Annotated in this window: 808 protein-coding genes, 17 tRNA genes, 3 rRNA genes, 1 other RNA gene and 15 pseudogenes (2 of these 844 cut by a window edge); 499 read left to right on the top strand and 345 right to left on the bottom strand. The window is 64.9% G+C overall.

Annotation, left to right across the window (positions count from 1 at the left end; all coding sequences use genetic code 11):
* The 9 genes from urtE to ureG all read left to right on the top strand — a co-directional run.
* On the top strand, positions 1 to 624 hold the 3' portion of the coding sequence (gene urtE / locus ACIGJB_RS10750) for an urea ABC transporter ATP-binding subunit UrtE (protein WP_483729821.1). It extends 69 nt beyond the left edge of the window; the window shows 624 of its 693 coding nt (coding positions 70-693); its start codon lies beyond the left edge, outside the window; its stop codon occupies positions 622 to 624.
* Positions 625 to 757: 133 nt separating this feature from the next.
* Complete coding sequence (locus ACIGJB_RS10745) at positions 758 to 1627, top strand: urease accessory protein UreD (protein WP_483729820.1); 870 nt, start codon at positions 758 to 760, stop codon at positions 1625 to 1627.
* Between the two features lie 43 nt (positions 1628 to 1670).
* On the top strand, positions 1671 to 1973 hold the full coding sequence (locus tag ACIGJB_RS10740) for an urease subunit gamma (protein WP_483710946.1): 303 nt from the start codon (positions 1671 to 1673) through the stop codon (positions 1971 to 1973).
* 30 nt (positions 1974 to 2003) lie between these two features.
* The gene (locus ACIGJB_RS10735; protein ID WP_483729819.1) at positions 2004 to 2615 is read left to right on the top strand and encodes a HupE/UreJ family protein; all 612 of its coding nucleotides are present in this window, start codon (positions 2004 to 2006) and stop codon (positions 2613 to 2615) included.
* Positions 2616 to 2625: 10 nt separating this feature from the next.
* Positions 2626 to 2931 (top strand): urease subunit beta, encoded by a 306-nt coding sequence (locus tag ACIGJB_RS10730; protein ID WP_483729818.1) that lies wholly within the window; start codon positions 2626 to 2628, stop codon positions 2929 to 2931.
* Positions 2928 to 4646 carry an urease subunit alpha gene (ureC, locus tag ACIGJB_RS10725; RefSeq protein ID WP_483729817.1) on the top strand — a complete coding sequence of 573 codons (1719 nt, stop codon included), beginning with the start codon at positions 2928 to 2930 and terminating at the stop codon, positions 4644 to 4646. Before ACIGJB_RS10730 ends, ureC begins: the two co-directional genes overlap by 4 nt.
* Before the next feature lie 9 nt (positions 4647 to 4655).
* A complete protein-coding gene (ureE, locus tag ACIGJB_RS10720; protein WP_483729816.1) occupies positions 4656 to 5330 on the top strand; it encodes an urease accessory protein UreE in 675 nt (224 codons plus the stop codon).
* 122 nt (positions 5331 to 5452) lie between these two features.
* Positions 5453 to 6145, top strand: coding sequence for an urease accessory protein UreF (locus tag ACIGJB_RS10715; RefSeq protein ID WP_483732312.1), 693 nt, complete (start codon positions 5453 to 5455; stop codon positions 6143 to 6145).
* Positions 6146 to 6159: 14 nt separating this feature from the next.
* Positions 6160 to 6789 (top strand): urease accessory protein UreG, encoded by a 630-nt coding sequence (gene ureG / locus ACIGJB_RS10710; RefSeq protein ID WP_483729815.1) that lies wholly within the window; start codon positions 6160 to 6162, stop codon positions 6787 to 6789.
* Positions 6790 to 6795: 6 nt separating this feature from the next.
* On the opposite strand, the gene ACIGJB_RS10705 is transcribed toward ureG, so the two are convergent.
* Positions 6796 to 7185, bottom strand: a complete 390-nt coding sequence (locus ACIGJB_RS10705) for a helix-turn-helix domain-containing protein (protein WP_483729814.1) — start codon at positions 7183 to 7185, stop codon at positions 6796 to 6798.
* Between the two features lie 262 nt (positions 7186 to 7447).
* Between ACIGJB_RS10705 and ACIGJB_RS10700 the strand changes: the two genes are divergently transcribed.
* On the top strand, positions 7448 to 8293 hold the full coding sequence (locus ACIGJB_RS10700; RefSeq protein ID WP_483729813.1) for a hypothetical protein: 846 nt from the start codon (positions 7448 to 7450) through the stop codon (positions 8291 to 8293).
* A 50-nt stretch (positions 8294 to 8343) separates the two neighbouring features.
* Here ACIGJB_RS10700 and ACIGJB_RS10695 read toward each other — a convergent pair whose 3' ends face one another.
* Both ACIGJB_RS10695 and ACIGJB_RS10690 read right to left on the bottom strand, forming a co-directional pair.
* On the bottom strand, positions 8344 to 9036 hold the full coding sequence (locus ACIGJB_RS10695) for a glutathione binding-like protein (protein WP_483729812.1): 693 nt from the start codon (positions 9034 to 9036) through the stop codon (positions 8344 to 8346).
* 137 nt (positions 9037 to 9173) lie between these two features.
* Positions 9174 to 10436, bottom strand: a complete 1263-nt coding sequence (locus tag ACIGJB_RS10690; RefSeq protein WP_483729811.1) for an acyl-CoA dehydrogenase family protein — start codon at positions 10434 to 10436, stop codon at positions 9174 to 9176.
* A gap of 150 nt (positions 10437 to 10586) precedes the next feature.
* Between ACIGJB_RS10690 and ACIGJB_RS10685 the strand changes: the two genes are divergently transcribed.
* Positions 10587 to 11525 (top strand): LysR family transcriptional regulator, encoded by a 939-nt coding sequence (locus tag ACIGJB_RS10685; RefSeq protein WP_483729810.1) that lies wholly within the window; start codon positions 10587 to 10589, stop codon positions 11523 to 11525.
* A gap of 303 nt (positions 11526 to 11828) precedes the next feature.
* Complete coding sequence (locus tag ACIGJB_RS10680; protein WP_483729809.1) at positions 11829 to 12893, top strand: CAP domain-containing protein; 1065 nt, start codon at positions 11829 to 11831, stop codon at positions 12891 to 12893.
* Between the two features lie 152 nt (positions 12894 to 13045).
* Here ACIGJB_RS10680 and ACIGJB_RS10675 read toward each other — a convergent pair whose 3' ends face one another.
* From ACIGJB_RS10675 to ACIGJB_RS10655, 5 genes are all read right to left on the bottom strand, one after another.
* Positions 13046 to 14044, bottom strand: a complete 999-nt coding sequence (locus ACIGJB_RS10675) for a Bug family tripartite tricarboxylate transporter substrate binding protein (protein WP_483729808.1) — start codon at positions 14042 to 14044, stop codon at positions 13046 to 13048.
* 220 nt (positions 14045 to 14264) lie between these two features.
* Entirely contained in the window at positions 14265 to 15341 is a 1077-nt protein-coding gene (locus ACIGJB_RS10670; RefSeq protein ID WP_483729807.1) for a phosphotransferase, read from the bottom strand.
* A 60-nt stretch (positions 15342 to 15401) separates the two neighbouring features.
* The gene (locus ACIGJB_RS10665) at positions 15402 to 16127 is read right to left on the bottom strand and encodes a histidine phosphatase family protein (RefSeq protein ID WP_483729806.1); all 726 of its coding nucleotides are present in this window, start codon (positions 16125 to 16127) and stop codon (positions 15402 to 15404) included.
* An 86-nt stretch (positions 16128 to 16213) separates the two neighbouring features.
* Positions 16214 to 16993 (bottom strand): oxepin-CoA hydrolase, alternative type, encoded by a 780-nt coding sequence (locus tag ACIGJB_RS10660; RefSeq protein ID WP_483729805.1) that lies wholly within the window; start codon positions 16991 to 16993, stop codon positions 16214 to 16216.
* A gap of 42 nt (positions 16994 to 17035) precedes the next feature.
* Positions 17036 to 18559 carry a 3-hydroxyacyl-CoA dehydrogenase gene (locus tag ACIGJB_RS10655; RefSeq protein WP_483729804.1) on the bottom strand — a complete coding sequence of 508 codons (1524 nt, stop codon included), beginning with the start codon at positions 18557 to 18559 and terminating at the stop codon, positions 17036 to 17038.
* A 184-nt stretch (positions 18560 to 18743) separates the two neighbouring features.
* Here ACIGJB_RS10655 and ACIGJB_RS10650 point away from each other — a divergent pair, with 184 nt between their 5' ends.
* Positions 18744 to 19385, top strand: coding sequence for a glutathione S-transferase (locus tag ACIGJB_RS10650; RefSeq protein WP_483729803.1), 642 nt, complete (start codon positions 18744 to 18746; stop codon positions 19383 to 19385).
* 75 nt (positions 19386 to 19460) lie between these two features.
* On the opposite strand, the gene ppk1 is transcribed toward ACIGJB_RS10650, so the two are convergent.
* Positions 19461 to 21545 carry a polyphosphate kinase 1 gene (ppk1, locus tag ACIGJB_RS10645; RefSeq protein WP_483729802.1) on the bottom strand — a complete coding sequence of 695 codons (2085 nt, stop codon included), beginning with the start codon at positions 21543 to 21545 and terminating at the stop codon, positions 19461 to 19463.
* Between the two features lie 195 nt (positions 21546 to 21740).
* On the opposite strand from ppk1, the gene ppx reads away from it, so the two are divergent.
* Positions 21741 to 23273 carry an exopolyphosphatase gene (gene ppx / locus ACIGJB_RS10640; RefSeq protein ID WP_483729801.1) on the top strand — a complete coding sequence of 511 codons (1533 nt, stop codon included), beginning with the start codon at positions 21741 to 21743 and terminating at the stop codon, positions 23271 to 23273.
* 75 nt (positions 23274 to 23348) lie between these two features.
* On the opposite strand, the gene ACIGJB_RS10635 is transcribed toward ppx, so the two are convergent.
* The 3 genes from ACIGJB_RS10635 to infA all read right to left on the bottom strand — a co-directional run bounded on the left by ACIGJB_RS10635 (position 23349) and on the right by infA (position 25480).
* Positions 23349 to 24191 (bottom strand): GNAT family N-acetyltransferase, encoded by an 843-nt coding sequence (locus ACIGJB_RS10635; protein ID WP_483729800.1) that lies wholly within the window; start codon positions 24189 to 24191, stop codon positions 23349 to 23351.
* 366 nt (positions 24192 to 24557) lie between these two features.
* Entirely contained in the window at positions 24558 to 25034 is a 477-nt protein-coding gene (locus tag ACIGJB_RS10630) for a SixA phosphatase family protein (RefSeq protein WP_483729799.1), read from the bottom strand.
* 224 nt (positions 25035 to 25258) lie between these two features.
* Entirely contained in the window at positions 25259 to 25480 is a 222-nt protein-coding gene (infA, locus tag ACIGJB_RS10625; protein ID WP_006578938.1) for a translation initiation factor IF-1, read from the bottom strand.
* Between the two features lie 593 nt (positions 25481 to 26073).
* On the opposite strand from infA, the gene ACIGJB_RS10620 reads away from it, so the two are divergent.
* Both ACIGJB_RS10620 and ACIGJB_RS10615 read left to right on the top strand, forming a co-directional pair.
* Positions 26074 to 26607, top strand: a complete 534-nt coding sequence (locus ACIGJB_RS10620) for a hypothetical protein (protein WP_483729798.1) — start codon at positions 26074 to 26076, stop codon at positions 26605 to 26607.
* Complete coding sequence (locus tag ACIGJB_RS10615; RefSeq protein ID WP_483732311.1) at positions 26513 to 26968, top strand: fimbrial protein; 456 nt, start codon at positions 26513 to 26515, stop codon at positions 26966 to 26968. Before ACIGJB_RS10620 ends, ACIGJB_RS10615 begins: the two co-directional genes overlap by 95 nt.
* Positions 26969 to 27096: 128 nt before the next feature.
* On the opposite strand, the gene ACIGJB_RS10610 is transcribed toward ACIGJB_RS10615, so the two are convergent.
* Positions 27097 to 27173 (bottom strand) — tRNA-Pro (locus tag ACIGJB_RS10610).
* Positions 27174 to 27546: 373 nt separating this feature from the next.
* Between ACIGJB_RS10610 and ACIGJB_RS10605 the strand changes: the two genes are divergently transcribed.
* From ACIGJB_RS10605 to ACIGJB_RS10590, 4 genes are all read left to right on the top strand, one after another.
* A complete protein-coding gene (locus ACIGJB_RS10605) occupies positions 27547 to 28818 on the top strand; it encodes a GGDEF domain-containing protein (protein WP_483729797.1) in 1272 nt (423 codons plus the stop codon).
* Positions 28819 to 28859: 41 nt separating this feature from the next.
* Positions 28860 to 28936 (top strand) — tRNA-Arg (locus ACIGJB_RS10600).
* Between the two features lie 317 nt (positions 28937 to 29253).
* A complete protein-coding gene (locus ACIGJB_RS10595; RefSeq protein WP_483729796.1) occupies positions 29254 to 29967 on the top strand; it encodes a YoaK family protein in 714 nt (237 codons plus the stop codon).
* A gap of 59 nt (positions 29968 to 30026) precedes the next feature.
* Positions 30027 to 30575: a TMEM175 family protein gene (locus ACIGJB_RS10590; RefSeq protein ID WP_483729795.1), complete on the top strand. Its 549-nt coding sequence runs from the start codon at positions 30027 to 30029 to the stop codon at positions 30573 to 30575.
* 66 nt (positions 30576 to 30641) lie between these two features.
* Here ACIGJB_RS10590 and ACIGJB_RS10585 read toward each other — a convergent pair whose 3' ends face one another.
* Complete coding sequence (locus tag ACIGJB_RS10585) at positions 30642 to 31370, bottom strand: IclR family transcriptional regulator (RefSeq protein WP_483729794.1); 729 nt, start codon at positions 31368 to 31370, stop codon at positions 30642 to 30644.
* A gap of 163 nt (positions 31371 to 31533) precedes the next feature.
* Between ACIGJB_RS10585 and ACIGJB_RS10580 the strand changes: the two genes are divergently transcribed.
* From ACIGJB_RS10580 to ACIGJB_RS10545, 8 genes are all read left to right on the top strand, one after another.
* Positions 31534 to 32496: a tripartite tricarboxylate transporter substrate binding protein gene (locus ACIGJB_RS10580; RefSeq protein WP_483729793.1), complete on the top strand. Its 963-nt coding sequence runs from the start codon at positions 31534 to 31536 to the stop codon at positions 32494 to 32496.
* A 34-nt stretch (positions 32497 to 32530) separates the two neighbouring features.
* The gene (locus tag ACIGJB_RS10575) at positions 32531 to 33229 is read left to right on the top strand and encodes an RraA family protein (protein WP_483729792.1); all 699 of its coding nucleotides are present in this window, start codon (positions 32531 to 32533) and stop codon (positions 33227 to 33229) included.
* Positions 33226 to 34167 carry a hydroxyacid dehydrogenase gene (locus ACIGJB_RS10570; protein WP_483729791.1) on the top strand — a complete coding sequence of 314 codons (942 nt, stop codon included), beginning with the start codon at positions 33226 to 33228 and terminating at the stop codon, positions 34165 to 34167. The genes ACIGJB_RS10575 and ACIGJB_RS10570 overlap by 4 nt, the downstream gene beginning before the upstream one ends.
* A 32-nt stretch (positions 34168 to 34199) precedes the next feature.
* Complete coding sequence (locus tag ACIGJB_RS10565; protein ID WP_483729790.1) at positions 34200 to 35171, top strand: Bug family tripartite tricarboxylate transporter substrate binding protein; 972 nt, start codon at positions 34200 to 34202, stop codon at positions 35169 to 35171.
* Positions 35172 to 35195: 24 nt separating this feature from the next.
* Complete coding sequence (locus ACIGJB_RS10560; protein WP_483732310.1) at positions 35196 to 36119, top strand: SMP-30/gluconolactonase/LRE family protein; 924 nt, start codon at positions 35196 to 35198, stop codon at positions 36117 to 36119.
* A gap of 96 nt (positions 36120 to 36215) precedes the next feature.
* Positions 36216 to 38699, top strand: a complete 2484-nt coding sequence (ligD, locus tag ACIGJB_RS10555) for a DNA ligase D (protein WP_483729789.1) — start codon at positions 36216 to 36218, stop codon at positions 38697 to 38699.
* Between the two features lie 39 nt (positions 38700 to 38738).
* On the top strand, positions 38739 to 39647 hold the full coding sequence (gene ku, locus ACIGJB_RS10550; protein ID WP_483729788.1) for a non-homologous end joining protein Ku: 909 nt from the start codon (positions 38739 to 38741) through the stop codon (positions 39645 to 39647).
* A gap of 2 nt (positions 39648 to 39649) precedes the next feature.
* On the top strand, positions 39650 to 40471 hold the full coding sequence (locus ACIGJB_RS10545; protein WP_483729787.1) for a tetratricopeptide repeat protein: 822 nt from the start codon (positions 39650 to 39652) through the stop codon (positions 40469 to 40471).
* Between the two features lie 13 nt (positions 40472 to 40484).
* On the opposite strand, the gene ACIGJB_RS10540 is transcribed toward ACIGJB_RS10545, so the two are convergent.
* A complete protein-coding gene (locus ACIGJB_RS10540) occupies positions 40485 to 40841 on the bottom strand; it encodes a hypothetical protein (protein WP_483729786.1) in 357 nt (118 codons plus the stop codon).
* Between the two features lie 121 nt (positions 40842 to 40962).
* Between ACIGJB_RS10540 and ACIGJB_RS10535 the strand changes: the two genes are divergently transcribed.
* The 4 genes from ACIGJB_RS10535 to ACIGJB_RS10520 all read left to right on the top strand — a co-directional run bounded on the left by ACIGJB_RS10535 (position 40963) and on the right by ACIGJB_RS10520 (position 43392).
* Positions 40963 to 41352 carry a hypothetical protein gene (locus ACIGJB_RS10535; RefSeq protein ID WP_483729785.1) on the top strand — a complete coding sequence of 130 codons (390 nt, stop codon included), beginning with the start codon at positions 40963 to 40965 and terminating at the stop codon, positions 41350 to 41352.
* A gap of 99 nt (positions 41353 to 41451) precedes the next feature.
* Entirely contained in the window at positions 41452 to 41706 is a 255-nt protein-coding gene (locus ACIGJB_RS10530) for an RNA-binding protein (protein ID WP_483729784.1), read from the top strand.
* Between the two features lie 27 nt (positions 41707 to 41733).
* On the top strand, positions 41734 to 42750 hold the full coding sequence (locus ACIGJB_RS10525; RefSeq protein WP_483729783.1) for a hypothetical protein: 1017 nt from the start codon (positions 41734 to 41736) through the stop codon (positions 42748 to 42750).
* Between the two features lie 54 nt (positions 42751 to 42804).
* Positions 42805 to 43392 carry a hypothetical protein gene (locus tag ACIGJB_RS10520; RefSeq protein ID WP_483729782.1) on the top strand — a complete coding sequence of 196 codons (588 nt, stop codon included), beginning with the start codon at positions 42805 to 42807 and terminating at the stop codon, positions 43390 to 43392.
* 146 nt (positions 43393 to 43538) lie between these two features.
* Here the strand turns inward: ACIGJB_RS10520 and ACIGJB_RS10515 are convergent, their stop codons facing one another.
* The gene (locus ACIGJB_RS10515; protein ID WP_483729781.1) at positions 43539 to 44576 is read right to left on the bottom strand and encodes an AraC family transcriptional regulator; all 1038 of its coding nucleotides are present in this window, start codon (positions 44574 to 44576) and stop codon (positions 43539 to 43541) included.
* A 210-nt stretch (positions 44577 to 44786) separates the two neighbouring features.
* Between ACIGJB_RS10515 and ACIGJB_RS10510 the strand changes: the two genes are divergently transcribed.
* From ACIGJB_RS10510 to ACIGJB_RS10500, 3 genes are read left to right on the top strand one after another with little or no spacing between them, the layout of a single operon-like run.
* Positions 44787 to 45767: a quinone oxidoreductase family protein gene (locus ACIGJB_RS10510; protein ID WP_483708541.1), complete on the top strand. Its 981-nt coding sequence runs from the start codon at positions 44787 to 44789 to the stop codon at positions 45765 to 45767.
* A gap of 13 nt (positions 45768 to 45780) precedes the next feature.
* Positions 45781 to 46629 (top strand): TauD/TfdA dioxygenase family protein, encoded by an 849-nt coding sequence (locus ACIGJB_RS10505; RefSeq protein WP_483729780.1) that lies wholly within the window; start codon positions 45781 to 45783, stop codon positions 46627 to 46629.
* A gap of 21 nt (positions 46630 to 46650) precedes the next feature.
* Positions 46651 to 48297 carry a fatty acid--CoA ligase gene (locus tag ACIGJB_RS10500; RefSeq protein ID WP_483729779.1) on the top strand — a complete coding sequence of 549 codons (1647 nt, stop codon included), beginning with the start codon at positions 46651 to 46653 and terminating at the stop codon, positions 48295 to 48297.
* Positions 48298 to 49120: 823 nt separating this feature from the next.
* Here ACIGJB_RS10500 and ACIGJB_RS10495 read toward each other — a convergent pair.
* The 3 genes from ACIGJB_RS10495 to ACIGJB_RS10485 all read right to left on the bottom strand — a co-directional run bounded on the left by ACIGJB_RS10495 (position 49121) and on the right by ACIGJB_RS10485 (position 51165).
* Positions 49121 to 50098, bottom strand: a complete 978-nt coding sequence (locus tag ACIGJB_RS10495) for a Bug family tripartite tricarboxylate transporter substrate binding protein (protein WP_483729778.1) — start codon at positions 50096 to 50098, stop codon at positions 49121 to 49123.
* Positions 50099 to 50230: 132 nt separating this feature from the next.
* A complete protein-coding gene (locus ACIGJB_RS10490; RefSeq protein WP_483729777.1) occupies positions 50231 to 50929 on the bottom strand; it encodes a DsbA family oxidoreductase in 699 nt (232 codons plus the stop codon).
* Positions 50930 to 50964: 35 nt separating this feature from the next.
* Positions 50965 to 51165: a DUF1289 domain-containing protein gene (locus ACIGJB_RS10485; protein ID WP_483729776.1), complete on the bottom strand. Its 201-nt coding sequence runs from the start codon at positions 51163 to 51165 to the stop codon at positions 50965 to 50967.
* A 121-nt stretch (positions 51166 to 51286) separates the two neighbouring features.
* Here ACIGJB_RS10485 and ACIGJB_RS10480 point away from each other — a divergent pair, with 121 nt between their 5' ends.
* The 7 genes from ACIGJB_RS10480 (at position 51287) to phaZ (ending at position 59125) form a co-directional block, all read left to right on the top strand.
* Complete coding sequence (locus ACIGJB_RS10480) at positions 51287 to 52303, top strand: AraC family transcriptional regulator (protein ID WP_483729775.1); 1017 nt, start codon at positions 51287 to 51289, stop codon at positions 52301 to 52303.
* Between the two features lie 172 nt (positions 52304 to 52475).
* Positions 52476 to 53402, top strand: a complete 927-nt coding sequence (locus ACIGJB_RS10475; protein WP_483732309.1) for an AraC family transcriptional regulator — start codon at positions 52476 to 52478, stop codon at positions 53400 to 53402.
* Between the two features lie 255 nt (positions 53403 to 53657).
* Positions 53658 to 55460: an acyl-CoA dehydrogenase gene (locus ACIGJB_RS10470; protein WP_483729774.1), complete on the top strand. Its 1803-nt coding sequence runs from the start codon at positions 53658 to 53660 to the stop codon at positions 55458 to 55460.
* Between the two features lie 38 nt (positions 55461 to 55498).
* On the top strand, positions 55499 to 55963 hold the full coding sequence (locus ACIGJB_RS10465) for a MaoC family dehydratase (protein WP_483729773.1): 465 nt from the start codon (positions 55499 to 55501) through the stop codon (positions 55961 to 55963).
* Between the two features lie 173 nt (positions 55964 to 56136).
* Positions 56137 to 57741 (top strand): alpha/beta fold hydrolase, encoded by a 1605-nt coding sequence (locus ACIGJB_RS10460; protein WP_483732308.1) that lies wholly within the window; start codon positions 56137 to 56139, stop codon positions 57739 to 57741.
* Positions 57742 to 57795: 54 nt separating this feature from the next.
* Positions 57796 to 58218 carry a phasin family protein gene (locus tag ACIGJB_RS10455; protein WP_483729772.1) on the top strand — a complete coding sequence of 141 codons (423 nt, stop codon included), beginning with the start codon at positions 57796 to 57798 and terminating at the stop codon, positions 58216 to 58218.
* A 100-nt stretch (positions 58219 to 58318) separates the two neighbouring features.
* A complete protein-coding gene (gene phaZ, locus ACIGJB_RS10450) occupies positions 58319 to 59125 on the top strand; it encodes a poly(3-hydroxyalkanoate) depolymerase (RefSeq protein ID WP_483729771.1) in 807 nt (268 codons plus the stop codon).
* Between the two features lie 18 nt (positions 59126 to 59143).
* Here the strand turns inward: phaZ and ACIGJB_RS10445 are convergent, their stop codons facing one another.
* The 4 genes from ACIGJB_RS10445 to ACIGJB_RS10430 form a co-directional block, all read right to left on the bottom strand.
* Positions 59144 to 60730, bottom strand: a complete 1587-nt coding sequence (locus ACIGJB_RS10445) for a diguanylate cyclase domain-containing protein (protein WP_483729770.1) — start codon at positions 60728 to 60730, stop codon at positions 59144 to 59146.
* Positions 60731 to 61318: 588 nt separating this feature from the next.
* On the bottom strand, positions 61319 to 62482 hold the full coding sequence (locus tag ACIGJB_RS10440) for a porin (protein WP_483729769.1): 1164 nt from the start codon (positions 62480 to 62482) through the stop codon (positions 61319 to 61321).
* Between the two features lie 161 nt (positions 62483 to 62643).
* Positions 62644 to 63213: an RBBP9/YdeN family alpha/beta hydrolase gene (locus ACIGJB_RS10435; protein ID WP_483729768.1), complete on the bottom strand. Its 570-nt coding sequence runs from the start codon at positions 63211 to 63213 to the stop codon at positions 62644 to 62646.
* A 27-nt stretch (positions 63214 to 63240) separates the two neighbouring features.
* Complete coding sequence (locus tag ACIGJB_RS10430; protein WP_483729767.1) at positions 63241 to 64575, bottom strand: MFS transporter; 1335 nt, start codon at positions 64573 to 64575, stop codon at positions 63241 to 63243.
* A gap of 525 nt (positions 64576 to 65100) precedes the next feature.
* Between ACIGJB_RS10430 and ACIGJB_RS10425 the strand changes: the two genes are divergently transcribed.
* The 3 genes from ACIGJB_RS10425 to ACIGJB_RS10415 are packed head-to-tail and all read left to right on the top strand — an operon-like array spanning position 65101 to position 67826.
* Positions 65101 to 66552, top strand: a complete 1452-nt coding sequence (locus tag ACIGJB_RS10425; protein WP_483729766.1) for a DUF3300 domain-containing protein — start codon at positions 65101 to 65103, stop codon at positions 66550 to 66552.
* A gap of 18 nt (positions 66553 to 66570) precedes the next feature.
* The gene (locus tag ACIGJB_RS10420; RefSeq protein ID WP_483732307.1) at positions 66571 to 67497 is read left to right on the top strand and encodes a DUF2950 domain-containing protein; all 927 of its coding nucleotides are present in this window, start codon (positions 66571 to 66573) and stop codon (positions 67495 to 67497) included.
* Positions 67494 to 67826, top strand: coding sequence for a hypothetical protein (locus tag ACIGJB_RS10415; protein ID WP_483729765.1), 333 nt, complete (start codon positions 67494 to 67496; stop codon positions 67824 to 67826). The genes ACIGJB_RS10420 and ACIGJB_RS10415 overlap by 4 nt, the downstream gene beginning before the upstream one ends.
* Positions 67827 to 67915: 89 nt before the next feature.
* Here ACIGJB_RS10415 and fabI read toward each other — a convergent pair whose 3' ends face one another.
* Positions 67916 to 68701 (bottom strand): enoyl-ACP reductase FabI, encoded by a 786-nt coding sequence (gene fabI, locus ACIGJB_RS10410; RefSeq protein ID WP_483708518.1) that lies wholly within the window; start codon positions 68699 to 68701, stop codon positions 67916 to 67918.
* 220 nt (positions 68702 to 68921) lie between these two features.
* Between fabI and ACIGJB_RS10405 the strand changes: the two genes are divergently transcribed.
* From ACIGJB_RS10405 to ACIGJB_RS10385, 5 genes are all read left to right on the top strand, one after another.
* Entirely contained in the window at positions 68922 to 70811 is a 1890-nt protein-coding gene (locus tag ACIGJB_RS10405) for an extracellular solute-binding protein (protein WP_483729764.1), read from the top strand.
* A gap of 16 nt (positions 70812 to 70827) precedes the next feature.
* The gene (locus tag ACIGJB_RS10400) at positions 70828 to 71880 is read left to right on the top strand and encodes a microcin C ABC transporter permease YejB (protein WP_483708515.1); all 1053 of its coding nucleotides are present in this window, start codon (positions 70828 to 70830) and stop codon (positions 71878 to 71880) included.
* The gene (locus ACIGJB_RS10395) at positions 71877 to 72995 is read left to right on the top strand and encodes an ABC transporter permease (RefSeq protein WP_483729763.1); all 1119 of its coding nucleotides are present in this window, start codon (positions 71877 to 71879) and stop codon (positions 72993 to 72995) included. The genes ACIGJB_RS10400 and ACIGJB_RS10395 overlap by 4 nt, the downstream gene beginning before the upstream one ends.
* A 32-nt stretch (positions 72996 to 73027) precedes the next feature.
* A complete protein-coding gene (locus ACIGJB_RS10390; RefSeq protein ID WP_483732306.1) occupies positions 73028 to 74662 on the top strand; it encodes an ABC transporter ATP-binding protein in 1635 nt (544 codons plus the stop codon).
* Positions 74663 to 75015: 353 nt separating this feature from the next.
* A complete protein-coding gene (locus tag ACIGJB_RS10385; RefSeq protein ID WP_483729762.1) occupies positions 75016 to 75702 on the top strand; it encodes a C40 family peptidase in 687 nt (228 codons plus the stop codon).
* A 67-nt stretch (positions 75703 to 75769) separates the two neighbouring features.
* Here the strand turns inward: ACIGJB_RS10385 and ACIGJB_RS10380 are convergent, their stop codons facing one another.
* Positions 75770 to 76702: a patatin-like phospholipase family protein gene (locus tag ACIGJB_RS10380; RefSeq protein WP_483729761.1), complete on the bottom strand. Its 933-nt coding sequence runs from the start codon at positions 76700 to 76702 to the stop codon at positions 75770 to 75772.
* Positions 76703 to 76955: 253 nt separating this feature from the next.
* Between ACIGJB_RS10380 and gltX the strand changes: the two genes are divergently transcribed.
* From gltX to ACIGJB_RS10345, 7 genes are all read left to right on the top strand, one after another.
* Positions 76956 to 78362 carry a glutamate--tRNA ligase gene (gltX, locus tag ACIGJB_RS10375; protein WP_483729760.1) on the top strand — a complete coding sequence of 469 codons (1407 nt, stop codon included), beginning with the start codon at positions 76956 to 76958 and terminating at the stop codon, positions 78360 to 78362.
* Positions 78363 to 78636: 274 nt separating this feature from the next.
* Positions 78637 to 78712 (top strand) — tRNA-Ala (locus ACIGJB_RS10370).
* A 64-nt stretch (positions 78713 to 78776) separates the two neighbouring features.
* Positions 78777 to 78852, top strand: a tRNA-Glu gene (locus tag ACIGJB_RS10365).
* 67 nt (positions 78853 to 78919) lie between these two features.
* Positions 78920 to 78996 (top strand) — tRNA-Asp (locus ACIGJB_RS10360).
* 190 nt (positions 78997 to 79186) lie between these two features.
* Positions 79187 to 79262, top strand: a tRNA-Ala gene (locus tag ACIGJB_RS10355).
* 106 nt (positions 79263 to 79368) lie between these two features.
* Positions 79369 to 79444: transfer RNA gene (locus tag ACIGJB_RS10350), tRNA-Glu, on the top strand.
* Positions 79445 to 79510: 66 nt separating this feature from the next.
* Positions 79511 to 79587 (top strand) — tRNA-Asp (locus tag ACIGJB_RS10345).
* 117 nt (positions 79588 to 79704) lie between these two features.
* On the opposite strand, the gene ACIGJB_RS10340 is transcribed toward ACIGJB_RS10345, so the two are convergent.
* The 6 genes from ACIGJB_RS10340 to trxA form a co-directional block, all read right to left on the bottom strand.
* Complete coding sequence (locus tag ACIGJB_RS10340) at positions 79705 to 81057, bottom strand: MATE family efflux transporter (RefSeq protein ID WP_483729759.1); 1353 nt, start codon at positions 81055 to 81057, stop codon at positions 79705 to 79707.
* A 94-nt stretch (positions 81058 to 81151) separates the two neighbouring features.
* Entirely contained in the window at positions 81152 to 82933 is a 1782-nt protein-coding gene (locus ACIGJB_RS10335; protein ID WP_483729758.1) for an ArnT family glycosyltransferase, read from the bottom strand.
* A 183-nt stretch (positions 82934 to 83116) separates the two neighbouring features.
* Positions 83117 to 83377, bottom strand: a complete 261-nt coding sequence (locus tag ACIGJB_RS10330; RefSeq protein ID WP_483708505.1) for a type B 50S ribosomal protein L31 — start codon at positions 83375 to 83377, stop codon at positions 83117 to 83119.
* A 174-nt stretch (positions 83378 to 83551) separates the two neighbouring features.
* Positions 83552 to 84409 (bottom strand): M90 family metallopeptidase, encoded by an 858-nt coding sequence (locus ACIGJB_RS10325; protein ID WP_483729757.1) that lies wholly within the window; start codon positions 84407 to 84409, stop codon positions 83552 to 83554.
* Positions 84410 to 84507: 98 nt separating this feature from the next.
* Positions 84508 to 85770, bottom strand: coding sequence for a transcription termination factor Rho (gene rho, locus ACIGJB_RS10320; RefSeq protein WP_483708503.1), 1263 nt, complete (start codon positions 85768 to 85770; stop codon positions 84508 to 84510).
* Between the two features lie 185 nt (positions 85771 to 85955).
* Positions 85956 to 86282, bottom strand: coding sequence for a thioredoxin TrxA (gene trxA / locus ACIGJB_RS10315; protein ID WP_029046118.1), 327 nt, complete (start codon positions 86280 to 86282; stop codon positions 85956 to 85958).
* A 425-nt stretch (positions 86283 to 86707) separates the two neighbouring features.
* Between trxA and ACIGJB_RS10310 the strand changes: the two genes are divergently transcribed.
* From ACIGJB_RS10310 to ACIGJB_RS10300, 3 genes are all read left to right on the top strand, one after another.
* Positions 86708 to 86983, top strand: coding sequence for a hypothetical protein (locus ACIGJB_RS10310; RefSeq protein WP_483729756.1), 276 nt, complete (start codon positions 86708 to 86710; stop codon positions 86981 to 86983).
* 160 nt (positions 86984 to 87143) lie between these two features.
* The gene (locus ACIGJB_RS10305; protein ID WP_483729755.1) at positions 87144 to 90023 is read left to right on the top strand and encodes a PD-(D/E)XK nuclease family protein; all 2880 of its coding nucleotides are present in this window, start codon (positions 87144 to 87146) and stop codon (positions 90021 to 90023) included.
* The gene (locus tag ACIGJB_RS10300) at positions 90020 to 93613 is read left to right on the top strand and encodes a UvrD-helicase domain-containing protein (RefSeq protein WP_483729754.1); all 3594 of its coding nucleotides are present in this window, start codon (positions 90020 to 90022) and stop codon (positions 93611 to 93613) included. The genes ACIGJB_RS10305 and ACIGJB_RS10300 overlap by 4 nt, the downstream gene beginning before the upstream one ends.
* A gap of 223 nt (positions 93614 to 93836) precedes the next feature.
* Here ACIGJB_RS10300 and ffs read toward each other — a convergent pair.
* Positions 93837 to 93935: signal recognition particle sRNA small type (ffs, locus tag ACIGJB_RS10295), an RNA gene on the bottom strand.
* Between the two features lie 132 nt (positions 93936 to 94067).
* Here ffs and ACIGJB_RS10290 point away from each other — a divergent pair.
* The 11 genes from ACIGJB_RS10290 (at position 94068) to ACIGJB_RS10240 (ending at position 107239) form a co-directional block, all read left to right on the top strand.
* Positions 94068 to 96548: an adenosylcobalamin-dependent ribonucleoside-diphosphate reductase gene (locus ACIGJB_RS10290; protein WP_483729753.1), complete on the top strand. Its 2481-nt coding sequence runs from the start codon at positions 94068 to 94070 to the stop codon at positions 96546 to 96548.
* Between the two features lie 99 nt (positions 96549 to 96647).
* Positions 96648 to 98834, top strand: a complete 2187-nt coding sequence (locus tag ACIGJB_RS10285) for a DNA polymerase III subunit gamma/tau (protein ID WP_483729752.1) — start codon at positions 96648 to 96650, stop codon at positions 98832 to 98834.
* 64 nt (positions 98835 to 98898) lie between these two features.
* Entirely contained in the window at positions 98899 to 99225 is a 327-nt protein-coding gene (locus ACIGJB_RS10280) for a YbaB/EbfC family nucleoid-associated protein (protein ID WP_092289733.1), read from the top strand.
* A 58-nt stretch (positions 99226 to 99283) separates the two neighbouring features.
* A complete protein-coding gene (gene recR, locus ACIGJB_RS10275; protein WP_483729751.1) occupies positions 99284 to 99898 on the top strand; it encodes a recombination mediator RecR in 615 nt (204 codons plus the stop codon).
* 43 nt (positions 99899 to 99941) lie between these two features.
* Positions 99942 to 100847: a LysR family transcriptional regulator gene (locus ACIGJB_RS10270; protein ID WP_483708496.1), complete on the top strand. Its 906-nt coding sequence runs from the start codon at positions 99942 to 99944 to the stop codon at positions 100845 to 100847.
* 148 nt (positions 100848 to 100995) lie between these two features.
* Positions 100996 to 102192: a CaiB/BaiF CoA transferase family protein gene (locus tag ACIGJB_RS10265; RefSeq protein WP_483729750.1), complete on the top strand. Its 1197-nt coding sequence runs from the start codon at positions 100996 to 100998 to the stop codon at positions 102190 to 102192.
* Positions 102189 to 103163, top strand: coding sequence for a hydroxymethylglutaryl-CoA lyase (locus ACIGJB_RS10260; protein WP_483729749.1), 975 nt, complete (start codon positions 102189 to 102191; stop codon positions 103161 to 103163). Before ACIGJB_RS10265 ends, ACIGJB_RS10260 begins: the two co-directional genes overlap by 4 nt.
* A 75-nt stretch (positions 103164 to 103238) precedes the next feature.
* Complete coding sequence (locus tag ACIGJB_RS10255) at positions 103239 to 104252, top strand: Bug family tripartite tricarboxylate transporter substrate binding protein (RefSeq protein WP_483729748.1); 1014 nt, start codon at positions 103239 to 103241, stop codon at positions 104250 to 104252.
* Between the two features lie 166 nt (positions 104253 to 104418).
* Positions 104419 to 105462 (top strand): ABC transporter substrate-binding protein, encoded by a 1044-nt coding sequence (locus tag ACIGJB_RS10250; protein WP_483729747.1) that lies wholly within the window; start codon positions 104419 to 104421, stop codon positions 105460 to 105462.
* 136 nt (positions 105463 to 105598) lie between these two features.
* Positions 105599 to 106411, top strand: a complete 813-nt coding sequence (locus ACIGJB_RS10245; protein WP_483729746.1) for an ABC transporter ATP-binding protein — start codon at positions 105599 to 105601, stop codon at positions 106409 to 106411.
* Positions 106412 to 106447: 36 nt separating this feature from the next.
* Positions 106448 to 107239: an ABC transporter permease gene (locus tag ACIGJB_RS10240; protein ID WP_483708489.1), complete on the top strand. Its 792-nt coding sequence runs from the start codon at positions 106448 to 106450 to the stop codon at positions 107237 to 107239.
* A gap of 7 nt (positions 107240 to 107246) precedes the next feature.
* Here ACIGJB_RS10240 and ACIGJB_RS10235 read toward each other — a convergent pair whose 3' ends face one another.
* Both ACIGJB_RS10235 and ACIGJB_RS10230 read right to left on the bottom strand, forming a co-directional pair.
* Positions 107247 to 108662, bottom strand: a complete 1416-nt coding sequence (locus ACIGJB_RS10235; RefSeq protein ID WP_483729745.1) for a sensor histidine kinase N-terminal domain-containing protein — start codon at positions 108660 to 108662, stop codon at positions 107247 to 107249.
* Positions 108659 to 109339: a response regulator gene (locus ACIGJB_RS10230; protein ID WP_483729744.1), complete on the bottom strand. Its 681-nt coding sequence runs from the start codon at positions 109337 to 109339 to the stop codon at positions 108659 to 108661. The genes ACIGJB_RS10235 and ACIGJB_RS10230 overlap by 4 nt, the downstream gene beginning before the upstream one ends.
* Positions 109340 to 109807: 468 nt before the next feature.
* Between ACIGJB_RS10230 and ACIGJB_RS10225 the strand changes: the two genes are divergently transcribed.
* Complete coding sequence (locus tag ACIGJB_RS10225) at positions 109808 to 110866, top strand: porin (protein ID WP_483729743.1); 1059 nt, start codon at positions 109808 to 109810, stop codon at positions 110864 to 110866.
* Positions 110867 to 111036: 170 nt separating this feature from the next.
* Here ACIGJB_RS10225 and ACIGJB_RS10220 read toward each other — a convergent pair whose 3' ends face one another.
* Complete coding sequence (locus tag ACIGJB_RS10220; RefSeq protein ID WP_483729742.1) at positions 111037 to 112011, bottom strand: NADPH:quinone oxidoreductase family protein; 975 nt, start codon at positions 112009 to 112011, stop codon at positions 111037 to 111039.
* A gap of 207 nt (positions 112012 to 112218) precedes the next feature.
* Between ACIGJB_RS10220 and surE the strand changes: the two genes are divergently transcribed.
* The 5 genes from surE to ACIGJB_RS10195 are packed head-to-tail and all read left to right on the top strand — an operon-like array spanning position 112219 to position 116768.
* Positions 112219 to 112971, top strand: a complete 753-nt coding sequence (gene surE, locus ACIGJB_RS10215; protein ID WP_483708483.1) for a 5'/3'-nucleotidase SurE — start codon at positions 112219 to 112221, stop codon at positions 112969 to 112971.
* A gap of 28 nt (positions 112972 to 112999) precedes the next feature.
* Complete coding sequence (locus ACIGJB_RS10210; protein WP_483729741.1) at positions 113000 to 113893, top strand: protein-L-isoaspartate(D-aspartate) O-methyltransferase; 894 nt, start codon at positions 113000 to 113002, stop codon at positions 113891 to 113893.
* A gap of 8 nt (positions 113894 to 113901) precedes the next feature.
* A complete protein-coding gene (locus ACIGJB_RS10205) occupies positions 113902 to 114762 on the top strand; it encodes a peptidoglycan DD-metalloendopeptidase family protein (RefSeq protein WP_483729740.1) in 861 nt (286 codons plus the stop codon).
* Between the two features lie 6 nt (positions 114763 to 114768).
* Positions 114769 to 115935 (top strand): RNA polymerase sigma factor RpoS, encoded by a 1167-nt coding sequence (gene rpoS, locus ACIGJB_RS10200; protein ID WP_483729739.1) that lies wholly within the window; start codon positions 114769 to 114771, stop codon positions 115933 to 115935.
* Positions 115932 to 116768, top strand: a complete 837-nt coding sequence (locus ACIGJB_RS10195) for a 3'-5' exonuclease (RefSeq protein ID WP_483729738.1) — start codon at positions 115932 to 115934, stop codon at positions 116766 to 116768. The genes rpoS and ACIGJB_RS10195 overlap by 4 nt, the downstream gene beginning before the upstream one ends.
* A 37-nt stretch (positions 116769 to 116805) precedes the next feature.
* Here the strand turns inward: ACIGJB_RS10195 and ACIGJB_RS10190 are convergent, their stop codons facing one another.
* Positions 116806 to 117660, bottom strand: coding sequence for an endonuclease/exonuclease/phosphatase family protein (locus ACIGJB_RS10190; protein WP_483729737.1), 855 nt, complete (start codon positions 117658 to 117660; stop codon positions 116806 to 116808).
* A gap of 131 nt (positions 117661 to 117791) precedes the next feature.
* Here ACIGJB_RS10190 and rlmD point away from each other — a divergent pair, with 131 nt between their 5' ends.
* Positions 117792 to 119189, top strand: coding sequence for a 23S rRNA (uracil(1939)-C(5))-methyltransferase RlmD (rlmD, locus tag ACIGJB_RS10185; protein ID WP_483732305.1), 1398 nt, complete (start codon positions 117792 to 117794; stop codon positions 119187 to 119189).
* A 78-nt stretch (positions 119190 to 119267) separates the two neighbouring features.
* Here rlmD and ACIGJB_RS10180 read toward each other — a convergent pair whose 3' ends face one another.
* A complete protein-coding gene (locus ACIGJB_RS10180; protein ID WP_483708477.1) occupies positions 119268 to 119969 on the bottom strand; it encodes a Bax inhibitor-1/YccA family protein in 702 nt (233 codons plus the stop codon).
* A gap of 344 nt (positions 119970 to 120313) precedes the next feature.
* Between ACIGJB_RS10180 and ndk the strand changes: the two genes are divergently transcribed.
* The 16 genes from ndk to ACIGJB_RS10100 all read left to right on the top strand — a co-directional run bounded on the left by ndk (position 120314) and on the right by ACIGJB_RS10100 (position 137775).
* Positions 120314 to 120739: a nucleoside-diphosphate kinase gene (gene ndk / locus ACIGJB_RS10175; protein ID WP_483708476.1), complete on the top strand. Its 426-nt coding sequence runs from the start codon at positions 120314 to 120316 to the stop codon at positions 120737 to 120739.
* 51 nt (positions 120740 to 120790) lie between these two features.
* Positions 120791 to 121945 (top strand): dual-specificity RNA methyltransferase RlmN, encoded by a 1155-nt coding sequence (gene rlmN / locus ACIGJB_RS10170; RefSeq protein WP_483729736.1) that lies wholly within the window; start codon positions 120791 to 120793, stop codon positions 121943 to 121945.
* Positions 121942 to 122721 carry a type IV pilus biogenesis/stability protein PilW gene (pilW, locus tag ACIGJB_RS10165; RefSeq protein ID WP_483708473.1) on the top strand — a complete coding sequence of 260 codons (780 nt, stop codon included), beginning with the start codon at positions 121942 to 121944 and terminating at the stop codon, positions 122719 to 122721. The genes rlmN and pilW overlap by 4 nt, the downstream gene beginning before the upstream one ends.
* Complete coding sequence (locus tag ACIGJB_RS10160; protein ID WP_483729735.1) at positions 122714 to 123724, top strand: RodZ domain-containing protein; 1011 nt, start codon at positions 122714 to 122716, stop codon at positions 123722 to 123724. Before pilW ends, ACIGJB_RS10160 begins: the two co-directional genes overlap by 8 nt.
* Positions 123725 to 123763: 39 nt before the next feature.
* Positions 123764 to 125056, top strand: a complete 1293-nt coding sequence (gene ispG / locus ACIGJB_RS10155; protein WP_483729734.1) for a flavodoxin-dependent (E)-4-hydroxy-3-methylbut-2-enyl-diphosphate synthase — start codon at positions 123764 to 123766, stop codon at positions 125054 to 125056.
* Between the two features lie 40 nt (positions 125057 to 125096).
* On the top strand, positions 125097 to 126467 hold the full coding sequence (gene hisS, locus ACIGJB_RS10150; RefSeq protein WP_483729733.1) for a histidine--tRNA ligase: 1371 nt from the start codon (positions 125097 to 125099) through the stop codon (positions 126465 to 126467).
* A 96-nt stretch (positions 126468 to 126563) separates the two neighbouring features.
* Entirely contained in the window at positions 126564 to 127196 is a 633-nt protein-coding gene (locus ACIGJB_RS10145) for a tetratricopeptide repeat protein (RefSeq protein WP_483729732.1), read from the top strand.
* Between the two features lie 67 nt (positions 127197 to 127263).
* Positions 127264 to 128433 carry an outer membrane protein assembly factor BamB gene (gene bamB / locus ACIGJB_RS10140; RefSeq protein WP_483732304.1) on the top strand — a complete coding sequence of 390 codons (1170 nt, stop codon included), beginning with the start codon at positions 127264 to 127266 and terminating at the stop codon, positions 128431 to 128433.
* Between the two features lie 225 nt (positions 128434 to 128658).
* Positions 128659 to 130002 carry a ribosome biogenesis GTPase Der gene (der, locus tag ACIGJB_RS10135; RefSeq protein WP_483729731.1) on the top strand — a complete coding sequence of 448 codons (1344 nt, stop codon included), beginning with the start codon at positions 128659 to 128661 and terminating at the stop codon, positions 130000 to 130002.
* Positions 130003 to 130212: 210 nt separating this feature from the next.
* A complete protein-coding gene (gene hfq / locus ACIGJB_RS10130) occupies positions 130213 to 130452 on the top strand; it encodes an RNA chaperone Hfq (RefSeq protein WP_238263859.1) in 240 nt (79 codons plus the stop codon).
* 254 nt (positions 130453 to 130706) lie between these two features.
* Complete coding sequence (gene hflX / locus ACIGJB_RS10125) at positions 130707 to 131942, top strand: GTPase HflX (protein WP_483729730.1); 1236 nt, start codon at positions 130707 to 130709, stop codon at positions 131940 to 131942.
* 104 nt (positions 131943 to 132046) lie between these two features.
* Positions 132047 to 133414, top strand: coding sequence for an FtsH protease activity modulator HflK (hflK, locus tag ACIGJB_RS10120; RefSeq protein WP_483729729.1), 1368 nt, complete (start codon positions 132047 to 132049; stop codon positions 133412 to 133414).
* A gap of 10 nt (positions 133415 to 133424) precedes the next feature.
* Entirely contained in the window at positions 133425 to 134336 is a 912-nt protein-coding gene (hflC, locus tag ACIGJB_RS10115) for a protease modulator HflC (RefSeq protein ID WP_483729728.1), read from the top strand.
* A gap of 172 nt (positions 134337 to 134508) precedes the next feature.
* Positions 134509 to 135660 carry an ATP phosphoribosyltransferase regulatory subunit gene (locus ACIGJB_RS10110; protein ID WP_483729727.1) on the top strand — a complete coding sequence of 384 codons (1152 nt, stop codon included), beginning with the start codon at positions 134509 to 134511 and terminating at the stop codon, positions 135658 to 135660.
* Between the two features lie 86 nt (positions 135661 to 135746).
* Entirely contained in the window at positions 135747 to 137087 is a 1341-nt protein-coding gene (locus ACIGJB_RS10105) for an adenylosuccinate synthase (protein WP_483729726.1), read from the top strand.
* A gap of 124 nt (positions 137088 to 137211) precedes the next feature.
* Positions 137212 to 137775 (top strand): phosphoribosyltransferase, encoded by a 564-nt coding sequence (locus tag ACIGJB_RS10100; protein WP_483729725.1) that lies wholly within the window; start codon positions 137212 to 137214, stop codon positions 137773 to 137775.
* A gap of 49 nt (positions 137776 to 137824) precedes the next feature.
* On the opposite strand, the gene ACIGJB_RS10095 is transcribed toward ACIGJB_RS10100, so the two are convergent.
* The 3 genes from ACIGJB_RS10095 to ACIGJB_RS10085 all read right to left on the bottom strand — a co-directional run bounded on the left by ACIGJB_RS10095 (position 137825) and on the right by ACIGJB_RS10085 (position 139386).
* A complete protein-coding gene (locus ACIGJB_RS10095) occupies positions 137825 to 138436 on the bottom strand; it encodes an NAD(P)-dependent oxidoreductase (RefSeq protein WP_483729724.1) in 612 nt (203 codons plus the stop codon).
* Between the two features lie 104 nt (positions 138437 to 138540).
* Complete coding sequence (locus ACIGJB_RS10090) at positions 138541 to 138975, bottom strand: Rrf2 family transcriptional regulator (protein ID WP_483729723.1); 435 nt, start codon at positions 138973 to 138975, stop codon at positions 138541 to 138543.
* Between the two features lie 324 nt (positions 138976 to 139299).
* A tRNA-Leu gene (locus ACIGJB_RS10085) sits at positions 139300 to 139386 on the bottom strand.
* A gap of 70 nt (positions 139387 to 139456) precedes the next feature.
* On the opposite strand from ACIGJB_RS10085, the gene rnr reads away from it, so the two are divergent.
* Together rnr and rlmB are read left to right on the top strand one after the other, a co-directional pair.
* Positions 139457 to 142045 carry a ribonuclease R gene (gene rnr / locus ACIGJB_RS10080; protein ID WP_483729722.1) on the top strand — a complete coding sequence of 863 codons (2589 nt, stop codon included), beginning with the start codon at positions 139457 to 139459 and terminating at the stop codon, positions 142043 to 142045.
* 93 nt (positions 142046 to 142138) lie between these two features.
* Positions 142139 to 142879, top strand: a complete 741-nt coding sequence (gene rlmB, locus ACIGJB_RS10075) for a 23S rRNA (guanosine(2251)-2'-O)-methyltransferase RlmB (protein WP_483729721.1) — start codon at positions 142139 to 142141, stop codon at positions 142877 to 142879.
* Between the two features lie 77 nt (positions 142880 to 142956).
* Here the strand turns inward: rlmB and hmpA are convergent, their stop codons facing one another.
* The gene (gene hmpA / locus ACIGJB_RS10070) at positions 142957 to 144168 is read right to left on the bottom strand and encodes an NO-inducible flavohemoprotein (protein WP_483729720.1); all 1212 of its coding nucleotides are present in this window, start codon (positions 144166 to 144168) and stop codon (positions 142957 to 142959) included.
* 316 nt (positions 144169 to 144484) lie between these two features.
* Here hmpA and ACIGJB_RS10065 point away from each other — a divergent pair, with 316 nt between their 5' ends.
* Positions 144485 to 145267: an SIR2 family NAD-dependent protein deacylase gene (locus ACIGJB_RS10065; RefSeq protein ID WP_483729719.1), complete on the top strand. Its 783-nt coding sequence runs from the start codon at positions 144485 to 144487 to the stop codon at positions 145265 to 145267.
* Between the two features lie 17 nt (positions 145268 to 145284).
* On the opposite strand, the gene tal is transcribed toward ACIGJB_RS10065, so the two are convergent.
* The gene (gene tal / locus ACIGJB_RS10060; protein ID WP_483729718.1) at positions 145285 to 146241 is read right to left on the bottom strand and encodes a transaldolase; all 957 of its coding nucleotides are present in this window, start codon (positions 146239 to 146241) and stop codon (positions 145285 to 145287) included.
* Positions 146242 to 146400: 159 nt separating this feature from the next.
* Between tal and rpiA the strand changes: the two genes are divergently transcribed.
* Positions 146401 to 147087, top strand: a complete 687-nt coding sequence (gene rpiA, locus ACIGJB_RS10055; RefSeq protein WP_483729717.1) for a ribose-5-phosphate isomerase RpiA — start codon at positions 146401 to 146403, stop codon at positions 147085 to 147087.
* Positions 147088 to 147162: 75 nt separating this feature from the next.
* On the opposite strand, the gene ACIGJB_RS10050 is transcribed toward rpiA, so the two are convergent.
* On the bottom strand, positions 147163 to 147435 hold the full coding sequence (locus tag ACIGJB_RS10050) for an oxidative damage protection protein (protein ID WP_483708448.1): 273 nt from the start codon (positions 147433 to 147435) through the stop codon (positions 147163 to 147165).
* Positions 147436 to 147593: 158 nt separating this feature from the next.
* On the bottom strand, positions 147594 to 149027 hold the full coding sequence (gene argA / locus ACIGJB_RS10045) for an amino-acid N-acetyltransferase (protein WP_483729716.1): 1434 nt from the start codon (positions 149025 to 149027) through the stop codon (positions 147594 to 147596).
* A 23-nt stretch (positions 149028 to 149050) separates the two neighbouring features.
* On the opposite strand from argA, the gene hrpA reads away from it, so the two are divergent.
* The 6 genes from hrpA to ACIGJB_RS10015 all read left to right on the top strand — a co-directional run bounded on the left by hrpA (position 149051) and on the right by ACIGJB_RS10015 (position 157807).
* A complete protein-coding gene (hrpA, locus tag ACIGJB_RS10040) occupies positions 149051 to 153022 on the top strand; it encodes an ATP-dependent RNA helicase HrpA (protein WP_483729715.1) in 3972 nt (1323 codons plus the stop codon).
* Between the two features lie 151 nt (positions 153023 to 153173).
* Positions 153174 to 154160 carry a YVTN family beta-propeller repeat protein gene (locus ACIGJB_RS10035; protein ID WP_483729714.1) on the top strand — a complete coding sequence of 329 codons (987 nt, stop codon included), beginning with the start codon at positions 153174 to 153176 and terminating at the stop codon, positions 154158 to 154160.
* Positions 154161 to 154183: 23 nt separating this feature from the next.
* A complete protein-coding gene (locus ACIGJB_RS10030) occupies positions 154184 to 155029 on the top strand; it encodes a polysaccharide deacetylase family protein (protein ID WP_483729713.1) in 846 nt (281 codons plus the stop codon).
* Positions 155029 to 156003 (top strand): sterol desaturase family protein, encoded by a 975-nt coding sequence (locus ACIGJB_RS10025; RefSeq protein WP_483729712.1) that lies wholly within the window; start codon positions 155029 to 155031, stop codon positions 156001 to 156003. Before ACIGJB_RS10030 ends, ACIGJB_RS10025 begins: the two co-directional genes overlap by 1 nt.
* Positions 156004 to 156094: 91 nt before the next feature.
* Positions 156095 to 156973 carry an EI24 domain-containing protein gene (locus ACIGJB_RS10020; RefSeq protein WP_483729711.1) on the top strand — a complete coding sequence of 293 codons (879 nt, stop codon included), beginning with the start codon at positions 156095 to 156097 and terminating at the stop codon, positions 156971 to 156973.
* 12 nt (positions 156974 to 156985) lie between these two features.
* Complete coding sequence (locus tag ACIGJB_RS10015; RefSeq protein WP_483729710.1) at positions 156986 to 157807, top strand: competence/damage-inducible protein A; 822 nt, start codon at positions 156986 to 156988, stop codon at positions 157805 to 157807.
* A gap of 63 nt (positions 157808 to 157870) precedes the next feature.
* Here ACIGJB_RS10015 and ACIGJB_RS10010 read toward each other — a convergent pair whose 3' ends face one another.
* Complete coding sequence (locus tag ACIGJB_RS10010) at positions 157871 to 158335, bottom strand: rhodanese-like domain-containing protein (RefSeq protein WP_483729709.1); 465 nt, start codon at positions 158333 to 158335, stop codon at positions 157871 to 157873.
* A 475-nt stretch (positions 158336 to 158810) separates the two neighbouring features.
* Between ACIGJB_RS10010 and ACIGJB_RS10005 the strand changes: the two genes are divergently transcribed.
* From ACIGJB_RS10005 to ntrC, 4 genes are all read left to right on the top strand, one after another.
* A complete protein-coding gene (locus tag ACIGJB_RS10005) occupies positions 158811 to 160226 on the top strand; it encodes a 3-hydroxylaminophenol mutase (protein WP_483708437.1) in 1416 nt (471 codons plus the stop codon).
* A gap of 127 nt (positions 160227 to 160353) precedes the next feature.
* A complete protein-coding gene (locus ACIGJB_RS10000; protein WP_483729708.1) occupies positions 160354 to 160932 on the top strand; it encodes a DUF4124 domain-containing protein in 579 nt (192 codons plus the stop codon).
* A gap of 4 nt (positions 160933 to 160936) precedes the next feature.
* Positions 160937 to 162103, top strand: coding sequence for a nitrogen regulation protein NR(II) (gene glnL, locus ACIGJB_RS09995; protein ID WP_483729707.1), 1167 nt, complete (start codon positions 160937 to 160939; stop codon positions 162101 to 162103).
* A 90-nt stretch (positions 162104 to 162193) separates the two neighbouring features.
* A complete protein-coding gene (ntrC, locus tag ACIGJB_RS09990; RefSeq protein ID WP_483729706.1) occupies positions 162194 to 163744 on the top strand; it encodes a nitrogen regulation protein NR(I) in 1551 nt (516 codons plus the stop codon).
* A 54-nt stretch (positions 163745 to 163798) separates the two neighbouring features.
* Here the strand turns inward: ntrC and ACIGJB_RS09985 are convergent, their stop codons facing one another.
* A complete protein-coding gene (locus ACIGJB_RS09985) occupies positions 163799 to 164596 on the bottom strand; it encodes an HAD-IIB family hydrolase (RefSeq protein WP_483729705.1) in 798 nt (265 codons plus the stop codon).
* A 184-nt stretch (positions 164597 to 164780) separates the two neighbouring features.
* On the opposite strand from ACIGJB_RS09985, the gene ugpB reads away from it, so the two are divergent.
* The 18 genes from ugpB to ACIGJB_RS09895 all read left to right on the top strand — a co-directional run bounded on the left by ugpB (position 164781) and on the right by ACIGJB_RS09895 (position 185372).
* Entirely contained in the window at positions 164781 to 166097 is a 1317-nt protein-coding gene (gene ugpB, locus ACIGJB_RS09980) for a sn-glycerol-3-phosphate ABC transporter substrate-binding protein UgpB (protein ID WP_483729704.1), read from the top strand.
* A 108-nt stretch (positions 166098 to 166205) separates the two neighbouring features.
* Positions 166206 to 167087 carry a sn-glycerol-3-phosphate ABC transporter permease UgpA gene (gene ugpA, locus ACIGJB_RS09975; protein ID WP_483729703.1) on the top strand — a complete coding sequence of 294 codons (882 nt, stop codon included), beginning with the start codon at positions 166206 to 166208 and terminating at the stop codon, positions 167085 to 167087.
* A gap of 10 nt (positions 167088 to 167097) precedes the next feature.
* A complete protein-coding gene (ugpE, locus tag ACIGJB_RS09970; RefSeq protein ID WP_483729702.1) occupies positions 167098 to 167946 on the top strand; it encodes a sn-glycerol-3-phosphate ABC transporter permease UgpE in 849 nt (282 codons plus the stop codon).
* Between the two features lie 40 nt (positions 167947 to 167986).
* On the top strand, positions 167987 to 169084 hold the full coding sequence (locus tag ACIGJB_RS09965) for a sn-glycerol-3-phosphate import ATP-binding protein UgpC (RefSeq protein WP_483729701.1): 1098 nt from the start codon (positions 167987 to 167989) through the stop codon (positions 169082 to 169084).
* Positions 169085 to 169086: 2 nt separating this feature from the next.
* Positions 169087 to 169851 (top strand): glycerophosphodiester phosphodiesterase, encoded by a 765-nt coding sequence (gene ugpQ, locus ACIGJB_RS09960; protein WP_483729700.1) that lies wholly within the window; start codon positions 169087 to 169089, stop codon positions 169849 to 169851.
* Positions 169852 to 170164: 313 nt separating this feature from the next.
* On the top strand, positions 170165 to 173017 hold the full coding sequence (locus tag ACIGJB_RS09955; protein ID WP_483729699.1) for a 2-oxoglutarate dehydrogenase E1 component: 2853 nt from the start codon (positions 170165 to 170167) through the stop codon (positions 173015 to 173017).
* Between the two features lie 86 nt (positions 173018 to 173103).
* Positions 173104 to 174357: a 2-oxoglutarate dehydrogenase complex dihydrolipoyllysine-residue succinyltransferase gene (gene odhB / locus ACIGJB_RS09950; RefSeq protein ID WP_483729698.1), complete on the top strand. Its 1254-nt coding sequence runs from the start codon at positions 173104 to 173106 to the stop codon at positions 174355 to 174357.
* Between the two features lie 105 nt (positions 174358 to 174462).
* Complete coding sequence (gene lpdA / locus ACIGJB_RS09945; protein ID WP_483729697.1) at positions 174463 to 175887, top strand: dihydrolipoyl dehydrogenase; 1425 nt, start codon at positions 174463 to 174465, stop codon at positions 175885 to 175887.
* Positions 175888 to 176039: 152 nt separating this feature from the next.
* Positions 176040 to 177137 carry a cell division protein ZapE gene (zapE, locus tag ACIGJB_RS09940; RefSeq protein WP_483729696.1) on the top strand — a complete coding sequence of 366 codons (1098 nt, stop codon included), beginning with the start codon at positions 176040 to 176042 and terminating at the stop codon, positions 177135 to 177137.
* 104 nt (positions 177138 to 177241) lie between these two features.
* Positions 177242 to 179806 carry a heavy metal translocating P-type ATPase gene (locus ACIGJB_RS09935; RefSeq protein WP_483729695.1) on the top strand — a complete coding sequence of 855 codons (2565 nt, stop codon included), beginning with the start codon at positions 177242 to 177244 and terminating at the stop codon, positions 179804 to 179806.
* A 2-nt stretch (positions 179807 to 179808) separates the two neighbouring features.
* Complete coding sequence (gene ccoS / locus ACIGJB_RS09930) at positions 179809 to 179955, top strand: cbb3-type cytochrome oxidase assembly protein CcoS (protein WP_011298204.1); 147 nt, start codon at positions 179809 to 179811, stop codon at positions 179953 to 179955.
* 139 nt (positions 179956 to 180094) lie between these two features.
* Complete coding sequence (gene ccoN / locus ACIGJB_RS09925; RefSeq protein WP_483708416.1) at positions 180095 to 181543, top strand: cytochrome-c oxidase, cbb3-type subunit I; 1449 nt, start codon at positions 180095 to 180097, stop codon at positions 181541 to 181543.
* Between the two features lie 18 nt (positions 181544 to 181561).
* Positions 181562 to 182224, top strand: coding sequence for a cytochrome-c oxidase, cbb3-type subunit II (ccoO, locus tag ACIGJB_RS09920; RefSeq protein WP_483729694.1), 663 nt, complete (start codon positions 181562 to 181564; stop codon positions 182222 to 182224).
* 3 nt (positions 182225 to 182227) lie between these two features.
* Positions 182228 to 182392, top strand: a complete 165-nt coding sequence (locus tag ACIGJB_RS09915) for a cbb3-type cytochrome oxidase subunit 3 (RefSeq protein ID WP_211945182.1) — start codon at positions 182228 to 182230, stop codon at positions 182390 to 182392.
* Positions 182393 to 182394: 2 nt separating this feature from the next.
* Positions 182395 to 183309, top strand: coding sequence for a cytochrome-c oxidase, cbb3-type subunit III (ccoP, locus tag ACIGJB_RS09910; RefSeq protein ID WP_483729693.1), 915 nt, complete (start codon positions 182395 to 182397; stop codon positions 183307 to 183309).
* Positions 183310 to 183358: 49 nt separating this feature from the next.
* The gene (gene ccoG, locus ACIGJB_RS09905; protein ID WP_483729692.1) at positions 183359 to 184831 is read left to right on the top strand and encodes a cytochrome c oxidase accessory protein CcoG; all 1473 of its coding nucleotides are present in this window, start codon (positions 183359 to 183361) and stop codon (positions 184829 to 184831) included.
* Between the two features lie 83 nt (positions 184832 to 184914).
* Positions 184915 to 185130: a FixH family protein gene (locus ACIGJB_RS09900; protein ID WP_483729691.1), complete on the top strand. Its 216-nt coding sequence runs from the start codon at positions 184915 to 184917 to the stop codon at positions 185128 to 185130.
* Positions 185127 to 185372, top strand: a complete 246-nt coding sequence (locus tag ACIGJB_RS09895; protein WP_483729690.1) for a hypothetical protein — start codon at positions 185127 to 185129, stop codon at positions 185370 to 185372. The genes ACIGJB_RS09900 and ACIGJB_RS09895 overlap by 4 nt, the downstream gene beginning before the upstream one ends.
* A gap of 46 nt (positions 185373 to 185418) precedes the next feature.
* Here the strand turns inward: ACIGJB_RS09895 and fnr are convergent, their stop codons facing one another.
* On the bottom strand, positions 185419 to 186144 hold the full coding sequence (fnr, locus tag ACIGJB_RS09890) for a fumarate/nitrate reduction transcriptional regulator Fnr (RefSeq protein WP_483729689.1): 726 nt from the start codon (positions 186142 to 186144) through the stop codon (positions 185419 to 185421).
* A 79-nt stretch (positions 186145 to 186223) separates the two neighbouring features.
* On the opposite strand from fnr, the gene ACIGJB_RS09885 reads away from it, so the two are divergent.
* The 9 genes from ACIGJB_RS09885 to ACIGJB_RS09845 all read left to right on the top strand — a co-directional run bounded on the left by ACIGJB_RS09885 (position 186224) and on the right by ACIGJB_RS09845 (position 197202).
* Positions 186224 to 186979 carry a sulfite exporter TauE/SafE family protein gene (locus tag ACIGJB_RS09885; protein ID WP_483729688.1) on the top strand — a complete coding sequence of 252 codons (756 nt, stop codon included), beginning with the start codon at positions 186224 to 186226 and terminating at the stop codon, positions 186977 to 186979.
* Between the two features lie 547 nt (positions 186980 to 187526).
* Entirely contained in the window at positions 187527 to 188429 is a 903-nt protein-coding gene (gene scpB / locus ACIGJB_RS09880) for an SMC-Scp complex subunit ScpB (protein WP_483729687.1), read from the top strand.
* A gap of 5 nt (positions 188430 to 188434) precedes the next feature.
* Positions 188435 to 190258, top strand: coding sequence for a 23S rRNA pseudouridine(2605) synthase RluB (gene rluB / locus ACIGJB_RS09875; protein WP_483729686.1), 1824 nt, complete (start codon positions 188435 to 188437; stop codon positions 190256 to 190258).
* Positions 190259 to 190537: 279 nt separating this feature from the next.
* Complete coding sequence (gene rimP / locus ACIGJB_RS09870) at positions 190538 to 191026, top strand: ribosome maturation factor RimP (RefSeq protein ID WP_483729685.1); 489 nt, start codon at positions 190538 to 190540, stop codon at positions 191024 to 191026.
* Positions 191023 to 192498 (top strand): transcription termination factor NusA, encoded by a 1476-nt coding sequence (gene nusA / locus ACIGJB_RS09865; RefSeq protein WP_483708402.1) that lies wholly within the window; start codon positions 191023 to 191025, stop codon positions 192496 to 192498. The genes rimP and nusA overlap by 4 nt, the downstream gene beginning before the upstream one ends.
* A gap of 91 nt (positions 192499 to 192589) precedes the next feature.
* The gene (gene infB / locus ACIGJB_RS09860) at positions 192590 to 195478 is read left to right on the top strand and encodes a translation initiation factor IF-2 (RefSeq protein WP_483729684.1); all 2889 of its coding nucleotides are present in this window, start codon (positions 192590 to 192592) and stop codon (positions 195476 to 195478) included.
* Positions 195479 to 195537: 59 nt separating this feature from the next.
* Entirely contained in the window at positions 195538 to 195906 is a 369-nt protein-coding gene (gene rbfA / locus ACIGJB_RS09855) for a 30S ribosome-binding factor RbfA (RefSeq protein WP_483729683.1), read from the top strand.
* 70 nt (positions 195907 to 195976) lie between these two features.
* The gene (gene truB / locus ACIGJB_RS09850; protein ID WP_483729682.1) at positions 195977 to 196924 is read left to right on the top strand and encodes a tRNA pseudouridine(55) synthase TruB; all 948 of its coding nucleotides are present in this window, start codon (positions 195977 to 195979) and stop codon (positions 196922 to 196924) included.
* An 80-nt stretch (positions 196925 to 197004) separates the two neighbouring features.
* Complete coding sequence (locus ACIGJB_RS09845) at positions 197005 to 197202, top strand: DUF3606 domain-containing protein (protein ID WP_483729681.1); 198 nt, start codon at positions 197005 to 197007, stop codon at positions 197200 to 197202.
* Positions 197203 to 197291: 89 nt separating this feature from the next.
* Here the strand turns inward: ACIGJB_RS09845 and ACIGJB_RS09840 are convergent, their stop codons facing one another.
* The 4 genes from ACIGJB_RS09840 to ACIGJB_RS09825 all read right to left on the bottom strand — a co-directional run bounded on the left by ACIGJB_RS09840 (position 197292) and on the right by ACIGJB_RS09825 (position 202352).
* Positions 197292 to 198893 carry a DHA2 family efflux MFS transporter permease subunit gene (locus tag ACIGJB_RS09840; protein WP_483729680.1) on the bottom strand — a complete coding sequence of 534 codons (1602 nt, stop codon included), beginning with the start codon at positions 198891 to 198893 and terminating at the stop codon, positions 197292 to 197294.
* Between the two features lie 2 nt (positions 198894 to 198895).
* Positions 198896 to 200188, bottom strand: a complete 1293-nt coding sequence (locus tag ACIGJB_RS09835; protein ID WP_483729679.1) for an EmrA/EmrK family multidrug efflux transporter periplasmic adaptor subunit — start codon at positions 200186 to 200188, stop codon at positions 198896 to 198898.
* A 43-nt stretch (positions 200189 to 200231) separates the two neighbouring features.
* On the bottom strand, positions 200232 to 201779 hold the full coding sequence (locus ACIGJB_RS09830) for an AdeC/AdeK/OprM family multidrug efflux complex outer membrane factor (RefSeq protein ID WP_483729678.1): 1548 nt from the start codon (positions 201777 to 201779) through the stop codon (positions 200232 to 200234).
* Between the two features lie 96 nt (positions 201780 to 201875).
* Positions 201876 to 202352 (bottom strand): MarR family winged helix-turn-helix transcriptional regulator, encoded by a 477-nt coding sequence (locus ACIGJB_RS09825; RefSeq protein ID WP_483732303.1) that lies wholly within the window; start codon positions 202350 to 202352, stop codon positions 201876 to 201878.
* A 187-nt stretch (positions 202353 to 202539) separates the two neighbouring features.
* Between ACIGJB_RS09825 and typA the strand changes: the two genes are divergently transcribed.
* The 5 genes from typA (at position 202540) to dusA (ending at position 209273) form a co-directional block, all read left to right on the top strand.
* Positions 202540 to 204360 (top strand): translational GTPase TypA, encoded by a 1821-nt coding sequence (gene typA, locus ACIGJB_RS09820; protein WP_018309183.1) that lies wholly within the window; start codon positions 202540 to 202542, stop codon positions 204358 to 204360.
* Positions 204361 to 204608: 248 nt separating this feature from the next.
* Positions 204609 to 206174, top strand: a complete 1566-nt coding sequence (locus ACIGJB_RS09815; protein ID WP_483729677.1) for a methyl-accepting chemotaxis protein — start codon at positions 204609 to 204611, stop codon at positions 206172 to 206174.
* 124 nt (positions 206175 to 206298) lie between these two features.
* On the top strand, positions 206299 to 207381 hold the full coding sequence (locus ACIGJB_RS09810; protein WP_483729676.1) for an enoyl-CoA hydratase/isomerase family protein: 1083 nt from the start codon (positions 206299 to 206301) through the stop codon (positions 207379 to 207381).
* 127 nt (positions 207382 to 207508) lie between these two features.
* Positions 207509 to 208072, top strand: coding sequence for an NADPH-dependent FMN reductase (locus ACIGJB_RS09805; RefSeq protein ID WP_483729675.1), 564 nt, complete (start codon positions 207509 to 207511; stop codon positions 208070 to 208072).
* Positions 208073 to 208247: 175 nt separating this feature from the next.
* Positions 208248 to 209273: a tRNA dihydrouridine(20/20a) synthase DusA gene (gene dusA / locus ACIGJB_RS09800; protein ID WP_483729674.1), complete on the top strand. Its 1026-nt coding sequence runs from the start codon at positions 208248 to 208250 to the stop codon at positions 209271 to 209273.
* A gap of 437 nt (positions 209274 to 209710) precedes the next feature.
* Here dusA and ACIGJB_RS09795 read toward each other — a convergent pair whose 3' ends face one another.
* Entirely contained in the window at positions 209711 to 209854 is a 144-nt protein-coding gene (locus ACIGJB_RS09795; RefSeq protein WP_483729673.1) for a hypothetical protein, read from the bottom strand.
* Between the two features lie 297 nt (positions 209855 to 210151).
* On the opposite strand from ACIGJB_RS09795, the gene ACIGJB_RS09790 reads away from it, so the two are divergent.
* Both ACIGJB_RS09790 and ACIGJB_RS09785 read left to right on the top strand, forming a co-directional pair.
* Positions 210152 to 210466: a hypothetical protein gene (locus tag ACIGJB_RS09790; RefSeq protein WP_483729672.1), complete on the top strand. Its 315-nt coding sequence runs from the start codon at positions 210152 to 210154 to the stop codon at positions 210464 to 210466.
* Between the two features lie 106 nt (positions 210467 to 210572).
* Positions 210573 to 210648 (top strand) — tRNA-His (locus ACIGJB_RS09785).
* A 117-nt stretch (positions 210649 to 210765) separates the two neighbouring features.
* On the opposite strand, the gene ACIGJB_RS09780 is transcribed toward ACIGJB_RS09785, so the two are convergent.
* Positions 210766 to 211011 (bottom strand): hypothetical protein, encoded by a 246-nt coding sequence (locus tag ACIGJB_RS09780; protein WP_483729671.1) that lies wholly within the window; start codon positions 211009 to 211011, stop codon positions 210766 to 210768.
* Positions 211012 to 211244: 233 nt separating this feature from the next.
* On the bottom strand, positions 211245 to 211448 hold the full coding sequence (locus tag ACIGJB_RS09775) for a GDCCVxC domain-containing (seleno)protein (RefSeq protein WP_483729670.1): 204 nt from the start codon (positions 211446 to 211448) through the stop codon (positions 211245 to 211247).
* Between the two features lie 100 nt (positions 211449 to 211548).
* Between ACIGJB_RS09775 and ACIGJB_RS09770 the strand changes: the two genes are divergently transcribed.
* Positions 211549 to 211950, top strand: coding sequence for a MerR family transcriptional regulator (locus ACIGJB_RS09770; RefSeq protein ID WP_483729669.1), 402 nt, complete (start codon positions 211549 to 211551; stop codon positions 211948 to 211950).
* Between the two features lie 53 nt (positions 211951 to 212003).
* Here ACIGJB_RS09770 and ACIGJB_RS09765 read toward each other — a convergent pair whose 3' ends face one another.
* Positions 212004 to 213149, bottom strand: coding sequence for a helix-turn-helix transcriptional regulator (locus ACIGJB_RS09765; protein ID WP_483729668.1), 1146 nt, complete (start codon positions 213147 to 213149; stop codon positions 212004 to 212006).
* A gap of 178 nt (positions 213150 to 213327) precedes the next feature.
* Between ACIGJB_RS09765 and ACIGJB_RS09760 the strand changes: the two genes are divergently transcribed.
* A complete protein-coding gene (locus ACIGJB_RS09760; protein WP_483729667.1) occupies positions 213328 to 213690 on the top strand; it encodes a hypothetical protein in 363 nt (120 codons plus the stop codon).
* Positions 213691 to 213884: 194 nt separating this feature from the next.
* Entirely contained in the window at positions 213885 to 214085 is a 201-nt protein-coding gene (locus tag ACIGJB_RS09755; RefSeq protein WP_483729666.1) for a hypothetical protein, read from the top strand.
* 32 nt (positions 214086 to 214117) lie between these two features.
* On the opposite strand, the gene ACIGJB_RS09750 is transcribed toward ACIGJB_RS09755, so the two are convergent.
* On the bottom strand, positions 214118 to 214489 hold the full coding sequence (locus ACIGJB_RS09750; RefSeq protein WP_483729665.1) for a hypothetical protein: 372 nt from the start codon (positions 214487 to 214489) through the stop codon (positions 214118 to 214120).
* A gap of 181 nt (positions 214490 to 214670) precedes the next feature.
* Positions 214671 to 214895 (bottom strand): DUF2188 domain-containing protein, encoded by a 225-nt coding sequence (locus ACIGJB_RS09745; RefSeq protein WP_483729664.1) that lies wholly within the window; start codon positions 214893 to 214895, stop codon positions 214671 to 214673.
* 199 nt (positions 214896 to 215094) lie between these two features.
* On the opposite strand from ACIGJB_RS09745, the gene ACIGJB_RS09740 reads away from it, so the two are divergent.
* Together ACIGJB_RS09740 and ACIGJB_RS09735 are read left to right on the top strand one after the other, a co-directional pair.
* The gene (locus tag ACIGJB_RS09740) at positions 215095 to 215271 is read left to right on the top strand and encodes a hypothetical protein (RefSeq protein WP_483729663.1); all 177 of its coding nucleotides are present in this window, start codon (positions 215095 to 215097) and stop codon (positions 215269 to 215271) included.
* A gap of 115 nt (positions 215272 to 215386) precedes the next feature.
* Positions 215387 to 215593, top strand: coding sequence for a hypothetical protein (locus tag ACIGJB_RS09735; protein WP_483729662.1), 207 nt, complete (start codon positions 215387 to 215389; stop codon positions 215591 to 215593).
* Positions 215594 to 215655: 62 nt separating this feature from the next.
* Here the strand turns inward: ACIGJB_RS09735 and ACIGJB_RS09730 are convergent, their stop codons facing one another.
* Together ACIGJB_RS09730 and lexA are read right to left on the bottom strand one after the other, a co-directional pair.
* Positions 215656 to 215826, bottom strand: a complete 171-nt coding sequence (locus tag ACIGJB_RS09730; protein WP_483729661.1) for a hypothetical protein — start codon at positions 215824 to 215826, stop codon at positions 215656 to 215658.
* Positions 215827 to 215931: 105 nt separating this feature from the next.
* Positions 215932 to 216588 (bottom strand): transcriptional repressor LexA, encoded by a 657-nt coding sequence (gene lexA / locus ACIGJB_RS09725; protein ID WP_483729660.1) that lies wholly within the window; start codon positions 216586 to 216588, stop codon positions 215932 to 215934.
* Between the two features lie 195 nt (positions 216589 to 216783).
* Between lexA and ACIGJB_RS09720 the strand changes: the two genes are divergently transcribed.
* From ACIGJB_RS09720 to ACIGJB_RS09685, 8 genes are all read left to right on the top strand, one after another.
* Positions 216784 to 217782: an asparaginase gene (locus ACIGJB_RS09720; RefSeq protein WP_483729659.1), complete on the top strand. Its 999-nt coding sequence runs from the start codon at positions 216784 to 216786 to the stop codon at positions 217780 to 217782.
* Positions 217783 to 217883: 101 nt separating this feature from the next.
* Complete coding sequence (rpsF, locus tag ACIGJB_RS09715; protein WP_483708373.1) at positions 217884 to 218258, top strand: 30S ribosomal protein S6; 375 nt, start codon at positions 217884 to 217886, stop codon at positions 218256 to 218258.
* A 77-nt stretch (positions 218259 to 218335) separates the two neighbouring features.
* Positions 218336 to 218635 carry a primosomal replication protein N gene (gene priB, locus ACIGJB_RS09710; RefSeq protein WP_483729658.1) on the top strand — a complete coding sequence of 100 codons (300 nt, stop codon included), beginning with the start codon at positions 218336 to 218338 and terminating at the stop codon, positions 218633 to 218635.
* Between the two features lie 3 nt (positions 218636 to 218638).
* A complete protein-coding gene (gene rpsR / locus ACIGJB_RS09705) occupies positions 218639 to 218917 on the top strand; it encodes a 30S ribosomal protein S18 (protein WP_483708371.1) in 279 nt (92 codons plus the stop codon).
* A gap of 36 nt (positions 218918 to 218953) precedes the next feature.
* Positions 218954 to 219406 carry a 50S ribosomal protein L9 gene (gene rplI, locus ACIGJB_RS09700; protein ID WP_483729657.1) on the top strand — a complete coding sequence of 151 codons (453 nt, stop codon included), beginning with the start codon at positions 218954 to 218956 and terminating at the stop codon, positions 219404 to 219406.
* 201 nt (positions 219407 to 219607) lie between these two features.
* Complete coding sequence (locus tag ACIGJB_RS09695; protein WP_483729656.1) at positions 219608 to 220999, top strand: replicative DNA helicase; 1392 nt, start codon at positions 219608 to 219610, stop codon at positions 220997 to 220999.
* A gap of 181 nt (positions 221000 to 221180) precedes the next feature.
* Positions 221181 to 221807: a DUF47 domain-containing protein gene (locus ACIGJB_RS09690; RefSeq protein ID WP_011298163.1), complete on the top strand. Its 627-nt coding sequence runs from the start codon at positions 221181 to 221183 to the stop codon at positions 221805 to 221807.
* 11 nt (positions 221808 to 221818) lie between these two features.
* On the top strand, positions 221819 to 222826 hold the full coding sequence (locus ACIGJB_RS09685) for an anion permease (protein ID WP_483708368.1): 1008 nt from the start codon (positions 221819 to 221821) through the stop codon (positions 222824 to 222826).
* A gap of 69 nt (positions 222827 to 222895) precedes the next feature.
* Here the strand turns inward: ACIGJB_RS09685 and ACIGJB_RS09680 are convergent, their stop codons facing one another.
* From ACIGJB_RS09680 to ACIGJB_RS09660, 5 genes are all read right to left on the bottom strand, one after another.
* Positions 222896 to 223588, bottom strand: coding sequence for a C40 family peptidase (locus ACIGJB_RS09680; RefSeq protein WP_483729655.1), 693 nt, complete (start codon positions 223586 to 223588; stop codon positions 222896 to 222898).
* 40 nt (positions 223589 to 223628) lie between these two features.
* A complete protein-coding gene (locus ACIGJB_RS09675; protein WP_483729654.1) occupies positions 223629 to 224108 on the bottom strand; it encodes a hypothetical protein in 480 nt (159 codons plus the stop codon).
* 113 nt (positions 224109 to 224221) lie between these two features.
* Positions 224222 to 225925: a PhoH family protein gene (locus ACIGJB_RS09670; protein WP_483729653.1), complete on the bottom strand. Its 1704-nt coding sequence runs from the start codon at positions 225923 to 225925 to the stop codon at positions 224222 to 224224.
* A gap of 389 nt (positions 225926 to 226314) precedes the next feature.
* Positions 226315 to 226782, bottom strand: coding sequence for a peroxiredoxin (locus tag ACIGJB_RS09665; protein WP_483729652.1), 468 nt, complete (start codon positions 226780 to 226782; stop codon positions 226315 to 226317).
* A gap of 161 nt (positions 226783 to 226943) precedes the next feature.
* On the bottom strand, positions 226944 to 227327 hold the full coding sequence (locus ACIGJB_RS09660; RefSeq protein WP_483729651.1) for an Mth938-like domain-containing protein: 384 nt from the start codon (positions 227325 to 227327) through the stop codon (positions 226944 to 226946).
* Between the two features lie 274 nt (positions 227328 to 227601).
* Here ACIGJB_RS09660 and ACIGJB_RS09655 point away from each other — a divergent pair, with 274 nt between their 5' ends.
* The 32 genes from ACIGJB_RS09655 to loiP all read left to right on the top strand — a co-directional run bounded on the left by ACIGJB_RS09655 (position 227602) and on the right by loiP (position 262168).
* Entirely contained in the window at positions 227602 to 228885 is a 1284-nt protein-coding gene (locus ACIGJB_RS09655) for a pyridoxal phosphate-dependent aminotransferase (RefSeq protein WP_483708362.1), read from the top strand.
* A gap of 49 nt (positions 228886 to 228934) precedes the next feature.
* The gene (locus ACIGJB_RS09650; RefSeq protein ID WP_483729650.1) at positions 228935 to 230245 is read left to right on the top strand and encodes a homoserine dehydrogenase; all 1311 of its coding nucleotides are present in this window, start codon (positions 228935 to 228937) and stop codon (positions 230243 to 230245) included.
* Between the two features lie 21 nt (positions 230246 to 230266).
* Positions 230267 to 231715 carry a threonine synthase gene (gene thrC / locus ACIGJB_RS09645; protein WP_483729649.1) on the top strand — a complete coding sequence of 483 codons (1449 nt, stop codon included), beginning with the start codon at positions 230267 to 230269 and terminating at the stop codon, positions 231713 to 231715.
* A 179-nt stretch (positions 231716 to 231894) separates the two neighbouring features.
* Entirely contained in the window at positions 231895 to 233136 is a 1242-nt protein-coding gene (locus ACIGJB_RS09640) for a molybdopterin molybdotransferase MoeA (protein ID WP_483729648.1), read from the top strand.
* 30 nt (positions 233137 to 233166) lie between these two features.
* Positions 233167 to 233424 carry a molybdopterin converting factor subunit 1 gene (gene moaD, locus ACIGJB_RS09635; protein WP_483729647.1) on the top strand — a complete coding sequence of 86 codons (258 nt, stop codon included), beginning with the start codon at positions 233167 to 233169 and terminating at the stop codon, positions 233422 to 233424.
* Position 233425: 1 nt separating this feature from the next.
* Positions 233426 to 233926 carry a molybdopterin synthase catalytic subunit MoaE gene (gene moaE, locus ACIGJB_RS09630; RefSeq protein ID WP_483729646.1) on the top strand — a complete coding sequence of 167 codons (501 nt, stop codon included), beginning with the start codon at positions 233426 to 233428 and terminating at the stop codon, positions 233924 to 233926.
* Entirely contained in the window at positions 233926 to 234306 is a 381-nt protein-coding gene (gene crcB / locus ACIGJB_RS09625) for a fluoride efflux transporter CrcB (RefSeq protein WP_483729645.1), read from the top strand. The genes moaE and crcB overlap by 1 nt, the downstream gene beginning before the upstream one ends.
* A 200-nt stretch (positions 234307 to 234506) precedes the next feature.
* Entirely contained in the window at positions 234507 to 235127 is a 621-nt protein-coding gene (locus ACIGJB_RS09620; RefSeq protein WP_483729644.1) for a TetR/AcrR family transcriptional regulator, read from the top strand.
* Between the two features lie 261 nt (positions 235128 to 235388).
* Positions 235389 to 237512, top strand: a complete 2124-nt coding sequence (locus ACIGJB_RS09615; RefSeq protein WP_483729643.1) for a D-(-)-3-hydroxybutyrate oligomer hydrolase — start codon at positions 235389 to 235391, stop codon at positions 237510 to 237512.
* Between the two features lie 242 nt (positions 237513 to 237754).
* Positions 237755 to 240343 (top strand): ATP-dependent chaperone ClpB, encoded by a 2589-nt coding sequence (gene clpB / locus ACIGJB_RS09610; protein WP_483729642.1) that lies wholly within the window; start codon positions 237755 to 237757, stop codon positions 240341 to 240343.
* A 419-nt stretch (positions 240344 to 240762) separates the two neighbouring features.
* Positions 240763 to 241767: a sulfate ABC transporter substrate-binding protein gene (locus tag ACIGJB_RS09605; protein WP_483729641.1), complete on the top strand. Its 1005-nt coding sequence runs from the start codon at positions 240763 to 240765 to the stop codon at positions 241765 to 241767.
* Positions 241768 to 241823: 56 nt separating this feature from the next.
* A complete protein-coding gene (gene ssuE / locus ACIGJB_RS09600) occupies positions 241824 to 242438 on the top strand; it encodes an NADPH-dependent FMN reductase (protein ID WP_483729640.1) in 615 nt (204 codons plus the stop codon).
* 196 nt (positions 242439 to 242634) lie between these two features.
* A complete protein-coding gene (locus tag ACIGJB_RS09595) occupies positions 242635 to 243693 on the top strand; it encodes a sulfonate ABC transporter substrate-binding protein (protein WP_483729639.1) in 1059 nt (352 codons plus the stop codon).
* Positions 243694 to 243726: 33 nt separating this feature from the next.
* Complete coding sequence (ssuD, locus tag ACIGJB_RS09590) at positions 243727 to 244890, top strand: FMNH2-dependent alkanesulfonate monooxygenase (protein ID WP_483729638.1); 1164 nt, start codon at positions 243727 to 243729, stop codon at positions 244888 to 244890.
* 10 nt (positions 244891 to 244900) lie between these two features.
* A complete protein-coding gene (gene ssuC, locus ACIGJB_RS09585) occupies positions 244901 to 245701 on the top strand; it encodes an aliphatic sulfonate ABC transporter permease SsuC (RefSeq protein WP_483729637.1) in 801 nt (266 codons plus the stop codon).
* 17 nt (positions 245702 to 245718) lie between these two features.
* Positions 245719 to 246618 carry an ATP-binding cassette domain-containing protein gene (locus ACIGJB_RS09580; protein ID WP_483729636.1) on the top strand — a complete coding sequence of 300 codons (900 nt, stop codon included), beginning with the start codon at positions 245719 to 245721 and terminating at the stop codon, positions 246616 to 246618.
* Between the two features lie 66 nt (positions 246619 to 246684).
* Positions 246685 to 246900: a TOBE domain-containing protein gene (locus ACIGJB_RS09575; protein WP_011298135.1), complete on the top strand. Its 216-nt coding sequence runs from the start codon at positions 246685 to 246687 to the stop codon at positions 246898 to 246900.
* Between the two features lie 85 nt (positions 246901 to 246985).
* Positions 246986 to 247828, top strand: a complete 843-nt coding sequence (locus tag ACIGJB_RS09570; RefSeq protein WP_483729635.1) for an EAL domain-containing protein — start codon at positions 246986 to 246988, stop codon at positions 247826 to 247828.
* The gene (locus ACIGJB_RS09565; RefSeq protein ID WP_483729634.1) at positions 247825 to 248484 is read left to right on the top strand and encodes an RBBP9/YdeN family alpha/beta hydrolase; all 660 of its coding nucleotides are present in this window, start codon (positions 247825 to 247827) and stop codon (positions 248482 to 248484) included. Before ACIGJB_RS09570 ends, ACIGJB_RS09565 begins: the two co-directional genes overlap by 4 nt.
* Positions 248485 to 248622: 138 nt before the next feature.
* Complete coding sequence (gene cysT / locus ACIGJB_RS09560; protein WP_483729633.1) at positions 248623 to 249579, top strand: sulfate ABC transporter permease subunit CysT; 957 nt, start codon at positions 248623 to 248625, stop codon at positions 249577 to 249579.
* Position 249580: 1 nt separating this feature from the next.
* Entirely contained in the window at positions 249581 to 250504 is a 924-nt protein-coding gene (cysW, locus tag ACIGJB_RS09555) for a sulfate ABC transporter permease subunit CysW (protein ID WP_483729632.1), read from the top strand.
* Positions 250501 to 251637: a sulfate/molybdate ABC transporter ATP-binding protein gene (locus ACIGJB_RS09550; RefSeq protein WP_483729631.1), complete on the top strand. Its 1137-nt coding sequence runs from the start codon at positions 250501 to 250503 to the stop codon at positions 251635 to 251637. The genes cysW and ACIGJB_RS09550 overlap by 4 nt, the downstream gene beginning before the upstream one ends.
* Positions 251634 to 252581 (top strand): CysB family HTH-type transcriptional regulator, encoded by a 948-nt coding sequence (locus tag ACIGJB_RS09545; protein ID WP_483729630.1) that lies wholly within the window; start codon positions 251634 to 251636, stop codon positions 252579 to 252581. Before ACIGJB_RS09550 ends, ACIGJB_RS09545 begins: the two co-directional genes overlap by 4 nt.
* Positions 252582 to 252834: 253 nt before the next feature.
* On the top strand, positions 252835 to 253017 hold the full coding sequence (locus tag ACIGJB_RS09540) for a LiaI-LiaF-like domain-containing protein (RefSeq protein ID WP_483729629.1): 183 nt from the start codon (positions 252835 to 252837) through the stop codon (positions 253015 to 253017).
* Positions 253018 to 253104: 87 nt separating this feature from the next.
* A complete protein-coding gene (locus ACIGJB_RS09535; protein WP_483729628.1) occupies positions 253105 to 254271 on the top strand; it encodes a sensor histidine kinase in 1167 nt (388 codons plus the stop codon).
* A 75-nt stretch (positions 254272 to 254346) separates the two neighbouring features.
* Positions 254347 to 255171: a LytR/AlgR family response regulator transcription factor gene (locus ACIGJB_RS09530; protein ID WP_483729627.1), complete on the top strand. Its 825-nt coding sequence runs from the start codon at positions 254347 to 254349 to the stop codon at positions 255169 to 255171.
* 156 nt (positions 255172 to 255327) lie between these two features.
* Positions 255328 to 256596 (top strand): MFS transporter, encoded by a 1269-nt coding sequence (locus ACIGJB_RS09525; RefSeq protein ID WP_483729626.1) that lies wholly within the window; start codon positions 255328 to 255330, stop codon positions 256594 to 256596.
* Positions 256597 to 256669: 73 nt separating this feature from the next.
* Positions 256670 to 258403: a thiamine pyrophosphate-binding protein gene (locus ACIGJB_RS09520; protein WP_483729625.1), complete on the top strand. Its 1734-nt coding sequence runs from the start codon at positions 256670 to 256672 to the stop codon at positions 258401 to 258403.
* Between the two features lie 41 nt (positions 258404 to 258444).
* Positions 258445 to 258942 carry a ribonuclease E activity regulator RraA gene (rraA, locus tag ACIGJB_RS09515; protein WP_483729624.1) on the top strand — a complete coding sequence of 166 codons (498 nt, stop codon included), beginning with the start codon at positions 258445 to 258447 and terminating at the stop codon, positions 258940 to 258942.
* 1 nt (position 258943) lies between these two features.
* Positions 258944 to 259360: a gamma-glutamylcyclotransferase family protein gene (locus ACIGJB_RS09510; protein ID WP_483729623.1), complete on the top strand. Its 417-nt coding sequence runs from the start codon at positions 258944 to 258946 to the stop codon at positions 259358 to 259360.
* 426 nt (positions 259361 to 259786) lie between these two features.
* Entirely contained in the window at positions 259787 to 261082 is a 1296-nt protein-coding gene (gene aceA / locus ACIGJB_RS09505; RefSeq protein WP_483729622.1) for an isocitrate lyase, read from the top strand.
* 333 nt (positions 261083 to 261415) lie between these two features.
* Entirely contained in the window at positions 261416 to 262168 is a 753-nt protein-coding gene (loiP, locus tag ACIGJB_RS09500; RefSeq protein WP_483729621.1) for a metalloprotease LoiP, read from the top strand.
* A 108-nt stretch (positions 262169 to 262276) separates the two neighbouring features.
* Here loiP and ACIGJB_RS09495 read toward each other — a convergent pair whose 3' ends face one another.
* Together ACIGJB_RS09495 and ACIGJB_RS09490 are read right to left on the bottom strand one after the other, a co-directional pair.
* Complete coding sequence (locus ACIGJB_RS09495; protein WP_483708328.1) at positions 262277 to 262711, bottom strand: universal stress protein; 435 nt, start codon at positions 262709 to 262711, stop codon at positions 262277 to 262279.
* A 187-nt stretch (positions 262712 to 262898) separates the two neighbouring features.
* Complete coding sequence (locus tag ACIGJB_RS09490) at positions 262899 to 263849, bottom strand: LysR family transcriptional regulator (RefSeq protein WP_483729620.1); 951 nt, start codon at positions 263847 to 263849, stop codon at positions 262899 to 262901.
* 252 nt (positions 263850 to 264101) lie between these two features.
* Between ACIGJB_RS09490 and ACIGJB_RS09485 the strand changes: the two genes are divergently transcribed.
* On the top strand, positions 264102 to 264803 hold the full coding sequence (locus ACIGJB_RS09485; protein ID WP_483729619.1) for a haloacid dehalogenase type II: 702 nt from the start codon (positions 264102 to 264104) through the stop codon (positions 264801 to 264803).
* 54 nt (positions 264804 to 264857) lie between these two features.
* Positions 264858 to 266444: a malate synthase A gene (aceB, locus tag ACIGJB_RS09480; protein ID WP_483729618.1), complete on the top strand. Its 1587-nt coding sequence runs from the start codon at positions 264858 to 264860 to the stop codon at positions 266442 to 266444.
* Between the two features lie 78 nt (positions 266445 to 266522).
* Here the strand turns inward: aceB and ACIGJB_RS09475 are convergent, their stop codons facing one another.
* Together ACIGJB_RS09475 and ACIGJB_RS09470 are read right to left on the bottom strand one after the other, a co-directional pair.
* Positions 266523 to 266798, bottom strand: a complete 276-nt coding sequence (locus ACIGJB_RS09475; RefSeq protein ID WP_483729617.1) for a hypothetical protein — start codon at positions 266796 to 266798, stop codon at positions 266523 to 266525.
* A gap of 164 nt (positions 266799 to 266962) precedes the next feature.
* Positions 266963 to 267262 (bottom strand): hypothetical protein, encoded by a 300-nt coding sequence (locus ACIGJB_RS09470; protein WP_483729616.1) that lies wholly within the window; start codon positions 267260 to 267262, stop codon positions 266963 to 266965.
* Positions 267263 to 267440: 178 nt separating this feature from the next.
* On the opposite strand from ACIGJB_RS09470, the gene ACIGJB_RS09465 reads away from it, so the two are divergent.
* Both ACIGJB_RS09465 and ACIGJB_RS09460 read left to right on the top strand, forming a co-directional pair.
* Positions 267441 to 268097 (top strand): DsbA family oxidoreductase, encoded by a 657-nt coding sequence (locus ACIGJB_RS09465; RefSeq protein WP_483729615.1) that lies wholly within the window; start codon positions 267441 to 267443, stop codon positions 268095 to 268097.
* Positions 268098 to 268244: 147 nt separating this feature from the next.
* A complete protein-coding gene (locus tag ACIGJB_RS09460; protein ID WP_483729614.1) occupies positions 268245 to 268691 on the top strand; it encodes a PaaI family thioesterase in 447 nt (148 codons plus the stop codon).
* 27 nt (positions 268692 to 268718) lie between these two features.
* On the opposite strand, the gene ACIGJB_RS09455 is transcribed toward ACIGJB_RS09460, so the two are convergent.
* From ACIGJB_RS09455 to ACIGJB_RS09430, 6 genes are all read right to left on the bottom strand, one after another.
* A complete protein-coding gene (locus ACIGJB_RS09455; RefSeq protein ID WP_483729613.1) occupies positions 268719 to 269585 on the bottom strand; it encodes a lysophospholipid acyltransferase family protein in 867 nt (288 codons plus the stop codon).
* A gap of 438 nt (positions 269586 to 270023) precedes the next feature.
* Positions 270024 to 270839, bottom strand: coding sequence for a MetQ/NlpA family ABC transporter substrate-binding protein (locus ACIGJB_RS09450; protein ID WP_483729612.1), 816 nt, complete (start codon positions 270837 to 270839; stop codon positions 270024 to 270026).
* Positions 270840 to 271051: 212 nt separating this feature from the next.
* Positions 271052 to 271372, bottom strand: a complete 321-nt coding sequence (locus tag ACIGJB_RS09445; protein ID WP_483729611.1) for a type II toxin-antitoxin system PemK/MazF family toxin — start codon at positions 271370 to 271372, stop codon at positions 271052 to 271054.
* A complete protein-coding gene (locus tag ACIGJB_RS09440) occupies positions 271366 to 271614 on the bottom strand; it encodes an AbrB/MazE/SpoVT family DNA-binding domain-containing protein (protein WP_483729610.1) in 249 nt (82 codons plus the stop codon). Before ACIGJB_RS09440 ends, ACIGJB_RS09445 begins: the two co-directional genes overlap by 7 nt.
* A 190-nt stretch (positions 271615 to 271804) precedes the next feature.
* Positions 271805 to 272212: a VOC family protein gene (locus ACIGJB_RS09435; RefSeq protein WP_483729609.1), complete on the bottom strand. Its 408-nt coding sequence runs from the start codon at positions 272210 to 272212 to the stop codon at positions 271805 to 271807.
* 78 nt (positions 272213 to 272290) lie between these two features.
* Positions 272291 to 272965 carry an SGNH/GDSL hydrolase family protein gene (locus ACIGJB_RS09430; protein ID WP_483729608.1) on the bottom strand — a complete coding sequence of 225 codons (675 nt, stop codon included), beginning with the start codon at positions 272963 to 272965 and terminating at the stop codon, positions 272291 to 272293.
* Between the two features lie 112 nt (positions 272966 to 273077).
* Here ACIGJB_RS09430 and ACIGJB_RS09425 point away from each other — a divergent pair, with 112 nt between their 5' ends.
* Together ACIGJB_RS09425 and ACIGJB_RS09420 are read left to right on the top strand one after the other, a co-directional pair.
* Positions 273078 to 273548 carry an SRPBCC family protein gene (locus ACIGJB_RS09425; RefSeq protein WP_483729607.1) on the top strand — a complete coding sequence of 157 codons (471 nt, stop codon included), beginning with the start codon at positions 273078 to 273080 and terminating at the stop codon, positions 273546 to 273548.
* Positions 273545 to 275026 (top strand): DHA2 family efflux MFS transporter permease subunit, encoded by a 1482-nt coding sequence (locus tag ACIGJB_RS09420; protein WP_483729606.1) that lies wholly within the window; start codon positions 273545 to 273547, stop codon positions 275024 to 275026. The genes ACIGJB_RS09425 and ACIGJB_RS09420 overlap by 4 nt, the downstream gene beginning before the upstream one ends.
* 20 nt (positions 275027 to 275046) lie before the next feature.
* Here the strand turns inward: ACIGJB_RS09420 and ACIGJB_RS09415 are convergent, their stop codons facing one another.
* Positions 275047 to 275316 (bottom strand): acyl-CoA-binding protein, encoded by a 270-nt coding sequence (locus tag ACIGJB_RS09415; protein WP_483729605.1) that lies wholly within the window; start codon positions 275314 to 275316, stop codon positions 275047 to 275049.
* Positions 275317 to 275437: 121 nt separating this feature from the next.
* Between ACIGJB_RS09415 and tsaB the strand changes: the two genes are divergently transcribed.
* From tsaB to ACIGJB_RS09395, 4 genes are read left to right on the top strand one after another with little or no spacing between them, the layout of a single operon-like run.
* Positions 275438 to 276202 carry a tRNA (adenosine(37)-N6)-threonylcarbamoyltransferase complex dimerization subunit type 1 TsaB gene (gene tsaB, locus ACIGJB_RS09410; RefSeq protein WP_483729604.1) on the top strand — a complete coding sequence of 255 codons (765 nt, stop codon included), beginning with the start codon at positions 275438 to 275440 and terminating at the stop codon, positions 276200 to 276202.
* 56 nt (positions 276203 to 276258) lie between these two features.
* Positions 276259 to 276744 carry a ribosomal protein S18-alanine N-acetyltransferase gene (gene rimI / locus ACIGJB_RS09405; RefSeq protein WP_483732302.1) on the top strand — a complete coding sequence of 162 codons (486 nt, stop codon included), beginning with the start codon at positions 276259 to 276261 and terminating at the stop codon, positions 276742 to 276744.
* The gene (locus tag ACIGJB_RS09400) at positions 276741 to 277592 is read left to right on the top strand and encodes a uracil-DNA glycosylase (protein WP_483729603.1); all 852 of its coding nucleotides are present in this window, start codon (positions 276741 to 276743) and stop codon (positions 277590 to 277592) included. The genes rimI and ACIGJB_RS09400 overlap by 4 nt, the downstream gene beginning before the upstream one ends.
* Positions 277573 to 278688, top strand: coding sequence for a DUF1853 family protein (locus ACIGJB_RS09395; RefSeq protein ID WP_483729602.1), 1116 nt, complete (start codon positions 277573 to 277575; stop codon positions 278686 to 278688). The genes ACIGJB_RS09400 and ACIGJB_RS09395 overlap by 20 nt, the downstream gene beginning before the upstream one ends.
* A 37-nt stretch (positions 278689 to 278725) precedes the next feature.
* On the opposite strand, the gene lplT is transcribed toward ACIGJB_RS09395, so the two are convergent.
* Complete coding sequence (lplT, locus tag ACIGJB_RS09390; protein WP_483729601.1) at positions 278726 to 280045, bottom strand: lysophospholipid transporter LplT; 1320 nt, start codon at positions 280043 to 280045, stop codon at positions 278726 to 278728.
* Positions 280046 to 280500: 455 nt separating this feature from the next.
* On the opposite strand from lplT, the gene alr reads away from it, so the two are divergent.
* The 4 genes from alr (at position 280501) to ACIGJB_RS09370 (ending at position 284299) form a co-directional block, all read left to right on the top strand.
* Positions 280501 to 281622 (top strand): alanine racemase, encoded by a 1122-nt coding sequence (alr, locus tag ACIGJB_RS09385; RefSeq protein WP_483729600.1) that lies wholly within the window; start codon positions 280501 to 280503, stop codon positions 281620 to 281622.
* An 89-nt stretch (positions 281623 to 281711) separates the two neighbouring features.
* Entirely contained in the window at positions 281712 to 283076 is a 1365-nt protein-coding gene (radA, locus tag ACIGJB_RS09380) for a DNA repair protein RadA (RefSeq protein WP_483729599.1), read from the top strand.
* Between the two features lie 3 nt (positions 283077 to 283079).
* Positions 283080 to 283652 (top strand): GNAT family N-acetyltransferase, encoded by a 573-nt coding sequence (locus tag ACIGJB_RS09375; RefSeq protein ID WP_483729598.1) that lies wholly within the window; start codon positions 283080 to 283082, stop codon positions 283650 to 283652.
* Positions 283653 to 283813: 161 nt separating this feature from the next.
* Positions 283814 to 284299 (top strand): disulfide bond formation protein B, encoded by a 486-nt coding sequence (locus tag ACIGJB_RS09370; protein WP_483708305.1) that lies wholly within the window; start codon positions 283814 to 283816, stop codon positions 284297 to 284299.
* A 91-nt stretch (positions 284300 to 284390) separates the two neighbouring features.
* Here the strand turns inward: ACIGJB_RS09370 and ACIGJB_RS09365 are convergent, their stop codons facing one another.
* A complete protein-coding gene (locus tag ACIGJB_RS09365) occupies positions 284391 to 286322 on the bottom strand; it encodes an ATP-binding cassette domain-containing protein (RefSeq protein ID WP_483732301.1) in 1932 nt (643 codons plus the stop codon).
* A gap of 275 nt (positions 286323 to 286597) precedes the next feature.
* Between ACIGJB_RS09365 and ACIGJB_RS09360 the strand changes: the two genes are divergently transcribed.
* The 10 genes from ACIGJB_RS09360 to ACIGJB_RS09315 all read left to right on the top strand — a co-directional run bounded on the left by ACIGJB_RS09360 (position 286598) and on the right by ACIGJB_RS09315 (position 297971).
* Positions 286598 to 287584 (top strand): MurR/RpiR family transcriptional regulator, encoded by a 987-nt coding sequence (locus ACIGJB_RS09360; protein WP_483732300.1) that lies wholly within the window; start codon positions 286598 to 286600, stop codon positions 287582 to 287584.
* A gap of 6 nt (positions 287585 to 287590) precedes the next feature.
* Positions 287591 to 288565 (top strand): isoaspartyl peptidase/L-asparaginase family protein, encoded by a 975-nt coding sequence (locus tag ACIGJB_RS09355; protein ID WP_483729597.1) that lies wholly within the window; start codon positions 287591 to 287593, stop codon positions 288563 to 288565.
* A gap of 56 nt (positions 288566 to 288621) precedes the next feature.
* The gene (locus ACIGJB_RS09350; protein ID WP_483729596.1) at positions 288622 to 290511 is read left to right on the top strand and encodes a dipeptide ABC transporter ATP-binding protein; all 1890 of its coding nucleotides are present in this window, start codon (positions 288622 to 288624) and stop codon (positions 290509 to 290511) included.
* Between the two features lie 28 nt (positions 290512 to 290539).
* Complete coding sequence (gsiB, locus tag ACIGJB_RS09345) at positions 290540 to 292096, top strand: glutathione ABC transporter substrate-binding protein GsiB (RefSeq protein ID WP_483729595.1); 1557 nt, start codon at positions 290540 to 290542, stop codon at positions 292094 to 292096.
* A 146-nt stretch (positions 292097 to 292242) separates the two neighbouring features.
* The gene (gene gsiC / locus ACIGJB_RS09340; RefSeq protein WP_483729594.1) at positions 292243 to 293163 is read left to right on the top strand and encodes a glutathione ABC transporter permease GsiC; all 921 of its coding nucleotides are present in this window, start codon (positions 292243 to 292245) and stop codon (positions 293161 to 293163) included.
* A 15-nt stretch (positions 293164 to 293178) separates the two neighbouring features.
* The gene (gsiD, locus tag ACIGJB_RS09335) at positions 293179 to 294090 is read left to right on the top strand and encodes a glutathione ABC transporter permease GsiD (protein ID WP_483729593.1); all 912 of its coding nucleotides are present in this window, start codon (positions 293179 to 293181) and stop codon (positions 294088 to 294090) included.
* Positions 294091 to 294114: 24 nt separating this feature from the next.
* A complete protein-coding gene (locus ACIGJB_RS09330; RefSeq protein ID WP_483729592.1) occupies positions 294115 to 295137 on the top strand; it encodes a P1 family peptidase in 1023 nt (340 codons plus the stop codon).
* On the top strand, positions 295134 to 295952 hold the full coding sequence (locus tag ACIGJB_RS09325) for a M55 family metallopeptidase (RefSeq protein ID WP_483729591.1): 819 nt from the start codon (positions 295134 to 295136) through the stop codon (positions 295950 to 295952). Before ACIGJB_RS09330 ends, ACIGJB_RS09325 begins: the two co-directional genes overlap by 4 nt.
* 98 nt (positions 295953 to 296050) lie before the next feature.
* On the top strand, positions 296051 to 296815 hold the full coding sequence (locus ACIGJB_RS09320; RefSeq protein WP_483729590.1) for a hypothetical protein: 765 nt from the start codon (positions 296051 to 296053) through the stop codon (positions 296813 to 296815).
* A gap of 73 nt (positions 296816 to 296888) precedes the next feature.
* The gene (locus ACIGJB_RS09315) at positions 296889 to 297971 is read left to right on the top strand and encodes a M14 family metallopeptidase (RefSeq protein ID WP_483729589.1); all 1083 of its coding nucleotides are present in this window, start codon (positions 296889 to 296891) and stop codon (positions 297969 to 297971) included.
* 16 nt (positions 297972 to 297987) lie between these two features.
* Here ACIGJB_RS09315 and tssE read toward each other — a convergent pair whose 3' ends face one another.
* The 8 genes from tssE to tssB form a co-directional block, all read right to left on the bottom strand.
* Positions 297988 to 298419 (bottom strand): type VI secretion system baseplate subunit TssE, encoded by a 432-nt coding sequence (tssE, locus tag ACIGJB_RS09310; protein ID WP_483729588.1) that lies wholly within the window; start codon positions 298417 to 298419, stop codon positions 297988 to 297990.
* A complete protein-coding gene (gene tssH / locus ACIGJB_RS09305; protein WP_483732299.1) occupies positions 298419 to 301127 on the bottom strand; it encodes a type VI secretion system ATPase TssH in 2709 nt (902 codons plus the stop codon). Before tssH ends, tssE begins: the two co-directional genes overlap by 1 nt.
* Positions 301128 to 301228: 101 nt before the next feature.
* The gene (locus ACIGJB_RS09300; protein WP_483729587.1) at positions 301229 to 301714 is read right to left on the bottom strand and encodes an Hcp family type VI secretion system effector; all 486 of its coding nucleotides are present in this window, start codon (positions 301712 to 301714) and stop codon (positions 301229 to 301231) included.
* 5 nt (positions 301715 to 301719) lie between these two features.
* Positions 301720 to 303447: an OmpA family protein gene (locus ACIGJB_RS09295; RefSeq protein WP_483729586.1), complete on the bottom strand. Its 1728-nt coding sequence runs from the start codon at positions 303445 to 303447 to the stop codon at positions 301720 to 301722.
* Positions 303448 to 303457: 10 nt separating this feature from the next.
* On the bottom strand, positions 303458 to 304108 hold the full coding sequence (locus ACIGJB_RS09290) for a DotU family type IV/VI secretion system protein (protein ID WP_483729585.1): 651 nt from the start codon (positions 304106 to 304108) through the stop codon (positions 303458 to 303460).
* The gene (gene tssK, locus ACIGJB_RS09285; protein WP_483729584.1) at positions 304105 to 305451 is read right to left on the bottom strand and encodes a type VI secretion system baseplate subunit TssK; all 1347 of its coding nucleotides are present in this window, start codon (positions 305449 to 305451) and stop codon (positions 304105 to 304107) included. The genes ACIGJB_RS09290 and tssK overlap by 4 nt, the downstream gene beginning before the upstream one ends.
* A gap of 118 nt (positions 305452 to 305569) precedes the next feature.
* Positions 305570 to 307117, bottom strand: coding sequence for a type VI secretion system contractile sheath large subunit (gene tssC, locus ACIGJB_RS09280; RefSeq protein ID WP_483729583.1), 1548 nt, complete (start codon positions 307115 to 307117; stop codon positions 305570 to 305572).
* Between the two features lie 22 nt (positions 307118 to 307139).
* A complete protein-coding gene (gene tssB / locus ACIGJB_RS09275; protein ID WP_483729582.1) occupies positions 307140 to 307655 on the bottom strand; it encodes a type VI secretion system contractile sheath small subunit in 516 nt (171 codons plus the stop codon).
* A 280-nt stretch (positions 307656 to 307935) separates the two neighbouring features.
* On the opposite strand from tssB, the gene ACIGJB_RS09270 reads away from it, so the two are divergent.
* The 11 genes from ACIGJB_RS09270 to tssJ all read left to right on the top strand — a co-directional run bounded on the left by ACIGJB_RS09270 (position 307936) and on the right by tssJ (position 327029).
* On the top strand, positions 307936 to 310683 hold the full coding sequence (locus ACIGJB_RS09270; RefSeq protein ID WP_483729581.1) for a type VI secretion system Vgr family protein: 2748 nt from the start codon (positions 307936 to 307938) through the stop codon (positions 310681 to 310683).
* A 15-nt stretch (positions 310684 to 310698) separates the two neighbouring features.
* Entirely contained in the window at positions 310699 to 313914 is a 3216-nt protein-coding gene (locus ACIGJB_RS09265; RefSeq protein ID WP_483729580.1) for a phospholipase D-like domain-containing protein, read from the top strand.
* Positions 313911 to 315347, top strand: coding sequence for a hypothetical protein (locus ACIGJB_RS09260; RefSeq protein WP_483729579.1), 1437 nt, complete (start codon positions 313911 to 313913; stop codon positions 315345 to 315347). Before ACIGJB_RS09265 ends, ACIGJB_RS09260 begins: the two co-directional genes overlap by 4 nt.
* A gap of 58 nt (positions 315348 to 315405) precedes the next feature.
* Positions 315406 to 316809 carry a hypothetical protein gene (locus ACIGJB_RS09255; protein WP_483729578.1) on the top strand — a complete coding sequence of 468 codons (1404 nt, stop codon included), beginning with the start codon at positions 315406 to 315408 and terminating at the stop codon, positions 316807 to 316809.
* 12 nt (positions 316810 to 316821) lie between these two features.
* Complete coding sequence (locus ACIGJB_RS09250; RefSeq protein ID WP_483729577.1) at positions 316822 to 317115, top strand: PAAR domain-containing protein; 294 nt, start codon at positions 316822 to 316824, stop codon at positions 317113 to 317115.
* 72 nt (positions 317116 to 317187) lie between these two features.
* The gene (locus ACIGJB_RS09245) at positions 317188 to 318345 is read left to right on the top strand and encodes a hypothetical protein (protein ID WP_483729576.1); all 1158 of its coding nucleotides are present in this window, start codon (positions 317188 to 317190) and stop codon (positions 318343 to 318345) included.
* Between the two features lie 19 nt (positions 318346 to 318364).
* A complete protein-coding gene (locus ACIGJB_RS09240; RefSeq protein ID WP_483729575.1) occupies positions 318365 to 321931 on the top strand; it encodes an ImcF-related family protein in 3567 nt (1188 codons plus the stop codon).
* Between the two features lie 14 nt (positions 321932 to 321945).
* On the top strand, positions 321946 to 323556 hold the full coding sequence (gene tssA / locus ACIGJB_RS09235; protein ID WP_483729574.1) for a type VI secretion system protein TssA: 1611 nt from the start codon (positions 321946 to 321948) through the stop codon (positions 323554 to 323556).
* Entirely contained in the window at positions 323553 to 325376 is a 1824-nt protein-coding gene (gene tssF / locus ACIGJB_RS09230) for a type VI secretion system baseplate subunit TssF (protein ID WP_483729573.1), read from the top strand. Before tssA ends, tssF begins: the two co-directional genes overlap by 4 nt.
* A gap of 74 nt (positions 325377 to 325450) precedes the next feature.
* Positions 325451 to 326425 (top strand): type VI secretion system baseplate subunit TssG, encoded by a 975-nt coding sequence (gene tssG / locus ACIGJB_RS09225; RefSeq protein ID WP_483732298.1) that lies wholly within the window; start codon positions 325451 to 325453, stop codon positions 326423 to 326425.
* 58 nt (positions 326426 to 326483) lie between these two features.
* Positions 326484 to 327029 (top strand): type VI secretion system lipoprotein TssJ, encoded by a 546-nt coding sequence (gene tssJ / locus ACIGJB_RS09220; protein ID WP_483729572.1) that lies wholly within the window; start codon positions 326484 to 326486, stop codon positions 327027 to 327029.
* Positions 327030 to 327049: 20 nt separating this feature from the next.
* Here tssJ and ACIGJB_RS09215 read toward each other — a convergent pair whose 3' ends face one another.
* Entirely contained in the window at positions 327050 to 327949 is a 900-nt protein-coding gene (locus ACIGJB_RS09215) for a LysR family transcriptional regulator (protein WP_483732297.1), read from the bottom strand.
* 190 nt (positions 327950 to 328139) lie between these two features.
* On the opposite strand from ACIGJB_RS09215, the gene ACIGJB_RS09210 reads away from it, so the two are divergent.
* The 3 genes from ACIGJB_RS09210 to ACIGJB_RS09200 are packed head-to-tail and all read left to right on the top strand — an operon-like array spanning position 328140 to position 331372.
* Positions 328140 to 329141, top strand: a complete 1002-nt coding sequence (locus tag ACIGJB_RS09210) for a Bug family tripartite tricarboxylate transporter substrate binding protein (RefSeq protein WP_483729571.1) — start codon at positions 328140 to 328142, stop codon at positions 329139 to 329141.
* 18 nt (positions 329142 to 329159) lie between these two features.
* A complete protein-coding gene (locus ACIGJB_RS09205; RefSeq protein WP_483729570.1) occupies positions 329160 to 330170 on the top strand; it encodes an NADPH:quinone oxidoreductase family protein in 1011 nt (336 codons plus the stop codon).
* A 41-nt stretch (positions 330171 to 330211) separates the two neighbouring features.
* The gene (locus ACIGJB_RS09200; protein ID WP_483729569.1) at positions 330212 to 331372 is read left to right on the top strand and encodes a CaiB/BaiF CoA transferase family protein; all 1161 of its coding nucleotides are present in this window, start codon (positions 330212 to 330214) and stop codon (positions 331370 to 331372) included.
* A gap of 25 nt (positions 331373 to 331397) precedes the next feature.
* Here the strand turns inward: ACIGJB_RS09200 and ACIGJB_RS09195 are convergent, their stop codons facing one another.
* On the bottom strand, positions 331398 to 332243 hold the full coding sequence (locus ACIGJB_RS09195) for a LysR family transcriptional regulator (RefSeq protein ID WP_483729568.1): 846 nt from the start codon (positions 332241 to 332243) through the stop codon (positions 331398 to 331400).
* Between the two features lie 85 nt (positions 332244 to 332328).
* On the opposite strand from ACIGJB_RS09195, the gene ACIGJB_RS09190 reads away from it, so the two are divergent.
* Positions 332329 to 332937 (top strand): cysteine hydrolase family protein, encoded by a 609-nt coding sequence (locus tag ACIGJB_RS09190; protein ID WP_483729567.1) that lies wholly within the window; start codon positions 332329 to 332331, stop codon positions 332935 to 332937.
* A 73-nt stretch (positions 332938 to 333010) separates the two neighbouring features.
* On the opposite strand, the gene ACIGJB_RS09185 is transcribed toward ACIGJB_RS09190, so the two are convergent.
* From ACIGJB_RS09185 to ACIGJB_RS09175, 3 genes are all read right to left on the bottom strand, one after another.
* Positions 333011 to 333087 (bottom strand) — tRNA-Val (locus ACIGJB_RS09185).
* 63 nt (positions 333088 to 333150) lie between these two features.
* The gene (locus ACIGJB_RS09180; RefSeq protein ID WP_483729566.1) at positions 333151 to 334698 is read right to left on the bottom strand and encodes a class I adenylate-forming enzyme family protein; all 1548 of its coding nucleotides are present in this window, start codon (positions 334696 to 334698) and stop codon (positions 333151 to 333153) included.
* Between the two features lie 61 nt (positions 334699 to 334759).
* On the bottom strand, positions 334760 to 335767 hold the full coding sequence (locus tag ACIGJB_RS09175; RefSeq protein ID WP_483729565.1) for a tripartite tricarboxylate transporter substrate binding protein: 1008 nt from the start codon (positions 335765 to 335767) through the stop codon (positions 334760 to 334762).
* Positions 335768 to 336047: 280 nt separating this feature from the next.
* Here ACIGJB_RS09175 and ACIGJB_RS09170 point away from each other — a divergent pair, with 280 nt between their 5' ends.
* Genes ACIGJB_RS09170 through ACIGJB_RS09160 form a run of 3 tightly spaced genes read left to right on the top strand, consistent with a single transcriptional unit; the run spans position 336048 to position 338122 of the window.
* Positions 336048 to 336380, top strand: coding sequence for a helix-turn-helix domain-containing protein (locus ACIGJB_RS09170; RefSeq protein WP_483729564.1), 333 nt, complete (start codon positions 336048 to 336050; stop codon positions 336378 to 336380).
* A complete protein-coding gene (locus tag ACIGJB_RS09165; protein WP_483729563.1) occupies positions 336373 to 337689 on the top strand; it encodes a HipA domain-containing protein in 1317 nt (438 codons plus the stop codon). Before ACIGJB_RS09170 ends, ACIGJB_RS09165 begins: the two co-directional genes overlap by 8 nt.
* Positions 337690 to 337735: 46 nt before the next feature.
* Positions 337736 to 338122: a RidA family protein gene (locus ACIGJB_RS09160; protein WP_483729562.1), complete on the top strand. Its 387-nt coding sequence runs from the start codon at positions 337736 to 337738 to the stop codon at positions 338120 to 338122.
* A gap of 78 nt (positions 338123 to 338200) precedes the next feature.
* Here ACIGJB_RS09160 and ACIGJB_RS09155 read toward each other — a convergent pair whose 3' ends face one another.
* From ACIGJB_RS09155 to ACIGJB_RS09125, 7 genes are all read right to left on the bottom strand, one after another.
* Entirely contained in the window at positions 338201 to 339154 is a 954-nt protein-coding gene (locus ACIGJB_RS09155; RefSeq protein ID WP_483729561.1) for a PDR/VanB family oxidoreductase, read from the bottom strand.
* A gap of 79 nt (positions 339155 to 339233) precedes the next feature.
* Positions 339234 to 340871, bottom strand: a complete 1638-nt coding sequence (locus ACIGJB_RS09150; protein WP_483729560.1) for a trimethylamine N-oxide permease — start codon at positions 340869 to 340871, stop codon at positions 339234 to 339236.
* Between the two features lie 259 nt (positions 340872 to 341130).
* On the bottom strand, positions 341131 to 341439 hold the full coding sequence (locus tag ACIGJB_RS09145) for a CBU_0592 family membrane protein (protein ID WP_483729559.1): 309 nt from the start codon (positions 341437 to 341439) through the stop codon (positions 341131 to 341133).
* Between the two features lie 40 nt (positions 341440 to 341479).
* Entirely contained in the window at positions 341480 to 342376 is an 897-nt protein-coding gene (locus tag ACIGJB_RS09140) for a TorF family putative porin (protein WP_483729558.1), read from the bottom strand.
* Between the two features lie 210 nt (positions 342377 to 342586).
* Positions 342587 to 344329, bottom strand: a complete 1743-nt coding sequence (gene betA / locus ACIGJB_RS09135) for a choline dehydrogenase (RefSeq protein WP_483729557.1) — start codon at positions 344327 to 344329, stop codon at positions 342587 to 342589.
* Positions 344330 to 344372: 43 nt separating this feature from the next.
* Positions 344373 to 345839, bottom strand: coding sequence for an aldehyde dehydrogenase family protein (locus ACIGJB_RS09130; RefSeq protein ID WP_483729556.1), 1467 nt, complete (start codon positions 345837 to 345839; stop codon positions 344373 to 344375).
* Positions 345840 to 345872: 33 nt separating this feature from the next.
* Complete coding sequence (locus tag ACIGJB_RS09125; RefSeq protein WP_483729555.1) at positions 345873 to 346994, bottom strand: aromatic ring-hydroxylating oxygenase subunit alpha; 1122 nt, start codon at positions 346992 to 346994, stop codon at positions 345873 to 345875.
* Between the two features lie 235 nt (positions 346995 to 347229).
* Here ACIGJB_RS09125 and ACIGJB_RS09120 point away from each other — a divergent pair, with 235 nt between their 5' ends.
* On the top strand, positions 347230 to 348255 hold the full coding sequence (locus ACIGJB_RS09120) for a helix-turn-helix domain-containing protein (protein ID WP_483729554.1): 1026 nt from the start codon (positions 347230 to 347232) through the stop codon (positions 348253 to 348255).
* Between the two features lie 79 nt (positions 348256 to 348334).
* On the opposite strand, the gene ACIGJB_RS09115 is transcribed toward ACIGJB_RS09120, so the two are convergent.
* The 5 genes from ACIGJB_RS09115 to ACIGJB_RS09095 all read right to left on the bottom strand — a co-directional run bounded on the left by ACIGJB_RS09115 (position 348335) and on the right by ACIGJB_RS09095 (position 354593).
* On the bottom strand, positions 348335 to 350044 hold the full coding sequence (locus ACIGJB_RS09115) for a gamma-glutamyltransferase family protein (RefSeq protein WP_483729553.1): 1710 nt from the start codon (positions 350042 to 350044) through the stop codon (positions 348335 to 348337).
* A gap of 123 nt (positions 350045 to 350167) precedes the next feature.
* Positions 350168 to 350704 carry a DUF1097 domain-containing protein gene (locus ACIGJB_RS09110; protein ID WP_483729552.1) on the bottom strand — a complete coding sequence of 179 codons (537 nt, stop codon included), beginning with the start codon at positions 350702 to 350704 and terminating at the stop codon, positions 350168 to 350170.
* Positions 350705 to 350730: 26 nt separating this feature from the next.
* The gene (locus ACIGJB_RS09105; protein WP_483729551.1) at positions 350731 to 351999 is read right to left on the bottom strand and encodes an amidohydrolase family protein; all 1269 of its coding nucleotides are present in this window, start codon (positions 351997 to 351999) and stop codon (positions 350731 to 350733) included.
* A gap of 339 nt (positions 352000 to 352338) precedes the next feature.
* Complete coding sequence (locus ACIGJB_RS09100; RefSeq protein ID WP_483729550.1) at positions 352339 to 352992, bottom strand: response regulator; 654 nt, start codon at positions 352990 to 352992, stop codon at positions 352339 to 352341.
* Positions 352989 to 354593 carry a PAS domain-containing protein gene (locus tag ACIGJB_RS09095; RefSeq protein ID WP_483729549.1) on the bottom strand — a complete coding sequence of 535 codons (1605 nt, stop codon included), beginning with the start codon at positions 354591 to 354593 and terminating at the stop codon, positions 352989 to 352991. The genes ACIGJB_RS09100 and ACIGJB_RS09095 overlap by 4 nt, the downstream gene beginning before the upstream one ends.
* Positions 354594 to 354735: 142 nt before the next feature.
* On the opposite strand from ACIGJB_RS09095, the gene ACIGJB_RS09090 reads away from it, so the two are divergent.
* Positions 354736 to 355530 carry a GntR family transcriptional regulator gene (locus ACIGJB_RS09090; RefSeq protein ID WP_483729548.1) on the top strand — a complete coding sequence of 265 codons (795 nt, stop codon included), beginning with the start codon at positions 354736 to 354738 and terminating at the stop codon, positions 355528 to 355530.
* Here the strand turns inward: ACIGJB_RS09090 and ACIGJB_RS09085 are convergent.
* The 9 genes from ACIGJB_RS09085 to dapC form a co-directional block, all read right to left on the bottom strand.
* Positions 355527 to 356081 carry a cysteine peptidase family C39 domain-containing protein gene (locus ACIGJB_RS09085; protein ID WP_483729547.1) on the bottom strand — a complete coding sequence of 185 codons (555 nt, stop codon included), beginning with the start codon at positions 356079 to 356081 and terminating at the stop codon, positions 355527 to 355529. The genes ACIGJB_RS09090 and ACIGJB_RS09085 overlap by 4 nt on opposite strands.
* A gap of 208 nt (positions 356082 to 356289) precedes the next feature.
* Positions 356290 to 357300, bottom strand: a complete 1011-nt coding sequence (locus ACIGJB_RS09080) for a CAP domain-containing protein (protein WP_483729546.1) — start codon at positions 357298 to 357300, stop codon at positions 356290 to 356292.
* Between the two features lie 164 nt (positions 357301 to 357464).
* The gene (locus tag ACIGJB_RS09075) at positions 357465 to 358721 is read right to left on the bottom strand and encodes an MFS transporter (protein ID WP_483729545.1); all 1257 of its coding nucleotides are present in this window, start codon (positions 358719 to 358721) and stop codon (positions 357465 to 357467) included.
* A 157-nt stretch (positions 358722 to 358878) separates the two neighbouring features.
* Positions 358879 to 359772: a 50S ribosomal protein L3 N(5)-glutamine methyltransferase gene (prmB, locus tag ACIGJB_RS09070; RefSeq protein ID WP_483729544.1), complete on the bottom strand. Its 894-nt coding sequence runs from the start codon at positions 359770 to 359772 to the stop codon at positions 358879 to 358881.
* A gap of 43 nt (positions 359773 to 359815) precedes the next feature.
* Positions 359816 to 360967, bottom strand: coding sequence for a succinyl-diaminopimelate desuccinylase (gene dapE / locus ACIGJB_RS09065; protein WP_483729543.1), 1152 nt, complete (start codon positions 360965 to 360967; stop codon positions 359816 to 359818).
* 16 nt (positions 360968 to 360983) lie between these two features.
* Entirely contained in the window at positions 360984 to 361331 is a 348-nt protein-coding gene (locus tag ACIGJB_RS09060) for an ArsC family reductase (RefSeq protein ID WP_483729542.1), read from the bottom strand.
* Between the two features lie 25 nt (positions 361332 to 361356).
* Complete coding sequence (locus ACIGJB_RS09055) at positions 361357 to 361716, bottom strand: hypothetical protein (protein ID WP_483729541.1); 360 nt, start codon at positions 361714 to 361716, stop codon at positions 361357 to 361359.
* A 113-nt stretch (positions 361717 to 361829) separates the two neighbouring features.
* A complete protein-coding gene (gene dapD, locus ACIGJB_RS09050) occupies positions 361830 to 362657 on the bottom strand; it encodes a 2,3,4,5-tetrahydropyridine-2,6-dicarboxylate N-succinyltransferase (protein ID WP_483729540.1) in 828 nt (275 codons plus the stop codon).
* Positions 362658 to 362861: 204 nt separating this feature from the next.
* Positions 362862 to 364061 carry a succinyldiaminopimelate transaminase gene (gene dapC, locus ACIGJB_RS09045; RefSeq protein ID WP_483729539.1) on the bottom strand — a complete coding sequence of 400 codons (1200 nt, stop codon included), beginning with the start codon at positions 364059 to 364061 and terminating at the stop codon, positions 362862 to 362864.
* A 179-nt stretch (positions 364062 to 364240) separates the two neighbouring features.
* On the opposite strand from dapC, the gene ACIGJB_RS09040 reads away from it, so the two are divergent.
* On the top strand, positions 364241 to 365206 hold the full coding sequence (locus ACIGJB_RS09040) for a DMT family transporter (protein ID WP_483729538.1): 966 nt from the start codon (positions 364241 to 364243) through the stop codon (positions 365204 to 365206).
* Positions 365207 to 365228: 22 nt separating this feature from the next.
* Here the strand turns inward: ACIGJB_RS09040 and ACIGJB_RS09035 are convergent, their stop codons facing one another.
* Complete coding sequence (locus ACIGJB_RS09035; protein ID WP_483729537.1) at positions 365229 to 366056, bottom strand: ferritin-like domain-containing protein; 828 nt, start codon at positions 366054 to 366056, stop codon at positions 365229 to 365231.
* A 408-nt stretch (positions 366057 to 366464) separates the two neighbouring features.
* Here ACIGJB_RS09035 and smc point away from each other — a divergent pair, with 408 nt between their 5' ends.
* The 4 genes from smc to def are packed head-to-tail and all read left to right on the top strand — an operon-like array spanning position 366465 to position 373971.
* Positions 366465 to 369980, top strand: coding sequence for a chromosome segregation protein SMC (gene smc, locus ACIGJB_RS09030; RefSeq protein WP_483729536.1), 3516 nt, complete (start codon positions 366465 to 366467; stop codon positions 369978 to 369980).
* The gene (locus ACIGJB_RS09025) at positions 369977 to 371296 is read left to right on the top strand and encodes a cell division protein ZipA C-terminal FtsZ-binding domain-containing protein (protein WP_483729535.1); all 1320 of its coding nucleotides are present in this window, start codon (positions 369977 to 369979) and stop codon (positions 371294 to 371296) included. The genes smc and ACIGJB_RS09025 overlap by 4 nt, the downstream gene beginning before the upstream one ends.
* A 12-nt stretch (positions 371297 to 371308) precedes the next feature.
* Entirely contained in the window at positions 371309 to 373441 is a 2133-nt protein-coding gene (gene ligA, locus ACIGJB_RS09020) for an NAD-dependent DNA ligase LigA (protein WP_483729534.1), read from the top strand.
* Entirely contained in the window at positions 373438 to 373971 is a 534-nt protein-coding gene (gene def, locus ACIGJB_RS09015) for a peptide deformylase (protein WP_483729533.1), read from the top strand. The genes ligA and def overlap by 4 nt, the downstream gene beginning before the upstream one ends.
* A gap of 96 nt (positions 373972 to 374067) precedes the next feature.
* On the opposite strand, the gene ACIGJB_RS09010 is transcribed toward def, so the two are convergent.
* From ACIGJB_RS09010 to map, 3 genes are all read right to left on the bottom strand, one after another.
* On the bottom strand, positions 374068 to 376071 hold the full coding sequence (locus tag ACIGJB_RS09010; RefSeq protein ID WP_483729532.1) for a pseudouridine synthase: 2004 nt from the start codon (positions 376069 to 376071) through the stop codon (positions 374068 to 374070).
* 23 nt (positions 376072 to 376094) lie between these two features.
* Positions 376095 to 378677, bottom strand: coding sequence for a [protein-PII] uridylyltransferase (locus ACIGJB_RS09005; RefSeq protein WP_483729531.1), 2583 nt, complete (start codon positions 378675 to 378677; stop codon positions 376095 to 376097).
* A 76-nt stretch (positions 378678 to 378753) separates the two neighbouring features.
* Positions 378754 to 379572 carry a type I methionyl aminopeptidase gene (gene map / locus ACIGJB_RS09000; RefSeq protein ID WP_483708253.1) on the bottom strand — a complete coding sequence of 273 codons (819 nt, stop codon included), beginning with the start codon at positions 379570 to 379572 and terminating at the stop codon, positions 378754 to 378756.
* A gap of 343 nt (positions 379573 to 379915) precedes the next feature.
* Between map and rpsB the strand changes: the two genes are divergently transcribed.
* The 16 genes from rpsB (at position 379916) to ACIGJB_RS08920 (ending at position 396068) form a co-directional block, all read left to right on the top strand.
* The gene (rpsB, locus tag ACIGJB_RS08995; RefSeq protein ID WP_483729530.1) at positions 379916 to 380659 is read left to right on the top strand and encodes a 30S ribosomal protein S2; all 744 of its coding nucleotides are present in this window, start codon (positions 379916 to 379918) and stop codon (positions 380657 to 380659) included.
* Between the two features lie 298 nt (positions 380660 to 380957).
* Positions 380958 to 381836: a translation elongation factor Ts gene (gene tsf / locus ACIGJB_RS08990; protein WP_483729529.1), complete on the top strand. Its 879-nt coding sequence runs from the start codon at positions 380958 to 380960 to the stop codon at positions 381834 to 381836.
* A gap of 261 nt (positions 381837 to 382097) precedes the next feature.
* Positions 382098 to 382808, top strand: coding sequence for a UMP kinase (gene pyrH / locus ACIGJB_RS08985; RefSeq protein WP_483708250.1), 711 nt, complete (start codon positions 382098 to 382100; stop codon positions 382806 to 382808).
* 106 nt (positions 382809 to 382914) lie between these two features.
* Positions 382915 to 383475 carry a ribosome recycling factor gene (gene frr, locus ACIGJB_RS08980; protein ID WP_483708249.1) on the top strand — a complete coding sequence of 187 codons (561 nt, stop codon included), beginning with the start codon at positions 382915 to 382917 and terminating at the stop codon, positions 383473 to 383475.
* Positions 383476 to 383523: 48 nt separating this feature from the next.
* Entirely contained in the window at positions 383524 to 384294 is a 771-nt protein-coding gene (locus tag ACIGJB_RS08975) for an isoprenyl transferase (RefSeq protein ID WP_483732296.1), read from the top strand.
* Between the two features lie 39 nt (positions 384295 to 384333).
* Positions 384334 to 385155, top strand: a complete 822-nt coding sequence (locus tag ACIGJB_RS08970; protein WP_483729528.1) for a phosphatidate cytidylyltransferase — start codon at positions 384334 to 384336, stop codon at positions 385153 to 385155.
* Between the two features lie 17 nt (positions 385156 to 385172).
* Positions 385173 to 386360 (top strand): 1-deoxy-D-xylulose-5-phosphate reductoisomerase, encoded by a 1188-nt coding sequence (ispC, locus tag ACIGJB_RS08965; protein WP_483729527.1) that lies wholly within the window; start codon positions 385173 to 385175, stop codon positions 386358 to 386360.
* Positions 386361 to 386480: 120 nt separating this feature from the next.
* Entirely contained in the window at positions 386481 to 387872 is a 1392-nt protein-coding gene (rseP, locus tag ACIGJB_RS08960) for an RIP metalloprotease RseP (protein ID WP_483729526.1), read from the top strand.
* Between the two features lie 99 nt (positions 387873 to 387971).
* Positions 387972 to 390326, top strand: coding sequence for an outer membrane protein assembly factor BamA (gene bamA, locus ACIGJB_RS08955; RefSeq protein WP_483729525.1), 2355 nt, complete (start codon positions 387972 to 387974; stop codon positions 390324 to 390326).
* Positions 390327 to 390347: 21 nt separating this feature from the next.
* Entirely contained in the window at positions 390348 to 390875 is a 528-nt protein-coding gene (locus tag ACIGJB_RS08950; protein WP_483708244.1) for an OmpH/Skp family outer membrane protein, read from the top strand.
* Between the two features lie 33 nt (positions 390876 to 390908).
* Positions 390909 to 391997 (top strand): UDP-3-O-(3-hydroxymyristoyl)glucosamine N-acyltransferase, encoded by a 1089-nt coding sequence (gene lpxD / locus ACIGJB_RS08945; protein WP_483729524.1) that lies wholly within the window; start codon positions 390909 to 390911, stop codon positions 391995 to 391997.
* Between the two features lie 15 nt (positions 391998 to 392012).
* Positions 392013 to 392465 carry a 3-hydroxyacyl-ACP dehydratase FabZ gene (gene fabZ / locus ACIGJB_RS08940; RefSeq protein WP_483729523.1) on the top strand — a complete coding sequence of 151 codons (453 nt, stop codon included), beginning with the start codon at positions 392013 to 392015 and terminating at the stop codon, positions 392463 to 392465.
* A gap of 108 nt (positions 392466 to 392573) precedes the next feature.
* Positions 392574 to 393377, top strand: a complete 804-nt coding sequence (gene lpxA / locus ACIGJB_RS08935) for an acyl-ACP--UDP-N-acetylglucosamine O-acyltransferase (protein WP_483729522.1) — start codon at positions 392574 to 392576, stop codon at positions 393375 to 393377.
* 87 nt (positions 393378 to 393464) lie between these two features.
* Positions 393465 to 394598: a lipid-A-disaccharide synthase gene (gene lpxB / locus ACIGJB_RS08930; protein WP_483732295.1), complete on the top strand. Its 1134-nt coding sequence runs from the start codon at positions 393465 to 393467 to the stop codon at positions 394596 to 394598.
* Entirely contained in the window at positions 394598 to 395254 is a 657-nt protein-coding gene (gene rnhB / locus ACIGJB_RS08925) for a ribonuclease HII (protein ID WP_483729521.1), read from the top strand. The genes lpxB and rnhB overlap by 1 nt, the downstream gene beginning before the upstream one ends.
* A gap of 28 nt (positions 395255 to 395282) precedes the next feature.
* A complete protein-coding gene (locus tag ACIGJB_RS08920; protein WP_483729520.1) occupies positions 395283 to 396068 on the top strand; it encodes a TrmH family RNA methyltransferase in 786 nt (261 codons plus the stop codon).
* A 12-nt stretch (positions 396069 to 396080) separates the two neighbouring features.
* Here ACIGJB_RS08920 and ppsR read toward each other — a convergent pair whose 3' ends face one another.
* Positions 396081 to 396887 carry a posphoenolpyruvate synthetase regulatory kinase/phosphorylase PpsR gene (gene ppsR, locus ACIGJB_RS08915; protein WP_483732294.1) on the bottom strand — a complete coding sequence of 269 codons (807 nt, stop codon included), beginning with the start codon at positions 396885 to 396887 and terminating at the stop codon, positions 396081 to 396083.
* 393 nt (positions 396888 to 397280) lie between these two features.
* Here ppsR and ppsA point away from each other — a divergent pair, with 393 nt between their 5' ends.
* From ppsA to ACIGJB_RS08900, 3 genes are all read left to right on the top strand, one after another.
* Positions 397281 to 399665 (top strand): phosphoenolpyruvate synthase, encoded by a 2385-nt coding sequence (gene ppsA / locus ACIGJB_RS08910; RefSeq protein ID WP_483729519.1) that lies wholly within the window; start codon positions 397281 to 397283, stop codon positions 399663 to 399665.
* Positions 399666 to 399849: 184 nt separating this feature from the next.
* Entirely contained in the window at positions 399850 to 400275 is a 426-nt protein-coding gene (locus ACIGJB_RS08905) for an NfeD family protein (RefSeq protein WP_483729518.1), read from the top strand.
* 61 nt (positions 400276 to 400336) lie between these two features.
* Positions 400337 to 401266 carry an SPFH domain-containing protein gene (locus tag ACIGJB_RS08900; RefSeq protein WP_483729517.1) on the top strand — a complete coding sequence of 310 codons (930 nt, stop codon included), beginning with the start codon at positions 400337 to 400339 and terminating at the stop codon, positions 401264 to 401266.
* 19 nt (positions 401267 to 401285) lie between these two features.
* Here the strand turns inward: ACIGJB_RS08900 and smpB are convergent, their stop codons facing one another.
* Positions 401286 to 401738 (bottom strand): SsrA-binding protein SmpB, encoded by a 453-nt coding sequence (gene smpB / locus ACIGJB_RS08895; RefSeq protein ID WP_483729516.1) that lies wholly within the window; start codon positions 401736 to 401738, stop codon positions 401286 to 401288.
* 212 nt (positions 401739 to 401950) lie between these two features.
* Between smpB and ACIGJB_RS08890 the strand changes: the two genes are divergently transcribed.
* Positions 401951 to 402388, top strand: coding sequence for a type II toxin-antitoxin system RatA family toxin (locus ACIGJB_RS08890; RefSeq protein WP_483729515.1), 438 nt, complete (start codon positions 401951 to 401953; stop codon positions 402386 to 402388).
* The gene (locus tag ACIGJB_RS08885; protein WP_483729514.1) at positions 402375 to 402722 is read left to right on the top strand and encodes an RnfH family protein; all 348 of its coding nucleotides are present in this window, start codon (positions 402375 to 402377) and stop codon (positions 402720 to 402722) included. Before ACIGJB_RS08890 ends, ACIGJB_RS08885 begins: the two co-directional genes overlap by 14 nt.
* A 10-nt stretch (positions 402723 to 402732) precedes the next feature.
* Here the strand turns inward: ACIGJB_RS08885 and ACIGJB_RS08880 are convergent, their stop codons facing one another.
* Positions 402733 to 403260, bottom strand: a complete 528-nt coding sequence (locus tag ACIGJB_RS08880; protein WP_483729513.1) for a DUF4124 domain-containing protein — start codon at positions 403258 to 403260, stop codon at positions 402733 to 402735.
* A 103-nt stretch (positions 403261 to 403363) separates the two neighbouring features.
* Positions 403364 to 404323: a DMT family transporter gene (locus ACIGJB_RS08875; RefSeq protein WP_483729512.1), complete on the bottom strand. Its 960-nt coding sequence runs from the start codon at positions 404321 to 404323 to the stop codon at positions 403364 to 403366.
* A 121-nt stretch (positions 404324 to 404444) separates the two neighbouring features.
* Here ACIGJB_RS08875 and guaB point away from each other — a divergent pair, with 121 nt between their 5' ends.
* From guaB to guaA, 3 genes are all read left to right on the top strand, one after another.
* Entirely contained in the window at positions 404445 to 405908 is a 1464-nt protein-coding gene (guaB, locus tag ACIGJB_RS08870) for an IMP dehydrogenase (protein WP_483729511.1), read from the top strand.
* 76 nt (positions 405909 to 405984) lie between these two features.
* Complete coding sequence (locus ACIGJB_RS08865; RefSeq protein ID WP_483729510.1) at positions 405985 to 406608, top strand: hypothetical protein; 624 nt, start codon at positions 405985 to 405987, stop codon at positions 406606 to 406608.
* The gene (gene guaA, locus ACIGJB_RS08860; RefSeq protein WP_483729509.1) at positions 406583 to 408202 is read left to right on the top strand and encodes a glutamine-hydrolyzing GMP synthase; all 1620 of its coding nucleotides are present in this window, start codon (positions 406583 to 406585) and stop codon (positions 408200 to 408202) included. The genes ACIGJB_RS08865 and guaA overlap by 26 nt, the downstream gene beginning before the upstream one ends.
* 80 nt (positions 408203 to 408282) lie before the next feature.
* Here guaA and ACIGJB_RS08855 read toward each other — a convergent pair whose 3' ends face one another.
* Positions 408283 to 408444, bottom strand: a complete 162-nt coding sequence (locus tag ACIGJB_RS08855; protein WP_483729508.1) for a hypothetical protein — start codon at positions 408442 to 408444, stop codon at positions 408283 to 408285.
* 58 nt (positions 408445 to 408502) lie between these two features.
* Here ACIGJB_RS08855 and ACIGJB_RS08850 point away from each other — a divergent pair.
* The 4 genes and pseudogenes from ACIGJB_RS08850 to ACIGJB_RS08835 all read left to right on the top strand — a co-directional run.
* Positions 408503 to 409703, top strand: a pseudogene (locus ACIGJB_RS08850) (tyrosine-type recombinase/integrase); the annotation flags it as partial.
* A 191-nt stretch (positions 409704 to 409894) separates the two neighbouring features.
* The gene (locus ACIGJB_RS08845) at positions 409895 to 410716 is read left to right on the top strand and encodes a type IV toxin-antitoxin system AbiEi family antitoxin domain-containing protein (RefSeq protein ID WP_483732293.1); all 822 of its coding nucleotides are present in this window, start codon (positions 409895 to 409897) and stop codon (positions 410714 to 410716) included.
* Positions 410700 to 411647, top strand: a complete 948-nt coding sequence (locus ACIGJB_RS08840) for a nucleotidyl transferase AbiEii/AbiGii toxin family protein (protein WP_483729507.1) — start codon at positions 410700 to 410702, stop codon at positions 411645 to 411647. Before ACIGJB_RS08845 ends, ACIGJB_RS08840 begins: the two co-directional genes overlap by 17 nt.
* 28 nt (positions 411648 to 411675) lie before the next feature.
* The gene (locus tag ACIGJB_RS08835) at positions 411676 to 411930 is read left to right on the top strand and encodes a transcriptional regulator (protein WP_483729506.1); all 255 of its coding nucleotides are present in this window, start codon (positions 411676 to 411678) and stop codon (positions 411928 to 411930) included.
* Between the two features lie 26 nt (positions 411931 to 411956).
* Here the strand turns inward: ACIGJB_RS08835 and ACIGJB_RS08830 are convergent, their stop codons facing one another.
* The 5 genes from ACIGJB_RS08830 to ACIGJB_RS08810 form a co-directional block, all read right to left on the bottom strand.
* On the bottom strand, positions 411957 to 412301 hold the full coding sequence (locus ACIGJB_RS08830) for a helix-turn-helix transcriptional regulator (RefSeq protein WP_483729505.1): 345 nt from the start codon (positions 412299 to 412301) through the stop codon (positions 411957 to 411959).
* A gap of 185 nt (positions 412302 to 412486) precedes the next feature.
* A complete protein-coding gene (locus ACIGJB_RS08825; protein ID WP_483729504.1) occupies positions 412487 to 412897 on the bottom strand; it encodes a hypothetical protein in 411 nt (136 codons plus the stop codon).
* A 129-nt stretch (positions 412898 to 413026) separates the two neighbouring features.
* On the bottom strand, positions 413027 to 413356 hold the full coding sequence (locus ACIGJB_RS08820; RefSeq protein WP_483729503.1) for a hypothetical protein: 330 nt from the start codon (positions 413354 to 413356) through the stop codon (positions 413027 to 413029).
* An 11-nt stretch (positions 413357 to 413367) separates the two neighbouring features.
* On the bottom strand, positions 413368 to 414669 hold the full coding sequence (locus ACIGJB_RS08815; protein WP_483729502.1) for a hypothetical protein: 1302 nt from the start codon (positions 414667 to 414669) through the stop codon (positions 413368 to 413370).
* Positions 414666 to 415160 (bottom strand): lysostaphin resistance A-like protein, encoded by a 495-nt coding sequence (locus ACIGJB_RS08810; RefSeq protein WP_483729501.1) that lies wholly within the window; start codon positions 415158 to 415160, stop codon positions 414666 to 414668. Before ACIGJB_RS08810 ends, ACIGJB_RS08815 begins: the two co-directional genes overlap by 4 nt.
* 179 nt (positions 415161 to 415339) lie before the next feature.
* Here ACIGJB_RS08810 and ACIGJB_RS08805 point away from each other — a divergent pair, with 179 nt between their 5' ends.
* The gene (locus ACIGJB_RS08805; RefSeq protein ID WP_483729500.1) at positions 415340 to 416608 is read left to right on the top strand and encodes an IS256 family transposase; all 1269 of its coding nucleotides are present in this window, start codon (positions 415340 to 415342) and stop codon (positions 416606 to 416608) included.
* A 6-nt stretch (positions 416609 to 416614) separates the two neighbouring features.
* On the opposite strand, the gene ACIGJB_RS08800 is transcribed toward ACIGJB_RS08805, so the two are convergent.
* A complete protein-coding gene (locus tag ACIGJB_RS08800; RefSeq protein WP_483729499.1) occupies positions 416615 to 416908 on the bottom strand; it encodes a hypothetical protein in 294 nt (97 codons plus the stop codon).
* Between the two features lie 522 nt (positions 416909 to 417430).
* On the opposite strand from ACIGJB_RS08800, the pseudogene ACIGJB_RS08795 reads away from it, so the two are divergent.
* The 10 genes and pseudogenes from ACIGJB_RS08795 to pdeM form a co-directional block, all read left to right on the top strand.
* Positions 417431 to 417698, top strand: a pseudogene (locus ACIGJB_RS08795) (DUF932 domain-containing protein); the annotation flags it as partial.
* A pseudogene (locus ACIGJB_RS08790) lies at positions 417640 to 417883 on the top strand (TrbI/VirB10 family protein); the annotation flags it as partial. The pseudogenes ACIGJB_RS08795 and ACIGJB_RS08790, both read left to right, overlap by 59 nt.
* Complete coding sequence (locus ACIGJB_RS08785; protein WP_483732292.1) at positions 417880 to 418089, top strand: DUF2274 domain-containing protein; 210 nt, start codon at positions 417880 to 417882, stop codon at positions 418087 to 418089. The pseudogene ACIGJB_RS08790 and the gene ACIGJB_RS08785, both read left to right, overlap by 4 nt.
* Positions 418089 to 419174 (top strand): hypothetical protein, encoded by a 1086-nt coding sequence (locus ACIGJB_RS08780; RefSeq protein WP_483729498.1) that lies wholly within the window; start codon positions 418089 to 418091, stop codon positions 419172 to 419174. Before ACIGJB_RS08785 ends, ACIGJB_RS08780 begins: the two co-directional genes overlap by 1 nt.
* Positions 419175 to 419656: 482 nt before the next feature.
* Positions 419657 to 419983, top strand: a pseudogene (locus tag ACIGJB_RS08775) (DEAD/DEAH box helicase); the annotation flags it as partial.
* Between the two features lie 84 nt (positions 419984 to 420067).
* The gene (tnpA, locus tag ACIGJB_RS08770) at positions 420068 to 420508 is read left to right on the top strand and encodes an IS66-like element accessory protein TnpA (RefSeq protein ID WP_483729497.1); all 441 of its coding nucleotides are present in this window, start codon (positions 420068 to 420070) and stop codon (positions 420506 to 420508) included.
* Positions 420508 to 420858, top strand: coding sequence for an IS66 family insertion sequence element accessory protein TnpB (gene tnpB / locus ACIGJB_RS08765; protein WP_011296122.1), 351 nt, complete (start codon positions 420508 to 420510; stop codon positions 420856 to 420858). The genes tnpA and tnpB overlap by 1 nt, the downstream gene beginning before the upstream one ends.
* 31 nt (positions 420859 to 420889) lie before the next feature.
* Positions 420890 to 422479 carry an IS66 family transposase gene (tnpC, locus tag ACIGJB_RS08760; protein ID WP_483729496.1) on the top strand — a complete coding sequence of 530 codons (1590 nt, stop codon included), beginning with the start codon at positions 420890 to 420892 and terminating at the stop codon, positions 422477 to 422479.
* A gap of 70 nt (positions 422480 to 422549) precedes the next feature.
* Complete coding sequence (locus ACIGJB_RS08755; protein ID WP_483729495.1) at positions 422550 to 424886, top strand: ligase-associated DNA damage response DEXH box helicase; 2337 nt, start codon at positions 422550 to 422552, stop codon at positions 424884 to 424886.
* A complete protein-coding gene (gene pdeM / locus ACIGJB_RS08750; RefSeq protein WP_483729494.1) occupies positions 424883 to 425578 on the top strand; it encodes a ligase-associated DNA damage response endonuclease PdeM in 696 nt (231 codons plus the stop codon). The genes ACIGJB_RS08755 and pdeM overlap by 4 nt, the downstream gene beginning before the upstream one ends.
* A gap of 14 nt (positions 425579 to 425592) precedes the next feature.
* Here the strand turns inward: pdeM and ACIGJB_RS08745 are convergent, their stop codons facing one another.
* Positions 425593 to 425994, bottom strand: coding sequence for a hypothetical protein (locus ACIGJB_RS08745; protein ID WP_483732291.1), 402 nt, complete (start codon positions 425992 to 425994; stop codon positions 425593 to 425595).
* 160 nt (positions 425995 to 426154) lie between these two features.
* Between ACIGJB_RS08745 and ACIGJB_RS08740 the strand changes: the two genes are divergently transcribed.
* Positions 426155 to 426661 (top strand): DUF1993 domain-containing protein, encoded by a 507-nt coding sequence (locus ACIGJB_RS08740; protein ID WP_483729493.1) that lies wholly within the window; start codon positions 426155 to 426157, stop codon positions 426659 to 426661.
* A gap of 38 nt (positions 426662 to 426699) precedes the next feature.
* Here ACIGJB_RS08740 and ACIGJB_RS08735 read toward each other — a convergent pair whose 3' ends face one another.
* Positions 426700 to 427905 (bottom strand): MFS transporter, encoded by a 1206-nt coding sequence (locus ACIGJB_RS08735; RefSeq protein ID WP_483729492.1) that lies wholly within the window; start codon positions 427903 to 427905, stop codon positions 426700 to 426702.
* Positions 427906 to 428325: 420 nt separating this feature from the next.
* Between ACIGJB_RS08735 and queE the strand changes: the two genes are divergently transcribed.
* The 5 genes from queE (at position 428326) to ACIGJB_RS08710 (ending at position 432863) form a co-directional block, all read left to right on the top strand.
* Positions 428326 to 428961, top strand: a complete 636-nt coding sequence (queE, locus tag ACIGJB_RS08730) for a 7-carboxy-7-deazaguanine synthase (protein ID WP_483729491.1) — start codon at positions 428326 to 428328, stop codon at positions 428959 to 428961.
* A 106-nt stretch (positions 428962 to 429067) separates the two neighbouring features.
* Complete coding sequence (locus ACIGJB_RS08725) at positions 429068 to 429544, top strand: 6-pyruvoyl trahydropterin synthase family protein (protein ID WP_483708216.1); 477 nt, start codon at positions 429068 to 429070, stop codon at positions 429542 to 429544.
* Positions 429545 to 429551: 7 nt separating this feature from the next.
* Positions 429552 to 430085 carry a tRNA adenosine(34) deaminase TadA gene (tadA, locus tag ACIGJB_RS08720; RefSeq protein WP_483729490.1) on the top strand — a complete coding sequence of 178 codons (534 nt, stop codon included), beginning with the start codon at positions 429552 to 429554 and terminating at the stop codon, positions 430083 to 430085.
* Between the two features lie 15 nt (positions 430086 to 430100).
* Positions 430101 to 431057 carry a muramoyltetrapeptide carboxypeptidase gene (gene ldcA, locus ACIGJB_RS08715; RefSeq protein ID WP_483729489.1) on the top strand — a complete coding sequence of 319 codons (957 nt, stop codon included), beginning with the start codon at positions 430101 to 430103 and terminating at the stop codon, positions 431055 to 431057.
* Between the two features lie 183 nt (positions 431058 to 431240).
* Positions 431241 to 432863 (top strand): ABC-F family ATPase, encoded by a 1623-nt coding sequence (locus ACIGJB_RS08710; protein ID WP_483729488.1) that lies wholly within the window; start codon positions 431241 to 431243, stop codon positions 432861 to 432863.
* A gap of 80 nt (positions 432864 to 432943) precedes the next feature.
* Here the strand turns inward: ACIGJB_RS08710 and ACIGJB_RS08705 are convergent, their stop codons facing one another.
* On the bottom strand, positions 432944 to 433540 hold the full coding sequence (locus tag ACIGJB_RS08705) for a hypothetical protein (RefSeq protein ID WP_483729487.1): 597 nt from the start codon (positions 433538 to 433540) through the stop codon (positions 432944 to 432946).
* Positions 433541 to 433729: 189 nt separating this feature from the next.
* On the opposite strand from ACIGJB_RS08705, the gene ACIGJB_RS08700 reads away from it, so the two are divergent.
* The 4 genes from ACIGJB_RS08700 to ACIGJB_RS08685 all read left to right on the top strand — a co-directional run bounded on the left by ACIGJB_RS08700 (position 433730) and on the right by ACIGJB_RS08685 (position 439284).
* Complete coding sequence (locus ACIGJB_RS08700) at positions 433730 to 435160, top strand: aldehyde dehydrogenase family protein (RefSeq protein WP_483729486.1); 1431 nt, start codon at positions 433730 to 433732, stop codon at positions 435158 to 435160.
* Between the two features lie 124 nt (positions 435161 to 435284).
* Entirely contained in the window at positions 435285 to 437774 is a 2490-nt protein-coding gene (locus ACIGJB_RS08695; RefSeq protein ID WP_483729485.1) for a penicillin acylase family protein, read from the top strand.
* 68 nt (positions 437775 to 437842) lie between these two features.
* Complete coding sequence (locus ACIGJB_RS08690) at positions 437843 to 438562, top strand: glutamine amidotransferase (protein ID WP_483729484.1); 720 nt, start codon at positions 437843 to 437845, stop codon at positions 438560 to 438562.
* Positions 438559 to 439284, top strand: coding sequence for an MOSC domain-containing protein (locus ACIGJB_RS08685; protein WP_483729483.1), 726 nt, complete (start codon positions 438559 to 438561; stop codon positions 439282 to 439284). The genes ACIGJB_RS08690 and ACIGJB_RS08685 overlap by 4 nt, the downstream gene beginning before the upstream one ends.
* Before the next feature lie 22 nt (positions 439285 to 439306).
* On the opposite strand, the gene ACIGJB_RS08680 is transcribed toward ACIGJB_RS08685, so the two are convergent.
* Positions 439307 to 439549, bottom strand: a complete 243-nt coding sequence (locus ACIGJB_RS08680; RefSeq protein ID WP_483729482.1) for a DUF1289 domain-containing protein — start codon at positions 439547 to 439549, stop codon at positions 439307 to 439309.
* Positions 439550 to 439746: 197 nt separating this feature from the next.
* On the opposite strand from ACIGJB_RS08680, the gene ACIGJB_RS08675 reads away from it, so the two are divergent.
* The 3 genes from ACIGJB_RS08675 to ACIGJB_RS08665 all read left to right on the top strand — a co-directional run bounded on the left by ACIGJB_RS08675 (position 439747) and on the right by ACIGJB_RS08665 (position 442647).
* On the top strand, positions 439747 to 440211 hold the full coding sequence (locus ACIGJB_RS08675; protein WP_483732290.1) for a PaaI family thioesterase: 465 nt from the start codon (positions 439747 to 439749) through the stop codon (positions 440209 to 440211).
* Positions 440212 to 440452: 241 nt separating this feature from the next.
* On the top strand, positions 440453 to 441673 hold the full coding sequence (clsB, locus tag ACIGJB_RS08670; protein WP_483729481.1) for a cardiolipin synthase ClsB: 1221 nt from the start codon (positions 440453 to 440455) through the stop codon (positions 441671 to 441673).
* A complete protein-coding gene (locus ACIGJB_RS08665) occupies positions 441670 to 442647 on the top strand; it encodes a lysylphosphatidylglycerol synthase domain-containing protein (protein WP_483729480.1) in 978 nt (325 codons plus the stop codon). The genes clsB and ACIGJB_RS08665 overlap by 4 nt, the downstream gene beginning before the upstream one ends.
* Positions 442648 to 442680: 33 nt before the next feature.
* Here ACIGJB_RS08665 and ACIGJB_RS08660 read toward each other — a convergent pair whose 3' ends face one another.
* Positions 442681 to 443409, bottom strand: a complete 729-nt coding sequence (locus ACIGJB_RS08660; protein WP_483729479.1) for a GntR family transcriptional regulator — start codon at positions 443407 to 443409, stop codon at positions 442681 to 442683.
* A 231-nt stretch (positions 443410 to 443640) separates the two neighbouring features.
* Between ACIGJB_RS08660 and ACIGJB_RS08655 the strand changes: the two genes are divergently transcribed.
* From ACIGJB_RS08655 to ACIGJB_RS08630, 6 genes are all read left to right on the top strand, one after another.
* The gene (locus tag ACIGJB_RS08655) at positions 443641 to 444960 is read left to right on the top strand and encodes an NAD(P)/FAD-dependent oxidoreductase (protein WP_483729478.1); all 1320 of its coding nucleotides are present in this window, start codon (positions 443641 to 443643) and stop codon (positions 444958 to 444960) included.
* Between the two features lie 93 nt (positions 444961 to 445053).
* The gene (locus ACIGJB_RS08650; protein WP_483729477.1) at positions 445054 to 446388 is read left to right on the top strand and encodes an MFS transporter; all 1335 of its coding nucleotides are present in this window, start codon (positions 445054 to 445056) and stop codon (positions 446386 to 446388) included.
* Positions 446389 to 446435: 47 nt separating this feature from the next.
* Positions 446436 to 447344, top strand: coding sequence for a dihydrodipicolinate synthase family protein (locus ACIGJB_RS08645; protein ID WP_483729476.1), 909 nt, complete (start codon positions 446436 to 446438; stop codon positions 447342 to 447344).
* A complete protein-coding gene (locus tag ACIGJB_RS08640; RefSeq protein WP_483729475.1) occupies positions 447344 to 448846 on the top strand; it encodes an aldehyde dehydrogenase in 1503 nt (500 codons plus the stop codon). Before ACIGJB_RS08645 ends, ACIGJB_RS08640 begins: the two co-directional genes overlap by 1 nt.
* A gap of 48 nt (positions 448847 to 448894) precedes the next feature.
* Positions 448895 to 449818: an aromatic amino acid DMT transporter YddG gene (gene yddG / locus ACIGJB_RS08635; protein ID WP_483729474.1), complete on the top strand. Its 924-nt coding sequence runs from the start codon at positions 448895 to 448897 to the stop codon at positions 449816 to 449818.
* Between the two features lie 41 nt (positions 449819 to 449859).
* Positions 449860 to 451023 carry a porin gene (locus ACIGJB_RS08630; protein ID WP_483729473.1) on the top strand — a complete coding sequence of 388 codons (1164 nt, stop codon included), beginning with the start codon at positions 449860 to 449862 and terminating at the stop codon, positions 451021 to 451023.
* 13 nt (positions 451024 to 451036) lie between these two features.
* On the opposite strand, the gene ACIGJB_RS08625 is transcribed toward ACIGJB_RS08630, so the two are convergent.
* The 5 genes from ACIGJB_RS08625 to ACIGJB_RS08605 form a co-directional block, all read right to left on the bottom strand.
* The gene (locus tag ACIGJB_RS08625) at positions 451037 to 451711 is read right to left on the bottom strand and encodes a TetR/AcrR family transcriptional regulator (protein WP_483729472.1); all 675 of its coding nucleotides are present in this window, start codon (positions 451709 to 451711) and stop codon (positions 451037 to 451039) included.
* Between the two features lie 119 nt (positions 451712 to 451830).
* Entirely contained in the window at positions 451831 to 453468 is a 1638-nt protein-coding gene (gene actP / locus ACIGJB_RS08620) for a cation/acetate symporter ActP (RefSeq protein ID WP_483729471.1), read from the bottom strand.
* Positions 453465 to 453824 carry a DUF485 domain-containing protein gene (locus ACIGJB_RS08615; RefSeq protein ID WP_483729470.1) on the bottom strand — a complete coding sequence of 120 codons (360 nt, stop codon included), beginning with the start codon at positions 453822 to 453824 and terminating at the stop codon, positions 453465 to 453467. The genes actP and ACIGJB_RS08615 overlap by 4 nt, the downstream gene beginning before the upstream one ends.
* 32 nt (positions 453825 to 453856) lie before the next feature.
* A complete protein-coding gene (locus ACIGJB_RS08610) occupies positions 453857 to 455080 on the bottom strand; it encodes an FAD binding domain-containing protein (RefSeq protein ID WP_483729469.1) in 1224 nt (407 codons plus the stop codon).
* A complete protein-coding gene (locus ACIGJB_RS08605; RefSeq protein ID WP_483729468.1) occupies positions 455077 to 455556 on the bottom strand; it encodes a VOC family protein in 480 nt (159 codons plus the stop codon). The genes ACIGJB_RS08610 and ACIGJB_RS08605 overlap by 4 nt, the downstream gene beginning before the upstream one ends.
* A gap of 223 nt (positions 455557 to 455779) precedes the next feature.
* On the opposite strand from ACIGJB_RS08605, the gene ACIGJB_RS08600 reads away from it, so the two are divergent.
* Positions 455780 to 456694, top strand: a complete 915-nt coding sequence (locus ACIGJB_RS08600; RefSeq protein ID WP_483729467.1) for a LysR family transcriptional regulator — start codon at positions 455780 to 455782, stop codon at positions 456692 to 456694.
* Positions 456695 to 456715: 21 nt separating this feature from the next.
* Here the strand turns inward: ACIGJB_RS08600 and ACIGJB_RS08595 are convergent, their stop codons facing one another.
* Positions 456716 to 457801 (bottom strand): maleylacetate reductase, encoded by a 1086-nt coding sequence (locus ACIGJB_RS08595; protein WP_483729466.1) that lies wholly within the window; start codon positions 457799 to 457801, stop codon positions 456716 to 456718.
* Positions 457802 to 457830: 29 nt separating this feature from the next.
* Entirely contained in the window at positions 457831 to 458769 is a 939-nt protein-coding gene (locus tag ACIGJB_RS08590; protein WP_483732289.1) for a tripartite tricarboxylate transporter substrate-binding protein, read from the bottom strand.
* A 254-nt stretch (positions 458770 to 459023) separates the two neighbouring features.
* On the opposite strand from ACIGJB_RS08590, the gene ACIGJB_RS08585 reads away from it, so the two are divergent.
* On the top strand, positions 459024 to 459977 hold the full coding sequence (locus ACIGJB_RS08585) for a LysR family transcriptional regulator (protein ID WP_483729465.1): 954 nt from the start codon (positions 459024 to 459026) through the stop codon (positions 459975 to 459977).
* 42 nt (positions 459978 to 460019) lie between these two features.
* Here ACIGJB_RS08585 and ACIGJB_RS08580 read toward each other — a convergent pair whose 3' ends face one another.
* The 6 genes from ACIGJB_RS08580 to prpB form a co-directional block, all read right to left on the bottom strand.
* Complete coding sequence (locus ACIGJB_RS08580; protein ID WP_483729464.1) at positions 460020 to 461198, bottom strand: MFS transporter; 1179 nt, start codon at positions 461196 to 461198, stop codon at positions 460020 to 460022.
* Between the two features lie 340 nt (positions 461199 to 461538).
* Positions 461539 to 462660 carry an asparaginase gene (locus ACIGJB_RS08575; protein ID WP_483711424.1) on the bottom strand — a complete coding sequence of 374 codons (1122 nt, stop codon included), beginning with the start codon at positions 462658 to 462660 and terminating at the stop codon, positions 461539 to 461541.
* Between the two features lie 311 nt (positions 462661 to 462971).
* Entirely contained in the window at positions 462972 to 464165 is a 1194-nt protein-coding gene (gene prpF, locus ACIGJB_RS08570) for a 2-methylaconitate cis-trans isomerase PrpF (protein ID WP_483729463.1), read from the bottom strand.
* A 69-nt stretch (positions 464166 to 464234) separates the two neighbouring features.
* The gene (gene acnD, locus ACIGJB_RS08565; RefSeq protein WP_483729462.1) at positions 464235 to 466847 is read right to left on the bottom strand and encodes a Fe/S-dependent 2-methylisocitrate dehydratase AcnD; all 2613 of its coding nucleotides are present in this window, start codon (positions 466845 to 466847) and stop codon (positions 464235 to 464237) included.
* Positions 466848 to 466936: 89 nt separating this feature from the next.
* Entirely contained in the window at positions 466937 to 468091 is a 1155-nt protein-coding gene (prpC, locus tag ACIGJB_RS08560) for a bifunctional 2-methylcitrate synthase/citrate synthase (protein WP_483729461.1), read from the bottom strand.
* Positions 468092 to 468125: 34 nt separating this feature from the next.
* Entirely contained in the window at positions 468126 to 469034 is a 909-nt protein-coding gene (gene prpB / locus ACIGJB_RS08555) for a methylisocitrate lyase (RefSeq protein WP_483729460.1), read from the bottom strand.
* Positions 469035 to 469289: 255 nt separating this feature from the next.
* Here prpB and prpR point away from each other — a divergent pair, with 255 nt between their 5' ends.
* The gene (prpR, locus tag ACIGJB_RS08550; protein WP_483729459.1) at positions 469290 to 471281 is read left to right on the top strand and encodes a propionate catabolism operon regulatory protein PrpR; all 1992 of its coding nucleotides are present in this window, start codon (positions 469290 to 469292) and stop codon (positions 471279 to 471281) included.
* A gap of 38 nt (positions 471282 to 471319) precedes the next feature.
* On the opposite strand, the gene ACIGJB_RS08545 is transcribed toward prpR, so the two are convergent.
* Positions 471320 to 472324, bottom strand: coding sequence for a cysteine synthase A (locus ACIGJB_RS08545; RefSeq protein WP_483729458.1), 1005 nt, complete (start codon positions 472322 to 472324; stop codon positions 471320 to 471322).
* A gap of 104 nt (positions 472325 to 472428) precedes the next feature.
* Positions 472429 to 472722 (bottom strand): putative quinol monooxygenase, encoded by a 294-nt coding sequence (locus tag ACIGJB_RS08540; protein ID WP_483729457.1) that lies wholly within the window; start codon positions 472720 to 472722, stop codon positions 472429 to 472431.
* A 221-nt stretch (positions 472723 to 472943) separates the two neighbouring features.
* Here ACIGJB_RS08540 and ACIGJB_RS08535 point away from each other — a divergent pair, with 221 nt between their 5' ends.
* Positions 472944 to 474191 (top strand): cyclic di-GMP phosphodiesterase, encoded by a 1248-nt coding sequence (locus ACIGJB_RS08535; protein ID WP_483729456.1) that lies wholly within the window; start codon positions 472944 to 472946, stop codon positions 474189 to 474191.
* 88 nt (positions 474192 to 474279) lie between these two features.
* On the top strand, positions 474280 to 475593 hold the full coding sequence (locus tag ACIGJB_RS08530) for a mechanosensitive ion channel family protein (RefSeq protein ID WP_483729455.1): 1314 nt from the start codon (positions 474280 to 474282) through the stop codon (positions 475591 to 475593).
* A 3-nt stretch (positions 475594 to 475596) separates the two neighbouring features.
* On the opposite strand, the gene purT is transcribed toward ACIGJB_RS08530, so the two are convergent.
* Positions 475597 to 476802 (bottom strand): formate-dependent phosphoribosylglycinamide formyltransferase, encoded by a 1206-nt coding sequence (gene purT, locus ACIGJB_RS08525; RefSeq protein WP_483729454.1) that lies wholly within the window; start codon positions 476800 to 476802, stop codon positions 475597 to 475599.
* A 250-nt stretch (positions 476803 to 477052) separates the two neighbouring features.
* Here purT and ACIGJB_RS08520 point away from each other — a divergent pair, with 250 nt between their 5' ends.
* Both ACIGJB_RS08520 and ACIGJB_RS08515 read left to right on the top strand, forming a co-directional pair.
* On the top strand, positions 477053 to 477850 hold the full coding sequence (locus tag ACIGJB_RS08520; RefSeq protein ID WP_483729453.1) for a hypothetical protein: 798 nt from the start codon (positions 477053 to 477055) through the stop codon (positions 477848 to 477850).
* 21 nt (positions 477851 to 477871) lie between these two features.
* Positions 477872 to 479056 (top strand): BamA/TamA family outer membrane protein, encoded by a 1185-nt coding sequence (locus tag ACIGJB_RS08515; protein ID WP_483729452.1) that lies wholly within the window; start codon positions 477872 to 477874, stop codon positions 479054 to 479056.
* A 43-nt stretch (positions 479057 to 479099) separates the two neighbouring features.
* Here the strand turns inward: ACIGJB_RS08515 and ACIGJB_RS08510 are convergent, their stop codons facing one another.
* The 6 genes and pseudogenes from ACIGJB_RS08510 to ACIGJB_RS08485 form a co-directional block, all read right to left on the bottom strand.
* Positions 479100 to 480269 carry an MFS transporter gene (locus ACIGJB_RS08510; protein WP_483732288.1) on the bottom strand — a complete coding sequence of 390 codons (1170 nt, stop codon included), beginning with the start codon at positions 480267 to 480269 and terminating at the stop codon, positions 479100 to 479102.
* Between the two features lie 275 nt (positions 480270 to 480544).
* Complete coding sequence (locus ACIGJB_RS08505; RefSeq protein WP_483729451.1) at positions 480545 to 481540, bottom strand: Bug family tripartite tricarboxylate transporter substrate binding protein; 996 nt, start codon at positions 481538 to 481540, stop codon at positions 480545 to 480547.
* Between the two features lie 112 nt (positions 481541 to 481652).
* A complete protein-coding gene (locus ACIGJB_RS08500; protein ID WP_483729450.1) occupies positions 481653 to 482417 on the bottom strand; it encodes a crotonase/enoyl-CoA hydratase family protein in 765 nt (254 codons plus the stop codon).
* Between the two features lie 45 nt (positions 482418 to 482462).
* Positions 482463 to 483230: an SDR family NAD(P)-dependent oxidoreductase gene (locus tag ACIGJB_RS08495; RefSeq protein WP_483729449.1), complete on the bottom strand. Its 768-nt coding sequence runs from the start codon at positions 483228 to 483230 to the stop codon at positions 482463 to 482465.
* An 84-nt stretch (positions 483231 to 483314) separates the two neighbouring features.
* Positions 483315 to 484493 carry a thiolase family protein gene (locus ACIGJB_RS08490; RefSeq protein ID WP_483729448.1) on the bottom strand — a complete coding sequence of 393 codons (1179 nt, stop codon included), beginning with the start codon at positions 484491 to 484493 and terminating at the stop codon, positions 483315 to 483317.
* A gap of 228 nt (positions 484494 to 484721) precedes the next feature.
* Positions 484722 to 484880 (bottom strand): annotated as a pseudogene (locus tag ACIGJB_RS08485) (enoyl-CoA hydratase); the annotation flags it as partial.
* On the opposite strand from ACIGJB_RS08485, the pseudogene ACIGJB_RS08480 reads away from it, so the two are divergent.
* Together ACIGJB_RS08480 and ACIGJB_RS08475 are read left to right on the top strand one after the other, a co-directional pair.
* Positions 484879 to 485445 (top strand): annotated as a pseudogene (locus ACIGJB_RS08480) (CaiB/BaiF CoA transferase family protein); the annotation flags it as partial. The pseudogenes ACIGJB_RS08485 and ACIGJB_RS08480 overlap by 2 nt on opposite strands.
* A gap of 110 nt (positions 485446 to 485555) precedes the next feature.
* On the top strand, positions 485556 to 486476 hold the full coding sequence (locus ACIGJB_RS08475; protein WP_483732287.1) for a Bug family tripartite tricarboxylate transporter substrate binding protein: 921 nt from the start codon (positions 485556 to 485558) through the stop codon (positions 486474 to 486476).
* Positions 486477 to 486638: 162 nt separating this feature from the next.
* On the opposite strand, the gene ACIGJB_RS08470 is transcribed toward ACIGJB_RS08475, so the two are convergent.
* The 3 genes from ACIGJB_RS08470 to ACIGJB_RS08460 all read right to left on the bottom strand — a co-directional run bounded on the left by ACIGJB_RS08470 (position 486639) and on the right by ACIGJB_RS08460 (position 490231).
* Positions 486639 to 487634 carry a Bug family tripartite tricarboxylate transporter substrate binding protein gene (locus tag ACIGJB_RS08470; RefSeq protein ID WP_483729447.1) on the bottom strand — a complete coding sequence of 332 codons (996 nt, stop codon included), beginning with the start codon at positions 487632 to 487634 and terminating at the stop codon, positions 486639 to 486641.
* A 59-nt stretch (positions 487635 to 487693) separates the two neighbouring features.
* Positions 487694 to 489121, bottom strand: a complete 1428-nt coding sequence (locus ACIGJB_RS08465; RefSeq protein WP_483729446.1) for an amidase — start codon at positions 489119 to 489121, stop codon at positions 487694 to 487696.
* A 120-nt stretch (positions 489122 to 489241) separates the two neighbouring features.
* On the bottom strand, positions 489242 to 490231 hold the full coding sequence (locus ACIGJB_RS08460; protein ID WP_483729445.1) for a SphA family protein: 990 nt from the start codon (positions 490229 to 490231) through the stop codon (positions 489242 to 489244).
* A 505-nt stretch (positions 490232 to 490736) separates the two neighbouring features.
* Here ACIGJB_RS08460 and ACIGJB_RS08455 point away from each other — a divergent pair.
* From ACIGJB_RS08455 to leuA, 8 genes are all read left to right on the top strand, one after another.
* Complete coding sequence (locus ACIGJB_RS08455; protein WP_483729444.1) at positions 490737 to 493556, top strand: monovalent cation/H+ antiporter subunit A; 2820 nt, start codon at positions 490737 to 490739, stop codon at positions 493554 to 493556.
* The gene (locus ACIGJB_RS08450) at positions 493556 to 493927 is read left to right on the top strand and encodes a Na+/H+ antiporter subunit C (RefSeq protein ID WP_483732286.1); all 372 of its coding nucleotides are present in this window, start codon (positions 493556 to 493558) and stop codon (positions 493925 to 493927) included. Before ACIGJB_RS08455 ends, ACIGJB_RS08450 begins: the two co-directional genes overlap by 1 nt.
* Positions 493924 to 495465, top strand: coding sequence for a monovalent cation/H+ antiporter subunit D (locus tag ACIGJB_RS08445; RefSeq protein ID WP_483729443.1), 1542 nt, complete (start codon positions 493924 to 493926; stop codon positions 495463 to 495465). The genes ACIGJB_RS08450 and ACIGJB_RS08445 overlap by 4 nt, the downstream gene beginning before the upstream one ends.
* 4 nt (positions 495466 to 495469) lie before the next feature.
* Positions 495470 to 495973, top strand: a complete 504-nt coding sequence (locus tag ACIGJB_RS08440; RefSeq protein WP_483732228.1) for a Na+/H+ antiporter subunit E — start codon at positions 495470 to 495472, stop codon at positions 495971 to 495973.
* The gene (locus ACIGJB_RS08435; RefSeq protein WP_483732227.1) at positions 495958 to 496230 is read left to right on the top strand and encodes a K+/H+ antiporter subunit F; all 273 of its coding nucleotides are present in this window, start codon (positions 495958 to 495960) and stop codon (positions 496228 to 496230) included. Before ACIGJB_RS08440 ends, ACIGJB_RS08435 begins: the two co-directional genes overlap by 16 nt.
* 2 nt (positions 496231 to 496232) lie before the next feature.
* Positions 496233 to 496658 (top strand): Na+/H+ antiporter subunit G, encoded by a 426-nt coding sequence (locus ACIGJB_RS08430; protein ID WP_483732226.1) that lies wholly within the window; start codon positions 496233 to 496235, stop codon positions 496656 to 496658.
* A gap of 30 nt (positions 496659 to 496688) precedes the next feature.
* Entirely contained in the window at positions 496689 to 497570 is an 882-nt protein-coding gene (gene bla, locus ACIGJB_RS08425) for a class A beta-lactamase (protein WP_483732225.1), read from the top strand.
* Between the two features lie 709 nt (positions 497571 to 498279).
* Positions 498280 to 499935: a 2-isopropylmalate synthase gene (leuA, locus tag ACIGJB_RS08420; RefSeq protein ID WP_483732285.1), complete on the top strand. Its 1656-nt coding sequence runs from the start codon at positions 498280 to 498282 to the stop codon at positions 499933 to 499935.
* 30 nt (positions 499936 to 499965) lie between these two features.
* Here leuA and ACIGJB_RS08415 read toward each other — a convergent pair whose 3' ends face one another.
* Complete coding sequence (locus ACIGJB_RS08415; RefSeq protein ID WP_483732224.1) at positions 499966 to 500847, bottom strand: LysR family transcriptional regulator; 882 nt, start codon at positions 500845 to 500847, stop codon at positions 499966 to 499968.
* 101 nt (positions 500848 to 500948) lie between these two features.
* Between ACIGJB_RS08415 and ACIGJB_RS08410 the strand changes: the two genes are divergently transcribed.
* From ACIGJB_RS08410 to ACIGJB_RS08370, 9 genes are all read left to right on the top strand, one after another.
* Positions 500949 to 502073 (top strand): muconate/chloromuconate family cycloisomerase, encoded by a 1125-nt coding sequence (locus tag ACIGJB_RS08410; protein ID WP_483732223.1) that lies wholly within the window; start codon positions 500949 to 500951, stop codon positions 502071 to 502073.
* Between the two features lie 27 nt (positions 502074 to 502100).
* Positions 502101 to 502379 carry a muconolactone Delta-isomerase gene (catC, locus tag ACIGJB_RS08405; RefSeq protein WP_276100453.1) on the top strand — a complete coding sequence of 93 codons (279 nt, stop codon included), beginning with the start codon at positions 502101 to 502103 and terminating at the stop codon, positions 502377 to 502379.
* Positions 502380 to 502434: 55 nt separating this feature from the next.
* Positions 502435 to 503430 carry a tripartite tricarboxylate transporter substrate binding protein gene (locus tag ACIGJB_RS08400; protein ID WP_483732222.1) on the top strand — a complete coding sequence of 332 codons (996 nt, stop codon included), beginning with the start codon at positions 502435 to 502437 and terminating at the stop codon, positions 503428 to 503430.
* Between the two features lie 35 nt (positions 503431 to 503465).
* Positions 503466 to 504275 carry a 3-oxoadipate enol-lactonase gene (gene pcaD / locus ACIGJB_RS08395; RefSeq protein ID WP_483732221.1) on the top strand — a complete coding sequence of 270 codons (810 nt, stop codon included), beginning with the start codon at positions 503466 to 503468 and terminating at the stop codon, positions 504273 to 504275.
* A gap of 569 nt (positions 504276 to 504844) precedes the next feature.
* Positions 504845 to 505483 (top strand): response regulator, encoded by a 639-nt coding sequence (locus ACIGJB_RS08390; RefSeq protein WP_483732220.1) that lies wholly within the window; start codon positions 504845 to 504847, stop codon positions 505481 to 505483.
* A 231-nt stretch (positions 505484 to 505714) separates the two neighbouring features.
* Entirely contained in the window at positions 505715 to 506272 is a 558-nt protein-coding gene (locus ACIGJB_RS08385) for a fimbrial protein (protein WP_483732219.1), read from the top strand.
* Positions 506273 to 506334: 62 nt separating this feature from the next.
* On the top strand, positions 506335 to 507111 hold the full coding sequence (locus tag ACIGJB_RS08380) for a fimbria/pilus periplasmic chaperone (protein ID WP_483732218.1): 777 nt from the start codon (positions 506335 to 506337) through the stop codon (positions 507109 to 507111).
* Between the two features lie 113 nt (positions 507112 to 507224).
* Positions 507225 to 509861 (top strand): fimbria/pilus outer membrane usher protein, encoded by a 2637-nt coding sequence (locus ACIGJB_RS08375; protein ID WP_483732217.1) that lies wholly within the window; start codon positions 507225 to 507227, stop codon positions 509859 to 509861.
* 97 nt (positions 509862 to 509958) lie between these two features.
* Positions 509959 to 510879, top strand: a complete 921-nt coding sequence (locus ACIGJB_RS08370) for a fimbrial protein (RefSeq protein ID WP_483732216.1) — start codon at positions 509959 to 509961, stop codon at positions 510877 to 510879.
* Positions 510880 to 510888: 9 nt separating this feature from the next.
* Here the strand turns inward: ACIGJB_RS08370 and ACIGJB_RS08365 are convergent, their stop codons facing one another.
* Entirely contained in the window at positions 510889 to 512514 is a 1626-nt protein-coding gene (locus tag ACIGJB_RS08365; protein WP_483732215.1) for a sigma 54-interacting transcriptional regulator, read from the bottom strand.
* A gap of 341 nt (positions 512515 to 512855) precedes the next feature.
* Here ACIGJB_RS08365 and ACIGJB_RS08360 point away from each other — a divergent pair, with 341 nt between their 5' ends.
* The 8 genes from ACIGJB_RS08360 to ACIGJB_RS08325 all read left to right on the top strand — a co-directional run bounded on the left by ACIGJB_RS08360 (position 512856) and on the right by ACIGJB_RS08325 (position 519163).
* Positions 512856 to 513110 carry a phenol hydroxylase subunit gene (locus ACIGJB_RS08360; RefSeq protein ID WP_483732214.1) on the top strand — a complete coding sequence of 85 codons (255 nt, stop codon included), beginning with the start codon at positions 512856 to 512858 and terminating at the stop codon, positions 513108 to 513110.
* A gap of 47 nt (positions 513111 to 513157) precedes the next feature.
* Positions 513158 to 514165 (top strand): aromatic/alkene monooxygenase hydroxylase subunit beta, encoded by a 1008-nt coding sequence (locus ACIGJB_RS08355; protein ID WP_483732213.1) that lies wholly within the window; start codon positions 513158 to 513160, stop codon positions 514163 to 514165.
* A 16-nt stretch (positions 514166 to 514181) separates the two neighbouring features.
* The gene (locus tag ACIGJB_RS08350; RefSeq protein ID WP_483732212.1) at positions 514182 to 514454 is read left to right on the top strand and encodes an MmoB/DmpM family protein; all 273 of its coding nucleotides are present in this window, start codon (positions 514182 to 514184) and stop codon (positions 514452 to 514454) included.
* 38 nt (positions 514455 to 514492) lie between these two features.
* Complete coding sequence (locus tag ACIGJB_RS08345; RefSeq protein ID WP_483732211.1) at positions 514493 to 516085, top strand: aromatic/alkene/methane monooxygenase hydroxylase/oxygenase subunit alpha; 1593 nt, start codon at positions 514493 to 514495, stop codon at positions 516083 to 516085.
* Between the two features lie 20 nt (positions 516086 to 516105).
* Positions 516106 to 516468 (top strand): phenol hydroxylase subunit P4, encoded by a 363-nt coding sequence (locus ACIGJB_RS08340; RefSeq protein WP_483732210.1) that lies wholly within the window; start codon positions 516106 to 516108, stop codon positions 516466 to 516468.
* A gap of 31 nt (positions 516469 to 516499) precedes the next feature.
* Positions 516500 to 517558 carry a 2Fe-2S iron-sulfur cluster-binding protein gene (locus tag ACIGJB_RS08335; RefSeq protein ID WP_483732209.1) on the top strand — a complete coding sequence of 353 codons (1059 nt, stop codon included), beginning with the start codon at positions 516500 to 516502 and terminating at the stop codon, positions 517556 to 517558.
* Positions 517559 to 517610: 52 nt separating this feature from the next.
* Positions 517611 to 518528, top strand: coding sequence for a catechol 1,2-dioxygenase (gene catA, locus ACIGJB_RS08330; protein WP_483732208.1), 918 nt, complete (start codon positions 517611 to 517613; stop codon positions 518526 to 518528).
* A gap of 251 nt (positions 518529 to 518779) precedes the next feature.
* Positions 518780 to 519163 (top strand): hypothetical protein, encoded by a 384-nt coding sequence (locus ACIGJB_RS08325; protein WP_483732207.1) that lies wholly within the window; start codon positions 518780 to 518782, stop codon positions 519161 to 519163.
* 72 nt (positions 519164 to 519235) lie between these two features.
* On the opposite strand, the gene ACIGJB_RS08320 is transcribed toward ACIGJB_RS08325, so the two are convergent.
* The 3 genes and pseudogenes from ACIGJB_RS08320 to ACIGJB_RS08310 all read right to left on the bottom strand — a co-directional run.
* Positions 519236 to 520474, bottom strand: coding sequence for a hypothetical protein (locus ACIGJB_RS08320; RefSeq protein ID WP_483732206.1), 1239 nt, complete (start codon positions 520472 to 520474; stop codon positions 519236 to 519238).
* 310 nt (positions 520475 to 520784) lie between these two features.
* Positions 520785 to 522179, bottom strand: coding sequence for a 3-deoxy-D-arabino-heptulosonate 7-phosphate synthase (locus tag ACIGJB_RS08315; protein WP_483732284.1), 1395 nt, complete (start codon positions 522177 to 522179; stop codon positions 520785 to 520787).
* 140 nt (positions 522180 to 522319) lie between these two features.
* Positions 522320 to 523168, bottom strand: a pseudogene (locus ACIGJB_RS08310) (lyase family protein); the annotation flags it as partial.
* Between the two features lie 161 nt (positions 523169 to 523329).
* Between ACIGJB_RS08310 and ACIGJB_RS08305 the strand changes: the two are divergent.
* Both ACIGJB_RS08305 and ACIGJB_RS08300 read left to right on the top strand, forming a co-directional pair.
* Positions 523330 to 524061 carry a GntR family transcriptional regulator gene (locus ACIGJB_RS08305; RefSeq protein WP_483732205.1) on the top strand — a complete coding sequence of 244 codons (732 nt, stop codon included), beginning with the start codon at positions 523330 to 523332 and terminating at the stop codon, positions 524059 to 524061.
* Between the two features lie 161 nt (positions 524062 to 524222).
* Positions 524223 to 524594, top strand: coding sequence for a hypothetical protein (locus ACIGJB_RS08300; protein WP_483732204.1), 372 nt, complete (start codon positions 524223 to 524225; stop codon positions 524592 to 524594).
* Between the two features lie 40 nt (positions 524595 to 524634).
* Here the strand turns inward: ACIGJB_RS08300 and ACIGJB_RS08295 are convergent, their stop codons facing one another.
* The 5 genes from ACIGJB_RS08295 to ACIGJB_RS08275 form a co-directional block, all read right to left on the bottom strand.
* Complete coding sequence (locus tag ACIGJB_RS08295) at positions 524635 to 524772, bottom strand: hypothetical protein (protein ID WP_483732203.1); 138 nt, start codon at positions 524770 to 524772, stop codon at positions 524635 to 524637.
* Between the two features lie 145 nt (positions 524773 to 524917).
* Positions 524918 to 525289 (bottom strand): hypothetical protein, encoded by a 372-nt coding sequence (locus ACIGJB_RS08290; RefSeq protein WP_483732202.1) that lies wholly within the window; start codon positions 525287 to 525289, stop codon positions 524918 to 524920.
* Between the two features lie 161 nt (positions 525290 to 525450).
* Entirely contained in the window at positions 525451 to 526644 is a 1194-nt protein-coding gene (locus ACIGJB_RS08285) for a M20 aminoacylase family protein (protein WP_483732201.1), read from the bottom strand.
* A 24-nt stretch (positions 526645 to 526668) separates the two neighbouring features.
* On the bottom strand, positions 526669 to 527988 hold the full coding sequence (locus ACIGJB_RS08280) for an MFS transporter (RefSeq protein ID WP_483732200.1): 1320 nt from the start codon (positions 527986 to 527988) through the stop codon (positions 526669 to 526671).
* A gap of 211 nt (positions 527989 to 528199) precedes the next feature.
* Positions 528200 to 529117 carry a LysR substrate-binding domain-containing protein gene (locus ACIGJB_RS08275; RefSeq protein WP_483732199.1) on the bottom strand — a complete coding sequence of 306 codons (918 nt, stop codon included), beginning with the start codon at positions 529115 to 529117 and terminating at the stop codon, positions 528200 to 528202.
* Between the two features lie 234 nt (positions 529118 to 529351).
* Here ACIGJB_RS08275 and ACIGJB_RS08270 point away from each other — a divergent pair, with 234 nt between their 5' ends.
* The 3 genes from ACIGJB_RS08270 to ACIGJB_RS08260 all read left to right on the top strand — a co-directional run bounded on the left by ACIGJB_RS08270 (position 529352) and on the right by ACIGJB_RS08260 (position 533126).
* Complete coding sequence (locus tag ACIGJB_RS08270; RefSeq protein WP_483732198.1) at positions 529352 to 529876, top strand: metal-dependent hydrolase; 525 nt, start codon at positions 529352 to 529354, stop codon at positions 529874 to 529876.
* A gap of 420 nt (positions 529877 to 530296) precedes the next feature.
* Positions 530297 to 531883 (top strand): tannase/feruloyl esterase family alpha/beta hydrolase, encoded by a 1587-nt coding sequence (locus ACIGJB_RS08265; protein WP_483732197.1) that lies wholly within the window; start codon positions 530297 to 530299, stop codon positions 531881 to 531883.
* Positions 531884 to 532079: 196 nt separating this feature from the next.
* Complete coding sequence (locus tag ACIGJB_RS08260; RefSeq protein ID WP_483732196.1) at positions 532080 to 533126, top strand: GGDEF domain-containing protein; 1047 nt, start codon at positions 532080 to 532082, stop codon at positions 533124 to 533126.
* A 53-nt stretch (positions 533127 to 533179) separates the two neighbouring features.
* Here the strand turns inward: ACIGJB_RS08260 and ACIGJB_RS08255 are convergent, their stop codons facing one another.
* The 6 genes from ACIGJB_RS08255 to ACIGJB_RS08230 all read right to left on the bottom strand — a co-directional run bounded on the left by ACIGJB_RS08255 (position 533180) and on the right by ACIGJB_RS08230 (position 537335).
* Entirely contained in the window at positions 533180 to 533326 is a 147-nt protein-coding gene (locus ACIGJB_RS08255) for a DUF3096 domain-containing protein (protein ID WP_483711488.1), read from the bottom strand.
* Between the two features lie 124 nt (positions 533327 to 533450).
* The gene (locus tag ACIGJB_RS08250) at positions 533451 to 533678 is read right to left on the bottom strand and encodes a hypervirulence associated TUDOR domain-containing protein (protein ID WP_483732195.1); all 228 of its coding nucleotides are present in this window, start codon (positions 533676 to 533678) and stop codon (positions 533451 to 533453) included.
* Positions 533679 to 533738: 60 nt separating this feature from the next.
* Positions 533739 to 534236 carry a hypothetical protein gene (locus tag ACIGJB_RS08245; protein ID WP_483732194.1) on the bottom strand — a complete coding sequence of 166 codons (498 nt, stop codon included), beginning with the start codon at positions 534234 to 534236 and terminating at the stop codon, positions 533739 to 533741.
* 405 nt (positions 534237 to 534641) lie between these two features.
* Positions 534642 to 535625 carry a zinc-dependent alcohol dehydrogenase family protein gene (locus ACIGJB_RS08240; protein ID WP_483732283.1) on the bottom strand — a complete coding sequence of 328 codons (984 nt, stop codon included), beginning with the start codon at positions 535623 to 535625 and terminating at the stop codon, positions 534642 to 534644.
* Between the two features lie 34 nt (positions 535626 to 535659).
* On the bottom strand, positions 535660 to 536901 hold the full coding sequence (locus ACIGJB_RS08235; protein ID WP_483732193.1) for a hypothetical protein: 1242 nt from the start codon (positions 536899 to 536901) through the stop codon (positions 535660 to 535662).
* A gap of 14 nt (positions 536902 to 536915) precedes the next feature.
* The gene (locus tag ACIGJB_RS08230; protein ID WP_483732192.1) at positions 536916 to 537335 is read right to left on the bottom strand and encodes a DoxX family protein; all 420 of its coding nucleotides are present in this window, start codon (positions 537333 to 537335) and stop codon (positions 536916 to 536918) included.
* A gap of 292 nt (positions 537336 to 537627) precedes the next feature.
* Between ACIGJB_RS08230 and ACIGJB_RS08225 the strand changes: the two genes are divergently transcribed.
* The 4 genes and pseudogenes from ACIGJB_RS08225 (at position 537628) to ACIGJB_RS08210 (ending at position 541527) form a co-directional block, all read left to right on the top strand.
* Positions 537628 to 539946: a DUF3141 domain-containing protein gene (locus tag ACIGJB_RS08225; RefSeq protein WP_483732191.1), complete on the top strand. Its 2319-nt coding sequence runs from the start codon at positions 537628 to 537630 to the stop codon at positions 539944 to 539946.
* Between the two features lie 57 nt (positions 539947 to 540003).
* Positions 540004 to 540441 (top strand): annotated as a pseudogene (locus ACIGJB_RS08220) (phosphate acetyl/acyltransferase); the annotation flags it as partial.
* A 70-nt stretch (positions 540442 to 540511) separates the two neighbouring features.
* Entirely contained in the window at positions 540512 to 540664 is a 153-nt protein-coding gene (locus ACIGJB_RS08215; protein WP_483732190.1) for a hypothetical protein, read from the top strand.
* Between the two features lie 29 nt (positions 540665 to 540693).
* Positions 540694 to 541527 (top strand): universal stress protein, encoded by an 834-nt coding sequence (locus ACIGJB_RS08210; protein WP_483732189.1) that lies wholly within the window; start codon positions 540694 to 540696, stop codon positions 541525 to 541527.
* Here ACIGJB_RS08210 and ACIGJB_RS08205 read toward each other — a convergent pair.
* Together ACIGJB_RS08205 and ftsH are read right to left on the bottom strand one after the other, a co-directional pair.
* Entirely contained in the window at positions 541519 to 541764 is a 246-nt protein-coding gene (locus ACIGJB_RS08205) for a hypothetical protein (RefSeq protein WP_483732188.1), read from the bottom strand. The genes ACIGJB_RS08210 and ACIGJB_RS08205 overlap by 9 nt on opposite strands.
* Before the next feature lie 13 nt (positions 541765 to 541777).
* Positions 541778 to 543661, bottom strand: coding sequence for an ATP-dependent zinc metalloprotease FtsH (ftsH, locus tag ACIGJB_RS08200; RefSeq protein ID WP_483732187.1), 1884 nt, complete (start codon positions 543659 to 543661; stop codon positions 541778 to 541780).
* Positions 543662 to 544241: 580 nt separating this feature from the next.
* Here ftsH and ACIGJB_RS08195 point away from each other — a divergent pair.
* From ACIGJB_RS08195 to ACIGJB_RS08155, 9 genes are all read left to right on the top strand, one after another.
* The gene (locus ACIGJB_RS08195; protein WP_483732186.1) at positions 544242 to 545078 is read left to right on the top strand and encodes a universal stress protein; all 837 of its coding nucleotides are present in this window, start codon (positions 544242 to 544244) and stop codon (positions 545076 to 545078) included.
* 91 nt (positions 545079 to 545169) lie between these two features.
* Entirely contained in the window at positions 545170 to 545613 is a 444-nt protein-coding gene (locus ACIGJB_RS08190) for a universal stress protein (RefSeq protein WP_483732185.1), read from the top strand.
* A gap of 133 nt (positions 545614 to 545746) precedes the next feature.
* A complete protein-coding gene (locus ACIGJB_RS08185; RefSeq protein WP_483732282.1) occupies positions 545747 to 546412 on the top strand; it encodes a hypothetical protein in 666 nt (221 codons plus the stop codon).
* Positions 546413 to 546494: 82 nt separating this feature from the next.
* On the top strand, positions 546495 to 547046 hold the full coding sequence (locus ACIGJB_RS08180) for a hypothetical protein (protein WP_483732184.1): 552 nt from the start codon (positions 546495 to 546497) through the stop codon (positions 547044 to 547046).
* A gap of 14 nt (positions 547047 to 547060) precedes the next feature.
* Positions 547061 to 548284, top strand: coding sequence for a hypothetical protein (locus ACIGJB_RS08175; RefSeq protein ID WP_483732183.1), 1224 nt, complete (start codon positions 547061 to 547063; stop codon positions 548282 to 548284).
* Positions 548285 to 548367: 83 nt separating this feature from the next.
* Positions 548368 to 549204 (top strand): bestrophin-like domain, encoded by an 837-nt coding sequence (locus ACIGJB_RS08170; RefSeq protein WP_483732182.1) that lies wholly within the window; start codon positions 548368 to 548370, stop codon positions 549202 to 549204.
* A gap of 139 nt (positions 549205 to 549343) precedes the next feature.
* Entirely contained in the window at positions 549344 to 549700 is a 357-nt protein-coding gene (locus tag ACIGJB_RS08165) for a hypothetical protein (RefSeq protein WP_483732181.1), read from the top strand.
* Between the two features lie 292 nt (positions 549701 to 549992).
* A complete protein-coding gene (locus tag ACIGJB_RS08160; protein ID WP_483732180.1) occupies positions 549993 to 550343 on the top strand; it encodes a hypothetical protein in 351 nt (116 codons plus the stop codon).
* Positions 550344 to 550420: 77 nt separating this feature from the next.
* Positions 550421 to 550894 (top strand): universal stress protein, encoded by a 474-nt coding sequence (locus tag ACIGJB_RS08155; protein WP_483732179.1) that lies wholly within the window; start codon positions 550421 to 550423, stop codon positions 550892 to 550894.
* A 71-nt stretch (positions 550895 to 550965) separates the two neighbouring features.
* On the opposite strand, the gene ACIGJB_RS08150 is transcribed toward ACIGJB_RS08155, so the two are convergent.
* From ACIGJB_RS08150 to ACIGJB_RS08130, 5 genes are all read right to left on the bottom strand, one after another.
* Entirely contained in the window at positions 550966 to 552390 is a 1425-nt protein-coding gene (locus ACIGJB_RS08150; protein WP_483732178.1) for a DUF2252 domain-containing protein, read from the bottom strand.
* 87 nt (positions 552391 to 552477) lie between these two features.
* Positions 552478 to 554241, bottom strand: a complete 1764-nt coding sequence (locus tag ACIGJB_RS08145) for a SulP family inorganic anion transporter (protein ID WP_483732177.1) — start codon at positions 554239 to 554241, stop codon at positions 552478 to 552480.
* 45 nt (positions 554242 to 554286) lie between these two features.
* On the bottom strand, positions 554287 to 554697 hold the full coding sequence (locus ACIGJB_RS08140; protein WP_483732176.1) for a hypothetical protein: 411 nt from the start codon (positions 554695 to 554697) through the stop codon (positions 554287 to 554289).
* A gap of 119 nt (positions 554698 to 554816) precedes the next feature.
* The gene (locus tag ACIGJB_RS08135; protein WP_483732175.1) at positions 554817 to 555308 is read right to left on the bottom strand and encodes a hypothetical protein; all 492 of its coding nucleotides are present in this window, start codon (positions 555306 to 555308) and stop codon (positions 554817 to 554819) included.
* Between the two features lie 322 nt (positions 555309 to 555630).
* Positions 555631 to 555909, bottom strand: coding sequence for a DUF1488 family protein (locus ACIGJB_RS08130; protein WP_211957960.1), 279 nt, complete (start codon positions 555907 to 555909; stop codon positions 555631 to 555633).
* A 232-nt stretch (positions 555910 to 556141) separates the two neighbouring features.
* Here ACIGJB_RS08130 and ACIGJB_RS08125 point away from each other — a divergent pair, with 232 nt between their 5' ends.
* The 3 genes from ACIGJB_RS08125 (at position 556142) to ACIGJB_RS08115 (ending at position 559445) form a co-directional block, all read left to right on the top strand.
* Positions 556142 to 556981 (top strand): universal stress protein, encoded by an 840-nt coding sequence (locus ACIGJB_RS08125; protein WP_483732174.1) that lies wholly within the window; start codon positions 556142 to 556144, stop codon positions 556979 to 556981.
* A gap of 261 nt (positions 556982 to 557242) precedes the next feature.
* Complete coding sequence (locus ACIGJB_RS08120) at positions 557243 to 558073, top strand: universal stress protein (protein ID WP_483732173.1); 831 nt, start codon at positions 557243 to 557245, stop codon at positions 558071 to 558073.
* Positions 558074 to 558086: 13 nt separating this feature from the next.
* Positions 558087 to 559445, top strand: a complete 1359-nt coding sequence (locus ACIGJB_RS08115) for an MBL fold metallo-hydrolase RNA specificity domain-containing protein (protein WP_483732172.1) — start codon at positions 558087 to 558089, stop codon at positions 559443 to 559445.
* A 38-nt stretch (positions 559446 to 559483) separates the two neighbouring features.
* On the opposite strand, the pseudogene ACIGJB_RS08110 reads toward ACIGJB_RS08115, so the two are convergent.
* A pseudogene (locus ACIGJB_RS08110) lies at positions 559484 to 560127 on the bottom strand (SDR family NAD(P)-dependent oxidoreductase); the annotation flags it as partial.
* Positions 560128 to 560284: 157 nt separating this feature from the next.
* On the opposite strand from ACIGJB_RS08110, the gene ACIGJB_RS08105 reads away from it, so the two are divergent.
* From ACIGJB_RS08105 to ACIGJB_RS08085, 5 genes are all read left to right on the top strand, one after another.
* Positions 560285 to 560824 (top strand): flavodoxin family protein, encoded by a 540-nt coding sequence (locus ACIGJB_RS08105; protein ID WP_483732171.1) that lies wholly within the window; start codon positions 560285 to 560287, stop codon positions 560822 to 560824.
* 42 nt (positions 560825 to 560866) lie between these two features.
* Complete coding sequence (locus ACIGJB_RS08100) at positions 560867 to 561322, top strand: universal stress protein (protein ID WP_483732170.1); 456 nt, start codon at positions 560867 to 560869, stop codon at positions 561320 to 561322.
* A 14-nt stretch (positions 561323 to 561336) separates the two neighbouring features.
* The gene (gene mgtA, locus ACIGJB_RS08095) at positions 561337 to 564036 is read left to right on the top strand and encodes a magnesium-translocating P-type ATPase (protein WP_483732169.1); all 2700 of its coding nucleotides are present in this window, start codon (positions 561337 to 561339) and stop codon (positions 564034 to 564036) included.
* Positions 564037 to 564160: 124 nt separating this feature from the next.
* A complete protein-coding gene (locus tag ACIGJB_RS08090) occupies positions 564161 to 565708 on the top strand; it encodes a PAS domain-containing sensor histidine kinase (protein WP_483732168.1) in 1548 nt (515 codons plus the stop codon).
* 1 nt (position 565709) lies between these two features.
* On the top strand, positions 565710 to 566357 hold the full coding sequence (locus tag ACIGJB_RS08085; RefSeq protein ID WP_483732167.1) for a response regulator: 648 nt from the start codon (positions 565710 to 565712) through the stop codon (positions 566355 to 566357).
* Positions 566358 to 566389: 32 nt separating this feature from the next.
* Here the strand turns inward: ACIGJB_RS08085 and ACIGJB_RS08080 are convergent, their stop codons facing one another.
* The 3 genes from ACIGJB_RS08080 to ACIGJB_RS08070 form a co-directional block, all read right to left on the bottom strand.
* Entirely contained in the window at positions 566390 to 567928 is a 1539-nt protein-coding gene (locus tag ACIGJB_RS08080; RefSeq protein ID WP_483732281.1) for a thymidine phosphorylase family protein, read from the bottom strand.
* Positions 567929 to 567968: 40 nt separating this feature from the next.
* Positions 567969 to 568754, bottom strand: coding sequence for a helix-turn-helix domain-containing protein (locus tag ACIGJB_RS08075; RefSeq protein ID WP_483732166.1), 786 nt, complete (start codon positions 568752 to 568754; stop codon positions 567969 to 567971).
* Positions 568755 to 568815: 61 nt separating this feature from the next.
* Positions 568816 to 569220: a response regulator gene (locus ACIGJB_RS08070; RefSeq protein ID WP_483732165.1), complete on the bottom strand. Its 405-nt coding sequence runs from the start codon at positions 569218 to 569220 to the stop codon at positions 568816 to 568818.
* A 250-nt stretch (positions 569221 to 569470) separates the two neighbouring features.
* Between ACIGJB_RS08070 and ACIGJB_RS08065 the strand changes: the two genes are divergently transcribed.
* From ACIGJB_RS08065 to ACIGJB_RS08025, 9 genes are all read left to right on the top strand, one after another.
* Positions 569471 to 569893, top strand: coding sequence for an Hsp20/alpha crystallin family protein (locus ACIGJB_RS08065; protein ID WP_483732164.1), 423 nt, complete (start codon positions 569471 to 569473; stop codon positions 569891 to 569893).
* Positions 569894 to 569919: 26 nt separating this feature from the next.
* Complete coding sequence (locus tag ACIGJB_RS08060) at positions 569920 to 570384, top strand: CBS domain-containing protein (RefSeq protein ID WP_483732163.1); 465 nt, start codon at positions 569920 to 569922, stop codon at positions 570382 to 570384.
* A gap of 80 nt (positions 570385 to 570464) precedes the next feature.
* Positions 570465 to 571109, top strand: coding sequence for a BON domain-containing protein (locus tag ACIGJB_RS08055; RefSeq protein WP_483732162.1), 645 nt, complete (start codon positions 570465 to 570467; stop codon positions 571107 to 571109).
* Between the two features lie 57 nt (positions 571110 to 571166).
* On the top strand, positions 571167 to 571385 hold the full coding sequence (locus ACIGJB_RS08050; RefSeq protein ID WP_483732161.1) for a DUF2188 domain-containing protein: 219 nt from the start codon (positions 571167 to 571169) through the stop codon (positions 571383 to 571385).
* A gap of 69 nt (positions 571386 to 571454) precedes the next feature.
* On the top strand, positions 571455 to 572591 hold the full coding sequence (locus ACIGJB_RS08045; RefSeq protein ID WP_483732280.1) for an ABC transporter permease: 1137 nt from the start codon (positions 571455 to 571457) through the stop codon (positions 572589 to 572591).
* 2 nt (positions 572592 to 572593) lie between these two features.
* Positions 572594 to 573292 carry an ABC transporter ATP-binding protein gene (locus ACIGJB_RS08040; RefSeq protein ID WP_483732160.1) on the top strand — a complete coding sequence of 233 codons (699 nt, stop codon included), beginning with the start codon at positions 572594 to 572596 and terminating at the stop codon, positions 573290 to 573292.
* The gene (locus tag ACIGJB_RS08035; RefSeq protein ID WP_483732159.1) at positions 573289 to 574380 is read left to right on the top strand and encodes an HlyD family secretion protein; all 1092 of its coding nucleotides are present in this window, start codon (positions 573289 to 573291) and stop codon (positions 574378 to 574380) included. Before ACIGJB_RS08040 ends, ACIGJB_RS08035 begins: the two co-directional genes overlap by 4 nt.
* Positions 574381 to 574394: 14 nt before the next feature.
* Positions 574395 to 575837, top strand: a complete 1443-nt coding sequence (locus ACIGJB_RS08030) for an efflux transporter outer membrane subunit (protein ID WP_483732158.1) — start codon at positions 574395 to 574397, stop codon at positions 575835 to 575837.
* A gap of 115 nt (positions 575838 to 575952) precedes the next feature.
* Positions 575953 to 576606: a BON domain-containing protein gene (locus ACIGJB_RS08025; protein WP_483732157.1), complete on the top strand. Its 654-nt coding sequence runs from the start codon at positions 575953 to 575955 to the stop codon at positions 576604 to 576606.
* 33 nt (positions 576607 to 576639) lie between these two features.
* On the opposite strand, the gene groL is transcribed toward ACIGJB_RS08025, so the two are convergent.
* The gene (gene groL / locus ACIGJB_RS08020) at positions 576640 to 578274 is read right to left on the bottom strand and encodes a chaperonin GroEL (protein WP_483732156.1); all 1635 of its coding nucleotides are present in this window, start codon (positions 578272 to 578274) and stop codon (positions 576640 to 576642) included.
* A 322-nt stretch (positions 578275 to 578596) separates the two neighbouring features.
* On the opposite strand from groL, the gene ACIGJB_RS08015 reads away from it, so the two are divergent.
* Entirely contained in the window at positions 578597 to 578920 is a 324-nt protein-coding gene (locus tag ACIGJB_RS08015) for a hypothetical protein (protein ID WP_483732155.1), read from the top strand.
* A 30-nt stretch (positions 578921 to 578950) separates the two neighbouring features.
* The gene (locus ACIGJB_RS08010) at positions 578951 to 579625 is read left to right on the top strand and encodes a dienelactone hydrolase family protein (protein WP_483732154.1); all 675 of its coding nucleotides are present in this window, start codon (positions 578951 to 578953) and stop codon (positions 579623 to 579625) included.
* 55 nt (positions 579626 to 579680) lie between these two features.
* Here the strand turns inward: ACIGJB_RS08010 and ACIGJB_RS08005 are convergent, their stop codons facing one another.
* The 3 genes from ACIGJB_RS08005 to ACIGJB_RS07995 form a co-directional block, all read right to left on the bottom strand.
* Positions 579681 to 579953, bottom strand: coding sequence for a hypothetical protein (locus ACIGJB_RS08005; RefSeq protein ID WP_483732153.1), 273 nt, complete (start codon positions 579951 to 579953; stop codon positions 579681 to 579683).
* A 146-nt stretch (positions 579954 to 580099) separates the two neighbouring features.
* Positions 580100 to 580342, bottom strand: a complete 243-nt coding sequence (locus ACIGJB_RS08000) for a hypothetical protein (RefSeq protein ID WP_483732152.1) — start codon at positions 580340 to 580342, stop codon at positions 580100 to 580102.
* Between the two features lie 40 nt (positions 580343 to 580382).
* Positions 580383 to 581051 carry a SagB/ThcOx family dehydrogenase gene (locus ACIGJB_RS07995; RefSeq protein WP_483732151.1) on the bottom strand — a complete coding sequence of 223 codons (669 nt, stop codon included), beginning with the start codon at positions 581049 to 581051 and terminating at the stop codon, positions 580383 to 580385.
* Positions 581052 to 581451: 400 nt separating this feature from the next.
* On the opposite strand from ACIGJB_RS07995, the gene ACIGJB_RS07990 reads away from it, so the two are divergent.
* On the top strand, positions 581452 to 581943 hold the full coding sequence (locus ACIGJB_RS07990) for a hypothetical protein (protein WP_483732150.1): 492 nt from the start codon (positions 581452 to 581454) through the stop codon (positions 581941 to 581943).
* 53 nt (positions 581944 to 581996) lie between these two features.
* Here ACIGJB_RS07990 and ACIGJB_RS07985 read toward each other — a convergent pair whose 3' ends face one another.
* The gene (locus ACIGJB_RS07985) at positions 581997 to 583511 is read right to left on the bottom strand and encodes a bifunctional aminoglycoside phosphotransferase/ATP-binding protein (RefSeq protein ID WP_483732149.1); all 1515 of its coding nucleotides are present in this window, start codon (positions 583509 to 583511) and stop codon (positions 581997 to 581999) included.
* A gap of 66 nt (positions 583512 to 583577) precedes the next feature.
* Positions 583578 to 584042: a lecithin retinol acyltransferase family protein gene (locus tag ACIGJB_RS07980; RefSeq protein WP_483732148.1), complete on the bottom strand. Its 465-nt coding sequence runs from the start codon at positions 584040 to 584042 to the stop codon at positions 583578 to 583580.
* 440 nt (positions 584043 to 584482) lie between these two features.
* Between ACIGJB_RS07980 and ACIGJB_RS07975 the strand changes: the two genes are divergently transcribed.
* Positions 584483 to 584980, top strand: a complete 498-nt coding sequence (locus tag ACIGJB_RS07975) for a carboxypeptidase regulatory-like domain-containing protein (protein WP_483732147.1) — start codon at positions 584483 to 584485, stop codon at positions 584978 to 584980.
* A gap of 361 nt (positions 584981 to 585341) precedes the next feature.
* Here ACIGJB_RS07975 and ACIGJB_RS07970 read toward each other — a convergent pair whose 3' ends face one another.
* A complete protein-coding gene (locus ACIGJB_RS07970; RefSeq protein ID WP_483732146.1) occupies positions 585342 to 585695 on the bottom strand; it encodes a hypothetical protein in 354 nt (117 codons plus the stop codon).
* Between the two features lie 746 nt (positions 585696 to 586441).
* On the opposite strand from ACIGJB_RS07970, the gene ACIGJB_RS07965 reads away from it, so the two are divergent.
* The 4 genes and pseudogenes from ACIGJB_RS07965 (at position 586442) to ACIGJB_RS07950 (ending at position 590324) form a co-directional block, all read left to right on the top strand.
* Positions 586442 to 586879, top strand: a complete 438-nt coding sequence (locus ACIGJB_RS07965; protein WP_483732145.1) for a universal stress protein — start codon at positions 586442 to 586444, stop codon at positions 586877 to 586879.
* Between the two features lie 68 nt (positions 586880 to 586947).
* Positions 586948 to 587238, top strand: a pseudogene (locus ACIGJB_RS07960) (cation diffusion facilitator family transporter); the annotation flags it as partial.
* 171 nt (positions 587239 to 587409) lie between these two features.
* Complete coding sequence (locus tag ACIGJB_RS07955) at positions 587410 to 589707, top strand: heavy metal translocating P-type ATPase (RefSeq protein ID WP_483732144.1); 2298 nt, start codon at positions 587410 to 587412, stop codon at positions 589705 to 589707.
* A gap of 5 nt (positions 589708 to 589712) precedes the next feature.
* Positions 589713 to 590324 carry a hypothetical protein gene (locus ACIGJB_RS07950; RefSeq protein WP_483732279.1) on the top strand — a complete coding sequence of 204 codons (612 nt, stop codon included), beginning with the start codon at positions 589713 to 589715 and terminating at the stop codon, positions 590322 to 590324.
* A gap of 97 nt (positions 590325 to 590421) precedes the next feature.
* Here the strand turns inward: ACIGJB_RS07950 and ACIGJB_RS07945 are convergent, their stop codons facing one another.
* Entirely contained in the window at positions 590422 to 591777 is a 1356-nt protein-coding gene (locus ACIGJB_RS07945; RefSeq protein WP_483732143.1) for a sensor histidine kinase, read from the bottom strand.
* A gap of 2 nt (positions 591778 to 591779) precedes the next feature.
* Positions 591780 to 592439, bottom strand: coding sequence for a response regulator (locus tag ACIGJB_RS07940; RefSeq protein ID WP_483732142.1), 660 nt, complete (start codon positions 592437 to 592439; stop codon positions 591780 to 591782).
* Between the two features lie 143 nt (positions 592440 to 592582).
* Between ACIGJB_RS07940 and ACIGJB_RS07935 the strand changes: the two genes are divergently transcribed.
* From ACIGJB_RS07935 to ACIGJB_RS07915, 5 genes and pseudogenes are all read left to right on the top strand, one after another.
* Complete coding sequence (locus ACIGJB_RS07935; RefSeq protein ID WP_483732278.1) at positions 592583 to 592996, top strand: PepSY domain-containing protein; 414 nt, start codon at positions 592583 to 592585, stop codon at positions 592994 to 592996.
* Positions 592997 to 593105: 109 nt separating this feature from the next.
* Positions 593106 to 593573, top strand: a complete 468-nt coding sequence (locus ACIGJB_RS07930) for a DUF2271 domain-containing protein (protein WP_483732141.1) — start codon at positions 593106 to 593108, stop codon at positions 593571 to 593573.
* Positions 593574 to 593598: 25 nt separating this feature from the next.
* A complete protein-coding gene (locus tag ACIGJB_RS07925) occupies positions 593599 to 595809 on the top strand; it encodes a PepSY domain-containing protein (protein WP_483732140.1) in 2211 nt (736 codons plus the stop codon).
* Positions 595790 to 596779, top strand: coding sequence for an FAD:protein FMN transferase (locus ACIGJB_RS07920; RefSeq protein ID WP_483732139.1), 990 nt, complete (start codon positions 595790 to 595792; stop codon positions 596777 to 596779). Before ACIGJB_RS07925 ends, ACIGJB_RS07920 begins: the two co-directional genes overlap by 20 nt.
* A 57-nt stretch (positions 596780 to 596836) precedes the next feature.
* A pseudogene (locus ACIGJB_RS07915) lies at positions 596837 to 596947 on the top strand (SDR family NAD(P)-dependent oxidoreductase); the annotation flags it as partial.
* A gap of 40 nt (positions 596948 to 596987) precedes the next feature.
* On the opposite strand, the gene ACIGJB_RS07910 reads toward ACIGJB_RS07915, so the two are convergent.
* Positions 596988 to 597980 (bottom strand): 2-hydroxyacid dehydrogenase, encoded by a 993-nt coding sequence (locus tag ACIGJB_RS07910; protein ID WP_483732138.1) that lies wholly within the window; start codon positions 597978 to 597980, stop codon positions 596988 to 596990.
* A 185-nt stretch (positions 597981 to 598165) separates the two neighbouring features.
* Here ACIGJB_RS07910 and ACIGJB_RS07905 point away from each other — a divergent pair.
* A pseudogene (locus ACIGJB_RS07905) lies at positions 598166 to 599352 on the top strand (IS3 family transposase); the annotation flags it as partial.
* Positions 599353 to 599472: 120 nt separating this feature from the next.
* Here the strand turns inward: ACIGJB_RS07905 and ACIGJB_RS07900 are convergent.
* Positions 599473 to 600999, bottom strand: coding sequence for an aspartate:alanine exchanger family transporter (locus ACIGJB_RS07900; RefSeq protein WP_483732137.1), 1527 nt, complete (start codon positions 600997 to 600999; stop codon positions 599473 to 599475).
* Positions 601000 to 602084: 1085 nt separating this feature from the next.
* Between ACIGJB_RS07900 and ACIGJB_RS07895 the strand changes: the two genes are divergently transcribed.
* Together ACIGJB_RS07895 and ACIGJB_RS07890 are read left to right on the top strand one after the other, a co-directional pair.
* Entirely contained in the window at positions 602085 to 602609 is a 525-nt protein-coding gene (locus ACIGJB_RS07895) for a hypothetical protein (RefSeq protein WP_483732136.1), read from the top strand.
* Positions 602610 to 602706: 97 nt separating this feature from the next.
* Positions 602707 to 603975 carry an IS256 family transposase gene (locus tag ACIGJB_RS07890; protein ID WP_483729500.1) on the top strand — a complete coding sequence of 423 codons (1269 nt, stop codon included), beginning with the start codon at positions 602707 to 602709 and terminating at the stop codon, positions 603973 to 603975.
* A gap of 514 nt (positions 603976 to 604489) precedes the next feature.
* Here ACIGJB_RS07890 and ACIGJB_RS07885 read toward each other — a convergent pair.
* The 7 genes from ACIGJB_RS07885 to ACIGJB_RS07855 form a co-directional block, all read right to left on the bottom strand.
* A complete protein-coding gene (locus ACIGJB_RS07885) occupies positions 604490 to 604837 on the bottom strand; it encodes a carboxymuconolactone decarboxylase family protein (RefSeq protein ID WP_483732135.1) in 348 nt (115 codons plus the stop codon).
* A gap of 91 nt (positions 604838 to 604928) precedes the next feature.
* Positions 604929 to 605132 carry a YgaP family membrane protein gene (locus ACIGJB_RS07880; protein ID WP_483732134.1) on the bottom strand — a complete coding sequence of 68 codons (204 nt, stop codon included), beginning with the start codon at positions 605130 to 605132 and terminating at the stop codon, positions 604929 to 604931.
* A 161-nt stretch (positions 605133 to 605293) separates the two neighbouring features.
* Entirely contained in the window at positions 605294 to 606112 is an 819-nt protein-coding gene (locus tag ACIGJB_RS07875; protein ID WP_483732133.1) for a c-type cytochrome, read from the bottom strand.
* Between the two features lie 48 nt (positions 606113 to 606160).
* Positions 606161 to 606526, bottom strand: a complete 366-nt coding sequence (locus tag ACIGJB_RS07870) for a TSUP family transporter (protein WP_483732132.1) — start codon at positions 606524 to 606526, stop codon at positions 606161 to 606163.
* Positions 606527 to 606760: 234 nt separating this feature from the next.
* Positions 606761 to 607192, bottom strand: coding sequence for a DUF6691 family protein (locus tag ACIGJB_RS07865; protein ID WP_483732131.1), 432 nt, complete (start codon positions 607190 to 607192; stop codon positions 606761 to 606763).
* Between the two features lies 1 nt (position 607193).
* Complete coding sequence (locus tag ACIGJB_RS07860) at positions 607194 to 607628, bottom strand: YeeE/YedE family protein (RefSeq protein ID WP_483732130.1); 435 nt, start codon at positions 607626 to 607628, stop codon at positions 607194 to 607196.
* Positions 607622 to 607960, bottom strand: coding sequence for a metalloregulator ArsR/SmtB family transcription factor (locus tag ACIGJB_RS07855; RefSeq protein WP_483732129.1), 339 nt, complete (start codon positions 607958 to 607960; stop codon positions 607622 to 607624). The genes ACIGJB_RS07860 and ACIGJB_RS07855 overlap by 7 nt, the downstream gene beginning before the upstream one ends.
* Before the next feature lie 314 nt (positions 607961 to 608274).
* Between ACIGJB_RS07855 and ACIGJB_RS07850 the strand changes: the two genes are divergently transcribed.
* Together ACIGJB_RS07850 and ACIGJB_RS07845 are read left to right on the top strand one after the other, a co-directional pair.
* Entirely contained in the window at positions 608275 to 609099 is an 825-nt protein-coding gene (locus ACIGJB_RS07850; RefSeq protein WP_483732128.1) for a universal stress protein, read from the top strand.
* A 984-nt stretch (positions 609100 to 610083) separates the two neighbouring features.
* Positions 610084 to 610485, top strand: coding sequence for a hypothetical protein (locus tag ACIGJB_RS07845; RefSeq protein WP_483732127.1), 402 nt, complete (start codon positions 610084 to 610086; stop codon positions 610483 to 610485).
* A gap of 145 nt (positions 610486 to 610630) precedes the next feature.
* Here the strand turns inward: ACIGJB_RS07845 and ACIGJB_RS07840 are convergent, their stop codons facing one another.
* Positions 610631 to 612160 (bottom strand): ISNCY family transposase, encoded by a 1530-nt coding sequence (locus tag ACIGJB_RS07840; RefSeq protein WP_483732126.1) that lies wholly within the window; start codon positions 612158 to 612160, stop codon positions 610631 to 610633.
* Between the two features lie 190 nt (positions 612161 to 612350).
* On the opposite strand from ACIGJB_RS07840, the gene ACIGJB_RS07835 reads away from it, so the two are divergent.
* Positions 612351 to 612671, top strand: a complete 321-nt coding sequence (locus tag ACIGJB_RS07835; RefSeq protein WP_483732125.1) for a hypothetical protein — start codon at positions 612351 to 612353, stop codon at positions 612669 to 612671.
* Positions 612672 to 612773: 102 nt separating this feature from the next.
* Here ACIGJB_RS07835 and ybgF read toward each other — a convergent pair whose 3' ends face one another.
* The 10 genes from ybgF to katG all read right to left on the bottom strand — a co-directional run bounded on the left by ybgF (position 612774) and on the right by katG (position 625033).
* Entirely contained in the window at positions 612774 to 613532 is a 759-nt protein-coding gene (ybgF, locus tag ACIGJB_RS07830) for a tol-pal system protein YbgF (protein WP_483732124.1), read from the bottom strand.
* A gap of 376 nt (positions 613533 to 613908) precedes the next feature.
* Positions 613909 to 614112 carry a cold-shock protein gene (locus ACIGJB_RS07825; RefSeq protein ID WP_483711344.1) on the bottom strand — a complete coding sequence of 68 codons (204 nt, stop codon included), beginning with the start codon at positions 614110 to 614112 and terminating at the stop codon, positions 613909 to 613911.
* A gap of 211 nt (positions 614113 to 614323) precedes the next feature.
* Positions 614324 to 614545, bottom strand: a complete 222-nt coding sequence (locus tag ACIGJB_RS07820; RefSeq protein ID WP_483732123.1) for a hypothetical protein — start codon at positions 614543 to 614545, stop codon at positions 614324 to 614326.
* 163 nt (positions 614546 to 614708) lie between these two features.
* On the bottom strand, positions 614709 to 616142 hold the full coding sequence (locus tag ACIGJB_RS07815; RefSeq protein WP_483732122.1) for an HDOD domain-containing protein: 1434 nt from the start codon (positions 616140 to 616142) through the stop codon (positions 614709 to 614711).
* Between the two features lie 8 nt (positions 616143 to 616150).
* Positions 616151 to 617854, bottom strand: a complete 1704-nt coding sequence (locus ACIGJB_RS07810) for a putative bifunctional diguanylate cyclase/phosphodiesterase (RefSeq protein WP_483732121.1) — start codon at positions 617852 to 617854, stop codon at positions 616151 to 616153.
* 490 nt (positions 617855 to 618344) lie between these two features.
* Positions 618345 to 618794, bottom strand: coding sequence for a potassium channel family protein (locus ACIGJB_RS07805; protein WP_483732120.1), 450 nt, complete (start codon positions 618792 to 618794; stop codon positions 618345 to 618347).
* Positions 618795 to 618809: 15 nt separating this feature from the next.
* A complete protein-coding gene (locus ACIGJB_RS07800) occupies positions 618810 to 619856 on the bottom strand; it encodes a DUF2955 domain-containing protein (protein ID WP_483732119.1) in 1047 nt (348 codons plus the stop codon).
* A complete protein-coding gene (locus ACIGJB_RS07795; RefSeq protein WP_483732118.1) occupies positions 619846 to 620961 on the bottom strand; it encodes an HlyD family secretion protein in 1116 nt (371 codons plus the stop codon). Before ACIGJB_RS07795 ends, ACIGJB_RS07800 begins: the two co-directional genes overlap by 11 nt.
* Complete coding sequence (locus tag ACIGJB_RS07790) at positions 620954 to 622504, bottom strand: TolC family protein (protein ID WP_483732117.1); 1551 nt, start codon at positions 622502 to 622504, stop codon at positions 620954 to 620956. The genes ACIGJB_RS07795 and ACIGJB_RS07790 overlap by 8 nt, the downstream gene beginning before the upstream one ends.
* 342 nt (positions 622505 to 622846) lie before the next feature.
* The gene (katG, locus tag ACIGJB_RS07785) at positions 622847 to 625033 is read right to left on the bottom strand and encodes a catalase/peroxidase HPI (protein ID WP_483732116.1); all 2187 of its coding nucleotides are present in this window, start codon (positions 625031 to 625033) and stop codon (positions 622847 to 622849) included.
* Between the two features lie 374 nt (positions 625034 to 625407).
* Between katG and ACIGJB_RS07780 the strand changes: the two genes are divergently transcribed.
* Positions 625408 to 625872 carry a ferritin-like domain-containing protein gene (locus ACIGJB_RS07780; protein ID WP_483732115.1) on the top strand — a complete coding sequence of 155 codons (465 nt, stop codon included), beginning with the start codon at positions 625408 to 625410 and terminating at the stop codon, positions 625870 to 625872.
* 4 nt (positions 625873 to 625876) lie between these two features.
* Here the strand turns inward: ACIGJB_RS07780 and ACIGJB_RS07775 are convergent, their stop codons facing one another.
* The 9 genes from ACIGJB_RS07775 to ACIGJB_RS07735 all read right to left on the bottom strand — a co-directional run bounded on the left by ACIGJB_RS07775 (position 625877) and on the right by ACIGJB_RS07735 (position 641144).
* On the bottom strand, positions 625877 to 626341 hold the full coding sequence (locus ACIGJB_RS07775; RefSeq protein WP_483732114.1) for a (2Fe-2S)-binding protein: 465 nt from the start codon (positions 626339 to 626341) through the stop codon (positions 625877 to 625879).
* 15 nt (positions 626342 to 626356) lie between these two features.
* Complete coding sequence (locus ACIGJB_RS07770) at positions 626357 to 628633, bottom strand: xanthine dehydrogenase family protein molybdopterin-binding subunit (protein WP_483732113.1); 2277 nt, start codon at positions 628631 to 628633, stop codon at positions 626357 to 626359.
* Positions 628634 to 628640: 7 nt separating this feature from the next.
* Complete coding sequence (locus ACIGJB_RS07765; protein ID WP_483732112.1) at positions 628641 to 630488, bottom strand: GMC family oxidoreductase; 1848 nt, start codon at positions 630486 to 630488, stop codon at positions 628641 to 628643.
* Positions 630489 to 630519: 31 nt separating this feature from the next.
* Positions 630520 to 633048 (bottom strand): hypothetical protein, encoded by a 2529-nt coding sequence (locus ACIGJB_RS07760; protein WP_483732111.1) that lies wholly within the window; start codon positions 633046 to 633048, stop codon positions 630520 to 630522.
* Between the two features lie 288 nt (positions 633049 to 633336).
* Positions 633337 to 633450, bottom strand: a 5S ribosomal RNA gene (gene rrf, locus ACIGJB_RS07755).
* A 129-nt stretch (positions 633451 to 633579) separates the two neighbouring features.
* Positions 633580 to 636460 (bottom strand): 23S ribosomal RNA (locus tag ACIGJB_RS07750).
* A 337-nt stretch (positions 636461 to 636797) separates the two neighbouring features.
* A 16S ribosomal RNA gene (locus tag ACIGJB_RS07745) occupies positions 636798 to 638331 on the bottom strand.
* Together the 16S, 23S and 5S rRNA genes form the textbook arrangement of a ribosomal RNA operon.
* A 529-nt stretch (positions 638332 to 638860) precedes the next feature.
* Complete coding sequence (locus ACIGJB_RS07740) at positions 638861 to 639715, bottom strand: hypothetical protein (RefSeq protein ID WP_483732110.1); 855 nt, start codon at positions 639713 to 639715, stop codon at positions 638861 to 638863.
* A gap of 64 nt (positions 639716 to 639779) precedes the next feature.
* A complete protein-coding gene (locus ACIGJB_RS07735) occupies positions 639780 to 641144 on the bottom strand; it encodes a sensor domain-containing diguanylate cyclase (protein ID WP_483732109.1) in 1365 nt (454 codons plus the stop codon).
* A 511-nt stretch (positions 641145 to 641655) separates the two neighbouring features.
* Here ACIGJB_RS07735 and rpoD point away from each other — a divergent pair.
* The gene (rpoD, locus tag ACIGJB_RS07730; protein ID WP_483732108.1) at positions 641656 to 643620 is read left to right on the top strand and encodes an RNA polymerase sigma factor RpoD; all 1965 of its coding nucleotides are present in this window, start codon (positions 641656 to 641658) and stop codon (positions 643618 to 643620) included.
* Here rpoD and ACIGJB_RS07725 read toward each other — a convergent pair.
* The gene (locus tag ACIGJB_RS07725; protein WP_483732107.1) at positions 643598 to 643939 is read right to left on the bottom strand and encodes a hypothetical protein; all 342 of its coding nucleotides are present in this window, start codon (positions 643937 to 643939) and stop codon (positions 643598 to 643600) included. The two genes, rpoD and ACIGJB_RS07725, sit on opposite strands and share 23 nt — an antisense overlap.
* Between ACIGJB_RS07725 and ACIGJB_RS07720 the strand changes: the two genes are divergently transcribed.
* The 8 genes from ACIGJB_RS07720 to ACIGJB_RS07685 all read left to right on the top strand — a co-directional run bounded on the left by ACIGJB_RS07720 (position 643938) and on the right by ACIGJB_RS07685 (position 652844).
* On the top strand, positions 643938 to 644519 hold the full coding sequence (locus ACIGJB_RS07720) for a DUF2760 domain-containing protein (protein WP_483732106.1): 582 nt from the start codon (positions 643938 to 643940) through the stop codon (positions 644517 to 644519). The two genes, ACIGJB_RS07725 and ACIGJB_RS07720, sit on opposite strands and share 2 nt — an antisense overlap.
* Entirely contained in the window at positions 644516 to 646363 is a 1848-nt protein-coding gene (locus ACIGJB_RS07715; protein WP_483732105.1) for an Hsp70 family protein, read from the top strand. The genes ACIGJB_RS07720 and ACIGJB_RS07715 overlap by 4 nt, the downstream gene beginning before the upstream one ends.
* 28 nt (positions 646364 to 646391) lie before the next feature.
* Positions 646392 to 649166, top strand: a complete 2775-nt coding sequence (locus ACIGJB_RS07710; protein WP_483732104.1) for an Hsp70 family protein — start codon at positions 646392 to 646394, stop codon at positions 649164 to 649166.
* 93 nt (positions 649167 to 649259) lie between these two features.
* Entirely contained in the window at positions 649260 to 650168 is a 909-nt protein-coding gene (locus ACIGJB_RS07705) for a DMT family transporter (RefSeq protein ID WP_483732103.1), read from the top strand.
* A gap of 19 nt (positions 650169 to 650187) precedes the next feature.
* A complete protein-coding gene (locus tag ACIGJB_RS07700) occupies positions 650188 to 651498 on the top strand; it encodes a voltage-gated chloride channel family protein (RefSeq protein ID WP_483732102.1) in 1311 nt (436 codons plus the stop codon).
* 4 nt (positions 651499 to 651502) lie between these two features.
* Positions 651503 to 651922 carry a DUF190 domain-containing protein gene (locus ACIGJB_RS07695; protein ID WP_483732101.1) on the top strand — a complete coding sequence of 140 codons (420 nt, stop codon included), beginning with the start codon at positions 651503 to 651505 and terminating at the stop codon, positions 651920 to 651922.
* Between the two features lie 68 nt (positions 651923 to 651990).
* Complete coding sequence (locus ACIGJB_RS07690; protein WP_483732100.1) at positions 651991 to 652380, top strand: DUF190 domain-containing protein; 390 nt, start codon at positions 651991 to 651993, stop codon at positions 652378 to 652380.
* Positions 652377 to 652844 (top strand): CBS domain-containing protein, encoded by a 468-nt coding sequence (locus tag ACIGJB_RS07685; protein ID WP_483732099.1) that lies wholly within the window; start codon positions 652377 to 652379, stop codon positions 652842 to 652844. Before ACIGJB_RS07690 ends, ACIGJB_RS07685 begins: the two co-directional genes overlap by 4 nt.
* Before the next feature lie 6 nt (positions 652845 to 652850).
* Here ACIGJB_RS07685 and ACIGJB_RS07680 read toward each other — a convergent pair whose 3' ends face one another.
* Together ACIGJB_RS07680 and ACIGJB_RS07675 are read right to left on the bottom strand one after the other, a co-directional pair.
* Entirely contained in the window at positions 652851 to 653696 is an 846-nt protein-coding gene (locus ACIGJB_RS07680) for a class II glutamine amidotransferase (RefSeq protein ID WP_483732098.1), read from the bottom strand.
* 132 nt (positions 653697 to 653828) lie between these two features.
* A complete protein-coding gene (locus ACIGJB_RS07675) occupies positions 653829 to 654878 on the bottom strand; it encodes a DNA-binding protein (RefSeq protein WP_483732097.1) in 1050 nt (349 codons plus the stop codon).
* Between the two features lie 140 nt (positions 654879 to 655018).
* On the opposite strand from ACIGJB_RS07675, the gene ACIGJB_RS07670 reads away from it, so the two are divergent.
* The 6 genes from ACIGJB_RS07670 to ACIGJB_RS07645 all read left to right on the top strand — a co-directional run bounded on the left by ACIGJB_RS07670 (position 655019) and on the right by ACIGJB_RS07645 (position 660761).
* Positions 655019 to 656239, top strand: coding sequence for a tyrosine-type recombinase/integrase (locus ACIGJB_RS07670; protein WP_483732096.1), 1221 nt, complete (start codon positions 655019 to 655021; stop codon positions 656237 to 656239).
* Between the two features lie 73 nt (positions 656240 to 656312).
* Complete coding sequence (locus ACIGJB_RS07665) at positions 656313 to 656918, top strand: ProQ/FinO family protein (RefSeq protein WP_483732095.1); 606 nt, start codon at positions 656313 to 656315, stop codon at positions 656916 to 656918.
* A gap of 657 nt (positions 656919 to 657575) precedes the next feature.
* A complete protein-coding gene (gene tauA, locus ACIGJB_RS07660) occupies positions 657576 to 658574 on the top strand; it encodes a taurine ABC transporter substrate-binding protein (RefSeq protein ID WP_483732094.1) in 999 nt (332 codons plus the stop codon).
* A 121-nt stretch (positions 658575 to 658695) separates the two neighbouring features.
* Entirely contained in the window at positions 658696 to 659472 is a 777-nt protein-coding gene (locus tag ACIGJB_RS07655) for a taurine ABC transporter ATP-binding protein (RefSeq protein WP_483732093.1), read from the top strand.
* 46 nt (positions 659473 to 659518) lie between these two features.
* The gene (locus ACIGJB_RS07650; RefSeq protein ID WP_483732277.1) at positions 659519 to 660379 is read left to right on the top strand and encodes an ABC transporter permease subunit; all 861 of its coding nucleotides are present in this window, start codon (positions 659519 to 659521) and stop codon (positions 660377 to 660379) included.
* 247 nt (positions 660380 to 660626) lie between these two features.
* The gene (locus tag ACIGJB_RS07645) at positions 660627 to 660761 is read left to right on the top strand and encodes a hypothetical protein (RefSeq protein WP_483711314.1); all 135 of its coding nucleotides are present in this window, start codon (positions 660627 to 660629) and stop codon (positions 660759 to 660761) included.
* Between the two features lie 8 nt (positions 660762 to 660769).
* On the opposite strand, the gene ACIGJB_RS07640 is transcribed toward ACIGJB_RS07645, so the two are convergent.
* Positions 660770 to 661480 (bottom strand): TetR/AcrR family transcriptional regulator, encoded by a 711-nt coding sequence (locus tag ACIGJB_RS07640; protein WP_483732092.1) that lies wholly within the window; start codon positions 661478 to 661480, stop codon positions 660770 to 660772.
* 273 nt (positions 661481 to 661753) lie between these two features.
* Here ACIGJB_RS07640 and ACIGJB_RS07635 point away from each other — a divergent pair, with 273 nt between their 5' ends.
* The 11 genes and pseudogenes from ACIGJB_RS07635 (at position 661754) to pqqE (ending at position 673354) form a co-directional block, all read left to right on the top strand.
* Entirely contained in the window at positions 661754 to 663490 is a 1737-nt protein-coding gene (locus ACIGJB_RS07635) for an AMP-binding protein (protein WP_483732091.1), read from the top strand.
* 48 nt (positions 663491 to 663538) lie between these two features.
* A complete protein-coding gene (locus ACIGJB_RS07630; RefSeq protein WP_483732090.1) occupies positions 663539 to 664720 on the top strand; it encodes an isovaleryl-CoA dehydrogenase in 1182 nt (393 codons plus the stop codon).
* A 57-nt stretch (positions 664721 to 664777) separates the two neighbouring features.
* Positions 664778 to 666385: a carboxyl transferase domain-containing protein gene (locus tag ACIGJB_RS07625; protein ID WP_483732089.1), complete on the top strand. Its 1608-nt coding sequence runs from the start codon at positions 664778 to 664780 to the stop codon at positions 666383 to 666385.
* A gap of 38 nt (positions 666386 to 666423) precedes the next feature.
* Entirely contained in the window at positions 666424 to 667212 is a 789-nt protein-coding gene (locus tag ACIGJB_RS07620) for an enoyl-CoA hydratase/isomerase family protein (RefSeq protein WP_483732088.1), read from the top strand.
* 120 nt (positions 667213 to 667332) lie between these two features.
* The gene (locus tag ACIGJB_RS07615; RefSeq protein ID WP_483732087.1) at positions 667333 to 669357 is read left to right on the top strand and encodes an acetyl/propionyl/methylcrotonyl-CoA carboxylase subunit alpha; all 2025 of its coding nucleotides are present in this window, start codon (positions 667333 to 667335) and stop codon (positions 669355 to 669357) included.
* Position 669358: 1 nt separating this feature from the next.
* On the top strand, positions 669359 to 670300 hold the full coding sequence (locus ACIGJB_RS07610; RefSeq protein ID WP_483732086.1) for a hydroxymethylglutaryl-CoA lyase: 942 nt from the start codon (positions 669359 to 669361) through the stop codon (positions 670298 to 670300).
* Positions 670301 to 670673: 373 nt separating this feature from the next.
* On the top strand, positions 670674 to 670748 hold the full coding sequence (gene pqqA / locus ACIGJB_RS07605; RefSeq protein WP_012355514.1) for a pyrroloquinoline quinone precursor peptide PqqA: 75 nt from the start codon (positions 670674 to 670676) through the stop codon (positions 670746 to 670748).
* A gap of 55 nt (positions 670749 to 670803) precedes the next feature.
* Positions 670804 to 671235: pseudogene (locus ACIGJB_RS07600) on the top strand (MBL fold metallo-hydrolase); the annotation flags it as partial.
* A 20-nt stretch (positions 671236 to 671255) separates the two neighbouring features.
* Positions 671256 to 671948, top strand: a complete 693-nt coding sequence (gene pqqC, locus ACIGJB_RS07595) for a pyrroloquinoline-quinone synthase PqqC (protein WP_483732085.1) — start codon at positions 671256 to 671258, stop codon at positions 671946 to 671948.
* Complete coding sequence (pqqD, locus tag ACIGJB_RS07590) at positions 671945 to 672220, top strand: pyrroloquinoline quinone biosynthesis peptide chaperone PqqD (RefSeq protein ID WP_483732084.1); 276 nt, start codon at positions 671945 to 671947, stop codon at positions 672218 to 672220. Before pqqC ends, pqqD begins: the two co-directional genes overlap by 4 nt.
* Positions 672147 to 673354, top strand: a pseudogene (gene pqqE / locus ACIGJB_RS07585) (pyrroloquinoline quinone biosynthesis protein PqqE). The gene pqqD and the pseudogene pqqE overlap by 74 nt, the downstream one beginning before the upstream one ends.
* A 41-nt stretch (positions 673355 to 673395) precedes the next feature.
* On the opposite strand, the gene ACIGJB_RS07580 reads toward pqqE, so the two are convergent.
* The 4 genes from ACIGJB_RS07580 to ACIGJB_RS07565 all read right to left on the bottom strand — a co-directional run bounded on the left by ACIGJB_RS07580 (position 673396) and on the right by ACIGJB_RS07565 (position 680223).
* Complete coding sequence (locus ACIGJB_RS07580; RefSeq protein ID WP_483732083.1) at positions 673396 to 675555, bottom strand: PQQ-dependent dehydrogenase, methanol/ethanol family; 2160 nt, start codon at positions 675553 to 675555, stop codon at positions 673396 to 673398.
* A gap of 50 nt (positions 675556 to 675605) precedes the next feature.
* On the bottom strand, positions 675606 to 676526 hold the full coding sequence (locus ACIGJB_RS07575) for a transporter (RefSeq protein ID WP_483732082.1): 921 nt from the start codon (positions 676524 to 676526) through the stop codon (positions 675606 to 675608).
* A 109-nt stretch (positions 676527 to 676635) separates the two neighbouring features.
* The gene (locus tag ACIGJB_RS07570) at positions 676636 to 678054 is read right to left on the bottom strand and encodes an aldehyde dehydrogenase family protein (RefSeq protein ID WP_483732081.1); all 1419 of its coding nucleotides are present in this window, start codon (positions 678052 to 678054) and stop codon (positions 676636 to 676638) included.
* Between the two features lie 279 nt (positions 678055 to 678333).
* On the bottom strand, positions 678334 to 680223 hold the full coding sequence (locus ACIGJB_RS07565) for a sigma-54-dependent Fis family transcriptional regulator (protein ID WP_483732080.1): 1890 nt from the start codon (positions 680221 to 680223) through the stop codon (positions 678334 to 678336).
* A 408-nt stretch (positions 680224 to 680631) separates the two neighbouring features.
* Here ACIGJB_RS07565 and ACIGJB_RS07560 point away from each other — a divergent pair, with 408 nt between their 5' ends.
* The 3 genes from ACIGJB_RS07560 to ACIGJB_RS07550 all read left to right on the top strand — a co-directional run bounded on the left by ACIGJB_RS07560 (position 680632) and on the right by ACIGJB_RS07550 (position 683225).
* Positions 680632 to 680943 (top strand): hypothetical protein, encoded by a 312-nt coding sequence (locus ACIGJB_RS07560; protein WP_483732079.1) that lies wholly within the window; start codon positions 680632 to 680634, stop codon positions 680941 to 680943.
* 135 nt (positions 680944 to 681078) lie between these two features.
* Positions 681079 to 682074, top strand: coding sequence for an acyltransferase (locus tag ACIGJB_RS07555; RefSeq protein ID WP_483732078.1), 996 nt, complete (start codon positions 681079 to 681081; stop codon positions 682072 to 682074).
* A 170-nt stretch (positions 682075 to 682244) separates the two neighbouring features.
* Positions 682245 to 683225, top strand: coding sequence for a glutathione S-transferase family protein (locus tag ACIGJB_RS07550; protein WP_483732077.1), 981 nt, complete (start codon positions 682245 to 682247; stop codon positions 683223 to 683225).
* A gap of 2 nt (positions 683226 to 683227) precedes the next feature.
* Here ACIGJB_RS07550 and ACIGJB_RS07545 read toward each other — a convergent pair whose 3' ends face one another.
* The 4 genes from ACIGJB_RS07545 to ACIGJB_RS07530 form a co-directional block, all read right to left on the bottom strand.
* Positions 683228 to 685066: a flavin monoamine oxidase family protein gene (locus ACIGJB_RS07545; RefSeq protein ID WP_483732076.1), complete on the bottom strand. Its 1839-nt coding sequence runs from the start codon at positions 685064 to 685066 to the stop codon at positions 683228 to 683230.
* 38 nt (positions 685067 to 685104) lie between these two features.
* A complete protein-coding gene (locus tag ACIGJB_RS07540) occupies positions 685105 to 686391 on the bottom strand; it encodes a cytochrome c (RefSeq protein ID WP_483732075.1) in 1287 nt (428 codons plus the stop codon).
* A 55-nt stretch (positions 686392 to 686446) separates the two neighbouring features.
* The gene (locus ACIGJB_RS07535) at positions 686447 to 686632 is read right to left on the bottom strand and encodes a DUF2970 domain-containing protein (protein WP_483732074.1); all 186 of its coding nucleotides are present in this window, start codon (positions 686630 to 686632) and stop codon (positions 686447 to 686449) included.
* A gap of 114 nt (positions 686633 to 686746) precedes the next feature.
* Entirely contained in the window at positions 686747 to 688198 is a 1452-nt protein-coding gene (locus ACIGJB_RS07530; RefSeq protein ID WP_483732276.1) for an ABC transporter permease/substrate-binding protein, read from the bottom strand.
* A 232-nt stretch (positions 688199 to 688430) separates the two neighbouring features.
* Between ACIGJB_RS07530 and ACIGJB_RS07525 the strand changes: the two genes are divergently transcribed.
* From ACIGJB_RS07525 to ACIGJB_RS07510, 4 genes are read left to right on the top strand one after another with little or no spacing between them, the layout of a single operon-like run.
* A complete protein-coding gene (locus ACIGJB_RS07525; protein WP_483732073.1) occupies positions 688431 to 689429 on the top strand; it encodes a LysR family transcriptional regulator in 999 nt (332 codons plus the stop codon).
* Positions 689422 to 690882: a SidA/IucD/PvdA family monooxygenase gene (locus ACIGJB_RS07520; RefSeq protein ID WP_483732072.1), complete on the top strand. Its 1461-nt coding sequence runs from the start codon at positions 689422 to 689424 to the stop codon at positions 690880 to 690882. Before ACIGJB_RS07525 ends, ACIGJB_RS07520 begins: the two co-directional genes overlap by 8 nt.
* A gap of 26 nt (positions 690883 to 690908) precedes the next feature.
* Positions 690909 to 691439: a CMD domain protein gene (locus tag ACIGJB_RS07515; protein ID WP_483732071.1), complete on the top strand. Its 531-nt coding sequence runs from the start codon at positions 690909 to 690911 to the stop codon at positions 691437 to 691439.
* On the top strand, positions 691436 to 692026 hold the full coding sequence (locus tag ACIGJB_RS07510) for a peroxidase-related enzyme (RefSeq protein WP_483732070.1): 591 nt from the start codon (positions 691436 to 691438) through the stop codon (positions 692024 to 692026). The genes ACIGJB_RS07515 and ACIGJB_RS07510 overlap by 4 nt, the downstream gene beginning before the upstream one ends.
* Before the next feature lie 28 nt (positions 692027 to 692054).
* Here the strand turns inward: ACIGJB_RS07510 and ACIGJB_RS07505 are convergent, their stop codons facing one another.
* The 5 genes from ACIGJB_RS07505 to ACIGJB_RS07485 form a co-directional block, all read right to left on the bottom strand.
* Complete coding sequence (locus ACIGJB_RS07505; RefSeq protein WP_483732069.1) at positions 692055 to 692390, bottom strand: cupin domain-containing protein; 336 nt, start codon at positions 692388 to 692390, stop codon at positions 692055 to 692057.
* Positions 692391 to 692404: 14 nt separating this feature from the next.
* Positions 692405 to 695695: a DNA translocase FtsK gene (locus ACIGJB_RS07500; RefSeq protein ID WP_483732275.1), complete on the bottom strand. Its 3291-nt coding sequence runs from the start codon at positions 695693 to 695695 to the stop codon at positions 692405 to 692407.
* A 129-nt stretch (positions 695696 to 695824) separates the two neighbouring features.
* Positions 695825 to 696388, bottom strand: a complete 564-nt coding sequence (locus tag ACIGJB_RS07495) for a DUF4136 domain-containing protein (RefSeq protein ID WP_483732068.1) — start codon at positions 696386 to 696388, stop codon at positions 695825 to 695827.
* 30 nt (positions 696389 to 696418) lie between these two features.
* Positions 696419 to 696829 carry a DoxX family protein gene (locus tag ACIGJB_RS07490; RefSeq protein ID WP_483732067.1) on the bottom strand — a complete coding sequence of 137 codons (411 nt, stop codon included), beginning with the start codon at positions 696827 to 696829 and terminating at the stop codon, positions 696419 to 696421.
* A 167-nt stretch (positions 696830 to 696996) separates the two neighbouring features.
* Complete coding sequence (locus ACIGJB_RS07485) at positions 696997 to 697944, bottom strand: LysR family transcriptional regulator (protein WP_483732066.1); 948 nt, start codon at positions 697942 to 697944, stop codon at positions 696997 to 696999.
* A gap of 152 nt (positions 697945 to 698096) precedes the next feature.
* Between ACIGJB_RS07485 and ACIGJB_RS07480 the strand changes: the two genes are divergently transcribed.
* The gene (locus ACIGJB_RS07480) at positions 698097 to 698717 is read left to right on the top strand and encodes an FMN-dependent NADH-azoreductase (RefSeq protein ID WP_483732065.1); all 621 of its coding nucleotides are present in this window, start codon (positions 698097 to 698099) and stop codon (positions 698715 to 698717) included.
* Positions 698718 to 698874: 157 nt separating this feature from the next.
* On the top strand, positions 698875 to 700164 hold the full coding sequence (gene egtB, locus ACIGJB_RS07475) for an ergothioneine biosynthesis protein EgtB (protein WP_483732064.1): 1290 nt from the start codon (positions 698875 to 698877) through the stop codon (positions 700162 to 700164).
* 12 nt (positions 700165 to 700176) lie between these two features.
* Here the strand turns inward: egtB and ACIGJB_RS07470 are convergent, their stop codons facing one another.
* The 7 genes from ACIGJB_RS07470 to mltG all read right to left on the bottom strand — a co-directional run bounded on the left by ACIGJB_RS07470 (position 700177) and on the right by mltG (position 705513).
* Entirely contained in the window at positions 700177 to 700566 is a 390-nt protein-coding gene (locus tag ACIGJB_RS07470) for a YkvA family protein (RefSeq protein WP_483732063.1), read from the bottom strand.
* A gap of 29 nt (positions 700567 to 700595) precedes the next feature.
* Positions 700596 to 701342, bottom strand: coding sequence for an ankyrin repeat domain-containing protein (locus ACIGJB_RS07465; RefSeq protein ID WP_483732062.1), 747 nt, complete (start codon positions 701340 to 701342; stop codon positions 700596 to 700598).
* Positions 701335 to 702129, bottom strand: coding sequence for a TatD family hydrolase (locus tag ACIGJB_RS07460; protein WP_483732061.1), 795 nt, complete (start codon positions 702127 to 702129; stop codon positions 701335 to 701337). Before ACIGJB_RS07460 ends, ACIGJB_RS07465 begins: the two co-directional genes overlap by 8 nt.
* 217 nt (positions 702130 to 702346) lie before the next feature.
* Positions 702347 to 702742, bottom strand: a complete 396-nt coding sequence (locus tag ACIGJB_RS07455; RefSeq protein ID WP_483711290.1) for a PilZ domain-containing protein — start codon at positions 702740 to 702742, stop codon at positions 702347 to 702349.
* Positions 702743 to 702763: 21 nt separating this feature from the next.
* Positions 702764 to 703816, bottom strand: a complete 1053-nt coding sequence (locus tag ACIGJB_RS07450; RefSeq protein WP_483732060.1) for a DNA polymerase III subunit delta' — start codon at positions 703814 to 703816, stop codon at positions 702764 to 702766.
* A gap of 83 nt (positions 703817 to 703899) precedes the next feature.
* The gene (gene tmk / locus ACIGJB_RS07445) at positions 703900 to 704511 is read right to left on the bottom strand and encodes a dTMP kinase (protein ID WP_483732059.1); all 612 of its coding nucleotides are present in this window, start codon (positions 704509 to 704511) and stop codon (positions 703900 to 703902) included.
* Between the two features lie 6 nt (positions 704512 to 704517).
* The gene (mltG, locus tag ACIGJB_RS07440) at positions 704518 to 705513 is read right to left on the bottom strand and encodes an endolytic transglycosylase MltG (protein WP_483732058.1); all 996 of its coding nucleotides are present in this window, start codon (positions 705511 to 705513) and stop codon (positions 704518 to 704520) included.
* 203 nt (positions 705514 to 705716) lie between these two features.
* On the opposite strand from mltG, the gene ygfZ reads away from it, so the two are divergent.
* The 3 genes from ygfZ to ACIGJB_RS07425 are packed head-to-tail and all read left to right on the top strand — an operon-like array spanning position 705717 to position 707886.
* Entirely contained in the window at positions 705717 to 706724 is a 1008-nt protein-coding gene (gene ygfZ, locus ACIGJB_RS07435; protein ID WP_483732057.1) for a CAF17-like 4Fe-4S cluster assembly/insertion protein YgfZ, read from the top strand.
* Between the two features lie 16 nt (positions 706725 to 706740).
* Entirely contained in the window at positions 706741 to 707031 is a 291-nt protein-coding gene (locus tag ACIGJB_RS07430) for a DUF4936 family protein (protein ID WP_483711285.1), read from the top strand.
* Positions 707032 to 707058: 27 nt separating this feature from the next.
* Positions 707059 to 707886: an NRDE family protein gene (locus ACIGJB_RS07425; protein WP_483732056.1), complete on the top strand. Its 828-nt coding sequence runs from the start codon at positions 707059 to 707061 to the stop codon at positions 707884 to 707886.
* Here ACIGJB_RS07425 and ACIGJB_RS07420 read toward each other — a convergent pair whose 3' ends face one another.
* Positions 707887 to 708315 carry a GNAT family N-acetyltransferase gene (locus ACIGJB_RS07420; protein WP_483732055.1) on the bottom strand — a complete coding sequence of 143 codons (429 nt, stop codon included), beginning with the start codon at positions 708313 to 708315 and terminating at the stop codon, positions 707887 to 707889. It abuts the gene before it with no gap.
* A 189-nt stretch (positions 708316 to 708504) separates the two neighbouring features.
* On the opposite strand from ACIGJB_RS07420, the gene ACIGJB_RS07415 reads away from it, so the two are divergent.
* The 7 genes from ACIGJB_RS07415 (at position 708505) to denD (ending at position 715465) form a co-directional block, all read left to right on the top strand.
* The gene (locus ACIGJB_RS07415; protein ID WP_483732054.1) at positions 708505 to 709242 is read left to right on the top strand and encodes a FadR/GntR family transcriptional regulator; all 738 of its coding nucleotides are present in this window, start codon (positions 708505 to 708507) and stop codon (positions 709240 to 709242) included.
* 52 nt (positions 709243 to 709294) lie between these two features.
* Complete coding sequence (ltnD, locus tag ACIGJB_RS07410) at positions 709295 to 710197, top strand: L-threonate dehydrogenase (RefSeq protein WP_483732053.1); 903 nt, start codon at positions 709295 to 709297, stop codon at positions 710195 to 710197.
* Positions 710198 to 710210: 13 nt separating this feature from the next.
* Complete coding sequence (otnK, locus tag ACIGJB_RS07405) at positions 710211 to 711509, top strand: 3-oxo-tetronate kinase (protein WP_483732052.1); 1299 nt, start codon at positions 710211 to 710213, stop codon at positions 711507 to 711509.
* Positions 711509 to 712162 (top strand): 3-oxo-tetronate 4-phosphate decarboxylase, encoded by a 654-nt coding sequence (otnC, locus tag ACIGJB_RS07400; RefSeq protein WP_483732051.1) that lies wholly within the window; start codon positions 711509 to 711511, stop codon positions 712160 to 712162. Before otnK ends, otnC begins: the two co-directional genes overlap by 1 nt.
* Before the next feature lie 99 nt (positions 712163 to 712261).
* Entirely contained in the window at positions 712262 to 713650 is a 1389-nt protein-coding gene (locus ACIGJB_RS07395; protein WP_483732050.1) for an MFS transporter, read from the top strand.
* A 37-nt stretch (positions 713651 to 713687) separates the two neighbouring features.
* Positions 713688 to 714470 (top strand): 2-oxo-tetronate isomerase, encoded by a 783-nt coding sequence (gene otnI, locus ACIGJB_RS07390; RefSeq protein WP_483732049.1) that lies wholly within the window; start codon positions 713688 to 713690, stop codon positions 714468 to 714470.
* A gap of 20 nt (positions 714471 to 714490) precedes the next feature.
* On the top strand, positions 714491 to 715465 hold the full coding sequence (gene denD, locus ACIGJB_RS07385; protein WP_483732048.1) for a D-erythronate dehydrogenase: 975 nt from the start codon (positions 714491 to 714493) through the stop codon (positions 715463 to 715465).
* 252 nt (positions 715466 to 715717) lie between these two features.
* On the opposite strand, the gene ACIGJB_RS07380 is transcribed toward denD, so the two are convergent.
* From ACIGJB_RS07380 to ACIGJB_RS07365, 4 genes are all read right to left on the bottom strand, one after another.
* Entirely contained in the window at positions 715718 to 716986 is a 1269-nt protein-coding gene (locus ACIGJB_RS07380; RefSeq protein WP_483729500.1) for an IS256 family transposase, read from the bottom strand.
* 64 nt (positions 716987 to 717050) lie between these two features.
* On the bottom strand, positions 717051 to 717488 hold the full coding sequence (locus tag ACIGJB_RS07375) for a YbgC/FadM family acyl-CoA thioesterase (protein ID WP_483732047.1): 438 nt from the start codon (positions 717486 to 717488) through the stop codon (positions 717051 to 717053).
* A 112-nt stretch (positions 717489 to 717600) separates the two neighbouring features.
* The gene (locus ACIGJB_RS07370) at positions 717601 to 718581 is read right to left on the bottom strand and encodes a tripartite tricarboxylate transporter substrate binding protein (RefSeq protein WP_483732046.1); all 981 of its coding nucleotides are present in this window, start codon (positions 718579 to 718581) and stop codon (positions 717601 to 717603) included.
* A gap of 85 nt (positions 718582 to 718666) precedes the next feature.
* Complete coding sequence (locus ACIGJB_RS07365) at positions 718667 to 719698, bottom strand: alpha/beta hydrolase (protein ID WP_483732045.1); 1032 nt, start codon at positions 719696 to 719698, stop codon at positions 718667 to 718669.
* Positions 719699 to 719977: 279 nt separating this feature from the next.
* Between ACIGJB_RS07365 and ACIGJB_RS07360 the strand changes: the two genes are divergently transcribed.
* Positions 719978 to 721126 (top strand): iron-containing alcohol dehydrogenase, encoded by a 1149-nt coding sequence (locus ACIGJB_RS07360; RefSeq protein WP_483732044.1) that lies wholly within the window; start codon positions 719978 to 719980, stop codon positions 721124 to 721126.
* Positions 721127 to 721180: 54 nt separating this feature from the next.
* The gene (locus ACIGJB_RS07355; RefSeq protein ID WP_483732043.1) at positions 721181 to 721702 is read left to right on the top strand and encodes an O-acetyl-ADP-ribose deacetylase; all 522 of its coding nucleotides are present in this window, start codon (positions 721181 to 721183) and stop codon (positions 721700 to 721702) included.
* Between the two features lie 6 nt (positions 721703 to 721708).
* Here the strand turns inward: ACIGJB_RS07355 and ACIGJB_RS07350 are convergent, their stop codons facing one another.
* The 19 genes and pseudogenes from ACIGJB_RS07350 to ACIGJB_RS07260 all read right to left on the bottom strand — a co-directional run bounded on the left by ACIGJB_RS07350 (position 721709) and on the right by ACIGJB_RS07260 (position 738231).
* Positions 721709 to 722413, bottom strand: a complete 705-nt coding sequence (locus ACIGJB_RS07350) for an aspartate/glutamate racemase family protein (protein WP_483732042.1) — start codon at positions 722411 to 722413, stop codon at positions 721709 to 721711.
* Between the two features lie 143 nt (positions 722414 to 722556).
* Entirely contained in the window at positions 722557 to 722724 is a 168-nt protein-coding gene (locus tag ACIGJB_RS07345; protein WP_483732041.1) for a hypothetical protein, read from the bottom strand.
* Positions 722721 to 722892, bottom strand: a pseudogene (locus tag ACIGJB_RS07340) (porin); the annotation flags it as partial. The pseudogene ACIGJB_RS07340 and the gene ACIGJB_RS07345, both read right to left, overlap by 4 nt.
* Positions 722844 to 722984, bottom strand: coding sequence for a hypothetical protein (locus ACIGJB_RS07335; RefSeq protein ID WP_483732040.1), 141 nt, complete (start codon positions 722982 to 722984; stop codon positions 722844 to 722846). The pseudogene ACIGJB_RS07340 and the gene ACIGJB_RS07335, both read right to left, overlap by 49 nt.
* Positions 722981 to 723928 carry a polysaccharide deacetylase family protein gene (locus tag ACIGJB_RS07330; protein WP_483732039.1) on the bottom strand — a complete coding sequence of 316 codons (948 nt, stop codon included), beginning with the start codon at positions 723926 to 723928 and terminating at the stop codon, positions 722981 to 722983. Before ACIGJB_RS07330 ends, ACIGJB_RS07335 begins: the two co-directional genes overlap by 4 nt.
* Positions 723928 to 724857 carry a polysaccharide deacetylase family protein gene (locus ACIGJB_RS07325; RefSeq protein WP_483732038.1) on the bottom strand — a complete coding sequence of 310 codons (930 nt, stop codon included), beginning with the start codon at positions 724855 to 724857 and terminating at the stop codon, positions 723928 to 723930. Before ACIGJB_RS07325 ends, ACIGJB_RS07330 begins: the two co-directional genes overlap by 1 nt.
* Position 724858: 1 nt before the next feature.
* The gene (locus ACIGJB_RS07320; protein ID WP_483732037.1) at positions 724859 to 725536 is read right to left on the bottom strand and encodes an isochorismatase family protein; all 678 of its coding nucleotides are present in this window, start codon (positions 725534 to 725536) and stop codon (positions 724859 to 724861) included.
* Between the two features lie 56 nt (positions 725537 to 725592).
* A complete protein-coding gene (locus ACIGJB_RS07315) occupies positions 725593 to 726351 on the bottom strand; it encodes a GntR family transcriptional regulator (RefSeq protein WP_483732036.1) in 759 nt (252 codons plus the stop codon).
* Positions 726287 to 726469 carry a hypothetical protein gene (locus ACIGJB_RS07310; protein WP_483732378.1) on the bottom strand — a complete coding sequence of 61 codons (183 nt, stop codon included), beginning with the start codon at positions 726467 to 726469 and terminating at the stop codon, positions 726287 to 726289. Before ACIGJB_RS07310 ends, ACIGJB_RS07315 begins: the two co-directional genes overlap by 65 nt.
* Before the next feature lie 267 nt (positions 726470 to 726736).
* Positions 726737 to 727675: an alpha/beta fold hydrolase gene (locus ACIGJB_RS07305; protein ID WP_483732035.1), complete on the bottom strand. Its 939-nt coding sequence runs from the start codon at positions 727673 to 727675 to the stop codon at positions 726737 to 726739.
* Between the two features lie 31 nt (positions 727676 to 727706).
* On the bottom strand, positions 727707 to 728609 hold the full coding sequence (locus tag ACIGJB_RS07300; protein ID WP_483732034.1) for an SDR family oxidoreductase: 903 nt from the start codon (positions 728607 to 728609) through the stop codon (positions 727707 to 727709).
* A gap of 78 nt (positions 728610 to 728687) precedes the next feature.
* On the bottom strand, positions 728688 to 729533 hold the full coding sequence (locus ACIGJB_RS07295) for a class II aldolase/adducin family protein (protein WP_483732033.1): 846 nt from the start codon (positions 729531 to 729533) through the stop codon (positions 728688 to 728690).
* Between the two features lie 69 nt (positions 729534 to 729602).
* The gene (locus ACIGJB_RS07290) at positions 729603 to 730613 is read right to left on the bottom strand and encodes an NADP-dependent oxidoreductase (RefSeq protein ID WP_483732032.1); all 1011 of its coding nucleotides are present in this window, start codon (positions 730611 to 730613) and stop codon (positions 729603 to 729605) included.
* 106 nt (positions 730614 to 730719) lie between these two features.
* Complete coding sequence (locus ACIGJB_RS07285; protein ID WP_483732031.1) at positions 730720 to 731157, bottom strand: PaaI family thioesterase; 438 nt, start codon at positions 731155 to 731157, stop codon at positions 730720 to 730722.
* A gap of 118 nt (positions 731158 to 731275) precedes the next feature.
* Entirely contained in the window at positions 731276 to 732058 is a 783-nt protein-coding gene (locus ACIGJB_RS07280; RefSeq protein ID WP_483732030.1) for an SDR family oxidoreductase, read from the bottom strand.
* 46 nt (positions 732059 to 732104) lie between these two features.
* The gene (locus ACIGJB_RS07275) at positions 732105 to 733967 is read right to left on the bottom strand and encodes an acyl-CoA dehydrogenase (protein WP_483732029.1); all 1863 of its coding nucleotides are present in this window, start codon (positions 733965 to 733967) and stop codon (positions 732105 to 732107) included.
* A 276-nt stretch (positions 733968 to 734243) separates the two neighbouring features.
* Positions 734244 to 735422, bottom strand: coding sequence for an acetyl-CoA C-acyltransferase (locus ACIGJB_RS07270; protein WP_483711262.1), 1179 nt, complete (start codon positions 735420 to 735422; stop codon positions 734244 to 734246).
* 47 nt (positions 735423 to 735469) lie between these two features.
* A complete protein-coding gene (gene pncA / locus ACIGJB_RS07265; protein WP_483732028.1) occupies positions 735470 to 736108 on the bottom strand; it encodes a bifunctional nicotinamidase/pyrazinamidase in 639 nt (212 codons plus the stop codon).
* Positions 736109 to 736149: 41 nt separating this feature from the next.
* Positions 736150 to 738231, bottom strand: a complete 2082-nt coding sequence (locus ACIGJB_RS07260) for a 3-hydroxyacyl-CoA dehydrogenase NAD-binding domain-containing protein (protein ID WP_483732027.1) — start codon at positions 738229 to 738231, stop codon at positions 736150 to 736152.
* A 500-nt stretch (positions 738232 to 738731) separates the two neighbouring features.
* On the opposite strand from ACIGJB_RS07260, the gene ACIGJB_RS07255 reads away from it, so the two are divergent.
* Positions 738732 to 740252, top strand: a complete 1521-nt coding sequence (locus ACIGJB_RS07255) for an amino acid permease (RefSeq protein WP_483732026.1) — start codon at positions 738732 to 738734, stop codon at positions 740250 to 740252.
* Between the two features lie 40 nt (positions 740253 to 740292).
* Here the strand turns inward: ACIGJB_RS07255 and ACIGJB_RS07250 are convergent, their stop codons facing one another.
* The 6 genes from ACIGJB_RS07250 to ACIGJB_RS07225 all read right to left on the bottom strand — a co-directional run bounded on the left by ACIGJB_RS07250 (position 740293) and on the right by ACIGJB_RS07225 (position 747240).
* The gene (locus ACIGJB_RS07250; RefSeq protein ID WP_483732025.1) at positions 740293 to 741006 is read right to left on the bottom strand and encodes an ABC transporter ATP-binding protein; all 714 of its coding nucleotides are present in this window, start codon (positions 741004 to 741006) and stop codon (positions 740293 to 740295) included.
* Positions 741006 to 741779, bottom strand: a complete 774-nt coding sequence (locus ACIGJB_RS07245) for an ABC transporter ATP-binding protein (RefSeq protein ID WP_483732024.1) — start codon at positions 741777 to 741779, stop codon at positions 741006 to 741008. Before ACIGJB_RS07245 ends, ACIGJB_RS07250 begins: the two co-directional genes overlap by 1 nt.
* Complete coding sequence (locus ACIGJB_RS07240; protein WP_483732023.1) at positions 741776 to 743095, bottom strand: branched-chain amino acid ABC transporter permease; 1320 nt, start codon at positions 743093 to 743095, stop codon at positions 741776 to 741778. The genes ACIGJB_RS07245 and ACIGJB_RS07240 overlap by 4 nt, the downstream gene beginning before the upstream one ends.
* Before the next feature lie 3 nt (positions 743096 to 743098).
* Positions 743099 to 744046 carry a branched-chain amino acid ABC transporter permease gene (locus ACIGJB_RS07235; RefSeq protein WP_483732022.1) on the bottom strand — a complete coding sequence of 316 codons (948 nt, stop codon included), beginning with the start codon at positions 744044 to 744046 and terminating at the stop codon, positions 743099 to 743101.
* 167 nt (positions 744047 to 744213) lie between these two features.
* Positions 744214 to 745464 carry a branched-chain amino acid ABC transporter substrate-binding protein gene (locus tag ACIGJB_RS07230; protein WP_483732021.1) on the bottom strand — a complete coding sequence of 417 codons (1251 nt, stop codon included), beginning with the start codon at positions 745462 to 745464 and terminating at the stop codon, positions 744214 to 744216.
* A 150-nt stretch (positions 745465 to 745614) separates the two neighbouring features.
* Positions 745615 to 747240 (bottom strand): 3-(methylthio)propionyl-CoA ligase, encoded by a 1626-nt coding sequence (locus ACIGJB_RS07225; RefSeq protein ID WP_483732020.1) that lies wholly within the window; start codon positions 747238 to 747240, stop codon positions 745615 to 745617.
* A gap of 383 nt (positions 747241 to 747623) precedes the next feature.
* On the opposite strand from ACIGJB_RS07225, the gene ACIGJB_RS07220 reads away from it, so the two are divergent.
* The 6 genes from ACIGJB_RS07220 (at position 747624) to ACIGJB_RS07195 (ending at position 751851) form a co-directional block, all read left to right on the top strand.
* Positions 747624 to 749186 carry a protein adenylyltransferase SelO gene (locus tag ACIGJB_RS07220; protein ID WP_483732019.1) on the top strand — a complete coding sequence of 521 codons (1563 nt, stop codon included), beginning with the start codon at positions 747624 to 747626 and terminating at the stop codon, positions 749184 to 749186.
* Between the two features lie 116 nt (positions 749187 to 749302).
* Positions 749303 to 749713 carry a peptide-methionine (R)-S-oxide reductase MsrB gene (gene msrB, locus ACIGJB_RS07215; RefSeq protein ID WP_483711251.1) on the top strand — a complete coding sequence of 137 codons (411 nt, stop codon included), beginning with the start codon at positions 749303 to 749305 and terminating at the stop codon, positions 749711 to 749713.
* Positions 749714 to 749789: 76 nt separating this feature from the next.
* On the top strand, positions 749790 to 750329 hold the full coding sequence (locus ACIGJB_RS07210; RefSeq protein ID WP_483711250.1) for a septation protein A: 540 nt from the start codon (positions 749790 to 749792) through the stop codon (positions 750327 to 750329).
* A gap of 66 nt (positions 750330 to 750395) precedes the next feature.
* Complete coding sequence (locus ACIGJB_RS07205; RefSeq protein WP_483732018.1) at positions 750396 to 750710, top strand: BolA family protein; 315 nt, start codon at positions 750396 to 750398, stop codon at positions 750708 to 750710.
* 4 nt (positions 750711 to 750714) lie between these two features.
* Positions 750715 to 751509 carry a peptidylprolyl isomerase gene (locus tag ACIGJB_RS07200; RefSeq protein WP_483732017.1) on the top strand — a complete coding sequence of 265 codons (795 nt, stop codon included), beginning with the start codon at positions 750715 to 750717 and terminating at the stop codon, positions 751507 to 751509.
* Between the two features lie 51 nt (positions 751510 to 751560).
* Positions 751561 to 751851 carry a hypothetical protein gene (locus tag ACIGJB_RS07195; RefSeq protein WP_483732016.1) on the top strand — a complete coding sequence of 97 codons (291 nt, stop codon included), beginning with the start codon at positions 751561 to 751563 and terminating at the stop codon, positions 751849 to 751851.
* A 450-nt stretch (positions 751852 to 752301) separates the two neighbouring features.
* Here the strand turns inward: ACIGJB_RS07195 and purL are convergent, their stop codons facing one another.
* Both purL and ACIGJB_RS07185 read right to left on the bottom strand, forming a co-directional pair.
* Positions 752302 to 756348 (bottom strand): phosphoribosylformylglycinamidine synthase, encoded by a 4047-nt coding sequence (gene purL, locus ACIGJB_RS07190; protein WP_483732015.1) that lies wholly within the window; start codon positions 756346 to 756348, stop codon positions 752302 to 752304.
* Between the two features lie 203 nt (positions 756349 to 756551).
* Positions 756552 to 757157, bottom strand: a complete 606-nt coding sequence (locus ACIGJB_RS07185) for a winged helix DNA-binding protein (RefSeq protein ID WP_483732014.1) — start codon at positions 757155 to 757157, stop codon at positions 756552 to 756554.
* Positions 757158 to 757333: 176 nt separating this feature from the next.
* Between ACIGJB_RS07185 and ACIGJB_RS07180 the strand changes: the two genes are divergently transcribed.
* From ACIGJB_RS07180 to pgi, 3 genes are all read left to right on the top strand, one after another.
* Positions 757334 to 758689: an amidase gene (locus ACIGJB_RS07180; protein ID WP_483732274.1), complete on the top strand. Its 1356-nt coding sequence runs from the start codon at positions 757334 to 757336 to the stop codon at positions 758687 to 758689.
* A gap of 38 nt (positions 758690 to 758727) precedes the next feature.
* Positions 758728 to 760308, top strand: coding sequence for an NAD(P)H-hydrate dehydratase (locus tag ACIGJB_RS07175; RefSeq protein ID WP_483732013.1), 1581 nt, complete (start codon positions 758728 to 758730; stop codon positions 760306 to 760308).
* 217 nt (positions 760309 to 760525) lie between these two features.
* Entirely contained in the window at positions 760526 to 762163 is a 1638-nt protein-coding gene (pgi, locus tag ACIGJB_RS07170; protein ID WP_483732012.1) for a glucose-6-phosphate isomerase, read from the top strand.
* On the opposite strand, the gene ACIGJB_RS07165 is transcribed toward pgi, so the two are convergent.
* Positions 762160 to 762858 carry an ABC transporter ATP-binding protein gene (locus ACIGJB_RS07165; RefSeq protein ID WP_483732011.1) on the bottom strand — a complete coding sequence of 233 codons (699 nt, stop codon included), beginning with the start codon at positions 762856 to 762858 and terminating at the stop codon, positions 762160 to 762162. The genes pgi and ACIGJB_RS07165 overlap by 4 nt on opposite strands.
* On the opposite strand from ACIGJB_RS07165, the gene ACIGJB_RS07160 reads away from it, so the two are divergent.
* On the top strand, positions 762857 to 763513 hold the full coding sequence (locus ACIGJB_RS07160) for an arylesterase (protein WP_483732010.1): 657 nt from the start codon (positions 762857 to 762859) through the stop codon (positions 763511 to 763513). The two genes, ACIGJB_RS07165 and ACIGJB_RS07160, sit on opposite strands and share 2 nt — an antisense overlap.
* Before the next feature lie 72 nt (positions 763514 to 763585).
* On the opposite strand, the gene ACIGJB_RS07155 is transcribed toward ACIGJB_RS07160, so the two are convergent.
* From ACIGJB_RS07155 to mnmC, 8 genes are all read right to left on the bottom strand, one after another.
* The gene (locus tag ACIGJB_RS07155) at positions 763586 to 765532 is read right to left on the bottom strand and encodes a SurA N-terminal domain-containing protein (RefSeq protein WP_483732009.1); all 1947 of its coding nucleotides are present in this window, start codon (positions 765530 to 765532) and stop codon (positions 763586 to 763588) included.
* Between the two features lie 195 nt (positions 765533 to 765727).
* A tRNA-Asp gene (locus tag ACIGJB_RS07150) sits at positions 765728 to 765804 on the bottom strand.
* 33 nt (positions 765805 to 765837) lie between these two features.
* Positions 765838 to 765913, bottom strand: a tRNA-Val gene (locus tag ACIGJB_RS07145).
* A gap of 242 nt (positions 765914 to 766155) precedes the next feature.
* On the bottom strand, positions 766156 to 768567 hold the full coding sequence (lon, locus tag ACIGJB_RS07140) for an endopeptidase La (protein WP_483732273.1): 2412 nt from the start codon (positions 768565 to 768567) through the stop codon (positions 766156 to 766158).
* A 256-nt stretch (positions 768568 to 768823) separates the two neighbouring features.
* On the bottom strand, positions 768824 to 770101 hold the full coding sequence (gene clpX / locus ACIGJB_RS07135) for an ATP-dependent Clp protease ATP-binding subunit ClpX (RefSeq protein WP_483711237.1): 1278 nt from the start codon (positions 770099 to 770101) through the stop codon (positions 768824 to 768826).
* A gap of 225 nt (positions 770102 to 770326) precedes the next feature.
* Positions 770327 to 770977 carry an ATP-dependent Clp endopeptidase proteolytic subunit ClpP gene (gene clpP, locus ACIGJB_RS07130; protein ID WP_211948088.1) on the bottom strand — a complete coding sequence of 217 codons (651 nt, stop codon included), beginning with the start codon at positions 770975 to 770977 and terminating at the stop codon, positions 770327 to 770329.
* Between the two features lie 90 nt (positions 770978 to 771067).
* Positions 771068 to 772426, bottom strand: coding sequence for a trigger factor (gene tig, locus ACIGJB_RS07125; RefSeq protein ID WP_483732008.1), 1359 nt, complete (start codon positions 772424 to 772426; stop codon positions 771068 to 771070).
* A gap of 152 nt (positions 772427 to 772578) precedes the next feature.
* Positions 772579 to 774585, bottom strand: coding sequence for a bifunctional tRNA (5-methylaminomethyl-2-thiouridine)(34)-methyltransferase MnmC2/FAD-dependent 5-carboxymethylaminomethyl-2-thiouridine(34) oxidoreductase MnmC1 (gene mnmC, locus ACIGJB_RS07120; protein ID WP_483732007.1), 2007 nt, complete (start codon positions 774583 to 774585; stop codon positions 772579 to 772581).
* Positions 774586 to 774699: 114 nt separating this feature from the next.
* Here mnmC and ACIGJB_RS07115 point away from each other — a divergent pair, with 114 nt between their 5' ends.
* Entirely contained in the window at positions 774700 to 775557 is an 858-nt protein-coding gene (locus ACIGJB_RS07115; RefSeq protein WP_483732006.1) for a 23S rRNA (adenine(2030)-N(6))-methyltransferase RlmJ, read from the top strand.
* Here ACIGJB_RS07115 and ACIGJB_RS07110 read toward each other — a convergent pair.
* The 3 genes from ACIGJB_RS07110 to ACIGJB_RS07100 form a co-directional block, all read right to left on the bottom strand.
* Positions 775554 to 775937 carry a VanZ family protein gene (locus ACIGJB_RS07110; RefSeq protein WP_483732005.1) on the bottom strand — a complete coding sequence of 128 codons (384 nt, stop codon included), beginning with the start codon at positions 775935 to 775937 and terminating at the stop codon, positions 775554 to 775556. The genes ACIGJB_RS07115 and ACIGJB_RS07110 overlap by 4 nt on opposite strands.
* 78 nt (positions 775938 to 776015) lie before the next feature.
* Positions 776016 to 776966: an SOS response-associated peptidase family protein gene (locus ACIGJB_RS07105; RefSeq protein ID WP_483732004.1), complete on the bottom strand. Its 951-nt coding sequence runs from the start codon at positions 776964 to 776966 to the stop codon at positions 776016 to 776018.
* Between the two features lie 127 nt (positions 776967 to 777093).
* Positions 777094 to 777180: transfer RNA gene (locus ACIGJB_RS07100), tRNA-Leu, on the bottom strand.
* Positions 777181 to 777812: 632 nt separating this feature from the next.
* Between ACIGJB_RS07100 and ACIGJB_RS07095 the strand changes: the two genes are divergently transcribed.
* The gene (locus ACIGJB_RS07095; RefSeq protein ID WP_483711231.1) at positions 777813 to 777965 is read left to right on the top strand and encodes a hypothetical protein; all 153 of its coding nucleotides are present in this window, start codon (positions 777813 to 777815) and stop codon (positions 777963 to 777965) included.
* A 140-nt stretch (positions 777966 to 778105) separates the two neighbouring features.
* Here the strand turns inward: ACIGJB_RS07095 and ACIGJB_RS07090 are convergent, their stop codons facing one another.
* The 3 genes from ACIGJB_RS07090 to ACIGJB_RS07080 all read right to left on the bottom strand — a co-directional run bounded on the left by ACIGJB_RS07090 (position 778106) and on the right by ACIGJB_RS07080 (position 783881).
* Positions 778106 to 779368 (bottom strand): MFS transporter, encoded by a 1263-nt coding sequence (locus ACIGJB_RS07090; protein ID WP_483732003.1) that lies wholly within the window; start codon positions 779366 to 779368, stop codon positions 778106 to 778108.
* A gap of 196 nt (positions 779369 to 779564) precedes the next feature.
* Positions 779565 to 782675, bottom strand: coding sequence for an efflux RND transporter permease subunit (locus tag ACIGJB_RS07085; RefSeq protein ID WP_483732002.1), 3111 nt, complete (start codon positions 782673 to 782675; stop codon positions 779565 to 779567).
* A 9-nt stretch (positions 782676 to 782684) separates the two neighbouring features.
* A complete protein-coding gene (locus ACIGJB_RS07080; RefSeq protein WP_483732001.1) occupies positions 782685 to 783881 on the bottom strand; it encodes an efflux RND transporter periplasmic adaptor subunit in 1197 nt (398 codons plus the stop codon).
* Positions 783882 to 784307: 426 nt separating this feature from the next.
* Here ACIGJB_RS07080 and hpnD point away from each other — a divergent pair, with 426 nt between their 5' ends.
* Positions 784308 to 785144, top strand: coding sequence for a presqualene diphosphate synthase HpnD (gene hpnD / locus ACIGJB_RS07075; RefSeq protein ID WP_483732000.1), 837 nt, complete (start codon positions 784308 to 784310; stop codon positions 785142 to 785144).
* A gap of 52 nt (positions 785145 to 785196) precedes the next feature.
* Positions 785197 to 786462, top strand: coding sequence for a Zn-dependent hydrolase (locus ACIGJB_RS07070; protein ID WP_483731999.1), 1266 nt, complete (start codon positions 785197 to 785199; stop codon positions 786460 to 786462).
* A gap of 33 nt (positions 786463 to 786495) precedes the next feature.
* Here the strand turns inward: ACIGJB_RS07070 and ACIGJB_RS07065 are convergent, their stop codons facing one another.
* Positions 786496 to 786849 carry a hypothetical protein gene (locus tag ACIGJB_RS07065; RefSeq protein WP_483731998.1) on the bottom strand — a complete coding sequence of 118 codons (354 nt, stop codon included), beginning with the start codon at positions 786847 to 786849 and terminating at the stop codon, positions 786496 to 786498.
* Positions 786850 to 787126: 277 nt separating this feature from the next.
* Here ACIGJB_RS07065 and ompR point away from each other — a divergent pair, with 277 nt between their 5' ends.
* The 6 genes from ompR to ACIGJB_RS07035 all read left to right on the top strand — a co-directional run bounded on the left by ompR (position 787127) and on the right by ACIGJB_RS07035 (position 792933).
* Positions 787127 to 787849: an osmolarity response regulator transcription factor OmpR gene (gene ompR / locus ACIGJB_RS07060; RefSeq protein ID WP_006576352.1), complete on the top strand. Its 723-nt coding sequence runs from the start codon at positions 787127 to 787129 to the stop codon at positions 787847 to 787849.
* A gap of 22 nt (positions 787850 to 787871) precedes the next feature.
* Positions 787872 to 789221 carry an ATP-binding protein gene (locus ACIGJB_RS07055; protein ID WP_483731997.1) on the top strand — a complete coding sequence of 450 codons (1350 nt, stop codon included), beginning with the start codon at positions 787872 to 787874 and terminating at the stop codon, positions 789219 to 789221.
* A 254-nt stretch (positions 789222 to 789475) separates the two neighbouring features.
* A complete protein-coding gene (gene tcuC / locus ACIGJB_RS07050) occupies positions 789476 to 790774 on the top strand; it encodes a tricarballylate/proton symporter TcuC (protein ID WP_483731996.1) in 1299 nt (432 codons plus the stop codon).
* 252 nt (positions 790775 to 791026) lie between these two features.
* Positions 791027 to 791575, top strand: coding sequence for a peroxiredoxin (locus ACIGJB_RS07045; RefSeq protein ID WP_012352655.1), 549 nt, complete (start codon positions 791027 to 791029; stop codon positions 791573 to 791575).
* 108 nt (positions 791576 to 791683) lie between these two features.
* The gene (locus tag ACIGJB_RS07040) at positions 791684 to 792205 is read left to right on the top strand and encodes a carboxymuconolactone decarboxylase family protein (protein ID WP_483711221.1); all 522 of its coding nucleotides are present in this window, start codon (positions 791684 to 791686) and stop codon (positions 792203 to 792205) included.
* A gap of 155 nt (positions 792206 to 792360) precedes the next feature.
* Positions 792361 to 792933 (top strand): GNAT family N-acetyltransferase, encoded by a 573-nt coding sequence (locus tag ACIGJB_RS07035; RefSeq protein WP_483731995.1) that lies wholly within the window; start codon positions 792361 to 792363, stop codon positions 792931 to 792933.
* Between the two features lie 36 nt (positions 792934 to 792969).
* Here ACIGJB_RS07035 and ispF read toward each other — a convergent pair whose 3' ends face one another.
* Entirely contained in the window at positions 792970 to 793479 is a 510-nt protein-coding gene (gene ispF / locus ACIGJB_RS07030) for a 2-C-methyl-D-erythritol 2,4-cyclodiphosphate synthase (protein ID WP_483731994.1), read from the bottom strand.
* A 3-nt stretch (positions 793480 to 793482) separates the two neighbouring features.
* Positions 793483 to 794238 carry a 2-C-methyl-D-erythritol 4-phosphate cytidylyltransferase gene (gene ispD / locus ACIGJB_RS07025; RefSeq protein ID WP_483711218.1) on the bottom strand — a complete coding sequence of 252 codons (756 nt, stop codon included), beginning with the start codon at positions 794236 to 794238 and terminating at the stop codon, positions 793483 to 793485.
* A gap of 187 nt (positions 794239 to 794425) precedes the next feature.
* On the opposite strand from ispD, the gene mfd reads away from it, so the two are divergent.
* The 7 genes from mfd (at position 794426) to ACIGJB_RS06990 (ending at position 802912) form a co-directional block, all read left to right on the top strand.
* Positions 794426 to 797875, top strand: coding sequence for a transcription-repair coupling factor (gene mfd, locus ACIGJB_RS07020; protein WP_483731993.1), 3450 nt, complete (start codon positions 794426 to 794428; stop codon positions 797873 to 797875).
* 85 nt (positions 797876 to 797960) lie between these two features.
* A complete protein-coding gene (gene argE, locus ACIGJB_RS07015; RefSeq protein ID WP_483731992.1) occupies positions 797961 to 799175 on the top strand; it encodes an acetylornithine deacetylase in 1215 nt (404 codons plus the stop codon).
* 95 nt (positions 799176 to 799270) lie between these two features.
* A complete protein-coding gene (gene serB, locus ACIGJB_RS07010) occupies positions 799271 to 800125 on the top strand; it encodes a phosphoserine phosphatase SerB (RefSeq protein ID WP_483731991.1) in 855 nt (284 codons plus the stop codon).
* A 180-nt stretch (positions 800126 to 800305) separates the two neighbouring features.
* Positions 800306 to 800605, top strand: coding sequence for a hypothetical protein (locus tag ACIGJB_RS07005; protein WP_483731990.1), 300 nt, complete (start codon positions 800306 to 800308; stop codon positions 800603 to 800605).
* Positions 800606 to 800610: 5 nt separating this feature from the next.
* Positions 800611 to 800904 (top strand): hypothetical protein, encoded by a 294-nt coding sequence (locus ACIGJB_RS07000; RefSeq protein ID WP_483731989.1) that lies wholly within the window; start codon positions 800611 to 800613, stop codon positions 800902 to 800904.
* 10 nt (positions 800905 to 800914) lie between these two features.
* A complete protein-coding gene (locus ACIGJB_RS06995; RefSeq protein WP_483731988.1) occupies positions 800915 to 802546 on the top strand; it encodes a PepSY-associated TM helix domain-containing protein in 1632 nt (543 codons plus the stop codon).
* Between the two features lie 129 nt (positions 802547 to 802675).
* Positions 802676 to 802912 (top strand): DUF2789 domain-containing protein, encoded by a 237-nt coding sequence (locus tag ACIGJB_RS06990; protein WP_483731987.1) that lies wholly within the window; start codon positions 802676 to 802678, stop codon positions 802910 to 802912.
* A 3-nt stretch (positions 802913 to 802915) separates the two neighbouring features.
* Here the strand turns inward: ACIGJB_RS06990 and ACIGJB_RS06985 are convergent, their stop codons facing one another.
* The 9 genes from ACIGJB_RS06985 to phaC form a co-directional block, all read right to left on the bottom strand.
* Positions 802916 to 804169, bottom strand: a complete 1254-nt coding sequence (locus tag ACIGJB_RS06985) for a cystathionine beta-lyase (RefSeq protein WP_483731986.1) — start codon at positions 804167 to 804169, stop codon at positions 802916 to 802918.
* Positions 804170 to 804260: 91 nt separating this feature from the next.
* Entirely contained in the window at positions 804261 to 804887 is a 627-nt protein-coding gene (locus tag ACIGJB_RS06980) for a hypothetical protein (protein WP_483731985.1), read from the bottom strand.
* 9 nt (positions 804888 to 804896) lie between these two features.
* Positions 804897 to 806081, bottom strand: coding sequence for a beta-ketothiolase BktB (gene bktB, locus ACIGJB_RS06975; RefSeq protein WP_483731984.1), 1185 nt, complete (start codon positions 806079 to 806081; stop codon positions 804897 to 804899).
* Between the two features lie 103 nt (positions 806082 to 806184).
* A complete protein-coding gene (gene rimO, locus ACIGJB_RS06970; RefSeq protein WP_483731983.1) occupies positions 806185 to 807546 on the bottom strand; it encodes a 30S ribosomal protein S12 methylthiotransferase RimO in 1362 nt (453 codons plus the stop codon).
* Between the two features lie 145 nt (positions 807547 to 807691).
* Positions 807692 to 808696, bottom strand: coding sequence for a tRNA dihydrouridine synthase (locus ACIGJB_RS06965; protein WP_483731982.1), 1005 nt, complete (start codon positions 808694 to 808696; stop codon positions 807692 to 807694).
* Positions 808697 to 808918: 222 nt separating this feature from the next.
* Complete coding sequence (gene phaR, locus ACIGJB_RS06960; protein ID WP_483731981.1) at positions 808919 to 809470, bottom strand: polyhydroxyalkanoate synthesis repressor PhaR; 552 nt, start codon at positions 809468 to 809470, stop codon at positions 808919 to 808921.
* A gap of 406 nt (positions 809471 to 809876) precedes the next feature.
* A complete protein-coding gene (locus tag ACIGJB_RS06955) occupies positions 809877 to 810617 on the bottom strand; it encodes a 3-ketoacyl-ACP reductase (RefSeq protein WP_483711205.1) in 741 nt (246 codons plus the stop codon).
* A 77-nt stretch (positions 810618 to 810694) separates the two neighbouring features.
* Positions 810695 to 811876: an acetyl-CoA C-acetyltransferase gene (locus tag ACIGJB_RS06950; protein WP_483731980.1), complete on the bottom strand. Its 1182-nt coding sequence runs from the start codon at positions 811874 to 811876 to the stop codon at positions 810695 to 810697.
* 69 nt (positions 811877 to 811945) lie between these two features.
* On the bottom strand, positions 811946 to 813757 hold the full coding sequence (phaC, locus tag ACIGJB_RS06945) for a class I poly(R)-hydroxyalkanoic acid synthase (RefSeq protein ID WP_483731979.1): 1812 nt from the start codon (positions 813755 to 813757) through the stop codon (positions 811946 to 811948).
* Between the two features lie 405 nt (positions 813758 to 814162).
* Here phaC and ACIGJB_RS06940 point away from each other — a divergent pair, with 405 nt between their 5' ends.
* Positions 814163 to 814396: a hypothetical protein gene (locus tag ACIGJB_RS06940; RefSeq protein ID WP_483731978.1), complete on the top strand. Its 234-nt coding sequence runs from the start codon at positions 814163 to 814165 to the stop codon at positions 814394 to 814396.
* A 16-nt stretch (positions 814397 to 814412) separates the two neighbouring features.
* Here the strand turns inward: ACIGJB_RS06940 and pgeF are convergent, their stop codons facing one another.
* Both pgeF and ACIGJB_RS06930 read right to left on the bottom strand, forming a co-directional pair.
* Positions 814413 to 815210 (bottom strand): peptidoglycan editing factor PgeF, encoded by a 798-nt coding sequence (gene pgeF, locus ACIGJB_RS06935; protein WP_483731977.1) that lies wholly within the window; start codon positions 815208 to 815210, stop codon positions 814413 to 814415.
* Entirely contained in the window at positions 815200 to 816417 is a 1218-nt protein-coding gene (locus tag ACIGJB_RS06930; protein WP_483731976.1) for an RluA family pseudouridine synthase, read from the bottom strand. The genes pgeF and ACIGJB_RS06930 overlap by 11 nt, the downstream gene beginning before the upstream one ends.
* A 16-nt stretch (positions 816418 to 816433) precedes the next feature.
* Between ACIGJB_RS06930 and ACIGJB_RS06925 the strand changes: the two genes are divergently transcribed.
* Positions 816434 to 817264 (top strand): outer membrane protein assembly factor BamD, encoded by an 831-nt coding sequence (locus ACIGJB_RS06925; protein ID WP_211948054.1) that lies wholly within the window; start codon positions 816434 to 816436, stop codon positions 817262 to 817264.
* A 103-nt stretch (positions 817265 to 817367) separates the two neighbouring features.
* Here the strand turns inward: ACIGJB_RS06925 and yoaA are convergent, their stop codons facing one another.
* The 3 genes from yoaA to ACIGJB_RS06910 are packed head-to-tail and all read right to left on the bottom strand — an operon-like array spanning position 817368 to position 820750.
* Positions 817368 to 819602, bottom strand: a complete 2235-nt coding sequence (gene yoaA / locus ACIGJB_RS06920) for a DNA repair helicase YoaA (protein WP_483731975.1) — start codon at positions 819600 to 819602, stop codon at positions 817368 to 817370.
* Between the two features lie 59 nt (positions 819603 to 819661).
* Complete coding sequence (locus ACIGJB_RS06915; protein WP_483711200.1) at positions 819662 to 819865, bottom strand: DUF465 domain-containing protein; 204 nt, start codon at positions 819863 to 819865, stop codon at positions 819662 to 819664.
* A gap of 54 nt (positions 819866 to 819919) precedes the next feature.
* Complete coding sequence (locus tag ACIGJB_RS06910) at positions 819920 to 820750, bottom strand: hypothetical protein (protein WP_483731974.1); 831 nt, start codon at positions 820748 to 820750, stop codon at positions 819920 to 819922.
* Between the two features lie 164 nt (positions 820751 to 820914).
* Here ACIGJB_RS06910 and ACIGJB_RS06905 point away from each other — a divergent pair, with 164 nt between their 5' ends.
* Positions 820915 to 823263 (top strand): Tex family protein, encoded by a 2349-nt coding sequence (locus ACIGJB_RS06905; protein WP_483731973.1) that lies wholly within the window; start codon positions 820915 to 820917, stop codon positions 823261 to 823263.
* A gap of 561 nt (positions 823264 to 823824) precedes the next feature.
* On the opposite strand, the gene ACIGJB_RS06900 is transcribed toward ACIGJB_RS06905, so the two are convergent.
* Together ACIGJB_RS06900 and ACIGJB_RS06895 are read right to left on the bottom strand one after the other, a co-directional pair.
* Complete coding sequence (locus ACIGJB_RS06900) at positions 823825 to 825180, bottom strand: ATP-binding protein (protein ID WP_483731972.1); 1356 nt, start codon at positions 825178 to 825180, stop codon at positions 823825 to 823827.
* On the bottom strand, positions 825177 to 825848 hold the full coding sequence (locus tag ACIGJB_RS06895) for a response regulator (RefSeq protein WP_483711196.1): 672 nt from the start codon (positions 825846 to 825848) through the stop codon (positions 825177 to 825179). Before ACIGJB_RS06895 ends, ACIGJB_RS06900 begins: the two co-directional genes overlap by 4 nt.
* Before the next feature lie 232 nt (positions 825849 to 826080).
* Between ACIGJB_RS06895 and ACIGJB_RS06890 the strand changes: the two genes are divergently transcribed.
* Complete coding sequence (locus ACIGJB_RS06890; RefSeq protein WP_483731971.1) at positions 826081 to 827844, top strand: glycosyltransferase family 39 protein; 1764 nt, start codon at positions 826081 to 826083, stop codon at positions 827842 to 827844.
* A 56-nt stretch (positions 827845 to 827900) separates the two neighbouring features.
* Positions 827901 to 828953, top strand: coding sequence for a bifunctional UDP-4-keto-pentose/UDP-xylose synthase (locus ACIGJB_RS06885; RefSeq protein ID WP_483732272.1), 1053 nt, complete (start codon positions 827901 to 827903; stop codon positions 828951 to 828953).
* Here the strand turns inward: ACIGJB_RS06885 and ACIGJB_RS06880 are convergent.
* The gene (locus ACIGJB_RS06880) at positions 828950 to 830050 is read right to left on the bottom strand and encodes an alpha/beta fold hydrolase (RefSeq protein WP_483711194.1); all 1101 of its coding nucleotides are present in this window, start codon (positions 830048 to 830050) and stop codon (positions 828950 to 828952) included. The genes ACIGJB_RS06885 and ACIGJB_RS06880 overlap by 4 nt on opposite strands.
* A gap of 263 nt (positions 830051 to 830313) precedes the next feature.
* Positions 830314 to 830718 (bottom strand): hypothetical protein, encoded by a 405-nt coding sequence (locus ACIGJB_RS06875; protein WP_483731970.1) that lies wholly within the window; start codon positions 830716 to 830718, stop codon positions 830314 to 830316.
* 638 nt (positions 830719 to 831356) lie between these two features.
* Between ACIGJB_RS06875 and ACIGJB_RS06870 the strand changes: the two genes are divergently transcribed.
* Positions 831357 to 832334 (top strand): hypothetical protein, encoded by a 978-nt coding sequence (locus tag ACIGJB_RS06870; RefSeq protein WP_483731969.1) that lies wholly within the window; start codon positions 831357 to 831359, stop codon positions 832332 to 832334.
* 66 nt (positions 832335 to 832400) lie between these two features.
* On the opposite strand, the gene ACIGJB_RS06865 is transcribed toward ACIGJB_RS06870, so the two are convergent.
* From ACIGJB_RS06865 to ACIGJB_RS06830, 8 genes are all read right to left on the bottom strand, one after another.
* Positions 832401 to 834305, bottom strand: a complete 1905-nt coding sequence (locus tag ACIGJB_RS06865; protein WP_483731968.1) for a potassium transporter Kup — start codon at positions 834303 to 834305, stop codon at positions 832401 to 832403.
* 323 nt (positions 834306 to 834628) lie between these two features.
* The gene (locus tag ACIGJB_RS06860) at positions 834629 to 835342 is read right to left on the bottom strand and encodes an ABC transporter ATP-binding protein (protein ID WP_483731967.1); all 714 of its coding nucleotides are present in this window, start codon (positions 835340 to 835342) and stop codon (positions 834629 to 834631) included.
* Positions 835339 to 836112: an ABC transporter ATP-binding protein gene (locus ACIGJB_RS06855; protein WP_483731966.1), complete on the bottom strand. Its 774-nt coding sequence runs from the start codon at positions 836110 to 836112 to the stop codon at positions 835339 to 835341. The genes ACIGJB_RS06860 and ACIGJB_RS06855 overlap by 4 nt, the downstream gene beginning before the upstream one ends.
* Complete coding sequence (locus ACIGJB_RS06850; protein ID WP_483731965.1) at positions 836109 to 837200, bottom strand: branched-chain amino acid ABC transporter permease; 1092 nt, start codon at positions 837198 to 837200, stop codon at positions 836109 to 836111. Before ACIGJB_RS06850 ends, ACIGJB_RS06855 begins: the two co-directional genes overlap by 4 nt.
* Before the next feature lies 1 nt (position 837201).
* Positions 837202 to 838068: a branched-chain amino acid ABC transporter permease gene (locus ACIGJB_RS06845; protein WP_483731964.1), complete on the bottom strand. Its 867-nt coding sequence runs from the start codon at positions 838066 to 838068 to the stop codon at positions 837202 to 837204.
* A gap of 71 nt (positions 838069 to 838139) precedes the next feature.
* Entirely contained in the window at positions 838140 to 839327 is a 1188-nt protein-coding gene (locus ACIGJB_RS06840; RefSeq protein WP_483711186.1) for an ABC transporter substrate-binding protein, read from the bottom strand.
* Between the two features lie 111 nt (positions 839328 to 839438).
* Complete coding sequence (locus ACIGJB_RS06835; RefSeq protein WP_483731963.1) at positions 839439 to 840254, bottom strand: alpha/beta fold hydrolase; 816 nt, start codon at positions 840252 to 840254, stop codon at positions 839439 to 839441.
* A gap of 13 nt (positions 840255 to 840267) precedes the next feature.
* A complete protein-coding gene (locus tag ACIGJB_RS06830; RefSeq protein ID WP_483731962.1) occupies positions 840268 to 841926 on the bottom strand; it encodes a benzoate-CoA ligase family protein in 1659 nt (552 codons plus the stop codon).
* Between the two features lie 268 nt (positions 841927 to 842194).
* Between ACIGJB_RS06830 and ACIGJB_RS06825 the strand changes: the two genes are divergently transcribed.
* The 15 genes from ACIGJB_RS06825 to ACIGJB_RS06755 all read left to right on the top strand — a co-directional run bounded on the left by ACIGJB_RS06825 (position 842195) and on the right by ACIGJB_RS06755 (position 856784).
* Positions 842195 to 843124, top strand: coding sequence for a helix-turn-helix transcriptional regulator (locus ACIGJB_RS06825; protein WP_483731961.1), 930 nt, complete (start codon positions 842195 to 842197; stop codon positions 843122 to 843124).
* A 112-nt stretch (positions 843125 to 843236) separates the two neighbouring features.
* Positions 843237 to 844922, top strand: a complete 1686-nt coding sequence (boxC, locus tag ACIGJB_RS06820; protein ID WP_483731960.1) for a 2,3-epoxybenzoyl-CoA dihydrolase — start codon at positions 843237 to 843239, stop codon at positions 844920 to 844922.
* 36 nt (positions 844923 to 844958) lie between these two features.
* A complete protein-coding gene (boxB, locus tag ACIGJB_RS06815; RefSeq protein ID WP_483731959.1) occupies positions 844959 to 846383 on the top strand; it encodes a benzoyl-CoA 2,3-epoxidase subunit BoxB in 1425 nt (474 codons plus the stop codon).
* Between the two features lie 89 nt (positions 846384 to 846472).
* Positions 846473 to 847726: a benzoyl-CoA 2,3-epoxidase subunit BoxA gene (boxA, locus tag ACIGJB_RS06810; RefSeq protein WP_483731958.1), complete on the top strand. Its 1254-nt coding sequence runs from the start codon at positions 846473 to 846475 to the stop codon at positions 847724 to 847726.
* A gap of 79 nt (positions 847727 to 847805) precedes the next feature.
* Positions 847806 to 848195: an antitoxin Xre/MbcA/ParS toxin-binding domain-containing protein gene (locus ACIGJB_RS06805; protein WP_483731957.1), complete on the top strand. Its 390-nt coding sequence runs from the start codon at positions 847806 to 847808 to the stop codon at positions 848193 to 848195.
* Positions 848155 to 848907, top strand: coding sequence for an RES family NAD+ phosphorylase (locus ACIGJB_RS06800; RefSeq protein WP_483731956.1), 753 nt, complete (start codon positions 848155 to 848157; stop codon positions 848905 to 848907). Before ACIGJB_RS06805 ends, ACIGJB_RS06800 begins: the two co-directional genes overlap by 41 nt.
* A 122-nt stretch (positions 848908 to 849029) precedes the next feature.
* Positions 849030 to 849105 (top strand) — tRNA-Met (locus tag ACIGJB_RS06795).
* A gap of 153 nt (positions 849106 to 849258) precedes the next feature.
* Positions 849259 to 849843, top strand: a complete 585-nt coding sequence (locus tag ACIGJB_RS06790; protein ID WP_483711177.1) for an NUDIX hydrolase — start codon at positions 849259 to 849261, stop codon at positions 849841 to 849843.
* Between the two features lie 25 nt (positions 849844 to 849868).
* Positions 849869 to 850621: a leucyl/phenylalanyl-tRNA--protein transferase gene (gene aat / locus ACIGJB_RS06785; protein WP_483731955.1), complete on the top strand. Its 753-nt coding sequence runs from the start codon at positions 849869 to 849871 to the stop codon at positions 850619 to 850621.
* A gap of 35 nt (positions 850622 to 850656) precedes the next feature.
* The gene (locus ACIGJB_RS06780) at positions 850657 to 851457 is read left to right on the top strand and encodes an arginyltransferase (RefSeq protein WP_483731954.1); all 801 of its coding nucleotides are present in this window, start codon (positions 850657 to 850659) and stop codon (positions 851455 to 851457) included.
* Between the two features lie 109 nt (positions 851458 to 851566).
* The gene (locus tag ACIGJB_RS06775; protein WP_483731953.1) at positions 851567 to 852601 is read left to right on the top strand and encodes a quinone-dependent dihydroorotate dehydrogenase; all 1035 of its coding nucleotides are present in this window, start codon (positions 851567 to 851569) and stop codon (positions 852599 to 852601) included.
* A 29-nt stretch (positions 852602 to 852630) separates the two neighbouring features.
* Complete coding sequence (locus ACIGJB_RS06770) at positions 852631 to 853689, top strand: aldo/keto reductase (RefSeq protein ID WP_483731952.1); 1059 nt, start codon at positions 852631 to 852633, stop codon at positions 853687 to 853689.
* A 266-nt stretch (positions 853690 to 853955) separates the two neighbouring features.
* Positions 853956 to 854924 carry an ABC transporter substrate-binding protein gene (locus ACIGJB_RS06765; RefSeq protein WP_483731951.1) on the top strand — a complete coding sequence of 323 codons (969 nt, stop codon included), beginning with the start codon at positions 853956 to 853958 and terminating at the stop codon, positions 854922 to 854924.
* Positions 854925 to 855091: 167 nt separating this feature from the next.
* Complete coding sequence (locus tag ACIGJB_RS06760; protein WP_483711171.1) at positions 855092 to 855988, top strand: ABC transporter permease; 897 nt, start codon at positions 855092 to 855094, stop codon at positions 855986 to 855988.
* 1 nt (position 855989) lies between these two features.
* Entirely contained in the window at positions 855990 to 856784 is a 795-nt protein-coding gene (locus tag ACIGJB_RS06755) for an ABC transporter ATP-binding protein (RefSeq protein ID WP_483731950.1), read from the top strand.
* A gap of 54 nt (positions 856785 to 856838) precedes the next feature.
* Here the strand turns inward: ACIGJB_RS06755 and ACIGJB_RS06750 are convergent, their stop codons facing one another.
* The 3 genes from ACIGJB_RS06750 to ACIGJB_RS06740 are packed head-to-tail and all read right to left on the bottom strand — an operon-like array spanning position 856839 to position 859260.
* Positions 856839 to 857108, bottom strand: coding sequence for a hypothetical protein (locus tag ACIGJB_RS06750; protein ID WP_483731949.1), 270 nt, complete (start codon positions 857106 to 857108; stop codon positions 856839 to 856841).
* Positions 857105 to 858517 (bottom strand): LutB/LldF family L-lactate oxidation iron-sulfur protein, encoded by a 1413-nt coding sequence (locus ACIGJB_RS06745; protein WP_483731948.1) that lies wholly within the window; start codon positions 858515 to 858517, stop codon positions 857105 to 857107. The genes ACIGJB_RS06750 and ACIGJB_RS06745 overlap by 4 nt, the downstream gene beginning before the upstream one ends.
* A 17-nt stretch (positions 858518 to 858534) precedes the next feature.
* Positions 858535 to 859260, bottom strand: coding sequence for a (Fe-S)-binding protein (locus ACIGJB_RS06740; RefSeq protein ID WP_483731947.1), 726 nt, complete (start codon positions 859258 to 859260; stop codon positions 858535 to 858537).
* A 182-nt stretch (positions 859261 to 859442) separates the two neighbouring features.
* Here ACIGJB_RS06740 and ACIGJB_RS06735 point away from each other — a divergent pair, with 182 nt between their 5' ends.
* The 3 genes from ACIGJB_RS06735 (at position 859443) to ACIGJB_RS06725 (ending at position 862517) form a co-directional block, all read left to right on the top strand.
* Positions 859443 to 860231 (top strand): IclR family transcriptional regulator, encoded by a 789-nt coding sequence (locus tag ACIGJB_RS06735; protein ID WP_483711166.1) that lies wholly within the window; start codon positions 859443 to 859445, stop codon positions 860229 to 860231.
* A gap of 126 nt (positions 860232 to 860357) precedes the next feature.
* Complete coding sequence (locus tag ACIGJB_RS06730; RefSeq protein WP_483731946.1) at positions 860358 to 861077, top strand: FadR/GntR family transcriptional regulator; 720 nt, start codon at positions 860358 to 860360, stop codon at positions 861075 to 861077.
* Between the two features lie 27 nt (positions 861078 to 861104).
* On the top strand, positions 861105 to 862517 hold the full coding sequence (locus ACIGJB_RS06725; protein ID WP_483731945.1) for an FAD-binding oxidoreductase: 1413 nt from the start codon (positions 861105 to 861107) through the stop codon (positions 862515 to 862517).
* A gap of 61 nt (positions 862518 to 862578) precedes the next feature.
* Here the strand turns inward: ACIGJB_RS06725 and pbpG are convergent, their stop codons facing one another.
* From pbpG to ACIGJB_RS06705, 4 genes are all read right to left on the bottom strand, one after another.
* On the bottom strand, positions 862579 to 863778 hold the full coding sequence (pbpG, locus tag ACIGJB_RS06720) for a D-alanyl-D-alanine endopeptidase (RefSeq protein WP_483731944.1): 1200 nt from the start codon (positions 863776 to 863778) through the stop codon (positions 862579 to 862581).
* 250 nt (positions 863779 to 864028) lie between these two features.
* Entirely contained in the window at positions 864029 to 864766 is a 738-nt protein-coding gene (locus ACIGJB_RS06715; RefSeq protein WP_483732271.1) for a nitroreductase, read from the bottom strand.
* Between the two features lie 14 nt (positions 864767 to 864780).
* Positions 864781 to 865239, bottom strand: a complete 459-nt coding sequence (locus ACIGJB_RS06710) for an acyl-CoA thioesterase (protein WP_483731943.1) — start codon at positions 865237 to 865239, stop codon at positions 864781 to 864783.
* A 42-nt stretch (positions 865240 to 865281) separates the two neighbouring features.
* Positions 865282 to 866181 (bottom strand): DMT family transporter, encoded by a 900-nt coding sequence (locus tag ACIGJB_RS06705; protein WP_483732270.1) that lies wholly within the window; start codon positions 866179 to 866181, stop codon positions 865282 to 865284.
* Between the two features lie 455 nt (positions 866182 to 866636).
* Between ACIGJB_RS06705 and phaP1 the strand changes: the two genes are divergently transcribed.
* The 3 genes from phaP1 to ACIGJB_RS06690 all read left to right on the top strand — a co-directional run bounded on the left by phaP1 (position 866637) and on the right by ACIGJB_RS06690 (position 869939).
* Positions 866637 to 867209, top strand: coding sequence for a TIGR01841 family phasin PhaP1 (gene phaP1, locus ACIGJB_RS06700; protein WP_483711159.1), 573 nt, complete (start codon positions 866637 to 866639; stop codon positions 867207 to 867209).
* A 454-nt stretch (positions 867210 to 867663) separates the two neighbouring features.
* Positions 867664 to 868986 carry a dicarboxylate/amino acid:cation symporter gene (locus tag ACIGJB_RS06695; protein WP_483731942.1) on the top strand — a complete coding sequence of 441 codons (1323 nt, stop codon included), beginning with the start codon at positions 867664 to 867666 and terminating at the stop codon, positions 868984 to 868986.
* Positions 868987 to 869018: 32 nt separating this feature from the next.
* Entirely contained in the window at positions 869019 to 869939 is a 921-nt protein-coding gene (locus ACIGJB_RS06690) for an amino acid ABC transporter substrate-binding protein (protein ID WP_483731941.1), read from the top strand.
* Positions 869940 to 870074: 135 nt separating this feature from the next.
* On the opposite strand, the gene lpdA (ACIGJB_RS06685) is transcribed toward ACIGJB_RS06690, so the two are convergent.
* From lpdA (ACIGJB_RS06685) to aceE, 4 genes are all read right to left on the bottom strand, one after another.
* Positions 870075 to 871856 (bottom strand): dihydrolipoyl dehydrogenase, encoded by a 1782-nt coding sequence (lpdA, locus tag ACIGJB_RS06685; protein ID WP_483731940.1) that lies wholly within the window; start codon positions 871854 to 871856, stop codon positions 870075 to 870077.
* Positions 871857 to 871891: 35 nt separating this feature from the next.
* Positions 871892 to 872509, bottom strand: a complete 618-nt coding sequence (locus ACIGJB_RS06680; RefSeq protein WP_483731939.1) for an MFS transporter — start codon at positions 872507 to 872509, stop codon at positions 871892 to 871894.
* Between the two features lie 63 nt (positions 872510 to 872572).
* Positions 872573 to 874231 carry a dihydrolipoyllysine-residue acetyltransferase gene (aceF, locus tag ACIGJB_RS06675; protein ID WP_483731938.1) on the bottom strand — a complete coding sequence of 553 codons (1659 nt, stop codon included), beginning with the start codon at positions 874229 to 874231 and terminating at the stop codon, positions 872573 to 872575.
* Positions 874232 to 874395: 164 nt separating this feature from the next.
* A complete protein-coding gene (aceE, locus tag ACIGJB_RS06670) occupies positions 874396 to 877083 on the bottom strand; it encodes a pyruvate dehydrogenase (acetyl-transferring), homodimeric type (protein WP_483731937.1) in 2688 nt (895 codons plus the stop codon).
* Positions 877084 to 877505: 422 nt separating this feature from the next.
* Here aceE and ACIGJB_RS06665 point away from each other — a divergent pair, with 422 nt between their 5' ends.
* Both ACIGJB_RS06665 and ACIGJB_RS06660 read left to right on the top strand, forming a co-directional pair.
* Entirely contained in the window at positions 877506 to 880097 is a 2592-nt protein-coding gene (locus tag ACIGJB_RS06665) for a PAS domain S-box protein (protein ID WP_483731936.1), read from the top strand.
* Positions 880098 to 880238: 141 nt separating this feature from the next.
* Complete coding sequence (locus ACIGJB_RS06660; RefSeq protein ID WP_483711151.1) at positions 880239 to 880871, top strand: response regulator transcription factor; 633 nt, start codon at positions 880239 to 880241, stop codon at positions 880869 to 880871.
* A gap of 83 nt (positions 880872 to 880954) precedes the next feature.
* Here the strand turns inward: ACIGJB_RS06660 and ACIGJB_RS06655 are convergent, their stop codons facing one another.
* Complete coding sequence (locus tag ACIGJB_RS06655) at positions 880955 to 881635, bottom strand: energy-coupling factor ABC transporter permease (RefSeq protein ID WP_483731935.1); 681 nt, start codon at positions 881633 to 881635, stop codon at positions 880955 to 880957.
* 178 nt (positions 881636 to 881813) lie between these two features.
* Between ACIGJB_RS06655 and folD the strand changes: the two genes are divergently transcribed.
* From folD to ACIGJB_RS06635, 4 genes are all read left to right on the top strand, one after another.
* Positions 881814 to 882665, top strand: coding sequence for a bifunctional methylenetetrahydrofolate dehydrogenase/methenyltetrahydrofolate cyclohydrolase FolD (gene folD / locus ACIGJB_RS06650; protein WP_483731934.1), 852 nt, complete (start codon positions 881814 to 881816; stop codon positions 882663 to 882665).
* A 106-nt stretch (positions 882666 to 882771) separates the two neighbouring features.
* A complete protein-coding gene (locus ACIGJB_RS06645) occupies positions 882772 to 884853 on the top strand; it encodes a M3 family metallopeptidase (RefSeq protein ID WP_483731933.1) in 2082 nt (693 codons plus the stop codon).
* Complete coding sequence (gene xth, locus ACIGJB_RS06640; protein WP_483731932.1) at positions 884850 to 885677, top strand: exodeoxyribonuclease III; 828 nt, start codon at positions 884850 to 884852, stop codon at positions 885675 to 885677. Before ACIGJB_RS06645 ends, xth begins: the two co-directional genes overlap by 4 nt.
* 202 nt (positions 885678 to 885879) lie before the next feature.
* Complete coding sequence (locus ACIGJB_RS06635) at positions 885880 to 887679, top strand: SulP family inorganic anion transporter (protein ID WP_483731931.1); 1800 nt, start codon at positions 885880 to 885882, stop codon at positions 887677 to 887679.
* A gap of 187 nt (positions 887680 to 887866) precedes the next feature.
* Here the strand turns inward: ACIGJB_RS06635 and ACIGJB_RS06630 are convergent, their stop codons facing one another.
* Entirely contained in the window at positions 887867 to 888130 is a 264-nt protein-coding gene (locus tag ACIGJB_RS06630) for a DUF1488 family protein (RefSeq protein WP_211947938.1), read from the bottom strand.
* Between the two features lie 238 nt (positions 888131 to 888368).
* Here ACIGJB_RS06630 and ACIGJB_RS06625 point away from each other — a divergent pair.
* Positions 888369 to 888444 (top strand) — tRNA-Lys (locus ACIGJB_RS06625).
* A gap of 108 nt (positions 888445 to 888552) precedes the next feature.
* Here ACIGJB_RS06625 and ACIGJB_RS06620 read toward each other — a convergent pair.
* A complete protein-coding gene (locus ACIGJB_RS06620; RefSeq protein ID WP_483731930.1) occupies positions 888553 to 889944 on the bottom strand; it encodes an 8-oxoguanine deaminase in 1392 nt (463 codons plus the stop codon).
* Between the two features lie 125 nt (positions 889945 to 890069).
* Positions 890070 to 890978, bottom strand: coding sequence for a LysR family transcriptional regulator (locus tag ACIGJB_RS06615; RefSeq protein ID WP_483732269.1), 909 nt, complete (start codon positions 890976 to 890978; stop codon positions 890070 to 890072).
* A 140-nt stretch (positions 890979 to 891118) separates the two neighbouring features.
* Between ACIGJB_RS06615 and ACIGJB_RS06610 the strand changes: the two genes are divergently transcribed.
* From ACIGJB_RS06610 to ACIGJB_RS06600, 3 genes are all read left to right on the top strand, one after another.
* A tRNA-Lys gene (locus ACIGJB_RS06610) sits at positions 891119 to 891194 on the top strand.
* A gap of 361 nt (positions 891195 to 891555) precedes the next feature.
* Complete coding sequence (locus tag ACIGJB_RS06605; protein ID WP_483731929.1) at positions 891556 to 892533, top strand: tripartite tricarboxylate transporter substrate binding protein BugE; 978 nt, start codon at positions 891556 to 891558, stop codon at positions 892531 to 892533.
* 275 nt (positions 892534 to 892808) lie between these two features.
* Complete coding sequence (locus tag ACIGJB_RS06600; RefSeq protein WP_483731928.1) at positions 892809 to 893159, top strand: hypothetical protein; 351 nt, start codon at positions 892809 to 892811, stop codon at positions 893157 to 893159.
* An 82-nt stretch (positions 893160 to 893241) separates the two neighbouring features.
* Here the strand turns inward: ACIGJB_RS06600 and scpC are convergent, their stop codons facing one another.
* A complete protein-coding gene (gene scpC / locus ACIGJB_RS06595) occupies positions 893242 to 894753 on the bottom strand; it encodes a succinyl-CoA:acetate CoA-transferase ScpC (RefSeq protein WP_483731927.1) in 1512 nt (503 codons plus the stop codon).
* Positions 894754 to 895152: 399 nt separating this feature from the next.
* Here scpC and ACIGJB_RS06590 point away from each other — a divergent pair, with 399 nt between their 5' ends.
* Entirely contained in the window at positions 895153 to 895680 is a 528-nt protein-coding gene (locus ACIGJB_RS06590; RefSeq protein WP_483731926.1) for a MarR family transcriptional regulator, read from the top strand.
* Between the two features lie 208 nt (positions 895681 to 895888).
* Complete coding sequence (locus ACIGJB_RS06585; RefSeq protein WP_483731925.1) at positions 895889 to 900724, top strand: NAD-glutamate dehydrogenase; 4836 nt, start codon at positions 895889 to 895891, stop codon at positions 900722 to 900724.
* Positions 900725 to 900748: 24 nt separating this feature from the next.
* Here ACIGJB_RS06585 and ACIGJB_RS06580 read toward each other — a convergent pair whose 3' ends face one another.
* A complete protein-coding gene (locus ACIGJB_RS06580; RefSeq protein ID WP_483731924.1) occupies positions 900749 to 901078 on the bottom strand; it encodes a hypothetical protein in 330 nt (109 codons plus the stop codon).
* 144 nt (positions 901079 to 901222) lie between these two features.
* Positions 901223 to 901612, bottom strand: a complete 390-nt coding sequence (locus tag ACIGJB_RS06575) for a hypothetical protein (RefSeq protein ID WP_483731923.1) — start codon at positions 901610 to 901612, stop codon at positions 901223 to 901225.
* On the opposite strand from ACIGJB_RS06575, the gene ACIGJB_RS06570 reads away from it, so the two are divergent.
* Together ACIGJB_RS06570 and ACIGJB_RS06565 are read left to right on the top strand one after the other, a co-directional pair.
* A complete protein-coding gene (locus tag ACIGJB_RS06570) occupies positions 901611 to 902063 on the top strand; it encodes a hypothetical protein (RefSeq protein WP_483731922.1) in 453 nt (150 codons plus the stop codon). The genes ACIGJB_RS06575 and ACIGJB_RS06570 overlap by 2 nt on opposite strands.
* A gap of 34 nt (positions 902064 to 902097) precedes the next feature.
* Positions 902098 to 902610 carry a cupin domain-containing protein gene (locus ACIGJB_RS06565; RefSeq protein WP_483731921.1) on the top strand — a complete coding sequence of 171 codons (513 nt, stop codon included), beginning with the start codon at positions 902098 to 902100 and terminating at the stop codon, positions 902608 to 902610.
* 53 nt (positions 902611 to 902663) lie between these two features.
* Here the strand turns inward: ACIGJB_RS06565 and ACIGJB_RS06560 are convergent, their stop codons facing one another.
* The 6 genes in view from ACIGJB_RS06560 to ACIGJB_RS06535 are tightly spaced (at most 49 nt apart) and all read right to left on the bottom strand, a layout consistent with a single transcriptional unit that may run on beyond the window.
* Complete coding sequence (locus ACIGJB_RS06560; protein ID WP_483732268.1) at positions 902664 to 904094, bottom strand: capsule biosynthesis protein; 1431 nt, start codon at positions 904092 to 904094, stop codon at positions 902664 to 902666.
* A 47-nt stretch (positions 904095 to 904141) separates the two neighbouring features.
* A complete protein-coding gene (locus ACIGJB_RS06555) occupies positions 904142 to 906268 on the bottom strand; it encodes a capsular polysaccharide biosynthesis protein (protein WP_483731920.1) in 2127 nt (708 codons plus the stop codon).
* The gene (locus tag ACIGJB_RS06550) at positions 906252 to 907214 is read right to left on the bottom strand and encodes a KpsF/GutQ family sugar-phosphate isomerase (RefSeq protein ID WP_483731919.1); all 963 of its coding nucleotides are present in this window, start codon (positions 907212 to 907214) and stop codon (positions 906252 to 906254) included. The genes ACIGJB_RS06555 and ACIGJB_RS06550 overlap by 17 nt, the downstream gene beginning before the upstream one ends.
* A gap of 49 nt (positions 907215 to 907263) precedes the next feature.
* Positions 907264 to 907875, bottom strand: a complete 612-nt coding sequence (locus ACIGJB_RS06545; RefSeq protein WP_483732267.1) for an acyltransferase — start codon at positions 907873 to 907875, stop codon at positions 907264 to 907266.
* Positions 907876 to 907884: 9 nt separating this feature from the next.
* A complete protein-coding gene (locus ACIGJB_RS06540; RefSeq protein ID WP_483731918.1) occupies positions 907885 to 910140 on the bottom strand; it encodes a capsular polysaccharide export protein, LipB/KpsS family in 2256 nt (751 codons plus the stop codon).
* Positions 910137 to 910256, bottom strand: partial view of a polysaccharide biosynthesis/export family protein gene (locus ACIGJB_RS06535; RefSeq protein WP_483731917.1) — the final stretch only. Its footprint extends 1626 nt past the window's final position; 120 of the gene's 1746 nt are visible here — the last part of the coding sequence; its start codon lies off the right edge, out of view; it ends in the stop codon at positions 910137 to 910139. Before ACIGJB_RS06535 ends, ACIGJB_RS06540 begins: the two co-directional genes overlap by 4 nt.

Here is a 910256-nt window from a genome sequence, read left to right as displayed (position 1 = left end):
GTGCCGGGCGGCAAGCTAACCACGCTGCTGGGCCGCAATGGCGTAGGCAAGAGCACCTTGCTCAAGTGCCTGATGGGTGTGGTGCCCACGCGCAGCGGCAGCATCCAGTGGGATGGCCGCGCGCTGGAGAAGAAGGCGCCTTATGAGCGCGTTTCGGCTGGCCTGGCTTATGTGCCGCAGGGGCGCGAGATCTTTCCGCGGCTGACGGTGGAGGAGAACCTGCTGATTGGCGCCGCCAGCCGTGCGAGGCCTTCGGGCGTGCCGGATCGAATCTACCAGCTGTTCCCGGTACTGCGCACCATGCGCCAGCGCCGCGGCGGCGACTTGTCGGGCGGGCAGCAGCAACAGCTTGCCATCGGCCGCGCGCTGATGAGCGAGCCGGGCCTGCTCATCCTCGACGAGCCGACCGAAGGCATCCAGCCGTCGATCATCCAGGACATCGGGCGCGCGTTGCGTCTGCTGGTCGACGAATTCGGCATGACGGTGCTGCTGGTCGAGCAGTACTACGAATTCGCGCGCCATATCGCCGATCACTACGTGGTCATGAGCCGGGGCGAAGTCGTGGCGAAGGGCGAGGGGGCGAATATGGAGCAGGATGGCGTGCGGGAGTTGATTGCCGTGTAAGCGTGCCAGGCGGGACAGCGAGTATCGCGCGCTGCGCTTTCGCGTCGGTGGCGAGCGCGCTATGATCTCCGGCATCCGCCGCGGCGCTTGCCGTGGCTCGCCCCGCTTGCATCGCTGGTCTATTCATCGAGCCATGCGTCATCCTGATTTTCCCGCCGCCGTCGCCATGCCGCCTGCATGGCAGGCCAGCTTGCGCCTGCGCTTTGCCGCACGCGGCGAGCGTACCGTGCTGGCCCTGCGCCAGCATCAGGGCCCGTTGATGGTGCAGAAGCCGCTTTATCCCGAAGGCGGCATCTGCCACGCCGTCATCCTGCATCCGCCGGCAGGCGTGGCCGGCGGCGACAGTCTCGATATCGCGTTGCATGCGGAAGCCGGCACGCACGCGGTCATCGCGACGCCCGGTGCCACCAAATGGTACAAATCGCTCGGCCGTGACGCGTGCCAGCATGTGCGGCTGACCGTGGATGACGGCGCCCGGCTCGATTGGTTGCCGCAGGAAAACATCGTGTTCGACGATGCGCGCGCGCGCATCGTGACCGAAGTCGATATCGCGTCGGGCGGCAGCGCCATCGGCTGGGATGCCGTGGTGCTCGGGCGGCAGGCGTCCGGCGAGCAGTGGGCGCGCGGCGCGCTCTGGCTCGACACGCAGGTGGGCTGCCACGGGCGCGCGTTATGGATCGAGCAATCGCATCTGGACGCCGCTTCACCATTGCGCGGTGCAATGCCAGGGCTGGATGGGATGTCCGTGCTGGGCACGCTTTGGGCGGTGGGCAGCACAGCCACGCAGGAACTTGCCGAGACACTGGCCGAGCGCTTGCCGCTCACGCCTGACCTGCGCGCAGGCGTGACCTGCCTGTCGTCACCAGCGCAGTCGATGCTGCTGCTGCGCGTGCTGGGCCGGCAGATGGAGCCAGTCAGGCAACTCTTGGTCGACGCGTGGAGCGCGCTGCGCGAGCCGATTCACGGCGTGCCGGCACGGCCGCTGCGGCTGTGGGCGACATGAGCGATCAGGAATCAGGCATTCGAGAACGACAAGGACACCGACGATGGAACTGACACCGAGAGAGAAAGACAAGCTGCTGATCTTCACCGCCGCACTGCTGGCCGAACGTCGGCGCGCGCGCGGGCTCAAGCTCAACTATCCGGAATCCGTGGCGCTTATCACTGCCGCAATCATGGAAGGCGCGCGCGATGGCCGCACAGTGGCCGAACTGATGCACGAAGGCACCACCGTGCTGAGTCGCGAAGACGTGATGGACGGCGTGGCCGAGATGATTCCCGAGATCCAGGTCGAAGCGACGTTTCCAGATGGCACCAAGCTCGTCACGGTGCACCATCCGATTATCTGACAACACCGACAACATCCACCGAGAGCCGCTATGAAACGTTTCGCATGCTCGCGCCTGGCCATGGGCGCTACGCTGTCCTTCGCTGCCGTCTCCGCGTTCGCCCACCCGGGCCATGATGCCGCTACCGTTGGCGCCAGCCTGTGGGCAGGACTGCTGCATCCGTTCACCGGCGCAGATCATCTGCTGGCGATGGCCGCAGTGGGCGTCTGGAGCGCACTGGGCGCGCGCTCGGCTGCAGATACGTTGCGCCTGCCGCTTGCCTTCGTCGCGTTGATGCTGGTGGGTGCCGCGCTGGGACTATCGGGGCTGGTGCTGCCAGCGGTCGAGCCGATGATCGCCGCATCGCTGCTGGTGGTGGGCGTGCTGGTGGCGATGCGCGCAAAGTTGCCGGCATGGGCCGGCATGGCGATCGTGGGCGGCTTCGCGGTATTCCATGGCTATGCGCACGGTGCCGAGCTGCCCGCGACGGCTGCGGCGCTGCCCGCTGTGCTGGCCTATGTCGGCGGCTTCTCGGTAGCGACCATGGTGCTGCACCTCCTTGGCATTGTCGCGGGTACGATCCTGCGCCATCGCGCGGGCTGGCTTGCGCGCGTGGCCGGAGCGGGGGTGGCGCTGTACGGCGCCGGCCTGCTGGTTGCGTGAGGAGACGACGATGATCCCCGGTGAACTGATGCCTGCCGATGGTGAGATCGAACTCAATGCCGGCCGGCCCACGGCAAGCGTGACGGTTGCCAATACTGGCGACCGTCCGATCCAGGTCGGCTCGCATTTCCATTTCTACGAGACCAACGCCGCGCTGTCGTTCGATCGCGCGGCCGCGCGCGGCTTCCGTCTCAATATCGCGGCCGGCACCGCGGTGCGGTTCGAGCCGGGCCAGACGCGTACCGTGGAACTGGTGGCGCTCGATGGCGACCGTATCGTCTACGGCTTCAACGGCAAGATCATGGGAGCGCTGTGATGGTGAAGATTTCCAGGCAGGCCTATGCCGAGATGTTCGGCCCGACCACCGGCGACCGCGTGCGCCTGGCCGACACCGGGCTCGTGATCGAAGTCGAGAAGGACTTCACTATCTACGGTGAGGAGGTGAAGTTTGGCGGCGGCAAGGTGATTCGCGATGGCATGGGGCAGAGCCAGCGCATGGCGAAGGACTGCGTCGATACCGTCATCACGAATGCGCTGATCGTGGACCACTGGGGCATCGTCAAGGCAGATATCGGCTTGAAGGGCGGGCGCATCGCGGGGATCGGCAAGGCAGGCAATCCGGATATCCAGCCGGGTGTGACGATCGTGATTGGTCCCGGCACAGAAGTGATTGCGGGCGAGGGCATGATCGTCACGGCTGGTGGCATCGACTCGCACATTCACTTCATCTGCCCGCAGCAAATCGAAGAGGCGCTGATGAGTGGCGTGACCACCATGATCGGCGGCGGCACGGGTCCGGCCACGGGCACGTTTGCGACCACGGTGACGCCGGGGCCGTGGTACATGGAACGCATGCTGCAGGCCATCGACGCCTATCCGATGAACATTGGGCTGCTGGGCAAGGGCAATGCGAGCCAGCAGGCGCCGATTCTGGAGCAGGTAGAGGCGGGCGCCATCGGCCTCAAGCTGCACGAAGACTGGGGCACGACGCCTGCGGCAATCGACACCTGCCTCTCTGTGGCCGATGCAACCGATACGCAGGTAGCGATCCACACCGATACGCTTAACGAGGCAGGCTTTGTCGAGGCGACCATCGCCGCGTTCAAGGGCCGCACCATTCACACGTATCACACCGAGGGCGCCGGCGGCGGCCATGCGCCGGACATCATCAAGGTGTGCGGCGAGGCCAACGTGCTGCCATCGTCGACGAATCCGACGCGGCCTTACACAGTGAACACGCTGGACGAGCATCTCGACATGCTGATGGTGTGCCATCACCTGGACCCGTCCATTGCCGAGGATATCGCGTTCGCAGAAAGCCGCATCCGCCGCGAGACCATCGCCGCCGAAGACATCCTGCACGACCTTGGCGCGTTCTCGATGATTTCGAGCGATTCGCAAGCCATGGGGCGCGTGGGCGAGGTCATCATCCGCACCTGGCAGACCGCGCACAAGATGGCCGCGCAGCGCGGCAAGCTGCCGGGCGATCCGCACGATGCGCGTGGCGGACACGACAATTTCCGCGTCAAGCGCTATATCGCCAAGTACACGATCAACCCGGCGCTGACGCATGGCATCGCCCATGAGGTCGGTTCGATCGAAGTGGGCAAGTGGGCGGACCTGGTGCTGTGGCGTCCGGCGTTCTTCGGCGTGAAGCCAAGCCTGATCCTGAAGGGCGGGATGATTGCCGCCGCGGCGATGGGCGACCCCAATGCCTCGATCCCGACGCCGCAGCCCGTGCACTACCGTCCGATGTTCGCGTCGGCGGGCGGCGCGCTGCACCGGTCGTCGCTGACCTTTGTCTCGCAAGCAGCGCTCGCTGCGAATGTCGGTGAGCGTTACGGCCTGGCCAAAACGCTGTCGGCGGTGCGCGGTACGCGCACCGTGAGCAAGCGCGACATGGTGCACAATGACTGGCAGCCGCACGTCACCGTCGATCCGGAGACCTATCAAGTCGTGGCCGATGGCCAGTTGCTGATGTGCGAGCCCGCCACCGAGCTGCCCATGGCGCAGCGCTACTTCCTGTTCTGACATTCTCCAATGCTGAAGATCGACAAAGTCCTGAGCGCCCCGCACGGCATTGCCGCCGTGCTGGTGCACCGCGCCCCGAAGCTGGTCCTGCCGTTCTCTGAACGCAGCAAGAGCCGCCTGCGCGCGGTGCTCGACAATGGGGAAGAAGCCGCGCTGTTCCTGCCGCGCGGCACGGTACTGCGCGGTGGTGATCTACTGGTGGCCGAAGATGGCACCTTTGTCGAAGTACAGGCTGCGCCCGAACGCGTGCTGGAAGTCCGCGCCGTGGATACGCAAGCGCTGATGCGCGCGGCGTATCACCTTGGCAACCGGCACACGCCGGTAGAGGTTGGTCGAGACTATCTACGGCTCGAGTTCGATCCGGTGCTGGCCGACATGCTTGCGCGTCTTGGCGTACAGGCCGCGCAAGCCGACGCGCCGTTCGAGCCCGAAGCGGGTGCATATGGCGGTGGACACAAGCACGGGCACGACGCGACGTTCGCCGAGGACTATGCGGTGGCGCAGGCGGTGTTTCATGAGCATCATGGGGATGGGCACTCGCACTCGCACTCGCACTCGCACTCGCACTCGCATGAGCATGAGCATGAGCATGAGCATGAGCATGAGCATGAGCATGAGCATGAGCATGAGCATGAGCATGAGCATGAGCATGAGCATGATGAGAATTGTGGGCACAAGCATTGATGACGTTGCACTGAAGCGGGGGCAAATGAAAGAGCCAATGCATCGGAATTTGCCAGCGCCCGAGCTCCCCTCTCCCGCTTGCGGGAGAGGGGAGTGTGGTGTTACTTGATGTCAATGTGGTCATGACACCGCTGCGCCAACTCATCTCCCTGTTGCACTTGGCCTCCCCCGCACTCCCCATCGGCGGCTTCAGCTACTCTCAAGGTCTTGAAGCCGCGATCGACAGCGGCTATGTGCGAGATGCCGATTCCGCCGAGCAATGGATCCGCGACAACCTCTTGCATGTACAAGCCCAGTGCGAAGCCCCACTGTGGTTGCTGCTCCATCGCCACTGGCGCACCATGGATATCGATGCAATCCGCAAGTTGAATGACTGGTTCCACGCCACGCGCGAAACATCCGAATTACGTCTGGAGACCGAGCAGATGGGCTGGTCGCTCGCGAAGCTGGTAGGGCAGATGGAATGGGGCGACCAGACATTGCGCGAGCAGTTGGCCGCGCTGTCGCCAACGTGCCTGCCGACCGCTTTCACCGCTGCCTGCGTGGCGCTGGAGATCGGCGAGCGCGAAGGGCTGGCCGCCTATTGCTTCAACTGGGCGGAGAACCAGGTCGCTGCCGCCATCAAGGCGGTGCCGCTGGGCCAGGTGGCCGGGCAGCACATGCTGCGGCGCCTGCACGATGCGGTGCTGACTGCAGTGGACGAGGCCGTGCAGCGCGCCACGGCATCGCCGCCGCAGCTTTCCACCTTTTCCCCAATGCTGGGTTTGCTGTCGTCACGCCACGAAACGCAGTATTCCCGATTGTTCCGTTCCTGAATCAGGAAGCCATCATGACCCTGGCTCGTACCAAGAAGAACCCCCCGCTGCGCGTTGGCGTCGGCGGTCCCGTCGGCTCCGGCAAGACCACACTGCTGGAGATGCTGTGCAAGGCGATGCGCGACCGCTATGACCTGGTCGCCATCACCAACGACATCTACACCAAGGAGGACCAGCGCCTGCTGACGATCTCCGGGGCGCTGCCTGCCGAGCGCATCATGGGGGTGGAAACCGGTGGCTGCCCGCACACGGCCATTCGCGAAGATGCGTCGATCAACCTTGAAGCCGTCGACCGCATGCTGGCGCGGTTCCCGGATGCCGATGTGGTCTTTATCGAGTCAGGCGGCGACAACCTCGCGGCGACGTTCAGCCCGGAGTTGTCCGACCTGACCGTCTACGTGATCGACGTGGCCGGCGGCGAGAAGATCCCGCGCAAGGGCGGACCGGGTATCACCAAGTCCGACCTGCTCGTCATCAACAAGACCGACCTAGCGCCGTATGTCGGCGCGTCGCTCGAAGTGATGGAAAGCGATGCGCGCAAGATGCGCGGCGAACGTCCGTTCGTGATGGGCAGCGTCAAATCGGGGCAAGGGCTGGACGAAGTGATCCGCTTTATCGAGCGCCAGGGCATGCTGGTCCTCTGAGCCCGCTCATGCCTGCCGGTAGTTGCCCTTGCGCGCCAGCGCACGGGCCACGGCCGCGACCAGGTCCACCTCGACTTCGTTGAGTTCGGCCATGTGCCGCATCGTGGCTTCTATCGCCGCGTTCTGCGCATTGCCAAACACCGAGCGCGGTTCTTCCACCTGGGCCACGGCGCTGCCGTGCTTGGGGAAGTCGAGCATATCCGAGGGCGGCACGCCAAGCGTATCCGCCAGCATGCAGATGTTGAGCAGCGCCAGGTTGCGCTTGCCGCGTTCAATGCCGCTCAGGTACGAACGGGCCAGTCCGCTTTCCAGCGAGAGGGTTTCTTGCGACCAGCCACGCTGCTTGCGCAGCCTGGCAAGATGCAATCCGAATTGTCTGAGAGTCTGGTCAGTCATGATCGATGTGACAGTTCTGCGGAACAGGACACTAGAAGTTTGACGCTGCGGCCACGACAACTTATATTCTCACTCACCATTGGTGCCTGATCCGCAGTTCAAGGGATGTGCAAAAAAAGGGCGCAGCACCGTGGCAGGAACCGGGCGGCCTGATGGCCGTGCCAAACGGGGCAACACGCAAGGGCAGGCTCGCGTCGAATGCGCGGGTGTCGTTGCGTTGATGGGGACCATCGTGTCTCCTTCGCTCTGTCAGGGGATTGCCATGCAGATCTATTCGCTGTTCGACGCGCCCATGCATTGTTTCGGCCGCGTCCACGCCCAAGCACCTTCCGCGGACCTCCATATCGGATTTCATTCACGCTTGTTGCCGGCCTGTGCGGGGCCGGGCAGCACGTGCGACTTAATCTTCCTGCCGGCCGGTCAATCGCAGCGCGGCTTCATGGCCACGCGCGGCGAATGGTGGGCTTGCCTGCGCGGCGGCATTCGCATCGCCGCGCCCGGTCACGAGGCGGTGCTGATCGGCTGTGGCGATATGTTTGCGCCGATGCCGGGCATGCCGATGCAGGTCCGCGCGGCGATCGACAGCATCCTGGTCCGCGTCGTCCCCGATGATAGTGCCGCCTGTGGCGACGCCGCGTCATTCGAAGACACCTTGTTGCAAGGTGAGCTGTCATGCGGCGCGCTGGGATGTCTGGCCACGATGCGCGACGACATCAGCGACGAGCTGGGACTCGTCTACAGCGGCACGCAGTCGACGCCAGTCACGCGCGCAGGATTCGCGCAATTGCCGGCAGGGACGTGCGTGCAGGTCGGCGGCCTGCACTGGGCGCTATGCTATCGCGGCGTGTTTTGCGTACGCTGGTCGCAGGGTGGGGAGACATATCAGAATTTCATACAGCCCGGGACGTTGTTCGTGCCCAGCCCGCATGAGTCGTATAGCGTGGAGGCTTTGCTGCCTGCTACCGGCTTGCTGTTTTGCAGCGGCGCGGCGCAGGCCGAGGTGCGCGATTATCGCGAGGCTTCGCGAAGGTTGCCGGGCGCGAGATCCGGTGTCGTGGAGATGACGCATGCACCGTACGGAAATCAGGAGGCATGCGTGCCGGCCTGAGCGGCGGCGCCGCCCCGGGCGGCATGCAAGCCGCCCTGGGCAGTCGGGCATCAGTGACGCTTGTACTGCGTGGTGCCGAACAGCATTTCGCGCGCCTTGTCGTCGTGCAGCGGCTTGCGCGCATTGGCCAGGACTTCCACGCCGCGCTTGACGGCCGGACGCTCGGCGATGGCGTTGAACCAGCGCTTGAGGTTCGGATAGTCGTCGAGTTCCACGCCCTGATTCTGCCAGCTGCGCAGCCACGGGAAGGTTGCGATGTCGGCAATGGTGTACTGGTCGCCGGCCAGCCATTCGTGTTGCAAGAGCCGCGTGTCGATCACGCCGTACAGGCGCCTGGCCTCATTGGTATAGCGAGTGACCGCGTACTCGATCTTTTCCGGCGCGTAGATGCGGAAATGGTGGGCCTGGCCGAGCATCGGGCCGACGCCGCCCATCTGGAACATCAGCCATTGCAGCGCTTCGTACTTGCCGCGCACGTCGTCGGGCAGGAACTTGCCGGTCTTGCCGGCGAGATAGAGCAGGATGGCGCCCGACTCGAATAGCGAGATCGGTTGGCCATCCGGGCCGTTGCTATCGACGATGGCCGGGATCTTGTTGTTCGGGCTGATTTTGAGAAAGTCGTCGCCGAACTGGTCGCCTGCGCCGATATTGACCGGGTGGACCTTGTATTCGAGGCCGCACTCCTCGAGCATGATATGGACTTTGTGGCCGTTGGGCGTCGCCCACGTATAGGCATCGATCATTGCATGAAGCTCCAGGCAGCGAAATAGGGTCTAGGGAAGGGTCGAACGATTTAAGCACAGAAGAAAAAAACGCGCAGACAGGCTGCGCGTTTCCATACTGCCGGCAGGGGTGCCCGGCAGGCTTTGCAGTGGCGGGCTCAGAAGCCGCGTGCCACTGGCATCTTCACTTCCTTCGGGTCGATGCCCATGTGCTTGGCCAGTTCGAGCTTTGCGATGGCATTGCGGTGCACCTCGTCCGGACCATCGGCCAGGCGCAGCGTGCGCTGGTGTGCCCACCAGTTGGCCAGCGGGAAGTCGCTCGACACGCCGGCGGCGCCGTGCACCTGGATGGCCCAGTCGATCACCTTCAGCGCCACGTTCGGGGCCACCACCTTGATCATCGCGATCTCGGCCTTGGCCACCTTGTTGCCCACGGTGTCCATCATGTACGCGGCCTTGAGCGTCAGCAGGCGAGCCATTTCGATCTCGCAGCGCGCTTCGGCGATGCGTTCCTGCGTCACGCCCTGGTTGGCGACGGGCTTGCCGAACGCCACGCGCGACAAGGCGCGCTTGCACAGCAGCTCCAGCGCGCGTTCCGCGACACCGATGCTGCGCATGCAGTGGTGGATGCGGCCCGGGCCGAGGCGGCCCTGGGCGATCTCGAAGCCGCGGCCCTCGCCCAGCAGGATGTTCGAAACCGGCACGCGTACGTTCTTCAGTTCGATCTCCATGTGGCCGTGCGGCGCGTCGTCATAGCCGAACACGGGCAGGAAGCGCTTGATGGTGATGCCCGGCGTGTCGGCCGGCACCACGACCATCGACTGCTGCTCGTGGCGGCCCGCGTTCGGGTCGGTCTTGCCCATCACGATGTAGACCTTGCAGCGCGGATCGCCGGCGCCCGACGACCACCACTTGGTGCCGTTGATCACGTAGTGGTCGCCGTCGCGCTCGATGCGGCATTCGATGTTGGTGGCATCGGACGAGGCTACCGCGGGCTCGGTCATCAGGAAGGCCGAGCGGATCTCGCCGGCGAGCAGCGGCTCGAGCCATTGGTCCTTCAGTGCCTCGGACGCGTAGCGCTCCAGGGTTTCCATGTTGCCGGTGTCGGGCGCGGCGCAGTTGAAGACTTCGGCCGACCAGGGTACCCGGCCCATGATCTCGCACAGGGTCGCGTATTCGAGGTTCGACAGGCCTTGCGGCGCGCGCGGCGAGCGCGGCAGGAACAGGTTCCACAGGCCGGCTTCGCGCGCCTTGGGCTTCAGCTCCTCGATCAGCTTGCTCGGCACCCAGGCGTTGCCGGCCTGGCGGTTGGCGTTGATCTCTTCGTAGAAGCGCTTTTCGTTCGGGTAGATGTACTGGTCGAAGAAGGCCAGCAGCTTGGCCTGCATCTCCTTGACCTTCGGCGTGTATTCGAATTGCATGTGGTCTCCTCGTAACCAGGGGTGGTGCGCTACGTCGCGGCGCGGCATGAGCCGATGCAATGCACTCTATCCGAAACTTGGTAATAACAAAAATGAATTTTCTGGATTTGCCAGTATCAATGTCCTGCATTCCGTGCCAGAATGGCATCCATGCAGCTATCCCGCATCGACCTCAATCTCTTTGTGGTGTTCGACGCCATCTACAGCGAAGGCAGCATCACCGCGGCTGCGCGCCAGCTCAACCTGACGCAGCCCGCCGTGAGCCATGCGCTGGGTCGCTTGCGCGGCCTGTTCGATGACCCGCTGTTCGAGCGCCGCGGGCAGGGCATGGCACCGACGCCGCTGGCGCGCTCGCTCGCCTCGGAGATCCGCACGGCGTTGCAGTCCTTCGCGCGCACGCTGCAGGACACGCCGCACTTCGACCCGGCCAACACCGTGCGCCGCTTCACCATCGGCATGCGCGACGCGCTGGAATCGACGTTGTTGCCGCCGCTGATGGCGCGCGTGACGGCCGCGGCCCCGCATGTGGAGATCGCCGCGATCCGCTTTGACCGGCGCGAGATGGAATCCGAACTGCTGGCAGGCACCATCGATACCGCGATCGATATCCTGCTGCCGGTATCGCCCGCCATCCATCACGCGCCGTTCATGGCGGACCCGATGGTCGTGCTGGCGCGCCGGGACCATCCGCTGGTGAATAAGGAACTGACGCTCGAACGCTACTTGGCCGCGGAGCACGTGCACGTGTCCTCGCGGCGGCGCGGTGCCGGGCTGGAGGACCAGTCGCTGCATCGCATGGGACTGACGCGCCGGGTACGGCTGCGCTGCCAGCATTACGCCGCGGCTTGCCGCGTGGTGAGCTGCACGGACCTGCTGGCCACGCTGCCGCTGCGCTACGCGCGCATCGCCAACGAGCCGTATGCCAACCGCATCCTGTCGCTGCCGTTCAAGGTGCCGTCGCTCGAACTGCATCTGTACTGGCATGCCGGCGGCGAGAACGACGGCGCCAATCGCTGGCTGCGCGAGCAGCTGATGACGGTGATGTCATCGCTTGGCGGCGGCACGACGGAGCCGGCACCAGCGGCCTGATGCCTTGCTGTGCAGCGCGCACGGGTCACACGTAAGCCATTGTTAGCAGGCTGGACGCTCGCATACCCCCTCCCTACCATCGTCGGGTCACGTCTGCCCTCGGCGTCACCTCGCAAGCCCGCGCCTGCGTTCCGGTGATGTCCTGCTGCGCCCGCCTGCCGGGCTCCACGGGCAGTATCTCCATCAGAACCACGACCATCCAGATCGATGAACGGGAAACGCCTGCCTGCTGAACACGCATCCATTTCAATCCATTCACGCGCTGAGCCGCTGCGCCTGCGAACCTTGTGTGGCGCCGCGCTGTTGTCGATCCTTGCCGCCTGTGGCGGCGGGGGCGATGGAGATGGCGGCGGTACGGCCGCGGCCGGCGGCGCACAGCCGTCCGGGCAGAGCGCGTCGACCCAGGCTGCGGGCACGGCAGTCACGACGGGCGGCTGCTATACGGTCAGCGGCGCCAGGCCTGCGGCGCCGGCCGGAGGCGGCGTGACGCTGCTGCCCGCGCTCGGCAGCGCCGTCGGCAACTATCGCGTGCTCGACGACGCGCGCAGCGCAGGCCTGTGCTATGCCAACTACCGGCGCGAACAGGTCGGCCTGCCGCCGCTGGCGGCTCGCGATGGGCTCAACAACGCGGCGCAGAACCACACCGCCTACATGCTCGCCAACCAGACGCTGACGCATGACGAAGTCTCGGGGAAGCCTGGCTACACTGGCGCTACGCCCGACGCGCGTATCCAGGCTGCGTATCCGACCAATGCCAACGCAGAGGTGGTGGCAGCGGCGAACAAGTGGACGTCGGTCGCCAACGCACCGCTTTCGCTGTCGCCGAAGGACTCGCTGGTATCGGATCTCATCAACGCGCCATTCCACCGCGCCGCGCTGCTGGGCAGCTACGGATCTGCCGGCAGTGGCTATGCAGAGAGCGTGGGCCCCAATGGCGGTGGCACTGCCGCCTACTACTACCAGACCATCGACCTTGCCGACGCATCGAAGGGCGGCACGGATAGCCAGATGGTCGCGTACCCGTTCGACGGGCAGGCCGACGTGCCGGCCAGCTGGGTCAACTCGGAAAGCCCCAATCCGGCGCCCGGCTACGACGGCAAGACCATGGGCTACCCGGTGTCGCTGCAGGCGATCAACGCCTCGCTGCAGTTCGATGCCGACAGCTTCACCATCACCGACGCGCAGGGCCGCAACGTCGACTGCCTGAAGGTGGACAGTCGCTCGTCCGGCCTGTCCAGCGCGGCAAGCGGGCTGGCGATCTGCACGCCGCTCGCGCCGCTGGCCAGCGGGCAGCGCTACAGCGTCACCGTCAACGGCAAGCTCGGCGGACAAACGGTCAATCTGAGCTGGTCCTTTACCACGCGCTGAGCGTCTGTCGCCACTCGCCATGCGAGCGGGCGGTGCCGACCCGAGACGCGAAGGGGTCGCGCTAGGGACTGAGCGCGGCACGCATGAAGCAGGCGGGATCCATGGTCCCGCCTTCTCTTTTTATCGGGCTTTCTTCAACGGGGCTGGCACCGTCAGGCGTCCAGCCTGACGCCCGCAGCCTTGACCACCTTGGCCCAGCGGACCTCCTCGGTCTGATAGAAGCGGCTGGTTTCCGCCGGCGTCATCGTCACCACTTCCGCACCTTGTCCCGCGAGCTGCGCGCGGATTTCCGGGGAGCGGATGATGCGGACCAGCTCGGCGTTGACCCGGTTCACGATGGCATCGGGCATGCCGACCGGCGCCATCACGCCTTGCCAGGTGCCGGATTCAAAGCCGGGCACGCCCTGTTCGGCGATGGTCGGCGTCTGGCCCACCAGCGGCATGCGCGTGCGCTTGGAAACCGCGATCAGCTTGAGCTTGCCGGCCTGCACCTGCGGCAGTGTAGCCAGCATGCCGTTCATCAGCACTTGCGCGGTGCCGCCGACGGTATCGGCAATCGCCTGCGAACCGCCCTTGTAAGGCACGTACTGCCACTTTGCACCGGTAGCCTGGGCCACCGCCACGCCGGCCAGGTGCGGCGCGCTGCCGATGGCCGTGACGGCGAAGTTCAACTGCGTCGTCTGCGAGAGATCGACCAGTTCCTTCAGGTTCGACACCTTGACCGATGGATGCACGACCAGCAGGTGCGGCGAATAGGCCAGCATGGCAACGCCCTTCAGGTCCTTGGACGGATTGAAGGTGAGCTTGGTATAGACCGACGGGCTGATCGCCAGCGCACCCACGTCGCAGAGCAGCAGCGTGTGGTTATCTGTGCCTTGGGCTGCCATGGCCGCGCCAATGTTGCCGTTGGCGCCGGGGCGGTTGTCGACCACGATGGACTGGCCAAGCGCCTCGCCGAGCTGCTTGCTGATCATCCGCGCGATGATGTCCGACGAGCCGCCGGCGGGGTAGGGCACGATCAGCCGGATGGGGCGATTGGGCCACGCATCGGCGGCGTGGGCGAGGCGCGGGACCGCAACGGATGCGCCGCCAAGTGCGCCGAGCGCGGCCAGGCCAGATGCCTGCTGCAGGAACGTACGGCGAGAGGTCATACAATGTCTCCGGAAATCGTTAAATTATCAGTCGTCATACAACATCGCTTGCATGGTAGACGGATTTTGGCGATTACGACATCGGGAAAATACCGAAATTTCCCTTCACGCCAGGACGGAGTGGGTTACAAGGGCCGTAAACGCAACAACGCGCCGTAGCGCGTTGTTGTCTGATGACATGGCCCCCCCATTGAAGTTGGTGCCGACGGCAGTCAGGTGCTTATTGCTTCGCCTTCTGCGCGTACTCCCAGCCGATCTCGGCCATCGGGCGCGCACGCTTGCCAGCGTCGAGCGCCTGCGCCGACGAAGCGGTGCCATCGACCACGCGCTTCATGATGCCCTGCAGGATCCCGGCGATGCGGAACATGCTGAAGGCCAGGTAGAAGTTCCAGTCGCCGGTGATGGGGCGGCCGGTGCGCTGCTCGTACAGGCGGCGATAGGCGGCCTCATCGGGAATGCCCAGCGCGGCATGGTCCAGGCCCGCGATGCCGCGGAACTGGCCTGGCGCGATATGCCAGCTCATGCAGTGGTAGCCGAAGTCGGCCATCGGATGGCCCAGCGTCGACAGTTCCCAGTCGAGCACGGCCAGCACACGCGGCTCGGTCGGGTGGAACATCAGGTTGTCGAGGCGATAGTCGCCGTGGACAATGCGGGTGAGGTCGGCATCTTCCTGCGGGATATGCTGCGGCAGCCAGTCCATCAGCGAATCCATGGCCGGAATCGACTCGGTCTCCGACAGCTTGTATTGCTTGCTCCAGCGTTCGATCTGGCGCTGGAAGTAGTTGCCGGGCTTGCCGTAGTCGCCCAGCCCGATGGCCTGGTAGTCGACGCTGTGCATGGCCGCGATCACGCGGTTCATCTCGTCGTAGATAGCGGCGCGTTCGGTCGGCGTCATATCCGGCAGCGACTGGTCCCACAGCACGCGGCCGCTGACAAACTCCATGATGTAGAAGGCGCGGCCGATCACCGATTCGTCCTCGCACAGCGCATACATCTTCGCGACCGGCACGTCGGTGCCGGCCAGCGCTGCCATCACGCGGTACTCGCGCTCGATCGCATGGGCCGACGGCAGCAGCTTGCTCTTGGGGCCGGGCTTGGCGCGCATCACGTAGGTCTGGCCCGGCGTGACCAGCTTGAAGGTCGGGTTGGACTGGCCGCCCTTGAACTGCTCCACGCTCAGCGGGCCGGCAAAGCCTTCCACATGCTGGCGCATCCAGGTTTCCAGCGCGGCGATATCAAAACGCTGCTGATCCGCCACAGGGCGCGTGCCTTCGAAGTGCGATACGTTGCTGCTCATGCTGTCTCCGGTGATGTTCTGGTGGTATCGGGTATGAAGCTCGGCGTGCGGGCCGGCGTCTCAGGCAGGGGGCTGCCGTCCGCGCAGGTACTGGTGCAGCAGGACTTCCATGGTGGTGTGGCGCGAGCCGCTGTGCACAGGCGTAGGCGGCGAATAGTTGGTCATGCGCACGACCCAGTCGAGCGGATCGTCGCCCATGTCGAGCACATTGATGCAGCCCGCGGTCTGCAGCAGCGAGCCAAAGAACACGCGCCGCCCGCAGGTGATGGCCTGCGACAGGATCGCGCGATTGGTGCCGCCATGCAGTACCAGCAGCACCGTATCCCAGCCCGGGTCGTCGCGCAGGCGTTGCAGGGCCGGCAGGACGCGGTCGAGAAACTGGCCGATGGTCTCGCCGTTCAGGAAGCGCTTGTCCTCGGGCACTTCGCCTTCGAACGCGCCGACGAAGGCGTCGCGCAGGTCCTCGGTAGCAATGGCCGACAGGTCGCCGCCACGGATCTCCCGGAGATCGGGCCAGACTTCGGGCTGTACGTCCTGCATGTCGGGAAGTTCGGCCAGCACGAGTTCGGCGGTTTCAACGGTGCGGGGCAGGCCGCTGACGATGATGCGGTCGAAGCGGATGCCCTCGGCCGCGAACGCGCGCCCGGCGGCGGTGGCCTGCATGCGGCCGGTCTCGTTGAGCGGCACCATCTCGGGCAGCGCGGGACGGCCGCCCTCATCGAAGTATGAGACGGCGCCATGGCGCATCAGGTAGATGCGGCGGCGCGAGGACGGCGGCAATTCCATGCATGTCTCCCAAGATTTGAGCAGGCCCGTCTTGCGCGGGCTGGCTGCGGCGGCGCCCTGAGGCGCCGCGGTGATCAAGACAACATTCAGCGGTAGCGGGGTTTGCGCTTTTCCAGGAAGGCGCTGATGCCTTCGCCACCATCCGGATGGTGCAGGGCGGCCACGAAACTATCGCGCTCGGCCGCCAGGTGTTCGGTCAGCGAGGCGGAGGCCGCATGGTTGATCAGGCCCTTGATGCGGCCGACCGCATGCGGCGACTGCTCGGCCAGTCCCTCGGCCAGCTGCAGCGCTTCGGTCAGCGCCTGGCCCGGAGGCACCACGCGGTTGACCATGCCGAACTGCGCGAGCCTGGCGGCATCGACTGGCTTGCCTTCCATCATCAGCTCGCTGGCCAGGGCGCGCGGCAGCGCGCGCGCCAGTTCATACGAGCCGCCGCCATCGGGCGTCAGTCCGACCTTGACGTAGGCCATGACGAATTTGGCGTTGCTTGCGGCCACTACGAAATCGCAGGCCAGCGCCACCGAGAAGCCCGCGCCGGCAGCCGCGCCTTCCACCGCCGCGATAACCGGCTTGGGAAACGCGTGCAGCGTCTCGATCCAGTGGTTCAGTGTCTCGATGCTCTCGGCCTGGACTTGGGGCGGCTTAGAGCGGTTGCCGAGCAGCCGGTTCAGGTTGCCGCCGGCGCAGAAGATGCCGTCGGCGCCGGTGATGATGACCGCGCGTAGCGAATCATCGCTGGCGGCGGCATTCAGCGCTTCGAACGAAGCGGCGTAGATGTCCGGATGCAGCGCGTTGCGCGCTTCCGGGTTGGAGATGGTCAGTACCAGCGTCGAGTCGACGCGGGAAGAAAGCAGTTGCGCGGTCATGGGCAGCCTCGGGTATTGCGGGGGCGGGGGAGCCGAGGCTCCTCAGTTCTCTTCGGCCAGCAGCGACAGGCCCAGGCCTGCACGGCGCCACAGCCACGGGCTCGGCCGGTAGCGCATGTCGCCGGTCAGCGCTTCCATATTGCGCAAGGTCTCCAGCACGAGTTGCGGACCCACGGCATCGCCGAGGGCCAGCGGGCCCTTCGGATAGCCGAGACCCAGGTTCACGGCGAGGTCGATGTCCGCCGGCGAGGCAATGCGTTGCTGCGCGATATCGCTGGCGATGTTGATGATGCAGCAGAGCACGCGCTGGGCAATGAAGCCGGCCGAGTCGCGGATCACCGTGACCGGCACGCCGTCGCTGGCGAACAGGCCATGCGCGGCGTCGCGCGCGGCGGTGCCGGTGGCTGGCGTGGTCATCAGCGTGCGGCGCTTGGTGGCCTCGAACGGCAGCAGGGTGTCGATCGCCACCGTGCGCGACGCATCCAGAACTTGCTGGAGCGCGGTGGTGGTGGCATCGAGGCCCAGCGGCGTGACGACGATCAGCGCATCGGCGGAAGGCTGGTCGCCATTTTCCGGCGTGACACCGAGTGCCCCAAGCAGCTTCGTCACCATGGCATGGCCGCGCTCGCTGGCGCGGCTGACCCACACGCTGGCCGGTCGTGCCGACGGGACCGCGGCCGTGGCCGGGACCTGTTTCTGGCCATCCACGTAGCGGTAGAAGCCGGCGCCAGCCTTGCGGCCCACAAGCCCGCCGACCGAGCGGATCGCCGTGATCGGCGACGGGCGGTAGCGCGGCTCCTGGTAGAACTGGTTGTAGATCGATTCCATCACCGGGTGCGACACATCGAGCCCGGTCAGGTCCATCAGCTCGAACGGCCCCATGCGGAAGCCCGCTTGCTCGCGCATGACGTTGTCGATGTCGGCGAACTTGGCCACGCCTTCCTGCGCGACCTTGATGCCTTCGATATTCATGCCGCGGCCGGCATGGTTGACGATAAAGCCCGGCATGTCCTTGCAGCGCACCGGCGTATGGCCCATGCGGCGCGACAGCGCCATCAGCGCATCGCCCACGGCGGGGTTGCCGGACAGGCCGTCGATCACCTCGACCACCTTCATCAGCGGCACCGGGTTGAAGAAGTGGTAGCCCACCACGCGGCCCGGTTCCTTCGCACCCACTGCGATTGCCGTGATCGACAGCGACGAGGTGTTCGAGGCAATGACCGCATCGGGACGCAGCACGGCTTCCAGCTTGGCCACCAGATCGCGCTTCACTTCGAGCTTCTCGACGATGGCTTCCACCACCATGTCACAGCCGGCCAGGTCTTCGAGCGCGCCACAGGGCTTTACGCGGGCCAGCGTGGCCTCGGCGTCGGCAGCAGAGATCTTGCCCTTTTCAGCCAGCTTGCCGAGCGTATCCTGCAGATACTTGCGCGCCGCTTCCACCGCTTGCGGGTTGGCGTCGTACAGATTGACGGCCAGTCCCGCCTGCGCGGCGATCTGGGCGATGCCGCGGCCCATGGCGCCGGTGCCGACGATGCCCAGCGTCTCGATGGTGAAAGTGCTCATATTGCGTCCCTGAAGTTGTGGTTAAATTAGCACGATCGTACGTTTTATGCACCTTTCCGGAAATAGCCGGAACGCGGGCAGCGTGCGCTGATCGGCCAGTCCGGCGGCATCGGAAGACCGGGATGGTTCACAATCGCTGCGGGCTTTGCGCCCGCAAGCGTGATTCCAACAGGAGAGAGACGATATGCTGAAACTGTGCGGGTTTGCCGCCAGCAACTACTACAACAAGGTCAAGCTGGCACTGCTGGAAAAGAATGTGCCGTTCGAGGAAGTCCTGGCGTGGATCGGCGAGACCGACTTGGCGGCCACGCCGGCGGGCAAGGTGCCCTACATGATTACCGAATCGGGCTCGCTGTGCGAGTCGGAGGTGATCAACGAATACCTGGAAGCCGCCTATCCCCAAACGCCGCTGCTGCCGCGCGATCCGCTGCAGGCCGGCAAGGTGCGCGAGATCGTCACTTTCCTCGAGGTGTACCTGGAACTGACCGCGCGCGAGCTGTATCCGGAAGCGTTTTTCGGCGGCAAGGTCAGCGATAACGTGAAGGAGCGCCAGCTCAAGCTGCTGACGCGCTATATCCCGGCGTTTGCCAAGCTGGCGAAGTTCTCGCCCTTTATCGCGGGCGATACCTTCACGCTGGCCGATTGCGCCGCAGCGGTCCACCTGCCGCTGGTGTCGTCGTGCACGAAGATCATCTACGGCAAGGACCTGCTGGCCGACCTGCCGGTCAGGGACTACCTGAAGACGCTGTCGGAGCGCCCGTCGGTACAGAAAGTCAATGCCGACCGCAAGGCGAATACCGAGCTGATGATGAGCCGGAACAAGTAGGAACGGCCAAGGTGCCAAACGTAAGCGCCCGCGGCCTCTGGAGCCGGCCCTTTTTCGTTGTGCCTGGGCAAGCGCTCAGGCGCTGCCGAACATGGCCAGGAGGTCGCTCTGGCTGACGTGCGGGTGCTTGGAGCGCGTCTGCTTGCGCACGTAGTTGCCATCCGGCTGCATGATCCACGCCGAGGCGTTGTCGCGCAGGTGCACCTGCAGGCTTTCCTTGATGACCCGTGCCTTCAGGGCCTTGTCCAGCACCGGGAACGCTACCTCGACACGGCGGAACAGGTTGCGGTCCATCCAGTCGGCGCTCGACAGGTAGAGCACCTCTTCGCCACCCGCCAGGAAGTAGTAGACACGGTGGTGTTCCAGGAAGCGCCCGACGATCGAGCGCACCGAGATGTTCTCGGACATGCCCGGCACGCCGGGCATCAGCGCACAGACGCCGCGTACGATCAGGTCGATCTTCACGCCCGCGCGCGACGCCTTGTACAGCTCGTCGATGATGGACGGCTCGAGCAGCGCGTTCATCTTCGCAATGATCCGGGCGCGCTTGCCGGCACGCGCATTGCGCGCCTCGGCGCGGATATGCTCGATCAGGTTGCTGTGCATGCTGAAGGGCGACTGCCACAGATGGTTCAGCCGGATCGTGCCGGCGGTCCCCGTCAGCAGCTGGAAGACGTGGTGAACGTCCTCGCAGATTGCCTCGTTGGCGGTCAGCAGGCCGAAGTCCGTGTACAGGCGGGCCGTGCGCGGATGGTAGTTGCCCGTACCGAGGTGAGCGTAGCGGCGCAGCTTGATCTGCTTGGCCTTGGTGCCGGTGGCTTCGCGCCGCACGATCAGCAGCATCTTGGCATGGCACTTGTGTCCGACCACGCCGTAGATGACATGGGCGCCGGCCGATTCGAGGCGCTCGGCCCAGTTGATGTTGGTTTCCTCGTCGAAGCGCGCCAGGAGTTCCACGACGACGGTGACTTCCTTGCCGTTGCGCGCGGCGGTCATCAGCGCCTCCATGACCAGCGATTCATTGCCGGTGCGGTAGACCGTCTGCTTGATGGCCACCACGTGCGGGTCGGTCGCGGCCTGCTGCAGCAGGTCGAGCACGGAGTTGAAGCTCTCGAACGGATGGTGCAGCAGCACGTCCTGCTGGCGGATGACATCGAAAATCGGTGCGCCGGTCGTGAATGGCTTGACCGGTGCCGGCACGTGTGGCGGAAACTTCAGCGCCGGACGATCCACCATGTCCGGGATCTGCATCAGCCGCACCAGGTTCACGGGCCCCGAGACGCGATACAGGTCCTGCTCCCCGAGGCCCGATTCCAGCAACAGCCGACGCGAGAGCGCCGGCGGGGTGTCCGACGACACTTCCAGCCGCACGGTGTCGCCGAAGTGGCGCGTCGGCAGCTCGCCCTGCAGCGCTTCGCGCAGGTCGGTGATCTCGTCTTCGGAAACAAAGAGGTCGGAATTGCGCGTCACGCGGAACTGGTAGCAGCCCAGAACGTCGATCGACGGAAACAGTTCATGCACGAATGCCTGCATGAAGGAGGACAGCATCACGAAGCCAAACGGGTAGCCCGACAGCTTTTCAGGCATCTTCACCACGCGTGGTAGCGCGCGGGGGGCCTGCACGATGGCCAGGTCCGCATCGCGGCCGAAAGCGTCCTTGCCTGACAGCTCGACCACGAAGTTCAGGCTCTTGTTCAGGACACGCGGGAACGGGTGCGCCGGGTCCAGGGCGATTGGCGTAAGGACCGGGCCGAGTTCGCGCACAAAGAAATCCCTGGCCCACTCGCGTTGTGCATCGGTCCAGGTCGTGGTCAGGTGAAAAAAGATGCCTTCCTTCTCAAGAAGGGGAAAAATGACGTTCTGCAGCATGTCATACTGCGAAGCCACCAACTGCTGCGTGCGCGCCGTGACAAGCTGATAGGTCTGCTGGAACGAGAGGCCGTCGGGCGTGAGGCCGGAAGCGTTGTCGCGCATCTGTTCTTTCAACCCTGCCATGCGGATTTCAAAGAACTCGTCCAGATTGCTGGACACGATGCAAATGAATTTCAGCCGTTCCAGCAGCGGAACCTTGGGGTCGGCGGCCTGTGCCAGTACGCGCGCGTTGAATTCCAGAATGCCCAGCTCGCGATTGAGCAGCGTGCTGGACGGTGTCGTCGACATGGGCATGACCTTCTTTTGGTAATGTGGCGACTTTTCCATAAACTCATGTCACTTTTATGACACTTTTATTTTGTCATGATGTTGACATGGCGAGGACATAATTTTCTGGTGTATCAGCATACCGGCCAAGCGGACCACGCGTCTCTTGCGGTGCGGTAACCTGTACCCCATGCGTTTCAGCTTTCCAGACATCGAATGAACAACTCTCCACGCTTGCTGGCCGCCGTCGACATGGGCTCGAACAGCTTTCGCCTGATGATCGGGCGAGTGGACGAAACCCCTACCGCCAATGGCCCGGCCAGCCAGATCTTCCAGGTCGACGCGCTGCGCGAGCCGGTGCGGCTGGCGGCGGGACTGACGCCGGATAAATATCTCGACCAGCCCGCGCGTCGGCGCGGCATCGACGCGTTGCGCCGCTTTGGCGACCGCCTGCGCGATTTCCCGCCGGACCAGGTGCGCGCCGTGGCGACCAACACGCTGCGCGTGGCCAAGAACGCCTCGGAGTTCCTGATCGAGGCCGAGGCCGCGCTCGGCTTCCCAATCGAAGTCATTGCCGGCCGTGAAGAGGCGCGCCTGATCTACCTGGGCGCATCGCACGACGCGCCGGTCTGCCAGGGCAACCGGCTGGTGGTCGACATCGGCGGCGGGTCGACCGAGTTCATCATCGGCAGCGGTTACCAGTCGAAGCTGATGGAAAGCCTCTACATCGGCTGCGTTTCACACAGCCGCCAGTTCTTTCCGAGCGGCAACGTCGACGAGTACGCGATGAAGCAGGCCGAACTGGCCGCGCGGCGCGAAATCCAGGTGCTGGTGCGCCAGTATCGCGCGGCCGGCTGGCAGCAGGCGGTCGGATCATCCGGCACGGCGCGCGCGCTGGCCGAGCTGATCGAACTCAACGGCATGAACGACAGCACGGCCGAGCATGGCATCACGCGAGAAGGGCTGGAGCGGCTCAAGCGCGCGCTGGTGAAGGCGGAGAATACCAATCGCGTCAAGCTGGCGGGGCTGAAGGCGGACCGCATTCCGGTGTTGCCAGGTGGGCTCTCGATCATGCTTGGTGTGTTCGCCGAACTCGACATCGACCGCATGGACGTGACCGATGGCGCGTTGCGCCTCGGCGTGCTCTACGACCTCCTCGGGCGCAGCCACCACGAGGACATGCGAACCGTGACCGTGGACCAGTTCATGCGCCGCTACGGCGTGGACCGCGCCCAGGCGACCCGCGTGCGCCGCGCCGCGACCACGTTGCTGTCGCAGTTTCCGGAGCCGGCCCATGAACGCCGCGAGGACAACCTCGGCTTGCTCGGTTGGGCTGCCAGCCTGCATGAGGTGGGGATGTCGATTTCCCACAGCGGCTACCACAAGCATTCGGCCTATATCGCGACGCACGCGGACATGCCGGGCTTCTCCAGGACCGACCAGGCGCGCCTGGCAGCTTTGCTGCTCGGTCACGCCGGCAAGCTCGGCAAGCTTTCAGGCAGCGGCAGGTTCCTCGACTGGCGCATGCTGTTCAGCTTGCGGCTGGCATTCGTGCTATGCCGCCGGCGTTCTGATGTACCGCTGCCCGATATCCGGGTGTCGCAGCGCTCGGATGCGTTGGACGAGGGTTTCGAGGTTCGGGTGCCCAAGACTTGGATCGAAGCCAATCCACTGGTTGAATACAGCCTGACGCAGGAGGCCGACGAATGGCAGCGTGTCGGCAAGCGGTACAAGGTGGTTTACGCCTGAGTGGCGCCGCGGCGCCACCGGGCGCCAAGCAGAAACGGCGGCCCCTGGCCGCCGTTTTCATTGCGCCGGAGCGCTTCAGGCCGGGCGGTTCAGGTCCAGGAAGTGGCGGGCATAGCGCGGGTTCATGTCATTCACGCGCAGCAGCGTCAGGAAGTCGGCCACGTTGAAGTCGGGATCCCATGCGGGCAGGCCGCAGATGCGGGCGCCCAGGCGCAGGTAACCCTTGATCAGCGCCGGCGGCTCGACTTCCAGTTGCTGGTTGAGGTCGTCGACGGGTAGCGGCAGGCGCGGGAAGGCGTGGTACTCGATCGGTGCCAGCGAGCGCTCGCTGAACAGCCGGTACAGGCTGGCCGCATAGTGGCCGCCATCGCTCATCGGCACGCTGGCGCAGCCGAGCATGGACTCGATGCCCCAGCGCTGCAGATACTCGCCCAGGCCGCCCCACAGGCCCATGATGACGCTGCCAGAGCGATAGTCGCGGTGCACGCAGGAGCGCCCAAGCTCGAGCATCTTGGGACGCAGGTGGGACAGGCGAACGAGGTCGAACTCAGATTCGGCATACAGGCAGCCGATGCGCTTGGCCTGGTGCGGCGGCAGCACCCGGTAAGTGCCCACCACCTTCAGCGTAGCCATGTCCCGTACGATCAGGTGGTCGCAGTAGGCGTCGAACATGTCGACGTCCAAGTCGAGCACGTTCGATGCCAGGCGCGCGCCCATCTCTTCGGCGAACACCTTGTAGCGCAGGCGCTGGGCTTCGACTACTTCGTCCTGGTGGCGCGCCCACGCCACGCTGAGAACAGGCGATTCATTTGCCGGTGTATCCGACGGGCGATGAAGACGCCTCCGCGCCGACTGGCCGACAAGGCCATTGGGCAGGGAGTCGAAAAGCGGCTGGGTCGGCGTCGGGAGGTCTCGCATCAGAGTGTCCTTTTGGTGACGAAACTGTTGCGAAGCAATGTAGTGAGCCGCGGTGACAGTGCCGTGACCCGGCGATGACGCTTCCATGACGCGTGCCGGCGCGGCATGGCTACCGGGGGCCACCGATGGCGGTGTAGGGTGGGCGGAGCCGTTGGGGCCGTTGGGCGGGTTGGGGCTGCGGGACATGCTTGTTTCTCCGGGTCACCAGCGCCGGACGTGCCGGCGAACCAAGCGACTCTATTGAGTGGAGAAACGACGAGCTATCGTCCTTTGCTGAATTTTCTCGGTGTGCCGGGCCGGTGAGCGACAAGCGGCGTGTCCACGCGGCACCGGAGCGACGATTGAGAAATTGCTTGCCGGCGAATCTCAGAGAAATTCAGGATTGATGACCGCGCGCAGCACCGTTTGCGCCTCGCTTTCGCGGGTACGGCTGGCCAGCCACCAGATGCCGCTCTTACGCACGCTCCAGTTCATTTCGGTGCCGGCCAGCAGCAGGCTGGCCAGCCTGCCGATCCAGGGCTGGTGACCGACCACCACGACGTTCTCGTCGCCCTGCGGCCAGCCTGTCGCGCTGAGGACCGCGCTGACGTCCGCCCCGGGGGCCAGGTCTTCCAGAATTTCGGGATGGCCGCTGTACGCCGCTGCGGTTTCGCGCGCGCGCAGCGCCGGGCTGCACAATACCCGGGTCTTGGCCGGCAACTGAGCGCGCAGCCACGCCGCGGAGTCGTCCGCCTGCTTGCGCCCGCGGCGCGTGAGCGGACGCTGCAGGTCCGCGTTCCGGCTCAGGCTGAGCGCATCGGGGAGTTCTTCGGCTTCAGCGTGTCGCCACAGGATCAGGTTCATGTCGGAGCGGGCCAGGGAGTGAGCTTCGAGTATGGTGAAGCCGTCCGACAGGCGCAAGCAGCGCGCGCCGTGGTGGCGGCGCGCACAAACAATACGGGCTGCCTGTCAGGCAGCCCGCAAGTGTCTCCGAGCGTAGTGTCAGGCGCGTGACACACGCTGGCGCGCAATCATTGCGCTGAGGCCGGGCCCGGAAAGTTGCTTCCGAACCGGGCACTGGCAAAGACTCAGGACTTGTGGCGGAAGTTGATGCGGCCCTTGGTCAGGTCATACGGCGACATTTCCAGGGTAACGCGATCGCCTGCCAGAATGCGGATGCGGTGCTTCTGCATCTTGCCCGATGCATAGGCCCAGATCTCGACGCCATTCTCGAGCAGGACTCGGTAACGATTGTCGGGCAGGGCTTCCGACACCACACCGCCAAATTCAATGAGTTCTTCCTTAGCCAATCTATCTTCCTTTTCTGCAACCCGCAGGGTGCAATGGTTTCGTTTTACATTCGATGTGACGCGACGCGCGGGCATGCCGGTCCGGCGCATGTGCACAGACTTGCCGCATGGCGGCTGGCGCGCCTCAAGTTGTCCCAGGCAAGCTGGCACGGTCCAGAAGGCGCAGCAAACCGCGTGCCAACTGATCCAGCTAGGGAATCGTCCAGGGGGCGCTGTCTGCCCGGCCGATCTGTCTTGCCGATACGGCCGCAGAACCTCGGCCGTGCGAGTCGCGGGTGCGCGGGCAACGTGTTACCGGTCGCTCGCCATGTTTGTAACGCTGCGGAAGGGTCTGAAGGGCCGGCCTTCACGCTGGAGAGAACGCCCGGTGACAGGGATGCGCGGAACATCCCGGGCTAACAACATATTGTACCACGGGCATCGGTTTTCAATGAAAGGTACGTAAGGGCTGAAGCGGGCCGTGCAGGCGATAGCAGGGTGGATAAGTGATTCATGGATATCATTAACGTGGCTATTGCCCTTGGTATTTGCCCCATATGCACTAGAACTAACTCCACAGGCCTCGTCCAGGGGTCTCGCAACCGGAGGTAGTCATGGAACTCCACCTGCAATCGCACCACTATGCACGGTGCCGGCCCGACTGGCGCATGGCCGTCGTCGCCGGCCTGATTGCCGGCACGGTATACATGGTGCTGGAACTGCTGACCGCACGCTTCCTGTTCTACCTCGGCGCCTGGGACACGGTGAAGAGGGTGGCAGCCATCATCCTGGGGCGCGAGGCGCTGGCTTCGCCGGACTCCTTCAACTGGACCATCGTCCTTGCCGCGGGCACGGTTCACTATGCGCTGTCGATCATCCTGGCGTCGGCGCTGGCATTCATCCTGGGCTCTTTTCGACTGGATTCGAGCATGGGCCTGGCATCCGTCGTCGGGATAGTCTTTGGCGTCGTGGCGTATCTGGTGAACTTCTACGCGCTGGGGCGCTATTTCAACTGGTTTGACGAGGCGCGAGGCTGGGAAAGCCTGTTTGCGCATGCCCTGTTCGGGCTGGTCGCCGCCGATGCCTACTGCCATTTCGAGCGGCGCAATGCGGCGGCGGGCGCGCCGCAACCGTCTTCGCCTCCGTGAGGCCGGCAAGATCCTGACCGCCGGGCAGACTGCGTTCGACATATCCCTCAACTGTTCAGGTCCGACTGTCGTGGGGATGACTTTCACAGACCCGGCACAACCGGGCAATACCAGCAGTACTTTGACGTTGGGAACGGATTCGTCGGCGACCGGGGTTGCTTTCCAGATCCTCTACAACGGGGCTCCTGTGGACTTCGGGGCCGATTCCGCTGCGGCGGGCAATCAGAATCAGCTCATTGTCGGCAGCTCAAGCGGTGCTGGCACCATGCAAGTTCCTTTGTCGGTGCGCTATATCCGTACGGGCACTGTAGGGCCGGGGGTGGCAAACGGCTACGCGACCTTCACGATGAGCTATCAGTGAGAAAGAAAAAGCCCGAGGCGGGCCAGGACTGCTGTCACGAGCGGTGTACTGGCGACCTGTGATCGGGGAAGAAAAGAAAAACGGCTTAGACATCACTGTCTAAGCCGTTGATCTGTAAAGCAAAATACTGGTCGGAGCGATAGGATTCGAACCTACGACCCTCTGATCCCAAATCAGATGCGCTACCAGGCTGCGCTACGCTCCGAAGCCGGCTATTGTAGCGGGCTCGGCGTGGTGCGGTCAATCCATCTCAAAAAGTGTTGTCCGCAATGCCCCGAAGGTGCCGCCGCGCACGCACCCCTCGTCGGGCAGGTCAACTGCAGCTTGACTTGGATTCGGGCCCGGCGATAATCGCCAGACCGCCGCAGTCCGCCCGTCGCCGCTGGGAATCGATGGGGGTACACCTCATTGGCGGACTGTCCAGATCATCATGAAGAAGTGCGCTGCCGTTCGCGGAAAGCGTGCCCGCCGTACCAATCCGTTTGCCGCGTTGGCTGCCGGATGTCCGGAGCGGTCTGGCGGCAACTTGAAAACGACGGTCCCGAAGCAGGATCGACACAAAAAGGGACGGTGGCGTCGTGCGGGTCGCTGCCTGTCGCTGGACGGGAATGAAGATGTTTCAGTCGCACATGATTGTGCTCATTGCAGGGCTTCTGGCCCTGCAAATGGCGGTGGTTTGCGCCGTGCTGCGCCGCTCGCAGGGAATGGGGCTGAGCGGCCTGACGTCGTGGGCGCTCGGCGACCTTGTGGCCGCTTCAGCGGCCGCCATGCCGGCCGTGGCCGAGTTCACAGGGTACTGGCTGGCGGCCGATGCCGTCGACATGGTCCTGTTCGCCGGCATTTCGCTGATGGTGGTGGGCACGCGGCATTTCGCCGGCAGGCCTGGCCGCGCGTCCTTGCTGGTCGTCCTGAATCTGATTTTGGGTGCCGAGATTGCCGGTGGCACGTGGTTGCCGCATGCCGACTGGCTGCAGGCGCTGCGCCCATGGGTGCCGATAGCGCTCGGCATCGGACAGACGTTGCTGCTGCTGGATATCGTTCGCAGCGTTGTGCCGTTGCTCCGGCAGAAGCGGGGCACGGGCAGGTTCGCTGCGCTGTCGCTGGTGCTGATTGCTGCCGGCTGTGCCGGCCTGAATGCCTGGAATCTCTCCGGTTCCATCGCGCAGCCAGGTGTACCTGGTCTGCTGGCGCAGGACGGCTCGATGATCGTACTGAACATGTTCGCCGTGGTGGGGCTGTCGGTCAGCTTTGCCCTGATGGCCCACGACCGCCTCCGCCGGATGCTGGAGAGCAGGGCCAGCCATGACGACCTGACGGGACTGCTGGCGCGCGGCGCATTCTGGCAGCAGCTGGAGGAGGCGAGCGCGCTAGCGGACCGGAATGGCGAGCCCCTGACCGTCGCGTTCGTCGACCTGGACCACTTCAAAGCCATCAACGATGTCTACGGGCACCTGGCCGGCGATAGCGTGCTGAGGCATTTCGCGGGTTTGCTGCGCAAGACGGTGGGTCCGCAAGACATCATTGGCCGGCTCGGCGGCGAAGAGTTCGCCGTGGTCATGCAGGAGACCACGCTCGAGCGGGGACGCGTGACAAGCCTGCGCCTGAGCTCGGCCGTAAGAAGCACGCCGTGTCCTTCCGAGCCGGACGCGATTGCCTATACCGTCAGCATCGGCATGGCCCAGCGCGAGCCGACCGAGACCGTCGACAATCTGATGCGCCGCGCTGACCAGGCGCTCTACGATGCGAAGCACGCGGGCCGCAATTGCATATCGCTTCACCGTGACGGTAAGGCAGGGCATGGCACCGGCGCAGTCGCATCTGCGCCCTGGCAGCGGCGCGCGACTTCCTGATTCGCCGCGCGGCATCGCGCTGCGGTAGAATGCTGCCCTTCGCGTCCTTAGCTCAGCTGGATAGAGCACTCGCCTTCTAAGCGAGCGGTCAGAGGTTCGAGTCCTCTAGGACGCGCCAGTCTTTTTGCGGGACTGCGGTCAATTCTCGGCAAGGCCCGATCCGCGTATAGGTCCCGGTGACAATCTGCGGACAACGGCTGTCTTGCGGCCATGCGGCAGCAAGGGGGGCAGAGCGGGCTTCCTCGACTGTCCAGCCACTCCCGAATGGTAGTTATCTACTTCTTTTTGGTTGCTTCCGATTCGCGGTGAAGAGCGGTGCCCTGGTAATTTTGCCGCACGCTGCAGGTGCAGTTCCAACGCTTTCAGTTTGAACGTCAGTCCGTCTGTCCTGCACGAGTTCCGCGTTGCCGGAGGCCATTTGGAGATGCATTCGACATGACAGCCATCAGCGATTCGCAGTCACATGACGGCCCGCCCGTCAGCTTGTGGATGCAATGCCGCACACCAGTGCTGCTTACCATCGTCGGGGGCGCCATTGACACAATAGGCTTTATCGCTTTGCTGGGCTTTTTCACTGCCCATGTGACAGGCAACCTGGTGCTGGCCGGCGCTGCCTTCGTGAAGGGCGGAGCGGGACTGTGGATCAAGCTGGGCGCCATCCCGTTATTCATCGCCACGGTCATGCTTGTCAAAATCTGGATAGACCATTGCAGCCAGTCCCACAAGACCCTGGGCTGGCTGTTCGTGGCAGAGTCGGCATTCCTGTCGGCCTTCATGCTGGCGGGCTTGTACTTCGATCCATTTCGCGATCCGGACGCCGGCGCACTGGCCTTGACCGGCGGGCTGGGCCTGGTGGCCCTGGCGATCCGCAATACGGCGAGCAAGACGTTGATCAAGCACATCAGCCCCAGCACCATGATGACGGGCAATACCACTCAGCTTGGCATCGATCTGTCCAATTTCGTGCGCACGCTCAGCCGCGAGCATGGTACGGCCTTGCTGAAAAGCGCAAGCATCGTGGCGGGTTTCGTCCTGGGTGCATTTCTTGGTGCCGTGCTCTACGTGCGTATCGGGTTCTGGAGCGTGCTGCCCTTCATGCTGATCATTCTGTATCTGGCCAGTCTTTCATTCCGCAAACAGTTCATTTGAGGGAGTCCATCATCATCAACAAGAGCCGACTCGAGTCCTTCAGTGATGGTGTCATTGCCGTGAGCCTGACGCTGATGCTCTATCAGATTCAACTGCCGGCAGAATTCAACTGGAATGGCTTGCTGGCGGAGGCCCGGCAGTTCCTTGGCTATGTGCTCAGTTTTATTTACGTCGGCATTTACTGGAATAACCATCATCACTTGTTCCAGGTGGTGCGCGGAATAAACGGAAGAATCATGTGGGTCAATCTCAACCTGCTGTTCTGGTTGACGATGATTCCCATCGCGACCACCTGGATGGGGAAATCCGGCTTCCTGGCAATTCCGACTGCGCTATATGCTTTTGTGCTGTTCATGTGTGCCGTATCCTTTTGGGCGCTCCAGCGTGCCATCATTGCGGCGGAGGGAAAGGATTCCCAGCTCGCGGATACGATCGGCAAGGATCGGAAAGGGAAGTCCTCGCTGGTGGTGTATGCGCTGGCCATTGCGGCAAGCTTTTACAGCAGCGTTGGCGCAACGATTATTCTCGTTGCGATGGCTGCGCTTTGGTTTCTTCCTGATTCGCGCATCGAACGGCACCTCCTGAAGCAGGATGGCAGAAAGCCATAGCCGCGTTGAGCAACCCTTGCGCGCTCAGCCGGCATCGGCTCTGTCTCGTGGTCCTCAACGCCAGCTTCAGTCGTTGATGTAGTTGCCCGTGCTGTAGACCTTCTCGCACCACGCCGAACTCGCGCCGAGGAGCCTCGACAGCTTGGCAGCCGCCACCAGTTGCACGCGCGCAATCTCGCCGCGATCCGCTGCCTGCAGGCGCGTGGCGGGACCAGAAAGCGTCAGCGAGGCCATGAACTTGTCACCCGCGCCGAACAACGGCGTCGCGAATGCCGCGGTGTAGAGATCCCGCACGCCGGCGGTAAACCATGGCAGCGCCTCGTCGCGTTTTGCCGATTTTTCTTCCTTTCCCCAGTACTTGAGCACGGAGCCGACGGCGGTATCGTCGAGCGGCAGGATCGTGCCGGGCAGCCGCGTCTCGCGCAACCCTTCGCTGGGCTCGGCGCGATAGAGGCACATGCGCTGCTCGTCGCCATGCAGTACGTAGTACGACGCGCTTTCCTTCGTCGCCAGTGCCAGTTCCTGCAGCACGGGCTCGATGATCGAGCCGAGCTGGAACGATTGCTCGTAAAGCTTGCCGAGATAAAGCAGGCGCGGCCCGAGCGCAAAGCGGCCGTCGGCCGTGCGCACCACATAGCTCATCCGCTCGAGCGAGTTCAGCAGGCGGAAAACGGTCGTCTTGTGCATGCCCGATGTACTGGAAAGCTGCGCAAGCGATTGGATCTCGGCTCCCATCCGGAAGCAGTCCAGCAAGCCGAGCGCTTTTTCGACGGCGGCTACTCCGTGATTACTCATCGTTCATCCCTGTGCAAATTCTTGTCATTGTACTGTGTACAACGACATTTTGTAGCGTACACGGGTAAACGCCAAGTGGAGTCGCGACTTCAACGGACTATAGTTGTCTCAAATTTATGAAACGTCGTTGTACAGAATACAACGACAACAGCGGAGACAACCAATGCGTTCAGTCCGAACCTTTCTTCTCGCAGCCTTTGCGATGACCACGATGTCCGTCCAGGCCGCATGGCCCGACGACCGGCCCATCGAGGTGGTCGTCGGTTTTGCCGCCGGGGGAGGGACCGACTTGCTGGCCCGCGCCATGGCCCCGTTCCTTCAGAAGCATGTCGGCGGCAAGGCCCGCATCGTGGTGGTGAACAAGCCGGGCGCGTCGGGTGAGATCGCCTATTCCGCGCTCGCCCGTGCCACGGCGGACGGCTACACCATCGGCATCGTTTCGACGCCGTCGCTGCTGACCATCCCCATCCAGCGCAAGCCCAAGTACGACCCGGCGGCCATCGTTCCGCTGGCGCGCGTGATCGACGACCCGACGATGTTCGTGGTCGCCGGCGACAGCAAGCTCGCGTCGATGGCCGACCTCGTGAAGCAACTGAAGGCGAACCCCGAAGGCTTGGCGATGGGCAGCAACGGGATCGGCACCAATGGCCACATGGCTGCATTGGCGCTCCAGCAGGCGACCGGCGCCAAGGTCAATCACATTCCTTTCGCCGGGACGTCCCAGACCAAGACGAGCCTGCTGGGCCATCACATCGACGTGATGGCGATGAGCACCACCGAGTTCACCGAGGCGGACCGCGCCTCAAAGGACGTGAAGGTGCTGGCGCAACTGGGCAATGCGCGGCGCCCCGGACTGGTGGCCGACGTGCCGACCGCGCGCGAGCAGAAGCTCGACATCACGATCTCGTCGGAACGCGGTTTCGCGGCGCCGCGCGGCTTGCCGCCGGATGTCGCGAAGCGCCTGCAGGAGGCCATCGAAGCCACGACGAAAGACCCCGAATTCCTGGCCCGCGCCGTCAACGAGGCGCGCGGCATCTCCTACCTGTCCGGCGCGGCGTGGACCCAGCACATGGCCACGCAGCGCGGAAAGTTCGAAAGCCTCTGGAAGATCGCTTCCACGAAGTGACCCTCTTTTTTTTCCATTCCATTCGGAGTCGTACATGAGCAACCAAGCCAAAGCATCCGCCGCGATTCGTCGCGATTTCGAGCGCGTCTCGCCTGAACTGGTGGAGCGTGCCTCGAAGTTCCAGGCCGCCATCCTGGCGGACGTGGTCGGCCGTCGCGGCACGCTGAACGCTCGCGTGCAGGGACTGTCGCCGTCGATGAAGGTGGCCGGCCCGGCGCTGACCGTGGAAGTGCGTCCCGGCGACAACCTGATGTTCCACGTCGGCCTGGCACTGGCCAAGCCCGGCGATGTGATCGTCGTCGACGGCAAGGGCGACCAGACCGCCGCGCTGTGCGGCGAGATCATGGCAACCCAGGCGCAAACCTCGGGCGTGGCGGGCTTCGTGATCGACGCCGCCGTGCGCGATTCGCACGAACTGGCCCATGGCGATTTCCCGGTGTTCTCCGCCGGAACCAACCCGTGCGGCCCCACCAAGGCCATCGGTGGCCTGGTGAACTGGCCCGCTTCCGTGGCTGGCGTGGCGATCAACCCCGGCGACCTGATCGTCGGCGATGCCGACGGCGTGGTGGTGATCCCGCGCGAAGACGTGCCGGCCATCCTGGAACTGGCGCAGAAGAAAGTCGATGCCGAAGCCAAGCGCGTTGCCGCGATCAGGGCGGGCGACCTGCGCCCGGGCTGGCTCGACAAGGAACTGCGCGCCGCAGGCGTGCTGGCCGAAGGTGAGACGCTGTGAGTATCGTGAAGAAACCCGTCCTGCTGGTCACGGGCAATGACCTGGCGCCGCAGGCGCTCGAGTTGCTCAGGGATTTTGAAGTGTGCTTCGCAGGCAAGCAGTGCAGCGAAGACACCGTCGTCACCCTGGCGAAGGAGAAGGATCCCGTCGCCATCATCGTGCGCTACGGCAAGATCGGCCCCAGCGTGATGGATGCCGCGCCGTCGCTGAAGGTCATCTCCAAGCATGGCAGCGGCATCGACGTGATCGACCAGAAAGCGGCGGCCGAGCGCGGCATCGCGGTGAAGGCCGCGGTGGGCGCCAACGCGGCGGCCGTGGCGGAGCATGCCTGGGCGCTTATCCTGGCGTGCGCGAAAGCGGTGCCGCAACTGAACGACCGCATGCGCGCCGGCCATTGGGACAAGTCGGCGCACAAGACCATCGAGCTGAACGGCCGCACGCTGGGCGTCGTCGGCCTCGGCGAGATCGGACGTCGTGCGGCGGTGACCGGTGTGGCACTGGGCATGCACGTGATCGCCTTCGATCCGTTTGCCAGGACGGTGCCGGAAGGCGTCACGCTGATCGACCTGGCGCAACTGTTCCGCGAATCGGATGTCGTGTCGCTGCATTGCCCGCTGACCGACGAGAACCGCGGCATGCTCAACCGCGCAACGCTGGCCACTTTCAAGGACGGCGCCATCCTGGTCAACACGGCGCGCGGGGGCCTGATCGATGAACCGGCATTGGTCGAGGCACTGGAGAGCGGCAAGCTGTACGCCGCGGGGCTCGACAGCTTTGCCGTCGAACCGATGCCGGTGCCGCATCCGTTCCAGCAGGTGCCCAACCTGATCCTGTCGCCGCATATTGGCGGCGTCAGCGACGCAGCCTACGTGAACATGGGCGTGGGTGCGGCGAAGAATGTGATCGCAGTGCTGCAGGGCGCGGCAACGCCGGCTTGAACTGAAAAAAGAATCGACCGCAGGAGACAACGATGTTTCATCGCACATTCCCTTTGTTTGCCCTCGTCGCGACGCTGCTTGGTGGTGGCATGGCACCCGCATTTGCGGCCTATCCCGACAAGCCCGTTCGCATTGTCGTGCCCAATCCGCCAGGCGGCGCCGTCGATGTGGTGACGCGCAAGATCGCGCAGAAGCTGACGGTGCAGACGGGCCAGAGCTTTGTGGTCGAGAACAAGCCCGGTGCGTCGGGCACCATCGGCACGTCGCAAGTCGTCAACGCTGCCGCGGATGGCTACACGCTGCTGGCGAACGACAACTCGTACACCACGCTGCCTTATGTATTCAGGAAGCTGAACTGGGATCACCAGACTGCGCTGGTGCCGATTGCACCGTTCGCGTTCTCGCCGGTCGTGCTCGGTGTCAAGGCCGATTCGCGCTTCAAGGACCTGCAGTCGCTGGTGAGCTATGCCAAGGCGCATCCCGGAGAAGTGACGTTCGGCACGGGCGGCCCCGGCAGCTCGCCGCACTTTGCCGCCGAGGCCTTCCAGCAGGCGGCCGGCATCAAGCTGATGCACGTGCCGTACAAGGGCGCCGGCGAAGCGATGGTGGGCCTGCTGGGCGGCAGCGTCGACCTGCTGATGGTATCCACGCCGACCGCGCTGGCGCCGGTCAAGGGCAAGCAGATGCGGTTGCTTGCCATCAGCGGCAAGGGCCGTGTCGATGTGTTCCCGAGTGTGCCGACGTTTGCCGAAGCCGGCGTGCCCAGCTTCAGCCTGTTCAACTGGTCCGGCCTGGCTGCGCCCAAGGGCACGCCCAAGGAGGTCATTGCCCGCCTGCAGGCTGAAATCCGGAAGGCCCTGCAGGCGCCCGACATGAAGGAGTTCCTTGCGCAGATGGGGGCGCAGCCGGGCAACCTGGACAGCCCCGCCTTCGCGCAACTGATCCAGCGGGAAACCGCGCAGTGGGCTACCGTTGCACAGAAGGCCAACATCGAAAAGCAATAGCTGGACGACCCGCGGAGAGCCATGATGCTGCTGTTTCAGCCACCCGACGTCCGTGACGCCGCGGTGCTTACCCGCCTGCCGGAAGCGTTTCGCCGGCAGGACCGGGACAACGCCTGGTCGCGCGCCAATCGCGGCGGCACGGTAACCGACTCGTTCCTGGAAGGCCCCGTGTGGGCGGATGGCCATCTGTGGGTGACCGATATTCCCTACGGCCGCGTGTTCCGCGTGTCGCTGCAGGGAGATTGGGAACTGGTGGCCGAGTACGACGGCGAGCCGAACGGCATGAAGCGCATGGCCGGCGGCGACTTCCTCATCACCGACTACCGCAACGGCCTGATGCGGCTGGACGCCAGCACCGGTGCGGTCACGCCTTTCCTGGAGCGCAGGAATTCCGAGCGCTTTCGGGGCGTCAACGACCTGACTTTCGATTCGGCGGGCAACCTGTACTTCACCGACCAGGGGCAGACCGGCATGCATGATCCCACCGGCCGCGTCTATCGCCTGGCGCCCGAAGGCCGGCTCGACCTGCTGCTGGACAACTGTCCCAGCCCGAACGGGCTCGTACTGTCGCCCGATGAAAAAGTGCTGTTCGTCGCCATGACGCGCGGCAACTGTGTATGGCGCGTGCCGCTCCAAGCCGATGGCTCGGTCAGCAAGGTCGGCCAGTTCTTTACGTCATATGGGCCCAGTGGCCCGGATGGCCTGGCGATGCGCGCGGACGGCCATCTGCTGGTGGCGAATCCGGGGCTCGGTTATGTGTGGGTACTCAACCATCGCGCCGAGCCGGTCGAGGTGATTCGCACGCCCATCGGCGCGTCGCTGACCAATCTTTGCTTTGGTGGCGCGGATGGCAAGACCCTGCTGATGACCGAATCCACCACGGGCTCGATCCTGTGCGCCGACATGCCGGAAGGCGGTGCGCCGGTGCACGAAGGGCGCGCGGCATGACGCATTTCTTCAACCGATGGGCCACGTGAACCTGGGCTGTTGCGGGTAGGAGAATGCCCGCTACGCCACCAGCATGCTCGCGCCTATGCTGTTCACATGGCGCACGATTCGCTTGCCCGTTACCGCGATAAACGTGATTTTCGAGTCACGGAAGAGCCGGCTGCGCGCAAGCGTACCCGTCGTTCCGCGACGAAGCCGCTGCGCTTTGTGATCCAGAAGCACTGGGCGAGACGCTTGCATTACGACTTCCGCCTTGAACTCGATGGGGTGCTGCTGAGCTGGGCGGTGCCGAAGGGGCCGAGTTTTGACCCGTCCGACAAGCGCATCGCGATCCACGTCGAGGATCATCCGATCGACTATGCCGGCTTCGAAGGAACCATTCCGCCTAAGCAATATGGCGCCGGCTCCGTCATCGTCTGGGACAACGGCACGTGGGAACCGGTCGGTGATGCCCAGGCTGGCATGGCGAAAGGCAAGCTGGAATTCGCGCTGCATGGACAGAAGCTGGCGGGCCGCTGGGAACTGGTGAAGATCTCGAAACCGGGCGAGGCCGACGACCAGTGGATGCTTTTCAAGAAGCGCGATCAGTGGGCACGGCCTCATGCGGAGTTCGATGTCATCACGGCCCTGCCCGACAGCGTGGTCGCGCATCCGCTCGGGCCGGTCGAGCAGCGCGAGAACAGCCGCGGCGTGAAGGAGCCGGACGAGCCCGACCTTTCGGCGGCCGTGAACGCGCCATTGCCGGCGCGCCTCGCACCGCAGCTCGCCACGCCGACGGCCAGCCTGCCATCAGGCGGCGGGTGGATCATCGAGACGAAGTTCGATGGCTACCGGCTGCTTGCGCGGATCGTCGACGCCAAGGTGCATCTGATCACGCGCAACGGCCATGACTGGACCCGCAAGCTGGCCAGCCTTGCGAAGGAAGTCGAGAAGCTCGATATTTCCGAGGGCTGGCTTGACGGTGAAATCGTGGTGCTGCGCGATGGCTTGCCGGATTTCAATGCGTTGCAGAACGCGATCGATGGGCACCAGAACGACGCGATCGTCTACTTCCTGTTTGATGTTCCGTACTGGGAGGGGCGCGACCTTCGCCGCGTGCCCTTGCGCGAGCGCCGCGCGCATCTGGCCCGGCTGATCGGCGAGCATTCGGACCGCGTTCGTTTCAGCGAGAGCTTTGACGCGCCCGCGGCACAGGTCTTCCAGGCCGCGGCCGAGCTCGGCCTGGAGGGCGTCATGCTGAAGCGGGCCGATGCAGTCTACAGCTCATCGCGCAATGCCGACTGGCTCAAGGCCAAATGCCGCTTGCGACAGGAATTTGTCATCTGCGGCTTTTCGGAGCGGGAGGGTGCCCCGGGCGAAATCGGCAGCTTGCTGCTTGGCGTGAATGAGGACGGCCAACTGCGCTATGCCGGCAACGTCGGCACGGGGTGGGACAGCAAGACTGCCGCGACCCTGCGGAACAAGCTTTCAAGGCTCGCGACCGAAGTGGCCCCGTTTCCACCGGCCACCATCCGGCGCAGCCGATGGGGGACTGCGCGGACCGGTGCGCCGCAATGGGTGAAGCCATCGCTCGTGGCAGAGGTCGAGTTTGCCGAATGGACGTCATCGGGACAGGTGCGCCAGGCATCGTTCAAGGCGCTGCGCAGCGAAACGCCGGCGAGCGACGTCCGGCGCGAAGCCGTTCGGGTCGACCCCACGCCATCGCGCACCAACGTGAAGGTCACCAACCCAGAGCGCGTGATCGATGCCTCGGCCGGCATCACCAAGCTCGACCTGGTGCGCTACTACGAGAGCGTGGCGGAGTGGATGCTGCCCCATCTCGCACTGCGCCCCGTGGCCTTGCTACGCGCCCCGGACGGCATCGGCGGCGAGGTCTTCTTCCAGAAGCACGCCGAGACCACGAGTTTGCCGGGTCTGACCGAACAACCCGCGGCATTGTGGCCGGGACACGGCCGCCTGCTGACGGTCGAGTCGGCCGACGGGCTTGTCGCAGCCGCGCAGCTTAACGTGGTCGAGTTCCACACGTGGAATTCGACGACCGCAGCCCTGCTCCAGCCCGATCGCGTCATCTTCGACCTCGACCCCGGGGAAGGCGTGCCGTGGCAGCACGTGCAGGAGGCCGCCTTGCTCGTGCAGACCCTGTTGGGCGAACTGGGCCTGCAGGCGTGGCTGAAGACGAGCGGCGGAAAGGGTTTGCACGTCGTCGTGCCACTCGCTCCGGCGCTTGACTACGATACCGTGAAGGCCTTCTCGCGCGCGGCCGTCATGCACCTGGCGCGGGCCATTCCGCAGCGGTTCGTGGCGAAGTCCGGCCCCAGCAATCGCAAGGGGCGGGTCTTTGTCGACTACCTGCGGAACGGCACCGCGCAGACCACGGCTGCAGCGTTTTCGGCGCGCGCCCGGCCCGGCATGGGGGTGTCGATGCCAGTATCATGGGATCAGCTGCTGCAGCTCAAAAGCGCGGATCAATGGAACGTCGGCAACGCTCGGGAATACCTGAGCTTCCGCACCGGCGACCCGTGGAGTGAATTCTGGTCATCCCCCCAGACCCTGGAAGGCGCGATCGAGCACTTGGCCTGAGCGCGCAAGGTTTTTAATTTGTGACGTGGAGAAAGCATTATGGCTGCGCGATCACTGGCATCCCTGTCCCTGTCGTTCGGCCTCGTGTCGATTCCGGTCAAGCTGTACACGGCGACAGATTCCGAAAGCGCGGTGCGCTTCAACCTTCTCAGCAAGGAAGGCTCGCGGCTCAAGCAGCAGTATGTGTCGGAGCAGACGCGGGAAGTGGTCCCGCGCGACCAGATGGTCAAGGGCTACGAATTCGAGAAGGACCAGTTCGTGATCTTCAGCCCCGATGAGCTGAAGGCGCTCGAAGAAGGCGCGAGCCACCTCGTGGAGATCGTCGCGTTCGTGCCGGAGAAGGGCGTCGACCCGATCTATTACGACAAGACCTACTACATCGCGCCCGACAAGCGTGGCGGCAAGCCGTACAGCCTGCTGCGTGCCGCCATGGCCAGGACCGGGCGGTGCGCCATCGCCAAGTGGGCCGCGAAAGGCAAGTCGCATATGGTGCAGATCCGGCCGATCGAGGGCGGCCTGGTCTTCCAGCAGTTGCTGTTTGCCGATGAAGTCCGGTCGATTGTCGACCTGCATGTCGAGGAAGTCGCGGTGTCCGACGCGGAACTGAAGCTGGCGATCCAGCTGATCGAGCAGGCCTCGGAGGATCACTACGACGCCAGCCAGTATCGCGATGAGGAAAAGCAGCGCGTGCTGGCTGCCATCGATGCAAAGATCGCCGGCAAGCAGATCGTGTCGCCGGAACCGGTCGAGGTCTCTCCGTCGGGCCAGGTCATTGACCTGGTGGAGGCGCTGAAGAAGAGCTTGTCGGCCGGCAAGAGAACCGCGCCGGCTGCCAAGACCGCCGCGGTCAAGGCGGCTACGGGCGAATCGCCGGCACCACGCAAGAGTGCCAAGCGAACCGCATCGACCGTGGCGGCCGTTCCCAAGCGTGCGGTGAAGAAGGCTTGAGCATGCTGTCTTACACATTGAGCGACGTGCTGGCCCTGGTCGGCATTTCGCGTTCCGTGGTCAATGCCATGCTGACGGCCGGCGTGGTGACGCCCGGGCGTGACCGCGGCAACGCTTACCGCTTTTCCTTTCAGGACCTGCTGCTGTTCCGTACCGCCCATTCCTTGCGCGCGGCGAACGTGCCCACGCGGCGTGTGGTCCGGTCACTCAAGAAGCTCGAAAGCCTGGAAGCCGGTCGGCCGCTGACCGGTGTCCGCATTACGGCGCATGGCGGCACCGTTGCCGCCCGGGACGCCCACGGTCAGTGGCAAGTCGAGACCGGCCAGCGGATCATCGATTTCGACGCGCGCGAGCGTCCGGCCCGCGTGGTGACGATCGGGGCTCCGTCGACGCGGACGCCGGCGGCAGCGATGGATGGCTATGCGCTGTTCGAGATGGCCCACGCGCTTGAGCGCGCAGGATCCGCCGAAGCCGCGGCGGTCTACCGGCAGGCCATCGCCGCGGCGCCGGGGCTGGTCGATGCCTACGTGAATCTCGGGTACATGATGTGCGAGCGCGCCGCGTTCGACGAAGCCATCGCGCTGTATCGAACCGCACTCGAACGAGGCACGGATGCGCCGCTGATTCGCTTCAATCTGGCGGTGGCACTGGAAGACAGCGGCGATGCCGTGGCAGCGTTGGCTGAATACCATGTCTGCATCGCGCTGGCTCCCGATTTTGCGGACGCGCACTACAACGCGGCAAGACTGCATGAAGTGCTGGGGGACAACCAGAGGGCCATCCGCCACTATCACCAGTACAGGAAGCTGGAGTCTGGCCGCTGACGCGACGGCTTGCTCAGGTGCAATTCGCCCGGTACGTCTCCTGCAATGCCTTGCGGCTCTTGTCCCGTTCAATCTTCGGGATCGGGCGACCCTGCGCGTTATGCGTGGCGGTACCGGACGACTGGTAATTCCGCTGTTTCGAGGTCCCGTTGAATTCGTCCTTCAGCGCCTCGCACTTGGCGCGCCTGGCTTCCTCGGGATCGGTGCTGCCGCCCGAGGGCGGGCGATAGGGGTTGGTGCCGCCCTGGACCGCCTCGGAGATCGCGTTGGCCGCGCCTTGGCCCTGGCCCGGCGCGGTCTGCGCCTGGGCCGTGGAGGCAAGGCCCAGCACCATCAGGCCGGTCAGAAACAACGGAAGGGGCTTGCGCATGGGGTCTCCGGAGGAAGGGAATGCCGCTGGCCTGTCCAGCGGGCTAGACTAAGGGTAGCGATGCCGGGCTCGGTATGTCAAAGCGGCACGCCGCGGACGGGATTTCAAGAGGGGGGCCTCCATGCGTCTGATCCGTACCCGCCATGCGCGGGCTGCCGTGCTGGTGCTCGTCATGGCGACGTCGCCGGTCCACGCGTATTTCGATCATTTCCTGAAAAACACCGTCGTGGGGACCCTTCAGAAAGACGAGGTTCCGCAATACATCCAGCTCTACAAGGACGCGCTCACCAACCTGCCGGATGGCGGCACGGCACCCGTGCACTTTCCCGCGGTCAACCGGCGTCCGGCCATCGACGGCACGCTCACGGTCGAGCGCAGCCGGACGGAGCAGGGTAAAAAATGCCGCCGCGTGCGTTCCGACCTGACCCAATCCGGCCGCAAGGAACACTGGGCGGGATGGTTCTGCCAGACGCCGGACGGGGACTGGAAGCGGCAAACCTCGAAGCGCTGAGCCGGCTGTTGCACACCAAATGCCTTGTACTTCACCAAAGATGAGCTAGAACATACAGGGGATGCGGCCACATTTGTGGCGACGAACGGGGGACTGATCATGGCCGTGTTGTTTCTGGGGAACGTCGACGCCGGAACCACCGACGAGGAAGTTCGGGATTTCCTGACTAAATACGGCTTCCCGGCCTGCGACGAGATCGAGCATGTGAAGGGCGACGGCACGCATCCGGGCGTGACGCTGATCTTCAACGAACTCGACCCCGAAGCGCTGCGCAAGCTGCAGCCGCGCATCCATGGCATGTTCTGGAAGGGCCACAAGATCAACGCCATGGTGATGGCCGAACGTTACCGGTGACATAAGCGGCTCACCGGCAACGCCGCCATGGGCTTTCTGCGGTGGATCCAGCGGCAGGGCCGTAAGCCGCAGCGCCGCGACGACAAGGAACTCGTCGCGATGACTGCGCGCGTGACGGCGTTGAACCCGCGCCTGCGGCTGGTTTCGCACTACGAGAAGCGGCTGGCGCCGCGGCTGCGCACGGCGCTGGAAGCAGTCCGCGCGACCGTGGCCGGACTGCCGGCCCCGCGCGAGGCCAGCGAGGCCGCCTGGGACAGCGATCCTCATATCCACGCCTACTTCGGCACCGCGGCGGACGTCGTTCGCGCCTTCAGCCGTTCACCGGACCTGCGCGAGTTCTTCGACCGTACCCCGTTTGCGGAACACGCCTATGCCGTGCTGGGCATGGCCATGAACGAGCGCCGCACGCTGGGCGTGGCGCTGGAAGGCGATGTCATGCACACGGACGTGCCCCAGACGCTGGTGTCGTTCAGCGACTACCAGCTGAGGATCTGCGCCGAATCCGACGCCGCGCTGCGCGAGGAGATCCTGCTGCGCATGCTGGACCAGTTCGCCATCGAGGCCATGGCGCAGTTCGCGGCGGGCAAGGGCCGCCGCGACACGCTCGAGCGCGAGCAGGCCCTGCTCAAGGCGCAGCTCAAGCTCTATGAACGGCAAGGCATTGGCCTGCGCTCGATGGTGGGCGGCGAGACGCCCGACGGGGCGGCGGTCCAGTCAGTCAGGGACGAGATCGCGCAGAACGAGAGCGAACTGGCCGCGCTGGGCCACGGCGGCGACACGCTCGAGCGGCAGCTCGAGTGCCTGGGCGAAGTCCTGGGCGACGCCGCCAATCGCATGCATGTCCAGCGGCGCCAGATCCGCCTGAGCCAGGTGAACGTGATGCTGGCCGCGGACAGCACCGTGCCCGGCGTCGACCTCGAACTGCTTTGTGCGCACGTGCCCGGCGATCCGCCGCTGGTGCGGTGGTTTTCGATCGTGCGGTTCGCGCGGGCCGACATGCTGTCGCAGGCCGCGCTGCTGGACGAGGCGGCACGCATGTTGTAGCCCGAGGGCGGAATCCACCGCCCGAATTTCCCAACCTGGCGCAAGGAGCCAAGCATGAATCCCAGCAAGATACTGGTCGTCGCCGCCCTGGCCGCGGCATCCCACCTGGCCATGGCCCAGCCGGAGACCCGCGTCGACGCGGCTTCCGGCGTGGGCGCGGCCATGGTGACCGGCACGGTCAAGTCCACGGCGACGATCACGGCGATCGATCCCGCCACGCGCACGGTCTCGCTGAAGAACAAGCAGGGCAAGGTCACCGACGTGCAGGTCGGCGACGAGGTGCGCAATTTCGACCAGCTCCGCGTCGGCGATACGGTCACGGCGGAATACAAGGAGGCCCTTTCGGTCAACCTGACCAAGCAGACCGGCATGCGTTCGAGTACCGAGCGTGCGATGGAAGACCGGGCCGCACCCGGCGCCAAGCCCGGTGGCATGGTCGGGCGCGAGGTGACTGTGACCGCCGATGTCGTCGCCGTGAACAGCAAGACCGGCAAGGTGACCCTGAAGGGGCCAAAGGGCAGGATGGTGGACCTGCATGTCGAAGACCCGCAGCAGCTGAAGGGCATCCGCAAGGGCGACCAGGTCCAGGCCGTGTACACGGAGGCGCTCGCGGTCTCGGTGACGCCCAAGGGCGGTCACTAGGCGAAAGGCCTTAGCACGGAGCCCGGAGCACGCCATGCGCGACGACGCGCGCCCGGCGCCCGGCGCCCGGGGCGCCCGCATGTTCTTCAGCCTCGGGCAGGCGGCCGTGCTTTGTCGAGCACCGCCAGTCCGAGCGGGAATGAGCGTCAGCCCGGTGGCTGTGGATGGCCGGCGGCAGGCTGCGGCGCGCGCGCGCCATGCCGGCGCCGCCAGATCACCGGGGCCTCGCCGAACTGGCTGGAGAACCAGCGCGTGAACGAACTCGCCGAGCCGTACCCCAGCAATTCGGCCACGCGCAGCAGCGAGTATTGCGGATTCTCCACATAGCGCCGCGCCAGTTCGCGGCGCACCTCGTTCAGGATGTCCGTGAAGGTTTCGCCGGCTTCATCGAGCTGGCGCTGCATGGTGCGCAGGCTCATGCCCAGCCCCTGCGCCACGCCTTCGCACGTGGCGCGGCCCATCGGCAGCATCAGGTACACGGCGCTGCGCACATCGCGTCCGATCGACGGGGCATTGACGCGCGGCAGCGTATCGACAAAGCGCTGCGCATAGCGCGCCATGCCCGGGTCCGCGTTCGGGATGGCGGCGTCGAGGTCGGCCGCCAGGCAGGTGATGCCATTGAACTCGCTGCCGAACTCCAGCGGGCAGCCGAACAGGCGGCGGTGGACCTGCAGGTCGGCCGGGGCCGCATGCGTGAAATTGACATTGAGCGGATGCCAGTGCGGCCCGAGCAACGCGCGGCACAGGCGGAACACCACCCCGAGAGCCAGTTCGCTGCCCTGCCGCGAAGGCGTATCGAGCACGACCTCCTGCCGGATGACGACGACCTTTCCGGCATCTTCGAGCAGGATGGCGAGAGATTCGTTGACCAGGTGCCGATAGCGGATGATCGTGGCCAGCGCGTCGCGCAACGTGGGCTGCTGGCTGATGAGCAGGCTCATCACGCCGAAGTCCGACAACTGGCGCGACTCGGCCATGCGCAGGCCGAAGGTCTCGCATTGCGCGGCCTGCGCGGCGAGTTCCAGCAGCCTGGCGCAGGCGTTGACGGAAACGCGCTGGTCCGGGTCGCTCAGCAGCGCACGTGACAGGCGCGCTTCCCGCAGAAGCGGCTGGGGATTGAGGCCGAGATCCCGGGCCACTTCAAAGAAGTTGGTCACTGCGCCGGCGCGTATCAGCGTGTCCAAGGCTTGTCTCCGAATTCTTGTTATGGGTGCGGCCCACGCTTGAGGGGGCGTGCGCAGTGCTGCATTGTCTTCGCAGCGCATGATAGGCGGCGGTGGCATGAAATGCAAAGTCGGCGGAGGCCAATGCAAAGCGGCGCGCGCCGGCAGGTCCTAAATTTCAGGGCATGAGCGGCGCCCCTTGCGCCGACGCAAATACCAGGAGACGAGCAAATGGCAAAAGTCGTGCGCATGTATGAGGCCGGTGGCCCCGAAGTGCTTCGCGTGGAAGAGATGGAAGTCGGCGATCCGGGTCCGGGCCAGGTACGCATACGCCACGTGGCGGTGGGCCTGAACTATGCCGACACGTATTTCCGCAACGGCACCTACCCGGTGCCGCTGCCGGCCGGCATGGGCGTGGAAGCCGCGGGCGTGGTGCAGGCGGTCGGTCCCGGCGTCACCAATGTTGCCGTGGGCGACCGCGTGACCTATACCGGCTTCATCAACACGCTGGGCGCGTACAGCACCGAGCGCCTCGTGCCGGCCGCGCCGCTGATCAAGCTGCCCGAAACCATCGGCTTCGAGACAGCTGCCGCCATGACCATGCGTGGGCTGACCTCGGCATACCTGATGCGTCGCATCTACAACTTCAAGGAAGGCGACACCATCCTGCTTCACGCGGCAGCGGGCGGCGTCGGCTTGATCGTGTCGCAATGGGCGAAGCTGCTGGGCCTGACCGTGATCGGCACGGTATCGAGCGAAGCCAAGGCCGAAGTGGCGCGTGCCCATGGCTGCGACCACATCATCAACTACAGCCATGAGGACGTGGCCAAGCGCGTGCGTGAACTGACCGACGGCGTCGGCGTGTCGGTGGTGTTCGACAGCGTGGGCAAGAACACCTTCATGTCGTCGCTCGATTCGCTCAAGCGGCGCGGCACGATGGTGTGTGTCGGTACCGCTTCGGGCCCGATCCCGCCGTTCGATCCGGTGCTGCTGGCGATGAAGGGTTCGCTGTTCCTGACGCGTCCGGCCCTGGCCGACTACATCGCCGATCCGGCCGAAAAGGCCGAGCTGGCCGGTGAAATCTTCGGCCATGTCGGCGCGGGCCGGATCCAGATCGAGATCAACCAGCGCTATGCGCTCGAAGACGCGGTGCAGGCGCATCGGGACCTGGAGTCGCGCAAGACCACGGGTTCGTCGATCTTCGTGATCTAAAGGGGGCGCAGCCATGCAAGTCAAGCCACTCACCTGCTCGCTGGGCGCGGAACTGGTCGGCGTGAATCTCGGCGATGCGGTGCGCGATGACGGGCTGTTTGCGGAGATCCGCGCGCAGCTGCTGAAGCACCGCGTGCTGTTCCTGCGCAACCAGGACATCAGCCGCGCCGACCACGTCGCGTTCGCGCGCCGCTTTGGCGAACTGGAAGATCATCCCGTTGCCGGCAGCGATCCGGAGCATCCGGGCCTGGTCCGCATCTACAAGACGCCGGACCAGCCCAACGACCGCTACGAGAACGCGTGGCATTCGGACACCACGTGGCGCGAAGCGCCGCAGTTCGGTGCCGTGCTGCGTTGCGTGGAATGCCCGCCGGTTGGCGGCGACACCATGTGGGCGAACATGGCGCTGGCCTATGAGCGCCTGCCCGAACACATCAAGACGCAGATCGCCGACCTGCGCGCGCGCCACAGCATCGAGGCGAGCTTCGGTGCGGCCATGCCGATCGAAAAGCGCCTGGCGCTCAAGGCGCAGTTTCCCGACGCCGAGCACCCGGTGGTGCGTACGCACCCGGACACCGGCGAGAAGATCCTGTACGTGAACGCGTTCGCCACGCACTTCACCAACTTCCATACGCCGGAACGCGTGCGTTTTGGTATGGACGCCAATCCGGGCGCGCCCGACCTGCTGCGTTATTTGATCAGCCAGGCTTACGTGCCCGAGTACCAGGTGCGCTGGCGTTGGGAACCCAACAGTGTCGCGATCTGGGACAACACGGCCACGCAGCACTATGCCGTGATGGATTACCCGCCTTGCCACCGCAAGATGGAACGCGCCGGCATCATCGGCACCAAGCCGTACTAAGATCGGCCCGAGGAAGACAATATGCAGAACAATTTGATCGTATCCACGCCGTCGGCGTATTCCTTTCCGCTGCTCGTCAAGCAGTTGCTGACCCACTCGCTGAGCCTTTATGGCGATCAGGAGATCAGCTATCGCGGCGAGATGCGCTACACGTACCGCGATTTCCGCCGCCGCGTGGGCCAGCTGGCTTCGACGCTGGCCTCGCTGGGCGCGAAGCACGGCTCCACCGTGGCGGTGATGGACTGGGACAGCCACCGTTACCTGGAGTGCTATTTCGGCGTGCCGATGATGGGCGCGACGCTGTTCACCGTGAACGTGCGCCTGTCGCCGCAGCAGATCCTCTACACGCTCAACGACGCCGACGCGGACATCGTGCTGGTCCATCCCGACTTCGTGCCGGTGCTGGACCAGATCCGCGGCGAGCTGACGTGCAAGCCGCGCTTCGTGCTGCTGGCCGATGGCCAGGCCGCGCCGCAGACCGAACTGCCGCTGGCGGGCGAGTACGAGGCCTTGCTGGCCGATGCGTCGCCGGACTTCGAGTTTCCCGAGTTCGACGAGAACACCAAGGCTGCCACGTTCTACACCACCGGCACCACCGGCGATCCGAAGGGCGTGTGCTACAGCCATCGCGACATCGTGCTGCACACGCTGACGACCTCGGCCAGCCTGTGCTCGCCGCGCGAAGGGCAGCGCATGCACCGTGAAGACGTGTACATGCCAATCACGCCGATGTTCCACGTACTGGCGTGGGGCATTCCGTACGTGGCGGTCATGCTGGGACTGCGCACCGTGCTGCCGGGCCGCTATGCGCCTGACATGCTGCTGAAGCTGCGCGAGCAGGAGAAGGTCACGTTCTCGCATTGCGTGCCGACCATCCTCCAGATGCTGTTGCAGTCGTCGCAGGGCAGTGCGCAGGACCTGTCGGGCTGGAAGATCATCATCGGCGGCTCGGCCTTGCCGCCTGCACTGTGCGACGCGGCGCTCTCGCGCGGCATCGATATCTTTGCTGGCTATGGCATGTCGGAAACTGGGCCGATCGTTTCGCTGGCGCAGTTGCCGCCGCGCCTGGCACCGAAGGACCGCGCGGACGAAGTGCGCATGCGTTGCTCCACCGGGCGTCCGGTGGTGATGGTGGATTTCCGCATCGTCAGCGAAGACATGCAGGACCTGCCGCGCGACGGTGCAAGCCGTGGCGAGATCGTGCTGCGTGCGCCGTACCTGACGCAGTCGTACTTCAAGAAGCCGGCGGCTTCCGAAGACCTGTGGGCGGGCGGCTATCTGCATACCCAGGACGTCGCGGTCATGGGGCAGGATGGCTTCGTGCAGATCGTCGATCGCATCAAGGACGTCATCAAGACGGGCGGTGAGTGGGTGTCGTCGATCGAAGTCGAGAACCTCATCACCGAAGTGCCTGGCGTGCAGGAGTGCGCGGTGATCGGTGTGCCCGATGCCAAGTGGGGCGAGCGTCCGATGGCGTTTGTCGTCCGCAAGGCCGGGGCCGAGGTCGGTGCGGAGTCCATTCGCCAGCAATTGCTCGGACACGTCGATACGCAACGCATCAGCAAGTACGCAGTGCCCGAGGCGGAACGGATTGCGTTTGTGGCTGAAATTCCTAAGACTAGTGTGGGGAAGATTAATAAGAAGCAACTGCGGGAGAAGGCAGTCTGAAGGGTAGGAAAGGGAGAAGGTTTGGACGCTGGCTCTTGAAGGGGGGCCAGCGTTTTTTTTTATGGGGTTGGGGAATGATGAGGTCGTCGTGCTTGGCAGGCGCGGCTGTTTCGCCGGCGTAGCCGGCGAGTCACTTTTTGTCCGAGCGACAAAAAGTAACCAAAAAACGCGTTTGCTTGTCCTAGCGGACGAATATTGATCGTAGTGTGCGAAGAATTTCGTACGGGTATTCGCTTCAGAGCGTGCCCGGCTGCCTGCCGCGTGGAGCGCGGCCACATGCAGGCTCTCCAGCAATGATTGAACGAGCCCTGAACCTGTCCGTGGCCCGACACTGCCAACGCTGTCGCATCATCGCCTACGGCTGCTACGCGGCTCACTAGTCTGTTAGCTGGCGCATCGCCATCGCTGCCGCACACTGACACGGGCTATTGTCTTGGTCTTCAGCTTCGGCCTGCGCGGTCAGACTACTGAGCCGCGCGTAGCGCAGCCGAAGGCGATGATGCGATATAGCTGGAGAGCCCGGGCCACGGACAGGTTCAGGGCTCGTTCAATCATTGTTGGAGAGCCTATAGTCGGACGCGCTCCATGCGGCAGGCAGCGGGGCAGACTCTGAAGTGAATACCCGTACGAAATTCTTCGCACACTACGATCAACATTCGCCCGTTAGGGCAAGTAAACGCGTTCTTTGGTTACTTTCTGTCGCTCGGACAGAAAGTGACTCGCCGGCTACGCCGGCGAAACAGCCGCGTCTGCCAAGAGCGATAACATCAAAAAAAATGCCATCCGATCCGGATGGCATTTTTAAATGAAAAATCTTATAAATTCAAGGCTGAATATTAAAAGCCTTAACAATCTTCCCATTTCGCTCATATTCCTCGCGCAGCGACTGGCTAAGCTGCGGCAGCGTCTGGGCCGCCATCGGCTCATAGCCAAGCGTTTCCATCCGGTCATGCACCTTGGGCGTTGCAGCGGCCTTATAAGCGGCAGTCTGAATCTTCTGCGCCAGTTCAACCGGCACCTTGGCGGAGGCGATCACACCGATCCAGTTGCTGAATTCGACATCCGCATATCCCAGTTCCGCAAACGTCGGCACTTGCGGCAGCAGCGGCGAGCGGTTCTTTGAAGCCACCGCGAACGCCTGCACCTTGCCGGCCTTGATCATCGGCAGCGAGGTCACCATGCCGTCGTACATGACTGCAATCTGTCCCCCCATGACCTGGCTCAGCGCCGGCCCCGAGCCGGCGAACGGCACGTGCTGCAGATCCATCCCGGCCTTCTGGTTCATGATCATGCCGGCGTAGTGCGACGCCGTGCCCGAACTGTAGGAAGCAAAGCTGAGCTTGCCAGGATTGGCCTTGACGTAGCTGACCAGGGACGGCAAGTCCCTGGCCGGCAGCGTCGGCGCACCGACCATCACCAAGCGCGACCGCGCCACGGCGGCCAGCGGACGGATGTCGTTCATGGTGTCGAACGACTGCTTCAGCACATGCGGCACTTCGGTCAGCACATTGGTGGCCGTCACCATGATGGTCTGGCCATCCGCCGGCGCCGCCAGCAGCGTTGTGATCGCGATGCCGCCGCCGGCCCCCGGCTTGTTGTCGACGATGACGGGCTGCCCCAGGTCGGCGGAAAGCTGGTCGGCCAGCAGGCGGGCCATGACGTCCATGGTGCCGCCAGCCGGCGCCGGTACCAGCATCCGCACGGGCTTGTTGGTCCACGCCATGGCCGCCGGCATGGACAGGGCCATGACGGTGGCAAGCGCGGCTCGACGCATGCGAAGCAGGGTGGGGCGGTTTTTCATTTTGTGTTGTCTCCGTGATGGGTTTGCGGCTTGCGACGGCATCCGTGCCCGCCGTTCAACGGCACGGGCACGGGTTACTGCGGATACGTCCGGTGCAGGACTGACCCCGCCCTGTTCGGAAGGCACAGCGCTTCAGGCGGCAGCGCGCGTGGCGATCTGCCTGGCCCGCGCCAGCGCACGCAGCATGGCTTCCAGCAGCGCCTCGGGCGGGCGCGAGCCCGACACGCTGTGCGTGCCGTTGAAAATGAAATGCGGCACGCCAAGCCCCGCACGCGGCGGCGAATCTTCGGGGCCATTCAACGCAGGCAGCCATTCCAGGTCGTGCCGCACAGGCGTGCCTGCGTTGCCCGGCACGTCAATGCCGCACTCGATCAGCGCGTCGCCGAGCACTTGCCCGTCACCGATGTTCTGGGCGCGCAGGAAGTAGCGCGTGAACAGGTTGTCGACCAGCGCCGTCGCGGCCTGTGCACCGTCCTGCTGTCGCACGAAACGCACCAGCCGATGCGCCAGCAGCGTGTTGGGAAAGGTTTCGATGCGTTCGAGCGCCAACTCCAGGCCGGCTTCGCGCGCGGCACTCTTTACCTGTGCCTGGCGCACGGCGACGGCCTGCGGGCTGCCCAGCCGCGCGACGTAGAAGTCGCGATACGGAATGCCATCGGGCGGCGTGGCGGGAATCAGCGGATACGAGCGCCATTCGACTTGCACGGTAACGTCCGGGCGCTCGCGCCCGAGCAGGTCGATGGCGGTTTCAAGATGCCGTTTGCCGATCAGGCACCACGGACAGATCAGGTCGAAGTACGCTTCGACCGACAGAGTGTTGGTTGGGGTCATGTTTGGGGAGGGCGCGGAGGGTGGGCGCGTAGCGGTCAGGCGCTCGGCGCCGCCGTGGTGCGATTCGGGCGTCGTGTCGGCAGCGCGGCCATGACTTCGGCGCGCTGCCCATCGGTCATCTGTTCCCAGCGGCCGATTTCCACGAGGGTTCTGCCGCAGCCTTGGCAATACTTGCCAGCCAGGTCCATGCGGCAGATGTTGATGCAGGGATTCGCGACGGAAATGGACGCGTTCATGGTTCCTTCACTTGCGGTGTCGAATTTGGCATGCGGTGACCGAAGTATCGGTGAACGGCGCATGGAAATTTGACGATCCGGGACGGTCGATTTACATTTCGGGACAGTCAGGGAAAACGCGATGTCCTACTACCTTCGCAGTGCCAGCCTTACCAACTATGTGGAAGTGGCCCGCTCCGTGGGCCTGGATCCGCATCAGCAGTTGCGCGCCGCGAAGATCAGCCGCGATGCGCTGCTCGACCCGGATATCCGCATCCCGGCGGAGAAGGTCGGCCGCCTGCTGGATGATTCCGCGCGCGCCGCGCACGTGGACGATTTTGGTGTGCGCATGGCGGAACTGCGCCAGGTTTCGAATCTTGGCCCGCTTGCCTTCGTCGTGCGCGAGCAGCCGACGTTGCGGCGCGCGCTGGAGTCGATGGTGCGTTACATGGGCGTACAGAACGAAGCGCTTGCGATGCGCATGGAAGAGTCGGAGGGCCTTCTGATGATCCGTCTGCATGTCCTCAGCGACGTGCCCGGTACGTTACGCCAGGCCACAGATCTAGCGGTCGGCGTGATTTACCGCTTGCTGAGCGTATGCCTGGGACCATCCTGGCGGCCGCGCAGCATCTGCTTCACGCACGCGGCACCCGCGAGCCAGGCCACGTTCCAGCGTGTGTTCGGCATGCCAAGCGTGTTCAACCAGGACTTCGACGGCATTGTCTGCGTTGCCGCCGACCTTGAAGGACCGTTGCCATCGTATGACCCGGTCATGGCGCACCAGGTCAAGCGCTACCTCGGCACCTTGCTGGCCCAGGCAAACACCACGTTGCCCGACAAGGTGCGCGAGCTTGTCCACGTGCTGCTGCCGTCCGGCATGTGCTCCGTCGACCGCGTGGCGCAGCATCTCGGCGTGGACCGCCGCACGGTGCACCGGCGCCTGGCGCAGGAAAACACCAGCTACTCGGATATCGTCAACGAGGCCCGCGCCAGCCTGGTCGTGCGTTATATCGACAACCGCGAGCGGCCGTTGTCCGAGGTCGCCACGTTGCTGGGCTTTTCGTCGCTGAGCGCGTTTTCGCGCTGGTTCGGCGGCCAGTTCGGCTGCAGTGTGTCGAAATGGCGCCTGCAGCAGGACGAAGCCCGGAACAACATGTAGCCGTCGGGTTTTCACCGCCTGGCGGCTGTGACAGAATGCGCCAGCCGCCACCTTTTCATCGCACGCATTGCCAAGGCCTCGCGTGAATGACGTGAACGACGTGAACGATTTCTCCGCCACTGTCCCCATCTCCGTCGTCAACGGCTTCCTGTCCGGCGCCGACCCCGCGGCGATGGCACGTCTGGCCGAATGCTCCGGCATTGCCCCCGAACTGCTGGCCGAGCCGGCTGCCCGCGTCACGCAGGAGCAGTTCTCGACGCTGTACCGGCTGCTGGCGAAGGAGCTGGACGACGAAATGCCCGGCATCTTCAGCCGGCCACTGCGCAACGGCACGCTCAAGTACCTCTGCCTGAGCCTGCTCGATGCGCCACGGCTCGAAGTCGCGCTGCGTCGCTTCGGGCAGTTCTTCCACCTGATCCTCGACGACTTCCGCATGGAGTCCCGGCGCGAGGATTCGGCTGGCATCGTCGAACTGGCGGACAGCGCCTGCGGCCCCGCCGCGAGCATGCTGGGGCGCGAGCTGATGCTCAAGCTCGTGCATGGCGTGGCGTCCTGGCTGATCCGCCAGCGCATACCGTTGCTGGCGGTCGAGCTGCCCGATGCCCGGCCGGCACTCGCGAGCGACCATCTTTACCTGTTTCCGGGGCCCGTGCATTTCGATCGGCAGCACACGCGGCTGGTGTTCGACGCGGCCCTTCTGGACCTGCCCGTGCGGCAACGCAAGCCCGATCTCGAGAAGTTCCTGGCGCGCGCGCCGGAAGACTGGATCTTCGTCTCGTTCGCCGAGGAGATGACCTGCCACCGGGTGCGCCAGCACGTGGCCGACTGCCTGCCGGCGTCTCCCACCATCGATGAGGTGGCGCAGGCGCTGCACCATTCGGTGCGCACGCTGTGCCGTCGGCTCTCGGCCGAAGGCACTACGTTCCAGGCCATCAAGGACGAGGTGCGGCGCGATATCGCCATCCGCCGCCTGACGCGTTCCGAAGATGCCATCGCGGCCATCGCCTTCGACGTGGGCTTCGACAACCCTACCGCCTTTCATCGCGCCTTCCGCCACTGGACGGGCAGCACGCCGAACGCCTACCGGCGCGCGCCATAAGCTCGCCATCAGCGTGCAGCGGCTGGCAAGACTGGCCGTCGACTTACAAATCCTGCCACCTCGCGCGTCTCTCGCGCCGCACTGCGCGTGCGCCGGCCTTCGCATGCTGCATTGCGGCAGGATTTGTCATTCAAAGGGCGGGTTTAGGTAATCGCTTTCGCGGGGATGGCCCTTACGATCAGGGTCATCAATGATGTCGCAGCACCGCAGGGCCTTGTCCCGGAGTCGGCGCTGCATCGCCGCGAAAGGAATGAGATGAGCTATACCGCGCCCACCAAGGACATGCTGTTCGCCATGCGCGAACTGGCCGGACTGACAAAGATTGCCACGCTGCCGGGCTATGAAGATGCCACGCCGGAAACGGTCGAGGCAGTGCTGGAGGAAGCCGCGAAGTTCCACGGCGAAGTGCTGGCCCCGCTGAACGCCGCCGGCGACCGCCAGCCGAGCAGCTGGAACGACGGCCAGGTCACGACCACCGAAGGCTTCCGCGAGGCGTTCCGCCAGTTCGGCGAAGGTGGCTGGCAAGGCATCGTGCATCCGGCCGAGTTCGGCGGCCAGGGCCTGCCCAAGCTGGTGGCCGCGCCGTGCATCGAGATGATGAACGCGGCCAACATGTCGTTCGCGCTGTGCCCGCTGCTGACCGACGGCGCCATCGAGGCGCTGCTCACGGCGGGCTCGGACGAGCTCAAGCAACGCTACCTGCCGCGCCTCATCGCCGGCGAGTGGACCGGCACCATGAACCTGACCGAGCCGCAGGCCGGTTCGGACCTGGCCCTGGTGCGTACGCGTGCCGACCGGCAGGCGGACGGTACCTACAAGGTGTCCGGCACCAAGATCTTCATCACCTACGGTGAGCACGACATGGCCGAGAACATCGTGCACCTGGTGCTGGCGCGCACGCCGGACGCGCCCGAAGGCGTGAAGGGCATCTCGCTGTTCCTGGTGCCGAAGTTCCTGGTCAATGACGATGGATCGCTTGGCGCGCGCAACGACGTGGAGTGCGTGTCGATCGAACACAAGCTCGGCATCAAGGCCAGTCCGACCGCTGTGCTGCAGTTCGGCGACAACGGGGGCGCCATCGGCTACCTGATCGGCGAAGAGAACCGCGGCCTGGAATACATGTTCGTAATGATGAACGCCGCGCGCTTCGGCGTGGGCGTGCAGGGCATCGCCATCTCCGATCGTGCCTACCAGCAGGCCGTGGGCTATGCGAAGGACCGAGTGCAAAGTCGCCCGGTCGATGGCTCGGCGAAGGAAGCGGTGTCGATCATCCGGCATCCCGACGTGCGCCGCATGCTGACCGAAATGCGCGCACTGACCGAAGGCGCGCGTGCGTTGGCACTGGTGGCCGCGGGCTATTCCGACCTTGCGCACCAGTCGCCCGACGCCGGGACGCGTGAACGCTTTGGCGCGGCCTACGAATACCTGGTGCCCGTCATCAAGGGCTGGAGCACCGAGATGTCGCTGGAAGTGACCAGCCTTGGCGTGCAGGTGCATGGCGGCATGGGCTTCATCGAAGAGACCGGCGCGGCGCAACACTACCGCGACGCGCGCATCCTGCCGATCTACGAAGGCACGACTGCGATCCAGGCCAACGACCTGATCGGCCGCAAGACCGTGCGCGATGGCGGTGCGGCGGCGCGCGGCATCCTCGTCGAGATCGACAAGACGCTGGAGGCGCTGAAGGAATACGCCGACGGCTGCCGGAATGCCGCGTGCAGCGCCATGCTGATGCGCCTTGGCGTGGCGCGGCTGGCCCTGGGCAATGCGGTGGACCACGTGGTGGAGAACACGCGCAAGGACCCGAATGCCGTGTTCGGCGCGAGCGTCGCTTATCTGAAGCTGACCGGCATCGTGCTGACGGGCTGGCAGATGGCGCGGGCGCTGATCGTGGCGACGCAGAAGCGCGCAGAGGACGAAGCCTTCTACGGCGCCAAGATCGCGACCGCCGAGTACTTCGCCAACCATATCCTGCCGCGCGCTACCGCGTTCGAGGCAGCGGTCATCAGCACGACGGGCCAGGACGGTTTCCTGGCGCTGGACGAATCCTGCTTCTGACGCGGCGGACCGGAAACCAAGACAAGGAAGGAAAGAAGATGGCAATCGAAGGCTACAGCATGGCCACGCTCGACGCGTTCGTCGGCAAGGAACTCGGCGTGTCCGAGTGGGTGGAGATCGACCAGGCGCGCATCGACGCGTTCGCGCACTGCACCGGGGACCACCAGTGGATCCACGTGGATGTGGATCGCGCGCAGCGCGAAAGCCCGTTCGGCGGCACCATCGCCCACGGCTACCTGACGCTCTCTCTCGTGGCGAGCCAGATGATCGATCTGGGCGCAGTGCCGCACGACGCGAGCGCCGCGGTGAACTACGGCCTGGAGAAGGCGCGCTTCCTGACGCCGGTGAAGGCGGGCGCGCGCGTGCGCAACCGTCTGAGCCTGATTGCGGCCGACCGCAAGGGTGACGGGCGCGTGCTGGTGCGCATGGAGAACGCGGTAGAGATCGAAGGCGAGCGCAAGCCCGCACTGGTGGCCGAGTCGCTCGCGCTGCTGGTCGCCTGAAGCACGAACAAACGAAGACATCAATAAGGCAGGACGAGGTGGGCAGCATGACAACAGCCGTGAGTACGAGAACGCCGGCAAAGAAGGCAAAGAAGACGACAACGAGGACAGCCGCTCCGGCGGAGACGCTGGACAACGCGCCGGCCGTGACGGGGCCGAATCCGTTCGTGGGCATGCGCCCGCAGGACCTGGTCAGCACCGCGCAGCAGATTGGCGCGCAGTGCGTGCAGGAACCGACGCTGCTGCTGGAGCAGCAGTCCCGGCTCGCGCAGGACCTGATGGCGGTCGCGAACGGCACGGCGCCCGCGCCCACCACGCGCGACCGCCGCTTTGGCGATCCCGCCTGGCAGGACAACCCGGTCTACCGCATGGCCCTGCAGGGATACCAGGCGTGGCGTGACGCGGTGACTGGCTTCGTCACCCGCTCGGTGATGGACGGCCGCAGCAAGGACCGCGCGCAGTACTTCACCGACCTGCTGATGGACGCGGTGGCGCCGACCAACACGCTGCTGGGCAATCCCGCCGCGCTGCGCAAGACGTTCGAAACCGGCGGCCTGAACCTGGTCAGCGGCCTGGTCAACCTGCTGACCGATACCCTGACCAACCAGGGCATGCCGTCGCAGGTCGACAAGGGCGCCTTCCGCGTCGGCAAGAACCTTGCCGCCACGCCTGGCGCGGTGGTGTTTCGCAATGATGTGCTCGAACTGATCCAGTACACGCCGACCACCGCGAACGTCCATGCCCGGCCGCAGCTGATCGTGCCGCCGCAGGTCAACAAGTTCTATGTGTTCGATCTCGCGCCGGGCAAGAGCATGGTCGAACACCTGCTGCGCAACGAGCTGCAGGTGTTCATGGTGAGCTGGCGCAATCCGACCTCGGCCCACCGCAACTGGAACCTCGACACCTACGTGGGTTCGCTGGTGGAAGCCATCCACGCGATCCGAGAGATCACGGGCAGCCCCGACGTCAACCTGCATGGCGCGTGCTCCGGCGCGATGACGATGTCGGCGCTAATGGGCTACTGCGCCGCGCGTGGCGAAAAGCTCGTGCATGCGGCCACGCTGATGGTGTCGGTGTTCGGCCTCGATTCGCAATCGCAGCTGGGCCTGTTCGCCACGCCGGAAGCCATCGATGCCGCGCGGCAGGGCAGCCAGGTTCGCGGCGTGCTGGACGGCGAGGAACTCGGGCGTGTCTTCGCCTGGATGCGGCCGAACGACCTGGTGTGGAACTACTGGGTCAACAACTACCTGCTCGGCAAGGCGCCGCCGGCGTTCGACATCCTGTTCTGGAACAACGACACCACGCGCCTGCCGGCGGGCCTGCATGGCCAGCTGCTCGACATGCTGACGCTGAACCAGCTGGCGACGCCGGGCGCGCTGCGCGTCCTCGGCGAGCCGATCGACCTGGGCGCGGTGGACTGCGACAAGTACGTGCTGGCCGGCATGACCGACCACATCACGCCGTGGAAGGGTGTGTACAGCTCGGTGCGCGCCTTTGGCGGCAAGACCGAGTTCGTGCTCAGCTCCAGTGGCCACGTGCAGAGCCTGATCAACCCGCCCGGCAATGCCAAGGCGAAGTACTTCCTGAACGACGCGCAAGGGGCGGATCCCGAGGCGTGGCTCGAAGGCGCCACGACGACCCAGGCGTCCTGGTGGGAGCACTGGGGCGAATGGCTGAAGACGCGTTCGGGCGACATGCACGCCGCGCCGTCCGAACTGGGCAGCGCGCGCCATGTGCCCCTGTGCGAAGCACCGGGACGCTATGTGACCGAGGCCTGATCTCCGGATCGCGCCGGTCGATTTCTGTGAAGTAACCTGTAAGGAGAGTTGAAGATGGAAGCCACCAATACCAATGCCAATACCGCCGCCTACAAGAAGGTGTTTGATTTCGTCAAGCAGAACCGCCTGGACCCGGCGGCGATCCTCGAATCGCGCCGCAAGGACATCGAGGCGATCGCCAGCGTGAACGTCACGCTGCTGGCCGGCCTGCAATCGCTGGTGCGCCAGCAGGCCGAGTTCCTGACCGACACCGCCGCCGAGCTGCAGTCGCTCGCGCGCCGTGGCCAGGGTGCCGACGGCGAAGCCGCGGCCAAGGTTTCGGAAGTGCTGCCGCGCTCGCTGCAGAAGGCCGTGGCCGGCCTGCGCGGCCTGACCGATACGGTGTACAAGGCCCAGGCCGACAGCGTTGCCACGGTTGGCAAGCGCCTGGCGGAAAACGTCGAAGAGGTGAAGGGCATCTTGCGTCCCAAGCAGTAAGCGCAAGAGAAGCATGGCCGTCCCCGGCCATGCTTCGCCGCCATTCTCTCCGGGACACTTGATGACAACAAACAACACCAGCCTCGACGCTGGACAAATCATGCAGACCCGAACGGTAGACCTGGACGGGCAGGAACTCAGGGTCGGCATCCGGCCCGGCAGCCGCGCGCATCCGCCGCTGCTCATCTTCAATGGCATTGGCGCCAACCTCGAACTCGTCGAGCCGTTCGTCGATGCGCTGGAGGACGTCGAAGTCATCATCTTCGACATCCCCGGTGCAGGGCATTCTCCGGCGCCATTGTTTCCCTATCGCTTTTCCAACCTGTGCGTGATGGCCGACAAGCTCCTGTCGCGCCTTGGCTATGCGGGACCTGTCGATACGCTTGGCGTTTCCTGGGGCGGAGCGCTCGCGCAGGAGTTCGCGCGGCTGTATCCGCGGCGCTGCCGCCGGCTGGTGCTGGCCGCCACGTCGCCCGGTGTGCTGATGGTGCCGGGCAGTCCGTCCGTGCTCACGAAGATGATCGGCGTGCGGCGCTATTCCGATCCGCAGTACCTGCAACGCGTAGGCGCCGAGCTTTACGGCGGGGCCTTCCGCGATGATCCGTCACTGCTCGACGAGCATGGCCGCCATATGCATCCGCCGCGCGGACGCGGCTACCTTTACCAGCTGATGGCCGCATGGGGCTGGAGCAGCCTGCCATGGCTCGGGGCGCTGAAGCAGCGCACGCTGGTGTTGCATGGCAGCGATGATCCGATCGTGCCGTTGGTGAATGCGAGGATCCTGGCAAAGTGCATCCCGCACGCCACGCTGCGTGTTTTCGACGACGACGGCCACCTTTTCCTGCTGACTGCCGCCGGTGAAACGGCGCGCGTGGTGGCGGAGTTCCTGCACGGGAACAGCCACTGACGATCGCGTGCGGGTGCGTCAGGAACTCGGCACGCCGGGAGCCTGCTCCTGCACGAAGCGGTCACGGCCGGTGCGCTTGGCCTGGTACATGGCGCTGTCGGCGCGGTTCAGGAGGGTGTCGATCCCCGGCATCTCCGGAATCGCGCAGACCGCGCCCAGGCTGATCGTGACCACCTGCCGGGTCGGCATGCCGTCGTGCGGGATAGCCAGGCGGCGCACCGCCGCGACCAGCCGCTGCGCCAGCGCGTGCGTGTCTTGCGGGCTGGCTTCGGGCAATACCACCGCAAATTCTTCTCCGCCCAGGCGCGCGCAGAACTGGCCCGGCTCCAGTTCGTCGACCAGGGCGCCTGCCACCTGCCGCAGGCATGCATCGCCCACCGGATGGCCGTAGAGATCGTTGAACTGCTTGAAGCGATCGATATCGAGGATCATCAGTCCCAGCGGGCTGCCATGTGCAAACGCGCGCTCGGCAGCGGCGTGCGCTTCGCGCTGGAAATAACGGCGGTTGGGTATGCCGGTCAGCGCGTCGATGTCCAGGTCCGCCTGGATGCGCGACAGCTGCGCCTGGGTCTGGCCCAAGCGCTGGGTCAGCGCCAATTCGCGCTCGCGATAGCGGGTGATATCACGCAGGAAGACCAGCGTGCCGATGCGCTTGCCGTCCATGCGCCGGACCGCCTCGGCGCACAGTTCGAACGGCATGCCGGGCGGCACGATGGGGGGCACGACGGGCACCGCATTGCCGGCCGTCTCGGACAGTACGCTTTCCAGCGCCGCGGGCGCTGGCCGGTTCCGGACGATCTCCGGCAGCAGCCGCGCGCAAGCCGGGTTGAAATCCACCACCATGCCTTCGGGGCTTACGATCACGCAGCCTTCGCCGAGGGCATCGAACACGCGCAGCCGCGCGTAATGGCCAATGTCGCCAAGATGCGTGCGCAGGGCGCAGAACCATACCAGCACGGCCATCAGCGAGAACGTGGCCGGCGTCAGGTCGCCGCCCAGCGGGCCGGTCCAGCGCACAAGGTAGGCCACGTGCGCGCTCAGCGGAAGCAGCAGGGCGCCGGCGAGGATATTGCGGCCCCGTCGCGACAGCGCTTCGTTCGGCACTTCGGCGGTCAGCAGGAAGTACAGGCTCAGGGCCAGCAGCCCGTAGGTCCATGCCGCGGCCAGGGCATAGCCGGGGCCGTGCTCGAACACCGCTCCTGGCGCGACGCCAGGCGGCGAGAGCGTGATGCGGGTCCAGATCCAGTGGTGGTATTCGTTGGTAAAGACCAGCGCGACCGTCACGGCCGCCGCCAGCCATGGCAGCGACAGGATCGACCACGGCACCACGTAGCGGGGCCGGCTCAGGTGAATCATGGCCACCAGCCAGCCGATCGGAACGGCGACGATGCCGAAATACTGGATCTTCGCCCAGAGGATGCGCCAGTAAAGGTCGGGCGAGCTGACCTCCAGCAGCCGCCCGCCGCTCCAGATCGCCACGCCGATTGCCAGCGTCAGGAATGCCTTGACGGTCGGATCATCGCGCCGCGGGAGGGCGGTGAAGATCATGCCAACGGCACCGACTACGGCAATCGTCAGGCAGAGGACTAGAGGGTAGAAAGGCATGGGTCGCGGCTGGCCCTGAGGGCATCGGAAGTCGTCTGCACTGCCTGCCCTTTATGGTGGCGCCCATTATAGGGGGTCGTCGCTCTTGGCCTAATCTCGCAATCGGTCGAACGCCTACGGCTGCGCTGCGCGCACTCAGTGAAAACCGGGGGAAGAAAGAAGCGGAAGCACCAGCATTTGCGCCGTTGATGTCGTCCCGCTTGCTGACTAGTGCGCCGCGCAGCAGCCGTAGGCGATGATGCGATATCGCGCCCACTGGCGGGCCACGGACAGGTTCAGGGCTGGTTCAATCATTGTGGGAGAGCCTACATACGGTTGCGCTCCATGCGGCAGGCAGCCGGGCACGCTCTGAAGCGAGTACCCGTACGAAATTCTCCGCACGCTACGATCAATATTCGCCCGTTAGGGCAAGCAACGCGTTTTTTGGTTACTTTTTGTCGCTCGGACAAAAAGTGACTCGCAGGCTACGCCTGCGAAACAGCCGCGCCTGCCAAGCACAACGCCCCAGCAATCGAAGAACAAAAAAAACGGCTGTACGGGAATCTCCCCCCGACACAGCCGCAACGAGCATGCTTTTCTTAAACCGGCTTAGAACTTGTGACGAATCCCCAAAGCCACGCCAAGCATCGAGTTCTGTCCATTGGCCAGCGCGTAGCTGTTGCCCGTGGCGAGGCTGGTGGCGAAGACATTGGCAACCGAATCCATGGCCAGGCCGGCATGCTTGGCGTAAGCCGTGCTCAGGTACACATCGGTACGCTTGGAAAACGCGTAGTTCGCGATAAAAGCGACCTGCCAGGGATTGGCGAGACCGGTGTTGCCGAACTGGCTCTTGAGGTTGTCGTAGTCGTACTCAAGCGACAGGGCAACGGCCGGCGTTACCTGATAGGCGGCGCCGATCCAGTAGAAGTCATCTCGCTGGATCAACACATCCGCCGCATTCTTGTTCTGGCCCCAGCGGTAGCCCCCCATGACCTTGGCCGGCCCGTAGGTGTAGCTGGCAGCGACCACGGCCTTCTTGAAGGTGCCGTTGCCGGTGCCGATGGTCGGATTCCACTGGTCGTAGCCGGCGGTGACGCCGAACGGGCCAGCCGAGTAGGACAGCGCCGTACCGTACGCGCTGTCGCGCCGGAACTGGCCCGGGACTTCGCCGTTGCCGCCGATCGGCGTTGCCGCGCCGATAAAGGCCGGCAGGGCCAGGCCGGTACCGAACGACCAGTGCGCCAGGGCCGTGACCGGGCCGAACTGGCCCGTGTACTTCACCGTGTTGTCTTCACGGAAGTTCGGGCCGGTCAGGAAGGCAGCCGGCTCGTATTGCGTGGCATAGGCGCCCGGCACGAAGTTGGCGAGCGCTTCGAAGATCGACGTGTACTGGCGACCGAGCGTGACCTGGCCGAAGGTGGCGCTCTGCACGCCGACATACGCCTGGCGGCCGAACAGGCGGCTGCTCTGCTGCAGGGTGCCGGAATCCAGGCTGAAGCCGTTCTCGAGCACGAACAGCGCCTTCAGGCCATTGCCGAGATCTTCCGTGCCGCGCAGGCCCCAGCGGGAGCCCGACACGCCACCGGAATCCATGCGGTAGACGTTGTGGGACGGACCCGAATTGAACTGGTTGGCCGCCTGGGGAATGGCGCCAACATGGTTGGCGTATTCGATGTTGATGTCGGCGACGCCGTACAGCGTGACGTTGGATTGCGCAAATGCGCTTCCCGAACAGGCAAGCAATGTGGCCAGGGCCATGCTCCTGAGTTTCATGGGGCAATTTCTCCGTTTCTTTCTTTGGTGGTGGTGCGGGTGTTCCCGTCGAAATGGGTGCTGCTGGGTACTGCTTTGGGGGCGGCTTTGGGGGCGCGCGCCGACGCAGACCGTGCCGACCGTGCGGTCTGCAGGTCTGCTGCCGGCGTTTGTCGTAATCGTCAGCAGAGGCGGAGTAACTGGTCGATCAGCTCCGTCGCGCGCGGCCATGGTCCGTAGCCGGCGGCCGGGTTGAGGTGGCCGACCTCGCCGAGGTCGACCAGCTGGCTGCCCCAGTCGCTGGCCATCCGGGTGGCGCGTTCGTACGTCGCCAGCGGGTCATTGCGGCTCGCGGCCAGGATGCTGGGGAAGGGCAGCGGCTTGCGCGGCACGGGCAGCCAGCCATGCTCGGCCAGGGCTTCCTTTTGCGGATAGCCGGCCGGCATCGGCGTTTCGAGGTCTGCCGGCGTCACCAGCAGGGCGCCGCGGATCTTGCGGTGATGCTTCGCGGCCCAGTGCACGCTGATCATTACGCCCGCGCTGTGGGCGACCAGCACCACGGGACCGTCGATCTTCGCCAGCGCGGCGTCGAGCGCGGCCACGCGGGCATCGCGGCTCAGCTTGTCGTGCTCGAGCGGCGCCACGGAACGGGCGTTCGGCAGTTGCGCCTCGAGCAGGGTCTGCCAGTGCTCGGCCACGTGGTCGCGCAGACCGGGAACCAGCAGGACGGTGGTGTCGGAAGTCAGGCTCATCGGGATTTCAGTTGGTCCGGGTGGAGATCAATGGGCGGCTTGCCGGGCGTCGCACTGGCGTTCCAGGCGCTGCAGGTCATCGGCGTAGTAGCGGCGGCCGACGATGAAGCACACGGCGGCGAGCAGGCCGGTTAGCGGAATCCACTGCAGGGCGCCCAGCAGGCCGATGCGGTCGGCGAGCACGCCGGTGACGAACGGTCCTGGCGCCAGGCCCAGCAGGTTGTTGGCCAGCGTGAGCGTGGCGAACGCCGTGGCGTGGATGGCGGGATTCGTCAGGTTGGCGACCACCGCACTGGCGGGGCCGGCCGTACCGCCGACCAGCAGCATGCCGGCACCGATCAGGGCCAGTTGCGCCGCACCGGCCGGCATCCGGAAGGCCACGGCCAGCAGCACGCAGCAGACCAGGCTATAGGCGATTGCCATCAGCCATTTGCGGGCCGGGCAACGGCGGGCCACCCAGTCGGTCAGCGCGCCGCACGCCACCATGCCGACGCCCGCAGCCAGTACGAAGGCAGCAGCGGTGATGCCGGCGCGGTCGGTCGCCATGCCGTAGTACCGCGACAGGTAGCTGGGCATCCAGGCCAGCAGCGCCCCCATGACGAGCAGTTGCAGCGCGCTGCCAACGTAGGCGCAGAGGATTGAACGTGCCGAGAACAGCGCGGACAGCAGCGGCCGCAGGGCCAGGCTTTCGCGCTGCGTTTCGGCGGGTGCGTCCTCCCCAAGCGCGAGGCGTTGAGCCTTCAGGCGCGGTTCCGTGATGAGCGCGCGATAGATGACTACCAGCACCAGGCCGAAGATCGCCATGCCGGCGAATGCCCAGCGCCAGCCGAACTGGGCCGACAGCGCGCCGCCGGCGGCCATGCCCAGCACCGAACCGAAGGCGCCGCCGGCGATGAAGGCCGAGCTCAGGCTGGCGCGCAGGTGGCGCGGGAATACCGACAGCACCACGGCGATGCCGACGCTGCCGTATGCGGCTTCGCCGATGCCGACACACAGCCGGGCAATGAACATTTCACCGAAATTGTTGGCCAGTGCGCAGCCCAGCGTGGCCAGGCTCCAGAGCGCGGCCATCAGCGTCAGGCTTTTGACGCGGCCCCAGCGGTCGGCAAGGATCGACAGCGGAAACGTGAGCAGGCCGACCATCAGGGCGACGATGCCGCCCAGGGCGCCCAGCTCGGTATCGGTCAGCGCCCATTCCGCCTTCAGCAGCGGGAACACGGCGTTGAGCACCTGCCGCGACATGTAGTCGGACAGCAGCAGGCCGAAGCTCAGGGCGAACACCAGCCATGGGTACAGGCGCGAAGCGGTCGCGGCCGGCTTGCCGGTCAGCATGGTGGGGTGGGTGGATTGTTGTCCAAGCATGGAGGCCTCTCTTCTGTAAGACTCGATCGCTCGCGGCTGTGGCCGCTGGGCGTCGCCGCTTCTGCCCGGGCACTTGAACGGCTCCGGTCGCGACTGGCGAAGTATCGGGGATTGTCAGGTCGCGGTTTGACTATCCGGGACAACCTGTTTGCATCTCGGGACAGTCGGGGAAAACGCGTAGGAGGTGCAATCTGGCCGTACCGCGCTTGTCGGATCGTGCAATGCGGCAGCGGTGATAGGGCCTGCTTCACCCATCTTAGGCAGGCATCCGATACGTCGCCGAACCGGTCGCGCGTCCGCGGATGCATGATCTCGATACGCTCCATGACCCGGTCGACGCACTCGTGCATGAAAGCGCTCTGCAGACCAGGCGCAAGTGATCTGAATTAATTCGCGAGAAATTGCAAATGTGCCCGTCACGCACTATCGTCGTAGCGTGACCGTCACACACGCGGGCCGGGCGGATCGCCATTGCACGATCATCGTGCGTGCTTCATTCCGCTGAATTCAGCCGGGAGAGTCGCCATGAGTGTTTGGGGAAGGGGGCTGGTCCGGGCGGCCTGGGGTGTGCCGGTTGCGTGCCTGATGTCTGGCGCCGGCCAGGCCATCGCGCAGCAACCACCGCCGCAACAGCCGCCACAGCAAGCGCAACAACAGGCGCAACTAAAGGCGCAACAACAGGCGCAGGCACCCACGTTCAAGCCCGAAGAACTCGAGGCGCTGGTCGCGCCGATTGCGCTGTACCCGGATTCGGTGCTGTCGCAGGTGTTGATGGCCTCTACTTATCCGCTGGAAATCGTGCAGGCCGCGCGCTGGGTCAAGGCCAATCCCAAGCTCAAGGGCGACGATGCCGTCAAGGCGGTGGCCAACCAGTCGTGGGATGTCAGCGTCAAGTCGCTGGTCGCCTTCCCGCAGGCGCTGGAGCCGATGAACGACAAGCTGGACTGGACCCAGAAGCTCGGCGATGCGTTCCTGGCGCAGGAAGCGGACGTGCTGGCCGCGGTGCAGCGCTTGCGCGCAAAGGCGCAGCAGGCCGGCAACCTGAAGTCGAACGAGCAGCAGCAGGTGAGCGTCGAGCAGGGCACGGTATCGGGGCAGCCGGGACAGACCATCGTCAAGATCGAGCCGGCCAACCCGGAAGTCATCTACGTGCCGTCCTATAACCCGACCGTGGTGTACGGGTCATGGGGATATCCATCCTATCCGCCGTATTACTGGCCGCCGTATCCGGCCTACTATCCGGGCGCCGCGCTGGCGACGGGCTTCGCCTGGGGCGTCGGCCTGGCGGCGGCGGGGGCGATCTTCGGCGGCTGCAACTGGGGCGGCGGCGACGTCAACGTCAACGTCAACCGGGCCACCAATATCGACCGCAACTTCAATGCCTCCAAGGTGCAGAACGGCAAGTGGCAGCATGATGCCGGCCACCGCAAGGGCGTGGCCTACCGGGACAATGCCTCGCGCGAAAAATTCGGCCGCAATGTGCCCGGGGGGGATCGGCGCAATGATTTCCGTGGCCGCGAAGGCGCCGGAGACCGCGGTGGCCTGGGCGACCGCGGTGGCGTGGGCGACCGGGGCGGCGTTGGTGATCGCGGTGGTGTGGGCGATCGCGGTGGCGTGGGTGATCGCGGCGGTGCAGGGAATCGGGCCGGTGATCGCGCCGGGGTATCGGACCGGGCGGGAACTGGGGATCGTGGCGGCTTCGCGGGCGGTGGAGAACGCGGTAACGCCGGGGCGGGTGCCGCCAACCGCGTCTCGACGGCCAATCGGGGTGGCGGCCGCGATAGCGCGTTCCAGGGCGTCGGCGGCGGTGCGTCGCAGCGTGATTTCGATCGCGGCCGCAGCAGCCTGCAATCGTCGCCGGCCAACCGCGGAGGCGGAGGCTTCAGTGGCGGCGGCGGTGGCCGCGGGGGCGGCGGGTTTGGTGGCGGCGGAGGCGGTCGCGGCGGTGGTGGCCGCGGTGGTGGTGGCAGGCGCTGAACGGGGAGAACGGCCATGATGAAGCCACTTGTCTTTTGCGGGGTCCCGTTTGCGGCCCGGTTCCGCCAGATTGCCGTCGCACTCGTGCTGGTCGCTGGCGGTGCCGCGGCGGGTACCGGCGTCGCGCACGCACAGCAAACCTTTCCCACGGCCGACGCAGCGATGGCCGCCTTTGGGTCTGCGGTCGAAACCAACGACGACGCGGCCATGAAGAAGATCTTCGGGGAGCGGTTCCAGAAACTGATCCCACCAGTCGGAGCCGATATCCGAACCCGGTTCCTGACCGCCTGGGGTGCGTCCCACGCGGTGCAGGCGGTCGATGACCAGCACGCGCGTATTGCCGTCGGCACGGATGGATGGACGCTGCCCGTGCCGCTGGTCAAGACGGCGCAGGGCTGGCACTTCGACACGGCCACCGGCCTGGAAGAAATGCGGGTGCGCCAGATCGGGCGCAACGAACTGGCCGTCATGCAGACCTTGCTGGCCATTCACGATGCGCAGGCCGAGTATGCGCAGGTCGATCACGACGGCAGCGGCGTGCTTGCCTATGCCTCGAAGCTGGCCAGTTCTCCCGGCAAGCAGGATGGCCTGTACTGGCCCACCAGGCCGGGAGAGAAGCCGAGTCCGCTCGGCGAGGCGTTCCTGACTGCCGGCAAGCGCGGCGCGGGAGCGGAAGGCTACTACGGCTATCACTACAAGCTGCTCACGAAGCAGGGCGCGAGCGCGCCGGGCGGCGCCTTCGATTATCAGGTGCGCGGCAAGCTGTTCGGGGGATTCGCCGTGATCGCCTGGCCGGTCCGCTATGGCCAGACCGGTGTGAAGACGTTCATGGTGAGCCATTCTGGTGAAGTCTTCGAGCGCGACCTCGGCACCGAGACCGCGACCAAGGCGGCAGCGACGACCTCATTCGATCCGGGACCGGGCTGGACCAAGGTGACGCCATGACACGCATCTTCCTCGCGGTGCTGGCTGCGGTGCTGATGACCTTCCAGGGCGGATGCACCTACTATGGCGCGCCGGCGATGGTGCCGGCGAATTTCGATCGCTCGTTCGACGCCGCGGCGGGCGCCATGCGCGATGAAGGGGTGGCTGTCAGCGTGCAGGATCGCGCGAGCGGGTCCATTGCCGGCAATGTCGGCAATACGATGATCCGCGCCAGCGTAGTGCGGCAGGCCGACGGCTCGGTGCGCGTGCAGTTCGATTCGAGCGATTCGCGCGATCCGGGCCTGCTCGGACGTATCTCCAGCCGCTACGACCAGCGCATGGGCCGGTGAGGCCGGCGCGCGCGTCCTGAACCGCCGCCAATGAAAAAAGGGCGCCAGCTTTGCTGGCGCCCCTTCAGGGCCGGCAGGCGGACAGCGGCTTACGCGTCGGCCGGCATCGCGCCGACGACATTGAAGCCGGCATCGACATAGGTGATTTCGCCGGTCACGCCGCTGGCCAGGTCCGACAGCAGGAACGCCGCGACATTGCCCACTTCCTCGATGGTCACATTGCGACGCAGCGGGGCCGTGTTCTCGAAGGCGTTGAGCAGCTTGCCGAAGTCCTTGATGCCGGACGCCGCCAGCGTCTTGATCGGGCCGGCCGAAATGCCATTTGCACGGATGCCGCGCGGACCGACCGAGGCCGCCAGGTAGCGCACGCTGGCTTCCAGCGCGGCCTTGGCCAGGCCCATGGTGTTGTAGTTGGGGACCACGCGCTCGGCACCGAGGTAGGTCATGGTCAGCAGCGAGGCATTGTCCGCCAGCATCGGCAGCGCGGCCTTGGCCAGTGCCGGGAAGCTGTAGGCGGAGATGTCGTGCGCGACGCGGAAGCCTTCGCGCGACAGGCCTTCCAGGAAGTCGCCGGCAATGGCTTCACGCGGGGCGAAACCGATCGAGTGCACCAGGCCATCCAGCTTTTCCCAGCGCTGGCCCAGACCGGCGAACGTCGCGGCGATCTGCTCGTCGCTGCCGACGTCGCAGTCGAAGATGAGGTCGGTGCCGAATTCCTTGGCAAAGTCGCTGATCCGGTCCTTGAACCGTTCGCCGACGTAGGTGAAGGCGAGTTCGGCGCCTTCGCGTTTGCAGGCCGAGGCGATGCCATAGGCAATCGAACGGTTCGAGAGCAAGCCGGTGATAAGGATCCGCTTTCCTGCCAGAAATCCCATGAATTCTCCTAGGTGGTCAAGGTGGTGTTCGGGGCACGCTTTCTGCGTCGGCCCTGCGGCCAGGGGCATGCCCCCGGTGTCAGACGGCCATTTTATTGCGCCGCGTAGAGGGAATGTCCGGATGGCTGGAGCCCACCCGAACGCATGTAAAATTGTCTCACAACTTGGCCCGGCCGCAGAACGCCGGACCCCAGAGGTCATATTGGAGGAATCCAGCGGGATGCCTATTCAAGCACGTTGGCCGCTTCAGGCGGCATGGCAGTGCTTCCGTCGGGATGCAGTACTGCGGGTTGGGCTGGCGCTGGCGCTGGCGGCGGGGGTTCCCGCCACGGCGAATGCGGAGCATGGTTTTGCCTTGCACGGCGATCTCAAATACCCCGCCGATTTCAAGCATTTCGATTATGTCAATCCGGACGCCCCGATCGGCGGTACGCTGACACTCGCCAATCCGGACCGTCGCACGAGCTTCGACAAGTTCAACCCGTTCACGCTGAAGGGGACCGCCGCGCCGGGCCTCAATGCCCTGATGTTCGAGTCGCTGCTGATCAGCAGCGCCGATGAAACCGCCAGCTCGTATGGCCTGCTGGCCGATGACGTCACGGTGGCGCCGGACGAGCTGTCGGTGGTCTTCCATATCCGTCCCGAGGCACGCTTCTCCAATGGGGATCCGGTCCTGGCTTCGGACGTGAAGTATTCCTACGACATGCTGATGAGCAAGGCGTCCAGCCCAGGCTACCGCAGCATGTGCATGGACGTGAAATCGGTGGTGGTCACGGGCGAGCGCACCGTGCGCTTCGATTTCAAGCAGCGCAACCGCGAATTGCCGCTGATCGTCGGCTCACTGCCCGTGTTCTCGAAGAAGTGGACCCAGAAGGTGTCGTTCGAGAAGCTGACCTTCGAGGAGCCGGTGACCAGCGGCCCGTACATCATCGACCGCTATGACGCGGGCCGCGGCATCATCTTCAAGCGCGATCCGAACTACTGGGGCAAGAAGCTCGCGGTGCGGCGCGGCACCTTCAACTTCGAGCGCGTGGTGTACCGGCTCTACAAGGATGAAACCGCCAAGCTCGAAGCCTTCAAGGCCGGCGAGTTCGATGCCATCGTCGAATACCGTGCCAAGAACTGGGCCAAGAGCTACCAGGGCACCCGCTTCAGCAAGGGCGAGCTGATCAAGACCGAGTTCCCGCACCGCAACGGCGCGGGCATGCAGGGCTTCGTCATGAATATGCGCAAGCCGATCTTCAAGGACGTGCGGGTCAGGCAGGCGCTGATCCTCGCGCTGGATTTCGAATGGCTCAACCGCCAGCTCTTCTACGGCGCATACAAGCGGCTGGACAGCTGGTTCTCCAACAGCGAACTGGCGGCCAGCGCCACCTTTGACGGCAAGCCCGGGCCGGGGGAACTGAAGCTGCTCGAGCCGATGCAGGCCAAGCTGCCGTCCGAGGTCTTTGGCCCCGATGTCGTGCAGCCGAGCACCAATCCGCCGCGCTCGCTGCGGGACAACCTGCGCGAGGCGCGCCGCCTGCTGGCGCAGGCCGGCTGGACCTACACCGATGACGCGCTGCGCAACGCCAAGGGCGAGCCGATGGTGTTCGAGTTTCTCGACGACGGCGGCGCCATGAGCCGGGTGATCACGACCTATGTCCGCAATCTCGAGAAGCTCGGCATCCAGGTCAACCAGCGCACCACCGACTACGCGCTGTACCAGAAGCGGCTAGAGGACTTCGATTTCGACATGGTGTCGATCCGCTTCCCCGATTCGCAGAGCCCGGGCAACGAACTGCGCGACCGGTTCTCGAGCGAGGCAGCCGATACGCCGGGCTCGGACAACCTGTTCGGGTTGAAGTCGCCGCAGGTCGACCGGCTCGTGGACGATGTCCTGCACGCCAATACGCGTGAGGAACTCGTCACCGCGGGCCGGGCGCTGGACCGGGTGCTGATGCATGGCTATTACATCGTGCCGAACTGGTACAGTGCCTCGCATCGGGTGGCTTACCGCAAGGAGCTGAGCTATCCGAAGGACCGGCTGCCTTACTACTACACGGCCGAAGGCTGGATTCTGAGCAACTGGTGGCGCACCGATACGGTTGCGTCATCCGCGGCTCGCTGAAGAAGGGGGGCGGCCGATGCTTGCCTATCTGTTCAAGCGCATCCTGCTGATGATTCCGACGCTCATCGGGGTCATTACGCTGACCTTCGCCGTGATCCAGTTCGTGCCGGGCGGCCCCGTCGAGCAGATGATGCTCGAACTCAAGGGGCGCGGCGGCGGTGGCGGCGAAGCCAGCGGCGGCGGTGCCGAGTACCGTGGCCGCCGCGGCGTCGATCCCGAGAAGATCAAGGAAATCCAGGCCCTGTATGGCTTCGACAAGCCGCCGCTCGAGCGCTACTTCCTGATGCTCAAGCGCTTTGCCCGCTTCGATCTTGGCCAGAGCTATTTCCAGCACCGCAGCGTGTGGGAGCTGGTCAAGTCCAAGCTGCCGGTCTCGGTGAGCCTCGGGCTGTGGACCTTCTTCCTGACCTACCTGATATCGGTGCCGCTCGGGATTTCCAAGGCCATCCGCGCCGGCAGCCGGTTCGACGTGGTGACCAGCATGATCGTGCTGGTCGGCTACGCCATCCCGGGCTTCGTGCTCGGGGTGCTGCTGCTGGTGCTGTTCGGTGGCGGTACCTTCGTCCAGTGGTTTCCGCTGCGCGGCCTGACTTCCGACAACTGGGACCAACTGTCGCTGATGGGCAAGGTCATGGACTACCTGTGGCACCTGGTGCTGCCGATTACCGCGTCGGTGGTGGGCAGCTTTGCCGTGGTGACCATGCTGACCAAGAACGCCTTCCTGGACGAGATCCGCCGCCAGTACGTGCTGACCGCGCGGGCCAAGGGTTTGTCGGAGCGCCGCGTGCTCTGGAAGCACGTGTTCCGCAACGCCCTGATCCCGCTGGTGACGGGGTTCCCGGCCGCGTTCATCGGCGCATTCTTCACCGGGTCGCTGCTGATCGAAACGCTGTTCTCGCTCGATGGCCTGGGCCTGCTGTCGTATGAGGCCGTGCTGCGGCGCGACTATCCGGTGGTGCTGGGCACGCTTTACCTGTTCACCCTGATCGGCCTGGTTACCCGGCTGATTTCCGACGTCTGCTACGTGCTGGTCGACCCGCGCATCCATTTCGAGGCCTTGCACCGATGAAATCACTTTCGCAAGCGACGGGCTTGCCGCACTCGCTGTCGCCGCGCCAGCGGGCGTGGCAGCGATTCCGGCGCAATCGCCTGGGCTACTGGAGCCTGATCCTGTTCGTGGCGATCTTTGTGCTGAGCCTGTGTGCTGAAGTGCTGTCGAGCAACCGCCCCCTGGTGGTGCGCTACAAGGGCGAGTGGTATTTCCCGATCGTCAAGGTCTATCCTGAAACCACCTTCGATGGCGATTTCGCCACGCCGGCGGACTACCTCGATCCCTATATCCGCGACCGCATCACCTCGAATGGCAATTTCGCGGTGTTCCCGCTGAACCGCTATTCGTACGACTCGCTCAACTACTTCGCCAAGGAGCCCAACCCCGCGCCGCCGTCGGCCGAAAACTGGCTCGGCACCGATGACCGTGGCCGCGACATCCTGGCGCGGCTGCTCTATGGCTTCCGCGTGTCGGTGCTGTTCGGCATGGCGCTGACGGTGCTCGGCGTGCTGATCGGAACACTGACCGGCGCGCTGATGGGCTTCTTTGGCGGGCGCTTCGATTTGTTCTCGCAGCGCGCCATCGAAATCTGGAGTTCCATGCCGGAGCTGTACCTGCTGATCATCTTCGCGTCGATCTTCGAGCCCAGCCTGGCGCTGCTGATCATCCTGCTGTCGCTGTTCGGCTGGATGGGGCTGTCGGACTACGTGCGCGCGGAGTTCTACCGCAATCGCTCGCTCGACTACGTCAAGGCGGCGCGCGCACTGGGGCTGTCCAACGTGCAGATCATGTGGCGCCATATCCTGCCCAACAGCCTGACGCCGGTGATCACGTTCCTGCCGTTCCGCATGAGCGCGGCGATCCTGGCGCTCACCAGCCTGGACTTCCTGGGCTTGGGCGTGCCGCCCACCACGCCCAGCCTGGGCGAGTTGCTGGCGCAGGGCAAGGGCAACCTCGACGCCTGGTGGATCTCGCTGTCGACCTTCGCCGTGCTGGTGGTGACCTTGCTGCTGCTGACGTTCATGGGCGATGCGCTGCGCGATGCCTTCGACACGCGCCTGGGCCTGGCAGCGCTGCGCGGCCGCGTGGCGCCCAAGGTGCCGGCTGGTGCGCCTGCGGGAGCAACGCCATGAACGTGGTGCCCAAGCTCCGCGAAGCGGAGGCCATGCTGGCCGATCCGTCGCCATTGCCGTCGACAGGCGGCACGCTGATCTGCGTGGACAAGCTTTCGGTCACGTTCGGCCATGGCGACGATGCCACGCGCGCCGTTCGCGAAGTCAGCTTCGACCTGCGCGCCGGCGAGCGCTACGCGCTGGTGGGCGAGTCAGGCTCCGGCAAGACGGTGACCGCGCTGGCGATGCTGCGCCTCGTGGAAGACGCCCACTACGAGGGGGCGATCCGTTTCCAGGGCCGCAACCTGCTCGACGTCTCGGATCGGGAGATGCGCGCCATCCGCGGCGCGGAGATCGCCATGATCTTCCAGGAGCCGATGACCGCGCTGAATCCGCTCTACACGATCGGCAACCAGATCGTCGAGACGCTGGCGCTGCATGAGGGGCTGGACCGGCGCGCGGCGCGCGAGCGCGCCATTGCCTTGCTGGAGCGCACCGGCATCAGCGACGCCGCGCATCGATTCGACAGTTTCCCGCACCAGCTGTCAGGCGGGCAGCGCCAGCGCGCCATGATTGCCATGGCGCTGGCATGCCGCCCGAAGCTGCTGCTGGCCGACGAGCCGACCACGGCGCTGGACGTCACCATCCGTGCGCAGATCATGGACCTGCTGCGCGACCTGCAGACCGAGTTCGGCATGGCGGTGATGCTGATCACCCACGACCTGAACCTCGTGCGCTCGTTTGCCCAGCGCGTCGGGGTCATGGAGAAGGGCGTGATGGTCGAGACGGGCGACACCGCCCAGGTGTTCGCCTCGCCCCAGCATCCCTATACGCGCAAGCTCATCGACAGCCGTCCGCGCCGCGAGGTGCTGCCGCTGGTGCCGCTGGCGCCGACGCTGCTGGAAGCGCGCGGGCTTTGCGTGAACTACTCGCGCAAGCGCAAGGGGATGGCGGGGTGGTTCGGCAAGGATCAGTTCGCGGCCGTCAAGGATGTCGATTTCCAGCTGCGCGAGGGCGAGACCATCGGCATCGTCGGGGAATCGGGCTCCGGCAAGACCACGCTGGCCCATGCGGTGCTGGCCCTGCAGCGCAAGAGCGCCGGCACTATCCATTTCCTCGGGAGCAGCTTCGACGGCGCCACGCGCAAGGACCGCTGCGAAATGCGTTCGCGCATGCAGGTCGTGTTCCAGGATCCGTTTGGGTCGCTGTCGCCACGCATGACGATCGAGCAGATTGTCGGCGAGGGGCTGGGGCTGCACCAGCCGGGTTTGTCGCGCGACGCCATGCGCCAGCAGGTCATCGAGGCGCTGCGCGAAGTCGGGCTTGACCGCACGGCGCTGGGACGCTACCCGCATGAGTTCTCGGGAGGTCAGCGCCAGCGCATCGCCATCGCCCGGGTGCTGATCCTCAAGCCTCAGGTGCTGGTGCTCGACGAGCCCACTTCGGCGCTCGATGTCTCAATCCAGCAGCAGGTGCTCGGGCTTCTTTCCCAGCTGCAGCACAAGTACAACCTCAGCTACCTGTTCATCAGCCACGACCTTGCGGTGATACGTGCCATGGCGCACCGGGTCATCGTGATGAAGGCGGGCGAAGTGGTCGAGGCAGGGGAAACCGAGTCGGTTCTCGGCGCGCCGCAACATCCGTATACGCGCAAGCTGATGGCGGCTGCCCAGGTTGGTGCAGCCTGACATCATTGCTGTGCAACATGCACACCGCCCGCAGGCGGTGTCACGCGATTGTCATGCGGAAAGCAACATTCCAGATGCGAAAACCGAAGTAGGTCGTTGATTGGAAAGCCATTTCCGTCAAATTTGTAACGAACTTTGACAGAGTGGCGACGAGCCGATACCATCCCGCGAGGACTATTTTTGGGGTGGTCGCTCGTCCGCTTTAGGACGTGCCCTGCACGGCTTGTATGCCTTTGTGACCGGCGCGCTTCTTGCGTACGGGCATCCCCGCAATGATTCAGGCATCACCATCTTCGCTGGCGTTATTCGTCGGGCGTGATGGCGATGATTCGAACGATTCATCAGGAGAACCAATGCAGCGATCGGTACTTCATTCCCTGGCACGCGTGGCCGTCGGGATTGCCATTGCCTGCGGTGCGACTGTGTCGAATGGAGTGCTGGCGGATACGGTTTTCAAGGACCCCGATGCCCGCATCGATGCTTCGGCCCAACTGGGTGCCGACACGCATGCGGAAGGCAAGCGCGGCTTGCTGTCGTCGGTCGTGAATTCCACCAGCCACGTCGCCAGCAAGGCTGGCGACCTGGTCATGAATGCGCTTGGCCTGATTGGGGTGCGTTACCGCTTCGGCGGCAACAGCCCGGAATCCGGCCTGGACTGCAGCGGCTTTGTCCGCTACGTGTTCAATGACACCTTCGGCTTCATGCTGCCGCGCCGTTCCGTCGAAATCAGCCAGGTTGGTACCAATGTGGCTGTCAATGAGCTGCGTCCGGGCGATCTGGTGTTCTTCAACACCATGCGCCAGACCTTCTCGCACGTTGGCATCTATATCGGCGACAACAAGTTCGTGCATGCCCCGTCCACGGGCAGCAAGATCCGTGTCGACGACATGCGCGCCGCCTATTGGGTGACACGCTACAACGGCGCACGCCGTATCGACGACGGCCAGTCCTCGAGCCGCGGCGACAGCCTTGGCAACATGGTCGAGACGCTGAAGCGATTCGACCCGAACGCCACCACGCGTACGCTGTACGGCGGCTGAAACCGGGCCGCCTGCAACAAAAAAGGACTGCTTCGGCAGTCCTTTTTTGTTGGCCGGAAGCGTCCGGCTATTGCGCCGCCACGGTGCCGGCCGGCCGCAAGCGGGCCTGCTCCAGCCGCTGGCGCAACGTGGCCATCATCGCGGCCGCTGCCTGTTCACCGGCCAATACTGCGCGGTTGCGTGAATTGAAGTCGCTGCCGCCCATGTCGGGCAGTTCCGGGCGGATCACCACGTCGGCGCGCGTCAGCGCCATCTTGTTGATCGACTGACCCATGATCGTTGTCGTCTGCAGCAGCACGCCGCTCTGGCCGCCGTTCTTCTGGCTGGACGGGTCCGCCGAGATATTGACGGCTATGACGAAGTCCGCGCCCATGCTGCGTGCCGAATCCACGGGAACCGGCTCGACCAGTCCGCCATCCACATAGTCCCGCCCCTGGATCGAGACCGGCTGGAACACGCCCGGCACGCTGCTGGACGCGCGTACGGCCTGTCCCGTATTGCCGCGCCGGAACAGGATGCGCTCGCCGGTCTTGAGGTCGGTCGCCACGATGCCCAGCGGCAGCTTCATGGCCTCGATCGGCCGATTCGAAACCAGGCGGTTCACGTAGTTCTGCAGCGCCTCGCCCTTGAGCCAGCCGCCAAAACGGCTGCCGAAGGGCAAGGCCCAGTCGGCAATGGCGGCCTCATCCATGGTCAGCGCGAGCTTGTTGAGTTCGAAGCCGCTCATGCCGGTGGCGTAGAGCGCGGCGACCACCGCTCCGGCACTGGTGCCCGTGACCAGGTCAGGGTGGATGCCCTGGGCTTCGAGTGCCTTGATCACGCCGATATGGGCGAAACCACGCGCGGCGCCGCCGCCCAGCGCCAGACCGATCTTGATGGGGCGCGGTGTCGGCTGGGTCGCCACCGGGTTGGCCGTCGTCGGCGTGCCGGGGCGCGGGCCGAACGAACAAGCGGAAAGCAGGGCGGCTGCCGAAGCGCCGAGGAAATGACGTCGTTGCATGAATCAAGGGTGCCGGTGGATGGGCGGAGGCGGGCGGAAATTCAAATGTGACTGGATCGGCGCGAGGATAGGGGGCTCTTTCGTACAGAGCCGTTCCTGTGACTGCGCGAAGCATAAATGATTCCGTTGGAGACGGTGGCGATGCCGGCCGTGGGCCGGCAGGGCGGGCAGGCTTCGCATTGCTATAATGCAGGACCGACATATCTCCAGCCTGCGCGCGTCCGCGCGGGCTTTTTTGTTGTTCCCGACCACCATGACCCAACGCGTCCGCACCCGCTTTGCGCCGAGCCCGACCGGCTTCATCCATCTCGGCAATATCCGATCCGCGCTTTATCCGTGGGCGTTCGCCCGCCGCATGAAGGGTGATTTCGTGCTGCGCATCGAAGACACCGATGTCGAGCGTTCTTCGCAGGAAGCCGTCGACGTGATCCTCGAAGGCATGGAATGGCTCGGCCTGGATATCGACGAGGGCCCGTTCTACCAGATGCAGCGCATGGACCGCTACCGCGAGGTGCTGGCCCAGATGGTCGACAGCGGGCTCGCCTATCCGTGTTACATGAGCACGGAAGAGCTGGACGCCCTGCGTGAAGCCCAGCGCGAGCGCGGCGAAAAGCCCCGCTACAACGGCTTCTGGCGCCCGGAGCCGGGCAAGGTCCTGCCGCAGCCGCCGGCCGGCGTGAAGCCGGTGCTGCGCTTCCGCAATCCGCTGGACGGCAGCGTGGTGTGGGATGACGCGGTGAAGGGCCGCATCGAGATCTCGAACGAAGAGCTCGATGACCTCGTCATCGCGCGCCCGGATGGCACCCCGACCTACAACTTCTGCGTCGTGGTGGACGATCTCGACATGAAGATCACGCACGTGATCCGTGGCGATGATCACGTCAATAACACGCCGCGCCAGATCAACATCATCCGCGCGCTCGGCGGCGCCACGCCGGTCTACGCGCACCTGCCGACCGTGCTCAACGAGAGCGGCGAAAAGATGAGCAAGCGTCACGGGGCCATGAGCGTGACCGGCTATCGCGACGAAGGCTATCTGCCCGAGGCCGTGGTGAACTACCTGGCCCGCCTGGGCTGGGCGCACGGCGACGCGGAGATCTTCAGCCGCGAGCAGTTTATCGAATGGTTCGACCTCGAGCACCTGGGCAAGTCGCCGGCGCAGTACAACGCCGAAAAGCTCGCCTGGCTGAACAACCACTACATCAAGGTGGGCGACAACGCGCGCCTGGCCGAGTTGACGCGTCCGTTTATCGAGTCGCTCGGCGGCAAGGTGGAGGGCGCGGACCTGGTCGGCGTGATCGCCCTGGTCAAGGATCGTGCCAATACGCTGAAGGAAGTCGCCCAGACGGCACTGCTTTTCTATCGTGGCGAGCCGCAGGCCGATGCAGCGCTGAATGCCGAGCACCTGACGCCAGAAATCCAGCCGGCCCTGAAGGCGCTGGCGACCCAGCTCGGTGCGCTGCCCGAATGGAAGCGGGAAGCGATCAGCGCCACCTTCAAGGCGGTGCTGGCAGAGTTCGGGCTCAAGATGCCCAAGCTCGCCATGCCGGTTCGCCTGCTGGTTGCTGGTCAACTCCAGACACCGGCTATCGACGCGGTGCTGGAGCTGTTCGGCCGCGATACCGTGCTGCGCCGCCTCGCGGCCGGCTTGAACGGTTAAAAAAGTTGCGAAAAGTCCTGGCGGGGGCTTGCGCTCCGCACAGGACTTGGCCATAATCTCGTTCTCCCTGCAGCGCGGTCAGAAACAAGATCAAGCGGGCGATCTGGAAAGAATCTCGATGACCGTCAGGTCAGAATCTGCGAAAGCGGATTGAGACGAAAAGCAGATCGGGGGCTTGCAAAAAATCGAGGTTGATATATAATCTCGGCTTCGCTTGAAACGGTAAGTTCTCCGATAGAGCAAATAAGCAGGTTGCAGTAAATAGAAGTACCATGGGGCTATAGCTCAGCTGGGAGAGCGCTTGCATGGCATGCAAGAGGTCAGCGGTTCGATCCCGCTTAGCTCCACCAAGACATCGGAATTATCTGTGGTTCAGGATGATTCCAGACGGAACGTGTTGAAAGACAAGTTTCTGTCCCCTTCGTCTAGAGGCCTAGGACATCACCCTTTCACGGTGAGTACAGGGGTTCGAATCCCCTAGGGGACGCCATAATATCAGGCGTAATCATATGTCTGGATCACCACATCGAGCGAAGCTCGATGTGGTGATGGAATATGGAGTGGTAGTTCAGTTGGTTAGAATACCGGCCTGTCACGCCGGGGGTCGCGGGTTCGAGTCCCGTCCACTCCGCCAAAACTAAACCCACATGGTTAATGCCATGTGGGTTTTTTCTTATAAGTGAGAGGATTATCTGATAATCACCGCGGCGGTAAATAAGTGTTGCGGTTTATATCAAGGCAGTATATAATCCTTTTATTCGCTGATGCATTTTCGTTAATGCTGAAACGGTGAATAGGCAGTGTCGTAGTAAATGCTGTAATAAGGGGCTATAGCTCAGCTGGGAGAGCGCTTGCATGGCATGCAAGAGGTCAGCGGTTCGATCCCGCTTAGCTCCACCAGGATTCAGGTGCATCGCAGTAAAAAGATGCTTCCAAAGCGAAGAAAAGTTTGTTAGAATAACGGACTTCTCAACGCGAGACGGAACGTGTTGAGAGACAAGTTTCTGTCCCCTTCGTCTAGAGGCCTAGGACATCACCCTTTCACGGTGAGTACAGGGGTTCGAATCCCCTAGGGGACGCCATAACATCAGGCGTAATCATATGCCTGGATTGCTGCAGCGAGCGAAGCTCGGGTGGCGATGGAATATGGAGTGGTAGTTCAGTTGGTTAGAATACCGGCCTGTCACGCCGGGGGTCGCGGGTTCGAGTCCCGTCCACTCCGCCAAAACTAAACCCACATGGTTAATGCCATGTGGGTTTTTTCTTTTGTACTCCGCATGTCAAGCCAATGGTGCTGCGTCGCACCTGTCCGTTCCGTCTGGAACCGGCCAGGTGTGCGCAATCAATGCCGTGGCGCAGCACTGATGCGCATGAAGTAGCGCACCAGCAGGCAGCCGGCGATGGCCAGGCTCAAGCTGTTGGCGATCCAGAAGCCAGAGGCGCCGCGCGTAAAGGCCGGCAGTGTCTCGATCAGGCCGAATCCCAGCACGTAGCCCCCGCCAATGCCAATGCCCCATAGCGAAGCGGCGTAGATCAGCGTCGGGATCAGCGCGATCTTGTAGGCGCGCAGGATAAAGGCGGTCATGACCTGCACGGCATCAAAGGCCTGGTAGAAGGCGATGAACAATACCAGCGGTAGCGCGGCGGCCACTACGGCAGCATCCTTGGTATAAGCATGCAGCACGGGCTCCCTGAGCAGCCACAGCAGGCAACCTGTCATCAAGGCGAGGGAGGCGGCCAGGCAGATGCCGCGCCATGCGAGCCGGCTGGCGCCCGCCATGTCGCGCGCGCCGATCGCCTGTGCCACCAGCGTCGACGTGGCGATGGCCAGCGACAGCGGCAGCATGTAGGCCACGGCGCCTAGATTCGCGATGATCTGGTGCCCGGCAAGGGTGATTGTTCCCATGCGCGTGATGAAGATCGACATCAGCGTGAAGGACGTGATCTCGATCAGGTACGTGAGCCCCATGGGCACGCCCAGGCGCAGCAATGCCTTCAGCTGCGCCGTCGCCGGCCAGCTCCAGGCGGAGAAGATATTCAGCGGTCGATAGACGGCGCTATGGCGAAGGATCAGCACGCCCGCAACGCACCAGCCCCAGCTGATCAGCGTCGACGCCAGTGCGCAACCCGGCCCGCCCAAAGCGGGCACGCCAAAGCCGCCGTTGATGAACCAAGCGTTGAGGGGCACCTTCAGCCCCAGGCCGACGATTTGCAGCACCGTCACCATGACCGGGCGCGATAGCGCGTTATTGAGCGCGGAATAGATGCGGAAACCCAGTGCCGCAGGCAGGCCGAATGCGCCAATGTGAAGATACTGGCTGGCCTTGTCGACCAGTTCTGGCGGGGCCTTGGCAAAGACGAGCAGCGGCTCCGGAAACATCAGCAGCAGCACGCCGGGAACGGACAGCGCCAGCCCGAGCCATGCGGCTTGCCTGACTTCGCTGCCGATCTGATCGCTGCGGCCGGCACCGTAGAGCTGGCCCGCGATCGGCGCGAGGGCCTGCAGGACGCCCATCAGGCTGATATAGACCGTTACATAGATCGAACCGCCGAGGCCGACCGCGGCGAGATCATTCGCCGAGGCCCGGCCGGCCATGATGGTGTCCATGACGCCGAACGAGATCACCGCGAGCTGGCCGACCAGCACTGGTGCGGCAAGATGGGCGATACGACGCAGATCGTGAAGCAGGTTCATACCGGTTCCGCGCAGGCACTTTCACGCGCCCGAGAAGAGTCAGCCGGCAGCGGCGGCGCGGCCGCCAGCCATGCCGCCGGCAGGAGGGTTGGGATTACTGGGGCAGGCGGTGCCGCGGCAGTTCCGGCCGTGCGTGCGTGTTGCGCGAGGTATCGACCAGGCGATACATGCGGAAACGCTCGTCACGGTCCGCGGGCCGGCGGCCTTCCCAGATCAGCCGCCATTCGAAATGGGAGATCTTGCTGGGATCGCCATAATCGGCGCTGTCGTGCCGCAGCAGGATGTCGCAGCCGTCTTCGGGACCGCCGAAGCGGAAGTGGCCAAAGTAGGCGAACGACGCAAGCTGGGCATTCCCCATGCGGATCGGCTGCACGCACTGGTACGTGGACGGCAGCGCCATGGCGGCAGCCTCGACCACGTCGCGGTAGGTTTTGCCGTAGTTGATCGACGGCAGCCACAGCGTCATGGCCATGACCCACATCAGCGTGGTGCCGGCGGCGGAAATCACCACCGGGCGCCAGATTTGCTTGGGCGCGCGCGACAGCCGCCAGCGTACCACCAGCACCCAGGCCACCGTCACCAGCAAGGCAAAGATGACCGAGGAAAGCTTGAAGTGATGCTGGTAGCCGGGCAACTGCCGGAACACGTTGCCCGCGATGCGCGGTGGCCAGCCCGTGGTCTTGGCGAGCCACAGGAACCACACGGTGCCACCGAAAATCGTGAAGAACAGCAGGGCGAACCAGTCGATCGCGTTGATCACGCCGCGCGCCAGCGTGGGCAGCGCAAACGCACCGAGGATCGCCATCGGCGGCAGCAGCAGGATGAACTGGACATCGCTGGCATTGGTCTGCAGGAACAGCATCACCAGTGTCGGCAGCAGCAGCGCGAGCGGCAGCGCCACATGCGGGGCGCGGCGCATGCCGGCCCACGCCAACCAGGCCCAGGCCGCGATCGGCCAGACCGGCCACGCGTACAGGAACAGGTTGCGCATATTGAAGCCGAACGACTGCATGTTCGGCGCGCCGTAGCTGCGCCGGTCATAGCGGGCCCATTCGCGGATGAAAGTCACGGCCTCGTGCCGGTCCGCCGTGCTGAAGTAGGTAGCGGCCAGCCACGCGGCGACGATCAGCAGCGCCAGCGGCACGCCGATGGCCCCCAGGCGCCGGCCGGGCATCGGGGCGCAGACAGCGGTGCAGATCGTGGCGGCAACCAGCAGGGCCAGCGGCAGGATCGGCCCGCTGGCCAGGGTCAGCGCGCCCAGGCCGAGTCCGAACACAAGGCTGCCCTGCACGGGCTTGTCGAGACTGCGCACCAGCCCGTACAGGATCATGGCGATCAGCGCCACCTGGCCGACCTGCGCGGTGGTTTCATGTCCCCGGACCGCCAGCCCGACGCAGGCGAGGAACACGAGCAGGGCGCCGTCGGCCAGCGTGCGGCCATAGTCGCGCGCGCTGGGCTGGCCGCCGAAGGCGTAGGCAAACGGCTGCACTTCGTCCCGGCGGCCGAGCAGGTAGGTGGTGTACCAGATGAAAGCGCAGGTGCCGAAGAAGCACAGTGCCGTGGCCAGGCGCGACGCATCCGGGGCGCCGAGCCAGCCGCCGAACAGGCGGATCATGGCCGCGCCGATCCAGAAGACCAGTGGCCCGTCCTCGGTGAATGGACGTCCCGCGATGTTGGGCATCAGCCAGTCATGCACGCCGCCCGTGGCCAGTTGCCACATCACGCCGAAACCGGCCGCATCCTCGTTCTTCCACGGATCGCGGTGGAACAGGCCGGTCAGCCCATAGATGATGCAGATCGCCAGCAGCAGGGCGCGCGGCAACGCGCCCGTTGCGGCGGCGGTCAACTGAACGGGGGAAGTCTTGGCTTCACGCATCGGCGGATCGGGTCAGCAGCGCGGTACCGGCCGGGCTGCCGCAAGCGAGTGGCGGCGCCCAGGGCCGGAACGGTAAGGAGGGCACAAATGCAAAGAGGCAGCCGCTGCTGCCTCTTTGCGGGTCTGCGTGGCGCCGGAACATCGGTCCGCTGGCGCCGCGCAAACGGGTGTTCGCAGGAGCGATTACTTCGCAGCCTTGCCCAGCTTGCTGCCGAACTTCTGGCGGAACTTCTCGACGCGGCCGGCGGTGTCCATGATCTTCTGGGTGCCGGTGTAGAACGGGTGCGATTCCGACGAGACTTCGATCTTGGCCAGCGGGTATTCCTTGCCGTCCCTCACGATCGTGTCGCGCGTCTGGATGGTCGAACGCGTGATGAAGCTGAAGTCGCTCGACATGTCCTGGAACACGACTTCGCGATAATTCGGGTGGATGCCTTCTTTCATGGTGATTCCTTTCTGGTTGGGTAGCCAGTCCGTTGCGCGCTGCCGGCCCATTGCCGCGGCGCGAGACGAACCACTTGCCGATTACGGGCAAACCGGGATTATGGCAGAAAAACAATGGCTTGGGGAAGCGCAACGGCAATTCCCCTCGGGCCGGCGAGCCGCGGATTTGACAGCTTACGCCGATGTGCCGGCCGGGTCCTGCCGGAAAAAAGTTGCCAGGCATTGATACACCACTGGCCAGTGACGTTTCAGGCCTGTCGGTTCGACAAAAAATGCCTCCGCCGTCACCGCGAAGAATTCGCTCGGTGCTTCGCAGCCGTACGGGTCGATCAGGCGCAAGGCCGGCGGCAGCCGTTCTGGGTGCTCCCAGGCCGTCGCAGGATACTGGTCCCAGGTTTCGGCGAAACGGTCGTACTCGCTCAGGAAGGTCTCCGCCCAGGCTTCGGCATCGACGCCGGGGTGCAATACCCGGGAGAACGGTGGAACGCCGTCGGGTTCGCCGTCGAGCATGTCCAGCTTATGGGCAAATTCATGGACCACCACGTTGTAGGTGTCGGCCGGCACATCGTGCTCGGTATCGAGGCCGCCGCCCGGCATCTCGACATCGGGCCAGGACAGGATGACCGGGCCGTGTTCCCACGCTTCACCGCTGGCCTCCTCGACGACGCCATGCACCAGCCCGATTTCGTCCTGCACCGTGCGCCGGATGACGAACTCGCCCGGATACAGCACGATGCCGTGCCAGCCTCGATACCACTCGATCCCGAGCCGCAGGATGGGCACGCAGGCCTGCACCGCGACGCTAACCACCATTTCGTCGGTCAGCGGCAGATCGTGCGCGGTGGAGTATTCCTTTTCGGCGATGAAGAGCGTGGCCAGTTCGCGCAGCGCGCGCCGGTCGTCCTCGGCGTAGCGCCGCACGAACGGCAGCGCCGCTACGGTGCGTTCCCACAGCGCATCGGGAATGGCGTAGTGCTCGAGCTTGCGGGCTTTCGAGCGGGTACGCAGGAATCGGGTCAGTTTGCCGAGCATGGTGCGGTGAGGAATAAAAGCCGGCCCTGGCAATGCGACAAAACAAAAAGGCGTGCCGCGGCACGCCTTTTTGTTCGGTGGGCGAAGATGCCGGAGGCTTAGCCGCCTCTGCGCATCATATCGAAAAACTCCACGTTGTTCTTCGTCGCCTTCATCTTGTCCATGATGAATTCCATGGCCTGGACTTCGTCCATGTCGGAGATGAACTTGCGCAGGATCCAGATCTTCTGGAGGATGTCCGGCTTGATCAGCAGTTCTTCGCGGCGCGTACCGGACTTGTTCAGGTTGATCGACGGATAGACGCGTTTTTCCGCAAGGCGGCGTTCCAGGTGCACTTCCATGTTGCCGGTGCCCTTGAACTCTTCGTAGATCACGTCGTCCATGCGGCTGCCGGTTTCGATCAGCGCGGTGGCGATGATGGTCAGCGAACCACCTTCTTCCAGGTTACGCGCGGCACCGAAGAAACGCTTCGGGCGTTGCAGCGCATTGGCGTCGACACCGCCGGTCAGCACCTTGCCCGAGGCCGGCACCACCGTGTTGTAGGCACGCGCCAGGCGGGTGATCGAGTCCAGCAGGATGACCACGTCGCGCTTCAGTTCGACCAGGCGCTTGGCCTTCTCGATCACCATTTCGGCGACCTGCACGTGGCGGATGGCCGGTTCGTCGAAGGTCGACGCCACCACTTCGCCGCGCACCGAGCGCTGCATTTCGGTCACTTCTTCCGGGCGCTCGTCGATCAGCAGCACAAACAGGTCCGCTTCCGGATGATTGTTGGCGATCGCGTGTGCAATGTGCTGCAGCATCACGGTCTTGCCAGACTTCGGTGATGCCACCAGCAGCGCGCGCTGGCCGCGGCCGATCGGCGCGATCATGTCGATGATGCGGCCGGTGATGTTCTCTTCGGCCTTGATGTCGCGTTCGAGCTGGAGCGGCCGGTTCGGATGCAGCGGCGTCAGGTTCTCGAACATGATGCGGTTCTTCACCGCCTCGGGCGCCTGGCCGTTGACCTTGTCGACCTTTACCAGGGCAAAGTAGCGCTCGCCGTCCTTGGGCGTGCGCACTTCGCCTTCGATCGAATCACCGGTATGCAGGTTGAAGCGGCGGATCTGCGACGGGCTGATGTAGATGTCATCCGTGCTGGCCAGGTACGAGGTTTCCGGCGAGCGCAGGAAACCGAATCCGTCCGGCAGAACTTCCAGCGTGCCGTCGCCGTAGATGGTTTCGCCCATCTTGGCGCGCTTCTTCAGGATCGCAAACATCAGTTCCTGTTTGCGCATCCGCTGTGCGTTGTCGATCTCGAGCGTTGCCGCCATTTCGAGAAGCGCAGACACGTGAAGCGATTTGAGTTCTGTCAGGTGCATAGACAAGGGGTACAGAAGCCCGGACGGGCGAGACCTAGAGGGAAGGGGGAAAGAAATGAGCGAACGCTCGGGGAAGTTGTTGGTGGCATCTTAGCACAATCCGACCGGCGCGCCAGGGGGTGGCGCACGCACATCGGATTGTGGGAAACCCGGAGCCCATGCCTGGGCTCCGGCGAGTCAACCGCTTACAGGTTGCCGTCGAGGAACGCCGTGAGTTGCGACTTGGACAGTGCGCCGACCTTCTGGGCCGCGACCGCACCATTCTTGAACAGGATCAGCGTCGGGATGCCTCGGATGCCGAACTTGGCCGGCACTTGCTGGTTCTCATCGACGTTGATCTTGGCGACCTGCAGCTTGTCGCCGTAGTCCTTGGCCACTTCGTCCAGGATCGGGGCGATCATCTTGCAGGGGCCGCACCATTCCGCCCAGAAGTCGAGCAGGACCGGCTTGTCGGACTGGAGGACGTCGGCGTCGAACGAGGCGTCGCTCACATACTTGATTTGTTCACTCATGGCGGAAAACCTCTGGTTTCGCTCTGTTTATGTCAATGGCTGGGAATGGCCGAACTGCTACCTTACACGAGAATCCCCGGATTCGCCTGACGGTACCTTCGGGGATTCTCCGCGACGGCGGCTGTTGCGCGCCCGGTTTCGTCGATATGTTACCAGTTTGCGGATTTTCAAGACGGCCCCCAAAAGAGCCCATCGGCAGTCTGGATAATCGACGGCGGTGCATATATTCTGCCTCGGATTTGCGAGGCGCATGAATGGTTGTTTCAATGGCGCCGAGAGATTTTCGCAATCGGCAATGTGGGCTATGCCGCACGTTGTCCATGACTCTGATTCGCTCCGCACGTGTGCCGGATGCGCCCGCCGGACGCGTAGAATAGAAGTACAGCACTTCCTGCGCGCCATGCGCCATTGACAAGGCCATCGACATGAATCCTGATTCCCGCAAGCCCACGCAGCCCGACGCCGAGCCGGCGTCTCCGGATGTGGAACACCTGAGCGACGCGCTGGATCACATCAGCAGCGCGGTCGAGACTGAGAGCATTGCCAGCGGCGCAGCCAAGGGGCTGGTGTACAGCATCATCGAGACCCTGGGCACGCTGGTCGGCGATCCGGACCTGCCCGAACACGCGCGCTCGGGCTATGAAGGCCTGCTCGAAACCGCGCGCGAGATCCGGGCGCGGCTGGAGGGCGGTTCGGATTGATCCGGCGCGGGGCTGCCCGCGCGATTTGCAGATCGCCCCGCGCGCTGACATTTCAGTGCGCGGGCAGCGGCCTTCGTTGTTCCCGCAATAGCCGTTGTTTCCTTCCCTTGTTTTCACCCTTTGCCTTCCGCAGTCCGCGTGACCCGCGGCACGCGCGCCCATGACACCACTCCGCTTTCGTCCCGGCCCGGATTTCCTCGACCAGGCGGCTGCGGCTGCCTGGCATTTTCTTGACCACTGCGGTGTGCCGGAAGCCGCCGCGCATGTGGCCGTGCCGACCGCGGCGCAGATTCCAGGCGTGCGCATGGCGCTCGATGCCGTGGCGCGCGCGGCCGGCCGGCCGCGGTTGCTGCCGCGCGTCGTGACGCTCGGCCACTGGCTGCTAGACCTGCCGCCAGATGGCACGCCGGTGCGCAGCCCCGCTGCGCGCCTGCTGGCCGTGCAGCAGGCGGTGCGCGCGCAGGACTGGCTGAGGCGCTCGTTCGGCGCGCAAACGGAATCCGCGGCGTGGGGCCTGGCGCAGACCCTCTTGTCGATCTGCGACGAACTCAATACGCGCTGGCTCGAAGACGTCGCCGTGAGCGATGGCGAAGCCATGGACGGCACCGATCGTGCATCGCTGCTGCAGGGCGCGCTGGAACGGACCTATGCGCATCTGACCGAGCGGATGCTCGGCGAGGAGGCGCGCATCGTGCTGGCGTTCTGGCAAGCGCTGTCAGGCCCGGACGATCCCATGCCATCGCGCCGGCGCGCGTTGCGGCAGCTTGCCCAGCAACTCGGCGGGCCGGTCGTGTGGATTGCCCCGACGCCGCCGACGCCGATCGAGTCCGCGTTCCTGAATGATGCTGCCGAGCTGGTGCCGGTGCTCGCGGTTGGCTACGATTGGTCCGGTGCCAACGAAGTCCAAAGCAACGACGAAGCCGCCGGTTGGTATGAGACGCTGGTTGCCCTGTGGCCCGAGGCACGGATCGCCACTGACGACGATGCGCCGCCATTCACGCAGGCCCTGCCCGTGTTGCCGGAAGCGCGGCCATCGATTCGCGTCATCGGCGCGGCCCGCTTCGAAGATGAAGCGGCCGCCGCGGCCGATCAGCTCGTGCAATGGCTCAACTCAGGCCGGCGCAACATTGCGTTGGTCGCGCACGATCGCGTCGTCGCAAGGCGCGTGCGGGCGTTGCTGGCCCGTGCGGGGGCACCCGTGCGCGATGAAACCGGCTGGAAGCTCTCTACCACGCGCGCGGCCGCGGCGCTGATGCGCTGGTTCGACCTGCTGGTGCGCGATGGCGACACTGCCGCGCTGCTCGATTTGCTGAAGAGTCCCTTTTGCCTGCCCGAGTTTCCGGATCGCGGCGCCGCTATCGCATTGATCGAGCGTCAGGTCCGGCGCGACGGTATCAGCGGCGGATGGGACCGGCTGCGCCACCTGTCCGGCGCGTTGCCATCCGTGTCGGCAGACGCCGACGATGCGGAAGTCCAGCGTGCGGAAGCGGTGCGCCGCAGCGCGGGTGACCTGCTTCTCGTGCTCGCCGATGAGGCGGCCCGTTGGCCGCGCGGCATTGCGCAGCATCCGTTGTCGACGTGGCTCGGTTGCCTGGAGGGCACGCTCGACGCGCTCGGCATGCGCGCCGCGCTCGCCGCGGAGGAGGCTGGCCGCCAGCTGCTTGACGCGCTGGCGCGGTTGCAAGAGCTGCCGTCCGACGAAACCAGTGCGCACGCCACGCTGTCCCAGGCGGAATTCCGCTCGATGCTGTCTGCGTTGCTGGAGTCGGTGGCGTACAAGGAGCCATCGGCCAACGGCGCGGCGCGGATCACGATCCTGCCGCTGAACGGCGCGCGCATGCGGCGCTTCGACGGGGTCGTGGTGGTGGGCTGCGACGACGCGCAGCTGCCGTCCAGCGCCGCGGAGCTGATGTTCTTCTCCAACCAGATGCGCCGCGAGCTGGAACTGGAAGACCGCGAAGCGCGTTTTGCGCAGCAGGCGCGCGACCTCGCGGAAGTCCTGCTGAACAACGACGACGTGGTGCTGACCTGGCAGCGCTTGGGCGGCCGCGGCGAACCCAAGCACGTGTCCGGCTGGATCGAGCGCCTGTCCGCATGCTGCGCGCGTGCGGGCGTGACGATTGAAGCGGCGATGGCGCCGCTCATCCACCAGACGTTCGCCGATACGCGCGGCATGCCCGCGCCGGCGGCACCGGAGCTGGTGCCTGCCCGCTGGAGCGCGCAGGCCTACAACATGCTGCGCCGCTGTCCCTACCAGTTTTTCGCCAGCCGCATGCTGGGACTGGCCGGGCTCGAAATCGTCAGCGACGACCTGGAGAAGCGCGATATCGGCGACCTGCTGCACCGCGTGCTGTTGCACTACCACCGCGAACTGCTGGCGCGGCGCGAACGCGACGAAGCGGTTCCGGAAGCGGCGCGTCTCGACCGTTTGCGCGAAATCTCCGACGACGTCTTCGGCGCGCTGATGGCCGAGGATGGCAATGCGATCGGCTACTACCGACGCTGGTGCGAAGTGCTGCCCTCCTATGTGTCCTGGCAGACCGCGCGCGAAGCGCAGGGATGGTTCTGGCGCAGCGGCGAGGTCGACGCGGGCGTGGACCTGCCCATGCCGGACGGCAAGCCGATCCGGCTGAACGGCCGCATCGACCGGCTCGACCAGGGACCCGATGGCACGCATGCCGTGCTCGACTACAAGACGCAGAGCGCCACGCGCCTCAAGCGCAAGACCAGCGAGGTCGAGGAGGATTGCCAGTTGCCGTTCTATGGCCTGCTGCGTGCCGATGCGGTCGGCGGCAGCTGGGTGGCGCTGGAGGGTGCGCGCGAAGGCGCCGCCGCGCCGCAGCGCGAAGTCGACCTGCCGGATTTCGACGCCGCCGTGGCGTGGCTGGAGCGGCAGATGCGCGACGACGTCATGCGCCTGCGCCAGGGCGCGCGGCTGCCGGCGTTCGGCGACGCGTCGGCCTGTACGTATTGCAGTGCCCGCGGCCTGTGCCGCAAGGGCTTCTGGGAATCCACCGCCGTGCCGGTGCTGACATCATGACAGTCCACGCCTACCTGCGCGACGGCCAACCCGTCAGCGAGCCCGATTTCACCCGCGCGGCCTGCGATCCCGCCAGCTCCGTGGTGGTGGAAGCCTGCGCCGGCAGCGGCAAGACCTGGCTGCTGGTGGCGCGCCTGGTGCGCCTGCTGCTGGCTGGCGCCGCGCCACACGAAGTCCTTGCCATCACGTTCACGCGCAAGGCGGCCGAGGAAATGCGCGAGCGCCTGCTGGAAGTGCTCGCACAGATGGCGCGCGACAGCGACGAGGCGGTGGTCGAGGCGCTGGTCATGCGCGGCATGTCGACGCAGGCCGCGCATGAAGCTCTGCCGCGTGCGCGGCGCCTGCATGCGCAGGTGCTGTCGGCGCCCGGACGCATGGCCATCGACACTTTTCACGGCTGGTTCGGCACGCTGCTGCGCGGCGCGCCGCTTGCCTCCGGCGTCGTGCCGGGCGCGTCCCTGCGCGAGGACTCGCTACGCATGAAGCGTGAAGCGTGGGCGCCGGTCTGGCGCTCGCTCGCGGCGCCGCGCTATGCCGAGCTGCGGCAGGCCTATGAGACGCTGGTGGATGCCGTCGGCGAGTTCCAGGCGCGTGGCCTGCTCGATGCCATGTTCCATGCACGCAGCGAGTGGTGGGCCATGCGCGAAGGCGGCGATCCCGCCCAGGCGCTGACCGATTGCCTTGGCGAAGATGCGCAGGGCGACGTCCTGGTGCCGGTGCTCAGTGACGAAACATGGCTCGAAATGTGCCAGTCGCTGGCGTCGCGGCTCGGCGCCGGCGGCAAGACCGAACAAACGCACGCGGGCCGGATCCAGGACGCGCTGATTGCCATCGGCAGCTGGCGCGAGGACGGAGCGGCCGCCGGCAAGCCGGCCGAGCACGCGTTCGGCCTGTTGCGCACGGCCTTCTTCACTGCTGCGGGCAGTCCGCGTTCGCTGCGCCGAACCAGCGCGCTGGTCAAGGCGGCCGGCGGGGAATCGCAGGCCGATGCGCTGGTGGCGCAGCACGGCGAGTTATGCGCGATGCTCGACGAGATCAGCGCGCGCCGCTGCGAGGCCGCGGTGCTTGCCGTCAATCTGGCGCTCTATCGCCTTGGTGACGCACTGCTGGAACGCTACCAGCAGTACAAGAGCGAGCAGCGCGCGATGGATTTCGCCGACCTCGAGTGGCAGGCCGCCTGCCTGATGGCCGAGGAGGAAACCGCCACCTACCTGCAGGTGCGCCTCGACGCGCGTTACCGCCACCTGCTGCTCGACGAATTCCAGGACACCAACCCGCTGCAGTGGCGCATCCTGCAGGGATGGCTGGCCGGCTATGCGGGCCTGGGCGAGCGGCCGACGGTGTTCCTGGTCGGCGATCCCAAGCAGTCGATCTACCGCTTCCGCCGCGCCGACGCGCGCCTGTTCGGTGCCGCAAGCGCGATGCTTCAGGCGGAATTCGGGGCCACGGTGCTGCGCACCAACCGCACCCGCCGCAACCGCACCGAAGTGCTGGCGTGGGTCAACGCCGTGTTCGATGCCGCGCGAGGCGAGGGCCGCTATCCGCTTTACGAGACGCAGACCACCGCGTTGCCGGAAGGCGGCGGCCCGGTCTGGCTGCTTCCACTGGTTGAACCGGAGGACAGCCGATCGGATGATGCACCTGCCGAAGAGGCAGACGCGTCTTCGGATGCGGCATCCGAAGCTGGCCATCGCGACACGCTGCTGCAGCCGCGGCGCCAGGAAGGCGATTCGCTGCGCCTGGAAGAGGGGCGGCGCGTCGCGGCATGGTTGCGCCATATCCACGACACGGTCCCGGTGCATGAGGGCAGCGCGCAGCGGCCGGCGCGCTGGAGCGATATGCACCTGCTGGTGCGGCGCAAGACCCATCTGGCGGACTACGAGCGCGCCCTGCGCGAGGCCGGCATCCCGTGCCTGAGCCCGCGCCGTGGCGGCCTGCTGGCCACGCTGGAGGCGCTGGACCTGTCTGCGTTGCTGGCGTTCCTGATGACGCCGGAGTCGGACCTGGACCTGGCCCACGTGCTCAAGAGCCCGCTGGTCGGTGCCACCGACGATGACCTGATCGCGCTGTCGCAACAGGAAGGTGAGGGCGGCTGGTGGGCGCGCATCGAGGCAGGCGGCGTGCCGGAGTCCTGCTCCGATGCCGTCCGCGAAGGCGTGGCAAGGCTGCGGCACTGGTTGCGGCTCGCGCCGCATCAGGCCGTGCACGACCTGATCGACCAGATTTTCCACGGCGGCGAAGTGCGGCGGCGTTATGCCGAAGCGGCGCCGCCGGATATCCGCGAGCAGGTGCTGGCCAACCTCGATGCGTTCCTGAAGCTGTCGCTCGACCTGGACGGCGGCCGCTATCCCAGCCTGCCAAAGTTCATCGACGAATTGCAGGAGATCCGGCGCGGCGACGAGCAGGAAAGCCCTGACGAGGGCGGCATGGCGGACGACGCCGAACCCGCCGACGAGGACCCCACGCAGGCGGGTCTCGATGCGGTGCATATCCTGACTGTCCACGCCGCCAAGGGGCTGGAGGCGCCGTTCGTCGTGCTGCTCGATGCGAACCACAGTGACCCGGCACCCGATCGTGGCGGCATCCTGATCGACTGGTCGCCGGAGTCGCGCGTGCCCCGGCATTTCTCCGCCTACGGCAAGCGCAGCGAGCGCGGGCTGGCCCGCGCGCCGCTGTTCGAGGCCGAAGCCGCGCTGGGCGAGCGCGAGAACTGGAACCTGCTATACGTCGCGATGACGCGCGCGCAACAGGGTTTGCTGGTCAGCGGCGTCAGGGGGCGGGCGAGCCGCAACGCCGAAGCCGAAGCGGGCAGCGAGATCGCGGGCAGCTGGTATGTGCGACTGCAAGCCGCCGGCGTGGCAGAGGCCGTGGCGGAGCGTCCGCCCACCGTGGCTGACAACCTGCCCGCTTCGCGCTTGAGTGAGCCTGTGCGTTTCACGGATTTCCGGCTGCGTTATCGCGATGCGGCGGACGTGGTGGCCTTTGATGATGATGCCGACGGCATGGGTGAGCTACTGCTTGAAACGTCGGCCGATGAATCCGAAGGCATCGTCTTCAATGCCGCCGCGGCCCGCCATGGCGAACTGATCCACGCACTGCTGGAGCGGATCACGCGCTATCCCGATGCGTTCGATGCCGTGCCGGACGTGCCGACCGTGCTGCGCTGGTTCCCGCTGGCGGGAGCCGGCTCGCCCGGCGCGCGGCAGGCGTGGCAGACTCAGGTTGAAGAGGCCGTCGGCGCGGTGCAGACAATGCTCGCGGCTCCGGCGCTGTCGCGGCTGCTGCAGCCTTTCGATGCGATGTCCGCGCGCAATGAGGTCGAACTCTACGACGCGCGGGGCAGGCTGCTGCGTATCGACCGGCTGGTGGAGTTCGAGGACAGGGTCGTCATCATCGACTACAAGCTGCGTCTGTTGCCGCAGGAACATGCCGCCTATCGTGCCCAGCTTATGCGCTATATGGCTGCAGTGGCGCCGATGTTCGCCGGCAAGCCGGTGGAGGCTGGCGTGGCCACGTCGAATGGCGAGTGGATTCCGGTCGAAGCGCTGTCCGCGCCGGCTATGGAGCCGGTGCAAGGCTCCTTGTTCTGAACGCCTGACGGGCCGCGTCCTGCTGTCTCGCCCGAATCGGCGCAGAATGCAGGAGGCGGCGCCCGGCATCTCGCTGTACTAAAGTGACGGAATGCGCTGCGTGGCCGGCTGCAACAAGTTGCCGGAAAAGCCTGGAGATACGTAGGGGATTTTTGCGGGACGGCCCATGTTCCGAACGGATGGCGGGAAGCGGGCGTCAGGCAGTAAAGCGGGGAGGAATGAGGTGGACGAGCCTGGCCCTCGGCACTGGTGGAAAACGGCTATGGCTGCTTCGTTCCCGACCTGACCAGGTTGACCGCGCCACCATGCGAGGAGGCCCGTCCGACCGCTATTGTAACCCAGAGTGGCGCACTGCGTTGAAATTGCATCAGGCTTGATTTGGGACAGGCGATATCCGCTGTCATGGCACGAGCATACCGGCTGCCCAATCCGGACACGAATAGTGAGCCAAGACATGAACGCAAATGACCAGATCCTCCGCGGCGCGCTGGCGCCGCAGGAAATCTCGACCGAAGTCCTGCTGGAAAAATACGCCAAGGGCGAAGAACAGAGCGTCACGGACGTGCGCGAGCGCGTGGCGCGCGCCTTGGCGCAGGTGGAGGCCGACGACCAGCGCGAAGCCTGGGCCGCGCGCTTCCTGTGGGCGCAGGAGAACGGCTTCGTGCCGGCCGGGCGCATCAATTCCGCTGCGGGCACAGGCATCCAGGCCACGCTGATCAATTGCTTCGTGCAGCCCGTCGGCGATTCCGTGTCGGAGCCGCGCGAGGGCCGGCCCAGCATCTACACCGCGGTCGCGCAGGCTGCCGAAACCATGCGGCGCGGCGGCGGCGTCGGCTATGACTTCTCAGCCATCCGCCCGGCCGGCGCGCTGGTGCGCGCCACGCATTCGCGCGCCTCGGGGCCGGTGTCCTTCATGAAGGTGTTCGATGCCTCATGCGCGACGGTCGAGTCGGCCGGCGCGCGGCGCGGCGCGCAGATGGGCGTGCTGCGCTGCGACCATCCGGATATCGAGAGCTTTATCCACGCCAAGGACAAGGGCGAACTGAGCAACTTCAATATCTCGATCGGGGTCACCGATGCGTTCATGCGCGCGGTGGAGGGCGACGACGAGGTGGAACTGATACACGAGGCCGAGCCCGGCGCCGACCTGATCGCCAGCGGCGCGTACCGTCGCGACGACGGCCAATGGGTCTACCGCCGCATGCCCGCGCGCCTGCTGTGGGACCAGGTCATGCACGCCACCTACGACCACGCCGAGCCGGGCATCCTGTTCCTGTCGCGCATCAACGCCGACAACAACCTCTATTACTGCGAGACCATCGAAGCGACCAATCCCTGCGCCGAGCAGCCGCTGCCGTCGTATGGCTGCTGCTGCCTGGGGTCGATCAACCTGACGGGCTTTGTGCGGAAGCCGTTCACGCCGGACAGCGAATTCGACTTCGATGCGTTCGCTGAGGTCGTCCGCGTGGCCACGCGCATGCTGGACAACGTGCTCGACGCTACGTTCTGGCCCTTGCCCGAGCAGCGGGCCGAGGCCCAGGCCAAGCGCCGCGTGGGCCTGGGGTTCCTGGGGCTTGGCAGTGCGCTAGTGATGCTCGGCCTGCGCTATGACAGCGAGCCGGCACGCGAAATTGCCGCCCGCATCGCCGAGCGCATGCGCGACGAAGCCTACCTGGCATCGACCGAACTGGCCGTGGAGAAGGGGGCGTTCCCGCTGTTCTATGCCGAGGCCTACCTGCAAAGCGGCTTCGCCAGCCGGCTGCCCCAGTCCGTGCGCGAGGCGATCGGGCGCAATGGACTGCGCAACTCGCACCTGCTGTCGATCGCGCCGACGGGGACGATCACGCTGGCGTTTGCCGACAACGCGTCGAACGGCATCGAGCCGGCGTTCTCGTGGACGTACAACCGCCGCAAGCGCATGCCGGACAACACCTACCGCGCCTACGAGGTGGCCGACCACGCATGGCGGCTCTACCGTCACACGGGTGCCGACATGGAGCAGTTGCCGGACGCGTTCGTGACGGCGCTGCAGATGTCGGCGCTAGACCATATGCGGATGCTGCAGGCCGTGCAGCCCTATATCGACACGAGCATCAGCAAGACCGTCAACGTGCCGGAGGACTATCCCTACGAGGCGTTCCGCAATCTGTATTTCGAGGCGTGGAAGGCGGGGCTGAAGGGGCTGGCGACCTACCGGCCGAACAGCGTGCTCGGTGCCGTGCTGTCCGTCAGCACGCCGGCGGCGGCGCCTGTCGCGGCGCCCGCGGCGGACGATCCGCTGGTGCGCCCGTTCGGCAGCCGCCCGGTCGGCGACCTGGAAGGTGTGACCTCCAAGCTCGACTACATGACCTACGAGGGCCACAAGACTGTCTACCTGACCGTGAACTTCATGCGGGTCAGCGGCATGCTCGATGGCAAACCGGTCGAGATCGAGCGGCCGATCGAGTTTTTCATGCCGGCCGGGCAGCGCAGCGAGGGGCAGCAGTGGATCACATCGACCATGCGCCTGCTGTCGATGGTGGCGCGCTCGGGCGGGTCGGTGGCCAAGTCGCTCGCCGACATGCGCAATGTCGTGTGGGACAAGGGCACGGTGCGCTATGGCACGCTGGTGCGGCAGGATGGCACGGAGGTGCCGCGCTTCCATGATTCGGAGGTCGCGGCCATCGGGTATGCGCTGCAGCGCATCCTGATCAAGCGCGGCTTCCTGGACGCCGAAGGTGGCCAGGTGCCGGTGGCCGGGCTGGCGGCGCGGCTGGCCAGGCGCGAGGGCGGCGCGGTCGCGGCGGAGAACGGGGAGGGCGCCACTGCTGCTGCCCCGGTCAATCCGGCCCTCGGCACGGGAAAACCTTGCCCGGAGTGCGGCGCGCACGCCCTGCACAAAGTGGACGGCTGTGCCAAGTGCGCCAACTGCGGATACGTGGGGGAATGCGGCTGACCGGGCCCGGCGCCAGCCCAGGCGGCGCCACGCCTGGCGGGCGGGCGGGTTGCCGCGGCGGCTGCCGTCGGCGCGCCGCCTTTTGCTACAATCGCCGCCATGAGTTATCAAGTTCTAGCGCGCAAATGGCGCCCCAGGGATTTCACCACGCTGGTCGGCCAGGAGCACGTGGTCCGCGCGCTCACGCACGCGCTGGAACAGCAACGGCTGCACCACGCCTACCTGTTCACCGGCACGCGCGGGGTCGGCAAGACCACGCTGTCCCGGATCCTGGCCAAGGCCCTGAACTGCACCGGCCCTGATGGCAACGGCGGCATCACGGCGCAGCCGTGCGGCCAGTGCAAGGCCTGCACGGAAATCGACAGCGGCCGCTTCGTCGACTATATCGAGATGGACGCGGCCTCCAACCGCGGCGTCGACGAAATGGCGCAGCTGCTGGACAAGGCGGTGTACGCGCCGACCGCGGGGCGCTTCAAGGTCTACATGATCGACGAAGTGCACATGCTGACCAACCACGCCTTCAACGCCATGCTGAAGACGCTGGAGGAACCGCCCGGCCACGTCAAGTTCATCCTGGCCACCACCGACCCGCAGAAGATCCCGGTCACGGTGCTGTCGCGCTGCCTGCAGTTCAACCTCAAGCAGATGCCGCCGGCGCAGATCGTGTCCCACCTGGACAACGTCCTGGCGCAGGAAGGCATCGGCCATGACGGCAACGCGCTGCGCCTGCTGGCCCAGGCGGCCCACGGCTCGATGCGCGACGCGCTGTCGCTGACCGACCAGGCCATTGCCTATAGCGCCGGCCAGGTCTCCGAGGAGGCCGTGCGCGGCATGCTGGGCGCGATCGACCAGGGTTACCTGGTACAGCTGCTCGATGCGCTGGCGGCCGAGGACGGCGCCGCGCTGATCGGTATCGCCGATGCCATGGCCGACCGCAGCCTGTCGTTCGCGGGGGCCCTGCAGGATCTCGGTTCCCTGCTGCACAAGATCGCGCTGGCGCAGGCGGTGCCGGCATCTGTGCAGGAAGAGTGGCCGGAAGCCGGCGACGTGCGCCGGCTGGCCGGCGTGTTCGATGCCCAGGAAGTCCAGCTGTTCTACCAGATTGCCAATCTCGGCCGCAACGAACTGGCGCTGGCGCCGGACGAGTACGCGGGTTTCACCATGACGCTGCTGCGCATGCTGGCCTTCCGCCCGTCGTCCAGTCCGGAGCCCCTGCCGGCGACGGCACCGGGGGTGGGTGGTGCCGCCACGCCGCGCGTGCGGTCCGCGGCAGCCGCGCAGGTTGCGGCGCCGATTGTCGCCGCTGAACCGGCAACCCGCTCCGTAGCGGCCGCCGCACCGCCGGCAGCCGCCCCCGTGGCGCAGGCGCCGGTAGCTGCAGCGCCGGCCATGCCGGATGCCCGTAGCGACGCGCCGATGTCGCCGGCACGGGCGGCTCTGGCCGCGGCACGCCAGGCATCTGCTGCTCGCGGCGGCAGTGGCGGTCGTGCACCAGTTGCGGCGCCGATGCCGATGCCGATGCCGACGCCGGCAGGCGGCGCTGCGCGCCAGCCGGCACAGCCGCTGCGCGCGCCCGCACCCACTACGGTGTCACGTTCCGCTCCCGCTCCCGCTCCTGCGCCCGCTGCAAGGCCTGCACCGGCTCGCAAGCCCGAGCCGGAACCGGAAAGCGTGCCACCGTGGGAAGCCTCCGGTGGCAGCGACATCCCGCCGTGGGAAGACCTGCCGCCTGACCTGCCAGCCTTTGGGCCGTATGACAGCGAGCCTGCGAGCCTGCCGCCGAAGGCGTCGGCTCCCGCGCGCCAGTCAAAGCCCGAAACCCCTGCGCCCGAGGCACCTCGCGCGCGGCCCGTCGCTGCAACGGTCGCGCCACGGCCGCCCGTCGCGGCGGAAGGCGGCACGCCGCCGGTCTTCACCGGCGCCTGGCCTGCACTGGCTGCCAGCCTGTCGATCAAGGGCCTGGCGCAGCAGCTGGCGTACCAGAGCGAATTGACCCAGGTGGTGGGCCGTACCTTCCACCTGCGCATCCCGGTCGCGGCCATCGGCGAGAATGGTGTCGCGGAACGCCTGCAGCAGGTGCTGTCCGACCATTTCGGCGTTGAAGTGCGTGTCCTGTGCGAAATCGGCGCGGTCACCGAAACGGCCGCCGCGGCCGATGCCCAGGCCCGCGCCGAGCGCCAGGCCGAGGCCGAGGCCAATATCGAGGCCGATCCGTTCGTGCAAGGCCTGCTGCGCGATTTTGGCGGCCAGATCGTGCCGGGCTCGATCCAGCCGCGCGTCGCCTGATTTTCCGGGCTGCGCGGGGCGCGGCCTTCCATCCGTTTACTATCGATTCCAGGAGCATTCCATCATGATGAAAGGTCAACTGGCCGGGCTGATGAAGCAAGCCCAGCAAATGCAGGAAAACATGAAGAAGATGCAGGAGCAACTGGCCCTGATCGAAGTCGAGGGCCAGTCCGGCGCCGGCCTCGTGAAGGTGCTCATGACCTGCAAGAACGACGTCAAGCGCGTCACCATCGATCCGAGCCTGCTGGCCGACGACAAGGACCTGCTGGAAGACCTGGTGGCCGCCGCGTTCAACGACGCCGTGCGCAAGGCCGAGGCAACCACGCAGGAAAAGATGGGCTCGATGACTTCGGGCCTGCCGCTGCCGCCGGGGTTCAAGCTGCCGTTCTGATCGATACGGCCGGCACGATGATGCGCACAATGTCCATGTCGACGATGGGAGGCCAGCCGTGAAGGCTTCGCCGCCGACCTCGCTGCAGGCGCTGATCGAGGCGCTGCGGGTGCTGCCCGGCGTGGGGCCGAAGTCCGCCCAGCGCATGGCCTACCACCTGCTGCAGCATGACCGCGAAGGCGCGCGCAAGCTGGGCGACGCCCTGCGCGGCGCGGCCGACCATATCCGCCATTGCGCGCGCTGCAATACCTTCACCGAGCAGGAAATCTGCGAGACCTGCCTGGACGACCGCCGCGACGGTTCGGTCCTGTGCGTGGTCGAAACGCCCGCCGACCAGGTCATGATCGAGCAGACGCTGACCTATCGCGGCAAGTATTTCGTGCTGATGGGCCGGCTCTCGCCGCTCGACGGCATCGGTCCCAAGGAAATCCATCTCGATCGCCTGCTGGCACGTGCCACCGATCCGGAAATGGGCGGTCCGGTCGACGAAGTCATCGTCGCCACCAACTTCACCAGCGAAGGCGAAGCGACCGCGCACTACATCGGCGAAATGCTCAAGGCGCGCGGGCTCAAGGTGTCGCGCCTGGCGCGCGGCGTGCCGGTGGGCGGTGAACTCGAGTACGTCGATGCCGGCACCATTGCCCGTGCGGTGATGGACCGGCGCAATCTCTGAGCCCTGGACTTCCGTCCGCCAACCCACTCCGCCAACGCCTGCAATGAACCTGGCCCGCTTCGATCTTGTCACGCTCGGCTTGTTCGTGGCCGTGGTCCGGCAGGGCAGCATTTCGGCGGGAGCCAGGCAGTCGCACCTGGCCGTGGCGGCCGCCAGCAAGCGGATCTCGGATCTGGAGGCAGCCGTGGGCGCGCCGCTGTTCTTTCGCCACGCTGCGGGTGTGCAGCTGACCGAGGCGGGGCAGGCCTGCTTCCACCACGCGCTGACCATCCTGCAGGACGTCGAGCGCATGGCCGGCGTGATGTCGGATTATGCGAGCGGCGTGCGCGGACAGGTGCGCGTCTGCTCCAACACCTCGGCCATCACGCAGTTCCTGCCGGATGACCTCGCGACCTTCATGCGGCTGCATCCGACCATCCGCATCGAACTGGAAGAGCAGAACAGCAGCGACATTGTCGCGGCGCTGGTCGAGAACCGCGCCGACGTCGGCATCTTTGCCGACCGCACGCCGAGCGCGGGCCTGGTAACCGTGGAGTATCGCCAGGACGAACTAGTCATGGTCACGCCGCCGGGCCACCCGCTTTCGGAGCGCGGGCCGGTGCGCTACGCCGATACGCTTGAATACGACTTCGTCAGCCTGCCGCAGGTGACCTCGCTGGCTGCGCGCCTGCTCGAGGAAAGCAGCCGGCTGGACCGCCCGTTCCGGCTGCGCATCCAGGTGCGCAGCTTCGACGCCATGTGCCGCATGGTGATGGCCGGGCTGGGCGTCGGCGTGCTGCCGCGCATCGCCGCCGAGCCGCATGTGAAGTCGATGGGCCTGTCGCTGGTCACGCTGCAGGATGCCTGGGCCAAGCGCTCGCTGCTGATCGGCATGCGCGATCCGGCCGGCCTGACGGTCTCTGCCCGGTTGCTGATTACGCACCTTTGCGGCGATCGCGCGCCGTTCTAGCCACCTCACGCAAGGCCGCGGCCTTTCGCATTCCGAGAAAGCCCGCTTCACCGATTGCCGATTCCGGCCAGCGGGCCGCTGAGGCACACTCCGTCGAAACGCAATCGCGGCCGATGCACCGACAGGCCGCAACGGAACGGAGACAAGCATGGCGCAACAGATTCTCGAGGGCATCCGCGTCCTCGAACTCGGGCAACTGATTGCTGGCCCTTTCGCCGCCAAGACCCTGGCCGACTTCGGCGCCCACGTGGTGAAGGTCGAGCCGCCAGGGCAGGGCGACCCGCTGCGCAAATGGCGCATGCTGCATGAAGGCACCTCGGTGTGGTGGGAAGCGCAATCGCGCAACAAGGAGTCGATCTGCATCGACCTGCGCCAGCCGGAAGGGCAGGCGCTGGTGCGCAAGCTGGCCGCCGAGGCCGACGTGCTGATCGAGAATTTCCGCCCCGGCACCATGGAGAAGTGGGGCCTTGGCTGGGACGTGCTGCACGCCGACAATCCGCGCCTGATCATGCTGCGCGTGTCGGGCTATGGCCAGACCGGCCCCAAGAAGGATGAGCCTGGCTTCGCCGCCGTGGCCGAGGCCATGGCCGGCCTGCGCCACCTGACCGGCGAGCCGGGCCGTGCACCCGTGCGCGCGGGCCTGTCGCTTGGCGATACGATCGCCGGGCTGCACGGCGCGATGGGCGTGCTGCTCGCCCTCTACCAGCGCGATGCGCGTGGCGGCGAGGGGCAGGTCATCGACGTGGCGCTGTATGAGTCGCTGTTCAACCTGAGCGAAAGCCTGCTGCCGGAGTACTCGGCATTCGGTGCGGTGCGCCAGCCTGCCGGGGGCGCGCTGCCCGGCATTGCGCCGTCGAACGCCTATCCGTGCCAGGGCGGCGAATACGTGCTGGTGGCCGCCAATGGTGATGCCATCTTCAAACGCATGATGCATGCGATCGGCCGCGCCGACCTGGCGGAGGATCCGGCGCTCGCGCAGAACGACGGCCGCGTGAAACGGGTCGACGAGATCGACGCTGCCATTGCGGCCTGGACCAGCACGCAGAGCGTGGATGCGGTGCTGGCCGTGCTGCGCGAGGCCCAGGTGCCGTCGGGGCGCATCTACACCGTGAAGGACATCGCCGAAGACCCGCACTACCGTGCGCGTGGCGTGATCGAGTCGGTCACGTCGGCCGGCGGCCTGACCGTGGAAGTGCCCGGCGTCGTGCCGAAGCTCTCGGGCAGTCCTGGCGGCATCCATGACCGCGCCCCGACGCTTGGCGAGCATACCGATGCCGTGCTGGCACAGGCCGGGTTTGACGCCGCGGCCATTGCCGGCCTGCGTGCCCGCAAGGTGATCGCATGAGCGCCGCCGCAAGCTCAGCCCTGCGCGGCCCGGCCCGCATCGAGATCAACGAGGTGTCGCCGCGCGACGGTCTGCAGATCGAGCCGGTGGTGGTGCCGACCGATGCCAAGGTGGCCTTCCTCGATGCGTTGTCCGCTTGCGGCTTCGCACGGATCGAAGCAACGTCTTTCACATCCGCCAAAGCCATCCCCGCGCTGGCCGATGCCGAGGCCCTGATGCACCGCATGCACCGCCAGCCCGGCGTGCGCTACACCGCGCTGGTGCCGAACCTGCGCGGCCTGGAACGCGCGCTGTCGTGCCGGCCGGACGAGGTCAACCTGGTGATGTCGGTCAGCGAAACCCACAACCGCGCCAACCTGCGCATGACGCGCAAGCAATCGCAGGCGCAGTTGCTGGCGATGATCGCCGAGGCGCGCGCCGCCGGCGTGCCGGTCAACGTGTCGTTGTCGACGGTGTTCGGCTGCCCGTTCGAGGGCGAGGTCGACAGCGATGCGGTGATGGCGCTGGCCGAGACCTTTGCGCAGGCCGGCGCGGAAGGCATCACGCTTTGCGACACCACCGGCATGGCTTATCCGAACCAGGTGGCGCAGCTGTGCGAGCAGTTCCAGCAGCGCTTGCCGGATGCGGGGCTGACCATCCATCTGCACAACACGCGCGGCATGGGGCTGGCCAATGCGGTGGCGGCATGGGAAACCGGCGTCACGCGCTTCGATGCCGCCGCCGGCGGTTTGGGAGGCTGCCCTTATGCGCCGGGCGCCAGCGGCAACGTCGGCACCGAGGAACTCGCGCACATGTTCGCCTGCATGGGCGTGCAGACGGGCGTGGACCTGCCGGCGCTGCTTGACGTCGTGGCCGGCATTCCGGCGCTGGTGGACCGCGAGATCGGCAGCCAGCTGCTGCGCGCCGGTCCGCGCCTGCGCACCCATCAGCCGCCGGCCTGGCTGGCTGACCACTTCGCCGGACAGGACTAGCTCCCTGCGGCAAGCGCGCGGCCGGAAGGCGCGCGTCACCATAAAAAATCAGCAATACGATACCGGAGACATTCCATGAAGCAAGCTTTTTTCTTCCTGCCTGCACGCCGCAAGCTGATGGCGGCAGCCATGCTCGCCGTTGGTGGCGTCATCGCGGCGACGACCCCGCATGCCTTTGCCCAGGACGGCAGCTACCCGGCGCGCCCCGTCACGCTGGTGGTGTCGGCCGCAGCCGGCGGCACCACCGATCTCGCGGCCCGCATGATTTCCGAGCCGCTGGCCAAGGCCCTGGGGCAGGCCGTGGTCGTGGACAACCGCCCGGGCGGCAACGGCAGCATCGCCGCGCAGGTCGTGGCACGGGCCAAGCCCGATGGCTACACGCTGCTGGTGCAGTACTCGGGCTTCCACGTCATTACGCCGCTGCTGGTGAAGAACCTGCCGTGGGACCCGGTCAAGGATTTCGCGCCGGTGGCCAATCTGCTGTCGGCGCCGCAGGTGCTGGTGGTGCGCCAGGGGCTGCCGGTCAAGTCGCTCAAGGAGCTGGTGGCCTATGCCAAGAGCCATCCGGACAAGCTGAACTACGCGTCATCGGGCAACGGCTCGCTGCAGCATGTCTCGACCGAGTTGCTGAACCAGATGGCGGGGATCCACATCACCCACGTGCCGTACAAGGGTACGGGGCCGGCGATGACCGACCTGCTCGGCGGCAACGTCGACATGACCATGACCACGCCGCCGCCGCTGATGGGCCATATCGCCGCGGGCAAGCTGCGCCCGCTCGTGGTGACCAGCAAGACCCGGCTGCCCAGCCTGAAGGACGTGCCGTCGGCGCCGGAAGCGGGCTACCCCGACCTGGACGTGTCGTCGTGGTTCGCCATGTACGCACCGGCGGGCACGCCCAAGCCCGTGATCGACAAGCTGGTTGGCGAAATCGAAAAGATCATGCGCACTGAAGCGTTCCGCAAGAAGGCCGAGGAACTCGGCGCGCAAGCTGATTTCATGGGGCCGCAGCAGCTGGCGCAGTACCAGAAGGCAGAACTGGCGCGCTGGGCCAAGGTCATCAAGTCCGCCGACATCCACGCCGAGTAAGCGGACGGCAAGCCGATCGAAAGCTAAGGGGCGTAAGCTGGGGCCGGCTGCCATTTGGCCGGCTTTAGGTGTTCGCCCCGATGCGGGTCCGTGAAGGGTCCGCTAGCATCGCACTGAGCCGCCGCGCGGCACGCCGTTTGCAGACCCCAACGGGCAGGAGAATCAAATGGATAACAAGAAATTCTGGAAACAGTTGCTGATCGCGCCGGCGTTGTTCCTGGCAGGGTGGCTCACCTTCGGCCAGGCGCAGGCACAGGGCAAGCCGGAAAAGACCAAGGTCACGATTGCCGTCGGCGGCAAGAACCTGTTCTATTACCTGCCGCTGACCATCGCCGAGCGGCTTGGCTACTTCAAGGATGAAGGGCTGGACGTCGACATCGTCGACTTCGCCGGCGGCGCCAAGGCGCTTCAGGCCGTGGTGGGCGGCAGCGCGGACGTGGTGTCCGGCGCGTACGAGCACACCATCGGCCTGCAAGCCAAGGGCCAGCGCTACCAGGAGTTCGTGCTCCAGGGCCGCGCGCCGCAGATCGTGCTGGTGGTGTCGAACAAGACCATGCCGAACTTCAAGTCGGTCGCCGACCTGAAGGGCAAGAAGATCGGCGTGACCGCGCCGGGCTCGTCGACCAACATGATGGCGAACTTCGTGCTGGCCAAGGCCGGCCTCAAGCCGTCGGACGTGTCGTTCATCGGCGTCGGCGCCAGCGCCGGCGCGGTGGCGGCGATGCGTTCGGGCCAGATCGATGCCATGGCCAACCTGGACCCAGTGATCTCGATGCTGACGCAGAAGAACGAAGTCCGCATCGCATCGGATACCCGCACGCTCAAGGACACGCAATCGGTGTTTGGCGGCAACATGCCGTCGGGCTGCCTGTACGCGTCGTCTGCGTTCATCCAGCAGAACCCGAATACCACGCAGGCGCTGACCAATGCCATGGTGCGCGCGCTGAAGTGGCTGCAGAAGGCCGGCCCGTCGGACATCGTCAAGACCGTGCCGGAGAGCTACCTGCTGGGCGACCGCGCGCTGTACCTGGCCGCCTGGGACAAGGTCAAGGAAGCGATCTCGCCGGACGGCGTGATGCCGGCCGACGGTCCGCGCACCGCGCAGCACATGCTCCAGCAGTTCGATGCCGAACTGAAGGGCAAGACCATCAAGCTGGAAGACACGTACACCAACGCGTTCGTGCAGAAGGCCAACGCCAAGTACAAGTAAGCCCAGTTCACCCACACAGCCTCCGTTGCCGGCCCGCTGTGCGCAGCGGGCCTTTGCTTTGGGGGGCGGTGGCCATTCACTCACTCGATCCGAGCCGGCGCAAGCCGCGGCGGCAAGGCCAACGAGACGGTTTCCCATGAGCACTCCCGCACTTTCCCTCGACAAGGTCACCTGCACCTTTGTCTCGCGCGAAGACCGCACCCAGCGCTATACGGCGGTCAAGGACGTTACCCTGGCGATCCAGCCGGGCGAGTTCGTATCGGTGGTCGGCCCGACCGGCTGCGGCAAATCCACGCTGCTCAATGTCGGCGCCGGTCTGCTGGAGCCGTCCACCGGCAAGGTCACGGTCTTCGGCGAGCCGCTGCGGGGCATCAACCAGCGCGCCGGCTACATGTTCCAGGCCGAGGCGCTGATGCCGTGGCGCAGCGCGCTCGACAACGTGGTGGCGGGACTGGAGTTCCGCGGCGTGCCGCGTGCCGAGGCGGTGAAGCAGGGCGAGGAATGGCTGCGCCGCGTGGGCCTGGGCGGTTTCGGCGACCGCTATCCGCACCAGCTTTCCGGCGGCATGCGCAAGCGCGTCAGCCTGGCGCAGACGCTGGTACTGGACCCCGACATCATCCTGATGGACGAGCCGTTTTCCGCGCTCGATATCCAGACGCGGCAGCTGATGGAGAACGAGGTGCTGGACCTGTGGGCGGCCAAGCGCAAGGCGGTGCTGTTCATCACGCACGACCTCGACGAGGCGATTGCCATGAGCGACCGCGTGGTGGTGCTGTCCGCCGGACCGGGCACGCATCCGATCGGCGAGTTCGCGATCGACCTGCCGCGGCCACGCGACGTGGCGGAGATCCGCAACCATCCGCGCTTTGTCGAGCTGCACGCCGCAATCTGGGACGTGCTGCGCGAAGAAGTCCTCAAGGGCTATGCGCAGCAGCGCAACGCGGCCTGAACCCGACGGCCAATCTGATACCGAACCCGAATTCCCATGGCATTCCGTCCTGACTCAAAGGGCATGCTGCGCGTCTGGCAGCTGCTGGTCCTGGTGGTGATCCTCGGCGTGTGGCACTTCGCCACGCGCTCGCAAGAGATCGCCTTCTTCTTTGGCGAGCCGCTGATGGTGGCGCAGCGCATCTGGAACTGGTTTATCGTCGAACGCGATATTTACCTGCACCTCGGCGTGACGCTGATCGAAACGGTGCTGGCTTTCGGCATCGGCACCGTGGCCGGCCTGGGCGTCGGCCTGTGGCTGGCGCTGAGCCCGATGACCGCGGCCATCCTCGACCCGTACGTGAAGGCGATGAACTCGATGCCGCGCGTGATCCTGGCGCCGATCTTCGCGGTGTGGTTTGGGCTGGGAATCTGGTCCAAGGTGGCGTTGGCCGTGACGCTGGTGTTCTTCATCGTGTTCTTCAACGTCTACCAGGGCGTGAAGGAAGTCAGCCCGGTGGTGCTGGCCAACGCGCGCATGCTGGGTGCCAACCAGCAGCAACTGCTGCGCCACGTGTACCTGCCGAGCGCGACGAGCTGGGTGTTTTCGTCGTTGCACACCTCGGTGGGCCTGGCCTTCGTCGGCGCGGTGGTGGGCGAATATCTCGGCTCCGCGCGCGGCGTGGGCTACCTGATCCTGCAGGCCGAGGGCACCTTCGACATCAACACCGTGTTCGCGGGCATCGTGGTGCTGACGGCCTTCGCGCTGGTGCTGGACTGGATGGTCGGTATCGGCGAAAAGCGGCTGATGAAGTGGCAGCCGAAGACCGGCGAGACCGAAAAACTCTGAACGGACGCTAGGGCAGCGACTGGCCGCGCGCGGGGAAGCGCACCGTGACGGTCAGGCCGCCGCCGGGCGTCTCGTCCAGTTCAGCGACAGCCTGGTGCAGCCTGGCGATCTCCCTGACGATCGGCAGGCCAAGCCCGGTGCCTTCCACGCCCTGGCCGCTCTCGCCGCGGTAAAAGCGCCGGAACACGTCTTCGCGCTCGGCCGGCGCAATGCCAGGGCCGTTGTCGATCACCTGCAGCACGGCGGCGCCGTCCGTTTCCTGGGCGACCCTGACCGTGACGGTGGCGCCATCGCCCGCATAGCGGATGGCGTTGTCGATCAGGTTGGCGGTCAGCTCCTGCAGCAGTTCCGTTTGCCCGAGCACGGTCGCCGGCTTGTCCCCCTCGAAACCCAGATCGACGCCCTGGCGGCGCGCCACCGGCGCCCATTCCAGCGCCACCGCGCGCGCCGAGGCGTCGAGCGGCAGATCGCGTAGCGTGGGCATGTAGCCGCTTTCGGAGTCCAGCCGCGACAGCGACAGCAGTTGCTGCACGCCCTTGGCGGCATGGCGCACGGTACCGTGCAGCACGCGCATGTGTTCGCGCACGCGCTCGCCATCGGGCTCGCGCAGCGCCAGTTCGGATTCGGCCTGGATCACGGCCAGTGGCGTCTTGAGCTGGTGCGCGGCATCGGCGAAGAAGCGCTTGCGCGCCTGCAGCATGCGGTGCAGGCGGTCGACGTACTGGTTGAGCGCGCGCACCAGCGGCTTCATCTCCGACGGCAGGTCGCGGTGCTCGATCGGATCGAGCTGGCTGGCGCTGCGCGACGCCACGGTATCGGACAGGCGGTGCAGGGGCCGCAGGCCGCGGCGTACGCCGAGCCAGACGATCCCCAGCGCCAGAGCCACCAGCACGAGTTCCTGCAGCAGCGAACCGACCAGGATCTCCCGCGCCAGCGCCTGGCGCGGCTCGATGGTTTCGCCGATGACGACCCATACCAGCTGGCTGCGTGCGGAGCCCACGTCGTGGACCGGCAGCGCCTGCGCCGCCATGCGCAGCGGCTGCTCGCGGAAGACGGTGTCGTAGAACACGGTCCGGTACAGCGGCGGGCGCGCGCCGGGCGGCCCCGGCAGGTCGTTGTAGCCGGTGACCGTGTCCCCATGGTCGTCGCGCACCTGGTAGAAGACATGCGGGCCGGCCTTGTCGTCGAACAGCTCCAGGGCGAGGTTCGGCACGTCGATTTCCAACCGGCCATCGCGCAGCGCAATGCCCTCGCGCATGGCGCGCAGCGAGGCTTCGAGCGTGCGGTCGAAGGCCGTGTGCGCCGCCGACATGGCGCGCTCGTAGGTGAGCCAGGCATCGAGTGCCAGCAATCCCAGCAGCGGCAGCAGCAGCCACAACGACAGTTGCAGGCGCAGGCTCGGCGTCCTGCCGAGGCGGCTCATGGCGCGGGATCTGCGCGCGCTTCGAGCAGGTAGCCGAGGCCCCGCAGGGTGACGATGCCCACGCCGCTGCCGTCCAGCTTCTTGCGCAGGCGGTGGATGTAGATCTCGATCGCATCGGGGTTGACCGACTCGTCGATGCCGAAGATCTTCTCGGACAGGGCCGCTTTGTTCACGGCCTTGCCATCGCGCAGCATCAGCACCTCAAGCACCGAGCGCTCGCGCTTCGTGAGCTGCAGCAGTTCGCCGTCGATGGTGAAAGCGTGGCTGATCGTGTCGTAATGCAGCGGGCCGCAATCGAGCTGCGTGGATTCGTGCCCGTGGCTGCGGCGAATCAGCGCACGTGCGCGCGCCTCCAGTTCCGAGAGATCGAAGGGCTTGGCCAGGTAGTCGTCCGCGCCCAGGTCCAGGCCACGCACGCGGTCTTCGACCGTGCCATGCGCGGTCAGGATCAGCACGGGCATGCGGTTGCGGCGCTGGCGCAGGCGGCGCAGCACCTCAAGGCCGTCGAGGCGCGGCAGGCCCAGGTCCAGGATCAGCAGCGCATAGTCCTGCGTGGCCAGCAGGTGGTCGGCGCTGCGGCCGTCGTGCATGCAGTCGACCGCGAAGCCGGCCTGGGTCATGGCCTGCGTCAGGGAGTTGGCCAGCATCACGTTGTCTTCGGCAAGCAGGATACGCATCAGGTAATTCAAGGCGGCAAGGCAGGCGGCGCGGCGGCATGGATTGGGCGGCGCTCGCTGCACAAGCGGGATGTGCCGGTCCGTGACCCGTCACGGCGCACAGCCCTGGGCGATTCAGTAAATGGAATGGCCCAGACTGATACAGCGAAGTGCGCGATCTTTAAAGCTAGGGAAACTCCCAACCCCGAGTTGGCGCAACACGCGCCAAAGCGCGTTCGCCCGAAAGCGAACTGAAAGTGCCGCTCCCCTACGATGCCGCCATTCGAGCGTTCCACCGCTTGCCGGACGGAACGCCATAACGACCAGGGGACAGTTGCGAGGGATGTGCCGGCAGACGGTTGCCGGCACCGGGGCCGGCGCGGGGCGGCCACGACTCCAACGCAATGCGCTGCCGGCTTGCCCGGCGGTCAAGATCCTCCGGCGCTAGCGACTGGCATTACCACAACAAGCAAAGCAAGGAGAGAAAGCATGAAACGTACGGCACTGGCACTGGCCTGCATCGGTCTGACGGGTACCGGTTCGGCCTTCGCGCAGTCGAGCGTGACGATGTATGGCCTGGTGGATGCGGGCGTCGAGTATGTCAACCATGCCGGGCCGAATGGCTCCGTGGTCAAGCTGACGTCGGGCGGCCGCAATACCTCGCGCTGGGGCCTCCGCGGTACCGAAGACCTGGGTGGTGGCCTGAAGGCTCTCTTCAACCTGGAAAGCGGCATCGCCATCGACACCGGCAATCTCGATACCAGCGGCACGCTGTTCGATCGCCGTGCCACGGTCGGCCTGAGCAGCAGCTATGGCCAGGTGGTGATGGGCCGCACCTTCACCACGACCTACGACTTCATGCTGCCTTTCGATCCGATGGGCTACGCGCCGAACTATTCGTGGGCGACGTCTTCGACCGCCACCGGCGGCCGCAAGGACGGGCTGTTCTCGCGCGCATCGAATGCCATCCGCTATGACGGCGCATTCGGCGGCTTCAAGCTGGGCGCGACCGCGGCCATGGGCGAAGTGGCGGGTGATTTCAAGACGTCGTCCAAATATGCCCTCGGTGTTGGGTACAACGCCGGCAAGTTCGCCGCCGCGGCGACCTGGGACCGCCAGAACGGCGCAGGCAGCAGCACCACGCCGGCCGATGCCACCGACTACATCCAGGGCATCCACGCTGGTGCCAGCTATGACTTCGGCAGCCTGTCGCTGTTCGCCGGCTACCGCAACTACAAGCGCACGCTGACCACGGGCGCGGCTTCGGAGCGCAGCGACATGTACTGGGGCGGCGCCAGCTACGACTTCACGCCGGCGTTCACGCTGTATGGCGCGGTCTACAAGCAGAACATCAAGGGCGGCAACGACGCCGACCCGATCCTGTTCTCGCTGCGTGCGCAATACTCGTTCTCGAAGCGCACGCTGGCCTATCTGTCGGCCGGCTACGCCAAGGCCCGCAACGGCCAGAACGTCAGCCTGTCGCGCGATTTCACCGGCTATGCCAACAGCCAGACTGGCGTGATGGCTGGTCTGCAGCACCGCTTCTGACGAGGTTCATGTCGATGCAGCAATCCACCGATTGCTGATTTGGGAACTGTCTTCCGCTGCCAGTAGGGGTGTGCATTCAGGTGGAAGACGGCTTGGGGCGAATTGCCTCATCAGAGGGCGCAGGGCGTTGCCGCACGCACTGCGCCCTTATTTTTATGACCGTTTCCGCTTCAGGGAACGATCACGACCTTGCCGGTCACCTTGCGCGCTTCCATGTCCTTGAGCGCTTGCGGCGCCTGTTCCAGCGCGTAGCGCGCGGAAATGTGCGGACGCAGCTTGCCTTCCTTGATCCAGCCCAGCATCTGCGCCATATTGGCCGCGTTGGCTCGCGGTTCGCGCCGCACGAAATCTCCCCAGAACACACCCACCAGCGATGCGCCCTTGAGCAGCGCCAGGTTCAGCGGGATCTTCGGGATCTCGCCATTGGCGAAGCCCACCACCAGATAGCGGCCGCGCCATCCGATCGAGCGGAAGGCCGGCTCGGCATAGACGCCGCCAACGGGGTCGTAGATCACGTCCGGGCCGTTGCCGTCGGTCAGCGCCTTGACGCGTTCGCGCAGGTCTTCGGTGCTGTAGTTGATCAGCGCGTCGGCGCCGTGCTCCTTGCAGACCGCGAGCTTTTCATCGGTCGATGCCGCCGCAATGACACGCGCGCCGATGGCCTTGCCGATCTCGATCGCAGCAAGACCGACGCCACCCGCGGCGCCCAGCACCAGCATGGTCTGGCCAGCCTTGAGTTCGCCGCGGTCCACCACCGCGTGGTGGGAGGTGCCGTAGGTGAGGGTGAACGCTGCCGCGGTTTCGAAATCGATGCCCGGCGGCATCGGCATGACCTTGTTGGCGGGCGCTTTCACGTGCGAGGCGAAGGCGCCATTGCCGAGATAGGCAATCACGTGGTCGCCCGGCTTGACGTGGCTCACGCCCGCGCCGACCGCGGTGACGATGCCTGCCAGTTCCGAACCCGGCGTGAACGGCAGTTCGGGCTTGGCCTGGTATTTGTTCTGGATGATGAGCACGTCCGGAAAGTTCACGCCGGCGGCCTTCACCTCGATCAGCACTTCGCCCTGGTCCGGGACCGGATCCGGCAGGGTTTCGACGGTCAGGGAATCGGGCGGCCCCCAGGCTTTGCACAGAACGGCTTTCATCTTGTCTCCGGTGATAGGTATGGGTGATTAATGCTGGCGCCTGTCCGCTGGCCGCGGCCAGACGGCAAAGCCAAGTGTAGCGCAAATAGCACGATCGTTTTTTTTCCCGCTTTCACCCGTTTGCGTCCCGATTGGCGACGCGGGACGGCAGCTTTCGCGGTGCCTGCGCAGGCCGCTTGTGCAGGCGCCGTCAGGTACAATCGCGGGATGCACATCCTTCTAGCCAACGACGACGGTTATCTCGCGCCGGGACTCGCCGTCTTGCACGCCGCGCTCGCTCCGCTGGCGCGCATCACGGTGATTGCACCCGAGCAAAACCACAGCGGGGCTTCGAACTCGCTGACGCTGCAGCGGCCCCTGTCGATCTACGAGGCGCGTGAAGGCGTGCAGAAGGGATTCCGCTTCGTCAACGGCACGCCGACCGACTGCGTGCATATCGCGCTGACCGGCCTGCTCGACGAGAAACCCGACCTGGTGGTCTCCGGCATCAACCAGGGGCAGAACATGGGCGAGGACGTGCTGTATTCCGGCACGGTCGCAGCCGCCATCGAAGGCTACCTGCTCGGCATTCCCTCGATTGCGTTCTCGCAGGTGCACAAGGGCTGGGAGCATCTCGACGCTGCTGCGCGTGTGGCACGTGCCGTGGTCGAGCGCGCGATTGCGACGCCGCCCACCGAGCCGTTCCTGCTGAACGTCAATATCCCGAACCTGCCTTTCGAACATATCAAGGGCTACCGCGCGACGCGGCTGGGCAAGCGGCATCCGTCGCAGCCGGTGATCACGCAAGTCAACCCGCGCGGCGATACCAACTACTGGATCGGCCCGGCGGGCGACGCACGCGATGCGAGCGAGGGCACCGATTTCCACGCGACGGGCGAGGGCTATGTGTCGCTGACGCCGTTGCAGCTCGACCTGACGCATCGCGGCCAGCTCGACGCGCTTGCCAAGTGGCTGAACTAGCCATTCCCGCCGTAGCGTCTCACCCCCGATGAGCCCAACGCCCCCTCGCAGCAAGTTTCCCCTGCCGCTGGACGCCGTCGTGCAGCGCAAGCCGGAACCGGCGCGCACGGCCGGCATGCCGGCAGTCGGCGCGCCACGCCCGGCAGGGGCGCCGGTCAAGCTCCGCGACAAGCAGCCCTCCACGCCCACGCCCGCGGCGAGTGCCGTGGAGGCACGCGCTTCGGCCGCGACGGCGGGCGGCGGCGGCATGGCGTCGGACCGCGCGCGCGGCGCGCTGGCGGCGCGGCTGCGTGCCGGGGGGATTCGCGACGAACGCGTGCTGGCCGCCATCGGCACCGTGCCGCGTCATCTGTTCGTCGAGCCAGGGCTGGCATCGCAGGCCTATGAGGATGCCGCGTTGCCCATTGGGCATCAGCAAACCATCTCGAAGCCGTCGGTGGTCGCGCGCATGATCGAACTCCTGCGCGAGGGACTGCCGGCGGCCACCCCCCTGGAGCGCGTGCTGGAGATCGGCACCGGCTGCGGCTACCAGGCCGCGGTGCTGAGCCTGGTCGCGCGTGAAGTTTTTTCCATCGAGCGCATCCGTCCGCTGCATGAGCAGGCGAAAGCGAACCTGCGGCCGCTGCGCGTGCCAAACCTGCGGCTGCATTATGGCGATGGCATGCTCGGCCTGCCGCAGGCGGCGCCGTTCTCGGCCATCATCCTTGCCGCGGCCGGCATGGACGTGCCACAGGCCCTGCTCGAGCAGCTTGCCATTGGCGGCCGGCTGATCGCGCCAGTGGCGCTGATGCCGCCACCGGGAGCGACGGGCCAGACGGTCACGCAGCAGCTCCTGCTGATCGAGCGGCTCAATCGGCATCGCTTTCACCGGACCGCGCTTGAAGCCGTTTTCTTTGTGCCCTTAAAATCGGGCACCATCTGAGTCGAACTATGCACAAGATCGTGAATTCGCATCACTTTGCACGCGCTGGCCAGCTTGTGGCGGCTTCCACGCTGGCGACGCTGTTGGCCGCCTGCGCCAATTCGCCGATGCCGGCGCCCGTGGTGGACCGCACCTCGACCGCCAGCACGGCGGCTGCGCCGCTGGAACCGGCACCTCCCGGATACTATCGGGTCAAGAGAGGCGATACCCTTTACCGCATCGCGCTCGAGAACGGCCAGTCGTATCGCGATGTCGCGGGCTGGAACAATATCAGCAACGCCAACCAGATCGAGGTGGGCCAGTTGTTGCGTGTCGTCCCGCCTGGCGCGGACGTCAATGCCGGCCAGGGCGTGACCACCACGCCGGTGGCGCCGGGTTCGATCCAGGGGCAGCCGCTTGACCAGGCGCGTCCGGCTGGCACGCCGGTGCCGCCTGCGCCGACCGCCGCCGCGCCCGCGGCAGGTGCCGCAGCGTCCGCCAGCACGTCCGCGCCGGTCGCCGACGGGGCGATGAAACTGGCGTGGCCGGCAACCGGCCAACTGATCGGTAAATTTGATGACAAGAGTAATAAAGGCATCGATATTGCGGGCAAGAAAGGCGATGCCGTGCTGGCTGCCGACGACGGTCGGGTGATTCACGTTGGCCCCTTGCGCGGCTACGGGAATCTTGTCATCATCAAACACAATGAGACATTTCTTACTGCCTACGGCCACAATGACAAGGTGCTGGTGGCAGAGCAATCAACGGTCCGCAAGGGACAGAAGATTGCGGAGATGGGCAACAGTGATACCGACCGGGTAAAGCTTCACTTCGAAGTTCGCAAGAACGGAAAACCGGTTGATCCGATGCGGTATCTGCCGCCACAGTGAGGGTTCATGCCACGCCAGAAAACTGTCTCCTCCGGAACCGCCAGCAGGGCCCGCCGTCCCAAGCAGCCGGAAGTGAAGGCTGGTGTGGCCCATGCCGACGATCGCGTTGATCTGGACGACGTCGGCGCTGATCTGCTCCCCGTCACCGATGAACCGATCGCGACCACCGCGGCGGTCGGCCTGCGCGAGGCCGACCTGCTCAGCGACGACAACGATCGCCAACTGCGCGATGACGACGACGATGAGGCAGAAGAGGAAGAAGAGAGCGAGGGCGAGAATGGCGCCGAGCCCGCCGCGGCAGAGCACGATGACTTCCGCACGGTCCTGCACACGGAACTGGCTGCCGATACGGTCCAGCACTACCTGAACCGCATCAGCATCAAGCCGCTGCTGTCGGCGCCCGAGGAGCTGCATTTCTCGACGTTGGCCAAGGACGGCGATTTTTCCGCGCGGCAGGTCATGATCGAGCGTAACTTGCGCCTGGTCGTGAGTATCGCCAAGGGATACCTTAACCGCGGCGTGCCGCTGCTGGACCTGATCGAGGAAGGCAACCTCGGCCTGATGCACGCGATCGAGAAATTCGATCCGTCGCGCGGCTTTCGTTTTTCCACTTATGCGACCTGGTGGATCCGCCAGAGCATCGAGCGCGCCATCATGAACCAGGCGCGCACGGTACGCTTGCCGGTCCACGTGATCCGTGAGCTCAACCAGGTGCTGCGTGCAAAGCGGCACCTGGAAAAAGGCGGCACCGACGGACGCGACGCCAGCCTCGAAGATATTGCCCACCTGCTGGGCAAGACGCCTGACGAAGTGCAGGACGTGCTGGCGCTTAACGAACATACCACCTCGCTCGATACGCCGTTTGACCTGGACCCGGGCTCCAGCCTGCTGGACTTCCTTTCCGACGAGCACAATGCCGCGCCGGACCAGGAGGTCGCGCACCGCGAGCTCGAAGGGCTGATGAAGCTGTGGCTGGCCCGCTTGTCGGAAAAGCACCGCTATGTGGTGGAGCGCCGCTTCGGGCTCAACCATATTGAACCTGCCACGCTCGAAGAGCTGGCCGAGGAAATGGGCCTGACGCGCGAGCGCGTGCGCCAGATCCAGCAGGAAGCCCTGGTCAAGCTCAAGCGGCATTTCGCATCGCAAGGTGTCAGGAAGGACGCTGTTCTATGACTCCTGTGCTGGTATTCGACATCGAGACCATTCCCGATGTCGACGGCCTGCGCCGTTTGCATGACCATCCCGCATCGATGAGCGACGACGAAGTCGCCGAGCATGCGTTCTCAGCCCGCCGCGAAAAGACCGGAAGCGATTTCCTGCCGCACTACCTGCAGCGCGTGGCAGCGATTTCCTGCGTGTTGCGCCGTACGCAGCGCGACGGATCGGCCGTCTTCCATGTCGGCTCGCTGGGAACCCTGGAGGATGGCGAAGCGACGCTGATCCAGAAATTCTACGAACTGATCGCACGTTACAGCCCGCAACTGGTGTCGTGGAATGGCGGCGGCTTCGACTTGCCCGTGCTGCACTACCGTGGCCTGGTCCACGGCGTTGCCGCGCCTCGCTACTGGGAAATGGGCGAGGGCCGCGAGGACGACAGCCGCGATTTCAAGTGGAATAACTACATCAGCCGCTACCACATGCGGCACCTGGACCTGATGGACCTGCTTGCCATGTACCAGCCGCGCGCCAGCGCACCGCTGGATGACCTGGCCAAGCTGTGCGGCTTCCCCGGCAAGATGGGCATGGACGGCAGCAAGGTATGGCGCGCGTTCCAGGATGGCCAGCTCGAATCCATCCGCGCGTACTGCGAGACCGACGTCGTCAATACGTATTTGATGTACTGCCGCTTCCAGCTGATGCGTGGCGGCGTGACGCCGCGCGAGTTCGACCTGGAGATGGAGCTGGTGCAGGAGTCGCTCGCCGAATTGCCGGGCGAGCAATGGATGGAATACCTCCAGGCGTTCCGCCTGAAGCGCCTGACGCCGGAAGACGAAGAGCTGGACTGAGTCACCGGCGGGCCCGGTCGCGCGGGCCCGCTTCAGCTCAGATGTCCAGTGACAGCACGATGGGCTGGTGGTCCGAGTCCTTCGTCGCGGCATTGACCTCGCACCGGCTGACCTGGCCGGCAAGATTCTCCGTCACGAAGACGAAATCGCAGGCGAAGGGCGGCTCAGGCCATTGCTCCTTGTCGTACATGGCGCAGGTGGGCGCGTGCGGCTTGCCCGGATGCCTGAGCAGCCATGCGTCGCGCCATGGCGTGGTGCCATCGTCGAAAGGCTCCAGCACGCGCCGGTAGGCAATGTCGGAGGGTTTGCTGTTGAAGTCGCCGCACAGGACGGCTTCTGATGGCCGGGGTTCCGGCGTGAACGGTCCCGGTGTGGATTCGCTGCGACCGGGCTTGCGCGCGTGGCCGCAGGCCTCGGCGTGCCAGTTGCGCAAGGCATCGGCCTGGGCCGCACGCTGGGTCGCCGAATAGTATTCCAGGTGCGTACAGATGACGCGCAGGAGTTTGCTTCCCGATTGAACAGTGGCTTCCAGTGCCACGCGGGGCATCGATGCCACATCGGGATCGGGCGGCCAGGGCAGGGCGTGGCGGAATACCTCATGCACCTGTAGCCGCGTGGCGATCACATTGCCGAACTGGCGCGGACCGCCGTTGCTGCCGAAGCGGTCGACGGCGGGGGCGAACATCACGCGATAGCCCGGCAGCAGCGCCGCCAGCTCCGCCACCTGATCGGCACCGGGAGCCCCGCGCAGATCGCCAAAGCCGCGTGTGACTTCCTGCAGGCAGATGACGTCGGCGTCTGCCATCGCGCGCATGGTGGCCACGCTGCGCGACAGGTCGACCTGTCCGTCGGCGCCCCGGCCCCACTGGATATTCCACGAAATCAGTTCCATGGCATGGCTCCTTTCGCGGTGCGCCACCGTTCGACCGGTTTCGCACTGCGTGTCTGGACTACAATCGCGCTTTCGCAAAACAATACGTCAGGTTTCGTCTGGTGTCCCAAGTCGTGTCCTCTCCGCAAGAAATGCCGGCAACGCCGCGTGCTGTATCTGCCAATCCCGCTCCCGCGGCCGCCGCGCCCGGTGCCGATCCCGTGGTCTCCATCGAAAGCCTCGACATGGAGGCCCGCGGCGTCGGTCGCCTGGTCAATGAGGACGGGACGCCCGGCAAGGTGATCTTCGTCGAGGGCGCGCTGCCCGGCGAGACCGTGAGCTACAAGAGCTATCGCCGCAAGCCGAGCTACGAGCAGGCTCACCTGCTCGAAATCCGGCAGGAATCCGTCATGCGGGTCAAGCCGGGCTGCCAGTATTTCGGCATCTGCGGCGGATGCTCGATGCAGCATCTGGACTCGCGCGCGCAGCTCGCCATCAAGCAGCGCGTGCTGGAAGACAATCTCTGGCATCTGTCGAAAGTCCGCCCGGAAGTGATGTTCCGGCCCATTGCCGGTCCGGACTGGGGCTACCGCTATCGGGCGCGCCTGACTGTACGGCACGTCGCCAAGAAGGGCGGGGTACTGGTCGGCTTCCACGAACGCAAGAGCAGCTATGTCGCGGATATGAAGAGCTGCGAGATTCTCCCGCCACATGTCTCCGCGATGCTAGTGCTGTTGCGCGAACTGGTGGGGAGTCTCTCGATCCTCGACCGCATGCCGCAAATCGAGCTGGCGGTCGGTCACGAAGTCACGGCGCTGGTGCTGCGTATTCTTGAGCCGCTGACCGAGGCAGACAAGGGTCTGCTGCGCGCGTTCGCCGATCAGCACAACGTCCAGTTCTGGCTGCAGCCCAAGGGGCCGGATACCGTTGCGCCGTTCTATCCGCTTGACCGGGAGCTGGCCTATACGCTGCCGGAGTTCGGCATCCGCATGCCGTTCAAGCCGACCGACTTCACGCAGGTCAACCACCAGATCAACCGCGTGCTCATTGGCCGTGCTTTGCGCCTGCTGGACGCGAAGCCGGATGACCGCCTGCTCGACCTGTTCTGCGGCATCGGCAACTTCACGCTGCCGCTGGCGACGCAAGGCCGCTCGGTCATGGGCATTGAAGGCAGCGAAGCGCTGACGACCCGCGCGCTGGCCAATGCCGGTCACAACGGGCTGGCGCACAAGACGGAATTCGCCTGCCGCAATCTGTTTGAAGTCACGGCCGACGATATCGCCGCGCTGGGCCGCTTTGACCGCTGGCTGGTCGATCCGCCGCGCGAGGGCGCGCTGGCGGTGTGCAAGGCGCTTGGTGAACTGGCGCAGCAGGGCAGCGACGTGCTTCCGAGCCGGATCGTCTACGTTTCATGCAGCCCGTCGACGCTGGCCCGCGATGCTGGCCTGCTGGTGCATGAGGCTGGCTACCGACTGGTGGGCGCGGGCGTCGTTAACATGTTCCCGCATACCTCGCACGTCGAGTCGATCGCCGTGTTCGAGCGGGGTTGAGTCGGCAGGCCAGCGATAGCCGCCCAATGAAAAACGCCGGCCATGTGGCCGGCGTTTTTCATCTTGCCTGTGGCAGGGTCAGTCCCGGCTGCCGCCGAAAATGCCCAGCAGGGCCAGCAGGTTCGTGAACACGTTGTAGACGTCGAGGTAGATCGCCAGGGTCGCGGTGATGTAGTTGGTTTCGCCGCCATTCACCACGCGCTGCACATCGAACAGGATGTAGGCCGAGAAGATGCCGATGGCGATGACCGACACCGTGATCATCAGCGACGGCAGTTGCAGCCAGATGTTGGCCACGCTGGCCAGGATCAGCAGGATCACGCCGACGAACAGGAACTTGCTCAGGCCAGAGAAATCACGCTTGCTGACCGTAGCAATGGTGGCCATGGCGCCGAATACGGCCGCGGTGCCGCCAAAGGCATACATGATCAGTGCCGGCCCGTTCGAGAACTGCAGCACCGCGCCGATCAGGCGCGACAGCATCAGTCCCATGAAGAACGTGAAGGCCAGCAACAGGACTACGCCCATGCTGCTGTTCTTGGTCTTCTCGATGCCGTAGAAGAACGCGAACGCGATGCCCAGGAAGAGGATCAGCGACAGGCCGGGGCTACCCGCCATGAAGCTGAAGCCGCTCGCCACGCCGATCCACGCGCCGAGCACGGTAGGGATCATCGAGATGGCCAGCAGCCAGTAAGTGTTGCGCAAGACCCGGTTGCGCACGACGACGTCACTGACCGTCGACGCATTGCCGAATCCATATGTGTTCAGCTTGTTATCCATGGTGACTCCTGTTTCTTAACGGTGAGGCGCCGGGGCAACCCGGTGCTGACGCATCGTCAATGTGGCATCGCCTCTGCGGAATTGCAAGGGGATTAAAGTGTTACATCGGTCACTTTCATGTGGGTGTGGTCGGGTTTGTTGCTCACGTTTGACGGTTTTGCATGTATTGCGTTCCGTGCATGAGGCAGGCGCCGGATAGGAAGAATGTGCTGCATCGCATGTTGCGGTGCCGCATCCGGCTTCCCTTGGGCCTGCATAGGGCGGGCGCGCTCGAAACCGTCATCGTCTCATGCTAGAATTCTCGTTTAATCCATTTGTAACCCCTTCATTTTTCGGAGTTTTTCATGGCGATTGAGCGCACCCTGTCGATTATCAAGCCGGATGCCGTGGCCAAGAACGTTATCGGCCAGATCTACGCCCGTTTCGAAGCTGCTGGCCTGAAGGTCATCGCTGCCAAGATGGTGCACCTGTCGCGCGGCGAAGCCGAGCAGTTCTACGCTGTCCACAAGGAGCGCCCCTTCTTCAAGGACCTGGTCGACTTCATGGTTTCGGGCCCGGTCATGATCCAGGCTCTGGAAGGCGAGAACGCTATCGCCAAGAACCGTGAGCTGATGGGCGCCACCGACCCGAAGAAGGCCGACAAGGGCACCATCCGCGCCGACTTCGCCGACAGCATCGATGCCAACGCCGTGCACGGTTCGGACGCTGCTGAAACCGCCGCTGTGGAAGTTGCCTTCTTCTTCCCTGGCATGAACGTTTACAGCCGTTGATTGTCTGGTCTTCCACAAGCCTGGACTAAAACGGAAGTTGAGTTTGCCGTCATGAACGATCTCGTCAACCTGCTCGACCTGGATGCGGACGCGCTCACCGCCTATTGCGGAGAGCTCGGCGAGAAGCCGTTTCGTGCGCGGCAGCTGCAACGCTGGATCCACCACTTCGGTGCCAGCCGTTTCGACGCCATGTCGGATCTCGCCAAGTCGCTGCGCGAAAAGCTCGCGACGCGCGCCGAGATCCGTTCGCCGGCCGTCATCACCGACCACTTGTCGGCTGACGGCACGCGCAAATGGCTGCTCGATGTCGGCAACGGCAACGCGGTGGAGACGGTGTACATCCCCGAGGAAACGCGCGGCACGCTGTGCGTCTCCTCGCAGGCCGGATGCGCCGTGAACTGCCGGTTCTGCTCGACCGGCAAGCAGGGTTTCTCGCGCAACCTGACCACGGGCGAGATCATCGGCCAGCTCTGGATGGCGGAATTCGCCATGCGCGAGCAACTTGGCCGTGGTCCCAAGGATGACCGCGTCATCTCCAACGTGGTGATGATGGGCATGGGCGAGCCGCTGCTGAACTACGACCAGATCGTCCCGGCCATGCGGCTGATGCTGGACGACAACGCGTATGGCCTGTCGCGCCGGCGCGTGACGCTGTCCACCTCTGGCGTGGTGCCGATGATGGACCGGCTGTCGAAAGACCTGCCGGTGGCCCTGGCGGTGTCGCTGCACGCGTCCAATGACGCCCTGCGCGACATGCTCGTGCCGCTGAACAAGAAGTATCCGCTGGCCGAACTGATGGCGGCATGCCGCCGCTACCTCGAGTTCGCGCCGCGCGACTTCGTTACCTTCGAATACTGCATGCTGGATGGCGTCAATGACGGCGTCGAGCATGCGCGGGAGCTGTTGAAGCTGGTGGCCGACGTGCCGTGCAAGTTCAACCTGATCCCGTTCAATCCCTTCCCCGAATCGGGCCTGAAGCGCTCCAACAACGAACAGATCCGGCGCTTTGCGCAGGTGTTGATGGACGCCGGCATCGTGACCACGATCCGCAAGACGCGTGGCGACGATATCGACGCGGCGTGCGGCCAGCTGGCCGGGGAAGTCAAGGATCGCACCCGGCTTGCCGAGCGCGGCAAGTTCGGCAAGATCACGCCTTTGGTGCCGGTCGCCGCGACTGGCCAAGCTGGGGAGGCTCGCCCTGCATGATCCGTCTGATCGCTGCAGTCCTGCTGGGGCTGCTGATGTTGTCCGCCTGCCAGTTGCCGTCAGCGCCCACGCAGGATCTCCAGACCACTTCCGACCAGACCGATGCACGGCGCCGCGCCAGCATCCGGCTGCAGCTGGCCACGAATTACCTCGAAGCCGGCCAGAACAGCGTTGCACTCGATGAGGTGAAGCAGGCGATTGCCGCCGATCCGACCATGGCCGATGCCTACCATGTGCGGGCGCTGACCTACATGGCCATGAACGAGAAGGCGCTGGCCGACGACAGCTTCCGCACGGCGGTTTCGATGCGTGGCAACGATGGCGACCTGCTCAACAACTATGGCTGGTTCCTGTGCCAGGAAGGGCGTTATAGCGAGGCAGTCCCGGTGCTGGAGCGTGCGGTGTCCGCGCCCTCGGCGGGCGGGCCGGCCAAGCCGCTGATCAGCCTCGGTGCTTGTCAGATTCGCAATGGCGCGGGCGCTGACGCCGAAAAGAACCTCAAGGCGGCGCTAGGCTATGACCGGAACAACCCGGTCGCCAGCACCAACCTGGCGCTGGTCTACTACCGGCGCGGCGATCTGAAGCAGGCTCAGCAGTACGTCGAGCGTGTCAACAACGGTAAATTCGCAAGCGCGCAATCCCTCTGGCTGGGTGCGCGCATTGCGCGTCGTCAGGGCGACACGGCAGCGCAGGGTGCCCTGGTGGCACAGCTGCGCCAACGTTTTCCCGACTCGCGCGAACTGAGCGCCTACGAACAAGGAGCATGGGATGAGTGAGCAAGAGCGCGCCGCAGGCCAGGCCGCATCGACGGGACACGTCGGCGGTGGCGCGACAGATTCGGAACGTGAAGCCGTAGCGCGCGAAATCGGCGCGCTGCTGGCGCAGGCACGGGAATCGCAACGGCTGTCCGTCGAGGACGTGAGCGCCCGGCTGAAAGTCGCCGCGCCAAAGCTGGCTGCGGTCGAGGCCGGTGACCTGGCCGCGCTGCCGGACGTCACCTTTGCGAAGGGCGTGATGCGTGCCTATGCGCGTATCCTGCACGTCGACGTGGACGCCTTGCTCGCGCGCTTCCAGCCGCGACCGGTGCAGGTGACGGAGATGGCGCGCCAGCGCGAAGGCGGCATCAACCAGACATTCGATGACCGTCGGCGCTTCGGTACGCGCAGCGGTGCCGGCGCCGGCGGACGCTGGGTCTGGCTGGCGCTGGTCGTCGCAGGCGTGGCGGCGGGCGGCTGGTTCGGGCTCGATCATATGAAGCAATGGCTGGAGGCGCGCAACAGCGCAGCGCCGGCCGCGCACGTCGAAGCGCAGGAGCAGCCGGCTCAGACGTCCGAGTCCGGCACCGTGACGGCCGCTCTGCCGCCGGTCATGGCCGGCGCCGACTCTCCGGCTCCGTCCGAGGCGTTGCCTGCCAGCGCGCCGGCCGCAGCCGCCGGCAACGCTGCCGTGCCCGTAGCGGTTGCGGCGGTGGCCCCAGCCGCGACCGTGGAGCCGGCCGCGCCGGTCGCCACGACGGCGCCCGCGGCGGCTGGCTCGGCACAGGGTGAACTGCAGATCAAGTTCGCGTCCGACACGTGGTACGAGATCCGCGATCGCAACGGCAAGGTCGTGCTGGGCGGCACCGCCAAGGCTGGCCAGGAGGTCTCGGGCGGAGGCGCGGCACCGTACAAGGTGGTCATCGGCAACGTGAAGGGCGTGGAGTCGATGAGCCGCAACGGCACGCCGGTCGACCTGAAGGCGGCCAACCGCAACAACGTCGCGCGGCTGACGCTGCCCTGACGCCAGCCCGGCACCGCATCATTGCGAGGTGGTAACGCTATGAACGAACAGCTTTGTCTTCCGGTACTGCCCGGCCCGCTGCCGCGCCGCGAAACGCGCCAGGCGCGTATCGCGTGGCGCGATAACATCGTCACGATCGGTGGCGGGGCGCCGGTGCGCGTGCAGTCGATGACCAATACGGACACCGTCGATGCCATCGGCACGGCCATCCAGGTCAAGGAGCTGGCGCGCGCAGGGTCCGAGATCGTGCGCATCACCGTCAATACGCCCGAGGCGGCCGCGGCCGTGCCGCACATTCGCGAGCAGCTCGACCGCATGGGCGTCGACGTGCCGCTGGTGGGTGACTTCCACTACAACGGCCACAAGCTGTTGCAGGACTATCCGGCTTGTGCCGAAGCGCTGTCGAAGTACCGCATCAATCCCGGTAATGTCGGGCAGGGTGCCAAGCGCGACACGCAGTTCGGCCAGATGATCGAGATGGCCTGCCGGTTCAACAAGCCGGTGCGCATCGGCGTCAACTGGGGCAGCCTGGACCAGGATCTGCTGGCGCGCATCATGGATGAGAACGCCAGCCGCGCCGAGCCCTGGCCCGCGCAGAGCGTGATGGTCGAGGCGCTGATCACATCGGCGATCGACTCGGCGAAGAAGGCCGAGGAAATCGGCTTGCCGGGCAACCAGATCATCCTGTCGTGCAAGGTGTCGCAGGTGCAGGAGCTGATCGCGGTGTACCGCGAGCTGGCGCGCCGCTGCGACTACGCGCTGCATCTCGGGCTGACCGAGGCGGGCATGGGCAGCAAGGGCATCGTAGCCTCGACGGCGGCGCTGTCGGTGCTGCTGCAGGAGGGCATCGGCGATACCATCCGCATCTCGCTGACCCCGGAACCGGGCGCGCCGCGCGAGAAGGAAGTCTATGTCGGGCAGGAAATCCTGCAGACCATGGGCATGCGCAACTTCACGCCGATGGTCATTGCCTGCCCGGGTTGCGGTCGTACCACCAGCACCGTGTTCCAGGAGCTGGCGGCAAGCATCCAAGCCTACCTGCGCGAGCAGATGCCCCACTGGAAGACGGCCTATCCGGGGGTCGAAGAGATGGACGTGGCCGTGATGGGCTGCATCGTCAACGGTCCGGGCGAGAGCAAGCACGCCAACATCGGCATCTCGCTGCCGGGCTCGGGCGAATCGCCGGCGGCGCCGGTGTTCGTGGATGGCGTCAAGGTCAAGACGCTGCGCGGCGAGCGTATCTCGGAAGAATTCCAGGCGATCGTCGACGAGTACGTTCGCACGCATTACGGCCCGGGTGCAGCGCGGGCAGAGAAGCAAGCGGTGGCCTGAGCCGGTATGGACCGGCTCACCCCAGCACGATAACTACAGAATGACGCAAAACGAGAATCCGTCCGCGCAAAGCGGCGCCAAGACAGAAGAGAAGGCACGCCCCGCCAAGGCATTGCAGGGCGTGAAGGGCATGAACGACATGCTGCCGGCCGATGCCCCGCTGTGGGAGCATTTCGAGAACGCCGCGCGCGCGATGCTGCGAGCCTATGGCTACCAGCAGGTTCGCACACCGATCGTCGAGCATACCCAGCTGTTCGTGCGTGGCATCGGCGAGGTGACGGACATTGTCGAGAAGGAAATGTATTCCTTCACCGATTCGCTGAACGGTGAGCAACTGACGCTGCGTCCGGAAGGCACCGCTGCCGCCGTGCGCGCCACCATCGAGCACAACCTGCTGTACGACGGCCCCAAGCGCCTGTGGTACACCGGCCCGATGTTCCGCCACGAGCGTCCGCAGCGCGGCCGCTATCGCCAGTTCCACCAGCTCGGCGCCGAGGCGCTGGGTTTCGCCGGGCCGGACGTGGATGCCGAAATCATCCTGATGTGCCAGCGCCTGTGGGACGACCTGGGCCTGGTCGGCGTGCGCCTGGAGATCAATTCGCTGGGGCAGGCCAACGAGCGTGCCGCGCACCGCGAAGAGCTGATCAAGTACCTGGAAGGGTTCAAGGACATCCTGGACGAAGATGGCAAGCGCCGCCTGTACACCAATCCGCTGCGCGTGCTGGATACCAAGAATCCCGCGCTGCAGGAGATGGCGGCCAATGCGCCAAAGCTGATCGACTTCCTCGGCGAGGAATCGCTGGCCCACTTCGAAGGCGTGCAACGCCTGCTCAAGGCCAACAACATTCCGTACAAGATCAATCCGCGCCTGGTGCGCGGGCTGGACTACTACAACCTGACGGTGTTCGAGTGGATCACCGACAAGCTCGGCGCGCAGGGCACCATTGCCGGCGGTGGCCGCTACGATCCGCTGATCGCGCAGATGGGCGGCAAGCCGGCGCCGGCCTGCGGTTGGGCCATGGGCATCGAGCGCATCATCGAGTTGATCCGTGAAGAAGGCGTAGTGCCGGATGCGGTGGGCTGCGATGTCTACCTCGTGCACCAGGGCGAGGCCGCGTCCCAGCAAGCCATGGTCGCCGCAGAGCGCCTGCGCGATGCCGGACTGGATGTGGTCGTGCATGCCACGACTGACGGCAAGAGCGGCAGCTTCAAGTCGCAGATGAAGCGTGCCGACGCGAGCGGCGCGGCGTATGCCGTGATCATCGGCGACGATGAAGTCGCTGCCGGCGTGGTGCAGGTGAAGGAACTTCGCCAGGCAGCGCAGGCCGAAGGCGGTGGCCAGCAGGCGCAGGTGCCGGCTGAAGGCCTGGTCGATTACCTGATCGACGCGATGGTCGGCGCCAGCGAATAACGTAGCGAGCCGCGGCCCGCGAGATCCGCACAGCAGGAAACGGAGGCCGCCCGGGCGGCCTTTGACCCCAACCCAAACGCAAGAGACTGCCTCGACATGGCATACGATCTGGAAGAGCAGGAACAGCTTGAAAACCTGAAGGCCTGGTGGCGTCAGTACGGCAATGCCCTGACGTGGCTCCTGATTGCCGCCCTGCTGGCGTTCGCCGCCTGGAGCGGCTGGAAGTACTGGGAGCGCAAGCAGGCCTCCGAGGCGGCCGTGTTGTACGACCAGGTGGTCAAGGCCGCCGAAGGCCGCGATGCCGAGCGCGTCAAGCGCGCCGCCGGCGACCTCGAAGACAAGTTCGGCAAGACCGCGTATGGTCCGATGAGCGCGTTGGTGGCCGCCAAGGTGCTGTACGATGCGGGCGACCTCGCGGGTGCCAAGACGCAGCTGCAGTGGGCCATTGATCATGGCGACGGCGAATACGCGCTGATCGCCCGCGTGCGCCTTGCCGGCGTGCTGCTCGACGAGAAGGCCTACGACAAGGGCCTGGCGCTGCTCAAGGACGAGCCGCCGGCACCGTTCGTAGCGCTGTATGCGGACCGCAAGGGCGATCTGCTGGCCGCGCAGGACAAGCGCGACGACGCGCGCGCGGCCTACCGCAAGGCGCTGGACAAGCTGGGTGCCGACGACCAGTCGATGCGCCAGATCATCCAGTTCAAGCTCGACGCGCTTGGCGCGGCCTGACCGCGTGCCGCGATACGTGAAGGACATCCGCCACAACCCAATGCAGGATCCTAACCTTATGACGTCAATGCTTTCCGCTGCCGAACAACAAGGCGACTCGCGCCGCAAGATTGCCCGTGCGCTCGTCGCCGGCGCCTGCCTTGTGGCGCTGGGTGGCTGCTCGCTGTTCAGCAAGGAGAACAAGCATCCGCCGGCCGAACTGAAGCCGGTGTCGGCGACGCTGTCCGTGCGTCAGGCCTGGAAGGCGGATGTCGGCAAGAGCGGCCCGTATGCGCTGCAGCCCGCCGCGGCCGGCAACAACGTGTACGTGTCTGCCAACAATGGCAACATCATGTCGCTGGACGGGGCCACCGGCCGTACGCTGTGGAAGGCCAAGACCGATGTCGACATCACCACCGGTCCGGGCAGTGACGGCTCCGTGACGGCGGTGGCGGGCGAGAAGGGTGCGGTCTACGCCTTCGATACCAGCGGCAAGCAGATCTGGAAAAAGCAGGTTAACGGCGAAGTCCTGTCGGCGCCGCTGGTCGGCAACGGCCTGGTGGTCGTGCGCACCACCGATACCCGGGTGCTCGCGCTGGACGCCCAGACCGGCGAACGGCGCTGGATCTACCAGCGTTCGCAGACGCCGCTGAACCTGCGCGCCGCCATGGGCATGGTGTTCGCCGGTGACGGCATCGTCATGGGCTTCCCCGGCGGCAAGCTGGGCGTCCTGATGCCGGGCAATGGGGTCCTTCGCTGGGAGAGCGCGGTGTCGTATCCGAAGGGTGTTTCGGAGATCGAGCGCCTGAACGATGTCACCGGCCAGCCCATGGTCAGCGGCCGCCAGGTTTGCGCCACGACCTTCCAGGGCCGAATCGCCTGCCTGGAACTGGCCAGCGGCCAGCCGCAGTGGGGCAAGGATTTCTCGTCGCCGACCGGCCTGGCGCAGGATGACAATGCCATCTATGCCAGCGACGAACAGTCCGTGGTGTTCGCATTCGACCGCCAGAACGGCAACGAGCGCTGGAAGAACAACGAACTGCGCTATCGCCGCCTGGGCGCGCCGCTGGTATTGGGCCGCTCGGTGGTGATGGGCGACTTCGAAGGCTATGTGCACTTCCTCTCGCGAGACGATGGCACCGAAGTGGCGCGCATGAAGACCGATGGCAGCGCCATCAGCGCCGCGCCGGTGGTGGCAGGACAGACGCTGGTCGTCCAGACCCGCGACGGCGACGTCTACGGCTACGTGCCGGACTGAGCCATTGATGGCAGCGCAGGCCGTACACCTGTCGGTACGGGCTGCGCCAATTCCGGTAGCATGATCCCTGGTCGTGCGGCGAAATACGGAGCGGGCCCTGGGGCCACGTTCCACCCGACAGGAGAAGCGGCTGGCCATGCATTTTTTGCATGAGGCGCCGTCGGATCAACTGACTCCGGAGTTCCAGGGGGACGGCAGGTGCCGGCCCCCGTTTCCGTTTATTGCATGAAACCAGTTATTGCACTTGTCGGCCGCCCGAACGTCGGGAAGTCGACGCTATTCAACCGCATGACCCGGTCGCGCGACGCGCTTGTCGCCGATCTGCCGGGCCTGACGCGCGACCGCCACTACGGCGAAGGGCGTATTGGCGAACGTCCCTTTATCGCGATCGACACCGGCGGTTTCGAGCCGGTGGTCAAGGAAGGCATCGTCGCCGAGATGGCCAAGCAGACCAAGCAGGCCGTGGTCGAGGCGGACGTCGTCATCTTCATCGTCGACGGCAGGCTGGGCCTGGCGCCGCAGGACCGCGCCATCGCGGACTACCTGCGCAAGACCGGCCGGCGCGTGATGCTGGCCGTCAACAAGGCCGAGGGCATGAAGTACACCTCGGTCGCTGCCGACTTCTATGAGCTCGGCATGGGCGATCCGTACGCGATTTCGGCGGCGCACGGCGATGGCGTTCGCGAGCTCGTGGACGAGGCGCTGCAACTGGCGATTCAGGAGCGTCCGGAGCTGGCCGAGGAAGAGGACGACAGCGGCAAGGGCGTGAAGATCGCCATCGTCGGGCGGCCGAACGTCGGCAAGTCGACCCTCGTGAATACGCTGATCGGCGAGGAGCGCGTGATCGCGTTCGACATGCCCGGTACCACGCGCGACGCGATCTACGTGGAGTTCGAGCGTGGCGGCAAGCCCTACACGCTGATCGACACGGCGGGCCTGCGGCGGCGGGGCAAGGTGTTCGAAGCGATCGAGAAGTTTTCGGTGGTCAAGACGCTGCAGTCGATTGCCGACGCCAACGTCGTGATCCTGCTGCTCGACGCGCAGCAGGATATTTCCGACCAGGATGCCCATATCGCCGGCTTTATCGTCGAGTCGGGCCGGGCTCTCGTGGTCGGCGTCAACAAGTGGGATGGTCTCGACGGGCATACCCGCGATCGCATCAAGCATGACCTCGAGCGCAAGCTGCAATTCCTGAGCTTCGCCAATTTCCACTTCGTGTCTGCGCGGGAACGCACAGGCATTGGCGCGCTGATGCGTTCGGTCGACGACGCGTTCGCCGCGGCCATGGTCAAACTGCCCACGCCGCAGCTCACGCGCGTGCTGCAGGAAGCGGTGGAGTTCCAGCAGCCCAAGCGCGCCGGCGTATCGCGGCCGAAGCTGCGCTACGCGCACCAGGGCGGTTCCAACCCGCCGATCATCGTGATCCACGGCAACGCCTTGTCGAGCGTTTCCGAGACCTACCGGCGCTACCTGGAAAACCGCTACCGCGCCGCATTCAAGTTGAAGGGCACCCCTCTTCGCATTGAATTTCGCACGAACAAAAACCCGTATGCGGACTCGAAAGACTGAGTTCCGGACGAGTGCATGGCGAGGCAAGTTTTCGTTTGCGTTCGTTTGGAACTGCGGCTAAATTTGCGTAAGCAGGGGGTTCTCTGCGCGCGGATGCCGCTTTGGTACTGTTTTTGATCTTTTTTCTGGCGCGAGCTTGCGCCGCATGACTTGAACCGGGGACTTTCGTCCCCATTAATCACCACTAAACCTATAAATTTGGAGTGTGCCATGAGCAACAAAGGGCAACTGCTACAAGACCCGTTCCTGAACGCGCTGCGCAAAGAGCACGTGCCGGTTTCCATCTATCTCGTCAATGGCATCAAGCTGCAAGGCAACATCGAATCGTTCGACCAGTATGTCGTGCTGCTGCGTAACACCGTGACGCAGATGGTCTACAAGCATGCGATTTCCACCGTCGTCCCGGCTCGCGCGGTCAATTTCCGCGTGGATGATTCGACCGAGGGCTGATCTTCGCGGGGGCCGCAAGTCGTTGCGGCCCTCGACAGCCGGTATCGCGCACACGCCACCCGGCGTTGCGGCAGTGCCGGCCTCCGGTTCGCGCATGCGGCCGGCTCGCGGTGAACCGGACTGGCTGCCTGCCATGCCGGTGCCTCAATCGCGCAAGGGAGCGCGTGCCTGTACCGGCCCGCTCCCGTCCCAGAATCCGGCCAGTTCCGGCCATCTTTCCAAAACCGTCTTTCTTCGCGCGTAGCGCCGCCCGCTTGGATCCCAGAGCTACTTCCAACACCGAACCGTCACGTGCCATTCTCGTTGGCGTGGATTTCGGCAAGCACGACTTTCAGGAAAGCCTGAGCGAACTTGCCCTGTTGACCACCACCGCAGGCTCCATGCCGGTGCATACGCTGACCGGCAAGCGCTCGCGGCCGGACCCTGCGCTGTTCATCGGCTCGGGCAAGGCCGAGGAGCTGAAGGAGGCTGCCGATGCGCTGGATGCCGACATCGTGGTGTTCAACCATGCCCTGAGCCCGGCGCAGCAACGTAACCTGGAGCGCTTTCTCCAGCGCCATGTGATCGACCGTACCGGCCTGATCCTGGATATCTTTGCCCAGCGCGCGCAGAGCCATGTGGGCAAGGTGCAGGTGGAACTGGCGCAGGTCCAGTACCAGGCGTCGCGCCTGGTTCGTGCATGGAGCCACCTTGAGCGGCAGAAGGGCGGTATCGGCATGCGGGGCGGACCGGGCGAGCGCCAGCTCGAACTGGACCGCCGCATGCTCGATACCCGGGCCAAGCGGCTGAAGACCGACCTTGCCCGGCTGCAGCGGCAGCACAGCACGCAGCGGCGTGCCCGCGCGCGCAACGAGACCTTGAGCATCTCGCTGGTCGGCTATACCAACGCGGGCAAGTCGACGCTGTTCAATGCCTTGACCAAGGCCGGCGCCTATGCGGCCAACCAGCTCTTCGCGACGCTCGATACCACGTCGCGCCGGATGTTCCTGGACGGACTCGGCAACGTGGTGCTGTCCGATACGGTCGGCTTTATCCGCGACCTGCCCACCCAGCTGGTCGAGGCGTTCCGCGCGACGCTCGACGAAACTGTGCATGCCGATCTGCTGCTGCATGTCGTGGACGCCTCAAGCACGGTGCGTCACGAGCAGATCGAGCAGGTGAACCGGGTACTGGCGGAAATCGACGCCTCTGGCATTCCGCAGATCGTCGTGATGAACAAGATCGATGCGGCGCCGGAATTGCAGGAGCAGGGCGCGCGTATCGAGCGCGACGAAAACGGCGTGCCGACGCGCGTGTTTCTGAGCGCCCGCGAGGGCGTGGGCCTCGACGCGTTGCGGCAGTCCATCGTTGAGGTCGCGCAGTGGCTGGCAAGCCGGCCGCCCGAGCCGGGCCCGTTTGATCCGCGGCTGTCGGAGCCGGGCCCGCGCGCGGAAGATGACGAATTTGACAGGGAAGAGGGGCGCGATCCCGGTGATCGCGTCCAGTCCTGAGCCATTTCGGCGAGATTCGGGCCGGTTTGCGCGATTTGGCCAAAAGTGGCGCAGATGACTGCTAGAATCCCCCAGTTACAAACTTCCCCGGACCCGTGCACTTCATGCCCCAGTTCTCCCGGAATCCTGAATCGAGCCTGCCCCCGGGCGGCCGCTTTCCGCTGCATGCGGGATGGCAGCGCCTTCGCGCCATCTTCTCGCTGAACGATCCTCGCTGGGGACGCGACGGCCAGGATGAGGATGACAAGGACAGCCGCGGGAACGACCGTGATGCGAATCGTCAGCACCAGCGGCCGCAGGACGGTCCGCCCGATCTCGACGAGCTCTGGCGCGACTTCAACCGGCGCCTGAACGGACTGCTCGGACGCAAGGAGAACGGCGGTGGCGGCAACCAGGGTCTCGGCGGTCCGCGCGTGCCGGGCAAGGGTTCGGGCGTCGGTGTTGGCGTGGTGGTGGCCGCCGTGGTGGGTATCTGGCTGGCCAGCGGTTTCTTCATGGTGCAGGAAGGCCAGACCGCGGTGATCCTGCAGTTCGGCAAGTTCAAGTATTCGACGGGTCCCGGTATCAACTGGCGCCTGCCCTGGCCGATTCAATCGGCGGAAGTCGTCAACCTGTCGGCCGTGCGTTCGGTGGAGGTGGGCCGCTCCACGTCCATCAAGGACAGCAACCTGAAAGACTCGTCGATGCTGACGCAGGATGAGAACATCATCGACGTCCGCTTTACGGTCCAGTACTCGATCCAGGACGCCAGCGAGTTCCTGTTCTTCAACAAGACCGATCGTGGCGGCGACGAGGAACTCGTGACGCAGGCCGCTGAAACCTCGGTGCGCGAGATCGTCGGCCGCAACAAGATGGATGCGGTGCTGTACGAGAACCGCGAGCAGATCGCGCAGGGGCTGGCCAAATCGATCCAGTCGATCCTGACCGCGTACAAGACCGGTATCCGCGTCATCTCGGTCAACGTGCAGAGCGTGCAGCCGCCCGAGCAGGTGCAGGCCGCGTTCGATGACGTGAACAAGGCCAGCCAGGACCGCGAGCGCGCGATCAGCGAAGGCCAGGCCTATGCAAACGACGTGATTCCGCGCGCCAAGGGTACGGCCGCGCGGCTGAAGGAAGAATCCGAAGCCTACCGCGCCCGCGTGGTGGCACAGGCCGAGGGTGATGCTTCGCGGTTCCGTTCGGTGCAGGGCGAATACGCCAAGGCACCGCAGGTGACGCGCGACCGCATCTATATCGAGACCATGCAGCAGATCTACGCCAATTCGACCAAGGTGCTCGTGGATGCGCGCCAGGGCAGCAACCTCCTGTATCTCCCGCTCGACAAGCTGATGGCGCAGGCCCAGGCCGATGGCCGCACGGCGTCGCCATCCCAGCCGGCCAGCGGTGCCGGAACGCAGGCGCCGGCGCAGGATTCGGCTGCCGATATCCGGTCGCGCGAATCGCTGCGCAACCGTGACCGCGATTCGCGTTGAGGAGACCGTCATGAACCGACTGATTTCCTTCGCGATTGGCGCTTTCATCCTGCTGGCCGTGGCATCTTCGATGATGTTCGTCGTGGACCAGCGCCAGTACGCCGTGGTGTTCGCCTTTGGCGAGATCAAGCAGGTCGTGCGCGAGCCGGGCCTGCACTTCAAGCTGCCGCCGCCGCTGCAGAACGTGGTGTTCATGGACCGCCGCCTGCAGACCATCGACGTTGCGGCCAGCGAGCGTTTCCTGACCGCCGAGAAGAAGAGCATGGTGGTGGACTGGTTCGTCAAATGGCGCATCACCGAGCCGCGCAAGTTCTACGTGGCCTTTGGCGGCAATGTGCGCGGTGCCCAGGACCGCATGACCCAGCGTATCGACGCCGTGGCGCGCGAGGAGTTCGGCAAGCGCACCGTGGCCGACGTGGTCGCCGGCGAGCGCGAGAAGGTCATGCAGAACATTCGTGCCGGCATGGCCGAGTACGCGCAGTCGGTCGGCGTCGAAATTCTCGACGTGCGCCTGAAGCGCGTGGACCTGCTACCGGCCATCAGCGAGTCGGTGTACCGCCGCATGGAAGCCGAGCGCAAGCGCGTGGCCAACGAACTGCGTTCGACGGGCGCGGCCGAGGGCGAAAAGATCCGCGCCGATGCCGACCGTCAGCGTGAGGTTGTTCTGGCCGAGGCTTATCGCGACGCGCAGGTGATCAAGGGTGAAGGCGATGCCAAGTCGTCGCAGATTTATGCTGATGCCTTTGGCAAGGACCCGCAGTTCGCGCAATTCTGGCGCAGCATGGAAGCCTATCGCAATACCTTCCGCGACAAGCGCGACATCATGGTGCTGGAGCCGAATTCGGACTTCTTCCGCTATATGCGCTCGAGCGGCGGCGCCGCGGCGCCGGCGGCTGGCGGGGCGTCCGGAGGGCGGCGCTAGCGAGACCGCTGAAATTGTGGCGAGTTGACAAAACCCCGGCTTGCCGGGGTTTTGTCCGGCTGGGGCCCCGTGTCTGAAGTGACGGCGCGGACGCGCACCGGCCGTTTCGAATTCGCCGGGTGTGCAGGCTGGGGCCTGCGCGCAAACGTGTCATACAGAGAAGAGATTCATCATGTCCAACCATTGGCTGCTGCCAGAAAACATTGCCGACGTCCTGCCGTCGGAGGCCCGCAAGATCGAGGAATTGCGCCGCCGCATGCTGGACCTGTTCCGCACCTACGGCTATGAACTGGTCATGCCGCCGATGCTGGAGTACCTGGAGTCGCTGCTGACCGGAACCGGGCACGACCTGGACCTGCGCACGCTCAAGCTGGTGGACCAGCTGTCCGGCCGCACCATGGGCCTGCGCGCCGATATCACGCCGCAGGTCGCGCGCATCGACGCGCACCTGCTGAACCGGCCTGGCGTGACGCGCCTGTGCTATGCGGGCAATGTCCTGCACGCGCGGCCGGCCGGGTTCCACGCCACGCGCGAGCCGATTCAGGTCGGCACCGAAATCTATGGCCACGCGGGCCTGGAGGCCGATGTCGAGATCCAGGAGCTGATGCTGGCCGCGCTGCAGGCGGCGGGGCTGTCGGATATCCGCATCGACCTGTGCCATGCCGGCATTCTCGAGGCGCTGCTGGAAGGCCTGCCCTCGATCCGCAAGATCGAAGATGCCCTGTTCGCGGCGCTGGAAACCAAGGATAGCTCGGCCCTGCGGGAGATCACGCAAGGCATGCCTCAGACCGAGCGCGACGCACTGCTGGCGCTGCCGACGCTGTACGGTGGCGTCGAAGTCCTCGACCGCGCGCGCGCCACGCTGCCCGCCAGCCCGGCGATCGGGCGCGCACTGGATGAACTCGCGGCATTGGCGACGCAGGTGCGCGGCGCCAGCGTCAACATCGACTTGTCCGACCTGCGCGGCTACCACTATCACAGTGGTGTGATGTTTGCGGCGTATGTGGCGGGGCTGCCGAACTATGTGGCGCGGGGCGGCCGCTATGACAAGGTTGGCGAGGCCTTCGGCCGCGCGCGTCCGGCCACCGGTTTTTCGCTCGACCTGCGCGAGGTGGCTGCACTGTCACCCATTGAAGTGCGCGCCCAGGCAGTTTTCGCACCCTGGGATGCGGATCCTGCGCTTCGTGCCGCCATCGTCGCGCTGCGGGCCGCCGGGGAGATCGTGATCCAGTCGCTGCCCGGGCATACCAATGAACTCGACGAGTTCAATTGCGACCGTCAACTCGTGCGCCAGGATGCTGGCTGGGTTGTTGTGCCGCGCTGAGCCTTGATGTCGGTCATTTGCCCAAAAAGCGGGAATCGACCGGCAACGAGAGTAGAATACGTTTTTAACCTATTGACCAAAGCAATATGTCCGCATCCGCAGTAGGCCAGGGACGCAACGTCGTCGTGATCGGCACCCAGTGGGGTGACGAAGGCAAAGGAAAAATCGTCGATTGGCTTACCGACCATGCAAAGGGCGTGGTGCGGTTCCAGGGCGGCCACAACGCTGGCCATACCCTGATCATCGGCGGCAAGAAGACCATCCTGCGACTGATCCCGTCGGGCATCATGCGCGAAGGCACGGTCTGCTACATCGGCAACGGTGTGGTGCTGTCGCCCGAAGCCTTGTTCCACGAAATCGAAGAACTCGAATCCGCCGGCCTGGAAGTGCAGAAGCGTCTGCGCATCTCGGAGGCGGCGACGCTGATCCTGCCGTACCACGTGGCCATCGACAAGGCGCGCGAAGCGCGCCGCGGCGCCGCCAAGATCGGCACGACCGGCCGTGGTATCGGTCCCGCCTATGAAGACAAGGTCGCTCGCCGTGCGCTGCGCGTGCAGGACCTGTTCGATCCGAAGCAATTCGCCGAGCGCCTGCGCGAGAACCTGGACCTCCACAACTTCATGCTGACGCAGTACCTCGGTGCCGAAGCCGTGGACTACCAGCAGACGCTCGACGCCGCGCTGGCCTTCGCGCCGCGCCTGGCGCCGATGGTCGCGGACGTGTCGGCCGAGCTCTACGCGGTCAATGCCGCCGGTGGCAACCTGATGTTCGAAGGCGCGCAAGGCACGCTGCTCGACGTGGACCACGGCACGTACCCGTACGTGACCTCCAGCAACTGCGTGGCCGGTGCGGCTGCCGCAGGGGCCGGCGTGGGTCCGGGTCGCCTGAACTACATCCTGGGCATCACCAAGGCGTACTGCACGCGCGTCGGTGCGGGTCCGTTCCCGAGCGAACTGTACGACAACGACAATCCCACTCGCCAGGATCCCGTCGGCGTGCGGCTGGCCAACGTCGGCAAGGAATTCGGTTCGGTGACCGGCCGTCCGCGCCGCACCGGCTGGCTCGATGCCGCGGCGCTCAAGCGCTCGGTGCAGATCAACGGCGTGTCGGGCCTGTGCCTGACCAAGCTCGACGTGCTCGATGGCCTGGAAAGCATCGGCCTGTGCGTGGGCTACAAGCTCGATGGCAAGACCGTGGACATCCTGCCGCGCGGTTCGGATGCCGTGGCGCGCTGCGAACCGGTCTATGAAGAGTTCCCTGGCTGGAATGAGTCGACCTTCGGCGTGAAGTCGTGGGACGCGCTGCCGGAAGCCGCACGCAACTACCTGAAGCGCGTGGAAGAAGTGGTCGGCATTCCGATCGACATGATTTCGACCGGCCCGGATCGCGACGAGACGATCCTGCTGCGTCATCCATACCTGGCCTGACCCGGCGTACACAGGTTGCCAAAGCCGCGCGCCACAAGCGCAGCGGCTCTGCAATAACAAATCGGCCCGCGCAAGCGGGCCGAGCCATATCGGTCAACCGACCAGAAGAACAAGCGAGTCAATCATGAATCAGCCAACAAACGACGATGAGAACCTGTGGGTATCCTGGGATGAGTACCATCGCCTGATCGCGCGTCTGTCGCTGAACGTGCACGAGTCGGGCTGGAAGTTCGACAAGATCCTGTGCCTGGCGCGCGGTGGCCTGCGCGTGGGCGACCAGATGTCGCGCATCTTCGATGTGCCGCTGGCCATCCTGGCAACCAGCAGCTACCGCGAGGCTGCGGGCACCCTGCAAGGCGATCTCGATATCGCGCAGTACATCACCATGACGCGCGGCGAGCTCAGCGGCAAGATCCTGCTGGTGGACGATCTGGTCGATTCAGGGGTAACCCTGGAGCGTGTGGGGCGGCATCTGAAAGAGCGCTATCCCGCCGTGACGGAAGTCCGTTCCGCGGTGCTCTGGTACAAGGACTGCTCCAAGGTCAAGCCGGACTACCACGTGACCTTCCTGCCGTCGAACCCCTGGATCCACCAGCCGTTCGAGGAATACGACACGCTGCGCCCGCATAACCTTGCGGCCTGGCTCAAGCGCGGCAAGCGCGCGCCGGAAGACGGCGCGCAAGGCTGACGCTGTCGTGGAATAGGCGGCCCCGCCCACGGGCCGCACAGGTCAGACTTCAGTAGCCGACCGTGAAACGCTGGCGCGGATGCGCCGGCTTTTCGATCTCGTCGAGCATCGCGATCGCGTAGTCTTCCATCGTGATCCAGCTCTTGCCGGCAGCATCTGCCAGCAACGCATCCTGGCCTGCACGGTATTTGCCGGTGCGCTCGCCTGGCTCGAACAGGGCCGATGGCGACAGGAAGGTCCAGTCAAGATCCGATTTTCCGCGCAAGGCATCGAGGAAGTCGCGGCCGGCCAGCGCCTCGCCTTTGTATGCCGCCGGGAATCCCGGTGTATCCACGAGTTGCGTGCCAGGCGCGATGAACAGGCTGCCGGCGCCGCCAACCACGAGCAGGCGCGAGACGCCGGCTGCCTTGAGGGGACCGATGACCTGCGGTGCCTTCAGTTGCTCGAACCGTGCTGTGCTGATGGCCACATCGTGGCCAGCCAGGGCGGCCGCCAAAGCGTGGCTGTCCGTTGCGTCGACATCGCGTGTGACCAGGCCTTTGCGGGCGGGCAGGCGGCTGGCCGTGCGGGCCAGGGCGGTGACGCGATGGCCACGGCGCAGGGCTTCGTCGATCAGGCGGGTTCCCACGCGGCCGGTGGCGCCGATGATGGCAATGTTCATGTTTGCTCCTTCTTTATCAGGGTAAAGGTCGGTCAGGTAAATGCCGCGTCGTGCGTAGCGGCTCTGATATGAAACTGATGTGGTTACACATCAGGGCAAAAAAATCAGCGCTTGCGGCGCCGGGCGGCATGCTCGACATCGGCGAGCATGCCGGCAATGGTGATCTCCGCCAGGGCATTGTCCATGGCGGACTGGGCACGGTCCGCGACCAGCCGAAGGGCGCCGGTGATTTCCCTGCCTACCATGCAGGCCGGATTCGGGGCGCTCTGGTGCAGGGCGATCAATGCAGTGGTTTCGACCGCCCGGAACACGTCCAGCAAGGTAATGCGTTCAGCCGGGCACGCCAGCGACGAGCCGCCGGTGCTGCCCATGGTGCTGGTGACAAGTCCGGCTTCGGCCAGTTGCCCGATCAGCCGCCGGATCAGCGCCGGATTGGTCCCGACGCTGCCGGCGATCAGCGATGACGGCAGTGGCTCGCTGGCGCTGGCCAGCAAGGTCAGGATATGGACGGCGACGGCGAACCGGCTGCTTGTGCTCATGGTGGAATATCAATATGCAACCATCATAGTTACAGATGCGCTGGCCTGTCAATCGGTCAGATGTGTCGCTTCGTGTTAGTGTGCGGCGACGTGGCCGCTGTGGCGATTTGTGTCGGAAGGGTGGCAGGAGAATGCCGGAATCGCCACTGAAACTGATACACTCGCCTGCAGTGCAGTCATTTGGCTGCTGCAGATCAATTAATGGAATGAGGTCGAATCAGGCCGCGAATCGAGGAGTGCAAGTTGCCGGATCAGATGTGCAAGGCGAGGGCGGAAAACAAAAAACCCGCAGGCTTTAAAGGCGCTGCGGGTTTCTCGCTGATCTGGTGCCCAGGAGAGGACTCGAACCTCCACAGTGTTGCCACCGCTAGGACCTGAACCTAGTGCGTCTACCAATTCCGCCACCTGGGCAGGTGTCGAAACAACCGAAGCGCTCATTATAGAGAGCGCGGAAATTTTGTCAAATAGTTTTCACAAAAAATTGAATCAAAACAACTATCCGATCCCTAGCCGGGAAGAAATCCTTGGCGTACTGAGAACCTCGGGGTCGCCCCAGTCGGCCGGCGATATTGCCAAGGCCCTGTCCGTCACGCGCAAGGAGCATGACGGATTCCAGAAACGCCTGGCCGCGATGGAACGCGACGGGCAGATCGAGCTGAACCGCAAGGGCCGCTATGAACTGGCCCATCAACCGAATTTCGTCACCGGACGCGTGCAGGGGCACCGCGACGGTTTTGGCTTCCTGATCCGCGACGACGGCGAGGACGACATCTTCCTGCCGGAACGCGAACTGCAGAAGGCCATGCACAACGACCGAGCCCAGGTGCGCGTGGTCGGCTACGACCGCCGCGGCCGTCCGGAAGGGCAGATCGTGGAGATCATCGAGCGCGCCAATCGCTACGTGATCGGCCGCCTGCTCAGTGAGGGTGGCGTGCTGGTGGTGGCGCCCGAGGACAAGCGCATCAGCCAGGACATCCTGATTCCGCCGAAGGCGCAGGGCAAGGCGCGGGTGGGGCAGGTGGTCAGCGTCGAGCTGATCGAATATCCGGACCGCTATGTGCAGCCAGTCGGACGCGTAGTGGAAGTGCTGGGCGAAATCGACGATCCCGGCATGGAGATCGAAATCGCCGTGCGCAAGTACGGCGTGCCGCATGCTTTTTCGGACGCGGCGGCCAAGGAAGCCTCGGCGCTGCCCGATGAAGTGCGGCAGGCCGACCTGGATCACCGCATCGACCTGCGCGATGTGGCGCTCGTCACGATCGATGGCGAAGACGCGCGCGACTTTGACGATGCCGTCTACTGCGAGCCGGTGAAGATCGGCCGCACCAAGGGCTGGCGCCTGATCGTTGCCATTGCCGACGTATCGCACTACGTGCGGCCCGGTACGCCGCTGGATGCCGATGCGCTCGACCGTGCCACCTCGGTGTATTTCCCGCGCCGGGTGATCCCGATGCTGCCGGAAAAGCTGTCCAACGGCCTGTGCTCGCTCAACCCCCAGGTGGACCGCCTGTGCATGGTGTGCGATGCGGTGATTACCGCCAAGGGGGAACTGAAGGGCTATCAGTTCTATCCTGCCGTGATGCATTCGAAGGCACGGCTAACCTACAACGAGGTCTGGTCGATCCTGTCGAATACCAAGGGGCCGGAGGCGCACAAGCGCGCCGACCTCGTGCCTTACCTGCAGAACCTGTACGAGCTGTTCCAGGTTCTGCTCAAGGCGCGGCGTGCGCGCGGCGCGATCGACTTCGATACCACCGAGACGTATATCGTCTGCAACGCGCAGGGCAAGATCGAGCAGATCCTGCCGCGCACGCGCAACGACGCACACCGGCTGATCGAAGAATGCATGCTGACGGCCAACGTGTGCGCGGCCGATTTCCTCGAACGTTTCAAGCACCCCGCGCTGTATCGGATCCACGCGGGCCCGAGCGAGGAAAAGCTGAAGAACCTGCGCGAGTTCCTGAAGACCTCGGGCCTGTCGCTCGGTGGGGGCGACAAGCCGCAGGCGTCCGATTACGCCGAGGTGATGGACAAGATCAAGTCGCGGCCCGACGCGCCGATGCTGCAGACCATGCTGCTGCGCTCGATGCAGCAGGCGGTCTACAGCCCGGACAATATCGGCCACTTCGGCCTGGCCTACGAGGCCTACGCGCACTTCACCAGCCCGATCCGACGCTATCCGGACCTGCTGGTGCACCGCGCGATCAAGGCGATCCTGGCGCATACCAAGTACCAGCCGGCGTTCGCGCACGGCACCGAGTTCAATACCGCGGTGTCCCCCAAGGCGCGGCGCCTGCAGGCCAAGGACGCCGAGCAGAAGGCAGAGCTGACCGCGGCGCGTGCGCGGCGCAATGAAGCCATCTGGGACGAACTCGGGTTGCATTGCTCGGCCAACGAGCGCCGCGCCGACGAGGCGTCGCGCGATGTTGAAGCCTGGCTCAAGTGCTACTTCATGCGCGACAAGCTGGGCAGCGACTTCGCCGGCACCATCAGCGCGGTGACGTCGTTCGGCATCTTCGTGCAGCTCGACGAGTTGTACGTGGAGGGCCTGGTGCACGTCACCGAACTCGGCAGCGACTACTTCCAGTACGACGAAGCACGCAACGAACTGCGTGGCGAGCGTACCGGCATCCGTTATCGCCTGACCGACCGCGTGCGCGTGCAGGTGTCGCGCGTGGATCTCGACGCGCGCAAGATCGACTTCCGCCTGGTGCAGGAGCCGTCGGCCAAGACCCTGCGCGCGCGCGCCGGCGTGGCCGAGCCGCCGCGCGTGCCGGCTGCGCACGCGGTACCGGCCCGCAAGAAGGGGCGGCAACTGGCGGCCCTGCTGGGCGGGACCTCCAAGCCGGAGGAGTCGTTCGACGAGACGCTGGATCGCGTGATCGAAGAGCAGCCGGTGTTCGAGGCGGTGATCACGCCGCTGCCGCCGCACATCAAGACCGGTGGCAAGCCGGCCAAGCGTGCCGCCAAGCCCAAGCCGGGCCATCTGGAGAAGCCGCGCAAGCCGGGTTCGAAGACGCACGCCGCAAAGGCCGCGGGCAAGACTGCTCGCCCGCCTCGCAAGCGTTGATCGGGGGCTGTCCGGGGCGCCGCGGTAATAGCGTTCCCGGACAGCGCGCAGGAAGCGTGCTGGCGGGCCGGGCAGGGCGGGTACAATCGCGCCATGGCTAAACAAAAACTTCTGATCGGCTTTCACGCCGTGACCGCGCGCTTGCGCCAGGACGCCAAGGGCGTCACCGATGTCTATGTCGAGGCTTCTCGCCGCGACCGCCGCATGCAGGACTTTATCCGCCTGGCCGAAGGCTTGGGCGTGCGCCTGCACCCCGTCGATGCCGAGCGCCTGCGCGGCATGGCCGGCACTGATCGCCACCAGGGCGTGGTGGCGCGCGCCGAAGACGTGTCGCTGGCGCTGAATCTCGACGAACTGCTGGATGGCATTGAAGGCACGCCGCTGCTGCTGGTGCTCGATGGCGTGACTGATCCTCATAACCTCGGCGCCTGCCTGCGCGTGGCGGACGGCGCCGGTGCGCACGCCGTGATCGCGCCCAAGGACCGCAGCGTCGGGCTGAACACCACGGTGGCGAAGGTCGCCAGCGGCGCGGCCGAGACGGTGCCCTATATCACCGTGACCAATCTCGCCCGCACGCTGCGCGAACTGCAGGAGCGTGGCATCTGGGTGGTCGGCACCGCCGATGGCACTGACAAGACACTTTACGATGTGGACCTGAAGGGCCCAATGGCCATCGTCATGGGCGCCGAAGGCGAGGGCATGCGCCGCCTCACGCGCGAGACCTGCGACGAATTGGTCGGCATCCCGATGCTGGGCGGCGTCGAAAGCCTCAATGTGTCGGTAGCCAGCGGTGTCTGCCTGTACGAGGCCGTGCGCCAGCGGCGCGTGAAGTAAGCGTCTTCAATACCTGCGCGCCGCGATAACGCGGCGCGTGCCAGGTTGGCAGGTGGCGTCGAGTCCGACGCCCGCCATTATTCTGCAAACAGGTCCGGGCCAAACACCTCGTAGTGGATACGCGCCTCCCGGACGCCCAGATCCTTCAATGCGTCATGCTGGATGCGCATGAACGGAATCGGCCCGCAGATGTAGTAGTCGGCATCGGGCAGCAGGACGGTGTCCTTGATCGACCTGACATCGACAAGCCCCGCGCGATCGTAATCCTTGCCGGCGACATCCTGCGGCAACGGGTCATCGTAGAAAACCATCAGGCTGAAATTGGCATACGTCCGGGCAGCTTCACGCAGCCGGTCGCGCATGGCGTGTACCGCGCTGTTGCGTGCGCCATGGATGAAGACCACCTGGCGCTGCGGGTCCTGTATGGCCCGCTTCAGCATGCTGACCATCGGCGTGAGCCCCACGCCGCCGCTGATCAGGACGATTGGCGTCTTCGCGTTGACGTCGATATGGAAGTTGCCATAGGGCGCCGCCAGCTTGACGGTGTCGCCGACATTGACATGCTCGTGCAGCAGGCTTGAGACGTAGCCGGCCGGTTGCGGGCCGCCGCCTTCGCGCTTCACGGAGATGCGGTAGCTGTGCCCGTTCGGCATGTCCGAGAGGCTGTACTGGCGGATTTGCTGCAGCCCCAGTGCCGGCACGTCGACGGCGATGCTGATGTACTGGCCCGGCTCGAAATTCATCACCGTGCCGCCATCCTCCGGCTCAAGGACGAACGATGTGATCACGCTGCTCTCCGGCGTTTTCTGGCGCACGATAAAGCTGCGCCAGCCCGACCAGCCCCCCAGTTGCGCGGCGGAGCGCTCGTAAAGTTCGGATTCCATGCCCATGAGGACATCGGCGAGGTTGCCGTAGGCCTGGGCCCACGCCGAAATGATGTCGTCGGTCGCTGCGGCGCCAAGGACTTCCTTGATGGCGCCCAGCAGGTGTTCGCCGACGATCGGGTATTGCTCGGCGCGCACGCCCAGGCTCGCGTGCTTGTTGGCGATGTTCTTGAGTACGGCCATCAGGCTGCCGGGGTCCTCGATGTTTTCGGCATAGGCATAGACTGCGCGGGCCAGGGCCTGCTGCTGCTGCCCTTGTTCCTGGTGAGCCATGTTGAAGACGTTCTTCAGTTCCGGATGGGCTTCGAACATGCGCTTGTAAAAGCACTTGATGATGTCGTGGCCGTGTTCAGCCAGCACGGGTGCGGTGGCTTTCACGATGTCCTTCGTCTTCTGCGTCAGCATGATCGGTCTCCTTTTCGGGGGCGCGAGGGCGCCAGAACGGCGCCGGGCGCGACGGCGTCTGGCTCGTCACGTTGCTTGCTGTCCAGTCTAGGAAAGATGTTCGATGAGCGCGGCAGAGGGGTGGCGCGAGGCAGGCCTGGTGGCTGTGCCTTGGTACTGCGAGATGTGTACCGTTCCGGTAAGGGCTAGAATCGGCGTCAAACGTGACGAAATACTCAGTAAAGGTTGCCATGTCAGTGCCCCGCAGTTGTCCCGCAAGCTCAGCCGACGCGTGGAGCCGTGAACCGTTGGACCCGTGGCGCGGAGCGCTGACCGCATGAGCCTTGATCCTCTGATCCCCACGTCGTCTCCATGGCCCGGTCTGCAAGAAGCCCGGGACCTGATCGCCCAGGCGCGCAGCGTGTTCGTGCTGACCGGTGCGGGCATTTCGGCCGAATCGGGCGTGCCGACATTTCGCGATGCGCTGACTGGGCTTTGGGCCCGCTTCGATCCGGAAGAACTGGCCAGCGAGGAAGCCTACCGCCGCCAGCCCGCGCTTGTGTGGGAGTGGTACCAGCACCGGCGCGAACTGGTCGCGGCCGCCCGTCCGAATCCGGCGCACTATGCGCTGGCTGCGCTGGCCGCACAGAAGCCGGTGACGCTGGTTACGCAGAACGTCGACGGCTTGCACCAGCGCGCAGGCAGCGAGCATGTGATCGAGTTGCACGGCAACCTGTTTGCCAACAAATGGCTGAACGGATGCGGACGCTGCGACGAGGCCACCGCCATTCCCGGCGATCCCCCGCGCTGCAGCCTGTGCGGCGCGCTGATGCGGCCCGGTGTGGTCTGGTTCGGCGAGGACCTGCCGCGCGTGGCGCGTTTCCGCGCCGAGCATGCCGCCGAGAGCGCCGATCTGTGTCTGGTGGTGGGGACGTCGGGACTGGTGTATCCGGCGGCCGGGCTGCCAGGCTTGGCGAGGGATCACGGCGCGCGGGTCATCGTGGTGAATCCGCAGCCGTCGGTGTTGGATCAGACCGCCGACGTGGTGCTGCCCGCCGCGGCAGGTGCATGCCTGCCGCTGCTGTGGCCGCCATCCAGCTCCGAGGCGGAGCCGGATTAAGCGACGGGCTTCAGAATTTAGCCAGCGATTTCGGCGACCAGCTTTTCCAGCTTGATCGCGTCCGCTGCAAACTGGCGGATGCCTTCGGCCAGCTTCTCGGTGGCCATGGCATCTTCGTTCAACTGCCAGCGGAACGCGGTCTCGTCCGCAGGAATGCGCGCGATGTTGCCGGCCTGCGCCAGGTCGACCGACAGCTTGCGTTCCACCGTGCCTTCGGTACTGGCCAGTTGCTCGAGCAGGTCGGGACTGATGGTGAGCAGGTCGCTGCCGGCCAGGGCCAGAATCTGCGCGGGGCTGCGGAAGCTCGCGCCCATCACTTCGGTCGAGTAGCCGAACTTCTTGTAGTAGTCGTAGATCTGGCGCACCGAGCGCACGCCGGGATCGTTGTCGCCGGCATTGGCGGCCGCGTCCCACTGGTCGCCGGCCTGCTTCTTGTACCAGTCGAGGATCCGGCCGACAAACGGCGAGATCAACTGCGCGCCGGCCTCGGCACAGGCGACCGCCTGCACCAGCGAGAACAGCAGCGTCATGTTGCAGCGGATGCCTTCGCGCTGCAGGATCTCCGCCGCGCGGATGCCTTCCCAGGTCGATGCAATCTTGATCAGCACGCGCTCGCGCGCCACGCCGCGCTGCTCGTACAGGCGGATCAGGTGGCGCGCTTTCTCGACGGTCGCGTCGGTGTCAAAGGACAAACGGGCATCGACTTCCGTCGACACGCGCCCCGGCACGATCGCGAGGATCTCGCAGCCAAATGCGATGAGCACGCCGTCCATCACGGCATCGACGCCGCCTTCGTCGTGGTAATCGCGCACGGCCTGTTCGAGCAGTCCGCGGTACTCGGGCTTCTGCACGGCCTTGAGGATCAGCGACGGATTGGTGGTGGCGTCCTGGGGGGTGTACTGCTTCATCAACTGGAAGTCGCCGGTATCGGCCACGACCGTGGTGAACTGCTTGAGTTGTTCGAGCTGGTTCATGATCGGTAAGTCGTTGCAGTCGTCATGTTGACACGGAGAGGGCGGCCGTCCGGCCAAGGCCGTGCGTGCCTTCCGGGCCATTGTACCGTCGCGCGCAAGCCGGGCCGCCGCAATCCGCTACACTACGCGTTTTCTTCCCAAAGCCATCTGGCTGTTGTCATGACTCAGGATGAACTCAAGGCGCTGGTGGCGCAAGCCGCGGCCGACTACGTGAAGCAGGAAGTCCCGGAGGGCGCGGTGCTCGGCGTCGGTACCGGTTCCACTGCCAACCTTTTCATTGACGCCGTGGCGGCGTTCAAGGAGCGCTTCGCGGGTGCGGTATCCAGCTCGGAGGCGTCCACGCGCCGGCTGCAGCAGCATGGTTTCAAGGTGCTGGACCTGAACGAAGTCGACGATATCCCGGTTTATGTCGACGGTGCTGACGAAGTCGATGCCAGCGGCGCCATGATCAAGGGCGGCGGTGGCGCGCTGACGCGCGAGAAGATCGTGGCCTCGGTCGCGGGCCGTTTCGTGTGCATCGCGGATGGCAGCAAGCTGGTGCAGACCATGGGCGAGTTCCCGCTGCCCGTCGAAGTGATTCCGATGGCACGTGCTGCCGTGGCACGCCACCTGGCTGCGCTCGGTGGCCAGCCGCGCCTGCGCATGAACAAGGACGGCGGTATCTACACGACTGACAACGGCAATGTGATTCTGGACGTGGCTGGTCTGAAGATTACGGATCCTCGCGGGCTGGAGCAGTCGGTCAACCAGATTCCGGGGGTTGTGACGGTCGGCCTGTTCGCGCTGCGTGGCGCGAACGTGCTGCTGCTGGGCACGGGGGACGGCGTCCAGCGCACCGACTTCTGATCCACTGGCGCTGACGCGCCGATGGCAAAAAGGGGTGCCGCCGGCACCCCTTTTTCATTTCGCTGGTCCGGGTACTCAGGCCGACGGCGGCACGTAGCCCTGAGCCTGGTCTGCGCCTTCGCCGAAGAAGTACTTCTCGGTCTGCTTGAGCAGGTACTGGCGCGCACGGGCGTCAGCCATGTTCAGGCGGTTCTCGTTGATGAGCATGGTCTGGTGCTTGAGCCAGCCGGCCCAGGCTTCCTTCGAGACGCTTTGCCAGATCTTCTTGCCGAGTTCGCCGGGCAGCGGCGGGAGATCGAGCCCTTCGGCTTCCTTGTTCAGCTTGATGCAGTGGACCATGCGGGCCATGGGAACTCCTTCTTGTAGGTTGGCGTGAGCGGGGCGGAACGGCGGTTTCGAGCCAGGAGCCGCGCGCTCGCGATTCTGTATTTCAGTCGACGACCGGTGCGCTATTGTAGCCAAGCAAGGCAGAGGCACCCCCGCCAGGCGGCATTGCCCCTACGGTTCTACAGCTTTTTCATGAGCACCATCGACTTGCGTTGCCAGTTGTAGAGCTTGCGCTTGTCTTCCGGCAGGTCATCTACCGTGGCGTGGACGAAACCGCGCTTGAGGAACCAGTGTTCGGTCCGCGTGGTGAGCACGAACAGGCGCTCGAGGCCCAGCGAGCGAGCGCGCCGTTCGATGCGCTTGAGCAGGCGCTCGCCATCGCCGGTGCCTTGTGCTTCGGACGACACCGTCAGGCAAGCCATCTCGCCCATGTTCTCGCGCGGGTAGTCGTACAGCGCGGCGCATCCGAACAGCACGCCGTCGTGCTCGATCACCGAGAAGTTGGCGATGTCGCGCTCGATCAGGTGCCGGCCGCGCGGGACCAGCGTACCGTCCTGCTCGAGTGGAGCGATCAGCTGCAGGATGCCGCCGACATCGTCGAGCGTGGCTTCACGCAGGCTTTCCAGGTCCGTGTCGGAGATCATGGTGCCGACGCCGTCGTGCAGGAACAGCTCCAGCAGCACCGAGCCGTCCAGCGAATAGGGAATCAGGTGCGCGCGCGGCACGCCGCCCTTGAGTGCCTTGACCAGGTGCTCCAGGTAGAAGCCGACGTCGGGCGTCAGGTGGTTGTTCTGCAGGCGCTCCACGGCGGTGCGCAGCGACATTTCCTTCATCAGCTTGCCGACCGGATCGAGCACGCCGGGCACTTCGGTGATGAAGATAAGCTTGTCGGCCTTCAGCGTGGTGGCCGTGGCGCTGGCCACGTCTTCCATGGACAGGTTGAAGGCCTGCCCCGTCGGCGAGAAACCCAGCGGCGAGAACAGCACGATCTTGCCGTGCGACAGCGACATGCGCACCGATTCGCCATCGATCTTGCGCACCAGGCCGGTGTGCTGGTAATCCACGCCGTTGACGATGCCCACCGGCCGCGCCGTGACGAAGTTGCCCGAGATCACCGACAGCTGGGCGCCCGCCATCGGCGTGTTGGGCAGCCCCTGGCTGAAGGCGGCCTCGATATCCAGGCGCAGTTCACCGGAGGCCTCCTTGGCGCATTCGAGCGCAGCGTTGTCGGTGATGCGCACGCCATCGGCGAACTGGGACTCGACATGGCGCAGCGCCAGCTGTTCTTCCACCTGCGGGCGCGAGCCATGCACCAGCACGATCTGCATGCCCATGGCATGCAGCAGCGCCACGTCGTTGACCAGTGCGTTGAGTACGCCGGCCTTGACCAGTTCGCCATCGAAGGCGATCACGAAGGTCTTGCCGCGGAACGCGTGGATGTAGGGCGCGACGGTGCGCAGCCAGTCGACGAACTGCTGGTGGTCTGGCGCACCGCGCTCGCCGGCTTCGGTCTGGGGCGCGCCCGTGGCGGGCTGCGATTCGGTGGCAGGCTGGGGCTCGGCCGGCTCGGACGGAGCCGGTGCCTGCGGGGGCGTGTCGGTTCTGGCGTTCATGCCGCGGATTATAATCCCGGCCAATGTCAGAACAACGTCCCGCCAAGCCTTCTTCGCCACGCCAGCCAGCCGCTGGCGCACGGCCAGCCCCCCGACCCGACGGCCGCCCCGAGCAGCGCCCGCCATCCCGCCCCGGACCTCGGCCCGAGACCGCCTCCGGTGGCGAGGCGCCGGCCGGGCGCCGGCGCGCGCCACGCCAGCCACGCCAGCCGCGCCAGGCCAATCCGCTGCCGCCCATCACGTTTCCCGAAGCGCTGCCCGTCTCGGCGCGCCGCGACGAGATCGCCGCCGCGCTACAGGCCAACCAGGTCGTCATCGTGTCCGGCGAGACCGGTTCGGGCAAGACCACGCAGTTGCCCAAGATCTGCCTGTCGATCGGGCGCGGTCCGGGTCGCGAAGGCGGTGGCCTTATCGGCCATACGCAGCCGCGACGCATTGCGGCTACGTCGACTGCCAAGCGCATCGCGCAGGAACTCGGCTCGCCGGTGGGCGAGCACGTGGGGTACCAGGTGCGCTTCAATGACGCGCTGTCGGCGGGCGCCTCGGTCAAGCTGATGACCGATGGCATCTTGCTGGCCGAAACGCAGAATGATCCGCTGCTGCGCGCGTACGACACCATCATCATCGACGAGGCGCACGAACGCAGCCTGAACATCGACTTCCTGATCGGCTACCTGAGGCAAATCCTGCCCAAGCGCCCCGATCTCAAGGTCATCATCACGTCGGCGACGATCGATGCGCAGCGCTTCGCCACGCATTTTTCGGTGAATGGCAAGCCGGCCCCGATTATCGAGGTCAGCGGGCGGCTGTACCCGGTGGAAATCCGCTACAGGCCGATCCGGCAGGATGCGCCCGCCGACAGCCCGCCAAAAAGCGCCCAGGCCCGCGAGCGCGACCTTTACGACGGCATCGTCGATGCCGTGGACGAGCTGTCCCGCCTGGGCTCCGGCGACGTGCTGGTGTTCCTGCCGGGCGAGCGCGAGATCCGCGAGGCCGCCGAGGCGTTGCGCAAGCATCATCCGCCGCACACGGAAATCCTGCCGCTGTTCGCGCGCCTGTCGGTGCAGGAACAGGAGCGCGTGTTCAAGCCGTCCAATGCACGCCGCATCGTGCTGGCGACCAACGTCGCCGAGACTTCGCTGACGGTGCCGGGCATCCGCTACGTGGTCGATACGGGGCTCGCGCGCGTCAAGCGCTATTCGTACCGCAACAAGGTCGAGCAGCTTCAGATCGAGTCGATTTCGCAGGCGGCCGCGAACCAGCGCGCCGGCCGCTGCGGACGTGTGGCCGATGGGGTTTGCATCCGGCTTTATGAGGAATCCGATTTCGTCGGCCGCGTGCGCTTCACGGATCCGGAGATCCTGCGTTCCTCGCTGGCCGCGGTAATCCTGCGCATGAAGGCGCTGCGGCTGACGGATATCGAAGCGTTCCCGTTCATCGAGCCGCCGCTGGGCCGGGCCGTCGCCGACGGCTACCAGCTGCTGCAGGAACTTGGCGCGGTGGACGACGCCAACCAGCTCACGGGCACCGGCCGCCAGCTCGCCAAGCTGCCGCTGGATCCGCGCGTGGCGCGCATGATCCTGGCCGCGCGCGAGCAGCATTGCCTGCGCGAGGTGCTGGTCATTGCCAGCGCGCTGTCGGTGCAGGATCCACGCGAGCGTCCGCAGGAAGCGCAAGAGGCGGCCGACCAGGCGCATCGCAAGTTCATGGACGAGAAGTCCGAGTTCCTCGGCTGGGTCAGGCTCTGGAAATGGTTCGAAGAGGCCATTGCGCACAAGAAGTCCAACCGGCAGCTGCAGGACCTGTGCCGCGCGAGCTTCCTGTCGCATGTGCGGCTGCGCGAGTGGCGCGACGTGCATTCGCAGTTGCTGACCACGGTGACGGAGCAGGGTTGGCGCCTGAATGACAGCGAACCGACTTTCGAGCAACTGCACAAGGCCTTGCTGACCGGTCTCCTGGGCAACGTCGGCTGCCGCATCGAGGACAGCGACGGCAAGGGGCGCGAATACCTTGGCGCGCGCGGCATCAAGTTCCACCTGTGGCCGGGCTCGCTGATTGCGCGCAAGGTCGGCCGCTGGGTCATGGCGTCCGAACTGGTCGAGACCAGCCGGCTGTTCGCGCGCACGCTCGCGCGCATCGAGCCGGAGTGGCTGGAACAGGTCGGGCGCCATTTGCTCAAGGTGAGCTGGAGCGACCCGCACTGGGGAAAGAAGGCCGGGCAGGTGCTGGCACTCGAGCGCGCCACGTTGTACGGGCTGGTGGTGTACCAGCACCGCCGCGTTCACTACGGGCCGATGAACCCCACCGAAGCGCGCGAGATATTTATCCGCCGCGCTCTGGTCGAGGGCGAGTTCGACGCGCGCTTGCCGTTCTATGCGCACAACCAGCGGCTCGTGCGCGAGATCGAGAATCTCGAACACAAGTCGCGCCGCCAGGACGTACTGGTCGACGACGAACTGATCTACGCGTTCTACGACCGCGCGATTCCAGCCGACATCTGCCAGCAGACGACGTTCGAGCAGTGGTACCAGGCCGAAAGCGCCAGGGACCGCAAGCTGCTCTACCTCAACCGCGATGAGCTGATGCGGCACGAGGCGGCCGGCATCACCACGGACCTGTTCCCCAAAACCCTGTCGGTGGCCGGCGTCGACATGGGCCTGACCTACCATTTCGAACCCGGCAGCCACCGCGACGGCGTCACGCTGGCCGTGCCGCTCTACGCGCTCAACCAGGTGCGCCCGGAGCGGGCGGAGTGGCTGGTGCCGGGCATGATCAAGGAAAAGGTCCACCTGCTGCTCAAGTCGCTGCCGCAGAAGCTGCGCCGCCACTGCGTGCCGCTGCCCGACTATGCCGCGAACTTCGTGACGCGGCACCCATTCGGCGAAGGCGAGCTGGTCGATGTCCTGATTGCGGACATTCGCGAGCAGACCGGCACGATGGTCAAGCGTGCAGATTTCAAGCCGGAAACGCTGTCCGCGCACCATTTCATGAATTTCAAGGTGGTCGACGAACACGGCCGCCAGCTCGACATGGGGCGCAACCTGGCGCAGTTGCGCGCGGAACTGGGCGGCCAGGCGCAGCAGTCGTTCCAGAACATTGCCGCGCGCGACGTGCCGGCCGCCGAAGCGGGCCAGTACGAGGGTTTGACGTCCTGGTCCTTCGGCGAGCTTCCCGATCTGCTGGAAATCCGCAAGGGCAACCAGACGCTGTTCGGCTATCCCGCATTGGTCGACAAGGGCACGCATTGCGACGTGGAAGTCTTCGACGATCCGCAGGAGGCCGAGCGCATCCACCATGCGGGCTTGCGTCGGCTGTTCGCGCTGCAGTTGCGCGAGCCGGTCAAGTTCATCGAGAAGAACATCCCCGGCATGCAGCAGATGGCCATGCAGTACATGACGCTGGGCACGCAGGAGATGCTGCGCGACCAGATCGTGTTGCTGGCGCTGGAACGCGCCTGCCTTCAGGCGCCGCTGCCGCGCAACGACGCCGAGTTCAGCGCCCGCAAGGACGAGGGGCGGGCCAGGCTGTCGCTCCTGGCGCAGGAGATCGCACGGCTGGCCGGCACCATCCTGGCCGAGTACGCGGGGCTACCCCGCAAGTTGCTGCAGGCGAAGCCTTTCGGTACGGCCTATACCGATATGGAGGGGCAACTCGGCCGTCTGGTGGGCAAGCAATTCCTGATTGAAACGCCGTACACGCAGCTCGTTCATTTCCCGCGCTACCTGAAGGGCATCGCCATGCGCGTGGACAAGCTCAAGGGCGACCCGGCGCGCGATACGCAGCGCATGCAGGAAATGATGCCGTTGCTGCAGCAGTGGCAGCGCGCCGAGAAGCAACTGCGGTCGCAAGGCAAGGGTGCCGCGGATGCCAGGTTGGATGAGTTCCGCTGGATGCTGGAAGAACTGCGCATTGCGCTGTTCGCCCAGGAGCTGCGTACGCCGGTCCCGATGTCCGTCAAGCGCCTGCAGAAGGTCTGGGAGGCCATGCAACGATGAGCTGCGCGGCCCTGCCGGGCGAATCTGACAAGAAGGATGCGAAGATGTGTAACCATTTGTGAAAGTCTTGTCCGCGGTCAGTTCGCCGGTCATCTGGGCGCGGCCTCGAAACGTTAGAATGTGCGATTCCGCCCTTGGATTGACTGGACTTATGCTCGTGTTGCGTCGTGTTGTTGCTGGTGTGTTGACGGTCGGCTCCCTAGCCCTGGGGCTGATGGCTTCGCCGGCGTCGGCAGAAGTCGTGGTGGTGCTCAATTCAGGTGATGCAACCGTCACGTTGATCGACAAGGACACGCAGAAGGTGCTGGAAACCTTCCCGGTCGGCAAGGAGCCCCATCACCTGATCGCCACCCCGGATGAAAAGTCGCTGATCGTCGCGAATGCCGTGGGCAATGACCTGGTCTTCCTGGATCCGGTCACCGGCAAGGTCCAGCAGCGCGTGCCCGGCATCGACGATCCCTACCAGATCGGTTTTTCGCCGGACCAGAAGTGGTTCATCACCACGGGCAACCGGCTCGATCGTGTCGACCTCTACCGCTGGGACGGCAAGGCGCTGAAGATGGCCAAGCAGTTCCCGCTGTCCAAGACGCCGAGCCATATCGCCTACACCGCCGACAGCCGTATTGCATTCATTACGCTGCAGGATTCGAACGAGGTGGTCGCCATCGACCTGGCCACGCAGAACGTGATGTGGCGCATGGACGCGGGCTCGGCGCCGGCGGGGATCTGGGTCACGCCTGACCAGCGTTACCTGCTGGTCGGCATGACGGGCGCGGACTACGTGGCCGTGATCGACTGGCGCACCCGTACCATCGTGAAGCAGATCCAGACCGGCAAGGGCGCGCACAACTTCCGTGCGGTGGGCGACAAGCGCCACCTGTTCCTGAGCAATCGCGTGACCGGGAGCATCAGCATCATCGACCAGCAGACCCTGACCAAGGTGGGCGACATTACCGGCCTGCCGCCTGGTCCGGACGACATGGAACTGACTGCCGATGGCAAGACGCTGTGGGTGACGTTCCGCTGGGCGCGCGCGGTCGGCTTGATCGACGTGGCGAATCGCAAGCTGGTCAAGACCATCCGCGTGGGACGCTCTCCCCACGGAATCTATTTCCGCACCCGGGCGCCGCTCTACTGAAGCCGACAGGGCAGGGAACGAACATGCGCAAATCCGTCGCGCCTCGCTTGAAAACGCTGCTGGTTGCCCTGGCGGCTACAGTCGCGCCGCTGACGGGGCTGCAGGCGGCCGATGCGGCGGCGCTGGCCGCAAAAGCCTGCCCGGCGGGAACGCTGTATCTCACCTTCGACACGGGTAGCATGAGCCAGGCACAGCTGATCGCCGATACGCTGCGCCGCCACCATATCAAGGCCACGTTCTTCCTGGCCAACGAGCCGACCATCAACAAGGACAGCTCCCTCGAGCCCGGCTGGGCACCCTACTGGAAGTCGCTGGCCGCGGACGGCCATGCCTTCGGCACGCATACCTACGACCACGTCTACCTGCGCAGCGTACGTGACGGCAAGGTGACCATGCGTCCGCAGTTCGGGGCGCAGGCCGGCAGGGACGTGAGCATGGACGCCGACGGCTTTTGCCGCGAGCTGCAACGCAGCGCGCAGGCGCTGCGCGGCATGACCGGCGTCGACATGGTGCCGCTGTGGCGCGCGCCGGGCGGCCGCACCGCGCAGCAAACGCTGCAGTGGGCAGAGCAGTGCGGCTTCCGGCATGTGGGCTGGGCGCCGGCCGGGTTCCTGGGCGACGAGCTGTCATCGGAGCGCTACCCGAACCAGGCGCTGCTGGCACGCGCGCTGCGCGACCTGCGCGATGGCGACATCGCCATGGCACACCTCGGCATCTGGTCGCGCAAGGATCCGTGGGCACCCGGCGTGCTGGAGCCGCTGATTTCCGGCCTGGAGCGCAAGGGCTTCTGCTTTGCCACGCTGCGCGAGCATCCCGCTTACCGGGACTGGATCGCCGCGGCCGGACAACGCAAGGAGGGCAAGCGCTGATGCTGGACACGCTCAATGGCTGGATTGCCCAACTGGAAGGCTCGCTGTTCCAGGACGTGGTCCTGCCGGTGGTCTACAACCTGGGCTTCGGCGGCTATGCGGAGGAGGCATTCGCCGGCACCGAGTGGCTGCTGGTTGGCCTGGTGCAGATTGCCGTGATGGTGCTGATCCTGGGGCCGCTGGAAAAGCTGCGCCCGGTCGAGGCCGTGACGGATCGTGCCGGCATTCGCACGGATATCGTCTATACGCTGATCCATCGGCTGGGACTGTTCCGGCTGGCGATGTTCTTCATGCTGGCGCCGCTGTCCGATCTGCTGGAAGGACACCTGCGGCTCGTCGGCTGGCAACGCCTGAACGTGGAGGACTTGTGGCCGGGCGTGACGTCGATCCCGCTGGTCAGCTTCTTCGTCTACCTGTTGTTGTTCGACCTGCTCGACTATTGGTACCACCGCCTGTCGCACACCTACCGCTGGTGGTGGAGCCTGCATGCGGTGCACCACAGCCAGCGCCAGATGACGCTGTGGAGCGACAATCGCAATCACCTGCTCGACGACATGCTGCGCGACCTCGTGTTCGCCGTGGTCGCCATCGCGGTCGGGGTGGAGCCGTCGCAGTACGTGTTGCTAGTCGCGCTGTCACAGCTGCTGCAAAGCCTGCAGCACGCCAACCTGCGGCTCCATTTCGGCGCGATCGGCGAACGCCTGCTGATCTCGCCGCGATTCCACCGCACGCACCATGCCGTGGGGATCGGGCATGAGGCGGCTGGCGTGCCTGCGCGCCTCGGTGGCTGCAACTATGGCGTGATCTTCCCGTGGTGGGACATGCTGTTCGGCACGGCGGTCTTCACGCCGGCCTATCATCCCACCGGTATTCGCGACCAGATGCCGCCGCCGGCAGGCAAGGGCCGGGACTATGGCGCCGGGCTGCTGGCCCAGCAGTGGTACGGCATCAAGCGTCTGCTGCGCCTCGGCTGAACCGACACGCCGCGTTCCGGGCGGCGTATGCTAGTGTCTCGATGCGCGTGCATTTTCCGGCGCATTGCACTGTTCCATTCTGACTTCCCGCATGAACGATATTTTTCGCTCGTTTGGTCGAGCGCTCGTGAGCCAGTTGCATCCGCGCATGCTGATGCTGACGGTCCTGCCTTTCGTCCTTGCCACGGCCCTCTGGGGCGGCCTGTTCTGGTGGGGCTGGGACCCGATCATGGGCGGGATGCGATCTTTCCTGGAGTCTTCGGTCCTGACCAGCTGGATCTACAGCGCGTTGGACTGGTTCGGCCTGCAGTCGATGCGCGCGGTGGTCGCGCCGCTGTTCGTGGCCGCGCTGGCGGTGCCGCTGGTCATTGCTTCGATGCTACTGTTCATCAGCCTGTTTTCGGTGCCTGCAGTCGTGCGCCACCTGGAGCGCAGCTACCCGGACCTGGCCAAGGAACGCGGTGGCAGCATCCTGGGCAGCGTGTTCCAGTCGCTCGGCAGCACGGTGGTGTTCCTGGTGCTGGTGCTGGTGACATTGCCGCTGTGGCTGCTGCCGCTGTTCTTTGCCCTGATCCCGCCCGTGCTGTGGGGATGGCTGACCTACCGCGTGATGACCTATGACGCGCTGGCCGACCACGCGTCCACCGAGGAGCGCAAGACGCTGATGCGGCGCCATCGAGTCCCGCTGCTGACGATGGGGGTCGTGGTGGGGCTGCTCGGTTCGGCGCCAACGCTGCTGTGGGTGTCATCGGCCGCGGTCATTTTCCTGTTTCCGTTCGTGCTGGCCGGCATGCTGTGGCTGTATGTGCTGATCTTTATTTTCTCGGCGCTGTGGTTCGGCCACTTCTGCCTGCGCGCGCTGGCGCAACTGCGTGCCGAGCGTGGCGCGGCCGCGCCGCCGCCATCGGCGCCGGCCGGCGACGTGATTGATCTGGCGCCGTCGGACGTGCGCCGCATTGAACATTCCTGAAGCGGGGGCATCATGGGTTTCGGCCTGATCGTCATTGGCGACGAAATACTTTCCGGGCGGCGCGAGGACAAGCACCTGCGCCGCGCCATCGAGCTGCTGGGCGCGCGCGGGCTGAAGCTGGACTGGGCGCAGTATGTCGGCGACGACCGCGACAGCATCACGGCAACGCTGCGCCGCACGCTCGCGGGGCCGGACATCGTGTTCTGCACGGGCGGCATTGGCGCGACCCCGGATGACCATACGCGCCAGTGCGTGGCCGCCGCGCTCGGCGTACCGCTGCAGCTGCATCCCGAGGCGCGCGAGCTGATCGCGCTGCGGATTGCGGAAACCGCGCAAGGGGATCCGGTCAAGGGCGACCTCAACCTGCCCGAAAACCAGCATCGCTTCAAGATGGGCGAGTTTCCGCAAGGCGCGCGCATCATCCCGAACAGCTACAACCGGATTCCCGGGTTCTCGGTGGCTGACCATCATTTCATGCCCGGTTTTCCGGTCATGGCGTGGCCGATGATGGAGTGGGTGCTGGATCACGGCTATGCCCACCTGTTCAATCAGGCCGGTCAGCAGGAGCGGGCGTTCTATGTGTTCGAGGCGCCCGAGTCAACGCTGACACCGCTGATGGAGCGGGTCGAGGCTGCCTTCCCCGGCATTCGGGTGTTCAGCCTGCCATCGGTTGGAGACGCCCAGCGCGGCGACCAGCTGGCGCGGCGCCATATCGACCTGGGTGTGAAGGGACCGACGGAGCAGGTCGGCCCGGCCTATGCGATGCTGCTCGAAGGCGTGCGCGGCATGGGCTTTGAAACGGTAGAGCAGACGGTGGCGGACGCTGGCAACTGAACTCGATCGAGCAAACGAAACAGGGGCCGGTCAGGCCCCTGTTTCGTTTTGCGTGCCGCCGTTTCAGGCGCCGTGCCAGGGCAGGCCGCGCACACACCAGCCTTCCACGGTCTTGCGGTGGTGGTTGTCGTCGCGGTTGCCTTCGAAGCCTTCCAGCACGTCCATGGCGAATTGGTAGCCAGCCTCGGTCGCCACGCGCGCGGCGTGCTTGGAGCGCGCAGCGCTGCGGCACAGGAACAGCACCGGCGCATCGGCCGGCACGCGGGCCTTCAGTTCTTCGATGAAGCGCGGGTTCTGCGCGCCGCCCGGGTAGGACATCCATTCGACGTGGGCGAACTGGGCATCGGGCAGATCGACGCCGCCTACCCAGTCGAGCTCGGCCTGCGTGCGTACGTCCACCAGCACGGCCGACGGATCGCCCTGCAGCAGCGCGAAGGCTTCCACGGGCGACAAGGCGCCGAAATAGGGAAGCTGGTTCTGTTGCTGGCGCAGTTGCGCAGCCTTGAGGAGTTCGTCTCGCGTAGTCATCTGGGTGACAAGATTGATAGATGGAATGGCGGATGCCAGTCCGCTATTCTATAGCGCGCCCGCGATTCACCGCCGCCCGGAATAATTTGGACGATGCCGGTGCAGAGATAACCTATTTGGTGCATAGGCACTAACAAGGTGCTAAAACTTGATGCATGCACCGTTATGGTGTTTTATGAATGCTGTGTCCATGAATCACCTTGTTGCGCTGACATCACGTGCGCATGGCGCCTTGCGTAACCGGCCGAGGGATGAACCCCGGTATGGTGCGCCGGCCGTGGGTGGGTAGCTTTTTGGCGACTGCGGGATGGGAGCGGAAGTTTACTTGGCATGCTTTCTGCTAACATTCCTCGTCCCTTTTTAGGGCAAGGAATCGCGCGGGCGCAGTGGCTTGGAACCACAGCACTTCGCACCGGCGCGATGACCGGCCCACGAATGACTTTCTAGACTTCAGCCGAATTTCCAGGAGATTGGCATGGCCCAAAGCGTTGCAGATGTGATGAAGCTTGTGAAAGAAAACGACGTCAAGTTCGTCGATTTCCGCTTCACGGATACCAAAGGCAAGGAGCAACACGTTTCGGTTCCGACGTCGCACTTCGACGATGACAAGTTCGAAAGCGGCCACGCCTTCGACGGCTCGTCCATCGCTGGCTGGAAGGGTATCGAGGCTTCGGACATGCTGCTGATGCCGGATCCGAACACCGCCATCATCGACCCGTTCTACGAAGAGCCGACGCTGGTCCTGACCTGCGACGTGGTGGAACCGTCGGACGGCAAGGGCTACGACCGCGATCCGCGTTCGATCGCCAAGCGCGCGGAGGCCTACCTGAAGAGCACCGGCCTGGGCGACACCGCCTTCTTCGGTCCGGAACCCGAATTCTTCATCTTTGACGGCGTGACCTGGAACGTCGACATGCAAGGCTGCTTCGTGAAGGTGCATTCCGAAGAAGCCCCGTGGTCGTCGGGCAAGGAATTCGAGCACGGCAACTCGGGCCACCGTCCGGGCAAGAAGGGCGGCTACTTCCCGGTCGCCCCGATCGACACGTTCCAGGACATGCGTTCGGAAATGTGCCTGATCCTGGAATCGCTGGGCATCCCCGTTGAAGTCCACCACCACGAAGTGGCTGGCCAGGGCCAGAACGAAATCGGCACCCGCTTCAGCACGCTGGTGCAGCGCGCCGACTGGACCCAGCTGCAGAAGTACGTGATCCAGAACGTCGCCCACACCTACGGCAAGACCGCCACGTTCATGCCGAAGCCCATCGTCGGCGACAACGGCTCGGGCATGCACGTGCACCAGTCGATCTGGAAGGACGGCCAGAACCTGTTCGCAGGCAACGGCTACGCCGGCCTGTCGGAATTCGCGCTGTACTACATCGGCGGCATCATCAAGCACGCACGCGCGCTGAACGCCATCACCAACCCGGGCACGAACTCGTACAAGCGTCTGGTGCCGGGTTTCGAAGCCCCGGTGAAGCTGGCCTACTCGGCCCGCAACCGTTCGGCCTCGATCCGCATTCCGTACGTCGCCAACCCGAAGGGCCGCCGTATCGAGACCCGCTTCCCGGATCCGCTGATGAACCCGTACCTGGGCTTCTCGGCGCTGATGATGGCCGGCCTGGACGGCGTGATGAACAAGATCCACCCGGGCGAAGCTGCCGACAAGAACCTGTACGACCTGCCGCCGGAAGAGGATGCAAAGATCCCGACCGTTTGCAACAGCCTCGACCAGGCGCTGGAATACCTCGACAACGACCGTGAGTTCCTGACCCGCGGCGGCGTGTTCTCCAACTCCATGCTCGACGCCTACATCGAGCTGAAGATGGAAGAAGTCACCCGCTTCCGCATGACCACTCACCCGGTCGAGTTCGAAATGTATTACTCGCTGTAAGCGAGTGGTTGCCCGGCAATGACGACAGGTTGTGGTCGGGCAACAGTTGCACCAGCAAGGGGCGGCTCAGGCTGTCCCTTTTTCTTTTGATGGCTAGAATGGGGCTTTCCGTTCCACCCTACCGCTGATGTTCATGAACGCGTTCCCGCCCACGGCCACACCGGCCAAGCCGTTGCACCAATCCCGTGTGCGACTCCCCATGCTGGTGTCTGCCGCATTGCTGGTGGCGTCCGCGTGGAGTCAGGTTGCCCTGGCGCAGTCCTCTGACGTCTATGTCTGCGTCGGACCCAATGGGGTGCCGGAGTATCGCAACGGCAGCGCGGGTAAGGGGTGCAAGCGGCTGAACCTGCCCGATGTGGTCACTGTCCCCGGGGGGCGTACGGCCGGCCCGGCAAAGGCCGCGTCGACGTCAGGCGGAGCAGGCGGCGGGACGGCGGCCACGAGCGGTTTTCCGCGCGTGGACAGCGCCACGCAGAGAAGCCGCGACAGCGAGCGGCGCACCGTGCTGGAGCAGGAGTTGCAGGCCGAAGACGCCAAGCTGGCGGCGCTGCGCGCCGAATACAACAACGGCCAGCCGGAGCGGCAGGGCAATGAACGGAATTATCAGAAGTATCTCGATCGGACGGCAGGGCTGCGCGATGACATCGGCCGCAGCGAGGCCAACGCGGCGTCGCTGCGCCGTGAGCTCTCCAACCTGAAGGACTAGTCTTATGCGTCGCCTGATTCGCAGTGTGCCGCGCAAGGGCGGCGGCGCTGACGGCGGCCGCAGCGACACGGCTGGCCCGGCTTCACCGGTCGTGGGTCAGGGCAGCGGTCAGGTGTCGCCGCTGCAGGCGGGCCTGGATGTGGTGGCCAATCCCGTCCTGCTGGTCAGGCAGCCGGGTCTGCGCGTGGCCTATGCTAATCCGGCGGCCGAATCGACCTTCGCGGTATCGCGCAAGGCCATGCTGGAACTGTCCCTGCCGGACCTGTTCGGACCGTCTGAAGAGCTGCAGGGCATGATCGATACGGTGATCACGCGACAGTTCGACGTACGCCGGCAGGACCTGGTATTGCGGCCGCCCTTGCAGGAGCCGATCCATGCGCATGTGGTGATCGGCGCGCTGGAAGCGTTTGGCGATACCGTGCTGGTAGAGATCCTGCTCAACGAGCAGAAGGTCCGCAGCGATCGCGAGGAGCGCATCCTCGACCTGACTTCCGCCAATAAAGAACTCATCCGCAATCTGGCGCACGAGATCAAGAATCCGCTGGGCGGCATCCGGGGCGCGGCGCAATTGCTGGAATTCGAACTGCCAGAGCGCTCGCTGCGCGAGTACACGCAGGTCATCATCAAGGAGTCGGACCGCTTGCAGACGCTGGTGGACCGGCTGCTGGAGCCGCACCGCCATCCGCATATCGTGTCGAGCCTGAATATCCACGAGGTGCTGGAGCGCGTGCGCTCGGTCGTGCTGGCCGAGTTTCCCAATGGCCTGGACATCGTGCGCGACTACGATGCGAGCCTGCCCGAGTTGCACGGCGACATGGAGCAGCTGATCCAGGCCGTGCTGAACATTGTCCATAACGCCGCGCAGGCGCTGGCCGAGCGCATCGCGCGCGGCGATGCGCAGATCGTCCTGCGCACCCGGGTCGCGCGCCAGGTCACGATCGCCAAGCGTCTCTTCAAGCTGGCATTGGACTTGCATGTGATCGACAACGGCCCGGGAATTCCCGATGACATCCGCGAACGCATCTTCTATCCGCTGGTTTCGGGCAGGGATGGCGGCAGCGGTCTCGGTCTCACACTCGCTCAAACCTTCGTGCAGCAGCACGAGGGCTTGATCGAATGCGAGAGCAGGCCGGGCTGTACCGACTTCCGCATCCTGCTGCCGCTGCACTAGCTGTCCCGCCGGCATCCGCGATCGAACCTTGCACTGTCGCCAGGCGGGCATGCGGAAGACCAAATGACACCGAGCAGACAAGCGACGCACATGAAGCCGATCTGGATAGTCGACGACGACCAATCAATCCGCTGGGTACTTGAAAAGGCCCTGGCCCGTGAAAGCCTGCTCTCCCGCAGCTTTACCAATGTCCGCGACGTGCTCGCGGCATTGGAAGACGATGTCCCGCAAGTCCTGATATCCGATATCCGCATGCCCGGAGGATCGGGCCTGGACCTGCTGCAGGCCATCAAGGCCAAGCACCCGGGCCTGCCCGTCATCATCATGACGGCCTATTCGGACCTCGACAGTGCTGTAGCGGCGTTCCAGGGCGGGGCCTTCGAATACCTGGCCAAGCCATTCGATGTCGACAAGGCGGTCGAACTGATCCGCCGCGCGCTTGAGGAGAGCCTGCGCGAGGCCGAGATGGATGACCGTCTCGTCGATGCGCCTGAAATCCTCGGCCAGGCGCCCGCCATGCAGGATGTCTTCCGCGCCATCGGCAGGTTGTCGCAGTCGAACGTGACCGTGATGATCACCGGCGAATCCGGCACCGGCAAGGAGCTGGTCGCGCGCGCGCTGCACAAGCACAGCCCGCGCGCCAACGGCCCGTTCATCGCGCTGAATACGGCCGCCATTCCGAAGGACCTGCTTGAATCGGAGCTGTTCGGGCACGAACGCGGTGCGTTCACGGGCGCGCAAACCATGCGGCGCGGGCGTTTCGAGCAAGCCGAGGGCGGCACGCTGTTCCTCGATGAAATCGGCGACATGCCGTTCGACCTGCAGACCCGTTTGCTGCGCGTGCTGTCCGACGGCAATTTCTATCGTGTTGGCGGCCACAATCCGTTGCGCGCCAATGTCCGGGTCATCGCCGCCACGCACCAGAACCTGGAGGTGCGCGTCAAGGAAGGCCTGTTCCGGGAGGACTTGTTCCATCGCCTGAACGTGATCCGCTTGCGGCTGCCGCCGCTGCGCGAGCGGCCGGAAGACATCACGCTGCTGGCCCGGCATTTCCTGCAGAAGAGCGCGAAGGAGCTGGGCGTGGAGCCCAAGCGCATGTCCGACGAGGCGCTGACCTATGTCAGCACCTTGCCGTTCCCGGGCAATGTGCGCCAGCTCGAAAACCTCTGCAACTGGCTGACCGTGATGGCGCCGGCCCAGACCATCGAGGTCAAGGACCTGCCGCGCGAAATGATCGGGACGGGCAGTCCCGAAGGCGTGCAGGCGGTGCATCGTGCCGCCGAGCCGCGCTTGCCTTCAACGGAGTCCGCCGTCGGCCACGACCTGTCTGACTACGGCGGCCTGACCATGCCGGTTGCCGAGTCGGAGACCATGACGGCGGTGCGGCCCGTCACCGCATCGGCAGCTTCCGCGTTGGCATCGTCGACGGCCGGATGGGAAGGGCTGCTCGCCGGCGAGGCACGCGCGATGCTGGAATCCGGGTTGCCCGAAGTGATGGATGTGTTGACGCGGCGCTTTGAAAAGGCCGTTCTCGAAGCGGCGCTCGGCGTCACGCGCGGCCGCCGCGTGGAAGCCGCCACGCGCCTGGGTATCGGGCGCAATACCATTACGCGCAAGCTGCAGGAGCTGGGATTCGACTAAGCCGTCATCGGCCCTAGTGATTAGTAAAAAGGCCGGGTTCTTCCCGGCCTTTTTTCATTGCCCGGTGCGCGCCTCAAGCAATTGTGCTGCCATTTCAGCAAATCCTTCGCCGCCGCTGGCGTCGGTCACGTAAGCCGGTAGGACCGGCAGCTGTGGCAGGATTTCGCGCACATTGGCCACTCCGACCGACAGCGGGAAATGCCGGAACATGCTGGCATCGTTGGCGGAGTCGCCAATGAACAGCCATTCGTCGCGGCGCGCATCGAGGTCATCGCCCAGAAGCTCGGCCACGCACAGACGGCTCATGCTGAGCTTGTCATGCTGGCCGAACCAGCCGTTGACGTGAATGGAGCTGACGGTGGCGGTCATGCCGGCGTCCTGCATTAGCCGGACGATCCGAGCCACGGCATCTTCCGGCAGTGGCGTGACGTCTTCCGCATGGTCGATGGCGAGGTCGGCCGCATGCCAGGCCTGGTCGGAGGCCAGCGCGCTGCCGGGCACCTCGCGCCGGATATGCTCGCCCAGGGCATGGATGCGCTCCAGGTTGCGTGCCCGGGTCGGGGCATCGTCGAGAAAGCGGGTCAGCAGCCGGCCATTGCGCAGATGGGAATAGAACGCGCCGTTCTCGCCGATGATGGCGTCGACGGGCCAGAGCCGGACCAGGATCTCGGCCCACGCGATGCAGCGCCCGGTGACAGGGATGACATGCAGGCCGGACTGGCTCAACTGTTCCACGGCCTGGGCCGCGCTCGCCGGCAGCCTGCCGCCGGTAGTCAGGGTGCCGTCGATATCCGTCAGGATGCCGCGCACGCGGCGCAAGGCGGAGGCGGGGAGATTTCGCAGGGGTTGCATGGGGCGGCATTTTACTGCCCTCCGTCGCGCGCTTGCGGCATTGCACTGCAGCATGCCGCCCACTGGTGGTTTTGCTGAATTGCCCCGCGGGGTGCGACAGGCGTAACATGCCGCTGTCACAAAAAGCACATAAATTCGCTTGATTCACGATGCAGCGAAGACCCTGACCAGGAGAGACCTACCCATGTCCTTTTCCCGTAGTGTGCTGAAGATCGCCGTGCTGGCCGCCCTGTCCGGGGCAGGCAGTGCCCAGGCAGCGGTCGAGATCCAGTGGTGGCATGCCATGCAGGGCGCCCTCAATGACAAGGTCAACGAGATCGCCGGCAAGTTCAACGCCAGCCAGTCCGAGTACAAGATCGTGCCGGTCAACAAGGGCAACTACGACGAAACCATGGCGGCCGGCATCGCCGCGTTCCGCGCGGGCGGCGCGCCGGCCATCCTGCAGGTGTTCGAAGTCGGCACGGCCACCATGATGAGTGCCAAGGGTGCCATCAAGCCGGTCTCCACCGTCATGAAGGACGCGGGCGAGAAGTTCGACCAAAAGGCCTATATCCCCGCGGTGGCCGGGTACTACACCTCGTCGAAGGGCGAGATGCTCTCGTTCCCGTTCAACAGTTCCACCACGGTGTTCTACTACAACAAGGATGCCTTCAAGAAGGCTGGCCTCGATCCGGAGAAGCCGCCCAAGACCTGGCCGGAGGTGATGCAATATTCGGCGAAGCTCAAGGCGTCGGGCACCAACTGCGCCTATACCACCGACTGGCAGGGCTGGGTGCACCTGGAAAGCTTCTCGGCATGGCACAACACGCTGTACGCCACCAAGAACAATGGCTTTGGCGGCACGGACGCGCGGCTGGTCTTCAACAGCCCGCTTCATGTCAAGCACATCACCAATCTGCAGGATATGGTGAAGAAGGGCTACTTCAGCTATGGCGGGCGCAAGGCGGAGTCCCAGGCCAAGTTCTACAACGGCGAATGCGCGATGTTTACGGGCTCGTCCGCATCGCTGGCCAATATCCGGAAGAACGCCAAGTTCGCTTTTGCCGTGTCCCAGCTGCCATACTATCCCGATGTGCCGGGCGCCCCGCAGAACACCATCATCGGCGGCGCCTCGCTGTGGGTGATGGGCGGCAAGAAGCCTGAAGAGTACAAGGGCGTAGCCAAGTTCTTCACGTTCCTGTCGCGTCCGGAGATCCAGTCGGACTGGCACCAGGCGACCGGCTACCTGCCGGTGACCATGGCCGCCTACGAACTGACCAAGAAGTCGGGCTACTACGACAAGAACCCCGGCGCGGACGTGTCAGTGCAGCAGATGGTGGTCAAGACCACCGACAAGTCGCGCGGCGTGCGGCTGGGCAATATGGTGCAGATCCGTACCGTCGTCGACGAGGAACTTGAAGCCGTCTGGGCCGGCAAGAAGGAGCCCAAGGTCGCGCTGGACGATGCGGTGAGGCGCGGCAACGAGCTGCTTGAGCGTTTCCAGAAGACGGCTCGCGAGTAAATTACTGGCGAACTGAGCTGGCTCCCGGGGCGGCGGCGCACACCCGTGCCGACCCGGGCAGGTTTCACCGCGACGCCGCTTGCGCGGCGGTCGAAGGATAACTTGCCGATGGAAAAACGCGTCGTTTTCCGCTCGCTGTGGTTGCCCTATCTGCTGGTACTGCCGCAGATCGTGATCACGCTGGTTTTCTTTTTCCTGCCGGCCGGGCAGGCGCTGTACCAGTCCATGCTGCAGCAGGATGCCTTCGGCATCAACCTGGACTTCGTCGGCCTCGACAATTTCCGCACGCTTTGGAATGACCCGCTCTATATCGAGTCGTTTCGCGTGACGGGTGTATTCGCCATTGGCGTTACGGTAGTCGGCCTCTCCACCGCGTTGCTGCTTGCCTATTTTGCCGATCGGGTGGTGCGCGGCGCGGTCGGCTACAAGACGCTGCTGATCTGGCCCTACGCGGTGGCGCCGGCAGTGGCCGGCGTGCTGTGGATGTTCATGTTCAATCCAACGCTCGGCGTGGTGTCCTACGGCCTGCACCGGATGGGCATCAACTGGAACTTCCTGCTCGATGGCAACCAGGCGCTGCTGCTGGTGGTGCTGGCGGCGGCGTGGAAGCAAATCAGCTACAACTTCCTGTTCTTCCTGGCCGGCTTGCAGAGCATCCCGCGCTCGCTGATCGAAGCCGCCGCCATCGACGGAGCCGGGCCGTGGCGCCGCTTTTGGTCGATCATTTTTCCGCTGCTCTCACCGACCACCTTCTTCCTGATGGTGATCAACGTGGTCTATGCCTTCTTCGATACGTTCGCCATCATCGATGCCGTGACGCACGGGGGGCCATTCAACTCGACCAATACACTGGTCTACAAGGTGTTCCATGATGGTTTTCGCGGCATGGACATCGGCGGTTCGGCGGCACAGTCGGTGGTGCTGATGGTGGTTGTCATCGCGTTGACGGTAGTGCAGTTCCGCTACGTCGAGCGCAAGGTCCAGTACTGAGGAGGCCGCCATGATAGAACGCCGCCCTTTCCTGGATTTCCTGACGCACGTGGTGCTGATTGCCGGCATGGTCATCGTGGTGTTTCCGGTCTACCTGACTTTCGTCGCGTCCACGCTGACGGCGGAGCAAGTGCTCGACGCGCCGATGACGCTGATCCCCGGTAGCCACCTGATCGAGAACTATCGCACGGTGCTGTTCCAGGGGGTTGGCGAGGCCGCGTCGCCGGTCTCGACCATGATGAAGAACAGCCTCATCATGGCGCTGGGCATCGCGCTGGGGAAGATCGCGATCTCGATCATTTCCGCGTTTGCCATCGTCTATTTCCGCTTCCCGCTGCGCAAGACGTTCTTCTGGCTGATCTTCATCACGCTGATGCTGCCGGTGGAGGTCCGCATCCTGCCCACGTACAAGGTGGTGTCTGACCTTGGCATGCTCGACAGTTACTTCGGGCTGACGATTCCGATCATCGCGTCGGCCACAGCCACTTTCCTGTTCCGGCAGTTTTTTCTGACCATTCCCGATGAACTGGCCGAAGCCGCGCGCATCGATGGGGCGGGGCCGTTGCGCTTTTTCTGGGACGTGGTGCTCCCGCTGTCGCGCACCAGCATCGCGGCGCTGTTTGTGATCCAGTTCATCTATGGCTGGAACCAGTACCTTTGGCCGCTGCTGATCACCACGCAGAAGTCGATGACGCCGGTGGTCGTTGGTGTGACGCAGATGATCTCGCGCTCGGGCGATGCCGCGACCGACTGGAATCTGGTGATGGCCACGGTGATGCTGGCCATGATCCCGCCGGCTGTGGTGGTGGTGCTGATGCAGAAGTGGTTCGTCAAGGGACTGGTCGAAACCGAGAAGTGAGCGCGTGACCGGATCACGCAGGCTGTACAGGAACATCACAATGGCAAAACTGTCGCTTCGCAATGTTCAGAAGACCTATGCCGGCAACGTCAAGGTCGTGCACGGTATCGACATGGAGATCGCCGATGGCGAGTTCATCGTCATCGTGGGGCCGTCCGGTTGTGGCAAGTCGACGCTGCTGCGCATGGTGGCGGGGCTGGAGACGATCACAGGTGGCGATGTCCATATCGGCGACAGGATCGTCAACCAGCTGGAGCCTGCCGAGCGGGATATCGCCATGGTGTTCCAGAACTACGCGCTGTACCCGCATATGACCGTGTACGAGAACATGGCATACGGGCTGAAGATACGCCGCATGGCCAGGGCGGAGATCGAGCAGCGCGTCAGGCACGCTGCGGGCATTCTGGAACTGGCGCCGCTGCTGGACCGCAAGCCCCGCCAGCTTTCCGGCGGGCAGCGCCAGCGCGTGGCGATGGGGCGTGCCATCGTGCGCGAACCGTCGGTGTTCCTGTTCGACGAGCCGCTGTCGAACCTCGACGCCAAGCTGCGCGTGCAGATGCGGCTGGAGCTCAAGGAGCTGCATCGGCGCCTGGGAACCACCAGCCTGTACGTGACACATGACCAGGTCGAGGCCATGACGCTGGCGGACCGCATGATGGTGCTCAATGGCGGGCGGGTGGAGCAGATCGGCACGCCGCTGGAGGTCTATACCCGCCCGGCGAGTACGTTCGTCGCTGGCTTCATCGGTTCGCCGCCGATGAATCTCGTTCCCGTCGTGCGCAACGGCGACGCGGGCGGGGCGCAGATGCGGGTCGTCGGCAAGGAGGGAAATGCCAACGGCGCAACGCTGGGCCACCTGCCCATGGGGTTGCATCTTCCCGCGGAGGCGCTGCTGGGCCTGCGGCCAGAACATATCGAGCCATGCGCTTCCCATGACGCGATTGCCGAGGTCGATGTGCGCGTGGTCGAGGCGCTGGGCGCCGACTCCTTTGCTTATGGATCGCTGGGCGGCCAGCCCATCGTCGTGCGGCTGGACAGCCATGCGCGGGTGCAGGCGGGAGACAGGCTGCCGGTCACATCATCGGCCGATCACCTGCATTTTTTTGACGCCCAGTCGGGCAAGCGCATCGAGGCCTGAGCATGGGCACAAGCAATTCTCCGGTCGTCACGGCGGCCAACTGGCCATACCCGCGCTACATCGCCCATCGTGGCGCCGGCAAGCTGGCGCCGGAAAACACGCTGGCGGCATTTCGCCTCGGGGCGTCGTTCGGCTACCGGATGTTCGAGTTCGACGTGAAGCTCAGCGCGGACGGCAAGCCGATCCTGATGCACGACGCGACGCTGAACCGGACGACCTCCGGTTTCGGCCGCGTCGATGGACTGACCCTGGGCGAGCTGGCGCAGCTCGACGCCGGTGCCTGGCACAGCCCTGACTACGCCGGCGAGCCGGTCGCGACGCTGGCTGCCGTCGCCCGCTATACGCAAGCCAACGGGCTGCACAGCAATATCGAGATCAAGCCGGTGCCAGGACGTGAAGCGCAGACCGGCGCTGCGGTGGCGCTGGATGCCCAGGCTCTGTGGCGCGACGCCGCGGTGCCGCCGCTGATGTCGTCATTCTCGGAGGAGGCCCTGGCTGCCGCGCGCCAGGCCGTTCCGGAGCTGCCGCGTGCGCTGTTGGTTGACGAGTTGCCTCGTGACTGGCTCGAGCGTGCCCGCGCCCTCGGCTGCGTGGCGCTGGACGCCAATCACAAGGTACTCGACGCGCAGTTGATCGCAGCGGCGCATGCCGCCGGATTGAAAGTCGTGAGCTATACGGTCAATGATCCCGGGCGAGCCAAGGAACTGCTCGCGTGCGGGCTGGACGGGCTGATCACCGACGCGATCGATGTCATCGCACCGGTCTGATAATTATTGTGGAAACGTTGTTTTCAAACTGAATTGATGCGTTACGCAATTCCGCATCGCGAAAAGTCCACATTGCGCATAAGCAAACGTGCTATTCTTACCGCCGTGAAGACTTAGGTCCTTCCCCGCACAACTTGCCCTTTCGGGCCTTGTGACGGCACTTTCACTTCGGCGCCCTTGTGGTGCCGTTTGTCCAAGGGCCGTCCGTTGGGCTCCCAAGAGTTGTTTGCGATCCGCTAACCGGTCAAGCCGTGTCGCGGAAGGTTGAATAACCCGCTGAACTCCGGCATACCCGGAGAAAAGTGAGCGTCCCATGATGCAGCAGTATCAAAGCAATTCGTATCTCTTCGGCGGCAACGCCCCGTACGTTGAAGAGCTGTACGAAGCCTATCTCCAGAACCCGACTTCGGTTCCCGACAACTGGCGCGCGTATTTCGACGCGATGCAGAATGTCCCGGCCGTGGACGGTTCCAATTCGCGTGACGTCCCGCACGCTCCCATCGTCGCCTCGTTCGCCGAGCGCGCCAAAGCCGGCCCCATCAAGACCATCGTTGCCTCGGCCGATTCCGACATGGGCCGCAAGCGCGTCGCTGCCACCCAGCTGATCGCCGCCTACCGCAACATCGGTTCGCACTGGGCCGACCTGGACCCGCTCAAGCGCCAGGAGCGTCCGCCCCTCCCGGATCTGGACCCGGCTTTCTACGGCTTCTCCGAAGCTGACCTCGACATCGTCTTCAATGCCAGCAACACCTACTTTGGCAAGGAGTCGATGAGCCTGCGCGAGTTGCTGAACAACCTGCGCGAGACCTACTGCGGCACCATCGGCGCCGAATTCATGTACGTGAGCGACCAGGCGCAAAAGCGCTGGTGGCAGGAGCGCCTGGAATCCACGCGTTCCAAGCCGGTCTTCACGCTGGAAAAGAAGAAGCACATCCTCGACCGCCTGACCGCGGCCGAAGGCCTGGAGCGCTTTCTCCACACCAAGTACGTCGGCCAGAAGCGCTTCTCGCTGGAAGGTGGCGAGAGCTTCATCGCGGCGATGGACGAGCTGATCCAGGAGGCCGGCAGCAAGGGCGTGCAGGAAATCGTGATCGGCATGGCCCACCGCGGCCGCCTGAACGTGCTGGTCAATACGCTGGGCAAGATGCCGGCCGACCTGTTCGCCGAATTCGAAGGCAAGCACGTCGATGATCTGCCGGCCGGTGACGTCAAGTACCACAAGGGCTTCTCGAGCGATGTCTCGACCCAGGGCGGTCCGGTTCACCTGTCGCTCGCGTTCAACCCGTCGCACCTGGAAATCGTCAACCCGGTGGTCGAGGGTTCGGCCAAGGCGCGCCAGGAACGCCGCGGCGAAGTCGGCCACAAGGAAGTGCTGCCGGTGCAGGTGCACGGCGACGCGGCCTTTGCCGGCCAGGGCGTGGTCATGGAAACGCTGAACCTCGCGCAGACCCGCGGCTACGGCACGGGCGGCTCGATGCACATCGTCATCAACAACCAGATCGGCTTCACCACCTCCGATCCGCGCGATGCCCGTTCGACGCTGTATTGCACGGACGTGGTCAAGATGATCGAGGCCCCGGTGCTGCACGTGAACGGCGACGATCCCGAAGCCGTGGTGTACGCCATGCAGCTGGCCGTGGACTTCCGCATGGAGTTCAACAAGGATGTCGTGGTCGACATCATCTGCTTCCGCAAGCTGGGCCACAACGAGCAGGACACCCCGGCCGTCACGCAGCCGCTGATGTACAAGAAGATCAGCCAGCATCCGGGCACGCGCAAGCTGTATGCGGACAAGCTGGTGGCCCAGGGCCTGGTGCCGGCCGATTTCGGCGACGAGAAGGTCAAGGAATACCGCGCCGCGATGGACGCCGGCAAGCACACCGCCGACCCCGTCCTGTCGAACTTCAAGAACAAGTTCGCCGTCGACTGGATGCCGTTCCTGAACCGCAAGTGGACCGATGCCGCCGACACCGCCGTGCCGGTGACCGAGCTGAAGCGCCTGGCCGAACGCATCACCACCACGCCTGACACGCTGAAGCTGCACCCGCTGGTGGAGAAGGTCGTCAAGGACCGCGCCAACATGGGCCGCGGCGACCAGCCGCTGGACTGGGGCATGGGTGAACACCTGGCCTTCGCTTCGCTGGTGTCGTCGGGCTACCCGGTGCGTATCACCGGCCAGGATGCAGGCCGTGGCACGTTCACGCACCGTCACGCCGTGCTGCACGACCAGGCCCGTGAGCGCTGGGATGCCGGCTCGTATGTGCCGCTGCAGAACGTGTCGGAAAACCAGGCACCGTTCACGGTGATCGACTCGGTGCTGTCGGAAGAAGCCGTGCTCGGCTTCGAATACGGCTACTCGGCCGCCGAGCCGAACGCGATGGTGATCTGGGAAGCCCAGTTCGGCGACTTCGTCAACGGCGCCCAGGTGGTGATCGACCAGTTCATCTCGTCGGGCGAAGTGAAGTGGGGCCGCGCCTCGGGCCTGACCCTGATGCTGCCGCACGGCTACGAAGGCCAGGGACCGGAACACAGCTCGGCTCGTATCGAGCGTTTCCTGCAGCTCTGCGCGGACCACAACATGCAGGTCTGCCAGCCGACCACGCCGGCACAGATCTTCCACCTGCTGCGCCGCCAGATGATCCGCCTGTTCCGCAAGCCGCTGGTGATCATGACGCCGAAGTCGCTGCTGCGTAACAAGGAAGCCGTCTCGCCGCTGTCGGACCTGGCCAAGGGCCACTTCGAAACGGTCATCCCCGACCACGAAGAGCTGAACGCCAGCAAGGTCAAGCGCGTGATCATGTGCTCGGGCAAGGTCTACTACGACCTGGTCAACACGCGCAAGGAACGCGAGGCGAACGACGCTGCCGTGATCCGCCTGGAACAGCTGTATCCGTTCCCGCACAAGGCGCTTGCCGCAGAGCTCAAGAAGTATCCGAACGCCACCGAAATCGTGTGGTGCCAGGACGAGCCGCAGAACCAGGGTGCCTGGTTCTTCGTGCAGCACTACATCATGGAAAACATGACGGAAGGCCAGAAGCTCGGTTATGCCGGTCGTCCTGCTTCGGCTTCGCCGGCAGTGGGCTACTACGCAAAGCACAACGAGCAACAGAAGGCGCTGCTGGATGCAGCGTTCGCCAAGCTCAAGGGCTTTGTCCTGACCAAGTAATTGTGGCAGCACGGCGGCGCTCGCAGATGACCGCCGTGTTCTTTTCTGCCTGAAGAACAAAACGCATACACGAGGAATTCACAACCATGGCTATCGTTGACGTCAAGGTTCCGCAACTTTCTGAATCGGTCGCCGAAGCGACCATGCTGAACTGGAAGAAGAAGCCCGGCGAAGCTGTCGCCCAGGACGAAATCCTGATCGAGATCGAGACCGACAAGGTCGTGCTCGAAGTGCCGGCCCCGTCCGCCGGGGTGCTGACGCAGATCATCAAGAACGACGGCGACACCGTCGTGGCCGATGAACTCATCGCCCAGATCGACACCGAAGCCACCGCTGGCGCCGCTGCCCCGGCACCCGCCGCCGCCGCACCGGCCCCGGCCGCTGCTGCTCCGGCCCCCGCCGCTGCAGCGCCTGCCGCCGGCGCGGTGGCCATGCCTTCGGCTGCCAAGCTGATGGCCGAAGCCGGCTTGTCGGCTGGCCAGGTTGCCGGCACCGGCAAGGATGGCCGCATCACCAAGGGCGACGTGATTGGTGCCAAGGCTGCCCCGGCTCCCGTTGCCAAGGCTGCTCCGGCTCCCGCCGCTGCCAAGCCGGCGCTGCAGCAAGTTGCCGCCAACCTGGATCTGGCCGCGCTGAGCGATCGTCCGGAAGAGCGCGTGCCGATGAGCCGCCTGCGCGCCCGTATCGCCGAGCGCCTGGTGCAGTCGCAGTCGACCAACGCCATCCTCACCACCTTCAATGAAGTGAACATGAAGCCGGTGATGGATCTGCGCAACAAGTACAAGGACCGCTTCGAGAAGGAACACGGCGTGAAGCTCGGCTTCATGTCGTTCTTCGTGAAGGCTGCTGTCCACGCGCTGAAGAAGTACCCGGTCATCAATGCTTCGGTGGACGGCAACGACATCGTCTACCACGGCTACTTCGACATCGGTATCGCCGTGGGCTCGCCGCGTGGCCTGGTGGTGCCGATCCTGCGCAATGCCGACCAGATGAGCCTGGCCGACATCGAGAAGAAGATTGCCGAGTACGGTGCCAAGGCCCGCGACGGCAAGCTGTCGCTGGAAGAGCTGACCGGCGGTACGTTCTCGATCTCGAACGGCGGCACCTTCGGTTCGATGCTGTCGACCCCGATCATCAACCCGCCGCAATCGGCCATCCTGGGCGTTCACGCCACCAAGGATCGTGCCGTGGTGGAAGATGGCCAGATCGTCATCCGTCCGATGAACTACCTGGCCATGTCGTATGACCACCGCATCATCGACGGCCGCGAAGCCGTCCTGGGCCTGGTGGCGATGAAGGAAGCGCTGGAAGATCCGGCCCGCCTGCTGCTGGACCTGTAAGAACCGGTCCCCCCGCGCATGGCCAACCCTGGCCGCGCGGGGCGCGTTTCCAGTGTTGACGGTGCGCCGGTGCAAGCTGCTGCCGGCGCCCAGAAAGGAATCTCCATGAGCAAACAATTCGACGTGCTGGTGATCGGCGCCGGCCCCGGCGGCTATATCGCCGCCATCCGCGCTGGCCAGCTCGGCCTGAACGTGGCCTGCTGCGAAGGCAACGCCTACGACGATCCCAAGAACGAACCGCGCCTGGGCGGCACCTGCCTGAACGTGGGTTGCATTCCCTCGAAGGCGCTGCTGGCTTCCTCGGAAGAATTCGAGAATGTGCAGCATCACCTCGGCGACCACGGCATCACCGTGGGCGACGTCAAGGTCGACGTCGCCAAGATGCTCAAGCGCAAGGACGACATCGTCGGCAAGATGACCAAGGGCATCGAGTTCCTGTTCCGCAAGAACAAGGTCGCGCTGCTCAAGGGCTACGGCAAGTTCGTCGGCAAGACCGCCGAGGGCTTCCAGGTCGAGGTCGCCGGTGAAGTCGTGACCGCCAAGCAGGTCATCATCGCCACCGGTTCGAAGGCTCGCCACCTGCCGGGCATCACGGTCGACAACGACCTGGTCAGCGATAACGAAGGCGCGCTCAAGTTCCCGGCCGTGCCGAAGAAGCTGGGCGTGATCGGTGCCGGCGTGATCGGCCTCGAGCTGGGCTCGGTATGGCGCCGCCTCGGTGCCGACGTGACCGTGCTGGAAGCGCTGCCCGCGTTCCTGGGCGCCGCCGACGAAGGCGTGGCCAAGGAAGCCCAGAAGCAGCTGACCAAGCAGGGCCTGAAGTTCAGCCTCGGCGTGAAGGTTGACGAAGTGACGACCGGCAAGGCCGGCGTGACGGTCAAGTACACCGACAAGGACGGCGCAGCCCAGACCCTGGAAGTCGATCGCCTGATCGTCTCGGTTGGCCGTGTGCCGAACACCGACAACCTGGGCCTGGACGCGATCGGTCTGGCTGCAGACCAGCGCGGCTTCATCGAGGTGGACGAGCACTGCGCCACCAAGGTGCCGGGCCTGTGGGCCATCGGCGACGTGGTGCGCGGCCCGATGCTCGCGCACAAGGCCGAGGACGAAGGCGTGGCCGTGGCCGAGCGCATCGCCGGCCAGAAGCCGCACATCGACTACAACTGCATTCCGTGGGTGATCTACACCTTCCCGGAAATCGCATGGGTCGGCAAGACCGAAGCCCAGCTCAAGGCCGAAGGCCGCGAGTTCAAGGCTGGCCAGTTCCCGTTCATGGCCAATGGCCGTGCGCTGGGCATGGGCCATCCGGAAGGCTTCGTCAAGATGCTGGCCGACGCCAAGACCGACGAGATCCTGGGCGTGCATATCGTCGCCGCCAACGCGTCGGACCTGATCGCCGAAGCCGTCGTGGCGATGGAGTTCAAGGCCGCGAGCGAAGATATCGGCCGCGTCTGCCATCCGCACCCGTCGATGTCGGAAGTCATGCGCGAAGCCGCGCTGGCCGTCGACAAGCGTCAGCTCAATATGTAAGGCATCTGCCGGCATTTGCCTGACCACCGGCGCGCCGCAACAGCGGCGCGCCGTTTTCACTTGCAAACCATGCCGAATCGAAACGATTCCGGGCATGGCCGGGGAAGGTGCGGCCGCACTTTCCGCGCGCAGTCCAGAACGAAACAGCCAGCATGAACGTCAGCGAGTATTACGAGAAGGAACTGAAGGAGCGCGGCTACCATTCCGACGAGGCGCAACTGCGCGCCGTGGCTCGCCTGCAGCAATGCTATGACGAGTGGGTGGCCTACAAGAGCCGTCGCAGCAATGCCATCCGCAAGCTGCTGGTGCACCCGGAAGTGCCCAAGGGCGTGTACATGTGGGGCGGGGTGGGGCGCGGGAAGTCCTTCCTGATGGACAGCTTCTATACGTGCGTGCCGGTAGTGCGCAAGACACGGCTGCACTTCCACGAGTTCATGCGCGAAGTGCATCGCCAACTGGAAGAGTTGCGCGGACGTCCCGATCCTCTGGACGAACTTGCCAAGCGGATTGCACGCCGTTATCGCCTGATCTGCTTCGACGAATTTCACGTCAGCGACGTCGCCGATGCCATGATGCTGCACCGGCTGCTGCAACAGCTGTTCGAGAACGGCGTGCAGTTCGTCATGACGTCGAACTACCGGCCCGACCTGCTTTACCCGGACGGGTTGCACCGCGACCGCGTGCTGCCTGCCATCGCGTTGCTCCAGCAAAAGCTGGACGTGCTCAACGTCGATGCCGGGATTGACTATCGCAAGCGCGCGCTGGAGCAGGTGGAGGCGTATCACACGCCGCTCGATGCCAGGGCCAATTCGGCGCTGCGCGATGCCTTTACCAGCATTGCGGGCGTGGCGGACGAATCGCCGCTGCTGCACATCGAGCACCGCGAGCTGCGCGCCTTGCGCAAGGCCAATGGCGTGGTCTGGTTTGATTTTGCGACGCTGTGCGGCGGCCCGCGCTCGCAGAATGACTACCTGGAACTGGCCTCGCAGTTCCATACGGTTATTTTGTCCGATGTTCCACGCATGACGCCGAGAATGTCATCCGAAGCCCGCCGGTTCACGTGGCTGATCGATGTGTTCTACGACCATAAGGTCAAGCTGTTGATGTCGGCCGAAGTGCCCGCCGATGAGCTTTACGTCGAGGGTCAGATGGCAAGCGAATTCCATCGAACGGTGTCGCGCATTATCGAGATGCAATCCCGGGAGTACCTGGAATCCGAGCGGCGGACCATGGACACCTCGCTCACCTGAGTCCAGCGTGCCGGGATTGGGCTGTCAACCCGGCCGCTATTGACTTATATCAAGGTCGATGTGGAGATCGGCATATACCCTCCAACGGGTAAAAAAAGATCTCCATGCCCGCCCCGCACGCCAGTTTCCTTGCCGACGCTCCGCCGTCTGCATTCCCGCTGATTCCCCCCGGCCGCTCCGCGCCTGAGATGGCGCAGCATGCCGCGCATTCGGCATGTTTCCATTGCGGCCAGCCCGTGCCTGCCGGCCAGGAACTGGCCGAGGAGATGGATGGCCAACAGCGCGTCTTCTGCTGCGGCGGTTGCCAGACGCTGGCCCGCACGTTGCACTCCGCTGGCTTTGCCCACCTCTACGGTGACGAAGCGCGTTTTGCCCGGCCTATCGATGACGCAGCAAGGCGGGAATCGGAGCCGGTATGGGCTGCCTACGATACCCCGGAGCTGCGCAGCCAGTTCGTGCGGCCGCTCGAAGGCGGTCGCGCCGAGATCACGCTGGCGCCCGAGAACATCCGCTGCGCGGCGTGTGCGTGGCTGATCGAGCAGCACCTGGGGCGCCTGCCGGGCGTGGAATCCACGATCGCCAATGTGGCGACGCGGCGCGTGGTGGTGCGCTGGCGCGAGGCCGACCAGACGGTTTCCGGCCTGCTCGCCGCGCTGGCCAATATTGGTTACGTTGCGTGGCCGTTTGAAGTCTCCCGCAGCGACCAGGCCGACCGCCGTGCCCGCCGCAGCCTGCTGATGCGCATGGCCGTGGCCATGCTCGGCATGATGCAGGTGATGATGTACGCGTGGCCCATCTACACCCACGAGGCCACCATCGACCCCGGCCAGCTGCAGTTGATGCGCTGGGCCAGCCTGGCCCTCACGCTGCCGGTTGTTTTCTATTCCGCTTCGCCGATTTTTTCCGGTGCCTGGCGCAGCCTGCGCCATTGGCACATGGGCATGGATGTGCCGGTAGCGCTCGGCGTTGCGGCAGGATTTGTTGCCAGCACGGTAGCAACCGTCCGCGGAGTCGGGGAGGTCTACTTCGATTCGGTGACGATGTTCGTGGCCTTCCTGCTGGCGGCCCGCTATCTCGAACTGCGTGTGCGGCAGGCTTCGCGCAGCGGTGCGGAGATGCTGGCGCGGCAATTGCCGGCTACCTGTGAACGGCTTGGCACGGGCGATCTGGCCGCGGAGCGCGTGCCGGTGGCGCGCCTGAGGCAGGGCGACCGTATCCGTGTCAGGGCCGGCGAAATTATCCCGGCGGACGGCACCATCGTCGCGGGCGCCAGTGAACTTGACGAATCGATGCTGACCGGTGAAAGCCGTCCGGTACACCGCAGCGTGGGCGAGGTGGCGCTGGCCGGCTGCTACAACACCGCCAGCCCGCTCGAGATCGCCGTGGATCGCGTTGGTGCGGGCACGCGCCTGGCTGAAATCGTCGCCGTGCTGGACCGTGCACTGGCGGAAAAGCCGCGCTTGGCGGCACTGGCTGACCGGGTTGCCGGATGGTTCGTTGCCACGCTGCTGGCGCTTGCCGCGTTGACCGGCACGGTGTGGGCGCTCTGGATCGATCCTTCCCGGGCCTTGCTGGTGACTGTTGCGGTGCTTGTTGTCAGCTGCCCGTGCGCGCTTTCCCTTGCGACGCCGGCGGCGCTGGCCGCCGCAGGCGCGGCGCTGTCGCGGCGCGGGCTGCTGTTGACGCGTTCGCATGCACTCGAGACGCTGGCGCGCGTGACAGACGTCGTGCTGGACAAGACAGGCACACTGACTGAAGGCTGCTTTGTCCTGACGGGACAGCAGACGCTCGGCGCCATGCCAGCCGCCCAATGCCTTGCACTGGCGGCGGCGCTGGAAGCGGGTAGCGAGCATCCGATCGGCAGGGCGCTGGTCGGCGCGGCCGGCAAGGCTGATATCGGTGGGGGCGCCCTCCCAGCCACCGCCGTGCTCAATGTGCCCGGTCAGGGCGTACAGGCCGACATTGACGGCAAACGATTCCGGCTGGGGCGAGCCGCCTTCGTGGCCGGGATCGCCGGGCCATGCGTCAAGGCATCGGCACGGGACGCGGACCTCTCTCGAAATCCTGGCGCCACGCAAGTTTGGCTGGGCACGGAAGACGGCGTGCTGGCTGTATTCGAGCTGTCCGACCAGGCCCGTGAATCGACGCCGCAACTTCTTGAGGCGCTGCGCCGGCAGGGGGCGCGTTGCCACCTGGTCAGCGGCGACAGCATCGAGACCGTGCAGTGGTGGGCGTCGCACTTCGGCATGGTGCGGGCCCGCGGCGCCGTTTCCCCCGAAGGCAAGCGTGAATATGTCGCACAACTCCAGCGTGAAGGTGCCGTGGTGCTGGCCGTAGGGGATGGCATCAATGACGCGCCGGTGCTGGCGCAGGCGCAGGTATCGGTTGCCATCGGCAGCGGCGCTCCGCTTGCGCAAGCAGGGGCCGACGCTGTCCTGACGCACGGAAACGTCACGGAAATCGCTCGGGCAATCGCGCTGGCGCGGCAGACGCGCCGCGTGGTGCGGCAGAACCTTGGCTGGGCCTTCTTCTACAACGTGGTGGCCATCCCGTTGGCGGCGACGGGTTTTGTTACGGCATGGATGGCCGGCATCGGCATGTCGGTGTCCTCGCTGCTCGTGGTGGCGAACGCCTGGCGCCTGCTGCGTGCGGGCGGAAACGGAGTCTAGGAATGGAAACGCTGTACCTGCTGGTGCCCATGAGCCTTGTTCTTGTCGTTGTCATCGCCGGTGCGCTCTGGTGGGCCCTGCATGCCGGCCAGTACGACGATCTTGACCGGCCCGGGGAGGCCATTTTGCTGGATAACGACAAGCCCTGAAGGGGTGCCGTCGACTTGCAATGCAGAGATAGGTTCATGGGCTGCCTGTGCAACTTGATAAAGATCAACGCGGCAAACGCGCTGGTTCCATAAAGTCACAACGTCAATCAGGTTTTATTTTTCTTATGTGGGGGTCTGAATGGATGTCTCAGCCGCGTCTTCACGCGTCGACACCTTCAATTACGGCGTCGTAAGGCAGTTCGCTGTCATGACGGTAGTCTGGGGGATCGTCGGCATGGCCGTCGGCGTGCTGCTCGCAGCACAGCTGATCTGGCCGGATCTCAACTTCAACACGCCATGGCTGTCGTTCGGCCGACTGCGACCGCTGCATACCAATGCGGTGATCTTCGCCTTTGGCGGCAGCGCGCTGTTTGCGACGTCGTACTACGTCGTGCAGCGTACTTGCCAGGCGCGCCTGTTCTGCGGTCCGCTTGCTGCCTTTACGTTCTGGGGCTGGCAACTGGTGATCGTCGCGGCGGCTATCACGCTGCCGCTGGGTATCACCAGCTCGAAGGAATACGCCGAACTGGAATGGCCGATCGACTTGCTGATCACGGCCGTCTGGGTGGCCTACGCCGTGGTCTTCTTCGGCACCATCGTCAAGCGCAAGACCCGGCATATCTACGTTGCCAACTGGTTCTTCGGCGCGTACATCCTGACCATTGCCATCCTGCACATCGTCAACAACATCGAAATGCCGGTGTCGATGTGGAAGTCCTATTCCGCTTATGCCGGCGTGCAGGACGCGATGATCCAGTGGTGGTACGGCCATAACGCCGTGGGCTTCTTCCTGACCACCAGCTTCCTTGGCATGATGTACTACTTCATCCCGAAGCAGGCGGAACGGCCCATCTATTCGTATCGCCTGTCGATCGTCCACTTCTGGGCGCTGAACTTCACGTACATGTGGGCCGGCCCCCACCACCTGCAGTACACCGCGCTGCCTGACTGGGCACAGTCGCTGGGCATGGTGTTCTCGCTGATTCTGCTGGCTCCGTCCTGGGGCGGCATGATCAACGGCATCATGACGCTGTCGGGCGCCTGGCACAAGCTGCGCACCGACCCGATCCTGAAATTCCTGGTGGTGGCGCTGTCGTTCTATGGCATGGCCACGTTCGAAGGCTCGATGATGTCGATCAAGACCGTCAACGCGCTCTCGCACTACACGGACTGGACGATTGGTCACGTGCACTCGGGCGCGCTGGGCTGGGTGGCGATGATTTCGATCGGCTCGCTCTACTACCTGATTCCGCGCCTGTTCGGCGAGAAACAGATGTACAGCGTGCGGCTGATCGAGTGGCATTTCTGGATCGCCACCATCGGCGTGGTGCTCTATATCGCTTCGATGTGGATCGCCGGTGTGATGGAAGGGTTGATGTGGCGCGCCACGCAGCCGGACGGCACGCTGACCTACGCGTTCGTTGAAGCGGTCAAGGCCAAGTACCCGTTCTACCTGATCCGTCTGCTGGGCGGCATCTGCTTCCTGTCCGGCATGCTGCTGATGGCCTATAACGTCGCGAAAACCATCATCGGCAAGCGTGCAGTGGATGCGCCGATCCCGGCCAGCATTCCTGCCTCTGCCCATTGATCCATCAGGATAGAAACGATGTCCGAAAAACAAAGCTTCTTTTCCCACGAAACGCTGGAGAAGAACATCGGCTGGCTGATCATCTGCACGATCCTGGTGGTCAGCATTGCCGGCCTGGTGCAGATCGTGCCGCTGTTCTTCCAGCATTCCACCACCAAGCCCGATGTCGGGATCAAGCCGTATTCGCCGCTTCGGCTGATGGGCCGCGATATCTACATCCGCGAGGGTTGTGTCGGCTGCCATTCGCAGCAGGTCCGTACGCTGCAGGCCGAGACCGAGCGCTATGGCCATTTCTCGACGGCGGGTGAATCGGTCTACGACCATCCGTTCCTGTGGGGCTCCAAGCGCACCGGGCCCGACCTGGCGCGCGTCGGTGGCCGCTACTCCGATGACTGGCAACGCATTCACCTGCGCAATCCGCGCGATGTCGTGCCGGAATCGGTGATGCCGTCCTATCCGTGGCTCGAAAAGGCTCAACTGCCGACCGATGATATCCAGGCCCGCATGCGCGCACTGGTGCGACTGGGTGTGCCGTACACCGAGGCGGAAATCGCCAAGGCGCCTGAAGAGCTCAAGGACAAGAGCGAAGAAGATGCGCTGGTCGCCTACCTGCAAGGATTGGGCACCAACCGTCGCAATGTGCGTGTGGACGCGGCCGCAGCCGCGCCCGCGAAGGAGTAAGTCATGGCGATGCTGACTGCTTTTGCCACGGTCGTGTCGATGGTCGTGTTCCTGGGCATCTGCTGGTGGGCCTGGTCGAATGGCCGGCAAGCCGCCAACCAGGAGTCCGCCATGCTGCCGTTCGCACTGCCTGACGAGACCCACACAACATCGAGCCGGAATACCTAGTCATGAGCGATTTCTTTTCCGATTTCTGGAGCTACTACATCGCTGCCATCGCGCTCGTCGGCATCGTCTGGTGCGTGTGGCTGCTTTTTTCCCAACGCAAGGTCACCAAGGTTGCCAACGCCGGTGATGACACCGGCCATGTCTGGGACGGCGATCTGCGCGAGCTGAACAACCCGTTGCCACGCTGGTGGATGTGGATGTTCCTGCTGGCCTGTATCTTCGGCCTGGTCTACCTGGTCCTCTATCCTGGACTCGGCTCGTATGCGGGCGTGTTGAAAACTTCGACGCAAGTCGAACTGGCCGCGCATCAGCAGGCACAGGAAAAGCTGCAGCACGATGTCTACGCCAAATACCTGAATATGGACGTCAAGCAGGTGGCAGCAGACCCCCAGGCCCGCGAGATTGGCCAGCGCCTGTTCCTGAACTACTGCGCGCAATGCCATGGCTCGGACGCACGCGGCAGCCGGGGCTTTCCGAACCTGACGGACCACGACTGGCTCTATGGCGGTGAACCCGAGACGATCCAGCAGACCATCACGAAGGGCCGCAATGGCATGATGCCGCCGTTTGCCTCGACCATCGATGGCAAGCTCGCAGCGGATGTGGCGCAATATGTGCGATCGTTGTCGGGCCTGTCGTTCGACCCGATCCGGGCATCGCGCGGCGAGAGCACGTTCAAGTCCACCTGTGCGGCGTGCCATGGTGCGACCGGCAAGGGCAATCAGGCCCTCGGCGCGCCGAACCTGTCCGATAACGTGTGGCTGTATGGCAGTTCGGAGGGCAGTATTGTCGAGGCCATCCTGAAGGGCCACAACAACCACATGCCGGCGCACGAAGAGATCCTGACGCCGGAGCGTATCCGTATGCTGACGGCCTATGTCTGGGGCCTTTCCAATACCGGAGGCTCAGGACAATGATCACCGACTCAGGCACGGGGTGCGCCATGGCGTCTGAAGGAGCGCGCGCATGAACGCCCCCGGGACAGAACCTCTGGCCCGCACGGCCGGCCCGCAAGGGCCGGCGTCGTCGCCTGTCGAATCCTCCGACGAAACGCTCTACGAGGTTCGACGCAAGATATACCCCCGCTCGGTGACGGGCGCGTTCTCCAACTGGCGGGTCTGGATGGTACTCCTGACCCAGCTCATCTACTACGGCACGCCCTGGCTGCAATGGAATGGCAGACAGGCCGTGCTGTTCGACCTTGGCGCCCGCAAGTTCTATATCTTCGGACTGGTGCTTTGGCCGCAGGATGTCATCTATCTTGCCGTCCTGCTGGTGATCTCCGCGCTGGCGCTGTTCTTGTTCACGGCCATTGCGGGGCGGCTCTTCTGTGGCTATGCGTGTCCACAGACGGTCTACACCGAAATATTCATGTGGATCGAGCGGCATGTCGAAGGCGACCGTTTCGCGCGGATCCGTCTGGATGGCGATCCGTGGAGCTTGCGCAAATTTCGCCTGAAGGCGACCAAGCACTCGCTGTGGATACTGGTCGCGCTGTGGACGGGCTTCACGTTCATTGGTTACTTCGCGCCGATACGCGAGCTTGGCGGTCAGGTCCTGAGCTTCTCGCTGGGGCCGTGGCAGGCGTTCTGGATGCTCTTTTACGCCTTCGCGACGTGGGGCAATGCGGGCTTCATGCGCGAGCAGGTGTGCAAGTACATGTGCCCGTATGCGCGATTCCAGAGTGTGATGGTCGATCGGGACACCTATGTGGTGACCTACGACGTCGGGCGCGGCGAGCCGCGCGGGAGCCGGTCGCGCAAGGTGGATCATCATCAGGCCGGGCTTGGTGACTGCGTCAACTGCAGCATTTGCGTGCAGGTGTGTCCGACAGGCATTGATATCCGTGACGGGCTGCAGTACGAGTGCATTGGTTGCGGCGCCTGCATCGATGCCTGCAATCAGGTCATGGACAAGATGGACTACCCGCGCGGGCTGATCCGGTACACGTCCGAGAACGCCATGCGCAAGGCACTGTCAGCCGCGGTGGCCCGCAAGCGGCTGGTGCGGCCGCGGACCATCATCTACTCGGTCATCTGGCTGGTGATGGTGGCGGGTTTCGTGGCGTCGCTAGCGCTGCGCACGCCGTTGAAGGTCGACATCATCCGCGATCGCGGGGCGTTGGGGCGTGAGGTGGATGGACGCTGGATCGAGAACGTCTATCGACTGCAGTTGATCAACACCACCGAGGCACCCATGCGCATCAGCGTGCGGGCCGAAAGTGACGATCTGAAGAACCTGACGGTCGAGTACGATCCCGACGCGAAGGCCCTGGCGCCGACGTCGAACAAGCTGGTGCCGATCCGGATTCGCGTGCCGATCGACGATGCCGCGCAAGGTACGCACAAGATCAGCGTGACGGTGACAAGCGAAGGTTCGGGGCAGGGTAGTGCGCAAATCAGGCAATCTACCAGTTTCATCGTGCCGCGCAATTTGTGATGCTAAGGGCGGTGCAGCGCATTGGCGCTGTGCCGGTCCAACCGCGAGCGCCTCGGTGAGGCGCCGACGAAGGGGGCAAGACGATGCAAGAAAGCAATCCGTGGTGGAAGGAGCCGTGGCCGTGGCTGCTGATGAGCGGCCCGTTGCTGGCCATAGTGGCTTGCGGCGTGACCATCTGGCTGGCTTCCACCCATCCTGACCGGCCGGTGGTCGAAGGCGTGTCCCGGCATGGCCTGGTCGTCGAGAAGGCGGAAGGGATCCCTGGCAATGCCAAGGCACCGCAAGCGAGGCGGCCATGAGGCTGCGCTGGCTGATGTGGGTACTGTGGCCGGCGTTCCTGATGGCCGGGGTGGCCACGGCAACGGTGTTTTCTGTGGTGGATCCCGGAGATCTGAATTTCTTCGGCCAGCCGATCGAGGCGTCGCGAGAGGCTATCTATACGATCGGGTTCTTGCTGGCCTGGGTATTCTGCGCGTTGTCCAGCGGACTGACGCTCTACACCATGCCGACGAAGCTCAGCGAAACGGACGAACTGGAGTGATTGGGCTGAAGCGGACCGCCTTGCCAGACAAGGCGGTCAGACCGCCTCAGCAGGAGCGGCTGTAGACTTGCTTGATGCCTTCCATGTCGACGAGCTTGACGTGGCGTTGACGGATCTGGATCAGGCCGGCCTCGGCGAATCGCGAGAACAGTCGGCTGACCGTTTCGAGTTTCAATCCGAGATAGCTGCCGATTTCTTCCCGGCTCATGCGCATGACGAACTCGGTCGACGAATACCCGCGTGCGGACAGGCGCTCTGACAGGTTGATCAGGAACGCGGCAAGGCGCTCTTCGGCACGCATGGACCCCAGCGTGACGAGCATGAGTTGATCATGCGATATTTCCTTACCCATCAGTCGCAGGAACTGCTGCTGCAGCGATGGCAGATCCATGGACAGCGCCTGAAGATCGGCCATGCGTACGACGCATACTTCCGTGTCTTCAAGCGCGGTGGCATCCGAGGCGTGCTGCATTTCACCCAGGCCGTCGAGGCCGACCACTTCGCCAGGCAAATGGAAGCCGGTGATTTGCGAGCGGCCGTCTTCCGTGGTGACATGCGTCTTCAGGGTGCCGAAGCGAATGGCATAAACCGCAGTCAGCGGATCGCCCATGCGGTACAGGGTTTCGCCCTTGTGGACACGGACGCGCTCTTGCACCAGGGTATCCATCTTTTGCAGATCCTGCTGGCTCATGCCCACCGGCAGGCACAGTTGCCCCATGCCGCAAGTGGAGCAACGGGGCGACATCTCGGTGACGGGGATGGATGTTAGCAATTGGAACCTGCAAGGAATGAGCGGCGAGGGCGCAATGCATGCATTTTAACGCGCGATGTGATGCGGTAGGGAGTTGCAATTGACTTTTGGTGTGCTTCTCAGTGTTTTCATGCTTGCCTTGCTGGGGGGCTTTCATTGCGCTGCCATGTGCGGTGGCGTTGCCCTCGCAGTCGAGCAGCGCGCCGCGGGCGTGCCGATTGCCGTGGTGCGGCGTCCCCAAGACTGGCTCCTGGAGTTGCTGGTGATGCATGTCGGCCGGATTTCCACCTACATGCTGCTCGGTGCGATGCTGGGGGCGGTGGGGGCGACGGCCTGGCGTCAGGATTACCTGCCCGTTCAACGGTGGCTATTCGGCGCCGGGAGCGCCATGCTGCTGGTATCTGGCTGGCGCCTGATACGCGGCGAAGCGTTTTCCATCGTGTGGCTGGAAAGGTTTGGCGCGCGCGCGGGGGCCGCCATTGCCGGAAGCTTCGGCCGGCTTCGCCGCAAAACTCCGGCGACGGCGGCGCGAAGCGGTGGTCTGGTGCGCCGCTATGGCATGGGCATGGCGTGGGGGCTCGTGCCCTGTGGCATGGTCTACGGTGCGCTTGCCCTCGCGTTACTGGCCGGCAATGCGCCCTCGGGAGCACTGGTAATGGGCGCGTTCGGGCTTGGCACGTTACCGAATTTGCTGGCGCTATCCAGCTTTTCGGGGCTGCTGCGCGCTTGGGCGCGCCGCCGTTGGGTCAGGATGGGGGCTGGATTGGCGGTCATGGTCTTCGGCGGCCTGGGAATCGGTCGAGCGGTGTTATTGCCACATTCGCTGGCCGAGCATGGTTTCTGCCTGGTGTTTTGAAGCCACCGTGAGGGCGCGGGAGTGCGCGGTGGTTGCAGGCGGATGCGGGAATGCCATACAATCGCCTGCATTGCGGTATCGCGCGGCGTGTTTCCGAGCGGCGCCTGGCAGCCCTTCCAAAAAAGGGGCGCGTCCGGGGTTTCGGGCAATGAGCCGACATTTCGGCGCCGAACCCTTCCGCAGTCCATCCGGTTCATAATATCTGTTCAAAAGTCCGGCTGGCTCTGCGACCGAGGTGCGGTCATTGCTGGCCCTGATCCCGATATTCGTTTTTCTTGCGGCCCAGGCGGACGTTCGCCGGAAGCCATGTCCGCCCATGTGGGCGCGTGCAAGAGGTTCGTGCACTGGTACTTGCCGGTGACCGGGCAATCTCCTGCTGGAACACACCCGGCAAATCGAAGCAAAAGAAGGTGCACGGTCTCGAAGCGAAACGCTTTCGGGTTTGCTGCGCGATGAGATGGCGGTGGCAATCGCACCGTTGAATCCACAATGTCCAGGGCTCCGGATTCGTCCCTGAGCAGGTGCAAAGACAGGCTGCACACCCAACATGAATACCCAAGAGGCGAAGATCGTCCTCGAGACTGCGCTGATCTGTGCGCAGGAGCCCTTGCGCGTGAGCGACCTGCGTCGTCTGTTTGCAGACGATGTCGGCGCGGACACTGTCCGGGTCCTGCTTGATGAGTTGCGCCAGGACTGGCGCCAGCGCGGGGTCGAGTTGGTGGCACTGGCCAGCGGCTGGCGTTTCCAGAGCCGGCCTGAGATGCGGGAATACCTCGATCGGCTCAATCCCGAGAAGCCTCCCAAGTATTCGCGGGCCGTCATGGAAACGTTGGCGATCATTGCTTATCGTCAGCCGGTAACGCGTGGCGACATCGAGGAAATCCGTGGTGTGACGGTTAGCACGGAGGTGGTCAAGAAACTGGAAGACCGCGGCTGGATCGAGGTCATCGGCCACCGCGATGTACCAGGACGACCGGCGCTCTATGCGACCACCAAGGCTTTCCTGGACGATCTGGGTTTGCGTACGCTGGATGAGCTGCCTCCGCTCGAAGACGCCCAGGCGCAATCGCAGGCGGCACTGCTGGACCAGCAGGCAATCGATTTTGAAGAGATGGCAACGGCGCTGCCGGTGGCCGGCGACGAAGAGGCCTTCCCTGAGCCGGAGCCGGTTACGCCGGCTGGTGAGTCGATCGATGCCGCCAAGCTTGCCGGCGCGGCTCCGGCTGCTGGCGGCGAACCCGCTGACGAGGCCGGGGCCGTCGAGCAGGCCAGCGCCGACGCCATGCACGTGGCAGATCTCGCGTCGGCTGTGACCGAGGCAAATGGCTTCCATGCCGAAAGCACGCCGGACAACCAGGAAGGCGGCAATTCATCCAGCGGCAATTCATCCGGCGACGATACTGCGCCGCCGCACGCGAGCGAGCACGATGATGAGCGCGTGCCCAACTGAACCATATGCAACATCCGATAGTGAATACTTTGTCTGATTCCGTTGAACAAGACACCCGGTCAGCCGGGACACCGGCTGCCGACGGCGCAGCAGAATCCGGGTCAGGCACCGATACGGCGCCGCGCCGGAAAGGGCTGAGACGCGGCTTGCGCAACCTGGTGGCTTCGCGCCGGCAGGGCGGGCAGGACCGAGACGGCAATCGCGCCGAAGGAGCCGAGTCTGGCGCCCAGGCTGATGCGGGCGAGAGCAGGCCTGCCGGCGAACCCGGCGGTCGTGCGGCCCAGCGTGGCCGCGGCAAGCGCAAACCGAACCGGGCGGAAAATGCGCCGGCCCGGGAAGGCGGCCAAGCTGGACAGGAACGCGGCGACAAGGGCGAGCAGGCAGGCCGCAAGCGCAAGCCGCAGGGCCAGCGCACTGCCAGGGCCACGCCGGAAGGCGACGCCCAGTCGACGGGTCGGCAGCAGGGTCCGCGCAAGGGTGGGCAGCCGCAACGGAAGGGGCCGGCTGGTCCCGAGAAGGCGGCCGCGAGCAGCGAGGACTTGTTCCGCTTCGTTATCTCGGATCAGTACGACCAGGAAGATACGGTTATCCCCCGCACCAAGGCCAAGCCGGTGCGCGAACTGTCCGCGGACGACGATGCGCCGAAGCTGCATAAGGTCCTGGCTGAAGGCGGCCTGGGCTCGCGCCGCGAAATGGAAGAACTGATCTTGCAGGGCCGCGTTTCCGTTAACGGATTGCCCGCGCATATCGGCCAGCGGATCCTGCCGGCCGATCAGGTCCGGGTGAATGGCAAGCTGATCCATCGCAAGATTTCTTCCAAGCCTCCGCGCGTTCTGCTTTACCACAAGCCGGCCGGCGAGATCGTGAGCCAGTCGGATCCCGAGGGCCGTCCGACCGTGTTCGACAGCCTGCCGCGCATGAAGACCGGCAAGTGGGTCGCGGTGGGCCGCCTGGATTTCAATACCGAAGGCCTGCTGATCTTTACGACTTCGGGCGACATTGCCAATCGCTTCATGCATCCCCGCTATGGCGTGGAGCGCGAATACGCGGTGCGTACGCTGGGTGAGTTGGCGGAAGCCGATCGCCAGCGCCTGCTCCATGGCATCAAACTCGATGACGGCGAGGCCAATTTCCTGCGCATTGCCGATGGTGGCGGCGAAGGTGTGAACCAGTGGTATCACGTGGCGCTGACCGAGGGACGTAATCGTGAGGTGCGCCGCATGTTCGAAGCGGTGGGCCTGACGGTGTCGCGCCTGATTCGCACGCGTTACGGGCAGTTCCTGCTTCCGCGCGGCCTGAAGCGTGGCCGTTGGCAGGAGCTGGAGGCGACGGAAGTCAGGACGATGATGGATGCCATCGGCCTGAAGGTGCCGGGCAGGGGTGAGCAGCAGGGTGGCAAGGGCATGACCAAGGTCGGTGGGCGCAAGCAGCGCACCGAGGCGGCAATTGCCGGCATGCCCATGCATACTGGTATGGATGGCCTGCCGCGCGTCGATAAGGGCGGCGCGGGCCGCGGCCAGCCCGATCCGATGCGGACGTCGATGGGCTACATCAGCCACGGCCCCACCGTGCTGACGTCCCACGCCGCTAATCTGGGCGGCGGGCGCGGACAGGGTGGCGGACGCTCGGGCGGCGGCGGTCGTGGCGGTGCGGGTGGCGCGGGCCTCGGTGGCCAGGGCCGACCTCAGCGCCGCGGTGGCGATGTCAATGGCAATGTGATGCCGAAGGCTGCAAAGGGCGGTGGCGGTAATCGCTCGGGACGCAGCAAGGGTGGCGCCGCCGGTGGTGGTGGCGGCACCCGGGGCGGTAATCGCGGCGGTAACCGCTAAGCGGTAGCCCTGGCGGCGATTCGCTGCCGGGGCTCGATCAGGCGCCGATACATGCCCTTTTGCCTTTTGGACATAATCTGCGTATAATTAAAGTCTATTCAAAAAGTCATCCTCCCAGAGGATGGGCGAATGATGGGCATTGCGCCCATTTTTTTTTGGTTCGCCCGTTTGACGCATGTGCGCCGGAGGCTGACTGGCAGGTGGCTGTGCCCATGTCGTCCCAGGCGGGGCAGGCAAGCCAGCCTGTCCTGGTGTTGATGGCCATTACTTGGGAATACAGTGCATCTGGCAGATTTGATCGAAACCACCCTTAACGGCATGGGATACGAGCTGGTTGAGCTCGAACGTGCTCCGGCCGGACTGTTGCGTGTCTATATCGATCAGCCTGAAACCGGCATCGTCATCGAGGATTGCGAGAAGGTGAGCCGGCAGTTGACGCACGTGTTGACCGTCGAGAATGTCGATTACGAACGGCTTGAAGTCTCCTCGCCGGGGTTGGACCGGCCGCTGAAGAAGCTAGCCGACTATGCCCGCTTCGCCGGGGCGGAAGCGCGCGTGACGCTGCGCCTGCCCGTCAATGGGCAAAAGAACTTCACAGGCATTCTGCAAGAGCCGACGGGTGAGGCTGGCGCCGAGAAGGTTGGCCTGGAGTTCGAGGGCAAGGACGGTCCGGCGCTGCTGGAGTTCACGGTATCTGATGTCGACAAGGCACGCCTGGTGCCGGTAATCGACTTCAAAGGAAATCAAAGAAAAGGGAACAAGCAATGAGCCGCGAAGTTCTGTTGCTCGTCGATGCGCTTGCGCGTGAAAAGAACGTCGACAAGGATGTGGTATTTGGCGCGCTGGAGGCTGCACTGGCCTCCGCGACCAAGAAGCGTTTCGAGGAAGACGTGGATATCCGTGTCGCGATCGACCGCGAATCGGGCGAGCATGAGACGTTCCGCCGCTGGCTTGTCGTCCCTGACGATCAGGGCCTGCAGGAGCCGGACAAGGAAATCCTGCTGTTCGAGGCACGCGACGACAACCCGAGCATCGAGCTGAACGACTATGTCGAGCAGCAGATCGAGTCCGTCGAATTCGGCCGTATCGGCGCCCAGGCGGCGAAGCAGGTGATCCTGCAGCGCATCCGCGACGCCGAACGCGAGCAGATCCTGAATGACTACCTTGATCGCGGCGAGAAGATCATGACCGGTACGGTCAAGCGCGCCGACAAGAAGGGCCTGATCGTCGAATCCGGTCGCGTGGAAGCGCTGCTGGCACGTGACCAGATCATCCCGAAGGAAAACCTGCGCACCGGCGACCGTGTCCGTGCGTATATCCTGAACGTGGATCGTGCGGCCCGCGGCCCGCAGATCGAACTGTCGCGCACCGCGCCCGAGTTCCTGATCAAGCTCTTCGAGAACGAAGTGCCCGAGATGGAAGAAGGACTGCTGGAAATCAAGGCGGCAGCCCGCGACCCGGGCGTGCGCGCCAAGATCGCCGTGGTGGCGCATGACAAGCGTATCGATCCGATCGGTACCTGCGTGGGTGTGCGCGGTACGCGCGTGACGGCCGTTCGCAACGAGATCGGCGGCGAAGCCGTGGACATCGTGCTGTGGTCGGAAGATCCGGCGCAGTTCGTGATCGGCGCGCTGGCGCCGGCGCAAGTGCAGTCGATCGTCGTGGATGAGGAAAAGCACAGCATGGATGTGGTCGTCGACGAGGAAAACCTCGCCGTGGCCATCGGTCGCAGCGGGCAGAACGTGCGCCTTGCGTCCGAACTGACCGGCTGGCAGATCAACATCATGACGCAGGAAGAGTCGGCGGCGAAGCAGGCCGAGGAAAGCGACGTCGTGCGCAAGCTGTTCATGGCCAAGCTGGACGTCGACGAAGAAGTGGCCGATATCCTGATCGACGAAGGATTCTCCACGCTGGAAGAAGTGGCCTACGTTCCCATCAGTGAAATGATGGAAATCGAGGCGTTTGATGAAGACACCGTCAACGAGCTGCGCAACCGCGCACGTGATGCGCTCCTGACGATGGAACTGGCCCGGGAAGAAAAGGTTGAAGAGGTGTCGCAAGACCTGCGCTCACTCGACGGCCTCAACCCGGAACTGATCGGCAAACTGGCCGAAGGCGATATCCATACGCGTGACGACCTGGCAGAACTGGCCGTCGACGAACTGGTCGAGATGACAGGCGTCAGCGAGGAAGAAGCCAAGGCGCTGATCATGAAGGCACGGGAACATTGGTTCAACTGAGGGACACGTCCGGGCATGTGACTACATATCCGGACGCGCTTTCCACACACGATTTGTCCCGACGTAGAAACCAAGCATTGAAAGGGTTTGAATGGCAAGCACAACAGTTGCCCAACTGGCCGCAGAACTGAGTCGCAGCGCAGCTGCCCTGCTGGAACAATTGCAGGCGGCTGGGGTGGGCAAGGCGACGCCAGAAGATATCGTCACGGAATCGGATAAGACCAGCTTGCTGGACTATCTGAAGCGTTCGCACGGCCAGGCCGATGACAGCGCACGCAAGAAGATCACGCTGACCAAGCGTGAAACTTCCGAAATCCGTCAGGCCGACTCCACCGGCAAGACGCGCACCGTTCAGGTCGAGGTGCGCAAGAAGCGCGTGCTGATGAAGCGCGACGAAGCGACGTCCGACCATCACGCCGAGACGGAGCCGCATACCGCGGACGCCGACGCCGCCGACCAGGCGCGCCGTGAGGAAGAGGAGCGCAACCAGGCGGAACTGCTGGCACGCCAGGAAGCCGAAGCGAAGGCGCGCCGCGAGGCCGCCGAGCGCGAGGAAGCCGAGCGCCGTGCGCAGCAGGAAGCCCTGGAAGCCGAACAACAGCGCCAGAACGATCTTCTCGCCAAAAAGGCCGAAGAGGAAGCTGCTGCCGCGCGTGCCGTGAACGAGGCCGCCGAGGAAGCTTCGCGCAAGAAGGCCGAGGACGAGCAGGCACGCGTTGCCGCGGAGCGCGCGGTCGCGCAGAAGGCTGCCGACGACGCGAAGGCGGCCGCCGACAAGGCGCGTGTCGAGCAGCAGGACGCCGCACGCAAGCGCCGCGAGGCTGCCGAAGCCGAAGCCCGTGCCATCCAGCAGATGCTGAATGCGCCTGCACGCGTGCTCAAGGCACCGTCCGAGCGCAAGGCCGAAGAAAAGAAGGCCGAGCAGACCGGTACGTTGCACAAGCCGGTCAAGCCGGCGGGCGCCACGGCCGAGGCCAAGAAGGATGAGAAGAAGCCGGCCACCACTGCCGCACCCAGCACGACGGTCGACAAGAAGACCGGCAAGCCTGGTGCCCCGGGGTGGAAGGATGACGCCTCGCGCGGCAAGAAGGGCGGCCTGAAGACACGCGGCGATTCGTCGGGTGGCGTGGGCGGCTGGCGCGGTGGTCCGCGTGGCCGCGGTGGTCGTCACCAGCGTGACGACGACGGCCGCAGCAACTTCCAGGCGCCGACGGAGCCCGTGGTGCGCGAAGTTCACGTGCCGGAAACCGTCTCGGTGGCGGATCTCGCCCACAAGATGGCCGTGAAGGCATCCGAGGTCATCAAGCAGATGATGAAGCTCGGCCAGATGGTGACGATCAACCAGGTGCTGGACCAGGAAACCGCCATGATCGTGGTGGAAGAAATGGGGCACAAGGCGTTTGCCGCCAAGCTGGACGATCCGGAAGCGCTGCTGGTAGTGGACGGCGAAGAGCACACCGATGCCGAGCAGCTGCCGCGTCCGCCGGTGGTGACCGTCATGGGTCACGTCGACCACGGCAAGACCTCGCTGCTGGACTACATCCGCCGCACCAAGGTTGCAGCGGGCGAAGCTGGCGGGATTACGCAGCACATCGGTGCCTACCATGTGGAAACCGACCGCGGCGTGATCACGTTCCTGGATACCCCGGGTCACGAGGCCTTCACGGCCATGCGTGCCCGCGGTGCCAAGGCCACCGACATCGTGATCCTGGTGGTCGCGGCCGACGACGGCGTGATGCCGCAGACCAAGGAAGCCATTGCGCACGCCAAGGCTGCCGGGGTGCCGATCGTCGTGGCGATCAACAAGATGGACAAGCCGGATGCCAACCCCGACCGCGTCAAGCAGGAGCTGGTGGCCGAGCAGGTGTTGCCGGAAGAGTACGGTGGTGATTCGCCGTTCGTGCCGGTGTCGGCCAAGACCGGTGCTGGCATCGAGGACCTGCTGGAACAGGTGTCGCTGCAGGCCGAAGTCCTGGAACTGAAGGCACCGGTCGACGCGCCGGCCAAGGGTCTGGTGGTGGAAGCCCAGCTCGACAAGGGCAAGGGTCCGATCGCGACGATCCTCGTCAGCAGCGGCACGCTCAAGCGTGGCGACGTAGTGCTGGCAGGCAGCGCCTATGGCCGCGTGCGTGCCATGCTGGACGAAAACGGCAAGCCGACCAAGGAAGCCGGTCCTTCGATCCCGGTGGAAATCCAGGGTCTGTCGGAAGTGCCGGCTGCCGGTGAAGAAGTGCTGGTGCTGCCGGACGAGCGCAAGGCGCGCGAAATCGCGCTGTTCCGCCAGGGCAAGTTCCGCGATGTGAAGCTGGCCCGACAGCAGGCTGCGAAGCTGGAAACGATGCTGGAGCAGATGAGCGAAGGCGACGTCCAGACGCTGCCGCTGATCGTGAAGGCCGACGTGCAGGGTTCGCAGGAAGCGCTGGTGCAGTCGCTGCTCAAGCTGTCGACCGCCGAAGTGCGCGTGCAGATGGTTCACGCTGCGGTGGGTGGCATCACCGAATCGGACGTCAACCTGGCGACCGCTTCGAAGGCTGTCATCATCGGCTTCAACGTGCGTGCCGACGCTGGTGCGCGCAAGCTGGCCGAGAACCATGGCATCGACATCCGCTACTACAACATCATTTACGATGCGGTAGACGAGATCAAGGCGGCCATGTCGGGCATGCTGGCGCCGGAGAAGCGCGAGACCAACATCGGTCAGGTCGAGGTGCGCCAGGTGTTCCGCGTACCGAAGATTGGCGCGGTGGCCGGCTGTATGGTCACCGACGGTCTGGTCAAGCGGACCTCGCTGGTGCGCGTGCTGCGCAACAACGTGGTCATCCACACCGGCGAACTGGACTCGCTCAAGCGTTTCAAGGACGACGTCAAGGAAGTCAAGCAAGGCTTCGAGTGCGGTCTGTCGATCAAGAACTTCAACGATGTTCAAGAAGGCGACCAGCTCGAAGTGTACGAAATCACCGAGGTGGCGCGCACGCTGTAAGGCGGCGCAACAACGGCGGGCTTCGGCCCGCCGTTGTCGTCTCGACAAGATGGTATTGAATGGCCAAGAAAGGCAGTATTTCCTCCCGTAACCTGCGTATCTCCGACCAGATCCAAAGGGACCTGGCAGAGATGATCCAGCGCGAGCTCCGCGATCCGCGTCTCGGCCTGATCACGCTGCAGTCCGTCACGCTCACGCCGGACTATGCGCACGCCAAGGTCTACTTCACGGTGCTTGGCGCCGATGCCGTGGAAGCGGCAGCGATCCTGAACGAGAAGGCGGGTTACCTGCACTCGTTGCTGTACAAGCGCCTGCATATCCATACCGTGCCGACGCTGCGGTTCTTCCACGACACATCGGTCGAACACGCGATCGAGATGTCCAAGCTGATCAACGAAGCGAACGCCACGCGTTCCAACGACGACTGATCCGATTCCGGCCGCGCCGGAATGCACAGTCCCGGCGCGGGCGACATGCCCGCCGCCCCGTATTGTTCCCATGACCGATTCCGCCAATAACCGTCCGCCCCGGCTGCCGCGCCGCGAGGTGCATGGTGTGCTGCTGCTCGACAAGCCGCTCGGGTTGTCCTCAAACGATGCGCTGGTGCGCGCCAAGCGGCTGCTGCGCGCGCTCAAGGCTGGCCACACCGGAACGCTGGACCCGCTCGCCACCGGCCTGCTTCCGCTTTGCTTCGGCGAGGCGACCAAGTTTTCGCAGGACCTGCTCGAGGCCGACAAGACCTACGAGGCGATCGTGCGGCTTGGGCAGAAGACGACAACGGGCGACGCCGAAGGCGAGGTGCTGGCGGAGCGTGCGGTCACCTGCGATCGGACTGCGCTCGATGCGGCGATCGCGCGCTTCATGGGCGAGATCGACCAGATTCCCCCGATGCATTCGGCGCTGAAGAAGGACGGCCGTCCGCTGTACGAATATGCGCGCGCCGGACAGACGGTTGAGCGCCCGGCCCGGCGCGTCACGATTCACGAAATCGACATACTCGACTGCGCATTGCCGCAGGCGCCGGCGTTCACGATGCGCGTGAAATGCAGCAAGGGTACCTATATTCGTACGCTGGCCGAGGACATCGGCGAGGCACTCGGTTGCGGTGCGCACCTGACTGGTCTGCGCCGCATCGCGGTCGGTGATCTGACGCTGGACGGTGCCGTGACCCTGGAGCAGATCGACGCACAGCCGGACGATGCGCGCCCGGCCTTGCTCGCGCCGGTCGATGCGCTGCTGCAGCGTTGCCCGCCCGTTACGCTGGATGTCGAAGCGAGCGGCCGGTTCCTGCAGGGTCAGCGCATTGCGCAGCGGGACCTGCCGGCAGGCAGCCTGCCGCACGAGGACACGCTGGCCCGCGTCTATGGCGGCGAGCCGGTGCGTCTGCTCGGTGTGGCGCGCATGCGCGAAGGCGCCTTGCGGCCGGAGCGGCTGGTACGCCTCTGAGCGGATGGGATTCCGGCAGTCGCCGATCGCTCGCCTACAATGCAAGAGCCGTGTGAAGGCCAAAGGTAACAGGAGGCAGCATGAGCGAACAGATCAGCCAGTTCCGGCCCCTGGATCCGGGCCGCATCAACCTGATGGACCCGATTGAAGTGCAGTACTGGTGCCGTGAGTTGGGGTGCACCGAGAGCGCTCTGGAGGATGCCGTGGACGTGGCGGGGGAGCATATCGCCGCAGTGCGGGCCCGGCTTGAGGCCGGGGGGCATGCCGGGGCAAGTTGATAACGATGAGAGCGTGCCGGACACGCTAGCCACGGAAAAAGGCCACGCGCTTCCCAGTGCGTGGCCTTTTTTGCTGATAACAGTTTCCGTTAATGTGCGCCGGCTGCCGCATCCGCCCCGGCACCGCCCTTGGCCGGCTTGGTCAGCCAGACAAAGCCGATCAGCACGAAAAACAGGACGCCCGAAATCCAGAAGATGTCATTGGCGCCAAGCATCGCCGCCTGCTGGCTGATGTTGCGTTCCATCAGGCCCACCGCCTGGGCCTGGCTCATGCCCATCTGCATCAGGTGATGAAGCTGATCGGAGTAGGCCGGATTGTAGGGATTGATCTTCTCCACCAGCTGGGCGTGGTGCAGGGCGGTGCGGTTTTCCCACACGGTGGTGGAAATCGACGCACCGATGCCGCCGAACGTGATCCGCACGAAATTCGACAAGCCCGATGCGGCCGGGATCTTGTCGGGCGGCTGGCCCGACAAGATGATCGACGTCAGCGGGATGAAGAACATCGCCATGGCAGCGCCCTGGATCAGCGTGGGGATCATCAGCGTGCGCGTGTCCACCTGCGTGGTGAAGCCCGCGCGCATCAGGCTCACGATGCCGAATGTGACGAATGCGGCCGTGGCGACCCAGCGGGCATCCATTTTCGGCAGGTTCCTCCCGATCACCGGCGACAGCAGGATCGCGAAGATGCCCACCGGCGCCATCACGATGCCCGCATCCGTGGCCGTGTAGCCAACGATGGTCTGCAGCCACAGCGGCAGAATCACCAGATTGCCGAAGAACAATCCATACGCCACCGAGATCGCCACTACGCCCGAGCTGAAGTTCCGGCCCTTGAACAGCGTGATGTCGACGATCGGATGCTTCTCGTAGGTCTCCCACACCAGGAAGAACAGGAAGCCCAGCACCGCCACCAGCGTGAGCACCACGATCTCGGGCGAATGGAACCAGTCGAGCTCCTTGCCCTTGTCGAGCATCAGCTGCATCGAGCCTACCCAGATCACAAGCAGCGACAGCCCGATGCGGTCGATTGGCAGCACCTTGGTCGGCGTTTCGCGGTCCTTGTAGATCGTCCACGTGGCGTAGGCGGTCAGCAAGCCCACCGGCACGTTGATGTAGAAGATCCACGGCCAGGTCATGTTGTCCGAGATCCAGCCACCGAGCAGCGGCCCCATGATGGGCGCCACCAGCGTCGTCATGCCCCACAGCGCGAGCGCCATGGTGCTCTTTTGCGGCGGGTAGCTCGACAGCAGCAGCGACTGCGACAGCGGGATCATTGGCCCGGCCACCGCCCCCTGCAGCACACGCGCGGCCAGCAGCGTTTCCAGGTTGGGCGCCACGCCGCAGAGCCAGGACGACAGTACGAACAGCAGGATCGACGTGATGAACAGGCGCACCGCGCCGAAGCGCGTGGTGAGCCAGCCCGTCAGCGGCACGGAAATGGCGTTGGCCACCGCGAACGACGTGATCACCCATGTGCCCTGGTTCGGCGCCACGCCGAGGTCGCCGGAGATGGCCGGAATCGACACGTTGGCGATCGACGAGTCGAGCACGTTCATGAACGTGGCCAGCGACAGCGCGATGGTGCCGACCACCAGCTTGCCGCCGGTAAGCGGCTGCGTATGCGCCGGCCGTGCCGGCGGCTTTGGCGCGGCGCCGGCGCGTTCGCCCACGGTCAGTGCGTCCGCCATGATCAGCCGCGGTTCGAGGGCCGCGCCACGGCGGCGCTGGCCGCTGCGTCGTCGGCCGGGAGGTTGCGCACCGGTGCGCCCTTGGCCGGTACGGCATCGGCAGGGGCGGGTGCACGGCCGCCGTTGTTCACGGCGATGATGCGCGCGATCAGCTGGTCGGCGTCCTGTGCGACCTTGTCATAGACGTCGGTCTGCATCGGCTTGGCCGCGGTGGTGCTGACCATGGCGGCGCCTTCTTCCTTGCGCACATCGACCGTCACGTTCATCGACAGGCCGACGCGCAGCGGGTGGTCCTTCAGTTGCTGCGGGTCAAGCGCAATGCGCACCGGCAGGCGCTGCACCACCTTGATCCAGTTGCCGGTGGCGTTCTGCGCCGGCAACAGCGAGAACGCGGAACCGGTGCCGGCCGAGAATCCCTCGACCTTGCCGGTGTACTTGACCTTCGAGCCATAGACATCGGCTTCGAGGGTCACGGGCTGGCCGATGCGCATATGCGTGATCTGCACTTCCTTGAAGTTGGCATCGACCCAGACCTGGTCCAGCGGCACGATGGCCATCAGCGGCGCACCGGCGGCCACGCGCTGGCCAACCTGCACCGAGCGCTTGGCCACATAGCCGGTCACAGGAGCGGGCAACGCCGAGCGCGCGTAAGACAGGTAAGCCGAGCGCACGTTGGCCGCGGCGCGCTGCACGCTCGGGTGCTTGTCGACGGTGGTCTGGTCGGTCAGCACCTTGTTCGAGGCGAGTTGCTCGCGTGCCGCAAGCAGGGACGACTGCGCACCTTGCAGCGCGGCCTGCGCGTGGGAGATTTCCTCGCTCGACACCGCGCCCGAGCCTGCGATGGCCTGGCGACGGCGCAGGTCATCGCGCGCCTTGGCGACGTCGGCCTCGCGCAGCGCCACATTGGCCGCAAGAGAACCGTTGTTGACGTAGAGCGTGCGCACTTCGCGCACCGCCTGGGCCAACTGGGCCTCGGCCTGTTCCAGCGCCACCTGCGTATCGGCGCGGTCGAGCTGGATCAGGGGCTGGCCGGCCGTGACGAGCTGCGTGTCATCGGCGGCGATGGACACCACCGTGCCGCCCACCAGCGGAGTCACCTGCACGACGTTGCCCGCGACGTAGGCATCGTCGGTGCTTTCAAAGTGCCGCGCATAGAGGCCCCAGTACACGCCATAGCCGACGCCTGCGACCACGATGGCCGCGGTCAGGGAAAGCAGCAGGCGCTTGCGCTTGCCATTGTTGTTGACGGATGCCGCCGGAGTATTGGAGTGGCCGGCTTGCTGGTTGTCGCTCATGTTGGTCTCTCGTGAATCTGTTCTGCGATGACGGGCGCGCGGATCAGCCGCGTGCGCCGGTCTGGCTGGTTGTCTGGTTCGTTGCCGCAGCGGCGGGGGTGTGGCCTTCACCGCCTTCCTGCGGTTCTTCGTAGCCGCCGCCGAGGGCTTTCATGAGGGCCATCTGCAGGTCCAGCCGGCGGGCCTGCAGGTCGGTCGCCAGGCGGCGCTGCTGCAGCACGTTGCTTTCGGCGTTCAGCACGGTCAGTTGCGTGCCGAGGCCGGCCTTGTAGCGCATCGTGGCGAGCGAGTAGGCGTGTTCGGCCAGGTCCAGCGCTTCGCGCTGCGTCCTGATCTGGTTGTCCACGCTGCGGATGCTCGTCATCGTGTCGGCGGTTTCCTTGAGCGCGTCGACGAGGGTCTGGTTGTAACTTGCGACGGCAATGTCGTAGCGCGCGTACTTGCCCTTCAGGTTGGCGCGCAGCTTGCCGCCCTCGAAGATCGGAAGGTGCAGCGCGGGGCCGAAGCCCATGGTGCGGCTGATGCCCATGAACAGGTCTTCCGGGCGCAGCGACGCCAGGCCCGCAAAGCCGGTCAGCGTGATATTGGGCAGAAACTCCGCCTTGGCGACCTTGATCTCCTTGCCGCTGGCTTCCACGCGCCAGCGCGCGGCCACCAGGTCAGGGCGGCGGCCCAGCAGGCCGATGGTCAGGTCGTCCGGCACCTTTGGCGTGGCCTGCGCGAGCAGGACCGGCTTCTGGATCGACAGCCCACGGTCCGGACCCTTGCCCAGCAGCGCGGCGATCTGGTTGCGCGACAGCGCGATATCTTCGTCGATGCGCTGCAGGTCGGTGCGGGCAGCCGCCACCGTGCCGCGTGCCTGGGTGGTTTCCACCTGGGTGTCCAGGCCCGCGGCCAGGCGCTGCTGCGACAGCGAAGTCAGGTCCTGCCGCTGCGTGATGGCGCGCTCGGCCACGTCGCGTTGCGCATAGAGCGCGGCCAGGCGGGCGTAAGCCCTGGCGACCGACGTGGTCAGGATCAAACGGGAGGCCTGGCTTTCGGCCTCCATGGCGTGGTCGTCCGAGAGCGCGGCTTCGAGTGCCGAGCGGTTCTTGCCCCAGAAATCGAATTCATACGACAGGTTGGCCTGCAGGTGGGACTGGTTCCACCAGCGGCCCGCCAGCGGCGTGCCGGCGAACAAGTCCGTCTCGGAAAAGATCTGGCGCGTGATGTCGGCGCCGAAGCCGATCGTCGGGTAGAGCGCGCTGCGGGTCACGTCAGCCATGGCGCGCGACGCTTCCACGCGCGCAAAGGCGACCTGCAGATTCGGGTTGTCCTTGACGGCTTCATCGACGAGCGAACGCAATTGCGGGTCCTGGAACTGATCGATCCAGTCGATGCCCGGCCATTGGCCATGTTCGGCCGGCAGGGTCTGATCGGTAGCCAGGGCGCTGGCTTCCGTCATGGTCTGCGTACTGTGGGAATTGCCAAAGGCGGCGCAGCCGGCTAGCACGGCCGCGGCCACGACCGTCAAGGCCAGCGTGCCGGCGCGGCGGCCCAGGGCGCGTGCGCGCGACGGGCTATAAGGAAGATTTGAGAGCGCTTGGTTCATGGTTGATGCACCGGACTACAAAGGCCGTGCTGGAAATCTGGATCGATATCGGTTCGGTTCGATATGGGTGGCGCAAGCGGAAAACGTGCCGGTGCGCTAGCCGGAGTTGTTGCAGATCACCCGGCGCAGCATGCTGCGCAGCGTTTCGACTTCTTCCGTCGAAAAACCGCGGAAATGGCTGGCCATGACCTTGCAAAAGATGGCGGGAAGTTGTGCGGCGAGAGCATGGCCCGCCGGCGTCAGCGTCAAGTCGATCACACGGCGATCGTCGTCGCGGCGCGTGCGCTCGATCAGCCCCCGCTTTTCCATGCGACTCAGCAGGCGCGTAATCGAGCCCATGTCGGTGCTCAGTTCGCGGCCCAGATCAGTGACCGTGCTGGCGCGCCCGGAAGAAATCATGGTCAGGCAACTCGCCTGCGCATGCGTGATGTCCAGATTGCTCACCTCTTGCTCGATGCTGTGGGCGAGCGTGTTCCTGGCGCGGGATATCAGATAGCCCACGCTTTCGCACATGACGTAGCGCTCAGGGTCAAACAAATCGCTGGTAGAAGTAGCGGACGAGTCCGGTGACATCATTTGCCTCTGCAATCTTTGCTCTGACAAATATATGTGTGTGTTCAACTATCCGCAAGGATGGAAATTCGTCATTTCTGTTTTTGAAATAATAACCACGCAATGGGGGCTGGTTTGAAGCAAGGCGTGCCGCGCTGCAACATGCTATAATGTTGGGTTACTTCAGATTTCTGCACAGCGAGCTGCAATGACCCGCGCCATCCGTAATATCGCCATCATCGCCCACGTCGATCATGGCAAGACCACTCTGGTCGACCAACTCCTGCGCCAGGCAGGCACCTTCCGTGACAACCAGCAGGTTGCCGAGCGGGTGATGGACTCGAACGACCTGGAAAAGGAACGCGGGATCACGATTCTCGCGAAAAACTGTGCTGTCGAGTACAACGGCACCCATATCAACATCGTCGATACCCCGGGACACGCCGACTTCGGCGGCGAAGTGGAGCGCGTGCTGTCAATGGTCGACGGCGTGCTGCTGTTGGTGGACGCCGTCGAAGGCCCGATGCCGCAGACCCGCTTCGTGACCCGCAAGGCACTGGCGCTGGGCCTGAAGCCGATCGTGGTGGTCAACAAGATCGACCGCCCGGGCGCACGTCCGGACTGGGTCATCAACCAGACCTTCGACCTGTTCGACAAGCTGGGCGCCACCGACGAGCAGCTCGACTTCCCGGTGATCTACGCCTCGGGCCTGAACGGCTTTGCCGGCTTGACCGAAGATGTGCGCGACGGCGACATGAAGCCGTTGTTCGAAACCGTGCTGGACAAGGTGCCGGTGCGTGACGACGACCGCGACGGTCCGCTGCAACTGCAGATCATCTCGCTGGACTACTCCAGCTACGTCGGCAAGATCGGCGTGGGCCGTATCTCGCGTGGCCGCGCCCGGCCGCTGCAGGACGTGGTGGTCAAGTTCGGCCCCGAAGGCAACCCGATCAAGGGCCGTATCAACCAGGTGCTGAAGTTCCAGGGCCTGGAGCGCGAGATCGTGTCCGAAGCCGAAGCCGGCGACATCGTGCTGATCAACGGTATCGAAGAACTGGGTATCGGCTGCACCGTGTGCGCGCCGGACGCCCAGGACGCGCTGCCGATGCTGAAGGTCGACGAGCCGACGCTGACCATGAACTTCTGCGTCAACACCTCGCCGCTGGCCGGCCGTGAAGGCAAGTTCGTGACCAGCCGCCAGCTGCGCGAGCGCCTGGACCGCGAACTGAAGTCGAACGTGGCGCTGCGCGTGGCCGATACCGGCGACGACACCATCTTCGAAGTGTCGGGCCGTGGTGAACTGCACCTGACCATCCTGCTGGAAAACATGCGTCGCGAAGGCTACGAGCTGGCCGTGTCGCGTCCGCGCGTGGTGTTCAAGGAAATCGACGGCGTCAAGAATGAGCCGTACGAACTGCTGACCGTGGACGTCGAAGACAGCCACCAGGGCGGCGTGATGGAAGAGCTGGGCCGCCGCAAGGGCGAACTGCTCGACATGGCCTCGGACGGCAAGGGCCGCACGCGCCTCGAATACCGTATTCCGGCCCGCGGCCTGATCGGCTTCCAGGGCGAGTTCCTGACGCTGACGCGCGGCACCGGCCTGATCAGCCACATCTTCGACGACTACGCGCCGGTGCGCGAAGGCGGCCTGGGCGAGCGCCACAACGGCGTGCTGATCTCGCAGGACGACGGCGATGCCGTGGCCTACGCGCTGTGGAAGCTGCAGGATCGCGGCCGCATGTTCGTCAAGCCGGGCGATGCGCTGTACGAAGGCATGATTATCGGCATCCATAGCCGGGACAACGACCTGGTCGTGAACCCGATCAAGGGCAAGCAGCTGACCAACGTGCGTGCATCGGGCACCGACGAAGCCGTGCGCCTGGTGCCGCCGATCCAGATGTCGCTCGAGTATGCGGTGGAATTCATCGCCGACGACGAACTGGTCGAGCTCACGCCGAAGAGCATCCGCCTGCGCAAGCGCCACCTGAAGGAGCACGAGCGCAAGCGTGCTTCCCGCGAAGGCGCATAAGCGCTGCCGTGCTGAAAAAAACCGCGCCTCAGGGCGCGGTTTTTTTTGATGGTCTCTCTAGACGCGACCTTGTGTGCGGGCCTCGCGGGAGTTACGCGGCAGGGTTCCTCCAGGCAGGGAATCACGTGGGCCGAATGACGACAAGAAAGTCAGTTCTGTGTGTCATCGCGCAAGGGTCAAGGAACGATTTGCCGCGCCGTAGACCAGCAGGACGGCCGACTGGGTCGTCCCTTTACTCCGGAGAGCCCATGTTTCGCAACACTACTATCGGGGCCAGATTGTGGTTCCTGGTTGTCGTCACAAATATCCTGCTACTCATCGTCGGCGCAGTGGGCATGATCGGCATGTCGCGCAGCAATGACGCCACGCGCGAGATTTACGAGCATCAGTTGATCGCGGCCATGCACCTGGCCGATGCCCGTTCCAACCAGCTGCTCGTGCGCGTGCTGCTGGACCAGGCGACCCTTGCCAAGGATCCCGCCGACGCGCGAGCGCGCGCCGAGACCGCGCAGGGCTTTGCGAAGAGTTCGGAGGCTGCGTGGAAGGCCTACCTCGCATTGCCGCGCGCGTCAGAGGAGGCGCGCCTGACGCAGGACGTGACGGCCAAGCGCGATGCGCTGTTTTCGCAGGGGGTCACGCCGATGATTGCGGCGCTGAACGTGGGGGATCGCGATGCGATGATGACCGCCGTGCTCGAAACCATCCCGAAGCTCGACATCGCTTTCACCGCAGTCAGTGCCGATCTCAATCGTGCGCAGGTCGCCGGTGCGCGGCGGGTCTATGAGGCATCGCAGCAGCGCTACAGCATGCTTCTGGCCGGGTCGGCGGTGGTGCTTGTTGCGGGGCTGGCGTTCAGCACGATGGTGGCATGGCGCCTGCGCCGGTCCATCGTCAGGCCGCTGGATTTTGCCATTTCGCACTTCGAGCGCATGGCAGGCGGCGACCTGAGCGGGAGGGCTGGCGACGACGGCGTGATGGCCGATGAGCGGGCACGCAGCGAAACCAGCCGGATGCTGGGCATGCTGGCGCGCATGCAGTCGAGTCTCGTCGCCATGGTTGGCCAGGTGAGCGGCGGTGCGGATTCGATCGCCGCGGCGAGCCGACAGATCGCCGGTGGCAATGCGGACTTGTCGCAGCGCACCGAGCAGCAGGCCGCGTCACTGGAGCAAACCGCGTCGAGCATGGAAGAACTGACCGGTACGGTGCGCCAGAACGCCGACAGTGCGCGCGAAGCCGCTACGCTGGCCAACGAAGCCACCACGCTTGCCGAACGTGGTAGCGAAGCGGTGGCGCGGGTCGTGCATACGATGCAGTCCATCGACGCGAGTTCCGGCAAGATCGTCGACATCATCGATGTGATCGAGAAGATCGCTTTCCAGACCAATATCCTTGCCCTGAACGCCGCGGTGGAAGCCGCGCGTGCCGGAGAACATGGTCGCGGCTTCGCCGTGGTGGCCGGCGACGTGCGCGACCTCGCGCAGCGCTGCGCGGGCGCATCCAAGGAGATCCGCGGGCTGATCGGCAAATCGGTGGCCAACGTGCGCGAGGGTACTGGGATGGTGGATGACGCAGGCCGCGCCATGCAGGACATCGTCGATGCGGTGCGGCGGGTGGGTGCGCTCATTCGCGACATCAGCGCGGCGTCTGACGAACAGTCCAATGGCATCGAGCAGGTCAACCTGGCGGTCTCGCACATGGATGGCATGACGCAGCAGAACGCGGCACTGGTGGAGCAGGCCGCGGCGGCCGCTGCGTCCCTGCAGGACCAGGCGCAACGACTGATGGTCCTGATGTCTACGTTCAGGCTTGCATAAAGGCGTGCCGCAGGGCAGGGGTTGGCGCAGCGGCATAAAGGCGTGTGCGGATGCCGCACACGCAGGCGTTCCCGCGAGAATGATCGGCGTAGAATCGCGGCTTGCATTCGCGTAGGAGAGCAACATGACTGACTTCGTGACGACGGAAGTCCAGGGTGGCATTGGCTACCTGACGCTGAACCGGCCGCAGGCGCTCAACGCGCTGTCGCTGGACATGATTCGTGCCATGACCCAGGCACTGCGTGCATGGGCCGATGCACCTGAGGTCGTGGCCGTGGTGGTGGCAGGGGCCGGTGGCAAGGCTTTCTGCGCCGGCGGCGACATCCGCTATTTCCACAAGGCCTCGCATGAGGGCGATCCGCTGCTCGACCAGTTCTTTGTCGAGGAATATGCTCTCAACTTCCTGATTCACCGTTATGCCAAGCCGTATATCGCGCTGATGGATGGCGTGGTCATGGGTGGCGGCATGGGCATTTCGCAAGGTGCGCGCCTGCGCCTCGTCACCGACCGCACCAAGATGGCCATGCCCGAAACCAATATCGGGCTGTTCCCCGACGTGGGCGGCGGCTGGTTCCTGGCGCGCACGCCGGGCCGCATCGGCGAATACCTGGGCTTGACCGGCACCGTGATCCACGCGGCCGATGCCCTGTATGCCGGACTGGCTGATGCCTATCTGCCGGGCAATGTGCTGGCTGAAGTGGCGAATGACCTGCGTGCGCAAACGTTCGACAACGGCCAGGCCGTGCTTGACCACATCGCCACGTTCACGCAGCAGCATCGTGACGCCTGCGTGCCGGCGCAAAGTCAGCTCGCCGGCCTGTCGGCGGAGATTGACCACCTCTTTAGCGGCGCAACGATGGTCGATATCCTGGCAGCCATCAGCGATGCGCCGGGCGACTGGGCCGCTCACACGGCCGCGATGCTGCGCAGTCGCTCGCCTTTGATGCTGCATGTGTCGCTGGAGCAGATCCGGCGCGCACGCACGATGTCACTGGATGACGAGCTTCGCATGGAACTCGACATGATGCACTACGTGTTTCGCAACGGCGACGGCGTGGAAGGCATTCGTGCGCTGGCCATCGACAAGGACCACCAGCCGCGTTGGCAGGATGCGCGCATCGATGAGGTAAAGCGCGAGAAAGTGCTGTCGTTCTTCGACAGCCCATGGCGCACGGCAGATCATCCTCTGGCGAGCCTCGGCAAGTAAAGAGGTGCGCCGCGCGGCTCTGCCCACTCGGGTAGAGTGAAGACTGGATCGGCGCCAGGCAGTCCATGTGATTCATGGGGCCAGGGCTGTTCCGCTTCATTCGAACCACACAGTTGAAGGAGTCGTGATGAGCAATCCTCGAGATGTCGCTGTATTGGTGGGAAGCTTGCGCAAGGAGTCGTTCAACCGCAAGCTGGCCAAGGTGCTGATCGGCCTGGCGCCGCAATCGATGAAGCTGGAGATCGTCGAGATCGGCAACCTGCAGTTGTACAACCAGGACCTCGACGCCAGCCCGCCACCCGAGTGGACCGCTTTTCGCGACCGTATCCGCCGTGCCGATGCAGTGCTGTTCATCACGCCCGAGTACAACCGATCGGTGCCCGCGCCGCTGAAAAATGCCATCGACGTCGGATCGCGCCCCTACGGCAGCAGTGCATGGGACGGCAAGCCTGGCGGTGTCATCAGCGTCTCGCCCGGTGCAATTGGCGGCTTTGGCGCCAATCATCACCTGCGGCAGTCGCTGGTGTTCCTGAACGTGCCCGTGCTGCAGCAGCCGGAAGCCTATATCGGCGGGGCGGACAAGCTGTTCAACGAGCAGGGCGGACTCGCGAACGACTCGACGCGCGGATTCCTCGACAAATACCTCGCGGCTTACGCTGCCTGGATCGAGCGCAACGCAGCGCCTCGTTGAGGCGGCAATCGCCTTGCGGTCGTGGGTCGCAGCGTAAACGCGCGCTGTGGCCTATACTCTTGTCCTTTCCCGCTAGACCCGATGCCGGTGCCCGCAGAACTGCCTGGGCCGGCACATGAGCGCGTATTGCAGCGGCTTTGCCGGCCGCCTCCGCTCAGCAACAACTCATCCACCCATGAAGCCAAGCCCACGCCGCATCTCGGTTGCCCCGATGATGGACTGGACCAATCGCCATTGTCGAATGTTCCATCGCCAACTCAGCCGCCACACCTGGCTGTATACGGAGATGGTGACGACCGGCGCGCTGCTGCATGGCGACGTGCCGCGGCATCTGGACTTTGACGCCGCGGAGCATCCGGTGGCCTTGCAGTTGGGCGGTAGCGAACCGGCGGACCTGGCCGTGGCTGCGCGCCTCGGTCAACAGTGGGGATACGTGGAGGTCAACCTGAATTGCGGGTGCCCGTCCGAGCGCGTGCAGAGGGGCGCGTTCGGTGCCTGCCTCATGGCGGAGCCGCAGCTCGTGGCCGACTGCGTGAAGGCCATGCGCGACGCTGTGTCGATCCCGGTTACCGTCAAGCACCGCATTGGCATCGACAGGGTTGAACACTATGATTTTGTCCGCGATTTTGTCGGCACTGTGGCGCAGGCCGGCTGCGAGACCTTCATCGTGCATGCGCGCAATGCGATCCTGAAAGGCCTGAGCCCGAAGGAGAACCGCGAAATTCCACCGCTGCGGTACGAAGTGGCTTACCAGTTGAAAAAGGATTTCCCGCAACTGGAAATCCTGATCAACGGCGGCATCGTCAGCTACGACGACATGGCGGCCCATCTGGAGCATGTCGACGGCGTGATGATCGGACGTGAAGCCTATCACCAGCCTTATGTGCTCGCTGAAATGGATGGTCGTTTCTACGGCGACGCCGATGCGCCGGTGCGGTCGCGGCTGGAGGTGGAGCTTGCCATGCAGCGCTATATCGGCGAGCTGGTGGAGCGCGGCGGATATATGGGGGCGGTGACGCGCCACATGCTGGGCCTCTATCGCGGCATCGCGGGCGGCCGTGGCTGGCGGCGCGTGCTATCCGACGCGAAACGGATGTCGGCAGCCCGTTCGCGTAGTGACGTTGATGCGATCTTCGCAGAGGCGCGTTCGCATCTGCATTCCTCGGACCGCGCGGAGGCAAACCAACGCGTGGCCGCATAGGCGATTACTGCAAACGGTGCCAGGAAACTTGTGGAGGAAACACTCTAATTCCGAACGCCGAACTTATGCGTGGGAGTCTGCGGGTAGCGCGTGCCGCACATGGGCCTGACCACTGCCCGGAAAGCCGCGCCAGGAAAGGGATTCCCCTAATTAGCCGAGGGCAGGCGCTTTCTTACACTGTGCCTGCCCTCCAATACAGGGCTTTCTTCAACTGATTATTCAGCCCGCGTTGCGGGCTTTTTTTTGTCGCCCGGCTTACGACGTTCGGTTAACCCGAATGGTGCTGGCTCGGCCTGCCAGTTACAGTGCAACGGCCTTCAGGGCATTTGAGATCGCAAAAGTTAAGAGTCCGCGCTGCGGGCTCTTTTTTTTTCGTATCACTGGTACCGAGCAGGCTGTTGGATGCAACTGTTACGGCAGAGTTCCTCCGGCGGCAACTATTTGCTTGTGTGGCTGACGCCGACATCAACCGTGCCATAAGTGGTGATACTTGAGCTGCCACCTTCTGCCCCGCCGCCAGCGCATGCGGCCAGCATGATCGACAGCAACGCTGTCATCGCCAATCCGGATATCTGTTTCACTACCACCTCCACAAAGCTAATACACGGCAGTGTTTGGCAGAAAACTGGACTCCTGGGTTCCGCGCAAAGAAGCTGTTCAATCAAAAAAAGCAGGCGGCGCTCCGAGAGGCCGCCCGGTGGGAAGGTCGAGGGGGGTCAATGTCCCTCGCGTAAAAGTATCCTTGCGCCGGAGCAGCCATTGAACCCTGCATCAGTAGGGGCTGCGTAGAGCATATCTACGCTCGAATCGGATATCCGGAGCGGGTGGGCAAGGCCGCGTCTCATTGTGCGGGCGACCGTGATACGATCGGCGGCGACATGGAAGCGAAGCCGTGTTTTTGTCAATTCAATCGCTGGAATGAGGTGGCTGTGGTGGATGACCAGACATCGTTCGGGGTCGTGTTCGAGGACTTCCGGTTGGTTTGGGTGGCTGAGCAGTTGCAAGACGGCAAATGGACGGCCCGCTATTGCTGGCGGCTGGGTACGAACGAGGCAGCGGGCAAGGCGCTCCAGGAAGACGCGCTCAATGGAAAATCGCGCCGGCTCCTGGGACAGTACGACACCGAGGCCGAAACCATCGAAGCGATCAAGCAGGCGGTGCTGCTGGAGGCGAAATGGTCGCCTCGCAGGTGACGATGCCGGGCCTCGAAAAAATTTTGTGCGGGATACTAGCCATAACGAAAAGTAGTTTGTATAATCTTGTTTTTCGTCGATCAGCGCTTCGCTGATGACCTCTACGGTGGCTGTAGCTCAGTTGGTAGAGTCCAGGATTGTGATTCCTGTCGTCGTGGGTTCGAGTCCCATCAGCCACCCCAAAATTCTTTTTCGCATCAGTGCTTTACGGGTTTTCTACCCTTTCGTGATGCGGAATTTCCTACAGAAATACGGATTTTCCCACGGCGCCATTGGCGCCGTTTCTGTTTCCGCTCCCCTTATTCTGTCGCCCGGGCCTCATCGACGAGGAGATAGTAATCCGCCGGGTGCCAAGGAATCACGAGGGTCCTCGACCCGGCTTCGATGGGCGTTGCAGTGATCATCACTCCGTCCTTTCCGATCTCGCAGCGTTCAAAAACAGCAGCAAAGCCCTCTCGCGCCACCACGATTCTCCTGCCGGGGAAATGCTGCCGTAGCTGCGCGACTTTGTCGGTCAGTGCGCTCAAGGTATCGCGGTCGTTCATTTTTGACTCTCAATGTTGGCTATTGGGCGCTGCCGACCGCGAGGCAACTCCGCCTGATTGAACAGCACGCCGGAGCTGAGTTGCTGCGACGCACAAACAAAAGGTGAGTTTAGAGGGATGCTTCTAATTTCGTCCCTAGGGGATTTCCCCTCCATCCAGAGACCAGAAGCACGCAGGGTGTCTATTGGGAGACGTCTTTGGTGACAACAAGGGCCGCCGCTTCACCATGTCGACTAGGAGGCCCGCCGCTGCATTGGCGGGCACTGTTCGGTGCCATACGAACAGAAGACGCAGCAATCACCGGCCTTTGGCCTCAGCACAATGTGGCAGTGCTCGCACTCGTAGCGCCAAACGCAGGCATCCACCGGCATGGTTTCTTCCTTGGTATGCCCGCAACCGGGGCAGGTGATGACGGATTGCAGATTGATGTTGCTCATCTGGTTCCCGGCCTCAAGTGCATGGCGAATTGCAAACTGTCCTTTCCCAATGTGAGGTTTATGCATAGCCTAGACCCGTACCAAGGTACGGAGTCAAGCGATGGAGCACATGCTAACGATCGGCAAGCTCGCAAAGGCGGCGGGCGTCGGGGTGGAGACGGTGCGCTACTACCAGAGGTTCGGGTTGCTGCCGGTGCCGGAGCGTGCCTTTGGGACCGTTCGCCAGTATTCGCAGCAGAGCCTGCAGCGTCTTTATTTCATCCGCCGGGCCCAGTCTCTGGGTTTCACCCTGGATGAAATCCAGGTACTGCTGCGGCAGAGCGATGGTGGCTCGTGCAGGACCGCCCGCACACTGGCCGAACAAAAGCTCGGTCTTGTCGAGAAGCGATTGCAGGATTTGCGACAGTTGCAGGCCGAGTTGGAGCGTCTTGTCGGGCAATGCCACACCCATGGCAATGAGGCTTGCTGCCCATTGATCGACGCCTTGTCCGGGATTGAATGACAAGGCCCGGACATCAACGCCTCCAATCCTCGCGGGCGCGCCCGCGCATGTCGCTAGCGTCGAACCGGCGGTGTGGAGCGATGCAGCAGATTCAGAAGATCGGACTGCCTTGTCGTGCCGGTCTTCAAAAAGATGTGCTGAAGATGGGTGCGAACGGTCGGCTCGCTGATGCCTAGCATCTCCGCCGACTCCATGCCTCCTAGCCCTTGTGAAAGCGCCAGCAACACGCGCAGTTCGCCACCGGTCAATCCGTGCAGCCGCGCAAAGGCCTCGCCCGGCATGAGCGGGACCTGGGTGGGGTCTTGCATAAACACGGCGACCGATGCGGCGAACGGCGCCAGGATGCCGCTGCGCTCGCCGTTCTCAATCGGCAGCAGGGTGGCGACGTAGCCGCGTCCTGTTCCAGCGCCATCGGGAATCGCCACCGAATGCTCCTTCCACGATGAAGCGTTGTCCGCGCGCGTCGCGGCATCGATGTGCTTCGCAAGTGCCGCGCGAGCCGTGGGTTCGACCGCCGATAGCCGGTTGTGGGCCAGGCAGATCGAATGGCCGGCCTTCACCTGCCGCTCGGCTGCGGCATTCATATAAACCACGTGCCCATCGCGCGCCGTCAGGAAGACGCCTGCTGAAAGTCCGTCAAGCGTCCTTTCGAGCATCTCCGATCGAAGTGCCCGGATGTCGAGTGCATCGGAGATCGCCAGTGCCCGGCAGACATGAGGAGACAGCAGCCTGAACAGCTGCGCCTCGGGCTGCTGGTAGTGCGGCTTCTTGTTGCTGCGGGAAGCGTGCAGCGAGGCCATGCGTCCGCCCGTGCGAAGGGCCGGAAACCAGATGATGTCGGTGAGCCCGTACGGCTCCAGGACTTCGCGGTAGAAACGGCTTTCAAGCAGTTGCCGGGGCTCCCTGGCCAGCGAATTGACGTCCCCGACATTCGAGACGATGTCCGCCGCTGCCATCGGGCTTTGCGCGAACTCACTGCCAAGCTTCTCCAGGAATTCGGGCTGGTAGCCGAATACGAACAACTGGTCGTTGCGCACCTGCTTGAGGTCATGCACGCAGATGCCGCCGCCCGTGCTTGCGCACAAGTCCGCCACCGATCGGCAGGCACCGGGCCAGCGCTCCGGGTCGAGCGCGCAGTCGTAGATGGCGCCGATTACGTCGGAGAGTTGCTGGGCCGTCACGCCCTCCAGGCCGTTCATGGCGAGCTCCCATTCTTGTTATGGGTCCTGTCCGTCATCGCTTCCGATGACGCGGCGCTGGAAAGGATTTTATACCCTTACGAGCAACACGAATCCCTCTAAAGCAAAGGGTGCCAAGATGCTCCACCGCGTCAATCGAATGCTTGCCACGCCTGCCCGGCGAACATCTATCGGCTATGTGATCGCGCTGATCTACTGCATCCTGGCAGCGTTGATCTGGAACGCGCCGGTGGGGCGCGTGCAGACCACCATGGCTCCGTGGGCGACCGATTCAACGATCGCCTGGCTTTACTTCATGACCAACGCGGCGCGCATCTTTACTTATGTGCCGCAACTGATGGCGGTGTGGCGCAGCACCGACGGCGCGCGCGATATCTCGCTGTTGACATGGGGCTCCTGGGTCGTGGCCAACGCCACCGCAGTGGCCTACGGTGTCATCGTCATCCACGACCTGTTTTTCACGCTGATCGCCTTGCTCAACCTGGTGTGCTGCGCGGCGGTAACCGTGGTGTGCATGCAGCGTCGCAGAGGGCAGCGATAGCGGACAAGCGCATGCATCGGCCCTCGATGTCGTGAGGGGCAATGGCCAACCGGGTTGCGCTCGCATGGAGGGTTCCATGATCGCGTGTGCGCGGCTGTAGGAAAGCGCCTCGCCGCCGCAGAACACCCGTCCTACATCCTCCTGAAGGTCCTCTGCATATGCTGGAGATGACGAGGGTCGGACAGGAGCGTCTCATGAAAGTCATTCTTGTGCTGCTTACCGCCATCACGGCGTTGCTCAGCGGCTGCGTTGTGGCCCCTGACCGGGATGAGCACCGGGACGGCGGCTACTACAGCGACGGCCGATACCACGATCATGATCGCGATCGCGGCGACCGGGATGATCATCGGAACTACGGGGACAGGGATCGATGGCAGAACGGGCCGAGGTACTAACGGTGCAGCGTGGCGGTTGACGATCGGACGGCCTAGCGACCGCGGGCGGGCAGCGCCTTGATGGTCATCGTGCCGTCCTTCTGGACATCCGCGCGGGCAAGTGCATCGAGCGAAATCGTCCTGGTAGGCTGTCTGGGCACTACGATCACCGCATCCCCGTGGAGGTTTTTCACCCAGCACCCGGTGTCCCACGCGCCGTGGTAGGCCGCATAAAAGCGCATTTGATTGGCGCCGGCCAAGGGCAGGTCGCACTTCTTGTGCAGGTACAGCACCGTGGGAAATGGCGTTCGAACCGTTTCCCCGACCCTCATGTCGTCAAACGGATAGACATAGGCGTCTTCGGCGCGCGCGGCTGTGGCTGTGGCGGCAGCCAGTGCCGCGATCATCCATATCAGCATCTTCATGGCGATCACCAAGGACTGACGAAGGCGGAAATACAACCCCGCGCCCAGCCAGAGAGCTATCTGGCAAAAATTGTACGTCGCCTTGCAGCGAAAAACCCGGCGACACGCGCTGGGTTATGTACGGTAGCCGCTATATCGAGGCGTTGTCCCTGGCGTCCGGCTTCGCGGACCGGCCCAGCCATCACCCTTTGATGTTGGGCGTCTCCTGGCCAAACGAATTCCTTTCATGGATCTGCCCATCACGGCCGTGAATCAGCAGCTCAACCTTCGTCCTTTTCGCCTTTTCCGTGCCGGTGGCGATGGCGTGCTGCTGGCAGGTGAAGCGCTGCTCGTTTCCCGACCCGCCTTCGAGCTGGACAGCCCAGCCATTATAGGTAGGCACGACGTGGATATTCTTGTTGGCCATGGCTGTCTCCTGGAGTCCGTGGAGATAGTGTCGGCCTGGAAACTCCGCGCCGGTATCAGTCGCTGTCCGACAAGGTGATCGGACGCGGATGGGGTTATCCCGACTGTCCCAAATCGCAAAGCGGATGTCACCTGGGGTCAAATGGTTTCCCCCCGGTTTTCCATACTGGCGTGGTCACGAACTCGCTCCCCTCAACATCATGCTTGCCCTGGCTATCTGGCTGCTTTGCTCTTTCGGGATTGGCCTGCTGGCCCATATTCTGGGTCGCTCCGTTGCGGTGTGGCTGGCCTTTTCGATGATCTTCACACCGTCCCTCGGGCTGATCGCGATGGCTATCCTGGGCAAGAAGGCCACGGCACAGCAGCTGCCGGCCTGAAGCGTGCGGCTCCCGGCTCGGCGCGGCCCTGTTCCGCCGCCGGCGCGCGGGAAGCGGCAGGCTTCGGATGGTCAGGATCTTCATGCTACGATGCCCCGGACACCGGGAGGCCGCCATGGAATATCGATACAAGAGCCGGGAAATCTCGATTCAGCCGATCAAGGCGCCCGACGGACAATGGGACTGGTCGTTTGTCATCCGTGGACACGGACATCGACATAACGCCGGCGCGCTCGCGGCAACGGAAGACAGCGCCATCGAGGCGGCCTACGCAGCTGCGAAGCACGAGATCGACCACATCTCCGGCGACGCCAACGACTAGCCGCCGTCAGCGCGGCATTACCGCTGCATTTCACTCGGGCCGGCTCCGGCCAGCGGCAAGCCTCAGGCCAGGAGTTTGGTCGGCTCGGCCAGTTCCAGCATCCGGCAGATCGCCGCCATGCTGCCAACCATGGTACGGCGCTGCGCGCCCTGATAGATGCGAACCCCCTTCGCTTGCCGGAACGGCACGGGCTTGACCGGCTGGCGGGCGGCGATGTGGTTGGTTTGCGGCATGGCTACACCTCTCGATTGGCAAAAGCGGGGTCAACACCCGTCGGGCGGGCGGCGTCGGCACTGCAAGGAGGAGGGCGGCGGCCAGCGCGCGGCTGGCCGCGCTGGTCAGAAGCCCGAGGAGCGGATCAGCCCGACGGCAATGCCTTCAAGCGAGAACTCTTCGCGTCCCGGCCCGACCATGATGTTCGGGAAGTCCGGGTTTTCCGCGATCAGCTCGATGCCGCCGTCACGGCGCTGCAGGCGCTTGACGGTGACGTCGTCGCCCAGGCGGGCCACGACGATCTTGCCGTTGGGCGCCTCGCTGGCCTTGCGCACGGCCAGCAGGTCGCCGTCGAGGATGCCGGCGTCACGCATGCTGAGGCCGCGCACGCGCAGCAGGTAGTCGGGGCGTTCGTCGAAGACCGAGGCATCGACCTGGTACTGCCGGTCGATATGCTCGGCGGCCAGGATCGGGCTGCCGGCGGCCACGCGGCCCACCAGCGGCAGCGTCAGCTGCATGACCCCGGACATCGGCAAGGAAAACTGGTCGGGGGTTTCCGAATCGCTGCGCGCGACCTTCAGGCGAATGCCGCGCGACGCGCCCGGCGTCAGTTCGATCACGCCCTTGCGCGCCAGTGCACGCAGATGTTCTTCCGCGGCATTGGGCGACGAGAAGCCAAACTCCGCGGCGATCTCGGCACGTGTGGGCGGGAAACCCGTGCCGCGGATCGTATTGCGGATCAGGTCGAAGATTTGCTGCTGCCGGGGTGTCAGGGTCGCCATGGAAGCGTTCCGAAAAGTGCCCCGGTGTTATGTGCCTGCCAGCCGGGTAAGCACTGTATGTTTAAACAGTATGCTGTGATTTTATACAGTATTCGCGCAAGCGCAAGCAGAATCTCAGAAGCGTCTGCTCGACATCCGGTTTGCCCGCATGCCGCGGGTACAATCGCCGGACTTCCGCTTCCTGCATCCCTAACCATGTCCCAGCTTCCCCGCATCGTGGTCCTGGCCACTGGCGGCACCATTGCCGGCGCCTCGACCAATCCGGCCAGCAGCGCGCGCTACCAGGCCGCGACGGTGCCCGTGTCAACGTTGCTGGCGGCCGTGCCGGCGTTGCAGTCGGTGGCCCGGATTGAAGCCGAGCAGGTGGCGCAGATCGATAGCAAGGACATGGTGTTTTCGCTTTGGCCGACGCTGGCCGCGCGTATTCAGCATTGGTCGGCCGAGGCGGACGTGGCCGGCATCGTCATTACGCATGGCACGGACACGCTTGAAGAGACGGCGATGTTCCTGCACCTGACACAGGCCTGTCCGGTGCCGGTGGTTCTGACCGCCGCAATGCGGCCGTCGACGTCGCTGTCGGCGGACGGTCCGCTCAATCTGCTCGATGCGGTGCGCGTCGCCGGGCATGCGGCTGCGCGCGGCAAGGGGGTGCTGGTAGTGCTGAACCAGCAGATCCATGCGGCGCGCGACGTGACCAAGGCGCATACCTCGGCGGTGGATGCCTTTGCGTCGCCGCAGGGCGGTCCGCTGGGTTTCGTGCAGGACGAGTTGGTGCGGCTGGCGCGCACGCCGGCGCAGTCCGTTGCGGCGGTCTTTCCGGTGCCGGCCCGGTGGCCCGAGGTCGAGATCGTCGCAAGCTATACGCAGCCGGGGCGCATTGCGGTGGACGCCATGGTGGCTGCCGGCGTACGCGGTCTGGTCGTGGCGGCGGCGGGCAACGGTTCGGTGCATGAGACGCTGATCGCGGCGCTCAGGGATGCCGCCGCGGCCGGTGTTGCCGTGGTGCGGAGCTCGCGAACCGGGGCCGGTCATGTGTCGATTCCGCCAGTTACGGACCCGGATGCCGGCGTGTTTGTCTCCGCCGCGGACCTGAACCCCTATAAGGCAAGGGTGCTGTTGCTGGTGGCGCTTGCGCAGGAACCGGGGCTGGCGGCGGCGCCGGACCGGCTCCAGGCGCTGTTTGCATCGGTGTGATAGCGGTTGCGTGATTGTCAATAGCCGGGCTATACTCTAAGGCTATTCAACCTTGCCGCACCGGACGTGACGCCCGGGTGGCTTATCCAAAAGGAGCGTCAATGCGTCATTACGAAATCGTATTCATCGTCCACCCGGACCAGAGCGAGCAAGTGCCGGCCATGATCGAGCGTTACAAGTCGCTCGTGACGTCGCAAGGCGGCCAGATCCACCGCGTGGAAGACTGGGGCCGTCGCCAGATGGCTTACATGATCCAGAAGCTGGCAAAGGCACACTACGTTTGCGTCAACATCGAGTGCGGCAAGGACACCCTGGTCGAGCTGGAACACGCCTTCAAGTTCAATGACGCCGTGCTGCGCCATCTGATCGTGCAGACCAAGAAGGCCGAAACCGCTCCTTCGCCGATGATGAAGGAAGTGCAGCGCGAAGAAGCCCGCAAGGCCGCGCAAACGACCACCGAAGGCCAGGCTGCCTGAATGCTGGCTGCGGTGCCTGTCGTGGCTGGCAAGCCTGATCACGACAGCATGGGCAACACACTGCAAGGGGCGACGCGTTGAACCAGCTTCGGCTAGCCGCCACCCTGGCGGAACGCGATGCCCTCAGGTACACCCCGGCCGGCGTGCCCGTCGTGAACTGCATCTTGCAGTACAGCGGCGCGGCGATCGAGGCGGATACGCCGAGGCAGGTCGAGTTTGCCATTGCAGCGATGGGGATCGGGCCAGTTGGCCAGCGTCTGGAGCGGTTGCCGCTCGGCACGCTGCTCGATTGCGAAGGATTCCTGACCCGCAAGCACCGCAACAGCAAGGCCCTCGTCTTTCACATCACTGGATGTAAAGCATTCGTAAAGGATTGAATCGTGGCATTCATCAAACGTAACGACAAGAACAAGAAGCGCTTCCAGCAACAGAACCCGCTGTTCAAGCGCAAGCGCTTCTGCCGCTTCACCGTGGCTGGCGTGGAACAGATCGACTACAAGGATCTGGACACACTGAAGGACTTCATCGGCGACAACGGCAAGATCACGCCGGCTCGCCTGACCGGTACCAAGGCTCACTATCAGCGTCAGCTGGATACGGCCATCAAGCGCGCGCGTTTCCTGGCGCTGATGCCGTACACCGACCTGCACAAGAACTGATAGTCCAGGCCATAGGTCCGTAAAGGAGAGAACACGATGCAAATTATTCTGCTGGAAAAAGTGATCAACCTGGGCAACCTGGGTGACATCGTCAAGGTGAAGGATGGTTACGCCCGTAACTTCCTGATCCCGAGCAAGAAGGCCCGTCGCGCCACGCAAACCGCGATCCAGGAATTCGAAGTGAAGCGCGCCGAGCTGGAAAAGGCCGCCGCCGAGAAGCTGGCCGCCGCGCAAGCCGAAGGCGAGAAGCTGAACGGCCAGACTGTCAACATCTCGCAGAAGTCGGGTGTGGATGGCCGTCTGTTTGGTTCCGTGACCAACGCCGACATCGCTGTGGCCCTCGGCAACCAAGGCTTCAAGCTGGAGAAGGCCCAGGTTCGTCTGCCGAACGGCCCGCTGAAGACCGTTGGCGAGCACCCGGTCAGCGTTGCCCTGCACACCGACGTGGTGGTCGACGTGACCGTCGCTGTGGTTGGCGAGCAAGTCTAAGCAAGACCTTGCGTGCCGGTTCGTCCGGCACCATGCAAGCGAAAAGGCAGGAGCCACGCTCCTGCCTTTTTCTTTTTCCGCGGCATGCGTTGCATGGCGGCCCATCGTGCTGCACACCCACTGCTGTCAAGGCCCGATGTCAAATTGTTGCCGCTCAAATGCCCGCCGGGCAGCGTCCGACCGCCGGTATAATCCCACCCCATGAACGCGCCCGTCGCCGATCCCCAACTTGAAAGTCTCAAGGTACCGCCGCATTCGATCGAGGCCGAGCAATCGGTGCTCGGTGGCCTGCTGCTGGACAATTCCGCCTGGGACCGCATTGCCGATTTCATTTCCGAAGCGGACTTCTACCGCTTTGATCACCGGCTGATCTTCCAGAACATCGCGAAGCTGATCTCGGCGACCAAGCCCGCCGACGTCATCACCGTCTTCGAAATGCTGCAGGTGGCCGGCAAGGCCGAGGAAGTGGGCGGCCTGGCCTACCTGAACTCCCTTGCCCAGAATACGCCCAGCGCCGCCAATATCCGCCGCTACGCGGAGATCGTGCGCGAGCGCGCGGTGCTGCGCAAGCTGGTGACCGTGGCGGACGATATCGCGTCGTCGGCGTTCGCGCCGCAGGGGCGTGAAGTCCGCGAGCTGCTGGATGCGGCCGAATCCAAGGTCTTCGCCATCGCCGAAGAGGGATCGCGCGGGCAGAAGGGCTTCCAGGAAATCCAGCCGCTGCTGACGCAGGTGGTGGAACGTATCGACGAGCTGTACCACCGCGATTCGACCACCGACGTCACCGGCGTGCCGACCGGTTTCATCGATCTCGACAAGATGACCAGCGGCATGCAGGCCGGTGACCTGATCATCGTGGCGGGTCGTCCGTCGATGGGTAAGACGGCATTCTCGCTGAACATCGGCGAACACGTGGCCGTGGAGCAGGGGCTGCCGGTCGCGGTGTTCTCGATGGAAATGGCGGGCACCCAGCTGGCCATGCGTATGCTGGGTTCGGTCGGCCGCCTGGACCAGCACCGGCTGCGTACCGGCCGGCTGCTGGACGAAGACTGGCCGCGCCTGACCCATGCCATCCAGCGCATGAACGACGCCCAGCTCTTCATCGACGAGACCCCGGCGCTGAACCCGATGGAGTTGCGTGCGCGCTCGCGCCGGCTGGCGCGCCAATGCGGGCAGCTCGGCCTGATCATCATCGACTACCTGCAGCTGATGTCCGGCTCCGGTGGCGGCGAAAACCGGGCGACCGAAATTTCCGAAATCTCGCGTTCGCTCAAGGGCCTGGCCAAGGAGCTGAACTGCCCGGTGATCGCGCTGTCGCAGCTGAACCGAAGCCTGGAGCAGCGTCCGAACAAGCGCCCGGTGATGTCCGACCTGCGTGAGTCGGGCGCTATCGAACAGGATGCAGACGTGATCCTGTTCATTTACCGCGATGAAGTCTATAACCAGGACTCCCAGGACAAGGGCACGGCCGAAATCATTATCGGCAAGCAGCGTAACGGCCCGATCGGCACGGTGCGCCTGACCTTCCTGGGGCAGTTCACAAAGTTCGACAACTTCAGCGGCGGCCCGGCCTTCTTCGACAACGACAACTGAAGTCAAGCCTGCCGGCAATCGAGCGTCTCGTTTGCGACATATCGGCAGGCATTGCTGCAACAACCCTGTAAAATATTGCGCTTTGATGACAGTGGCCGGAAACGCCGCTGTCGCGCGATGCATTGCGCAACCTCCAGCAACAAACCAAGCGGCGTTACTGCGCTGCGACAAGGAACATTCCATGTTCGGCCGATTCATGCCCACAGAGGGCAAGTTCTTCGAATACTTCAACCAGCATGCGGACTGCGCGGTGACCGCCGCCCACGAACTGCAGACCCTGGTCAATGACTTGCCCAATGCCGAGGCGCATGCCCGCCGGGTCCAGGCGACCGAAAAGAAAGCCGACCGGATCACGCACGACACCATCGACCTGCTGCACAAGACCTTCATCACGCCGCTGGACCGCGACGAGATCCACAAGCTCATCACGACCATGGACGACATCCTGGACCTGATGGAAGACGTGGCCGAAACCATCTCGCTGTACGACGTGACCAGCCTGACCGACGAGGCGCTGCGCCTGGCGGCTATCTGCGTGCAATGCTGCGACCAGGTCAAGATCGCGGTGGGCCTGCTCGAGGACATGGGCAATGCCAGCACCATCCTGAAGACGGCGCAGCAGATCGACCAGCTCGAATCGGAAGCCGACCGCGTGATGCGCTCGGCCATGTCCAAGCTGTTCCGCGACGAGACCGACGTCAAGCGCCTGATCAAGCTGAAGGCCATCTACGAGCAGCTCGAAACGATTACCGACAAGTGCGAGGACGTGGCCAACATCATTGAAGGCATCGTCCTGGAAAACGCCTGAGCGGAATCGGCATGCATACCATTCAAATGAGCCTGTGGGTGATCGGCCTGCTGGTGGCGCTCGCGCTGCTGTTCGACTTCATGAACGGCTTCCACGACGCGGCGAACTCGATCGCCACGGTGGTCTCCACGGGCGTGCTCAAGCCGCACCATGCGGTGGCGATGGCAGCGATGTGCAACGTCGTCGCGATCTTCATCTTCCACCTGAAGGTGGCAGCCACCGTGGGTACCGGCACCGTAGACGTCAACATCGTTGACCACTACGTGATATTCGGTGCGCTGGTCGGGGCCATCGCCTGGAATGCGATCACGTGGTACTACGGCATTCCGTCGTCGTCCTCGCACGCGCTGATCGGCGGCCTGGTCGGCGCAGCGGTGGCCAAGGCGGGCACCGGCGCGCTGGTGGGCAACGGCCTGCTGAAAACGGTGGTGTTCATCGTGGTCTCGCCGCTGCTGGGCCTGATCCTGGGTTCGCTAATGATGGTGATCGTGGGCTGGACGTTCTTCCGCACGCCACCGTCGCGCGTGGACCGCTGGTTCCGCCGGCTGCAGCTGGCATCGGCCTCGCTCTACAGCCTGGGCCACGGTGGCAATGATGCGCAGAAGACCATCGGCATCATCTGGATGCTGCTGATCGCGAGCGGCCATGTCGCTGCTGGCGGGGAGCCTCCGATCTGGGTCATCGTGAGCTGCTATGTGGCCATCGGCATGGGTACGCTGTTCGGCGGCTGGCGCATTGTGCGGACCATGGGCCAGAAGATCACCAAGCTGAAGCCTGTCGGCGGCTTCTGTGCCGAGACCGGTGGCGCTATTACGCTGTTCATCGCGTCGGCGCTAGGCGTGCCGGTGTCGACCACGCACACTATCACTGGTGCCATCGTTGGCGTGGGCTCGGCGCGGAAGATGTCGGCGGTGCGCTGGGGCGTGGCCGGCAATATCGTCTGGGCGTGGGTGCTGACGATTCCCGCTTCCGCGTTCATGTCCGCGATTGCGTGGTGGATCGGCCGCCATATCCTGTAAGACACGACAGATCCTCCGTGAACGACAAAGAGCCAGGCAAATGCCTGGCTCTTTGTCGTTCACGGCGTCCTATTTGTTGGCGAAGGCGGCGATCGGATCATCGTCAACCGGAGGCGCGGGATCGGGTGGTAGCGCTGGCGTCGCCGGCGTCGGTACGGGAGCCGGTACCGGGCTTGCAGCCGGGGCCGGCAGCGGCTGGTTGACCGCCGCCACCACGCGTCGCGCACCGTTGTACCGGGATGCCCAGTAAGACCTGCCCATGTCCTCAAGGCGCACGGTGCCGCCGGTGGACGGCGCGTGCACGAAGCGGTTCTGGCCGACGTAGATGCCGACATGGGAGTTGGCGCGGCCCGTGGTATTGAAGAAGACCAGGTCGCCCGATGCGACCTCGCTGCGGTCCAGTGCCGAACCGCGCGTACCCATGGCTTCGGTGGTGCGCGGCAGGTTGACGTTGGCGGCCCGCCCGACTACATACCGCACCAGGCCACTGCAATCGAAGCCGCTGTCAGGCGTATTGCCGCCGTAGCGGTACGGCGTGCCGACCAGCGACATGGCCTGGATGGAGATTTCTTCGAGCCCGGCGCTCGGGTCGATCATCGGCTTGCCCGGCGCGCGGGGCAGGTTGGCATGGCGGGACGGCGAGCCGGCGCAGGCCGCCAGCAGCAGGGCGGCGGCACAAACCAGCGGCAGCCGTGCCGCGGCGGGAACCGCGGGCAGGCGTAGCCGGATGGCGCAAAGGGCAAGGGATCGGCGCGAAGGCATCCTGTCTGGTCGGTCGCCAGCCCCGACCCGGATCTTTTCGCTACCAGCGCAACTGAGCGTCGCGGCTTCCGGTGCCGATCCTGATGGTCTTGGTCTGGCCCTTGTAACTGGCCTCGATATTGTAGCTGCCTTCTGGCGCACGTATGAGGCAGCGCGGGCCGGCGGCACGGAAGGCCGCGACCTCCTGCTCGTCGCGCAACAGCCGCACGGCGACGTCCGAGAGGAACTCCCCGTTGCTGCCCTGCGTGAACAGGATGCCCATGTTGAAGTTCTTTTCCAGGCCGGCCAGCGCCGCGCGTTCGTCTTCGGCAACGCCGCCGCAGACATAGCTCACCGGGCCCATGGTGCGGATCACCATCGGGTCGGCCGCGCGCGCGGGCCGCCAGGCGGCGGTCAGCGCCATGCCCGCCGCGGTCAGTGCGACCAGCGCCAGCATGCGCTTGCGGTCCCATCGGGGACACGCGGCGCGCGCTTGTTGCGTGGTGGGGCGATGCTGGCCTGGCGATTGCTGATGACTCATCGACGCCTCCTGTCGAGCGATCTCATCGCGAACAAAAAAAAGCGCCCGCGGCACGGGCCGGGGCGCGGATTCTAGCCGCCGGCCTCGCCGCGGGGGCAGCCCGGCGGCACGCCTTACAGTACGTCGCCGGCGTGGTCGGCCAGGCGCGAGCGCTCGCCGCGCGCCAGGGTGATATGGCCGCTGTGGCTCCAGCCCTTGAAGCGGTCCACCACGTAGGTCAGGCCCGACGAACCTTCGGTCAGGTACGGCGTATCGATCTGCGCGATATTGCCCAGGCAGATGATCTTGGTACCCGGGCCCGCGCGCGTGACCAGCGTCTTCATCTGCTTCGGCGTCAAATTCTGCGCCTCGTCGATGATGACGAACTTGTTGACGAAGGTGCGGCCGCGCATGAAGTTCATGCTCTTGACCTTGATGCGCGAGCGGATCAGCTCCTGCGTTGCCGCGCGGCCCCATTCGCCCGCGCTGTCATCGCTCTTCTGCAGGACTTCGAGATTGTCGTCGAACGCACCCATCCACGGCTGCATCTTCTCTTCCTCGGTACCGGGCAGGAAGCCGATGTCCTCGCCGACCGGCACGGTCGCGCGGGTGACGATGATCTCGTTGTACAGCTTTTGGTCCAGCACCTGCTCCAGTCCCGCCGCCAGCGCCAGCAGCGTCTTGCCGGTACCGGCCTGGCCGAGCAGCGTGACGAAGTCGATGTCCGGGTTCATCAGCAGGTTGAGCGCGAAGTTCTGTTCGCGGTTTCGGGCGGTCACGCTCCACACGTTGTTCTTGTTGTGCGTGTAGTCCTTGAGCGTCTGCAGCAGCGCGGTCTTGCCGTTGATCTCCTTGACCTGCGCGTAGAGCGGCAGGCTGCCATCCACGGGTTCGAGATAGACGAACTGGTTGACCAGGAAAGACGGCACCAGCGGACCGGTCAGGCGATAGAACATCGCGCCGGTCTTCGGGTCCTGCCAGCTCTCGACGCCCTTGCCGTGCTTGGCCCAGAAGTCGCCGGGCAGTTGCATCACGCCGGCGTAGAGCAGGTCCTTGTCTTCGAGGACCTGGTCGTTGTAGTAGTCCTCGGCAGGCAGGCCCAGCGCACGCGCCTTGATGCGCATGTTGATGTCTTTCGACACCAGCACGACCTGGCGCTCGGGGTACTGCTGCTGCAACGCGCTGACCACGCCCAGGATCTGGTTGTCGGCCTTGCCCTGCGGCAGGCCTTCGGGCAGCTTGATATCGTTGAGCCGGGTCTGGAAGAACAGCTTGCCCTGCGCGTCGCGGTTGCCGAGCTTGGCCAGCGGCAAGCCCTCGTCAAGCACGCCGCCGGTGTCGCTGACCAGCGAATCGAGGGTGCGGCTGACCGTGCGCGCGTTGCGCGCGACTTCGCTCATGCCCTTCTTGTGGTTGTCCAGTTCCTCGAGCGTCATCATGGGCAGATAGACGTCGTGCTCTTCGAAGCGGAACAGCGAGCTCGGGTCGTGCATCAGCACGTTGGTGTCGAGCACGAACAGCTTGCTCGGGCCTTCTGACTTGCGTGCGCGCCGCGTCGGGCCGGCCGCGGGTTTGACCAGGCTGACCGGGGCCGTGGCGACCGGCGTTTCCGGCAAGGTTGGCGTGGGGGTCGAGCGGGCGCGGGTACCGGCGGCAGCGCGCGCCTTGACGGCAGGCGCGCCGGTTTCACCGGTTTCCAGCAATGCCACGCGCTCGAGTGCCGGCACAGGTTTCTTCTCCTGTGCGACGGCTTTGGCCTTGGGCACCGCGGAGACCGGAGCAAACTCGCTCGGATCCAGCAATTGGGCAGGCTTGGCGGGCATGGTGGGCAGCGGCATGCTTGGCTTTCCTTTCAGGGGGACAAGATGGGGGCGGAACTATCCGTGCGGCATTTCGCAAGGAAAATGCCAGCAGCCACCGGAGCATGCACGCGCGAGGCACCCGGGGCATCGGATAAACAAAAAAGCCGCCATCCCTGCAATACAGGTTTGGCGGCTTGCATGCGGACCTGCGACACGGCAGATCCGCCACCGGCCTGCGGCGCGAACCGCCTGGGCCAGGAAGTCGAATCAGCGTGGCATCCGGAATCTGAACTCATTACGAGCCAATGTATCCGAAGGTTTTGGGTTTGGCAATTGCCACTCACGCGGAGAAAGTGCGGTGTCGCGGCGATGCCAAACGGGCCCGTCTCGCCACCTCGTTGGACGGTGGCCATGCGCATGGCGTGTCAGAGGCCGCGAACGATCTCAAGCACCTCGTCGACATGGTTGGGCACCTTGATGCCGCGCAGCTCGTGGCGCAGGATGCCCTTGCTGTCGACGATAAAAGTACTGCGTTCGACGCCGCGGTGCTCCTTGCCATAGAGCTTTTTCATTTTCATGACATCGAAAAGATTGCACACCGCCTCGTCCGGGTCCGAAATCAGTTCGAACGGCAACTCGAGCTTCGCCTTGAAATTCTCGTGCGAGCGCAGGCTGTCGCGCGAGATGCCGAATACGGCCACGCCGGCCTTGACGAAGTCGTCGTGCTGGTCGCGGAAGTTCATGGCCTCGGTGGTGCAGCCGGGGGTGTTGTCCTTCGGGTAGAAGTACAGCACCACGGTCTTGCCGCGATGTTCGGAGAGACGGAAGGTGCCGCCGTCGCCGGTGACCGGCGCGCTGAAGTCGGGTACGGCCTTGTTGAGACTGACTGTCATTGTTATGGCTCCAGGGGAGGGGCAGTATCGGAGAGGCTGCGAGGGTGCGGACGAGGGCCGCGCGGGTAGCGCGCCTGCGTCACGAGGGGAGCAGATTGGGGCGCGCGCCCGGACTTCAAGCGTGGCGCCTTCTCAACTTTTCCAGTCCGGCCAACGACGGCTCAGCTGCCTGCGGCTTCGAGCAGCAGCACGGCGGCCACCTTGCGGCCTTCGGCCATCAGGATATTGTAGGTGCGGCATGCGGCCTGCATGTCCATGGCATCCACCCCGACATGCTTGCGGGCCAGGGAGGCCGTCAGCCGCGGGTGCGGGAAGCGCAGGCGCGAACCCGTTCCCAGCAGCACGACCTCCGGCTCCAGTGCCGCCAGCGCCTCGAAGTGAGCGGGTTCGAGGTCTTCGAAGCGGCCCACCGGCCACGGACGGATCTCGCCTTCCGGAAGCACCAGGATGGAATGCGTGTGACGTATCAGGTTGATTTCAATGTAGTCCGGCCCATAGGCGGTGACGGTATTGAGCGCCTGCGGCTGGTCGGCGTGAAGTTTCAATTGGGGGCCCCCGGAGGCTGTCTGGCCGGCGCGGTGGCGTTCCGCCCGGGGCGGATAGCCGGCAGCGCGGGCAGGCAGCGGGTTGACGGCAGTGATGCAGGCGCCGGCGGCGGCGGGTTTCGCCTGGGGCCGCGGCACGCTGCAATGCAAGAATTGCTGCCGAAGTCTGTCATAATCCGATAAATTATAGCTTTTGCCTCCGTGTCTGCCATGTTCACGGCACGACAGCATTGCACCGCAACGGACGGCGCACCCAAACTCCATCCGGATTCCCATGTTCGCTGCCGCCGACGCGGCAGTTTTCGCCTCCGCCGACATCGCCGTGAAACCCATCCAGAAATCCAACAAACTCAATAACGTTTGCTACGACATCCGCGGCCCGGTGCTGGAAAAGGCCAAGCAGATGGAGGAAGAGGGGCACAAGATCATCAAGCTGAATATCGGCAACCTGGCCGTATTCGGTTTCGATGCGCCGGAGGAAATCCAGCAGGACATGATGCGCAACCTGCCGAATTCGGCGGGATACTCGGATTCGAAGGGCATTTTCGCCGCGCGCAAGGCGATCATGCACTACACCCAGCAGAAGAATATCCAGGGCGTCGGCCTGGAAGACATCTACGTGGGCAACGGCGCCTCCGAACTGATCGTGATGGCGGTCAACGCGCTGCTCAACAGCGGCGACGAAGTCCTGGTGCCGGCACCGGACTACCCGCTGTGGACCGCCGCGGTGAGCCTGTCTGGCGGCACGCCGGTCCACTATATCTGCGACGAGTCCAACGAGTGGATGCCGGACCCGGACGATATCCGCGCCCGCATCACGCCCCACACCAAGGGCATCGTCATCATCAACCCGAACAACCCGACCGGCGCGCTGTACTCGGACGAACTGCTGCTGGAGATCGTCGCGATCGCGCGCGAGCATGGGCTGATCATCTTCGCCGACGAGATCTACGACAAGGTCCTGTACGACGGCAACGTCCATACCTCGATCGCCTCGCTGTCGACCGACGTGCTGACGGTGACGTTCAACGGCCTGTCCAAGAACTACCGCTCGTGCGGCTACCGCGCCGGCTGGATGGTGGTGTCGGGCGACAAGCGCCCGGCGCTGGACTATATCGAAGGCCTGAACATGCTGTCCTCGATGCGCCTGTGCGCCAACGTGCCGGGGCAGTGGGCCATCCAGACCGCGCTGGGCGGCTACCAGAGCATCAACGACCTGGTCGCCGAAGGCGGCCGCCTGCGCCGCCAGCGCGACCTGGCGTACGAGCTGATCACGGCGATTCCGGGCGTCACCTGCGTCAAGCCCAAGGCCGCGCTGTACCTGTTCCCGAAGCTGGACCTGTCGATGTACCCGGTGCAGGACGACCAGGAGTTCATCTATGAACTGCTGCAGGAGTCCAAGGTGCTGCTGGTGCAGGGCTCCGGCTTCAACTGGGACAAGCCGGACCATTTCCGGATCGTATTCCTGCCGCACGAGGAAGACCTGCGCGAGGCGATCAACCGCATCGCGCGCTTCCTGGAGGCGTACCGAAAACGCCACGGCAAGGTGGCTGCCTGAACGGGCGGCCGCTGCATCTCATCCTTAGCAACCTAGAGTCAGATTGTCCATGAATCCCATCAAAGTTGGCCTGCTCGGCATCGGTACCGTCGGTAGCGGCACGTTCAACGTGCTCAAGCGCAACCAGGAAGAAATTCGCCGCCGCGCCGGCCGCGGCATCGAGATCGCCCTGGTGGCAGATCTCAACACCGAGCGCGCACGCGAGCTGACCAACGGCGAAGTCGAGATCGTCAACGACGCCAACGTGGTGGTGACCCGCCCGGACATCGACATCGTGGTGGAGCTGATCGGCGGCTATGGCATCGCGCGCGAGCTGGTGCTCAAGGCCATCGAGAACGGCAAGCACGTGGTCACTGCCAACAAGGCGCTGCTGGCGGTGCACGGCAACGAGATCTTCGAAGCCGCGCGCCGCAAGGGCGTGATCGTCGCGTTCGAAGCCGCGGTCGCCGGCGGCATCCCGATCATCAAGGCGCTGCGCGAAGGCCTGACCGCCAACCGCATCCAGTGGATCGCCGGCATCATCAACGGCACCACCAACTTCATCCTGTCCGAGATGCGCGACAAGGGCCTGGACTTCGACACGGTCCTGAAGGAAGCGCAGCAGCTCGGCTATGCGGAGGCCGACCCGACCTTCGACATCGAAGGCGTCGACGCCGCGCACAAGGTCACGCTGATGAGCGCGATCGCCTTCGGCATGCCGGTGCAGTTCGACAAGGCCCACGTGGAAGGCATCACCAAGCTGGCCGCGACCGACATCAAGTACGCCGAGGAACTGGGCTACCGCATCAAGCTGCTGGGCATCACGCGCCGCCGCGACGACGGCGTGGAGCTGCGCGTGCATCCGACGCTGGTGCCGGCCTCGCGCCTGATCGCCAACGTGGAAGGCGCGATGAATGCCGTGCTGGTGCAGGGCGACGCCGTGGGCGCCACGCTGTACTACGGCAAGGGCGCAGGCGCGGAGCCGACCGCTTCGGCCGTGATCGCCGACCTGGTCGACGTGACCCGCCTGCATACCGCCGACCCGAACCACCGCGTGCCGCACCTGGCGTTCCAGCCGGACGAGCTGTCGAACGTGCCGGTGCTGCCGATCGAGGAAATCAACAGCGCCTACTACCTGCGCATGCGCGTGGCGGACGAGACCGGCGTGCTGGCCGAGATCACGCGCATCCTGGCCGAGGCGGGCATCTCTATCGACGCGATGTTGCAGAAGGAATCGCGCGAGGGCGAGCCGCAGACCGACATCATCATTCTGACGCACGTGACCCGCGAGAAGCAGGTCAATACCGCCATCGCGAAGATCGAGTCGCTGCCGACCGTGCTGTCGGCGGTCACGCGCCTGCGCATGGAAGAACTGAACTGAGCGGCAGGATATTCCGGACCCATGAGATACCAGTCGACCCGCGGCCATGAAGTGCCGCAAACGTTCTCCGAAATCCTGCTGGGCGGCCTGGCGCCGGACGGCGGCCTGTACCTGCCGGTGCAGTATCCGCAGGTCACCGCCGACGAGCTGGAAGCCTGGCGCAAGCTCTCGTATGCCGACCTGGCCTTCGAGATCCTGAGCAAGTTCTGCGATGACATCCCGGCCGAGGATCTGCGCGCGCTGACGCGCAAGACCTACACCGCCGAGGTCTACCGCAACGCCCGCGCCGGCGACAACACCGCCGACATCACGCCGCTGCGCACGCTCGGCGAAGAAGGCGGCACCAAGCTGCAACTGCTGGGCCTGTCCAACGGCCCGACGCTGGCCTTCAAGGACATGGCCATGCAGCTGCTGGGCAATATGTTCGAGTACGCGCTGGGCCGCGCCGGGCTGGAGCTGAACATCCTCGGCGCTACCTCGGGCGACACCGGCAGCGCCGCCGAGTACGCGATGCGCGGCAAGCGCGGCATCCGCGTGTTCATGCTGAGCCCGCACCGCAAGATGAGCGCGTTCCAGACCGCGCAGATGTTCAGCCTGCAGGACCCGAACATCTTCAACCTGGCGGTGGAAGGCGTGTTCGACGACTGCCAGGATATCGTCAAGGCGGTCTCGAACGATCTCGACTACAAGGCGCGCCAGCGCATCGGCACGGTCAACTCGATCAACTGGGCGCGTGTAGTGGCTCAGGTGGTGTACTACTTCAAGGGCTGGCTGCTCGCGACCTCGGGCCCGGGCCAGAAGGTGTCGTTCTGCGTGCCGTCGGGCAACTTCGGCAACGTCTGCGCCGGCCATATCGCGCGCATGATGGGACTGCCGATCGACAAGCTGGTGGTGGCCACCAACGAGAACGACGTGCTCGACGAGTTCTTCCGCACCGGCGCCTACCGCGTGCGCAAGTCGGCCGAGACCTACCATACGTCCAGCCCGAGCATGGATATCTCGAAGGCATCGAACTTCGAGCGCTTCATCTTCGACCTGCTCGGCCAGGACGCCGGCAAGCTGAACGCGCTGTTCCGCGACGTGGAAGAGAAGGGCGGCTTCGACCTGTCGGGTACGCCGGAATTCGAGCGCATCCGCGGCGAGTTCGGCTTTGCCTCGGGCCGCAGCACGCACGACGACCGCGTGGCGACCATCCGCGACCTGTCGGCGCGCTATGGCATCACGATCGATACCCACACCGCCGACGGCATCAAGGTGGCGCGCGAGCATCTCAGCGCCGGCGTGCCGATGGTGGTGCTGGAAACCGCGCTGCCGGCCAAGTTCGCGGACACCATCCGCGAGGCCCTGGGCCATGAGCCGGAGCGTCCTGCTGCCTTCGAAGGCATCGAGAAGCTGCCGCAGCGCTTCGAGGTGATGGCCAACGACGTCGGCCAGATCAAGGCCTTCATCGCCGGTCACACCGGCCTGTAAGCGCGGGCGCCTCCGGGTGGCTGCGGCGCCGCCGCATGCCTTGGCGGCGCCAACTCGCTACAATCAGGCTAGCCGTGGCCCAGACCCGGCCCCCGGATTGCCCGCACCCGTCGATGGACGCTGTGCGGCGCAATGCGCGGGCCGTTTTTCATGGGCGCTCCGAACCCACACATCCCATCATGACCCAAGCTGCAGCGTCTTCCCGCCCCCCGATGCTGACCATGGCCCAGGCGCTCGACGCTCTGCTGGCCGCCGCCCGTCCGCTGGCTCAGGTCGAAACCGTCGACACCCTGGCCGCCAACGGCCGCGTGCTGGCTGCTCCGGTCACCAGTTCCCTGCAGGTGCCCCCCGCCGACAACACGTCGATGGACGGCTACGTGATGCGCGCCGCCGATGTGCCGGCCGCGGGCACGCGCCTGCCGGTGTCGCAGCGCATTCCGGCCGGCCATGTCGGCACCGAACTGGCGCCCGGCACCGCCGCGCGCATCTTCACCGGCGGGCTGATCCCGCCCGGCGCCGATGCCGTGGTGATGCAGGAGCAGTGCGTGGCGGATGGCAACGACGTGATCGTCAACCACGTGCCGCAATCGGGCGAATGGATCCGCAGGGCCGGCGAGGATATCGAGGCCGGCAGCGTGATCCTGCCTGCGGGCACGCGGCTTACGCCGCAGGCGCTGGGCCTGGCCGCCTCGGTGGGCCAGGCGCGGCTGGACGTGGTGCGGCGCGTGCGCGTCGGGGTGTTCTTCACGGGCGATGAGCTGGCCATGCCGGGCGAGCCGCTCAAGCCCGGGGCCATCTACAACTCGAACCGCTTCACGCTGCGTGGCCTGCTGGAAAACCTGGGCTGTGAAGTCAGCGACCTGGGCATCGTGCCGGACACGCTGGCCGCTACCCGCGAGACGCTGCGCAAGGCCGCGCAGGGCCATGACCTGATCATTACGTCGGGCGGCGTCTCGGTCGGCGACGAAGACCACATCAAGCCCGCGGTGGAAGCCGAAGGGCGCCTCGACATGTGGCAGATCGCCATCAAGCCGGGCAAGCCGCTGGCGTTCGGGCAGGTCAGCAACGACGGCAGCGATCCGGCGTTTTTCCTCGGCCTGCCGGGCAACCCGGTATCGAGCTTCGTCACCTTCCTGCTATTTGTGCGGCCGTTTATCCTGCGCCTGCAGGGCGTGGCCGACGTGACGCCGCGGCGCCTGCCGCTGCGCGCGGACTTCGAGTTGAAGAAGGGCGACCGCCGCAACGAGTTCCTGCGTGCGCGCATCAATGCCAATGGCGGCCTGGACCTGTTCCCGAACCAAAGCTCGGGCGTGCTGACCTCCACGGTGTGGGGCGACGGCCTGATCGACAACCCGCCCGACCGGGCGATCGCGCACGGCGATACCGTGCAGTTCATTCCGTTCGACGGCTTGCTGGCATAGCCGGCACTGCGGACGGTGCAAGAAGTCGCGATGAACATCGAACTACGTTTTTTTGCCAGTGTGCGTGAACAACTCGGCGTGGCCGAGGAGCGCGCGGAAATCCCGGGCGACGTGCGCACGGTGGGCGAGTTGCGCCAGTGGCTGCGCACGCGCGGCGGGGCCTGGGCCGAGACCCTGGCCGAAGGCCGCGCATTGCGCATGGCCGTCGACCACGCCGTGGCCAGAGCCGATACGGCCATTGCCGACGGCTGCGAAGTGGCCTTTTTCCCGCCGGTAACCGGAGGCTGATATGAGCGTCAGGGTACAGCGTGAAGATTTCGATCTCGGCGCGGAAGTCGCGGCGCTGCGGGCCGGCCGGCCCGGCGTTGGGGCGGTGGCGAGTTTCATCGGCACCGTGCGCGATGTGAGCGAGGGCAGCGCGGTCAGCGCGATGGAGCTCGAGCACTATCCGGGCATGACCGAGAAGGCGTTGGCGCAGATCGAGGCCGCCGCCTGCGCGCGTTGGGAACTGCTGGGCGTGACCATCATCCACCGCGTCGGGCCGCTGCTGCCGCTCGACCAGATCGTGATGGTGGCCGTGGCCTCCGCGCACCGCGGCAACGCATTCGCGGCTTGCGAATTCATCATGGACTACCTCAAGTCCGAAGCACCGTTCTGGAAAAAGGAAGAAACGCCGGAAGGCGCGCGCTGGGTCGATGCCCGCGTGACCGACGAGGCGGCCCTGAAGCGTTGGGGGATACCGTCCATCAACGCCAGCGGCGCGGAGGCCGGCAGCGACGGCGGCAACTGATGGGCCCGCTGGGGTTCGTGGCGGTCGGCATTGGCGCGGCGATCGGCGCATGGCTGCGCTGGGGGTTCTCGGTCATCTGGAACGCCCTCAATCCCGCCTTGCCCTACGGCACCCTGGCCGCGAACCTGCTCGGCGGCTACCTGATCGGCGTGGCCGTCGGCTTCTTTGATTCCCATCCCGGGCTGCCGCCCGAATGGCGCCTTCTGGCCATTACGGGCTTCCTTGGCGGCCTGACCACGTTTTCCACGTTTTCCAGCGAGGCGCTGGCCAACCTGATGTCCGGCGACTACGGCTGGGCGCTGCTGCATGTGGTCACCCATCTGGGTGGCTCGCTGCTACTGGCCGGGCTGGGTTTGTGGACTTACCGCTTGCTGGCCTGACCGCAGGCGGACGCGGCAAGGGTGCCGCATGGTACGGGAAAGCCATGCATTGACATCGGCCGCTGGCCGTCTATACGATGAAACATGAATCAGCCCTCATGTTTCGCGGTGCCGCACGGGGCAGGAGGCCGGACGGCGGGCAGGTCGCGGGACGCTGGTATCACACACAGAGGGCGCCCGAGCGCCACAGTGGAGACACGATGTCCCAGACCGAATCCGGCAGGACTGACTCCGGCATCTGCCCGCCCAAGACCGCGCGCGGGCAAAAGACCCGCGAAGCCCTGCTGCGTGCCGCCGAAAAGGTGTTCGGCGAGAAGGGCTACTACGTTGCATCGATTTCCGAGATCACGCAGGAAGCCAAGGTCGCCATGGGTACCTTCTACCTGTACTTCAAGGACAAGGAAGACATCTTCCGCGCGCTGGTCCACCACATGCTCGAGTTGTTGCGCGCCCACCTGCGCAACCACGTGGCACCGGCCACCAGCCAGCTGGACGCCGAACGGCTCGGCCTGAAGGCATTCCTCTCCTTTGTTTCCCGACACAAGAATCTCTACCGGATCGTGCTCGACTCGTATTCGGTGGACGAGACCATCTATAGCGGCTACTTCCAGGTCTTTGCGGACCTGTACAGCCGGCGCCTGACCCGCGCGGCCGAGCAGGGCGAGGTGTGCCCCGGCGATGCCGAGGTGCGCGCCTGGTGCCTGATCGGCATCAGCAATTTCCTTGGCATGCGCTACGCACTGTGGAAGCGGCCGGCCTCGATGGACAAGGTGGTCGATGCCGCCTTCGACATGATCACGCACGGCTTGCAGGCGCGGTGAAGGCCGTCTTACCGTGGTCTTCCGCACAGTCTGCACAGTGCCGTCGGCCATATTCGCTACCATGACCGATGTGTTGCTGGCAGCGGATGCTTTGACTCGGGATGCAGCCGCGCCCTGAACCACGCGCGCCGACCGGCAAGGTCGAACAACACAAGCTGCGCGCACGCTTCCCGGACCCGGGCAGGCGGCGGGTGGCCCGGCAGTTTGCAGTTCGGAAGTCTTCTCGGCATGAGCGGATAGTCAGCAAACCAGGAGGGTCCCATGCAGCATGACAATTTTCATCGCCGCGGCAAGATGGCGTTTGCTGCGGTCGCGGCATTGCTGGCCACGGCCTGTGGCGGCAGCGACAGCAACGACGGCAACACCAATCCCAATATCAAGCCGGCCAATATCGGCACGGTGACGATCAAGGCTTATGACGGCGTCACAGACGACCTGCTGACCGCCGGTCTTGGCAAGGACGGGCTGGCCAGCGCCACGGCGCCGGTGCCGGCCAATCCGAACACGCCGACCGCGGCCGAGTTGCGCCGCTACGCGATCTACACCAACTACCGTGCGATCGTGGACACCACCGCCGGCGGGGGCTTCGGTACGTTCTACGGGCCCAACGTCGATGCGCAGGGCAATGTCACGACCGGGCAGGGCAGGATCGCCGGGGTCGAATACCTGGCCTTCTCCGACGACGGCAGCGGACAGGAGAACGTGACGATGCTGGTGCAGATCCCGAACACGTTCAATCTGAGCAAGCCTTGCATGATTACCGCGACTTCGTCGGGCTCGCGCGGCGTGTATGGCGCGATTTCCGTGGGCGAGTGGGGCCTGAAGCGCGGCTGCGCGGTGGCCTACACCGACAAGGGCACCGGCGCCGCGCCGCACGACCTGGACACCGACACCGTGCCGCAGATCGACGGCACGCGCGCCACGCGCAGCGCCGCCGGCAGCAACGCCCAGTTTGCAGCGCGGCCGGGCATCCTGTCATTGGCGGATTTCACGACGCAGGCGCCGCATCGCCAGGCGTTCAAGCACGCCCATTCGCAGCGCAACCCGGAAAAGGACTGGGGCAAGTTCACCTTGCAGGCGATCGATTTCGGCATCTGGGCGATCAATGACCGCTTCGGGCGGGTGGCCGGGAACGGCGTGCGCCAGCGCACCCTGAGCAAGAACGCGATCCTGGTGATCGCCTCCAGCGTCTCTAACGGTGGCGGGGCGGCGATCGCGGCAGCCGAGCAGGACACCACCGGCATGATCGACGGCGTGGCCGTGGCCGAGCCCAACCTGAACCTGCCGCCGAACGCCAACATCCTGGTCAAGCGTGGCGGCAAGCAGGTCAATGCATCGGGGCGACTGCTGTACGACTACATCACCACGGCCAACCTGCTGCAGCTCTGCGCGTCGCAGGCGACCTCGCTGGTGAACGCGCCTGCTTTTGCCACCAACCAGTTCTACATCTCGCGGTGCCAGTCGCTGGTCGACAACAACTTGATTTCAGGCACCACGGTCAGCGACCAGGCGGCAAGCGCGCTGCAGACTCTGCATGATTCTGGCTGGGAGCCGGAATCGGATGCGCTGCATCCGTCGCTGTCCCTCTTCGACACGGCGGCCTCGATTGCCGTGACCTATGCCAATTCGTACGCCAGGGCCAGCGTGACGGACCGGCTGTGCGGCTACAGCTTCGCCGCCACGCTGGCGGACTTCAAGCCGGCGGCGATTGCGCCTGCGGTGCTGGCGTCGATGTTTTCGACCGGCAACGGCGTGCCGCCGACCAGTACGGTGCAGCTGATCAATGACCGCGACCCGCAGCATGGCCCGTTCCTGAATGGCCAGTCGGTGTCGGCCTCGAGCAACCGTGCCGATGCCAACTTCGACGGCGCCAAGTGCCTGCGAGACCTGCTGACCGGTACCGGTTCCCAGGCGCTCGCGCTGCAGTCCGGCCTGTCCGAAATTCAGCGCTCGGGCAACCTGCGCGGCAAGCCGGCGCTCATCGTGCACGGACGCAGCGATGGCTTGTTGCCCGTCAATCACACGTCGCGGCCGTATCTTGGCTTCAACCGGCAGCAGGAAGGCGCGGCCAGCAAGCTCTCGTATATCGAGGTCGAGAACGCCCAGCATTTCGACGCCTTCATCGGCGCCGTGTCGGGGTACAGCAACCGGTACGTACCGCTGCACCTGTACCTGAACCGCGCGCTGGATGCGGTCTATGACAACCTCACGACCGGCAAGGCGCTGCCACCGTCGCAGGTAGTGCGCACGATTCCCCGCGGCGGCGCAACCAATACCACCACCGCGCCAACGCTGCTGCCGGCCAACGTGCCGCCGATCTCGCCAAGTCCGGATGCCGGCAACCAGATCGCCGCCAGTACCGGATCCGTACTGGTTCCGGATTAATCCGTCATCCGGATGGGCTCGCCGATGGATCGGCGAGCCGCGCCCCCGGTGGCGTATCCGTCGCCTGGGCCACTGGACTGCCTGCTCGCACCGTAGACCGACTTCGACACTTTTTATCGTGCCAGAATCGCGTCGGCGTGGTCTTGAAATGTCAAGCCGAAGCCTTATCTTTCGGTAAGACATCCAGTGTCCGGCCGGGCGAACTCCCTAGCATCAGGACACTCACCGAGAGAGGGAATCCTATGCGTCTTGACAAACTGACTACCCGGTTCCAGGAAGCGCTTGCCGATGCGCAAAGCCTGGCACTGGCCAATGACAACCAATACATCGAACCGCAGCACCTGCTGCGCGCGCTGATCGCGCAGAACGACGGCGCCGCCAAGGCGCTGCTGCAGCGTGCCGGCGTGAACGTGAACGGGCTGCAGACTGCGCTGGACACGGCCATCAAGCGCCTGCCGCAAGTGCAGGGCACGAGCGAGGTCCAGGTGGGTCGCGACCTCGTCAACCTGCTCAACGCGGCCGAGAAGGAAGCCATCAAGCGCGGCGACCAGTTCATCGCCAGCGAATTGTTCCTGCTCGCCGTGTCGGAAGACAAGGGCGACGCGGGCCGCCTTGCGCGCGAGAACGGGCTGAACCGCAAGCCGCTGGAAGCTGCCATCCAGGCCGTGCGTGGCGGAGATGCCGTCAACAGCGCGGACGCTGAAACGCAGCGCGAGGCCCTCAAGAAGTACACCATCGACCTCACCGAGCGCGCCCGCATGGGCAAGCTCGACCCGGTTATCGGCCGTGACGACGAAATCCGCCGCGCGATCCAGATCCTGCAGCGCCGCACCAAGAACAATCCGGTGCTGATCGGCGAGCCGGGCGTGGGCAAGACCGCGATCGTCGAAGGCCTGGCGCAGCGCATCGTCAACGGCGAAGTCCCCGAGAGCCTGAAGAACAAGCGCGTGCTGGTGCTCGACATGGCCGGCCTGCTGGCGGGCGCAAAGTACCGCGGCGAGTTCGAGGAACGCCTGAAGGCCGTGCTCAGCGATGTCGCCAAGGATGAAGGCCAGACCATCGTCTTCATCGACGAAATCCACACCATGGTCGGCGCGGGCAAGGCCGAAGGCGCGATCGACGCGGGCAATATGCTCAAGCCGGCGCTGGCGCGGGGCGAGCTGCACTGCATCGGCGCGACCACGCTGGACGAATACCGCAAGTACATCGAGAAGGACGCCGCGCTCGAGCGCCGCTTCCAGAAGGTGCTGGTGGACGAGCCGTCGGTGGAAGCCACCATCGCCATCCTGCGCGGGCTGCAGGAAAAATATGAGCTGCACCACGGCGTGGAGATTACCGACCCGGCTATCGTCGCCGCGGCGGAGCTGTCGCATCGCTATATCACCGACCGCTTCCTGCCCGACAAGGCGATCGACCTGATCGACGAGGCGGCCGCGCGCATCAAGATGGAAATCGACTCGAAGCCCGAGGCGATGGACAAGCTCGAGCGCCGCACCATCCAGCTCAAGATCGAGCGCGAAGCGGTCAAGAAAGAGACCGACGAAGCCTCGCTCAAGCGCCTGGACCTGATCGAGCAGGAGATCACGCGCCTGGAGAAAGAGTACGCCGACCTCGACGAAATCTGGAAGGCCGAGAAGGGCGCCGCGCAGGGCACGGCCGCGCTGAAGGAGGAGATCGAGAAGGTCAAGCTCGAGATCGCCAAGCTGCAGCGCGAAGGCAAGCTCGACAAGGTGGCCGAGCTGCAGTACGGCAAGCTGCCCGGCCTGGAAGGCAAGCTCAAGGCCGCGACCGACGCCGAGGCGAGCGAGCAGAAGCAGCCTAACAAGCTGCTGCGCACGCAGGTCGGCGCGGAGGAAATCGCCGAAGTGGTGAGCCGCGCCACCGGTATTCCGGTGTCGAAGATGATGCAGGGCGAGCGCGAGAAGCTGCTCAAGATGGAAGACCGCCTGCACAACCGCGTGGTGGGCCAGGACGAAGCCGTGCGGCTGGTCTCCGATGCCATCCGCCGGTCGCGCGCGGGCCTGGCGGACGAGAACAAGCCCTATGGCTCGTTCCTGTTCCTGGGACCGACCGGTGTCGGCAAGACCGAACTGTGCAAGGCCCTGGCCGAGTTCCTGTTCGATTCGGAAGAGCACCTGATCCGCATCGACATGAGCGAGTTCATGGAGAAGCACAGCGTGAGCCGCCTGATCGGCGCGCCGCCGGGATATGTCGGCTACGAGGAAGGCGGTTACCTGACCGAGGCCGTGCGCCGCAAGCCGTACAGCGTGGTGCTGCTCGATGAAGTCGAGAAGGCCCATCCGGACGTCTTCAACGTGCTGCTGCAGGTGCTGGACGACGGCCGCCTGACCGACGGCCAGGGCCGCACGGTGGACTTCAAGAACACGGTGATCGTGATGACGTCCAACCTCGGTTCGCAGATCATCCAGTCGATGGTGGGCGAGCCGCAGGAGGCGGTGAAGGGCGCGGTCTGGCAGGAAGTGCGCACGCATTTCCGGCCGGAGTTCCTGAACCGGATCGACGAGGTCGTGGTGTTCCACGCGCTCGACCAGAAGAATATCGAGTCGATCGCGCGCATCCAGCTGCAACGCCTGCAGGCCCGCCTGGCCCGCATGGACATGACGCTGGAGGTCAGCGAGGTCGCGCTGGAGAAGATTGCCAGCGCGGGGTACGACCCGGTGTTCGGGGCGCGTCCGCTCAAGCGGGCGATCCAGCAGCAGATCGAGAACCCGGTGGCGCGCGCCATCCTGGAAGGCAAGTTCGCCGCCAAGGATGTGGTGCCGGTGGACTACGAGGACGGCGAGTTCACGTTTGGCCGCGCGCTGGATTAAGTGGCCATCCAGTCAGAAGGCGCCCTTCGGGGCGCTTTTTCACAACTATTCGCCCACTTGACCTTGGTCAAGCCGGACTCGACGCAGCCTCGCTAAGATTCTTTCTGTCATGGAGATGCGGGGGCGCTCTTCATGACTTGTCTACCCGTTTCCAAATGGAAACTTAGCCCGCACCGCCAACACGGTGCGGGCGTTTTCTTTTGGGCGTCCGGTTTTCGGCTCGGGCCGCCATGCCGTGCACCGGCATGTGCATATTTCCGCCCGATCTTATGCGGAAAACACGCAAGGTTCGACGAAAGCATTCGTTCCGTTCAGATAGACCGCTCGGTAGTCTTGCTCCTGACAGAAGCCCAGCCGCCAAGGCGGGCAGCCAATGAGGCGCTCCAGCGCCATTCACGACACCTGACGGGAGCAACAAGATGATTCGCAAGCTGGCCATCGGCCTGGCCGCAGTGGCCGCCCTCGGCGCCGCGCAGACGGCGACGGCAACCACACTGCTCAATGTTTCCTACGATCCGACGCGCGAGCTGTATGTGGATGTGAACGCCGCATTCGCCAAGGCCTGGAAGGCGCAGGGCGGCGACGCCGTGACGGTGCGCCAGTCGCATGGCGGCTCGGGCAAGCAGGCCCGTTCGGTGATCGACGGGCTGGATGCCGACGTGGTCACGCTGGCACTCGGCTACGACATCGACGCCATTGCCGAGAAGGGCCTGCTCAAGTCCGACTGGCAAAAGCGCCTGCCGCACAACGCTTCGCCCTACACGTCGACCATCGTGTTCCTGGTGCGCAAGGGCAACCCCAAGGGCATCAAGGACTGGAACGACCTGGTCAAGCCGGGCGTGCAGGTCATCACGCCGAACCCGAAGACGTCGGGCGGTGCGCGCTGGAACTACCTTGCGGCATGGGGCTATGCGCTGCGCCAGCCGGGCGGCAATGACGCCAAGGCACGCGAATTTGTCGGCGAGCTGCTCAAGCACGTGCCGGTACTCGATTCGGGCGCGCGCGGCGCCACCACCACGTTCGTGGAGCGCGGCCTGGGCGACGTGCTGATCGCCTGGGAGAACGAAGCGATCCTGGCCATCAAGGAACTGGGTCCGGACAAGTTCGACATCGTCGCGCCGTCGGTGTCCATCCTGGCCGAGCCGCCGGTTGCCGTGGTCGACAAGGTGGTCGACAAGAAGGGCACCCGCAAGGCGGCCGAGGCCTACCTGCAGTTCCTGTACACCGACGAAGGCCAGGAGATCGCGGCCAAGAACTACTACCGGCCGATCTCCGCCAAGATCGCCGCCAAGTACGCGGCGAACTTCCCGAAGGTCAAGCTGTTCACGATCGACGAAGTGTTCGGCGGCTGGCAGAAGGCGCAGAAGACCCACTTTGCCGATGGCGGATCGTTCGACCAGATCTACCTGCCCGGCAAGAAGTAATCCACGAGACGGACGGGCCGCCGGCACCGTCCCGCCAACCGAAGAAGGAAGCCCCGATGTCCATCCTCACCCTGTCCGGCAGTCCCTCGGCGCAATCGCGCTCCGCTCACCTACTGGCCCACCTGCGCGGCGAACTGGAAGCGGCCGGCGAACGCACCAGCCACATTGACCTGCGCGGACTGCCCGCCGGCCCTCTGCTGGCAGCCCGCGCCGACGATCCCGCCATCGCCGCCGCCGCGCGCGCTGTCGCCGAGGCGCAAGTGGTGGTGCTGGCCACGCCGGTCTACAAGGCCGCGTACAGCGGCCTGCTGAAAGCCTTCCTCGATTTATTGCCGCAGACCGGCCTGCGCGACAAGGTCGTGCTGCCGATCGCCACCGGCGGCAGCCTGGCGCATGCGCTGGCGATCGACTATGCCTTGCGTCCGGTGCTGTCGGCACTCGGTTCGCGCCATATCCTGCACGGCATCTTTGCCGTGGACCAGCAGATCGAGATCGACGGAAGCGAGCCCGCGCGCTTCGACGCCGCGCTGGCGCTGCGCCTGGAAGAGGGCGTGCTGCGCGTGCGCGAGGCACTGGCCCGTGCGCGCATCGACGTCCCGCTTGCATTCGTGCCGGTCCCGCCGGCCCGGCGCGCCGCGCATGCCGCGGTGGCGCAGCGATGTCCTGCCTGAGCTGATCCGTAGTCCCTCCGGCCACTAGCGCCTCAGCGCTGGCCGGCCTCACCGGCAATCCCATTGTCATGCCGCCTGCGCACCAGGCCGGCAGGGCGGGTTGTTGCCCGGGTTGCTGCACACATCGGCCGACGTCCCGGCCAAGACCATCCACGCAGACAAATTGCCGGACGCGTGCCGGCTCAGGAAGGAATCCATGACATCGTCCACCTTGTCGCCGGTTGCCGGCGAATCCGCAACCACTTCGCGCCACCCGCTGATCGCGGGCCAGCGTCGCCGCCGCGCCCTGATCGCTGCACTCGTGATCGCCACCGGCGCGGCCTATGGCCTGTTGCCGGGCCGCGCCGAGGCCCAGTCGAAAACCGTCGATGCCAAGGTGCTGCGCATCGGCTACCAGAAGTACGGCACGCTGACGCTGCTGAAGGCGCGCGGCACGCTCGAGAAGCGCCTTGCGCCGCAGGGCATCACCGTCAAATGGACCGAGTTCCCCGCCGGCCCGCAACTGCTGGAAGGCCTCAACGTCGGCGCGATCGATTTCGGCACCGTCGGCGAGGCGCCGCCGATCTTCGCGCAGGCGGCCGGTGCGCAGCTCGCGTACATCGGCAACGAGCCGCCGGCGCCGACCGCCGAAGCCATCGTCGTGCCCAAAGGCTCCGCCATCAAGAGCGTCGCGGACCTGCGCGGCAAGCGCGTGGCGCTGAACAAGGGGTCGAACGTCCATTACCTGCTCGTGCGCCAGCTTGAGAAGGCTGGCATTCCTTACAACGAGATCCAGCCGGTCTATTTGCCGCCGGCTGACGCGCGCGCTGCTTTCGAACGCGGCGCTGTCGACGCCTGGGTGATCTGGGACCCGTTCCTGGCGGCCGCCGAAAAGCAGCTCGGCGCGCGCGTGCTGGCCGATGGCCGCGGCGCGGATGGCAAGAACGTGGTCAGCAACCATCAGTTCTATCTGGCGTCGCGCCCCTATGCGGAGGCAAAGCCGGAGATCGTAAGGCTCTTGCTCGATGAACTGGCATCGCTGGGTGCGTGGGCCGAGAAGAACCCGAAGGACGCGTCAGCAGTTCTGATCAGGGAGGTCGGCCTGGAGCCTCCCGTGCTGGAACTGGCCGTATCGCGCTTCTCGTATGGCGCGCGGCCGGTGAACGCCGAGGTGCTCGCCGAGCAGCAACGCATCGCCGACGTCTTTCATTCGCTCAAGCTGATCCCGAAGCCGATCAAGGTCTCCGACGCAAGCTGGCAGCAGGCGCAGCGCTGAGAGGCGCGGCCACAACGATAACGAGGTTCCGACATGCAAGTTTTCTGGTTTATCCCGACCCACGGTGACAGCCGCTATCTCGGCACGTCCGAAGGGGCGCGCGAGGTCGGCATCGATTACCTGAAGCAGGTAGCCGTCGCCGCCGACACGCTCGGCTATGAAGGCGTGCTGATCCCCACTGGCCGCTCTTGCGAAGATCCGTGGGTGGTGGCTTCTGCGCTGGCTGCCGTGACACAGCGGCTGCGTTTTCTCGTGGCCGTGCGCCCGGGACTGATGACGCCGACGCTGGCCGCGCGCATGGCCGCCACGTTCGATCGGATTTCGAATGGCCGTCTGCTGGTCAACCTGGTGACGGGCGGTGATGTCGCCGAGCTGGAGGGCGACGGCTTGTTCCTCGATCACGCCGCGCGCTATGAGGCCTCGGCCGAATTCATCCGCATCTGGCGCGACGTGCTGGCAGCAAGCCACGACAGCGGCGAGATCAGCTTTGAAGGAAGTCATCTCAAAGTGAAGGGCGCGCGCGTGCTGTACCCGCCGTTGCAACGGCCGCATCCGCCGGTGTACTTCGGCGGCTCGTCTGCCGCGGCACATGAACTCGCGGGCGAGCAGATCGATACCTACCTGACCTGGGGCGAGCCGCCGCCAGAGGTCGCGCAAAAACTTGCCGACGTGCGCAGGCACGCGGCACGCCACGGCCGCACGGTGAAGTTCGGCATCCGGCTGCATGTGATCGTGCGAGAGACCGAAGCCGCCGCCTGGGCCGCGGCGGACGATCTGATTAGCCGCCTCGACGACGACACCGTGGCGCGCGCGCAGGCCGTGTTCGCGAAGATGGATTCGGAAGGCCAGCGCCGCATGGCCGCCTTGCATGCCGGCGGCAGCAAGCGCACGCGCGAGGCGCTGGAAATCAGTCCGAATTTGTGGGCTGGCGTAGGGCTGGTGCGTGGTGGCGCGGGCACCGCGCTTGTTGGTGATCCGCAGCAGGTGGCTGAGCGCATCCGCGAATACGCGGAACTGGGCATCGACACCTTCGTGCTCTCCGGCTATCCGCATCTTGAAGAGGCTTACCGTTTCGCGGAACTCGTGTTCCCGCTGCTGCCGCGCTCCGTGCGCAGCAAGTTGCCGGGGCAGGTGCTGTCGGGACCGTTCGGTGAAGTCATGGCGACCGGCATCGTGCCACGCGCTTCGCAAAGCTGAGGAGATCGCCATGTCTGCTTCCCTGACCGCATCGCGCCGCGAATGGCGCAACGTGGCGCGCACGCTGGCGCCGTGGGTAGTGCCTGCGCTCCTGATCGTCGCCTGGCAGGCCGCCTCGCAGTACGGCTGGCTGTCCACACGCGTGCTGCCCGCGCCGTTGGCCGTGGTGAAGGCTGCGTGGGAGCTGGCCCGTTCCGGCGAACTGTGGACCCATGTCTGGGTCAGCACGTGGCGCGCCGCTGTGGGCCTTGCCGTGGGCGGTGGCCTGGGTTTGCTGCTCGGACTGCTGACCGGCACGTTCCGCAGCGCCGCCACGCTGCTCGACAGCACGCTGCAGATGATCCGCAACATCCCGACGCTGGCGCTGATCCCGCTGGTGATCCTCTGGTTCGGCATCGACGAGACCGCCAAGCTGTTCCTGGTTGCGCTGGGGGTGTTCTTCCCGGTGTACCTGAACACGTTCCACGGCATCCGCTCCGTCGATCCGGGGCTGGTCGAAATGGCGCGCAGCTACGGGCTGTCGGGCTGGTCGCTCTATCGCGAGGTGATCCTGCCCGGCGCGCTGCCCAGCATCCTGGTTGGCGTGCGTTTCTCGCTGGGGCTGATGTGGGTGATCCTGATCGTGGCCGAGACCATCTCGGCGCAGTCGGGCATCGGCTACATGACCATGAATGCGCGCGAGTTCCTGCAGACCGATGTGGTGCTGGTCGGCATCCTGCTCTATGCGCTGCTCGGCAAGCTGGCCGATGTGATGTCGCGCGGGCTGGAGCGCTTCTGGCTGCGCTGGCACCCCGGTTATCAAGCCGCCTGAAGCAGAGGAGAACTGACATGCAAAGCAATCCGGTAGAACAGGCGGCGCTCGCGTATGCCGATGCCAACCTGAAGGAAGTGCGCCGGGCGCGCCAGTCTGATGCCCCCGCCGGCGGTGTGGCGCTGCACGTGCAGCAGGTGATCAAGCGTTATGACGGCCGCGAGGTGCTGCACCGTATCGAACTCAGCGCGGCACCGGGCGAGTTCGTCGCCATCGTCGGGCGCAGCGGCTGCGGCAAGAGCACCTTGCTGCGGCTCGTGGCAGGGCTGGAAGCTACGGACGAAGGCGCCATCACGCTCGATGCGCAAGCGGCGCGCACGCGGCAGCAGGACATCCGCGTGATGTTCCAGGACTCGCGCCTGCTGCCATGGAAGCGCGTGCTGGAAAACGTCGCGCTGGGCCTGCCGCGCGAGCGTCGCGAAGAGGCGGCGGCGGTGCTGGCGCAGGTCGGACTGGCGGATCGCGCGGATGCATGGCCGGCACGGCTGTCCGGCGGGCAGCGCCAGCGTGTCGCCCTGGCGCGGGCGCTCGTGCATCACCCGCGCCTGCTGCTGCTCGACGAACCGCTCGGCGCACTGGATGCGCTCACGCGCATAGAGATGCAGGGACTGATCGAATCGCTGTGGGGCCGGCTCGGTTTCACCGCGCTGCTGGTGACGCACGATGTGTCCGAGGCCGTGGCGCTGGCGGACCGCATCGTGCTGATCGAGGACGGCCACATTGCAATGGATGAACCCGTCGCCCTTGCCAGGCCGCGGCAGCATGGTTCGGCAGCGTTCGCGCAATTGGAAGAGCGTGTGCTGCGGCGGGTCATGCAGCACACCCCGTTCGCCGGCTCGGCAGCGCAGGTGGAGAAGGAACCCACTGCGGACTGGTCGCTGGTACGCACGGTGGAGTCGGTGCGCTTCGCGGTGTAACGCATCCGAAACCCGCACATCGTCATTACACAATCTTCATACGCCTTCACGAAAGGAGCTTCTATCATGAGCATTCAGGCCATCAACGTACGCAACCAGTTTCGCGGCAAGGTCGCCGCCATCATCGAAGGCCCGGTGGTTTCCGAAGTGGATGTGGAAACGCCGGCCGGCATCGTTACCTCGGTCATCACCACGCGCTCGATTCGCGACCTCGGCCTGACGCTGGGCAGTGAAGTCGTTGCGCTGGTCAAGGCGACCGAGGTATCCATTGCCAAGCTGTAAGTTGCCGCGGGCCATGTGCGCATGGCCCGCAGCGTGAACATCAAACGGAGTACCGGCGCCGGGAGGCGCGAAAGGAAACAGAAGCATGGCCATCGCAGGCGCGAATGCACCCGAAGCCAGGTTGAGCGCCCTCGAGCGCTACCTTGACACGCTGCCGCGGCAGCCGCTGGCCGACCGCCAGCTGTGGCGCGATGCGCGCGGCCAGGTGCAGGGCCAGTTCTTTAACTGTTCGCTGACCAGCGCGTTTGAGCCGCTGGTGACGCTGGCCGACCGCGAGGTCGTGGCACACGAAGGCGCGGTCCATACCTATGCGGAGGATGGCATGGGCCTGGCCGCGTGGAAGCTGTTTGCCATGGCGGCCGATGACACGACGCTGGTGTCGCTGGACCGTCTGTCGCGCCTGCTGCATGCGATCAATTACTTTGCGGCCGAAGGTTCGCACAAGCTCGTGCTCAATGTGCACAACCGCTTGCTGGCCGCGGTGGCGGACGACCACGGCGCCGCGTTCCGGCGCGCGCTGCAGTCGCTCGGGTTGCCGCTGGAGCGCTTCGTGATCCAGGTGCCGGCCAGCGCCAATGATGACCTGCCGCTGCTGCTGCATGTGGTGGGCAACTATCGGCGCAACGGCTTTGCCGTGAGCCTGCAGGCCTCCGACCCGGCCGAGGCCGGGGCGTTGATGGCGCACGCCGTGCCGGACTGGCTCAAGCTCGACATGCGTCGCACCTGGACCGATCGCCAGCTCGCCGGACTGCGCGCGAGCGCGGCCAGTTCAGGCGTGACGCTGATCGGCCGGCGGCTGCAAGACGCGCTGAGCGTGGAGCGCCTGCAAGCGGCCGGCATCGGACTGGGGCAGGGGGCATTTGCCGGTGGCCTGGTAACGCCCGCAAACTTGCGTGACGCGCGGACTTTGAGCGAGGAGGTGGCATGACGGATCGCAGCAAGCCGGTTCCCCGGCTGGACATCCCCCGGCATCTGCAGGTGCTGACCGTGCCGGGCCTGCATGGCAGCGGCCCCGGCCACTGGCAGAGCCGCTGGGAGCAGCGCTTTCCCGACTGGCAGCGCGTGGAACAGCATGACTGGTCGCGTCCGAGCCTGCCGCTGTGGGCCGAACGCGTGTCGGAGGGCGTGATGCGCGCACAGCGCGTGGCGGCACGCGGCGCCGTGCTGGTCGCGCACAGCTTCGGCTGCCTGGCTACGCTGCGGCAGGCGGCTCTGGATCCGGTCGGCATTGCCGGCGCATTGCTGGTGGCGCCGGCCGATCCGGACAAGTTCGCTGTGGCCCACCTGCTGCCGACTTACCGGCTACCGTTCCCGACCATTCTGGTCGCGAGCCGCAATGACCCATGGATGCCGCAGCGGACCGCCTTCAGCTGGGGCACGCTGTGGGGCAGTGAACTGGTCGACGCGGGCAGCGTGGGTCACATCAATGCGGATTCCGGTCTCGGCGAGTGGGGCGAAGGACTGAGCCTGCTCGGAACTTTGGTCCAGCGCATTGCATTCGAGGGTAGCGCCGAAGCCACTGGAGACCAGGCTGGGCCGTGGGAAGCGGGCGTAGAAGTGGCTTCCACGGTCCCTTATATCTAATTCGTCTAAGAAAATTCGTAAAGATTCGTTCTGTTTATAAGGACGCGTCTGCAGAATTTGTCTCGTAGGCCGGCGCCTTATGCGCCGGTTTCATAAGTGAGGCCCGCCTTGCGCGGGCCCCACCACAGACGAGACGACATGCCACCCTCCATTTCCCTGGCGGACACGCCGCCCCCGGCTGCGCCGGAATCGCGCGCCACCCGCAGTGCGCCGGGACGCAACGGCCGCCAGCGCTTCACGGTGCTGCCGGGCTTTGGCCTGTCGCTGGGCTTCACGATCTTCTACCTGACGCTGATCGTCCTGATCCCGCTGTCGGCCGTGTTCCTGAAAACGTTCACGATGACATGGGATGGCTTCTGGACCACGGTGACGGCGCCGCGCGTGGTGGCGTCCTACCAGCTGAGCTTTGGCGCGTCGCTGATCGCGGCGATCATCAATACGGTCTTCGGGCTGGCAGTGGCGTGGGTGCTGGTGCGCTACCGCTTTCCCGGCAAGCGCCTGATCGATGCGCTGGTGGACCTGCCGTTCGCACTGCCTACCGCGGTGGCAGGTATCGCGCTGACGGCGCTGTTCGCGGGCAATGGCTGGATCGGCCGCTATCTGGAGCCGCTCGGCATCAAGGTCGCCTTCAGCCCACTGGGCGTGGTGGTCGCGCTGACGTTCATCGGGCTGCCGTTCGTCGTGCGCACGGTGCAGCCGGTGCTGGAAGACGTCGAGCAGGAACTGGAAGAGGCTGCGGCCAGCCTCGGCGCCACGCGGCTGCAGACCTTCGGGCGCGTGATCCTGCCCGCCATCCTGCCGGCGCTGTTGACGGGCTTTGCGTTGTCGTTCGCGCGGGCCACCGGCGAGTACGGCTCGGTGGTGTTCATCTCCGGCAACATGCCGATGGTCTCGGAAATCGCGCCGCTGATGATCTATTCGAAGCTCGAGCAATACGACTATGCGGGCGCCACCGCGGTGGCCGTGGTGATGCTGGTGATTTCCTTCGCGCTGCTGCTGCTGATCAACCTTCTGCAGGCCTGGACCCGCCGCCACCAGTCTGGCGCGCGCGATGGCCTGGCACTCGAAGCGCCCGCCACGGGCAGGGAACACTGACATGGCCGGCGCAGTTTCGGGCCGCCTCGGGCGGCAGGGCACGGCCCACCATAAATTTGACGCCACCGGCGAAGCGCCGTGGGTGCGCTACACGCTGGTCACCGTGGCGGTGTTGTTCCTCACGCTGTTCCTGTTCGTGCCGCTCGCTTCGGTCTTCTACGAGGCGCTGCGCAAGGGCGTGCAGACCTACTGGGAAGCGCTGGTCGAGCCGGACGCGTGGTCCGCGATCCAGCTCACGCTGACGGTGGCCGCCATCGCGGTGCCGCTGAACCTGGTGTTCGGCGTGGCGGCGGCGTGGGCCATCGCCAAGTTCGAGTTTCCCGGCAAGAACCTGCTGATCACGCTGATCGACCTGCCGTTCTCGGTGTCGCCGGTGATCTCGGGCCTGGTCTATGTGCTGCTGTTCGGCGCGCAAGGCTGGTTCGGCCCGTGGCTGGAGACGCATGACATCAAGATCATGTTCGCGGTGCCGGGCATCGTGCTGGCCACCATTTTCGTGACCTTCCCGTTCGTGGCGCGCGAGCTGATTCCGCTGATGCAGGTGCAGGGCAGCGAAGAGGAAGAGGCGGCCATCGTGCTGGGCGCATCGGGCTGGCAGACGTTCCGGCATATCACGCTGCCCAATATCCGCTGGGGCCTGCTGTACGGCGTGATCCTGTGCAATGCGCGGGCGATGGGCGAGTTCGGCGCGGTGTCGGTGGTGTCGGGCCATATCCGCGGGTTGACCAACACCATGCCGCTGCATGTCGAGATCCTCTACAACGAGTACAACTTCGCGGCGGCATTCGCGGTGGCATCGCTGCTGACGCTGCTGGCCCTGGTCACGCTGGGCATCAAGACGCTGGTGGAATTGCGCGCCCGCAAGGAAAACGAAGACGCTGCCGTGGAAGCCCCGCTGGCCGCACCGCAAGGACAGGCATCATGAGCATTCAGGTCAAGAACGTAGAGAAGCGCTTTGGCGATTTTGTCGCGCTGGACAATGTCTCGCTGGACTTCGAAGAGGGCGAGCTGACCGCGCTGCTCGGACCGTCCGGCTGCGGCAAGACCACGCTGCTGCGCATCATCGCGGGCCTGGAGCGTGCCGACGCGGGCCAGATCGTGCTGTCCGGACGCGATGCTTCACAGCAGCACGTGCGCCAGCGCCAGGTCGGTTTCGTGTTCCAGCACTATGCCTTGTTCAAGCATATGAGCGTGTTCGAGAACGTGGCCTTCGGTCTGCGCGTGAAACCGCGCGCCGAACGCCCGAGCGAAGCGCAGATCCGCGAGAAGGTGAAGTCGCTGCTGGCGCTGGTGCAGCTCGACTGGCTGGCGGATCGCTATCCCGCGCAGTTGTCCGGTGGGCAGCGCCAGCGTATTGCACTGGCCCGCGCGCTGGCAGTGGAGCCGCGCGTGCTCCTGCTCGACGAACCGTTCGGCGCGCTCGACGCAAAGGTGCGCAAGGAGCTGCGCCGCTGGCTGCGGCGCCTGCATGACGAACTGCACGTGACCAGCGTGTTCGTCACGCACGACCAGGAAGAAGCGCTGGAAGTGGCCGACCAGGTCGTGCTGATGAACCGTGGCCACGTCGAACAGTTCGGCTCGCCGGAGGCGGTCTACAACCATCCGGCCACGCCGTTCGTGTTCGGCTTCCTCGGCAACGTCAACCTGTTCCACGGACGCCTGGAAGTGGGCGAGAGCGGCGGCCTGCTGCACACCGGCGAAGCGGTGCTGCCGGTGGTCGGCAGCGGCCACGAGACCGCCGGCGATGCGGTGGCCTATGTGCGCCCGCACGACCTGGATCTCGAACGCTACGCACCGGGCACTGACGGCATCGCCGTCACGCTGCGCCGCGCGCTGACGCTGGGCCCGGTGGCCCAGCTTGAACTCGAGCGCGAGGATAACCAGGACGTGATCGAGGTGGCCCTGCCGCTGGAGCGCTTCCGCCACGCGGGCTTCCGCGAAGGCGAGCTGCTTGCGGTACGGCCGCGGCAGCTGCGCGTCTTCAACCAGCCGACACCACAACAATCGAACGCACGCGCCAACGGCGCGGCGACAAGCCGACAAGGGGCAGGGCGATGAACTTCCAGCAACTCCGATCCATCCGCGAGGCGGTGCGCCGCCAGTTCAACCTGACCGAGGTCGCCAACGCGCTCTACACCTCGCAGCCGGGGGTATCGCGCCAGATCCGCGAACTGGAAGAAGAACTCGGCGTGGAGATTTTCGAGCGCTACGGCAAGCGCCTGACCGGGCTGACCGAGCCGGGCCGCGAGATCGTGCGCATTGTCGAGCGACTGCTGCTCGAAGCCGAAAACCTGCGCCAGGCCGGCGATGAATTTGCCGGCCGCCATACCGGCCGCCTGACGGTGGCCACGACCCACACGCAGGCGCGCTACGCCTTGCCCCGGGTGGTGCAGTCGTTCCGCCGCACCTATCCGCACGTCACGCTGGCGCTGCAGGAAGCGTCGCCGACGCATATCGTCGAACTGCTGCTGACCGGACAGGCCGACATCGGCATTGCGACCGAGGCGCTGGCCGCCGAGTCCGGACTGACCTCGTTCGACGCCTACACCTGGCAGCACGTGCTGGTGGTGTCGCCGGACCATCCGCTGACACGCCTGCCCGAGCCGACGCTGGAGGACGTGGCCGGCTTCCCGCTGATCACGTACGACGCAGGCTTTACCGGACGGCGCAAGATCGACGGCGCCTTTGCCGAGGCCGGCCTGCAGCCCGAGATCGTGCTGACCGCGCTGGACGCCGACGTGATCAAGACCTATGCGGAGCTGGAACTGGGCGTGGGCATCATCGCGTCGATGGCCTATGACGAGCGCAAGGACACCGGGCTGGTGCGGATTTCGGCGGACCACCTGTTCGCCTCCAATACCACCAGCGTGGCGTTGCGCCGGGGCGCCTACCTGCGCGGCTACGCGCACGCCTTCATCAATATGTTCGCGCCGCACCTGTCGCGCGACACCGTCAGCAGCGCACTGGGCGAAGCCGACACGCAGCAGGCGCTGGCAGGCTGAGACCCGCGCAGGCTGCACCAATCGCCACACGGGCCACGGCACTGGCCCGCTGCTGTGCAGGCTGCTGCGCACGCCGCAGTCCATCCGGCCACCGCGCGGTTCGCGCCGCGCGCCCGCCATTCGTCGCAAGACGCTTTCCTTCTGGCCCACAAGCGTCGTAAAGTGCCTGCACATGCCGGGGAAGCCATCTCTCCGGTCTATGCCGCAGCGCAACAGATATTGCGCGCGATGCCATCGACGAAGGAGAGAGACCATGAAAGCTGGCCGCAACGGCCGGGGCGTGTTCGTCCCGTTGATCCTGATCCTGGCTGGGGGCGTACTCCTGCTGCAACACCGCGGCATGCTGCCCGCGCAGTTCGCCCACGACTGGTGGCCCGTGCTGCTGGTGGTGGCGGGCGTGGTCCTGCTGGGCCGCCGTCTTGCGCTGCGGCGCTAAACGCGACGACTGCCCGGTGACCGCGATGCGCGGTGACCGCCGGCAACCGGACCCTCCCGCATTGCACCCGACACAGGCCGCGCTAACATGAATGCCATGGACCGCTGTCTTTCCACCGCCCATCCTTCGCGGCTGACGATGCTTGGACGCGACCTGCTGTTCGTGCTGTGCATGAACACGGTGATTGCCGTCAGCCTGAACTATGGCTTCCAGACCGGCGGCACGCTGTGGCACAACTTCGTCTATAGCCACCTGATCGGCTTGTCGATCTGGCTGCTGATCGATATCCCGCGCGTGCTGATCTGGTGGCATGAACGCCCGCGGCGCTGGCCATTCCTGATCCTGGCCGCTGCCGCCGTGCCCATGGGCGTGGTCCTGGGCAGCTGGGCCACGCGCGAGGTGCTGGACTTGCCGCCAAAGCTCTCCGCCGAAACCGGGGACATGCTGCGCATGTGCCTGGTGGTGGGCATGCTGGCGTCGGCGAGCATGATCTACTTCTACTGGTCGCGCGAAAAGCTCGCTTACCTTGAGCGCCAGGCCGCGCTGGACGCCCTGCAGCGCGAGGAGGCCGAGAAGCAGCTCGTGCGCGCCCAGCTGATGGCGCTGCAGGCGCAGATCGAGCCGCATTTCCTGTTCAATTCGCTGGCCAACCTCGACGGGCTGATCGCTACCGACCCGCGCACGGCGCGCAAGCTGCTGCAGCGGCTGATCGGGTTTCTGCGCACCTCGCTGCTGCATACGCGCGCGGAACAGTGCACGCTGCGCCAGGAGTTCGAGCTGCTGCGCAGCTACCTGGACATCCAGGGCATGCGCTTCGGCACGCGGCTGGGCTATGACATCGACCTGCCGCCCGCGCTGGACGGCGTGGAGATCCCGCCCATGCTGATCCAGCCGCTGGTGGAGAACGCGGTGACGCATGGCATCGAGCCCTGCATGCGCGGCGGCCATATCACGCTGTCGGCGCGCGCGGCCGGTGACGACGCGGTGCAAGTCATCATTGCCGATACCGGCGTCGGATTTGGCCATGGCTCGGGCAAGGGCTCGGGACTGGGCCTGACCCATGTGCGTGAACGGCTGGCGCGTATTTTCGGCGCGGCGGCGAGCATGCAGATGGAAGAAAACACGCCGCGCGGCGTGGTGGTGCGGCTGACGCTGCCGCTGACCCGGCACACCGAGTTGCCGGTGCCGCCGCCAGTGCCCGCCGCGGTGCCGGCCACGCCTGCCGGCGTAACGCCGGCCATGCCGCGCCCTTGACCATTTTGAGTCGGGCACCGTCCAATGCCCGCTCACCCTGCCTGCTGACGCTGGTCACGCCCCCTGATCTCCGCCATGACCCCAACCCTGCTGATTGCCGATGACGAACCCTTGCTGGCCCGCGTGCTGGAATCCGAGCTGGCGGTGCTGTGGCCCGAAGCCAGGATCGTAGGCGTGGTCCATGACGGTGTGTCGGCGCTCGATGCGGCGCGCCAGCACCAGCCCACTGTCGTGTTCCTCGACATCCGCATGCCCGGCATGAGCGGCATGGACGTGGCGCGCGAGCTGGTCGACTTCGACGTGCCGCCGCTGGTGGTATTCGTGACCGCCTACGACCAGTTCGCGCTGGAGGCCTTCGAGCGGGCCGCCGTCGACTACGTGCTCAAGCCCGTGCAGCACGAGCGGCTGGAGGCGACCGTCGCGCGCTTGAAGGCCCGCCTGGCGGCGGCCCTGGCGGATGCCGAGCCAAGCACGGCCCCGATCGACAACGGCCAGCTCGCGCAACTGCTCCATCGCCTCGAGGCGCTGGAACACCCGGCCATGGGCACGCGCGGCGCGCCGGAGCCGCAGGGCAACTACCTGCGCTTTATCCGCGCGCTGGTCGGGCAGGAGGTGCGCATCATCCCGGTCGACGAGGTGATCTACCTGGAAGCCACCGACAAGTATGTCAACGTGGTCTCCGCCGGCGGTGAAGCTCTGATCCGCACCAGCCTGCGCGAACTGACCCAGCAGCTCGATCCCGAGCGCTTCTGGCAGATCCACCGCGGCACGGTGGTCAATATCGCGTGCGTGGCCAGCGCGGTCACGCAGTCGCTGGGCCGCGTATCGCTGCGCTTGCGCGACCGGCCGGAATCGCTGCCCGTGGCCAGGCAGTACGCTTACCTGTTCAAGCAGATGTAGCGGCCGCGGACCTTGCGGCGCGCGCTGCGCCGGTATGCAGCCGGTTGCGGTTTTCCTCTATGATGCGAGCTTCGGTACGCGCTGTTGCCTGCCCTCGCGGACAGGCGTGCGGCGCGCCTGCCCGCCCAGCTGGCTCCATCCCGCGAATCCGCCGCCATGACTACCGCCGCCTTCGATCCCAGCCGCAATCCGCTTCGCCATGATGCCCAGGTGATCGGCCTGGTCGGGCTGGCGCATGGTGTCTCACACTTCTATCACCTGCTGCTGGCGCCGCTGTTCCCGTGGATAAAAGCGGAGTTCGGCCTGAGCTATGCCGAGCTTGGCCTGCTGATGACGGTCTTCTTCGCAGTGTCGGCAGTGGTGCAGACGGCTTCGGGTTTCGTGGTCGACCGCGTCGGGGCGCGCCCGGTCTTGTTTGCCGGGCTGGCGTTCCTGGGCTCGGCCGCCTTGCTGCTGTCGGCCAGTTCCGGCTATGCCGCGCTGCTGCTCGGCGCCGGCGTGGCGGGACTGGGCAACGGCGTATTCCATCCGGCAGATTTCACGCTGCTGAACAAGCATGTGTCGCAGCCCCGGCTGGGCCACGCGTTCTCGGTGCACGGCATCTCCGGCAACCTCGGCTGGGCGGCCGCGCCGGTGTTCCTCGTGACCATTGCCAACCTGGCCACGTGGCGCGTGGCGCTGGCTGCCGCGTCGATCGTAGCGTTCGGCGTGCTGGCGGTGCTCCTGGTCCTGCGCCACGTACTCGATCCGCGCGAGCTTGGCAGTGCGGTGGGCCGTCCCAAGTCCGCGCAGGCCGGCGCCGGCGGCAGCCTGCTTGGCTTCCTGAAGCTGCCGCAGGTGTGGGTGTGCTGGGCCTTCTTCCTGCTGACCACGTTCTCGGCGGCCGGCATCCAGAGCTTCGCACCGACCGCGCTCACGCAGCTCTACGGCATTCCGTTCACGCTGGCCACCGCGTCCTACACCATCTACATGCTGTGCAGCGCCGGCGGCATGCTGGTTGGCGGGTTTGCCGCCAGCCGCACCAGCAACCATGACCGCCTGATCGCGCTGAGCTTCACCGTGTCGGGGCTGATGGCCATACTCGTGGGCCTGAACGTCGCGCCGGGCCTGCTGGTGCCGGCGCTGCTCGGCGTGATCGGCTTCGGCGCGGGTACGGCCGGCCCTTCGCGGGACCTGCTTGTGCGTGCGGCGGCCCCTGCCGGCGCCACGGGCCGCGTATACGGCGTGGTCTATTCGGGCCTGGACATCGGCCTGGCCAGCGGGCCGCTGTTCTTCGGCGCGCTGATGGACGCGCACCTGCCCAACTGGGTGTTCTTCATGATCGGCGGCTTCCAGCTGCTGTCGATCTTCACCGCGGTGACAGTCGGCAACGGCAACCGCAACCGTACCCGCCGCGGCGCCGCGGCGCAGGCGCCGGCCGCCTAGGACGGGTTGCCGCCGCGTCGCATTCCCGCGCGCCGGCCACGCCGGCGCTCCCGAGTTTTTCCGAGGACCCTTCATGTCATCCAAGCCTGTTTCCGCCGGCACCGCGCAGCCTGAACCGATGTGCGGCGGCCATATCCTGGTCGACGCGCTGCTGGCGCACGGCGCCGAACTGGCCTTCGGCGTGCCCGGCGAGAGCTACCTGGCGGTGCTCGACGGCTTTCACCGCCGGCGCGACCAGATGCGCTTTGTCATCTGCCGCCAGGAAGGCGGCGCGGCGGTCATGGCCGAAGCCTACGGCAAGCTCACGGGCCGCCCGGGGCTGGCCTTCTGCACGCGCGGACCGGGCGCGACCAATGCCAGCATCGGCGTGCACACGGCCTTCCAGGATTCGACGCCGATGATCCTGTTCATCGGCCAGGTCGGCCAGGACTTCGCGGACCGCGAGGCCTTCCAGGAGATCGACTACCGCCGCATGTTCGGCCAGATGGCCAAGTGGGTCGCGCAGATCGATCGCGTCGAACGGATTCCCGAGTACATCGCGCGCGCCTACCAGACCGCCACCTCGGGGCGGCCGGGCCCGGTGGTGCTGGCCTTGCCCGAAGACATGCTGACGCAGGAGGCGGCCGTGCCGCAGCTGGCGGCCTACCAGCGCGTGCTGAGCTGGCCCGGCGATGACGACCTGCAGCGCCTGTCGGACAGGCTCGCGGCCGCGGAGCGCCCGTTCGTGCTGCTCGGCGGCAGCGGCTGGACGCCCGAGGCGTGCGCGCAGGTCCAGCAGTTCGCCGAGCGCTTTTCACTGCCGGTGGGCTGTGCGTTCCGCGGCCAGGACCTCTTCGACAACCGGCACCAGAACTATGCCGGCGATGTCGGCATCGGCATCAACCCGGCCCTGGCCGAACGCGTCCGCAATGCGGACCTCGTGCTTGCGATCGGTCCGCGCCTTGGCGAGATGACCACGGGCGGCTATGCGCTGATCCGCGCGCCGCGGCCGGCGCAGCAGCTGATCCATGTCCACGCCGGGGCGGAGGAACTGGGCAGCGTCTACCAGGCGGACCTGATGATCCACGCCTCGATGCCGGCGATCGCCGCGCGCCTCGCGGCGTTGCCGTCTCCGGCGGCGCCGCCGCGCTGGCAGGGCTGGACGCGCGACGCGCACGCCGACTACGAACGCTACCTGGCCCCTGCCGCCTATACGGGGCAGGGCGTCGACATGGCCGACGTGATCCGTACCCTCGACCGCCTGCTGCCTGCGGATGCCGTCGTGACCAATGGCGCGGGCAATTACGCCGGCTGGCTGCACCGCTATTTCCACTATCGTCCGTTCGCAGCGGGCGGCCGCGGCCAGCTTGCGCCGACCAGTGGCGCCATGGGCTACGGCGTGCCGGCTGCCGTGGGCGCAAAGATTGCGTTCCCGCAGCGCACGGTCGTGGCGCTGGCGGGCGATGGCTGTTTCCTGATGAACGGGCAGGAACTGGCCACCGCCATGCAATACAACGCGCCCGTAATCATCATCGTCGTCAACAACGGCATGTATGGGACCATCCGCATGCACCAGGAGCGTGAGTACCCGGCCCACGAATCGGGCACGGCGCTGCAGAACCCGGACTTTGCCGCGCTGGCCCGTTATGGCGCGCGCGGCGCGACGGTGACGACGACCGACGCGTTCGAACTCGCGCTGCGCGAAGCCCTGGCGGCACCGGTGTCCACGTTGATCGAGATCCAGGTGGATCCGGACGTGATCACGCCGCGCACCACGCTCAGCGCGATTCGTGCGCAGGCGCTGGCCAGCGGCAAGCCGAAGGCCTGACTGTCCGACGGTACCGATTTTTATTCTTGCAGGAGTTTTCGATGAAACATGCCACCACCGATCTGTGCGATGCCAACGAACCGCGCCTGGCCGACGGCACGCTGCGCGTCATGGCGCCGGGGTTCCGTGCGCTCGGCAAGCAACTGGCCTTTGCCGGCCAGGCCGCCACGCTGAAGGTCTTTGAGGACAACTCGCTCGTGCGCGAGGCGCTGGAATCGCCGGGGCAGGGCCGCGTGCTGGTGATCGATGGCGGCGGTTCGATGCGCTGCGCGCTGGTAGGGGGCAACCTCGGGCTGCTGGCCGAGAAGAACGGCTGGGTCGGCATCATCGTCAACGGCTGCGTGCGCGATACGGCCGAGCTGGAGGTCTGCGACATTGGCATCCGCGCGCTGGCCACGCATCCGCAGAAGAGCCAGAAGCGGGGCGCCGGCGAGCGTGACATCGCGGTGCAGATGCCGGGCGCCGTGGTCCGCCCGGGCAACTGGATCTACGTCGATGCGGACGGCGTGCTGGTGTCCGAAGAAAAGCTCGGCGCCTGACATGACCAAGGTCTTTGTCTATGGCACCCTGCGCGCCGGCGAGGTCAACGACCTGAACGCAGCGGCGCGCCAGCACGGCATTGCCGCGCCCACGCTGCTCGGCACGGCGACCATTGCAGGCCGTCTCTATGACTTCGGTACCTATCCAGGCCTGGTGCTCGATCCCCAGGCCGGCCTGGCGGTCGGTGATCTCTATGAGGTGCCCGACGCGCTCGTGCCGGTGCTCGACGAGATCGAGGAAATCTATCCCGGCCAGTCCTCGCTGTTCGTCAGCGCACAGCACGTCGTGCTGCACGACGGCCAGCCGGTGACCTGCCTGCTGTATCCCGTGGCCGATGCGGCAGTCTTGGGCCTGCCGCGTATTGAAGGCGGTGACTGGGTTGCTTACCGCAAGTCGCGCGATACCGCTGCGGCCTGATATACCTTCTCAGAGTCTGAAACGGCGCCCATCTGTGGCGCCGTTTTTTTGTGGCGATCGATCCGTTACTGCGGGGTCTGTTTCTCTGGAACTCATGAGGAAATCCCTTTTTCTGCTCAAATTTCACAATGTGGAAAGATGTTTTGGACCGCAAAATTACGTAGTTTGCAGGGCACAACGCCATTTCTCATGATGAAAAACCACGTTCCGCATTACGAAATAAGTTATGTAATTTATTGATTTAATTGAATAAAAAAGCAGTATGCAATCTGCATTCAAGGCTGTTGCACTGCGGGGTGCTTCTCTAAACTCTTATATAAGACACAGGATGCAAGGCGCCAAAAACGCTTCTCGGCCAGAAGAACGGAACAGGGCTCGACGTCACAGTTTTCTTTGCCATTCCCAATTTGTCGCTAGGAGAGTGATATGAACCGCGAACAACAGATCCAGGCACTGCAGAAGGATTGGGACACCAACCCCCGTTGGAAAGGCATCCGCCGCAATTTCACCGCTGAAGACGTGGTACGCCTGCGCGGTTCCGTCCAGGTGGAGCACACGCTGGCCCGGCGCGGCTCCGAAAAGCTGTGGAACTTGCTGCAGACCGAGCCGTTCGTCAACTCGCTCGGCGCGTTGACGGGCAACCAGGCCATGCAGCAGGTGAAGGCCGGCCTGAAGGCCATCTACCTGTCGGGCTGGCAAGTTGCCGGCGACGCCAACCTGGCCGGTGAGATGTATCCCGACCAGTCGCTGTATCCGGCCAATTCGGTGCCGCAAGTGGTCAAGCGCATCAACAATACGTTCCAGCGCGCCGACCAGATCCAATGGAGCGAAGGCGGCGGCGACACCGATTTCTTTGCCCCGATCGTGGCCGACGCCGAGGCCGGTTTCGGTGGCGTGCTGAACGCGTTCGAACTGATGAAGTCGATGATCGAGGCGGGCGCCGCCGGCGTTCACTTCGAAGACCAACTGGCCTCGGTAAAGAAGTGCGGCCACATGGGCGGCAAGGTGCTGGTCCCGACCCGCGAAGCCGTTGCCAAGCTGACCGCGGCCCGTCTGGCTGCCGATGTTTCCGGCGTGCCGACCCTGGTGATCGCCCGTACCGACGCCGAGGCTGCTGACCTGCTGACCTCGGACGTGGACGAAAATGACAAGCCGTTCTGCACCGGCGAACGGACCGTGGAGGGCTTCTACCGCGTCCGCAACGGCCTGGAGCAGTCGATCTCGCGCGCCCTGGCCTACGCCGAAGTGGCAGACCTGGTGTGGTGCGAAACCGGCAAGCCGGACCTCGAGTTCGCCAAGAAATTTGCCGACGCCGTGCATGCGAAGTTCCCCGGCAAGATGCTGGCCTACAACTGCTCGCCGTCGTTCAACTGGAAGAAGAACCTCGACGACGCGACAATCGCCAAGTTCCAGAGGGAACTGGGCGCCATGGGCTACAAGTTCCAGTTCATCACGCTGGCCGGCTTCCACTCGCTGAACTATTCGATGTTCAACCTGGCCTACGGCTACGCCCGCAACCAGATGAGCGCGTTCGTGGAGTTGCAGGAAGCCGAGTTCAAGGCGGCCGAGAAGGGGTTCACCGCCGTCAAGCACCAGCGCGAAGTCGGCACCGGCTACTTCGATGCCGTGACCCAGACCATCGAAGGCGGCCAGTCGTCGACGACCGCCCTGAAGGGATCGACCGAAGACGAGCAGTTCTTCGAAGACAAGAAAGTGGCCTGACTCTCCTGGCCACCGTTTGCTGAAACATAGATCGGGGGGAACCGAGTAGTCTCTTGGTTCAGCAGACCACAGGAAGCGCGTGCGACCATCACGCGCTTCTTCTTCAGGCACCGCGCCGTTTCTCTCTCAGGAGGCGGCGCGGTTTTTTTTGTGCTCAAGTAAAGCAGCGCAGGCCAAATGTAATCAATTGTCATAATTGGTGGTTGTTGCGCATCAACCGGTCCTCGCTGGCGCAAAAGTGGAATAAAGTCCCGTGGCCTTGAATGACACATTCAATGCACATCCAAGACACATTCCGTTTGCACGCCTGGCGTGCGTTGATTCCGCAATAACATGAAAACACCTCTCCTCATTACCCTGGCAGTGGCAGCCGCCGCTGCTGTGGCTGGCTGCGCCGGCACCAACCTTGACGGCATGGTGGCCGCTGGCAGCAGCCTGGCCAAGGCGGCCACGCTCAGCGATGCCGACGTCAAGAGTCTGTCGGACCAGGCTTGCGCCGAGTCGGACAAGACCAACAAGATTGCCGCAGCCAACAGCACCTATGCCAAGCGCCTGGTCAAGGTCATGACGGGGCTGAAGAATTCGGACGTGCCAAACGTCAACGCCAAGGTCTACATGACCAAGGACGTCAATGCTTGGGCCATGGCCAATGGCTGCGTGCGCGTGTATAGCGGCCTGATGGACATGATGAACGACGACGAGGTGCGCGGCGTGCTGGGCCACGAGCTTGGCCACGTGGCGCTTGGCCACACCAAGAAGGCGATGCAGGTGGCCTACACCGCGACCGCCGCACGCGGCGCGGCGGCGGCGGCCGGCAACGGTGCGGTGGCAGCGCTGTCGTCGTCGCAGCTGGGCGAGCTTGGCGAGAAGCTGATCAACGCGCAGTTCTCGCAGTCGCAGGAATCTGCGGCCGACGATTACTCGTTCGACCTGCTGAAGAAGAACAAGGCCAGCCCCAGCGGCCTGGTCACTGCGTTCCAGAAACTGGCCAAGCTCGATGGCGGCAAGTCCAGCATGTTCTCCTCGCATCCGGGTTCGGACGCGCGCGCCCAGCATATCCAGGAGCGTATCAGCAAGGGTTCCTGACTCCGCAAGCTTGCTGCGTAAATTTGGCGGGCAGCGGGCAATGAAAAAGGGCCGGGAGATTTCCCGGCCCGGTCAGAGATCAGCGGCGCTCGTCCAGCGACCCGGGGATCAGCGATAGACGATCACCGGAATATCGGTGTGGGTCAGCACCTTCTGGGTTTCGGAGCCCAGCAGCAGGCCGGACAAGCCGCGCCGGCCGTGCGAAGCCATGAAGATCACGTCGCAGCCGTGGCGCTCCGCGGCGTCGATGATGCCCAGATAGGGCACCGCGAACGTCGACATGTCGGAGTCGAAGGTCACGCCCGCAGCCGCGGCGAGACCCTCCACTTCCTTGAGGTACAGCTTGGCCTGGTTTTCGATACGGTCCTTGAAGGCCTGCGGCGCCTCGACCACGATTTCGCTGAACGGGGTGTACGGATACTCCTCGAGGCAGACATAGGCGGTGATGCGCGCGCCAATGGCCTTGGCCAGTTCCAGTCCGCCGTTGATTGCCTTCTTGGAGAGTTCGGAACCGTCGGTGGGAAGCAGGATGTGTTGGAACATGCAGGACTCCTTTCATGCGGGGGATGAGGGGAGGGCAGGCCCGGTTGCCACCTTTACACGACCCTGGCTTGCGACCGGAAAAGCGCCTGTCTGAATTGCATTGTAGTCAGTGTGCCGAGTAGGGCATTGCGCTATATCAATTGCAACAAAGTGCGACAGCGCACGTTTTCCCGTCCCCGCCCCGGTTCTAGCTGGCCATGGCGGCAATCGCCGGCCGCGCCGGTACCTGTTCGGTCCGGCGCCAGTAGGCCGGGTTGCCATAGGTGTTCTTCAGATGGTCAATGAACAGCCGTACTCGCAGTGGCAGGTGCTTGCGCTGCGGGAACACCGCGTGGATGCCGATCGGGGGCGCCTGGAACTCGTCGAGCACCGTCACCAGCCGGCCGCTGGCAATTTCGTTGCCGACTTCCCACCACGAGCGCCACGCCAGCCCGTGGCCTTGCAGGCACCATTCGTGCAGCACGGCGCCGTCGGTGCATTCCATCGTGCCGCCGACCTTGACCGTAACCGCCCGGCCTTCCTGCTGGAAGACCCAGCCGCGCTGGACGTTGGCGCTGGCGCCGAAAGCCAGGCAGTTGTGACGCTGCAGATCCTCCGGCAAGGCCGGCGTGCCGGCGCGCGACAGATAGTCGGGTGATGCCACCACCACCCGACGGGTTTCCGCCAGGCGGATGGAAACGAGGCTGGAGTCGGGCAGGTCTCCCAGCCGGATAGCGCAGTCAAAGCCTTCATTGACCAGGTCCACCACACGGTCGGATAGATCCAGCGTAATCGTCACATCCGGGTGCGATTCGATGAACAGCGGCACCAGTGGCGCCACATGCTTGCGTCCATAGCCCGCCGGCGCCGTCACGCGCAGGTGGCCGCTGGCTTTCACGCCGCCTGCGGAGACGCTGGCCTCGGCGTTGTGCAGGTCGTTCAGGATGCGCTGGCAGTCTTCCAGGAAGGCGGAGCCCTCGAAGGTCAGGCTGATCTTGCGCGTCGTGCGGATCAGCAGCTTGACGCCCAGCCGTTCTTCCAGCGCGTCGATGCGCCGCCCGATGATGGCCGGCGCCACGCCTTCCGCGGCCGCCGCGGCGGACAGACTGCCGCGCGAGGCCACCGATACAAAAGTCTCCAGTTGTTTGAAATGGTCCACGAATGTTTATTTGCGATGCCTGCGCGATCACCCGGGCGTTGCCGGCGGACGGGGATCTTGCGCGAATGAGGGGGAATTGGTGTTTATTGTCGAACAAGTCAGCCAAGATTAGATGTCGAAAAGTAAAAGATCAAGTGACCCGGGCCGACTTTGCCGCACTGCAGCGACTGCCTACAATTCCATGCATTCAGTGGTGTACAGCCCCACGCAACCGCCTACGGCAAGACCTGACCCAGGAAACCAGAGCGCCCCATGAACAAGATCCGCGCAGTCGTCTTCGACGCCTACGGCACGCTGTTCGACGTGTATTCCGTCACGGCGCGCGCGGAGCAACTGTTCCCGGGCAAGGGTGAAGCCCTGGCGCTGCTGTGGCGTGAACGGCAGATCGACTACACCCGAGTGCGCACCATGGCGAGCCCCGATGGCAAGTACTACAAGCCGTTCTGGGCCCTGACCGTGGATTCGCTGCGCTATGCCGCGGAACGGCTGAAGGTGACGCTGGACGACGCGACCGAAGCACAGCTGCTCAAGGAATACGCATGCCTGTCGGCCTTTCCCGAGAACCTGGGCGCGCTGAAACGGCTGCGCCGCGCCGGCCTGCCGCTGGGCATCCTGTCCAACGGCAATGCCGAGATGCTTGATATCTCGGTCAAGAGCGCGGGCATGCATGGCCTGTTCGACCATGTGCTGTCGGTCGACGCCGTGCGTCAGTACAAGACCGCCCCGGAGGCCTATGCGCTCGGGCCGAAGGCATTCGAGCTGCCAGCCGAAGAGATTCTTTTCGTCTCTTCGAACGGCTGGGATGCCTGCGGCGCCACCTGGTTCGGCTACACCACGTTCTGGATCAATCGTGCCGGCCATCCGGCGGAGCGGCTCGACGTAGCGCCCTCCGGCACCGGGCATGACATGAATGACCTGCTCGATTTTGTCCGCGCCAGGGGCGTGGACGTCTGAACGACGACGAGGGGTCGACTCTCTAACCAGCTATCGACTAACAGGAGAAGACTGATGGCTATCACGTTGCCCGCGGGCATGAAGATTACCGGCGAGATCCTGCCGGCCTACGAAGATATCCTCACGCCGGAAGCCCTGGCGCTGGTAGACAAACTCCACCGCGCCTTTGAACCGCGCCGCCAGGAACTGCTGGCCGCCCGCGTCGAGCGCGCCAAGCGCCTGGACGCCGGCGAAGTCCCCGACTTCCTGCCCGAAACCAAGCACATCCGCGAAGGCGACTGGAAAGTCGCGCCGATCCCCAAGGCTCTGGAATGCCGCCGCGTGGAAATCACCGGCCCGGTCGAAGCCAAGATGGTCATCAATGCCTTCAACTCGGGCGCTGACAGCTACATGACCGACTTCGAGGATTCCAACACCCCGAACTGGCACAACCAGATGCAGGGGCAGGTGAACCTGAAGGCCGCCGTGCGCCGCACGCTGACCCTGGAATCGAAGGGCAAGCAATACAAGCTGAACGACAAGATCGCCACGCTGCAGGTGCGTCCGCGCGGCTGGCACCTGGACGAAAAGCACGTCACCATCGACGGCAAGCGCGTCTCGGGCGGCATCTTCGACTTCGCGCTGTTCCTGTTCCATAACGCCAAGGAACAGATCGCCCGCGGCGACGGCCCGTTCTTCTACCTGCCGAAGATGGAAAGCCATCTGGAAGCACGCCTGTGGAACGACATCTTCGTGATGGCCCAGAACGAGATCGGCCTGCCGCAAGGCACCATCAAGGCCACCGTGCTGATCGAGACCATCCTCGCCGCGTTCGAAATGGATGAAATCCTGTACGAACTGCGCGAGCACAGCGCTGGCCTGAACGCCGGCCGCTGGGACTACATCTTCTCGTGCATCAAGAAGTTCAAGAACGACAAGAACTTCTGCCTGGCCGACCGCGCCAAGGTCACCATGACGGCGCCGTTCATGCGCGCCTACGCGCTGCTGCTGCTGAAGACCTGCCACTATCGCGGCGCGCCCGCCATGGGCGGCATGAGCGCCCTGATCCCGATCAAGAATGATCCGGAGAAGAACGCCATCGCCATGCAGGGCATCATCAGCGACAAGCGGCGCGATGCCACCGACGGCTACGACGGCGGCTGGGTGGCACACCCGGGCCTGGTCGAGCCCGCCATGAAGGAATTCGTGGCCGTGCTGGGAGACAAGCCCAACCAGTTCGAGAAGCAACGCCCGGACGTGAACGTGAAGGGTTCGGACCTTCTGGACTTCCAGCCGGAAACCCCGATCACCGAAGCCGGCCTGCGCATGAACATCAACGTCGGCATCCATTACCTGGGCGCCTGGCTGGCCGGCAACGGCTGCGTGCCGATCCACAACCTGATGGAAGATGCGGCCACCGCCGAAATCTCGCGTTCGCAGGTGTGGCAATGGATCCGCTCGCCCAAGGGCAAGCTGGAAGACGGCACCAAGGTCACGGCCGAGCTGGTGCGCAAGCTGATCCCGGAAGAGCTGGCCAAGGTGAAGGCTGAAGTTGGCGGCGAGACCCCGACCTATGACCGCGCTGCCGAGATCTTCGAGCAGATGTCGACGTCGGAAGATTTCGCCGAATTCCTGACGCTGCCGCTGTACGAAGAAGTCTGAGCAGCCAAGGCTCGATGAAATGAAAAACCCGCGGTGTTTGCCGCGGGTTTTTTGTTCCTGCAAACTCGCGCAGCGCTTTCACACGGTCGTCTTCGAAGCCGGCACGATCGTCTTCAGCATTGCCTTTCGGTAGGTGCGCTCCACGGCAAGCGTGCGGCACAGCAAGCGCAGAACCCTCATCGAATGATGCGTGGGGTGGCCTTTCGACTTCAGCGCCCGCAAATGATGCAGGCGCACACGGATTTCTTTCCGCAAGGTGGCAATGCGCTGATCCAGCGGCAATATGTCCCGCTCCATGAGCAGGAGCTGCCGAAGCTCCTGCAGCTCCTGCCGGCTATAGCGCATGCCTTTCATTTCGGCCCCTCCTGCTCGATCGTGGCAGGGGTTCCGCATCTTTTGTTCCCGACACCATCGCGTGGAGAGCGGCGTGGCCTGGCACTGCGACGGCGCGGGCTGAAAGTGCCGCGCGAATGCCTTATTAAAGTGGCGCTGCTTGCCGACTGTCGGCAACGAAGCGGTTACGAACCGCTATGCCTTCCGGCGTAGGGCTTGCGCTGATCCAGCGCATTGCGCCTTTGTACCTGCCAGCAATAGAAGTACGTACATTGCAGCGCAATTTCTACATTGCGCGCATGCCGCAGCGCCCGAAGGCTTTCCCGCAGCAGGCGAAGCAGGCGATACGCGAACTGTGTATCCTGGCCTTCCTGTCGTGCGGCGCGTATCAGCTGGATGTGTGCGCGAAGTCTCAAGCGCGTCTGCTCGATCACGCTGTCAAGTTCCGTGATGCGGTCTGTGCCGATTTCCGTCTTGGCGACCATGGCAGGATCCTCGAGTGAATGTCTCGAAGCCCGTGCGGCTTCGGCGGGCATCACGCAATTCCCTTGCCTGACAGGCTGCCATCTTGGAATCGGCCGGCCCGGCTTCTGCAAGTCCCGGCAATTCGCGTTACCCTGACCAGCTACCGTTACCAACCAGGCTATTTGCGCCACAGACACCATGACCCAACCGCTTCGCATCGACTTCGTTTCCGATATCTCATGCCCATGGTGCGCCATCGGCCTGTCCTCGTTGCGGCTGGCGCTGTCGCGCCTTGGCGATGCAGTGGACGCCGAGATCGCCGTGCATCCGTTCGAACTGAATCCGGACATGGCGCCCGGTGGCGAAGCCATTGTCGAATACCTGGGGAAGAAGTACGGGCGCACGCCGGAACAGATTGCGCAAACGCAGGACATGATCCGCGAGCGCGGTACGTCGGTCGGCTTCACGTTCGGGCCGCGCACACGGGTCTACAACACCTTCGATGCGCATCGTCTGCTGCATTGGGCTGGGCTCGAAGGCCGCCAGCTGCCGCTCAAGCTGGCGCTGCTCGAGGCCTATCATGGCCAGGGCAGGGATCCGAGCAACCATGACGTGCTGGTCGAGATCGCGGAATCGGTCGGGCTGGACGCCACGCGCGCGCGCCAGGTGCTGCAGGGCGGCGACTATGCCGACGACGTGCGCGAGGCGGAGCGGGAGAACCAGTCCATGGGCCTGACTTCGGTGCCGGCGATCATCTTCAATCGACGCTATCTTGTGAGCGGCGGACAACCGGTCGAGGCCTTCGAGCAGGCGATCCGCGACATTCTTGCCGAGGCGCCCACGTCGACGGCTTGACCGGCGTGTCCTGATCCTGCTGCACTGCTATCCCTGATGTCCCCGCGGGCATTCACTCCGACAAAAGGGACCGTTCGCGAAATCGAGCTTTACGCGACGGGGCAAAACGCCTGAAGGTATGGCTTTGCTATTGCGCCCCTTTGTGAAATGAACGACCAAGCCCCCAAGACCGCCAGCGCCGCGGATGTTGCCATCCGTGAAGAGCGCGGCAGTTTCTGCCTCGACAACCCCGCCCTGGAGAGCGCGGGTGTCAGGATCACCCAGTGGCGCCGCGATTACGTGGAACTGGAGCTGGATGTTGCGCCCCACATGCTCAACCGCAGCCGTGTGATCCACGGCGGCACCCTCTGCACGCTGCTCGATGCCGCGACGGGTTATTCCGGTCTTTACACGCCCGCTGGCGAGGCTCCACTGCATGCCGTCACGCTTTCGCTGACCTCGAACTTCCTGAACAACGGGACCGGCAAGCTGCTGACCGCGAAAGGGATGGTCGACCGGCGCGGGCGTTCGATTTTCTTTTCCCGCGCGGAAGTCTGGCTGGACGAGGAATTGCTGGTCGCAACGGGCGTTGCGACGATGAAGTACCTGAAGTAGGGGCAGTGCTTTCCAGGCTGGCGGCCGTTACGTCGAACTGACGGTGCTCGCGCCATCCGCCTCGGGCGCTACAGCGCCCGACGGAACCTTGTAGCGGTTGTATCCCCACAGATACTGCTCGGGGAAGCGCCGGACCATGTCCTCCACCTCGGCATTGATCCACGCTGCCTGCGCTTCAGTGGACTGCGGCATGGGTCCGGTCAGGCGTTTTACGTGCATCTTCCAGCCGCGCCCGCCAGGCAAGCGCTCGCCAGCCGCAATGATGAGCGGCGCGCCGGTTTGCGAGGCGAGCTTGCACGGCAACGTGATCGTATAGGCCTTGCGGCCAAAGAACGGTGCCCAGACGCCATCGCCCTTGGGCGCCTGATCCGGCAACAAGCCTACGGCCTCGCCTTGCCGCAAGGCGCGCACGAACGCGCGCACGCCTTGCGCGGTAGCGGGGAACGCCTTCAGTTTCGAGGCGCCGCGCACGGTATCGAGCAGGTCCCGGAACAGCGCCTTGCGGTGGGGCCGGAACATGATGGTCAGCGGGATCCGTTCCGCGGCGTAGCGTGCCGCCAACTCGAAGCATCCCAGGTGCGGCGTCAGCATGACGAGTCCGCGGCCTTCCGCCAGGGTGTTCTCGATCACGTCCCAATCTTCGCAAATCACCTTGTCGAGGCAGTCGTCGAGGCGAAACCAGACATGGGCGAGCTCGGTCATCATGGCGCCGGTCTCACCCGCCGCCTTGCGTGCGAAAGATGGCGCGGCGAAGCCCGCCTGGATGGCGTTCTGCTGGAGGTGCCTGCGGTATCCGCCGGGCAGGGCATAGACGAGCCGCCCCAGCATGCGCCCGGTCGCATGCGCAACGGGCAACGGCAGCGCGGCAACAAGCCGGACCACCGCGGAGAGCATGCTACTTGTAAAAGGCAGACGTTGAGGCATGGTCACGATTGAAGGGTGAAAGACTGGCGCGATTCCGACGGCCCCTGATAGCCAGCACAACTGCGACGGAATGGCGGGACTGGCGTGCCAGTTCGTTCCAAGGCGCCCTGGCGGCGGATTGACAACTACCGGGTCAAATCAGGCTACGTGGGGGTGGCGATCGCTTGGCGTGCCGGCTCACGCCGGGTCTCCACGATGCACCGTGTGTGACGGGCAGGGGGCCTGTCAGGTGTCTGCGTGGAATCGTTGGCGGGGCGCGGCATGCGGAGTTCTTGCGTTGAAGGACGCTCACTTTAGCATGCATCGATTGGCGCGCCGCCGGTTTCCCCGTCGAGGCGGGGTGGTATGGGTGCCAGCCCTGTGATGGACTGGCAGATGCGGGACCAGCCCCGCATCTTGGTTCATCCATCAGAACGACGGAACCATCGCGCCCTTGAACTGGGTCTTCATGAACTGCTTCACTTCCTCAGACTGGTAAGCCGCCACCAGCTTCTTTACCCACGGCTTGTCCTTGTCCTGGGTGCGGACCACGATGATATTGGCGTACGGGCTGTGGATGTCTTCCAGGCCGATCGCGTCCTTGGTCGGCTGCAGGCCGGCGGCGAGCGCGTAGTTGGTATTGATGACCGCGGCGCCGACGTCCGGCAGGGCGCGGGCCAGCTGGGCGGCGTCGAGTTCGACGATCTTCAGCTTTTTGGGATTCTCTGCCACGTCCAGCGGGGTCGCGTTGGTGCCGTTGGTGCCCGCGCCAGCCTTGAGCTTGATCACGCCCTGGGACTGCAGCAGCAGCAGTGCGCGGTTCTCGTTCGACGGGTCGTTGGGCACGGCCACCTTGGCGCCCTGCGGCAGGTCCTTCGGCGACTTCAGGTTCTTCGAATAGATGCCCAGCGGCGAGATATAGGTGTAGCCCACACTAACCATCTTGTAGCCGCGCTGCTTGATCTGGCTATCCAGGTAGGGCTGGTGCTGGAAGCTGTTGGCGTCCAGGTCGCCGGCGTCCAGCGCGGCGTTCGGCTGGACGTAGTCGTTGAATTCCACAACTTTCACGTTCAGGCCGTTCTTTTTGGCCACTTTCTGCACGACTTGCCAGACTTCGGAGTCCGGTCCGCTGACGGTACCCACGCGGATGGTCTGTTCCTGGGCCGACACGCTGCCCGCCGCGGCGATGAGGCCAAAGGCGGACACCGCAACCGCCAGACGCTTGTAAAGGGAGATGCTGCGCATAGGAGAGTTTGGATGTTATTGGAAGCTTGTGGCTTGAGAGGCGCTTCACCCCGGCTGGATATGACCGGGCGGGCGCGGTCCAAGATTAACGCAATTGCGTCCAAACGGGGCCGCGCAGGGAATTTTGGCGTCTATTTCTTTTTCATATGCTTATGAAGCTGGCGAGGGCAACAAAGCTGGCATTTAATGCCTGGGCGCGCCGCCGGGCCGCGCTAGTCTGCGAAGATCTCGCGAAGTGTCTTCAGCGCTGCAAGCAGGGCGTCGTCGATAACCCTACCGGCCTTTTTGACAAGCCTGCCTTGATCGACGGTGCGGACCTGGTCAAGCAACATGAGACCTGCTTTTCCCTGGAACGTGACCGGGGTTCTAAAGGGCGCCGGGCGGCTGCCCGTCGTCATGGGCGCCACAATGACCGTGCGCAGATGGTCATGGAGTTCAGGCGGCGAAATCACGACGCAAGGACGCGTCTTGCGGATTTCGCTGCCAACAGTCGGGTCGAGTGCAACCAGCCAGACGTCCCCACGACTTACCATTGCAGGTCCTCATCGTCAGCGTTGGGAAAATCGCCAAGAACCAGGGCATCGTCCCCGGCTGCGGCAATGGCCTGGCTGGCTTCGGCCCAGCCATGGCGCGGCTTGTTCTTCGGGCGCCTGATGACGAGCGCATCGTTTTCAATTTCCATGTCAACCTCATCTTCCAGACCAAGTTGGGCGAGGATCGGTTTCGGAATCAGCACGCCTTGCGAGTTACCCATCTTGCGTATCACAGCCTTCATTGCGCCACCTCGGGGTTGCTTGCCAGTCAGGATCAGTGCGGAAGCACAATGTTATAACAAACGGCCTTGCGTCGTGTTACCTTGCGAACCTTGTCGCGCGGTTGCATCACTGTGCCAGTGCGGTCCCGGCGGAACTAGCAGAATCCTCTGAATAAGCCCTATCCCTTTCTGCGGGTCTTTTCCTCCGTGGCTAGTGCCGAGCCAACCCATACCCCTCGCCCCGCCACTCGATAAAACAAAGCCCATGCCCGAACGGATCCGACAGCGTGGCTTGCCGGCCCCAGTCGAACTCCTGTGGCCAGTCCTCGAGTTCCGCGCCGGCCTCCAGCGCACGTTCGATGGCGCTTTCGAGGTTGTCGACGACAAAATCGAGATGCACGGGGGTCCAGTGCCGGCGGTAGTCGCGCCGGGTGTTGGCGCGCGTGGTCGGGCGGGAGCCGGGCGGCTTGGCAAGCAAATAGATGGGGGTGGCGCCGCCCGTCATCTCGGCCACGGTATCGTCGAACAGCTTGCGGCTCAGGCGCAGGCCCAGTCCTTCCTGATAGAAGCCGATGCCGCGCGGCAGGTCATCGACATCGATATTGATCAGCAACTCCATCACGGTCTCCTGACAGCTTCGGGAAAATGCCCGCGCATTGTGCGCCGGTGCTCCTGACAACTCCTGTCAGGAGGGTTGTCACCGGGCGAGGCGTGCGCGTACCACTGGCTGCAGTGCGTCGCCGAGCGCCAGGTGCGCCTCGGCATCGAGATGGACACCGTCGACGGCGCTGCTCTCGATCACCGTGCCGGCATCGAACAGCGGGCATCCGAGCGCGTCGCATACCTCGCGCACCGCTTCCGGCAAGCCAGCCCACTTGTGCTCGCCGCCGGCGAACTTGGGCGCGAGCGGGCCGCGTGGCGTGCGGATCGGTGGCGGCACCACGACCAGCACCGGCGGCACCGGCATCCCCGGCTCGATCGGCGCCGTGCGAATGGCATTGACCAGCGCGCCGATGCCCTGTGCGGCGTGCCAGGCGTTGTGGGGGTGCATCGACTGGAAATCATTGTTGCCGAGCATCAGGATCACGAGCGCGAGCGGGGAATCGATCTCGATGCGCTGCGCCAGACCTTGCAGGCCGTTGCGTCCCGGCTTGAACGGGTCGTCCCAGACCGTGCGGCGGCCGTTCAGGCAGTCTTCGATGATGCGGACCGGGGCGCCCCCGTCGGCGTTCAGCCCGAGTTCCAGCCGCCCGGGCCAGCGTATGGGGAACGGCAGGCGCCGGCGCGTGCCGGGCACGATGCCCCATGAGAGGGAATCGGCGTACACCAGGACTTGCAGGGGATCGACTTCAGGACACGTGGCGAGGGACATGCGGCGGCTCCGGACGGGCGTGGCGCAGATGTTGCGCTGCGCAGTGAAATGGTGCTGACGAACGGCCAAGACACTTCATAATATCGATTACATCAAAACACGGAGAGTGAAGTTGCGTTTCGAGCACTTGGTAGAGATCAATGATCCAGGCAATCCTCAACTGGATCCGCTTACGCCTGACCAGCTCTGGCAAGGGCTGGTCCTGCGTGCCGAGTCGCCCGAACTGTTCGTCCTTGGCCTGGACCATGCTGAAGTCGTTGGCCGTGGCGACGGCTGGATCGAGCGCGTGCTGCATTTCGGCGCGGCGACCATCGATGACCGCGTGGTATTCGAACCGCGTCGCCAGGTCCGCTACGAGACCGCCGCGACGGCCGACCATGCCGGCGGCACCCTGACGATGGTGATTGAAACGCCAGCGCCGGGCGCATTGCTGCTGCGCTTCGTCTACGACACCACCATGCCGGCGGTGGATGCCAGCGGCGACGACCGCTACGCCGAAATCGTCAAGTCCGCCTACCACGAAGCCGACCTCGACACCGTCCGCAAGATTCGCGAGATCGCCGCCACGGGGCGCTTGGGGTGAGCCGGGCCCCGCACGCGCCGGAGGCATCCGGCGGCGGGTCGGGCGGGCCGACCCGGGCGGCGCTGCGCACGCGCTACGGCGACCGGCTGCGCTGGCTGGTGCTGGTCACGCTGATGCTGGGAACGATGTCGTCCATTGTCTCGTCCACCATCATCAACGTTGCCATTCCTGACCTGAGCCGCCATTTCGTGCTCGGCCAGGAACGCGCCCAATGGGTGGCGGCCAGCTTCATGATTGCGATGACGCTGGCGATGCTGCTCACGCCATGGCTGCTCAATCGCTACGGCCTGCGGCGCACGTTCCTGGGCGCGCTCGCGCTGCTGGGCGTGGGTGGCGCGGTGGGCGGGCTGTCGCCGACCTACGGCGTGATGATTGCCATGCGCGTGGCAGAGGGCGTCGCCGCGGGGATCATGCAGCCGCTGCCCAGCATCCTGGTGCTGCGCGTATTCGACGAGCGCGAGCAGGGCAGGGCCATGAGCCTGTTCGGCTTCGGCGTGGTGCTGGCGCCGGCGCTCGGTCCGAGCCTCGGCGGTTTCCTGGTGGAAGCCTTTGGCTGGCGTTCGATCTTCTTTGTCGTGGTGCCGCTGACCCTGCTCGGCGCAGCGATGGCGCGGCGCTTCATGGCCGTCGATTCGATCATGATGGGCGAGCGCAAGCCGCTGGACTGGCGCGGCCTGGCGCTGGCCGGGGTCGCGACGGTCTGCCTGCTGAACGGGCTGGTCGAACTGCGCGAAAGCGTGGCCGCCGGCATGATGCTGGCGGGACTGGGCGTGGTGCTGGTGGTGGCGTTCGTCATGTGGCAGCTGCGCGCGGCCGATCCGCTCATGGACATGCGGCTGTACAGCTACCGGCAATTCTCGGCGGGCGCGGTGGTGGCCTTTATCTATGGCGCGGGCCTGTTCGGCTCGACCTACCTGCTGCCCGTGTACATGCAGATGGCGCTGAACTATACGCCGTCGCGCGCGGGCCTGGTGCTGCTGCCGGCCGGCGTCGCGCTGGCGCTGACGATTGCGCTGGCGGGGCGCCTGACGCACCGGGTGTCGCCGCATTACCAGGTGTCGTTCGGGCTGGCGTTGCTGTCGCTGTCGTTCCTGCTGATGGCGACGGGCTCGCCGTCCACGCCGTACCTGCTGCTGGTGGCGCTGGCGGTGCTCGGGCGCATTGGCCTGGGCTGCATCCTGCCGTCGCTGACGCTCGGGTCGATGCGTGGCGTGGATTTTTCCCTGATCGCACAGGGATCGAGTTGCATCAATTTCGTGCGCCAGCTTGGCGGGGCGATTGGTGTCAGCCTGGCGGGCGTCGGCCTGCAATGGCGGCTGAACCAGCACGGCGCGGTGCTGGGGCAGGGCGGCGATGTGCTGGCGCAGGCGGCGCGCATTCGCGCCTTCGATGAAACCTTCCTGGCCGTGGGCGTGGTGATCGCCACGGCCATCCTGGCGTCCTGGCGCATCCGGCCGAAGCCGGTGCCGCTCAACTGAGGCAGGGACGCCGGCGAACTTCAGCTCGCGGCGCCGCTGCGCAGTTCTTCCACCAGGGCGATGTAGCTTTCCATCGCGGCGTCGCGGCTGGTGCCCTTGAGGGCTTCCCACGCTTCGAACTTGTAGCGGCCGACGAAATCGGTCATGCCCGGCTTGTCGCCGTGGGCGTCGCCTTCGCTGCCTTGCTTGAACAGCGCGTACAGGCGCAGCAGCGTCATGTTGCTGGGCCGCTCGCTCAGTTGCTTGACGTCGGTCTGGGCCTGTTCGAAGCGGGCTTGCAGGTCACTCATGGGGTCTCCTGGAGAGGTCGGGGAAAAGAATGGCCCGATGATAGTCCCCAATCCGGCACGCAGGCCCGCCGAAAAACCGAGGAAGGACTCGGTTTGGGGCGCCACCGGCTACAATCGCGCCATGTCCTGGATTCTTGCTGTCGAAACTTCCACCGAGTGGTGTTCTGTTGCACTGGGCCGTGCCACGGCCGATGGCGCGGTCGAGTCATGGTCTCGCCATGACCATACCGGCGCGCGGTCTTCCGCACGCGTGCTGCCCGCGGCCGGCGAGCTGCTGGCCGAAGCCGGCATTGCGCTGGCTGACTGCGCGGCCATTGCCTTTGGTGCTGGCCCGGGCTCGTTCACTGGCCTGCGTACCGCTTGCGGCGTGGCCCAGGGGCTGGCCTTCGGCGCCGGGCTGCCTGTCATTCCCGTCAATACGCTGATGGCCTGCGCGGAAAGCGCCCGCGGCGCCACGCCCGCGCTGCCGCCCGAGGTGTCGGTGCTGGTCGCGCTGGACGCACGCATGGATGAAGCCTATTCCGCCGCCTTCCGCTGGGACCCTGCCGCGCACGAATGGGCAGCGGAAACGCGGATGCAAGTCGGCCCCCCGGAAACCGTGGCCTTGCCCGCCGGCGAATTCTGGGTGGCCGGCAACGCCGCCACGGTCTTTGGCGAACGGTTGGCCGGCCTGGCGAGTGCCACGCGTGTGCTGCCCGAGGCCATGCCGCACGCGCAGCCGCTGGTGGCCATTGCGCTGCGGGCCCTGGCGCGCGGCGAGGCGATCGATGCCGCGCTGGCCATGCCGATCTACCTGCGCGACAAGGTTGCCCAGACGATCGAGGAGCGCGAAGCGGCTGCCGCTGCCAAGGCCGCCGCGCAGGCGGCCGCGGGGAGCCAGTCGTGAGCGTGACCTACCGCCCGGATACAGCTGGGTCGTCGGCGTGGCCCGATATTCCAGTCATGCCTGTGCTGGCTGATGGCTGGGCACTTGCACGCATGTCCGCGCTGGACCTGCGGGCGGTGGCGGAGATCGAATCCCGCGCCTACAGCCATCCCTGGACGCGCGGCAATTTCGAGAACTCCATCAAGGCGGGCCATATGGGCCTGACCCTGCGCGATCCCACGGGCACGCTCGTGGCGTATGCCGTGCTGATGCCCGTGGTCGACGAGATGCATCTGCTCAACATCACCGTGGATCCGCACCGGCAGCGGCAGGGGCTGGGTCGCCTGATGCTGGCGGTGACGCTGGCGACATCGCACACGCACCACCTGCATACGATGCTGCTGGAAGTGCGGCCTTCCAATGCCGGAGCACTGGCGCTTTACCTCGAAGCCGGCTTCGTCGAGATCGGCCGGCGCAAAGGCTACTATCCTGCGTCCGGCAACGTGCGGGAAGACGCGCTGGTGCTGCGCCGGACCTGGCCCGGCAACGAGGACGCAGCATGAGCCGCCGCGCACAGTTCCTGGAGGTGCTTGGCCTTCCCACGGAGTGGGTGCCGCGCAAGCCGGTGGGCGCGCCGCAGGAGGCTGCTGCGGAACCTGACCGCGCGGCCGTCCTGCAGGTCGAACCCGAGGCGCAAGCCGAACCCCTGCAGGCGCCCGAGCCCGACGAAGGCCGCTCGGCCGTGGTCATGGAGCCGGAGCCGGACTTTGAAGAGGCCGCTCTCGATTTCGTTGCCGAGCCCGAGCGCACCGCCGCCGTTCCCGACCGCGAGCTTGACATCGCAGCCATGGCGTGGCCCGCGCTCGATGCCGCCGTGGCGGCATGCACGGCTTGCGGCCTGTGCGAGACGCGCACCCGTACCGTGTTCGGCGTTGGCGATCGCCAGGCGGAATGGATGCTGATCGGCGAGGCGCCCGGCGAGAACGAAGACCTGCAGGGCGAGCCGTTCGTCGGCCAGGCCGGCAAGCTGCTGGACAATATGCTGGGATCGCTGGGCCTCTCGCGCGGCCGCAATGTGTTTATCGCCAACGTGCTCAAGTGCCGTCCGCCGGGCAACCGCAACCCGGAACCGGCCGAGGTCGGGCAGTGCGAGCCATTCCTGAAGCGGCAGATCGCGCTGGTGCGGCCCAAGGTCATTGTCGTACTGGGCCGCTTTGCGGCGCAGTCGCTGCTGCGCACCACCACGCCAATCGGCAAGCTGCGCGGCACGGTCCACAGCTACGAGGGGATTCCCGTGGTGGTGACTTACCATCCCGCCTACCTGCTGCGTACGCTGACCGACAAGGCGCGCGCGTGGGAGGACCTGTGTCTGGCCCGAGAGGTACACGATCGTGCGGGAGCTCAGGCCTGACCTTTCCCTGAGCCACGGCGGCAACGGCGTGCATGCGCCGGCGCCGCCGCTGTGGCAACAGGCGCTGTCGCAACGCACGCGCGACCTGGCGTGGTGCACCTTGTCACCGACCCTGCTGCAAAGTCTGCCCGCCGCCGGTGACAGCGGCGCGCGACTGGCGCGCTGGCCCGCTGGCACCCAGGCTGCCTGGGAGCACTGGCTGGGCCAGGCCGACCCCGCCGGCTTGCCCGCCACCATTGCCGAACTCGCCAACGGCATTACCGATGCCTTGCCCGAAGAGCCCGCCCGCGCCCGCAGCCTGCGTCTGGGGCGCCATGCCGAACGCCTGCTGCAATTCGCGCTGCGCCATGCGCAGGGGCTGGAATTGCTGGCGGCAAACGTACCGGTCAGGCGCGCTCATGGGCACGGCATCCAGACCCTCGGCGAACTCGACTTCGTCTGGCGGGACCAGGGCAGCGGCGAAGTGGTGCATTGGGAAATGGCCGCCAAGTTCTACCTGATGGCCGATGCCGGCGACACGCAAGCGTTGGGGCTGCGCGGGTTTGTCGGGCCGAACCTCGTCGACAGGCTCGGCGACAAGCTCGACCATATCGTCCACCGGCAACTGCCACTGGCCAGGACCGCGGAGGCGCGGGGGTTGCTGGGCAGGGCGGTCGACCGCAGCGAGGTCTATCTGCTGGGGTGGCTCTTCTATCGCGACGGCCTGGTGCCTCAGGGACTGGACCGCCTGGGCATTGCGGGCAACCACCTGCACGGCTGGTGGTCCACGCTCGACGACTGGTATGCGCGTGCCGGCCAGGCAGCCGGCACGCGCTGGTGCCGGTTGTCGCGCTCGGGCTGGTTGTCCGGCGCGCTGCTGGAAGAGGGCGATACCGAAGCGGCGGACGCCCTGCGCGAGGCGCTGGCCGAGCGCTTTGCCGATCCGCACCCCGACCACGGCTGGCGGCGCGAATCACCGATCATGCTATGCGAGATGGAGCCGGCCGGTGCGCAGGCGCCGGGCTGCTGGCGCGAGCGCTCGCGCGGGTTCGTGGTGCCGGATGGATGGCCGCAGCGGGCCTGCGCCCGTGCTGCCATTGCGGCTGCTGCCGGGTAGATTCCGGCCGGCGCCGCCTTGGGCGCCGACGACGCAATCAGTGGTGCTTGTCCTCGCCGATCATGGCGAGCGAGTTGAAGGTGCGTACGTTGTACTTGTGCACCCGCATGACCAGCGCCATGGTGATGCAGATGAACAGGCCCAGTGCGACGATCACCAGCCCGATTGGCGCGTTCACCTTGATCAGCAGCGCGTACAGGCAGAGCATCAGCAGCACGGAGACGTTCTCATTGAAGTTCTGCACGGCGATGGAATGGCCGGCCGAGAGCAGCACGTGGCCGCGGTGCTGCAGCAGCGCGTTCATCGGCACGACAAAGTAGCCCGACATGGCGCCGACCACCATCAGGAACACGTAGGCGATGGCCATGTACAGCGGCATATGCAATCCCAGCACGTCCACCGTGATCTGCGGCATGGCGTCCTTGGTGTAGAACGCCATCAGCATCACGGTCGCGCCCATGGCCACGCCAAAGGGCAGCACCGACAGCGACTTGCGCAACGGAATGCGCGCTGCCGCCATGATGGCGCCGACGGCCACGCCCACGGCGACCACGGCCTGCAGCAGGGCGCCCTGCGACAGGTTCAGGCCCAGCGATTTTTCCGCCCACTTCAGCACGATGAACTGCAGGGTGGCGCCCACGCCCCAGAACAGCGTGGTCACGGCCAGGGAGATCTGGCCGAGCTTGTCGCGCCACAGCGCGACGAAGCAGTCGCCGAACTCCGCGATCAGCTTGATCGGGTTCTTTTCCTGCTGCGGGTAGCGTGCGCCGGTATCGGGAATGAACAGGTTGAAGATGGCGGCAATCACGTAGAACAGCATGATCACGACCATCGCCGCTTCGGCCGGCGTGTTGATGCCCGTGTCGACATAGGGGATGTCAAAGCGCAGCAGGAGCTGCGAAATGTGCACCGAAATCAGCGCGCCGCCGACCACGGTGCCCAGGATGATCGAGCCCACGGTCAGTCCTTCGATCCAGCCGTTGGCCATCACCAGCTTTTCCGGGGGCAGCAGCTCGGTCAGGATGCCGTACTTGGCCGGGGAGTACGCGGCCGCGCCGAAGCCCACGATGCCGTAGGCGAGCAGGGGGTGCAGCCCGAACATCATGATGGCGCAGCCCGCGATCTTGATGGCGTTGGTGATGAGCATCACCCGCCCCTTGGGCATGGAGTCGGCGAAGGCGCCGACGAATGCGGCCAGGATGACGTAGGAGAGAACGAAGAACAGCTTGAGCAGCGGAGTCATCCACTGCGGGGAATGCAACTCGGTGAGAAGGGCGATGGCGGCGATGAGCAGCGCGTTATCGGCCAGCGACGAAAAAAACTGCGCGGCCATGATGGTGTAAAAACCCTTCTTCATGCTTTCGACTTTGTCTCCAGCGCGTCCTTCGTGCGCTCTGGGAAGGGCTACGCCCACCGGCGTTGCCATGGATGGTTGCAGGGGACCCTGGGCTGCGGCCGTGTCGAATTGTGCCTCATACGCCGCGCGCGAGCGCCGCGCCGCTTGCCTGACCGTCATTGACATATTGCTTCGCGTTTAGAACATGGCCTGAGCGTCCGGCTTTATATCACGAAAACACGACAATCCTGAATCCGCAAAGGCGCCAGTTTGACAGCGCAGGCGCTCTGCGATTCCCCGGGAATTGCGGGTGGGGCCGCGCGAGTGTGTTCAAATAACGGATACGCATCGCTCGCCGAATACCGGGTCTTCCCTGATCTGGTGCATGCCCAGCCGGACATGACGCCCGACTCACACTGCGGCGCCTGGAAGGATACTTCCAGCGGTAGCGATGCATGCTTGCGAGATGTCACTTCATGCCAAGACCGATTCACGCCGTCATTCACCAACCCGCCATTGCCAACAACCTGGAAATCGCGCGCCGTCACGCGCCGAACTCGCGCGTCTGGGCCGTGGTCAAGGCCAACGCCTACGGCCATGGACTGCGCCGCGTCTTTGCCGGCCTGCGCGCGGCCGATGGTTTCGGCCTGCTGGACCTGAATGAGGCCGTGCAGCTGCGCGACCTCGGCTGGCAGGGCCCGATCCTGCTGCTGGAAGGCTTTTTCCAGCCGCAGGATGTGCCGCTGCTGGAGCAATACCGGCTGACCACCGCGATCCATTGCGAGGAGCAGCTCCGGATGCTGGAGAGCGCGCGGCCGAAGGGCCCGCTGGCGATCCAGCTCAAGCTCAACACCGGCATGAACCGCCTGGGCTTCCAGCCCGCGCAGTACCGCACCGCGTGGGAACGCGCCCGCGCCATGCCGTGCGTGGGCAGCATCGTCCATATGACCCATTTCTCGGATGCCGACAGCGCGCGCGGCATCGCCCACCAGGTTGCCGCCTTCGACGCCGCCACTGCGAACCTGCCGGGCGAGGCCAGCCTGTCGAACTCGGCCGCGGTGCTGTGGCATCCGCAGGCGCACCGTGCGTGGGTGAGGCCCGGGATCATCCTGTATGGGGCGTCGCCCACCGGCCGCGAGGCCGATATTGCCGGGGTTGGCCTGCAGCCGGCCATGTCGCTGCACAGCGAATTGATTGCCGTGCAGGACCTGCAAGCCGGCGATACGGTCGGCTACGGCTCCATGTTTACCGCCGACCGGCCGATGCGCATCGGCGTGGTGGCCTGCGGCTACGCGGACGGGTACCCGCGCCACGCGGTTGGCTGGGGCGAGCACCGCGCGCCGGTGCTGGTCGATGGCGTGCGCACCGAACTGATCGGCCGCGTTTCCATGGACATGATCTGTGTGGACCTGGGGCCGTGCCCAAAAGCCAGGATCGGCAGCCCGGTCACGCTGTGGGGCCAGGGCCTGCCGATCGACGATGTCGCCGAGGCCAGCGGCACGGTCGGCTACGAGCTGATGTGCGCGCTGGCGCCGCGCGTGCCGGCCACCGTGGCGACCATCACCGCGTCGGACAGCGCGTCGCCCCTCCTGGCCTGATCCCGGCAAGGATCGACCTGTCCTGACGGCCGGCCGCCCAAAGGTGGCCGGCCGTAGCGTTTCCGGCACTCACCCTCAAGGATCTCCCGTTGGCCAAGACCAAGACCGTCTACACCTGTACCGAATGCGGCGGCACCGTGCCGCGCTGGGCCGGCCAGTGCCCGCACTGCAACCAATGGAACACGCTGGTCGAGACCGTCGCGGAGGGCAGCACGGCGGGCAAGCGCTTCCAGCCGCTGGCGGCATCGGCCACGGTACTCAAGCTTTCGGAGATCGATGCCGCCGACGTGCCGCGCTTTTCCAGCGGCATCGACGAGTTCGACCGCGTGCTCGGTGGCGGGCTGGTCGCGGGCGGGGTGGTGCTGATCGGCGGCGATCCGGGCATCGGCAAGTCGACGCTGCTGCTGCAGGCGCTCGCCAACCTGGCGGCACAGCGGCGCGTGCTCTATGTGAGCGGCGAAGAGTCCGGGGCCCAGATCGCGCTGCGCGCGCAGCGCCTGGGCGTGGAGAGTCCCACGCTGGGCTTGCTCGCCGAAATCCAGCTCGAGAAGATCCAGGCCACGCTGGAGGCGGAAAAGCCCGATGTGGCCGTGATCGACTCGATCCAGACGCTTTATTCCGAAGCCCTGACGTCGGCGCCGGGCTCGGTCGCGCAGGTGCGGGAATGCGCGGCGCAGCTGACGCGCATTGCGAAGAGCAGCGGCACCACCATCATCCTGGTCGGCCACGTGACCAAGGAGGGCAACCTAGCTGGTCCGCGCGTACTCGAGCACATCGTCGATACGGTGTTGTATTTCGAGGGCGATACGCATTCGTCGCACCGGTTGATCCGCGCATTCAAGAATCGTTTCGGCGCCGTCAACGAACTCGGCGTGTTCGCCATGACGGAGCGCGGCCTGCGCGGCATCAGCAACCCGTCGGCGCTGTTCCTGTCGCAGCATGAAGAAACCGTGCCGGGCTCCTGCGTATTGGTGACGCAGGAGGGCACGCGCCCGCTGCTGGTGGAGGTGCAGGCGCTGGTCGATACCGCCAACGTGCCCAACCCGCGCCGCCTGGCGGTGGGCCTCGAGCAGAACCGGCTGGCGATGCTGCTGGCGGTGCTGCACCGGCACGCGGGCATCGCCTGCTTTGACCAGGACGTGTTCCTGAACGCGGTGGGCGGCGTGAAGATTACCGAGCCCGCGGCGGACCTGGCCGTGCTGCTGTCGATCCATTCGTCGATGCGCAACAAGCCGCTCCCGCGTGGCCTGGTGGTGTTTGGGGAAGTGGGCCTGGCCGGGGAAATCCGGCCTAGCCCGCGCGGGCAGGAGCGGCTGAAGGAAGCCGCGAAGCTCGGCTTCACGCTGGCCGTGATTCCCAAGGCCAACGCGCCCAAGCAGAAGATCGACGGGCTCGATGTGATTGCCGTCGAGCGCATCGAGCAGGCGATCGATCGCGTGCGGCATCTCGACTGACCGATGGCTGAACTGATCGAAATCGAAACCGGGCGCCTGTGCCTGCGCCAATGGCGCGACGCCGACTATGCGCCGTTTGCCGCGCTGAACGCCGATGCCGAGGTGATGCGGTACTTTCCCGCGCCCCTGACCCGCGCGGAGAGCGACGGGCTGGCGGCGCGCTGCCGCGCGAAGATCGACGCGCTCGGTTGGGGCTTCTGGGCTTGCGAACGCAAGGCGGACGGCGCCTTCATCGGCTTTGTCGGGCTCAACGTCCCGGCGGCGACCTTGCCATTTTCGCCGTGCATGGAGATCGGCTGGCGGCTGGCCCGCGAGGCGTGGGGACAGGGCTTCGCCGCCGAGGGCGCCCGCGCGGCGCTGGCCGTGGGGTTTGAGCGACTCGGCCAGGAGGAGATCGTTTCATTCACTGCGCTGGCGAACCAGCGCTCGCGCGCGGTCATGGAACGTCTGGGCATGCATGAGGACGCGAGCCCGTTCGAACACCCTGCGCTGCCGGAGGGGCATCCGCTACGGCTCCATCGCCTTTACCGCCTGTCGCGTGACAAGTGGGAAGCCGGAAGGCATCGTTCCGGCTGAGCCCATGGGCAACCCTGCGGCAATCCGCCACATGGCACGAGCCGGCGATTCGCACGTCCGCCGAAGAGGACATTTCGCAAAATCGGTAATAATGCCGACCAACAGCCCGAGCGCCCCGCGCCGGCAACCTGGCAACAAAGATCCCGATCCGTCCATCCTTTATGCAAGCCAATTCCCGCGCCTATTTCCTGCTGATTGCCATCATCTCGTTCGGGATGGTTGGCTTTGCGCTCTACCTGCAGTTCGAGAAGGGGTATCAGCCGTGCCCGCTGTGCATCATGCAGCGGTTCGCCTTTATCGGCATCGGCCTGTTCTCGCTGCTCGCGGCCATTGCGCAGAACACGCGTTCGCTGTGGCAGGGGCTGGGCATGCTGTCCGGCGTCGGCGGCATTGCCGTGGCCGTGTACCACGTGTCGCTGCTGCTGAACCCCAAGGCGAGCTGCGGCATCGATCCGCTCGAAAACTGGGTCAATGCCTTGCCGACCGCCAAGGTGCTGCCGCAGGTGTTTTATTCGGATGGCCTGTGCACGGCGCCGCTGCCGCCGGTGCTGGGCCTGTCGGTGCCGGCCTGGTCGCTGATCTGGCTGTTCATCCTGACGCTGACGCTGGCGGTCGGGTTGATCCGGCGCGAGAAGAATTTCCGCTGAAGGAAAACAAAAAACCGGCGCTTCAGGCGCCGGTTTTTCTTTCTACCCAGACCTGCGATAAGGTCGAGGCAAGGGAGGGGACTCGAACCCCTCACATAATCTGCTCGATCTGCTCCTGCAGTTCCAGCCATTTCTCTTCCAGTGTTTCCAGCTCGCCATTGACTTCGCCCTGGCGCTTGAGCATTTCCATCAGCCTGGACTTGTTGGCCTCGGCATAGCTGGTCTCGTCGGCCATGAACTGGTCGATCTCCGCCTTGGCGGTCTGCAGCACCGTCATGCGCTTCTCCACCTTTTCCAATTCCTTGATGAGAGGCTTGCGCAGTTGCGCGAGGCGCTGGCGTTCGTCGGCTTCGGCGCGGCGCTGGTCCTTGCGATTAATCCCCGCTGACACACCGCCTGATTCCGCCTGGTGCGCGGCCACGGCGGCATTGCGCTTGGCCGCGGCTTGCTGCAGCAGCCAGTCTCGGTAGTCGTCCAGGTCGCCGTCAAACGGCTTGATGGTGCCGTCGGCGACCAGCATGAACTGGTCGGCGGTGGCGCGCAGCAGGTGCCGGTCGTGCGAGACCAGGATCAGCGTGCCTTCGAACTGCGCCAGCGCCATGGTCAGCGCTTCACGCGTGTCCAGGTCCAGGTGGTTGGTCGGTTCGTCGAGCAGCAGCAGGTTGGGCTTTTGCCAGACGATCAGCGAGAGCGCCAGCCGGGCCTTCTCGCCGCCCGAGAACGGCTCGATCGGCGCGGTCGCCATGTCACCGCGGAAGTTGAAGCTGCCGAGGAAGTCCCGCAGTTCCTGCTCGCGCGTGTCCGGCGCCAGCCGGGCCAGGTGCTGCAGCGGCGAGTCGTGATCGCGCAGCGTTTCGAGTTGATGCTGGGCGAAGTAGCCGATCTGCAGCCCTTTGCCAAGGCGCAGATTGCCAGTGAGCGGATCCTGCGTGCCCGCCAGGGTCTTGACCAGCGTCGACTTGCCTTGGCCGTTGGCGCCGAGCAGGCCGATGCGCTGGCCGTTCTGGATCGACAGCGCCAGCTTGTGCAGGATGGTCACCGGCGGATCGGCCTCGGCATAGCCGCAGTCGACGCCATCCAGCACCATCATCGGATTCGGGGCGGCATCGGGTTCGCGGAACTCGAACGCGAAACCGGCCGCGACGTGGACCGGCGCCAGCCGCTCCATCTTTTCAAGCGCCTTCACGCGGCTTTGCGCCTGGCGCGCCTTGGTGGCCTTGGCCTTGAAGCGCGTGATGAACGATTCGAGGTGCGCGATTTCCTTCTGCTGGCGCACATAGGCCGATTGCTGCTGCGCCATCTGCTGCAGGCGCAGCGTCTCGAACAGCGTGTAGTTGCCGCCGTAGCGGCGCAGTTGCTGGTTCTCGATATGGACCGTGACGTTGCAGATCGCGTCCAGGAATTCGCGGTCGTGCGAAATCATGACCAAGGTGCCCGGGTAGCGCGCCAGCCAGTCTTCGAGCCAGACGATGGCGTCCAGGTCAAGGTGGTTGGTCGGTTCGTCGAGCAGCAGCAGGTCGGACGGGCACATCAACGCCTGCGCCAGGTTCAGGCGCATGCGCCAGCCGCCCGAGAACGATGACACCGGCTGCGACACCTGCGCCAGCGTGAAGCCCAGGCCCAGCAGCAGCGCTTCGGCGCGGGCCGGCGCGGTGTAGCCGTCGGCATCGGCAAAGCCGGCATGGGCCTCGGCCTCCGCGCTGCCGTCACCGACCGCTTGCGCTTCGGCGATGGCCGCTTCGATCTCGCGCAGGCGCGTGTCGCCGTCGATCACATAGTCCACCGCGGTGCGGGCCACAGCCGGCGTTTCCTGCGCCACGTGGGCAATGCGCCACTGCGCCGGGACGGACAGGTCGCCGCCATCCGGATGCAGCTCGCCGCGCAGCATCGCGAACAGGGTGGACTTGCCGCTGCCATTGGCGCCGACAAGGCCCACGCGCTCGCCCGGATTGAGCGTCACGCTGGTGTGGTCGAACAGCACCTTGGTGCCGCGCTGGAGGACAAGCTGGTCGATTCGGATCACGAGGAAGGCAGGAACGTCGGTAACGGGGACAGACAGCGGAAAGCAGCGGAAAGCGGCGGAAAGCGGCGCGAAAGCGCGAGGCAGCCCGGCATAGCCGCTGGCCGGCATTGTAGCGTTTCCCGCAGGCACCGCCCGTACGGATAGCGGCGAAGCCTAGGGATTACCCTCGAACAATGAAATCTCTATTTTCTTGTTTTGCGTCTGCGTGTAAATTAATTTTCATTGCAGACTTGTGACTGATGCCTGATTTTCCACATCGGCCTATGCCCGACACCATGCCGGACGGCACCTCGATCTCCGAACGTATTGCACGCAGCCTGCCTGCGCTGACGCCCGCGCACCAGCGCATGGCCGAGTACGTGCTCGCCAATCCGTTTCGCGCGGCGACCATGCGCATCGATGAGTTTGCGGCCGCGGTACAGGTGTCGGTCGCCACGGCCAACCGCTTTGCGCGTGCGCTGGGGTTTGACGGCTATCCGCAGTTCCGCGCCGAACTGGTGCGCGGCTTCGAGGCGACGCTGGCACCTGTGGAGCGCCTGCGCTCGGAACTGGAGCGGCCGTCCACGGCTGCGGAAGCCTTCGCCGCATCGCTGGACGATGCCGCGGCCAACCTCGAAGCCACGCGCCGGGCGTTGGACGCGGATGCCTGCGAACGCGCGGTTTCTGCGATTCTTGCCGCCGAGCGCGTCTATATCGCGGGCTTCGGTGCCAGCGGTTACCTGTCAGGCCTGCTGCAGCACGGGCTGGAAATGCATTGCCGCGTTGTGACTTCCGTTGCGGGCGCGGGCGGCGCGTCGCACGCGGCGCGCCAGCTGTTCAAGCTGAGCCCCGCCGATCTCGTGATCGCCATTGCCTTCCCGCGCTATGTGTGCGACACCGTGGTACTGGCTCAGCGCGCCAAGGCACGCGGGGCGCAATTGCTGGCGCTGACCGACGGGCCCACCTCGCCGCTGGCGCCCATCGCCGATATCGCGCTTTACGCGCAGGCCGCCAACCGGCTCTCCGCCAATTCCGACGCCACCGTGCTGGCGCTGATCGAAGCGCTGTGCGGCGCCGTGGCGCACCGGGCCGAGCGCCCGGTCAAGGCCGCTGCCGAAATGACCGAATTCCTTCTGCCCTGGCTGTACGGCGCCCATGCCGGCAATACCGGCAATACCGGTAGTGCGGCCAGCACGCCGGCGCCGCAGCCCCTGTCGCAAGCCGGCGGCGAAGGCAAGCCCGGTGCCGTGCGCCGCAACTCTTCCAAGCATCTCAAAGCGTAGCCTTCCATGAACCAAGCAGTCATTGCCATCCACGGCGGCGCCGGCACCATCACGCGCAACGCCATGGACCCCGCCCGCGAACGCGAATACACCGAGGCGCTGGAACAGGTGCTGCTGGCCGGCCAGCGCGTCCTGGCCGGTGGCGGCACCGCCGTCGACGCGGTGACCGAAGCCGTGCGGCTGCTGGAAGAGTGCCCGCTGTTCAATGCCGGCAAGGGCGCGGTGCTCACGCATGCCGGCACCTATGAACTTGATGCCGCCATCATGGACGGCGCGACGCTCGACGCCGGCGGGGTCGCGTGCGTGACGCGTCTGCGCAACCCGGTGCTGGCCGCGCGCGCGGTGATGGACCACAGCGAGCATGTGCTGTTCGCGGGAGAGGGCGCCGAAGCCTTCGCGCAGGCGCACGGGCTCGAACTGGTCTCGCGCGACTACTACTACACGCAAGCCCGCTACGAGCAATGGGAGCGTGCCCGCGCGGTGCAGGGCATGGCGCTGCTCGATCATGACGCGGCAACGCTGGCCGCGCGCGCGCTTGCCGGCAAATCCGACCCGATCGATCCGGACAGCAAGTTCGGCACGGTGGGTGCCGTGGCCTGCGACAGCTTCGGCAACCTGGCCGCGGCAACGTCGACGGGCGGCGTCACCAACAAGCAGGTGGGTCGCGTTGGCGATACGCCGCTGATCGGCGCCGGGTGCTATGCCGATGACGTGGCAGCCGTTTCTGCGACGGGCACCGGCGAAATGTTTATCCGTACCGTGGCCGCGCACGATGTCTCGGCGCAGATGCGTTATGCCGGCCTGTCGCTGGAGGAATCCGCGCGCCGCGTGGTCATGGAAAAGCTGCCCGCCATTGGTGGCCGCGGCGGCCTGATCGCGGTGGACCGGGCCGGCAACGTCACGCTGCCGTTCAACACCGAAGGCATGTACCGCGGCTTTGCCCGCGCGAGCGGCCCGGTGACCGTGTCGATCTACGGCTGACGCCTGGCGTGCGCCGTTCCCTTTCAGCAATTCCCGCAGCAATCCAAGGGGTGCCAGTGGCTGAACTATCTTCCCAAGCAAACATAGTGCTGCCGCCGCAGCGCGTGGTGTCGGTGGATGGCCTGACCGTCCGCTTCGCCACCTCGGAGCGTACCGTCGAAGCCGTGCGCAACCTGTCCTTCCATGTGGACCGTGGCGAGACACTGGCCGTGGTCGGGGAGTCCGGCTCCGGCAAGTCGGTGACCTCGCTGGCGCTGATGCGGCTGGTTGAGCATGGCGGCGGCAAGATCGCGTCGGGCAGCATGGCGCTGCGCCGGCGCAGTGGCGAGATCATCGACCTGGCGCGCGCCGGCAATGCCACGCTGCGCAGCGTGCGCGGCGCGGACGTGGCGATGATCTTCCAGGAGCCGATGACTTCGCTGAACCCGGTGTTCCCGGTGGGCGAGCAGATCGCGGAATCGATCCGCCTGCACCAGGGCAAGAGCCGCTCCGCAGCACGTGCGGAGGCACTGCGCATGCTGGAACTCGTGCGCATTCCGGAAGCGAAGCGCGTACTGGACCGCTTCCCGCACCAGTTGTCCGGCGGCATGCGACAGCGCGTGATGATCGCCATGGCACTGTCCTGCAAGCCCGCACTGCTGATTGCCGATGAGCCGACCACCGCACTGGACGTGACCATCCAGGCCGAGATCCTGCAGTTGATCCGCGGCCTGCAGGCAGAGATGCACATGGGCGTGGTCTTCATCACGCACGACATGGGCGTGGTGGCCGAAGTGGCCGACCGCGTGCTGGTGATGTACCGGGGCGAAAAAGTGGAAGAGGGCGGTTCGGACGAAGTGTTTCGCGCCCCGGCCCATCCCTATACGCGCGCGCTGCTGTCGGCCGTGCCGCGCCTTGGCGCCATGCAGGGCACCGACCTGCCGGCCAAGTTCCAGTTGCTGCAGCTTGGCGATACCGCAGCCGAGCCCGCAGCGCCGCAGGACACCGTGTCTCCGGAAGCCACGCCGATCCTGCGCGTGCGCGACCTGGTGACGCGTTTCGACGTGCCGGGGGGGCTGTTCGGCCGCGTTGCGCGGCGTGTCCATGCGGTCGAGAAGGTCAGCTTCGACCTTTATCCGGGCGAGACGCTGGCACTGGTCGGCGAATCGGGCTGCGGCAAGTCGACCACCGGGCGTTCCCTGCTGCGGCTGGTGGAAAGCCAGAGCGGCACCGTCGAGTTCGGCGGGCAGGACATCAGCCGCATGGAGGGCGCCGCGTTGCAGCACCTGCGGCGCAATATCCAGTTCATCTTCCAGGATCCGTTTGCCTCGCTCGATCCGCGCGTGCCGGTCGGCTATTCGATCATGGAGCCGCTGCTGGTGCACAAGGTTGCCAGCGGCAAGGAGGCCGAGCAGCGCGTCGCCTGGCTGCTGGAGAAGGTCGGGCTCGATGCTTCGCACGCGGCGCGCTATCCGCACGAGTTCTCGGGCGGGCAGCGCCAGCGCATCTGCATTGCGCGCGCGCTGGCGCTCAACCCGAAGGTGGTGGTGGCCGACGAGTCGGTGTCCGCGCTGGATGTGTCGATCCAGACCCAGATCGTCAACCTGATGCTGGACCTGCAACGAGAGCTGGGCATTGCCTTCCTTTTTATCTCGCACGACATGGCGGTGGTGGAGCGCGTGAGCCATCGCGTAGCGGTGATGTACCTGGGCCAGATCGTCGAGATCGGCCCGCGCCGCGCGATCTTCGAGAACCCGCAGCACCCGTACACGAAAAAGCTGATGGCGGCCGTGCCGATTGCCGATCCGGCGCGACGGCATCTGCGGCGCGAACCGCTGTCCGACGAGATCCCGAGCCCGATCCGCGCGGTCGGCGACGAACCGGTGGTGCAGCCACTGGTGCCGGTCGCCGGCAGCGCAGGAACCGGCCACTTTGTTGCCCGGCACGCCGTTGGCGGTGCCTACTGAAACGCAAGTCAATCCAAGGAGAATCGAGATGTCTGCACGGATGGTTTCGCCCAGGCTGGTAGCCGGGCTGCTGATGGCCGGCGCGATGGGCGCGCTGGCGCCGGTGTCCGCCTTTGCCGCCAAGGATGCGGTGATGGCCGTGGCTTCCACGTTCACCACGCTGGATCCGTATGATTCCAACGACACGCTGTCGCAGGCCGTGTCCAAGAGCTTCTACCAGGGCCTGTTCGGCCTGGACAAGGACATGAAGCTGGTCAACGTGCTGGCCGAAAGCTATGACGTCAGCAAGGACGGCCTGACCTATACCATCAAGCTCAAGAAGGGCATCAAGTTCCACGACGGCACCACGTTCGACGCTGCGGCCGTGAAGGCCAACCTCGACCGCGTGACCAACCCGGCCAACAAGCTTAAGCGCTATACGCTGTTCAACCGCGTGGCCAAGACCGATGTCGTCGACAGCAGCACGGTAAAGGTCACGCTGAAGGAGCCGTTCTCGCCATTCATCAACGTGCTGGCCCACCCTTCGGCCGTGATGATCTCGCCCGCCGCGCTGCAAAAGTACGGCAAGGAGATTGCCTTTCATCCGGTCGGCACCGGACCGTTCGAGTTTGTCGAGTGGAAGCAGCCCGATCACCTGAAGGGCAAGAAGTTCGCCGGCTACTGGAAGACCGGTTATCCGAAGATCGACACCATTAACTGGAGGCCGGTGGTCGACAACAACACGCGCGCGGCCATCATGCAGACCGGCGAGGCGGACTTCGCCTTCAGCATTCCGTTCGAGCAGGCCGCGGTGCTGAAGAACAGCCCGAAGGTGGACCTGGTCGCGGCGCCGTCGATCATCCAGCGTTACGTCAGCCTGAACACCACGGTCAAGCCGTTCAACGATCCGAAGGTGCGTCAGGCGATCAACTACGCGATCAACAAGGATGCGCTGGCCAAAGTCGCCTTTGCCGGCTACGCCGTGCCTGCCGATGGCGTGGTGCCGGCGGGCGTGGACTACGCCGAGAAGCTGGGTCCGTGGCCGTATGACCCGGTCAAGGCGCGTGCGCTGCTCAAGGAAGCCGGCTATCCGAACGGCTTCGAGACCACGCTGTGGTCGGCTTACAACCACACCACCGCGCAGAAGGTGATCCAGTTCGTGCAGCAGCAACTGCAGCAGGTCGGCATCAAGGCCAGCGTGCAGGCGCTGGAAGCCGGGCAGCGCGTGGAGAAGGTCGAAAGCGTGCAGAAGCCGGAAGACGCCGGCGTGCGCATGTACTACGTGGGCTGGTCGTCGTCGACGGGCGAGTCCGACTGGGCGCTGCGTCCGCTGCTGGCCTCGGAGTCGATGCCGCCGAAGCTGCTGAACACCGCGTACTACAAGAACGACCAGGTCGACGCCGACATCGCCGGCGCGCTGCGCACGACCGATCGCAACGAGAAGGCCAAGCTGTACAAGGACGCGCAGGAACGCATCTGGAAGGACGCGCCGTGGGCGTTCCTCGTGACCGAGAAGGTGCTGTTCGCCCGCAGCAAACGGCTGACCGGCGCCTACGTGATGCCGGACGGCTCGTTCAATTTCGACGAGATCGATATCAAGCAGTGAGGGCGGGTGAGGGCGGGACTTCGTGGAAGCTCCGGCCCTCTCCCCCAGCCCCTCTCTCGCAAGCGGGAGAGGGGAGCAAACAGGCGGCGATGCTTGAGCCACGAGGGTTTTCTCCCCTCCCTGCGGGCCTTTCTTCATGGTGTGTGATGCTGAACTACTTCCTCAAACGATGCCTGGGCGTGATCCCCACGCTGCTGATCGTGGCCGTGCTGGTGTTCCTGTTCGTCCACCTGCTGCCCGGCGACCCCGCGCGGCTGGCGGCGGGCCCGGAGGCCGACGAAGCTACCGTGGAACTGGTGCGCAAGGACCTGGGCCTGGACAGGACCCTGCCGGAGCAGTTCGTGAACTTCTTCTCGAACGCCGTCCGCGGCGAGTTCGGGCATTCGCTGCGCACCAAGCGCCCGGTCAGCGAAGAGATCGGCGACCGCTTCATGCCCACGCTGTGGCTAACCGTCGCATCCATGGCCTGGGCCGTCGTGTTCGGCATGGTGATCGGCATCTGCTCGGCGGTCTGGCGCAACCGATGGCCTGATCGCCTGGGCATGACGCTGGCCGTGTCCGGCATCTCGTTCCCGGCCTTTGCGCTGGGCATGCTGCTGATGGAAGTGTTCTCCGTCCAGCTGGGCTGGCTGCCGTCGATCGGCGCCGAAAGCTGGAAGCACTACATCCTGCCGTCGCTGACGCTCGGTGCCGCGGTGGCGGCGGTGATGGCGCGCTTCACCCGCGCCTCGTTCGTCGAGGTGCTGCAGGAGGATTTCGTGCGCACGGCCCGCGCCAAGGGCGTGCGCGAGACCGTGGTCGTCGCCAAGCACACGCTGCGCAACGCCATGATCCCGGTCGTGACCATGATGGGCCTGCAGTTCGGCTTCCTGCTGGGCGGCTCGATCGTGGTCGAGAAGGTGTTCAACTGGCCGGGGCTCGGTCGCCTGCTGGTCGATGCCGTGGAGATGCGCGACTACCCGGTGATCCAGGCCGAGGTGTTGCTGTTCTCGCTCGAATTTATCCTGATCAACCTGGTGGTGGATTTGCTCTACACGGTGATCAATCCAACCATCCGCTACAAGTAAGAGAGGGAGGCCGGCATGACTCAGATTTCCACGCCCGCCGCCAGTCCGGCAGCCGCGACTGTCGCGGCGCCGCAGGCCGTGCGTACGCCCTGGACCGAGTTCTGGCGCAAGTTCCGCAAGCAGCATCTGGCGCTCGGCGCCGGCGCGTTCGTGCTGTTGCTGATCGTGGTGGCGATCCTGGCACCGCACCTGGTGCCATACGACCCCGAGAACTTCTTCGACTACGACGCGCTCAACGCAGGCCCTTCCACGGCCCACTGGATGGGCGTGGACTCGCTCGGCCGCGACATCTTCAGCCGCATCCTGGCCGGCACGCGCATCTCGCTGGCGGCGGGCTTCCTGTCCGTCATCATCGGGGCGCTGGTCGGCACGGCGCTGGGGCTGCTGGCCGGCTACTACGAAGGTTGGTGGGATCGCATCGTGATGCGCATTTCCGACGTGCTGTTCGCGTTCCCAGGCATCCTGCTCGCGATCGGCATCGTGGCGATTCTCGGCAACGGGATGGTCAACGTGATCTTCGCCGTGGCCATCTTCAGCATTCCGGCCTTTGCGCGCCTGGTGCGCGGCAATACGCTGATGCTCAAGCAGCTGACCTATGTCGAGGCCGCACGCAGCATCGGCGCATCGGACTGGACCATCCTGATGCGGCATATCCTGCCCGGCACGGTGTCGTCGATCGTGGTGTATTTCTCGATGCGCATCGGCACGTCGATCATCACGGCGGCAAGCCTCTCGTTCCTCGGACTCGGCGCGCAGCCGCCCACGCCGGAGTGGGGCGCCATGCTGAACGAGGCGCGGGCCGACATGGTGACGGCTCCGCACGTCGCGATCTTCCCGAGCCTGGCAATTTTCCTGACCGTGCTCGCCTTCAACCTGCTGGGCGACGGCCTGCGCGACGCGCTCGATCCCAAGATCGACCGGCGCTGACGTGGCATGCAGAGGGAACAGGTGATGGCGCCGGTTATCGGCACGCTGCCCGCCGGCGCGCGCAACAGCATCACGGACGTGGCCGGTGTGACGGTCGGCCACTGCACGCTCGATGCTGGCGACCTGCAGACCGGCGTGACGGTGGTGCGGCCGCATGACGGCAATCTCTACTTGCAAAAGGTGCCAGCCGCCTGCGCCGTGATCAACGGCTTCGGCAAGAGCGTAGGCCTCGTGCAGGTGGAGGAACTGGGCGTGCTGGAGACGCCGGTTGCACTGACCAACACGTTCGCCGTCGGCGCGGTGGCGCAGGCGCAGATCCGCGAGGCCATTGCGGCCAATCCGGAGATCGGGCGGGCGCTGCCCACCGTCAACCCGTTGGTGTTCGAGTGCAATGACGGCTACCTGAACGATATCCAGGCCATGGCGGTGAATGGTGGGCACTATGCGGCGGCCTGTGCTGCTGCCAGCGCGGATGTCGAGGCCGGCTCGGTTGGAGCCGGACGTGGCATGTCGGCGTTTGGCGTCAAGGGCGGCATCGGCACGGCTTCGCGGCTCGCCGGCGGCTACTGCGTCGGTGCGCTGGTGCTGGCGAACTTCGGGACGCCGGAATCTCTCGTCGTGGCAGGCCGGCATGTCGGTGGTGCGCTGGCCGCACGGCTCGCGGCACGGACGCCGGAGCCCGAGAAGGGTTCGATCATCATGATCGTGGCCACCGACGCGCCGCTCGACGCGCGCCAGCTGCGCCGGCTGGCCCTGCGCGCAGCCGCGGGCCTGGCGCGCACGGGGTCGGTGTACGGACATGGCTCGGGCGATATCGTGCTGGCGTTTTCCAGCGCGTACATCGTGCCGCACCATGCCACGGATTCGATGCCTTCCGTGGCGCTGCTGCATGAAAGCCGCCTGGATCCGCTGTTCCGCGCGGCCGCCGACAGCGTCGAGCAGGCCATCCTCCACGCACTGTGGCACGCCGTGGCTGTCCGGGGCCGCGATAGCCACGTACGGCAGGCCTTGCTGGACGTCATGCCCGAACTGCGCAATCCGACATGAAGCTGCTGATCTCCACTGACATCGAAGGCATTGCCGGCGTCTTTCACGCCGAGCAGACCCGCGCCGGCAACGGCGAGTATGAGCGCGCGCGCGCCTGGATGACTGGCGAAGCCAACGCCGCGGTGCAGGGCGCCTTTGAAGCCGGCGCCACCGAGGTCCTGGTCAATGACTCGCACGGCGGTTTTCGCAACCTGTTGCCGGACCAGATCGATTCGCGTGCGCAGCTCGTGCTGGGCAAGCCGCGCTACCTCGGCATGATGGCCGGCGTGGAAGCGGGCTGCGACGGCGTGTTCATGATCGGCTATCACGGCCGAGCGCAAAGCCGGGGTGTGCTGGCGCATACGATCAACAGCGGCGCGTTCGCGCGGGTGTGGCTGAACGGGCAGGAGCTTGGCGAAGCGGGGCTTTACGCCGCGCTGGCCGGCGAGTTCGACGTGCCGGTGCTGATGGCGAGCGGCGATGACGTGTTCATCGAAGAAACCCGGCCGCTGATGCCGTGGGTGCGCTATGTGCAGACCAAGTCGGCGGGCGGCTTCGGCAGCGGCAGCACGCTTGCGCCGGAGGCTGCGCGCGATGCTATCCGCGACGCGGCTGCGGTGGCGGTGCGCGAACGGGCCACGGCCCGCGCGTTCCGAATCGATGCGCCGGTGAACTGCCGGCTCCAGACCCAGACTCCCGGGCACGCGGATCTGTTTTGCCAGTGGCCGACGCTGGAGCGCGTGGACGGTGTCACGCTGACATTCGCGGCGGACTCGGTGCAGTCGGCGGTGCGCATGCTGAACTGCCTGTCGGCGATGTCGTTCATGCTGAAATAGCGGAACTGGCCGGTCGCGGCGCGATCGGCGACAATGGCCGGTTTGGCGCGGCCCGGTCAGCGATCGGGCCTCCCGCTTTTACCCGCTATACCGCACACATGACCCAGGCACAACACGGGGGCTGGATACCCGTACGCAAGGACTTCGTCGACCTCGACACGCGCTGCCATGCGCGCGGCACGACTGGGCGCCACCATGGCTTTCCCGATGGCCGTGCCTACATCCTGCGTGATGCGCAGGGCCATGAGTACGCGTTCGGCGAGGCTTGCGCACAGGCCGCCCTGGTCCATCCCGCGCTGTTGATGCAAGTGCCGGACTATACCGAACGCGACATGGTGCGCCAGTCGGAAGCGCTCGATGCATCCCTCGCCGTGGCCAGCACGCCGCGCCGCCGGCCCACCGCCGCCCAGCGCGATGCCGAGCAGCGCCTGGCGGCCATCCGCTACCTCGTGCTGCGCATGGAAAAGGTCGCGGCCGTGCCGCGCGTCCAGCCCACGGTGCGTTTTGCGCCACTGCAGGATGTCTACGAGCAATTCCAGCGTACCGGCGATATGAGCCGGGCACAGGTGGCCCGCATTCTCGCCATCGAGAAGAGCCCCACGACGCCGCCGCGGCTCAAGGCCACCAATCTGCTCGATGTCTACACCGCCCACGTCAAGCTGGAACGGCTGATCGCGGCCTCCAACCGGCTCGATAACATCCGCTTCCTGCGCAGCCTGCATGACTGGCTGGCGCGCCAGCTCGTCCTGTCGGCCGCGCAGATCGCCGCGGCGGGCATTGAAATGCATCCGCAGGCCTTCAGTGCGCCAGGCATCTGGGGACCCGACGATGCCCGGCCGGGCGCGAGCGGAGAGCTGTTCTGACGCACTGCACGTTGGCAAGGCCGGACGATTTGGCGTCTAATGCCAGCATCTCCGTTTGCGTGGGGCAGTCGCCATGGGCCAGGTTTCGGGTTGCTTTGCCACCAGTTATGCCGAGGCGCGGCAGAAGTTCCTGGCCGCCGCGCGTGCCGCCGGCGCAACACTAGCCGAGTTCCCCCATCCGACCCGGCGCGGCAGTGCCGGCGAGGACCTGGCGATGGATATCGCGTGGGTCGGCCCCGCCGATGCGCGCCGCGTGCTGATGGTGAGTTCCGGGGTGCATGGCGTGGAAGGCTTTTGCGGCTCCGGCGCCCAGGTGGCCTTGCTGACCGATGCGGTGCTGCTGGCCGACTGCGCCGAGGCGCGGCTGGGCCTGTTGCTCGTGCATGCCGTCAATCCCTATGGTTTTTCCCATCTGCGGCGGGTTAATGAGGACAACGTTGACCTGAACCGCAATTTCATGGATTTTGCGCAGCCGCTGCCGGATAACGTGCCCTACGCGGAGATCGCGCCGATGCTGGTCCCGGCGCACTGGCCGCCGTCCGGGGCCGAGCAGGCGCAGTTCATGAAGGCCGTGGCGGAAAAAGGCATGGACTGGTACCAGACCGCGGTCAGCGGCGGCCAGTACCAGGATCCGCGCGGCCTGTTCTATGGCGGCAACAAGGAAACGTGGAGCAATTACACGCTGCGTCGCGTGCTGGCGCGCTTCGGCAGCGGCCGCAGCAGCTTGCGCTGGATCGACATCCACACCGGACTGGGGCCTTGGGGCTATGGCGAGCCGATCTGCATGGGACCCGACGACGACGCGCAACTCGGGCGGACCCGCGCCATCTGGGGCAACGAGGTGACGTCGATCTATGACGGTTCATCCACATCCTCCCGGCTTCCCGGCCTGGCCTGGCAAGCGGTGCCGGGCACGTTGCCCGATATCGACTATGCGGGGATTGCGCTGGAGTTCGGCACGCTGCCCGTTGCGGAAGTCCTGGATGCGCTGCGCGGCGACCACTGGCTTTATCTGCATCCGGAAGCTGACGAAAACCAGCGCACCCTGGTCAGGCAGGCCATGCGGCAGGCCTTCTATGGCGATGCCGATGACTGGCGTGCAGATGTGGTCGAGCAGGTGACGGCGGCTGTCCGGAAGGCTATGCGCGGGCAGTAGGGCGGTGGTGGTGTTTTCAGTCTATGTCTTGCGATGCCTTCAGCAGCTTGAGCCGCGTCTGGCCATCTGGCGTGAAGTGTGTGCCAAATCTCACCAGCCCGGCCTGATGCAGATGACAGGTCATGGTGAAACTAAGAAGCATGCCGGGCTCGGTGTCTTCGATCGTCAGGTCGATCGCCTTCAGCCTCGGCTCATGGCGCAGCAGCGTGGCTTCTATCTCGCGCTTGAGGGTGTGTGCGGAGGCAGGCAAGTGCCGGTAAATGCGGGATAGATCGCCGAGTCCATAGTCCGGCAGATGCGCGAGGCTGCCGCGGCGGCTGTTAAGAATGCGCTGGATATTGTCCTGTACCGACAGGAAGGTCTGCGTGGCTGCGTCGAACTCTTCGATCGCCACGCCATTCGCAAAGAATCCCGTCACCGCCTCGAAGAGCCCCGGTCCGCCACGCATCACGCGCCTTCTGTTGCAGCGGATTCTTCGAAGGCCAGCCCGATGCCGTCGGCCTGGGAGAACGATAGATGGATCGACTTTGGCGTCTGCATGCCGGTCATGCGCACCAACAATTCGCGCGACAGCACGGGCAGGATCTGCTGGTCGAGCAGGCTATCGATATTGCGCGCACCGGAATCTCGCAGCAGGCAGGCGCGCACCAGCTCGCCCACCAGTGTGTCGTCGCACCGCAGTGGCACACCGAAGCGGCGTGCGATCCGGTCGGCCACCCTGGCTAGTTTGATTCGCACGATCATGGCCATGGCCTCGCCCGACAGCGGGCGGTACACGACAGTCTGGAAGCGCGCCAGCAGCGCCGGCTGGAAGTGATCGACCAGTAGCGGACGGATCGTTTCCATCAGGGATCCGCTCGCCAGTTCGGTACCGGCTTCCGCTGCCGCGTCGGTTGCCGCGAGAAGTTGCTCGCTGCCGAGATTCGAAGTCATCAGGATCACGGTATTGCGGAAGTCGATCACCCGGCCTTCGCCGTCCCGCATGAAGCCGCGGTCGAACACCTGATAGAACAGGTTCAGCACGTCGCGATGGGCCTTCTCGACTTCATCGAGGAGCACGATGCTGTAAGGGCGCTGGCGCACGGCTTCGGTCAACACGCCGCCTTCGCCGTAACCGACATAGCCCGGTGGCGAACCCTTCAGTTGCGAGACGGTGTGGGCTTCCTGGTACTCCGACAGGTTGATGGTGATGAGCGCGCGCTCGCCGCCGAACATCAGGTCCGCCAGTGCGCGCGCCGTTTCCGTCTTGCCAACGCCAGACGGCCCGACCAGCAGGAATACCCCCAGCGGTGCATCCTCGGATTTGAGGCCTGCCTTGGCGGCTCGCAAGCTCTTGCCGAGCGCGGCCAGCGCTTCATCCTGGCCGACCACGACCTGGCTCAAGCGGCTCTCCAGCTCCAGCAAGGTGGTGAGTTCGCTGGAAAGCAGACTGTCGACCGGTACACCCGTCCAATCGGCGATGACCTGCGCTATCGTTGCTTCGTCCACTTCGGCGCGGAGCAGCGCGGCGTGGCCGTGCCTCGTCAATGCCTGGTGGGTTGCCTGGATTGACGATTGCAAATCGCGGCGCACCGAGCTGTCGGCCGCAGCGTGCCATTGCGCGCGCAGCGCGATCAGCTTCTCGGCGGCGTCCTTCTGTTCGGTGAAAGCAATCTTGAATTGCCCGAGTTCGGTGGCGAGCGAGATCAGCCGGGTCTCGATGGCTGCCAGACGTTCGCCCGCGTTGGCACCTGTGGCACCCATGTCCTGCAGCAAAGCCGTGCGTTCGACCTCCAGCGCAGTGTGTTCCGCCTCGCAGGTGGAGATGGCGACAGGCGTGGCTTCCAGGCTCATACGCACGCGCGCGGCGGCGGTATCGAGCAGGTCGACCGCCTTGTCCGGCAACTGGCGCCCAGTCAGATACCGCCGTGACAACCGCACCGCAGCGCCAACGGCCGCATCGGTAATGTGCACGCCGTGGTGCCGCGCATAGCGCTCCTTAAGGCCCCGCAGCATCAGGCAGGCGTTGTCATCATCGGGCTCGTCGACCTTGACCATCTGGAAGCGGCGCTCCAGCGCGGCGTCGCGCTCGAAGTACTGCTTGTATTCGGACCAGGTTGTGGCCGCGATCGTGCGAAGTTCGCCGCGCGCCAGCGCCGGCTTGAGCAGGTTGGCCGCGTCAGCGCCGCCGGCAGTGTTGCCCGCGCCGATCAGGGTATGGGCCTCATCGATGAAAAGCAGAATCGGCGTGGGGGACAGCTGCACAGCCTCGATGACATTCTTCAGGCGTTGTTCGAATTCGCCTTTGACGCCGGCACCGGCCTGCAAGAGGCCCAGGTCCAGCGTCAGCACGCTGACATCCCGGATGATCGAGGGGACATCGCCTTCGGCGATCTTGAGCGCAAGCCCTTCGACCAGCGCGGTTTTGCCCACGCCGGGTTCGCCGACAAGGATCGGATTGTTCTTGCGGCGCCGCGCCAGGATGTCGACCATCTGCCGGATCTCGATGTCGCGTCCAAAGACGGGATCGATCTTGCCGTCCCGCGCCTTTTGGGTGATGTCGGTGGTGAAGCGAGCCAATGCCGACGTGTCGGCCTGACCGTGCAAAGGCATGACGGGGGTGGCCGATATCGGTGACGACGTTTGCGGAGCCGGACCCTGTCCGTCGATATCGCCTGCAGTGACAGTGGCCCCTTCGACAGAGATATCGTCCAGCTCATGCATCAGGCGCTCGATCTGCGTGGCCGACACTGACAGGAGCGGCCAGGCGTCGGGCGCGCGAAGCAAATAAGGCGCTTCGGCCAGCGCTGCGAGCAGGTGTGCTGAGCGAATCGACTTCGATTCTCCAAGTGCCGTGGCTTCGAGGGACGCCCTCATCCACGCTGCCTCCAGCCACTGGCCAACGCGCTGCGACAGTTGGGGTTTGCCGCGCAGGTCGTGCGGAAGCCGCTCGATCGCCCTTAGCAGCGCGTTCCAGATGCCATCCACATCCAACTCATAGCGCCGGAGAATCGCCAGGAGGTCGCCATCGCCGAGTTCCAGCAGCTTGATCAGCCAGTGCTCTACTTCGATGTCCCGATGAGCGCGCGTTTCACAGAGGCTCGCGGCGTCGGCGAGGGCGCGTGCGCAGTGTTCGTTCAGGCGACGCAGGAACGGGGAAAGATCGCGGGCAGTCATGGCAAAGAGGAAATTGGAACGCGAGAGGAAAAGATGCGCGCGGACCATCACAGGATGTCCGCGCGGTCGGCGGGCCGGTATCAGGAACCGGCCGGTGCGTATTACGAGCGCTCGTTCCAGCTGTCGGCGTGGATGATGTTGCCGTCCTTGTACGACCAGATGATCTTCTCGTAGCGGAGTTCGATGTCCTCGAGGTGGTTGTGCTTTTCGTAGGCGGGGTTCTTGATGTCGAGCATCTTGGGCGTGACGCCAACCACCTTCACGTTTTCAAGCTTGGTATTGAAGTATTCCTTCTCCTTGCCGGCGTCATCGATCTTGTACCACTTGATCTCGACCGACTTCAGGGTCTGGCCGCTGGTAACCGCCTTGTACAGGTACGGCGTCGAGGCGTCGGTTTCCTTGGAAAACACGATCGGCTTGTGCACGCGCGTGCCGGTCAGCTTGCCGGTGTTCGAGTCGGTCGGGATGTTGACGGCGTGGTCGAATGCTACGACCTCGACACTGCCTTCGCGGCCAGATACGGTGACGGAGCCCTTGATGTCGGCGCCACCATCGTCCTTGATCCACATGTATGCGGGAATTGCCATGATTCTTACTCCTTCTGCTGGAATGAACAGGCCGGCTGGCCCGAGGTTTTCCGATTGTCGCGATGAACATCGCGACAATCGGGGACGAGCGTGATTTCGACACGGCGGTTCGCCGCGCGGCCCGTTTCGGTGTCGTTAGGAGCCTTGGGGCGGGTGTCGCCGTAGCCCTGGATGGCAAAGTGAGTCAGCGGCAGACCGGCGGCATCGGCCAGCCAGTCACGGACCGACGCTGCGCGGGCCTCGGAAAGTTTGAGGTTGCTGGCAGGGGTGCCAGCCGCGTCGGTGTGCCCGGCCACCAGCACGCGCTTGTCCGGATGCGCCTTGATCATTTCGAGCGCACCGATCAGGGCCCGATTCGAGCCCGCGTTCAAGGCGGCGCTGCCGCTGCGGAACAGAGACAGGCTGTCGAGTTCAATGGTTGGGGGCGGCGGTGCCGGCGGCTGATATGCCGCGATCAGTGCATTGAGCGGAGTGAGAAGGGGAGCGCCGCGATAGAACCCCAGACCGAGGCGCGGTGGTACCCCGGCACGGGCATATTGCTCAAGTTCATCGCGGTCGTGCTTGATCGCCTGCAGCGCATCGACACGCGCTGCGTCGTGCTCCTGCCCGATGGCGCGATAGCGGGCCATGTCGTTGACGACGCGTGTCACCAGCGTCCGGTTCTGCCAGGCAGAGGCCGCGCAGGCAGCACAGAACGCCAGCGCCAGCCAGGCAAAGGCGTGTGCCAACGCCCGCGGGGCTACGCGCCGCACAGGCTGCAGCGCAACGTCTTGGACCAGTGGCTCAGGCAGCGGGTAGGCGGCGCGACGGCTATCCCCCGCAACTGGCGTCAACGCAGTGGCTTGCTCGGTGAAGTGCGCGAGCAGCGAATCCGGTGTGGGAACACCTGCGACAAGGGTGACACCGAAGCCGGCAATTTGCATCGGGCGGCGATATCGGAAGCCATCGCGGTGGTCGTCGACAAGCGCCGGCAGCAACGCACCGGTTGCCCACTGCGCCAGAGCGTCGATGCGCGCGGCACGGAACATGCGGCCCTGGCGGTCGGCGGGCACAGCAGCCCGAACATACTGCTGGGCACGCGCGGCGATCACAGAGGCGTGCGCGTCGGCGAGCAGCCCATCGATGCCCGAAGCGTGAAACCACGGGCAATCTTCCGGCGCACCATTGGCTTCTTCCGCATAGACTGCAACGCAAACCGGCAAGGGGTAACCGAGCGCGCGGCTGGCCTCGCCGATGGCCGCGCGCCAGCGCCGGAGCCCGGCATTCAGCACGCCGGCATCGTTTGCGTGGTCGGCGCCGACCAGGCAGGCGACGGCATCCGGGCCCTGACCCTCACGCCAGCGCCTGAGCGCAACCGACACATGTGCCAGCCGGGTCGGGTCGTCGATCCGGATCCAGATCGCCGTATCGGTGATGCGCACCAGCGCGTCGCCGAATGCCTTCGCCGGGGCGCCGTTCGCGTCGCCTACCGTCAGTACCAAGGGCGTATTGCGCCGGATGTCGCCGGGCAGCGCGTCAAGCGATGCCTGGAGGGACAGCAACACTGGCTGTGCTGCACGTCGGCGTGTGCGCAGCAGGCGCGTGGCCAGAGCGACTGCAGCCAGAGCCAGGACGATGGTGAAGGCGGCAAGCAGCAGGTTCCACGTTGGGCGCAAGGGCGAGCTGAATGTCAGCCAGGCCAACGCGAGTGCCGCGATCCAGCCAACGAGCGACCGGTAAGGGTAGGCAGTCACGATGCCTCTCTCAACCTGCGAGCGTGCGGATCGATGCCGCCAGCCATCGATCCAGCGCGAAGTAGACCAAGGTGGCTACAACACTAGCGATGGCCACCCAGGCAAGCGGCGAGAGATTGCGCCAGCGCGGCGTCCTGCCCCTTGTCACCAGCATCGGACCGGAGGACTCGCCCCAGCCAGCACGATCCAGGCGCTCATCGATCTTGCGCATGAGCGCGGCGCGGGCACTGGCGTCCTCCAGGGCATACCGCCCCTTGAAACCCAATCCGAGGACGGCGTGGAATACATGGAGCAGCGGCAAGGCAGGCTGCGGCTCGGCCAGGCGACGCTCGATGCGAGCGATCAACGCCTCCCCGGCGTTGTGGCTCTTGAATTGCTGCACCTGCAGGGGCTCTCGCTCCCAGGCATCGCGGTCAGTGCCCTGCAGCTGGCCCAACGCAACTTCATCCAGCAAGGCGCATTGGGCATAAGCGGCATCCTCGATCACATCGGCCGGCTGGCCGAGCGTCGAGAATTCTTCGCGCAGTCGAGACACCTGCTCGAGGCACTTGGCTCGGAATGCCTCGACGCCAGGAGTTGGCCGTGCAGCGTCGGAAAGCAGCGCGATCGTCAGGGCCGTATCGCGCACGGCGAGTGGGAGCATCATGGTGGGGTATGTCATACCGGCAGTACCGCGAAGAGTTCAAGCGACACGTCTGGCAGCGAGGCAGGGACATAGAAGTGGCAAGCCCGAGCGTCAAGCATGCGTTGAAAGGCAGGGTGGGCGCTGTCGAGCGCAAAGTATTGGTTCTCGATCCGCACGGGAATGGCAGCGGGCAGACGCGACATGGTGCGCAGCGGGATACCGGGCAGCGCTGAATTGACAATCTGTTCCACCTCATCCGGCGCCCCCGCCTTGCACAGGCGCGGCAACTGTTCGAGCAGCGCATGGGCGGGCAGGCCTGCCTGGACAGACAGGTAGTACTCGGCCCCTTCGACGAGGCGCTCATCGAGAATCTTGCCGACCCATACGGTGGGCCGGGCCCGCTCGAGCGCCACCGGCACCACGCGTGACGGGATGACTGTGTCGAGCAGCGTACGGATCAGGGACTCCAGTTCCGCGAACACTGGTTCAGGGGCGAGGTGGTGATAGACCGGAATGGCCTGCAACGTGTCCGTGGTGGAGAACGTCAGCAGCGCGCCAGCCAGACGGGCCAGCACCGCATAGAGCCGTTCGGGATGCTGTTGTGGCGCCGCGCACAGGCGTGCCAGTTCTGGCCAGGTACTATTCACGCTGTGCAGCAGCCAGAACAGCGCGACATCGGCCACGGCGTAGTCGGCGATCTGGTCCGAGCGCTGGCGCCGGCGCACGGCCAGACTCGCACTCTTGGCACTCAGGATTTCAGACAGCCGGTTCATGCGCTCGGTTAGCCGCGCGCTTGCCGACAGGAAGAGACAGGGGGGCACAAAGGCCGCGTCCAGTTCGAAGCGTCCCTGCGGACTGCGTACCAGCCGCGCGATCGGGCAGGTTACGTAATCGCCAGGTGCCTCGAAGTCAAACAGCAGCGCCAGTGCGTGTCGCTCCACGCTGATCTCTTCCTTGCCTTCTCCATGCAGGTCGGCGATCTCCAGATACTCCCGCAGGAATCGACGCGGCCGCGCGGGCCGCTCGCCCGCTTCGACGCAATTCCCGCCTTGCGCATCAACCAGCGCCAGGCCGATCAGCACGACCACGCTCTCTTGCTGGGCCGGCACGTCGTCCAGATTGCGGGCAGGCGGCGTAAGGTCCGCGGTATCGGTATCAACGATGGTGCCATCCGGCAGGCGCAGGGCGAGAGTATTCACCATCAGCCGGGAGATGGACAGTGCTTGCGGGTCGAGCCCGACTTGCACCACTCCCCAGGGATCGGGGCTCGCGATGCGCGCGATATGCTCGTCGGCATACCGATCCCACAACGCCTGTTGCTGGAAATGCTGCGGGGTCATGAAAATACCCTGTGCCCACAGCGGTCTTGTTATCTTCATCGTGCTCGACTGGTACGCGGAAAACGTCATTCCGCATGGGAGGCGCCGCAGAGCGGCTGCGCAGCCACCTTGCGGCGGAACGACTTCAGGTCAACGTGTCAGGAAAGGCCGGGGCAGCTCAGTTCTTTGCCTTGGGCATCTGGGACACAAGCGACAGATTGATGTCCATGCCTTCGATCTGGAAGTGCGGCACGATAAAGAGCTTGATGCGGAAGAAGCCGGGGTTGTCCTCGATGTCTTCGACGAGCACCTTGGCCTCGCGCAGCGGATGGGAGGATTGCAGTTCGTCACCCGGATCCGTCATCTCGGTGACGAGCGTCTTGACCCAGGTATTGAGTTCCAGTTCCAGCAAGCGGCGGTCCTTGGTGGTGCCAATGTTTTCGCGCTGAATGAGTTTCAGGTAATGGGCGATCCGCGACAGCAGGAAGATGTACGGCAGGCGCGCATTGACACGGCTGTTGGCGGTAGCTTCGTTGGTGTCGTACAGCGCCGGCTTCTGGGCCGAATGCGCGGAGAAGAAGCACGCGAAGTCGTGGTTCTTGTAGTAGGAAAGCGGGATAAAGCCGAGATTGGCAAATTCGAATTCGCGCGTTTCCGGGATCAACACTTCGGTGGGAATCTTTGCCTGGTTGCCGGTGCCGAGGTCGTACAGGTGAATCGGCAGGTCCTCCACCAGTCCGCCGGCTTGCGGGCCGCGAATCTGCACGCACCAGCCGTTCTTGATGAAGCTCTGCACCATGTTGGCGGCAAACGCGAACGAGGCATTGGCCCACAGATAGCGGCTGTGATCCGGACCCTTGACCGCCTCGGTGTAGTTGAAGGCGCGCACCGGAACCGTATCGGGACCATAAGGCAGGCGCGCGAGCACGCTGGGCAGCGTCAGGCCGATATAGCGCGCGTCGTCCGATTCGCGAAAGCTCTTCCACTTCAGGTACTCGGCGCGATCGAAATAGTTGCCGATGTCGCGGATGCTGGCGACCTCTTCCATCGAGTCCTTGCCGAAGAAGGCTGGCGAGACGGAACCAATGAACGGCATATGCGCGGCAGCTGAAACCTTGGAGATATTGCGTAGCAGGGCAATGTCCTGGGGGCTGCGGTCGAACGCGTAATTCGAAATGATCGAGCCGATCGGCTCGCCACCCGGTGTGTCGTATTCCTGGATGTAGGTATGCAGGTACAGACCGCTCTGAATGACCTCGGGCGTGTCTTCAAAGTCCTGGCGTAGGGCGTCTTTTGACACGTCCAGCACTTCGATTTTCACGTTCTTGCGGAAGTCGGTGCGATCTACCAGGAATTTCAGGCCGCGCCAGGCCGATTCAATTTGCTGGAACGTTTCGTTATGCATGATTGCATCCAGCTGGCGGCTGATCTGCTGGTCCAGATGCTCGATATGGAAGTCGAGCAAGCTTTTGTCCAGTCGGTCCACCTGCTGCGATGAATCCTGAATCATCTTCAGGAAGACGTTCATCGCTTGCGCGACGCGTTCATCCAGCGACGATTCAGAAAGCGCATCGGCGCTCTGGAACGATTCCACCGGGCGCGTGGTTTTGACCGGTGTCAGGTTGATTTTCTCGCACAGCGATTCATAGACACTCTTGTCGGGCGTGTCCAGCACAACGGTGTCGGTTTCGCTTTGGGTGCGAGCGGCGATTTCATGCTTGGTCATTGGGTTCACTCCTCAAGGATGATTACTGGGCGGACGGAGATGCCGGGGCGGCCTCGCCGATCTTCTGCAGATCGGCGCGCAGGCGTTCGGACTGGCCCGGGTCCTTGAGGATTTTTTCGAGTTCGCGGCGGAACATGGCGTTGTCGAGCAGGTTCGACTTCAGGTCGCGCAGCAGGTTGCGCGCCGCCATCAGTGCACGCAGTTCGGGCACCTTGCCAGCCACGATTTCAGGCTTGAAATCGTCCATCGACTTGAAGTCGAGGTCGACTGGCAGTTCAGTGCCATCACCAATGAGAGTGTTCTCTACCGCAACCTTCGCTTTCGGGTTGAAGTCGGCGAGCACTGAATTGAAATTGTTCTTGTTGATGGAAACCTTCTCTCGCTCGGCTAGGGATCGCGTCTCCTGGCCGTTGCTGTAGTCGCCCATTACCAGCAGCTTGAGCGGCAGCTCCACTTTCTTCTGCGCACCACCGGTATGCAGGTCAAGCTTGATATTGACGCGTGCCTTGGGCACTTCATTTTGGAAACTCTCGGCCATTCTTGAATCCTCTATTTCTGTCTTTAGCGGCTGCTAAATTTATTGAAAAACGATCAATGCGGCGCTTGGAAATGATTAGTAGCACGTCAAATTCCGAGAAGAAATAGAACATTTCCGAACCGATACCAAATGTTGTCATAGATCTAAAAATCGTTCTAAGACGGATCCAAAGGGGTTCCCGGCGTAAGCGAAAGCGCTTACCGTGCGGCGCGCAGGACGATGAAATGAGCGACGCATCGGCCGCTGCACGGTTGATTACGCTGACAACGGAGCCCAGGGAATGACGGATCTGGTGGAGGGACTGAAGAACTACGGCGGCGCGCTGTTCAAAGGGCTGACGGGACGGCAGGCGTATTTCCTTCAGGTGCCCGGCACGGTGAGCGCTGCGGCGCTCTCGGTGGTTTCCTTCGAGGCCGTCGAGCGTCTGGGTGAGCCCTATGCCGTCACCGTTCAGCTCACGCACCCGCTTGAATTGGACCGTTCCGACTATCTGGGAAGGGCAGCCACCTTCCTGATCGATACTGCCGATGGCACGGAACCGCGCAAGTTCGCCGGCTGCGTCACGCGGTTTAGCAAAACCACGAAGACTCGCGATTTTTTCGCCTACGAAATCGTGGTCGAGCCGCTCGTTGCGCGGCTGCAACTGACGCGTGCCAGCCGGATCTACCAGCACCAGACAGCGCCGCAGATCATTGAAGCGATCTTGCGCCGTCACGACCTGCAAGGCCACCAGTTTGACTTCAAGCTCCGTCGGAAATACCCCGAACATAAGTTCCGCTTTCAGCATCAGTTGTCGGATTGGTCGTACATCCGATTGCTGATGGAACAGGAGGGCATGTACTGCTACTTCATGCCCGGGAAATTCGGCGAGATGGTGGTGTTCGGGGACGATATCGATCACTACATCTACCAGCCCGAACTGCGCGTGCCTTACCGGGAGACAGCCGGGCTGGAATCCGGACAGGAAACGGTGTTTTCGCTGCAGACCCACGCGAAGACGGTGCCGGAATCGTTCCGGGTCGCTGATTTCAATCCTGACCTGGCGTGGGAGCGCCTCACCGGCGAAGCGAATGTCGCGCCCAAGGAGACGACGACCTACGGCCAGTCTTATGTCTACGGCACGCACCACCTCGACTTCGACGGAGGCAAGTGGGAGGCGCAACTGCGGCATGAGGCGAAACTAGCCGGACAGTTGGTCTTCGCTGGAGAGAGCAATGTGCTGGCGCTGCGCCCGGCGCGCATTCTGCGCATGGACATGGCGCTGCCTGATGCGCCGAACGGGCAGGTGATCACCGAAGTCATTCACAGCGGGGCGCGCGATGCGGCCTACCGCAATGCTTTCAAGGCGATCCCATCGGACCGGCGTTACCGGTTGCCGATGGATGAAGACAACTGGCCGAAGATCCAAGGCACGCTGAGTGCGCGCGTTACCTCGCCCGGCCGGTACAAGTATGCCTACCTGACGCAGCAAGGGCACTACACGGTCCGCTTCGATGTGGATTTCGACGAATGGCCAAACGGCGGCGAGAGCGTGCCGCTGGCGCTGGCCAAGCCGTTTGCCGGGGCGTTGCAGACGGGCTTTCATTTCCCGCTGCTCGACGGCACTTACGTCGATGTGGCCTTCCGCGATGGCAATCCCAATAAGCCGTATATCGCGAGTGTTCAGCACAACAGCCAGCATGAGGACCTGATCACGAATCAGGGCCGGTGGCTGTCGCGCAATGTGATTCGAACGCAGAGCAATAACAAGCTGCGCATGGAGGATTGGGAGGGTCAGGAGAGCATCAAGCTGTCGACCGAGTACGGCGGCAAGACGCAACTCAATCTGGGCTACCTTGTTGATCACCAGGGGAAGAAGCGGGGCGAGGGTTTCGAACTGCGGACAGACCTGTGGGGTTCACTGAGGGCGGGAAAAGGCCTGCTCATCTCGGCAGACGGCCAACCTGGCGCGGAAGGACCTCAGCTCGATATGCACGCTGCCGTGCAGCAGCTTGAACGAGCACTTGAACAGCTGCGCCAGTTGAGCGATGCCGCGCAGACGGCCGGGGCAGAGTTGCTGGACCTGAAGACGCAGAATGCCTTCCTGCAGGAGCAGGTCAAGAACCTGCAGGATGCCGTGCTCCTTCTGTCGGCTCCAGCAGGCATCGCGGCTTCCACGCCCGGCAACATCCACCAGAATGCCGGCGTCAACGTGTCGATCAATGCTGGCCAGCATGCGGAACTGAGCGCATGGAAGCGGTTCACCGTCGCCGCAGGCGAGGCAATCAGCATGTTCGCGCATGCGGCGGGAATCAAGCTGCTGGCGAACAAGGGGAGGGTGCAAGTGCAGGCCCAGAACGACGCAATGGAACTGACGGCGCGTCACGATCTTACGATCACCAGCACCGAACGCAAGGTGGTACTGACAGCCAAAGACGAACTGCTGCTAACCTGCGGCGGCGCCTACATCCAGTTAAAGGATGGCAAGGTGCATCTTGGCACGCCGGACAACATTCTTTGCCACGCGGTCAGCCTGCAGAAATGCGCTCCAGCAAGCAAGCCCGCAGTATTGCCGAATCTTCCAAAGTCGGAGCTTGAGCCTCAGCGCTTCGATTTCAAGTTCCGGCTCGCTGACACGCCGGGCTCGAATGGACTCGCGCTAGCGCATGCGCCGTGGAAGATCGCGCATGGGGCGGAGCCGGACTCGTTGGACATCGATGAGTCAAAGGTGATTGCCCAGGGCATCACCGATGAGCGAGGCCACATCAACCTGTCCGATGAAGACAAGCAAATGGTTTCCGACGCGTACTGCGCGAACCCCATGCGTACTTGGCTCGTCTACCCTGGCCATACCGTTCGCATCAATGCCGAAGTCGAATCGGATGACTGGACGGACGAAGACAAACTGCTGCATGGCCTGAATGCGGCGGACTTTACGCCAGACCTTCATCCCGCACGACAAGACAAAAACTTGGAGCCGGTTGTGAAGGTTGCGGAGGATGCTCTTAGCACCGTCGCTCGTCGCATTTATCAAGCGATCAAAAGCTAAATTTGGGCTGACACCATGTGCAAGAAGACGATTACACATGTCAAGACAAAACAGGGAGCATCCGACTCGGTTTCGGCGCCGAATTGGTTCGTATCCAGCACCGAGAACCCGGCGAGTCAAGACCCCGGGTTGTCGAGCGAGCTCAAAGGCATCAAATGGGGCGATGTGTTCTCGGCGCCGAGCTCCGGAAACAAGGTGCAGTTCTTCGTAACAGGGTCGAGCTACTTCACCGATGTTGCAAAAGCGATCGACGCAGCAGCGACGTGCATTTTCATAGCAGGCTGGCAGGTGAACTTTGACGTAGACATGGGAGACGGCAAGACCTTGTTCGAACATCTGCGTCGGGCGGTCGAGCGCGGCGTGGAGGTGTTTGTGATGCCATGGCTTTCGCCGCCCCCGTTGGCGTTTGATACGTGCATCCTGGAGACACTGTTCGGACTCAACCAGTTGAACGCAGGCCTGAAGCAGCGTCGTGCATGGACCTTGCCGTCCGTGGGGCAGAGCGATATCGCTGGCGGGCTCGGGCTACTCGGCTATTCTCATCATCAGAAGATGGTCGTGGTGGACAACAAGATCGGTTACATGGGAGGCATGGACCTGGCCTATGGGCGGCGTGACGACGGTACGTTCAATCTGGCTGCGCAGGGGCGCAAGGGCAATGAGTTCTACAGCACGTGCATTCCCAAGGTCGCGACGTTGTCTCGCGAGGAGCAGACGGGCTACGTTCCGCTGACAGAGCTGTTGACGGGATGCTTTCCAACGACGACGGGCAAGGTCGCGGCCTGGTGGTTTTCTCCACTTGACCTGGGCCCTGTCAACAGCGGACTCGACTGGGTGAACGAGAAGGACTCGCAGTACAAGGAGATCGCATGGCGCGTGCAGAGTTGGTGGGACAGCTCGCAACTTGTGCCGGCGTTCGTCAAGGATGCGGCCAGGCAGGTGTCCGAGGTCAGGGAGGCCATTCAAGATGCGTCGGGCGAAGCCGTGCAATGGCTCGCCTGGCGGACATGGGACTACATCGATCCTGGCATTCGACAGGAATTGCTGAACTGTGGTGCCGATGTGGCTGCAGCCGTGACATGGCTGATCGATTGGCTACGCGGCGGTCATCTCGATGCGCTTTCGCCAAACGTTTACAAGCAGGTTGGCCGCCTGATCGAGACGCTTGGCGTGGTGTGCGCCACCTCCATTGCAGACGCGGCGTGCCAGCGCGACAAGCCACTGCCGGACTTGATCGAGCGGCGCAAGGCGATGCCCTATAAGGGCAAGACGCACGATGTGAAGAGTCAGCCGCGCATGCCATGGCATGACGTCCACATGCGCATCGAAGGACCGGCGGTGTTCGAACTGGCAACGAACTTCGTAAGCCGTTGGGATGGGCAGGTCAAGCGTTACTGTGCGTCAAGGTCTGTCAGTCCAGTCAATAGGCCATCCGGCGTATCGAAGCCACCGTCATCGGCGCCATCAGGAGTCGCCTCGGAGACTTGTGCAGCCTTGCCGGCCTACAAGGAGATCAATCTGCTGCTGAGAGCCGTCGGCCTGACAGGCGCGTCCGCCAGCGCATGGTCTGGCCAGGGGCTGCCAATACTGATGCGCAAGCATGCACCGCAGCGGCAGGCCGCGAAGTCGGGCACGCAGCGGGCTCAATTGCTGCGCAGCGCGTCGTTGCAGATGCGTCAGGTGGAGTTTGCCGCCAATTCCAAGGGTGAAAAGCCAACGCGGCCGCAGAACAACTGTATGAAGGCGATGCTCAAGGCGATTGGCGGCGCACAGCACTTCATTTATATCGAGGGACAGTTCTTTCAGTCGGCCTATGGCAAGGATGCCGCCTCGGATTACGGATGGTCTGGCCCGATGGCTGCGCTGCGCGATCCCTGGGCGGCAAAGAACGGCGAAGCCTACATGAACAAGCTCGGGCTGCAGCGCGGCATGCCCCTGCGCGATATTCCCAGGAAGATCAACCTCGCAAAGCTCAAGCGAGTGGTCCGGGAGGCCAACAAGGACGATGCCTTTCTGGCCGACTTCGATACAAATTTGAGCAATCTGGCGAAGGTGGAAACCTTCAACTTGCTGGGCAAGGCGCAAGAGCGCTTGGAAAACCCGATCGGTCACGCGCTGGCCGCAAGAATTCGGCGGGCGATCCTGGAGGATCTGCCATTCCATGTCTACATGGTCCTGCCTGTGCATCCCGAGGGACAGCTGGACGCCATCAACGTGATGTCGCAGGTGCACCTGACGATGCAGTCGCTGGTGTTTGGCCACGACAGCCTGGTCAACAATGTCCGACGCGCCATTTTGGAGCGGAAGGCGCGCAAGGAAAATCCTCGCATGTCGGAGGAGGAGAGGGTCAGGAAGTATGAGGCGTTGGCGGCGATGGATCCTGCCGACTTGGAGAACGAGGTTCCGAAAGAATGGCAAAGCCATATCACGCTGCTGAACCTGCGCCACTGGGCAACTCTGGGCGGCAAGGCCGTGACGGAGCAGGTCTACGTTCATAGCAAGCTGCTGATTGCGGACGACCGAGTGGCCATTCTGGGCAGCGCCAACATCAACGACCGCAGCCTGCTAGGAACGCGGGATTCGGAACTGGCCATGGTTATTGCCGATACGGCGACCAGGCAGGTTCTGCTTGACGGTAAGACGTCGCAACCAGTGGGCAAGGTGGTGCACGAACTGCGGGTGAGCCTATGGAAAAAGCTGTTTGGCCTGAGCGGCAATTGTGCAGCACCCGCGTCCGAGCTGGCGGGGGTGATCGATCGTCCGGCGTGTCCCGCCACATGGGCGGCGATTCAGAAGCGCGGGCGGGACAACGCGGAGGCCTATCGAGGGGCGTTCAGCTATGTGCCGTACTCAGTTCCAGACACGAAGCTGGATGACCCTGACAGTTCGATCTGGCCGACGTGGGATAAGAAGACGCGGAAGCTCAAGGAACGCATGCCTTTCCTGGAAACGTTCTGGCGCAAGCCTGCGATCGGAGACAAGCCGCGCAGTTGGGAGGCGTCGGTCAATCCAAGAACCTCGGCACCAAGTGGAGTCGCCGGCTTCATTTGCGCCTTGCCGTTTCGCTGGACCGCCAACGAGAATAATTTTTCCGGCCTGAACTTGACCTTGCTTGCCAACAACGGCGAGACGCCCAGCGGGCACGACCCGTTCGAGCCATCGCGGACTGCCGATGCGCTGGTATCTGGCATCGGGAACGGAGAAGAAGCCAGTACGGAGGCCACCACATGAGAACGACACGACCCACCAACGGACTGCGGGTACTGATCGCGCTGGCGGTCATCGCCCTGATGGGCTGCGGCCCATCGCGAGCGGAGCGGCAAGCGGCGGAGGATGAGCGGGCCTGGCAGGAGGATCTGGAACAGGTTGCCAGATCGGCCTACGCGGCGCCTGCCTCCGGGAGCCGGCAGGAATGTCTGGGGCGCCATGTGTTTGACGTGGTGGGGCCGGTGCAGTGGCCCACGGATCCCAGCGTCGGCATTGTGTTTAATTCCAGGCAAAGCTATTCGATCTATGACCGAGGCGACCGAATTCTGGTGGGCGAAACCAAGGTAGGCGTGATCTTTGATCCGGAGGGCAAGAAGTTTGCATTCAAGTCTAGAGGTTTAGAACTTGATAAGAAGCACTCTATGGAATCGCAGACGGAGAGCATGGCGCGGCACAAGGAGCGAGTGGCGAAGTCGACGTCGCCAGAGGAGCGGAAGCAATGGGAGGGGATGGTACGCAGTGACGAAATCTGGATGGCCAGAGGCCAGATTGATCGCCGCTTCGATCTGGGACTCCCGGACAGCTTGGGCGTCTGGGAGTTCGAGTGGGGCGAGATCGTGGACAAGGATGACAAAGACAGCATCCGGAATCAGGACCAGGTCATGACGGCCTACATCTACCGCAAACCATGGCTGCATATCTTCGAGCAGCCGAGCGGGCCGGCCACGGAACAGCCGGCCAACGAGGCGCGCATGCGGGAGTTCCTGAAGCGCTTCCGCAGCCGGGCGGAGTTCGAGATCCCGCGCGAGCCGGGGTTGTGCATTCCTTATGGCTTCATCGCGGATGATGGCACGCTGCCGTTCGCGATGAAGCAGGCGATGCGCTACCGGGACGTTCCGGGGGTGATCTATGTGCTGGACACCGGTGTGGTGAGCGACAAGATCCCGTCCGGTGGCGGCGCGCTCTGGAACGCCATGGGCGTGGCAGGGATCGGACTGCTGGGTGGCGAGGTGCCGGAGAACATGGAGGTGCTGCAGCGCATCGGGCCGAAGAAGGTGCAGATTGACGGCCGTGTGGCGATCGAGTCCGGCGTGGTGGCGCGGGTGAACGGCCTGGACGCCGAAGAGAAGCGCAAGGCGAATGCCCGCGCGGACTACACGCCGGCGCAGTTGAAGCGGGTTCTCAACCGGGCGCCCTACGAGGTGTACACGCTGTACGCGGGCACCAACGGCAAGCGGGACTCGCAGGCGTTGCCGTGGCTGGATATCAAGATGCGTACGTTTGCGCGGAACCAGGTGACGGAGGAGGAGAAGCTGGCATCCGATCCGCCGCCGTTCGCACAGAGCTTGCCGCGCTTCGAGGGGCTTCGGAACAGCATGCGCTTGCGCGCCACGACGCCGGCGCTGCCGGAGGTGAAGGCGCTGGGCAAGGGGTATGGCGCAGCGGCGTCGAACTGACGCTTAAGAAAACCACTACAGACGCCACCACATGAGAACACGAACCCATGGACTGCGGGTGCTAAGCGCGCTGGCGGTCATCGTCCTGATGGGCTGCGGCCCGTCGCGAGCGGAACGGCAGGCGGCGGAGGATGAGCGGGCTTGGCACGAGAACCTGGAGCAGGTTGCCAGATCGGCCTATACGGCGCCTGCCTCCGGGAGCCGGCAGGAGTGTCTGGGGCGCCATGTGTTTGACGTGGTAGGGCCGGTGCAGTGGCCCACGGATCCCACGGACAGTACTGTGTTTAGTTCCAGGCAAAGCGCTTCCATCTTTGATCGGGGCGACCGGGTGCTGGTGGGCGACACCAAGGTGGCCGTGATATTTGATCCGGAGGGCAAGGAGTTTGCCTTCCAGTTTGAAGGCCTGGAACTCGGCAAGAAGCACTCCATGGCATCGCAGACGGAGAGCCTTGCGCGGCACAAGGAGCGAGTAGCGAAGTCGACATCGCCAGAGGAGCGGAAGCAATGGGAGGAGATGGTACGCAGTGACGAAATCTGGATGGCCAGAGGCCAGCTCGATCGCCGCTTCGACCTGGGGCTGCCGGACAGCTTGGGCGTCTGGGAATTCAAGCGCGGCGAGATCGTGGACAAGGACGACAAAGACAGCATCCGGAATCAGGGCCAGATCATGACGGCCTACGTCTACCGCAAACCGTGGCTGCATATCTTCCAGCAGCCGAGAGGCCCGGCCACGGAGCAGCCGGCCAACGAGGCACGCATGCGGGCGTTCCTGAAGCGCTTCCGGACCCGGGCGGAGTTCGAAATCCCGCGCGAGCCAGGGTTGTGCATTCCGTATGGCTTCATCGCGGATGACGGCACGCTGCCATTCGCGATGAAGCAGGCGATGCGCTACCGGGATGTTCCGGGGGTGATCTATGTGCTGGACACCGGTGTGGTGAGCGACAAGATCCCGTCCGGTGGCGGCGCGCTCTGGAACGCCATGGGCGTGGCGGGGATCGGACTGCTAGGTGGCGAGGTGCCGGAGAACATGGAGGTGCTGCAGCGCATCGGGCCGAAGAAGGTGCAGATTGACGGCCGTGTGGCGATCGAGTCGGGCGTGGTGGCGCGGGTGAACGGCCTGGATGCTGAAGAGAAGCGCAAGGCGAATGCCCGCGCGGACTACACGCCTGCGCAGTTGAAACGGATTCTCAACCGGGCGCCCTACGAGGTCTACACGCTTTACGCAGGCACCAACGGCAAGCGGGACTCGCAGGCATTGCCGTGGCTGGATATCAAGATGCGCACGTTTGCGCGGAACCAGGTGACGGAGGAGGAGAAGTTGGCATCCGATCCGCCGCCGTTCGCACAGAGCCTGCCGCGCTTCGAAGGATTGCTGCACAGCATGCGGCTGCGCGCCACGACGCCGGCGCTGCCCGAGGTGGAGGCGCTGGGCAAAGGGTATGGCGCAGCGGCGTCGAACTGAGATCGGATGTACTTGGAAGCCAATGATGATCAAAGAGAGGCAACGATGAGAGGTGTGATTCGCTTGAGAGACAGGACAGACCACGGCGGACATGTTGAAACCGCAAGTTCGACGATGATTATTGACGGTATGCCTGCAGCGTTGGTTGGCGATCTTGTCTCCTGTCCGCGGAGCGGGCATGGCACGACATCCATCATGCCCGGAGATGGCAGCATCTTTTCTGATAACAAGCAGGTTGCACTGCATGGCTTCAAGGCAGGGTGCGGTTGCAGCCTGATATCCAGTACCACCGGATTTGGAGAGTAGCCGATGGCGTGGCCAGTTCCTTCCCTTATGGTTGCTGGTCCACCACCATCGCCGCGATTATGGCGATGGGCCGTGCTGCTTGCGGCTTTTCTTGTCATTGGCGCTTGTGCCACGCTCGCGTTCTGGCCACCCGCTAAGCCGGCGGGCGGTGTTCGGTTTTGGAGCGCGCTCGCCGGCATACCGATTCTCTTCTGGGTGGTGGCTTTCGCAGTGCGCATGTTGTTGCACGCCAATGCCTGCGAGGCGGCGGCTGTGCTGAAGTCAGAGTGCGAAGCCGTGAGCGGGCAGTGGCGCGAGTGGGGTGCGCGGCGCGTCGCGATCATCGGTGCGGCTGTGGTGACGCCGGATGCCGATCTTGTCGAGCGGATTGTCGGCGCGTCCGGCGATACGGAGGCGCATCCGGGCAGTCACCGTCAATTAGAACGTATCGACAGAGATGCCGAGCCAGAAGACCGGCGGACGGCGTTGGTTGCCTCGCTTCTCGAGCCACTAGGGCATGCGCTGATGCGGATTCCGCCAGGTTTGGAGATCGTCGCACCGGCCGTCATCGGTACTACGCGGTGGGACGACGCTCCAGGCATCAGAGATGTACTCGAAGGGTTGAGCGATGGGAAGGTGCGCGGTATGAAGCCAATGCCAGGAACGGACAAGTCGCCGGCCGTTTGCTTTTCTCGGAGTGCTGACGAGCAACGGCCGCAGTGTCAGTTGGTGGTCGCCACGCAGTTGTGGGGCAACGAACTGCCAGGCGAGTTCACGGAAGCAGGGGCGGCCGTGCTGTTGATGCCCGAGGCGATGGCCGAAGCGATGGACATCCGGCCATTGGCGTGGCTGTATCGGCCGATGCCGACCACGGTTGGGACGATTCAGGATGACATCGTGACCATGCAGGCGTCACACCGTGAGCTTCCTGCCGTTTCCAGATTATGGCTGAGCGGCCTGGACCAAGCGGCGATGGATGCCTTGCTCATCCAGTGGTCAGCTGCGAATGACGCGGCCGGCAAGAGGGCGGAGAAGATCGACGCTACTGCCATTGATCAGTTCGTCGGCGTACCGGGGCCGCTGCGGGAGTGGATCGCCTTCGCGATGTCGTGCCACGCCGCATCGCTGTCTGGAGCCGATCAGTGTTGTGCTGCCGGGTACGAGGGAAGGATCACGCTCTCGCGTGTCGCTCAGCCCGAAAATCAGTGCAGTGGATCTTTTGACATGACGCAGGCCGTGGTCGTGAGCTGATCGTCGGCAGGCGATCGCGTTGGCCAACGGCGTTGGCCGTCATGTTTCTTTCATTGAGCGGTTGATAAGCGTGAAAACTGGACGTTTCTGGCTGGTTCTCTTGATCGTAACGAGTGCATTGCTGGCAGCATGCGCCTCCTTGCTGGTCTTCTCAGTTGACGAGGTGGGGTCCTGGCTGCGCGAGCATCGCCAAGCTGTTGTATTCGCGCTCCTTGTTGCAGCTGTTGGCGTACTCATCTATTCGCTCCGCTCGCGAACATTCCGTTTGCGTTTCCGCGAGTTTGTCTCAAGTAATGGAATCGCGCCCAAGGCAATGCAACCTGTGCCGTCGCCAGCATCGGTACAAGCCTTTGAACTGCTGCAATCGCGTCTGCGCGGTGCATACGGCATGCGCTGGCGATATCGCCAGCCGTGGTTATTGCTCATCGGCAACGATGACGTAATTCGCGGCCTGCTTCCCGGCCTTGCCGAAGAGGGTGGGCTGATCACCGCCGATGCGGTGCTGCTATGGGGTAAACGGGGCCACGACGGCCAGCCGGACGTCGCCTGGCTTAAACAGCTCTACAAGCTACGCCGCCGCCGCCCGATCGACGCGGTCATCCTCACCGTCGATGGCGAGTCCGATTTGCCAGCACAACGCCGTGGCACCGACTCCTATAGCATCAGCCTGGCCCGCATCGCCGAAGTCCTGCACTGGTCCGCTCCGGTCTACCTGCTCGATGTCGCGCGGACCGACGCGGCAGCCAACGGCAATACGCCGGTGATCGGCTGTGAGTTGCCGCGTCAAGCGAACGCCGACGCCATCGCGCAGGCACTAGAGTCCCTGCGTGATCGACTGTCGGATCGCAGCATCGAACAACTGATTCACAACAAGCGCGACCGCTATATGGGCGAGCTTTCCGTACGGCTTGACACCCGTGCCAAGGCGCTCGCCGACTGGATCGGCGGCATAGTGAACAACCAGCGCGGGCGCATTGCGCTAAACGGCATCGTATTCGCGCCATATCCCAGCCCTGCTGCGGCCGATGCGAACGGCGAAGCAGGTGCCGAGCTGCCCCTCTGGCAATACCTGGGCGAATCCGCCCGCCGCCAGCCGGGCCGGCGCATCGGCTGGCACCCCGTCACAATGTTCTCCACCATTGCGTTGGCCGCGATCGGTCTGTGGAGCGTCGGCATCCTGATGTCCGCGTTACTGAACGGGCGCGACATACGTGCCGCCCGGCAGACCGTGACCGACATTCAATCAGCCCCCAACGCCGCCGCGCGCCTGCATGCGCTGCTTGCCCTGCAGCAGCAAATCGAGCGCTACGAGACCCGCACCGAGCATCACGCGCCGCTTGCGACTCGCTTCGGCCTGAACCGCGATCCGGCGGTGCTCGACGCTTTGTGGAATCCGTACGCACAGGCCAGCCGTCGGTTGCTCATCGCGCCCATCCAGCAGGACCTGGAAGCATCATTGGTGGATCTCGCGCAAATGCGGACCGACTCGCTGGACGAGCAAACCAGCCGCTGGGCGCTCGGGGGCCACCAGAAGCTCAAGACGTATTTGATGCTCGCCAACCCCGAGCGCGCCGACGCTGCTTTCCTTGCCCCGCAATTGGCGCAGCACTGGTCCACCGACGCGCGCATCACGCCAGGCGAGCAGCAGGATCTCGCCGAACGCCTGCTGAAGTTCTACGCGCAGCACCTGAAGGCCAACCCGGCGTGGCGCATCGAGCCCCGGCCCGAGCTGGTGTCCGGCGCGCGCCAGACCTTGCTGGCGGTGATCGGGGAGCGCAATGCCGAGGACACGGTCTACCAGGGCATCATCAAATCCTTCGACGATAACGGCCGCAGCAAATACCCCGACCAGAACCTGGTATCTCTCACATCAGGCACTGATCCCCGCGGGCTGATGCGCACGGCGGCGATCGTGCCGGGCGTCTTCACCCGCCAGGCCTACGAGGGATATGTCGCTCCCGCGATCGAGACGGCTGCAAAGCGGACAGAGATCGCCAGCGACTGGGTGCTGACCGACGGCAATTCCCAGACGCAACCGACAACAGGCCGCTCCGCCGAAGCGCTGCAGGCGGCTCTGACCGAACAATACTTCACCGACTACGCAGACCGCTGGCAGGGTTTCATGAACAGCTTGCAATGGGAGCCTGCGCCGACGCTGCCAGCCGCGATCGATCAGCTCAAACTGATAGCCGACACCCGCCAGTCGCCGATGATCGCATTGATGAAATCGCTCGAATACCAGGGCGGCGCCGGGGTCCGCAAGGATTCCCTCTCCGACACGCTGGTGGCCAAGGCGCAGGATCTGCTCGGCAAGAAGGCGGCGGGTCCTGAGGCCATCAAGCCGGATACGGCGGGGCCGCTCGGTGTCGCCTTCGGCCCGGTGCTGCGGCTAGTGGGGCAGGGCCAGAGCGCCAATAGCAATCCGGGTGCCAATGGGGATCTGAGCCTGCAACGCTTTCTGGACCGCGCCACGGCGCTGCGCCTGCGCCTGCAGCAGGTCAGCACCAGCGCCGACGCCGACGCGCAGGCCCGGCAGATGGCGCAGGCGCTGTTCCAGGGCAAGGGCTCGGAATTGGCCGACACCCAGGCCTATGCGCAGTTGATGGCAGCGAGCCTCGGCAGCCAATGGGCAGGCATGGGCGAGACGCTGTTCGTGCGACCGATCGCCCAGGCAACGCAGACGGTGCTACAACCCGCGCAAGCGAGCCTGAACGATGCGTGGAGGCAAGGCATTGCGATGACGTGGGGCCGTGCGTTCGCCGGACGCTATCCGTTTGCCGACACAGCGAATGATGCCTCGCTGCCAGAGTTGGCGCGATTCCTGCGCCCGCAGACCGGGCTGATTGCAGCGTTCCTTGGCACGCAACTGGCCGGCGTGCTGGAGTTGCAAGGCGATCAATGGGTGCCCGCTGCTACCGGCGGCCAGGCCCTGGCTTTCGATCCGGCGTTCTTCAAGGCGATCAACACCCTGCAGCGCATCGCCGCCCACATGCTGGCGCAAGGCGAGCCGCAGTATCGCTTCGAACTCAAGCCAATCCCGACGCCGGGACTGACAGACACGCTGCTGACCCTCGACGGGCAGAAGCTGCACTATTACAACCAGCGCGAGACCTGGCAGATGATGGCGTGGCCTGCAAACAATACCCAGGATCTGGGTACCCGCTTGCAATGGCAGACCGAGACGGCCGGTACCAACAAGAGCTATGAGTTCGGCGGCCGCTGGGGCCTGGTGCGCATGCTGGAGCGGGCGCGGATCGAGCCGCTGGACAGTGCGACCTACCAGTTGACCTGGCAGGGGAAGCCGGATACCGGCGTGGACGGAGCGGGGCCGAAGGCTGGTGGCAGCGATAGCGCCGCAGCAGGGCATGAGCAGGACCGCCTCGATCCCGACAGCCTGACCGCACGGCCTGCCAAGCTGCCGCCGGGGGCGGATGTTGCCTATCCATTGAGTTACCAGATGCGCACCGAAGTCGGCCAGGGGCCGCTGGAGATGCTCGCGCTGCGGGGCTTCGTACTGCCGTCGCGCATTTTCAACGGCCGCGAGCCGCAGGCCATCGCGCAGGCCAACCTGGCCACGCGGAAGTAGAGGCAGAAAACACCATGTTCAATAACCTCCTCAATGCGCTCTTCGGTTCCCGCGCCCCCGCGGACCTGGCCCGCTCCACCCAGGCCCGCTGGGAGGCATGGCTGCAACCGATCCGCCCGGATGCTCCGGTCGGCGACGATCCCCGCTACGACGACGACTTCCTCGCGATCAAGGAGGAGGTAGCGAAGCTTTCGGGGATCAACGATACCTTGATCGTCGAGGCCGCCGAGCGCCTGCTGAAGGCGAACGCGAAGGACGTGCGGCTGGCCGTCTACTATGTCTATGGCCGCATGCGCCGCGATGGTGCCGAAGGCATCGCCGATGGCTTCGAGTTGCTCTCCGCACTGATCGACCGCTTTGGCCCGCAGCTGCTGCCCGCCCGTGCCGAGAGCCGCAAGGCCGCGCTCGAATGGCTGGCCGGGGCGACCTTCACCGACCGGCTCGACCGGGTGCAAAACCTCACCGATGCGCCGCTCGAGCGCACCTTGTCGGCGCTCGCGCTGATCCTGGAGCGCACCGCGCAGTGGCCGGAGACGGCACGCCCGGCACTGGATGGACTTTTCCGCCGCTTCGAAGCCCGGCTCGAGTCCCCGTCGGCCACAGTTAGCCCGGGCTCGGGTGAACCAACAAGACCTTACCCACTCCCGCCGTCATCGTCCCTGCCCGCAGCCGGCGAGGTGGCGTCTGTGCGCGATCTGCTGGACCGCGCGCGGCAGATGGCGTTCTTCCTGCGCGAACAGCCTCAAGGCTATCTCTGCGCCTACCGCCTGATGCGTTGCGTGCGCTGGGATACGCTGACCGACGTGCCGCCGCATGAGGCGAGCGGCAAGACCCGGCTAGCGGCGCCGCGCGCCGAATTGCGCGCCCAGCTGAAGCGCCTGCTGCTGCAAAGGCAATGGCCGGAACTGCTTGACCGCGTCGAGCAGGCCTTCGCCGAAGGGGCTAACCACTTCTGGCTGGACTTGCAGTACTACGCCTTCACCGCGCAGGACCAGGCGGGCGGCGAGTACACCCGTGTGCGTGATTTGCTGGCGACCGACTGTGCGCTGATGCTCGAACGCTTGCCTGGTCTCGAGCAACTGGCCTTCACGGATGGCACACCGTTCGCGGATGACGCCACGCTCCAGTGGATTGCGCGTTACGCCACCGTTCGCGATGTCGAACGCGGCGAGGCCATGGCGCCGGTTTCGGTTGCATCCGCCAGCACGGACTGGGCGGAGACCGAAGCCCAGGCAAGGGATCTCGCCGCTCAGCAAAGCCTTGAAGCCGCCCTGGCGTGGCTGCAAGCCTTGCCGGTCCAGGACGGCGAGCGCGACCGCTACGTCCGGCAACTTGTGATGGCGCGTGTCGCCGAGCGGTCTGGCCGGACGGATACGGCCTTGCATCTGCTGTCTGCCCTCGACCAGTCCGCCCGGCGCTATCAACTGTCCGCGTGGGAGCCGGCGCTCGCATTCGAAGCCAAGCAGCACCAACTGCGACTGCTGAAGATGCGCATGACCCGCAAGGATACGGACAAGATGGCGCTGGCTCAGCGCATCGACACCCTGGCAGGCGAACTCACCGCCATTGACCCGGCCCGCGCCGTGGCGCTCGTCCAGATGGCGAGCCAACTATCTGCCTTATGAACCATCCCACCCAAGACAACGAGATCCTGCGCTACTACGAGGCAGAAATGCGCTACCTGCGAGAGGCCGGCAAGGAGTTTGCCCAGGCCTTTCCGGACCGCGCGCGGATGCTCAATATCGACCGCATCGGTGAGCGCGATCCCCACGTAGAGCGATTGTTCGAGGGCTTCGCCTTCCTGATGGGGCGGCTGCGCCATAAGCTCGACGACGAACTGCCGGAACTGACCGAAGGGCTGGTCAGCATGCTGTGGCCGCATTACCTGCGCATGATTCCATCGCTGTCGATCCTTGAATTGATCCCGGACGGCGCGTCGCTGCAGCGGCACGAGACGCTGCCAGCAGGGCTGGAAGTCACGTCCGATCCGATTGCATTGGGCCCCCGGCCGGGCGACGGTGGCGACAGTGTCGAGTGCATCTACCGGACCACGCAAGCGGTCGACCTGTACCCGTTGCGGCTGACCGAGGCCAATGCCTACGCGCGCGAGGATGGCCGTTCCGTGATCCGGCTGCGACTTGCGCTGCAAACACAAGGGCGCCGCGAGCCGTGGGCCGTGCCGCGTCTGCGCATCTACCTCCATGCGGACCGTCCTCTGGCACTGGCGCTCTATGCGGCGCTCACCGCCAAGCCGCTGGCCGTGCAGGTGCGCGTCCCAGGTTACCCTGCCGACCGGCCCGGCACGCCTCGGCCGATGGCGGATCTGCACCTTGAGCCTGCGGGATTCGCAGCCGAGGAGCGCTTATGGCCGAAGCCCGACAACGCTTTTGGCGGCTATCAGCTGCTGCTGGAGTATTTCACCTTCCCCGAGAAGTTCATGTTTGTCGACCTGGTGGGGCTCGACATGGACGCCATTCCGCAAGACGCGGCGCATTTCGACGTAGAAGTGGTTCTGGCCAGGCCGTTTCCGGACGACATGCGTTTCTCGGCCGAGAATGTGCGGCTCTTCTGCACACCGATCATCAATCTTTTCCAACTCGAAGCGGACCCGATCACCGTTACCCACTTCGAGACCGAATACCGTGTGCGGGCAATGGAGCGGCACGGGCGGCACGTAGAGGCCTATTCGGTTGACACCGTGCGGGGCTTCGAGGCCGGCAACGGCAGGCGTTTCGAGTACGCGCCGTTTGCCGCCTTCCGCCACCGGGGCGGCATGCTGCGCCACGAGATGCCTGAGCGCTATTTCCACACCCGCGTGCGCCGCGGTCCATCGGGCCGGTTCGACACGTGGGTCGTGCTAGGCGGCCACGCCTGGGACCAGCAGCAGTCGCTGCCCGAAGAGACGCTGTCGCTGTCGGTCACCGGCACCAACGGCATGCTGCCGCGCAAGGGCCTGCGCGAAGCTGGCATCACCCGCATGCGCGGAGGCTTTGCCAAGATCGGCGCAGTGCGCAACCTGACCGCACCGACCCTGCCGGTCTATCCGCCCACCGGCGACCGCTTCCACTGGCGCGTGCTGTCGCACCTGGCGCCGAATTATCTTTCATTGCTCGACGCCGAGGTCTTGCGCGGCAGCCTGGCGCTGTATGACTGGACCGACGGGGAACTGAACCGCAGGCGTATCGATGCCATCTCGGACGTGCGGCACCGGCCGCTGCAGAAGCTCGTCAAGGGCGGATTGCTGCGCGGCGTGGAAATCGAGGTGACGCTGGACAGTAGCCGCTTTGCGGGCGCGGGCGACGTAGAACTGTTTGGAGACATGCTCAATCGCTTCCTGTCGCTGTACGCCGCGGTGAATCTCTATACCCGGTTGGTGATCGTGTCGCAACCAGAAGGGAAGCGTTTGACATGGCCCGATACCAAGGCAGACGGAGCGCCGTTTTGAACGCGCCGGATCTGACCACGCCATCCCCGCAGGCAGGCGCCTTGTTGCCGGCGTTGCTCGCCGCCGCGCCACAGATGAACTTCTTCCGATTCTGCGAGCTGATCGAGCTGTCCGCGCCGCACCGCCCGCCGCTTGGCACGACCGATTCCCCGGCCAACGAACCGGTGCGTTTTCGCTCGCAAGGGGGATTGGGTTTTCCTGGGCGCGAGATTCAATCGGTTGAGCGCGACAGTGACTTCCCCGCTATGCCCCCCGTGGTTCGGACGACTTTCCTCGGCTTGTATGGCGTCGACGCACGCATGCCGTCCTACTTCGTGGACGAGATTGCACAGCGCCGCGATGGCGCGGAGCCGCTGGCGGCTTTCCTCGATCTGTTCCATCACCGCATCGTCACGCAGTTCTACCGCGTCGCGCGCAAGTATCGCTATCCGGTGGGCTTCCGGCCGGGCGGGCAGGATGAGGTTTCGCGCTATCTGCTAGGACTGTTGGGGCTGGGCTTCGGTGAGCAGGATCGAGTCCAGCAGACCGTCGATCCGCGCAAGTTGCTGTCGATGCTTGGCCTCGCCAGCCAGCGCACGCGTACTGCGGAAGGATTGGCCGGCGTGCTTCGGCACGCTGTGCCGGATGCGCACGTCGCGGTGGAGGAATTCCACCCCGTGTGGGTGCGGCTCGATGCCAGCGGGCGTATGCCGCTCGGCGAGAACTGTGTGCTGGGACGTGGTTTCTACGATCGCGCGAATGCCGTGCGCGTGGTGATCACGCCGCAGACGCGCGAATCAGTTCTGGACCTGATGCAGGGCCGGGCCATGCACCGGGAAGTGATGGCGCTGCTGTGCTTCTATCTCGGCTATGCCGCGCATGCGCATCTGGAGATGCAGGTGAGGCCGGCGCTGATGCCAGTTCCGGCCTTGAACTCGGACCAGGTAAGCCTGGGGTACACCACGCAACTCGCACGCCGTGCGAAAACAGACGCCAATGACGCGGGAAGCGACTTAGAGAAAATAACGCGCGTGCAACTCGGCATCTGGAATGGGCGCAGCTCGCAATAGCTGCACGCAGGTGCGAGCCTGCAAAACAATAACCGGATTAACGTTGAGGATAAAGACGATGAGGCGACAGCTTCAGCACGGCGCCGCACTGCTGCTTGCCACCCTTGTAGCCGGTTGCGGCGTGGGGCAGGCGGTGAAGGACAGCACGGTGGAGGCGGCAAAATGGGCTTTTACAACCCAGGTCAAGACCATGAATCTCGACCTCGTCAGCCGGTCGTCGTTGAATCCAAACGGCGGCGGACGATCGTTGTCGACGGTGGTCAGGTTCTATCAGCTGAAGAACGCGCAGGCCTTTGAACAGCTCAGCTATGAACAGCTTCAGGCCGCCGACCTCGAACTGCTGAAGCCAGACCTGTTGGCGGTCAAGGATGTGGTGCTCCGGCCGGGCACTGCGGTGAGCATCAGCGAGCCCATGAAGAATGACACCGAGTATGTCGGTGTGGTCGCGTTGTTTCGGGAAGCCGGAAAGGATGCCGTGTGGAAACTCGCGATCCCGAAAGCGCAGTGGAAGAAGACAGACCCGATGAAGATTGAAGTCCGGGACAACAAGCTCGAACTGGGCGGGTCGGAGTCCATCAAGCGGACGGCTCCTCAGCAGAGTTGAATCCAGGTCACACGTAGACTTCAAATATCCGCCCGCTCGCACCACGCCACTACCGCATCCCGAAAATCCTGGCATATCGGCGACAGATAGCCCTCTGCACGCCAGAAGATCTCCAGCTCGTGCTGCCAGGCCATGCCGGGGCCTTCGATGGCCTCAAGCCCTTGCCCTTCTGCCTGCTTGAGGATGCGTGGCGGCATGATGCCGAGCAGGTCCGAATGGCGCAGCAATTCGCCGAATGCAACCGGCGATGCCGTGCTTTCCACGGCAACGCGCGGCGGCGGCAGGCCCACGGCCGTGAAGCGTTCCTCAAGCCATTGCCGCAGGTAGAGCGAACTCGCGGGCACGGCCCAGCGTTCTTCAGTCAGGTCCGCCAGCGTGTGGAACCGCGCTCGGCGTGGGTGCTCGCTGCGCGCCACGATCTGCATCGTCAGCGGGCCTAGCGGCAATCCACATACCTCTTCGGGAACGATGGTGGGGCGCGCGGCCAGGATCAGGTCGACGTCGCCGTTCTGCAGCACCGCCAGCAAGCGGGCGCTCAGGTGGGTCTCGATCGAAAACACGGCCAGCGGCCGGCTCACAAAGAACTGCGCCAGCAACGGCGAGAGCAACGAAGGCACCAGGTACGGGATGGCCCCGATTCGCACCGTGCCGGATTTGGCCACGCGCTGCTCGGCCAGTTCCTGCCGCATGTCGCTGGCGGCCAGCGAGATCCGCCGCGCATGCGCATGCACGGTCTTGCCCACGCTCGTCAGCACGAGCCCGCGCGGGGCGCGCTCGAACAGCGGCATGCCGGCCTCCGCCTCCAGCCGCGCTAGTGTCTTGGACAGGCCGGACTGCGTCACGCCCAGCGCGGTGGCGGCGCGGTGCAGGTTGGCATGCTGGGTCACTACCAGGAAGGCTTCCAGGTCCTCGAATCGCATCGCGTTGGTTTGGAGAGGGCGCAAGAGTCGGTCGGGGCATTGTATAGCAGCCGTTGGCGGGCCATTCCTGCCGGGAATCGCGTCGGTACTGGCGGGAATCGCGCGAGCCCGACGGCTGCCATAGACTGCGGCCAAGGCGCTGACAGTCGATGCACAAGAAGATCAGGCGCCATACACAGGAGACAAGCCAATGCAGAACCAATCCGCCGCACGCGGCGCGCGCCTGCGTGCCGCCTTGCTGGGCATCATGCTGAGTGCCGTGGCGGCAACCGCCGCCATGGCTGCAGACACCGACGCGTATCCATCGCGGCCACTGACGATCGTGGTCCCGTCCGTGGCCGGCAACGTCAACGATGCCGTGGCAAGGCTGATCGGACAGGAGTTGACGAAGACCTGGGGCCAGCCCGTGATCGTCGAGAACAAGCCCGGCGCGGGCACTACCACGGGCACCAAGTATGTCGCCCGCGCGGACAAGGACGGCTATACCGTGCTGCTGACGTTCACCGCGCACGTACAGAACCCGTCGCTGTACCAGCGCATCGGCTATGACCCGATCGCCGATTTTGCGCCGGTGAGCGAGGTGGCCGTTTCCTACACCGTGCTGGCGGTGTGGTCGGATTTCCCGGCGCGCACGCTGAAAGATGTGGTGGCACTCGTGAAGGCCAATCCGGGCAAGTATCCATATGGCTCCTATGGGGCCGGCACTACCGGCCACATTCTTGGCGAACTCTTCAAGCGGGAGGCCGGGCTGGACATGACCCATGTGGCATACAAGGGTGGCGCGCCGCTGGTCACGGATCTGGCCGCAGGGCATGTGAAGATCGGGCTGGTGCCGGTCGGCACAGCCATGTCGCTGTTGCAAAGCGGCAAGATCATCCCCATCGCGCTGGCTGGCGCCGAGCGTTCGGCGCTGCTGCCCAACGTGCCGACGTTCCGCGAGGCCGGCTACAAGGGCTTCGAGCCCGATGCGTGGATGGGCCTGATGTTCCCGGCAGGCGTGCCCAAGGCGCGTGTGGATGCGCTGTCGCGCGAGGTCGCGCGCATCGTGCGGATGCCGGAGGTGTCGAAGCGCATGAAGGACCTGAACCTGGTGCCGGTCGGCAATTCGCCGGAAGCGTTTGCCGCGGTCATGAAGAGTGACCAGGAGAAATGGAGCCGCATCATTCGCGATGTCGGCATCGCGATGGAATGAGGGAGGCTTGAGCACGGAATGAGCGATTACCTTGGACTGGTGTGCTCCCGCTGGTGTCACTGGAGCGAGCTGGAACTGCAGCGTATCGAACGGCGCCCCCTGGCGCCTGGCCAGGTTCGCATCCGCGTGCGGCACGCGGGCGTGGGCTTTGCGCTGAGCCTGTTCGTATCAGGCAAATACCAGCGCAAGCCGCCGCTGCCGTTCACGCCGGGCACGGAGGCCGCGGGGGAGATCATCGAAGTGGCGCCCGACGTGACGCGCCTGCGGCCCGGCCAGCGCGTGGCCGCCGCGCTGGACTGGGGCGGGTTCGCGCAGGAAGTGGTGACCACTGCCGATACCGTGTACCCGGTGCCCGATGAACTGGACCTGGCCAGCGCCGCGGCATTGCCCATCACCTATGGCACCGTCTGGGCCGCGCTCGCGTGGCGCGCCGCGCTCCAGCCGGGGGACACCATGCTCGTGCACGGCGCGAGCGGCTCGCTCGGGACGGCAGCGGTGCACGTGGGCCGCCTGATGGGCGCGCGTGTCATCGCCACGGCCAGCACCGACGCCAAGCGCGAAGCTGCCGTGCGCAATGGCGCCGCCCATGCGTTGCCATCCGATCCGCAGTCGCTGGCAGCCGAAGTCAAGGCGCTGTGCCCGCCAGCAGGCGTCGATGTGGTGTTCGACCCGGTCGGCGGCGATCTCTTCGATGCCTCGTTGCGTTGCGCGGCACCTGGCGCGCGCCTGCTGTCGATCGGCTACGCGAGCGGGCGGATTCCCGAGGTGCCCGCCAACCTGCTGCTGGTCAAGAACCTGTCGATGATCGGCTTCAACTACGGCTACTACATCGGCTGGGGCCTGACGGATGAGCGCAGCCGGTTCGCGCCACAAGTGCAGGAGGTGGTGGGCAGGATCATGCAGGCCGTGGCGCAAGGCGAGATGCCGAAGCCGGTGCTGCAGCACTTCGGCCTGCACCAGTGGCTCGAAGCCGTCGACACCACCATGTCGCGCCGCGCGATCGGCAAGGTCATGCTCGACATGCCCTGATGCGACGGCACAAGCAGCGAAAAGATAAACGGGAGACCGACATGAACAAAGCCCCCGCGGCAACCTCCGCGCCGGATGACGAGCCGATGCTCGCCGGCCTCACCGTGCTGGACCTGAGCCAGGGCATTGCCGGCCCGTACTGCGGCCTGATCCTGCGCCAGCAGGGCGCGCGCGTGATCAAGGTCGAGCCGCCCGCCGGAGACTGGGGCCGCCAGATGGGCCGCGCGCGCGAAGGGATGACGGCGATCGCCATTGCGTACAACGCCGGCAAGGAAAGCGTGGTGCTCGATACGCGCATCGAAGCAGGCAAAGTCGCACTGCGCAAGTTGGCCGAGCAGGCCGACGTGGTCATCCAGAACTATCGCCCCGGCGTGGCCGAGCGCATGGGCGTGGGCTATGAGGCGCTGGCCGCGCACAACCCGGCGCTAGTCTACGTCTCGATCAGTGGCTACGGGCAGGACGGTCCGCTGGCCGCGTTGCCAGCCGTCGATACCACCATCCAGGCCTTCAGCGGCCTGATGCACGTGAATCGTGACGCGGCCGGCCAGCCGCGCCGCATTGGCTTTTTCCTGGTGGACCTGAGCACGGGCCTGTACGCGGCGCAGCATGCGTCGGCGGCGCTGTTCCGCGCGGGGCGCGGCGGCAAGGGGCGCCACGTGAAGATGTCGTTGCTGGAGGCGAGCGCGGCATTGCAGTCCTACCTGATGCTCGACGATGCCATGTTCCCGGACGCCGAGATGGCCGCCGCCAACGCACCCACGGGCTTGTTCCAGGCCGCGGATGGTGCGCTCTATGTGAGCATGCTCAACGACGCCATGTTCGTGAGGCTGGCTACTGTGCTCGGTTTCGACGACTGGCTCGCCGATTCAAGCCTGCGCACCAGCGCGGGCCGCCTGCCGCGCGCGGCCGAACTGTGCCAGCGTCTGGCCGCCGCGCTGTTAGGCCAGCCGCTGTCGTACTGGGAGTCGGTCTTTACCGAAAACGATGTGTTGTTCGGACGCGTCGGGCATCCGCGCGAGATGCTCGGGAGCGAACATTGCGCGCAGGCGGGCGTGTTCGGCAATGTGGAACAGGCAGGGCTGGGCCAGTTGCCGTGGGCGAACCTGCCTGGCCTGGCGGGCACCGCGCGGCCGCATGGCCCGGCTCCGCTGCTAGGGCAGCACACGGCGTCGGTGCTTGCCGAGTTCGGGCTTGTTGCCTGACGGGCCAGGGCTGAGGGGGCTGTCGTCAGCACTGGGACAGCGTATCGGCCAGCCATTCGATCACCGGCCGGAAGCGCGACGCCCCACGGAATTCGGTGGGGTAGGCCAGCCAGATCTCGCGCATGACCTCGGGCACTTCGCGCAGCAGCCGCAACCCCGCATCGCCGTGGGCGACATAGTGCGGCAGCAAGGCGGTCCCGAGGCCCGCACGCACGGCCTCACGCACCGCCAGCAGGTTGTTGGAGTGAAAGGCGATGCGGCGCTTCGCGCCATGCGGCCAGGTGGCCTCGGGAATGCCATAGCCTTCATCGAGCAGCGCGCATAGCGGCGTGCTGTCGTCCATCTGAATGGTGGCCGAGCCATAGAGTCCGAACCGCACCGTGCCGACGCGCTGCGCCACGATATCGTCTTCCTGCGGTCGTGCAAGCCGCACGGCGAGATGCGCATGCCGCCGCGCCAGGCTGGCCCGGCGGTCATCGAGTTCGAGGCGGACAACGATGTCGGGATTGGCCGCGTACAGCCCCGGCAGGCGCGGAATCAGGAAATGGCTGCCCAGCGCGGCCGTCGCGGCCACGCGCACCACGCCGGACGTGCCGCTACCCGTACCCTCAAGCTCGCGCATCAGGCGGTTGGCCGATTGCTCCATCTGCCGCGCCGCCGTCAGCGCGTTGCGGCCCGCCGAGGTCAGTTCGAAGGCGCCTTCGGCGCGTGTGGCAACGGGCTTGCCCAACGCGGTTTCCAGTCGTCGAATGCGCCGGATGGCCGTGGCATGCGTGATATCGAGCTCGCGCGCGCAGGCGGAGTAGCTGCCGGCGCGAATCAGCGTGGACAAGGTCAGCAGGTCGTCCCACGAGACTGTACGTTTTTGCACAGCGGCTGTGTGTGAGTGGGTAATTGGCGCACAGCATAGCGTGGTCTACGATGCCTGCACAACTCACTCAACCGGAGAATCCGCGATGTCTGCTACTACCCCCGTTACGCTGCTCGATGCCGTCGGCGCCAGCCGCAAGCCGTCTGCCTGGGAGGACGCCGTGCTGATCCTGGTGGATCACCAGCGCGAATACACCGACGGCGTGCTGCCGCTGGTCGGGATGCCGGAGGCCGTGGCCGCTTGCGCCGACCTGTTGGCGCTGGCGCGGCAGCACGGTACGCCGGTGATCCACGTCATGCATCACGGCAAGGGCAGGGGCGCCTTCGATCCGGCGGGACCCTATGTGTCGTTCATCGAAGGACTCACGCCGCAGGCGGAGGAGCACACTGTGGTCAAGCACCTGCCGAACAGCTTTGCCGGCACGGACCTGGCCGCGCGGCTTGCGCAGTTGGGCCGCAAGGAACTGATCGTGGCCGGATTCCAGACCCACATGTGCATCAGCGCGACGGTGCGTTCGGCGCTCGATCATGGCTATCGCGTCACGCTGGTGGCCAATGCCTGTGCCACGCGCGACTTGCCCGATCCGCTCGGTGGCGAGCCGCTTGGCGCGGCGCAATTGCACCGTGCCACGCTGGCGGCCTTGCATGACCGCTTTGCGACGGTGGTGCCGGACGTATCGGCCTGGAAAGCTTGATTCCGTAAAGGCGAGCCACAAAACAAAAACGGACGGTGCCGAAGTGGCGACCGTCCGTGTTTGCGTTGTGCGTTGGTAGGCTCGATTGGACTCGAACCAACGACCCCCACCATGTCAAGGTGGTGCTCTAACCAGCTGAGCTACGAGCCTAGCGAAGCCGCAGATTATAGAGATGCCTTCGCGGCGGTGCAAGTGTTTCGGAAATGTTTTTATTTAACCGGTGATGCGGTCCCGCAGCTCGCGCTTGAGCACCTTGCCGATGGCGCTGCGGGGCAGGCTGTCGACGACATGCAGCGCGCTCAGCCGCTGGGTCTTGCCAAGGCGTTCGTTGGCCCAGTCGAGCACCGTTTGCGCCGTGTCGCCGTGCCCCTCGCGCAGCGCGATAAAGCCGACCGGCGTCTCGCCCCAGCGCTCCGACGGCACGCCGACCACGGAGACATCCAGCACCGCGTCATGCGTGCGCACCACGGCCTCGATATCGCTCGGGTAGATGTTGAAGCCGCCCGAGATGATCACGTCTTTCATGCGGTCCATCAGCACCAGGAAGCCGTCTTCGTCGAAGCGGCCGATATCGCCCGTGCGGATAAAGCGGTTGCCCTCGGCGTCATGCCATTCCACCTCGGCCGACTTGGCCGGCAGGTTGTGGTAGCCGTTCATCATCGCACCCGAGCGGCCGACGACTTCGCCGGTGCTGCCAGGCGGCAGTTCCTTGCCGTCTTCGTCGATGATGCGCACGTCCGCGCCCGTTGCCGGACGTCCGACCGTGTGCAGCTTGTCGGGGAACTCGTCGGCGGCCAGCATGCAGCCGCCACCGCCTTCGGTCATGCCATACAGCTCCATCAGCTTGCCAGGCCAGCGGCGCAGCACTTCAGCCTTGAGGGCGGCGCTGAACGGCGCGCTCGTGCAGAACTTGCGCCGGAAGCTCGACAGGTCGTACTTGTCGAAGTCCGGGTGGGCCATCAGGCGCTGGTATTGCACCGGCACGAGCATGGTGTGCGTGGCGCGATGCCGCTGGGCCAGTTCCAGGTACTTGCCGGCGTCGAACTTCGGCATCAGCACGGCCGTGCCGCCCAGGCCGATCGTCGGAAAGAAGCTTGCAAGCGTGGTGTTTGAATAGAGTGGCGTGGAGAGCAGCGTGATGGCGTCGGTGCCGTACCCCGTCATCGCGCCGCGTGACACGTGCGCCCAGCGCATGCCGTGCGACTGGACGATGCCCTTGGGCATGCCCGTCGTACCGGACGAATAGATGATGTTGAGCGGCAGTTCCGGCCATACTTCCGGCTCCGTGAATGGCGCTCCCGCCGGTGCCAGCCAGGCCTGGAAAGGCTGGCCCGCGGCGCTGTTGTCCAGCGTCACGATGCGCGTGGCGCCAAGCTGCGGCAGCACGGGCTGCAGGGCGGCGGCTACCGCGGCATCGACGAACAAGATGCCGGCCCCCGCATCGGCCACCATGTCGGCCAGGCTTTGCGCAGTGGAAGAGGGCGCGAGCGGTGCGACGACTACGCCGGCACGGATAGCGCCGAGATACACCGCGGCATATTCGATAGAAGAGGTCGCGCAGATCGAGATCGCGCCGCCGGGCTGCACGCCGTCGCGCTGGAGCGCGGCGCCGATGCGGGTCATGATGGCATCGAGTTCGCCATAAGACATCGATTGCTCGCCCTGCACAAGGGCGGCATGCGCGGGATGGCTCGCAGCGTGGCCGCGCACAAGCGTGGACATGCTGGTGAAAGGGCGTTGCATCGGGGAGGTGTCGGTCATGGCAGGCAGGCCGGTGGAAGTTGTTCTTCCACCGGCGATGAGGGAATTCAGTTCGGAGAGCTTACTGCACCTGGGCGCCGGAGTCCTTCACGACCTTGCTCCAGCGCGTGATCTCGGCGTCGATGTGCGTGCGCAGCGCGTCAGGCGTCGAGCCCACCGGTTCATAGCCATTGGAGGCGAGATTGGCCTTTAGCTCCGGCTCCTTCAATACCGTCGCAATCTCGCGGCTGAGGCGGTCGACCACCGGAGCCGGCGTGCCGGCCGGTGCCAGCACGGCATACCAGCCGGTGATGTTGATGCCCGGCACGCCAGCCTCGGCCAGCGTCGGCACATCGGGCGCGATGGCCGCGCGCTTCGCCCCGGTCACCGCAAGCGCGCGCACCTTGCCGGCGCGCACGTGCGGCAGCGTGGTCGAGATGCTGTCGAAGGTAAGCTGGACTTCGCCCGACAGCATCGCCGTCACGACCTGTGCGCTGCCTTTGTACGGCACGTGGGTCATCTTGATGCCGGTCACCGAATCGAACAGTTCGCCCGCAAGGTGCCCCGTGTTGCCGTTGCCGGCCGAGGCAAACGTGAGTTTGCCCGGCGACGCCTTGGCTTCGGCAATCAGCTCCGGCACCGTGTTGGCACGCAGCGAACTGCTGCCGGCCAGGATCATCGGCAGGTTGGCTACCAGCGAAACCGGCGCGAAATCCTTGCGCGTGTCATACGGCAGCTTCGGATACAGGCTGGCATTGATCGCATGTGCGGCCAGCACCATGATCAGCGTGTTGCCGTCGGGTTTGGCGCGCGCCAGCATCTGCGTGGCGATGGTGCCGCCGGCGCCGGGGCGGTAGTCGAGCACCACGGGCTGCCCCAGGCGCTCCTGGAGGCGCGCGGCCACCGGGCGCGCGAGCAGGTCGGCGCTGCCGCCGGGCGGATAGGGAATCAGCAGTTGGATCGGACGGGAAGGCCAGGTTTCTGCCTTGGCCAGGCCGGCGTGGCCAAGCGTGGCGGCCGCGGCGAAAGCCAGGCCGGTTGCCAGCAACCAGGCGCGGCGCCGCGTGCCGGCGCGCGAAAACGTGTTCATCGCTGTCTCCTTCGGTGTTTTTGTGCCGGCTGGTGCCGGAGCATCCTCTCGCGTGGCGGCTGGGACACTTATGTGGGGAAACCTTAAATCGCGCGCGCGAACAGGGGAATTCCGAAATGGCAAAGGCAGGCTTCTGCAACGCGTTGCTTATCCGAAATCTTCGTGATTAGGGAGATTTTTGTGTTGAATTCGTTCGATCAAGCGCAATCTCTGTGATCAGGGAGATTTCTTGCTTCTGCCGGCGCGGCAACCTAAAATCTTTGCAATCAAGGAGATTCTTATGCAATTCCAGCTTGGCGGTGCCGCCGACATCGGTGCTGTCGTACGTGCCTCCCGGAAGGCACACGGCATGCGACAAGACGACGCCGCTGGCGCGATCGGCGTCAGCGAGAACTTTATGGTCCGCGTCGAAAACGGCGCTGAGGGGATCCAGTGGGGCAAGTTGTTCCAGGTGCTGAGCGGATTGGGCATCCGCATCGTGGTGGACGTGCCGGAGGCCGCTTTCCCGCTGGTCGACGCCGAGCGCGACAAGCTGCGGCATCGCCAGGCCCGCAGCCGCCGGCGCCGGGCTTCGGCGGAAACGGAGGCTGCAGCAAAGGACGGGCATGGCTGATCGTGTACTGGTGGCGAGCATCAACGGCGCGCCGGTGGGCACGCTGCGCGATGAGCAGGACGTCTGGTCATTCGAATACACCTCCGGCTGGCTGGAGGATCCGCAAGGCTTTCCCCTGAGCCCGGTGCTGCCATTGCAGACCGGTCGGCAAATCGACGGCAGCAGCGTGCGTCCGGTCCAGTGGTACTTCGACAATCTGCTGCCCGAAGAGGGCCAGCGCGTCTTGCTGGCCCGTGACGCAGGCATCCGTAACGAAGCGGACGCCTTCGCCTTGCTGGCGTGGTATGGCGCGGAATCGGCCGGCTCGCTGACGTTGCTGCCGCCAGGCAAGTCCTTGCAGCAGGCGCCGGCGCTGCGCCCGTTGCCGGACGCCGAACTCGATGCGCGCATCCGCAATCTGCCGAGCGTTCCGCTGACGCACGATGCGCTCAAACGCATGTCGCTGGCGGGCGCCCAGCACAAGCTGGCGGTAGTGCTGCAAGATGGCCAGCTGTATGAACCCGGTGCGGACACGCCATCGACGCATATCCTCAAGCCGACGCATCAGGAAAACACGTTCTATCCGCACTCGGTCGCGAACGAGTGGTTCGTGATGTCACTGGCCGCCCGGCTGAAGCTCGACGTGCCGGCCGTGCACCGGCGGTATGTGCCGTCCCCCGTCTACCTGGTCGATCGCTTCGACCGTCGCCATCTTCCGCAGGGCTGGCGGCGGCTGCACGCCATCGACGCATGCCAGTTGCTGAACCTCTCGCGCGCGTTCAAGTACGACCAGGGCAGCGTCGAAAGGCTCGCGGAGCTGGCCGCGCTATGCCGTGCGCCGGCAATGGCGCGGGCACGGCTGTTCGACTGGCTGGTCTTCAATATCCTGACTGGCAATTCCGACGCGCATCTGAAGAACCTGAGCTTTCTGGTTTCCGGCGAGGGCATTGCGCTGGCGCCGTTCTATGACCTGCTGAGCGAAGCGGCGTACGGTACGCTCACTTACGACAAGACTGGCTGGCCGGACGGACACCGGTTTGCGTGGCCGGTGCTGGGCGTCGAATTCTATGGCGACTTTTCGCGTGCGCTGGTGCTTGAGGCCGGACGCGTGATGGGGCTGGCGGCGGCGACCGCGGAGCGTCGCCTCGATGTCATGCTGAAGGGCATCGGGCCCGCCGTCGAAGGGCTCTATGCGCAGGCGGAACAGGAAAACGCCGCCATGGCAGCGAGGGATCCGGCACTGCGTGGCGGGCTGGCTGGTGAACTGGCCTGCTTGCGGGTGATTCGCTTCACGGTGATCGGCGACATGTTGAGAGCGCTGTCGCGGTGAAGGTTGCGGCATATGATTGTTTGGAGCTCTTCACAAGGTGCCGAACATGACGATTGACTACTTTGCAGAAAACAATCCCGCAACACGAATGCTACCGCGCTCGCTGGCGACGAAGGCCGGTGACTTTGTCTATGTATCCGGGCAAGTGGCAAGGGTGGAAGACGGTACTCTTGTCGTCGGCGGGATTGAAGTACAAACGCGCCAGACCTTGCACAACGTTGCCAGTGTTCTGGCACTGGCAGGTTGCACGCTCAACGACGTCGTCAAGACAACGGTGTGGCTCGAAGACCCGAGCGACTTCGAGGGATTCAATCGCATCTACGGCGAGTTCTTTCCGGGAGGCAAGCCGGCACGTTCGACATTGCAGGGCAGGAATATGGCAGGCACCAAGATAGAAGTTGAGGCTATTGCCTTTAACCCTGATTCTCCGTGAACGGGATCGAGGTCATGGATCGAGACTTGCACCCCGGCAGCGACTGCTGCCGGGGTGCACAAGCCGCTCGCGCCCCGATCAGAGGTCCAGGACCAGGCGCTGCGCCTTGGCCCGGGAAACGCACAGCATGATCGTTTTCTGCGCGGCCTTTTCCTCGTCGGAGAGGTAGTTGTCGCGGTGGTCCGCCTCACCCTCGACGATGGCCGTTTCGCAGGTTCCGCAGATCCCTTCGCGACACATGCATTCGACCTTGACGCCGGCCTTCTCGATCACGCGCAGGAGCGTGTCGTCGGCGCCGACCTGCAGCGTCAGTCCGCTCTTGCGCAGCGTCACCTCGAAGGCTCCGCCCGTCGCGTCGACCTCGTTGCGGAACTGCTCGAAGTGAATGCGCGAAGCGTCCCAGCCGGCAGCCCGGGCAGCGTTGACGACGGCGTCGTTGAGCACGGACGGACCGCAGACGTAGACGTGGGTATCGGCGGGCTGGGCGGCAATCAGTGCAGCGATGTCGAGCAGCTTGCCGGTGTCGCTCTCATACAGATGCCATTGGCCCGGCGTCAGCGCGGTTGGCAGCGAATCGAGAAACGCGGCGCTGGTGCGGTTGCGGAAGCAGTAGTGCAGCTCGAATGCAGCGCCCTGGTGCTGCAGCGTCTGGATATGCGTCATGAACGGCGTTATACCGATGCCGCCGGCTATCAGCAGGTGCTTGCCGGCACCCTGGTGCAGGCCGAACAGGTTGCCGGGGCGGCCGATCTCCAGTTCGTCGTGCTCGCGCACGGTCTCGTGCAGGAAGCGGGAGCCGCCGCGCGAGGCTTCCTCGAGCCGGACGCTGATCTGGTAGCGGCTGCCGTCATCGAGCGCGCTGGTCAGGGAATAGGCGTTGCGGTAGCGCCCGTTGTCCATGTGGACGACGATGTGGCTGCCGCTGTCGAACGCGGGCAGCGCGGCGCCGTCGCACGGCTGCAGGGTGAAACGCTTGATGCCGGCGGCAAGCTGCTCGATGCGGTCGACGCGCACGCGGAGGGTTTCGTTCATTTCGGAACCTTGGGAATGCAAGTAGGGGGGAGGACCGGCGGGCTGCCGGCCCTCGTTGACAGAGGGCGTCGGGCCTGGATCAGCTGATGACCGTCAGCTTCGCAGCCAGCCAGACCACCAGCGCGCCGGCGGCCAGGGCGGCATAGGGCAGCCACGCGGCGCGGGCATGGGGAAGTTCCATGTCGCGGCGCATCGACTCGGGGAAGCGGCCCTTGTCCTGCACGTAATGGCGGTACACGAACACCGGCACGATCAGGAAGGTGGCGATCAGGCCGTTGCGCAGCGTGTTCTCGCCCTGGAAGTTGGCGCCGGCGCCGACAAAGGCCAGGTCGAAGAAGCCGCAGATCGCCCCCAGCGCCAGCAGCCAGTTCTTGCACTTGTACGGGCGCGGCCATTCGGCGCGGTCCAGGCGGTGAATCCATCCCGACTGCAGGTTCAGGAACACGAAGATCATGTAGCAGACGTTCGAGATGGACAGCACTGCCATGTAGTTCGACATCAGCAGCAGGAAGAGGTTGAACACCAGGTCAGTCCACATGGCGCGGGTCGGCGAGCCGTGCTCGTTGACGTGCGAGAGGTAGCGCGGCAGCCAGCCGTCGACCGACGCCTGGTACAGCGTACGCGACGAACCCATCATCGAGGTCATCACGATCAGCAGGATCGCCAGCACCAGCATCACCACGATCACGTTGAACACCACCGCGCCGCCGCCGACGAACTTCGCCATGGCCGCGCCCACGCCGGTGCCGTCGACGATGGTCGGCTCCAGCATGCCGTGCAGGCCGAGCGAACCCTGGAACGCGATGGGCACTGCGATGAACATGAACAGGCACAGCACGCCCGACCAGAAGATCGCACGGAAGGTGTCCTTCTGCGGGTCCTTGAACTCGCGGGTGTAGCAGACCGCGGTTTCGAAGCCGAAGGTCGACCAGCAGGCGAGGAACATCGCGCCCATCGCGGTGCTGATGCCGGCCGCATTCCAGCTGCCGAGCACGGCGGCGCCGGATGCGTCATGGGTCAGCGGCAGCAGGGGCATGAAGCTCGTCGACGGCATGTCGCCCGTGAACACCGGCACCAGCGCGATCACCACCAGCGGTGTCAGCGACGCAATGCCCAGGATGCGCTGCGTGGTCGCCGCGGACGAGGCGCCGCTGTGCTGGAGCTTGAAGGTGATGAGCAGGAAAGCGGCGGCGAGCACGAAGGTCGAGTTCACCCGCAGCGTCAGGCCCTTGCTGATGAAGTCGAGGTCGACCAGCGTGAGCTGCCAGGTGTTGATCACCGAGTCCGGCGGGAACAGGCAACTGAGCATGTAGCCGGCCGCGAGACTCGTGCCCAGCGCCAGCATCGGCGACCACGCGATCCAGTTGCACCATACCGACACCGGCGCCACGAACTTGCTGTAGCGTACCCAGCCGAGCGCGCCATAGACCGACGCGCCGCCCGATTTGTGCGGATACAGGCCGGAGATTTCGGCATAGACGAAGCTCTGCGCGAAGCCGACCAGGATGGCGAGGATCCAGATGACCCACGCCGGATTGCCGATCGTGGCCGATACGCCGCCGATGGTGAAGAGCACGCCCGCGGGCACGCCGCTGGTGACCCAGAAGGCGTCCTTCCAGGTCAGCGTGCGCTGCAGTTCGTGGTGTTGATGCGAAGGGGCGGATGAAGCGGCCGACGCGTCTGTGCCGACCGACAATACATTTTTCTGTGATAACACGTTGTCTCCTTGTTTCCCGGTTGCCGTTTGCGCGGAGCGGGCTCCGACACGGTCTGCCGTCTGGGCTGGTGGATGCCTGAGTGGGACGCCGGGGGCGGCGTCCGGGGCACCTTCTTCAGGGAGAGCCGATATGGGGGACGGCCAGGAAACTTAGGAGGGTGATTGTGGGGGCGGTTGTCATCGTTGTCTCCTGTTGTCATTCCGGGGTTGCCATGTCGCGAAACATCGTTTCCCCGATGGGCGCTGATGATGAAGTGATCTAGGCGTTGTGCTGCGAGACAGAGCCGTGGGTTGCCACGCTCGCCGGCTTCGGCGTGCGGCGGTCTTTGCGGCGGTTGCGCCACCAGCCGAGCAGTGTCAGGCCAAGCCAGAAGCACTGCGTCAGGAAGGACGCGAGGTTGAAGGCATCCGTGAGCGAGACCAGGATGCAGACCGGCCCGATGACGTTGAGCGCGACGGCCAGCCTGCCGGTTGGCGATTTGTGCAGGACCTGCACGGCGAAGTGCGCGGCAACGTAGGCGGCGACGCCGACAAGACCGGTTGCATCGGTAAGACCCAGGGAAGCCATGGTGTTGAGTGGGTTGAGGCGGTGAAAGCAGCAGGGCGCGTCAGAACGTCTTGGTCAGCGAGACCAGGAAGGTGTTCTTGAGCGGATTCGAGACAGACGGGTTGCCAGACGAATCCAGCGCGCCGGTGGTGTAGTGGTCGTAGACGTCCGAGCGTCCCCAGCCGCGCGTATACGCGCCGGTGAACGTCCAGCCGCCGTCGAAGGCCTTGGAGAGCGCCACACGCACGTCGCGGAAACCGTAGGCGGCGAAGTTGCGCACGCGCTCCTGGCCGTAGTGCAGCAGCAGCGAGACGCCGTAGCCGAGGTCAAAGGTGCCGTTGACGTCGAGGTAGCCCGAGCCGCGGCTGTGCAGGTCGTTGCCGGTGCCGATGGAGGCGCTGTTGTAGCCGAAGTAGTCGGGCGTATAGGTCAGCCAGTACTTGACGTTGAACCACTTGTACGTCAGCGAGGCCACGGCTTCGCCGTAGTTGTACTTGGTCTGCGCGGACTGCAGCTTCGCGCCCGGGTAGAGGTAGTAGTAGATCTGGCCGGCATAGACGAAATCGCCGATGGTGCCGGTGTAGCCGCCGTACAGGTCCCACTCGACGGTGCCGCCTTCGATGAACTTGTCGCTGACCGTCGACATCCACGTGCCGGCGGACCAGCCGCTCGGGTGGGCGTAGTCAATGCCGCCCTGCACCGCGGGCTTGCCCCAGGTCTGGCGGAAACCGCGCGAGACGTACTGCGAGGTCAGCGTCATGTTGGCGCTGAGCGGCGAGGGCGCGGCGGCCTGATCCGGCGGCACGGTGGCCGTGACCTGCGGCACGGGGGCGACGGCGACCGTCGTCTCCCCGCTAGCGGATTGGGCATGCGCCGCAATGGCCTGGCATAGCAGCAGGGCGCCGGTGGCGGCGGCCAGGCAAGGCATGTGGCGTACTGCAGAACGCTTGTACAACATCGATGTCTCCCCTTGGCCGGTCCTTATTCCTGTCATGAGGGGCTGGCCGGCCTTTGTCATATGGGTGGGTGTGGATCGCCAGGGGCGATGCGCAGGGGCGCGACGCTGCCTCCGGGCGTGCGGTGTCCTCCGGGGCCATCGGTCCCGGTGTCATCGTTCGTCAGAGGGGATGCGGGTCTAGGGTCTACACCCGCCGGCGTCGCGCCGTCGTCAGGCTGGCGCGAACACGGGCATCGCCGCCGTCCGCACCTGTGCCTCGGGCGGGTTTGCCGCCTGCCCGCGCATCGGCGTCGCCTTGTAGTAAGGTGCGTTCGACCGCTGCAAGGGAGCCCGTCCACGTATTACGTCGGCGAGCTTCTCGGCCATCATGATCGTCGGCGCATTGAGGTTGCCGGTGACGACCTTCGGCATGATCGACGCATCGACCACGCGCAGGCCCGACAGACCATGCACGCGGCCCTGGTTGTCGACCACCGCCATCAGGTCCGACGTGTCGCCCATCTTGCAGGTGCAGGACGGATGCAGCGCGGTTTCGGCGTGCTCGCGCACGAAGGCATCGATCTCGGCATCGGACTGGACCATCATGCCGGGCTTGATCTCGCGGCCGCGGAACTGGTCCATGGCTTTCTGGCCGATGATTTCGCGCGTCAGGCGCACGCCGGCGCGGAACTCGCGCCAATCCACATCGTGGGCCATGTAGTTGAACAGCAGGCGCGGCTTCACGCGCGGGTCGCGGCTGGCCAGCTTGACGAAGCCGGTGCTCGGCGAACGCATCGAGCCCACGTGACACTGGAAGCCGTGCGACTGGACCGGGTTGCTGCCGTCGTAGTTCATCGCCAGCGGGATGAAGTGATATTGCAGGTTAGGGAAGTCGAACTCGTCGCTGCTGCGGATAAAGCCGCCCGCCTCGAAGTGGTTCGACGCCGCCACGCCGGTGCCGCGCAGGTACCATTCGATGCCGATGCCCGGCTTGTTCCACCACTTTAGCGACGGGTACAGCGATACCGGCCTGGTGCATTCGTACTGGAGGTACATCTCCAGGTGATCCTGCAGGTTCTCGCCCACGCCCTTCAGGTCGATGACCGGGTCGATGCCGAGTACGCGCAGTTCGTCGGCATTGCCGACGCCGGAGCGCAGCAGCAGCTGCGGCGAGGCGATGGCGCCGTTGCTGACGATGACCTCGCGGCGCGCGCGCGCTTCACGCACGTAGTCGCCCTGAAGGTACGAAATGCCGGTGGCGCGGGCACCGTCGAACAGCACGCGGTCGGCCAGCGCGCGGGTGTGAACGGTGAGGTTGGGACGGTCTTTCGCCTGGTCGAGATAGGCCAGCGACGTGCTGCAGCGTCGGCCCTTCGCGGTGGTGGTGCGGTCCATCGGGCCGAAGCCTTCCTGGCGGTAGCCGTTCAGGTCGTCCGTGCGCGGGTAGCCGGCCTGCTCGCCGGCTTCGATGAAGGCGTCGAACAGCGGGCTGATGCCGGCCTTGGGCGTGGTGACGTGCAGCGGGCCGTTGCCGCCGTGGTAGTCGTTGGCGCCCTTGTCGTAGGTTTCCGCCTTGCGGAAGTAGGGCAGGCAGTCGGCGTAGCTCCAGTTCTCGAGCGACTTGTTCTCCGCCCAGCCGTCATAGTCCATCGCATTGCCGCGGATGTAGACCATGCCGTTGATCAGCGACGAGCCGCCCAGGCCCTTGCCGCGGCCCTGGGTCATGCGGCGGCCGTTCATATGCGGCTCCGGCTCGGTGACGTAGGCCCAGTTGTAGGTCGTGCCCTGCAGCGGGTAGGCCAGCGCCGCCGGCATCTGCGTGCGCCAGTCGAGCCGCCAGTCCGGGCCGCCGGCTTCAAGCAGCAGCACCGTCACGTCGGCATCCTCGGTGAGCCGCGTGGCCAGCACGCAGCCTGCCGACCCGGCGCCGACGATGATGTAGTCGTATTCGTGGATTGCGTGGATTGCGCTCATCGAGCTGTCTCCTCCTGGTGGGTGATGTCGGCGATCGCGGCGCTCAGGCGCCGAACCACCCCATCGCCTTCGGTGCGAGGTTGATATAGCTGTGCTTCAGTTCGGTGTACTCGTCCAGGCCGATGCGCGCCAGCTCGCGGCCGATGCCGCTTGCCTTGTAGCCGCCCCACGGCGCTTCCGGGAAGTACGGATGGTAGTCGTTCACCCAGACCGTGCCGAAGCGCAGCGCGCGCGACATGCGGTTGGCCTTGTCGAGGTCGCGCGTCCAGACTGCGGCGGCCAGGCCATACGGCGTGTCGTTGGCAACACGCAGCGCTTCGTCCTCGGAGCGGAAGCGTTCCGCGGTGATCACGGGGCCGAAGATTTCTTCCTTCGCGATGTTCATGTCGGCGGTGACGTCGGCCAGCAGGGTCGGCTCCAGCCAGTAGCCCTTCCGGTATACGTCACCTTCGGGGCGCTTGCCGCCGTGAACCAGCCGGGCGCCTTCGGCGATACCTGCCTGCACCATGCGCAGGATCTTCTCGTGCTGCTGGGCCGACTGGACCGGGCCCATCTGCGTTTCGGCGTGAAAGCCGTTGCCGATCGCGATGCGCGGCAGGCGTTCTGCCAGCTTTGCCACGAAGTCGTCGTAGATGCTGTCTTCGATCATCAGGCGCGAGCCGGCAGAGCAAACCTGGCCCGCATGGAAGAACGCGGCGTTCAGCGCATAGTCGACGGCCACGTCGAGGTCGGCGTCGGCAAACACGATGTTCGGGTTCTTGCCGCCCAGCTCGAGGCCGATGCGCTTGAAGTTGCCGGTCGCGGCCTTCATGATGCTTTCGCCCGCGAAGGCACCGCCGGTGAACGAGACCAGGTCGACGTCGCGGCTCTCGGCCAGCTCGGCGCCCACTTCTGCGCCGCCCGTGACGAGGTTGAAGACGCCGGCGGGCAGGTCCAGCTCGGCGATCAGCTTGGTGAAATGGTGCGTGGTCAGCGGCGTCAGGTTGCTCGGCTTGATGATGACGGTATTGCCGGCGCCAAGCGCCGGGGCGATCTTCCACGCGGCCTGCAGCAGCGGGTAGTTCCACGGCGTGATCAGGCCGCACACGCCGACCGGCTCGCGCAGCGTGCGGCTGATGACATGGTGCGGCGCCTCGTTCACGGCGCCGGACTCCGACGCCACCAGCCCCGCGAAGTAGCGGAACGTGGCGGCGATGTCGCCCATGTCGGTGCGGCTCTCGGTGATCGTCTTGCCGGTGTTCAAAGATTCCAGGCGGGCGAGCTCCTCGGCGTCGCGGTCAATCAGCGCGGCGATCCGGTTCAGCAGTTTCGCGCGGTCGCGGATGCTGGTCTGGCGCCACGGGCCGTCGAAAGCCTGGCGCGCGGCGGCAATGGCGAGCCGGGCATCGGCGCGGGTGCCCTCGGCGGCCTGGGCGATCACGGCTTCGTCGGCGGGGTTGAGGATGTCGCGCGTGCCGCGTTCGAGCGGCGACTGCCACTGGCCGTCAATGTAGAGCTGGGTCTGGATCATGTTTCTGGATTCCTTCGGGTATGGGGGCGCGTGTCAGGCGGCGAGGGCGTCGAGCACCATCTGCTGGAAGTGCTGCACGCCGTGCTCGCCGATGGCGGACGTACGGTCGTCGGTGACCAGCAGCGGACCTTGCCCGTTGCGGTAGCCGCGCGACTTCAGGCCGCGCTGCACCGACTCGACAATGCTCAGGTCTTCCGGCTTCAGCACGTTCTTGTAGTAGTCGATGAGCTGCTCCTGCTCGGCGGTCGGCGTGGCGTCGCGGAAATAGAACTCGAAGTGCTGGATGGTGGTGTCCGCGTCAACCGGGAACATGTAGAAGACGCCGTAATTGCCGTCGCCGGGCAGTACGTTCAGCGTGACGTTGGGCCACAGCCAGTAGGCGGCGAACTCGGTGTTGGGGGCGTCGCTGTCGTAGGTGAATGCGTCGCTGCCCGAGCGGGTCTTGCCGACCTGGCTGGTGTAGAGGCCGCGCACCTCGTGCCGGTAGGTCTCCATCTGGATCGACTCGACCAGCGCCGGGTGGGCGGTCTGGCAGTGCAGGCATTCCAGGTAGTTGTCAACCACCACCTTCCAGTTGGCTTTCATCTCGTAGGTCAGCTTGCGCGCCGGGACGAGCTTGTCCACGTCCGGGCAGCGCGCGCGGATGTCGTCGTTCAGGCCGGGTGCCAGTTCTGCCAGCGGCGTGGCGTTCATGTCGAGGTTGACGAAGATCAGGCCGCAGAACTCTTCCACGCGGACCGGGGTCAGGCCGGCGTTGTCCTTGCAGAAGCCCGGCACGTTTTCGGCGTTGCGCACGTGGATCAGCTTGCCGTCCAGGCCAAAGGACCAGGCGTGGTAGGGGCAGGTAATGACGTTCTTGGCCTTGCCGGCACCTTCGGGGAACAGTTCATGGGCACGGTGCGGGCACACGTTGTAGAACGCCCGCAGCACGCCGTCGCGGCCGCGCACGACAAAGACATTCTCGCCGGCCACATTGACGGTGGCGTACTGGTTCGGCTCCGCTACCTGGCTGCGGTGCATCACGCAGATCCAGTTGCGCGCGAAGATAGTCCGCTTCTCGTGCTCGAAGATGTCCTGTGAGGTGTAGTAGTGCGCCGGAAGGGTGTAGCCCAGTTGACCAGGGGCGGGACAGATGGGGGCAGTCGCTTGTTGCATGGCTTGTCTCCTGTGGGGTCGTTTTTGTGTGTCGATTCACTAATGGTTAATTAAGTAACCAATGGTGATGTGAGGCGTAGTCTAGTGACTCCGCCGGGGCCTCATCAACTCCAAAAAATCGATGAAATGAGACTGGTCAATCGATGTTATCTATCAGGAACGCCAAAAAGCGGCGAATGCTGTATGGTTTCGGTTGTTTAATTCACTGATGGTTGAACGGAGGTTAGGGAAAGCGATGACGGAAGACACATTCGCCACCCGCTTCAAAGGCGTGCTGGACGACAAGCGCGTCATGCTCAAGCAGGTGGCCGAGGCCTTGTCGGTATCGCCGTCGGCGGTCCACAAATGGACGCGGGGCGGCGAGATCGAGTACGAACGGCTGCTCGCGCTGGCCAAATTTCTCGGCGTGAACTGGCTGTGGCTGCGTTATGGCGAGCGCGCCATCGCGGACCTGGAGGCCAGCAGCATCACTGACCCGCACCTGCGTGGACTGCGCCAGAAGCACCTCACGGAGATCATGGAGAGTGAAGCGCGGATGAAATTGGCGCAGGAGGTTTCGGGCATCGTCACGTGGGAATGGAACGTGCTGACCGACAGCGTGACCTATTCCCCGAACGACATCGCCCTGTTCGGCCGGCATATCGTCACCATGGACGACTTCTGGGCCTGCGTGCATCCAGCCGATGCGGCGCGGCTGCGCGAGGTGCTGCAGCGCGCGCTGGGCGCACCGGAGATGCACGAATGGGAGTTCCGCGTGGTGCATGAAGACCAGACGCGCTGGATCTCGTCGCGCGCAACGCTGGTGCACGACTTCGGCCAGCGTCCCGTGAAGATGATCGGCGTCAGCCTCGACATCAGCGAACGCCGCCGCGCCGAGGCGGCGCTGCGGCAGAGCGAGGCGCTGCTGGCCAAGGCGCAGGAAATCGCCCACCTGGGCGGCTGGTACTGGAACATCCAGACCGACGACTGCTCGTGGACGGACGAGGCCTACCGCCTGTTCGGCTGGGCGCCCCAGGCGTTCAAGGTGACGATCGAGCGATTCATGGCGTCCATCGTGGAAGAGGACCGGCCGCGCGTAGAGGCAGCGATCCGCGCGGCCATCGTGGACGGGCAGCCGTACCGCGTGGAATTCACGATCCTCCTGCCGGACGGGAGCCGGCGGGAGATTCGCGAGGAGGGCGAGGTGACGCTCGACGAGAACGGGAACGCGATCACGATGGTGGGTGCATCGCAGGATGTGACCGGGCAGCGGCGGGGGTGAACCTGACCGGCCGGAATCCGGGTCAGTCGGCGGAGCAAATCCTCAGGCCGCGGCGTGGACGACGCCGCGGCCGGGATCTTCACAGACCGAGTGCCATGCCGTCACTGCGTGGATCATGTGCCCCGGTCATGCGCCCGTCCGCATCGATGCGGATCGCCCCGGGATGGCCGGCAAGCTGGCTCTGGGCCGGGAGCGGGCTGAGTTCGTGTCCACGCCGCGCCAGTTCCGTGAACACCGGCTTGCCGGCGTCCTGCTCCAGCTTGAGGCTGTCCCGGCTGTCGGAGAACGTCTTGCCCAGCAGGAAGCGCGGGCGGCGCAGCGCGGTGAGCGGGTCCATGCCGTAGTCGATCAGCCGTGTCAGGACCGCAGCCAGCGTCTGTGGCTGGCCGTCGGCCCCCTGCGTGCCGTAGAGCAGGTGCGGCTGCCCTTTCTTCAGGTACATGCCGGGGTTCAGGGTGTGGAACGGCCGCTTGCCGCCGCGCAAGACGTTCGGGCTCGCCGGGTCGAGGCTGAAGGCCGCGCCGCGGTTGTGCCAGAGGATGCCGGTATCCCCCGCGACAACACCGCTGCCCCAGTCGAAATAGACCGTCTGAAGCATGCTGACGCAGTTGCCGTGACTGTCGGCCGCGCCGATATAGACCGTGTCGCCCGGTTTGAACACCTGTGGCCAGGGCATCGCCTTGTCCAGGTGTATGCGCCTGGCGTGGGCATCCAGGTTCTGCCTGGACAGCAAGTGGTCCACCGGTACGTCGGCGAAATCGGGATCCGCGACATACTGGTTCCGGTCGAGGAAGGCCAGCTTCACGGCTTCCACGAGCAGGTGATAGTAATCGGCGCTGCCTTCCGGGATCGAGGCAAGGTCGAAACGGTTGAGGATGCCCATGATCTCCAGCGTGGTTACGCCCTGGGTGGGCGGCCGCAGGCCCAGCAGTTCGCCGTCCCGATAGGCCACCCGCAGCGGTACTTCGTCCCGCGCGCGGCAGCGGGCCAGGTCCGCGGCGGTCAGCGGCGATCCGGCCTGCTTCAGGCCGGCGGCGATGCGGCCGGCGAGGTCGCCCTCGTAGAATTCGCGCCCGCCATACGTTGCCAGCCGGTCCAGCGTGCGGGCAAGTTCCGGTTGCCTGAAGGTCTCTCCGGCGGCCGGAATCCTTCCCTGCGGCATAAACACGCGGCCGAAGCCGGGCCAGTCCGCCAGGTCCGCGGCGCGAAACTCCTGCCAGAAGCGCTGCGATGGCGTCACCGCGAAGCCGTTGGCCGCATATTCGGTGGCTCTGGAGAACAGAGAGGACCATGCCTGCTTGCCGCCCCATGTCTTGCGGCTGAACTCGAATGCCTGCTCCCAGGTGGCCACCGTGGCCGCGGCGGTCAGGGCAGCGCCTGGACCCCGTGTCGGAATCGCGCTGCCGTACGCCGGCGGGTGCATTGCCGCCTGGCCGATGCCGGAGAGCGAGCGTACATTGCCATGCCGGTCGCTGATGACCAGGAACGCGTCGCCGCCCAGCCCCGTGAAGTGCGGGTACGTGACGCTCAGCACCGACCCGATGGCGATGGCCGCCTCGATCGCATTGCCTCCGGCCTGCAGCACTTCCAGCCCCGCCTGGCTGGCGAGTTCGTGCGGGCTGGTTACCATGCCATGTGTAGAGCGTGCCAGCCTGCGCTGGTCCGGCGGCGTGTCCGCCCGCCCGTTGCGCGGCAGTACGGCCGCGCTCGCCACGGCGGCAGAGCCGGCCAGAAATTTGCGGCGCGTGGTGCCCGCGCCAACCGGATATGCGTCGTCAAGAAAACCCATGAACGTTCCCCAGAAAATCTGTTTCGTCTGCCGGATGGATTGCCGGACCTGACGGTTGCCACACAGGACTGCCGGACAGCGGCACGCAGCGACAGCTCGCCGCATGCCCCGCCGCAAGAGGGCTCACGCCTCCTGTTGCCATCCTCTCCATGACTTCTTGCCGCTGCCCTCCGGGGCCGAGTAACGCTCCTTGAGCCACGCGTATGCCGGCCCGAGCGCGTTCATCGCCACCACGGCGCCCAGCGCGGCAACCGGATCGTGCGGCACCGGTCCGAAGCCTCCGAACAGGGTGGCGAAGTACGAGGCGAAGCCGAAGAACATCCCCGGGATAAAGCTGAGCAGCGGGAAGACGCGGGCCAGGAACATCATGCTGCCGTTCAGCGTGAACAGGATCACCATCTGCGCCACGATGAACGACGTGCCCGTGAACTGCGTCGAGGCCTGACGGAAGCACAGCACGATCAGGAACGCGAACAGCGATCCGACCGGCAAGGTCGGCCAGATCTTCTTCAGGTTCTCTGCCGTCGGCCCGCCCATGGCGAAGGTGGCGGCCCAGCTGATGAAAATCGCCCACGGCGGCAGGTGCGAGGGAGGCAAGGCAATCAGGACCGTGGTGATGGCGAGCAACGACGCTACGATCTCTGCAGGCAGTTTCTTCATGGTGGTCTCCTCGTGGTCAGGACAATTCAGTGCGCACAGCACTGGTGGCGGTGGATTTCACAGCGATGCTGGGTCACGACGGTGATTCTTCCGCGCTTGACGACCCAGAGCCTGGGCGGAATATCCAGCAATGCGTCGGCCACCTTGTAGGCGTCGAGGACGATCAGGTCGGCATTCTTGCCGACCGCGAGGCCATATTGCCCGTCCAGTCCGATGGCGCGGGCCGCGTTGTAGGTCCCCATGTCGAGCACGGCGAGCTGGTGCTGGGGCACGCCGAACTGCGCGACATGCGCGAGCATGTTGCCGATCTGCAGCATGTCGGCCGTGCCAAACGGGGTGAAGGCGTTGCGGACGTTGTTCGACGAATAGGCAACATTGACGCCGGCACTGTGCAGCGCTTTCACCGGGGTCAGTCCGCGTCGCTGGCAGCCTCGATCCTTGCGGCCGCCCAGGTAGAGATCCGTGGCCGGCAGGGTCACGATGCTGATGCCGGCTTCGCGCACCAGCTCGATCAGCGGTGCAAGTTCGTCGGGATCGAGCGCGCCCAGGCTGGTAACGTGGCCGAGCGCCACCTTGCCCTGGTACCCGGTCTCGATGGTCTTCTGCGCGATGTACGAGATGGCGGCGAAGCGCTGGTCGCTGGCATCGTCCGCAAAGTCGGCATGGAGATCGACGGGCGCGCCATAGCGCTGGGCCAGTTCGAACACCATGTCGATATGGCGCTGGGTGTCGGCCCACGTCAGTTCGTTGTACGGGCAGCCGCCAACCACGTCGGCCCCCATCTGCATGGCCTCGTGCATCAGCGCGTAGGTGCCGTTCGATTTCAGGATGCCTTCCTGCGGGAAGGCGACGATCTGCAGATCGAGCAGGTCGTTGTATTCCTCCTTCAGCTCCAGCAGCGTCTCCACGCCAATGAGGCCCTGGATCAGGTCCACGTCCGGATGCGCGCGAACCGCAACGGTGCCATTCCTGACGGCCATGTCGAGTACCTGCCGCGAGCGATCGAGCACGTCTGCGCGTTCCTGCTTGCCCTTCAGGATGCCGGTGACGCGAATGGCTTCGTCGAGGGTGCCGAACCGGGCTGGCAGGCGCCGGTGCAGCAGCGCCTTGTCGAGGTGCAGGTGTGCCTCGATCAATCCGGGAATGACGGCACGGCCGCCGGCGTCGATGATCTCGTCCGCATGGACGTCGATGCCGGGTTCGATCGCGGCGATCCTGCCGTTGGCGATGGCGATATCGGTCAGCGGTGCGTCATCGCGGACGCAGGCGTTCCGAATCAGCAGATCTGTCTGCATGGGTGTCTCCTCGCATGAGGTTTTGATTGGATTGCCTGCTGGCTTCTCAGGCGGCGCGGCGTCCATGTCGGTGGTGTTTCATGCATCCGCCGCGAGATCGGCTACGGATGGGGCAAACAGGCAAGAGGCGGAATGACAGGCGCTGCGTTGACTCAAGCGTAGATGCGCGGGCGAGCGCCTTGCATCGGGATCGGCTGGTTTTGGTCTAAGGATTTTCTTAGACGGAAGCGAGCCTGCCGTGGTCAGGCGATACGCGGAATACGCGGAATACGGGGAATACGCGCAATACGCGCAATACGCGCAATACGCGCAATACGCGCAATACGCGCAACGCGTGGCTCAGGACCAGCTCTCGGGCGCCTCGCCAATCAGGCCGTGATGGATGGCGTAGTGCACCAGACCCGCTGTCGATGCGATTTCCATCTTGTGATGGATATTGGCCTTGTGTGTGCTGACGGTCTTGTTGCTCAGCGACAGCGCTTGCGCGATGTCGTTGATGCTTCTGCCCTCTGCCAGCATCTGGAAGATCTGGAACTCGCGCGCGGTCAGGCCGGCATGCGGCAGCGCGGCCCCTGGCCGCTGCACCTGGCGAATCAGTTTTTCGGCAATCTGAGGGGATACGACGGTTCCGCCTTGCGCGACCTTGCGAATGGCGCCGACCAGCTGGTCGGCTTCGGTGTTCTTGGTCAGGTAGCCGGCCGCGCCGGCGCGGATGGCCTGTACGGCGTACTGCGATTCCCTATACATGCTCAGGATCAGGATGGGCAGGGCAGCGCGGCAGGCGCGGATCTGCTGGATCAGCGCGATCCCGTTCTTTCCGGGCATCGACATGTCGAGCAGCAGGATATCGGCGGTGGTCTTGCGCAGCCTGGCGAGCACATCGGTCCCGTCGACGGCTTCGTCCACGACGCACATCTCGGGCACGGTCGAGATGATCTGTTTCAGACCGTCGCGAATGATGGCGTGGTCGTCGGCAATCATGATCCGTATCATGACGTCATCTGCCCCCCTGGCGGCGTGTAGGCGACAGGGATCTCGGCCTCGACGCGGGTTCCCCCCGCTTCCTGATTGCAGACTGTCAGCCGCCCTCCGAGCATCAATGCGCGTTCGCGCATGCCGAGCAGGCCAAGACTGCCGCGCGGCGTGGCCTGGGACGCATCGATGCCGCAGCCGTTGTCGGCAACGACGACGTGCAGCATCCCGGCCCGTTCATCGAGCGATACCGATACCGCTGTCGCATTGCCATGGCGGCGGGCGTTGGTGAGCGCTTCCTGCACGATGCGGAAGACCCCTGTGCTGATCTCCGGCCCGAAGTCGCGCCCGCGCTGCGCTAGTTGCAGTGCGCAGCGCAAGCCGGTTCGCTCCGCAAAGGATTCGGCCAGCCATTCGATGGCCGAGCAGAGCCCGAGTTCATCCAGCACCGGAGGGCGCAGGTCGGCGGCGATGCGCTGCACCGATTCCACGGTGGAGTCGGCGATTTCCTTGAGCCTGCGCACGTGCTGCCGCCACGCGCTGTCCTCGGCGGCCGGCCGCTGTGTCTCAAGGAAGTTCAGGCCAAGCCGCAGCGCGGTCAGCGACTGCCCCAGTTCATCATGCAGTTCGCGCGAGATGCGGGTTCGCTCGGCCTCCCGCACCGTTTGCAGGTGGGCGGACAGCTCGCGCAAGCGGGAACGGGATTCCAGCAGCTCCTCCCGCGCCTGCCGGCCGCGGGCCGCCTCGGCGATATAGTCCAGCGAGAACGAGATATCGCGCGACAAGACTCCGGCGAGCCGGGCGATATCGGGGCTGAAGAAATCGGCATCCCGCGCGAACAGCAGGCAGTAGCCGACGGGCTTTCCGGACTGGGTCAGGGGCAGCGCGACAAAGCTTCCCATCCCCAGGGAGCGGGCCACGCGGGCCTGGGAACCGAAGCGGCGCGGTCGCGCGATATCCCGGCACACGTATGCGCGCGGCTCGGCGGGAAAAAAACCGCCGAGCCCGTACCAGCCAGCCTCGGCGCCAGCCATGAACTGCTCTTGCAGCGCCTGCGTGCTGGCATGGCAGGCCACCCCTGAAGTGGCATCCTCCGGCAGGCAGATCCACGCCAGCTGCAGTCCGCCGGCCTCGACCGCGATCCGGCAGACCCTGGAAAGCAGCGCATCGGGCCGCCCGACCTGAGTGATGGCCTTGTTGATCCCGCTGCGCAGGGCGTAGAGGCGGTTCAGCCGCGCCATATCGCGCTCGAAGCGCTTGCGCTCGGTAATGTCCCGCGAGATGCCGACGGTGCCGATGACGGCGCCGTCGGCGTCGCGGATGGGCGTCTTGATGGTGTCGAACCATCTTGGCACGCCATCCGCGGAGATGCGGCTTTCCTCGTAGCGGCTGCGTCGGCCGCTCGACACGACGGCCTGATCGGTGCGCATATACACCTGTGCCCACTCCGTCGACCAGACCTTCTCTGGCGTACGGCCAAGGATCTCGTGCTCCGGTTGGCCACACGCTGCCACGAAGGCCTCGTTGACAAGGATGTAGCGGGAGTCCTTGTCCTTCAGCCAGGCCTGATCGGGAATGTTGTTGAGTATGGTGCGCTGCAATTCCCCATAGATGTCCACCATTTCTCCCCATCAGGCGTCTTTTGCGCGTCATGCAGGCGCGTTGCCCGCCAGGGCGTCGCCCGGCAGTCTGAGCGACTCACTTGGTCAACCAAGTCTATCCAATTTGGTCAACCATGGTTGTTGGTGATTTCCCCAAGAATGGATGACCATTGCCGGTATCCCCTACAATCGAGCGCCACTTCAGAGCCGCCACATGTCAACGTCGAGTGCTTCCCCTATCGCCACCGGACCGCAACGCGAGGTAACGCCTGAGCCGCCTGCCGAACCGGGTGTGGAAGATCGTATCTACGCGGCCATCAGCGCCGCGTTGCTGGGCGGCAAGCTGCGACCCGGCATGCCGCTGCGCGAGCGCAGCCTGGCGGAGGCGTTCCACTGCACACGAGGCGCGGTGCGCAAAGTGCTGGCGCGCCTGGGCGTCGAGGGCAAGCTCGACCTGGAGCCCAATCGTGGCGCCTACGTGCCGCGCCCCTCGGTGGAGGACATCCGTCAGGTCTATTGCGCGCGCCGCGCTGTCGAGGCAGGTATCGTGGTGACGTTATGCGGTCGTCTTGACGACGCGCAGCTTGCCCGGTTGCTGCAACACGTAGAGGCGGAGGAGGCGGCGCTGCATGCGCATCGCCGCGAAGAATCGATCCGCCTTGCCGGTGGCTTCCATGCACTGCTGACCGAAATGGTTGGCAGCGCCGACCTGCTGGCGTTCGTGGGGCGGCTGCTCACCAAGACCGAGCTCTACAAGGCGCTCTACGACCCGGCGGAATTCATCGAATGCGCGCCGATCGAGCATCGTGAGCTGGTCGAGGCGCTGCGAACCGGGGATGTGCAGGCCACCATCGACAAGATGAGCGCGCATCTCGACGACATCGAAAGGCGAGTAGTAGAGCAGGCGCAGCGCGCAGAGGAAGTTCCCGACGTCAAGGCAATCTTCGCCGGCGGCTAGGTGAATGTCTCTGCCAGGTTCTCGATGGCGCAGCAGAGCTCCGTGCAGAGACGCCGCGGTCGACCTGATTCGGTCATCGGTCCATGCACCGGTGGGCAAGGCTGCGGAAATTCAGGATCGGCCGCCGATGCAAGCCTTGAAGCGGGCTGTGCCAACACTGCGCGTCCGCTGTACTGGGCCAGCAGTTCATCGTGACCGACGTCCTGCGCGCCGCCGCCCCAACCTGGCAGGGCGACGATCAGCCGTCCGTCATCGCAGCGCCGGAGCAGCACGCATGGCCTGTTTCCGTCGAGCAAGAGGATGGCGGGCAGCTTGGTGTCCGATATCTCGTCGATCCTGCAATCCACCAGCCGCGTCGACAAGCCGAGATGCGCCGCTGCGACGCCAAGCAGCGGTAACGTCAGCTGCATGCCGTCCACAGCGCCCGTTTCCGCCAGGGCTGCGGAGGACACCGGCCGTTGCAGGGCACGGTTCACCCACAGCAAGCAGCCCAGCAGCGGATCGTCTGCCCCCGATCGCCGACCCGTCGCGCACGACATCCGATCAGCCATGATTCCCCCGGTTTCACTGTTGTGATTCTTTGCTTCGAGCGTAGTGCAACGCGGCACGTGCGCCTATCGTGAAAACGGGCGATGGCAAGCGCCCAAGGCTGAATCACGATTGAAACGCCTGTCTGGATGGCCGGCTTCATCTGACGCTTGCCCGGCCCTGAAGAAAATCGACCAGCAGTTTCGCGGCTGAGCCGCCGGCGCAGCCGCCTCAATACGCCGTAAAGCGCCACGATTTGTTGATCGCCACGCCGTTTCGCGCACCGGCAAAGCTCGCGGTATAAGTGCCGGCAGCGATGGGCTGCGTTGGCAGCAGGAACACCACGCCGCGATACAGGCCCGCGTCCGCGATAGCCGAAGCCACCGAGCCAGCCTTCGATTCGGCCGGCACCAGGATGCGAGCAGGCACGGCATCGCCGCGTGGGCCTGTCAGCGTGAAACTTGAAACCGTCAGCACGTCAGCCGGTTTTTCCACATTGACCCGGAACATGATTGGGGTGCCCGCGGCGGCCAGGTCGGGCGCCGGATTCGGGGTCTCGTCAGCGGGAATGAACAGGCCGTGCACGCTGGCATTGTTGGCGGGGTAGTGCGCGGCAGCGCCGGGAGGCAGCTGCTGGCCGCCCCATTGGGCGAGGCCATAGCCTCCCGTTCCCGCCGAGGTCACCACGCCAAAGTTCGCCACGCAGTAATTGTCACGCATGGCGAGGCCGATGGTTTCCTGATTGCTGGTGATCCCCTGCAAGTGATAAACCGAGTTCGCCAGCGCGGCCAGACAGCGGCCGATGTCGCCGTTGTAGGCATTCTGGCCGACCCATTGCTGGTGCGCGCCGCCCACGGCGAGCACCTGGCGGTACGGATCGGGGCTGGTGAAGCCGGGATTCCCGGGGATCTCCGTATGGCTCATCACCGCGTTGAGCTTCATATACTCGAGGTGGTTTTCGGCCGCAGCGTCGAGGGCGGGGTCCTGGCGCAACGCGCCTACGCCCATTGCGATGCGCAGGGCGTTGAGCGCGTTGAAGAATTCGAAGCGCGGATCGGTGCGGAAGTAAGTGGATTTATGTGGGATTCCGGCCGCAGCGGAAGGAGATAGCTCCTTGCCGAGGGTCGGTTTGCGCGACAGGTTTGCGACGATGGTGGGAGGGGTGGCGCCGGCGCTGTCAATGCTGGCGCAAACCACGACGACGGCAGACGTCGCGGCGCATGCGAGGAGGCTCTTTCTCACGTTTTCCGGGTTGTTTTTATCTGACCAAGCGAGAGCTCATGGTCCGCGTAGGACGTCGGCTGATCCGCTTCCGGAGGCTTAACGTGAAAGGGTGAAGATTCGTGTACAGGAGCCCGCATGCCTGCAGGCGGAGCGGCTGCGTTCGGGCTTATTCAGCCCTGAAACTAATGATTGCCCTGCGCCGGACTGAAGAAATAGGGCACCAGCGCTGCAGCCACCAGGACGGCCGCCGACAGGAAGATCGCCGCATACGTCGCGGGCTCGCCCCAACGCTGCAGATGGCCCATATTGGCGATCAGCCCATAGCCCCACGACGTCAGCGCGGAGCCCAGGAACACGAAGGTATTGAGCAACCCCAGCCCGCGCCCGCGTTTGGATGGCGGGATCAGGCTGCGGCCCTGCGCCATCACGAGCGGATGCAGCATGCCGATGGTTGAGAGCAGGGCCATCATCGCCACGCCGCTCGCGACGCCGGAGGCGGGCCACAGCGTCAGCAGCACGCCACCGGACATCGACAGCAAGGACCACGCGAGGATGGCGGTCTTGAGCGTGCTGCGCCGTACCAGGACGGGCAGCAGGAAGGCGGTGAGGAATCCGGCCACGCTCAGCAGCGTGAGCGCCACGCCGCGGGACCCCGAGCTGAGTCCGTAGACATCGGCGAGATAAGGCCCGCTCCATGCATTGCGGAAGGCCGTGCCGGCGGACATGGCCACGCACAGCGGGATCAGCGTCCACAGCGGCACCAGCCCCAGCAGCCGGGCGCTTTGCGTGAGCATGGACGGCCACGAGGCGCTGCGCGCCTCAGCGTGGCCGGTGTCTCGCACGAAGCGCCAGACGCCCCACGCGGCGACGACCATGCCCAGTGCCGATACCGCCATCGACGGGCGCCAGCCCACCAGTTCGGTCGCCCAGCCCAGCGGCGCGGTCGCGCACAAGGCGCCGATCATGCCCATGGCGTTCGACTTGCTGACCACTTGCGTGTAGTCGCGCTCGGACAGCTGCTCCGAGGCGAAATGCAGCAGGCCCATGAATACCGGCGCGCACGCCAGCCCCAGCCCGACCTGCGCCAGCGTGGCCACTGCACCGTTGGGCGCCAGCACAAAAAGGATCGACGATACCGCGCCGATCGCCAGCATTCCGGCCGTGGGCCGGCCTACGCCATAGCGATCGAAGGCGATGCCAACCGGGATCTGGGCCACGGCAAAGGCCAGGAAAAACGAAGAGGACAAAGCACCGTATCCGGCCGGGGACAGGCCGAAATCGTGCTGCAGTTCCGGCGCCATGACCGCCAGGCACGAACGGAAGAACTGGCTGAGTGCAAAGGCGAAGGTCAGGACGGCGATGCCGCGCAAAGCGTGCGTCGTTGCGGCACGGGCGGGCAGGGCGGGGGATCCGGGAAGGGGGGTGGGGCTAGGGGTCACGGCGTCAGTGGCGCTATCTCTGCCGCGAGTGTAGAGCCTGCGCGTGTTGAGGAATCAATGCGTGGCCGGTGTTCGCCCAGATTGCGTGGGCGCAGCCTGTGCCGGCGGAAGATTGCTTCTCCCGCGGCACAGGGTTGCCATCATGTAGAACGAGGAATTACCCCGGCAGCGCGTCGTAGGTCAGCAGGAAGACCTGCTCGTCGCCCGCGCTGACGGGCAGCCAGACGATCTCCAGGTCCGGGAACGCCGCTTCGACATTGGCGTGCTCGTTGCCGATTTCCACCACCAGCACGCCGCCCGGATTCAGGCGCGACTTGGCGCCGGCAATGATGCGGCGCACGATGTCCATGCCGTCGTCGCCGCCAGCCAGCGCAATGCGCGGCTCGGCCTGGTATTCGGGCGGCAGCGCCTGCATCGAGGCTTCGTTGACGTACGGCGGATTGGTCAGGATCACGTCGTACGTGGCGCCCGGCGGCAGCGGTGCGTACAGGTCGCCCTCGAACAGGTGGATGCGGTCCTGCATCTTGTAGTCGGCCACGTTGCGGCGCGCCACGGCAAGCGCATCGGGCGAGATGTCGACGGTATCGATCTGCGCGTTGGGCCAGACGTGGGCGGCAATGATCGGCAGGCAGCCAGAACCCGCGCACAGTTCCAGCACGGGGCCGATCTTGGCGGTGTCGCCGATCCACGGCTCCAGTCCGTCCTGCAGCAGTTCGCCGATAAAGCTGCGCGGCACGATCACGCGCGAATCGACGTAGAAGCGCAGACCGTGCATATAGGCTTCATGCGTGATGTAGGCGGCCGGCACGCGTTCGGTGACGCGGCGGTCGATCACTTGCATGACCGCGTCGATTTCCTCGGGCAGCAGGCGCGCATCGAGGAACGGGTCGAGCGTGTCGAGCGGCAGGTTCAGCGTGTGAAGCACCAGGTAGGCGGCTTCGTCGTAGGCGTTGGCGCTGCCGTGCCCGAACGAAAGACGCGCGGCCGTGAAGCGCGACACCGCCAGGCGCAGCAAGTCGCGCACGGTGCGCAGCGGGGAGGGAGTTGCCATGGTCGTGGATCCTGTGTCGATAAGGGGTGCGATCGGCAGGCGATCAGGCAATGAGCCGTTCCAGCACGCCACGGTAGACGTTCTTGAGCGGCTCGATGAAGCGGACTTCGACGTTCTCGTCGATCTTGTGGATGGTCGCGTTGGGCGGGCCGAATTCGATCACCTGCGGGCAGATCTTGGCGATGAAGCGGCCGTCGGAGGTGCCGCCCGTGGTCGACAGTTCGGTCTTGACGCCGGTCTCGGCTTCGATCGCGGCCGACAGCGCGTCGGACAGCTCGCCGCGCGGCGTCAGGAAGGGCTCGCCGCCGAGCGTCCAGTCCAGCGAGTACTCGAGCTTGTGCTGGTCCAGGATCGCATGCACGCGCGACTTCAGGCCTTCCGGCGTGCTCGCGGTCGAGAAGCGGAAGTTGAAGTCGATCGTGACGTGGCCCGGAATCACGTTGGTCGCGCCGGTGCCGCCGTGGATATTCGACATCTGCCAGCTCGTCGGCGGGAAGTATTCATTGCCCTGGTCCCACACTTGCGCGGCCAGTTCGGCCAGCGCGGGGGCGGCTTCGTGGATCGGGTTGCGGCCCAGGTGCGGGTAGGCGATATGGCACTGCACGCCCTTGACCACCAGCTTGCCCGACAGCGAGCCGCGGCGGCCGTTCTTGACCATGTCGCCGAGCGTGTCGACCGACGTGGGTTCGCCGATCACGCAGTAGTCGAGCCGCTCGCCGCGCGCCTTCAGGGCCTCGACCACCTTGATGGTGCCGTCATGCGCCGGGCCTTCTTCGTCGCTGGTGATCAGGAAAGCGATGGTGCCGGCATGGTCCGGATGCGCCTTGACGAATTCCTCGACCGCCACGACAAAGCCGGCAATCGACGTCTTCATGTCGGCGGCGCCGCGGCCGAACAGGCGGCCGTCACGGTGCGTCGGCTCGAACGGGTCGGAGTTCCACTGCTCGAGCGGGCCGGTCGGCACCACGTCGGTATGGCCGGCGAAGGCCAGCAGCTTGCCGTCCTTCCCTTGCGTGCCGCGCTTCACGGCCCACAGGTTGGTCACGCGGAAATCGTCGGGGCCGCTGACGAGCGCTTCGCAGGCGAAGCCAAGCGCCTTCAGGCGGGTTTCCAGCACGGCCTGGCAGCCTTCGTCCGCGGGCGTGACGGAGCGGCGGCGGATCAAGTCTTCGGTGAGGGCAAGGGTGGCGGTCATGGGAGGACGGAAAAATTCAGAACTGGCTGGCGTACTGGTCGGCGGTAAAACCCACGCTGACCTTGCCGTTGTGCGCAAGCACCGGACGCTTGATCAGCGAAGGGCTTTGCTGCATCAGCGCGATGGCGCCGGCTTCTTCCTCGGCGCGGACCTTGTCGGCGTCCGACAGCGCGCGCCAGGTGGTGCCCTTGCGATTGAGCAGGGTCGACAGCGGCACGTGCTTGAGCCAGCCGCGCAGCATGGCTTCATCGACGCCTTGCTTCTTGAAATCGTGGAAGGTGTAGGCGACGCCGTTGGCATCCAGCCAGGTGCGGGCCTTTTTGACGGTGTCGCAATTCGGGATGCCGTAGAGCAGGACGGTCATGGCGGGTGAGATCTCGTGCGGATGTTCAGCGGAAAAGCAGGTTCAGGGCGATCACCAGGCCGCCAAGGCCAAGCGCCACGCCAGCCATTGCCACGGTTGTCATCAGGCGCAGTCGGCGGTCCAGCCGCGCGGCTTCCTTGCGCAGGGCGTCGATGGTGATGGCGTGCTGCTCGGCGAGCAGCTTGACTGCCTCGGCCTGCTGCACGGCGGCGGCTTCCAGTTCCGCGATGCGTGCGGCCGGGTCGCGCGTTTCCGGCGCGGCGCCATCGGAGCCGTCATCCTTGCGCCGGCCTTTCTTGATCTTGTCGATGGTCTTGTTGGCCTGTTCGAGGATCGTGGGCAGGAGGGAGAGCACGGTGCTGACGGTAGCAGGATCCAGGGCCATGAGTCGCTTGCGGAGGGAGGGCACGTCGCGGGCGGTGTGGCGGGGTGAAGCAGGGAAAGGCCCGGCCGGCGGCCCCGCGAGGCGGAGCATCGAGCCGGGCCAGCCGCGGGCGATCAGTCGCCGCGCAGCAGGTCGTTCAGGCTGGTCTTTGAGCGGGTCTGCGCGTCCACCTTCTTGACGATCACGGCGCAGTACAGACTGTACTTGCCATCCTTGGACGGCAGGTTGCCCGCTACCACGACCGAACCGGCCGGCACGCGGCCATAGGTGATTTCGCCGGTTTCGCGGTCATAGATCTTGGTCGACTGGCCCAGGTACACGCCCATCGAGATGACCGAGTTCTCTTCGACGATCACGCCTTCCACGACTTCCGAGCGGGCGCCGATAAAGCAGTTGTCTTCGATGATGACCGGGTTGGCCTGCAGCGGTTCCAGCACGCCGCCGATGCCCACGCCGCCCGACAGGTGGACGTTCTTGCCGATCTGCGCGCACGAACCGACGGTAGCCCAGGTGTCGACCATGGTGCCTTCATCGACATAGGCGCCGATGTTCACGTACGACGGCATCAGCACGGCGTTCTTGGCGATGAACGAACCGCGGCGGGCCACGGCGGGCGGCACCACGCGGAAGCCGGCCTTGGCGAAGTCGTCGCCGCTCCAGTTGGCGAACTTGGTCGGGACCTTGTCGTAGAACTGGGCAAAACCGCCGGCGCTCATCGGCGCGTTGTCTTCCAGGCGGAACGACAGCAGCACGGCCTTCTTGACCCACTGGTTGACGATCCAGTCCTTGCCTTGCTTCTCGGCCACGCGCAGGGTGCCGGCGTCGAGCTGGCCGATGACATTGGCGACGGCCTCGCGGATATCGGCGGGGGCGGACTTCGGCGACAGGCTGGTGCGGTCTTCCCAGGCCTGGTCGATCAGGGCTTGCAGAGCTTGCGTCATGTTCGTCTTCTCAGGTGTTGAATGGTTGAATGTTCGGCTGCTGGACTGTGCCAATTGTTTTCTCCCTCTCCCCTCAGCGGAGAGGGTCGGGGAGAGGGGTGGTCTAGCAAGGCATCACGCTGGTAGAACCGCTTGCCCTCTCCCCCAGCCCCTCTCCCGCAAGCGGGAGAGGGGAGCAAACCGGTGGTTGTGAGATAACGCCCCTCAGCCCAACGACTTGCAGAATTCCACGATCCGCCGCGCGCCTTCCTGGCATTCCTCGGGCGTGGCGACCAGCGCCATGCGCACGCGGTTTGCACCGGGATTGATGCCACCTGCTTCGCGTGCAAGGTAGCTGCCCGGCAGCACCGTGACGTTCTGCGCCGCCAGCAGCTGCGCGGCGAACTCGACATCGGTCAGGCCGGTACGCGAGACATCGGCCCACAGGTAGAAGCCGGCGTCGGGCAGCGCCACGTCCAGCACCTCGGCCAGCATGGGCGTGACCTCGCTGAACTTGCGCACATAGGCGGCGCGGTTCTCGCGCACGTGGGCTTCGTCGTTCCAGGCGGCAATGCTGGCGGTCTGCACGGCCGGGTTCATCGCGCCGCCGTGGTAGGTACGGTATAGCAGGAATTTCTTCAGCAGGGCGGCGTCGCCGGCGACGAAGCCGGAGCGCAGGCCCGGCACGTTCGAGCGCTTGGACAGGCTCGAGAACATCATCAGACGTTCAAAGCCGCGGCCCAGCTTGTGCGCGGCCTCCAGCGCACCCAGCGGCGCGCGGCTCTCGTCGAAATAGATCTCCGAGTAGCACTCGTCCGACGCAATCACAAAGCCGTACTTGTCCGACAGCGCGAACAGCTGCTTCCAGTCTTCGAGCGACAGCACCGCGCCGGTAGGGTTGCCGGGCGAGCAGACGAACAGCAGCTGCACCTTCTGCCAGACTTCGTCGGCAATGCGGTCGAACGCGGGCGCGAAGTTGCGCGCCGGGTCGCTGTTCGCGAACATCGGCGTGGCGCCGGCCAGCAGCGCGGCGCCTTCGTAGATCTGGTAGAACGGGTTCGGGCACAGCACCAGCGCGCCGGGACGGGTGCCATCGACCACGGTCTGCGCGAACGCGAAGAGCGCTTCGCGCGAGCCGGTCACCGGCAGCACCTCGGTTGCGGCACTGACCTTCGGCAGCCCATAGCGGCGTTCCAGCCAGCTGGCGATGCACTGTCGTAGTGCATCCGAACCAGCCGTTGTGGGATAATTCGCCAGCCCCGCCAGCGACTCGGCCAACGCCTGCTTGATGAATTCGGGGGTGGGGTGCTTGGGCTCGCCAATACCGAAGCTGATTGCCGGCTTTTCGGCCGGTTTCACTTCCGCGAAGAGCACCCGCAGTTTCTCGAAGGGGTAGGGCTGGAGCAGGTCGAGGCGCGGATTCACGTTCTGGATGGGGCCGGTTGAAACCCAGCATTATAAGGGAACGGCGCCCTTTCCCGTGCGATGGCGCGGCCCGCGCCGCGCATGCGGTGTGCGGATGCCGGGCATCACGGGCATGTGATGCCGGCGCCGGATGTGCCACGCGTTCCCCCGGCAAGCTGGTCCCTCGTAGCCATTTCCAAATGACCAACAAGAATATTGCGACGCAACATGGCGCCGCCGACCGCCATGCGGTCAAGTCCTCGCTTTCCATCCTGATCGGTGCCTCGGTCTGGGGCATTGCGTGGTTCCCGTATCGCGTGCTGGCGGGCTGGGGCCTGGGTGGCATGAGCGCCGCGGCGCTGGTGAGCTGTGCGGCCGCGATCCTGTCGCTGCTGGCCTTTCGCAGGCAGCTGCGCGGCATGCGCGCATCGTGGCTGTTTGTGGCGATTGGCCTGGCCGCGGGCGTGACCAATGCGGGCTTTGTCTGGGGCAGCGTGAACGGGCACGTCATGCGCGTGCTGCTGCTGTTCTACTTGACCCCGGTCTGGACCGCGCTGTTCGCGCGCATGTTCCTGGGTGAGCGGCTCTCGGCCGGCGGCCTGGCGCTGATCGCGCTGGCGCTGTCGGGCGCCGGCCTGATGCTGTGGACGCCCGAGGTCGGCTTGCCGCTGCCAGGCAATGCCGCGGAGTGGTCCGGGCTGGCCGGCGGCATGGGTTTCGCCGTCAACAACGTGCTGTCGCGGCGCGCCGGGCAGCGCTTTCCAGATATGGACGCGCGCCTACGCACGGTGGTCGTCTACCTGGGCTGTACCGCGGTTGGCGTGCCGTGCGCGCTGCTGGTCGATGGCCCCTCGGTGACCATCGTCCCGGGAGCAGGCGGCGCCGTGTTGGCCCTGGTGGCGGCGCTGGCCGCGGTGCTGGTGCTCAGCAATTCGGTGGTCCAGTACGGCCTGCAGCGCCTGCCGGCCAACCGCGTCTCGCTGTTGATGCTGTTCGAGATCGTGGTGGCGGCCGTGTCGTCGTGGTGGCTGGCGACCGAGACGCTGAGCTGGAAGGAGGCCGCGGGTGGCCTTTGCATCGTGGCCGCTGGGGCGCTGTCGGGGCTGGTGCATCGCAGCCGGCGCGCGCCGGAAGCCGTACCGGGCGGGGCCGAAGCCGCCGCCTGAGCTGCTTGGGCGTGGCGTCGCGTCAGTGCAGCATGACCCGGCTCACGACGGCCACCAGCGGCTTGCGTACCGCGCGTTCCAGCGTGCTGTGCAGATGCAGCGGCCGCAGCAGCATCTTCACGGTCATGTCCACTGGCAGATGGTGCCGGACCACAGCGCTGACGCGCGAGTTGAGCGCCTTCACTTCTTGTTCCGGGATGTCTTCCTGCCCGCGTTCCATGCGCAGCACGTTGCGCAGCGCAATGGCCGCGTCCTCGTTCTTGATTTCGAGCAGCCGGCGCGCCAGGGCGCCCAGCACCCTGGCGCGCCCGATCCCTTCGGACTCGGCAAAGCGGTTGAAGAAGCGGTAAAAGTGCTTGTAGTGCCGCACTTCGTCGTCGGCGATGCGGCGTGTCAGGTTACGCAGCACGGGTTCATCGCTGACCTGTTCCAACGCGCGGTAGTACGCCGCCGTACCAGTTTCCACGACACAGCGCGCCGCCATTTCCAGCGCTTCGGTCGGCTCGAACTGATCGATCGAGCAAGTCTCGCGGTACTCGGCGAAGAAGCGCTCGTATCCGCGTTCCCAGTCGAAATCGGGCCAGACATGCTCGACATAGCGGCGCAGCGCCAGGCCGTGCTGCAATTCCTCGGCTTCCCAATGGTCGGACAGCCAATCGGCCGCTTCCGGCACGCCGGCGTAGTAGGTGGCGAGATTGCCGGCGTAGGTGTCGGATCCGCTTTCGATAAACGACGCCGATACCAGCAGGTAGAACAGGTCGCGGTTGTTGCGCACGCGTTCGGACTGGATGGCCCGGTAATCAATCTCGCTGACAGACCACGGCAGGGTTGCCGCTGACGGCTGGGTCATGGGGATCCTCCGCAAAAAGGCCGATGCCGCGCGGGACCGGTGGTCCCGAGAGCATCCGGCATCACGCTGGCATGTCAGAGAGACTAGCATTTACCCTAGTTAGTTTCCCGGTTGTTACATAACTATTGCAGCGGAACCGGCGGCGCGGCCCTCGAAAAGTGCTTGCAGAGACGCTCGTAACTCGCTGCCTGCAAAGGGAAACCGGCCCCGAAAAATGCCGTGGAACCCACTGCCGGAGCGGCCGGAACGCCGGGTTGCGATGGTATGATTACCGCCAATTCTCGGGCACGGGGGGCGAGAAGGGACGCTGGCGGCACGCCGCGCGTCCGCCCGTCCGCGTGCGCCGCTCATTCCTGAACGCTCTAATGCTGCGCGCGCTGCCATCAGCGCCGATACCACACGACAACCGTGCGACTATCTTCGATCAAGCTGGCGGGCTTCAAATCATTCGTCGATCCGACCAATTTCCAAGTGCCCGGCCAGCTGGTCGGGATCGTAGGTCCCAACGGCTGCGGCAAATCCAACATCATCGATGCAGTCCGTTGGGTGCTGGGTGAGTCACGTGCGTCCGAGCTGCGTGGCGAATCCATGCAGGACGTCATCTTCAACGGTTCCACGGCGCGCAAGCAGGCGGGCCGGGCCAGCGTCGAACTGGTGTTCGACAATGCCGAGGGCCGCGCCGCCGGCCAGTGGAGCCAATACGCCGAAGTGGCCGTCAAGCGCGTGCTGACGCGCGATGGCACCTCGTCCTATTACATCAACAACCAGCCGGTACGCCGCCGCGATATCCAGGACATCTTCCTCGGCACGGGCCTGGGGCCGCGCGCCTACGCCATCATCGGCCAGGGCATGATCTCGCGCATCATCGAGGCCAAGCCCGATGACATGCGGATCTTCCTGGAAGAGGCCGCGGGCGTATCCAAGTACAAGGAACGCCGCCGCGAAACCGAGAACCGGCTCTCAGACACGCGCGAGAACCTGACCCGCGTGGAAGACATCCTGCGCGAACTCGGGACCAATCTCGAGAAGCTTGAGGGGCAGGCCGAAGTCGCGCAGCGTTTCAAGACGCTGCAGGCCGACGGCGAAGAAAAGCAGCAATTGCTGTGGCTGCTGCGCAAGCGCGAGGCGCAGGTCGAGCAGGAACGCCACCAGCGCGCCATCGAGCAGGCCCAGATCGACCTCGAAGCCCAGACGGCGCAGCTGCGCCATGTCGAGGCCGAACTCGAAACCATGCGGGTTGCGCACTATGCGGCGTCCGATGGCATGCACGCGGCGCAGGGCGCGCTGTACGAGGCCAACGCCGAAGTCAGCAAGCTGGAAGCAGAGATCCGCTACGTGGTGGAATCGCGCAACCGCGTGCAGGCCCAGATCGCGGCGCTGACCACCCAGCGCGAGCAATGGCAGGCCAAGTCGGAGCAGGCCAGCGACGAACTCGCGCAGGCCGAGGAAAACCTGGCCGTGTCCGAAGGGCGCACGGTGCAAGCGCAGGAAGCGGTAGCTCAGAAGAATGACGAGCTGCCCACGCTGGAAGCGCAGTGGCGCGAGGCGCAGCAACTGCTCAACGAGCAGCGCTCCGGCATCATGCAGGCCGAACAGGCGCTCAAGCTCGAAGCCGCGCAGCAGCGCAGCGCCGACCAGATGCTGCAGCAGCTCGAACAACGCCGCGAACGCCTGTCGGGCGAGGAAAAGGGACTCGATCGTCCGGACGAGACGCGGCTGGAAGAAGCGCGTGCCGAACTGGCCGAGCAGGAAGCGGTGCTGGAGGAAGCGCAGGCGATCCTGGCCGATGCCGAGGACAGCGTGCCGCGCCTCGATGGCGAGCGCCGTGCCGCGCAGGAGCGCGTGCAGAGCGAAGCCGCCGCGATCGCCGCGCTCGAGGCGCGCCTGTCCGCGCTGAAGCAGCTGCAGGAAAACGTGCAGACCGACGGCAAGGTCCAGCCCTGGCTAGCCAGGCACGGCCTGGCGGAACTGCCGCGCCTGTGGAAGAAAGTCCATATTGAGCCGGGCTGGGAAAACGCGCTGGAATCGGTGCTGCGCGAAAAGCTCGCCGCGCTCGAAGTGTCGAACCTGGACTGGGTCAAGGCCTTCCTGTCGGACGCGCCGCCCGCCAAGCTGGCGTTCTATTCGCCGCCCCCCGCCGCGCGGCCGATGGAAGCGCCTGCAGGGCTGCGTCCGCTGATGTCGCTGGTGCAGATCACGGAACCCGGTATCCGCGCGGTGATGCAGGACTGGCTGGCCGATATCTACACGGCCACGGACATGGCGCAGGCGCTGGCAGCGCGCAACACGCTGCCCGACGGCGCGTCGTTCGTGGTGGCCGAAGGTCACCTGATCGGCCGCAATGCCATCCAGATTTATGCCGCCGATTCCGAGCAGGCCGGCATGCTGGCGCGCGAGCAGGAAATCGAGAACTTGCAGAAGCAGGCCCGCGCGCAGGTGCTGCTCTCGGACGAGGCCAGGAGCCAGGCCGTGCGTGCCGAAGCGGCCTATACGCAGGCGAGCCAGGCACTGGCCGAGGCGCGCTCGCGCGGCGAGCAGGCCACGCGTCGCGCGCACGCGCTCCAGATGGACGTGCTCAAGCTGTCGCAGGCGATGGAGCGCTACGCCGCGCGCAGTGGCCAGATCCGCGAGGAACTGGCCGAGATCGGCGCGCAGATCGACGAGCAGCGCGCCATCCGCGCCGAATCCGAAGCGAGCTTCGAGCAGCACGATGCCGCGCTGGCCGAGATGCAGGCCACACATGAAGACCAGCAGATGGCGTTTGAAGCGCTGGACAGCAAGCTGTCGTCCGCGCGCCACCAGCTGCGCGACCTCGAGCGCGCGGCGCAGGAGGCGGTCTTTGGCGAGCGCAACCTGGCCAGCCGCATCGACGAGCTGCACCGCAATATCCAGGTGGCCAGCGACCAGGTCGAGCGCATCGCCGAATCGCTCGAGAACGCACGCGCGGAACTCGAAACGATCAACGAGCAGACCGCGCATACCGGCCTGCAGGATGCGCTGGAACGCCGCGCAGAGAAAGAAGAGAAGCTTGGCGCTGCCCGCATCGAGCTCGATGCGCTGACGGCGCAGCTGCGCCAGCACGATGAGCAGCGCCTGGCCGCCGAGCGCAGCCTGCAACCGCTGCGCGACCGCATCACCGAATCGCAGCTCAAGGAGCAGGCCGCGCGCCTGAACCAGGAGCAGTTCAGCGAGCAGCTGGCCGAGGCCCAGGTCGATGAAGCGGCGCTGGCCGACAAGCTGACGACGGACCTGAAGCCGTCTTACCTGCAGGGCGAAGTCACGCGGATCAACAACGCGATCAATGCGCTGGGGCCGGTCAACATGGCCGCGCTCGACGAGCTGTCCGCGGCGCGCGAACGCAAGACCTTCCTCGACGCGCAGTCGGCCGACCTGAACGATGCGATCACCACGCTGGAAGACGCCATCGCCAAGATCGACCAGGAAACCCGCGCGCTGCTGCAAGGCACCTTCGACCAGGTCAACCACCATTTCGGCGAACTGTTCCCGTCGCTGTTCGGTGGCGGCCAGGCGCGCCTGATCATGACCGGCGAGGAAATCCTCGATGCCGGCGTGCAGGTGATGGCGCAGCCGCCGGGCAAGAAGAACTCGACCATTCATTTGTTGTCGGGCGGCGAAAAAGCGCTGACCGCGATTGCGCTGGTGTTTGCCATGTTCCAGCTCAATCCCGCCCCGTTCTGCCTGCTGGACGAGGTGGATGCCCCGCTCGATGACGCCAATACGGAGCGCTACGCCAATATGGTGGCCCGCATGTCCGACAAGACGCAGTTCGTCTTTATTTCGCACAACAAGATCGCCATGGAAATGGCGCACCAGCTGATCGGCGTGACCATGCAGGAGCAGGGCGTGTCGCGCATCGTCGCGGTGGATATGGACGCGGCTGTTTCGATGGCGGAGGCAGCATGAACATCAATATGGACTTGCAGACCTCGCTGATCGTTGCCGGGCTCGTTTTCCTGGCGCTGCTGTTCGGCTACAACCAATGGCAGATCCGCAAGGCGCGCCGCCCGCGCGAACTGCGCCCCGAGGATGACCTGCCGCCGATGCGCGAGCCGGTGGTGGGCGAGTCCACCACGCCGGAGGTGGCTGCCAAGCTGCAAGAGGCGCCCGCGCCGGAGCATGTCGAGCGGCGCGAGCCGACGCTGACGCCGGCCGCGCGCCCGGCGCCGCATGAGGTGGCGGCGGTGGCCGCTGCCGCGGCGGCAGGTTCGGCGGACGCCGATGAAGCCGTAGCCGACGAGGTGGCACTGGCAGCCGCGCCGGCCGCCTCTGTCGCGAACGAAGGCGAAGTGGAAGCAGAAGACGAGAGCGAGGCGCAGAGCAAGGCCGAAGAGAATGCGGTGCCGTCGGCCAAGGTGGCTGAACCTGTAGTGCCCGACGGTCAGCCGCAGCCGGCCACGATCGACCCGCTGATCGACTGCATCGTGCCGCTGCACCTCGAGCGCAAGGCATCGGGCGACCGAATTCTGCCGCTGACTGGCCGGCTGCGCCGCGCCGGCACCAAGCAGATCCATATCGAGGGCCTGCGCGAGGAAGCCAATGCCTGGGAGCCGGTGACCGCCGGCCACCAGTACGAGGACCTGCAGGTGGCCGTGCAGCTGGCCAGCCGTAGCGGCCCCCTCAATGCGCTGGAGTTCTCCGAATTCGTGAACGCGGTCGAAGCGCTGGCCGAGTCGCTGGATGCCTCGGCCGACCTCCCCGACATGGGCGAGACCGTCGCCAACGCGCGCGAACTCGACGGGTTCGCCGCAAGCTGCGACGTCCAGCTTGGCGTCAACGTGATCTCGGACGGCGCGCCGTGGTCGGCCGCCTACGTGCAGAGCGTGGCGACACAGGACGGCCTGGTGCTGTCGCGCGACGGTACGCGCTTCATCCGCTACCTGGCTAATGCCGAAGGCGTGCAGCGCACGCTGTTCGCGCTGCAGTTCGGCGACACGAACTTCCTGCGCGATGACCTGACCGTCAAGGGCGGTGGCCAGATCACGCTGCTGCTCGACGTACCGCAAGCGGACCAGGGCGGCAAGCCGTTCAAGACGGTTTGTGAATACGGCTACTCGCTGGCCCAGCGCATGGGCGCGCAACTGGTCGACGACAATATGCGGCCGCTGACCGAAGCCTCGTTCGTCGCGATCTTCAACCAGCTCGAGACCCTCTACCAGAAGCTGGAGGCACGCGGCATGCCAGCCGGTTCGCCGGTCGCGGTACGGTTGTTCAGCGTCTAGCCGGAGCCTGTCATGAACGCAACCCATCGCGGCGCGCGGGCAGATGCCTCCGCGCCGGTTGGCGGCATGTCGCCCGCAGCCGCTGCTGAACGCGTGCAATGGCTGCGCGAGGAACTGGATCGCCACAACTACCAGTATTACGTACTGGATGCCCCGACCATCCCGGATGCCGAGTACGACGCGCTGTTTTCCGAGCTGCAGGCGCTTGAAGCCGAGCACCCTGAACTGCTGACGCCGGACTCGCCGACACAGCGCGTGGGCGGCGCACCACTATCGGCCTTCGATACGGTCCGCCACCGCGTGCCGATGCTGTCGCTCAACAACGGTTTTTCCGACGAAGACGTGACCGGCTTTGACCGTCGCTGCGCACAGGGTCTCGGACGCAGCGCGGCGGCCGGCGAGCAGGATCTGTTCAGCGCCGCGGAAGCCGTCGAGTACGCGACCGAGCTGAAGTTCGACGGCCTGGCGATGTCGCTGCGCTACGAGGACGGCCGGCTGGTGCAGGCGGCAACGCGCGGCGACGGCGAGACTGGCGAAGACGTGACGGTGAACGTGCGCACCATCAAGGCGATTCCGCTGAAGCTGCGTGGCGCGGCGCCGCCAGTGCTCGAAGTGCGCGGCGAAGTCTTCATGTACCGGCGCGATTTCGACAAGCTCAATGCGCGCCAGGCCGAGGCCGGCGAGAAGACGTTCGTCAATCCCCGCAATGCCGCCGCGGGCAGCCTCCGGCAGCTGGATCCACGCATTACCGCCAGGCGTCCCCTGTCGTTCTTCGCCTATGGGCTTGGAGAATTGCAGGGCATGGAGCGTCCTGCCACCCACAGTGCCATGCTCGATGGCTTTGCCACCATGGGGTTGCCGGTCTGCAAGGAGCGCGCGGTGGTGAAGGGCGCGCAGGGCCTGCTGGATTTTTACCGCAAGGTGGGCGAGAAGCGCGACCAGCTTCCGTACGACATCGATGGCGTGGTCTACAAGGTCAACGCGCTGGCCGAGCAGGAGCAGCTCGGCTTCGTGTCGCGCGCGCCGCGCTTCGCGCTGGCGCACAAGTTCCCGGCGCAGGAGATGACTACGGTTGTTGAAGATATTGAAGTGCAGGTCGGCCGCACCGGCGCCATTACGCCGGTAGCACGCCTGCAACCGGTGTTCGTCGGCGGCGTGACGGTGACCAACGCCACGCTGCACAACGAGGACGAGGTGCGCCGCAAGGACGTGCATATCGGCGATACCGTGATCGTGCGCCGTGCCGGGGACGTGATTCCCGAGGTCGTCGCCGTAGTGCGGGAACGGCGCCCCGACGACGCACGCGCTTTCGTCATGCCGACCACATGCCCGGTATGCGGATCGCATATCGAGCGCCTGGAGGACGAGGCCATCGCACGCTGCACGGGCGGCCTGATCTGCGCCGCGCAGCGCAAGCAGGCGCTGCTGCATTTCGCGCAACGCCGCGCCATGGATATCGAAGGGCTGGGCGACAAGGTGGTGGAGCAGGTGGTGGACCAGGGCATCGTCCACACGCCGGCGGATCTCTACAAGCTGGGCGTGGCCAAGCTGGCCGCGCTGGACCGCATGGCCGACAAGTCGGCCGGCAACCTGGTGGCGGCCATTGAAGCCTCGCGCAGCACCACGTTCAACCGGTTTATCTTTGCGCTGGGCATCCGCCATGTTGGCGAGGCCACGGCCAAGGACCTGGCGCGCCATTTCGGCAAGCTGGACGCGCTCATGGTGGCTGACGAAGCCGCGCTGCTCGAGGTCAACGATGTGGGCCCGGTGGTGGCTCAGTCGATCGTCAACTTCTTCGGCGAGCCGCACAACGTGGAGGTCATCGAGCAGTTGCGCGCGGCGGGCGTACACTGGGCCGAAAGCGAGCCTGCCGCCAGGGTGCCGGCGCCGCTGGCCGGCAAGACTTTCGTGCTGACCGGCACCTTGCCGACGCTTTCGCGCGAGGCCGCAAAGGAGATGCTGGAAGCCGCCGGCGCCAAGGTGGCCGGGTCGGTATCGAAGAAGACTGACTACGTGGTAGCTGGTGCCGAAGCTGGCAGCAAGCTCGACAAAGCCGAAGCCCTCGGCGTGCCGGTGCTCGATGAGGCCGGCATGCTGGCGTTACTGGAGTCGGTCGGGGCAGGGCAACCGGGGAAACAGGCATGATCCGAGAGATTCTCAAGATGGGCGACGCGCGCCTGCTGCAGGTGGCGCGGCCGGTGGAGCGCTTCAATACGCCCGAACTGCGCGCGCTGATCGAAGACATGTTCGACACCATGGACCATGCCAATGGCGCGGGTCTTGCGGCGCCGCAGATCGGCGTGGACCTGCAGGTGGTGATCTTCGGCTTCGACCGCAATCCGCGCTATCCCGACGCGCCGCAGGTGCCCAAGACCGTGCTGATCAACCCGGTGCTCGAGATGCTGTCCGACGAAATGGAAGACGGCTGGGAAGGGTGCCTGTCGGTGCCGGGGCTGCGCGGCGTGGTGCCGCGCCACACGCGGCTGAAGTACAGCGGCTATGACCTGCGCGGTGAGCGCATCGAACGCGTCGCCGAGGACTTTCACGCACGCGTGGTGCAGCATGAATGCGACCACCTGCAAGGCATCCTGTACCCGATGCGCGTGCGCGACTTCACGCGTTTTGGCTTTACCGAGGTGCTGTTTCCCGACTTGCCGCCGAACAGCGACGATTGACGTGTCGTGAGACCAATGCAAATGGGGCGCCATCTGGCGCCCCATTTGCATTGGTGCCTGCCGGCGACGCGAGCGCGCCGGCAGTGATGCGATATCTTAGAACTTCTCGAACGGCCCGAGGAAGCGCCATTGCCCCGGCGGCAGGTCGCCCAGCACGATGCGGCCCATGCGCACGCGCTTGAGGCCCACCACCTCCAGTCCCACCTGTTCGCACATGCGGCGAATCTGGCGCTTGCGGCCTTCACGCAGCACGAAGCGCAATTGCTCCTCGTTCTGCCAGCTCACCTTGGCCGGCTTGAGGATCACGCCGTCGAGCGACAGGCCGTGGCGCAGCAGTTCGAGCTGGTCTTCCGGGAAGACTTCGCTGACCTTGCGGTCGACCACGCCTTCGGGCGAGTGCCATTGCACGCGCACCAGGTATTCCTTCTCGACGTTGGAGTCCTCCCCGATCAGGGCGCGGGCCACGCGGCCATCCTGGGTCAGGACCAGCAGGCCGGTCGAGTCGATATCGAGGCGGCCGGCCGGCGCCAGGCCCTTGCGTTGCCACGGCGCAAAGCGCTTGCGCGTCGGGTCTTCCGACCACTGGTTCTCTTCCGTGAAGAGCACGGCGGCGGGCTCGTAGCCGTCTTCGGCCTGGCCGGAGACAAAACCCATCGGCTTGTGCAGGAGGACCGTGACACGCTCGCCTTGCTCGGAGCGTGCAGCCTGGTGGATCTCGATGCTGGCATCAGGCCGCACGCGCGAGCCGAGTTCGGTCACGGGCTTGCCGTCGACCAGCACCCAGCCGCGCGGAATCCATTCGTCGGCTTCGCGGCGCGAGCACAGGCCCAGCTCGGACATGCGCTTGGACAGGCGCACCAGGCCGTCATCGTGGCTGGACTCATGTACGTCGGCGTCGGCGTGGGACGGCTTGTCGGCGCGAGGCGGCCGCGCGCGGTCAGCGGTGTCGCTGAAGCGGCGCGCCGGTGCATCGCCCTCGGTGCGGCGCGGGCGTGGCGGGCGGTTGTCATCGCTGAAACGGCGCGGGCGTGTGTCGTCGTTGCCGAAGCGGCGCGGGGCTTCACCGCCTTCGCGACGCGGCGGCCGGCTGTCATCGCTGAAGCGGCGCGGCCGTGCATCGTCGTTGCCAAAGCGGCGCAGCGCTTCGCCACCCTCGCGGCGCGGCGGGCGGTTGTCGTCGCCAAAGCGGCGCGGGCGCGCGTCGTCATTGCCAAAGCGGCGGGGCGCTTCACCACCCTCGCGGCGCGGCGGGCGGTTGTCATCGCTGAACCGGCGCGGTCGCGAATCGTCATTGCCAAAGCGGCGGGGCGCTTCACCACCCTCGCGGCGCGGCGGGCGATTGTCGTCGCTGAACCGGCGCGGGCGTGCGTCGTCATTGCCGAAGCGGCGGGGTGCATCACCACCCTCTCGGCGCGGCGGGCGGTTGTCATCGCTGAACCGGCGCGGGCGTGCGTCGTCATTGCCGAAGCGGCGGGGCGCATCACCACCCTCGCGACGCGGCGGGCGATTGTCGTCGCTGAACCGGCGCGGGCGAGCGTCGTCATTGCCAAAGCGACGCGGGGCTTCACTGCCTTCGCGGCGCGGCGGCCGGTTGTCGTCGCCGAACCGGCGCGGGCGTACGTCGTCATTGCCGAAGCGACGCGGTGCGTCACCGCCTTCGCGGCGCGGTGGGCGGTTGTCGTCACTGAAGCGGCGCGGGCGCGCGTCGTCGTTGCCGAAGCGACGCGGTGCGTCACCGCCTTCGCGGCGCGGCGGCCGGTTGTCGTCGCTGAACCGGCGCGGGCGTGCATCGTCATCACCAAACCGACGCGGGCGCGACTGTTCATCGTCGAACCGGCGCGGGCGCGCCTGCCGCTCGCCATCGGCCGGACGGCCCTGGCGCGGGGCGCGGCCAGTGGCAGGATCGCCCGGTGATTTTGTCCCCTTGGCGGACTTCGCGCCGCCTTGCGCGCGCCGGATGCCATCCGCCACGGCCTGCACGCGCTTGCGGTTCAGGTCCGAGACGCGCACGGGCCGGTTGCCGGCCGGCTTGCGGGCGGCGTTGTCTTCGGGCGGCTTGATGCCGAGCGTCTTGCGCTTCGGCGAATTGCTGTCGGTCATATCTTCAATGCTGCGCGGCCGGGTCAGATTTCCAGCGCGGCGAGCAGGTCCTGTTCAAGCTGAATCTGCAATCGGTTGTCGGCGGCAAGACGGCTGCCGTCGACAAGGAACACGTCTTCGACGCGTTCGCCAAGGGTATTGATGCGTGCCGTATGCACGGACACGCGATGCTTCGCCAGTACGCGCGCGATCGCGTAGAGCAGGCCGGTGCGGTCGTTGGCCGACAGCGACAGCAGGTAGTACTGGCCGCGCTCGTCGGGCCGCAGGTCCACGCGCGGCTTGATCGGGAAGCTGCGCGACTGGCGCGACAGCCGGCCCTGGCTGGGTTCCGGCAGCGCGGCCTGCTGCTGCAGGCGGTCGCACAGCTCGTGCTCCACCAGCGCGAGGATGTCGCGGTAGTTGCCGCCTTCGCCAACCATGCCAGGATCGGTCACCTGGAACGTGTCGAGCGCGTAGCCGTGGCGGGTGGTGTGGATCTTGGCGTCCTGGATCGAGAACGCCTTGCGTTCGAAGTAGCCGCAGATGCGCGCGAAGAGGTCGGGCTGGTCCTTGACATAGACCGCTACCTGCAGGCCTTCGCCTGCCGGCGAGATGCGGGCCTTCACCACCGGCACCGGACTGTCCACCTTGTTGAACAGGTGGCGCGTCAGCCAGGCGATATCGCGGGAATCGTGCCGCAGGAAGAAGGCCACGTCGAGCTGGGCCCACAACGGCTTGCCCAGTTCGGGATCGAATGCGTTCAGGCGCAGTTGCGAGACGGTTTCTTCCTTGCGCTGCGCCCAGATGGAATGCCGGTCGACCTTCGCGCCGCCCAGCACGCGCAGCGTGATGCGGTACAGGTCTTCGATCAGCTTGCCCTTCCAGGCATTCCACACCTTGGGGCTGGTGCCGCGGATATCGGCGACGGTCAGCAGGTACAGCGCCGTCAGGTGGCGTTCGTCGCCCACCACGCGCGCGAACGCGTGGACGACTTCGGGGTCGGTCAAGTCCTGCTTCTGGGCCACCTGGCTCATCGTCAGGTGGTGCTCCACGAGCCAGCAGATCAGGTCCGCATCGTCACGCGCAATACCGTGCTGCTTGCAGAACCGCCGCGCATCGACGGTGCCGAGCCTGGAGTGATCGCCGCCGCGTCCCTTGGCGATATCGTGGAACAGTGCCGCCACGGAGAGCACCCACGGCTTGTCGAAGCTCGCCATGAGCTGGCTGCAGAACGGGAATTCGTGCGTGTGCTCGACAATGGCGAAGCGGCGCATATTGCGCACCACCATCAGGATGTGCTGATCCACGGTGTAGACGTGGAACAGGTCATGCTGCATCTGTCCGACGATGCGCCGGAAATTGATCAGGTAGCGGCCCAGCACGCTGGTCTGGTTCATCAGGCGCAGCGCGTGGGTGATGCCTTGCGGCTCCTGCAGGATGGCGAGGAACAGGCGGCGGTTTTCCGGGTCGCTGCGCCAGCGCGCATCCATCACGGTGCGCGCGTTGTACAGGCCGCGCAGCGTGCGCGGCGACAATCCCTTGATCCCCGGCGTGCGTTCGTACAGCAGGAAGGTTTCCAGGATCGCGTGCGGATCGTCTTCGTAGAGGCTGTCGCTGGTGATTTCCAGCATGCCCTGGCGCTCGACGAAGCGCTCGTTGATGACGCGCGTGACCTGCGATTCGCTGGGAAACAGCAAGGCCTCGATATTGAGCAGCAGCACGCTGTTGAGTTGGGTCACCGCCTTCGCCGCCCAGTAATAGCGGCGCATGAGCTGCTCGCTGGCGCGCTTGTTGACGTTCTGGCGGTAGCCGAACGATTCGGCCAGGGCGGTCTGCAGGTCGAAGACCAGGACGTCCTGGCGGCGTCCCGCAATCAGGTGCAACCGGGCGCGGATGGTCTTCAGCAGGCGTTCGTTGCGGGCCAGCTCCTGCGCTTCGCGCTGCGTCAGCAGGCCCTTTTCGAACAGTTCCTTCCAGCTGTCGCCCAGGCCGGCGGCCTTGGTCATCCACAGGATCACCTGCAGGTCGCGCAGGCCGCCCGGGCTTTCCTTGCAGTTCGGCTCGAGCGAGTAGGGCGTGTCCTGGTACTTGGCGTGGCGCTGGCGCATTTCCAGCAGCTTGGCCTGGAAGAAGTCTGCCGGATCGAGGTCGGCCTTGTGCTGCGCGCGCATCGCGTTGAACAGCTTGCGCTCGCCCGTCAGCAGGCGCGCCTCCAGCAGCGAAGTCTGGATGGTGATGTCCGCGCGCGCTTCACGGATGCAGTCTTCCACGGTGCGGACCGAGGAGCCGATTTCCAGCCCCAGGTCCCAGCAGATGCCGATAAAGCGCTCCAGCCGGCTCGCAGTGGTGGCGTCGGGTTCCGACGATAGCAACAGCAGCACATCCACATCGGAGTACGGGGACAGTTCCCCGCGGCCGTAGCCGCCGACGGCCACCAGCGCCGCGTCCGCGGGCATGTCGAGTCCGCGCCAGGCTTCGACCAGCGCGGTGTCCACGGCACGGCGCAGGCGCGTGATCAGCGTGCCGACGTGCGCCGTCAGCGCGAAGTCAGCAAACAGGGCCTGCTTGTCGGCTTTCAGCTGATCGCGAACGCGTGCGGCGAGCAGGAGTTCCGGCGTGGTGTCCATGGGCTGTGCGGGAAGATTCGTGGGCATGGCTGGAAAAAGAAAGGCGCCCGTCAGGCGCCCCCAACCATGTTGCGGCTCACGCCGCGACCGACTCCGTAATAAAGGCCGGCGGTGCCGGCGTTGCGGCGGACACGGTCAGCACCTCATAGCCGGTTTCCGTCACCAGCACGGTATGTTCCCATTGCGCGGACAGGCTGCGGTCGCGCGTCTTGACCGTCCACTGGTCGGGCATGGTGCGGATATCGCGCTTGCCGGCATTGATCATCGGCTCGACGGTGAAGATCATGCCTGCCTTGATCTCGGCGCCGGTGCCGGCACGGCCGTAGTGCAGGATCTGCGGATCTTCATGGAAGTTCTTGCCGATGCCGTGGCCGCAGTATTCGCGCACCACGCTGTAGCCGGCCGCTTCCGCGTGGACCTGGATGGCATGGCCAATATCGCCCAGGCGCGCGCCGCCGCGTACCTGCGCGATGCCTTTCCACATGCATTCGTAAGTCACCTGCGCGAGCCGCTTGGCCAGGATCGAGGCCTCGCCGACCAGGAACATGCGGCTGGTATCGCCGTAGTAGCCTTCCTTGGTGATGACGGTGATATCGAGGTTGACCGCGTCGCCGCTCTTGAGCACGCGGTCCCCAGGGATGCCGTGGCAGATCACGTCATTGACCGAGGTGCAGATCGCGCCGGGGAAGGGCGGGTAGCCCGGGGGCGCATAATTCAGCGGCGCAGGCACGGTGCCTTGCACGTCACGCATATAGGCATGGCACAGGCGATCGAGTTCGCCCGTCGTCACACCGGGCTTGACGAACGGCGTGATGTAATCGAGGACTTCCGAGGCAAGGCGGCAAGCCACGCGCATTTGGGCGATGTCTTCGGCGGTATTCAGGTGGATGCTCATGCTGCTTCGCCAGAAAAAGTGAAGGCGAGGCCACGGGCCGCGCCAGAATCGAATAGGGAATGTGGGATTATCGCACCATCGGGGCTCCATCGCAGCGGTTCGCCCGGCAATCGGGGTCAGATGAGAGGGGCAGGCCGTTCTTCAGCGTCCCCATCGGCAGCGTTCGGCTCCGCTTGAGTGGTGCGGGCATTTATTGCTAGAATAGCGGGCTGGCCTGATTGCGGTGCAACCTTTGCCGCTGCCGGTCGTTTTGAAATCGTGAAATCGCTGGTCCGCCCATCCGGGGTGTTCCTTTTCAGGAATGTCGGGGCGGACTTCAGACCTAACCCTATTGGAGTATCACATGTCCGTTACCATGCGCGAAATGCTGGAAGCCGGTTGCCACTTCGGCCACCAGACCCGCTTCTGGAACCCGAAGATGGCCCCCTTCATCTTCGGTCACCGCAACAAGATCCACATCATCAACCTCGAAAAGACGTTGCCGATGTTCCAGGACGCAATGAAGTATGTGCGTCAACTGGCTGCCAATCGCGGCACCGTCATGTTCGTGGGTACCAAGCGCCAGTCGCGTGAAATCCTGGCTGAAGAAGCTGGCCGCGCCGGCATGCCGTACGTCGACGCGCGCTGGCTCGGCGGCATGCTGACCAACTTCAAGACGGTCAAGACCTCGATCAAGCGCCTGAAGGACATGGAAGCCGCCAAGGAAGCCGGCGCGCTGGAAACCATGAGCAAGAAGGAAGCGCTGATGTTCGAGCGCGAAATGATCAAGCTGGAAAAGTCGATCGGCGGCATCAAGGACATGGGCGGCGTGCCTGACGCCATCTTCGTGGTGGACGTCGGCTACCACAAGATTGCCGTGACCGAAGCCAAGAAGCTGGGCATCCCCGTGATCGGCGTGGTCGATACCAACCACTCGCCGGAAGGCATCGACTACGTGATCCCGGGCAACGACGACTCGTCCAAGGCTGTGGCCCTGTACGTGCGCGGCGTGGCTGACGCGATCCTGGAAGGCCGTGCCAACGCCGTTCAGGAAGTTGTCGAAGCCGCTCGCGGCGGTGACGACTTCGTCGACGTGCAGGAAGGCTGATAGCCGGCTGCCGAGAGGACCCCGATCACGCGCATCGCCACGGAACGATCTCAATGCATCGGCCACCGGACCTGGCAAAAGGTACGGGGCGTTGCGCGGAGCCGGTGAATACCGGCCTCGGCACGGCGACAAGAAGAAAAGGGGGCACATCCGGCGCCCCCTTTTTTTGAATTTGCAGTATGTGGATTGTTGTCATCCGCCGCAGGCAAGCTCTGCCGCGGGTGAAGCTGTACACCCCCCGGCCGGTTGCCAGACAGGAAACTGGGGCACCCGGCGCGAACCATTCAAGGAGTGACAAATGGCGGCAATTACCGCAAGCATGGTGGCTGAACTGCGCGCGAAGACCGACGCGCCGATGATGGAATGCAAGAAGGCCCTGACCGAGGCCGACGGCGACCTGAACAAGGCTGAAGAACTGCTGCGCGTCAAGCTGGGCAACAAGGCCAGCAAGGCCGCATCGCGCGTGACCGCAGAAGGCGTGGTCGCCTCGTTCATCGACGGCACCACCGGCGTGCTGGTCGAATTGAACTGCGAGACCGATTTCGTCTCCAAGAACGACGACTTCCTGGCTTTCTCGGCCAAGGTTGCCGAACTGATCGCCAAGCAGAACCCGGCCGACGTGGCTGCGCTGTCGGCGCTGGAAATCGACGGCGTGAGCGTTGAAGCCACCCGTACCGCCCTGATCGGCAAGATCGGCGAGAACCTGACGATCCGCCGCTTCGTGCGCTACGCCAACGGCGGCAAGCTGGTTTCGTACCTGCACGGCACCCGTATCGGCGTGATGGTCGAGTTCGATGGCGACGAAGCTGCCGCCAAGGACGTCGCCATGCACGTGGCCGCCATGAAGCCGGTGTCGCTGTCGGCCGAGCAGGTTCCTGCCGAGCTGATCGCCAAGGAACGCAGCATTGCCGAGCAGAAGGCTGCCGAATCGGGCAAGCCGGCTGAAATCGCCGCCAAGATGGTGGAGGGTTCGGTCCAGAAGTACCTGAAGGAAGTGTCGCTGTTCAACCAGCCGTTCGTGAAGAACGACAAGCAGACCGTCGAGCAGATGCTCAAGGCTGCCAACACCACCGTGAAGGGCTTCACCCTGTACGTCGTGGGCGAAGGCATCGAGAAGAAGCAGGACGACTTCGCTGCCGAAGTGGCCGCCCAGGTGGCCGCTGCACAGAAGGGCTGATGTCCGGGGCGGGGTGCCACCCTTGCGGGTTGGCACGCCGCCTATAATGCCGAAGGGGCGCCGCGAGGTGCCCCTCTGTGTAAGTAGGATCGAAGCAGCAGCACGCGGTCTGTGCACTGCAACAGCCAGTTTCCGGCGTCATCCGCCCGTCGCGGGTGACCCCGAAAACCGGTTCAATCCGGCATTCGCGCGGCCTGCCGCACGGGTGTATCAAAACTATACGTCTCAAATCGAGCGACTTGCTCCTGTCCGAGGGTGAACATGCCAGCCTACAAGCGCGTCCTACTGAAACTCTCCGGTGAAGCCCTCATGGGCGACGATGCCTTCGGCATCAACCGCGCCACCATCGAAGGGATGGTCAATGACATTGCCGAGATCGTGAAGCTCGGCGTCCAGGTCGCGGTCGTGATCGGCGGTGGCAATATCTTCCGCGGCGTCGCGGGCGGTGCCGCCGGCATGGATCGCGCCACGGCCGACTACATGGGCATGCTGGCCACCATGATGAACGCGCTGGCCCTGCAGGACGCCATGCGCCATGCCAATATCGAAGGCCGCGTCCAGTCCGCGCTGCGCATGGACCAGGTGGTCGAGCCTTACATCCGTCCGCGCGCCATTCGCCAGCTCGAAGAGGGCAAGGTGGTGATCTTCGCCGCCGGCACCGGCAACCCGTTCTTCACCACCGACACCGCTTCGGCGCTGCGCGGCGCGGAGATCGGCGCCGAGATCGTGCTCAAGGCCACCAAGGTGGACGGCGTGTATACGGCTGACCCCAAGAAGGACCCGAGCGCCACGCGCTACACCACGATTACGTTCGACGAGGCCATCTCGCGGAACCTGCAGGTCATGGACGCCACGGCCTTTGCGCTGTGCCGCGACCAGAAGCTGCCGATCAAGGTGTTCTCGATCGTCAAGCCGGGCGCGCTCAAGCGCGTGATCCTGGGCGAGGACGAAGGTACGCTGGTCCACGTCTGAAGGCCGTCCGGGCGCGAAATCTGGTGCGCGGCCCGGCAAAGAGTAGAATGATTCATTTTCGATCCCGGGATGCCGGGATCCTGGTAGCTGATTTCCGGAGGTAATGATGAGCGTCGCCGAAACCAAGAAGAGCGTCGAGCAGAAGATGCAGAAGTCGATCGAGGCCTTCAAGGCCGATCTGGCTAAAGTCCGCACCGGCCGTGCCCACACCGGCCTGCTCGACCACGTACAGGTGGACTACTACGGTTCGATGGTACCGATCAGCCAGGTGGCGAACGTCGGTCTGGGCGATGCCCGCACCATTACCGTCCAGCCCTGGGAAAAGAAGATGGTTGGCGCGATCGAGAAGGCCATCCGCGACTGCGACCTGGGCCTGAACCCGGCCACCATGGGCGAAGTCATCCGCGTGCCGATGCCGGCCCTGACCGAAGAGCGCCGCAAGGAACTGACGAAGGTGGTCAAGGGCGAGGCCGAGGGCGCCAAGGTAGCGGTGCGCAACCTGCGTCGTGACGCCAACGAGCAGTTCAAGAAGCTGGTCAAGGACAAGACCATCTCCGAGGACGACGAGCGCCGTGGCCAGGACGACGTGCAGAAGCTGACCGACAAGTTCGTGGCCGAAATCGACAAGCTGGTCGCCGAAAAAGAGAAGGAGATCATGACGGTCTGACGACTGCCCAGCGCCTTGCCGCCGGAGTCTTCAGTGTCGTTTGCCACCATGCAGCACATCAGTTCAACGCTCGCCGTCCCTGACACCACTTATGTGCCCCGCCACGTTGCCATCATCATGGATGGCAACGGCCGCTGGGCGACGCAACGCCATCTGCCGCGCGTGGCCGGTCATAGTCGCGGGCTGGACGCCGTGCGCGCGGTGGTGGAGGCCAGCGCCGCTCGCGGCGTGAAATTCCTGACCTTGTTTGCGTTCAGCTCGGAGAACTGGCGCCGCCCCGCGGACGAGGTCTCGTTCCTGATGCGCCTGTTCATGACCGCTCTGCGCCGCGAAGTGGTCAAGATGCACGCGAACAATATCCGCGTGCGGGTGGTGGGCGACCTGGGCCGCTTCAGCCCGCGCATCCAGCAACTGATCAAGGATGCCGAGGCGCGCACGGCGGGCAACAGCGGCCTGACCGTGACCATCGCCGCCAACTACGGCGGTCGCTGGGACCTGCTGCAGGCCATGCGCAAGATGCTGGCACGCTCGCCGATGCTCGATCCCGAGTCGATCGACGAGTCGGTGCTGGCACCGCACCTGGCGATGTCCTACGCGCCGGAGCCGGATCTGTTTATCCGGACCGGGGGCGAGCAGCGCATCAGTAATTTCCTGTTGTGGCAGCTGGCCTATTCCGAGCTGTATTTCACGGACGTCTACTGGCCGGACTTCGATGCGGCCGAGCTGGACAAGGCCTTTGCCTCGTATCGCCAGCGTGAACGCCGCTTTGGCCGCACCAGCGCGCAGCTGGTTGCGCCGGGGCTGTCCGGCACTGCCTGAGCGGCAGGCCAATCCACCTTTCCACGGGACTAGCAGCGCATGCTTCTCACCCGCGTCATCACCGCCCTGTGCCTGTTGCTGCTGATACTGCCGATCCTGTTCCTGGCGCCGCCTTCGGCGCTGGCCGGCCTGGTCGCGGTGATCGTGCTGCTCGGCGGCTGGGAGTTCGGGCGGCTTATCGGCCTGCGCGGCGCCTGGCCTTACGTCTATGCGGTGGCCTGCCTGCTGGCCCTGATCGCCTGGCATGATCTCCCGTCACGCCATGGCCTGGTCTGGCTGCTGCAGGCAGCCGTGGTCTGCTGGGGCGTTGCGTTGGTGCTTCTCGCGCGCGGGGTACGTTCGGCAACAGCGGGCTTTACCCTCCTGGGAGCCATTCTCGGCCTGATCATGCTGCCCGCCTTCGGGCACGCAACGATGATCCTGCGTGGCGCCGGCATCGGCGTGCTGCTGACGGCTGCGGTGCTGGTGTGGGCCGCCGACATAGGCGCCTATTTCGTCGGCAAGGCCATCGGCCGGCGCAAGCTGGCGCCATCCATCAGCCCGGGCAAGTCGTGGGAAGGCGCTATCGGCGGCTGGCTGCTGGCCATGCTGATCGGCCTGAGCCTGGCGGCAACGCATGCGTTCGCTCCGACCTGGTTCTCGGTCATGGCCGACCATGGCGGGCTGGTGCTGGTGGCGCTCTTGACCACGCTGCTGGTTGCGGCCAGTATCATTGGCGACCTCTTCGAGTCCCTGCTCAAGCGGCAGGTCGGCATGAAAGACAGCAGCCGGCTGTTGCCGGGCCACGGCGGCGTGCTGGATCGCATTGATGCCCTGGTGCCGGTGTTTCCGCTGGCGGCCCTGATGGTGACCTATTTCTGAAGCCGTTCTGTCCTGATATGCATCGAATTACCATCCTCGGCGCTACCGGCTCGATCGGCGAAAGCACGCTCGACGTGGTGCGGCGCCACGCCGACCGGTATGCAGTACATGCCCTGACCGCGCACCGGCAGGTGCAGAAACTGGCGGCGAGCTGCATCGAGTTCAGGCCCGCCCGCGCCGTCGTCGGCACGCCGGAAGCCGCTCGGGAGCTGGAAGCGCTGCTGCGCGCCGCCGGGGTCACGACCGAAGTCAGCCACGGCGAGGCCGCGCTGGAGTCGGTCGCGAGCGATGCGCAGACCGACTCGGTCATGGCCGCGATCGTCGGTGCGGCAGGACTGCGTCCCACCCTGGCGGCCGCGCGCGCCGGCAAGCGCGTACTGCTGGCCAACAAGGAAGCGCTGGTGATGTCCGGGCGCATCTTCATGGATGCGGTTCGCGAGCACGGCGCCACGCTGCTGCCGATCGACAGCGAACACAACGCCATCTTCCAGTGCCTGCCGGCGAACGATCAGCGCTATCGCGCCGGTGTGGCCAAGGTCGTGCTGACGGCGTCGGGCGGTCCGTTCCGTACGCGCGACCCCTCCACGCTGCATGACATCACGCCGGACCAGGCCTGCGCCCACCCGAACTGGGTCATGGGTCGCAAGATCTCGGTAGATTCGGCCACCATGATGAACAAGGGGCTGGAGGTCATCGAGGCCCACTGGCTGTTCGCGGCACCGGCCGAGCATATTGAAGTGCTGATTCACCCGCAGAGCATCGTGCATTCGATGGTCGCCTATCGGGACGGTTCGGTGCTGGCGCAGTTGGGGAATCCGGATATGCGCACGCCGATCGCCTATGGCCTGGCCTATCCCGAGCGGATCGATGCGGGGGTTTCCGCGCTGGACCTGACGCTGGCCGGCGCGCTAAATTTCGAGAAGCCGGACCTGGAACGCTTTCCCTGCCTGGCACTGGCCTTCGACGCGCTGCGCGCGGGTGGCGTGGCGCCGGCGGTGCTGAATGCGGCCAACGAAGTGGCTGTGGACGCATTCCTGCAGGGTAGCGTCCGCTTTACCGACATCGCACGGATCGTTGGCAACGTGCTGGAAAGTACACCCAATCATGCGGCCGATTCGCTTGAATGCGTGCTCGATGCCGACCAGAAGGCGCGGCACACTGCACGTGCCTGTCTGCAGGAGCTGACAATCAGCGCGCCGCGCTGACAGCGTGGCCAGTGGCATCTGCGACAATGGCAATGCTGCGATGGCGCGCGCCCATGACACGTGCGACCGTCATGCGGCCTGGCCACCGCCAGTCCGGCCAACTTTCCTGACGACCCTGCCATGCAAACCGTAATCGCCTTTGTCGTCGCCCTGTGCGTGCTGATCTTCGTGCACGAGATGGGCCACTACCTTGCCGCGCGCGCTTGCGGAGTCAAGGTTCTGCGGTTTTCGATCGGCTTCGGCCGGCCGCTGCTGCGCTGGACTTCCAAGGGAAGGGACCGCACGGAATGGACCGTCGCGGCGATCCCGCTGGGCGGCTACGTCAAGATGCTGGACGAGCGCGAACGGGACCCCGAGCACGATGCGGCCATCGACCCGGCCGAGCTGCCGCGCGCCTTCAACCGGCAGCCGGTGGGCAAGCGCTTCATCATTGTCGCGGCGGGACCTCTGGCCAATTTCGTGCTGGCGATCGTACTGTACTTCGCACTCCTTACAGGCGGGATGCGCGAGCCGGCACCCATCCTTACAGCTCCGGCGAGCGGCACGATGGCGGCCCAGGCCGGCGTGCGCGAAGGCGACCGGGTGCTGTCATTGGAGGCCAACGGGAGTAAAGCAGCCATCCGTTCGTGGAACGAGCTGCGCATGGCGGTATTTGCCGAAGGCTTCGGTGACGCGCGCGCCGTGCTGCGCGTGCGCGGCACAGACGGCGGCGAGCGCGACCTGACGCTGGCCCGGCTGCCGAGCACCGGCAGCAATCCTGATCAGGATCCGCTTGCCATGATGGGCCTGGCGCTGAAGGGTGGCCCTGTGACGATCACGGAAGTCCTGCCCGGTTCCGCGGCGGAACGGGCCGGGCTCAAGCCGGGCGATCGGGTCGTGGCATGGCAGGGCACATCGCTCACGCAGGCCACTGAACTGATCAAGGCAGTGCGCGCGCATCCGGGCCAGCGCGTGGTGCTGGGCATCGAACGCGGTGGCCGGCGCGTCGATGTTCCGGTAACGCTGGACAGCACGCCACCCCGCGAAGGCGACGCCCATGGGGCAGCCCCGTCGGGCAAGCTGGGCGCGGCGCTTACCCAGGCGGTGCAGATGGAAACCGTGCGCTATGGGCCGGTAGAAGCGCTGTCCCGTGCCACCGGCCAGGTCTGGAGCACCAGCGTGCTGTCGCTCAAGCTGCTCGGCAAGATGCTGATCGGGCAGGCTTCGCTGCAGAACCTGAGCGGCCCGCTGACCGTGGCGGACTACGCCGGACGTGCCGCGCACCTCGGCGTGCAGGCCTTTGTCAGCTTCCTGGCGCTGGTCAGCGTCAGCCTCGGCGTGCTGAATTTGTTACCTATTCCGGTTCTGGATGGGGGGCATTTGCTGTATTATTGCGTGGAATTTTTGACTGGCAGGCCCGTCCCAGACCACTGGCAGGCAATGCTGCAGAAGGTAGGCATCGCCTGCATCTTGCTCCTGACTTCGCTCGCTTTGTTCAATGACGTCAGCCGGATGTTCCTGGCCAATGGCTAGAAACAGGTAACGGCAAGCAGGGCGGTCGTGTTGCCGACACCGTCGCCCGGGACGCTATTGACAGGCGCAGTCCCACGAAGCATCGGAGCGCAATCCTGGATGGAATCAAAGAGGGGATCAAGATTGATCAGACATAAGCGCATCTCGCTGGGCTTGCTAGCGAGTGCCATTATTGCAGCCTGGAGCCCGGCAGGCTGGGCCGCCGATCCGTTTGTCGTGAAGGACATCCGCGTTGAGGGTCTGCAACGCGTGGAACCCGGTACGGTCTTTGGCTATCTTCCCGTCCGCGTGGGCGAGACGTTCACCGACGACAAGGGCGCCGACGCCATTCGCGCCCTGTATAACACGGGCTTCTTCAAGGACGTGCAGATCCGCGCCGAAGACGGCGTGCTGGTCGTGCAGGTGGAAGAGCGCCCGGCTATTTCGCAGCTCGAATTCGTCGGCATCAAGGAATTCGACAAGGACACGCTGCGCCGCTCGCTGCGCGCCGTGGGTGTCGCCGAAGCGCGCTACTACGACAAGGCCCTGATCGACAAGGCGGAGCAGGAACTGAAGCGCCAGTACGTGGCCCGCGGCTATTACGCGGCCGACGTGCAGACCACGATCACGCCGGTGGACCGCAACCGCGTGTCGGTCGTGTTCAACGTGGAAGAGGGCCCGGTCGCCAAGATCAAGCAGATCAATATTGTCGGCAACAAGGCCTTCAAGGAAGGCACGCTGCGCGACGAGATGCAGCTGTCCACGCCGAACTGGCTGTCCTGGTACACCAAGAACGACCTCTACTCCAAGCAGAAGCTCACGGCTGACCTGGAAGCGCTGCGTTCGTACTACCTGAACCGCGGTTACCTGGAATTCGCCATCGAGTCGACCCAGGTGTCGATCACGCCGGACAAGAAGGACATCTACCTGACGCTGAACATCAAGGAAGGCGAGCAGTACAAGGTGTCCGATATTCGCCTGGCCGGCGAACTGCTCGGCAAGCAGGAGGAAATGGAAAAGCTGCTGCAGCTGAAGAAGGGCGATATTTTCTCGTCCGAGAAGCTGACGGCCAGCACCAAGTCCATTACGGACCTGCTCGGCACCTATGGCTATGCGTTCACGACGATCAACCCGCAGCCGCAGATCGATCAGGAAAAGCGCGAAGTCGCGCTGACGCTGATGGTCGATCCGGGCCGCCGCGTGTACGTGCGCCGCGTGAACGTGGTCGGCAACAGCAAGACCCGCGACGAAGTGGTGCGCCGCGAAATGCGCCAGATGGAAAGCTCGTGGTTCGACAGCGAGAAGCTCCAGCAGTCCCAGGCGCGTATCAACCGTACCGGCTACTTCACCGACACCAACATCACCACGGAAGACGTGGCCGGCGCGCCTGACCAGGTCGATGTGAACGTCAATGTGACTGAAAAGCCGACCGGCCAGATCAGCCTGGGCGTGGGCTTCTCGTCCACGGACAAGCTGGTGTTGCAGGCCGGCCTGCGCCAGGACAACGTGTTCGGCTCCGGTACCAGCCTGGGCCTGGACGTGAACACCGCCAAGTCGTTCCGTACCATCGCGCTGACGCAGTACGACCCGTACTTCACGGTGGATGGCATCAGCCGCTCGACCGATATTTACTACCGTACGTCGCGTCCGCTGTACTACACCGGCGACCAGGACTACAAGATCGAAACGGCGGGTGGCGGCTTCAAGTTCGGCGTGCCGTTCTCGGAAGTCGATACCGTGTTCTTCGGCATCGGCTACGAATGGACCCGTATCTCGGTCTCGCCGAATACGCCGGCCCAGTACGTCAAGTTCCTGCACGACATTGGCAAGCTTCCGGCCGGCCAGACCGTGGGTACTGCGTCGCCGATCAACAACTTCCCGTTCACGATCGGCTGGGCGCGTGACCGTCGTGACTCGGCGCTGGTGCCGACCAAGGGCCCTTACACCCAGGCCAACCTGGAAGTCGGGATCCCGGGCGGCGACGTGCAGTACTACCGCGCCAGCGTGCAGCAGCAGTACTTCTATCCGCTTTCGAAGGCCTTCACGCTCGCGCTTAACGGTGAAGTCGCCTATGGCCACGGCTATGGCAACACGCCGTTCCCGGTGTACAAGTACTTCTACGCCGGTGGTATCGGCTCGGTGCGTGGCTACCAGACCAGCACGCTGGGCCCGAAGGACCAGAACGGCAACCCGGTGGGTGGTGCGTCCAAGATGATCGGTAACGTGGAATTCATCTTCCCGCTGCCGGGCTCGGGCGTGGACCGCACCCTGCGCCTGTTCACCTTCTTCGACTTTGGTAACGTGTACCAGGAAGGCGCGCCGCTGTCGTTCAGCGAACTGAAGTACTCGACCGGTTTCGGCATGTCGTGGCTGTCGCCGATCGGCCCGCTGAAGATCAGCATGGGCTTCCCGTTGAAGAAGGACGATACCGACAAGGTTCAGCGCTTCCAGTTCCAGATCGGCACTGCGTTCTGATTCTGTAAAAGGATCTGTTTCATGAATACAAAATCCAAATTGGTCAAGACCCTGAGCGCCGCCGCCGTGGCAGCTGCGGCGCTGTGCGCGGCAGCACCGGCGATGGCCCAAGAAGCCCGCATTGCTGCCGTGAATTCCGAGCGCATCCTGCGCGATTCGCAGCCGGCCAAGGCCGCGCAAGTCAAGCTGGAGCAGGAGTTCTCCAAGCGCGACCGCGAGCTGCAGGACATGGCCCAGAAGATCAAGGGCATGGCCGACAAGCTGGACAAGGACACGGCCGTGCTGGCCGACTCCGACCGCCAGCGCCGCCAGCGTGAAGTTGCGGACCTGGACCGCGAGTTCCAGCGCAAGCAGCGCGAATTTCGCGAGGACTTGAACCAGCGCCGCAATGAGGAACTGGCACAGGTGCTCGAGCGCGCCAACCGCGTGATCCGCTCACTTGCCGAGCAGCGCAAGTACGACCTGATCGTGCAGGAAGCGGTGTATGTGAACCCGCGCATCGACATCACCGACGATGTGATGAAGGCGCTGAACGCTGGCGGCAAGTAAGCCGCTGGCTGTTTCTTTTCAGGAAGTACCGCCATGGAGACACCCACACTGGGGCAGCTCGCCACCGAGAACGGCGCGCAGGTTGTGGGTGATCCCGACCTCGCGATCATTGGCCTGGCTCCGCTGGACCAGGCCGGTCCCGGCGAACTCTCGTTTCTCTCCAATCCGCTCTACCTGTCGCAGGCGCTGGCTTCCAATGCCAGTGCGGTGATCGTGTCGGCGCCGGATCTGGAGCGCATCCGTGCGCAGGGGCAGGCCGACGGCCGCAACTGGCTGGTGGCACGCAATCCGTACGTCTGCTTTGCCTGGATTGCGCAGCGCTTCGATAAAGCCAACCGCGACACGCGCACGGGCATCGACCCGCGCGCCAGCGTTGCCCCGGGGGTTGCCGTTCCGGCTTCATGCTTCATCGGGCCAAACGTGGTGATCGAAGCCGGGGCGCGCATTGGCGAGCGCGTGCGTATCCTGGCCAACGGCTTCGTCGGCGCCAACGCGGAGATCGGCGACGATTCGCTGATCTACGCCAATGTGTCGGTCTACCACGATTGCGTGGTCGGCGCGCGCGCGATCCTGCACAGCGGGGTCGTGATCGGTGCGGACGGGTTCGGCTTTGCGCCGGACATCGGCCCCACCGGCGTCGAATACGTGAAGATTCCGCAGACGGGCCGGGCAGTGCTCGGCAACGATATCGAAGTTGGCGCGAATACCGCCATCGACCGCGGCGCGATGGCCGATACCGTCATCGAAGACGGCTGCAAGATCGACAACCAGGTCCAGATCGCGCACAACGTGCGGGTTGGCGCCCATACGGTGATTGCGGGCTGCGCGGCGGTGTCGGGCAGCACGCGCATCGGACGGTTCTGCGTGATCGGCGGTGCCGCGAATTTCTCGGGGCACCTGACCATCGCCGATCGCACTACGGTATCAGGCGGGACCTCGATCACGAAATCCATTACCAAGCCCGGCGGCCACTTCACCAGTGTGTTCCCGTTCCTGCCGCATGGCGAATGGGAGCGCAACGCTGCGATCGTGCGCGGCCTGACCAAGCTGCGCGAACGCGTCATGCAGCTGGAGCGCCGCCTGCGCGGCCAGTCCGCCGGGACCCAAACCTCACAAGACTAAGACTAGAGAAAGATCATGACCGCCGCCGAAATCGACATTCGCAAGATCCTCAAGCTGCTGCCCCATCGCTACCCGATGCTGCTGGTGGACCGCGTGCTCGAGTTCGATCCGCAGAAGCGTATCAAGACGCTGAAGAACGTCACCATCAACGAGCCGTTCTTCCAGGGACATTTCCCCGGCCAGCCGGTCATGCCCGGCGTGATGATCCTGGAAGCGCTGGCCCAATCGGCCGGCCTGCTGACCTTTGGCGCCGACATGGAGCGCAAGGAAGGCGCGCTGTACTACTTCGTCGGCATCGACGGCGCGCGCTTCAAGCAGGTCGTCTATCCGGGCGACCAGTTGCATATGAATGTGACCGTGGAGCGCTATATCCGCGGCATCTGGAAGTTCAAGGCATTTGCCACGGTGGACGACAAGGTAGCGTGCGAGGCGGAGCTGATGTGCACCGTCAAGCAGGCTGACGCCTGAGTCCAACTGCCCGCGGCAGCGCCGCCGGCACGGCGGCTACCTGCCGCCACGCCTGGGCCGGGGCGGCCCAGCCACGCCCCCAGACACCAGACCAACAGGACAGGACGTATGACGCAAATCCATCCCACCGCACTGGTCGACCCGAAAGCAGAACTTGCGGCCGACGTGACCGTTGGCCCGTTTTCCATTGTCGGGCCGAATGTGCGGATCGGCAGCGGCACCCAGATCGGCGCGCACTCGACGGTCGAAGGCCATACCACGATCGGCGAAGGCAACAAGATTGGCCCGTACGCTTCGGTGGGCGGTGTGCCGCAGGACATGAAGTACCGCAACGAGCCGACCCGGCTCGATATCGGCGATCGCAACACCATCCGCGAATTCACCACGATCCACACCGGCACGGTGCAGGATCGCGGCGTGACCACGATCGGCAGCGACAACTGGATCATGGCCTACGTGCACATCGCGCATGACTGCTCGGTGGGCAACCACACGGTGTTCTCCAGCAATGCACAGATCGCCGGCCACGTGGAAGTGGGCGACTGGGCGATCCTCGGCGGCATGAGCGGCGTACACCAGTTCGTGCGCATCGGTGCCCATGCCATGCTGGGCGGTGCTTCCGCCCTGGTGCAGGACGTGCCGCCGTTCGTGATCGCGGCCAGCGACAAGAGCGGCAACAAGGCCACGCCGCACGGCGTCAACGTAGAAGGCCTGCGCCGCCGCGGCTTTGACGCCGCGCAGATTGCCGCGCTGCGCCAGGCTTACAAGCTGCTTTACAAGTCGGATCTCAGCTTCGACGACGCCCGCAATGAAATTGGTGCCCTGCTGGCACAAGCCGATGCGAGCACCGCAGAGCCCCTGCGCGCGTTCCTGGACTTCATTGCCGCCACCCAGCGCGGCATCGTGCGCTAAGACTGGCCGGACATGGTCGACGTCGCGATTCGGGGCAGCTCGCCTGACGGTACTGCAAGCCACGCAAGCCAGCGCGGCACCATTGCCATGGTGGCCGGTGAAGCCTCCGGCGACCTGCTGGCATCGTTGATGCTGGGCGGGCTCAAGGCCCGGCTGGGCGATACGGTCAGCTATGCCGGCATCGGCGGCAAGCGCATGATGGCGGAGGGATTTGTTTCCCACTGGCCGATGGAGACACTGTCGGTCAACGGCTACGTCGAGGTCCTGGGTTCGCTGCGCGAGATCCTGGCCACGCGCCGCGCCATCCGTGATTCGCTGCTGGCGAATCCGCCGGCCTGCTTTATTGGCGTCGATGCGCCGGACTTCAATTTCGGGCTCGAGGTGCCACTGCGGCGCGCGGGGATTCCGGTGGTCCATTTCGTCAGCCCGTCGATCTGGGCCTGGCGGGGCGGGCGCATCCGCACCATCGCGCGCGCGGTTGACCACATTCTCTGCCTGTTTCCGTTCGAGCCCGAGATCTATGCCAAGGCCGGTATTCCGGCCACCTATGTGGGCCATCCGCTGGCCGACGTCATTCCGATGGTGCCCGATGTCGCGGGCGCGCGCGCGGCGCTGGGCCTGCCTGCGGGCCATCGCGTGGTAGCGGTGCTGCCGGGCAGCAGGCAGTCCGAGGTGCGCAATCTCGGCGCCACGTTCTTTGCCGCCATGGCGCAGATGCAGCGCATGGATCCGAACCTGGCGTTCGTGCTGCCGGCCGCGAGCGCGCCGTTGCGCGCCATCGTGGAGAGCCTGCACCAGCAGTATCCGGAGCTGCGCCTGACGATTGTCGATGGCAATTCGCACCTGGCCATGGAATCCGCCGATGTGGTGCTGCTGGCCAGCGGCACCGCGACGCTCGAAGCGGCGCTGTACAAGAAGCCGATGGTGATCTCGTACAAGGTGCCCTGGCTGACCGCGCAGATCATGAAGCGGCAGGGCTACCTGCCCTACGTCGGCCTGCCGAATATCCTGTCAGGTCGCTTTGTCGTGCCCGAGTTGCTGCAGGACGATGCCACGCCGGAAGCGCTGGCGCGCGAGACGCTGCTGCAGCTCAATGACCAGGGCAATATCGCCTTCCTGTACGAACACTTCACGCGCATGCATGAAACGCTCAAGTGCAATACGGCGCAGATTGCCGCCGACGTGGTCGTCGACCTGATGCATGCGAGAGGGCTGGCCTGATGGCGCGCCGCAATTCGCCATCTCCGCAAATGGGACTCGACCTTGCGCCGGTAGCGGCGAGCGTCCGGTTCGTTTGCGGTGTCGACGAGGCCGGCCGGGGCCCGCTGGCGGGACCGGTGTACGCCGCGGCCGTGGTGTTCGATCCTGCCAGGCCGATGCTGCGCGGGCTCGCGGATTCGAAGATTCTTACCGCGAAAAAGCGCGAGGAGCTCTACGACAAGATCTGCGAACGCGCGCTGGGCTGGCATATCGCCTTCGCCACCGTGGAAGAGATCGATTCCATCAACATCCTGCATGCATCCATGCTCGCCATGCAGCGTGCAGTGCAGGGACTGGCTGAGAAGGGCATTACGCCGGACCTGGTCCAGGTAGATGGCAACCGCTGCCCGCAGGTCCCGTTTCCGGTCGAGGCGATCGTCAAGGGCGATGCGTTGGTCAAGGCCATCTCGGCGGCGTCCATCCTGGCGAAGGTCGCGCGGGACCGCGAGCTGCTGGTCTTGCATGACGCCTATCCGCAGTACGGCTTCGACGCCCACTCGGGCTACCCGACGCCGCAGCACCTGGCGGCCCTCGCACAATTCGGCGCTTCGCCGCACCATCGGCGGTCGTTCGCACCCGTGCGCGAGGCATTGGCCCGCGGCCCGGCAGCCTTTTGAGCGCCGCGCGCGCATCGAGAATCAACCTGTGAAGCACGTCACTTCGCGCGACAACGCGCTGTTCAAACATCTGAAGGCCCTGGCTACGTCGACGCACCAGCGCCGCAAGGCCGGGCAGTCGCTGCTCGATGGCGTGCATCTAGCCCAGGCCTATGTCGCGGCGCTCGGGCAGCCGGTCAGCTGCGTGGTGTCGGAGCGTCACTACGATCATGCCGAAGTGGCGCCCTTGCTGGCACAGATCGACAGCCAGCGCGTTGTCGTACTGGCCGACGCGCTGTTCGTGCAGGTCAGCGGCGTAGCCAATGGCATCGACCTGATGCTGGTGATCGAAACGCCGCCGGGACATTTGCCGGCGCGGATCGAGGAAGACTGCATCATCCTCGATGGCTTGCAGGATGCCGGCAATGTCGGGTCGATCCTGCGGAGCGCGGCCGCGGCCGGTATCCGTCACGCGTTCCTGGGCACCGGCTGCGCGTTCGCGTGGTCGATCAAGACGCTGCGCGCCGGCATGGGCGCCAACTTCCACCTGAACATCGTCGAGCACTGCACCGTCGACATGCTGGCACCGCGGCTGGCCGTGCCGCTGCTGGCGACGTCATCGCATGCCGATGCGGCGGTGTTTGATACCGACTTGCGCCAGCCGGTTGCATGGATCGTGGGCAACGAAGGCGCAGGCGTCAGTGCCGCGTGGATGGAGCGCGTGGCGCGCACCGTCGGCATTCCGCAGCCCGGAGGCCTGGAATCGCTGAACGTAGGCGCGGCAACCGCGATCTGCCTGTTCGAGGCGGTGCGGCAGCGGCGTACGGCGCCCTAGGCGCCGCGATGTTCAGTAGTTGTCGCGATTATCGACCTTGATTTCCTGCAGGATGGTCGTAGCAATTTCCTCGATTGACTTGTGGGTCGATGACAGCCACTTGATGCCTTCCCGGCGCATCATCGCCTCGGCTTCGTTCACCTCGTATCGGCAGTTTTCCACGGCGGCGTACTTGCTGCCGGGGCGGCGCTCGTTGCGAATTTCCGTGAGCCGCTGAGGATCGATGGAAAGGCCGAAGATCTTGCTCTTGTAGTCGTACAGGGCCTTGGGCAGCTTGCCGCGCTCGAAGTCGTCGGGAATCAGCGGATAGTTCGCCGCCTTCAGGCCGTACTGCATGGCCAGGTAAAGGCTGGTCGGGGTCTTGCCGCTGCGCGAAACGCCGACGAGGATGACGTCGGCCTCCTGCAGGTTCTTGTGTGACTGGCCGTCATCATGGGCGAGGGAGAAATTGATGGCCTCGATGCGGTTCTTGTAGGCCTCGGTATCCGCGTTCTGGTGAAAGCGGCCGATCGCATGCGTGGACTTGAGCCCGAGTTCCTTTTCCAGCGGTTCGATGAAGGTCTGGAACATGTCCAGGATCATCGCCTTGGCGCGTCGCAGTGCCTTGTTCGCTTCCTGGTTGACGAGCGTGGTGAAGACGATCGGTGGAGCGCCTTCAGCGTAGAACGCTTCGTTGATTTTCCCGACGGCAATATGTGCCTTTTCCGGAGTATCGACGAACGGCATGCGCACCTTGCGGAAGCGCATTTCGAACTGTGCCAGGATCGAGTGGCTGAACGTTTCGGCGGTAATGCCGGTGCCGTCCGAGACGATGAACACCGTTCGGGTGGCGGGGCGGTCGCTCGTGACGGGTTGGGGAGACTGCGGCGTGGCACCGGCATTTGCCGGCTGGGCGCCGTCCGGCGCGACAGGCTCAGACATGGGCAAGCAGAATAAATAGATTGGATGTTCCGCAGAAAAGTGCGGCGCAGCACGGTAGAATAGCGGCGATCTTTTCGCTAAGCAATTCCGTTGGGCCTTTGCCGGTGCGGCCTTCCCGGCTGGAATTGTTGACAATGTGCGCTGCGAGACGAGAGCCACAAAACACAATTCCCCTGCATTCCGCGGGGTTGTTTAGCCAAGCGATCTGTTTATGAACAGAGCTCCGGGAACAGAACAGCAAGAACATACCGGACAGTCGCGCCAGATTTCTTACTTTGTTTTGAGGCTTTCATGACTAACCAGGCAAATAACGGCGCCTACGTGCAGCCGTTCGAGCAGTTGCGCATGTCGGATGTGGAAACGGTTGGCGGCAAGAATTCGTCGCTGGGCGAGATGATCTCCCAGTTGGCCGAAGCCGGCGTCCGTGTCCCCGGTGGTTTTGCCACCACCGCGCTGGCATTCCGCGACTTCCTCGCGCACAACAACCTGACCCAGCGCATTTCCGATCGCCTGAAGACCCTGAACGTCGATGACGTCAAGGCCCTGGCCGAAGCCGGCGCCGAGATCCGCAACTGGGTCGTCGAGGCACCGTTCCAGCCGCGCCTGGAGCAGGAAGTCCGCGAGTTCTACGCCCGTGCCGCCGAGCGCGAAGGCGCCGAGGCATCGTTCGCCGTGCGTTCTTCCGCTACGGCCGAAGACCTGCCGGACGCTTCCTTCGCCGGCCAGCAGGAGTCCTACCTGAACGTCAGCGGCATCGACGACGTGCTGGACAAGATCAAGCACGTGTTTGCGTCGCTGTACAACGACCGCGCCATTTCCTACCGCGTGCACAAGGGCTTTGCCCATGACGTGGTCGCACTGTCGGCCGGCGTGCAGCGCATGGTCCGTTCGGACCTGGCTTCGTCGGGCGTGATGTTCACCATCGACACCGAATCGGGCTTCCCCGACGTGGTCTTCATCACCTCCAGCTATGGCCTGGGCGAAACGGTGGTGCAGGGCGCCGTGAACCCGGACGAGTTCTACGTCTTCAAGCCGACGCTGCAGGCCGGCAAGTACCCGATCATCCGCCGCTCGATCGGCTCCAAGCTGATCAAGATGGAATTCACCAAGCCGGGCGAAGCCGGCCGCGTGAAGACCGTTGACGTACCCACCGAACTGCGCAACCGCTACTCGATCACCGACGCCGACGTGTCGGAGCTGGCCAAGTACGCCGTGATCATCGAGAAGCACTATGGCCGCCCGATGGATATCGAGTGGGGCAAGGACGGCAAGGACGGCAAGATCTACATCTTGCAGGCCCGCCCGGAGACCGTGAAGAGCCAGTCGGCCGGCAAGGCCGAGCAGCGCTTCAAGCTGAAGGGCACCGCCCCGATCCTGACCAGCGGCCGCGCCATTGGCCAGAAGATCGGTACCGGCCCGGTGCGTGTCATCAACGACCCGGCCGAGATGGAGCGCGTGCAGCCCGGCGACGTGCTGGTGGCCGACATGACCGACCCGAACTGGGAGCCGGTGATGAAGCGTGCCTCGGCGATCGTCACCAACCGCGGTGGCCGTACCTGCCACGCGGCCATCATCGCCCGTGAACTGGGCGTGCCGGCCGTGGTCGGCTGCGGCGACGCCACCGACGTGCTGAAGGACGGCACGCTGGTGACCGTGTCGTGCGCCGAAGGCGACGAAGGCCGCATCTACGACGGCCTGCTCGAAACCGAAGTCACGGAAGTGCAGCGCGGCGAAATGCCGGAGATTGCCGTCAAGCTGACGATGAACGTGGGCAACCCGCAACTGGCCTTCGATTTCGCGCAGATTCCGAATTCCGGCGTGGGCCTCGCTCGCCTCGAGTTCATCATCAACAACAACATCGGCGTGCACCCGAAGGCCATCCTCGACTACCCGCAAGTCGATGCCGACCTCAAGAAGGCCGTGGAAAGCGTGGCCCGCGGCCATGCCAGCCCGCGCGCGTTCTACGTCGACAAGCTGGCCGAAGGTATCGCCACGATCGGTGCCGCGTTCTATCCGAAGCCGGTCATCGTGCGCCTGTCGGACTTCAAGTCCAACGAGTACAAGAAGCTGATCGGTGGCTCGCGCTACGAGCCGGATGAAGAAAACCCGATGCTGGGCTTCCGTGGCGCCTCGCGCTACATCGCCGAAGACTTCGCCGAAGCGTTCGAGATGGAATGCAAGGCCATGAAGCGCGTGCGCGACGAAATGGGCCTGACCAACGTCGAGATCATGGTGCCGTTCGTCCGTACGCTGGGCCAGGCCGAGAAGGTCATCGGCCTGCTGGCCAAGCATGGCCTGAAGCGCGGCGAGAACGGTCTGCGCGTCATCATGATGTGCGAAGTGCCGTCGAACGCCATCCTGGCCGAGCAGTTCCTGGAACATTTCGATGGTTTCTCGATCGGTTCGAACGACCTGACCCAGCTGACCCTGGGCCTGGACCGCGACTCCGGCATGGAACTGCTGGCGAAGGACTTCGACGAACGCGACCCCGCCGTGCGCTTCATGCTTTCGCGTGCAATCCAGGCCTGCCTCAGCCAGAACAAGTATGTCGGCATCTGCGGTCAGGGTCCTTCGGACCACCCGGACTTTGCCGCCTGGCTGGTCAAGGAAGGCATCAAGTCGATCTCGCTGAACCCGGATTCGGTCGTCGACACGTGGCAACAACTGGCGTCCTGATGTATTTGACGTCACAATAACGACAACTGCCGGCGCTACGATGCGCCGGTTAGCACCGGCCCTGCGGCAGGTGTGAAAAAAACCCCCGCAGACGCCGATGGCGTTGCGGGGGTTTTTCTTTGCCCGACGCATTGGATGACGGTGGAAAAGGGTAGCCCGGCCTCGACCCGGGAAATGGGGATACATGGCAATGCACTACCTGTGGTTCGTCGCCGTGGCCGTGCTCGTGATCGCCGAGTTGGCTACCGGTACGTTCTATCTGCTGATGGTTGCGTTCGGGCTGGCCGCGGGCGGCGTAGCGGCGCTGTCAGGGCTGGAGCCGCCCACGCAGACACTGGTGGCGGCCGTGGTGGCGATCATCGCCATCGTCCTGCTGCGCCGCACGCGGTTTGGCCGGCTGCGCAGGGGCAATGCGGCGGCCGATCCAGGCGTCAACCTCGACATCGGCCAGGAACTCGAAGTGCCGGCGTGGGATACCTACCGTCGTGCGCGTGTGCCGTACCGTGGCGCGGACTGGACCGTCGAACTTGCGCCTGGCCCTGATGCTGCGCCCGGGCGTTATCGCATTGTCGAAGTCCGCGGTTCGACGCTGATCGTCCTGCCGCGCTGATTCCCGTTGTTGCCGCGCCCTGGCGGCGCAGCATTGCTGTCAACTGTCCGGAGGGTCTTACATGGAAGTCTTTCAGCTTGGCTTGTTGCCGCTGATTATCCTGATTGCTGCCATCGTGCTGATTGCAAAGGGCGTCAAGATCGTGCCCCAGCAGCATGCCTGGGTGCTCGAGCGCCTGGGGCGGTATCACGCAACGCTGACGCCGGGGCTGACGATCGTGGTGCCATTCGTCGACCGCGTCGCCTACAAGCATATCCTGAAGGAAATCCCGCTCGACGTCCCGAGCCAGGTCTGTATCACGAAGGACAACACCCAGCTTCAGGTCGACGGCGTGCTGTACTTCCAGGTCACGGACGCGATGAAGGCCTCCTACGGATCCAGCAATTTCGTGGTGGCGATCACGCAGCTGTCACAGACCACGCTGCGGTCGGTCATCGGCAAGCTGGAGCTCGACAAGACCTTCGAGGAACGCGAGTTCATCAATCACAGCGTGGTGAATGCGCTGGACGAGGCGGCTTCGAACTGGGGCGTGAAGGTATTGCGCTACGAGATCAAGGACCTCACGCCGCCGAAGGAAATCCTGCATGCGATGCAGGCCCAGATCACCGCCGAGCGCGAGAAGCGCGCGCTGATCGCGGCATCGGAGGGCAAGCGCCAGGAGCAGATCAACCTGGCGTCAGGCGCGCGCGAAGCCGCGATCCAGAAGTCCGAAGGCGAAAAGCAGGCCGCCATCAACAAGGCGCAGGGCGAGGCGGCAGCCATCCTCGCGGTGGCCGAGGCCAACGCGCAGGCCATCCAGAAAATCGGTCAGGCTATCCGCGTGGACGGCGGCATGGAAGCCGTGAACCTCAAGGTGGCCGAGGAGTACGTCACGGCCTTCGGCAACCTGGCCAAGCAGGGCAATACGTTGATCGTGCCGGGCAACCTGGGCGAGATGAGCAGCATGATTGCCTCTGCCTTGCAGATCGTGAAAGGGCAGAAGGCCGCCTGATTGAAGCAGGGCCGGCGGCTTACTCCTTGCTGCCGCCCTTCATGATGCGCGACTTCTCGCGCTGCCAGTCGCGTTGCTTCTCGGTTTCGCGCTTGTCGAAGAGCTTCTTGCCCTTGCCCAGGCCGATCTCGCATTTCACGCGGCCGCGCGTGTAGTGAAGGTTCAGCGGCACCAGTGTGTAGCCGCGTTGCTCGACCTTGCCGATCAGCTTCTTGATCTCGTCGGCCTTGAGCAGCAGCTTGCGCGTGCGCACCGGGTCCGGATTGACGTGCGTGGAGGCGCTCTGCAGCGGGCTGATGTGGGCGCCGATCAGGTACATCTCGGCATCACGCACCACGACGTAGCCTTCCTTGATCTGCACGCGGCCCGCGCGGATCGCCTTGACTTCCCAGCCTTCCAGCACGATGCCGGCCTCGAATCGCTCTTCGATGAAGTAGTCGAAAAAGGCCTTCTTGTTATCTGCAATGGTCATGCGTGCGGGTAAGGGGAGCGTAAGTGAAAAATCTCGCCGGACGGCGCGGGCCTGGTGGCCCATTCTGCGGCGGGGATGCCGCGGACGCCTGTGTCGGCTAAAATCCGGATTTTAGCAAACCAGCCCCGGTACCGGTCCATGTCCGCGGCGCGCCAGCTCCGATTGGCGCGATATTGCAGTGCGGTACGGCCGGATACCCGATTTTTCCATTCATGGCAGACGTCCATAAATCCGTGCTGCTCGGCTATTCGGCCGCGCAGATGTACGACCTGGTCACGCGCGTGGAGGACTATCCAAAGTTCCTCCCGTGGTGTGGCGGCGTCGAGGTGTTCGAGCAGACCGAGACCACGCTCGATGCCAAGATCCATATCCAGTTCAAGGGTATCCAGCAGTTCTTCCATACGCGCAATACGCAGGAGCGGCCCACGCGCATCGACATGACGTTTGCCGACGGCCCATTCAAGACGTTCAACGGTTCCTGGCGCTTTACCCCGCTGCGCGAGGATGCCTGCAAGATCGAATTCCACCTGCATTACGAGTTCTCCAGCCTGCTGCTGGAAAAGATTATCGGGCCGGTATTCAGCGTCATCGCGAATACCTTCGTGGATGCCTTCGTCAAGCGTGCCGAGGTGGTTTATGGCGCCAACTGATGCCGCGCCGGGCACGGTGCGCATCTCGGTGTGCTACGCCAGGCCGGATTCGGTTTTCCTGGAGGAAATCGATGTGCCGGAAGGCACCACGATTGCCGCGGCCGTCGTCGGCTCGGGGCTGCAGCAGGCCTGCCCCGAGGTGGATCCGTCGACCATGCGTGTCGGTATCTACGGCAAGCTAAAGACGCCCGATACCGTGGTGCGCGCCGGCGATCGCATCGAAGTCTATCGACCCCTGACCGCCGATCCGAAGCTGGCCCGGCGCCGGCGTGTGCAGAAGACTCGTGCAAGCGGCACGCGCGAAGGGCAGAAGTGGTTGCGCGGCGGCAGTTGAAGGGCAGGCCTTAGCTGCAGTCCTTCTCGATATTGGCGTTGGTTTTCATGATCTCGGCCTGGCGTTGTTCGCCGCCGAGAAACTGCACGCCGCCGTCTGCGGTCATCACGCCGGTACGCGCGCCTTGTTGCAGGCCTTGCGCGTAATTGCGCAGCTGGGCGCAACGCGTGGCCCGCTCGTTGGCCTCAGCCTCTTTCTGCGCATCCTTGGCGGCCGCCTCGAGCCGCTCAGCGCGGCGCTTCTGGAACGCTTCCTCGGCCGTCGGTGCGGGTGCCGCGGCGGCCTTTGCAGTGGCCGGCCGGGCCGGAGCAGCTTCGGCGGTGGTGGGTGTCGCGGCTGTGGTCTCGACGGGCTTGTATTCGCCGGAAAGCTTCCCTGGCCCCTTCACGATGCGCGTGACGTCAGGAGGCGGGGGAACGTCGCTGTACACCATCCGACCACTGGCGTCGCGCCATTGCCACTGGGCGGATGCCGATGCCGGCACAGAAGCGAGGGCGGCGGCAAGCAGCGAAAGCGACAGCGCGGACGAGCGGATCATGGCTGGGTGCAGGTAGTGTCTGGACAGATGTTCTGCGGCTGGCGTTGGGGTGCCCGGCCGGCCGGGCATCCCGGATGTGACCCCGGCGACATCGCATGCAAGTCTACGCAGACTTGTCGCTGGCGTGCAAGCGGACAGACCAGGCCACGCCGACCATGAGCAGTGCGATGGCACCGATTTCCAGCGGCCGCGGCCAGCGGTGATCGAACACAAACCCGTATGCCAGCGCGAAAAGCGTCTCGAACACGATCATCTGGCCCGACAGCGTCAGCGGCAGCCGGCGGCTGGCGATGTTCCAGAGGTTGTTGCCAATCAGCGACGCTCCCAGTGCCGCGGCGGCGTTGACCATCCAGAACCATTGCCAGTCGCGTCCAGTGCCGGGGGCGCTGAGGGCGTCGCCGGCAAGCAGCCAGCCGCCCAGTGCGAGGATGGCCGAGACCGCCCCCGTCGACAGTCCGTACAGCGCCGACCACTCATTGCCGCTGTAGTGCGGATTGCGCTGCAGGTAGCGCGCGTTGTCTACGGCATACAAAGTCCAGCAGACCAGTGCACCGGCCGCGCAAGCCACGCCGGCGAGCTTTTGCCACACTGGCCGCGCCATGGCGCCGGCCGCGGCGGCATGCGCGCTCTGGCCGCCGCCGAACAGGTCGATGTTGATGCAGGCAATGCCGGCAGCGACCACCAGCAGCGGCCATATCAGCCGTGACAGCGGCACCGCGCCATGGTCGCGCCGTCCCATGATGGTCACGGAAATCGGCAGGATGCCGATGATCAGGGAGGTCGGTCCCACGCCGGCGAGCTGGACGCCGAAGGCCAGCAGCACGTAGTACAGCAGGTTGCCCGTGAAGGCCTGGCGCAGCAATGCCACGCAATCGGCACGCGTAAGCTTGCGTGCAATGCGCTTCATCAGCGGCAGGGAGGCGACCAGCGCGACCAGCCCATAGGCGAGGTAACGCCCGATGGCCAGTTCCCACGGCGAAAACGCCGGCAGCAGCTTGGGCGCGATGAAGACCATGCCCCAGAACGCGCCCGCCAGCAGTCCGCACAGTACGCCAATCCCCATTCCCGCCACGCTTCGAAAAAAAGATTTCGAGCATAGCAGAGGCCGTCGTGCGCCGGCGTTTGCGCCGCGTCAAGACGCGCGCATTCCTGTATAATTCGGTTTTGCGCCTAGAGGAATTGCTATGCGTCTTGTCCAGAAAGCACTCACGTTCGATGATGTGCTGCTCGTGCCGGCCTATTCGGCCGTCCTGCCCCGGGATGTCTCCCTTCGTACCCGCCTGACCCGTTCGATCGACCTGAACATTCCGCTCGTGTCCGCTGCCATGGATACCGTGACGGAGGCTCGCCTGGCAATTGCCATGGCGCAGGCCGGCGGCATCGGCATCGTTCACAAGAATCTGAAGCCGGCCGACCAGGCCCGCGAGGTCGCTCGCGTCAAGCGCTACGAATCGGGCGTGCTGCGTGATCCAATCACCATTTCCCCCGACATGAAGGTGCGGGAAGTGATCGCGCTGTCGCAGCAGCATGGCATTTCGGGCTTCCCGGTGCTGGAAGGCAAGACCGTCGTTGGCATCATCACCAACCGCGACCTGCGTTTCGAGGAAGAACTCGATGCGCCGGTGCGCGCCAAGATGACCCCGCGCGAAAAGCTGGTGACCGTCAACGAAGGCGCCACGCTGGAAGAAGCCAAGCGCCTGATGAACCGCCACCGCCTGGAGCGTGTGCTGGTGGTCAACCAGGCCTTCGAGCTGCGCGGCCTGATCACCGTGAAGGACATCCAGAAGGCCGTGGACAATCCGCTGGCCAGCAAGGACGACCATGGCCAGCTCCGCGTCGGCGCCGCCGTCGGCGTGGGTCCGGACAATGACGAGCGCGTCGAACTGCTGGTGAAGGCCGGCGTGGACGTGATCGTGGTCGATACCGCGCACGGCCACAGCCAGGGCGTGCTGGACCGCGTGCGCTGGGTCAAGCAGAACTTCCCGCAGGTGCAGGTTGTCGGCGGCAACATCGCCACTGGCGACGCCGCGCGCGCGCTGGTCGAGCATGGCGCCGACGGCGTCAAGGTCGGTATCGGCCCGGGCTCGATTTGCACCACGCGTATCGTTGCCGGTGTCGGCGTGCCGCAGATCACCGCCGTGTCGAACGTGGCCGAAGCCCTCAAGGGCACCGGCGTGCCGCTGATCGCCGATGGTGGCGTGCGTTACTCCGGTGACGTGGCCAAGGCGCTGGCCGCCGGCGCCCACACCGTGATGATGGGCGGCATGTTCTCCGGTACCGAGGAAGCGCCGGGCGAGGTGTTCCTGTTCCAGGGCCGTTCGTTCAAGAGCTACCGCGGCATGGGTTCGGTGGGCGCGATGAAGGACGGCGCGGCTGACCGCTACTTCCAGGAAGACAACACCGCCAACGTCGACAAGCTGGTTCCCGAAGGCATCGAAGGCCGCGTCGCCTACAAGGGCTCGGTCATGGCCATCATCCACCAGCTCACTGGTGGCGTGCGGGCTTCGATGGGCTACTGCGGCAGCAAGTCGATCGCCGACTGGCATGAGAACTCGCAGTTCGTGCAGATCACCGCGGCCGGCATGCGCGAGTCGCACGTGCACGACGTGCAGATCACCAAGGAAGCGCCGAACTACCACATCGACTGACCCGCGCGGCGGGCCTGCCGAGCCAGGTGCCAGGCATCCCGGCAGGCAAGCCTGCCGGGCCTGCTGAGGACTGCTCATGAAGGTACTGCTGCGAGCCGTACTGTTCTTCGACGCCTTGCTCGACCTGATGCTCGGCGTGCTGCTGCTGATGTCGCCGTTCACGACGTTGTATGCGGCCCTGCAACTGCCCCAGCCGCAACCGGCGCTGTTCGGACAGTTGCTGGGTGTCGCGCTGATCGGCTTGTCCTGGCTGCTGTGGCATGCCACCGTCAACGGACAGATGACCGTGACCGTGGCGCGGACCGTTGGCTACGTCAACCTGGCCAGCGCGCTGCTGATCCTCTCCTGGCTGGTGTTCCTGGAACTGCCGCTGGAAGGCGCCGGCAAGGTCTGGGTGCCCATCCTGGTGGCGATGCTTGGCTTTTTCGCGCTGGTGCAGATACCGGCGGCCAAGCGCGTACGCAACCGCGAGCGGCAGCTGAAGGCAGAGCGCGAGTTGCAGCAGGCCACCGAAGCCAATGACCCGCGCCCGCAACCCGGCCCCGCGCGCCGCGCGCAAACATCGCCATTCCCCGACAACCGGCGCGAGCCGGTCATCACGCCGCCGCCCGGTTATGGTCCGGGCACGGAAGTGACAACCGAACCCGAACCGGAAGATACGCCACCCGCCCATCATGCACGACAAAATCCTTATTCTTGATTTCGGCTCGCAGGTCACGCAGCTGATTGCCCGCCGCGTTCGCGAGGCCCACGTCTACTGCGAGATCCATCCGAACGATGTGAGCGACGAATTCGTCCGCGAATTCGCGCCCAAGGGCATCATCCTGTCGGGCAGCCACGCCAGCACCTACGAAGACCACCAGCTGCGCGCGCCGCAGGCGGTGTGGGACCTGGGCGTGCCGGTGCTGGGCATCTGCTACGGCATGCAGACCATGGCCGTGCAGCTCGGTGGCAAGGTCGAGTGGAGCGATCATCGCGAATTTGGCTACGCCGAAGTCCGAGCGCATGGCCACACCGCGCTGCTCAAGGACATCGAGGATTTCACCACGGCCGAAGGCCATGGCATGCTCAAGGTCTGGATGAGCCACGGCGACAAGGTTGCCGCGCTGCCGCCTGGCTTCAAGCTGATGGCCTCCACCCCGAGCTGCCCGATCGCCGGCATGGCCGACGAGGCGCGCGGCTACTACGCCGTCCAGTTCCACCCGGAAGTCACGCACACGTCGAAGGGCCGCGAGATGCTGGAGCGCTTCGTGCTGGGCGTCTGCGGCGCCGGCGCAGACTGGGTGATGAAGGACCACATCGAAGAAGCCGTTGCGCTGATCCGCAAGCAGGTCGGCGACGAGGAGGTGATCCTCGGCCTGTCCGGCGGCGTGGATTCGTCGGTGGCTGCCGCGCTGATCCATCGCGCGATCGGTGACCAGCTGACCTGCGTGTTCGTCGACCATGGCCTGCTGCGCCTGGACGAGGGCAAGATGGTGATGGAGATGTTCGCCGGCCGCCTGCATGCCAAGGTTGTGCATATCGATGCGTCGGAACAGTTCCTCGGCCACCTGGCCGGCGTGACCGACCCCGAGCAGAAGCGCAAGATCATCGGCCGCGAGTTCGTTGAGGTCTTCCAGGCCGAAGCCAAGAAGCTCACCAATGCGAAGTGGCTGGCCCAGGGCACGATCTACCCGGACGTAGTCGAATCGGGCGGTACCAAGACCAAGAAGGCCACCACCATCAAGAGCCACCACAACGTCGGTGGCCTGCCTGAAACGCTGGGCCTGAAGCTGCTGGAGCCGCTGCGCGACCTGTTCAAGGACGAAGTCCGTGAACTCGGCGTGGCGCTGGGCCTGCCGCCGGAGATGGTGTACCGCCACCCGTTCCCGGGCCCGGGCCTGGGCGTGCGCATCCTCGGCGAAGTCAAGCGCGACTACGCCGAACTGCTGCGCCGCGCGGATGCGATCTTCATCGAAGAACTGCGCAAGACCATCGCGACGGAACAGGACGCCGCTGCGGGCCTGTGCGAGCCGCAGCAGGTGGGCAAGAGCTGGTACGACCTGACCAGCCAGGCTTTTGCCGTGTTCTTGCCCATCAAGTCGGTGGGCGTGATGGGCGATGGCCGGACCTACGACTACGTTGTCGCACTGCGTGCCGTGCAAACCACCGACTTCATGACCGCGCACTGGGCGCACCTGCCGTATTCGCTGCTGGGGCGCTGCTCGAACCGGATCATCAACGAAGTGCGTGGCCTGAACCGGGTCGTGTATGACGTGTCGGGGAAGCCGCCTGCGACGATCGAATGGGAGTGAATTGACGTCCTTCGAGGACTATCGCCAGCTATCGATAAACTGCCGTAACGTATTGATTTAAAAAGAATGCGTCACGACGACTATCGGTGGCTATCGCCGACCAGCAAAACAGGTTGGCGGTAGAAGCGGCGGTAAGAACCGGAGGCCGGATTAAGACCCTCCCGTTCACTATCCAGACCAAAGCCGTCTTTGACGGTAAAAGTCTCCTCGGGAAAGCTTGTTTCATGCGGCTTTCCGGGCATCAGCAGGTCTCCTGGCCCCTGACGGTAAAAGCCGTCACGAAACAGGAGGAAAACCTCGATGCTTACCGACACCGCACTGCGCAATCTCAAGCCTAAGTCCAAGATTTATAAGGCTTCTGACCGCGATGGAATGTACGTGACGGTATCGCCTACCGGTACCGTCACCTTCCGCTACGATTACCGTCTCAACGGACGTCGCGAAACCCTGACCATCGGCCGCTATGGACCGGCCGGCATTTCGCTGGCCCTGGCCCGCGAAAAGCTGATCGACGCCAAGAGGGCCGTCGCCCAAGGCAAATCCCCGGCACTGGAGAAGCAGCGCGACAAGCGCCGGCTGACTGCGGCCAAGACCTTTGGCGACGTGGCCGATAAGTGGATGGCGGACGCCCGGATGGCCGACAGCACGAAGGCGATGCGCAAGCACATCGTCGTTCGAGACATCCTGCCTGTCTTCCAGAATCGCCAACTCAACGAAATCACCGCCGATGACCTGCGAGCCCTCTGCAACAAAGTGAAGGCGCGCGGTGCACCCGCCACCGCGGTCCACGTCTGCGACATCGTGAAGCAGGTCTTTGTCTTCGCCATCCTGCATGGCGAGAAGGTGGGCAACCCCGCCGATGATGTAGGCGCGGCGTCGATTGCGACTTTCGTGCCGAAGGATCGCGCCTTGTCGCCTCTGGAAATCCGGTTGATGGCACGGCAGATGGAATCGGTAGCGACCTATCCGACCATCCGACTGGCGCTGCGCATGATCCTGCTGACGCTGGTGCGCAAGAGCGAACTGATCCGCGCCACTTGGGATGAGGTGGATTTCGAAAACGCGACCTGGACGATTCCGAAGCAGCGGATGAAGGGGCGCAATCCCCACGTGGTCTTTCTTTCGCGTCAGGCGCTCGACATCTTCGTGGCGCTGCATACCTGTGCGGCCGGCTCCAAGTTCGTGCTGCCGTCACGCTACGACGCCGATCGCTGCATGTCCAACGCGACCTTGAACCGGGTTACGCAGATTTGCGAAGGCCGCCGGCTTGCCGCTGGAGCCATTCACCGTCCACGATCTGCGCCGCACTGGCTCGACGCTGTTGAACGAAGTGGGTTTCAACCGCGACTGGATCGAGAAGTGTCTGGCTGATGAGGACGGACCTTCGTCGCGTTCGATCTACAACAAAGCTGAGTACGCCGAGCAGCGGCGCCACATGCTGCAAGAGTGGGCGGACATGGTGGATGCCTGGATCGACGGGCACACCCATGTGCCGAAGCTGCGGAGAACGTGATGGTTCCCGTCCTCGTCCTTGTGAAGGAGGGCGGCATGATAGGTCTCTCTGGACGAGCCATTGATGCGCTGCACATGGTTTATTTTTGTAGAAAAAAGCTCACTTTGAGTGATCTTTTTTGCCCTGAGCCAAACCTTCAGGTCTTGGCAGGAGTTTATAAAAGATGTATTTTGACCACTATGGGTGATCAAAATACCGGAAAGCTGAACCTGCTGCTAGCCGAACTGGGCGACACGCGCCTGATATCAAGTCGCTGGCTGCGGGCACACGGCTACTCCAACAGCCTCGTCGCGCGCTATGTGAGCAGCGGCTGGCTGGTGTCGCCTGTACGCGGCGTCTACATGCGCAAGGGCGGCCACCTGCAGTGGGAGGGCGTGGTTCGCAGTTTGCAAGTCGGAGAGGGGATGCCGCTGCATGTCGGCGGCCGCTTCGCACTCAGCCTGCAGGGACACGAGCACTACCTGCGTCTGGGCGATGCCGGGACGGTCGCCCTCTATGGGCCGGAGCGACCACCGGGCTGGGTGAGCAAGCTGCCGTTGCAGGAGCGCTTCGCATTCCAGGGCAAGGGGCCGTTCGATCTGCCTGCCGTGCCGTTCACGGTCGAGGTGTCCGAGTCCGTTCTGACCGAGCAAGGGTTGGCTTGGCATCGAGTCGGCCCGGGCATCGACGCTCTGGTGTGCTCGACGCCAGAGCGGGCCATGCTGGAGTTGTGCGATGGCGTGTCGGATGCGGCGCTGGTCTACGAGGCCGACGCGCTGATGCAAGCCATGACCACGCTGCGGCCACAGCGTGTCGGTCTATTGTTGCGCCACTGCCGCAGCATCAAGGCGAAGCGGCTGTTCCTTGCGCTGGCTGATCGCCATCGGCACGCATGGCTGGCGCACGTGCCGCTGGAGGATGTCGATCTGGGCCGGGGCAAGCGCGCGCTGGTGCCTGGTGGTCGCCTGCATCCCACCTATCAGATCACGTTGCCGGGAGACCTCGATGAGCACCTGGCTTGACCGTTGGGATCAGCGCTACACCGACCGGGTGCGGCTGCTGGTCGAGATCCTGCCCGTGCTGGCGCAGGAGCCGCGCTTCGCGCTCAAGGGCGGCACGGCCATCAACCTGTTCGAGCACGATTTGCCGCGCCTGTCGGTGGACATCGACTTGGCTTGGCTGCCGGTGCACGACTATGCCGAGGATGCGAAGCTGATTGCTGAAGCCCTTGGGCGATTGGCAGATGCGCTGCGCGCCCGCCCGTTGCAACTGCAAGTGCAGACCTCGGCGGGCGAGGGCGCAGGAACAGTCACGCGGCTGGTGGCCAGCCGCGGTCGTGCGCGGGTGCAGATCGAGACGACGCCAGTCATGCGCGGCACGGTGCATCCAGTGCGTAGCATGGTCGTGCGCCCCAGAGTCGAGGAAGCATTCGGCTTCGCCGAGGTGCAGGTGCTGGACTTCGCCGACCTATATGCCGGCAAGTTGGCGGCGGCGCTGTCGCGGCAGCATCCACGCGATCTCTTCGATGTGGGCTTGCTGCTGGAGGACGAGCGGGCGGACGAAGCGCTCTGGCGCACCTTCCTCGTGTACCTGACTTGCAGCCCTAAGCCGGCCTGGGAGATGCTGGCGCCTCGGGTGCCAGCGGATTTCGAGGCCACCTTCGAGGCCCATTTCAGGGGCATGACGACCGAGCCCATCGAGGTAGGGGCCTTGCTGGAAAGCCGCGAGCGCTTGTTGGCGCGCGTAGCGGCGTGGCTGGATGAGCCGTCGCGCGCCTTTCTGCAATCCGTCGAGGATGAGCAACCAGATTTCAGCTTGATCGGGCTTGCCCATGCGGCCGATCTGCCTGGCGTTCGGCGCAAGCTGCACAATTTGGCGCAGCGCACGGCGGCCAAGCGCGCTGCGGATCGTGGTCAGTTGGCAGACGCATTGGCGCGCATCATGGCGCGCTGATGCAGTGGGAGGACAAGCAGATGGAGCGATGGCGATGGTTTTCGATTTCACATTGGTCTATGCGCTGAATCCGGGACAGGATTCGCAGGATGAGGCCATGCGCCGGCTGGCAGGAAGTGACTGTGCTGATGCCACGGTAAGCTGGGGGCGACCTGGGCATGTCGCTCTGGCCTTCAGCCGGGAGGCGATGGATTGCAATGCCGCGGTAGCTCTGGCTGTCGCTCAGATGGCGCAAGTCTTGCCGGGTGCATTGCTGGTCAGGACAGAGGCAGGGACGTGTTGATGTTCACCGAATTGAATTGAGAACGCTCACCTGACGGGCCGGTATTGGCGCCGCCGGACATCCGGGCCGACAGGTGTGCTGGCCTTCGCTGTGCGCGAGGCTTGTTTGCGTTCTTCGATCCATGCTTCGACCTCTTCCAGATCCCAGACGACGCAGCGGGGCGTGAGCCGGAAGCGCCTGGGGAATTCGCCACGTTGCTCCATCTCGTAGACCGTTGTCTCGGCCAGGGGGACGATCTGGTGCAGTTCGTGCCGACGGATGGTGCGGCGGAAAGGTAAGGGCGCTGTTGCTGGAAACTGAGGAATGTCGTCGTAGCCGGCCGTACTTGGATGCGGTAAGAGGCTTGGTGTAGGTGGCAATGATGTCGGCATGACTATCACCGTGAGCGGATGCGTTGTCGCTCATGGTGGCTATCGCGAGCGATTGGCACAACCTGTCAGGGCGAAGCCCGGAGTAGTGGACAGGCACAATCATTCTTCATTTTGACGTTTTGTTGCGTGCGCTCGGTTTGAGGAGTAGGCATGTACGATTTACACCGTCTTGGCTGGAACAGCTTTCAGCAACTGTGCCTCACCATCGCGAGGGAGGTGCCTGGGCAGACCGTGCAGTCGTTTCTGGATTCGAATGACGCAGGGCGGGATGGCGCTTTTGCTGGTAGTTGGACACCGGCAACGGGTGAGACGCTCAGCGGAAAGCCCAGCTGGGACAGGCTGAAATCGAGTAATTCGCCAAGGATGCGCTGGGGCACGGGTTTGCGCTCATGCCATAGCGTGGCGAAGCGTAGCAGGAGTGCCTGAATGCCTAGGCTCTTCGCCTCGTGGTGCATCACCGAAGCGTTGGTCTGCGCGTCGGCGAGAAAGGCCTCGGCGTCCAGCTGAAGCGATGCTTGAAGGGACTCCGCGGACCTGCCGAAATCGAAGTGGCCGGGGTCTTTGCGGAAAGCAGCCCAGTTCAGATGATCCAGCATCCGGAACGCGATCACCTGTTCAGTGGCCGCCTGTTGTCTTCGTTGTCACGGGCCAACCGAAGGTTTTCATAGAGGAAGGGCAGGACATCAAACTGCACCCGTGCATTGTTCGCCTTGAGCATAAGGACTTCAAGCACGCGAGCGCGATCGATTGATTGGATCTTCTCGCCGTTGAGCGTCGCCCTGACCTTCTCCGCAAAATTGGGTCGTCTGACCGCCCGCCAGGCGCGCCTGAACGCTGATGTGTCGCGACATGAAAAAGGCGCGAGGCCCCTCGAAGACGGGCGTGATATAGACGCTCGATGCCAGGTCCAGCCCAAGGTCGAGCGCGACGGCGCCGGGATGCTCCGTACTGATGAGGGCACGAAGAGCCACGCACTCATGGGCACGGTGGGTCTGGATATCACGTAACGCATCCTGATCGGCGGTGATCAGGGCGTGGAACAGCGCGTCGAGCACAGGTGGCTTCGTCATAGAGAAACGTCGAGACGGTCGATGATGATCGCCACCAGCGCAGCGGCTTCGGAGGCGCGGATCGTATGAGGGGTATGAGGGCACGCGCGAATGATGCTGGCCAACTCGCTCGGGCTGACGAAGGCATAGCTGTCCCTCGGGCGGTGGCCAATCCGTTCCGAGATCTCGGTCTTCAGGCTCATCAGCGTGGAATTGCAGTGGTTACAGATCTCGGATGCGTTTGCCCAAGTGCCACGGCCCGGGTTGGGACTGATATGAAAACTCACCTTGCCCTCGTCGCTCACGTAGAGCACGTCGTGCTTTGCGCGCCGGCACACCGGGCATGACCAATCGTCGGCGACCTGCTCCCAGCGGTGGGCGCGGTCTTCGTCGGATCGCAGCATGGCAAGGAAGTTGGTTGGAAGCGGGCGCCCCGGCTTAGGTTCGGTTGTGCGCCAGCGAGCGAGATTTCGTGGTGCCGCTTTTTGCCGCGGACCGAGCGCCTTCTGCAAGGCTTCGATCGATGTCCATCGCAAGATGGTGGTATCGCCGGTGCGGTGCCCGTTCCCAAGGGTGGGAATGGGCTGCATCTTGCGATCGTAGGGCTCGTACCAATGGTTGTCGGTGGCGGCAGCGTGCGCAACGGTGCGTATAAGCTCCATCCGCAGCGCGTAGGCGGGTTTGGCCTCGTGCCATCGCTGGTGTGCGGCCCGGGCGTCAACGTCGTGAGGACGATGTGCCGAGCTTTGGATAAACGAGCGGATCTGCCTGATCGAGAACGAAAAGAAGGCCGGCGCGTCCACCTGCTTCTTGGCCTCGGTGTCGGCGTTGTTGCAGTCTTCGCAGATCAGGAGCTCCTCATACGCAGCGAATGCGCTGCCGATACGTTCCACCAGCCGCTTGCCTTCCATCTGCGCATCCTGGGTGCCGGCGTCGGCAAAGGCCGAGTGGAAAGCCGCTTTGAGCGCTTCGCCCATATGGTCATGGTGGACGACGAGCTTGGCCAGAATCTGGTTCTTCTTGCCAATCCGTGAGATCTGGAACTTCGATCGCCCACAGCATGGGCAAGCCCATGACTGGGACGAGCCCACCCAATGCCCGTTCATTTCGAAGTCGGTGCGTCGATGGTGCGCTTTGATGGCCCTCGACAATGGCGAATCGACGCCGTCGATCGTCGTGATGTCGCCATCGCGGACCGATGCGACCAGTACGGCGAGTGCCTCGCCTCTCAACGCCTGCATCGTCGGCGGATCCATGGGTTCGTGCTGGGCGGACCACTGTGCGAATCCGCTTGCATAGAAGAATGTATCGTCAGTCATGTGCTTTGCTTGTATCCGTCAGGCACTGGCATACGGCGTGGCGCATCGTGATCCGGGCACCGCCGTCGAGCTGCATCACAGGGTCCGAGCGCGTGCGCCAGTGGGGCGTGTTGTTCGGAGGCCGTCGTGGTCAGGTCTGAAGGCGCGCGACGACCTGATCGCAGGTCAATGCGAACGTGATGGCATAGGTATGCAAGCCCATGGGGAGTGCGAGGCCGTCGGAGCGAATCCGCGCGCGCGAAGACAAGGCCGAGCGCGAACAATGTCAGGAACGTGGTCAGGTACTGGTACGTTGCGTGGTGCTGGTAGGAGAAGAAGATCGCCGTACCGAGGGCCGCCACGGCAGCCACCCACCGGTTGGCCTTGAAGGGCAGGAGCGAAAGCAAAAAATGCCGAAAGGCGAATTCTTCCACGATCGGCGGTAGGAGCAGCAGACAGACGATCATGACGGCGATCTGCATCGGCGTCTTGTCGTGGTAGAGGAGCATCATGCTGACTTCACGGGGTTGCCCGAGCCACAGGGCCGTGCCATAGGCCGTCAAGTAGATGGCGGATACGGCCACCAGGCCTTGCGTGACGTGCTGGCGCTGGATGTCGCCCCGGAAGCGAATGTCGGAGCCTGTCAGATTTTTAGTGTGACGAGGTCATGAGACGATTACGGAAACGTCCTATGACCGACACAACAGTGACCAAGAAGAGCAAGAGCCCGAAGGCACCCAAGCTGTTCCCTGATGAACTGATCGATCAACTGCTGGCGCAGGTCCAGAACAAAGATGCCGAGTCGATCCTCGGCGAATCAGGCCTGGCTGGGCAGTTGAAGAAGCAATTGGCCGAGCGAATGTTGGCGGCCGAACTGACTCATCACCTGGAGAGCGAGGCGGAGCAAGGCAAAGCCGGCAACCACCGCAACGGCAAGAGCCCCAAGACAGTCATTACGCCCAACGGCGAGCTGACGCTCGATATCCCGCGCGATCGGCAGGCAACGTTCGAGCCGCAGTTGGTTGGCAAGTATCAACGCCGGCTTCCAGGCTTCGACGACCACGTCATCAGCATGTATGCGCGCGGCATGAGCGTGCGCGAGATTCAGGGCCATCTGCTGGAGCTATACGGGCTCCAGGTGTCGCCCGATCTGATTTCCACGGTCACGGATGAGGTGCTGGCCGACGTCGAGCAATGGCAGCAACGGCCGCTCGAGGCCATGTATCCGATCGTGTACTTTGACGCGCTCCGGCTGAAGATTCGCGACGAAGGCACGGTCAAGAACAAGGCGGTCTATCTGGCGCTGGGCATTCGGGCCGACGGCCGCAAGGAAGTACTGGGCCTGTGGATCGAGCAAACCGAGGGCGCCAAGTTCTGGCTGAAGGTCTTCAACGAATTGAAGAACCGCGGTTTGAACGACATCCTAATCGCAGTGGTCGATGGCTTGCGCGGCTTTCCCGAGGCGATCGAAGCGGTCTATCCGGATGCCCAGATCCAGACCTGCATTGTGCATCTGATCCGCAATTCGCTGAGTCTGGCGAGTTGGAAGGATCGCAAGCCGCTCGCTGCGGCGCTCAAGCCGATCTATCAGGCCGCCACGGCCGATGCGGCAGCAGCGGCGCTGGAGGCTTTCTCCCAAGGCGAATGGGGTCGTAAATTCCCTACCGTCGCGGCCATGTGGCAACGCCAGTGGGAGCAAGTGATTCCCTTCTTTGCCTATCCACCGGAAGTACGCAGAATCATATATACGACCAACGCCATTGAAAGCATGCACATGCAGTTGCGCAAGATCGTCAAGAATCGAGGCCACTTCCCCAGCGACGAAGCGGCCAGCAAGCTGTTGTTTCTGGCCTTGCGCAACATCGAAAAGGATTGGAAGATGCCGCCTATCACCTGGCGGCAGGCAGTCAATCAGTTCGCCATTCTGTTTGGCGAGCGATTCACCAACGCCATCGGCTGAGATTTCTTACAACGACCTCAGCACACGAAATTCCTGACACGTCCGAATGTCGGGAAAGCACCAGCGTCGATGCGCGACGAATAAAAGCACAAGCAACAAGGCCGACGGCCCGTAAAACAAAGCAATCGTGTAGTGCACCCTGTCTTGCAGGCTGAACTGACTGGCCATCCAGGGCAGCGTCCACCGATACAGGTAGAAGGCGAGCCATCCGAGCAGTAAAGCCAGACTCCAGCGGGTGGCAAAGGGTTGCCCCAGCCCAACTATCGTCCTCAATCGATGCGCATCCAGTCGCATGGCCATGTCGTTTTCCTGTCCTGATTTCCCTATCTCCGCACAAGAATAATCGAGTCGGATGTCTCCCGGCGGTCCCGGGCCGCGCTGTCGTGCGCCACATCGAGCCGCGCTGCGCGCGTCGCGCCCCTGCGGGCTCTTATCGCTGACGTTTACGGCCCGCATGCTCACGTTGCGGGCCTGCGCGCTTCGCTTGCGCGGGGTCTGCGCCGTCTGCGGCCGGTTGCCTGTCCAGCCGTCTCCCCTGACTTCATTCCCTTGTCCGCGACTGTAGCCCGTGGCCGTGTGCCGTCAAGGCGCGCCGGGCCGTGTCCTCGGCTGCGCCTGCGGGCCGCGCCACCCCCTGCGCTTGTCTCCTTGACGGCCCCCGTCCGCGCGCTCCTGACCGTAGCGGGCGATGAACTCAGGAAAGACAGTGGCAACGAGTCCGGCCCAGGTCTCTGCGCCGGCTCCGCCGGAAGTCCGAAGCGGGCTCCGAATCTAGGAATCCGGTGGGGGGGTCAACAGCCAACCCTTGTCAGGAGAACGACCATGCAACTTGCTTCCCGTTTCGCTTCGCGCTCCCCGGTGTTGCGTTCGGAACATCCCTTGTCGGATGACCAAATCCGCGCCGTGGCCCCAGTCCATCTTCGCGGACGCCCCCCACGAAAGTCGCTCGCACCGGTACTGCTACATCCCGACGGCGACCGTGCTGCAGCAGCTGCGAGGCGAAGGCTTTGAGCCTTTCATGGTGTGCCAGACTGCTGGGCGTCGGCGCCGAGCTGGCCGTGCCCGAGAACCGCAATGGCGATCGCGTCATCATTGCCGGGCGCGGCAGCTTGCAGGACAGCGTGAACCAGGTCGGGCAGGAGATGACCGGCGCAACCTCAACATTCAGCCTACCTTGACCGAGCGGCCGGCTTACCGGTTCGTACCATTGTCAACCGCGACTTGGTGCTGCGGCCGTACCAGCCGCTGTTCTTCAATCGAGGGAAGTCAAAATGAGCACGCCGCGGAATCTGCGGCTCGGGTCGCTACCGAAGACCGAGAGCATCAAGCTGACTTTCGCATGCCCGGCCCATCTGAAAGCCGACCTCGACCGCTACGCCATGTTGCACACCCAGACCTACGGAGAGGCGGTCGATGCGGCAACGCTGATTCCGCACATGCTGGAAGCATTCATGGCCGGCGATCGGGGATTCAGAAGGTAGTGGATGAGGCATTGTCTACGGCTGACGAAGTCACGGCTCAGCGCGTCAGAGAAGCGCTTTTAAGCGTTGAGCATGTCGCCTTGGGCCGTCGTTTCCGGGAGTTCGCGATTGCACATACGACGTCCGCCTATTTCCGTGAGTCGTCCAGGGGAGATGGACTTCGGCTGGCTAGATCCGATCTGGCGGAAGTTCTCGGCTTGGCTTATCAATCACGGTCAAAGTACGTGCATCAACTCCGGCGACTGCCGGACATGGTGACCATAGGGCATGGTTACGCGGAAACCGCACTAGATGGACGCTCAACGCATCTAACTTTGCAGGGCTTGGCTCGCTTGATGCGCAGCATCATTATTGAATTTGTGATGAGGCAAGCGTCAATCGACCGTGAACCATACTACTATCATCTGGAACGAAGCGGCGTTATGCAGATGCAGTTGGCTCCTCAGTACTGGGTCTGGCGTGCAGAGGGGGATATTACAAAGGCTGGCAGGGACAAGCTGGAGGGATTTCTACAACAACTAGCGTCTTGTCTCCTCAAACAGCCTGGCGCGGTTATCACTGATATGCGCGAAGTGCTGACAAAGGTTGCCGAGTTCGCAGCCACTATAAAGAAGCCCCTTAGGCTGCCGTATTTGGCTTTACATTTCCTGTTCAATTGGCATGTGTCAGAAAATGACTCCGCTGCGACATCCGCTATCAAGGCATTGATCGAAAGTGAACTCGGTGAACCCGGTTCTGAGTCGCTGATTGCCCACAATTTGTCTGGCCAAATGATTGACTGGCCCTTGGAGGTACATCGGCGGACCGTGGATGGCTATCTACGGCGTAGAGCGGCCGCGAGCGGCTTGCGATTCCCGAGAGTTTTCGAGGCAGGAATCATCCTTGATCTGGCTGAAAGGTACCGCCTTGTTGGTGACATGGATGCTTGCAAGGCGATGGTGGCGCTGGCGGTGGAAAACCATCCTGGGCATGTTGGCCTGTTGGCGTTCGAGAGAGATTTTCAATACGTGAGCCCGATTCGCTGGGGCCATGTCATGCTCCCGACGTCTACGGAGTCTATGAAGGAACCATCAGCATCGGTGTGACAAGGATTTCCTGTTTTCGGTATCCTTCGAGATGGTTGAAAATACGGTCGCCAGAGTCGTCGTTCTGCAAATGGCCCCATCTCCCGCGCCGGCAAAAAGCCCGCGCGGGTGACGGTAAAGGCGACGGTAAAGGCCCATGTCGATCATCACAATTCCCTTTAACCATACGGTTTGCGAGACCTGTTGATGATCGAATGGGAGTGATGCGGCGCACGCCAATCGCCATGCCAGGCGATTGAGCGGGCACTGAGCCTGTCACCCGAAGCCCGCTCTGTTGTGCGGGCTTCTTGCTTTTTGGCGATCGCGAGATCGGTCTCATGTGGGAATACGCCGACAACGGAACGGGATGTCTCCGGCTGACGATCGCAAACGCGTCGCCTACGCTTCACGGTAGCGGGTGGCTGGCCGCGGGATTCGCCCCTGGTCTTCCACTGCCAGGGTCCACCTGAGAAGGGGCCGCCAGGATGACCGGTCGGGGAAGCATGGCAACAAAGCGGCGTGACGTCACGCCACCTTCGCCCGCGGTAGCGCGCAAGCTGCCGGAGTTGTTTGCCGAGCGCCACTGGGAGCCGTTCGACTTCCAGCGCGCGGTATGGGACGCCATCGGCCGAGGGCGAAGCGGCTTGCTGCACGCCACCACAGGCACCGGCAAGACCTATGCCGCATGGCTGGGCGCGTTGCTCGCCTTTGCCACCCCGCCACCCCGCCCCGGAGCGCCGCAACCGCCGTTGACCGTGCTCTGGCTGACGCCGATGCGCGCACTGGCGGCCGATACCACGCGAGCTCTGCTGGCACCGCTTGCCGAACTAGGGTAAGCGCTCAATTGACGACGTCTGGTATTGAAGGCTGAACGTTGGCAGGCTTGCGTCCGCAAAGACTTTGCGGACGCAAACATGATCCAAGACGAGATTGACCTATTTCCGCTGCAGGCGGTGCGAGTCCGCTCCAATGGGAAGCGTGACTACGAGCCAGCGGCCAAGCGGCGTCTGATTGAGTTCTGTCTTCAATCGGGAGCATCGGTTTCGGGCACAGCGCTCAAGGCTGGCATCAACGCTAACCAGTTGCGCAAATGGATTCGGGAGTACCGAGATTCAGCGCAGGCGCAAGGTGCGTTGCCGGCATTCGTGCCGGTTGTCGAGGAGGTTCTGGATTCGCGGCCAATCAAGACACCCGCACAGGTTGTGGTGTCTGGCGATCCGCCACCGCGGCGAGCGCAACCGCTGGCGCTGTTGAGCGCAAAGCTGCCCAACGGTGTATCGCTCGAGCTGGAATGCAGCGAGCGAGACGTTGGGCTCGTAAAGGCAATGATCGAAGCCCTGAGTGGAGGCCATTGATGTTCCGCCTCGACGCTGGGCTGCGGGTGTATCTGCATCGCGACGCAGTGGACTTCCGTAAGAACATCAACGGCCTGGCACTACTGGTCGAGCAGGCGCTCGGGCTGGATCCGTTTGCATCGGCTGTATTTGTGTTCCGTAACCAGCGGGCCGATCGTATCAAGATACTCGGGTGGGACCGCAACGGCTTCTGGCTATTGTTGAAGCGATTGGAGGCGGACCGGTTTGCCTGGCCACGCGAGGCGGCAGTGGCTACGCTGACGGTCGAACAGTTGCACTGGCTGCTCGAGGGAATCGACATCGAGGCGATGCGCCGGCACCCGCACCGAGAATACCATCGCGCTGCGTGAACGCTGCTTGGCGGCGGCGGTCTAACCGGCCATGCCATCCACGCCCGTCACCGTTACCGCCGCCGAGCTGCAACTGTTGCGCGACGCCGAACGCGAGCTCAAGGCAATACTCGCGGAGCGCGAGGCAATCAAGGGCGAGTTGCGTGTGATGACGGTCCAGCGAGACCTGCTCTTGGAACAGCTCAAGGCGTTCCAGCGTAAGCTGTTCGCCGCCAAGAGCGAGGCGCGAGGCTCGGAGCAGAAGGACTTGTTCCTCAATGAGGCCGAGGCCTTGGCGACGGCGGCCGCGCAACCGGCGCAGGAAGAAGAAGGTACGCCCGAGACCGAAGTGGCCGGACACAAACGCAAGAAGCGCGGCCGCAAGCCGCTCGACCCAGCGCTGCCCCGTGTCGAGGTCCGTCACGAACTACCCGAATCGGAACGTGTCTGCCCCCTCGATGGCCAGACTCTGGTCGAGATTGGCGTCGAGGTCAGCGAACAGCTCGACATCGTGCCGCAGCAGGTCCGCGTAATCCAGCACCAGCGGGTCAAGTACGCCTGTCCATGCTGCGACGGCGGCATCAAGACGACGCCGGCACCGGCGCGCATTATTCCCAAGGGACTCCTTACCGAATCGGCGCTGGCCTGGTGCATCACCTCGAAGTATCAAGATGGCCTGCCGCTGTACCGCCAGGCAGCGCTGCTGCATCGCTTTGGCGGGGACCTCTCTCGCGGCACCCTGGCCGCAAGCATAGTGCGAGTAGGCCAAGCGGTGCAGCCTATCATCAACCTGATGCGCGACCATCTGCTGGAAGCCGATGTCGTGTACGGTGACGAGACAACGGTACAGGTGCTCAAGGAGCCCGGCAGGCCTGCCCAGAGAAAGAGCTTCCTATGGGCGCAGATGAATGGCACTAGCCCGCCGGTACGGTTGTTTGCCTATAGCCCAACACGCGAGACAAAGCAGGCTATGGCTCTCTATGCCGGCATCAAGCGTGGGGCGGTGTTGATGACCGACGGCTATGCGCCATACGACGACGTCGCAAACACCTATCAGTTGGTGCACCTCGGATGCTGGGCACACGGGCGCCGCTACCTGGTCGAGGCAGAGCAAGCCTTGCCCAAGGATAAGCGTGCCGACCACCCAGTCACGGGATTCCTGCAGCGCATCGGCAAGCTGTTTGCCGTCGAAAGCCGCACGCTCAAGATGAAGCCAGAACAACGGCAGCAGGTTCGCGCCGAACAAAGTCAGCCGCTGCTGGCCGAGATCGAAACGATGCTGCTGCAACACCTGCATACCGTGCTGCCGCAAAGCCTGTTCGGCAAGGCGCTGCACTACCTGCATGGGCAGTGGCCAAAGCTCGTGCGCTACATCGAGAACGGAACCTGGCCGATCTCGAACAATCCCTGCGAGAACGCGATTAGGCCATTCGTGATTGGACGGAGAAACTTCCTCTTCTGCGACACCGTGGCCGGTGCCAACGCCAGCGCAAGTCTTTACTCGCTGGTGGAAACCTGCAAGGCCAACGACGTCGATCCGTATCAGTATCTCGTTGCCTTGTTCAAGGCGTTGCCACACGCACAGACAGCCGACGACTACGAGGCTCTGCTGCCCTGGAGGCTCAAGCCCTCAACCGTCTAGAGCGGATACCGCCGGCTGCCGCAAGGGACGCCCTTAAAAGACCGCTTACGAACTAGGCCTCGACTGGAGCGTGGGCTTGCGCACCGGCGATACCAGCAGCAGCGAGCGCGCCGCACAGGCACGCCGCCTGCCGACCGCGCTGGTCACTACCCCGGAAAGCCTGTCGCTGCTCCTGACACGAGCGGATGCACGCGAGGCGCTTGGCAGCGTGCGGCTGGTGGTGGTCGACGAGTGGCACGAGCTGATTGGCAGCAAGCGCGGAGTGCAGGTGCAACTAGCGCTGGCGCGACTGCATCAATGGCAGCCGGACCTGTGCGTGTGGGGCTTGTCCGCGACGCTTGGCAACCTGAATCATGCGCGCGATGTGCTGCTCGCCGGCGTTCCGCCGGAACGGCGCGTGCTGGTCCACGGCCATACGCCCAAGACACTCATCATCGACACGCTGCTGCCCGACGCTGCCAGCCGTTTCCCATGGGCGGGACACCTTGGCCTGTCGATGTTGCCCCACGTGGTGCGCGAACTGGAAGCCAGCACCACTACGCTTGTGTTCCTGAATACGCGATCGCAGGCGGAACTTTGGTATCAGGCCTTGCTCGAGGCTCGACCGGACTGGGCTGGCCAGATTGCGCTGCATCACGGATCGCTGGACCGCGCCGTGCGCGAATGGGTCGAGCAGCACCTCAAGAACGGCGAGCTGCGCGCCGTGGTGTGTACCTCCAGCCTGGACCTTGGCGTGGACTTCCTGCCGGTGGAACGCGTGCTGCAGATCGGCTCGCCCAAGGGCGTGGCGCGGCTGCTGCAGCGCGCCGGGCGATCGGGGCACGCCCCGGGTCGGGCATCGCGCGTGACCGTGGTGCCCACGCACAGCCTGGAACTCGTGGAGTCGGTCGCCGCGAGAGAGGCCGCGCTGGCCGGGCGCATCGAGGCGCGCGATTCGCCGGACAAGCCGCTCGACGTACTGGTCCAGCACCTCGTCACGGTGGCGTTGGGCGGCGGATTCCGGGCGGACGACCTGCTGGCCGAAGTGCGTGCCACGTGGGCCTACCGCGCGCTGACCGGGGAGGAATGGCAATGGTGCCTCGACTTCGTGCGCCATGGCGGCGGTACGCTATCGGCCTATCCCGACTATCACCGCGCGATGCCCGACGATGACGGCGTCTGGCGCGTGCCGGACGCGCGGCTTGCGCGCCGGCACCGGATGAGCGTGGGGACCATCGTCAGCGATGCGACGATGCAGGTGCGCTACTGGACTCGCGGTGGCAGTGGCGGTGCGTCGCTGGGGACGGTCGAGGAAGGCTTTATCGCCCGCCTGGCCCCGGGTGACTGTTTCCTGTTCGGCGGCCGCCTGCTGGAACTGGTGCGCACGCAGGAGATGACCGCCTACGTGCGCCGCGCCACGGGCAAGCGGCCCGCCGTGCCCCGCTGGAACGGCGGCAAGATGCCGCTTTCCACGGAACTGGCCGACGCCGTCGTCGCCACCCTTGACGCCGTGCGAGCAGGCCAGCTGGATCCGGTCACTACGCCCGAACTGCCCTTGATCGAGCCACTGGTGGCATTGCAGATGCGCTGGTCTTCCGTGCCTACGCCGGACACGCTGCTGGCTGAAACGCTGCATTCGCGCGAAGGCTGGCACTTGTTTCTCTACCCCTTTGCCGGGCGTTCCGTGCATCTCGGCCTCGGCAGCTTGCTGGCGTGGCGGCTGGGGCAGAAAGTGCCGGCTACGTTCTCGGTGGCAGTCAACGACTATGGGCTCGAATTGCTCGCGTCCGCGCCGCTGGACTGGGGGCAGTGGCTGCCGCAGGTGCTGGCCGAAGAGCGCCATCGCGATCTGGCCGCCGACGTGATGGGCAGCCTGAACGCCGGCGAGTTGTCGTTGCGCCGCTTCCGCGAGATCGCGCGCGTGGCGGGACTGGTGTTCCAGGGCTATCCCGGCGCAGCCAAGAGCGCGCGGCAGTTGCAGGCCTCGTCGAGCCTGTTCTATGAAGTCTTTCGCAAGCACGACCCCGGCAATCTGCTGCTCGGGCAAGCAGAACGCGAGGTCCTGATGCAGGAGCTGGATGCGCACCGCCTGACCACCACGCTGGCGCGGCTGGCCTCAATGCGGCTGGACTTGCGCGTGCTGGAGCGGCCGTCGCCGCTGGCGTTCCCCTTGATCGTGGAATTCCTGCGCGAAAAACTCAGTACGGAGAAGCTTGCGGACCGCATCGCCCGCATGCTCGCCGACCTGGAACGCGCGGCGGGTCCGGCGCCGGACTACACGGGGCCGATGCATGACATGCCGCCCGGCGTCGACGCGGCGCGCGTGGCGGAGCAAGCGCGCTTCGGCATGTCAGACCATGCTGGACCGGCCGGTCCGCGCAAGCCCCGACGCGCGCGCAAGCCGTCCCGGCCACTGCCGCTGCTATGACCGGCATGAGCGACATCCACCTGGTTGCGTCGGGGGCCCATGCCGTGCGTGTGGCCGGCGAGACGCTGTGGCTGCTGCCGGAGCATGCGGTGTGGTGGCCGGCAGGCAGCATGCTGCTCGTGGCGGATGTCCACATCGGCAAGGGCGCGGCCTTCCGCGCATTGGGCCAGCCGGTGCCGAGCGGGACCACTGCCGACAACCTGGCGCGGCTACACGCGCTGGTGCTGCGCTACCCGGCGCGAGAACTGGTGTTTCTCGGGGACTTTCTGCACGCCCGCGCCGCGCGCACGGGCGCAGTGCTGATGGCGCTGCGCGACTGGCGGCGCTGCCTGCCGGCGCATCTGCGCTGCACGCTGGTACGCGGCAACCACGACACCCATGCCGGCGATCCGCCGCCCGACCTGGAGATCGCAGTCGTCACCGAGCCGCTTTCGGCCGGACCATTCGCTTTGTGCCACATGCCGGGGACTTCGCCTCAAGGCTTCGTGCTGGCGGGCCATCTGCACCCGGCCTGCGTGCTGCGCGGCACCGGCGGCGATGTCTTGCGGCTACCATGTTTTGTGTTCGGCGCAGAGGGGGCCATCCTGCCCGCGTTTGGCGCATTCACGGGACACGCCACCATCCGGCCGCAACCGGGTGAGCAGTGCTACGTGGTTGGTGACGGCCGCGTATGGCCCGTGCCGGTCAGGTAAGCCAGGGGCGCAATTCAAGACCCGCCCAGCAGATCCTGCTCATCCAGCAGCGCGTAGGCAATCTCGGGCGTGGTCTCCATCGCCCGGCGTATCGCCGCGGGAATCGCCTGCTTCGTCTTCCGGCATAGTCCCGGCTTATCTTCCAGCTGGATGTTGATCCCCCGCAGCGTGCGCACGCCATTCGCGCTCGGCGTGATGGTCAGGACGATGCCCAGTTGTGCCTGCAAGCGGCCGCCCAGATGCCGCAGGTCGGCGAGGCTCGTCACGCTTTCCAGCCGCGCCACGAGCCGTTTTTCCTCCTCGCGGGTCAGGCGCAGGACGCTGAGATCGGCGTTCGGATCGGCCAGCAGTTCTTCCCTGCGGCAAGTGCAGGCGCCGGGCGGGCATTCCGTGCGGATCGGGAAGGGCGCGTTCATCGGGGGCGGCCGGGCAGGCCCCATGCGGGGACGGTAGCTGGATATCTTAAAGCACGGCGCGGTGGGCTGGCGCATGGACCGTCTGCAAGAGGCGCCGATTCGATTTATGCTGCCGCTGGCGACTCAGCACAGCCGCATACCGAAAACCCCAGGAGACCACATGGCCCTCTCGATGTATGACGTATCGATTCCCGCGTTCCTCCGCGCCCTGACCAACCTGTCCGCCATCCTGGAAAAAGGCGCGGCGCATGCGCAGGCGCAGGGCATGGACCCGGCCGACCTGATCCAGACGCGCCTGATCGCCGACATGGATACGCTGGCGACGCAGGTGCAGCGCGCCAGCGATGCCGCGAAGGGCTGCGCGGCGCGGCTTGCGGGGATCGATGTGCCGTCCTTTGCCGATACCGAGGCGACGTTTCCCGAACTGCAGGAACGCATCGCGAAGACCGTGGACTTCCTGAAGTCGATCCGTCCCGAACAGCTCGAAGGCAGTGAAGGGCGGAGCATCGAACTGAAGCTCAAGCAGGGCCCCATCACCTTCGATGGCAAGAGCTACCTGCTGGGCTTCGCCGTGCCGAACTTCTACTTCCACATCACCACCGCCTACGACATCCTGCGCCACAAGGGCGTGCAGATCGGCAAGATGGATTACCTCGGCGCACGCTGAACCACCGGCCTTGCCCCGGGTGGGGCAAGGGGCCGGGTTCAGTGCATCGCGGCGCCGGCAGGCAGTGGGCCGCGTGCATCGAACCCCGCGGCGCGGTCCAGCCGGCCGCTCAGTTCCGTCAGGCCAAGCGCCACCAGCACGACAAGCGCACCGATCCATGGCGTATGCATCAGGCCCAGGTGCGTGACGATCAGGCCACCGGCCCAGGCCGCGCCGGCAATGCCAAGGTTGAAGGCCGCGATATTCAGTCCGGAGGCCACGTCGACGGCATGCGGCGTATGGCGCTCTGCCTGCTTGACCACGTAGACCTGCAGGCCGGGCACATTGCCGAAGGCAACGGCACCCCAGGCCAGCACGGTGGCGACGACCAGCCACCGGTGCGGCGCGGTGAACGTCAGCACGAACAGCACCACGGCGAGCAGCAGGAAAACCAGCCGCAGGGCAGGGATGGGGCCATGGCGGTCGGCCAGGCGACCGCCCCAGATATTGCCCACCGCCACGGACACGCCGTACACGAGCATCACCAGTCCGACGGCGCTGGCGCTGAAGCCCGACACATCCTGCAGAATCGACGCCAGGAAGGTGAACGGAATGAACGAGCCGCCATAGCCGATCGCCGTCTTCGCGTACACCAGCAACAAGCGCGGCTCCGCCAGCACGCGGGCCTGCTGCAGCAGCGAGGCAGGCGGCGAATGCGGGATCGACGACGGCACGAACAGCAGGCTGCCGACAAAGGCGATCAAGCCGAGTCCTGAGACCGCCAGGAAGGTCTCGCGCCAGCCAAAATGCTGGCCGATGAACGTGCCCAGCGGGACGCCCGTCACCAGTGCGACGGTCAGGCCCGTGAACATGATGGCAATGGCACTGGCCGCCTTGTCCTTCGGCACCAGGCCGGTAGCGATGGTCGAGCCGATCGAGAAGAACACGCCGTGGGCCAGGCCGGTCAGGATGCGCGCCACGACCAGCGATTCATAGCTCGGCGCCTTCCAGGCAAGCAGGTTGCCCAACGTAAAAAGTGCCATCAGCGACAGCAACAGCGCCTTGCGCGGCAGGCGGCCGGTCAGTGCGGTAAGCACCGGTGCGCCGACCGCCACGCCAAGGGCGTACAGGCTGACCAGCATGCCGGCCGACGGCACGCTGATGTGCAGGTCGGTGGCGATGGTCGGGATCAGCCCGACGATCACGAATTCCGTCGTGCCAATGGCGAACGCGCTGAGGGTCAGCGCTAACAGGGCAATGGGCATGGTCTGCCTCCAGGAGAAAATGGGATGGCGGCAGTGTGCCTGTCTTACCTTTGCAGATTAAGGTGGTGATCGACAGAAGATATTTGAAATGAATGCAAGAATGGCTCGTAAGCCCGGATAAGGCTGCCCCGCGCTCATGCGCGGGTGACGTGACGGCGGCGACCCTTGCCCCACGTGGCCTGCGGTCGCCATCTCAGCGAAAACCCTGACTCGTCTGGTATACTTCCATGTTGTCTGGCCGCTGCCGGATACAGCCTGCGAGAGGCCATGCGGAGCCCCGCCCCGATGCACTGCCGGAGGCCGCCTTGCCTCAAGCCATCTCTGATCCGGAGTCCTGGCCTCGCTCTCCCGACCCATGAAAGACCGGCCGCCATTGGCCGCTGAAACCATTGCGTTCCTGACCGGAGCGCGCCGCAAAGCATGACTTACGCCGTCAAGGAAATCTTCTATACGCTGCAGGGCGAAGGCGCCAACGCCGGCCGTGCCGCGGTGTTCTGCCGCTTTGCCGGCTGCAACCTGTGGAGCGGGCGCGAAGAGGACCGGGCCACGGCGGTTTGCCAGTTCTGCGACACGGACTTTGTCGGCACCGACGGCACGCGCGGCGGCAAGTACCGCACGGCCGAGGAACTGGCCGCGACGGTCGCTTCCGAATGGCCGCAGGGCGCTGGCGGCAAGCCGCTGGTGGTGTGCACGGGTGGCGAGCCGCTGCTGCAGCTCGATGGTCCGCTGATCGACGCCTTGCACGCGCAGGGCTTCGAGATCGCGATCGAAACCAATGGCACGATCGAGGTGCCGCCGGGAATCGACTGGGTTTGCGTGAGCCCCAAGATGGGCTCCGAGCTCGTGGTCAGGAAGGGCGACGAGCTGAAGGTGGTGATGCCGCAGGCCGGGCAAGACTTCGCCGCATACGAGCAGCTGGATTTCCGGTATTTCCTGGTGCAGGCCATGGATGGCCCGCTGGCCCGCGAAAATACCGCCGCCGCCGTGGCGTTCTGCCAGCGACACCCGCGCTGGCGCCTGTCGCTGCAGACCCACAAGCTGCTGGGCATCCGCTGATTCAGGCGGATTCCTGTCCCGTGGCCGCAGCGTGGGCCACAATAGAGCCCGCGGACTCCGGCATGAAGTCCACCCAATGCAGGCCGCCTTGCAAGCGCCCGTACCCATGAGCAAACAAGTTTCCATTACCCGCCGGCTCGAATTCGATTCCGGCCACCGCATCCCGAACCACTGCGGACAGTGCCGCAATATCCACGGCCACCGCTATCGCCTGGACCTGACGCTGTCGGGCGAGGTGCTGCATCGCGAGGGTGCGTCGGATGACGGCATGATCCTCGATTTCGGCGATATCAAGTCGCTGGCGCAGGACCACCTGGTGTCCAAATGGGACCATGCCTTCCTGATCTATCGCGGGGACACGGCGCTGCTGAACTTCCTGCAGTCGATGGAAGGGCACAAGACCGTGGTGCTGGACGCCATCCCGACGGTCGAGAACCTGGCGCAGATCGCCTTCGACATGCTGGCTCCGGTGTTCAAGGACTGCTTCGGCCACCACCTGCAACTGACCCGCCTGGTCCTGTTCGAAACGCCCAACTGCTGGGCCGAAGTCACCGCCACGGCGGAGCTGCCGGCACAGGACTGAGTCGCCCATGACGGAAACCCGCACGGCGGAGGACATCGCTCGCGACGAGCGCTATATGCGCGCCGCCATGGACGAGGCGCGCCTGGCCGAAGCCGCGGGCGAGGTGCCGGTCGGCGCGGTGGTGGTGTGGAACGATGCCATCATCGCGCGCGGGCACAACCTGCCGATCAAGTCGATGGATCCGTCTGCCCATGCCGAGATGCAGGCCCTGCGCGCGGCCGCGCAGGTGCTGGGCAACTACCGCATGCCCGAATGCGAGCTTTACGTGACGCTGGAGCCGTGCGCGATGTGCAGCGGCGCCATCCTCCATGCGCGCCTGCGCCATGTGGTATTCGGCGCGACGGACCCGAAGACGGGGGCGGCCGGCAGCGTGGTGAACCTGTTCGAGCAGGCCCAGCTCAACCACCAGACCACCATGACGAGCGGCGTGCTGGCAGCCGAATGCGGGCAGATGCTGAAGGACTTCTTCGGCGCCCGGCGCCGTGCGCAGAAGGCCGCGCAACTCGCTGCACGAAGCCTGTCCGATCCCGAACAACCCTGATCAAGCCCAACCCGTATGAGCACACCGAGCCTCCAGCCGCATACCGAAGTCCGTCTGATCGCATCGTCCGGGTATCCGCACGATGTCGCCATCGCGGCACGCGGCTGTGCCTGGCTCAAGGCGCACGGGTACCACACGACCAACCCTGACGTGCTGGCGCGGCGCTACCTGCGCTTTGGCGGCACCGATGCCGAACGGCTCGCGGACCTGCATGCGATAGGCACCGGTACGCCGCACGAGCTGACGCTGGCCGTGCGTGGCGGCTACGGCATCGCGCGGCTGCTGGAGCGGCTCGATTTCGCGCAGATAGCCGAACAGGCACGCGCCAGCGGCACGCCCATCGTCGGCCACAGCGATTTCACGGCGTTCCAGCTGGCCTATCTGGCGGCAACCGGCGGGGTGACGTTTGCCGGGCCGATGCTGCTGGCGGATTTCGGCGCGGACACGGTCGACCCGTTCATGTGGGAGCACTTCGAAGGCATCCTGCGCGATCCAGCCTACACGGTGACGGTGCTGGCCCCGCAGGACGGCGGGCAGCCGTTCTCGGGCACGGTGGCGGGCACGCTGTGGGGCGGCAACCTGGCCATGCTGTGCAGCCTGCTGGGAACGCGCTTCATGCCGCATGTGGAAGGCGGCATCCTGTTCCTGGAAGACATCAACGAGCCGCCGTATCGCGTGGAACGCATGCTGGTGCAGCTGCACCAGGCCGGCGTGCTCGGTGCGCAGCGCGCCGTCGTCCTTGGTGATTTCTCCAACTACCGCGTGACGGACTACGACAACGGCTACGACATGGAGGCCGTCGTGACCTACCTGCGCGACGAGTTGAAGGTGCCGGTGGTGACCGGCCTGCCGTTCGGCCACTGCGCGCGCAAGCTGACGCTGCCGGTGGGCGCGCAGGCGCAGCTCAGCGCGAGTGCGGAAGGGTTCACGCTGGGCCTGTCGGGTTATCCGGTGCTGCCGACGCTGGCCTGACGACGTTTCGACCCGCACCATCCGGTCGCCGGAAAGGCGTGCGGATGGTAAAATAACCGGTTATTCCCTCATTTCCTGCCGGGTTCTCCCATGAACCGGGGCGCATCGCATTCGGCGGCGCCGCCCCGTTCGGCAAGCCTGGCGCAATGGCGCCATACCCCGTTTCCAGACAAGGTTCCAGACGTGCTTTCTACCGCAAACATCACCATGCAGTTCGGCCCCAAGCCGTTGTTCGAGAATATCTCGGTCAAGTTCGGCGAGGGCAACCGCTACGGCCTGATCGGCGCGAACGGCTGCGGCAAGTCCACCTTCATGAAGATCCTCGGTGGCGACCTGGAGCCGTCGTCGGGCAACGTCATGCTGGAGCCGGGCATTCGCCTGGGCAAGCTGCGCCAGGACCAGTTCGCCTATGAAGACATGCGCGTGCTGGACGTCGTGATGATGGGCCACACCGAGATGTGGGCCGCCGCGCAGGAGCGCGATGCCATCTACGCCAACCCGGAAGCGACCGACGAAGACTACATGAAGGCCGCCGAGCTGGAGGCCAAGTATGCCGAGTACGACGGCTACACCGCCGAAGCCCGTGCCGGCGAACTGCTGCTGGGCGTAGGCATTCCCACCGCCCAGCACCAGGGCCCGATGAGCGACGTCGCGCCGGGCTGGAAGCTGCGCGTGCTGCTGGCGCAGGCCCTGTTCTCGAACCCGGACGTGCTGCTGCTGGACGAGCCGACGAACAACCTGGACATCAACACGATCCGCTGGCTGGAGACGGTGCTCAACGAGCGCAACTCCACCATGATCATCATCTCGCACGATCGCCACTTCCTGAACTCCGTGTGCACGCACATGGCCGACATGGACTACGGCACGCTCAAGGTCTACCCGGGCAACTACGACGACTACATGGAAGCGTCGATGCAGGCCCGCGAGCGCCAGATGGCCGCCAACGCGCGCGCCAAGGAGCGCATCAGCGAACTGCAGGACTTCGTACGCCGCTTCTCGGCCAACAAGTCCAAGGCCCGCCAGGCGACTTCGCGCGCCAAACAGATCGAGAAGATCAAGGTCGATGACATCAAGCCGTCCTCGCGCCAGAACCCGTTCATCCGCTTCGAGTTCGAGAAGAAGCTGCACAACCTGGCCGTCGAATTGGAGGGCGTCACCAAGACCTACGACCGCAAGATCATCAACAACCTGTCGCTGGCGATCCAGGCCGGCGAGCGCGTGGCGATCATCGGCGAGAACGGCGCGGGCAAGACCACGCTGCTGCGCAGCCTGCTGAACGGTGCGGTGCAGACCGGCGTGCAGCGCGGTGTCGAGGTCGATCGCGGCACGGTGAAGTGGGCCGAGAACGCCAACGTCGGCTACATGCCGCAGGACACCTACGAGGAATTCCCGACCGACCGCGACGTGATGGACTGGATGAGCCAGTGGACGCAGGCCGGCGACGACGAGACCTCGCTGCGTGGCACGCTGGGCCGACTGCTGTTCTCGGCGGACGACATCAAGAAGAACGTCAAGGTGCTGTCCGGTGGCGAGAAGGGCCGCATGATCTGGGGCAAGCTGATGCTGGGCCGCCACAACGTGCTGGCGCTGGACGAGCCGACCAACCACATGGATATGGAATCCATCGAATCGCTGCAGATCGCGCTGGACAAGTTCTCAGGCACGCTGATCTTCGTTTCGCACGACCGCGAGTTGATCAACGGCCTGGCTACGCGTGTGATCGAAGTGCGTACCGATGGCACGCTGACGGATTACCTCGGCACGTATGACGAGTACCTGCAGTCGCAGGGTATCGACGGCTAAGCGTCCGATACCACGACAACGCAAAGGCCGCCTCCGGGCGGCCTTTGTGCTTCTTGTTCGCTGTTTGCGACGGTGCGAGTTCAGCCGCCTTCGTCCATCCCCATCAACCTGACGATCTCGTCGAGCTGCCCTGTGATGGCTTGCGCGGTGATCTCGCCCTTGGCCTTGAGCAATGCGCCGTTCAGCGGGTCACGCAGGGCGATCAACGCCGGGAGATCGGTGGCTTTTTCGACCTTGACCTGCATGACGTAACCGCGCAGGCCAAGGTGCTGGCTGATGACATCCGTGTAGAAGTGGTACAGGCGCTGGTAGGCCCGGATATCCGCCTCGGAGTGGAGCGCCGTAGCCGGCGCCTGGGCGGACTCCTGCGCTTCGACGCGGCGCATGGCATACATCGAGAAGAGATTGCTGTCCTCGCTGGCGGTTGCCGCCTTCACCAGGGCGGGGCGCTGCTGCGGGACGGCTTCCGGCACGGTCTCGACCAGGCCCATTTGCACCAGCTGTTTGAGCGACTCCGATCCTATGCCCATGCCGTCAAGCTGCGACAGCAGGTCCTGCTCGCGCCGTTCGCCATTGACGATCAGCAGCAGGGCGCGCAGCTTGTGATCCAGCTTGCGCGCGCGCGTCTTGATCTCGTCAAGGCCGGCTTCGGTCTTGCGGTAAATCGGGTTAACCACGTCTCGCTCCCTGTTATGGTTCCGCCGCGCTGGCGAGATCCCAGGGGCGCGACCGATTATCGCCATCTGTTGCCTCGCGGACAGCGCAGCCTGAAAAACCGCCTGCTCCAATCCGCTCTACAATGTGGTGCACCATAAAAGTAACAAAATAATTGCAACCGCTGATTGACCAAACTGACAACTGTGGCCATGCAACAACGAGACAAACTCTTTATCAACGGCAAATGGATCAGCCCGCACGGCACGGGGCTGATCGACGTCATCCATTCCACCACCGAAGCGGTCATGGGGCGTATCCCCGAGGGGAGCGCACGGGACGCGGAAGACGCGATCCAGGCTGCCCGGGCCGCGTTTGATGGCTGGGCCAGCACGCCGCCGGCGGTGCGCGCCGACTATATCCGCAAGATCGCCGAGGGCCTTAAGGCGCGGACCGAGGAACTGGCCCAGCTGATTGCGGGCGAGGTCGGCATGCCGATCAAGCTGGCACGCGCGATCCAGGTTGGCGGCCCGGTCTACAACTGGGGCCAGGCCGCGAAGCTGGTGGAAAGCTTCGATTTCGAGGAAGAGGTCGGCAATTCGCTGGTCGTGCGCGAGCCGGTCGGCGTGGTGGCGGCGATCACGCCGTGGAACTACCCGCTCAACCAGATCACATTGAAGGTGGCGCCTGCGTTGGCCGCCGGCTGCACGGTGGTGCTCAAGCCGTCGGAAGTGGCGCCGCTCAATGCCTTCGTGCTGGCCGAGGTGATCGAAGCGGCCGGCCTGCCGCCGGGCGTGTTCAACCTGGTGACCGGCTATGGCCCGGTGGTCGGCGAGGTCCTGGCCAGCCATCCCGAGGTCGACATGGTGTCGTTCACGGGCTCCACCCGGGCCGGCAAGCGCGTGTCGGAACTGGCGTCGCAGACCGTCAAGCGCGTGGCGCTGGAACTGGGCGGCAAGTCCGCCTCGGTGGTGCTCGATGATGCGGACCTGCCGGCGGCGGTGAAGGGCACCATCAACGCGTGCTTCCTGAATTCCGGCCAGACCTGCTCGGCGCATACGCGCATGCTGGTGCCGCGCAGCCGCTATGACGAAGTCAAGGCGCTGGCTGCGAAGGTGGTCGAAGGCTTTACGGTGGGCGACCCGCTGCAGGAAACCACCCGGCTCGGGCCGCTGATTTCCGCGGTGCAGAAGGACCGCGTGACAGGTTATATCCGCCGAGGGCTGGAAGAGGGTGCCGAACTGGTCGCGGGCGGCCCCGACGCGCCGGCGGGCCTGGAGAAGGGCTTCTTCGTCAAGCCCACCGTGCTGGGCAATGTGGAGCCGCGCGCCACGGTGGCGCAGGAAGAGATCTTCGGGCCGGTGCTGTCGATCATCTGCTACGACACCGAGGAAGACGCGGTGCGTATCGCCAACGACAGCGTCTATGGCCTCGGCGGCGGTGTCTGGGCCGGTGACGAAGCGCGTGCGATCCGCGTGGCGCGACGCATCCGTACCGGGCAGGTGGACATCAACGGCGGCCCGTTCAATATGCAGGCGCCGTTCGGCGGCTACAAGCAGTCCGGCAACGGGCGCGAGGCCGGCAAGTACGGGCTCGAGGAATTCCTCGAGTACAAGGCCCTGCAACTCAAGAAGCCGGCCTGATAGCCGATAGCCCTTCCGGGTATCTGGGTCCAAGGCCCCGCATGGCAGCATGCGGGGCTTCTTGTTTGTGCGCGTTGGTGGCGATAATGGCCGCCAAACAAAAATTCTCTCGGGGAGATGACCGATGCGCTGGTTCCGACGGCTGGCCTGGCTGGTAGCGGTGCTGTTGCTGGTTTCCGCGGCGGCGCTGGCGGGCGGCTATATCTGGTACCGGCAGGCGTCGCAGCCGCAATCCGCGGGCACGCTGGCGCTGCCGGGACTGCACGGACGCGTCACCATCGTGCGCGACCGCAACGCCGTGCCGCATATCCAGGCCGCTTCGCCGCTGGACGCGTATTACGCGCTGGGCTTCGTGCATGCGCAGGACCGGCTGTGGCAGATGCAGATGAACAAGCGCATCGTCGCGGGCCGGCTCGCCGAGATCCTCGGGCCCAAGGCGCTCGATACCGACCGCTTCCTTCGCACGTTGGGCGTGCGCCGCAATGCCGAGGCTATCTTCGCGCAGCTCGAACCGGACTCGCGTGCCGCATTGCAAGTTTATGCGGCTGGCGTGAACGCCTATATCGACCAGCGCAAGGAACCGCTGCCGCCCGAGTTCGTGATCCTGCGGACGCGTCCGGAGTACTGGGAGCCCGCCGACACGCTGGGCTGGCAGACCATGATGGCATGGGACCTGGGCGGCAACTGGACGCAGGAAACCCTGCGCATGGCGCTGTCGCAGGTATTGCCGACCGCGCGCATCAGCGAGCTGCTGGCACCGTATCCGGGCGAGCGGCCGGTCCGCACGCTCGACTACGGCAACCTGTACCGCCACCTGGCCCCGCTGGCCTCGGCGCTGGCCCGCGTCGGCGACATGGCGCCGCCCGGCTATGTGGAAGGAATGGGATCGAACAACTGGGTGGTGTCCGGCGCGCATACGCGGTCGGGCAAGCCCATGCTGGCGAACGACCCGCACCTCGGCCTGCAGGCGCCGGCGCTCTGGTACCTGGCGCGGCTGCAGGCGCCGGGACTGGACGTGGCCGGCGCCACGCTGCCTGGGTCGCCGCTGGTTGTGCTGGGCCATAACGCGCGCATTGCCTGGGGCTTCACCAATACCGCGCCGGACGTCCAGGACCTGTACCTCGAACGCCTGCAGCCGGGCAGCACCGAGAAATACCAGACGCCGGATGGCTGGGCGTCGTTCGTGACGCGTGCCGAGACCATCCATGTCAAGGGCGCGGCCGATGTCACCCTGTCGGTGCGCGAAACCCGTCACGGCCCGGTTATTTCCGATGTGGCCGAACCCGTCGCCAATGCCGCGGCTCCGCTGGGCGCGCGTTACGTCGTGGCGTTCCAGTGGGCGGCGCTGCGCCCTGACGATCTCACCTTCCAGGCCGGATTGAAGATGAACCTGGCCACCGACTGGGCGAGTTTCACGCAAGCGCTGCGCGACTTCCACTCGCCGCAGCAGAACATGGTTTATGCCGATGTGGACGGCAATATCGGTTTCATCGCGCCGGGACGGGTTCCGCTGCGCCGCGCCGACAACGATCTCAAGGGACTGGCGCCCGCCCCGGGCTGGGACGCGCGCTATGACTGGAACGGATTTATCCCGTTCGAGCACCTGCCGCGTGCCTACAACCCGCCCAACGGCATCATCGTGACGGCGAACCAGCGCATCGTCGGGCCCGACTATCCGTACTTCATCACGAGCGAATGGACCGTGCCGTATCGCTACCAGCGCATCCGCGCGCTGCTCGATGGTGTGCCGCACCATACGTTCGAGTCGTTCGGGGCGATCCAGAAGGACGTGGTCTCGCTGGCCATGCGCGATGTCCTGCCGCTGCTGCTGGCATCGCCCGTCGCGAATGACGCCACCCGGCCACAGCGCGAGCGCGAACTGTTCGACGCGCTGCGCAACTGGGACGGCACCATGGATGCCGCGGCGCCGGAGCCGCTGATCGTCACTGCGTGGCTGCGCGAGCTGTCGCGCCGGCTGTTCGAGGACAAGGTCGGCGAGGCGCTGTTCCAGCGCATGTGGGAGCAGCGCAACGTGCAGCAGCCGATGCTGAACATCCTGCGCAATGCTGCCGGCCCCGGCTCGCTTGGCAGCTTCTGGTGCGACAAGTCTGGGACGACCGAGCACGAGACCTGCGCCGATGCCGTCGCGGATGCATGGACACTCGCGCTCGCCGACCTGTCGCGGCGCTATGGCGACAACCCAGGCAAATGGCGCTGGGGCAACGCGCATGCGGCCCGCTCGGAACACAAGCCGTTCGGCAAGCAGCCGTACCTGTCGGGGTTGTTCAACCTGCGCGTGCCGACCGGAGGCGACACCTACACCGTCAATGTCGGGCGCAACAACCCGCGCGACGAGCAGGCGCCGTTCGAGAGCACGCACGCCGCCAGCCTGCGCGCGCTCTATGACCTGTCCGACCTGGATGCCTCGCATTTCATGGATTCGACCGGGCAGTCGGGCAACCCGGTGTCGCCGAACTACCGCGACTGGACCGGCAAGTGGGCGGCGGTGGAGTACATCACGCTGGCGCGACGGCGTGAACCGGCGCGCGAACCGTTCGACACGCTGGTGCTGGAGCCCGCCACGGCAAAGGAGGGGGGCAGTCGCGGCAAATAGCCGCTTTCGGGACGTCCTCAACCGAATGGCAGTACTATTTCGGGCCATCCCATCGGCAGGAGCCGTGCATGGCAACGTCCACCCCTTCGCGTACCACTCACATCATCCAGCACGTCGCCTTTGAACACGGCGGCGTGATTGCCGAAGCGCTGCGCGCGCGCGGCCACGCCCTGCAGGTGTTCCAGGCGGGCGTCGATGATCTCCAGCCCATTGCGGACCATCCCGCCGACCTGCTGCTGGTGCTCGGCGGACCGATCGGGGTCTATGAGACCGAGGCGTATCCGTGGCTGGAACAGGAAATCGCGCTCATTCGCGCGCGCCTTGCCGCCAAGGGGAAGGTGATCGGGGTTTGCCTTGGGGCGCAGCTGATTGCACGGGCCTGCGGCGCGCGCGTCTACCCCGGAACACGCGAAATCGGCTGGGCGCCGATCGCGCCCACAGCGCGGGGCCGTGAATCGGCGCTCGCTGAACTGGCCGCGGCCAACTGGGAAGTCCTGCACTGGCACGGCGACACATTCGATCTGCCCGACGGTGCGGAGCTGCTGGCGTCCACCGCTGCGGTACCCAACCAGGCGTACGCCATCGGCCAGCAGGTCCTGGCTCTGCAGTTCCATCCTGAAGTGCTGCCGCGCGATATCGAGGCCTGGCTGATCGGCCACACGTTTGAACTGGGCAAGGCGGGCATCGACCCGCGCACCATCCGCGCGCGTACCGCGGAAATCGGCGAGACAGTCGCTGCGGCGGGCCGCCGCATGTTCGCGCGCTGGCTCGACGAGGCCGGCCTGTGAACCGCACCGACCTGCCCGCGCTGCGTGGCGTCCCGGTCGATGCGGTCCTGGTCGGCCAGGTTCGCCCTTTCGGCCCGAAGGGCGTGCCGAGCGGCATCGACAAGCGGGCCATCGCGGATGTTGTGCGGGTGACAGCGCTCGGGCTGGCGGGCGATGGCCAGGGCGATCCGAAGCACCATGGCGGCCCGGAAAAGGCGCTGCATCACTACGCATACGATCATTACGCGGCCTGGCGGGCCGAGCTTGCGGGCCTCTCCGCACAGTCCGGCACGGTCTTGGCTGCGCCGGGCGCCTTTGGCGAGAACCTGAGCACCACGGGGCTCACCGAAGCGGATGTCTGCATCGGCGACCGCTTCCGCCTTGGCACCGCACTGGTGGAGGTGTCGCAGGCGCGCCAGCCATGCTGGAAGCTGAACCATCGCTTCGGGCACGCAGGCATGTCGCGCGCGGTGCAGCAGAGCCTGCGCACGGGCTGGTACTACCGCGTGCTGGAAGAGGGCGAACTGCGCGTGGGCGATGCGCTGATGCTGGCCAGCCGTCCGTATCCGGACTGGAGCGTGGCCCGCCTGCTGCGCGTGCTTTATGTGGATCGCCTGGACTATGCAGCGTTGGCCGAGATGGCCGAGTTGCCGCCGCTGGCCGAGAGCTGGCGCAAGCTGGCCCGCCAGCGGCTGGCGACGCACGAAGTCGAAGACATGGAAAAGCGCCTGGCCGGCGGCTGAAACGGAAAGCGGCCGGCTACGCTCAGCCCTGGCGGAAGCGCCGGGCTGTGCCCTCGCGCGTGATGCGTTCCCACACCGCCTGCTTTTCCTCATCGCTCAGGAATACCCAGTTGCTGACTTCCGAGGCGGTGCGTCCGCAGCCCTGGCAGATTTCGTCGAACAGCGTCGAGCAGATGCCGATGCAGGGGCTGTCGGGGCGGTCAGCCAGTCCGGTGGCGTCAGGCTGGACGGCGGACAGGACGGAGTCTGAGGGGGAAGACGACATGCAGGCGTGGAAAGGGCTGGCAGTCGGGCATTATAAACGGGCTGCCACGGCATCCCGGGGTTCCATGAGCGGGCAGATTTGAGACGGAGTGCCGCCGGCAGGGCATGGATCATTCCGATTACCTCGGAGGTCGTTGAGCGGCTGCATCATGCCGCGTACGCTGCATTGCGTTGATGATCGATCCCAAGGAGCCACAGATGCGCGAAGCCATCGCCCAAGCCGTTTCCGCTCCCGCCGTGACGCACCCCCGCATGCGGCAGATGGTGGAGGAAGTCCTGATGGGCTCGCCGGTCGCGCGTGCGCTCGGCGTGCAGCTCGATGTGCTGAAGCCGGAACATGTGGAGCTGGTGTTGCCGTACAGGCCGGAGAACGTCACCTTGGGCAACACGGTCCATGGCGGCGTGATCGCCACGCTGATCGATATCGCGGGCGCCGCCGCCGCGGCGTCCGGGGCCGATCCGGAGCAGGTGAAGGGCGGGGCCACGGGTTCGCTCACCATCCAGTACCTGGCCCCGGCAAACGGAGCCAGCCTGCGCGCCGTCGCGAGCGTGGTGCGGCGCGGCCGCCGGCAGGTGATCAGCGATGTCGACGTGTACGCCGAGGAGTCGGATGCCGGCGTCCTGGTGGCCAAGGCGCTGATGAGCAGCACGATGTTCGGGTGACGGTCGCCGCGACCCTTTAGCCGGATAGCCAGATTCGCCCGCAGGGCAATTCCTACATGATGCCGACCTTCGGGCGGCCTGATTTCCACCATGCGTGTGCCGTGGCCCGGACATCCCAGTCCCGGCCGGCCTTGCCGCGGCGCGGGTTTCGCCTCGTGCGCCCGCGTCATGCGCTGCCGGGCACCAATCCTGCTACTTGCCCGAAATGGACAGCGCATGGACGTCGGGGAACCGGTTCCGATTGCTTGAGAACGGGGAGGAATTCTTCCCGAGCCTGATCGCGGCCATTGATGCGGCGCGCAGCAGCGTGCTGCTGGAAACGTTCATCCTGGCCGACGACGAGGTCGGCAAGCCGCTTGCCGACGCACTGGTCGCGGCCGCGCACCGGGGCGTGGAGGTAGCGCTGACCGTCGATGGTTTCGGTACGGCCGAGCTTTCCGCCGACTATATGGCGCGACTGGCCGAGGCGGGCGTTGCGGTGCGCATGTTCTCGCCGGGCCGCCACCTGCTCGGCAAGCGGACCAATCTGTTTCGGCGGCTGCATCGCAAGCTGGTGGCGATCGATGCGTCTATCGCCTTTGTCGCGGGGATGAACCTGTGCGTCGATCACCTGGTCCAGGCCAGCCCGAGCGCTAAGCAGGACTATGCCGTGGAGGTGCACGGGCCGGTCGCGCAGGTGATCCACGCCTTCATGCTGAAGGCCATTGGCGCGGGTGCCGCCGGGCCGTACGCCATGCGCCGGTGGCGGCGTGCGGCTGCGCCCGGCAACGCGGCGCTCGCACCCGAGCTGCCCGGGGCCGCATTGTTCGTGACGCGCGACAACCACGAGCACCGCAACGACATCGAGCGGCATTACCTGATGGCGATCCGCGCGGCACGGCGCGAGATCATCATTGCCAACGCCTACTTCCTGCCGGGCTATCGGCTGCTGCAGGCGATCTGCGCCGCGGCGCAGCGCGGCGTCGATGTGCGGCTGATCCTGCAAGGCCGGCCGGACATGCTGTGGGTCAAGCGCGCCGTCGACATGCTGTATGCGCGCTTGCGCGAATCGGGCGTGCGGATCTTCGAATTCTGCGAGCGCCCGAACCATAGCAAGGTGGCCGTGGTGGACGATGACTGGGCCACGGTGGGATCCAGCAATCTCGACCCCCTGAGCCTGTCGCTGAACCTCGAAGCCAATCTCGTGATCCGCGATACGGCCTTCGTGGCCCTGCTCAAGGACAACCTGCGCGGCCTGATGTCCCGTAGCTGCACCGAGATCTCCGCGGCGGAGGGCCCGCCGGAGGCGTGGTGGCATGGCATCGTCACGCCGGTGATCTTCCACTTCCTGCGCAAGTTTCCCGCGTGGGCGGGATGGCTGCCGGCCCATACGCCGCGGCTGGTGTCGCCGGAGGTACCGGAGCCCGCCATCGATGCGCCGGCTGGGATGGACGTGGACAACGCTCAACGGGACGGTCCATGAAGGCCACGGTCCGCCTCCGCCAGACTCTGCGGCGCGGCAAGCCCTGGCCGATCATCCGGCGCGTGGCAGGCATCGCCTTCGTGGCGCTCGTCGTGTACCTGATCTACCACAGCCTGAGAGGCATCGACTGGGCGCAGGTATGGCAGGCCCTGACGCGCTACAACGTTGCCACGCTGTTGCCCGTGATGGGCCTGGCCTGCGTCAGCTTTGCCCTGCATGCCTCGTTCGACGTCCTCGGGCGCCAATACACCGGACACCACCTGTCCACGCCGCGCGTCATGCTCATCGCGTTTATCGCCTATATCTTCAATCTCAACGTGGGGGCGGTGGTGGGCGGGCTGGGCATGCGGCTGCGGCTCTATTCGCGCGCCAACATCAGCGGGTCGCAAGTGGCCGGCGTCTACACCATTGCCGTCATCACCAACTGGACCGGCTACATGCTCCTGGCCGGCGGCGTGCTCGCAATCGTGCCGCCCGTATTACCGGCCGAGTGGGGTGTCACGCCATGGATGCTGCGCGCCATCGGCTTGCTGATGCTGACATGCGGGCTGCTCTACTGGCTGGCCTGTGCGAAGGCCCGCACACGCAGCATACGGTTCAGGAAGCGCGTGTTCCGGCTGCCCGGATTCCGTTTTGCCTTGCTGCAGACAGCGTTGTCCGTGACGAACTGGATCGTGCTCGCCAGCATCCTGAATTTGCTGCTGCCCAAAGAGGTGACCCTGTGGCAGTCGCTCACCGCCTTGCTGGTTGGTGCGGTGGCCGGCGCGATCGCCCATATCCCGGCCGGTATCGGCGTCCTGGAAAGCGTGTTCGTGCTGCTGCTGCGTCCGGTTGCTCCCGAGCATGTCGTGGTCGCGGCCCTGATCGCCTACCGGGCGCTCTATTACCTGCTGCCGATGGTGATCGCGTCGTCGATATACGCGTGGATGGAACTGCGCGGTACGCCCGCGACGGGGCAGGCCGACCGCGCCTGAGTCCCCTGCATGGGACAACGCGGGGCGCCGCGCCTAAAGCGTTAGCGGGACATCCACGCCCACGGGTGCCACATACTCCGTCATGCGCCGCCGCGACAGATCCATATGCGCGCGCACGATATCCCCGGCGGCTTCGGGATCATGGCGCGCGATGGCCTCGATGATCTCGTCGTGCTGGTCGGCCGCCTTGCCCAGGTCCAGCTCCATGTCGACGGTGGTCGGATGCCGGTAGAAGATCTTCCCGAGCCGGGCATGGTCGATCAGGATGCGGCGCAGGCTGGGCATCAGGTACGGGTTGTGCGCCATCTTGCCGATCTGCAAGTGAAACTGGTCGTTGTTGAGGACGCGATGCTCGACGTCGTTCTGGTCGATGGCCTCGCGGAACCGTTTCTGGATCTCCCTGAGTTCGTCGATTTCCCGCTCGGTCGCGTTCGTGGCTGCCAGTTGCGTGGTCGCGATGTAGATCATCGGCGCAGCCTGGAAGAAACTGCGCAGCGACTGGTGATTCATCGACGACACGCGTGCCGCCCGGTTGGCCTCCAGTTCGATATAGCCCTCGGCCGCCATCTGCCGCAGCAGTTCCCGGACGGGCGGACGTGACAGGCCGAATTCTTCGCTGAGCGCCAGCTCATCCACCACCGCACCCGGGGGCAAATCCATGCCGACGATCCGTCGGCGCAAGGCTTCGGCCAGCATCGCCTTGCGGTCGACCGAAGCGTCGGACGTCGGCGCGTCTTCCGCGCCAGCCTTGGTTCTTGCCATCTGAGATCCCCTGTCTATCAATCGTAGACATTTTATGGCATCGGCGCCGGGCCCGTTGCCCGCCGGGCCAAAAAACCACTCGCGAAGCACTCCAGATTTCAATTCCTTTTCCTCGTAAACCCTCATGGCGATTTGTCTATCGTAGAAATATTCTTTGTCTACAAATGATAGACACAAAAACGAAGGCGCAAGCCGATGCGGAAATGCCCCGGCTGCCAGGAGTGAAGTGAGATGACAAAAGTAACCGCGATGCCTGCCGACGATGCCACGTGTGGCTGGTTTCACCTCAGCAAGGCCCGCAAGCCGAGGCCGGCCCATTCCGGCAAGACCAAGGCGCGGTGGGTGATCATCGGCGCCGGCTTTACCGGCCTCGCCGCCGCACGCCAGCTGGCGCTTCGCTTCCCCAACGACCCGGTGGTGCTGGTGGACGCGCAGGAAGTCGGCTTCGGTTCGTCTGGCCGGAATGCCGGGTTTGCGATCGATCTGCCGCACGACATTGGCGCCGACGACTACATCGGCGATCTCGCGACGGCACGGCAATGCATGAACCTGAACCTGACCGGACAGCGGATCCTGAAGGCGCTGGTCGACGAGCACGGGATCGACTGCCAGTTCCGGGCCTCCGGCAAGTACCAGGCGGCCATCGAGGACCGCGGCATTGCGGTGCTCGACGCCTATCGACGTGGCCTGGACAAGCTTGGCCAGCCGTACGAGATGATAGAAGGCGCGAACCTGCCCGACCATATCGGCACGTCGTTCTACCGGAAAGCGCTGTTCACGCCGGGCACGGCGCTGATCCAGCCGGCGGCACTGGTGAAAGGGCTGGCGGACAGCCTGCCGTCGAATGTGGAGCTGTACGAGCACACCGCGATTACCGATGTGGCGTACGGCGACAAGACCGTCCTGACGCATCGGAACGGCAGCATCACCGCCGACACGCTGATCCTGACCAACAACGCCTTCGGCCAGCGCTTCGGCTTCCTGCAGGGCACGATGCTGCCGGTCTTCACCTACGCCAGCCTGACGCGTCCGTTGACCCAGGCGGAGCAGGCGCAACTCGGCGGCAAGGCGTTCTGGGGACTGATCCCCGCAGACCCGTATGGCACCACGCTGCGCCGCACGCACGACAACCGCATCCTGGTCCGCAACAGCTTCAGCTACAACCCGGACGGCCGCAGCAACCCGAAGTACCTGGAGCGTTTTGTCCACACGCACCGCGATTCGTTCGAGCGTCGCTTCCCGATGCTGCCCGGCGTGGAGTTCGACTACACATGGGGCGGATCGCTCGCGCTGTCGCGCAACCACATGGGCCATTTTGGCCGTCTCGCCGACAACGTCTACGGCGCGCTCTGCTGCAACGGGCTCGGCATCACGCGCGGCACGGTCACGGGCCACCTGCTGGCCGAACACCTGGCCGACGAGCGCAACGAACTGATCGACTTCCTGCTGTCATCGCCGGGTCCGAACCGCAATCTGCCGGAGCCGATCCTGTCGATGGGCGTCAACGCCAATCTCTGGCTCGGCCAGCGCCGGGCGGGCAGGGAAGTCTGAACCGACAACCACGCGGCCAGGCCGCATCGAATCCCGAATCAAAGCCGGACCCAAAGCAGGTCCGCGCGATACCGGTCAACCAGGAGACAAACGGTGGCAAACACAAACAATGTGTCAATCGAGGACGTTCCTCTCAATGGCTTTCATCAACTGCTATGCGTGCGCTCGGGCGGCGGCTGGGTGCTCGATGGCTACGTGCTGAGCATCATCGGCGTTGCCATGGTGCCGCTGGCCGCGGCGCTGGGCCTGAGCGGCTTCTGGCAGGGCATGGTCGCGGCCTCGGCGCTGATCGGCATTTTCTGCGGCGGCTTCCTGGGCGGCTTGCTGACCGGACGGCTGGGCCGGAAAAGGCTCTATTTCGTGGGGCCGATCATCTTCGTCCTGTGCTCGCTGGCCCAATACTGGGCCACCTCGGGCGCGGAACTGTTCTTCATGCGCTTCCTGATCGGCATCGGCGTCGGGTTTGAATACCCGATCGCCGGGTCCCTGCTGGTCGAGTTCCTGCCGAAGAAACACCGCGGTCCGCGGCTGGCGATGCTGACCATCCTCTGGTTTGCCGGTGCCGCACTGGCCTATGTCGTCGGCAATGCGCTGCTGGATACCGGCCGCGACGACGCCTGGCGCCTGGTCCTTGCCAGCCCGGCCATCATCGGCGTGCTGCTGGTCGTGCTACGCCTGGGAACGCCCGAGTCGCCGCGCTGGCTGCTGAGCAAGGGCCGGACGGCGGAGGCGGAGCACATTATCCGCAAGGTCTACGGCCCGACGTTCTCGCTGCGCAACCTGCCGGAGCAGGCGGCGGAGAAAAAGGTGTCGCTGCTCGCGCTGCTGCATTCGGGCTATGGCAAGCGCATGCTGTTCGTCTCGGTGTTCTGGAGCTGTTCGGTCATCCCGGTCTTTGCGGTCTACGCCTTCGCGCCGACCGTGCTGCAGGCGCTGAACCTGAAGGGCGAGTGGGCGTCGTTCGGCTCCGTGGCCATCACCATGCTGTTCGTGGTCGGCTGCATCATCGCCACGCGACTGATCAACGTCATCGGCCGCCGCAGCATGCTGATCCACAGCTTCCTGTGGTCGGGCCTGGCCTTGCTGGGGCTGGGCGCCTGCTCGGACGGCAACCCGATGCTCGTGCTCGTGCTGTTCGGCGCCTATGCGCTGTTCATCGGCGGCGCACAGGTGCTGCAACTGGTCTATCCCAACGAACTGTTTCCGACCGAGATCCGTTCGGCCGCGGTTGGGCTCGGGGCATCGCTGTCGCGAGTCGGGGCGGCCATCGGCACCTGGCTCGTGCCGATCTCGCTGCAGACCATCGGCATCGGCTACACGATGTACGCCGCCGCCGCGGTCACGCTGGTTGGCCTGCTGGTATCGCTGGCGCTGGCCCCGGAGACCCGTTCGCTCAGTCTCCAGGAAGCCGCTTCGCTCAGCCACTGACCCGTCCTAAATCCACTTTCCTGAATTCCTGAATATTCGGAGGCACCATGAAGTTCCAAGGTATCTACACGCCCGCCATCACACCGCTTTCGGCCGATGGCCACATCGATAACGCCGCCTTTGGCGAAGTGCTGGAATCCCTGATCGACGCCGGCGTGCACGGCATCATCATCGGCGGCTCGACCGGCGAATACTATGCGCACACCACGGAAGAGCGCCTGGGGCTGGCAGCGTTTGCGAAGGAAGTGATCGGTAGCCGCGTGCCGCTGATCATCGGCACCGGGGCTGTGCGCACGGAAGACTCGGTCGAATATGCAAAGGGCGCCAGGGCCATCAAGGCCGACGCCATCCTGGTCGGCTCGCCGCCTTATGCACTACCGACCGAAGCCGAGAACGCGATTCATGCGCTGACCGTCGACCGGGCCGCGGGCCTGCCGGTCATGCTCTACAACTATCCGGGCCGGATGGGCGTGTCGATGGGGCGCGAGTTCTTCCGCACGGTCACGTCGGCCTCGCAGAATTTCGTCGCCATCAAGGAAAGCTCGGGCCAGACTTCGCAGCTGCACATGCTTGCCACGGAATTCCACGACATCGACATTTCGTGCGGCTGGGACGACCAGGCGCTGGAGTTCTTCGCCTGGGGCGCCCGCAGCTGGGTGTGCGCCGGCTCGAACTTCATTCCGCGCGAACACGTCGCGCTGTACGAAGCTTGCGTGATCGAAAAGAACTTCGACAAGGGCCGCCGCATCATGTCCGCCATGATGCCGCTGATGGACTTCCTGGAGGGCGGCAAGTTCGTGCAGTCGATCAAGCACGGCTGCGCGCTGGCCGGCCTGCGCCCCGGTGGCGTTCGCGCGCCGCTGCAGGATCTCGATGACGCCGACAAGCGCCGCCTGCAGGCCGTCGTGGCCGAACTGAAGCGCACCGTGGCGACGATCGTCGAGGGCAAGGCGTGATGGCACAGCTTCTGACTGCTCCTGAATACGCCGCCATGGCGGCGAGCCTGGCGCTGCCGACGCAGGCTTTCATCGACGGCGCCTTCGTCCGCGCGGTGTCGGGCAAGACCTTCCAGACCACCAATCCCGCAACGGGCCGGGTGCTGACGGAGATCTCCGCTTGCGATGCGCGGGACGTCGATATCGCCGTGGCCAAAGCGAAGGCTGCTTTCGAGGACGGGCGCTGGCACCGCCAGTCGCCGGGCCAGCGCAAGGCCGTGCTGCTGAAGTTCGCCGACCTGCTTGAGGCGCATGCGCACGAGCTGGCCGTGATGGAAAGCCTGGACAGCGGCAAGCCGATCCGCGAATGCCAGAACACCGACGTGCCCGAAACCATCCATACCATTCGCTGGCATGCCGAGCTGATCGACAAGATCTACGACAGCACGGCGCCCGTGGGTGCGGCAGCGCTGTCGCTGGTGGTTCGCGAGCCGATCGGCGTGGTGGGCCTGGCGCTGCCGTGGAACTTCCCGTTGCTGATGCTGGCCTGGAAGATCGGTCCTTCGCTGGCCGCGGGATGCTCGATCGTCGTCAAGCCCGCCAAGGAAACCACGCTGACCGCGCTGCGTGTCGCCGAACTGGCCCACCAGGCGGGCGTTCCCGCGGGCGTATTCAATGTGCTGCCCGGCGGCGGGAAGGAAGTGGGCGAGCCGCTGGGCATGCACATGGATGTGTCGATGGTCAGCTTCACGGGCTCCACCGCGACCGGACGGCTGTTCCTCAAGTACGCGGCGGAATCGAACCTGAAGCGCATCGTGCTCGAATGCGGCGGCAAGAATCCCGCGGTGGTCATGAAGGACGTCGACGACCTCGACACCGTCGCCCAGCACATCGTCAACGGCGCGTTCTGGAACATGGGCGAGAACTGCTCGGCGTCGTCGCGGCTGATCGTGCATGCCGGGATCAAGGACGAACTGCTGGCACGCATCGGCGTCCATATGCGCGAATGGAAGATGGGCGATCCGCTCGACCCGCAGCATCGCATCGGCTCCCTCGTCAGCGAGGCGCATTTCCAGAAAGTGCGTTCGTACCTCGAGCAGGCCGGCGCCGAGAAGCTGCGCGTGGCATATGGCGGCGGCACGAAAGGGGAATCGTTCGTCGAACCCACCGTGGTGGACGGCGTGCCCGCGGACAGCCCGCTGTTCCGCGAGGAGATCTTCGGGCCGGTCCTGTCGGTGACGACCTTTGACAGCACCGAGGAAGCCATCGCACTGGCCAACGATTCGGTGTACGGGCTGGCGGCGTCGGTCTACACGAGCAACCTGAACCACGCGATCCGGCTGTCACGCGAGATTCGCGCGGGCGTGGTGACCGTGAACTGCTTTGGCGAGGGCGACATCACCACGCCGTTCGGCGGCTACAAGGAGTCCGGCTTCGGCGGGCGCGACAAGTCGATCTGGGCGCATGACCAGTACACCGAGATCAAGACGATCTGGATCGACGTGCCGGCCCCGGCACGGTAAGGTACGACCCTTCACGCATTTATCGATGGCCTCACCCAAATGGCATTCATGCAAAGAAAACAGGCAACGCTGATCGGACTCGTGGCCGTGCTGCTCTGGAGTTCGATCGTCGGCCTGATCCGCGGCGTCAGCCAAAGCTTCGGCGCCACGGGCGGGGCTGCGCTGATCTACACGGTCGCCGCCGTGCTGCTCTGGTTCTCGGTGGGGCCGGTGCGGCTCGGCGCGCTGCCGCGCAGCTATCGGCTCTGGGGCAGCCTGTTGTTCGTCTCGTATGAACTGTGCCTGTCGCTGTCGATCGGCTATGCCAACACCGGGAGCCAGGCCATCGAGGTCGGCATGGTCAATTACCTCTGGCCCACGTTCACGATGCTGGCTGCGATCCTGTTCAACCGGCAGCGGGCGAACTGGCTGATCGTGCCCGGCTTCCTGGTGGCCATCCTGGGCATCGCATCGGTGCTGGGCGGTGATCAGGGACTTGATCTGCAGAGCATGGCCGGCAATGTGCGGGACAACCCCTTGAGCTACGGCCTGGCGTTTGCCGGTGCGGTGATCTGGGCGGGCTACTGCACGGTGACGGCGCGCATTGCACAGGGCAAGAACGGCGTCACGCTGTTCTTCATCCTGACGGCACTCGCGCTGTGGGCGAAGTACCTGTTCACGGGCGGCGAGGTCATGAGCTTTAGCGTCACCGGCCTGATCTACCTGGCGTTGGCGGCTTGCGCGATGGGTTTTGGTTATGCCGCGTGGAATGTCGGCATCCTGCATGGCAACGTGACGGTCCTGGCCGGCGCGTCGTATTTCATCCCGGTGATCTCGGCCGCCCTGGCCGCCGCGCTGCTGCATGCGCCGCTTTCCCTCGCGTTCTGGAAAGGGGCGGCGATGGTTTGCGCGGGCTCCGTCCTGTGCTGGCTGGCTACGCGCGGGCAACGCGGGCGGGCGTTCGCGTCGTCCGGTTCCGGCCAGACGACATAGCAACTTCACCCGGGGCTACGTATCCCAAGGGAATTATCCAAATGAGAATGGAGAGAGACAAGCGCGCACAGTGGCTGTGCATGGCCGCCCTGTGCGCGAGTTCCGCGTCGGCGTGGGCGCAAGGCTCGGTGACGCTGTATGGTGTGCTCGATGAAGGCATCAACTACACCAGCAACGTTGGCGGCCATAGCCAGGTCGCCATGGCCAGCGGATTCCCGCATGGCAGCCGCTGGGGCCTGAAGGGCACCGAGGAGCTTGGCGGCGGCACCAGGGCCATGTTCCAGCTCGAGAACGGTTTCGACGTGGACAACGGCCGCGCATTCCAGGGCGGTGCGCTGTTCGGGCGCCAGGCCTACATGGGGTTGAGCGATGCGCGCTGGGGCGCGATTACCCTGGGGCGCCAGTACGATTCCGTGGTGGACTACCTCGCGCAGACGTCGGCGGGGGGCTCATGGGGCGGCTATATGTTTGCGCACCCCTACGACAACGACAACCTGATCAATACGTTCCGCGTCAACAACACGGTCAAGTACGCGAGTCCTGCACTGGGTGGGCTGAAGTTCGGCGGGATGTATGGCTTCAGTGACGACGTCAAGGCTTCGAACAATCGCGTATTCAGTGCGGGCGCGCAATACGCGACGGGCGGTCTGGTGCTGGCGGCCGCGTACCTGCAGGCCGACAACCCATCCGCCACATCCTATGGCGCCATCAACAACGGCGGAGACCAGAACCTGCCGGGCAGCAAGCTGAAGATCTGGGGCGCCGGAGGGACCTATGGCTTCGGCAAGACCACGGTCGGCATCTCCTACGCACAGACCGAAGTCGCCGATCCGCGCAGTTCCGTCTATGTCGGCGATATCACGCCCCCGTCCGGAACGCTTGGCGCGCTGCGCTTCCAGAACGTCGAGGCGAACATCAAGTACCAGGCCGCCCCGGCATACTGGTTTGGCGCGATGTATGCCTATACGCGTGCCACCTTCGATGCGACATCCGGCAAGCAGCATCCGGTCTACCACTCCGTAGGCGTGATGGCGGACTACGCGTTCTCGAAGCGCACCGACGTCTACGTGCAGGCGATGGTCCAGCACGTGGCGGGCGACATGACGGGCAGCGTGCTTGACGCGGCTTATGTGGTGGGCGCGGCGAACGTGGCCTCGGGATCGAACCAGATGATGTTCCGGCTCGGGCTCAGGCATTTTTTCTAAGAGGCGGTGCGGCCTACTTCGCCTTTGCGCGCAGCGCGCGTATGGTCGCCGGGGCGCCGTTCAGGAACATGTCGACTTTCTGCCGGACCACGGCGTCCATGTCGGTCGGCACCTTGAGCCCGTAAATCCACTTGCGTACGCCGATATAGAAGATCGCGGCGTGCAGGCCCCAGATCATCTCGATCTCGGCTTCGGTCTCGGCCGCGTCGCGGGGAGCGGGAATGCCGAACTCTGCCCTGACCTCGGCCAGCACGGGAACGAACACCTTGCTGCGCAGCTTGCCGAGGTATTTCTTGTTGATGCCTTCGTGCGTGAGCCCGGCGAAGATGAACAGCCGGATCCATTCTTCGCGGAGGATGACGGACGAGTAGTCGAGGTAGAACGCGTAGAGCCGTTCCGTCAGCGGCAGGGAGCGGTCGGTGATCTGCTGGTCCCAGTCCGGACGCCACTGGAACACCTCGTTGTAGACGCGTTCGATCAGTGCATCCTTGCTCTCGAAATAGCGGTACAGCAGCGGCTGCGTGACGCCGATCTGCCGTGCCAGCTCGCGCGTGCTGCCGCCGAAGCCGTTGCGCGTGAAGTGCTCGATGGCCTTTTCGACAATCTGTTGCTCGCGTTCCTCCGGCAACAGCCGCCGGGTGCCCTTGGCAACGGCGTCTTCCATGTCGGGTTCGTGGCCTGTCTCCATGACGTTCTCTTTCGCCATTGCGATGCGGGTGATGGCGGATTGTACCAATCGCGCGATCCACGAGAAGACGGGCAGGCGCGGTTGTCCGCGTCCGCCCGTCGGCCTGGGGACGTGCGGCGCTAGCCCGCCGACTTGCTTCCCATCCCGAGTTCGCAGTCCACGCGCTGGTTCTGATAGGCGGCCCGTTCCCAGGCGCCGCGCGCCGAGCGGTCAGTGACCGAGAACACATAGATCCCGGCAAATGCCGCCAGCATCGAGAACAGCGCGGGATACTCGTACGGATAGACCGGCGAAGCATGGCCCAGCACCTGCACCCAGACGGTGGGGCTGAGGATCGTCAGCACGACCGCCGTCACAAGCCCCATCATGCCGCCGAGCACAGCGCCGCGCGTGGTCAGGCCGCGCCAGTAGATCGACAGCAGCAGGACGGGGAAATTGGAGCTGGCGGCGATCGAGAAGGTGAGGCTGACGATAAACGCAATGGTCTGCTTCTCGAACAGGATCCCGAGCAGGATCGACAGCACGCCCAGCACCAGCGTGGTGAGGCGCGACACCCGCATCTCGTCCTTGTCCGAAGCTTGACCTTGGCGGATCACCGTCGCATACAGATCATGCGAGATGGCCGAGGACCCCGCCAGTGTCAGCCCCGCCACGACCGCGAGAATGGTCGAGAACGAGACGGCGCAGATAAAGCCGAGGAAAACATTGCCGCCGACCGCGTGCGCCAGGTGCACGGCCACCATATTGACGCCGCCGATCACCGCGCCCGCGCCGTTGTGATAGAGCGGGTCCGGTGCCACCAGCGCGATCGTGCCGAAGCCGATCACGATGATCATGGCGTAGCCAGCGCCGACGATGCCGGTCGCATAGAGCACGCTCTTGCGCGCGGCCTTGACGTCGGCCACGGTGAAGAAGCGCATCAGGATGTGCGGCAGGCCCGCCGTGCCGAAGATCAGCGCCATGCCCAGCGACACGGCCGAAACCGGATCGGAAACCAGGCCGCCCGGGCGCATGATCGCGTCATGCTTGCCGTGGGCCGTGATGGCGTGCTCGAACAAGGTGTCCAGGCTGAAGCCGAAACGGCTCAGCACCATGAAAGCCATGAACGCGCACCCGGCCAGCAGCATGACCGCCTTGATGATCTGGATCCACGTGGTGGCCAGCATGCCGCCGAAGAACACGTAGACCACCATCAGGACGCCCACCAGCACGACCGCAGACGTGTAGTTGAACCCGAACAGCAGCTCGACCAGCTTGCCCGCGCCCACCATTTGCGAGACCAGGTAGAGCAGCACGATCACGATCGAGCTCGATGCCGAGAAGCCGCGGATCGGACGCTGCCGGAGACGGTAGGAAAGCACGTCGGCCAGCGTATAGCGGCCCAGGTTGCGCAGCGGTTCGGCGATCAGGAACAGGATGATCGGCCAGCTTGCCAGGAAACCGATCGAGTAGATCAGGCCATCGTAGCCGCTGGTAAAGACCAGTGCGGAGATGCCCAGCAGCGAGGCGGCCGACATGTAGTCCCCCGCAATGGCCCAGCCATTCTGCATGGCCGTGATCTTGCCGCCGGCGGCGTAGTGATCGGCCACGCTGTGGTTGCGCGTGGCAGCCCAGCGCGTGATGGCAAGCGTCGCCGCGACGAACGCCACGAACATGCCGATCGCGATCAGGTTCAGCCCCTGGCCGACGGGCGGCGTGGCGGCCCAGGCCGGGGTGGTCGCCGCCAGCGCGGCAACCGTGGTCAGCAGGCGCTTCATGATGGTTCTCCGTTGCGGATGTCCGCGATCATCCCGTCGTAGACGGTATTGCTGCGATGCACGTAGAGGGCGACGAGCGCGAAGGTGAACGCGAACATGCCGAAGCCGATTGGGATGCCGATGCTCATCGGCCGGCCCGCCACCAGCGGCTGTGCCAGCAGGTCCGGCCGGAAGGCCAGGGTCAGGATGAAGCCGAAGTAGACCAGCAGCATGGCCGCGGTAAGCGACCATGAGAAGCGCCGTCGCACGCGGTGCAGGCGCTCGAAGGCCGGCTCGCTCAGCATCGGGTGCGGCACGACGGGCGTGTCGGATACGGCAAGGCCGAGGCCAGCCGGGCAGGGGGCAGCTTGGGGCATGTTGTTGTCTCCCAGTGGTTGTCGTTCACGATTCAGAAGCGCCGCGACACGGCGGTTTCGCGCATGACGGCCTCGGGCGTGCGATAGCGTTCGGCCATTTCGCGGTCCTGCGCGCTCCTGAGTTGCGCCTGCATATACGCGCCAAGATGTCGCGCATGCTCGACGACGGCCTGGCCGACTTGCACGCGTTCGGCGCTGTAGCGTTCTAGCGCGGCTTCGACCGGCGCGTGGCCGCCTAGCGCGCGGACCAGCGCCATGGCATCGCCGGCCGCCTTGGTGACGCCCATGCCGCAATGCGGACGCGCGACAAAGGCGGCATCGCCAAGCAGCGCGATCCGGCCGAAGGCCATGCGCGGCACGGTCAGGTCGTAGATCGGCTGGAACAGCGGCTGCGGCGTCCTGGCGACGACTTCGGCGAACGGCGGCGCGAGCAGGTCGGTGGCGGCGCTTTCCATGTCGGCCAGCACATCGGGGCGGATCAGGCCCGGCGGGATGCCATGGACCCACACTTTTCCCGTGGCGTCCGTCAGCAAGTCCGGCAGCTGATCGTCCTCCCGCGTCGCGCGGTACCACACGAAGTTGTAGCGGCGCCGGCCGGGTTCGGTGCTGTTGCCTTCGCCCGCCACCGGGTAGCCCAGGATCTGCTCGTGGGGCGGCAGGCAAAAGGCAAACTTGCCGAAGATGGCGGCATGGGTGTCGGGAGAAAGCTGCGCCTCGTCCACCAGGCCGCGCCAGGCAATGTAGCCCGCATACTCGAGGCCCACCGATGGCAGCAGGCGTTCGCGCACGGCGGAACGGAAGCCGTCCGCGGCGATGACGAGATCGGCGCGATGCGTCGATCCGTCCTGCAGCGTGACCACGGCGTGGTCGGCATGCGAATCCACGGCGGTCACCATGGCACCCGTGCGGTAAACGCCGGAGAAGGCCTTGGCCAGTACGTCGTACATCTTTCCCCATGCCGTGAGCGTCTGCGGCATCTCGCGTTCGGACACGGCGCCGCCGTCGCGCGAGAGCGTCACGCGGGTCTCGACGCGAACGCCGATGCTGTCGTCGATGACCACGCCGGCGGTGGCGAGCGCCTCGAACAGCTCGGGGTGGGTGACGATGCCGGCGCCGCGACCCGTCAGCGCCTCGGGCGTCCGCTCGAAGATCTCGACGTCCCAGCCATCGCGCAAGAGCATGTTGGCGGCAAACAGCCCGCCGAGCGAGCCGCCGACGACGATGGCCCTGGGTTTTCGGTTCAGTGCGGGGTTCATGCCATGGCTCCGTTTGTGGATTGCGCCGCGTGCGGCAGTTCCAGGCCGGCGACTTCGCTGGCCGGATAGTTCAGTTCGATCGTCACGCCCGACGGGTCTTCCAGGAAGACCTGATGCAGGCCGAGGCTTGGAACGGTGCGGTCGCGCCAGGCAATCCCGGCGGCGCGCAGGGTTGCCCACATCTCGCGCACGCCGGTGGCCAGGAAGGCGATGTGATCCAGCGTGCCGGTGCCCGATGCAGGCTGGGCCTTGTCGCCGAGATAGGCAGACAGCCCCGAGGGATCATCAGGGTCCACGCCAATGATGTGCACGGTGCCGTAGTCGCGTTCGTCGTCGCCCATGTAGAGCCACGCGCCGGGAAAGTCGAACGGTGGGCGGTATCCGCGACGGAAACCCAGGATGCGCTCGTAGAACGCGCAGGACCGCTCCAGGTCGGTGGTGCGGATCGAGAAATGTGCCAGCCTGGTCAGTGCCATCGCTGTCTCCTTAAGTTATCAATCGATCAGTGATCGGTTGATAAATAATAGGGCGAAAGGCCCGATCGGCCAAGCGCGGGGAGGGTGGTATTAACCCTGATCCGGAATGATGCGATGAAGGGTGACGGTGTCGCTGCAAACGCGTCCAGCAGCGTGCCGACGGCGGCACAAGCCATCGCGCTCGGCAATAATGGCAGCCACTGCATGAACGCTGAGGCAAACAATGGACAAGCTGCTGGCTTTGAAGATGTTCGTGGAGACCGTGGATGCCAAGGGCTTTTCCGCCGCCGCGCGCCGCCTGAACCTGGCGACATCGTCGGTCACGCGCGCGCTGGACGGCCTCGAGGATTCGCTTGGCGCGGTCCTGCTGAACCGCTCGACGCGCCTGGTTTCGGTCACCGAGGCCGGCGCCGCTTACTACCAGCGCGCCCGAAGCATCCTGGATGCTGTCGAGGAGGCCGACGCGCTGATCGCTGACCGGGGCGACGCGCCGGTCGGGCAACTGCGTGTGTCGTTGCCCGTCGCGTTCGGGCGCCAATGCATCGCGCCCCATCTCAGCGGCTGGCTGGCGAAGTATCCGCAGGTCGAACTCGACGTGACGCTGACCGATGACATCGTCGACCTGCTGGGCGAACGGATCGACCTGTCCGTTAGGCTGGGCAGCCCGGCATCCTATGACAACGTGGTGGCACGCGAGATCGGCGTGTTTCGCCGCCGCGTGGTGGCCAGCCCCGCCTATCTGGAAAGCCACGGCATGCCGGCCGAGCCGGACGACCTGGTCAACCATCGCTGCAACCGTTTCAGCTACGGGTCGCGCGATCAGGTCTGGACCTTCCGGCAGGGCGAGACCGAGACCCGGGTGCCCGTCAGGGGCCAGTTCCGCAGCAACAACATCGATGTCCTGCGCGATGTGGCGCTTGCGGGCGGCGGCATCGGGCTGCTGCCGGACTGGCTCGTCGATGACGACATCGACAACCAGCGGCTGACGGTGCTGTTTGACGCGTGGTCGGTCAATCCGGACCTGGCGAGTTCCTCGATCTCCGCGCTGTATCTTCCGAACCAGCGCGGCTCGCGGCGAATCGGTGCATTCCTGGAATTCCTGGCCGAGCTGCCCGGGCCGACGCGCCGCCGGCCCTGACTGCGCGCGCCGCGCGATGGTTCAGGCGGACGGCGGCCTGCCTTCGAATGCGTCCTCCAGCAATTGCCGGATGCCGTCACGCTCGAGCGGCCGCGGATTCGGATACTGGTTGCGCAGCGCGAGATCGCACGCGTGGTCCAGATCGCCCGCGGAGAGCCCCAGTTCGCGCAGCGAGGTGGGGGCACCCAGCTTCGCCGCCAGGTCGAACACCGCACGCGGGCCGCTGCCTTCCCCGGCGGCGAGTGCTTGTGCAAGCGTGGCCATGGCCTCCGGCGCGGCCGGGGCGTTGTAGGCCAGCGCATGGGGCAGCACCACTGTGTGAACTTCGGCGTGGGGCAGGTTGAATGTCCCGCCCAGCGTGTGGCAAAGCTTGTGATGCAGTCCTGCCGTCACGCTGCCGAGCACGGCGCCGCACAGCCAGGCGCCATAGAGCGCGTCGCTGCGTGCGTTGCGCAGGGCCGAGTCGGTGAAGTCCGCCGTCGCCGCGCCGATGACCGGCAAGGCGCGGCCAAAGGCGGCGATACCCTCGCGCGCCATCCACTGGCTTACCGGGTTGCGGTCCGCGGCATAGAGCCCTTCGGCCGCATGGGCGATAGCGTTCATGCCGCTGGTCACGCTGACCGGGACGGGCAGCGCCATCGTCAGGTCCGGATCGTAGAGGATCGTCCGCGGCACCACGCGCGCGTCGCGCCCCGTGCGTTTCAGGCCGGCATCGGTGAGCCCGTAGATCGGCGTCATCTCCGAACCGGCGTAGGTCGTCGGCACCGCGATGATCGGCAGGCCGGACTCCAGCGCAACGGCCTTGGCCAGCCCGATGGTCGAGCCGCCGCCGATCGCGAGCGTGCAGTCGGCGCCTTGCTGCGCCGCTTGCTCGCAGGCAAGGCGGGCCTGGGCGATCGGCACATGCATCACGGCACCGTCGAAGATGCCGGCACTGCGTGCGCCGAGCCCGGCGGCCGCGCGTTCGGCCAGCCTGCGCTGGCCCGGCGTGCAAAGCACAAGGACACGGCGCACGCCCAGCGTCTCGGCTTCTTCGTCGAGCCGTGCCAGGCTGCCGGAGCCAAAGACGATGCGTTGCGGGTAAGTCTGGTAGGCAAACGGAAGCATGGCTCGATATCGGTCAGGGTGCACGGACGTCAGTCGGCTGCGATGTGGCGGGCCTTGATCAACCGCCCCCAGCGCGCCGACTCTTCCTGGATCAGCTTGTTGGTCTGTTGCGCGTCGCCGGCCACCACTTCGAAGCCGCCGTCCGTCAGTTGCTTTGCGATCGCCGGGTCGCGCAGCGTCGCAGTCATGGCCGTGCCGAGTTTGCCCAGCACTGCCGGCGGAACCTTTGCCGGCGCGATCATCGCGACCCACGAATACGCCTCGAAGCCCTTGTACGACTCGGAGACCGCCGGCACCGCGGGCAGCCTGGCGTCGCGCTGGCGCGACGTCACGGCCAGCGCGCGCAGCTTGCCGGCCTGCACGTAGGGGAGGACCAGCGGCAGGCTGGCAATCATCGAATCGACATGGCCGCCGAGCAGGTCATTGATGGCCGGGCCGCCGCCCTTGTACGGCGTATGGATGCCCGTGGTGCCGGCCGCTTCATGGAACGCTTCGGCCACCAGCTGGTTCGAGCTGCCGCTGCCGACGGAGGCATACGCCACCGTGTTCGGCACGCGTGCCGCGGCCACGTAGTCCTGCACGGTCTTGTACGGCGAGGCTGCCGGGACCACCAGCACCATCGGCGCGCGCACCAGGTAGGAAACGCCCGTCAGGTCGCGATGCGATGCATACGGCAGCTTTGGGTAGATGTGCGGCTCGGTGGCAAAGCTGTCGAACACCATGCCAACGGTGTAGCCGTCCGCCGCGCTGCGCGCGATCTGCCCGGTGCCGATCGTGCCACCGGCACCGGCACGGTTGTCGATCACCACGGTCTGGGCCAGTCGCGTACGCAGGCCTTCCTGGATCTGGCGCGCGACCTTGTCGACCGTGCCGCCGGCTGCGTAGGGGACAATGATCGTGACCGGCTTCGCAGGCCAGGTGTCCGCGCTTGCAAGCCCTGGCGCCAGCGCGCCGGCAAGCGTCAGCATCAGCACGGTTGTTTTCCGGCTGCGTTCGCACACAGCGTGAACGAGGGAGTCGAGAGCCTTGGTCATCGTGAAACTTGTCTCCATGGTTGGCACCTTCCGATCGGTTCGTGTCCGTTCTGCCGGTCGCGGGCGCCTTCTTCTTTGCATTTCATGCAAAAAGGCTTGCGAGGCGGTCTGTCGTATCGATACTATGGGCAAGCCATGCCCACGGGAAGCCTTCGCTCCCGCGCAATGCTTTTGCGGGAAACGCATAGATGGACTTTATCCGCTTTGCCGAGAACCTGGCCACCTTCGTCGATGTGGCGCGCGCCGGCAGCTTTTCCGCCGTGGCCCGGCGCCGGGGGCAAGTGGCCTCGTCGGTGTCTAGACAGGTCGATACGCTGGAGCGCGAAATGGGCGTGGCGTTGTTCACGCGTTCTACGCGCGCCCTGGTGCGCACCGACGCGGGGGACCTGCTGTTCGACCGCGCGACGCGCATCCTGCAGGAACTGGCCGAAACCCGCGACGCCGTGACCGCGCTGGAGCAGGGCGTCAGCGGCAGGCTTCGCGTTGCCTGCCTGCCGGCGTTCGCGCGGCGCCATGTGGTGCCGCACCTCGGCAGCCTCTATGCGCAATATCCGGAGCTCACCGTAGAGCTGGAATTGACCGACCGTGTCGTGGACCCGGTGCTGGAGCGCTTCGACCTGGTCATCCGAGTCGGGCAGCAGGCCGACAGCAAACTGATCGCCCGTAGCGTTGCCAGCCAGCGCTACATCGTCTGCGCGACGCCGGCTTATCTTCAGGCCCACGGGCGTCCGGTGCATGCACAGGAGCTGGCGCATCACCGGCTGATCGACCGCGGCCACAGCACGAGCATGCGCGGCTGGCGCGAACTGCTGGCGCCCGCCCATGCCGCCAGCGCGGCCTTCGCGCTGGAGTGTGATGACTGCGACGCGCGCCGGCTGTCGGTACTGCAAGGTCTTGGCATTGCCCTGATGCCCGACTGGTCCGTCGGCGAAGACATTGGCGCCGGCCGCCTGGTGGAGTTGCTGCTGGACGGTCTGCTGCCGCAAGCGCAAGGCGGGATCTACCTGGTGCGCGCCGCGCCGCGTGCGTCGGCCAAGCTCAGGGCATTTTCCGCGCACTTGCTCGACAGCATCGGCTCCCCGCCCGGCTGGCAGGTCGCGATGACGCGTGCCGGAGGACCCGCCGGGCGGGACGCTGCCTGAGCGGGTCGGCCTCCGGTTGAAACGATACAAGACTGGGCTTTCTCAGCGCCGTGCTGCGAGGGCAAGCGCTACCAGCGAGACGAGCCCCAGCCCGCTGCCGGCAACCACGATGCCGGTCCAGCCGAACTGCGTATAAAGCGTGCTGGCCAGTGCGGAGCCGATCGCGCCGCCGGCAAAGATGGCAGTCATGTACAGCGCATTCAGGCGTCCACGGCTGGCGGCATCGAGGGCATAGATGGCACGCTGACCCAGCACCATGTTCATCTGCACGGCGAAGTCGAGCACGATGCCAGTCAGTGCCAGCCAGTACACGCCGCCTGCGCCGCCGGCCATCCCTGGAATAAAGCTGAGCGCTGCCGCGATCATCGCCGCGTAGGACGCCATGCGGGTGTGGCCCGCGTCGGCCAGGCGCCCGGCCACCGGCGCGGCGATCGCACCCAGCGCGCCGACCAGGGCGAAGATGCCGATCTGCGATTGCGACAGCCCGTAGCGGCCCGCCAGCTCCAGCGGCGCGGCGGTCCAGAACAGGCTGAATGCCGCGAACAGCAGGCCCTGGTACAGCGAGCGCTGGCGCAACACGGGGTAGCGCGCCAGCAGGTGCCACAGCGACGAGATCAGGCTTGCGTACGTGGCGCGATGCTGGGGCGTGCGGCGCGGCAGTGTCGTGGCGATGATCACAACCGTCGCCAGTGTCATCGCGGCGGCGACATAGAAGACGGCGCGCCAGCCGAGGTACTGTGCCAGCAGGCTCGACAGCGGACGCGACAGCAGGATGCCGGAAAGCAGGCCGCCCATGATCGTGCCGACGGTGCGCCCGCGCAGCGCTTCGGGCGCCAGGTGCGCAGCCAGCGGAATCAGGATCTGCACGCTGACCGAACTCAGGCCCAGCAGCAGCGATACCAGCAGGAACACGCCCGGCTGCGAAGCCGTGGCAGCCCCCACCAGGCTGGCCATCGCCGCCACGCCGCTGATAGTCAGCAGGCGACGGTTTTCATGCAGGTCGGCCAGCGGCACCAGGAAGAACAGGCCGATGGCGTAGCCGATCTGGGTCAGCGACACGATCACGCTGGCGCTTTGGGCGGACAGGCCCACCGCCGGAGCAATCATCTCGATGATGGGCTGGGCGTAGTACAGGTTGGCGACCAGCACGCCGGCGCACAGCGAAAACAGTGCAACCAGCGCGCCGGACATCGGGGCGGCCGCATGGGGGAGGGCGTTCATGCCCGGGGAATTTGCGGAGTTCATGGCTTCGGGTATCGGTTCAGTTGCGACGCTCGAAGCTTAGGGGGCGGTGGGCGCGAGTTGAATCACATCGGGAAGCAAGTCAGCGTTGCACGGCGCGCAACGCCAGCCATGCCGGCATGGCGCCAAATGGGATCCGACCGATGTAAGGCTGGCGGCGTGGGGCCACGCACAGGGCCTTCCCAACTCTATTAACGCAATTAACTGACAGGCAAGAAAACCCAAAACAAAAACGCGCCGGATTCTCCGGCGCGTCATCTGCTGCCAGGCCTGAGACGCTGGCAACAAGTTAAAACCTTGGGCTTGTGGCCCGAGGAATTCAGTACTTCCACATGATCTGCTGCAGTACCTTGCTGTCGTTGGTCTTGGTAAGCGCCAGCGCGGTCAGGATGCGCGCCTTCTGCGGCAGCTGGTCATCCGTAACGACCCAGTCGTACTTGTCGTCCGGCTGCTCGGCATTGCGGACCACGACGCCGCTGCCGGTCCGCGACGCGCGCACGATCTGCACGCCCTTGGCGCGCGCGGCCTTCAGCGGCTCGACCATGTAGTCGCCGACGCTGCCGTTGCCGGTGGCGGCATATACGATGGCCTTGGCGCCGTTCTTCACCGCGGCATCGATGCTTGCCGGGTTCACGTTGCCATAGGCATAGACCACGGCCACTTCAGGCAGCTTGTCGATCTTGTCGATGTCGAACTCGGTCTGCGTGGTGTGCGGACGGGCAGGCAGGCGGTAGAACAGCGTGCGGCCTTCCACCACATAGCCGAGCGGACCAAACGGCGAGCGGAAGGTCTCGGCCTTGAATGTGTTGCTCTTGGTCACATCGCGGCCGGTGTGGATTTCGTCGTTCAGCACGGCCAGCGTGCCTTTGCCCCGGGATGCCGGATTGGAAGCCACCACCACGGCGTCGTACAGGTTCAGCGCGCCATCGGCGCCCAGCGCCGTACCGGGGCGCATTGAGCCGACCACCACCACGGGCTTGTCGCTCTTGAGCGTCAGGTTCAGGAAGTAGGCCGTTTCCTCGATGGTGTCGGTGCCGTGGGTGATGACGATGCCATCCACGTCAGGCTGCTTGAGCAGTTCCGAAACACGCTTGCCGAGCTTCAGCAGACGCTCGTTGTTGAAGCTCTCCGAACCGATCTGGAAAATCTGCTCGCCCTTGACGTTGGCGACCTTCGAGATCTCCGGCACCGAGGCGATGATCTTGTCGACCGGCACCACCGCGGACTGATAGGCCGCCGTGTTGGTAGCCGATGCACCGGCGCCAGCGATGGTGCCACCCGTGCCAATGATGACGATATTGGCCTTGCGGGCCTCTGCCTGGGTCCCCGGCGTGGCCGATGGCTGTGCGGCCGGAGCAAGCTGGGCGTGGGCGGTACCGGTGATCAGGCTGGCGGCAAGCAGGGCGGCGGCGAGCGTCGTAGTGCGGGCAAAGCGTTTCATGATTCTCCTCGTGGCGGAGCGGCATGGCGTGCCTTTTGGGCAGGACGCCGCCGTCCATATCTGGTCAGTGACTGCCGGGCAGGGCCTGGGTTTCAGGGCCGCTGTCGACAGCGGCTGCCACTATAAGGGAGGAGAAATTCTGGCGGGAAGGGGCGATACCCGGGTTATGCCGATTCGGCATGACCCGGGTATCTTGATAACTCAACTCACATAAAAGGCGAGTGGGTCATGCGGCAGCGTCCAGGGCGGGGGCGCGTGGTATCAGGCAGGCCGCGTGGCAGCCTGCCGCCGGGAACGGGTCCCGGCACACATCAGAACGCGTCGCCCGGTACGCGTACCCAGCCTTCCATCAGCACCCGGGCGCTGCGGCTCATGATGGCCTTGGTGACGGTCCAGTCGCCGTTGGACTGGCTGGCTTCGGCGCCCACGCGCAGCGTGCCCGACGGATGGCCGAAGCGGACCGCATTGCGTTCGCCGCCACCGGCCGCCAGGTTGACCAGCGTGCCCGGAATCGCCGCCGCGGTACCGATGGCCACGGCTGCCGTGCCCATCATGGCATGGTGCAGCTTGCCCATCGACAGCGCGCGTACCAGCAGGTCCACGTCGCCGGCGCCGACCGGCTTGCCGCTGGACGCGACATAGTCCTTCGGCTTGGCGACGAAGGCGACCTTCGGCGTGTGCTGGCGCTTGGCGGCTTCGTCGACGTTCTTGATCAGGCCCATGCGCACGGCGCCGTAGGCGCGGATGGTCTCGAACATTGCCAGCGCCTTCGGGTCGCCGTTGATGGCGTCCTGCAGTTCGGTGCCGGTGTAGCCGATGGCTTCCGCATTGACGAAGATCGTCGGGATGCCGGCATTGATCATGGTCGCCTTGAACGTGCCGACGCCCGGCACTTCGAGGTCGTCGACCAGGTTGCCGGTCGGGAACATCGCTCCGCCGCCATCGCCTTCTTCGTCGGCGGCGGGGTCCATGAATTCGAGCTGGACTTCGGCGGCGGGGAAGGTCACACCATCCAGTTCGAAGTCGCCGGTTTCCTGTACTTCACCATTGGTGATGGGCACGTGGGCGATGATGGTCTTGCCGATGTTCGCCTGCCAGATGCGTACGACAGCCGTGCCGTTCTGCGGCACGCGCGATGCATCGACAAGGCCGCCGCTGATCGCGAACGGGCCGACGGCGGCCGACAGGTTGCCGCAGTTGCCGCTCCAGTCGACAAAGGGCTGGTCGATCGAGACCTGGCCGAACAGGTAGTCGACGTCGTGGTCCGGGCGGCTGCTCTTTGACACGATCACGGTCTTGCTGGTGCTCGACGTGGCGGCGCCCATGCCGTCGATCTGCTTGCCGTACGGATCCGGGCTGCCGATCACGCGCATCAGCAGCGCATCGCGCGCCTTGCCGGGGACCTGCGCGGTCGCGGGCAGGTCTTGCAGGCGGAAGAACACGCCCTTGCTGGTGCCACCGCGGATATAGGTGGCGGGAATCTTGATCTGGGGTACGTGGGCCATGGAAGTCTTTGTCCTGGTCAAAACTGCGGCGGGCGGTACGTTGCCGCACCGCCCGCTCATCTCGCTACCTTAAGCAGCTGCTTTCGCGGATTCAAGGAAGTCCTGCGCGAAGCGCTGCAGCACGCCGCCGGCTTCGTAGATCGACACTTCCTCGTCGCTGTCCAGGCGGCACGTCACCGGCACTTCCACGCGTTCGCCGTTGCGGCGGTGGATCACCAGTGTCAGATCGGCACGCGGCTGGCGCTCGCCGGTCACGTCGTAGGTCTCGGTGCCGTCCAGGCCCAACGTCAGGCGGTTCACGCCCGGCTTGAACTCCAGCGGCAGCACGCCCATGCCGATCAGGTTGGTGCGGTGGATGCGCTCGAAGCCTTCGGCGACGATCACTTCCACGCCTGCCAGGCGCACGCCCTTGGCGGCCCAGTCGCGCGACGAGCCCTGGCCATAGTCCGCACCCGCGACGATGATCAGCGGCTGCTTGCGGTCCATGTAGGTCTCGATGGCTTCCCACATGCGCACGACCTTGCCTTCCGGTTCCACGCGTGCCAGCGAACCCTTCTTGACCTGGCCGTCGACCACGGCCATTTCGTTGATCAGCGTCGGGTTGGCAAACGTTGCGCGCTGCGCGGTCAGGTGGTCGCCGCGGTGCGTTGCGTAGGAGTTGAAGTCCTCCTCCGGCAGGCCCATCTTGGCGAGGTATTCACCCGCGGCGCTGTTGGCCAGGATCGCGTTCGACGGCGACAGGTGATCGGTGGTGATGTTGTCGCCGAGCACTGCCAGCGGACGCAGGCCCTTGAGCGTGCGTTCGCCGGCCAGCGCGCCTTCCCAGTACGGCGGACGGCGGATGTACGTGCTCTGTGCGCGCCAGTCGTACAGCGGGCTGATTTGCTCGCCGCTTTGCGCGGTGATTGCAAACATCGGCTCGTAGACCTTGCGGAACTGCTCCGGCTTCACGCTTTGCGCGACGATGGCGTCGATCTCTTCGTCGCTCGGCCAGATGTCCTTCAGGTACACCGGCGTGCCTTCCTTGTCGGTGCCCAGCACATCGCGCTCGATGTCGAAGCGCATGGTGCCGGCGATGGCGTAGGCCACAACCAGCGGCGGCGAAGCCAGGAAGGCCTGCTTGGCGTACGGGTGGATGCGGCCGTCGAAGTTTCGGTTGCCCGACAGCACGGCCGTAGCGTACAGGTCGCGGTCGATGATTTCCTGCTGGATCTTCGGATCGAGCGCGCCCGACATGCCGTTGCAGGTCGTGCAGGCGAAGGCAACGATGCCGAAGCCGAGCGCTTCCAGGTCCGGCAGCAGCTTCGATTCTTCCAGGTAAAGCTCGACGGCCTTCGATCCCGGGGCCAGCGACGACTTCACCCACGGCTTGCGGGTCAGGCCGCGCGCGTTGGCGTTGCGCGCCAGCAAGGCGGCGGCAATCACGTTGCGCGGGTTGCTGGTGTTGGTGCAACTGGTGATGGCGGCGATGATGACGGCGCCATCAGGCATCAGGCCTTCGGCTTCCTGCGCCTGGGCCTTGTCCAGGTCGACGGCGATGCCGCGCTCGGCCAGTGCGGAAGTCGGCAGGCGCTTGTGCGGGTTCGACGGGCCGGCCATGTTGCGCACGACGCTCGACAGGTCGAACTTCAGCACGCGCTCGTACTCGGCCTTGTTCAGCGAGTCGGCCCACAGGCCGGCGGTCTTCGCATAGGTCTCGACCAGCTTGACTTGCTCGTCTTCGCGGCCGGTCAGGCGCAGGTAGTCCAGCGTCTGGTTGTCGATGAAGAACATCGCGGCCGTGGCGCCATATTCCGGGGCCATGTTGGAGATCGTGGCGCGGTCGCCCAGCGTCAGGCTGGAGGCACCTTCGCCACGGAATTCCAGGTAGGCGCCGACGACCTTTTCCTTGCGCAGGAATTCGGTCAGGGCCAGCACGATGTCAGTGGCGGTGATACCAGGCTGGCGCTTGCCGGTCAGTTCCACGCCGACGATGTCGGGCAGGCGCATCCACGAGGCGCGGCCCAGCATGACGTTCTCGGCTTCCAGGCCGCCCACGCCGATCGCGATCACGCCCAGCGCGTCGACGTGCGGGGTGTGGCTGTCAGTGCCGACGCAGGTATCGGGATAAGCCACGCCCTTGTCGGCATGGATCACCGGCGACATCTTCTCCAGATTGATCTGGTGCATGATGCCGTTGCCCGGGGGAATCACGTCGACGTTCTCGAAGGCCTTCTTGGTCCAGTTGATGAAGTCGAAGCGGTCTTCGTTGCGGCGATCCTCGATGGCGCGGTTCTTGGCGAATGCGTCCGGGTCGAAGCCGCCACACTCCACGGCCAGCGAGTGGTCGACGATCAGCTGCACCGGCACCACGGGGTTGACCTTGGCGGGGTCGCCGCCCTGGTCGGCAATGGCGTCGCGCAGGCCGGCCAGGTCCACCAGCGCGGTCTGGCCAAGGATGTCATGGCAGACCACGCGCGCGGGGAACCACGGGAAATCCAGCTCGCGCTTGCGCTCGATGAGCTGTTTCAGCGAATCGGTCAGCGTGGCCGGGTCGCAGCGGCGCACCAGGTTCTCGGCCAGCACGCGCGACGTGTAGGGCAGCTTGTCATAGGCACCCGGCTGGATTGCCTCGACGGCTTCGCGCGCGTCAAAGAAATCCAGCTTGGTGCCCGGCAGTGGTTTGCGGTGTGCAGTGTTCATGGCGTGGGGAGGAATACAGGTAATGCACAAGGACGCGTGGAGCAGAGCGCATGCGCCCCGATCCACGTTCCCCAGTCAGCGCGATGTGATCAACGCTTCTCGATCGGCACGAACTCCAGGTTCTCAGGACCAGTGTAGTTGGCGCTCGGGCGGATGATCTTGTTATCGATGCGCTGCTCGATGATGTGCGCAGCCCAGCCCGACGTACGCGCGATCACGAACAGCGGCGTGAACATCGCGGTCGGCACGCCCATCATGTGGTAGCTCACGGCGCTGAACCAGTCCAGGTTCGGGAACATCTTCTTGATGTCCCACATCACCGTTTCCAGGCGCTCGGCGATGTCGAACATCTTCATCGAGCCGGCTTCCTTCGACAGTTCGCGCGCGGTGGCCTTGATCACCTGGTTGCGCGGGTCGGCGATGGTGTACACCGGATGGCCGAAGCCGATCACGACTTCCTTGTTTTCAACGCGGCGGCGGATATCCGCTTCGGCTTCGTCGGCGTTGTCGTAGCGCTTCTGGATCTCGAAGGCCACTTCATTGGCGCCGCCGTGCTTCGGGCCGCGCAGCGCGCCGATCGCGCCGCAGATGGCCGAGTGCATGTCCGAGCCCGTGCCGGCGATCACGCGGCCGGTGAAGGTCGATGCGTTGAACTCGTGCTCCGCGTACAGGATCATCGAGGTGTGCATCGCGCGTTCCCACTGGGCCGACGGCTTCTTGCCGTGCAGCAGGTGCAGGAAGTGGGCGCCGATGGAGTCATCATCGGTTTCGACTTCGATGCGGCGGCCGTTGTGGCTGAAGTGGTACCAGTACAGCAGCATCGAGCCCAGGCTGGCCATCAGCTGGTCGGCGATGTCGCGCGCGCCTGGGGTGTTGTGGTCGTCCTTCTCCGGCAGCACGGTGCCCAGCACCGACACGCCGGTGCGCATCACGTCCATCGGGTGGGCCGAGGCCGGCACGCATTCGAGCGCGGCCTTGACGTTGGCGGGCAGGCCGCGCAGCGACTTCAGCTTGGTCTTGTAGGCGGCCAGTTCGGCCTGGTTCGGCAGCTTGCCGTGGACCAGCAGGTGGGCGATTTCCTCGAACTCGCAGGCGTCGGCCACGTCCAGGATGTCATAGCCGCGGTAGTGCAGGTCGTTGCCGGTACGGCCGACCGTGCACAGGGCGGTGTTACCGGCGGTCACGCCCGACAGGGCAACGGACTTCTTGGGCTTCGGGGTGGCGATCGGTTGTGCTTCGGACATCAGGGTCTCCTTGTGAGGTACGGTTCGGCTGGCCTTACTTGGCCTTGCCCTGTGCAAACAGGGCGTCGAGTTTCTGTTCGTAGGCGTGGTAACCGATGCTCTCGTAGAGTTCCGAGCGCGTCTGCATGGTGTCGACCACGTTCTTCTGGGTGCCGTCGCGGCGGATGGCGGTGTAGACGTTCTCGGCGGCCTTGTTCATCGCGCGGAAGGCCGACAGCGGGTACAGGACCATCGACACGCCGGAGCCGGCCAGTTCGTCGGTGGTGAACAGCGGCGTGGCGCCGAATTCGGTGATGTTGGCCAGCACCGGCACCTTCACCGCATCCACGAACTTGCGGTACATGGCCAGGTCGGTCATGGCTTCCGGGAAGATCGCGTCGGCGCCTGCCTCGACGCACGCCACGGCGCGCTCGATGGCGCTGTCCAGGCCTTCCACGGCCAGCGCGTCGGTGCGCGCCATGATCACGAAGTTCTCGTCGATACGCGCATCGACGGCAGCCTTGATGCGGTCGACCATCTCGCCCTGCGTGACGATTTCCTTGTTCGGACGATGGCCGCAGCGCTTGGCGCCGACCTGGTCTTCAATATGCATGGCGCCGGCGCCGGCCTTGATCAGCGAGCGGGTGGTGCGGGCCACGTTGAAGGCCGACGAACCGAAGCCGGTGTCGACATCGACCAGCAGCGGCACATCGCATACGTCGCTGATGCGGCGCACGTCGATCAGCACGTCTTCCAGGCCCGAGATGCCCAGGTCGGGCAGGCCCAGCGAGCCCGCGGCCACGCCGCCGCCCGACAAGTAGATGGCGCGGTAGCCAGCGCGCTTGGCCAGCAGGGCGTGGTTGGCGTTGATGGTGCCCACCACTTGCAGCGGATGCTCTTCGGCCAGGGCCTGGCGGAAGCGGGCGCCGGCCGAGCGGGCCAGGTCGGATGCGGAATAGGTCATGGTGCGGTGTCTCGTTGTCAGGGGCAATGAAGGAACGGGACCAATAATGCAAGGGGTATGCCAGCCCTTCGGGCGAACTTGGTATGCGTTCTTAACCGACTGATTTTATGGATAATTTGCATACAAACGGTGGGCGCCCAAGACGCTGAAAGGCATTTCATTACACTGTTGCATTGCATGCATGGAATTCGAATTTCACGATTGAAATTCATATCCGCCGCGGGCACAATAGCAGCACTTTACCGTCGAAGCACCATGACACCCTCCGCCTCTCCTTCCGGCCTGCCGCGCATCTGGGCGCTGGGCATCAGCCGCCTGCAGCGCGCCTTCGCGGAACTGATTCCCGCCTATTCCCACCTGGCCGAGTTCCGCATCGTCGGCCGCGCCTACGACTCCGCGGCCGACGCCATTCGGCGCGAGGCGCGCGAAGGCAAGCTCGACGTCGTGGTCTCGGGCGGTTCCAATGGCGCCTACCTGCGCCAGCACGTGGATCTTCCGGTCGTGCTGGTCAAGGTGACCGGCTTCGACGTGATGAGCGCCTTGTCGACCGCTCGGCGCATCTCGCCCCATGTGGCGCTCGTGACGCACGCGTCCACGTACGCCGAGGTCGACGAATTCACGCGCGCGTTTTCTCTGTCGATCCCCGCGTATACCTATCTGACCGAGGACGATGCCACCGCGCGCGTGCAGACGCTCAAGCAGGAAGGCGTGAAAGTGGTGGTTGGCCCCGGCCTGGTGACCGACCTGGCGGACCGGCTCGGCCTGATCGGCGTGTTCCTGTACTCGGGCAATTCCGTGCGCATGGCGCTGGAGGATGCCATCGAGGCGGCACGCCTGCGGCGCATCGAGTCCGGGCGGCGCGACTATGTCAATAACATACTTGCGCACCTGAACGAGGGCGTGGCCGCGGTCGACGGCGAAGGCCGCATCCAGTCATTCAACCCGGCGATGGAGCGTTTCCTCGGCACACCGGCCGCGAGTGCGGTCGGACGCAAACTGCAGGCGCTGTCGCCCGGCCTGTCGCTGGATGACGTGATCCAGAGCGGCGCGAAGGAACTCGAGGCGATCCAGAAAGTGGGCGACCGCATGGTCGTGGTCAACCGCATCCCGCTCGTCAACGAGTCGGGCACCACGGGTGCGCTGCTGACCCTGCAGGACGCCACCGCCATCCAGCGCGTGGACCGCAACCTGCGCTCGCGCAGCCGCACGCGGCTGCCCGGGGTGCGCTACAGCCTGGAAGACCTCGCTGGCACCTCGGATGCCATGGCGCACTTGCGCGATCTGGCGCGGCGTTATGCGGCCGTCGATTCCACCGTGCTGATCGGCGGCGAGAGCGGCACCGGCAAGGAGGTGCTGGCGCAGGGCATGCACGACGCCAGCCCGCGCCGCGCGTTCCCGTTCGTGGCCGTCAACTGCGCGGCGTTCCCCGAGGCGCTGCTCGAAAGCGAATTGTTCGGCTACGAAGAGGGCGCGTTCACCGGCGCGCGGCGCGGCGGCAAGGCGGGCCTGTTCGAGTCGGCCCACAACGGCACGCTGTTCCTTGACGAGGTTGGCGACATGCCACTGGCGCTGCAGACGCGACTGCTGCGTGTGCTGCAGGAAAAGCAGGTGCTGCCGATCGGCGGGCTCGAGGCCGTGCCGGTCAACGTGCGCATCATCGCCGCCACGCACCGCGATCTCGCGCAGCGCGTACGCGAAGGCAGCTTCCGCCAGGACCTTTACTACCGGCTCAACATCCTGCGCATCGAGGTGCCGCCGCTGCGCGAGCGCGCCGGGGACTTGCCGGAACTGGCGGACTTGCTCTACCGGCGCGCGCTGGAACGTTTGGGGCTGGAGCATCAGGAGGGCCTGCCGGAAGTCGCTAGCCTGCGCCTGGCTGGCTACCACTGGCCCGGCAATATCCGTGAACTGGAAAACGTCACCGAGCGCATTGCCGTGCTCGTGGCGGGCCGCGCGCTGGAGCCCGCCGAACTGCAGCGCGAACTGCATGCCGCGGTGCCGGAATTGTTCGGCGATGATGTGGGGATAGCACCCGAGGCGCGGATTGTCGTCGACATCCCCGCGCAGGAAACCACGCGCGGTAGCCCTCAGCGCCGTGTCGGCCGCTCGCTGGCGGGTGTCGCGCAGGCGAGCGAGACCGAGCATATCCGCCGGGTGCTGGCCGAATGCGGTGGCGATCGCAATGCGGCCTGCCATATCCTTGGGATCAGCCCCACCACGCTGTGGCGGCGACTCAAGGCGGACTGAGGGCGAACTAAGGGCGAACTAAGGGCGAAATGAGGGCCCTAGCCCGCATGCGGCGACGCGTGCGTGAACGGCGCGGGGATCAGCCCCTTTCCGGCCAGCCACTCCTGATTGAACAGCCGCCCGAAGTAAAGATCGCCCCGGTCGCAGAGCAGGGTGACGATGCGATGGCCCGGGCCCATTTCGCGCGCCAGCGCGACGGCGGCCGCGACGTTGATGCCCGTCGAGCCGCCCAGGAACAGCCCTTCCTCGCGCAGCAGGCGGTAGACCATGTCGACGCAAGCCTGGTCGTCGATGCGCACGGCGTCGTCGATCACGGTGTCCTGCAGGTTCGCGGTGACACGGCTGGAACCGATGCCCTCGGTAATCGAATTGCCCTCTGACTTCAGTTCGCGGTGCTTGACGAAGTTGTAGAGGCTGCTGCCGCAGGGATCGGCGAGCACGATGCGCACGCGCGGATTGTGTTCCTTCAGGCAGCGCGAGATCCCTGCCAGCGAGCCGCCAGTACCGGTGGCACAGACGAAGGCGTCGAGGTGTCCGGCCGTGTCTTGCCAGATTTCCGGGCCGGTGGTTTCGTAGTGGGCCTGTCGATTGGCCACGTTGTCGAACTGGTTGGCCCAGATGGCGTTATCGGTCTGCGCCGCCAACCGGCCGGCAATCTTCTGGTAGTTGTCCGGGTCGGCGTACGGCTTGGCCGGGACCGCGCGCACCTCGGCGCCGAGCATGCTCAGGCGCGCCATCTTCTCGGGGGACTGGGTATCGGGAATGACCACGATGCAACGGTAGCCGCGCGCCGCGCAGATATGCGCCAGGCCGATGCCGGTATTGCCCGCGGTGCCTTCGACGACCGTGCCGCCGGGCCGCAGCGTGCCGCGGCGTTCGGCGTCGCGGATGATGTAGAGCGCGGCGCGGTCCTTGACCGAGCCGCCGGGATTCAGGAATTCAGCCTTGCCATAGATGTCGCAGCCGGTCTCGGCGCTCAACCCGCCGAGCCGGATCAGCGGCGTATGTCCGATCGTGCCGACAAAACCATCCCTGACATCCATGGCGCACTCCTGCCACGCCCCGCAAGGCATGGGGCGTCATCCAGAGTGATAGACCGGGCAGCGGAGATTGACAAGACAGGCGCCGGGCCGCGCCGTGGGAACCGTCAGGCAGCGTTCAGCCAGCGGAAGTCGAAATCGCCTTCGACCAGCTCCTGCCGCGTGGCGTGGAAGTCACGCATATATTCGCGGTTCAAGTGCGATTCCAGCGCGCCCTTGGAGTCCCAGACCATGTAGACCACGACGACCTGGGCATCCTCGGCGTCCTGTCCGACGTGGTAGTTCAGGCAGCCCGGCTCCGTCAACCCGCGCGAGCGCAGCGAATCGAGCTGGGAAACCAGAGCTTCGCGGCGATTGGTCTTGGCGCGGGCAATGCCGACTAGCGTGTACGTTCTGGACATGGGATGACCGGCGAGCGTCTGCGGGCGTCTGGTAAGCGATTGGCGGGCCATTGTAGCCGGGCCGGGCCGTGTGGGCGGAATGCCCGAGGAGCCCGTCTGGACATTGTCCGGTGGCTTGACAGCGGCGGCCGGCTCCGTTCCAGCTGCATATTTTCCTAAAGTCCTGGCTGCGGCTGCCGATATGGGCCGGGAACGAGGCACCATTTGACACGGGGCAATGCATGTTGAGACGAATCAAGGCGGAGCAACTGCAGGTCGGCATGTTCGTTGCCAAGCTGGGCGGACCCTGGCATGCGCGGGCATTCTCGCGATCGAAATTCCTGGTGACCAGCGAGGATCAGGTCGGCCAGATCCGGTCTTCGGGCGTGCAGGAGCTGTGGATCGACATCCTCAAGGGCCGCAACGCGCCAACGCCGCCGACGGCGCTGAACCCCTGGGAGACGCCAGAGCCGGAGCCGGATCCCGCGCCAGTCCCCGCCATCAGCCTGGAGGCCGAGTTCGGCCACGCGCGCGAGTTGCTGCAGTCGGGCAAGTCAGTGATCGGCTCGATGTTCACCGACGTGCGCATGGGGCGCGCGCTGGAGGTCGACGGCGCGCTGCTGCTGGTGGACTCGGCGTCGCAGTCGCTGTCGCGGCATTCGCAGGCGCTGATCGCACTGGCGCGGCTCAAGGCGCGCGATGACTACAGCTACATGCACGCGTTCGCCATGTGCGCGCTGATGGTCGCGGTCGGGCGGACCATGGAACTGCCGCCCGAAGAGGTCCGCGACCTGGGCCTGGCCGGCCTCGTGCACGACATCGGCAAGCTGACGCTGCCCGAGGCCGTGCTGCACAAGCCCGCTTCGCGCAAGCCCGGCGAGGACGAGGAGATCCGCCGCCATCCGTCGACGGGCTACCGCATCCTGAACGAAGCGCGCGTGAACGCCAACGTCGTGCTGGACGTCTGCGTGCACCACCACGAGCGCGTGGACGGACGCGGCTATCCGTTCGGGCTGATGGGGCGCGAACTGAGCGTCCACGCCAAGATCGCGGCCATCTGCGACACGTACGATTCCCTGACTTCCAGCCGCCCCGGCCACCAGGAATGGTCACCCGCGCGCGCCATGGAATACATGGCGGTACGCGTCGACACGCTGTTCGACCGCCGCGTGTTCAAGGCTTTTACGCGTACCGTGGGCATCTACCCGCTCGGCACGGTGCTGCGGCTGCGCTCGAACCGGCTGGCGGTAGTCTGCGCCCAGCATGAATCCGAGCCGCTGCAGCCGCGCGTGATGGCGTTCTACTCGGTGGCGGACTCGCGTGCGCTGCCGCCGCAGGTCATCGACCTGCGCCACAGCGACGACAGTGTGGTGGCCTTCGAAGACCCGGCCGACTGGGGCTATACCGACGAACAGCTGCTGGCGATGTACGCCGGGCAGGGGCAACCTGGCGCCGTGGAGGCAATCGCCACGGCGATGCCCGCCGCCTAGCCGGCAGGGGGCGAAGGAGGCTCGCCCGCGCGCTGCCGCCGCGTTTTTGTACACTGAGCGGCTGAGTGAACCGCCTTTTCGTGCCTTCATGGACTTCGATGCCCTGCCGGACCTGATCCAGCATTCCATGCCCACCCGTCCGTGGGCGCAGAACCTCGTCTACATGGCGATCCTCATCCTGGGTGCCACGGTGGCCCAGTGGCTGGTGGCCAAGGTGGTCTCGCGCGTGGCGCACCGGCTGCTGGTCATGGCCGGCAACGGCCGCTGGAGCAAGGGGCTCATGCGCCACCGGGTGTACCGGCGCTTCGGCTATGCCGTGTGGTTCGCGGTGATTACCGTGGGCGCCGACGAAGTGCCGAATATCGGCCGCTACGCGCAGGCCGTCGAACGGGTCACCCATGCGGGCACGTGGGTCTGCATCTTCATGATGATGATCGGCGCGCTGGGTGCCTGGCAGGACGTCTATGCCGGCAGCACGCGTGCGCAGACGCGCTCGATCAAGGGCTACGTGCAGGTGGGGCGGCTGGGCCTGTGGCTGGTGTGCGGCGTGCTGGTGCTATCGATCCTGATCGACCGCTCGCCGCTGTGGATGCTGTCAGGCATCGGCGCGCTGTCCGCGGTGCTGCTGCTGGTCTTCAAGGACACGCTGCTGTCGCTGGTGGCCAGCACGCAGCTGACCTCGAACGACATGCTGCGCATCGGCGACTGGATCGAGATGCCGCAATGCAATGCCGACGGCTACGTCAAGGACATCGCCCTGCATACGGTGAAGGTGCAGAACTGGGACAACACCGTGACCACGGTGCCGACCTATAAGCTGTTTTCGGAAAGCTACCGCAACTACCGCCAGATGTTCGAATCGGGCGCGCGCCGCATCAAGCGCACGCTGCGCCTCGACGCCGGCAGCGTGCGGTTCCTGAGCGACGACGAAGTCCATGCGCTGATGCGCTTCCGCTTGCTGCACGACTACCTGGAGCAGAAGCAGGCCGAGGTCGACGAGGCCAACCGGCGGCTGGTCGAAGCCGGCAGCGATGCGGTCAACCGCCGCCGCCTGACCAATATCGGCACCTTCCGCGCGTATGGCATCGCCTACCTCAAGGCGCACCCGGAGATCCACCAGGACCTGCTGCTCAACGTGCGCATGATGGAGTCCGATTCGCAGGGCATTCCCGTGGAGATCTACTGCTTCACGCGGCTCACTGGTTGGATGGACTACGAACGTATCCAGGGCGATATCTTCGATCACCTGCTGGCGATCCTGCCCGAGCTGAGCCTGCGGCTCTACCAGGCGCCTTCGGGCGCGGACCTGACTGGTGCGCGCGTCAACTCCGTGCTGGCCGCGGCGCAGGTCGCGGCAGCGCAAGTGGCGATACCCGAGAAGCAGGCATCGCCGATGCGGTAGCCTTCAGCCCGCCACGCGCGGCTTGACGCGTCCGGCCGCCTCCTTGGCGCGCTCGCGCGCGGTGTCGACATCGTCGGCATAGGCCAGCGCCACGCCCATGCGGCGCGTGGCGAAGCTTTCCGGCTTGCCGAACAGGCGGATCTCGGTCTGCGGCACGCGCAGCGCCTCCGCCACGCCGTCGAATACGACGCCCCGGGCCTCCACGCCGCCGTAGATCACGGCGCTGGCGCCGGGGCTCTTCAGCGCCGTGCTGACCGGCAGGCCCAGGATGGCGCGCGCGTGCAGCTCGAACTCGTTCTGCCATTGCGTGGCCATGGTGACCATGCCGGTATCGTGCGGGCGCGGGCTGACTTCGCTGAACCAGACCTGCTCGCCCTTGACAAACAGTTCCACGCCGAACAGGCCCTGGCCGCCGAGGTCCGACGTGACTGCGCGAGCAATGTGCTCGGCCTTTTCGAGCGCCGCCGGGTGCATCGGGTGCGGCTGCCAGCTTTCGACGTAATCGCCGCTGACCTGGACGTGGCCGATCGGCGCGCAGAAGTGGGTTTCGACCTGGCCATCGGCGCCGAGCGCGCGCACCGTCAGCAGGGTGATCTCGTAGTCGAAGTCGATGAAGCCTTCCACGATGATGCGGCCGTGGCTCACGCGGCCGCCGGCCATGGCGTACTCCCAAGCAGCCTTGACGCCTTCGGGGCCGTCGATCTTGCTCTGGCCTTTACCGGAACTGCTCATGACCGGCTTGACCACGCACGGGTAGCCGATGCCGCCATCGATGGCGGCCTGGAGTTCTTCGAGCGAATCGCAGAACTGGTACGGGCTGGTGGCCAGGCCCAGCGTTTCCGCGGCCAGACGGCGGATGCCCTCGCGGTCCATGGTGAGGCGCGCGGCTCGTGCGGTGGGAATCACGCGCACCACGCCGGCGGCTTCGAGCAACTCGAGCATCGGCGTGGCGATGGCCTCGATCTCGGGCACGACCATCTGCGGCTTTTCCGCTTCGATCAGCGCCTTGATCTGTTCCGGATCGCTCATCGCGATGGTGCGCGCATGGTGGGCGACCTGCTGGCCGGGGGCGTTCTCGTACCGATCCACGGCAATCGTTTCGATACCGAGGCGCTGCAGCGCAATCAGCACTTCCTTGCCGAGCTCGCCGGAGCCGAGCAGCATGACCTTGGTGGCCGAAGGGGAGAGGGGAGTTCCGAGGGTGGTCATGGGGCGTCGTGGCTCGCGAGGCGGGGAAAGCCGGCATTGTAGTGCAGGCCGGGGGCTGCAAGCCCGCGCATGAGCGCCGCCGCGGCGAGGCGGGTGCGCAGCGCGCCATGCGTTCACCCAGGCCGCGGCGGCCTGCGGGCGCACACGGCATTGAATTCACAATGTCGAAAAGTTTCATGACGGCATGGCGTCCCGGGGCAGCGTGCCGCGATACAGTCGGCAGCAATCACCAGAAGAAGGAGAAGCACGCATGCCCGCTCGTCGACTGGCCGCAATGCTTGCCGCCGCGCTCTGCGCCGCCGGCATGGTGCGTGCGGCGGCCGCCCAGGACAAGGCAGATGACGCCAACAAGAGCAACAACCCGCTGAACCTTGCCGCATCGTTCAACGTCCAGAACTACTACACGCCGCGGTTGTATGGCAGCAACGCGCATACCAACGATTTCCTGCTGCGGCCGACCATCCCGCTGGCGCCGGGCAGCCTGGTCGGCGTGCCGCAGATCGTGCGCGGCACCGTGCCGATCAGCACGCGGCCGCGCGTCGATGGCAGCTATGAAACCGGGCTGGGCGACATCAACCTGTTCGATATCTTCCTGCTTCGCGAGAGCGGCATGCAGCTTGGCGTCGGGCCGCTGCTGACCATTCCCACGGCCACAGATCCTAGCCTTGGCACGGGCAAGTGGCAGGCGGGCGTAGCCGGCGTCGCCGTGCATGCCACGCGCGCACGCCTGCTCGGCATGCTGCTGCAGTGGCAGCACTCGTTCGCTGGGCAGAGCAGCCGGCCGACCGTCCAGTCGCTGACAGCCCAGCCGTTCGTGATCGTCAACCTGCCCGAGGGCTGGTACCTGCGGTCCACGGGCATCTGGACTTTCGACCTGCAGCGCGACACGTTCTACATTCCGGCGGGCCTGGGTGCCGGCAAGGCATGGAAAGAGGGAACGACCATCTTCAATGCCTTCATCGAGCCGCAGTACACCGTTGCGCACCATGGCAGCGGCTTGCCCCAGTGGACGGTGTTCGCCGGCCTGAACATGACCTTCGGCAAATAGCCGGACAACGCCCGTACCAGCATGAAACCTCCACCAGGATCCGCCCGGAACACACTGGCCGCACTGCTGGCAGCACTGGGCCTGTCGGCATGGGGTGCGCACGCGCAGGAGGCGTCGCCCTCCGCACCGGCGCAAGACAAGCCCGCGCGCAGCCTGTCGTTCTTCGACCCCGAAGACGGCATGTTCGATGCGAGCGACTTCCTGCTCAATCACAAGGGCGCTCTGCCGGTCCCAACGATTATCACCGAGCCCGCGGTTGGCTATGGCTTTGGACTCGGGCTGGTGTTCTTCTCGGAATCCATGGCCGAGGCCGCGGCCAACGCGAGGGCATCCGGCAAGGGCCCCGCGCCGCCGAACATCACCGTCGTTGGCGGCGCCTACACGGAAAATGGCACCTGGGCGGCTGGGCTGGGCCATTTCCACACTTGGGACGGCGACCGCTACCGGTATCTTGGCGCGATTGCAAAGGTGGATGCCCAACTGGACTATTTCGGCCAGTTGAACCAGGCGCGCGCCTACGAATTGCAGGGCAATTTCCTTGTGCAGCAGTTCCTGGTGCGCATCGGCGACTCGCGCTGGTACGTGGGGCCACGCTACGTCATGTTCGATTCATCGGCCACGTTCAAGTTTGGCAACGCCACGGAGTTGGGGCCCATCGAGAAGGACCAGCGCATCGGCAAGGGCGGCATCGTCGTCGACTACGATTCGCGCGACAACATTTTCTATCCGAACCGCGGCAGCTATGCAGAACTGGAAGCACAGTTCGCGCGCGTGGGTTTCGGCAGCACGCAGACCTTCAATATGTACAACGCGCGCGGCTTCACCTGGCTGCCGCTGGCACGCACGCTGATCCTGGGCCTGCGCGCCGACACGCGCTTTTCCACCGGCGATGTCCCGTTCTACGCGCAGCCTTACGTCGATCTGCGCGGCGTGCAGAAGGGCCGCTACCAGGACCGCAATGCCGTCATGGCGGAAATGGAGCTGCGCTGGGATGTCACGCCGCGCTGGTCGGTGCTGGGCTTCACCGGTACTGGCAAGGCCTATGGGCGCTGGAATGACTTCTCCGATGCCAGCAACGTCTACAGCGTGGGGGCGGGCTTTCGCTACATGATCGCGCGCAAGCTCGGGGTATCGATGGGTATCGACGTCGCCCACAGCAAGGGGCAGAACGCCTTCTACATCCAGGTCGGCAGCGCGTGGCACTGAGCCGTCGCGGCGCGACGGCTCGGTGGCAGGCCTGATTCCGGGACTAAGTGGTGGCGAGTGCGGGCGGGCGGCGCTGCGTCGCCACGGCAAAGGCGATCTGCGCCACGCCCGCGGTCAGGCCAAGTCCCACGCCGACCTGCCACGCCAGCGTGTACGACCCCAGCGCGTCATACACCAGGCCACCACCGAATGCGCCGACAAAGCTGCCGATCTGGTGGCTGAAGAATGCCATGCCAGCGATCATGGCCTGCCAGCGCAGCCCGAAGGTCTCGCCGATCCAGCCTGCCACCAGCGGTGCCACGCCAAGCCACAGGAAACCCATCACGGCCGCGAACACCAGCGTGCTCGCCGGCGTGGGCGCCGACGAGAAATACCAGGTCAGCGCCAGCGAGCGGATGGTGTAGATGCAGCCCAGCAGCAGGAGCTTGTTGACGCGCCCGCCGGCCCAGCCGAAGAAGATGCTGCCCAGCACGTTGAAGCCGCCGATGACGCCAAGCGCCTTCGCGCTGAGCATCGGGTCCATGCCGCAGATATCGAGGTACGAGGGCAGGTGCGTGGTCAGGAAGACCAGCTGCATCCCGCACACGAAATAGGCCATCGCCATGACCAGGAACGGTACGTGGCGCAGGGCCGAGCCCAGCGCTTGCCGTGCGTTGCCCTGGTCCGCGCCTTGCGGCGTAGCGACAGGCAGGCGGTCCACGCGGCCGGCGAACCATGCAGCGGGCAGCATCACCAATGCCAGGACGACGAACGCCGCCACGCCGGTGCGCCAGCCGAACGACTGCGAGACCACCTGGCCAATCGGCGCGGCGATCAGCGCACCCAGCGAGCCGGCGCCTGACACGAGTCCCAGCACCGTGCTGCGCATGGCCGCCGGCACCGGCCGCGCCGCCACCGCCATGGAGATGGCGCTGCCCGTGCAAGCCATCGACGCACCAATGGCCACGCCCGCGCCGAGTGTCACACCGACCATTCCGTGCGAGGTGCACAGCAGCACCAGTCCGATCACATAGAGCAGCGAGCCAGTCATCATCAGCGGCCGGAAACCAACGCGCGCGGCCCACGCACCCGCGAGCGGCTGCAGCAGGCCCCAGGCCAGGTTCTGCACGGCAATGGCCACCGTGAAGTCGGACACCGAAATGCCGAGATCCTTTGTCAACGGCGGCATGAAAATGCCCAGGCTCTGGCGCAGGCCCATGGCCAGGCTCAGCATGACGGAAGCACCGATGAGGATGGGGAGCGCCGGGCGGAGCGCGTCGAAGCGGGATGGCACGGGGGATGTCTCGGGTCGTTATTGTTGTCCTGGTGACCCGCGCCGTTCCACATGAGGATTAAGCAGACGCTGAATTCACCGAGTGAAGCCAGCGTAGGGGCTGGCCGGACGGGTGTCAATGTGGCTGGCACCCGCCCGATGGCTCGCGGCAAATGTCCTGTGCGGCTATCGGCCAGGCCCGCGCAGACTTCGCTCGCGAGCGTCGCGAAGGTCCCTCAGTCGAGGCTGACTTTGGACGCCTTGATGGTCTCGCCCCAGCGCTTCACCTCGCTGTCGACGAGCGCGGCGAACTTCGGTTGTGGTTCGCCACCAGCGATGCCGCCCATCTCGCGGAACTTGGCGACGATCTCGGGATCTCGCATGGCCTTGACCAGCGCCTCCTGCAGCGCGGCAACGACCGCGGGCGGGGTCTTCGCCGGCGCGAAAACGCCAAGCCAGCCCATCACCACGAAATCCCTGATCCCGGCCTGTTCCATGGTCGGCACATCGGGCAGGCCGGGCAGGCGCTCGGCACTGGTGACGGCCAGCGCGCGCAGCTTGCCGGCGCGGATATGCGGCAATGCCTGCGTCATGTTGTCGAACATGAACGTCGTTTCGCCTGCGAGCAGCGAGGTGGTGGCCGGCGTGGACCCTTTGTACGGCACATGGATGACTTCAGTGCCGGTACGCAACCGGAACAGCTCCGAGGTCAGGTGCGTGGTCTGGCCGATGCCCGCCGAGGCATACGAATACTTCCCGGGCGACCTCTTCAACTGCGCGACCAGATCGGCCACGGTCTTGTACGGCGACTGCGCGTTGACGACCAGCACGTTCGGGAAGGAGATCATGTCCGTGAGCGGCACGAAATCCTGCGGCTTGTAGGTCAGTTTGCTGTAGGCGCTGTAATTGATGGCATGCGAGCCGGTGTTGCCGACCAGCAGCGTGTAGCCGTCGGCGGCCGCGCGCATGAATGTCTGCGTGCCGATGATGCCGCCGCTGCCGGGGCGGTTGTCTACCACGACGGGCTGGCCGAGCAGGACCGACAGCTTCTGCGCGACGAGGCGCGTCGGGATATCGGTGGTGCCGCCGGGCGCGCCGGGCACGATGATGGTGATGGGCTTTTCTGGCCACGCGGCATGGGCGACATGGGGCAGGGCGGCCGCGCCCAGCATGCCCGGAAGCATCAGCGCGGCGTAGGTCTTGAACAGCGGTTGTGGCAGCCGGATGGTCATGGTTGTCTCCTCCATGGTTTTGTGTGATGTGCTGCGGTGCTTCAAGGCGTGGATGGCAATGCGGCCGGCGCAAAGGCCGGCCGCACAGGCAAGGGTCAGTGCTTCATGCCGCTTACTTGCCGGTCCACACCGGCTTGCGCTTCTCCGCGAACGCTGCCGCGCCTTCGCGCGCATCGGCGGACGAGAACACCGGCGCGACGATCGGGCGCTGGCGCTCGAACATCTCGGCCGCCGACCAGTCGGCCGATTCGCTGACGATCTGCTTGCTGACCGCCACGGCCATCGGGCCATTGGCGCCGACTTCCCCGGCCAGCGCCAGCGCGGCTTCGAGCGCCTGGCCCGGCTCGGTCAGGCGATTGACCAGGCCGTAGGCATGCGCCTGCTCGGCGCCGAGCATATTGCCGGTCAGGGCGTATTCCATGGCGATGTGGTACGGCATGCGGCGCGGCAGGCGCATCAGGCCGCCAGCGGCGGCCGCCAGGCCGCGCTTGACTTCGGGCAGGCCGAACTTGGCGGACTTCGACGCCACGATCAGGTCGCAAGCCAGTGCCATTTCAAAGCCGCCGGCCAGGGCATAGCCTTCCACGGCGGCGATCAGCACCTTGCGCGGCGGCGCTTCGGTCAGCCCGCCGAAGCCGCGGCCCGGCAGGCTCGGGCGCTTGCCTGCCAGGAAACCCTTCAGGTCCATGCCGGAGCAGAAGGTGCCGCCCGCGCCGGTCAGGATGGCCACGCTCAGGTCGTCGCGCGACTCGAGCTGGTCGAGCGCGGCGGCCAATGCCGTCGCGGTCTCGAAGTCCATGGCGTTGCGCGCCTCGGGCCGGTTCATGGTGATCAGCAGGATGTTGCCGCGTGTTTCGAGTTGCAGCGTTTCGCTCATGCTTGTCCTTGTGTTCTTGGGATCGGTCGTGAAGAGATCAGCGGCTCAGCGCGGAGCCATGCGGATGGCGCCATCCAGGCGGATGGTTTCGCCGTTGAGCATGATGTTTTCGAGGATGTGCAGGGCGGTCGAGGCGTACTCGTCCGGCGCGCCCAGGCGCGCGGGGTGCGGCACCATGGCGCCGAGCGAGGTGCGCACGTTTTCCGGCAGCTTGGCCAGCAGCGGCGTGTCGAACAGGCCCGGGGCAATCGTGCAGACGCGGATGGCGCGTTGCGCCAGGTCACGCGCGGCCACCAGCGTCATGCCGACGATGCCGGCCTTGGCCGACGAATACGGAATCTGGCCGATCTGGCCTTCATAGGCAGCCACCGAAGCGGTCAGCACGCAGGCGCCGCGCTCGCCGTCCACGATTTCATTCTTCGCCATGCGCGCGGCACCGAGGCGCAGCGCATTGAAGGTGCCGATCAGGTTGATGCGCACCACCGATTCGTACTTCTCCAGCGAGCCCGGCGAACCGTCCTTCTCGACCACGCGCACAGCGGCGCCCAGGCCGGCGCAGTGCACCAGCGCGCGCAGCGGGCCGAGCGCTTCGGCTGCGTCATAGACCGCATTCATCTGCTCGGTGTCGCAGACATCGGCCTTGACGAAGCGCGCCTTGGGGCCGAGTTCGTCGACGGCGGCATGGCCACGTTCTTCGGACAGGTCGGCGATCACCACGCTCACGCCACGCTCGACAAGGCGGCGTGCGGTCGCCAGGCCCAGGCCGGACGCGCCGCCGGTCACGACGGCGGACATATCAGCGGTCAGTTTCATCTTGAGTCTCCGGTGCTATTCAGGAATTTGGGTGTTCGGGAAATACAGCGCAGGCCGGGTAAAATTCCGGCCCGCGCAAAAGCGTTACAGGCGTTCGATGATGGTCGCGTTGGCCATGCCGCCGGCCTCGCACATCGACTGCAGGCCGTAGCGGCCGCCGCTGTCTTCCAGCGCATGCAGCATGGTGGTCATCAGGCGCACGCCCGACGCCCCGAGCGGGTGGCCCAGCGCAATCGCGCCGCCACGCGGGTTCAGGCGCGCAGCGTCGGCGCCGAGCGCCTTCTGCCAGGCCAGCGGCACGCAGGCAAACGCCTCGTTGATTTCGTAGTGGTCGATCTGGTCCAGCTTCAGGCCGCTCTTCTTGATGGCGCGCTGGCTGGCGGGGATCGGTGCGGTCAGCATCATCACCGGATCGTCGCCGCACACATCGAAGGCCACGAAGCGCGCGCGCGGCTTCAGGCCCAGGCGCTGCGCCATCGATTCGCTCATCAGCAGCATGGCCGAGGCGCCGTCGCTGATCTGCGAGGCATTGCCCGCGGTCACGTTCCAGCCGATCTGCGGGAAACGCGCGCTCAGTTCATCATTGCGGAACGAGGCCTGCAGCGTGCCGAGTTTTTCAACCGTCGTGCCGGCGCGGATGGTCTCGTCATGCTCGATCACGCCGTTGGGCGTGACGATCGGCAGGATCTCGCGGCGGAACGCGCCGGCCTCGCGCGCGGCGGCGGCCAGTTCGTGCGAGCGGGCCGAGTAGCCGTCCATCTGTTCGCGCGACAGTTCGTACTTGGCGGCCACCAGTTCGGCGGCGACGCCCTGCGACACCAGGCCGGGCGCGTAGCGCGCTTCCATCGACGGGCCGTAGGGGTTCTGGCCGATACGCGCCGAACCCATCGGCACGCGGCTCATCGACTCGATGCCGCACGCGATCACGATGTCATAGGCGCCGGCCATGATGCCCTGCGCGGCGAAGTGCACGGCCTGCTGGCTGGAGCCGCACTTGCGGTCGATGGTGGTGGCCGGCACGTGGTCAGGGAAGCCAGCCGCCAGCCAGGCCACGCGGCCCGGGCCAGCGGACTGCTCGCCGGCCTGCGTGACGCAGCCCGTGATGACGTCGTCGACCAGGCCCGGGTCCAGCTTGTTGCGTTCCACCAAGCCCTTGAGCACTTGGGCCAGCAGTTCGGTGGCGTGCAGTTCGGTGAAAGCCGAACCCGGCTTGGAGCGGCCCATCGGGCTGCGGATGGCGTCAACGATGACGGCTTGTTGCATGGGGTTGTCTCCTGGAAAGCGAGTGACGAGGACGAATCGGATATTGAGGCGTCGGTACCCAAAAGTGATCGTCGGATACGATGATTTGGGATTCCGGCGTCGAAAATTCACCGCATGAAGTGACGGGGCCAGGTGCTCGCGGAGGCACGGCCGGAATGAGCCAACCGCCTGCGTCGATCAGGTGAGTTGATAACCGAGGCGGCCTGGCCGCCTCGCGACACATCAAACTCAGTTCCCCGTAAACACCGGCTTGCGCTTCTCCAAAAACGCCTGCACGGCTTCCCGGTGATCAGCGGTCTGGTGCGACAGCGCCTGGTAGCCGGCCGAAAGTTCCAGCAGCGTATCCAGCCGCGTCTGCATGCCTTCGCGCATCAGCCGCTTGGCCAGCTCGTACCAGGCCATCAACTACTTCCTGTCGGGCAAGGTCCCGCAGCGGATGGGCAATGCGCACTCGAACATGGTTCCGTACCAGGTGTTCCGCTGCAAGGAAGGCGATGTCATCGTGGCCGTCGGCAATGACGGCCAGTACCGCGCGCTGTGCAAGGTGATCGGGCGGCCCGACCTGGCCGAAGACGAGCGCTTCTCCACGGCCGGGAACCGCAACCGCAACCGCGAGATGCTGATCCCGCAGGTGGCCGAGGCCATGCTCGCGCGCACCATGACCGAATGGGTCGAGCTGCTGGAAGCCGCCAACGTGCCGTGCGGCCCGATCTACAACATGCAGCAGGTGTTCGAAGACCCGCAGGTGCGCCATCGCGAAATGCAGGTGTCGCTGCCGCACAGTGCCGGCGTCAACGCGCCCGGGCTGGCCAATCCGATCCGGCTGTCGGATACGCCGATCCGCTACCAGCATTCCGCGCCGACGCTGGGCGAGCACACCGACGAAGTCCTTGAGGGACTGGGCTACGACGCGGCGCGCATCGCAGCGCTGCGCAAGGACGGCGTGTTGTAGGGCCAGCCGATGGTCGCTGCAAACCAGATACCAACCAGGAGGAGACAGCAGTGAAGACCAGATTCCCGTTGCGCCTTGCAGCCGCCGTTGCGGCAGCCGTCCTAGGCGTCATGGCTACGCCAGCAGGTGCGCAGACACGCGCGCAGCCGATTCGCTTTGTCGTGCCTTATCCGCCCGGCGGCGCGGCGGACCAGATCACGCGCCTGGTGGCACAGCAGGCCAGCGTCACGCTGGGCACGCCCATCGTGATTGACAACAAGGGTGGGGCTGGCGGCATCATCGCCGCCGAGACCGTGGCGCGGGCCGAGCCCGACGGCAAGACCTTCCTGGTGGGCTCCAATGCGCCGCTGGTCATCAACAGCGCGCTCTACGCCACGCTGCCGTACGACCCGGTCAAGGACTTCAAGCCGGTGGCGGGCATGGGCAAGTCGCCGCTGCTGCTGGTCACGCGGCAGGATCTGCAAGTCAAGTCCGTGAAGGACCTGGTGGCGCTGGGCAAGCAGTCGCCCGGCAAGCTCGCCATGGGTTCGGCCAGCAGCGGCAATATCACGCATCTGGCCGGCGAATACGCGGCATCGCAGCTTGGCTTCAAGGTCACGCACGTGCCGTTCGCGGGCAGCGCGCCAGCCATCATCAGCCTGATGGGCAAGAACATCGACATCATGTTCGACGCCTTGCCGTCATCGATGCAGCAGGCGAAGAGCGGCAAGCTGCATGCGCTGGCGATCCTGGACCGCAGCCGCTTTCCGCTGCTGCCCGATGTGCCCACCATGCAGGAGCTGGGCTATCCCGGGCTGGAGGCCAGCGCATGGTTCGGCGTCGTGGCACCCGCGCGAACGCCTGATACGGTGGTGGCGGGGCTGAACCGTGCCATCAACGACGCGCTGAAGCAGCAGGACCTGCAGGACAAGCTGCACGCGATCGGCGCGCAGCCGATGCCGGGTTCGGCGGAGGCGTTCGGCCAGTTCGTGCGTGATGAGCGCGCGCGGTGGATTCCGCTGGCGAAGACGCTGGGGGTGAAGGCGGATTAGGAGAGGGATAGGCCGGGCGCTTGTTTTCTCCACTCTCCCTTTTGGAGAGGGGCGGGGGAGAGGGCAGCGTCTCAACGAAGTGAATCGTCGTCGTGCTTGCCAAAGTCCCGCCCTCTTCCTCAACCCGTCTCCCGCAAGCGTGAGAGGGGAGCAAACCGGCGGTCAGTCCTCCGCCACGAACCCCGTCGCCTCCACGATCGGCCGCCACGCGGCGCGCTCCATCTGGATGCGATGCCGCGCTTCCTGCCCGGGCCTGGCCACCACCTCGAGCCCGAGCGCTTCCAGCTTCGCCGCGGTGGACGGGTTCGCCGACGCGGCCAGGAACATCTTCTCCACTTTGGCCAGTACATCCGGCTGCGTGCCGGCGGGCACGAACACACCGTACCAGCTCGTGGCGTAGTCATACTGGCTGAAGCCCTGTTCCTTCATGGTGGGCACGTCGGGCAGCGCCTTGGCGCGCCGCGTGCCGCTCACGCCCAGGAACTGCAGCTTGCCGCCCTTGTAGAGCGGCATCATGCTGGCCACCGCATCCCAGCCGATCGACACATTGCCGCTGATCACGTCGACCAGCATCGGCGATGCGCCGCGATAGGCGGCCGGCGTAATGGCGACGCCGGCGGTCTTGCCCAGCGCGACCGTACCGAGATGGCCCGCGCTGCCGATCGTGGCCAGGCCCAGGCTGGCCTTGTCCGGATTGCGGCGCGCCCAGTCCATGTACTCCTTCATGTTCTTGTAGGGCTGCTGCACGCCGGCGGCGACGACCGTTGGCACGTCGGTCAGCACGGCGGCCGGGACCAGGTCCTTGTCGGCGTCATACGACAGCTTCTTGTAGGTCAGCGGGAAAATGGTGAAGAGCGGCGACGGGCCGATGAACACGGTCTTGCCATCGGGCTTCGAGCGCTTGACGTAGTCCAGCGCCAGCCGCGCCGAGGCGCCGGGGCGGTTTTCCACGATGACCGTGCCGTGGCCATCCTGGCGCAACTGCTCGGCATAGATGCGCGCCAGGCTGTCGGCTGCGCCGCCCGGCGCGTAGCCGACGATGATGTGCATGGGCTCGGCACTGTCCGCGGCGAATGCGGTAGCGGCGGGAACGGCCATGGCGATGGCGGACATCGCAAGAACGGAGAGCGAGAACTTGCGGCGTGAGGCTTGGTACATGGCAGTGGGGCTGGCTGGCGAAGCGTTGAGAGCAGGAGACACGGCGGAAAGGCGGACAGTCATGGCAGCGCCGGCCACTGGCCGGTCAGGCCGTGCGCGGCTTCGAACAGGGCGGCTACGCGCAGCAGTTCCGCATCGCCGCGGAACCGGCCCACGAGCTGGAAGCCGATCGGCAACCCGTCGCGGCCGAAGCCGCAGGGCAGGCTGATGGCCGGGTGGCCCGTCATGTTGAAGGGCATGGTCCACGGGAACCAGTGGGCGCGGACGTTTTCATAGGCCGTGCCATCGATGTCGATGGTGCCGAACAGGTCCTGGCCAATCGGCAGCGCCGTGCGCGTCAGCGTGGGCATGGCGAGCAGGTCGCCGCGCTGCAGCAGCGCCTGCACACGCTGGAACAGCCTGGAGCGCTCGAACATGGCCTGCTGGTATTCCACGCCGCTGAAGTGCGCGGCCGATTCGACCTGCCGCACAAAGGCGGGGCTGAGTTCGCTGCCATGCCGGGCGACGATATCGGCAAAGCGCGTGCGCCAGACAGTGTGGTTGATTGCGCGCCAGATCGGCTCCACGTCGAAGCCTTCGCCAGGGAAGGGCTCCAGCTCCGCGCCCAGCCCCGCCAGCTTCTGCAGGCTCGCCTCGAACGCGCTGGCGACATCGGCGGATACCGGACGTCCCGGCGGCGCCGCGCAATACAAGACGCGCCGGCCGCGCAGGTCGCCGCGCGGCTGCGCGGCGTCAACATAGTCGGGCGTGGGGATGCCGATCGACCACGGATCGCACGGATGTTCGCCTGCCATGGCCTGCATCATCAGGCCGGTGTCCGCGACCGTGCGCGTGGTCGGGGTGACGTAGGTCTGGTTGCCGAACAGGTCCTGCGCCTGGCTGTGCGGGATCACGCCCTGGCTCTGTTTGATGCCGACCACGCCATTGCAGGCCGCTGGAATGCGCGTCGAACCGCCGCCGTCGGTCGCCACGGCCAACGGGGCGATGCCGGCGGCCACCGCCACCGCGGCGCCGCCGCTGGAGCCGCCGCTGGTCCGTTCCGCGCTCCATGCATTGCGGGTGCGCCCGAACAGCGGGGAATCGGTCAGGCACTTGGAGCCGAACTCGGGCGAGGTGGTCTTGCCGACCAGGATGGCCCCCTGGTCGCGCAGGCGGCTGACAGCCACCGCATCCTCGGCCGGCACGTTGTCGCGCATGGGCACGGCGCCGAAGGTGGTGCGGACGCCGCGCGTATTGACGATGTCCTTGACGGTGAAGGGAATGCCGTGCAGCGGCCCCAGGGGCTGGCCGGCCATCACCGCCTGCTCGGCGGCGCGGGCCGCTGCCAGCGCCTCGTCGGCGCAAACGGTGATCAGGCAGTTCAGCTCGGGCTGGAGGCGGGCGGCGCGTTCCAGCACGGCCTGGACCACTTCCACCGGCGATACCTCCTTGCGCCGGATCCGGCCCTGCAGTTCGACGGCGGACAGAAAGCAAAGCGCGTCGCTCATCGTGATGGGTCTCCTGTGTTCCTCGAATGACAGGCGGGCCGTCGCGAATGCCCCGCGCCGGCCCGCCAGACCTCAAGGATACACAGGAGGCGCGTGCCCGGACCGGCTTGTGCCTGTATCTCAGAAGACCAGTGTCGCGGTCCCCATGAATGTCCTGGTGCTGTCGATGCGGTTCTTGCTCGCCACGGTCGGGACCCAGCGCAGGCCGAGCGACAGCTTGCTTTTGGCGCCCACCTTGGTGTCGTAAGTCACGATCGGGCCGAGCGCCCAGTCGTGCCCGCGGAAGCCGTTGAGCTGATCGGCGGTCGGACCGCTGTCGCTGCCGAGCTGCTGCGTGGTGCCCGCCACCAGGCCAGCGCCGAAGCCGTTGGCAAAGCGCTTGAGCACCATGGCATCGAGCGTGAAGAGCGGGGCGTTCTGGTAGTCGGTGGCGTTGTTGCGCGTGTAGAACTGGAGGCCGGCCACCGCGTCGAATTCCAGGCCGTGCTGGGGCAGCAGCTTGGTGAAGGCCACCTGCGGAATGAAGGTCCAGTTGTTCAGGCTCGGGTTGGCCAGCGCGTTCTTGTCATATTGCCCGGTCGGTGCCCAGATGTTCAGGCTGAGCGCCATGTGCGCCGTCTGTGAAAAGTGGTAGCCCGCGATCAGCGGCGTGAACGTGATATCGAACAGGTTCGATGCCCGGTCTTCCGTGCGTCCCTGCAGGCGGCCGGCATTGAACGTCGCGCCGACCTGTGTCCAGACATAGGGCAGGGTGAAGCTGGACGCGAAGTTCCACGCGCCCGGACCGGTGTCCCAGACCTTCATGAAGGTGGCCAGCGTGAACGCGATTTCCGCGTCGATGCCGACCGAGGTCTGGCCGATGACCGGCACCTGCCGTCCACCACCGACCGACCCGTTCAGGTAGATCTCGCCAAGGTTGACCACGGTAACGGGCTCTGGCGCGACGATGCCGGCATTGGAAAGCACGCTGGTACCCGTGACCGGCCGCCCCAGCGCGCCTTCGGTGGCCTGGGCGGGTACCCAGGCAGCGCCCAGGCAGGTGGCCAATGCCGCCGCGAGCAGGCGGGGCGAAAGGAAGCGGCGCGTGGGCCGGGCTGGCACGTCTGGCATGTTCTGTCCTCGGTTGCTGGCTGAGCGGGGGCGGGGCATGGCGAATCTGGACTTCTGGAATGTACTAAATTTAGTTTTCCAGCTACGCGCATTGTGGCCGTCGCGCGACGCGTCATGAAGTCAATGTTTTTATATCCGCATTAACCATGTCCCGAGGATGGGACAGAGGACGCGCGCACGCCGCGTCGGCCAGCGTCCTGTATAGACCGATAAGTTGAACGCGATGGGCTGCACGGCGAGCAGGTTGCCCGGAGAGCACGGCGGATCGGTCTGCTCCTCCATCTCCTGATGCCAGAAGGCCGTTTTGTGAGGGTTGCTCAAGATTACTGCGCTCCCTGACTCGCGTTGCAGGCGTTGCGCATTCAGAATCTTTTTGCGCGACAGTGAATTTTTTCGTGTGCAGTATGGAGATGGGCCGTTCGGCGAGCCGGGCGGGCACAATTCAATGATCCTGAGGGAGTATTGCTCACGCCCGGGTCAGGCCGCGAACTGACGGAGGATGCCGATGGTGCTGGTCCTGCTGATCGCGCTGCCGCTGGTTGCCGCCGTGCTGACATGGCTGGCCGGCAAGCATGCCGTGCGGCTGGTGGCGCCGATCACCATCGGTTTTCCGCTGGCGGCGCTGATCCTGCTGCTGCGCGCCCGCGAAGCCGTGTTCGGGCAGCCCGGGCACGCAGTTGCCTGGCGCGTGAACTGGTTGCCCGACCTCGGCATGAACCTCAGCCTGCGGCTCGACGGGCTGTCCTTCCTGTTCGCGCTGCTGGTCATCGGCGTGGGGCTGCTCGTGGTGCTGTACGCGCGCTACTACCTGCCGCGCAATGCCTCGTCGGTGCGCTTTTTTTGCCTGCTGCTGACGTTCATGGCCGCCATGCTCGGCGTGGTGCTGGCCGATAACCTGCTGCTGCTGGTGATCTGCTGGGAACTGACCAGCATCCTGTCGTTCCTGCTGATCGGCTTCTGGTCGTGGCGCGAGGACGCGCGCCAGGGCGCGCGCATGGCGCTCACCGTTACCGGCGGGGGCGGCCTTGCGCTGCTGGCCGGCGTGCTGCTGCTCGGGCGCATCTGCGGCAGCCTGGAGCTGTCCGACGTGCTGGCCCAGGCGGGCAGCGTGCAGCGCCATCCGCTCTACCTGCCGATGCTGGTGCTGGTGCTGCTGGCCGTGTTCACCAAGTCCGCGCAGTTTCCGTTCAGCTTCTGGCTGCCGCATGCCATGGCCGCGCCCACGCCGGTATCGGCCTACCTGCACTCGGCCACCATGGTCAAGGCGGGCGTGTTCCTGCTGGCGCGGCTGTATCCGGTGCTCGATGGCACCAATGCGTGGTTCTACCTGGTCAGCATGACCGGCCTGGTCACGCTGATCATGGGCGCTGCGCTGGCGTTGCTGCAGCGCGACCTGAAGGGGCTGCTGGCCTATTCGACCATCAGCCACCTCGGGCTGATCACGCTGCTGTTCGGACTCGACACGCAGTTGAGCACCGTGGCCGCGCTGTTCCATATCATCAACCACGCCGTGTTCAAGGCGTCGCTGTTCATGGCCGCCGGCATCATCGACCACGAAACCGGCACGCGCGACCTGGACCGCCTGCGCGGCCTGGCGCGCTACATGCCGCACACGGCGGTACTGGCCTGCGTGGCGTCGCTGTCGATGGCGGGCGTGCCGCTGTTCAACGGTTTCCTGAGCAAGGAGATGTTCTTCGGCGAAACACTGGCGCAGGGCCTGCTCGGCGATTTCAACTGGGTGATCCCCGCGGCCGCGACCGTGGCCGGCGCCATGACCATGGCGTATTCGCTGCGCTTCAGCTACGGCGTGTTCCTTGGCGGCGACCAGCCCGACGTGCCCAACTATCCGCCGCATGAACCGCCGCGTTTCATGAAGTTGCCGGTGGAGTTGCTGGTGGTGATCTGCCTGGTGGTGGGCCTCGCGCCGGCCTATACGGTGGGCAACCTGCTCGCGGCCACGGCGCTGGCCACGCTGCGCGCGCCGCTGCCCGACTACAGCCTGCACCTGTGGCACGGCTTCAACCTGCCGCTGGTCATGAGCCTGGTCTCCATGGCGGGTGGGGCGGCGCTGTTCTTCCTGCGGCGCGATGCGCTGCGGCGCTGGCAGCGCGTCATCGAGCCGCTCAGCGCGCGCCGTTCGTTCGAAGCCGCCATCGCCACGCTGGAGCGACTGGCCCGCACGCTGACGCGCCGCATGGAGAACGGTTCGCTGCAGCGCTACATGGCCTGGATGCTGGCTGCGCTGCTGGCCGTGCCCGCTGCATTCCTGGCGGATCTCGACGCGCTGGCCGGTACCGCGCCGGATGGCGCGATCGATCCGATGGGGGCGGCCTGCCTGGTCTTGCTGGCGCTGTGCGCGGTAGCCGTGGTGGGCGCGCGGCGGCAGCGTGTGGTGGCGCTGGTGTTCCTGAGCACGTGCGGCCTTCTGGTGTCGCTGATCTTCACGCGTTTTTCCGCGCCCGACCTGGCGCTCACGCAGATTTCTGTGGAGGTGGTCACCGTGCTGCTGCTGGTGCTCGCGCTGTTCTACCTGCCGCCGGAGCCGGTGACGCCGCCGGCGTCCGGACGGCAGTTGCGCGACCTGGTGCTGGCGCTCGGCGGCGGTGGCCTGCTGGCCGCCTGCGCTTATGCGGTGATGACGCGGACCTATGATCCGGTGTCCGGCTTCTACGTGGACAACGCGGTGCCCGGTGGCGGCGGCCACAACGTGGTCAACGTATTGCTGGTGGATTTCCGCGGCTTCGACACCCTGGGCGAGGTCTGCGTGCTGCTGGTCGCGGGGCTGGCCGTGCAGGCGCTGCTGCGCGGCATGCGCCTGCCGATGCCCGATGCCGGGCCGGACGGCAAGGGCTGGTCCGCGCAGCGGCATCCGCTGCTGCTGGCCATGCTTGCGCGGCTGATGCTGCCGCTGACGCTGCTGGTCTCCGTGTTCCTGCTGCTGCGCGGGCACAACCTGCCGGGCGGCGGTTTTATTGCCGCGCTGATCACCTCGGTCGCGTTGCTGCTGCAGTACGTCGCTAACGGCGTGCGCTGGACCGAAGCGCGCATCGCCCCGGACTACCGCGCCCTGGCCGGTGCCGGCATCCTGGTAGCGGGGCTGACCGGGCTGTGCAGTCTCGCCTTCGGCTTTCCTTTCCTGACCACGGCCTTTGGCCATTTCCATGTGCCCGGACTCGGCGAGATCGAACTCGCTTCCGCCATGGTGTTCGACCTTGGCGTCTATGCCACGGTGACCGGCACCACCTTGCTGATCGTCTCGCACCTGGGCGTGCGCAACACGCCGGCGGCGTTTGGCCGGCCACGGCGCGGCAAGGAGGGCACATGATGGCCGCGCTCTATGCCGGCGCTATTGGCGTGCTCGCCGCGTGCGGCATCTACCTGCTGCTCAGGGCCCGCACCTTTACCGTGGTGCTCGGGCTGACGCTGCTGTCGTATGCGATCAGCCTGTTCCTGCTGGGCATGGGCCGGCTCGTGATCGGCAAGCCGCCGGTCATTGCGGACGGCGCGCACTACGCCGATCCGCTGCCGCAAGCGCTGGTGCTGACGGCCATCGTCATCGCGTTCGGCATGACGGCGTTTGCCGTGGTGCTGTCGCTACGCTCGCTCGGCCTGACGGGCAGCGATCATGTCGATGCGGCGAGCCAGCCCGGCCGCGACGCCGCGGAGGGCGCGCAAACCACGGAGTCTCGGCCGTGAACCACGTGCTGCTGCTCCCCATCCTGCTGCCGATGTTCGCCGGCGGACTCCTGACCGCCATGCCGATGCAACGGCTGCGCGCGCAGCGCGTGGTGTGCATGACGGCCACGCTGCTGCTGGTGCCGGTGGCGGCGCTGCTGGTCGCGCGCGCGGCGGGCGGCGGCATTGACGTCTACCAGCTCGGCAACTGGCAGGCGCCGTTCGGCATCGTGCTGCAGGGCGATCGCCTTGGCGCGCTGATGCTAGCGCTGACCGCGCTGCTCGCGCCCGCGGCACTGGCGGCGGCCGGACCGGAGCTGGTGCGCGCGGGGCGCCATTTCCATGCCTTGTTCCAGTTCCAGCTGATGGGCCTGAACGGTGCCTTCCTGGCCGGCGACCTGTTCAACCTCTTCGTCTTCTTCGAGATCCTGCTGATCGCGTCGTATGCGCTGCTGATCCACGGCGCGGGACGCGAGCGCATCGGCGCGGGGCTGCACTACGTGCTGCTCAATCTCGTGGCCTCGTCGTTCTTCCTGGTGGCCATCGGCATGTTCTATGGGCTGACAGGGACGCTCAATCTCGCGCACATGGGTCTTCGCCTGCAGGGCCTGCCCGACACCGACGTGCCGTTGGCTGCGGCGGCGGGCGTCATGCTGATGCTGGTCTTCGGCCTGAAGGCCGCGATCTTTCCGCTGTACTTCTGGCTGCCGCGCGCCTATGCAGGCACCGCCGGCCCGGTGGCCGCGCTGTTCGCGGTCATGACCAAGGTCGGCCTGTACGCCATGCTGCGCTGCGACGCCCTGGTGTTCGGCGCCGCGCAGGGGCTGCTCGTGGCATTCATGCAGGCGTGGCTGCCGGTGCTGGCACTGGCCACGCTGGTCGCGGGCGCCATCGGCGCCATGGCTGCCGCGAGCCTGCGGTCGCTCACCAGCTACCTCGTGCTGGCATCGGTCGGTCTGCTGGGCATTGCCGTCGGCATGCAGACCCCGGCCGCCTGGGCCGCCGCGTTGTACTACCTGCTGAGCACCACGCTGTGCACGGGCGGATTATTCCTGCTGGCGGATGCGCTGGAGCCCGCCGACGCGAACGGGCAGGGCGCGGTCGTGGCCGGCACGCGGCTCGCCGGCTTGCTGTACCTTACTGGCGCGGTCGTAGCCGTGGGCCTGCCGCCGTTGTCGGGATTTATCGGCAAGGTCATGATCCTGCGCGCCGTGCCGCCGGACAGCGCGATCGTCTACTGGCCCGCCATCCTGGTGTCCGGACTGGTCCTGCTGGTGGCGGCCTCGCGCACGGGCACGCGCCTGCTGTGGCGCCTGCCGCATGACAGCGCGAACGCGGTGCAGGAAGCGGGCGCGCCGGTGCCACCGCGCGTACGGCCGCGCCCTGAAGGGCGCAAGCTCGCTTGCAGCGCGTTCCTGCTGGCCTGCAACGTCATGCTGACGGCGTTTGCGGCGCCGGTCAGCGCCTATGTTGTCCAGGCCGCTGCGCAATTGCAGGACCGCACGGCCTACATCCGTGCCGTGCTGCCGGCCGGCGTGCCGCCACCGGCGCAGAGGTAAAGCCATGCTCGCACGCCAGTTTCCGCATCCATGGCTGAGCCTGATCCTGCTGCTCATGTGGCTGCTGCTGTCCAACAGCCTGGCGCCCGCACACTGGCTGCTAGGCGCGGTGCTGGGCTGGGGGCTGGGGCGGCTGGCCGACCTGTGGCTCGTGCTCAGCCCGTTCCGGCTGTCGCGGCCGGGCCTGATGCTGCGGCTTGCTTTCCATGTGCTGATCGACATCGTGGTGGCCAATATCGAGGTCGCCATGCTGGTGCTCGGGCGCACCGCACGGCTGCGGCCCGCTTTCATCGTGGTGCCGCTCGATGCCGAACACGAACTCGCCACCACCGCGCTCATCAGCATCGTCTCGCTGAGTCCGGGCACGCTGTGCGCGGAACTCAGCGACGACCGCCGCAGCCTGCTGGTACATGTGCTGGACCTGGACGATGAAGCGGCGCTGGTGGCGCGCATCAAGTCCCGCTATGAAACGCCGCTGAAGGAGATCTTCCTGTGCTTGCCATCGTGATTCCGGTTTGCCTGGCGATCCTGGGCCTCGCTTTCCTGCTGACCTTCGCGCGCCTGGTGCGCGGGCCCGCGCTGGTGGACCGCATCGTGGCGCTGGATACGCTCAATATCAACGCCATCGCGGTAATCGTCGTGCTCGGCATCGGACTGCGCTCGTCGATGTTCTTCGAAGCGGCGCTGCTGATCGCCGTGACGGGCTTTGTCGGCACGGTCGCGCTGACCAAGTACCTGCAGCGCGGCGACATCATCGAGTACTAGCCATGCAGCCGAACCTCGATGCTTCGCTGGGCACCATCGCCGAACTCGCTGTCTGCGTGCTGCTGCTGGTGGGCAGCCTCTTCACGCTGGTCGGTGCCATCGGCCTGTTCCGGTTGCCCGACGTCTTCATGCGATTGCACGGACCTACCAAATCGACCACGCTGGGCGTGGGCGGCGTGGTGGTTGCCTCGGTGGTGTATTTCAGTTGCCAGGGGGACGACGCCAGCCTGCATGAACTGCTGGTGACGGCCTTCCTGTTCCTGACCGCGCCGATCAGCGCGCACATGCTGGCCAAGGCTGCCATCCAGCGTCAGCTTCCGGTGGATTCGCGCACGCGTGGCGGGCCGTGGGCCGCCATGGGGCAGGAGCCGGCCGAACCGGAGACACCGGCCGACGACGCGAAAACCACGGGGAAGGCGGGCGGTTAGAATGGCCGGCTGACTTTCACCTTGCCGCCCATGATTCCCTCGAAATCCCGTCGCACCTTGCTTCTTGCTGCCGCCGCGGCCCCGTTTGCTTCCGCATGCGCAGGTACTGCGCGCGCGCCCGCATCCGATGCGGGCGCGGAGTTTGCCGCGCTGGAGCGCCGCGCCGGCGGCCGTCTTGGCGTGCTCGCGCGCCACACCGGCAATGGCCGCGAGGTAAGGCACCGTGCCGAAGAGCGCTTCCCTGTCTGCAGCACCTTCAAGGTGATCCTGGCCGGTGCGATCCTGCAACGCAGCGCCGCTACGCCGGGGCTGCTCGAACAGCCTGTTCGCTATACGCGCCAGGATCTCGTGGCCTATTCCCCGATCACGGAGAAGCATGTCGCGGAAGGCATGACGGTGGGGCAACTGTGTGCTGCCGCGATCCAGTACAGCGACAACGGCGCGGCGAACCTGCTGATGCGCCGCATCGGCGGTCCGGCGGGTGTCACGGCGTTTGCCCGTTCGATCGGGAATCCTTCATTCCGGCTCGATCGCTGGGAAACCGAACTGAACACCGCCATTCCTGGCGACCCGCGCGATACTTCGACGCCGGCGGACATGGCAGCCAGTTTGCAGGCGCTGGCATTGGACAACGCCTTGCCGCCCGCACAGCGCGGCCAGTTGCAGGATTGGATGCGCGGTAACACCACCGGCGCTGCTCGCATCCAGGCGGCCATGCCCACGGGCTGGCACATCGGGGACAAGACCGGCAGCGGTGACTATGGAACCACCAACGATATCGCCGTGCTGTGGCCGCCTGCCGGCGCGCCGATCGTTGTCGCGATCTATTTCACGCAAGCCGCGCCCGAGGCGAAGTGGAGCAACGAGACGATTGCCAGCGCGGCGCGCATCGCGCTTGCGGGGTTGGGTTGACGGTAGTGCCTGAATTGCACGATGGGCATTTGCGCGAGTGTTGACTCAGGGCTCCAGAAATTAAGGGTCTTCGGTGAATTGCGGGGCGTCGTGCTTGGCATGCGCGGCTGTTTCGCCGGCGTAGCCGGCGAGTCACTTTGTGTCCGAGCGACAAAATGTAACCAAAAAACGCGTTGACTTGTCCTCTAACGGACGAATATTGATCGTAGTGTGCGGAGAATTTCGTACGGGTACTCGCTTCAGAGTCTGCCCGGCTGCCTGCCGCGTGGAGCGCGTCCGTATGCAGGCTCTCCGGCAATGATTGAACCAGCCCCGAAACTGTCCGTGGCTCGACACTGCCAGCGTTATCGCATCATCGCCTTCGGCTGCTGCGCGGCTCACTAGTCGGTGAGTCGGGGGGCATCAACCAGAAATTACCGCTCACGTTTTCCCAACCCCTCTGCTAGAATCCCCCGCATGTCTTGCAAGCGCCTCACCTCCCTATCCCTGCGCCGCCTAGCCCTAGTGCTCGGCCGGGGTCTGCTTGCTTGAGTCCTTTGGCGCCTGAATCGACCGATTCGCTGCGCGCCTCCTGATTTCCCCCTGATCCCGGCCCACGAAACAGCCTTCGCCATGCGAAGGGCTGCAGGGGAAGTCACATCGTCTTTTGCCTGATTGACCCCGGCACGGCCCGCAATGGACCGTCCGGCACCCGGATTCGTGGACCATGATGATTGACCAGCCCTCCGCCAAGTACCAACCGTTTCCGCCCGTCGGCCTCACCGACCGCACCTGGCCCAACCGCACGATTACCAACGCGCCCGTGTGGCTTTCCACCGATCTGCGCGACGGCAACCAGGCGCTGTTCGAGCCGATGAACGGCGAGCGCAAGATGCGCCTGTTCCAGGAACTCGTGCGCATCGGGTTCAAGGAAATCGAAGTCGGCTTCCCGTCGGCGTCGCAGACCGATTTCGACTTTATCCGCCGGCTGATCGACGAAGACCTGATTCCCGACGACGTGACCATCATGGTCATCACCCAGTCGCGCGAGGAACTGATCGAACGCACGGTGGAGGCGCTGAAGGGCGCGCCCAAGGCGATCGTTCACGTGTACAACGCGATCGCTCCGGCCTGGCGCCGCATCGTGTTCGAAATGAGCGTGCCGGATGTGATGGGGCTCGTGCGCCACCACATCGGCTACCTCAAGCAGCTCACCGACCAGCATCCCGAAACGAAGTGGACGCTGCAGTATTCGCCCGAGACTTTCAGTGCGGCCGAACTTGAAGTCTCCCTGGAGGCCTGCCACACCGCGATCGAGGCATGGGGCACCGGCGCCGACCGGCGCGTGATCATCAACCTGCCGACCACGGTCGAGAACGCTACGGCCAATGTCTTCGCGGACCAGATCGAATGGATGCACCGACGCCTGGTGCCGCGCGAGCATGTCGTGCTGTCGGTGCATCCGCATAACGATCGCGGCACCGGCGTCGCCGCGGCCGAGTTCGCCATGATGGCTGGCGCCGACCGCGTGGAAGGCTGCCTGTTCGGCAATGGCGAGCGCTGCGGCAACGTGGATATCGTCACGCTCGCCTTGAACCTTTACACGCAGGGCGTTCATCCGGGACTCGACTTCTCCGATATCAACGCCGTGGCGCGCATTGCCGAGGAATGCACGTCGATCCCCGTGCATCCGCGTCATCCGTATGCGGGCGACCTCGTCTTTACGGCGTTTTCGGGTTCGCACCAGGATGCCATCAAGAAGGGCTTCGCCGCGCAGGACCCGAACAGTGCGTGGGAAGTGCCTTACCTGCCGATCGATCCGGCCGACCTCGGCCGCACCTATGACAGCGTGATTCGCGTGAACAGCCAGTCCGGCAAGGGCGGCATTGCCTTCATGCTCGAACGCGAGCACGGCGTGGTCATGCCGCGCCGCATGCAGGTGGAGTTCAGCGCGGTCGTGCAACGGGCCACCGATGCAAGCGAGACCGAGATCAGCGGCGCGGAACTCTGGAATTTGTACCGGCAGACCTACCTGTCGTTCGACGCATCAGGCCCGGGCATCGTCTATCACGCCTACAAGCTGGACGAGAGCGGGAAGGGCATTGCGCTCGATGTGACGGTCGACGGCGTGCGCAAGACGCTGCACGGCAAGGGCAATGGCCCGATCGCGGCCGCGGTGCATGCGCTGGACCTGCGCCTGCGCATCGATGCCTACGAAGAGCGCGCCACCGGCGCCGGTGCGGACGCGCAGGCGATGGCGATCGTCGAAGCCGCGCTGGAGGGCGTGCCCGGTGCCGCCTTTGGCGTCGGCATGAGCCACAACATCGTCGAAGCGTCGGTGCAGGCGGTGATCAGCGTGGCCAACAGGCTGGTGCGGCAGCGCTGACGCATTGTCCAGCGCCGCTGCCGCGGTGCTTTATTGCCCTTGCCGCATGACCCAGGCTACCGCCTGGGCCAGGAACGGCGAGCTGTCGCCAACGCGATAGCTCATGATGACCGGGGACACGAACCCTGGCGCATCGATCGGGCAATAGCGGACATCGTCGCGATGCAGGCGCTGGATCGATGCGGGCACCAGCGTGATGCCGACACCAGCCGCCACCAGCCCTAGCGCAGTCTGCAGTTCGTTGGCTTCCTGCGCCACACGCAACTGCAGCCCTTGCGCGCGAAACAGCGATAGCAGGTGATCGGCATAGCTCGGCCGCGGTCGAGCCGGGTACAGGATGAACGGGCGCGTGGCCAGGCCTTGCGCCGTCAACGTGGCCTGGGCCGGCGCCGGCTGGCCGGCCGGCACCGCCGCGACCAGCGGCTCGGCCATTACCACTTCCTGCCGGATCGCCGGATCATTGATGACAAGGCGGCCAAAGCCCAGGTCGATGCGGCCGGACTTCAACGCCTCCACCTGCTCGACGGTAATCATCTCGGCCAGCCCGACTTCGACCTGCTGCGCCGATCCGCGCAGTTCGCGGATCAACTCCGGCAGCACCCCATACAAGACCGACGGCACGAAGCCGATGCCGAACCAGCGCTTGTCCTGCCGGCCGATGCGGCGCGTGCTCTCGATCGTTTCTTCCAGCCGCTGGGTCAGCTGCGTGGTCTGCTCCAGCAGGAAGCGGCCCGCCTCGGTCAGCCGCAGCCCGCGTCCGACACGGTCGAACAGCGCTACGCCGACCTCGTCTTCCAGCTGGCGGATCTGGCGCGAAAGCGGCGGCTGCGCCATGTGCAGGCGCTCGGCGGCGCGCGTGACATTCAATTCCTGGGCCACGACCTGGAAGTAACGCAGGTGCCGGAGTTCCATTGGCATACCTATAGGGTATTGATTGAGACATCATCGGTCTTGGACGCGGCCTGCGTCAAGCTGCATACTTCATCGACAATCCTCATTAGCCGTACATAGGTATGACAGCCACGATTACCTCGGTCGAAGCCATCCTGGTCGACCTGCCCACCATCCGGGCCCATCAACTGGCCATGGCCACCATGCAGCAGCAGACGCTGGTGATCGTGCGGCTGCGCTGCAGCGACGGCATCGAGGGCATCGGCGAGGCCACCACCATCGGCGGCCTGTCGTATGGCGACGAGAGCCCCGAAGGCATCAAGCTGGCCATCGACACTTACCTGGCGCCTGCGCTGGTGGGTGAGGATGCCACCAACGTGCACGCGGCGATGGCCCGCCTGAACAAGATCGCGCGGGGCAATCGCTTTGCCAAGTCGGCGCTGGAAACCGCGCTGCTCGATGCGCAGGGCAAGCGCCTGGGCGTGCCGCTTGCCACGTTGCTTGGGGGCGCAGTGCGCGCCACGCTGCCGGTGCTGTGGACGCTGGCCAGCGGCGATACCACGAAGGACATCGACGAAGCCGAGCGCCTGCTGGCCGAGCGCCGCCACAACACCTTCAAGCTCAAGATCGGCCGGCGCAGCGTGCGCGACGACGTGGCGCACGTGTCGGCGATCAAGCGCGCGCTCGGTGACCGGGCGCGTGTGACCGTGGACATCAACCAGGCCTGGAACGAGGCCGATGCCGCTGGCGGCATCGCCATGCTCGAAGCCGCGGGCATCGACCTGATCGAGCAGCCCACGCCGCGCGAGCAGCGCACGGCGCTGGCGCGGCTGGCGGCGCGCTTCGTGGTGCCCATCATGGCCGACGAAGCCGTGTGCGGGCCCGAGGATGCGATGGAACTCGCGCGCATCGGGGGCGCCGACGTGTTCGCGCTGAAGATCGCGAAGTCGGGCGGCATCTTCGGCATGCTGCGCACGGCCGCCGTCGGCGATGCCGCGGGCATCGCGCTGTATGGCGGCACGATGCTCGAGGGCAGCGTGGGCACGATTGCCGCGGCGCATGGCTTCTGCACGCTGCCGCAGCTGGCGTGGGGCACGGAGCTGTTTGGCCCGCTGCTGCTGAAGGATGACATCGTGGTCGAGCGGCCCACCTACCGCGACTTCAGCCTGCATCTGCCGGAAGGCCCGGGGCTGGGGCTTGCGCTCGATGAAGACAAGCTCGCGCACTACCGGCGCGATCGCGCCTGAACAACCCGACTCACAAAGAGGAACGCCATGCTTTACCTGGTCCGGATGGATGTAAACCTGCCGAACGATATGCCCGCCGCGCAGGCCGATGACATCAAGGCGCGCGAAAAGGCGTATGCCCAGCAACTGCAGCACGAAGGCAAGTGGCAGCAGCTGTACCGCGTGGTGGGCGAGTACGCCAACTACAGCATCTTCGACGTGGCCTCGCACGATGAACTGCACACGCTGTTGTCGGGCTTGCCGCTGTTCCCGTACATGAAGATCCACGTCACGCCGCTGGCCAAACACCCGTCGTCGATCCGCTGAAACGCGGTCCGGGACAAGAACAACCCGCATCGCGCGGGCTCGAAGCGAGGAGACCATGAAGACGTTGTTCCAGCGGCTGGCCTGCACCGGCCGCGCAGGCGCGCTTGCCCTGGCGGCAAGCCTTTCGTTCGCCGCACCGGCCGCGCACGCGGCCTATCCCGACCACCCGATCCGCTGGATCGTGCCGTTCCCCTCGGGCGGCGCCATGGATAACATCGCCCGCACGCTGGGCGAAGACATGTCGCGCACGCTCGGGCAGTCGATCGTGGTCGAGAACCGGCCCGGCGCTGGCGGCAATATCGGCGCCGAACTGGTGGCGCGGTCGCCGGCCGACGGCTATACGCTGATCATCGTGGCCAATGGCATGGCCGTGAACCAGGCGCTGTACGGCAAGCTGTCGTATGACCCGGTCAAGGACTTTGCGCCGGTCTCGCTGCTGGCCGTGGTGCCGAACGTGCTGGTCGCCAACAAGGCGCGCCGGCAGGAAACCACGGTCAAGGAGGTGATCGCCCACGCGAAGGTGGCGCCCGGCAAATTCACCTATGCCTCCGCGGGCAATGGCACGTCGATTCACCTGGCGGCGGAACTGTTCACGTCGATGGCTGGCGTCGATATGCTCCACATTCCGTACAAGGGCAGCGGTCCGGCCATGACTGACCTGCTGGGCGGGCAGGTGGACTACATGTTCGACAGCATCACGTCGGCCAAGCCGCAGATCGACTCCGGCAAGCTGACGCCGATCGCCGTCACCACCGCCAAGCGCTCCAGCGCGCTGCCCAATGTGCCGACCGTCGCGGAGGCAGGATTGCCCGGCTACGAGCTGTCGCCGTGGTTTGCGGCCTTCGTGCCGGCCAGGACGCCGCAGCCGGTGATCGACACGCTGAACCGCGCCATGCTTGAAGCGCTGCGCAAGCCCGCGGTGCAGAAGCGCCTGGCGCTGATCGGCGCCGAGCCGATCGGCAGTTCGCCGGCCGTGCTGCGTGACCACCTGGCCAAGGAAACCGAGAAGTGGGGTGCGCTGATTCGCCAGCGCGGCATCCGCGCTGACTGAACCCAAACCGTGCCCGCCGTGGCGGGCTGCCTGACATGACCCATTCCGATCTTCAAGCCCGCACCGGCACGGCCACCCGCGCCGGGGTGTCCATCCATTACACCATCGAGGGCGCCGCCGGCGCGCCGGTGCTGGTCATGTCCAATTCGCTGGGCACGACGCTGCAGATGTGGGACCCGCAGATGCCGGCCCTGCTCAGGCATTTCCGCGTACTGCGCTATGACACGCGTGGTCATGGGCGCTCGTCGGTGCCGGCCGAGCCGTTTGGCATGGCCGAGCTGGGTGCCGACGTGCTCGCCGTGATGGAGCATGCCGGCGTCGGGCGCGCGCATTTCTGTGGCCTGTCGATGGGCGGGATGACCGGCATGTGGCTGGCGCGGCATCACGCCGATCGCTTCGGCCGTTTTGTGCTGGCCAATACGGCCGCGTTGATCGGACCGGCGTCAGTCTGGGACAACCGCATTGCCACCGTGCAGCGCGAGGGGATGGCAGCCATCGTGCCGGGAGTGCTGGAGCGCTGGTTCACGCCGTCCTATCGCGCGTCGCACGCACAGGCCATGGCGCCAGTACGCGACATGCTCCTCGCGTGCGATCCGGCTGGCTATACGGCCAATTGCGCGGCAGTGCGGGATGCAGATCTGCGGGATGCTTTGCCCTGGATCGGGGCGAAGATGCTGGTGATTGTTGGCGAGCAGGATGCTGCCACCACGCCGGCGCAAGGCCGCGAGGTGTCGCAGGCGGTGCCGGGAGCGGAATACCTTTCGCTCGATGCGGCCCATTTGTCGAACTGGGAGTTGCCGCAGGCGTTTGTTGACGCAGTGGTCAGGTTTGTTGGCTTGAGTTGAACGGCACGGTGGCCGCCTGCTGCCACCGGTAGTGCCTCATTGCCCTCCAGGGGCATCAGCGTCGCAAGCGCCGACGCTTTCTCTTCCCCGTACGCGGCCAAAGATGCCGCGTCTCCCGTTTTCCGCAATCCCCTCAGTCGGCCAAATCATCAAAAAAATGCCCGCTCCGTCAGGAGCGGGCGCCGATTTGCAGCAAGGGAAAACACTCGGCTGCCCTGGGGGGAAGCGGAGTGACTAAAAATGTACTGGGAAATCTCGCGACCCAGTCAGTCCAAAAAGAAAACCTTTCGGACAATCGACGCACTGTTCCCTCAGCAGTTCCCGCTCCATCGCTCGCAAAAAGTGCTTCATATTGCTCTCGAATGCAACCCTGTGCCCGGATTTCGGCGCAACTGGACACGCGCTGCAATCCCGTCTGAAATTTCCGATAGGGCATTCAGCCTTTGCCCAATATCGGGCGTTCTGTAGGAAACCTACTATCCAATCAGCAAGCGGTTCCAGCCCGGACCATGCCGCCGGGGACTGCGCAGAACTGCTGGAAGACCCCCATGTGCAAAGGAGACCTGGCAATGATCAAGGTGTTGATTGCTGACGACCACCCGATCGTGCTGGGCGGCATGTGCCAGGAACTGGCGCGGGAACTCGGGATGCAGATGGTCGGGATGGCCAGGAACTCGACGGAACTGGTCCGCCTGCTGGAAACCACCGCCTGCGATGTCATCGTCACCGACTACTCGATGCCGGGCGGCGAGATCGGCGACGGGCTGCCGATGTTGCAGATCCTGCGACGGCGCTATCCGGCCACGCGAATCGTGGTGATCACCATGTTCGACAACCCCGCGCTGCTCCAGAGCATTCGCAAGACCGGCGTTTCCGTCATCCTCAGCAAGGCGGATCCGCTGCATCACCTGGTGCCCGCGATTCGCGCGGCGTTCAGTGGCCGTAGCTACTTTCCGCCGTCGCAGCACCCCATGGCGGAAGGCGAGATGGAAGCTGTCGAGCCTGGGCCGAGGCTGTCGCAGCGCGAACTCGAGGTGCTGCGCAAATGCGCCGCGGGTTTCTCGCTGGTGGAGATCGCGCGGCAGGCGAATCGCAGCAGCAAGACCATCAGCGCGCAGAAGAGCATGGCGATGAAGAAGCTCGGGCTGACCAGCGGCTTCGAGTTGTACCAGTACGCCGTCGAACACGGGCTGCTTCCGGGCGGGTAATCGCGAGAGCTTGCCTGGCTGCAACCGTCCGGATTTCCCGGGCACCTAGAAATCGCCACCGGATTAAGGGATCCCTTATTCAGGCCGCAGAGCGGCGTGAATACGATTCCACTCGTTCTGTGGCCGTGCGCCGTCATGTCGGCGCATGGCCACGAATCCAGGAGCCAGTGGGCCGCGTCAGACCGACCTGGCCCCGGTTTCGCAACTTTCCAACCTAAAGACAGATTCACAATGAATACCAAGCTCTTCACCGCACTGCTGATCGCTGGTGCGTGCATCGGCACGCCGTTTGCGCATGCATCGGATGGCACCATCACCTTCAAGGGTCAGATCACCGATACGACCTGCACCATCACGACCGGTAATGCAGGCAGCTTTACCGTGACGCTGCCCAATGTCTCCAAGACCAACCTGGCCGCCAACGGCAGCACCGCCGGCACGACGGGTTTCCAGATTGCGCTGAGCAACTGCAATCCGGCCAGTGGCAACGTCCATGCCTTCTTCGAGTCCGGCGCCAATGTGGACCCGGCCACGGGCCGCCTGGTCAACACCGATGACGTTGGCAGCGGCGGCGCGGCCAACGTGCAGATCGGGCTGCTCAACCCGTCCAATGGCAGCCTGATCTCGATCGGCGCTTCCGACGGGACCGCACAGAATTCGCTGGCCCAGCCGATCAAGTCGGATGGCACGGCGCTGCTGCCGTATGCGGCCCAGTACGTGGCAACCGGCGGCGCGGCCGCGGCCGGCTCGGTCTCGTCGAGCGTGACCTACATCCTGTCCTACCAGTAAAGCCGCGAGGCCGGAACGAGCGCCGACACCGGCGCACCTGCTCCGGCCCCGACGAAGTTTCGATGCCCAGTTACAGCCTATTCAGAAGGCGGCCCCTTGCCGCCGTCCTGCTTGCCACGCTGCTCCTGTTGAGCCTGGCAGCCGCCACCGCGGCCCGCGCTTCGGTGGTCATCGCGGGCACCCGCGTCATCTACAACGGCGCTCGCGACCGCGAGGTCACGATCAAGCTGACCAACGAAGGCAAGGCGCCCGCGCTGGTGCAGTCCTGGCTCGACAATGGTGATCCGTCAGCGCCGCCGGCAAGCATCAGCGTGCCGTTCGTGCTGACACCACCCGTCGCGCGCATCGATGCCGGCAAAGGCCAGAGCCTGCGCATCGTCTACACCGGCGAGCCGCTGCCCGCCGATCGCGAGTCGGTTTTCTGGCTCAACGTGCTCGAGGTTCCGCCCAGGCCGAGCGCCGAAGAGGCGGGGCCGAACAAGCTCCAGCTGGCGTTCCGTTCACGCATCAAGTTCTTCTACCGTCCCGCGGGGCTGAAGGGCGACGCGGGCGAAGCCCCGGCGAAGCTTGTCTGGCGCCTGGCACAGGCCGATGGCCAGCTCATGCTCGAGTGCCACAACCCGACCGCATTTCATGTCTCGGTCGTCAGCGTCGAACTGGCGGGTGGCAGCAAGCGTGCCGTCAACGATCGCGGCGTCATGGTCGGCCCCGGCGAAACCGCCCGGTTCCCGCTCAGGGGCGACGCCCCCGCTGGCCCGGACAGAAAGGTCCGCTACCACACGCTGAACGACTGGGGCGGATCGAACGACGGCGAAGCACCGCTGGCCAGCGCCAACTAGTCGTCCCCCCAAGGGCTGGCGCGTCGCGCCTGCCGGTTCCCTTTGGCCACTCCGGCCCGACAGATGCCGCTCTCTGGCAGGGCGGTGGCTGCCACAGATGTTGAGCAATCGTGATGCGAGTCAGTAGACACTACCGCCTGTTTCCTCCGCGCCTGTGCCCGCTCTGCGTGGTGGCGTTGTCGCTGTTTGCCGCGTCGTCAGGCCGTGCGGCCACGGCGGGCTCGGCAAATATCGAATTCAATGACGAATTCCTGCGGCAGCCCGGAGGCACCAGGCTGGACGTCTCGCGCTTCAACCAGGGCAACGTGCCGCTGCCGGGCACCTATCGGGCAGACCTGCAGGTCAATGGCGCGTGGCTGGGCATGGTGGAGGTCGAGTTGCGCCAGACCGGCGCCGATATCCGCAATGTCCAGCCTTGCTTTGACCGTACACTGCTCGACCGCGCTGGCGTGGACATCACGCGCCTTCCGCCGGAAGCTGCCGATCGCCTGGCCCGCCTGACCGCCACGGATTGCCTGACCTTGCCGGAACTGGTGCCGGGCGCGAGCGCCGGGTTCGACAACGGCGAGCAGCGGCTGGAGCTGACCGTGCCCCAGTCCTTCATGAACCGCAGTGCGCGCGGCTACGTTGACCCGCGCTACTGGGACGAAGGCGTCAACGCCGCGCGCCTGCAGTACAACGCCAGCGTCTATCACACGGACAGCAGCGGGATGTCATCGACCCAGGGCTATGTCGGCCTGAATGCCGGCGTCAATGTGGGCGCCTGGCGGTTCCGGCACTACGGCAGCCTCTCGTATGATTCGGTCAACGGCAACCGCTACCAGTCCATCCAGACCAGCCTGCAGCGCTCCATCGTACCGTTGCGCAGCCAGCTCGTGATCGGCGATGCCTTTACCGATGGCGCGATGTTCGACAGCTTCGGCTTTCGCGGCGTGCAACTCGCCACGGACGACCGCATGCTGCCCGAATCCCAGCGTGGCTATGCGCCGACCATCCGCGGCATTGCCAGCAGCAATGCGCGCGTGCAGGTGCGCCAGAACGGCAACATCATCTACGAGACCACGGTCGCGCCCGGCGCTTTCGAGATCGACGATCTCTACGCGACCGGCTACGGCGGCGATCTGGAGGTGCTCGTGACCGAGGCGGATGGCAGCGTGCGTGCCTCGGCGGTGCCTTACGCGCCCGTGGTCAACGCGCTGCGCCCCGGGGTGTGGCGTTATGGCGTGACATCGGGCCAGTACCGGAACACGGGCGTCCATGACACGCCGCTTTTCATGCAGGCGACGGTCCAGCGCGGCATCTCCAACCTGTTCACGGGCTATGGGGGCGTGCTGGCAGCCGAGAACTATCTCTCGTTCGTCGCAGGCATGGCGCTGAACACGCAATATGGCGCGTTCGGGGCCGACATCACGCAGGCGAACACGCGGCTGGTCAACCAGCCGGACCGCAGCGGCCAGAGCGTGCGCCTGTCCTACAGCAAGCTGGTGGCGCCGACGCGTACCAACGTGACGCTGGCCGCCTACCGGTACTCGACCAGCGGCTTCCTGAACTTTGCCGATGCCGTGGCGATGCGCAGCCAGGACAGTTCGACCACGGACCTGCTGCTGCGCGGCATCCGGCGCGGACGCCTGCAGATGACCGTGAGCCAGAGCCTGCCGGCCGGCTACGGCAATGTCTACCTGTCCGGCTCGACCCAGGACTACTGGAACCGCGGCGGCCGCGATACCCAGTTCCAGGCCGGCTACAACAACAGCTACAAGCGCGTGAGCTACGGGGTCTCGGCAACCCGGCAGATCAACCTGGGCAGCGGCAAGTGGGAGAACCGGATCATGCTGACCGTGGGCGTGCCGCTGGGCAAGGCGGCGCAGGCCCCTTATGCCATGACAAGCCTGCAGAGGGATTCGTCGGGCGTCACGGGCGTGCAGGAATCGGTGACCGGCACGCTCGGCGTCGACAACAACCTGACCTATGGGCTGAACGCCAGCCATTCCAGCGGCGGCGACAGTGCCGTATCCAACAGCGTCTCTGCCAATGCCGGCTATGTTTCGCCAGTGGCGACGCTGACCGCCAATGCGGGCCGAAGCAATGGCTACAGCCAGCTTGGCGCGGGGATATCGGGCGGCATCGTGGCGTACGCCGGCGGCGTGACATTCATGCCGGTGCTGGGCGACACCGTGGCCGTCATCGAGGCCGACAACGCCGCGGGCGCGCGCGTCACGAACGCCAATGGCCTGCGGGTTGACCCGTGGGGCCATGCCGCGGTGCCGAACCTGATGCCGTTTTCGCGCAACCAGATCGAGATCGACCCGAAGGACCTGCCGCTCAACGTGGAACTGCGCTCCACCATGCAGCAAGTCGCGCCGACGTCCGGCGCTGTGGTCCGCGTGCGTTTCGAAACCGGCACCGGTGGCCAGATTGCCATCCTGCGCGTGCGTACCGCCGACGGCAAGCCGCTGCCGTTCGGAGCCGAGGTGTCCGATATCGACGGAAAACTGGCCGGCACCGTTGGCCAGGACGGACGCCTGATCGCGCGGGGACTCCGGCAGAGGACGGGGGTGCTGACGGCGAAGTGGGGGGCGCAGAGCGCCGACAGCTGTTCATTCCCCTATGCGCTGCCGGCCCCAGCCGACTCGCCGCGCACCGGATTGCCGTTTGCCGAAAGCGTGTGTGGCGATCACCCGCCCACGATCGAAAGCGCGGATGCCTCGTCGCAGATGCGCAAGGAGTTGAAAAATGAAATGGTCCGATAACCGGGGAGGCCTGAAGGCGGCCCTGCATGGCATTCTGGTTTTCCTCTTGCTGCTTGCTGCGCAAGCGGCTCGTGCCAACTGCACTGCGACGCCGTCCATGCCATACCTGCAGACAATGAACAATATGGCGGTGGTCACCACATTGCCAGTGGGCAGCACGATACCAGGCACAGTGCGCAACTACACCTTCAGCGGAACCTGTGACAACGTTCCGCCCCATGTGGTGCCCGGCGCCCAGATCATCGCCTGCTACTACGGCTCCGGCACAGAAGGGCCGGCCGGTGTCTATTCGACCGGCGTTCCCGGCATAGGCATTCGCTTGCGCAACGCGGCGGGGCAGGCCATCACCAATGCGTCGAGCGTCTGGTGCAACACGACGGGGGAGGGATTGGGCAACTTGAACGCCGATATGACCTACTCGGTTTCGGTATCCATCGAGTTCGTCAAGACAGGCCCGATCTCCGGCGGCACGCTGGACCCGATGCAGACGCGTTTCGGCTTTGGCGTCTACGAGGGTTCGACCGCCGGGGCACTGGGTGGTGGCGGCGTCAACTACATCGGCTTCAGCGGGAGTGCGGTCCCGCGGCCGATCACATGCAACGTGAACTATCCCGCAACCGTCACGCTGCAGCCCGTGCGCGCGGCAGATCTGCGGCCCGCGGGCGCCACGGCAGGCACCGTGCCTTTCGCGATCAGCGTTACGTGCGACACCGCGGCCAACGTCGGTATCACCTTTGACGGTGCTCCCGGCACGCCTGTGCAGGCTGCCGCTTCGGGCGTGCTGGGCCCGTCAAACGCTGGCGCCCCGGGAGCTGCCACCGGCGCCGGCTTCCAGATCGTGAGCAGCGGTAACAATCAGCCCGTGCCGCTGCAGACGCGTAATCCGTTGGGAAGCATTCAGGCAAACATACAGGCCTCATACAACTACGCCGTCCGGTACATCGGCCTGAACAACGGCCTCCCGATCACCGCAGGGGCGTTGACCAGCGCGGCGACCTTCACGTTCGATTACCAGTAGGCCAGCCGTTCACTTCTTCAGCCGATACGCGAGCTGCGGCCGCGTGATGCCAAGCATGCGCGCCGCCGACGACAGGTTGCCACGCGTCGTGTCAATGGCGAGCTGCATCAGCCGCCCCTCGATCTGCGGCAGCGATACCTGCTGGTCCAGCAGCTTCTGGAGCAGGGCGTCCGCATCCTCGGCCGCTTCGGCATCCGGCGCCTGCTGGCTGGCGAACAGGTGGGCGGTGTCGATCAGCCCCGCCGCCGGTGCCAGCAGCACGCCGCGCTCGATCATGTTTTCCAGTTCGCGGATATTGCCCGGCCACTGGTATTGCATCAGCGCGTCGCGTGCACGCTGGCTCAGCCCGCGCACCTGCTTCTGGTAGCGGGCGTTGAAGCGCTGGATAAACGCCTGCGCAAGTTCCGGGATATCCTCGCGCCGTTCGCGCAGCGCCGGGATGGTGACGGGGTAGGTGCTGATCCGGTAGAACAGGTCGGCGCGAAACTGCCCTTGCCGGATCGCCTGTGCCAGGTTGACGTTAGTGGCCGCAATCAGCCGCACATCGATCTTGCGGGTCTCGACGCCGCCAAGCCGCTCGACCTCCGCGTTCTGCAGCACGCGCAGCAGCTTGACCTGCGCCGACAGCGGCAGGTCGCCGATCTCGTCCAGGAACAGCGTGCCGCCGTGCGCGCGCTCGAAGCGGCCGGGGCGCGACTGCTGCGCGCCGGTGTAGGCGCCTTTTTCAACGCCGAATAACTCGGACTCGATCAGCTCGTGCGGGATCGCCGCGCAGTTCACGGCAATGAACGGCTGTTCGCTGCGCGGGCCGTGGTCATGCAGCCAGCGCGCGAACATCTCCTTGCCGGCGCCGGTTTCTCCGGTGAGCAGTACTGTGATATGGCTGTCGGCCGCGGCCGATAGCAGGCCGAAGGCTTCGCGGAACGCCGGGGATTGGCCGATCAGGTTGCCCTGGCTGGCGCCGCACAGGGTCTCGCGCAGCGTGCTGACTTCCTGCTGCAGCGTGAGCAGGTCGCTGATGACCGAGTCGGGCTCGAAGTACTTCAGGTAGTCAGGGTCGTCCCAGGCCTCGGCCGGCTTGCCGACGATGCGGCATAGCGCATCGAGGCGGCGCTGGCACTCGGTTTCCTTGTAGATGACCAGCCGGTCCATGAAGGTGCTGCTGTAGCCCGACGCGTAGCCGAGCTGCACCCAGCAGCCGCCTTCCTCGCGGCTCAGTTCCTCGTTGTAGGGTGCTTCGCCTTCCCAGGAGTCCTGCCAGAGAAACTCGCCATAGAAATGGCCGGTGTCGCGGTCGATTTCCAGCCGCACCGGGTCCACGCGCGTCACGCCTTCCAGCATGTGCAGTTGCGGGCCAAGCAGGAACGCGTCGTTGGGCGAGGTCTCGAGTTCCTCCTTGCGTTCGCGCTTGACCATCTCGGCATCGCGCATGCCCTGCGCGTAGCCCATGCGGATCAGCAAGCCCTTGCCGCGTTCCAGGCCCAGCGTATCGAGGATCTCCTTGCGCAGGTAGCTCAGGGCCTCGGTGTGCATCAGCACCATGCGGGAATCGCCGAGCCGTATCTGTGCGGCCTTGGGGTCGATCGTCAGCAGCGAAGCCAGGTCGAATGGCGGCTGCTTGGGGGGCGCGATCATCTCCATCTCCAGAATGCCTGCGGGCGCGAATCGATCCGGAGAGGAACGTCCTTGGCCTCGGTTTTTCCGTAGCCTAACACGCGGTTTCGGGAGCCGAGCAAGCAAGGGGATTCCCCCGTCGACAGCATGGTGCACCGCAATATCCGTGGATTTGATCATTTGGTGAAAACAGGCTTAATCCCCTCATCAAATCATCAAGCGGGTGCGCCGTGGCAACGCCTCGGAATTTCCCGCAATCCCTTGTGCCATGCGGCTTGGCAGCCGGTGGCACGGCCTTCGCTATATGTCTCCACACCAGAACCATGCACACCCACCGATGTGCATCGCAGCAGGAGCGAGACATGACCACACCGTTTGTCCATGCCAACGTCCCGGCCCGCGGACGTGCCCAGCCCTACGTCCGGGTGACCGCGCGCGATGAACACTGGGTCGAGTTCGAGTTCTCGCTCGGCGACCCGGCGCTCTACGTGGAGCTGGTCATGCGCCCCGACCAGTTCTCCGCGTTCTGCGCCACGCAGTGCGCCATCACGGTGCCGCACCTGCTGGGCCGCGCACTGGAATTCGAGCGCGACAAATGGAGCGAAACCGTGGCCTGACGCCGCGGCCGATCCGAACACCACAAGGGAGACAGGAGCAACCCACCATGCAAATCGATATCCGTACCGATAGCGTCAGTCCGATCCGCCAGACCTTCGCCAACCTGCAACGGCGACTGGGCGCCGACAAGCCGGCCAGCCGCTACCAGGAGGCGATGTACGACCTGCAGCCGGAGACCAGCTTCCACTACCGCCCGCTGTGGCAGCCGCAATACGAGCTCTACGATGCGCGCCGCACGCAGGTGGTCATGCGGGACTGGTACGCGCTGAAGGATCCGCGCCAGTTCTATTACGGCACCTACGTCAACGCCCGTGCGCGCCAGCAGGACGCGATGGAGAAGAACCTGGATTTCGTCGAAAAGCGCGGTCTGCTGGCATCGCTGCCGGCGCACCTGCGTGAACTGCTGACGCTGGGCGTGGTGCCGCTGCGCCATGTCGAGTGGGCAGCGAACATGAACAACGCCGCGATCACGGCCTATGGCTATGGCTCGGCCATCACCGAAGCCGCCATGTTCCACACCATGGATCGCCTTGGCATTGCGCAGTACCTGACCCGCATCGGCCTGCTGGCCGGCGACAAGGCGGCGGTCGACGCCGCCAAGACGGCATGGATGGAGGACCTGGCCTGGCAGCCGTTGCGCCATGCGATCGAAGACCTGATCGTGCGTGACGACTGGTTCGAATTGCACGTGGCGCAGAACCTCGTGATGGACGGACTGCTTTATCCGCTGGTCTACCAGCGCCTGGATGCGCGCCTGCCCGCCGAAAGCCCCGCGTTCTCGCTGGTCACCGACTTCATGACCGCCTGGTATGCCGAGACCACGCGCTGGGTCGATGCAACGGTGAAGACAGCCGCGCAGGAATCGCCCGCGAATGCCGGCGTGATCGCGGGCTTCGCATTCGCGTGGCTCGACCGCTTCCAGCACGCGCTGGCGCCGCTGGTACGCCGCCTGTTCGCCGAGGAAGCGGATGCGGTGCTCGGCGAAACAGTCGCCGCGCTGGACAAGCGCCTTGCCGGGCTCGGGCTGGCCCGTGCCGCCGGCGCCGCCGCATGAACCCGGGAAAAACGCCATGACCGCACAGATCGTATTCATCGCCCTGCAGGCCAACGAAGAGATGCGTCCCGTCATCGACGCAATCGAGGCCGACAACCCGCACGCCACCATCAACCGCTATCCGGCCATGGTCAAGATCGACGCACCCGGGCGCCTGGAAATCAATCGCGCCAGCGTGGAAGAGCGCATCGGCCGCGCGTGGGACGTGCAGGAACTGCAGCTCGGCCTGATTTCGCTGGCCGGCAATATCGACGAAACCGAAGACCAGTTCGTGCTGGCCTGGCATTGAGCCGCAAGCCGAACCGCAAGAACACAGGAGACAAGGACATGACCACCGCCACTGCAATCGCCACCGCCGCGCGGCAGGCTACCCGGCCCAAGCTGTCACTCAAGGAGAAGTACGCGATCCTCACGCGCGACCTGGGCTGGGAGACCACCTACCAGCCCATGGATGCCGTATTCCCGCACGACAAGTTCGAAGGCATCGTGATCCATGACTGGGACGGCTGGGAAGACCCGTTCCGCCTGACCATGGATGCGTACTGGAAATTCCAGTCCGAGAAGGAGCGCAAGCTGTACGCGATCATCGACGCGTTCCAGCAGAACAATGGCCAGCTCAATGTCACCGACGCGCGCTACGTCAACGCGCTCAAGCTGTTCCTGACCGGCGTGTCGCCGCTGGAGTATGCGGCGCACCGCGGCTTTGCCATGGCCGGCCGCACGCTGCGCGGCGTGGGCGCGCGCGTGGCGTGCCAGATGCAGTCGATCGACGAGCTGCGCCACTGCCAGACGCAGATCCACACCATCAGCCACTACAACAAGTACTTCAACGGCTTTTCCGACTGGCGCCACCTGCATGACCGGCTGTGGTACCTGTCGGTGCCGAAGTCGTACTTCGAGGATGCCATGACGGCTGGGCCGTTCGAGTTCATCACGGCGATCTCGTTTTCGTTCGAGTACGTGCTGACCAACCTGCTGTTCATGCCCTTCATGTCGGGCGCGGCCTACAACGGCGACATGGCCACGGTGACCTTCGGCTTCTCCGCGCAGTCCGATGAATCGCGCCACATGACGCTGGGCCTCGAAGTGGTGAAGTTCATGCTGGAACAGGACCCGGCCAATCGCCCGATCATCCAGAAGTGGATCGACAAGTGGTTCTGGCGCGGTTACCGGCTGCTTACGCTGGTGGCGATGATGATGGACTACATGCTGCCCAAGCGCGTGATGAGCTGGAAGGAAGCCTGGGAGATCTACTTCGAGCAGAACGGCGGCGCGCTGTTCGCCGACCTGGCGCGCTACGGGATCCGCATGCCCAAGTATCACGAGCAGGCCGCGAAGGAGAAGGACCACCTGTCGCACATCGCCTGGTCGATCTTCTACAACTTCAACCACGCCGCGGCGATCCACACCTGGGTGCCGGAGCCTTCGGAAATGACGTGGCTCGCCGAGAAGTACCCCGACAGCTTCGACAAGCACTACAAGCCGCGCTTCGATTACTGGCAGCAGCAACAGCAGGCGGGCCAGCGCTGGTACAACCCCGGCCTGCCGATGCTGTGCCAGGTGTGCCAGATCCCGATGGCGTTCACCGAGCCCGACGACCCGACGCAGATCTGCTATCGCCAGGCCGAGCATGAGGGCGACCACTACCACTTCTGCTCGGACGGCTGCCGCGACATCTTCGTCGACGAGCCCGAGAAGTACGTACAGGCCTGGCTGCCAGTGCACCAGATCTTCCAGGGCAACTGCGGCGGCGCGACGCTGCCCGAGGTGCTCGACTGGTACCACCTGAGCCCCGCGGACCGCGGCGACTTCGCCGATTCGCAGGACCGCGCCAACTGGGAGCGCTGGACCGGTGCAGCAGGCACGCCGGCAGCGGAGCAGGGTGGCAGCGCGCCGTGCTGCGACCACGGACACGACTGAACCCCACACCGGAGACCACCATGCCAGTCATCGCACTGAATCCCGGCTACGCGGGCGAAACCCGCGACCGTATCGAGAACTTCCACGGCAACCAGCTGGTGTATTTCGGCTGGGACCAACACCTGCTGTTCTGCAGCCCGTTCACATTGCCGCTGCCGCCCGACATGCCGTTCGGCGCCCTGGTCAGCGATGTCATCACGCCGTTGCTGACCGCCCACCCGGAAGGTGCAGCCATCGACTGGACACAAGTGCAGTGGCTGCGCGGCAACGAGCCGTTCGCGCCGGACGCGTCCGCCAGTCTCGCGGCAAACGGCCTTGGGCACAAGTCGCTGCTGCGCCTGCGCACGCCAGGCCTGAGCGGCATTGGCGGCTCCTGCAACTGACGCTGTCGCACAAGGCAACACGGAGGCTGACATGACCTACCAACTGACCATCGAACCACTCGGCCAGACCATCGACATCGAAGAGGGCCAGACCGTGCTCGACGCGTGCCTGCGCGCGGGCGTTTGGCTGCCGCATGCTTGTGGCCACGGCCTGTGCGGAACTTGCAAGGTGCAGACCCTGCAAGGCGAACTCGACCATGGCGAGGCCTCGCCGTTCGCGCTGATGGATTTCGAGCGCGACGAAGCGAAGTGCCTGGCCTGCTGCGCCACGCCGATGTCGGACATGGTGATCGAAGCAGACATCGAGCCCGACCCCGACGCCCAGTGCCTGCCGCTGCTGGACTTCACTGCGGAAGTGGCCCGCATCGACGCGCTCACGCCAACCATCAAGGGCGTGTTCCTGCGCATCGAAGGCGAGCCGCTCCAGTTCCAGCCGGGGCAGTACGTCAATGTGTGGATCGGCAAGGAGGCGACGCCGCGCGCATTCTCGATTGCCAGCGCTCCTGCGGCGGGCGAGATCGAGCTGAACATCCGCCTGGTCCCCGGCGGCAGTGCGACCACCTATGTGCATGAGCAGTTGCAGGTCGGCGAACGCCTGCAACTCTCCGGCCCGCTGGGCCGCTTCTTCGTGCGCAAGAGTGATCCGCGGCCGCTGGTGTTCATGGCCGGCGGCTCGGGGCTGTCGAGCCCGCGCTCGATGATCCTCGACCTGCTGGCATGCGGCGATCCGCGCGAGATCGTGCTGGTGCAAGGCGCGCGCAATGCCGGCGAGCTGTATTACCGCGAAGCATTCGAGGCGCTCGCGCAGCAGCACGACAACTTCACCTACCTGCCGGTGCTGTCCGGCGAGCCCGAGCAAAGCGCGTGGAGCGGCGAACGCGGCTATGTCCACGACCTGGCGGGGCGCCACTTCAGCCACGACTTCCGCGGCTGGCGCGCCTACCTGTGCGGGCCGCCGCCAATGATCGAGGCCTGCATCGCCACGCTGATGCAGGGCCGGCTGTTCGAGAAAGACATCTTCACCGAGAAGTTCCTGTCGGCGGCCGACGCGAGCCAGGCCACCCGCAGCCCGCTGTTCCGCTCGCTTTGACATCGGCAACGTTCCCCATATCACTTTACCCACAAGGCCATAGGAGACAACCATGGACAAGATCGCCATCGACGCCGTACTGAACCGCATCGAAGAAACCACCGGCCAGGATGCCAACCCGCGCATCGCCGCGATCGTGCACCGGATGGTGCGCGACCTGTTCCACATGATCGAGGATCTCGACATCCAGCCCGAGGAGTTCTGGGCCGGCCTCAACTACCTGGCCGAGGCGGGCCGCAGCGGCGAGCTAGGGCTGATCGCGCCCGGCCTGGGCTTCGACCACTTCCTGGACCTGCGCATGGACGAAGCCGAGGCGCGCGCGGGCATTAGCGGCGGCACGCCGCGCACCATCGAGGGCCCGCTGTACGTGGCCGGCGCGCCGGTCGCGCAGGGCGAAGCCCGGCTTGACGACGGCACCGACGACGGCGAGGTGCTGGTGATGGAAGGTCGGGTATTCGACGAAACCGGCAAGCCGCTGCGCAATGCGAACGTAGAGGTCTGGCATGCGAATTCGCTGGGCAACTACTCGTACTTCGATCCGACCCAGAGCGCGTTCAACCTGCGCCGTACCATCGTCACCGACAGCGAAGGGCGCTATCGCCTGCGCAGCATCGTGCCGGTGGGCTACAGCGTGCCGCCGGGCGGCGCCACCGACCGCCTGCTCAAGACGCTCGATCGCCACGGCACGCGCCCGGCCCATATCCACTTCTTTGTCTCGGCGCCGGGCCACCGCAAGCTGACCACGCAGATCAACATCGACGGCGACCCGTATCTGTGGGACGACTTCGCCTTTGCCACGCGCGAAGGGCTGGTGCCGCCGGTAACGCGCATCGACGACGCGGCCGCGATGCAGGCGCTCGGCGTCGACAAGCCGTTTTCGCTGATCCGCTTCGACTTCACGCTGCATGCCGACAACGCGGGCGCCCCGCAGGCCGAAGTCGCTCGCCGGCGGGCGGTGGCAGCGATGTAAAAGGGCGCCGGTCCCGAGGAGGATTTTCGTTGGCTCCGCACCAACAGGACAAGGCAGCGGCGCCGTCGGAAAATCATCGGGTCCGGCAACTATCCAGCCTCGTCGCGCAAGGCGTGGTGTACCACTCACAAATCGCAGTGCAAGGCGGACGAACCAAGCGGCAATGGGCCGGTTAGCGCACAAGGCCTCGGTATTGGCCGGAAAATTGCTTCTCCTCGTGTGTGAAGCCACTCGCACAGTCTGGAGGTGCCATGCACGCGCGCATCACTGCTCACAAGGGGATTCTGGTTGTCGAACTGGTGCAGAACCAGGTGACGGAGGACGGCGGCCGTTCAAGCGCGGACAAGCTGCGCAACCTGGGCACGATTGTCCATGACACGCGACGCTATCTCGGCGTGTCGAACGAAGCGCTGGCATTGCTGAAGGTCGTCAAGCGCGGCCTCGACCGCATCGGCGATTTCGCCTGGTTCCGAAGCGACGATGGCATGGATCATTTTGCCTGGCTTGGCGGCCCCAAGCGGCTGGTCGATCCGAAGGAAGTGGCGACGGCCCGCACTTACGAGATCCTTGCGCACCGGGTCATTCCGAACGAGGTCCCCGAGGGCGCAAAGGCTGCCATCGAAGCGAACTTCTGAACGCCAGAGCGGCGGCAGGATTTTCATCCTGCCGCCGCCCTGGCACCTCCGCTCCCCTGTTTGAGCCTGGCCTTATTTCACGCAGGCCAGATTGACTGCGAGCCCGCCCCAACCGGTGGCCTGGTTGGTGTTGAGCTGCACCTGCAGCTTGTCGCCATGGTTGACGGTTCCTGCCGGCATTTGCTGGCTGCAGCTTTGCTGCCCGTTGCTGATCCGGCAGCTCAGGTTGTCCACCGCGGTGCTCGTCGCACCCGCCCCCGAACCCGTGACCTTGTAAACCGCCATGGTGAGGCTTCCGGTCGGCTTGCCGAGCGTGGACGCGGTCAGCGTGACGCTGGTGCAGTCATAAGGAATCACGACGGCGAAGTCCGACGGCAATGCCACCGCCCCCCCAGCACCCGTCATGACATACAACCCGCGGCTGAGCGAGTCCGGCACGTTGAAGTTGCCGTTGTAGACGGTCGGTACGGTAGCGCCCGTGGTCGGCCAGTGGCCACCGGCCTTGGGCCCATACAGCGTGCCGGTCGATGTATCGAAGTAGAAGTCGCCATCGACGCCGATACTGTCGGTGGGCGCACCACTGCCGTAGATCACATGGCCGCCATTGCCGACAGGGGTGCCTCCGGTGCCGCCAGTGCCGCCACTGCCACTGCCGGGCTGGCCGGCCAGCACCACGCCTGCGGGCCATTGGCCGTTGACCTTGGGTCCGTAGAGCGTCCAGGTATCGGTGTCGAGGTAGTAGTCGCCATTGGCGCCGATATCGTTGCCCGGCGCCCCGTGGCCAGTCAGGACCGTGCCGCTACCGCTTCCCGATGAACCGCCAGCCAGCGGCACGCCCGGTGGCCAGGTGCCATCGGCCTTGGGCCCGAACAGCGTCCCGGTCGAGGTGTTGATGTAGTAATCGCCGTTATTGCCAACGCTACTGTCCGGGTCCACCGAGCCGGTCAGGAGCGTGCTGCCGGCGGTACCGGTATTGCCCGGCGCGCCCGTATCGCCCTTGGCTCCCGGAGATCCGGCGACCGCAACGCCTGGAGGCCACGCGCCGTTTGCCTTGGGCCCGAACAGCATCCCGGTGGTGGTGTTCACGTAGAAATCCCCGTCCTTGCCGATATCCGGCCCCGGATCGGTGGTGCCTGACAGTAAGGCGCTGGTGGACGCAGTCGGCGTCGTCACAGGTGCGGTGTTGCTGGAGCCTGGAGCCGCCGTGATAGCGGTCGGCGCCGAGTCGCCACCGCCTCCGCCGCAACCGGCAACAACGATGGCCAGGCATGCAAGTGGCACGACTCCCAATTTCACGTGGATGTTTTTCATGACGCTCCCCGGATTGTGCGAATGATCGAAGTTCGATGGCACTTCTTCGATGCCAGCGATGCGTTCAATCTAGTCGCGCGACAGGGAGGCGGAAATACGCTCTATGGACGAGCCGCGCATGGTCCGAAGTGCTGACCACCGGTATGGAAAAGTCGCGTTTTCCCAGGGAATAGTCGTGGTTTTCCGCTCGACACACCGACTGCCGATGGAGGCCGATCAAGCAACCCCACGAAGGGGGATAGCAAAAGTGTGAGTCAGAACTGAAACGGGTGGTCGGGGAAGGTGGGGGCCAGCACCATTGACCGGCATATCAACGCTTGGCAACGGCCCGGTCGATCGCGTGAAGCAGGTCTTCGGTATGGACCATCAACTCACGCACCTGCCGCAGCGTCGAATACTGGTTTAGCACCGTTTTCCAGCGCTCGGCTTCCAGCAACGGAAGCCAGAGCGGTTCAAGGTCCCCGGCATCCGCAGGCTCGTTTGCCGCGAGGTGGCTGGCGAATGCAAGGCTCTCGTCCGCCGACAGGAGTTGCATGCGACTCGCCGCGCCGAGCAGGCGCGGGGCCGTCTCGGCGCGGGCGTCGCAGCAATAGAGCACCGTGCGCGTCAGGTCGGGCGCACCGGCACAGAGCGCGCCAAGAGCGGCGCCGCGCAGGCGCACCGTTCCCTCGTGGGAGGCGAACGCATAAGCCGCACCGTCCTTAGCGTGCGCAAGCAGGCGCAGGCCGCGCAGCAAGCGCGGGAAGTCCGTGGTCGCCGCGTCAACGGACGCCTTGACCTCGACTAGCAGGCAGACATCCCAGGCAGGCAGGCCATCGACCGGAACAGACCGGCGCAGCAAGACCACGTCCCATTCGGTCTTTGCGCGTTCATGGCTGGCGGGAATCGAAGCCGGGACGCGCAGCGAAGTCACGACGCGATAGCGCGCACCGTCGCCTTCCGCCTCGTTCAGGCGCTGCGCGAGGATCTGGAGCGCTTGCGCCGCCAGGGCCTCGGCGCCGGCCCCGCGTTGCTGCGCTGAAACGCCCTGGGCAACCGCTGTCGCGCTTCCCGGGCGGGGACCGACGCGACCCCACAGCGAAGCGTACCGACGCACCAGCTCATCCGCTTGCAGGGCCTCGATGCGCTGCAAGCGCTGCAGGGCAGGGTTGTCCAGCAGCCGCGTCAGCGCGTGCGCAATGGGCGAGCCGTTCTCGCTATTCGCCGCATCGATGAGGCGTTGGGCGATGCCGCGCAGCGATGACCATGAGGAAGCTGTCGCCGACGCATGAAGGTCCGCCAACGCTTCACGCTGGCGGCCTGGCGCCATGCGTTGTTGCCGGTTCGGATGCGCCACGGCGTTCACGGCAGCAAGGACCGCGCGCCGGTCACCCTCCGCGCGCGCCGACAGCGATGCGAACTCGCGCACCGGCGCGGCGCGGTGCCGAAGTACCATGGCCTGGAAGACCGGGTCGCCGGAATCGGGGTGAATGGCTTCGCGGATCATGTCCGCGAGCGCGTCGGCAAACTGGCGCTTCAGCGAGCCGTCCGGCAACTTGCCGTGGGCCAGAGACAGTCGCGCCTGCTCGATGGCGATCGCGACCCGCTCCGCGGGGCGGGCTTCGCGGATCTGGCCCGATGGAACGGGCGTCTCAGGCACCTCGTAGCGCCGGGTGACGGTGCGCAGGATTTCATCGAGGAGGGGCGGGGATGGCGTTGCGGTGATCACGGTGGCGACAGGGAGAATCAGGGAGAATGCGCTGCATGGTTTGCGTTGCCGTTCCCATTCGGCCTGGCGCGGGAGTCGCGGCAAGCGTCAGGATAGCCGGTTCGCGCCGCCCCGTCGTCCGGACCCGCCTCGTTCGATCATCTTCCTGCCATGCGACGCAGATCCACCAGCCTGTCGAACGTTTCCCCATCCAGCAATCCAAGTTCGATGGCCGCCGCGCGGGGCGTGATCCTGCTGCGCGCAGCGTGGCGGGTAATGGCGGCCGCCTGGTCGTATCCGATGACCGGATTCAGCGCCGTAACGGCCAGCAAGGGGCTCTGCAGGTCCCGGTCCAGCCGTTCGCACGCCGGCTCAATGCCTGGGATCAGGCGCGTGGCCACCACGTTCGCGCTGTCTGCCAGCAGCCGGATCGACTGCAGCACGTTGTAGACCAGCACGGGCTTCGCGACATTCAGCTCGAAGTTGCCGGAGCAGGCCGCCATGGTCACCGCCACGTGGTTGCCCGGCACCTGCATGGCCGCCTGCACCATGACTTCCGCGATGGTCGGATTGCGCTTGCCCGGTATGATGGACGACGTCAGCCCGTCTTCCGGTAGCAGCAGTTCGCCAAACCCCGAATTCGGGCCGGAGCTCATCCAGCACAGGTCGTGCATGACCGACGGAAAGCTGTCGTTGGAGGACTGCGAGGCATTCACGTGGTCGTTCGGATGAACGGGCGATCTGGTGCCCAGCGGCTGCCCCAGCCGTTCGTTGGCCCGGTTGGCGATGACCTCATTGGCATTCATGTTGGTCTGCGTGCCGGAACCAGTCTGCCAGATCGTCAGCGGAAAATGGTCGTCGAAGCGGCCGCTGCGCAGTTCCGCGGCGGCGGCGACGATGGCGTCGCCGAGCGGGGCATCGAGCACGCCACAACGCAGATTGGACTGAGCGACGGCCATCTTGTGCAGGCCGAAAGCATGGATCAGGCAGCCGGGGAAGCGTTCCTCCTCTTCCGCGACGCTTTCGGCGCCAAGAAAATGCGAGCCATCTGATCGGGCTCGCTAATATGTTCGAACATGTTGAGCATTAAATATGTTCGAACATATTTATGAGGCAAGGGTTTACCCATGAACCGATTTCCATGACAACGGATGTAGTCGGAACCCAGATGAGCAGAACCAACTCGGCGGAGATCGCCAGGCAACTTCGTGACGGCATCGCAGGCGGCCAGTTTCCCGTCGGGTCGCTGCTGCCCACGGAGTTCGAGCTATGCGAGCAGTTCAACGCGAGCCGCTACACGATCCGCGCGGTGCTGCAGGAATTGCAGGACCAGGGCCTGGTGTCGCGGCGCAAGAACGTGGGCACGCGGGTGGAGGCGTCGCGGCCCAAGGCGAAATTCCGGCCCACGCTGGCGTCGGTCGACGATCTGGTCCAGTTCGGGGTCGAACACTCGCGCCGGGTGCAATCGGTGCAGACCGTCAGCGTGGCGGGGGAACTCGCGCGCGACATCGGCTGTGCGGAAGGCTCGCCGTGGCTGCGGATCTCCAGCATCCGCCTGGACGAAGGGCCTGCCGCCTCGCCGATGGCGTGGACGGACATCTATATCGACCCGGCCTACACGGACATTGGCGAGCTGGTGACCACGTCACCGGAGCTGGTCAGTACGCTGATCGAGTCGCGCTATGGCCGGCAGATCGCCGAGATCGAACAGGACGTGCGCGCCTCGACGCTTGCGGACGCGCGTATCGCCAAGGGGCTCGGGCTGGAGGAGGGCGCAGCCGTGCTCAAGATCCTGCGCCGCTATCTGGACGCGGCCGGCGAAGCGTTCGAGTTCTCGGTGACGGTGCACCCCGCGGACAGCTTCTCGCTGTCGATGCGGCTAAAGCGCTCGACCGGATAAACGACGCCACCGCGGCAAGATCGTCGTCCATCGAATTCCGGTCTCTCCGCAAAGTCCTATCCTTGAAGGACGAGGGTATTGGACGCATCGCCGGGCCGCGCTCGCGCCACGCGCGAGGCGCCTCGCCAGCGTTGCGGTACAGGCAGCAGGACGGTGGCGAGATGAACTGGGTTCACGCATGGATTGTCGTATGCAGCCTGATGACGGGCTGTGTATCGACGGGCGTCGACGTCATGCCGGAACAACTGGAGAACTTCCTTCCGGGATTTACCACCATCGGCGACGTGACCGGACAACTTGGCGCACCGACATCCCGGGCGGCCTTGAGCAATGGGGCGCTCATACTGGTCTATTCGTTTGCGACCTCAAAGCCTCACGCGGAGAGTTTTATTCCGTTCATCGGCCCGCTGTTCTCGGGGGGCGAGATCCGATCGTCGACTGTCCTGTTCGAGTTCGACCAGGATGGCGTGCTCAGGAGCCAGCGCAGGACGACATCACTCGGCGCGTCCGGGCTGACTGTATTGCCGCATTAAGGGAGCGCCAGCAAAGGCGCTTGCATCCCAGGCATGGACATCAACGGTAGCCGTGCCCGTGGCCCCAGTACCCGCGGGAACCATGGTAGCCGTCGTAGTATCCGCCACCGTACGGCACCACGACACAGCCGCCGAGCAGTGTGGAAAGGGAAATCAGCAGCGCGACAATGACCTTCATGACAACCCCGCAACGATGACAAAGACGGAGAGGCCAGGCGGGCCTTGCAGCCCACCGGCGCTCTCCACAAAGCTCCTGTACGCGAACGGCGTTGCCACGGCAAGCCGCTGGCAACGGACCTCCGGCTCGCGCCAGGCGGAGCGGCTTACTGCTTCTTCGTCTTGTCGGTATTGGCGGTGGTTGTCGCTTTCACCGTGTCGGTCGGCGTGCCTGGTTTCGCCGCATCCGCGTTGGCCTTCGCCTGGGTGGCGTCCCGCTTCGCATCCGCCTGCGCTTTAGTCTTGCTTGCGTGGGAATGGGCAGCCCCCATCTTGGCGGACTTGTGGTGCGTATCCTTGGCGGACTTGTGGTGCATATCCGTGGCGGCGGACTTGCCGGCACCAGCTTTGACGTCAGCCTTGGCCTGGTCTTGCGTCGCCCCTGCCTGTGGCTGAGTCGTCGAAGCTGGCACACCCGTCTGCGCGAAGACGGTACCGACAAGGGCTGCAGAGGCGAGGGCAGCGAACAGCTTCTTCATGGCGTAACTCCTGAGGGGTTTTTGAAGCGCGGCAATTTGCCGTGCTTGTCCCCTACAACGGCACCGTCCGAAGCCAGGATGACGCGGAACTCGTGACAATCCGTAAGTATTGAAACAGGCCGAACCGATTCGCATCAGGCCGCTCCCTCATGCAAGCCGCGTCAGCGCAGGTACTGCTCGGCCAGCGCGACCCAGCATGCCGCGCCGATCGGGATCAGTTTGTCGTTGAAGTCATAGCCATCGTTGTGCAGCGAGCATCCGACCCACGCCTGCCCGGCCATGCCATTGCCCAGCGCAAAGTAGCAGCCGGGCATTTTCTCCAGCATCCAGGCAAAGTCCTCGCTCCCCATCTGCGACGACGGCGGCACGCTGATCACGCGCTCGCTGCCGACCACCGATGCCACCGCGTCCCGGGCGATTGCGGCCTCGCGCGTGCTGTTCTGGATCGCGGGGACCATGCGCTCATAGTCGACTTCTGCCTGCACGCCGTACGAGGCCGCCTGGTGCGAGACCACCTCGCGGATGCGGCGCTCCAGCAGTTCGCGCACTTCCGGCTTGGTGGCGCGCACGCTGAGCTTGAGCGTTGCCGTCTCGGGAATGATGTTGTACGTCGTGCCCGCTTGCATTTCGCCGACGCTGATGACGGCGGCGTCCACCGGCGCCACGTTGCGCGCGACGATGCCCTGCAAGGCCACCACGGTGGCCGACATGGCGAGCGTCGGATCGACGGCGAGGTTGGGCATGGCACCGTGTCCGCCACGGCCGCGGAAGGTCACGGTGACGCGGTCCGACGAGCCGCCCAGCGGACCTTCCTGCACCACGGCCGCACCGAGCGGCAGCCCGGGCGCATTGTGGAAGGCATAGATGCCGTCGCAAGGGAAGCGCTCGAACAGGCCGTCGGCCATCATGGCGAGGGCCCCGGTCAGGCCTTCCTCGTCCGGCTGGAAGATCAGGTTCAGCGTGCCCGTGAAGTTGCGCGTCGAAGCGAGGTATTCCGCGGCCGCCAGCAGCGTGGCCGTGTGGCCGTCGTGACCGCAGGCATGCATGCGGCCCGGGATTTCGCTGGCGTAGGGCAGTCCGGTGCGCTCCTGCAGCGGCAGGGCGTCCATGTCGGCGCGCAGGCCGATGCGGCGCGTGCCGTCGCCCACCCGGAGCTGGCCCACCAGGCCGCGGCCGCCAACGGTGTGCACGCTATAGCCCCACTGCTTCAGCAGGCCGGCCACCAGCTCGGCGGTATGGGCGACGTCCGCGCCCAGTTCCGGACGGGCATGGATGCGCTGGCGGACTTGCGCGAAGCGCTGCGCGGCCGCATGCAGCGCCGCGGGGATGTTCAGGTTCTCGGGCGGTTGGATCATGGTTTCATGCGTAGGAGGTGGGCGTCAGTCGCGACCAGGGTGGGAAGGGAACATCGACAGGGCGATCAGGCTGATGGTGCTGGCGCTCATCAGGTACCAGGCGGGCGCCATCGGCGAGCCGGTGGTGGCAATCAGCCAGGTCACCACCAGCGGGGCAAAGCCGCCGAAAACGGTCACGCCCAGGCTGTACATCACCGACATGCCGGTGGCGCGCTGTTCGCGCGGGAACGCTTCCATCATCATGGCGGCGCCCGCGCCCCCGCTGATCGACATGATGGTCACGCTCACGCCGATCTGCAGGACCACCGACGTCAGCGTGGCATGCGTGGTCAGCAGCAGGAAGTTCGGATAGCACCAGGCCAGCGACGACATTCCGGCCGCCACGATCATCGGCTTGCGCGTGGGCAGGCGATCGGCCAGCTTGCCGAACAGCGGCGACATGACCAGCATGGCGAGGCCGGCCATGCACGCGGCCAGGAAGGCCGTAACCGGCGGCATGTGGATCGACTGGATCAGGTACGTCGGCATGTAGAAGACCGTGATGTACATGCCCGAGGTGCTGCCCGTCATCAGCAGCGTGCCCAGCAGCAGCACGCGCCAGTATTTGCGGAAGACGGACTTCAGGTCGGCGTGTTCCGCGCCGCCCGTATGCGTTTCCTTCAGGTTGCGGCGGATGTAGAGGCCGACCGGCGCGATCAGCAGGCCGATCATGAACGGAATGCGCCAGCCCCACGACATCATGGCCTCCGGCGAGAGTGCCGCGGTGATGGCCGCGCCGGTGAGCGCGCCAGCCAGGGCGGCGCCGCCCTGGGTGGCGCCTTGCCAGCTCACCAGGAAACAGCGTTTCTGCTTGCCGGCCGATTCCATCAGCAGCGCCGAGGCCGCGCCGATTTCCCCGCCAGCCGAGAGGCCCTGCAGCAGGCGTCCCATGACCACGATCACGGTCGCGGCCAGCCCGATCGACGCGTGCGTGGGCGCGAAGGCGATCAGCGCAGTGCCAGCTGTCATCAATCCGATGGTCAGCGTGAGTGCAGCCTTGCGGCCGCGGCGGTCGGCGAAATGCCCGATCAGCACGGCGCCGAGCGGCCGCATCACAAACCCGGCGCCGAAGGTCGCGAACGACAGCATCAGCGAGGCCAGCGGGCTGCTGCTCGGAAAGAACAGGCGGCCGATGGTGGCAGCGAAGAAGCTGTAGACGGTGAAGTCATACATCTCCAGGCCGTTGCCGATGGCGGCGGCCACCACGGCGCGGCGCGCATGCGAGCGTTCGGCTGCGGGCGCGGCACCTGCAGCGGCGCCCGCCTGAGGCGGGAGGGTGAGTAACGCGGGCTGCGAATCGATCATTGAATCCTCGCTGGTATGGCGCTGGGGCGTAGTAGCCGGAACAGGAGACCGGTGCGCCCGATCCCGTGTGCGTCAGATGGTACGAGGACGGCCGCGTTCGCGGTCCTAGCTTTTGTTCATGGGTATGAGCAATGGCTATGCTCGGGTAATCCCGGAGAAGGGCGCCGTGCGAGCGGGCGCGGCGTCTCGTGAAGGGGCTCGCTAGTCGCCGTCAGGCGGCGTGGCCGGCCACGCCGTGCAACTGCTGCAGCCCGTCAAGCAGGCGGCCATGCAGGCGTTCCGCCGCCCAGGTGAGGGTGTGGCGGTCCCGCGTGACGAGCGACACCATGCGGTCCGGCAGCGGCTCATCGATGGTGATGAAGTCGATGGTCTGCAGGATCAGCGCGTTGCGCAGCGATTCGGCCGAGAGCAGCAGCAGCGCATCGGACTTCCAGCACAGATCGAGCGCAAGGCTCATCGACGTGCATTCCACCACGCGCTGCGGCAACTCCAGCCCCGCGCTGGCGAACAGCAACGGAAAGGGCGAGTGGAAATCGCTGAGCGGATCCAGCGTGAGCCAGTCGGCCTGCTGAAGCTCGCGCAGCGAGCGCGAGCCGCGCAGCGCATGGCCCTTGCGTGCGCCGATCACAGACGGCACTCGGCACACAGGAGTGCAGTCGAGCCCGCGATCGGCCGGCAGCAGTTGTGACGTCAGCGCGAAATCCATCATGCCTTCGCGCACCTGCTCGAGCAATTGCGCCGGCCGCATTTCCTGGATGCGCAGGCGCGCCCCGGGGAATTCGCGGCGGAAGGTGTCGAGCACGGCAGCCACCGGCCGCATCAGGGCCGTCACCGGCGTGACGCCGAAGCTGATTTCGCTGACGACGGTGCCCTTCATGTCTTCGAGGTCGTCGCGCGCGCGGCGCACGTTCTCGCTGATCAGCCGCGCATGGCCGACCAGCCGCTGGCCAATGGGCGTCAGGCGGATGCCCTTGCTGGAGCGCACGAAGAGCGTGGCGCCGACCGAGGTTTCCAGCTCCTTCATGGCCTTGCTGAGCGCGGGTTGCGTGATGTGTAGCACGCGCGAGGCCTCCTGGATGCTGCCGGCGTCGGCGACCGCGGCGAGCGCGCGGAGCTGGTGAAGTTTCATGGGGATGGGATGGGCAAGGTCGGTTCCGGCGCGAATCGGCCAGTTTCCGGAACGGGTGCCATTGTGTCGTGGATCGAGGCGAGAGGGCAATGCTCGCCCGCGTCGCGGCCGGCCTGTGCTGCGGCACAGCAAAGCATCGCCCAAGGTGGCAGCGATCCGGCTCTGGCGTTTTGAAGGCATATCTGCCAAGATGCGCGCCCTCACTGATCACCGGCAAAGCAACGCAGTCCCATCATGGCCTCAACCAAAGCACACCACGCCACGGGATGGGCGACGGCCGTCATCGCCGCCTCCGTCATTGCAAAGTGCGGCGGTGGCGGGTGGGTGTGGGAAAGCGCGGCAGGTTTCGTGGCGGCGTTGCTGGGCAGCACGGCGCCGGACTGGCTCGAGGTGGCATGGTGGTCAAGGTCGCGCCGCCTCTGGATCACCCATCGGACCTGGACGCACTGGGGCATCGCGTGGGTCGGCCTGCTGGGGTGGGCCTACCATGCGCTGGGAACACACGTCCTGGCGGCGCCGGCATTCGGATTTGCCTGTGGGGGCGTCATGCACCTGCTGGCCGACTGGCCGAATCCACTTGGGGTGCCGTGGATCGCTGGCCGGCATTCCCTCAACTGGTGGAAGAGCGGGCGCTGCGACCTTGTCATCGTCGCGGCGTCCTGGCTGATTGCGCTCGCGGTTTCGGATGAAATCTGGCTGCATGGGTTACACAGTCTTGCGCTCGTCCACCAGCTGCGCATCGGGCCGTCCTATTTTTGAGCGCCAGGGCGGCTTATCGCCTCACGGCCCTATGCAGATTCTTTCAAGCGTTTGAAAAAGATTCATACCGACGCGCGCAGGCGATTTCGAGGCCCGTATAACAAGCGCGACACATATGAAAGCCACAGCATATTCCAATCCACATCCGCTCCGGCATCGGCATTGGCACGTCGATTGCGGAGGGTCGTCCGGGATATCTCGTCCGGCGACACCGCAGGCGTATCCCACCCCTGGAGACACCTGGAGAAGAAAATGTCAAAAGACATTGGATGTAGACGTTTGCCAGCGCCAGTCGGACTGGCGCCGCGCGTCGTTGCGACTGCCGCAGTACTTGTCTTGAGCGCCTGCGGTGGCGGCGGTGGCGATGACGACCATGCCAATAATCCTACGCACCCGGTTACCCCGGTAGCCTGCGAGAACATGCCAGGCCAGACCGTTGCATCCAGCAGCATCGGCCTGCCTACCAAGGGCGCGACCGTCACTGCCGCGGTCAAGGTGCCGGCCTCCGGCGGCGGCCAGCTTGGCACCGGCGAGTACTGCAAGGTGACCGGCACGATCACCTCGGTCGATCCGACCGCGCCGCCCATCAAGTTCGAAGTCGACATGCCGGCGAGCTGGAACCAGAAGGTCGTCATGTTCGGCGGCGGCGGCTACGACGGCACCATCCCTAATACGGCCGGCAACGTCCCGGCAGGCCCGACCGACCAGCCCACGCCGCTTGCGCGCGGCTATGCCACGTTCGCCAGCGATTCCGGCCACCAGGCCGGCGCGCTCGGCAGCCGCGACGGCTCGTTCGGCACCAATGACGAGGCGCTGCGCAACTTCGCCGGCGACGCGCTGAAGAAAACCCGCGACGCCGCGGTGGCGCTGATCAAGCTGCACTACCAGGCCGATGGTCCGAAGAAGGCCTACTTCGCCGGCGGATCATCCGGCGGCCGCGAAGCGCTGGCAGTGGTGCAGCGCTGGCCTACGGACTGGGACGGCGCCATCGTGCTCTATCCGGCCTGGAATGCCGCCAGCCTGGACCTGCAGTTCGGCCGCATCACGCGCGCGTTCGCCGCGCCGGGCGCTTATCCGAACCAGGCCAAGCGCAAGGTGCTGTATGACGCCGCCATCGCCGCGTGCGACAACCTGGACGGTGTCAAGGACGGCCTGATCAGCAATGTCGCCGCCTGCAACGCCAGTTTCGACCCGTCGACGGCGATGCTGAACGGCCAGGCCGTGCGTTGCGCCAACGGCGCCGATACCGGCGACACCTGCCTGTCTGACGCGCAGATCAGCGCCCTGAAGGTCTATAACTCGGAAATCGTGTTTGGCTATGCGCTGGGGAGCGGAGAGACAAGATATCCTGGTTTCAACGTATGGGGCGCGGACCTGGGCCTTGCCGGCACGGCGTCCATCCAGCCCACGGTCATCTCGCTGGCCCTCAATACCGATGCCCCGGCCAACCCGATGCCGGCCACTGCGCCGTACATGAGCGTGTTCTGGGACCAGTGGGTGCGCTACTTCGTCACGCGTGACCCGACCTTCAACTCGCTCACGCTCGACCCGCAGAACCCGGGGTCGTGGCAGGACCGCATCAGCCAGCTCACCGCGATCCAGGACGTCAACAAGACCGACTTGTCCGCCTTCAAGAACCATGGCGGCAAAATCCTGATGGCGCATGGCATGTCCGACGCGCTGGTCAGCACGCGCTCGACCGAGGACTATTTCACGCGGGTGCAAAGCACGATGGGCGGGGCGGACAGTGTCAGCGCGTTCATGCGCTACTACGAGATCCCCGGCTATGGCCACGCCGTGAGCTCCGTCTTCAACGCCTCGTGGGATTCGCTGACTGCGCTGGAGAACTGGGTCGAGAAGAATACGGCACCGTCGTCGCAGGTCGTGACCGACACAGTCGGTGTTCCGGGCCGGACCCGGCCGCTGTGCGAGTATCCGAACTGGCCGAAGTACAACGGATCCGGCGATGTCAACGTAGCCGCGAGCTATACCTGCGCCACCAAGTGATGTGACACGTGAAGGAGGGGGCCGGCCACTGAAGCCGGCCCTTGTCACTTTCGGGCAACCCGCTATGCATCTCCCGGCGCCGCGGTGGACAGCGCCTCGGGTCGGGCGCAGGGAAGGGCCAGATTTTTACTTCAGAACTACGTCCGTCCGGCCGTTAGCCAGTCGTGCTCCCAACCTGCAACCGCGAGTGGCCAACATGAACAGCTCGGAATCGTCTCAAATCCTTCTTCAGGCAGCATTCCTGCGGCATGAGGAAACCCTGGCACGGAACCAGCACGTTTTCGGAGATGGCGACGGCGCCGTCTACCGGACGCTGCTGGAATCGACCAAGGCCATCCCGTGGAAAATCGACTGGGCCACCATGACGTTCGCCTATATCGGCCCGCAGATCGAAGCCTTGCTTGGATGGACACCGTCGAGCTGGCAGACCGTCAACGACTGGGCCGAGCGCATGCATCCCGACGACCGCGCCGCCGTGGTCGAATTCTGCGTGGCGCAGTCGCAGAGCGGCACCGACCACGAGGCCGACTACCGCGCGCTGACGCGCGACGGGGGCTACGTCTGGCTGCGCGACGTGGTGCACGTGGTGCGCAACGCGCGCGGCGAAGTCGAGGCCCTGGTCGGCTTCATGTTCGACATCAGTGAACGCAAGCGCACCGAGCAGGAACTGGCGCGCCTGCAGAAAGAGCTGGAAGACCTCTCGTTTCGCGACAGCCTGACCGGCCTAAGCAATCGGCGCATGTTCGACCGCACGCTGGAGCGCGAATGGGCCGCAGGCCAGGCGTCAGGCAAGCCGCTGTCGCTGATCCTGGCCGATATCGATTTTTTCAAGTCGTACAACGATTACTACGGCCATCTGCAAGGCGATGCCTGCCTGAAGCGCGTCGCCGGCCTGTTGCAGCAAGCTGCCGGACCGGATGCCTTCGTGGCCCGCTTCGGCGGCGAGGAATTCGTGCTGGTCCTGCCGGATACCGACGCCTACGCGGCGGTGCGTACCGCGGAGCGTTGCCGCGAGCTGATTGCCGGACAGGCGATCGCGCACGTCCGCTCGCCGTACAACCAGTGTGTTACGGCAAGCTTTGGCGTGGGCACCGTGGTGCCGACTGACCGTGAAGACACCGCGACATTCGTCAATCTGACCGACGCGCAGCTTTACCATGCCAAGGACAATGGCCGGAATCGGATCGCTGCGGTGGACCGGGCGGGCAGGGGGGGCGAAACGTTCAAGGTGCATTCCCGCTGACGGATTTTTCCGTCGGGGGCTGCCACCGTCACTGGCGGGGTCACGGCATGCGCTCAGTGCAGGTGTCCGCCAAACAGTCCAAGCAATCCGATGACGATCAGGTAGATGGCGACAATGTAGTTGAGCAGTCGCGGCATGATCAGGATCAGGATGCCGGCGATCAGCGAAATGAGGGGCCCGGCGCTGGTGATGACAGTGATGTCTTTCATGATGCTCTCGCTATGAGCTGCCATGACATCAGTCTCGCGTTGTATGGCCGGGGCGAGATATCCGAGGATGTCCTACACGGACCGAGCTTGTTGCCGCCTTGGAGGTGCGAAGGTCTCACATGCCGCGTTTGCGGGGTGTCAGCGCAAGCACTGCGCCCCGGTGAGCAGCAATGTGGTCCGTCTTGTCGCTTTTGATTTCGTACTGGGGTTCATCTTCTGAAGCGCGATGGACATGCCCCTTATAGTCGAAATCGCGCGTATGCACGGCGATGACGGTGCCTGACACCCGGCCCGCCTCTGAATTCCAGCTGACATGGTCTCCGACCTTGAATCGCTTCGTCATGTGAATCTCCCTTGATGCGGGGCGCCGGCGCGACCATCCAGCCGGTGGCCGCCTCACACATCACGCTCCGGCCATGGTTTCCGGTGTGACTTCCCACCCTGCATCGATACCGCCAGGAAGCATCTGGCCGCGGTCTTCACCGACCTCCGCATCGATCAGCCGATTCAGCTTCTCGTTCATGGCGACGACAACCTCGCGGTATCGACTGTCGGGCGCCAGGTTGCGCATCTCGAACGGGTCGGTCTGCAGGTCATACAACTCCACGTCATTGAACTGGTTGAGTTCTTCCAATGTCCTGGGCCGGTTATGCTGCTTTAGCGAGAAGTAGCGGGCGAACGTGTAGCGTCCATCGAACACCGAGCGGACGGCGCCGCGCTTCATCAGGTCCGGCCGCACGCCTGTGCTTTTGAACTGGTCTGGCTTGCCACCCTTTTGCAGGTATTCCACGGCCTTGTAGAGAAAGTCGCCGTCGAGGTAGGCCAGCATGTGCGTGGCTGGTTGGAAGCGTGAAGTTCCACTGCTTCGCATATAGCGGGTCGGCTGGATCGCGGGCGACATGCGCAAGGCCGCGTGTTGCCTGAACCTTGGTTCCGGGCGCGTCCGTGTCGTTCCATCTCGATTTCCCCATCGATAGCATCCCGCTTGGTGGGACTTCCGGATTACGACCTACGCTTCGCCCAAGCACGCCAATGGAGCCTAGCAATATCATTCCCGGCCAACAAGCCGGCGTTCGAATGCCGCGGCGCGCGGAATGTTGGCCATCGCACTCAGCATGAAGCGGGGCGCAAGGGCTGCTTGCATTTGGCGACCGATTTCCCCGTCGATGTGATGCCTGTCCGGTATCCGCTGTGTGCGTTGTCGCACGCTTGCTCGGATTGACTATCTTGCGTACTGGCATTTCGAACAGGTTTTTCGTGTTCCATCATGCCGCGCCAAACCATGGCGAAGCCGCGATTGAGGCCATCATATGCGAAGCACGGCCGCCCCGGCCAGACGGCCAGCGCGCAGGTCATCCAGCGCGGCATTGGCACTGGAAAGAGGATAGGGCGTGGTACGAATATGCAATGGCCACATGGCTGCGGCTTCCATCAGGCCGAGGCCGTCGGCACGTGTCAGGTTTGCTACGGAGACGATCCGCCGCTCTTGCCACAACTGGCGATACGGGAAGGAGGGAATGTCGCTCATGTGAATGCCCCCGCAGACCACGGTGCCACCCTTGTCGACAGCCGCCAGCGCTGCAGGCACAAGGGCGCCGTCGGAGGCAAAGATCAAGGCAGCGTCCAACGTGGCGGGCGCCTTGTCCTCGCTGCTGCCGGCCCAGGCGGCGCCGACATCCGCGGCAAGAGTCTGGGCAGCGTGGTCCCCGGGCCGCGTGAAGGCGTAGACAGTCCGGCCTTGTGCCACCGCAATCTGCGTCACGATATGCGCGGCGGCGCCAAATCCGTAGATGCCGATACGTTGCGCATCCCCGGCCGAGCGCAGTGTCCGGAAGCCGATGAGGCCCGCGCAAAGAAGCGGCGCGGCATGCTCGTCGTCGTACCCTTCGGGAAGGTGAAAACAATAGCCGGCATCGGCGACTACGTACTCGGCGTATCCGCCGTCACGCGTATAGCCGTGAAACTGGGGGGCGTCGCAGAGGTTCTCCCGCCCGCTCAGGCAGAAGCGGCACTTCCCGCAGGTGTGTCCCAGCCATGGCACGCCGACCCGCTCGCCGATTGTCAGTCCAACGACACCGGGGCCGAGCGCATCGACGCGACCCACGATCTCATGGCCCGGGATCAGCGCCGGCTTGGGCGAGCGGAGGTCTCCATCGACCACATGCAGGTCCGTACGGCACACGCCGCACGCCGCTACGCGGAGTCGCACCTCGCCCGCTGCCGGGACTGGCACTTGGACCAGGCGGTCAGCAAGGATTGGGCTCCCCCCGTCGAAAACCATTGCGCGCATCGTGGCGTTCATGGTGCCTCCTTCGTCAGCTTTTCTAGAACAGGAGCCCGAACAGGTGCTTGAGCAACTCCTCGAGAGGCATCATGGTGAGCGCCAGCGGCACGATCGGAATCAGTACAGCCGCCGCAAGCTGCACGATGGCATCCCTGGTGACGGGCGCAATCCGCATGCCGCGTACCACCTCGAAACTATTGCCGAGATCGGCAAGTGACTGGATGTCACCGCTGCCCACCAACGGTTCGTCGACCGGTGCGCACCCACGCAGCCATTTGTTGTCAAACTCGCGAACATAGCGTTCCGCCAGCGTTCCATACTCGTTCAGTCCTGTGCGCTTCGCCTGGGCAAGCTGCGGCGCGAATACCAGCAACGGGCCGACAACTATGCCCAGCAGAAAGATCATCATTGCGCCAATTTTCATTTTGTAATCTGGTAGCGCCGCTTGGAGGAAAAAGATGCGGTTGGCGAGATTTGACGCAAGCATGACCCCATGCGCGGCGAGCAGCAGCGCGAAAGCGTAGACGGTATTGGAAAGAAAGCCGAGACCGCCAACGCGATCCGGATGCGTTGGGATCAGGCTCAGCTTGATGCGCGATACCTGCCAGAGAAAACGCATCCAGATGAATAGGCGGAAATACCAGCGCACCAGCAGGAACTGGAACAGTGGCAGGCTGACATAGCCATACCAGATGCCCGCAAGCGAGAGCTTTGAACCGCTGTCGGTCGGCGTTGCGTACCACGTGGCCGTCTGGAGGCCGGTGTAATGACGCCAGACGATCACGATGCCGATTCCATAGACGACAGCGATCAACAGCAATTCGCCGACTACCGAGTTGCGGAGGCGGAATGCGGCGCCGAGGGCCTCGTCGAATTTGCTCATCGCGGCGTCGGGAATCAGATTCCGTTCGATGAATGCATGGCCGATGCCACGCAAGCGCCGGTGTACGACGAGTTCTGCGCCAACCAGCAAGGGCACTGCCACGAGAAACCGGAGATGAACCTCCATATCCATCAGGAACGGTACCGTCGTGGCCTTGCTGAATAAGTTTCCCTCGAAGGCAGACAACATCAGCAATGGCAACCAAGCGAAGAGCGAGATGCAGAGAACGCGTTGCCGCACGAGAAGCAATGCATCATCGGACAAATGGGCGCGACGCAGCAATTGATAAAGTGGCCCACCGAGGACCAGGGAGAAGTTCTCCCGATTTCGCAGAATATTGTCACTGGAACCGGATGAGGCCTGCGTCTGCTCGGGTCCAAGACTTCGGCTGATGCTCATCGCGTTTCTCCCCGTTACTTCGGCTGACGCCCGCGTGATGACTCGATCGCGAAGATGACAAGCATCCCGCCCAGGATCGCGATGTTCTTCAGAATGTGGTTGAACTGATTCCAGGAATCTGCAAGATCGGCGCGCCAGAAGCCGTGGAAGATCAGGGTGGTTGGCACCAGAAACGCCGCGAGAAGCAGCGCTCCCCATTTTGCGTTCCAACCGGAAATCAGGGTGATGCCGCCCATGATCTCGATCGCCATGGCCAACACCAGCAAGAGACTTGGCATCGGCAGTTCAGCACTGGCAATCCATGCGGAGTATCCGGCGAAACTGCCCATCTTCATTAGCCCGGAAATCAGAAAAAGCGAGCCAAGCAGTGCGCGGCCGACGGAATACACCCGTGCAACTGTCGTTGGCGTAACAGAGATAGTGGCCGTGGTCATGGAAATGCTCCGGAATCGATAGGGCAAGAACGAGCGATGCCTGCGCAATGCTTTCCTTGTGTATTCAGCCTATGACTTCGGTTCGCAGGCCCGGTTGTTATAGATCAACGAGCCGTGGACGGATGGTGCGGTGCGGCCCGCCCCATGGAGAGCAACGTCTTCCCGCATCGAAGTGACGGAATCGCACCCCTGCACATGCGCTCGCTGATGCCTTGCCGGCTTGCGCTATGTCAACAGCCGTTCAGCGCGGCATCCTACGCTGGATGTCGGCAGAACCTCTGACGGAGACAGCATGGAAGCAGGAAAGCAACTGGCTCATGCACGTGAAGTGGGCGTCAAGACAAGCGTGGTGCTGCAAAAGCGCCTGAAGGTTGCACAAGAGGCATTCAGCCATCGCACGCAGGAAGCCATGGCCGGCGAGGCGACGACGCCCGCTGGCTGGATGGCCGCGGCGGACCCGATGAACTGCTATGCGTACGCCGTTGACAGCATGCAGCGTGCCATCCTGTTCTGGGACACGATCCGGCAGCGCGGCAACAACTTTGTCGAGAATGCGGCGCAGGGCCTCAAGCCCGTCCTGCACTTTGCGTACGAAACCGTGCTGGACGGCCGCACCTTCGAGCGGCCCGTCAACTATGCGCTGCTGAAGATCACGCCGCCCGCCGGCGTAACGATCGACAACGGCCGCCGCCCTTACGTCATCATCGATCCGCGTGCCGGCCACGGCCCGGGCATCGGCGGCTTCAAGGACGATTCCCAGGTTGGCGTGGCGATGCGCGCAGGCCACCCGGTCTACTTCGTCATTTTCTTTCGCGATCCGGAGCCGGGGCAAACGCTGCTCGATGTGTGCGAAGCCGAACAGCAATTCATCAGGAAAGTGCGCGCGCTGCATCCGGACAGTCCCAAGCCGGCCATCGTCGGCAATTGCCAGGGCGGCTGGGCCGCCATGATGCTCGCCGCCTCGGATCCGGACGACACCGGGCCCATTGTCATCAACGGCGCGCCGATGTCCTACTGGGGCGGCGCCTGGAGCGAGGGCGAAGGCGACAACCCGATGCGCTACTCGGGTGGCCTGCTGGGCGGGACCTGGCTGTCGTCGCTGACGGCGGACCTGGGCAACGGCAAGTTCGATGGCGCCTGGCTGGTCCAGAATTTCGAGAACCTGAATCCGGCCAACAGCTTGTGGGACAAGTACTACAACCTGTACAAGAAGGCCGATACCGAGCCGCCGCGGTTCCTGGAGTTCGAGCACTGGTGGGGCGGCTACTACCTGATGAACCGCGAAGAGATCGAATGGATCACGCGCAATCTCTTCGTCGGCAACAAGCTGTGGAGCGGCGACGTCAAGGATGCCGGCGGCAAGGCGTTCGACCTGCGCGCCATCAAGGCCCCGATCGTGCTGTTTGCCTCGATGGGGGACAACATCACGCCGCCGCAGCAGGCTTTCAACTGGGTGGTGGACGTCTACGGCAGCACCGAGGAGATCAAGGCGCGCGGCCAGGTCATCGTCGGGATGATGCACCAGGACGTCGGCCACCTCGGTATCTTCGTCTCGGGCAAAGTCGCGCAGAAGGAGCACGCGCAGATCGTTTCCGTGCTGCAGAGCATCGAGTTGTTGCCGCCGGGGCTCTACGGCATGCTGATCCATGAGCGCAAGTCCGATGGCGGGGTCGAGTACGAGGTCGAGTTCCGCGAACATTCGCTTGAAGAGATCGCGCAACGGCTCAACCGCTTCGAGCGCGCGGACGAGAAGCCATTCGAGGCCGTCGCCGCGCTGTCGGAATTCAACCAGCGCGCCTATGAGCTGTTCGCCCAGCCGTTCGTGCAAGCCATGTCGAACGAGGCATCGGCGCGGATGCTGCGCGAGTTCCATCCGCTGCGGATGCAGAACTGGGCGTTTTCGGACCTGAATCCGTGGATGGCCTGGGTGGGTGCCGCCGCCAATGCGGTGAAGACGAACCGGCAGGCGCTGGATGCCGACCATCCGCTGCGCAAGCGCGAGCAGGCCGGCGCGGACATGCTCAGCGCTGGCCTTGACGCCTACCGCGCCGTGCGCGATGCGGTGACGGAAGCCACCTTCTTCAACCTGTACGCGAACCTGCACTGGGCGATTCCGCAGGACAAGGCGTCGCATGCCGGTCCGCCCAAGGTGACCGAGCCACGCGAACTGCCGGAGGTGAAGGCCGCGCTGGCGTCGATCGAGCAGGGCGGCTACGCGGAGGCCATCGCCCGAGTGGCCTGCCTGCTCAAGCAGCAGGGCGAGCCGTTGCCGCTGTCGCGGCTCGAATTGCGCAAGGAACTGGTGACGGACTACGCCGAACTGCTGCCGGAACTGCCGCCGGAGGCTTGGCGCCGGATTCGTGGCCAGCAGGAACTCATTACGTTGTACGCGCCGGAGCAGGCGCTCGATACGCTGCCGGTCCTGCTCAGGGACAAGTCCGATCGTGACCGGCTGCAATCCCTCGCCGAAAAGCTGCGGGCTGACGAGCGGCTGCTCGGAACCACGCAGACGGCAGAGCAGGCCGCGATGCTTGCACGTATCCGCACGGTGCTGTCGGTCAGGCCGGAGCGGCCGCGCCGCACGGCGGCACCGCTTGCACGCGCGTCCTAGCAGCGCACGAGGCGTTGCAAGGAATTGGAACCGAACCTTGTAATGCAGGAGAGACCTGTGAATGCAAAGCACGAGAAGTATCAGCGCCTGATCGACTACTGCAAGTCCATTCCACCCACACCCACGGCGGTCGTCCATCCTTGCGATCGAAGTTCACTGGAGGGAGCCGTGGAGGCCGCGCGAATGAGCCTGATCGCGCCCATCCTGGTCGGACCCCGCGCCCGCATCGAAGAGGTCGCCCGTGCCAACGCCATTGATATCAGCCGGTACCCGGCCGTCGATGCCCCGCACAGCCACGCCGAGGCCGCCGCCGCGGTGGCGCTCGTAGGCGAAGGCAAGACCGAGGCCCTGATGAAGGGCAGCCTGCATACCGATGAACTCATGGGAGCAGTGGTCAAGGGCGATAGCAGCTTGCGCACCGCCAGGCGGATCAGCCACTGTTTCGTAATAGACGCGCCAGGCCACGAAGACACCTTGATCATTACCGACGCCGCGGCAGGGAGCGAAGCCCTATCTGCGCGATCTATACACCGTGCGGCATATCAATAGCAAATGGAGTCCTATCATGGGGTATCGGATTTTGATCGCCGGGCTATCAGTGGTGGGCCTTGTCCTGCTATTTGGCTTCCAGCTTCGCCTGTCGAGCAAACTCGGGCGCAAGGAAGACGAAGCCATGCATCGAGACGCGGACGGCGAGAAGAGGCGTGACGCGGCCTGAACAAGCGATATCGGGCTCAGGAGAAGAATATGGCTTGCAGCAGCATCTTCGTGTACGCAGACAAGGATCCCGGCGCCCAGCCGCGATTCCGACTCGCGGCGCATTTGGCGCGCAAGAACGCCTGTCCGCTTGTTCCCATGCTGGCGGGTTTTATTCCGGACCCGATGTGGTTCTACCTGATGAACAGTCCTCAGGCGATTGTCGATCAGGACCAAAAGGTGCGGCGCCAGGCCTGGGAGACCGTGCGGTCGAGGCTGCAAGGCATCGCTGATACGGCGCAGGTCGCCGTCGAGTGGCGAAAGGCGGAATTGGATGCCCTGGGTGAAGCATTGCAGGCATCGCGCGAAGCGGGCCTGATTGTCGCTGGGCAGTATGACATCGCCAATATCGAAGGGCCGATTGCCAGGCAGATTCTGGAGGCCTTGATTCTCGAAAGTGGGCGTCCGGTTCTTGTCGTCCCCCAGACGGGTCAATTTCAGACGGCGGGGGCAAGGGTGATCATCGCCTGGAATGGCAGCCGCGAAGCCGCGCGGGCGTTGCATGATGCGCTGCCGTGGATAGCGGGCGCCAGCGCGTGCATTGTGTGCGCGAGGACGGACAAGGATCCGCGCCCCGATGCGACCCGTGTTGTCCATGCAACCCGAGTTCTGGAACGGCATGGCGTGAGCGTCGAGGTCCAGACTTGCGTAAGTGGGTCAGATGTCTCCGTTGGCGAATTGCTCCTGTCCCGCGCGGCGGACTTTGGCGCGGACCTGATTGTGATGGGGGCGTATGGGCACGGCCGGATGAGGGAGCTGGTCCTTGGTGGAGTCACGCGTGCATTGCTCTCGTCGATGACGGTTCCGGTGCTGTTTTCACACTGAAGCTAAATGCACCGATGAGGGGCCTACGTCTTGCAGGGTGGGAAGCGGTTCGAGCGCGTCAGTTTCATCCGCCACGTCGAACTGGCCGGCGATAGACGCATCGAAATAGTGGCTGGCCCGCTCCGACTGTGGCCGTAAAGAGCGCGCCAATCGCCCAGCGGGATCGCCGTCCGTCTCGGATGCCGAGAACACGTAGCCCGTATAGGTGGCAAAGCCGGCAAGGCACAGGGGTTCCATAAAGGGCTTGCTGTCAGGCGGCCTCGGCGCGCGTTTCGTGCGCTGGCATGCGCTGGAGCAGCGTATCCAGCGTTGGCCGGTCGACTACCTCCTTGTCGAGCAGCAATTGCGCCAGGGCGTCAAGCACCGGACGCTGGGCCAACAAGGTCTTGCGGGTCCGCTCGGCGGCCTCGGCCAGAATCAGGCGAACTTCTTCGTCGATGATTTGTGCCGTGCGCTCGCTGTACTCCCGGTCAGACCGTGGCAGCGCGGGGCTGATCGGCAACAAGCTGTTGCCGGCGCGTTCATAGCATGGCAGTCCAAGCGAATTGCTCATGCCGTACTGCGTCACCATCTGGCGTGCCATGTCGGTGGCACGCTCCAGGTCGTTCCGGGCGCCGGTGGAGACATCGTCGAAGACAATCTGTTCGGCCATACGCCCGCCCAGGAATACATCAAGCCTGTCAAGCAATTCGCTGCGCCGGAGCAGGTAGCGGTCCTCCGCCGGTGTCTGCTGTGTATAGCCGAGCGCGCCTACGCCACGCGGGATGATGGAGATGCGCGATACCCGGTCGGCATGCGCGCGGCTTTCCGCGACCAGTGCATGGCCTGCCTCGTGGTAGGCAATGGTCTGCTTCTCCAGTGCGATCATGACGCGATTGCGCTTTTCGAGGCCGCCGATGATGCGGTCGAGCGCTTCGTCGAAATCAGCCATGTCGACGGCTGCCTTGTTCTTGCGCGCAGCAAGCAAGGCCGCTTCGTTGACAAGGTTCGCGAGGTCCGCACCGGCGAAGCCGGGTGTGCGCGCGGCCAGGTCATGCAGAGCGACTTCAGGGGCGAGCGTGACATTGCGAACATGGACGCGCAGGATCTGCTCGCGCCCGCCAAGGTCCGGGCGGTCGAGCACGATGTGGCGGTCGAACCGGCCTGGCCGCAAGAGCGCTGCGTCGAGGATCTCAGGACGGTTGGTGGCGGCCATAATGATGACCCCTTTGTTGGTGTCGAAGCCGTCCATTTGCACGAGCAACTGGTTGAGCGTCTGTTCTCGCTCGTCCTGGCCGCCTGCCACGTTGAGGGTGCGGGTCTTTCCAAGCGCATCCAGCTCGTCGATGAAAATGATGCAGGGTGCCTTATGTTCTGCCTGGGCAAACAGGTCCCTGACACGAGCGGCGCCAACACCGACGAACAACTCGACAAACTCTGACCCGCTCATGCTGAAGAACGGCACGCCGGCTTCGCCCGCAACCGCGCGGGCCAGGAGCGTCTTGCCGGTTCCAGGGGCACCAAGCAGCAGCACCCCTTTGGGTATCTTGCCGCCTAGTCGTCGATAGCGTTGGGGCGCCTTGAGGAAGTCGACCACTTCCATCAACTCTGCCTTGGCCTCGTCGATGCCGGCGACGTCAGCGAACGTGACGCCGGTCTGCTGCTGCAGATAAATCTTCGCCTTGCTCTTGCCAATCTCAAGCAAGCCGTCCCTGCCGCCGCCCATGCGCTTGATCATCAGGGTCCAGATACCGAGGAAGACCAGCGCCGGTACGATCCACGAAAGGACTGCGCCAATCCACTTGCTGTCGGCTTCACCTGCGTACCGCACATGTGCGGCGTCCAGATCTGACAAAAGGTTGGGGTCATTGATGCGTACGGTAGTGAACGCGTGCTCAGCGCGTCCTGACTTCTGCAGCGCCGTGGCTTGTTCGCGGGGTAGGACGGCTTCCAGTCCGGCTGCGACGACAGTGCCGCTGATTTCTGTCTCCCCAACGCTGGCGGTGCGGACCTTTTCGGCTTTGAGCAGCGCCTTGAAGTCGCTGTAAGCCAGCGTCTGGATACTGGCGGCACCGATGTAGAACTGCAGAATCAGTATCGCTACGGTTGTGAGAATCAGGTACCAAAGCGAGAACTCGGTTTGCTGGCGTTCCATGGTTCGATTGACGGTAGGGACTTACCTCAACGGGTTGCTGCTTCGTCAAACATAGTGCCCGCCGCCGAGCCAAGGTTGATCGGCGTCAACGGCCGCGGAAGGGGCGTAACACGCCATGGTCATGCGTTGGCTAGCCCGGGATGCCGGCAGCGCGAAATTTGCGATGACGACGGGCGAAGTTCCGGTCCCGCGAGCCCGCGCAAGCCGTGGTCCTTTGGCCAGGTGGACACGCGCGAGCGCGCTTACGTGCTCGGCTGCACACATGTAGTGAAGCGGACCAGAGGTGATACGAGAATCCGGATTCACCTGCCGCTGCCTGGCAAACGCGCTTCGACTGCGCGCGATCCCGTTGCGGAATTGGAAGCAGGTTGACGCTTGTCAACCCCACCTCCTCGTGGATGCCTAAATTTACCGTGAGCGAACGGTCTGGCCGGGCTCATGGCCCCGATCCAAGAAAGGATCTCCGCATGCACGAAACGTCCCGACTTCCACTGACCGACTGGCACCTGTTTCTACTGCTGGTGGTGAACGAGCCCGGCAGAAGCACCGATCCGTATCAAGCTCAGGATAAGGAGCGAGCATGAACTACAGCAGCATTCTGGTCCATCTGGATCGCAGCAGGCATACGACGACCCGGCTCGCGCTGGCGACCCAGCTGGCGAGTTCCCATGATTGTCCGTTGATCGGCCTCCTGGGCAGCTTCATTCCCGATCCTGCATGGTTCTACCTGATGGACAACGCCGCCGACTATATCGAAATGGACAGGCAGCGTCGCAAGCTGGTCGGGGAACGCATCCGGCACCAGTTCCAGGAAATGACAAAGTCTCTTGGCGCAGGCGTGGAATGGCGGGCAGCCGAACACGATGTGCTCTCCACGGTGCTGCGTGAGTCGCGCGAGGCCGGCCTGATCGTCGCTGGCCAGTATGACGCCAATGGGGAAGAAGGCCCGCTTGCTGCCCAGGTTCTTGAAGCGTTGCTGTTGGAAAGCGGGCGGCCGGTAATCGTGGTGCCGTATGACGGGCAGTTCAAGACAACAGGATCGCGGGTGATGGTGGCATGGAATGGCAGCCGTGAAGCGGCACGGGCCTTGCATGACGCGCTGCCGCTCATTGGCGGAGCGGCGGCACGCATATTGTGTGCCCAGACTGCTGCCAAGGAAGCACGTACGGACGCCACGCCCGTCGCCCATGCGGTGCGGGTCCTTGAGCGACACGGCGTAACGGTGGAGGTAGAGCACGGCCCGGGCGGTTCGGACCTGACCATCGGTGAATTGCTGTTGTCCCGTGCCGCCGACTTCGACGCCGACCTGATCGTGATGGGTGCCTACGGCCATGGGCGCATGCGGGAGCTCGTGCTCGGCGGCGTCACCCGCACGTTGCTGTCGTGCATGACGGTGCCGGTATTGTTCTCGCATTGAAATTCGGATCGGCACGCCGGTGCCGGAACGTGGATCGGTGGTGTCCCAGTGATGGCGCCTTTCAGTTCAGGCATGCAGCAGGAGAACGCGAATGTATACAAGGATTCTGGTGGCGATAGACGGGAGTCACTGCAGCGATCGCGGCCTGGAGGAAGCCATCGGGCTGGCCGCTGCGAGCGGCGCGGAGCTGGACATCGTGCATATCGTGGATGGCGGATACGAAGAGCCGGACGTGCGTGCAGGTCTGGTCCGGGCAGGGCACAAGCTTCTGGCCGAGGCGCAGGCGAAAGCGCAGGCGCAGCAGGTGCGCAGCCACGTCATCCTGGTCGACCAGATCCTCGCGCTCGGCGATCTCGGCAAGCAGGTCCAGCAGATTGCAGAAGAGCGTGGCGCCCAGATCGTGGTAGCCGGCACGCATGGCCGCTCGGGTATCGGTCTGGCATTGATGGGGAGCGTTGCGGAAAGCTTGCTGCGCCACGGCAGCCTGCCCGTATTGCTGGTCAAGGCAGGCGGACATGGCGGTGCGGCGTCCTGAACCAGGCCCGGGTGCCTCGGGCGCCGGCGGTCGGCGCCGCGGAGATATTGCGCCGCGCCCGCGGGCAGCTACGGCGAAAACATCCATGGCGCCGTCGCGGGCCAATGCCAGGGCAGCCAGTACGGCCGATCCGATGGATGTCCTGCCGGACCAGGATGAAGGTCGGGGCGCCGTGCTGGACGTGGTGGACCGCGTTTCCGAGATGTGCTTTGGCCTGTTCATGGCCCTCACGTTTGTCGGCGCGGTCTCGTCGGCAAGTGCCGGCGCCGGCGCGAGCAGGACCATGCTGCATGCCGCGCTGGGATGCAACCTGGCGTGGGGCCTGGTCGATGCGGTCATGTATCTCGTGCGAACGATCGCCGCGAGAGGGCAGCGGCTCACGCTCGCCATGGCCATCAAGCACGCGCCCGACCGGCCGACCGGCATCCGCCTTATTCGCGACGCGCTTCCACCAGGCATGAAGACACTGGCCGCAGACGCGGAGCTGGAAGCCATTCGCACGAGGCTTGCCGGGGCGGGCTTGCCGGCAAGCCCGCGCCTGCATTCGGCCGATCTGCGCGGGGCCGTGCACATCTTCTGCATCGTGGTCTTGAGCACGTTTCCTGTGGCACTGCCTTTCGTGCTCATGAGCGATGTCCCAAGTGCGTTGCTGGTCTCGCGTGTGTTGACGCTTGGTATGCTGTTTCTCGGCGGCGCGGCGCTCGGTCACTACGCAGGGTTCGGAGCCATGCCGGCTGGATTAGGCATGACGGCTCTGGGTGTCGCCCTGACCATGGCGGTTATCGCGCTGGGCGGTTGACGTGCGGATCCGCCCGCTTCTGGTGGCCATGTTCGCTGCGGGAGCGGTACAGGCCCAGACGCCAGGCTCGCCGGCTACCGGTTTGGACACACCTGACCCGTGGAGCTTCTCGGCAACGGCCTACTGGAACATGCCACGCCAGGCCGCGAGCTACGCGAGTGGCATTTTCAGCGCCGACCACGGCCAGCTGCACCTCGAGGCGAGGGCCAACTATGAAGCCATGCATTCGCAGTCGGCATTCATCGGCTGGACTTTCTCGGGAGGCGAAAAGATTCGTGTCAGCGCCACGCCCATCATCGGCGCGGTCGCCGGGGAGGCGCACGGACCCGTCGCCGGACTCGAGGCTAGCGTAGGCGCGGGCAGGCTGGACTATTACCTGGAAGCGGAGTACCTGCCTGCCCACGCCGGCCGTTCCGGCTACCTCTATGCCTGGAGCGAACTGGCCTATCGACCGGTCGAGTGGGTACGGCTCGGTATCGTCATGCAGCGTACGCGGATCTATGGTGGCGACAGGGACATCCGGCCCGGAGCGCTCCTCCAGTTCACGGTGCGGGACTGCACGGCTGGCGTCTACTGGTTCAATCCCGGCGCCGAAGCGCAGGTCGTGATGCTCTCGCTCTCATTCCGCTTCTAGCACGCTTTGCCGGCTTGCGCTGCGTCAACGAACGCCTTCTGCGTTCTCCTACGCTACCTGAAGACCCATTTCATCCGGAGGGGGATGTCCCTCTTGCCATGCGTGCACCGGCGTTCCGCAATGCAAGCTGCCTGAAACAGGCAACCAGCCGGACGGAAGTCCGCTTCGCGGCGCTCGTGCATGCCGTGGCGATAGCATCAGTCTGGGTGCTTTCGGGGTGTACATCGTTGGGACCCACCACCATCGTCGCCGACCGTTTTGACTACAGCGCGGCCATTGCCGATTCATGGAAGCAGCAGACGCTGCTCAACATCGTCAAGCTTCGCTACATGGATCTCCCCGTGTTCGTGGATGTTGCCTCCGTAGTCAGCGGCTATTCGCTTCAGGCGGGGGTGTCGGTCAACGGTACGCTGTCTTCCGCACGCGCGGTCCAGGGGGATTTCATCGCGGCGGGCGTGCAGGGCGTCTATACGGACCGTCCGACGATCACCTACACGCCGGCAACAGGACAGCGCTTTGTGCGCGGACTGATGGAGCCGATTGATCCGCGCAACATCTTCTTCATGCTGCAAAGCGGCTATGCCGCCGACTTCCTGCTTGGCATGACAGTTGAGTCGCTCAATGGCGTGCGTAATCGTTCCACCGCCACCGGCATGGTGCGGGAGGCCGATCCCGAATTTGTGCGGGCCATCTCTTTGATGCGCGAGGTACAGGCTGCCGGCGCCTTCGCGATGCGTGTCGAAGAAGACAAGACTCGGGGATCCATGGCCGTCCTCTTCTTCCGCAGGGAAGACATGCCTGCTGGCGTGATCGAGAAGGTGGACGAGATTCGCCGGCTGCTGAGGCTGCCCGCCGACCGGCAACGTTTCGTGCTCAGGTACTCGCCGGCTCGCGGCGCGGACGACGAACTGTCGGTCAACAGCCGGTCCATGTTGCAGATCATGCTTGCGTTGTCCAGCTACATGGACGTGCCGGACGAGCATCTGGCCGAGCGGAGCGCGTTGCCAGGCGTTGCGCGGACGTCACCGGCGGCCGACGACGAAACCGTTCGGATCCGTTGCGGCAAGGCCAAGCCCGTGGATGCCTATGTGACGGTGCGCTACCGCGACTACTGGTTCTGGATCGATCAAGGCGACTTGCGTACCAAGCGCGCGCTCAATGCCGTCATGCTGTTCTTCACGCTGGTGGATACGGGCAGCAAAGAAGCCATGCCGCTGATCACGATTCCCGCCCAGTAGTCCTTTTTTGGCATAGGGGCGGAAGCCTTGCGCGAGATGCATTTGCGGGCGTTTGCAGGAAGCAAGTTTACGGTGAGCAAATCATGGATATCACCATCAAAGACTACCCCGTGCTGGTTTTCGTCGTCACGTTCACCGTCCTATGGCTGGCCGAAAGGATCGGCGCCAAGGCCTTTCGCGGACCCAGGAGTCCCTCCGCAGATGCACGGCAGGACGTAGGCGTGATTCAGGCAGCCGTTCTCACGCTGCTCGGGCTACTGATCGGCTTCTGCTTTGCCATGGCGGTCAGCCGCTACGACCAGCGCAAACTCTACGAAGAAGCAGAGGCCAACGCCATCGGTACGGAATATGTCCGCGCGGGACTGTTGCCGGCGGCCGATGCGGAGCCCGTGCGTGCGCTGCTTCGCGAGTACCTTCGGTGTCGGCTGGACTTCTATACGAACCATGATGCCGCCAGTCTGAAGAAGACCGACGCTGCGACAGCAGCCTTGCAAACCAGGCTTTGGGCGGTTGTAGAACGCAATGCCGCAGCCAATCCGAACGTCATCGTGGGGTTGGCGGTGGCGGGGATGAATGAGGTGCTGAACTCGGAGGGCTATACCCAGTCATCGTGGTGGAACCGGATCCCCAGCTCCGCCTGGATGCTGATGCTTGTCGTGGCGGTGTGCAGCAACGCTTTGGTTGGATACGGCCTGCGCAAGGCGGAATCGGCCGGCCACCTGCTGCTGGTCTTGCCCATGGTGGTTGGCGTTTCTTTCGCGCTGATTGCCGATATCGACAGCCCACGCGGCGGCCTGATCCGCGTGGAGCCGTACAACCTCATGCGTCTGGCGATTTCAGTCCATGCGGGGTCCCCAAGCGGCATTGCTCCTGCTGAAATGCGCGGCGCGGAGGGTTGGAGCGGTTCATTGAACAAATAGCCGCTTTGAGACTTGAATTCCGGAGAAGCGGGTTCACGTTATTAAGGGAAGCGCCAACTCGGTCAATCAGCCAGAGTATTCGTCCACCATTCGCAAGGGCGTGCGCAGGCGCCGCGCGACCTCGATTCGAGAGGCCATCATGCTTAACAAAACCATTCCGACCCTGATCATTGCCGGGCTGGCAGCATTCGGTGTGACGCAAGCAGCCATCGCGCAGAAAAACTACACGGACGGCGGCGATCTGTACGGGGGCAGCCACACGGCGAAGAAGGTATCCCCAAACTCGGGCGCGGCGAAGTCCGGCAAGTTCGACCCCTACACCGATGGAGCAAAGCAGTCGACCCGCTCCAGCCTGAACGCTTCCGAGAAGCGTTTCGATCCGTATTCCGAGGGGGCAAAAGCCGGCAAATACGATCCATACACCGATGGGGCAAAGACGGGGAAATCTGACCCATATACAGATGGTGCGAAGACCTCTGGCGACAAGGTTCAGTAAGCCGGATCAGGAGAAAGTAAAACGGCCCGCTTGGGCCGTTTTGTTTCGGTTCTTGATCGCGTGCGTCGCTTCCGCGGCCACCGCACGGCACGACATGCGGCCAACTTGATCCAGCCCAAGCTCAGGGGCGTGGCCCAGGCTACTGTTGAAACAGGCGTGTTGCAGCTAACGATGGCTCGGAGGAGAGCGCCGCCGAAGAGTCGGCCTTGACGGAAGGCCGGCACCATTCGCCGACTCGGCCTGACCAAACCACGCCCAACCCCAACCCAACTTCAGCATAGAGAGCATAACCATGATCCGAAAGATTATCCCCATCCTGGCTGCAGCGTCGCTGAGCGTTCTTGGCGCGCAAAGTGTCCTTGCGCAAAAGAACTACACCGACGGTGGTGACCTGTACGGCGGAAGCCACGCCCCAAAGCCGAAGAGCGAGGACCAGGCGAAGTCCGGCAAGTTTGATTCCAATCCCGAAGGGGCGAAGCAGTCCACCAAGGCTGGCCTGGCGGGCAATGGGGCAACGCCGGACGCCAACACCAGCAGCGCCAGATCCGGCAAGTTCGATCCCTACAGCGAAGGGGCGAAATCCGGCAAGTTCGACCCCTATACCGATGGCGCGAAGAAGGCAGCCGCGGAGAAAGGGCGCTAAGTCACCGAAGCAGGGCCGGTCTTGCTGCCTGTTGGCCGGCTCGAATCGCCATTTTGACTACAGCAGAAAGGTCACAAATGTACCGTCGCATTTTGGTAGCCCTCGATGGCGGCGCTGCGTCCGAGGCAGCGCTGGAGCAGGCCATCCTGATTGCACAAGCCTCGGACGCCGACGTCGAAGTCATTTTTGTGCTCGACCACAACGGTCCGTTCCTGGATGTGACCAATGCGGATCCAGTTCGAATGGCGGAGAACCTGACCACGGCAGGAGAAGGCGTGTTAGCGGCAGCCGCCACCCGCCTGGATCGGGCCGGAGTGAGGTTCACGACCACCTTCCTGTCAGGCAAGTCCGGCATTCAGCAAGACGTCGCTGAAGCGATAACGGCAGAAGCCGATGCGTGGTCGGTCGACCTGATTGCGATGGGAAACAATGGACACCACAGTGCTTCTCATCCGCGCATGGGGAAGATTGCCCGCAAGGTCATGGCGCGGACCACCCAGCCACTTCTGCTCGCACGAGCGCCAGCCAACAGCGGCCCGGCGCCGAAGTGAGATGCACCGCCGCGCCGTGGGGTTGTGGCGGTGCACCTGTTGTCGGTGGCCTTCGCCGTCCGGCCTGGTCCTCAATCTGCGTCCAGCTTCGCCTCGATACGCCCTTCGCGAATCGCAGCGACGAAGGCTCGGAAATCGCTGCGGTTCTGCGAGCAGTATTCCGTGGCGAACTCGCAGATCGCATCATCGAAGGCCTGGCCGGACCCCATGTAGCCAGCTATCATGGCGGCGTCCCCAGAGCGCGCGTGGGCGCGCGCAAGCGCGTGCGCGCACATGCGGCCATATTGCTTGAGCATACCCGTATCCCAGTCCTCGATCACTGCGGAGAGCTTCATGTCGCGCAACTGGCGCACATAGAAGTCGCGTCTGTTCTCCCCGCGCGTCCAGCCCAGGAACACGTCGCTCGCCGCCTGCATGAGACGCTGGCCGGCGATCACGCGTTCGCCATGGTTGGCATGCAGGCTCTTGCCCGCGTAGGGCTCCAGCACGGAAGCGCGCGCTTCCTTCACCTGAAGGAACAAAGGATCGTTGTCCGCGGCCATGAACAATCCCACGCCGCACATGGTGCCGACGCTGCCGACACCAACCACCTTGATGGCCATGTCGAAGAAGTGGAAACGGTCGAACAGCACACGGACATGCTCAGCCAGGCTGCTGCGATAGGAAGCAATGGCTTGGGCGTAATCCGAGCCCATGCCGGGCGCCAGTTCTTCAGTCGGATGAAAAATCAAGGGAGCCTCATCCTTGATCCTCGGCTGCTGTCCTTCTTCCGACACCAGTTTGGGATAAAGATAGTCGGGAACCGTCTTGCGTCGTTCCGCTTCGATTCGCTGCGCCAGGCGCTTGCGCGCCGCGGCGACGATCTCCGGATCGCCGCTGCGGTCTTCATACTTCTGCAAATCAATTCGGTCGTACCATACGTCGAGAGCGCGCATCCACCCGTAGTTGAACATGCGTTCGCGGTACTCGCGCACGACATCGGTGACTACGCGTGCGGCATCGCTCTTGGGCAACGCGAGATGCTCGGCCGCAATCGCCAGACTGGCCGCCAGTCGCTTGAGGTCCCACTCGAACGGGGCTGGCAAGGTTTCGTCGAGGTCGTTGATGTCGAAGATGATGTTTCGTTCAGGCGTTGCGAACCCGCCGAAGTTCATCAGGTGGGCGTCTCCGCATGCCTGCACGCGGATGCCGCTGGACGGCGTGGTGGCAAGATCGGCCGCCATGAGCGAAGCCGATCCGCGGTAGAACGCAAATGGGGATGCCGCCATCCTGCCGTATCGGATTGGAACCAGGTCGAGAATCCGCCCGGCGTTGGATTCATTCAGCAGTTCGATCGGATCGCGGCGATCTTCCGGTGCTTGCCAGCCGGATTGCGAACCGCGAGGGACAGTATCGCGCAGGGCGCGTCCTTTTGCTGCGCGCTCGTCAGCGGTCAGGTAGTGCGTGGGTTCCCGACGCGCGGCGGCCAGGTGCTGGGGTCTTTCCGGTTTATTCATGACGCTTTCCTTCTTTAAGGCCGGAACCCGCCATGCGGGACCAGCGGACTCTGCCGCGCGCGGACGCCAGGCCGGCGACAATGCACGCTACGTTGCTGCAAATGCTGTAGTCCTTGCGATGGGAGTCTCTTGCGCTGTGGATGCGCGGAGCTCCTCGATCACATCCGCAACCGAGATACGACGTCCGAAGTACCCCACCCGCTCTTCCAGTCCCTCTGCGCGCAGCATATCTCTCACGACAGCGTGCGCAGCAACCATCCGCAATCCAATGCCGGCGGCCTGCAGTTCCTTTTGCAGCGTCGCCAGCATGCGCGCGCCTGCCAGGTCGACCACGGGACAAACCGACAGGTCGCAGACCACCAGCCGCAGCGGCAGCGCGGAGCTGCGAATCGCCCGCCACACCACCGAGCGCACATGTTCGACGTTGAAGTAAAGCAGCGACGATTCCGCACGGAAAATCAGCACCTGTGGAACCGCTTCATTGTCCGGGTTGCGTTCCATGTCCGAAAAACTGCGCGTTCCAGGAATCCGCCCGAGTAGCGCGACATGAGGGTGTGCCGCTCGCCGGATAATCATCAGCATCGACACGAGCACAGCCACGATGACGCCTTTCAGGATGCCGAGCAGCAGGACGGCCACGAATGCAACCATCGAGACGATGAACTCGAAGCGGCTCACACGCCATACATGGCGAAGCTCCCCGATATTCACGAGGCCTTTGACCGCGACCAGCACGATGGCAGCCAGCACCACGTTGGGCAGATTGGCCAGCAGGCCGGTAAGGAACATCAGGCAAAGCGCAATCGTTGCCGACGCGAATACCAGTGCCAGCGGTGTCCTCGCCCCGGCCTTGTCGTTGACCGAGGACTGCGATAATCCGCCCGCAACGGGATAACCCTGGAACAGGCTTGCGGCCAGATTCGCCGCGCCGAGCCCGAGCAGTTCCTGCCGCGCATCGACCTCATCCCCATGCGCCTGCGCAAGGGCGCGCGCAGCCGAGACGCTCTCGACATACGACAGCAGGAGGCAGGCGAAGGCAAGCGGAACGACTCCGTCCACATCGCGTGGCCGCAGGCCTGGCCAGTGCATTTCGGGCAGGCCTTGCGGCAGCGCGCCAACGACCTTGAAACCCAGCCCTCCCAGCGGCGTCAGCGACAGCAGCATGATCGATACGACGACGAGGAGCAGGGCGACCGGACGTCCCGGGAGAAACTTCTCACCAAGCAGAAGCACGGTAATCGCCGCTACGCCAAAGCCGAACACCGCGAAATTGGTCAGTGGTAGTTGCTGCGCAAGGATGGCAATGCGCTCGAAGAAAAACTCTCCGCCGCCCTTGACGCCGAACAGCTTCGGCAACTGGGTCAGGGCGATCGTCAGTGCCGCTCCGGCCTTGAACCCGAGCAGGATTGTTTCACTGATGAAGTTGACCAGCGAACTCAGCCGGAAGAGCCAGGCAAGGACACACATGGCAGCAATCAGCAGTGCCGTCAGCGCAGCAATCGAGGCCCAGCGGGCCGGATCCCCCTGTGCCATGCCCGCGATGGTGACGCCGACCAGCATCGAGATGGCCGAGGTGGGGCCAATTGCGAGCTGTCGCGATGAGCCGAACAATGCATAGGCCAACCCCCCGGCCAGATAGCAGTAGATCCCGTACTGCGGGGGGACCCCTGCCAGCGACGCATACGCCAGCGATACCGGAATGCCATAGGCCGCCAGCGTGACGCCGGCGACGGCGTCATGTCGCAGCCATTCGCTCCGGTAATGAAGCAGCCACTGCGCAGGCGGGAACCAGGCCTGCCAACTGCCTGCGGTGGCGCCGCGCTGTGTGTCGGGCAAGGGCGAGTCTTCCATGGCGGTACCTCCAGCAATGCGATGTGTTCACAAAATTCCCGCCTGTCACGACTCTTTCACAGCCGATGCTGCCTGTGCCACGAGGGATCCCTTGCCACTGGCGGCAAGTCGAGGCGAGTAGCCGCGCATGGGTGGAACCCGATCCGAATGGATCCCGGCAGGAATGGGATCGAGGATCCGGCTTTTCGCGTCGATCAGCAGCGAGCTGCGCGCCTGCAAGACGGTATCTTCGAATCTCGAGGCGGCTTCGCGCAGGAGGTCCATGTCGACGCGGCTTGGCGTGGACGCTGACTGAAGCATCTCGATCTCGCTGTAGATGAGTCTCCCCAGATCTCGCGCCAGCTCAGGTTCCAGCAGCCCTTGCGATGTCGCATGGACTAGGTGGTACAACAGGCTGACAAGTCCTGGCGCCGTTGACACAGGTTTTGACCGTAGCGTCTTCTTAGTGGCGGGCATTGTGGTTTCCTCCGGTCAGGGAAGCATGGGACGGGACGTTCGCAGCGGACCTGTGGCATCCATGATGACGAGTGGCTCTCCGCGCTGGGACATCGCTTTGCAATGAAGTCACGGGGCATTCAAACTACCAGGCTGGCCAGGTCGGGCCACCACAGCATGCGCGCAGCGGCGCCATGCCTGGGCACCCTAAGGACCGTGTCGACCACGCTGCCATCGTATTCGGCGACCAGGCGATAGCGACCGGGCGCTAGCCGGAGCAAGAGGAACGGGCCGTCGGCATACGTCTGGAATACGAGCGTGCCATTGGCGCTGTAGATATTCGCTTTCACCCCGGCGATCCATGCCCGCTGCTTGCCGGCAAAAGCCAGGCAGAGGTTGTAGACGCCGGCGACGTCGCGCATGTCGATGGCCTGCGCGGGATCCGCGCTGCCACTGAAGTGAGCGACGCCGTTGGCATTCGTGGCGGGCGCATCTGCATGGCGGTTTGCGGAATCGGAATCGCGCGGTGCCGGCGCTGGCTGACGCGCCGCATTCTGCCGCTTGAGCGCGGCGCAGGCGCCGACGCCAACGGGCATTTGCGCTTCACGCGCGACGCGGCCCGCACGATCCATGTTGCCCTCATGCCCGATCCGTGCCACCTGTTGCGCATATCTAGCCGGCAATGGGATCGAGGCTGCCGAAGGTCCTGCACCGTAAGCCGCACGGCAAACTGCCAGACACAGTAGGAGCAGTGTCGAACGGCGGGCCAGCACGGTGCACGCTCGTTTCAAGGCGCCTCGCCGGCACGCGGGCACGGCGGGGGCAGCGGCATGCGCCAGATCCTGTTCGGCACGAAGGTCGGGGACGACCCGAGATTTGTCGGGGAATCCCACGTGCGCACGTGGTGACCAATGCGGTTCGATGAGCATGGCGATCGGCAAGCCAGTATTGGCCCTAAGCGGAAAACCTGAAATGGCCGCTATGCAGGACGATGTTATGGGCGCCAGTCATCTCGAACACGCCCCGCGCGACGTTCTCGATGGCACCGCGATGCGCCGAAAATGCGGACGCCAGGTCTTCATATAGATACGACCGAGCACCGAAATGGTCCTCCAATGCCTCAGCCGTCACCTCGAATGTCGCGGCGGCGCCATCGATCTGCGCCGGGCACTGCAGGCTGGGGCCAGCCGGGCAATACGCCGGTACGGATTCGGGAAAGAGAATCTGGCTCATGAAGGCAATCCTGCTCAACGGCGGTGGACCCTGGGCGCTCAGCGTGCTGCGCGAGCGGATATCTGAAGGCTAGATGCCGCTGGAGAGCAGGACTTGACGCGTATCAAGCCGGACGGGCATCGCGGTTCGGTGGCGGCAACCATCGCGAGTCTTGACGTGCGACAACTGCACGGATGCGCCGCGACCTACATTGCAGATGCTGATGTATCACACCGCGCAACGGAGGTTGCTCATGGACTATGCCACCATCCTGGTTCACCTGGATGCCAGCCGCCGCACGCACCAGCGGCTGCATGTCGCCATCCGGCTGGCGCAGGACTTTCACGCAACGCTGGTCGGATTGCTCGCGATCGGCCATGCGGATCCCAGTTCCATTCGCTATCTGGTCGATGGAGACCGCTACCTTGACTCCTATCGTGAATGGCACAAGCACATCGGCGAAGTGGCACGCCATGCATTCTTTGGCGCAACGGACGAACTGCTGATCCCGACCGAATGGCATGCGCCGGAGGGCGCTGCGGCAGACAGCGTGGTCGCGCAGGCCCACACGGCTGACCTGCTTGTACTGGGGCAGCACAATCCTGACGACAAGGATGCCTTCGCCGGACATCACTTCGTCGAGTCCGTGGTGCTGCAATGCGGCCGCCCGGTGCTGGTCGTGCCCTATGCAGGGGTGTTTCCGCATCCCGGGAAGAATGTCCTCATCGCATGGAATGGGAGCCGCGAGGCCGCGCGAGCCATTCACGATGCGCTGCCATTCCTGCGGCGTGCGCAGACTGTCGATGTGGTCTCATGGAACCAGCCGGACACGGCGCTCAACCCATGGCTCTCGCCGCCGCGCTTTGCGATCGAATGGCTAGCCCGGCATCAAGTGCAGGCCAAGCTTCACGACCTCCCTGCGACAAGCGGTGACGAGACAGGTCAGATGCTGCTGTCGTTCGCCGCGGATCAGGGGGCGGACCTGATCGTCATGGGCGCCTACGGACACGGGAGGATGCGTGAACTGGTGCTCGGCGGCGTAACACGGACGCTCCTCGAGTCGATGACCGTGCCCGTGCTGTTGTCGCATTGATGGTTTGATGGGGATGGACATGGCCCTGACTATTCATTCAATTGTGCGATTGCAGGGGGCTGCCCGGCATCTGATGATGTGGAGCGCCGTGCTGTCCTGTTGTGCCTGCACGTCGATACCCAATTTCTTGCGGCCGCCCACGCCACGTGCGTCGGTATCGACAGCGGTGCAGGCCGTGCGCGCGTGCGGCGACACCAAGCACTGGCGGTCCTGCATGCTGCCCGCAAGCTTCGTCGGATAGGGTGTTGCCTGGAGGGGCTCATGGACTATAGAACAGTGCTGGTCGCGCTCGGCACGGAGGCCGGATGCGAAGCGCGGGTGCGGATGGCCGCGGAACTCGCGGCGCGGTTTGGGGGACACGTGGTCGGTGTCAGTGCCACCGGCATACGCATGGACCCGCCGTTTCGCGCCGGAGAGGACGCCGCACGTTTCGCGGAAGATGCACGCCGCAGGCGCCTGGCTCAAACGGCGGAATCTGGCGAGTTGCTCGGTGACACCGTCAGCCAGACGGCATATGGCACGCCATTTACCCACCATGTAGTCGAAGACGAACTGGGCTGGGTGCTGGCACAGGAAGGACGCGTTGCCGACATCATTGTCCTGGGTGGCTTGCTGCCGGCCGGAGATAGCGCGAGGCAGCGCACCGCGGAGTATGTACTGCTGAACGCCGGCCGGCCGGTTCTGCTGGTGCCAGCCCATGCCGTGCCGCTGCATGGTGTTCACGTGATCATCGCATGGGATGGAAGCCGTGAAGCGGCCCGAGCCGTGGCCGACGCCATGCCGTTGCTGCTTTGTGCGACCAAGGTAACGATTCTTGCGGTGTGGGACGAGAAGGGAAGCCCCGATGCCAACAGTGAGCCGGTGGCGGGCTTGCGCCAGTACCTGAGGCGACATGGCGTCATTGCCGCCGTGCGTACGGAGCAGACTTCGGGAGATGTCGCAACCGTGGTGCTTGAAACCGTGTCCGTGTTGGGTGCCGGCATGCTCGTCGCCGGCGGCTATGGGCACTCGCGTGTGCGCGAACTGATACTTGGCGGCACGACGCGGACCCTGATGCACGCGTGCCCGGTCCCGCTGCTGCTGTCTCATTGATCAGGAGCCATGCATGGAACTGCAATTCCTGGGGGCCACGGATTCAGTCACCGGCTCGAAATACATGCTCGACACCGACCGCAGCCGTGTCATGGTCGACTGCGGTCTGTTTCAAGGCTTCAAGTCATTGCGATTGCGGAACTGGGATCCGTTGCCGGTTGACCCGGCCACGCTGGATGCCGTAATCCTGACCCATGCGCATATCGACCACAGCGGCTATCTGCCGCTGCTGGTGCGCAACGGCTTCCGCGGATCCGTATTCTGCACCATGGGCACCGCGCAGCTTTGCGGCATTTTGTTGCCGGACAGCGCGGCGCTGGCGGAGGAGGACGCTGAGTATGCGAATCGGAAACGCTTCTCGCGCCACCGCCCCGCTTTGCCGCTCTATACCAGCGCTGACGCGGGACGTGCGCTGCGCCGCCTGGAACCGAAGCCTTTCGGCACTCGGTTCTCGCTGACGCACGACATTGAAGCCGAGTTTCACCACGCCGGGCACATCATCGGTGCCGCGGCGGTGACCTTGCATGCCGGGGGCCAGCGCATCGTGTTCTCGGGCGACCTCGGCCGGCAGAACGATATTGTCATGCGGCCGCCGGAATTTATACGCGAGGCCGATTGCCTGCTGGTCGAGTCCACCTATGGCAATCGCATTCACCCCGACGAAGATCCGCTCGATGCGGTCGCCGGCGTTGTCGGCAGCACGCTTGGCCGCGGTGGTACCCTTGTCATTCCGGCATTTGCGGTCGGACGCACACAAGCATTGCTGTATTGCCTGCATCGCCTGCTCGAAGAGCGGCGCATGCCCGATATCCCGATCTACCTCAACAGTCCGATGGCCATCGACGCGACGCAGATCTTTGCCCTGCATCCCGATGAACTGCGGATCGACCGGGCCGCATGCGCGGCCGCGTGCGGATTGCCGATTCCGGTGCAGAGCGTGGAGCAATCGGTCTGGCTTAACCAGGATCACGCGCCGAAAATCATCCTTGCCGGCAGCGGCATGGCGACCGGCGGACGTGTGGTGCACCACCTTGCCGCCTTCGGCAGGGACCCGCGCTGCACCATTCTGCTATCTGGCTTCCAGGCACCGGGTACGCGGGGTGCGGCGCTTGCGAGCGGGCAGCGGGAGCTGCGCATCCACGGGAAGGACGTCGCGATCCACGCGGCGGTCGAGCAGATCCATGGCCTGTCGGCACATGCCGATGCCAACGAACTGATGACGTGGCTCAATGGGTTCCAGGCGCCGCCCCGACGCATATTCATCGTGCATGGGGAACCGGATGCCAGCGATGCCATGCGCCAGCGCGTGGAGCGCGGGCTGGGATGGCAGGTGACGATGCCGGAGTACAGAAAGACTTATCGTCTCGATTGAACTGGCCGCTGTTGCCAGTTCAGCCGCTGCACTGGCTATCAGCTCAGCGACTGCCAGCGTGCCTCATTGCGAAGGAAGCTGTCGCGCCAGCAACGGAATGGCCAGGCCTGCCAGCCGTTGTCCGAGAAGCGCGAATCGGTCAGCGCAATGGCGGGTGGCGAATCTGCGATCAGCGCCGCCACTTCTTCCGGCCGGCCGAGCCGGCCCATGGGAATCTGGGGAATTACATGCTTTTGGAGAATGTCGGCCGGCATGCTGGTCACCATGCGTGTCGCGAGGTAGCCGGGCGAGACGGTGTTCACCGTGACGCCCTTGCTGGCCAGTTCGAGCGCCAACGCCTTGGTAAAGCCGTGCATGCCGGCTTTTGCCGCCGCGTAGTTGGTCTGGCCAAATGCGCCCTTGGATCCGTTCACCGACGAGCTGTTGACGATCCGGCCCCAGCCCGTGCCACCATGCCTTCGCACAGAGGCCGCGTCATGTTGAAGACGGAATCGAGGTCGGTGCGCAGCACCGCATCCCAGTCTGCCTTGTCCATGCGCCGCAGGGTCTTGTCGCGCGTGATGCCCGCGTTGTTCACCAGGACGTCAACTTGACCGGTCTCGGCCAGCGCCCGAGAGACACATCTCTGGCATGAATCGAAGTCGACCACGTCTACCGGGAACGCCAGGAACGCGCGGCCCGCTATTGATGCATGTCAAATTGAGGGGCGCGGCAGAATCAAAAAAAATGCAGGTGCGCGCCAATCCCGACAGATTGACATGCATCAAGTGGGCTTCGCGGCAGCTTCCTAGCATTTCATGCATGGGCCGGAGCGACCGGCGTAGGGTGAGGAGTTTCCCATGTCGGAAAAATCGGAAAGCCTGATCGTGTATTACTCACGGACCGGCACAGCCAGGCAAGTCGCGGAGGCGTTGGCGGCGTACACCGGCTGGGAGCAGGCCGAAGTTCGGGACGAGAAGCCCAGGGCCGGCTTATACGGCGATTTGCGCTGCGTTCTCGACATGCTGCTGCATCGCACGCCAGCATACCGGTACGAAGGGCCGCTGCCCGGCGATTGCGATCACGTGGTTGTCGTCGCGCCGGTCTGGCTCGGGCGGCTGGCTGCGCCCATGCGCAAGTTCCTGCTGGACCATGCGCCGTTCTCCGGCTCCGTGTCCGCGGTCTGCGTCATGGCCTCGCGTGGCGGCTTCCGCGCGGAGGACGACATTGCCTTCCTGACCGGCAAGACACCGGCGCCTGCTCTGGTGCTGAAGCAGCGCGATGTGCAGAGCGGTGCAGCCACTGAAGCGCTTGCTGCATTCGCCGCGGCACTGCGCACGCGCCAGACAACGCCCGAAACCATCGTAAGGCCAGCGTGGATATCGCCCAGAGAGGCCTAGTTTCCGGCCATCGCCCTATGGCGACCGTGAAGGAGAGACGAAATGTATAAAAAAATTCTGGTGGCTGTCGATGGCAGCCACTGCAGCGACCTGGCCCTGGACCACGCGATCGGTCTGGCCGCCATCTGCGACGCCGAACTGCAGGCCGTTCATGTGATTGACAACGGCTACCTCAAGTATGACATGGGATACGTTGACCTGACCGATCTGCGTGCCGGACTGATCAAGGGCGGCGAAGCGCTACTGGCCGAGGCACAGGAAAAAGCAAAGGCCAGGCATGTGCGCTGCCAGACCGTCATGATCGACGAGATTGTCGCGCTGGGCGATATCGCCCACCAGATCCGCCAGCTTGTCGAGAGCAGTGCTGCCGAGCTCGTGGTGCTCGGCACGCATGGCCGCCACGGGGTGAGCCGGTTGCTGCTCGGTAGTGTGGCGGAAAGTCTCGCGCGTCAGTGTCCGGTGCCGGTATTGCTTGTCAGGGCGAAGGACGCAACCTGAGCTTACGGTCCGCCATGCCAATGAAGGTCGCGGAGGCCGCCTCGGGCGCAGCCTTGAGCGAATCGTCCGGCACGGCAACCGCTGCAGGCCGTCAGGCCATCCGCACACTCTCCAGTGACGTTCCGCCGTTGCTGGCCCAGGTCGCGGCAGGCAGTGGCGCAAGGGCGCTCGCTGCGCTCTCCTCAGACGAGCAAGGGCTGATTGTCGGGGAAGTGCCGGCGCGCAGGCGCGAACATGGCGCCAACCAGATTGCCACGGAGCAACAGCATCGCTTCGTGCCCGACCTTCTCGGCCGGCTGCGCAATCCGTTGAACCTGATGTTGCTCAGCCTCGCTGCCTTGTCCGGTCTCATCCACGACTGGCAGGCCGCATCGGTCATCATATGCATGGTGGCGCTGAGCGTGGGACTGGCGACGTGGCAGGAGAGCCGCTCGGGCAAGGCCGCCGCCGCACTGCGGGCGATGGTGCATACCGTCATTGCCGTGCGGCGCCGGCCAGCGGCCGGAGCGCAGGCGCAAACGGGCGACATCCCTATCGCCGAACTGGTGCCCGGCGATGTCATCCACCTTGCTGCGGGAGACCTCGTCCCGGCCGATGTACGCCTGTTGACCGCCAAGGATCTGTTTGTGAACCAGGCTGCGCTCACCGGTGAGTCCATGCCGGTGGAGAAGTTTGCCGTCGATGGTGCAAGCGGCGAGACGGCCGGCGACATTGCGAACCTGGCACTGATGGGCACCGCGGTCGTGAGCGGCACCGCAACGGCACTGGTCGTGCTGACGGGCCGCGAAGCGGTGTTCGGCCACATTGCCCGCTCCATCGCCGCGCGCGAGCCGCCGACCGCGTTTGAGGAGGGGCTGGGGCAAATCAGCCGCCTGATGCTGGGCATCATCGTCGTGATGGCGCCGCTGGTGTTCGTTATCAACGGCCTGACAAAAGGAGACTGGTTCGAAGCACTCCTCTTTGCCGTCGCTGTCGGCGTCGGGCTGACGCCGGAGATGCTGCCCATGCTGGTCACGGTGAACCTCGCCAAGGGTGCGCTGGTGATGTCCAGGCGGAAAGTCATCGTCAAGCGCCTTAACGCAATTCAGAACCTCGGCGCGATGGACGTGCTGTGCACCGACAAGACTGGAACGCTTACGCAGGACCGCGTCATCCTGAAGCATCATCTCGACCTGAACGGCAAGGAAAGTGAGCAGGTGCTGGAGTTTGCTTACCTCAACAGCTTCTTTCAGTCCGGCTTGCGCAATCTGCTCGATGTGGCGGTGCTCCAGCACGAGGAGGTCGGCCAACGCATCGGCATCCGTGAACAATGGCGTCTGGTTGACGAGATCCCGTTTGATTTCACCCGGCGGCGCATGTCGGTGGTGGTGGAGAGCAGCCAGCCTGGAGATGAAAGGCGTCTGCTGATCTGCAAGGGCGCCGTGGAGGAGGTGTTCGATGCCAGCGCCACGGCGCGGATCGGTAATACGGTGGTTGCGCTGGATGCCGCCCACCGGGCCGGCCTGATGCGGCAAAGCGAACTGCTGAACGAGGACGGTTACCGGGTCATAGCGATCGCCAGCAAACGCCTGCCGACTGCAGATCCATCGCATTCCTACGGAATTGCCGATGAAGCCGGCATGGAACTGGTCGGCTATATCGCATTCATTGATCCGCCGAAGGAGAGCGCTGCCGCTGCGTTGGCCGCGCTGCGCAAGAGCGGCATCGAGGTCAAGATACTGACCGGAGACAGCCCCACGATCACCAGCAAGGTCTGCCGCATGGTCGGCTTGCCCGCCGGGCGTGTTGTCCTCGGCAGGGATCTGGACCGGCTCACGCCGGCGGAACTGGCCGAAGCGGCAAGGAACAATACCCTGTTTGCCAGGCTCAACCCCGCACACAAGGAGGCACTGGTGCGGGCGCTGCGTGCACAGGGCCGGGTGGTGGGCGTGCTTGGGGATGGAATCAATGACGGCCCGGCACTCAAGGCGGCCGATGTTGGCATCTCGGTCGACAACGCGGTGGACATCGCCAAGGAGTCGGCCGGCGTCATCCTGCTGGAAAAAAGCCTCACGGTGCTGTATGACGGCGTCGTGGAAGGCCGGCGCGTGTTCGCCAACCTGCTCAAGTACCTGCGCATGGGTGCCAGTTCCAACTTCGGCAATATTTTCAGCGTACTGGGCGCAAGCGCATGGCTGCCTTTCCTTCCCATGGCACCCATTCAGTTGCTGACCAACAACCTGCTGTATGACATCTCGCAAACCGCCTTGCCGACGGACAACGTGGATGACAGTGCACTTGCCAGGCCGTGCCGCTGGCAGGTCGCCAGGGTTCGCCGCTATATCCTGTGCCTGGGCCCCATCAGTTCAGTCTTCGACTATCTGACATTCGCGGCGCTCTATTGGTGGATCGGCGCAAACAGTCCCGCCGATGCTCCGGTGTTTCAAACCAGCTGGTTCCTGGAGTCGCTGCTTTCCCAGACCCTGGTTGTGCATATCATCCGCACGAGCAGGATCCCCTTCGTCGAAAGCCGTGCGAGCCATGCCCTGCAGGCGGCCACGGGCGCCATATGCGTCCTCGGCATCTGGCTTCCATATTCTCCGTTTGCGGCTGTACTCCATTTGCATGAGCCCTCTTCATACATATGGACGATTCTGGTCCCGATCCTGACCATGTATCTCTTGGTAACCTTTGCGGTTCGAAGGTTGCTTTCGAGATACCTCGAACTGGACTGAACGCGGGATCCCAAGCCACGTTGCCTCCTAATCGGCATGCCGGCCACTCACCGGTTGCACTTGGCGTCGGCACTCCTATATTCTGTTCACGATTGTTCAGCAATGTGCAGTCAGGGCGCCAGGTATGTCCAAGGGGCTAAGTACCTATTCGATCCGGATGCGCGGGGGCCGACGTCGCGCGGGCCGCGCATTGCGCCGGCCGCAGGACAGCCAGGCGCAACTGGCCGGGATCATTCGCTCGTCCATGGAGGCCATCATTTCCGTCGACGCCGACCAGCGCGTAGTCTTGTTCAATCCCATGGCGGAAACCTTGTTCGCCTGGCCAGCCGAACAGGCGATCGGACGGCCGCTGACCGACTTCATTCCGCTGCGCTTCCGCGCGGCGCATGAGGCGCATGTGCGCCGGTTTGGCATCACAGGTGTGTCGGATCGCCAGATGGGACGCCAGCGCGCACTCTTCGCGCTGCGCCGCGATGGCACCGAGTTTCCGATCGAGGCATCAATTTCGCAAACGACGCACCGCGGCTCGCGGCTCTTTACGGTCATGCTGCGCGACATCACGGAAAGGGCCCGCGCCGAGGAGGTCATGCGTGCCAGCCTGCAACGGATCAGGGAAAGCGAAGCGCGGCTGGCCGGCATCATCCGGTCCTCGATGGAGGCCATCATCACGGTGGACAGTGCCCAGCACGTCATCCTGTTCAATCCCATGGCGGAAACCTTGTTCGGCTGGCCGGCCGAACAGGCGATTGGCCGACCGCTTGGCGATTTCATTCCCGAGCGCTTCCGCGCTGCGCACGACGCGCATGTGCGCCGGTTCGGCGTCACGGGGGTATCGGATCGTCAGATGGGGCGCCAGCGCGCACTCTTTGCGCTGCGCCGCGATGGCAGCGAGTTTCCCATCGAGGCCTCGATTTCACAGATCTCGGACGGGGATGTCAGGCTCTATACGGTGATGCTGCGCGATATCACGGAACGCGTACGCGCCGAGCAGGCGCTGCGCCGATCGCGAGAGGAACTGCAGCAGCTTTCGGACAGCATCCTGGCCACGCGGGAAGAAGAGAAGCGCCGCATCGCGCGCGAACTCCATGATGATCTGGGCCAGCGGCTGAGCGCGCTGAAGATGGACATGACCATGCTTGCCGCGGATGTCAGTGAGGGCAGGGACACCCGCGGGATCCTCGCGGACATCACCGGCATGAACGGCGTCATTGACGACACGGTCGCGTCGGTTCGCCGCATTGCCAGCGATCTGCGGCCAGCCCTGCTTGACGAGCTCGGCATGCTGACCGCCATCGAGTGGTTGGCCAATGATTTTTCCAGCCGGTACGGGCTGCCGGTGAGTGTGGATGGCGTGGACGCAGACGTTCCGGAGCACACGGCTATCGCCATGTTTCGCATTGTGCAGGAGGCGCTCAGCAATGTCGTCCGACACGCTGACGCAACGGCCGTCGATGTTTCACTTGCCCAGACGGACGGGCAAATCGAGTTGCAGGTCCAGGACAATGGTGGTGGATGGGACAAGAAGCCCACTGGAAACGAGCCACGCAAATCGCTGGGGCTGCTGGGAATCCGGGAGCGTGCAAGGTTGCTGGGCGGCGCGGTCGAGGTCGACAGTGAACCTGGCAAGGGCTTCCGCCTTATCGTAAAGATTCCGCTGGAAAAAGGGATATGAAATGACGCGCGTGCTCATTGCCGATGACCATGCTGTCGTTCGCGACGGTCTCAAGCACATTCTGGAGCGCGCCGGCAGATTCGATGTGGTAGGCGAAGCCGCCGACGGCACCCAGGTCATGAAGCTGGTGCGCGACTGCGCGCCGCAGGTGCTGCTGCTCGACCTCTCGATGCCTGGCCGCAGTGGGCTGGAGTTGATTCGCCTGTTGCGGGACGAGCAACCGGCGCTGCGTATCCTGGTACTGACCATGCATGCGGAACAGCAGTACATCGTGCGCGCGTTCCAGGCCGGCGCGGCGGGCTATCTGACCAAGGAAAGCGCAGCCACCGAGCTGGTTTCCGCGATCAACCAGGTCGCCGCCGGTGGCACCTACGTCAGCCACGCGATTGCCGGCAAGCTGGCGACGAGCTTGCAGGAACATCAGGACCAGGCACCGCACCTGCGCCTGTCCGACCGCGAGCTCGAAGTCTATCGGCGGCTGGTGCTGGGCGAGCCGCTGACGGTGATCGCGACCGCGCTGTGCGTGAGCGTCAAGACCGTCAGTACCTACAAGATGCGGCTGATGGAAAAGATGCACGTGCCCAGCGAAGCGGCGCTGCTGCGCTATGCCATGCGCAACCATCTGTTCGACGAGGAAGAGGACATCTGAGGCATGCACGTCCCCACGCATGCGTGCTCTTCTCAGTGCGGTTCGATGGAGACCGCAGGGTGTGCCAGCGCATAGCTGCACGAGTAATCGAGCTCGCCCGAGGCCTGCGCATGGACCGTGAACAGCGGCTGTCCGGCGCGGACTTCGTCGTTGACCCGTACCCGCATCTCGAGGCCCGCCACCTGCCGCATCGGTGCGCCAGCCAGCTTTGCCGTGCGGGCGATGTGGCGGTTGTCGATGGCGATCACCCGGCCCGGGTGGGGAGCGACGATGTCGCGGCGAAAGATGGCTTCGCCCGGCACGCGCAAGCCGCCCTGCGCTTCGCAAATCGCCTCGAACTTGCGCCAGGCGGCGCCGCTGTCGAGTAGCTGGCCGGCGGCTTTTTCGCCTGTGCCCTTTGGGGCTGCTTCGCAGAACTCCAGCAGGGCGCCAGCGAGCATGACCGAGCGCTCGCGCAGGTCGGACGGCGCCGCCACCGTGCGCTGGAGTACCGCCAGGACGTCGCGCGCCTCCAGCGCGGGGCCGATGCCCTTGCCGACCGGCTGGATCCCGTCGGTCCTGACCATCAGGATGTGCAGGCCGAACACCTCCGCCACATGCCGCATCGCGGCTTCGAGCCGCTCCAGGTCTCTGTCCTCGCGCACCTTGGCAGTGGGGCCCACGGGCACATCGATCAGCACGTGCGTCGAGCCAGCCGCAACCTTCTTGGACAGGATGGAGGCAACAAGCTGCGCGTCGCTGTCGATATCGAGCGCGCGTTCCACGCGGATCAGGATATCGTCGGCCGGACTCAGGTTCAGCGCGCCGCCCCAGACCAGCGACGCCCCGACTCGCTCCACGACGTGGCGCAGTTCCGCTGCACTGAGCGCCACACGGGTCAATGTCTCCATCGTGTCTGCGGTGCCGGCTGGAGAGGTGATCGCCCGGGAAGACGTCTTCGGCAAGATCAGGCCTCCTGCCGCTGCGATTGCCACGACAATCGGCGTTGTGCGGTTGCCGGGCAAGCCGCCGATGCAGTGCTTGTCGGCAACGATGGCTTCACCCCATGCCAGTCGCTCGCCCGAATGGACCATGGCCCGCGTCAGCTCCACGGTTTCCCGACGGTTCATGCGCCCGTCTGCACACGCGGCAAGGAATGCGGAGATATACACATCCGGGTACCGTCCCGTCGAAATATCGCTGACGATCGACTCGATCTGTTCGCCGTCAAGCCGACGGCCGTAGATCTTCGCGCGCAAGGCGCGTACAGATTCCAGCGCCGGTGCGTGAGTGACCGTCACCATATCGCCGGCGCGCGCTGCCAGCGCCTGCGCAGCGCTGGCGGATAGACTGGCCTCTGCGGTATCAAGCAATGGCGCGCCAACCAGGTTGAGCGTGGCAATGATGCTGGCGTCGCCGATCCGCACCTGCACCCGTGCCTGCGCGGCGAAGCCTTCGGCTCGGCACACGGGGCAGTCGGGGTGGAGGTAGATGACATGCTCCTGCCAGGTGTCGATGCCGAGCGGCTTGAAGGTCAGCGGCTCGGATCCCTGGCCTTCTCCGGCAGCAAAAATCAGCTCGTTGGCCAGCATCGCGCTATCCCCGCCGATCGGCATGGGTAAGGTCATTGACTTATCGCAGATCAAGCGCCTCAAGATTCAGCAGTTCGATCTGCTTTCCCTGTACCCGAATCAGTCCTTCCTGCTGGAAGCGGGACAGCGTGCGGCTCGCGGTCTCCAGGGTCATGCCCAGATAGCTGCCGATGTCCTCGCGCGTCATGCGCAACGTGAAGGAAGTCGGCGAATAGCCTCTGCGCTGCAGGCGACGCGAGATGTTGAGCAGGAAGGCTGCCACGCGTTGTTCCGCCGTGAGGTTGCCGAGCAGCATCATCTGTCCGGTCTCGCGGACGATTTCGGCGCTCATCATCTTGTGGACCTGCTGCTGCAGCGATTTGACTTCGCGGCAGAGGGCTTCCAGCAGGTGGAACGGGATCACGCAGACGGCGCTGTCTTCCAGGGCAATGGCGTCGCAGGTGTGGACCTCTGTCGAAATGCCGTCAAGGCCAAGCGTTTCGCCGGGAAGGAAGAAGCCGGAAACGCATTCGCGCCCGCTCGGGTGGGAGAGCACGGTCTTGACAGAGCCCGAACGCAGCGCGTAGATGCTCTGGAACGGATCCCCCGCGCGGTAGAGCGCTTGCCCTTGCCTGACCATCTTCCAGTTCCTCACCACGCTGCTCAGGCGCACTACGTCCGTCTCGTCGAGGTTGGACGCCATGCATATGTGCCGGAGCATGCAGGTGGAGCACTGGGCACCCGGCTTTGGTGCGTTCTGTGTGGGCAGCCTTGCATGGCAGTCAAGGGAGGGGCTGATCGCGTTGTGTTCGAGGTCGGTCGAAGGCGAATCGCTAGTTCCGAACATCGTTGTCTCCAGATGGCGGTGCTGTCAGGGGCACGTTGCCAGCCCCGAGAGCCCGGTACTTCTATGGTTCGCTGCTTCTATGGGCTGCGCCGGAGATCTCCAGCAGAGCGGTGCGCAGTTCGTCGACTTCCAGCGTCTTGTCGAAGCAGTAGCTTCCGCCGGCCCCCAGGCAGGCCTTGCGCATCAGCGCAGACCCGCTGTTGGACAGCACGATCAACGTGCTACCCGGCAGTGTTGCTGTCAGCAACCGGACTGGCCTTAACGATTGCCCGGTGCGCAGCCCGACCAGCACGACATCGGGACGAAGCGCCTCGAGTGTCGGCAAGTCGGCTTCGGCATCCGTACCCGTTCCGACAACTTGCATGCCGGCGACAGCCTTGAGCAAACGCAGTTGCCGCGTCCTGATCGGACCCGCGTGCTCGAGGATGTAGACAGTCAGGTCGTGGAGTTGGGTGCGGTTGCTCATGTCCGCAGTATCGTCGCCGGCCGCGCCTTTCGAAATCAGGCGGGGCTGAGACTCGTGTCAGGCTTGAAGCCTGCCTTGTCAGATTTACCTGACAGCGTCGCGGAGGATTCCGACTTCGGCAAAGTCGCTCCAGCGCCGCATCGAAGTCGATGCAGCGATCTTGATGCAGAACAAACGCCCGCGGCGCTCAACTGCCAATCTGGAAGCAGCCGGCCTTTCCGGTCCTGTTCTTGTCTTTAAGGAGATCACCATGAACAACCTCAGGCACTACGATCCGTTCTCTGTCGAACCCATCAGCGACATGCTGCAGGGCATGCTGCGCTCATTCCGCGGGACTGCGGATAACGGCCTGGCATTCAAGGTCGATGTGTCGGAATCGGACAGCGCCTACACCCTGGCCGCGGAGCTGCCCGGCGTGAAGAAGGAGGACATCGACGTATCCGTAGACCGCGGCACGGTGATGATCAGCGCAAAGGTGGAGAAGTCTTCGGAGCAAAAAGAGGGGGAGCGCGTGATCCGGCGCGAGCGCTACAGCGGCTCGATGCAGCGTGCCTTTACGCTGGACGCCAGCATCGACGAAGGCAAGGTCGAGGCCAGCTACGACAACGGTGTGCTGCGCGTGGTGCTTCCCAAGAAGGAATCATCGCCGCAACAGCGGATTGCCGTGAAGTGAAGCCATGTCTGCAACGGAGTACGGCAATGCGAATCGACGAGCTTTGTACGCGTGAACCTGTCCATATTCCCCTTTCCTGCACATTGCAGGAAGCCGCAGTGCAAATGCGTGACCAGCATGTGGGCTCATTGATCGTCACGGAAGCAACGGCGGCAGGCACGCGCGTCGCTGGCGTGCTGACCGATCGGGATATCGTCCTTTGCAGCACCGCGGCCGGGGCAGACCCTTGCACCAATCAGGTGGGGGACGTCATGACGCCCGGCCTGGTCACTATCGGGCGCCACAATGGTGTTGCCGATGCGATGCAGTTGATGTTCTCGCATGGCGTGCGCCGGCTTGGCGTGCTCGATGGTGAAGCGCTCATCGGAGTGATTTCTATGGACGACATTGTTGGCGCCATGGCGGCAGAGTGGGGCATGCTCTCCACGATCATTCGCAATGAGCAGGAGCGTGAGCGCTCCGGCCATACCCAATCGGCGCTTCATGTCTGAACCTTGCAGGCGTGGCGGACGCCGTTGCCGCACAGGCGCGTCGAATGCCGTTCCGCAACACCATGTTGTGAGATGTTTCGATGAAAACTGATCTTCAACTCAAGAAGGAAGTCACGGAAGAGCTGGACTGGGATCCCGCCATCGATGCGGCAGCCATTGGCGTAGAGGTGCGCGAGGGCGTCGTAACGCTCAGCGGCCACCTGCCCAGCTATGCCGAGAAGCTTGCCGCCGAGCACGCTGCGGAAAAGGTCTCGGGCGTGCGCGCGGTAGTGGTGAATCTTGATGTCCGGCCCACCGGCGAATTCAGCGACGAGGCGATTGCCATCGCCGCACGGGACGCACTGCAATGGCATGTCCACGTGCCTGACGACGCGATCAAGCTACGCGTCGAGAACGGCCGGGTAACCTTATCCGGCGAGGTGGAGTGGGGTTACCAGCGCAAGCTTGCCGAGCGTACCGTGTCGCAACTACGCGGCGTGACGGGTGTCACAAACCAGATCAAGATGCGGGTACGCCCTGCCCCCGACGATGTGGTCGAACGCATCGAAGCCGCATTGCGCCGGCATGCCGAGCGTGAAGCGAAGCACATCAGTGTATCGATGAGAGATGGCACGGTGACGCTGGCTGGCCGCGTGGATTCACGCGCGCAACGACTGGCCGCAGTCGGCGCGGCGTGGTCCGCGCCCGGGGTTGGCGCTGTGGTGGACGATCTGGAATTGTCCTGAGCGCAACGGGAAGGTGAGGCGCTGGCGCCCATCTTCCCGATTGAGCAGGGTGGCGCGATGCCGTGGAATTCCGGTTACTTCCCGAACTCGATGAAGAACCTTCCACCACAGGTGAGGGAGAAGGCTATCGCGATAGCCAATGCGCTGCTGGAACAGGGTTACGGTGAAGGCATGGCGATTCGCATTGCCATCGCGCAGGGGCATCGCTGGGCCGAACGCCATGCCGTTGCAGACACGACCAGGGCTCAGGTCATTGCCCGCCTGAACGCGCGCTGAGACGGAAACATGCCGGCCAATGACGTCGATCCCTCTCACCATTCCCCGGACGCGCCGCAACGCGCGGCGATTCCGGGCGTCCTGCTGCTGGCTTACAAGCTGCTGGTCAACGACCGCGCCAAGTTCACCGGTCTGCTAGTCGGCATCACTTTCTCGGTATTCCTCATGATCGAGATGACCTCGCTGTTTGCCGGGGTCCTGAACCGTTCGTCATCGACCGTTTTCAACATCGGCGCCAGCATCTGGGTCATGGATCCGGCTGTCAACACAGTGGCAAACACCATCGGGATGCCGGACTATGTGCTGGACGCCGTGCGAAGCATCGACGGTGTACGCTTTGCGGTGCCACTATATTCGGGCGGGGCGCTGGTACGTCTTCAGAGCGGGAGCTATCAGCCCGTGACGGTGATCGGCATCGACGACACCAGCCTGTTCGGCCGTCCGCGCGTCGTTCGCGGTAGCATCGAAGATATCTTTGCCGAGAACGCCTTTCTTGTCGTGAAGGACGCCGAGTTTCGCAAGCTCGAGAATCCCGACGTCGGCACCACGTTCGAAATCAACGACCATCGCGGCGTGATCGTCGGACTGGCCGAGGTATCGACCAGCGGGCTGTTTGGCGTACCCACCCTCTACACCACGTACCGGCGCGCGATCCAGTACCTGCCAACGGCCCGCTACACTGTCTCTTACATCCTGGTGGAGCCAAAGGCGCCGGAGGACACCTTGCGGATCCAGCAAGCCGTCAGCCGACTGGGCTATATCGCGCTGACGAAGGCGCAGTTTGTCGACCGCATCGCCGATTTCTACAAGTACCAGACGGGCCTGGGCACCAATATTCTGCTCATGACGGTCATCAGCTTCATCGTCGGACTGTCGATCTCGGGACAGACCTTCTACACCTTCATCGTCGAGAACCTGGAGAAGTTCGGCGCCCTCAAAGCCATCGGTGCCAAGGGGCACGAACTGGTGGCGATGATCCTGTTCCAGGCGACCTTCGTGTCGCTGACAGGCTATGGACTCGGCATCGGCCTGTGTGCGGTCCTGATAGCCCTGGTGCGGTTGCGAATCCCTAACTACGCGGCAGTAATCACCTTCTACAACCTCGGGCTCGCGCTGGCCATGGTGATCGTGATCGCCGGCATCTCGGGCTATATCGGTGTACGCAAGGTGCTGCACATCGAGCCGTTCGATATTTTCCGGGCGTGATCATGGCACACGTCGCCATCTCGGCGCAGCGCATCGAAAAATGGTTTGGCGAGGGAGGAGCTCGCACCCACGCGTTGCGCGAGGTGAGCTTCGACGCCTACTTCGGCGAGATGCTGTTCATTGTCGGCCCCTCCGGCAGCGGCAAGACGACGCTGCTCAGCGTCATCTCCGGCATCCTGCGGCCGGATAGCGGGCGCGTGCTGATGGACGGTGTCGATGTGTGGAATCTGGACGATGACGAACTGGCCGCCTTCCGCCTCGCCAAGGTCGGGTTCGTGTTCCAGGACTATCACCTGTTTCCGCGCCTTACCACGTTGGAGAACGTCGCCATTCCGCTGGTCTTGCGCCGGTACCGCTGGGATGAGGCCCTGTCAGAAGCGCGCAAGTATCTGCAGATTGTCGGCCTGGAGAACCGGGCACAGTTGCACCCCGTCAAGCTCAGCGGCGGCGAACAGCAACGTGTCGCGATCGCGCGCGCGATCGTCAGCCAGCCAGACATCCTGATTCTCGACGAACCCACCGCGTCGCTGGATGGGGAGACCGGCCGCACGATCATGAGTTTCATCCGCAAGGAAATCCTCAGCGAGCGTCGCTGCATTGTCATCGTGACGCACGATGCGCGCATTCTCGATATGGCCTCACGCATCCTGGACATGGAGGATGGGCGGCTGAAGGCGATAGAAATTGGGGCCGCACAGTGAAGAAAAACCGCTGGCTTTTTCTGGTATCGGCGTTGGGCGCGCTGGTCGGCGTCGCCGCCGCGATTATTTATGCCCAGCAGAAGCCGCCGCTTCCGCCGGTGTTCCAGCCGGCCGCCAATCCCTATCGCAGTGGCATTTATGCTAACGGTATCGTGGAAAGCGAGCAGGACAGCGGCGCCAACGTCAACGTCTACCCCGAGGTGGCGGGAACGGTACTGCGTATCGCCGTGCATGAAGGCCAGACCGTCAAGCGCGGCGATGAGTTGCTGGCCATTGACGACTCGGTGCAGCGCGCGCTGGCAGCGCAACAGAGTGCGCAGGCAGACGCCGCCGAGGCACAGCTCGCGCAATTGCTGGCGCAGCCGCGAAAGGAGACGCTTGAAGTCGCGAAGGCGCAGGCCGATGCCGCAGCGGCAAGTCTCAAGACCGTGGAAGACCAGTACGACAAGCTGCGCAAGTCGCGGGAGTTCGACGCCAGGTCCGTCAGCCAGGATGCCATGGACAATGCCGCCAACGCCGTGCATGTCGCGCGCAGCGGCCTGGTGGTAGCCAGTCGGCAGCTTGCGCTGACGCGCGCCGGTGCGTGGACGTTCGACATACGCAACCAGGAGAAGCAGCGCGATGCGCTGCGAAAGGCGGCCGACGCCGCGGACGCCTTGCTGCGCAAGTATGTCGTGCGCGCGCCGATGGACGGTGTGGTGCTTTCGGTCAATTCGGCTGCCGGTGCCTATGTATCGCCTCAAGGGACGTACAACACATATACGCAGGGAAGCCAGCCTGTTGCCGTGCTGAGCAGCCGGCAGGACTGGCTCGGGGTTCGCGTCTATGTCGACGAGATCCTCGTGCACCGGCTGAAACCGGGCCGCGGCATGCAGGCCCGCATGTTCGTGCGCGGCACGGACACCAGCATCGCGCTGGAATATGTCCGGGTGCAGCCTTACCTGACGCCGAAGATCCAGCTCTCTGACCAGAGGGCGGAACGGGTCGACGTACGCGTCCTGCCGGTGATCTTCCGCTTCAGGCCTCCTGCGCAGCCGCCGATCTACCCGGGGCAATTGGTCGATGTTTATCTGGGCGGCACTCCGTGAGGGGGCATTGGCCTATGCGGATTCCTCCGATGGCCATGCTTGCCGTGGCGCTTTGCGGTTGCGCGGTGGGGCCCGACTTTGTACCGCCTGAGGACCCTGCCGTTTCACAGTATGTTTGGGGTGGGGACGGCAGCAGCACGCCCGCCGGCGACGGACGGGCCCAGCACTTTGCTGCCGGCGCGACTGTGCCAGCCGAATGGTGGCGCATGTTTGGCAGTGCGGAGCTGGACCAGGCCGTAAATGAGGCGTTGGCCGGGAATCCCAGCCTGCAGATCGCCGAAGCGAACCTGCGGCAGGCCGACGCGGCAGTGCGTTCCGGCGCCGGCGTGTTCTATCCGCAGGTTGCGGCACAGGCGCAGGCGTCGCGACAGGCGACGACGCCCGTCCGGTTGGGAAGCAGCGTTCCGCCCGGCATCTTCAATGTCTTCACGCTGAGCGCCACGATCAGCTACGCCATGGACCTGTTCGGTGGCAACCGTCGGGCGGTGGAAGCCCTGGCGGCGCAAGCGGAAGTGCAGCGCTACGCCGTGGGTGCGGCCTGGCTTACGCTGAGCGGCACACTGGTCAATACCGCGATCGCGCGCGCCGGCTACGCCGCCCAGATCGCTGCCACGGATACGCTGGTGAAAATCGTGCGCGAGCAAGTCGACGTCACGCGCGCGCAGGTAAGCGCCGGCATGGCGACCCACGCCAGCGAACTGAGCCTGCTGAGCCAGCTTGGCTCGCTGGAAGCAACTCTTCCTCCCCTGGCGCAACGCATGGATCAGGCGGATCACCTCGGCGCGACGCTGGGCGGCCGCTTCCCGTCCGAGGCGGAGCCACTGGTCCTTGCGCTCGATTCGCTGGTGTTGCCGTCCGAGTTGCCGCGCATGCTGCCTTCCGAGCTTGTCCGGCACAGGCCAGACGTGCTCGCCGCGCAGGCAGAACTGCACGTGGCCGCGGCTCAAGTCGGCGTGGCAACGGCTGCCATGCTCCCGAACATTGTCCTGAGTGCGAGTTATGGCCGCGAAGGCGTACAGCCCGGCAACTTGCTGAGTGCCGGCGGCGGCGTCTGGGGCATCGCGGCGGCCGCCTTTGCGCCGGTGTTCCAGGGCGGCACGCTGTACTTCAAACGCCGCGCCGCACAAGCGCAGTTCGAGGCGGCACAGGCCAACTACCGGCGAGTCGTGCTGGGGGCCTTTGCCCAGGTGGCCGATGCACTGCGTGCGCTCGAACATGACGCGCTCACGGTGGATGCGCAGGACCGCGCGCGGCGGGCGGCCGGCGAGTTGATGACCGAGGTGCAGGCCAACTACCGGGCCGGCACGGCGGGATACCTGCAGCTCCTCGTCGCCAATGCTCAGTACCAGCAGGCGACGATCGGCTATATCCAGGCTCACACCCAGCGGCTGCAGGACACCGCGGCGTTGTTCCTTGCCCTGGGAGCAGGCTGGGAGTCCGCGCCGCCGGCTCGTTGACGCATATCAACGGATATCAGACGCTACCGCATACGCTGAGTCAGGGGAAGGCCAAGGCGGCAACGCTGGGTGAGATGCCGGGGCATTCCCCTGATCATCGACGAGCGAGGAACTCATGAAAGGCGATATCCAACTGAAACAGGACGTGATCGAAGAACTGAACTGGGACCCTGCGGTCAATGCAAGCGGTATCGGGGTGGAGGTGCAGGACAGCGTAGTGACGCTTACGGGCCACTTGCGCAGCTTTTCCGAAAAGTACGCCGCCGAAGCTGCAGTCAAGCGGATTCCAGGCGTCAAGGCGCTGGCCGTCGAGCTAGACGTGCGCTTGCCGGACGAAGCGCGGCGCACCGACAGCGACATTGCGCGCGCAGCCGCCAATGTCCTGGGCTGGCAATCGATGGTGCCGAGTGACCGGGTCCGAATCATGGTCGAGCATGGCGTGATTACGCTGACGGGCGATGTCGACTGGAACTACCAGCGCATCGTGGCCGAGCATGCGGTGGCGGGACTCTTCGGGGTGACAGGCGTCAGCAACGCCATCGCAGTGCGTCCATTAGTCAACCCGGCCGAGATGGAGCAACGCATCAAGGATGCCATCCAGCGCCAGGCCGAACTGGACGCCAGTCACGTAACCGTGGCAGTCTCGCAGGGGGACGTCAAGCTGGGCGGAAGCCTGCGTACCTGGGCCGAACGTGAGGCCGCGTATAACGCTGCATGGGCCGCGCCTGGCGTCGTTTCCGTGGAGAACAACATCCAGGTCAATCTCTGACGCGAGAAGCCTGTCCGCGGCGCGCCGCCTGGCTTAGAACTCTTCCCCGAACATGCGGGCCCCCGCGGCAGCGTTCTCCGCAGAGCCGTGAGGGTTGCGCTCGATCGCAATCATGCAGTCGGTCGTGAGCAGCAATGACGCAATGGATACGGCATTCTGCAGCGCGGTGCGCACGACCTTGACCGGGTCGATCACGCCGAGTTCGAGCATGTCGCCAAAGCGCTCGCCCCCGGCATCGTAGCCGAGCGTGCCGGACGTCTCGCATACCCGATGCACGACCGCATCGGCGTCCGCTCCGGCATTCGCGACGATCTGCCGCATTGGCGCCGCCAGCGCCGCGTGGACGATGCGTGCGCCGGCAGCCTGTTCCGCGTTTGGCGCTTGCCAGTCCTGCAGCACGGTGCGGGCACGCAGCAGCGCCACGCCTCCGCCTGCGACAATGCCCTCGTCCACCGCGGCGCGCGTAGCATGCAGGGCGTCCTGGAACCGGTTCTTGCGCTCGTGCAATGCGCTCTCCGTTGCCGCGCCGACCTTGATGACGGCGACGCCGCCCGTCAGCCGGGCGATGCGGCGCTGCAGCCCCTCGCGGTCGTAGTCCGAGCGTGCGTCGGGCACCCGGCCGCGCAGTACGGCGATGCGCGCCGCCACGCGAGAGGCATCGGCGCCGGAGCCCACCAGCGTCGTCGCGTCCCTGTTGATTTCCACGCGCCGTGCCTCGCCCAGTTGCTCCAGTCCGACATGCTCGAGGGATGTGCCCGTCTGCGGCGACACCACGGTTGCACCGGTAAGCGCAGCGAGATCCCCCAGTTGCTCGGTGCGCGACTCGCCAAAGCCCGGGGACTTTACCGCGCAACTCTTCAGTGCGCCGCGCAGGTTGTTGACGACCAGCGTTGCCAGCGCTTCGCCTTCCACATCATTGGCGATGACCAGCAACGACCGGCCCGCCCGCGTTACCGCTTCCAGGATCGGCAGCAACTGTGCGATCGACGAGATACTTGCGTCGCAAAGGAGCACCAGCGGAGATTCGAGCACGACAGCGCGGCTCTCCGTGGTCGCGAACAGTGGAGACAGGTAGCCCCGGTCGATCAGTGCGCCCTCGGCAATATCAAGTTCGTCGTCGAGCTTGGAACCGTCCTCGACGCTGATGGCGCCGTCCTTGCCCACGTGTTCCACCGCCTGAGCGACCAGCGTTCCGACAGTATGGTCGCCGCTGGCCGAGATGGTCGCAATCTGCCTCATTTCGTCAGTACCGCCGCACGGCTTCGCACTGGCCAGCAAATGCTCCGAGACCAGCTTGCCGGCCGCTTCGATGCCTCGTTTGAGTTGCATCGGGTCGTGTCCGGCCTCGACGTACTTCACGCCTTCCGCCACGATGGCGTGGGCAAGGGTCGTCGCAGTCGTGGTGCCGTCGCCGGCGATCTCGCTGGTTCGGACCGCTGCTTCGCAGAGCAGTCGGGCGCCCATATCGGCGAACGGGTCGGGCAGCGAGACGGACTTGGCTACCACCACCCCGGAATTGGCGACAAGGGGCACCATGTCGCGGCGCTCCACGATGACATTGCGCCCGCCCGGTCCCAGCGTGACCTTGACGGCCCGGGCCAGCAATTCCACTCCGTGAAGCATCTCGCGCCGCGCGCTCTGGTGGAAGATAAGTGTTTTGTCAGGCATGGCGTATCCCGCATCGTGATCCAGGTAGGCAACGGCTCTACCGTAGGTGCCATGGCGGCGCGCGCGTTGATGTAACGCAAGGGCGGCGCTGCGCGACGACGTCACGAACGCCGCAGGCGGCCTTCGCTGTGTTCGCGGTGGTCCCTGTGCATTTCCTTTGATCCAGCTTAAGTCGCGGCCTGGCCGGGCGCATAGCTTATCCCTATGCGGCCAGTGGCCGCTGCCAATGCGAAACAAGGTGCCGCACGCAGCCTGGTGCGCCATCTTCACCGGCACGACCGCGGTCAGGCGCGCTGGAGGATCCCGTCAACGAGGAGCCAACATGAAAGTCCGCGCACAGTTCGTGAAAGTCCGACCCGTTTGGTGGAGTCCGTTTCCCGTCGAGCACATTACCGACCGCTACCAGCAGCCGGCCGCCGCGCCAATCGTGGCGACGTGTTCCGTCTGCCACGCGTTGCGCGCGCAGCATCCGATGGAGCGGCTGATGTCAATCGAATCGGACGAGCAGGGTACTGCTATCGCGACCACCGGCGTGCACCTGGCGCGCAATATCGGCAATGCCATCCATCACGCTTACCGCGGCAAGCTGACAATCGACTACGACCATGCGGAAACCGAACTGCATGTGATCTGGCACCGGGATTGATCGGAGCACCCGAAGAAGAAGGGGGCGCGAATGAAACTCGTCACTGTGCAGCAGGTAATGATCCACGCGGATGACGTGGTCCTTCCGGGGGAACTGGCCTTGCCTGACGCACCCCACGGGATTGTCCTGTTCGCTCACGGCAGCGGCAGTTCGCGCCATAGCCCGCGCAACCGTCTGGTAGCGTCTATTCTGCATGATGCAGAAATCGGTACCTTGCTGTTCGACCTGTTGACGCCGGAAGAGGATATTGGCCTGACGCGGCGTTTCGATATTGCGCTGCTGAGTGACAGGCTCAGCGCTGCGACGGAATCGATCGAACGCCTGACAGGGCAGTCTCCTCTTCGCCTTGGTTACTTCGGGGCGAGCACCGCCGCGGCCGCTGCCGTGCGTGCCGCGGCGGCGACGCCGGCGCATAGGCGCATCGACGCCGTGGTGTCCAGGGGCGGCCGTGTTGACCTGGCTGGTCATGACGCGCTCTGCCGCCTCGCATCGCCGCTGCTGATGATCGTAGGGGAAGCCGACCCGGGCGTCGTCAACCTCAATGCCCGCGCGGCAGCGTGGATAACTTGTGAGAAGCGACTGGAAGTGGTTCCCGGGGCGACCCACCTGTTCGAAGAGCCGGGTGCGCTCGAACAGGTAGGGCGGCTTGCGGCCCTATGGTTCGCTCGATATTTCGCCGCGGCAGAGAAGGGGAGGGGCACGTAGCGTCCTTGCGAAAGGCGGAAGCGCAAGTCGCAGCAAGGACCCTCGCCAGGCATGCTCATTCGTGGCTGAGATCCATACCGAAGCCGCCCGCCAGTTCGCAGTCGATGGCGCCGGCCGCATAGGCGAATAGCCAGCTCTCCACTTCCTGCGGCGTTGCCGGCGAATGACTCCAGTCTGGCGTGAAGCGCACCGCCGTGTGCACACCGATGTCCTGGCCGGGCCTACTGATCTGGACGCGACCGTGTGAGCTTGACGCGTCCGGTACCATGGCGTCGGGCATGACAATCACAATCCGGAATCCCTTATACGACCTTTCATGTTCTGGCATTTGGTCCTCCGATGACGGATAGGCCCGACGCGGCCCGTGATACGGCGCCAGGATTCGCCTTGGATTTGCATATCGCAAACAACATAGAACAGGGGGCGCGCACCTCTGTACGCGCCCCCCGGCACGGTGCATAACATCGAAGGCGTTCAGGGAAGATCGTACTCCCGCATCATCTCCGCGGTAATGGCCCTGACCGCAGCCTGGCATGCCGGCCTGACGCCGGAGAAGTCTTCAATGCGCCAGTTGCACCCGCTGTTTGTGCCGGGGTCGACGCGTAGCGGCAGCGGAATCTCCGAATTGCGGCAAGCGTCGCCAAGGTCGGCATTTTCAGTCAGGCGACGCAGGATTTCATTGCGGATTTGCTCCGCGCTTCCCTTGTTCTTGATCATCTCAGTTTCTCCTTGAAAGAAGGGTTGGCTATCCCGGGCGTCATGCCTGACTGGTAATGACATGCGAGGCAGCACGCCCGATGGTCTGCGACAGGATCGGCTCCTCATCCTCGTTCAGCGACATATGCTCGGCGAGCAGCCGTCGGTTCAGCCAGCCACGTACGACAGCGCCAAGACCTGTCGATGCGCAGTACAGATAGGCGTTCTCCGCCATGGCCCCGGCTGCCGCCGCCGAGAATGTCTCGCGGAGTCTGGGCGGCATGTCCTGCATGCGGCCATGGTTGGCCACAAAGACCAGGTCAAGCGGCGCCATGCCGACAAAATCCTGATAGCCAGTCATGCTGCGCAAGTCTGCAGCGCGCTTCAGTTCCAGGCAATGGTGCACCGGGTCATAGCGATAGAGGCCTGCGGGCAATGCGACGTAGACGTCAATCACGGTCTCACCATACGGCGATGGCGCGGTACGGCCACCACCGAGCGAGCGGTTGACGCCTGCGGCCGCCCAGAGCAATTCGCTGAGTTGCTTCAGCGGCAAAGGTTGCTGGTCGAATTCACGCGTGCTCTTGCGCAGCCAGAGGGTTCCCATCAGGGGCATGCCCGATGTCCGGTCCGGCTCGGGCAGCGTGATGATGCGCTCGCTGACGCCCACGGCGGGGCGTGGCAACAGGCCTTTGACGGGCTCGTACGGAAGTCGCTTCAGGTCGTTCATGGAAGACTCGCATCGGTGAGTGTGGAATGCGCCGAGCGGATCTGGACGGCGCTGCCTGCCTCAAAATCTAGCCGGCAGGGCTGTCCGCGGCTTGCGCTTGGTCAAGACCGGGGCGGATGAAGCCGGTGGGGGCCAGGCTGTCGGTCTTCGCGTTGATGGCATCCTGCCCCTGTGCGTGCCGGATTGAGACCGCTATGGGTTGTTCTCAGACCCCGTGGGCGAAGCCGCGTCTATCGCGCCCTACGGAGCTGGCGCAACGCGCCGGAGCAACACCGTCAACCTCGACGCCCCGGGACCTCGTCGCGGGCTTGATTGAGGCAGGTCAATTTGCCGAGGAGGCAGTGGCCTATGTTAATCAGAAGGGCGACAAGCCCGTTTCGGGTCAAAAGGAGTAACCATCATGGCAAGCCGTCATTGCATTTCATTTCTCATCGCGCTCGCCGTTGCCGCCGCCGGGACACCCGGCGTGTTCGCGGCACCGGCAACGGATCCCGCCACGTACAAAGGCAAGCACGCGCCGGAGCGTCCGGACGAACCGGCGGCCGCATCGCAGGCCTCCGCACTGCTCGACGCGCAGATCGCGCATCTGCGCGCCATCCGCGAACGGCTGTCACGCGCCAGTTCCGATGAGGAGCGGCGCATGCTGCTGGCCGAACGGGACACCGCGATGCGCGATGCCATGGCGACGATGCACGAGTCCGCTCGGGCGCGTACCGCAGGCCCGTCCGGAAACTCCGGCGGCCGCGGTCCAGGCATGTGCTATGACGCGACGCAGCAGCACGTCGCGCTCATGCAAGAAATGATGCTGTCGATGCCGGATGGCCAGGGCGTGGGTATGCCGAAGGGGGCGGGTTCGGGCCCAGGAATGCACCGCGGAATGATGGCACGGTAGATCGACCCCCACGGCGCATGACGGCCGCAGGCAAGCGGGAAGGCTGCGGCACGTCAGGCCGGCAGGAAAGGGGGGATGAACCGGCTTGCCGAAACGGCACAGGCCTCCTGGGCCTCGGTCAGGGGCTCCTGTACGCGCAGTTGCCACGCCAGCGTGGCGCAGTCCGCCTCGGATGCATCCTGGCCTGAGTGGGCCCGTGCCAGGATACGCGTTCGCAGCGTATCCACGGGAGCTTCGCACTGGACAATGAAGAACGGCACGCCGAGACGGCGCGCCAGCGCCATGAAGCGGTCCCGCTGCCGGCAAGACAGGAACGTGGCGTCGGCAATCATCGCGAATCCCGCACTGCAGCCAATGCGGCAAATGGCCCGCAGGCGTTCATAGGTGCGATCCGTTTCCCTCCTGTCATATCGACCATCCGTCGCCCCCGCGCCATGGCGCAGCCGCTGGCGCTCGACGTCCGAGCGCACGCGCACCATCGCCACCGTTTCCGAGATCTCCGCCGCGACGGTCGACTTGCCGCTGCCTGACAAGCCATGCATCACCACTAGCGTGGCCGCGCGGCGGACCAGGACCCGCCATGCCAGGGCCAGCAGTTTTCGGCATTCCACGCGTGTGGCCGACATCGACGCGTCCGACGTGTTGCTTTGCTGATGCGCCCGTTCAAGCATGACGCGTGCCCGCACCAGCGCGCGCATGGCGACATAGAGCGGCAAGAGCTTCAGCCCCGCGTAGTCGCCGGAATGTTGCAGGTAGGCGTTGAGCAGGCGGTATGCGAGATCTTGCCGCCCCTGATGGAGCAAGTCCATGAAAGGAAAGGCCACGTCACTGATGGTGTCGATCCAGCGCAGGCCCGGATCGAACTCCAGGCAATCGAATGGCATTGGCTCGCCGTCCAGCCATACGATGTTGCCCAGGTGCAGGTCGCCATGGCATTCGCGCACATGACCGCTCTGCAGGCGCGACTGTATCGCGTCGCCAAGGGCGGCCGCGCGAGTGCGAACCAGTCTGGAAACCTCCTTCGATAGCCCGGAACGGTCGTCGAGATGCTCGATACCGCCGAGGCATTCGTCGAGGGTCGCACGAACACGGGCCGGCGTCCCATATCCCTGCTCCAGGCGAGCGCAAGGCTGATCACGATGGAACCGGGCCAGCCGTACGGCAAGGGCATCGATATGCGAGACCTGCAACCGGTTCGCCGTCAGCATCTCGCTGAACAGGTCCTGCTGCGCAAAGCGCCGCATCTTGACGGCGTACTCGAGGGGGACGCCCGCGCCTTCCACCTTGACGGATCGGGCCGTGTCCCCGACAACGATGGGGACCACATCGAGATAGAGTGCGGGAGCCACGCGCCGGTTCAGCCGAAGCTCGGTCTGGCAATCATCACTGCGCGCTTGTGCCGTCGAGAAATCAAGGAAATCGAATCGCACGGGCTTTCGGACCTTGTAAGCGAAGTCACCGGCAAGAAACACGCGCGAAATGTGGGTCTCGATGACCCGCACGTCATCGACCGAATGAGGGTAGGCGTCCGGCTTCACCAATGCCGCTGTCAATGCCGCGTCTTCCACGGGATTCCTCGCTGCCGTTGCCTGACGATCCTATCAGTGTAGCGGCTGGCAGTCTGCTGGCGCCAGCTATGCTGCCGCGCGGGCGGGCGCTCCGAAGAGGATGCCGATGATCGCCTGGACCGCACGCCATGGCCTGGTCATCAGTGCCTCCACTTGTTGGCTGCGGCCCTGACCAGACACACACCACGTGCAAAAGTGTTCGCAGTTGTTGGTAAGGAGGTGGTAGTCGTTTTCACCGAGCCGTGACGTCGCTCGCCGGACAATCTCCACGCCGATATATTGCGCCGCCGTGCTCGTTTCGACGCTGAGGCCATAGCCATTGGCGAAGTCCGACAAGCTGGTCTTTTCGACCGGGCCGCAGCGCAGGAGTCCCTTGAATCCGACATAGTGTATGACCTCGCCGTTGCCGGCATAGATGCCGTGATGAATGTAGCCTTGGCGACGCGTCACGAGATGCGCGCCAGGCGCAAGCGTTCCCACCAGTGCCGTCAGAAAGGCTGCCGATTCGATGTATTGCGCGTCGTTGTTCATCGCACGCCCCTCTTCTTTGGTGCGCCTGGCAGGCTACTGGTGTGGGTATCACGGTGACCGGAGATCCGAGACCACGGCTTGCCTGTGTGGATGCCTCGAGTATGGTTGGCGCGGCGCTTACCCGATATCAGCCTCGGACGAGAGTGCTGTACGGCTGAAGCGGATCTTCTTGTACGCCTCGGACAACGCCCGCTGTCGGACGATAGTGACGGCTTGTCAGCGAAATCTGACAGTAGCGCGGCGGAACTGCGACATTGCGGCCCTGCGCGCACCGTGCCTGGCCGTTGCGTGCTACCAGTGATTGACAGGAATCCCGTGGCGTTGATCCACGACAAGAGGCGATAACCCCGGCGGACTAGGCTGCAATGCATGGCACAGGCCGTCGGTCTGTCCGCGTCACTGTGCCGGCTTATAGGATGACGTCAAGCGAGGAGTGTCCGATGCGCGCTTTCATGGCAATCTGCTTCCTGATCCTGTCCACCCCAGCGCTGGCCGCTGCCAATGATGCAGCGGTCCCTTCGCAGGCAGGTACGCTGAAGCTCAGGCAATTGAACGGTATTTCCTACATCTCGGGCGGCGTCGGCCTCGATGAAGCTGCCACCATCCGCGGCATGGCCCAGCAGTTCAATGTCCGCATGCACTTTGTCGATAGCAATGACAACAGTGCTTTGTCAGATGTCACGGTCACGCTGTTCAATGCGCGGCGCGAGATTGTGCTGCTCGTGCTGAGCGAGGGACCCTACTTGTATCTGAACTTGCCGCAAGGCGCCTATCGGGCGGTTATCCGGTACGGCGGCTCAATCTTCAGCCGGAGCATTGCGGTGACAGCGAACAGTGCGGCCGTCGATCTTCTGTTGCGCTTCCCCGCCATGCCGGCCGGCAGCGACACCCTGATAGCCCGGCCGGTTCAAGGGCAAACTCCGGCGAAGTCGCGGTGAGCTACTGGTTCCGGATCAAGACAGGCGCGGGGCTGCCCCAATGAACGCCAAACGAACCGAATGCTAAACGCCTGGGTGGAGCGATACAGCACGCAAGGAAAACCGCATGGTCCACGCGGTTCGCGACGGCACGTTCATCGTCGACGGTCGGAGAATTGACCGAAGAAGGACGAGATTGCACAGCCAACCAACATGGCGGCAAACGAATCCACTGGTCAACAAGGTTTCCCTGGTGCTCCTTCGCAACTGAAGGGCTGCAGGATGGCGAGCAAAGAACCACGGGCTTGGGCAGACGCGAGGTTGGGAAGAGTTGTTGCCCTCTTTAACAAATAGTTTTTCGTATCCAGGAGTTTTTGCTGTTTCACAACTGCTGATTAGTGGCATGGCTAGACGGCGAGACGGTTGCATTGCGGCCACCGCTCTCCTTTTGCTCATCATTTAGGTACGCATCACAGCCATCCACGTTCCGGTAATCTTCGTAATCTTCAATGAACGGCTCGACACTTGCGAAGTGTTCGTACGGAACCCAGCCATGTGCGAAGCCCGCAGCAGGATCGATGGGATCCTGTTTTTGTCGGCATTTTTTCAAGAGGGAATGAAGTTGCTCTTGGCTCGGACTCGACGGATCGTTGCCGTGCCTCTGATGCGAATCAAGCGAAATCGCGGTAGTCAGGACTGAAAGGAAAAAAGCCAGTGAGAGTATTGTCGCCAACATCGGCCACCTCCTATTCCTTTTAGTACAGTTACCCTACTGGGTCGGGATCTTCGATGAGCAGATACGTTTGGATGGCTAGCGCGTCGTCCAAAACGATTTCCTGATCCCTCAAATCGCCCCACAAACCTCGTCGAAGCAAAATTTCGGGGTGTCGACATAAGGGCTTCCAGTCGCCACTGAATAATCCCAGACTCTCAACGAGCCGATCCCTATACAAACTCTAGGCCGTGGTCCAACCTTCGATTTGATCCAGCGCAGAGCCGGTAACGCCGCGAGTGTCGTCTGCTCCCCGTCGACAGCGATAGGTAACAACGACATCAAAAGATGAACGGCCGAAAGTAAATCACAATGGCGACGCCCTTCCTCGGGCCAGGCGCCGCCGCAGCTTTCCCGAAGTTCGGCTAGCTCATGTATGCCGCGGAGAACAGTGATGCGGCGGAGCGAGGGCGCAGGACGTCATCCGCCGCATCCGAATCGGACGGATATCACGACGGTCACCTCACAGGCGTAGCTCGCCAATAGCATACGCGGATCTCTTCATGACGGCTGGGCCGTATAGCGCAGCTCCTGCGCTTACAGCTTCTTTGATCCAGCCCAAATCCGTGAATGGTTCATCACCTACCTTACGAACATGACCATGTGACTTGTGAGAAGAGCGTCGCACAGGCCTATGATCCGTCGCGTTTCGGGATACCCTGCGGCGCAACATACGATCGTCGCCGTCTTTGCTATTCAAGGAGAAAGTGATGCAAATTGTCCTCGCGGCCGATGGCTCAACGTACAGCGATGCAGCGGCACAGTGTGTGGCTGCCGGGAAATTACTGAAGGGACCCTTGCTCGTACACCTGGTTCACTGCATGCCAGACGTGTCGGGAGAGGTGAAGTCCTACATCAGCGCCGCTGACCTTGCAGCATGGCACTCGGACGAGAGTGGCCGGACAATGCGCTCTGCCGCTGAGATCCTGATCGCAGCGGGTGTTCCCTTCGAACAGCACGCTTTGATGGGTTTTGCCCCAGAGCGCATTGTGGAGTTTGCACGCTCTGTCGATGCGGCCGCGATCGTGATGGGCACTCACGGCCGTGGCGCGTTCCTTGATGCTATCGTCGGTTCTGTAACGGGCCGCGTCATTGCTCACGCCCCATGCCCCGTCCTTCTGGTGAAGGCCGGCACTGCCAGTAGCTAATGACTGGAAATCTCACGTGTCCGCAGGCTCTAATGTTCGGCTTTTCGTCGAATCACATGGCACTGTCAATGCAAAAGCAAGATGGATCGAATCCTGCAGCGGACGAAATGCCAGGCAGTCATGCTGCGGCAAAACGAAGCACGTTCGTGAGCGTCGCGGTCAATATCGGCCTGACACTAGCCCAAGTTGCCGCCGGAATCTTTGCTGGCTCCCAAGCGCTGGTGGCCGATGCGATTCATTCCCTTTCGGATCTGGTTTCAGACTTCGTTGTCCTATATGCCAGCCACCATAGCAAGAAGCCGCCAAGCCAAGCCTATCACTATGGGCACCAGCGTTTCGAGACTGCCGCCTCGCTGATCGAGTGATGAGCCGAAAAGATGTCCTCAACGTCATGACGCACGTTGATCCGGTCGATATGGCATGACGTCTTGTGGTCAATCGACAAAATGCACTTGGCGGAACTGGCATGAGGAACACTTGCGATTTGTTCTCACAGAGATAATCAGGTGCATTTCTCCCTAGGTGCAGACATGCGCTTCGGCTCTCGCTTCCTCAATACTGCATTGCTTGTCAACTCCGTCGTGACGCTGAGTGCTGGCTTGTTGGCAAGCCGGTGGAATTACCTGTCGGCGGCGGCCATCCATGTCATCTGGCTGTTGGGCGTCGTGCCGATCTTGGTTGCACTGAGTGCAGCGATCGTCCGCGCCGCGCTAAGGAGGCAGCAGGGTGTAGATATCCTGGCGTTCCTGTCAATTGGCTTCTCCCTAGGCATGGGCCAGTTTCTCGTGGCTGCTGTCATCGCACTGATGCTAGCCAGTGGTCGTGCGCTGGAAAGCTTCGCGGAGGCCCGCGCGCAAAGGGAAATGACCGCGCTTCTCAGCCATGCGGCGAAGGTGGCCCATCGTTTTCAGGACGGCCAATGGCGGCAGGTCGGCCTTGAGACTATTCAGGCGGGGGACCGGTTGTTAGTCCGCCATGGGGAACTCGTACCGGTCGATGGCACCCCGAGCGTTCCGGTAGAACTGGATGAATCAGCCCTCACGGGCGAATCCGTGGTGCAACGCCGGGTGGCCGGGGATGCGGTCTGCAGCGGTGTGCTGAACGTGGGCGCCGCCTTTGAGATGGTCGCGAGCGCCTCCGCCGAGCGCAGTACCTTTGCCGGCATTGTTCGAATGATCGGGAAAGCACGGGCGGAACGTAGTCCGTCCGCCCGCTTGGCAGACCGGTACGCACTTGCCTTTGTGTTCGTGACGGTGCTTCTAGCTGCTGCGGGTTGGATTGTCAGCGGTGATCCTGTGCGCTGCCTCGCTGTTCTGGTCGTGGCCACGCCCTGTCCGCTAATTCTGGCAGTGCCGGTGGCCATTGTTTCCGGCATGTCCCGTTGCGCGCGGCGGGGCGTACTTGTCAAAGGCGGTGGCGCGCTTGAGAAGCTCGCTGTGGCCAGCATCCTGTTCTTCGATAAGACAGGTACGCTGACAGGCGGGCACGCACGCCTGGTGGATGTTGCGTGCGCGCAGGGGCATGAGCCAGAAGAGGTACTGAGGCTTGCCGGTTCGCTGGCACAGGCCTCGAACCACGTGATTTCAGAAGCGGTCACGCTTGCGAGCCGCGAGCGAGGCATTTCGCTACAGCCTCCGAGCCAAGTGGTGGAAACCCCGGGGGCCGGGGTCAGAGGTGTCGTGGACGGACGCGCGATCACGGTCGGATCGCCTGCTTACGTGCTGGACGGGGGCGAAGTCCCGGCCTGGTGCACGAAGTTCCTGGAGCGGCTCGGCTACGAGGGTGCGTCGGCGGTATTCGTGGGGGCGGACGGGAGGGTCATCGGGGCACTCCAGATGGTAGACCGTATTCGCATGGAGACGCCACGCGCGCTCCGTCTCTTGCGACAGGAGGGCATTGTCCGGCAGGCGATGTTGACGGGGGACCGCCAGGACGTGGCGGAATCGGTCGGCGGCATGCTTGGTGTTACCGAGGTATACGCCGCCCAGACGCCCGGCGACAAGCTCTCGGCCATCCACGATGCCCGCGCCAATGGGACAGTAATCATGGTGGGTGATGGTGTCAACGATGCGCCGGCACTAGCTGCCGCGGATGTTGGCGTCGCCATGGGCGCGCGCGGTGCGGCGGCGTCCGCCGAGGCGGCAGACGTAGTTGTGCTGGTGGATCGGCTCGATCGTCTGGTCGATGCCGTACGCATCGCGCGGCGTGCCCGCCGCATTGCGATCCAGAGTGTCGGCGTGGGGATGGCCTTGTCCCTGGTGGCAATGGCTGCGGCGCTGTTCGGCTATTTGCCGCCGTTGGCCGGTGCCATGCTGCAGGAAGCAATCGATGTCCTGGTCATTGTCAATGCATTGAGGGTTCTCAGGGCGGAGAAGGGAGAGGGCACGCCGCGCCTGCCGTCAGTGGACGTCGAGCGCTTGAAGGCCGAACACGCGCAGCTCGAGCCCATCCTCGACCGGGTTCAGGCTCTGGCCGACGCATTGCCACGGTTGACGGCCGAGAAGGCTGCCGCGGAACTGACGAAGCTCAGCCAGACACTGAATCAGGTTCTGGTTCCGCATGAGCGTCGGGACGATACGCAGCTCTATCCTGGCATGGCGCGCCTGCTTGGTGGCGATGATCCGCTCGCGGCGCTGAGCGGCATGCATCGCGAGATCTTCAGGGTAACCCGGTTGCTGGACAGGATCGTTGCCAACTTGCCGTCGGGCGGACCGGACCAGATGAGCGTGCGGGAATTACAGAGGCTCCTCTATGGACTCGATGCCGTCTTGCGACTGCATTGCGCGCAAGAGGATGAGCTTTATTTTGTCTTGGGAGGGCAAGGATGAGCGACATCGCAGACTTGCTTGTCCTGATAGCCGTGATCTTTGGCTTGAATCTGATGCCAGCCTTTGCCCCGCCGACATGGATGGTAATGTCATGGGTGGGCTTTTCGCTGCCGGAGGCAAACCCCGCCCTTCTGGCGCTTGCAGCGGCATGTGCAGCGACGACCGGCCGTCTGGTTTTGGCTCAGATGGCCTTTGCACTGGTGCGCCAGCGCTGGATGCGTGAGGATGACAGGCGGAACATCGATGTCGTTGGTCAGTGGCTGGAGCGCCGCAAAAGCTTGACGGTGGGCTTCATGCTTGCTTATGCCTTCAGTCCATTCCCCTCGAACTATCTCTTTATTGCCTGCGGCCTCACCGGGATGCGGCTTTGGACGATTGGGCTGCCGTTCTTTGCAGGACGCCTCATCAGCTATTTTGTGTGGACGCATCTGGCTCAGTTGGGCTCGCGCTATCTGGACACGGATCTTGGCAGGGCCTATTTCGGTCTCTATTTCGTTCTCTCGCAGTTGCTTCTTCTGGCGGCTGTATACCTCTTCACAAAGTTGGACTGGGTATGTCTGCTGCATGAACGTCGCTTACGTTGGCGACGCTCACGGAAATTGTCTTCCCCACCGTGACGAAGCAACGTGCGACGGAGCCTGCCCGATTTGGGGCACCTGTCGGTCGAGCCATGAGGGCGGTGCAACGCCTTGCAATCGATGTGGCCAGGCCGACTCACGCGCGCTTCTGCATCGCTGGCGCAACAAGCAAATGATCGATGCATACTTGCAGGCCGTCTTGCCACCCCGGAACCGGGGAGCGTAGCTCAAGGGACGAACCTGCGCCGCGTACAATCGCTTCGACGATAGCAAGGCCAAGTCCGCTGCCCTTGGCTTCTGTCGCGCCACGCTCGAACGGCTTTGTCAGACGTTTAAGTTCATCGTCCGGCAGCACCGGTCCGTGATTCCTCACAATGAGCGAACCGGTGGCAAGCAGCGAAATCCCCACAGGTTGCCCATGTGAGCCGTGCTTCTGTGCATTTTCGACCAGATTGCGCACGACAATGGCAAATGCGTCCTGATCGATCCACGACGGAACAGGCTGCTCGGGCAGGTCAAGCAGGATCGGGTTCGCAGAGGCCACGCGCCGGAAATCCTCGATGACAAGTTCCAGTACCGGTCGAAGATCCTGCGGCGCATCGCCGAGCACGCGTCCATTTTCAGCCTTCGCGAGTTGCATCAGCCTTTCACTGACTCGCGACAGAGTATGCAAGGACCGTTCGACGTTCTGCACGCGCTCACGCATGGCGGCGGAAGGCATTTCGTCCATGAGACGTTGCGTCTGTGCAAGGGCCGCGGCAATCGGCGTGCGCAGCTCATGTGCGCTATTGGCGGTGAAGCTGCGCTCGGCGGCCAGCGCGCGATCCAGCCGGGCCATGAGGTCATTGACTGCGTCGGCAATCGGCGCAATTTCCGTCGGTAACTCCTCCTTTGCGAGCGGCGTCAGATCGTTCTGACCGCGCGCGGCAATGCTGCTGCAGAAGCGTCTTATCGGCCGCAGCCCGGTCCGGACAATCAGCCAGATGCCACACAGGCCCACCGGTAAAAAGAGAATGAGGACCTTGGCGACCGCGAGCGCGGCTTCCATCACGGCATGCCGCCGCGTGGCAAGCGGCTCGGCGATCATCAGGGATATCGTGCCCTGCAAGCCCGGCTCGGCGTAGATCCGGTGAGACGGCGTAGAAGTGAAGCCGGCTTTCAGGCCAGGCGGGAAGATGGCCATAGCGGCGTCGTGCGATCGCAGCAGCAGTGTGCCCTTGTCGTCGCGGACCGCGTAGGTCAGCAATTCATCGTGCGGGCGGACGGCTGCGATACGGCGGCTGCTATCCTCATCATCATCCGCGTCGCGCCCGACGATGTCCATGATGGCGAGCGGCAACAGGCGCTGCGCGGTCTCCTGCAGCGCACTGTCCGACATCCGGTCGACTTCGTGGCGCAGCGCGTAAAATGAAGCTGCTGCGGCGGCGAGCGACAGCACAGCGAGCCCTGCCGCAAGCGCTGCCGCGAGTCGACCTTGCAGGCTGCGTAGCATGGTCAGTCCCGCTTGAACCGATAGCCGAGCCCACGCAGGGTCTCGATGACATCGGCACCCAGCTTCTTGCGAAGCCGGCTAATGTGTACCTCGATGGTGTTGCTGCCAATCTCCTCGTTGAAGGAATAAAGGCGATCCTCCAGCCGGCTCCTTGACACGATCAGCCCCGGACGCTGAATCAGGGCTTCGAGAAGTGCCCATTCACTGGCCGTCAGGTCGATGTGCGCGTCGCCACGCATCACGCTGCGCCCAGCCGTATCGATACGCAGTTCGCCGAAAGTGACCAGGGGATTGGGATTGCCCGAATACCGGCGTGACACTGCGCTTACCCGTGCGGAGAGCTCCGACAGGTCGAACGGCTTGACGAGATAGTCATCCGCGCCGGCGTTCAGGCCGGCGATGCGGTGCGATACCTGGTCGAGTGCAGTCAGGATGATGACGGGCACGGTCGAACCACCCGCGCGGAGCTCTCGCAGGAAGTCGAGGCCCCGACCGTCGGGAAGCAGCAGGTCGAGCAGGATCAAGTCATAGGTTGCGGCCGCAAGGTACCGGCGTGCCTCGGCGAGGCTGGCCACGAAGTCGGTCGGATGCCCGTCTTTCTCGATCTGGTCGCGGACGGCCTCCCCGAGCCAAGGTTCATCCTCGATGAGAAGGACTCTCATTAAAATCTTCCTGATGGGTGTCTCGCATGACTTTGCCACGCGAACCTGTCGCGAACATGAAGAAAATCTTTCGTCTCCGCAAGCTTGGCTTCAGGTTTCCCGTGCATTGTGGAGTCCAAGGGTGCGAACAGGAGATGTTAGAAATGAAACACCGCCGAATTGCCAGGACTCTGGCCCTCGCGATGGTTGCGATTGTCGGCGCTGCCGGCTTCCATTCCGCACAGGCGCACGACAGCGACGACTGCGAGGCGCCGGTCAACGCTTGGAAGCCGCGCGACGCTGTCCGGACGATGGCGCAGCAAAAGGGCTGGCAGGTCGACAAGCTCAGGATCGACGACGGTTGCTACGAGGTCAAGGGTCGTGATGCCGATGGCCGGCGTTTCAAGGCAAAGCTTGACCCCGTCACCCTTGATGTCGTGCGCATGAAGCGTGAAGACGACGACCACGGCGGAGCAAGCGGCCGCGTGCCGAACCCGAATACATACAAGCCACCGGCTTCAGCACCCCCTGAAGGCGTGCTGAAGCCAGGCACAAAGCCCCAGGTCCAGGTCCACTGACCGCTTATTGCCGACACACCGCGTACCTCATCGGCGGCGGCCCTGCTGAAGCAGCGACAGGCCGAAGCGCTGGGTGATGCCCCCTTTTGCCCAATTCAGGAGAATCCACATGAAAAACGCATTTCCGCTCGCCGTGCTTGTCGGCGCGCTTGCCGCGCCTTCACTGGCATCCGCGCGTCAGGTTTCGTTCGAAACGCAATTATCGAGCTATGGGGGAGATGGCGCTTACGTTGCCATGTATGTCACCGATCGCGCCGGGCGGTACCAGGGCACGCTGTGGGTGGCAGGGCGCAAAGCCAAGTACTACCGGCATCTGCGCGACTGGTATCGCGCCACGGGCGGCACCGCAAAGGTAGACGGCATTACGGGCGCCAGCGTCGGCGCCGGCAAGACGCTGCGTGCGACGCTGGATCTGTCCGACACGCTGCTCGACGCCGGATATGAGGTTCACATCGACACGGCGGTCGAGGACATGAAGGAATACCCGTCCGAGGTCGTCGTGCCGCTCACCACCTCAGGCGCGAACAAGACAGTCAAGGGAAGCGGCTATGTGAAGTCGTTCCGCTATTCACTGTAACCAGGAGCAGGCGAGGAGATGCCCGATGTTACGCAAGCTCCATTCAATCCCCGGTCTCGTCGCCGGATTGCTGATGACGATCGTCGCCTTGACAGGCGCGGCGCTGTCAGTGAATCCGGCACTTGAGCACGCAAATGCCGTCCGTCCGGGCCAGGCTCCGCTGAGCGTCGCAACGCTCGCCAGTCGCGTGAGCACCTCGGTGCCCGACGTCGAAACGCTCGTACGCCAGCCGTCAGGCGCGATCATCGCGCACTACCAGGCCGACGGCGAACCGCGTACATCGATCATCGATCCCGCTACTGGCAAGGCTGTCGGCGACTATCGCGCGTCGCCTGTCGAGCGTTGGCTGAAGAACCTGCACCGCAAGCTCTTTCTCGGCGACGCTGGCCGGATCGCCACCGGTGCGACGGCTGCCCTCATGCTGTTCGCCGCGTTGTCCGGGCTTGTATTGCTCGCACGCCGAATGGGCGGGTGGTCGCATATTTTGGCCCCGATCCGGGGTGACGGGCTGCAGCGGTTGCATAACGAAACTGCGCGAGCCGCGCTCGCCGGCCTCACGCTGTCGGCGATGACCGGGGTCTTCATGTCGTTGACAATGTTCGACGTGATCCCGGAAGGCGGCGCGCAGGTGCCCGTCCTCAGCACTTCCGCAATCACCACGCCCCGGATGCCACTGTGGCAGATGCCCGCACTGGCAATGGATGTCTCCAGACTGCGTCAGTTGACGTTTGCCAACCCGGCCGATCCGAGCAGCATCATCGAAGTGAACACGATGGATGGCGTCGGTTATGTCGATCCATCGTCAGGCAGATGGCTTGCCTTTCAGCCGGCCGATGCCTGGCAACATGTGCATAGCGTTGTCCGCATGCTGCACACCGGAGAAGGGCTATGGGGGCTCGGGCTGATCCTTGGAGCGTCGTCGGTGTCGGTGCCGTTGCTGGCCGCAACTGGCTTGCTACTGTGGCTGCGTCGTCGACGGGCGATGCCGAAGCTGGCCGGCAACGTGCCTGCACGCGACGCGGACACTGTGTTGCTGGTGGGCACCGAGGGCAATAGCACGTGGGGCTTTGCTTCGGCGCTGCATGCAGCGCTGACCCGGGCTGGCCTTCGCGTGCATGTCGCACCAATGAACGATGTTGCAGCCGGCTACCGCAGCCTGCGGTATCTGCTGGTCCTGACCGCGACCTACGGCGACGGCGATGCACCGGAGAGCGCCGTACGATTCCTGTCGAAGCTCGAGCGCCTGACGATCCCTGGCGGGGTAGTGTTCGGGGCCTTGGGCTTCGGCGACCGCCAGTTTCCCCATTTTTGCGGCTATGCGCGAACGGTTCATGACGCGCTGGCCGCCAGGGGGCTGGAAGCACTGGCCGATCCGGGCACGGTTGACCGGCAGTCTGAGCCCGAATTCCGGCAGTGGTGCTCGGGCCTCGCCGAAAGGCTCGGCGTGTCGCTGGATATCCGCTACACGCCATTGCTGCCGCCCACGATACCACTCAAGCTCGTCTCACGTGACGACTATGGTGCGAATCCGGAGGATATGACTTCGGTGCTGCGCTTCATGCCGGCAAAGGGGGGAAGATCCTGGGCTACCCTGCTGCGGCCGCGGCTGCCTCGCTTCGAGACCGGGGATCTGCTCGGCGTCGTGCCGCCGGGCGCCAGTTCGCCCCGGTACTACTCGCTCGCGAGCGCGACGACGGACGGCCGGGTCGAGATCTGCGTGCGGCGTCATCCGAACGGCGTTTGCTCCCGGTATCTCACAGGCCTGCAGCCCGACGACACGATCGAGGCATTCATTCGGCCGCACGCGCGCTTTCGGCCGGGCGCCGGGAGTGCGCCCGTGATCCTGATCGGGGCTGGTACCGGGATCGGTCCACTGATCGGTTTCATCCGGCATAACGCGGCCCGCCGTCCGATGCACCTGTATTTCGGTGCGCGCAGTGCTGACGACGGCTTCCTGTATCGCGACGAACTTAGGCACCTGGTAGCAGACCGGCGGCTGCAGGCACTCACGACTGCCTTCTCACGTTCCGGAAGCCGGAGCTATGTGCAGGAGCGCCTTCTCGCCGATGCACAGAGCTTGCGCATTCTGGTTACGCACGGCGCGCGAATCATGGTGTGCGGCGGCCGCAGGATGGCGGAGGGTGTCGCGCAGGCGTGGGAACGTATTCTGACGGATACAGGCTTGTCCGTCGCAAAATTGAGAGCGCAGGGAAGCTATGTCGAAGACATCTATTGAGGCTTTGCCAGACACGCAACTCAAACTTTGGCGTGTGAGCGGCGCGACGATGGGAACCCGCTACACGGCAGCCTTCCATGCGCCGCCGAAGACGGATGAAAGGGAACTGTCTGCGCGGCTTGCTGCGGCAGTGGGCGCGGTTGACGAGCAGATGTCGAACTGGAAGGACAGTTCCGACCTCTCTCGGCTGAATCGTGCCGAGCTGGATTGCTGGGTGCCGGTCTCCGGCAATCTCGCGGCTCTACTCGTGCGTGCGCTGGAGATCGGCCGTGACACTCACAATGCCTTCAACATCGGCGTCGGTGATCTGGTCGGCATGTGGGGCTTTGGGCCATCGGGGGAGCAGCGTGCACGTCGTTTGGGCGGAGTGGGCACGAGGGCAAGCCCATGCCCGTCTGTGAGCGATCTGATCGACGTGGACGTGCAACAGTGCAGGGTGCGCAAGCTGGAACCCGTTGCGCTGGATCTTTGCGGCATTGCAAAGGGATTCGGCGTCGACGAACTTGCACGCGTGTTGAGCGAGCAGGGGATCGACTCATGGCTTGTCGGCATCGACGGCGAAATGCGCGCGTGCGGAAGCAAGCCGGATGGGTCGCCGTGGGCGATTGCGCTTGAGGCCCCGGACTACGAGCGGCACACTGCAATGGGCGTGATCGAACTGAGCAACGCCGCTATCGCAACGTCCGGCAACTACCGCCACTGGGCTGACATCGATGGTGCGCGTATCTCACACACAATGGATCCCCGAACCGGTGCGCCACTGTGCAGTTCGGTTGCTTCGGTAACGGTCATTGCCCCGACATGCGTGGACGCGGATGCCTACGCAACAGCCTTGTTGGTGCTTGGTCCGCAGGCGGGGCGAGATTTTGCCAAGTGCCTTTGCGTCGACGCGCTCTTCGTCATGCGCGACGGTGATGCCCTGCGTACGATTGGGACTGGCTGCTTTGCCAATGTGCATTCGGCACCTTAGCCAGGTTTTGCTGCCGGCATGAGATGTAACCATACGCCCAACGCGGTGCTGTCTACCGTGACGGCATCCCGGTTACGGAAATTTAACAAGATCGCACTCGTAACCGGTGGCACGAGCGGCATCGGACTCGCCACCGCCAAGCGGTTCGCCGCCGAAGGCGCGCATGTCGATTCGCAAGAGGCGATGGAAGGAGCCTCCTCACGCCATCTCACACCTTTATCTCATTTGTCAAAGCCTGCCCTGTCGCGAATTCAGTAATGCTGCGCAGGGTCGTCTGGCAAATCGTAGTTATGGCTTCACGCGTGAAAAAGGCTTGGTGTCCGGTCACGATGACGTTCGGGAAGGACACAAGGCGCTGAAGTACATCGTCGGTACTGATGGTGCTGGAGAGATCACGGAAGAATAGATCCGCCTCCTGTTCGTACACGTCGAGGGCGAGCCCGCCCAATTGCCGGCTCTTCAGCGCATCGATCGCGGCCTCGGTATCAATCAGCCCGCCGCGGCTGGTGTTCACCAGCAATGCCCCCGGCTTTGCGCGTGCCAGCGTGTCGGCATTGATGATGTGGTGTGTCTGCGGGGTCAGAGGACAGTGAAGTGAAATGATATCCGCGCTGACACCAATTTCGCCTTCTCGGGCGTAGCGGGCGCCTAGGGCTTCGAACTGAGGCGATCGAACTACGTCGTAGCCAATGACGTCGCACCCGAAGCCAAGCATGATCCGGGCGAACACGCGGCCAATCTTGCCGGTGCCGACCACGGCGACGGTTTTGCCGTAGAAATCGAATCCCATCAACCCGTCGAGGGAAAAATTGAAGTCCCGGGTACGATTGTAGGCCCGGTGAATCTTGCGATTGACCGCCAGCAACAATGCAACGGCATGCTCGGCAACCGAGTTCGGTGAGTAGCTGACAACGCGAACCACCCTCATGTCAAGGCTAGCAGCGGCCTTCAGATCGACGTTGTTGAATCCGGTGCAGCGCAGGGCAACTACGTTCGATCCCCCGCGCTTGAGTGCCTCGAGCACTGAAGCATCCGCAGTGTCGTTCACGAAGATACAGACGGCCTCGTGTCCGGCGGCAAGGCCAACGGTTCCCATATCCAGTGGGTTATCGAAGTAACTGAGCTGATGCCCTTCGGCAAGATTGGCGGCGTCAAGATATTCACGGTCGTATGGCTTGGCGCTGAATACGGCTAATCTCATTGCTTGTCTCCCGACATGATAGCGGTGCCTTGGCCTCCGGCTATCCAGCAGCCAAAGCCACGGCGATTTGTACAAACAGGATCTTTGCAATCGTCATCGAAGGAAAAATCATTAAAGTGGACCCACGATTTGAGACAGTGATCAGGCGGTGGTTTAAGCTGTTGTCCTTGACGGGATGATGGCAAATGAGTGAAGGCAAGAAGCGCAAGGTACACACGGCAGAATTCAAGGCCAAGGTTGGTCTGGAAGCCGTGCGCGGGGTGAAGACGATCAGCGAGATTGCGCAGACATACGGCGTGCATCCGGTGTTGGTTGGGCAATGGAAGAAGGAAATTCTTGAGCGGGCCGGCGCCCTGTTCGAAACCAAGCGTGGCCCCAAGCCGGCCGAGGAAAAAAGCGACGAGGATCGCCTGTACGGCGAGATCGGGCGGCTGAAAATGGAAGTGGACTGGCTTAAAAAAAAGTTGGGGGAGTGAGCCGGGAAGCGCGAATGGGGTGGATCGATGGTGCGGAGGAACTGCCTTTGAGCCGGCAGTGCGACCTGGCGGAAGTGTCGCGCGCAACGGTGTATCGGAGGCAGGGCAAGACGACGCGGGAAAAGCGCGACGAGGATCTGCGGCTGTGCCGGTTGATCGACGAGGAATATACGAACCGGCCGTTCTACGGCAGCCGGCGCATGGCGGTATTCCTGCGCGGCCAGGGCTGCGTGGTGAGCCGCAAGCGGGTGCAGCGCCTGATGCGCGAGATGGGGTTGGCGGGCATGGCGCCGGGGCCGGCGACGAGCGCCAAGCATCCGAAGCACAAGGTCTATCCGTACCTGCTGCGCGGGGTCGAGGTGACGCGACCGAACCAGGTGTGGTCGACCGACGTGACCTATATTCGCCTGGCGCGCGGTTTTGCCTACCTGGTGGCGATCATCGACTGGTACAGCCGGAGGGTGCTGTCCTGGCGCCTGAGCAACAGCATGGACGCGTCGTTCTGCGTGGACTGCCTGGAGGATGCGCTGCGGGAGCACGGAAGGCCGGAGGTGTTCAACAGTGACCAGGGCTCCCAGTTCACGAGCCACGTCTTCACGGGCGTGCTCAAGCGCGAAGGCATCGCCATCAGCATGGATGGTCGCGGCCGGGCGCTGGACAACATCTTCGTCGAACGGCTGTGGCGCAACGTGAAGCACGAGGATGTGTACCTGAAGGGGTACGCCAACATGGCGGAGCTGATGATCGGGCTGGCGCAGTACTTCTCGTATTACAACGAGGAACGGCCGCACCAGTCGCTGGGCTACAAAACGCCGAAGGCCGTCTATGCCAGCGGCGAGGGCGGCGGGGCAATGATTGTCGATAAATTCGGCGGTGCGCGGGGAGAATCCCCTGCTCCGCTACGCTGCGCAGGGGATTCTCCCCGCGCAAAATCAGGGCAGCGCTGTTCCGCTGCATGTGAAGAAATGGATGCAGCTTAAACTCGGTTGAAATCTGTCTTGACCGAGGGGTCCACTTTACATGGCATAGCCAAGATCCGGCTGATCCGTGGGAGCCACGCGATTGGCAAATGCCAGAATCGCTGGATTCCCTGTCGCCCCGCAAATCACACCCGCGGTAACGTCGAAGGGGAGCCTGAAGATCAAGAGACAAGACAACGCCGTGATCATCACGAGTGCGAGGACAATGAGCAAGCTATAGAGCAAGAACGTAGCCCCAGTCATGCTGATGGTGGCGAAGAATTTCGGCCCCGAGGAAATTCCGACTTGTGCCAGAAAGATGGTCAGCCCGAAGTTGCGCAGCACCAGGTTGGCGGAGAGGGGCATGGTCCAGACGAAGGGCCCGGTGCGACGCATCTTGCCAAGACAGAGCGTGACCAGCAGCAGCGCTGCCAGCCCGAGGGTCAACTTGCCCACGCCCGGAATCGGTAGCGGTATCATACCTGCCAACAGTCCCGCGGCTGCGCCGATGCCAATCGAGATGAAGCTCAATTCGGCGGTGCCCTTGATGGAGTCACCAAAGAATCTGCGCATCGACTTTGCGTGGGCACGATTGACGAGCAGGCCGACACGGTCCCCGACCTCAAGGATAAGATCGGGGCTGGGCAGCATGTCGGCATCACCCCTTCGTACCTGGACAATCGAACAAGCAATGCCCTCCGGAAAGCGGAGGTCACGCAGCGCCAGCCCCACGACGGCACGGCTCGATGCAAAGACGCGGGCATAGTCCAGATCCTCGCGATGACTGCTGATCCGGCCTGGCTGCAACTCTCCCAGAAGTGCAGCGGCTTCCTGAAGTAATGCCGGCTCCGTGGCAGTCGCAAGCAGGACATCGTCTGCTCGCAGGACAAGTTTCTCAGTGGGCAGTTGGTTATGGTGTTCCCGCCGCACTGCGGCAACAGCCAAGCCGGCCGGCAGGCGCGCTTTCAGTTCGGCGAAAGTGAGGCCAACGAACTCGCGATTCCGCAGTGAGATTTCAGCCAGTTCCATGACCTTTGCCGGCGGTGCCTCGATCTTTGCCTTCAGTACCGCGCCCAGGCAGTAGAGAAAGAGAATCGGGCCGGCAACTCCGAATGGATAGGCTACGCTGTAGCCAACCGCGGCGCCGTCACCTGTCATGCCCGCAATGATCGCCTGCAAGGTCGCCGTGCTGGTGCCGGATCCGGCGAATATCCCTAGCGATTCATCGAGTCTGATACCGAACATCGGCACCAGGGCCAACGACACGAATCCGGCTCCGACCACGCCCAGAGTCGCAGCCGCGTTGGCCTTCAGTCCACGGGCACTCGTCAGGCCCTGGAAGAACTGACCTCCGTACTGGATCCCGATTCCGTATAGGAACAGAAGCAGGCCGAGGGTCCCGATTAGGGCTGGCGGAGCTGCCTTGGGCGCAAATCCTCCGATTGCCAACCCAACAAAAAGTACGGCCCCGGAGCCGAGAGAGACCCCCTTTATATTGAATTCGCCGACGACGTAACCCAGCGCGATCGTTAGGAACAACGTGAACAACGGCTGGGTTTCTAACAACATTCTGACTGCATTCATTGTCAGCTCCTACTTGCAAACTTCTGCCGACTGATGCCATAAGTGACTGTTGCTAGCCCCCTTTGGAGCAGGGACCAGCGCTTGCCGACGAGGACCGCGCGGTAGCCGCGTGCGCTCATGGTTCCGGGTCGGTAGTTGGCGTGATACTGCAGAGTAATACCCGGCCTTCAGTACTAGGGCCTCAAGTTGAGCGATTCCGCACACACCTCTAGCTGTCTGCTCGCGGCAGCTCAAGCTGGTGAGCATTTGCCGTGGCGGCCAAGCGCCTGGAAATAGGTCTAGCACGGGCGTTGTTAGGTCGGGAGGGGGCGGCGACACCGCAACTTCCAGTTGTCGGCGAGGCACCGGCGAGTTGTCCCGCCTTGGAACATCTCACGGCAACGGCAAGTTTTGCCTCCGACACACTGCGCAACCCTACCCGTAACTAGCCTTCATCCCGACATGAAATCTTTCCGGCATCGAAATAAGAAAAACTTGCACGGCGAGGAATACGCCCTTTTATTGAGCATTACGTAAATCATAGAATCACAACAGTTCATCCCGGTTACAGCACGGCGACCCGTTCATACAGCCGATGTTACGACTATTCTCGTGTGCGACGCCACGACCGCCGCAACTGACAGGAAGGTTGCCCCCTGGCATGTGGCCAATTACTTCGACAAGCGCAGGGGAGGGCGCATGAGTATCATCAGGCACATGCTGGAACGGATTCCATAGGCTGAGCGGCGTCCCACGCGATGTCGCGTTCGCGGGCGCGCCAAGAAGCTCGCCAGCTATACAGCCGTAGGAAGAACACGCCGGCAGCGCGAGGGTTCCGGCAACTGCGGTGTTCTCACCCAAAACACTGCCCATGCATGTGCGGCAAAGATGGCAAAGGCACTACCGGCATCTTCCTTAGCGATCCTTTGATTAGCGTCAACGTGGCCTACCGCTCCGCACCTAGATTCCATTCAAGTGCGATGTTCCACCCAAACCCAATCGGGGAAGTTGGCGCCCTATTAGGGGAGTTAACCAGAATCCCGGGGGTGATCTCCGCGGCTCGCGGTACATCTCGCCTTTCAGCAATCCATATGAGGAAAGTAACGATGAAGAAGGAAATTCTCATTCCCGTTCTGTCCGCGTTCGCACTTTCTACCGTTCCAGTGCTAGCGCAGCAAGCAAAGCCTGCGAGCAAGGGCAGTCAAACCACACAAGAGAGGGTCAACGTTTCCGAGTTCGACAAGCAGGCGGCACAGGTACAGGAAAACATCAAGAAGCTGCAAGAAGAGATGGACAAGATTCGGCAGACTCAGGACCTAAAGGAACGGCAGAAACTGCTCGAAGCCCACGGGGTGACTATGCAAAGCACTATGGGCATGATGCGTGGGCTATGGGGGCCGGGAATGATGGGCGGGCAGGGTGGGGGAGGTGGCGGCATGATGGGCGGCGGCCCGGGAATGCACGGTAGGGGCATGATGGGGTGGCAAAACATGGGAGGCTACTACTCAAAGCTCACGCCCGAGCAATTGAGAGAGCGGCAGTACATGTCAGACCAATATATGGATCTCCACTACATGATGATGGAGCAGATGATGCTGAACCATCAAATGTGGAGGCAGATGCCACGGTAGCCTGCTCAGGAGTGTCGACGATGGACAAGGCGGCGTCCCGGCGAGCCTGTCAGATTTTTAGTGTGACGAGGTCATGAGACGATTACGGAAACGTCCTATGACCGACACAACAGTGACCAAGAAGAGCAAGAGCCCGAAGGCACCCAAGCTGTTCCCTGATGAACTGATCGATCAACTGCTGGCGCAGGTCCAGAACAAAGATGCCGAGTCGATCCTCGGCGAATCAGGCCTGGCTGGGCAGTTGAAGAAGCAATTGGCCGAGCGAATGTTGGCGGCCGAACTGACTCATCACCTGGAGAGCGAGGCGGAGCAAGGCAAAGCCGGCAACCACCGCAACGGCAAGAGCCCCAAGACAGTCATTACGCCCAACGGCGAGCTGACGCTCGATATCCCGCGCGATCGGCAGGCAACGTTCGAGCCGCAGTTGGTTGGCAAGTATCAACGCCGGCTTCCAGGCTTCGACGACCACGTCATCAGCATGTATGCGCGCGGCATGAGCGTGCGCGAGATTCAGGGCCATCTGCTGGAGCTATACGGGCTCCAGGTGTCGCCCGATCTGATTTCCACGGTCACGGATGAGGTGCTGGCCGACGTCGAGCAATGGCAGCAACGGCCGCTCGAGGCCATGTATCCGATCGTGTACTTTGACGCGCTCCGGCTGAAGATTCGCGACGAAGGCACGGTCAAGAACAAGGCGGTCTATCTGGCGCTGGGCATTCGGGCCGACGGCCGCAAGGAAGTACTGGGCCTGTGGATCGAGCAAACCGAGGGCGCCAAGTTCTGGCTGAAGGTCTTCAACGAATTGAAGAACCGCGGTTTGAACGACATCCTAATCGCAGTGGTCGATGGCTTGCGCGGCTTTCCCGAGGCGATCGAAGCGGTCTATCCGGATGCCCAGATCCAGACCTGCATTGTGCATCTCATCCGCAATTCGCTGAGTCTGGCGAGTTGGAAGGATCGCAAGCCGCTCGCTGCGGCGCTCAAGCCGATCTATCAGGCCGCCACGGCCGATGCGGCAGCAGCGGCGCTGGAGGCTTTCTCCCAAGGCGAATGGGGTCGTAAATTCCCTACCGTCGCGGCCATGTGGCAACGCCAGTGGGAGCAAGTGATTCCCTTCTTTGCCTATCCACCGGAAGTACGCAGAATCATATATACGACCAACGCCATTGAAAGCATGCACATGCAGTTGCGCAAGATCGTCAAGAATCGAGGCCACTTCCCCAGCGACGAAGCGGCCAGCAAGCTGTTGTTTCTGGCCTTGCGCAACATCGAAAAGGATTGGAAGATGCCGCCTATCACCTGGCGGCAGGCAGTCAATCAGTTCGCCATTCTGTTTGGCGAGCGATTCACCAACGCCATCGGCTGAGATTTCTTACAACGACCTCAGCACACGAAATTCCTGACACGTCCGTCCCGGCAGGTACATCCGTTCTGTCCGCCCCTTCTTGCTGGTGTTGCGCTAGGGATGGCGTTGCTCTTAGCCGTCCTGCTGACTGGCCGCGGACTCGGTACATCTGGGTTCATGGTCCGTCTGGCCGCGTGGCTGGGGGGAGTTCACGCCCGACGTCACGCGAAGCAACGAGTACCTTGGCCCTCTCCTTGAATCCGGTCACCCGCTCTCGAACTGGATTACCTGGTAGGTCCTCGGTGTAGCGCTAGGGGCGCTCTGCGCGAGTTGGAGCGCTGGTGGGCGCCGCAAAACAGGCCGACGTGAGGGTCCAAAAAAACACTGGAAACTCCTCGCGCGCGGCACACAGATGCGTAGACCGCGCTCGGAAAGAATGAGTAAGGGCGGCTCTGGCGGCCAGCTGGCGGGCCGCTACATGCGCACTAGCAACCTTGCGCGCTTGAGCGGGAACTCGGACAGCGCTCCAACCGTATCAGGACGAAAATTCGTCAAAAGCCGCGAGCGCATGCGTGGCATACATCATCGAAGGTCCGCCACCCATATACACGGCGGTTCCCAACACCTCCTCCAATTCGGTCCGAGTGATGCCCAGCTTGATAAGCGCCTGGACATGAAAGCCGATGCAGTCATCGCAGCGACTTGCGACCGCGATACCTAGCGCAATCATCTCGCGTGTCGTCTTGCTCAAGGCCCCCTCTTTGGTGCCAGCCGCTGCCAGTTGGCTGAATGCTGCCATCAAGTCTGGCTGGCTCTCGCGCAGGCCTCGCATTTCAGCCGACACATCTTTGACCACAGTCTTGAATTCGGGCATACCACTCATAAAAACCCCTTCATCTGGGAATTGCGCAGGGCGCGTGACAAATGTAAGGGGGCCGAGCAGCCCTGAGGCTATCAGGCCCGCTGAATTGACGTTACTTCGCGTCAGACTTCGATGCCGCGCATGTCTTCACGCCGAAAATGCTGTAGGCAGGACAGACGCGCACGATACCTGTCAGCAGAGGGAGAATGCCGATCCAGCCCCAGGCACCCACGCGGCCGGTCGCGGCCAGGCCAATCAAGATCAATCCAATTACAACCCGGAGGACTCGGTCAACAGTCCCAATATTTGCTTGCATGGCTGCCTCCTTGGCAATAATGAAATTGTGCGAACTGAGGGCGGATGGCGTTGGCCATTCAAGAATACCCTGTGGGGGAACTCTTTAACTCTGGCTTCGATCTGGATGATCGGTCATGATCCAGCGCAACCCCCTGCGAAATGATCGGGGCGCTTGCCGGGCTAGCGTGCGTCCTTCGGCCTGTCGCCCTTTGGCCAGTCCTTGGCCCTGGCTGCATAATCAGGCCTCGGCTGTTGCGTAAAGTAGGCCGCAACGTCGACGGCGTCCTGCGCTGACAGCGTTCCGCCCTGGCCCAGTGGCATGTTGTGCTTCACGAACGCAGCAGCGGTGTACATGCGCGCCATTCCCGCCCCTACGTTGAAGGAATCTTTGCCCCAGACCGGCGGGAAGATATAACCCCCTTGCGGGTTCTTCGTGCCCTGGCCTTCGGCACCATGGCAGGACGCGCATTGGGCGCCGTAAATCGTCTTGCCGTGGACCGGGTCCGGCGTCAGTGACGTATCAATCTTCTCGAAGCCTCTGCCGGCCACATTCGTGCCAGTCGGGATCCCCGTGGACAGCCACTTCATATAGGCCATAATGGCATTCATTTCTGTCGAGTCGAATGCCAGCGGTTTGCCGTTCATCGAGCGCTGGAAGCAGTCGTTGATGCGTTCCTGCAGCGAGATGACTTTTCCACTGCGCGATCGGTATTCCGGAAAGGCGCCGGCCAGCCCCACCCACGGCGATGCATAGGCAGTCGTTCCGGCATTCAGGTGGCAGCTCGTGCAGTTCAGGCCGTTACCGACATTCTTGGGTAGTTGCTTGTGCGTATCAGTCAGCAGTGCCTTGCCGCGCTTAATGGCATCCCCCATCGGTCCCTTGGGAATCGACGCTTCGTCGGGCACGGGCATAGGTACCGTCGGCGATAGAGACAACGCAGGTGCACTGGCAACTGCCAGCATCGCCAGGGTCAAAATGCGCTGTTTAAATGTGTTCACGGGTGTCTCCATGGTTGTATCGACTAATGTGTTTGCTTTGGTATGGCATTAGGCAGCCATGGCGATTTTCGCGACCATGCCGATGGCAATCAGGCCGGCCACCACGGCAAAGCCTTGTTGCAGCCTGTGGCCACTTAGCCGGCTGGCGACTTGGCGGCCGCCTAACATGGCAGCCATGGCACCTGCAGCGAACGGCACACCAATCTGCCAGTTCATGCGCCCGGCAATCGCTGTCGAAATCACGCCGGAAGCGGACACCAACGTGATGACTGCCAGGGATGTCGCCACGATGGCATGCACGGGGGCATTGGTCGCCTTCTTCAGCGCGGGAACAATGACGAAGCCGCCACCAACACCAGGCAGCCCGGATAGAAAGCCGGCGCCTACGCCCGACAGCGCAAGGGTGCGAGACAAAGCGCCCAGTGCGGTTATCCAGTAGGCAACGGTGCGTTGATTGGCTGGCTCCCGTTGCAGGTCCCAACTTGTTCAGATGGGAAACGAATAGCAGCAGAGGGACTGCGAGAATGGAACCGCCTGCGCCGGTCAATGCCAGGATGAGGCCAACTACAGCGCCGCAGCGCGCTGGTGGCAATGGTGTTTTCCATCGGTTCAATGTCGTCCTGCGGTGGTGCAATCGGTCGCTGCGGCTTAGGCGCGCTGGAGGCTCGACTTCGCCCGCTCGAGGACTTCGAAGGCCAGCATGCCTGCCACCATGGCAGCGACAAAGGCCACGGCCTTCGGGTATCCCGCACCCAAGGCCACCAGCGCGGGGCCCGGGCAGAAGCCGGCTAGACCCCAGCCGATGCCGAACGCGGCGCTACCCAGTACCAGCCGAAACGTAACTGTCGTGCTTGCCGGCAGTTGAACAGGCAGTCCCAGAAATGAGCGGTTGCGCCGTTTCGCAACATAGAACGCAATGGTGCCGACAGTGATGGCGCCGACCATCACAAACGCCAGTGAAGGGTCCCAGGTTCCAGCCAGGTCGAGAAAGCCCAATACCTTGGCCGGATTGGCCATGCCGGAGACCATCAGACCAACGCCGAAGAGCAGGCCCGCAAGCAGTGCAGTAATGGCGGTCATATCAGCCTCCGATCACGTGTCGTTGCACGAAGACGGTCAGGAATCCCGCCGCCATGAAGGTTAGGGTAGCGACCAACGAGCGGATGGAGCCGCGCGAGATGCCGCAAACACCGTGGCCGCTGGTACAGCCGCTGGCATAGCGCGTGCCGAGCCCAACCAGAAAACCGGCGGCAAGAACCTGGCCCCAGGTCGCCTCGATATCGGCAACGGCGGGCTGGCCGAGCAGGCTCGCAATGACAGGGGCGCCGACCAGACCAACCAGGAAGGTCACTCGCCAGGACATATCGGCGCGTGGCAGGCTGAGCAGGCCGCCAAGAATGCCGCTGATGCCGGCAATCCGTCCGTTGAACAGCAGCAGAACGGCTGCCGCCGCGCCGATGACGAGTCCGCCAGCCAAGGAAAGGCCGGGCGTGAAGTTAGCGAGGTCAATCAGCATGTTGCTTTCCCTGATGTGTCAGCACAGAACTGTTGATAAAGCACAGTCATGATGGCGAGCGCCTGTGCGCTCGCCACCGAATAGAAGATGTTCTTGCCGTCACGGCGTGTCGCCACCAAGTCGTTTTCGCGCAGCACGGCAAGCTGCTGGGACAGCGTCGGCTGCCGGATGCCGAGTTGCGACTCCAGTTCGCCAACAGACAACTCGCCTTGGGAAAGCTGGCACATCAACAGCAGGCGGTCGGGATTGGCGAGCACCTTGAGCAGCGCACAGGCGTTCGTCGCAGCAGCTTGCATCGTGGTGAGGTCGATGGTCGGGTGGGGCTGGTCCATGGTCGTCTACATTTCGTACATCGATAGTATATTGAAAAATATATTGTATGTGAATAGAGTATTTCGACCCGGTGTGTCGCGCATGGATAACTTCTCGCGCCTACGCGGGCGTTGGACCCCAGGGGCATGAAATCGTCATATGCGGGCGACGGCGGGCTCCAGAGTCGCCAGAGCGTCTCATTCCGACACTCATCGGTGGCTAGGGTCGCACCCATTGGCCGTTGCCTTTTGACGTGACACAAGCTCGGCCGCTGCCATTCAACTAGATTCGCGTTGAAGGCTGTGATTTTCGGCTGGCATGGGAGAAATTTGTAATGGAGTTCAAGACGGTTTTGGTGGACCTGACCGAAGATGAAGCGCGCGAGACCCGGCTAGATGCAGCGCTTACCCTGGCAAGCTGGTTCGAGGGACGCGTGGTAGCGGTAACAGCGGCGGGGCCGCTGCTGGACCCCTATCGCAGTGCCGGGAAAGAGACGCTGCGCTATCTGTCCATGCGTGCCGATTTGCTCCGGCAGCTGGATGCCGCCGGGACCGAGGCGCTAGTCCATGCGGTGCGCCGATTCGGATCGAAGATCGATACCTCGCACTTGGTGATTGAGCAGGAAGCCGGATGGGCGCTGGCGCAAGAAGGCGTGACCAGTGACATCATCCTTCCTGCTCTGCCGGGCGCTTCGCCCGGTTTGCCTCCCTTGCTGGCGTCAGCGGCCGAGTACGCCATGGTCAATTCCGGCAGGCCGGTCCTCGTGGTGCCGCCGTCTGCCACTATCGCGTTTGCGGGCACGGTCGTGGTTGCCTGGAATGGCAGGCGTGAGGCAGCGCGTGCTGTAGCCGACGCAATGCCGATGCTCAGACGTGCGGCCCGCGTCGTAGTGAAAGTCGTCGTCGCCCGGGGTGGCGCCTCGGACCATGGAGGCAGCGCGCTCATTCGATGGCTGGCCAGTCACGGCGTGCAAGCCACACTCGAGTTCGACGAGTCGTCATCAACTGCCGAATGCCTCCTTAAAGCGCTGCTTGTGGAGAAGGCAAGCCTCCTTGTCGCCGGAGGCTATGGCCGTTCCCGCATCGGGGAGATGTTCATGGGTGGTACCACCCGCACGTTGATACGCAATACGCCGGTGCCATTGCTTATGTCTCACTAGCAAAGCGTTCATAGGAACAAGGCCACAAACTGAAGTCCTCCTAAAGTTCGGTAACGAGGTTCTCATCAATGCGGCCGCGAACGTCTTCCATGGTTTGCCGAGTGGTATTCTCAGCGTTTCGCCAGGGTCAGCCCTCGACTTCGCTGCGGACTAACAGCACCGGCGCCAGCGTTCTTCGACGAATGCACGCTCGTCCGCGGGGACATGTATTGATGGCTTATGTATTCGATCGACGGGATATCGTGCGAGTTTTTTGCGGAAACTACCCGGCGATGTCGAAGTACCTGAGCCAGGCAGCGTTGCTGCGATGCGGCTAGCCTAGCCTGGTCTGGATTCTTTAATCCAACCCAAATCGCAACCTCCCGCGTAGCAACTAGTCTGGTTGCGAGTTCACCGCCGCAATTCCCATAGCGAGGCTTGCGAAGTGATATGGCGATCAACGGGCAAGGGCGTGGCAAGTCATTTTCCTTCCGGTCGCTTTAATCGATCTCGGCTACAGCAAGGATCACACATGTACCAGCGCATTCTGGTAGCCCTTGACGGCGACACAGCCTCCGAGGCCGCACTGGACGATGGCCACTCCACTTGCTCAGGCCACGCGAGCCGAGGTGGAGGTGGTCTATGTCGTGGATGACAGCAGTCCGTTCCTCGACGTCATAGTGCCTACGTGGCAGTTTGTTATCGCGATTACTGATTCTGGATCGACCAGGGCGACCTGCGCACAAAGCGGGCGGCAAGGAGGGGATACCCCTGATCACAATTCCTGCCCAGTAGGCTGCACCTTCCATGAATCAAAACCCAGACTGCGCCGCATCTTGCCTCATCAGTCAGTTCGACGTTGTCCCGCAGCGAGATTCGGTGCTCCCGGTTTCTTGTGGTGAATCAATCCTCGCGTCCTCGGTTTACCTTTATTTAGAGGGTAAGAGGGCGCTGTGATGAAGGACGCGATTGCAATGAACTACCGACGAATTCAGGAGAGCTACCATGGAAACGCTATGGCTGTCGCTTACAGTACGAGCCGGTCGCGTCATGGGCAGCCTCGGTGACCGTTATCGCACGTATGTCATTTCCCGCAGAAGCGCGCAGGCCGCTGATCTCCTCTGGAAATACTACGGTCTTCGGATCACAAATGAGATCCGCCATCGGTTGATATGCCTCAGCGTCGGCGGCGCGGGCAAACTTGTACCGCAAGCGCTAGCGTTGCTCTACCTCACGGAGATGCTGGAGGAATATGTCGGCGATCCCCACGCCCCAATCGTCCACGCCAGTGTCGAGTTTTTGCTGCGCCGCGCCACTGCTGCAAATGTCAACGGGCGGTTGTGCGACTGCAACCCCTTTCAACGCCTGCGGGAGATTGCAATGCGGAAGTATGGCTGGGAGCCGTAAACTCTTCGGTGAACCCTTTGCTTTCCGGCGCGACAGCTTGGTCAGACGGTTCCGGTATAGCCAATTTGGCTCAAATGCGACATTACTATTTGGGTCTAACAGACCGTGTCCAGCCGGTTTTGAAAGGTCCTCGGTTCCGCTAATTTCAAATGTCGGCACGGGCGTGCTTTTTGTGCGGGTTTTGATGCTTTTTGGGTGTGCCTGTCGGGCGGTGTTGCTGGCCTGACGTGACAGAGTTGGGATCCGGGTGGGGCGGTTCCGTCACCGTGGGCAACATTAAAATGTCCGCCTGCTGCGTGAGCGGCGAGGCCGTCCCCATCGCGCGCTCCAGATCCAGCCGGTTGATCTGCCGCTGGCGCTTGGTGTTCGGCGCTGGCTGGTGCGGGCGCGGCGGTTCCCCCGCCAGCGTGCGTGACGGCCCGATAGTCTGGCGGCTGTCGCGCAACGCCTGCACCTGGGCGGCCACCGCCAGCGCGTGGCCGAGCCGCTTGTGCTCGACGACCGCGCCCTGGTCAATCTCGGACAGGCGGTCATAGGTGGTGTAGGGCAGAGCAGTGCCATCGGCCCACAGCGCGATCCTGCCGTCCGGATATTCGGCCACCTCGAGGTAGCGGTGGACCAGGCGACGGTGCTCGGGGCGGTCCTCGAGCAGGTACATCACCTTCTTGTACTGCAGGGTCAGGCTCTGCGAGACCTTGCGCCATTCGCGCCAGCTGAAGATCCGCTCCAGATCCTCATCGCCGCGCAAGGCGCGGTGGGCATCAAAGTCGCTCTTCGGCACCTTGGCAAAGCGTGCATTGAAATCGGCCATGAAGGCCGGTGCATAGGCATTGGCGGCGGCCATCGTGCTGATCCCGCGCAGGCGCAGCTCCTTCACCAGCCGGTCCTGCAGCGTGCCGTTCATCCGCTCCACGCGGCCCTTGGCCGGGCTCGAATTGGCGCACAGGATATCGATGTTCAGCTCGAACAGCGCACGCCCGAACTGGGTGTAGCCGCGGCCTTCGGCGTTGTCCTGGGCGTTGACGCGGAAGATGCCGGCCTTGTCGGAATAGAACGTGAGCGGCTTGCCGTGGCGCTCGACATAGGCCCGCGTGGCGGCGAAATACGCGGTCGTCGATTCGGTCGGCACGAACAGCAGTTGCATCAACTGGCTGGTCGCGTCATCGACAAACACCAGCAGCGTGCAGGCCGGCGCGCGGTCCTCGAACCAGGCGTGGTCGCTGCCGTCGATCTGGACCAGCTCACCCAAACAGGCGCGGCGGTTGCGCGGCTGGTGGACCTTGGGCGGGCGCAGCTTGCGCGGCACCCAGAAACCGGCGTCGATCATGATCCGGCGCACGCAGGCCGGCGAGATCTCGATGCCGTGGCGCTCGCGCAGCTTCTCCCAGGCGAGGGTCGGGCCAAAGTCGGCATAGCTGTCGCGGATCAGACCACGGACACGGGATTCCAGGCCGGGGGGCAACTGGTTGTGGCCGGGTTGGCCCCATTTGCGCGAGACGAGTCCTCTGGGACCGTCCTGCCGGTAACGCTGCACCAATCGCTCGACCTGGCGCCTGGAAATGCCAAGCTTCTCGGCGGCGCGCCAGACCATCAGGCCGTCCTGAACGACGGCTTCGATGACCTTGCAGCGATCCAGTTCCCGCATGCTCATGGTGATCGTGTCGGGTCGGCCCATGATCGCGCTCCTGGCTCGGCAACAAGGCTGCCAGCTTGGCATGATCCGGGACGGGGTACGACATTTGAATTCATCCCAAGTACGACACTACAAAAAACGGCCAACAACACTAGATGCGCATAATGGTTGTTATGTTAAATTACGTTGCGCTGGCTGTGAACGGCGATTCACACCATCTAGGCAAGCCCCCATGATTTCCCTTACTGCCTTTCCCCAAGTGCTACTGATTGCAGATGTGGCCATACTGGTGGCTCGCTGTTTCGCGCGGCGATCACATCGACTAAGGGAATTCGCCACCATGCTTGCAATTGCTGCCTGGATCACCTGCTCCTTCGCGGTTGGCCTTTTTGCTAACGCCTTGGGACGCTCCGGCGCCACATGGACGATCTTTTCGTTGATCCTGAGTCCGTCGCTTGGGGTGATCGTTGTCGCTGTGCTCGACAAGAAGTGGAACAGGTCCGCTCGCGTGATGACCGCCATTGTCCCCGCAGCGGTGTCAGTGCCCGTATAGCCTGCCTGTCCGCAAGACTTTCAGGGATCATCTCCGAGACCCCACATTCTCGAAAAATGCGGGGATCGTCAGAATCTGCAGTGAGGGCCGGATGGCCCTCACTTACTTCAGCGTCTTCAACCGGTTGCTAGCCGCATGCGCGCCTTCGGTACCGGGATACTTCGCCACCACCTGTTCCAGCGTTTTGCGCGCGGCCGCCTGCTGGCCGGACTCGAACTGATTATTGGCAACCGCGATCATTGCGTCCGGCACCTTGGGATGCGTCGGATTGGCATGGATCATTTTCTGCAGCACCCAGGTGGACGCCTTATAGTCGCGCTGCGCGTATAGCGAGTTGCCGAGCCAGAACTGCGCCAGCGGCAGGTACGGGCTCTGCGGATACCGCTTGATAAACGACGAGAACGAATTCCCGGCACTCTTGAAATCGCCCGACTGAAAATGCTTGAGCGCGGCGTCGTATTCGGGCTTCTCGCCCGGCTGCGACGTGCCTTGGCGGTTCTCGACCGAAGCATGCTGCGGCTCGAACTTCTTCAGGCGCGCATCCAGGTCGGCGTAGTAATCCTTCTGCTGCTTCTGCAGCGTCGCCACCGTGTTCTGCAACACTTCGTTCTGGCCGCGTAGCCGAGCCACCTCCTGGCGTAGCCCTTCGAGCTGGTTCTGCAGGTCGAGCGTGGTGCGGCTGTTCTGCTCAAGGCGTTGGGTCGCAGTCGCCTGGAAATTGTTGAACTGGTCACGCAGGTTGATGATCGTTTTGCGCGCCTGGTCATCGTCGAGCACTCCGGCATGCGCCTGCGTGGGTGGCAGCATGCCGCCGCCAGCAATGGCGGCGAGCCACAACAGGGTGGAAACGCGTACTTTCATGGATAGTCAGTCAGCTGATCAGTCGTTGATGTCCACGCGGCGGCTCTCCGCCCGCGAGGCTTCATCATGGTCTTAACCAGAGCGGCTGAAGCGCAGGGTTCCTGCTCGCCGCGCTGGTCCGCCAGTATCGCTTAGATGATTGAGGGAATGCGGAGGACGGCATCCCGGCCGACCCGCGATGGGGGACCAGCCGGAAAATTTTGCGTGGGTGAAGGAACGCGAGTCCGGGCGTTGAGCGCTTCAAAGCATCATCGCGCAATCCCGGCGCAGAACGAAGGCCGTGTTTGCGACCCTTGAATCACAAACACGGACAATCGAACGCCACCGAATGGAACAGAGACCCTCCCGCGGGGGTCTGCACCTTCTTACTTGGCGACTAAAGTTTCCGAATCTGTGAGGCTTGTGGACCCTTTGGGCCTTGCTTCACTTCAAACTCGACCTTGGCACCCTCATCCAGCGACCGGTATCCACTTCCTTGAATTTCGGATTGGTGGGCAAACAAGTCCGCGCCCCCGTCGTCCGGCGTGATAAATCCATAGCCCTTCTCATTGTTGAACCATTTCACGGTGCCAGTTGCCATCTCGTCCTCTGAACTTTTTGTGTGACCGAACGTGCAACGCCGGTACGACCTGGCGCTGCATACAGACGAGCATAGCTGAAGAGCTCATCATGGCGTCTCAGGGTTTACCGAGGTGACTGACTCGACGAACGCAAGTGCGCACCGTCATGCTTGGGCCGCCACGACACTGGATTGCAGGTGTCACTACGCGCGCTTGATGGAACGCGGTCCTCTAATCCTGGCCTGCTCGCAGAACGGTCAATTCCAGGCCTGTTCCGCCTTTGGCAATCTTCAGCGAGGCCAGTTCTCCATCGAGACGAGCGACGGGTGCCAGGAGTCGCCTTAGCTGGTCCAGCAATGCACTTCCCAATTGCTCATCGTCCCGTCCGCCTTGCGCCCACTCATGATATTGATTGTGAGCTTCCACAACTCCATTCATAAATTCCAGCGCCATTGCAGTCCCCTCTTGCGATATTTCCTCCGAAGCGTAGTCCCGTAGTGCGCTTTCGGAATATCGGGCAAAAGTATGTTTCGCGGATGAATGAATGTTTACCCGGGCCGATCGAATCCATATGGATGCAAGTCGCCATCAAGAAGCGGTTTTGTCCTGGCTGCGGCTATCGCTGCGGCGCTGAACGCAAGACCGCTGCAGCGATTTCCCCGGCGAGTTCGCCCGCGGTTGCCAGTTCATTCTTGCTCAGGCCGCCGGCAATGCGGGTCGTGCCCCAGTCGCCGCAGATCATGGCGACGCAGCGGTTGCGTACCTTGACGGGAATCAGCAGCACGGAACGCGTGTCGGGCATGGCGTCGCGATACCAGCGCGGGACGCGATGCGATACGGCTTTGTCGCTCAGGTCCTCGATCAGCAAAGGCTGCGGCGCGATCATCGCGAAATGGAACATGTCGGGCACGAAGCCTTCTTCGAACGACAGGCGCTCGAGCTTGTCCCGCATGCCGTCGCCAAAACCCAGGCGCGCGCCGAAGCGCTTGCTCGTCGGATGCAGCAGCATCAGGAAACAGTGCGAGAAGTTCAGCGCCCGCATGGCCGACTCCAGCACCAGCGGAGCAAGCTGGGATACCGTCCTGCCCGCACCCTCCTGCCGAACCTCGTCGAGCGCGTGCTGCAGGCGCTTCAGCGTATCGGCGGGCTTGCCGCCCTCTTCCGCAACGCTGCCTTCGCCCGAGTCAGGGGTCTCGGAGCGCGCCATCGTTGTCTTCAGCTTCCCGGCCTGCTGGATCGCCGTACTGACGTGGGACGGCTCGAGCCCGAGTCTTTGCGCGTGGGCCAGTAGCGGTCCCAGGACGATTTCCTCCGGCTGCTCGGCAAGCATGGAGGCCGCCGCGCCGGACGACAGGCTGGCGACCGCGCCAAGCCAGTCGGCATGGGTTTCCAGGACGGATTCTTCGTGCAGTTCGCGACCCAGCATGCCGTCCGCGATCAGCGTCGGCAGGCGCCACCGGAAGGCTGCCGCCTTGGCGATCTCGTCGAACGTGATGCCGATGACTTCGCGGCATGCATCGCTTTCGCTCATGGCGCCATCCGCGCTCAGCGTCGCGATGCGGTCCCACTCGTCCGGGAAATAGAAGATCACCATCAAGCGGCTGACGTGGTGCATCAACGTGCAGACGACGCCCTCTTCCCCACCGAGGATGCCGCGCGCATCGTTCAGCGCACGCGTGATCTCGCCGGCCATGATGGCCTGCTTGAGCGCCCTCCCCGCCTGCGGCCGGTTGGGGGCCACGCCCTGGAAAAAGTCGAGCACCTGGACGCCCAGCGTCAGATGCGTAATGGTGTCCACGCCCAGCACCATGATGGCGCGCGATACCGTGGTGACCTCGCCGCCGAATGAACGGTACATGGCCGAGTTGGCCAGTCGGATGACCTTCTGTGAAAGGCTGAAGTCCGACAGGACCGTGCTGGCCATTTCCCCAATGCTCATGTCGCTGTTCAGCGTCTTGAAGACATTGTCGATGCAGTACTGCAGCGTCGGGAAATCGCCCTTCTGGACCATCCTGGCCCAGAGCTGATCAAGAAACTGTTTCTTTGGCATGGTCTCGATTACGCGGACAGTGCGTCCTCGGCGTCGATGCGGAACTTGCCTGCGCGGACAGCGTCCTCGAAATCATTGGGGGCCATCGCCCGGGCGAAGCGCCAGCCTTGTGCCAGCTCGCAGCGCTGGGCCGCCAACAGATCGCATTGCGCGTCAGTCTCGACGCCTTCCGCAATGGCCACCAGCCCGAGTTCCCGCGCCAGCGACAGTACGGCGAAAACAATGGTTTGGGCGTGCGGGGAATCCACCATGTCCGCGACAAAGCTGCGGTCGATCTTCAGTGCCGACAGCGGAAACCTGCGCAGATAGGACAGGCTGGAATAGCCGGTGCCAAAGTCATCGACCGCAAAGCGGATACCGAGTGCCCTGAGTTCGGTCAGCAGATTCCCCGCCCCCTTCGGGTCCGTCATCAGCGCGCCTTCGGTGATCTCGAGCACCAGCCGGTGCGGGTCGATGCCGGTATCGCGGATCGCGCTGCGCACGCTGTCGACAAAGCCCGGATGCCTGAACTGCACTGGCGACACGTTGACCGACACGTAGCCAAGCTCCACCCCGTTAGCGTCCCACGCGGCGAGCTGCGCGCACGCGCAGCGTACCGCCCAGGCGCCAAGATGATTGATCAGTCCGTTGCTCTCGGCCAGCGGCACGAAAATCTCGGGCGAGATGGCGCCCTCGCAATGCTCCCATCGCATCAGCGCCTCGACTGCGCAAACGGTGTCCAGGCCGACCCGGAAGATCGGCTGGTAATGCAAGAACAGTTCTCCGTTGAGGACCGCCTCGAACAGGTCCTGCTCGATGCGGAACTGCTCGTTCAGCCGGTGATCCAGTTCCGGCGAGTACAGGCAATAGCGGTTGTTGCCCTGCGCCTTGGCCTCATACATGGCCCGGTCCGCCCGCCGCAGCAACTGCGCCTCGGTTTCCCGCTCGCCCGTGGCGAAGGCCAGCCCGATACTGGTCGTGACACGCACCTGGCAGCCGGCCAGGTGGAATGGCTGCCGGCAGACTCGCATGATCTGTTCGAGCACGCCCATTGCCGCCTGTTCCGTAGTCACGTCGTCGAGCAGGACCACGAATTCGTCGCCCCCCAGGCGCGCAACGGTGTCGCGGGTGCGTAGCGTCCCCGCAAGTCGCAGGCTAAGTTCTTTCAACAGGATGTCGCCGACCTCGTGGCCGAGCGAATCGTTGACCTTCTTGAACCCATCCAGGTCCATCAGCGCAATCGCAAAGCGGCCGCGCTGCGTGGCATCGCCGGTGAAATACGCGTCCACCCGATTGCGGATCAGCCCCCGATTACCGACACCGGTGAGCGGGTCGGTGAGCGATTGTTCGGTCAGTCGGGCGAGTTTCTGGGCCCATTTGGTGACGTCGGCGCCAAACAGGAGTATTGATGTCCGGCCATCCGTGCCAGCATGTCGGCAAATGCGCAGATCGATACAGCGCGTGCCGGTAATGGCGTTGGCAAATCGGATCTCGGCCTGTTTGGGAAGACCGTCGCGGAAACAGGCTTGCAGCAGTTGGGCAGCGCGCTCGCGTTCGTCAAAGGCGACAATGTCCTTGAGCGAGGCACGCAGCAGGTACTCTCGCGGAAACGCCAGCAGATCGGCCGAAGCATTCGTGGCCTGGAGGATATTGCCGGTTTCGCTGACCTGCAGCGCCAGTCCGCCCCATGCTTCCAGCAGCGCCCAGGCATCCCTGCTTCCGGCAGGAGCCATCGCTCCCGCAACGCTGCCGGAACGGTTCGGTTCCCGTGCGTTGCCTGCCTGAACAGCATCAAACGTGGACGACGTCATGTGGTCTTTGGCCTAGCCTGTTTGGCGATCGCGCCTTGCCGATCCCCGGGGGCCGGCGGTACCGCGAGGGAACCCGGTAAAAAAGACAGCATTAATGGTTCAAAAACACGACTTGCCGACTTGGATGAATCGACGGGAAGCCAATTCTATTACGGCTACCCGGGGTCGCGCTTGAAAACCCGTCATGCCATTGACATTCACAACCTAATTCTCTCGTTTCAATAGCCGGGGGGTAGACAAAGCCCTCATCTATGGATATGCGGCGGCTATGTGGTCGCATGTGGTCGCGTTAACGAGACTCAGCGAGACTCAGCGAGACTCAGGATTTCGCTATGTCAGTGGTTATCGGCAATGGTTGCCTTGTCTTTAGATTCCGTTTGAACGGGCGCGGCCGACGTCGCGCTATTCGACCCTATGTCGTCTCTTCTTGCTTGAGCCTTGCCACGCTGTTCTTGACGACATCGAGCACTGCGGCGGTCATGACCGCCGTCGATACGCCAAACATCAGGATGCCCTGGGCGGCCTCGATCGGACCAAGCAGGCGCCAGCGCTCTGTCATGACAACGTCGCCATAGCCAAGGGTCGAGAAGTTCACCGCCGAATGGTAGAGAGCCTTCCCGAACTCCGAGAACTCGCCGAGCAGCATGAACAATGCCGCCCAGACCATCACCTGGGCAAAATTGCCGAGCAGCGTGACCAGCATGATCGCCGACAGCATGGCGACATCCAGCCAGAGTGGTTCGCGACCCTGCCAGTCGTTGCGAAAGCGGGCATAGCGGCGCAGGCACACGGCCACGACCCACGCTTGCAGCAGCAGGCACGCCAGCATGACCGGGGCTGCGACCAGCAGATGGAGGCGCATGGCGGACTTTCCTTGTCAGGGCGTCGAGGACGATGCGGGACTACGTTGCTCTAGCAGTTCCAGCATCAGGCAGGCATACAGCGTGACCCCGATGAACAGGCCCATGCGGACCGCGAAGGCATGGTAGACGTCCTTCCCGGCCGCGCTGTCCTCCACCGACTGGCCCAGCAGGATGATCAGCGTCACCAGGGTGTTGAGCCAGAAGCCCGGTGAAAGCCCGCCGGCAGGTCCGGCAAAGAGCTTGCGCGCCAGCAGCAACGAGAACAGGAACATCCAGAGAAAGTACATCCACAGATGCACGAACAGGCCCAAGGCCCACCAGAACAGGACGGCCAGCAGTCCGCCGAGCAGCGTGGAACCAATCAGCTCGCGTGCGGCGCCGCGCGCCGTCGTGCAGCTTTGCCGCCCCAGGCTGACCGCCTTCATGAGGATTGGCATATAGGCCGCCGGATCCCCCAGCGCCAGCAGGACAGGCGGCATGACCACGAGCGCCGCGCGCAGCGCCATCCAGTCGGCGGTGCTTTGCGACACCGCCGGCGGACGCCGTTGCGCAGGCCCGGCCGCCGGCTCGGGAATCAGCCAGAAACACAGCGCCAGGACCGTCACCGCAAGCAGCAACCCTTTGACGAGCGCGGCCACCACGGTCAGGGCCAGGCCGATGTCCGCGGTCCCCGCCACCGAAACCATGGTCAGGCCAGCCGCCAGGAACGTGCCGACCAGGCTGTTGCCGCCCCGCAAGCCATAGCGAAAGGCCAGGAACAGTCCGAGGCCGGTGATCAGCACCCCGCTGAACGGGTACTGGCTCAGGAACGGCACCACCAGCAGGCCGCTGCCGGTGGCCAGCATGGCCACCAAGGCCAGCCCCACGGCAGCCTTTGCCGGCAACGGCCGGTCGAGCGATGCCAGCACGAACGCGCCCAGCACGGGGGCCACCATCGGGATGGGCCAGTTCAGCCCGTAGCTGGTGGCAAGGCAGAGCGCGGTGCCAAGCGCCAGCCGCAGCGCCCGACGCCCGCGCATCGCGATAGCGACCGCACCTGCCACGCCGCCGTCAGTAGACATAGGACAGCCAGCTCATCACGCGCAGGAACAGGCGGCCGAGCGGATTGAGGACGTTGCCCTCGGTCGGGAACGCCATGACCTCGGCCTGCCCGCCCACGCGAATGCCCTTGAGCGTCTCCAGTTCGCCCTTGTCGATCTCGACGATCACCGGGAAGCGCTGCGCCGGACGCAGCCAGTCGCGGCTGTTCTGGATCGTGGGCAGGCTGCCCGGCGGCGGACTCTGCCCCGCGCTGACGCCGTAGCCGACGCTGCGCACGCGGCCCGCAAGCACCCGCCCCGGCAAGGCGTCCAGCACGATCCCGACCGGCGTCCCGGCTTCGACGCGGCCAAGATTGTTCTCGGTCATGTCCGCGCTGATCCAGAGGTCATGGATCGCAATCAGCGTCATGACCGGATTGCCGGCAGCGGCGTACTGACCGGCTTCCGTGCGCAGGTCGGTGATCAGGCCGGCGGTGCGTGCGCGCACATGCGCGTTGGCAAGGTCGAGCTCGGCCTTCTCCAGCGTCGCAGCGGCACTGCGCAGTTTGGCGTTGTCCTCTTCGCTGCCGCCCTGCTGCTCGCGCGCGCGTTCGACCTCGGCCCGGGCCGCATCGACCTGGCTGGTGGCCTGGGTGTGGGTGGCCCGCGCCACCTCCAGTCGCCGCAACGATACGGTGCCGGGATCCTCGCTGTACAGGCGTTCCAGGCGATCGCTATCCTGGCGTGCCTTGACCTCGTTGGCCTGGGCGGCACGCAGCGCGGCCTGTGCCGACGCGATGCCCGCGGTGCTGGCGCCGATCTGCCGGCGCATCGATTCCAGGTCCGCGCCCGCCCGGTCCGCCGCGATGCGGTAGTGCTGCGGATCGACCTCGAACAGGACCGTGCCGGCCTGCACGTCCTGGTTGTTGCGCACCAGCACGCGCGTCACGCGGCCCGATACCTCCGACGCCACCGGAACGACGAAGGCCTGTATGCGCGCCTGTTGCGTATAGGGCGTAAGGCGATCCGCGAACAGGTACCACGCCAGGCTCAGCACGATCAGCGCCGCCACCCACCTGACGCCCTTGCGCGCGGGGTCCGCCGATGGCGGCGGCGGTGCCGGAGTCGGTGCAGCGGCGTCACTCATCAGGTCTGTCTCCTTGCACGGATGCGCGTTTGCCGGCTGGCTCGCTCGTTGCCTCTTCGATCAGTCGGCCCCAGTCAGTGCGTTGCTCCATCTGCTGGCGCGTTGCCGCATCGACGAGCGGCTGCCCGGTTTGCCAGCCCCCGCCGAGCGCCTTGTACAAGGCGATGAGATTCCCCACCGCCGCGCTGCGGTTGACGAGGTAGGCATCCTGCTGGGCAAACAGCGCGCGCTGGGCGTCCAGCACGCGCTGGAAATCCGAGTACCCCTCGCGGAACAGGGCATTGGCCAGGGTCAGCGAGCGGTTGGCGGCCGTTGACGCCTCCCCCAGGATCGCCTCGCGCTCCAGCGCCTTGATCAGCCCGCTGGCGGCATCGTCCGCTTCGCGCGCGGCCTGGCGCACGCTGTCCTGGTAGGACACGATCAGCTGCTGCAGGCGGGCATCCTGGATGCGCACGTTGTTGCGGATGCGTCCGTAATCGAGAATGTTCCAGCGCAGGCTCGGCCCCGCTATCACCACGAAGCCGTTCGGCGTGCCGGGCAGCGAGCTGGCCGACCAGCCGATGTTGCCGAGCAGCGTCAATGATGGATAGAGATCTGCCTTCGCCACGCCGATCAGCGCCGATTGCGCGGCCACCTGCAGCTCGGCGGCGCGGATATCCGGGCGGCGCAACAGCAGGTTGGCCGGGACATCCTGCAGCACGGCGCGGTCGATCAGCGGCACGATGCCTTCCTTCTCGGGCATATCGAGCAAGGCATGCATGGGCGCTGGCGGCCGGCCGATCAGGATCGCGAGCGCATTGCGCGCATGCAGGATCTGGCCCTCGAGTTCCGGGATGCTGCTCAGCGTGCCGAGGTACTGAGTCTTGGCCTGCTGGAGGTCGAGCTCATCGCTCTCGCCGCCCTTGAACAGGCGCTCGGTGATTTCGAAGCTGCGCTTCTGCAGCCGGGCGTTTTCCCGGGCGATGTGCAGCCGCGCTTGTGCGGCACGCAAGGTGAAGTAGGTCTGGGCCAGTTGCGCATGCAGCAGCACCAGCACGTCCTCATAGGTCGCCCGCGAGGCAAAATAGGCCGCATCCGCCGATTCGATCGCGCGACTGAAGCGTCCCCAGAAGTCCAGTTCCCAGCCTACGTCCACGCCGGCGCTGTACTGCCAGACACGGGTGGGCTGGACGCCCCCGGACGGCCGGCTATGGACATAGAGCGCTTCCGCGCTGGCCTGCTGGACCTGCGGGTAACGGCCGGCCTGTGCAATGCCCAGCTGCGCCCGGGCCTCGACCACGCGTAGTCCGGCGATCCTGACGCCGGCGTTGTTGGCATCGGCCTCGGCAATCAGTCGTTCCAGGACGGGGTCGTTGAAAACCTGCCACCACTGGCTCAGGTCCGGCTGCTGCCGCGGCTGCGTGGCCTGCTCGAGTGCGGCTGTGCTCCATTGTTCGGTCCAGCTCTCACGCTGTGCCTGGAAGTCCGGACCCAGCCGCGCGCATCCGCCAAGCAGCAATGCCACCGCCAGCAGCCGGCAATGCAGCGCGGCCCGCTGTGCCATGGTCAGAGGCAGGCTGTTGCAGCGATGCCGTCCAGGTGTCGGCCTGGCCGGTCAGGAGACCAGCGCAAGACGCAGGACGCCTGGGGCCCGGTTCGGCTCCCGGTGCCAGGCGAGCCTTGATGGGTCGTCATTTCGGATGCGGGAACCTGCGGCATACGGGTCTCCTCTGCGAAACCGCCATGTGACGATTCGATCGACGTGGCAATTATGCGTTGCCAAGGTGATTTCGCCTATCCATCGTTCGTGTCAGGCACGCAACAGCCATGCGGTGCCTGGCGCCCACAAGAAAACGGCCGGTCTTGCGACCGGCCCCTGGCTACGCGTTGTGTCGTCAGCCGACGCTCAGCGGTTGGCGACCTCGAAGCGGTCCAGGTTCATCACCTTGTTCCAGGCTGCGACAAAGTCCCGGACGAACTTCTCGCTGGAATCCGAGCAGCCATAGACTTCGGCCACCGCGCGCAGTTGCGAGTTGGAGCCGAAGACCAGGTCGACACGCGTGCCGGTCCATTTCAGCTTGCCCGTTGCGCGATCGTAGCCTTCGAACACGTCCTTGCTGTCCGCTACCGGCTTCCACTCCGTGCCCATGTCGAGCAGGTTGATGAAGAAGTCGTTGGTCAGCGTTTCCGGGCGGTCGGTGAAAACACCGTGCTGCGTTTGTCCGACGTTCGCGTTCAGCGCGCGCATGCCGCCGACCAGCACGGTCAGTTCCGGCACTGTCAGGGTCAGCAATTGCGCCTTGTCGATCAGCAGCGTCTCGGCCGGGATCGCGTACGTGCCCTTCAGGTAATTGCGGAAACCATCGGCAATCGGCTCCATCACGCTGAACGACTGCACGTCGGTCTGCTCTTGCGACGCGTCCATGCGCCCCGGCGTGAACGGGACCTTCACGTCGTTGCCGCCCTTCTTCGCCGCCTGCTCGATGCCGGCGCAACCAGCCAGCACGATCAGGTCGGCCAGCGACACCTTCTTGCCGCCGCTCTGCGTGCCATTGAACTCGTTGCGGATACCCTCCAGGGTCTCCAGCACCTGGGAGAGTTGGGCCGGCTGGTTCACCTCCCAATCCTTCTGCGGCGCCAGGCGCAGGCGCGCGCCATTGGCACCGCCGCGCTTGTCGGAGCCACGGAACGTCGACGCCGAAGCCCAGGCCGCCGATACCAGCTGTGACACCGGTACGCCCGAAGCCAGGATCTTGCCCTTGAGCGCGGCTATGTCCTGCTCGTCGATCAGCACGTGATCCACGGCGGGGATCGGATCCTGCCAGATCAGTTCCTCGGCCGGGACCTCGGGACCCAGGTAGCGCGAACGCGGGCCCATGTCGCGGTGCGTCAGCTTGAACCATGCGCGGGCGAAGGCGTCGGCGAACTGGTCGGGGTTCTCGTGGAAGCGCCGCGAGATCTTTTCGTAGGCCGGATCCACGCGCAGCGAAAGGTCGGTGGTCAGCATGGTCGGGCCACGGCGCCGGGACGGATCGTGCGGGTCGGGAATCGAATTGGCCCCCGCATCGCCCTTGGGCTTCCATTGGTGGGCACCGGCCGGGCTCTTCGTCAGTTCCCAGTCATAGCCGAACAGGTTCCAGAAGAAATTGTTGCTCCACCGGGTCGGCGTGCTGGTCCAGATGACCTCCAGGCCGCTGGTGATGGCGTCGCCGCCCTTGCCGGAACCATAACTGCTATGCCAGCCCAGGCCCTGCGCTTCGAGCCCGGCGGCTTCAGGCTCCGGGCCCACGTGGGAGGCCGGGCCGGCACCGTGCGTCTTGCCGAAGGTGTGGCCGCCAGCGATGAGGGCAACGGTCTCCTCATCGTTCATGGCCATGCGCGCAAAGGTCTCGCGGATATCCACGGCGGCCGCGGCCGGATCCGGGTTGCCATTCGGGCCTTCCGGGTTCACGTAGATCAGCCCCATCTGCACGGCCGCCAGCGGGTTTTCCAGGTCGCGCTCGCCGGAGTAGCGCTTGTCGGCCAGCCACGTGCTTTCGGATCCCCAGTAGACATCCTGGTCCGGTTCCCAGACATCCTGGCGCCCGCCACCGAAACCGAAGGTCTTGAAGCCCATCGATTCCAGCGCGACGTTGCCGGTCAATACGATCAGGTCGGCCCACGAAATCTTCTTGCCGTATTTCTGCTTGATCGGCCACAGCAGCCGGCGCGCCTTGTCCAGGTTGACGTTGTCGGGCCAGCTGTTCAGCGGTGCAAAGCGCTGCTGTCCCGAGCCCGCGCCGCCCCGGCCGTCGCCCGTACGGTACGTGCCGGCGGCATGCCATGCCATGCGGATGAAGAGACCGCCGTAGTGGCCGAAGTCCGCGGGCCACCAGTCCTGCGAGTCAGTCATTAGCGCGGTGAGATCCTTCTTCACGGCCGCCAGGTCCAGGCTCTTGAATGCCTCGGCGTAGTTGAATCCCTTTTCCATGGGATCGGCCAGCGACGAATGCTGGCGCAGGATGCTCAGGTTCAGCTGGTTCGGCCACCAATCACGGTTCGATGTCCCCGAGCCGGCGGCGTGATTGAACGGACACTTCGCTTCAGTCGACATGTGTTCCCCTTGCTTCGTTTGCATCCAGATGATTTGCGCGCAACCGCACGGCCCGGCCTTCAGGTCCAGGCGCTGGCCCGGATAGAGTACTGGTTCTCCACTCGAGGCGGAAATAGGTTTACTTCATGGCCGAGCAAGAAAAAACCTAAGGTGGGGATCATTTCCCCTTTCGCATTCGCTGCTTCCAACATTCAGGACAGGACCGTTTCGCCCCGTTCGGGTGAGGCACGCGAGCCACCCGGAGGCGAGAAACGCCGGACAGTGTACGCCCGCCGACTAGAATGAAACAGCCCGCCCGGCGGGGGCATCGAAACGGCCGCCACCCGCTGTCGCTGCATAGTCCCCACTGATACCACGCTGCAGGAAGGATTGCCATGACGGAACTCGAAAAGGACAAAGTCGTCGGCGTGCTGAACCGGATACTCGAAGCCGAGCTCGCCGGCGTGGTGCGCTACACCCACTATTCATTCCTCGTGTTCGGCTTCGGGCGCATCCCGATCGTGTCGTGGCTGCGCGAGCAGGCTAACGAATCGTTGCTGCATGCCCACCTGGCCGGCGAATGGATCACGACCCTGGGCGCCTACCCGTCGCTCGGCATCGGCAAGCTGCTGGACAGCCATACGTTTGATATCGCTTCGATCTTGCGCGAATCCCTTGCGACAGAGACGCTTGCGCTGCAGCTGTACCGCGAACTGCTGGGCCTGGTCGAAGGCCGTTCGGTCGCGCTGGAGGAATATGCGCGCCAGCAGATCCAGGTCGAGGAACTGCATGCCGGCGAAGTCGACAAAATGTTGCGCAAGCCAGGACAGTCGGCAACGGCACAACTCAGCCCGGGTTGAACCCCTACCCGCGCGGCCCCTGCCCGGCGGCCTGGTGGATCGCCGCGCGGATGCGCGGATACGTGCCGCAGCGGCAGACGATGTTCCCGAGCGCCGCGTCGATGTCCGCATCGGTGGGCTTCGGCCTCGCCTTGAGCAGCGCGCAAGCGGCCATGATCTGCGCGCTCTGGCAGTAACCGCACTGGACCACGTCGACATCGAGCCACGCCGCCCTGACGGCGTCGATCTCCTTGCCCCGCACGCCTTCGATGGTCGTGATCTTCATGGCCGGGCCCAGCTTCGACAAAGTCAGCTGGCAGGCGAGTTCGGCCTTGCCATCGACATGCACGGTGCACGCGCCGCAGATGCCCACGCCGCAGCCGAACTTGGTTCCCGTCAGCGCCAGGCCGCAACGCAGTATCCAGAGCAGTGGCATCTCGGGCTCCGCGTCCACGCTGACCGGCTTGCCGTTTATGTTCAGGGTCGCCATGGTTGTCCTCCTCGGCTAGGCGAGCTTCAGCGGCAGCGCGCGCAGCCGCTGGCCGGTCAATGCGTACAGCGCGTTGGCGACTGCCGGCGCAATGGGTGGTGTGCAGACTTCCCCAGTGCCCTGCGGGGCCTCGGCGCTGGCGATGATCTCGGTCTGGATCGCCGGGCAATCCGCCATGCGCACCACCGGGAAGTCATGGAAATTTTTCTGCTGCACGACGCCATCCAAAAAGGTGATTTCCTGGAGCAGCGCCGCCGACAAGCCGAAGTGGATGCCGCTCTCGGCCTGCTGGCGGATCATGTTCGGATTCACCGGCGTACCGCAATCGATCACGCAGTACACGCGATGGACGCGGATGGTCTTGTCCCGCGCGACAGAGACCTCTGCCACCTGCCCGACGATGCTTCCGTACGACTGGTGCAGCGCCACGCCGCGTGCGCGCGCGATACCGTCGGCCGCGCGCGCCATCGGCTGGTTCCAGCCCGACAACGCTGCCACGCGCTGCAGCACGGCAAGGTGACGCGGATGCTCGCCGAGCAGGGCCGCGCGAAACGCAACCGGGTCCTTGCCCGCCGCCACCGCCAACTCATCGAGAAAGCACTCCGTGAAAAATGCCTGGTGCGAGTGGCCGACCGAGCGCCAGAAGCCGACTGGAATAGGCAGCTCGACATTCGCATGGGAAACGCGGGCCGCCGGCCATGCATAGGGCTGGTCGTAGGCACCTTCCGCGACGGTCTTGTCGACAGGAATGCGCGGGAAGCCGAAGTCGCGCGCCAGCATCTCCGGTACGATGGCCTGCCCTGCCGAACGGGCCTGCCAGCCCACGACCCGCCCTTCGCGATCGAGGCCGGCCCGCAACCGTGCCACGCAAGCCGGCCGGTAAAAGTCGTGCGTCATGTCTTGCGAGCGCGTCCAGATGGTCTGCACCGGCCGCCCCTTGGCCTCGCGCGCGATCGCGGCCGCCTGCGAAACGAAGTCCGCCTCGAGGCGCCGGCCGAAACCGCCACCCAGCATCATGACCTGCAGGTTGACCTGGTCGGGCCGCAGGCCAAGGACTTTTGCGGCATGGGCGCGGGCAATGCCGGGCACCTGGGTCGAGACCCACACCGTTGCCGCATGGTCCTCGTACTGGACCGTGCAATTGATCGGCTCGACGGCGCCGTGCGCAAGATAGGGCGCGCGATACTCGGCGCTGATCACCTTCGCGGCGCTGCGCAGTACCTCGTCGACATCGCCACGCGCATAGTATTCATGGCCATCATCGCGATCCAGTGCCGCGGCGATGCGCGCCGTCAGCCTGGCGCTCGATGCGCCCGCTGCCGGTCCAGGGTCCCAGTCGACCTTCAACGCTTCCAGCGCCTGCATCGCGCGGAACGCATTGTCGGCAATCACCGCCACGCCACCCGTGCCGCCGTTGAACGGCGGCACCACGAACGCCTTCACAACGCCGCGTTGCGCCAGGGCGGCACTGACGTCGGCATGCTTGACGCGGCCGCCGACGGTCGGGCACATCAGCACGCTCGCGTACAGCAGTCCAGGTGGCAAGGCATCGATGCCAAAGCGCGCCGAACCATTGGTCTTTGCCGCCGCATCGAGCCTGTGCAACGGGCGGCCAATCAGACGGAATGCGGACGGCGCCTTGAGCGGGACCTTGTCCGGTATCGGCTGGCGCGCGGCATCGGCAACCAGCTCGCCGAATGTCAGGGAACGTCCTGAGCCATGCAGGACCTTGCCGCCATCCGTGCGGCATTCCGATTCGGTCACGCGCCAGCGCTGCGCCGCCGCGGACACAAGCATGGCGCGTGCCGAAGCTCCAGCCTCGCGCATGGGCATCCACAGGTCGCTGAGACCGGAGGATCCGCCCGTGGCAATCTCGCCGATCTCGCGCATCAGCTTGCGCGTGACATGGTCCGCATAGCGGCGGATCAGGCGATGATCGTCCGGATGAAAAGGCAGCCCATCCACCACGACCTGAAGGTTGTTGAAGATCTTGTCGGGGGGCGCATTATCCACGCGCACGCGGCTCCAGTCGGCATCGAGTTCCTCGGCGAGGATCATCGCCAGACCGGTATGTACGCCCTGCCCCATTTCCGAGCGGCACATCATGATGGTGACGCTGTTGTCGGCGTCGATCTTGAGCCATCCGTTGAGCGCCACCTCGGTGCCTTGCGTCGGCAGCGACGCCGACGTGGTCAGGCGCTGCCGCACCGGCAGCACGGTCCAGCCGACAAGCAAAGCGCCTGCCGCGCCGATTGCGCCGATACCGCCGAAAACGAACGCTCTGCGTTTCATGGTGGGGTCAAGGCATGGCCTGTGCAGCGGCCAGCAGTTCATCGGCAGCTTTTTCGGCCATCATGTAGATGGCGCTTACCGGAAAAAATCCCGGAATGCGCGGGAATGCCGAGGCATCCACCACACGCAGCCGACGCGTGCCATGCACGCCGAAACGGCTGTCCAGCACACCGCCCGAAGCCCGTGCACCGATGGGGCACGAGCACGACGCATGATGGCCCCACGCGTTGTCGCGGATATAGCCGGCCAGGTCTTCATCGCTCTGGACGTGCGCGCCGGGCAGCTCTTCTTCCGCGATATACCCCTGCTGCGCCAGCGGCTGGGCCAGGCCCCGCACAAAGCGGATCGCGCCGATCAGCGCGCGCATGTCCTCGCCCTTCGGATCATCCGCTTCCTCGAAATACCGGAAGTCGATATCGGGCACGTCGCGCGGATCGGCCGAACGCAGTGAAACGATGCCGGCGCGGTTGCGCGTGTGCGCCTTGAGGATCGCCCACGTCAGCATGTTGTCGTGCTCCGCGAAGACTTTGGAATAGCCGGGGTAGTAGCCGACAAAGCGCTCCAGCAGCGCCATGCAGAACATATCGGGCACCGGCGTGCGCCGGCCTGAACGGCGAATCACCGCCGTCGCGACGCCGTTGGTGGTGTAGACGCCATCGCGCGCATCGAACCAGCTGCGATACGGCGCATCGTCTCGCACGAACTTCACGCCATGAAGCACGTCCCAGGAGCGCGACATCCGGTTCACGACACCGATCTCATAGCGGTCCTGCAGGTTGCGGCCGACGCCGGGCACGTCCACGCGTACCGGAATGCCGTGCTTGCGCAAATGGTCGGCCGGCCCAATGCCGGACAGCATCAGCAACTGCGGCGTGTTGAACGCGCCGCCCGCGAGAATGACCTCGCGCCGCGCGCGGACCTGGCACCGCTCGCCAGCCTCTGCGTTGGGCTTTGCATGGGCCTGATAGAGATGCCTGCCCTTCAGGTATTCGACGCCGCAGGCGTTGTCCTGGTCATCGAACAGGACGCGCGTGGCCAATGCGTCCATTTCGATATGCAGCCGCGCCGGATGCCGCTGCGCCACGTCCAGCAGGCGTTCGCGCGTACCGTGGCGCGCATGGCGCTGCGTGGTCAGCGGCGTGTAGCAGACGCCGTGAAAGCAGCGCCGCCCCCACAGCCGCGAATTGGGATCGCCCTGCCAGCGGATCAGCCGCAACCACGCGCGCAGGCGCCGCGGCACGCTTCGCGCGGCCAGTTCCATCGAGCCGATGATGACGCGGACCAGCGCATCGTCTGCCAGCGCTTCCAGCGGCATCGCACGTTCGGTGTGCAGCCACCCGTCCCATCCGTGCAGTGTGGGGTCGACGCCAAAGCGTCGCGCCAGGTTCCACAACGGCCGATGGTGGCATTGCTCGACGCGCTTGGTATATCTGCGCATGCGTGCTGCCGTCCAGGACGGGTCGCCGGTCAAGTCGGCAATATAGTCCCAGTCCGCATCGTGGGGATACACGAAGATCAGCGCGTTGTGCGCGGTGCAGCCACCGAGCGTGCCCGCGCGCGGATACAGCACGCCCGACGGCCCGCATTTGGGATCGCGGCGCTGCTGGGCGACATCGGCATAGTGGCGCACGAAGAAGTTCCAGGCCATGGCCGGGTTCTCGCTGGCGCACGCGTGGAAGCCCGGCACGTCGTAGTCCTCGGGCATGCACGACATCTCATGCGCGCGCGCATCGCAGCCGGCTTCCAGCACGCACACGCGCATGCCGGCCTCTGCCAGGCGTGCGGCCAGCGTACCGCCGCCAGCGCCGGACCCGACGACTACGTAGTCCCATTCCGTTTCATCTCGCCCAGACATAGCCCCCCGCCACGTCGTCGGCCTTGCATGGTCAGAACGTCTTCAGGAAGGCGATCAAGGCCCGCTTGTCGTCATCGCTCAGCACGGGTTCCTTGCCGAACGCCCGCTCGTCGGCACTCAGGCCGTCCTGGTTGTTGAACTCCGCGGTGCCGAAGTAGTGGCCGCGGTTGACCACGAAATCCGGGCACTTGCTGAGCGACAGCATCGGCTTGACCACATCCGCATAGATCTTGCGCAGGTCATCGTCGGTTGCGCCGTCCGGCACTGACGCGAGGTCGCCCTTGAGCTTGAGCAGCAGCTTCAGCACCTTGGCCGCGTGGTCAGCCTTGGCGATCGGGTCGGATGTCTCCGACAGCGGCTGCAAGTTCGCCAGCAGGTTCACCGGCATCCGTGCCGGGGCCGGGCCGATGGTCACGTCGCCGCTCTCGCCCACCAGCCAGGGCACCCAACGGTGGAGCAGGTCCTCCATGGGCCGCAGCGCATCCGGCACGAAGCCGACCGGGATGGTGATCTGGCTGCGTTCCGTGGTGCGGTCGATCACGCCCGGGACTTTCGTGCCGAGCACGGTGTCATGCGCGCGCTTTTCTGGCCACAGCAGCTGTTCGATCGATGCGTCGAAGACTTGCATGCGGCTTTTGACGGAAGGATCGCTGCTGAATGGCCCGAGCGAATTGTTGAGCAGGAACGGCGCCGTCGACCAGATGCTGATCAGCGACGGCACCCGCGTATAACCGCGGCCACCGGCCGGCATGCGGTAGGGCCAGCGATCGGCGGTGAACGGGTCGTACAGCGTCACGGTGCCGACCGACGGCAGGCTCTTGTAGGTCTGCGAGGAGAAGTTGTCCCAGATATTGCCGCGGATCGCATTGGTGGCCAGCGGGCTGCAGATATTCGTGCGCAGCAGCGTGGATGGCACGCGCACATCGCTCGACAGGTAGTTGTTGGCAAGGAAGTCCGGCGCGCTGACGATGTCGCGCATCTTTGCCTTGTAGTCGTCGGTCTGGGTCCATTTCCAATAGCGCTGGACGCAACCAAGGTACTTGTCGCCGCCGCAGTCGCGCATCTGCAGGTCCGCTGGCGGCGGCGGTCCCTTGCTCGAATGGCAGCGCGCGCAGGTCTCCGCGAACACGGTCTTGCCGCGGTTCAACAAGCTGGCACCATCGGGCGTTGCAGGATCGGCCAGGTAGGCCTTGCCGCCGGGGGCGTCGGCCAGGTGGTCGGCGGGCGTCGATTTCAACAGGAACGCGGCCATGTTGAAGGAGCCCGCCTCCGTCGCACGCCAGTAGGAAGAATTCTTCTGCGCCACCGCAATCTCGATCGGAGAGATCGACTTGCCGCCGAGGATCGGATTGAAATGCAGCAGCCATTCCTCGCTGAACAACCCGATGTTCAGGTAGACGCGATTCAGTGCGCCGAGTACGCCGACGGAATCGGCGCCGTCCTTCAGTACGTGCGGCGTCCAGACCGTATCCGGCGCCTTGTAGAACTCCGAAAGCGCCCCGGTCTGGACGAAATCGTTCAGCTGCTTGTTGTTCTTCTCGCCGCCGGCGATGGTCTCCTGTCCGAGCCGCCGGGCCACGCCCATGCGCGCCATCAGGTCGTAGAGCGCATTCATCGTGCGCGGGTTGTTGATGTTGTCGGTCGAGACCAGCGAGGTGTCCATCGCCCCCGGTCGGAACGTATGGACGAGCTGGAACATGAAGTTCTGCTTGCCCGCTGGCGTGGAGGCGTTGTGGATGAAGAGCCGATCGACCCACATATACTGCGCACCGACGGTGGAGCTGAGATCGGCCCACTGGGGGTGCTCTGGATCGGCAGGCGGATGGATCGGGCTCGGGCCGATGTGACAGAAGCCGCAGGACATGCCTACCCGGTAAGGCCGCACGAGATCGGCGCGATTGTAGTAGGACGGATCGGTGTAGTAGCGCTCCGGGTCCCAGGCCTTGGCCGCCTTTTCGTCGAAGGCGGGATTGGGGAACAGGCGCAGGCCCACGATGCCGGTCGGGTAGCCATAGTAGGAGCCAACGGGGAGCTTCTGGCCATCCGAGAATGTCGCGCCACGCGCACCGGTCTTGACGCCGGGGTAGGCCTGCTCGTTCTCAAACGGGTCCGCAGGACAGTCCTTGCTACGCTTGTCCAGCCACAAGCCAAAACGCTGCGGGTCGGGTCCTGCAGGCTTGGTAAAGCATGGCTCGTTGAGCAGGCCGAGGTAGGCCCAGCGGTTATCGCGCGAATAGCCCTGGCCTGGATGGGAGCTGATCGACTTGAGCAGGTCGAAGGCGCCGAACGTGTAGTTCGTCATCGCGTCCCAGAACCGGTCATTGCCACCGGTCCACACGATCCACATGTTGCGGCCCTGGATCTCTTCCCTGGTCAGGGACACGCCGCGGTCCATCTCGCGGAAGTAGTCTTCCGCCGCATGCCGGAATGACTCGGCATTGCGGCCGGCCTGCTGCGCTTCATCCTCGACGTGGCCGGCTTTGAGCCTGGAGCAGCCACTGGCAGTCACCACACAGCAGAAGATGGCCGCCCAAAGCATCGACTTGCTGTGCAGGTTCACCGTCGTCCCTCCCCGACCGGATGGTCTATCACAGCAGCGTGTGCGCTACGCACGCCGTTGAGTACAGATAAACCTAGAAATGACGTGAGGAGAAGTCAAGCTTGTTACTGATCTACAACGCTATTTGGCGGCGGTGAGTTCGACGATGTTTCCGACAGAGATAAGCAAAGCGATGCACGGGGGGGCCGCTGGCCGATGCGCAGTAGGTGGAGTCGTCCGCGCTAATCCGGCGCCCCAAAGCAAAAACCCCTCGCAGCACATGCTGTCGAGGGGTTTTGCATTGTAAGAGCCTGGCGATGACCTACTTTCACACGGGTAATCCGCACTATCATCGGCGCGGAGTCGTTTCACGGACCTGTTCGGGATGGGAAGGGGTGGTTCCAACTCGCTATGGTCACCAGGCATAAGGGGTTGTGGCGCTGGGCAGTTCGTCCAACGCCACCAATTCGGGATGTAGTCTTTGTAGTCTTGGGTTGTGCTGTATCAGCCGGCACAGGCGATTCACTCACCAGGCTAAAACACACTGGTTATAGGATCAAGCCTTACGGGCAATTAGTACTGGTTAGCTTAACGCATTACTGCGCTTCCACACCCAGCCTATCAACGTCCTGGTCTCGAACGACCCTTCAAGGCGGTCAAGCCGCCAGGGAATCCTCATCTTCAGGCGAGTTTCCCGCTTAGATGCTTTCAGCGGTTATCTCTTCCGTACATAGCTACCCTGCGATGCCTCTGGCGAGACAACAGGTACACCAGCGGTACGTCCACTCCGGTCCTCTCGTACTAGGAGCAGCCCCCGTCAAGATTCCAACGCCCACGGCAGATAGGGACCAAACTGTCTCACGACGTTTTAAACCCAGCTCACGTACCTCTTTAAATGGCGAACAGCCATACCCTTGGGACCGGCTACAGCCCCAGGATGAGATGAGCCGACATCGAGGTGCCAAACACCGCCGTCGATATGAACTCTTGGGCGGTATCAGCCTGTTATCCCCAGAGTACCTTTTATCCGTTGAGCGATGGCCCTTCCATTCAGAACCACCGGATCACTATGTCCTGCTTTCGCACCTGCTCGACTTGTCGGTCTCGCAGTTAAGCACGCTTTTGCCATTGCACTTTAGGTACGATGTCCGACCGTACCAAGCGTACCTTCGAACTCCTCCGTTACACTTTGGGAGGAGACCGCCCCAGTCAAACTGCCTACCATGCACTGTCCCCGACCCGGATTCACGGGCCAAGGTTAGAACCTCAAACAAACCAGGGTGGTATTTCAAGGACGGCTCCACGCAGACTAGCGTCCACGCTTCAAAGCCTCCCACCTATCCTACACAGATCGGTTCAAAGTCCAATGCAAAGCTACAGTAAAGGTTCATGGGGTCTTTCCGTCTAGCCGCGGGGAGATTGCATCATCACAAACACTTCAACTTCGCTGAGTCTCGGGAGGAGACAGTGTGGCCATCGTTACGCCATTCGTGCAGGTCGGAACTTACCCGACAAGGAATTTCGCTACCTTAGGACCGTTATAGTTACGGCCGCCGTTTACCGGGACTTCAATCAAGAGCTTGCACCCCATCATTTAATCTTCCGGCACCGGGCAGGCGTCACACCCTATACGTCCACTTTCGTGTTTGCAGAGTGCTGTGTTTTTATTAAACAGTCGCAGCCACCATTTTATTGCAACCCCTTCACCCTTCTGGCGCAGGCCAGTCAAGCTACCAGGGCGTACCTTATCCCGAAGTTACGGTACCAATTTGCCGAGTTCCTTCTCCCGAGTTCTCTCAAGCGCCTTAGAATACTCATCTCGCCCACCTGTGTCGGTTTGCGGTACGGTCTCGTATGACTGAAGCTTAGAGGCTTTTCTTGGAACCACTTCCAATTGCTTCGCAGCACAAGGCCGCTCGCCCCACATCCTTGAATCCCGCGCCCGGATTTGCCTAAGCGCCTTCTCCAATGCAGGGACCGGGACTTCCAACACCCGGACAACCTTCCGCGATCCGTCCCCCCATCGCATCATACGACGGTGCAGGAATATTAACCTGCTTCCCATCAGCTACGCATCTCTGCCTCGCCTTAGGGGCCGACTCACCCTACGCCGATGAACGTTGCGTAGGAAACCTTGGGCTTACGGCGAGGGGGCCTTTCACCCCCTTTATCGCTACTCATGTCAGCATTCGCACTTCCGATACCTCCAGCATCCTTTACAAGACACCTTCACAGGCTTACGGAACGCTCTCCTACCACGCACATTGCTGTGCGTCCGCAGCTTCGGTATATAGCTTAGCCCCGTTACATCTTCCGCGCAGGACGACTCGATCAGTGAGCTATTACGCTTTCTTTAAAGGGTGGCTGCTTCTAAGCCAACCTCCTGACTGTTTTAGCCTTCCCACTTCGTTTCCCACTTAGCTATATTTGGGGACCTTAGCTGGCGGTCTGGGTTGTTTCCCTCTTGACACCGGACGTTAGCACCCGATGTCTGTCTCCCGTGATTGCACTCTTCGGTATTCGGAGTTTGCTATGGCGGGGTAATCAGCAATAGACCCCCCAACCATGACAGTGCTCTACCCCCGAAGGTGAGACACGAGGCACTACCTAAATAGTTTTCGGAGAGAACCAGCTATTTCCAGATTTGTTTAGCCTTTCACCCCTATCCACAGCTCATCCCCTAACTTTTCAACGTTAGTGGGTTCGGTCCTCCAGTACGTGTTACCGCACCTTCAACCTGGCCATGGATAGATCATCTGGTTTCGGGTCTACACCCAGCGACTGAACGCCCTGTTCGGACTCGCTTTCGCTACGCCTGCCCTAATCGGTTAAGCTTGCCACTGAATGTAAGTCGCTGACCCATTATACAAAAGGTACGCCGTCACCCGTTTCCAGGCTCCGACTGTTTGTATGCATGCGGTTTCAGGATCTATTTCACTCCCCTCCCGGGGTTCTTTTCGCCTTTCCCTCACGGTACTGGTTCACTATCGGTCGATCACGAGTATTTAGCCTTGGAGGATGGTCCCCCCATCTTCAGACAGGATTTCACGTGTCCCGCCCTACTTCTCGTACACCTAGTTCCACAACGCTGTTTTCGCATACAGGGCTATCACCTGCTATGGCCGGGCTTTCCATCCCGTTCTGCTAACAACACTGCTAAAGAGTACAAGGCTCTTCCCATTTCGTTCGCCACTACTCTGGGAATCTCGGTTGATTTCTGTTCCTGCAGCTACTTAGATGTTTCAGTTCGCCGCGTTCGCTTCCCTTGCCTATGTATTCAGCAAGGGATGACCCATGCGGGCCGGGTTTCCCCATTCGGACATCTCCGGATCAAAGCTTGTTTGCCAGCTCCCCGAAGCTTTTCGCAGGCTACCGCGTCCTTCATCGCCTGTGATCGCCAAGGCATCCACCACATGCACTTGTTCGCTTGACCCTATAACGAGTGTGTCTCAGCGACACTATCGCTACAGGTGAGTTCTCGCATTTGTGCCGTATTCCAAGTCATCTTTCGATCACTTAAATACATTTTGGTTGATACAATCACAACCCGGTATCGCGTTTGTACTGCAGCGTCTCATCAACGCTCCGCGACACCTTTACTACATCCCATATTGTTAAAGAACAGCCGATCCACAGGTGATACCCGCGATCGCTTGGCAAATGCAAAATGCAAGCGCTTGGATTTAAGCGCTTGCATTTGGCTTCAGCCCAGGCTGAAACAACAAACAAACCGATAAGTGTGAACGCTCGACGTTAGATGCACGCTCTGGAAAGGAGGTGATCCAGCCGCACCTTCCGATACGGCTACCTTGTTACGACTTCACCCCAGTCATGAACCCTGCCGTGGTAATCGCCCTCCTTGCGGTTAGGCTAACTACTTCTGGCAAAACCCACTCCCATGGTGTGACGGGCGGTGTGTACAAGACCCGGGAACGTATTCACCGCGGCATGCTGATCCGCGATTACTAGCGATTCCAGCTTCACGTAGTCGAGTTGCAGACTACGATCCGGACTACGATGCGTTTTCTGGGATTAGCTCCCCCTCGCGGGTTGGCAACCCTCTGTACGCACCATTGTATGACGTGTGAAGCCCTACCCATAAGGGCCATGAGGACTTGACGTCATCCCCACCTTCCTCCGGTTTGTCACCGGCAGTCTCTCTAGAGTGCCCTTTCGTAGCAACTAGAGACAAGGGTTGCGCTCGTTGCGGGACTTAACCCAACATCTCACGACACGAGCTGACGACAGCCATGCAGCACCTGTGTCCACTTTCCCTTTCGGGCACCTGATGCATCTCTGCTTCGTTAGTGGCATGTCAAGGGTAGGTAAGGTTTTTCGCGTTGCATCGAATTAATCCACATCATCCACCGCTTGTGCGGGTCCCCGTCAATTCCTTTGAGTTTTAATCTTGCGACCGTACTCCCCAGGCGGTCAACTTCACGCGTTAGCTACGTTACTGAAGAAATGAATCCCCAACAACTAGTTGACATCGTTTAGGGCGTGGACTACCAGGGTATCTAATCCTGTTTGCTCCCCACGCTTTCGTGCATGAGCGTCAGTGACGTCCCAGGGGGCTGCCTTCGCCATCGGTATTCCTCCACATCTCTACGCATTTCACTGCTACACGTGGAATTCTACCCCCCTCTGACATACTCTAGCCTGACAGTCACAAGCGCCATTCCCAAGTTAAGCTCGGGGATTTCACGCCTGTCTTATCAAACCGCCTGCGCACGCTTTACGCCCAGTAATTCCGATTAACGCTCGCACCCTACGTATTACCGCGGCTGCTGGCACGTAGTTAGCCGGTGCTTATTCTTCCGGTACCGTCATCCGCCCCAGGTATTAACCAGGACGTTTTCTTTCCGGACAAAAGTGCTTTACAACCCGAAGGCCTTCTTCACACACGCGGCATTGCTGGATCAGGGTTGCCCCCATTGTCCAAAATTCCCCACTGCTGCCTCCCGTAGGAGTCTGGGCCGTGTCTCAGTCCCAGTGTGGCTGATCGTCCTCTCAGACCAGCTACTGATCGTCGCCTTGGTAGGCCTTTACCCCACCAACTAGCTAATCAGACATCGGCCGCTCCTGTCGCGCGAGGCCGTTACCGGTCCCCCGCTTTCACCCTCAGGTCGTATGCGGTATTAGCTAATCTTTCGACTAGTTATCCCCCACGACAGGGCACGTTCCGATGTATTACTCACCCGTTCGCCACTCGCCGCCAGGCCGAAGCCCGCGCTGCCGTTCGACTTGCATGTGTAAGGCATGCCGCCAGCGTTCAATCTGAGCCAGGATCAAACTCTTCAGTTCAATCTCTGTGTGGGTCCGAAGACCCTCGCTCTTTCGAGCGGTCGCTCACTCTCAGAAAACTGACTGACCAGATCCGAAAATCCAGTCACGTTTTGCTGTGCGAGCACTGTATAACTTTTGAGCTAAAAGACCGAAGTCTTTCGCATCCGCTATCAAGCGCCCACACTTATCGGTTGTTTGGTTGTTAAAGAACTGCGCAACCGGCTTTGCCGTTTTGCGTCGCTGCGTTTGCGTCAGCAGCGAAGGAACGAGACTATAAAGAAGTTTTCGCGGTTAATCAAGCCACTCGGGAAATTTCTTTTTTCCGGCTATTTTTCTGCCGGGTTCGTCCCTGCAATCTGCCTTCGCCTTGACGCTTTGCAGCGGAGGCTCCAGCAGAAGGGAGCGGATATTAATCGCTTGCCCCCTGACTGGCAAGTCTATTTTATGCAAAGGGGAATAAGAGACTTTATGAACACAAAAGCCCCCCTGAATTGTGATGCCTGGACTACGTCACAGCCATTGGGACACCAACAGTTGAGTCACCGCGCTATTGCGTCTGGTCCGACGCTTCCGGCAACTGCTCGACGACTGTCGTGACAATGCGCTGGACCTTGCCCTCCTCGGACACGTCCTGGCGCATCACCATGCGATTTGTCGGGCAATACCAATCCGTGACCCGCAGACTCGTCGGCTTCGTCACGATCTGCTCCCCCGCGACCACCATGGGCCCAAGGGAGGTCGTCCGTACGTACTCGATTGGCACGCATTCCGACTGACCCAGCGCGGTGCGTATGATTTCGCGCTTACCCACTCGGCGCGATGTCACCGACACTGTCGCGTGCGGAGCGATGAGCTTGCCCGCCTCATCCCCGGAATCCCGCGAAAAGATCGTGAAAGACGCGCTGGCGTCAACGGTTTCACCGGGAAGCACGTCGCCTTCGTGCAGTGGCAGGGCCTGATACTGGTTATCAAGCAACCCCACCGCGTCAATGGTGGTCGTTCCATAAAGACGCGCATAACGCGCCCATGCATTGACGGTTGCCTGCCCCGAGATACTGGCAGGCGACCCGTTTGCGGCGGGTCGCAGCAGCACGCGTTGCTGTTGCTCGGTCACCACCGGCGGCCCCATCAATGCAGCCAACGCTGTCTTGGAGTGAATCTCGATGTCGGCCTGGCAACCCGCCTCCGTCGGCAATGGCGGCCGCAGTATGGTCTTGCGGGACAGCGGCATGGTGCCGTCCGCCTCCATCTGTATGCGCGCTCCGTGTGGAAACCAGATGGTGCGGCAAACATCCTCGTGGCCTTGCGCAGCGGGCTCCTCGGCCCGGGCCGACTGCGCAGTGGCTGCAAGAACGCCGGTAACCAGGCAGACCAGGCCGCGCCGGGACTGACGCTTCAGCAAGGATATACGCGCATTTCGCATGGTCGGGATACCCGTTGTTTGCAAGCCTGAACGCGTCAGGACGTCAGGATTCGATCCGGTTGCGACCGCCCTTCTTGGCACGGTACAGCGCCAGGTCACTGCGCGACAACGGGGCTTCGGCATTGGCATCCGCCGCCGTCAGGAGCGTGACGCCAATGCTGACCGTCAGGTCGATCCTCTGGTCCTGCTCGATCAGCGGGTACTCGGCAATACGCTGCTGGATCCGTCCTGCCACGCCAATCGCGCCGCGCAAATCGGCACCATCGAGCAGGATCCCGAATTCCTCGCCCCCGAGGCGCCCCGCCATGTCGTCGGGCCGCAAATGCGCGCGCAGGATGCTGCCGAAGTGACGCAGCGCGCGATCCCCGACCCCATGGCCCCAGCGGTCGTTGATCGACTTGAAATGGTCGAGATCGCACATCATGAGCGCCACGCCGGCGCCGCGGCCGATCTGCAGGCTGGCGAGCCGCGTCTCGATTTGCATCATGAAGTGCCGCCGGTTCGGCAGCCCGGTCAGGCTATCGATGGTCGCAAGTTCCTGCAGTTCCGCTTCGATGCGCTTGCGCTCGGTCACGTCCGTGATGAAGCCATGCCACAGGGTACTGCCATCGGGCAAGCGCTGCGGCCTGGCATCGCCCTGGCGCCAGCGCAGGCCCTGCATCGGCAACTGCACGCGATACTCCAGATGCCATGGCGAGAGTTGGGCGGCTGAAGCACCAAACGAGGCATGATAAGCAGCCAGATCGGAAGGATGAATCAATGCATCGATGCACGACGCATCCGCTGCCACCTGGTCCGGGGTCAGCTCGTATATATCCCTGATACCCGCGCTGGCGTAGGAGAAATACGACCGTCCCTCGGGCATGGCGCGGTACTGGAACACCAGCCCCGGCACTTCGTTCGTCAGGTTCGTGACCAGGTTGACGGCCTCGCGCAGGCTCTCCGACATCGTGCGCAGCGAAGTGATGTCGGTGGTCGTGCCTACCATGCGTAACGCCTGACCGGTACTGTCGCGGTCCACGACCTTGCCGCGGCTGCAGATCCATTTGTAGCTGCCATCGCGGCAGCGGATCCGGTGTTCGACCTCATAGCTGTCGCTCCGGCCGTCGAAATGGGCCTGCATCGTCGCCTTGACGTACTCGAGGTCGTCGGGATGAAGACGCAGGTAGCTGTCCTCGATCCGGCTCGACACCTCCCAGTCGGCATAGCCGAGCATGGATTTCCAGCCGCTTGAGTAGTGGATTTCGCCCGTTGCCACGTTCCGGTCCCAGATGCCGGTGCCGCTGCCCGCAATGGCAAGCGCAAGCAGCCGTTCCCGCTTGCGCAGCGATTCGAGCTCTTCCCCGCAATGTCCCGTGGTCCGGGAAACGGCCGTTGGTGCGTCTGCGGATGTTGGCGGTGCAAGCATACGGGCGGTCCGGGATGCGATCTGAGGGCGAGTATACATGGGCCGATCCGCCACTTGCGAGTGTTGCGCGCTAGCCTTGCGTCACATGGCGATTCAATTGTTGTCTTACCCAGAATCCTGACCAGAGGTATACTGTTAGGTTGCCGCAGCGAGTCCCGGGGTATCGGGTGAGGCTGTATTCGGGGGCCGTCCGCGCTTCGGGGTCCTGATTGGCGCCGTATCGAACGCCGGGCTTTGCGCCCTGGTGGCCGGTATGGCGGGGCAAGCGGGGCGCAAACAGATCGTGAATGTCGGGGTTGCTCCCGGCCCATCCAGGCCCTTGCCAGCGCACCCGACATGCTGCAACGCAACAAACACTGTAGAATATACGCCCCCTGCTCCGCGGACAACATGGCTTTTTTGGCTCATGCCACGCCCAATGCCGGTCCGATGCCTTGACAGCAGGCCAGAAAACGCACGCAATGCGTGCACGCTGCAATCAAAACGCGATTCACGAAGGAAACAGCAGTAGATGACGAGCGGTCCACAACGAACGGCTGCCAAAGGCCGCGATGCAGGTACAGTCAAAGCCCTTGGCGCCTCGGCGGAATCCATGTCGCCGGACGAAGTCAACGCGCGCAGCCAGCAGTTGCGTGCCCTGATCCAGCTGGGAAGGCAGCGTGGGTATCTGACCCACGCGGACATCAGCGACCATCTGCAAGAGAACTTCACCGACACGGCGGCGATGGAAAGCATCGTCACCACGTTCGCCGAAATGGGCGTGAAGATCTTCGAGCAGACGCCCGATGCCGAGACGCTTCTGCTCAGCGACAACGCGGTGGTGGCCTCCGACGACCAGGCCGACGAAGAGGCCGAGGTCGCGCTGTCGACCGTGGACTCGGAGTTCGGCCGGACCACCGATCCGGTGCGCATGTACATGCGCGAAATGAGCTCCGCCACGCTGCTGACGCGCAAGGAAGAGGTCGAGCTCGCCAAGAGGATCGAGGAAGGCCTGAACAATATGGTGCACGCCATCTCGGCCTGCCCGTCCACGATCGCGACCATCCTCGAACTGTCGGGCCGCGTTGCCAACGGTGAAATGGGCATCGACGACCTGGTCGATGGCCTGAGCGACGAAACCGGCGCCGATGTCACCGTGAGCGCCAGCGCTGACGACAGCGACGACGACAGCGCCGACGCCTCCGACGATAGCGATGGCGACGAGGAAGACGACGACGCCGACGACGGCAACAGCGCGCAGCAAAACGCTGAAGCCGACCTCGCCAAGCTGCGCGACGAATGCCTGAAGCGCTTTGCCCGCGTTGCAGAGCAGTTCGAGCGCATGCAGCAGGAAAGCGCGACCAACGGCACGGACTCGAAAGGCTTCGTGACCGCCCGCGATACCGTGCGTGAAGAACTGCGCACGATTCGCTTCACCGCGAAAACCATCGAACGCCTGTGCGCCGACGTCCAGAGCATGGTCGACGATGTCCGCGTGGTCGAGCGCCAGGTGGTCCAGCTGCTGGTCGATCGTTGCGGCATGGACCGCGAGGATGTCATCGCGCGCTTCCCGGGCAACGAGACCAACCTGAACTGGGGCCGCGACCTGGCCGCCGCATCGCGCCCGTACAGCGCTGCCGTGGCGCGCGCGCTGCCCGACCTGGAAGCCCATCAGCAGAAGCTGATCGACATCCAGGCCCGCGCGATCCTGCCGCTGGCCGAGCTGAAGGCGGTGAACCGCAAGATGCTTGCCGCCGAGCGCCAGATGCGCCAGGCCAAGCACGAAATGACGCAGGCCAACCTGCGCCTTGTGATCTCGATCGCCAAGAAGTACACGAACCGCGGCCTGCAGTTCCTGGACCTGATCCAGGAAGGCAATATCGGCCTGATGAAGGCCGTGGACAAGTTCGAGTACCGCCGCGGCTGGAAATTCTCCACGTACGCGACCTGGTGGGTGCGCCAGGCCGTGACGCGCGCGATTGCCGACCAGGCCCGCACGATCCGCGTGCCGGTCCACATGATCGAGCAGATCAACAAGCTCAACCGCCTGTCGCGCGAGCTCATGCAGCAGACCGGCAAGGAACCCGATCCTGCCGTGCTCGCCGAGCGCATGGACATGCCGGAGGAGAAGATCCGCGCGATCATGAAGATCGCCCGTGAACCGGTCTCGATGGAAACGCCGGTGGGTGAAGACGGTGACACGAGCCTGGGCGACATGATTGCCGACTCGGACACCGCGACGCCGGCCGACGCCGCGCTGCAGGCCAGCCTGCGCGAAGTCGTGCGTGAAATGCTCGACGAACTGACACCGCGCGAGGCCAAGGTGCTGCGCATGCGCTTCGGCATCGACATGGCGACCGACTACACGCTGGAAGAAGTCGGCAAGCAGTTCGATGTGACGCGCGAGCGGATCCGCCAGATTGAAAGCAAGGCCATGCGCAAGCTGCGTCACCCGAGCCGCGCCGATCAGCTAATCACCTATCTGCGCGACGCGTGATCGGCACCCAGGCGGCCACCTTGCGGACAGCAGCGTGTGCCCGCCCGGGATAAAAATGACTGCCGGCAGCCCTTGGGCTGCCGGTTTTCACATGTTCCGCCCCTTTGCGCAACTTCACGCGTTCGCTGGCGGGTGGCTGGTGCATGGCCAACGACCGGCTGACATATTGGTTGGTGCAAAATTCCAGCTGGAATACTTGAGATTCGCCACGCGGTTCGCGTCGTGGCGTTCCGATGCACCGGTCCGCGTGTCCCATCCGCTGCGCGCGGTGGCCGTAGGACAGCTCGTCCTTCAACAGAGCACACAGGAGTTTTTCCATGACTGACTCGAACATCCCATTCTTCGGCAGGATTTCGCTTGCCGTAAGCACCTTCTTTGCGATCCTGGGCGACGGCAAGCTCGCGGCGGATGTGCGGCGCCTGCGTACCGGCGGATTCCCCGCCGCTGCCCCGGCCCCGGTGGCAGCGCCTGTACCGGCTCCCGCTCCGGCACCCGCACCGGCCCCGGCTTTGAAAGAAGCGAGTCCCGTGGCCGCACTGCAGCTGCTGGGCCTGCTCCAACGCGATGCCCGATTCATCGACTTCGTCGAGGAAGACATCGCCGGCTATACCGATACCGAGATCGGCGCCGCCGCGCGGCTGGTGCACGACGGCTGCCGTGGCGTCCTGCGCGAGCATTTCACGATCCGCCCGGTGCGCGACGAAGCCGAGGGCAGCCGCGTCACGCTGGCTGACGGCTTCGACGCGACCGCCGTCCGCCTGACGGGCAACGTGGTCGGCAGCGCGCCGTTCCACGGCAGCCTCAGCCATCGCGGCTGGAAGGCCGAAGAAGTCCGGCTGCCGCGCCTGGCCGAGCGCCATGACGCCACCGTCATCGCCCCTGCCGAGGTGGAACTATGAGCGACGCACGCTATGCCATCGGCATCGACCTGGGCACCACACACAGCGCCCTCTCTTACGTCGACCTGAGCGTCAGCGACGGCGAAAAAACGACTCAGCATGTCCTGCCGGTCCCGCAGCTCACCGGCCCCGGCGCCACGGAAGCGCGGGATCTCCTGCCTTCGTTTCTCTACCTGCCGCACGCCAGCGAACTGGCGCCCGGCGACCTGGCGCTGCCGTGGAACGCCACGCGTGAATTTGCGGTCGGCGAACTGGCCCGAAGCCGTGGTGCCGGCACGCCGATCCGCCTGGTATCGAGCGCGAAAAGCTGGCTGTGCCACCCTGGCGTGGACCGCCGCGCCGCGATCCTGCCCAACGATGCGCCACCCGAGGTGCCGCGTATCTCGCCGCTCGACGCGTCGGTGCGCTACCTGACGCACCTGCGCGAGGCGTGGGACCACGCGCATCCCGACGCGCCGTTCGCCGAACAGGACGTCACGGTGACGATTCCCGCCTCGTTCGACCCGGCCGCGCGCGAGCTGACGGCGGAGGCCGCCGCCGCGGCGGGTTATGCACGCATGACCCTGCTCGAAGAACCGCAGGCCGCGCTCTACAGCTGGATCGAAAAGAGCGGCGGCCAGTGGCGCAAGCAAGTGAACGTTGGCGACATCATCCTCGTGGTCGACGTTGGCGGCGGCACCACCGACCTGTCGCTGATCGCGGTCATCGAGCGCGATGGCAACCTGGAGTTGCATCGCGTCGCCGTCGGCGAGCATATCCTGCTCGGTGGCGACAATATGGACCTTGCGCTGGCACACGTAGTCGCGCGCAAGCTCGCGGCACAAGGTACGCAGGCCGATCCATGGCAGCTGCGCGCACTGACCTATGCCTGCCGCGCCGCCAAGGAAACGCTGCTCACCGACCCGACCACTGATACGGTGCCGCTGGTCGTGCCGAGCCGTGGCTCCAAGCTGATTGGCGGGTCGATCCGCACGGACCTGACCCGCACCGAGCTGACCCAGATCATCCTGGAAGGCTTCTTCCCGCAAGTCGATGCATCGGCCCGGCCGGTGAGCCGCGCGCGCGTCGGCCTGACGCAGCTCGGCCTGCCCTATGCGCAGGATGCGGCGGTCACGCGGCACCTGGCTGCATTCCTCGGCCGCCAGGTCGGAGCGCTCGCGGAACTCGAAGGCATGCAAGCCACGCAGCCGGCGGAGGCAACGTTCCTGCATCCGACCGCGGTCCTGTTCAACGGCGGCGTGTTCAAGTCCGGTCTGCTGGCCGACCGCATCCTGCAGACGCTGAACGGCTGGCTCGCTTCGGAAGGCGCAGCGCCGGCACGCCTGCTCGGCGGTGCCGAGCTGGACCTGGCCGTGGCACGCGGCGCCGCTTACTACGGCTATGTGCGGCGCGGCAAGGGCGTGCGCATCCGTGGCGGCACGGCGCGCTCGTATTACATCGCCGTGGAATCGTCGATGCCCGCGGTGCCGGGCTTCGAGCCGCCGATCCAGGCGCTGTGCGTGGCGCCGTTCGGCATGGAGGAAGGGTCCGACGCCGCACTGCCGCCGCAGGAATTCGGCCTGGTGGTGGGCGAGCCCGTTCACTTCCGCTTCTTCGGCTCGTCGGTGCGCCGCCAGGACCAGGTTGGCGCCCTGCTGGACTTCTGGAGTGCCGAAGAACTGCAGGAACTGGAAGAAATCCAGGCCACCCTGCCGGCCGATGGCCGCACGCCCGGCGACGTGGTGCCGGTCAGGCTGCACGCGCGCGTGACCGAAGCCGGCACGCTGGAACTCGAAGCCGTGCCGAGTGGCGGCACCGAGCGCTGGAAGGTCGAATTCGACGTGCGCGGCGGCGCGGATGCCTGAACCGTGGCCACAAACCAGCAATGAAGCGATGAAGCGGTACACCGTTGGCATTGACCTCGGCACCAGCAATACCGTGGTGGCCTATGCGGAGACCGGATCGGATGACATCCGCGTCTTCGACATCGACCAGCTCGTGGGCCTCGGCGAAGTCGCCGCGCGCCCCTTGCTGCCTTCGGTCCGCTACCACGCGGCGCCGGGTGAAATCAGCGGCGACGACCTGCAGCTGCCGTGGCAATCCGCCGCCAGCGCTGCCGCGCGCCGCACGGTGTTCGGCCGGCTGGCGGCCATGCTCGGCGCTCAGGTGCCTGGCAGGCTTGTGGCCAGTGCCAAGAGCTGGCTGTCGCATGCCGCGGTCGACCGCACCGCGCCCATCCTGCCCTGGGGCGCGGACGAGGAAGTCGGCAAGATCTCGCCGGTCGCAGCCAGTGCCAGCTACCTTGGCTACGTAGCTTCGGCGTGGAACCACCAGTTTCCGGATGCAAGGCTGGAAGACCAGGACGTAGTCCTGACCGTGCCAGCGTCGTTCGACGAGGGGGCGCGTGCGCTGACGCTGGAAGCGGCGCGCATGGCCGGCCTGCCGGCGCTGCGCCTGCTTGAGGAACCGCAGGCCGCGCTCTACGACTGGCTGTTCCATCATCGCGAGACCCTGGACGCTGATCTCTCGCAAACCCGGCTCGTCCTGATCTGCGACGTGGGCGGCGGCACGACCGACCTCACACTGATCCGCGTCGACATGCAGGACGGGCAGCCGCAGCTGACGCGGATCGGCGTGGGCAACCACCTGATGCTCGGCGGGGACAATATGGACCTGGCGCTGGCGCACATGGCCGAGGCTCGCCTGGTGCCCACGCAGGCGCGCTTGTCCGCGTCGGGCCTGTCCCAGCTGGTCGCGCGCTGCCGCGCGGCGAAAGAACAACTGCTCAGCGCACAGGCGCCGGAAGCGGTCACGGTCACGCTGCTCGGCGCGGGCTCAAAGCTGATCGGCGGCGCACGCTCGGTCGAAGTGACGCGGCAGGAAGTCGAACAACTCGTCGTCGATGGCTTCTTCCCCAAGGTGTCATCGAGCGAGCGCCCGGGACGCGCGCGCGGCGCCATTGTCGAATTCGGCCTGCCGTATGCGTCGGACCCGGCCGTGACCCGGCACGTAGCGGCCTTTCTCGGCCAGCACGCGGCGCAATCGCGCTCGGCGCTGGACCTGCCGCAGACCCAGGACGATGCCGTGCCGATGCCAGACACGCTCTTGCTCAACGGCGGCGTGTTCCGGGCCGAGGCGCTTGCGGAGCGCATCGCCGACACCCTGGGCAACTGGCGCGGCTCGCCGCTCAATGTCTTGCACAACGCCGATCCCGATGTCGCCGTGGCGCGCGGCGCGGTAGCTTATGCGCGCGCGCGTTCGGGACAGGCGCCGCGCATCGGCGGCGGCTCGCCGCGCAGCTACTTCCTGATGCTCGAAGACGGCGCTTCCGGCCAGCAAGGTATCTGCCTCCTGCCGCGCGGCACCGAGGAAGGCCAGGAGATCCACCTCAAGGACCGGACGTTCGCGTTGCGCCTCGGGCATCCGGTGCAGTTCCATTTGGTCTCGTCGGTCGCCGACAGCGCCTACCGGCCCGGCGAACTCGCGGATCTCGCGAGCGCCGACTTCGTTCGCCTGCCGCCGATCGCCACCGTCGTGCAGCCACGCGGGGCCAGCGGGCCGAAGGAAACGCCGGTACAGATCACGACGTCGCTGACCGAGGTCGGCACGCTGGAAGTCCATTGCCACGAGATCGCCGATACGTCGCAGCGCTGGCGGCTCGAATTCCAGCTCCGCGGCAAGGAGGCGCCGGCGCCCACGGCGGAAACGCTTCACCCTGCTCTGCCGCAAGCCATCGAGACGATCGACCGCACCTTCGGCGCGCGTTCGCAAGGCGTCGATCCGAAGGAGGTCAAGCGGCTGCGCGCGCAACTCGAACAGTCGCTCGGGGCGCGAGAGCAATGGGACAGTGCGCTGCTGCGCGAACTGTTCGCTGCCTTCTGGGAGCGTGCCAAGCGCCGTCGCCGCACCGCCGACCATGAACGCCTGTGGCTGAACCTGGCGGGCTACTGCGTGCGGCCGGGCTTTGGCTATCCGCTCGACGCATGGCGCGTCGAGCAGCTCTGGTCGCTGTATGACCAGGGCATCCAGTACGTCAACGAGACCCAGAACTGGTCGGAATGGTGGACGCTGTGGCGCCGCGCGGCCGGCGGTCTCGATGAAAGCGCGCAGCTGCGCCTGCTCGACGACATGGCGTTTTATCTGCAGCCTCCCGGCAGCGCGCACTACAAGAAGCCCGCCGGTCCGACGCGTTCCGGCTACGCCGACATGGTTCGCCTGGCCGGCTCGCTCGAGAACATTGCCGCCGACCGCAAGATCGAAGTCGCCAAATGGCTGCTGAAGCGCCTGCGCAAACCCTCTGAAAACAACCAGAGCTGGTGGGCCGTGGGGCGGATCGGTGCGCGCCGGCCGTTCTATGGCAGCGCACACGGCGTCGTGCCTGCCGAGGTCGCCGCGCAATGGGTGGAGGCGATCCTTGCGCTCGACTGGAGGAAAGTCGAACCGGCCGCCTTCGCCGCCACGCAGATCGCGCGCATGACCGGCGACCGCACACGTGACCTGCCTGAGGAAACCCGGGCAGCTGTCGTGCGCCGGCTTGAAGCCGCCAACGCGCCGCAAAGCTGGGTCGCCATGGTGCGCGAGGCCGTGGAGCTCGATGCGGCCGATGAAGGACGCGTGTTCGGCGAAGCGCTGCCGGCCGGCCTGAAGCTGATCGGCGGCGCTCCCTGACATAGCCTTGCCTGCGGCAGCACGCCAGGCGCGGCAGCACCCTTGCCGCGCCTGGCGGATAATGCTGCATCTTCGAACGCCTCCGCATCACCCATGCACGCAAGCGCCACCGGCACCAGACGCCTGGACTGGACCACACTGTTCCTGCTCACCTTCCCGCCACTGAGCTGGGCCGGCAACGCCATCGTCGGCCGCCTGGCAGCCGGCACGGTGCCACCGGTCACGCTGAACTTCGTGCGCTGGTTGCTGGCGGGCCTGCTGCTGGCCCCTTACGCCTGGCGCGGCGTCATCGAGCACCGCGAGACCCTGCGCCGCCATGCCGGCGTGATCGTCGCGCTGGGCATGCTGTCGATCGCCAGCTATAACGCGCTCCAGTACCTGGCGCTGACCACCTCGACGCCGATCAACGTGACGCTGATCGGCGCGTCAACGCCACTGTTCCTGCTGATAATCGGGGCCACCTGTTTCCGCGAGAAGGTGAAGCCCTGGCATGTCGCCGGCGCGCTGCTGTGTCTGGTGGGTGTGTCGTTCGTGCTGGTGCGCGGCGAGATCGGCCGCCTGGCGCAGCTCGATTTCGTCGCCGGGGACCTGTTCATGCTGGCCGCCACCATCGCGTGGAGCGCCTACACGTGGCTGCTGCGCAAGCAGCGTCCCGACCTGCCGCTGCCCGTGCTGCTGTTCGCGCAGATCGTCACCGGCCTGGTGGTGAGCGCGCCCGTGACCGCGTGGGAACTGATGACGCTGGACCAGCCGTTGCAATGGAGCGGCAAGGTCGCAGCCATCCTGCTCTATGTAGCCACCATTCCTTCCCTGCTCGCATACTTCGCCTGGGACCGCGCCATCGCCCGCGCCGGTGCCGAGCTGCCAGTCTTCTTCATCTCGCTGACGCCGGTGTTCGCGGCGCTGCTTTCCACGCTGTTGCTCGGCGACTGGCCGCGCTGGTATCACGCGGTCGGGCTCGTGACCATCGGGGCCGGCATCTGGCTGGCGCAACGGCGCTGAACCCTGGAATCCGGTCATCATGAAGAAGACATTCGCTGCGCCGGAGCAACTGGCCATGCTAGCCTATCTGGGCCGCTGGCTGTTCCTGGGCGCACTGGTCGGCATCCTGTCCGGCGCCGGCTCGGCCGCGCTGCTGCTCGCGCTCGACTGGGCGACGAATACGCGCCACGCGCACCCGTGGCTGCTCTGGCTGCTGCCCCTGGCCGGGCTGGCGGTCGGGTTGATCTACCACTACATGGGACAGTCGGTCGAAGGCGGGAACAACCTGCTGATCGATGAAATCCACGACCCGAAGCGCATCGTCCCGAAACGGATGGCGCCGATGATCCTGCTCGGCACCGTCATCACGCACCTGTTCGGCGGTTCCGCCGGCCGTGAAGGCACGGCCGTGCAGATGGGCGGCAGCTTTGCCGACACCCTCACGCGGCTGTTCCGCCTCGACAAGGATGCGCGCCGCATCCTGCTGATGGCCGGGATCAGCGCCGGCTTTGCGTCGGTGTTCGGCACGCCGCTGGCGGGCGCGGTCTTCGGGCTGGAAGTGCTGGCCATTGGCCGCCTGCGCTATGACGCCATCCTGCCGTGCTTCATCGCGGCCATCGTCGGGGACCTCGTGCCCCCGTGGCTTGGCGTCCACCATACGATCTATGCCATTCCCCTGGTCCCGCAGAGGGGACTGCTGACGCTGGCTGCAGCCATCATGGCCGGCATTGCCTTCGGCATCACCGGCATGGTGTTCGCGGAAAGCACGCACTGGCTGTCCCGCGCGCTCAAGCGCACCATCACGTTCGGGCCGCTGCGCCCGTTCCTCGGCGGCTGCGTGGTGGCAGGGGCCGCCTTGCTGCTTGGCACGGACAAGTATCTCGGCCTCGGCATCCCGACCATCGTCGACGCGTTCCGGCAGCCGCTGCCGGCCTACGACTTCGCGGGCAAGATCGCCTTCACGGTGGCAACGCTTGCCTCTGGCTTCAAGGGCGGCGAAGTCACCCCGCTGTTCTACATCGGCGCGACGCTGGGCAATGCGCTCGGCTATGTCCTGCCGCTGCCCTTCCCGCTGCTGGCGGGACTGGGCTTTGTCGCGGTATTCGCCGGTGCCGCGAATACGCCGATTGCCTCGACCATCATGGCGATCGAGCTGTTCGGGCCGGAGGTCGGCACGTTCGCCGGCATTGCTTGCGTCGTGAGTTACCTGTTCTCCGGGCATACCGGTATCTACCACGCCCAGCGCGTCGGGCACGCGAAACGCCTGCGCGTGCCGGAAGGCTTGCGGCTCTCGGAAGTGGACGCCTACCGCAAGCAACAGAAAAAGGCTTCCGCCGAGGAACAGGATTGACCGGATGATCGGGCTGGCCGCGGGCGAGCGTTATCGCTCCCCACGCGTTTCTTCAGAAGGGAGCATGCTGTGGTATGGCGCTAAAGGGGGAACCATGGAGCGCGGCTATCAGGTCACTTTCTATACCCAGCATGACCGCAGGCACGGCGACAAACGGCTTGCTGAATGGCTGATGGGCACGCTCCGGGAGATGGGTATCACCGGAGCCACCATGATGGTCTGTTCGGAAGGCCTCGGGCATGACCACGAACTCCATCGCTACCACTTCCGCTCCCCGCATGACCAGCCGGTCGAAGTCTGCGTGGTGGTCAGCGAAGTGGATTGCGAACGCGTGTTTCGCCGGCTCGATGACGAAGAGGGCCTGGCGCTGTTCTATGCGCGCACGCCGGTCGAATTTGGCAATGCCGGGGGAAGCCAGGGGTGAATCGCCGATCCGTGAGCCGCAGCATCGCTGCGGCGGGCGAGTAGACTGAATGCAGGATCCTTTTCCGCATGGCAATGCGATGGGAGACGATCGTGCATGGCTATCAAGTCACTCTCTATACGGTCGAGAACCGCCGGCACCACGGCAAGCAGCTCTCCCACTGGCTGCTTGAAATCATGCGCGAGATGAACTTCCGGGGCGCCACCCACCTGGTCGCCGCGGAAGGCATCGGGCACGATCACTGCTTCCATAGCTGGCACTTCGTCGAACTGGCCGACCGCCCCGAAGAAATCACGATGATTGCGACCGAGTCGGAGATGCAGGCGCTGTTCGACCGCCTGGCCGCCGAAGACGTGCGTGTCTTCTACGCGAAGTTTCCGGTGGAGTTCGGCTTCCTCGGCAAGGCGGCGCCAACCGCAGATGGGTCACCCCGAATCCCCTGCAGGAGACAACCATGAAGAAAGAGAGAAAGACGGCCCGCCAGATCTTGTCGGACAAGCCCCGCGAAGTGATTGCGGTCGGCCCCGATGATTCCGTGCTGGCCGCGCTGGCGCTGATGGCCGACAAGGACATCAGCACCGTGCTGGTCATGCAGGGCGACAGGCTGGCCGGCATCGTTTCACAGCGTGACTATTCGCACAAGGTGGAACTGGCGGGCCGCCGTGCCGATGAGACCCGGGTTCGCGAGATCATGACGACGCAGGTGGTCTGCGTCTCGCCGGCGCATACCTGCGAGCAATGCCTTGCGCTGATGCATGCGAAGCGCATCCGGCATCTCCCGGTCATGGAGTCCGATCGTGTCGTCGGCGTAGTGTCGAGCCACGACGTGCTGGAGGAGCTGTTCCGGGAGGACGAACACCTGATCAAGGATCTCGAGCACGACATGCTCAACCTGACCATCGACACCGGCGGGTGCTACTAGCCAACGCTACGTGGACAGATCAGGCATGCGCGGTGAAAAACGGCCGTAGTCGATCACGCCATCGCGCCCGGTCAGGATCGTGGCTTCAGGAATTTCCTGCCACACGCCCTGCACATCGATCAGCGGCTCGGACAGCACCAGGAAGGCATCGTCGCCGGCCGCAATGATGCGCGGATCATCGGGATACAGGGCGCGCAACTGGCGGAACGAGGTGCTGTGGAACAGCGAGCGCGACGCGGACTCGCTGGAGTAGCGCACCGCAACCACTTGCTGGCCGTCGGTCACGCACACTGTCATATTGAGCGGATGCTCGACGCCATAGCGATGGCCGACCTCTTCGATCAGCCCGGCCATCTGCTCCAGCGCGGCGCGGGGGTCGCGCTCCAGCCCGAAGGTCAGCGCGAGATAGAACATGATCTCGGAGTCCGTGGAGCCTTCGATCCAGCGGAACAGCTGCGGCGACACGGCCATCATCAGGTCGCGCCGAATCAACGGAAAATCGCGGATCAGCCCGTTATGGACGAACAGCCAGCGGCCGAAGCGAAACGGATGGCAGTTGGTTTCCTGCGTCGGTGTGCCGGTTGCAGCACGCACATGGGCGACGAACAGCGGCGCGCGCACGGCCCGCGCGGTCTCGCGCAGGTTGGTATCGCTCCAGGCCGGATGCAGGCAGCGGTAGCGGAACGGCACCTCGGACTGGCGTCCATACCAGCCCACGCCGAACCCGTCGCCATTGGTCGTGGTGTGACCGAGCCGGGAATTCAGGCTCTGGTCGATCAGCGAGTGTTCCGGCTGGAAAAGCACCGCTTCGAGCGGAACGGATCGGCCTGAGTAAGCCAGCCAGCGGCACATGGTGCTCCTCCTCTGGATAACGGGTCCGGTGCCTCCCGGCCCACTCTCCAGTTTTAGGACGGCAATGCCCGAACGGCAAAGTGCGGAGGAACGGGCCATGCCCGGCGCGGGCCTTCTGTAGGGCCCGTCCGTTCAGCTTTCGGCCGCCGGGCTTGCCTTGCGGCGCCCGCCGCTACGCTCGCGCGGCGCCACGCGCAGTTCCGACAGAAGCTGACGCGCCAGCGTGCCCTCGGCTTCTGCCCGTTCGGCGCGCCGCAGCGCTTCCGCCAGTTCGGCGCCAACCCGGTCCAGTTCGATCCCCTGCCTGGCCTGCGCGAGTTCGCCGGCTTCCAGCCGCTCCGCCTGGGCGGCTGTCTTTGCCTCAAGCCGCGCCCGGGCGTCGGCATGGCTGACGGCGGCTTCGCGCGCCTCATGGCGGGCCTGCGCCAGCTCGGCACGCAGTTCCTCGGCCAGTTTTTCTCCCTTCTGACGCGCTGTACGTTCCTGGTCCAATTCGCGCAATGCGCGCCGTTCGCTGGCTTCCGCCCGTTCCTGGGCGATCTGCACCTGCTCCCGGGCCCGCTCCAGTTCCGCCGAGAACTGCTTGCGCAGATCCGCCAGTTGCCTGCCAGCCGCCTCCAGTTCGGCACGGCTGGCATCCAGCCGCGCCTGCGTCGCGGCATGCGCCTGGCGCTCCGCGGCCAGTTCGGCCTGCACGGCGTCATGGGCTTGGCGCGCCTCGCCCAATTGCGCCGAGATCGCCATGGCGTCTTCACGCGCGGCGGCGGTCTCGGCACGCGCGGCGTCGCGCTCCGCCTCGGCGGCAGCCACTGCGTCGCGCGCTTCGGCGCGCAGCGCGGACAACGCGTTGCTGGCGGCGTCATTGGCGGCTTGCCAGATGGTCTTGACTGCCTCCGCAGCGACTTCCTTGAGCGAATCAGGCAGGTCCGGGTGATCGATCGTGACGCGCGTGCGCCCGCGTAACTCATGCCAGAACTGCTGAAGCACCTCCGCCGGCGTGCCCATGCTGCCCTTGCGCACCAGGCTATAGAGCTTGTTGGCTGTCGGCGTCACGCCGTAACGAAAGAACAGGAGCCCGCAAACCTCACGGTACAAGGCGCGCGTTTCAGGAAAACGGGCGCGCAGTTCGGCGAGATCCGACTGCAACGGGGCGTCGCTGAGGTTTAGGTCGGAAGCGGGCATTGATGGCGAAGAAGGAATGTATATATTTTGATTTTACTACGTATTACGTAAAAAATAAAATTCCTTGGGGTTTTATTTAGACATAAGTTTTCTTATGTCTATAATTACGTCGAAATCACATTTCCGACTTGCCTCTTGCCATGAATTCCGCCCTGGATACCCGCGATCCGGCCGCTCAAGCCCTTCCCGCCGTCCTGCCTGTGCCGATCGAACGCCTGCGGCTGCCTGCCGAGCTTTCCGGCACGCAGGGCACGAACCGCGCCCCGGCGCGCGGCGCGCAGATTGCCGCGTCCGATGACCTTGCCGCCATCGCCGCCTGGCTCGCACGCTATGCCAATAGTCCTGCCACGCTGCAGGCCTACCGGCGCGAGATCGAGCGGCTCGTGCTCTGGGCGACGCTGCAACGCGGCAAGCCGCTTTCCTCGCTGACGCATGAAGATCTGCTGGCGTACGAGCACTTCCTGTCCGATCCCCAACCCGCGGGGCGCTGGGTATTGGCCGGCCAGAAGAAGCTGGCGCGCAGCCATCCGGACTGGCGCCCCTTTGCCGGACCGCTGTCGCCATCCAGCATGCGACAGGCCATGGTGATCCTGAACGCCTGTTTCGCGTGGCTCACCGAAGCCGGCTACCTGGGCGGCAATCCACTATCGCTGGCCCGCCGCCGGCGCGGTCCGACCCAGGCGCGGATCACCCGCTACCTCAGCCATGCGTTGTGGGATGCCGTCAAGGATGCGATCGAAGCCATGCCCACGGTGACCGACCGCGAGCGCCTGCACGCGGCGCGCTGCCGCTGGCTTTGTACGGTGCTCTATCTGGGCGGCTTGCGCGCCGCGGAAGTCGCGGGTACCACCATGGGCGCCTTTTTCTGCCGGCGTGACGTCCAGGGCATCGAACGCTGGTGGCTGGAAGTCACCGGCAAGGGCAACAAGCCCCGGCTGGTTCCCGCGACCGACGAGTTGATCGCCGAACTGGCCCGCTATCGCCGCGCGCATGGCCTGCCGCCCACGCCGCAGATGGGCGAAGCGCGCCCGCTGGTGTTGCCGGTCATTGGCCGGGAAAAAGCCCTGTCGCGCGGCGCCCTGCACCTGGTCATCAAGGAAGTGTTCGGCATGGCGGCCGAGCGGCTGCGGGCGCGCGGGCCGGAATGGGCGGCGCAGGCCGACGTGCTCGCCAGCGCATCGGCGCACTGGCTGCGGCATACGGCTGGCTCGCACATGAGCGACCGGCAAGTGGACCTGCGCCATGTGCGCGACAATTTCGGCCACGCCTCCATTGCCACCACCAGCATCTACCTGCACACCGAGGACGATGCCCGCCACCAGGCAACACAGGAACGGCACCGGATCGGGTGGACAAAGTGAATGCCCCGGCCTCGCTGCCGCCGCCCACCGGGACTGTTAGAATTCCCCCAAAATTCTCTATTGGCAGGACAAGATGGGTTTCGAACAACTGGCAGCACTGAAGGCACAACTGGCAAAGCAGGCGAAGGAAGCCCGCCCGGCGAAGCAAGCGAAGGAAGCACGCCCGACGAAGCAAGCACGTCCGGCAAACGACGCGCGTCCGGCGAAGCCACCCCGTGCACGCGCCGATGCAGCAGCAGCCAAGCCTACCAATGCGGGCAAACCTGTCGACCCGGTGATCCAGGCAATTGGCAAGCTGCAGAAGAAGTTCCCGCTGGCGTTCCCCAAGAACCCTGCGCCCAAGGTGCCGCTCAAGGTCGGTATTTTCGAGGACCTGCTGCAGCATGCCCCGTCGCTGTCGATGGACGAAGCCATGCTGCGCGAAGCCGTGCGGACCTGGTGCCGCGGCACGCGCTACTGGACTTGCATGGTCGAAGGCGCCATGCGCCTGGACCTGGCGGGCGAATCGGCCGGACAGGTGACGCTGGCGGACGCCAAGCGGGCCCAACAGCAACGCTCGCAACAGCATCGCGCTACGCGAGCGCACAAGGCCAAGCCACAGGCTGCTGCGGAAAGCGTGAAGAGCGAGGCTGGGGCGCCTGAAGCTGAAGCTGTGAAGGATGCGGTCAAGCCGGAGTGATTTTGCACTGATGGACCGCCTGGTCCATCGATCCTGCAGATGCCGCTGTTTCGCCGGCGTAGCCGGCGAGTCACTTTTTGTCCGAGCGACAAAAAGTAACCAAAAAACGCGTTGACTTGCCCTAATGGGCGAATATTGATCGTAGCGTGCGAAGAATTTCGTACGGGTATGAGCTTCAGAGTCTGCACCGCTGCCTGCCGCGTGGTGCGCATCCGTATGCAGGCTCTCCCGCAATGATTGAACGAGCCCCGAACCTGTCCGTGGCCCGACACTGCCCGCGATATCGCATCATCGCCTACGGCTGCGCTGCGCGCGGCTCAGCTAAGAATTCCGCCGCGGCAACCTCCCTTTTGCCCTAAAAAGCTGGACCCATCAAATCTCCGCCACTGGCTCTAACCCGGTATAGCGCCCTTCCCTACCATGGCGCTCACATGCCGCACAAAGCGACATGGACCGGCGCTCCCCGCCACCATCCGGGAAGCCCATCAAACAGAGAGGGTGCACAGACACCCCAGCCACAGGAGACTGGCATGCCTCAAGCAAAACTTCTTCTCCTCCTCGTTTAGGCACCACCCGCGGGCACCGCGCCGGTGCCGACCTGCCGTGCCGCCTCCGCGGTCGGCATGCAAGCCGTCTCACTCATCGAGGAGTCTCATCATGCATTGGTTCAAGCAACTGGCAGCAGGCGTCGCGCTGGCGGCCGTCCTGGCCCCGTCCGCCTACGCGCAAGCGAAGGAAGTCGTCATCGCCTATCAGGACATGGTCGTGCCCTGGCGCTATGCGCAGGACATGAAGGAGGTGGAGAAGCAAACCGGCTACAAGATCTCGTTCCGTCAGTTCACCGGCGGCGGCGACGTGATCCGCGCCATGGCCTCGGGCCAGATCGCCATCGGCGAGGCCGGCTCTTCGCCGATCGCCTCGGCCCTGTCCCAGGGACTCGATGTCGAACTGTTCTGGATTCTGGACGATATCAACGCCGCAGAAGCCTTCGTGGCGCGCGATGGTTCGAAAGTCACCAGCGTCGCCGACCTCAAGGGCAAACGCATCGGCGTGCCGTTCGTTTCGACGACGCACTACCACACGCTCGTCGCACTGGAGCAGGCCAAGATCAATCCGAAGGACGTCAAGATCATGAACATGCGTCCGCCGGAAGTCGCCGCCGCCTGGGAGCGCGGCGATATCGACGCCACCTTCATCTGGGACCCGGTGCTGGCCAAGGTCAAGCGCTCCGGCAAGGTGCTGACGACGTCGGGCCAGATTGCCGCGCAGACCGGCAAGGCCACCTTCGACGGCATGATCGCCAACAAGAAGTTCGCGCGCGAAAACCCTGACTTCATGGTCAAGTTCGTGCGCGTGCTGGCCGCCGCGGACGACAACTACCGCAATAACAAGGCCTCCTGGACGGCCGATTCGCCGAACGTCAAGGCGATCGCCCGGCTGACCGGCGCCAAGGCCGAGGAAGTGCCGGCCAGCATGGCGCTGTACAGCTTCCCCACGCTGCAGGAACAAGCCTCGCCGCGCTGGCTCGGCGGCGGCGCGGCCAGCGCCTTGCGCTCGGCAGCCCTCTTCCTCAAAGAACAGGGCACGATCCAGACCGTGTTGCCGGACTACAGCAGCGGCGTCAACGCCGAGTGGGTCCGGCGCGCCGCGCAATAACCCCAGCGATTTGAAGCGTCACGCGGCGGTGCCACCCCGGCCCCGCTGTCGTATCCGCCATCGCCCGCCCGTGCGGCCGGCGATGCGGCAAGCCACACCCAAAATCTTCAGGAGGACTGTCATGTCCCGGCTGGAAATCGACAAGGTCAGCGTCAACTACGGCGGCCGCGGCGGCGCGCAAACGCTCGCGCTGTCGCAAGTGAACCTGACCATGGAACGCGGCGACTTCGTCGTCGCACTCGGCGCCTCGGGCTGCGGCAAGACCACGCTGCTGTCCTGCATTGCGGGCTTCATGCAGCCGTCGGAAGGCGAGATCCGCCTCGATGGCAAGCCCGTGCTGGGCCCCGGCGCCGAACGCGGCGTGGTGTTCCAGAAGCATGCGCTGATGCCTTGGCTCAACGTGGTCGACAACGTCGCGCTGGGCCTGCGGCTGCGCGGCGTGAGCCGTGCCGAACGCGTACGCATCGCGCAGGAAAAACTGGCCCAGGTCGGGCTGGAGAAGGTGGCCACCAAGCCGGTCTACCAGCTCTCCGGCGGCATGCAGCAGCGCGTGGGCATTGCGCGCGCCCTGGCCAATGATCCGGAAGTCATGCTGATGGACGAACCGCTGGGCGCGCTCGACGCTCTCACGCGCGAATCGATCCAGGCGCTGATCCTGCGGTTGTGGGCACGCGAGCAGAAGATCGTCTTCTTCATCACGCACAGCGTGGAAGAGGCGCTGTTCCTGGCCACGCGGCTGATCGTGATGACACCCTCGCCCGGCCGCATTGCGCACAGCTACGACCTGCCCTTCGCCCGGCGCTACATCGAATGCGGCGATTCACGCGCAGTCAAGTCCGATCCGGAATTCATCCGCTACCGCGAAGAAATCGTCGACCTGATCCATGCCACGCCCTGAGGATAAAGCCATGACCGTACCCGTCCAGCAGGTCGACGCCGCCACCATGGCGGCGACCGTCAACAACACCGCCGGCACTGGCCAGCCGGCTGCCGCGCGTCGCCCCATGCGCACCGTCTCCGGCTATCGCATGCCCGGCGAAGGCTCCAGTTCGCGCATTGCCACCGTCACCGTCGTGTCATTGATGGCCCTGTGGTGGATCGCCAGCCACCTGCAATGGGTGCCGCCGCTGTTCCTGCCCACGCCCGAGGCCATCATCAGAGCCTTTATCGATGCCTGGAACGGCAACGTGCAAGGCGGCCTGCCGTTGCTGGAGCACTTCCACGCGAGCCTGGTGCGCGTGTTCGGCGCCTTCGCGCTGGCCGTGCTCACCGCCGTGCCGGTCGGCGTGCTGATGGGCGTATCGCGCGTCGCGCGCGGCGTCTTCGATCCGCCCATCGAGTTCTACCGCCCGCTGCCGCCGCTGGCCTACCTGCCGCTGATCGTGATCTGGTTCGGCATCGACGAGACCTCGAAGATCCTGCTGATCTACCTGGCCTGCTTTGCGCCACTGGCCATGTCGGCCCGCGCCGGGGTGCGTTCGGTGACCATCGAACAGATCAACGCGGCCTATTGCATGGGCGCCACGCCGTGGCAGGTGATCCGCCACGTGGTGCTGCCCGCCGCGCTGCCCGACATCCTGACCGGAATGCGCATCGCCATCGGCTTCGGCTGGACCACGCTGGTCGCCGCCGAGATGGTGGCGGCCACGGCAGGCCTCGGCCAGATGGTGCTGAACGCCTCCAACTTCCTGCGCACCGACGTGGTCATCATGGGCATCCTGCTGATCGGCCTGATTGCCTTCCTGTTCGACCTGCTGATGCGCAAGTCGGAGACCTGGCTCGTGCCCTGGAAAGGCCGCATGTAATACGGCGCGACACCCGGCGCCGATCGATGGCGCCCGCCTGACTGCGAAAGCGGCAAGGCGGGCGCCATTTTTTCATTCCGGGTAACTCGAAGTTTGGTCAGGCCCAACGCAACTCAGGGGTCTGTTGGCGGCCTTCCAACGTTTTGCCGCGCCGTTGCGGCGACCTGGGCACCTGGAAGTACGATTCCGGCGTGGCACGGCGCGTGCATAAGAGAGGCAGCCATCGAAGCCTCCGGGGGAAACAGCCATGAACGCCAGAGTCGCCTACCTGATCACCGTACTCGCCGCAGCCCTGGCCGCTGTGTTTCTCGTCGGCGAGCCTGAGGCCCTCCGGGACGACAACGCCACGGGCATTCCCGAACTGCTGCTGCCCGCGCAGTAGCGGCCGGCTCAGTCCGGCTGCGCCTCGCCTTGCTTCACGCGCGCCAGCGCCGAACCCACTTCGCCATAAAACTGCTTGAGCGCAACGGCATCCAGGTCAGGCGGTTGGAGCGCCGGCCACAGCAGCGCGATCAGGTCGCTGGCGGCCCGGTCGATATCGACCGGGCGACCGCTCACCACCGCATCCCAGAGAATGTGTTCCATCGGCCCGAGAATGGACGAGCGCAACAAGCGCAACGACAGGTCGGTCCGGATTTCCTTGCGCGCCTGCGCGCGCGCCAGCAAGTCCATCAGCGGGGCCGTGTAGCGGCGCTGCAGCGGCACGAACACCTCGTCGAGCCCCTGGCCCTTGGCACGCCCCTCCGACAGCACCAGCGCGCACAGTCCCGTGCCCTGGATCAGGAACAGCCGCAGGTGCGTCCGCACGAAGAACTCCAGCTGGACCTTGGTGCTCTGCTCGCGCGGCATGCCGTTCTCCATCGCGGCAATGATCTCGTCGTACCAGTCCTGGATCACCCGCACGCAGAGATCGCGCTTGCTGTGGAAGTAGGTGAAAACCGTGCCTTCCGAGATGCCAAGCCGCTGCGCAATTTCCGTGGTGGTCGCGCGTTCATAGCCAAGCTCCGAGAACACTTCGCGGCCGACCCGGAGGATGTCGCGCATGCGCTGCTCGGCCTTGGCGCGCGCCGGCACCCGGCGCTGTCCCGCAATCTGCTGCATCGACGTGTCCTTGCGTGGTGTGATCTGTGAGGGCCGCATTATAAGTGGCGGCTCCCGCCCTTGGCCGCCCTTCCCGGCACGCCTCCCGCCTCACTTTATACGATAGTTGAACAACACTCAATTTTTGTTGATTTTTTCTGAGCACGGGTATAACTTTAGCGAACAACGAGAACAAAGCAGCGCCAAACCGCCCTGGAACTTCCCGATCAAATTTTGAGCGACGCTCAAGATACGGTAAGAAAAGACACCGAACGCCGCATTCTGGAGACGAGCATGACGATGCAGCCTGGGACACCCCGGCCCGTGCCCGATACGACCTTGCCCGCCAACGGGCTGTCCTATGTAAAGGGCGACACCACCTCCCCGCTTAGCGAACAGACCATCCCGGCGCTGCTGGCCGATACGGTCGCACGCTGGGGACAGCGTCCCGCCGTGGTCTTTCGCGAGCAGGGCATCCGCTGGAACTGGCAGGAATTCGCCGCCGCGGTCGATGCCCTGGCGGCTGGCCTTCATGCGCTGGGCCTGCGCCGTGGCGATCGCGTCGGCATCTGGTCGCCGAACCGCGTCGAATGGCTGCTGACCCAGTTCGCCACGGCACGCGTCGGCATCGTCATGGTCAACATCAATCCGGCCTATCGCCTGTCCGAGCTCGAGTACGCGCTGAACAAGGTCGGCTGCAAGGCGGTCATCGCGCCGGAGTCGTTCAAGACCTCGCGCTACCTCGACATGCTGCAGACCCTGGCCCCCGAGTTGCAGCAATGCGAACCGGGCGCCCTGCAGGCAGCGCGCCTGCCCGCGCTGCGCTGGGTCATCCGCATGGAAGACACCCCGACGCCGGGCATGCTGACTTGGAAAGAACTGCTGGCCCGCGGCGCCGGCGTGCCGGCTGCCGAGCTGGACGCGATCACGGCGCAACTCGACCGCAAGGACCCGATCAACGTCCAGTTCACCAGCGGCACCACGGGCGCGCCCAAGGGCGCCACGCTGACGCACCGGAACATCCTGAACAACGCGCGCTACATCGCGGCGGCGATGCGCTTCACCGAGCAGGACAAGCTCTGCATTCCGGTGCCGCTGTACCACTGCTTCGGCATGGTGCTGGCCGTGCTCGCCTGCGTTTCGACGGGCGCTTGCATGGTATTCCCAGGCGAAGCCTTTGAACCGGTGGCGACCATGTCGGCCGTCAGCGAGGAGCGCTGCACGGCCCTGCATGGCGTGCCCACCATGTTCATCGCGCAGCTCGACCACCCCGAGTTCGGCCGCTTCGACTTCTCGACGCTGCGCACCGGCATCATGGCCGGCTCGCCGTGCCCGATCGAAGTCATGAAGCGCGTCGTCGCCGACATGCACATGGCCGAGGTCACGATTGCCTACGGCATGACGGAGACCAGCCCCGTATCGTTCCAGAGCTCGACCGACGACCCGCTCGCCAAGCGCGTGTCCACGGTCGGCCGCGTGCAGCCGCACCTCGAATGCAAGGTCGTCGATGCCCTGGGGCAGACTGTGCCGGTCGGCGAGACCGGCGAGCTGTGCACGCGCGGCTACTCGGTCATGCTGGGCTACTGGGACGACGAGGTCCGCACCAGCGAAGCCATCCAGGACGGCTGGATGCACACCGGCGACCTGGCGACGATCGATGCCGAGGGCTATTGCAATATCGTCGGCCGCGTCAAGGACATGCTGATCCGCGGCGGCGAGAACGTCTATCCGCGCGAGATCGAGGAATTCCTGTTCCGCCATCCGAAGGTCCAGGCCGTGCAGGTGTTCGGCGTGCCGGACCAGAAATACGGCGAGGAAATCTGCGCGTGGATCGTGCTCAAGCCGGGCCAGAGCGCCACGGAAGACGAGATCCGCGCGTTCTGCCGCGACCAGATCGCCCATTACAAGATCCCGCGCTACATCCGCTTCGTCAGCGAAATGCCGATGACCATCACGGGCAAGGTGCAGAAATTTGTCATGCGCGAACAAATGACGAAAGAACTCCATCTCACCGAAAGCAAGACCGCCTGAGCCATTTGCCCCAAGGCGCCCCACATACATTCACGGAAGAACACGATCATGACCGAACTCCCTGGCCTGAAATTCGACCTGGGCGAAGACATCGAGATGCTGCGCGGCGCCGTGCGCGACTGGGCCCAGGCTGAACTGGCCCCGCGCGCCGGTGAAATCGACCGCACCGACCAGTTCCCCATGGACGCCTGGAAGAAGATGGGCGACCTTGGCGTGCTCGGCATCACCGTGGCGGAGGAATACGGTGGCGCCAACATGGGCTACCTGGCCCACATGGTGGCGATGGAGGAAATCAGCCGCGCCTCGGCTTCGGTCGGCCTGTCGTACGGCGCCCATTCGAACCTGTGCGTGAACCAGATCCACCGCAACGGCAGCGCCGCGCAGAAGGCGAAGTACCTGCCGAAGCTGGTGTCCGGCGAATGGATCGGGGCGCTGGCCATGAGCGAACCCAATGCCGGCTCAGACGTCGTCAGCATGAAGCTGCGCGCCGATTTCAAGGGCGATCGCTATGTGCTCAACGGCACCAAGATGTGGATCACCAACGGCCCGGATTGCGACGTGCTGGTGGTCTATGCCAAGACTGAGCCCGAACTCGGCGCGCGCGGCATGACCGCCTTCATCGTCGAGAAAGGCATGAAGGGCTTCTCGGTCGCGCAGAAGCTCGACAAGCTCGGCATGCGCGGCTCGCACACCGGCGAGCTGGTATTCGAGGACGTGGAAGTGCCCGTGGAAAACATCCTCGGCGCGAAGAACGGCGGCGCCAAGGTGCTGATGAGCGGACTGGACTACGAGCGCGCCGTGCTGTCGGGCGGCCCGATCGGCATCATGCAGGCGTGCATGGACGTGGTGACCCCTTACATCCACGACCGCAAGCAATTCGGCCAGAGCATCGGCGAGTTCCAGCTGATCCAGGGCAAGGTGGCCGACATGTACACCACGCTGCAGGCCGCGCGCAGCTACCTGTACACGGTCGGCAAGAACCTCGATTCGATCGGTGCGGAACATGTGCGGCAGGTTCGCAAGGACTGCGCGGCGGTGATCCTGTACACGGCCGAGAAAGCCACGTGGATGGCCGGCGAGACCGTGCAGATCCTTGGCGGCAATGGCTACATCAACGAATACCCGGCGGGCCGCCTGTGGCGCGATGCCAAGCTGTACGAGATCGGTGCCGGCACCTCGGAAATCCGCCGCATGCTGATCGGCCGCGAGCTGTTCGCCGAAACGGCCTGATCCGCACCCGACGCCCCACTGCCCGCCCTGACCAGAACAAGACCTGCCCAAGATCGTATGCCGACCCTAGAAACCAAACTCAACGCACGCTCCGAAGCGTTCAAGGCCAACGCCGAAGCCATGCAGGCACTGGTGGCCGACCTCAAGGCCAAGGTGGCGAAGCTGGCCGAAGGCGGCGGCGATGCCGCGCGCGACAAGCACCTGTCGCGCGGCAAGCTGCTGCCGCGTGATCGCGTGCAGCAACTGCTGGACCCAGGTACGCCGTTCCTGGAACTGTCGCAGCTTGCGGCGTATGACATGTACGACAATGCCGCGCCGGGCGCAGGCATCATCACCGGCATCGGCCGCGTGGCCGGGCAGGAATGCGTGATCGTCTGCAACGACGCGACGGTCAAGGGCGGCACGTACTACCCGATGACGGTCAAGAAGCATGTGCGCGCGCAGGAGATCGCCGAGGAAAACAACCTGCCTTGCATCTACCTGGTGGACTCGGGCGGTGCCAACCTGCCAAATCAGGACGAAGTGTTCCCCGACCGCGACCACTTCGGCCGCATCTTCTACAACCAGGCCAACCTGTCGAAGCAGGGCATCCCGCAGATCGCGGTGGTAATGGGCTCGTGCACGGCAGGCGGCGCATATGTTCCGGCGATGAGCGACGAGTCGATCATCGTCAAGAATCAGGGCACCATCTTCCTTGCCGGCCCGCCGCTGGTGAAGGCAGCGACGGGTGAAGTGGTCAGTGCCGAGGACCTCGGCGGTGCCGATGTGCACACGCGCCTCTCTGGCGTAGCCGACTATTTCGCGCAGAACGATCATCACGCGCTGTCGCTGGCGCGCAATATCGTGGGGCACCTGAACCGGCGCAAGCCCGACCAGATCCGCCTGCATGAGCCGGCCGAACCGCTGTATCCGGTGGAAGAGTTGTACGGCGTGATCCCGACCGATACGCGCAAGCCGTTCGACGTGCGCGAGGTCATCTCCCGCATCGTCGACGGCTCGGAGTTCGATGAGTTCAAGGCGCGCTACGGCACCACGCTGGTATGCGGCTTCGCGCGCATCTGGGGCTACCCGGTCGGCATCGTGGCCAACAACGGCATCCTCTTCTCGGAAGCGGCGCTCAAGGGCGCACACTTCATCGAACTCTGCTGCCAGCGCAAGATTCCGCTGGTGTTCCTGCAGAACATCACCGGCTTCATGGTGGGCCGCAAGTACGAGAACGAGGGCATTGCGCGCAACGGCGCCAAGATGGTGACGGCCGTGGCGACGGCGCAGGTGCCAAAGTTCACGGTGATCATCGGCGGCTCGTTCGGTGCTGGCAACTACGGCATGTGCGGCCGCGCGTATTCGCCGCGCTTCCTGTGGATGTGGCCGAACGCGCGCATCTCGGTGATGGGCGGCGAGCAGGCGGCGAGCGTGCTGGCGACCGTGCGCCGCGATGGCATCGAGGCGAAGGGCGCCCAGTGGAGTCAGGAAGACGAAGAGGCATTCAAGCAGCCGATCCGCGACCAGTACGAGCACCAGGGCCACCCGTACTATGCGAGCGCGCGGCTGTGGGATGACGGCGTGATCGACCCGGCGCAGACGCGCACGGTGCTGGGGCTGGGCCTGTCGGCCAGCCTGAACGCGCCGATCGACGACATGAAGTTCGGCGTGTTCCGCATGTAAACCTGCCACCGACCGACGCTCACTCAAGCCAGACCGCCATGCAATTCACTACGCTTACCGTCACCATCGCCCGCCATGTGGCGACCGTCACGCTGAACCGTCCGGACGTGCGCAACGCGTTCAACGAGACCGTCATCGCCGAACTGACCGAGGCCTTCCGCGCGCTCGGCAGCAACGACGAAGTGCGGGCCATCGTCCTGGCCGGCAACGGCCCCGCCTTCTGCGCGGGCGCCGACCTGAACTGGATGAAGAAGATGGCCGGTTACTCGAACGACGAGAACCGCGCCGACGCTCTCGCGCTGGCGAAGATGCTGTACGCCATCTGGTCCTGCCCACGCCCCGTCATCGCGCGCATCCAGGGCGACACCTATGCCGGTGGCGTGGGCCTGGTGGCGGCTTGCGATATCGCGGTGGCCGCCGACCATGCGCACTTCTGCCTGTCGGAAGCTCGCCTGGGCCTGCTGCCCGCCACCATCAGCCCATACGTGATCCGCGCCATGGGCGAGCAGGCCTCGCGCCGCTACTTCATCACCGCCGAGCGTTTCGATGCCGCCGAAGCGCTGCGCCTGGGCTTCGTCCACGCCGTGGTGCCGGCTGACGCGCTCGACGCCAAGGTCGAGGAAATCTCGACGGCGCTGGTCGGCAACAGCCCCAACGCCGTGCGCGAGAGCAAGCGCCTGGTGCAGGAAGTCGCGGGTCGCATGATCGATGACGACCTGCTGGCCGATACGGCGGACCGCATCGCCGCCATCCGCGCCTCGGAAGAAGGCCGCGAAGGCGTGCGCGCCTTCCTGGAAAAGCGCTCGCCAGCCTGGAAGCCGGCTTAAGCCAAACGCGACACCCCTATCAAGTAAAACCCCCGGCAGCATGCCGAGGCAGCGCCTGCCCGCTGCCCGCATGCGGCAGCGGTCGCGGCTGACACCGCCCGCCCCTCCCCAGGAGAAACCATGTTCAACAAGATCCTGATCGCGAACCGCGGTGAAATCGCCTGCCGCGTCGCCGCCACCTGCCGCCGGCTGGGCATCCGTACCGTCGCGGTGTACTCGGACGCCGACGCCGATGCGCGCCACGTCGCCTTCTGCGATGAAGCCGTGCATATCGGCGGCGCCGCCGCGCGCGACAGCTACCTGCGCGCCGATCACATCATCGAGATGGCGAAGGAAACCGGGGCGCAGGCGATCCACCCCGGTTACGGCTTCCTCTCGGAGAACGAGGCCTTTGCCGAAGCCTGTGCCGCGGCGGGCCTCGTGTTCATCGGCCCGCCGGCCTCGGCCATCCACGCGATGGGCAGCAAGAGCGCAGCCAAGCAGTTGATGGAAAAGGCCTCGGTGCCTCTGGTGCCCGGCTATCACGGCGAAGACCAGGACCCGGCGCTGCTGCGGCGTGAAGCCGACCGCATCGGCTACCCGGTGCTGCTCAAGGCCAGCGCCGGCGGTGGCGGCAAGGGCATGCGCGTGGTGGAATCGGGCGACGCCTTTGAAGCCGCGCTCGCCTCCGTCAAGCGCGAGGCCTCCGCCAGCTTTGGCGACGACAAGGTCCTCGTCGAAAAGTACCTGACCCGCCCACGTCATATCGAGATCCAGGTTTTTGCCGATACCCACGGCGATTGCGTCTACCTGTTCGAACGCGACTGCTCGGTGCAGCGCCGCCACCAGAAGGTGCTGGAGGAAGCGCCCGCGCCGGGCATGACGGAAGAACGTCGCCGCGCGATGGGCGAGGCCGCCGTGGCCGCCGCGAAGGCTGTCGGCTATGTCGGCGCGGGCACGGTCGAGTTCATCGCCAACCAGGACGGCTCGTTCTACTTCATGGAGATGAACACGCGCCTGCAGGTCGAGCATCCGGTCACCGAGATGATCACCGGGCAGGACCTGGTCGAGTGGCAATTGCGCGTAGCGGCCGGCGAGCCGCTTCCGCTCAAGCAGGAACAGCTGCGCATTGACGGCCACGCGCTGGAAGCGCGCATCTACGCAGAGAATCCTGACAAGCAGTTCCTGCCTTCCACGGGCACGCTGCGGTTCCTGCGCACACCGCCCGCCGTACAGTTCATGCGCGGCGGCGATGCCCACGGCCCCGCCGGTGTGCGCATCGACTCGGGCGTGCGCGAGGGCGATACCATCAGCCCGTACTACGACCCGATGATCGCCAAGTTGATCGTCTGGGGAAAGGATCGCGACGAAGCCCTTGCGCGCATGCGCCAGGCACTGGCGTCGTATCACGTGGTTGGTTTGTCCACCAACGTGACATTCCTGCAGCGGCTGTTGAAATCCGAAGCGTTCCGTACGGCCGATCTCGACACCGGCCTGATCGAACGCAACGAGGCCACCCTGTTCCCTGCGCCGGCACCGGTCGGCATGGAGATCATCGCACTGGCGACCGCCGCGCTGCTCGACCGCGAAACGCGCGAGCGCCGCAGCGACGCGGCCGACCGGCATTCGCCGTGGACGCATGCCGGCGCGTGGCGGCTCAATGACGCAGGCAACACGACTTACCGTCTGCAAAGCGCTGACGGCGACATCGATGTCGCCGTGCGCAGCGAAGCCGGCCGCCAGCGCCTGAGTGCCGGCGGCAAGACCCTGCCGTTCCGCGCATCGCTGCGCGACGGCGTGCACACCGTCGACCTTGGCGAGCGCACCGTCAAGGGACAGGTCCATATCGAAGGCGACACGCTGCACGTGTTCAGCGGCGAAGCACAGTGTTCGCTCGTAGTGGTGGATCCGCTGCTGCATGCCGGCGAAGCCGAGAGCGAAGGCGGCAAGCTGGCCGCGCCGATGCCGGGCCGCATTATTGCGGTGATGGTCGAGGCCGGCACCACCATCAACAAGGGCGATGCGCTGATCGTCATGGAAGCCATGAAGATGGAGCACACGCTGACCGCGCCGGCAGGCGGCACCGTGCAGGAAGTGCTGTACGCCGTCGGCGACCAGGTCCAGGAAGGCGCGCAACTGGTTACGCTGGAACAGGAGGCTGCCTGACATGGAACGCAACGCCCCTGCTGTTCCCCAGTCCCTTGCGCTGCCCGAGTCCGTCAAGATCGTCGAGGTGGGTCCGCGCGACGGGCTGCAGAACGAAGCGCGCCACGTGCCGGCCGCGGTCAAGGTGGAACTGGTCAATCGCCTGAGCGAAGCCGGCTTCGCCAATATCGAGGCGGCGTCCTTTGTCTCGCCGAAGTGGGTACCGCAGATGGCCGATGGTGCCGAGGTCATGGGCGCCATCGCGCGCCGTGCCGGCACGGTCTATTCGGCGCTGACGCCCAACATGAAGGGCTTCGAAGCGGCACTGGCCGCCGGTGCCGGCGAGGCAGTGATCTTCGGCGCCGCCAGCGAAGCGTTTTCCCAGCGCAATATCAATTGCTCGGTGGCCGAATCGATCGCGCGCTTCGAGCCGGTGGCCGCCGCAGCCAAGGCGGCGGGCCTGCGCCTGCGCGCCAGCATTTCGTGCGCGCTCGGCTGCCCTTATGAAGGTGAGATCGCGCTCGACAAGGTTGCCGAGGTCGTCGCCCGCATGCGCGACCTGGCCTGCGACGAGATCGATATCGCCGACACCATCGGCGTGGGCACGCCGCTGCGCACGCAGGCCGTCATGGAGGCCGCCGCGCAAGTCTTCCCTCGCGAGCGGCTGGCCGGGCATTTCCACGATACCTATGGCCAGGCGCTGCCCAATATCCTCGCCAGCCTGCAAGCAGGTATCCGCATCTTCCACGCCTCGGTTGGAGGCCTTGGCGGTTGCCCTTACGCGAAGGGGGCTTCGGGCAATGTGGCGACGGAAGACCTGCTTTACATGCTGCATGGCATGGGCATCCATACCGGCATTGATCTCGACACGGTCAAACAGGCCGGCGCCTTTATATCTGAGGCGATCGGACGGCCTTATGGCTCGCGCGTCGGCAAGGCGCTGCTTGAGCGCGGCTGCCGGTAAGGCAACGCCCTCAGCCGGGCCGCCGCGCCCGGTTGTACCTTTCCTCACCTACTCTCCTTTCGTCTCGCCGGCCGGCGCTTGCCGCCAGCCGTGCGAGACGCACGTGTTTCATCCCAATCCGCTGCACTCTCCCTGCACGCTGCGCGAATCGGCGCTTGCATGCACACGCGTTAGGTGTCTCGTTTTCAGACAGCTGCCCCATCCTGAAACAACACTGAGACACCCCGCTGCGACAGGTGCGCAGGCGTCGGCCATGTCCGCGCGGTAAATCCGCGTTCCGGTGCCCGGCATGGTTGTTGCACCGTTCGGCATGCAGGTCTTGCTGTCATCGTGGCGGCAAGACCTGCCCATGCCAACAAACCACGGAGACAGCATGACCTGGACCACCCCCGCCTATACCGAACTGCGCCTGGGCTTCGAGATCACGATGTACATCGCGAACCGATAGTCACGATCGTTGCATCAGGGCAGCCGGCACCCTGCCGGCTGCCGCCCGACAGCCTATGACAACGTTACGCATACTGGGGTCCGCCGCCGGCGGCGGCTTCCCGCAGTGGAACTGCAACTGCCGCAATTGCGACGGCGTGCGGCACGGCACCGTGCGCGCGCTGCCGCGCACGCAATCTTCGCTGGCGATCACCGGCAACGGGACCGACTGGCTGCTGGTCAACGCCTCCCCGGACATCCTGTTGCAGGTGCGCCAGGCGCCGGCATTGCAGCCCGGCAGGCAGGCGCGCGACACCGGCATCGCCGCGGTGCTGCTGATGGATGCGCAGATCGACCATGTCGCCGGTCTGCCGATGCTGCGCGAGCACCAGCGGCGCCTGCCGCTCTACGCCACGGCGCCGGTGCTGAACGATCTTGCCTCTGTGTTCCCGCTGACACGGGTCCTTTCACACTACTGCGGCGTGGATGCGCGCATGGTGCCTCTGGACCACGGCATGGAACTGACGCTATGACACACGCCATACCGTGGCATGCCGCCGAGTTCGAGGCGCGCCTGCGCGCCCGGCAGGCCGGCTACCACATCCACCACCCGTTCAGCCGGCGCATGGCGGCGGGGGAATGCTCGCCGGACCAGATCCGCGGCTGGGTGGCCAACCGGTTCTACTACCAGGCCTGCATCCCGCTGAAGGATGCGGCCATCCTGTCCAACTGCGAAGACCGCGACACACGCCGCGAATGGGTCACCCGTATTCTGGACCACGACGGCAGCGGCGCCGAACCGGGCGGCATCGAAGCCTGGCTGCGGCTCGGCGAGGCCGTCGGCCTGAGCCGCGAGGCGCTGTGCGCGCACAGCCTTGTGCTGCCCGGGGTGCGCTTTGCCGTCGACGCCTATGTCAGCTTCGCGCGCCGCGCGCCATGGCAGGAAGCTGTCTGTTCTTCGCTGACGGAGATGTTCGCCCCGGAGATCCACCGCGAGCGCCTGGCCGGCTGGCCGCAGCACTATCCGTGGATAGAAGCGCACGGGCTGGCCTATTTCCGTTCGCGCATCCCGCTCGCCCAGCGCGACGTGGCCCATGGCCTGCGCGTCACGCTTGGATATTTCACCACGGCCGCGCAGCAGCAGCGCGCGCTCGACATCCTGCAGTTCAAGCTCGACATCCTGTGGTCGATGCTCGACGCCATCCAACAGGGGTATCCATGACTGCTCTCGCCACCACCGCCACCGCCACGCCCGCGCTGCGCCGGATGTTCCGCCTGCAATGGGAAAACGCCCAGCAGAGCTGGGTCCTGCTCTATCCGGAAGGCCTGGTCACGCTGAACCTCAGCGCGGCCGCCATCCTGCACCGCTGCGACGGCAGCCGCACGGTCGCGCAGATCATCGACGAGCTGCAGGCCGCGTATGCGCAGGCCGACCTGTCCGCGGACGTACACGCCTTTGTCAGCCACGCCGCCGGACGCGGCTGGCTTGCCTGAACCATGCCGCCGCATATTCCGGCGCCGCTATGGCTGCTCGCGGAGCTCACCTACCGCTGCCCGCTGCACTGCGCGTTCTGCTCCAACCCGGTCGACTACGCGCGGCATGGCGCCGAAATGTCCACTGGCGAATGGTGCGACGTCCTGACCCAGGCGCGCGCGCTCGGCGCGGTGCAGCTGGGCCTGTCGGGCGGCGAGCCGCTGATGCGCAAGGACCTGCAGGCGCTGGTGGCGCATGCGCACCGGCTGGGCTTCTACACCAACCTCATCACATCGGGGATCGGCCTCACCGCGGAGCGGCTGGGCGTGCTGCGCAAGGCCGGACTGGACCACATCCAGCTTTCGTTCCAGGACTCCACGCGCGAACTCAATGACTTCCTGTCCAGCACGCGCACCTTCGACCTGAAGCGGGACGTTGCGCGCATGATCAAGGAGCAGGGGTATCCCATGGTGTTGAACTGCGTGCTGCACCGCTACAACCTTGCGCACGTGGAAACCATCATCGAGATGGCCCTGCAGATGGGCGCCGAGTACCTGGAACTCGCCAATACGCAGTACTACGGCTGGGCCTGGCACAACCGGCTGGCCCTGATGCCCACCGGGGAACAGCTGCGCGAGGCGGAGGCCGTGGTCAATGCCTGCCGCGCGCGCATTGGCAATCGCTGCCACATCGTGTTCGTGGTGCCCGACTACTTCGGCGAGCGGCCGAAGAAATGCATGAACGGCTGGGGCACCACGTTCCTGGGCGTGGCGCCGGACGGCACCGCCTTGCCCTGCCACGCCGCGCGCATGCTGCCGGGCCCCGCGCTGCCCAATGTCGCGCGCCAGCCGCTGCGCGATATCTGGTACGGCAGCGAAGCCTTCCAGCGCTTCCGCGGCACCGGCTGGCTGCCAGAGCCGTGCCGCACGTGCGACGAACAGGAGCGGGATCTCGGCGGCTGCCGCTGCCAGGCCTACTTGCTGACCGGCGATGCCGGCAGGACCGATCCCGCCTGCAGCCGCTCGGCCGACCATGGCACGCTGCGTGAGGTGGTGCTGCATGGACGGGCGGCCGCACTGGCGGCACCGGCACCGGCATCGGCACCGCTGGTCTTCCGCACGGATGCCAACTCACGCCTGCTTGCCGGTGAATAGCGTGCCTGGGGCGCCGATGGCGCCCCAGGGTCCTGCCACGGCTACGGCTTCTTCGGCCGCACCGCGTCAGCAGTGCCAAGGATAAAGGCCTGGATCTTGGCTACGTCGTCGGCCGTCAGCTTGCCCGTGAAGTCAGGCATGCCCTTCTGCACGAACGGTCCGTTGAACACGAACTTGTCCAGGTGCTCGATGACGGGGGCGCCGACATAGCCCAGGTTGGGGATATTGCCGCCCTTGTCCACGCCTGGCACGCCATGGCAGAACACGCAGTTGTTGACGTAGAGCTTCTGCCCTTCCTGCACCTTGCCCGCGTCGTACTTGACGCCTGAAACCAGCTCCGCCATCGGGTACGGCGTGGAAGCCGGCGCCTTGGCCTTGCCGCCGACGGCAAAGGTGTAAACCGTGCCAGGCGCCTGGCGGTCGGTGGAACGCGTACTCAGGCCGAATACACCGCCCCAGCCGACCGCGATCGACACGTACTGCTTGCCATCGACGAGGTAAGTCACAGGCGGCGCCACCACGCCGGTGCCGGTCGGCGTTTCCCACAGCTTCTCGCCAGTCTTTGCGTGATACGCGACGAAGCGGCCATCGGCGGTGCCCTGGAATACCAGGTCCCCGGCCGTGGCCAGTGTCCCGCCATTCCATGGCCCGGTGTAGTCCTGGTGCCAGACCGCCTTCTGCCGGACCGGATCCCACGCGATCAGCCGGCCCATGGGCTTGCTCTTCGGCGGCTCCGCGTTGACCAGCATGCCAAGGTTCCAGCCGACGCCGCGATGGGGCTCGAGCGAATCCTTCTGGTTGTGTTCCCAGCCCTTGTCGTCGATCAGCGTCAGCGGCACATGCTGGGCCGGGATATAGGCCAGCCCGAGGCGCGGGTTGAACGACATCGCATGCCAGTTGTGCGCGCCAAATGGGCCGGGCACGACATCGACGGGCTTGCCCGAGGTATCGGCGAGCGGCGTTTCGATCGGACGCCCGTCCTTGTCGTAGCCCGAGGCCCAGTTCACGTCGACGAAGTTCTTCGCCGAGATGAATTTGCCGTTGGTCCGGTCGATCACGAAGAAGAACCCGTTCTTGGGCGCATGCAGGATCACCTTGCGCGGCTTGCCGTCGATCTGCAGGTCGGCAAGGATGATGTCCTGCGTCGAGGTGTAGTCCCAGTTGTCGCCCGGCGTTTCCTGGTAGTGCCAGACATACTCGCCCGTGTCGGGGTTGAGCGCCACCACCGACGCCACGTAGAGGTTGTCGCCGCCCTTTGGGCTGCGTGCCTTGCGGTTCCAGGGACCTGCATTGCCGGTGCCGATGTACATCAGGTTCAGGTCGGGGTCGAAGGCCATGGTGTTCCACACCGTGCCGCCGCCGCCGTTGACCCAGTACTTGCCCGATGGGTCCCAGGTGGCCGCGGCCTTGGCCATGGCCTCGTTCTCGAACGGCTGGGAAGGATCGCCCGGCACCGTGAACCAGCGCCACTGCTGCGCGCCGGTCTCGGCATCGTAGGCCGTGATGTAGCCGCGCACGCCGTACTCGGCGCCACCGTTGCCGATGATGACCTTGCCCTTGTACACGCGCGGCGCGCCGGTGATGGTATAGGAATGGCTGTGGTCGACGATGGTGTCCTGCTCCCACGCCTTCTTGCCGGTGGCGGCGTCGATGGCCACCAGGCGGCCGTCGAACGCGCCGACGAAGACCTTGCCCTTGTAGAGCGCCACGCCGCGGTTCACCACGTCGCAGCAGCCCTTGTAGCCCTGGTCGCGCGGCACCTTGGGATCATAGGTCCAGAGTGTCTTGCCGGTGCGCACGTCGATGGCATGGACCACGCTCCACGGCGCGGTCACGTACATCACGCCGTCCACGACCAGCGGCGTGGCCTCCACGCCGCGCGTGGACTCCAGGTTGTAGGACCAGACCAGGCCCAGGTTCTTCACGTTGGCGGCGTTGATCTGGTCCAGCTTGCTGAAGCGGGTTTCGCCGTAGTCCAGCCCGTAGGTCGGCCAGTTCGGCGTGGCGGCCTCATTCGCGCGGATGGCCGCGCCATCCACGCGCGCGGCGCCGGCGCGCATCTTCTGGGCCGTCGCCGGCCTGCTGTCCGCGCCTTGCGCGGGCAAGCCCGCCAAGGCCAGCACGGCGACGGCAACGCTGCCCAGTACCAGGCCGCACACACCGCGTGCCTGACTGCGGGAACGCATTCGGGGGTTGTTCATCGTTGTCTCCTCTTTCATTCGTGGCGTTCTTTCTGACTGCGAACTGGACCCTAGAATACCTTGAGCAAGCGGAAATTGAAGCGGTTATTCTCCATGGGGCCGCTGTGCACGGACATGTCCTGCCCATACGTGCCCAGCACCTGCAAGGTGGGTGTCGGGAACCAGGCGAAGCCAACCGAGAATTTCGACGTATTGGTGCGGTCGTTGCGCGATACGCCATTGACCGAGGTCTCGCCGCCGAACGTGTAAGACAGGCCTCCGCGGATGTCGAACGTGTCGGTGAAGTGGTAGCGCAGCCACGCTTGCCCCTGCGTCAGCGCGTCCTGCCGCAATGTGGCCGATGACGGACCGTACTTGGTGTTATTGCCGAACACCGTCACGTCTGCAGCCAGGTCCAGCGTCACCTTGTCGGCCAGCGGCGCGATATAGCCGGCCTGCAGCGTGAACTTCCAGCGGTTCTCGCCGAGGTTGAGGGGCTTGTCCTTGTCATAGGTGCCCACAGGCACGTACAGGAACGGCGTGATGCCGAAGTACTGCTTCTTTTCCGGCCGGTTCACGAGCCAGACCGTCGACGCCAGGATCAGGTCGCCCACGCCGCTCGCGCTGCCGAGCGCGGACAGGTTGTCGGAGGCGCGCAGCTTGCCGAACGGCAGCACGAACTGCGGGTCGATGGTAAAGCCGCCGACTTCCATGAAGCGCACGTAGCGCACGATGCCGACATCCGAATCCAGGCTGCCGCCCAGGACCTTGTTGCCGTCGGCATAGACGCGGTTACGCGCCACGTGCTGGTAATACAGCAATCCCAGGTTGGTACCCGCCGGCAAGGCAGTGTAGTCGCCGGCTTCCACGTCGAGGGCGTGGGCCGGCGCGGCCAGTGCCAGCAGCACGGCCGCACCGGTCGATTGCAATGTCCTGCTGATCCTGCGTGGCGTGCGCGATCCACGGCTACGCGCCGTCAATGCTTGAAGCATGTCTCCTCCAGTCTTGTTCAGGTCTTTTATGTCGGCCACGGCCGCGCCGCGGCGCCTGCGCCGGGCGGGCCGCAACCGTGTACCGTCGGTACCTGGTGCGCGTGGCGGCTCAGGCCGCCAGCTGTCGTGCGACGTTGATGACGCTGAGTTGCGCGTACTCGGCGAGGCCTTCGGCGCCGAACTCCACGCCGACGCCTGACTCCTTGGCGCCCACCAGCGGAATGTGCGGACCGAAGTGCAGATGCTGGTTCACCCAGGCCGTGCCGACCTGCAGGCGCATGGCGACTTCGCTGGCGCGTTCCTGGTCGGCCGACCATACCGAGCCGCCCAGCCCGTAGGGCGAGGCATTGGCGCGCGCCACGGCCTCATCGATGGAGTCGAATTTCAGCACCGGAAGGATCGGCGCGAACTGCTCCTGCGCGACGAGTTCGTTCTGGTCGTCCAGATCGCGCACGATCGTGGGCGCGACGAAGAACCCGTCGCCCTTTAGCAAGGCGCCGCCGGCCAGGATCGTGCCGTCGCGCCGTGCCGCGGCAAGGAAACGCCCGGCCTTGTCGTACTGCATGGCGTTCTGCAGCGGGCCCATCGTCACGCCATCGTTCGCGCCGTTGCCGATGACGGCCTTGCCGGCGAGGTCTGCCAGCGCTTCGCAGAGCCGGTCGTGGACCGATGCATGCACGTAGAGCCGTTTCAGCGCCAGGCACACCTGCCCGCAGTTGTAGAACGCGCTGCCGTAGATCCTGGGAGCGATGTCTTCGACGCTGGCATCGTCCAGCACAATCGCCGCGTCGTTGCCGCCCAGCTCCAGCGTCACGCGCTTGAGACCGGGGCCCGCACTGGCCATGACCTTCTTGCCGGTTGCGGTCGACCCCGTGAACGAGACCTTGGCAATGTCGGGATGCGAGGTCAGGAAGTCGCCCAGGTCATTGGCATCGGTGATGATATTGACCACGCCCGCCGGAAAGATGTCCTTCATGATCGCGCCCATCTGCAGCGTGGCTACCGGTGTGGTGGGCGCGGGCTTGAGCACTACGGTATTGCCCATCAGCAGCGCCGGGGCCAGCTTGTAGGCGGCGATCATCACCGGGAAATTCCACGCCACGATGGCCGCGACCACGCCCAGCGGCTTGTGGTGCAGCTCGATACGGTGCGTGGCATCGTCCTGCACGACCGACACCGGCAGGCTCAGGCCGGCGAGGTGGCGCACGAATGCCTGCGCGTATTCCAGTTCCTGCCGCGCCTCGGCCAGCGGCTTGCCCTGTTCGAGCACCAGCAACGTGGCCAGGTCTTCGGTGTTGGCCTGCAGTGCTTCGGCAAAGCGCAGCAACAGCGTGCGCCGCAGCGACAGCGGCAACGATCCCCAACCAGGCTGTGCGGCCTTGGCCGCCGCCACGGCCATTTCCGCTTCGCGCTCGGTGGCACGCGTAACCGTGGCAAAGACACTGCCCGTGGCGGGGTTGACGACGTCCAGGGTGGCGCTTCCCTGTACCAGCTTTCCGTTGATCAGCAGTCCTGCATGGGTCTGCATGGCTTGTCTCCTCTTTCTGCTTTGTCCGTCGGGACGCGACCGCTTCCATGCCGTCGGTAGAGTGACCGGCATTGCGTGAAGCCTGAAGCGGCGCGCCCACAACACAATGCAATGGGCGTGCCTGCACGGCGAAAGACGGACTAAAGAGGATTTGCGGCCGGGAAACGCGGGTTTTCGGAGGGATCGGCCGCGCACTGTCTCAGGTTGAGGCAATCAGCCTGAGACAGTCGAAGCAGTTTGAGGCAGCTTGAGGCAGGCCCCAGAAAGCTTCAGGCAGCGCTATTGCGCCTTGCCTTGCGCCAGCTTCCGGTACAGCGTTGCGCGCGAGATGCCCAGGGCCTTGGCCGCCCTGGAGCGGTTGCCGCCAAGTTCGGCGAGCGTGAGCTCGATCATCTGGCTCTGCACGTCGGCCAGGCGCGTGGGCAGGCCTGCGGCTGGCGGCACCGGCGCGGCACTGGTGCCGAGAGCCGATTCGAGCCAGCTTTCATCGAGATGCTCGCGCCGGATCAGCGTGCCTTCTCCCGACAACGCGACGGCCGTGCGCAACACCTGGTGCAGCTCGCGGACATTGCCCGGCCACGCGTGGGACATCAGCAAGGCCATCACATCGGCGTCCAGCAACTTGTCGCGCCCGTGTGACAGGCCCGCCAGCGTGCTGCCGATCAGTTCCGGCAGATCGGTGCGCTCGCGCAGCGCGGGGATGCGCACCGACATCCCGTTGAGCCTGAAGAAAAGGTCTTCGCGAAACACGCCCTCGCGCACGAGTTCGTGCAGGTTGCGGTGGGTGGCGCAGATCACGGAGATATCGACCGCCACCGGCTTGCCGGCGCCCACGCGCGTGACGCTGCGCTCCTGCAGCACGCTGAGCAGGCGCGTCTGCAGTGCCAGCGGCATATCGCCGATTTCATCGAGGAACAGCGTGCCCTGGTTGGCCTGCTCGATCTTGCCCGCGCAACCGCCCTTGCGGCTGCCGGTGAAGGCGCCATCGGCATAGCCGAACAATTCAGCCTCGATCAGGCCTTCAGGAATCGCGGAGCAGTTCAGCGAGACAAAGTTGCCGTCGGGCCGGCTGGCATCGTGCAGCGCGCGCGCCAGCATGCTCTTGCCCGAGCCGGTCTCGCCGAGCAGGATCAGCGGCACCTGTTCGCGCACCGCCATGACCGCCTTGCCAAACACGCGGCCAAGCGCGGCATCGCCGATGACCTGCGACGCGGCCGCGGCTGCGCATGCCTTGCCCGGGTATGATGCCACGCGCCTGCCTGCCGTGTCCGCGGTGGCGACATGCAGTCGTTCACCTGCGGGCGTATGCACCATTGCCTGCGCGCCCGCGTCTAGCCCGCGCAGGCCGCCGACGAAGAGGCTGTCGACCTCCGCCACGCCGAACTCGGCGCCCGACAGGTGCAGCATCTGGCGCGCCGCCCGGTTGGCCGCGACGATCACGCCATCCTCCGACAGCGCGATGACGCCCTCGACCGGCGTCTGCAACATCCGGTAGTCGTGGTGCAGGCGGACCACACGGCAGCCAGGCAACCGTTCGAAAGTGCGGTTGCCGATCGACAAGGCCGCCGCCTGGACGCGCGACAGCGCGTAGCGAGGCAGATCGACGCCGAAACCCGTGATATCAAGCACGCCGATAAGGCGTTCGTGGCAATCCAGGATGGGGGCGGCCGCACAGACCACGTCGACGAGCTCATGCAGATAATGCTCGCCGCGGCGGATCTCCACGCCGTGGCCATCGCTGTCCTCCAGCACGCAACCCGGCGCGTTGGTGCCGATGTCGTCCTGGGCAAACTGCCGACCGTGCTGCAATGGCGACGGCCCGGCGGGGCCGGCGCCCAGGCGGCCGTGCGAAGCCACGATCATGCCTTGCGTATTCGTGCACAGGACGATCCAGTGCTGCGACGGGAATGCGCCGGCGAGGATCTCCATATCGGTGCCGGCCATCTCGATGAGCACCCGGTTCTCTTCTTCGGCACGCCGCCATTGGCTGCGCGTGACGATGTCCGAAAACAGTACGCGCTGGTCCGGCCGCACGCCGGCCTTCACGGCGCGCTGCCACGATCGGACGATCACGTCGGGAACGATGCCGGCAGGCACGTCCTTGCCGTCAAGGAAATCGCGCCGCGCACGCCATGCGTCGCCGGCCACTGCGCTCGATGCAAGGGGCATTACATTGTCTCCGTTGGCCAGCGCCCCGCGACGCCATGATGGCGCGCCGGCGCTGCTGTCATGCCGGCCTTCGTACGAGGCCGGTCGCACTTCTCGGCGCAAGGCACTGTTGCCAGGCCAATGCGCAAACTCGACCGTACTTTAAGGGGCGCCTGACGCGATTTCAAGACGACAAAGCGCCATGGTGGCGCCTTTTGTACAAGAAGAGAACGCGAAGGGCCGCGCTACCGCGAAGGGTGTCTCAGAATGAGACAGATGGCGACAGACGCCATGCAACGCCGGCGCCGCATGCGGCGGCAGGCACTGGAGTTTTGTGGCCGGTACGCATAGGCTAGGAGCGCATCCGGCAAGCATCGCCGACGGAACGATGGCAGACCCCGCCTGATGCCCGAGCACAAGGAGGCCCATATGAAGATCGTTGCCGCACTGGCCATCGCCGCACTGGTACCGATGGCCGCTCACGCCGCCGGCCCCGCGAATCCGGCGGACCGCTACGACTACAACATGCGCAGCCCCAACCAGGGCGGCGCCGCTGCTGATCCCCAGCGCTCCACCAACAAGGACGGCTATGTTCCCGACACCCAGCGTGCCGGCGACAAGTTCGATCCGTACACGCAAGGCGCCAGGCAGGAAACTGCCTCGTCCCTGGCCGATGACAAGGACACGCAGCCCAAATCGTCGGGCAAGTCACATAGCCACAAGAAGGCGCCTGCCAAATAACTCGCGCCTGCCAGGTAATTCGCGCCTGCCAGCTAACTCGTAATCCTTGCGGCCACCATCGCAATTTCGACTGCATCGGATCCGACTTGATCCCGCGCAAACCCTTGCGGGCATTGCGCAGCCAAACTTCCGTGCATGAAATCGACCCCTTCCCCAGCCAGCGCCGGCAGCGCCCTTGCTGCCGGCCAGGCCGCCAAGAACGGCAACAATTCCCGCCAACGCACATCACGTCCCCCATGGCATAGCTGGCCGCTCGGCGCCGCGAGCCTGCTCGTGCTGGCGCTCAACACGCTGTTCTGGTGCCTGCTGATGTTCCCGTTCGCGCTGCTCAAGCTGGCCTTGCCGATGCCCGGCGCCAGGCGGCGTATCGATCCCGTGCTCAATGCCATCGCCCGCGCATGGATCACCTGCAACGGCGCGTGGTTCGGCGCGATCCAGCGCCATCCCTGGGACGTTGACGGCGTGGCCGGCCTGAAACGATCCGACTGGTATCTCGTCAACTGCAACCACCAGTCGTGGGTCGACATTTTCGTGCTGCAGCGCGCGCTCAACGGCCGGGTTCCGCTGCTGAAGTTCTTCCTCAAGCAACAACTGCTCTACGTGCCGGTCATCGGCCTGGCGTGGTGGGCGCTGGACTTTCCTTTCATGAAGCGCCACACGCGCGCGCAGTTGCGCCGCAAACCCCAACTCCGGCGCGAGGACCAGGACACCGCGCGCCGTGCGTGCGAGAAATTCTCGCTGTCGCCCACCAGCGTGATGGTGTTCACCGAAGGCACGCGTTTCACCGAAGCCAAGCGCGTGGCGGAGGCTTCGCCGTATCGGCACCTGCTCAAGCCAAAGGCCGGCGGCCTCGCCGTGACCATCAACGCCATGGGCAACCGTTTTCGCGCGATGCTCGATGCGACCATCGTCTATCCGCATGGCGCGCCGAGCTTCTGGCAATTTGCCTGCGGACGCACTGGCCCGGTCATCGTGCGCGTGCATCAGCTGCCGATTCCACCGGCTTTCTGCAACGCCGACTACGGCACCGACTCCGCCTTTCGCAGCGAATTCCATCGCTGGCTCGCGCAGCAATGGGAGGACAAGGACACGGAGATCGACCGCCTGCTAACGCAGGCGAACGACCGCTGAGGTTCGCGTAACGCGACGCCACGTCGCCCGACCCTGCCGTCATCTCGTTCAAAGCAGTCGAACGACTTGCTCGGGAAAATCGTAGGGAAAGCTGGCCAGAATCGCTCACCATGTCGGCATAGGCGCGCAAGGCAGCAGCACGGCGTGCGCATTCCGTCAGGGAGCAACACATGGGACTTCTGGTGAATGGCCAGTGGCAGGACAAGTGGTATGACACCGACGCCACCGGCGGACGTTTCGTGCGCAAGGACGCCGCCTTCCGCAACTGGATCACGGCCGATGGCAGCGCCGGGCCGTCGGGAACCGGCGGCTTCGCCGCGCAGGCCGGACGCTACCACCTGTACGTGAGCCTGGCCTGCCCGTGGGCACACCGCACGCTGATCATGCGGCGACTCAAGGGGCTGGAAGACAGGATCGGCGTTTCGGTGGTGCACTGGCTGATGCGCGAAGAAGGCTGGACCTTCGCCGATGGGCCCGGCGTGGTGCCGGACACGGTCAACCATGCACGCGTGCTGCACCAGGTCTATACGGCAGCGGATCCGCAGTACAGCGGCCGCGTCACGGTGCCCGTGCTATGGGACCGGCAGCGCGCCACGATCGTCAGCAACGAGTCCTCCGAGATCCTGCGCATGATGAACAGCGCGTTCGACGCGATTGGCGCAACGCCCGGCGACTACTACCCCGCCGAGCTGCGCGCGGAGATCGACACGGTCAACGCGCGCATCTACGACACCGTCAACAACGGCGTGTACAAGGCCGGCTTCGCGACCTCGCAGGCGGCCTACGAAGAAGCGGTCTGGCCGTTGTTCGAATCGCTCGACTGGCTCGAAGCCACGCTGGCGACGCAGCGCTACCTGGTCGGCAATCGCCTGACGGAAGCCGATATCCGCCTGTTCACCACGCTGGTCCGCTTCGACCCGGTCTATGTCGGACACTTCAAGTGCAATCTGCGACGTATCGCGGACTATCCGGCGCTGTCCGGCTTTGTGCGCGATCTCTACCAGCACCCCGGCATTGCCGGCACCGTGAACTTCGAGCACATCAAGCGCCACTACTACGAAAGCCATCGCACGCTGAATCCGGCTGGCGTCGTGCCCGCCGGGCCGGTGCTGGACCTTGCCGCGCCACATGGGCGCGAACGACTGGGCTGACTTCAGCCCGCCAGACGGTCCACGGCGCGCCGGCCTTGTGCCACAGCAGCAGTCAGCGACGGGCTGCCCGCGCTGTCGCTGCCCGCGAAACTCACGTTGCCGACACCCGCCGGCGATGCCCACGTCGCCGGGTCTTCTCCGGCTAGCGTGTCCGGCCGATAGCTGTAGCCATGCGCCCAGCGGTTGACGGTGATGGCGCGGATCACATCCTTCGAAGCGAATCCCGCCGGCCCGAGCATTCTGTCGAGCTGCGTGCGGATGCTGCGCTCGAGTTCGCTGAACGGCGTGCCCAACAGGAATGCGCGGCCCGCGCGGAAGCGCTCGCGCGCACTCATGCCGCTGTCGGGCACCGTCGGCACGTACAGCATGTGCAGAACCGCGGGATCGCCCGGGCTTGTGCCGGCAGGCGGCTCCAGCCAGAGGTCGGTATAGGCCATGGCCGGCGCATGGATGCGCCGCGTCTTGAGCGCGGCAAACGCGCGCCAATGATCGAGCGCCACCTTGGTGTAGACCAGCGGCGCCTTCACTTCGCCGCGCAACGTGTCACGTTCCGCGGCCGGCAGTGACGGCATCAGGTACGGCACCATCATGTTCCAGCCCGCCAGCACCACGTGGCGCGCTTCCACACGATGAAGATTGCCGCGCCAGCCGTAGGTGACTCGCGTGATCGGGCCATCGGGGTCCACGGCGATGGCGGTAGCTTCCAGCCGCAGCCGTACCGGGGCGCCGTCCTGATCCAGTCGCGCGTAGTCAAAGGCCGCGTTCACGATATCCGTGGGGCGCGCCACCTTTGCCACGCCGGGAATCAGCTTCTGCACCAGCAGCCGCGCCAGCGAGGCGTTGCCGTCCGGAAACCATAGCCGCGAGGCTGGCGATTTGCCCAGGCGCGGGTCCACCGCCGGCGCCGGCATGCCGGCGCCCGCTGGCAGGCCGATGCCGATGGCGTCGGCCACGCTGATGCCGTCCGCATCGAGCGCAAAGGCATCGTTGCTGCGGCTGCGCAGGAAGCGCTGCCCGGCCAGCCCGATGCCAGCCTTGTCGCGCAGGAACGCCGCATAGCGCGTGCTGCGAAGATAGGCGGCGCGTTCTCCGGCAGCCATGCCCGGCAGGTAGTGGGTGCCACCATCGGCAAGCCGCGCCAGTGCCGCGCGGTCCTGCGGCGGCAACGGCGCGGCATCCAGGAAACGCCTGAGCGCGGCAGCGTCCGGCGCGGCGACGCCCTGCCGCCCGCCGCGCGCGTCGACCAGTTCACCAAACGGATCCCCGCCGAGCCACTGGTCGCGGCCGAAATGGTCAGAATCGAAGAACACCGCGCGGCCCATGCCGAGCGCGGCGTAGGGGTCCGCCGGCTCGGCCAGCGGCGCGCGCGCCGCGTCGAGGCCAAGCCCGCCGAGCAATTCGCGCATGGCGGCGTCCGCTGCCGCGGTGGGCGGCATTTCCGCGCTGCCGCCATAGGTCACCAGCCGCTTGCCGCGCACCGTGAACTCATTGCGCTTGGCGTGGCCGCCGAAGTCGTCGTGATTGTCGAGGATCAGGATGCGCTTGCCCGGGCCAAAGCGGCGCTGGTAGAACCACGCCGCCGCCAGGCCGCTCAGGCCGCCGCCGACCACCACCAGGTCGAAGGCTTCGTGGGCCATCACGGTGGGGTACTTCGCGCCCTCGCGCGCCAGGCTGTGGGCCAGCGTAAAGGTCCCGGCATGATTGCCGCGCAAGCCCGTCAGCGCCGGCGGATAGGCCGCGCCGGGCTGCCCCTGCGCCGCGGCCAGCAGTTGCGCGGGGGCCATGCCAGCGGCAATGGCCAGCGCGGTGCCGTTCAGGAAATCTCTGCGCGAAATCGTCATGGGTCGTCGTGGCGGGTTCAGCGGGCGTAGCGGGCGTTTCAGCGGGTCGATTCCAGCTCGCGCCGGCGCGCGGCAACGGCCGCTTCGCCGACCGGCGCGGCGCGGTTGCCCCAGCTGCCGCGGATAAAGGTGAGCACGTTGGCCAGTTCCTGGTTGTCCAGGGTCCAGCCATAGCCGGGCATGTGATAGTCGGTCGGCGCGGTGTCGACTCGCGCGGTCACGGCGCCATTCAGCAGCAGGTTGACGAGCGATGCCGGGTCCGGATCGGCGACGGTCGGGTTGCCGGCCAGTGGCGGGAACACGCGCGCGAAGCCCTTGCCGTCGGCGCCATGGCAAGGCATGCAGAACTGCGAATACTGGCGCGAGCCGGGACTATCGAAGCGGCCCTGCAGCAGGCGCGGCGCCGTCGACGGATCATGGCGGAACGGTGCGGTCTCGCCGCGCGCGCCAGGCAGCGACTTCAGGTAGACCGCCACGGCGTCGAGGTCGGCCGGGGCCATGTACTGCGTAGCCGTGGCGATCACGGTGGACATTGGCCCGAAAGAAGTCGCGTGCGCATTGCGCCCGGTGCGCAGGAACTCCGCGATTTCCGCGCGCGACCATGCGCCCAGCCCGGTGACCTGGTCGCCGGTCAGATTGGTCGCGGACCAGCCTTCGACGCTGGCGCCTGACAGGAAGCGCTTGCTGCGCTCGTCCAGGCCCTTTTCGGCATACAGCCACCCCCGCGGCGTATGGCACGCGCCGCAATGCGCCACGCCCTGCACGAGGTAGGCGCCACGGTTCCATTCCGCGCTCTTCGCGGCATCGGTGCGGACCGGCGAACAGCTTAGATACAAGGCATTCCACACCACCAGCAGCGGGCGCATGCTGTACGGCCAGCGCATCTCGGCATCGCGGTTGCGCTGGCTGACGGGGGTGACGCCGGCCCGCATATAGGCATAGAGGGCTGCCACGTCTTCGGGCCGCATGCGCGCGTAGGACGGATAAGGCATGGCCGGATAGAGCCGCCTGCCGTCGCGCGCCACGCCCTGGCGCACCGCGCGGTCGAACTGCGCCAGCGAGTAGCCGCCGATGCCGGTCGCGTCCGGCGTGATATTGGTCGAATAGAGGGTGCCCGCCGCCGTGCGGATCGGCAGTCCGCCGGCAAACGGCTTGGCGGCATCGCTCGTATGACATGCCACGCAGTTGGCGATGCGCGCAAGATAGCGGCCGCGCTCGACGTCGGCCGTGGCGCCCGGCGTCGCCGCGGCAGCGGGGGCAGCGCCACCCAGCAGGCCGGCGAGCAGCGTGGCGGCGGTCAGCAACCGCCTTGCGGGGAAAAGCATGGTGCGTCCAGATCTTGTTGTTATAGGGGTTCAGCCCTGACGATGGCCGCCAGCCTCAGGCGCTGGTTACCGCAAACTTTGCCACCAGCACCAGGCATAGCACCAGCCCGGCGGCCAGCGTCACACCGGTCAGGATCAGCGGCACCGGCCGCATCGTCTCCAGGTCACGCTGGTGCTCCTGGCCTTTGCGCAAGCCAAGGAAGCCCCATAGTACGGTGCGGACCAGTCTCAACGGGTTCATTGGCTACCTCCTTGTTTCGCCTGGCAGCCACTGCGGCGCGCTGCCTGTCCTGGCGCCGATTATCGGCGCCAGCCACGGAACATGACAGCATCAGATATCGGAGATTCTTGCATATCAGATGGCCGGCTCGCTCCGCTCGTGGCGGCCCAGCGTCCATTCCAGCGCTTCAAACCCGGCCTGCACGACCAGCGCCAGCACGGCGGCCGGAATCGCCCCGGCGAGCAGCAGCACCGTGTCGTTGAGCGCGAGACCGGTGGCGATGCGTTCGCCATAGCCGCCCGCGCCGACGAACGCGGCAATGGTCGCCGTGCCCACGCTGATGATGGCCGCGGTCTTCACGCCAGCCAGCACGACCGGCAGCGCCAGCGGCAGTTCCACGTAGCGCAGCACCTGGCTATCGCGCAGCCCCAGCGCTCGCGCCGCGTCGCGCATGCCGGCGGGGATCTGCTGTAGCCCGATGCAGGTATTGCGCACGATGGGCAGCAACGCGTAGAGGAACAGCGCCACCATCGCCGGCCAGACACCGATGCGCCCCAGCAGCGGGATCAGCATGGCCAGCAGCGCCAGCGACGGTATCGTCTGGAGCACGCTGACCATGGCCAGCACCCCCTGCCCCAGCCGCCGGCGTCGCGCCGCGACGATGCCCAGCGGCACGCCCGCGAGCGTGGCAGCCACTACCGCACCGGCCACCAGGCCCACGTGGCGGCGCGTCAGCCGCAGCGTGTCCGGGCCGAGCAGCGCCTGCATCAGGCCACCCCGCTCTGCCCGCTGCGCCGCATGGCCGGACAGGAAGCCGCGCGCGATCGCGGCAAACGACTGCCCGTCGATCTCGGCGGCCGCGTTCATCGCCACCATGTCGGCGGCGCTGATGCGCCCCGCCAGGGACTGCAGCGATTGCCACGCGGCCGGGAAGCGGCGCGGCACGTCGAGCCGGTAGACCACCACGGCGTCATAGCGCGGGAAGAAGTGCAGATCGTCTTCCAGCACGCGCAGCCGGTACTTGCGGATCTTGGCGTCGGTGGAATAGATGTCGATCGCGTCGACCTGCCCCGCCGCCAGCGCCTCATAGGCGACACCATGATCCAGTCCGACCGGCTGCTGCGGCAGCCCGTAGCGGCGCGCCAGTCCCGGCCAGCCGTCGGCCCGGCCCAGGAATTCGTGCGACAGGCCGAGCCGCAACCGCGGCTGCCGCGCCAGGTTGCTCAGCTTGCGCAAGCCGTCGGCACGCGACTCCGGCACGGCCAGCGCATAGGTGTTCTCGAAGCCCAGCGCGATGCCCGCGCCCAGTCCCATCGGCGCCAGGGCCTGGTTGATCTGCGCCAGCGTCGCGCTGGGCGGCAGTTTCAGGATCTCGCTCGCGAGCGTGCCCGTGTAGTCCGGATAGAGGTCGATGCTGCCGGCCCGCAGCGCCGCGAACACGATCGCCGTATTGCCGAGCCCGGCCTGGTGGCGCGCGTCGCCGGCCGCCTGCGTCAGCACTTCGCCAAGGATGTAGGACTCGGTAAAGCGCTTGGAGCCGACGCGCAGGACGTCGCTGCCCTGTGCCCGGCACACGCCTGCCAGCATCAGCAATAACGCCAGCAGCAGGCCGGGAAGCCAGCCAGGCACGCGTGCGGGAACGCCACTGCGGCGGAAAAGTGACAAGGCAGCTCCTGCGAGCATGGGTCGGCCGATGTGCATCCGGCATCTCTACATCATAGGCGTGCGCGTGCGCATGACGTCATAGTGAAATAGTATTTGCCATACGTATAATGAATCGACAAGAATCCATTATTCGCATACACGATCCTTCGCCCCCATGGAAATCCGGCAACTGGAAGCCTTTGCAGCGGTCGTCACGACCGGCAGCGTCACCGCTGCCGGACGCCTGCTCGGCCGTTCGCAGCCGGCCATCACCCGGCTCATCCAGGAACTGGAAGGCGAACTTGGCTTTGCGCTGTTCACTCGCAGCGGCCCGCGCGTCAGCCCAACCGAGCAGGGTTTCCTGCTGTATGAGGAGGTCGAGCAGACGCTGGCCGGCTTGCAGCAGATCCGTACCCGTGCCGCCGCCCTGGCGCGCGGCGATGGCCGTCCGCTGCGGATTGCCGCCACGCCGGCGCTGTCGGCGGGCTTGCTGCCCGCGGCGCTGGCACTGGCTTTCGGGCGTGGGCTGTGCTCGCCCGAGCGCGTGGAAATACAGAGCGTGTCGCCCGAGCAAGTCGTGCACGCGGTGCTGACCGGCGCCGCCGAGATCGGCCTGAACAGCCTGCCACTGGAGCATCGTGGCGTGAATGTCCACTGGATCGGCCAGGCGGCTTGCGTGGCCGCCATGCGCGCAGACGATCCGCTCGCGGATGGCAAGACGGTGCGGCTGGCGGACTGCCGCCAGCGCCGCATCATCACCATGCAGAACCCGTACCGGCTGCGGCGCCGCACCGATGCCGCGTTTGCCAGCGCCGGCATCGGCGCGGCGGGCGTGATCGACACCAATACCTCGATCAACGCACTGACGCTGGTGCGCGCCGGGCTCGGCATCGCCGTGCTCGAACCCGTGACTGCACGGGGACTGCCGCTGACCGATATTGCCGTGCGCCCGCTCGATGTGGACATCCCGTTCTATTTCGGGGTGATCACGCCCCAGGCGCGCCCGGCCAGTGCGGTCGTGCTCGGGTTGGTAGATGTATTGGCCGAGGCGTCCGCCTCCCTGCTGCCCGATTTCATCCGCCGCGATCCGTCCGAGCACGGCGCCCTGCTCCAGTCGCTGTATGGCGACGGCGCCGCCCCAACCGAGAATCCTGAATCACTGAGCCATGACTGAATCCGACCCTCCACGCGGCCAGGCCGGCCTGGCCGCGCTCGAAGCCCGCCTGCGCCAGGACCTGGCCTGGCTGGAACTGCCCGCCAAGGCCTGGACCATGCCGCGCACCCACGACGGGCAAGCCGTGCTCGACGTTGCCGTGATCGGCGGCGGCATGGCCGGGCTGGCCGTCAGCGCCACGCTGAAGCACCTGGGCATCCAGGCTTGCACGTTCGACCAGTCTCCGGCCGGCCTGGAAGGGCCGTGGGCCACCACCGCGCGCATGGAGACGCTGCGCTCGCCCAAGCAGCTCACCGGCCCCGCGCTCGGCCTGCCGGCGTTGACGTTCCGCGCATGGTTTGAAGCCCAGTACGGCAACGAAGCATGGGAAGCGCTCGACAAGATTCCGCGGCTGCAATGGATGGACTACCTGCGCTGGTACCGCCAGGTGCTCGATCTCGATATCCGCAACGAGCATCGCGTTGAACAGGTGCTGCCGCGCGCGGACGGCCTGGTCGCGCTGTCGATGACGACGCCCGAAGGCGCGCGCGCCGTGCTGGCGCGCCGCGTGGTGCTGGCCACTGGCCGCGACGGACTCGGCGGCGCCTACGTGCCCCCCATCGCCGCGCACCTGCCGCGCCAGCTGTGGGCGCATTCGTCCGATGAAATGGTTTACAGCGCTCTGCGCGGCAAGCGCGTGGGCGTGGTCGGCGCCGGGGCTTCGGCCATGGACAGCGCCGCCACCGCGCTCGAAGCCGGCGCCGCCAGCGTGGACATGCTGATCCGCCGCGCGGACATTCCGCGCGTCAACAAGAGCAAGGGCGCGGGCAATCCCGGCCTGACGCATGGCCACTATGGGCTGCCCGACGAATGGAAATGGCGCCTGCGCCATTACATCAACAGCCAGCAGGTGCCGCCGCCGCGCGGCAGCACGCTGCGCGTATCGCGCCATGCCAACGCGCGCTTCAACCTGGACTGCGCGCTCGACGCCATCGACGTGGACGGCGACGTTTTGCGCGTGCGCACGCCCAAGGGCGTGTTCGAACTGGATTTCCTGATCTTCTCGACCGGGTTCCGCATTGCGCTGGAAACGCGCCCGGAATTCGCTGCCTTCGCGCCCCAGATCCGCTTCTGGCGCGATCGTTTCACGCCGCGGTCGGGACAGGAGGATGGCGAACTGTCCGATTCGCCCGACCTTGGCCCCGCCTTCGAATTCCAGGAGAAGACGCCTGGCGCCTGCCCCGGGTTGTCGCGCATCCATGCGTTCTGCTATCCGGCCGCGCTGTCGCACGGCACGGTGTCCGGCGACATCCCCGCCATCAGCGACGGCGCCAGGCGGCTGGGCCAGGGCATTGCCGGCCTGCTGTACCAGGAAGACGTTGAACTGCACTACGCCGCGCTGCAGGCCTATGCCGAGCCTGAAGTCTTCGGCGACGAATGGGTGCCGGCGCCGGCGCCCGCACTGAACACCTGAATCCACCCCGAACCGTGACAAACACCATGAGCCAAGCCCCCACGCCGCCGGACCTGATCGACGCCATCACCGGCCTGCAGCCCGGCAGCACCACGCACGCGCTGCGCCACAAGCGCGACAAGGTCGTGGCCGCCACCCAGGGCAGCTATGACGCCCTGTTCGATCCGGCGCTGCCCGGACTGACGCTGGCCGAACGCCTGCTGGTCGCGCTCTACGCCGCGCGCCTGACGCCATCGCCGCGACTGGCCGATCATTACCGCGCGCGCCTGGCGGTGGCTGGCGTCGATGCCGCGGACGTATCGGTTGCCGACCAGGGCAGCCCCGCCGACGCGGCCGACCCGCGCCTGCGCGCCATCCTGGCGTTCACGCGCACACTGATCGAAAAGCCCGTGGAGGGCGACAAGGCCGCGCTTGAAGCGCTGCCTGCCGCGGGCCTGAGCACGCCGGCAGTGGTCACGCTGGCGCAGCTAATTGCCTTCCTCTCGTACCAGGTGCGGCTGGTTGCCGGCCTCGATGCACTGAAGGCGCTGAACGACAACGCAGGAGCGCAAGCATGAGCGAGATCATCAAGGCCCACGGCTTTACCAATGAAGTGCTGGACTGGAAGGCCTGGCTCGACGTCGTCGAACTGGACCAGGCCACGCCGGAGCAGATGGCCGTGCTCGACGACAGCCATCCCAAGGCCAGGGTGCAAGACTATTACCGCTTCCTGGTGCACCAGCCCGAGATCCTGCGCCAGCGCTCCACGGCGTTCAACGCGATCATGTACGCGCCCGGCGGCATGCCGCGGGCCGAGCGCGAGCTGGCGACCACCGTCGTGTCGCGGCTCAATGGCTGCGTCTATTGCGCGTCGGTACACGCGCAGCGTTTCGAGCAGTTGGCCAAGCGCAATGACGTGATCAAGGAAGTGTTCGAGGATCCGCGTACGGCGGGCACGACCGAACGGGAGAAGGCGATTGCAAAGTTCTCGATCGCGTTGACCGAGGACCCTGCGGGCGTATCGGCGCAGAGCCTGGCGGCGTTGCGCGAGGCCGGGATCAGTGATGCCGAGATCCTCGACCTGATTCATTCCGTGGCGATCTTTGCCTGGGCGAACCGGTTGATGTTGAATCTGGGGGAGCCGGTGTTTTCGGTGGCGGACTGATTGGTTGGCCGGCGCCCCTTCCGCAGGGTTACGCCGGCTGGCAATGGACCGCCAGCCATACCGTCGGCATGGCGGCATCCGTCCATGCCACGCGATGCCGGCAATGCGCCGGAAGATGCAGCCAGTCGCCAGGCCGCATCACGCGCGGGGCGGCATCGCCCTCGCACTCCAACCCGGCGCTGCCGCTGAGCAGCAACACCCACTCATCCTCTGCGCTGTCGTACCAGAAGCCCGGCGGGCTGGCCTGCCCATTGGAGATGATCCGCTCGATCTTCAATCCGGGCCGCTCCAGCAGGGACTGGAAGATTTCGTCCGGCGCCCCCACGGGTACGTCGGCGAACAGGTTGCCCTGGCCAAGGCTCATGACAGCTCCCGGTTTCAGTCGCCCGGCCCGGGCGCGAGCACGTCGCGCGCGCCGTTGCGGCCCATCGGCGAGACCAGGCCCGCGGCTTCCATCTGCTCGATCAGCCGTGCGGCACGGTTGTAGCCGATGCGCAGCTGGCGCTGCACCGCCGAGATCGAAGCGCGGCGCGTGTTGAGCACGAACGACGCGGCTTCGTCATAGAGCGGATCGGCCTCGCCATCTCCGCCGCCGTCGCCAAACAGGTCGCTGGCACCGCCCTCGGGCGTATCGCCCGCGAGAATGCCCTCATCGTAGTCGGGCTCGCCGAACTGCTTCCAGTGCTCGACCACGCGGTGCACTTCCTCGTCGGCGACGAAGGCGCCATGCACGCGCTGCGGATAGCCGGTGCCCGGCGGCAGGAACAGCATGTCGCCCTGCCCCAGCAAACTTTCGGCGCCCATCTGGTCAAGGATGGTGCGCGAATCGATCTTGGACGACACCTGGAAGGCCACGCGCGTCGGGATGTTGGCCTTGATCAGGCCGGTGATGACATCGACCGACGGACGCTGCGTGGCCAGGATCAGGTGGATGCCGGCGGCACGCGCCTTCTGCGCCAGCCGCGCGATCAGTTCCTCGATCTTCTTGCCGGCCACCATCATCAGGTCGGCCAGTTCGTCGATCACCACCACGATCAGCGGCAGCGTGGACAGTGGCTCCGGCGCGTCGGGCGTCAACGAGAACGGGTTGGGCACCTTCTGCTCCGCCGCCTCGGCCGCGCGGATCTTCTGGTTGTAGCCGGCGAGGTTGCGCACGCCGAGCGCCGACATCAGCCGGTAGCGCTTTTCCATCTCGCCCACGCACCAGTTGAGCGCGTGCGCGGCCTGCTTCATGTCGGTCACCACCGGCGCGAGCAGGTGCGGAATGCCTTCGTAGACCGACAGTTCCAGCATCTTGGGGTCGATCATGATCAGGCGCACATCCTCGGGCGTGGCCTTGTACAGCATCGACAGGATCATGGCGTTGACCGCGACCGACTTGCCCGAGCCCGTGGTGCCGGCTACCAGCAGGTGCGGCGCGCGCGCCAGGTCGGTGACGACCGGATGGCCGGTGATGTCCTTGCCCATCGCCAGCACCAGGCGCGAACTGTGCGACTGGAACGACGAGGCGCGCACGATTTCGGACAAGCGGATCATCTGCCGGCGCGCATTGGGCAGCTCCAGGCCCATGCAGGTCTTGCCGGGGATGGTCTCGACCACGCGGATCGAGGTCACGCCGAGCGCGCGCGCCAGGTCCTTCATCAGCCCGACCACCTGCGCACCGCGCACGCCCATGGCGGGCTCGACTTCGAAGCGCGTGATCACCGGACCGGCGCTGGCGCCGACCACGGCGACCGGCACCTTGAATTCCGACAGGCGCTGCTCGATCAGTTCCCGGGTCTCGCGCAAACGTTCCTCGGATACCTGTTCGGTCGGGTCGACCGCCCCCTCCAGCAATTCGGCCGGCGGCAGGCGGTAGTCGACCACGACGCGCGGCGCGGGAGCCGGTGCGGCAGGCACGGGCTGGACGGGTTGGGCCGGTTGGACCTGTGGCGCCACCTGGGCGTTCAGCGCGACGGTCTTGCCGACCACCGCAGGCAACACGATGCGCGGCTTCGCCGCAGGCAGCGCGGGTGCTGGTTCGGGGTCCGGCTCCGGTTCCGGTTCCGGTTCGGGCAGCGCCGCAGATTCAGGCCCGGACGCGCCCAGCAGGACATTGGCATCGACGAGCGTTTCCGCTTCGGACGCATCTTCCACCGTGGTCTCGGGAAGCGGGCCGTCTTCCATGATGAATTCCGGCGCGGCTTCCGGGACGGACTCCACGTCTACAACCTCTACCTCGGCTTCGACTGCAACCTCAGCCTCGACGACAACCTCGACGTCGACGTCGACGTCGACGTCGGCTTCGGCTTCGGCTTCGGCTTCGGCTTCGGCTTCGGCTTCGGCTTCGGCTTCGGCTTCGGCTTCGGCTTCGGCTTCGGCTTCAACGGCGAGATCGGTGCGAGGGGAAGGTTCCCCGGCATTCGTCATTTCCGGCAAAGGCGCTTCGACCGCCAGCGTGGCAGAGGCCTGTCCGTCACCAGCGAGCACGGGGCTGACGGCCTTGCGCGACAGCATCTGCAACTCGGCGAGCAATTGCAGGGCTTCTTCCCGGATGGCTTCCAGCGTGGCCTCGTCGCCTTCAAACCCGTCCACGTCGACAGCTTCCGCAACGGCGTCGGCGGCCTGCTTGCTCGACGCGTCCGTTGACGCCGTCATTTCCGCCATAGCCGGCTCGGCCACGGCAACGGCGACATCGGTTGCCGTTTCTGCGACTGCAGCAGCAGCCTCGGCAGGCGTTGCAGTGACCACAGCTGCCGCTGGCACCGCCGCGGATGCCAGCGCAGCGGGCGCCGCGGCTTGCTTTGCCGGGACAACAATTGCCGCGGCTCGTGCGGGGTTAGCGACTGCCGATGCCTCGGGCAAGGTCGTGATGGCGGCGCGCACGATGGGCTGCGGCTGGCGTGGCGCGTTGCTCACGACATTGGCTCGCGCTGTCGTGGCCGCACGGGATGCTGCAGCAGGTGTCGACGTGGCCGCCGCCGCGGCGGCGGCCTGCAGGCTGATTGGGCGGCGCGGCTGCGGAGCCTGCGTGGCGCGTGGCGTCATCGGCTCGGCCACAGGCGGCGTGGCCGGGCGCGCTGGCGGCTTCACCGCGCCCGGCGATTCGGCCTGATGCAGCCAAAGCTCGCCTGGCTGTGGCGGCGACTCGCGCGTGCGCGGCGGCGGCTGCCAGGCGGGCTGGCGGCGAGCCGAAATAGCGTCGAAACTGCGGTGGCGCCCCGATGGCGCATTCCAGTTGCCGGACGTGGCGCCGCTATGGGGCGCGGATTCACGGCGCTCCGGTTCCCGCATCGGCTGGGTCGCCACGAATTCCGCGGGCTCGTCTTCGGCACGCGGCGCGCTGCGCGGCTTGCGCAGCAGGAACAGGCTGCGCCACGTTTCGCCGAATACCATCGGCGCGGCCAGCGCGAGGACGCCCAGCATCAGCAGCAAGGCAGGCGTCCAGCCAAACAGATTCCCGACCATGGCGCCAAGCGCGCGCCCTGCAGAGCCGCCCGCGCTCCCGCCTTCGCCGCCGGTCAGCGCCTCGAGCGTCGCGCTCGCGCTGAGCACGATCAGCGTACCGAGCCAGACCCGCAGCGAACCGGGGCCGGCCAGGCGCCGTTCACCCGCAAGCAGTCCACCGAAGAGCCGCCACACCAGCGGCACCAGCCAGAGAGTCGAAAATCCGAACCAGCCAAAACCCATGATCGCCATGCCACGTTCAAAACTACGGGCAGCGATTGTAGCGTTTAAGCAGACCGGCCATGCCGTCGGGCCGCGCAATAATGCGCAAGTTTTCGTAAGCGCGGCGCGACGGCAACAGGGCGCCCTGCCCTACTGGCCGGCGCGGAACGGGTACTTGGCGAAGATCTGGCCCACCACCTTCTCGATGCGCTGCTGGATGTCGGTCTGGTTGCTCGTGTCCACGCTGCCCACGGCGACGCCCTCCCAGACCAGCTTCATCGCCTTGCGGTCGACCAGGTCGATGTTCAGCGTGCCCTCGGTATAGGTGTAAACGTCGTTGGAGAAGCCGTAGCCAGGCCACGGGGCATAGAGTCCGCCGCGATACCCGTAGTAGCCCATCATCGGTGGAGGCGCCGGGGTGACCTGCACCTTCTCCTGCATGCGCGCATTGAAGTTGACCAGCAGGTCGGGCGACTGCGCGTTGTACTGGTAGCCGCGCGACGTCATCTCGCGCTGCACGGCGCCCTTGAGGTACTGCGTCGTCAGGCTTTCATAACCCTGCCGGTCCGTGCCCGGGTTCTTCACGAAGCCAAAGCTGCGGTACGCGTCGAAATTCACGCTGCGGTTGTAGTCGGTCTTGATGTCCGGCGCGCTGGCGCAGGCGGTCAGAAGCACCGACGCCATGGCAACGGTCCAGCTTCTTGGAGCCTTCACGATACGTCTCCAGCAAGGGGCGGCCATAGCTTAGTTCCACCGGCCGGCACCACCCACGCCCAGCCTGCCTCCGCCGATCAGCATCAGCGTCAGCCCGGCCGCCAGGTACATGCCCTGTAGTTCCAGTTGCCAGCCACCGGTTTCATTGAGCATGCCGATCTGCTTGAGGTGCACCAGCCCGATCGCGAACAGCATGTTCACGACGATGATCAGCGCCGCCACACGGGTCCAAAGGCCGATGATCAGCAGCACGGGCGCAATGACTTCACCGAAATAGACGCCGTAGGAGACCCAGGCCGGCAACCCGGCCTGCGTGGCGGTCTGCTCGACGAAGCCCACGCCGCCCTTCAGCTTGGCAATGCCGTGCATCAGGATCAGCGCGCCCAACACAATGCGCAACACAGCCTTGCCCAAGTCCTGCGAACCCTGAGAGCCGCTCATGGCCATCCTCCTTGCCGGTTGAGAACAGTCGGAGCACCCGGAAGCAGGCCGGCCGTTGGACGGCCAAGCGGCTTCGCCCGCACGCAAGGGGCTCGCCCATGTACCTTAGTGCGCCCCAGCGTGAAGGTAAAGGCGCAAGAAGGCGGCAACCGATTGCGGCCGCGCCGTCAGACCACGCGGTGCATCGACGGCGGCTTGGCCTCATGCATGCCGACCTTGCGCGCGTTCTCGGGCAGGATCTCGCTGAGGAAATCCAGGAAGCGCCGCACCGCCGGGGTCACGCCCTTGCGCGACGGGAACACAGCGTGCAGCGTGCCCACGGGCATTTCCCATTGGGGCAGCAGCAGCTCCAGTTCGCCACGGTCGATCGCATCGCGGCAGTACATGCGCGGCAGCATGGCCACGCCGATGCCGGCAATCGCCGCCTCGCGCAGCAACGCGAACTCGTCGGTCACCAGGCGCGGATCATAGGAAATCTGGATGGTCTCACCGCTCTTGCAGCCAAGAATCCAGACGTGCTTGCCGTCGTGCGGCTTCTGGCCGACGCCCGGCATGCCATCCAGTGCCTGTGGCGTGCGCGGCCGGCCGATGCTGTCGAGCAGGCCGGGACTGGCCACCAGCATGAGCTGGCTTTCGCCGAAGGTGCGCACGGCGAGGCTGGAATCTTCCATGATTTCCCGCACGCGCAGCGCCAGGTCATAGCCTTCGCCGATCACGTCCACGCGGCGGTTCGTGGCCTCCAGTTCGATGCGCACGGCCGGGTTGGCCCGCATGTAATGGCCGATCGCCGGCGCCAGCAGGATCTGCGCAATCGCCACCGGACAACTCACGCGCAGCGTGCCGCCCGGCTGGTCGCGCGCCTGCTCAATCACTTCACGCGCAGCCTGCGCCTCATTCAGCATGGCCCGGCAGCGCTCGAAGAAGGACTCGCCCAGCGGCGTCACGCGCACTTGCCGCGTCGTCCGCCGCAACAGCTGCACCCCCAGGTCCCGTTCGAGCTGCGCGATACGCCGGCTCAGGCGCGACTTGGGAATCCCCGTGGCCCGGCTGGCCGCTGAAAAGCTGCCATGCTCGACCACTTGGGCAAACAGCGACAAATCGTTCAAGTCCTGCATGTAGACACCTCCGCCTGCGCAACGTGACACGCATTAACGGCGCGCCGGTCGTTGCACGAATAGAACAATTATTTGCATTTTGCCTCACTACCGATACCAATGGCCAGCCGCTATCTTTCTTCCATCGCAACCGCACCTTAGTGGAGAAAGTCATGAACATCCTGCAGATCGATTCGAGCGTTCTTGGTGGCAATTCCGTTTCCCGCAACCTGACCGCCAGCGCCGTGGCCGACCTGGTCGCCGCCAACCCTGGCGCCAAGGTAACCGTGCGTGACCTGGACCAGGACGCCCCGGCGCACCTGTCCGGCAACCTGCTGCCCGTGCTGGGCGGCCCGAAGGACGGCCTGAACGCCGTGCAGGAAGCCGAACTGCAGCGCACCGAAACCTGGCTGGCCGAATTCCTGGCCGCCGACGTGCTGGTGGTGGGCGTGCCGCAGTACAACTTCGGCATCCCGAGCCAGCTCAAGGCCTGGATCGACCGCATCGCCCAGGCCGGCCGTACCTTCAAGTACACCGAGACCGGCCCGGTCGGCCTGGCCGGCGGCAAGCGCGTGATCGTCGTCTCGTCGCGCGGCGGCGTGCGCCAGGACCCCAATGAACTGGACCTGCACGAGAAGACCGTGGATGTGGTGTTCCGCTTCCTGGGCATCACCGACATCACGTACGTGCGCGCCCACGGACTGGCCATGGGTCCGGACGCTCGCGAAGCCGGCCTGAGCAGCGCCCGCACGGAGATCGCCGCTCTGAACGACGGCGCCCGCCTGGCGGCCTGACCGCGTGGCGGCACCGGCTCGCCGCGACGGCGGATCGAGTCTATGATGGATGCGGGGCGCTACGGCGCCCCGCGTGCCATTTGGCGACGTCACTGGCCGGCCTGCAACGGCCAGACGCGTCCTTCGCCTCAGTCATCGACCGATCCCGGGAGCCCGCATGACTTCAGCCCTGTTGCCAGCCGCCGCCATCCACCCGCCGCACGAACCCGCCTTGCTGGCGCAGTACCGGCACATCCGGTCCGCGACCGAAGCCATGGTCGCCGACTTGTCGGATGCCGACGCCACGCCGCAGTCGATGGAAGAGGCCAGCCCGGCCAAATGGCATCTGGCCCACACCACGTGGTTCTTCGAGGAATTCGTGCTGGCCGCCCGCATGCCCGACTACGAGCCGGTCGACCCCGACTACCGCTTCCTGTTCAACTCCTACTACGAGTCCGTCGGCCCGCGCTATCCGCGCCCGCGCCGCGGCCTGCTCACGCGGCCGTCGCTGGACGAGATCCTGGCCTACCGCGAAGCCGTGGACGAATCGATGCTGAGCCTGCTCGGCGCCGCCCAGACCGATGCCGAAGCCGCCCTGATCACGCTCGGGCTGCACCATGAGCAACAGCACCAGGAACTGTTGCTGACCGATATCCTGCACCTGTTTGCGCAGAATCCACTGCGGCCCGCGTTCGCGCCGGACCTGCTGGAGCCGGTGGTCGCCGACCCGCGCCCGGCCCCGGACTGGGTCCGCTTTGACGGTGGCGTGGTGGAGATCGGCCATCGCGGCGAGGATTTCGCCTTTGACTGTGAAGAGCCGCGCCACAAGGTGTTCCTGCAGCCCTATACGTTGTGCTCGCACCCGGTCAGCAACCGCCAGTGGTTCGAATTCATCGACGACGGCGGCTACCAGACTGCGGGGCTATGGCTGTCGGACGGCTGGCGCTGGGTGTGCGAACAAGGTATCCACGCGCCACTGTATTGGGAGGAGCGCGATGGGACCTGGTGGCAGATGACGCTGCGCGGCATGCATCCGGTCGACCCGGAAAGCCCGGTCACGCATATCAGCTTCTACGAAGCCGAGGCCTTTGCCCGCTGGGCAGAGCGCCGTCTGCCGACCGAAGCGGAATGGGAACACGCGGCCCGCAACCTGCCGGCGACGGGGAATTTCATCGAGGGCCGCGTGCTGCGGCCGCTGCCGGACCGGCAGAACACGTCCGGCGTGCTGCGCCAGATGTTTGGCGATGTATGGGAATGGACCGGCAGCGCCTTCCTGCCCTACCCGGGATTCCAGCCGAGCGCCGGCGCTGTGGGTGAATACAACGGCAAGTTCATGAGCAGCCAGATGGTGCTGCGCGGCGGCTCGTGCGTGACGCCCGAATCGCATATCCGGGCCAGCTATCGCAACTTCTTCTATCCGCACCAGCGCTGGCAGTTTACCGGCGTGCGCCTGGCGGACGACGCCTGAACCCGGGCGCGTTCAGCGGCCCGACCACCAGCGCCAGCCTAGCCACGCCAACAAGGCCCAAACCAGCACGATGGCCCCCGCCGCCCACAGGTTGCGGGGGCGCGCTTGCTTCGACGCCTGCCAGGTATCGGCCTGCGCACGGCAATCCGCCTTCACGGCAGCGGGCACCAGCCGGAAGGCCAGCCAGATCCCAGCCGGCACCAGCAGGACATCATCGATATAACCGAGTACCGGGATGAAATCCGGGATCAGGTCGATCGGGCTGAACGCATAGGCCACCACCAGCACCGCCAGCAGCCGCGCGGCCAGCGGCGTATCCGGATGACGGCTGCAAAACCAGAGCATCACGAGGCTGGACTTCAGGCTGCGCGCCCACTGCCGCAGGCGTTGGCTCAGCGACATCGCCCCTGCCCTTGTCCCCGTCGGAGACATTACTTGCCGCTGGCCGGCGCGGCCTTGATCGGCTGGCCGCCAGGCTGCGCCACGGGCGCCTTCAGCGGCGGTGCGGCGACGATTGGCACCTGGGGATACAGCTTCTGCCAGCGCGACTTGAGGCCATTGGCGATCTCGGCCTGGTTATAGCGCTCGGCAAAGTCGATCACCGTCATGCCCTGCTGGTTCTTGAGCCGCATGTCCGCGCCTTCGTCGAGCAGCAGCTTCACGGTCTCGATGTGGCCACCGCGTGCGGCCATCATCAGCGGCGTGGTGCCGTTCGGGCTTTCGGCGTCGATGTAGGCGGCGTGGTCGACCAGGTACTTGACGACATCGTTGTGGCCGGTGGTGGACGCATAGTGCAGCGGCGTCCAGCCGGTCTTGTTGACCTCGGCCTCCATGTCGTCAACCATCAGCTTGACCATGTCGAGTTCGCCCTGCAGCGAGGCGATCATCAACGGCGTTTCGCCGGCGGGGTTGGCCTTGTCGAAGTCGATGTCCTTGGCCTTGATCAGCGCCGTCGCGGCTTTCAGGGACTTTTCCCGCAGTGCCACGATCAGCGCCGGCTCCCCGCGACTGTCGACGATATTGGGATCGATGCCGCGGCCCAGCAGCTTCTGCACGGTGCGCGCGTCGTCGAATTCCACGGCCTTGCGCATGTCGTCGGCCGGCGCGGCCCAGGCCAGCGCCGCGCATCCGAGCAGCATGGCGCCGGATAGCGCGCGGAGTGATTTCATGTCAAACATGAGCTTCCCTGTTGATGTGCTTGAAAAGCTTGAAGAAATTGTCGGTTGTTTGCGCAGCGAGCTGTTCCACCGGAATGCCGCGCAGATTGGCAATGAACTCGCCCACATGGCGCACCCAGGCCGGCTCGTTAGTCTTGCCGCGGTACGGCACCGGCGCCAGGTATGGTGAATCGGTCTCGATCAGCATGCGGTCCAGCGGCACCTTGCGGGCGGTTTCCTGCAGGTCCGCCGCACTCTTGAACGTGACGATTCCCGAAAACGAAATATGGAAGCCTTGGTCGAGCGCCTGTTTCGCGACGTCCCAGGTTTCCGTGAAGCAATGCATCACGCCGCCGGCCTCGCGGGCGTTTTCTTCGCGCATGACGCGCAGCGTGTCGTCCGCAGAGGAACGGGTATGGATGATCAGCGGCTTTCCCGTCTGCCGTGCCGCGCGGATATGCGTGCGAAAGCGCTCGCGCTGCCATTCCATATCGGCGATGCTGCGGCCGTTCAGGCGATAGTAGTCGAGGCCGGTTTCGCCGGTGCCCACCACGCGCGGATGCGCGGCGAGTGCCAGCAGGCGCTCCAGCGTGGGCTCCTCGCCCTCTTCGTAGTCCGGATGCACGCCGACCGAGGCGTACAGGTTCGGATGCTGCTCGGCCAGCGCCAGCACGCGCGGAAAGTCTTCCAGCGTCACCGAGATGCAGAGCGCATGCGACACCTGGTTGGCGCGCATATTGTCGAGCAGTTCGGGCAGACGGGCGGCCAGGTCGGGAAAATCGATATGGCAGTGTGAATCTACAAACATGGGAAAAACCTCTGTACTGCGACCCAGGAACCGGAAGCCGGCTTGCCTGGCGGGACGCTACGGAAGACTGCGCCGACTCGGCCGTCGCCACGCGCGACGCGAACGGGCTGCTGCAGAAAGCAACGGTACCGGGCCTGTCGCCGGCACCATCGACTTACAGGAAAATTCAATAAATATTCTTTAATATCACCCAGTTACAAAGCAATCTTCGCAACCATCATAAAGTCTGGGTTGGCCGCCCGGATTCCAGCTGCTTGCCCAGGATTTCCTCCACGGCACGCCGCAGGTTGCGGCCATTGTCGTCATCAGGGAAATGCACGCCAACGCCGGGCGTCTTCATCGGCGTGCCCGGCGGCGTGATCCAGGCAACATGACCGGCGACCTGGTATTTCTGCGGACGGTCCAGCAGCGACAGGACCAGGAACACCTGTTCGCCCAGCCGGAACGGCCGGTTCGACGGCACAAAAATGCCGCCGCGCGCCAGGAACGGCATGTACGCGGCATAGAGCCCCGCCTGGTCCTTGATCGACAAGGACAACACGTTCGGCCGCGATGGTGCGCCACCCATGGTGGCGGTGGCCCGCCCCGGTATGGTTGCGACTTCTGCATTCATGACTGACCCCTTTTTGACCGACTATCGTTCTGTTTTAGGTGTTTTTGGCCCTGCTTCCCGGCACTGGAACAGTTGCCGGTATTCGAGAAATACGGATTCCATCACCAGCCTTGCCGCGAGCGGATGATTTTCGCTGCGACGGTGCGCATTGATGCGCGCCGCGAACGCCTGCAGCCGATGGGCGCTCGATGCGTCGGCACAACGCGCCAGCACCGCGCGCTCCTTCGGGAAGTAGCGCGGCACCGCGCCGCCCGAGGCATCGAGCCGGCACTTCAGCAGATCGTACGTCCAGCGCTGGAGGATGCCAAGCACGGGGGGGACCGGCATCTTTTGTAGTTGTTCCGCCGCCGCAGACGCGTCGAACTCGGCGCCGGCACCCAGTTGGCCGACCAGCCAGCGCTGCAGCGGCTGCTCCTCGGCTTCGGCGGCATGCAATGCCGTCAGCGGCGAACCGCCGGCCAGTGCCAGCTGGGCTTCGGCGTCCGCCACGCCCTGGCCCTTGAGCCAGGCGAGCGCGGCGTCTGGTGTCGGACGCTGCGTGGAAAACTGGCGGCAGCGCGACAGGATGGTCGGCAAGATCCGGTCGAGCCGGTCGGTGACCAGCAGGAACACCGTCGAAGACGGCGGCTCCTCGAGCGTCTTCAGCAGCGCGTTGGCACCTTCGGCCTGCAGGGCATCCAGCGGGTAGACCACCACCACGCGCAAGCCGGCCCGGTGCGTCCCGACGCCGACCGCCTCGATCAGCGCCCGCACCTGCTCCATGCGGATGATCTTGCTGGGCGCCTTCTTCTTGCCGCTGTCGTCCGACTCGCCTTCGCCCGAAGCCTCCAGCGCTTCCGGACGGACCACGGTGAAATCGGGATGGTTGCCCTGGCTGAACCAGTGGCAGGCCGCGCACTGGCCGCACGGCTGGCCATCAGGCCGCGGCGACTCGCATAGCAGGCCCTGCGCGAAATGCAGCGCCAGGTCGCGCTTGCCGGTTCCTTGCTGGCCGTGGATCAGCAGCGCATGGGGCAGCCGTTCGCGCAGCGCGCCAAGCCGTTGCCAGTCTTCCGTTTGCCAGGGATAGAGCATGCGAATCAGTCAGTTAGCCGTGAAAGCTGAAGTGCTGCCTTCATCTCGAAGGCGATATTATCGATCAATCTAACGCTTCAAAATCAAAGCGTTGCGATGATTTTCTCAAGCTCGACACGAATCTGGTCGATGCTCCGCGTGGCGTCGATCACGCGAAAACGGCCGGGCGCTTGCGCAGCCCGACGCAAATACTCGGCACGGGTGCGTTCGAAGAAGGCGCGCGATTCGGCCTCGAACTTGTCCGGCGCACGCGCACCAGCCAGGCGTTCGCTGGCGGTTTCCAGCGGCACGTCGAACAGCAGCGTCAGGTCTGGCTGCAGTCCCGCCTGCACCCAGCCTTCCAGCGCTTCGAGCCGCGCCGTGGCCAGCCCCCTGCCACCGCCCTGGTAGGCAAAGGTGGCGTCGGTGAAGCGATCGGAGATCACCCAGTCGCCGCGCGCCAGCGCCGGTTCGATGACTTCGGCGATATGTTCGCGCCGTGCCGCGAACATCAGCAGCGCTTCGGTTTCCAGGTGCATCTTCCGGTGCAGGAGAATCTGGCGCAGGTCTTCGCCCAGCGGCGTACCACCGGGCTCGCGCGTGGTGACCACGGCGCCAACGTCCTTGCGCTCGCGCAGACGCGCCGCCACCCAGTCGATATGCGTGCTCTTGCCGGCGCCGTCGATGCCTTCGAAGGTAATGAATTTTCCGCGCATGGATGCCTATTTGCCGCGCTGGTACTGGTCAACCGCGCGGTTGTGTTCGGGAAGCGTGTTGGAGAAATGGCTGGTGCCGTTGCCGCGCGCCACGAAATACAGCGCGTCCGACGGCGCGGGCGCCGTCGCGGCCGCCAGCGAGGCCAGGCCCGGCAACGCGATCGGCGTGGGCGGCAGGCCGTTTCGGGTGTAAGTATTGTACGGGGTGTCGGTCTGCAGGTCGCGCTTGCGCAGATTGCCGTCGAAGCGCTCGCCGATGCCGTAGATCACGGTCGGGTCGGTCTGGAGCATCATGTTCTTGCGCAGCCGGTTGACGAATACCGCGGCGATCATCGGGCGCTCGGCGGCCTGGCCGGTTTCCTTCTCGACGATCGACGCCATCACCAGCGCCTCGTACGGAGTCTTGTAGGGCAGGTCCGCGGCACGGGCGTTCCAGGCCTCGTTCAGGCGCCGCTGCATGGCCTTGTAGGCATGGCGGTACAGCTCGATATCGCTGCTGCCGCGCGCGAACAGGTAGGTATCCGGGAAGAACAGCCCTTCCGGCGCGGCTTCGGCAGCGCCGATTGCCTTCATCAGTTCGGCATCGGACATGCCCTGCGTGTCGTGGCGCAGCGCCGGGCTGGCGTCCACGGCCGCGCGCATCTTGCGGAATTCCCAGCCTTCGATCACGGTGACGACGTAATGCGTCACCTCGCCGCGCGCGAGCTTGCCGATCACGCCCAGCGGCGTAATGCCCGTCTCGAAGGTGTAGCCGCCGGCCTTCAGGTCCGGTCCGTGCCCGGTCAGCCTGACCAATAGCTGGAACAGCCGCGAGTCCATGCCCACGCCGCCGCGCTGGAGCTGGCGGCCGACGCTGGCGACGCCCGAATTAGGCTTGATGACGACCTCGACAGGCGATGTGGACAGCTCCAGCGGCTGGTTGGCCCACCACGCAAAAGCACCGGCGACAGCCGCGGCAAGCACCAGGACCACGAGTCCCAGGCGGATGAAAAAACGTGTCATGTAATCCGTTCAGTCTCGGCAGCGTCCGTGTGGCGGGTGATGCCCCCTGCCCGCCGCGCGCGCCGGCGCCCGCTGAAATGCCGGCAGCCCCATATAATACCGGGAGCCTTGCGCCGCCACGATGAGACGGGTCTCTACCGAAGCCGTGACGCGCGGCGCGCACCTCCCAAACGCACCCCTCTTGCCTGAACGGAATGCCTGACATGAACACCCCAGCCCCGGATCTCGCCGCCAGCCTTGACGCCCTGCAAAACGGGGGGATTGTCTGCGCGCCGTCCGGGCTTGGCTGGATCCGCGTGGCAGGCGACGACGCCGCCACGTTCCTGCACACCCAGCTGACCAACGCGGTCGAGGATCTCGCGCCTGGCGCCGCGCGCCTGGCCGGCTATTGCTCGCCCAAGGGCCGGCTGCAGGCCAGCTTCCTGATGTGGCGCGACGCCGAGGGCATCGTGCTGCAACTGTCGGCCGACGTCCTCCCCGCGCTGCAGAAGCGACTGAGCATGTTCGTGCTGCGCGCCAAGGCGAAGCTCAGCGATCTCACGCCGGCCGTTGCCGTGCTTGGCGTGGCCGGGCCGCATGCCGCACAGACCCTTGCAAAGGCCGGACTGGCCGCGCCCAACGCCGTGTTCGACGCCGACAGCGCTGACGGCACGACCGTCATCCGCCTGCCGGACGCCGCCGGCCAGCCGCGCTGGCAACTGCTGCTGCCGGCCGCGCGCGCCGCCGAAATCCGTGCGGCGCTGGCCAGCCAGCTGTCCGAAGCCGATGCGGCGTTCTGGGACTGGCTCGAAGTGCAGTCCGGCATCCCGCGCATCGTCGCGGCGACGCAGGAACAGTTCGTGCCGCAGATGGTCAATTTCGAACTTGTCGGTGGCGTCAATTTCCGCAAGGGCTGCTATCCGGGACAGGAAATCGTGGCCCGCAGCCAGTACCGCGGCACGCTCAAACGCCGCATGTGGCTGGTACAGGGCAACGGCGCCGTGCCGGCCCCGGCCGCGGAGATCTTCCGTCCGGAAGACCCGCAGCAGCCGTGCGGCATGATCGTCAACGCCGCCCCGGCGCCTCAGGGCGGCTGGGCAGGCCTGGCCGAGCTGAAGATCGACGCCGCCGCGGCAGCCCTGCACCTGGGCAGCGCCGAAGGCGCCGCGCTGACGGTGGGCCGTCTTCCGTACGAAGTACCGCTGTCCGAGGCCGCGCAGGCCGCCGGCTGACCTGCAGGACACCGCCATGAGCGATCACCTCTACGTCTATTTCCGCGTGCCGGAAGCCACAGCGGCCGAAGCGCTGCCGCACTGGCACCGCTGGATGGAGACGGTTGCCGAGGCGACCGGAATTGGTGGTACGCTGATGCGCAGGCCCGAAACCCGCGCCGGCGTGCAGACCTGGATGGAATGCTATGCCGATGTCCCTCCCGCCTTCGACGCCACGCTGTCAGGTTTGTGGCGCCAGAGCGGTCTGGAGCAGTGGGTGGACGGCGAACGCCAGGTCGAGCATTTCATCGACCTGGACCTGCTGTAGATTCTGCGCAGTAAAGGAAGCAAAGCAATGTGCCTGATCCTGGTTGCCTGGCAATCTCACCCGGACTATGCCCTGGTGGTGGCCGGCAATCGCGACGAATTCTATGTCCGTCCGGCGGCGCCCGCGCACTGGTGGCAGGAGGCCTCGCAGGTGCTGGCGGGCCGCGACCTGGCCGATGTCATCGGCGAGCCCGGCACCTGGATGGGCGTGGCGGGCGAAGGCCGCTTTGCCGCGCTGACCAACTATCGCGCCCCGTCGGAAAAACGCACCGACGCGCGTTCGCGCGGTGAACTGGTGGCCGGCTTCCTGCGTGGACACCAGGGGCCAGCCGACTACCTTGGCGCCCTCGCAGGCGCGGACGGCTGCTACAACGGCTTCAACCTGCTGGCCTGCGATTTGCACGAACTCTGGTGGTACAGCAACCGGTCGGCCTCTCGCCAGCCGGAGCGCCTGCGGCCGGGCCTGTACGGGCTATCCAACGCCCTGCTCGATACGCCGTGGCCCAAGGTGCGCAGCCGGGTCGGCGCGCTCGCGGAAGTGCTGGCGGCCGATACCGGCCATGCCAATGCCAGCGCCGCGCCCTACCTCCAGCTGCTGGCGGACGAGCGCCAGGCCGCGAACTTCGAACTGCCTTCGACCGGTGTCTCGCCCGAGTGGGAAAAGCTGCTGTCGTCCGCGTTTATCCGCTCGCCCAACTACGGCACGCGCGCGAGCACCGTGCTGCGCGTGCGCCACGACGGGCGCTTCGATTTCAGCGAACGCAGCTTCGATGCGAACGGCCAGACCGGCGAGGTCTCCTATCGCGGCAAGCTGAACCTGGCCCGCGACACGGGAACGGTACCGGCGCCGCGCTGATCAGTCGCGCAGACGCTTGCGCATCTCCACATGCGGGATGCCGGCTTCCTCGAATTCATCCCCGACCTGCGTGAAACCGGCGCGCGCATAAAACGCCGCGGCATGCGTCTGCGCGTTGAGCACCAGCTCCGGATAGCCCAGTTCGGCGGCCTTGTTCATCAGCGCCTCCAGCACGCGCGCGCCGACACCGGTGCCCCGCACCAGGCCGAGCACCGCCATGCGGCCGATATGCCCGTCGGGCAGCAGACGGCCGGTGGCAACCGGCGTGCCGTCCTCCGCCAGCGCCAGGGCATGCCAGCTCGGCTCATCCCATTCGTCCCACTCCAGCTCGACCGGCACGCCCTGCTCTTCGACGAACACGGCGTAGCGGATGGCGCGGGCGCGCTCGCGCGCTTCGGACCAGGGGCAGATCAGGACGGTGACAGGCATGGAAATTCGTTGGGAATAATAGAAAAGCGGGTCATCCACAGGGAGGTTGCGGCCGCCATGATACGCCACAAACCACCACGCGCCTGAAGCACCGGCCCGCGCACTTCGCACCATATAAGGGTTTACCTGCACTAACAGATCTTTATGAAATTTGTATGATGACCTGACTACCCGATGACCCGATAAGCCATGTTCCAGAAAGTCCCGGCCCGAGCCCTGACCGACAATGTCGCCGAACAATTGCTGGAGAAGATCCAGAGCGGCGCCTTCTCGCGCGGGGACAAGCTGCCGACGGAAGCCGTGCTGTCCGAGGAATTCGGCGTCAGCCGCACGGTGATCCGCGAAGCGATCTCGCGGCTCAAATACGAAGGCGTGGTCGAATCGCGCCAGGGCAGCGGCGTGTTCGTGACCGAACAGGCAGGCATCCGCCCGCTGCGGATCGACTACACCGACACCGGCACGCTGGATTCGGTCCTGCAGATCGTCGAACTGCGCCGGGCCATCGAGGCCGAGGTGGCCGCGCAGGCCGCGCGCCGCCGCACCGACGCCACCATGGTGGCTATCGACGCAGCGCTGGCCCGGCTCGACGCCGAAGTGGCCGAGGGCGGCGACGGTGTTGCCGCCGATGTGGCTTTCCACCGCGCCATTGCCGCCGCCACGGGCAATCCGTATTTCCTCAAGACGCTTGAATTCCTGAGCCAGTACCTGGAAGCCGCGACGCGCGTGACGCGTACCAACGAGGCCCGCCGGGCCGACTTCACGCGCCAGGTGCGCGACGAACACCTGGCCATCGTCGCCGCGATCCGCGCGGGCGACGCGCTGGCCGCGAGCAATGCCGCGCAGAACCATATGTTCAACGCCGCCCGCCGCCTGTCCCAACTGGGCCAGGACGAAGCGGACGACGAGCGTTCCGGCACGGCCAGCTGAACCAGCGCCGTGCTCATCGATTGACCAGTCTTACCTGCATCAGGAGTTTTCTATGTCCCGGAATATCGGCGTGATCGGCCTTGGCGCCATGGGCAATGGTGTCGCGCAGTCGCTGCTGCGCGCGGGCCTCAACGTGCATGCCTGCGACCTGCGGCCCGACGTGCTGCAGCGCTTTGCCGATGCCGGCGGCGTGCCGTGCGCCAGCCCCGCCGAACTGGGCAGCCGCTGCGATGTCGTGATCACGCTGGTGGTCAATGCCCAGCAGACCGAGGCCGTACTGTTCGGCGCCAACGGTGCCGCCACGGCGATGCGCCCGGGCACGCTCGTCATTGCCAGCGCGACGGTGCCGCCCGCCTTTGCCGAAGCCCTGGGCCGCCGGCTTGGCGAGCAAGGCATCCTGATGCTCGATGCCCCGGTGTCCGGCGGTGCCGCGCGCGCGGCCAGCGGCGAGATGACGATGATGACGTCCGGCCCCGCCGAAGCCTATTCGCTCGCCGAAGACGTGCTGGCCGCCATCTCCGGCAAGGTCTACCGGCTGGGCGACGCCCACGGTGCCGGCTCCAAGGTCAAGATCATCAACCAGCTGCTGGCCGGCGTGCATATCGCCGCCGCGGCCGAGGCGATGGCGCTGGGCCTGCGCGAAGGCGTCGACCCGGATGCGCTGTACGACGTCATCACGCACAGCGCCGGCAACTCGTGGATGTTCGAGAACCGCGTGCCGCATATCCTCTCCGGCGACTACACGCCGCTGTCGGCGGTCGACATCTTCGTCAAGGACCTCGGCATGGTGCTCGACACCGCGCGCACCAGCAAATTCCCGCTGCCGCTGTCCGCCGCAGCGCACCAGATGTTCATGATGGCCTCCACTGCCGGCCACGGCGGCGAGGATGATTCCGCCGTGATCAAGATCTTCCCCGGCATCGAACTGCCGGCCAAGGCCGACAAGGCCAACTGAGGCGCAGCGCATCATGACCGCCATCCAAGCGCAAGACCGCCCGCTGCTGGGCTGCATCGCCGACGACTTCACCGGTGCCACCGACCTGGCCAACACGCTGGTGCGCAACGGCATGCGTACGGTGCAGACCATTGGCGTGCCGGACGCCGGCGCTGTGCAGGATATTGGCCAGGCCGATGCCATCGTGGTCGCGCTCAAGTCGCGCACGATTCCCGCCGCAGACGCCGTAGCGCAATCCCTGGCTGCGCTCGACTGGCTGCGCGCACAGGGTTGCCGGCAGTTCGTCTTCAAGTATTGCTCGACGTTCGATTCAACCAGCGCCGGCAATATCGGCCCTGTCGCCGAAGCCCTGCTGGCAGCGCTCGATAGCGACTTCACCATCGCCTGCCCGGCCTTTCCCGAGAATGGCCGCACGATCTTCCGCGGCCATCTGTTCGTCGGCGATGTCCTGCTGAACGAGTCAGGCATGGAGCATCATCCGCTCACGCCGATGACTGACGCGAACCTCGTGCGCGTGTTGCAGGGGCAGAGCCAGGGCAAGGTCGGCCTGCTGCGCTACGACGCCGTCGCTCGCGGTGCGAACGCAACCGCCGAGCGCATTGCAGCCCTGCGCGGCGACGGCGTACGCCTTGCGATTGCCGATGCGGTTTCCGATGCCGACCTGTTCACGCTTGGCCAGGCCTGCGCGGCGTTGCCGCTGATCACCGGCGGCTCGGGCATCGCGCTGGGTCTGCCCGAGAACTTCCGCCGTGCGGGCCTGCTGCCACAGCGTGGCGATGCCGCGTCGGTGCCGCGCATCGATGGCGATGGTGTCGTGCTGGCTGGCAGCGCCTCGCGCGCGACGAACGGCCAGGTTGCGCGCTGGCTCGGTGAGGGCCGCCCCGCCCTGCGCATCGATCCGCTGGCGCTCGCGCGCGGCGAAGCCGTAGTGGATGCCGCACTCGCCTTTGCGGCCAGCCACGATGAACCTGTGCTGATCTACGCGACCTCTAGCCCTGACGAAGTCAAGGCCGTGCAAGCCGAACTCGGCGTGGAACGCGCGGGCCATCTGGTCGAGCAGGCTCTGGCAGGTATCGCGGCCGGACTGCTCGCCAGCGGCACGCGCCGCTTCGTTGTCGCGGGTGGCGAGACCTCGGGCGCCGTCGTGCAGGCGCTGGGTGTGCGCGCGTTGCGCATCGGCGAGCAGATCGCGCCGGGTGTGCCGGCAACTGTCACGCTGGATGCACAGTCCGTCGCGCTGGCATTGAAATCCGGCAACTTCGGCGGCGAGGATTTCTTCGCGCAGGCACTCGCACAACTCGGAGGCCAGTGATGAGCCAGGAAAGCCAGCTGCGCGAAGAGATCTGCCGCATCGGCGCGAGCCTCTTCCAGCGCGGCTATACAGTCGGCTCGGCCGGCAACATCAGCGCACGGCTCGATGATGGCTGGCTGATCACGCCCACCGACGCCTGCCTCGGCATGATGGATCCGGCAGCCTTGGCCAAGGTGTCCGGCGATGGCAACTGGGTCTCGGGCGACAAGCCGTCGAAGACGCTGACGCTGCACCGTGCCATCTATGACAACAACCGCGAGGCTAACGCCGTGGTGCACACGCACTCGACGCACCTCGTGGCGCTGACGCTGGCCGGCGTATGGCAGTCTGACGATATCGTGCCGCCGCTCACCCCGTACTACGTCATGAAGGTCGGCCACATTCCGATGATTCCGTACCACCGCCCCGGCGATCCCGCCGTTGCGGCGCAAGTTGCCACGCTCGCCAGCAAGGTGCGCGGCGTCATACTGGAGCGGCTCGGTCCGGTGGTGTGGGAGTCCAGCGTCTCGCGCGCGGCCTTCGTGCTGGAAGAACTGGAGGAAACCGCGAAGCTCTGGATGATGATGAAGGACGTTCCGGGCTTTGCCGCCCGCGCCGCGCTCAGCGAAAGCGCACTCACCGAACTGCGGGATACGTTCAAAGCCCGCTGGTAGCAACCTGCTGATTCCCGACCCGACGCGACCCGGACGCGACTGCCGCCAGGCAGCCGCGCGGAGAACACTCGCGCCCCCGAAACCCGAACGGAGACCACCGTGACACCGAACCAACCCGCGGCCAGCGTGCCCGCCTATGACAGCCTGGGCGGCAATGCCCGGCTCGACGCCCGACTCGACGCCGATATCCAGATCGAGAAACGCGCCTATCACAAGGTGTTCTGGCGCATCATGCCGTTCCTGATGCTGTGCTACGTGATCGCCTATCTCGATCGCGTCAATGTCGGCTTCGCCAAGCTGCAGATGGGCCAGGACCTGGCCTTCTCCGAGACCGTGTTCGGTCTTGGCGCCGGCCTGTTCTTCATCGGCTACTTCCTGTTCGAACTGCCCAGCAACCTGCTGATGCACAAGCTCGGCGCGCGCATCTGGATCGCGCGCATCATGATCACCTGGGGCATCGTGTCAGGGCTGTTCATGTTCGTCCAGACGCCGACCCAGTTCTACGTGATGCGCTTCCTGCTAGGCCTGGCCGAAGCGGGCTTCTATCCGGGCGTGATCCTCTACCTGACCTACTGGTACCCCGCCAACCGCCGCGCGAAGATGATCGCGCTGTTCATGTCGGGCATTCCCGTGGCCGGCATGTTCGGCAACCCGCTGTCGGGCTGGATCATGGACGCCTTCAACAACACCCATGGCCTGCGCGGCTGGCAATGGATGTTCATCATCGAAGCGCTGCCGTCGCTGCTGATCGGCGTGCTGACAGTGTTCGTGCTGCGTGATGGCATCGACAAGGCGCCGTGGCTCGACGCTGATGAAAAACGCGTGCTCAAGCGCAATGTCGAGGCAGACCAGCAGAATGCGGTCAAGGCAGCCGGCGCCGCCTCGGGCAAAGCGCATGGCCACTCGCTGGGCGCCGTGTTCCGTGACAGCCGCGTCTGGTGGATGTGCCTGATCTACTTCTGCTTCGTCACCGGCCAGTATGCGCTGACGTTCTGGATGCCCACGCTGGTCAAGGCCAGTGGCGTCACCGGCAACTTCAACATCGGCCTGCTGTCGGCAATCCCGTTCCTGTGCGCGATCGTGGTCATGAACATCCTCGGCCACAGCGCCGACGCCCGCAGCGAGCGCCGCTGGCACCTGATCGTGCCGGCCCTGATGGGTGCCGCGGGCTTTGCGATTGCGGCATCGTTTACGCACAATACGACCGTAGCCATCGCTGCACTGTCGCTGGCCGCAGCCGGGGTACTGACCTGCGCGCCGCTGTTCTGGTCGCTGCCTACCGCATTCCTGTCGGGTATCGCCGCGGCGTCTGGCATCGCGGTGGTCAACTCAGTGGGCAACCTGGCCGGCTTCGTGTCGCCGTATATGGTCGGCGCGCTCAAGGACATGACGCACAGCACGCAGTTGCCGATGTACGTGCTGTCGGCGATCCTGGTCGTCGGTGCCGTGCTCGTATGGCTGACACCGGCCAGGCTGGTCAACCGCTGACCGGCCCGCCTTCAAGACTCACAACCGGAAACCAACCATGCCGCGTTTCGCCGCCAACCTTTCGATGATGTACACGGAGCGTGACTTCCTGGACCGCTTTGCCGCCGCCGCGGCGGACGGCTTCCAGGCGGTCGAGTACCTGTTCCCGTACGACTACACGGCCGCCGAACTGCGCGCGCGACTCGACGCCCATGGCCTCGTGCAAGCGCTGTTCAACGCGCCGCCGGGCGACTGGGCCGCAGGCGAACGCGGCATGGCGGCCATGCCCGGCGGCGAAGCCGAGTTCCGCGCCGCCTTCGGCCGCGCACTGGAATATGCCGGCGTGATCGGCAATGACCGCATCCACGTGATGGCCGGCCTGATCCCGGCCGATGCTGACCGCGCGCGCTGCCGTGCCACTTATCTCGAGAACCTGGCCCACGCCGCCAGTGCCGCCGGCGCGCAAGGCATCACCGTGCTGATCGAGCCGATCAACACGCGCGACATGCCCGGCTATTTCCTGAACAGGCAGGACGACGGGCAGTCGATCTGCAAGGAGGTCGGCGCCGACAACCTGAAGGTGCAGTTCGACTGCTACCACTGCCAGATCGTGGAAGGTGATGTGACCAAGAAACTGCAGCGCGACTTTGCGGGCATCGGCCACATCCAGATCGCCGGCGTGCCCGAGCGCCACGAACCGGACATCGGCGAACTGAACTATCCGTACCTGTTCGACATCATCGACAACCTGGGCTACCAGGGCTGGATCGGCTGCGAGTATCGGCCGCGCGCCGGCACCTCCGCCGGCCTGGGCTGGATCAAGCCTTACCTGAAGCGCTGAACCCACTGAGAAGCATTGCCATGAATGTACTGATTACCGGCGGCGCCGGCTTCCTCGGCCTGCAACTGGCGCACCTCCTGCTGCAGCGCGGCACCCTGGACCTGGACGGCCGCGCAGTCGCCTTCGACCGCCTGACGCTGCTCGACGTGGTGGCGCCGCATGGCCTGGACGATGCGCGCGTGCGCGTGGTGACCGGCGACCTGTCGGACTCCGCCGTCCTCGCGCAAGCCATCGATGCCGACACCGGCGCCATCTTCCACCTGGCCGCCGTGGTCTCGGGCCAGGCCGAGGCCGACTTCGAGCTTGGCATGCGCGTCAATCTCGATGCTTCGCGTGCGCTGCTGGAAACCTGCCGCGCGCTTGGGCACAAGCCGCGCGTGCTGTTCACCAGCTCGGTCGCAGTCTATGGCGGGGAGCTGCCGCCCGTAGTGCGGGACGATACGGCGCTGAACCCGCAATCGTCCTACGGCGTGCAGAAGGCTATCGGCGAACTGCTGCTGTCCGACTACAGCCGGCGCGGCTTTGTCGACGGGCGCGTGCTGCGCCTGCCGACCATCAGCGTGCGGCCGGGCAAGCCCAATGCGGCGGCTTCATCGTTTGCCAGCGGCATCATCCGCGAGCCGCTGGCGGGTGTGGAAGCCAATTGCCCGGTGGCACCGGAAACGCCGCTGTGGCTGCTGTCGCCGCGCGCGGCCGTGACGGCGCTCGTCAACGGTATCGAGTTGAATGGAGAACGCCTCGGCAATCGCCGCGTGGTGAATCTGCCGGGCTTGTCGGTAACTGCCGCCGGCATGGTGCAAGCGCTGCGGCGCGTGGCGGGCGATGCGGTGGCAGACCGGGTTACGTGGCAACGCGAGGAACGTGTCGAGAAGATCGTCGGCACGTGGCCGGCGGCGTGGAATGCGGAACTTGCGGTGTCGCTTGGGTTCCAGAGCGATGCGAGCTTTGATGAGGTGATCCGGGCGTATATGGAGGATGCGGGGTTGGCGAAGTAAGCTCACAAGGCGTTACTACGGGCACCGCACTTGCAACTTCCAGGGACCTGTCCCCTCTCCCGCTTGTGGGAGAGGGTTAGGGAGAGGGCAAGCGCGTCGCGGCCTTGCACCGTCTGTCACGAGGCACATGCCTGCCCTCTCCCCCAGCCCCTCTCCCGCGAGCGGGAGAGGGGAGCAAACCAGCGGGATAGTCCTGTTGGCAGCCGTCGGACGTGTCAGGAATTTCGTGTGCTGAGGTCGTTGTAAGAAATCTCAGCCGATGGCGTTGGTGAATCGCTCGCCAAACAGAATGGCGAACTGATTGACTGCCTGCCGCCAGGTGATAGGCGGCATCTTCCAATCCTTTTCGATGTTGCGCAAGGCCAGAAACAACAGCTTGCTGGCCGCTTCGTCGCTGGGGAAGTGGCCTCGATTCTTGACGATCTTGCGCAACTGCATGTGCATGCTTTCAATGGCGTTGGTCGTATATATGATTCTGCGTACTTCCGGTGGATAGGCAAAGAAGGGAATCACTTGCTCCCACTGGCGTTGCCACATGGCCGCGACGGTAGGGAATTTACGACCCCATTCGCCTTGGGAGAAAGCCTCCAGCGCCGCTGCTGCCGCATCGGCCGTGGCGGCCTGATAGATCGGCTTGAGCGCCGCAGCGAGCGGCTTGCGATCCTTCCAACTCGCCAGACTCAGCGAATTGCGGATCAGATGCACAATGCAGGTCTGGATCTGGGCATCCGGATAGACCGCTTCGATCGCCTCGGGAAAGCCGCGCAAGCCATCGACCACTGCGATTAGGATGTCGTTCAAACCGCGGTTCTTCAATTCGTTGAAGACCTTCAGCCAGAACTTGGCGCCCTCGGTTTGCTCGATCCACAGGCCCAGTACTTCCTTGCGGCCGTCGGCCCGAATGCCCAGCGCCAGATAGACCGCCTTGTTCTTGACCGTGCCTTCGTCGCGAATCTTCAGCCGGAGCGCGTCAAAGTACACGATCGGATACATGGCCTCGAGCGGCCGTTGCTGCCATTGCTCGACGTCGGCCAGCACCTCATCCGTGACCGTGGAAATCAGATCGGGCGACACCTGGAGCCCGTATAGCTCCAGCAGATGGCCCTGAATCTCGCGCACGCTCATGCCGCGCGCATACATGCTGATGACGTGGTCGTCGAAGCCTGGAAGCCGGCGTTGATACTTGCCAACCAACTGCGGCTCGAACGTTGCCTGCCGATCGCGCGGGATATCGAGCGTCAGCTCGCCGTTGGGCGTAATGACTGTCTTGGGGCTCTTGCCGTTGCGGTGGTTGCCGGCTTTGCCTTGCTCCGCCTCGCTCTCCAGGTGATGAGTCAGTTCGGCCGCCAACATTCGCTCGGCCAATTGCTTCTTCAACTGCCCAGCCAGGCCTGATTCGCCGAGGATCGACTCGGCATCTTTGTTCTGGACCTGCGCCAGCAGTTGATCGATCAGTTCATCAGGGAACAGCTTGGGTGCCTTCGGGCTCTTGCTCTTCTTGGTCACTGTTGTGTCGGTCATAGGACGTTTCCGTAATCGTCTCATGACCTCGTCACACTAAAAATCTGACAGGCTCCAGCCGTCTTCACGCCGCCGGTTTCACCACCTCATACCCTTCAATAATCTCCCGCACCGTCCCCGGAATCGGCGCCGATTTTTGCGACTTCGGATCCGCGCACACATACACGATCTCGCCCGTGATCAGGTGTTCGTCTCCGCGGTACATCTCCACGCGGAACAGCATGCTCGACCGCCCCATCCGCGCCATGCGGCCGCGGATATCGAGTACATCGTCAAACCGCGCCGAGGCGTGATACTCGAGCGTTGACTTGACCACGAAGATATCAACCCCATGCGCATGCAGCACGTCTTCCGGATAGCGGATGCCGGCATCGCGCCAGTATTCCGTCACGCAGATATCGCAGTAGGTCAGGTAGTGCGCATTGAAAACGATCGATTGCGGATCGACTTCGGCCCAGCGCACGCGCAGCGGCATGCTGTGGCGGAAATCTTCTTTTGCCATCTGGCTTGTCTCCCTTGAATGGATCTCGCATGGCATTCAGGCCGCCACCCCGCTTCGCATGTTTCCGGCGGGATGGCGGCCTGAGCCGTGGTGCAGGCTGACGCCAGCGAACTTACTGCTTGGCCAGGCCCAGCTTCTCGATGATGGCCTTTTCCTTCTTCACCGTTTCCGCGGCGAACTGGGAGTACTGTGCGCTGCTCATGTAGTACGGCTCCATGTCGAACTTGGCCAGCGATTCCCGGTAGTTCGGCATTTCCATGGCCTTCTTGAAGGCGTCATGCAGCTTCTGCACGATCTTCGGGTCGGTGCCTTTCGGTGCCACCAGGCCGAACGGCGAGGTCTGCACGATGCCCATGCCCAGTTCCTTCAGCGTCGGCACGTTGGGGAAGCGCGCCGAGCGCTTGTCGCCCCACGTCGACAGCAGGCGCAACTTGCCCTGCTCCACGTACTGCGCCCACGCCGGCGTATCGGCCACCGACATCACGTGGCCGCCCAGCAGCGCCTGCATCGATTCGGAGTTGCCCTTGTACGGGATGTGCGAGAACTGCACGCCCTGCTTCATCGCCAGTTCTTCCATGGTCAGGTGCAGCGTGGTCATGGTGCCGGGCGAGCCGTAGGTCAGCTTGCCCGGATTGGCCTTGGCGTAGGCGATGTAGTCCTGCATGGTCTTGATCGGCGAATCGGCCGGGACCACCAGGCCGAACGAGTAGCCGGCCAGGTTGATGATGTAGCTCAGGTCCTTGACCGGGTCCCAGTTGATCTTGGTCGTATACGGCAGGCGATAGACCGGCATGGCGACCTGCGCCAGCGTGTAGCCATCCGGCTGCGTCGATTGCATCATCTGGGCCGGCAGCACGCCGCCAGCACCCGGCTTGTTCTCGACGATGACGGGCTGGCCGAGGATCTTCGAGGCGTTTTCAGCCAACACGCGGAACGGGATATCCGTGGAACCGCCGGCCGTATAGCCGATGACGAGGCGGATCGGGCGTTGCGGGAATTTCTCTGCCTGCGCTTGCGCGGGCATGGCGGCGAAACCAAGCGCGGCGGTGGCGGCGACGAGGCCGGCGCGGGCGATGAATTGGCGGCGTTGCATTTGACGATATCTCCTTGTGCTGCAAGTCACTGCTAGAAATGATTGGATCGGGTGCGGCGCGTGCCGCGGCCCGATGTCTGCTTTTTTATTGCCCGGTGCCGAAAGCGGCCCGGAGCGCCGCCACGGCATCGGCATGCGCCTGCGCCACGGCGGGCACGAAACGGCCCATCTTGAAGAAGTCGTGGATCATGCCAGCATAGTCGGCCAGCGTGACCGCCACGCCGGCCGCGCGCAATTTTTCCGCATAGGCCACGCCCTCTTCGTGCAGCGGGTCGTAGCCGGCCACGGCGATCCAGGCGGAACAGCAGCCGCGCACATCGGCACCGGCGCCGCCGCCATCGAGCGGGGCAAAGCGCCAGTCGTCGCGGCTCGATTCCTGGTCAAGGTAGTGCGAGAAAAACCACTGGATCATGTCGGCGGTGAGCAGGTAGCCATCGGCCAGCGCCCGGTGCGACGGCGTGTCCTGCCGCGCGCAGGTGCCGGGATAGATCAGCAGTTGCAGCACGGGCGCCAGGCCGCTGTCGCGCGCATGGATGGCGCAGGCCGTGGCCAGCGTGCCGCCGGCGCTGTCTCCGCCCAGCGCAATGCGCTGCGGATCCGCGCCCAGACGGGCGGCTTCCTCGAACACCCAGTGCAGCACGTCGAATGCATCGTTGGCCGCGGTCGGGAACCGCCATTGCGGTCCGAGGCGATAGTCGACGGACAGCACCATGCAATCGGCGCGCGACGCCAGCATGCGGCACAGCGCATCGTGCGAATTCACGCTGCCCACCGTAAAGCCGCCACCATGGAAATACACGAGCAACGGCAACGGCTCGGCCCAGCTGGCCTCGCGCGGCGCATACAGGCGTGCCGGAATGGCATGGCCATCGCGGGCGCAGATATGGAGATCCTCCACCGCATGCACCGCGGGCGGCGAGATATCCAGGATGGGCGCACTCTTCTCGTACGCGATCTTAGCGTCTTGGACGTCCATCACATGGATGGGCGGCCGCTTGGCACGCGCGATCAGGTCGAGCAACGCTGCCACTTGCGGATCGAGCGGGACCGCCGGCATGCCGGGAACCGCGTGGCCAGCAGGCGAGGCGGGGGATGAGGTGGACGGTACAGCGGACATGGCAGACACTGGATTCGATACAGCCCTGGCGGCATCCTGGCGGGCAAAAATGTTTCCGGCTTCCCCCGGCATCGGGAGAAGTTCGAATTGTGAACGATCGTTCGATTTCAGTATCATGCCAGTGTTTCACGAAGCGGGCAGTCCGAAATAACCCCGATGCATGTGCGCGGCGGGGGTTTCTGGGCGATCATCAACCCATCCAACCCGTTTGGCCAGTGAATCCCAGGAAGCGCCCTACAAGCAAAATTAGCGGCGGATCGCCGCAGGAGACACCGAACCATGGCCTTTATCTACTATCTGACCCACATCCACCTCGACTTCGGCGCAGTGAGCCTGCTCAAGTCCGAATGTGAACGCATCGGCATCCGCCGGCCGCTGCTGGTGACGGACAAGGGCGTGGCCGCGGCGGGCGTGGCGCAGCGCGCGATCGATGCGATGCAAGGCCTGCCGGTGGCGGTCTTTGACGAGACCCCGTCCAACCCCACCGAAGCCATGGTGCGCAAGGCCGCGCAGCAATACCGCGACGCCGGCTGCGACGGCCTGGTCGCCGTCGGCGGCGGTTCTTCGATCGACCTGGCCAAGGGCATCGCGATCCTCGCCACGCATCCGGGCGAATTGACGACCTACGCGACCATCGAAGGCGGCAGCGCGAAGATCACCGAGCGCGCCGCGCCGCTGATTGCCGTGCCCACCACATCCGGCACGGGCAGCGAGGTGGCGCGCGGCGCCATCATCATCCTCGACGACGGGCGCAAGCTCGGCTTCCATTCCTGGCACTTGCTGCCGAAGTCAGCCATCTGCGACCCCGAACTGACGCTGGGGCTGCCCGCCGGCCTGACCGCCGCAACCGGCATGGATGCGATTGCCCATTGCATCGAGACCTTCCTGGCGCCCGCCTTCAATCCGCCCGCCGACGGCATTGCGCTGGACGGCCTGGAGCGGGGCTGGGGCCATATCGAGCGCGCCACCCGCGACGGCAAGGACCGCGATGCGCGGCTCAATATGATGAGCGCCTCGATGCAGGGCGCCATGGCGTTCCAGAAGGGCCTGGGCTGCGTGCATTCGCTGTCGCACCCGCTCGGCGGCCTGAAGATCGACGGCAAGACCGGACTGCACCACGGCACGCTCAACGCTGTGGTCATGCCAGCCGTGCTGCGCTTCAATGCCGACGCCCCGACCGTGCTCCGCGACGACCGCTATGCGCGCCTGCGCCGCGCCATGCACCTGCCGGAAGGCGCCGACATCGCCCAAGCCGTGCACGACATGACGGCCCGCCTCGGACTGCCCACCGGGCTGCGCCAGATGGGCGTGACCGAGGACATGTTCGACAAGGTGATCGCGGGCGCGCTGCTTGACCACTGCCACAAGACCAATCCAAAAGAGGCCAGCGCGGAGGATTATCGGCGTATGCTTGTGGCGTCCATGTAGGCCAGCCTGGCCCTGGGCCGGTCCGGGACACTCATCCACTGGGGGAGACAGCGAATGACTGGTGAACACTTGCAGGTTGTGCATGGCGACATTACCCGGATGGAAGTCGACGCAGTCGTCAATGCGGCCAACAGCGGCCTGCTCGGCGGCGGCGGCGTGGACGGTGCCATCCACGGTGCCGGCGGACCCGCGATCATGGCGGCGTGCAAGGCCATCCGCGACACGCAGGGTGGCTGCCCGACCGGCGAGGCGGTGATCACCACAGGCGGGCTGCTGCCCGCGCCGTACGTCATCCACGCGGTCGGCCCGGTCTGGCATGGCGGCAGCCGCGACGAAGACGCACAACTGGCCAGCGCCTACCGCAACTGCATCCGGCTGGCCGCCGAACATCACCTGCGCACCATTGCGTTTCCCAATATCAGCACCGGCATCTACGGCTTTCCGCGGGAACGCGCGGCCGATATTGCCATCCGTGCGGTGCGCGAAGCCCTGGCGACCGCCAAAGGCATCGAACAGGTGACGTTCGTCTGCTTCGACGACGAGAACTACAAGCTGTACCGCGAACGCCTGTCCTGACGACGCCTACGGCGCCACGCCGTCATCGGCCATGGCCACCGCGGCTTGCGCATGCAGCGCGGTGGTATCGAACACCGGCAGCGCGCTGTCCTGCGGGCCGATCAGCAGCGTGATCTCGGTGCAGCCGAGAATCACGCCCTGCGCGCCGCGCGTGCCGAGTTCGCCGATGATGCGCTGGAATTCCACGCGTGCCGCGTCGCGAATCGTCCCATGGCAGAGCTCGTCATAGATGATGTCGTGCACGATGGCGCGATCGGCTTCGTCCGGCACCAGGGTCTCGATGCCGTGGCGGTCGTGCATCCGGCCGCGGTAAAAATCCTGTTCCATCGTGAACCGCGTGCCGAGCAGCGCGACACGGCGAATACCTGCTTCGCGCAACGCCCGTGCGGTCGGGTCGACGATATGGATGAACGGCACCGACAGCGCGGCTTCGATCGCCGGGGCCACGCGATGCATGGTATTCGTACACAGCAGCACGAAATCGGCACCGCCGGCCTGCACCTGCCGGGCCGCCTGCTGCATCAGCACGCCAAGCTCGTCCCAGCGCCCATCGTGCTGCAGCGCCTTGATCTCCTCGAAGCACACCGTGGCCATGACGCTGCGCGCATTGCGATGCCCGCCCAGCCGGGCTTTCATGCCCTGGTTGATGAGCCGGTAGTATTCGGCGGACGATTCCCAGCTCATGCCGCCGATCAGTCCGATAGTCTTCATTGCCCGCTCCGTTTGGCGCATGGGGATTGCGCGTTATCTTTCGCGGCAATCTACCACCCGGATCTGCCGGCAGACAGGGACAGTTTCCTTGAAGGCAACCCGGCCAGTTACGGCCGGGCAACCATCCCGCGCGCGCGGCCGCCTCAGAACTTGTGACGCAGGCCCACGCGCAGCACCGCCTGGCTGTCGTCGGCCGACGGGCCCACGCCGTTGATGGCGGCAACGGCGCTTCTGCCGGTCGAATCGGTCCCCGATGCCTTCTGGTAGAACGCCATCGCATAAATGTAGAACGAGGTGTTGGGGTTGTTCACGCTCAGGTAGCCAATGCCAAGCCTGAGCGGCCCGCTGCCGTATCCCGCCCCGAGCGACCAGATCTGGTCGCGCCCCGCGCTGCCCGCGACACCGCCGAGGCTGTAGACGCCGCCGAAGCTCAGGCCGCCGTAATCCGCGCTGCGGAATTTGATGGCGTTGTTGACGCGCCGCGGCCATCACGCGCTTTGTCATCTGCAAACCATCGCGCCGGACCGACTTCGCTGACCAGCACGTCGATGCTCTCCCTGTTTGCGGTCATGGCGTCTCCTGCGGTTGCTGCGCGGCAAAGGCCGCGAGAATTTCGCCGGCGCCGGCGCTCCAGACTTCAGCTTTCGCCATCACATATTCCAGGGCGGCTTCCAGATAGCGCATGCGGTGCGGCTGCCCCAGCAGCCACGGATGCAGCGACAGCGCCAGCATGCGGCCGCCCTGCTCGCGCGCTTCTTCCAGCAGGAGGTCGCAGGCGTCCATCACCTGCCGCGTCCAGGCAGCTTCGCTGTGCAGGTTGTCCATCAGCACGAAGCGGTCTTCCAGTTCGGTCGACAGCGGCATCGCCCACAGCGCGCCATGGCGCGTGCGGAACGGGTATGGCATGTCGTCGTTGACCCAGTCACACATGTACTCGATGCCGCAAGCGCGCAGCAGTTCAGGCGTGCTGGCGCTCTGCAGCTTGCCGGGGCCGAGCCAGCCGCGTATGTCGCGACGGCTCAGGCGGCCGAGTTCGTCGAGCGAGCGCTGCACGATTTCGGCTTCGACCGCGGCATCGAGACCGCCCGCATGCGCGGTGTCCATGTGCCATGAATGGCCGATGATCTCGTCGCCACGCTCGGCCACCGCCGCCATCAGCGCCGGATAGCGCTGCGCCAGCCGCGCATTGACGGCGAAGGTCGGGCGCACGCCGTAGCGGTCGAAGGCTCGCAGCATGCGGAAGATGCCGACGCGGTTGCCGTAATCGCGCAGCGTGTAGTGGCGCAGGTCCGGGTAAGGCATGGCCATGTTGCCCGGCGCCGCCACCGGCTGGCCGGTGGGGTTGAGCGGGAAGAACTGCAGGCTCACGTTGACCCACAGCGCCAGCGTCTTGCCGCCGGGCCAGCGCACCGGGGCGCGGCTGGCCAGCATCGACCAGTCGTAGCGGTCGTGGTCCATGCCGGGCCGCAGGTGCGGGTACTGCAAGGCTTGGGGTTCGAGTGGTGCCTGTGGCATCAGCACGTCCTCCGCGCCGGGACATCGACAGCGGCGATCGCCGCGGCCGCGTCGTCATGGCAGTGTTCGAGGTAGTACTCCGCAATCTCGCGGCCGGTGGCAACCCAGACCTCGGAGTGGCCGGTGATGTACTCCAGCGCCTCCTCGAACGCCTTGAGCCGGTGCGGGCAGCTGACCTGGTAGTTGTGGGTGGGGATGCACATCACCGTGCCGGAGTCGGCGCCCTCCGCGTACAGCCGGTCAAAGCAGTCCATCAGCATCTGTCCGTAGCGGCGCGGCTCGACCTTGTTCACCACATAGGCGATGGTGTCGTTCATCTCCAGCGAATATGGCAGCGAAATAAAGCGCTGGCCGCCGCGCACGCGCACCGGCGTGGGCTGGTCGTCATGGAACAGGTCGCAGGTGTAGACGCCGCCCAGTTCGGCGAACAGGTCCAGCGTCAGCTCGCTGTGCGACAGCGCCGGCGCGAGGTAGCTCGCAGGCTTGCTGCCGGTGTATTTCTCGATGATGGCCATGGACTCGCGGATCATCTCGCGCTCCTGGTCCTCGGACATGCCGTAGCTGTAGCGCGTGTTGTAGATGCCGTGCGAGAAGAATTCCCAGTCGCGCTCCCGGCACATCGCGACGATCTCGGGATGATGCACGCACAGCGCCGCCGACAGCGACACCGAGCCGCGGATGCCGTACTTGTCGAGCAGCCGCATCTGGCGCATATGGCCGACGCGGTTGCCGTAGTCGCGGATCGAATAGCCCGGCACCGCCGGATACGGGTGCGGCCACGCGCGCCGGTGCGGGTTGGCGGGCGGGTCGAGTTCGTAGAACTCGATGTTGGGCGCGACCCAGAAGGCCAGGCGCGCGCCGCCGGGCCAGCGGAGCTTCGGGCGGTTGCGGTACGGCCAGTAATCGTAGTAGCCGGGGCATTCGCGCATGTCAGTTCCCCTGCTCCGCGCGCGCAGCCTGCAGGCGGCGCTCGAGCCAGTCCTGCACTTCGAGTACGTCGAGCACATCCGCGTACTTGAGCATCATGTCGGCCAGGTTGGCGAAGTGGAAACTCTCGTGCTTGTCCGCCACGCACTGCTCCGGCACGATGGTGCGGTAGCCGCGCGACAGCGCATCGACCGCGGTGGCACGCACGCAGCCGGAGGTCGAGCCGCCCGTGATCACCACGGTATCGACCTGGTGCCAGACCAGCAGCGACTGCAGCGGCGTCTCGAAGAACGCCGACGGCATCTTCTTGCAATAGACCACGTCGCGGACCGGATCGACGTCGGCGCGGGCATCGAACTGCGCGCGCTCGGAGCCGTGCTTGATGTTCTGCAAGGAATCCGGCGTGTCCGTGCGCGTGCCCCATACTCCAGCGTCTTCGCCGGAAGCCATGTAGGCCACCTGCGTCCATACCACCGGCCAGTCCAGCGCGCGAAAGCGGCGCGTCAGCGCACCTGCCGCGTTGATATCGGCAATCGCCAGCAGCGCGCCGGTGACCGGGTGCAGCACGCCGATGCGCACCGGCCCCGGTTGCGCGCGGCCCACCTGCGGTGCCAGCGCGCCGGCGCCGAGCAGCGCGGCCTGTCCCAGGAACCGGCGCCGGGCCGGATAGGTATTGCCCATCTTTGGTCTCCTCTTGATTTCGCTATGTTTCGCTGTATTTCGTTGGTTTCGTCGTGTCAGCGCATGTCCGTGGCCAGGTCGCGGGCAATCCAGATGCGCGCGCTGTCTTCGCCGGCGCGCGTCAGCGCCATGCGGTAGTCGTAGCACTGGGGGCGGTACAGGCCGCTGAGCCACTGCACCGGATTGCCATCGACATCGCGCACCACGCGCACGACCGACAGCAGCGGCGCACCCACCGGCTCTTCCAGGAGTTCGGCCACGGGAGCATCGGCCAGGCAGCAGGACAGCGTCTGGTCGGCCTCGCCGATGCGGATGCCGCCGGCTTCCATCAGCGTCAGCATCGGCTGCTGCAGCACGCCAGGACTCAGCAGTGCCGCCACATGCGGCGGCACCCAGGCATCGAGCAGCGACACCGGCTTGCCCTCGTGCACGCGGACCCGCCTCACGTGCAGCGCCTCTTCGCGTTGATCCAGGCGCAGCGCTGCCCGGACCGGCGGCGGACACGGCCCCACCCCGAATGCGACCAGCCGCACGGAGGTGTTTGCGGCAGCTTCGAGCAGGCTGTCGAGCAGCCCATGCATGCGCGGCGGAGCAGCGGTGCGCCGGACATGCTCCAGGTTGACGAAGGTGCCCTGCCCGCGCCGGCGAATAATCAGGCCTTCATCGCTCAGTTCGGACAGCGCCCGCCGCACCGTCACCCGCGCCGCGCGATATTGCTCCATTAACTCGAATTCGGTCGGCAACCCGCTTTTATCGAAAATCCCACTGATTATTTTCTGCCGCAATATCAGGTAAATCCGGTGATACCTTGGCATTGGTGAATCCGAATTTCTCATCGCTTGATACCCGCTCGTTGCGCAACTTGCTGCCCGTCCGTGCCGCCAAGTCAACCGAATTCAACACTTCCCCATGGCCTGGCAAGACATTTTTCATCGAAACATGGCATTTACGACGTGGCTGAACGATATATCAGTATTATTGTTACCTCAATAGGACATAAAATAGAACATCATAGCGACTTACACCTATGCAACGCATTGAATGGAGTTAGGTATTTAATGAATAGCGATTTGAGCGTCTTCTCTGTCCTTTAAAAGCTCTGAAGCCCTCCCGCATCGACGCTGCAAAAGAAAACCCCGCCATATGGCGGGGCCTGTGTAAACGGCGGGATGTGCGGCCGCGGCAGCCACAGCGACGCCGCTAGCCAGCAGGCAAGGCGCTGCGGATCAGCAGGTTCACTTGCTCGGGCTGCTCGTGGATGACCCAGTGGGTGCCCTCCGGGATGCGCGCCAGGCGCAAATTCGTGACGAAGTCCTCCAGGCCATCAAGCAGCGATTTCGGCAGCGCGCGGTCGCGCTCGCCCCAGATCACGAAGGTTGGCACGCGCACCACGAACGCCGCCGGATCGAGCCGCGAGATGTCTGGCGGCGGCTCGCCGGGGCCCGGCGGATGCATCGGCGAGGCGCGGTAGTAATTGACGCCGCCCGACAGCGAATGCGATTCGCCCTCGCCCGGCTGCGCCCACGCGGCCAGGTATTTCTCGCGCGTTTCGCCGCTGAACCACGGCGCGGGCTGCTCGCCACCCGCCGTGAGCATGTTCTCCAGCATCGCGAAATCATTGGCGGCCAGGACTTTCTCCGAGCCCGGGCGGCGCAGCCAGTTCATATAGGCTGACGCCGCCTGCTGCTGCGGATCGGTCGCCAAAGCTTTCGCGAACAGGTACGGATGCGGCGAATTAATGATCACCAGCTGCTCGACCAGCTGCGGGAACTGGATGGCAAGATTCCAGCAGATCGCCCCGCCCCAGTCGTGGGCGACGACGATGCAGCGTTCATACCCGAGCGCGGCGATAAACTGCACCAGGTCCTCGACGATATGGCGAGGACGGTAAGCGTCGACGGCCTCGGGCTTGCTTGACAGGTTGAAGCCGCGCAGATCCGGTGCCACTGCGAAGTGCGTGCGGCCGAATTCAGCGAGTTGGGCTTCCCATTCAAACCAGAACTCCGGGAACCCATGCACGAACAGCATCAGCGGCTTGCCGCGCTCCCCGGCGCTGGCATAGTGCAGGCGCGTGCCGTTGGGCAGGTTGGCAAACTGGAGGTGGCGGATTACGGCGGGGGCAGTCATGGCGTTCTCCATGCGCGGGCCTCGTTGGGTGCGTTGCTTGGCGTCAGCCGCGCAACGCGGCGACCAGGCCGGCGCGAACCTCGGGCTTGTCCGCGAACGGATCGCCCGGATTGCGCTGGCCGATGATGTCCTCGAAACGTTGCTGCACCGGTGCGAGGGCCTGCGGGTGCGAATAAATATAGAAGCTTTCGTCGCGGATGGCATCGAAGGTCTTGCGCGCCACGTCCTCGGCCGTAACCTTGCCGGAAGTGACCGCCTTGTCCGTCAACGCCTGCGACACCATCTGCGAACGCGTGGGCGGCGCGTCGTTCGCCAGGTCCGTGGGCCGGTTGCGCTGCGACTGGTTGATGCCGGTCGGCACGAAGTACGGGCACAGCACCGAGCAGCGCACCTGCTCGGTGACGAGCCCGAGATCCTGGTAAAGCGTTTCGGTCAGCGTGACCACGGCATGCTTGGACACGTTGTAGACGCCCATCGCCGGCGGGCTCAGCATGCCCGCCATCGACGCCGTGTTGACGATGTGCGCCTGGTACGCCGGATCCTTCGCGGCCGCGGCCAGCATCAGCGGCGTGAAGATGCGCACGCCGTGGATCACGCCGTACAGGTTCACCCCCAGCACCCACTCCCAGTCCTTCAGCGAGTTCTCCCACAGCAGGCCGCCCGCCCCGACGCCGGCGTTATTGAACAGCACGTTGACCTGCCCGAAGCGCTCCATGGCGGCGTCGGCCAGCACCTGCACCTGTTCACCGCGCGAGACATCGGTGCGCACGCCGATCACCTCGGCGCCCTGCGCCTTCAGTTCGGCCACGGCTGCATCCAGCGCATCCTGCTGCACATCGGCCAGCACCAGCTTCATGCCGAGCGCCGCGCCCGTGCGCGCAAATTCCTTGCCGAAGCCCGACGCGCCACCCGTGATGACGGCTACCCTGCCTTCGAATTGCTTCATGTTCTTGTCCCCTCTCGCTGTGGTTTGCCCTGTGTTCCGGTCTCTCAGTACCACCCTGCCGGCATGCAGGTCATCGTGTCAGTCCAGCAGGTCGGGCTGCTCTTTGACGATACGGGCATACAGCGGCTGGAACTGGAACCAGCCTGCCTGCGCGGTACCGACGATCGAATAAGCCTGGCGTGCGGCTGCGTCGGCAATGACTTTGAGCGGCGCATTGGTACGCGCGGCAGCCGCCTCGGCCAGCAGTTGCACCTGGCACGAACGCTCCATCGTGATGAACCACCACGCGGCCTCGTCGACGGTCTTGCCCACCGTCAGCAGCCCGTGGTTCTGCAGGATGGCGGCCTTGTTCGATCCCAGCGCGTTGGCGATGCGCTGGCCTTCGTCCAGCTCCACCACCACGCCGCCGAAGTCGTCATAGAGCGCGTGGTCGTTGTAGAACGCGCAGACGTCCTGCGTGAGCGGATCGAGCGGACGACCCAGCGTGGACCAGGCGCGGCCATAGGTGCTGTGCGAATGCGCTGCGGCCACGGCATCGGATCGGGTCTGGTGGACGCGCGAATGGATCGCGAACGCCGCCGCATTGACCGGATAGTCGCCCTCGACCACGTTGCCGTGATGGTCACAGCGGATCAGGTTCGACACCGTCACCTGGCTGAAATGCACGCCGAACGGATTGACCCAGAAGGTATCGGTGAACTCGGGATCGCGCGCGGTGATATGGCCGGCCACGCCCTCGTCGAAGCCGAATTTGGAGAACAAGCGGAACGCCGCGGCCAGGCGCTGCTTGCGGTGCAGGCGTTCCTGCGCCGGTGTGTCGAACTGCGGCGGCCGCGGCAGGTTTCGATAACGGGCCTTGACCTCTTCTGACAGGCCGGCGCCGATCTCGTCGTCGGGTGCTGGCCGGGCTTGCGGTGCGTTCATGGCTGTCTCCTGTGGTTGTCGTTCTATGCAGGCCAGCCGGCCGCGCAGGGCCGGCCGCGCCCTTGCCGCTTACACCAGCTTGACCAGCTGCTTGCCGAAGTTCTTGCCCTTGAGGAGGCCCATGAACGCTTCCGGCGCGCTTTCCAGTCCCTGTGCGACCGATTCGCGGAACTTGATCTTGCCTTGCGCAACAGCCGTGCCCAGCTCCTTCAGCGCTTGCGGCCACACTTCCATGTGCTCGGAGACGATGAACCCTTCGATGGTCAGGCGCGACACCAGGATCAGCTGCGGGTTCTTCAGCGGCAGCGGCTGACCGTCGTAGCCCGCGATCATGCCGCACATGGCGATGCGGCCGAACGCGTTCATGCGCGTCAGCACGGCGTCGAGGATGTCGCCGCCAACGTTTTCGAAGTAACCGTCAATGCCATCGGGCGTGGCGGCCTTGAGCATCGTGTAAAGCTCCTTCGCATCCTTGGCCGCCTTGTAGTCGATACACGCGTCGAAGCCGAGTTCGTTGACCACGTAGTCGCACTTGTCCTTGCCGCCCGCGAAGCCCACCGCACGGCAGCCGGCCAGCTTGGCCAGTTGCCCGACTACGCTGCCGACCGCGCCCGACGCGGCGCTGACCACCACGGTCTGGCCGGCCTTGGGCTGGATGATCTTGTTCAGCCCGTACCACGCCGTCACGCCCGGCATGCCGACCGAGCCGAGGTAAGCCGACAGCGGCAGATGCGTGGTATCGACCGGCTGCATGCCGGTGCCGTCGCTCACCCCCATCTCCTGCCAGCCGAACATGCCGACGACCTTGTCGCCGACCTTGTACTTTGCGTTCTTGCTGGCGACGACTTCGCCGACCGTGCCGCCGATCATCACTTCATTCAGCGGCTGGGGCACGGCGTAGGACTTGCTCTCGTTCATGCGCCCGCGCATATACGGGTCCAGCGACAGGTAGTGATTGCGCACCAGCACCTGGCCGTCGGCAAGCTGCGGCACGGGCACTTCCTCGAGCCGGAAGTTGGCGGGCGTCACCGCGCCTTCGGGACGTGATGCGAGGACGATGCGCTTGAATGTGTTCGACATGATCGGTTCCTTCCAATGGGAGTTGGAAAACTGCGGGCTGCAGGACACTGCGTGGCTGCGATGCGGGAGCGGCGAACCCGCTCCCGTGTGTTTGCTGCGCCGGCGTTCAGCCGTCGGCGCCGGTATCCGTTGCGCCCGGACGCTGCGGAGGCATGCGCCGGATGTACTTAAACGTGCCCGAGCTGCGCGCCACGGTCTTGCCGTCGGCGTCGACGATCTCGGCCTCGCAGAACACCATGGTGGTCGTGCGGTGCACGGTGGTGCCGCGCGCGGTCAGATGGCCGCGCCCCGGCGCCATGAAGCTGCTCTTCATCTCGATGGTGACCACGCCGCGGCCGTCGGCATCGCTGCTGCGGCCGGCCACTGCCATGGCCACGTCGAGCAAGGTCATGATCACGCCGCCATGGGCCATGTCCCAGCTGTTCTCGTGGCGCTTCTCGATCGGCAGCGAGATCTCGCTGCGTCCGCCTTCCGCCAGGCTGCAGGTCACGCCGAGATCGGCAAGGAAAGGAATATGGCTCAGCGAGCCGGTGTACTGGTTCATGGCAATGCGATTGGGTGTGGGGGATGGTGTGGTGCCGACGACAGGTGATGCCGCCGGCACCGGTTCCACATTATTGCCGCAAACTCCGGCTATCGCTCGGACAGTGAGCAGATAGCCGTCAGACCGCGCTGACGCCGCCGTCCACCGCCAGCACCTGGCCGGTAATGTGCTTGCCCGCGTCGCTGGCGAACAGCAGCGCGGCGCCCTTCAGGTCCTCGTCATCGCCAAGGCGATGCAGCGGCACGCCCGCGCACATGGCTTCGACGCCCATGCGATCGAGCGAGCCCTTGGTCATCTTCGACGGGAAAAAGCCCGGCGCAAGCGCGTTGACGGTGATGTTGTGCTCGCCCCATTCGCCTGCCAGCGTGCGCGTAAAGTTGATCACGGCACCCTTCGAGGTGTTGTAGGCGATGGTCTCCATCGACCCCGGCGGGTTGCCCGCGAGCCCGGCGATCGACGCGACGTTGATGATGCGGCCATGGCGGCGCGGAATCATCGACAGCTTGCCGATGCGCTGGCTCAGCAGGAACAGGCCGCGGATGTTCAGGTTCATCACCTTGTCCCAGGCCTCGACCGGATGGTCTTCCGCGGGAGCGCCCCAGGTGGCGCCGGCGTTGTTGACGAGGATATCGACATGGCCGAGCTTTGCCAGCGCCTCATCGGCCAGGCGCGCAATGTCCGCCTCCTGTGCGCCGTCGGCGGCGATCCAGTCGGCTTCGATGCCGCGCGATTTCAGGTGCGCCTGCGCGGCCTGCAGTTCGTCGGCCTTGCGCGCGGACAGCACCAGGCGCGCACCTTGCTCGCCGAGCGCTTCGGCGATCTGCAGGCCAAGCCCGCGCGAGCCGCCGGTGATCAGCGCGGTACGGCCCTTCAGGTCAAACAGTTGCTGGATGGTTCGCATGATTCGGTTCCTTGATGATGCTCGATGTCGGGAATGGCGGCGCCGGTCAGAACCAGGCGTCCTGCATGTCCAGCGTGGTGCGGTCCAGCGTGGCCAGCAGATCGAATTGCGGACCCACCTTCGGCAGTTCCCAACGCGAGAAGTACGCGGCCGCGGCCAGCTTGCCGCGATAGAAGGTCTCGTCTTCGCCGCTCGCGCCGCGTGCGAGCGCGGCCTGCGCGACCAGTGCCTGCTCGAGCCAGACCCAGGCCACCACCACATGGCCGAAGGCCTCGAGATAGAGGCTGGCGTTGGCCAGCGTCACGTTGGCATCCCCCGCGCTCCAGAGCACCTTGGTGACCTCCGCCAGGCGCGTGGCAGCGGCGCCGAGGGCACGGGCCTCGCTGGCCAGTTCCTTGTCGCCGGTCGACAACGCGCGCTCGCAAGTGGCCTGCACGCGCTCGCCGAGCAGCCGGAACGCCGCCCCATCTTTCATCACCACCTTGCGGCCCAGCAGGTCCAGGCCCTGGATGCCGTGCGTGCCTTCGTGGATCGGGTTCAGGCGGTTGTCGCGGTAGAACTGCTCGACGTTGTATTCGCGGGTATAGCCATAGCCGCCATGCACCTGGATCGCCAGGTTATTGGCTTCCAGGCACCACTGCGACGGCCAGCTCTTGGCGATCGGGGTCAGGATGTCCAGCAGCAGCGAAAGCCGCTCGTGTGAGGGCGCATCGCCGGCGGTTGCCGCGGCGCGTTCTTCGTCGACGAGCTTTGCGCAATACAGGTTCAGCGCCAGGCCGCCTTCGACGTAGCTCTTCTGCGCCAGCAGCATGCGGCGGATATCGGCGTGCTCGACCAGCTTCACCTGCGGGCTGGCGGGATCCTTGCCGCCAGGGCCGACCGGGCGGCCCTGCGGACGGTTGCGCGCATAGTCGAGCGCATGCAGGTAGCCGGTATAGCCGAGCGTCACGGCGCCCAGGCCCACGCCAATGCGTGCTTCGTTCATCATGTGGAACATGCACGCCAGTCCCTTGCCGGCCTCGCCGACCAGGTAGCCGATCGCGCCGGCCTTGCCGCCCGGCCGGTGCTTCATGCCCTCGCCGAAGTTCAGCAAGCAATTGGTGGTGCCGCGATAGCCCATCTTGTGGTTCAGCCCGGCCAGCACCACGTCGTTGTGCTCGCCGAGCGAGCCATCGGCATTGACGAGGTACTTGGGCACGATGAACAGCGAGATCCCCTTCACGCCCGGCACGAGCTTGCCGTCCGGGCCCGGAATCTTGGCCAGCACCAGGTGGACGATATTCTCCGACAGTTCATGCTCGCCGGCCGAGATCCACATCTTGTTGCCACGCAGGCGGTATTGCACGCCCAGCGGCGATTCGCCTTCGTACTCGGCGCGCGTGGTGACATCGGACAGCGACGAACCCGCCTGCGGCTCCGACAGGCACATGGTGCCAAAAAAGCGGCCTTCCATCTCCGGCTTGACGAAGGTGTCGATCTGCGCGGGCGTGCCGTGCGTCAGCAGCAGGTTGGCATTGCCGATGGTGAGAAACGGATAGGAACTCGTGCCGACGTTGGCGGCCTTGAAGTAGGCAAATCCGGCCTTTTCCACCAGCACCGGCAGTTGCATGCCGCCCAGTTCGTAGTCCTGACCGGCGGCCATCAGGCCAGCCTCGCAGAAGGCCTTCAGCGCGGTGCTGACTTCGGGAATGATGGTGACGGTCTCGCCGTCGAATTCCGGTTCGTGCTGGTCGTTCTTCTTGTTGTGCGGCGCGAACAGGTCGGTGGCGATTTTCTCGCAGGTATCCAGCGCCGCGTCGAAGGTCTCGCGCGAGTGGTCGGCATAGCGCGGAATCTGGCTCAGCTCTTCGGCCTTGAGCCACTCGTACAGGACGAAATTCAGGTCACGGCGGGAAAGGATCAGCGACATGGTGTCTCCGTGCGGCGCTGCTTGGCGTGCCGCGAATTTTTTGTCTTGCTGGTGTGCCCCGGCTACTGGAAGGGAATGACTTCGGAGCGATATTGCGCTGGCAGGAACGGCGGGCTTTGAATGACTGCGAGCGCGCTCCCTCTCCCGCTTGCGGGAGAGGGTCGGGGAGAGAGTCGGCGTCTCCATGACGTCAGACGCAACGGTACTGCGAACTCCTGCCCTCTCCCCCGCCCCTCTCCCGCAAGCGGGAGAGGGGAGCAAACACGCGGTCTGTCTTTACAGCACTTCGAACAGACCCGCTGCGCCCTGGCCGCCGCCGATGCACATCGTCACCACCACGTACTTTACGCCGCGGCGCTTGCCCTCGATCAGCGCATGGCCGACCAGGCGCGCACCCGACACGCCGTACGGATGACCCACGGCGATGGCGCCGCCGTTCACGTTCAGGCGATCCATCGGGATGCCAAGCTTGTCGGCGCAGTACAGCACCTGCACGGCGAATGCTTCGTTCAGTTCCCACAGGCCGATGTCGTCGACCTTCAGGCCGGCCTTCTTCAGCAGCTTGGGCACCGCGAACACCGGGCCGATGCCCATTTCATCAGGCTCGCAACCGGCCACGGCGAAGCCGCGGAACACGCCCAGCGGCTGCAGGCCCTTGGCGGCCGCGACGCGTGCGTTCATCACCACGGCTGCCGAAGCGCCATCCGAGAACTGCGATGCGTTACCGGCGGTGACCACGCCACCCGGCACCGCGGTGCGGATCTTCGACACGGCTTCCAGCGTCGTGTCGCCGCGGATGCCTTCGTCGCGGTCCAGCGTCACTTCCTTCGTGACCAGCTGGCCCGTGGACTTGTCGGCCACGCCCGCGAGCACCGTGATCGGCACGATCTCGTCCTTGAACTTGCCGGCTTCCTGGGCGGCGGCGGCGCGCTGCTGGCTGCGCACGCCGTACTCGTCCTGGCGATCCTTCGAGATGTTGTAGCGCTTGGCCACGTTCTCGGCGGTCTGGAGCATATTCCAGTAGATTTCCGGCTTGTTCTTGACCAGCCACGGGTCGGCGATCATGTGGCGGTTCATCTCGGACTGCACGCAGGAGATGCTTTCCACGCCGCCGGCGACGAAGATATCGCCTTCATCGGCGATCACGCGCTGCGCGGCCATGGCGATGGTCTGCAGGCCGGACGAGCAGAAGCGGTTCACGGTCGCACCCGGCACGGTGACCGGGCAACCGGCGCGCAGGGCGATCTGGCGCGCGATGTTGGAGCCGGTGGCGCCTTCGGGGTTGGCACAGCCCATCAGCACGTCTTCCACTTCGCCGGCTTCGATCTTCGCACGTGCAATGGCGTGCTCGACGGCGTGGCCGCCCAGCGTGGCGCCATGGGTCATGTTGAACGCGCCCTTCCAGCTCTTGGCCAGCCCGGTGCGGGCGGTGGATACGATGACTGCCTCGTTCATGTCTTGCTCCTCGGAATCTTGGTGTCTTTCAGTTCGGTTGGTTCGGTTCAGCCTTTGGCTTGCAGCAGTTCGGCCGACTGGATGCGCTTCACGCCCGCGGCGGCGAGGTCTTGCCATGCCTGTGCCAGCGACCCGTTCAGGTCGATGGCCCGGCAGGCGTCCTCGATCAGCACGGCTTCAAAGCCCGCGGCGCGCGCATCAAGCGCGCTCCATGCCACGCAGTAGTCGGTCGCCAGTCCGGCCAGGAACACGCGTTTCACGCCGTGTTCGCGCAGGTAGCCGGCCAGTCCTGTGCGCGTGCTGCGGTCCGCCTCAAGGAAGGCGGAGTAGCTGTCCACGCCCGCGTGATGGCCCTTGCGGATCACCAGCCTGGCATGGGGCACGTCGAGTCCGGCATGGAACGCCGAACCCTCTGTGTCCTGCACGCAATGGACCGGCCACAGCACCTGCTGGCCGTACGGCAGCGCGAGCATCTGGAACGGCTCGGCGCCGGCATGGTTGGCGGCGAACGAGACATGGTCCGCGGGATGCCAGTCTTGCGTCAGCACCACGTGCGGAAACACGCGCGCCAGCCGGTTGACCACAGGCACGATCTCATCGCCATGCGGCACGGCAAGCGCGCCGCCGGGCATGAAGTCGTTCTGCACATCGACCACCAGCAGGCAGTCATCCGGACCGGGTCTCATGTTCGCCCTCGCCTTTCCTTAGCCTTGCTGCGGCCCGGGCCTCAGTCGTTGAAGCCCTTGCCCTCGTCCGCCAGCTTCTGCAGCAGCGGTGCGACTTGCCAGGCCTCGCCGTGGTAGCCCTTGGCATACTTCTTCATCGCCAGCGCCACGTTGTAGAGGCCAACCTGGTCGGCGTACAGCATCGGGCCACCGCGGAACAGCGGGAAGCCGTAGCCGGTCAGGTACACCATGTCAATATCCGAGGCCTTCGATGCGATGCCCTCTTCCAGGATCTTCGCGCCTTCGTTGACCAGCGCGAACACCAGGCGCTCGACGATTTCCTCGTCGGAAATCTTGCGGCGCGTGATGCCGAGGTCCTTCGAATGCTGCACGATCATGTCGTTGACCTGCTGGTTCGGGTACGGCTTGCGGTCGCCCGCCTTGTAGTCGTACCAGCCCGCGCCGGTCTTCTGGCCGTAGCGGCCCATTTCGCACAGCAGGTCGGCGGTCTTCGAGTACTGGATGTCCGGCTTGTCCACGGCGCGGCGCTTGCGGATGGCCCAGCCGATGTCATTGCCGGCCAGGTCGCCCATGCGGAACGGACCCATGGCGAAACCGAACTTCTCGATGGCCTTGTCGACCTGCTCGGGCAGCGCGCCTTCGTCCAGCAGGTAGCCCGCCTGGCGGCTGTACTGCTCGATCATGCGGTTGCCGATAAAGCCGTCGCACACGCCCGACACCACGGCGGTCTTCTTGATCTTCTTGCCGATCGCCATCACGGTGGCCAGCACGTCCTTGCCGGTCTTGGCGCCGCGCACCACTTCGAGCAGCTTCATCACGTTGGCCGGGCTGAAGAAGTGCATGCCGACCACGTCCTGCGGACGCTTGGTGAACGAGGCGATCTTGTCCACATCCAGCGTCGAGGTGTTCGAAGCCAGGATCGCGCCCGGCTTCATCACTTCGTCCAGCTTCTTGAAGACGATTTCCTTGACGCCCATCTCTTCGAACACGGCCTCGATGACCATGTCGGCGTCCTTGATGTCGTCATAGGACAGCGTGGTCGACAGCAGGCCCATGCGCTGCTCGACCTTTTCCTGCGTCAGCTTGCCCTTCTTGGCGCTGTTCTCGTAGTTCTTGCGGATGATGGCCACGCCGCGGTCCAGCGCTTCCTGCTTGGTTTCCAGGATCATCACCGGGATGCCGGCGTTCAGGAAGTTCATGCTGATGCCGCCGCCCATGGTGCCGGCGCCGATCACGGCGATCTTTTCGATCTTGCGCACCGGCGTGTCCGACGGCACGTCGGGGATCTTGCTGGCGGCGCGTTCACCGAAGAAGGCATGGCGCAGCGCGCGCGATTCCGGCGTGGTCACCAGGTAAAGGAAGCCATCACGCTCTTCCTTCAGGCCCTGCTCGAACGGCTTGAGCGAACCAGCCACGGCTTCCAGGCACTTCAGCGGCGCCGGGAAATTCTTGGCCATCGCGCCGACGGTGGTCTTGGCGAAGCCGAGGAAGCCTTCCGCGTTCTCGTGGCGGACCTTGAGGTCGCGCACCTTCGGGTACGGGCCGGGCGCGGCGGCAACGCTCTGTGCGAACTTGACGGCGGCGGGCAGCACGTCGCCATCGACGATCTCGTCGAACAGCTTGGTGCCGGCAAACTTCTCGGATGGCACGGCGGTGCCCGACACGATCATGTTGGCGGCCGCTTCCAGGCCGATCACGCGCGGCAGGCGCTGCGTGCCGCCGGCGCCGGGCAGCAGGCCCAGCTTGACTTCGGGCAGCGCGATCTGCGCGCCCTTCGACGCCACGCGATAGTTGCAGCCCAGCGCCAGTTCCAGGCCGCCGCCCATCGCCACCGAGTGGACCGCTGCCACGACCGGCTTGGACGAACCTTCGATCACGCGGATCACCGAATGCAGCGTCGGCTCCTGCGTGGCCTTGGGCGTATTGAATTCGCGGATATCGGCGCCGCCCGAAAATGCCTTGCCGGCGCCGGTGATGACGATGGCCTTGACGGCCGCATCGTCCAGCGCACGGGTCATGCCATCGACGATGCCAAGCCGGGTGCTGTGACCCAGGCCGTTGACAGGGGGATTGTCGAGCGTGATGACGGCTACGCCGTCCTGAACCTGATACTGCGCTGTCATGCTGGTTCCTTTGGTGTCTTGGGTTGTCTCGGGATTCGAATTCTCGAATAGGTCTTCGCTGCACTGCCGGCCTGTCCCGGCCGTTCGAACTGCCGCGGCCGGAGCCGCGCTCGAAGGGTAAACCCTCCGCATTCCCGCGCCTGACAAGCGTTTCAGCCGACGGGCGAAACACAGCATACACAAAATAGCACGGTCGTTCAATTTTAATTTTGGGGAGTTTCCACCATCATGCGCGCGGTTTATTCCACCCCTCCGCCGCGTGCATGAGGACGGTTTCCGGCTCGAATGAAAACTTGGGTCGATGTCGCTGCCATCGTTTCTCCGTGATGCCGATTCCGGCACTTTGCTGTCGCCAGCCGGGTGAATCCCATCCCAGTATGCGACTTTATTTGATGTTGCCCGACGATCCGCTAGAAAAGACAAGTTAGACTCGCGCCTTTTCGTTTTACCCGTCCGGACATCCAAAAGAGGTCCGTACTTGTGAAGTTCCAGCGACCCTGATGTCTTCCCACTCCCATCCTCATCCGCACCAGCATCCTGTCGTCGAGCATGACGACCTCCAGCGCAAGCTCAAGGCGCGCCATCTCACCATGATCGCCATCGGCGGCGCCGTGGGCACCGGGCTGTTCGTCGCCTCGGGCGCCTCCATCGCGCAGGCCGGCCCTGGCGGCGCATTGCTGATGTATGCGCTGCTCGGCTTCATGGTGTATTGCCTGATGACGAGTCTCGGCGAACTGGCCGTCCACATGCCGGTGGCCGGTTCCTTCGTCACCTACAGTGCGCTCTATGTCGACGAAGGCTTCGGCTTTGCACTCGGCTGGAACTACTGGTTCAGCCTGGCCGTGACCATTGCCGTGGAACTCACCGCGGCGCAGCTCGTGATGCAGTACTGGTTTCCCGGCATGCCGGGCGTGGCCTGGAGCGCGGGCTTCCTGTTGCTGATGTTCGCGCTCAATGCGTTCTCGGTGCGCGGCTTCGGCGAGGCGGAGTACTGGTTCGCGCTGATCAAGGTGATCACGGTGATCGTGTTCCTGGGCGTAGGCCTGCTGATGATCTTCGGCATCATGAAAGGCGGCCCGCAATCGGGCTGGCACAACTTCACGCTCGGCGACGCGCCGTTCGTCGGCGGCATACCAGCCATGATCGGCGTGGCGATGATCGCGGGCTTCTCGTTCCAGGGCACCGAGACGGTCGGCGTGGCGGCCGGCGAGGCGGAGAACCCGGCCCAGACCATTCCGCGTGCGATCCGGCAAACCTTCTGGCGCATCCTGCTGTTCTATGTGATCGCGATCCTGATCATCGGCGTGCTGATTCCCTATACCGACCCGAACCTGCTGCGCAATGACGTGACCGACGTCGGCGTGAGTCCGTTCGCACTGGTGTTCCGCCACGCCGGGCTGGCCTTTGCCGCGGGCCTGATGAATGCCGTGGTGCTGACCGCGCTGCTGTCGGCCGGCACGTCGAGCATGTATGTCTCCACGCGCATTCTCTACGGCCTGGCCGTGAGCGGCCGCGCGCCGCGCTGGCTCGGCAAGCTGACCGTGAGCGGCGTGCCGTTCAATGCGCTGCTGGTCACCACCGCCATCGGCGCGCTGTGCTTCTTCAGCTCGCTGTTCGGCGACAAGGCCGTGTACCTGTGGCTGCTGAACACGTCGGCCATGACGGGGTTCTTCGCATGGTTCGGCATCGCCCTGAGCCACTACCGCTTTCGCCGCGGGCTGGTCTATCAGGGCTACGACGTCAGTGCGCTGGCTTACCATTCGCCGCTGTATCCGTTTGGCCCCATCTTCGCCGGGGTGCTGTGCCTGGTCATCGTGGCCGGACAGAACTATCAGGCCTTTGGGGACATTCCGAATCGCTGGCCCGAGATCATCGCCACCTATATCGGCGTGCCGGTGTTCCTGGCGCTGTGGCTCGGCTACCGCATCGTCAGGAAGACGCGGCTGATCGACTATGAGGATATGCCGTTCGAGCTGCCGAAGCCCGCTGTTCCCACGAGCAAGCAGACCGCGAAAGTGTGATGTCTGCCGCGGCCGGACAACGCCGGCCGCGGCAGCTTTGCTACACCTCCAGCCACTCCTTGCGCACCTGCGCATTCGCCTTCAGTTCCGTCGGCGTGCCCTCGAACACGATATGCCCATGGCCCATCACGTACACCCGCTGCGAGATATCGAGCGCGATGGCCAGCTTCTGTTCGATCAGCAGCACCGACACGCCCCGCTCCTTCAGCGTCTTGAGGTAGTCGCCCACCAGCGTCACGATCATCGGCGCCAGGCCTTCGGTCGGTTCGTCGATCAGGATCAGGTCGGGATCGCCCATCAGCGTGCGGCACAGCGTCAGCATCTGCTGCTCGCCGCCTGACAGCACGCCTGCCGCGGTGTTCTCTCGCTCCTTCAGGCGCGGGAACATGTCAAACATATCGTTGATGGACCAGCGTGGTTTTGCCTGTCGAGGGTTGCGCTTCTCGCCGAGCAGCAGGTTCTGCCGCACCGTAAGCGTCGGGAAGATGTCGCGGTTCTCCGGCACGTAGCCGATGCCGAGATGGGCGATTTCGAAAGTGCGGCGGCCCAGAATCTCCTCGTCGCGGAAGCGCACAGAGCCCTCCGCCTTGACCATGCCCAAAATGGCCTTGGCCATGGTCGAGCGCCCCACCCCATTACGCCCGAGCAGCGCGACGATTTCGCCTTCGTCGATATGCGCGTCCACGCCGTGGAGGATGTGGCTCTTGCCGTAGTAGGCGTGCAGCCCCGTGACGTCCAGCATGCGCTTTGCCATCAGTGCGCTCCTTCGGTGGCGCCTTCGTCCAGCGTGGTACCCAGGTAAGCCTCCTTGACCTTACGGTTGTTGCGGATGGCCTGCGGCGTGTCGGTGGCGATCACCTCGCCATAGACCAGCACCGAGATGCGGTCAGCCAGTCCGAACACCACGCTCATGTCATGCTCCACCATCACCAGCGTCTTGCCAGCTGTGACCTTGCGGATCAGCTCGACCGCATGGTCCGATTCCGAGCGGCTCATGCCGGCCGTGGGCTCATCGAGCAGGATCACGTCGGCGCCGCCGGCGATGGTGATGCCGATTTCCAGCGCACGCTGCTCCGCGTAGGTGAGCAGCCCCGCCTGCGAGTCGCGCCGGTGCTGCATGCCGATGAGCTCGAGCACTTCGTCGGCGCGCTCGCGCGCGTCGCGCAGCGCCGACAGGCGGTGCCAGAACGAGTACTTGTAGCCAAGCGACCAGAGCACCGCGCAGCGCAGGTTCTCGAACACCGACAGGCGGTGGAAGATATTGGTGATCTGGAAGCTGCGCGACAGCCCCATGCGGTTGATGGCGAACGGCTGCAGCCCGCCGATCTCCTGTCCGTTCAGGCGCACCGAGCCGGTGGTCGGCGCGAAGCGCCCCGAAATCAGGTTGAACGTGGTCGACTTGCCGGCGCCGTTGGGCCCGATCAGCGCGTGGCGCTCACCCCTCGGAATCGACAGGTTCACGCCGCGGATGATTTCCGTCTGGCCGAACTTCTTGCGTACATCGGTCAGTTCCAGTGCGGCTGTCATGCCTTGCCTCCTGCCATTTCGCCCTGCACCTTGTCCCACGCGGCGCGCACGCGCGCTGCCGCCATGCGCCATGCCAGCAGCCCGGCCACCCACAGCACGGCGGCAACCGCCCACGGTATCGGCGTGCCCGCATCGAAGCCGATGCCGAACAGCGACATGCCGGTCCCGTTGGCGCTGTCGACCTGGACCTTGTAGACCAGTTCCACGGTCAGGATCATGGCCGCCAGCAACACCACGCCCGCTGCCGCGCCGCGCGCGTAAGACGGCAGCATCTGCCGGAACTTGCCCTTCGCCAGAAGCGGCATCTGCATCAGCAGCAGGCTGGCAATGCCGCCCGGCACGAACATCACCATCAGCACGAAAAACAGGCCCAGGTACAGCAGCCAGGCCTTGGTCAGGTCCGACAGCGCGACCGCGAACAGCATGAAGACCACCGCGCCGATGATCGGCCCGAAGAACACGCCCGCGCCGCCGATAAACGCCGCCAGCAGCACGCCGCCGGAGCGCACCGCGCTGACGTTCTCGGCCGAGACGATTTCGAAGTTGATCGCCGACAGCGCGCCCGAGATGCCCGCGAAGAACGCCGACAGGATCAGCACCAGATAGCGCACGCGCTGCGTGTTGTAGCCGATGAACTCGACGCGCTCGGGGTTGTCGCGCACCGCGTTGGCAATGCGGCCGAGCGGCGTCTGCGTCCACGCATACATCGCCACCATCGACACCAGGCACCATGCCGCGATCAGGTAGTACACCTGGCGCCCGGGACCGAAGGTGATGCCGAGGAACGGGTCGCCCACCACGCGGTTGGTCGAGATGCCGCCCTCGCCGCCGAAGAAATCGGGGAACATCAGCGAACTGGCGAACACCATCTCGCCGATGCCCATGGTGATCATGGCGAACGTGGTGCCGGACTTCTTCGTGGTCACGTAGCCGAACAGCACGCCGAAGAAGGCGCCAGCGACGCCGCCCACCAGCGGCAGCATTGACACCGGCAGCCACACCTGGCCCGCGCCGACCATATTGAGCACGTGCACGGCAATGAAGGCGCCCAGCCCCGAATACACCGCGTGCCCGAACGACAGCATGCCGGTCTGGCCGAGCAGCATGTTGTAGGACAGCGCGAAGATGATCATGATGCCCATCTGGGACATCAGCGTGATTGCAAATCCGCCGGTGAAGATCAGCGGCAGCACCAGCATGACCAGCACGGTCATGCCCCAGATCAGCCAGCGCGCCAGGTTCAGCGGCTTGTAATGCACGGTACGGCCGGTCACGATTGCATCACGGCGTTGTTCCATCGTGGTTTCGACTCTCATGGCTCAGCTCTCCCGGGTTCCCATCAGGCCGCGCGGCCGGAAGATCAGCATCAGCACCAGCAGCAGGTATGGCAGCACCGGGGCCACCTGCGCCACGGTGAGCTTCCACAGCGAATAGAACGGCGTGGCGTCGGTCACGGCCAGTCCAATGCTGCTGAAGAGCCCTGCCAGCGACGCATCGATGGTCACCGCAAAGGTCTGCAGTACCCCGATCAGGATCGACGCGATAAACGCGCCCACCAGCGAGCCCATGCCGCCCACCACCGCCACGACGAAGACAATGGAGCCGACCGCCGCCGCCATCGATGGCTCGGTGACAAAGGCATTGCCTCCGATCACGCCGGCCAGCCCCGCCAGCGCGGCGCCGCCGCCGAACACCATCATGAATACGCGCGGCACGTTGTGGCCGAGCGCCTCGACCATCTCCGGGTGCGTCAGCGCGGCCTGGATCACCAGGCCGATGCGCGTGCGCGTGAGCACGAGATAGATCGCCACCAGCATCCCGAGCGAGACCAGCATCATGAAGGCGCGGTATTTCGGGAACGATGAGGTAAAGACCGTAAACAGCGGGCCATCGAGTTCGGCGGGGATGCGATACGGCACCGCGGCCAGGCCCCACACAAGCTTGACGCCCTCCTCGATCAGGTAGGCCAGCCCGAACGTGAACAGCAGTTCGGCGACGTGTCCGTACTTGTGCACGGTGCGCAGGCCGAAGCGTTCCACCAGTGCGCCGGCACCGGCCACCAGCAGCGGCGCCAGGATCAGCGCCGGCCAGAATCCGATCTTGCTGGCCACGGTATAGGCAAAGTAGGCCCCGAGCATATAGAAGCTGGCGTGCGCGAAATTGAGCACGCCCATCATGCTGAAGATCAGGGTGAGGCCTGAAGAGAGCATGAACAGCAGCAGCCCGTAGCTGATGCCATTCAGCAGTGAGATGACGAAGAATTCCACAACGTATCCTTCAATCCGGCTGCGCCGCGGCACAGCCATCCGGTTTCGACAAGGGCGAGCGCCATCCAGCCGGATGCGTGGCACCCGGACGCTCCCCCATTTCAACCGAAAGTATGCTGGATCGGGCGGCCGGCTTTATGCTGCCGGCCGGCCCGCCGTGGGCAGGATCAGCCCGGCCGCTTCATCTGGCACGAAGTCGGCTGCGCCGCGACGTACTGGTCCATCAGCGCATTGGTCTTCCAGCCGTAGCCGGTGTTCTCCTGGTCGTACTTGACGTCCTTGCCGTTGACCTTGGTCCAGGTGGCCACCACCAGCGATTGCTGCGCCTGGTGATCGGATTTACGCATCTCCACCTGGCCGTTCATGCTGTCGACCTTGACGCCCTCCAAGGCCTTGGCCACCTTGACCGGGTCGGTGGAACCGCTGTCCTTGACGGCCTTGGCGAGCATGGCCACGCCGGTGTAGGCGGCCATCACGTAGAAGTCGTCGTTGTACTTCTTCTTGTACCCCTCGATGATGTCCGAGCCCTTGAAGCCCTCGTTGTTCGCGTTGAAGTAGCCGACGTACTTGACGTGCTCCGCACCGGCCGAACCCATCGCGGTCGGCACGCCGGTGGTGCCGGCGTAGTACGTGTAGTAGTTGGTGGTCAGCCCGGCGTCCTTGCCGGCCTTGATCAGCAGCGCCAGGTCACTGCCCCAGTTGCCGGTGATGACGGTATCGGCACCCGAGGCCTTGATCTTGGCCGCATACGGCGCAAAGTCCTTCACCTGCGCCAGCGGATGCAGGTCTTCGCCGACGATCTGGATATCCGGGCGCTTGCGCTTCAGGTAGTCCTTGGCCGCGCGCGCCACCTGATGGCCGAATGAGTAGTTCTGGTTGATCAGGTAGACCTTCTTGACGTTGGGGTCCTTGGCCAGGTACGTGGTCAGGGCTTCCATCTTCATGTCGGAGTTGGCGTCGAGCCGGAAATGCCAGTAGTTGCACTTACTGTTGGTCATGTCCGGATCCACCGCGGCGTAGTTCAGGTAGACGATTTCCTTGCCCGGATTGCGTTCATTGTGCTTGGCCACCGCGTCTTCCAGCGCCATGCCCACCGACGAGCCATTGCCCTGCACGATGTAGCGGATGCCCTGGTCGGCCACCTGCTTCAGGATGGTCAGGCTCTCCTGCGGCGACAGCTTGTTGTCGAAGCCGACCACCTCGAACTTGTGCGGGCCGCCCCATCCCTTCTGGTTGGCCACCTCGGCGACGTACTGCCAGCTTTTGAGCTGGTTCTGCCCAACGGGGGCCATGAGCCCCGAGAGCGGATCGATGAAGGCAATCTTCACCGTATCCGCGAGTGCCGTGCCCGAAACCAGCGCAGAACCCAGTGCCGCGAACGCGGCCACGCCGGCCACCAGCGGACGCATTTTGGTCATACCTGTCTCCTTCACTCTTGTCGTTGGCTTGTCATCGATCATCGATTGCGGCTTGCCGGGCGGGACTTCCAGCGCTTTGCACGCGCCCGCCGGTGCCCCGCCCTCGCCGTGCCGCAAGCAGGCACGGCGTGGCGGATGCCCGTTTCCGCCTCAGGCTATCGGCAGGCGGTAGTCCTTGAACTGGTCGCGCAGCTTGAGCTTCTGCATCTTGCCGGTCGCGGTCAGCGGGATCTCGCTGACGAAGGCCACGTCGTCGGGAATCCACCATTTGGCGACCTTGCCCTCGAAGAATTTCAGCAACTCTTCTTTGGTGACTTCGGCGTTCGGCTTCTTGACCACGACGAGCAGCGGGCGCTCGTCCCACTTCGGGTGGTACACCGAAATGCAGGCGGCCATATGCACGGCCGGATGGGCCGCGGCCACGTTCTCGATATCGATCGACGAAATCCATTCGCCGCCGGACTTGATCACGTCCTTGCTGCGGTCGGTGATCTGCATGTAGCCGTCGGGGTCGATCGTGGCCACGTCGCCGGTCGGGAACCAGCCGTCGACCAGCGGGTTCGCGTCGTTGCGGAAGTAGCGCTCGATGATCCACGGGCCGCGCACCATCAGGTCGCCGAAGGCCTTGCCGTCCCACGGCATCTCGTTGCCATCGCCATCGACGATCTTCATGTCGACGCCGTAGATGACGCGGCCTTGCTTCTCGAGAATCTTGTGCCGGTCGGCGTCGGACAAGGCCTCGTGCTTCGCCAGCAGCTTGCAAGAGGTGCCCAGCGGCGACATCTCGGTCATGCCCCAGGCGTGGATCACCTCGACGTCCAGCGCCTCGAGCGCGCGGATCATGGCGGGCGGCGCGGCCGAGCCGCCGATCACGGTGCGGTGGAAGGTCGAAAAGGCGAGCTTGTTGGCCTGCACGTGCTGCAGCAGGCCCAGCCATACCGTCGGCACGCCGGCGGAGAACGTGACCTTCTCCTGCTCGAACAATTCATAGAGCGACGCGCCGTCCAGCTTGGGGCCCGGGAACACCAGCTTGGCGCCGACCAGCGGCACCGAATACGGCAAGCCCCAGGCATTGACGTGGAACATCGGCACGACGGGCAGGATCACGTCGCGTGCCGAGCAGCCCAGCGCATCGGGCAGCGCCGACGCATAGGAATGCAGGACCGTCGACCGATGCGAGTACAAGGCACCCTTCGGGTTGCCGGTGGTGCCCGAGGTGTAGCACAGGCTCGACGCCAGGTTCTCGTCGAACTGTGGCCATTCGTAGTTGCCGTCCTGGGCGTCGACCAGGTCCTCGTAGCACAGCAGATTCGCCTTGGATTCGGCCGGCATATGGGCGCGGTCGCTCATCAGCACCCAGCCCTTCACGTTCGGGCAGTGCGGTGCCACGCCTTCCACCAGCGGCAGGAAAGTCAGGTCGAAGAAGACATAGCCGTCTTCGGCGTGGTTGACGATATAGGCAATCTGTTCGGGAAACAGGCGCGGGTTGATGGTGTGGCACACGGCGCCCATGCCGGACACGCCGTAGTAGATCTCCAGGTGGCGATAGCCATTCCAGGCCAGCGTGCCAACGCGCTCGCCCTGCTTCACCCCGAGCGCGCCAAGCGCCTGGGCCACCTTGCGCGCGCGCAGCTCGCAGTCGCGATAGGTATAGCGATGCAGGTCGCCTTCAGTACGTCGCGAGACGATTTCGGTGCCGCCGTAATAACGGGCAGCGTGCTTGATGATCGAGGAAATGAGCAGCGGCGCGCTCATCATTTGACCCATCAATGCCATGAAACAGTCTCCTGAATTTTAGTAATTTTCTTTTGAAAACGAACAACCGTTCTATTTTTTGGCGATTGTTCCCACACCCTGGATCGACGTCAACGGGATTCCGTTGTGCACTGCGATATTCGAGGCCGCAATCCTGCGAGGTTCATGCACCGGATTCATCGAGGCAATCAATGAGAAGAAGATTGCGTTGACAAGGCAGCCTGGCGGGCCGGATCCGGATGTGGAAGTACAATACTGCGAGCCATGTTGCGCCTCAACATGTCGTTTTCCCTAGCACGCAAGCGCACTTCCGGGACAAACAGCATGCCGGCGCTGCACCGCCCACACGCGGCATTCGCTAGTCAATGCCTGGAAACCATCGCCGCGCGGTCCGCCCCCAGCCAATGTCCGATACCCTGAATCCATCTTCCGCCCAGCGCGATGCCGCCGGCAACAGCGCAACGTTCGGGGCGCCATTCCGAACGACGCCCGGCTTTGCCGAACTTGGCGAGCGCTTTTTCACGCGTCTGCGCCCCACGCCACTGCCCTCGCCCTACCTCGTCAGCATCGCGCCGTCCGCCGCTGCGCTGCTCGGCATGCCCGCCGCAGCATCGGCGCAGCCCGAGTTCATTGAAACGTTCGTTGGCAACAGCGTTCCCGCATGGGCTGACCCGCTGGCCACCGTGTACTCGGGGCACCAGTTCGGCGTCTGGGCGGGGCAGCTTGGCGATGGCCGTGCGATCCGCCTGGCGCAGGCGCAGACCGATGCCGGCCCGTGGGAGATCCAGCTCAAGGGTGCGGGGCTCACGCCCTATTCACGCATGGCAGACGGCCGCGCGGTGCTGCGCTCGTCGATCCGCGAGTACCTGTGTTCGGAAGCCATGGCGGCGCTCGGCGTGCCAACCACGCGCGCGCTGAGCATCATCGGTTCCGACGCGCCGGTGCGGCGCGAGACCATCGAGACCGCGGCCGTGGTGACGCGGCTTGCGCCCACGTTTATCCGCTTTGGGCACTTCGAGCACTTTGCCGCGCACGACGACGTGGCCGCCGTGCGCCAGCTTGCCGATTTCGTCATCGACAATTTCATGCCGGGCTGCCGCGAGTCCGCCCAGCCTTACCAGGCACTGCTGCGCGAGGTCGCGCTGCGCACCGCCGACATGGTGGCGCACTGGCAGGCGATCGGCTTCTGCCATGGCGTGATGAACACCGACAATATGTCGATTCTCGGCCTGACCATCGACTACGGTCCGTTCGGTTTCCTCGACGCGTTCGATGCCAACCATATCTGCAATCACTCGGACACGCAGGGCCGCTACGCGTACAGCCAGCAACCGCAGGTCGCATTTTGGAACCTGCATTGCCTCGCGCAGGCGCTGCTGCCGCTGTGGCTGGAGCCGGACGCCGGCGACGCCGCGCGCGATGCCGCCGTGGCGCAGGCGCGCGAGGCGCTCGACCCGTTCCGCGACCGCTACGCCAGCGAGTTCTTCCGCCACTACCGGGCCAAGCTCGGGCTGAGCCAGCCCGCCGGCGGCGACAAGGAAGACGAGCCGCTGCTGACCAGCGTGTTCCAGCTTTTGCACCAGCAGCACGTGGACTACACCTTGTTCTGGCGCAACCTGGCCCATATCTCATCGGTGGATGGCACCAGCGACGCGCCGGTGCGCGACTTGTTCCTTGACCGTGCCGCCTGGGACGCATGGGCGGAAGACTACCGGGCCAGGCTCCGGGCCGAACAGTCGAACGATACCGCCCGGCGGGCCGCGATGCTGGCGGTCAATCCCAAGTACGTGCTGCGCAACCATCTTGCCGAAACCGCCATCCGCCACGCGCGGGCCAAGGATTTCAGCGAGGTGGACAAGCTGCTTGCGGTGCTGTCGCGTCCCTTCGACGAACAACCGGAATCGGAGGCCTACGCGGCGCTGCCGCCGGACTGGGCGTCGGGCCTGGAAGTGAGCTGCTCGTCGTGAAGTCGGCCGGACGCCAGCCGGCACGCCTGTCCGGGCTGGTGTAAGGTTCCGACCACGGCCGCGACCAATGCGTGAGGCCGGCATGGCACGCCAGCCCCCTACCGAAAGGATCCAGCATGACTACAAGCAAGACCGACGCCGAATGGCGCGAGCAACTCTCCGACATCGAATACCGCGTAGCGCGCGAGTCCGCGACTGAACGCCCGTTCACGGGCCGCTACTGGGATCACTGGGACAACGGCATCTACAAGTGCGTAGGCTGCGGCACCCCGCTGTTCGAATCGGCCACCAAGTTCGATGCCGGCTGCGGCTGGCCCAGCTACTTCCGGCCCATCAACGGCGAGGTGATCGCGGAGCACGCCGACCACACGCATGGCATGGTGCGCGTCGAAGTCCGCTGCAAGGAATGCGGCAGCCATCTCGGCCACGTATTCGAAGATGGCCCCGCGCCGACCGGACTTCGCTATTGCATCAACTCCGCTGCGTTAAAATTCGACGATCGCGACCCGGCTGAGCGCGACGGCTGACGCACACGCGCCCGGCCGTGCAGCCGGCCCGCGGGCCGGGCGCGCTGCCGGGCTCGCCAACCCAGGCTATTCCTGCATGAAATTCCTTTTCGACCTGTTTCCGGTCATCCTTTTCTTTGCCGCCTTCAAGCTGGCCGGCATCTACACCGCCACGGCCGTGGCCATCGGCGCCACCGTGCTGCAGATTGGCTGGGTATGGCTGCGCCACCGCAAGGTGGAGCCGATGCAGTGGGTCAGCCTGCTGATCATCGGCGTGTTCGGGGGCGCCACGCTGGTGCTGCACAACGAGACCTTCATCAAGTGGAAGCCGACCGTGCTGTACTGGATGTTCGCCGTGGCGCTGATCGGCTCGGTGATCGGCTGGCGCAAGAACCTGATCCGCGCCATGATGGAAAAGCAGGTCACACTGCCCGACCCGGTATGGGGCCGCCTCAATGCGGCCTGGGCGACGTTCTTCGCCGCCATGGGCCTGCTGAACCTGTATGTGGCCTTCCAGTTCTCCACGGACGTCTGGGTGAACTTCAAGCTGTTTGGCAGCATGGGGCTGATGCTTGTCTTCATCATCGCGCAAAGCGTCTGGCTGTCGCGCCACATGCAGGAAAACACGCCGGACTAAACGCCTGCGCCACATTTGCGAGGCCGGGGTTTCCGGGCCTCGCCTCAATATCCCCGAGGAATACACATGGCAGCTGATCCCGCCAGTATCGAGGCGATGCTGCGCGAAGCGCTCGCCCCCAGCCACCTGGTCGTGCGCGACGACAGCGCGTTGCATGCCGGCCACGCCGGCGCGGCATCCGGCGGTGGCCACTATGACGTGACCATCGTCAGCGAGCGCTTTACAGGCCACTCCCGCGTGGCGCGGCACCGCATGGTGTATGATGCGCTGCGCGGTCTGTTCCCCACGCAGATCCACGCTTTGGCCGTGACCGCGTTCACCGATCAAGAATTTCAATCCCGCGAAACTTCACGCGGTTCTTCCAGCAACTCTCAGAACTGATTCCATGAAGACCACCGTCCTCTCGTTCAGCCTGGCGGCTGTGCTCGCTGCCGGCAGCCTGCCCGCAGCCGCCCAGAATGCCGCGGTCGTGAATGGCAAGGCCATTCCCTCGGCCAAGCTGGACAAGCTGATCGCCGGCACCGGCCAGCCCGAAAACCCGGAGTTGCGGGACCGTGCGCGCAGCATGCTGATCGACCGCGAACTGCTGGTGCAGGAAGCCAACAAGCGCGGCCTGACCCAGCGTGACGACGTGCAGGAGCAGCTGGAACAAGCCCGCCTGAACGTGCTGGCCGGCGCGGTGTTCGAAGACTACGTGAAGACCCACGGCGCCAGCGACGCCGAACTGCGCAAGCAGTACGACAAGATCAAGTCTCAGTTCGGCAACGGCAAGGAATACCACGTGCGTCACATCCTCGTGGAGAAGGAAGCCGACGCCAAGGCCATCATCGCCAAGATCAAGGCCGGCGCCAAGTTCGAGGACATGGCCAAGGCCTCGTCCAAGGACCCGGGCTCGGCGGCCAACGGCGGCGACCTGGACTGGGCCAACAGCAGCAGCTACGTACCGGAATTTTCGGCGGCCATGACGGGTCTGAAGAAAGGCCAGATGACCGATACGCCGGTCAAGACCCAGTTCGGCTGGCACATCATCGAACTCGTCGACACCCGCGACGCCAAGATCCCGAGCTTCGAAGAGGTCAAGCCCCAGCTGATGCAGATGATGATGGGTGACCAGAACTGGCAGCGCGAGCAGTTCCAGGCCATGATGAAGACCCTCAAGGACAAGGCCAAGATCCAGTAACGTTGCAGGCCGGAGCCCCCGCCCGCCTGCAGACTAGAAGGAAGCAGCAGCGTGGAGCCTCAAGCCGGCTACTGGCAACTCTGGCATCTCTCTTCCCGGGGCATGTGCTATTGCGCGCTTGCCTCGGCCTCGCTTGACGGCGCCGCCCCCGGGTGGCGCGCGCTCCATCAGCACCTGCCGTTGCGGGACCGTTATGCACCGGAGAAGATTCTCCGGGCCGTGGTCGCCTACAAGGAATCGCGCGGCGAAATCATTCCCCTCAAGGATTGTGAGCGGCATCGACTGCTGCACTTCGCGTATGCGTCGTGGAGTTCGCGGCTGATGGCGCCGTTGGGCGAATGAATTTGTTGGCTTGGCAGCCGCTGCTGTTCCGCCGGCGTAGCCGGCGGGTCACTTTTTGTCCAAGCGACAAAAAGTAACCAAAAAACGCGTTTTCCTGCGGGCACCAGCCCAAGCCCGAAACAGCCACCTCCTTCGAAACCGCCATTCTCGGAGTGGCACCCCTTGGAGAGGGCGTGTCAATGCGAGCAGCCGCAGTGCAAGTCCCGCCTTGAAGACATGAAAAGGGCCGAGGCCCTGCTCCCGCTTTGAGAGCATCTAGCCCCGGACCACTCCCGGTTCGGCGATTTCGAAGGAGGTGGTCCCGACGAGCTTGGGCTTATGCCCGCGGGAAACGCGCTCTTTGGTTACTTTCTGTCGCTCGGACAGAAAGTGACTCGCCGGCTACGCCGGCGAAACAGCAGCACATGTCAAGCACGACAGGCGATCAGCGACCGCCTGCAGTATGCACAGTCACCCCACCCACTTCCTCGCATTCCTGAACATCCGCATCCACGGGCTGGCACCGTCGGCCACCTGCTTCCACGCATCCGGCGCCCAGCTCATAGTCGCGGCGCGGAACACGCGTTCCGGGTGCGGCATCAGCACGGTGAAGCGGCCATCGGTCGTCGTCACCGAAGTGATGCCATCCGGCGAGCCATTCGGATTCAACGGATAGGTCTGCGTGACGGCCCCGTGGTTGTCGACAAAGCGCAGCGCCACATTAGCCTTTCCGATCTCGCCCTGTTGCGAGAAATCGGCAAACCCTTCGCCATGCGCGACGACGATCGGAATGCGGCTGCCTTCCATGCCGGCGAAGAAGATCGACGGCGACTGCTGCACTTCCACCGTGACGTAGCGCGCTTCGTACTGCTCCGACTGGTTGCGCGTGAACTTCGGCCAGGCCCCGGCACCGGGGATGATCGGGGCCAGGTTGCTCATCATCTGGCAACCATTGCACACGCCCAGCGCGAAAGTGTCCTGGCGGTTGAAGAAGGCCGCGAACTGCTCGGCCATCTGCGCATTGAACAGGATGGTCTTGGCCCAGCCTTCGCCCGCGCCCAGCACGTCGCCGTAGCTGAAGCCCCCGCACGCGACAAAGCCCTTGAAGTCAGCCAGGTTGGCACGGCCGGCGATCAGGTCGCTCATATGGACATCGTGCGTATCAAAGCCCGCGCGGTCCATGCTGTAAGCCATCTCGATCTGCGAGTTGACGCCCTGCTCGCGCAGGATGGCCACGCGCGGACGGGCGCCGGTCGCGACGAACGGCGCGGCGATGTCCTCGGCCAGATCGAAAGTCAGCACCGGGCTGATGCCGGGGTCGGCGGCGTCCAGCAGGCGGTCGTATTCGCTGTCCGCGCAGACGGGGTTGTCGCGCAGGCGCGCGATGCGCCAGCTGACCTCGCTCCAGTTGCGCTGCAGGTCGGTGCGCGAGGCCCCGAACACCTTCTTGGCGTCGCGATAGATCTCGATCTGGTCGGTCGCGTTGGGCTTGCCGACCACATGGCTGCATGCCGACAGGCCGGCTTCGCGCAGCACCGCGAACACGGCGTCGCGTTCCTGCAGGCGCACCTGCACCACCGCGCCCAGTTCTTCCGAGAACAGCGCGCGCAGGGTCTGGTCGTTGCGGCGCTCGGCGATCTGCTGGGCCCAGTTCTTGGCGTCGCCATAGTCCTGTTCCTGCTGCGGATCGAGTGCCAGCATGTCGACGTTCAGCGAGATCCCGCAGTGGCCGGCAAACGCCATTTCCGCGAGCGCGGCGATAAAGCCGCCGTCGGAGCGGTCGTGGTACGCCAGCAGCTTGCCCTCGCTATTCAGGCGCTGGATCACATTGAAGAAGTTCTTCAGGTCTTCAGCGCTGTCCACATCGGGCGCGCTGTCGCCGACTTGCTGCGTAACCTGCGCCAGGATGCTGCCGCCCATGCGGTTCTTGCCGCGGCCCAGGTCGATGCCGATCAGCACCGTATCGCCCGTGTCGGTCCGCAGTTGCGGCGTCAGCGTGCGGTTGACGTCGTCCACGGCGGCGAAGGCCGAGATGATCAGCGAGACCGGCGCCACCACTTCCTTGGCCACGCCCTCATCCTGCCACTTGGTGCGCATCGACAGCGAATCCTTGCCCACCGGGATGCTGATGCCGAGTGCCGGGCACAGCTCCATGCCAACGGCATACACGGTGTCGTACAGCTTCGCGTCTTCGCCTTCCACGCCGCAAGCGGCCATCCAGTTGGCGGACAGCTTGACCTTGCCCAGGTCCTTGACCGGCGCCGCCGCCAGGTTGGTCAGCGCTTCACCGATCGCCATGCGGCCCGAGGCCGGGGCGTTGATCACGGCCAGCGGCGTGCGCTCGCCCATGGTCATCGCCTCGCCGGCGTTGCCCTTGTAGTCGAGCGTGGTCACGGCCACGTCGGCCACCGGCACCTGCCACGGGCCGACCATCTGGTCGCGCGCGTTCATGCCGCCCACGGTGCGGTCGCCGATGCTGATCAGGAACGACTTGTTGGCCACGGTCGGGTGACGCAGCACGTCGCGCACGGCCTGTTCCAGCGAGATGCCGGTGACGTCCACTGCCGGCAGCGACTGCTCGACGCGCGTCACGTCGCGATGCATGCGCGGCGGCTTGCCCAGCAGCACATCCATCGGCATGTCGACCGTGAAGTGTTCCTTGAGCGCGGCGTCGACATGCGAATCGACCAGCTGCAGCTGCTTTTCCTCGGTGGCCACGCCGACCACGGCGAACGGCGAACGCTCGCGCTCGCACATGGCCTGGAACTGGGGGAAACTGTCCGGCGCAATGGCCAGTACGTAGCGTTCCTGCGATTCGTTGCACCAGATTTCGGCCGGCGACAGGCCGGACTCTTCCAGGTGCACCTTGCGCAGGTCGAAGCGGGCACCACGGCCGGCGCCGTCCACCACTTCGGGGAACGCGTTCGAAATGCCACCCGCGCCGACGTCGTGGATCGACAGGATCGGGTTCTGGTCGCCAAGCTGCCAGCAGGCGTTGATCACTTCCTGCGCACGGCGCTCCATTTCCGGGTTGCCGCGCTGGACTGAATCGAAATCGAGGTCGGCGGTGTTGGTGCCGGTCGCCATCGAACTGGCGGCGCCGCCGCCCATGCCGATGCGCATGCCCGGGCCACCCAGCTGGATCAGCAGCGTGCCGGCCGGCAGGTCGTTCTTGTGCGTGTGGCTGGCGTCGATATTGCCGATGCCGCCCGCGATCATGATGGGCTTGTGGTAGCCGCGCACGGTGCCGCCCACGTTCTGCTCGTAGACGCGGAAGTAGCCGCCCAGGTTGGCGCGGCCGAATTCGTTGTTGAACGCGGCGCCGCCGAGCGGGCCTTCAATCATGATCTGCAGCGGCGAGGCGATGCGGTCCGGCTTGCCGGTCACGCCGGCCTTGTCGTCGGGGTTGCGGTGCGCCACCGGCTGGGCCGCGTCGCGGTCGTTCTCCCACGACTCGACGGCCTCTGGCAGCATCAGGTTCGACACCGTGAAGCCGGTCAGGCCGGCCTTGGGCTTGGCGCCGCGGCCGGTCGCGCCCTCGTCGCGGATTTCACCGCCGGCGCCCGTGGAGGCCCCCGGGAACGGCGAGATCGCGGTCGGGTGGTTGTGCGTCTCGACCTTCATCAGCGTATGGGTCAGCGCCTCGTGGCGGCCATATTGATGGGCCTCGCCGCGCGGGAACCAGCGCTCGGCCATGCCGCCTTCCATCACGGCGGAGTTGTCCGAATAGGCGACGATCGAGCCCTGCGGGTTGAGCTGGTGCGTGTTGCGGATCATCGCGAACAGCGACTTGTCCTGCTGCACGCCGTCGATGGTCCAGGTGGCGTTGAAGATCTTGTGGCGGCAATGCTCGCTGTTGGCCTGCGCGAACATCATCAGCTCGACGTCGGTCGGATTGCGCTCCAGCTTGGCGTAGGCCTCGATCAGGTAATCGATCTCGTCCTCGGACAGGGCCAGGCCCATGGCCACGTTGGCCTCGGCCAGCGCGCCGCGGCCCGTGGAGATGTCGATGAAGCGCAGCGGCTTGGCCGGCAGTTCCTGGAACAGTCCGGCGGCATCCTCACGCGAGGCGATCACCGTTTCGGTCATGCGGTCGAACAGGTGCGCGGCGACGGCGGCACGCGTGCCGGCATCCAGCGTCTTGCGCCCGCGCAGCAGGCCCTTCTTGCAGATCACCGTGATCTCGATGCCGCGCTCGATGCGATGCACGTGCGTCAGGCCGCAGTTGTGCGCGATGTCGGTGGCCTTGCTGGCCCACGGCGAAATCGTGCCGAAACGCGGAATCACGACGAAGCGGTCGCCCTCCGGCTGCTCGGCGAACGGCGCGCCGTAGGTCAGCAGCGCGGCAATGCGGCCCTGGTCTTCCGTGGACAGCGGGGTGTCCGAGTCAACGAAATGGAGGAACTGGCCGTGCACCGATTCGATATCGGTGTCGATCTGCCGCAGGGCGGTGAGCAGGCGTTGCTGGCGGAAGGCGGAAAGCGCCAAAGCGCCGGGGAAGCATGAAAAATGCGCCATGATCGTAGCGGTCGGGAGGCGAAGGAGGAGGTAGGGGCTGCTGCTTGCCGGCACCGCTGTATGGGATGCCGGCCGGCGGGAAACCGCTATTGTACCTTGTCGGCACCCGGATTTTGCACTGCGCCATCACGGGCGCCCCGTGTTACGCCGCGCCGTGATAATGCCTATGCATCACTTTTACCAAGGCCGCATGCTTCCAGATCTTAAAGTGACGTTGCCGAGCGCGCCGCCTGCTCGTATAGCCCGGTCAGCACGCGCATCAACCGCGCGAGTTCGCCGATCTCGGCGTTTTCCTCGCTGCCTTCGGTGAAGTTGCTGGTCAGGCATTGCTCGCGGATTTCGCGGTAGCGCGCGCAGGCTTCGGTACCTTCCGGCGTGGTCGAATAGGTGGCCTCTTTGCCGACTCTTTCGCCCGTCACCAGCCCCAGCCCCTGGAGCTTCTTCAGCGCGTAGGTCACCAGGTGGGTGTCCTCGACGTTCAGCACGAAGCAGACATCGGCCAGGCGCTTGGCCCGGCCGCGGTGGTTGACATGGTGCAGCACCAGCACGTCGAGGAAGGTCAGGTCGCGCACGCCGGCCGCGCCCATGCAGCGCACCACCCAGCGGCTGTAGGCGTTGTACGCGGTGTTCAGGCCGAACTCGAACTCGGACAGCTCCGGGCTGCGCGCCGACACGAGATGCGACGACGACACGATGTTGGTGCCCGCCGCGCGCGACAGCGAGGTGGCGGACTTGACGGTGGCGTTGTCCGGCGCGGGGATGAGGTCCGCTTCGGCGGCCGGACCGGACGCGGCGGGCTTGCGTGCCATGGGGAATGCTCCTTGCAACGTTGCACGGGAGCCGCCGGGCCATGCCCGCGGTGACGTTCCCGCTAATTTTGGCTTGACAGTTTATCGGCAAATTATGAGCATGAGTGCCTGACAAGAACAGGCAGGGCTCGCACGGCAGCGCCTGGAGCCATCGCACCCTGCCCGCCTCCACGCCGATGCTTCCAGACCTCAACACACTGAACACCCGCCTGCGCGAAGGCGCCACCAGCCGCGCCGAACTGATCGAGGCGGCAGCCACGGTGGCAGCCGGAGAGCGCGCACAAGCCGTGTTCCTGCACAGCACCTTCGACAGCGCGATCCAGACCGCCCGTGCCGCCGATGCCGCGTGCCGAGCGGGCAAGCGCCTGCACCCGCTCGCGGGCCTGCCGGTCTCGGTGAAGGATCTCTTCGACGTAGCCGGCGAGGTCACGCGCGCGGCGTCGGCGGTGCGCCACGACGCCGCGCCAGCCAGCGCCGATGCCGCCGTGGTCGCCCGCCTGCGACAGGCCGGCGCGGCCGTTGTCGGCCGCACCAACATGACCGAGTTCGCGTTCTCGGGTGTGGGCATCAACCCCCATTTCGGCACGCCGGTGAACCCGGCCAGCGCGGACGGCATCGCGCGCATCCCTGGCGGATCGTCGTCCGGCGCCGCAGTCTCGGTGGCGCTCGGTCTGGCGGTAGCCGCGCTCGGCAGCGATACCGGAGGATCGATCCGCATTCCGGCAGCCCTGTGCGGCCTGACCGGTTTCAAGCCGACCACGCGCCGCGTGCCGCTGACCGGGGCCTTTCCGCTGTCCTATACGCTGGACACCGCATGCGCCATGGCCCGCACCGTCAACGACTGCCTGCTGGTCGACAGCGTGATCGCCGACAGCGCACTGGTGCCGAGCGCCCCGGCTCCGGCGGCCATCCGGCTGGCCATCCCGCGCCAGGTGTTGCTGGACGACCTCGATCCCGTGGTCGCACGTGCGTTCGATCGCGCGCTAGGACGGCTCTCCGCCGCTGGCGTGCAACTGGAACACACGGACCTGCCCGAGTTGGCCGAACTGCCGGGGCTGAACGCCGCGGGCGGCTTCAGCGCCGCGGAGGCATATGCGATCCACCGCCAGACGCTCGCTGCCCGGCGCGAACTCTACGACCCCCGTGTCGCGATGCGCATCGATCGTGGCGCCGCCATGGCTGCGGCCGACTATGTGGACCTTGCCCGTGCGCGCATTGACTGGATCGCGCGGGTCGAGTCTCGCCTGGCACGCTTCGACGCAGTGATCTGCCCTACCGTGCCGATGGTGGCGCCCGCCATCGAGCCGCTGCGCAGCGATGACGACCTGTTCTTCCGCACCAACGCGCTGCTGCTGCGCAATCCCTCGGCCTTCAACTTCCTTGATGGCTGTTCGATTTCGCTGCCCTGCCATGCCCCCGACGAACTTCCCGTTGGCCTGATGCTGTCCCATGGTCCAATGCGCGATGCCCATTTGCTAGGCACCGCGCTCGCACTGGAAGGCATCGTGCAACCGGGCCTGCGCGGCGAATAGGCGCGCCGCTACGCGACCGTCCTTCGGCTTGTTCGTCAATGGATCCCACGCAAACCTGCTCCCCCATCCCGGCCGAAGGCTGGACCGCGCTGGCCGCCGACGCGTCAGAGGCCATCCCGCTCTACGACGTCGACACCCTGCGGCGCATCGAGAACGCTGCGTTCGCGCGCCTGCCGTCGTTTGAGTTGATGTCTCGCGCCGGCGGTGCCGCCGCCGGCTGGCTGGCGCAGCACGCGCCGCAAGGATTGCTGCTGTTCCTGGCAGGCCCCGGCAATAACGGCGGCGACGCGCTGGTGGCCGCGACACGCCTGCACCAGAACGGCCGTGATGTTCAGGTCTGGCTCACCGCCGATCCCACACACATGCCAGCCGATGCTGCGCGCGCATGGCAGGAAGCCGACGCTGCGGGCGTGCCCATGCATGCCGTGCCGCAGACGGCCCCGTGGCCCGACCGGATGGCGGCCGTTGTCGACGGCCTGCTCGGCATCGGCCTGAACCGCCCCGCGGGCGGCGCTATCGCCGAGTGGATCGCGCGCCTTGCACAAGCGCCCGCACCAGTATTCGCGCTCGATATCCCAAGCGGCCTGTTTGCCGATACCGGTGCCGGTGATCCCGCGGTACGCGCCTGCCGCACGCTCACTTTTATCGGCGCCAAGCCTGGCCTGCTCACACTCGATGGGCGCGACTGCACGGGCAATATCGATATCGCACCGCTTGGCCTCGACTATCCGCCGGTGCAGACGCCGCGCGCATGGGTGAACGGGCCCGCGCTGTTCCGGCACGCGCTGCCGGCACGTCGGCACGCCGTCAACAAAGGCACGTTCGGCTCGCTCGCAATCCTCGGCGGCAACACCGGCATGACTGGCGCCCCGTTGCTCGGCGCGCGTGCGGCGCAGTGTCTTGGCGCAGGCAAGGTCCACATCGGCTTTCTCGCGCCGTCCGCGCCTGCCATCGATCCGCTTCACCCGGAACTGATGCTGCATCCACAATCCGAACTGGCCATCAGCGCGATGTCGGCCCTTGTCATCGGGCCAGGGATGGGTACGGATGCCGGCGCGCGCAAGGCCCTCGCGCAATGGCTGGAAGACGCCGGCCGAAGCGCATCGCCGCCATCGCTGGTGCTCGATGCGGACGCACTCAATCTGCTCGCCGCCGATGCCGGCCTGGCCGCCACGCTGTCCGCTTCGGAGTTGCCACGCGTCATGACGCCGCATCCGCTCGAAGCAGCGCGCCTGCTGGGCACCACCGTCGCAGCGGTACAGCGCGACCGCCTGGCCGCCGCCGCGGCGCTGGCGGCACAGTGGCAGGCCGTCGTCATAGTCAAAGGCTCGGGATCCGTGATTGCCGCCCCCCGCACATCAGCCATGACGATCAACCCGACCGGCAACGCGGCGCTCGCGAGCGCCGGGACTGGCGACGTGCTGGCCGGCATGGCAGGCGCCCTGCTAGCCCAAGGCATGCCGCTACTGCACGCCGCGCAGGCGGCCGTATGGATCCATGGGCGCGCGGCAGACATGCTGGTTGCAAATGGGAGTGGACCGGCCGGACTCACGGCAAGCGAACTGCACTTCCCGGCGCGTTCGATCCTGAATGCGCTGTTGCGCGCTGAGGCCGCATAGCGCAGCACGGTTGTACCGGTGCATCAACGAACACAATTGCACCGTATCATCGCCACAATCGGACAAAGGCCTACAGGATTGCAGCAACGAGATGCGCTACGGTTTCATCTCGTAACGATAACAATCCCGACTAGCCGTGATCGACGCAAGACACGCTTTATACTTACAAGGCCTGGACTACCGGGCATCAAGCCCCCGCCACGAATCTGTGCCCTGCATGCCCACCAATCTTCACGCCTGGAACGCCCTTCTGCAGCATCACGACGCCATTCGCGACCACCAGATGCGGGATTGGTTTGCCGAAGACGGCGAGAATCGCGTCAGGCAGTTTTCGCTGGAAGCTGCCGGGCTGTACCTGGACTACTCGAAGAACCGGATCACGCCGCAAACCATGCAGCTGCTGCTGCAGCTTGCCGACGAAGCCGGCGTTCCGGCCCGTCGCGATGCCATGTTTGCCGGCGAGCATATCAACGCCACCGAGGACCGCGCCGCGCTGCATGTTGCGCTTCGCGCCACTTCGGGGGCAGGTTTCAAGGTTGACGGTGTGCCAGTGATGCCGTCCATCCAGAACGTCCTGGTGCGCATGCGCGCGTTCGCCGAAGCGGTCCGCAGCGGCACATGGACCGGCTCGACCGGCGAGCGCATCACCGATGTCGTGAATATCGGCATCGGCGGCTCCGACCTGGGTCCGAAGATGGTATGCCGCGCGCTGTCGCATCTGGCGCATGACGACGGCCGCTCGGGACCGCGCCTGCATTTCGTATCGAACGTCGACGGTACCGAGCTGGCCGAAGCGCTTGAGCGACTCGAGCCGCGGCGCACGCTGATGATCGTCTGCTCGAAGACCTTCACCACGCTGGAAACCATGGCCAACGCGCACAGCGCGCGTCAATGGTTCCTGGCCAATGGCGTGGCCGAGGACCAGTTGGCCAGGCACTTCGTCGCGGTATCGACGAACGTAGAAGCCGTGCGCGACTTCGGCATCGATCCGGCCAATATGTTCGAGTTCTGGGACTGGATTGGCGGCCGCTTCTCGCTGTGGTCGTCGGTGGGCCTGTCGATCGCCCTGGCGGTCGGCTTCAATGCGTTTGCCGACCTGCTCGCGGGTGGCCGCGCCATGGACGAACACTTCCGCACCGCGCCGCTCGAGCGCAATATGCCGGTCGTGATGGGGATGCTCGGCATATGGAACCGCAATTTCTTCAACTTGCCGACCAGCTGCATGGCGCCCTACTCCACATCGCTGGAACTGTTCCCGGCGTATCTGCAGCAGCTGGAGATGGAAAGCAACGGCAAGTCCGTGCAACTCAATGGCCGACGGGTGCGCACGCATACCTGCCCGGTCGTGTGGGGCAGCGCCGGCACCAATGGCCAGCACGCGTACTTCCAGAAGATCCACCAGGGATCGCAGATCGTGCCGGTGGATTTCGTTGCGCCGCTGGTGCCGCCGCGCGAGCTGCCCGGCCACCATGCCAAGCTGCTGGCAAACTGCTTTGCGCAGGCCGAGGCGCTTATGCGCGGCCGTTCCCCCGAGGAGTTGCGCGCGGCCGGCATGACGGACGAGCTGCGCATCGCCCACATGGTCTTCGAAGGCAACCGCCCGAGCAATACGCTGTTGATGGAAGACCTGACGCCGCATGTGCTGGGCGCCCTGATCGCGCTCTACGAGCACAGGACCTTCGTACAGGGCGTGGTCTGGAACATCAATTCCTTCGACCAATGGGGCGTGGAGCTGGGCAAGATCCTGGCTCGCCCGATCGAAGCCGAACTGACCGGCGCCGAAGCAAGCCCGCACGATGCCTCTACCGCAGCCCTGATTGTTAGGGCCCGCGGCGTATTGGCGCGAGGCGGCTAGACTTCAGTCGCCATCCATTCATCGCTGGCCACACGGCCGGCATCGATCGTCAGGATGCGGTTGCAGCGCGCCGCAACCGAGCGGTCGTGGGTGACCAGCACCAGGGTGGAACCGGCGTCGCGGTTCAGTTCGAACATCAGCGCAATCACGGCCTCGCCGGTCGACGTGTCGAGGCTGCCCGTCGGTTCGTCGGCGAACAGGATGTCTGGACGCGTAACGAACGCGCGAGCAAGTGCCACGCGTTGCTGCTCGCCGCCGGAAAGCGTGCGCGGATAGTGGTTGAGCCGCGCGCCCAGACCGACACGCTCCAGCATATCGACGGCCCGCTCCCTGACCTGTTCCGCTTCACCGCGCAGCTCGAGCGGTAACATGACGTTTTCCAGTGCGGTCAGGTGCCCCACGAGCTGGAACGACTGGAACACGAAGCCGACATGCCTGCCGCGCAGCGCGGCACGCTGATCCTCGTTCAGGGCAAAGAGATCCTGCCCCATGAGCCGTACTGTGCCGCCAGTCGGCAAGTCCAGTCCGGCCAGCAAGCCGAGCAGCGTGGATTTGCCCGAGCCCGATGCCCCGACGATGGCGAGCGTTTCGCCGCTCGTGACGGAAAACGTGACGTCGTGCAGAATCGTCAGCGAACCGGTCGCATCGGCAACGGTCTTTCCCAATGACTCGACGTCGAGGATGGAAGAGGACATGAAGAGTTGGATCCGAAGCAGTTGGCACAAGGCGGCACTGGCCGCCTGCATGGCCTTCATGGTGTCGGCGGCAGCCGCCGCCCCGCAGGCAGCGCCTGCCGTCCTGGTGCTGGGCGACAGCCTCTCGGCTGAATACGGCATCGCGCGCGGCACTGGCTGGGTCAGCCTGCTGCAGCAGCGCTTGCAGAAAGAGCGCCTCGATTATAGCGTCGTCAATGCGAGTATCAGCGGCGAGACCACGATTGGCGGCAAGACGCGACTGCCCGACCTGCTGGCGCGGCATCGTCCCGCCGTGGTGATCGTGGAGCTGGGCGCCAATGACGCCTTGCGTGGCCTTTCGCTACAAGTCACCGAATCCAACCTGCGTACGATCGTCGGCGGCGCGCAGAAGGCCGGCGCCCGCGTGCTGCTGGTCGGCATGCGCATCCCGCCGAACTACGGCCCGGACTACACCGAAAAATTCTTCGCGCTCTATCCGCGGCTGGCCCGGGAATTCAAGGCGCCGCTGGTGCCGTTCTTCCTCGACAAGGTCATCGCACGCCAGGACTGGTTCCAGCCGGACCGCATCCATCCGACGGCGGACGCCCAGCCCGCCCTGCTGGATACCGTATGGCCCCAGTTGCAACCATTGCTCAAGCCTGGCGGAAAAGGCTGACGTCAGCGCGCTCCGGATGCACAAACGAAAATGCCCCCGCGAAATTCGCAGGGGCATTTTTCGTTGAGTGCCTTATTGCGCCGCCGCTTCGCTGCCGGCCGTATCAGCCGCCGCTACCGGCTTGAGGATCTTGACCTTCGAGCGTGCCTTCAGGCTCTCGTAGTAGGCCGCAATTTCCGTCTGGCCGGCCAGTTGCGAAAGCTGCTGCGCCTCGGCCTGGCGCTGGCCCTCATTGGCCTGCTGGGGCTGGCTGATCTTGGTGATGCGGTACACCGCGTAGCCGTTCGCGCCGAGGTCCACGCCGACCACGGCGGGCAGCTTGGTGGCATCCGCGCGCATGATGGCTTCCACCGCCTTCGGCTCCATGCCTTCGGCCTTGGCGCGCGATACCATCGTCACACCACCGAAGCCCTGCGCGCTGTCGCTCTTCTTCAGCGCCTCCAGGCGTGCCTCGCCATCCTTGCGCGCCAGTTCCGCCGCCTGCTGGGCAATGTAGCCTTCGCGGACCTTGGCCTCGACTTCCTCGAACTTGCGCACGGTCGCCGGACGGTAATCCACTATGCGGGCCGCCACCAGCGTGGTCGGGCCGACCTGGACGGCTTCGGTATTGCGCTTGTTCTTGATGGCGTCATCGCTGAACAGCGCCTTGAGCAGCTTCTCGTTGTTGAGCGGGCTGTTCTGGCCCAGCGCCGGATTCGGCTGGCGGGTCACGCCATCCGCGGTCTGGATGGTCAGCTTGAACTTGTCGGCAGCCGGCTTCAGGCTGTCGGATTGCTCGTACACCATATTGCCGAACGCATCGGCATCTTCCGCGTACTTCTTGGCGGCAAGCTGTTTGCGCAGCTCGGCCTCGAGCTCCGGCCGCACAGCTTCGAGCGGCTTGGTTTCCGCCGGCTTGAGTCCGGTCAGCTTGATGATGTGATAGCCGTAGTCCGTTTCCACCACGTCGCTGATCTGGCCTTCCTTGAGCGCGTACATGGCATCTTCAAACGGCTTGACCAGTGCGCCATGGCCCATGAAGCCAAGGTCACCGCCCTTTTCCGCCGAACCCGGATCCTGCGACTGCTTGCGCGCCACGTCCGCGAACGTGTCGGGATGCTTGCGCAGGTCTTCCAGCAGCTTGGTGGCCTTGTCCTTCGCTGCCTGCCGCTGTGCCGCCGGCGCATCCTTGGGCGCAGCGATCAGGATATGGCTGGCGCGGCGCTGCTCATCCGTGCGGAAGCGCGCGATGTTGCTGTCGTAGTAGGACTTCAGTTCCTCCGGCGTGACGGCCTGCGCGGCCGCCAGGGCATCGCCGGACAGCACGACGTATTCCACCTTGGCCTGCTCGGGCACCGAGAACGCCGACTGGTGGCTGTCGTAATAGGCCTTCAATGCCGCCGCATCCGGCTGCACCTTCGCCGTGTAGTCGGCCGGCTTGAACAGCAATGCCTGCACGTCGCGCTGCTGGTCGCGCACGGCGATCAGGCGGTCCAGCAACGACTTGGGTACGAACGCCGTGCCGGCGATCGAGCTGCCAAGCTGCTGCGTGGCCAGGTCAAAGCGCATGCGCGCGTCGAACTGTTCGGGCGTCATGCCTTGCGCCGCCAGCAGTTGCAGATAGGCCTTGTCATCGATCGAGCCGTCCTGCTTGCGCGGCAGTTGCGCAATCGCCGGGATGCTGTTGATCGCCTCGAACAAACGCGCGTTCGATACCGTCAGGTGCTCGCGTGCCACTTCGTTGGCCACCACGCGTTGCAGGATCAGCTGATCCATCACGTTCTTGCGCAGCGCCGGGCCTTCGAACTGGCGCGGATCGTAGCTGGCCCCGAGCATCTGGCGCATGCGTTCGCTCTGTTCCCGCACCACGTTGTCCAGTTCCTGCACCGTGATCGCGCGGCCGTCGACCTTCGCGACATCGTGCGAACTGTCCATGAAGCGCGAATAGCTCTCCACGCCGAAAAACACGAACGACGGAAAGACAAGCACCAGCAGCAGCAAAAGCATCAGGCGCCGGTTGTTGCGTACGAAATCAAGCATGCGGACTCAGGTAAGAGGGTTGGCACGAACGTCAAACCCCGCGATTCTAGCAGGAGCCGGGCGCGGCACCGCCATTTGCCGCCGGGGGCGGCAGGACACGGATGCGAGCGCTCGATGACGCCCTGCCACGGTCGGCGGCCCGACGCCCAAAACAAAAATGCCCGCGTAAAGCGGGCATTTTTGCATCACATGATCTGGCGGAGTGGACGGGACTCGAACCCGCGACCCCCGGCGTGACAGGCCGGTATTCTAACCAACTGAACTACCACTCCTTTGTCGGCGGCCGGATTTGCGCGATGGTGAAGTGGTGGGTGCTGAGGGGCTCGAACCCCCGACCTACGCCTTGTAAGGGCGCCGCTCTACCAACTGAGCTAAGCACCCACTGAACCATCGCAGGCTGGACCGCCTGCAGGGTATCTCGCTTCGCACGACTCGACAGGTACTGCCTGGATGCCGCTGTTTGCGTTGCGAGGCCGCGATTGTAATACGAGAGTTTTCGATTTGCCAAGCACTGATGGCAATAATCTTTTGAAGCGCAAAGACAAGAATACGGCCTGCCCGGAATAAAGAAAAACGCCGCGGATGTGACTCCGCGGCGTTTCGTCTGCTGTGCAGCAACCGGATCAGTGGTGGATCATCTCGACCTTGGCCGTTGCCTTGTCCGACACTTCCGCCGGCTTGGCATCTTCCTCGGCCAGCGGCTCGGGCTTGCGCTCGAGTGCCAGCTCCAGCACCTTGTCGATCCAGCGGACCGGCACGATCTCGATGGCGTTCTTCACGTTGTCAGGAATCTCTGCGAGGTCCTTGACGTTTTCCTCGGGGATCAGCACCAGCTTGATACCACCACGGTGGGCAGCCAGCAGCTTTTCCTTGAGGCCACCGATCGGGAGCACCTCGCCTCGCAGCGTGATCTCGCCGGTCATCGCCACATCGGCACGCACCGGAATGCCGGTCAGCACCGACACCAGCGCGGTCGTCATGGCGCCGCCAGCCGACGGACCGTCCTTGGGCGTGGCGCCTTCGGGCACGTGGATGTGGATGTCGCGCTTCTCGAACATCTCATCCGCAATGCCCAGGCGACGCGCCCGCGAACGCACCACCGAACGTGCCGCTTCGACCGATTCCTTCATCACATCGCCCAGCGAACCGGTGCGGGTGATGTTGCCCTTGCCCGGCATGATCGCGGCTTCGATGGTCAGCAGATCGCCGCCCACTTCGGTCCATGCCAGACCGGTCACCTGACCAACCTGGTTTTCCTTGCCGGCCAGGCCGAAGTCGTACTTGCGCACGCCCAGGAACTTGTCGAGGTTGTCCGAATCGACCTTGATCGTGCCCGACTCCTTCTTCAGCAGCAGCAGCTTGACCGCCTTGCGGGCGATCTTGGACACCTCGCGCTCGAGCGAACGGACACCAGCTTCCCGCGTGTAGTAGCGGATGATGTCGCGGATCGCCGCATCGGTCACCTCGATCTCGCCAGCCTTCAGACCATTGTTCTTGATCTGCTTCGGCAGCAGGTAGCGCGTGGCGATGTTGAGCTTCTCTTCCTCGGTGTAACCCGACAGGCGGATCACTTCCATACGGTCGAGCAGCGGCGGCGGGATGTTCAGCGAGTTTGACGTCGCCACGAACATCACGTCGGACAGATCGAAGTCGACTTCGATGTAGTGGTCCTGGAACGTGTGGTTCTGTTCCGGGTCCAGCACCTCGAGCAGTGCCGACGACGGATCGCCGCGGAAATCCTGGCCCATCTTGTCGATCTCGTCGAGCAGGAAGAGCGGATTGCGCACGCCGACCTTCGACAGGCTCTGCAGGATCTTGCCCGGCATCGAACCGATGTAGGTACGGCGGTGACCGCGGATCTCGGCTTCGTCACGCACGCCACCGAGTGCCATGCGCACGAACTTGCGGTTCGTCGCGCGCGCCACCGACTGGCCAAGCGAGGTCTTGCCCACGCCCGGAGGCCCGACGAGGCACAGGATCGGCGCCTTGACCTTGTCCACGCGCTGTTGCACGGCAAGATACTCAAGGATGCGTTCCTTGACCTTCTCGAGACCATAGTGGTCTTCATCGAGCACGCGTTCGGCGTTGGCCAGGTCGTTGTTGACCTTGCTCTTCTTGCGCCACGGCAGGTTCACCAGCGTGTCGATGTAGTTGCGCACGACGGTGGCTTCGGCCGACATCGGCGACATCAGCTTGAGCTTCTTGAATTCGGCGTCGGCCTTCTTCTTGGCTTCCTTCGGCATGCGCGCAGCCTTGATGCGCTTGTCGAGTTCTTCCAGGTCGGCGCCTTCCTCGCCCTCGCCCAGTTCCTTCTGGATCGCCTTGACCTGCTCGTTCAGGTAGTACTCGCGCTGGCTCTTCTCCATCTGGCGCTTGACGCGGCCGCGGATGCGCTTTTCCACCTGCAGGATGTCGATCTCGCCCTCGAGCTGCGACAGCAGGCTTTCCAGGCGCTCGGTCACATTGACCATCTCCAGGATCTTCTGCTTCTGCTCGAGCTTGATCGGCAGGTGCGCGGCAATGGTGTCGGCCAGGCGCCCTGCCTCGTCGATGCCCGACAGCGAAGTCAGGATCTCCGGCGGGATCTTCTTGTTGAGCTTTACGTACTGGTCGAACTGCGACACGATCGCGCGGCGCAGGGCCTCGGTCTCGGCGCTCTCAACCGGCTCGGGCGGCACGGGGACGGCTTCGCACATGAAGTGCGACTCGTCCTCGCTGACCTCGCGGATATTTGCACGCTGCGTGCCTTCGACCAGCACCTTCACGGTGCCGTCCGGCAGCTTCAGCATTTGCAGGATATTGGCGATGCAGCCGACTTCATACAGATCGTCGGCGGTCGGTTCGTCTTTGGCAGCAGTCTTCTGCGCCACGAGCATGATGCTCTTGCCCGACTCCATCGCAGTCTCAAGCGCCTTGATGGACTTCGGGCGTCCCACGAACAACGGGATCACCATGTGCGGAAACACCACCACGTCGCGCAGCGGCAACAGTGGGAGGCGAATCGGCTCGGCCGGGAGGAGTTGTGTTCCGGACATCATTTTCCCCAAGTCAGTCATTTAAGGCGTAAATTGGGCCGCCCAAATCGATTACAAGATACCGCTGACGAAACCGATTCGGATTGACAGGCTGATGTCGCATCCTGCACTTGCAGGCCCATCTGGAACAGCATACCCGCGTTTCCTCCTCTTCGTCGGTTGAAATAAACAAAAAAAGCCGCTCGCTTCTACGCGAACGGCCTTGCTGGCTCGCTGTCGTGGGCTCCTGACCACTTCACCCCGGACAGCGCTCGCGTCAGTTGGAGCCTGACACCTTCGGCTGCTGTTCCTCGTACATCAGCAGCGGAGGTGCATCTCCGTTGATGGTGCTTTCGTCGATGACCACTTTCTGCACGCCCTTGTAGTTGGGCAGGTCGTACATGACATCCATCAGCGACTGCTCCAGGATCGATCGCAGGCCACGCGCACCCGTCTTGCGGCGAATTGCCTTGCGCGCAATCGCGGAAAGCGCCCCAGGCCGAATCTCCAGCTCGACGCCTTCCATCGCCAGCAATTTCTGGTATTGCTTGACCAGCGCGTTCTTGGGCTCGACCAGAATCTGCAGCAGCGCGGCCTCATCCAGCTTGGCCAGCGTGGCGACCACCGGCAGGCGGCCGATCAGTTCCGGAATCAGGCCGAACTTGATCAGGTCTTCCGGCTCGGTCTGCGGCAGCACTTCGCTGACATCGCGCTCTTCCTTGCTCTGGACCTGGGCAGCAAAACCGATGCCAGTCTTGTCCGAGCGCTGCATGATGACCTTCTCCAGGCCGTCGAATGCGCCACCGCAAATAAACAGAATATTGGTGGTATCGACTTGCAGGAAGTCCTGGTTCGGATGCTTGCGGCCACCCTGGGGCGGCACCGAGGCCATGGTGCCCTCGATCAGCTTGAGCAGTGCCTGCTGGACACCCTCGCCCGACACGTCGCGCGTGATCGAAGGGTTGTCCGACTTGCGCGAGATCTTGTCGATTTCGTCAATGTAGACGATACCGCGCTGCGCCTTCTCGACCTCGTAATTGCAGTTCTGCAGCAGCTTCTGGATGATGTTCTCGACATCCTCGCCGACATAGCCGGCTTCCGTCAGCGTGGTGGCGTCCGCAATCACGAACGGCACGTTCAGCAGTCGGGCCAGCGTCTGGGCGAGCAGCGTCTTGCCGGAACCGGTCGGACCGATGAGCAGGATGTTGCTCTTCGACAGTTCGACATCGTCCTTTTTGCCGAGATGCTTCAGGCGCTTGTAGTGGTTGTACACCGCCACCGCCAGGATCTTCTTGGCCTGTTCCTGGCCGATCACATACTGGTCCAGGCTTACCCGGATCTCATGTGGCGTCGGCAGGTCCGAGCGCGTGGCCGCGGTCGCATCCTTTTCGGTCGCGGTGGCTTCGTCTCGGATGATTTCGTTGCACAGGTCGATGCATTCGTCGCAGATGAACACCGACGGGCCGGCGATCAGCTTCTTCACCTCATGCTGGCTTTTGCCGCAGAAGGAGCAGTAGAGAAGCTTTTCGCTGGATGAACCTTTTTTTTCCGCCATAGGAATCAGTCACTTAGCAGTGCGCGCACTGCGACACGGGGGGTGCCGCAGGCGTACGCTTCTGACGCATCATACGCCAAAACAATTTGCCCAGCCGGCAGGGGTTACCCGGCATGTGCGGCCAATGCAAAAAACGAGGCACAAGGCCTCGTTCCGGTGTAGCCTGTGCCGTTTCGGCCAGCCAACGTGCCGCCGCGTAAAACCTTGCCGCAGCGGCGCGCAGCATCAGCCGCGGCGGGCAATAACCTTGTCGATCAGGCCGTAGTCCACAGCCTGGTCGCCGCTCATGAAATTGTCGCGATCGGTATCGCGCGCAATCTTCTCGACCGGCTGGCCGGTCACTTCGGACAGGATGCTGTTCAGGCGCTCGCGCAGATACAGGATTTCGCGTGCCTGGATCTCGATATCGGAAGCCTGACCACGCGCGCCGCCCAGCGGCTGGTGGATCATGATCCGCGAGTTCGGCAGCGCGGAACGCTTGCCCTTGGCACCGGCCGCCAGCAGGAACGCGCCCATGCTCGCCGCCATGCCCATGCACAGCGTCTGCACATCGGGCTTGACGAACTGCATGGTGTCGTAGATCGCCAGACCCGCCGAGACCGAACCGCCCGGCGAGTTGATGTACAGCGAAATATCCTTGTCCGGGTTTTCGCTTTCCAGGAACAGCAACTGCGCCACCACCAGGTTGGCGGTCTGGTCATTGACCTCGCCAACCAGGAACACCACGCGCTCCTTCAGCAGGCGCGAGTAGATGTCGTAGGCACGCTCGCCCCGGCCGGACTGCTCGACGACCATCGGCACCAGCCCCAGACCCTGGGTTTCCAGCGCCGAAGCCTGCGTGGTGGCGAGACGGTCCAGCAAATCATTGCGGGTCATGCAAGTTCTCCAGGGTATCGTTGGATGGCAAGGAACGTCGGGCTTCACATCCCCGCACCATGGCGCGGGGGCTGCGAATCATGCCTGACCTCAGGCTTGCTGCTGTGCGTTGCCTTCGGCGGTCAGTTCCTCGAAGGACACCGACTTGTCGGTGACCTTGGCCTTGTCGCACACGAAATTTACCACGTTGTTTTCGAGCACGTAGGCTTCCATCTCGGCCAGGCGCTGCTGGTCGCCGTAGTACCAGCGCATGACTTCCTTCGGGTCTTCGTAGCTCTTGGCGAAGTCTTCGATCTCGGCCTTGATCTGGTCAGCCTTGGCTTCCAGGCCGTGGGCCTTGACGATCTCGGCCAGGATCAGGCCCAGCTTGACGCGGCGCTCGGCTTGCTGCGCAAACATCTCGGCCGGAATCGGCATGTCCTTGGCGTTCGGCATGCCACGCTGCTCGAGGTCACGGCGGGCCATTTCCACCAGGCGCTCCTGGTCTTGCTCGATCAGGGCCTTGGGCACGTCCAGCTCGCTTACCTTCAGCAGCGCGTCCATGACCTGGTCCTTCAGCATGGCGTGCGTGCGGCGCTTCACTTCGCGCTCGAGGTTTTCGCGGATGTCGGCGCGCATCTTCTCGACGCTGCCATCAGCGATACCCAGCGACTTGGCGAACGCATCGTTCACTTCCGGCAGGTGGGCCCACTCGATCTTCTTCAGCGTGACCGTGAACTCGGCGGTCTTGCCGGCCACGTCCTTGCCGTGATAGTCGGCCGGGAACGACAGCGGGAAGCTCTTGCTTTCGCCGACCTTCAGGCCCAGCGTGGCGGCCTCGAACTCGGGCAGCATGCGGCCTTCACCGAGCACGAACGGGAAGTCTTCGGCCTTGCCGCCGGGGAATTCCACGTCGTCGATCTTGCCGACGAAGTCCAGCGTCACGCGGTCGCCGTTCTGCGCGGTCACGTCGCCGCCGCCGTCGCCGTGCTCGCCCGCTTCGCCGCGCACGTGGTAGTGCACGCGCTGCTTGCGCAGGATGTCGATGGTCTTGTCGATTTCGGCGTCGCTGATTTCGGTCTTGGTGCGGGTCACTTCCGCGCCCGTCAGGTCACCCAGCTTGACTTCCGGGTACACCTCGAAAGTTGCGTCGAACGCGACTTCGTCCGCGCCCACGCCATCGGTCTTGATCTCGAACTTCGGTTGACCGGCAACCTTGACGTCCTGTTCCTTCGTGATGTCGAAGAACTTGCGGGCAGCCTTGTCGAAGCGAACTTCGAACTCGACTTGCTGGCCGTATTGCTTCTCGACCATCTTCATCGGCACTTTGCCCGGACGGAAGCCCGACATCTTCACCGTCTTCGACAGGCGAACCAGGCGCTCCTGCTTTTCCTTTTCGACTTCGGCCTTGGGAATGGCCAGGGTCACCTTGCGGTCCAGTTTGCCGAGGTTTTCAATGACGTTCGACATGGTCGTGATCCAATCCAGAAATGTAGTTGTGTTCGTAGCGCAATCGCTTGCGCGCCGGCCAGTCCGGCACTGGCGCGTGCCCGCGAATAGCAAGCTCCGCGCGAACGGAAAACGAGCATTATCGCACGATTTCCGTCCGGTTCCGGCAGTTTTTACCCTGAGGCACCGCCAGAATGCTCTTGCGCACCGATGACTTGCCCATGGCGCAGCGCGCGAAGGAGCAAGCGCGCCGGATCCACGGCATCGGCTAGGTCGGCTTCCAGCGGAAGGGGCTCGCCCTCGATCTGGCTGACCAGGAGTTCCGCACCCAATGCGGCCCATGTGAGGCCGCGCGAGCCATATGCAAGTGCGGCGTAAAGCCCAGGCAGGCGTGGAATATCGCGCAAGTGCCCTCCGCGCAATGCCGATGCCGAGGCTGCGGCCGCTGCCTCATCCGGCATCGGACCGATCAATGGCAGCCGGTTGTGCGAAACGGTACGCACGCCGACATACCCGCTCATCCAGCTGACGTCCAGCCGCCGGATTTCCGCGGAGGCCCCGGGCAACAAGCCGGCAAGCCGAGCCAGATTCTCCGCGTGGACGTGCGCCCGCGCGACCAGCGGCCCTTCATCCGCCTCATAGCTGGAACCGACCCGGCCACGGCCATCTTCTGCCACCGGCAACAGGTACCCTGCCCCAGTCACCACGCAGTCTGGCCATTGCCCGAGGGCACCAACCTGCTCCTGCGATAGCGTCGTGAGCTGCCCGCGGACACGACGTACCACCTGGTGCCGCATGGGGACAAGCCGCGGCGCTTCGTGGGCATTCGCCAGGACCATGACGGGGGCCGAAGCCAGGATTGCGCCATCGTGTCCGATAGCCTCCCACGCCCCGTCTTGCCTGCGAACGCGATCCACGCGCACGCCGAACCTCGCATGGACGGCATCGCCCGCGCGGCGCAGTTGCGCGTTGCAGATATCCGGCGGCGCGACCCATCCGCCCTGGGCGAACCAGAGTCCGCCGCGCGGCACGCCGGCACGGTGATGCGCCGCCGCTTCCGCGGGCGTCATCCAGCGTACGAAGGACTCGGGCAAACCGAGCGCTTCCAGCGCCGCACACTGCGCTTCGGCTTCCGCTTCGCTCTCGCCGATCTGGAGCACCCCGCATCCATGCCAGCCAACCGGATGGCCGGCAGCAGCGAGCGCCGCCCAGGCACGCAGCGCGTACTGGTTGCCCGCGCGCGACAAGCGGGACAACAGGCTGTCGTCGGCCGATATGTGCGCGTGCATGGCGGCCGCGCGATGGGACGATGTCTGCCTGGCCGGGCCGTCGTGGGCGTCCAGCAGCGTCACGCGCCAGCCGCGCGAAGCCAGCCGCTCCGTCATGGCGCAGCCGGCCAGCCCCGCGCCGATCACAATGGCATGCCGGTCCTTCCAGTCTGCGGCAGCGGCCGGCGCATGCCGCCTGACTTTCCATGCCGGACGGAACGTGGCAACGGTCATGTCCGGCTTGTCGCCGGATCCCGGCGCCAGGCGCGCCTCGAACCCGACTTCCTGGAGCCCCCGGTGCACGAAGCCCTCCGCCGCATGCGCCGTAAGCGTGGCACCCGGCCGCGCCAGGCGCGCCAGTCCGCGGACCACCTTGGGCGACCACATATCCGCATTGCGCGCCGGGGCAACGCCGTCCAGATAGAACGCATCGGCGCCGGCTACCAGCTTGGGCAGCAAGGTCTCGATATCGCCAAGCGCCAGCGTCAGGATCACACCGCCATCTTCGAACGCAAGCCGGTGCAGACCGGGCAGCGCATCGGGCCACGCAGCCTGAAGCTGGGCGGAGAGTGGCTGCACGTCATCCAGCCCGGCGTGCAGTTGCGCCAGCCCGCGGCGCGTGAACGGATGCTTCTCGATTGAAACGAAATGCAAGCGGGCGCAGCGCTGGGGATCCTGGCGCCAGGCCTGCCACGTTGCCAGGAAGTTCAGCCCTTGTCCGAAGCTGGTCTCGATGATGACGAATTGCTCCCGCCCGGCCCAGGCCTGTGGCAGCGCGTTGCCGGCAAGAAAGACATGATGCGCCCGCGCGAGGCCGCCTTCCGCACTGTGGTGGACGTCGTCGTTGCGCAGGGAATAAGGGGTGCCTTCGGCAGGCAGGACAGGCTCGACGGGCTCGAGTGCGCGCGGCATAGGCAGGACAGAAGCAGGAAAGAGAGCCAGGGGGCGACTCGCGGCGGATGGTAGCATAGCGCCCCGTCCTGAATCCGGCACGGCCGTCCCGGCCGCCGCCTGCGCTGATCCGCCATGCTGTCCTATCGTCACGCCTTCCATGCCGGCAACCATGCCGATGTCCTCAAGCACGCCGTCGTGGTGCAGTTGCTCGAGCACCTGACGCAGAAAGACAAGTCGTTCTGGTATATCGACACCCACGCGGGCGCCGGCCTGTATGCGCTGGATCATGCCTACGCGCAGAAGAAGTCGGAGTTCGAGACCGGCATCGCGCCGCTGTGGCGCGCCGCCGCCGGCGGCACCTCGCTGCCGCCCATGCTGGACGCGTATCTGGACCAGGTGCGCGCACTAAATCCGGACGGGCAGCTTCGCCACTATCCAGGCTCGCCGTGGCTCGCCTGGCAGATGCTGCGCGACCAGGACCGCCTGCGCCTGTTCGAACTGCACAGCACGGAAATCCAGGTGCTACGCGACAACTTTCGCGGCGCCGGCCGCAAGGTCATGCTCTACGACGGTGACGGCTTTGGCGGCATCAACGCGATCCTGCCGCCGCCCCCGCGGCGCGCGCTGGTGCTGATCGACCCGTCCTATGAAGACAAGCAGGACTACGCGCGCACGTTGCAGACCGTCCGGGAAGGGCTGCAACGCTTCGCGACCGGCGTCTACGCGGTCTGGTACCCGCAGGTCCAGCGCCGCGAATCGATCCAGCTTCCGGTGCAGCTGAAGAACCTGCAGCTCAAGAGCTGGCTCCACGTCAGCCTGACCGTCAAGCATCCCGTCGCGGGCGGACTCGGCCTGCATGGCAGCGGCATGTTCATCGTCAACCCGCCATGGCGACTCAAGGAATCGTTGCAGCAGGCCATGCCGGTGCTCAAGGAACTGCTGGCGCAGGACAATGGCGCCAGCTTCGTGCTCGAAGCGGAAGAAAACTAACCGCGGGAAGCGCCGGTACCCAACCGGCCAGCCCAGGTGAGAAACCAATCCAGCGCCAGGGCAGCCAGCAGGCCGATCGAATCAGCCAGCACGTCCGCCGGATCCGCGTCGCGATACGTCGTCATGCCCTGGAGCAATTCAATCAGGACGCCATATCCCACCAGCGCCAGCAGCACCGCCGTACGCTGGCGCCCATAAGCCCGCCTGCCTAGCCCGCCCAACACCAGGAAGGCGAGCACGTGGTTGGCCTTGTCCCAGCCCGTAGTCGGCACTGGTTGCGTGGGCGGCATCAGCGCCAGCACCAGCACGGCGATCAGGCATAGCCAGAACAGCAGGCGCCAGATGCGCGGCGACAGCCGAAAAGCGAGGTTGGGGCTCATGGGGTGGCGTAGTGATCTCGATGATTCCGCATGCTAACGGCTCGCCTGGCTTGCCGCGCATCGGTGGATGCCGGCACGCTAGGCGGCCAGCTTGCAGTCGAAGAATAGCGGTTGGCGATCGTCCAGGATGGCATGCATCGCAGCCAGGTCCGAGGCATCGGGGTCAAGCCACGCGCCGAGATGCTCGGGACGGATAGGAATGATGCAGCGGTCGTGTCCGGCGACGGCCACTTCCGGCGGCGGCTCGTCGGTAATGGCGGCGAACGAGTACAGGTCCTGCCCTTCCTCCTCGCCAGGACTCACCGACCACAGGCACGCCACCAGCATGTCCTGCGGCGGGCGCGGATGGAATGCCAGGATGACGCTCTCCTCCGCCTCGCCCGGCCGCAGCGCGCGACGTTCCGCCTTGTGACGCGGCACGTGCTCGTAGAACGCGGTCATCACCGCCACGCCGTGGCGATGACCGAACAACGGACGCCACGTGCGCTCCAGGTTGTCGCGGCGCGCATTGTAGGTGCCGGGCCGCTTGCGTTCGTCGGCTTCGGTCCAGCCAGGCAGACGGCATTGATAGCGCATCGGCACCACTACCCGATGATCGCCCTGCGCGATGATCACGGGCGCGTAGTAGCCCGGAAAGAGGCGGTAATCCTGCTCGGTCAGCGCCGGTCGTTGCAGGTCCGCAAGGTTCTGTTGTGCGCGGGTGATCTTGTCCGTCGAAATGCGCCGGTCAGCCTCGGCCTTCTTGGTCGGCCGCACCGCAAGCGCGTGCTCTGCTTCCGCAAGACGCGTGCGCTGCTGGAAGATTTCAGACTCGAACCGGTTGGCCTGCTCCCGGTCGCCACCCTCGACCAGCGAAGCGTCCGTGCCTGCTTCGGCAAACGTCATGCGCAGCGCCTTGGGTATCCGCTGCCAGCCGCCGTTGCGGCGCTGCTGCCAGAACAGTTCCACGAAGCGCTCCATGCTGATCGACGCGCCGTATTCGCGCTCGAACCTGCGGAACTCGGCCTGAATCTGGGAGGAATAGCACATGGCAATGTCCTTTCGCGTGACGCCGGACGGGCGGAGCAGGATCATTCTAAGCCGAGGTGCCGGGAAAGGCGGGCGTGTGCTGCGGCAGGCGGAGAAGTCAGCCTCTCGCCACTTGAGAAGAAGGGATTGGTGCGAGGGAGGGGACTCGAACCCCTACACCATTGCTGGCGTCAGGACCTAAACCTGGTGCGTCTACCAATTTCGCCACCCTCGCGGTCCTTGCGGCCTCCGGAGGGGGCCACGATGCACGTTGCAGCCATGGCGCGCGAAAGCAAAAAAGGCGGCTGGAACTGCCCGCCCTCTCGCATCGCCCGCTTGCCGCGCTTGCGCGCCGGCTGTGCAACGAAGCAGCGGATTGTAGCGCAAGCGCCGGGGGGAATCCACCCCCGCTCCAATGACATAGTGCAAGCCCTCATGTGCGTCGCCTTTCGCGATGGTGGTCCGCCATCTATGCTGAAGTCGTGGGACGCGCAACGCATGCTTGCAGAGCATTGCAAGGTGCGGAGGGCTTCCGCCCCGCACGGAGGGGATATGAAATTACGTGCCTTGCTGTTGGCAGCCTCGATGGCGCTTGCATGGTCATCGACGGTCAGGGCTGCTGGTTGTCAGTACGACATGCAATGCAAAGGGGAACGGATTTGCCAGCAGGGCCAATGCGTGTCCCCTGATGCGGATGATCAGGCGGACGCCACCGCGCCCAAGGCCACTCCATCCCCAGCCAGGACCACCGCACCGGCAACGCCGGCTCCCGTGGCCGCTCCCGTTGCTCCACCAGTTGCAGCCCCCGTGGCAGCTCCCGTGGCAGCTCCCGTTGCAGCACAGGTTGCAGCACCAGCGCCGGCACCAATGTCTGTGCCCGCGCCGCGTGGCTGCTGCACGGTTGCCGGCAAGCTGAAGCTGGCCCCGGGCAGTGCCGGCGACACGACCCTGATCATTGGGGATGCCTGCCAGGGCATGACGAATTCGGGCAAGCCGGTTCCGGGCACGCTCTGCAATTAGCCCGGAACGCCAGTGGCAGACACGCGGCCTCAGCAAAGCCGCGCGGTGATCATTGCGCGATCGGCCGTTGGCAATTCTCTTGCCGACGAAGGCAATGTCATGCAATCAAGGGGCGACGGACGGACACGGGCGTCGACCGCTCATGGTTGCCCATCAGCGCCTGCAGCCCGGCATTGGCAGCGCGTACCTCGCCTGGCAAGCCGGACTTGCAGCAGTGCGAATACCGCGAGGACCAGCACGGCGTTGTACCCCGGAACGATTGCAATCGAATCCCTTTCGCCGAGGAACCAGCTCGAAACAACGAGACCAAGCGGATAGCTGACGCCAATGATTACCATCTGGACGCCCACGATGCTGGTGTAGATATCGCCTGGTATGGATTTGATGAAGAATGCGTCAAACAAGCTGCCCGAATAGGCAACGCTCATTGCGACGACGAACAGGGATGCATTGAACAACAAATGGCCCACGCCTTCGCCAAGCCAGACCGAAATCATTAGCGACAGATTCGCCGTGGCCAATGGAAGCAATAGCATGCTTGGCGTTCCTCCTCGTATTCTGGAGAACAGAAGCGCACCGCATACGGCGCCGCCGCCCAGACATGCTTCGGATAGTCCCAGGTCCAGAGACGTGGCAGATGCCAGGCCCGCTATGTGAAGAGGAATGATGACGGCAAGCGGCGCCAGAGTGAAATTGAACAGCGACATCTGAATGACCGCCTCCAGCACGCCTGCATTTTCGCGGTAGAAGGCAAACGACTTGCCGACACTCCGCACGAAGCCGGCTCCTGTATCACCATCCCCACTTCCCGCACCATAGCCCGACATGCGCGATCTGAACAGCAGCGCACCAACCGCCAGCACACCACTGCAGAAGGCCAGGGCTGTGCCTGAATTCACGAGAACCAGGATACTTCCGCCTACGGCCGGAAGTATCAGTTTGCTTACATAGGCCAAGGCCCGACTGATGCCGGACGCGGCCTCGCTGCCCTGGCTGCGAGCGAGCACATTTCTGACTAACGTCTGCCTGGAGATGAGCAGAACCGTAACGATAAAGGACGATGCCATTTCGAGCGGCACCAACAACCAGATGGATCCAGTGCCAGACAGCGCCACAGCCATTGCCAACAGCGTGGTGCTCTCACCCCATAGGGCCCAATGACAGCACGCCGCGGCACCGCGCTGCCTGACGAGGTGCGCGACCGGGAAGCCACTGACGATCCGGGTCGCGGCACCCACTGCCACCATCGTCGGGAACACAGTAGTCAATGCGCCGGTGTTTGAAAGTTGCCAGGCGACGGCCAGATTTTGAAGAATGGTTGCGCTGGGGATGATGAAGCCGCGTAAGGCAAGCAACCAAAATGCCTGAGGAATCTCCGGCGCCCGTCGCATCGAATTGTTCATATTCCTCCCCGAATATCGATTAGATTAGGAAAGAAAATGAAGAGCAGCCGGCCAAAAGCCCAAAGACCTTTATCTCAAATCAAAGGCACTGTGGATTCCTGGGGAATTTTATTTTAGAGATTCACGTTGCTCGGCGACATTGAGCCAGGGGGCTTCGCCCCCATGGCGCAAGGGTGCAGCTGAGAATCGCCTTGTCTCAAACCGCCCCCGCCCCCGCACCCGCCTCCGGCTTCGCAACCCGGAACCATGCCGCATACAACGCCGGCAGGAACAGCAGCGTCAGCACCGTGGCAATAATCAGCCCGCCCATGATGGCCACGGCCATCGGTCCCCAGAACAGCGAGCGCGACAGCGGGATCATGGCCAGCACGGCGGCTGCGGCGGTCAGGATGATCGGACGGCAGCGCCGCACCGCCGCTTCGACAATGGCGTCCCAGGCCGGCACGCCGGCCTTGATGTCCTGTTCGATCTGGTCCACCAGGATCACCGAGTTGCGGATGATCATGCCCAGCAGCGCGGTGATGCCCAGTTGCGCCACGAAGCCCATCGGCGCACGCAGCAGCAGCAGCGTGGCGGCGGCCCCGATCAGCCCGAGCGGGCCCGTCAGGAACACCATCAGCGTGCGCGAGAAGCTGTGCAGCTGGAGCATGAGCAGCGTGAAGATCAGGAAGATGCACAGCGGCAATTGCGCCGCGATCGACGCGCCGGCCTTGCCGCTCTCTTCCTCGGCACCGGCCACCGTAATGCGATAGCCCGGCGGCAGCTGATCACGCAGTTTGTTGAGCAGCGGATCGATCTGCGCGGTCACGGTGGGCCCCTGGATGCCGTCCACCACATCGGCCTGCACGGTCACGCCGAAGTCGCGATTCTCGCGCCAGATCACGCCGGGCTCGGAGCGCAGCGACAGCCGCGCCACCTGCGTGAGCGGCACGACGCGGCCAGTGTTGGTCGGCACCTGGATATTGCCGAGGTCGGACATGGCGTCGCGCTCATTGCGCGGCGTGCGCATCATGATGTCGATCAGCTTGTCGCCGTCGCGATACTGGCCCACCGGAATGCCGGTCAGCACCGTCTGCATGACGCGCGCGATCGAGCTGGTGGTCACGCCCAGCGCACGGGCCTTGTCCTGGTCGATCTCCAGGCGCAGCATCTTGACGCTCTCATTCCAGTTGTCGTTCACGCCGACCGTGTTGGGGTTCGCGCGCATCAGCGCCTTGACCTGGTCGGCGAGCTGGCGCACGCCGGCGGCGTCGGGGCCAATCACGCGGAACTGCACCGGGTACGCCACCGGCGGCCCGTTGGGCAGCAGCTTGACACGCCCGCGCAACTGCGAGAACTGGCTGTTCAGCACCGCGATCACGCGCTGGCGCAGCGCATCGCGCGCCTCGGCGCTGACCGGCATCACGATCACCTGCGCCACGTTGCTTTGCGGGAAGATCTGGTCCAGCGGCAGGTAGAAGCGCGGCGTGCCGCTGCCGACAAAGGTGGTCAGGCTCTGCACGTCGCGGTCACGGCGCATGGCGGCTTCGAAGCGCTTGGCTTCGGATTCCATCTGGGCAAAGCTGGTGCCTTCCGGCATCCACAACTCAACCATCAGCTCGGGCCGGCTTGAGTCCGGGAAAAACTGCTTCTCGACGAACTTGAATGCGTACAGGCCCAGCGCGAACGTCACCAGGGTGATCGCAATAACGGTCTTGCGCCAGGTCACGCACCAGTCCACCAGGCGCCGGAAGCCCGTGTAGAACGGCGTATCGAAAACCTCGTGGTGCTCTCCGCCTCCCGACCGCGACTTGAGCAGCAGGTAGCCCAGGTAAGGCGTGAAATAGACGGCCGCCAGCCATGACAGCACCAGGGCCAGAGCGGTCACGGCGAAGATGGCGAAGGTGTATTCGCCGACCGTGGATTTCGCCAGGCCGACCGGCAGGAAGCCCGCGGCCGTGATTAGCGTCCCGGTCAGCATCGGCATAGCCGTGGAGGTGTAGGCGAAGGTCGCGGCCTCCATCTTCGACAGCCCCTCCTCCAGCTTGCGCACCATCATCTCCACGGCAATGATGGCGTCATCGACCAGCAAGCCCAGCGCCACGATCAGCGCGCCCAGCGATATCTTGTGCAGACCGATGCCAAAGATGTTCATGAACAGGAACGTCACCGCGAGCACCAGCGGGATGGTCAGGGCCACCACCAGGCCGGGGCGCACATCCAGCCGCAGCGGCCGCGTATGCAGGCCCAGCGAGACAAAGCTGACGCCGAGCACGATGACCACGGCCTCGATCAGCACATGCACGAACTCGCCCACCGAGCGCTTGACGGCCTGCGGCTGGTCCTGCACCTGGTCCATCTCGATGCCGACCGGCAACTGGCCGCGCAGGCGTTCGAACGCGCCGCGCAGGTTCTTGCCCAGCTCGATGATGTCGCCGCCCTTCGCCATCGAGATGCCGAGCCCGATGACGTTGTTGCCGTTGTACCGCATGGTGCTCTGCGGCGGATCGACATAGCCGCGGTACACATGCGCAATGTCGCCAAGGCGGATATTGGCGATGCCGTTCGGCCCCCGCAGCACCAGGTTCTCGAGATCCGACACGCTGGCGAACTGCCCCGTCACGCGCACCTGCAGATTGTCGGTCGGCGTGACCAGCACGCCGCTGCCGTTCAGGTTGTTCTGCTGCGTGATCTGGTCGGCAATGGCATTGATGTCGAGCCCGAGCTGGGCGAACCGTGCCTGGTTGAACTCGATGTAGATCTTCTCGTCCTGCAGGCCGAGCAGCGACACTTTGGCCACCGCGGGCACGCGCAGCAGTTCCTGGCGCACCAGGTCGGCATACTCGCGTAATTCCTTGTAGTTGAAGCCATCGGCCGACAGTGCGTAGATGCTGCCGTACACGTCGCCAAACTCGTCATTGAAGTACGGCCCGCGCACGCCGGCCGGCAGCGTTTGCGCGATATCGCCGATCTTCTTGCGCACGGTGTACCAGATCTGCGGCGTCTCCTTGGCCGGCGACGTGTCCTTGAGCTGGAAGATGACCGTGGTCTCGCCCGGCTTGGAAAAACTGCGGATCTTGTCGGCGTACGGCACTTCCTGCAGTTGCCGCTCGATCTTGTCGGTGACCTGCACCGCGATCTGCTCGGCGGTAGCGCCGGGCCAGAACGCCTGCACCACCATCACGCGGAAGGTGAACGGCGGGTCTTCGTCCTGGCCCAGGCGGAAAAATGCCAGCATGCCGGCCAGCAGCAGCACCACCAGCAAATAGCGCGTCAGCGGCTGGTGTTCCAGGGCCCAGCGCGACAGGTTGAAGCGGGAGTGATCCATGCCGCGGCCTCAACCCTGCTGCGGCGCCGAAGCGGCCCCAGTCGCCGAGGCCGGCGCAACGGTCTGCATCGGCCTGACCTTCTGCCCCGGCTTGAGCAAGTGCACGCCGGCCGTGACGACGGTCTGCCCCGGGGCCAGGCCCTGGCGCACTTCGATTTCGTTGCCCACCGGGTCACCCAGCGTCACCTGGACCGGCCGGACCGTGCCGGCGGCAGGGTCATAGATCCAGACCTGGTTGCGGCCCTGCTCCTGCAGCAGCGCGGTCAGCGGCACGCGTACCGCGGGCACCGCGCCAGTGCGCACGAACGTCACGACGGCGGTCATGCCGAGCTTGAGGTCGGCCGGCGGGTTGGGCACCGAAACGCGCGTGGCGTAGGTGCGGGTGACGGGATCCGCCGCAGCGGCGATCTCGCGCACGCGTGCGGGCAGCGCGCGGCCGGGGTCGGCCCACGTGCGCACCGTCACCTCGGCCGTGCCGCGCAACAGGTCGACCTGGTCTTCCGGGAGCCCGATGGCCACTTCCTTTTCTGCGGTCTGTGCCACGCGGATCACCGACTGGCCGGGCGTGATGACCTGCCCGACCTCCGCGTCCACCGCGGTCACCACGCCGTCGGCATCGGCCAGCAATACGGCATAGGCGGTCTGGTTGGCCTGGCTGCGCAATCCCGCCGAGGCCTGCTTGACGCGGGATTCGGCGGCATCGAAGGTAGCCTGGCGCCGATGCTGCTCGGCGGCGCTGATAAAGCCCTTGGCGAAGAGTTCGTTGTAGCGCTTGAGGTCGGAAGCGGCCAGGTCGCGGTCCGTGCGGGCCGCCTCATACTGGGCGCGCGAGCCCGCTTCGGCCAGCGACAGGTCGGTCGGATCCAGGCGGGCCAGCGGCTGGCCCTTGCGCACCATCGCGCCGACATCGACCAGCCGCGCCGCGATCTTGCCGCCCACGCGAAAGCCCAGCCGTGATTCGATGCGTGGCCTGACGTCGCCCGAGAACTCGAATGCGGTCGTGCCCGTGTGCTGGCTCAGCCGCAGCAAGCGCACCGGCCGAACCTCCGGCGCCGGCTCGCTCTTCTTGCCACAGGCGGCCAGCGTGAAGGCCACGCCGAGCAGGACGACAGCGCCCAGCCGGGCCAGCCGGGGCCTGGATGGGAAACACGGAGCAATCTGGGAACGAACGGCCGCGACTTCCGGCATTTGGCAATGCACTGGCATGGATAAGCAGCGAATCGGACAACGTGGGAAAGGCTGGCGCAGCCGGCCTGTGTGCCCCATAACACACAAACTATAAGCTATGGATGAACGCCGGCAATTAAATAACTGGCCGGTCAGCAATATAGCGAGGCCCCTCAGGTGCGTCAAACGGCCTGCGACGAAACAGCCGGAATGGCTACCGAAGCTTTCCTCCAAACGGATGAACAGCGTGAAATGCGTACACCTGAGCGACGACTTGCCCATCCAGGGAGCCAGCGGGTTAGTGATAACGCAATGCTACAATCCGGCGCTCCGCTGGCGCCCACTACGCCAGCAGGCGGGGCACCAACAACCCGTGCCGCTCGCCATCGGGCGACCATCGGACCACGGCGTTGGCATCAGGCCAGCCCACCCGCCTTCCCCCTACCTCATCAGACCGAGACCGGCGTGACGCCCGATCAGTATTGCCAAGAGAAGGTCGCCCAGAGCGGCTCCAGCTTCTATTACAGCTTCCTGTTCCTACCCGCGGAACGCCGTCGCGCCATCACGGCGTTGTATGCCTGGTGCCGCGAAGTCGACGATGTGGTCGACGACACCCACGACCCCGCACTGGCTCACCAGCAGCTCGACTGGTGGCGCGGTGAACTGCGCCGTCTCTTCGAGGGCGAGCCGACCCACCCCGTGACGCAGGCGCTGCAGCCTTACGTCAAGGCCGCCGGCCTGCCGCACGCCGAGATGTCCGAGGTGCTGGACGGCATGGAAATGGACCTGACCCAGACGCGCTATCTCGACGAAACCGGCCTGAACCGCTATTGCCACTGCGTGGCCGGCGTGGTCGGCACGCTTAGCGCGCGGCTGTTCGGATACTCCGAGGCGCGTACGCTCGTGTTCGCCGAAAAGCTGGGGCTGTCGCTGCAACTGGTCAACATCCTGCGCGACGTCGGCGAGGACGCGCGCCGTGGCCGCATCTACCTGCCGGTGGATACGCTGCAGCGATTCCAGGTGCCAGCTTCCGAGATCTTGCAGGGCAAGCATTCCGAGCGCTTTGTCGCGCTGATGCAGTACCACGCCGGACGCGCGCGCGCACTGTACCGCGAAGCGCTGGAACTGCTGCCGCGCCAGGACCGCCGCGCCCAGCGCGCCGGCCTGCTGATGGGAGCCATCTACCACGCCTTGCTCGACGAAATCGAACGCAGCGATTTCCAGGTGCTGAACCAGCGCATCGCGCTGACCCCGCTGCGCAAGCTGTGGATCGCCTGGAAGACATGGCTGCGCAATAGCTAAGTCAGCCGGCTCGCCAAATTGTCCTACGTATTGCCCCATACGCACTGCAGCCATGACCGACAACCTCCACCCGCTCGGACAGAGCATTCTTGATCGCGCCGAAGCGCTCGCCAGGTTTTCAGATATGGAAGGCGGGCTGACCTGCGCTTTCCTCACGCCCGCCCACCGATCCGCCCAGGCCCTGCTGGCACAGTGGATGGAAGCGGCTGGCATGCAGGTGCGCATCGATGCCATCGGCAACGTGATCGGCCGGTATGCCGCCGACCCCGCTGCCGGCGGCGACGCGCGCGTGCTGATGACCGGCTCGCACTTCGACACCGTGCGCAATGGCGGCCGCTTTGACGGGCGCTTGGGCATCCTGCTTCCGATCGCGGTGGTCGGCGCGCTCCACGCGGCAGGCATCCGCCTGCCCTACCATCTCGACGTCGTCGGCTTCGCCGAAGAGGAAGGCCTGCGCTTCAAGACGAGTTTCCTGGCCAGCAGCGTGCTCGCCGGGCACTTCGATCCGGCGCTGCTGGCCAGGACGGATGCCGACGGCGTGACGATGCGCGAAGCGCTCGCGGCCTCCGGCCTGCCGGGCCATGGCGAACTCGCGGCACTGCAGGACGCCGCCGTGGATCCGGCCGCCTTGCTCGGCTTTGTCGAAGTCCATATCGAACAGGGGCCGGTCCTGCTGGACAAGGGCCTAGCGCTCGGCGTCGTGACCCAGATCGCCGGCAGCAGCCGCTTCCAGGTGCGGGTCGAGGGACAGGCCAGCCATGCCGGCACGACGCCGATGGGGATGCGCCGCGACGCCGCCGCAGGTGCCGCCGAAATGGTCCTGCTGGTCGAAACGCGGTGCAGCGCGACGCCAACACTGGTCGGTACGGTCGGCCAGCTCCAGGTACCCGACGGATCCAGCAATGTCATTCCGGCGGCCTGTACCTTCTCGATGGACATCCGCGCGGGAGAGGATGGCATTCGCGAGGCCGCCATTGCCGACATCGTCGCCGGCATCCAGCAGATCGCCGCGCGGCGCGGCTTGTCCGCCCACGTGGACCGGGTCAGGCCAGTGCAGAACGCGCCGTGCGCGCGCTGGCTGATGGACCAGTTCGGCGCAGTGCTGCGTAAGCGCGGCCTGCCTGCGTTTGAGCTGCCCTCCGGCGCGGGTCATGATGCGATGATGATGCAGCGCATCACCGACGTCGCCATGCTGTTCGTGCGTTGCGGGAACGGCGGCATCAGCCACAACCCGCTGGAGACCATCACCGCTGAAGACGCGCAGCTTGCCGCCGAGGTGTTCGTGGATTTCCTGCGCCACTTCCAGCCGCAGGACTAAGCGCGGGAAAGGCCGGGAGGCGCCGTGGAGGCGTCAGCCGCCCTGGTACATTTCGCGGCCGAGGTCGTAGAGGTTCTGGCGCAGCTTGCGGCGCTCGTCCGGCGACAGGCTGGAGCCGGAGCGGCCCTGACGGCTGCTGCGCTCGGCCTCGCGCTGCTCGGCGCGATGGCGTTCGGCGCGGGTGCGCGCCTCGCGCTGGCTGGCTCCCGGGTCGCTGGCGTGGGTGGATGGGCGCTCATGGCCCTGCAGCAGGTTGGCCATGCCGGCCGACTGGGCGTGGGCCGGCTGAGGCGCCGCGCCCAGCCACAGCGCCGTACCGACGAGCACCACACAGGCGCCGAGGGCGCCGTGCAAGGTCAGCCCATGCCGGTTACGGTTCACTTTCATCGATAATGGCGGTTTCGGCTTCGGGATTTGCAGCCGTCGGACTGCTCGAAGCCGGAAAATTCGGTACCCCGTCCGCGCAAACGCCGCAATGCAATTTGCGGCTGACCGCAGATAATCCGGTGGCAATACCCGCGTCAACCGGATAATGATGCAGGGCACGAAAGACGGTATGGCAGTGTAATGGCATGGTTCGTGCACGCCGCTATGCCACAGGGTAAAGTATGTAACGTTTTGTTAAGCCATTTTGAGCGAAAGCGATAGTCGCTAAGATACCGCCATGGAAAATACCAGCCACAAGATTCTCGTCGTGGACGACGACCCGCGCCTGCGCGATCTGCTGCGCCGCTATCTGGGCGAACAGGGTTTTACGGTACTGGTGGCGGAGAATGCCACCGCCATGAACAAGCTCTGGCTGCGCGAGCGCTTCGACCTGCTCGTGCTTGACCTGATGATGCCCGGCGAAGACGGCCTGTCCATCTGCCGCCGGCTGCGTGGCGCCAACGACCAGACGCCGATCATCATGCTGACCGCCAAGGGCGAGGATGTCGACCGCATCGTCGGCCTGGAAATGGGCGCCGACGACTACCTGCCGAAGCCGTTCAACCCCCGCGAGCTGATTGCGCGCATCCATGCCGTGCTGCGCCGCAAGGGGCCCGCGGAAGTACCTGGCGCGCCGTCGGAAACGCCCGAGACCTTTGCCTTCGGCGATTTCGTGCTGAACCTGGCCACCCGCACGCTGACTAAGAACGACGAGGAAATCACCCTGACCACGGGCGAGTTCTCCGTGCTCAAGGTGTTTGCCCGCCATCCGCGCCAGCCGCTGTCACGCGAGAAGCTCATGGAAATGGCCCGCGGCCGCGAGTACGAAGTATTCGACCGCAGCCTTGACGTGCAGATCTCGCGCCTGCGCAAGCTGATCGAGCCCGATCCGGGCAACCCGCGCTTCATCCAGACGGTATGGGGCCTGGGCTACGTGTTCATTCCTGATGGCGTGAAGTAAACCGGTCGTCCGTTCACCCATCGTGGCGACTGTCATTGGCCGTACGGCCACGCGTTTCTTTGGTTCGCTGTTCTGGCGAACCTTCATGCTGATCGCGCTCCTGCTGGCCATTTCGCTGGGCATCTGGTTCCAGAGCTACCGGCTGTTCGAGCGCGCCCCGCGCGCGCAGCAGATCGCCATGCAGGTGGTCAGCGTGGTCAAGCTCACGCGTGCGGCCCTGCTCTATTCGGACCCGGCGCGGCGCCGGTTCCTGCTGCTCGACCTGGTGCAGAACGAAGGCATCAAGGTCTATCCGCGCGAAAAGGACGACGATTTCGCCGCGCCCACCGCCAACCCGTTCCTGACGCAGCTGGTGCAGCAGGAGATCCGCAGCCGGCTGGGCGAGGACACGGTGCTGGCCACCACCGTCAACGACATCCCCGGCGTGTGGGTCAGTTTCGAGATCGAGGGCGACGACTACTGGGTGGCAATCAGCCCCGAACGGTTCGAGCGGGTGTCCGGCATCCAGTGGTTGTGGTGGAGCATTGCCGCGCTGCTGCTGTCGATCATCGGTGCCGCGTTCATTACCGCGCGCGTCAATTACCCGCTCAAGCGACTGGCCAATGCCGCGCGCGATATCGGCGCGGGTGGCGACCCGCCCTCGCTGCCCGAGCATGGCGCCAGCGAAGTCGCGCTGGCCAACCATAGCTTCAACCAGATGGTGCGCGACCTGCGCCAGCTCGACGACGACCGCGCGGTGATGCTGGCCGGCATCTCCCACGACCTGCGCACGCCGCTCACGCGCCTGCGCCTGGAAACCGAGATGTCGCCGGCGGACAGCGCCACGCGCGATGCGATGATCACCGACATCGAGCAGATGGACGCCATCATCGGCCAGTTCCTGAACTACGCACGGCCGCCGCTCGAGATGGTGGAACCGGTGGACCTGTCGGCGCTGGTCAACGATGCCGTGGGCGTCTATGCGGCGCATGACGATGTGCGCGTGGCAGTGCGCGCCACCGAGCCGGTCATGGCCGTGGCCAATCGCATGGAGGTCCAGCGCATCCTCGACAACCTGGTCGAGAACGCGCGCCGCTATGCCAAGGACGACGAAACCGGCATCGCCGAAGTCGAAATCACGACGAAGCTCGACGACAAGGACGCCGTGCTCACCGTGGCGGACAACGGCAAGGGCGTACCGGACGCGCAGCTTTCCTTGCTGACGCGGCCGTTCTACCGCCTGGACAGCGCGCGCAGCGAAGCCAAGGGAGCAGGCCTTGGCATGTCGATCGTCAACCGCATCCTGCAGCGCAACGGCGGCAGGCTGGTGCTGTCCAACCGCTCCGCGCCGGATACAGGCCTGGTCGTCAGCGCCTGCTTCCGCCGCGCCTGATGACGCGGCAATCACCGCACACCGGCAGCGATACGCCTGTCCGCTGACAGGTTTTCGACAGCTGCTGATAGGCATCCGTAAGGTATTTGACAGGGCAATGACAGCGCCGCGGCGCACACTGGCGCCGGTCAGCAGGGCCGATGCAAACGCATCTCCCAGCCATGGCGTTGCCTGCTGTCTCCTACCCCACGCCTGGCTGGCTCACCGAACAATCATGCGCCGGAACCCACCGGCGTCGTCCGAGAGAGACAGCCATGTCAGAGACCTCCCAAACCTCCGGCCAGCAGCACGGATTCAAGACCGTGTTCCGCGTGGTCAGCGGCAACTTCCTGGAAATGTACGACTTCATGGTGTACGGCTTTTATGCCGCCGCCATTGCCAGGACTTTCTTCCCCAGCGGCGACGAGTTCGCCTCGCTGATGCTGTCGCTGGCGACCTTCGGCGCCGGCTTCCTGATGCGCCCGCTGGGCGCCATCGTGCTGGGCGCCTACATCGACCATCACGGCCGCCGCAAGGGCCTGATCGTCACGCTGGCGCTGATGGCCGCGGGCACGCTGCTGATCGCCTGCGTGCCGGGCTATGCCTCGATCGGCGTCGCGGCACCGTTGCTGGTCCTCGCGGGGCGCCTGCTGCAGGGCTTCTCGGCCGGCGTGGAACTGGGCGGCGTCTCGGTCTACCTGTCGGAGATCGCCAAGCCGGGCCGCAAGGGCTTTTACGTGAGCTGGCAGTCGGCCAGCCAGCAGGTGGCGGTGATCTTCGCCGGCCTGCTCGGCGTGGTCCTGCACGCCACGCTGGCGCCGCAGCAAATGGATGACTGGGGCTGGCGCGTGCCGTTCCTGATCGGCTGCCTGATCGTGCCGTTCCTGTTCGTGATCCGCCGCTCGCTCGAAGAGACCGAGGAATTCAAGACCCGCAAGCATCGCCCGACCGTGCGCGAGATCTACCGCTCCATGGCCGAGAACTGGCGCATCATCGTGGCCGGCTGCATGATGGTCGTGATGACCACGGTGTCGTTCTACATGATCACCGCCTACACCCCCACGTTCGGCAAGACGGTGCTCAAGCTCGACGACGTCGACAACCTCATCGTCACGATGTGCGTGGGCCTGTCAAACTTCATCTGGCTGCCGCTGATGGGCGCCGTGTCCGACCGGATCGGGCGCAAGCCGCTGCTGGTGTTCTTTACCGCCGCCACGCTGCTGACCGCCTACCCTGCCGTGTCGTGGCTGGTGGCCGAACCTTCGTTCTCGCGCCTGCTGATGGTGGAACTGTGGCTGTCCTTCCTGTACGGCAGCTATAACGGCGCGATGGTTGTCACGCTGACTGAAGTCATGCCGCCGGCCGTGCGCACCGCGGGCTTCTCGCTGGCTTACAGCCTGGCCACGGCACTGTTCGGCGGCTTCACGCCGGCCATTTCCACGTACCTGATCCATGCCACCGGCAACAAGGCCGCACCGGGCCTGTGGCTGATGTTCGCCGCCGCCTGCGGCCTGGTCGCAACCCTCATCATCTTCCGCGCGCAACGCGGCCAACCGGTCCTGCGCCCCGCCTGACACCGCAGCGCCTTGCCACGCCGGTCCGCATGGGCTGGCCGTGGCATACTTCCCGCATCGCAAGCTGTCATGCGCGACGATTAAGATCGCCATGCCGCACGCCTATCGGGCTGTTTGAGATTTTCAATTAGCCCTGTAGTGCGTGCTGGCGCATAATCTCGCCTTGTCGCGGTGCACCGACCCTCAGGCCCCGGCCAGAAGCAGGTTCATCGCAATGCACACTCCCTCTTCAACCGTATCAGGAGAAAGTCTATGAAGACCGTTGGTGACAAGCTCGAAGCCTTCCACGTCGTTGGTGTCAAGCCTGGTTTCAACAACCATGAGGAAAACGGCCAATCGGCTTTCGAAGACATCACCGAAAAGTCGTTCGAAGGCAAGTGGAAGATCATCTACTTCTACCCGAAGGACTTCACGTTCGTGTGCCCGACCGAAATCGTGGCCTTCGCCAAGCTGAACGGCGACTTCGCCGACCGCGACGCGATCGTGCTGGGCGGCTCGACCGACAACGAATTCGTGAAGCTGGCATGGCGCCGCGAGCACAAGGACCTGAACAAGCTGAACCAGTGGCAATTCGCCGACGTGACCGGTTCGCTGATCGACCAACTGGGCGTGCGTGACCACGCTGCTGGCGTGGCCCTGCGCGCGACCTTCATCGTCGACCCGGACAACGTGATCCAGCACGTTTCGGTGAACAACCTGAACGTCGGCCGCAACCCGGACGAAGTGCTGCGTATCCTGGACGGTCTGCAAACGGACGAACTGTGCCCGTGCAACCGTGCCGTCGGCGGCGCAACGCTGTAATCGCTGCAAGGTTGCCGGTAATTCTCGGCGGCCCGCGGAGGGGCCACACCCCTCCGCCCCAAACCCGCACATGCGGGTTTTTTGAGCCCTGATCGATAGGAGAATTAAATGGAATTCCTTAGCACGATTAAGAATCTCATCCCCGACTACGCCAAGGACATTCGGCTGAACGTCGACGGCACCATTGCGCGCTCTTCGCTGGAGGGCAACGACGCCGTCGGCGTGGCGCTGGCCGCCGCATTCGCCGCGCAGAGCAAGGTGCTGGTGGATGCGATCCGCAACGCCAACGTGCTGTCGGCCGAGGAAGTCAACGGCGCGCTGACCGCTGCCGCGCTGATGGGCATGAACAACACCTGGTATCCATACATCGAAATGGCGGACGATCCGGACCTGGCCAGCCAGCCGGCCGGCCTGCGCATGAACGCGTACGCGACCCACGGCGGCGTGGACAAGCGCCGCTTCGAAATGTACGCGCTGGCCGCCTCGATCATCGGCAAGTGCCATTTCTGCGTGAAGTCACACTACCAGCTGCTCAAGAACGAGCAGGGCATGACCGCGCAGCAATTGCGCGACGTCGGCCGCATTGCCGCGGTGATTGCCGCGGCGGCCAACGTGATCGCCGCCCAGTAAGGCAGCCGCGTTACCACAACGGCCGGCCGCTTCCCAGTGGGAGTTGGCCGGCTGTTTGCATGGTGCAACCGCTGCCGGCCCTGACCGCTCCACTCGTGCAGCGAACGGCCTACAATCGAGGCAGGACAATGCACTCAGGCATCCGCCCCCGCACCATGAGCATCCTGCCTTCACCGACTTCCCCGCGCTTCCACTACCGTCTGGCCACCGTCCAGGACTGGGGCGATATTGCCGCGGTCACGCAGCAGGCCTATTCGCAGTACGAGCTCGAGATCATGGAGGACTGCCGCGCCTCCTTCCAGCGCGGCATGCAGGCCGTGCTGGCCGCCAGCCACCCCGACATGGAATGGTGGGTGGCCGAGACTGATCACGGCATTGCGGGCGCCGTGCTGTTCTGTCATCCCGGCGCGACGCTGCCGGCGCTGGACGGCAGCACCATCACGCTGACCCAGCCGGAGGCCCGGCTGCTTTCCGTGAGTCCGCAGGCCCGGGGCCTGGGCCTGGGCCATACGCTGATGCAAATCTGCATCCAGCGCGCCCGCGATATCGGCGCGCCGACCCTGCTGGTGCGGACCATGCCAGAAATGGGCTCGGCCAACCGCCTGTGCCAGCAGATGGGATTCGCCAAGCGCACCGAGGCCGGCGCCCGCACCGGCGCCATGGCCCGGCTGATCGACTACAGCTACGGCATCACGCCCGAGAACGCACCGGCGCCGGCCAAGGCGTAAGCGGCGACCGCCAACGCCGGCGGCCGCCGGTTCCGCTCAGTCCTGCGCGCCGGTGGCCGCGCCGCGCCAGATCAGGACTGCGGCCTGCGCCACGATGCCTTCCTGGCGCCCTTCGAAGCCGAGCTTCTCGTTGGTCTTTGCCTTGACGTTGCAGCGCGCCGCCGGCACGCCGAGATCTGCTGCAATGTTCGCCACCATGCCCGCGATATGCGGTGCCAGCCTGGGCTGCTGCGCGACGAGCGAGGCATCGACATTGCCGATCTCGTAGCCGGCCTCGCGCACACGCCGCGCGGCTTCACGCAGCAGCACGCGGCTGTCCGCGCCGGCGAACTGCGCATCCGTGTCGGGGAAATGCCGACCGATATCGCCGAGCCCCGCCGCGCCGAACAGCGCGTCGGTAATGGCGTGCAGCAGCGCATCGGCATCGGAATGCCCGAGCAATCCCCGGTCATGCGGAATATGCACGCCGCCCAGGATCAGCTTGCGGCCGGGCACGAGTGCGTGGACGTCATAGCCCTGCCCCACGCGGATATCAAATGGCATCATCGATCAGGCTCCTGAATCGGCCGATCGCGCCGGCGCGGTGCCTAGCAGCACCTCCGCCAGCGCGAAGTCTTCGGGATAGGTCACTTTGAAATTGCGCAGCGAACCGTTGACCAGGCGCGGATGCAGGCCCAGCCGTTCGATCGCGCTGGCCTCGTCGGTCACCACGGCGCCGGCGGCTAGCGCGTCCTGCAAGGCCTGGCGCAGCACGCCGAGCCGGAACATCTGCGGCGTCTGGGCCTGCCAGAGCCCGTCGCGCGGCACCGTGGTGCCGATGCGCGTGCCGGCGTCGGCGCGCTTGAGCGTATCGGGCACGGGCACCGCCAGGATGCCGCCGATGGCGGCATCGGGATCATCGTCGCCATCGCTTTCCACCGAGCGCACCAGCGTATGGATCATCGCCGGCGTCAACCCCGGACGTGCCGCGTCGTGTACCAGCACCCAGTCGGTGTCGACGGCGCCAAGCTGCGCCAGGTGATGCAGGCCTGCGAGCACCGAGGCATGGCGCGTATCGCCGCCGACAAAGGCCGTATCGAAGCGCAGGCCGGCAAAAACGCCGGCGCCGAAGCGCGACTCCAGCGGCATGTCGTCAGGCGCCAGCACCAGCGCCGTGGCGCTGATGGCGTCACAGGCCGAGAACGCCGCCAGGGCGTACCAGATCATGGGCCGGCCGGCGATGGGCTGGTATTGCTTGGGCACGGGGCCACCGGCGCGGCTGCCGGTACCGGCACAGGGAATCAGGGCGAAGCGGCGGTCTGGCACAGGATTGGAATCAAGTGGAAATGCGTTGAGGACGGCATGGCGGCGGCAGCGCCAGGACCGGAGCGCATTCTATAATACGGCCCTTGTTTGCCGCCATGCCGCCACGGCATGCGGCGCACGCCATACCCCCGCCCGCGCTGCCGGCGGGGCGTTGCCGTTCGTTGTCGTCTTCCCGACCGCTGCCCCGATGCCTGACGCCGCTCCCGCCTTTCCCTTCGCCACCCTGCCCTTGGTCAAGCCCGGGCTGCGCCACAACGTGGCCAGCCTGCACGGCTCCGCCGACGCACTGGCCATTGCCGCCTACGCGCGCGAGCATCGCGGCCGCGTGCCGATGCTGGCCGTGGTCTGCGCCAACGCCGTCGACGCCCAGCGCCTGGCCGATGAAATCCCGTGGTTCGCGCCCGAACTGCGCGTGCGCCTGCTGCCGGACTGGGAAACGCTGCCCTACGACAGCTTCTCGCCGCACCAGGACCTCGTGTCCGAACGGCTCGCGACGCTGCACGACATCCAGGGCGGCCAGTGCGATGTGATGCTGGTGCCGGCCTCGACGGCGCTCTACCGGCTCGCGCCGCCGTCCTTCCTGGCGGCCTACACCTTCTTCTTCAAGCAGGGCGAGCGGCTGGACGAGGCCGCGCTCAAGGCGCAGTTCACGCTAGCCGGCTACGAGCACGTCAGCGCGGTGATGCGGCCGGGCGAGTACAGCGTGCGCGGCGGCCTGATCGACCTGTACCCGATGGGCTCGGCGCTGCCGTACCGGATCGACCTGTTCGGCGATGAGATCGAGACCATCCGCGCGTTCGATCCGGACACCCAGCGCAGCCTGTACCCGGTCAAGGAAGTGCGCCTGCTGCCGGGGCGAGAATTCCCCCTCGACGAAGCGGCCCGCACCGCGTTCCGCGGCCGCTGGCGCGAAGTGTTCGAGGGCGATCCGACCAAGTCGCCGATCTACAAGGACATCGGCAACGGCGTGCCGTCCGCCGGCATCGAGTACTACCTGCCGCTGTTCTTCGAGTCGAGCGCGACGCTGTTCGACTACCTGCCTGCCGAGACCCAGCTCGCCTTCGTCGGCAAGGTCGACGAAGGGATCCGCCGCTTCTGGGCCGACACCACGCCGCGCTACGACTTCATGCGGCATGACCGCGAGCGTCCGCTGCTGCCGCCGGCCGAGCTGTTCCTGTCCGAGGACCAGTTCTTCATCGCGGCCAAGCCGCTCGCACGGCTGGTGCTGCAGGCCGACTCCGCCGCGGACCAGCCCGCCTTCGCCGCGAGCGTGCCCGACGTCTCGGTGAACCGGCGCGCGGAAGACCCGCTCGTGAACCTCGAATCGCTGCTGCTCGACAAGGCCACGCGCGTGCTGATGTGTGCCGACACCGCCGGCCGCCGCGAGACCCTGCTGCAGCTGTTTGCCGAAAGCGGCCTGCGTCCGCAGCAGGTGGACGACTTTGCCGCCTTCCTGGCTGGCGAATCGCATTTCAGCATTGCCGTGGCGCCGCTGCATAGTGGCTTCGTGCTGCCCGACGCCAGGCTTGCCTTCGTGACGGAAGCCGAACTTTACGCCGGCACCGCGCGCCGTGCCGGGCGCCGCAAGCAGGAGCAGGCCACCGCCGTCGATTCGATGGTGCGTGACCTCGCCGAGCTGAAGATCGGCGACCCGGTGGTGCACAGCGAGCACGGCATCGGCCGCTACCACGGCCTGGTGTCGCTCGACCTGGGCCAGGGGGAAGAGGAATTCCTGCACCTGGAGTACGACAAGAGCAGCAAGCTGTACGTGCCGGTGCACCAGCTGCACGTGATCTCGCGCTACTCCGGCGCCGATCCGGAAACCGCGCCGCTGCACCACCTGGGCTCGGGCCAGTGGGACAAGGCCAAGCGCCGCGCCGCGCAGCAGATCCGGGACACCGCCGCAGAACTCCTGAACCTGTACGCACGCCGCGCCGCGCGCGAGGGCTTTGCCTTCCCGCTCTCGCCCAAGGACTACGAGACCTTCGCCGAGAGTTTCGGCTTCGAGGAAACGCCCGACCAGGCCGCCGCCATCGCCGCCGTCATCGCCGACATGACCTCGGGCAAGCCGATGGACCGCCTGGTGTGCGGCGACGTGGGCTTCGGCAAGACCGAGGTCGCGCTGCGCGCCGCCTTCGTGGCCGTGCTCGGCGGCAAGCAGGTCGCCATGCTGGCGCCGACCACGCTGCTGGCCGAGCAGCATTTCCAGACGCTGTCGGACCGCTTTGCCGAATGGCCGGTGCGCATCGTTGAACTGTCGCGCTTCAAGACGAAAAAGGAAATCGACGCGGCGGTGAAACAGATCAACGAGGGCACGGTCGATATCGTGATCGGCACGCACAAGCTGCTCTCGGACGAGGTGAAGTTCCAGCGGCTGGGCCTGGTCATCATCGACGAGGAGCACCGCTTCGGGGTGCGGCAGAAGGAAGCGCTCAAGACGCTGCGCGCCGAGGTCGACGTGCTGACGCTGACGGCAACGCCGATCCCGCGTACGCTCGGCATGGCACTCGAAGGACTGCGCGATTTTTCCGTGATCGCCACGGCGCCGCAGAAGCGGCTGGCCATCAAGACCTTCGTGCGGCGCGAGGAAGACGGCGTGATCCGCGAGGCCATCCTGCGCGAGCTCAAGCGCGGCGGGCAGGTCTACTTCCTGCACAACGAAGTCGAGACCATCGAGAACAAGCGCGCCAGGCTTGCCGAACTGGTGCCGGAAGCGCGCATTGCGGTGGCCCATGGCCAGATGCACGAGCGCGAGCTGGAACGCGTGATGCGCGACTTCGTCTCGCGGCGCGACAACATCCTGCTGTGCACCACCATCATCGAGACCGGCATCGACGTGCCGACCGCCAACACCATCCTGATCCACCGCGCCGACAAGTTCGGCCTGGCGCAACTGCACCAGCTGCGCGGCCGGGTCGGGCGATCGCACCACCAGGCCTATGCCTACCTGCTGGTGCATGACGTGGACGGGCTGACCAAGCAGGCGGCGCGCCGGCTGGAGGCCATCCAGCAGATGGAAGAACTGGGCTCCGGCTTCTACCTCGCCATGCATGACCTGGAGATCCGCGGCGCGGGCGAAGTGCTCGGCGACAAGCAGTCGGGCGAGATCCACGAGATCGGCTTCCAGCTCTACACCGACATGCTCAACGCGGCCGTCAAGGCGCTCAAGGCCGGCAAAGAGCCGGACCTGATGGCACCGCTCGCGGCGACCACCGAGATCAACCTCGGCACGCCCGCGCTGCTGCCCAACGACTATTGCGCCGACGTGCACGAACGCCTGTCGCTGTACAAGCGCCTGGCCAACTGCGAAACGCCGGACCGTGTCGATGACATCCAGGAGGAGCTGATCGACCGCTTCGGCCGCATGCCGCCGCAGGCGCAGGCGCTGGTGGAAACGCACCGGCTGCGCATCGCCGCGGCGCCGCTGGGCGTGCGCAAGATCGACGCGAGTGAAGCCGCGATCAGCGTGCAGTTCGTGCCGAATCCGCCTATCGACGCGCTCAGGATCATCGAGCTAGTGCAGAAGAACCGCCATATCAAGCTGGCCGGGCAGGACAAGCTGCGCATCGAGGCCAAGATGCCTGACGTGGCCATCCGCGCGCAGACCATCAAGCTGACGCTGCGGGCGCTCGCATAGTCCATGCTGCAGGGCGTCTGGCCCGCCGGCTGCGGCGGGTGTAGCATCGGGTACTTCACCCATCGGTCCACGCCGCCCCTGCCCCATGCAAGCCGATATCGAACGCAAGACTTCCACCCCTGACGCGAGCGCGCCGCGCGGCAGCGCGCTGGAATGGACGCAGCGGCTGGTGGCGTACGACACCACCAGCCGCCATTCCAACCTGGGCCTGATCGAGTCCGTGCGGGACCACTTCCTCGCGAAAGGACTGCGGCCGCACCTGAGCTACAACACCCAGCGCGACAAGGCCAACCTGTTTGTCACGGTGCCCGCCGCCAGCGGCGAAACCAACGGCGGCATCGTGCTGTCGGGCCACACCGACGTGGTGCCGGTGGACGGCCAGAACTGGTCCACCGATCCGTTCAAGCCCGTGGTGCGCGACGGCAAGCTCTATGGCCGCGGCACCTGCGACATGAAGGGCTTCATCGGCACCAGTCTCGCGCTGCTGCGCACGCTGCTCGATGCAAAGCTGCGCGAGCCCGTGCATTACGCGCTGCCGTTCGACGAAGAGATCGGCTGCATGGGCGCGCCTTACCTGCTCGCCGAACTGCGCGAGCGCGGCGTGCGGCCCGCCGGCTGCATCGTGGGCGAGCCCACCAGCATGCGCGTGATCGTCGCGCACAAGGGCATCAACGCCTACCGCTGCTGCGTCAGGGGCCAGGCCGCGCACTCGTCGCTGACGCCGCGTGGCGTCAATGCCATCGAGTACGCCGCACGGCTGATCTGCTTCATCCGCGACATCGCCGATGAATTCAAGGCCAATGGCCCATACGACCACGCCTTCGACGTGCCCTTTACCACCGCGCAGACCGGCACGATCCAGGGCGGTATCGCGCTCAACACCATCCCCGCGCTGTGCGAGTTCGTGTTCGAGTTCCGCAACCTGCCGGGGGTCGACCCCGAGGCGCTGTTCGCACGCATCGCCGCGTACGCCAATGACGTGCTCCTGCCGAAGATGCGGGCCGAACACGCGGACACTGACCTCGTCATCAGCAAGATCGCCGCGGCGCCATCGCTGGATGTGGCCGAGCAGGAAGCCATTACGCAGCTCGTGCGCGCGCTCACCGGAGATCGCGAGACCAGCAAGGTGGCCTACGGCACCGAGGCGGGCTTGTTCCAGCGCGCAGGAATTCCTGCCGTGGTGTGCGGGCCAGGCGATATCCAGCAGGCGCACAAGCCGGACGAGTTTGTCTCGCTGGATCAGATGGCGGCGTGCGAGGCATTCCTGCATAAGGTGGTTGACAGCTTGCGGGTGGGTTGAAGCAACGCCGCCGGGCGGGAACCTGATCAGCGATTACAATATCGCCTTTGCCGTCCCGCCCTCCGGCGCGCCGCCCTGATCCGCCTGCTGCTGTCATGCCCCTGATTCTCCAGAGTACCCGCCCGCTCGCTTCCGACGACCTGACCGCCATCCGCGCCTTCGCCCGCGCCTCCGAGCCCGTGCTGCGCAGCGAATCCGTGGCGGCTGCCGAAGATTGCGCCCCGCTCACCCCGGCGCTGCGCGACATGCTGGATGACTACTGCGGTCCGCGCGCCATCGACTGGGCCATCGTGCCGGGCGGCCGCCGCCTGTCGGAGTTCCGCCTGGTGGCCATGGACATGGATTCCACGCTGATCACGATCGAGTGCATCGACGAGATCGCCGATTTCTGCGGCCTGAAGGCCGAGGTTTCCGCCATCACCGAAGCCGCCATGCGCGGCGAGATCACCGATTTCAACGAAAGCCTGCGCCGCCGCGTCGCCCTGCTCAAGGGGCTGGACGCCAGCGTGCTGGACCGCGTCTACGAAGAGCGCCTGCGCCTGTCCCCGGGCGCCGAGCGCATGCTGCAGGCCGTCCAGGCGCTGGGCTTGCGCACGCTGCTGGTGTCGGGCGGCTTTGTCCACTTCACCGAGAAGCTCAAGGCACGCCTGAGGCTCGACGTGACGCGCGCCAACACGCTGGAAATCGTCGATGGCAAGCTCACGGGCAACGTGGTCGGCGAAATCGTCAATGCCGACGTCAAGGCGCGCACCGTGCGGGAAGTGTGCGCGCAGCTCGGCGCCACGCCTGACCAGGCCATCGTCATGGGCGACGGCTCCAACGACCTCAAGATGATGGCCGTGGCCGGCCTCTCGGTGGCTTTCCGCGCCAAGCCCATCGTGCGCGCCCAGGCAAGCGTTGCCTTCAATCACGTCGGTCTGGACGGCCTCCTGGCGCTGTTCCCGCACTAATACTCACTACGCACTGGCGGCGCCTGTCGGCGACCGCCAGTCGCTTCCGGCTTTACTTCCCCTTCCCCGCTTCATCGCGCCGACGTGCGTCGATGGTCCTCCTGGGCCCTGGCCCGATTCACCATTACAAACACTAATCATTCTCATTTATACTTGCATTTTCCTTTTCCAATTTAAGCTATGGAAGCCTTCGCGGTCCTGCTTGGACTTCTCGCGGCCGCTTGCCTTTACCTTGCGGCGCCCAACCAGGTCTTGCTGCCGCCGCCGCAAAACGGCCCGAGCCGGCGGCCGGCGCCCCGGCTGTTTGGCTGGCTTGGGCTGGGGTTGACGGTTCTGAGCACCTGGCTGTGGAATCAGGCCCAGGGCTGGCCCGTGGCTGTCGCCGCGAACCTGGCGATCATTCCGACGGGCCTGTCCCTCTGGCCCTTTATCGGCACGTATCTGAACACAAGGCGGCCGGCCGCCGAAGGGCGAGCATGAGCGGCATGGGCACGAAATGGCTGGCCGGCACCGTGCTGGGGCTGCCGCTGTCGGTCGCGCTGTGCACGCTGGCCATCCTGGGGCTGCCCGGCGGCTGGGAAAGCTGTGTCATGGCGGCCGTAGTGACATGCCTGCCGCTCTGGGTCGCCATCCTTTGCTGCAGCCTGCTGTTCCGCTCCAGCCGCGCGGCATGGCTGTGGCTGGCGGCCGCGAACCTGCTGTGCTTCGGGCTGCTGTGGGGATTGCGCCTGCTGCAGGTGGCACCCTCGGCCGCCCTCGCCTCGTTGTCGGCTTCCTGAGGCCCGCCACATGAAACCCACCACACTCCGGCTGTACCAGACCCTTCACACCTGGGTCGGCCTCATGGCTGGCTGGGCGCTGTTCATCGCCTTCTTTGCCGGCGCCGTGACGGTGTTCCACCACGAACTTCACGTCTGGCAGTCTCCGGACCGGCTCAAGGGCAATCAACAGGCCGAGACCGTCGCAGATCCCACGGCCGTCGATCACTTCATGCAGAAGCTGGTCGCCCTCTATCCTGAAGCCGCCGCCAGCGCCTACGTCTACATGCCCGCAGCGGGCGAGCCGCATATCAGCGCGTATTGGCAGGACAAGGCGGGAGCGTGGCAGATGACCACCGACGAACGCCTGGCCGGCGACCGCGCCATGCAGCAGGACACCTCGCGCGACCAGGTGATCGGCGAGTTGTCTTCGTTCCTGAACAGCCTGCACTACTCGCTCGGCATCCCGGAAGTCGGCATCTATTTCATGGGTGCGATTTCGGTGCTGTACGGACTGGCGCTGGTTTCCGGCGTGCTCCTGCACCTGCCGCGCCTGAAGAAAGACCTGTTTGCCGTGCGGCCGGGGCGCAACCTCAAGCGCTTCTGGATGGATGCGCACAACGTGATCGGCCTGTTCAGCCTGCCCTTCCACCTGATGATTGCGATCACCGGCGCACTGTTCTGCCTGTCGCTGGTCCTGTGGATGGTCTTCAATACGCTGACTTTCGACGGCAAGCTGTTCCCCGTGGTCCCGCGCGTGACCACCGCCGTGCCGGAAGTCACGGCTGCCGGCCGTGCGGCGCCCACGCTGTCGGCGTCGGAGCTGATCCGCATTGCACGGGAAGCGGCGGACGAGCGATTTACCGCAGAGTCGTTCCGCTTCCAGCGCTACGGCGATGCCAATGCCGTCGTGGAAGTGCGCGGCAGCAGCACCCGTGCGCTCGGCAACCTGGGCTCCGTTGGCATCCATGCGGCCGCCGGCGAAGCCGATGCCGGCACGGTGATCGCCAACCAGACCGCTGGCGGCCGCGATGGCAACCATGGTCTCTACAGCGCGCTGTTCGCCCTCCATTTCGGCACCTATGGCGAACTGCCGCTACGGATCGGCTACGTGCTGGCGGGGCTGGCGGGCGCGTTCCTGTTTTACTCCGGCAACCTGCTGTGGATCGAATCGCGCCGCAAGAATCGCCAGGCGGAACAGCCGCGTGTGCACCGGCTGCTCGCGCAAGCCACGGTGGGCGTCTGCATCGGCTGCTGCATCGGCGTGGCCTTGTGCTTTCCGGCGGCGCTGCTGTGGCCCGGCCGCCCAGTCAGCCATGCATATTTCCCGGTCTTCTTTGCCGCCTGCGCATGGGCGCTGCTGCGCCCGCCCGTACGGGCAGCGATCGAGTTGCTGTATGCGGCGGCGCTTGCCGCGCTGACCATCCCGCTCGCCAACGCCATCCTGACTGGCGACCACCTGCTGCGCTCCATACCAAGCGGACACTGGATCATCGCCGGCTTCGATATCGGCGCGATGGCGCTGGCGGCCGGATTTGTGGCGCTGGCGCGCGCGACGCAGCGGCGTGCGCACAACGGCCCGGCGGAGTCGGTGTGGGCTGCCCCCCGCCCGCAGCGTGCCACGCACGGCGCGCGCGAGGGCGACAGCGAACTGTCGATTTGAGGGGTTCGTACAGCATGCAAAACGGACGCCGCGGCGTCCGTTTTTTCTTGGGCGCTTTGGCCGCCATTCAAGCGCTCGCGTGCCCTACACTAGCTTGAATGACAAACCTGGAAGCGGAGCCCCCTCATCATGCAAAGCGCCTTTCATCGCTTTTCCGAGCTGTTCGCCCAGTTGGGATTACCGAGCGATCCGCCCAGCATCGCCGATTTCATCGAGACGCACGGGAAGCTGCCTGGCAACGTTGAACTCGCCGACGCGCCGTTCTGGACGCCAGCGCAGGCCGCCATGCTGCGCAACGAGATCGCGGACGATGCCGACTGGGCCGAAGTGGTCGACCAGCTCAACGTGGCACTGCGCGCAAGCTAGCGGTCAGCCGCCGAGTTGCTGCTCCAGGGCCTGGCGCAGGTCCGCGATAAGGTCACGCGTGTCTTCAAGGCCGATATAAAGGCGTACCAGTTCGCCGGCATGCTGCCAGCCCGCCGGCGGCCAGCTGCCCGCGGGGCGCATGGTCGGCACGTGGTAAGGCACGGCCAGGCTGTGCGCGCCGCCCCACGACCAGCCGATCGCGAACAGCCGCAGCGCTTCGACGAAGGCATCCACCTGCTCGCGCGTGTACTTGTCGTGCAGGATGATCGCGAACAGGCCGCTCGCACCGCTGAAGTCGCGGCGCCAATGGGCGTGGCCGGGGCAGTCCGGCAGCGCGGGATGCAGCACGCGCACGACCTCAGGCCGCTGGTGCAGCCACTCGGCCACCTCGCGTGCGCCACGGTCGTGCGCGGCCAGCCGCACGGGCAGGCTCGGCAGCGAACGCAGCACCAGATGGCAGTCATCGGCGGAAACGCCCCAGCCCATCAGCATGCGCGTGCGCTTCAGCCGCGCCTGCACGCCATCGTCACGCGTCAGCACCGCCCCCATCAGGACGTCGCTGCCGCCGGACTGGTATTTGGTCAACGCCTGCACCGAGATGTCGATCCCCATATCGAACGGCCGGAAGTAGAGGCCGGCTGACCAGGTATTGTCGATGGCCGTCAGCACGCCGCGGGCCTTGGCCGCGGCGACGATCGCCCGGCTGTCCGGGACCTCCATGGTCACCGAGCCCGGCGACTCCATCCAGATCAGCCGCGTATTGGGCTGGATCAGGCTGGCGATGCCGCTGCCGATCATCGGGTCGTAGTAGCGCACCGTCACGCCGAAATCGCGGGCCAGCCATTCGCCGTGATCGCGGTTCGGACCGTAGACGTTGTCCGGCACCAGCACGTCGTCACCACTCTTGAGCAGCGCGAAATAGACCAGCGAAATCGCCGCCAGCCCGGACGGCAGCAGCAGCGTATGGCTGGCGCCTTCGAGCAACGCCAGGTGCTGGCACAGCGCTTCGCTGGTCGGCGTGGCATGCAGGCCGTAGCGCCAGTACGTGGTGCTGCGGTCGCCGTAAGAGCGCAGCTCGGCCAGGTTCTGGAAGACCACAGTCGAACCGCGGTGCGTGGCGGGAGAAAACGAATCGAAACCCGGTGCGATATCCAGTTCGGGCTGGACCGCAACAGTCTGGATGTAATGGGAGGCAGGGCTCGACGCGGGCTTGTCGGAAGTCGGATCGGACACGGCGGATTCCTTGATGGCTGACATGCGGCACCGCATTGCACGGCGGGCATGAAACGGACGTGATAACCGTTCGAGCTTACCAGCAAATGCCGGTAGCGCCACCGGGAAGCCGGACTCAGCGACCCTGGACCGTCGATTTGGGCGGCGCAGGCGCGTAGGTGACTGCGCTACGGGGTGTCATGTCGGAGGGCGGGATCACCAGCACGCTACCGAGCGGACGAATGGAGAAAGGAAGCACAACGGCCTGGTTGAAGGCATCGGTCCATGTGCCGCGCACGGCGCCGCTCGCGTCGATGGTGCCTTCCCAGTTGCCGGAGACGCGGGTGCCGTCGTCGGACTCTTCCATCAGGAAGCTGCCGTCCTCCCACTCGCCAGCCAGCAGGCGCACGCCGGGCACGCCGTTGGTGGTGTATTCGCCGCGCAGGCTGTCACGCTCGTCCGGCTTGGGGCCGATGCGCAGGCGCACCGGCTTGTCGCCGACCTTGCCGACGTAGACGGGCAGCCTGGCGTATTCCGGGCGCGGCGCGAGCGGTGCCATCGCTACGCCGGCGGAAGGCGCCGCGCCACGGCGCACCTCGCCTTCGCGGATGGCCTGGCTCAGGCCCAGGTCTCCTGCACTGGCTGCCGGGCCGCTCGACAACACGTTGTCATCCGCGGCCCGCGCCAGCCCCGCCCCCGCAAGCGCCAGCGCGGCAGCCAGGCCGGCCAGCGAAAGGCGCTGAAACGAGGGGCGACGATGCATCGGCAAGACTCAGACGCGCTCGAAGATCGCGGCAATACCCTGGCCACCACCAATGCACATCGTCACCAGCGCATAGCGACCCTGCACGCGCTGCAGCTCGTACAGTGCCTTGACCGTGATCAGTGCGCCGGTGGCGCCGATCGGGTGGCCGAGCGAAATGCCGGAGCCGTTCGGATTGACCTTGGCCGGGTCCAGGCCCAGCGCCTTGGTCACCGCGCAGGCTTGCGCGGCAAACGCTTCGTTGGCTTCAATCACGTCCAGGTCGGACACCGACAGGCCAGCGCGCTCCAGCGCGATCTTCGTGGCCGGGACCGGGCCAATGCCCATGGTCTTCGGATCCACGCCGGCGTGGCCGTAGGACACCAGGCGGGCCAGCGGCTTCAGGCCGCGGCGCTCGGCCTCGGCGCGCTCCATCAGCACCACCGCGGCGGCGGCATCGTTCAGGCCCGAGGCGTTGCCCGCCGTCACCGTGCCGTTTTCCTTGACGAAGACCGGCTTGAGCTTGGTCATGTCGTCGATGGTGGCGTCATGGCGCACGTGCTCGTCCGTGTCGAAGCTCACTTCGCCCTTGCGGCTCTTGAGCGTCACGGGAACGATCTGGTCCTTGAAATAGCCGGCCTTGATGGCGGCCGAAGCGCGGCGGTGCGACTCCAGCGCGGCCTCGTCCTGCTGGCTGCGGCTGATGTCGTATTCCTTGGCCACGTTTTCCGCCGTGACACCCATGTGGATGCGATGGAACGGGTCGTGCAGCGCGCCCAGCATCATGTCGACCATGGCGGCATCGCCCATGCGCGCGCCCCAGCGGGCGGCAGGCGCGAGGTACGGCGCGCGGCTCATGCTTTCGGCACCGCCACCGATGGCGATGTCGGCATCGCCCAGAAGGATGGTCTGCGCGGCGCTGACAATCGCCTGCAGGCCCGAGCCGCACAGGCGGTTCACGGTCAGCGCCGGCGCATTGGTCGTTACGCCGCCGTTGACGGCCGCCACACGGCCCAGGTACATGTCGCGCGGCTCGGTCTGGATCACATTGCCGAACACGACGTGGCCAACGTCATCGCCGGACACCTTGGCGCGCGATAGCGCTTCACGCACCACGAGCGCGCCCATATCGACCGGCGCCATGTCCTTCAGGCTGCCGCCAAAGGTCCCGATTGCCGTACGTACGCCACTCACCACTACGACTTCACGCGTCATGTCTCGTCTCCATGAGGTTATGTTGCGGTGCACAGTATAGCGGCATCGCGGGGAAATCGAACGAACGTACTTTTACCTAAAGGTATGGGCAGTAAAGGCCGCTTTATTGCACTTCACCCCACAGGTCGTGCCCGTCGGCGCCGGTGATCGTCACGTGGACGAACTCGCCTGCCCGATAGCGCTGCGATGCCTTCTCCGGCGGCGCGATATAGACCAGGCCGTCAATCTCCGGGGCGTCGGCAGAAGAGCGGCCGATGCCGCCCTCCTGGTTCACCTCGTCCACCAGCACGCGCAGGGTCTGGCCGACCTTGCGCTGCAGCCGGCGTGCCGAGACTTCCTCGGCCACTTCCATAAAGCGGGCGCGGCGTTCCTCGCGCACTTCGTCGGGCAGCGCACCGGGCAGGTCATTGGCGGTGGCGCCATCCACCGGCGAATAGGCAAAGCAGCCCACGCGGTCCAGTTCGGCCTCGGCGATGAAATCGAGCAGGGTCTGGAATTCGGCCTCGGTCTCGCCCGGGAAGCCGGCAATGAAGGTGCTGCGGATGGTCAGTTCCGGGCACACCTCGCGCCAGGCGCGGATGCGGTCCAGGGTCTTCTCGGCGTTGGCCGGGCGCTTCATGCGCTTGAGCACATCCGGATGAGCGTGCTGCAGCGGCACGTCAAGGTACGGCAGCACGTGGCCACCGTTCATCAGCGGGATAATTTCGTCGACGTGCGGGTACGGATAAACGTAGTGCAGCCGCACCCAGGCGCCGTACTTGGCCGCCAGTTCGCCCAGTGCGGCCACCAGCTCAGTCATCCGCGTCTTGAGCGGGCGGCCATCCCAGAAGCCGGTACGGTATTTCACGTCGACGCCGTAGGCGCTCGTGTCCTGCGAGATCACCAGCAGTTCCTTGACGCCGGACTTGAACAGGTTCTCGGCTTCCAGCATGACCTCGGCCACCGGGCGCGACACCAGGTCGCCGCGCATCGACGGGATGATGCAGAACGAGCAGCGGTGGTTGCAGCCTTCCGAAATCTTCAGGTAGGCGTAGTGCTTCGGCGTGAGCTTGATGCCTGCCGCCGGCACCAGGTCCTTGAACGGGTCATGCGGCTTGGGCAGGTGCGTGTGCACCGCCTGCATGACCTCGCCCAGCGCATGCGGGCCGGTCACGGCCAGCACCTTCGGATGGACCGACGACACAATGTCTTGTCCCGCCGCGTCCTTCTTGGCCCCCAGGCAGCCGGTCACGATGACCTTGCCATTCTCGTTCAGCGCCTCGCCGATGGCGTCCAGGCTTTCCTGCACGGCTTCGTCGATAAAGCCGCAGGTGTTGACCACGACCAGGTCGGCGCCGTCATAGGTGCCGCTGATCGCGTAACCCTCGGCGCGCAGTTGGGTGATGATCTGCTCGGAGTCGACCAAAGCCTTGGGGCAGCCAAGCGAAACGAAACCCACGCGCGGACTTTGGTCTTTCTGGGTCATTGATTCTGAAGGATTTTTCACGGGGAATGCGAATATAGGACAGGCGGGGCGGAGTATATCGGGTTATCTCGACGGAGGCCGGACAAGGCCGCCAGGCGCCGCGCGGAACCCTGTATTTTAACCGTTGCGAGGTTTACCCGGCGTCTCAGACCAGACATGGCCTGTCAATCGAACCTGATTCCGGGATTTGTCCGGACGTGACGTCCGGAAAACTTTGCAGCACCTGCTCGATCTGCGCCGAGTCATGGATCCTGCGGATCGCTGCGTGCAGCGCCGCAGCCTGCGGCCAGGTCCGCTTGAGATAGCTCAGCCACAATTTCACCCGGCCATGCTCATTGCCGGCATCAATCCGGTCGTGCAGCTTGCGCAGATAACCGGCAATCTGGCTCTGGACCAGCGGCCACTCCTCGTCCGATGGCGTGCTATCCATGAGCCCGCGGATACGTAGGGCCAGGAATGGGTCCGATACCGCGCCACGCCCGATCATCACATCGGCGCAGCCACTGACCGCGCGGCAACGCTCCCAATCGGCGACGGACCAGACTTCGCCGTTGGCAATGACCGGAATGTCGATGGTGTCAGCGATGCGGGCGATCCATTCCCAGTGCGCCGGGGGCCGATAACCGTGGTCGCGCGTGCGGGCATGCACCACCAGCGACGCGGCCCCACCGTCCGCCAGCGCCGTGGCGCAATCGAGCGCCAGGGCGGTATCCGAGACGCCAAGCCGCATCTTGGCCGTGACCTTGATATGTGCCGGGACCGCCGCGCGCACCGCGGTCACGATGCGATGCAGCTGCTCGGGATGCGCCAGCAGCATGGCGCCGCCACCGTGCCGGTTGACAACCTTGGCCGGGCAACCGAAGTTCAGGTCGACACCATGGGGAGACAAGGTTGCTGCATAGGCCGCATTGCGCGCCATCCACGCGGGATCGCTGCCGAGCAGCTGGATCACCATCGGCGTGCCAGCCGTGGTGTAGCCGCCCTGCAGGATTTCCGGGGTGTCCCGTTCGTAGACACGCCCGGGGAGCAGCGAGCCCGTCACCCGGACGAACTCGGAGACGCACCCGTCATAGCCTCCCAGGCCAGTCAGGACATCGCGCAGCACATAATCGGCGAGCCCCTCCATCGGAGCAAGGAAAAGCCGGCTCATGGTCAGACCGGAGCCAACGGGAATGCGCCGGATTCAAGCGGCGCCAGTTCGGAGCGGTGAAAGCTGGGAGGCATCGGGATATCGCGCTGCAGGCGAATCCGCAAGATGAGCCGCCAGTTCAGGAGGGGCGCATTTTACCTGTTTGGGCGCCGCCCCGCAGAACATGCGGGAACAGCGCCAGGAGGCGAGGCAGCGAACCGGGCGGCCCGCCGCCGGTACTTCTTACTTCTTTTCCGGCTGATTGAACGGGAACGTCCCGAACATATTCTTCGCCTGGCTCTGCATCTGCTCCTGCATCTGCACGAACAGGTTCTTGCTCTGCTCGATGTAGTTGCTCATCATGCCCTGCATCATCGGTCCCTGCATGTTCATGAACTGGGACCACATGTCGGGGCTGAAGGCCTCGCCGGAATACAGGCCCTTGGAGTTCTCGGCCAGCTTGCTCTGGATGTCGATGAAGGCCTGGATGTTCTTTTCCAGGTAAGTGCCCATCATGCCCTGCATGGCGTGGCCATAGAAGCGGATGATCTGCGACAGCATGGCACTGGAGAACATCGGCACGCCACCGGTTTCTTCTTCCAGGATGATCTGCAGCAGGATGCTGCGCGTCAGCTCATCACCGGACTTGGCGTCCACGACCTTGAAGTCCTCTGACTCCATGACGAGCTGCTTCACGTCGGCCAGGGTGATGTAGGTGCTGGTCTGAGTGTCGTAGAGCCTGCGATTGGGATATTTCTTGATCAGTCGCTCTGCGCCTTTTTTGCTCGTGGCCATCGGTGGTCTGTCCTCTTGTCGTCGCTGATGGGCGCTGCTGCACCGCATGCGGTGCAGTGCGCAAACCGGTAGGGCCGGGCCATCCGGAAGGTCCTGAAAAGTTTCTATGTGCGCACTCGCGGATTCGTTGCGAATGTGTCGCGAATCATCGCGGATTAGCCGCCAGTGGCTCGTTGCCTTCGCCCCCGCGAAGGCCGCACGTTGCACGACATTGGTGCCAGCCGTGCTTCTGCCTTGATTCTATGCCCAACAAAGCACTAAGAAAAGCCGGGTAGCTTAAGGAAAACCCGCACGCACAAACGAATTGCGGGCCCCAAAGAGCCCGCAATTCGTCTTCGACAACGCCTTGTGCGCTGCGCTGGCTGCACCGCAAAAACGGTACCTTCGCGCAGCATGCAGAGCGCGATCAGCCCATATGCAAACCGCCGTTCAGCGAGAAGTCGGCGCCCGTCGAGAAGCCCGATTCCTCCGACGACAGCCATGCACAGATGGACGCGATTTCCGACGGCTCGCCCAGGCGCTTGACCGGGATGGTGCCGACGATCTTGTCCAGCACGTCCTGGCGGATCGACTTGACCATGTCGGTAGCGATATAGCCAGGCGAAACGGTATTCACCGTCACGCCCTTGGTCGCGACTTCCTGCGCCAGCGCCATGGTGAAGCCGTGCAGGCCAGCCTTGGCGGTGGAATAGTTGGTCTGGCCGAACTGGCCCTTCTGCCCGTTCACCGACGAGATATTGACGATGCGGCCGAAACCGCGATCGACCATGCCGTCGATGACCTGCTTGGTCACGTTGAACAGCGACGTCAGGTTGGTGTCGATCACCGCGTCCCAGTCGGCACGGGTCATCTTGCGGAACACCACGTCACGGGTGATACCCGCGTTGTTGATCAGCACATCGACCTCGCCGACTTCGGCCTTCACCTTGTCGAAAGCAGCCTTGGTCGAATCCCAGTCGGCCACGTTGCCTTCGGAGGCAACGAAGTCGAAGCCGAGCGCCTTCTGCTGTTCGAGCCACCGTTCGCGACGCGGTGAATTGGGGCCGCAACCGGCCACCACGCGGAAGCCATCCTTGGCGAGACGTTGGCAGATAGCGGTCCCGATGCCGCCCATACCGCCGGTCACATATGCAATGCGCTGAGTCATGTCCACTCCTTGATTGGCTCTTCGTTATCTTCGCCCGGGCCGCGCGAATCGCCGCGCGCCCAAGGCACACCCCATTATTACTTGCGTTCGACGGCCAGCGCCACGCCCATGCCGCCGCCGATGCACAGCGAGGCCAGGCCCTTCTTCGCGTCGCGGCGCTTCATCTCGTGCAGCAGCGTTACCAGGATACGGCAGCCCGATGCGCCGATCGGGTGGCCGATGGCGATGGCGCCGCCATTCACGTTGATCTTGGACGTGTCCCAGCCCATCTGCTGGTGCACGGCCAGCGCCTGCGCGGCAAAGGCCTCGTTGATTTCCATCAGGTCCAGGTCTTGCACGCCCCAGCCCGCGCGCGACAGCGCACGCTTGGACGCCGGCACCGGGCCCATGCCCATGACCTTCGGGTCCACACCGGCATTGGCGTAGGCCTTGATCGTGGCCAGCGGCGTCAGGCCCAGCTCCTTGGCCTTGGCGGCCGACATCACCACCACTGCGGCCGCACCGTCGTTAAGGCCGGAAGCATTGGCGGCGGTGACCGTGCCAGCCTTGTCGAAGGCGGGCTTCAGGCCGGCCATGCTGTCCAGCGTGGCGCCCTGGCGGATGTATTCGTCCTTGTCGAAGGCAACGGGATCGCCCTTGCGCTGGGGAATCATGACCGGGACGATTTCATCATTGAACTTGCCCGCCTTCTGCGCAGCCTCGGCCTTGTTCTGCGAAGCCACGGCGAACTCATCCTGCGCTTCGCGGGTAATGCCGTATTCCTTGGCCACGTTCTCCGCGGTGACGCCCATGTGGTACTGGTTGTACACGTCCCACAGGCCGTCCACGATCATGGTGTCGACCAGCTTGGCGTCGCCCATGCGGAAGCCGTCGCGCGAGCCCGGCAGCACGTGCGGCGCGGCGCTCATGTTTTCCTGGCCGCCGGCCACGACGATCTCCGCATCGCCGGCCACGATCGCGTTAGCGGCCAGCATCACGGCCTTCAGGCCCGATCCGCACACCTTGTTGATGGTCATGGCCGGCACCGACGCCGGCAGGCCCGCCTTGATCGACGCCTGGCGGGCCGGGTTCTGGCCCGAACCGGCCGTCAGCACCTGGCCCATGATCACTTCGCTGACCTGTTCGGGCTTTATGCCAGCACGCTCCAGCGCTGCCTTGATGGCGATGGCGCCCAGCTCCGGTGCGGGAATCTTCGCGAGCGAACCGCCAAACTTGCCTACGGCGGTACGGGCGGCGGAAACGATGACGATATCGGTCATTTGCAGTCCTCTCAAAGGGTATCTGGGGTGGTCAGCGGATGGTCCCGTTACCGGGACCATCCGCAAGAGTCATGCCTTGGCTTTGACGTAGCGGCCAGGCGCGGGTTCGATGGCGGGATAGCGCGCATTGCCATAGCCGGTCGGCGCGGCACGCTTGGCACCGGCCTGCTTGCCGAGCCAGTTCATCCAGTCCGGCCACCAGCTGCCGTGATGTTCTTCGGCACCAGCCAGCCATTCTTGCGCCGAAGCCGGCAGGGCTTCGTTGGTCCAGTGGCTGCGCTTGTTCTTGGCCGGCGGGTTGATAACGCCGGCAATGTGCCCGGATGCGCCGAGCACGAAGCGCAGCTTGTTCTTGAGCAACGCGGTCGATGAATACGCCGCCACCCACGGCACGATGTGGTCTTCGCGCGAGCCATAGATATAGGTCGGCACATCGATGGCGCTCAGGTCGACCGGCGCGTCGCAGACAGTCAGCTTGCCGGGCACCTTCAGTTCGTCCTGCAGGTACGTATGGCGCAGGTACCAGCAGTACCACGCGCCCGGCAGGTTGGTGGCGTCGCCGTTCCAGAACAGCAGGTCGAACGGCACCGGCGTCTTGCCCTTCAGGTAGTTGTCGACCACGTAGTTCCAGACCAGGTCGTTCGGGCGCAGGAACGAGAACGTATTGGCCAGTTCCACACCGCGCAACAGGCCGCATGGCGTCCCGGACGCGCCGCCAAGCGTGGCTTCGCGCAGCTTGACGTGGGCTTCGTCGACGAATACGTCAAGGATGCCGGTATCGCTGAAGTCAAGCAGCGTGGTCAGCAGCGTCAGGCTCGCCACCGGTCGTTCGCCGCGCGCCTCCAGCACCGCCAGTGCCGTGGAAATGATGGTCCCGCCGACGCAGAAGCCCAGCGCGTTGATCTGGTCCTGGCCGCTGATGTCGCGCACCACTTCGATCGCGCGGATGGCCGCATGCTCGATGTAGTCGTCCCACGTGCGGTCGGCCATGCTGGCATCGGGATTGCGCCACGACACCAGGAACACCGTATGGCCCTGCTCCACCGCGTACCGCACCAGCGAGCTTTCCGGCTGCAGGTCGAGGATGTAGAACTTGTTGATGCAAGGCGGCACCAGCAGCAGCGGGCGCGCATAGACCTTGTCGGTCAGTGGCTTGTATTGCAGCAACTGGAAGAATTCGTTTTCGTAGACGACGGAGCCTTCGGTGACCGCTACGTTGCGGCCCACTTCAAACGCGCTCTCGTCGGTCTGCGAAATCTTGCCGCGGCCCAGGTCTTCCAGCATATTGCGCACGCCGGCCCGCAGCGACTCGCCGCCGGACTCGATCAGCCGGTTCTGCGCATCGGGATTGGTGGCCAGGAAATTGGCGGGCGACATGGCGTCGACCCATTGCGACACGGCGAAGCGGATACGCTGGCGCGTCTTGGGATCCGCCTCGACGGCCTCGGCCATCTCCGTCAGCACGCGCGCATTGAGCAGGTAGAACGCAGCGGTGTACCGATACGGCGCGTTCTTGTGCCAGGCTTCGCTGGCAAAGCGACGATCGTGCAGCTTGCCGCCGGATTCGGTATCGCCTTCAGCCAGACCGCGCCACAGGTCGGCAAAGTCGCGCATGTAGCGCTGCTGAATCTCCGCGAGCAGGGCCGGGTCGATCTTGACGCCCGCCAGCGGGCTGGCACCGAACGCCTCGAATCCGGGGAAGCCGGGGAAGCCGGCGAATCCTGGGATGCCCGGGGAAAGCCCCGCGCCGTTGCCCTGCGGGCCTTGCCACTGACGGGACCACTCCAGCCATGTTGCTGGATCCAATGGCCCCGGCGGAAACTTGAACGGTTGGGACTTGTCTTCCGCTGTGGAAGCTGCCGCACCTTTGCCGGTCGCCATGATGTTAATGTCTCTCTGCCGTCACTATGTCAGACCGGCTCCCGGGACATTGCCCTGGCCGGCACTTATGCATCTGGAGACGCAATCCGGATAGACCTGGTCAGTGCACCCGCGACCAGGAGCACCCAGGACTTCCACATGCAGCTATCCCTTCGATCTGGATAACGTCCCCTGCCCGGCTTGCACCGCACTCCGGCATGGCAGCGCCATGCGGTATGCTTGCCGGCAAAAACAAGGAAACTACGCGGGATTCCGCAACATTCGAGGCCATTGTTGCCTTGCAATGTACGCGCTGTCAATGCACAAAACCGCGTCGGCCCACACACCCGGAAAACCTACCTGCCGGTAGGGAGTCGCGGGTTCCGGGACCAGCGCGAAAGCCTATCTGCAAAGGATGAAAGTTTCATGTACATCGTAGCCATCGGATGGCTCTACGTGGCTCTGATGATGGCGATCACCGAGCACAGCATCGTTGCCGGCGTCGCCACGTTCCTGCTCTATGGCGCCGCACCGGTAGCGCTGGTGCTCTACATCATGGGGACGCCCGGCCGGCGGCGGCGCCGCAAGGCGCAGGAAGCGCGCGCCGAACGCGCACGCGAAGAGGAAAGCGCCGGCCCAGGTAAAAGCGGGCCGCAATGAGCGGCCCGCAACCGGTTCAGCTTGCGAGCCAGACGAGGCTGGCCATGCGGCCCGTCACGCCGTCGCGCCGATAGGAATAGAAGCGCTGCGGATCGGATACCGTGCAGGCATCGCCGCCGTAGACGTCCGTGCAACCCGCACGGGCCAGGCGGGTGCGGGCCAGTGCGTAGATGTCGGCCATGTACTTGCCTTCAGCGCCAGGCCGGAAGGCAGCGTCCACAGCCGCATGCTCGTTTGCCCGGGCCTGCGCCAGAAAGGCGTCACGCACCTCGGCACCGACCTCGAAGGACCCGGGTCCGATCGCGGGTCCCAACCAGGCAAGCCAGCGCGATGAAGATTTGCCGCGCGCGGCCTGCATGCGCGACAGCGTGGCCTCGATCACGCCGCTGCACAGGCCACGCCATCCCGCGTGCGCCGCGCCCACCACGGTCCCCTCGGCATCGCACAACAGCACGGGCAGGCAGTCCGCGGTCATGATCGCGCACACCTCCCCGGGCGCGACCGCCACACTCGCATCGGCGCGCGGAGCCGCCGCGCCCGACTTTGCGAGATGATCGACCGTAGCCACCGCGCAGCCATGGACCTGCTCCAGCCACAGCGGCATGGCGGGCAACTGCGCGGCCAGCCGTGCACGGTTTTCGGCGACATGCGCGGGATCATCCCCGACATGCGTGCCAAGGTTAAGACCGCCCGGTTCACCGCCGTCCCTCCCATACACGCCACGGCTCACGCCGCCCGCGCGCGTGGTGGATAACGCGCACACCGAGGCGGGCGCGGGCCAGTCCGGCTGGAGCCACGCGGGATCAGTCGTCATCGTCGTCCCCGTTGGCCCAGATGATCTCGGGACCGTCTTCCCAGTCTTCGTCGTCCCAGTCCTCCTCATCGGCATCGCTCTCGGCCTCGCCGGCGGAGAAATCGAGCGCATCGATCAGGGCCTGGAGGTCCTCCGGCGGTTGCGCGGTCCACTTCATCGCCTTGCCCGTGGCCGGGTGCACCAGCCCCAGCTGGAACGCGTGCAGGGCCTGCCGCTCGAAGGGCACCGGCAGCTGAACGCGCACGGCCGGCCGCTGGCCGCGTTGCGTGGCGCGGAAGTAGACGGGATCGCCCACGAGCGGATGGCCAATCGATTCGAAATGCACGCGGATCTGGTGCGTGCGCCCGGTTTCGAGCTGGCACCGCACCATCGACACGAAGCTGCGCCCGAGCGGCACCGTCGCCAGCGTGCGGAAATGCGTGCGCGACGGCTTGCCGCTGCTGGTATGGACAATGGCCATGCGCGTGCGCTCGCGCGGATCGCGGCCGATCGGCGCATCGATGGTGCCTTCGTCGTACGTGCGGCCCCACACCAGTGCGAGGTACGTTCGCTTGACTGTACGCGCCTGCAGCTGGCGCACGAGGTCGGTCTGCGCCGTCAGCGTGCGCGCCACGACCATCAGCCCCGTGGTTTCCTTGTCGAGCCGATGCACGATGCCCGCGCGCGGCAGGGCCGCCGCGCCAGGGTAACGGTGCAGCAAGCCGTTGAGCACCGTGCCACTCCAGTTGCCCGCGGCGGGATGCACGACCAGCCCGGCCGGCTTGTTGACGACGAGCAGCGTTTCATCCTCGTACACGATGTCCAGCGGCACGTCCTCCGCGGCGAACGCCTGCGATTCCGGCGCGGCCTGCGGCTGCACCTCGATGCGGTTGCCCATCTGCACCGCATCGCGCGGCCGGCGCACTTCGCCGTCGACGCGCACGGCGCCGCTTTCGATCCACTGTTGCAGCCGGCTGCGCGAGAATTCGCTGAAATGCCGAGCCAGGAGCTTGTCCAGGCGCTCGCCATGTGCGGCACTATCGACTTCCAGGATCAGCGGTATGGCAAGATCCGCCGCGGGTGCCGGTGGCACCTCGTCGGCGAAGTCTTCGACCTCATCGTTGTCGGCCAGGGATGCCTGGACGCGCACCTGATCGGGTGACTGTGTTCCCGGGCCGGATTCTGGCTGGGGGCTTGGGCTATAATGCTTGACGCTATTTTTCTTCATCCGGGATACGTTGCCCATGCAATTGCTGAGCATGAAGCGCGCAAATTGGCGCGCGGGATTTGGAGCGATTCTGCTCGCAGGCGGCTGCGTCATGCTGTCGGCATGCGGCCTGCTCGCTGACCAGCCCGACGAGACTGCCGGCTGGTCGGCCAACAAATTATATTCGGAAGCCAAGGACGCCCTGGACGGCGGCGACTACACACGCGCCGTCAAGCTCTACGAAAAGCTCGAGGGCCGCTATCCGTTCGGCCGCTACGCGCAGCAAGCGCAGATCGATACCGCCTACGCCAGCTACAAGGATGGCGAGACGGCGGCGGCGCTGGCCGCGGTGGATCGCTTTATCCAGCTGCACCCGAGCCACCCGAATATCGATTACGCCTACTATCTCAAGGGCCTGATCAACTTCAACGACAACCTGGGCTGGCTGGGCCGTTTTTCCGGCCAGGACCTGAGCGAGCGCGACCCGAAGGCGGCCCGCGCGGCCTACGACGCCTTCAATACGCTCGTCACGAAGTACCCGGACAGCAAGTACACGCCTGACGCCACCGCGCGCATGCAGTACATCGTCAACTCGCTGGCCCAGCACGAGGTGCACGCCGCCCGCTACTACTACAAGCGCGGCGCCTATCTCGCGGCGGTCAATCGGGCCCAGCAGTCGCTCAAGGACTACGACGGCGCCCCGGCCAACGAGGAAGCGCTGTACATCATGATCCGCTCGTACGACTCGCTCGGCATGAAGGACCTGCGCGACGACACGGCACGCGTGATGGAACGCAACTTCCCCAACAGCGACTACATCAAGTACGGCGAGCGCCGCAAGGACAAATCCTGGTGGGAAGTGTTCTGATTGGCGGCGACGCAGGGCACTGATCCTGCAACGCACAGAGAAACGGGACAAATCCGCAAGGATTGTCCCGTTTCTTGTTGGATGACGGCACAGGCGGCGCGGCTCAGTCCTGCTGCGCGCCGTCCTTGTCCTCGCCTGCGTCCTTGCCGTTGCTTTCGCTGCCACCCTCGCCTTTCTCCCTGCCCCGCAGGGATTCGAGGAAGCGCACCACGGTCTGTGCCTCGCGCGTTCGCGTGAACGGCGGCAGGCTTTGCCAGATCTGGCGGCCATAGGGCTTCTCGACCAGCCGCGTATCGCAGATGGCCAGCACGCCCCGGTCGGATTCCGAGCGGATCAGCCGCCCGGCGCCCTGCTTCAGCGTGATCACCGCGTGCGGCAGCTGGTGTACCGCAAACGGGCTCAGGCCCTTCTTCTGCAGCACTTCCATGCGCGCCGCAAGCACCGGGTCATCGGGCGGCGCGAACGGCAGCTTGTCGATGATGACCAGCGACAACGCCTCGCCACGCACATCCACGCCTTCCCAGAAGCTCTGGCTGCCCACGAGCACCGCGTTGCCGAGTTCGCGGAACCGGTCGAGCAGTTCCGTGCGGCTGGCCTGCCCCTGCACCAGCAGCGGCAGTTCGAGTCCGCGCTCGGCAAAGGCATCGTAGAGCAGGTCCGAGGCGCGCTGCACGGCCCGCAGCGTCGTGCACAACAGGAAGGTGCGCCCGCCGGCGGCCTCGATCAGCGGCAGCGCCGCCGCCACCACCGCATCGGTGAACTGCGGCGAATTGGGCGGCGGCATGTCCCGCGGGACGTACAGCAGGCCCTGCTTGCCGTAATCGAACGGGCTCGGCAAGGTCAGCGAATTGTCCTTGTTGAGCCCCAGTTGCGCGGCATAGTGCGTGAAGTTGCCTTTCACCGACAGCGTCGCCGATGTAAACACCCATGCGCGCGGATGCCCTTCGCGCTGCCGCGTAAAGATCGGCGCGATCGATAGCGGGGTACGGTGCAGCTGCACGGTGTGCGAGAACACCTCAACCCAGCGCACCGTCTCCGGGCCGAACTGCGCCGGCGCCGCCGGCGGCGTTGCAGCGGGCGCCTGCGTGGCTTCGTCCGCCGTGTCCGCCGTGTCCGCCGCTTGCGGGGCGGGTACGGCGAACGCCTTGCCTTCGTCCCGCCACGCTTCAAGCCGCTGCTGCAGCTCGACGGCGCGCCGGTGGCATTGCTGCAGCGTCTCGGCCCGCTCGGCCTGGCTTTCGAGATGCTCGACGAAGACCGACAGCGCCTCTTCGAGCGCATCGAGCGTGTCGAAGAACGGTTCGCCGATGCGCCGGTCGGCCTCGATCTGCCCCAGCGCCAGGCGCGCATTCTCCTTGCCGAAAGCCAGGCGCAGGTCGCGCGTGGCGCGTTCTAGCGGCGCTGCGATGGCAACCCAGTCGACCGCATCGCGCGCATGCGACAGGCCTTCGGCTACCGTGTCGCGGCAGATCTCCAGCAACTGGCTGGTCGACAGCGTCTCGCCAAAGAACAGCGTCGCCGTGTCGGGAAGCTGGTGCGCCTCGTCGAAGATGATCGTGTTCGCGGCCGGCAGCAGTTCGGCCATGCCGGTGTCGCGCAGCACCACATCTGCGAAGAACAGATGGTGGTTCACCACCACCACGTCGGCCTGCTGGGCTTCCTTGCGGGCCCGCATGACGAAGCAGTCCTTGTAGTTCGGGCACTCCGAACCCAGGCAGTTGTCCCGCGTGGAGGTCACCAGTTGCCACACCGGCGCATTCTCGGGCACCTCGGCCAGTTCAGCCTTGTCGCCCGACGTGGTGGTCTTGGCAAAGCGCGCGATGTCGCGCAGCCATGCCGCGTCCTGCTTGGACGCGAGCCTGCCGTTGGCCTGCGCGCGTTCAAGGTGATAGTGGCACAGATAGTTGGCCCGGCCCTTGAGCAGCGATACCGAAATCGGCACATTCAGCGCGCGCCGCACGGTCGGGATATCGCGCAGGAAAAGCTGGTCCTGCAGATTCTTGGTGCCGGTGGAAAGCACCACCTTGCCTCCCCAGAGCATGGCGGGGACCAGGTAGGCAAAGGTCTTGCCCGTGCCCGTCCCGGCCTCGACGATCACCGTGTCGCTGCGCTCGATGGCTCCGGCCACCGCTTCCGCCATTTGCTGTTGCGCATGGCGCGGACGATAGCCCGGGATGCCCTGCGCCAGCGTGCCGGTTTCGGCAAAGATCGTGGCCAGTTCGCTGGCGTGGTTGGCGGGGACGGCGGACGCGGGAACCAGCTCGGCCTGCGCTGGCGCCGGGCTATCGGTGTCTGCGTCCGGCTCTGGCAGTTCGGTCGGATCGGTCTGGATGGTCAAGGCGGGTAAGGCTCAGGGTTCGCGCCATGCGGCGCTGTCGGTGTCGGCGTGCGCTGCGCTCAGGCCGGCACGTCGGGTTCGAGCTGGAGTTGCAGCAGGGTGATGGCGTCCTTCAGCTTGAGGCGGCGCTTCTTCAGCCGCCGGAGCTGGAGTTCGTCGTGGGTCGGATCGTCCGCCAGCCGGTCGATCAGGTAGTCCAGGTCGCGGTGCTCGATCTGCAGATCCATGATCTGCCGTTCGAGAGTATTCAGGTTATCGTCCATGTGCATCTCCCCCGCCGCGTCTTCCCAAAACAGGCTGGCTGGCCGCCGACCCGCTCAGAAACCGAAGGGACGCGGCGCCGACGCCTGCCCCTGCTGCTCTTTCGCCTTGGCGCGCCGCTCGTCCTGGTCCTTTTGGCGCTGTTCGGCTTCGCGCTGCTTGGCCTCATACGCCTTGACGTTCTCTTCGCGCTGACGCGCCTGTTCCGCGCCCTTGCTCTGCGCCTCGCGCATGCGGGCGTCGTAGTCGGCCTGCTTCTGCTGGTAGGACTGCGCGTTGGCCGAGCGCTTCGGTGCGTCGGCCCGGTGCTGCGCGTCGCGCAGCTGCTGCTCCTGCTGCTTCTTTTCGAAGGATTCGCGGCTGGCCTGTTCGTTCGCGCTGCGCTTGGGCTGGCCAGCTTCGAACTCGGCCCGGCGCAACGCCTGTTCGCGATCGCGGTCGGCGGCGCGCTGGGCGCGCTCGGCTTCGCCTACTTCCAGGTCGCGCTGGCGCAATACCTGCAATTCCTGGCGCTGCACTTCCTTCGCCTCGTCGATGCAATGGGTGACGAAGAATTTGTCGTAACACGCGCGTTCCGCCGTGGCGAAGCGATAGTTGGTCCACGCGCGCGAATCGCCGATCGCCTTGCGTTCGGCGGCGAAATCACGCGGCGCCGCTGCCGGCGCGGAGGCCTGCGCTGCGCTGTCCGACAGCGGTGCCAGCGTGCCGGCGCCGACCACGGTCAGCCACACCGCCATGGCAAACAGGCGGGCAGACGGCATCATGGGCCCGTCACGGCGCGGGACGGAACGGGGCAGGCATGCGGCGGGGATCATGGCAACGGTTGCCGTGTCGCGGACGGCCACGGGCGTGGCGGGCGCGACGGCCGGATGGGGCTTGAAGGTCATGGCCGAATTCTAGCATCCGCCCCGCCACGCGCCTGAGGGCACTGCCGGGCGGCGTGCAGCAAGATACACGCCCGCAAACAGTCCCTCTTCTGTGACGGAAAGCCGCCCCGCTTGTGGCAAAATGCCCCGCTTTCGACTGACCGCTTCGACAGACCGAATTCCCGATGTCCAATCTGCCCGCATCCGTTTCGCAAAAGATTGTGTCGCTCATCGCGGCTGAACTGACCGTTCAACCCCGCCAGGTGGCGGCTGCCGTGGCCCTGCTCGATGAAGGCGCGACCGTTCCGTTCATTGCCCGCTACCGCAAGGAAGTGACCGACAACCTGGACGACACCCAGCTGCGTACGCTGGAAGAGCGCCTGCTGTACCTGCGCGACATGGAAGAGCGTCGCCTGGCCATCCTTGCCTCGATCGAGGAGCAAGGCAAGCTCACGCCGGAGCTGCGCACTGCCATCGAGGGCGCCGAAACCAAGCAGGCGCTGGAAGACCTCTACCTGCCCTACAAGCCCAAGCGCCGCACGCGCGCCCAGATCGCGCGCGAGTGCGGCCTGGAGCCGCTGGCCCAGGCATTGCTCGCCGATCCGACGCTGGACCCGCAGGCTGAAGCAGCCAAATACGTCAACGGCAACCCGACCGCCGATGGCGGCGTGCCGGACGTCAAGGCGGCGCTGGACGGCGCGCGCGACATCCTGTCCGAGCAATTCGGCGAAACCGCCGAACTGCTCGGCAAGCTGCGCGAACACCTGTGGAGCAACGGCGTGGTCAGCTCCACGGTGATGGACGGCAAGGAAACCGCCGAGGAAGAGAAGTTCCGCGATTACTACCAGTACAGCGAAACCATCCGCACGGTACCGTCCCACCGCGCCCTGGCGCTGTTCCGCGGCCGCAATGCGGGCGTGCTGATGGTCAAGCTGGGCCTGGGCGAAGAGCAGGATGCCATGGTGCCCCACCCGTGCGAAGGCATGATCGCGCGCCACGTTGGCATCCAGAACCAGGGCCGCCCCGCCGACAAGTGGCTGGGCGATGTGTGCCGCTGGTGCTGGCGCGTGAAAGTGCAGCCGCACCTGGAAACCGAGCTGCTGACGCAACTGCGCGAAACCGCCGAAAGCGAGGCCATCAAGGTGTTCGGCCGCAACCTGCACGAGCTGCTGCTGGCCGCACCCGCCGGCCCCAAGGCCGTGATGGGCGTCGATCCGGGCATCCGTACCGGCTGCAAGGTAGCCGTGGTCGATGCCACCGGCAAGTTGCTGGAAACTGCGACGATCTACCCGCATGAGCCGCGCCGCGACTGGAACGGCTCACTCGCCACGCTTGGGCGCATGGCCAAGCAGCACGGCGTTGCACTGGTGTCGATCGGCAATGGCACCGCCAGCCGCGAAACCGACAAGCTGGTGCAGGACTTGATGCGCCTGGCGCCCGACCTGAAGCTCACCAAGATCGTCGTGAGCGAAGCCGGTGCCTCGGTGTACTCGGCGTCGGAGCTGGCCGCCAAGGAATTCCCGGAACTGGACGTGTCGCTGCGCGGCGCGGTATCGATCGCGCGCCGCCTGCAAGATCCGCTTGCCGAACTGGTGAAGATCGACCCGAAATCGATTGGCGTGGGCCAGTACCAGCACGACGTGAACCAGCGCGAGCTGGCCCGCACGCTCGATGCCGTGGTCGAGGACTGCGTGAATGCCGTGGGCGTGGATGTGAACACCGCCTCGGCGCCGCTGCTGGCGCGCGTATCGGGCCTGAACACGGTGCTGGCGCGCAATATCGTCGAGTACCGCGACGCCAACGGCGCGTTCTCGAACCGCGATGCGCTGAAGAAGGTGCCGCGCCTGGGCGACAAGACTTTCGAGCAGGCGGCCGGCTTCCTGCGCGTCAATACCGGCGACAATCCGCTGGACCGCTCCTCGGTGCACCCGGAAGCCTATCCGGTCGTCAAGCGCATCCTGGACCATATCAAGAAGGGGCTGTCGGACGTCATGGGCAACCGTGAAGCGCTGCGCGGCCTGTCGCCGGCGCAGTTCACCGACGAGTCGTTCGGCCTGCCGACCGTGCGCGACATCCTGACCGAACTGGAAAAGCCGGGCCGCGACCCGCGGCCCGAGTTCAAGACCGCAACCTTCCAGGAAGGCGTCGAGGACGTGAAGGACCTGCAGCCGGGCATGATCCTGGAAGGCGTGGTCACCAACGTGGCGGCATTCGGCGCGTTCGTCGACATCGGCGTCCACCAGGATGGCCTGGTGCATATCTCCGCGCTGTCGAACAAGTTCGTCAAGGACGCGCATGAAGTGGTCAAGGCCGGCCAGATCGTCAAGGTCAAGGTGATGGAGGTCGACGTCAAGCGCAACCGTATCGGGCTGAGCATGCGGCTCGATGACGAGCCGGGGCAGACTTCGGCGCGACCGTCGGGGGATCGCGGCGGCCAGCGGCAGGGGAGCAAGGGCTTCGGCAACGGCGGGGCTCGGCGCGAGGCGGAGCCTGGCGGCGCCATGGCGGCGGCATTTGCAAAGCTCAAGCGATGAGTTGACGGGTTCTGTGTCTGTGAAAAAATGCCCCGTGGAGTGAATGACCCAAGGGGCATTTTTTATGGTTCTTCCGTGAATTGTGGGGCATCGTTCTTGGCAGGCGCGGCTGTTTCGCCGGCGTAGCCGGCGAGTCACTTTTTGTCCGAGCGACAAAAAGTAACCAAAAAGCGCGTTTGCTTGTCCTAACGGACGAATATTGATCGTAGTGTGCGAAGAATTTCGTACGGGTATTGGCTTCAGAGTCTGCCCCGCTGCCTGCCGCGTGGAGCGCGTCCGCCTGCAGGCTCTCCAACAATGATTGAACCAGCCCCGAACCTGTCCGTGGCCCGACACTGCCCGCGTTATCGCATCATCGCCTTCGGCTGCTGCGCGGCTCACTAGTCGGGTAGTCGGAGGCATCAACGGCGCTGACGCCGGTGCTTCCGTTTCTTCTTCCCGCGGTTTTTGCTGAGTGCGTGCAGCGCAGCCGTAGGCGTCGTATCGATGACGGGGTTAGCAGGAGCCACCAAGTAATCCGGGTTCGCTCATCTGACGTATCTATCCAGAAGAACCTTTTATTTACTGCTCGCCGCAGCGATAGATGCGCACCGTCAGCCCGCATCGACCGTCATTGCGGTTAGCAAACGCGATGCCCAATCCATGCAGCCGCGCAACGCGCTGCGCGATAGAGATGCCAAGCCCATGCCCCTGCTCCCGCTGCCCACCCACGCGAAAGAACCGGTCCCCGAGCCGCGCCAGCACCTCGGGCGCCGCCCCAGGCCCTTCATCGCAGATCAGGATCGCATCGGCACGGAAATCCATGGTCACCATCGCGCCCGCCGGGCTATAGCGGATCGCGTTGTCCAGCAGGTTGCGCAGCATCAGCCCCAGCAGGTTCGGGTCGCCGGCCAGCGGCAATGGCGCGACGTCCTCGGGCGGCCAGATCAGCTCCACATCCACGTTCCTGCGCTGCGCCAGCACCAGGCAATCCGAAAGTGCCTGCTGCGCGATCGGCTGCCAGTTCGCGTCCTCCAGCAAGGCCAGCGCCGAGGCATCCTCCAGCCGGCTCATGGTCAGCAACTGCGACACCAGCCGGCTCATGCGGTCGATGCCGGACTCGACGTTGGCGCGTGCCCGGGCCCGCTCGTTTTCATCGGGCGAACGCTGCGCGATTTCCCATTGAGCCTTCAGCGCCGCCAGCGGCGTGCGCATTTCGTGCGCGGCGTCCGCGGTCAGGCGCCGCTCGTGCTCAATCGAGTCCGAAACGCGCACCAGCAGCCGGTTCATGGCGTTGACCAGCGGCACCAGTTCGCCCGGCACGGCGGCCAGGCTTAGTGGCGCAGGGTCGTGCGGGGAGCGGCGCTCAATATCGGCCGACAGTTCACGGACCGGCGCCATGGCACGCCGCATGAACCAGATCAGCAGTCCGATCAGCACAGGCAGGCCAACAATCCACGGCAGCACCTGCGCGGCGATATAGGACAGGATCAGCTCGTTGCGCTCGCCAAGCTTCTGCCCGATACAGACTCGCCACCCGGTCAGGGCATCGTCCAGGTAATACAGCCGCCAGCGATGACCGTCGATGCGCCGGTCGGTGAAACCCCTGGCCGCCGGCGCCCGCGGCAGCCGGTCCCCGTCCGGATCGATATGCATCGGCGTGCCGTCCGGCAGCCATGCGGCAATGGCGAGGTCGCCAAGGCCCGCATCGCCCTGGTCACCCGCCGCAAGCGTCGGCAGCCGCGCGCGCGACGGCGCGGCCGTGATGTCGACCAGCGGCACCAGCGAATGCATCTGCATCGCCATGCGGACCATGGCGGTGTCGTAAAGCTCGTTGATCTCGTGGCGCGCCCGCACGTACGTCATGGCGATGGTCAGCAGCCACACCACCGGGGTCGCGATCAGCACGGCCAGGATCAGGCGCCGCTGCAGCGTCATGCGCAATCCTCGGCCGCGCCCAGGGTATAGCCGGCGCCGCGAAAAGTGCGAACGATCTTCGGATGGATCTTGCGGCGCAGATGGTGGATATGCACTTCGAGCGTGTTGCTCTCCAGGCCGGCCTGCCAGTCATAGAGCTTGTCGCGCAGGACCTCGCGCGTCAGCAGCCGGTTCGGATGCGCCAGCAGCAGCTCCAGCAGCATGGCCTCGCGGCTGGTCAGGTCCACGGGCTTGCCGTGCCAGAAGGCCTGCTTTGCCGCGGGGTGGAACTCCAGCGCCCCGTGCCGCCAGACCGGCGCCGAGTTGCCGGCGGCGCGTCGCGTCATGGCGCGCAGCCGGGCGGCCAGTTCATCGAGGGAAATCGGCTTGACCAGGTAATCGTCCGCGCCGCTGTCCAGGCCGCTGATGCGGCTCTCGATTGCGTCGCGGGCCGTCAGCACCAGGACCGGTATCTGGCAGCCGCGCTCGCGCCAGCGCCTGAGCCACGACATGCCGTCGTCGCCGGGCAGCCCCAGGTCCAGCACCACGGCGTCGTACTGCACCACGCCCAGCGCATGATCCGCCTCGGCGCCCGTGGTGAACCAGTCGACGATGTATCCCATCAGTTGCAGCCCGTGCAGCAAGCCGTCGCCCAGCATGGGGTCGTCTTCAACAATAAGAATTCTCATTTTCCAGGCCCGCTTTTCTGCGATATAGGCCGATACAGGGCGATAAAGCCGCGGCAAGCCGCGCAGCCGACATTCTGCCGAAATTTCCTTAATCTGCCATTAAGGTTCGTCACTTATCCTCCCGTGTTGCCCTGAGCCGGCCGCTTGTCCGATCGCCATCCGACAACCGTTGCCACACGGCATTTGCCCGGTTTCCGGTCCGATATCCGCCACGCCCTCCTTGCCTTCCTTCATGCATCAAGGTTCCGACCGCCTGACGAGCGAGCCCGACACGCTTGCCTCGCAAGCTGCCCTGCCGTGGCACCGGCGCCGCTTCGGCGGTGTGCCCATGATGATGCTGGCCGGCGTCTGCGCGCTGGTCGCGCTGCTCTGGTTCGGTACGCTGGAGTTCCGCCACCTGATCGGGCCCGATGAAGGCCGCTATGCCGAAATCGCCCGCGAAATGTTCGTCAGCGGCGACTGGGTGACAATCCGCTACAACGCGCTGAAGTACTTTGAAAAGCCGCCGTTCCACATGTGGGTGACGGCGCTGTCCTATGTGCTGTTCGGCATCGGCGACTGGCAGGCGCGCCTGTGCGTGGCGCTGGCCGGCGCTTTCGGCCTGCTGGCCTCCATGCTGGCTGCGCACCGGTGGTTCGGCGCCCGCGCCGCGCTGCTAACCGGCCTGGTGATGGTCGCCGCGCCGATGTGGAGCGTGGCGGCGCACTTCAACACGCTCGACATGACGCTGTCCGGGGCCATGGCCTGCGTGCTGGCGTTCATGCTGCTGGCGCAGCACCCCGACGCCACGCCGGCCACCCGCCGCAACTGGATGCTGGCGTGCTGGCTCGCCATGGGCGTCGCCATCCTGACCAAGGGACTGGTCGGCATCGCGCTGCCCGGGCTGGTGCTCGCGATCTACACGCTCGTGACGCGCGACCTTGCCCTGTGGCGACGCCTGCATCTGGTGAGCGGCATCGCGCTGATGCTGCTGGTCGCGGCGCCGTGGTTCTGGCTGGTATCCGAACGCAATCCGGAATTCCTGCGCTTCTTCTTTATCCACGAGCACTGGGAGCGCTACACGTCGAACGTGCATTCGCGCAAGGGCCCGCTGCTCTACTTCGTGCCGCTCGTGATCGGCGGGTTCCTGCCGTGGCTGGGCCTGGTGCCGCGCATGTGGCGCGCGGTGCGCGAGCGCGCCGGCGTGGCGGCCGGCAACGCGCCGCGTCCATTCCAGCCCGCGCTGCTCGCCGCCATCTGGGCCGTGGCCATCTTTGTCTTTTTCAGCCTGTCGCACTCGAAGCTGCCCGGCTATATCCTGCCGGTCTTCCCGGCGCTGGGCATCCTCGGCGGCGTGGCGCTGGATTCGATCAACGAGCGCTCCTGGCGCCGCCAGCTCGTGGGCGGCCTGGCGATCGGCATCATCGGGCTGCTGGCGAGCCCCATCGTCGCCACGCTCAATTCGAACAACACGCCCAATACGCTGTATCGCGCCTATGCCATCTGGGTGGCCGTGGCATTTGGCCTAATGATCGCGAGCACGCTCGCGGCGCGCTGGCTGCTGCCGCGACGCGGACTGATGGCAAGCATCACGGTCTATGCGATCGGCATGTGCGTGGCATTCTCCAGTGCGCTGCTCGGGCATGAAGTCATCGGCCGCTCGGCGTCCGGCATCGACATGATCGCGCCCGTGGCGCGCGTGCTGCGGCCCGAGATGAAGCTCTATAGCGTGCGCGTGCTTGACCACACGCTGCCGTTCTACCTGCGCCACACGCTGGTCATGGTCGAGCGGCCCGACGAACTCGAATTCGGCGTGACCCAGGAACCGCAGAAGTGGCAGCCGACCACCGCGTCGTTCCTGGCCGCGTGGCAGGACGGCCAGCCCGCCATGGCGATCATGTCGCCCGACACCTTCGCCGAACTGAGCCAGCGCGCCCCCATGTACGTGGTCGCACGCGACTGGCGCCGCGTGGCCGTGACCAACTTTGCCGTGAATGCACCGGCACCACAACGCTAGGCTGGCCCCCTCGCCCGGCTCATCCTTACGCTTAACCCATGCAACAGACCACTCCCATGCAAGGCAAGAAAGTCCTCATCCTTGGCGTCAACGGCTTCATCGGCCACCACCTGACGCGCCGCATCCTGGAAACCACGTCGTGGGAGGTCTACGGCATGGACATGTCGTCCGACCGCCTGGGCGACCTGGTCAGCCATCCGCGCATGCACTTCTTCGAGGGTGACATCACCATCAACAAGGAGTGGATCGAGTACAACATCCGCAAGTGCGACGTGATCCTGCCGCTGGTGGCCATCGCCACGCCGGCCACCTACGTGCGCAACCCGCTGCGCGTGTTCGAACTCGACTTCGAAGCCAACCTGCCGATCGTGCGCAGCGCCGTCAAGTACGGCAAGCACCTGGTGTTCCCGTCGACCTCCGAGGTCTACGGCATGTGCGCGGACGAGGAGTTCGACCCGGAAGCCTCGCCGCTGATCTACGGCCCGATCAACAAGCCGCGCTGGATCTACGCCTGCTCCAAGCAGCTGATGGACCGCGTCATCCACGCCTACGGCATGGAGCAGGGCCTGAACTACACGCTGTTCCGCCCGTTCAACTGGATCGGCGCCGGGCTCGATTCGATCTTCGAATCGAAGGAAGGCTCCTCGCGCGTGGTCACGCAGTTCCTGGGTCATATCGTGCGTGGCGAGCCGATCAAGCTCGTTGACGGCGGTGCGCAGCAGCGCGCGTTTGCCGATATCTCGGACGGCATCTCGGCGCTGATGCACATCATCGAGAACAAGGACGGCGTCGCCAGCGGCAAGATCTTCAACATCGGCAATCCGTCCAACATCCACTCGGTGCGCGAACTGGCCGAGATGATGCTGAAGATGGCCGCCGACTACCCGGAGTACGCCGAAGAGGCGCGCAAGACGCAGATCGTCGAGACCTCGTCGGGCGACTTCTACGGCAAGGGCTACCAGGACGTGCAGCACCGCGTGCCGAAGATCGACAACACCATGCAGGAACTGGGTTGGAAGCCCGAGGTGACGATGGAGCAGGCGCTGCGCCGGATCTTCGAAGCGTACCGCGACAAGGTGGTGGAAGCGCGCACCCTGGTCAGCGACTAAGCCATACGCGGCGCTTCCGCGTCGGCGCGGTCAAAGCCCGCCTTGCGGGCCAGCACAATGGCCTGCGAACGGTTTTCCACTTCGAGTTTGGAAAATATGCTGGTGATGTGGTTGCGCACGGTCTTCTCGCTGAGGTCAAGGCGGGCAGCAATCTGGGCGTTGTCGCGTCCCTGCGCGATCAGCTCGACGATGTCGCGCTCGCGGCGCGTCAGCGCCAGGAACGCCGGGTCGGCCACCGCGACCGGGGCCGGCAGGAAGTTGTGGATCTCGTCGAGCCAGCGCTGCCACTCGCGTTCGGTTTCGAGCAGCAGGTGATTGCCGCTTTCCAGCGGCACGAAACGTGCGCCCGGGATCTCGCTGGCGATCAGGCGCCCCTCGTCGAACGGCACGCGCGCATCGCGCACCGCATGCAGCACCAGCGTCGGGCAGGACACCCGCGGCAGCAGCGCCACCACGTCGATCTCGTTGAACACCCGCATGAAGCGCGCGGCGTTCACCGGCGAGGTCGAGACCCTTTCCAGTTCATTGAACCACCGGTGCTGCTCGGCCGTGCCGCCTGGAATGAACTGCGTCGTGAAGAACTGGCGGAACGCCGGGTTCTCCTGGCCCCAGCCAAGCTCGGCCAGCTTGTTCATCAGCTCGGCTTCGTCGCGCAGGTGCGGATTCAGGTGCAGATCGCGCTTGAGCCGCCCGCGCGCGTAGCCGCCGTGCAGGATCAGGTGGCTGACGCGCTCCGGGTGCGCCACCGCGTACGCCACCGCAATCGATGCGCCCTGCGAGATACCCAGCAGCGGAAAATGATCGACGCCCGTGGCATCGACAATCGTTTCCAAGTCGCGCAGCCACGCGTCGAACGACAGGTCTTCCACCTCGCGGTCAGATAGCCCGCAGCCGCGTTCGTCATAGCGGATCAGCGTGTGGTCGCTGGACAGTGCCGTCAGCAGATGGCTCCACACCGGGCTGCCGACATCGAACTCGAGATGGCTCATCCAGTTCGCCGCCTTGACCAGCGGCGGGCCGCTGCCGGTGATGGCATACGCCAGCCGCACGCCTTCGCGGCTGGTGCACAGGCGGATCTGCTGCTTGAACATCGGCATTTCGGCTCACGCGGCACAGGTTGCCGGCGCGGGCAGCAAACGACCCACGCAATCGGCGCGCAACGTGACCTACCTAGAGTAGCAAAGGAATCCGCTTGCCGAGACGGCAAAGCGCTGCCACGCCCGATGAAAAAAACGGGCCCGGCACGTCTGCCGCGAGGCCTGCGCCGGCGCGGTGCATGTGGCGGTCATGGCTCACATGCACCGCAGCGCAGGATCAGCAGGAGAGTTTCAGGAGGATCGTTCGCGGACGGTGTGCGTGACTACGCGTGCTGTACCTCTTGTGTCAGGCATGCGCCGCCACGTCCTTCTCCCTGTTGCGTGCGAGCGCCATCGGTGAAGGGATCGTAGCGGCCGCCCTGCCGGCTGCCGTCGGTGTAAGGATCAGGCTCGCCCATGCGCATCGCGCCCTGGTCAGCGCCCGAGCCGTCGACCGCGCACACGGACATGCCCTGACGAGCGATGACGGCCTGCGCTTCGGTTCGCGCTTCGGTTCGCAATCCGGCCTGTGCTGCGCCGCGAGCGCCATCGGTGAAAGGATCGCGCGGGCTGTTATGGCTCTGCGCGGCATTTGCCCGTGGGGCTTCGCCACGCACATCGGCGTGGGCCATGTTGCTGAGCCCGGCGGCGAGTGCGGCAGCGGCAAGCATGGTCTTGGCAAGGTTCATACGCATGGATAACTCCAGACAGGGCCCGCCGGACCGCCTCGCACGGCACCGGGGTATGCGGCATGGCCTTGTACAGGCGATCTCGCTCGATGAGCACTTCAAAACGGGCCGCACGGTGATCGCCTTTGCCGTGCCTGGCCGAGGTCGGCGCGCGTTTGCCGCCATCCCATCGTGGCGGCGCCGGCGTGCCGGACTGCCGTGTCAATTTCCGGAGGCGGGCCGCACTGCAGGCAGCGGCCCGGGACAAGCGGAGGAACGAATTTTCGGCCCGCCCGCCAGCCTCGTACATGAGGCGCTTGTCCCGATTCGGCCCCGACCGGCCAGCCCGCCCCGAGGATTCCGGGACCGATGCCCCGCCTGCCTTCCGCGGCCAGGCACCCGGATACGCAACTCGCCACGCCGACGCTAGGTGGGGCAGGCGAATGACATCTGCCGGTCCCAAACCCGGCGGACAACGCATGCGTCAAAGCAGGCAAGTGTGGCAAAGCTCGCGAACGGGACCGATGTCCCGCCAGCGGCCAGCAAAGATGCCCTGTCATGCAGGCCGATCGGGACTTGCGCCTCATGCCGCGATGGCCCGATGCGCGAATGATTCGCTCACCGTCAATCGCGACGGCGCCATCCCGACAGGAGTTGCCATGCAAGACCTCGCCCCGACCACCGACACGCAGCGCTATGCCCGCTGCATCGCCGCATCCCGCCGCATTCGCTGGGACATCGACCGCGACGTGATCCGCGACCGCAGTTTCGACCTGAACCACAAGTTCCTGCCCGACGGCCTGTCGCTGATCGACGAGCTCACCTTCCTGACGCCGGACGAACAACGCTTCCTGAGCCAGGTGCAGGGCCGCACGTACGCCAACATGTTCGGGCTGGTCGAGCGTTTCGTCAGCGCGAAGATCCTGGAGCTGACGCAGAACCACCGTCTGGGCGACCAGACCGCGCTGGAAGCGCTGATCCGCTTCACCGACGAAGAGCTGAAGCACCAGGAACTGTTCCGCCGCATCGAGCGCCTGGTAGCGGTGCACATGCCCGCCGGCTACCACTTCGATGCGGCGCCGAACGACGTCGCCGCCTTCGTGCTCGGCAAGCGGACCTGGGCGGTGCTCGCGATGACGTGCCAGCTCGAGCTGTTCTCGCAGGCGCACTACCGTGCCAGCATCGGCATGGCACCGGACCTGTCCGAGCTGTACAAGGATGTGTTCCTGTTCCACTGGCGCGAAGAGTCGCAGCACGCCATCCTCGACGAACTGGAGTGGAAGCGTGAAGACCTGCGCATCTCCGCCGCCGAGCGCGATGCCGCTGTGGACGACATGATCGCGCTGGTCGCCGGCATGGACGAGATCCTGCAAGCCCAGGCCAGTGCCGATGCAGAGTACTTCCTGCGCGTGACCGGCAAGCCCGCGGAATCGGCCCAGGCCACGCAGGTGCGAGAACTCCTCCTCAAGGCCTATCGCTGGACCTATATCGTCACCGGCGTGCTGGAGCCGCGCTTCGGCAAGCTGCTGGGCGACATGATCAGCCGGGCGCAGGCCGCGCGCATCGAGGCAGCCATGGCCCCGCTGATGTACGCCATGCCCGCCGCCGGCCAGCCCTCACCGGCCATGGCGGCCTGACGCCGCTGAAACGACGAAGCCCCCGCAGGGCGCGCCTGCGGGGGCTTCGTACTGCCGTGGCGCGGATCAGATCTCGACCTTGGTGCCGAGCTCGACCACGCGGTTGGCAGGGATCTGGAAGAAGTCCGACGGCTTGGCGCCGTTCTGATGCATCCACGCGAACAAGCTCTCGCGCCACATCGACATGCCGGGCAGCTTGGACGGGATGACCGATTCGCGCGCGATGAAAAAGGACGTCTCCATCAGCTCGAACTGCATGCCGAGCTTGCGCTGGGCCAGGTCCAGCACCTTGTGCACGTCCGGGGTTTCCTTGAAGCCGTAGTCCGACTTCAGGATGAAGACGCCACCGCCAAGGTCCTTGCAGCTCAGGCGATGCTCGTCATCGACATACGGAATGTCGCGCGTGACAAAGCTGAGGAAGACCACGCGTTCATGCAGCACGCGGTTGTGCTTGAGGTTGTGCAGCAGCGACACCGGCACCGACTCGGTATTGCCGGTCAGGAACACGGCCGTGCCTTCGACGCGGTGCGGCGGGTGCGCCAGCAGGCCGGCAATGAACGGCTCCAGCGGGATGCCGTCTTCGAGGCTGCGTGCGCGCAGCAGCTTGCGGCCGCTGTACCAGGTCATCAGCAGGAAGAACGCCATGCTGCCCAGCAGCAGCGGGAACCAGCCGCCTTCGGCGATCTTGAGCAGGTTCGCGGCGAAGAATGACAGATCGACCAGCAGGAACGACAGGCCCAGCAGCGTCACGAGCGCCGGGTTCCACTTCCAGACGTTACGCATGACCACGGCCGCGAGGAAGGTGGTGATGACCATGGTAGTGGTCACGGCGATACCGTAGGCCGCCGCCAGGTTCTCCGACTTCTTGAAGGAGACCACCACGGCCACGACCAGCACCAGCAGGATCCAGTTGATGACCGGCAGGTAGATCTGCCCGATCTCGGCCGCCGACGTGTAGCGCACGCGCATGCGCGGCACGAAGCCGAGCTGGATGGCCTGGCTGGTCAGCGAGAACGCGCCCGAGATCACGGCCTGCGACGCAATCACCGTGGCGCAGGTGGCCAGCAGCACCATCGGGATCAGCAGCGGTTCCGGCACCATCAGGTAGAACGGGTTCTCCGCGCCGGCCGGGTTGTGCATCAGCATCGCGCCCTGGCCGAAATAGTTCAGCATCAGGCACGGCATGACGAGCACGAACCAGCCATAGCGGATCGGGCGCGCGCCGAAGTGGCCCATGTCGATGTACAGCGCCTCGGCGCCCGTCAGGACCAGGAACACGGAGCCCAGCACGATAAAGGCCAGCAGCGAATGCTCGAACAGGAACGAGATCCCGTAGTACGGGTTGACGGCCTTGAGGATCTCCGGCGCTTGCACCAGGTTGTACACGCCGAGCAGGCCAAGCGTCACGAACCACACCACCATGATCGGCCCGAACAGCTTGCCCACCGCCGAGGTGCCATTGCGCTGGATCAGGAACAGCGCCACCAGGATGATCAGCGTGATCGGTATCACGTACCGAGACAGCTGTGGCGCGGCGATTTCCAGCCCCTCCACCGCCGACAGCACCGAAATGGCCGGCGTGATCACCGCATCGCCATAGAACATGCACGCGCCGAAGATGCCCAGCATCATCAGCACCTTGGCCCAGCGCGAGCGTGGCGCCGCGGTGCGCAGCACCAGTGCCATCAGCGCCAGCACCCCGCCTTCGCCGTTATTGTCCGCACGCATCACGAACACCACGTACTTGATCGAGACCACGATGATCATGGCCCAGAACAACAGCGAAATAATGCCCAGCACCGCATCGGGACTGAACGGGATGCCGTGCTCCTTGCTGAAGCACTCCTTGAGCGAGTACAGCGGGCTGGTGCCGATGTCGCCGAACACGACGCCGATGGCGCCGATCACCAGCGCGCGCGTGCTCGGGCTTTCGACAAAGTAGTGGCTGGTGGTTGCGGTTTGGGTGGTCATGAATTCTGGTCTGAACGACCGGTTCGCGGACAGTGGTCAGGCTTACCCGGAACTCGGCCAGACACAGCAGCCGTCGATCGGCCGCCTCCCTGCTCTTCTGTAGTTCTATTGCGTTGCACAAACGGGCGCATTCTAGAGCAACTGTGGTCCGTCGGCCACTGACGATCTGCCCCATACCGCGGGTGGAACGCATCAAGCATGGGAGGGAAGTGGCGGATGGTCAAGTCCCGCCAGCAAATCGGGAGAACTCGGCCCGTTTGGGCGCTACGTTGCGATGTCGCCACATCATGTAACTTATAAGACTCATTTTCCTGAGCAGAATTTCATACCCCGAGGTAGCGGTCCAGCGCCTCTGGCCGGGCAACCAGTTCCGTGGCGGGTCCGTCCAGGACGACACGCCCCTTTTCCAGCACCACCACGCGGTCCGCATTGGCCAGCACCGAGCGGAAGTTGCGGTCCACGACGACGGAGGCGATGCCGGTGGCCCGAATGGTGGCGATGACTTGCCAGATCTCGCGCACGATACGCGGCGCCAGGCCTTCGGTGGCTTCGTCCAGCACCAGGCAGTCGGGATTGGTCATCAGCGCGCGGCCGATCGACAGCATCTGCTGCTCGCCGCCGGACAGTTGCTGCCCGCCATGGTCCAGGCGCTCCTTGAGCCGCGGAAACAGGTCGAGCACGCGCGCCTCGTCCCAGTCGTGTCGGCCGTTGCAGCCTTTGCGCGCCGCCATGACCAGGTTCTCGCGCACCGACAGGTTCGGAAACACGCCCCGCCCTTCAGGCACGTAGGCCACCCCCAGGCGCGCCACCTCATAGGGCTGGGCCCGCGAAACTTCGCGCCCGGCCACGTGGATGTCGCCGGTGCGCTGGCGCACATGGCCCAGCAGTGTGCGCAGCAGCGTACTCTTGCCCATGCCGTTGCGGCCGAGCAAGCCCACGGTCTCGCCGGTGCCGACGCGAAAATCCACGTCGCGCAGGATATGGCTGGAGCCGTACCAGGCGTTGATGCCGCTGGCTTCGATCATGGCAGCGCTCATGCCGGCACCTCGCTGTCTTCCGCCTCGCCCAGGTAGGCAAGCTGGACGTCCCGGTTGGCGCGGATGGCATCGGGCGTGCCGCTGGCAATGACCGTGCCGTTGACCATCACGGTGATGCGGTCGGCCACCGAGAATACGGCGTCCATATCGTGTTCGACCAGCAGGATCGCGTGACCTTCGCGCAGGCCGCGCAGCAGCGCCAGCATGCGGGACGACTCCTCGGCGCCCATGCCTGCCAGCGGCTCGTCCAGCAACAGAGCCACGGGCTGCGTGGCCAGGCACATGGCCACTTCAAGCTGGCGCTTCTGGCCGTGCGCCAGTTCGCTGGCCAGCCGTCCGGCATGCGCGGCCAGCCCGGCGCGCTCCATGGCCTCGTCGGCAAGGGCCCCGCTCATGCGGCATTTGCCCGCGCCTTCCCAAAGCCGCCACGCGCGCTGGGCGCGCGACTGCGCCGCCAGCCGGCAGTTCTCGCGCACGGTCAGCGGCAGGAAGATGTTGTTGCGCTGGTAGCTGCGGCCAATCCCATGCCGGGCCAGCCGCGGCTGGGACCAGCCGGTCACGTCCCGGCCCTGCAGGTGGAGTTGCCCTTCTGAAGGCGGCAGTTCGCCGGACAGCATGTTGATCAGGGTGGATTTGCCCGCGCCGTTCGTGCCGATCACCGCATGGATCTCATGCAGCGCCAGCGAGAGATCCACGCCGGCCACAGCGGTCAGGCCGCCAAAACGGCGCGTCAGGCCCGTGGCCTGCAATACCGGTACCGGTGTGCTCATGCGGCCTCCGTGTTGCGAGGGCTGCGGCGCTCGCCGCCCGCCTCCTGCGCCGTGTCGTCATCATCGCCCGCGGTCCCGCCATTGCGCGCGCCCGGGGCGCGCATCTTTACGCGCAGCACGGACGGCAGGCTCACCAGCCCGCGCGGCAGCAGCGCCACCGCGACGATGATGAAACCGCCCATCAGCAACTGCCAGTGCTTGGTCATGGTGCTGAACCACTCGGCCACCAGCACGAAGGAGAAGGCCCCGAGCACCGCGCCGGCCAGGCTGCCCACGCCGCCCAGGATGACCATCAGCATGGCGTTGCCCGACTGGTGCCACGAAGCGATTTCCGGGTTGACGAAGCCGAACTGCACCGCATACAGGAAGCCCGCCAGCCCCGCCAGCATGCCGCCCGCGACGAACGCGCCGAGCTGGTAGCGGTACGTGGCATAGCCTGCGGCCCGCATGCGCTGCTCGTTATGGCGGATGCCTACCAGTGCGTGGCCAAAGCGCGAACGCAGCAGCAGCGCCAGCACGACCACGGTCAAGCCCATGGCGCCCCAGACCATCCAGTAGAAATGGCTGGGATCGTTGACCGTCATCTGGCGCAAGCCCGGCACCGGGAATTCCGGGCGGAAGTAAATATACGTGCCGTCGCTGCCGCCGGCGATCTTGGTGTCGTGGAAGACGAAATACACCATCTGCGCGAACGCGAGCGTGACCATGATGAAGTACACGCCGCGCGTGCGCAGCACCAGCATGCCGACCAGCAAGGCGAGCGCCGCCGCTGCGCCCAGGGCTCCGGCCAGCAGCAGCCAGCCGTTTCCCGGTCCCGATTCAGGCGCCAGCATGGCCGTGGCATAAGCCGCCGCCGCGAAGTAGGCGGCGTGGCCCAGGCTCACCAGACCCGTATAACCGATCAGCAACTGCAGCGAGAGCGCGAAGATGGCCATGATCATGACCTTGCTGAGCAGCTCGATATAGAACTTGTTGCTGTCGGCAGTCAGCAGCAGCGGCAGGCTGGCCAGCACCGCGAATGCCACCAGCCACGCGAAAGCGACGCGCGCATTGCCATGCGATGGCGCCGGGGAAAGCTTGGTATCCATATCAACCCGCCTTGAACAGGCCTTGCGGCTTCCACAACAGGATCACCGCCATCAGGAGGTAGATCAGCACGCCCGCTGCATCCTGCCAGAACACCTTGCCGAAGGTATCGACAAAGCCCAGCAGCAGCGAGGCCACCAGCGCGCCCTTCACCGAGCCGATGCCGCCGATCACCACCACCACGAAGCAGACGATCAGCACCTGCGCCCCCATGCCCGGGTACACGGACGACACCGGCGCGGCAATCATGCCCGCCAGCACCGCCAGCGCCACGCCAAGCGCGAACACCACGCGGTACAGCACGGTCACGTTGATGCCGAGGGACTGCACCATTTCACGGTTGGTGGCGCCGGCGCGGATCATCATGCCCAGGCGCGTGCGCCGGATCACGTAATACATGGCCGCCGCCACCAGCAGGCAGACGGCCGAGATGCACAGCCGGTAGATCGGATACGTCATGTCGTTGCCGATCGGCAGCGAGCCGTCGAGCAGCGCGGGTACCGGCACGCCATGCACATCGTCGCCGACCAGGATGCTCCGCAGTTCCTCGAACACCAGGATCAGGCCATAGGTCATCAGCACCTGCTGAAGGTGATCGCGTTCATAGAGGAAACTGAAGAACACCCATTCGAGCACGTAGCCGAATGTCACGGCCAGTACGATGCCGAGCGGCACGGCGATCAGCAGGTTGCCCGTGAGGCTGGCCAGCGCGAACGCCAGGTAGGCACCGAGCATGTAGAAGCTGCCGTGCGCCAGGTTGATGACGCCCATGATGCCGAAGATCAGCGTCAGGCCGCTTGCCACCAGGAACAGCAGCAGCCCGTACTGCACGCTGTTCAGGCACTGGATCAGGAAAGAGACGATGTCCATGCTGCGTGGGGAAGATGCGCGGTGCGCGGCAGGACGCGCACCAAAGCATCAAGCCGATCGAAAGGTGGAAATCAGAGACGGCAGCCGCGCGCCGGATCCGCGAGCGATTTCACCGCCACCGTGCTCACCTTGTTCTCGCGACCGTCCACCTTGCGCAGGTAGAAGTCCTGCACCGGGTTGTGCGCCTTGGACAGCGTGAAGGCACCGCGCGGGCTGTCCACCTTGGCCGCTTCCATGGCCTTGTAGAGCTCGGCCTTGCGGGACATGTCGCCCTTCACGGCGGTCGCTCCGGCGGCCAGCAGCTGCGCGGCGTCGTAGCCCTGCACGGCGTACACGTCAGGCTGCAGCTTGTAGGTCTTGGCGTAGTCCAGGCGGAAGCTCTTGTCGCGCGCGTTGCTCAGGCCATCGGCGTAGTGCAGCGTGGTTTCGAGGCCCTGCGCCGCATTGCCCTGCGCTTCCAGCGTGCCATCGGTCAGGAAGCCCGAGGCATAGAGCGGGATCTTGTCCTTGAGCCCGGCGGCGGCCCAATCCTTGACGAACTTGACGGCGCCGCCGCCCGCGAAGAAGACGAACACGGCGTCGGGCTTGAGCGCGGCCACCTCGGTGATCAGCGCCTGGAATTCCACGTTCGGGAACGGCAGGCTCAACTCTTTCACCACCTTGCCGCCCTTGCCTTCGAAGGCTTCCTTGAAGCCCTTCACGGATTGCTCGCCGGCCGCGTACTTCCAGGTCAGCGTGACCACCTTCTTCATGCCGCGCTCGGCCAGCACGTGACCCATGGCGTAGCCAGGCTGCCAGTTCGAGAACGACGAGCGGAAGATGTTCGCGCCGCACAGCGGACCGGTTGCCTCATCCACGCCGGCGTTCGGAATAATCAGCAGCGTGTTGTTTTCCTTGGCCACCTTGACGATGCCCATCTGCACGCCCGAATGCACCGTGCCCACCACCACGTCGACCTGGTCGCGCTTGATCAGCTTGGTGGCGTTCTCGGGCGCCTTGGCGGGATCGGATTCGTCATCGACCTTGAAGTACTCGATGTCGCGGCCGCCCAGCTTGCCGCCCTGCTGCTGCACGTACATGCGGAAGCCGTTCTCGATGGCCGTGCCCAGTGCCGCATACGTGCCCGTGTAAGGCAGCATGAACCCTACCTTGATCTTCCCGCCCGGCGCGCTTTGCGCCTGGACGGCCCCGGTGGCGGCAAGCATTGCAGCAACGGCAAGGCAGGCAGGCGCGAGCCTGCGCGATGTGAAGCGGTGCATGATGTCTCCTGGTGGTCAAGCCGGCGGCTTTGGAACCGTGATCGGCCCTGCCCCAGATCGGATGCATGTCCGGACGCATGCCAGGATGCAAACGCGGGGGCGGGCGACGAATTATTTTAGGTGTGAAGTATGTGCGGTTATAAACCGTACCGCCTCCTGCGTCAACGGTTCCGGCTGGTCGCGATGTGGCGAATGACCGCACCGCGCGAGTTTAAGCAAGGCGGTTTGTGGGGCATATCGATGGATACCCTCGATCTGGGCCATGGTGCCGTACTCATCGTCCTCGCCCTGCACCGCCAGCACCGGGCAGCGCAACTGCGGCAGCAGCGCATACAGATTCCACTGGCGAAAGGCAGGGTCGAGCCAGATGTCATTCCAGCCCCAGAAGACCGAATCCACATCGTCGTGGTAGCGCGCCAGGCGGCTGCGCAGGTCGGTCTCCAGATAGGCCTGGCGCGCGGCTTCGATGCTGCGCACGGAGCGGTCCTCGACGTCGATATGCGGCGCCAGCACCGTGATGCCATCCACGGCATCGGGAAAGCTCGCGGCGTGGATCAGCGCGATCGAGCCGCCGTCGCTGTGGCCGAACAGCCATGGCTTGCCACGGCTGCGGCCGGGACCGATATCGAGCGCTTCGAACAGCGCCGGCAACGCCTCGCCCGCCTGCCGGTGCATGAAATCGACGCCCCACTTTTCGTCGTGCGGCCGCGGCGTGGAGCGCCCGTAGCCATAGCGCGAGAACACCAGTCCACGGAAATCGCCGGCCTTGCACAAGCGCTGCGGAAAATCGCGCCACATGCTGACCGAGCCCAGCCCTTCATGCAGGAACACGACCAGCGGACGCTGCGTGCGCTCCGGGCGCAGCCACTGGTGCTCGATGCGGATGCAGCGGCCATCAAACGGAATGTCGACCCAATCGGTGTGCATGCCGTCCCTGCCATCAGGCATTGGCGGCGGCCGTTGCGTGGCGCGCCGCTTCCTCGCGCTGGCGCAGCCGGAAGCGCTGGATCTTGCCCGTGGCGGTCTTCGGCAATTCCTCCACGCACTCGATCTGCCGTGGATACTTGTATGGCGCGAGCCGCGACTTGACGAAGGCCTGCAACTCGGCCGCCATGCCCGCGTGCCATTCCTGCCCGGGCCGCATCACGACAAAGGCCTTCGGCTTGACCAGGTCATCGGCATCGGCCACGCCGATCACGGCCGCTTCCAGAATGGCCGGATGCTGGGCAAGCGCGGCCTCGACCTCGAATGGCGAGACATAGATGCCGCCGACCTTGAGCATGTCGTCGCTGCGTCCGGCGTAGATGTAGTAGCCGTCGGCGTCTTGCAGATACTTGTCGCCGCTGCGCGTCCATTCCCCCACGAACGTGTCGCGGCTCTTGTCGCGGTTGCACCAGTACATCAGCGCCGCAGAGGGCCCCTTGATGTAAAGATCGCCGATCTCGCCGGGCCGGCTGGGTTCGCCCAGTTCGTCAAGCAGCTTGAGCTCATAGCCGGGCACGGGCTTGCCGGTGGTGCCGTAGCGCACGTCAGCGGGCCGGTTCGACAGGAAGATATGCAGCATCTCGGTGGAGCCGATGCCATCCAGGATGTCGCAGCCGAAGTGAGCGAGAAAGCGCTCGCCGATATCCCGCGGCAAGGCCTCGCCGGCCGAGGTGCAGACGCGCAGGGCCACGTCGCTGCGCGGCGGCAGCTCCGGCGCGGCAAGCATGCCGGCAAACAGCGTTGGTACGCCGCAGAACACTGTCGGCCTGTGTTCGCGCAGGCGCCGAAACACCGCAGGCGGTGTCGGACGTTCCGCCATCAGCACCGTGGTGGCGCCGACCGACAGCGGAAACGTCAGCGCATTGCCAAGACCATAGGCAAAGAAGAGCTTTGCCGCAGAGAACACCACGTCGTCTTCGCGCAGGCCCAGCACGCGGTGCGCATACAGGTCGGCGGTATGGAACAGGTTGGCGTGCGTATGCACGGTGCCTTTGGGCCGGCCCGTCGAGCCTGACGAATAGAGCCAGAACGCCATGTCGTCCGGACCGGTGCTGACCGCCGGCGGCGCCGAGCGCGTGCGCGCCACGACGGCCTCTACGCTACAGCTGGGTGCCGAGTCCTGATGCGGCCCCGCCTGGATCACCAGTGGCGACAGGCCGCTCTTGGCGATCGCGGCCTTCATGGTCGGCAGCAAGGCCTCGGACACCACCACCGCGCGCGCGCCGCAGTGGTCGAGCATGTAGGCGTAGTCGTCCACCGTCAGCAGCGTATTCACCGCGACCGGCACCACGCCGGCGAGCAGGCAGCCGAGAAACACAGTCGGAAAGTCGATGGTATCGAGCGCGCAAAGCAGCAGCCGCTCTTCGCGTCGGAAGCCGGCGTCATGCAATGCGGCGGCAAAGCGTCGGCTGCGCGCATCGAGTTCCGAGAAAGTCAGCGTGGTGGCGTCGTCGACATAGGCAATCTTGTCGCCACGGCCCGCGGCAAGATTGCGGCCGAGCAGGTCAGCGGCGGCGTTGTACCGCGCGGGCAATGCGGTGATGCCCGATTCGACAGCTGCAGGCGAAAGCGAAACACCCGCCGGCGAACCGGCAGCGGTATTGGGGGGCGTCATGTCTCCACTCCTTGGTGTCGCCCGCCGCCAGCGCAAGAACCGGCAGGCGTAGCGGCTTCAGGCCGATCGCTCTTGGGATTGCCGGTGCGCTGAGGCGATCGCAGCGGCTTGTTGATGCATTTTATTTCATATCGCCTATCATGCAAGTCAGTAGATGCACTATATGACACCCTAGCGCCGGCGAGCGCAAGGGACTCCCTTATAATTCGCCTCCTTTTACCGGCCGGATGCCGCACAAGTGCCGGCCAGACCGCCTGAATCGCCCGCCATGCGCCGAGACCCCGAACCGCTGCCCTCGCCTGATGCCCAAACCCCCGGCGCCAATGGCGAACGCGACCCCTATCTCACGCAACTGGGCGAACGCATCCGCTCGCTGCGCGCCGCGCGCGGCATGTCGCGCAAGGACCTGGCGCGCGGCGCGGATGTCTCGGAGCGCTACCTGGCCAACCTGGAGACCGGCACGGGCAATGCGTCCGTGCTGCTGCTGAGGCAGGTCGCCCGGGCGCTCGATGTGCCGCTGCCTGTCGTGCTGGCGGAGGTGGACGGGCTCAACGGCCAGCAGGCCACCGAGTTCGCGCAGATGGTGCAATGGCTGGCGCAACTGCCCGCGGGCGACCTGGCGCGTGTGCGGGAAGCCTGCCGCCATGCGCTCGCCCCCGCCGAGTCGCGTGATGCGCGCCACCGCCGGATTGCCCTGATAGGCCTGCGCGGCGCGGGCAAATCGACGCTAGGCCGTGCCCTGGCGGCTGCCGAAGACATGCCTTTCGTCGAACTCAACAATGTGATCGAGCAGGAAGCCGGCGCGAGCCTTTCGGAGATCCATTCACTGTACGGCCAAGCTGCGTACCGCCGCTATGAGATGCGGGCGCTGGAACGCGCGCTGCGCGAGCACGACAGCATGGTGCTGGCCACGCCGGGCAGCCTCGTCTCCGAGCCAGCCACCTTTAACCTGCTGCTCGCGCGCTGCTACACGGTATGGGTCAAGACCTCGCCGGAAGAGCATATGGCCCGCGTGGTGGCCCAGGGCGACATGCGCCCGATGCAAGGCAACCGCGAAGCGATGACTGATCTGCGCCGCATCTTGCAGGCGCGCACGCCGCTCTACGCACGCGCCGACATCGCTTTGGACACCAGCGGGCAAGACGTCCACACTTCGCTGCAGGGACTGCGCGCCCAGCTTCCCAACGTCACCGCCTGAGGCGGCACCGCTTGTCCGCGTCGGAGGCACAGAAAGGGATTGCGCCGCCCGACAACATGCACTATATTTCATTAAAAGCCGCAAGGCACTATAGTGCATCAAGGAGACAGCCATGTCCGCGCCGGCAACCGCCCCCAGCCAAGCATCAGACCGACCCGTCACTTTCGAGCGCCGTCCCGATCAATACCGCCACTGGAAGCTCACATTCGAAGGCCCCGTTGCCACGCTGGCCATGGACGTCGACGAAGAGGGCGGGCTGCGGCCGGGCTACACGCTGAAGCTGAACTCCTATGACCTGGGCGTCGACATCGAACTGCACGACGCCCTGCAACGCATTCGCTTTGAGCACCCCGAAGTCCGCACGGTGGTGATGACCAGCGCGCGCGACCGCATCTTCTGCTCCGGCGCCAATATTTTCATGCTGGGCCAGTCGTCGCATGCTTGGAAGGTGAACTTCTGCAAGTTCACCAACGAGACGCGCAACGGTATCGAGGACGCCAGCCGGCACTCTGGACTGAAGTTCATTGCCGCCTGCAACGGCACCACGGCGGGCGGCGGTTACGAGCTCGCGCTGGCGTGCGACGAGATCGTGCTGGTCGATGACCGCTCGTCCGCCGTCAGCCTGCCCGAAGTGCCGCTGCTGGGCGTGCTGCCCGGCACGGGCGGACTGACCCGGGTGACCGACAAGCGTCATGTGCGCCGCGATCATGCCGACATCTTCTGCACCACGACCGAAGGCGTGCGCGGGCAGCGTGCCAAGGACTGGAAGCTGGTGGATGAGGTGGTAAAACCCGCCCGCTTTGCCGACTATGTCGCCGAACGCGCCGCGGCGCTGGCCGCCACCAGCGATCGCCCGCAAGGTCACCATGGCGTCGAACTGACACCGCTGTCGCGCACGGTAGAAGAAGACGGTTATCGCTACGACACCGTGCGGGTCCACTTCGACCGCGCCGCGCGCAAGGCCACCATCACGGTCTTCGGGCCGGACAAACACCAGCCGACGGATCTGGCTGGCGTCGTGTCCGCAGGCGTGCAGTGGTGGCCGCTCAAGATGGCGCGCGAACTCGATGACGCCATCCTGACGCTGCGGACCAACCATCTCGATATCGGCATGTGGGTCCTGAAGACCGATGGCGACCCCGCCGCCGTACTGGCCGCCGATGCACTGATGGAAGCACACGCCGGCCACTGGTTCGTGCGCGAGACCATCGGCATGCTGCGCCGTACGCTGGCAAGGCTTGACGTGTCTTCGCGCAGCTTGTTCGCGCTGATCGAGCAGGATTCATGCTTTGCCGGCACGCTGCTGGAACTGGCGCTGGCGGCTGACCGCAGCTATATGCTGCACCTGCCCGATGCACCGGATGACGCGCCACGCGTGTTTCTCAGCGAGGCCAACTTCGGCCGCTACCCGATGCCCAACGGCCTCTCGCGGCTGGCCGCGCGCTTCTATCAGGACGAAGCCTCCATCACCTCGGCGCGCGAGCACATCGGCGCGCCGCTGGACGCGCTCAGCGCGGATTCGCTCGCCCTGATCACTGCGGCACCCGACGACATGGACTGGGAAGACGAGATCCGCATTGCGGTCGAAGAGCGCGCCAGCCTGTCGCCCGATGCGCTCACCGGCCTCGAAGCCAACCTGCGCTTCGGCCCTGGCGAGACCATGGAAACCCGCATCTTCGGCCGCCTGACGGCATGGCAGAACTGGATCTTCAACCGCCCCAACGCGGTGGGGGAAAACGGCGCGCTCAAAGTATTCGGTTCAGGCAACAAACCCCGCTTTGACTGGAACCGCGTCTGACGCCATCACGCCCCGACAAGGACAAGGAGACACCCCGTGAGCATCGACTACAGCCAGAAGATCCCCAACAACGTCAACCTGGCGGACGATCGCGCGCTGCAGCGCGCACTGGAGCACTGGCAGCCGGCGTTCCTTGATTGGTGGCGCGACATGGGGCCGGAAGGCTCGCACAACTTTGACGTGTACCTGCGCACGGCGGTGTCGGTCGACCCGTCGGGCTGGGCGCATTTCGATTACGTGAAGATGCCCGACTACCGCTGGGGCATCTTCCTGCAGCCCGCCGATGCGGCGCGGCAGATCCATTTCGGCGAGCACAAGGGCGAAGCCGCGTGGCAGGACGTGCCCGGCGAGCATCGTGCCAACCTGCGCCGCATCATCGTCACGCAGGGCGATACCGAACCGGCCTCGGTCGAGCAGCAACGGCACCTCGGCCTGACCTGTCCGTCGCTGTACGACCTGCGCAACCTGTTCCAGGTCAACGTCGAGGAAGGCCGCCACCTGTGGGCGATGGTGTACCTGCTGCACCGCTATTTTGGCCGCGACGGGCGCGAGGAAGCCGAGGCGCTGCTCGACCGCCGCTCGGGCGACCAGGACAACCCGCGCATCCTCGGCGCGTTCAACGAGCGTACGCCGGACTGGCTGTCGTTCTTCATGTTCACCTACTTCACCGACCGCGACGGCAAGTTCCAGCTGTGCGCGCTGGCCGAATCGGGCTTCGATCCGCTTGCGCGCACTACGCGCTTCATGCTGACCGAGGAAGCGCACCATATGTTTGTAGGCGAATCGGGCGTGTCACGGGTGATCCAGCGCACCTGCGAAGTCATGCGCGAGCGCGATATCCATGACCCGGCCGACGTGCGCGCCGCGGGCGTGATCGACCTGGAGACCATCCAGCGCTACCTCAACTTCCACTACAGCGTCACCATCGACCTGTTCGGCGCGGACCAGTCGTCCAATGCCGCCATCTTCTACAGTGCGGGACTGAAGGGACGCTTCGAGGAAGGCAAGCGCACCGACGACCACGTGCTCAAGAGCGACGTCTATCGTGTGCTCGAAGTGCGCGACGGCCAGCTCGGCGAGCGCGAGGTGCCCATGCTCAACGCCCTTAATGAAGTGCTGCGCGACGACTACATCCGCGATTCGATCGGCGGCGTGGCACGCTGGAACAAGGTGATCGAGAAGCATGGCATCCCGTTCCGGCTGACCGTGCCGCACAAGGCCTTCAACCGCAAGATCGGCACGCTTTCCAACGTGCGTGTATCGCCAACCGGAGAGGTGCTGACCGAAGCGCAGTGGCAGGCCAACGCACCCAAATGGCTGGCCACGGAAGCCGACCGCGCCTATGTCGCCTCGCTGATGGGCCGCGTGGCCGAGCCGGGCAAATATGCCAACTGGATCGCGCCGCCGGCAGTTGGCGTCAACCGGCAACCGATGGATTTCGAGTACGTGCGGTTCAACTGACTGGCCGCCTCGAGCGCAACACATCAGAAGAAAGACAGGACTGTCAGCCCCGGGGCCGCAAAGGGCCCCGCCCCACATGGAGACATACCATGGGCGCCCCCGAAATCATCAAGCAGCACCTGATCGATCCGGAAATCTGCATTCGCTGCAATACCTGCGAAGACACCTGCCCGATCGATGCCATCACCCATGATTCGCGCAACTACGTGGTGAAGGCCGACGTCTGCAACGCCTGCAACGCCTGCCTGTCGCCCTGCCCCACCGGCGCCATCGACAACTGGCGCACCCTGCTCAAGGGTCAGGCCTACCCGATCGAAGAACAGCTGCTGTGGGACGAGTTGCCGGCGGAGGTGCCCCTGCCGACAGCCGATCTCGATGCCGCGGGCACCGCTGAAGCCGTGCGCGCCGACACTGCCGCCGCGGCCGATGAAAACGGCGTGACGGTGCAGGCCGTGGAAACGAGCCACCACACGTCATCGCGCGCACCGTGGTCGGCGGCCCACCCGTATGCGAACCTGCACGGCGTGCGCGCGCCGTTGACGGCCACGGTGGCGGGCAACTACCGGCTGACCGCGGAGGGTGCCTCCAGCGATATCCACCATATCGTGCTGGATTTCGGCACGCACTTCTTCCCGGTGCTGGAGGGGCAGGCCATCGGCATCCTGCCGCCGGGCACCGACGCCGCCGGCAAGCCGCACTACATCCGCATGTATTCGATTGCGAGCCCGCGCGATGGCGAGCGCCCGGGCTACAACAACCTGGCGCTGACGGTGAAGCGCGTCGAGGAAGACCATGACGGTAATCCGGTGCGCGGCGTGGCGTCGAACTTCCTGTGCGACCTGGCCAAGGGCGATACCGTGCAGGTGGTCGGGCCGTTCGGCACCACGTTCCTGATGCCGAACCATCGCGAGGCCAGCATCATGATGGTGTGCACGGGCACCGGTTCCGCGCCCATGCGCGCCATGACCGAGCGCATGCGGCGCAATATGGAGCACTTCGGGGGCCGCCGCATGCTGTTCTTCGGCGCCCGCAATGCGCGCGAGCTGCCCTATTTCGGCCCGCTGCTGAAGCTGCCCAAGGACTTCCTCGACATCCACTTCGCTTTCTCGCGCGATGCCGAAGTGCCGCGTCGCTATGTACAGGACGCGATCCGGGAGGCGTCCGCCGGCGTGGCGGCCTTGCTGGCCGATCCGCATGGCCATGTCTACATCTGCGGCCTGAAGGGCATGGAGGAAGGCGTGCTGTCCGCCTTTGGCGAGGTGTGCACCGCGGCCGGCCAGTCCTGGCAGCAACTGGAGGCCACCATGAGGAGCGAAGGTCGCCTGCATATCGAGACCTACTAGGGGCGGAGGCGTTGCATCTGGGACTTCCCTTCTGAAATGACTCGCCTATAATGTTTCTGAAGAAACAGGAGCAGAGGCGATGCAATCCAGGCGAATTCCGGAAGCAGAACCCGCCAGCGGTCCCGACCCTGGCGCCACGCTGACCAAGGCCGTCATGCGCGCGGCCGGCTTCCTGGGCATCAGCCAGGCGATCGTCGCCAGCGTGCTCGGCATCAGCACGGCGTCGGTTTCGCGTATGGCGTCCGGCCTGTATATCCTCGACAAGCATCGCAAGGAGTGGGAATTCGGCGTGCTATTCGTACGGCTGTTCCGCTCGCTCGATGCCATCCTCGGGCATGGCGACCAGGCCCGGCTATGGCTGACCAACGAGAACCTCGCGCTTGGCGGCAAACCCCTTGAAATGATCCGCACCACCGAAGGTCTCGTTCGTGTCGTTCACTACCTGGACGCCACCCGCGGTCGCGTCTGAGCGCCGGCCGTTCGCGCTCAGCCTCTGGCGTGCGGTGGAAGCCCAGCACGTGGTTTCGACCATGCCGCTGGTCGACAGCCTCGAGGAGCAGGCCGTACTGGAAGCCGTGCTCGACGCCGGCAAACCCGCTGTGCCCGCCGACGCGCGCCATCTCCACTATCTGCTGTTCACGCCGTTCCGCTATCCGCCATCGCCGTGGGGCTCGCGCTTCCGGGCCGCGCAGGATCCGGGCGTGTTCTATGGCGCCGAGGAAATCCGCACCGCCTGCGCCGAACTGGGCTACTGGCGCTGGCGCTTCCTGAATGACAGCCCGGCCCTGCCCCGCATCGACGCGCGCGCCCAGACGCTGTTCGAGGTCAGCGTGCGCACCGACGGCGTGGCACTGGACACACCGCCGTTCGACCATGACCGCGCCCATTGGATGGACCCCGACAGCCACGAAGCCTGCCAGGCGTTCGGCCGCGTCGCGCGCGAAGCCGGCATTGGCCTGATCCGCTACACCTCGGTGCGTGACCCGCAGCATGGACCTTGCGGCGCCGTGATGACGCCACGCGCGTTCGCGCATCCGCAACCGCTCACCACCACTACGTGGATGCTGACCGTGCGCCGCGACCGCGTGATCTGGCAACGTGACGACCTGCTCCAGCGCGACAGCTTCGAGTTCGCCGCGTCGCTGTGGCAACGCACAAGCGAAAGGCCGGCGGAAGGCTGAACCTTGCCGACCTGGCGGTCGTCTAACGGTTATGGCAGACGGCATTGCACGCTGCCTCACAATTTCTTCGGACAGATGTTGCAATGCGGCGGCCACTGCCTTATAATCTTTTCTTCGACGGACGCGGGGTGGAGCAGTTGGCAGCTCGTCGGGCTCATAACCCGAAGGTCGCAGGTTCAAGTCCTGCCCCCGCAACCAAAGCATCAAAGCGTCGAATCAGCAAAGCCCGCAATCGCGGGCTTTTTGCTTTCCGGGTCTCCTGGTCCAGCAACGCACGCACTGGCGCCTTGCCTCTCCGGCATGCGGGCCGCGCGGTGATACACTTTGCCCCATTCCTCCCGGACGCCCCTCATGAAATTCTGCTCGAACTGTGGCCATGCGGTTGTGCTGCGCGTACCAGACGGCGACAACCGCCCGCGCAGCATTTGTGACAACTGCGGCACCATCCACTACGTAAATCCGCGCAACGTGGTCGGCACGATCCCGGTCTGGGAAGACAAGATCCTGCTGTGCAAGCGCGCGATCGAGCCGCGCTATGGCTTCTGGACGCTGCCCGCCGGCTTCATGGAAATCGGCGAGACCACGGCGCAGGGGGCCTCGCGCGAAACGCTGGAAGAAGCCGGCGCGCGGGTGAAAATGGGGGAACTGTTCTCGATCCTGAACGTGCCGCACGTACACCAGGTACACCTTTTCTACTTGGCTACGCTGGAGGATCTGGACGTCGACCCAGGCGAGGAAAGCCTGGAAGTCAAGCTGGTGGCAGAAGCCGACGTGCCGTGGGACGAACTCGCCTTTCCCACGGTGATCCATACGCTGCGCTGCTTCTTTGCGGACCGCGCCGCTGGCCGCCTGCAGGACGGCAGCTTCCGGCTGCACAGTCTCGATATCGACAAGCCCATGCGCCCGCTGACCAGCCGGGCGACGGTCACCCCCTGATCCACCCTGCCCCGGCAGCCCCAGCATGATTGCCTGGCTGGATCCGCAGGATCCGTTTCCGCCGGTGGAGCGCGCGCTGGGGCCAGCCACCGAAGCGCCGGGCCTGCTGGCCGCGAGCCGCGACCTGTCTCCGCAGCGCCTGCTGCTGGCTTACCGCCAGGGCATTTTCCCGTGGTACTCGGTTGGCCAGCCGGTGCTGTGGTGGAGCACCGATCCGCGCATGGTCCTCGCACCGCAGGCACTCAGAATCTCCACCACGTTCCGCAAGACGCTGCGCCGCGTGCTGCGCGACCCCGACTGGGAAATCCGCGTCGACGATGATTTCCTGGCCGTGATGCGCGCCTGCGCGCTGACGCCGCGCGAAGGCCAGGATGGCACCTGGATCACCCAGGAGATCATCACTGCCTACGGCGCGCTGCATGCCAACGGCATGGCGCACTCGGTGGAAGCCTGGTATCGCGGCGAACGCGTGGGCGGCCTTTATGGCGTGGCGCTGGGCCGCATGTTCTATGGCGAATCGATGTTCGCGCACCGCACGGATGCCTCCAAGATCGCACTGGCGGCGCTGTGCGCGTTCCTCGGCAACCACGGCGTGCCGATGATAGACTGCCAGCAGGAAACCGATCACCTGGCCTCGCTTGGCGCGCGCCCGATTTCGCGCGCGGAGTTCCTGGCCCATGTGCGGACTGCCTCGGCACAACCGGCGATCACGCCGTGGCGGTTCGACAAATCGGTGCTGGAGCGGTGGACCGCCACGCCCGCCACCCCGGCCGTCTGACAAGCTGGCTGCATCATCCGCCCCAGGTCCGAGCCATGAGCAAGCTGAAGGAGCTTCCGCTTTCCGCGCTGCAGTTCTATGCCACGGCGCCCTACGCCTGCAGCTATCTCGAAGGCCGCATGGCCCGCTCGCAGGTGGCGACGCCGGCCCACCTGATCAATGCGGACGTCTACTCGCGGCTGGTGCGCGCGGGCTTCCGCCGCAGCGGCATCTTCACCTACCGGCCGTATTGCGATGAATGCCACGCCTGCACGCCGTGCCGCGTGCTGGTGGACCAGTTCGAACCGGACCGCTCGCAACGCCGCGCCTGGCGCCGCCACGGTCACCTGCAGGCGCTGGTGGCGCCGCTGACGTACGTCGAAGAGCACTACGCGCTGTACCTGTTGTACCAGTCGATGCGCCACGCCGGCGGTGGCATGGACCAGGACAGCCGCGACCAGTACGAGCAGTTCCTGCTGCAGAGCCGCGTGAACTCGCGCCTGGTGGAATTCCGCGAACCGCCGGGCTCGCCGGAAGCCGGCAAGCTGCGCATGGTCAGCATGATCGACGTACTCGATGACGGCCTGTCATCGGTCTACACCTTCTACGATCCGCTCGAGCGCAACGCCAGCTACGGCACCTACAACATCCTCTGGCAGATCCGCCAGACGCACGAACTTGGCCTGCCGCACCTGTACCTGGGCTACTGGATCGCGGAAAGCCGAAAGATGGCCTACAAGGCACGCTTCCGTCCGTTGCAGGTGCTGACCGGCAACCAGTGGCAGGCGTTCGAGGACAACGCGGGCGGCGCCCCGTCGGCCGCATCGGAAGACGGCTCCGGCATCGCGCAGGAATAAGCCGGCAGCGGCGGGCAGGCAAGGCCGCGCGGCGCGCGGGCAAGCGCCCCAGCCGCTACAATGCCGGCTTGGTTTTCACTCTGCACCGGCCCTCCGGTCGCCTCTCCCCGTGCTCAACGCGCTCTACCCCCTGCTCCGCCCCGCCCTGTTTTCGATGGACGCGGAGGACGCTCACCACTTCACCCTGAACAACCTGCTGCGCGCGAAGCGCATGGGCCTGGCCGGCTGCATCGGCAACCGCGTCGCCGACGATCCGCGCACGGTGATGGGGGTGCGCTTTCCGAACCCGGTAGGCCTTGCTGCCGGCCTGGACAAGGACGGCGCCTATATCGACGGGCTCGCGGCGTTCGGCTTCGGCTTCATCGAGGTGGGCACCGTGACCCCGCGCGCACAGGCCGGCAACCCTCGCCCGCGCATGTTCCGACTGCCGCAGGCCGACGCGCTGATCAATCGCATGGGCTTCAACAACGGCGGCGTCGATGCCTTTATCGCGAACGTCAGGGCATCGCGCTGGAAGGCCGAAGGCGGCGTGCTGGGCCTGAACATCGGCAAGAATGCCGACACGCCGATCGAACGCGCCGCCGACGACTACCTGTACTGCCTGGAGCGCGTCTATCCGCACGCAAGCTACGTGACGGTGAACATCTCGTCGCCCAATACCAAGAACCTGCGCCAGCTTCAGGGCGCCAGCGAACTCGACAGCCTGCTGTCGACACTCAAATCCGCCCAGCAGCGCCTGGCCGACCAGCACAAGCGCTACGTGCCGGTGGCGCTGAAGATTGCGCCGGACCTCGACGCCGACCAGATCGGCAATATCGGCGACGCGCTGGTGCGCCACAAGATCGACGGCGTGATTGCCACCAACACCACGATCTCGCGCGATGCCGTGAAAGGCCTGCCGCATGCGGAAGAAGCCGGCGGCCTGTCCGGCCGGCCGGTGTTCGAGCAGTCGACCCATGTGGTGCGCGCGCTGCGCCAGGTGGTCGGCGACGCGGTGCCCATCATCGGCGTGGGCGGCATTTTCAGCGGCGCCGACGCGCGCGCGAAGATCGATGCCGGCGCGAAGCTCGTGCAGGTCTACAGCGGCCTGATCTACCGCGGCCCGACTCTGGTGCGCGACTGCGCCGCCGCGCTGCGCGCCTGAAGCCAACGCAAGACAGCAAGGAGAGCGACATGGAAACCATCCGCCTCGGACGCAGCGACCTGCAGGTCTCGCGCATTTGCCTGGGTACCATGACCTTCGGCGAGCAGAACACCGAAGCCGAGGGCCATAGCCAGCTCGACTACGCTTTCTCGCGCGGGATCAATTTCATTGATACCGCCGAGATGTATCCGGTCAGGCCGTGCGCCGAAACCTATAGCCGGACCGAGCAGATCATCGGCAACTGGCTCCGGCACCAGCCGCGCGACCGCGTGGTGCTCGCCACCAAGGTGGCCGGCCCCGGCCGGATGCCCTGGATCCGCAATGGCGACGACCTGACGCCCGCGGGCATCCGCGCGGCGGTCGACGCCTCGCTGCAGCGGCTGCAGACCGACTACATCGACCTGTACCAGATCCACTGGCCCGCGCGCAACGCGCCGATCTTCGGCCAGACGAGCTTCGATCCGGCCAAGGAACGGCCCTGCATCTCGATCCAGGCGCAGCTGGAAACCTTTGCTGAACTGGTGCAGGCGGGGAAGATCCGCTATGTCGGCGTCTCCAACGAAACCCCGTGGGGCGTGGCGGAATTCGTCAGGCTGGCGGAGCAGCATGGGCTGCCGCGCATCGCGACCATCCAGAACCCGTACAACCTGGTCAACCGCAGCTTCGAACAGGGCCTGGACGAGGCGTGCTTCCGCACCGACGTGAGCCTGCTGGTCTACAGTCCGCTCGCATTCGGCCAGCTCACCGGCAAGTATCTGAGCGGCGATCCGGCCAGGCCAGTGTTCAACGACGCCGCAATCGGCCGCCTGACACGCTTCGGCGCCGACTGGAGCCCGCGCTACATGCGCCCGGAGACCATGGCGGCCTCGGCCCGCTATGTCGAACTGGCGCGCACGGCCGGGCTGTCGCCGGCGGCGCTGGCCCTGGCCTGGTGCTATTCGCGCTGGTTCGCCGCCAGCACCATCGTCGGCGCCACGTCGCTCGATCAATTGCGTGAAAACATCGATGCGTGGCAAACGCAATTGCATGAAGACGTGATTACCGCAATCGGGGAAATCCACAAGGAAATCTGCAATCCCGCGCAATAATCTGCGCCTGGATGGCTAATAACGGGGTTCTGGCAGCATCGGATGCCCCGCATCCGCTCCGGGACTTCGCATATCGTGCGCGAGAAGTGGTATCCTCGCAGGCTTATCGCTGTCTTGCTTTCGCGCAGGCGCGCCCTTCCATCAGCCGCCGGAAGTGCCCTGCCGCCCGGAGCAGGTGCCGCCCACGTGGCGGCGCCGGCAGTGAGACCAAGCTTGTGCGCGGCATACCATCCAGAACCGAGTCACTCGGAGGAGAACAGATCAAGATGAAGGGTCTCAAGGCAACCAAATCCATCCTCGGCGGCGCAGTCGCGCTGGCATTGCTGTGCGGCGGCGCCGTGCACGCCCAGACCGTCAAGGTCCTGTCGATCGTGGAACACCCCGCACTGGACGCCATCCGCGACGGCGTGCGCGAGGAGCTGAAGGCCGCCGGCTATGACGCCGACAAGAACCTGAAGTGGGAATACCAGAGCGCACAGGGCAACACCGGCACCGCCGCCCAGATTGCCCGCAAGTTCGTCGGCGACAACCCGAATGTGATCGTTGCCATCGCCACGCCGTCGGCCCAGGCCGTGGTCGCCGCCACCAAGACCGTGCCCGTGGTGTACTCGGGCGTGACCGATCCGGTCGCCGCGCAACTGGTCAAGAGCTGGGCGCCGTCGGGCACCAACGTGACCGGCGTGTCGGACAAGCTGCCGCTGGACAAGCAAGTGGCCCTGATCAAGCGCGTGGTGCCGCATGCCAAGACCGTCGGCATGGTCTACAACCCGGGCGAGGCCAACTCGGTCGTGGTGGTCAAGGAACTGAAGGAACTGCTGGCCAAGCAGGGCCTGACGCTGAAGGAAGCCGCCGCCCCGCGCACGGTTGACATCGGTGCCGCCGCCAAGAGCCTGATCGGCAAGGTGGACGTGATCTACACCAACACCGACAACAACGTGGTTTCGGCGTACGAAGCGCTGGTCAAGGTGGCCAACGAATCGAAGATTCCGCTGATCGCCGCCGACACCGACAGCGTCAAGCGTGGCGCCATCGCCGCACTGGGCATCAACTACCTGGACCTCGGCCACCAGACCGGCAAGGTCGTGGCGCGCATCCTGAAGGGCGAGAAGCCGGGCGCGATCGCCTCGGAAACCAGCAACAACCTTGAACTGTTTGTGAACACCGGCGCCGCGCAGAAGCAAGGCGTGACGCTGTCGCCGGAGCTGATCAAGGAAGCCAAGACCGTCATCAAGTAAGCAGAACGTCTGACCTGTGCCGTCCGCGCCGCGCGGACGGCCGCGCGTCCGCTAGTCCACTACAGTACAAGATCCAGACTGCCCTACCCGGGCCCGCCCCCTGAACGAGACGGCGAGCCGACCAACCTTATCCGGGCGGGCCGCGCCAGCTGTCAACAGGATTCACCATGTCCCTCTTTTCCCTTCTGGGCGCCCTGGAGATCGGCCTGATCTTCAGCCTGGTTGCCCTCGGGGTGCTGATTTCCTTCCGCATCCTCAATTTTCCCGACCTGACCGTCGACGGCAGCTTCCCGCTGGGCGGCGCCGTGGCCGCGACACTGATCGCCGCCGGGCAGGACCCGTTTGTCGCCACCGCCCTCGCCATCGTGGCCGGCGCCCTGGCTGGCTTCATCACCGGCTGGCTCAATGTGCGGCTCAAGATCATGGACCTGCTCGCCAGTATCCTGATGATGATCGCGCTGTACTCGGTCAACCTGCGCATCATGGGCCGCCCCAATGTGCCGCTGATCACGGAGCCGACGCTGTTCACCATCCTGCAGCCCGACTGGCTGCCTGACTACGTGCTGCGCCCGCTGGTGCTGTTCATCGTGGTGGTCATCGCCAAGGTTGGCCTGGACTGGTTCTTCTCGTCGCAGCTCGGCCTGGCCATGCGCGCGACCGGCGCCAATCCGCGCATGGCGCGCGCGCAGGGCATCGCCACGGGCCGCGCCACGCTGGCCGGCATGGCGCTGTCCAACGGGCTGGTCGCACTGGCCGGCGCGCTGTTCGCGCAGACCCAGGGCGGCTCGGATATCTCGATGGGCATCGGCACCATCGTGATCGGCCTGGCCGCGGTGATCATCGGCGAAAGCATCCTGCCGGCACGCCGCCTGGTCTGGACCACGCTCGCCGTGGTGCTGGGCGCCATCCTGTACCGCTTCTTCATTGCGCTGGCGCTGAACAGCGACTTCATCGGCCTCAAGGCGCAGGACCTGAACCTGGTCACCGCCGCGCTGGTGACGATCGCCCTGGTGCTGCCCGCCACCCGCAAGAAGCTGTTTGCCCGCAAGAACGGAGGTGCCTGAGATGCTGCGCGCACAAGACCTGAAGCTCACCTTCAACCCCGGCACCCCGATCGAGACCCGCGCGCTGCGCGGCCTGAGCCTGGAGATCCCAAGCGGCCAGTTCGTGGCCGTGATCGGCTCCAACGGCGCCGGCAAGTCGACCTTCCTGAACGCGATCAGCGGCGACCAGATGGTCGATTCGGGCCGCATCACTATCGATGACACCGACGTGACGCGCAAGCAAGCGTGGGATCGCGCCCACCTCGTGGCACGCGTCTTTCAGGACCCGATGGCCGGCACCTGCGAAGCGCTGACGATCGAAGAGAACATGGCGCTGGCGATGGCGCGCGGCGCCAGGCGCGGCTTCCGCGCGGCGCTGAACCGCGGCTCGCGCGAGCTGTTCCGCGAGAAGCTGCGCCTGCTGAACCTGGGCCTGGAAAACCGCCTGACCGACCGCATCGGCCTGCTCTCCGGCGGGCAGCGCCAGGCGGTGAGCCTGCTGATGGCATCGCTGCAGCCGTCGCGAATCCTGCTGCTCGACGAGCACACCGCCGCGCTTGACCCGAAGACCGCCGCGTTCGTGTTGGAACTGACTGCGCGCATCGTCGAGGAAAGCAAGCTGACGACGATGATGGTCACGCACAGCATGCGCCAGGCGCTGGACTATGGCCAACGCACGGTGATGCTGCACCAGGGCCAGGTCGTGCTGGATGTGTCCGGTGAAAAGCGCAAGGGGCTCGATGTGCCGGATCTGCTGCGCATGTTCGAGCAGACGCGGCACGAACAGCTGGACGACGACGCGTTGCTGCTGGGCTGATCAGGCTCCGGCACACATGAAGAAAGGGAGCCCAGGCTCCCTTTCTTTTTTCAGTCAGACCGTAGCAGCCTTGTCCAGCCAACGCCTTAGCTGGTCCGTCACCGCCGTGCTCGAAAACGAGCAGCTGTCCTGCGCGAACACGGCCGACATCTCCAGCCGGCGCAGCAGTTCTTCCATCGCCTGACCGAAAACCGGCGGCAGCGTCAGCGCGGGCGCTGCCTCGCGCCACGCCGTCACAAGTTCGACGGCAGGCAGTGTGCCGCCAATGTGCTGGTCCAGTGCCGAGCGCATGCGCGCCAGCGTCTCTGTATTGGCGGCGCTCATGTGCGTGCCCTCCTTTCCTTGTAAAGCTCGCGGAACGTGCGTCCCGAGGGTGCGGGCATGTCCCGCGTCTGGGTCCAGCCCTTGCCCGCCATGGGCAGGCTGGCGATCAACTGATTGCTGCCGCCCATGCGCGCCAGCACGCGCGCGCCAAAGCGGCTGGCCAGCGCATAGAGTGCCGGACGCCGGGCGACGAAGCCCCACGCCTGCAGCGCGAAGCGCTCCTGCCATGGGCGCAGGCCGCGCTCCATCTGCTTCTCGCGCAATTTGCGCAGCAGGTCCGACAAGGGTATCGATGCCGGGCACACGCGATTGCATTCGCCGCACATCGTGGCCGCCTGCGGGAGGTCCACGGCATTGGCCAGGCCCACGTAGCTGGGCGTCAGCACGCTGCCCATCGGCCCCGGATAGACCCAGCCATAGGCATGGCCGCCGATCTTCTGGTAGACCGGGCAATGGTTCATGCAGGCGCCGCAGCGGATGCAGCGCAGCATCTCCTGGAATTCGCCGCCGATCAGCCCGCTGCGCCCGCCGTCGACGAGCACGAAGTACATATGCTCGGGACCATCGCGCTCACCCTCGGCACGCGGGCCGGTCAGTAGCGAGAAATAGTTCGATATGGCCTGCCCGGTCGCCGAACGCGGCAGCAGCCGCATTACGGTCGCCAGGTCTTCCAGCGTCGGCAGCACCTTCTCGATGCCGGTGACGGCCACATGCACGCGAGGCATGACGGTGCACATGCCTTCATTGCCCTCGTTGGTGACCACCGCCACCGAACCGGTTTCGGCAATGATGAAATTGCCCCCCGTCACGCCCATGTCTGCGGACAGGAACTCGGGGCGCAGCACCTCGCGCGCTTCGCGCGTCATTTCCGGGATGTCGGTCAGGCGCGGCTTCTGGTGGACCTTCGCGAACAGGTCGGCAATCTCGTCCTTGTCCTTGTGCACCACCGGCGCAATGATGTGCGACGGCGGCTCGGAGTCGTTGATCTGGAGGATGTACTCGCCGAGATCGGTTTCGATGCTCTGCACGCCCATCTCGCCGAGCACCTGGTTCAGCCGCATCTCCTCGGTCACCATCGACTTGCTCTTGATGACCTTCTTCACGCCATGCTTCTGCGCGATCTCCGCGACCAGGCGCGCCGCATCGGCCGTGGTCTCGGCGAACAGCACCGTGGCGCCGCGGCGCGTGGCGTTTTCCTCAAACGTGGCGAGCCAGACATCCAGGTTTTCCAGCGCGCGGTTGCGGCGCTCTTTCAGCGCGGCGCGGGTCGCGTCGAAATCGATATCGCGGATGGCATCGGCACGCGCGGTGACAAACTTGGTGGAGAGCTTCTTGAGGTTCTGCTGCAGGCGCTGGTCAGCCAGCTTCTGGCCGGCGCGCGCCTTGAATTCCATGCTGTGGACTTGCATCGTCGCGTCTCCGGTGCTCAGGCGTCGCCCGCCAGGACCTGCGCGATATGCAGCACGCGCGTTTGCGTATCGCCGCTGCGGCGCAGGCGGCCTTCGATATTGAGCATGCAGCCCAGGTCGCCCAGCACCACGGCATCCGCGCTGCTGGCCTTGATATTGGCGCACTTCTCGTCAACGATCGCCGTCGAGATATTGCCGTACTTGACCGAGAAGGTGCCGCCAAAGCCGCAGCAAGCCTCGCAGTCCTTCATCTCGGTGAGCTGCACCCCCGGCAGCTTGCCCAGCAGTTCGCGCGGCTGCGCCTTGACGCCCAGTTCGCGCAGGCCCGCGCAGGAATCGTGATACGTGACGTGGCCGGCGAAATTGGAATCGAACCGTTCGATCTTCGCTACGTTCACCAGGAATTCGGTCAGTTCGAACACGCGTTCGCGCAGCCGTTCATAGCGGCCGTTGAGTTCCGGGTCATCGCGCAGCAGGTCCGCATAGTGCTGGCGGATCATGCCGCCGCAGCTTCCCGACGGCACCACCACGTAGTCGAACATCTCGAACTCGCGCAGGAATTTTTCCGCCAGGTCGCGCGACACGGCGCGCTCGCCAGAGTTGTAGGTGGGCTGGCCACAGCAGGTCTGGGCTTCGGGCACCATCACCTCGTAGCCGGCGCCTTCCAGCAGCTTCAGCACGGAGAAGCCGATCTCCGGGCGCATGAGGTCCACCAGGCAGGTGGCGAACAGGCCAACTCGCATTTGCTTTCTTTCTCCAGACCCCGAAACCCCGCAATTATGCGCGTTTGCGCGCCGGGTGGCGCACAAGCCGAGGGCACATCACGAGAGGATTCTTACCGGAATGTCATTTCACCTATTGAAATTTTCACGATGCGAGATAGAATCAGGCAAACGCTTAATTTGCCGCAGGGCAACATTTCCTTATGTCAGACGCAGACAAGTCGCCTGGAAAGACATCGATCCAGGTTATTGAACGCATGATGACGCTGCTGGACGCACTGGCCCAGCACGCCGACCCGGTCAGCCTGAAAGAGCTGTCGATGTCTACCGGACTGCATCCTTCCACCGCGCACCGTATCCTCAACGACATGGTTGCGTGCCGCTTTGTCGATCGCTCGGACCCGGGCAGCTACCGGCTGGGCATGCGCCTGCTGGAGCTTGGCAACCTGGTCAAGGCACGCCTGTCGGTGCGCGACGCGGCGCTCGCGCCAATGCGCGCGCTGCACCGTGTCACCGGGCAGACCGTTAACCTGTCAGTGCGCCAGGGCGACGAGATCGTGTATATCGAGCGGGCCTACAGCGAGCGCTCCGGCATGCAGGTGGTGCGTGCCATTGGCGGACGCGCGCCGCTGCACCTGACGTCGGTGGGCAAGCTGTTCCTCGCCGCCGACGAGTCCACGCGCGTGCGCAGCTATGCCACGCGCACCGGGCTGGCCGGGCATACGCGCACTTCAATCACCGACCTGACCAAGCTCGAGCGCGAACTGGGCTGGGTGCGCAGCAACGGCTACGCCCGCGACAACGAAGAGCTGGAACTGGGCGTGCGCTGCATCGCCGCCGGCATCTACGATGATTCGCGCCGGCTGGTGGCCGGCCTGTCGCTGTCGGCACCCGCCGATCGCCTGCAGGACAGCTGGCTGCAGAACCTGAAGGATACGGCGCTGCAGATTTCGCGCGGCATGGGGTACGTGATGGAATCTGAAGCCGCCTGATCGGCTTCGGCTTGCCGGCGGCTAAGGGCAACTTCTGCGCGCCGCCGGTTCAGCAGATCATGGGCACGCGGGTAAGGGTTTACGTGTAGTTTTCAGATAACCTGCAAACCCTATAATCGGGCCGCTATGCGAACCCGAGCCATTACCTTGACCGAACAGGTCACGCGCCAGATCCGGACCGACATTGAGAACGGCGTTTACCCCGTGGGCAACCGACTGCCCACGGGCAAGCAGCTGGCCGACCAGTACGGCGTCAGTGCCGCCGTGATCCGTGAGGTGACCGAGCATCTGCGTTCTCAAGGCTTTGTGGAAACGCGCCAGGGCGTGGGTTGCACCGTGCGTTCCCGTACCGGTGCCGGCGGCTTCCAGCTTCCCCGCGAGCCCGATCTGGGACGGGCCGAGCTGGCCGACCTGTATGACCTGCGCATGGACCTGGAGAGTGCGGCCGCGGCACTGGCCGCCATGCGGCGCAGCCCTGACGACGTCGATGCCCTTGCCGGGCTGCTGCATCGGCTGAAGACGCATCTTTATGATGCCCAGCCGGCGGTCGATCTCGATGCCGCGTTCCACATCGGCATTGCCAGTGCCACCCACAACCCGTACTACCGCCAGCTGCTGCAGTACATGAACCTGCAGCTGCACCAGGCCGTTGCCACCGCGCGCGCCAACACGCTGCAGCAAGCGCATTCGCCCGAGTCCGTGCACCAGGAACACGAGGCCATCTTCGAGGCGATCCGTGACGGCAATGCCGAAGCGGCGCGCCAGGCCACCATCCGCCACCTGCAATGCGCGGCGCAGCGAATGGGCTTGCCCCTGCGCGCACGCGCCGCCGACCTCCTGCCCTGAAAACCGAAAGCTGAAATCGCTCCCTCCATGCCAGCCACCAACCTGCCCCAGCGTCTCACCGAAGCCCTTGGTCCCGACACCGTGCTCACCCAGCCCGACGACATTGCGCCGTGGCTGTCCGACTGGCGCGGCATCTACCGGGGCCAGGCCCAGGCGGTGGTCCGCCCGCGCACGGTCGACGAGGTCTCGCGCTGCCTCGCGCTCTGCCAGCAGGCCGCGGCACCGGTCGTGCCACGCGGCGGCAACACCGGCTTGTGCGGCGCGGCCACGCCCGACGGCCAGCCGCTGAACGTGGTGCTGAGCCTGGACCGCATGCATGCCATCCGCTCGCTCGACACCATCGCCAACACCGTGGTGGCCGAAGCCGGCTGCATCCTCGGCAACCTGCGCCGCGCCGCGGCCGACGCCAACCGGTTGCTGCCACTGAGCCTGGCGGCGGAAGACTCGTGCCAGATCGGCGGCAACCTGGCCACCAATGCCGGCGGCGTCAACGTCGTGCGTTATGGCATGACGCGCGAACTGGTGCTCGGCGTCGAGGCCGTGCTGCCCAACGGCGAGGTCTTCCACGGCCTGCGCACGCTGCGCAAGGACAACACCGGCTACGATCTCAAGCAGTTGCTGATCGGCTCGGAAGGCACGCTCGGCGTTATCACGGCTGCTGCACTGCGCCTGTTCCCGCGTACCGATACGCGCAGTGTCGTGCTGGCGGCAGTGGAATCGCCGCAGCAGGCGCTGGAGCTGTACGCGCTGCTGTTCGAGCAGTGCGGCGCACGGCTGCAGGCTTTCGAGTTCTTCACCGGCGCGTGCCTGGACCTGGTCCTGACGCATGCCGAGGGCGTGCAAGAACCCTTTGCGCAGCGTTATCCCGCCTATGTGCTGGTGGAACTGGCCGACACCGCCGAAGAAGCGGCGCTCAATGCGCTGCTGGAGCGCGTCATTGGCGAGGCGCTCGAACGCGGCCTTTGCCTCGATGCGGCGGTGTCTGCATCGCTGGCCCAATTGCAGGCGCTGTGGAAGCTGCGCGAAGAAATCTCCGAAGCGCAGCGCGCGGACGGGCCGCACCTGAAACATGACGTGTCGCTGCCGATCGAACAGATCCCGGCGTTCATGGTGTCGATGGAAGCGCGCCTGCGCACGCTGGACCCGGCGATCCGGCCCTTCATCTTCGGGCACTTTGGCGATGGCAACCTGCACTACAACCTGTCGCGCCCGGCGGGAGCGCCGAAGGACTGGGCAGCGACGCACGAAGACGTGGTGACCGGCACCGTGCTCGATGAAGTGATGCGCTACGGCGGCAGTATCAGTGCGGAACATGGCATCGGCCAGCTCAAGCGGCATGCATTCCTGCAGTACAAGGATCCGCTGGAGCTACGCTTGATGCGCGAGGTCAAGCGCGCGTTTGACCCGGCCGGCATCATGAATCCGGGCAAGCTGCTCTGAAGGTGAAGCCCCATAAAAAACGCGCCAACCATGGCGCGTTTTTTATGGGAGCAGGCGGAGTTCAGGTTCCGCGCGCCGAAGTCAGGATCGCTTGCGCGCCGCCGGGCGACTGCGTGAGGTTCGGCGACGACGGAAACGCATGGGGCTGCGGTACCGACGGCGAGGCATGTTCCAGCCAGTCCCGAACGCGCGTGGCATCGGCAAAGCGTGAGAGCTTGCCCACGGAATCCAGGAACACCATCACAACGTTACGGCCGTTGACCTTGGCCTGCATGACCAGGCATTGGCCAGCTTCGGAAATGAAGCCGGTCTTCTGCAGGCCGATGTCCCAGTTGCCGCCCCGCACCAGGCGGTTGGTGCTGACGTAGTGCTGCGTACGGCCCAGCACATTCACTTCATGCTCGGTCTGCGTAGAGAACTCGCGGATGGTCGGGTTGCGGTAGGCCGCGTTGACCATGCGCGCGAGGTCCATGGCGCTCGACACATTGCTGCTCGACAGGCCGTTCGAGTCCACGAAGTGGGTGTCGTTCATGCCCAGTTCACGGGCCTTGCGGTTCATGGCCTGGACAAACGCGGGCAGACCACCCGGATAGTTGCGACCCAGCGCCGAGGCCGCGCGGTTCTCGGACGACATCAGCGCCAGCAGCAGCATTTCCTGGCGCGTCAGCTGGGTACCGAAGCGCAGGCGCGAGCTGCTGTGCTTCTCGGTGTCCCGGTCTTCTTCCGTGATGGTCAGGGTCTCGTCCATCGGCAGGCGAGCATCCATCACCACCAGCGCAGTCATCAGCTTGGTGATCGACGCGATCGGCAGCACCGCGCTCGGATTCTTCTGGAACAGCACCTCGTTGGTGTTCTGGTCCATCACGAGCGCAACGCTCGATCTCAGTGCCAGCGCATCCTCGGTATCGCGCAGCCCCATGGCCTCGCCGAGCGACGGCTTGGCCGGCGTAAACACCGCCCGCACCGGCGCGGCCCGGTTCGACGCCACCACACGGTGCCGGCCGTTCTTCACGACGATCACCTTGCGGGAAGACGCGGCCTCGGCCATGGCCGTTGTGCGCTTGCTGCCCGCACTGGCCTTTTTCTCGGCTTTGGACGACTTCGCCTGCTTTTTCGTGGACTTTTCAGTGGAAGTCGACTTGGTGGCAGCCTCGGCCAACGGGGCTGCCAGCATCGACGCGGATGCCAGCACGGCTACGGCTACGGCGCTCAGGGGCGTCGAGCCGAAGAATCTGGAAAAAATGGAATCAGACCGGAACATGATTCGTTCAGCGCATCGGGATGGCGCTAGTGTAGGAAATTAAGAAATTGTTAGCAAGATTAAAGACTTACGAAGGCTAGTTAAAGTTCGATTTGCAAACATTTCCACAATGCGGAAATTGTTGACTCCTCGTCACGTGCATCATCGTTGACCTCCTGTAAGTCACTGCGCGGCTGCGGGGTTCACCCGCCACTGCGGCAATATTCCTTTGTATGTCGGCGCGAATCGTTACACATTGATACACATCTCACTATGAGAGGAAACGCGCAAACCCACTCACCGGTTCACGTTCAGTGTTGAGGCGATTCTCTATCGCCTCCGGATCCGCATAGCCCAGGGACATGCCGCAGACCACCATCTCCTCGCCTGGCAGGCGGAGGTGATCGCCAATGATCTTGTGGAACTGCGTAAATGCGGCCTGCGGGCAGGTATCGAGCCCGCGCGCCCGAGCGGCGACCATGATGCTTTGCAGGAACATGCCGTAGTCGAGCCAGCTGCCCAGTTCCATGATGCGGTCGATGGTGAAGATCATGCCGACCGGCGCATCGAAGAAGCGGAAGTTGCGCGCGTGCTGTTCGTGCATGCGCGATTTATCCTCGCGGCTGATTTCCAGCAGGCCATACAGGTCCCAGCCAACCTTGCGGCGCCGATCCAGGTAGGGGTTCACCCAGGAGCGCGGGTAGTACGGATACTCTTCAAGGTACTTGCTGTCGCGCTCGGGGTCTTCGTAGGCGGTCAGCAGGTCCGCGCACAGCCTGGCCTTGGCGTCACCCGCCAGCACATAGACATGCCATGGTTGCGTGTTGGTGCCAGAGGGCGCACGGCTGGCGACGGCTAGAATCTCTTCCACCGCTTCGCGTGGCACGGGCGTATCCAGGAACGCCCGGACCGAGCGGCGCGTGAGGATGGCCCGGTCGACGCAGTCGACCGCCTGCTGCGCAGCAGCCTCGGCGGCCACTTGCTTGCCAGCTTGCGCGTCCTGCGACATCTTTCCTTCCTCCATCACGCCACGCCCGGCGCTTGTGCGCCAGGCACCGTCAGCGGCTGCAGCGCGCGGCGCAGCGGCTCGGGCAAGGGCACCGGGCGACGCGTGACGCGATCGACATAGACGTGGACAAAATGCCCTTGCGCCGCCGCGATCTCGTTGTCGCCGCTGAACAGCCCCACCTCATAGCGCACGCTGCTGGTTCCCAGCCGCGCCACCCGCAAGCCAGCCGTGACCGTGTCCGGGAAGCTCAGCGACGAGAAGTAGTTGCACTGCGTCTCGATCACCAGCCCGATCGTGCTGCCGGATTCAAAGTCGAGCACGCCTTCCCGGATCAGGTACGCATTCACGACGGTATCAAAATAACTGTAGTAGACAACGTTGTTCACGTGGCCATAGACATCGTTATCCATCCAACGCGTGGTGATGGCCTGGGCGTGCGGATAGGCACTGCGGTGCTCGGCTTGCGGTTTCATGGGAACTTTGCGGAACAGGAAAGAAGGAAGAACGCGAAACGACTAGCGCCGGATGACCAGTGCGACGCCCGCGGCGGCCAGGGCCATGCCGGATGCCGCCAGTGGCGGAAAGCGCTCGCCGAACAGCAGCCATGCCATCACGGCCGTGGTCGGCGGCGTCAGGTACATGAGGCTGGAGACTCGCGTTGCGGCACCCTGCCGGATCAGCAGGAACAGCAGCGAAATGGCGCCGATCGAGAGCGCGACCACCGACCAGGCGAGCGCGCCGACCATCTCGGCGGTCCAGTCGACGTGGCGAGTCTCGAACATGAACATAAAGGGCACGCAAGCCAGCGCGGATGCCGCGAACTGGATGACGGAGCCGATGCGCAGATCGAACACGGCGCAGAAGCGCTTCTGGTACAGCGTGCCGAAGGTGATGCTGAGCAACGCCCCGCCCGCGAGCAGCACGCTGGCCGTGGAGAGTCCGCTGGCGCCGAGTTTGTTGGCCACCACCAGCCCGACCCCCACGATGCCAAGCAGCAGCCCCAGCCACTGGCGCATGCTGATGCGTTCGCCCAGGCGCGCGGAAATCAGTGCGGTCAGGATCGGTTGCATGCCGACGATCAAGGCCGACATGCCGGCTGGCATGCCCAGCTTGACGGCGGCCCAGACGCCGCCGAGATAGCCGGCTTGCAGAAACAGCCCGGCTACCGCGATATGACCGACCATGCGCCAATCGGTACGCCCTTCGCGTTGCGGCAACGGCACGCGCGCGAGCCACACGAAGGGCACCATCAGCACCAGGACGCCGACGAACCGCAGGAACAGGAACGTCATCGGCTCGGCATGCGGCATGCCATACCTGGCCACGATAAACCCCGTGCTCCAGATCAGGACGAACAGCCACGGCATGCTGGCAGACCAGAAGGTTCGCCGCGCGCTTGCGCCGGCATCAGCCATCGTGCTCATGCCGACACCTTCCGCGCGGGCCATTTGCGCATCGGGAAACGATGGGCCGGCGGCAGCGGCAGCACGAAGTGATCGGCGTAAAAGGCAAGCATGGCGTGGCGAAAGGGGCGTTCTTGTTGTGGGCGCGACGCTTGCATAGTCAAGCGTCGGCAGGCTGCGATGGTAGCACCGCTGGAAAACCCGCGGTACCGCGCACAATGCATGGCGCTACCGGCACATTTCGAGTCAACGTGCGTTGCATTTTGTGCGACGCACAAAAACTGCTTGACACCGGCCCGGCTTTCCCTAGAATTGCAATTGTTGCGGCGCACCAAAGCGAATGAGCGGGCGCCCAACCTTAATCCCAACGCCTGGGGCTGGACGACGCGGAGCGATATCCGTCACGGTCCTGACATCCAGGCGGTTTAATTTTGCTTGACCTTGAAGTTCACCACTGGAGACCAGCAATGATCCTCACCCCGGAACAAGTCGCAGCAGCGCAAAAGGCTAACCTGGAAACCCTGTTTGGCCTGACCACCAAGGCTTTCGAAGGCGTCGAGAAGCTCGTCGAGCTGAACCTGCAGGTCGTCAAGACCACCTTCGCCGAAAACGTCGACAACGCCAAGAAGGCGCTGTCCGCCAAGGATGCCCAGGAACTGCTGGCCATCCAGGCTTCGCTGGTGCAGCCGGTGGCTGAAAAGACCCTGGCCTACACCCGTCACCTGTACGAAATCGCTTCGGAAACGCAAAGCGAATTCACCAAGGTCGCCGAAGCCCAACTGGCTGAAGGCTCGAAGAAGGTGCAGGCTCTGGTCGACAACCTCGCCAAGAACGCACCGGCCGGTTCGGAATCGACCGTGGCCATCGTGAAGTCGGCCATCTCGGCTGCCAACAACGCCTATGAGTCGGTCCAGAAGGCCACCAAGCAGGCTGTCGAGATCGCCGAAAGCAACTTCCAGGCTGCCGCTTCGGCCGCCAGCAAGGCTGCCCAGCAGGCCAGCGCCACGGCCCGCAGCGCCGCTGTCAAGAAGACCGCCTGATAGCCAGCACGGCTGACAGGTAGTGCCAGCGACCGGCCCCGTGCCGGTCCGTTGGCAAAGCGCACCGCCCGACGGCGCGCTTTGCCAACGATGACGGTGGCAGACCGCAACAGGTTTGCCGCTAGCGTGCCAGTGTCTCCTCGGTACCGCGGTCTCCTTGTCCAAAGGTATCGTTCAAGCCCGACCCAGAAGGTCGGGCTTTTTTTCGCCTTCTGTACCCCCGCCGCCCGCTTCCACTCGGATTTCCGGCCGCGCCGATGCCTTCCAAAGCGCGTCCGCAGCGTTGTCCTTGCCCAATGCCGGAGCGGGCGACTATCGTTAGCAAGGTGCAGCCCGCGGCATTCTGGCATGCCAGGGCTCCGCCCTTCGGATTCACGTGGCGCGGCGCAATACCGGGCCATGTCGGCATGCGTGGCGCAGCGCTTGCGCGACGCAACAGCATCTGGGAGATGCCATGAAGACGCAGCGCCACATCACGACCTACATCGTCATCGCGATGATCCTCGGCGGCGTGGTCGGCTACGGCTGTCATGTCGCGTTTCCCGATCCCAAGCTGGCAAAAGAGATCGCGGGCTACATCTCGATCATCACCGACGTCTTCCTGCGGCTGATCAAGATGATCATCGCGCCGCTGGTGTTCTCGACGCTCGTCATGGGCATTGCCCACATGGGCGATGCCAGCACCGTCGGCCGCGTAGGCATCAAGGCGATGGGGTGGTTCATCACCGCATCGCTGGTGTCGCTGACGCTAGGCCTGATCATGGCCACCATGCTCCAGCCGGGCGTCAATATCGGCCTTCCGCTGCCCGACGTCGGCTCCGCGACCAATCTCAAGACCAATGCCTTCACACTGAAGGATTTCGTCGCCCACCTAGTGCCGAAGTCCGTGGCCGAGGCGATGGCCAACAACGAGATCCTTCAGATCGTGGTCTTTTCAATCTTCTTCGGCACCGCGCTTGCCACGTTGGGCGAGCATGGCAAGCGCATGGCCGGCGTCATCGAAGATCTCGCGCAGGTCATGCTGAAGATCACGGGCGCAGTGATGTGGCTGGCGCCGATTGCCGTGTTCGCCGCCATCGCATCGACCGTGACGACGCAAGGCCTTGGCATCCTGGTGACCTTCGCCAAATTCATGGGCAGCTTCTACCTCGCCCTGTTCGTGCTCTGGGGCTTGCTGACGCTGGCGGGCTTCGTGTTCCTGGGGCGGCGGATCTTCAACCTGATCAAGCTGATCCGCGAGCCGTTCCTGCTGTCGTTCTCGACCGCAAGCTCCGAAGCCGCGTATCCGAAAATGCTCGACGCGCTCGACAAGTTCGGCGTCAACCGCAAGATCTCCAGCTTTGTGCTGCCGCTGGGCTACTCGTTCAACCTCGACGGGTCGATGATGTACTGCACGTTCGCCGTGCTGTTCATCGCCCAGGCCTATGACATCCACTTGCCGATGGGTACGCAGATCACCATGCTGTTGCTGCTGATGCTTACCTCCAAGGGGATGGCCGGCGTGCCGCGCGCCTCGCTGGTGGTCATCGCGGCCACGCTGAACCAGTTCAATATCCCGGAAGCCGGCCTGCTGCTGATCATGGGCGTGGATCAGTTCCTCGACATGGGCCGTTCGGCCACCAATGCCGTGGGCAATTCGATCGCCTCCGCCGTGGTGGCCAAGTGGGAAGGCCAGCTCGCCAGCGAATCGACGCTCGATACCGGCGATCAGGGCGGCATGGGCGGGGTGGACGACGAACGCGAGGCGCTGGCCAAGCCCGAGACCGCGCGTGCCTGAGCGCTGGCGCGCAGACCGCAGAGGAGCGACCCATGTCTTGCACTGTTGCCCGGTGTGGCCGCTATGTGTGGTGGCGGATCGCGGCGCTATGCCTGGCGCTGTCGGCCGGACTGGCGCTGGCGCAGGAGCCGATCGCCCTTTCCGGCACACTGAAAAAGGCCAAGGAAACCGGCACGCTGACCATCGGCTACCGGGAATCTTCCCTGCCCTTCTCGTACCTGAACCAGATTCGCCGGCCGATCGGCTATTCGATCGATATCTGCACGGCCATCGTTCAGGCCGCCGGTGCCGACGTCGGCCGCGACCTGACCATCAACTGGGTGCCGGTGACTTCCGAAAACCGCATCGAAGCGATGACGTCCGGCAAGATCGACCTCGAATGCGGCTCCACCACGCGCAATGCCGAGCGCCAGCAGCGCGTGTCGTTCTCACCGGTGATTTTCGTCGCCGGCACCAAGCTGCTGGTGCCGCACGGCTCGCCAATACGAACCTTCCAGGACCTCAAAGGCAAGACCGTCGTGGCAACAGCCGGCACGACCAATGCAGATGCCATCGAGCGGCTGTCCACACGCTTCAATCTTGGCGTGACCCTGATCCGCGCCCGAGATCACGCCGATGCCTTTGAAGTGCTGCGCCATGGCGGCGCGGACGCCTATGCGGGCGACGACGTACTGCTGTACGGCTTCCTCGCCAAGTACGGGCTCGGCAAGAAATATGACGTGACGCGCGATTTCCTGTCCTACGACCCCTACGGCATCATGCTGCGCAAGAACGATCCGCAATTTGCCGCAGTCGTCGACAAGGCGGTTCGCGACCTGATGACCTCAGGCGAGCTTGACCGCCTGTACAAGCAGTGGTTCGTCAACCGCCTGCCCACTGGCGAACGCCTGGGCATCCCGATGAGCGCCCAGCTCGAAGACATCATCCAGTCCACGCCTCAGCAGCCGGAATAGACGTCAACTGGCAGCCCAGCCGTACCCTGCCGGGCTAAATCGGCGGCGGCTCAAAATTCCTGTCGGTTAATTGCGCAATCGGGTAAAAGGAAACCCGCCACACGGACGGGTTTCGATGCCTGCAGCTTGCCGCAATCAGCGCTTGCGCGGCGGCGGTACGTCCGTGCAGGTCCCTTCGTAGATTTCCGCGGCCATGCCGATCGACTCGCCGAGGGTCGGGTGCGGGTGGATCGTCTTGCCGATATCGACCGCGTCCGCGCCCATCTCGATCGCCAGGCAGACTTCGCTGATCAGGTCGCCGGCATGCGTGCCGACGATGCCGCCGCCGATGATGCGATGGGTTTCCTCATCGAAGATCAGCTTGGTAAAGCCCTCGTCGCGGCCATTCGCAATGGCACGGCCCGAGGCGGCCCACGGGAACACGCCCTTGCTGTACTTGATGCCCTGCTCCTTGCACTGGTCCTCGGTCAGGCCGGCCCAGGCCACTTCCGGATCGGTGAAGGCCACCGACGGAATCTGCTTGGCGTCGAAGTAGGCCTTCTCGCCGTGCGCGGCTTCCGCGGCCACGTGGGCCTCGTGCACCGCCTTGTGCGCCAGCATCGGCTGGCCGACCACGTCGCCAATCGCGAAGATGTTCGGCACATTGGTGCGCATCTGCGCATCGACGTTGATGAAGCCGCGATCGGTCACGGCCACGCCGGCCTTCTCGGCGCCGATGCGCTTGCCGTTGGGCGAACGGCCCACCGACACCAGCACCAGGTCGTAGCGCTGCGCCTCGGCCGGGGCCTGCTCGCCTTCGAACTTCACGTAGATGCCGTCCGGCTTGGCTTCCACCGCGACGGTCTTCGTGTTCAGCATCACCTTGCCGAAACGGTCCTTGTTCTTCTTCTCCCAGACCTTGACCAGGTCGCGGTCGGCGCCGTTCATCAGGCCCGGCAGCATTTCCACGACGTCGATGTCCGCGCCCAGCGTGCTGTACACCGTCGCCATTTCCAGGCCGATGATGCCGCCGCCGATGACCAGCATCTTGTTCGGCACCTCGGGCAGTTCCAGCGCGCCGGTCGAATCGACGATGCGCGGATCTTCCGGGATGAACGGCAGCTTCACCGCCTGGCTGCCGGCGGCGATGATCGCCTTCTCGAAGCGGATCACGGTCTTCTTGCCCGTAGCCTGCTTGCCCTCGCCTTCGGTCGCATCGACTTCCAGGTGGTGCGGATCGAGGAACGTGCCGATGCCGCGCACCACCTGCACCTTGCGTGCCTTGGCCATGCCGGCCAGGCCGCCGGTGAGCTTGCCGACCACCTGGTTCTTGTAGTGGCGCAGGCCGTCCAGATCGATCTTGGCTTCGCCGAACAGGATGCCGTGCGCAGCGAGCGCCTTGGCTTCGTCGATCACGGCTGCGTTGTGCAGGAGCGCCTTGGACGGGATGCAGCCAACGTTCAGGCAGACGCCGCCGAGCGTGGCGTAGCGTTCCACCAGCACGGTATTCATGCCCAGGTCAGCCGAACGGAACGCTGCCGAGTAGCCGCCGGGACCGGCGCCCAGCACCAGCACGTCGCACTGGATGTCGGCGCTGCCCGCGTGACTGGCGGCCACCGGAGCCGGAGCCGGAGCGGCCGATGGCGCGGGGGCCGCAGCGGCGGGCGCAGGGGCCGGCGCAGGCGCAGCGGCGGCAGCGGCTTGCGCTTCCACCGTGCAGATCACCGCGCCCTGGCCGATCTTGTCGCCCACCTTCACGCGCACGTCGACCACCTTGCCGGCCGCCGACGACGGCACTTCCATGCTGGCCTTGTCCGACTCCAGCACGATCAGCGACTGTTCCTGCTCGACCGTATCGCCCGGCTTGACCAGGACCTCGATCACTTCCACCGCGTCGAAATCGCCGATATCCGGCACCTTGACTTCGATCACACTCATGTTTGCTCCTCTTTGCGCGCCGGGCCTGCGTGGCCTCAGGGCGCGCCGTCGTTGTTGGTTGCCGCAGCGCCGGTGGCGCCGGCCTCGTGCAGCCTTACGCTATGGACTTCGATCGGGCCCGCGGAACTCTTGTCGAATTCGATACCGGCATCGACGCCGATGCGCGCGATGGCCTCAGCATCCAGCTCAGGCTTGTCGTAGACCGCATGCATGGCTCCCAGCGCATAGTTGCGGCCCGAGCCGATGCCCCAGAAGCGGTCGAACGAAAACACCTCGCGATACGAGTAGACGCCGAAAATCCCCGCCGGATTCGCGATCAGGCAGACGATCTGCGACGACTCGTACGGATCATCCTCGTCTTCCTTGGTGTTGATGAAGTACTCCGACTTCAGCTTCTCATGCACCTTCAGGAAGGTCCGGAACACGTCATCGCGCGAGCCGAGCCGGCATTCCTCGCCCATTCCCGCCAGCAAGGCGCGCATGACCGGGAAGTGCGCCGTGGTGCCGGCCAGCGCGACAAAACTGTCGGCGATCGGAAACACCTTCTGGTTGCGCTCGTAGGCGCGCGACAGGCGCGTGTCACCGAACGTGACCAGCGCATCGGCGGCGATCGCCACCTCGGCACCCTTCCTGACGACGACACAGGTAGTCATGGCTCGCCTCCCTGGGCTGCAACTGCCATGGCCATGCCCTGCACGGACATGGCCGCGGCCGCCTTACAGCAGGATGCGGCGGAAGTCCGCCAGCAACTGCCCGAAGTACGTATTGAAGCGGGCCGCCTCGGCGCCGTCGATCACGCGGTGGTCCCACGACAGCGACAGCGGCAGCGTCAGGCGCGGCGCGAACTGCTTGCCGTCCCAGACCGGCTTCATATACGACTTGCACACGCCCATGATGGCCACTTCCGGCGCGTTGATAATCGGCGTGAAGTACGTGCCGCCAATGCCGCCCAGCGACGAGATCGAGAAGCAGCCGCCCTGCATCTGGTCGGGCTTGAGCTTGCCGTCGCGCGCCAGCTTGGCCAGCTCGCTCATTTCCTGGCTGATCTCCAGCACGCCCTTCTTGTCGGCGTCCTTGATCACCGGCACAACCAGGCCGTTCGGCGTATCGGCCGCGAAACCGATATTGAAATACTTCTTCAGCACCAGGTTGTCGCCGTCGAGCGATGCATTGAAGTTCGGGAACTTCTTCAGCGCCGCCACCGTGGCCTTGATCATGAACGCCAGCATCGTCACCTTGACGCCGGACTTCTCGTTTTCCTTGTTCAGCTGGACGCGGAAGGCCTCCAGGTCGGTGATGTCCGCTTCGTCATGGTTGGTGACGTGCGGGATCATGACCCAGTTGCGGTGCAGGTTGGCACCCGAGATCTTCTTGATGCGCGACAGGGCCTTGCTTTCGACCTCGCCGAAGCGCGTGAAATCGACCTTCGGCCACGGCAGCAGGCCGAGTTCGCCACCACCACCGCCAGCTGCGGCCTGCGCGGGTGCAGCTGCGTGGCCGGTCATCACGCCCTTGACGTAGCGCTGCACGTCTTCCTGCGTGATGCGGTTCTTCGGGCCGGTGCCCGGCACGCGGGAAACATCCACACCCAGTTCGCGCGCGAACTTGCGCACCGAAGGCGACGCGTGCGCGGCGTTGCCGGTCACGCCGACCGGAGCAGCAGGCGCTGCCGGGGCCGGGACTGCGGCAACAGGCGCCGGGGCCGGAGCCTGGGCAGGCGCTGCGGCGGGAGCCGGCGCGGGTGCCGCGGCGACCGGTGCCGGAGCGGCTGCGCCAGCGGCGCCTTCCAGCAGGATCAGCAGCGTGCCCTGGGCCACGTTGTCGCCGACCTTGACCTTGACTTCCTTGACCACGCCGCCTTGCGGGGACGGCACGTCCATGGTGGCCTTGTCCGATTCCAGCGTGACAACGGCGTCTTCGGCGTTGATGGTGTCGCCCGGCTTGACGTGGACTTCGATCACGGGGACCGCGTCGTAGTCGCCGATATCGGGCACCTTGACTTCGATGGTACCGCCCGCGGCCGGCGCGGCGGCAGGCGCCGGAGCAGCGGCAGGGGCTGGAGCGGGCGCTGCGGCCTGTGCCGGAGCGGGAGCCGGTGCTGCGGCGGCGGGAGCCGGGGCCGGCGCGGCTGCACCGGCGGCTTCCAGCATCACCAGCACGGAGCCTTCGGACACGTTGTCGCCGACCTTGATGCGGACTTCCTTGACCACGCCGGCTTGCGGCGAGGGCACGTCCATGGTGGCCTTGTCCGATTCCAGCGTGACCAGCGCGTCTTCCGCGTTGATGCTGTCGCCGGGTTTCACATGCACTTCAATGACGGGAACGGCGTCATAGTCGCCGATGTCCGGCACCTTGATTTCAATCGCTTGACTCATTCAGTGTCTCCTGGGCAGGCCGGCACGCGCGACGTCCGCAAGCGGCGAGATTACCCTCGCCGCCCGCTTCTGTCACGCCGCTGTGCCGCAAGGCGCCTACGAAAGTCTTCGGGGCGCCCGCGGCACGGCGTTGCCGTACTGCGGGGGTTGGTGCAGGAAGCCGGTCAGACCGACATCGGGTTCGGCTTGTTGGGGTCGAGGTTGTACTTCTTGATCGCTTCAGCCACCTTGTCGCGGCTGATGGCGCCCTCGTCGGCCAGCGCCTTCAGCGCGGCCAGCGTGACCCAGTGGCGATCCACCTCGAAGAAGTGGCGCAGCTTTTCGCGGGTGTCCGAGCGGCCGAAGCCATCGGTGCCCAGCACCACGTAGCGGCGCGGCACGAACGGACGGATCTGTTCGGCAAACGCGCGCACATAGTCGGTCGAGGCAATGACCGGGCCGCGCGCCGACTTGAGCTTCTGCGCGACGAACGACTCGCGCTGCGGCTCGGCCGGGTGCAGCAGGTTGAAGCGCTCGGCGGCGGCGCCTTCGCGGGCCAGCTCGGTGAAGCTCGGGCAGCTCCACAGGTCCGATTCCACGCCCCAGTCCTTCTTCAGCAGCTCGGCGGCGGCGATCACCTCGCGGAAGATCGTGCCCGAGCCCAGCAGCTGCACGCGCGGCGCGTTGCTGTTCTCGACGCCCTTGCGGAACTGGTACATGCCCTTGACGATGTCCTGCTCTACGCCAGCCGGCATTTCCGGATGCTCGTAGTTCTCGTTCATCACCGTCAGGTAGTAGTAGACGTCTTCCTGCTCGGCATACATGCGGCGCAGGCCGTCGTGCATGATGACCGCCAGTTCGTACTGGAAGGTCGGGTCATACGAGATGCAGTTCGGGATCACCGCGTGGAACACGTGCGAGTGGCCGTCCTCGTGCTGCAGGCCTTCGCCGTTCAGCGTGGTGCGGCCAGCGGTGCCGCCCAGCAGGAAGCCGCGCGAACGCATGTCGGCCGCCGCCCAGCACAGGTCGCCGATACGCTGGATGCCGAACATCGAGTAGTAGATGTAGAACGGGATCATCTGCACGCCGTGCGTCGAGTACGACGTGGCGGCCGCGATCCAGTCGCACATGGCGCCGGCTTCGTTGATGCCTTCCTGCAGCACCTGGCCAGTCTGCGATTCCTTGTAGAACATCAGCTGGTCGTGGTCTTCCGGCACGTACTTCTGGCCTTGCTGGTTCCAGATGCCGATCTGGCGGAACAGGCCTTCCATGCCGAAGGTGCGCGATTCGTCCGGGACGATGGGCACCACGTGCTTGCCGATCTGCTTGTCTTTCAGCAGCGTGTTCAGGATCCGCACGAAGGCCATGGTGGTGGACACTTCGCGGCCTTCGCCGGTGGCCTTCAGCAGCGCGTCGAACGCGGACAGCTGCGGCACCTGCAGCGCTTCGGCCTTCTGGCGGCGGGCCGGCAGGTAGCCCCCCAGGTTCATGCGCGCCTGGCGCATGTATTCCAGTTCCTTCGAGCCTTCCTCGAAGGTCAGGTACGGCACTTCGGCGAGCTTGTCGTCGGGCACCGGGATGTTGAACTGGTCACGGAACGTGCGGATCGCGTCCACCGGCATCTTCTTCTGCTGGTGGGCCACGTTCATGGCCTGGCCGGCATCGCCCATGCCATAGCCCTTGATGGTCTTGGCCAGGATCAGCGTCGGCTGGCCCTTGTGCTCGCTGGCGGCCTTGTAGGCGGCGTAGATCTTGTGCGGGTCGTGGCCGCCGCGGTTCAGGCGCCAGATGTCGTCGTCGGACCAGTCGGCGACCATCGCCTTCAGTTCAGGCGTGTTGAAGAAGTGCTCGCGCACGTAGGCGCCGCCCTTGGACTTCATGGTCTGGTACTCGCCGTCCACGCAATCCATCATGCGCTTCATCAGCAGGCCCTTGGTGTCGCGCGCCAGCAGGGAATCCCACTTGCTGCCCCACACCACCTTGATCACGTTCCAGCCGGCACCGCGGAATTCGGATTCCAGTTCCTGGATGATCTTGCCGTTGCCGCGCACCGGGCCATCCAGGCGCTGCAGGTTGCAGTTGATGACAAAGACCAGGTTGTCCAGCTTCTCGCGGCCGGCCATGCCGATCGCGCCGAGCGATTCGGGCTCGTCGGTCTCGCCATCGCCCAGGAAGGCCCAGACCTTGCGGTCGCCGGCCTTGGCCAGGCCGCGGCTGTCCAGGTATTTCATGAAGCGGGCCTGGTAGATGGCCATGATCGGGCCCAGGCCCATCGATACCGTCGGGAACTGCCAGAAATCCGGCATCAGCCACGGGTGCGGGTAGGACGAGATGCCCTTGCCGTCCACTTCCTGGCGGAAGTTGTCGAGCTGCTCGGGCGTCAGGCGGCCCAGCAGGAACGCGCGCGAGTAGACGCCGGGCGCCGAGTGGCCCTGCACGAAGACCAGGTCGCCGCCGCTCTGCTCCGACGGGGCGCGCCAGAAGTGGTTGTAGCCGACGTCATACAGCGTCGCGGCCGAAGCGAACGACGAGATGTGGCCGCCGACGTTGGTGTGCTTGTTGGCGCGCAGCACCATCGCCATGGCGTTCCAGCGCGTGTACGAGCGGATGCGGTGCTCGATGTCCTGGTCGCCGGGGATGCGGGCCTGTTGCTCGACCGGAATCGTGTTGATGTACTGGGTTTCGGCGTGGAACGGCTGGGTAACGCCATTCACGCGCGCGTACTCGATCTGCTTGTCGATCAGGAACGCGGCGCGCTCCGGGCCTTCGGCGCCCAGAACGCCCTGCAGGGCGTCCAGCCATTCATGGGTTTCTTGGGGATCGGCGTCGTTGGCGCTGGATGCGCCGAGAATCTGCTCGGGTACGGCGGACATGACTGTCTCCTGTGAATTCCTGCTCCGGAGCCCTCGCTTTTGGCATTTCGGGCCCCGGGGTGACGGGGTATCGGGGTATGACTTGCGGATGCGTCGCCGCAGCGCCTTGCATCGGAGCCGCCGCCGGGAGCCCTGTTCCGGACTCTCTCGCGCGGCAGGCGCATGGTTACCGCCCGCTTTTTGGTCGGTCCGATTCTATGGAAGCAGAATGGCCAGCACAAGCGAAATTTTCAAATTGCGATATCGTTTTTTATAATGTGGAATAATGACGCGGCGCACCAAACTCCACACGCGCTGCGATCACCCGCACGGGTCAAGCGCGGCCGCGTCGTTAGCCTTGTCGTTGATTTCATTGGCGCTTTCCCCAAGCGACGCACCGCAATAATCCCGCTACACTGGCCGGTCAGCCGTCAATCCCTGTCATGCCGTTTTTCGATCGTTTCCTGTCCAGCCTGCGCGCAGCCATCCTCCCCCCCACCGCCTCCGATACGGGCAGGGCAGCCGGAGGCGATGGCGCGCACGCCGCGCCGCCGGCCAGCACGCTGGGCGCCATCGACACGATGGCACCGGTCGATGACGGCGGCATCGTGGCCGCCCCGCCGCGCGGCCTGTGGTGGCTGCGCTGGCGCAACCTGGTCGCCACGAGCTGGTTCATGTTCATCCCGCTGGTGGCTATCGTGCTGTTCAGCGCGGCGATGGGCGTCATTCTCTGGTCGCTGCACGAGACCGAGCGCCAGCAGCAGCGCGACGCGCTGTACCGCGACGCCGCCTGGGCGCAGCAACGCGTGCGGCTGTCCCTGCTGAGCAACCAGGACCAGCTCGCCTCGCTGGCGCGCGACATTGCCGCGGCACAGCTCGAACAAGGCGCATACCGGACCGCCGCGCAGGAAATCCTGCGCGAGAACCCCGAGATCGTCTTTATCAACTGGCTCGACGCCACGCGCCGCGGGCGCTGGTCGCTGCCGTCGACGTCCGAGTTCGCGGGCAGGCTGCGCGAGAACCAGGATCAGCCACTCGAACCCGAGGTGCTCGACACCTTCGACGCCGCGCGCGAAACCCAGCGCGTGGTCTACTCGCGCCCGCTCACCAACGACCGCGGCGACAGCTTCATGCTGATGGAAGTGCCGATCGTGCGGGACAACGAGTTCCTCGGCACGATCGGCGCGCTCTACTCCATCAACGGCATCCTCACGCACTTGCTGCCGCCGGAACTGACCGAGCGCTACCGCTTCTCGCTGATCGACAAGAACAACCAGACGCGCGCCAGCACGTCGCTGCGGCCGGTGCCCGGCAATGCGCTGTCGTACGAGGTGCTGCTCGACCCGCCCGGCCACTCGCTGTCGCTGCGCGCCGACGCCTACCCGCCGCCGTCCAACCTGCCCAACAACATGCTGCTGTGGCTGGTGGTCGGGCTGTCCTGCTTCCTGTTATGGAGCCTGTGGAGCATGTGGCGGCACACCAGCCGCCGCTCCGAAGCGCAGCGCGCGCTGCTGGCCGAGACCTCGTTCCGCCGCGCCATGGAAAACTCCATGCTGATCGGCCTGCGCGCGCTGGACCTGAACGGGCGCATCACCTACGTCAACCCGGCGTTCTGCCGCATGACCGGCTGGCAGGAGAACGACCTGGTCGGACGCCTGCCGCCGTTCCCGTACTGGCCGCCAAACGACCAGCCGGAGATGCAGAAGCAGATCGACCTGACGCTGCAAGGCAAGTCCCCCGCCGGCGGCTACGAAATGCGCGTGATGCGCCGCGATGGCAGCAGCTTCTTCTCGCGCATGTACGTGTCGCCGCTGGTGGACAGCCGCGGCCGCCACACGGGCTGGATGAGTTCGATGACGGACATCACCGAGCCCAAGCGCGCCCGCGAGGAACTGGCCGCCGCGCATGACCGCTTCACGACCGTGCTGGAGAGCCTGGACGCCGCGGTGTCCGTCCTCGCCACCGACAAGGCCGAACTGCTGTTCGCCAACCGCTACTACCGCCAGCTGTTTGGCTGGGAGGCCGATGGGCACCTCAAGCTGGCTGGCGATGACGTCGACAAGGACCAGGTCTCTAGCGACAACACCGACTACGTCGATGCCTACGCCGGCCTGCCCGCCTCCGAGCTGATGCCATACGCCTCGGACGCACGCGAAGTGTTCGTGCCCGACATGCAAAAGTGGTTCGAGGTGCGTCGCCGCTATATCCAGTGGGTGGACGGCCACCTGGCGCAGATGCAGATCGCCACCGACATCACCATGCGCAAGGCGGCCGAGGAAATGACGCGCCAGCACGAAGAGCGCCTGCAGTTCACCAGCCGCCTGACCACCATGGGCGAGATGGCGTCTTCACTTGCGCATGAACTCAACCAGCCCCTGGCCGCCATCAACAACTACTGCATGGGCGCGGTGGCGCGGCTGCATTCAGGCCGAAGCACGCCCGAGGACCTGATCCCGGTACTGGAAAAGACCTCGGCGCAGGCGGTGCGGGCCGGCACCATCATCAGCCGCATCCGCGGCTTCGTGAAGCGCAGTCAGCCGCAGCGGCGCGAAGCCGCGCTGCACGACATCGTCGCCGACGCCGTGGGCCTGGCCGACCTGGAGGCGACGCGCCGGCGCGTGACCATCCTGACGCGCCTGCCCCCGCCGCCCATGATGATCTACGTGGATCCGGTGCTGATCGAACAGGTGCTGGTGAACCTGCTCAAGAACGCCGTGGAAGCCATGTCCGGCATGCCGGCACCCCGCGCCGGCGGCGTGGTGCGCCTGCATGCGCGCGTGGAGCCGGGCGAATTCGGCAACAACGTGCATATCGACGTGATCGACCAGGGCCCCGGCGTCGACGAAGCCACCAAGGAACGGCTGTTCGAGCCGTTCTTCAGCACCAAGTCCGACGGCATGGGCATGGGGCTGAACATCTGCCGCTCGATCATCGAATCCCACCAGGGCAGGCTGTGGGTCGAGAACAATGTCGACGGCATCGGCTGTACGTTTAAAATCATGCTGCCGCTGCAGCCGGCCATGGCCGACCAGTAACGACGCAAGGCGACGCGATAACGACGCGCACCCGATCACGGGACGACCGGCACCCCTCTCCGGTGGGGTGCCGGATCTGTTACATAGCGCCGCGGACGGTTACACTGCTGCCGCAAATGAATGGTTGTCCCAGGAGACTTCATGACCGCAACGCCAAACCCTGCCCCTCACCGCGGCGAGACCGTCTTTATCGTCGACGACGATGAAGCGATGCGCGACTCGCTGACCTGGCTGCTGGAGGGCAATGGTTACCAGGTGCGCAGCTACAACAGCGCCGAGCAGTTCCTGGCGGCCTATGACGCCAGCCAGGTTTCCTGCCTGATCCTCGACGTGCGCATGCCCGGCATGAGCGGGCCGGAACTGCAGGAACGCATGATTGCCGAGAACATCGACATTCCCATCGTCTTCATCACCGGCCACGGCGACGTGCCGATGGCGGTGTCGACGATGAAGCGCGGCGCCATCGACTTCATCGAAAAGCCGTTCGACGAATCGGAACTGCGCGCGCTGGTGGAGCGCATGCTTCAGAAGGCCCGCACGGACCACTCGGCCGCCCGCGAACAGCGTGCGGCCAAGGACCTGCTGGGCAAGCTGACCACGCGCGAGCAGCAGGTGCTGGAGCGCATCGTGGCCGGCCGCCTGAACAAGCAGATCGCCGACGACCTGGGCATTTCCATCAAGACCGTGGAGGCGCACCGCGCCAACATCATGGAAAAGCTCAACGTCAATACCGTGGCCGACCTGCTGCGCCTGGCGCTGTCGCGCAACAGCTGATCCGCAAGATGCCCCGGCGCATGCCGGGGCATGCCGAAGCCTCTCTTTGCGCCCTTCCGTCCCCCGGCCGAGCCCGCGCGGTTTCAGTCGCGCAGGTATTCCTCATCCCGGAACGTCACCACCCATTGCGGCCGGTAGACCACAAAGACGGCGACCAGCATGCCGGTCAGGAACGCCTCGCCAAACGCCAGGATAACGATGGCCGCCAGGGTATCGGCGGCACTGAAGGGAAGCCCCGGGGCCATCCAGTGGCGCCAGGCAGTCTCCGCCGCCCCCGCGCCCATGGCCGCCAGGCCCGCGCAGAAATAGCCATGGCCCAGGATGAACACGAACGGATGGCGCGGTAGCAAGCGACGCATGAGCCCCTGCAGAGCAGCCGAGATCAGCGCCGGCAACAGCGCCAGCCAGACATAGCGCATCCATAGGGACGGCCAGTCGAACAAGGCCCAGCTGTGGCCGGCCAGGTATTCGAGGCCGAGCATCGATACGACGTCGACCACGAACAGCGATACCAGCGCCAGCGGCAGCCCGAACAGCGTCACCATCAGCGTCGCGCCAAGGAGCTGGATCACCAGGCCGCCTACCAGCGTGGCGCGGACCGTCCACAACAGCGCCACGAACACCATGGCGCCCAGCCACGCATGCTGCAGCGAGCCGCGCCGCAGCAGGTGCCAGGGACGGCGGCTCAACGCCCAGGCCAATCCGGCGACGGACACGAAGATGAGTAGCGGATCGGACAGCAGGGATGGGAGCGCGGTATGCATGCAGCGATGCTACCAGCGCCGCCAGGCGCCCCGGCTTGCCAGCCGTCAAATAGCCAGGCGGCCATCGCGGGCGGGGAATCGTCGCGCGTCACCCCGTATAATTCGCCTTTGAGCTCTGCCGGCCGGGCGCCGCCCCGCGACGGCGCCTTCACTCCGGCCACAAACCCGCCCTCTCCCCATGTCTGCACAACTGATCGACGGCAACGCGCTTGCCAAACAAATCCGTTCCGAAGCCGCCGTCCGCGCCGCCCGCCTGACCGAACGCGGCCACCAGCCCGGCCTGGCCGTGGTCCTGGTCGGCGAGGACCCGGCCAGCCAGGTCTATGTGCGCAACAAGGTCAAGGCCTGCGAGGACAATGGCTTCCATTCGTCGCTGGACCGCTGTCCGGCCGACCTGCCCGAAGCCGACCTGCTGGCGCGTATCGACGCGCTGAACAAGGATCCGAAGATCCACGGCATCCTGGTCCAGCTGCCGCTGCCCAAGCACATCGACAGCCACAAGGTGCTCGAGGCCATCGCCCCGGAAAAGGACGTCGACGGCTTTCACGTGGCCAATGCCGGCGCGCTGATGACCGGCGCCCCGCTGTTCCGCCCGTGCACGCCGTATGGCTGCATGAAGATGCTGGAGTCGATCAACTATCCGCTGCGCGGCGCGCGGGCGGTGGTGGTCGGCGCATCCAACATCGTCGGCAAGCCGATGGCCATGCTGCTGCTGCAGGCCGGCGCCACGGTCACGATCTGCAACAGCAAGACGCGCGATATCGGCGCCCATACGCGTGAGGCCGACGTGATCGTCGCCGCCGTGGGCAGGCGCAACCTGATCACCGCCGACATGGTCAAGCCCGGCGCGGTCGTGATCGACGTGGGCATGAACCGCGACGACAACGGCAAGCTGTGCGGCGACGTGGACTTCGCCGGCGTGCGAGAAGTGGCCGGCTATATCACGCCGGTACCGGGCGGCGTCGGCCCGATGACCATCACCATGCTGCTGATCAACACGCTTGAAGCCGCCGAGCGCGCCGCCGGCTAAGCTTGCCTTGCTGTTGCGGCACGCGCCGCAACAGCACTGGAAATGCCGCGGGGCTGCCCCCATCTGCAAGCCATTGCCTCTTCAGGCCAGACAAACGAGAACCGCCATGGACCAAGCCATCAACAATCCACTGCTGGACTTCACCGACCTGCCGCGCTTCTCCGAGATCCGCCCCGAGCACATCAGCCCGGCGCTCGATGTGCTGCTCGAGCGTGCGCAGGCAGCCGTGGCGCGCGCCGAAGACCCGGCCACGCCGTCCGATTGGGCCAACGCCGTGGAAGCCCTGGAAGCCGTCACCGAACCGCTGGGCCGCGCCTGGGGCGTAGTCGGTCATCTGAGCGCCGTCGCGGATACACCGGAACTGCGCAAGGCGCATGCCGAGAACCTGCCACGCATGACGGAGTTCTGGTCGTCGCTCGGACAAAGCTTGGCCCTCTATGAAAAGTACAAGGCGCTCGCGGCCAGCCCGGAATTTGGCGGCATGAGCGCGGCGCGCCATCAGCTCATCGAGAACGAGCTGCGCGGCTTCCGTCTGGGCGGCGCCGAACTGCCCGAGGACCAGAAGCCCCGCTTTGCCGAGATCCAGGAACAGCAGGCGCAGTTGTCGAAGGCATTCTCCGACCACGTGCTTGACGCCACCAACGCTTACGCACTGCTCATCGAAGACCCGGCGCGACTGGCTGGCCTGCCCGAGGACGCGCAGGAAGCCGCCCGCCACGCGGCGGAGAAGGATGGCAAGGCCGGCTGGAAATTCACGCTGCATTTCCCGTCCTATTTCCCCGTGCTGCAGTACGCGGACGACCGCGCGCTGCGCCAGACCCTGTACGAAGCCAACGTGACGCGCGCATCGGAACATGGCGCCCAATATGGCAGCGGCCAGGCCGACTGGGACAACACGGCCAATATGCGCGAACAGCTCGCGCTGCGCCGCGAAGAAGCGCGGATGCTCGGCTACCAGTGCTACGGCGAAGTGTCGCTGGTGCCGAAGATGGCCGAATCGCCAGCCGAGGTGCTGAAGTTCCTGGACGAACTCGCGGTCAAGGCGCGCCCGTATGCCGAGCAGGACTGGACCGAACTCAAGGCCTTCGCCGCAGCCGAACTGGGACTGGCCGAACTGGCGCCGTGGGACGTGGCCTACGCCTCGGAAAAACTTCGCCAGCAGCGCTATGCGTTCTCGGAACACGAGGTGAAGCAGTACTTCCCCGAGCCCAAGGTGCTGCAAGGCCTGTTCGGCGCTGTCGAGCGGCTGTTCTCGGTCAAGATCCAGCCCGATACGTCGCAGACCTGGCACAAGGACGTGCGCTTCTTCCGCGTGAGCGCGGCCGACGGCACGCTGCTGGCCCAGTTCTACATCGACCTCTATGCGCGCGAAGGCAAACGCGGCGGCGCGTGGATGGACGATGCGCGCGGCCGCAAGGTGCTGGCCGGCGGCAAGGTGCAGACGCCGGTGGCCTACCTCACGTGCAATTTCTCGGCACCGGTTGGCGACAAGCCGGCGCAGTTCACGCACGACGAAGTCATCACGCTGTTCCATGAGTTCGGCCACGGCCTGCACCACATGCTGACGCAGGTGGGCGAGCTCGGCGTATCCGGCATCAATGGCGTGGAATGGGACGCTGTCGAACTGCCGTCCCAGTTCATGGAAAACTTCTGCTGGGAATATGAGGTGCTGACCGGCATGACCCAGCACGTCGACACCGGCGAGCCGCTGCCGCGCGCGCTGTTCGACCGCATGCTGGCGGCGAAGAATTTCCAGAACGGCATGATGACGCTGCGCCAGATCGTGTTCTCGTCGTTCGACATGCACCTGCACACCGACTTCGATCCGCAGGGCGCGAAGACCGTGCTCGACCTGTCGCGCGAGATCAACGACCGCGTGCACGTGGTGCCGCAGTACCCGCTGTCGCGCTGGCCCAATACCTTCAGCCACATCTTCGCCGGCGGCTATGCGGCGGGCTACTACAGCTACAAGTGGGCCGAAGTGCTGTCGGCCGACGTGTACGCCGCCTTCGAAGAAGCAGCCGCGCAGCTTTCGGGCACGGTGCTCGACAGCGAAACCGGCGCGCGCTACCAGCGCGAAATCCTGTCGGTCGGCGGCAGCCGCCCCGCCATGGATTCCTTCGTCGCGTTCCGCGGCCGCGCGCCGCAGATCGATGCGCTGCTGCGCCACGGAGGCATGGCAGCATGAGCGCGGCGCTGCCCACCGCCGGCCCGCTGCGTATCGCAAGCTGGAACGTCAACTCGCTGAAGGTCCGGCTGCCCCAGGTACTGCAATGGCTGGCCGAGCAGGAGCAGGCCGGCGCGCCGATCGACGCGCTGTGCCTGCAGGAACTGAAGCTGCCGGACGACAAGTATCCGCTCGCGGAACTCGAGAATGCCGGTTTCCACAGCGTCTACACGGGCCAGAAGACTTACAACGGCGTTGCCATCCTCGCGCGCGATGCCAGCATGCCGGGCCCGACCGATGTGGTGCGCAATATCCCGGGTTTCGAAGATGCGCAGCAGCGCGTCGTGGCCGCCACGTACGGCGACGTGCGGCTGGTCTGCGCCTATTTCCCGAATGGGCAGGCGCCGGACTCCGAGAAGTTCGTCTACAAGCTGAAGTGGCTCGACGCCATGACGGCATGGCTGCGCGAGGAGCTGGTCAGGTATCCGCGGCTAGCGCTGCTCGGCGACTTCAATATCGCCCCGGAAGACCGCGACGTGCACGACCCCGCCAAGTGGGAGGGCCAGAACCTGGTCTCGCCGCCGGAGCGCGCGGCCTTTGCCGCGCTGGTCGAACTGGGCCTGGCCGACGCCTTCCGCAAGTTCGAACAGCCCGAGAAGACCTTCTCCTGGTGGGATTACCGCATGTTCGCGTTCCGGCGCAACGCCGGCCTGCGCATCGACCATATCCTGCTGTCACCGGCGCTGGTCGACCATTGCTCCGCCTGCGTGATCGACCGCGTCCCGCGCACCTGGGAACAGCCGTCCGACCACACGCCGGTCGTCGCCACGCTCCACTGCCGCTGACGCGCGCGCCACGCGCACGCAAGTCCGGGCAAGCCCGGCTCGCGGCGCACGGCGGGGGCGGCTACACTGCCGCCATGAACCTGGCTCGCCCCCGCCATCATCACCTCCGCTGCTTGCCATGGCCCTCCGGCAAACTTGCGCGGGCCGACCCGCTCGCCGCGTATCACGCCGCCGACGCCAGCACGCAATCCCGATCCGACCGATGACTGCCTCCGCAACGAGCGCCGCCGCCCGCCTGCAGCGCCTGCTTCCCTGGACTCAACGCGTTTCCCGCACGACCTTGCGCGCTGACGTGGTCGCTGGCCTGCTCGGCGCCGTGCTGGTGTTGCCGCAGGGCGTCGCCTTTGCCACGCTGGCCGGGCTGCCGCCGGAGTACGGCATCTATACGGCCGTGGTGCCATGCATCGTCGCCGCGCTGTTCGGATCGAGCTGGCATGTGATGTCAGGGCCGACCAATGCCAACTCGCTGGCGCTGTTCGCCATGCTGAGCCCCGTGGCCTTTGCGGGCAGCCCGGCATATATCGGCCTGGCGCTGTCGGTCACCATCCTGGTCGGACTGATGCAGCTCGCGGTTGGCACGCTGCGGCTGGGCACGCTCGCCAACTTCATCTCGCCGTCCGTGCTGCTCGGCTTTACGTGCGGCGCGGCCACGCTGATCGGCCTCTATGCGCTCAAGGACCTGTTTGGCCTGGCCGTGCCCACGGGCACCAGCGCATTTGGCGTGCTGCGCTTCCTGTTCGACAACGTGGACGCCATCAACTGGGGCGCCGCCACCGTGGGCGCCGTCACGCTTGGCGCGACGCTGCTGTTCAAGCGTTTGGGCAAGCGGCTGCCATTCATGCTGCTGGGCCTGCTGGCCGGCTATGGCGTCGCCCTGCTGCTGAACCGTACCGGCTGGGGTGGCGGGCATCATGTCAATGTGGTCGGATCGATCCCGTCGGCGATTCCAAGCTTCCATGTGCCGGATATCTCCTGGCGTAGCGTGCCTGACCTGTTCGGCATTGCCTCGGCACTGACCATCGTGGCACTGGGCCAGTCGATCTCGATCGCCAAGGCGGTGGCGCTGCGTTCCGGCCAGCATATCGACGCCAACCGCGAGTTCATCGGCCAGGGACTCTCGAATATCGCCGGCGGCCTGTTCTCCGGCTATATCTCCTGCGGCTCGCTCAACCGTTCGGTGCCCAATTTCGAAGCCGGTGCGAAGACGCCGCTGGCGAGCGTGTTCTCCGCCTTGTGGCTGGTGGCATTGGTGGCCGTCAGCGCACCGTTGCTGGCGCAGATTCCGCTGGCCGCGATCGCGGCCATGCTGCTGCTCGTGGCGTGGGGGCTGTTCGACCTTGCACGCCTGCGCCGCATCGCCGCGCTGAGCCGCACCGAGTTCGCCATCGCGGTGGGCACCTTCGCCGCAACGCTGGTGATCCGCCTGGAGATGGCGGTGCTGCTCGGCACCATTCTTTCGCTGGTCGCCTACCTGTATCGCACCTCACGGCCGGCGGTGCGCAGCCTGGTGCCCGACGCCGACGATCCGGGCCGCCGTTTCACACCGCTGGACGAGCTGCGGCGGCCGCAGCCGGAATGCCCGCAACTCAAGCTGCTGCGCATGGAAGGCGCCATCTATTTCGGTGCCGTGCAGTACGTGACCGATCGGCTGCACTGGCTGCGCGCGGTCGACGCCAGCCAGAAGCATCTGCTGGCCATGACCAAGAGCATGAACTTCATCGATCTGGCTGGCGCAGAGATGTGGGAAGCGGAACTGGCGGAGCGGCGCGCCGCCGGTGGCGACCTGTACTTCCACCGCCCCCGCACGCAGGTACTGCAGACCTGGGAACAAACGGGGTTCACCACCAAGCTGGGAACGGACCACGTCTTCCTGACCAAGCGACAGGCGCTGCACACCATCATCGCGCAACTGTCTCCTGACGTCTGCGCGCAGTGCCAGGTGCGGATCTTCGAGGAATGCGCGCAGCGCCCCGGCGCGCCAACGCACGCTGAAGCGCTGTGACGGCAGCGTCAAAATGACAGGTCGATGAATTGAGGCGCGAAGACCGGCATCGAAGATAAACGGATGCCGCAGGTAAGGCTTGGGATCAGGCGGATTGGCAGCGGCGGAGGCTCGCGCTACCGGAATGAGGCTGATGCGGGATGGGCGCCCGCGGCTTGCCTACGGCGGGCCGGGGCATCCATCCGGCTCAGACCGGCGCCACGTGTGCGCGCTTGACGACCACCGGCTGCGGGACGCCCTGCTCGATCAGGACTACCGCTGCACGTTCGATCGTGTCGCGGCCAGCGCGGAAGGCTTCTTCCAGCGACAGGACCTGGTCCGCGCTGAATCCTTCCCACAATGCCTCGCGTGTCACGACGCACGTTACTTTTTCGCCATTGACGATCGCGTGGAACAACAAGCCTTCGTTATTGATGTCGTAGCGCTCTTGCTCTTGGAACTTGATTTCCATCGGTGCAGCCCTCCATATGCAAGTGGAGAAACATCCTAACATGGCCGGAGCGATATCGTATGCGACGACCGTCGCTGATCCACTCAATCCAGTGACCTCCGGACCGGTGCACCGGTTCCCTTCGACTACGGAGCGATGCCGACGCCGCAAGCCGCTTCGCTTGCTCGCACCTCAACTTCCCTGATGCACGCAGATGTTTGACAAACTCTGAAATCATGTTAAAATCTTTTTCTTCGTTGGGGCGTTAGCTCAGTTGGTAGAGCAGCGGACTCTTAATCCGTAGGTCGAGTGTTCGAGTCACTCACGCCCCACCAGCGAATACAAGGCAAAAGGCCGGAAGCATCTGCTTCCGGCCTTTTGTTTTTGGGGCGCGCTTTTGAAGCCGCGCATTGGCGCCCACCGTAGCGCGCGCCGCGACCCGCTCAGGTGCCGCAGTCGCGGGCGCGCTCGAACAGCGTCCGCGCGAGCACGCGATGCTGCGACAGCACGACCGGCAAATCGGTCGTCAGCAATTCGCCATCCCGAACCACCTCGCGCCCGTTGATGACGCTGCTCGCCACATTGGCCGGCGTGCAGAACACCAGCGCGGCAACCGGGTCATGCCCGCCTCCGGCAAAGCCGACAGTCGACATATCAAAGGCCACGAAGTCGGCCGACATGCCCGGCGCCAACGCACCGATGTCATCGCGATTGAGCACACGTGCACCGCCAAGCGTGGCAATCTCCAGAGCCTCGCGCGCACTCATGGCCGCGGGACCGAATCCGACGCGCTGCAGCAGCATGGCCTGGCGCGCCTCGCCCAGCATATGCGCGCCATCGTTAGAAGCACTCCCATCCACGCCCAGGCCGACCTTGACGCCGGCATCGCGCATCGCACGCACCGGCGCGATGCCCGATGCCAGCCGCATGTTGGAGCACGGGCAATGCGCGACACCCGTACCGGTGCGCGCGAACAGCGCAATCCCCTCCTCGTCGAGCTTCACGCAGTGGGCATGCCAGACATCGTGGCCGACCCACCCGAGGTCCTCGGCGTACTGCGCAGGCGTCAACCCGAACTTCTCGCGCGAGTAGGCGATGTCATTGTCGTTCTCGGCCAGGTGCGTATGCAGCGACACGCCGTAGTGGCGCGCCATGACCGCGGATTCGCGCATGAGGTCGCGCGACACTGAAAACGGCGAGCACGGCGCCAGCACCATGCGCAGCATCGCGTGACGCGAACCGTCGTGGTACTGCTCGACCAGGCGCTGGCTGTCGCGCAGGATGGCAGCCTCGTCTTCCACCACGACATCCGGCGGCAGGCCGCCCTTGCTGCGGCCGACGCTCATCGAGCCGCGCGCCGCGTGGAAACGCATGCCCATCTCCTGCGCGGCGGCAATGGAATCATCAAGGCGCGATCCGTTCGGATAGAGGTAGAGGTGATCGCTCGTGGTCGTGCAGCCCAACAGCATCAGCTCGGCCATCGCGGTCTTGGTCGAGACGCGGATCATCTCCGGGGTCAGATGCGACCACAGCATGTAGAGGTTGGTCAGCCAGGAAAACAGCTCGGCATCCTGCGCCGCGGGCACGGCACGCGTCAGGCTCTGGTACATGTGATGGTGCGTATTGACCAGGCCGGGAACCAGCACGCGGCCGCGCATATCGATGACCTGCGCGGTGCCGTCGTCGACCATGCGGCGATACTGCGGCGGCAGGTCCGCCGTGGCACCGACCCACTGCACCGCGGGACCGTCGGCCACCAGCGCGCCATCGGGGATTTCTCGCCGTTGCGCGTCCATGGTGACGAGCACATCGGCATTCAAGGCAATCAGGGTCATGGCGGCAGGCGTCTGGCAGGTGGATATGGCGCGAGTCTAAGACTCGTGCCGCCGAACCGAAAGCGCAGAATTCCGCTAACCCTGTCCACAAAATGTGGACACCCAAACCGCAACGTACGGACGCGCTAGCGCACCTGGGCGAACAGCGCCGCCAGCGCCGTGCCGATACTCCCCGCCATCAGCTCGGCCGCCGGGCTCGGTACGCCCTGCGAGCGCCCCACCAGCGCCAGTGGCTGGCGCCGAAGGTAACGGTCTCGCAGCGGCACCAGCACCAGCGCACCACGGGCTCGCTCCTCCATGATGTCCAGCGGGTTGAGCAAGGCAATGCCGCTGCCGAGCATGACCAGGCGCTGGATCAGCGCCATCGAGGTCGACTCGGCCGCCGGCGTCACGTCGATGGCATTGCGCGCGAAGGCGTCGTCCAGAATGGCGCGGATGGAGAGCGAAGGCGCCGGCAGCACCAGGGGATAGCCGACGCATTCGCTGAGCAGCACGGACGGCTGCGCAGCCAGCGCATGGCCCGGCGGCACCACGGCGCCGATCTGCCAGTCGCTCGTCGCCAGCACGCGCAAGGTCGGCGCGGCGGGCAGGTCGTAGCCGAGGCCAAGGTCGGCGTCGCCCTGCTCCACCGCCATGACGATTTCGGCGACAGGCAAGTCCACCACGCGCACGACGATGCCCGGGTACCGCTGGCGGAATTCATGCGCCAGCGACGGCAGCAGTGACCCGGCCAGCCCCGCGGTGGCCGCCACCGTTACCTCGCCGCGCCGCGCGCCCTTGAATTCCTCGATCCGCTCGCGCAGCGCTTCATGCTCGCGCAAGGTCTGCCGGACGTGGGCGAGAACCATCTCTCCAAGCGGCGTGAGGCGCAGACGGCGGTTGATACGCTCGAAGACGGGCGCCCCCAGCTCGGCTTCCAGGTCGAGGATCTGCCGATTGATCGCCGTGGGCGCCACGTGCAGGTGCTCCGCCGCCTTGCGGATTGAGCCGCGACGTACGACCTCGTCTAGATATCGCAGGATCCGGGCATGCATGGCGGTGGAGGGATCGTGGCGCAGGGACATGGCCGATGCGCATGAGGAAGCTCGGCATTGTAGCCCCGAGTGCGTGAAAAGAAATTTCGAGATCCCTATTGCGTCTTACTAGATACCTTGCTAAAATCTTTTTCTTCGTTGGGGCGTTAGCTCAGTTGGTAGAGCAGCGGACTCTTAATCCGTAGGTCGAGTGTTCGAGTCACTCACGCCCCACCAGCGAATTCCCAGAAAGGCCAGCCGAAAGGCTGGCCTTTTTGTTTTGACGCGTCTCCCTCGATTTCCAGGCCACTTCACGCCGACACGGCAGCTCGCCTCATTTCTTGATACGCGGGTTCTTCCTGATATCACTTTCCGCCCTTTCCCTGTTGAATTGCGCACGGCGCACAACACGGAACGCAGTTCCGTATCGCGGAACTACTCTTCGCGAGGTTGTTTGGCTGGCTTCGCACAAGAGGTCCTGCCCGCCAAGCCAGGACCGGGTAATTCACCGACCAGCGCAGGCGAGACATAATCGCCCCGAAGAACGCCCAGATATCCGGCCCGGCACCAATCAGTGAATGAAGAACGGAGGCACTCCTTGAAAGCAGTTCTCAAAGCAGGCGCAGCAGCCTGCATCGCGGCCATCGGCCTGATCCATAGCGGCGCCCAGGCGCAGAGCTACCCCACCAAGCCGATCCGCCTGATCGTGCCGTTCGCGGCAGGCGGCACCACCGACATCGTGGCCCGCGCCGTGTCGGACGCGCTCGGCCGCGAACTGGGCCAGCCGGTGGTGGTGGAAAACCGCGGCGGCGGCGGCGGCGCCATTGGCGCCGATGCGCTGGCCAAGTCCACGCCGGACGGCTATACGCTGGGCATCGCCACGGTCAGCACGATGGCCACCAACCCGGCCACCAATGCCCGCAACCCGTATGACCCGATCAAGGACTTCGCCCCGATCACCAACCTGGTGAACGTGCCGAACGTGCTGACGGTCAACCCGAAGGTCCCGGCCAAGTCGCTGAAGGAATTCATCGCGCTGCTGAAGGCCAACCCGGGCAAGTACAGCTACGCGTCGGCCGGCAAGGGCAGCATTTCGCATCTGGATGGCGAGCTGTTCAAGGACATCACCAAGACCGACATGGTCCATATCCCCTACCGTGGATCGGGCCCGGCGCTGAATGACACGCTGGCGGGCCAGGTCAATGCCCAGTTCGACAACCTGCCGTCCTCGATGCCGTTCATCCAGGCAGGCAAGCTGCGCGCGCTGGCCGTGGCCGCGCCCAAGCGCGTGGAGGGCCTGCCCGACGTGCCGACCTTCGCCGAAGCCGGCATGAAGGACATGAACAACATGGCATGGTATGGCCTGGTAGCGCCGGCCAACACGCCGGCCGCCATCGTCACGCGGGTGCACGACGCCGCCGTCAAGGCGCTGCAGGACCCGGCCGTCAAGCGCCGCCTGGCAGACAGCGGGGCGTACACCGACGGCAATACGTCGGCCCAGTACGCCGCCCAGATCAAGCGCGAACTGGACCTGCGCAAGAAGATCGCGCACGACCAGAACATCACGCTCGAATAAGGGTATCTCCCCCGACAAAAAGCCGGCTGAGTCAGCCGGCTTTTTTATGCCTTATTGAGCACAACGCCCATGATCAATGACATGCCGATCCTTATTTTGGGTCAACTTTGACCTTGCACAGGACGGGGCTGGACAAGAAGACGTTCAATACCTTTAGAAGAAAGTTTCACTTTGCGGACCAGCGCCGACTCGGTACATTTGCCGGGATGATCCGCTAAACTCGGCCCCAACCGGATCGCGCAGGCGCTGCGCGACCGCCACTCGCGAGGATGAAGATGCTCAAGAAAACCGTTCCGACCCTGATCGTTGCCGCGCTTGCTGCCCTGGGTGCAACCCAGTTCGCGTATGCGCAGAAGAACTACACGGACGGCGGCGACATACACAGTGGCAGCCACGCCAAGAAGAAGGCGAACCCGAACCAGAGCGCGGCCAAGTCAGGCAAGTTCGATCCGTACACGGACGGCGCCAAGCAATCGACGCAATCCGACCTGGCTGGCAAGAAGGTCGACCCGAATACCGATGGCGCCAAGGCGGGCAAGTTCGATCCGTACACCGATGGCGCGAAAGCCGGCAAGTACGACCCGTACACCGATGGCGCCAAAGCGCCTGCAGCAAAGTCGCAGTAATCCCGCGTCGCCTGCTCTGCGGAGCAGGCCGCAACAAGAAACAGCCCGCTCTTGCGGGCTGTTTGCTTATGGGCGCCGGCGCTCAGGCGGCCACGGCTTGCAGCGGCTCTCGCATGGTGCGCTGATCGCGGTAGCGCACGTGCCAGGACAGCGCTTCTTCCAGAAGATGCGGCGTCTGCCCACCAAGACGGCTGGCGCGGCGGAAGTAATCGTTCAGCGCATCGCGATAGAGCGGATCGGCGCAGTTGTCGATCACCTGCCGCGCACGTTCTCGTGGCGCCAGGCCACGCAGGTCGGCCAGGCCGTGCTCGGTCACGATGACGTCGACATCGTGCTCGGTATGGTCAACGTGCGACACCATCGGCACGATGCTGGAGATATCGCCCCCCTTTGCCACCGACTTCGTCACGAATACCGACAAATGCGCATTGCGGGCGAAATCGCCGGAGCCGCCGATGCCATTCATCATGTGCGTGCCACCGACGTGCGTCGAATTGACGTTGCCGTAGATGTCACACTCGAGCGCCGTGTTGATGGTGATGAGCCCCAGCCGGCGCAGGATTTCCGGGTGATTGCTGATCTCCTGAGGCCGCAGCACCAGGCGCGACCGGTACCGCTCCAGGTTCGCCAGGAAATGCTGGTAGACCGGCTTCGACAGCGTCACCGACGATGCCGAAGCAAAGGTGAGCCGGCCCGAGTCGAGCAACTGGATCGTGCTGTCCTGCAGCACCTCGGAGTACATCTTGAGATCGTGGAAGGGCGAATCGATCAGCCCATACAGCACGGCGTTCGAAATCGTGCCGATGCCGGCCTGCAGCGGCTGCAGCGACGGCGACAGGCGCCCCGTGCGCACCTCGCGCCCGAGGAATTCGCTCAGGTGGCCGGCGATCTGGCGCGTGCCTTCGTCGGGCGGCAGCGCGCTGGACGGGCTGTCGTCCTTGCCGGTGATGACGATCGCCGCAATCTTCTCGGGATCGATCGGGATATACGGCAGGCCGATGCGCTGCTCGGCGGAAATCAGCGGGATCGGCTGCCGGTACGGCCGCTGCACCGGAAAATAGATGTCGTGGAGGCCTTCGAGCTCCAGCGGCATGTTCAGGTTGATCTCGACGATCACCTTGCGCGCAAGCATCGCGAAGCTCGCCGAGTTGCCGACCGAGGTACTCGGCACGATGCCGCCCTGCTCCGTGATCGCGACGGCTTCCACCACGGCCACGTCGACGGGAGCGATCTGGCCGGAGCGCAGTTGCTCGACCGTCTCGGACAGATGCTGGTCGATGAACATGACTTCGCCGGCGTTGATTTTGCGGCGCAGCGTCTCATCGGACTGGAACGGCAGGCGACGTGCGATCACGTCGGCCTGTGCCAGCACCTTGTCGATATCGTTGCCGAGCGACGCGCCGGTCATCAGCGTGATGCGCAGCGGCTCGGTGGCGGCGCGGCGCGCCAGTGCGAATGGCACTTCCTTGCAGTCGCCTGCACGGGTGAAACCGCTCATGCCCACCGTCATGCCATCGCGGATGAGTTCGGCTGCCGCGTCGGCCGAGACCACCTTGTCGAGCAGCCTTGGCAGGCGAATGCGTTCCTTGTACATCTTCATCTCCAGTTGCCGGGCGGATCCGGTCCGTCCGTGCACCACCTGCGCTCATGGCGTAGGGGTTGGAAAAGCAGTGTAGCCATGCCCATACATTCCCACATCAACTTAAATTCATGGAATCCAGTCGGCTTTTTCATGGCCGCGCCAAATGTGGGGAGTGGCACCTCATGACCCTTCGTGAACCTGCCCGGAAAAGTGTTGCGACACACGACATAACAGGACAAACCCTATAGGACATACAAAAGACATTCGGTTCTGTTAGTGTCTGCGGCATCAGGAAAGACCGCCCCGAAATGACCCTGATTTCGAGGCGCGGCGCCTGTGCCGCCCGGGCCGGCCAAGCTCCGGCCCAAGAGCGTTGTAATGTCGGCGACAGACATCGGGAGACGCCAACTCATGCATACCAAACCACTCGAACCCAACGAGCCGGTGGTCCTTGCCCTGGTAGACGCGGTCATGGCCTGGCAAGGGGCTTTGGAACAGACCCTTTCGGCCTCGGGCCTTAACTACGGCAAATGGGTCCTGCTTCGGGCGATCCGGCAGAACGCGTTCGTGCGCCATGAACCGCTTGCCGGCGCCATGCTGATCGATGTCGCGTCCAGCGAACGCATGCTGGGCGAATTGCATGCCGACGGCTGGGTGGAATACTCCAGCACCGGCGCGCCGCACATCCCCGCAGCGGCGGAGGCGCGCGTTGAACGCGTGTGGGGAGCGGTAAAAGCCCTGCACTCGGTGTCAGTATCGCCCTTCAATTCGCATGAACGCGTGGCGCTGGGCACGCTGTTGCAGCGCATGAAGCTGACCCTGAGCGACCATTCCGCCCGCCGCAGCCGCGGCACGGCTGCCGAGCCGATCACGGTGCCCTCTGCGGCCATTCGCGCGGCAGCGGTCAACGCCCCCGCCATGCAGTCTGTTTCCGCATGATCCGCTGCCACTGAAGGCAGTGGAGGCCACCTGAAGGCGCCGTCCGGCGCCAGTCGGTGCCATGATCGCGGGCGAACACGCGTCCGCGCGACTTTTCCCTCGCACCGTGCAGTTTTTTCCTAAAGTATGAGCATGCACCGGCACATGCACCGCTTGCGTCCAGACGCGCGGCATCGGCCGCCCGCGCCTGATACCGCAAGGAGGCACCATGCCGCAGGAGAACGAAGAAAAAGTCGCACACCTGCAGGAAGAAATGCTGACGTTCGCGCGGGAGCGGCTGCCCGCGGCGGGGTTCGAGCTGCTCGAACCGATTCTGCGGCATTACTACGACCAGACCGATTCCGATGACCTGATCCATCGGGAAGTTGCCGACATGTACGGCGCCGTGATGGCGCATTGGCAAACCGCGCAGAAGTTCGTCCCGGGCACGGCGCGTATCCGCGTGTACAACCCCAACCTCGAAGAGCATGGCTGGCACTCGGACCACACCGTGGTCGAGATCGTCAACGACGACATGCCGTTCCTGGTCGACTCCGTGACCATGGAGATCAACCGGTTGGGGCTGGTGCTGCACTCGGCGATTCACCCGGTGTTCCGCGTATGGCGCGGCGCCAAAGGCGGCATCGAGAAAATCGAGCTCGGCGGCGCCAACAACGATGGCGATTCGCGCCTGGAATCCTTTATCCATTTCGAGGTGGACCGTACCGGGGAGCAAGCGCGGCTTGAAGCGCTGCGCACCGGCATTGCCCGCGTACTCGGCGACGTGCGCGCCGCAGTGGAAGACTGGCAGCGCATGCGCGACATCACCGAAGCCACCATCGGCACCATGGCGCAAGCCTCGGACGCCAGCAGTGCCGACAGCACCGAAGGGCGCGCCTTCCTGCAATGGATGCTCGATAACCACTTCACGTTCCTGGGCCAGCGCGACTACCAGTTGATCTTGCAGGACCAGCGCTATTTCCTGCGCGGCGTGCCGGATACCGGATGCGGCATCCTGCGCGAAAGCCTGCGTCCGCCAGAAGCGGAAGACCTGACGCCGCTGCCGGCCGCGGCCAGCTCCATCATCCAGGGCAGCTCGCCGATTTTCCTGACCAAGGCCAATTCGCGCTCCACCGTACACCGGCCGGGCTACCTCGACTACATCGGCGTGAAGCTGCTCGACGCCAACGGCAAGCTGTTCGGCGAACGCCGCTTCGTCGGCCTGTACACGTCCACCGCCTACACTTCGCCGATTGCCGAGATTCCGCAGGTGCGGCGCAAGTGCGCGAACATCCTGGCGCGCGCCGGGTTCCTGACCAAGGGCCACCTGTACAAGTCGCTGGTGACGATCCTCGAACAGTATCCGCGCGACGAGCTGTTCCAGATCGACGAAGACGACCTGTTCGATATCGCGATCGGCATCCTGCGCCTGCAGGAACATCAGCGCACGCGCCTGTTCGTGCGGCGCGACCGCTTCGACCGCTTCGTCTCATGCCTGGTGTTCGTCCCGCGAGACAAGTACAACACCGACCTGCGCCAGAAGATCCAGAAGATCCTGATGGGCGCCTTCCATGGCAATGCCTGCGAATTCACGCCGCTGCTGTCGGAATCGCCGCTGGCGCGCATCCAGCTGACGGTGCGCGGCGATCCCGGCAGCATGCCACAGGTCGACACGCAGGAACTGGAAGCGCGCATCGTCCAGGCGAGCCGCCGCTGGCAGGACGACCTGGCCGAGGCGCTGCACGAAAGCCGTGGCGAGGAACAAGGCAATACCCTGCTGCGCCAGTACGGCAGCTCCTTCCCGGCCGGCTATCGCGAGGACTACCCGGCCCGCACCGCGGTGCGCGACATCGAACTGATGGAGCAGGCCCTGCATGGCCAGGGCATCGCCATGAACCTGTACCGCCCGATCGAGGCCGTACCCGGCGCATTCCGCTTCAAGGTCTATCGTGCCGGCGAGCCGATCGCGCTGTCGCACAGCTTGCCGATGCTCGAACACCTTGGCGTGCGCGTGGACGAGGAACGGCCCTACTTGATCGAACCCGACAGCGGCGCGCCGGTCTGGATCCATGACTTCGGACTGGAGATCGCAGACAGCGCCAGCGGCGCCGATTTCGATATCGAACGCATCAAGGCACTGTTCGAAAACGCCTTCGCCCGCGCGTGGAACGGCGAGATCGAGAACGACGACCTCAATCGCCTGGTCTTGCGCGCCGAACTGGCCGCGCGCGATGTGACCGTCCTACGCGCCTATGCGAAGTACCTGCGCCAGGTCGGCTCGACCTTCAGCGACGCCTACATCGTGGGCGCACTGACCGGCAATCCCGGCATCGCGGCCACGCTGGTGGCATTGTTCGTCGCACGCTTCGACCCGGCCGCGGCCGCCACGCGCGAAGCGCGTTGCCAGCAGTTGCTGGCCGACATCGAGACCGCGCTGGACCAGGTCCCAAACCTCGACGAGGACCGCATCCTGCGCCTGTTCCTCGGGGTGGTCAACGCGACCGTGCGCACCAACTACTTCCACCGCGATACCAGCGGGCAGCCGCTTCCCTACGTTTCGTTCAAGTTCAATCCGTCGCTGGTTCCCGGCCTGCCCGAGCCGCGGCCGATGTGGGAAATCTGGGTCTATTCGCCGCGCGTCGAAGGCGTGCACCTGCGCGGCGGCCGCGTGGCCCGCGGCGGCTTGCGCTGGTCTGACCGGCGCGAGGATTTCCGTACGGAAGTGCTGGGCCTGATGAAGGCGCAGATGGTGAAGAACACCGTCATCGTGCCGGTCGGCTCCAAGGGCGGCTTCATCGTGAAGCGGCCGCCGCCACCCACGGATCGTGACGCGTTCCTGCAGGAAGGCATCGCGTGCTACCAGACCTTCCTGCGCGGCCTGCTCGACCTGACCGACAACCTGGTGGCCGGCGCGCTGGTGCCGCCGCCAGACGTGGTCCGTCTCGATGACAACGACCCCTACCTCGTCGTGGCGGCCGACAAGGGCACCGCCACCTTCTCCGATTTCGCCAACGCGATCTCGGCCCAGTACGGCTTCTGGCTTGGCGATGCTTTCGCCTCAGGCGGCTCGGTCGGCTACGACCACAAGAAGATGGGCATCACCGCGCGCGGCGCGTGGGAATCGGTCAAGCGGCATTTCCGCGAAATGGGCATCGACACGCAGGCGACGGACTTCACCGTGGCCGGCGTCGGCGATATGTCGGGCGATGTGTTCGGCAACGGCATGCTGCTGTCACCGCATATCCGGCTGGTGGCGGCATTCGACCACCGCCATATCTTCCTCGACCCCGATCCCGATCCCGTCTCGAGCCTGCAGGAACGGACGCGCATGTTCGATCTGCCGCGTTCGAGCTGGGCCGACTACGATACCCGGCTTATCTCCGCAGGCGGCGGCGTATTCCCGCGCACGGCGAAGACCATCGCGCTGTCGCCGCAAGTGCAGGCCGTGCTTGGCATTTCCGCAAGCACGCTGTCGCCGGCCGAACTGATCCACGCGATCCTGATGGCACCCGTGGACCTGCTCTACAACGGCGGCATCGGCACCTATGTGAAATCCAGCCAGGAGACCCATCAGCAGGCTGGTGACCGCACCAACGACGCCGTGCGCGTCAATGGCGCCGAACTGCGCTGCAAGGTCGTCGGCGAAGGCGGCAATCTCGGCTTTACGCAACTCGGCCGCATCGAGTTCGCGCGCCGGGGCGGCCGCATTAATACCGATGCCATCGATAACTCGGCCGGCGTGGACTGCTCGGACCACGAGGTCAACATCAAGATCCTGCTCGGCCAGGTCGTGGCCGAAGGCGAGATGACCGAAAAGCAGCGGAACAAGCTGCTGGCCGAGATGACCGATGAGGTCGGCCTGCTGGTGCTGCAGGACAACTACTACCAGACCCAGGCCTTGTCGGTGGCTGGACGCAACAGCGGCGCACTGCTCGATGGCGAAGCCCGCCTGATCCGCTCGCTCGAACGCGCCGGCCGCCTCAATCGCGCGCTGGAATTCCTGCCAGGCGACGAAGAGATTGCCGAACGCAAGGCCGCAGGCGAAGGGCTGACTTCGCCCGAGCGCGCCGTTCTGCTCGCCTATAGCAAGATGTGGCTCTACGACGAACTGCTCGCCTCGGATGTCCCCGAAGACACGCTGGTGGCGGACCTGCTGGTCGACTACTTCCCGGTGCCGCTGCGCCAGCGCTATGGCGATGCCATGCAACGGCATCCGCTGCGCCGCGAGATTCTGGCCACGCATCTGACCAACCTGCTCGTCAACCGCATCGGCGCAACCTTCGTGCATCGGATGAGGGAGGAAACCGATGCCCTCCCCGCCGATATCGTGCGCGCCTGCCTGATCGCGCGCGACGTGTTCGGATTGACGGCGCTTTGGCAGGAGATCGACGCGCTGGATAACCGCGTCGCCGATGCCGAGCAGGCGCGAATGTTCAACGCCATCGGCCAGTTGCTCGAGCGGGCCTGCCTCTGGTTCATCCGCTACCTGCGTACCGGCGGCACCGCCCAGGCTGGCATGGCTCGCTTCACGCAAGCGGCCCAATGGCTCACGCCGCAGTTGCCGACCGTGCTGCCGCAAGCGGATGCCGCGGCGTTGGCCGAGCGTGCGCAGGCCCTGGCCGGTGCCGGCGTAGAGCCGGCGCTGGCCCAGCGGGTCGCCGGCCGCGATATCCCGGCGGCCGCGCTTGATATTGCGGAAGTGGCGGCTTCCTCCAACCGTTCGCTGGAACTGGTGGCGGGGGTCTATTTCGCGCTCGACACGCAACTGAGCTTCAACTGGCTGCGGGAGCGCGCGCAGGCCCTGCCCGCCGATACGCATTGGGACCTGCTGGCGCGCACCACCACGCTCGACGACCTGGGACGGCTCAAGCGCGCGCTGATGACCAGCGTGCTGGCGCAGTCGGGCGACTATGACACCGCTGAAGCGCTGATCGATGCCTGGCGCGGTAGCCGGCAAGGCGCGCTCGAACGCTTCACCCGCATGCTGACCGAGCAGCGTGCATCGGGCGCGACGGGACTGTCGATGCTGTCGGTCGCCATTCGCGAGATCGGCATGCTCGAATGACGCGGAAGCGGGGCGGCGCGCCGCTCAGTCTTCGTCCGTATCCTCCATAGCCGGCTCGCGCGGACGGAACTCGATGCCGAGCAGCACCAGCAGTTCGAAGGCATCCGCGAGCAGGTGCTTCTGCCTGGGCAGGAGGCTGGCGTACGGCATGTCATAGATCGACTGGTGCGCCGCACGCTGGCCCTTCAGCCCCCGGTCCCGGGCGATGTCCGAAAGCAGCGCCGCAAAGCCCGACAAGTCCTGGGCCGACAGCGCGGAGTTCAGCACCCTGGCAATGACCTCGGGCGACGCGCCTGCCCAGCCGATCAGTTCGGCGTTGGAGGCTGGTTTGGGAGGGAGATCGGAAATTTCCATGGGCTGTCTAACGGTCCGTGCCGCAGCTCCTTGAGCGCGAAGTGACGTAGAAATTTACCCTACATGCGTGGGGTTCAACCAATCCTCTCCCCGCCTGCAAGGCCACGCAGCGGCCCCATCTTCGGCATATCGATGGGATCCGACTCAGCCATTGTGCTGCACCCACTGGCGTGCCCAGGCAATCGTTGCCAGCCGCGCCTCTTCTGCCGTGGGATAAGCGGCAGGCGGCGCCCCGCCTTCCAGCACGACAGCTCCCGCTTCCCAGATATCGCACACAGCCTTGAACCGGCCGGCACCCAGCGCGTGACAGAACACGTGAACCATGAAGCCGCGATACTCGATGATGTCCGTGGCCGCTTCAGGCAACGGGTCGGGGTCCAGCGCCTGTTCCTGGGCAGCGAGGGCTGATTCAGCCGCCCCCTTGCCCGCCTGCCGGCATGCGCATTTTGCAGCCCACGCACAGAGGCAAGCCAGCGCGCCGCCGGAAAGCAAGCCCAGCCCAAACCAGCAAGCCTTGCCTTGACCATTCGCCATGACAGCCCCCTGGGAATTAGAGCAACGCGCCGCGGCATTCCTGCCATCATTGGGTTCAGGTTATACCAATGGCGGCAATACTGACCATGATGGGTTTCTGCCACACCGGCACATTGCGTTCCTGCCAGATGACGCCGACGCGCCGGGTCTTTATACTGTACATTCATACAGTATCGATAAGGGCACGGCCATGCCGCTCTATCTATCCGATTCCATCTTGCTGGAAGCGCACTATTTCGGTGACGATGCGGAATTCATGCGCCTGAGTTGCGCACAGGTCAGCGTCGGTAACGGCGCCATCGTCGTGCAGGGCGTCGAGTTGCGGCACCTGCAAGGCTTGCGCTGGACGCCCGACTTCCTGTCGTTCGACGCCAGCGGCGATCACCACCGATACCCGGTCGGCCGCCCGGCCCTCATTGGTCCCGACCGCGCGCAGTTTGCGCTGCTCTGACCGCTTCGATCCGCGCCAGCCACTCGCCTACATCATGCAAGCCGACACCCCCGCAGACCGACTGATCCACACACTTGGCTTGCAGCCCCATCCCGAGGGCGGGTATTTCCGCGAGACCTACCGCAGCAGTGAGCGCATCCAATGCAGCGATGGCCGGGTTCGCAGCGCGTCGACCGCCATCTACTATCTGCTGCGCGGCACCGAGTACTCCGCCTGGCACCGCATCCGCTCGGACGAGTTGTGGCACTTCCACGCGGGCACGCCGCTCGATGTGCATGTACTGACTGACGATGGTCAACTGGTCACACATCGCCTTGGCAATCCGCTTGAATATCCGGGTGCGGTGTTCCAGTCCATGGTGCCGGCCAACCACTGGTTTGCCGCCGAACGGGTGCCGTCGGGGCCTGAGGATTTCTCGCTGCTTGGGTGCACGGTGGCGCCGGGGTTCGAGTTCAGCGAGTTCGAACTGGCGAAGGTCGCGGACTTGGCTGCCCGCTTTCCGGCCCATTCCAGAATGATCCAGGAACTTGCGCGCAATGCTGCATGAATGCTGCGGCAAACGGGCTGGAGGCTCTGCTCCTGCGATTCGATCCATAACGCCTATCCGATCAGAAACGCAGTCAGCACATTAACGGTTGCGCCGATATCCCAGCCGGTTCCACTGTAGGAATCCGCCATCACCAGACCTATAGCAAAAAACAGACGCGACAGCCTTCCCCTCTGCAAATCCCAGCCACGGCGTCGAGGAACGGGAACCAGCATGTCGTCTGCATAGAACGATGAATTGATCTGCGACACTCGCACCAGATAGTTCCGGAACCGGGAATAGACCCTCATATCCACAGCCCCCGGATCATTCCAGAACGTATCCAGCGGTCCGTCGTAAGTCAGGCCAGGCTTCGCATAGAAGCAACGGCCAAGCGCAATGACGGGCACGCGGTGAAACAATGCCTGCAGTCCTGTAGTCGAATTGACCGTCACCAGACCCATGCAGCGATGCAGCAGTGACGGCAAATGCGCATCATGGATATACAGGATGCGCCTGCTTGCACCGTAACGGGTTGCGCAAGCCTGGATGGCTGACGAATAGTCGGAATGCCCGCGATCCATCGGGTGATGCTTGAATACCAGGACACTGTCCGACGGTGCATGCTCGGCAAACGAATGGACCGTCCATTCGATGAAGTCTTCGATACGCCGCCAGGGACTATGCAGGCGGATCTGACTATCGTTGTAGACCTGCAGCGGAACCAGGAAGAAATGGGGATGGTCGCTCGCAAGCAATTGTTCACGCAACGCCCGCTCTTGCCAGCGATAGACCCGCTTGCGGTATGCCGCCCTCATCCACTGTGCCAGTTCGTGCAAGCCAAATGGCTTGTGATGGCGATAGTGGGGATAGCGATGCGCGCCTATCATTCCTCCAGCAAAATACCAGAAAGAATTCAACGCCATCGTGCTGAACGAGCCCTGAAATTTCTGCGGCTTAGCCGGGTTACTCAGACTGGGAATATCCGCCATGGAAAGCGGTGCCAGCGGTGAATCTGCATTGACGCCGCCGTACTCCAAAGTGATGTAATCCGGCCGGACATAGCCTTCTTCGAATGCCCAGAATGCAATGCCAAGTGACTCCGCGACCCGTGCGGCAATCCGATGATGGCGACGGCTGGTTCCAAACACGACGATGGCATCGATGCGACGCTCGGACAGCAGGTTTCGCAGGAAACTCTCCCACAACACCATTGGCTCGGCAAAGCGAACAACGTCACCGGCGCGATAAAAGACGTCGTCGCCGCCATTGAAATTGACTTTGGTAACCTGGCGTCCCCTGGCAACCAGCACTTCCCGCAAGCGAGTAAAGAACGGACCATTTGGACCCTGCAGCAAAAGAACGCGCCGATGCCTGGCAATTTGGTCCAGGCTTGCCTGCTCAGGCGCATCGTCAGCGGCGCAGTCCTGCGGCGCCGCGCGCGGCTTTCCACTGACCCGATTCCCTATGTCCGTGCTGCCTGACGGCTTTCTGAACGACAACATCTGCGCCACCCCTATGCTGCTTTTGCTTTCTGATGCTATTGACCTGACTAAGGTTTGATTGAATGCTCTGACGCAACAGGTGGCCTCTCTCTGGCTCCTCTCCCGTCGCTTCCTGCTTCTAAACCTGAACGACACTTTCGCGTCTTCATGCCAGATCCAGCAGCATCTCGCCATCGGATCCACGATCGCAGCAGCGGCTGCATCAGGCTGCGTAGCAGCCGATCGCGGCTAGCGGGTATCTGCTCCCGCCACGACAGCATGTGGGCCACTGCCTGCTCAGGCGTCGCGAAACCATTCGTGCCATCGCGCAGGACATAACGCGGATAGCAGATCAAAGCTCCAGCCACGAGCATGTCAAGCGACAAGGCCCGCCCACGGCGCGGCATGGCGCAGCGATCTGTCGTCAGGCCCCATCCAGCATAGAAAGGCGCTCCATGGGTGGTAACTGGCTTGCCGCGCAACAGGGCTTCGAATCCTGCCAACGATGTCAGCACGTGGATGCTATCGGCCGCGGCGATCAATTGATCAATCGGGTAGTCAGGCACCAGCTCATCGCACAGCGGTTCCAGGGCATTCTCGGCGTTGCGGTCACCCCGCAGGCCCGTCATGACGTCCGGATGCGGCTTGTAGATGATGTAGGCATCAGGCACGCAGGCACGTACCGCTTCCAGCAGCGCCCGATTGGTCCGGATACCTGGCGCCCCGAATTGCAGCGAAGCATCGGCTTCGACCTGCCCCACCACCAGGACAATATTGCGCGCGCCCCTGGGCCGGGTCCACGACCCGGAACCCACGTTGTACTTCGTCAGGCCAGCGCCCACAATCGATTCGCGCAACTGCCGCGCACGCGCCAGCGTTGGCTCGTCAAATTCCGCACTGGCCAGCAATCGCTCCAGATCCGAGCCAGTCGTCGCATCGTAGTAGATGCCGCTGCGATCAAAGACCCACGACACCGGTCGAACCAGTTGTGCCCCCAGACCTACCGAGCGCAGGAATCCATCCTCGACCGTAATCAAGGCGAGATCGTCGCGCATCGTGTCATGCTTGCGGCCCCAGCGGACTACCGTCACGCCCTGAGGTATGTTTTCTACACGGCGATGAAAGGTGACCTCGTGCCCTTGCAAGAAGTCCCTGAGAATCTGGCGCTTCCAGCGCGAAAAACCGATGGCATGCACACGTGCCGGAAACTGCTGGCGCAGGCGGCGTTGCAAGGCAAGATGGTCGATAGCCTCTTCCGCTTCACAGCGCGCGCCGGTGTTCGGCTGCACGTAGCGCGTGTATCGGACCAATGCGCCAAATGCCAATTGCTCAAGCGACACCGCGCGACGGCGTGGGGGCGCCGGCAGTTGATCGTTGGTGAGTCCCCATCCGGCGTAGAACGGCATACCGAATGTATGAACGGGCCGCCCGTGAAGCAGCGCCTCGAAGCCAACCTGCGACGTGACAACGAACACGGCTCTCGCCTGCTGTATCAGCGGGACAACGTGAACATCGTCCTGCAACCGGGTTACCCGGGCGCGCTCGTGCTCATCGAGAATCTGACCGAGGTAGCCACGTTTGCGCCCCAGTGCAACCTCAGGATGCTCCTTGACGACGATTTGGCTGTCGGGATAAAGCGCCAGCGCGGCATCCAGCATGCGCCGGAAACTGTCGCCATCCGCCTGGCCGAACTGCACAGAGGTATCGCCGGTTGTCTGGTCAATGACCAGCACATATTTATCGCCCGGCAATGATGCAGGGGCCGACGCATAGTTGTACTTTGAGACTCCGGCGCGCCGCCACTGCTCGATCAGACGCAGTGCTCGCTCCCGCTCCGCAGGGGTGAGTGGCATCGAAACCAGTTGCTCCAGCCGTGACGGTCCGGATGCATCGTAGTAGATGCCGAGATCGTCCACCACCAACGAACATGTCTGGGATTTCGTCCCCGGATGGAGCGAGCGCAAGAAACCGTCTTCCAGGCAGAGAAAGCGATCAATGCCGCGTGAACGCGCAAACGCTTGTGCCTTGCGCGCAGCCGGGCGCCGTCCCCACGCCGCAATGCCAGAGAGCGGCACGGTCGCGCCGCGCAACGGATGCACCGCCACCACCGCTTCGCCGAGCAAGACGCAGAGGTGCTCGATGCGCCGAATGCCGTGAGAAAGAATGCCTATGGCACTCTCAGATCGCAGGCTCATCGCTCCCCAGATCGTGAATCTGCAGGATGCCAACGACGCGACCCGCATCGTTCTTGACCACCAGTGCACCAATCCGGGCGGCATGGATGCGGGCCTCCGCATCGGCAAAGCGCTCTTCTGGCGATGCGAGCTTGGGTTCGGCTGACATGATGTGCTTCGCCTGAATCAGCTTGTAGTCACGGTCCGAGTCGAACGCGCGCCGCACGTCGCCATCCGTGACGACGCCCCGCAACTCGTCCCCCTCCATCACCAGCGCCATGCCCAGTCGACCGCGGTTGATCACATGCACAACGTCGCGGAACGACGCGTCCGGCCGGCATACCGGCAGGTTGTCCTTTTGCATCACGTCGGAAACGCGCGTCAGCAGCCGGCGACCGAGACTGCCGCCAGGATGGAAGCGGGCAAAGTCCTCCGGCTTGAAGTTGCGCTTCATCGACAACACGACGGCCAACGCATCGCCCATCACAAGGGTCGCGGTGGTCGAGCTGGTCGGGGCCAGATTGTTATTGCAGGCTTCGCGCTCGACCGAGACGTCCAGCACCACCTCGGCATGCCTGGCCAGCGTCGAATTGATTTTCCCGGTCATCGCAATGACCGGGTTCTTCTGATGCTCCAGGAATGGCAGGATCCGGATCAGTTCTTCCGTCTCCCCGCTGTTGGAGATCATCAACACCACGTCGATGGGCTTGATCATGCCCAGATCGCCGTGGAACGCTTCGCCCGGATGCACCGAGAATGCCGGTGTTCCGGTAGACGCCATGGTCGCGGCGATCTTCTTGCCGATCAACCCCGACTTGCCCATGCCGACCACCACTACGCGGCCACGGGCACTCAGAATGATTTCGACCGCTTTTTCGAAACCTGCATCGATGCAGCTCGACATCCGATCCAGCGCCTGCATTTCTCTGGCAACTACATTGCGCGCCAGTCTGATGACCTCTGTCATAGGTTCTGATTTTCCCGCAAATTTACTGTTTATCGATTTTTCGCAGCGCCTACCCCAACAAAGGGCGTTTCCAATTAATACCAGAGCGCAGTTTTCGAGCCGGTGCTCCACCTAAGATAACCCCCGGCTCCTCGAACTCGCTCGTAACGACGGAACGAATGGACACAACACTGTCGCGAGCAATATGAGCACCCTTGAGTACCGTGGCATGAGCACCGATCCACACATGATCGTCGATCACTATGTTTTCCGCCTGATTGATTCTCCGCCCGGTTTCAACGTCGACTATCGCATGGGAGTCCGTGCTTCGAATCTCGAGACCCCAAGCAAGCATGCAATCTCGACCAATGACAATGGACGTCCCTTCACCACAAATGAAATTGCACCCGCCTATCGTAGTATGATCGCCAATCGTCAGCAAATTGTTATTCGCCAGTTTCATAATAATCGAAGCAGTTACTAGACAGCCCTCCCCGATCTCAACAATATTTCCGTTACTCAGCAATTGCATTTTTACATTAACAAGTGACGCGCCTGGCGATATCCTTACTCTATTCCCATCCCCGGCAATGACAATCTCACAATTTACGCACTTCCCAATGTCAGTCAAATCGACAAAATTATCGTTGCCGTTATTCTCTATATTGACCCCATCGACCATATCCACCCTTTACTTCACTATGACGCGATTCCCGATCGCTCTAAATAGCGAATGCCTCGAATCCCTCAGAAACATCACTGGATTATTCCTTAATTTTCTTATTTTTCGCCCCCATAATGACAGTCGATTTTCCGATGGTCGATTTTTCTCTAGCAGTGCCTGCGGTAACGCAGATATCGCACCCTTAGCAGGGACATCCTTTACGGTCTTTGCCGGAACGTCTTTCGAGATCTTTGCAGGAACAGCGGCCACTGGAGCTGTTTTTGGCGCGCTAACTCGATAGCGATCGAATAGCACTGACTCTGAAGACACCTCAACAGCATCGCGAAGCGTTCTCCTCAACTCCTTCCTTCCTGGATAACGGAGCTCATAAAAGTCTATTTCCGTCGTAGCAGTCATAAATGACCCGTCGTGCCATTTTACTTTTCTTGTCTTGAATCTCCCGAAAGAATAGAAATCATGAATAAGATAACTTATGAACCTCACCACCTTCTCGTAATCGGGCTTGAATTCGTTCAACGCCCTAACAACATCGCTCTCGTCCAGCACCGGGCGAGCCAAGCCGGGATTGCTGTAGAAGGCAGCGCCACAATGTAGAACCGGCTTTCCAAACATGATACCCAACACGCCCACACCTGAATTCACCGCAATCATTCCATCACAAAGTTCCAGTAGATCCTTTGTATTGAATTGATCAACGTTAATTGCGCCTGGAATGTCAATTACATCCACCTCTAACGGATGCTGCTTGACAAGCAGGACCCAATCTTGCCTTAGGGCATATGGCAGCCGCGCCAGCAGACGGAGAAAATTATCATAGGTTTCCATTTGACCCATAAAATTCTCAATTACGGTATCCGTTGGACGCTGCAGGAACGCAACAAGGACCTTCTTGCCACGCGAAATCTTTAGCGCTCTCCGAAGAGATACAGCGCCTTGGCGAGGTGATTGCGCCTCGAGTGACTCATCATTGGTCATAGCACGTTGCATATATTGCAACGTGGCCATTCTCTTACTGCTTGTCAGTTCATGATCCCATTTCTCTGCCGCGTAGCTGTCGCTATCCGCATTGAATCCGCGTGGATCAAAGAACACAGAGTCAGGAAGCGCGCCACGCTCAACAACAATGAATGGAAATCCATTTTTGCGCACAACGTCATAAATGGCCTTCAGTTTCTCATTGGCATATGGATTGTGAAAGACAACGCGACTAAATTCGGATCCCTGAAGAAAATCGATAAATGAATCGGGTGACAGATAGTCCTCATCGATATGCACGATTTCACCCAAGAAAGGCGCCGCCCATCTATTTGTCACCCATGGATTATTTCGCAGCACCAATGACTTACCGCTGCCGAGCATAGGCAACGGATCCGGCTCGATCCCTTTATCCCTAAAATCGCCAAGCTTCCTTTCAAACAGTTGTCGATTCCTTGCCTTTGCAGCCATGTAGTTGCCTTTTTGCTCAACAGGATGCCACGCATGGAAAAGGACCATCCCCTTCTGAAAAGTCATATCACCAAAAAGGCGATAAATACTCTTCCAACCTTTATATTCCGTAATAGTTTGGAAGTTCCGATAATCCAACGTGAATTCCGAAGGCAACGGAAACTTCTTTCGACGGCGAATTGCACGACAAGCGCATTCCAAATCCTCATAGCCCCAACCATTGAATTCCGGATCGTTACCACCCGTCGCCAGAAAATAATCCCGCCTCCAAACCGTCACAGAGGTACCGGTGGAAAACTTCTCGATGGCCGCTTTATCATTCTGCAACAATAGTTGAATGTACTTTTGACGTCGAAGTTCTGGCTCCGTGTTGCGAAACTCCTTTGTCGCGGATTCCGTCAAGTAAATCACACCAAACATCAAGAAATTATCAACCGAATCATCAAGACCATTGATGATTGCCTCGCGCAGAACGTCACGAAAGAAACCAGTGTATGGCATCAAATCTACATCTTGGAACATGATGTAATCAGAGAGACCACATTGGGCAGCAGCATTTCGCGCCCGTCCAATCGAGAACGGAAGATGTTCCGTCTGCAGTCGATGGTAGCTGTAGCTATATCGCGCACATTCCAAGGCAAGACGCTCCGCCAAGTCTAGGGGTGAGCCATCGTCCACGACCAGAATCTCGACCTCCTCCGGCAAATCCGCATCCATCCGGGCAAAACTAAGCCGATCAAGCAGATCGGATCGTTCGCTCGCCCAACGGACTGGAATTGCTACGGTGAGTTTTTTATCAACGGTATTGTTCTTCATAGTCCCAGGACGACCTTTGCACTAATAGCAATCTGATAGAGAATCTGAAAAACATCCTTCGCAAATTGACGCGTCTTGAAGTCGACCTTAGGCAGCACCATGATCTCGTCGCCCGC

It is taken from the genome of Cupriavidus sp. C2SS-8b, assembly GCF_057073745.1.
Note: the sequence above shows the minus strand (reverse complement) of the source record. Positions and strands in the feature narration are given on the sequence as shown.

What these genes read in the sequence shown, in the direction of transcription:
- ACIGJB_RS09815 (WP_483729677.1), top strand. Translation starts at nt 204,609, where the DNA reads ATGTTTCGCAACACTACTATCGGGGCCAGATTGTGGTTCCTGGTTGTC.
- ACIGJB_RS07525 (WP_483732073.1), top strand. Translation starts at nt 688,431, where the DNA reads ATGGAAATCCGGCAACTGGAAGCCTTTGCAGCGGTCGTCACGACCGGC.
- ACIGJB_RS09805 (WP_483729675.1), top strand. Translation starts at nt 207,509, where the DNA reads ATGAGCAATCCTCGAGATGTCGCTGTATTGGTGGGAAGCTTGCGCAAG.
- odhB (WP_483729698.1), top strand. Translation starts at nt 173,104, where the DNA reads ATGGCTATCGTTGACGTCAAGGTTCCGCAACTTTCTGAATCGGTCGCC.
- ACIGJB_RS09520 (WP_483729625.1), top strand. Translation starts at nt 256,670, where the DNA reads ATGTCATCCAAGCCTGTTTCCGCCGGCACCGCGCAGCCTGAACCGATG.
- ACIGJB_RS08695 (WP_483729485.1), top strand. Translation starts at nt 435,285, where the DNA reads ATGCGCTGGTTCCGACGGCTGGCCTGGCTGGTAGCGGTGCTGTTGCTG.
- ACIGJB_RS08500 (WP_483729450.1), bottom strand. Translation starts at nt 482,417, where the DNA reads ATGAGCGAAACGCTGCAACTCGAAACACGCGGCAACATCCTGCTGATC.
- ACIGJB_RS10490 (WP_483729777.1), bottom strand. Translation starts at nt 50,929, where the DNA reads ATGACCCCAACCAACACTCTGTCGGTCGAAGCGTACTTCGACCTGATC.
- ACIGJB_RS08010 (WP_483732154.1), top strand. Translation starts at nt 578,951, where the DNA reads ATGAAACTCGTCACTGTGCAGCAGGTAATGATCCACGCGGATGACGTG.
- yddG (WP_483729474.1), top strand. Translation starts at nt 448,895, where the DNA reads ATGCAAAGAAAACAGGCAACGCTGATCGGACTCGTGGCCGTGCTGCTC.
- ACIGJB_RS10735 (WP_483729819.1), top strand. Translation starts at nt 2,004, where the DNA reads ATGAAACGTTTCGCATGCTCGCGCCTGGCCATGGGCGCTACGCTGTCC.
- ccoG (WP_483729692.1), top strand. Translation starts at nt 183,359, where the DNA reads ATGAACGCCCCCGGGACAGAACCTCTGGCCCGCACGGCCGGCCCGCAA.
- ACIGJB_RS09845 (WP_483729681.1), top strand. Translation starts at nt 197,005, where the DNA reads ATGAGCGAACAGATCAGCCAGTTCCGGCCCCTGGATCCGGGCCGCATC.
- betA (WP_483729557.1), bottom strand. Translation starts at nt 344,329, where the DNA reads ATGAGCGCAATCCACGCAATCCACGAATACGACTACATCATCGTCGGC.
- ACIGJB_RS10485 (WP_483729776.1), bottom strand. Translation starts at nt 51,165, where the DNA reads ATGAACGCGTCCATTTCCGTCGCGAATCCCTGCATCAACATCTGCCGC.
- ACIGJB_RS06630 (WP_211947938.1), bottom strand. Translation starts at nt 888,130, where the DNA reads ATGGAAATCAAGTTCCAAGAGCAAGAGCGCTACGACATCAATAACGAA.
- ACIGJB_RS08865 (WP_483729510.1), top strand. Translation starts at nt 405,985, where the DNA reads ATGAAGGTACTGCTGCGAGCCGTACTGTTCTTCGACGCCTTGCTCGAC.
- ACIGJB_RS07200 (WP_483732017.1), top strand. Translation starts at nt 750,715, where the DNA reads ATGAAGACCACCGTCCTCTCGTTCAGCCTGGCGGCTGTGCTCGCTGCC.
- ACIGJB_RS09120 (WP_483729554.1), top strand. Translation starts at nt 347,230, where the DNA reads ATGACGGAAGACACATTCGCCACCCGCTTCAAAGGCGTGCTGGACGAC.
- bamA (WP_483729525.1), top strand. Translation starts at nt 387,972, where the DNA reads ATGGAATCAAAGAGGGGATCAAGATTGATCAGACATAAGCGCATCTCG.
- clpX (WP_483711237.1), bottom strand. Translation starts at nt 770,101, where the DNA reads ATGGCGGAAAAAAAAGGTTCATCCAGCGAAAAGCTTCTCTACTGCTCC.
- ACIGJB_RS10530 (WP_483729784.1), top strand. Translation starts at nt 41,452, where the DNA reads ATGGCCGTGTTGTTTCTGGGGAACGTCGACGCCGGAACCACCGACGAG.
- ACIGJB_RS08260 (WP_483732196.1), top strand. Translation starts at nt 532,080, where the DNA reads ATGAACAGCTCGGAATCGTCTCAAATCCTTCTTCAGGCAGCATTCCTG.
- ldcA (WP_483729489.1), top strand. Translation starts at nt 430,101, where the DNA reads ATGAGCACACCGAGCCTCCAGCCGCATACCGAAGTCCGTCTGATCGCA.
- ACIGJB_RS07430 (WP_483711285.1), top strand. Translation starts at nt 706,741, where the DNA reads ATGAGCGATCACCTCTACGTCTATTTCCGCGTGCCGGAAGCCACAGCG.
- egtB (WP_483732064.1), top strand. Translation starts at nt 698,875, where the DNA reads ATGACTTCAGCCCTGTTGCCAGCCGCCGCCATCCACCCGCCGCACGAA.
- ACIGJB_RS08535 (WP_483729456.1), top strand. Translation starts at nt 472,944, where the DNA reads ATGTTGAGACGAATCAAGGCGGAGCAACTGCAGGTCGGCATGTTCGTT.
- ACIGJB_RS07040 (WP_483711221.1), top strand. Translation starts at nt 791,684, where the DNA reads ATGGAATTCCTTAGCACGATTAAGAATCTCATCCCCGACTACGCCAAG.
- ACIGJB_RS07515 (WP_483732071.1), top strand. Translation starts at nt 690,909, where the DNA reads ATGAGCCAAGCCCCCACGCCGCCGGACCTGATCGACGCCATCACCGGC.
- ACIGJB_RS07245 (WP_483732024.1), bottom strand. Translation starts at nt 741,779, where the DNA reads ATGACAGCCGCACTGGAACTGACCGATGTACGCAAGAAGTTCGGCCAG.
- ACIGJB_RS08690 (WP_483729484.1), top strand. Translation starts at nt 437,843, where the DNA reads ATGGCAACGTCCACCCCTTCGCGTACCACTCACATCATCCAGCACGTC.
- ACIGJB_RS08580 (WP_483729464.1), bottom strand. Translation starts at nt 461,198, where the DNA reads ATGAACGCCCTCCCCCATGCGGCCGCCCCGATGTCCGGCGCGCTGGTT.
- ACIGJB_RS07425 (WP_483732056.1), top strand. Translation starts at nt 707,059, where the DNA reads ATGTGCCTGATCCTGGTTGCCTGGCAATCTCACCCGGACTATGCCCTG.
- ACIGJB_RS07540 (WP_483732075.1), bottom strand. Translation starts at nt 686,391, where the DNA reads ATGCTTTTCCCCGCAAGGCGGTTGCTGACCGCCGCCACGCTGCTCGCC.
- ACIGJB_RS10190 (WP_483729737.1), bottom strand. Translation starts at nt 117,660, where the DNA reads ATGGAACTGATTTCGTGGAATATCCAGTGGGGCCGGGGCGCCGACGGA.
- prpC (WP_483729461.1), bottom strand. Translation starts at nt 468,091, where the DNA reads ATGTCCGAAGCACAACCGATCGCCACCCCGAAGCCCAAGAAGTCCGTT.
- ACIGJB_RS10670 (WP_483729807.1), bottom strand. Translation starts at nt 15,341, where the DNA reads ATGAGCAGCAACGTATCGCACTTCGAAGGCACGCGCCCTGTGGCGGAT.
- ACIGJB_RS06835 (WP_483731963.1), bottom strand. Translation starts at nt 840,254, where the DNA reads ATGCACACCGATTGGGTCGACATTCCGTTTGATGGCCGCTGCATCCGC.
- ACIGJB_RS07790 (WP_483732117.1), bottom strand. Translation starts at nt 622,504, where the DNA reads ATGGCACAGCGGGCCGCGCTGCATTGCCGGCTGCTGGCGGTGGCATTG.
- scpC (WP_483731927.1), bottom strand. Translation starts at nt 894,753, where the DNA reads ATGTACAAGGAACGCATTCGCCTGCCAAGGCTGCTCGACAAGGTGGTC.
- ACIGJB_RS08015 (WP_483732155.1), top strand. Translation starts at nt 578,597, where the DNA reads ATGAAAGTCCGCGCACAGTTCGTGAAAGTCCGACCCGTTTGGTGGAGT.
- ACIGJB_RS08225 (WP_483732191.1), top strand. Translation starts at nt 537,628, where the DNA reads ATGGAAGCAGGAAAGCAACTGGCTCATGCACGTGAAGTGGGCGTCAAG.
- ACIGJB_RS07840 (WP_483732126.1), bottom strand. Translation starts at nt 612,160, where the DNA reads ATGGGCCGACCCGACACGATCACCATGAGCATGCGGGAACTGGATCGC.
- ACIGJB_RS06560 (WP_483732268.1), bottom strand. Translation starts at nt 904,094, where the DNA reads ATGTTGTCGTTCAGAAAGCCGTCAGGCAGCACGGACATAGGGAATCGG.
- ACIGJB_RS06950 (WP_483731980.1), bottom strand. Translation starts at nt 811,876, where the DNA reads ATGACCGATATCGTCATCGTTTCCGCCGCCCGTACCGCCGTAGGCAAG.
- prmB (WP_483729544.1), bottom strand. Translation starts at nt 359,772, where the DNA reads ATGGCAACTCCCTCCCCGCTGCGCACCGTGCGCGACTTGCTGCGCCTG.
- ACIGJB_RS08600 (WP_483729467.1), top strand. Translation starts at nt 455,780, where the DNA reads ATGGACAAGCTGCTGGCTTTGAAGATGTTCGTGGAGACCGTGGATGCC.
- ACIGJB_RS07375 (WP_483732047.1), bottom strand. Translation starts at nt 717,488, where the DNA reads ATGGCAAAAGAAGATTTCCGCCACAGCATGCCGCTGCGCGTGCGCTGG.
- ACIGJB_RS07155 (WP_483732009.1), bottom strand. Translation starts at nt 765,532, where the DNA reads ATGCTTGATTTCGTACGCAACAACCGGCGCCTGATGCTTTTGCTGCTG.
- tcuC (WP_483731996.1), top strand. Translation starts at nt 789,476, where the DNA reads ATGTCAGAGACCTCCCAAACCTCCGGCCAGCAGCACGGATTCAAGACC.
- ligD (WP_483729789.1), top strand. Translation starts at nt 36,216, where the DNA reads ATGGCGCACGATTCGCTTGCCCGTTACCGCGATAAACGTGATTTTCGA.
- def (WP_483729533.1), top strand. Translation starts at nt 373,438, where the DNA reads ATGATCCGAGAGATTCTCAAGATGGGCGACGCGCGCCTGCTGCAGGTG.
- ACIGJB_RS08000 (WP_483732152.1), bottom strand. Translation starts at nt 580,342, where the DNA reads ATGATCAAGAACAAGGGAAGCGCGGAGCAAATCCGCAATGAAATCCTG.
- ACIGJB_RS07700 (WP_483732102.1), top strand. Translation starts at nt 650,188, where the DNA reads ATGAAGAAGACATTCGCTGCGCCGGAGCAACTGGCCATGCTAGCCTAT.
- pcaD (WP_483732221.1), top strand. Translation starts at nt 503,466, where the DNA reads ATGACCCATTCCGATCTTCAAGCCCGCACCGGCACGGCCACCCGCGCC.
- ACIGJB_RS08390 (WP_483732220.1), top strand. Translation starts at nt 504,845, where the DNA reads ATGATCAAGGTGTTGATTGCTGACGACCACCCGATCGTGCTGGGCGGC.
- pncA (WP_483732028.1), bottom strand. Translation starts at nt 736,108, where the DNA reads ATGAGACCCGGTCCGGATGACTGCCTGCTGGTGGTCGATGTGCAGAAC.
- ACIGJB_RS06980 (WP_483731985.1), bottom strand. Translation starts at nt 804,887, where the DNA reads ATGCATCGTCGCCCCTCGTTTCAGCGCCTTTCGCTGGCCGGCCTGGCT.
- lpdA (WP_483729697.1), top strand. Translation starts at nt 174,463, where the DNA reads ATGAGCAAACAATTCGACGTGCTGGTGATCGGCGCCGGCCCCGGCGGC.
- ACIGJB_RS10650 (WP_483729803.1), top strand. Translation starts at nt 18,744, where the DNA reads ATGCTGAAACTGTGCGGGTTTGCCGCCAGCAACTACTACAACAAGGTC.
- aceA (WP_483729622.1), top strand. Translation starts at nt 259,787, where the DNA reads ATGAACCGCGAACAACAGATCCAGGCACTGCAGAAGGATTGGGACACC.
- ACIGJB_RS10665 (WP_483729806.1), bottom strand. Translation starts at nt 16,127, where the DNA reads ATGGAATTGCCGCCGTCCTCGCGCCGCCGCATCTACCTGATGCGCCAT.
- ACIGJB_RS06915 (WP_483711200.1), bottom strand. Translation starts at nt 819,865, where the DNA reads ATGGACGATAACCTGAATACTCTCGAACGGCAGATCATGGATCTGCAG.
- ACIGJB_RS08370 (WP_483732216.1), top strand. Translation starts at nt 509,959, where the DNA reads ATGCCATACCTGCAGACAATGAACAATATGGCGGTGGTCACCACATTG.
- ACIGJB_RS08615 (WP_483729470.1), bottom strand. Translation starts at nt 453,824, where the DNA reads ATGCCCCAAGCTGCCCCCTGCCCGGCTGGCCTCGGCCTTGCCGTATCC.
- ACIGJB_RS09830 (WP_483729678.1), bottom strand. Translation starts at nt 201,779, where the DNA reads ATGAACCAAGCGCTCTCAAATCTTCCTTATAGCCCGTCGCGCGCACGC.
- ACIGJB_RS07415 (WP_483732054.1), top strand. Translation starts at nt 708,505, where the DNA reads ATGTTCCAGAAAGTCCCGGCCCGAGCCCTGACCGACAATGTCGCCGAA.
- ACIGJB_RS10240 (WP_483708489.1), top strand. Translation starts at nt 106,448, where the DNA reads ATGGCATTCCGTCCTGACTCAAAGGGCATGCTGCGCGTCTGGCAGCTG.
- ACIGJB_RS09680 (WP_483729655.1), bottom strand. Translation starts at nt 223,588, where the DNA reads ATGCCTTCGCGCCGATCCCTTGCCCTTTGCGCCATCCGGCTACGCCTG.
- hflK (WP_483729729.1), top strand. Translation starts at nt 132,047, where the DNA reads ATGCCCCAGTTCTCCCGGAATCCTGAATCGAGCCTGCCCCCGGGCGGC.
- pgi (WP_483732012.1), top strand. Translation starts at nt 760,526, where the DNA reads ATGCCCACCAATCTTCACGCCTGGAACGCCCTTCTGCAGCATCACGAC.
- ACIGJB_RS07810 (WP_483732121.1), bottom strand. Translation starts at nt 617,854, where the DNA reads ATGGCTCCTGCCGGAAGCAGGGATGCCTGGGCGCTGCTGGAAGCATGG.
- ACIGJB_RS08530 (WP_483729455.1), top strand. Translation starts at nt 474,280, where the DNA reads ATGGACTTCGATGCCCTGCCGGACCTGATCCAGCATTCCATGCCCACC.
- ACIGJB_RS07710 (WP_483732104.1), top strand. Translation starts at nt 646,392, where the DNA reads ATGAAGCGGTACACCGTTGGCATTGACCTCGGCACCAGCAATACCGTG.
- phaP1 (WP_483711159.1), top strand. Translation starts at nt 866,637, where the DNA reads ATGATCCTCACCCCGGAACAAGTCGCAGCAGCGCAAAAGGCTAACCTG.
- ACIGJB_RS08235 (WP_483732193.1), bottom strand. Translation starts at nt 536,901, where the DNA reads ATGAGCATCAGCCGAAGTCTTGGACCCGAGCAGACGCAGGCCTCATCC.
- rnhB (WP_483729521.1), top strand. Translation starts at nt 394,598, where the DNA reads ATGGCGCGCCGCAATTCGCCATCTCCGCAAATGGGACTCGACCTTGCG.
- ACIGJB_RS07865 (WP_483732131.1), bottom strand. Translation starts at nt 607,192, where the DNA reads ATGACCGCCATTACTGCACTGCTTGCGGGCCTGCTCTTCGGCGTTGGT.
- ACIGJB_RS08745 (WP_483732291.1), bottom strand. Translation starts at nt 425,994, where the DNA reads ATGAACGCGCCCTTCCCGATCCGCACGGAATGCCCGCCCGGCGCCTGC.
- ACIGJB_RS08240 (WP_483732283.1), bottom strand. Translation starts at nt 535,625, where the DNA reads ATGCGCGCAATGGTTTTCGACGGGGGGAGCCCAATCCTTGCTGACCGC.
- ACIGJB_RS10430 (WP_483729767.1), bottom strand. Translation starts at nt 64,575, where the DNA reads ATGCTTGGACAACAATCCACCCACCCCACCATGCTGACCGGCAAGCCG.
- ACIGJB_RS06830 (WP_483731962.1), bottom strand. Translation starts at nt 841,926, where the DNA reads ATGACGCCCCCCAATACCGCTGCCGGTTCGCCGGCGGGTGTTTCGCTT.
- pilW (WP_483708473.1), top strand. Translation starts at nt 121,942, where the DNA reads ATGATCCGTCTGATCGCTGCAGTCCTGCTGGGGCTGCTGATGTTGTCC.
- tssB (WP_483729582.1), bottom strand. Translation starts at nt 307,655, where the DNA reads ATGGCCGAGAGTTTCCAAAATGAAGTGCCCAAGGCACGCGTCAATATC.
- purT (WP_483729454.1), bottom strand. Translation starts at nt 476,802, where the DNA reads ATGACCACCCTCGGAACTCCCCTCTCCCCTTCGGCCACCAAGGTCATG.
- ACIGJB_RS07900 (WP_483732137.1), bottom strand. Translation starts at nt 600,999, where the DNA reads ATGAATGCAGTCAGAATGTTGTTAGAAACCCAGCCGTTGTTCACGTTG.
- ACIGJB_RS08125 (WP_483732174.1), top strand. Translation starts at nt 556,142, where the DNA reads ATGGACTATGCCACCATCCTGGTTCACCTGGATGCCAGCCGCCGCACG.
- ACIGJB_RS09790 (WP_483729672.1), top strand. Translation starts at nt 210,152, where the DNA reads ATGGAAGCGAAGCCGTGTTTTTGTCAATTCAATCGCTGGAATGAGGTG.
- clpB (WP_483729642.1), top strand. Translation starts at nt 237,755, where the DNA reads ATGCGTCTTGACAAACTGACTACCCGGTTCCAGGAAGCGCTTGCCGAT.
- ACIGJB_RS10540 (WP_483729786.1), bottom strand. Translation starts at nt 40,841, where the DNA reads ATGCGCAAGCCCCTTCCGTTGTTTCTGACCGGCCTGATGGTGCTGGGC.
- ACIGJB_RS08325 (WP_483732207.1), top strand. Translation starts at nt 518,780, where the DNA reads ATGCACGCGCGCATCACTGCTCACAAGGGGATTCTGGTTGTCGAACTG.
- tssA (WP_483729574.1), top strand. Translation starts at nt 321,946, where the DNA reads ATGTTCAATAACCTCCTCAATGCGCTCTTCGGTTCCCGCGCCCCCGCG.
- ACIGJB_RS10620 (WP_483729798.1), top strand. Translation starts at nt 26,074, where the DNA reads ATGGAACTCCACCTGCAATCGCACCACTATGCACGGTGCCGGCCCGAC.
- ACIGJB_RS07800 (WP_483732119.1), bottom strand. Translation starts at nt 619,856, where the DNA reads ATGTCTACTGACGGCGGCGTGGCAGGTGCGGTCGCTATCGCGATGCGC.
- phaR (WP_483731981.1), bottom strand. Translation starts at nt 809,470, where the DNA reads ATGGCCACGAGCAAAAAAGGCGCAGAGCGACTGATCAAGAAATATCCC.
- ACIGJB_RS06780 (WP_483731954.1), top strand. Translation starts at nt 850,657, where the DNA reads ATGAGCAAGCTGAAGGAGCTTCCGCTTTCCGCGCTGCAGTTCTATGCC.
- ACIGJB_RS08365 (WP_483732215.1), bottom strand. Translation starts at nt 512,514, where the DNA reads ATGATCGCGCCCCCCAAGCAGCCGCCATTCGACCTGGCTTCGCTGCTG.
- ACIGJB_RS07780 (WP_483732115.1), top strand. Translation starts at nt 625,408, where the DNA reads ATGACGGAACTCGAAAAGGACAAAGTCGTCGGCGTGCTGAACCGGATA.
- rplI (WP_483729657.1), top strand. Translation starts at nt 218,954, where the DNA reads ATGCAAATTATTCTGCTGGAAAAAGTGATCAACCTGGGCAACCTGGGT.
- purL (WP_483732015.1), bottom strand. Translation starts at nt 756,348, where the DNA reads ATGGCGCATTTTTCATGCTTCCCCGGCGCTTTGGCGCTTTCCGCCTTC.
- ACIGJB_RS06865 (WP_483731968.1), bottom strand. Translation starts at nt 834,305, where the DNA reads ATGACCACCCAAACCGCAACCACCAGCCACTACTTTGTCGAAAGCCCG.
- ACIGJB_RS09620 (WP_483729644.1), top strand. Translation starts at nt 234,507, where the DNA reads ATGTCCCAGACCGAATCCGGCAGGACTGACTCCGGCATCTGCCCGCCC.
- rlmN (WP_483729736.1), top strand. Translation starts at nt 120,791, where the DNA reads ATGAACGATCTCGTCAACCTGCTCGACCTGGATGCGGACGCGCTCACC.
- map (WP_483708253.1), bottom strand. Translation starts at nt 379,572, where the DNA reads ATGAGCATCCACCTGAATACCGCCGAAGACATCGCCCAAATGCGCGTG.
- ACIGJB_RS06575 (WP_483731923.1), bottom strand. Translation starts at nt 901,612, where the DNA reads ATGGCGAATGGTCAAGGCAAGGCTTGCTGGTTTGGGCTGGGCTTGCTT.
- ssuC (WP_483729637.1), top strand. Translation starts at nt 244,901, where the DNA reads ATGTCTGCTTCCCTGACCGCATCGCGCCGCGAATGGCGCAACGTGGCG.
- ccoP (WP_483729693.1), top strand. Translation starts at nt 182,395, where the DNA reads ATGAGCGATTTCTTTTCCGATTTCTGGAGCTACTACATCGCTGCCATC.
- ACIGJB_RS07240 (WP_483732023.1), bottom strand. Translation starts at nt 743,095, where the DNA reads ATGAGAGTCGAAACCACGATGGAACAACGCCGTGATGCAATCGTGACC.
- ACIGJB_RS09465 (WP_483729615.1), top strand. Translation starts at nt 267,441, where the DNA reads ATGACCCAACCGCTTCGCATCGACTTCGTTTCCGATATCTCATGCCCA.
- ACIGJB_RS08065 (WP_483732164.1), top strand. Translation starts at nt 569,471, where the DNA reads ATGAACAACCTCAGGCACTACGATCCGTTCTCTGTCGAACCCATCAGC.
- ACIGJB_RS10715 (WP_483732312.1), top strand. Translation starts at nt 5,453, where the DNA reads ATGACACCGCTGCGCCAACTCATCTCCCTGTTGCACTTGGCCTCCCCC.
- ACIGJB_RS09530 (WP_483729627.1), top strand. Translation starts at nt 254,347, where the DNA reads ATGACCCCAACCCTGCTGATTGCCGATGACGAACCCTTGCTGGCCCGC.
- ACIGJB_RS07115 (WP_483732006.1), top strand. Translation starts at nt 774,700, where the DNA reads ATGCTGTCCTATCGTCACGCCTTCCATGCCGGCAACCATGCCGATGTC.
- ACIGJB_RS06570 (WP_483731922.1), top strand. Translation starts at nt 901,611, where the DNA reads ATGACAGCCCCCTGGGAATTAGAGCAACGCGCCGCGGCATTCCTGCCA.
- ACIGJB_RS09735 (WP_483729662.1), top strand. Translation starts at nt 215,387, where the DNA reads ATGGAATATCGATACAAGAGCCGGGAAATCTCGATTCAGCCGATCAAG.
- rimI (WP_483732302.1), top strand. Translation starts at nt 276,259, where the DNA reads ATGCCTGTGCTGGCTGATGGCTGGGCACTTGCACGCATGTCCGCGCTG.
- phaC (WP_483731979.1), bottom strand. Translation starts at nt 813,757, where the DNA reads ATGGCGACCGGCAAAGGTGCGGCAGCTTCCACAGCGGAAGACAAGTCC.
- ACIGJB_RS08185 (WP_483732282.1), top strand. Translation starts at nt 545,747, where the DNA reads ATGGATGTCCTGCCGGACCAGGATGAAGGTCGGGGCGCCGTGCTGGAC.
- ACIGJB_RS07975 (WP_483732147.1), top strand. Translation starts at nt 584,483, where the DNA reads ATGCGCGCTTTCATGGCAATCTGCTTCCTGATCCTGTCCACCCCAGCG.
- ACIGJB_RS09455 (WP_483729613.1), bottom strand. Translation starts at nt 269,585, where the DNA reads ATGCTCTCCGCGGTGGTCCGGCTTGTTGCCGCGCTGCCGTTGCCCGTT.
- ACIGJB_RS08005 (WP_483732153.1), bottom strand. Translation starts at nt 579,953, where the DNA reads ATGCCAGAACATGAAAGGTCGTATAAGGGATTCCGGATTGTGATTGTC.
- ACIGJB_RS10110 (WP_483729727.1), top strand. Translation starts at nt 134,509, where the DNA reads ATGTCCAACCATTGGCTGCTGCCAGAAAACATTGCCGACGTCCTGCCG.
- ACIGJB_RS10000 (WP_483729708.1), top strand. Translation starts at nt 160,354, where the DNA reads ATGTTCATGAACGCGTTCCCGCCCACGGCCACACCGGCCAAGCCGTTG.
- argA (WP_483729716.1), bottom strand. Translation starts at nt 149,027, where the DNA reads ATGAACGCCAGAACCGACACGCCCCCGCAGGCACCGGCTCCGTCCGAG.
- ACIGJB_RS10445 (WP_483729770.1), bottom strand. Translation starts at nt 60,730, where the DNA reads ATGCCTTTCTACCCTCTAGTCCTCTGCCTGACGATTGCCGTAGTCGGT.
- ACIGJB_RS09595 (WP_483729639.1), top strand. Translation starts at nt 242,635, where the DNA reads ATGACATCGTCCACCTTGTCGCCGGTTGCCGGCGAATCCGCAACCACT.
- ACIGJB_RS08875 (WP_483729512.1), bottom strand. Translation starts at nt 404,323, where the DNA reads ATGGGGATTGGCGTACTGTGCGGACTGCTGGCGGGCGCGTTCTGGGGC.
- ACIGJB_RS09575 (WP_011298135.1), top strand. Translation starts at nt 246,685, where the DNA reads ATGAGCATTCAGGCCATCAACGTACGCAACCAGTTTCGCGGCAAGGTC.
- ACIGJB_RS10560 (WP_483732310.1), top strand. Translation starts at nt 35,196, where the DNA reads ATGCTGCTGTTTCAGCCACCCGACGTCCGTGACGCCGCGGTGCTTACC.
- ACIGJB_RS09260 (WP_483729579.1), top strand. Translation starts at nt 313,911, where the DNA reads ATGAGAACGACACGACCCACCAACGGACTGCGGGTACTGATCGCGCTG.
- ACIGJB_RS10265 (WP_483729750.1), top strand. Translation starts at nt 100,996, where the DNA reads ATGGCGCAACAGATTCTCGAGGGCATCCGCGTCCTCGAACTCGGGCAA.
- ACIGJB_RS09140 (WP_483729558.1), bottom strand. Translation starts at nt 342,376, where the DNA reads ATGTTGTACAAGCGTTCTGCAGTACGCCACATGCCTTGCCTGGCCGCC.
- gsiD (WP_483729593.1), top strand. Translation starts at nt 293,179, where the DNA reads ATGACTCAGATTTCCACGCCCGCCGCCAGTCCGGCAGCCGCGACTGTC.
- ACIGJB_RS06710 (WP_483731943.1), bottom strand. Translation starts at nt 865,239, where the DNA reads ATGAAACCGCAAGCCGAGCACCGCAGTGCCTATCCGCACGCCCAGGCC.
- ACIGJB_RS08055 (WP_483732162.1), top strand. Translation starts at nt 570,465, where the DNA reads ATGAAAACTGATCTTCAACTCAAGAAGGAAGTCACGGAAGAGCTGGAC.
- tnpC (WP_483729496.1), top strand. Translation starts at nt 420,890, where the DNA reads ATGCCATCCACGCCCGTCACCGTTACCGCCGCCGAGCTGCAACTGTTG.
- ACIGJB_RS09265 (WP_483729580.1), top strand. Translation starts at nt 310,699, where the DNA reads ATGTGCAAGAAGACGATTACACATGTCAAGACAAAACAGGGAGCATCC.
- loiP (WP_483729621.1), top strand. Translation starts at nt 261,416, where the DNA reads ATGAAAACACCTCTCCTCATTACCCTGGCAGTGGCAGCCGCCGCTGCT.
- ccoN (WP_483708416.1), top strand. Translation starts at nt 180,095, where the DNA reads ATGGATGTCTCAGCCGCGTCTTCACGCGTCGACACCTTCAATTACGGC.
- ACIGJB_RS10510 (WP_483708541.1), top strand. Translation starts at nt 44,787, where the DNA reads ATGGCAAAAGTCGTGCGCATGTATGAGGCCGGTGGCCCCGAAGTGCTT.
- ACIGJB_RS10010 (WP_483729709.1), bottom strand. Translation starts at nt 158,335, where the DNA reads ATGACTACGCGAGACGAACTCCTCAAGGCTGCGCAACTGCGCCAGCAA.
- ACIGJB_RS10635 (WP_483729800.1), bottom strand. Translation starts at nt 24,191, where the DNA reads ATGCGAGACCTCCCGACGCCGACCCAGCCGCTTTTCGACTCCCTGCCC.
- ACIGJB_RS08455 (WP_483729444.1), top strand. Translation starts at nt 490,737, where the DNA reads ATGGTGCTGGTCCTGCTGATCGCGCTGCCGCTGGTTGCCGCCGTGCTG.
- pqqC (WP_483732085.1), top strand. Translation starts at nt 671,256, where the DNA reads ATGACACACGCCATACCGTGGCATGCCGCCGAGTTCGAGGCGCGCCTG.
- ACIGJB_RS08900 (WP_483729517.1), top strand. Translation starts at nt 400,337, where the DNA reads ATGGAAGTCTTTCAGCTTGGCTTGTTGCCGCTGATTATCCTGATTGCT.
- ACIGJB_RS06965 (WP_483731982.1), bottom strand. Translation starts at nt 808,696, where the DNA reads ATGAGCCGGCTTTTCCTTGCTCCGATGGAGGGGCTCGCCGATTATGTG.
- frr (WP_483708249.1), top strand. Translation starts at nt 382,915, where the DNA reads ATGAGCGTCGCCGAAACCAAGAAGAGCGTCGAGCAGAAGATGCAGAAG.
- ACIGJB_RS09605 (WP_483729641.1), top strand. Translation starts at nt 240,763, where the DNA reads ATGATTCGCAAGCTGGCCATCGGCCTGGCCGCAGTGGCCGCCCTCGGC.
- ACIGJB_RS08355 (WP_483732213.1), top strand. Translation starts at nt 513,158, where the DNA reads ATGCAAATCGATATCCGTACCGATAGCGTCAGTCCGATCCGCCAGACC.
- ACIGJB_RS10660 (WP_483729805.1), bottom strand. Translation starts at nt 16,993, where the DNA reads ATGACCGCGCAACTGCTTTCTTCCCGCGTCGACTCGACGCTGGTACTG.
- ACIGJB_RS08440 (WP_483732228.1), top strand. Translation starts at nt 495,470, where the DNA reads ATGCTCGCACGCCAGTTTCCGCATCCATGGCTGAGCCTGATCCTGCTG.
- ACIGJB_RS07535 (WP_483732074.1), bottom strand. Translation starts at nt 686,632, where the DNA reads ATGAACCCGTTGAGACTGGTCCGCACCGTACTATGGGGCTTCCTTGGC.
- ACIGJB_RS09650 (WP_483729650.1), top strand. Translation starts at nt 228,935, where the DNA reads ATGAATCCCATCAAAGTTGGCCTGCTCGGCATCGGTACCGTCGGTAGC.
- ACIGJB_RS10340 (WP_483729759.1), bottom strand. Translation starts at nt 81,057, where the DNA reads ATGAACCTGCTTCACGATCTGCGTCGTATCGCCCATCTTGCCGCACCA.
- tssF (WP_483729573.1), top strand. Translation starts at nt 323,553, where the DNA reads ATGAACCATCCCACCCAAGACAACGAGATCCTGCGCTACTACGAGGCA.
- ACIGJB_RS06745 (WP_483731948.1), bottom strand. Translation starts at nt 858,517, where the DNA reads ATGCAAGTCCACAGCATGGAATTCAAGGCGCGCGCCGGCCAGAAGCTG.
- der (WP_483729731.1), top strand. Translation starts at nt 128,659, where the DNA reads ATGAAACCAGTTATTGCACTTGTCGGCCGCCCGAACGTCGGGAAGTCG.
- ACIGJB_RS07250 (WP_483732025.1), bottom strand. Translation starts at nt 741,006, where the DNA reads ATGGCAAAGCGCATGCTGGACGTCACGGGGCTGCACGCCTACTACGGC.
- pgeF (WP_483731977.1), bottom strand. Translation starts at nt 815,210, where the DNA reads ATGACGACTGATCCCGCGTGGCTCCAGCCGGACTGGCCCGCGCCCGCC.
- ACIGJB_RS08380 (WP_483732218.1), top strand. Translation starts at nt 506,335, where the DNA reads ATGCCCAGTTACAGCCTATTCAGAAGGCGGCCCCTTGCCGCCGTCCTG.
- ACIGJB_RS07940 (WP_483732142.1), bottom strand. Translation starts at nt 592,439, where the DNA reads ATGAGAGTCCTTCTCATCGAGGATGAACCTTGGCTCGGGGAGGCCGTC.
- ACIGJB_RS10580 (WP_483729793.1), top strand. Translation starts at nt 31,534, where the DNA reads ATGCGTTCAGTCCGAACCTTTCTTCTCGCAGCCTTTGCGATGACCACG.
- ACIGJB_RS09615 (WP_483729643.1), top strand. Translation starts at nt 235,389, where the DNA reads ATGCAGCATGACAATTTTCATCGCCGCGGCAAGATGGCGTTTGCTGCG.
- ACIGJB_RS10195 (WP_483729738.1), top strand. Translation starts at nt 115,932, where the DNA reads ATGACTCCTGTGCTGGTATTCGACATCGAGACCATTCCCGATGTCGAC.
- ACIGJB_RS08030 (WP_483732158.1), top strand. Translation starts at nt 574,395, where the DNA reads ATGCGGATTCCTCCGATGGCCATGCTTGCCGTGGCGCTTTGCGGTTGC.
- ACIGJB_RS08675 (WP_483732290.1), top strand. Translation starts at nt 439,747, where the DNA reads ATGCGCGAAGCCATCGCCCAAGCCGTTTCCGCTCCCGCCGTGACGCAC.
- pdeM (WP_483729494.1), top strand. Translation starts at nt 424,883, where the DNA reads ATGACCGGCATGAGCGACATCCACCTGGTTGCGTCGGGGGCCCATGCC.
- ureG (WP_483729815.1), top strand. Translation starts at nt 6,160, where the DNA reads ATGACCCTGGCTCGTACCAAGAAGAACCCCCCGCTGCGCGTTGGCGTC.
- ACIGJB_RS07935 (WP_483732278.1), top strand. Translation starts at nt 592,583, where the DNA reads ATGAAACACCGCCGAATTGCCAGGACTCTGGCCCTCGCGATGGTTGCG.
- mnmC (WP_483732007.1), bottom strand. Translation starts at nt 774,585, where the DNA reads ATGCCGCGCGCACTCGAGCCCGTCGAGCCTGTCCTGCCTGCCGAAGGC.
- ACIGJB_RS09565 (WP_483729634.1), top strand. Translation starts at nt 247,825, where the DNA reads ATGACGGATCGCAGCAAGCCGGTTCCCCGGCTGGACATCCCCCGGCAT.
- ACIGJB_RS09720 (WP_483729659.1), top strand. Translation starts at nt 216,784, where the DNA reads ATGTCCCAGCTTCCCCGCATCGTGGTCCTGGCCACTGGCGGCACCATT.
- ACIGJB_RS08640 (WP_483729475.1), top strand. Translation starts at nt 447,344, where the DNA reads ATGGCACAGCTTCTGACTGCTCCTGAATACGCCGCCATGGCGGCGAGC.
- ACIGJB_RS10565 (WP_483729790.1), top strand. Translation starts at nt 34,200, where the DNA reads ATGTTTCATCGCACATTCCCTTTGTTTGCCCTCGTCGCGACGCTGCTT.
- ACIGJB_RS08400 (WP_483732222.1), top strand. Translation starts at nt 502,435, where the DNA reads ATGAAGACGTTGTTCCAGCGGCTGGCCTGCACCGGCCGCGCAGGCGCG.
- ACIGJB_RS07575 (WP_483732082.1), bottom strand. Translation starts at nt 676,526, where the DNA reads ATGCTTCAAGCATTGACGGCGCGTAGCCGTGGATCGCGCACGCCACGC.
- ACIGJB_RS10290 (WP_483729753.1), top strand. Translation starts at nt 94,068, where the DNA reads ATGAACGCAAATGACCAGATCCTCCGCGGCGCGCTGGCGCCGCAGGAA.
- ACIGJB_RS07670 (WP_483732096.1), top strand. Translation starts at nt 655,019, where the DNA reads ATGAATTCCGCCCTGGATACCCGCGATCCGGCCGCTCAAGCCCTTCCC.
- ACIGJB_RS08590 (WP_483732289.1), bottom strand. Translation starts at nt 458,769, where the DNA reads ATGCTGACGCTTGCCGGCGCGCTGGCGCCAGGGCTTGCAAGCGCGGAC.
- ACIGJB_RS07165 (WP_483732011.1), bottom strand. Translation starts at nt 762,858, where the DNA reads ATGTCCTCTTCCATCCTCGACGTCGAGTCATTGGGAAAGACCGTTGCC.
- aceF (WP_483731938.1), bottom strand. Translation starts at nt 874,231, where the DNA reads ATGAGTCAAGCGATTGAAATCAAGGTGCCGGACATCGGCGACTATGAC.
- ACIGJB_RS10030 (WP_483729713.1), top strand. Translation starts at nt 154,184, where the DNA reads ATGCGCAAATCCGTCGCGCCTCGCTTGAAAACGCTGCTGGTTGCCCTG.
- ACIGJB_RS09730 (WP_483729661.1), bottom strand. Translation starts at nt 215,826, where the DNA reads ATGCCGCAAACCAACCACATCGCCGCCCGCCAGCCGGTCAAGCCCGTG.
- rbfA (WP_483729683.1), top strand. Translation starts at nt 195,538, where the DNA reads ATGGCCAAGAAAGGCAGTATTTCCTCCCGTAACCTGCGTATCTCCGAC.
- ACIGJB_RS09375 (WP_483729598.1), top strand. Translation starts at nt 283,080, where the DNA reads ATGGCTGAACTGATCGAAATCGAAACCGGGCGCCTGTGCCTGCGCCAA.
- ACIGJB_RS09325 (WP_483729591.1), top strand. Translation starts at nt 295,134, where the DNA reads ATGAAGCTGCTGATCTCCACTGACATCGAAGGCATTGCCGGCGTCTTT.
- ACIGJB_RS10390 (WP_483732306.1), top strand. Translation starts at nt 73,028, where the DNA reads ATGCTGGCCGATCCGTCGCCATTGCCGTCGACAGGCGGCACGCTGATC.
- ACIGJB_RS08825 (WP_483729504.1), bottom strand. Translation starts at nt 412,897, where the DNA reads ATGCTGGATCATCTGAACTGGGCTGCTTTCCGCAAAGACCCCGGCCAC.
- otnK (WP_483732052.1), top strand. Translation starts at nt 710,211, where the DNA reads ATGACCGCCATCCAAGCGCAAGACCGCCCGCTGCTGGGCTGCATCGCC.
- ACIGJB_RS09190 (WP_483729567.1), top strand. Translation starts at nt 332,329, where the DNA reads ATGTCTGCTACTACCCCCGTTACGCTGCTCGATGCCGTCGGCGCCAGC.
- ACIGJB_RS07570 (WP_483732081.1), bottom strand. Translation starts at nt 678,054, where the DNA reads ATGCAGACCCATGCAGGACTGCTGATCAACGGAAAGCTGGTACAGGGA.
- ACIGJB_RS10180 (WP_483708477.1), bottom strand. Translation starts at nt 119,969, where the DNA reads ATGGATAACAAGCTGAACACATATGGATTCGGCAATGCGTCGACGGTC.
- ACIGJB_RS07360 (WP_483732044.1), top strand. Translation starts at nt 719,978, where the DNA reads ATGGCCTTTATCTACTATCTGACCCACATCCACCTCGACTTCGGCGCA.
- ACIGJB_RS06600 (WP_483731928.1), top strand. Translation starts at nt 892,809, where the DNA reads ATGCTCAAGAAAACCGTTCCGACCCTGATCGTTGCCGCGCTTGCTGCC.
- ACIGJB_RS07315 (WP_483732036.1), bottom strand. Translation starts at nt 726,351, where the DNA reads ATGCCAAGGTATCACCGGATTTACCTGATATTGCGGCAGAAAATAATC.
- ACIGJB_RS06885 (WP_483732272.1), top strand. Translation starts at nt 827,901, where the DNA reads ATGCAAGGCAAGAAAGTCCTCATCCTTGGCGTCAACGGCTTCATCGGC.
- cysT (WP_483729633.1), top strand. Translation starts at nt 248,623, where the DNA reads ATGCCACCCTCCATTTCCCTGGCGGACACGCCGCCCCCGGCTGCGCCG.
- tssJ (WP_483729572.1), top strand. Translation starts at nt 326,484, where the DNA reads ATGAGGCGACAGCTTCAGCACGGCGCCGCACTGCTGCTTGCCACCCTT.
- ACIGJB_RS09670 (WP_483729653.1), bottom strand. Translation starts at nt 225,925, where the DNA reads ATGCCGCTGCCCACCATGCCCGCCAAGCCTGCCCAATTGCTGGATCCG.
- ACIGJB_RS08520 (WP_483729453.1), top strand. Translation starts at nt 477,053, where the DNA reads ATGCCCGCTCGTCGACTGGCCGCAATGCTTGCCGCCGCGCTCTGCGCC.
- ACIGJB_RS07270 (WP_483711262.1), bottom strand. Translation starts at nt 735,422, where the DNA reads ATGAACGAGGCAGTCATCGTATCCACCGCCCGCACCGGGCTGGCCAAG.
- ACIGJB_RS07205 (WP_483732018.1), top strand. Translation starts at nt 750,396, where the DNA reads ATGGCAGCTGATCCCGCCAGTATCGAGGCGATGCTGCGCGAAGCGCTC.
- ACIGJB_RS06705 (WP_483732270.1), bottom strand. Translation starts at nt 866,181, where the DNA reads ATGGCTGATGCCGGCGCAAGCGCGCGGCGAACCTTCTGGTCTGCCAGC.
- ACIGJB_RS07275 (WP_483732029.1), bottom strand. Translation starts at nt 733,967, where the DNA reads ATGTCGCTGATCCTTTCCCGCCGTGACCTGAATTTCGTCCTGTACGAG.
- ACIGJB_RS10630 (WP_483729799.1), bottom strand. Translation starts at nt 25,034, where the DNA reads ATGAACCTGATCCTGTGGCGACACGCTGAAGCCGAAGAACTCCCCGAT.
- dusA (WP_483729674.1), top strand. Translation starts at nt 208,248, where the DNA reads ATGAAGCCAAGCCCACGCCGCATCTCGGTTGCCCCGATGATGGACTGG.
- ACIGJB_RS10385 (WP_483729762.1), top strand. Translation starts at nt 75,016, where the DNA reads ATGCAGCGATCGGTACTTCATTCCCTGGCACGCGTGGCCGTCGGGATT.
- ACIGJB_RS08350 (WP_483732212.1), top strand. Translation starts at nt 514,182, where the DNA reads ATGACCGCACAGATCGTATTCATCGCCCTGCAGGCCAACGAAGAGATG.
- ACIGJB_RS07505 (WP_483732069.1), bottom strand. Translation starts at nt 692,390, where the DNA reads ATGAGCCTTGGCCAGGGCAACCTGTTCGCCGACGTACCCGTGGGGGCG.
- rraA (WP_483729624.1), top strand. Translation starts at nt 258,445, where the DNA reads ATGAAACATGCCACCACCGATCTGTGCGATGCCAACGAACCGCGCCTG.
- ACIGJB_RS08595 (WP_483729466.1), bottom strand. Translation starts at nt 457,801, where the DNA reads ATGCTTCCGTTTGCCTACCAGACTTACCCGCAACGCATCGTCTTTGGC.
- ACIGJB_RS10100 (WP_483729725.1), top strand. Translation starts at nt 137,212, where the DNA reads ATGAATCAGCCAACAAACGACGATGAGAACCTGTGGGTATCCTGGGAT.
- ACIGJB_RS09540 (WP_483729629.1), top strand. Translation starts at nt 252,835, where the DNA reads ATGAAAGCTGGCCGCAACGGCCGGGGCGTGTTCGTCCCGTTGATCCTG.
- tmk (WP_483732059.1), bottom strand. Translation starts at nt 704,511, where the DNA reads ATGCGCGGAAAATTCATTACCTTCGAAGGCATCGACGGCGCCGGCAAG.
- ACIGJB_RS10480 (WP_483729775.1), top strand. Translation starts at nt 51,287, where the DNA reads ATGTCCTACTACCTTCGCAGTGCCAGCCTTACCAACTATGTGGAAGTG.
- lplT (WP_483729601.1), bottom strand. Translation starts at nt 280,045, where the DNA reads ATGAAGAAGGGTTTTTACACCATCATGGCCGCGCAGTTTTTTTCGTCG.
- ACIGJB_RS06905 (WP_483731973.1), top strand. Translation starts at nt 820,915, where the DNA reads ATGTCCAATCTGCCCGCATCCGTTTCGCAAAAGATTGTGTCGCTCATC.
- ACIGJB_RS10005 (WP_483708437.1), top strand. Translation starts at nt 158,811, where the DNA reads ATGGCCCAAAGCGTTGCAGATGTGATGAAGCTTGTGAAAGAAAACGAC.
- ACIGJB_RS07610 (WP_483732086.1), top strand. Translation starts at nt 669,359, where the DNA reads ATGGAACGCAACGCCCCTGCTGTTCCCCAGTCCCTTGCGCTGCCCGAG.
- ACIGJB_RS07380 (WP_483729500.1), bottom strand. Translation starts at nt 716,986, where the DNA reads ATGACCGACACAACAGTGACCAAGAAGAGCAAGAGCCCGAAGGCACCC.
- ACIGJB_RS07715 (WP_483732105.1), top strand. Translation starts at nt 644,516, where the DNA reads ATGAGCGACGCACGCTATGCCATCGGCATCGACCTGGGCACCACACAC.
- rimO (WP_483731983.1), bottom strand. Translation starts at nt 807,546, where the DNA reads ATGACCCAGAAAGACCAAAGTCCGCGCGTGGGTTTCGTTTCGCTTGGC.
- ACIGJB_RS08905 (WP_483729518.1), top strand. Translation starts at nt 399,850, where the DNA reads ATGGCAATGCACTACCTGTGGTTCGTCGCCGTGGCCGTGCTCGTGATC.
- hfq (WP_238263859.1), top strand. Translation starts at nt 130,213, where the DNA reads ATGAGCAACAAAGGGCAACTGCTACAAGACCCGTTCCTGAACGCGCTG.
- ACIGJB_RS10325 (WP_483729757.1), bottom strand. Translation starts at nt 84,409, where the DNA reads ATGCTCGGCAAACTGACCCGATTCCTGCGTACCCGCTCGAAAGCCCGC.
- ACIGJB_RS08855 (WP_483729508.1), bottom strand. Translation starts at nt 408,444, where the DNA reads ATGCCCGGAAAGCCGCATGAAACAAGCTTTCCCGAGGAGACTTTTACC.
- ACIGJB_RS10545 (WP_483729787.1), top strand. Translation starts at nt 39,650, where the DNA reads ATGCTGTCTTACACATTGAGCGACGTGCTGGCCCTGGTCGGCATTTCG.
- ACIGJB_RS10395 (WP_483729763.1), top strand. Translation starts at nt 71,877, where the DNA reads ATGAAATCACTTTCGCAAGCGACGGGCTTGCCGCACTCGCTGTCGCCG.
- ACIGJB_RS10585 (WP_483729794.1), bottom strand. Translation starts at nt 31,370, where the DNA reads ATGAGTAATCACGGAGTAGCCGCCGTCGAAAAAGCGCTCGGCTTGCTG.
- ACIGJB_RS09215 (WP_483732297.1), bottom strand. Translation starts at nt 327,949, where the DNA reads ATGCGATTCGAGGACCTGGAAGCCTTCCTGGTAGTGACCCAGCATGCC.
- tnpA (WP_483729497.1), top strand. Translation starts at nt 420,068, where the DNA reads ATGATCCAAGACGAGATTGACCTATTTCCGCTGCAGGCGGTGCGAGTC.
- ACIGJB_RS09090 (WP_483729548.1), top strand. Translation starts at nt 354,736, where the DNA reads ATGACCATTGCCGGTATCCCCTACAATCGAGCGCCACTTCAGAGCCGC.
- ACIGJB_RS10730 (WP_483729818.1), top strand. Translation starts at nt 2,626, where the DNA reads ATGATCCCCGGTGAACTGATGCCTGCCGATGGTGAGATCGAACTCAAT.
- ACIGJB_RS10595 (WP_483729796.1), top strand. Translation starts at nt 29,254, where the DNA reads ATGACAGCCATCAGCGATTCGCAGTCACATGACGGCCCGCCCGTCAGC.
- ACIGJB_RS07465 (WP_483732062.1), bottom strand. Translation starts at nt 701,342, where the DNA reads ATGTTTGACATGAAATCACTCCGCGCGCTATCCGGCGCCATGCTGCTC.
- ACIGJB_RS09330 (WP_483729592.1), top strand. Translation starts at nt 294,115, where the DNA reads ATGGCGCCGGTTATCGGCACGCTGCCCGCCGGCGCGCGCAACAGCATC.
- ACIGJB_RS08785 (WP_483732292.1), top strand. Translation starts at nt 417,880, where the DNA reads ATGAGCACGCCGCGGAATCTGCGGCTCGGGTCGCTACCGAAGACCGAG.
- ftsH (WP_483732187.1), bottom strand. Translation starts at nt 543,661, where the DNA reads ATGGAACGCCAGCAAACCGAGTTCTCGCTTTGGTACCTGATTCTCACA.
- ACIGJB_RS06955 (WP_483711205.1), bottom strand. Translation starts at nt 810,617, where the DNA reads ATGACTCAGCGCATTGCATATGTGACCGGCGGTATGGGCGGCATCGGG.
- ACIGJB_RS10015 (WP_483729710.1), top strand. Translation starts at nt 156,986, where the DNA reads ATGGGTTTCGGCCTGATCGTCATTGGCGACGAAATACTTTCCGGGCGG.
- mfd (WP_483731993.1), top strand. Translation starts at nt 794,426, where the DNA reads ATGCCTGACGCCGCTCCCGCCTTTCCCTTCGCCACCCTGCCCTTGGTC.
- ACIGJB_RS08430 (WP_483732226.1), top strand. Translation starts at nt 496,233, where the DNA reads ATGCAGCCGAACCTCGATGCTTCGCTGGGCACCATCGCCGAACTCGCT.
- ACIGJB_RS08070 (WP_483732165.1), bottom strand. Translation starts at nt 569,220, where the DNA reads ATGAGCAACCGCACCCAACTCCACGACCTGACTGTCTACATCCTCGAG.
- ACIGJB_RS10235 (WP_483729745.1), bottom strand. Translation starts at nt 108,662, where the DNA reads ATGAGCCGCCTCGGCAGGACGCCGAGCCTGCGCCTGCAACTGTCGTTG.
- ACIGJB_RS08465 (WP_483729446.1), bottom strand. Translation starts at nt 489,121, where the DNA reads ATGAGCGACGCGCTTTGCTTTCTGTCCGCCGTCGAACTGCAGGGCCGG.
- ACIGJB_RS07355 (WP_483732043.1), top strand. Translation starts at nt 721,181, where the DNA reads ATGACTGGTGAACACTTGCAGGTTGTGCATGGCGACATTACCCGGATG.
- denD (WP_483732048.1), top strand. Translation starts at nt 714,491, where the DNA reads ATGAATGTACTGATTACCGGCGGCGCCGGCTTCCTCGGCCTGCAACTG.
- ssuE (WP_483729640.1), top strand. Translation starts at nt 241,824, where the DNA reads ATGTCCATCCTCACCCTGTCCGGCAGTCCCTCGGCGCAATCGCGCTCC.
- ACIGJB_RS08385 (WP_483732219.1), top strand. Translation starts at nt 505,715, where the DNA reads ATGAATACCAAGCTCTTCACCGCACTGCTGATCGCTGGTGCGTGCATC.
- ACIGJB_RS08210 (WP_483732189.1), top strand. Translation starts at nt 540,694, where the DNA reads ATGGCTTGCAGCAGCATCTTCGTGTACGCAGACAAGGATCCCGGCGCC.
- ACIGJB_RS10020 (WP_483729711.1), top strand. Translation starts at nt 156,095, where the DNA reads ATGAACGATATTTTTCGCTCGTTTGGTCGAGCGCTCGTGAGCCAGTTG.
- ACIGJB_RS06740 (WP_483731947.1), bottom strand. Translation starts at nt 859,260, where the DNA reads ATGCGAGTTGGCCTGTTCGCCACCTGCCTGGTGGACCTCATGCGCCCG.
- ACIGJB_RS09935 (WP_483729695.1), top strand. Translation starts at nt 177,242, where the DNA reads ATGCCCGCCCCGCACGCCAGTTTCCTTGCCGACGCTCCGCCGTCTGCA.
- ACIGJB_RS06880 (WP_483711194.1), bottom strand. Translation starts at nt 830,050, where the DNA reads ATGCCGATGTTCAAGCAGCAGATCCGCCTGTGCACCAGCCGCGAAGGC.
- ACIGJB_RS07470 (WP_483732063.1), bottom strand. Translation starts at nt 700,566, where the DNA reads ATGTCGCTGAGCCAACGCCTGCGGCAGTGGGCGCGCAGCCTGAAGTCC.
- fabI (WP_483708518.1), bottom strand. Translation starts at nt 68,701, where the DNA reads ATGGGATTTCTGGCAGGAAAGCGGATCCTTATCACCGGCTTGCTCTCG.
- ACIGJB_RS06615 (WP_483732269.1), bottom strand. Translation starts at nt 890,978, where the DNA reads ATGCATGCCCGGATCCTGCGATATCTAGACGAGGTCGTACGTCGCGGC.
- ACIGJB_RS08880 (WP_483729513.1), bottom strand. Translation starts at nt 403,260, where the DNA reads ATGATCCGCTCGTCCGCGCTGTCGCTTTCGCTGCTTGCCGCCGCCCTC.
- ACIGJB_RS07300 (WP_483732034.1), bottom strand. Translation starts at nt 728,609, where the DNA reads ATGAAGCAATTCGAAGGCAGGGTAGCCGTCATCACGGGTGGCGCGTCG.
- ltnD (WP_483732053.1), top strand. Translation starts at nt 709,295, where the DNA reads ATGTCCCGGAATATCGGCGTGATCGGCCTTGGCGCCATGGGCAATGGT.
- ACIGJB_RS07070 (WP_483731999.1), top strand. Translation starts at nt 785,197, where the DNA reads ATGACCGACAACCTCCACCCGCTCGGACAGAGCATTCTTGATCGCGCC.
- ACIGJB_RS07310 (WP_483732378.1), bottom strand. Translation starts at nt 726,469, where the DNA reads ATGAAAAATGTCTTGCCAGGCCATGGGGAAGTGTTGAATTCGGTTGAC.
- ACIGJB_RS08735 (WP_483729492.1), bottom strand. Translation starts at nt 427,905, where the DNA reads ATGCCCATTGCCCTGTTAGCGCTGACCCTCAGCGCGTTCGCCATTGGC.
- ACIGJB_RS06725 (WP_483731945.1), top strand. Translation starts at nt 861,105, where the DNA reads ATGCCAGCCACCAACCTGCCCCAGCGTCTCACCGAAGCCCTTGGTCCC.
- ACIGJB_RS10160 (WP_483729735.1), top strand. Translation starts at nt 122,714, where the DNA reads ATGAGTGAGCAAGAGCGCGCCGCAGGCCAGGCCGCATCGACGGGACAC.
- ACIGJB_RS07845 (WP_483732127.1), top strand. Translation starts at nt 610,084, where the DNA reads ATGGAAACGCTATGGCTGTCGCTTACAGTACGAGCCGGTCGCGTCATG.
- ACIGJB_RS08145 (WP_483732177.1), bottom strand. Translation starts at nt 554,241, where the DNA reads ATGGAAGACTCGCCCTTGCCCGACACACAGCGCGGCGCCACCGCAGGC.
- ACIGJB_RS08725 (WP_483708216.1), top strand. Translation starts at nt 429,068, where the DNA reads ATGAGCAAACAAGTTTCCATTACCCGCCGGCTCGAATTCGATTCCGGC.
- ACIGJB_RS09535 (WP_483729628.1), top strand. Translation starts at nt 253,105, where the DNA reads ATGAATGCCATGGACCGCTGTCTTTCCACCGCCCATCCTTCGCGGCTG.
- aceB (WP_483729618.1), top strand. Translation starts at nt 264,858, where the DNA reads ATGGCTATCACGTTGCCCGCGGGCATGAAGATTACCGGCGAGATCCTG.
- ACIGJB_RS08700 (WP_483729486.1), top strand. Translation starts at nt 433,730, where the DNA reads ATGCAACAACGAGACAAACTCTTTATCAACGGCAAATGGATCAGCCCG.
- rpsB (WP_483729530.1), top strand. Translation starts at nt 379,916, where the DNA reads ATGTCCGTTACCATGCGCGAAATGCTGGAAGCCGGTTGCCACTTCGGC.
- ACIGJB_RS08265 (WP_483732197.1), top strand. Translation starts at nt 530,297, where the DNA reads ATGCCAGGCCAGACCGTTGCATCCAGCAGCATCGGCCTGCCTACCAAG.
- ACIGJB_RS10220 (WP_483729742.1), bottom strand. Translation starts at nt 112,011, where the DNA reads ATGAAAGCCGTTCTGTGCAAAGCCTGGGGGCCGCCCGATTCCCTGACC.
- rpiA (WP_483729717.1), top strand. Translation starts at nt 146,401, where the DNA reads ATGACTCAGGATGAACTCAAGGCGCTGGTGGCGCAAGCCGCGGCCGAC.
- ACIGJB_RS07815 (WP_483732122.1), bottom strand. Translation starts at nt 616,142, where the DNA reads ATGCCAAAGAAACAGTTTCTTGATCAGCTCTGGGCCAGGATGGTCCAG.
- ACIGJB_RS10310 (WP_483729756.1), top strand. Translation starts at nt 86,708, where the DNA reads ATGAATCCTGATTCCCGCAAGCCCACGCAGCCCGACGCCGAGCCGGCG.
- ACIGJB_RS07090 (WP_483732003.1), bottom strand. Translation starts at nt 779,368, where the DNA reads ATGAACAATTCGATGCGACGGGCGCCGGAGATTCCTCAGGCATTTTGG.
- ACIGJB_RS07925 (WP_483732140.1), top strand. Translation starts at nt 593,599, where the DNA reads ATGTTACGCAAGCTCCATTCAATCCCCGGTCTCGTCGCCGGATTGCTG.
- ACIGJB_RS09835 (WP_483729679.1), bottom strand. Translation starts at nt 200,188, where the DNA reads ATGAGCGACAACCAGCAAGCCGGCCACTCCAATACTCCGGCGGCATCC.
- ACIGJB_RS08155 (WP_483732179.1), top strand. Translation starts at nt 550,421, where the DNA reads ATGTACCGTCGCATTTTGGTAGCCCTCGATGGCGGCGCTGCGTCCGAG.
- ACIGJB_RS07485 (WP_483732066.1), bottom strand. Translation starts at nt 697,944, where the DNA reads ATGCAGGACTTGAACGATTTGTCGCTGTTTGCCCAAGTGGTCGAGCAT.
- ACIGJB_RS09685 (WP_483708368.1), top strand. Translation starts at nt 221,819, where the DNA reads ATGCATACCATTCAAATGAGCCTGTGGGTGATCGGCCTGCTGGTGGCG.
- ACIGJB_RS07000 (WP_483731989.1), top strand. Translation starts at nt 800,611, where the DNA reads ATGGGCACGAAATGGCTGGCCGGCACCGTGCTGGGGCTGCCGCTGTCG.
- ACIGJB_RS08975 (WP_483732296.1), top strand. Translation starts at nt 383,524, where the DNA reads ATGCAGCACATCAGTTCAACGCTCGCCGTCCCTGACACCACTTATGTG.
- ACIGJB_RS06620 (WP_483731930.1), bottom strand. Translation starts at nt 889,944, where the DNA reads ATGACCCTGATTGCCTTGAATGCCGATGTGCTCGTCACCATGGACGCG.
- ACIGJB_RS08300 (WP_483732204.1), top strand. Translation starts at nt 524,223, where the DNA reads ATGAACTGGGTTCACGCATGGATTGTCGTATGCAGCCTGATGACGGGC.
- ACIGJB_RS08410 (WP_483732223.1), top strand. Translation starts at nt 500,949, where the DNA reads ATGACAGCCACGATTACCTCGGTCGAAGCCATCCTGGTCGACCTGCCC.
- ACIGJB_RS08605 (WP_483729468.1), bottom strand. Translation starts at nt 455,556, where the DNA reads ATGGCACTGACCAGGCTGGCACATTTCTCGATCCGCACCACCGACCTG.
- ACIGJB_RS10090 (WP_483729723.1), bottom strand. Translation starts at nt 138,975, where the DNA reads ATGAGCACAAGCAGCCGGTTCGCCGTCGCCGTCCATATCCTGACCTTG.
- lpxD (WP_483729524.1), top strand. Translation starts at nt 390,909, where the DNA reads ATGGAGACACCCACACTGGGGCAGCTCGCCACCGAGAACGGCGCGCAG.
- ACIGJB_RS08360 (WP_483732214.1), top strand. Translation starts at nt 512,856, where the DNA reads ATGACCACACCGTTTGTCCATGCCAACGTCCCGGCCCGCGGACGTGCC.
- ppsA (WP_483729519.1), top strand. Translation starts at nt 397,281, where the DNA reads ATGACTAACCAGGCAAATAACGGCGCCTACGTGCAGCCGTTCGAGCAG.
- groL (WP_483732156.1), bottom strand. Translation starts at nt 578,274, where the DNA reads ATGCCTGACAAAACACTTATCTTCCACCAGAGCGCGCGGCGCGAGATG.
- ACIGJB_RS07225 (WP_483732020.1), bottom strand. Translation starts at nt 747,240, where the DNA reads ATGGCATTGATGGGTCAAATGATGAGCGCGCCGCTGCTCATTTCCTCG.
- ACIGJB_RS07450 (WP_483732060.1), bottom strand. Translation starts at nt 703,816, where the DNA reads ATGCTCTATCCCTGGCAAACGGAAGACTGGCAACGGCTTGGCGCGCTG.
- ACIGJB_RS06940 (WP_483731978.1), top strand. Translation starts at nt 814,163, where the DNA reads ATGTACATCGTAGCCATCGGATGGCTCTACGTGGCTCTGATGATGGCG.
- guaA (WP_483729509.1), top strand. Translation starts at nt 406,583, where the DNA reads ATGCACGACAAAATCCTTATTCTTGATTTCGGCTCGCAGGTCACGCAG.
- ACIGJB_RS06805 (WP_483731957.1), top strand. Translation starts at nt 847,806, where the DNA reads ATGCAATCCAGGCGAATTCCGGAAGCAGAACCCGCCAGCGGTCCCGAC.
- ACIGJB_RS09580 (WP_483729636.1), top strand. Translation starts at nt 245,719, where the DNA reads ATGCAAAGCAATCCGGTAGAACAGGCGGCGCTCGCGTATGCCGATGCC.
- ACIGJB_RS09745 (WP_483729664.1), bottom strand. Translation starts at nt 214,895, where the DNA reads ATGGCCAACAAGAATATCCACGTCGTGCCTACCTATAATGGCTGGGCT.
- ACIGJB_RS07510 (WP_483732070.1), top strand. Translation starts at nt 691,436, where the DNA reads ATGAGCGAGATCATCAAGGCCCACGGCTTTACCAATGAAGTGCTGGAC.
- ACIGJB_RS09840 (WP_483729680.1), bottom strand. Translation starts at nt 198,893, where the DNA reads ATGGCGGACGCACTGACCGTGGGCGAACGCGCCGGCGCCGCGCCAAAG.
- ACIGJB_RS10285 (WP_483729752.1), top strand. Translation starts at nt 96,648, where the DNA reads ATGAGTTATCAAGTTCTAGCGCGCAAATGGCGCCCCAGGGATTTCACC.
- ACIGJB_RS06695 (WP_483731942.1), top strand. Translation starts at nt 867,664, where the DNA reads ATGAAGACGCAGCGCCACATCACGACCTACATCGTCATCGCGATGATC.
- ACIGJB_RS10255 (WP_483729748.1), top strand. Translation starts at nt 103,239, where the DNA reads ATGAAGCAAGCTTTTTTCTTCCTGCCTGCACGCCGCAAGCTGATGGCG.
- rluB (WP_483729686.1), top strand. Translation starts at nt 188,435, where the DNA reads ATGCAACATCCGATAGTGAATACTTTGTCTGATTCCGTTGAACAAGAC.
- mgtA (WP_483732169.1), top strand. Translation starts at nt 561,337, where the DNA reads ATGCCAATGAAGGTCGCGGAGGCCGCCTCGGGCGCAGCCTTGAGCGAA.
- tsaB (WP_483729604.1), top strand. Translation starts at nt 275,438, where the DNA reads ATGTCCTGGATTCTTGCTGTCGAAACTTCCACCGAGTGGTGTTCTGTT.
- ACIGJB_RS07945 (WP_483732143.1), bottom strand. Translation starts at nt 591,777, where the DNA reads ATGCTACGCAGCCTGCAAGGTCGACTCGCGGCAGCGCTTGCGGCAGGG.
- ACIGJB_RS06855 (WP_483731966.1), bottom strand. Translation starts at nt 836,112, where the DNA reads ATGAGCACACCGGTACCGGTATTGCAGGCCACGGGCCTGACGCGCCGT.
- ACIGJB_RS06910 (WP_483731974.1), bottom strand. Translation starts at nt 820,750, where the DNA reads ATGACCTTCAAGCCCCATCCGGCCGTCGCGCCCGCCACGCCCGTGGCC.
- ACIGJB_RS06555 (WP_483731920.1), bottom strand. Translation starts at nt 906,268, where the DNA reads ATGAGCCTGCGATCTGAGAGTGCCATAGGCATTCTTTCTCACGGCATT.
- ACIGJB_RS10065 (WP_483729719.1), top strand. Translation starts at nt 144,485, where the DNA reads ATGAGCCTTGATCCTCTGATCCCCACGTCGTCTCCATGGCCCGGTCTG.
- ACIGJB_RS10745 (WP_483729820.1), top strand. Translation starts at nt 758, where the DNA reads ATGCGTCATCCTGATTTTCCCGCCGCCGTCGCCATGCCGCCTGCATGG.
- ACIGJB_RS08250 (WP_483732195.1), bottom strand. Translation starts at nt 533,678, where the DNA reads ATGACGAAGCGATTCAAGGTCGGAGACCATGTCAGCTGGAATTCAGAG.
- ACIGJB_RS10690 (WP_483729811.1), bottom strand. Translation starts at nt 10,436, where the DNA reads ATGCAATTCGAATACACGCCGAAGGTCAAGGAGATGCAGGCCAAGCTG.
- phaZ (WP_483729771.1), top strand. Translation starts at nt 58,319, where the DNA reads ATGCAGACCCGAACGGTAGACCTGGACGGGCAGGAACTCAGGGTCGGC.
- catC (WP_276100453.1), top strand. Translation starts at nt 502,101, where the DNA reads ATGCTTTACCTGGTCCGGATGGATGTAAACCTGCCGAACGATATGCCC.
- surE (WP_483708483.1), top strand. Translation starts at nt 112,219, where the DNA reads ATGCACATCCTTCTAGCCAACGACGACGGTTATCTCGCGCCGGGACTC.
- ACIGJB_RS09415 (WP_483729605.1), bottom strand. Translation starts at nt 275,316, where the DNA reads ATGAGTGACCTGCAAGCCCGCTTCGAACAGGCCCAGACCGACGTCAAG.
- ispC (WP_483729527.1), top strand. Translation starts at nt 385,173, where the DNA reads ATGCATCGAATTACCATCCTCGGCGCTACCGGCTCGATCGGCGAAAGC.
- ACIGJB_RS07805 (WP_483732120.1), bottom strand. Translation starts at nt 618,794, where the DNA reads ATGCGCCTCCATCTGCTGGTCGCAGCCCCGGTCATGCTGGCGTGCCTG.
- ACIGJB_RS07550 (WP_483732077.1), top strand. Translation starts at nt 682,245, where the DNA reads ATGGGACTTCTGGTGAATGGCCAGTGGCAGGACAAGTGGTATGACACC.
- ACIGJB_RS09675 (WP_483729654.1), bottom strand. Translation starts at nt 224,108, where the DNA reads ATGAGTCATCAGCAATCGCCAGGCCAGCATCGCCCCACCACGCAACAA.
- ACIGJB_RS10455 (WP_483729772.1), top strand. Translation starts at nt 57,796, where the DNA reads ATGGAAGCCACCAATACCAATGCCAATACCGCCGCCTACAAGAAGGTG.
- rho (WP_483708503.1), bottom strand. Translation starts at nt 85,770, where the DNA reads ATGCACCTGACAGAACTCAAATCGCTTCACGTGTCTGCGCTTCTCGAA.
- ACIGJB_RS08040 (WP_483732160.1), top strand. Translation starts at nt 572,594, where the DNA reads ATGGCACACGTCGCCATCTCGGCGCAGCGCATCGAAAAATGGTTTGGC.
- ACIGJB_RS08100 (WP_483732170.1), top strand. Translation starts at nt 560,867, where the DNA reads ATGTATAAAAAAATTCTGGTGGCTGTCGATGGCAGCCACTGCAGCGAC.
- ACIGJB_RS08280 (WP_483732200.1), bottom strand. Translation starts at nt 527,988, where the DNA reads ATGATCGATTCGCAGCCCGCGTTACTCACCCTCCCGCCTCAGGCGGGC.
- gsiB (WP_483729595.1), top strand. Translation starts at nt 290,540, where the DNA reads ATGTCTGCACGGATGGTTTCGCCCAGGCTGGTAGCCGGGCTGCTGATG.
- ACIGJB_RS07180 (WP_483732274.1), top strand. Translation starts at nt 757,334, where the DNA reads ATGCTTCCAGACCTCAACACACTGAACACCCGCCTGCGCGAAGGCGCC.
- ACIGJB_RS08805 (WP_483729500.1), top strand. Translation starts at nt 415,340, where the DNA reads ATGACCGACACAACAGTGACCAAGAAGAGCAAGAGCCCGAAGGCACCC.
- lpdA (WP_483731940.1), bottom strand. Translation starts at nt 871,856, where the DNA reads ATGAGTGTGATCGAAGTCAAGGTGCCGGATATCGGCGATTTCGACGCG.
- ACIGJB_RS07640 (WP_483732092.1), bottom strand. Translation starts at nt 661,480, where the DNA reads ATGCAGCAGATTGCGGGACAGCGCCGGGTGCCGGCGCGCGCCAAGGCC.
- ndk (WP_483708476.1), top strand. Translation starts at nt 120,314, where the DNA reads ATGGCGATTGAGCGCACCCTGTCGATTATCAAGCCGGATGCCGTGGCC.
- ACIGJB_RS07955 (WP_483732144.1), top strand. Translation starts at nt 587,410, where the DNA reads ATGCGCTTCGGCTCTCGCTTCCTCAATACTGCATTGCTTGTCAACTCC.
- ACIGJB_RS08450 (WP_483732286.1), top strand. Translation starts at nt 493,556, where the DNA reads ATGGCCGCGCTCTATGCCGGCGCTATTGGCGTGCTCGCCGCGTGCGGC.
- ACIGJB_RS08135 (WP_483732175.1), bottom strand. Translation starts at nt 555,308, where the DNA reads ATGGATCGTGCGGGCCGCGTCGCGCGTGAAGCGCAAATGCCCGTTGGC.
- ACIGJB_RS06895 (WP_483711196.1), bottom strand. Translation starts at nt 825,848, where the DNA reads ATGAGAATTCTTATTGTTGAAGACGACCCCATGCTGGGCGACGGCTTG.
- ACIGJB_RS09655 (WP_483708362.1), top strand. Translation starts at nt 227,602, where the DNA reads ATGTTCGCTGCCGCCGACGCGGCAGTTTTCGCCTCCGCCGACATCGCC.
- ACIGJB_RS08575 (WP_483711424.1), bottom strand. Translation starts at nt 462,660, where the DNA reads ATGAAACGCTTTGCCCGCACTACGACGCTCGCCGCCGCCCTGCTTGCC.
- ACIGJB_RS09690 (WP_011298163.1), top strand. Translation starts at nt 221,181, where the DNA reads ATGTTCGGCCGATTCATGCCCACAGAGGGCAAGTTCTTCGAATACTTC.
- ACIGJB_RS08415 (WP_483732224.1), bottom strand. Translation starts at nt 500,847, where the DNA reads ATGGAACTCCGGCACCTGCGTTACTTCCAGGTCGTGGCCCAGGAATTG.
- ACIGJB_RS08680 (WP_483729482.1), bottom strand. Translation starts at nt 439,549, where the DNA reads ATGTCGTCTTCCCCCTCAGACTCCGTCCTGTCCGCCGTCCAGCCTGAC.
- ACIGJB_RS06735 (WP_483711166.1), top strand. Translation starts at nt 859,443, where the DNA reads ATGTCAGACGCAGACAAGTCGCCTGGAAAGACATCGATCCAGGTTATT.
- ACIGJB_RS09900 (WP_483729691.1), top strand. Translation starts at nt 184,915, where the DNA reads ATGCAAGAAAGCAATCCGTGGTGGAAGGAGCCGTGGCCGTGGCTGCTG.
- ACIGJB_RS07735 (WP_483732109.1), bottom strand. Translation starts at nt 641,144, where the DNA reads ATGCTTGCACCGCCAACATCCGCAGACGCACCAACGGCCGTTTCCCGG.
- ACIGJB_RS08160 (WP_483732180.1), top strand. Translation starts at nt 549,993, where the DNA reads ATGATCCGAAAGATTATCCCCATCCTGGCTGCAGCGTCGCTGAGCGTT.
- ACIGJB_RS09445 (WP_483729611.1), bottom strand. Translation starts at nt 271,372, where the DNA reads ATGGTAAGTCGTGGGGACGTCTGGCTGGTTGCACTCGACCCGACTGTT.
- ACIGJB_RS10035 (WP_483729714.1), top strand. Translation starts at nt 153,174, where the DNA reads ATGCTCGTGTTGCGTCGTGTTGTTGCTGGTGTGTTGACGGTCGGCTCC.
- pbpG (WP_483731944.1), bottom strand. Translation starts at nt 863,778, where the DNA reads ATGTTCCGGTCTGATTCCATTTTTTCCAGATTCTTCGGCTCGACGCCC.
- bla (WP_483732225.1), top strand. Translation starts at nt 496,689, where the DNA reads ATGATTCCCTCGAAATCCCGTCGCACCTTGCTTCTTGCTGCCGCCGCG.
- xth (WP_483731932.1), top strand. Translation starts at nt 884,850, where the DNA reads ATGAGCGCGGCGCTGCCCACCGCCGGCCCGCTGCGTATCGCAAGCTGG.
- ACIGJB_RS09035 (WP_483729537.1), bottom strand. Translation starts at nt 366,056, where the DNA reads ATGACCCAGCCGTCAGCGGCAACCCTGCCGTGGTCTGTCAGCGAGATT.
- ACIGJB_RS06730 (WP_483731946.1), top strand. Translation starts at nt 860,358, where the DNA reads ATGCGAACCCGAGCCATTACCTTGACCGAACAGGTCACGCGCCAGATC.
- ACIGJB_RS06760 (WP_483711171.1), top strand. Translation starts at nt 855,092, where the DNA reads ATGTCCCTCTTTTCCCTTCTGGGCGCCCTGGAGATCGGCCTGATCTTC.
- ACIGJB_RS10475 (WP_483732309.1), top strand. Translation starts at nt 52,476, where the DNA reads ATGGCACGTCTGGCCGAATGCTCCGGCATTGCCCCCGAACTGCTGGCC.
- bktB (WP_483731984.1), bottom strand. Translation starts at nt 806,081, where the DNA reads ATGACGCGTGAAGTCGTAGTGGTGAGTGGCGTACGTACGGCAATCGGG.
- ACIGJB_RS09060 (WP_483729542.1), bottom strand. Translation starts at nt 361,331, where the DNA reads ATGACCGTCCTGCTCTACGGCATCCCGAATTGCGACACCGTCAAAAAG.
- ppx (WP_483729801.1), top strand. Translation starts at nt 21,741, where the DNA reads ATGAACAACTCTCCACGCTTGCTGGCCGCCGTCGACATGGGCTCGAAC.
- moaE (WP_483729646.1), top strand. Translation starts at nt 233,426, where the DNA reads ATGAGCGTCAGGGTACAGCGTGAAGATTTCGATCTCGGCGCGGAAGTC.
- ACIGJB_RS10705 (WP_483729814.1), bottom strand. Translation starts at nt 7,185, where the DNA reads ATGACTGACCAGACTCTCAGACAATTCGGATTGCATCTTGCCAGGCTG.
- ACIGJB_RS10330 (WP_483708505.1), bottom strand. Translation starts at nt 83,377, where the DNA reads ATGAAAGAAGGCATCCACCCGAATTATCGCGAAGTCGTGTTCCAGGAC.
- ACIGJB_RS07855 (WP_483732129.1), bottom strand. Translation starts at nt 607,960, where the DNA reads ATGGACCAGCCCCACCCGACCATCGACCTCACCACGATGCAAGCTGCT.
- acnD (WP_483729462.1), bottom strand. Translation starts at nt 466,847, where the DNA reads ATGAACACTGCACACCGCAAACCACTGCCGGGCACCAAGCTGGATTTC.
- folD (WP_483731934.1), top strand. Translation starts at nt 881,814, where the DNA reads ATGTCTGCACAACTGATCGACGGCAACGCGCTTGCCAAACAAATCCGT.
- ACIGJB_RS07065 (WP_483731998.1), bottom strand. Translation starts at nt 786,849, where the DNA reads ATGAAAGTGAACCGTAACCGGCATGGGCTGACCTTGCACGGCGCCCTC.
- ompR (WP_006576352.1), top strand. Translation starts at nt 787,127, where the DNA reads ATGGAAAATACCAGCCACAAGATTCTCGTCGTGGACGACGACCCGCGC.
- ACIGJB_RS07675 (WP_483732097.1), bottom strand. Translation starts at nt 654,878, where the DNA reads ATGCCCGCTTCCGACCTAAACCTCAGCGACGCCCCGTTGCAGTCGGAT.
- ACIGJB_RS06790 (WP_483711177.1), top strand. Translation starts at nt 849,259, where the DNA reads ATGAAATTCTGCTCGAACTGTGGCCATGCGGTTGTGCTGCGCGTACCA.
- ACIGJB_RS08150 (WP_483732178.1), bottom strand. Translation starts at nt 552,390, where the DNA reads ATGAATAAACCGGAAAGACCCCAGCACCTGGCCGCCGCGCGTCGGGAA.
- ACIGJB_RS09495 (WP_483708328.1), bottom strand. Translation starts at nt 262,711, where the DNA reads ATGTTCCAACACATCCTGCTTCCCACCGACGGTTCCGAACTCTCCAAG.
- ugpA (WP_483729703.1), top strand. Translation starts at nt 166,206, where the DNA reads ATGGAAAAACGCGTCGTTTTCCGCTCGCTGTGGTTGCCCTATCTGCTG.
- pqqD (WP_483732084.1), top strand. Translation starts at nt 671,945, where the DNA reads ATGACTGCTCTCGCCACCACCGCCACCGCCACGCCCGCGCTGCGCCGG.
- ACIGJB_RS09755 (WP_483729666.1), top strand. Translation starts at nt 213,885, where the DNA reads ATGAAAGTCATTCTTGTGCTGCTTACCGCCATCACGGCGTTGCTCAGC.
- ACIGJB_RS09125 (WP_483729555.1), bottom strand. Translation starts at nt 346,994, where the DNA reads ATGCAACAAGCGACTGCCCCCATCTGTCCCGCCCCTGGTCAACTGGGC.
- ACIGJB_RS08105 (WP_483732171.1), top strand. Translation starts at nt 560,285, where the DNA reads ATGTCGGAAAAATCGGAAAGCCTGATCGTGTATTACTCACGGACCGGC.
- ACIGJB_RS09085 (WP_483729547.1), bottom strand. Translation starts at nt 356,081, where the DNA reads ATGGCTGATCGGATGTCGTGCGCGACGGGTCGGCGATCGGGGGCAGAC.
- ACIGJB_RS07980 (WP_483732148.1), bottom strand. Translation starts at nt 584,042, where the DNA reads ATGAACAACGACGCGCAATACATCGAATCGGCAGCCTTTCTGACGGCA.
- ACIGJB_RS09025 (WP_483729535.1), top strand. Translation starts at nt 369,977, where the DNA reads ATGAACATCAATATGGACTTGCAGACCTCGCTGATCGTTGCCGGGCTC.
- ACIGJB_RS06860 (WP_483731967.1), bottom strand. Translation starts at nt 835,342, where the DNA reads ATGAGCGCTGCCATGATCGAAGCCAGCGGCATCAACGCCTGGTACGGC.
- ACIGJB_RS07455 (WP_483711290.1), bottom strand. Translation starts at nt 702,742, where the DNA reads ATGAATGCAGAAGTCGCAACCATACCGGGGCGGGCCACCGCCACCATG.
- ACIGJB_RS06890 (WP_483731971.1), top strand. Translation starts at nt 826,081, where the DNA reads ATGCATCAAGGTTCCGACCGCCTGACGAGCGAGCCCGACACGCTTGCC.
- ACIGJB_RS07635 (WP_483732091.1), top strand. Translation starts at nt 661,754, where the DNA reads ATGACGATGCAGCCTGGGACACCCCGGCCCGTGCCCGATACGACCTTG.
- ACIGJB_RS10250 (WP_483729747.1), top strand. Translation starts at nt 104,419, where the DNA reads ATGGATAACAAGAAATTCTGGAAACAGTTGCTGATCGCGCCGGCGTTG.
- scpB (WP_483729687.1), top strand. Translation starts at nt 187,527, where the DNA reads ATGAATACCCAAGAGGCGAAGATCGTCCTCGAGACTGCGCTGATCTGT.
- ACIGJB_RS06540 (WP_483731918.1), bottom strand. Translation starts at nt 910,140, where the DNA reads ATGAAGAACAATACCGTTGATAAAAAACTCACCGTAGCAATTCCAGTC.
- ACIGJB_RS07630 (WP_483732090.1), top strand. Translation starts at nt 663,539, where the DNA reads ATGACCGAACTCCCTGGCCTGAAATTCGACCTGGGCGAAGACATCGAG.
- ACIGJB_RS09915 (WP_211945182.1), top strand. Translation starts at nt 182,228, where the DNA reads ATGGCGATGCTGACTGCTTTTGCCACGGTCGTGTCGATGGTCGTGTTC.
- ACIGJB_RS07625 (WP_483732089.1), top strand. Translation starts at nt 664,778, where the DNA reads ATGCCGACCCTAGAAACCAAACTCAACGCACGCTCCGAAGCGTTCAAG.
- ACIGJB_RS06550 (WP_483731919.1), bottom strand. Translation starts at nt 907,214, where the DNA reads ATGACAGAGGTCATCAGACTGGCGCGCAATGTAGTTGCCAGAGAAATG.
- ACIGJB_RS08305 (WP_483732205.1), top strand. Translation starts at nt 523,330, where the DNA reads ATGAGCAGAACCAACTCGGCGGAGATCGCCAGGCAACTTCGTGACGGC.
- ACIGJB_RS07335 (WP_483732040.1), bottom strand. Translation starts at nt 722,984, where the DNA reads ATGACCGCAAACAGGGAGAGCATCGACGTGCTGGTCAGCGAAGTCGGT.
- leuA (WP_483732285.1), top strand. Translation starts at nt 498,280, where the DNA reads ATGATTGACCAGCCCTCCGCCAAGTACCAACCGTTTCCGCCCGTCGGC.
- ACIGJB_RS08205 (WP_483732188.1), bottom strand. Translation starts at nt 541,764, where the DNA reads ATGGAACCCCTGTGCCTTGCCGGCTTTGCCACCTATACGGGCTACGTG.
- ACIGJB_RS06840 (WP_483711186.1), bottom strand. Translation starts at nt 839,327, where the DNA reads ATGCACCGCTTCACATCGCGCAGGCTCGCGCCTGCCTGCCTTGCCGTT.
- ACIGJB_RS07230 (WP_483732021.1), bottom strand. Translation starts at nt 745,464, where the DNA reads ATGACCAAAATGCGTCCGCTGGTGGCCGGCGTGGCCGCGTTCGCGGCA.
- ACIGJB_RS09360 (WP_483732300.1), top strand. Translation starts at nt 286,598, where the DNA reads ATGCCGGACGGCACCTCGATCTCCGAACGTATTGCACGCAGCCTGCCT.
- ACIGJB_RS09205 (WP_483729570.1), top strand. Translation starts at nt 329,160, where the DNA reads ATGAGCGATTACCTTGGACTGGTGTGCTCCCGCTGGTGTCACTGGAGC.
- ACIGJB_RS08840 (WP_483729507.1), top strand. Translation starts at nt 410,700, where the DNA reads ATGAGCACCTGGCTTGACCGTTGGGATCAGCGCTACACCGACCGGGTG.
- ACIGJB_RS07295 (WP_483732033.1), bottom strand. Translation starts at nt 729,533, where the DNA reads ATGAACGCACCGCAAGCCCGGCCAGCACCCGACGACGAGATCGGCGCC.
- ACIGJB_RS10270 (WP_483708496.1), top strand. Translation starts at nt 99,942, where the DNA reads ATGAACCTGGCCCGCTTCGATCTTGTCACGCTCGGCTTGTTCGTGGCC.
- ACIGJB_RS07650 (WP_483732277.1), top strand. Translation starts at nt 659,519, where the DNA reads ATGGCGGCGACCGTCAACAACACCGCCGGCACTGGCCAGCCGGCTGCC.
- ACIGJB_RS07835 (WP_483732125.1), top strand. Translation starts at nt 612,351, where the DNA reads ATGATTTCCCTTACTGCCTTTCCCCAAGTGCTACTGATTGCAGATGTG.
- ACIGJB_RS08080 (WP_483732281.1), bottom strand. Translation starts at nt 567,928, where the DNA reads ATGCTGGCCAACGAGCTGATTTTTGCTGCCGGAGAAGGCCAGGGATCC.
- dapE (WP_483729543.1), bottom strand. Translation starts at nt 360,967, where the DNA reads ATGACCGCCACCCTTGCCCTCACCGAAGACTTGATCCGCCGCCGCTCC.
- ACIGJB_RS06770 (WP_483731952.1), top strand. Translation starts at nt 852,631, where the DNA reads ATGGAAACCATCCGCCTCGGACGCAGCGACCTGCAGGTCTCGCGCATT.
- ACIGJB_RS07490 (WP_483732067.1), bottom strand. Translation starts at nt 696,829, where the DNA reads ATGAGCGGCTCTCAGGGTTCGCAGGACTTGGGCAAGGCTGTGTTGCGC.
- ACIGJB_RS08290 (WP_483732202.1), bottom strand. Translation starts at nt 525,289, where the DNA reads ATGAAGAAGCTGTTCGCTGCCCTCGCCTCTGCAGCCCTTGTCGGTACC.
- tal (WP_483729718.1), bottom strand. Translation starts at nt 146,241, where the DNA reads ATGAACCAGCTCGAACAACTCAAGCAGTTCACCACGGTCGTGGCCGAT.
- boxA (WP_483731958.1), top strand. Translation starts at nt 846,473, where the DNA reads ATGGGCGCCCCCGAAATCATCAAGCAGCACCTGATCGATCCGGAAATC.
- ACIGJB_RS08460 (WP_483729445.1), bottom strand. Translation starts at nt 490,231, where the DNA reads ATGCCAGACGTGCCAGCCCGGCCCACGCGCCGCTTCCTTTCGCCCCGC.
- ACIGJB_RS07765 (WP_483732112.1), bottom strand. Translation starts at nt 630,488, where the DNA reads ATGTCTGGGCGAGATGAAACGGAATGGGACTACGTAGTCGTCGGGTCC.
- ACIGJB_RS07995 (WP_483732151.1), bottom strand. Translation starts at nt 581,051, where the DNA reads ATGAACGACCTGAAGCGACTTCCGTACGAGCCCGTCAAAGGCCTGTTG.
- tssH (WP_483732299.1), bottom strand. Translation starts at nt 301,127, where the DNA reads ATGACTGCCCGCGATCTTTCCCCGTTCCTGCGTCGCCTGAACGAACAC.
- ACIGJB_RS09320 (WP_483729590.1), top strand. Translation starts at nt 296,051, where the DNA reads ATGACCCAGGCACAACACGGGGGCTGGATACCCGTACGCAAGGACTTC.
- ACIGJB_RS07085 (WP_483732002.1), bottom strand. Translation starts at nt 782,675, where the DNA reads ATGGATCACTCCCGCTTCAACCTGTCGCGCTGGGCCCTGGAACACCAG.
- ACIGJB_RS08830 (WP_483729505.1), bottom strand. Translation starts at nt 412,301, where the DNA reads ATGCCGACATCATTGCCACCTACACCAAGCCTCTTACCGCATCCAAGT.
- ACIGJB_RS06645 (WP_483731933.1), top strand. Translation starts at nt 882,772, where the DNA reads ATGGACCAAGCCATCAACAATCCACTGCTGGACTTCACCGACCTGCCG.
- ACIGJB_RS08050 (WP_483732161.1), top strand. Translation starts at nt 571,167, where the DNA reads ATGCCGTGGAATTCCGGTTACTTCCCGAACTCGATGAAGAACCTTCCA.
- ACIGJB_RS07365 (WP_483732045.1), bottom strand. Translation starts at nt 719,698, where the DNA reads ATGTCCGCTGTACCGTCCACCTCATCCCCCGCCTCGCCTGCTGGCCAC.
- thrC (WP_483729649.1), top strand. Translation starts at nt 230,267, where the DNA reads ATGAGATACCAGTCGACCCGCGGCCATGAAGTGCCGCAAACGTTCTCC.
- ACIGJB_RS07330 (WP_483732039.1), bottom strand. Translation starts at nt 723,928, where the DNA reads ATGCCACAGGCACCACTCGAACCCCAAGCCTTGCAGTACCCGCACCTG.
- ACIGJB_RS10025 (WP_483729712.1), top strand. Translation starts at nt 155,029, where the DNA reads ATGCTGGACACGCTCAATGGCTGGATTGCCCAACTGGAAGGCTCGCTG.
- serB (WP_483731991.1), top strand. Translation starts at nt 799,271, where the DNA reads ATGCCCCTGATTCTCCAGAGTACCCGCCCGCTCGCTTCCGACGACCTG.
- ACIGJB_RS10420 (WP_483732307.1), top strand. Translation starts at nt 66,571, where the DNA reads ATGAAGCCACTTGTCTTTTGCGGGGTCCCGTTTGCGGCCCGGTTCCGC.
- ACIGJB_RS10425 (WP_483729766.1), top strand. Translation starts at nt 65,101, where the DNA reads ATGAGTGTTTGGGGAAGGGGGCTGGTCCGGGCGGCCTGGGGTGTGCCG.
- ACIGJB_RS07005 (WP_483731990.1), top strand. Translation starts at nt 800,306, where the DNA reads ATGGAAGCCTTCGCGGTCCTGCTTGGACTTCTCGCGGCCGCTTGCCTT.
- ACIGJB_RS08025 (WP_483732157.1), top strand. Translation starts at nt 575,953, where the DNA reads ATGAAAGGCGATATCCAACTGAAACAGGACGTGATCGAAGAACTGAAC.
- ACIGJB_RS08645 (WP_483729476.1), top strand. Translation starts at nt 446,436, where the DNA reads ATGAAGTTCCAAGGTATCTACACGCCCGCCATCACACCGCTTTCGGCC.
- ACIGJB_RS09165 (WP_483729563.1), top strand. Translation starts at nt 336,373, where the DNA reads ATGGCTGATCGTGTACTGGTGGCGAGCATCAACGGCGCGCCGGTGGGC.
- ACIGJB_RS10230 (WP_483729744.1), bottom strand. Translation starts at nt 109,339, where the DNA reads ATGCGTATCCTGCTTGCCGAAGACAACGTGATGCTGGCCAACTCCCTG.
- ACIGJB_RS08800 (WP_483729499.1), bottom strand. Translation starts at nt 416,908, where the DNA reads ATGGCCATGCGACTGGATGCGCATCGATTGAGGACGATAGTTGGGCTG.
- ACIGJB_RS09825 (WP_483732303.1), bottom strand. Translation starts at nt 202,352, where the DNA reads ATGTCACCGGACTCGTCCGCTACTTCTACCAGCGATTTGTTTGACCCT.
- ACIGJB_RS09450 (WP_483729612.1), bottom strand. Translation starts at nt 270,839, where the DNA reads ATGCGCAGCATCTCCCTTTACAAGCGTCTGGCGGTTGCGGTGTCCGCC.
- lpxB (WP_483732295.1), top strand. Translation starts at nt 393,465, where the DNA reads ATGGTGGCCGGTGAAGCCTCCGGCGACCTGCTGGCATCGTTGATGCTG.
- ACIGJB_RS10525 (WP_483729783.1), top strand. Translation starts at nt 41,734, where the DNA reads ATGGGCTTTCTGCGGTGGATCCAGCGGCAGGGCCGTAAGCCGCAGCGC.
- ACIGJB_RS10435 (WP_483729768.1), bottom strand. Translation starts at nt 63,213, where the DNA reads ATGAGCCTGACTTCCGACACCACCGTCCTGCTGGTTCCCGGTCTGCGC.
- lpxA (WP_483729522.1), top strand. Translation starts at nt 392,574, where the DNA reads ATGACGCAAATCCATCCCACCGCACTGGTCGACCCGAAAGCAGAACTT.
- ppk1 (WP_483729802.1), bottom strand. Translation starts at nt 21,545, where the DNA reads ATGTCGACGACACCGTCCAGCACGCTGCTCAATCGCGAGCTGGGCATT.
- ACIGJB_RS06545 (WP_483732267.1), bottom strand. Translation starts at nt 907,875, where the DNA reads ATGGTCGATGGGGTCAATATAGAGAATAACGGCAACGATAATTTTGTC.
- ACIGJB_RS09435 (WP_483729609.1), bottom strand. Translation starts at nt 272,212, where the DNA reads ATGGAGTTGCTGATCAATATCGATGTCGATGACCTGCCGCGCGGCATC.
- ACIGJB_RS08275 (WP_483732199.1), bottom strand. Translation starts at nt 529,117, where the DNA reads ATGAAACTTCACCAGCTCCGCGCGCTCGCCGCGGTCGCCGACGCCGGC.
- ACIGJB_RS07580 (WP_483732083.1), bottom strand. Translation starts at nt 675,555, where the DNA reads ATGAACAACCCCCGAATGCGTTCCCGCAGTCAGGCACGCGGTGTGTGC.
- truB (WP_483729682.1), top strand. Translation starts at nt 195,977, where the DNA reads ATGACCGATTCCGCCAATAACCGTCCGCCCCGGCTGCCGCGCCGCGAG.
- ACIGJB_RS08505 (WP_483729451.1), bottom strand. Translation starts at nt 481,540, where the DNA reads ATGACCATCCGGCTGCCACAACCGCTGTTCAAGACCTACGCCGCGCTG.
- ACIGJB_RS09055 (WP_483729541.1), bottom strand. Translation starts at nt 361,716, where the DNA reads ATGGCCCTGGATCCTGCTACCGTCAGCACCGTGCTCTCCCTCCTGCCC.
- ACIGJB_RS07705 (WP_483732103.1), top strand. Translation starts at nt 649,260, where the DNA reads ATGCACGCAAGCGCCACCGGCACCAGACGCCTGGACTGGACCACACTG.
- ACIGJB_RS09180 (WP_483729566.1), bottom strand. Translation starts at nt 334,698, where the DNA reads ATGACCGACACCTCCCCGATGCAACGCCCTTTCACCAGCATGTCCACG.
- rpoS (WP_483729739.1), top strand. Translation starts at nt 114,769, where the DNA reads ATGCCACGCCAGAAAACTGTCTCCTCCGGAACCGCCAGCAGGGCCCGC.
- ACIGJB_RS10210 (WP_483729741.1), top strand. Translation starts at nt 113,000, where the DNA reads ATGAGCCCAACGCCCCCTCGCAGCAAGTTTCCCCTGCCGCTGGACGCC.
- ACIGJB_RS10675 (WP_483729808.1), bottom strand. Translation starts at nt 14,044, where the DNA reads ATGACCTCTCGCCGTACGTTCCTGCAGCAGGCATCTGGCCTGGCCGCG.
- ACIGJB_RS07290 (WP_483732032.1), bottom strand. Translation starts at nt 730,613, where the DNA reads ATGTCGAACACATTCAAGCGCATCGTCCTCGCATCACGTCCCGAAGGC.
- ACIGJB_RS09780 (WP_483729671.1), bottom strand. Translation starts at nt 211,011, where the DNA reads ATGAACGACCGCGATACCTTGAGCGCACTGACCGACAAAGTCGCGCAG.
- ACIGJB_RS09570 (WP_483729635.1), top strand. Translation starts at nt 246,986, where the DNA reads ATGGCCATCGCAGGCGCGAATGCACCCGAAGCCAGGTTGAGCGCCCTC.
- ACIGJB_RS07775 (WP_483732114.1), bottom strand. Translation starts at nt 626,341, where the DNA reads ATGGCGACCCTGAACATAAACGGCAAGCCGGTCAGCGTGGACGCGGAG.
- ACIGJB_RS07770 (WP_483732113.1), bottom strand. Translation starts at nt 628,633, where the DNA reads ATGAAACGCAGAGCGTTCGTTTTCGGCGGTATCGGCGCAATCGGCGCG.
- ACIGJB_RS10225 (WP_483729743.1), top strand. Translation starts at nt 109,808, where the DNA reads ATGAAACGTACGGCACTGGCACTGGCCTGCATCGGTCTGACGGGTACC.
- ACIGJB_RS09895 (WP_483729690.1), top strand. Translation starts at nt 185,127, where the DNA reads ATGAGGCTGCGCTGGCTGATGTGGGTACTGTGGCCGGCGTTCCTGATG.
- ACIGJB_RS09475 (WP_483729617.1), bottom strand. Translation starts at nt 266,798, where the DNA reads ATGAAAGGCATGCGCTATAGCCGGCAGGAGCTGCAGGAGCTTCGGCAG.
- ACIGJB_RS07680 (WP_483732098.1), bottom strand. Translation starts at nt 653,696, where the DNA reads ATGTGCCGCTGGCTGGCTTACTCAGGCCGATCCGTTCCGCTCGAAGCG.
- rpsF (WP_483708373.1), top strand. Translation starts at nt 217,884, where the DNA reads ATGCGTCATTACGAAATCGTATTCATCGTCCACCCGGACCAGAGCGAG.
- ACIGJB_RS09440 (WP_483729610.1), bottom strand. Translation starts at nt 271,614, where the DNA reads ATGAAGGCTGTGATACGCAAGATGGGTAACTCGCAAGGCGTGCTGATT.
- actP (WP_483729471.1), bottom strand. Translation starts at nt 453,468, where the DNA reads ATGAAGCGCCTGCTGACCACGGTTGCCGCGCTGGCGGCGACCACCCCG.
- ACIGJB_RS06990 (WP_483731987.1), top strand. Translation starts at nt 802,676, where the DNA reads ATGCAAAGCGCCTTTCATCGCTTTTCCGAGCTGTTCGCCCAGTTGGGA.
- ACIGJB_RS09770 (WP_483729669.1), top strand. Translation starts at nt 211,549, where the DNA reads ATGGAGCACATGCTAACGATCGGCAAGCTCGCAAAGGCGGCGGGCGTC.
- ACIGJB_RS07690 (WP_483732100.1), top strand. Translation starts at nt 651,991, where the DNA reads ATGGCAATGCGATGGGAGACGATCGTGCATGGCTATCAAGTCACTCTC.
- ACIGJB_RS07350 (WP_483732042.1), bottom strand. Translation starts at nt 722,413, where the DNA reads ATGAAGACTATCGGACTGATCGGCGGCATGAGCTGGGAATCGTCCGCC.
- ACIGJB_RS07890 (WP_483729500.1), top strand. Translation starts at nt 602,707, where the DNA reads ATGACCGACACAACAGTGACCAAGAAGAGCAAGAGCCCGAAGGCACCC.
- ACIGJB_RS08090 (WP_483732168.1), top strand. Translation starts at nt 564,161, where the DNA reads ATGTCCAAGGGGCTAAGTACCTATTCGATCCGGATGCGCGGGGGCCGA.
- ACIGJB_RS08215 (WP_483732190.1), top strand. Translation starts at nt 540,512, where the DNA reads ATGGGGTATCGGATTTTGATCGCCGGGCTATCAGTGGTGGGCCTTGTC.
- ACIGJB_RS08320 (WP_483732206.1), bottom strand. Translation starts at nt 520,474, where the DNA reads ATGAAAAACATCCACGTGAAATTGGGAGTCGTGCCACTTGCATGCCTG.
- ACIGJB_RS08115 (WP_483732172.1), top strand. Translation starts at nt 558,087, where the DNA reads ATGGAACTGCAATTCCTGGGGGCCACGGATTCAGTCACCGGCTCGAAA.
- smpB (WP_483729516.1), bottom strand. Translation starts at nt 401,738, where the DNA reads ATGACCATTGCAGATAACAAGAAGGCCTTTTTCGACTACTTCATCGAA.
- ACIGJB_RS07545 (WP_483732076.1), bottom strand. Translation starts at nt 685,066, where the DNA reads ATGACGATTTCGCGCAGAGATTTCCTGAACGGCACCGCGCTGGCCATT.
- dapD (WP_483729540.1), bottom strand. Translation starts at nt 362,657, where the DNA reads ATGACGCAAGCTCTGCAAGCCCTGATCGACCAGGCCTGGGAAGACCGC.
- moaD (WP_483729647.1), top strand. Translation starts at nt 233,167, where the DNA reads ATGAACATCGAACTACGTTTTTTTGCCAGTGTGCGTGAACAACTCGGC.
- ACIGJB_RS09105 (WP_483729551.1), bottom strand. Translation starts at nt 351,999, where the DNA reads ATGCAGACAGATCTGCTGATTCGGAACGCCTGCGTCCGCGATGACGCA.
- ACIGJB_RS10415 (WP_483729765.1), top strand. Translation starts at nt 67,494, where the DNA reads ATGACACGCATCTTCCTCGCGGTGCTGGCTGCGGTGCTGATGACCTTC.
- ACIGJB_RS10700 (WP_483729813.1), top strand. Translation starts at nt 7,448, where the DNA reads ATGCAGATCTATTCGCTGTTCGACGCGCCCATGCATTGTTTCGGCCGC.
- ACIGJB_RS08475 (WP_483732287.1), top strand. Translation starts at nt 485,556, where the DNA reads ATGGCTACGCCAGCAGGTGCGCAGACACGCGCGCAGCCGATTCGCTTT.
- tssC (WP_483729583.1), bottom strand. Translation starts at nt 307,117, where the DNA reads ATGACCAAGCATGAAATCGCCGCTCGCACCCAAAGCGAAACCGACACC.
- rpoD (WP_483732108.1), top strand. Translation starts at nt 641,656, where the DNA reads ATGACGAGCGGTCCACAACGAACGGCTGCCAAAGGCCGCGATGCAGGT.
- ACIGJB_RS09370 (WP_483708305.1), top strand. Translation starts at nt 283,814, where the DNA reads ATGCAAGCCAATTCCCGCGCCTATTTCCTGCTGATTGCCATCATCTCG.
- ACIGJB_RS07045 (WP_012352655.1), top strand. Translation starts at nt 791,027, where the DNA reads ATGAAGACCGTTGGTGACAAGCTCGAAGCCTTCCACGTCGTTGGTGTC.
- msrB (WP_483711251.1), top strand. Translation starts at nt 749,303, where the DNA reads ATGACTACAAGCAAGACCGACGCCGAATGGCGCGAGCAACTCTCCGAC.
- ACIGJB_RS07555 (WP_483732078.1), top strand. Translation starts at nt 681,079, where the DNA reads ATGAAATCGACCCCTTCCCCAGCCAGCGCCGGCAGCGCCCTTGCTGCC.
- ACIGJB_RS08495 (WP_483729449.1), bottom strand. Translation starts at nt 483,230, where the DNA reads ATGAAACTGACCGCTGATATGTCCGCCGTCGTGACCGGCGGCGCGTCC.
- tssK (WP_483729584.1), bottom strand. Translation starts at nt 305,451, where the DNA reads ATGAAGATAACAAGACCGCTGTGGGCACAGGGTATTTTCATGACCCCG.
- ugpQ (WP_483729700.1), top strand. Translation starts at nt 169,087, where the DNA reads ATGGGCACAAGCAATTCTCCGGTCGTCACGGCGGCCAACTGGCCATAC.
- ACIGJB_RS07825 (WP_483711344.1), bottom strand. Translation starts at nt 614,112, where the DNA reads ATGGCAACTGGCACCGTGAAATGGTTCAACAATGAGAAGGGCTATGGA.
- ACIGJB_RS06850 (WP_483731965.1), bottom strand. Translation starts at nt 837,200, where the DNA reads ATGGATACCAAGCTTTCCCCGGCGCCATCGCATGGCAATGCGCGCGTC.
- ACIGJB_RS08810 (WP_483729501.1), bottom strand. Translation starts at nt 415,160, where the DNA reads ATGATGCTCCTCTACCACGACAAGACGCCGATGCAGATCGCCGTCATG.
- ku (WP_483729788.1), top strand. Translation starts at nt 38,739, where the DNA reads ATGGCTGCGCGATCACTGGCATCCCTGTCCCTGTCGTTCGGCCTCGTG.
- ACIGJB_RS08630 (WP_483729473.1), top strand. Translation starts at nt 449,860, where the DNA reads ATGAGAATGGAGAGAGACAAGCGCGCACAGTGGCTGTGCATGGCCGCC.
- ACIGJB_RS09640 (WP_483729648.1), top strand. Translation starts at nt 231,895, where the DNA reads ATGACCCAAGCTGCAGCGTCTTCCCGCCCCCCGATGCTGACCATGGCC.
- ACIGJB_RS09100 (WP_483729550.1), bottom strand. Translation starts at nt 352,992, where the DNA reads ATGATACGGATCATGATTGCCGACGACCACGCCATCATTCGCGACGGT.
- ACIGJB_RS10470 (WP_483729774.1), top strand. Translation starts at nt 53,658, where the DNA reads ATGAGCTATACCGCGCCCACCAAGGACATGCTGTTCGCCATGCGCGAA.
- ACIGJB_RS08130 (WP_211957960.1), bottom strand. Translation starts at nt 555,909, where the DNA reads ATGAGCCAGATTCTCTTTCCCGAATCCGTACCGGCGTATTGCCCGGCT.
- ACIGJB_RS07480 (WP_483732065.1), top strand. Translation starts at nt 698,097, where the DNA reads ATGAACATCCTGCAGATCGATTCGAGCGTTCTTGGTGGCAATTCCGTT.
- ACIGJB_RS06680 (WP_483731939.1), bottom strand. Translation starts at nt 872,509, where the DNA reads ATGACTACCTGTGTCGTCGTCAGGAAGGGTGCCGAGGTGGCGATCGCC.
- ACIGJB_RS09430 (WP_483729608.1), bottom strand. Translation starts at nt 272,965, where the DNA reads ATGTCCCTCGCCACGTGTCCTGAAGTCGATCCCCTGCAAGTCCTGGTG.
- ACIGJB_RS08270 (WP_483732198.1), top strand. Translation starts at nt 529,352, where the DNA reads ATGGCCTCAACCAAAGCACACCACGCCACGGGATGGGCGACGGCCGTC.
- ACIGJB_RS07850 (WP_483732128.1), top strand. Translation starts at nt 608,275, where the DNA reads ATGGAGTTCAAGACGGTTTTGGTGGACCTGACCGAAGATGAAGCGCGC.
- ACIGJB_RS07420 (WP_483732055.1), bottom strand. Translation starts at nt 708,315, where the DNA reads ATGCCTGTCACCGTCCTGATCTGCCCCTGGTCCGAAGCGCGCGAGCGC.
- ACIGJB_RS09955 (WP_483729699.1), top strand. Translation starts at nt 170,165, where the DNA reads ATGATGCAGCAGTATCAAAGCAATTCGTATCTCTTCGGCGGCAACGCC.
- ACIGJB_RS09810 (WP_483729676.1), top strand. Translation starts at nt 206,299, where the DNA reads ATGACTGACTTCGTGACGACGGAAGTCCAGGGTGGCATTGGCTACCTG.
- ACIGJB_RS10440 (WP_483729769.1), bottom strand. Translation starts at nt 62,482, where the DNA reads ATGAAACTCAGGAGCATGGCCCTGGCCACATTGCTTGCCTGTTCGGGA.
- ACIGJB_RS10205 (WP_483729740.1), top strand. Translation starts at nt 113,902, where the DNA reads ATGCACAAGATCGTGAATTCGCATCACTTTGCACGCGCTGGCCAGCTT.
- ACIGJB_RS07910 (WP_483732138.1), bottom strand. Translation starts at nt 597,980, where the DNA reads ATGAGATTAGCCGTATTCAGCGCCAAGCCATACGACCGTGAATATCTT.
- ACIGJB_RS07795 (WP_483732118.1), bottom strand. Translation starts at nt 620,961, where the DNA reads ATGAGTGACGCCGCTGCACCGACTCCGGCACCGCCGCCGCCATCGGCG.
- ACIGJB_RS09130 (WP_483729556.1), bottom strand. Translation starts at nt 345,839, where the DNA reads ATGATCCAGACCCAGCTCTACATTGACGGCCAGTGGCAGTCGCCGCTC.
- ACIGJB_RS07880 (WP_483732134.1), bottom strand. Translation starts at nt 605,132, where the DNA reads ATGCAAGCAAATATTGGGACTGTTGACCGAGTCCTCCGGGTTGTAATT.
- cysW (WP_483729632.1), top strand. Translation starts at nt 249,581, where the DNA reads ATGGCCGGCGCAGTTTCGGGCCGCCTCGGGCGGCAGGGCACGGCCCAC.
- prpB (WP_483729460.1), bottom strand. Translation starts at nt 469,034, where the DNA reads ATGACCTATTCCGCATCCGACCTGGCCCGCTCGGCCGGCGCCCGCTTC.
- ACIGJB_RS06925 (WP_211948054.1), top strand. Translation starts at nt 816,434, where the DNA reads ATGCAATTGCTGAGCATGAAGCGCGCAAATTGGCGCGCGGGATTTGGA.
- prpF (WP_483729463.1), bottom strand. Translation starts at nt 464,165, where the DNA reads ATGGCCCACGTACCCCAGATCAAGATTCCCGCCACCTATATCCGCGGT.
- ACIGJB_RS08890 (WP_483729515.1), top strand. Translation starts at nt 401,951, where the DNA reads ATGGCAGACGTCCATAAATCCGTGCTGCTCGGCTATTCGGCCGCGCAG.
- ACIGJB_RS08655 (WP_483729478.1), top strand. Translation starts at nt 443,641, where the DNA reads ATGACAAAAGTAACCGCGATGCCTGCCGACGATGCCACGTGTGGCTGG.
- ACIGJB_RS08950 (WP_483708244.1), top strand. Translation starts at nt 390,348, where the DNA reads ATGAATACAAAATCCAAATTGGTCAAGACCCTGAGCGCCGCCGCCGTG.
- ispF (WP_483731994.1), bottom strand. Translation starts at nt 793,479, where the DNA reads ATGATGCCATTTGATATCCGCGTGGGGCAGGGCTATGACGTCCACGCA.
- ACIGJB_RS07220 (WP_483732019.1), top strand. Translation starts at nt 747,624, where the DNA reads ATGTCCGATACCCTGAATCCATCTTCCGCCCAGCGCGATGCCGCCGGC.
- aat (WP_483731955.1), top strand. Translation starts at nt 849,869, where the DNA reads ATGATTGCCTGGCTGGATCCGCAGGATCCGTTTCCGCCGGTGGAGCGC.
- ACIGJB_RS06690 (WP_483731941.1), top strand. Translation starts at nt 869,019, where the DNA reads ATGTCTTGCACTGTTGCCCGGTGTGGCCGCTATGTGTGGTGGCGGATC.
- ACIGJB_RS08540 (WP_483729457.1), bottom strand. Translation starts at nt 472,722, where the DNA reads ATGTCCAGAACGTACACGCTAGTCGGCATTGCCCGCGCCAAGACCAAT.
- hmpA (WP_483729720.1), bottom strand. Translation starts at nt 144,168, where the DNA reads ATGCTGACGCAGAAGACGAAGGACATCGTGAAAGCCACCGCACCCGTG.
- ACIGJB_RS09110 (WP_483729552.1), bottom strand. Translation starts at nt 350,704, where the DNA reads ATGAAGAAACTGCCTGCAGAGATCGTAGCGTCGTTGCTCGCCATCACC.
- alr (WP_483729600.1), top strand. Translation starts at nt 280,501, where the DNA reads ATGCCAAGACCGATTCACGCCGTCATTCACCAACCCGCCATTGCCAAC.
- ACIGJB_RS10465 (WP_483729773.1), top strand. Translation starts at nt 55,499, where the DNA reads ATGGCAATCGAAGGCTACAGCATGGCCACGCTCGACGCGTTCGTCGGC.
- boxC (WP_483731960.1), top strand. Translation starts at nt 843,237, where the DNA reads ATGTCCGCGCCGGCAACCGCCCCCAGCCAAGCATCAGACCGACCCGTC.
- ACIGJB_RS09355 (WP_483729597.1), top strand. Translation starts at nt 287,591, where the DNA reads ATGAACCAAGCAGTCATTGCCATCCACGGCGGCGCCGGCACCATCACG.
- tssE (WP_483729588.1), bottom strand. Translation starts at nt 298,419, where the DNA reads ATGCGTGGCGGACCGGGGCTCTTCGAGGCGGTGACGGGATTCTTTGCG.
- ygfZ (WP_483732057.1), top strand. Translation starts at nt 705,717, where the DNA reads ATGAACACCCCAGCCCCGGATCTCGCCGCCAGCCTTGACGCCCTGCAA.
- ACIGJB_RS06585 (WP_483731925.1), top strand. Translation starts at nt 895,889, where the DNA reads ATGCCGCAGGAGAACGAAGAAAAAGTCGCACACCTGCAGGAAGAAATG.
- ACIGJB_RS06825 (WP_483731961.1), top strand. Translation starts at nt 842,195, where the DNA reads ATGCGCCGAGACCCCGAACCGCTGCCCTCGCCTGATGCCCAAACCCCC.
- ACIGJB_RS08845 (WP_483732293.1), top strand. Translation starts at nt 409,895, where the DNA reads ATGGGTGATCAAAATACCGGAAAGCTGAACCTGCTGCTAGCCGAACTG.
- ACIGJB_RS07720 (WP_483732106.1), top strand. Translation starts at nt 643,938, where the DNA reads ATGACTGACTCGAACATCCCATTCTTCGGCAGGATTTCGCTTGCCGTA.
- ACIGJB_RS09695 (WP_483729656.1), top strand. Translation starts at nt 219,608, where the DNA reads ATGAACGCGCCCGTCGCCGATCCCCAACTTGAAAGTCTCAAGGTACCG.
- ACIGJB_RS08625 (WP_483729472.1), bottom strand. Translation starts at nt 451,711, where the DNA reads ATGGAGACAGGCCACGAACCCGACATGGAAGACGCCGTTGCCAAGGGC.
- trxA (WP_029046118.1), bottom strand. Translation starts at nt 86,282, where the DNA reads ATGAGTGAACAAATCAAGTATGTGAGCGACGCCTCGTTCGACGCCGAC.
- ACIGJB_RS07105 (WP_483732004.1), bottom strand. Translation starts at nt 776,966, where the DNA reads ATGTGCTATTCCTCCCAGATTCAGGCCGAGTTCCGCAGGTTCGAGCGC.
- zapE (WP_483729696.1), top strand. Translation starts at nt 176,040, where the DNA reads ATGAACGTCAGCGAGTATTACGAGAAGGAACTGAAGGAGCGCGGCTAC.
- queE (WP_483729491.1), top strand. Translation starts at nt 428,326, where the DNA reads ATGACTTACGCCGTCAAGGAAATCTTCTATACGCTGCAGGGCGAAGGC.
- ACIGJB_RS08375 (WP_483732217.1), top strand. Translation starts at nt 507,225, where the DNA reads ATGCGAGTCAGTAGACACTACCGCCTGTTTCCTCCGCGCCTGTGCCCG.
- ACIGJB_RS06655 (WP_483731935.1), bottom strand. Translation starts at nt 881,635, where the DNA reads ATGCATACCGCGCTCCCATCCCTGCTGTCCGATCCGCTACTCATCTTC.
- ACIGJB_RS10245 (WP_483729746.1), top strand. Translation starts at nt 105,599, where the DNA reads ATGAGCACTCCCGCACTTTCCCTCGACAAGGTCACCTGCACCTTTGTC.
- ispG (WP_483729734.1), top strand. Translation starts at nt 123,764, where the DNA reads ATGAACGAACAGCTTTGTCTTCCGGTACTGCCCGGCCCGCTGCCGCGC.
- ACIGJB_RS08610 (WP_483729469.1), bottom strand. Translation starts at nt 455,080, where the DNA reads ATGAACCCCGCACTGAACCGAAAACCCAGGGCCATCGTCGTCGGCGGC.
- ACIGJB_RS08545 (WP_483729458.1), bottom strand. Translation starts at nt 472,324, where the DNA reads ATGGATGTCAGGGATGGTTTTGTCGGCACGATCGGACATACGCCGCTG.
- ACIGJB_RS06660 (WP_483711151.1), top strand. Translation starts at nt 880,239, where the DNA reads ATGACCGCAACGCCAAACCCTGCCCCTCACCGCGGCGAGACCGTCTTT.
- ACIGJB_RS09485 (WP_483729619.1), top strand. Translation starts at nt 264,102, where the DNA reads ATGAACAAGATCCGCGCAGTCGTCTTCGACGCCTACGGCACGCTGTTC.
- ACIGJB_RS06755 (WP_483731950.1), top strand. Translation starts at nt 855,990, where the DNA reads ATGCTGCGCGCACAAGACCTGAAGCTCACCTTCAACCCCGGCACCCCG.
- crcB (WP_483729645.1), top strand. Translation starts at nt 233,926, where the DNA reads ATGGGCCCGCTGGGGTTCGTGGCGGTCGGCATTGGCGCGGCGATCGGC.
- ACIGJB_RS08345 (WP_483732211.1), top strand. Translation starts at nt 514,493, where the DNA reads ATGACCACCGCCACTGCAATCGCCACCGCCGCGCGGCAGGCTACCCGG.
- ACIGJB_RS07370 (WP_483732046.1), bottom strand. Translation starts at nt 718,581, where the DNA reads ATGCAACGCCGCCAATTCATCGCCCGCGCCGGCCTCGTCGCCGCCACC.
- ACIGJB_RS07560 (WP_483732079.1), top strand. Translation starts at nt 680,632, where the DNA reads ATGAAGATCGTTGCCGCACTGGCCATCGCCGCACTGGTACCGATGGCC.
- fabZ (WP_483729523.1), top strand. Translation starts at nt 392,013, where the DNA reads ATGACCGCCGCCGAAATCGACATTCGCAAGATCCTCAAGCTGCTGCCC.
- ACIGJB_RS07080 (WP_483732001.1), bottom strand. Translation starts at nt 783,881, where the DNA reads ATGCCAGTGCATTGCCAAATGCCGGAAGTCGCGGCCGTTCGTTCCCAG.
- ACIGJB_RS09210 (WP_483729571.1), top strand. Translation starts at nt 328,140, where the DNA reads ATGCAGAACCAATCCGCCGCACGCGGCGCGCGCCTGCGTGCCGCCTTG.
- ACIGJB_RS07920 (WP_483732139.1), top strand. Translation starts at nt 595,790, where the DNA reads ATGTCGAAGACATCTATTGAGGCTTTGCCAGACACGCAACTCAAACTT.
- hflC (WP_483729728.1), top strand. Translation starts at nt 133,425, where the DNA reads ATGAACCGACTGATTTCCTTCGCGATTGGCGCTTTCATCCTGCTGGCC.
- ureE (WP_483729816.1), top strand. Translation starts at nt 4,656, where the DNA reads ATGCTGAAGATCGACAAAGTCCTGAGCGCCCCGCACGGCATTGCCGCC.
- ACIGJB_RS10335 (WP_483729758.1), bottom strand. Translation starts at nt 82,933, where the DNA reads ATGCGTGAAGCCAAGACTTCCCCCGTTCAGTTGACCGCCGCCGCAACG.
- ACIGJB_RS08815 (WP_483729502.1), bottom strand. Translation starts at nt 414,669, where the DNA reads ATGACTGACGATACATTCTTCTATGCAAGCGGATTCGCACAGTGGTCC.
- bamB (WP_483732304.1), top strand. Translation starts at nt 127,264, where the DNA reads ATGCTTTCCGCTGCCGAACAACAAGGCGACTCGCGCCGCAAGATTGCC.
- rseP (WP_483729526.1), top strand. Translation starts at nt 386,481, where the DNA reads ATGCAAACCGTAATCGCCTTTGTCGTCGCCCTGTGCGTGCTGATCTTC.
- ACIGJB_RS07655 (WP_483732093.1), top strand. Translation starts at nt 658,696, where the DNA reads ATGTCCCGGCTGGAAATCGACAAGGTCAGCGTCAACTACGGCGGCCGC.
- ACIGJB_RS06765 (WP_483731951.1), top strand. Translation starts at nt 853,956, where the DNA reads ATGAAGGGTCTCAAGGCAACCAAATCCATCCTCGGCGGCGCAGTCGCG.
- ACIGJB_RS10380 (WP_483729761.1), bottom strand. Translation starts at nt 76,702, where the DNA reads ATGCAACGACGTCATTTCCTCGGCGCTTCGGCAGCCGCCCTGCTTTCC.
- ACIGJB_RS09200 (WP_483729569.1), top strand. Translation starts at nt 330,212, where the DNA reads ATGAACAAAGCCCCCGCGGCAACCTCCGCGCCGGATGACGAGCCGATG.
- ACIGJB_RS10495 (WP_483729778.1), bottom strand. Translation starts at nt 50,098, where the DNA reads ATGAAAAACCGCCCCACCCTGCTTCGCATGCGTCGAGCCGCGCTTGCC.
- ACIGJB_RS06590 (WP_483731926.1), top strand. Translation starts at nt 895,153, where the DNA reads ATGCATACCAAACCACTCGAACCCAACGAGCCGGTGGTCCTTGCCCTG.
- ACIGJB_RS07325 (WP_483732038.1), bottom strand. Translation starts at nt 724,857, where the DNA reads ATGCGCGAATGCCCCGGCTACTACGATTACTGGCCGTACCGCAACCGC.
- ACIGJB_RS09040 (WP_483729538.1), top strand. Translation starts at nt 364,241, where the DNA reads ATGACCAACAAGAATATTGCGACGCAACATGGCGCCGCCGACCGCCAT.
- ACIGJB_RS08295 (WP_483732203.1), bottom strand. Translation starts at nt 524,772, where the DNA reads ATGAAGGTCATTGTCGCGCTGCTGATTTCCCTTTCCACACTGCTCGGC.
- ACIGJB_RS09525 (WP_483729626.1), top strand. Translation starts at nt 255,328, where the DNA reads ATGACTACCGCCGCCTTCGATCCCAGCCGCAATCCGCTTCGCCATGAT.
- ACIGJB_RS10615 (WP_483732311.1), top strand. Translation starts at nt 26,513, where the DNA reads ATGCCCTGTTCGGGCTGGTCGCCGCCGATGCCTACTGCCATTTCGAGC.
- ACIGJB_RS07695 (WP_483732101.1), top strand. Translation starts at nt 651,503, where the DNA reads ATGATCGGGCTGGCCGCGGGCGAGCGTTATCGCTCCCCACGCGTTTCT.
- ACIGJB_RS07035 (WP_483731995.1), top strand. Translation starts at nt 792,361, where the DNA reads ATGAGCATCCTGCCTTCACCGACTTCCCCGCGCTTCCACTACCGTCTG.
- ACIGJB_RS07895 (WP_483732136.1), top strand. Translation starts at nt 602,085, where the DNA reads ATGAAGAAGGAAATTCTCATTCCCGTTCTGTCCGCGTTCGCACTTTCT.
- ACIGJB_RS06750 (WP_483731949.1), bottom strand. Translation starts at nt 857,108, where the DNA reads ATGAGCGCCGCCAATACAGAGACGCTGGCGCGCATGCGCTCGGCACTG.
- ACIGJB_RS10520 (WP_483729782.1), top strand. Translation starts at nt 42,805, where the DNA reads ATGAATCCCAGCAAGATACTGGTCGTCGCCGCCCTGGCCGCGGCATCC.
- ugpE (WP_483729702.1), top strand. Translation starts at nt 167,098, where the DNA reads ATGATAGAACGCCGCCCTTTCCTGGATTTCCTGACGCACGTGGTGCTG.
- ACIGJB_RS09740 (WP_483729663.1), top strand. Translation starts at nt 215,095, where the DNA reads ATGCTTGCCCTGGCTATCTGGCTGCTTTGCTCTTTCGGGATTGGCCTG.
- ACIGJB_RS10280 (WP_092289733.1), top strand. Translation starts at nt 98,899, where the DNA reads ATGATGAAAGGTCAACTGGCCGGGCTGATGAAGCAAGCCCAGCAAATG.
- ACIGJB_RS06635 (WP_483731931.1), top strand. Translation starts at nt 885,880, where the DNA reads ATGACTGCCTCCGCAACGAGCGCCGCCGCCCGCCTGCAGCGCCTGCTT.
- ACIGJB_RS09470 (WP_483729616.1), bottom strand. Translation starts at nt 267,262, where the DNA reads ATGGTCGCCAAGACGGAAATCGGCACAGACCGCATCACGGAACTTGAC.
- ACIGJB_RS09005 (WP_483729531.1), bottom strand. Translation starts at nt 378,677, where the DNA reads ATGGACACCACGCCGGAACTCCTGCTCGCCGCACGCGTTCGCGATCAG.
- infB (WP_483729684.1), top strand. Translation starts at nt 192,590, where the DNA reads ATGGCAAGCACAACAGTTGCCCAACTGGCCGCAGAACTGAGTCGCAGC.
- nusA (WP_483708402.1), top strand. Translation starts at nt 191,023, where the DNA reads ATGAGCCGCGAAGTTCTGTTGCTCGTCGATGCGCTTGCGCGTGAAAAG.
- ACIGJB_RS08165 (WP_483732181.1), top strand. Translation starts at nt 549,344, where the DNA reads ATGCTTAACAAAACCATTCCGACCCTGATCATTGCCGGGCTGGCAGCA.
- ACIGJB_RS07930 (WP_483732141.1), top strand. Translation starts at nt 593,106, where the DNA reads ATGAAAAACGCATTTCCGCTCGCCGTGCTTGTCGGCGCGCTTGCCGCG.
- otnI (WP_483732049.1), top strand. Translation starts at nt 713,688, where the DNA reads ATGCCGCGTTTCGCCGCCAACCTTTCGATGATGTACACGGAGCGTGAC.
- ACIGJB_RS07175 (WP_483732013.1), top strand. Translation starts at nt 758,728, where the DNA reads ATGGATCCCACGCAAACCTGCTCCCCCATCCCGGCCGAAGGCTGGACC.
- ACIGJB_RS09545 (WP_483729630.1), top strand. Translation starts at nt 251,634, where the DNA reads ATGAACTTCCAGCAACTCCGATCCATCCGCGAGGCGGTGCGCCGCCAG.
- ACIGJB_RS07210 (WP_483711250.1), top strand. Translation starts at nt 749,790, where the DNA reads ATGAAATTCCTTTTCGACCTGTTTCCGGTCATCCTTTTCTTTGCCGCC.
- katG (WP_483732116.1), bottom strand. Translation starts at nt 625,033, where the DNA reads ATGTCGACTGAAGCGAAGTGTCCGTTCAATCACGCCGCCGGCTCGGGG.
- ACIGJB_RS07615 (WP_483732087.1), top strand. Translation starts at nt 667,333, where the DNA reads ATGTTCAACAAGATCCTGATCGCGAACCGCGGTGAAATCGCCTGCCGC.
- ACIGJB_RS08120 (WP_483732173.1), top strand. Translation starts at nt 557,243, where the DNA reads ATGGACTATAGAACAGTGCTGGTCGCGCTCGGCACGGAGGCCGGATGC.
- ACIGJB_RS09115 (WP_483729553.1), bottom strand. Translation starts at nt 350,044, where the DNA reads ATGGGTTTTCTTGACGACGCATATCCGGTTGGCGCGGGCACCACGCGC.
- ACIGJB_RS08885 (WP_483729514.1), top strand. Translation starts at nt 402,375, where the DNA reads ATGGCGCCAACTGATGCCGCGCCGGGCACGGTGCGCATCTCGGTGTGC.
- ACIGJB_RS07160 (WP_483732010.1), top strand. Translation starts at nt 762,857, where the DNA reads ATGAAGAGTTGGATCCGAAGCAGTTGGCACAAGGCGGCACTGGCCGCC.
- hrpA (WP_483729715.1), top strand. Translation starts at nt 149,051, where the DNA reads ATGTCAGAACAACGTCCCGCCAAGCCTTCTTCGCCACGCCAGCCAGCC.
- pyrH (WP_483708250.1), top strand. Translation starts at nt 382,098, where the DNA reads ATGCCAGCCTACAAGCGCGTCCTACTGAAACTCTCCGGTGAAGCCCTC.
- ACIGJB_RS09460 (WP_483729614.1), top strand. Translation starts at nt 268,245, where the DNA reads ATGAACGACCAAGCCCCCAAGACCGCCAGCGCCGCGGATGTTGCCATC.
- ACIGJB_RS08515 (WP_483729452.1), top strand. Translation starts at nt 477,872, where the DNA reads ATGAAACCTCCACCAGGATCCGCCCGGAACACACTGGCCGCACTGCTG.
- ACIGJB_RS07665 (WP_483732095.1), top strand. Translation starts at nt 656,313, where the DNA reads ATGGGTTTCGAACAACTGGCAGCACTGAAGGCACAACTGGCAAAGCAG.
- ACIGJB_RS07110 (WP_483732005.1), bottom strand. Translation starts at nt 775,937, where the DNA reads ATGAGCCCCAACCTCGCTTTTCGGCTGTCGCCGCGCATCTGGCGCCTG.
- ACIGJB_RS08340 (WP_483732210.1), top strand. Translation starts at nt 516,106, where the DNA reads ATGCCAGTCATCGCACTGAATCCCGGCTACGCGGGCGAAACCCGCGAC.
- ACIGJB_RS06875 (WP_483731970.1), bottom strand. Translation starts at nt 830,718, where the DNA reads ATGAACCTTGCCAAGACCATGCTTGCCGCTGCCGCACTCGCCGCCGGG.
- ACIGJB_RS08170 (WP_483732182.1), top strand. Translation starts at nt 548,368, where the DNA reads ATGGATATCACCATCAAAGACTACCCCGTGCTGGTTTTCGTCGTCACG.
- hisS (WP_483729733.1), top strand. Translation starts at nt 125,097, where the DNA reads ATGACGCAAAACGAGAATCCGTCCGCGCAAAGCGGCGCCAAGACAGAA.
- ACIGJB_RS10405 (WP_483729764.1), top strand. Translation starts at nt 68,922, where the DNA reads ATGCCTATTCAAGCACGTTGGCCGCTTCAGGCGGCATGGCAGTGCTTC.
- guaB (WP_483729511.1), top strand. Translation starts at nt 404,445, where the DNA reads ATGCGTCTTGTCCAGAAAGCACTCACGTTCGATGATGTGCTGCTCGTG.
- tig (WP_483732008.1), bottom strand. Translation starts at nt 772,426, where the DNA reads ATGTCGAACGTCATTGAAAACCTCGGCAAACTGGACCGCAAGGTGACC.
- ccoO (WP_483729694.1), top strand. Translation starts at nt 181,562, where the DNA reads ATGTCCGAAAAACAAAGCTTCTTTTCCCACGAAACGCTGGAGAAGAAC.
- ACIGJB_RS09095 (WP_483729549.1), bottom strand. Translation starts at nt 354,593, where the DNA reads ATGGTGGACATCTATGGGGAATTGCAGCGCACCATACTCAACAACATT.
- ybgF (WP_483732124.1), bottom strand. Translation starts at nt 613,532, where the DNA reads ATGAAAGTACGCGTTTCCACCCTGTTGTGGCTCGCCGCCATTGCTGGC.
- ACIGJB_RS07305 (WP_483732035.1), bottom strand. Translation starts at nt 727,675, where the DNA reads ATGGAGAACGCCATGACTGCCCCCGCCGTAATCCGCCACCTCCAGTTT.
- mltG (WP_483732058.1), bottom strand. Translation starts at nt 705,513, where the DNA reads ATGACACGTTTTTTCATCCGCCTGGGACTCGTGGTCCTGGTGCTTGCC.
- ACIGJB_RS08970 (WP_483729528.1), top strand. Translation starts at nt 384,334, where the DNA reads ATGCTTCTCACCCGCGTCATCACCGCCCTGTGCCTGTTGCTGCTGATA.
- ACIGJB_RS06565 (WP_483731921.1), top strand. Translation starts at nt 902,098, where the DNA reads ATGCAAGCCGACACCCCCGCAGACCGACTGATCCACACACTTGGCTTG.
- ACIGJB_RS07990 (WP_483732150.1), top strand. Translation starts at nt 581,452, where the DNA reads ATGGCAAGCCGTCATTGCATTTCATTTCTCATCGCGCTCGCCGTTGCC.
- ACIGJB_RS09510 (WP_483729623.1), top strand. Translation starts at nt 258,944, where the DNA reads ATGACCAAGGTCTTTGTCTATGGCACCCTGCGCGCCGGCGAGGTCAAC.
- ACIGJB_RS10500 (WP_483729779.1), top strand. Translation starts at nt 46,651, where the DNA reads ATGCAGAACAATTTGATCGTATCCACGCCGTCGGCGTATTCCTTTCCG.
- ACIGJB_RS06870 (WP_483731969.1), top strand. Translation starts at nt 831,357, where the DNA reads ATGCAAGACCTCGCCCCGACCACCGACACGCAGCGCTATGCCCGCTGC.
- ACIGJB_RS09170 (WP_483729564.1), top strand. Translation starts at nt 336,048, where the DNA reads ATGCAATTCCAGCTTGGCGGTGCCGCCGACATCGGTGCTGTCGTACGT.
- ACIGJB_RS08140 (WP_483732176.1), bottom strand. Translation starts at nt 554,697, where the DNA reads ATGCCCGCCACTAAGAAGACGCTACGGTCAAAACCTGTGTCAACGGCG.
- rlmB (WP_483729721.1), top strand. Translation starts at nt 142,139, where the DNA reads ATGGCTAAACAAAAACTTCTGATCGGCTTTCACGCCGTGACCGCGCGC.
- ACIGJB_RS09315 (WP_483729589.1), top strand. Translation starts at nt 296,889, where the DNA reads ATGGGCCAGGTTTCGGGTTGCTTTGCCACCAGTTATGCCGAGGCGCGG.
- ACIGJB_RS07965 (WP_483732145.1), top strand. Translation starts at nt 586,442, where the DNA reads ATGCAAATTGTCCTCGCGGCCGATGGCTCAACGTACAGCGATGCAGCG.
- catA (WP_483732208.1), top strand. Translation starts at nt 517,611, where the DNA reads ATGGACAAGATCGCCATCGACGCCGTACTGAACCGCATCGAAGAAACC.
- ACIGJB_RS08195 (WP_483732186.1), top strand. Translation starts at nt 544,242, where the DNA reads ATGAACTACAGCAGCATTCTGGTCCATCTGGATCGCAGCAGGCATACG.
- ACIGJB_RS09155 (WP_483729561.1), bottom strand. Translation starts at nt 339,154, where the DNA reads ATGAACGAAACCCTCCGCGTGCGCGTCGACCGCATCGAGCAGCTTGCC.
- gsiC (WP_483729594.1), top strand. Translation starts at nt 292,243, where the DNA reads ATGCTGAACTACTTCCTCAAACGATGCCTGGGCGTGATCCCCACGCTG.
- lexA (WP_483729660.1), bottom strand. Translation starts at nt 216,588, where the DNA reads ATGGCGACCCTGACACCCCGGCAGCAGCAAATCTTCGACCTGATCCGC.
- typA (WP_018309183.1), top strand. Translation starts at nt 202,540, where the DNA reads ATGACCCGCGCCATCCGTAATATCGCCATCATCGCCCACGTCGATCAT.
- ACIGJB_RS06580 (WP_483731924.1), bottom strand. Translation starts at nt 901,078, where the DNA reads ATGGAAATTTCCGATCTCCCTCCCAAACCAGCCTCCAACGCCGAACTG.
- ACIGJB_RS07280 (WP_483732030.1), bottom strand. Translation starts at nt 732,058, where the DNA reads ATGCGAACCATCCAGCAACTGTTTGACCTGAAGGGCCGTACCGCGCTG.
- ACIGJB_RS10095 (WP_483729724.1), bottom strand. Translation starts at nt 138,436, where the DNA reads ATGAACATTGCCATCATCGGCGCCACCGGCCGCGTGGGAACCCGCCTG.
- argE (WP_483731992.1), top strand. Translation starts at nt 797,961, where the DNA reads ATGCAAGCCGATATCGAACGCAAGACTTCCACCCCTGACGCGAGCGCG.
- tssG (WP_483732298.1), top strand. Translation starts at nt 325,451, where the DNA reads ATGAACTTCTTCCGATTCTGCGAGCTGATCGAGCTGTCCGCGCCGCAC.
- ACIGJB_RS08835 (WP_483729506.1), top strand. Translation starts at nt 411,676, where the DNA reads ATGGCGATGGTTTTCGATTTCACATTGGTCTATGCGCTGAATCCGGGA.
- ACIGJB_RS08585 (WP_483729465.1), top strand. Translation starts at nt 459,024, where the DNA reads ATGGACTTTATCCGCTTTGCCGAGAACCTGGCCACCTTCGTCGATGTG.
- rlmD (WP_483732305.1), top strand. Translation starts at nt 117,792, where the DNA reads ATGCCGGCAACGCCGCGTGCTGTATCTGCCAATCCCGCTCCCGCGGCC.
- ACIGJB_RS09270 (WP_483729581.1), top strand. Translation starts at nt 307,936, where the DNA reads ATGACGGATCTGGTGGAGGGACTGAAGAACTACGGCGGCGCGCTGTTC.
- ACIGJB_RS08060 (WP_483732163.1), top strand. Translation starts at nt 569,920, where the DNA reads ATGCGAATCGACGAGCTTTGTACGCGTGAACCTGTCCATATTCCCCTT.
- ACIGJB_RS08190 (WP_483732185.1), top strand. Translation starts at nt 545,170, where the DNA reads ATGTATACAAGGATTCTGGTGGCGATAGACGGGAGTCACTGCAGCGAT.
- prpR (WP_483729459.1), top strand. Translation starts at nt 469,290, where the DNA reads ATGACACCCTCCGCCTCTCCTTCCGGCCTGCCGCGCATCTGGGCGCTG.
- ACIGJB_RS10145 (WP_483729732.1), top strand. Translation starts at nt 126,564, where the DNA reads ATGGCATACGATCTGGAAGAGCAGGAACAGCTTGAAAACCTGAAGGCC.
- ACIGJB_RS07520 (WP_483732072.1), top strand. Translation starts at nt 689,422, where the DNA reads ATGACTGAATCCGACCCTCCACGCGGCCAGGCCGGCCTGGCCGCGCTC.
- ACIGJB_RS09160 (WP_483729562.1), top strand. Translation starts at nt 337,736, where the DNA reads ATGACGATTGACTACTTTGCAGAAAACAATCCCGCAACACGAATGCTA.
- ACIGJB_RS06930 (WP_483731976.1), bottom strand. Translation starts at nt 816,417, where the DNA reads ATGAAGAAAAATAGCGTCAAGCATTATAGCCCAAGCCCCCAGCCAGAA.
- ACIGJB_RS10575 (WP_483729792.1), top strand. Translation starts at nt 32,531, where the DNA reads ATGAGCAACCAAGCCAAAGCATCCGCCGCGATTCGTCGCGATTTCGAG.
- ssuD (WP_483729638.1), top strand. Translation starts at nt 243,727, where the DNA reads ATGCAAGTTTTCTGGTTTATCCCGACCCACGGTGACAGCCGCTATCTC.
- ACIGJB_RS09400 (WP_483729603.1), top strand. Translation starts at nt 276,741, where the DNA reads ATGAGCCGCCGCGCACAGTTCCTGGAGGTGCTTGGCCTTCCCACGGAG.
- ACIGJB_RS09145 (WP_483729559.1), bottom strand. Translation starts at nt 341,439, where the DNA reads ATGGCTTCCCTGGGTCTTACCGATGCAACCGGTCTTGTCGGCGTCGCC.
- ACIGJB_RS07185 (WP_483732014.1), bottom strand. Translation starts at nt 757,157, where the DNA reads ATGGCACGCAAGCCCGCCGCGTCCGGTCCGGCCGCCGAAGCGGACCTC.
- ACIGJB_RS10535 (WP_483729785.1), top strand. Translation starts at nt 40,963, where the DNA reads ATGCGTCTGATCCGTACCCGCCATGCGCGGGCTGCCGTGCTGGTGCTC.
- ccoS (WP_011298204.1), top strand. Translation starts at nt 179,809, where the DNA reads ATGGAAACGCTGTACCTGCTGGTGCCCATGAGCCTTGTTCTTGTCGTT.
- ACIGJB_RS07095 (WP_483711231.1), top strand. Translation starts at nt 777,813, where the DNA reads ATGTCTGTGCCCGCGCCGCGTGGCTGCTGCACGGTTGCCGGCAAGCTG.
- ACIGJB_RS09290 (WP_483729585.1), bottom strand. Translation starts at nt 304,108, where the DNA reads ATGACATACCCCACCATGATGCTCCCACTCGCCGTGCGCGATACGGCC.
- ACIGJB_RS07500 (WP_483732275.1), bottom strand. Translation starts at nt 695,695, where the DNA reads ATGGGTTTTGGCTGGTTCGGATTTTCGACTCTCTGGCTGGTGCCGCTG.
- ACIGJB_RS09965 (WP_483729701.1), top strand. Translation starts at nt 167,987, where the DNA reads ATGGCAAAACTGTCGCTTCGCAATGTTCAGAAGACCTATGCCGGCAAC.
- ACIGJB_RS10105 (WP_483729726.1), top strand. Translation starts at nt 135,747, where the DNA reads ATGTCCGCATCCGCAGTAGGCCAGGGACGCAACGTCGTCGTGATCGGC.
- glnL (WP_483729707.1), top strand. Translation starts at nt 160,937, where the DNA reads ATGCGTCGCCTGATTCGCAGTGTGCCGCGCAAGGGCGGCGGCGCTGAC.
- ligA (WP_483729534.1), top strand. Translation starts at nt 371,309, where the DNA reads ATGAACGCAACCCATCGCGGCGCGCGGGCAGATGCCTCCGCGCCGGTT.
- tsf (WP_483729529.1), top strand. Translation starts at nt 380,958, where the DNA reads ATGGCGGCAATTACCGCAAGCATGGTGGCTGAACTGCGCGCGAAGACC.
- ACIGJB_RS08335 (WP_483732209.1), top strand. Translation starts at nt 516,500, where the DNA reads ATGACCTACCAACTGACCATCGAACCACTCGGCCAGACCATCGACATC.
- ACIGJB_RS10655 (WP_483729804.1), bottom strand. Translation starts at nt 18,559, where the DNA reads ATGAGCACTTTCACCATCGAGACGCTGGGCATCGTCGGCACCGGCGCC.
- ACIGJB_RS08075 (WP_483732166.1), bottom strand. Translation starts at nt 568,754, where the DNA reads ATGTTCGGAACTAGCGATTCGCCTTCGACCGACCTCGAACACAACGCG.
- ACIGJB_RS10400 (WP_483708515.1), top strand. Translation starts at nt 70,828, where the DNA reads ATGCTTGCCTATCTGTTCAAGCGCATCCTGCTGATGATTCCGACGCTC.
- ACIGJB_RS07320 (WP_483732037.1), bottom strand. Translation starts at nt 725,536, where the DNA reads ATGGGCAATACCTATCCGGCCCGGCGCCGGTTCCTGGGACAGGCCGCG.
- ACIGJB_RS06995 (WP_483731988.1), top strand. Translation starts at nt 800,915, where the DNA reads ATGAAACCCACCACACTCCGGCTGTACCAGACCCTTCACACCTGGGTC.
- ACIGJB_RS07620 (WP_483732088.1), top strand. Translation starts at nt 666,424, where the DNA reads ATGCAATTCACTACGCTTACCGTCACCATCGCCCGCCATGTGGCGACC.
- ACIGJB_RS08490 (WP_483729448.1), bottom strand. Translation starts at nt 484,493, where the DNA reads ATGCAACAAGCCGTCATCGTTGACGCCATCCGCAGCCCGATGGGCCGC.
- ntrC (WP_483729706.1), top strand. Translation starts at nt 162,194, where the DNA reads ATGAAGCCGATCTGGATAGTCGACGACGACCAATCAATCCGCTGGGTA.
- ACIGJB_RS08510 (WP_483732288.1), bottom strand. Translation starts at nt 480,269, where the DNA reads ATGCTGAGCCTGGCCATGGGCCTGCGCCAGAGCCTGGGCATTTTCATG.
- ACIGJB_RS10740 (WP_483710946.1), top strand. Translation starts at nt 1,671, where the DNA reads ATGGAACTGACACCGAGAGAGAAAGACAAGCTGCTGATCTTCACCGCC.
- tnpB (WP_011296122.1), top strand. Translation starts at nt 420,508, where the DNA reads ATGTTCCGCCTCGACGCTGGGCTGCGGGTGTATCTGCATCGCGACGCA.
- ACIGJB_RS10050 (WP_483708448.1), bottom strand. Translation starts at nt 147,435, where the DNA reads ATGGCCCGCATGGTCCACTGCATCAAGCTGAACAAGGAAGCCGAAGGG.
- ACIGJB_RS08470 (WP_483729447.1), bottom strand. Translation starts at nt 487,634, where the DNA reads ATGTACCAAGCCTCACGCCGCAAGTTCTCGCTCTCCGTTCTTGCGATG.
- ACIGJB_RS06985 (WP_483731986.1), bottom strand. Translation starts at nt 804,169, where the DNA reads ATGTCAGCCATCAAGGAATCCGCCGTGTCCGATCCGACTTCCGACAAG.
- ACIGJB_RS07530 (WP_483732276.1), bottom strand. Translation starts at nt 688,198, where the DNA reads ATGCTGGCAGGCGTGTGCCGGGCACAGGGCAGCGACGTCCTGCGCGTC.
- ACIGJB_RS06665 (WP_483731936.1), top strand. Translation starts at nt 877,506, where the DNA reads ATGCCGTTTTTCGATCGTTTCCTGTCCAGCCTGCGCGCAGCCATCCTC.
- ACIGJB_RS07255 (WP_483732026.1), top strand. Translation starts at nt 738,732, where the DNA reads ATGTCTTCCCACTCCCATCCTCATCCGCACCAGCATCCTGTCGTCGAG.
- ACIGJB_RS08665 (WP_483729480.1), top strand. Translation starts at nt 441,670, where the DNA reads ATGAAGGCCACGGTCCGCCTCCGCCAGACTCTGCGGCGCGGCAAGCCC.
- ACIGJB_RS09750 (WP_483729665.1), bottom strand. Translation starts at nt 214,489, where the DNA reads ATGAAGATGCTGATATGGATGATCGCGGCACTGGCTGCCGCCACAGCC.
- tadA (WP_483729490.1), top strand. Translation starts at nt 429,552, where the DNA reads ATGACGGAAACCCGCACGGCGGAGGACATCGCTCGCGACGAGCGCTAT.
- ACIGJB_RS09300 (WP_483729587.1), bottom strand. Translation starts at nt 301,714, where the DNA reads ATGGCAATTCCCGCATACATGTGGATCAAGGACGATGGTGGCGCCGAC.
- ACIGJB_RS10260 (WP_483729749.1), top strand. Translation starts at nt 102,189, where the DNA reads ATGAGCGCCGCCGCAAGCTCAGCCCTGCGCGGCCCGGCCCGCATCGAG.
- ACIGJB_RS08230 (WP_483732192.1), bottom strand. Translation starts at nt 537,335, where the DNA reads ATGACCACGGCCACTATCTCTGTTACGCCAACGACAGTTGCACGGGTG.
- ACIGJB_RS08245 (WP_483732194.1), bottom strand. Translation starts at nt 534,236, where the DNA reads ATGTCGCCCGCGATCCAGCCGACCCGCTATATGCGAAGCAGTGGAACT.
- ACIGJB_RS06845 (WP_483731964.1), bottom strand. Translation starts at nt 838,068, where the DNA reads ATGGACATCGTCTCTTTCCTGATCCAGTGCCTGAACAGCGTGCAGTAC.
- tauA (WP_483732094.1), top strand. Translation starts at nt 657,576, where the DNA reads ATGCATTGGTTCAAGCAACTGGCAGCAGGCGTCGCGCTGGCGGCCGTC.
- ACIGJB_RS10305 (WP_483729755.1), top strand. Translation starts at nt 87,144, where the DNA reads ATGACACCACTCCGCTTTCGTCCCGGCCCGGATTTCCTCGACCAGGCG.
- ACIGJB_RS07970 (WP_483732146.1), bottom strand. Translation starts at nt 585,695, where the DNA reads ATGTTGGCGACAATACTCTCACTGGCTTTTTTCCTTTCAGTCCTGACT.
- ACIGJB_RS08660 (WP_483729479.1), bottom strand. Translation starts at nt 443,409, where the DNA reads ATGGCAAGAACCAAGGCTGGCGCGGAAGACGCGCCGACGTCCGACGCT.
- ACIGJB_RS09175 (WP_483729565.1), bottom strand. Translation starts at nt 335,767, where the DNA reads ATGAACACGTTTTCGCGCGCCGGCACGCGGCGCCGCGCCTGGTTGCTG.
- ACIGJB_RS08285 (WP_483732201.1), bottom strand. Translation starts at nt 526,644, where the DNA reads ATGATCCAACCGCCCGAGAACCTGAACATCCCCGCGGCGCTGCATGCG.
- ACIGJB_RS06715 (WP_483732271.1), bottom strand. Translation starts at nt 864,766, where the DNA reads ATGTCGCAGGACGCGCAAGCTGGCAAGCAAGTGGCCGCCGAGGCTGCT.
- lon (WP_483732273.1), bottom strand. Translation starts at nt 768,567, where the DNA reads ATGTCCGGAACACAACTCCTCCCGGCCGAGCCGATTCGCCTCCCACTG.
- ACIGJB_RS08085 (WP_483732167.1), top strand. Translation starts at nt 565,710, where the DNA reads ATGACGCGCGTGCTCATTGCCGATGACCATGCTGTCGTTCGCGACGGT.
- otnC (WP_483732051.1), top strand. Translation starts at nt 711,509, where the DNA reads ATGAGCCAGGAAAGCCAGCTGCGCGAAGAGATCTGCCGCATCGGCGCG.
- ACIGJB_RS10505 (WP_483729780.1), top strand. Translation starts at nt 45,781, where the DNA reads ATGCAAGTCAAGCCACTCACCTGCTCGCTGGGCGCGGAACTGGTCGGC.
- ACIGJB_RS10685 (WP_483729810.1), top strand. Translation starts at nt 10,587, where the DNA reads ATGCAGCTATCCCGCATCGACCTCAATCTCTTTGTGGTGTTCGACGCC.
- ACIGJB_RS08740 (WP_483729493.1), top strand. Translation starts at nt 426,155, where the DNA reads ATGGCCCTCTCGATGTATGACGTATCGATTCCCGCGTTCCTCCGCGCC.
- ACIGJB_RS07820 (WP_483732123.1), bottom strand. Translation starts at nt 614,545, where the DNA reads ATGGCGCTGGAATTTATGAATGGAGTTGTGGAAGCTCACAATCAATAT.
- ACIGJB_RS07565 (WP_483732080.1), bottom strand. Translation starts at nt 680,223, where the DNA reads ATGCCCCTTGCATCGAGCGCAGTGGCCGGCGACGCATGGCGTGCGCGG.
- ACIGJB_RS09010 (WP_483729532.1), bottom strand. Translation starts at nt 376,071, where the DNA reads ATGACCGACAGCAATTCGCCGAAGCGCAAGACGCTCGGCATCAAGCCG.
- ugpB (WP_483729704.1), top strand. Translation starts at nt 164,781, where the DNA reads ATGTCCTTTTCCCGTAGTGTGCTGAAGATCGCCGTGCTGGCCGCCCTG.
- ACIGJB_RS10460 (WP_483732308.1), top strand. Translation starts at nt 56,137, where the DNA reads ATGCGCCCGCAGGACCTGGTCAGCACCGCGCAGCAGATTGGCGCGCAG.
- ACIGJB_RS06900 (WP_483731972.1), bottom strand. Translation starts at nt 825,180, where the DNA reads ATGACGCTGCAGCGGCGCCTGATCCTGGCCGTGCTGATCGCGACCCCG.
- ACIGJB_RS07285 (WP_483732031.1), bottom strand. Translation starts at nt 731,157, where the DNA reads ATGAACCAGTACACCGGCTCGCTGAGCCATATTCCTTTCCTTGCCGAT.
- ACIGJB_RS07460 (WP_483732061.1), bottom strand. Translation starts at nt 702,129, where the DNA reads ATGTTTGTAGATTCACACTGCCATATCGATTTTCCCGACCTGGCCGCC.
- ACIGJB_RS09665 (WP_483729652.1), bottom strand. Translation starts at nt 226,782, where the DNA reads ATGACAGTCAGTCTCAACAAGGCCGTACCCGACTTCAGCGCGCCGGTC.
- aceE (WP_483731937.1), bottom strand. Translation starts at nt 877,083, where the DNA reads ATGTCCGCCGTACCCGAGCAGATTCTCGGCGCATCCAGCGCCAACGAC.
- ACIGJB_RS10695 (WP_483729812.1), bottom strand. Translation starts at nt 9,036, where the DNA reads ATGATCGATGCCTATACGTGGGCGACGCCCAACGGCCACAAAGTCCAT.
- ACIGJB_RS07685 (WP_483732099.1), top strand. Translation starts at nt 652,377, where the DNA reads ATGAAGAAAGAGAGAAAGACGGCCCGCCAGATCTTGTCGGACAAGCCC.
- ACIGJB_RS07885 (WP_483732135.1), bottom strand. Translation starts at nt 604,837, where the DNA reads ATGAGTGGTATGCCCGAATTCAAGACTGTGGTCAAAGATGTGTCGGCT.
- ACIGJB_RS07645 (WP_483711314.1), top strand. Translation starts at nt 660,627, where the DNA reads ATGAACGCCAGAGTCGCCTACCTGATCACCGTACTCGCCGCAGCCCTG.
- ACIGJB_RS09550 (WP_483729631.1), top strand. Translation starts at nt 250,501, where the DNA reads ATGAGCATTCAGGTCAAGAACGTAGAGAAGCGCTTTGGCGATTTTGTC.
- ACIGJB_RS09765 (WP_483729668.1), bottom strand. Translation starts at nt 213,149, where the DNA reads ATGAACGGCCTGGAGGGCGTGACGGCCCAGCAACTCTCCGACGTAATC.
- clpP (WP_211948088.1), bottom strand. Translation starts at nt 770,977, where the DNA reads ATGACCCGCAATGATTTGCTGGACCGTCTCGCCACCACGCAGGCTTCG.
- ACIGJB_RS09775 (WP_483729670.1), bottom strand. Translation starts at nt 211,448, where the DNA reads ATGAGCAACATCAATCTGCAATCCGTCATCACCTGCCCCGGTTGCGGG.
- ACIGJB_RS07860 (WP_483732130.1), bottom strand. Translation starts at nt 607,628, where the DNA reads ATGCTGATTGACCTCGCTAACTTCACGCCCGGCCTTTCCTTGGCTGGC.
- ACIGJB_RS10300 (WP_483729754.1), top strand. Translation starts at nt 90,020, where the DNA reads ATGACAGTCCACGCCTACCTGCGCGACGGCCAACCCGTCAGCGAGCCC.
- gltX (WP_483729760.1), top strand. Translation starts at nt 76,956, where the DNA reads ATGACCCAACGCGTCCGCACCCGCTTTGCGCCGAGCCCGACCGGCTTC.
- ACIGJB_RS09985 (WP_483729705.1), bottom strand. Translation starts at nt 164,596, where the DNA reads ATGCAACCCCTGCGAAATCTCCCCGCCTCCGCCTTGCGCCGCGTGCGC.
- ACIGJB_RS07725 (WP_483732107.1), bottom strand. Translation starts at nt 643,939, where the DNA reads ATGGAAAAACTCCTGTGTGCTCTGTTGAAGGACGAGCTGTCCTACGGC.
- ACIGJB_RS07260 (WP_483732027.1), bottom strand. Translation starts at nt 738,231, where the DNA reads ATGACAGCGCAGTATCAGGTTCAGGACGGCGTAGCCGTCATCACGCTC.